Source organism: Brooklawnia propionicigenes (assembly GCF_030297015.1).
GTDB lineage: Bacteria > Actinomycetota > Actinomycetes > Propionibacteriales > Propionibacteriaceae > Brooklawnia > Brooklawnia propionicigenes.
The window spans coordinates 862,848-1,785,593 of record NZ_AP028056.1 but is presented as its reverse complement, the minus strand read 5'-3'; the positions used below and the strand labels follow the sequence as shown (position 1 = coordinate 1,785,593).

Genomic DNA, 922,746 nt, shown 5'->3' with positions numbered 1-922,746 from the left:
CTGGAGTCGCTCAACGATGCCGTCACCGCGATCACGGGCATCGTCCAGCAGGAGACGGTCCCCGACGAGGTCGTCCGCGCCGCCGACCAGATCGACCTCGTCGACATGTCCCCGGAGGCGCTTCGCCGGCGGATGGCCCACGGCAACGTGTACAGGCCCGAGAAGGTGGACGCTGCCCTCGCCAACTACTTCCGGGTCGGGAACCTGTCCGCGCTGCGGGAGCTGGCGCTGCTGTGGCTGGCCGAGAAGGTTGACGCCGGTCTGGAGGGATACCGGGCTACCCACGGCATCACCGAGCAGTGGCCGACCCGCGAGCGGGTGGTGGTGGCTTTGTCCGGCGGCCCTGAGGGTGAAGCACTGTTGCGTCGGGGCGCCCGGATCGCATCCCGGCTGGCGGGCGGGTTGCTTCTCGCCGTGCTCGTCTCGCGCACCGACGGCCTGGCCAACGCCCCGCTCAGCCAGGTCGCCGAGCTGCGACGCCTCACCGAGGAACTGGGCGGGGAGTTCCACACGGTGACCGGCGACGACGCCGCGCACGCCGTCCTCGACTTCGCGCGGGCGGTCAACGCGACCCAGGTGCTCGTCGGTGCACCACGCCTCCCGCTGTGGCAGCGAGGATTCGCCAAGAGCATGGCGGAGAAGATCATCGCCGACGCCGGCGACATCGACGTGCATGTCGTGCCGCACCCGTCCGCAACCGGCAGGGCTTTCCTACGCCGGCGGGTGCCACGGACGTTGCCCCGGCGCCGGGTCTGGGCCGGGACGGTCACAGCGCTCATCCTGCCCCCACTGCTCACCTGGCTGCTGCTGGCCGACCCCTACACCTCCGAGCTCCCCCTGGACATCCCGATCTTCCTGCTCGTGACCGTGGTGGTGGCGCTGATCGGCGGGATGGTTCCCGCCGTTGTGGCGGCCGTCATCTCCTCGCTGCTGCTCAACTGGTTCTTCGTGGAGCCGGTCGGCACGCTGACCGTCGCCAACCCGGAGAACACCATCGCCCTGGTGGTGTTCGTGCTGGTCGGGGTTCTGGTCGCGCTGATCGTGCACCGCAACGCCGCCCGGAGGGCGGAGGCGCAGGAGGCGCAGCGCGAATCCGCGGCGCTGGTCGAGCTGTCGCATTCGTTGCTGGGGGCGACCGACCAGATCCCGCTGCTCTTGCAGCGGGCGGTCGACATGTTCGGGGTCCAGGCCGCGGCGATCATCCACCGCCCAGCCATCGGTGTGCCCGAAGTGGTCGCCTCCGTCGGCGCGTTCGACCCGATCGCCACCGCCGACCACGAGGACGCCGACACCACCCACGAACTCGCCCTCCAGCCAGCCGGTCTGGCCGCTGACCAGCGTCGACTCTTCGACGCTTTCGCTGCGCACGCCGGGGCCATCCTGCAGCGGCACGAACTGCAGCGGTCCGCCACGTCGGCGTCCCGTCTCGTCCGGGACAACGAGGCCCGCACGGCGCTGCTGTCCGCCGTCTCGCACGACCTGCGGACGCCGCTGGCCGGCATCAAGGCCGCGATCGGAAGCCTCCGCTCCAGCGAGATGCGCTGGTCCAAGGAGGACGAGGACGAGCTGAAGGCAGCCATCGAGGAGTCCGTGGACAGGCTCGAACTCCTTGTGGCCAACCTGCTCGACATGTCGCGGCTGCAGACCGGCGCCCTGGTCGCGCACCCCACCGTGACCGACCTCGGCGAGGTCATTCCCGCGACACTGAAGACACTGTCCGAGCCGGGAAGGGCAACCTGGCGGATCGACCCGGACGCTCGGACCGCACTGGCCGACGCAGGACTGCTCGACCGGGTGCTCGGCAACATCGCCGAGAATGCCATCCGTTACCAGCCGAACGACAGCCCGGTCACCGTGCACGCCAGCCGCGTGGCCGACCGGGTCGAGATTAGGGTCGTCGACACCGGACCGGGGCTGCCGCTGGAGGAACACGAACGGATCTTCCAGCCGTTCCAGCGTCATGGCGACGCCCCGCGGGGCGACGGGGTCGGCCTCGGGCTCGCCGTAGCGCGTGGGCTGACCGAAGCGATGGGCGGGCAGGTGGGCGCGGAACCGACACCAGGGGGCGGGTTGACGCTGGTCGTCACCCTGCCCGCCGGGGCCAAGGAGGACCGACCCGAGGACGGAGCCGAGGAGTGACCCGCATCCTGGTCGTCGACGACGACTCCGTCCTCCAGCGCACGCTGCGCATCAACCTCCGCGCCCGAGGCCACGAGGTCCTGCTCGCAGGCACCGGCGAACAAGCCCTGCACCTGTTCTCCGCCCAGCCTCCTGACCTTGTCGTCCTCGACCTCGGCCTGCCCGATCTCGACGGCGTCGAGGTGCTCCGGCGCCTGCGTAAGCGCTCAGCGATCCCCGTGATCGTGCTGTCCGCCCGGCAACAGGCAGACGACAAGGTCGAGGCCCTCGACGAGGGCGCCGACGACTACGTCAGCAAGCCGTTCAGCATCGACGAGCTCATGGCCAGAGTGCGGGTCGCCCTCCGCCGCGGACCCGCCGAGGCCGAGGCGCCGCAGACCTTCGCGTCCGGCGGACTCATCCTCGACTTCGGCGCCCACACCGCAACTCTCAATGGAGCCACCGTTCACCTGACCCCGACCGAATGGCGGCTCCTCGCTGAGCTCGCCAGGCATCTGGGCCGGGTCGTGCCGCACGAGGAACTCCTGAAGGCTGTGTGGGGACCCAACTACGGCGGCGAGCACCACTACCTGAGGGTGTTCGCCAACCAGATCCGGCGCAAGATCGAGGCGGACCCCGCCCAACCCCGACACCTCATCAACGAGCCCGGCCTGGGGTACCGCCTCGTCCCCTGAGCGTGACGCCCAAACCTTGACGGAACCTTGACCACCCGGGGCCTTCTGCCTTCTCGGTCGACGTGGTTGCGTGGAGGTATGGAACTGGCGTGGTACCGCGAGCACCGGATGATCGTCCGTCTGCTCGCCGTGGTCATACCACTGCTCGCGGCCGCGGGGCTGTACCTCATCCCCGACGTTGTCGCGAAGAGCGCCGCCGCGCTCGTCCTGGTCCTGATCGTCGTCGCCGCCGCCTCGACCGGCGACCGGTTGTCCGGAATGATTGCCGCAGTGTCGGCGGCGGTGGGTTTCGACTTCTTCCTCATCCAGCCGTACCTCACCCTGCGGATCGACAGCGCGGAGGACGTCGAACTGGCGGTCCTGCTCCTGCTGGTCGGCGGCGCCGTCAGCGAGCTCGCCTCCTGGGGGATCCGGCAGAGCGCTTCCGCGACCGAGCAGAGTGGATTCGTCCGCGGAGCTCTGGAGTCCGCCGCCCTCGCGGCGGGCAGCGCCGACGAAGCCGATGCCCTTCCTCGCATCGCCGAGGCGATCGGGAAAGTGCTCCGCATCGAGGGCATCACCTTCGAGTACGGCGACCACGACGCCGGGGCGGGCGTCATCCAGCCCGACGGCACCCTGCGCTACCAGGGCAAGGTCCTCGATGTGGCGCTCGCCGGGCTGCCTCACCATCCCTACGCCTACACAGCCCTCCCGGTGGCGCGGAACGGGGGCCAGGTCGGCTACTTCAAGATCTCAACACCCAACCAGGACATCCGCCCCACCCGGGAGCAGCTCCAGGTCGCCGTCCTGCTGGCCGGGCAGTGGAGCCTCCGCGTCCAAGCCCCGAGAGCACGCGGCCACTAGGCCTCGGTGGGGCTGGATCCGCGCGACCGCAGGGTGATGGTGGCGCACCCTTGGCGCGGGGGTCCGGGTGCCTCTCCGCAGAGTGGGCGCGAGTTCGTCCTGACGCCGCGAAACCGTCCACCTTGTGGTGGGCGGGGGTGCGGCTGCAGACAAGGTGGACGCCAGCGCGCGGAGACGACACCCAGATGTCCACCTTGCGGGCGGTAGCCGGGGCGTCAGCCACCGGCCTTCGGGCTACGGCTCCCGCGATTCAGCCGGCGGGTCGATCAGACCCTGGCCCAGGTGCGGTAGCCGCCGTCGAGGTTCCGGGCGCGCCGGCCGTGCTGGGCGAGCGTCCGCGCCGCGAGGTAGCCACGCAGCCCGACCTGGCAGTGCACGAGGACGTCTGCTCCCACCTCGTCGAGGCGGGCGCGGAGCTCGTCGACCGGGATGTTGATCGCACCGTCGACCGTGCCCCGCGCGTACTCGCCCGGGGTCCGGACGTCGATCAGCTGCACGCCCTTGGCCAGCTCGGCGTCGAGCTCGTGCCACTGGACGGTCTCGGTGAGGCCGTCGCGGAGGTTCTCGGCGATGAAGCCCAGCATGTTCACCGGGTCCTTCGCCGAGCCGAACTGGGGTGCGTAGCTCAGTTCGAGGTCGGCCAGATCGGACGCGGTGAGCCCGCCCCGCATGGCGGTGGCGATCACGTCGATGCGCTTGTCGACGCCGGCACCGCCGACGCCCTGGGCGCCCAGGATCGCGTCGGTCGCGGCGTCGACCACGAGCTTCAGGCTCATGCCCTCGGCGCCGGGGTAGTAGCCGGCGTGGTTGGCGGGATGGGTGTGGATGACCCGGACGGAGCGCCCGGCAGCGACCGCTCGCTTCTCGGTCCAGCCCGTGGCGGCGGCGACGATCCCGAACGCGCCGACGATGGCCGTGCCCAGCACTGGCCGGCTGGCGACGCTGCGACCCGCGATGACGTCGGCGACCAGCCGTCCGTGCCGGTTCGCGGGCCCCGCCAGCGGGACCAGCGCCTCGTTGCCGGTGACCGCGTCCCGTTTCACCACGGCGTCGCCGACGGCGAAGATGGACGGGTCGGAGGTGCGCTGGTGCTCGTCGACGAGGATGCCGCCCCGAGCGCCCAGTTCCAGGCCCGCGGCCTCGGCGAGCCCGGTCTCGGGCCGGACGCCGATCGCGGCCACCACCAGCGAGGCGGGCAGCGTGTCACCGGTGGACAAGACGACGGAGTCGGCACCCACCTCAGTGACGGACGCACCGGTCAGCACGCGCACACCGTGCCGGGCCAGGTGCTTCTCGACCAGCGCGGCCAGCTCCACGTCCAAGGGGGCCAGGAGCTGGTCGGCGAGCTCGACGATCGTGACCTTAAGTCCGCGCTCGGTCAGGTTCTCGGCCAGTTCCACGCCGATGAAGCCGCCACCCATGATCACCGCGGTGGGCTCGGGCCCGGACGCGGCGGCATCGACCGCCGCGGCCATCTTGTCGGTGTCGCCGATGTTGCGCAGGGTCAGGGCCCGCGAGGCCCCGGGGATCGGCGGGACGAACGGGGCGGCGCCGGGCGCCAGCACGAGGGCGTCGTAGTCCTCGAAGTACTGCTCGCCGGTGGCCAGGCTGCGGACCGTGACCGACTTCGCCGCCCGGTCGATCGAGATCACCTCGGAATCGACCCGCACGTCGATCCCGAAGCGGGCCTTGAGGCTGGATGGGGTCTGCAGCAGGAGCGCGTTGCGGTCGGTGATCACGTCACCGATGTAGTAGGGCAACCCGCAGTTCGCGAAGGAGACGTGGCCGGAGCGCTCCAGCACCACGATCTCCGCGCTCTCGTCGAGCCGCCGCAGCCTCGTCGCCGCGGACATGCCGCCGGCAACACCACCAATGATCACCGTCTTCACGGTTCCTGATCCTATACCCCGGGGGGTATGGATGTCACATCGTGCAAAGGATGCCCCGGCGGCTTCAGGCCAGCGAGAGGAACAGTCTCTCCACGGCGGCGGTGTCCAGGTGCTCGCTGTCCGGATCCTGGGTGAGGCACTGCTTGAGACTGGCCGCGATCACGGCGAACCCGACGCGGTCGAGCGCCTTGGAGACCGCGGCCAGCTGGGTGACGATGTCGCCGCAGTCCCGGCCCTCCTCGAGCATCCGGATCACGCCGCCGAGTTGGCCCTGGGCGCGCTTGAGCCGGTTCAGCACGCCGCTCTGCTCGTCGGGGTCGAATTGGATCGGGGTTGCGGCGGGGCCGGCCTGCGCGGGTACTGGCACGGCGCTCCCCGTGGGCGCTTCCTTCTTCATCCGAACTCCTTCGAGATACCCCCTAGGGTATCACCGGAGGTGTCGATCCGCGCTACCGGTCGGGTCCGTCCTCACCGGAGGGGGCACGTGGCGGGCCGGTCGGCGCCCTGCGCGCCCCGGCCGACGCCAGTTCCGGCCCTGGCTGCCGCCGCTGGCACCAGAGCGGCCGTTCTGCAGGCCCTGGCCGTTACGGACGCCGACGACCTTGCCGTCCCTGGCGGCGGCGAAAGCGGCCAGGTGGTTCTCCGAGCCGCGCAGGAGATTGGTCAGGACAGCCTGCACGTCGGTCCGGGTGGTCTGGCTGATCGCGGCCTTGAGGTCGGCGATGTCCTGCTTTTCGACGGTGATGCCAGCCTCATAGGCCTTGGCCAGGGACTCGCTGCCGCTGGCCAGGAGCCGGTCGTAGAGGGCCTGCAGCGCCGGCTCGGTGTAACTCCCGGCCTCCTTGCCCGCAGCGGGGTCAGTCAGCGCGTAGCGGGTCAGCAGCGCCCCCATCGCGTCGAAGTGGGCCTGCTCGCTGCGGGCGACGTTCACGAACGGCGCGACCTGGCCGTGCTTGTCTCCGAGCGCCGTGTAGAGGTCGCGGGCGAGCCGTTCCTCTTCACGCATGTGGGTCAGCGTGTCGGTGAGGGTCGCGTCGGCGGTGGCGGTGGTGGCCGCCGGAGTCGGGACGGGGCTCGGGGTGGGGGCCGCCTGGACGGTGGTCGCCCAGCCGACGGTCAGTACGCCAGCCGCGGTGAACGCGACCGCCGTGCGGGTCTTCCAGGTGGTCTTCATGACGCCTCTTCCTGTGGTTGGTCTCCCTGATGGGATCCACGCTAGGAGTCGCCCATGAAGCCAGTTCGCCCCCGGAGGTGAAGCTTGAGTGAAGCGTTCCGCCCGGAGTCAGGAGCAGGTGGAGGTGCCTGACAGCCGCTGCCACAGCCCGAGCCCTAGGACGCCGAGGGCGAGCGCGCCGCCGAAAGGGTCGGTGGCCTGGTGCAGGAGCACTGCGGCGCCGGGCACGAGCAGGCCGGCCAGGGCCGAACAGGCTGCGCCCGGCGCGCGCTTCGCGCCACGCAACGGCAGGTAGGTCGCCAGGATCAGGGCCGCGACCACGGCCATGGCGGCGAGGAGCAGGTTCACCGTCAGGTCGGCGGGATCGCCGGAGTAGGCCGCGCGGTAGGTGAGGAAGAGCAGCGGGCCCGCCACCGCCATGACCACGGTGTGGCGAGGCAGCCAGCCCTTCCGCAGCGAGGTGTTCCCGGGTTCGGCGACCGGCGGGACCGCGAGGAGGCTGGGGATCCTGCCGCCGGGGCCGAGCAGCGGCGGTTCGCCGCTGCCCTCGCCCGGCATCAGACTCCCGCGCTCTGCCGGGCGGCGAGTTCCGCCCGGATGGCGTCCATGTCGAGGGCCTCCACCTGCTCGATGAGCCGGTCGAGGTCGGCCGCGCGCAGTGCTCCGGGCTCGCTGTAGAGCAGGATCCCGTCACGGAAAGCCATCAGGGTGGGGATCGAGCTGATCCCGGCGGCCTGGGCGAGCCCCCGCTCCGCCTCGGTGTCGACCTTGCCGAACACGATGTCCCCGTGCTTGTCCGAGGCGGCCTCGAAGGTAGGGGCGAATGAACGGCACGGTCCGCACCAGGCGGCCCAGAAGTCGACCAGGACGATCGGGTTGCCGGTCACCGTGGCCTCGAAGTCGGCAGCGGTGAGGTTCGTCGTGGGCATTTCGGTTCTCCTGTGTTGGCGGGGGTTCGGGATCAGTCGGTGACTACCTGGCCGCCGGCCGACTGCCAGGCGCCGATGCCCCCGGCGAGGTCGAAGAGGTTGCTGAAGCCGGACTGCTGCATGACGGCCATCGCCGCCTTGGAGCGGCTCCCGCTGCGGCAGTAGACCGCGTAGTTCCGGTCCGGGTCCAGCGCGGCCAGGGCCTGCGCGAAGTCGGCCGACTGCACGTCGGCGTTCACGGCTCCCTCGAGGTGCCCGGCGGCGAACTCGGCCGGGGTGCGCACGTCAAGCAGGATGGTGTCGGGCAGCTTGGCCGCGGCCGCGAACTCGGCCGGCTGCAGGCTGCTGCCGGCCGCGGGGGCGGCGGCTGCGGTGGGTCCGGCGGTCGTGGTCAGTGAGCCGGCGGCGCACCCGCCGAGCAGGAGGGACGTGGCCAGCAGCGCGGCGGCCAGGCCCGCGCGCTTCATCGGCCGAAGATCCTGAACAGCCCGGAGTTGGCCTTCACCGTCGGCTGTGCCGACGAAGCGGACTGGGAGTGGCCGCACCACTGGCCAGCTGGCACCCTGGCCTTGACCTGCGCGATGTGCTGACCGCAGCCCGACCAGGTGGTCTTGCCGCAGGTGCTACAGGTGACGGGGCTACACATCAGGAAATCTCCTTCGTTGACGATGCGGCCAATATACCCCGGGGGGTATGATCATGCAAAGCGAAGCGCGGGGAGCCGGGTGTTCCGAATGGGGCGGCGAGTGCTCATCGTCGACGACGAGCCGCAGATCCGGGCGGTCCTGCGGGCCTACCTCGAAGCCGACGGGTTCGAGGTGGCCGAGGTCGGGACCGGCACCGAAGCCTTGCGGGAACTGGACCGCGCGGGGGAGCCACCGTTCGCGGTGGTGCTGCTGGACATCGGGCTGCCCGACCTCGGCGGGCTGGAAGTGCTGCAGGCCATCCGGGCCGTCTCCGGGGTGTATGTGATCCTCGTCACCGCCCGCTCCGAAGAGGTCGACAAGCTGGTCGGGCTGAGCGTGGGGGCGGACGACTACATCACGAAGCCGTTCAGCCCGCGGGAGGTGGTCGCCCGCGTGAAGGTGGTGCTCCGGCGTGCCGGCGACCGCTCCGGCGGGGATGCCCGCCCCCCGGAAGCGGTTCTGGCCTTCGACGGGCTGGTGATCGACCGCGAGCGGCGCGAGATCCACAACAGCGTGGGCCCGGTCACCCTGTCGGCCCTGGAGTTCGACCTCCTCGTGGCGCTCGCCGCCGCGCCCGGCCGGGTGTTCTCGCGGGCCCAGTTGCTGCAGGAGGTGTGGGGCTACGACTTCTACGGTGACGAGCGGGTGGTCGACGTGCACATCCGCGGCATGCGGGCGGCGCTCGGCGATGACGCCGCCCGGCCCGAGATCATCGGCACCGTCCGCGGCGTCGGCTACAAGTTCCTGCTGCGGCCCGCGCCATGAACCGGCTGTCCTCGCGCCTCGTGCTCTCCCACGTCCTGGTCGCGGTCCTCGGTGCACTGGCCACCTTCCTGATCGTCCGGCAGCTGGCGCCGGCCCTGTTCGACGAGACCCTGCGCCGCACCCAGACGGGGGGACCGCGCGGGCCCGGCTCCGGCCCGGGCCCCAACGCGGGCCTGCGCGAGCAGTTCGCCACCGCGGTCGACCAGGCGCTGCTCACCGGCGCCCTGATCGGCGCCGGGGTGGCCGCGCTCGTCGGCATCCTCGCGGCGTGGCGGCTGATCCGTCCGCTGGGCAGCCTGCGCAGGGCCACGCGCCAGATCGCCGAAGGCCGGTACGACACGACGGTGGCGGTACCGAAGGAGGCCGAGCTGGCCGACCTCGCCAACGACGTCAACAGCCTGGGCCGCAGCCTCGCCGAGACCGAGGCGCGTCGGGTCCGTCTGTTGGGCGAGGTGGCCCATGAGCTGCGCACGCCGCTCACCGTGATCGACGGCTACGTCGAGGGCATGCTCGACCAGGTGCTGCCCACCGACGCCGGGTCGCTGGGGCAGGTGCTGGACGAGAGCCGCAGGCTGCGCCGCCTCGCCGACGACCTGTCGGCGCTCTCCCGAGCCGAGGAGGGACGGCTCGAGCTCAAGCGCGGGACGGCCGACGTCCGGCCGGTGGTCGCGGCCGCTGCGGAACGGTTGCGCCCGCAGGCGCAGGACGCGGGCCTCACGCTCCGGGTGGACTGTGGCGCCGTCCCCCTGGTCGCCGACATCGATGCCGACCGGATCAGCCAGGTGGTCACCAACCTGGTCGGCAACGCGATCCGGGCCACCCCCGCCGGCGGCTCGGTGGCGGTGGCCTGTACCGGCGCGGACGCCTGGGTGGTGCTCGAGGTGGCCGACACCGGCGAGGGGCTGGCTCCGGCCGACCTGGACCGGGTCTTCGAGCGGTTCTACCGCGTGCCGGGTCGAGCCGGCGCCGGGCAGGACTCCGGCACCGGGATCGGGCTGACCATCTCCCGCGAGATCATCCGTGGGCATGGCGGAGACCTCGTCGCGGCCAGTGCCGGGCCCGGCGCCGGCGCGGTGTTCACCGCGCGCCTCCCCCGGATCGCCGGAGCCTCCGGGCCGGCTGTTCCCGCAACTGCCTGACCGAGTCCCTGCGCAGCGATCTCCCCCCGCCCAAAGTGCCGACCGGCGGCTCCGACACCAGCCGCTACGCTGTGGGGATGGCTCTGGGCGCCAAGGTCCGCGTGCCACCCCCGCGTCGGGAACTGCTCGACCGCACCCGGCTCGCCAACCCGCTGCTCAGGCCCGACCACCTGCCGAGACTGGTGCTGATCGCGGCGCCCCCCGGCTTCGGCAAGACCACCCTGCTCACCCAGTGGCTCGCCCAGCTCACCGGGGCCCGGGGGCACCCCGGAGAGCCGCCGCGGATCGCCTGGGTGTCGCTGGATGAGTCCGACACCGACGCGCGCCGGTTCGTCGCCGACCTGGTCGAGTCGCTGGCCGCCGGGGGCAGCGCGAGCGTCGCCGAGGCCCTGGCCCTCCTCGCCGCCGGCCGGCCGGTACCCGCCGAGCAGGTGCTGGCCACCGTGGTCAACGGGCTGGACGTCGAGGGCACGACCGTGATCGCCCTGGACGACTTCCACCGCGCGGCCGGCCCGGAAGTGCACGAGGCTCTCGCCTTCCTGCTGGAGAACCTGCCGCCGCAGGTGGTGGTGGCCATGACCACCCGGGCCGACCCCCAGCTCCCGCTGGCCCGGATGCGGAGCCGGGGCGAACTGGTTGAGGTCCGGGCCGCCGACCTGCGCTTCACCACCGAGGAGTCGGCCGGGTTCCTGCGCGCGGTGATGGACCTGGACCTGGACCAGGCGCAGGTCGAGGCCCTGGAGGCACGCACCGAGGGGTGGGTGGCCGGCCTGCAACTGGCCGCCCTCTCGGTACGCCCGCGCGTCTCCTCCCCAGCGGCAGTGGACGACTTCATCCGGGCCTTCGGCGGCAGCCACCGCTTCGTCCTGGACTACCTGGTCGAAGAGGTGCTCAACGCCCAGCCGGCCGGCGTCCGGGAGTTCCTGCTGCTCACCTCGGTGCTGGAGCGGATGACCGGGACGCTGTGCGACGCGGTCACCGGGTCATCGGACGGGCAGCAGCGGCTGGAACAGCTCGAGTCCGCCCAGGTCTTCGTCACCGCGCTGGACACGGAGCGCCGCTGGTTCCGCTACCACCAGCTGTTCGCCGAGGCCCTGCGGGCCCGGCTCAGCGCCGAGTGGCCGGACCGGGTGGCCGCCCTCCACCTCGCCGCCAGCCGCGGCTACGCTTCGCTCGGGCTCCTCGAGGACGCCCTGGACCAGGCCGCGCTGGCGGACGACCCGGAGTGGTTCGCCGACCTGGTCGAGTGCGCGCTGCCCGGCACCCGGAAGCGGCGCGGCGACCGCCAGCTGCTGGGCTGGATCAGCGTCCTGCCCGACGACCTCGTCCGGCGCCGTCCCGTGCTGGCGACCACCAGGGCGGCGCCCGGGCAAGGTGTGGCAACTCGTTGTGGGTCGGGGGGCAGCCTCGATGTACTCGGGTCAACGAGCGTCGAGGACCAGGAGACCAACGTGAGCAGCGAAGCCACCGCCAACCAGCCGGGCCGTGCGTACCCGGCCCAGCCGCAGGTCCCGGAGGCAGCGCGGGCGCTGGTCGAGTTCGTGCCGACCAAGGACTTCTTCGTGGGCATCGACTCCGACGGCTGCGCCATGGACGCCATGGACATCAAGCACCAGGAGTGTTTCACCCCCTGCTACATCAAGTACTGGGACCTCCAGCCCATCTCCACGATCGCGCGGGAGACCGCCATCTTCGTGAACCTGGGCTCGGTGACCCGGGGCCTGAACCGCTGGCTCGCCCTCCGCCAGTTGCTCGACCTGCTGCGCGACCGGGCCGACGTCGCAGAGCGCGGGGTCACCATTCCGGAGTACCCGGAGCTGACCGACTTCATCGAGTCGCCCTACCCCCTGTCGGACTCGGGCATCGCCGCCTGGGCTGCGGCCAACCCGTCGGCCACCGCCGAGCGGATGATCGCCTGGGGCAATGCCGTCAACGCCTCGATCGCCGCCATGGTGCACGGCTGCGGCCCCTTCCCCGGCGTGCGCGAGGCGATGCACGCCATGTACGGCCACGTCGACGAGATCACGGTCTCGGCCACGCCGATGGAGGCCCTGCGCCGGGAGTGAGCCGAGCACGGGCTCGCCCGGTACATGCGGGTGATCGCGGGCCAGGAGATGGGCAGCAAGGCCGAACACGTCCAGTACGCGGCCAGCGGCAAGTACCCCGCCAACCACATCCTGCTCGTCGGGGACGCTCCGGGCGACCGGGAGGCCGCGGCCCGCGCGGGCTGCCTGTACTACCCGATCCTGCCCGGGCAGGAGCGGGAGTCCTGGCACCGGTTCACCGCCGAGGCGCTGCCCAGGTTCCTCAGCGAGGACTTCGCCGGGGCCTACCAGGAGTCCCTGATCGAGGAGTTCAACGCCAAGCTCCCCGACGTGGTGCCGTGGGAGACCGTCTCCGGCATCCGCACCGTCACCATGCCGACCGTCAAGTGAAGAAGGAACCACCGACCATGCCCGCACTCGTCGACCTCACCGCCGCGCCGTACCAGCTGGACCCCGACCAGATCTCCTGGGTCGAGGAGACCCTCGAGTCGATGACCCTGGACGAGCAGGTCGGCCAGCTGTTCACCAACCTCTTCTTCTTCGGCGCCGACAGCTTCTCCGGCAACTCGCTCACCGCAGAGGAGATCATCGAGAAGTACCACATCGGGATCGCCCGCTACCACGGCGGGACGGCGGCCCAGGTCCAGGACCTGCTGAACCGGCTGCAGTCGGCCGCCCGCATCCCGCTGCTGATCGCCGCCAACTGCGACTCCGGCGGCAACGGCGCCATGAACGACGGCACCTACGTGGCGTCCGGGGCGCAGACCGAGGCGTCCGGGTCGACCGCTGTCGCCCACGACGCCGGCTACGTGTCGGGACGGGAGATGCGTGCGATCGGGGCCAACCTGAACTTCGACCCCTGCGTCGACATCCTGTTCAACTGGCGCAACACCATCGTCAACACCCGCGCCTACGGCACCAACGCCGCGGACGTGATCAAGTACACGATCCCGTTCGTGGAGGGCCAGCGGGAGTCGGGGATCCTGAGCTGCATCAAGCACTGGCCGGGCGACGGCACCGAGGAACGCGACCAGCACCTCGTGCTGGGCGTGAACGAACTGCGGCCGGAGGAGTGGGAGGCGAGCTTCGGCGAGGTCTACCGGGCCCACATCGCGAACGGCGTGGAGATGATCATGGCCGGCCACATCGCGCTGCCCCACTACCAGAAGGAGCTCAACCCAGCCCTGACCGACGCCGACATCCTGCCCGCCACGCTCGCGCCCGAGCTGATCAACGGGCTGCTGAAGGACCGGCTGGGCTTCAACGGCGCGGTCATCACCGACGCCAGCCACATGCTCGGCATGACCTCGGCGATGCGCCGCGAGGACTACGTGCCGGCCGCGATCGCTGCCGGCTGCGACGCCTTCCTGTTCTTCAACGACCTGGCCGAGGACTTCGGCTTCATGAAGGCCGGCGTCGAGAAGGGCGTGATCAGCAAGGAGCGCCTGGACGACGCCAACCGCCGCATCCTGGGGCTCAAGGCGAAGCTGAACCTGCACCGGGCCGCGGCCCAGGGCACCCTGCTGCGCACCCCGGAGGACCTGGCCGTAGTGGGCTGCGCCGAGCACCTGGCGATGCGCGCGAACGCGGCCGACCTGGGCATCACGCTGGTGAAGAACACCCTCGACCAGTTGCCGCTGAACCCGCGCGACCACCGCCGCATCCGGATCTACCACCTCACCGGGGAAGTGGGCGGGATCACCGGCGGCGGTGAGGCGGAAATGCTCAACACCTACATCGCCGCACTGACCGAGCGGGGCTACGAGGTGACGGTCAACGACGGCACCACCCGGGTGAAGGGCCCGACGCTGCGGTACCGCGAGGAAGTGGACGCGGCGCTGATCCTGGCCGAGGTGATCGGGTACGGCGCCCAGAACAACTACCGGATCCAGTGGAAGACCGCGATGAGCAACGAGTGCCCGTGGTACGTGTGGGAAGTACCCACCTTCATGGTGAGCCACAACTTCACCACGCACCTGCATGACGCCACCATGGTCAAGTGCTACGTCAACGCCTACCACCCGAACGAGGCCAACGTCCGGGCGACCCTGGACAAGCTGGAGGGCCGCAGCGAGTTCAAGGGCACGCCGAACGAGCTGGTGTGGACCCAGAAGTGGCAGGCGAAGCTCTGAGGGCTGCCGTCCACCCGGCCGACTGGCGGCCGATCGCCGGCATGGCCGGCTGCATCGTGCTGCTGCACCTGGTCGGCTGGGGCGTGCTGGCCACCGCGGCCCCGACGGCCTCGCCCGCCGGGGCCAGCGAGGTCCTCGGGCTCGGCCTCGGCCTGACCGCCTACACCCTCGGGATGCGGCACGCGTTCGACGCCGACCACATCGCCGCGATCGACAACACCACCCGCAAGCAGCTCGCCGAGGGTGGCCGGCCGCTGTCGGTCGGGTTCTGGTTCTCCCTCGGGCACTCCACGGTGGTGTTCGTGCTGGTGGTCCTGCTCGCTCTGGGCGTGCGGTCCCTGGCCGGCCAGCTGAGTGACGAGTCCTCCCTGCTGCAGCAGGTGTGCGGGTCTCGAGGTTGAGGGGTTATGAGGGGGGTCGGAAGGGCTTGTCGTCGTCGTGTCGTCGTCGGCGGACGACTGCGGGCACGAGATTGGACGCGGTGTCGCGGTCGGTTGGAGATGGCGGCTCCGAGGGGTCGACGGCGTCGAGCGTGATTGCGGGGTCTGATGCTTCAGATGTTCGCGCTACGGGTCCTTGGGGGGCGCTCGGTGTCCACGAGGTTCGGCGGCGTCCCGTTAGGAGGGTGAACGAGAGGGAACCGGCCGACGGCACGGGAGGGACGACAGCGATGGCGATGAACGAGATCCAGCAGCAGGCACGCAAGAGCGCCGCGGAACGGGTCGCCCGCTTGCGGCAGCAGCGGGCGGACCTGGTCAAGAAGCAAGAGGAGCTGTCGGCCACGGTGATGACCGCGCTGGCCGAGCGCGACGCCGTGATCGCGGACACCGAACGACGGGCAGGCGCGGCACTCAAGGAGCTCGCCTCCAGCGGTCTGAGCCTGGCGCAGGCAGCCCAGTGGTGCGACCTCGTCGACAAGGACGCCGCACGACTGGTCAAGCTCGCCGCCCAGCCGACCAGCGCCGAGGGCGCCTCGACGGCGAGGGAAACCGTCAGTGGTGACCGGTAGCTTCCGGAGCATCGGGAGGTCGAGGAGGACCATCATGACGACGTCAACGGACTCCCCGTTCCGAAGCGGCCAACTCCGCCGAGCGGGCGTGCTCATGAAGTTGCCGCGGGTGGTGATCGCCGCGGTGGTGTGGCTGCTGGTCATCGAAGCCCTGCCCGGCCCAGCGGCGTGGGGCGCCCTGGCGATCGTCGTCGTCGGCACGGTCGCCGGGGTCGTCGCCGAACCGGTGATCATCCGCCTGGTGTGGTGGGCGCGCCGCCCCTCGACCCCACTCGCGGTCACCGGCGACCCGGGGGTCCGCGTCCTGGTCACCGGTCAACGCATCGCCGGCATCGGGCGGGCCGGACGCCGCTGCCTCGTCGTCCCGGCGACCTGGATCGGGCGGACTGACCTACCCGCGCTGCTCAGCCGAGCGCGGCAACGTCAGCTGGTGTCGGCGGGACGGTTCGACGTCGCCTACCAGTGGTTCACCTGGCCGTGGCAACTGCTGGCCGCTTCTGCCTCCGGGTTCGCGCACGGCATGACCAGGTTGCCTCTGATCGGGTTCGCCTGGCGGTTGCGCATAGTAGTCGCAGGCATTGCGGTCTGGCAGACCGTGGTCGCCGGGCAGCGCGCGGCCACCGTGGGGATCGTCGTGGTGATCGGACTGACCTACCTGCTGCCGTGGACGGACGCCCGCCATGAGCGCCTGGTCTCGCAGGCTCTCGCGGACCTCGAACGGTCGTCGGCCACGCCAGCCCCGCCGGCGACGCGGCGTCCGGTCGTGCTGCCCGTCCGGCCCACCGCGACCCACGCCGGACGCCGATCCTGCACCTCTGCGCCGCGGCGTGGCCCTGAGCCCTGTGGACAGTGGCGCTCGCCCGCGCGCCAGGTGACTTGTACGGGCGAAGGGATTCGTGCCCACGATCCGAGGACATCTGGAAGGAAAGGATCACGATCATGACCGAAGTGCAGATCCCCATCGAGTCGATCGCCAAGGTCGATCTCCTGCTGGGGCAGGCGACCATGCTGACTGCTGACCGTTGGGACGACTTGGCCGCGATGATCCACGAGGCGATGGGGATCTCGCTGTTGATGGCGGCCACTCACCCGTCGAGCCGGCCCGTGGACGTCCCGGGACTGACACGATTGACGGCGCTCGAGTGCGTCGAGAACGCGTTGCGCGAGGTTCATACCTGGGATCTGGCCCTCGCCGCAGACCTGCCCGACTTGGCCCGGCTGAAGGTGCTGTTGGCCGACGTCCGCAGGGAGTGGGACAGCGCTGTCGGACGCCGAGGGTAACGGCCCATGTGGCAGGCCGTTCAGCGGGAACTCGCCCGCCTCGAGTGGGACGTCGAGCCGCCGCTCACCCTCGATCTGATGGCCGACTGGACCCGGACAGTGTCCAGCTTGGTGGCGATCCGCCGAGCGCTCGGCCCGACCTCCACTGCCGACCCCCTCGCGTTGCTGGCCACCGCAACGACCGGCGCAGCGCGAACTGCGGACGTGAAACCGATCTTGGCGCCGTCGCTGAGCGATGTGAGCGCGGCGCTCGCCGACGTCGGCCAGAACATGGCGGCGCGCCCCGACTTCGACCGACAGCGCGACGCGGCGACCCTCAACCACGTCGCCTACGAACTCGTGCACTGGGTGCGCGTCCGGACGCCGGACGACCGCGCGAAGGCATGGCTGCTCGCCGGCGAGACCGCACTCGACGGCGCGATCCACGCCCCAACGCGCCGATCGGCCGTCGGCGTCGGCCTGGCGGCCTGGCAAGAGGCCCTCGCAGCAGTGCAGCCCGTCCACAACGCCCCCATCGTGCGCCGCAGTGTGGCGCTCGGGCACCTGGCGATCCTGCGCGACACTCACGCGCTGGTTGACGAAGCCGCGAAAGCCGGGGCGCTGCCCGGGCCTTACGGTGACGCCCTCCTCGGCAGCATCCGCGAGCTCGCCCGAGCACACCAGACCACACTGGGCCAGATCGACGGCCGACGCCTCGGCGCTAACCGGGTCGACCAAGCCGTCATGCTCCAGGTGGGCACCGCCGTGCGGCAACTCGCCGGACGTCCAGAGCCTACCGAGCCTTCTCACGTCCGCCTGGATGTGCTGCTGCGCTCGGGTCTCGGCCAAGCGGTGCTTGTCGCCAACATCCTCGGCGAGCCCGCGGCCCATTCCGCTGCGGCGAGGGTCAGCAGACTGTCACTTGAGTACCTGACCAACCCCCGGATCCTGCGCGAGTTCGACCTGCCGGACGCTGTGGCGCAGCCCGCGCCAGTGGAGCCCAAAGCCGCAGCCGTCCGCGAACCCGGAGCCTCGGCACGGATCGCTCCGATGCTACCGACGATCACCCCCGGCACGGTCCAGGAGGGCCCTTCGATCTTGGCCCTCTGCCACGCCCGCGATCTCGGTGCCGCCGCAGCGACCGGCGATCCGGCGAACCCGCCCGAGATCCTTCGGGGGGTCGACCCATCGCGTTGGCCGCAGTTGGTCGCCGAGGGACAGCAGGCCGTGACCGACTTGGTCGCCTCGGTCCTCCCGATGGTCTACGCCCAGACCAGACGGACTTCCAACGCCGGGGACATCCGCGGCCAGATGTTCGTTGAACTCACGGGCGCGGCCTACCGATTCGACCCCCAGCGCACCAGCCCGGAGGGTTGGGCGAGCTACGCCTGGATGACGATCAAGCACACCCGCTGGCGCGGCGTTGACGACGCCGGAGTGGTCCGCAAGCGCACCACCGCCCCCCCACCGATCACGGTGGCCCTCGGCGAGAGGGACCCGGCGAGCAGCGCGCCTGACCCGGGCGATGTCGCTCAAGACCGCCAGTCGGTGGCCGCCATCACGCAGGCTCTCGGGCAGCTGCCTCCGTCACTGCGGGAGCCGCTGAGGGCGTCGATGCAAGGACACCCGCTCAGGGAGATCGCCGAGGACCTCGGGTACTCCGAGAGCACCGCCCACCGGCGCATCAAGGAAGCGCGTGAGCATCTCAGAGAAGAACTCGCCTTGGGCGTGGAGAACCGCCCTTGGGTCGCCTTCGACACGGATGTCGATCCGGTGCTGGAATACGCGCAGGGGATGTTCGAGGAATCCTTCGGCCGGTCGGTGAGCCCCGAGCAGGTCCGAGGGCGCCCCAGGTGAGCACGACCTCGAGGACCGCAACGACGATTCTGAACGGCCAGGCTGGCTAGCTCAGCCAATCCCTTGTCCGGGCGGATACCGTCACCTGCTCACGGCGCAACGTTGCCAGTACGCCGATACCAGACCGGCTGACGGACGATCGAGAGGCAACTCGACGGGGGTGAGTGGCTCCCGTGGCGAGTGAGTCGATTGAGCGATCAATAACTTGGCGAGCCAGGATAGCTCGCAAGCGCAGGAAGGCCGTCGACGTTGAGCGCATTGGCAGCGATTTGACATAGGGCGTGGCCCCCCCAGCCCCTTGATCGCACGCAGGGATCCAAGCCGTTAGCGCCCACTTGTCGGCGGACACGGCAAAATGCCCAGTGACGGTCATGTAGTTGCCCGCTGGCGGTCATGAAATCTGCCCGGTGGTGGCCATGGGATCTGCCCGACACGACATCCGTTGCCTGGCCGCGTCCGCGGTCGGCGTCCCTTCCTCGAGTGCGATGAGTGGTGCTGAAGCACTGTTCGTCACCCGGGGAAGGGACATCTTGAAGTCTGCCGAGGAAATCATGGAAATCTTGGATGCTTACGATCTGACTGGGTCGTTGCGTGATTCTGCCGAGTTGGTGGGGTGTTCTCATCACACGGTGAAACGCTATGTGGAGGCCCGCGACAAGCTGGGTGGCCCGCCGTCGGGGACGGCCCGCCGGCCTCAGCTGATCGATGACTACCTGGACAAGGTCGAGGAGTGGGTCGAGCGGTCGAAGGGGAAGGTCCGCGCCGACAGGGTCCACCAGAAGCTGGTGTGGCTGGGGTTCACCGGCTCGGAGCGCACCACCCGCCGCGCGGTCGCGGCCGCGAAGGCCGCGTTCCGGGTCGGGAACCGCAGGGTCCATCGGCCGTGGGTGACCGAGCCGGGGATGTGGTTGCAGTACGACTACGGCGACGGGCCGTTGATCGATGGGGTCAAGACGGTCCTGTTCGTGGCCTGGGTCGCGTGGTCGAGGTTCCGGGTGGTGCTGCCGCTGCGGGACAAGACCCTGCCCTCGGTGTTCGCCGCCCTGGATGTGACGTTCCGCCGGATCGGTGGGGTCCCGACGTATGTGTTGACCGACAACGAGAAGACCGTCACTAGCGAGCACATCGCCGGGATCCCGGTCCGGAACCCACAACTGGTCGCGTTCGCCTCGCACTATGCGGTGACCGTTCACACATGTGTCCCGGCGGACCCGGCGAGCAAGGGCGGCACCGAATCATCGGTGAAGCTCGCGAAGGCCGACCTGGTGCCCACGGAGGCGAACCTGCGCGACGCCTATGACTCGTTCGCCGACCTGGAAGCAGCCTGCGAAGCGTTTGGTGAAATGGTGAACAGTCGCCCGCATCGGGTGACACGTCGGGCCCCGGTCGAGATGTTGGCCGAGGAACGTCTCCGGTTGCATCCTGTCGCGGCGGCGCCGTTCACGGTCGCGTTCGGGACCACGAGGGTGGTTCCGGTCAACACGCCGATGGTGAACTTCGAACACGGCCAGTACTCCGTCCCTCACCGGCTCTGCGGGGCCACGGTCTGGGTCCGGGTCCACGGCCGCGGCGCGGATGAGCAGATCGTGATCTGCCACCTCACCGACGCGGGCCCGGTCGAGGTCGCCCGCCACCGACGCGCCACCCCCGGCACCCCGATGCTCGACGGGCAGCATTTCCCGCCCGCACCGGCAGGCGCCCTGGAACGGACCCCGACACCCCGGACGGTCGCGGACAGCGAGTTCCTGGCTTTGGGGGAAGGGGCCCGTCTCTGGCTGGTCGAGGCCGCTCACGCGGGCACCGGGAAGATGCGGGTCAAGATGGCCGCCGCGGTCCAGCTCGCGCGTCTGTTCAACCCCGCCGACGTCGACTGGGCCTTGGGACATGCCGCGGTCCACGGCCGCTTCGCCGAGGCCGATCTGGCCTCGATCCTCGACCACCACCGCAGCCGACCCCACCCCCAACAGCTGCAGGCCAGCGAGGACAAGTCCCTGACCCAGGGCACCCGCGGCTGGGCCACCTACGGCACCACCACCCCTGAGGAGATCGCCTCATGACCGGCCAGAGCGCCCCGGTGGCTGGGGTTCCGGTCGCCCCGCCGCTACCGGCCGACCTGGAAGCGCTGCTGCGCCGGATGCGGTTGCCCCACATGCGCACCGCAGCACCTGACATCCTCGCCACCGCCCGAGCGCAACGCTGGGAGCCCGCCGAAGTCGTCAAAGCCCTCCTCGTCGAGGAGGTCACCGGCCGTGAACGCTCCGCGCTGGCCACCCGCCGCACCGCGGCCGGGTTCCCCACCGGCAAAACCTTCGACGCCTGGCAGCCGACCGCCTCATCGATCCCGGCCCCCACCCAACAAGCACTCCGGACCCTGGAATGGGTCGGCCGGCGGGAGAACCTCGTCGTCTGCGGCCCCTCCGGCACCGGGAAGACGTTCTTCCTCGAAGCACTGGGCCAACACGCCGTCGAACAAGGACTGCGCGTCGCCTGGTTCACCCTCGAAGACCTCGGCCTGCTGCTACGCCGGCACCGCGCCGACGACACCGTGTCGAAAGCCATCGCCCGGATCCTGCGCGCCGACCTGGTCGTCGTCGACGACATCGGCCTGCTACCCGTGTCCCACGACGCCGCCGAGGGCCTCTACCGCTTGGTCGACGCCGCCTACGAGAAACGCTCCGTCGCGATCAGCTCCAACCTGCACCCCGCCGGCTTCGACTGGAGTGTTCCCGATAAAGTGGATAGCTGTTTAGGCTGCGAGTTCAAGTATGTTTCTGTAGCCTAGCTCATATTCTTGCGGTGTCAAGTATCCGAGCGTTGAATGGCGACGAGTCTGGTTGTAGTATTCCTCAATCCAAGAAAACGTGTACTTCTTCAGAGTCTTGAGATCTGGCCAAGGCCGGGTATGGATGAGTTCCTTCTTGTAGGTCGCGAAGAACGATTCGGCGACCGCGTTATCGTAACAAATCCCGGTACGGCCCAATGATCGACGAATCTTGTGTTTCCGACAGTACTTAGCAAAATCCGTCGACGTATACTGCGTCCCACGGTCCGAATGAAAAATCACGCGTGTCCGAGGCCGACGATGAACCCGAGCCATATCCAAAGCATCAGTGACCAACGAGGTACGCATATGGTCATCGACAGCCCAACCCACCACCTTCCTGGAATACAGGTCGATCACCGTCGCCAGATAAGCCCAACCATTCCACGTCTTCACATACGTGATATCACCACACCACTTCTCGTTCGGCCCCGACGCCTCGAACCTTCGACCGATCAGGTCCGGGGCCGGCACCGGATGCTCGCCAGCCACCGTGGTTCGCCGCCACGCCGCGGGATGACGGCCCTGGACACCCAGCGCCCGCATCAACCGCCACACCCGCTTGCGCGACACCCGGTGCCCGCCAGCAGCGAGCTCGGCATGAATGCGTCGGACCCCAGGCCGGCCCGGGCTGCTGGCATAAAAATGGCGAATCAATCCCATCAGCAGATCGTCTTGGTCGTGCCTGACCGAAACCCGATGACTCCGCCACTTGTAATAGCCCGAGGTCGACACCTGGAGTTCCCGACACATGAACACCACCGGATAAACACCCTGATCAGCCCAGTCCGCGATCGCAGCAAACTTCACTGCTGGTCTTTCGCGAACCAGGTCGCCACTTTTTTTGCGAAACTGGCCTGCATCTGGAGATGAGCGTTTTCGTCCAGCAGCCTCTGGTAATCCGCGCGGAGCTGTTCGAGCTCGGCCCGTTCCGAGCGTGTCAAAGACTCGTCCGGGTCACGCTGCTCATCGCGCAAGTCTCGTTCTTTCTTCACCCATTTCCCTAACGTCTTCTCGAGGACGCCGATATTCCGTGCCGCCTCAGCGATCGACCGCCCATCATCCAACACCAACGCCACCGCGTTAGCTTTGTACTCCGCCGTGAAATGCCTCCGCGTAGATCCCATAATCAGCTCCCCTTCACCCTATCGGGAACCGCAAACCTCACCAGTGTCCACCAAACCGGGAACGGTCCAGACGAACTCATGCCCAAAACCCTGGCCACCGCCACCGTCGACCGGCTCCTTCACCACGCCCACGTCTGCCAAACCAGCGGCGACAGCGTCCGACTCACCCAAGCCCTCGCCGGCCGGGGGGTGACCCCCTTGCACTAACCCAGCCTCGACCGAGGTGGATGGCCAACAACCCCCCAGGGGCAGATCCCATGGCCACCACCGGGCACTTCTCGTGACCGCCACCGGGCAGGTTTCATGTCCGCCTCCGGGCAGAAACCAGTGGCCCTTGACACCCACTGCTGGTCTGTCGGCGTCTCACGATCGACGACACCTCTGTCGGGCATCGATCAACTGCTAACGTCGCACGCAGCGGTCGTCGCGTTTCAGTGCGACCTCGGAACACGCTGGCAGACACTCGGGAGGAACACCTGTGCATACCAGGATGACGCAGTGCCTCTCGGGATCCGCTCACGGCGCAACCAAACTGGCGGCATTTCACGCAGCCCTGCGCGCGGTTGGCATGGCAGAGGCAAATCTCGTCAGGCTGAGTTCTGTAATACCGCGCGGCTGGAATGTGACACAGAGTCAGCAGGTCCCGGTTGGGATGTTCCCGCCTGGGGCCATCATCCCAGCCGTGTACAGCATCGCGGTGTCAGACGAAGGATGCTCCGCCGCTGCGAGCCTTGCCCACGTAGTGAGCAGTTCAGGAGGAGGCTACTTCGCGGAAAGCGAGCCCTGCACCTACCCATACGAGGCAGAGACCTCCGCTATGCGATCCCTACTGGACATGATAGAGGGAGATGGGCGTGTATATGACGAGCCGAAATGCGTGACCGCCTCCATACAGAGCATGCCCGGTCGTCACGCCTGCGCCTTGGTCATCGCCCCGTTCGGCTGGCTCAGCGCGAATTCCCTTAACGAATTCGTGGAGGTCCCCCGTGAGCCTTGATACGCGTACGCAGGGGCCAGTATCGGTGGCACTGCATGTCACCCAATTCTGCGCCCACGCCTGCCCCATGTGCTACTTCTCGGCTGGGGACCAGGCGCCTCACGCGGAAACCAGCCAACTCCTGAGAGTGCTCGATTCGCTCGCCGGTACATCTGTCAAGGAGGTGATATTTCTGGGAGGGGATCCTGCCGAGCACCCCGAGATTCTACGGCTCTGCGCTCGCGCACACGAGGTCGGCCTCCAGACTCTGATTCTCTCCAACACTCATGCCTACCTAGAGCGTGATCCCCTGATGGGAGCACGGCTCGTTGACGTCTTCGAAACAACTATCCACGGGCCAACGTCGGAAGTTCACGATGCATTCGCTGGCTCGGATGGCGCCTTCAATCGCGTCGTCGGTAACCTCCAGAGGGTAGCAAATTCCGGGAAATCCATCGGGGTTGCCTACAATGCCATCCCCGAGAGCGCTGCCCGCCTCTACGAAACAATCGCCGCCCTCAAGAATGGCCACGCGCTACCCGTCGACCACGTGCTGATTCAGCGGATCATCCCGAGTGGAAGGGCGCGCGACTCGGCCCGTTACACCCTTTCGCACAATGACGTTCTACGTCTGTTCGAAGATATCGAGCGACTCTCCAGCGACTATGGGATTGCCGTTAGCTGTGAAGATGCCTTTCCGTACTGCACGGTGCCATCAAGATTTCATAAGTACCTGAAGCCTTGTGTGTGGGGTTCAACCCACGGTTCCCTCGACGCCAGCGGCAATCTCACACGGTGCGGCGCGACGACAGCCTACAACCTGGGCAACGTGCTGCTGAAGAGCGTGGACGACATCTGGGCTACTAGCGCGCAATTGGCGTCGTTCCGTCAGCTACAGCATCTGTCGGCGAGTTGCGCGCGCTGCCATCTGGTCGATGAGTGCAGGGGCGGCTGCTCCCTTTCCTGCAGCGCTGGCGTCGAACGAAACGACTATCTAGCCCGATATATCCCGACCAAGGGAGCGGCACCGGAAGACTTTCGACCTTCAGTGGCTGGGGTGTCCGAACTGCAGGACATCTTGCGTATTGAGTGGGCGTGCTTTCCGCATTATGTTGACAAGTTCTCGTTGACGGACCTTGAGCACTGGTGGGGGCTTATGCCGGAAATCTTCACTGTGTGGAAGGATTCATTTGGGGACGTTGTCGGGTACGCCGCGACAGTGCCGCTCACGCGTTCGGGTTTGCAGAGACTGATAAGTGAACCGGGGGTCTCCTCACTGGCGCATCTGTCCGATGATGACGTGCAGGTCGGTGCGGAGAGCGCACCAGAAGCCATTCACGTCGAAGTCATTGCCACATTGCCTGGGGTTCCGAAGGCCGCTCGGTCTGCAGTCATCAAGTACTTGTCAACCCAGCGAGAGTCATTGCGCATCCCAGTGACATGCACTCCGATAACGGATGCAGGCGTGAGCTTAGCCTCGCGGGCGGGACTGCTGCCCGTGCCGGAGAAGCCTGCAGTGTGGACAAGTCCACTCGGAAGCCGCCATGAATAGGCTTCGCGAGTGGGCCACTGATCAGGGTCTGTCGGTGGTGGTGATTACGGTCCTAACCGTCCTGTTCTCGGTTGTTCTTGCCGAGTTCCAAACGAAGTTTGGCTATCTGACCATGATAGTCTCCTTGCTGACGGTCCTCATTCTCTATTCGTTAACTTCCTTCTTGGCTTTCCATAGTATCGGAAGGCGGATTTCTGGAGACGTTCAAGAAACTCTGGCTGTCATCGAGGCGAGACAGGCGCCGGTACCGGAGGCGCTTTCGTGGTTGATTGCGACCGAGCAGTTGGTCGCATTCGAGAGTCAGACTAAAGCTAGAGAAATTTGGCTCATTTCCCCGGATCTTTCGGAAGACATCATCGACGCACCGTTCAGTAGAGTGGTGAGGGAGAATTTGACTCGGGGCATCGAGTATCACTTCTTTATCCCCGACACGGCCGTGATGCGTTCGCGCGCAGAGCAGTTGCGCCGCCGACACAATCAGAGCGCGCTTGTGCATGTCAATTTCTTGAGTGATGAGTTCTTCTTCTTGGTTCAGGATTTTGATTTCGTCATCTACAATCCGTATGCTGTTGATGCGGGGGGCCCAAGAATCGCTTACATGGGATTACCTCTGAGTAAGGCAGACGGTCGATGGCAGGCGCGCGTGGGGGATAATCTCATCGACGCTCTGATTGGTCAGTTGAGCCGTGCGGATGCGCATCAACCGCGCGGCGCGCGGCGGACTGGTATGGTTGTCGAGGGATCTTGATGAAGGGCGAGGACAAATGCGTGATCGTATTGGACTGATTAGCGGGGCGACGTCTGGAGTCGGTGGCGCTATCGTTGCCGAGAGGCTTGCTCATGGGGATTCGGTTATTGCAGTCGGCCGCTCCGTAGAGCGACTGGCCGACTTGCGTGATGCGACCCCCGCCAGCGTCGGGACAGGCAAACTACTAACGCTCTCGGCTGATCTGAGCACCCGCGAAGGTCAGACGCTCTTGCGATCGGCCATAGAGGCATCCGCCCCCGACGGCTTGGACTACCTTGTGCACGCCGCCTTTGGGCACATCGGTGAGGACGAGGGGAAGAGCATCGCCGACATCACTCAAGAGGAGCTCGTCGAGTTTCTTTCGAACAGCGTTATTCTTGCGCATCTGACCGTGCAAACATGCCTTCCCAGCCTTCTAAGGAAGCGGGGCTCTCAACTGGTCTTTATTGTCGCGGACTGGGGGCTCCCTCAGCACAATGTCCTTCTTTATGGCGAGTCAGAAGGAGGTGCAGTGGGGTCTGAGCCGTACGTCTCTGCTAAGTATGCCCTCACTGGGCTTGCTTCCGCTTTGGAGATTCAGCAGGATGTGCGAGTGACAGCTGTCTACCCGGGTGTCATCGCAAGTGCTGCCCTCGATACCGCTGGCGAACCTACATTTCTTACCTTGGACGCCACGGACGATGAGGTGGCCGCAGCGGGGTATTCTGTGCCTGAGGCTGCGATTCCCTTGTCCGACATTGTCGCCGCTGTCTCGTTTGCTCTTTCAACCAGGGCCACAGTGAAGACTATTTCCATTCGCCCGACGGGGCGGGGATACATCGGGGTATAAGTATCGCGATTGCTGGGGCCCGTTCGGAAGCGTGCTCGATGGGGCCCTCGCTCGGGGGACGCCCGTGCAGTCGGGGGCTTAAAGGCAACCGTTGCGTCGATTTCCTTAGGCTCGGCTGTGTGTTGATCCGAACTCTCTCCTTGCCGGCGGCCCACATGTGCTCCTGGCTGGGCGGTGGTCGTGGGACTACGCAGTTGCCTGACGGCAAGCGCGCGGAGGGGTGGCGTCGGCCGTCACGCCGTGGACACTGGAACCTTCTGTTGGTGCCGGTCGGCGCTGATTGCATGCAGGGGTCTTCGCCCGAAGGTGTCCAAGGCTGTCCACCGGCAGCAGTCTGCATCCGTTATGCGGGTGACTGGCTGTCTGGCCGATGACAGGAGGCCGCGATGCGGCTCGAGATCCGACGCAAGACCGATTTCGGCGTAGTCGGGCCTGAGTTCAACAATTCGGGCCTGATTTAGTGCCCCGCTCGGCCAGGGATCTTGGTGAGGATGGCTTCGGCTTCGGGGGTGAGGCGTGGTTGGGCCTGGATGGGCTGGCCTGTGATGGTGATCGTGACGCTCTGGAGGGGTCGCAGGGTCTGCACGAGGCGCTTGATGCTGACCCCGGTCTGGTCTTGGACCCGACTTGGGCCAATTTAGTGCGCATCTGAGTTGTTGATCTTGGCGAGGATGTCGGCTTCGTCGGCGGGGATGGGTTGGCTGGCGGTGATGGTCTGGCCGGCGAGGGTGAGGGTGACGTCGCGGTATTGGCGGAAGGTACGCACGAAGCGTTTGATGGTCCATCCGGTGGCTTGTTCGATGTGGTGGCTGACGGCCAGCGCCGCGAACACGACGGCCAGGTGAGCGTCGATCGATTCCTTCTTATGGTGGTAGACCGGGCGGGCTTTCAAATCGCTTTTGGACATCCGGAACGCGTGTTCGACATGCCACAACTGGTGATACGCGCCGATCACGAACTCGGCCGGCTTGTCGAGATTGGTGACATACGATTTCCAGCCGGCCAGGGCTTTCACTTTGGCCTCCAGTTCCCGGTTGATCGACGGACGTGCCCCGGACAAGGTGATGAACCGGTTGCGTTTCACCGGGGTCTTCCCCGCGACCGCGTTCGCGGCTTTCGTGAGTTGCTGGTCGACACCGTGCAGGGTACGGCGGGCCCGATCGGCCCGGTACTGGAAATACACGCTCCGATGCCGGGTATCGGCCTTGACACCCATCACCTGTTTTTGTGACAGCACGAGCTGATCGGGCGGCTCAGCGTCCGGATGCTGTTTGCGCCACTGGCTGATCGCGTACGGGATCTCGGGAATCTTCCCGCCCACGATGAACGACCAGCCGGCATCCTCGATATCTTTCAGGTTCTGCTCGCTCATCATGCCGGCATCGGCGACCACGACCACATCAGCGATCCCGTGGGCCTCCACGAACCCCCGGATCAGCGGGATCATCGTCTTGGTTTCGGCCCGGTTCCCTTCGAACGCTTCAATCATCAACGGGGCACCGGTCGCATCGGTCAACAACCCGACCGTGATCTGCGGCTCCAACCGGCGCTCCTTGCTGAAGCCGGGCTCACGGAACCCGTCACCGGTATCAGTCTCGAACCATAACGTGGTGGGTCGGCGCGGGGCGCGGTGACAGCGTTACCGCTGTTCCGTTTCCCCGGGCCGCCCGCCGAACCCGCCGTGCGCCTTTCAACGCAACGGGCTCTCCACGAGGTTGATGCCGGTTCACGCGGTGATCGTGAGGTCGTAGGGGTTGGGGATGCGGTTGCCTCGATACCGGTAGCGCTCGATGCGTACCTTGGTGGGATCGAAGAGGACCGCTGCCGGGGTGGTGATGGTGTTCCAGCTGCCGTTGGGGCGGCGGAGCCATCGTTTCACCCCTTTCCAGCCCCAGCGGTGTTGCTCGCGTTGCCAGGCGACGAATCTTCGCCAGGTGAAATACCTGAGGAAGGAGAACCGTCGTCCGGCGAGCGCGTGGCGGAAGTAGTACGTCCAGCCTCGCAATGCCGCGTTGACCTCGTTGATCACGTCGGTGAGTGGTCGTGGGGACCGGCGGGGAGTCAACGCACGGATGGTCTGTTTGATCTTGGTGAATGCCTTGTCGGCGATGAAGACCATGCAGAACCATTTCCGGTCTCCTCGTCGTTTCTTCCATTGGATGTGGAAGCCGAGGAAATCGATTCCCTCGCTGAGGTGCGCGACGCGGGTCTTGGACTCGGACAACGTGAGCCCGACCGTTGCCAGCACCTTGGCGGCGTGTTCTTTCAACTGGGCGGCGTCTTGGCCGCTGCCGTTGGTCATGATGACGAAATCGTCGGCGTAGCGCACGATCCGCCAGTTGGCCTTCCCGTGATAGCGGCGTTTAGCGCGAGCAGCCTGGGTGGACTGATCGCCGCCTTCGGCCCACGGGGCCATGATCGCTTCGTCCAGCACGGACAACGCAAATATTGGCCAGCAGCGGCGAGATGATCCCGCCTTGGGGTGTTCCTTCGATGGTGGCGGCCTCGCGGCCGAGTTCGTCAAGAACTCCGGCTTTGAGGAATGCCCGCACCAACGCCATGACCTGTTTGTCCTTGATCCGTTCACGGACTCGTGCGAGTAGCGCGGTGTGGTCGATATGGTCGAAACATCCTGCGATGTCTGCGTCCACCACCCACCGATACCCGCGCGTGGCGTAGTAATGGATCTCAGCGACCGCGTCATGAGCGCGCCGCTTCGGCCTGAACCCGTAGGAGACCGGCACAAAGTCGGCCTCGAAGATCGGTTCCAGCACCATCTTCAAAGACTGCTGCACGACCCTGTCGGCCAGCGTCGGGATCCCCAACGGCCGCGACTTGCCGCCCGGTTTGGGGATCAGCACCCGGCGCACCGGGCAAGGCCGGTACGTGCCGTCTTTCAAGCTCGCGGCGATCCCTGCCAGAAACGCCCCGACCCCGCCCTGCTGAACGAGTTGACGCACCGTGAGGCCATCAACTCCAGCAGTACGGGCTCCTTTGTTGTGTGCCACATGCTCCCAAGCCACCAGCAGGTAGCTGGTATGCGACACCAGATTGAACAAGTCACCGAACCGCGCCTGGCGGTCAGCCCTTGCCCACCGGTGATACTTGACCTGCGTCCGCGCTACCCGCGCGCCGATGATCTCCATCAGCGTCGGGGCATCAGAGTTCACCGATGCATCCTTGCGCCATCACAGCACCTCCTATCCAACCTCGCTGCCGCCCTTCCCCATGTGTCCGGCTCTCCCGGACCCGGAGTACTACGGCGGCTCCGCCAGCCTTCCGGTCGATCAGCAGACGACGTGCTCAACCCATCCCGGGCACGCTGGCCGCGCACCCGGACAGGCAGACCGAACGGCCTTCCCATGTTCACTTGCTGTTCGCTGGTCGAAGGAGGCACCCGGCTATCTGCCTGCGGCCTCACCAGCACCTACTCCGTAGTCATTCGCTGCTGGCCCCACCACGGGATCGTTACTCCACCCCGCAGCAGTCCACCCACCGACAATCGCCCGCAGATGGCGCACCGCGCCCGCCCCAGATCCATCGGGTTCGAGACGCTCATACGTCAAGACAGGTACTCACACCGGTTCCTCGCGTATACCTCTTCGACAACGCTCGCCGCACCCACACCATCCGACAGTGCTAACGCGTCACGGCTTTGCCAGGGCTGCTCCCACCCATCCCGGGCGTCTCCCCAGGTCAGGCTGCCCCCAGCTTCAAACCCCTGCCACGGCAGGGAATCAGGCGAAGGTCTCTCACCCCCACTCGAACAACAAGCGCCTCATGGCGCACCGTCACATCGTACAAAACCAGGGCGGCAGGACCCAGATCAGACCTGGCTGAAACAGCCCCTGACAATCGGTGACGAAACGCGGGTTCGGCGTAAACAGGCAGCCGCCGTTTCACGGTGCGATACGACAATGGCCGGATACCGGCCTCAGCCAGAACCCGGGCAGCGTCCAGTTTCGACGACGGTTCAATGATCCGCGCGGTCACCAAATGCTCGAACACCAGATCCCCGCCAGCGGCCCGCTCCAAGCCGAGTTGCCGATAAACACCGGCGATCGCATCCAGCAGCCGGCCCATCCGCATCCCGGCCACCACAACCTCAGACTCCACCGCCAGGGCCGGGTCTTCGAGGGGGAGCTGGTCTTGCCCGGCAGCGATCCGCTGCACGGCAGCTGCCTTCAACAGTTCGACCTCGGCCGGAACCCGCGCCGAGCCAATGTGTTCGATATCTCGTGACCCACGCACCGACTTCCACACGATCTGGACAGCCGTCGCCCCCGACCCCGTGGTCACCGTCCGCACATACGCCACAAAACCAAGCCTGAAACCCCCACCACTTAGTGCGCAACCCCCAGACCAAAGCAGCTAGCCACTCCCATGATCAACCCCGAAACCGAGAGTCATGGCCCAAGTCGGGTCTGGAGGGGTCGCAGGGTCTGCACGAGGCGCTTGATGCTGACCCCGGTCTGGTCTTGGAGGTGGCGGGCGACCGCGAGCGCGGCGAAGACGATGGTGAGGTGGGCCTCGATCGGTTCGCGTTTGCGGTGGAAGATCGGTCTGGCTTGGAGGTCTCCCTTGGCCATCCGGAAGGACTCCTCGACGTGCCACAGGTCCCGGTAGGCGGCGACCACTGCTGCGCCGTCCATCACGTCGGCGCCGATGTTGGTGACGTAGCCCTTGAACCCGGCGCAGAACCTGGCCCGTTCGATGACGTCCCAGTTGACCTCGGCCTTCTTCCCGTCGGCGTCGGTGGTGACGGTCACGAACCGGTCCCGGGCGACGGGGCGGAGCCCGTCGGCGACCTTCTCGGCCTTGACGACCTGGGCGTTGATGGTCTTGTCGTCTCGCTTGTGGCGCTTGAAGGAGTAGTGATACACCACTCGGCGGGTGCGGCGCTGCCGGCCGGTGCCCATGTCGCGGGTGGTCTCGATCGTCGAATCGTCGGGGGTGTAGTTGCCGTGGCGTTCGAAGTGGTCGCCCAGGTCGTAGGGCACGTGCGACTGGCGGGAGGCGACGATGAAGCGGCATCCGGCGTCTTCGAGGCCGTTGAGGTTGTCCGCCGACAGCATCCCGGCGTCGGCGACCACCACCAGCTCATTGATGCCGTGGCGGGTCTTGAACTGCTCGATCACCGGGATCAGGGTCTTGGTCTCTGCCTTGTTGCCCTCGAAAAGGGCGACCTCGAGCGGGAACCCGCCCGCGGTGACCAGCAACCCGACGGTGACCTGCGGGTCCACGCGGCGTTCCTTACTCATCCCGACCTTCCGGAGCCGGTCCTCGTTGGTCACCTCGAAATGCAGTGTGGTCAGGTCATACATCACCAACGCCACCGGCCCCCGGGCGGTCGCGTGAGCCCAGCAGGAGGCGGCGACCCGGCTGCGGTAGTCACGCTCCACGCACCGCCGCAGACAGTTGTAGAGGGTATTCACATGTGGCACCGGCCGACCCAGGTCACCCAACACGCGCAGCGTGTCCTGCTTCGAGGTCGGCTCGATGATCCGCGCTGTGACCAGCGCTTTGAACACTTCGTCGTTGATCTGGTCGAACCCCAGCTGTTCGTACGCGTCGGTCAGCACCCGCCACAGCACCTCGCTCGACGCGTGCTCCACGATCGGCCCGACCGGTTCCCGTCTGGGCTGCTCCACGAGCAGCAGCTCGTCCTGGACGCCATGGACCCGTTGCTGCGCGGCGCTCATCAGCACCGCGAGCTCGGTCTCGTCGTGAGCCGAGCCCACATGCTCGAGGATCCTGCGGCGACCGTTGCGTTTCTCGACGATCTGGACCGCTGTCGCCCCCGACGCGGTCTTCACCTTCCGCACGAACGGACTCACACCCGCACTCTACCCCCGATTAGTGCCCCAAAACCGGCACCCAAACCAGCCCCGACAAGCCCCTCAACCCCGCCGATCAGGAGTAGTTGTGGAAGTCAGGTCGGGGACGGGATGCAAATCAACGCCGCGCGAGGCGTTGTGCCGCAACGTCTTGCGCCCGCAGGCTCGAGCGCGCGGGGGCCCGCCCTGGAGATCGTCGCAGTCAACGATAAGTCCGTGTTCGTGCGTGGGAGGACGCACGGAGTTCGGGTCGTCGTCGAACCGGAGCCTTCATTCGCGGACGCTCCCCTCATCATCGAGGACCTCCTCCTGCAGGCAAGGCAACTTGCCGACTCCGGCGCACCGACTGAGGCGGTCAGGGCGATCCTCGACCACGTAGCCGCGCTGCTGGAAGGCCGCGGCTGATGGCCGGGTACCGCAGGCCCAGCGAGGCAGAGCGCGCCGCAGCCGCCGAGGCTCGGCAGGCGACGCTCGACAAGCTCCACACCCAGTTGAGTGACGGCATCCTCGCCCTCAACGACCCGCAGGCATGGCAGGCCTGGCTCAAGTTCTCCAGCCAGTTCCATCGCTACTCGACTGGCAGGAGAGAGATATTCGAAGTCCGTGAATACCTGGGTTCAGCCACGGGCGCCGGCGTATTTGGCCCAGTTCCCGCCGGATTGGCTGCTCTGTTTGGCGATGGTTGCGGTTCGCAGGCCGAGGACGCCGGAGAGCATGGCGGGTGGGATCTCGCGGCTGAGTTGCTCGGCGGCGGCGAGGCGCATGCGGCGGGGTTCGATGCCTATGCGGCGGAGGCGGTCGCTGAGGTTGACTGCGTGGATGTGGGTGCCGGCCCATTGACCGGGGAACAGCCACGGGTTGGGCAGGTTCTCGGCGGTGCCCTCGCGTCGTTTGATGGGCAGGGTTTGGATCAGGCTCGCGAGCGGTTCGGGCAGGTCGATGGGGTCGACTCCGAGCCGAAGTTGGACGCCGTCGCCGTCGCTGGTGATGTCGCTGCGGGTCAAGGTGATGATGCGGCTGAGGGTTTGGGCGTAGAGGACGATGAGCAGGCCGGCGACGCGATCGGCGGGGTCGAGGGTGTCGTCGGTGAGGAGCCTGGTCGCGGTGGTCCAGCGTTCCTCGGGGTCGGCGGGCGCGGTTCGGGTCCCGATGTAGGAGGCGGGGGGCAGCTGGACTCGCTGGGGCAGGTGTTTGCGTTTGTGGGCCCAGGCGAGGAAGGGGCGGGTGTTCCAGCGGGCGGCGCCGGGGCCGGCGAACCAGTCGTCGATGTCGTGCTGGGTGATGCTGTTCAGGGTCCGACCGCGGGCTTGCAGGGTGGTCAGGAAGGCGATGGTGCGTTCGATCCGGTTGCGGGCGTTGGCGACGGAGTTGGTCAGCTCGAGGCCATCGGCCGCGCGTTGCCGCAGGGGCGGCAGCACTTGCCAGCGGATCCAGCCGGCGATGATGCGGCGGTGCGGCTGGTCGAGTTCGGCCAGCAGCTGATCGAGGTTGTTCTCGAGCCGCCGGATGGGCCCGGTGGGGTCGGGGGTCAGGATCTCGGCACTGATCAGCAGGGCGCGCAGATGCCCGACCGCCTTGGGGTGGGGGAGGGTGTCGAGGGTGGCGTGATCGAGGCTGGTCCGGCCTTGGTCGAGGGCTGGACCGTTCCCGGTTTGGTGGACACTGGTGAGGTTTGCGGTTCCCGATAGGGTGAAGGGGAGCTGATTATGGGATCTACGCGGAGGCATTTCACGGCGGAGTACAAAGCTAACGCGGTGGCGTTGGTGTTGGATGATGGGCGGTCGATCGCTGAGGCGGCACGGAATATCGGCGTCCTCGAGAAGACGTTAGGGAAATGGGTGAAGAAAGAACGAGACTTGCGCGATGAGCAGCGTGACCCGGACGAGTCTTTGACACGCTCGGAACGGGCCGAGCTCGAACAGCTCCGCGCGGATTACCAGAGGCTGCTGGACGAAAACGCTCATCTCCAGATGCAGGCCAGTTTCGCAAAAAAAGTGGCGACCTGGTTCGCGAAAGACCAGCAGTGAAGTTTGCTGCGATCGCGGACTGGGCTGATCAGGGTGTTTATCCGGTGGTGTTCATGTGTCGGGAACTCCAGGTGTCGACCTCGGGCTATTACAAGTGGCGGAGTCATCGGGTTTCGGTCAGGCACGACCAAGACGATCTGCTGATGGGATTGATTCGCCATTTTTATGCCAGCAGCCCGGGCCGGCCTGGGGTCCGACGCATTCATGCCGAGCTCGCTGCTGGCGGGCACCGGGTGTCGCGCAAGCGGGTGTGGCGGTTGATGCGGGCGCTGGGTGTCCAGGGCCGTCATCCCGCGGCGTGGCGGCGAACCACGGTGGCTGGCGAGCATCCGGTGCCGGCCCCGGACCTGATCGGTCGAAGGTTCGAGGCGTCGGGGCCGAACGAGAAGTGGTGTGGTGATATCACGTATGTGAAGACGTGGAATGGTTGGGCTTATCTGGCGACGGTGATCGACCTGTATTCCAGGAAGGTGGTGGGTTGGGCTGTCGATGACCATATGCGTACCTCGTTGGTCACTGATGCTTTGGATATGGCTCGGGTTCATCGTCGGCCTCGGACACGCGTGATTTTTCATTCGGACCGTGGGACGCAGTATACGTCGACGGATTTTGCTAAGTACTGTCGGAAACACAAGATTCGTCGATCATTGGGCCGTACCGGGATTTGTTACGATAACGCGGTCGCCGAATCGTTCTTCGCGACCTACAAGAAGGAACTCATCCATACCCGGCCTTGGCCAGATCTCAAGACTCTGAAGAAGTACACGTTTTCTTGGATTGAGGAATACTACAACCAGACTCGTCGCCATTCAACGCTCGGATACTTGACACCGCAAGAATATGAGCTAGGCTACAGAAACATACTTGAACTCGCAGCCTAAACAGCTATCCACTTTATCGGGAACACTCCAGGCGGTGAGCAGGTCGGCGTGGCGGGCCAGCCACCGGCGGGTGGTGAGGGGCTCGGCGGCGAGGATGACTGGTCGCAGCGGTGCGAGGAGGCCGGCGGGCTGGGCGGGGATGATGTGGTCGAGCGCGCGGCGAAGGGTGCAGTGGTCGCACAGCTGGGTGGGCCCGATGGTGCGTGCCTGGTTGGGCGTGCGTCCGCAGTCGACGCATTGGCGCCGGCTGTACCTGCGGCACCATTTGCAGACCCGGTGGTGGTCGAGGACCCGGTCGGGCTTGCCGCAGGCCGAGCATGCGCCACGGACACGGTCGGTGCCCTGGGTGCAGCGGCCGCAGAACTCCTTGCTGGACTTGCCCATCTCCCGCCCGCAGATCGGGCACGGCCCCGGGCTCACTCGACGCTGGTGATGTCGGCCCGCCGGGGGGTGCGTTGTTTCGCGGCGGTGATGGTCGCCGGTGCGGGACCGGTGGTGCCGGTGGCCCTGACGGGCCGGGTTTCGACGACGGGCTCGATGAGCTCGTTGGGGGTGCAGTCGAGGATGTCGCATAAGGCGACCAGGGTGCGCAGGCTGAGCCTTTCGGGGGTGCCGGTGACGAGTCGGTACACCTGGGCCGGTGACAGCGCGACGCCGCGTTCGGCGAGCAGGGGCGTCAGGTCGGTGGTGGCGTACATTTCGTGCTCGGCCATGAGCCGGCGCAGGTGCCAGCGGTATCCGAGGGCGGGTTTGCGGGTGCGGGGCATCGGGCTTCTCCTAGCTGGTTGGTTGGTCGAGGGCGCGGGACAGGGCTCGGCGCAGCGCCTGGTTCTTGTAGTCGGCGCCGACGCTTGTGTAGATGGCGGTGGTGGCGCCCCAGGCGTGGCCGAGTTGCTGCTGGACGAACAGGTGGTCGTAGCCGTCCTCGAGGAGGTGGCTGGCGTAGGAGTGTCGCAGGCAGTGTGTGGACAGGATCGGGTCCAGCCCGGCCGCCTCACGGTAGGCCTGGAAGCGCACAGTCAGGGCGTCGGTGGAGATCTTGGCGCGCCGCTCGGTGGGCCACAGCGCGACCCCGGCCGGGGCGTACAGCGGCCGGATCTCCTCGACCCATTCGGCGACCGCCTCCGCCGCCCAGCCCATCGTGGTGAGCACGGTCCGGCGCCGCGGCGGGGAACCCTTGACGGCTTTGCCGTAGCGCACGCTCAGCGCGCCGTAGCGGCCGAACTGTGGTGCGGCAGGGTTGGCCGACCAGTCGACGGTCTCGAGCATCGCGGCTTCCCTGCGGCGCAGCCCCCACGCGTAGATCGCCTTGAACAAGGTGGCGTCCCGGTAGGCCGCCAGCCAGCCCTTCCGGCCGCGGTCGGCGACCTGGGCGACCCGCTGGTCGCAGTAGTCGAAGAACACCTGCAGCTCGTCGCGGGTGAACGGCCGGTTCCCGGGCCGCCCCTCGTACTCGGCACGGTGCACGACGGTGTTCCACTCGTGGAAGACCTGCACCGGGTGCGACCCGAAGTGCAGCTCGCACACCTCGGCCCAGCGGTAGCGCGGGTCGGTGACATACCCACAGAACAGGGACACAGCCATCTGGTAGTAGCGGACCGAGGAGTGCGCGACACCGCCGCCGACCAGCTCCGAGGTCCACTCCTCGACGTCGGCCGGCGTCCATCGCCACGGATACTCCCCGGCGAATCGGTGGAACCGGCGGACCGCGAAGATCCGCTGTTTGATCGTGGTGTCGACCAGCAGCCGGGACCGCTGCTGCACAGCCCAACCGTCCAGCATCGCCTCGAAGACAGTCTCCTCCGGCGCCAGCAGCGCCAACCCGCCCGCGAGCAGCACCTCGGCCGACCCCGGAACACCCAACGCAGCAGGCGCCAACCGCGCCGCCGCATCACCCTCGACACCCCTCACAAGCACATGAACGTATCATGCATCCGATGCAATCCGCACACCGGCGAACCAAACTTCACTAGGCGATACACTGGGCACCGAGAGAGCGGCCGGCCGCGTCCGATGGACTCCGTCCGACGCTCGCAGGCATGCAGCCAACCGCCTGAATACATCATCGGATGCAATTCGCCGGGTTTGTTCGGGAACTCGCTGCTGATCATGCTGCAGGACCCCCAGGCGACCCACGTCGCCGGCTACCAGGCGTTCAAGGCCATGGGGCGCCAGGTGCGCCGAGGCGAGTCCGGCATCAAGGTCCTCGCGCCGATCACGCGCCGCGAGCCGCGCCTCGACAACACTGGCCAACCTGTGCGCGACGACCAGGGCCGCGCCGTGCACCAGACACACGTCGTCGGCACGAAGCCCGTCACGGTGTTCGACGGGTTATCCAGAGAATTGCGTCGAGATTCCCGGCTGGGCTGTTGTGCTCGATTGTGCTCGGTTGTTGGACTCTTGGCGAGTATCGGGTTGCGGACCGGCGGGTCAGACTTCGCCGCTGAGGAAGCTTTCGACCATTGCGCGGCCCTTGTCCTCGAAGGCCTGGTCGCCAACTTGGTGTGCCCAGACGACGGTGCTGACGCTTTGAAGGAGGTGCTCGGCGTTGAGGATGTCGGGGTCGAACTTGTCGAGCGAGTGCCCGTAGCCGGCGAAGAACGCGTCGCGCAGTGTGGGGGCGCCGGCGAGTTGTTGGTGCAGCAGTCGGATGAGGTCGCTTTCGACGGGTCGTTGGGCTGCGCGCCCGAAGTCGATGACGCGCAGAGTGCCGTGGTCGTCGAGCCAGTTGCGGGGTTGGTAGTCGCCGTGGGTGAACCGTACCTCGACTGGGTGCGCGCGCATCCCGGTGAGGTGCTGGCGGGTGGCGGACAGCGTCGTGGGGTCGAGGAGCCCAAGCCGGCCTGCTGTGGCATGGAGGATCTCGATCTTGGCGATGGTTGTCGGGAGGTAGTCCTCCGAGGTTTCGGGCCTCACGTGGAGCTGCGCGAGGGCTGCACCGGCTTGGCGGTACACGGCTGGGTTGTGCTCGGCGGGCGTGCCTTCGACGAGGGTGCCGGGTATCCATTTGGTGAGGAGCAGGCCGGCCTCGCGGTCGGCGTGGTGCAGGTGTGGGAATCGGTGGTCGTGGAGGTTGTTGAGCACGCGGACGTGTGCCTCGATCTCACGTCCGATGTGGTGACTTGTTTCGCTGGCTTTCACCACGAGGTCACCGTCGGTGGTGCGGACGCGCAGCACGGTGGTGTCTTGCAGCGGCCAGGAGTGGTCGGTGACGATGCTCCACTCACCGAGCCAATCCCGGAGCAGGCCGAGTTGGCGGGCGGTGAGGGGCACCGCAGCACTCTATTGGCCGGGGGCGGCCTCGGGGTGCATCGCCGTTGGTTGTGCTGCTGCTTCGAGCGCTTCAGCGGCGTCGGTGTCGAGTCGTTCGGCTCGGGCGATGATGGCTCGGATGCGTTCGATTTCGAGTTCTCGGGCGGCGATTTGTCCGGCTGGTTCGTGGTGTCGGCGTGCTTCGTCGAGCGCTTTGGTGTGGCTGGCGAGCATGGCGCGGAAGGTGTCGACCGCGCCGCGTTTGGGTTGGACGTTGCCGCAGCCGAGGCAGACGAGTCCACGGGGGCAGTGCTCGCCTGCGGGCAGGACGCAGATGTGGGTGCCCATGTCGCGCAGGGAGTGGGTGGTGGCGAGCTGGCGCCAGTCGTCGGCGGTGGGGGTCTTGAGTCCTTGGCTGCCGTGGACGTCGAGGTACATGCCGCGCATGGCTCGGCGATATTCGTTGACGAGTTCGTCGGGGTAGAGCTTGGCGTAGACCATGACGGTGTCGATGGTGGCGTGGCCGAGGAGCGCCTGGATGACGTGCACGGGGGTGTGGGCGTTGAGGTGTTCGGAGGCGAACAGCCGCCGGCAGTCGTGCGGGGTGAGCTTGATGGGGCTGCCGTCGGCGTGGGCGGCGCCGGCGTTGAGGGAGAGCCAGCCGAGCCGGCCGCGGACGGTCGTGGCGGTGAAGGTGGTCGGCCCGCGCAGGCCTTGGAGGAGGTAGGGAGCGCGTGGCAGGGGCCGTTTCTCGTGTTCGTCGCGGCGGTCGACGAAGGGGACGTGGCTGGTGCTGTAGAAGGTTTTGAGGTGTCGGATGATCTCGGCGAGCACGGTGCCGAGCTGATTGCCGATGGGGATCACGCGGGCCCGGCCGAACTTGCTCGGTTTGACGTGGAGCAGGTAGTAGATCTCGCCGCTGGCCAGGCTGCGTTTGAGGATGTCGAGGGTGGTCAGTTCGAGCGTTTCTTCGATCCGCAGCCCGGAGGTGAGCAGCAGTTCGAGCAGGGCCCAGTCCCAGAACGTGGTGCGTTCGGCGGTGACCAGCCGGGGGTCTTCGGGGTTGCCGGCGAGGGTGTGTTCGGCGTCGTGCCAGCGGCGCAGAGCGAATGCTCGGATGTTGGGCATCTCGCGTTGCAGGTCGAGGACGGTTTCGGTGACCTGGGCGCGTTGGCGTTTGCGCGCCTTGATGTAGCCGGCGTCGAGCAGGTCGTGGCGGGCGAGCATGACCGCGGAGGGTGCGTGCCCTTCCAGGGGGGAGCCGGGTTCGGCGGCCCAGGTGGACAGGTCGGCGAAGAAGGTCCGCACGTCGATCATCCAGGCGTAGGCGGTGGTCCGGTCGCTGGTGCCTTTTCGGGCTGTGGCGCGCTGCACGGTCCGGGCGAGCTCGAGGGCGTAGGGGATGAATCCCCGCGCCTGCGCCGGGGTGATCTCGGCGCAGCTGGACACGTCGGGATGGTGGGCGGCGATGTAGTTGAAGAAGTGGGCCAGCGCGCGGCTCTTGTGCCGCAACGTCGCGTACACGTCGGACAGCCGGCGGGCGTAGGTCTCCAGGTAGACGGCCACGGTCTCGGCGAAGGGTTCAGGGACGCCGCTGATCTTCACCAGTTCCCGCTCGGTGCGGCGGGGAACTGTGCGGCGACGGCTGGTGCCACGGCGAGGAGTTCGAGCCAGTGCGCCGACCTGGCACAGCAGGGCGTCGAGGATGTCGAACGCCTTTCCACCCGTGGGCGGGATCAGCAAGTCGTCGGTGACCAGGCCGTCGAGGCGGTCAACGCCTCGGACCAGCATCAGCTTGGTGGCAGTGTCGATAGCGCGTGCCCGCATGGCTGGCGTTCCCACAACGCAGGACGCCGACGCCCCCTCGAGGGTGTCGCGGGCTCGGCGGATAGGGTCGTTGTCGGGCAGGATCCGGGCCCATTCACTCATTCGGAAGCCGGATACGACACTCCAGGCGGGCTGGACCAGGCGGGCCATCACCAGGGTTCGCACTCCGAGCGACCAGCCGTCCTCGCGACGCAGCGGACGCCTGTCACCGGCCTGCCATCGCGGCCACACCTCCGCTTCGAACACGGCCCAACGCTGTTCAAGCGTCGCCCCGGGAAGAGACTCGACGACGCCCAGGGTCGCCCTTGTGGTCCGCATGACCACTGTGTCGCGAGTGCGTGCCAGCTGCCACACAGCCAGGTGGGCGTTCACAGCGGCATCGATCGTGGCCCTGTCGTAGCTGGTCGCGCGTGCGTGGCGGGCCAGCACGAACAGATCGGTCGTGGAGGTCATCGGGAATCACCGCCGGCTCGTTGGGGTGCGGTGACTGCTTCGAGTTCGGCCAGTGTGGAGGGGGAGTAGTGGAAGGCATAGCTGGGCTCGGAGTTAGCGTTGAGAGCTCGCCGTTCGATCTCGGCGATGGCCTTGGCCATGGCCTGGTGGTCGACGTGGGCGTAGGTGTCGACTGTCGTGCCCACGTGGGCGTGCCCGAGCAGCTGCTGCGCCACCGCGACGCCTGCGGTGGCGACGACATGTGTGGCGACGGTGTGCCGGAACATGTGGGCGGTGACCGGGACGCCGGTTCGAGCCGAGAGCGCACGCAGGGCGGCTTCGAACGCACTGTAAGTCAACGGTTCGGGCCAGCCGCGCCGCAGACCGACCCAGGCGGCGTCGGTGGTGGCGTCGCGGCGCTCCTGGTCGCGATAGGTGTCGAACGCCTGCCAGAAAGTGTCCGTGACCGGGACGCGGTGCTGATCTCGGGCGCCTTTCAGCAGCACGATCATCGCGGACCGGCGCCGGTCCAGATCGCCCAGACGGAGGCCGAGGATCCCGTGCCGGCCGTGTTCGGCGCTCCAATCCCCAATTCGTTGACCCGATTGGGACAACAAGATGAGGATCGCCTTGTCCCTCCACGATCGGGCCCCCTCGATCAGCGCGCTGACCTGGTCGTCGCTGAGCACCTTGGGCTCCGCCCTCGGCTCACGCCGCCGAAGCTCGGCGCGCGGCCGTCGCGGCGGCGCAGATCCACCGCCACCCATCCCGTGAGTGGGTTCGGTGGTCATCGCCGGCACCGGGCTGGTCCGGCCCGCCCACACGCCGCCACGGTCGGTATCCCGCTCGATCAAGAACCCGAAGAACGACGCCAGAACGCTCAGCCGGTGATTCACCGTCCGCGCAGCGCGGGCCTGTCCGCCGCGATCCAGGCCGCGGGCGAAACGGTCGATGTAGGCCTCGACGTCAGTCTTCGACACTGCGGCCAGCTCGATGCTCTTGCCGGCGAGCCACTCACCGAAGTTGCCCAGACCCAGCCGGTACGACCGGGACGTGTAGGTGCCCCGGCCTCGCCGCTCCAAGTACCCGACGAACTCCTCCACAGCCTGAACCACTGGACTCGCCACCGCTGGACTCCTCTCGTAGGACCCAAGCCCAGCACGGCAATCACGCGTCAGAAACTCGAAAACTCGAGAGAAGACATCCGCCAGACCGACGGCCCACCGCTGCCCGACCCCAAGATCGGCGAGGCCGCCCTCCTCACCGGACAAGCCCCCGTCGGACTTTGGGAACGCCTCCAAGGCCTCCTCGAGGAACGGGGATTCGACGTACGTCGCGGCGCAGACCTCGGGGGGCCGAACGGCTACACCGACTTCGGCCGGCGGCTCGTCATGGTTCGCGATGACGTCGACGACGCCCAGGCCGTCAAGACCCTCGCCCACGAAGCTGGTCACGTGATCCTCCACCCAGACCAGCAGGGCCGCGAGTGCCGGGGGATCCTCGAAGTCGAGGCCGAATCCGTCGCGTACATGGTGACCAGCGCCCACGGGCTCGACTCCAGCCAGTACACCTTCAACTACGTCGCCGGCTGGGCCCTCAACGCGGTGACCGAGCAGCGTGACCTCGCCGACATCCTCCGCAGCACAGGCCAACGTGTCATCGGCGCCGCAGACCTCATTCTTCAGACCACTCAGCCGGCTCCGACCGTCACCGATACCGCGCTCGATGCTCTGGAGAGTGACATCCGAGTTCAGACGGACCCCATGCGCTGGGAGGCAGTCTCCGTCGACGAGGCCATCACCCCGGAGCCGCCGATCGTGCCTTCGCCGGCGCTGGTCCCCTCAGTGGGCCGCTTACCATGACGATCGCGATGGACGAGCTCTGCTCACCAAGCCCCTGCGACAAGGTTTCGTCGTCGACGCGGCGCTTGCACGATCTCAAGCGGAACGTTGCCCGCGCCTTCTTGTTGCTGCGAGCGGTCGGTGTCGGACTTGCCAGGCCTCACGGCGCCCAGGAGGGAGCCGAACCTGCACGCGTCCCGATCCGCTGGCTCGCCAGTGATCCCGGGGCGGGCCCCGCCTATGCTGAAGGGCAGCGATGGACCCCAGATCCGCGCGGATCTCGGGTTCGGATCGAATCCCCACGTATTCCCCACGACAAGGTGACGAAGTGGCCATCAACCCACATAAGACCTTGTCAGGGGGTCATTATCGGCTGACAGAAGAGAGGTTCAACTCCTCTCTCGCGCACAAAAACAGCCTCTGACAAGGGCAAATAGGACGAAAAGGCGGGAGGCGAAAACCTCTCGCCTTTCTTGTGTCCCGGGCGATGTCGAGGCTGTTGACAACGGGGAATGCTTCGCTGACGCGGCCGGCGCTGCCTTTGGTGACGGGTTCATTCCCCACATGGGAGGCGTGTTCCCCACGGATTCCCCACGGTGGTCACCGGCAACGTCGTCCTCATGGACTGGGACGCGACCGTGTCCTGGTGTACGGCCGCCCGGGACGGGACGGTGAACTGCGCACCTGCTGCGCGCGTTAGTTCAGGATGGCCGCGCCTGTGCTCCGTGGCGTGTCGGGACGGAGGTGTTGAGGGGACGGGTGTTGGAGGTAGCCATGGATGGCGAGGAGGCTGGCCACGACGACGAGGGAGACCATCACCATGGCCGGTGTGGTGTTGCTGGCGCCGGCGATCAGCATCAACACCATGGCCGCGATGATGCTGGATCCCATCAAGGCTGAGAACACCAGCCATGGCGCTAACCAGAACAGGCCGTGTTCGCGGCGTTGCAGGGCGGCGACGCCGGCGAGGATGAAGCCGGGCAACACGATCGCCAGGTCGATCACATGGATCGGGTTCACCCACAGGCCGGCTTCGGTGAGGCTTGCCGGTACCGTCCCTGTGAGGAGGGCGGGAACGAGTTCGCTCAGCCACAGGCCGGCGAACAACACGCCGATGCCGATGATCACCCACGCTGCCATCGTCAGCGGGCGGCCGCTGGGGTAGGGGCAGTCCTTGCCACGCACGGGCTTGGCGTGGAAGATGACGGCCCACGCGGCGAGGCCCAACACGGTGACGTAGACGCCGAACAGGTAGTTGAGGTGGACCGCCATCGCGTACACGACGAATGCGTAGATCAGGTACAGCAGGGTCCCAAGCCAGACCAGTCCAGCGCGCCGTGATCCCTTGTGGTAGCCGAGGGTGGCGGTGAGGAGAACGACGACCGCGAGCAGGTTTCCGACGTCTTGACCCTTGGCCTGGAGGGCCCAGTTCTGTGTCTCGTGTGCGTAGACGCGTGGGTCAGTAAGTCCGGCGACACTGGAGACGATGACGAGTAGGGAAATGATCCCGGACCAGACCAGAACCGAACGGGGCTGGGGGAGTGTCATGGCACTCACAGTACGGGCTCCGAACACGTGCCCTCGCCGCCGCTACGGCGAGAGACTCCCAAGCAGGAAGGGTGGGGCCGCCAGCAACCGCCCCCGGAGGACCGGCAGCTTCGAGCAAACACCCGGGCAGGTGGTCGGCGATACACATCGAGGGCTTTTCGGCGATCGTGCCGGGCGGCTGATACGGCGGCGTTAGAATGAATGAGTGACCTACAAGGTTGTGGTTGTCACACGGTTGGGTGGACCGGATGTCCTGCGTATTGTCGCCCTCTACGAAAGAGGACAGATCGTCGGCAACATCGTCCTGCTCTCGGAGGCATGAAATGAACAGACCCACACAGTCCCGCGAAATCACTTCGTCGTCTCCTCGTCGGCGCTCCCCGGCTGGTGTCGGCCGCAGGATGAAGCCCGGCGCGTCTGCTGGTCCCGACCTTTCGTGGCAGCCGTTGTATCGGATCGGCGGCTACGCGGCGTTGGTGTTCGTGGTGCTGGTGCTGGTGCCGGTCGCGCTCGTGTTCGCCGCGCCGCTCCCACCCACCCAGGGGCGGGCTGTGTTGGAGTACATCGCCGCCAACAGGGCGGTCTACCTGGTCGAGCTGGTCAGTTTCGTCGGGTTGGCGGTGCCGGCCCTTCTCGTGTTCGGCGCCCTGGCGGTCGCACTGTCCCGGGTCAACAAGGCCTTGGCCGCGGTCGGGGGCCTGTTCGGCATCGTGTCGGAGACGATCGCGCTGGCTCTGGGCAGCAGCCCCCAGTCGCTGCACGGCGGGCTGGTCGTGCTCGCCGACTCCTACGCGGTGGCCGGCACGGACGCCGAACGTGCCGGCCTGATCGCTGCGGCGGAGGCGCTGATCGCCGCCACGAACGCCGTCTCGTGGGGGGGAATCCTGACCGCGGCCGGCATCCTGGTGTTGTCGCTGGTGATGTGGCAGGGCTTGTTCGGCCGGGCGCTGGCGGTGGTCGGCCTGTTCGCGGGGGTGCTCGGCGTGGTCAGCGAGGCCCTCCGCCCGTTGATCGGCCCCGCCTACCTGGTCTACGGCCTGCTGCTGCCGCTGTGGTTCGCCTGGGTCGGCTGGAAGCTCCTCAAGATCGGGGCGGCCAACCGTGCTCCCGCCCCGTGAGGCGGAGCGGCTCAGTGCCGCTGACGCCTCGAACGTGGTGATGGACGCTGGAGTGTTCCCGATAAAGTGGATAGCTGTTTAGGCTGCGAGTTCAAGTATGTTTCTGTAGCCTAGCTCATATTCTTGCGGTGTCAAGTATCCGAGCGTTGAATGGCGACGAGTCTGGTTGTAGTATTCCTCAATCCAAGAAAACGTGTACTTCTTCAGAGTCTTGAGATCTGGCCAAGGCCGGGTATGGATGAGTTCCTTCTTGTAGGTCGCGAAGAACGATTCCGCGACGGCGTTATCGTAACAAATCCCGGTACGGCCCAATGATCGACGAATCTTGTGTTTCCGACAGTACTTAGCAAAATCCGTCGACGTATACTGCGTCCCACGGTCCGAATGAAAAATCACGCGTGTCCGAGGCTGGCGATGAACCCGAGCCATATCTAAAGCATCAGTGACCAACGAGGTACGCATATGGTCATCGACAGCCCAGCCCACCACCTTCCTGGAATACAGGTCGATCACCGTCGCCAGATAAGCCCAACCATTCCACGTCTTCACATACGTGATATCACCGCACCACTTCTCGTTCGGTGCCGACGCCTCGAACCTTCGACCGATCAGGTCCGGGGCTGGCACCGGATGCTCGCCAGCCACCGTGGTTCGCCGCCACGCCGCGGGATGACGGCCCTGGACACCCAGCGCCCGCATCAGCCGCCACACCCGCTTGCGCGATACCCGGTGCCCGCCAGCAGCGAGTTCGGCATGAATGCGTCGGACCCCAGGCCGGCCCGGGCTGCTGGCGTAAAAATGTCGAATCAATCCCATCAGCAGATCGTCTTGGTCGTGCCTGGCCGAAACCCGATGACTCCGCCACTTGTAATAGCCCGAGGTCGACACCTGGAGTTCCCGACACATGAACACCACCGGATAAACACCCTGATCAGCCCAGTCCGCGATCGCAGCAAACTTCACTGCTGGTCTTTCGCGAACCAGGTCGCCACTTTTTTTGCGAAACTGGCCTGCATCTGGAGATGAGCGTTTTCGTCCAGCAGCCTCTGGTAATCCGCGCGGAGCTGTTCGAGCTCGGCCCGTTCCGAGCGGGTCAAAGGCTCGTCCGGGTCACGCTGCTCATCGCGCAAGTCTCGTTCTTTCTTCACCCATTTCCCTAACGTCTTCTCGAGGACGCCGATATTCCGTGCCGCCTCAGCGATCGACCGCCCATCATCCAACACCAACGCCACCGCGTTAGCTTTATACTCCGCCGTGAAATGCCTCCGCGTAGATCCCATAATCAGCTCCCCTTCACCCTATCGGGAACCGCAAACCTCACCAGTGTCCACCAAACCGGGAACGGTCCACGCCGACGACCAGGTCAACGTGTTCCTGATGGCCGGCATCCTCGGCGTGGGTGGGTTCGTGACCACCGACGGCGCCCCAGATCGCGGCGCGCTGCGTGGCGTCATCGCAGCCCGGATCGGCGACCACGCGTCCACAGGGCTGGCCCGCTTTACCCAACGCGTCCGCGTCCACGGGCGGACCCTGACCTGGCAGCCCTGCCTGCCCGACCTGAGCTGGCATGTCCGCCGCGTCGACCCCGTCGACGGGGTGGACGGGCTCGCCGACCTGTGCGCCAGCCTGATGACGGTGCCGATGCCCCTGGACCGGCCCTTGAGGGAGCTGCTCATCGTGTCCGGCGCCAGCCCCGACGGGCCCGGGATCGTGCTGCGCGTGCACGACGCCGTGGCCGACGGGGTCGCCGCAGTCCGGCTGCTGCAGCGGCTCTTCGGCAGCACCACCACCCCACCCACTACCACCCCGACACCACGTGCCGCGATCCCGCCGGCCCCCCGCCGGCGTTGGCGCACCAGCGCCGCCAGCATCACCCGGGTGAGCGCGGTGTTCCGGGCGACGGTCGCGCCGACTGTGTTGCTCGGACCCATCAGCTCACGCCGTGGGGTGGCCTTCGCCGAGGTCGACCTCGCAGCCCTCGCCCGCGCGGCGAAGACCCAGGGCCCACCGTCAACGATGCGCTGCTCGCCGCGGTAACGGTCGCCGTCGAGGCAGCCCTCGGCGCCGACTACCAGGAGGTACCACCGGTACTGCCCGCCAGCGTCCCGGTCGCCCTCCCCGGACGCTGGACCTCCGGCAACGCCGTGGGCGTCATGCTCGTCCCCCTCCCCACCGGTGTACCGGACGCCGGAGTCCGGCTCGCCCGGATCGCCGGAACCACCCGAGCGGCCAAATCCGAGGCCCGCGCCCAGGGCACGTTTGAACTGACCCGCACCCGTTGGGGTTCCCGGCTGTTCGCGAGGCTGGCACGACGCCAACGCTTCATCGCCTTGTTCGTCACCAATGTCCGCGGCCCCGACCAGCGACTCCACGTGGCCGGCGCACCCCTGGAACGCGTATGGCCCGTCGCGCCGATCCAGGGCAACGTCCGCCTCGGCGTCGCCGCCCTCTCCTACGCCGGCCGACTCGGTGTCTGCATCCACACCGACGCGGACGCCATCCGAGCACGCGTCGCAGGCCGGGCCCTCGACCAAGAACTCCACCGCATGACCACCAGCTAGGACCCTGTCCCGGACGAGGCGACCGCGATGTGCGCCCAGGTAGGCGCCCTAGGGACCCATCCGCCACGCGGTCGCCGGGGACTCTCGCAGGATCGGTGTTCCTGCGAGAGACGGCGGCGGTGGCTGGTGACTGTGCCTCGAGGGGGTGTGGATTGAACGCGAAGATCCCCGCGGCGTGACTATGCTGGGGGTCAGTCCTGGACGCGAGATCCGCGCGGGTCTCGGGTGCAGTGCTATTCCCCACGCATTCCCCACGGCAAGGTGACGATATGGCGACGGCCCATCAAAATACCTTGTCAGGGGGCCATTATCGACTGATAGAAGAGAGCTTCAACTCCTCTCTCGCGCACAAAAAGCGCCTCTGACTAGGGGTTATACAGTGAAAAGGCGGGAGGCGAAAACCTCTCGCCTTTCCTATGTCCCGGTGTTGTGACGAGTAGTTGACAAGGGAGAACACGTCGTGGCGTGACCGGCGGACTCCGTCGTGGTCGCTTCGTTCACCACGCCTGGGGGCGAGTTCACCACGCTTTCCCCACGCGTTCCCCAGCGGAGACCACTACGCCAAAACGCCGTCCCCGCGCCGGGATCCGCAACGCCCTCCAGCAACTCCGCACCGCTGGCGTCACCGTCCCTTCACCGCAGGGTGGGGCAGTGCGGACAGCTGTGGACACGGGGCCGTGACTGGGTGGTGCGGTCTTCCAGAAGCGCCTGCGCCTCGTCGGATCATGCGGCCATGACTGGTCCGGACACCGCCGCCGTGTATCGCGCTGACTTTGAGGTGCAGGCGGCCGCCTTCGTCGACGAGCACCGCCAGATGCTGCTCGCGTCCCTGGACGGGCTCACCGAGGAGGAGGCCCGGGCCAGGCTGGTGCCTTCCAAGACGACGCTCCTCGGACTCGTCAAGCATGCGGTGTTTGTGGAGCGCGTGTGGTTCGGGGAGGCGGTCACGGGGCAGTCGCGCGCCGAGTTGGGGATTGCGGCGTCGCCGGACGACTCTTTCGATCTGGCGGCGGAGGACACCATCGAATCCGTCCGGGCCAGCTACCGCGACGCCATCGCCTTGTCGCGCACTGCGTCGGCTGGGCTGTCCGGGGATGTCGTCTTTTCGGGGAACCGGCGGGGCAGTCTCACGCTTCGCTGGATCCTCCTCCACGTCTTGCGTGAGCTGGCCCAGCATTGCGGACACGCGGACATCCTGCGCGAGCAGCTGCTGGCCCGCCGCAACCAGTGAGGCCCGGCTGCCGGGCTTTCGGGCCTCACTGGTCGAGCGCTCAGGTGCCCGCCCCGCGGGCCCGACGCCAGACGGCGTCCGGGACGAGTTGGTCGAAGGTGTCGATGATGTGGTCGGGACGCTGCTCGGGCGGGGCGGCGTCCGCTTCTTCGCGCGTGCTGTCGCCGGTCAGCACCAGGACGGACGCCATCCCGGCCCATCGCCACGTCCGTGGCCAGGCGGTCTCCCACCATGAGGACGTCGGCGGGCTCGACTCCCAAGCCGGCCACCGCCTCTGCGACCATGATCCCCCCCGGTTTGCCCAGGTTCACTGAGCAGCGGACGCCGGTGCACGCCTCGATGGCGGCGGTGATCGCGGCGCAGTCCGGCTCGCCGCGTCCGCCGGGGAAGGGGCAGTAGCGGTCGGGGTTGGTCTGTACGAGGATGGCCCTCCTGTGGAACCAGAGCGCGTCGAAGGCGATCTGCAGCTTGCGGTAGTCGAACGTGCGGTCGTAGGAGGCCAGCACGATGTCGATCTCGGCCGGGTGCTCGCTGAGCTGCACCCCCGCGGCGCGCAGCGCCCGGATCAGCGGCTCCTCCGCGATGGGGAACACCACGGCGTCCGGGTGGTGGTGCCGCAGCCAGCCCACGGTCGAAACCACGGTGTTGGCGATGTCGGAAACCGGCGTCGGGAGCCCGAGCCGGGCGAGCTTCGCGGCGTACTGCTCCGGGTCCTTGGTGGGGTTGTTCGACAGGAACCGGACGGGAGCCCCCAGCTCGCGCAGCACCCTCAGCGTGTCGGCGACTCCGGGCAGGACCTCGTCGCCGAGGTAGATGGTGCCGTCCATGTCGAACACGTAGGCGGAGTACAGGCGCTCCGGACGCGTCATGTCCACAGCCCGCCGGGCGCGAAGACCTCATCGACGAGTTCGTCGAACCAGCCGATCTCCCTGGTCACGTCGAGGACGGTGTACCTCGACCGGTAATACATCGCGCGTGGGAACGTGTCCTTGAGTTGGGCCAGCGTGAGGCCGATGTGCTCAGGGTGCGTCGGCGTCCCCGCCGCGGCCAGGCGCGGGCGCAGCGACGGCCACGAATCGACCAGCGTCTGCACGCGCGTCCGCAGGCCGTCGGCGTCCACGTACTTCTCCCGGGTCTCCCGGACTCCCTTCTCCGCGAGCGCTCCGGTCAGCTTGGAGCGGATGTCCGCCTCGAGCGCATCCCACGACGGCCACGCGGCCACCACCCGGTCGACGTCGACGCCAGCGAGGTCGCGCTGCATGAACTTCTCGTAGAACGCGGTCATCGCCAGCGTTCCGATGGCCTAAAGGGGGGTATGGGCCAGGCTGCTGGTTGAAACCACCACGCACGCCGAACAACTCGACATGGTCCGCGAAGGCATCGACGGGCACCAGCACCTCGTCGTCTCGTGAGCCGCGACCTTCGAGCCAATCGCGGGATGTGCGTACCTTTCGTGAGTCAGGCGGCGTGCAGAGTGAATCGCAGCCCCAGTGCGTTGGTCACCTTCAGGACGGTCGACCAGGTCGGGTTGCCCTGATCGGACAGCGCCTTGTACAGGCCGTCGCGGCTCATGCCGACGCGGCGAGCGAGTTCGCTCATGTTCTGGGAGCGAGCGATGACACCAAGGGCGCGGGGAACGGCCGTGGGGTCCTCGGCCGATTCCTCCAGCGCAATCTCCAGGTAGGAGGCGACATCATCGATGCCCTCGAGATAGTCGGCCGCATCGAACGGGGTGTACTTCTCAGTCTTCTTCGTCATCGTCGTCCTCCCTCGAACGCCAGTCGGCAGCAAGTTGGTGAGCCTTCTCGATGTCCTGTTGCTGTGTGGATTTGTCGCCGCCACACAGCAACAGGACCAGACGGTCGCCGTGTTGTGTGAAGTAGACCCGGTAGCCGGGACCGGAACTCAAGCGCAGTTCGAGCACGCCCTGTCCGACCGACTTCACATCACCAGGATTCCCGTGGGCGAGGCGGTCGATCCGCTCGAGGATCCGCAGCCTGCCCTGCCGGTCCTTAAGCTTTCTGAGCCAACGGTCGAAGCCCTCGCTAGCGTAAACCTCGACCATGTGTCGACTATAGCTGACACTACCTGGCCGGGCAACCTCTGAAGGGAGTAGCGAGGACGGCGAGACAGCACGTCATCAAGGGTCACGTCGTGCTCACGGGCGAGCCCTGTGGTGTCAGGTGGCATGGGCGGGGTGGGGGAACCCGTGGTGTGTCCGAAGCTGTCCACCGGCTGCAGTCGACACCCGTTATGCGGGGTGACTGGCTTGTCTGGGCCGATGACAGGAGGCCGCGATGCAGTGCAAGAAATGCCACTGCAGCATTCGGCGGTCGATGTCGCTCTTGCCCGACCATGTGAAGGAGACCGGTGCCCTTCGCCCCGTCGAACTGCTGCGGGCGGTTAACACCTCCGACCAGCTCGGACTGGCCAAGCGCGAGGGCGAGCCGAACGCAGCGGCCGTTGCCGATGAAGCCCGAGAACCTGCGGCACTCTTCCTGACTCGGGGGCTGGGTCTCGGCCTCGGTGTCGATAGCCGCAGGCGGCGACGCCGAGGCGGCTCCCACGCTCGTCGCCCCTTCCATCGGCTGGCTGGCAGCCCTGCGGTCAACCAACCTCTCGGCGGTGGGCCGTGGGTGTCGGCCGCCTATGCTGAGGAGCAGCCCTGGACGCGAGATCCGCGCGGGTCTCGGGTGCAGAGCTATTCCCCACGTATTCCCCACGGCAAGGTGACGAAGTGGCAATCAACCCGCATGAGACCTTGTCAGGGGGCCATTATCGACTGATAGAAGAGAGCTTCAACTCCTCTCTCGCGCACAGCACGCGAAACCCCCTCCGATTAGGGTCGATACCCAAATCGGAGGGGGTTTCAGCATGTCCGCAGCAGTCCGGCCGCGCCTACTCCCGCCACCGTGACTGTGGCTGGGCGCCCGGCCGGTCCGCCCGCGCGTCGGATCCGGATTACCCCGGGGGAGGGAACCAGAAATCGACTACCGCTGGCCCGCCGAGACCAGACGACGCGGCTGCAGGCCGCCGAAGAACCGCGTCCACGGCACGTCGATCGGGGCGTCATGTGCCACGACGTCGTACAGGAACCTCACCAACGGGAAGTCGCTCGGCTCAATCACGCCGCGTTCGGTCAGCCGCTCCAACGCCTCCCCGACCACACCGATTGCGGCCACGCCCTCGAGCGTGATCCCCTTCATGTGGACGCCGCGCACCTCGGAGAACGGGATCCCGGCACCGACGTACTGGCCTGCCTTTACATTGCGGCCGCCCATCGAGGTGACGAACATGTCGCCCACCCCGCCGAGCCCGTCGGCGGTCTTCGGGTCGCCGCCGATCAGCTCGATGAACTGGTGGATCTCCCGCGACCCCTCGGCGAACAGTGCGGCCGAGAAGTTGAACATCACGTACGGCGCGTCCAGTTCGCCCTTGGCGGTCAAGATGCCGTGCGCGAACCCTTGCGCGAAAGCGAACACGTTCTTGGTGGCGGCCCCGACCTCGTGACCGACGAAGTCGGTCGAGGTCCACACATGGTAGTAGTCGGTGCCGTAGAGCTCGGCCAGGAAGTCGAGCGAGGCCCGATCCTCACCGGCAAAAACCACGCAGCTGGGACGACGGACCGCCAGTTCACCGGCGATGCACGGCCCGACGATGGCCGACCAGGTGACGCGATCGGCGATCGGGCCGACCGCTCGCTGCAGAACGTGAGGCAGGATGCGGAGCGTGCCGTCGGCGTCGGCCTGCAATCCCTTCGTGATGACCAGCACTTTCTGCCCCGGCTCCAGCAAGCGGGCGAGTTGCTCGCCAGCCCAATCGATGCCGAAGGAGTTGACGCCGACCATCACGACGTCCGCGCCGGCGACCGCCTGGGCTGCCTCGGTGAAGTAGTAGGGCTGCACGTTTTCGTCCAGAGCGACCTTCAGGACCGGATGTACCCGGGTGGCCTTGATCGAATCGATGATGTGGTCGTCGAGGTGGGTGCCGATCAGGCGGACCTCGTGGCCGTTGTCCCTAGCCGGGTTGGTAAGGGCAGAGGCCATGACGCCTGCGCCGAGCACCGCGATCGTAGTCATGAGAGTTCCTTTCGTTCTTCGGGATGTGTGGGCGTGTCGGTACGGGTCAGGTTCCGACGGTCTTCTTCATGGGTCTGTGGATGCGCTTCCAGCAGCGCAGTGGCGATGACGCCATCGACGATGAGCGTGGTGCACAGCCCGGCGGTCACCGCTGCCCTGGTGGCCAGTGCCTTGCGTGCGCCTGCCGCGACGACTATTGCGTTGGGACAACGCTGAACGGCGTCGAGGTTCATCGAGAGCGTGCGGGCGTCGAGGCCGGCATCGGCGATGCTCCCGTCGATCGTGATGAAATGACTCATCACGTCGCCGACCGCGCCGGACTCTTCCATGAGCCGCATCTGCTCGGCGGAGAGGTAGCCGGACCGGACAAGAACCGAGTCGTCCGGGCTCACGCTGCCCGGCGAGTACAGCATCACGCGGCATGCCTCTGCCGCCTTGAGCGTGCCCGCGATCGATCCGTCGGAGCGCAACAGCCGGGCGACCCTCGCGTCCTCGAGGATCGTCGGCCCCGCGAGACTGCGAACGGAACCGCCACCTTTCTCAGCCAGCGCGTACAGCGACTCTCCGACCGGATTGCCCTGAGTCACGGTGGGGCCGCCGTTGGTTTGCACGACTTCGATTCCGCGCGTCCAGCCGTTGGGGAGCTCTGCGGCGACGGCCGCGACGGTGCGTCCCCAACTGACCGCGATCCGGCGGATGCTCGGGCGTATCGACGCCAGGTGCATCGCCGCCGCCGAGCAGACCGACCTGAGGGTGATCGCTGAACTGGGTTGGGAAGGCAGCACGATCACCTCGCGCAGGCCGTACTCCTGCCTCAGGCGCACCTCCAACTCATGCCGGCGGGCTCTCGGGTGGTCGATGACGATGCGGACGATGCCGGTCTTGCGGGCATCATCGAGAAGCCTGCCAACCGTCCACCGGGTGACCCCGAGTTTCTCGGCTGCCTCGACCTGCGTGTAGTCGCCGTAGTAGTACAGCTCCGCTGCCCGGAGCATCTGCTCTTCGTAGTCCGCCGTCTGCTTGGGCATCGATCGCCTCCTTTGCCTTGTGCGCCAACTCTAAGAGAGCGAGCACCAAATGTATGAGCCCACCACAGAGGTTGCTCATATGAGCAAAGAGCGGCTTCCTGCAAGCGGAGCAGCATCTGACATCGTCGTCGAAATGACCGTTCACAAGAACCGCAATATCCCCGATCAGATGTTGCTCATCTGCGCAGGTGCGCTCCATTGACTCGAGTTGTGCCGAGGATTTTAGCTTCGTCCTGGGTCCGGCTGCCGCACGGATGCGGGCACCGACGACAAGCACCTGTACATCACCGAGGACGAGCCCGCGTCCACGGAGACACTCACGCCAACGCAGGCACCCATACCAACGGAGGCACCAGCATGATCGAGGCCTGGCTGGACACCCTGATCCCCTGGTGGCGAGACTTCACCACCTTCTACTCCGATCACTTCGGACTGATCGTGCTGCCTCTGCTGGCCTGGATGGCGACGATATTCATCGGCCAGCGCACTAACTCCGCAGCGTTGGCCGCGATCACCACTCATCTGAAGAAGCTGGGCAACCGTGCATACCGGATGTCCCCGACCGACCTTGTCGAACAGCTCGAACCGGTAGTCGCACGGGTGGCCGACGACCGGACGTGGATGCCGGCGCACGCCGGCCTATGGATCCGCAGCGATGCCGCGCAGCTGGCCGCCTCGCTCGGCGTCAACGAGCGCCAGGTGAACAGCTTGCGGGACCACACGCTCGGCTTCCGCGAACCAACTCGACGAAGGACACGCAGCCATGCCTGACCAGCCAGTACTGACCGTGATCGATGCGCACGACAGCAGCCGCGAATCGCTGATGGCCCATGTGGCCGAAGAACTACGTGCCAAGGCGCTCGTGGGTGACAGCTTTCTTCCCGCACTCCTGGACCGGGAAACGACGTTCCCTACCGGGGTCGACTTCGGGAGGTTTCGTATCGCGATTCCGCACATCGATCCAGAACATGTCCGCACCCGGGCCTCGTCGTGTGCCGCAACGACCGCGCCGTGGGATTCCAGGCGATGGACGATCCGGCCCGCACGCTGGATGTCAGGTTGACGGTGTGGCCTCTGGTCACGGACGCGGAGAACCAGGTAGGCCTGCTCGCCACCATGCTTGGCCTCCTGCAGCAGGACGGGACCTACCAGACCCTGCTGACCGCAAGCCCCGAGGAGGTCGCCGAGGTGATCGCGGCGGCGCTGGCGGCAACAACCCGGTAGCTCCAGCCCGCAGGTGGGTCGCCGTGAGAAGCACTCTGCGACGACCCGCCTGCAAGCTTTGGCGCCTGGCCGCCAACTGAACCTCCAACCTGCGTCCTGATTTGCGGATAAGCACCAGCCCGAGCCTGATTGTTGGCCGTGTAGTTCAACTCGCACCGGGTCCCACGGCGATGGTCGCAAAGATCCTGTTGGCCCAGATGCTCGGTGTGGTGGGGTGACATCAGGGCAACTTGACCAGCAGGAGACCTCAATTCGTGGCGACGGTCTTCGAGCACCTAGCCAGCGACAAACGGCTCAGGCTCCGTCGAGAGGACCATCGCGTCGACCAGCTCCGACATCGTGGCCAGCAACTCGGCCGGCTCCACATCCAAGTCGAGGGCATGCGTGACGATCCGGACGCCGGAGCGCCGGACGACGTGCGCACGGGCGTCCTCGTTGCCCTTGGCGTACACCAGATGACCGATCGGCAGCCCCAGCACCGTGCAATAGGCGAGCATCTGGTAGAGATCGGCCTGCGGGAATCCGCTGGGTTTCTCGGCCTTGTACTTGGCGTCGACCACCACCCGAGGGACGCCGGCGTCCGACCACACGAAGTCCGGACGCACCGGCACCGCTTCGGCCTCGTCCAGATGGGTGCGGTACTGCAACCGCGAACGCCCACCGAGCGGCTTGAACGCCTCCCGCAAGGCAACCGTGACGAAGTCCTCGAAGATCGTCGCCATGTTGACCAGATAACCCGACACCACCAGATCGCCCACCCGCTGCTCGAACGACCGCCCTGCCAGCACCAACTCCGCCAACTCCAACGCCGGCACGTACCGGGCGTTCAATCGCGACGCCACCCACGAAACCCGGGCACAGTCCCGCCCCGGTGCGGTCACGTCCGCCAACTGCAGCCGCAGCCGCTGCAACCCCGCCCGATGCCGGACACCGACCCCCGGCGTGCGCAGCAGCTGCTTCACCGCCGCCAACAGCACTTGGTTCTCGGCGATGTCGACGGTGAACTCGTCGTAGCGCACCTCGAGTGGAATACTCCGCCCCCAGCGGCGCCGCAGCTGGTCCGCCTCCCGCACCCGCCCCCGCAAGACCGCCGAGGTCTCGTCCACGGTGACATAACCCTTGAGTAGCCCCTGCTCCAGCGCGCGCTTCGCCAACCGCACGAACGCGTCTGCGAGGGCCTCGGGCAAGTCGGCGTCGGCGTCCAACTGCGCCCAGTTGTCGCACCAGAAGTCCGGGCGCCGCGCGTAGCCCATCAAGAAGACCAGCCGGCTGATGTCGATCTTCGGCTCGATCACCACCTGCAACCCAGCCACGCTGACGACCCCGATCTGCGTGCCCGGAGTCACCTCCCACCACCCCGGACGATCCGTCAGCGCGACCTGGACGACCCCCGCCGCGGCCAACGCGTCCGCGACCGGACGCCGCAACTCCACCAACCGCGGCGGGTCACCCTCACGCAGGATCAGCGGGTTCGCCACCACCACTCCCCGCTTGGTCGGACGCCGACCGGCCGGCCACGCGGGCGCGGATCGCGTTCAACCCGTACCGGGCACGAACGTCGGTGCCGTCGCCGTAGTGGTGCTCCTCCAACAGCGGCAGGATCGCCGTCCGCCACGCCCGCTCCAGACCGCCCTGTTCGTGCACCGCCTTCCGCATGAAGTACGACGGGCCGATCTTGAAGTCCGGATCCTCGATCCGCCGGTTCAATTCCTCCAACAGATCCGCGATCCCCATATCAAGGTCGGACGCCGCCAGCCACCTGCGCAAAACACCGTTGGTGGGCGGCTCGGACGGGTGCAGCGGCACGAACGCGAACCTGCGACGCATCGCCGCGTCCACCAGGGCGATCGAACGGTCCGCGGTGTTCATCGTGCCGATGATGAACACGTTCTCCGGGAGCGTGAACCCGATGTCGTCATCGGTGGCATACAACAGGTCGACGTTCTGGCTGCGGTACTCCAGGAGGAAGTACAACTCGCCGAAGATCTTCGCCAGGTTGCCGCGGTTGATCTCGTCGATGATCAGGAAGTACGGCGTCGACGGACTCTCCCGCGCGGCGTCCACCGTCTTCCGCAACGGACCGGGCTTGAGCTTGAACCCGCCCTCCTCCAACGGCCGGTAACCCTCGAAGAAGTCCTCATACGAGTAAGCCGGATGGAACTGCACCAGCCGCACGTTGTCGCCCGCCAAGTGGGCGGCGAGGTGTTGGGCGATGAACGTCTTGCCCGTGCCCGGCGGCCCGTAGAAGATCAACTGCGGACGGTCCCGCAGGAGGTCGATGCACTCCTGCAACCAGGCCCGATCCACGTTCAGCGACTCAGCCAGGGCATCGGTAGCATCCGGCAAGGTCAATTCGCGCGCGACGACCGGCTGGGCCGGTGGCTCGTCGTCCTCGACGACCGCGGTCTGCGCCGCCAGCAGCTTCTCCAACAGATCCAACTGCTGGGTCATCTCCACCACGTCGTACTGCACCTGGAGACGGGCCTTGATCTCACCGGCCAAGTCGCCGTAGTCGAATCCCTCCTGCGCCCAGTCCACGGACCGGCGCAGGTTCGACAAGCCGCCGGCCGACTGGACGTATTCGGCCTGCCCGCTGATGCGGCCCAGGTACAGCTGGCCCTGGCTGGTTGTCGTGATGAGGTCGCCCACCTGCATGCGGGAGAGGAAGGCGTGGAACTCGTCCAGCTTGGCCGCCTTGGCGGCATATGAGGTCTGCGAGTAGTCCTCATCCACGATCACCTTCAGCTCCGGACGCGCTATCCCCGGTTCCACCTCGCGGAGCTTGGACGCCCGCAGCGACGCGAAGCCGTCCCGGCGCCAGCCGGGGACGAGGTCATGACCGTCCACCGACGATCCCCGGACCAGCCACGCGCGCCGCGGCAGGGCGACCAGCACTCCCTTCTCCTCCAAGAAGGCACGGAAGTCCTCGGTACGAACGTGCTGCCTCTCGCTCGCTGCCCCTGACTCGTCGAACTGGACGCCCTCGACCTCAAGCACTTCGCGCACATCGTCGGCGCGCCCGTCGGACCATGCGAAACTGGACGCCGGACGACCGTCTTTCCCGAGGACTCGGTGTGCCCCGTCGGCGGTCGTCGTGTTCATGAAGTTGCCGACCGTCTGGGCATTCGTGTTCGCCACGACAGCCAGTTCGTCATAGGTCGTCCACTGGCCCGGCTCAAGGAGCTCCAGTGCGGCTTCCAGGATCTGGGCGTAGCCGGTCTCGCTGCCGGGGTCGGCCTTTCGGGCCTTCAAGCGGTCTCGGTAGGCACGGTCAGAGTCGACATCGAGGCCGGCACCGTCAGGGTGCGATGCGAGGGCTTCCCTGCCGGCGTCGGTGATCGCCCAGCCTTCGCGTGTCTTGGTCATCCAACCGGCAGCGACCATGTCGGTGGTGCCCCAGCCGAGGTTGTGTCGCCACCGCGCTGTGTCGTCGGTGTCGCGGAAGGTCGCAAGTTCGTAGTCGGTGAGTTGGCCGTCCAGTCGTTCGGCAACACGTTCGTAGGCTTCGGACCTGCGCAATGGCCTCCCGTGTTCCGCAAGCACCTCGAGCAGACTGCGGTACAGCAGCCAACGCCGCACGGGCTCCTGAGACCCGTCGCCCGATCCGGAACCGGGGTCCACGCCATGCTCCGCCACGGCCTGAAGGCGCTCCGCAGCGTCGTTACGCGAAACGCTGAAGACAGTCATGGCCCCGTTCACCATCGCCAGGAGATCCGGCTGCAGTGCGTCTCGTGAGACAGGATCGGGCTGCCACTGAACAGGCACGTAGTGCCTTGCCGATTCGGGGCCGCCGGCGTCATAGCGATATGTGCCGGTGGATCGCCCCAGGGCGATCATGCCCGGCTGGGTCTTCAAGGGCATCACCACCAGGTCGCCAACAGCGATGGAGCTCCGGAAGGCCCACAGCTGCCCTGTTGTGACGGCACGGCTCTGAGCCGAAGCGGCGGGATACAGCCCGTCGACGATCTCGCGGAGCTGCTCGCGGGAGGCCACCGCCGACATGTCCGGAACCTCGGGCCATCCGATGCTCGCGCGGCCGAGCTCCAGATTGGACGCCTCCGCCTCACCTTGGCTGCCGGCCCTGACCACCCAGGCATTCACCCCTCGATCGCCGCCAGGCTTAACCGCATCGTCGATCACATCTGCCGCTTGCTCCCGGTGACCCATCGAGGTCATGGCTGCTCCAATTCGAACGGGGACTGGTAAGCGCAACCCGCCTCGATTGCTGCCTGCATCGCGTCGTATACCTCCAAGATCAGCTCCTTGGTGCGATAGGACCCGAACTCCGCCTCATCCTTACGTTTCACGATCGGGAAGGTCTCCATGATGTAGTCGACGTCGTGGCGGCGCACGCCGTAGATATGGAAGAAACCAGCATCAAGCTCTGCCCTGACCTGATCCCGGCGGGCTGGGTCTGCCCATTGGCTCATCACTCCCAACCGTTCTCGCACCCATTCTCCGAGAACCACCGTCGAATCCCACCGGCAGGTTTCCATGAACAGCGAGGGGGCAGGAATGCTCAGTTGGTACACAGTGCCGAAAGTCATGTTCTGACCACCAAGTTTCTGGCGGGCGACGTAGTCGCAAACGAAGCTCGTCATGGCCGCAACGACAAGCTCGCCGTGTTCATGCTTGGCGAAGACCGGCAGACTGTTCCCTGCCCCCACCCGAGGGAGCGCTGCCGCAATGAGCGTGCGCTCGTTGGTTGCGTTGCTGATCCAGCGATAGCCGAGCATCCAGTCGCGCCCATCACTTGGGAGTCGATCCGCGATCACTTCCTCGCGCACCCAGTAGCGCGGCATAGCCAGAAAGGTCGGATCTTGCTTCTCGGCGAGGGTGACATCCCGAACGCTGCCGTCAGGTTCGTGAGTGGCCCAGCGGTGATCGTAGTGATGAATCATCTTGCCCTCATAGAGAGGAACCATGCGTTCGACGGCCTCAGTCATGCGTGAACCTCCTGTGGCCAGGGTGGCTGATAGGTGCGACCCGACGACTTCGCCTCGGCCATCGCGTCATACGCGGACAGGATCAGGTCCTTGGTCCGGTACGCCCCGAAGGCCGCCTCGTCCTTGCGCTTCACGATCGGGAAGGTATCCATCACGTACGACACCTCATCGCGCGAAAGCCCGAACAGATGGAAGACAGCAGCGTCAATCTCGGCGCGGACCCAGCCACGCTCTTGCTCGTCCGCGATCCACCCGTTGAGCCTATCCACGCGCCGCGACAGCCAAGCCGAGAGACCGCCCCTCACGGGCAGGTCTGACCGCGAGAACGCGTCAGGACGAAGAACGGGAAGCTGCATGAACACGAAGTAGTTCATGGTGATGCTGCCGAGCTTCTGCCGTGCCGCGAAGTCGAGTGCAAAGGATGCCAGCGCCGCTTGGAGCATCGTGGCCTGCGCCAAGGAGCAATCGGGCATGGCGACAGGGATCTTGTTTCCCAACGCGACACGTGGCAGGACTGTCGAGATGCTGGTTCTTTCATCGGTCGCTCGACAGATATCCCGCCATCCAAGGAACCAGTTCTTGTCCCACCGGCCCGCGAGCTTGCGATCCACATCCGACTCCGGCACCCAGTAGCGGGGCATCGGACTTGGCCGCGTGGCCTTCTCCTCCTCGGTCATCGGCCGAATCGACCCGTCCGGCTCGTAGGTCGCCCAGCGGGTGTCGTAGAGGTGAATCATCTTGGCTTCATACAGCGGGAGCATTCGAGCTACCCCCCCCCCATCGAGGGAGCGCTCAAATACGTTCCCGTTGAGGGTCCAACCGTCGGCCTCAAGTTCGTGGCGGGTGTGGAACAGGTGCGAGTCGCTGGTCATGTTGAACAGCCCCTGCATGAAGCTGATGCCCCAAGGGTTGCCGTTGACCGGGTCGTTCTCGTTGATCAGCACCGGGACGCGGCGGTAGATGCCGAGGGTGATCTCGGCATCCCGGCGGGTCCGGAAGATGGGGCACGTGCCCGTGTTGGGGTTGAGGAGCTGGATCTCCTCGGGGGTGAGCTCGAAGCGGGCATCGTCCTTCAGCAGGTCGGAGGAGTCGTGAGCGAAGAATGCGAACTCCGCTTGGGCAACGCGCTCGTCCCGGCCGGTGAGAGTGAGCAGGCAGAACTTGAAACGGCTGTCCACACCTTCGAAGAGAGGCCTGCGGTTCTCAAAGTCGTAGAGACTCACGAGGTTTGCGCGCTCTACCAAGTCCTTGAAGAAGTACTGCGTGGTGGCATCGGTGGCGATTCCGGTCGGAAGAACGAGCCCGAACCGCCCGTGCGAGGCCATGAGATGTCTACCCAGTTCAGCGAAGACCGTGTCTGTCTTGATCCGGCCGCGCCCACACAAGGGGTAACGGCCCGAGTTGGCCAAGAAGTGGCGCGTGCCATCGATGTGGCGCTTCGCGCTGGCATACTCGGCCGCAAGTGCCGGATTGGTCTCAGGAAGACCGTCGATGAGTCGCTTGCGTCGCGCGCCACTCGCTGCACCGATCTCGGGCGACCGGACCGCGAAGAACTCCTGCTCTTTCAGCTCGATGTGCTCCCAAGGCGGGTTGCCGAGCACCACGTCGAAGCCGCCGCGCCAGCCCGGTCCGTCGGTGGGACCTCCGGGGCGGAACAGGTGCGGGAACTCGAGGTGCCAGTGAAAGAACCGGTACTCTGCGGCGAGTTCGTGGACGGTCGCGAGGGTGGCCGGTGGCAGCGCTTCGCCGCGCGCGAGGGCGTGCAAGCTGCGATCGGTGATGGCCTTGGGTCCGCCCGGCTGCTTCGGCCAGACGAATGCGGCGCACCAGGCATCCGCGAGCAGCCGTTGCTGTTGCAGCCCAGGGTTGGCCTCAACCGCCTTGAGTCGCTGCTGGCGGGCGTGAATATCGGCCAGCGACGCAGGGCGGCCACCGCCGATCAGCGCGCTCAGATCGCCCGCGACGGCGGCGTCCAGGGTCAGCGCGACATCGTCGTCGCCGAACAGGAGGTCCTGCCCGGAGCGCTCGGCCTTGTTCTGCTTCTTTAGGGCCGTGGTTGTCTTCTTGTCGTCACCCTCCAATGCAACGAACGCCGCGTCGGGCACCCCCTGCGCCATGAGTGCAGGGGTGGCGCCGATCAGCGAATTACCGACCTTGATCTGGGCGTCCAAGAATGCCAGCGGGCGTCCTGGGTCGAGGGTCTCCAGCCACAGCGACACCTTGGCCAGCTCAGCCGCCAAGGGGTTGAGGTCGACGCCGTAGATGCAGCGTCCGACGACATCACCAAGGGCCTCCCGGACTCGCTCGGGCGGTGGCTCGGGGTCGCCCGTGCGGATGGCCGCGACCCGCTTGGCGATCCGGCGCGCGGCTGCCACCAGAAAATGCCCCGAGCCGCAGGCAGGATCGCACACGGTCAGCGCCAGCAGAGCCGCCTCGGGGTCGGGTTTGCGCTCGGCGCGGTCGAGCACGGGGTCGAGCGCCGAATCCAGCAGGCAGTCGATCAGGGAGGTGGGCGTGTAGTACGAGCCCGTTGACTTGCGGTCGTTACCTGCGGCGGACAACAGCTCGAACACCCGCCGGCCGGCGTCCCACGAGGGCACGAACTCCAGCAGCGCCTCGTAGATGGAGCCGAGTTCCTCGGCACCCAGGTGTCGGTAGTCGACGACGCGCTTCATCTTCGAGCCGGGCTCCTCGACCAGGCTCAGGTATCGGACCGCCCGCAGTAGTGCATCGTTCGACAGGTCGCACCCCCGGAACAGGTCCAGGGCGCCGGGTTCGAACAGGCCACCGATGCCGACCAGGCCCAGCTCGGGGCGTCCATCGACCGAGCCGAGGCCGTCCCAGACCAGGTTGAGCGCGCGCCATTGGTCGGTGTGCCGGGTGCCGCGCCGACGTCGGGCCGTGCGCCGCAGGCGCTCTGTCGAGAAGTAATCGCGGTAGCGCTGCCGGATTGCCGGGTCGGCGTCCGGGGCGAGCAGCAGGCCGCGGTCCTCGGCGACGAACGTGAACAGCAGCCGGTATACCACCCGCAGCAGGCCGTGGTTGATGTCCTCGATGCGCAGGCTGCCGTCGGCGAGCCCGTCGCGCAACTGGCTGTTCGCCGGGTGCCCCAGCAACCCGGTGCCGAGCGTGGTGATCGCCTGGATCACCCCGTCGCGGAGCTGGTTGAGGGCCCGCGAGCCGGACTCGAGCGACTCGGTGCGCCACGCCTCCAGCCAGCACGACGCCGGCCCCTTCTCCGGATCGCGCACCTCCAGCCGCGACTGGTGGCACACGCTGAACAGCAGCAGGAAGTCGGCGAACAGATCGCCGTCGAAGATAGCCTCCAGGTCGAACTCGATGTAGGCGGAGCCGACCAGCGACGTCGAATCCCGAAGCAGCCGCAGCGTCAGGCCATTGCTCAGGATTGCCCACTGGTTGGCGTCAGAGCGATTGAGCAATTCCTGCACCATCGACTGCGGCGATGATGTGGCCGCGCCCGCCACACCTACCGTGCGCCGGTCCAGATCGATCCGGTGCCCCAGCAAGTGCACCGGCACGTACTCCCACACGTGCGAAATTGGCAGTCGCTTATCGCCGGCAGCCAGACCACCTGCGGGGGTGGTGGGTACCCGCCCGTAACCCAGCTCGCGGAGCAGGATCAGCAGCCACCGCTCGCGGGTCAGCGTGGTGCCGCGGTCCGACTCGGGGAGCTTCTCGGCCGCCTGCCGATAGGTCGCCCATACGCCGGTTAGGTACGCCCACGCGCGGTTCGCCGCCTCACGAACGGTCTCGCCGGGAGCCAGGTGGTAGTCCCCAGACGTCTGCCCGGCCAACTCGCCCGCCGCGATCCGCGACAACAGCTCTGCGGGCAGCAGACCTCCTGCCACCCGAACCCCCACGAACGACTCGGCTGCCATGCTCTCAACCCTTCAGTACTGGAACGAACACATACACACCCAGCACATCCGGAGGGCTCTCGGCCCGGACCCCCAGCCCGCGTAGCACACCACCGGACGACGCCCGCACTTGCCGGTGCGAAGCACGAATCTGTTCGGCGAGCGCCTCACCGTGAGCGTCCAGATGCTCCCGCACGCGCGCCAGCTGAGCCAGGGCCGAAGCCAGGTACTGCTGGGGGTTGGCTACGTTGCCCGAGGGCGGAGCCTCCAGCAGAGCGCCGACCTCGTCGGGTTCCAGCCACGACAGGACACCATCACGGGAGGTGAACCCGAGGGTGGCGGCGTCCTCGGCGACCGCCATCCGCTCACCAGCGCGTGACGGTAAAGTCAGGTGGAATCGGTAGCGGACGAGCAGCAGCGTGGTGCGAGTGTCGACCGCAGCCGTCCGGACGACCGCACAGCGGCGGGCAGGCCGGGCGGCGGCCGGCAAGGTCGGGTCGAGCGCCGACTCGAGCACGTAGGAGGCGATGGCCTCGACGGCGGCGTCCGTGCGATGCAGCACGTTCTCGCCCTTGGCGACGGGGAAGTCACGCACGAAGGTGAGTCCACCCTCGCGGCCCGGTGGTAGAGCGTCCAGCAGGCCGCCCGGCAACGGGTTGGTGGCGGCGGTGAAGCCGCGCGGCGTCGTCTTGATGGTGGCCTTGAGGGCAGCAAGCGCCTGCTCGGTGAACGCGCACACCTCCGCGTGCGTGCCGAGGTTGGCGCGGATCTCGTCGACCTGGGCTTTGACCTCTTGGGGATGGATCGCGCGCTGGGCGAACTTGGTGCGCGACGCTCTCTCGTTTTCTGCGGCCGATTGCCACTCCCGCTCCAGGTCAGTGGCCTTCTGCTCGAACTCCAGGTCGAGGGCATCCTGGCGATACTCACCGCCGCGCAGGATCAGGCCCTCCATCAGGGCCTCCAGCACGGCGTCGCTGTTGTCGGGCACGGGAACAGACACGCCCGTTGCCTTCCGGATGGCCTCGTGCTTGCGGAGCAGAACGTCAAGGACGATGCCGTCGATCCGGTTGTCCTTGCCATAAAGGGTGATGGCGCGGACGACGTCGCGGTGCTGACCGAACCGGTCGACGCGGCCCTCCCGCTGCTCGTGACGGGTCGGATTCCAGGCCAGGTCGTAGTGGACGACGGCCTGGAACTGGTCCTGCAGGTTGACGCCCTCCGACAGACAGTCTGTCGCGACCAGCACCACCGGGCCGTCGGCGTCCGCCAGTTCGGCGATCCTGGCCACCCGCTCGAAGGGCGGCAGCATGCCGGTGACGCACGCCACCGCTGTCCCCTTGCCCAGCTTCTTGGTCAGATGCTCGGCGACGTACTCGGCAGTATCGATGAACCGGCAGAACACGATTGGCGCGTAGGAGTCCGCTAGGAGCCCCTTGACCTGCGCGGTGACTGCGTCGAGCTTGCGGTCGCTGGTGCCCTCAAGTTGGCGAGCGCGCATCAGGAAGCCGCGCAGCCTGCGTTGCTGTGGGGTCCCCGACTGGGGCGAAGCGTCGGCGCCCGGCGCCACGTCGGCTGACTCGAGAGTCTCGTCGTCTGCCAGGTCGAGGACGGCCGAACGACCCAAGGCGTCTGCTTCGCTGGCGGACTCCCCGCCGAGGGCAGCCGAACGGGTCGCGAGGGTCTGCGCAGCTGCACGGGGCGAGGATGCCAAGGCACGCAGCAGAGCGAGCACCGACCACCAACTGATCCGCTGCTGCAGCGCCCCCTGGGCGGTGCGAACGGTCTCGCGGGCGTAGGTGAGCACGTCATCGAACAGGTCGCGGTAGGCGGGCGACAGCTTGTACGCGACTTCCTTGGACTGCCGATCGGACGGGAAGGGGGTCTCCTCGTCGAGGAACTGGCGGATGTCGGCGCGGCGCCGCTGCACCAGGTGCCGGGCCAGCAGCTCACGCCCCTTCGGCTGGTCGAGGTCCAGGTCGTGCAACGCCGGGTCGAGCAGCCCAATCAGGTTGCGGAACGCCGCGTCCTTGCCGCTGTGCGGGGTGGCGGTGACGAGCAACAGGTGCCGGTTGGGGTCCGCGGCCAGAGCGCGGACCAAGTCGTAGCGCTGAGTGCGTGCCTTGCCGCCGAACCCGCCGTCCGCCACGCAGGTGTGGGCCTCGTCGACGATGACCAGGTCGGGACAGGTGCGCAGAAACTCGTTGCGTCGCCGGTCGGACTTGATGAAGTCGGTCGACACGACCGTGAACGGGAACCGTTCGAAGATGGACTCACCGCCGATGCACTGGCGTTCCAGGCGGCGCACCGTGCTCGGCAGCACCAGTTCGGCCTCCAAGCCGAACTTGGCGCGCAGCTCGCCGGCCCACTGCTCGGCCAGCGCCGGGCTGCACAGCACCGCAAGCCTGCGGGCGTCCCCGATAGTCAGCAGTTCGACTGCGATGAGGGACGCCTCGATGGTCTTGCCGATGCCGACGTCATCGGCGATCAGCAGGCGGACGGTGTCCTGCCGCAGCGCCATCAGCAGCGGCACCAGTTGGTAGGCGCGCGGCTCGACGGCGATCCCGGCCAGCGAACGGAACGGGCCGGCGCTGGACCGGAAGCCGATCTGCAGGGCGCTGCGCAGCAGGCGGGCGCTCTCGTGGTCGCCCAGGTCATCGGCGCTGGGTGGCGGGAATGACGCCGTGGTCACGGGCTCAATGGCCGGCAGCACGCCTGCGATGTCGTCATCGGTGCCGCCCAGGGGACGCAGCACGAGGAAGTCGTCCGAGCTGTCGGGCAGCACGACCCACTCGCGGCCCCGCGCCGCCACCAGGCTCCCCACCGCAAAGGTCGTCACGCCCGCCGTCCTTCCCCGAACACGTCCGCGCGTCCGCGGAGCTTGACCAGCCAGTCCTCATCGTGCGCGAACCGGACGAAGGAGTAGCCTGCATCCAACAGGCGCTCCTCAGCTGCGACGTCCTCAGTGATCTTGTCCGTCCGGTCGTGGACCGGGCCGTCGATGAACACCGCCAGCCCAGCGTCGGAGTACAGGAAGTCCGGCCGGCAGCGCGCGGATTCCAACAGCGGCTGCGCGGCGTCCGGCAGCCGGAAGTCGCCGGCCATCAGCACCCGCAGCCAGTTGCGCTCCAAGTCAGTGTCGCAAGCAGCCAACAGCTCATCGGCGTGCTCGCCGCGCGGCAGGTCCGACGCCGATACGCTCGTTTGCGCACCTGCGAACCGCAGCAGCAGGTCGCGGATCAGGTGACGGTCGATCGCCGTGTGCTCAAACTGATTGCCATACGACAGCAGGCAGTCGTAGCACGCCTTCTCACAGCGCTCGCTGCCCGCCTCGGCCGAGCCGCGGTCCTCGCCGGTGACCGGGTCGAAGTGGGTGATCTCCAGGGCAGTGCGCGCGGCCAGCGCAAGGGCGCCCGACTCGGCCTGCAGGCGACGCAGGACGCCGGCGCCTCCCTCGGCAGACTCGGTGAACAACATCCGGCCGCGGTGCTGGTCGTCGGGCAGCGCCTCGCTCGCCAGTTCGGAATCCTCCAACTGGAAGGCCGCCTCGACGCCCCGTTCCAGCGCATAGCGCAGGGTGGTGGCGACCTCGTCGGGGACAGCGTCCGCCAGCCTGAGGACGAGGATGTTGCGGTTGTCCCGTACGTACGGGATCACCCTCAGCGAGTTCGCCTCGTCCGGATCGGAGTCACCATCGTCGCTCTCGGCGTCAGCGCCGGCCCTGTCAGACAGCCACTGGCCCTTCACCGGATCCAGGTAGAAGCCGACTTCGGCCGGGTCCTTGCGCCGGCGGCGCCCGCGGTTGGTGACCCGCACCTCTGCCGAGTCGCCGTAGGCCAGGTCGGCCAGCGGTTCGCCGTCGGCCAGCACTTCGGCGGTGAGCTTGCCCGAGCGGGCGCCGTGTTGGCTGAACCGGTAGGACGTCTGCAACTCGAAACCGGCGCGGCGCCGCTCCTCCTCATCCGACGAGATCCGTTCCCGGCGACGCGTGTAGACGGTAGTGAGCTGCATCAAGCCATAGGTGGTGGCGCCAAGCTCCTCGCCGCAGTTCTCGCACACGTCGAGCCCCGCTCGGCGGTCGTGATGGTAGCCGCACGCCTCGCAGCGGCGGGCCTCGGAGGTGTCCACGGTCGCCTGGCCCGACTGCGCCAGCGGCACCTGGACCCGGTTCACCTCATAGCGGGCGCCTTCGTGGTAGATCAGCGCGCCGGGGCCGAACTCGGCGATTGCCAGAAACCGCGGACGCTGAATGTAGTCGCCGCCGTCGCGAGGGCCCACGGTGCCGCGGACCGCCGGGATGTAGGCCGCCAACGGCAGTCGCGGGAAGCTGTAGCCCGGCAAGAAGCCCTCGGACGCGAAGTACCGGTAGGTGTAGAAATCGGAGTGGCCCGACTCATCATCCTCGTTGCGCAGCAGGCGCAGCTGGTTCTCCGCCTCGCGGCGGCGGGTCGTCGCGGCCTGGCGGGCACGCGGGGACAGGTGGCTCTCCAGGACGATCCGGTTCTGGGCGTCCTGGTCGGCGAGAGCGGCCAGGTAGAGCCGGCGCCACCGATCGCACGACTCGTCCAGTGTGCGCGGTGCGGCCCGGACGACACCGGCGACCCAGTCCTCCTGCCACCAGGCCGTGGCCCTGAGCTCGGGGAGCATCGGCTCGATGATCGCCTGCGCATGCTGGGTGGCCCGGCGGATGGCTTCCAGGTCGGCGAACGCGCGCTCCTTCTCGGGCTTCATCACCAGCGACGGGGGGCGGCCCTCGGCGTCCAGCAAGTCGGTCATCCGCGAGCCGAGCTTCTCGCCGGTCTCGGCGAGCCACACCGCCTGGACGTGGCTCCGCAGCAGCGCCTCGTTGGCCAGGTCGAGCCGGGGAGCGGCCACCGAGCCCGCGACCATGTTCGCGGAGCGCCGGAAATAGTACTGGTCGTGGGAGTTGCCCGTCGCGCAGTACGTCAGCACGAGCGCTGGCTGCCCCGAACGGCCGGCCCGGCCCGAGCGTTGCGCGTAGTTCGCCGGCGTCGGCGGGACGTTGCGCAGGCCCACCGCGTTCAGGCTCGAGATGTCGACGCCGAGTTCCATCGTCGGCGAGCAGTACAGCAGCGGCAGCGTGCCCTTCCGGAAGGCACGCTCGCGCTCCTCGCGCTCCATGGGACTCACCTGCGCGGTATGCTCCCGGGCCGACAGCCCACGCAGCTCGCGGGCCACCCCTTGATAGAGGGTTCGGAAGAACGCGTTCACCCGGCCGCCTGTGTCGGCGTCCACGGTCTTGCGGATCGGGTCGGCGGCGGCGCTCGTGCCGTCCCCCGCCGACCAGACGAGGGAAGACGCCTTCAGCCGATAGCCGCGGCGTCCGTAGTTGCCCTCGACATCGACGAGGAGCCCCGCCCTGGTGAGGACGCCGAGGATGTCTTGGATGATGCGCTGGGCGTCATCGATGCCCAGCTTGTCGGGGTGGCCGGGGAACTGGTTGGGGCGGGACAGGTAGCGCCCGAGCGCGGAGCGACCGGTCAGGTGCAGGTCATTGCGTCCCTTGCCCGGCTGGCTGGCGAACGCGTAGACGGTGCCAACCGGGGCGACCGTCTCGTTGGCTGGGATGGCCCACACGCCGGTCAGCTCCTGCGACGACTGGCGCTTGATCCGCTCGAAGCCCGACTCAGTGAGGCAGTCGACGTCGACGGCGAGCACCTTGCGGGACTCGTCCAAGACGATCCGGCACAGCTCCTCTCGATGCCCGTCGCGCGCATCGCGCAGGGGCCCCAGCGCACCCGTCCAGAGGGACTGGTCGGAGGCGATCTCGGCGAGGGATTCGTAGCCTACGTGCAGCAGGCCGGTCTGCTCGAGGTTCGGCATCGTGATGCGCCAACCTCGTTGGAGGTCCAGATAGAGGCGGTATTCCACCAGTTCACGCAGTGCCCGCTGGGTGCGCGTGCGGGCAGCGTAGACGGCTTCCGGGGCGGCGGCGTAGTCGGAGAACTCCAGGCCAAGGGCGTCCACCACCTTGCCGGCGACGCTCTCGTGGGTCAGGCCGCGGGGTGCGGCCTTCATGGCGGCGTGCAGGGCGCCGCGGAGCTGGGCGACCTGGACGAAGTCGTTGAGGTGACCGGCCTGCAGGCTGGCGTCCTGCCGGTTGTCGACGAACGTCAGCAGCTTGCGGGCATCGGCGGGGAGCTCGGATGGGGGGACCTCGCGCAGCGCGCGGACCAGGCTCGTCGACAGCACCGACACCGCCGAGCTGCGGCCCTCGGCGTCCAGGGTGATCAGCTTGGAGAAGTCCCGGCCCCGAGTCTGCTCGTAGCTGACCTGGCAGGACAGGCAGAACGTGAACGGCGACGGGATGAACGCTGCCGGCGTCCCACCCACATCGACCCGCTGACCGGCTGTGTCGACCCGAACCCGCTGTGGAAGGTAGCGCACCTTATTGAGCAGCGGCTGGTTGTCCGGGCCCACCCACGAGTCGGGCAGGCGCCCCTCGGCGATGGGGTCGGCCGGCCAGGGCAGCTGCGTGGACACGTAGAGATAGCCGTCGACCGCGTCGCCCGCGGTGATGTCGCGGGATGCGCGCGGGGCGTAGGTCGTCTCGCCCTGCCGGGTGACCGCCTTGACCACCGCGTACTCCTGCCCGCACTCCCGGCAGAACGCCAGCGGAAACAGCAACTTCTCGGGGGCCGACGGGACAGCCACCTGGTACTTCGAGGTGATGAACCGGTCCTGCTCCGGCTCCAACGACACATGCAGCGTGTCGCCCTTGGACAGGAACTGGTGCAGCCGGAACGCGAACAAGGGGCGGCCGGTCTCAGGGTGCCGCACCCGGGAGCCCTTCAGGAGCGCCCTCCGGATCGCATCGTGGCAGTCCTGCACCGGAACCCCCGTCACCCCCGACAGGGCCGGCGCAGCGTGCTCGCGCAGCCGACGGGGAACCTGTCGGATCAGCTGGCCCGTCGTCTCCTCGGTGGCTAGGCCGAACGTCGTTTCGATCCACGACGCCAGTGGAGACGCCGCTAGTCCCGCGTAGTCGTCGGGCAGGTACCCGGACCTGACCGCTTGGGTCAGGGCAGTAGCATCCGAGCCGGCTCCTGCTGCCGTGGCCCGGGTGAGGGTCTCACCGATCACGTGCTCAGGGACCACCGGTGAGCCGAAGATGCGTGTGGCCACCTCGGCGACCGTGCGCTTCTGATCAAGCGTCGACCCGCCGCTGGCCATCGTGGCAGACGTCCCAACACACTGCAGGTGAGGCGACGAGCACGCCTCCCGAACACGGCGCACCAGCATCGCCACATCGGCTCCCTGACGTCCGCGGTAGGTGTGCAACTCGTCCAGGACGAGGAACTGCAACCCCTTCGCCGCCTTCACCAACCGGGCGCGCTCTTCGGGTCGAGTGAGCACCAACTCGAGCATCACGTAGTTGGTCAACAAGATGTCAGGCGGGCTCGCGAGAATCCGATCGCGTTCTTCGCCCCGCTCCTGACCCGTGTAGCGGGCGAATGTGACGGGTTCTCGTCCATCGCCATAACCGTTACGCAGGAACTTCTCGAGCTCGCCGCGCTGCGAGTTCGCCAGCGCGTTCATCGGGTACACAATGATGGCCTTGACCCCTGGCGTCCGGGGTCGCCTCAACACGTGATCGACGATCGGGACGATGTAAGCCAACGACTTGCCCGACCCGGTGCCTGTCGTCAGCACATAGCTCTGGCCGGAGCGCGCTACCTCGATGGCCTCGCGTTGGTGGCGGTGCAGGGTGAACGGTGTCCGGCCCGGATCCTCCAGGTGCTGCTTGACTCGGAAGATTCGGTCGCACTCGGGATCAAGGAGGCCCTCGTTGACCAGTTCGTCTATCCGACCGCCGCTCTCAAAGGCGGGATTCAGTGAGATCCACGGCTCCGGCCATTGTCGATCCCCATCGAGTTCGCCTTGGTAGTGCTCTTTGAGCCGGGCGTCCTTGATGTCAATGGACGCCGTGGTGAATGAGCGGTAGTCGTCAATGACCTTGTCGCGCACACGAAATACGTCCATGCCTTCTCCCCCGGAGTTAAGGGCACTCTAGCCCGCGCTCGCTGCCTGCGTCGCGGACCAGACCCTGTGGAGTCGTTTGTCGACCTCGGCCGGGCGAAATCCCCCATCCCCCGCTGGAGGTGATACAGCCGTCCACGGATACCAGGCACAATTGCCCTATGAGACTGGCGCGGTCTCCAAGACCCACATCGATGTGAAGGACGTTTCTCATGACCAAGCGACTCTGGCCCGCCGCCGTTCTGACGATCTCGCTGTTGCTCGCCGGCTGCGCCGTCACCCCCACCCCGTTCGATCGCACACCCGGCGGAGCGGGCGGACCGTCGGATCTGGTCGGCATCACCTGGTTGTTGGACGAGCTGAACGGCCAGCCTGCCGTGGAGGGCACGTTCCCGTCGGTCACTTTCAGCAGCGAGGGCGGCATCGGCGGCTCGGGCGGCTGCAACGTCTACGCCGGCAACTACACCGTCAGCGGCTCCCAGATCGATGTGGCTGACAACATCATCTCGACGATGATGGCGTGCGACGACCCCATCATGACCCAGGAGTTCGGGCTCTTCGACGCCCTCAAGACCGCGTCGTCCTACGCCGTCGTGGACACCAAACTGACTCTGTCCGACCAGAACGGAACCGCCTTGGCCACCTTCAACGCCCAGTCCCAGGACCTCGCCGGCACCAGCTGGCAGGTCACCGCCTACAACAACGGCCAAGAAGCCGTCGTCGGCGTGCTGGAGGGCACTACCCCGAGCATCGAGTTCGGCGCCGACGGGCACCTGTCCGGGTCCGCGGGCTGCAACAGGGTGATCGGCAGTTTCACCACCACCGATGGCACGATCAAGCTGGGACCGCTGGCCACCACCCAGATGGCCTGCGCCGAGCCCGAGGGCGTGATGGATCAGGAGTCCCGGCTGGTGGCCGCGCTCGAGACCGCCGCGACCTACCACGTCGAGGGTCCGAGCCTGGAGATGCGTACCGCCGACGACGCGATCGCCGTCCGTTTCAGCCGCGCCTGAGCGCCCAGGTCATCCGGTCTCGCAACATCATGCCGGTCCGGTGCATCCGAGCCGAGGCATCGATCAGCTTCCACAGCGCCAGCACGCCCAGTAGCCAGGCCAGCACCGCGAGGATCACGATCCCGTAGTGGAGGGGATTGCTCAGCCAGCCGAGCCTGAAGAACCACTGGGTGAGCGGCACTTCCGCCTGCACCGTCGCGACGATCACCAGAACCACCGCCAGGATCACCATCTTGCGCGAGTGCAACGTCATCAGGCCGACCACCAGGCCCGCGTAGATGAGCACGTAGGCGACCGCCTGCTGCGCGTAGACCATGCGTCCGGACGACTCGAAGAAGTACCCGTAGACGGCGAACGAGACCAGCGCCAGGCTCAGCCCTGCGGGCAGAATGAACCGGATGATCGCCCGGCCGTACCCCTCCGAGGGCACCGGCCCGGCCCCCGACCAGGCCGACAACGCCAAGGAGGGAATCGTCACGGCGATGATGCCGAGCGCTGAATCGTGCGATGACCCGTACGGAAAACCGACGCTGAGGAACCTGACCATCACGATGAGCATCGCGGTGGCCACCACCATGGTGAGGTCGAGCTTGATGACGTTGAGCAGGCCTTGGACGATCGTCTGACCCCGGCGCAGCATCGCCAGCAGCGCCAGTGGCGAGTTGTTCTGCAGGTAGATATCCGCCAGCGCGAGCGCGGCCTGGGTGCTGCCGGGCTGCGCAACCGCGACGTCCGCCTCGGCCATCGCCGAGAGGTCCGTCACCCCGTCACCCACCACGGTCACATGCTCGCCACTGCTGCGCAGCGCCCGGACGATCTCCCCCGCCTCGACAGGAGTGAACCCGCCGAACAGTGCGTGCTCGCTCACCACGCGTGCCCACTGCGAGCGCGGATGCTGCAGCAACTCGTCACGCGAGATGACACCACGCGACCGGACGTATTCGGTGTCGGAGGCACGCATCCCCTGGGCGGCCAGGTGGTTCAGCGCGTCAGCGGCTGGGCCGGGGGTGAAGGCCATCACGCGGACCCCGGCGTCCACGAAACCACGGATCACGGTCATCACCTCGTCGCTCACCCGGGACGACAGCCGCAAGACGGCCAGCGGTACCAGCCCATCGGGCAGCTTCGGGCGCCCCCGGCTGTCCCTCAGCGGCACCGGATCGGGCCGGTACGCCACCACCAGCTGTTCTCTTCCGGACTCGTCGTCGTCCGGCAATTCGGCGGTCAGCACGGGTTCAAGCGCGGCTCTTCTGCCCAGCACATACACTCCGGGTACATCGTCGTCGGCGAATACGAAGCCCGTCCAGCCGAGTGAGGCGAAGAACGGCGCCTCGGCTCGCACTGCCCGGCGTTCGCCCTCGAAAGCATCTGCCAGTACCCGCATCAGCGGCGTGGTCGAACTGGTCGAGTGCACCGCATCGCCCAGCAACTGCCGAATCCGGGATTCGGAGGGGTGATCGCCGTCGCAATGCCGGACGATGGACAACTCCACCGAGGTGCCGGCAAGGAATCCGACCTCGGTGAAACAGACCACGGTGGTCTCGGCGAGCGCCTCGATCGAGCGTGCCCGAGTGACCACACCGCCATGCTGAGCCAGATCCGCGGCACCCGCGATGTAGCTGATGATGATCATCAGATAGAGCCCGCTCGGCGCCAGGTTGAAGATCACGGGGACGGCGTCCACGAAGGCCTCCAGCGGCGCACCGATGTCGACGCGACTCAGTTCGGCCAGGTAGAGGCCTGCGTAGATGACCACGATTATCAGCAGCACCTGCAAGATCCGCGAGACCACGGACTCCAGCGGGCTCATCCGGGCCTCCCGCCGGCGCCCCGAGGCCATCGTCCGGGCCACCCGGGAGTCCGGGCCCAGTTTCTCGGCAACATAGCTGCCGCGTCCGGAGACGCAGAAGCTGCCGGCCAGCACGCTGCCGCCCGGACGAATCCGCTGCGCGCCCCGCACGCCGTCGGCGGGATAGCTGTCGACCACGATGGGGGCGTGCCCCCGGTACGTCCCATCGGCAATGAACTGATCCCCCGGCCCGACCAGCAGCAGATCGCCGGGCACCACCCGCTCGGGAGGCAGGCTCGACGCCCGGCCTTCACGCACCACGGTGTAGCGCAGGCTGGCCAACTCCAGCACCTGCGACACCCTGCGCACGGCCAGCACCTCCTGGGCCAGCCGGATCGCGATGCTCACCCCGAGCATGACCAGCGTCAGCACCCCGGAGAGCCACTCGTACAGCAGGAATAGCTGCACCAGGGCGAGCCCGATCAGGTTCAGATGGAAGACGGTGAAGACGCTCTCGCGGCGGATATTCTCGGCCGAGCGGATGATGGACCGCTGCGAGGCCTTCGCCTCGCCGCGCAGGTAGCGTTTCCGTGCCTCGGCCTCGCTCAGGCCCGCAGGCACCGCCGTCACCTCCGGCACCATCTCGGCTTTGCAGCGCCGCAGCTTCAGATAGGCGAAGGCACCGACCAGGGCAGCCAAGCCCGACAAAGCTGCGATGAGGCGGGCGGGCAGATGCCAGCGCCACGGCTGCAGGCTCGGCACCACATGGGCATTCGAGGAACCGGCCGACATGGTAGCATTCTGGCCCTTTGTGGTCACCCGCGGACTACCCCTAACGGGGGATATCCGGGTTCTTCGGAGCCGCAAGAATGGCCTTCAACTCGTTGGCCGCCGTCGAGCGCAGCACGGACGGCCGGACGAATCCGATGGTCAACCCGGGTGCGATCGCCACCACGATCCTGCTACCCGGAACAGACGAGCAGAAATGGCAATGCCTGGCCGACGGGCTGTCCCGCTTCGCGGGCCACGAGCTGGATGTCGACCAAGAGGTCTACGTGCGCGTCGGAGACGAATCTGGTCAACCGGGCCGCGGTCCAGTTGCTCGGCGCCCGCGGCTTGCTGGGCTGTGAGCCCGATCTCGCGCTCGATCTGTATACCCGGCAGAGCTGCGTAAGGGTCACCGCGCGCGATCTCGCTGTGATGGGAGCCACGCTTGCCAACGGCGGAGTCAACCCCATCAGCGGCGAGCAAGTGATCGACGAACAGCTGTGCCATTGCGTGCTGGCGGTGATGATCACCGCCGGGATGTACGAGACCTCGGGTGACTGGCTTTACGAGGTCGGCCAGCCCGGGAAGAGCGGCATCGGCGGCGGGATTGTCACCGTGTCACCCGGCAAGGGTGGGCTCGGCACCTTCGCGCCCCCCTTGGACACCGCAGGCAACAGCGTCAAGGGACAGCTGGCCGCGCGGGATCTCGCCCGGTCCCTGGGGCTGGACCTGCTGGATTCGCATCCCCTGAATGCCGATGTCACCGATTGATCGGCTCGGGGGGCTGATGCACGTCGAGCAGCCCGCGATCGCGAGCCACCCGCACGGCGTCCCTACGATTGCGCACACCCAGCTTGCGGTAGATCGATTTCAGGTGCTGTTTGACAGTGTTCTCCGAAATACTCAGCGCAGTGGCGATCTCAGCATTGGCGGCCATCGTCGGCAGATAAAGGAGCACAGCCTCTTCGCGTTCGGTCAGCGGCTGGACCTGAACCAGACCCACCGGGGCAGGCTGGACGGCCACCCTGACCAGCATCTTCTCCACGAACTCCCGATACGTCCCGGCGACAGCGAGATGGCGGCGCAGCATCATCTCCACGCGCCGATCCGGCCTGCGGAAGATGTACTCCAGTTGCTCCTCGGCGGCCAGTTCGATGGCCCGGGCCATCGCCTCGGTGGCCAGCCTGTCATGGCGCAACCGGTCTTCGGCCATCGCCACCAGCAGCCACGATCCCGCACCCTGCAGGTCACGCCCACCCAAGTTGTGCGCCACCGCTGCCCGCACCCGCTCGGGCTCGTTCGACGCCAAGAAGAGCTGGGCTCGCGCGGTGCACGCCAGATCCGGGCCGGGCTCCGACGAAGGCCCGGCCGCCGCCATCGCCTGGTCGTATTCCTCCAGCACCGACCGGGCTCGCTCGATATCGTTCGTGGCGAGCTCCACGGTCACCCGCAACTCGACCACCTGGGCGGCGATCAGACGGCCGCGTCCGGCCGGGCTCGCAGCAACCGACGTCAGCCTCACCCGGGCACTTGCCAGATCGTCACGAGCGAAGTCATCTGAGGCCTGGATGATCTGCAACAGCGCGGCGGTGAACGGACTCAGGTGGGCGTCGATCACCTGAGCGCATTGCGCGATGGTGTCCCGAGCCCGCTCATCGCAGGAGTACGTCTCCACATAGGCGATCGCCAACCACGCCCATTTCGCCTCGCCACCTCGCAGGCGGCCCCTGCTACGAGCTGTGTCGAGCGCTCGGCGAGCGAGTTCGCGGGCCTCAGCGAACCGGCCCGCGCCACTCTCGGCCAGTGCCAACAATCCCGCCAGCCGGATGTCCTCGTCATGACCGACCCGCTCCGGCGGCAGCGAAGCCAGTCCCGCGCGAAGCATCTGAGCGGCAGTCTCGTACTGACCTGCCCACAACTCCGCGATTCCACGCAACGCGTGCACGCTTCCACGGTTGTAAGCCCAGCCCGGTGCGTCCGAATAGCTGAGGTCACTGAGAATCCGTTCGGCATCGTCGGTTGCCACCCGCATCGCGATGGGATCGCAGACACGATACGCGTGAACGGCATGCAGGGTGCGGATCGCCAGCACGCACACCGCGCGCCGAGAATCGGACAACGTGTCCAAAGATGCTTCTGCCAGACTGAGGAATCGCTGTACGGCCGGTTGATCGCCTCGGACGGCCGGCGCCACCGCCATTCCTACCGCCAATTCGGGATAGTCGTGGGCGCACGCTTCCGGAATCCGTGCCATCAAACCGATGAGGACCGACTGGTCCGCGCCCAGGCACATCGCAGCACCTGAGCGGGCCACGATCTGGCCGGCGAAGTCCCAGTCACCCGAACTGATCGCCTGGTCGAGGGCTTCGGTCCAGGCCTCATGCTCTTCAAACCACAACGCTGCTTTGCGATACTGCTCCCGGGCGAGTGCGGGGTGGTCTGTTTGAAGCCTGGCGCGCAGCGCCTTGTTGAGCAACGTATGTGTGCGGTACCAGCCCGTGCCCTCTAGTTCGTGAGCGAGGAACTGATCGCGCGCCAGCATCCGCAGCAACTCGTCAGCGTTCTGCTCGCCGCTCAGGGCTTCGGCCAGCGGGCCACACAATCGCTCCGAGACCGAGGTACGCAGCAGGAACTCGGCGTACGGTTCGGGCAGCATGCCCAGCACGTCGTGCCACAGATAGTCAGCAATGAGGAAGGTCGGGCCCGCGAAGCGTTCCAGCAGCACCGCTGCATCGTCCGAGGTGCTCAAGGTCAGGGCAGCCAGACGAATGGCTGCAGCCCAGCCCCCCGTCGCGTCCACCAGCCGCGACAAGTCCCGTTCGTCGAGGCTGAGACCCCAGTTCGCCAGCAGTTCCCGGGACTCCGCCTGGGTGAAGGCCAGATCGCTGAACTGCACCTCCGACAGCTTGTCCTCGAGCCGAAGCCGGTGCAGATTGATGGGCGGATCATGCCGGGAGATGAGCACGAACCGCATCCCGTCCGGGGGCCAGCGCAGCAGCTCGGCCAGCCAATCGAGCGAGTCGCCCTGGTCCAGCTCCTGCAGATCGTCCAACACCAGGACGACCGGGGTTTCCCGGCCGCGCGCCATCTCGTACAGCACGCTGATGTCGGGTGTATCGGGCAATTCCAAGTCACGGAAGACATCCGGGCCGAGCCCCATGCTCAGGGCGCTCAACAAGGACCTCCACAATCGCGGCGCGCGGCCATCGGCACGATCCAGCGACAGCCAGGCCACCCGTCCGGCCCGCTCGCTCTCCCGCGTCCAGTCGGCGACAGCAAGGGTCTTGCCGGTTCCCGCGGGTCCGGTGACCAAGGTGATCTCACGCTGGGTCGCCTGGTCCAAGAGATCGGTCAGCCGAGGACGACGTATGAAAAGTTCGGAGCGAACCGGCACTCGTGCCCGTGAGTCCAACAAGCGGCGCACTGCCATCTCGCTCATGGACACGGCCTCACATTCGCTTCAACTGCGCCCGGGCGCCATCGTGGCGGAGGCGCACCCATCATGAGCAATCTACTATGGTCCGCCCGAACCAAGCGCGACCATCCGCGAACAGGTCAATGAGTCGCGCGCGCCATCGTCCCCGAATGGCTCGGGCGGCTTTCCGCGACAGGACTTGGTTCAATCGATGATGTGCATATCGAGCACATCGAAAGCCAGCGTTTCCAGCTCCCACAGCACCTCGAAGAGCTCCTGATCGCTGGTGAACGGTATGGTCACGGTCGTCGACGGCGGATTCTGATGAACCTCCATATTCTGGATGGATGCCGCGATCAGCTCGCCGGCATAGCCCTCCACCTCGACCAGCGCCAGCGGTCCCTGCTGAGAGTGTTCGGCCGTGGACACGCCATCGGGGACGTCGACCCGTTCAACAGAACGCAGCACCAAGCCGGCGCGTTGCAGTCGGTGCAGGACGCTCCACTGCCGCGTCGCGTCGGGCAACCGGCCACGCAGCTCGGTACCCGAGGGCAAGCGGGTCACGATCAGCCCGCCTAACTCCGCGTCCAAGGCCTGCCGCAACTCGCCCTCCACGCGGATACACAGCTGACGCGGGCCGTCCACCATGGTCATTTGCGCCGCTTCGAAACGAGCCAGCCCGCGGCGAAGCCCGCGAGGAAGACAGCGCTCAAGGTGACCCACAGCGGGGCGGACACCCGCAACATCACCAGACTGATGTCGGCGGGCTGGCGGTTCTGCAAGATGAAGATGATGGCCACCACCGCGATCGCAAGACCCAACCACACCCGCGGAGTGATTTTGAAGCTTGACCCGGAATTGCCTGTTTCGCTCATGATGCCGACCTCCCTGCGATTAACCCAAGACCCCTCATTCCATAATCTCGGCCACCGGGGTAGCTGCGATTCCCCCGTGGCGGGTGATGTGTGTTAGGGGTGCTCACACCAAACTTCTGGTGCAGACTGATTCTGCGACGTGAGCACGTCCGCTCACCGTTACGAGGAGGCAATCGCCCATGTCGGAACTCATCATCATCGGTTATGACGACCATGCAACCGCCGAGGCCGCGCAGGCCAGGGTCCTGCAGCTCCAGAAGGATTTCGTCATTGACCTCTCCGGGCTCGCTGTTGTCCGGGTGGACGATGACGGCAAGAAGCACATCGATACCCCAGGATCCATCGTTGGCGTCTCCGCCACCTCCGGCGCGCTGTGGGGCATGATCATCGGATTGCTCTTCCTGGTTCCCGGTGTCGGGCTGCTGGTCGGCGGCGCCTGGGGTGCTCTGGCGGGTCTGGCCGGCAAGGCCGGCATCAATCGCAGCCTGCGTGAGCGGGTGGACGGATTGCTGACACCCGGCAAGTCGGCTCTGGTCGTGATGGCCAAGAAGCTCACTGAGGACAAGTTCGCGGCCGCCATGGCCGAGTTCGGCGGCACCGTCTTGAAGACCTCGCTTTCGGACGAGGCCGAGAACGAGCTCGTCCAGGAACTGAAGAACTGAGCGATCGAGCGACCGGCCTGCCGGGCGATCCACCCTGATCGATTGTCTCCTTGACTACAGCGGCCTTGACCCCGGCGGCGGCCCTCGAACTCTCAGCGGAGCCGCCTCGCAGTCTCCTCGGAAAGCGTTGCCATGCCCGAAAGCACCATCGCCCTGATCATCCTGGCGGCCGCGGTCCTGCTGTTCATCTGGGATCGGCTGCCCATAGCGGTCATCGCGCTGCTCGTCCCGCTGGCTCTGTGGGCCACCGGAGTGCTCGATCTGGGTGAGGCCGTGGCCGGCTTCGGCGATCCGACGGTGCTGTTCATCGCGGCCTTGTTCGTGGTGAGCGAGGCTTTGGACGCCAGCGGTGTGACTGCGGCAGCCGGCGGATTCGCGATGCGGCTGGGCGGAACCAATCCGAGCCGTCTGATGGTCACCGTGATGCTGATGGCGGCTTTGCTGACGGCCCTGATCACCCCGAACGGGTCGGTGGCAGCTCTCACCCCGGTGATCGTGGTCATCGCGATCCGGGCGCACCGCTCACCGTCCGAGCTGCTGATGCCCGCAGCGTTCGCCGCTCATTCGGGCTCACTACTGATGCTGATCGGCAGCCCGGTGACCGTCGTGGTGGCCGACTACGCCGAATCGACCGGGGCCGGTCGGCTGGGGCTCTTCTCCACCGGGCTGATCGGCCTCGTGCTCACCGTCGCAACGATCGGGGTCGTGCTGCTGCTCGGCTCACGACTGGTACCGCAGCGCTCCTCCGGCAAGGTGCTGCGCGATCTCGGTGCACACGGTGCGCTGCTCGCCGAGCACTACGGGCTGGACGAGCCCCAGGACAAGCTGATGCAGCGCGGTCGCGGTACCGCCGAGTTCATCATTCCGCCGCGCTCCCGATTCATCGGCGACCTCGTCCACCACGGGATGGTGACCGAGTCGGGTGAACTCGTCGTGGCCGGGATGCATCACAAGGGACGCGACGTCGCCGGCCCGCTGACGCTGTCGGCCGGCGACTCGCTGCTGTTCCGGGGGTCCTGGCAGGCGCTGGCCAATGCCGCCGATGATCCCGACATCATCGCGGTCGACGACCCGGACGCGGTGCGCCGGCAGGCAGTTCCTCTCGGCCGGGGCGCCAAGCGCGCCCTCAGCGTCCTGGCTGCCATGATCGTGTTGCTCGCGACCGGCGTGGTCCCGGCCGCTGTGGCGGGCCTGCTGGCGGCGCTGGCCATGATCCTGCTGCGTGTGATCACCGTGGAAGAGGCCTACGCGGGTGTCTCCTGGACGACGATTATCCTTGTCGGAGGCATGATGTCGCTATCGGTGGGGATGACTGAGAGCGGAGCGGCGCAACTGCTGGCCGAAGGCCTGGTCTCCGTGGTGGGCAGTGCCGGACCTTTCGCGCTGCTCGCGGGACTGTTCGTCATCACTGCAGTACTCGGTCAACTGATCAGCAACATGGCAACCGCCCTGATCGTCATACCGATCGGCGTGTCGGCTGCTGCTCAGATGAATATCTCGGCGATGCCGATTCTGGTGGCGATCGCCGTGTTCGCCGCGGCCGCGCTGCTGACCCCGGTGGCCACCCCGGCGAACCTCATGGTGCAGGAGGCGGCGGGCTACCGCTTCAACGACTACTGGAAACTCGGAGCACCACTGCTGCTGCTCTATGGCTTGGCGGGCATCTTCCTCGTCCCGCTGCTGTGGCCGTTCTAGCGCTGCGGGATACCGCCAACGGTGGCAGCAGGACAGCTGTGGTAACCCGACAAAAAACGGGGCCGATATCGTCGGCCACTGATGGGCGAATCCAGCCGCGGCGCAATAGCCTTGTGTGCAGGCGATTGAGCAAGCCGCTCGGTCAATGACGCACGGGAGCCGACTATGCCAACGCTCGATGAACTCTGGGCCGCGGCCTACGATCCCGGGGTGCGCCGCCACCTGGACTATCCCGGGGGCAGCCTGGTCGATGGGTTCGACCGGTTCACCCGCGAGTTCCATGATCGTCCGGCCCTCGACTTCTTCGGGGCACGCACCAGCTTCACCGAACTCAAACGGGCGGTCAACCAGGTCGCCGGGCGGCTGTACGAGTTGGGAGTGCGTCCGGGCGACTATGTGGCGCTGTTGATGCCGACCTGCCCTCAGCATGTCATCGCGTTCTATGCCGTGTTGGCCTGTGGCGCAACCGTCGTGGAACACAATCCGCTCTACACGATCCGTGAACTCACTCCCCTGTTCGGCGATCACCACGCCAAGGTGGCGATCGTCTGGGACGCCTCGGCCCATGTGCTCCAGGAATTGCCCGACGATGTGCGTCCGGACACGATCATCAGCATCAACATGATCACGGCGATGCCGTTCATCAAGCGGTTGCTGTTGCGGCTGCCGATCGCCAAAGCTCGCCGCAGTCGTGCGCAGCTCTCACGTCCGGCACCGGGCACGCTCGCCTTCGCCGATCTGCTCAAGCCCGGCCGCCCGGCGCCCAGCGATGTACGTCCGAGCAGCGAGGACATTGCGCTGGTGCTTTATACCTCAGGAACCACGGGCACCCCGAAGGGGGTGCCGCTGACTCATGCGAATCTGCTGGCCTGCGCCACGCAGGCGCTCGAATGGGTCACTCCGCTGAAGCCCGGCCACGATGTCTTCTTGGCCTGTCTGCCGCTGTTCCATGTCTTCGGCTGCTCGTTGTCGATGAATGCCGGACTAACCGACGGCGCCATGCTGCACCTGATTCCCAAGCCCGAAACCGGTCTGATCCTGGACGCCATCAAGCGCTGCACTCCGACGATGGCGATCGCGGTGCCGCCGCTGTTCGAGCGCATCGTGGACGGGGCCGCCGAACGCGGTGTCTCTCTGCGGGGCATCCAGACCGGCATCTCGGGGGCGATGTCGCTGCGCGGAGAGCTGATCGAGAAGTGGGAGAAGGCGACCGGCGGCCTGCTGATCGAAGGCTACGGGCTGAGCGAATGCTCCCCCATTCTGACCGGCAATCCCGTGAACAAGAACCGCATGGCCGAATCGATCGGCGTGCCCTTCCCCGATACCGAGGTACGGCTGGCCGACCCGGAGGATTCGTCCAAGGACGTCGCCTTCGGCGAGCCGGGTGAGATCTTGGCCAAGGGGCCACAGATCTTCTCCGGGTACCTGAATCTGCCTGCCGGCGAGAAGGATGGGTTCTACGACGGCTGGTTCCGCACCGGTGACATCGCCGTCGCCGATGAGCGCGGCTACCTGCACATCGTCGACCGGATGAAAGAAGTCGTCATCACCGGCGGATTCAATGTCTATCCCTCCGAAGTCGAGTCCGCCATGCGCGATCACGATGGCATCCGCGACATCGCGGTCGTCGGGCTGGCCAACGAACTCGGCGTCGAGGAGGTGGTCGCGGCGGTGGTGACCGTCGACGGCCTGCTGCCCGATGTGGACGAACTGCGCAAGTCGGTCAAGGAGCGGCTGGCCGCCTACAAGGTGCCGCGCCGGGTCTACGTGGTGGACGAGTTGCCGCGCAACGAGATGGGCAAGGTGCTGCGGCGCGAGGTGCGCAGCCGACTGGAGCGGCGCGATTTCTCCGACCAGCTGGCCAAGCTGAATCCCAAGTGGCGAGTTCAGCTCGACGAGATCGGCCCCGACGTGCGCGAATGGTTCAGCCAAGCCGGAGACGAGCTGCAGGAACGTCTGGAGAGCAGCGGCCAGGAGATGCGTGAGCGACTGGAGAACCTCGACACGAACGTTCGCTCCTGGATAGAGGAAGAGGGCAGCGGGCTGCGTGAGCGGCTCGAGAAGATGGATCTGCCCACCCGCTTGGGCATCTGGCGCGATCAGCTGCTCGGCAAGGGCTCAGAGAAGTATGACGCCGAGGAACAGAACTCCGAGGCTTCGGAGGAGTCGGACAAGCCCAAGGACCTCGAAAGCAAAGACACCGAAGGGCAGGACGCCGAGAGGCAAGACGCCGACAGGTGAGGCGGCGGCCATTACTCCGTGGTCGGGCGAGTGCTGTAGGGCGGCGAGACCCTCAGTGACGCGGACGTAACCTGACCGGCGGCAGGGGCGGCGCGGTGAGTTCCGGTTCGTTATCGGTGCGCGGAGTCAGTGGGAAGTTGCCGGGGTTGTCGCCGTCCTGCTCGGCACCGATCGCCATCTGCCAGTTCGCCCGCCAGGCCGCGATCTCCTGGTGACTGTGGCCGACGAAGGCCCACCAGACGATGAGGTCTTCACCCAACGGCTCGCCGCCGATGACGACCGCCCGGACGATCTCGCCGGCATTCGCGTGAGCCTGCAGCCGCAGCCGGCGGCGTCCGGGTGCGAGATAGCCGAGTGCACCTGCCGGCACCTCGGTGTCGTCCACTTGGACCGTGCCGGAGTCGGCGAGTACCCCGAACTCCCAGTTCTCGGGGATCTCGACCTCCAGGGGGTCTGCGGTGGTGAACCGGATCTCCGCGGCGCACAGCGGCGAGTAGACCTGAACGGGTGAGTCGGAGTCCCCGAACTCGCCGACGAAGACGGCGACCTCGTGGTCGCCCATCCGCACGGGTTCGGTGGCGAAGTACTCGAAGCCGGGTTGGTTGAATCGGACGTTGTTGGGCAGGGCCGTCCACAGCTGGACGCCGTGCAGCGGGCCCGGGGTGGAGTACTCGGTGTGGGTGGTCCCCCAGCCCGCGGTCATGATGGCGACCTCACCAGGGTGGACGAGTTCATCACTGCCCAGCGCATCGCGATGACGGATCTCACCGTCGAAAAGCCAGGTCACCGTCTGCAGGCAGGTATGCGGATGGCAGGCCATGCGCAGCGGCGCGGCGTCCGGCCCGAAATGATCGAGGACGCACCAGCCGCCGATCATCGCCAACCCTCGTTGCGGCATCACCCGGCTCACTTCAATCCGGTCGGGGGTTCCCAGCGGCATGCTGCGCGGATACATCACATCGACGGTGTTCACAACTCCCACTATGCCCGAGTCAGTGCCGTCCGAGACTCTCCAAGACCGCCCACGCGCCGAGCCCATATCCGGCACCGGCCGCCCGCCCCGAATTCGCTCGCGATTAGTACCGACGGCGAGCGTCTGGTACGGACGGCGAGCGGCTAGTACCGACGGCGAGCGGCTAGTGGGGACGAGCAGCGAGAACCGCAACCAGGAAATCGGCGGCGGGCGGGCGCAGGGTCCAGGTCGAATAGCGCTGCTCGAGCACCAGCCCGGCCCGATCGGCATCCGCCTCGAACTCGTCGAAGTCGTAGCCGCGCCCAGCGCCGAAACCAACGACGATTCGGCCGTCCGTGGCCAGGTGCTCCCGCAGCCGAGCAAGGGTCGGCAGCCGCTCGTCCACGGACAAGAAGGTCAGCACGTTACCCGCCGACACCACCAGATCGAACTCGGCCGGATTGCCCGATTCGTCCAGCAGGCTGAGCTCTGCGAGGTTCTGCACCTGCCAGTCGGCCTGCGGCCAGTCCCGCCGTGCGACCTCGATCAGAGTCTCGTCGAGATCGACGCCGACCACCCGATGGCCGCGTTCGGCGAGCCAGCCGCCGATGCGGCCGGTGCCGCAGCCGGCGTCCAGGATGTTGCTGCCGCGCTCGGCCATGGCGTCGATCAGCCGCGCCTCACCGTAGATGTCGCGTCCCTCGGCCACCAGGTTGCTCCAGCGCCGGGCGTAGTTGCGGGCATGATCGGGATTGGCACGCAGCGTCGCAAGCCAGACGTTCTCTTGTGGTCCAGGCATGAGGTCCAGACTATGCATCTCCCCAGCATGCACCGGCGCCGAAAATGCCGGCTCCGCCGAGCGAGCCCTCGCGCTCAGCGCCCGTCCCGGCTGCGTCCGCGGGCAGCCTGATCGCCTCGATGGCGTTCATCGCTGGCGCCGGCAGCTCCGAACTGCACCGGCGCCGAGATAGCGTGTGCGCATGCTGGCCGGCTTGGCTCGCACGGCTCATCTGGGACCGTGTCTCGCCATCACTGTTCTTACCGTGCTGGTGGGCGTCGCCTCCGGGGTGGATGCCTGGACCCTGCTCGGAGTCGGGATCGTCGTTCTGCTCGGGCAATTGTCGATCGGATGGTCGAACGACGTCATCGACGCCGATCGCGACCGCGCCGCACAGCGCACGGACAAGCCGATCGCCGCGGGCGAGGTGGCTCCGCGGTTGGTGTGGACGGCGGCCCTGGTGTCGTTGACCGTGGCGCTGGTCTCGTCCCTCCTGCTCGGAATCTGGTTCGCGGTCGCTCATGCGGTCACGGTCGCGGCTGGGTGGGCATACAACCTCTGGCTCAAACGGTCGTGGGCCTCGGGCATCGCGTTCGTGGTGAGTTTCGGGTTGCTGCCGTCCCTGGCGAGGCTGGCCGGTGACACACCGCGGCTGGCCACGGTCGGCGAAACGCTGGCGGCGGCCACGATCGGCTTCTCGGTGCACCTGGCGAACACCCTGCCTGACCTCGATGACGACGTGCGGGCGGGAGTGCGCGGGTTGCCGCACCTGCTGGGCCGACGGGGCACCGCGGCGATCGGTTTCATCACACTTATCGCCGGCGCGGTCGTGCTCACCGTCGAGATCGGGCATCCGGTGGCACTCGTCGGACTCGCACTGGTCATCGTGATCGGCGTGTGGGGCCTGGTGGCTTCCCTCCACAGGGCCACCCGGCTGGTCTTCCGGCTGGTCGTCGCGGCGGCGCTGCTGCTCGCCGTCGAACTGGTCGTGGTCTCCGCGCTGCGCTAGATGCGCTGCAGGTCAGGCCCCAACCGCGCTCACGCCGCGCGGTCGAGACCCATCGTGTACAGCCAAGCCAGTGCCCGGGCCGACGGGGTTGCCAACGCTGCACCGATCGCGGCGCGGCGGCCGGCGTCGGTGAGCGTCCCCGCCGGACGCCCAAGGGCGGTGTTGACGGCTGCCAGCCGCGCGGCCCGCCGAGCCGAGGTGATTCGCATTCGCTCCCAACGCGCGAGTTCGGCATCGGGTGCCTCACCGGTGCGCACCCAGCGCACGAGCAACGGCGCCAGACCCGCGGCATCCAGCAGCCCGAGATTCATGCCCTGCCCGCCGATGGGGCTGACCTCGTGCGCCGCGTCGCCGACGACCAGCAGACCGCCGTTGCGCATCCCGCGAGCCGTGAAGCGCCGCACGCCGAACTCGGTCGCCTCGGGCACCGCGCTCGCGGCGTCGTCCTCACCCCGGGCGACAAGTGCTGCGCGCAGCCTGTCGACAGCAGCAGCTCCGCCGCGCCCACCGGGGGAATCCCATGCGACGAATCGCCGCCGGCCACCGGGCAGCGGCAACGACTCGAGCACCCCCTGCGCGTCGAGGTGAATGACCGCACGGTCGGCATCGTCGCGCGGCGGCAGGGAGATGTCCGCCATGACGTAGCGGTCGCGGTAGGCGTGAGCGGCCGTCGTCTGATAGGCAAGACCGCGCGACGACCAGCCTCCGGCGATCACGACGATCGGCGCGGTCAGCTCCGCGCCGTCGTCGAACGCGACGCGAACAGCGCGCCGCTCGGGTGACACCCGAGTCACCCGGACACCGCGACGAGGCGCCGGCGCACCGGCGGCCAATGCCGCCTCGGTGTCGCTTTGCGGGAGGGTCGCGATGAACCGGAAGCGGGTCGAAAGGCAGTCGAATGACAAACTGCCCAGGGTACGGCCGCGCGAACGCGCCTCCCCCCGCGAGACCGGCAGTGCGGTGGCCAGCAGGCGCTCGGTGATGCCGGAGGGTTCGAGGGCCGCGAGCACGGGCGGGTGCACCCCGATCGCGCGGGTGCCGGTCGATAGCTGCGCGCGCCGCTCAACCAGCGTGGCGGTGACGCCGTGGCGGGCAAGCTCCGAGCCGAGCAGCAGCCCGACCGGTCCCGCGCCGACGATCAAGACCTCAGTCACGAGCCTCACCTTCCGCGAGAGCGCACAGGCGGAACGGCGCAAGCCCCTCGACACGCCAGCCGGCGCCGAGCAGCGCCGCCAGTTCGGCGGGCCGATAGCTTCGCCGAATCGAGCGCAAGCCATCGGTGCGCAGGAAGGTGCCCGCGGCCAGCGGCGTGATACCGACGGCGAACAGGCCGTAGGCGAGGCGTCCGCGCCTGATGTCGCTGTGCAGCACCACCCCGGTGGACAGCGCCCGAGTGTCATCGGCGAACGCTGCCAGACCGGAGGAGTCCAGGTGATGAATCACGTGGTTGGACACCACCGCGTCGAAGGTCTCCCCCGCCGCCCGCAGCGCGGCGGAATCCGCGCGGCGGAACTCGATGCCGGCGCTGGCGCGCCGCTGCGCAACCTGCAGCGCGCGGGGGTCGGGGTCGGCGCCGGTCCAGGCAACCTCCAGGTGATCGCGACGGGCCAATGCGGCGAGTCTTGCCAGCACGTCACCGCCCCCGCAGCCCAGATCCAAGACCCGCGCCGGACGATCGAGGCTTGCCAGGTGCGGTCGCAGGTATCGCCGATAGAGGCTCCCCCAACCCGAGATCGCCCGGTTGACCACGCCGAAGCGGCGATAGGTGCGCGCCAGCCGCTGCGGATCGCAGTCGGGATCGTCCATGAGCTCGACGAGGCTTTCGGCGCGCTCGGACAGCCCTCCGGGAGTCATCTCGGGGCCCGGGCCAGCGCCAAGGCGGGCGCGGCGCGGCTCGGCTGGGGCGCGGTGCTCACCCGTGCGCGCAGTTCGGCGATCTCGACGGTCAGCCCAGGGCCAAATGCTATTCCCAGGATGCGCTCACCGTCGGTGAGCGTGGCGTCGGCAAGAAGCCGCTGCAGGACGAAGAGCACCGTCGCCGATGACATATTGCCGTATGCTCGCAGCACTTCGCGGGAATGGTCGAGCGCGTTCGGTGCCAGCCCCATCGCATGCTCGAATCGGTCGAGAATGCTGCGGCCCCCGGGGTGGACGGCCCAACGGTCGATCTCGCCGCGGGCGAGCACCGGGGCCAGCAGCCCGACCACCTCGCGTTCGATGATGCGGGGCACCTCCTGGGTGAGCGTCATCTCGAATCCGTGATCGCCGATGATCCACTGCATGTCGTCAGCGCCTTCGCTCGTGAGCCTGGTCGCGAAGCCGTCCATGACGAGCGACGGACCACGCGCCGCGCGGGCCGCCGAGACGATCGCTGCCCCGGCACCGTCGGCGAAGACAGCCGAGGCGAGAATCTGGTCGGTGTCGCTCGAGGGCGCCAGGTGGATCGAGCACAGTTCGCCGCAGGCAACCAGCACGACGGCACCGGGGTCGGCCGCGCAGATGCGATATGCCGCGCGCAACGCGGGGAAGGCGGCCGCGCAGCCGAGGAAGCCGACGTGATCGCGTTGGGCACTTGATGGGATCCCGAGATCTCGTACGAGCCTGAAGTCCGGCCCGGGGGCGAAGAAGCCGGTACAGCTGGCCGTCACGACATGGGTGATCTCGGAGGCCACCACGCCGGCGGCTTGCAGTGCGCCACGGGCGGCCTGAGCGAACAGCTTCGGCGCTTGCTCGACATAGATGGCGTTGCGCTGAGCGGTGGTCGGCCGTTCGAAGGCGCTGGTTTCCAAGTTGATGAAGCCCGACGGCACACCATCGAAGTCGGTCAGTACCGTATGCCTGATGTCGATTGCCGAGCGATCGAATGCCGCGCGTATCAGCCGTGCGGTCAGGCGACTGATACCGGGCTGCGCGGCGAAGAGATCGCGCACCGCGCGCTGGCTTACCGCGGTCGCCGGAACCGCCGTTGCGATTCCCAAAATGGCCGTCATGAGAAGACTGTAGGTGAGACCAGATCCAGGCAGCCCGGCCTGAGCGTCATCATCTCCCCAGGGTGCGGTGCCGAAACCGACAAGGATGCGCCTCCGGCATACAGCAGCGCCCCGGCCGCTAGGACCGGGGCACCACCTGATGAGTCAGCGAAACGTACCAATCAGCGATCGACGCGGGCCGAACCGCCGCCGGCCAACTTCAGCACCTCGGCCTTGGTAGCCATCGAGGTATCGCCAGGAGTGGTCATCGCCAGCGCGCCATGAGCCGCACCGTAGTTGACCGCGGTCTCCAGATCGGCGCCGGAAATCAGGCCGTAGACCAGCCCGGATGCGAAGGAGTCGCCACCGCCGACCCGGTCGAAGATCATCAGATCATCGCGCTGGGTCGCCTTGACCAGGCCGTCTTCCTTCGACCAGGCGATCGCGCTCCAGTCGTTGATGGTCGCCGACTTCACGCCCCGCAGCGTGGTGCCGATGACCTTGAGATTCGGGTAAGCCGCGGCAACCCGCTCGACCATGTTCTTGAAGCTGTCCAGCGGCAGCACGGTGAGGTTCTCGTCCACGCCCTCGATCTCGAAACCGAGAGCCGCGGTGAAGTCCTCCTCATTACCGATCATCACATCGACATAGGGCGCGACCGCGCGGTTGACTTCCTGAGCCTTGGCCTGGCCACCGATCGACTTCCACAGGCTGGGCCGGTAGTTGAGGTCGTAGCTGATCAGGGTGCCGGATTCCTTCGCCGCCTTGCAGACATCGATCACTGCCTGGGCGCTGGTCTCCGAAAGAGCGGCGTAGATGCCGCCGGTGTGCAGCCAGCGCACACCCTTCTTCACGAAGATCTCGTCCAGGTCCCAATCGGATGCCTTGGTCTGACTGATCGCGGTGTGACCGCGGTCGCTGGCGCCGACCGAGCCGCGCACGCCGTAGCCGCGCTCGACGAAGTTGAGGCCGTTGCGGGCCGTGCGTCCGACACCGTCATTGGCAACCCAGCGGATCAGCGAGGTGTCGACGCCGCCTTGCATCACGAAGTCTTCGACCAGATGGCCGACCTCGTTGTCCACCAGTGCGGTCAGGACGCCCGAGCGCAGCCCGAAGACCTTGCGCAGGCCACGCACGACGTTGTATTCGCCGCCGCCTTCCCAGACCTTGAACTCACGAGCAGTGCGGACGCGTCCATCGCCCGGATCGAGCCGCAGCATGATCTCGCCGAGGCTCAGGGCGTCCCACTGGCAGTCCTCAGCGGACTTCAGGCCGAGATCCACGCTCACTTGTCGCCTCCGCTCAGCTGGGCGACCAGGTCCATGGCCTCGCGCGAAAGCTTGGTGATCTTGTCGAACTCGCCACCGTCCACGGCCTTGGCAGGCACCATCCACGAACCGCCGACCGCCGGAATGCACGACAGGCCGAGGAACTCACCGAGGTTGGCTGCGTTCACACCGCCGGTCGGAATGAACTGGGTGCCGCCGAACGGGGCCGACAGCGCCTTGATGGCCGACGCGCCACCATAGACATTGGCCGGGAAGAACTTCACGGTGGTCAGGCCGAGATCGTGGGCGAGCATGATCTCGGTGGGGGTGACCGCACCCGGCAGCACCGGCACACCGAGTTCCTGCGCGCGCTTGACGACCTCGACCTTCAGGCCGGGGCTCACGATGAAGGACGCACCGGCGTCGACGGCCTGCTCGACCTGAGCGACCGAACGGACGGTGCCGGCGCCGACCAGGATGTCGTCGCGCTTCGCAAGGACCTTGATCGAATCTGCGGCGGCGGCGGTGCGGAAGGTCACTTCCGCGACCGGGAGCCCGCCGGCGACCAGGGCGTCTCCGAGCCCGGAGGCATTGGCCGCGTCATTGAGAACCACAACGGGAACGATGCGGTAACGGGTGATGTCGTCAAGAGTGACGCTCATCTGCACTCTCCTCGTAGAGATAATGTGAACAGAAGGCCACCGTTTCATTCAGCGAAACAGATGGGTCATTAACTAAAACAAATGGTAGCAGACCGGCCCCTCGGAGTCAGCAGCGTGGCAGACTGCTTGTCATGAGCAACCCGAGCAGTTCCGAGGCCAGCGGTCCCGCCCCGATCGAGGCGATCGACCGCGCACTCATGCTGCTCATCAGTCTGTCCGAGGCCGGGCCCGACGGAGTCCCGCTGGCCAATCTCGGCCGCGATCTGGGGCTCAACAAATCAACCGCCTATCGCGCGCTGAGCACCATGCGCGCCCGCGGCTTCGTCACCCAGGACACCGACGGCAGCTACCGGCTCGGGCCCGCGGCGATCGGCCTGGGCGCCGACTACTTCGGCCCCGCCTCTCTCACCCAGCTGCTGCATCCCGCACTGATCGTGCTCGCCCGTGAGGTGGACGAACTGGTGCACCTCGGCATCCTCAACGGCGACCGGGTCATCTACGTCGACAAGGTCGAGCCCGACAAAGCCATCCGCGTCTGGTCGCAGGTCGGACGCAACGCCTCCGCCGCGACTACCTCACTCGGACGCGCAATCTTGGCCTACCGGCCGATTCCCGATGATCATCTCGACGCCTATGCCCCATCGGAGGCCGCCGCCGCGCAACTGCGCGACGCCGTCGCCGCGGCCCGGGAGCGCGGCTATGCCACCGAGATCGAGGAGAACGAACCGGGCATCGCCTGCCTGGGTGTGCCGCTGCTGTCGAACGGCGGGGCGATAGCCGCGCTCAGTGTCACCATGCTCGCCAGCCATGTGGACGATCAGCGACTCGCCGAAGTCGCTGCACGAATCGCCGAACTCGTGCCTCCGCGGCTGCCCGAAAACGTCGAGCTCCCAGCGGCATTGATGCTTGCCCGGCCGCACTGACCCACCAACTCGCGGTGCCGGCCGTGCGCGTTGCCCAAGCGCAGATCGCGCCCTTCCGGGCTGCCGTTCTGCATCTCGAGAAGCCAAGAAAAGCGCAGGCCAGCAGCTATTTGATCAACGTCATGAAAATCTGTGCGGCAAGATCAGCAATTGGCTGGTATCTGGGCTCCGGCCGTGGCATTCTTAATTACACGGTCGATTCCGGCGGCCCCCCCGGCCTGCCGATGCGCGACCGACGGCCGGGGTTCGCGTCTCAGGGGGTGGGTGCGCGAGCCCCGGTTTTTCTTGCCCTGATTCGATACGCTGACGCCATCCGCGGGAATAACTCGCCTGTCACCGTGGTTTTGCTGACCAACTGACGCAGCAAGAACTTCGAGGCGTCCAAGACACAGGAGAAGTAGATGGCCACCGTCACGATCACCGCTGAGAACCTTGAGGACGTCCTGAGCACCAACGACATCGTCTTCCTCGACTTCTGGGCGGAATGGTGTGGTCCATGCCGCAACTTCGCACCCATCTACGAGCAGGCCAGCCAGACCCACGACGACATCACCTTCGGCAAGATCGACACCGAGGACCAGCAGCAGCTCGCAGGCGCTGCGGGCATCACCTCCATCCCCACCCTGATGATCTTCCGCGGCGGCATTCCCGTCTTCTCGCAAGCCGGCGCCCTGCCCGCAGCGGCTCTCGACAGCCTCGTCGAGCAGGTCCGCGCCCTTGACATGGACGAAGTCCGCGCCGCGTATGCCCAAGTCGACAAGACGGACAGCGACGCCACGAACGGCTACCACGAGGCCTGAGCATCGGCGGCCGGCCCGTCCGGCACCCCACCGGTCGACGCCGAAACCGCGCATCACTAGTACTCACAGCTCCTGAGAGCGCTCGCGATCTTGCCCCAGATCAGCACCAGCGCGTGCGGACTCGGCCTGATGACCTAGTATCGCTGGTGAGCTTGGTTCGTCCTGGGCGACGCCTGTCCGGACTCACCGAGACAGCAGCACCATCGAGCACCGATGGCAATGCAGGCTGAAGGGAGGCACGATGGGCTGGTTGCACAACGTTGAACGCGGACTCGAGAACGCGGTGAACACCGTTTTCGCGCGAGCCTTCCGCGGCGAGGTGGAACCTATCGAGATCGTCACCCGATTGACCAAGGAGCTGGACGCGCAGGCAAAGCTGTTGAACCGCGACAAGCGGCTCGTCCCCAACAACTTCACGGTCTACCTGTCGACGCACGACTATGACGAGCTCGCCCCGATGGCACGGGCCATCAACGACGACATCGTCCCCGAACTGCGTCGACATGCCGGCGAGCGTCACTACGTCTTCAACGGACCGATCCGCATCGACTACGAATGCGATCCGTCCTTATCGGTCGGTCGCTTTCGAGTGAGCTCCGAGTCGGTCGCGACCGTCGCCGAGACCGGCGGCGCAGCATCGACCACCGCGATCAAGCGGGCGCCGCTCGTGCTGGAGGTCAACGGCGTACGGCATCCACTGCTGCCACCGGGTTTCACCATCGGACGCGGCAGTGAGGCGGACCTTCGCATCAACGATCCCGGCATCTCCCGGCAGCACGCCCGTATCATCGTCCAGCCCGCCGACAACGGCGAGGTTCTCGTCAGCATCGAAGACCTCGGATCGACCAACGGCGTGATCGTCAACGGCCAGCGCGTCACCAAGGTGACGCTCGGCGACGGATCACGCATCGAGATCGGCTCGACCCGGATGCTCGTGCACTCACCAGTGGGGTCCTGACCGTTGAGTACCATCCTCGTAGCCACCCTAAAGATCGCCTTCTTGGTCCTGATGTGGCTGTTCATCCTCTTCGTCACCAACGTCATCCGCGTCGACCTGTTCGGACGCCGGGTCACCGCCGAGGAGCTGGTGGCCGCCGACGAGCAGGCCTCCTCACTGAGCACAGGTTCGCTGCAGAAGTCGTTCCGTGGCCGCCGCGCAGCCCGCGCCGGCGCCGCCCCACCACCGGCCCCCACCACGGTCACCATCACCACAGGCAGAGGAGCCGGCACGAGCGCCACGCTGCCCGAGGTCGGCAAGGAGATCGTCCTCGGCAGGGCGTCGTCGTGCGATCTTGATGTGGACGACGACTACGCGTCCAGCAAGCATGCGAAGATCTGGCGCGATGCCGAGGGCTTCGTCGTCGAAGATCTGCTGTCGACCAACGGCACCTACGTGAACGGCCAGCGCATCACCCAACCCGTGCGGATCGACAGAGGCGACATCGTGCGAGTCGGCCGCTCCCAGATGCAACTGGACGGCTGAGATGGCGTTTTCGCTGCAGATCGACGCGCATTCCGAGATCGGGTTGGTGCGCAACAACAATCAGGACTCGGCCTATGTCTCGCCGCACCTGATCGTCGTTGCCGACGGCATGGGTGGCGCTGCCGCCGGCGATCTGGCCAGCGCCGTGGCTATCCGCGAACTGCAGCGCGCCGACGAGCAGAATCTGGCTCCGAACGCCTCCGAATCCGGCCCGCTGGTCGGCGACCAGATGCTGGAGGCGCTCGGCGGCGCACTGGCCAAGGCCAACGACGCATTGTCCGACCTCGTCGGATGGGACCACTCGCTCGAAGGCATGGGCACCACCGTGTGCGGGGCGATGTTCGACGGCGAGCACTACGGCATCTGCCACATCGGCGATTCGCGCGGCTATCTGCTGCGCGACGGGCAGCTGACCCGGCTCACCCATGACCATTCCTGGGTGCAGTCACTGATCGACAGCGGCAAGATCACCGTCGACGAGGCGGCCAAGCATCCGCACCGCTCGCTGCTGCTCAAGGTGCTCAACGGGCAGCCGGTGCACACTCCCGATTTCAAGCTGGTGGACGCCAAACTCGGCGACCGGGTGCTCTTCTGCTCCGACGGGCTGTGCGGAATGGTCGATGACGATGTCATCCTCAAGCTGTTGTCCGCCGACAAGCCGCTGGACTCGATCGTCCGCTCGTTGACCCAGGCGGCACATCAAGGTGGCGGCCTCGACAACATCACCCTGATCGTGGCCGACGTGGTGGACTACGACGAGGCGCTGCAGGCTGTCCCACCGCAGGTGCTGGGCGCTGCCGAGGCCATGAAGATCCCGGAGGTCGATTTCTCCGAGCCGATCGACCTGTCCGAGATCATCGAGGACACCACCCGGGTGCCCCGCGGGCTGCCGGTGGCCGACGCGGCCGCGATCGACGAGAAGCTGCCCGATGGTGTCATCGATCCCGACCGGTTCGAGGCGATCCGCTACACACCGCACATCGCAAGCCGGCGGCGCAGATGGATCGGCTGGGTCCTGACCATCCTGGCTATCCTGGCTCTGCTCACCGCGGGTCTGTTCGGCGGACGCGCGTACCTCGAATCCCAGCATTTCATCGGTCCCGACGAGGCGCACGTGGCGATCTACCGGGGCATCCCCGAGCAGGTCTTCGGACACCCGCTGTCGCGGCTGACCGAGACCAGCGAGATCCTGGTGGACGATCTGCCGCCCTACTACGCGGCCAGGGTGCAGAACCAAGAACTGCGCTATGACTCCGAACATGCCGCGCAGACGCAGCTGGAGGTGCTCGGCGAAATGGCCGAACGCTGCAAGGCCGAACGCGCAGCCACCGTGCCCGCCGAAACACCCGCGCCGCAGACCCCCGGCGCCGAAACCTCCGCGGACTCGGCCAGCCCCGAGCCTCCCACCGACGGCCAATCCGGTACTACTGCCCCCCAGAGCCCCAACTCTGTTGCTCGCTCCGAATCCCCCACCTCTTCGGCTTCACCGAACCGTCCCGACCTCGAGGCTTGTGGATGATGTCTACGCCCAACAGTCAACCGGTGGTTATCTACCGCAAACGCCGCAACGCCGAACTCGCGCTGTGCCTGCTCGCGGCGGCCTTCGGTATCGGTGGCTACCTGATCACCCACCTCAACCGGGACGCCGCACTGCCCAGCAACTGGATCGCGGTCTCGGCGATCTGGCTGGCGATCTGCATCGCCGCGCACCTGGTCGTCCGGCTCAAGCTGCCCTACGCCGATCCGGTGATCCTGCCCTGCGTGCTGGCGCTCAACGGGCTCGGGCTGGCGATGATCCACCGCCTCGATATGAGTTTCGATCCCTCGCCGAACGCCGCCACCATGCAGCTGATTTGGACCGCAATCGGCGTGGCACTGTTCGCAGTGACGCTGTTCTACCTGCGCGACTACCGGGTACTGCAGGGCTTCAGCTACATCTTGTTCATCGTCGGCATGATCCTGCTCTTGCTGCCGCTGCTGCCCTTCCTGTCCTCGCCCAACAACGCGGCCAACGGATCGCAGATCTGGATCCAGATCGCCGGGTACTCCTTCCAGCCGGCCGAGATCGCCAAGATCGTGCTGACCTTGGCCTTCGCGTCCTATCTCACCGAGAACCGCGACCTGCTGCAGCTGGCCGGACGCCGCGTGTTCGGTTTCCAGATGCCCCGAATGCGCGATCTGATTCCGGTCGGCGTGATGTGGGCGGCCGCGGTGGTCGTGCTGATCTTCCAGAACGACCTGGGCACCTCGCTGCTGTTCTTCGGGCTGTTCGTGATGATGCTGTTCGTGGCCACCAGCCAGGTGCGCTGGGTGATCATCGGGGTGAGCGCCTTCGCGGTCGCCGCCTACGTGATCGGGCAGCTGGCCCCCCATGTGGCGACCCGGGTGTCGAGCTGGCTGGATCCGTTCAGCAACTACGAAGCCAACTACCAGATCATCACCGCCCAGTTCGGCATGGCCTGGGGCGGCCTGTTCGGACGCGGCTGGGGTCAGGGACGGCCCGGCCTGACGCCGGTGGCCAGTTCCGACTTCATCTCGGCGGCGATCGGTGAAGAGCTCGGGCTGGTCGGGCTGGTCGCCGTCATCCTGATCTATCTGCTGATGGTGGCCCGCGGCCTGCGTGCGGCCCTCACCTCGACCGTGATCTTCGGCAAGCTGCTGGCGTCCGGCTTCAGTTTCATCTTCGCCCTGCAGATCTTCGCCATCATCGGCGGCGTCACTCGCCTGCTGCCGCTCACCGGATTGACGACGCCTTTCATGAGTCAAGGTGGTAGTTCGCTGGTGGCCAACTGGTTGATCGTGGCTATTCTGCTGCTGATCAGCCATCAGGCGCGGCGTCCCCAGGTGGCCACCGTGCCCGCCACAGTGGCCAACCTCGCCGATGACGAGACATCACTGATCAACCTGAACGAGGGCACTGCCTGATGAACAAGTCGATTCGTGGAGTGGCGCTGTTCGTCGGCGTGATGTTTCTTGCGCTACTGATCAACGCGACGGCCTCCTACTGGATCCGCACCGATGATCTGGTGAATGACGCGCGCAACACCCGCGTCCGCGACGAGGAGTTCGGCGGGCCACGCGGCCCGATCCTGGCCGCCAACACCCCGATCGTCCAGAGTGTGCCGACCGGCACGACGCCCTACGCCTACCAGCGTCAGTACCTCGACGGCCCGCTGTATGCACCGGTCACCGGCTACTACTCCTACATCTACGGACGATCCGGCCTGGAGCAGGAGTTCAATGCCGAACTAACCGGCCAGGCCGACTCGCAGTTCACCCAGCGCATCCTCGACACCCTGGCCGGGCGTTCGCCGGCCGGCGGTCAGGTGCTCACCACCATCCAGCCGAAGGTGCAGCAGGCGGCCTGGGACGCCCTGGGCAACCAGGAGGGCGCGGCGGTCGCCATCGACTACCAGACCGGCGCGATCCTGGCCTGGGTGTCGACCCCGAGCTTTGACGTGTCACAGCTGGCCAGCCTCGATTTCCCCGCCACCCAGGCGGCCTGGGACCAATTCACTGCCGACGGCTCCACCGTGATGAACGATCGGGCGACCCAGGAGATCAACGCCCCCGGGTCGACCTTCAAGCTGGTCGTCGCGGCCACCGCGTTGGCCAACGGCTACACGCCCGACTCGGTCATCGACACTCCGCAGGCGCTGCAGTTGCCGCAGTCGACGCACCAGTTGAGCAACCTGGCCGCCTGCGGCAACACCACCAAGACCATGGACCAGGCGCTCACCTTGTCGTGCAATACGTCGTTCGCGAATATCGGAATGGCGCTGGGTGAGGACAAGATCAAAGCCCAGGCGGAGGCCTTCGGGTTCAATTCGTCGCTGGGTGACGGGCTGACCTCGGCCGCCAGTGTCTACCCGACCGGGATGAGCCAGGCCGAGTTGGCGATGGCGTCCATCGGGCAGTTCGATGTGGCAACGACCCCGCTGCAGATGGCAGTGGTGGCCGGTGCCATCGCGAACGGCGGCACCGTGATGGAGCCCTACATCGTCCAGGAGATCCGTGGCTCGAACGAGTCGGTGCTGAGCACTCACCAGCCGGTGGTCCGCGGTCAGGCGATGACGCAGGCGAATGCGGCGACCCTGGCCGAGATGATGACCCATGTCATCAAGTCCGGCACCGGCACCGCCGCGCAGATCAGCGGCATGACCGTCGGCGGCAAGACCGGCACCGCCGAGACGAGTGTCGGCGGCGGTGACCACTCGTGGTTCACCGGTTACATCGCCGAGAAACATGTGGCGGTGGCGGTCTACCTGGCCACCGAGACGACCACCACTGCGACCCCGATCGCGCGGTCCATAATGGAGGCCCTGCCATGAGTTTTGCCTGGCCCGAATGTGCTGCGTGCCGGAGCAGGAAAGGACTGGTCCCGTGACCGATGAGCCAGTGATCCTGGGAGGCCGTTACCAGCTCGAGACGGTCATCGGACGCGGCGGCATGGCCGAGGTCTGGCGAGCCCGCGATCTGCGGCTGGATCGCCAGGTCGCGATCAAACGGCTGCGCGTCGATCTGGCCACCGACAGCACCTTCCAGATGCGCTTCCAGCGGGAGGCGCAGGCAGCTGCCGGCCTGAACCACCCGAACATCGTCAGCGTCTACGACACCGGGGAGCGAACCGACCCGGCCACCGGCATCTCGGTGCCCTACATCGTGATGGAACTGGTCGAGGGGCACACCCTGCGCGACCTGCTGCGCCAGGGCCGCCCGATCGAGCCGCAGCGCGCCTTCGAGTACGAGATTGGGGTGCTGGACGCGCTGGGCTACTCGCACAAGCACGACATCGTGCACCGCGACATCAAGCCCGCCAATGTGATGCTGACCAATGCCGGCCAAATCAAGGTGATGGACTTCGGGATCGCCCGAGCGGTCTCCGACACCTCGGCGACGATGACGCAGACGGCCGCAGTGATCGGCACCGCCCAGTACCTGTCGCCCGAGCAGGCCCGGGGCGAGCAGGTCGACGCGCGCTCCGACCTCTATTCGGCCGGCTGCCTGCTCTACGAGCTGCTGACCGGACGCCCGCCGTTCCTCGGCGATTCCCCGGTCAGCGTGGCGTACCAGCACGTCCGGGAAATGCCGATCCCGCCGAGTCAGCTCGATCCCGAGATCACGCCCGATATGGACGCCATCACGATGAAGGCGCTCGCCAAGCGCACCGATGACCGCTATCAGTCGGCCAAGGAGATGCGCGACGACTGCTGGCGGCTGCTGAACGGCCAAGCGGTGACCGCGCAGCTGCCCGCGGTCGCCGTCAGCGAGACCCGCGGCGCGCCGCCCACCCGGGCGCTGCCCGCCGAGTACGACCCGGACTATCAGCCGACCGACGAGGCGGCCATCAGTACCTCGAACTCCGAGGTGGTGGCCGATGACCTCGACAAGCCGAAGCGCAAGGTGTCACCCGCGACCGGCGTGCTGATCGGACTGCTGGTGCTGCTGCTGGGTGCCCTGGGCTTCTTCGCCTGGCGCCTGGTCGGCAACACCGCCGACAACAACGTCCAGGTGCCCGCGGTGACTGGCTTCTTGGAGGAGGCCGCCGTCGAGCAGCTGACCGCCGCTCAGCTGACGCCGAAGGTCGAACATGTGTCCGGCTCGGCCGAAGGCAAGGGCACGGTGATCTCGCAGGATCCGCCAGGCGGCCAGGCGGTGCTCGTGGGCAGCACCGTGACGATCACCGTCAATGACGGTCCGCCGGTCTCACCGATTCCAGCTGGGATCGTCGGCAAGCTCCAGGACGAAGCGATCACGCTGCTCAAACAGGCCGGCTTCACCAATGTGGAGCCGCTTGCCGCACCGTCCAATCTCGACACGGTAGGTGCGAAGAAGGGCCAGGTGGTCGCGGTTTCGCCGACCGAGGGCCAGTCGATCCCGATCGACCAGAAGGTCACGCTCTATGTGGCCAGCGGACGCTCGGAGCTGCCCGGCACTATCATCGGCATGCAGGACACCGAGGCGCGTGAGTTGCTGCGCCAGGCCGGTTACACCAATGTGTCCAGCGACTATCTGGCTCCCGGAGACCCGGACGAACCCGTCACCTTCGTGCGAGGGCAGGTCGTCTATTCCGACCCGGCCACCGGCACGGCCGTGGACAGCAGCACCCGGATCGCGCTCTGGTTGGCCTCCGGTGAGTCGGTGATGCCCAATCTGATCGGACTGAGCCATGAGGCAGCCGAGGAGAAGCTGACAGCGCTGGGGTTCACCAATGTGACGTTCGGCCCTGCCGATGACGATCACGACGACTGGGTGGTGACCGCCCAGTCGGTCCCCGCGGATACCGCGCGCGGACGGTCGGACCCGATCGCGATCACCTTGGGTGGCGCCACCCCGACCAGCTCCAAGCCGACGTCGTCGGGCACCTCGCCAAGCCGCTAGGCGGCCCGGCCGTATCCGGCTGCCCGGCTAGCGGGTGGCCATCAGGGGTGACAGGCCGGCGGCGCGGGCCGGTGCGCCGGTGTCTCCGCAGACCGCGAGCCAGTTCGCCAGCATCTGGTAGCCGCCCTCGGTAAGCACCGACTCGGGATGGAACTGCACCGCCTCGATCGGCAGCTCACGATGCCGGACGGCCATGATGACACCGCTGTCGGTGCGGGCGCTGACCTCCAGGCTGTCGGGCAGCGTCGCAGGATCGATCGCCAGCGAGTGGTATCTGGTGGCGGTCAGCGGGTTCGGCAGGCCGGCGAACACTCCTCGTCCATCGTGTTGCACCACCGATGTCTTGCCGTGCAGCAGTTCGGGCGCGCGTCCGACCACGGCGCCCTCGGCCACCCCGATCGCCTGCAGCCCGAGGCAGATACCGAAGATCGGCACTGTGCCGCCCCAGTCCCGCACGACGTCGATACAGACCCCGGCCTGCTCGGGTGTGCCGGGGCCCGGTGACAACAAGATGCCGTCGTATTCCCGAGCCCAGTCGGGCGACGCGAACCGCGGATCGTCATTGCGCCAGACATCGATCTCGGCGCCGATGTGGGCCAGGTAGTTCACCACGTTGTAGACGAACGAGTCGTAATTGTCGATGACGAGAATGCGGACCATGCCCACCATTGTCCCGCATCGCACCAGATTCGGACCGTCTGCCCAAGCCCGGCGCCCTCAGCGTGCGGCCCTGGTCAGCTGCGGCAGCGACCCGGAGAAGGCCGGCATCGTCACTTCGCCGATCCGTTGCTGCTGATAGCCCAACTGGTAGGCCTGGGCGTACTGCCGGTAGATCTGCACTCCCGGGTCGGCCGCCAGCGCGGCCTCCAACGCCGACTGGTTGCCGATCGCGGTGATCACGTAGGGCGGTGCATACGGCACCCCGTGCAGCACCACGGTATTGCCGACGCACTTGACCGCTGTCGTGGCGATCACGCGCTGATCCTGGATGGTCATCGCCTCGGCGCCCCCGGCGAACAGCGCGTTCACCACCCGCTGGATGTCCTGCTCATGGACGACGAGCAGATCGCCGTTGATGCCCGGCGGCGCGAAGTCGGCCGGGGCGTCGGTGAGGGTGACCCGGACCGCCGGGCCTTTGACCGGGGCCAGCCCGACGATCTGGCTGAGCAACTGCTGATCCGGGTCTGCGCTGGCCGCCGGTGCACCCTGGGCTGCGGCCAGCTCTTCGTTCTCCCGGCGCAGCTCAGCGGCTCGGGCGGCGAGCTCGGTATTGCGTTGCTGGGCCTGGGCCACCAACTCGGCGAGGTCGCTCGTGCGGTTGGGGCGCAGATCGGCGCCCTGCGCGGTGATGGCGGTCGCCCCGACCAGCAGTCCGGCGAGCAGCCCGATCGACAGTTTCAGCGCAGCCCCGCGCGCCCTGGTCTTCTTCGACGATGTGGCCGGCTGATCGGGGGCGGCCGGCTGGGGCACAGTCTCGGCGTCGTCGTCGGCGGCAGCGCGGGCCGGAGCCTCATCTCCGGGCCGCACCGCGCTGTTCTCGGCGGACGCCATGGGGCAAATCCTACCTGTGGACCGAGGTTCATCGCGGTCCACAATTGGGGCGAACGGCCTTGACCCGTCATACTGGAGCGGTGGCGATTTCGCCACGCGAAGATGAGTTTCGTGCGTAGCACGCCGGCTGAGGAGCGAAAGCAGTGCCCGAATCGAAGGTCCGCAAGCAGGCCGCGGAGAAGACGGCGGCCAAGAAGAAGGCGCAGACCGAGAAGAAGCGCTCCGACAACAAGGCCAAGAAGGCCCGGCTGGCGGCGGGAACACGCGACTGGGTGCCGTGGGTCTTCATTCCGGTCGGCCTGCTGGGCGTGCTGTGGCTGCTCGTCTTCTACATCGCGGGCAACCGCGTGCCGGGTATGCAGGACCTCCGGAACTGGAACTACCTCATCGGGATCGGCCTGATCGCGACGTCGTTCGGCATCGCCACTCTCTGGAAGTAGCCGCTACCGCGGCGACAGCTGGAAGTAGCCGCTACCGCAGCGACAGCGGCTGGGGACGCCGACGAGATCGCGTCGTCCCGCGGCAGGCGCTGCTCGAGCTAGCGATCTACGGACGACGACGGGTCGTCGGACGAACCGTTTTGAGCCACCTGCTGGCGGGCTCGTTCGAGATCCTCGGCGTACTCGTCCACCACGATGGCTTCGTAGTCGGTTTGTCCGAGTCGATAGGTGGCGCGTCCGAGCATGTGCGCCGAGATCGGCGCCACGACGAATTGCATCATCACCACGAGCACGAGCGTTGCCGCCACATGCGTACTCTGCATCACGCAGGCCAGACCGGCGCACATCAGCACCAGGCCCAGCACCTGCGGCTTGGTGGACGCATGCATCCGCGAGAACAACGACCCGAGCCGGAGCATGCCGAGCGCGGTGAAGAAGGTCAGTGCCACACCGGCGGTGATCAGGCATACGCCGACGAGCTGCAGCCAGACGATCATCGGGTCTCCCCTTCCAGATCGAAGCCGGCGCCGATCGGGGCGTCGGGATCGTCCTCGTCGTCGGAGACGTCCGGATGCACCGGAGCGTCATCGTCGGCCAATTGGGGTCTGGCCGCCCGGGCCGCCTCCTCGGCGGTCAGCACCCGGCGGTCACTGATCGACTCGGCCTGGGAGAAGCGAGCGATCGTGGTCGACCCGATGAAGCCGACCGAGGTCAGCACCACCAGCAGCGGCAGCAGGTCGACGCGGCCGGTCAGGGCCATCAGGACCACCACGATGCCCACGGCCGAGGCGGTGATCACATCGAGGGCCACCGCCCGGTCGAGATTGGTCGGGCCGATCTCGAGGCGGATCAGCACCAGGCCCATGCCGATCACCAGCGCCGCGAAGCAGATCCACAAGGTCACGATCATGCGATCACCTCGCTGCTCGGGCCGGACCGGCCGGAGGTGTCGCCGGCGGCGCGCTGCCGGGCCCGGAACTCGGCCATCTCGGTCTCGCTCAGGCGGCCGGCCTTCATCGACCCGCCCGGACGGAAGCCGGCGGTCATCAACTCGTCATCGCTGGCCAGCGCCCGCAGAATCCGCTCTTCCTGCCGGAGGACCTGCTCGTGCGCCTCGTCCATCGCTTCGGGACCCTCGTCGACGTCGAAGACGTGAATGTAGAGCGTGCCGGTCATCCGGTGGGCGTCGATGACGATGGATCCCGGCACGAGGGCGGTGAAGCCGGCGGTCGCGGCGAGGAAACCGTCCGAATGGGCCCGGGTCTGGACGCGGATGATCGCCTCACGCGGTCTGCGCCCGGTGATGATCACCCAGACGATCTGGGCTGCGGCCACCGCGGTGTCCTTCGCGAAGACCAGCATCAGCCGCGCGAGGGCGATCGGCCGGATGGTCAGCCGTCGCTGCGGTCCGTGCGGCATCGGGGCGAGCAGCAGAATGGTCAGGGCCAGCGCGAGCCCGGCCACCACGTTGCCCCAGCTCAGGTCGCCCCACAACAGCACCCACATGAGTGTCAGCAGACTCGCGCCGACCGGCGAAACGCGCTGACGCCAGAGGTCGAGGAATTTCCTCCCGGGACCGGTGCTCATCGCTCACCTCCGGTGGTCGGGGCTGCAGCTGCCGGGGTGGTCGCGGTGACCGTCGGCGCCGATGCCGATGGTGTCCCCAGCGGCGGCACCACTGGGGTCTCGTCGACGCCCGGATTGGGCTCCTCGTGGGATTGGCCGGTGCCGCGCTCGGCCTCGGGCAGCACAGCGCTGATGTAGGGCTCCTGTTCGCGCAGTTCGACGGCTCCGCCGTGCGCATAGCGGTAGATCGGGCCGGCCAGCACGGCCAGCAACACCGATGCGGCCACCAGCAGCACGGTCGCGAATGTCATCGTCCACGGCACGGTGGCACGCTCGGTGATCTCTTCGGTGCTCGACTGCCAGAAGGCCATGTTCCAGGCGCGCAGCAGCGCATAGAGGGTGAGCAGCGAGGTGATCAGCCCGCCCGCGATCAGCGTCCAGTCCAGCGGGCTGCCCACCTGCGCGGACGCTTGGATCAGGCCGACCTTGCCGAGGAAGCCGGACATCGGCGGGACGCCGGCCAGGTTGAGCGCGGGGATCAGATAGACCACGGCCAGGAACGGCCAGACCTTGAGCAGCGAGCCGAGCTTGGTCAACGAGGTGCTGCCGCCGACCTGTTCCATCAGCCCGGACACCAGGAAGAGCGCGGTCTGGACGATGATGTGGTGCGCGGTGTAGAAGATCGCCGCAGTGAGCCCGTCGACGGTGCCGATGCCCACACCCCACAGCATGAAGCCGATATGTGAGACCAGCGTGAACGAGAGCAGACGCTTGATGTCGTCCTGCGCGACGGCCCCGAGGATACCGATCACCATGGTGGCCAGCGCCACGACCATCAGCGCCTTGTTCAATCCGGCGTCGGCGAAGATGGTGCTCTGGGTGCGGATGATCGCGTAGATGCCGACCTTGGTGAGCAGGCCTGCGAAGACCGCGGTCACCGGGGCGGGGGCCGTCGGGTAGGAGTCAGGCAGCCAGGCGGACAAGGGGAAGACCGCCGCCTTGACACCGAAGGCGACGAGCAGCATGACCTCGATGAGTTGCGCGGTCGCCGGGTCGATGCTGTTCATCCGGATCGCGATCTGCGCCATATTGACCGTGCCGACTGCGGCATAGACCATGGCGAGAGCGGTCAGGAAGATCGCCGAGCTGACCACCGACACGACCACGTAGACGGTGCCCGAGCGGATCCGTTCCCGGCTGCTGCCGAGGGTGATCAGCACGAAGCTGGCCACCAGCAGGATCTCGAAGCCGACGTAGAGGTTGAACAGGTCACCGGTGAGGAAGGCATTCGAAACCCCGGCCGACAAGATCAGGAAGGTCGGCTGGAAGACGGCGACGGGCAGCTTCCTGCCCATCGACGGGTCCTGGGTGAACGAGTAGATGAGCACGCACAAGGTCACGAAGACCGAGACCACCAGCATCAGGGCGCTCAGCCGGTCGGCGACCAGGGTGATGCCCACCGGCGCGGACCAACCGCCCACATCAAGGGTCAGCGGGCCGCTCATCGACAGGTAGGCGATGAAGACGGCATCCACCTGAACGACGACCAGCGCGATCAGCGCCACCACCCGCTGGGCGGTGTGGTGGCGAGCCAGCAACAACGCCAACGCGGCCGCGGCGAACGGGACGAGCACCGGGATGCCCAGTACCCACGACCAGTCAGCGGGGTTCACTGTCGGCACCCCCCGCCTGGGTCTTCCTAGCCTTGGGCGGAGGGGTCACCATTACCGCAGGCAGGTCCTCGGTCTCATCGAAGATGCTCGCGGCCTGCTCGTCCAAGGTGGCGCCCGAGTCATCCGTCACGCGTTCGGCAACCGCATCACGGGCCGCAGCAAGAGCGATCCGGCGGTCCTCACGGTCGTCCTGCACCTCGTCGTCGCCGTTGAGCTGCCAGGTCCGATAGGCCATGGCAAGCATGAATGCGGTCAGAGCGAGCCCGATGACGATCGCGGTCAGCACCATCGCCTGCGGCAGCGGATCGGCCATCTCGGAGACTTCGGACTGCCCGAGGATCGGCGGGCCACCGGCCCGGCCGCCGGCCATCAGCAGCAGCACGTTCACGCCGTAGGTGATCAGGCTGACCCCGATGATGATGCGGCTCAGCGAGCGCTCGAGGACGAGTATCACCCCGGCGCCGACCAGGACGCCGACCAGGATGAGCAGCGGCAGCGAGGGGGCCATGTCGATCATCGCTGCACCTCACCTTCGGATGCCTGCGCGTCTGCTGGGATGCCGGCCGCAGTCCGCTCGAGGGCCGCGCGGAGATCGGCACCCACATGGATCTCCTCGTTGACCTCGAGGGCGGTCGCGTCGTGAGCGATGTCCGGCGCAGAGCTGCCCTCGGCCTCGGCCTGCCGGTCGATCTCGCCGCCGAGCGAGCTCAAGATGTCGAGCACCAGGCCGACGACGATGAGATAGACGCCGGTGTCGAAGAACAGCGCCGTCGCGAGATGCACCTCATGGAAGATCGGCAATGTGAAGTCGAAGACGGTGGTCTGCAGGATCGTGCCCCCGAACAGCACCGGAACCAGGGCTGCCGTGGTGGCCACGGCCATGCCGAGACCGAGCAGCGCACCCGGGCGTATCCGGATCGCCAGCGCCAGCTCGTATCGTCCACCGGCCAGATAGCGGATGATCAGTGCGATGCCGGCGAGCACGCCGCCGGCGAAGCCACCGCCGGGGCTGTTGTGGCCGGCGAACAGCAGGTACAGCGAGAACAGCACGAGCGGGTGGAAGACGAACCGCGCGCCGATCTCGAAGACCAGGGAGCGGCGGACCGGGGCCAGCGTCGCGGCGCCGGGCAGCCACGTGCGGCCACGGCGCTGCGAGGACGGCTGGTTCGGGTCGGGTGGATGAGTGAAACGCGAGACCATCAACTCGGCCTCGGCGGCGCGCGGGATGCCGCGTCCCCAGACCTGCGGCGCCTTCACCGCGGACTGCAGGACCTTGCGCAACTCCAGCGACTGATGGCGTTCGCGGACGAAGATCAGGGACGCGACGCCGGTGGCTGCCGCGAGCAGCACCGACACCTCCCCAAGGGTGTCCCAGGCTCGGGTGTCGACCAGGGTGACGTTGACGATATTGCGTCCATAGCCGAACGCATAGACCTCTTCGGGATAGTGCACGGTCACCGGCGGAGCAATGCGTGCCGAAGCGGCCACCCACCCGAGCAGGGCGACCGCGGCACCCACGACCGCCCCGATGACGATCCGCCGGACATGGTCGGACGTATAGGGCCGGTTGGAGAAGTACGGCGGTAGCCGCCGCAGCACGAGAACCAGGACGACCAGGGTGACGGTCTCGACGAGCGCCTGGGTGAGCGCCAGGTCGGGGGCGCCCTGCAGCGCGAACAGCAGCGCAGTCGCGTAGCCGATGAACGCGGTCAGCATGACAGCCTTCATGCGGCGCCGCGAACGGACGACCAGCACCGCCGCGATACACGCCAGCACCACGATGCCGGCCTGCACGGGGTTGTCCCAGATCCTTGGCACATCGAGCCCGGGAACGTCCCCGCCGATGATGATCAGCAATCCGCAGGCGCCCACCATGGTCAGCAGGATGACCGCGAGATAGTTGGGCAGCGAACCGGTCTGGATTCCCGCTGTGACATCGGCCGAGAAGTTGTTGATGCCGTGGATGATCTTCCGGTAGACCTGATCGGCCGCCGGGATGGTGAACTTGGCCTGGAACTTGTTGATCTGGTTCCGGTAGACGAACAAGACGATGCCGCCTGCGATGACCAGCACGGTCGCCGCGAGCGGTATTCCGAAGCCTCCCCACAAGGTGAGATGACCGTCGTAGCCCTCGAAAGTCCGGGCGTAGGGGGCGAGCAGGCCCTCGGTGAAGCCAGGCGCCATTCCCGCGGCCAGGCCCACGAACGCGAGGATCCCGATGGGCAGGCCGAGCCGGGCGTCCAGCCGGTGCTCGGCGGCCGGCTCGACACCGGGTTTGGACGCGAAGGCGCCCCACCAGAAGCGCAGGGTGTAGCCGACGGTGAAGATCGATCCGATGACGATGACCGCGAGAATCAGCCACTGGCCCTCATGGGTGAAGGCCTCGAGCGCGGCCTCCTTCCCGACGTAGCCCAGCGTCGGGGGAATACCGGCCATGGACGCCAGCGCCACCGTCGTCGCCACGGTGAAGCCGGGCATCGCGCGTCCAACACCGGAAAGCTCGCGCAGATCGCGGGTGCCGTACTCGTGGTCGATCGCGCCGACCGCCAGGAACAGCGAGGCCTTGAACATCGCGTGGGCAAAAAGCATGGTCAGCCCGGCCAGCGCGACCGCGCGCTCGCCGTAACCGACCAGCACCATGATCAGGCCGAGCTGTGAGACGGTGCCGAACGCGAGCAGCAGTTTGAGGTCGTGCTGGCGCAACGCCCGGTAGCCCCCGATGATCATGGTCGCCAGCCCCGCGACGAGGATGATCGGACGCCAGCCCGGGAAATCGGCGAAGCCGGGAGCCAGCCGTGCGACCAGGTAGATGCCGGCCTTCACCATGGCGGCCGCGTGCAGATAGCCGCTGACCGGGGTGGGTGCAGCCATCGCTGCGGGAAGCCAGAAGTGGAAGGGGATCTGCGCCGATTTGGTGAGCGCACCCAGCAGGACCAGCACCACCGCGACCGGGACGATCGCCGGATGTGCGCCTTGGCCCAGCGTCCCGGCGGCCGCAGACTCGACGAGCTGCGAGACCGAGAAGGATCCACCTGGGACGATGCCGAGCATGATCAGCCCACCGAGCATCGCCAGCCCACCGAAGGTGGTGACGATGATCGCCTGCATGGCGGCCACCCGGGAGGGCTGCCGGTCGTGGTAGTGGCCGATCAGCAGGAAGCTGAAGACGGTCGTCAGCTCCCAGAAGAGATAGACGATGAGCGTGTTGTCGGAGGTGACCAGGCCGAACATCGCCCCGGCGAAGGCGACGAAGACCCCACCGAAGCGTCCGAGATGGCCGGCGTTGTGCCCGAAGTAGCACCAGCAGTAGATCAGGATGAGCGCGCCGACCCCGCTGACGATCAGCGTCATCAGCCAGCTGAGCACGTCGAGCCGGAAGACGAGGTCGAGGCCCAGTTCGGGCACCCAAGGCACGGATTGGCTCGGATAGGCACCGGCGAAGACCTTGCTGGTTTGGGTGACCGCCCACCCGGCCGTCACGGCCGGGACGATGGCCAGCATCCCGAACGCCTTGCGTCCGAGTTCTTTGAACAGCGCTGGCGCGAGCACGGCTGCCACTGCGTAGGCGCAGAGCAGCTGTATCAAGGGGCCCTCCAAAAGGCTGGATAAGGGTCGCGGAATCCCCTATTGAGGTTAGCAGGATACCCACCTGGTAGCCGGAGCATCCCATGGGCCGGCGCCCGTTCCCATGGCCGTCGTCCCCCATGGCAGTTCGCCGTCGGTACAATCCGCTCGAACTGAGGGGTGGACGAGCGCGAGCCCGAGGACGGCTCAGGCTTGCGGGCGAAGCAACGGGAACAGGATCGTCTCGCGGATGCCCGCATCGGTGAACAGCATGATCAGCCGGTCGATGCCCATGCCCATGCCGCCCATGGGGGGCGCACCCAGCTCGAGCGCTGCGAGGAAGTCCTCGTCCAACTGCATGGCCTCGGGATCACCAGCCGCTGCGGCCAACGACTGCGCGGTGAGGATCTCGCGCTGGATGATCGGATCGATCAGCTCATTGAAGCCGGTAGCCCGCTCGACCCCGCCGATGATGAGATCCCAGGCCTCGATCAGACCCGGCTTGCTGCGATGCCGGCGGGCAAGGGGCTGCGCGACCTCCGGGAAATCACAGACAAACGTCGGGTTGACCAGATCGGGCTCGACCAGATGCTCGTAGAGCTCCATCACCAACTTGCCATTGCCCCACTTCGGATCGAACTCGACCTCGCGGGCCTCGCAGAGCTCGTGCAGATGCTGGATCGAGGTGTCGACGTCCACAACCTCACCGACCGCGTCACTGACCGCGTCGTAGATCGGCAGCCATCGCCACTCGGCGTCCAGATCGATGACCCGGCCGTCCGACCGCTCGATCTGATGCACTCCGGCGACATCGGCCGCATTCATGATCATTTCCTTGGTGAGAGCGGCGATCGTCTTGTCGTCGCCCCACGACTGGTAGGCCTCCAGCATGGTGAACTCGGCCGAATGCGTCGAGTCGATGCCTTCATTCCGGAAGATCCGGCCGATTTCGTAAACCGCGTCGATGCCGCCGACCATCACGCGCTTGAGGTACAGCTCGAGCGCGATGCGCAGGGTCATGTCGGTGTCGAACGCATTGAGGTGGGTGTTGAACGGACGCGCCGCCGCACCACCATGGATCAGTTGCAGGGTGGGTGTCTCGACCTCAAGAAAGCCCTCGGAGTCGAGGGTCTCGCGCAGGCTGCGGGTGATCGCCGCACGCAGTCGCACCATGTCGCGCGCCTCGGGGCGCACGATCAGGTCGGCGTAGCGCTGCCGCACCCGCGATTCTTCTGAAAGCTCCTTGTGAAGAGCGGGCAGCGGACGAAGCGCCTTGCTGGCGATCTTCCACTCGGAGGCCATCACCGACAGTTCGCCGCGGCGCGACGAGATGACGCGCCCGCGCACCCAGACGAAGTCGCCCAGATCGACATCGGCCTTCCAGTCGGCCAGCGCCTGCTCACCGACCTCGGCCAGCGAGATCATCACCTGCAGCCGCTCACCGCTGGAATCCTGACTGAAACCGTCCTGCAAGGTGGCGAAGCACAGCTTGCCGGTGTTGCGCAGGAAGACGACACGGCCGCCGATCTCGACGACATCTTGGGTCTCCTCGCCCTTGTCCAGATCGGGCCAGCCGGCCCGCACCTCGCTCAGCGTGTGAGTGCGGTGCATGTCGACGGGGTAGGGTTCGCGACCAGTTCCGATCATGCGTGCGCGCTTGTCGCGACGCACCTGCTGCTGTTCGGAGATCTCGGCGAGATCTGCGGCTGTGCTGGTTTCGGTTGACTGGTCACTCACCCGGGCATTCTAGCTGCGGCCACCAGCACGGTCATCTTGGCGCCGAGCGCCATCCCCGATGACGAGGACGGGTAGCTGCGCATCGAAGAGCCCAGCTACCCGCCACCATAAGAAGTCATCGCCTTCGGCTACTCGCTGCGGTAGACGTCCTGCGGGCCGCGCCCCACCTCCGGGGTCCAGCCGGTCAGCCGATCCCCGGTCCAGTGCACGGTGCCCTGCTGGCCCCGCACCATGACCTCGGCCTGGCTCGCGGTAGCCATCAGCTCGCGCTGGTGGCCGTCGCCGAACTGCATCTTCACCCAGTGCTGCTGGCCGCCTCCGCTCGAGATCTCGCGCACGGCCAGCACCTGCGCGGGCGCCGACAAGACGCCGCCGGTGCTACCAGTGCCCCGGGACGCGCGCCCCAGCAGCGCTGCCAGCCCGGCGATGGCCAGCCCACCAGCGCACAAGGCGACCGCTACGAACAACATCCCGCTGAACATGTCGCCGTCCGCTTCGTCCTAGGCGTTGGCGATGATCAGTGCGGCGTTCTCGTCCAGGGCAGCCAGCTTCTGCTCGCCAGGCATGTCCTTGGGACGCAAAGCGATCTTCAGCCCATAGCTGACATCGCCGGCCGCCGCGATGGCAGCGGCAACTTCGGCGGCACCCAGCAGCGAACCCTCGGGGGCTGCGGCAGTGCCGGCAAGCGGCACGTGCTGGTCGGCCCACGGGCCACCCCAGGCATTCTCCGAGTCTGCGCAGCTGGAGAACCCGACATGGCGCAGCCAGCCTGATGCGGCCGCGGTCTTGATGTGTTCCAGCGGGGTCTGGGCGCTGCGGCCCTCGATGGCGCTGCGCGCCCAGTTGATCACCAAACCCCAGCTGACCTGCGGAACTGCCGCAGACACCTGCTTGAGCACCGCGATCTCCTCGTCCAGGCTCAGGTAGCCCTTCTGCGGTGCCTGACCCTCGACGTGGGCGTCGCAGTGCTCCACCCACAGCGGGATGCCCCCCCAGTCGAGCCCGGCCAACTCGATCAGCGAGTCGGCGAACTTGGCCGCATCCGCCTTGCCGGTCGGCGCCGAATGCAATTGGACGGCCTTGATGGGATGTCCCTCGGCGACCAGCCTGGCCACGGCCAGAGCTTCTCCGCGGGCCCATTCGAGGGCACGCTGACGTCCGGCTTCATCGGGGGAAGCAAGGCCGAAATCGGGGTCCGTGGCGTTGTGACCAGTGGTTCCGGGAACGCCGCTGACGATGGCGGGCAGATCGGCCGGCGCGCCGGCGGGCCAGGCGAGCGAATCGGCGTAGCCCAGTTCCAGGCCACCCACCCAATCGCGCTCAGCCAATTCGGTCACGAACGCGAGTCGGCCCTCATTATCAGCGGGCCAGGTGTTGTAGGCGGACGAGAACAGTTTCATGTCAGACTCCCTTGGTCGTCGTTGGCTCCGGTTTGGGTCCTGTTGGTAGCACCAGTTTGGCACGGACCACCCACAGAACCACTGACGCAGTTGCCATGCCCGGGCTCAGCCCTGCGATCATCAGCGGCTGCGCTCAGCCGGCCGGCGCGCCAGCCAACCACATCGGCCGAGGGCACCTCCGCTCGCGCTCGCCGCTCAGAGGTCGGCTCACCAGCCCGTTTGTGAGTGAGCGCTCACTCAGCTACAGTTGTCCGCCGTGCGCAGAGCTCAACCCATGTCACCGGACGAGCGCCGGCAAGCCATCATCGCGGCCACCAGGCCGTTACTGGTGGCCCGCGGCGGCCAGTTCACCATCAAAGAGGTCGCCGAGGCCGCCGGGATCGCCGAAGGCACCATCTTCCGCGTCTTCGCGTCCAAACAAGACCTGATGCACGCCGTGGTCGCCGACATCCTCGACACCGCATCGCTGTGCCGGCGAATCGAGGCGCTGCCCGACGTGCCCGACTTCACCGCGCATCTGACTGCCTTGATCACCCTTCTCACCGCAGACGCGGACGCCACCCACGCGGCCATCGCCGCGCTCCGGCTGGCCAGCTGCGAAGAATCCGACAGCTCGGCGCGCCTGGCGCACGGTGGGCATCACCAAGGCGGGAAGACCAATTTCCACAAGCGCATCACTCAGGTGCGCGACGCCATCATCGCGTCCATCACGCCGTGGGAGGCGCAGCTACGGCTCTCCCCCGAGCAGGCGGCGTTCCTGATTCAGAGCACCGCTTTCAGCGCTCTGCATTTCGTCCTCGAGGACCATCCCCTCTCCGACCCAGCCTTGCTGGCCAGCACCCTGACACACGGAATCTACAAGGACTGACATGCTCATCAAGCTCATCGGCCGCTATATCCGGCCTTATCGCGGCGAGATCATCGCCGTCCTGATACTTCAGCTGATCGCAGCCGTGGCATCCCTGCTGCTGCCGAGTCTCAATGCCCGGATCATCGATGACGGCGTCGCCAAGGGTGACACCGCTTTCATCCTCAGCCATGGCGCGATCATGCTCGCGGTGGCGCTCACCCAGGCCGTCAGCCAGGTAGCCGCGGTCTATTTCGCGGCCCGCGCCGCGATGGGGTTCGGACGCGACATTCGCGCCGGGATCTTCGATCGGACGCTGTCGTTCAGCGCCCGCGAGGTGAATCAGTTCGGTGCCCCGTCCCTGATCACCCGCACCACCAACGACGTCCAGCAGGTGCAGATGCTCGTGCTGATGACCGGCGCCATCATGGTCTCGGCGCCCATGATGATGATCGGCGGTGTCATCATGGCGCTGCGTGAAGATGCCGGCCTGAGCTGGCTGATCGTCGTCGCGGTCGTCCTGCTCGGCTCGGTGGTCGGCGTCCTCGTGTTCAAGATGACCCCGCTCTTCCAGGAGAACCAGCGCAAGATCGACAACCTTAACCAGGTCGTCCGAGAGCAGATCACCGGCATCCGCGTGATTCGCGCCTTCAACCGCGAGCCGCTCGAACGCGAGCGCTTCAGCGGCGCCAACGACGCCCTGATGCGCCTCGGCTATTCCATCGGCGCGCTGTTCGCGGTGCTGTTTCCGTTCGTGATGCTGGTGATGAACCTCGGCAGCGTCTCGGTGATGTGGTTCGGCGGGCTGCGGGTGGATGCCGGCGAGATGCAGATCGGTCAGCTGACCGCCTTCCTCACCTATCTCATGCAGATCCTGATGAGCGTCTTGATGGCGACGATGATGGCGATGCTGGCCCCGCGCGCAGCCGTCTGCGCCGATCGCATCATGGAGGTGCTGAACACCGAGTCGTCCGTGGTGCCTCCCGCCGATCCCGTCACGCAGCTGCCCGAGTCGGGCACCGTCCGCTTCGACGATGTGCAATTCAGCTACCCGGGAGCCGATTCCCCGGTGCTGACCGGCATCAACTTCGAGATGCAGCCCGGCCAGACCACTGCGGTGGTCGGCTCGACCGGTTCCGGCAAGACCACCCTGGTCAGCCTGATCCCGCGGCTGTTCGATGTCACCGGCGGACGAGTGCTGGTCGACGGCGTCGACGTGCGCGACATCGATCCCGATGTCTTGTGGTCACGGGTCGGACTCGTGCCCCAGAAGCCCTACCTGTTCAGCGGCACGATCGCGTCCAATCTTCGTTACGGACGCCCGGATGCGACTGACGAGCAGATTTGGCAGGCGCTCGACACCGCGCAGGCCAGCGATTTCGTCGAAGAAATGGATTCGACGATCGATGCGCCGATCGCCCAGGGCGGCACCAACGTCTCCGGCGGCCAGCGCCAGCGGCTGTCGATTGCACGCGCCCTGGTCAAGCGTCCAGAGATCTACGTCTTCGACGACGCGTTCAGCGCGCTGGATGTCGCCACCGATGCGCGACTGCGCGCAGCCCTGGCGGGCCAGACCAAGGACGCGGCCGTGCTGATCGTCGCGCAGAGGGTCTCCACGGTGCGTCAGGCCGATCAGATCATCGTCTTGGACGAAGGCACCATCGTGGGCGTGGGCACCCACACCGAACTGTTGGACAGCTGCCAGACCTACCGAGAGATCGTGGAATCCCAGCTCAGCATTGAGGAGGCGGCGTGAACACCAATCGACGGACGCCGGTCAAGGCAAACGCGCGCCCCAAGAACGCACCCCGCCTGGGCCACGGTCCGGGCGCTGGAGTGGCTGTCGCGGAGAAGGCCGTCAACTTCGGGCCCTCGCTGATGCGGCTGCTGGGATTCATGAAACCCGAGCGCTCGCGGTTCGCGGTCGTCGTGCTCATGGGTATCGCCTCGGTGGCAGGAACCGTCGTGGGCCCGAAGATCTTGGGCAAGGCCACAGATGTGATCTTCACCGGGATCATCGGCAAGAATCTGCCCGCCGGCATGACCCAGCAGCAGGTCATCGACATGCTGCGCGCCAGCGGTCAGGACCAGTTGGCCGACCTGCTGTCGGGCATGACGGTCGTCCCCGGCCAGGGCATCGATTTCAGCACGCTTGGGCACTGGCTGATGCTGGCGCTCGGCCTCTACCTGGTGGCCGCGGCCCTCGGCTTCTTGCAGAACTACCTGTTGAACCGGGCCGTCCAGCGCACCGCCTTCCGGATGCGCGACGAGATGCGGGCGAAGATGGACCGCCTGCCGCTCAGCTATTTCGACTCGCAGCCCCGCGGCGAATTGCTCAGCCGGATGACCAACGACATGGACAATGTGCAGCAGACGCTGCAGCAGACGCTGGGGCAGCTGCTCAACTCGGTGCTCACCGTGCTCGGCGTGACGGTCATGATGCTCTCGGTCAGCGCGCTGCTGACCGGCATCACCGTGCTGATCGTGCCGTTGGCGGCTGTGGTCTCCATGTTCATTGGCAAGAAGGCTCAGCGGCAGTTCGTGGCCATGTGGGACGCCACCGGCGAACTGAATGGCCAGGTCGAGGAGGCCTACACCGGTCACTCGCTGGTGAAGGTCTTCGGACGCCAGCGTGAGGTCGAGGCCACCTTCGGTCAGACCAACGACCGGCTGTTCAATTCGGCGTTCCGCGCCCAGTTCATCTCGGGCATCATCATGCCGGTCAACTTCTTCATCGGGAACCTCAACTACGTCGCGATCGCCGTTGTCGGTGGCCTACGGGTGGCCAGCGGGCAGATGCCGCTGGGCAGCGTCCAGGCGTTCATCCAGTACTCCCGGATGTTCACCCAGCCGATCACCCAGATCGCTTCGATGGCGAATCTGCTGCAGTCCGGTGTCGCCTCGGCCGAGCGCATCTTCGAGGTGCTGGACGCCGACGAGATGAGCCCGGAGCAGTCCGGTTCGCTGCCGGCCGGCATCAGCGGCCATGTGGCCTTCCGCGATGTCGACTTCTCGTACTCACCGGACCACCCGCTGATCCAGGGCCTGAACATGGAGGCGCTGCCCGGCCAGACGGTCGCGATCGTCGGACCGACCGGTGCCGGCAAGACGACTCTCGTGAACCTGCTGGAGCGGTTCTACGAGATCGACGGCGGACAGATCAGTATCGACGACACCGACATCACGTCGATCTCCCGCTCGGCACTGCGCGAGCCGCTCGGCATGGTCCTGCAGGACACCTGGCTGTTCGGCGGCACCATCCGCCAGAACATCGCCTACGGCAAGCCGGACGCTTCCGAGGAGGAGATCACCGCCGCCGCCGAGGCCGCCCACGTCGACCAGTTCGTGCACCGGCTGCCGGCGGGCTACCAGACGGTGATCAACGACGAGGGAACCAACGTCTCCGCCGGCGAGAAGCAGCTGATCACCATCGCCCGGGCATTCATCAAGCAGCCCGAGGTGCTGATCCTGGACGAGGCGACCTCCTCGGTCGACACCCGCACCGAACTGCTCGTCCAGCAGGCGATGGCCCGGTTGCGTTCGGGACGCACGAGCTTCGTCATCGCGCACCGGCTGTCGACGATCCGCGACGCCGATCTGATCCTCGTGATGGATCACGGCGCGATCGTCGAACAGGGCAATCACGATGAGCTGATCGCGGCCAAGGGCGCTTACTACGACCTCTACCAGTCACAGTTCGCGGCAGCCATCAATGAGGCCTGAGCCCACCCCCGCGCTCTAGGGGTGTCCTTGTAATCTGGCCTATCGTGGAGAAAGAGATCCTGGTCGATACCGACATCTTGGCCGATGAGCGCCATCGACAACGCAAGTTCAGCCGTATCTACCGGATCATCACCGCGATTCTGCTGCTGGCAGCCTGTGTCGGACTGGTCTATGCCGGGTTCTTGTTCAGCGTCCGCTCGGGCTGGGTGGTACTGATCGGCATCCTCGCTGTGGTGGCGGTGATCGTCTTCATGGTCTGGCGAATGGATCGCAAGCGCCCCGAGGATCTGGTCAGCACCGGCCCATGGTCGTGGGGACAGGTCTATTCGGGCGCCCAGAGCCGGGAGATCTGGAATTCGATGGGCGGAGTGATCCTGCGGCACGGCCTGGGGATCACCCGGATCACCCGCAACACCGCGATGCTGGAACGCAAGGGCAGTTTCCTTTACCGCAAGGGGATTCACCTGCTCGATGTGCGTGAATCGGTCGATCATCCGGGCTGGTTCGTCGTCACCGTGCAGTCGGCTCCCGATCTGCCCACCAGCATCACCGATTTTGGACGCGGTCACGGCATCAACACCGAGTTGCTCGGTTCGGTGCCGGGATTCCGCAAGCCGGACGACGCCGAGCTCACGCTCGGGTGATTCCGGTCGGCGGACACAACCAGGTGGGGCAGGATAGTAGGCATGGAATCTGAATTGCTGGCTGGCCGCTACCAACTCGTGGCCCAGATCGGCGAGGGGGCAACCGGACGGGTGTGGCGGGGCTTCGACACCCTGCTCGAGCGCGCAGTGGCGATCAAGATCGTCGATCTGGCCGGCTCGACCGATCCGGCGATGGCCGAGCGATTCCGCCGGGAGGGCATCGCCATCGCAGGGCTGAGCGATGACGCCATCGTCAAGGTCTGGGATACCGGAGCTGACGACCGCCGGGGCTGGCTCGTGATGGAGCTGCTCAGCGGGCCCAACACCAGCAAACTGATCAAGGAACGTGGGCCGCTCAGCCATGAGGTGGCCATGCCCATGCTGGCCGATGTCTCCGACGGCCTGCAGGCCGCCCACGATGCCGGCATCACCCATCGCGACGTCAAACCTGCGAACATCGTGCTGGACGCGCCGGCCGAGGCCGATGGCACGCTGCCCGACCTGATGGCCCACCCCGAACTCGGACGCCCGGTGCTGGTCGACTTCGGTATCGCCCGCCTGGTGGACGAAGCAGGAAAGCAGCTGACCCGCCCGGCCACCGCGATCGGAACTGCCGCCTACATGTCACCCGAGCAGGCCCGGGGCATGGAGGTGGGGCCGGCATCCGACGTCTACTCGCTGGCCTGCGTGGCCTACCATCTGATTCTCGGACGCCCGCCCTTCCTGGCCGACAGCTCGATCGCGGTCGCCCATGCGCAGGCGTTCGACACCCCCGTTCCGTTGGGTGAGCTGAGTCCCGATATTCCGCCCGCGCTCGACACCCTGATCACGCGGATGCTCGCCAAAGATGCTGCGGCTCGTCCCACTGCCCGTGAGGTCGCCCATGAGTTGCGCGCGATCGCGGCCAATCCGAAGATGTCGCCGACCGTCCCCCTCGATGCAGCCGCCACCGCGCTGATGGGTGCTACCGCAGAGACTCAGCTGCTGTCCGGTGAGCCGGGTCCGCCGACCGCCGACACGCGGGTGCTCTCGCCGACCCAGACCGGACCGACCTACGCCCAGACCGCGTCGACCGATCCGGGGGGTCAGACAGGCGCTGTCGCACCGGTCGGCACCGATCAGGAGCCGTCTTCCGATCAGGAGGGAAACCGTGCCACCCGGCATTGGGGACGCTGGCTGGTCGGGCTGTTGATCGTCGCGTTGGCCGCTGCCCTGGTCTATTCGTGGACCGCGGCCAGCAGGAATCCGGTGACCATCCCGACGGTCACGCTGACCGCGACCGCAACGACGAGCCCGACCACCACCTCGGCCAGGCCGACCACCACCGTGGCGCCCCCCACCACGATCGCTCCGCCCACCACCACCTTCCCCCCGACCACGACTGCTCCGCCGACCACCACGGCTCCGCCCACCACGACGGCGCCGCCCACCACGACGACGACACAGCCTCCGACCACCACCGCTCCACCGACCACGGCCACAACAAGTCAGCCACGGCCGACCTCAACTGATACCGATGACGGCGGCGGCGAGGTTTCGCCGTAAACTTTTGCCTGCTCACTGAGTGAAACCAGGCGCGCGCGCACGTGTGCGCGGTCTCACACCGCGAATGAGCACGACGAAAGGACCCCTGTGGAAGCCCATTTGACGCATGTCTACAACCAGATCATCGCCCGCAATCCCGGTGAGGCAGAGTTCCACCAAGCAGTACGTGAGGTCTTCGACACTCTCGGCCCGGTGATCGACCGCAACCCCCAGTACACCGAAGCTGCTGTGCTGGAGCGCATCTGCGAGCCGGAGCGCCAGATCATCTTCCGCGTGCCGTGGGTCGACGATGCCGGCAGGGTGCAGATCAACCGCGGTTTCCGGGTGGAGTTCAACTCCGCGCTCGGCCCGTACAAGGGCGGTCTACGTTTCCACCCCTCCGTGTATCTGGGCATCATCAAGTTCTTGGGCTTCGAGCAGATCTTCAAAAACTCGCTGACGGGGCTGCCGATCGGCGGCGGCAAGGGTGGCGCCGACTTCGACCCGCACGGGCGTTCCGACGGCGAGATCATGCGCTTCTGCCAGTCGTTCATGACCGAACTCGCCAACCACATCGGTCCGCAGACCGACGTTCCCGCCGGTGACATCGGGGTCGGCGGACGCGAGATCGGCTACATGTTCGGCCAGTACCGCCGGATCACCAATCGCTATGACGCCGGCGTGCTGACCGGCAAGGGCCTGACCTGGGGTGGTTCTCTGGTGCGCACCGAGGCCACCGGCTACGGACTCGTGATGTTCACCAATCGCATGCTCGGCACTCGCGGCCTGAGCTTCGACGGCAAGACGGTGTCGATCTCCGGCTCGGGCAATGTCGCGATCTACGCCACCGCGAAGGCCCAGGAGCTCGGCGCCCAGGTGATCACCTGCTCGGATTCGAGCGGATACGTGATCGACGAGGCCGGCATCGACCTGGAGTTGCTCCGGGAGGTCAAGGAGGTCGAACGCGGACGAGTCTCCGACTACGCCATCCGCCGCGGCTCCGCTGCCACCTTCGTGCCCGGCGGTTCGGTCTGGGATGTTCCGGTGGATGTCGCCCTGCCGTGCGCCACCCAGAACGAACTCGATGGGGACGCCGCCGCCGCGCTGCTGAGCAACGGTCTCGTCGCGGTCGCCGAGGGCGCCAACATGCCCTGCACCCCGCAGGCGATTCTGGCGTTCCAGAAGGCCGGGGTGCTGTACGCGCCGGGCAAGGCGTCCAATGCCGGTGGCGTGGCCACCTCCGGGCTGGAAATGCAGCAGAACGCCTCCCGCGACTCGTGGAGCTTCGACTACACCGAGAACAAGCTCGCCGAGATCATGGCGAACATTCATGACACCTGCGCGCAGACGGCGGAAGAGTACGGCCATGCCGGTGACTATGTGATGGGCGCCAATATCACCGGCTTCATCAAGGTCGCGGACGCCGTCATCGCCCAAGGCCTCATCTGATCGGCCCCAATCTGATCGGTCCCTGATCGGTCCCGAGCCGAGCGGCCCAGCAGCTCCCGGATGTCACCTCGATGTCTCCGGGAGCTGCTCGCGTTCAGGCCGAGCGGCGCACCCCGCGCCGCCGTCAGCGTTTCGACGGCCAGTCTCGCCGGTAGTGGGCGAGCCATTCCTGACGGGATTGCCGCATCATCATGGTCGCCCCACTGGCGCACAGCGCCACGCCGGCATAGGCGACCGCATGCCAGCCGTCCGCCGGCTGACCCCACAGCACCGCGATGAACGCCCCATAGCCGGCCATCAACCACATGAGGATGGCGATCAGCATCAACCCGATCACCATCAGCCTGCGAGGTTCACGTTCGGGCAGCCTGTCGGTGCCGGTGGCGCGCAACCGCCGCTGGCCGCCGAGCGCCAGCAACCACATCATGGCTCCGAAGAACAGGGAGAAGAACGACATGAAGATGACCTGGCCGGTTGACGAGTCCTGAGCGATCTGCCCGGCGATCATCCCGATCACGCCCAGCACGGCTCCGGACTGCAATGCCCGGATCGGCGCCCTGTCGCGCCAGTCACGCTCGTCCATCATCGCCGCCGCGCGGTGCCGAAGATCGAGCGGACGACTTCGCGTCCGGCCGAGCGGGCGAACTGTTTGAATGCGCTCGAGTCGGCGACCTGCTCGATGACCGACTTCTGAGCCTTCGACGACTTCGACGGGGCCTTGGCCTGGGACTGCTTCGGCTGGGACTGCTTGGGCTGGACGCCGGCGCTCACCAACGGCATCCCGTTCGTCCGGTCGGCGTTGTGCGCGGACGTTGTCGATTGAGCGTTCTCAGCGCCTTGGGCCAGCTTGCGGGCCAGCATCTCGTAGGCAGAATCCCGGTTGATCTGCCGGCCGTAGCGGGCCATCATCGGGCTCGCCGCGATCATCCGATCCTGCTGCGCGGCGTCGGTCGGCCCCATCTTCGACTCGGGTGCGAAGACCCGCGTCCAGGCCACCGGGGTCGGAACCCCATCCGGGTCCATCACCGTCACGACGGCCTGCCCGATGCCCAGCTGCGTCAGCAGCTCGGCGAGATCGTAGCTCGATCTCGGGAAGGTATTGACCGTAGCCTTCAGCGCTTTGGCGTCGTCGGGGGTGTGCGCGCGCAGCTGGTGGGCAATCCTGCTGCCGAGTTGGGCCAGCACATCGCCGGGCACATCCTTGGGCGTTTGCGTGACGAAGAAAACCCCGACGCCCTTAGAGCGGATGAGCCGGACCGTCTGGGTGATCTGCTGGACGAAAGCCTTGGATGCTCCGCTGAACAGCAGGTGCGCCTCGTCGAAGAAGAAGACCAGCTTCGGACGATCGGCGTCGCCCACCTCGGGCAGATCGTGATACAGATCGGCGAGCAGCCACATCAAAAAGGTCGAGAACAGCGCCGGACGATCCTGCACATTGGGCAGTTCCAGCATGCTGACCACACCGCGTCCATCGGCGGTGGTGCGCAGCAGATCGTTGGTGTCGAACTCGGGCTCGCCGAAGAAGACGCCGGCGCCCTGTTGCTCGAGATTGACGATCGATCGCAGGATCACTCCGACGGTCTGGCTGCTCAGTCCACCGATCTGCTTAAGCACCGGTTTGCCCTCGTCGGAGTCGAGATACTTCAGCACGGCCACCAGATCCTGCAGGTCCAGCAGGGGCAGACCGGCCTGATCGGCGAAGTGGAAGACCAGCCCGAGGCTGGACTCCTGGGTCTCGTTCAGTTCCAGCACCTTGCTGAGCAGGATCGGCCCGAAACTCGAAATGGTGGCCCGCAGCGGTGTGCCCTTGCCCTGGCCGCCCAGTGCGTAGAACTCGACGGCCGACGCCGCGGGCCGCCAGTCCTGACCGTTCTTCGCGGTACGTGCGAGCAGTTTCTCGGTGGGCTCGGCAGCGGTGGCCATGCCCGAAAGGTCGCCCTTGATGTCGGCTGCGAAGACCGGCACCCCGGCGCGAGCGATCTGTTCGGCCAGCACCTGCAAGGTGATGGTCTTGCCGGTGCCGGTCGCCCCGCTGATCAGCCCGTGCCGGTTCAGCATGGCCAATGGAATGCGGATGCGCGCATCGGGAACCGGCTCGTCGTCCACACTCAGCACACCGACATCAATGGCAGGTTCGGTAAAGGTGTAGCCCGAGCGGATCGCGTCGATCGCTTCTTCACGGGCCGCCTCAACCGGCCGATCAGCTGACATGGCACCAAGCATGCCACGGGGCAACCGCCGGCAGACAGACCGGCGCCGGACGGATGCATCCCTAAGACTCGCCGAAAGGTCTTCCGCAATGACCCAGGTGCCCAGTCATCGGCTGGTTAGGATGGCCGGGTGATCTTCAAACGAGTCGGCGAAGACAGGCCCTACCCCGATCACGGCTACACACAGCGTGAATGGGCCTCAGTCGCACCACAGCAGGTGCGCCTCGATCAGTTGGTGACCACCAAGCGCACCCTCGACCTGGACGCGCTGCTGGAGGAGGATTCCACCTTCTACGGCGACCTGTTCGCGCACGTCGTCTTGTGGAACGGCGAACTTTATCTCGAGGACGGCCTGCATCGCGCGTTGCGTTCTGCGCTGCAGCAGCGACAGACGGTGCATGCTCGTGTGCTGGATCTTGACCAATCCTCGAGTGCAGTAGGCTGACGCCATCCACCCGGCCTGCGGGCCCTAGCGTTCAGGAGCAGAAGTGAGGAGTGCGGTGCGCCGGTGGGCTACCCCCATCACCCTGCTGGTGCTGCTTGCGCTGCTGGGTTACGGACTGTGGTGGGGCTGGGAGCAGCTGACCCGTCCGTTCAGCGATTCCACCCCCTGCGTTACCCAGTCGGCGTCTGTCCTCATCACCACCCAGGTGACCGTCCAGGTGTTCAATGGAGGCAGTGCCTCCGGTCTGGCCGGGCAGGTCACCGAGCAGCTGGCCTACCACGGCTTCCACACGAAATCGGCGGCCAACACCAGTGAGCAGGTAGGCGCGACCACCATCGTCGGCGCCGCAACGGATTCGCCAGAGGTCCAGTTGGTGGCAGGTTTCTTCGTGGACCCGCAGACCCGCGGCGACGACCGCACCGACGGTACCGTCGATGTGCTGTTGGGTGACAGCTACTCCGGATTCAACGATGACGCCCCCACCTCGATCGATGTGCCCGGCGGTGTCATCTGTATCCCTGGTGCGACCGAAGCGCCGGCTGATGGGAACGCCGGCTGACCACGTCTTTGCGTTAGGCGCGAACGACTGTCTTATCGCTGCGCCACTGGGGCTGCTCGCGAGGGCAACAACCACGACGGCGCGCTGCTGGGGGCGGTGACCCAGCATGGCTGTGGTCACCGCCCCCGGATCAGATCAGGACTTGACTCGGCGTGATCGCGTGATGCCGCTAACGATCAGGCCGATTCCGACCAGGACGGCTACGCCCGAGGCAGCGGCCAGTGGATTGCCACCGGACGCGCCGGTATTCGGAAGCGCCGTCATACTCGGTCCGGAGGTCTCTCCGCCGGATGGTTGCTCACCGCCACCGCGTGGTGGTGTGGTGTCGCCGGGGTGAGTGCCGGGACCGCCGGGCTGCGTACCGGGACCGCCCGGCTGCGTACCGGGACCTCCGGGGTGTGTGCCGGGGCCGCCGGGATGCGTGGCTGGCGGAGTCGTCGGGGTATCGGTCGGCGTGTCCGTCGGGGTATCGGTCGGGGTATCGGTCGGCGTGTCCGTCGGGGTATCGGTCGGCGTGTCCGTCGGCGTGTCGGTCGGCGTACCCGTCGGCGGGGTGTCCTTGCAGACACTATTGGTGAAGGTATTCGTGTCGAGGGTGACTGAACCATTGCGGGCGAGCGCTCGTCCGTCGACGGTGGTTCCATTGTTCGCGGTGATCGACGTCAACGCCATGATCGTGCCCACGAATTGGGTGTTGGTGTCGAGCGTGGCGGAACTGGCGACCTGCCAGAAGACGTTGCAGCTCTGCGCGCCGTTGAGGAGAGAGATCGTGCTGTTCGGCGCTGTGATCAGGGTGGAACCGATCTGGAAGATGAAGACCGCGTCCGGGTCGCCTTCGGCATCGAGCGTGAGGGTCCCCGTCACTCCGATGGAGCTGGAGGCGGTGTAGACGCCGGCGAGGAGAGTGCTGCCGCCGAGGTCATCGGAGATGCTGGCATCTGACGCCTGACTTGCAGCGCTGTTGTAGGCGATGCCGAGATCCGACTGCGCCTGGGATGCGTGGGCGTCGGTCGTATGAGTGTCACCGAGGACGGTGCCCGGCGGGAATCCGGTTATCGAGGTGCCGGGGCTCACTCCGAGATCGCCGGCTAGGACTGACGATCCCGTGTTGGTAACGGACTGGCCGCCGAGAACAGAGTAGCTGGCGCTTGTGCCGAGGTCGACCGCTGTGCCGGTCGCGTAGGCCGACTGAACCGGTAGTGACAGTGCGACAACACCGACCATCACGAGTGCAAGGCCGGCGGCGGCACGAGAAAATAGAGGTGACCGTTCGGACGGTCGAGAATGCTGGGGTATTCGGCTTTCCATGAAGGCCTCCAAAATCCTCCGAATCACGGAGGAACCATCACAAACTGTGAATACTCCTGAGCGTAAGCTATCAGAGACAAATTACCTAAAAACGCCACACAGCTATCGTAAACTCGAAATTGAATCGGGAGACTAGCCGCTCGGATCTATATCTTTCCTTGTAGATAGCTGGTTGGCGAGGATGAGGAAGCACGATTTCGGTGGCCGTAGGCGCAGCCGCCCCCGGACTCTCGCGTAGAAATCTCCTCAGAGTACCCACTTCTGTAAGAATTCGCGCCGGTGAGATTGTGTGTGGCGCGCCGCCGATCCGCAGCGGCAACACGGACAATTTTGATCAACGAGTTTGTGCTTGACGGCCTCCAGAATCGTCTGAGCACCACTTTTCTGCATGAGCTTTTTGGCCGGGATTTTTCTTTTTCGAAGCTGGCGTCAGCGACTCAACCGGCTCACGCGCGTACCCGAGGGCGGTCCGGCCTCAGCCGCCGCGAACCCCGAGTTTGAGCGCAGGACACTAGTCTTGGTGAGGCAGTTCTCGCTTCGAGGAAGAGTCCTCGTCCGGCTCGGTGGAGCGGTCTTCATCGGGGTGCGGTCCGACGGCAGGCAACTGCTCGGTCCCCCAGATCGTGGACGCCAACTCGACCTCGGGAGCAGTCGGGTCCTCATCGGGCTGATAGTCCCCGATGTCGGCGAGCACCGCACGCGCCTGAACCATCGACAACCCGGTGAGTTCCAGCATGTCGACCGCAACGGCTCGTAGCATCGACACCAGCGCCGCGCTGCGCCAATCGTCTGGATCGTGGACGAACGTCGACGGCCCGAGTGTGCTTGCCAGTTGCACGGCCTGATCGCGGGCCTCGGTCGGACGCTTCCAGTCGGCGACACCCTTGGAGACCTGCTCCAGCAGATCAGCCGCATGCCACATCGGAGCCGCCAACTCGGGCATCGGTCCCACCTCGGAAACCATGCCGCGGCCCTGTCGTTGCATCATGGACAAGGTGACATGCATGCGCTCGATGAGTCCCAGCATGCGGTCGAGTTCTGCCAGGCCCTGTCGGGATCCGAATGCCCGCGGGCTAACCGCGGCGGTTTCCTGGGCGCTGGTGAGCGCACGGCGTCCATCGTTCAGCAGCTCACGCATGGAGGTGAGGCGGCCCTGCAACTGAGCGATGCTCTCGGCATCGCCGTCCAGCAGCCCCTTGCTCAGCCGCCGCATGATGCGCGACGCCTCCAAGATCGCATACGCCACATAGCGTCTGGGGCGCGTCATGACGTTGGTTGGCAGGATCACGGTGGCCAACAACGCCACGGCCGAACCGACGATGGCACTCAAGAACCGCTCGAGAGCGGTTGACCCGGCGTTCATCAGCGCAATCATGGCAGCCACCACCATCGACTGAATCGCCATCTGAAAGGCGACCATCTCGGCACGGTCTATCAGACGCCCGAGCAGCGGGCAGATCAAGAAGAGCACGAAGAGTTGGACGGGACCGAAGCCCCAGTACTGCCCGACCAGCCCACCGATGAGCACGCCGATGCTGGCGCCAAACCCCATTTCTGCTGTCTTGCGCAGTTCGCGGTTGCGGCTGAGTCCCATGCACACGAAGGTTGCGATCGGCGCGAAGATCGGGGCCGGGTCGTCGAGCACGTAATAGCAGAACAGCCATGACAAGGTGGCGAAGAAGGCGGTCTGAACGGTGGGGATCGCCGCGCCCTTGACGCGGATCCGGCCGGCGCGGAAGTTGGCAACGAAGTAGGACGACCAACGTTCCCACCAGGGATCCACATTCGCTTCACTCACCGCTGAGAGTCTACCCACCGGCAGCGGGCCCCCGTCACGAACTAGGTTGGTGGACGAACCCATGATCATTTTCGACGGAGGAAACCGTGACTACTTCCATGATGGCGCTGGCCAGTTCGCTGATGGCCATCCTCAGCCTGTTGATCGAACTCGGACTGCTGATCTGGCTGATTGTCGCCGGGCGCAGCAGCGCCCGTGCTCTGGCGATCATCGGCATCACACTGCTACTGGGCGCGCGGGCGGTGGGCTTCGCGCTGCCGATGGCAGCCGGTGCGCTGGGTCTGTGGGCGGTCACGGCCAGCACCGTGATCTCGGGGCTGCTCGGATTAGCCGGCATCTGCTGCCTGGCGGTTGCCTTCATGCGCACCGACCGCCTGGCGGCCCTGGTCGAACGGCAGCGCGACGGAGGTTCCACACCGCAGACATGGACGCCCGGTCCGCAAGACGCCTATCGCCACGACGCCGGCGGTCCCGGTCAGTTCCCGGGCGCTCAGCAGCGCTGAAACCTCGCGATGAACTCCGGCTGGGTGCGAGCGGATAGCGGACGCGGTGAGGCCGGCCAGCCGCCCGGGGTGACGAACAGCTGACCGGCCTGGAATCCGGAAGGTGTTGGTGACAAGCAGCGCTAGCTGCCGGGTACCGGGGTCTGCCGTTGTTCGGTGACCTCGATGACCGCCTGCAGGTCGTCCTCGGTGGACCATGACTCCGGCTCGACGATTTCGCTGGTCAGCACCAGCTCGTCTCGCATCGCGGGTTCGGGGCCTTCCGGAACCGCACCCTTGGCCTCGAAGTCAGGATGACGCCTGCGTCGCACCGCGTAGATGAGGCCCAGCACGATGAACCAGATGGGCGTGAACATCAGCGCGATCCTGGTGTCCGGCTCGAGCGCCAGGATGCCGAGCATCACGACGAAGAAGAACAGCACGACATAGGTCAGCGGGATGCCTGCCGGCATCTTGTAGGTCGAGGCCTCGTGCAGATCGGCGTTGCGGCGGCGGTACACCAGGTAGCTGACCATGATGATGCTCCACACGAAGATGAAGAGCACCGAGGCGACGGTGGTCGCCACCGTGAAGGCCTGGATGACCGAATCCGACAGGTAGAGCAGGACCAGTCCGGGCAGCAGGCAGCTGCAGGAGAAGATCAGGCCGTTGGCCGGCACTTTGTGCTTGGTCAGGCGTCCGAACCGTCCCGGGGCCTTGTGGTCCAAGGCGAGCCCGTACAGCATCCGGGAGGTCGAGAAGATGCCCGAGTTGGCCGATGATGCAGCTGAGGTCAGGACGACGAAGTTGACCACCGAGGCAGCAGCACCAAAGCCCGCCAACCCGAACATCGATACGAACGGGCTGACTGCCGGGTTGATGGAACGCCACGGGGTGACGGCCATGATGGCGGCCAGTGCGCAGATGTAGAAGAGCATCACCCGTAGCGGAATCGCATTGATTGCCTTGGGCAGGGTCTTCATCGGGTCTTTCGTCTCAGCGGCGGCGGTGCCGACGAGTTCGATACCGACGAAGGCGAAGAAGGCGATCTGGAAGCCTGCCAGGAAACCGCCACCGCCGGTCGGGAAGAACCCACCGTCATTCCACAGGTTGGCGACCGAGGCCTGATGGCCCTCCGGAGAGGTGAAGCCGGCGACGACCATCACCACTGCAACGACGATCAACGAAACGATCGCGACGATCTTGATCATGGCGAACCAGAACTCGACCTCACCGAACAGTCGCACGGCGATCAGATTCAGGCCAAGCAGCAGCGCGACCAGGCAAGTGGCGGCGAGCCACTTCGGCACGTCCGGCCACCAGTACTGCACGTAGGCGGTGACCGCAGTCAGATCGGCGATACCGATCACGATCCAGCAGAACCAGTAGGTCCAGCCGGAGAAGAAGCCGGCCCACGGGCCGAGAACTGACTCGGCGATATCGCGGAACGACTTGTATTTCAGGTTCGACAGCAGAAGCTCGCCCATGGCCCGCATCACGAAGAACAGCAGAATGCCGATGATGGCGTAGACGAGAAGGATGGACGGGCCGGCCAGCGAAATGGTCTTGCCGGAACCCATGAACAGGCCGGTGCCGATGGCGCCACCAATGGCGATCAGCTGCAGGTGCCTGTTGCCCAGCCCCCCGCTCGAGGCTTTCGCCCGAGTCGGTCTCGGACGTGGCCGCGGTCGGCTGGCTGGTATGTAAATCTTGACTACTCACGTGGGAACTCCTTTGTTTCCATGCGACGATGACGCCGGCGGAAACCGGGTGGGCGCCGTGCCCACCCGGACGAGAATACTCGTCTGCCCGTCTTGCGTCCGGGCAGCCCCGTGATCTCCGTCGGCAGTGCCTCGCAGACGAATCTGTGAGGCGCAGGCCTATGCTGCGAGCACGTGCTCGATGGATGTGAAGGCGTGACCCCAGGCAGCGGCGACAGGCTCGCTGGTGAGCTCACCGGCGACCGTGGACAAGCCGCGGGCCAGCGTCCGGTCGCGGCACAACGCCTCGCGCCAACCGAGATCGGCCAACTTGGTCACGTAGGGCAATGTCGCATTGGTGAGTGCGTAGGTCGAGGTGACCGGCACGGCGCCCGGCATGTTCGCGACCGCGTAGAAGACGCTGTTGTGCACGGTGTAGATCGGGTCGGCGTGGGTCGTCGCGTGAGTGTCGGCGAAGCAGCCACCCTGGTCAACGGCGATGTCGACGAAAACCGAACCGGGCTTCGCAGAGGCGACCATGTCATTGGTGACCAACTTGGGCGCCCTGGCGCCGGGAATGAGCACCGATCCGATGACCAGGTCGGCATCGGCGATCGCGTCGCGGATCGAGTAGGAGGTCGATGCGATGGTGGAGACGCCGCCGCGGAACTCCGAATCGAGTTGGACGAGCCGCTCGGCGTTGACGTCGAGGACGGTGACCTGGGCGCGCATGCCGTGGGCAATCTGCGCCGCGTTGTAGCCCGCGGTACCGCCGCCGATGACCACGACCTTGCTGGGCTTGACGCCGGGCACACCCGAGATCAGCATGCCGTCGCCGCCGTTGTGCTTGAGCAGGCACTGCGAGCCGACCAGGGCGGACAGGCGTCCGGCGACCTCACTCATCGGCGAGAGCAGCGGGAGTGCGCCACGGTCGGTCTGCACGGTCTCGTAGGCGATGGCTGTGGCGCCGGACGACAACAGGGCCTCGGTCTGGGGCTGGTCCGCCGCCAGATGCAGGTAGGTGAACAGCACCATGTCGGGACGCAGGTACTGGTATTCGGATGCAATGGGTTCCTTGACCTTCAAGAGCAGGTCGGCTGCACCCCAGGTCTCGGCAGCAGATCCGACGAGAGTTGCACCGGCGTGCTGGTATGCCTCGTCGCTGATTGCAGAGCCGATACCAGCCCCGGCCTCGACCAGGACCTCATGACCGTGCTGAACCAGTTGATGCACGCCGGCCGGAGTTACAGCGACGCGGGACTCCTGGCTCTTGATCTCTTTGGGAACACCGATTCTCATGTTCAACCTTCCGGATTGATGAGGTCCCGCGGCGTTGCGGAACCCATACCGAAAGAATGGTCAGGAAAGTTCGACAAAGGAACCGCCAAGTCCTTCATCATGAGGATCCTTCAAGATAAATTTGCGTCGTGACACCTAAAAATGATCACGCCAAGGCAACGGCGCCGAAGAATCCTCGACCACTGGACGCGATAGACCGTCTGATCCTGCAAGTTCTGATGGCTCGCGGACGAATACCCAACAGCACACTGGCCCAGACCGTTTCGGTGGCGGAGTCGACCGCCCACAACCGTGTGCACGCCCTGATCGATTCGGGGGTCATACGCGGAGTTCATGCCGACGTCGATCTCGCCGCTGTCGGACGCCCGCTCGAGGCGCTCATCCAGATCCAGATCCAACCCTCCGCCCGGGCGCAACTGCGCACCAAAGCCGAGCGGCTGGCCCATTGTCCCGGCGTCATCGAGGTCTATTTCCTGGCGGGCTCACGCGATCTGCTGGTCCGGGTCGCCATGGCCGATTCTGCGGGGCTGCGCGACTTCGTCCTCAATGAACTGAATCAGCATGCCGCCGTGGCCTCCACGGAGACATCGACTGTGCTGGAGCACTTCCGTGGGGTGCACCCACTGATCGCCCCGACCTGAGCGAGATCCCGCTGCCCGGCCGCTCAGCTCAGCAGTTCGCCGCCACCCATCGACAGCAGCATCGCGCCGGCACCGATCAGCAAGGTACGCACTGCCGTGCGCCAGACGCTGGTGTGCCCGGCTCGCGCCACCAGGATCGAGGTCAGTACCAGCGCGCCAAGCACCATCGCGAAGGTCACCAGCACATCCCACTCCGGCGGTGCCAAGAGGATGCCGGCGAGCGGGACCAACGAGCCGACCGCGAATGCGAAGAAGGTGGTAATACCCATCATCACCGGGTGAATGGCGAGGTCGTCCTCGTCCAGACCCAGTTCCTCACGGATGTGTGCAGTGACGGGATCCCTGGCACTGAGCTGAGCGGCAACCTGGCGTGCCAACTCTGGGTCCACCCCGCGAGCTACGTACAGGGAGGCCAGTTCGCTCAGTTCCAGGTCCGGGTTCGCGGCGTGCTGGGCGCGTTCCTGTTCCACGGCGGCCACGATCGCGTCACGTTCCCACGACGCCTCGTAGTACATCACCGATGCGGCGGCGATGCCGCCAGCGAGCAGGCTGAGCAGCGCGGCGGTTGACAGCACCGAGTCAACCTGGTCGGCCGCATTCAGACCTTGCACGATGCCCGCGGTTGCGACGATCCCATCAGCAGCGTTCATCGCGAGCCGACGCAGTTCCTCGGCATCGAAATGCCGGACGAAATCCGACACCGGCTGGAGAAACGCCCACATGCCCTCAGATTACCGAGCAATACAGCACCTGCCGGGCTGCCCACCAGCTGACCACTCTGCCGTGATACGACGGACGCCTGAACCCACTGACTCGGTTCAGGCGTCCGCAATGTCTGCGACATCACACGCGGTGACGGAGGGATTTGAACCCTCGGTGGCTTGCACCACACTCGCTTTCGAGGCGAGCTCTTTCGGCCGCTCAGACACGTCACCGTCGACTAGGGTACGGCATCGGCGACCTGTTTTTCCAGTTGACCGCTCTGCCGGTGCTGCTAGCCGCGGCGTCCCCCGAAAAAACTCCTCAGCTGCTGCTCGGCCTCGCCGGCGAGTATCCCCGAGATTACCTCGACGCGGTGGTTCAGGCGCGGATCTCGCACCAGATCCCACAACGACGCAACAGCTCCCGCCTTCGGGTCGAATGCGCCGAAGACCAGCCGCTGGATACGGGCCGCCACGATCGCGCCCGCACACATCGCGCAAGGCTCCAATGTCACCACCAGCGTGCAACCGGGAAGTCGCCAACCCTGCCCGACCACAGCGGCCGCCTGGCGCAACGCAACGATCTCGGCGTGCGCGCTGACATCGGCAAGCAGTTCCCGCTCATTGCCGGCCACGGCCAGCATCTCACCTGTCGGGGACAACACAACCGCGCCGACGGAAACGTCGCCGGCAGCCGCCGCCTGATCGGCGACCGCAAGCGCGCGCCGCATCGGCGCATCCCAACGGCTCAGTTGACTGCCCGCTCGAACGGTCCGCTGAACTTCATCAGGTCGATGATCTGACGCGCCAGTTGGTCGGAATCCTCCTCGAGGTCACTGGCGATCTGCTCCATATCGAACTCGCTGACACCCTGATCGGTCAGCATGTCGAAATCGCCGAGCGCTTCGGAGTCATCATCCGGATCCGGCACCTCGATGCCGAGGTAGTCGACCACGTCACGCGCGATCGGCCAGTCGTTGGCCGACAGCGAATCGCTCAGCAGCACCTGCACCATGCGTCCACGCACCCGGCAGAGCACGAAGAACTGCCCCGCGATCGACACCACACCCAACGCACCCGCGTCCCCCGGAAGCCGCCGCAACTGCTCGACCAGTTCGTCCAGGTCATTGGCCAGCTGCGGCGCCAGCTCGGTGACTACCGCGACCCCGTCCTCACGGTAGAGCGCGACGCAGAAATCGATGTCCTCCTCGGTGGCGTCTTCATAGTCGTCGTCATAGTCGTCGTAGTCGTCCTCATCGTCCGACCCGTCCTCGTCGTCCGAATCGTCATCCTCGTCCGCCTCATCCTCGTCGGATTCGTCGTCGTCGGACTCGTCGTCGTCATCGGTCGAGTCGTCATCGAGTTCGTCATAGTCATCGGGGACGATGCCACCATCCAGATCGGAATCGTGGTCGTCGAACTCTTCGCTCAGGTCATCAGCGTCCGGGGATTCCGTGTCTACGAACTGCTCGTCATCAGCGCTCATATCCTGGCTCCTCACAGCTACCCGCGCGTACATCCCCCATGGTGACAGATGCGCCCCCGGGCTGAAAGTCCAGGGGTCACTTTCTGCACCCCGCGCGCAGCACCGCGTCCGGCTGTGCAAAGGTAAGTCACGTGGATTTCAAGGTACTCGATCACCCGTTGGTGGCCCACAAGCTGACCTGTCTGCGCGATATCAACACCAAGAGCCCGACCTTCCGCGATCTTGTCGACGAGTTGGTCACGTTGCTGGCATACGAAGCAACCCGCAATGTTCGGGTGCGGCCGATCGCTATCCAGACGCCTGTCGCCGAGGCGGCGGGTGTTGCGCTGCTCGACCCGAAGCCGCTGGTGGTGCCGATCTTGCGGGCGGGTCTGGGAATGCTCAGCGGCATGACCCGGCTGATGCCCACCGCTGAGGTCGGGTTCGTCGGCATGGTTCGCGACGAGGAGACCCTGGAGCCGTTCACCTACGCCGAGCGGCTGCCGCACGACCTGTCCGGACGCCAGTGCTTCGTGCTCGATCCGATGCTGGCGACCGGCGGCTCCCTGAGTGGTTGCGTCGAGTTTCTGGCCGAGCGCGGCGCCAACGACGTGACCTGCATCTGCCTGCTCGCCGCCCCGGAGGGCGTCGAGAACTTCCGGGCGCTGGTTGACGACCTCAACATCACCACCACGTTGGTCGTTGCCGCGGTGGACGAGCGGCTCAACGAGCATGGCTACATCGTCCCGGGTCTCGGGGATGCCGGCGACCGGCTGTACGGCATCGTCGATTGACCAACCCAGGTCTTGGGTCCGGGACGACCAGCGCCGTCCGCCCCGGCCCATGCTGAAATTGCTGGTATAGACACAGATCGCGCCGACCGGGTCGTCCGGCCGGCGCGATCTTTGTGACGAACTCCCTACTCAGCGGCTGCTTCGACGGTTTCCTGCGCGGCGTCCGCTTCTTCTGGCTTGGCGGCCGCGGCCTGCTCGGCCGCCTCCTGCTTGGCTGCCCAATCCTGCGCGGTGCGCGGGTTGGTCGGGTCGATGAATGCCTGCTGTGGTCCGCCGAGGGTACCCAGCATCTGCCGTACGTTCGACAGCTGGGCAGTGATCGAATCGCGGCGTGCGGTGGCGGCCGCCAACTCACGTTCGGAGTTCTGCCGGATGCCCTCCGCACGCTGCTTGGCCTCGGTCAACAGCGTGTTGGCCTGGTTCTGCGCATCGCGGACGATCTGCTCGGCCTGCTCGCGGGCATCACTGGTCACCCGCGCGGCCTCGGCACGGGCCTGGTTCAGCTTGTCGGTGGCGAACTCGACCTCGGTGGTCTTCTTCTCCAGGGCCGAGTTCAATTCGTTCATGGCCTCGGCGCGACGCTCGGCGAGCGTCTGCTCGAAGTCGGCGGCCGCAGCGGCGGCTTGAGCGCGCTGCGCCTCGTAGACGGCCTCTGCCTCTTCCAGCCGCGCGGTCGCCTCACCGTCGGCCGACTCGCGTAGGTGGTCGGCCTGCTGCTTGGCGTCCTCAATGGTGCGGGCCGCGTCGGCCTCCGCACGGGAACGCAGTTCCCCGGCCTCCTGCTGAGCGGCCGCCAGCGCATCGGCTGCCTGCTGCTTCGTATCGGCTGTCAGCTTCTCGGCTTCGGCCTGCGCCGTGCTGCGCAACTCGTCGGCCTCCTCCTGAGCGAGCGTCAGCATCTGGCCAATACGGCCACCCAGGTTGGCGAAGGTCGGCGGCACGCCGTTGTCACGCTCGTCGCGGACCTCCTGGACGGCCTGCTCGAGCATCTCGATGCGGCCGGCCAGATCGCTGTTCGCCTGACGAAGTTTGGTGTTCTCGACCGCCTGGACGGCGTTGTCGTCGTGTGCGCGGGCGAGATCGGACTGCAACTGCTGAATGCTCGCACTCAGCTGGGCAACCCGCTGATCTACTTCACTGGGTTCATAACCCTTGCGGACGAGGCGGAAAGATGCCTGCGTCATAATTGCTCTCCTTGGCTATTCGGCGTTGTCAGGATTGTCAGTGTCGTTGTCTTGGACGGTTGGCACGGGGACGGCGAGTGCCTCGATGACCCCCGACAGATGGCCAAGTTCACTGGCGATGTTGTCGCGGCGGGCAGCCAGGCGGGAGACCTCGGCACGAGCCTTCCACAACATCTCATCGGCTTCGCGGCGCACTCGGTCGGCATCGTTGCGGGCCTCGCGCAGCAGCTGAACTGCCTCGGCACGGGTCAGGCTGGTCTGTTCGAAGGTGTCCTGGCGCAACTTGGTCAGGTCGGCGTTGACACGTTCGCGGATCCGCCTGGCTGAATCGTCGGCCTCGGCCTTCTGGGCGGACGCGCGGGCGAGCACGCCCTCGGCCTCGCGGGTGGCCGATTCGAGGCGGTCCCTGGCGGCCAGCTCGGCATCGTGCAGGGTACGCGCCGCATCGGCCTGGGCCGCGCGGAGGGTGGCTTCGGCCTGGGAGTTCAGCTCCGTGCTGCGGGCTTCGGCGTCGCGGATCATGGTTCGCGAACTGTGGGCCTGGCGCGCGATGAGTAGCTGCAACTTCTGGTGTACCTGCTTGCGATGCGCGGCGGCCTCGGCCACCGCCTGCTCGCCGGTCTGCTCAGCCTCCGCCTTCGCGCCGGCGAGCAGCTCGCTGATCGTCTGTTTCGTCCAGTCCAGCTGCTGTTGCGCCTCGTTCGTGATGCGTTCGTATTGGGCCTGGGCATCGGCACGCTGCTGGTCGGCGTTCGCCTGGCTGGTCTCGATGATGGACGCGGCCTCCGCTTGGGCTTGCGCGAGCTGCTCGGCGGCCTCGCGGGTTGTCTGCTCGGCGGCCTGGTTGGCTTCGTCCAGAATGCGGGTGGCCTGCGCCTGAGCCTGCTCGACCATGATGCGGCAGTTCTGCTCGGCCTCGGCCTTGTCGGCGGCGATCTGATCGCCCGACTCCTTTGCCTGGGCAGCGATCGTCGCCCGGGCAGCCGCGAGCTCGTTGTCCGCCTGCTGTCGCACCTGCGCGGCGTCGGCCTCGGTGCGGGCGATGAGATGATCCGCCTTGTCGCGAGCTGCCGCGGTGATCTGATCGGCCTCGGCGAGAGCCTCGGCCAGCGCGGTGTTCGCCTGCTGCTCGGCGGTTGCGGTGATCTGGTTGGCTTGCACCAGTGCTTCGTCCATGCGGGCATCGGCGTCGATGCGGGCCTGGATCTGGATGCGTTGGGCTTCTTCCTTGAGGTCGACGGCGAGCTGATGTTGCCGGGCGACATCGGCGTGCATGCGCTCGATGTCGACATTGGCGTCGTCGGCGTCCTGTTTCTTCTTCACCGCGTACTCGTCCGCCTCGCGGCGCACCTGGTCGGCGAAGTTCTGGGCGACTTCTAGGATGCGGGAGGCGCGACGGGCGATGTCACCTTCGAGGGTGACACCATCGTGCAGCTCAGCCATGGGTCCATTCTGCCATCACGCTTAGTGCACCCTTTCATCGAGTCACGCTGCCAGACAGTGGCTGGCATCGAACGGGCTCGCGCCACAATACAACTCCTGGCCACCACCTGAACACCCGGGTCGGACCTGGTTCGCCGATCTTGGGTTGGGTTGTCTGGCCTGCGGATAACCCGACCCAACTCTGACCAGTAGCTTGGGCTTCTCGCGCTCCACGTCTGAAGGCCCGCGCTGGCGCTCAGTAGTAATAGGGGTAGTCGGACCAATCGGGCGGGCGCTTGTTCAGGAACGAGTCACGGCCCTCCACCGCCTCATCGCTCATGTACGCGAGCCGGGTCGCCTCACCGGCGAACAGCTGCTGGCCCATCAACCCGTCATCGGCGAGATTGAAGGCGTACTTCAGCATCCGCTGGGCAGTCGGCGACTTGCCGCAGATCTTCGCCGCCCAGGCCAGCCCCTCGTCCTCGAGTTGCGCGTGCGGGACGACCTTGTTGACCATGCCCATCCGGTAGGCGTCGGCCGCGGAGTAGGTATCGGCCAGGAAGAAGATCTCGCGGGCGAACTTCTGACCCACCTGCCGAGCCAGATAGGCCGAACCGTAGCCGCCGTCGAACGAGGCGACATCGGCATCGGTCTGCTTGAACTTCGCGAACTCTTCGGAGGCCAACGACAGATCGCAGACCACGTGCAGGCTGTGACCGCCACCGGCCGCCCAGCCGCTGACCAGCGCGATCACCGGTTTCGGCATGAACCGGATGAGCCGCTGCACCTCGAGGATGTGCAGCCGCCCCGCCCGGGCGCGATCGATGGTGCTCGCATCGGTGCCGGACGCGTACTGGTATCCGGCCTTGCCCCGGATCCGCTGGTCGCCGCCGCTGCAGAACGCCCAGCCGCCGTCCTTGGGGCTCGGGCCGTTGCCGGTCAGCAGCACGCAGCCGACATCTGCCGACTGGCGGGCATGCTCGAAGGCGAGCAACAACTCGTCCACCGTGTGCGGGCGGAAGGCGTTGCGCACCTCCGGGCGGTCGAAAGCGATCCGCACCGCCGGCACGTCCTTGGCCCGGTGGTAGGTGATATCGGTGAACTCGAAGCCGGCCACCTCGTCCCACAACTCAGGACGGAACGGGTTGACGACCGATTCGCTGCTCATAGAGTCAACCTATCCGCAATTCATCTGGGACGAGGAGTCACCGATGCGCCGATGCGCCGTGATCGGCAGCCCGATCGCACATTCGCTGTCGCCGTTGCTGCACCGCACCGCCTATGCCTGCCTGGGCATCGCCGACCAGTTCAGCTACGACGCGTTCGAGGTGACGCCAGACACGCTCGGCGATTTCATCGCTGCGCTCGGACCCGAATGGGTAGGGCTGTCGGTGACCGCGCCCAACAAGAAGGCGCTGCTGTCGTACGGGGTCGCCGATCCGATCGCGGAAGCGCTGCAATCGGGCAACACCATCATCTTCGGACGCGACGGCGCCCCGAACCGCGTCTACAACACCGATGTCACAGGACTGGTCGCCGCCCTGGGCCGGGCCGGCGTCCAGTCGGCCGCCACGGCAGTGGTGATCGGAAACGGCGCGACCGCACGCAGCGCATTCTGGGCGCTCGGCAAGCTCGGCGTCGGTGAGATCGTGGTCTGCGCCCGAAGCGCCGAACGGGCGCACGCGAGCTTGGACGATGTCGCGGCGCTGGCGGGCATCACCTTCGAGGTGCAGCCCTACGGGCAGGCCGCACAGCTGCCCGAAAGCTGGGGGCCGCGCGCGGATCTGCTGATCTCGACGGTGCCGGTCGAGTTGGCCGATGACGTGGCAGCGGCCCTGGTCGCCCAGGCGCGCACGGTGTTCGAAGTGGTCTACAACAACTACCCGTCCGCCTTCGACCGGGCGGCGCGGGCCGCCGCAGTGACCTCGCTGGACGGACTGGATCTGCTGGTGGGCCAGGCGATCGACCAGATCCGGCTGATGACCGGACGAGAGGCCGATCCCCAGCCACTTCTGGCAGCATGCCGCGCCGAGGTGCTGCAGCGCTCCTGACGGTGCCCCGCCCCGCGTGCCGCAACAGCGCCGCAGGGCGGTACCTGTGCCCGGGGCATTCCGATGAACGCCTACGATCTGAGACAGCAGGGCCATCAGCCGGTGATGGCTGACGACGGGAAGGCATGAGATCCGATGGCAAGGAAGCGTGATCGCGCACCACGACCGAAGCTCCTACTACTGCCATCCCCGGTGATTTCGCTCGGCATGGTCTTGGGTGCGCTGGTGCTGCTCTCGCTTGCCTGGCTGTCGCGCGGCGACGGCTGGCCCGCGCTGGTCTGGGCGGTGCCCGGATTCTTCGTCCTCGTGCAGCCGGTGAGCGGATTCGTGCGCGGACAGGCAGACCTGCTGCGGATCGGCGTCCGCAAGATCGACGTGACCGGGCTCAAGAAAGTCGCCGTCTACAACCGCAAACAATGGGGCTACAGCTACTCGGTTGCGGTGCTCAAGCTCGGTGACCGGGTCGAGGAGATCTCGGGAGCGTTCCTCACCAGCAAGTCGTTCACCAAGATGATCGACTGGCTGGGCATCACCCCCGAGGTACTCGAAGGCTGGTGGACTCAGCGGCTGCTGGCGAGCCAGCGTCCCGACCTGCTCCCCAAACGACCCGCCAAGTGACCTGAGCACGATGCTCGACGACCTGGGCGCCCCGGTGGAGCTGCCGCGATCGCCGCGCCGTGTGGTCAGCCTGGTGCCGTCGCTCACCGAAGCGATCGCCGCGACCGTGCCCGGTGTGCTGGTGGGGGCCACCGACTGGTGCACCCATCCCGCCGATCTGGCGGTTGAACGGGTCCGCGGGACGAAGAATCCCGATCTTGCGAGGATCCGGGCGCTGGCGCCCGATCTGGTGATCGCCAACGAGGAGGAGAACCGCAAGCTCGATGTCGAGCGGTTGCGAGCATCGGGGACCGAGGTCTGGGTCACGAAGATCGACAGCGTGGACGAGGCGTTCAGCAGTCTGGGACGGCTCTTCGGGGATGCTCTCGGGCTGGCCGAGCAGCCGGCCTGGCTTGCGCGGGCACGCGAAGTTTGGGACGCGCCGGCGGCTCGTCCGGGGCTGCGCGTCGCGGTGCCGATCTGGCGTGATCCGTGGATCTGGGTGGGTCGCCAGACCTATGCGGACGATCTCGTGCAGCGGCTGGGCTGGGCGAACGCCGCAGCCGACGGCGCGGGACGCTATCCGCACGCCGAGGTGGCGGACATCCTCGCTGCCGGAGGTGGCGTGGATGCGGTGCTGCTGCCCGACGAGCCCTATCCGTTCGGCCCGGACGACGGGCCCGAGGCGTTTCCTGCGGGAACACGCACGGTGCCGGTGCCGGGACGGGCCCTGTTCTGGTACGGGCCGGCGATGATCGAGGCACGCGGTGTGCTGGAGTATCTGGTCGGCTGAGCCTTGCCGGGGTACGTTCCTCGCGCCCCGCTGATCGCAGAGGCCACAGAGGCCACTCGCAGCGTCGGCACCGCGCCTGGCGCCGGGCCGGTGAGCGGCTAGAGCTGTACCTGACGTGAGCGTCCGGTGAGGCGGACCACCAGCCAGATCGTGCAGGCGATGGTGACGATGCAGAAGCTCGGCGGCAGGCTGAACATGGTGGCCACGACCAGCCCCGCCCACACCGACAGCAGATTGAGCACCAGAGCGAGCGCGATCGCCCGGCCGGGCCGCGGGGTGAGCATGATGGCGGTCGCCGCCGGGGTGACGACGAGCGCGAACAGCAGCAGAGTGCCCACCACCTGCACCGACATGGTCACGACCAGACCGAGCAGCACCATGAACAGCACCGAAAGGGCCCGCACCGGAACCCTGCGGGAGCGCGCGACCCGCTCGTTCACCGAGGCGAACAGCAGCGGTCGGAAGACGGCACAGACGACGGCAACGACTCCGACGAGGAATGCCGCAAACACGATGAGTTCCTGCGGCGAGATCGCCAGCAGGTTGCCGAACAGCACGTTGGTCATCGTGGACGAGCTGCGGGTGGCCTGCGAGGAGAAGTAGAGGCCGAGGCCGACGGCGAAAGCGAGCACGGTGCCCGTCGCGACTTCACGATCCCCCGCGCGGCGTCCGAGTGCACCGATCACGATCGCGCCGCCGACGCAGAAGACTGCCAACCCGAGCGTGACCGGCAGCCCGAGCAGTACGGCCCCGGTGGCGCCCGGCAGGCCGATGTGGGCCAGCGCATGCGCGGCGAAGGCAGTGCCACGGACGACGACGAAGTAACCGATCACCCCGGCGGCGATCGCCACGAGCGTGCCTCCGATCAAGGCGTTGCGCATGAAGGACGATGTCATCACCTGCCACCAGTCGGTCTGGAACTCAAGGCACACGAAGATCGATTCCATGATGGTGTTCACTCTCCTCGGACGAACAGGTCGCCTTGAACGGTGCGGACGACGTGCAGAGGGGTGCCGTACAGGTGCGTGAGCAGCGCATCGTCGACGACGCCGTTGAGCGTGTCGTAGTGCGCGTGGCCGTCCAGGAGGTACACCGCTCCGTCGAGCACGCGAAGCAGAGGGTTGAGGTCGTGGGCCACCATGATGATGGTGACTCCGAGGGTGCTGTTGAGCCGGTCGAGCAGCGAGATCACCTCGCGCTGGTTGCGAAGGTCGAGATTCGCCAGCGGCTCGTCCAACAGCAGCAGTTTCGGCTCGCTGACCAGCGCCTGAGCGATGGCGACGCGCTGCCGCTGCCCGCCCGACAACGTCGCGAGCCGATGGTCGATCATGTCGAAGGCATCGACGGCGCGCATCGTCTCCTCGATCCGCTTCCACTGCGCAGCGGTGGTGCGGCGGAACCCCCAGCTGGTGCCGGTCAGGCCCAGGGCGACCATGTCGCGTGCGCACAGGGCGCTGCCGGCGGCGGCGGTGCAGTCCTGAGGCACGTAGGCGATCGCGTCGGTCTCACCCGGCAGCTGCCCAAGGATCCGCACCGTGCCACTCGCTACCGGCAGCAGCCCCAGCAGCACCTCCAACAGAGTGGTCTTGCCCGAGCCGTTCGGGCCGATCACCGCGGTGAGAGTCCCGGCCGGAATCGTGAAGGTGCCCTGTGACCAGATGAGCCGGTCGTCGCGGACGACGCTGACGTCGTCCAGCGCGACGGCCGGCTCGTCCTCCGTTGTGCGCTCGGCGGCCGGCCCGGCCTCAGAGGCGTGCTCCGCGGCCGGCTCATTCTCGGTCGGTCTGCGTGTTCTTGTAGATCAGCACGTCGATCTGACCTTGTGTCACTGCGGTTTCGAACGCAGCGATGTCGGTCGGTGTCGGATCGGATTCGTTCGCAGCGGCCCGCGCAAAGCCCTCCGGTGTGGCATCGGTCAGGCCGACCGCTTGGGCCATGTAGTCGAAGATGCTCTCGGTTGCGGCGTAGTTCCGCCCGTTGGCGCCGGCCTTCAGCGTGGCGATCAGATTCTGGTAATCCTGCATGTCCTGCGTCCAGGCCGTGTGCTGCTCGGCGAAGTAGTCGCCAGCGTCGGGCGACAGCGTCGACAGCTCGTCGGTGACGGCCTGGGCGACATCGCTCACATACCGCGGCGAATACCACAGGCGCGGATTCGCGCCCTCGGCGGCGCCGACGACCTGCCGGCGTCGACCACCGCGGGCGAAGAGGCGGCATTCGAGGCCAGATCGGAAGCCCACAGGTCGTAGTCGGCGCCGTTGACCACGACCAGCTGCGCGGTGTCGAAAACGACCGCATCGGCTGAGGTCGGCTCGTAGTCGTGGGGATCGACCGAGGAACTTGCCAGGACGATGTGCACGGTTGCGCAGTCGCCGCCGAGATCCTGGACGATGTCGCCCCACTGGTCGACGCTCACGACGACATCCAGCGGAGTCGTCGGGCACGATCCTGTTGATGTCGGGGTGGAGGCCGGTGAAGAGCCGCTGCCGGCCGGCGAACATGCGGCGAGTGCGAGTGCCGCGGCAGGTCCGCGGGAACGGTGCAGATGCATCATTTGCTCGGTTCTGGTGTCTGGCACGTGTGGTGCGGGGTTGAACATCCGATGGGAATGATAACAGTTATCAAAGCGCCGCCTGCGCGGTCTCAGTCCGGGGGCGCCGAGGCGAAAAGCAGAAAAGAAGCAGAAAGAAGAGCCCCCGGCCGGTTCCCCGGCTGAGAGCTCTCACTTCGACTGGCGCACTCGGAGGGACTCGAACCCCCAACCTTCTGATCCGTAGTCAGATGCTCTATCCATTAAGCTACGAGTGCTGGGCGCTTACGCGATTAGTTACTTTAGCGCACGGCCGGCACTAGACCCAAATGCTGCCGCCACCGATGGCCAATGGCCGACCCGGGCAGATCCTCCGGGAGCATCATCGGACTCAACCTCGACTGCCGGCCACCAGCCGACCATCCGAACCCACCGCCCCGAAAGCAAGTAGCCCCGAACCTACGAGCCGTAGATTCGGGGCTATTGCGATGTCCTGCAACATCACGGCGGAGGTGGCGGGATTTGAACCCGCGATGGGGTTGAGCCCCAAACCCGCTTAGCAGGCGGGCGCCATAGACCGGACTAGGCGACACCTCCAAGCCTTCTGGACGCACACGCTCCATCCAGGCGACTGTCCAAGGCTAGCGACAACCGAACGCTTCCGCAAAGAGCCGGTCGTAGCCGACTTCGGCAAGCCCAGACGGGTACGCGTCCGGCTGAGGTTTCGGCCTCTGGTGGGATGTCCATCTTCCTGGGGCGGGTTACCCTTCGATAAGGTTATGTGCACGAACCCTCAGCAAGAAGGGAAGTCTGATCTTGCCGCTGCCGAGTGACGACGGCCGGCGGGCAACCCCAGCACGACGCGGATATTCCGAAGAAGCGCGGGATCCCGCCGAGACCAAGCCTGTGGAGAGTCAGCCGGGGGACGCCTACGGGCACGCTCGACGTGGTGTCGACCCCGCAACAGCCCCCTCAGCCCAAGGTGCGCAGCGCGTTCAACGCGACGCCTACATCGCTGGGGACTTGCGAACTCCCGGTTCGGACGACCTGGCCGGCGACACCCCCCAGCGAGCTGGCGGCACTTACGGTGCCACCGGTGCCCCGCCGCCACGGACTTCGTCCGCACCCACGACGTCGGCGCCCAAGCCGGACCGGCGCTTCCGCGGGGCCATCATCCGTACCATCGGCAGCACGATCGTCCCCGGTCTCGGCATGCTCGGCACCCGCGCTCACCGGCTCGGTGTGCTACTGCTCACCTTGATCGTTGCCGCAGCCGTGGTGCTCGGGGTCATGGTGCTGCGCAATCCCCTGCTCGCGGCCGGAAGCGCCCTGCAAACCGGTTGGATGCGGACGATCGCCTTCGCCCTGATCGCGGTCGCCGCGATCTGGATCGCGATCATCATCGGCACGTACCTGATCTCGCGCCCGCGTCGGATGACCGCCAGGCAGCGCACCATCGGTGGTGTGGTGGTTGGGCTGCTCACCTTCGTCGTGAGCGCCCCGCTCGCTGTCGCATCGGCGTACTCGTTCGAGACCGCGCGATTGTCCAACGACCTGTTCGGCTCGGAAGACACCTCTCAGTCACAGACCCGTCCCACCCTCGAGAAGAGCGATCCCTGGGCCGACAAGGAACGGGTCAACATTCTGCTGCTCGGCGGCGACTCCGGTGCGGGACGCGAGACCGATCTCGGTGTCAGAACCGACACCATGATGATGGCCTCGATCGACACCAAGACCGGTGCGACCCTGCTCATCCAGTTGCCGCGCAACCTGCAGTACCCGATATTCGCCGCAGACTCGCCGCTCGCCTCGGTCTTTCCGTACGGCTTCGACGACGGCTCAGATGCCTACCTCAGCTCGGTCTGGCAAGACGCCCCCGCAATGTACCCCGAGTTGTTCGAGAATACCGACTACCCCGGCGCGGATGCGTTGAAATGGGCCTTCGAAGGCGTCACCGCCCAGAAGGTCGACTATTTCGTCCTGGTGAATATCGACGGATTGGTAAACCTCATCGACGCGATGGGTGGCGTTACCCTCAATGTGAACTACCCGATCGCCAAGGGCGGCAGCACGGCGGACTACAACTGCGGCGAGAGCGGTTGGATACCCGAGGGCCCGAGCCAACTTCTCAATGGCACCGACGCTATGTGGTATGCGCGCAGCCGCTGCAACTCTCCCGGTGCCGACTACGGACGCATGCAACGCCAGTCCTGCCTGGTGAGGGCCGTGATTGACCAGGCCGATCCAGCGACGATGCTGACCCGCTACGAGGACATTGCCCAAGCGGCCGGCGAGATGGTCTCCACCGACATCCCGCAGGAGCATCTGTCGGCGATCGTTGATCTCGCCGGACGTGTCCAGCGCAGTGGCGTGGTGAACCGCATCTCGTTCGTGGACGACGGCACCGGCTGGTACAGCTCCGCCTACCCCGATTTCAACCGAATGCAGGAGGAGATCGCGGCTGCGATCACCTCCACTCAGGAGCAGGCCGAGGCCAAGAACGCGCCGCAGCCCGAGACTCCGACCACGGAACCGACGGGCGCCGAGGCGCCGGTCACCGAGCAACCGACCGATACCGCGACCGGGAACACCAGCGGTCAGGCGGAGGACATCGCCGATGCCTGCGCCTACCAGCATCAAGAGCCCGAAGGCGACTGGTACATCCCCGACACCGTCCCGGTCTACACTCCGCCGGAATCCGAACCCGCCGAGACCAGCCGCTGACCACCCCGGTCGGGTGATCACCCGACCGGCCGAATCACCCGGGGCCGGGCCACGTGGCTGGGACCTGCAGCCGGCCTCTATGCCTTGGCTGCGGCAGCCTCGGGCCAGAACCTGCCGTCGCAAGCCGAGCGCATCCAGTTTCCTGTCTCGTATTCAGCGACCTCGTATTCAGCGACCGTGATTGGCCAACCGGGACGACAGGTCGGCAGTGAGCGCCTTCATCTGATCGTCCGCGATGCCGCCGGGCGCCTGAATGAAGGTGCGCTCGATATGTCCCTGGCCGATCACCAGCCGGGCGCCATCGGGGGTGGCCGAAACCGAGTCCACGTCGATCCAGGCACCGGACTTGTGATAGCCGGGCCCACTCACCTCGAACCCGTCGGGGCTCAGCACCACATAGAGGGTCCGATTGGACACGAAGGTGAGGGCGGCGATCCCGAGCCCGAGTCCGGCCACCGCCAGCACGGCGCCGATCACCACGAGCGCCACGTTGGCGGCCTCACCGGCCAATCCCGTCCACAGCGCCACGACGCCGGCGATCAACAGGCAGGCCGCAATGGCCCAGGCCCGCACTGGATTGCGTGGTTTCAGGGCATAGTGGCTGGTGTGCTCGCTGCCAGAAGCGGCTTGAGTCATGGAGGGTGTCTCCTTCCGCTGCGCGCCCGCGTGGCTGGGTAGGGCGGCGAGAGTGGGATTCGAACCCACGGAGGTTTCCCTCGGCCGCTTTCAAGGCGGCTGCACTCGTCCACTATGCGATCTCGCCCGAGGCAAAACCATGGTAGCCCACCACGCGCCCCGGCTCAGATGGCAGGCTGGGGATATGCATGCGATCACACTCGATGGTTTCGGCGGACCGGAGAAGATGCGCTGGACCGAGGTGCCCGATCTGCACCCCGGACGAGGTGAGGTGCGCATCCGCACCACCGCGGTCGGTGTCAACCGGGCGGACCTGCTGCAACGGCAGGGGTTCTATCCGCCGCCGGCCGGCGCGTCCGAGATCTTGGGGCTGGAGTGCTCCGGCGTGATCGACGAGATCGGCGAAGGCGTTGAGGACTGGCAGATCGGCGACCAGGCGGTTGCATTGCTTTCCGGTGGTGGCTATGCCGAGCAGGTCGTGGTGCCGGCAGGTCAGGCGATCCGCCCGCCCACCGGGATCGATCTGATCAGCGCTGCCGGACTCATCGAGGTGGCGGCGACCGTGCTGTCGAACCTCGACCGGGTCCACCTCAACAGCGGCGAATGGTTCTTGGTGCACGGCGGCGCCGGAGGCATCGGGACCTTCGCCATCCAGTACGCGCGGGCGCTGGGCGCTCACGTGGCGACCACGGCGTCGGCGGCCAAGCTCGCGCACTGCCGCAAACTGGGCGCCGAGATCGTCATCGACTATTCCGACGACTGGCTGACCCAGCTGATGATGGCCACCTCGGACCGCGGGGTGGACGTCATTCTCGACATCATCGGCGCCAAGTACCTGGCCGACAACCTCTCAGCGCTGCGCGACGACGGACGCCTGGTCATCATCGGCATGCAGAAGGGCACCAAGGCCGAGCTGAACATCGCCAAGCTGCTCAACAAGCGCGGCACGATCACGGCAACCAGCCTGCGGGGGCGTCCGGCAGCCCAGAAGGCGGCGATCTGTCAGCAGGTGGCCGAGCGGGTCTGGCCGATGGTCGCCTCGGGCCAGATCGGCCTGGCGCCCGAGACTCGCGTCCCGCTTCCCGACGCCGAGGAAGCGCACCGGTTGCTCGCGTCCGGCGACATCATCGGCAAGGTGATCCTGACCGCCTGAGCCGATGATCTGAACGACCGCTCGACGGACTCCCCGGATCGCCAGCCGGACGCATAACTATGCGTCGCCACGAATAGTCATCTGTTCTCGCACGGTGGTCTGCGGTTTCCATGCGGCATAACTTTCAGTTATCCTTGTCTCTGTGTCCAAGGTCCTGACTTCACTTCCCGCCGGCGAACGCGTCGGCATCGCCTTCTCGGGCGGCCTCGATACCTCCGTTGCGGTGGCGTGGATGCGCGAGAAAGGTGCGATCCCCTGCACCTACACCGCCAACATCGGCCAGTACGACGAGCCCGACATCGATTCGGTGCCCGGCCGCGCGTTGGCCTACGGCTCCGAGATCTCGCGCCTGGTGGACTGCCGGGCGTCCTTGGTGGAACAAGGCCTGCTCGCCCTGCAGTGCGGCGCGTTCCACATCGTCTCGGCGGGCAAGCACTACTTCAACACCACCCCGATCGGCCGAGCGGTCACCGGCACCATGCTGGTGCAGGCGATGGCTCAGGACGATGTCTCGATCTGGGGCGACGGGTCGACCTACAAGGGCAACGACATCGAGCGGTTCTACCGCTACGGCCTGATGGCCAATCCCCAGCTGCGCATCTACAAGCCGTGGCTCGACACCGATTTCGTCGCCGAGCTGGGCGGACGCGACGAGATGAGCCAGTGGCTCACCGAACGTGGTCTGCCGTACCGCGACTCCAAGGAGAAGGCGTACTCCACCGACGCGAATATCTGGGGCGCCACCCACGAGGCCAAGACTCTCGAGAGCCTGGACGTCTCGATGGAGTCGGTCGAACCGATCATGGGCGTGAAGTTCTGGGACCCCGCCGTCGAGATCGAGCCCGAGGTCATCACCGTGACCTTCGATCAGGGCTACCCGGTCGCCATCAACGGTGAGCATTTCGACGACAAGGTGGCGTTGGTCATGAAGGCCAACGAAATCGGCGGGCGGCACGGCCTGGGCATGAGCGACCAGATCGAGAACCGCATCATCGAGGCCAAGAGCCGCGGGATCTACGAGGCTCCCGGGATGGCACTGCTGTTCATCTGCTACGAACGGCTGCTGAATGCGATCCACAACGAGGACACGCTGGCCAACTACCACAACGAAGGCCGGCGCCTCGGCCGGCTGCTCTACGAGGGCCGCTGGTTCGACCCGCAGTCGCTGATGATCCGCGAGTCGCTTCAGCGCTGGGTGGCCTCGGTGGTCACCGGTGAGGTCACCCTGCGGCTGCGCCGCGGGGACGATTACACGATCCTGGCGACCGATGGCCCGAACTTCAGCTACCAGCCCGAGCGGCTGTCGATGGAACGCGTCGAGGACTCGGCATTCGGTCCCCTGGACCGCATCGGCCAGCTCACCATGCGCAACCTCGACATCACCGATTCGCGCGGCAAGCTGGAACAGTACCTGCAGCAGGGTCAGCTCGGCGGTGGAGACACCCAGCAGCTCATCGGCGAACTCGAACCGGGCCTGGCGGCACGCACGATGGCGGCCTCACGCCCCACCTCGGACGAAGAAGCCGCCCTCGACCGGGCCGCCATGGAATTCGGCGTCGACTAACCCCGCCCCCGTTCTACCGCCCCGACGCTGTTCCCGCGCCCCGAATCTGGATCCGCGCCCGATATATCGGGCGCATCTTCGGATTTCGGGCGCGGGAAGGTGTAACGCGTGTGCCGTAGCGCGCGCGGCGCGGCGCGACGGACGGCGGTCAGATGACCGGGGTGGGGAGGTCCTGGCCGGCGAAGTAGGCGGTCAGGTTGTCGCGCATCAGCTGCCCCATTGCCTTGCGGGTCTCCACGGTCCCGGACGCCTGGTGTGGCTGCAGCAGGACATTATCCAAGACCAGGAAGCGCGGGTTGATGTTGGGCTCGTTGTCGAAGACGTCCAGTGCGGCCGAGCCGAGCTTGCCGGACTCGAGCGCATCCAGCAGCGCTTCCTCGTCCACATTGGAGGCGCGCGACACATTGATGAGCACGCCATCGGGACCGACCGCCTCGATGACGTCCTTGTTCACGATGTGACGAGTCTCGGCGGAAGCGGCCAAGGTCACGAAGAAGAACTCGGAACGCTCGGCCAAGGCCACCGGATCGGCGATGAACTCCCAGTCGGGTGCGTAGTCCTTCGCCGAGATGTCGCTGTAGGCGATGTCCATGTTGAAGCCGGCCAACCGCTTGGCGACCTCGAAGCCGATGCGTCCAAGACCCAGAACGCCCGCCTTCTTTCCGGTCACCTTGCGCTGCAGCGGGTAGAAGCCCTTGGCGGCCCAGTTGCCGCTGCGGGCCCAGGCCTCTGCACCGACGATGCCGCGCGCCTGGGCAAGTGCCAGGGCAACACCCAGGTCGGCCACGTCGTCGGTCAGCACACCAGGAGTATTGGTGACGCGGATGCCACGAGCACGGCAGGCGTCCAGGTCAACGGCGTCGAATCCGACTCCGGAGATGCAAATGATCTCCAAGTTGGGCAGCGCGGCAATGAGCTCCGTGCTCGCGCCGAGTTCCCCGCGAGTAACGACAGCGCGAATCTTCGGGCCTACCTCGGCCAGCAGCGCTGCCTTGTCGGGGGCCTCGAAGTACTTGTGCACCACGAAAGACTCTTCGAGCGGTACCTGATCCCATTCCGGGTAGGGGCCGATCTGCAAGATCTCGGGCTTGGTCATAGATCCTCCGAAAAACTGGGCGCCGTTGCAGGCAGGGTTCCCATGGCAGCTTTGGCGGTGAAGGTGAACGTGTGCGCCTTCAATTTATCCTGCGCAAACCCCTGCTGTCATGGCTGTTGGCGCCAATTGCCATGACAAAAGGGCCCGTGATCACCCACTCGCCGCTTTCGGTAGTCGCAGGACTAAATTCGAAGTGTGACTGCGAACACTTCGGACCCCATCAAAACCCTCACCGACTGGCTCAGCAGCGCCCACTCGGCCGTCTTCTTCGGCGGTGCAGGCGTCTCCACGGCCTCCGGGATTCCCGATTTTCGCTCGGCGGCGGGCCTCTACTCCGCCCAACAGGGTAACGGCCGCTCGCCCGAATACATGCTGAGCCACGACTGCCTGGTCGACGAACCGGAAGAGTTCTTCGAGTTCTACCGCGCCAATCTGGTGCATCCCGACGCCAAGCCCAACCGCACCCACACGGGACTGGCCGAACTCGAAGCCGCCGGACATCTGGCGGCAGTGATCACCCAGAACATCGATGGCCTGCACCAGAAGGCCGGCTCCAAGACCGTCTACGAGTTGCACGGTTCGGTCGAGCGGAACCACTGCTTGGGGCGGGCCCACCACTTCTACAGCCTGAGCGAGATCCCCGCCCGACCGGTCGTGCCGATCTGCCCGCAGTGCGGGGCGATCGTGCGTCCCGATGTCGTGCTCTACGGCGAGGCTCTGGATACGGCGACCGTAGAGGCCTCGATTGATGCGATCAACCGCGCAGATGTGCTGATCGTCGGCGGAACCTCACTGGCCGTCTATCCGGCCGCGGGCCTGTTGCAGTACTATCCCGGACGCAGACTCGCCCTGATCAATCTCACGCGCACACCGATGGATTCCCAGGCTGACCTAGTCATTCACAAACCGGTGGACCAGATCATCGGCACGGTGAGCGATCGGCTGCTGCATTCGGGGGATCCTGCTGCCAAAGGCCGTTGACCCCGGGATGGATTAGGGTAACCCCCGAGAGCGTTGGGGGCAACGAGCTATCGGTGAATTAACTCACAACTAGGTACCGATACTCAGTTCAGTGCGCGTACCCAGACCTAGCTTCAAAACAGTAGCTGCACGCTGTCGATCGATCGGTAATCCCTGAAAGTCTGGTTATACCGTAAACCGCTGGTAACCCCACACCGGCGCGGTGAGCAGAAGAGACAGCGATGACGATCACCAACACCCGCGACGGCCTATTGGCCTGTGTCGAGAACGATGATTTGTTCCAAAACGCGCTCCTGGACGATCCGGCCAAGGCACAGACCGCAGCCGAGCGTCGCCTCCAAGCTTCCCTGCTGCACAGGGCGGAGAACCTCTGTCTGGATTGCCCGGTGATGGTCGATTGCCTGTACCGCGCAATCGTGCAGCACGATGTCGCCGGTTTCTGCGCCGGCACGACACAACGGCAGCGCCTGGAGATGCGCAAGATCTTGGGCATCCACGTCGAGCCGGAGAATCTCGACAGCTATGCCGGAGCCAGCCCGGCGCATCAGGTCGACCATGACGAGGTGCTGCGGCTGCGCCGCGCCGATCCCACGGCTTCCCTCGAGTCGATCGCCCAGCAACTCGGCTGCTCATTGTCGACAGTCAAGCGTCACCTGCGCAAGGCTCGCCGCGGGGAGCCGGTCGGGCGTCCGAAGGTCACCGTGGTGCCTCCGAGCGTAGAGCAGGTCCTTGATGCCTACCGTCAGGTGGTCGCGAATCGTCCGGCCGTTCGTCCGGTCCGCAAGGCGGCCTGACGGTCAGCAGGTAGGCCATCACAGCCAAGAACCAGACCACGTGGCCCAGGTCAGCGATGAAGCCGACCCGGGCCACGGCGCGTAGACCTCCCGATCACAGGGCCGAGGCGCCGTCGCTCAGCACCAGCCCCACTGCCTCGACGAACGAATCAGCGACATGGGTAGGGTCCGGCATGCCGGTCGGGTACTCACGTCCCCTGCGCAACCAGACCGATCTCAATCCGGACGCCACGGCGCCGCGGATGTCGGCCTCGGCCGAATCCCCCACCATCCATCCGTCATCAAGGCTGCCGCCGGCCTGACGAGCAGCGATGCGGAAGATCTCCGGATCGGGCTTGGCCACCCCAACAGCCTCGCTGACCACCATGCCGGCCACATGATCGGCCAAACCGAGCTTGGCGATCTTGCCCTCCTGCTGCGACGGGCGCCCGTTCGTCACGATGAACGGCTCGAATCCGGCGGCCCGGGCCGCGTCCAGGGATTCGATGATGCCCGGCGTCGGCTGCAGCTCGTCCAGTGTGCCGGCCCTCAGCACCACGATGATCTCCGCCTGCTCGGCCGGCGTCAGATCAAGTAGCCGAGCGAGGTCTGCGGCCACCTCGGGCTTGTGGCGGAGCCCGTCGCCGTCGGCGACCACCATCGCCGAGATCAACTGTTCATCAGCTCTCCCAAAGCGATCGGTCAGATATGTGTGAGCCCAGCGGCGGAAAGAGGACGCTCGGTCAGAGATCGTATTGTCGAGATCGACGAACAGCATCGGCATGCGCATAGTCTAAGGAACGGGACTGCAGGCGCGGCCCGGCATTGGGATGCCGTCGGCTGTGTACCATCGGCCCGGACTTTCCAGGTGACTGCGCAACCGGGTGGCTGCTGTGAGTATCCGCGCCCTAGGTGTCCGCTCCGCGAGGCGGCTGCTGAAACCTTTGACCGGGCGGCACAATGGTCTGCAGTCCATCAAGCGAAAGACTCGAGATCATGAGCGCATTGACTCAGATGTATGCCGCCATCGGCGCGGACCGCGAAAAACTGATCAGTAAGCTGGCGCCCCTGGGTGTCTCCTTCGGCTATCAGAGCACAGCCGGCCATTGGGTGGATACCCCCACCGAGACACTCCAACTGGTCAGCGACAGCTTCCCCGAACCATCCAGTCTGGCGGGCACCGGCGAGCCGATCGTCTGCACGCCGGGATCCTGGCATCCAGAGCTCTTCGGCACCTTGATTCTGGAGGATGGCTTCAATGTCCAGGTGCACGGGGTGGTCGACGTCCCCGGCTATCACATCCTTTACACCCGCGAGGGCGTACGGCGCTTCGTCATCGCAGCCCCGGAGCGGCTCAAGGTTCCCGAGCGCGGCTGGGGTTGGCAGATACAGCTCTACGCCACCCGGACACGGCGTTCCTGGGGTATCGGCGATTTCCGCGATCTCGGCCTGATTTGCCGAATCGCCGCTGCCCAGGGCGCCTCTTGCGTTCAGGTCTCACCCGTGCATGCCATCGCGCCGCTGTCATCTCCGCAGCCCTCGCCCTACTCGCCGGCATCCCGGCTCTTCTTGAACCTGTTGCATGTCGCACCCGGCCGGGCGTTCGGTGCCGAGCGGGTCAACCTGTCCGATCTCGACGCCAGGGGTCGCGCGCTCAACAACGAGCGTCTCATCGACCGCGATGCGATCTGGGCACTGAAGATCGAGGCGCTCGAGCGGATTTTCGAGCAGGTGAAGGACGAGCCCAATGTCGAGTTCGAGGCCTGGCGTGATCAGCACGGTCTTCAACTGCAGCGGTTCGCGATCTGGTCGACGATCGTGGAGACCCAGCAGGACAGCGACTGGCACAAGTGGCCCGAGCAGTTGCACCGGCCCGACTCGCCCGGTGTTGCCCAGTTCGCCCGCGAGCATGCCGAGCGGATCCGCTTCCATGTCTGGGCCCAGTGGGTCGCCTCCGTGCAGTACCAGGAGGCCTGCAGCTACGGCGTGGACGTCATCGCCGATCTGGCGGTCGGCTTCGACGCCGGCAGCGCGGATGCCTGGGCCTTCCAGGATCTACTGAACTTCAACTTCGAGATCGGCGCCCCGCCCGACTCGCACAACACCGAGGGCCAGCGCTGGGGTCTGCCGCCGTTCAATCCGCAGTCGGTCGTGCAGGCTGATTTCGCTCCCTTCATCGAGATGGTGCACAGCGCCTTGGCCTATGCCGGCAGCCTGCGGATGGACCATGTCATGCAGCTGTGGCGGCTCTACTGGGTGCCGGTCGCCGGTGGCGCGGCAGATGGTGTCTACGTCTACTACGCCGTGGACGCCTACCTCGCGATCCTGCGGTTGGAGGCGATGCGGGCCGACGCCTGGATCGTCGGCGAGGACATGGGCACGGTCGCCGCGGGCGTGCGCGAGACGATGGCCGATATCGGCATGCTGGGAAACCGTTCGGGTATGCGGACCCCCATCGACGACTTCCCGACGCTCGGTGTGGGCACCAGCTCCACCCATGATCAGGTGAGTGTGGCGGGCCTGCTGACCGGTAGCGATGTGGCCGACCTGAAGCGGATCGGCAAGAACGCCGATTGGGCACAGATCGAGCGCACTCGCCGCAGCCTGGCCGAGCTCGCCCATATCGACCCCGATCGCGATCGCGCATCGATGACCAGCGAAGACATCAAGGCGGCGGTGATCGCCCGCTACCGGATGCTGTCGAACGCCGACTCCATCGTCATCGTGGTCAATATCGACGATGCCGCGATGGTGGCCGAGCGGCCGAATATGCCCGGCACGGTGGACGCCTACCCGAACTGGCGGATCGCACTGCCCGGTTTCGTGGACGACATCATGACCTCGCAGCTGGCCCGCGATCTGGTCCATCTCATGCATGAGAGCCGCTGATGGGACGGGCGTAGTTACCGGAACGTTATGGGTTTCTCCCCCAGTTGATCCCTTGGCGTGCGCTGTTGAGTAGCAGGATGTGTAGATAGACGAAAGCAACACTCAACTCAACGCAGAGGAGATGCTGGTGTCAGGAAAATTCATTCGTCCGCTCGCCATATCAAGTGCCCTGGTCCTCACGATGGGCCTGGCCGCTTGCGGCTCCGATTCTGGCGGCGGATCCGACTCCACCGCAACCGTCGACTGTTCGGCCTTCAGCACCTACGGCGATCTGTCGGGGACGACGGTCTCCGTCTACACCGCGATCGTCTCGCCCGAGGCGGACCCGTACATCGAGTCCTTCCAGGCATTCGAGCAGTGCACCGGAGCCACCATCGACTATCAGGGTGACAAGGCATTCTCGGAGCAGGTCTCGCTGCGGGTGCAGGGTGGCAACGCCCCGGACATCGCATTCGTGCCGCAGCCCGGACTCGTCCAGACGCTGGTCGCCAGCGGCCGGGCGGTAGCCGCGCCGGCCGAGACCGAGGCCAACGTCGACAGGTACTTCAGTGAGGACTGGAAGACCTACGGCACGGTCGACGGCACCTTCTACGCCGCGCCCGTAGGCGCCTCGGTCAAGTCGCTGGTCTGGTATTCGCCGACGGCCTTCGCCGATGCCGGCTACGAGGTCCCCACGACCTGGGCCGAGATGATGGACCTCACCGCGAAGATCGCATCGGATCACAACGACGGCTTGACCAAGCCGTGGTGCGTCGGCTTCGGCGATGGTGCAGCGACCGGCTGGGTCGGCACCGACTGGATCGAAGACGTCATGCTCCGCACCACCGACGGCCCGACCTACGACAAGTGGGTCACTCATGAGATCCCGTTCAACGACGCCACCGTGGTCAACGCCTTCGAGACCACCGGCAAGATCCTGCGGGACGACAACTACGTCAATGGTGGCCTGGGTGACCGGAAGACCATCTCGACCACGGCCTTCACCGATGCCGGACTGCCGATCCTCGATGGCACCTGCTACATGCATCGTCAGGCCTCCTTCTACGGGAACTCCTGGCCTGAGGGCACCGAGGTCGGCCCCGACGGGACGATCTGGGCGTTCTACCTGCCTGCAGTCGATCCCGATGTCGCAAAGCCGATTATCGGCGGCGGCGACTTCGCGCTCGCCTTCTCTGACCGCCCCGAGGTTCAGGCCTTCCAGACCTACCTCGCGAGTGCCGACTGGGCCAATGAGCGGGCTCGTGCCACCACTGCCGGTGGTGCGGTCAGCGCCAACTCGGGGCTGGACACCGCCCTGCTGACCAACGAGGTGGACAAGCTCTCGGTCGAACTGCTGACCGACGACCACGCACTGTTCCGCTTCGATGGTTCCGATCTGATGCCGAGCGCTGTCGGTGCCGGCACCTTCTGGACCGCCATGGTCGACTGGACGACCACCGATGTGACCTCGCAGGAGGTCACCGATCAGGTCGAGCGCAGCTGGCCTGCCTGATTGATTTCTGACTACCGGCGATCGGGCTGGTGGGCGCCGATCTCGCGCCGCACCGGTCCGATCGCCGGAACGTCGATTCACGCTAGGGGGACAGGACAAGACAAGTGGCAGATAAGTTCATACAGCTCATCTTGGCCATCGCCATGCTGGCGGTGGTCGTTGCATTGCTGCTCGGCGCGGCAAGCCTGGCCCGTGGCAGGCATGGCGATCGCGTCCGGGCCATCTTCTTCGTTGGGCCGACGGTCGCACTGGTCGCCGTCGGATTGGTCTGGCCGACCATCCTGACGATCGAGAAATCATTCCGGGGGTTGGCCGGCACCGGTTCGGTCTCGATCTCGAACTACGTGGCGATCTTCACCCGCGGCGACCTGCGGACCTCGATCATCAACACGGCGGTGTGGGTGCTGCTCGTCCCACTGCTGGCGATCGCGATCGGCCTGCTCTATGCGATCATCGTGGACCGCACACCGGTGGAAGCGATAGCCAAGACCCTGATCTTCCTGCCGATGGCGATCTCCATGGTGGGCGCATCGGTGATCTGGAAGTTCGTCTACGAATACAAACCCACGCAGGCCCCGCAGATCGGGCTGCTCAACCAGGTGCTCAAATCATTCGGGTTCGAAACCAAGCAGTTCTTGATCATGAGCCCCTGGAACAACCTCTTCCTGATCGTCGTCATGATCTGGATTCAGGCCGGATTCGCGATGACGGTGCTGTCCGCGGCCATCAAGGCGATCCCCGACGAGGTCATCGAGGCGGCCAAGATCGACGGTGCCACCGGCTGGTCGTTGTTCCGTTTCATCACGTTGCCGAGTATCCGCAGTTCGCTGATCATGGTGCTGACGACGATCGCGATCGCTGCGCTGAAGGTCTTCGACATCGTCCGGACGATGACCGGCGGCAACTTCGGTACTTCGGTGGTGGCCAATGACTTCTACTCGTCCAGCTTCACCCAGAATCAGCCGGGATTGGGGTCGGCGCTGGCTGTGCTGCTGTTCATCTTGGTATCGCCGATCATCGTGTACAACGTGCGACAGTTGAGGCAGGTGAGTTAGATGAGCGCGCTCGTCATTCCTCCAACCGAGAGTCTCAGCTTGGAGCAGCCGAAACGCAAGCGCCGGCATGATCCGACGCGGGCGACCACCTCGCCGTTGGCGACCGCCATCGCGATCCTGATCGCAACGGTCTGGACCGTGCCGACGATCGGCCTGCTGATCACCTCATTCAGGCCGCAGGCCGACATCACCCGGTCGGGTTGGTGGACGGTCATCACCAATCCGGATTTCACGCTGGACAACTACGTCAGGGCGTTGTCGGGCAGCGGCTCGTCGTCCATGCTCGACTATTTCGTGAACTCCTTCGTCATCACGATCCCGAGCACGCTGTTTCCACTGGCACTGGCCGCCTTGGCTGCCTATGGCTTCTCGTGGCTGCAGTTCCCCGGACGCGACTGGCTGTTCATCGCGGTCTTCGCGCTTCAGGTCGTTCCTTTGCAGGTGGCGCTGGTGCCGCTGATGCAGATGTACGGCACGCTCGGCATTGACGGCACCTACTGGACAGTCTGGATCTCGCACACGATCTTCGGGCTGCCCTTGGCCGTCTTCATGATGTTCAACTCGATCCGCGATCTGCCGCCGTCGCTGGTGGAAGCCGCGACGATCGACGGTGCGGGCCCGGTGCAGATCTTCCTGCGTATCGTGCTGCCGCTGGCTACTCCGGCAATCGTTGCCTACGGCATCTTCCAGTTCCTCTGGACGTGGAATGACCTGCTGGTCTCGATGGTCTTCCTGGGTGGCAGCTCCGGGGTGGCGCCGCTGACCGTGTACATCTCGCAGCTGTCGGGCAGCCGCGGTTCGGCCTGGTACCTGCTGAGCGCGGGAGCGTTCATCTCCATGGTCATACCGGTCGCGGTCTTCCTGATCATGCAGCGCTACTTCGTTCGTGGCCTCACGGCCGGTGCGGTTAAGTAGGCACCACAACCAGTCGCGCCCGCAGCCCCGGAGAATCGAGGCTGCGGGCGCGACTTCTTTCGTGGCCCGGCTAATGCGCCGGTAGCGTCAAGGCGTCAAACGCGAGTACTAGTAGTGTGTCGCTGCTAATGATTTGTGTATGTTGAGGCTTGACTGTTTCCTGACCGATAATCGATCAGGAGGAGCCGCGTGATGCCCAGACCGAAGGATCATGTCGTTGAGTTGACGGATGCTGATCGTGCGTCGTTGACGCGGGTGGTCTCGCGTGGCGCGCACCCGGTCAGGACGGTCATGAGGGCGCGGGTTCTGCTCGAGCTCGACGAGAACGCCAGGGCGGTGCCGCACAGGCGGGTCGTCGCGGAGCGAGTGGGCGTGTCGATACAGACGGTGTATCTGATCGCGAAGCAGTTCACGGCCTCTGGCGGGGATGTTCATGCGGTGATCCACCGCAAGAAGCGGGTCACGCCGCCGGTGCCAGCGAAAGTGACCGGGGATGTCGAGGCCAGGGTGATCGCGTTGGCGTGCACAAGGCCACCGGAAGGGTATGACCGGTGGTCGCTGCGGCTGCTGGAGAAACACGTGGCCCTCACCGACGGGATCGGGCCGCTGGATCACTCCACGATCGGTCGGACCCTGAAAAAAGGGGGCTTCGTCCTCACCTGAAAGCGTGCTGGACGATCCCGCCCAAAGCCAACGGCGAGTTCGTCGCGCGGATGGAGGACGTGCTGGAGGTCTACCACCGCCCCTACGACCCGGCCGTTCCGGTGGTCTGTATGGACGAAAAGCCATACCAGCTCCTCGGCCACGCCCGCGATCCGATCCCTGCCTGCCCGGGCCACGACCTCAAAGAAGACTCCGAGTACGTCCGGCACGGCACCTGCTCGATCTTCGTGTGGGTCGAGCCCCTCGCCGGCCGCCGCCGGGTCGACGCCCGGGCGCAGCGGACCCGGATCGACTGGGCCACGGAAATCGATCAGCTTCTCAACGTCGACTACCCCGACGCGCAACGGGTCGTCCTGGTCATGGACAACCTCAACACGCACACCCTCGGTTCGCTCTACGAAGCGTTCGAGCCAGCCAAAGCACGCGCGCTGGCCGAGCGGCTCGAGATCCACTACACACCCAAGCACGGCTCCTGGCTCAACATCGCCGAGATCGAGCTGTCCGCCCTGACCCGCCAGTGCCTGACCCGCCGGATCGACGACCTCGACATCCTCAACACCGAACTCGCCGCCTGGCAGGCCGCAACCAACGACGACGAGCGCCAAGTCCGCTGGCAGTTCACCACGACCGACGCCCGCATCAAACTTCACCACCTATACCCAAACACTTAGCAGCGACACACTACTAGGCGCGCCTGCGGCCGCCGAGCAATCCGTAGATGAACAGCACCAGCAGGGCACCCAGGATGGCGATGAGCCAAGTCTGCAGACTCCAGAAATTCTCAAGTCCGACACCGAAGATTGCGCTACCGATCCAGCCACCGAGCGCCGCTCCGATGACACCTACGACGAGCGATCCGAGCCACCCTCCGGGGGCGCGGTCCTTCAGGATCGTCTTGGCGATCGTACCTGCGATAAGTCCCAAAATAATCCAGCCGAAAAATCCCATAATTTTCCTTCGCTCTCAGGTTAGGGGTATTGACAGAAAGCCCAAGGCACTGCGCGCTGACGAGCAGTTACGCCCACGCAGAGTACATCCACAATCGCCTCAGGGGCACCACATGGCGGTCAGCTCTCCGGACAATTCAGACAACACTCGATATCTGACCTCCGATCTGAACTAGCACCAAAAACTCGGAATCCGCTCCCTTGTTTTTGATCGGCTACATCCAGCATATGACGGTCATACAACGAACCGGCCATCCCTAACGCGGATGGCGGTAGGCAGGATCATCGGCTGGCCGCAGCTATCGCGATCATTCAAACACAATAGATAGCTTGACCGATTCCACCCATAGGGGTGTATTACGATCGCCGACGGACCGGCACTGTTGCGCTATGAGCCTGTGCGCATATGACGTGTGCGTTCTCCACGACTGTGAGATTCACCCGCTCGCACAGTTATGCCACGCCCACGCCCAGGCCCTGCCCGCCGAAGCCCCCGCTCGGTGGGCAAGCACCACCGTGGCCCGGCCGCGGTCCCCCCAGAAAAGCCGAGTCACGGTGGTGCACAGATACATCTCGTCGATCAGATCGGAGATACCAGATGACCAGCACAATCAGTCCATCCAAGTCGCAATCCGTCCAGGTGACCAGCTTTCAGAATGCCGAAGGCGGATTCAAGGCGTCCGCCGCGCTGGCGCGCGATCTGGAACGAGTCCTGGTGGATCTCATCGCCTTGCAGCTGGTCGCTAAGCAGGCCCATTGGAACATCGTCGGCGCAAACTTCCGAGATCTCCATCTGAATCTGGACGAGGTCGTCGCCGTTGCCCGTCGGGGTTCGGACGAGGTAGCCGAGCGCATGCGAGCGCTGCACGCCACGCCGGACGGACGCCCCAGCACCGTGGCCGGCGCGACAGCCATCCCGGACTTCCCGCCCGGCGAGATCGACACCCACGATGCGATCAACCTGATCGTGGTAGCCATCGACACCACCGTCGCATCAATGCGCGAGGTTCACGACAGCGTCGACAGCGATGATCCGACCTCCGCAGACATCCTGCACGACTACATTGCGGCGCTGGAACAGCAGGCCTGGTTCGTCGGAGCTGAACTGCGCCATCCGAAGAACACCAAGGCACGCAGCAGTTCTGCCGCCAGCTAACCGCGACGCTGTCCGATCGCCCTCATCGAGTGCACCAAACAGTGCGGCTCCGGCTCATATGAGCCGGAGCCGCACTGTTTGGTCTGGTGGTTTGGTCTGGTGGTTTGGTCTTATGGTCGCCGGTGCCAGGTCAGCGGACCGTGGGCTGACGAAGCTCGGAGCCGATGAACCACGCCTGCTTCTCGAGGTCCTCGATGTACTTGTGCAGGATGTCCGACGTCGTCGGATCCTCGCGGTCCACCTGGTCATGCACCCGGCGAATGGTGCCGACCGCCGCATTGATCGAGGCCACGATCCGCTCGATCGCATCATGCGTGCTGATTTCGCCCTGCGGGAATTCCGGCAGCGTGGTCAGCGCGGCGACTACGGCGGGGCGGCCATCGGGAGCAGCGCCGGTGGCGCGCATGCGCTCGGCGATGTCGTCCGAACCCTCACGAGCAACATGGACCAGCTCGTCCAGGTTGAGGTGCAGATCGCGGAAGTTCGGCCCGACGATGTTCCAGTGAGCCTGCTTTCCGACCAAGTCCAGTGCGATCAGATCGACCAGCACGGCCTGCAGATTGGCTGCCAGTTCGCTCGAGGCCTGGAAAGCGTTCACCGACTTCTGAGGGGCAGAAACTGTCATGGCTCTCTCTCCTAACGTCTTGAGTACCGGTGCAACGGCCTGCGCTTGCTCGCGTGATCCAAGCCAGGCGATCGCATCTCTCGTGCTAGGGGAACACCCCCTGGACGCCCGATATTCCGTGGGCTCGGCGCATCGCGCTAAGTGCGTCCTTACCGCGAACCCCCCATTGGTCCGGACGGATTCGAGTCACGAGCGCCCGAATCCCACCCGTACGGGGGTTTCGTGGTCCGGATCAACCACTGAGACTGGGACTATGAGCGAAACCACCAGCAACGGAATCCCTGCCCAAGAACAGCAGCCTCCGGGCCTGACCTCCAAGATGTCCCCGCGGCCCGACCACGGCGAACAAAGCTGGGTCGGACGCAACCGGCTACCCGGCATGAAGGCCCTGATCACCGGCGGCGATTCGGGAATCGGCCGGGCAGTGGCCATCGCCTTCGCTCGGGAGGGCTGCGACGTGGCGCTGAGCTATCTTCCTGAGGAACAAAGCGACGCCGAAGACACCCAGAACTGGATCGAGAAATCGGGAGCACGCTGCTTTCTGCTGCCCGGCGACATCACCGATGAAGCAACCGCGCGCGGCGTGGTGGACACCGCTGCCGACCTGCTGGGAGGACTCGACGTTCTCGTCAACAATGCCGGCTTTCAGTGGGCCCGGCGGGAACACGGGATCGCCGACGTCACGACTGACCAGATGGATCGCATCTTCAAGACGAACCTCTACGCGATGTTCTGGATGACTCAGCAGGCGCTCACACACATGGGCGAGCACGCCAGCATCATCAATCTTTCGTCGATTCAGGCCTACGATCCCTCGACCCCACTCATCGACTACGCGGCGACCAAGGCGGCCATCAACAACTTCACCGTCAATCTCGCCGCAGAGGTCGGGCCCCGCGGAATCCGGGTGAATGCCGTGGCTCCCGGCCCGATCTGGACGCCGCTGCAGCCAGCCACCAAGAGCGGCGACAGCATGCCCAAGTTCGGGCTCAACACCCCGCTCGGACGACCTGGCCAGCCGGCCGAGCTGGCTGGCGCGTTCGTCTTCTTGGCCAGTCCGCACGAAGCGTCCTACGTCTCGGGCACGGTGGTCGGCGTCACCGGAGGGCGTCCGGTCTTCTGAGTCCGTGCGCTGACGGCCCCGACCGTGCTGGCTGGGTGGCAGTGCCGGCCTGATACACCTGTGAGCAACAATGAGTCATGGACGAATTCGCGCCGGTGACTGTTGCCATCGTCAATGACTACCCGGTGGTGGTCCGGGGAGTCGCCGAACTGCTGAGGGACGATCCGCGTCTGGATGTCGTCGAGATCGACTCCGTGGCCAAGCCGGCCCAGTCGGTCAATGTGGTTCTCTTCGATGCCTTCGCGGCCACACAGGAGGCTGCGGGTGTGACCCGGCTGATCACTGACCCGAGATATGACCGGGTGGTGATCTACAGCTGGAACGTGCAGGAGCCGAGAGTCCGGCAGGCTCTCGGGTTGGGCATCGACGGCTACCTGTCCAAGGCCTTGTCGGCCGGCGAACTCGCGGACGCGCTCGTCCGGGCTCATGACGGGGAGTGCGTGATCGAGTTGGGAGATCTCGCCACCGAGCTGGCGCGCGGGCGGTGGCCAGGCCAGACCGAAGGCCTTTCGGCCAGAGAGGCCGAGATCGTCGCGCTCATCACCCAGGGCGTGACCAACGAGGACATCGCCCGCATGTGCTATCTCAGCATCAACTCGGTGAAGTCGTACATCCGCTCGGCCTACCGGAAGATGGGTGTCGAACGGCGCAGTCAAGCGGTGTTGTGGGGAATCCAGAACGGTATGGTCCCGAAAGTGACCCAGCTGCAGTCCTGACCTCGCAACGCATCAGGCCCGGTCGCCCGCGAAGGACGACCGGGCCTGAACAGACTCGGCTCTATTGGTTACGCGCCGATGGCCGGGCGTGCCTCAGCAGCAGGAAGCGCGGAGTTGATGGAGTCCACCGACGCCTTGGCGTCGCCGAACAGCATGTAGGTGTTGTCCAGGAAGAACAGCGGGTTCTCCACACCTGCATAGCCGGGCTTCATCGACCGCTTGAAGACCACGACCTTCTTGGCCTCCCAGACGTGCAGGACCGGCATACCCGAGATCGGGGTGCCAGGCTCCATCGCGGTCGGGTTGACGGTGTCATTGGCACCGATCACCAAGACGACATCGGTCTCGTCGAACTCGTCGTTGACCTCGTCCATCTCGTAGACGATGTCGTAGGGCACGCGGGCCTCGGCGAGCAGCACATTCATGTGGCCGGGCAGCCGTCCGGCAACCGGGTGGATCGCGAATCGCACCTGGACGCCGGCCTCGGTGAGCCGCTTGGTCAGCTCGGCCACCGGATACTGGGCCTGCGCGACCGCCATGCCGTAGCCGGGAGTGATCATCACCGAACGCGCATCGGCGAGCCAGGAAGCCAGCTCGTCGGCCTTGACCTCCTGGATCTCACCGGCCGGCCCCTCGGAGGTGGCCGCAGCGGTGGTGCCGAAACCACCGAGGATCACCGAGATGAACGAGCGGTTCATGGCCTTGCACATGATGTAGCTCAAGATCGCGCCCGAAGCGCCCACCAGGGCACCGGTGATGATCAGCACGTTCATGCCCAGGGCGAAACCGCTGAAGGCAGCCGCGAATCCGGAGTAGCTGTTCAGCATCGAGATGACCACCGGCATATCCGCACCGCCGATAGCGGCAACCAGGTGGAAGCCCAGGAACAGGCTGAGCAGGGTCAGCACAATGAGCGGGAACCATGAGTGTGAGTTCTGGAACCACACACCAGAGGCGATGATGCCGACCCCGGTGATCAGGTTGATCCAGTTGCGTCCCGGCAGCGTCAGTGGCTTCGACGAGATCTTCTCGGCCAGCTTGCCCCAGGCCACGATCGAACCGGTGAAGGTGACCGCACCGATGAACACGCCGATCCAGATCTCGGCGAGATGGAACCCGACCGACTCGATCTGGTGCCCGGCCAGCAGTTCCTGGCGGGTCTCGATGAAGACGTTCAGCCCGATGAGCACCGCGGCCAGACCGACGAAGGAGTGCAGCTGGGCGATCAGCTGCGGCATGCCGGTCATCTCGACCCGGGTCGCCTTGAACAACCCGATGACCGCACCGATGAGCATCGCAACGATCAGCAGGACCAGCGGAACCACGCCGCCCTTGCCGACGAAGCTGGGCATCTGATCGGCCCAGTCCGCGCCGCGCCACGATTCGGGCGCCCAGACCGCGGTGATGGTCGCGCCGACGGCGAGCACCATGCCCAGGATGCCGAAGGCGTTGCCGCGCTTCGAGGTCTCGAACTTGGCGAGGCCCGCCAGCGCGAAGATGAAGAGCACACCGGCGACGATGTAGGTCGCCTGTACGAAATTGGCTAGCATCGCCGATCAGCCCTTCCGGAACATCGTGAGCATGCGCTGGGTCACGGTGAACCCACCGAAAACATTGATACTGGCTATCAGCACGGCTGCCGTCGCGATGATCTTGATGGCCATGCTGTCATTGCCGAGCTGGCTGATCGCACCCACCAGGATGATGCCGGAGACCGCATTGGTCACGCTCATCAGCGGGGTGTGCAGCGCGGAGGTCACATTCCAGACCACGTAGTAGCCCACCACCAGGGCGAGCGCGAAGATCCCGAAGAGCCGGACGAAAGCAGGCGGCGCGAAGGTGAGCAGCGCGATCGCCGCGACCGCCAGCACCGCGACCAGCCCGAAGCTGATCCACCACGGTTTCGGGGGCTTGGGCTCCTCGACCATCCCGCTGGGCAGTTCCGGCTTGTCGGGTTGTGGCTTGGGGGCAGCCGAGACTTGGATCGGCGGCGGCGGGAAGGTGATCTCGCCGTCGCGGGTGACCGTCATATTGCGCAGCACTTCGTCGTCGAAGTTGATGACGATCTGTCCATCGGATTCGGGAGTGGCCAGCTTCAGCAGGTTCACCAGGTTGGTGCCGTAGAGCTGGCTGGCCAGGGCCGGCAGCCGGCTGGCCAGGTCGGTGTAGCCGATGATGGTCACGTCGTTGTCGGTGACGATCTTCTGACCCGGCACGGTGAGTTCACAGTTGCCGCCGCCCAGTGCCGCGAGATCGACGATGATGCTGCCCGGCTTCATGGCCGCCACCATCTCGGCGGTGATCAGCTTGGGCGAGGGACGCCCCGGGATCGCCGCGGTCGTGATGAGGATGTCGACCTTCTTGGCCTGCTCCATGTAGAGCTCGGCGGCGCGGACGTTGTAGTCGTCCGAGGTCTCCTTGGCGTAGCCGTCGGAGCTGACACCCTGATCGCTGGTCGCGGTGCGCACCTTGAGGAAGGTGGCTCCCATCGATTCGACCTGCTCGGCGGTCTCCGGCCGGACATCGGTTGCGTAAACCTCGGCGCCGCGGGAGTTCGCGGCCCCCAGCGCGGCCAGGCCGGCCACCCCAGTGCCGATGACGAAGACCTTCGCGGGGGCGACCTTGCCGGCCGCAGTCACCTGACCGCCGAAGGTGCGCCCGAACTCGTAGGACGCCTCGACCACTGCCCGGTAACCGGAGATGTTGGCCATTGAGCTCAGCGCGTCCATCGACTGGGCGCGCGAGATACGCGGCACCATGTCCATCGACATGCCCGTCACGCCGCGAGCCTGCAGGGCGTCGAGCAGTGCCTCGTTCTGCCGGGGATTGAGGAAGGTGATCAGCACCGCACCCCTGCGCATGGACTCGAGTTCGTCGACACTCGGCTCGTTGACGGCCAGCACGATGTCGGAGCCCCAGACATCGGTCTTCGACCCGAGCTGAGCCCCAGCCAGCTCGAACGCCGAGTCGGGGAAAGATGCGCGCTGACCTGCGCCGGTTTCGACGACCACTGTGTAGCCCAATTTGATCAGCTGCGGCACCGTCGTTGGTGTGGCAGCAACCCGGTGCTCACCGGGCAGCGATTCGCGCGGAATGCCTATCTGCATGGCGGACAGCTTAGCGGGCCCCATCTGGGCACTGATGCGGGGGGCCATTCGTCCTGACATGGCGCAAGACCTGAGGTTGGCAGGACGCACGAGTGCCGCAGGCCCTAGATTTGAACTCGGGCGGCGGATCAGGAGCGTGGGCACCGACGAGGCTCCGGTCGTCGTGGACGCTATCCGTCGGCACGAGGTTGCATCATCATGCGAGGAGACGAGTCATGGCTAAGGTTTGCATTACCGACGCCGTTCCCGAGGCGGGTCTTGACGAACTGCGCGCCGTCGGCCACGAGATCCGCAGTTGGACCGGCGAACAGCCACCCACGCGCGCCGAGTTGCTCGCCCAGGTCAGCGGCGCCGACGCCGTGCTGAGCGTGCTCACCGACGGGGTGGACCGGGAGTTCCTGGACGCTGCGGGACCGCAGCTCAAGGTGGTGGCCAATATCGCCGCCGGATTCAACAACATCGATCTCGAGCTGTGCAAGCAGCGCGGCATCGTGGCCACGACGACCCCCGGGGTGCTGTTCGACTCCACCGCCGACACTGCGTTCGGTCTGCTGTTGATGGTTACCCGGCGCTTCGGTGAGGCCGAGCGCCTGGTCAGGGCCGGCACACCGTGGCGCTATCGCACCACCTTCATGCTCGGCCACGCCATCCAGGGGATGCAGATCGGCCTCATCGGCGCGGGTCAGATCGGTACCGCCATGGCCCGGCGATGCAAGGCGTTCGGTATGCGGATCGCCTACGCGAGCGAGCATCCGATGAAGGAGCCCGCACGCAGCGAACTGGAGGCCGTCGGCCTGCCGATCGATGAGCTGGTCGCCACCAGCGACGTCATCAGCCTGCACTGCCCGCTGACTCCTCAGACCCATCACATTCTCGATGCCCAGCGGTTGGCGGCCATGAAGCCGGGCTCGTACATCATCAATACCGCCCGCGGGGCCTGTATCGATGAAAAGGCGCTCGTCGAGGCCCTCAAGTCGGGTCATCTGGCGGGCGCTGGGCTGGACGTCTACGAGCACGAGCCGGCGATCGAGCCGGGGCTGCTCGGCATGGAGAACGTCGTCCTGCTGCCCCATCTCGGTTCGGCGACAGTGGAGACCCGCATCACCATGACCGCACTGGCCGCCGCGAATGTCCTTGCCGTGCTGGACGGCAAGCCCGCGGTGACGCCGGCCCCCGGGTTCTGACTCCCCGCTGCGGGGCGGGAGGCCGCCCCACCGGCGACAAGACCGCGAGGCGGCCGCGCGTCGGCAGCCCTCAGGGATGACGCCAGACCGACAGATAGCGCCAGCCGCTGATCCGTTCCCAGCTCGCACCGGGCAGAATCCCCTGGATCGCGTCGCGCGTCTCGGACCAGCCCTGCAGCGCGTCCATCTTGATGGTGTCGGGTTCCCACCTGGTCGCCCCGATGCGTGCCACCAGGTCGCCGGGAATGTCGGCTGCTGACCGCAGCCTTTCGCCGATTCCCTTGTTGCGTGCGTATCCGACGTCCACCAGCAGGCCACCGGGGCGCAGCACCCGGCGCATCTCGACCAGCGCCAACTCCAGCCGGGTCTGATGCAGCACCATGACGGCGACCACGGCGTCGAACGAGTCGTCCGCAAACGGCAGCCCGGTGGCGTCTCCGATCATGAAGTGGGTGTTCTCACCATCGTCGGGAAGCACCCGGGAGTCGGGGTCGATCCCGACGACCTGGTGTCCCTGTTCGGCGAGGTAGCGGGCCAGGGTGCCTTCGCCGCAGCCGACGTCCAGCACGAGCGGGCAGTCGGCGATCAGCTCGGCGACCCGCGGATACTGCTGGGAGTTGTGGTTCCAGCGGTCGGCGAACGGATGATTCTTCGGCATGGAGATACCCCTCGCGGCGGGCTTGACTGTCGCGTCCACCTTAGTGCTCGGAACTGCGGTGATCGGGAGGCGGCATAGAGTTGCTGCGACACCCCGATCACAAGGAGAACGCAGATGACTGACAGGTTGGAGTTCCTGCAAGGAGTCGCCAAGCTGCACGCCTTCTACACCGAACAGGTACGCATGCTCGCCCATGCCTACAACCTCACCGACGAACAGGCGGCGAAACTGCTGGATGGTTACGGCTACTACAACGTGGCGCGCTCGATCCTGCATCCACCGAAAGTGAACGTCATTCCGGTCGTGTCGGACGAGCCCGAGCCGGATGCGTGAGTTCACCTCGCTACCGGGTTGCCGAGACCATCGACACGGTCTTCTTCGACCTGGACGATACCCTCAGCGACTACGGCTCGACTCGCGATGCGGCGGTTCGCGAGTGGGTTTCCGGCTTCACTGATTGGCACCTGAGCCCCGACCAGAGCGCTCGGCGCTGGGAGGAACTCGAGGTCCACTGGTTCGCCAGGTACACCGCCGGCGAGCTCGACCTGCTCGGCCAGCGCGCCCAACGGGTCCGCGACTTCCTGCCAGGGGCCGCCGATTGGCCGCTCGACAAGGCCATTGATGCGTTCGACGAGTTGCGGGCGATCTACGAGTCGAACTGGCGGCCGTTCCCGGACGCCGAAGCTGCCCTGCAGCGAGCGTTGGCTTCGGGACGCCGGGTCGGCATCCTGACCAACGGCGAAACCGACTATCAGACTCGTAAGATGCGCGGGCTGGGCCTGCTGGACGAGCGCCTGGTGATGCTCGCCAGTGGTGATCTGCCGGCCGCGAAACCCGATCTGCGAGCCTTTCAGGCCGCCTGCGCGCGGATGTCGACGTCACCGCAGCGGGCGTTGATGATCGGAGACAATCCGGTCACCGATATCGCCGGCGGCAGCGCCGCGAACCTCACCGTCTGCCAGCTCTGCCGCGACGGCGCACCGCCGGTGACCGAGATCTGGGTGCGCTCACTCGACGAGATCGGTTTCTGATGCCGGTGCCCTGCCGTGTGCAGATCGCCGAGACCACCGATGTGGAGGCACTGATCGTCCCGCATCGCGCGTCGATGGAGGTCGCCTATGCGGGGTACTTCAGCACCCCGTTTCCCAGTGATGAGACCCTGCGCGACGAGTGGCGGACGCTGCAGGCCGCCGGCGCGACCACCCTGCTGGCCCGCTGCGCAGGGAACCCGGCCGGGGTGATCGCCTGGCAGCTGATCGACGGCGAGGGCTTGCTTTCCCGGCTCTACGTGCATCCCGGCTATCAGGGTCAAGGCATTGGCCGGGCGCTGCATGATTCGGCCCTGCGCAGTCTCGCGGCGTTGGGTTGCCGCCGCGCGAACCTGTGGGTCTTGGCCGTCAACGAACCGGCCATCGGCATCTACCAGCACTGGGGATGGCGGCACGTTCCGGACGCGCCACGAGCACCATTCGGGCTGCCCGAACGGCATTTCGTCCGCGATCTCCCCGTTGCCGGCCGCACCCGCCTCGGCTAGCGGGATGAGCTGCCGACAGCCGTGTTCTGCCGGTCAGCGCCGACGCATCACAGGCTCGCAGGTTAGGGTACGGTACCCGGAGGGCAGACGATGAGACTTCAAGGTTGGGCGACGGCCTGCGCGGCAGCCGTGCTACTGAGCAGCTGTGGCGTGCCCACCGACATCGCCGATCCCCCGACCACCAGCAGCGTCGGAGACGCGGGGGACGGCAGCACGGTGGTCTCGATCGGTGCGCTCAGCTGCCGGCTGCCGGACAGCGACCAGGCTCGTACCCAGACAGAGCGCCTGATGGCCGCAGAGACCCAGTTCTCCGGCTCCGGAACCGATAAGGTGGCGTTCGCAGTGCACGACTACCAGACCGGGGTGACCTGCTCGCGCAATGACGGGACCGGCTACGAGGCGGCGAGCATCATCAAGGTGGCCACCGTCGCCGCCCTGCTCTGGCAGATCGAGCAGGACCCCTGGCTGGAGTTCACCACCGAGCAGGAAGAACTGGCCACGGCCGCGATCACGATCTCGGACAACGACGCCCAGGAGATGCTGTGGGAGCTCATCGGCGGCTCGCCGGGCCTGGAGCTGTTCCTCGCGGCTGCCGGGATGAGCCACACCACTACCGATCCCGATGGTGCGTGGGGGCTGACCTCGACCACAGCCGGCGACCAACTGCTGCTGCTCGACGTGCTGGTCGACGGTGAGTTGCTCTCGGCAGGGCATCGCGCCTTCCTGCTGGGACTGATGCGTGACGTCGACCTGGAGCAGGTCTGGGGCGTCAGCTCCGGCGCGCCGGCCGGGCCGTCCATCGCCTTGAAGAATGGCTGGCTGGACGATCCGGTGTACCCCGGCACATCCGGAGGCGATGAGGCCGACTGGCCGCAAGCCCAGGATGGCGCCGGCTCCCCGCAGCGGCAGTACGATCGCCTCGACTCCGATACCGATGACTTCGATGCCACCTGGACGAACAACTCGATCGGCTACATCAGCAGTGCCACCGCGGCCTACTCATTGGCGGTGCTCAGCGATGGAAACGTCTCCGACGAAGCCGGACGCCAGATCGTGAGCCAGACGTCCAGGCTGGTCGTCGAGGCGCTGCTCGGCTGACGGCCCCCGGCCGGCGGAGGCATGCTCACGCGAGGGTGGGCACCAGGGTCTTACCGGGTCAGGATGAACCGGCACCGGATTCAGTGGTGGCTCTCGGCCGCATTGAGCTGCAGCAGATAGACACTGTCGCGCAGTTTGGTGGCCTGCGCACGGCTCAAGGTTCCGGCCTCGTACATGTCCTGGATGAAGCCCAGCTCGAGACGGAAGCCCTCCTCCTCGACGGTGCGGATCGATTCCCACAGCTGGGCACGGTCCTCGCTGGCGCGGCCCTGCGCATCACCGGCCATCTGACGCTGCCTGCGGTACATCCGCAACAGCACCTCGTGATCGGTCTTCAGCCGCGACGCCGCTTTCGCGCGCTCGGCGACGCTGTGGTCGACCACGCCGCCGAGGTACTGCACCGCCCGTACCTCGAGCAGGATCTGGGCGTCCCTGGTCTTGCCGGAACGCCGGGCGCTCTCCCGCAGCTCGTCCGGACGCTGGCCGCGAAGTCTCCACTGCAGCGCCTGAGTGCGCATCAAGGACGTGAAGATGCCGCGACGCTTTCCGGTCGACACCACCGACAGATTGCGTCGCAGGATGACCGAGCAAATACGTGCCGTCTCCGGGTCGATGGCGTCGGTGTCCTTCAGTTCCTGCAGGTAGAGCTCCTGATCGGCGATCACCTCGGTGCGCAGCTGCTGCAGCACCGCGGCATGCTCGTCGTCCTCGGACAGTTCGCGGATCTGCAGCTTGTACTCGTTGACCACGATCGACACCGGCATCGCGGTGGCCGCGGTCGACTGTTCACGTAGCGCCCGGACGACCCTGTTCAAGATCTCCACGTGAATGCGCGCCAGCTTCTGTTCCTCGCCGGAATTGTCGGCCTTGGGGGCGAGCACCGGCACCACGAAGTTGGCCAGCAGCAACGTCAGCAGGATGACACCGGAGGCCAGGAATATCAGCTCGTCACGCTGGGTGAACAGACTGCCGTCCGCGATCGTGTAGGGCAGGGTGAAGGAGATCGACAGGGTCACCGCCCCTTTGGGACCCGCGAAGGTGGTGACCGCCGCGTCGCGAACCACCTGGGAGTTCAGCAGTTCGGTACCGGGCACCGTCCTGCTCAGTTTGCGTTTGTGCAGGATCTCCATCACGAGAATCCACCCGAAGCGCAGCGCCACCGACATGAACGTCACCGCGAAAATGAGCATGACGAGGCTGATCGGATTGGTGGCGTCCTCCCACGGATGCTCGATCGCATACGGCAGTTGCATGCCCAGCAGCACGAAGACCACGCCGTTGATGACGAATGTCAGCACTTCCCAGACGCTGGACGAGACGAGTCTGACGCGCGCCTGATAGCTGGAGCGCAGCTGCGGGAACAAGGTCATGACCAGGCCCGCGGCGACCACGCCCAGGATGCCGGACGCATGGATCTCCTCGGTGACCAGGAAGATGATGAACGGCGTGAGCACCTCGAAGACGACGTGGAAGACGGTGCTCTCCAGGCCGATCGCGCGCACCGAGCGCAGGATGATCACCGCGAGAAGGCCGAGCAGCGCACCGGTGGTCAGCCCACCGAAGAATGACACTGCGAACGAGGCGCCGGCTTCGGCGAGGTGGAAAGCGCCGGTTACCAGGGCTGCCACTGCGAACTGGAAGGAGACGATGCCGGACGCGTCGTTGATCAGGGCCTCACCCGACAGCAACGACTTCTGTCTCGTGTTCAGTTCTAGGCTTCGCGACAGCGCGGTCACGGCGGCTGCGTCGGTGGGGCCGAGCATCGCGCCCAGCGCGAACGCGCCTGCCAGCGGAATGGTCGGGGCCAGCCAGTTGAGGGCGAACCCGATGGCGAGCGCCGAGACGAGCACCAGACCGATCGCCAGCGACAGGATGCTGCCGAGGTTGCGCACGAACATCTGCTTGTTGATCTTGCGCGATTCATCGAAGAGCAGCGGGGCGATGAACAGCACCAGGAACAGTTCCGGGCTCGTCGAGATGTGCAGGGGCTCACCGACCACTGATGCCAGCAGTGCGCCGATCATGATCTGCACCAGCGGCAGCGCGAGTCGGGTCAGCAACTGATCCAGCACTGCGGACACCAGGACCACGGACAGCACCAGCAGGATGAGGTCGAAGGTCTCCATACGGTGCTATCCCCGTTCGCCCGGCTCTGCGCCGGTGGCAATCGGGCGTCCCGACGGTGCATATGCCGACCACGAGCCCACGAACAGTCGTCCGCGACCCAGGCCGGCATATTCCATCGCCAGCAGGTCGTGGCAGGCGGTCACTCCCGACCCGCAGTAGACGATCGCCTGCGCGGCGTCAGTGACACCGATGGCCTGATACTGCTCCCGCAACTGTTGCGGAGTGCGGAAGCGCAAGTTGGAGTCCAGATTGTCGCCCAGCGGGGCGTTCAGCGCGCCAGGGATGTGGCCCGCGGCCACCCCGGTCGGCTCTGTCGTGCCCTGGTAGCGCTCGGAGGCGCGGGCGTCGATCACCAACGGTCCGGCAACGGCCTCGTCCATGGTGGCGGTCTGACCCTCGTCCCAGCCGCGCGCGGTGAACGACCCCTCAGCAGGATCGGGGATCTGCGTGGTGAGAGCATGCGGCCAGCTGTGCAGGCCGCCGTCCAGAAGCGCGGCCTCGACACCCAGTGCTCGCAGCATCCACACCAGACGTCCGGCGGAAAAGCCGCCAGCGTCGTCATAGGCGACCACCGTGGAATCGTCCGAGATGCCGGCCCGGCTCATGGCGGCGGCGAAGTCGGCGGGATCGGGCAACGGGTGGCGTCCACCCTCGACGGTCGGCGCAGCGGACAGTTCGGTATCGAGGTCGATGAAGACCGCTCCGGGGATGTGACCTTCGAGATAGCTCTCGTATCCGGTAGTGGCGCCGAGCGCCCAGCGCAGGTCGACGATGACGGCCTCGGGGTGTTTCTCCAACCATGCAGGGCTGACTACGGGAACCATCATCGCCTCATTTCGGACATACTCGTCTTGTTGGAGACGCCGTGGTGCTGAGTCATCATCGACGCCTGCCTTCTTCGGGTGGTTGGTCCGATTTTCCCATGGCTTGATGTGCGAACAGCACAGTTTCCATGCTCGTTGCCGGATTAGCCATCGGCGAATTCATCTGTTATGGGCCGGTGCCCGCCTGGCGAACGCGATCGGATTGGAGTAGACAGCCAGTCATGAGAGCCCGACCCGAACCAGCCGTACGCTGCCCCTGCTGCTCGGGAGGCACCTGGGGTGCCTGCTGCGGGCGCTTTCTGGACGAGGGACTCAACCCGCCGACGCCGGAGGCGCTGATGTGTTCGCGCTTCTCGGCGTTCGCCGTCGGGGATGCCGACTACCTGCAGCGGACCTGGCATCCGGCAACCAGACCGCGCGCCATTGATCTCGACCCCGAACTCAACTGGTACCGCCTCGACGTGCTGGCCAGCCGCGGCGGTCCGTTCGACGATGATGGCATGGTCGAGTTCATCGCCTACTACCGCTCACCCGCCGGCAGAGGGCAGGTGCACGAGCGGTCCCGGTTCGAGAAGGTCGACGGGCATTGGCTGTATCTGCACGGCCTTCAGCTGGGCTGACCGGCGGTCATCCCCGCTCGGGAGCGGCCCGGTCGGTGGCCAGACCGGCTTCGACCAGCACCCGGACGATCTGGTCGACGGTCGCCTCCCGGGGCTCGCGCCCGTCAGGCAGCAGCGGGGCCGCCGAGAAGTAGCCGCCCTTGCCGGCGTGTTTGAGCGGGCCGATCCTGATGATCTCCAGCCGCCCGTCGCGGCGGGCCCGGTTCCACGGCGAATCGCGGAAGACCGGCCAGCGCCGGGCGAAGAACAGCACCCCGAGGCTCTGTACCTTGTCGGTGTCGCCACGCAGGTGCCAGATCTGCTGGGCGCGGTCGAGTCCGGGGTCGGCGGACAGGATGCCCGCCATCGACATCACCCGCACCGGGATGCCCAGCGCAGCCAGGTACCAGGCTGCCCCGGCGGCGATCTGGGCACCGCCACTCCAGCCGAGCAGGGTGACCGGACGACGATGCTCCGGCGCATAGCCGTTGCGGATGAGTGCCGCAGCGATCTGATCGGCGATGGCCAGATTGAAGACCGGGCCGTAGCGCCGGTCGGAGCTGACGAACATCTGGAACGCATTGCGCAGGTTGATCCCGAACGCCAGCGCCCTCAGCCGGTTCTTCTCGAATTTCCAGCGTGCCAACGCCTGCCAGACGCGGCTGAACCGGCGGCCCTGGGTCAGGGCCGTGTTGGCCACCGAGTAGGGGTAGATCTGCCAGATCACCCGGGTTCGGCCGATGCGTTCGGCGACTCGTTCGACCAGGGGGATTTCGACCACCGGAAGCTCATCTGGGCCGCTGATGCCGAGGCCCGACAGATAGACCAGATAGTGCCCCTGTTCGGCGGGCAGGGCCGCCGGCACCGCATCGTCGGGTTGGTCGCCCGGATGCCCGAAAGCCTCGTCGAGCGATGGCCAGCGGATCGTCGGCTCGTCCATCTCGCCGCGCCGCCACCAGCTCAGCGCTTCCCGGGGGGCGATCAGCCCCGCGATCACCAAGCCGGCCACGATGATCGCGACGATCTGCCCGATCATCGTGGCTCCCCCATCTTCGCCGATGCCATCAGGTCGCGTCCGGTCAGTCCCGGCGAGCCGCTGACCAGGCAGAACACCCGTTCACGCAGCCGGATCGGAGAACGCTCGATGGCAACGTCGATCGCCTCGGCGGCCAGCCACGCGGCCGCTGCGACAGCCAGCGCAGCTGTGCTGCCCACGCCCAAGGCCGGACGCAGCAGCTGCCACAGCAACAGCAGATGCCAGACCTTCACGATGCGTGCCACCCCCGGCCCGGTGTAGGGCAGCACGACGAGGAAGCCCAGCCAGTAGGGGGCGAAGGCGATCAGCACGCTCGGCAGCACGGCGCCGATCCGCGGTGAGCCACCCAGCAGGAGCCAGCCCAGGCCGGTCACCAGGGCAGCCTCGATGGCCGCGGCCAGCAGCGTCCCGAGCCCGGAAGCGACGAGGGTGAGCAGCGTGCGCCAGCGTCCGACCCGGTTGATCGCCAGCAGGGCCCACTGCCCCACCATCAGTGAGATGCCGGCCACGACGCCGACTCCGACCGGAACCGCCCATGCGAACTGCGCCAGGTGCTGTGCGGCGCAGGAGGAGTCGACGGCCAGTCCGCAGCCGACGGTGCCCATCAGCGCGTTCACGTATTCGCCAAGCCAGCTCCCCACGCCGCCAGTCTGACACGCGTGGGCCAGCCGGTGGCCATTGCTCTGCGACCATATGGTTGGCCCATGACCTTCGAACTCGGCATCACGGTCGACCAGTCCGATCCGATCGGCGAAGCGGCAGCCTGCCCCGCGCCCATCGTGCAGCTGCTGATCGGCGATCCGCAGAGTTGGAAGACCCCCAAGCTCGGCTATCCTGCCGGGCCCGAGGCGCTGCGGGACGCCGCCGAGTCGGCCGGGGTGGGCATCTACGTGCACGCTCCCTATGTGATCAATGTGGCGTCGACCAACAACCGGATCCGCATCCCGAGCCGCAAACTGCTGCAGCAGCATGTCAGCATGGCTGCCAGGATCGGAGCACGCGGGGTCATCGTGCACGGCGGTCATGTCACCGCGAACGACGATCCGGAGCAGGGCTATGAGAACTGGTTCAAGGCCGTCGACGGCTTGGACCTGGACTGCCCGATCCTGATCGAGAACACCGCCGGTGGCTCACATGCCATGACCCGTCATCTGGACTCCATCGCCAGGTTGTGGGAGGCGATCGGCACGGCTTCCGACTTCGATCGGGTGGGGTTCTGCCTCGACACCTGCCATGCGCATGCCTCCGGCGAGGATCTTTCCGACATCGTGGGGCGGCTGCGCGCGATCACCGGGCGCATCGATCTGGTGCACCTCAACGACTCCCGGGACGCCGCCGGGTCGGGCGCTGATCGGCATGCCCATCTGGGGCAGGGCCAGATCGATCCGCAGCTGCTGGTGGACGTGGTCCGCCAGGCGGCCGCGCCGACCATCTTGGAGACCCACGGCAGCGTGCAGGATCAGTGCCAGGACATGGCCTGGCTCAATCAGCGTCTGTGACCCTCAGATCTGCCCGGGAATCTCAACGCCCAGATCGGAGTCGTCCTCGGCGTCCTGCTCGGCTTGGCTGATCAGGTCCAGGTCGTCGGGTTCGTCGCCGCTGCCGAAGTCGACATTGGCCGCGGCCACCAGGTTCCCGGTCACGTCGGGGTCGAGATCGAGCCAGACCATCCGATTGACGAAGGCGGCCAGCTGGCGTCCGCTGAAATCGCAGTCGTCGAAGCGAGCGGGCGCAGCCAGATGAGCGTCCTCAATCAAGGTGACGTCCCAGCCGCGGTGCACCGCCCCGAGGTAGGTCTGCACTACGCCGTGGTCGGAGCCGAGCCCGGCCAGCCACAACTGGCCCGCCTCGGCTGCCTCGAGTTCGCCGGCCAAATCGGTGTCGATGAAACCGTCATCCCAGCGGTGGTCGATCAGCGTCTCGCCCGGAATGGGCGTGAGTTCGTCGGCCAGTTGCCATCCTGGCTCCCCGACCCGCAGCGCGGCGTCGACGCGTCGCAGCCAGATCACCGGCACCGCGGCCAGCCGCGCCCGGGCGACCAGGTCGGCCATCACGACCAGGGTGTTCACGCTGCCGGGGATCTGTTCGGCGAAGTGCTGCTGCGCGTCCACGATGACCAGCGCCGAGGCGGTTCGCTGCGGGAATCGACTCATGCCGCGAGCCTACTCGGCCGCGGCGCCGCGCGGGCCGCAGTGCGGAACCGCCCGTCCGGGATGCCCGGCTGGGGCATAATCCGAGGTCTGCTCCAGAATGAGGTTCGATGACTGCCACCATCGCGGGAATGCTCGCCGGATTCTCGCTGATCATCGCGATCGGCGCCCAGAATGCCTTCGTGCTGCGACAAGGTATCCGCCGTGAGCATGTCGGCGTCGTGGTGAGCATCTGCGCGGCCTGCGACTTCGTCCTTATCATTGCCGGCACGCTGGGGGTTGGAGCCCTGGTGACCGCGCACCCGGTCGTCCTGACGGTGTTCAAGTGGGCGGGCGCGGCCTATCTGCTGTGGTTCGCGTTCACGTCGTTTCGCTCGGCGATGCATCCGCAAGCGCTCGAGATGCGCGAGAGCTCGCCGTCGCGGTCGATCGTGCTGAGTGCTCTGGCGATCACGCTGCTGAACCCGCACGTCTACCTCGACACGGTCGTGATGCTCGGCAACCTGGCCAACCAGCACGGCCCCGATCGCTGGTGGTTCACCCTCGGCGCCTGCCTGGCCAGTCTCATCTGGTTCCCGGCCCTCGGTTACGGAGCCCGGGCCCTGGCCGGTCCGCTTGGGCGGCCCGGGGTCTGGCGGCTCATCGATCTGGTTATCGGGATGGTGATGATCGCGATCGCGATCAGACTCATCACCTTGTGACCACCAATGCCGCTGCGATGTGACCACCAACGCCGCCGCGATCGCCGGTCAGCTGGGCCTGTGGAACCATGGAGGCAGGCAGTCGCCTGCCAGGACCCGAGGCATATAGAAAGAGGGCGTAACGATGGGTTTCCGGGATTTCTTCGGCAAGGAGCCCCCGGCCGCTGACGAATCGACGATCTCGGTTCCGGACGCCTTGGGCATGCTTGCCAAGGGTGGTGCGATCATCGACATCCGCAGCCGGACCGAGTACGAACGCGGTCACATCCCCGGGTCGAGGCTGATCGCGGTCACCGATCTGCAGCCGTCGGCGATGGACGCGATCTGGGGCGACGATCCGCTGGCGATGCTCGATCCCGACACCGCCCAGAAGGCCATCATCGTGGTGAGTTCCACGCCGGCTCATGCGGCCGCAGTGGCTCACCTGCTACGCGATCAGCAACTGAACGCCTATTGCCTGGCGGGGGGCCTGTTGGGTTGGGTCCGCGACGGACAGGTGCTGATCCCCGGCCCACCTCGTTGATTGGCGCGAGGCCGCGCCCGGAAGGTAGACTCGTGCTTTGTGTCGGACGCGTCCGTAGCGTCCCTCGCATGCAATACGCCCTCCTGCCACGGGAAATACCCGCGGCCGCCTAGTCCGAAGGAGGTGGAGTTCGCGTATGCGTAAGTACGAGATCATGATCATCATTGACCCCGATGTCGACGAGCGTCAGGTGCCGGCTCTGCTGGAGAAGCATCTGAAGGTCATCACCGCGTCCAATGGCACTGTCGACGGTCAGGACGTCTGGGGCAAGCGCCGGATGGCCTACGAGATCAACAAGAAGGCCGAAGGCACCTATGCGGTGCTCAATGTCACGGCCCCCGCCGATGCGGTCAAGGAAATGGATCGGCTCATGTCCATCGATGAGCAGATCATGCGCGCCAAGGTGATGCGCACCGACAAGAAGTGAGTCAGCTCGGCGAGATTGTCCACAGATCGGCAGCACTCTGAGCGTTTGTCAGTGGGCTGACCAATACTTGAAGAACTCGCCACAACTCGCTTTCACACTCGTAACGGAGGAATCTCATGGCAGGTGAGACCCAGATCACACTGGTCGGCAATCTGACCGCTGACCCCGAACTACGGTTCACGCCGTCGGGTGCAGCGGTGGCCAACTTCACCGTGGCGTCGACACCGCGCACCTTCGATCGTCAATCCAATGAATGGAAAGACGGCGAAACCATGTTCCTCAACTGCTCGATCTGGCGTCAGGCGGCCGAAAACGTCGCTGAGACGCTGACCAAGGGCATGCGGGTGATCGTTTCGGGCCGCCTGCGTTCGCGCAGCTACGACGACCGTGAGGGCAATCGCCGCACGGTCTTCGAAGTGGACGTCGACGAGGTCGGGCCGTCGCTTCGGTACGCCACGGCCAAGGTCAACCGGACCTCGTCGGGTTCCGGTGGTGGCTGGCAGGGCGGTGGCCAAGGCGGTCAGGGCAACCAGGGTGGCTACAACCAAGGTGGTCACAGCCAGGGCCCGGGCCAGGACAACTGGCAGGCCGGTGGCTCGTCCTCGCCCAACCGCGGGGTCTCCAACGACCCGTGGGCCGGCGCCCAGAGCGAAGAACCGCCCTTCTGATCGTCCGATCAGATCGGCAACACAACTAACCACAAGGCACATTCCGGCGTGAGCCGGGCTCAGGGAACGCCAAGTTCCCGTCTGAACTAAGGAGCACCACAATGGCCGGTCCACAGCGCAAGCCTGTGAACAAGAGGAAGATCGTCCCCGTCAAGGCGGTCCGCATCGGCAACATCGACTACAAGGACACCGCGACCCTGCGGAGGTTCATCTCCGAGCGCGGCAAGATCCGCGCCCGCCGAGTCACCGGACTCAGCGTGCAAGATCAGCGCAAGGTCGCGATCGCGGTGAAGAACGCCCGCGAGCTGGCGCTGCTCCCGTACACCACGAACGCTCGCTGACCGGGAGGCTGCTGATATGAAGCTCATTCTGACTGCGACTGTCGACAACCTCGGTATCGCCGGCGATGTCGTCGAGGTGAAGGACGGCTACGGACGCAACTACCTGCTGCCGCGCGGCCTCGCCATCGCCTACAACCGCGGTACCGCCAAGCAGATCGAGGGCATCAAGCGCGCCCGCGACGCGAAGCAGATCCGCGACAACACGCACGCCGCCGAGATCCGCGCCCAGCTCGAGGAGCTCCAGGTGCAGGTTCCGGCCCGCACCGATGCCTCCGGCAAGCTGTACGGCGCGGTGAGCGCCAACGAGCTGGCACAGGCTATCAAGAAGGCCGGCGGTCCCACCATCGACAAGCGCGCCATCAAGGCCGCCAAGCCGATCAAGACCACCGGCTCCCATCTGGTTTCGGTCAAGCTGACCGATGCCGTTACCGCGCGCGTCCCCGTCGAGGTCGTCAGCGCCTGATACACACGCGTCAGCACGCCCGGGCCTTTCCGAAGCGTCGTCTGACGTTCAACACCGGTGAGCCCCCGTCCCGATCGCTGCGGCGGGGGCTCACTGCATGTTCGGCCATAGCCCGGCCGCGCCTGTCACGTGGACGATTGCGCTGCGGACGGCGAACCGGCAGGCCTACGCAGCTGCCTCACTTTCGGAACACGACCTAGTGCCCTCAGCCAAAGGGTGCAACAATCGATGTCGTGCGCGTATTTAACTTTTCTGCCGGTCCCGCGATGATGCCGCTGGAGGTCCTCGAACAAGCCCAGGCCGAGTTGCCCGATTGGCAGCACACCGGCATGTCTGTTGCCGAGGTCTCGCACCGGAGCAAGGAATTCGTCGCTTGCGCCGACCACACCCAAGAGCTGCTCCGCCAGATCTTGGGCATCCCCGACAACTACCGGGTGCTGTTCATTCAGGGCGGCGCTTTCGGGCAGTTCGCCGGCGTCCCGCTCAATCTTTCGAAGCCGGGCGACACCGTCGATTTCGTGCTGACCGGGCAGTGGGGCACCAAGGCGTTCAAGGAGGCCAAGAGGTTCGGCCTGAATCCGATCGCCGTGACCGACGAGAAGGCGTCCAACTACACCACGACCCCGGCGCAGGGCACGATCCAGCCCACCGAGGGCGCCGCCTACCTGCACTACACCCCGAACGAGACCATCGGTGGTGTCGAATTCGGCTACATTCCCGAGACCGGTGATGTGCCACTGGTCGCCGACATGAGTTCGACGATCCTGTCGCGCCCGCTCGACGTGTCGAAGTTCGGCGTCATCTACGCCGGCACCCAGAAGAACATGGGGCCGGCCGGGATGGCTGTGGTGATCGTGCGCGACGACCTGCTCGATCGGGCCCGCCTCGACACCCCGTCGATCTGGAGCTACCAGTTGATGGCGGAGAACAACTCGATGCTCAACACCCCGCCCACCTTCTCGATCTACCTGCTCGGCAAGATCCTCGAGTGGGTCATCGCCCAGGGTGGACTGGACGGCCTGGCCGTGCGCAATCGCACCAAGGCCGAAACCTTCTACGCTTTCCTGGATGCCTCCGACTTCTACTCCAACCCGGTGGCCCATGATTCGCGCAGCTGGATGAACATTCCCTTCCTGATGGCCAACGCCGACCTCAACAAGCAGTTCGTGGCGCAGGCCGAACAGGCCGGCCTGACCAATCTGGCCGGGCACCGTTCGGTGGGTGGCATGCGGGCATCGATCTACAACGCGATGCCACAAGCCGGTGTCGACGCGCTCATCGAGTTCATGAAGGAGTTCGAACGCGTCCACGCCTGATGCGCTCATCATCACCATGAACTACAGCATCAAGACGCTGAACTCCATCAGCGCACGAGGCCTCTCGAAACTGCCCGAGAGCTATGAGGTGGGTCCTCACGTCGACAATGCGGACGCCTGGCTCGTCCGGTCGGCCAACCTGCATTCGGTCGAGATCCCGGATTCGGTGCTGGCGATCAGCCGGGCCGGGGCCGGGACCAACACCATCCCGGTCAACCAGCTGAGCGGACGCGGAGTCGTGGTCTTCAACACCCCCGGCTCCAACGCGAATGCCGTCAAGGAGTTGGTCTTGGCGGGCATCCTGCTGGGCGCCCGGAACATCCTCCCGGCAGCCGCGTTCGCCCGCCAGCTCACCGGGGATGACAATGAGATCAACGCCGCGGTCGAGGCCGGCAAGAAGCAGTTCGTCGGCTGGGAGCTGCCCGGACGAACCCTGGGTGTGATCGGGCTGGGTGAGGTCGGCGTCCAGGTGGCCAATGCCGCCGAGGCGCTCGGCATGAAGGTGCTCGGCTACGATCCGGCGATCACGATCCGGCACGCCTGGCAACTCAGTTCGCACGTGACGCGGGCGGCGTCCATCGACGAGGTCTTCCGGAGAGCGGACGTGCTGACCGTGCATGTACCGCTGATCGAGGCCACGCAAGGCCTGGTCAATGCCGAACGACTGGCCCTGATGAAGCAGCGGGCGCTGGTGCTGAACTTCTCCCGTGCCGGCATCGTCGACTCCCCGGCGATGGTCGCGGCCCTGGAATCCGGCTCGATCCGCGGCTATGTCTGCGATTTCCCGAGCGCGGAGCTGCTGAACCGGCCGAAGGTCGTCGCGCTGCCGCACCTCGGGGCGTCCACCGTGGAGGCCGAGGAGAACAGCGCAGCGATGGCTGTCAACGAACTGCGTGACTTCTTGGAGAACGGCAATATCTCCAACTCGGTGAACTTCCCCGACGCGGTGCTGGCACGTGAGCCGGACACCACCCGGATCGTCGTGGCGAACGTCAACGTGCCGAACATGGTGGCCGAGATCTCCGCTCTGATCGGCGACGCCGGGATCAACATCACCAACCTGCTGAACAAATCACGCGGTGAGCTGGCGTGGACCATGATCGATGTCAGGGGCCCGGTCACCGACGCGCTGCGCAGCAGCATCGAACAGATCGAAGGTGTCCTGCGGGTCCGCGTCATCGAGCCGTGACCCCTAGTCTTGGCTCATGGAGAGCTACAACCGGGCGAGCACGGGCATCAGGGGGCTCGACCGCATCTTCGATGGTTTGCGGCTCGGCGACAACGTCGTCTGGCAGGTCGACGGTCTCTCCCAGTACCGCGCGCTGATTCAGCCGTTCGCCAAACGCGCCCGTGACGAGGGGCGCCGGCTGGTCTACTTCCGTTTCGGATCGCATGCCCCGCTGCTCGATGACCTCGACGGGGTCGAGATCGTCAAACTGGACGCGTCGTTGGGGTTCGAGAGCTTTGCCTCGGCGGTGCACAAGATCATCACCGAGACGGGGTTCGGCGCCTTCTACGTCTTCGATCTGCTGACCTCGCTGCTGTACACCTGGCGCAGCGATCTTGCCGTCGGCAACTTCTTCAAGGTCACCTGCCCCTACCTGTTCGACCTCGACACGGTCGCCTACTTCGGGCTGATCCGTCGTGAGCACACGTTCGCCACCCTGGCGATGATCCGCGACACCACCCAGCTGCTGCTCGATGTCTACCTCATCGGCGGGGAGACGTACGTCCATCCATTGAAGGTCTGGCTACGGCATTCACCGACGATGTTCTTCCCGCACCTGCTCAGTGGCGACGAAGCCGATCCCATCACCAGCAGCGAGGCCACCGCACGACTCTTCTCGGCCGCCTCGCACCGGGTCGATCCGCCCGACCACTGGCATCGCGTCGTCCAGCAGGGCTGGGCCGCGCTCGACTCGCTGGACGCCGCGGTACAGCGGGAAGCCGCCGACGAACTCATCGACATGTTCATCGGACGCGAGGGACGCGTGGTCGAGCTGTGCCGCGAGTACGTGACGCTGGCCGATCTGCTGACGGTGGCGATGCGCGAGATCGGCACCGGCTACATCGGCGGCAAGTCGGTGGGCATGATCGTGGCCAACGCGATCCTCGATCACGATCCGGAAGCCCGCTTCACCCCCCGAATGGAGCAGAACGACTCGTACTTCTTGGGCAGCGACCTGTTCTACACCTACATCATCGCCAACGGCTGGTGGAAGCTGTGGGTGCAGCAGAAGAGCCACGACGGCTACTTCACCGCGGGCGCCTCACTGAACCGCAAACTCGCCACCGGGCGCTTCCCACCGGTGGTGCGCGAACAGTTCTTGTCGATGCTCGAGTACTTCGGGCAATCCCCCATCATCGCCCGCTCCAGCTCGTTGCTGGAAGACAACTTCGGCAATGCCTTCGCCGGCAAGTACGAATCGGTCTTCTGTGCCAATCAGGGCACTCCCGAAGAGCGGTTACACGCGCTCGAGGATGCGGTGCGCACCGTCTACGCCTCGGCGATGAGCAGTGAGGCCCTCGAATACCGCCGCAACCGGGGGCTCGACAGCTCCGACGAGCAGATGGCGATCCTGGTGCAACGGGTCAGCGGAGACCACCACCAGGGATTGTTCTTCCCGCACGCGGCCGGGGTCGGGAATTCGTCCAACCTGTATGTCTGGGACCCCGACATCGACCCGGACGCCGGCATGCTGCGGCTGGTGCTGGGCCTGGGCACCCGCGCCGTGGATCGCACGATCGCCGACCACGCCAAACTCATCACCCTCGACGATCCGACCCGCGAGATCGACACCACCGATGCCGCCCGCAACACCCAGCGCTACGTCGACGTGATGAGCCTGGACGAGAACAAACAGGTCACCAAGCCGCTCGCCGAGATCCGCAAACTCGACATCCGGGCGGACTGGGAGCTGTTCGTGTCCACCGACACCGAGACGCTGCGCTGGCTGCGGGAACACAATCGTCCGATCAGGCAGACCCCGAAGGTGCTCGACTTCCGCGGCCTGATTCACCACACCGACTTCGCCCCGCTGATGCGCGATATCCTCGCCAAGCTCTCCGAGGCCTACGACTATCCGGTCGACATCGAATACACCGTCAACATCAATGAGAACGGCGAACCACGCATCAACCTGCTGCAATGCCGCCCCTTGCAGACCCGCGGGCTCGGCGAGGCGGTCGCGATGCCCACCGACGCCGACCCCCGGCACACGCTGTTCGAATCCAGCGGCAGTTTCATGGGCGGCAACGTGCGGCTGCCGATCGACCATGTGGTGATGGTTCGTCCCGACACCTATCTGGAGCTGGGCCAGCAGGACCGATATGCCGTGGCGCGTGGCATGGGCGTGGTCAACAAGCTACTCTCCGCCGGTTCGTTCATGATCATGGCTCCCGGACGCTGGGGTACCACCTCCCCGTCGCTCGGCATCCCGGTGCACTTCACCGAGATCAGCAATGCGGCGGCGATGGTGGAGTTCACCTATCCGGCGGGCGGCTTCATCCCCGAACTGTCCCAGGGCAGCCATTTCTTCCAGGACCTGGTGGAGTCGGGCATCTTCTACGCGGCGATCTTCGATCAGCGCCCCGACGTGTCGTTCCATCCGGAGCTGGTGACCGACCGGCCCAACCGGCTGGCCGACCTGGTGCCCGATCTGGCCGGCCTGTCGAATGTGCTGCATGTGGCCCGGTTCGACGAGCTGGTGCTCTACTCCGATATCGCCTCGCAACGGGTCATCTGCTGCTGACCGGGCCGGCGGGCCGGGCGAATCATGCAACCCCGCGACAACTGCGCGGAATCGTCGTATGTTCACTATGTGACCAACAAAAGCGTGTATGTTACATCCCCCGATGGGCTAGGCGGCAAGAGCGCCATCGCCCTGTGCCTCATCGAGGCCCTCTCACGTCAGATGGATTCCGTCGGTGTCTTCCGCCCGATGGTCCGCGATGACAACGACGAAGTTGCCAAGGCACTGCTGGCACATTCGGGTATCGACCAGACCTACGAAGAGACCATCGGCGTGCTCACCGACGCTGCGCTGGACGATCCCGAGGCTGCGCTGAGCGAAATCATCTCGAAGTACGGAGCGCTGCAGGACCGTTTCGACACGGTCGTCGTGGTCGGCAGTGACTACATCGGTGCGGCATCGCCGACCGAGCTGGCCTTCAATGCCCGGGTGGCGGCGAACCTTAACTCCCCGGTGCTGCTGGTGGTGAGCGGACGCGATCGCACTCCCGAGGAGGTGGCCGCCTCGGTGGAGCACGCCACCAAACAGTTCGAGGACCTGCACAATCATGTGATCGGCGTGATCGCCAACCGCGTCGACCCGGTCTCGATCGACCAGGTTCGCGCCGAACTGGGCACGCTGGGGCTCAGCTTCTGCGCGGCGCTGCCCGAGAACGAGCTGCTGCGCGCCCCCAGCGTGCGGGCTCAGTTCCGGGCTTTGGGTGCGAAGTTCCTGATGGGCGACGAATCAGCGCTCGACCGCGAATCGCTGGGCACCGTGGTGGCCGGCATGACCCTGCCCAATGTGCTGACCCGCCTCGAGCCGGAGTGCTCGATCGTGACGGCGTCCGACCGCACCGACCTGCTACCCGGCCTGCTGGCCGCCCACAGCTCCGACAGCTTCCCGAACCTGGCGGCGATCTTCCTGACCGGCGGCTATCCGCTGCCCGATTCGATCCGCAAGTTGCTCGATGGCCTGAAGGTACAGGTGCCGATCGGGCTCGTTCAGCGCGGCACCTTCTGGACGGCGTCCAAACTGCACGATCTCAAGGGCTCGGTGATGAGTTCGCCCCGCAAGCACGCCGAAGCCCTACGCCTGTTCCACGAGAACGTGGACGAAGCAGCGCTGCTGAGCGCCCTGGACGTCAAAACCGCGGCCCTGCGCACCCCGCGCATGTTCGAATACCAGATCATGCAGAAGGCCCGCAGCGACAAGAAGACCATCGTGCTGCCCGAGGCCGAAGACCCCCGCATCCTGGAGGCCACCTCGATCCTGCTGCGCCGCGGCGTTGCCAATCTGGTGCTGCTCGGTGAAGAGGACAAGGTGCGCGCCGACGCCGCCGCACTGGGCTTCGACATCACCGGCGCTCGCGTCCAGTCGATGCACGACCCCCAGTTGGCCGATCAGTTCGCGGCGAAGTACGCCGAGTTGCGCGCCAAGAAGGGTGTCACCATCGAGCAGGCCCGAGAGAAGATGACCGACCCGTCCTACTTCGGGACGATGATGGTCTACCTGGGCATGGCAGACGGCATGGTCTCCGGCGCCACCCACACCACGGCGAACACCATTCGTCCGGCCCTCGAATTCATCAAGACCAAGCCGGGCGTCAAAGTGGTGTCGGGTTCGTTCCTGATGTGCATGCCCGAGCAGGTGCTCGTCTTCGCCGACTGCGCCGTCAACCCGAACCCCAACCCCGAGCAGCTGGCGACGATCGCGATCAGCACGGCGGCGACGGCGAAGGCCTTCGACATTGAGCCGCGCGTCGCGATGCTGTCCTACTCGACCGGCACATCGGGTTCGGGCGAAGACGTGGACGCGGTGGCTGCCGCGACCGAACTGGTCAAGCAGACCAACCCCGATTTCGCGGTGGACGGCCCGATCCAGTTCGATGCGGCGATGGATCCGGCGGTCGGCAAGTCGAAGATGCCCGGCTCCCAGGTGGCAGGCCAGGCCACGGTCTTCATCTTCCCCGACCTGAACACCGGCAACAACACCTACAAGGCCGTTCAGCGCACCTCCGGCGCGATCGCGATCGGCCCGGTGCTGCAGGGCCTCAACAAGCCGGTCAACGATCTCTCGCGTGGCGCTCTGGTGGCTGACATCGTCAACACCGTCGCTATCACCGCGATCCAGGCACAGACCGGAATCTGATCGGCCGCGTCGGCAGTCTTCGTGGCCGGGTGGCGATCTGCTGCCCGGCCACTGCCGTCTTCACGCCGCAATCCCCCGCGGGCTGGCCGTCTGCCCGCGTTCGGGGCCGTTGGCGCAGCGCCTTCGGGGTGAAAGAATGGCGCTCGTGTCCGAGGAACAGACGGCTGTCTACGGCCGGGCCGCGAACGACGAGACCACCGCAGTGCGGGGGCCTGCCCGTGCCGCGCCCGAATCGGCAGCCGACACGGTCAGATCCGGCGCCGGCGACGATCCGGTGGCCTATCCGATCAGCCCGGGAACCGGCGACGATGCGGTGACCAAACCGCAAACCGGCCCGGCCCGGCCCGACGCAGCCAGCCCCGCGGACGCAGGCTCGTCCGCAACACCGCAGGCGACCCCGGCCAAGCCACCCCGCTTCTATGCCCTGGACGCCTTCCGCGGGCTGACCATCGCCTTGATGGTCTTCGTCAACTGGCCCGGCAACTGGTACCTGCCCGGGGCCTTCGGGCACAGCGAGTGGAGCGGCCTGACACTGGCCGACACGGTCTTCCCGGGCTTCCTGGTCGCCATGGGCACCGCGATGCCCTACGCCACCCGCACAAGCTGGCGCAATGCACTGGGGCGCACATTCAAGCTGTTCATGCTCGGCTGCGTGCTGGTCTCCTACAAGTACATGGTCCCGATGGACATCTATCCGGCGGGCATCCTGCAGATGACCGCGATCGCCTACCTGCTCGTCTGGCTGGTCACCCGCACGCCCCGCTACGTGCAGTGGTCGATCATGGCTGTCTTCTTCCTCGGCATCACCGCGGCCTGGCTGTGGTACTCACCTGCCGGTGTACCGGCAGGATCCTTCACTCAGGATGCCAATCTGGCCGACTGGTTCGACACCACCGTGCTGGGCATCGGAGCCAATCCGGAGAATCCGCACGGCTGGATACAGGCTGCCAGCTCGGTCTATATCGGCTACCTCGCCGGGGAGATCTCGCGGGCGACGAGCGGTCTGCGCAGAATCGGCTGGCTCGCGACGCTGGGCGCCGGCACGCTGATACTCGGCGTCGTGCTCGCCGTCGTCATCCCACTGAACAAGTACCTGTGGACGCCCAGCTTCGTCCTGGTGACCGGCGGCATCGCCGTACTGGAGCTGGTGCTGCTCGCGCTCATCATTCCGGCGAGCAGCAAGGGTGGTCTGCTGCGTCCACTGGTGGTGCTCGGCGGTCATGCGATCGTGGTCTATGCGTTCTCCGAGACCATCGTCGGGCGAGCACACAATGTCTGGTTGTGGCCCTACTGGGAACCGCTGGTGACCGAGCGTTTCGGTGAGCTATTCGCCGGTGCCTTGTTCCCCGCCGTCGCCGTGCTGTCCTGTTTCGCACTGGCCTACGCGATGGAGAAGCTGAACATTCATGTCCGCCTGTAGCACGCATATTGTCGCAAGAGGCGCCCGCCGCGCTCGGGCTGTAAAGTGAAGTGGCGTTGCACGTATCAGCAAGGGGGCCCTTACCATCATGTCCAAGCCGATCCTCGTCCTGAATTGTGGGTCAAGTTCGATCAAATACCAGATGATCGACGTCGAGAGCGAAGAACTGCTAGCCAAGGGCATCGTGCAGCGCATCGCGACCGGCACCACCGGCACAGTTGATCACGAAGTGCTGGTCGGCGAGATCGGCGAACACCACGTCGACCAACTGCTCGACGACCACGAGACTGCACTGGCCACCGTTTTCGGTCTTTTCGATGAGCACGGCCCCGACCTGACATCGACCATCGCTGTGGCCCATCGCGCCGTGCACGGCGGTGACAAGTTCGCCGATCCCACCCTGGTCACCGACGAAGTCGTCGATACCCTGCGCGAGCTGTCGCCGCTGGCTCCGCTGCACAACCCTGCAGGCATCTCCGGCATCGAAGCGGCCCGCAAGCTGCTGCCCGATGTTCCGCACGTCGGCATCTTCGACACCGCCTTCTTCGCCCGGCTCCCAGCCGAGGCCTACACCTACGCGATTGACGTCGACCTGGCCAAGCGCACCCGGATCCGCAAGTACGGTTTCCACGGCACCTCGCACCAGTTCGTCAGCCAGGAAGTGGCCAAGCTGCTCGGACGCGATGACCTCAAGCAGATCGTCTGCCATCTCGGCAACGGAGCATCCGTGTCGGCCGTCGACTCCGGCCACGCGATCGAGACGTCGATGGGCCTGACCCCGCTCGCCGGTCTGGTGATGGGCACCCGCTCCGGTGACATCGACCCCGGCATCGTCGGCTATCTGAACCGCGAGCTCGGCCTGAGCTGCGCCGAGATCGACGACGAACTCAACAAGCGTTCCGGCATGCTCGGCTTGACCGGTCATACCGATATGCGCGATGTCGAGACGGCGATCAACGCCGGCGACGAGCAGGCGAGGCTCGGGCTGGATGTCTACATTCATCGCCTCGTCTTCTACATCGGTGGCTATGCCGCCCTGCTGGGTGGGCTGGACGCGCTGTCCTTCACCGCCGGCGTCGGCGAGAATGCCGCCACGGTCCGTTCCGAGGTCTGCGCACGGCTGGGTGTTTTCGGTGTGAAGCTGGACGAGGAAGCCAACGCGCAACGCAGCAAGCAGGCCCGCATCATCTCGGCTCCCGACTCGTCGGTAGCCGTGCTGGTGGTGCCCACCAATGAAGAACTGGCGATGGTCCGCCAGGCCGCCGAGCTGCTCGGCTGAGCTGGATCCTTTTACACTCAAGGGCTGCGCCGACCATCTCGTGGGCCGGCGCGGCCTACTAGATTGGACAACATGGCGACAGCATTGGTCACGGGGGGCACCTCGGGTATCGGAAAGGCCTTTGCGGCCGAGCTTGCCGGACGAGGATACGACCTCGTCCTGGTGGCACGCGATGAATCCCGCCTCAGCCGAACCGCCGCCGAGTTGCACGACCGTTACGGATGTGATGTCGAGACCCTGCGCGCCGATCTGGCCGTGCGGGGCGATCTCGATCCGATCATCGACCGGCTGACCGATCCCGACCGTCCGGTCGATATCTTGGTCAACGACGCCGGCTTCGGGCTCAATGCTTCACTGCTCGCCGAAGACACCACGATCCAAGAACGCGCCATGGCCGTCATGTGCACCGCCGTGCTGATTCTGGCCGGCGCGGCGGGCCGGTCCATGAAAGCCCGTGGGCAGGGCATCATCATCAATGTCTCGTCGGTCTCGGCGTGGATCGTCAAGGGCAATTACTCGGCGATCAAACGCTGGGTGCTGACCTACACGCAGGCACTGGCTCTCGAACTCGACGGCACCGGGGTGCAGGCCAGCGCGGTCTGCCCGGGCTGGGTGAAGACGGAGCTGCACGAACGCGCCGGAGTCGCTCGTCCGAAGCTTCCCGGCTGGGCGTGGGTGGAGGCGTCAGAGGTAGCCCAGTGCGCCTTGGACGGGGCTGCCGCCGGTAAGACCGTGGTGATCCCGACACGCAAGTGGCGGGCTGCGGTGTGGTTCCTCGAACACAGTCCGGGTGCTCTCGCGCGGACCGTGTCCAGCAAGATCACCAAGTCGAGGAGGTCTGATGGCTAAGCTCGGCGGCGGCAAGAGACGGTTCACCAATCCGCTGCAGATCGCGGCGAGCACCACGGCTCAGCAGCTACTGATGAAACCGGCAGTGTGGAGCGTGCTGAACGTTCATGTGCACGGCGAACAGAACCTGGACGGAGCCGAAGAGCCGTTCATCGTCATCGCCAATCACTCGTCCCATTTCGATGCGCCGCTGGTGATGGGCGCGCTGCCCACCCGGTTGAGCAAGCATCTGGCAACCGGCGCGGCGGCCGACACGTTCTTCACCAAGAAGGCGAATGCGATAGCGATCGAGCTGTTCATGAATGCCTACCCGGTGAACCGGGGAGCCACCCGCGACCATCGAGGCATGTCGAAGCAGCTGCTCAGCGAGGGCGTTCCACTGTTCATTTTCCCCGAGGGCACCCGCTCCCGCACCGGCGGCATGGGCCCGTTCACTCCCGGCGTGGCAGCCCTGGCGATCTCGTTCAACTGCCAGGTGATTCCGGTGGCCATCGTCGGCTCGTTCGCGGCCTGGCCGGCCAAGGAGAAGCGCTGGCGTCCGGGCAGGCCGGACGTGCACGTGGTCTTCGGCCTGCCGATGCGCCCTCGTCCTGGTGAGATCGCGCACGAGTTCAACGAGCGGATGCGCCGCAAGGTGATCGAGATGCACGATTCGACGGCCATCGCCTACGGCATGCCGACCCAGGCCGACATGCTGCACCGCGCCGCTCTTGAGCGCGCGCCGAAGCGCCCCGACGACGGTCCACAGGCCAGTTCCTAGTAGGCTCACGCACTATGAGCAGTGACGCATCGTCCATCGGCGTGGCCGCCGTGGTTGTTACCTTCAACCGCCTGGGCCTACTGCAGCGGCTGCTCACCCGGCTGCGCACCCTGGGCGCACTCGACACCATCCTGGTGGTCGACAATGCTTCCACCGATGGCACCGGCGAATGGCTCGCCGAGCTCTGCGCAGCCGAGCCGCGCGTGCAGTATCGGACACTGCCGGTCAACGCGGGCGGGGCCGGCGGATTCCACGCCGGACTGCAGTGGGCCTACGACACCGGCGCCGAGCTGGCCTGGATGATGGACGATGACGGTCTGCCGACCCCCGAGTGCCTCGATCAGCTGCTGGCCTACCGCGGCGAGTTCGATTTCTGGGGACCGGCGGTGCTGGCCGAACAGCGTCCCGACGAACTCTGTTTCCCGATCCGGCTGCCGGGTACCGCCACGGTGCTGCGCACCCTCGATGATCTCCAGGATGCCCAGGTCGACGGAATCGTCGCCGACGTGGTCATTCCCTTCAACGGGGTGCTGGTGACCCGCGAACTGGTGGAACGCATCGGCACGGTGCGCGCCGATTTCTTCATCTGGGGCGACGATGTCGAGTATCTGTGGCGGGCTCGTGAGGCCGGCGCCCGGGTGGCGACCGTGGTGGACGCGCACTTCCTGCATCCGGCGACCGACGACTTGGGCACCCCGATGATGTGGGGACTGACCACCTACAATCATTCGCCCAGCGACCTCAAGCACTACTGCATGGCCCGGAACAACACCGTCAACCTGAAAGCCCACTACGGCCTGATGCACGCGGCCATGTTCTGGGCGAAGACCGCCTGGTTCTACACCTTCGTCAAGCCCAGCGCACATCGTCTGGCCCTGTCGGCGCAGGCTGTCGCGGCCGGGTTGCGCGGTGATTTCACCGGGCACCGACAGTTCCTGGCACCTGCTGCGGGTGCGGTTCCGGCTGCAGCGGGTCCAGGATCGGTGGAGTCCGACAGCCGGCACCAGGCAGCACCCGGGCCGGCTCCCCTGGACGAGACCGTCGCAGTCGTCGTGGTCACCTACAAGCGCTCCGAACTGCTCGACAAGCTGCTGGACGCCCTGGCCGCCCAGACTCGGCCGGCGGATGCGATCTTCGTCATCGACAACTCCTCGGACGAGCCCACCGCGCACGTATTAGCCGCCCACTCGGAGCTGCCGCTGATCGTCGATCACGTGGGTGAGAACCTGGGTGGAGCCGGCGGCTTCCATCGGGGATTGCGGGCCGCCTACAAGGCAGGATTCGACCGTATCTGGCTGATGGACGACGACGTGCGGCCCGCCCCGTGGGCTCTGCAGGCGCTGCTGACCGATGGCGGCGAGGTGCTGGCGTGCGTCCGCGAGAACCGGCACGGCAGGCTCGTGGAGAAGGCGGCGATCCGCTTCGATCTCACCAACCCGCTGCGGCTGCGCCCCAAGACCGCGACCGTCGACAGCACCTTCCCCGACCGGGCATCGATGCCGCCCCGGGTGCGCATCGAGAATGCCGCCTTCGAGGGTTTCATGGTGCATCGCGATGTGGTCGGCGAGATCGGCTACCCCGACCCGAGCTACTTCATCTTCTACGACGACTGCGACTACGTTATCCGCGCAGAGCGCGCCGGCCACGACGCGTATGCGGTGCGCGATGCCCTGATGCGCCGGCACTACGAGTTCGTCCAGACCAACGACCTGGCCAGCTGGAAGGGCTACTACATGTACCGCAATCTGTTCGCGGTGCATCTGCGCTACGGCACGAACCTGCTGGTCAAGCTCAAGCCCATCGTGCTGACCGCCGGTGTGGTGGCGCTGTCGCCGGTGCGCGGTGGCCTCCGGGAGACCAAGAACGTGCTGCGGGCGCTGCGGGACTCGTGGGGTATGCGCCGTCTCGACCCACGCGCTCTGCCCGACCCCGACTAGCAGCGGCCTGGATCCCGAACCCCGCCAGCAGCCCCGGCGGGACGATCAGTCGGGCATCGTGGAGCGCAGGAAATCGACGGCCTCGCCGATATCCGAGTCGTGGACGACCTTCCCGTGCTCCAGCACGATGCCGCGATGGCAGATCGACTTGATGAGTTCCAGGTCGTGGCTGACCACCACCAGGGTCTGGCCCGCATCGCGCAGTTCGCGCATCTTGGCGATGCACTTGCGCTGGAACGGCTCGTCGCCGACGGCGAGCACCTCGTCCACCAAGAAGATGTCCGGCTGCGAGTGCACGGCCACCGAGAATGCCAGCCGCATGTACATGCCGGACGAGTAGAACTTCACCTCGGTGTCGATGAACTTCTCGATGCCACTGAACTCCACGATGGATTCGAAGCGCTCGTCGACTTCCTGCTCGCTCATGCCCAGGATCGCGCCGTTGAGGTAGACGTTTTCGCGTCCGGTCAGGTCGGGATGCATGCCCGCACCGACCTCGATCAGTCCCGCGATCTTGCCGCGTACCCCGATCGATCCGGCGTCGGGCAGCATCACGCCGCTGATCAGCTTGAGCGTGGTCGATTTGCCCGACCCGTTGAATCCGAGCAGCGCGACTGCTTCGCCCTGCTGAATGGTCAGCGAAACCCCGTCGAGCGCCTTGAATCTCTCGCTGAGGTCGCCCTTGCGTCCGGTCACCCACCACACCACATACTCCTTGATGGAGCGGGTGTGACGCAGATCGAACTCCTTGTCGACATCTTCCAGCTGGGCCATCACCAGGCCATTCGAGGTCTCGTTCATCACAGCTCCTGGGCGAACTTGCCCTCAAGACGGTGGAAGATCAGCTGTCCCAGTCCCAAGGTCACCAGCGCGATAAGCGAGCTGAGTGCCACGCCGAGCACCCAGTGCGGCGGCATCAGGCTGGCTGCGTCGGCACCGTCGACCAGCACTCCCCGGGTGGGCATCCAGAAGCAGTAATGCGACAGTTCGACGGCCATCGCCAGCGGATTGAGCTGGTAGATGGTGAACAGCCAGGGGGGGAAGGCGTCGGCGACCATGTGCCACTGGTAGAAGACCGGTGAGAGCCAGATCGCCACCATCATGAGCAGTTCGATGAGGTTCTCGGCATCGCGGAAGAAGACGTTGAACGCCGCGAACGCCAACCCGATGCCGAGCGCGAATGCGCAGATGATGAGCAGCGCGAGCACACCACCGAGCAGGCTGTAGATCCCGGGACGCCATCCGAAGACCAGCGCACCGATGATCAGCACCACGATCTGCGGCACCACGTGGACGAACGCCACCCACACGCTGCTCACCGGGAACAGCTCGCGCGGCAGATAGATCTTGCCCACCAGCGGCGCATTGAAGATGATCGATCTGGTGGTGTTGGAGAGGATCTCGTTGAAGAAGTTGATCATCACCATGCCGCTGAACAGATAGACCACGTAGCTGGGGATGGAGTCGCCCAGTCGCAGGAATCTGCCCATCGCGATGTAGTACACCAGCAGCTGAACTGCAGGCTTCACATAACTCCACAGCATGCCCAACGCGGAGCCGCGATATCGGACGCGCAGCTCCTTCTTCACCAGAAGTTGGAGCAAGAACCTCCAGCGCGGCAGCGCCAGCAGTCCGATACTGTGCCCCGGCGGACGAAGTGGTTCGTCAGCCAACTCGACGGAATTCGTCGCCACCAATCATGCCCTCTCGGCGTTCACCTTCTGCGGCTCGTCCTGATCCGACGAAATACCGAAGGTCTTCTCCCATTCGTCCAACGAGACGATGTGCGGCAGTGCCTCCTGGTACTGCTTGCGCAGCCGGTCCCAGTTCGCCGCCAGCTCTGCGCGGGCGGCCGCGCTGCGGGCCAGCAGATGCCGCAACTGTTTCGGATCACGACGGTACCAGGCTGCACCAGAACCGTCGGCCTTGGTCACCAGCGCGGAATCGTACTGACTGAGCACGAAGTACTTGCTGTTCGCGTGGCTGATCGATGCCTCCGGGCGTTCCTGGGCCTTTTCACTGGCCGGCAGCAACTGCCGCACGATGGTCTTGATCGTCCACGGGGCCAGTGTCGCCATGTTCGGGGCCTTCGGGCGGGTCTTGAACTTCGGCTTGCCGGTGCGCGACACCGCCGGATAGGCGTCCGGATCGGCCTTGTACTGGGCATCGCTGAACTGCTGGGTCAGCTCGCGAAGCTTGGGCATGCGGGTGAGGATCGATTCGTGCAGATGCTCCGGGCCCGAAAGGATGTCGCTGATCGCCAGCAGCCGGATGGTCTGCGCGTAGTACTCCGCCGAAACCGCATGCTTCACATCGAGGGTGGACAGTTCGTAGAGCAGCCGGCCGCCGCGTTCGTAGGGCGAGTGCAGCAAAGCGGTCAGGATGCGGTTGCGCTCGTGGAAGTAGGCCTGCCAGTCACGCGAATCGTCCTTGTCACCCCACGAGATGTGCCACAGCCCGGCACCCGGCAGCGTGACCGTGGGAACGCCGATCTCTGCGGCCCGCAGGCTGTACTCCAGATCGTCCCACTTGATGAAGATCGGCAACGAAAGGCCCAGTTCGGCGATCACCGAGACCGGCATGATCTCCATCCACCAGCCGTTGTAGTCGACGTCGAGGCGGCGGTGCAGCACCGAGCGGCTGCGCAGGTTCGCTGCGCCCAGGTCGACACGGCCCTGGGTGTCTTCGAGCGGACCCCACAGCCAGCGCCACTTGTTGATGCCCTCACCGAACGAGTGGGCGACCGACTTGTCGTTGAGGTCGAACATCTGGCCGCCGACGATCGTGCGGTGGCGGCACAGGCTGGCGAACTTCGCCAGTCGTTCGATGCTTTCGGGTTCGACGGTGACGTCGTCGTCCAGCACCATGTGGAACTCGGCCTCATTCGCCTTGACGGCCTCGTACATGCCGCGGGAGAAGCCGCCCGAGCCACCCATGTTGCCCTGGTAGATCATCCTCAGGCGGTCACCCAGCAGCGCGGCGGCCTGGGGGAACAGTTCATCGTCCTTGACGTTCTTGTTGCCCTGATCGACGACGTACACCCGCTTGACGATGTCTTTCAGGTTGTCGGCGGTGGCCAGCGTCATCAGGGTGCGAGCGCAGTAGTCGGGCCGGTTGAAGGTGGTGATGCCGATGCTCAGCGAGACCGGACGCACCGGCTCCGCGTTGACCTCCCAGCGACCCGAGACCAGCCGGGCGCCCTCCTCGCCGGCGACCAGGTCGAACCAGTACCAGCCACCGTCGGTGAACGAGTCCAGCGGCAGGACGAAGCTGACCTGATTGGCGCCGGCCTTGGTGCGCTTGCTGTCGACCCGCTGGGCACGGCCCTCGGCGTTCGACTTGTAGACCATGATGTTCGCGGCGCCCTCGATGTCGACGACGAGCCGCACCTTCGTGGCGACGGTCCACTGGCGCCAGTAGCTGGCGGGGAATGCGTTGAAGACGGTGGCCAGCGAGAACCGCAGACCCGCCGGCAGGACGCGGGTGCCGCCGTCCTCGGCGATCAGATCACCGCGATCGATCTTGGCGCCACCGTTCACCTCGACGTCGAACTGGCCGCCTCGGCGTCCGGGGGCGTCGGGGGTCTGAATCGGTGCAGCCCGCCCGAAATCCACATACAGCGGCAGGGTGTCTTCCTCGCCGGCCGAGGGGAAGACGATGCGGGCGACCTGCGTCCACGTCGTCGGGGTTGCTGCGGTTTCGGTGCTCACGCTTCCACGCCTCCACTCTTCACGGGGTCGCCATCGTTGAAGTGCGGCCTCAAGACGGTTTCGTAGGTCATCAACGCTGATGCGATGGCCATATGCATATCGAGGTATTTGTAGGTGCCCAGTCGTCCACCGAAGATGACCTCCGGCTCGGATGCGGCCAGCTCGCGATACTTGGCCAGCTTCGCCCGGTCGTCATCGGTGTTGATCGGGTAGTACGGCTCGTCGTCACGCTTCGCGAACCGGCTGTACTCGCGGTGGATGACCGTCTTGTCAGTCGGGTAGTGGCGCTCGGGGTGGAAGTGACGGAATTCGTGGATACGAGTGAACGGCACATCCAGATCGGCGTAGTTCATCACCGAGGTGCCCTGGAAGTCGCCGGTGTCGGTGAGTACCTCTTCTTCGAGGTCGATGGTGCGCCAGCTCAGATCACCCTCGACGTAATCGAAGTAGCGATCGACCGGACCGGTGTAGACGACCGGTACCGTGCCGACGACCTTCGACTTCGAGTACTCATGCGAATCGTCGAAGAAGTCGGTTTCGGTGAGCACGGTGATCAGCGGGTTGTCGATCATGCGGGTCAACCAGGCGCCGTAGCCATCGGTGGGCAGACCCTCGTAGGTGTCGTTGAAGTAGCGGTTGTTGTACGTGTAGCGCACCGGAAGACGGCTGACGATGGACGCCGGCAGGTTCTCCGGTTCGGTCTGCCACTGCTTGGCGGTGTAGTTCATGAAGAAGGCCTCGTAGAGCGGGCGCCCGACCAGCGAGATGCCCTTCTCGACGAAGTTCGACGGTTCCTTGTTACCCAGCTCCTGCGACTGCTCCTTGATCAGCGCCTTCGCCTGATCCGGGCGGTAGGCCGCGGAGAAGAACTGGTTGATGGTGCCCAGGTTGACCGGCATGGGGAACACGACGCCCTTGTGGGTGGTGTAGACGTGATGCTGGTACCCGGTGAAGCTGGTGAAACGGTTCACATAGTCCCACACCTTCTCATTGGAGGTGTGGAACAGGTGGGCGCCGTAGCGGTGTACCTCGATGCCGGTGATCGGTTCGGTCTCCGACCAGGCATTGCCACCGATGTGGCTGCGTCGTTCGACGATGACGACACGCTTGCCCAGGTCGTTAGCTACTCGTTCGGCAATCGTGAGACCGAACAAGCCCGATCCCACCACAACCAGATCCGCGTCCATGACTCTCCTGACGTACTCGCGCGGCACCGGCTCGGCACCTTCAGACAATCTACCTGAATCAGGCCGTGAGTCGCTCTTCCGGGGGTGATCCCATCGGGTCCGCGTATCCCGCGGTGGTTTCCGGGTCGAAAGACCCGTTGAGCGACTAGTGACCCGGACGACGAGCGATCCTGCGGAGGGTATCTCGGGGGCTGGAGGCCTTGCCCGTGGCATCGTCGGGACCGGTCTCTCGGAGCTGCTGCTCGATGAGATCCAGCCGTTCCAGGACCAGGTCCAGCTTGGCGTCGATCTCCTTGAGCAAGGGGTCTTCGCCCATCAGCTCGGTCATCCGCCGGGTCAGCCCGTCGGCCTCCCGCTCCATCGTCTTCGCGATGAACATCGGCAGTCCGATGCCGTTCTGGGCCGTCCACTCGCGCAAGTACGCGTCGCGCAGCGCCAGGTCACAGTCGCGATGGGCATCCCCGAGCGCGAACATCGAGTTGCTGTTCGCGCCGGTCGAATCCGGACGCTGGCGCCAGTCGGCCAGCCTGCGATCGATGTAACCCACCCGGAATTGCTGCAACAGCCGCAGATAGAACTCGTAGTCGCCGACCACCGGAAGCTGCTCGTTGTACAGCCCGATCTCGTCGTGCACCGACCGAAGATAGAGGATCGAGATCGGCACCATCCGGTTGACCTTCATGAAGTCGATCAACCGGGCACCGCGCAATTCGGCCCAGTACCCGAATCGGTGGTACTCCACGTAGTCGGCACCGACGAGGCGTTCGAGCACGATGTCGGTGCTGACCGTCACGGCCTGCTCATCGCGATGAGCCCTCAGATATGCCTCGGTCTGCTGCAGGAAGCAGGGCTGCCAGGAATCGTCGTCGTCATGGATCACCACGAACTCGCTGACCGAGTTCGCCAGTCCCAGATTGCTGGCGGCTTCCATGCCGTGCGAGACCGGATTGTGGATGACGCTCAGGCGTCCCTCCAGATCGTGCGCATAGCGGGCCAGCACCTCGTCGACCGGATCGCGGGGGCCGGCGTCGTTGACCACCACCAGCTGCCAGTCGGCGGCGGTTTGGGCGAGCACGTCCTGGACGGCCCGGTCGAGCATCGCGGCTCGGTCACGGGTGCGCATGATGATCGCTGCCGACGGTTCGACGTCCGCAGGCGCCGTCAGGCCGAAGCCCGCGGTTCTCGCCCGCACATTCGCGCTGAACCGCCGGACGGTTGCGACGGGCTCCAGCGGTTTCGGGGATTCGTCATGGCGCTCCAGGTCGGCGGCCACCCGATCCCACCACTGGGCCGCTGCTCCCAGTCGTCCGTCTCGTATCGACTCCAAATGTTCGCCCTCGGACCCGACCCCGGCCACAATCTCATCCAGCAGATCCGAGAGCACCTCGGACTCGCGGCCGGTCTGTGAATCCCACAGCGCGGCGAAGGGAACTGCGCCTTCGGCCCAACCCCAGTTGCGCAGAGCGCCATCGATGCGGCTCAGCCCGCAGCGGTCCAGACCGATCGGCAGGACGGACGCCCCGGCGAGCAGCCCGAACACGGCCGCGTGCAACCGTGTCGTCAACACCCACTGGCATTGGGCGAGCCGTTGGGCCGAGGCCGTGCCCGCCTCGATCGGAAAGACCGTCGCCGGATGCGAGCAGCGATCGGCCAACGCCTGATGGACCTCCTGATCCAACCCGCCGCCATCGAAATCGGCCATATGCGGGATGAACTCGATCGCGGCGCCCATGCGCTCCGCAAGCCCGTCGATCACCGCGGTCATCACATTCAGGTAGTCGTCTGCGGGAAAAGGCCACGGCTGCTCGTCCAGCGTCACAGCGATCCGGTTGGCCTTGGGAGCCGCCCAATCGACATCCAGCGATACCGCGTCGTCGATGGTCTGGAAGATGGCGGGATGACCCGGACGAAGCTGATTGGCTGCCCAGTAGCTATCGGCATCGCGCAACCCCACCAGGCTGCACAGATCCAGCAGCTCCGCCAGCACCTCACGGTCGCTGACCGAAAGATCGGGGCCGATGCTCTGCCCGGTGAGGATCACCGGTTTGCCTTGGCCGGCGACGATCAACGCCGTTGCCAAACGCTCGTAGAGCAGCCAGCCCGAGCGTGAGGTCAGCTCGCCGCCGCCGATCACCAGCCCATCCACACCGCGCAATTGGTCGATGATCGTGAAGACCTTGTCCCCGGCAGGCAGGGCTCGCCGATCGCCGGCCAAGACCGCGCGGATCTCGGCCAGATAGCGCTGCCGGTCCTCGGGCATCCAGGGGAACTCCAGCGCGAGAATCCTGTCGCCCGCCCGCTGCTGGCCGAAGCCCGGGTGGTGGCCTCGACAGATCGGGATCACGTCGATATTCCTCGACTGCAGCTGCCCTGTGCTCGAGACGCCGATCGCCTCATTGCCGACCCGATCGGCGGCCGGACTGGTATCGCAGAGCAGTGCGACTCGCATGGCATCTCCTCGAGAAGGGAGTCGGTCGATTCAGGCACGCAAACGATCGACGTGGACGGATGCGGCACCGCCCTCATTCTCGCAGTCTGTGAGCGTCGCTGACTACTCCGCGTCGCCACGGCGGCGTTTCCTGATGCCGCGGGTCTGCCGGCAGCTACGCGCGGAGATACCAAACGCTGCGGTTACTGGGAGGCGTAAACCTCGAGCTCGGCCAAGCCCACTTCATAGGTGGACGAGGAGACGGAATCGACCTTGAACTGAACGCTGCTGATCGTCTTGGGATCGAACGAGATCGTGGTGGCACTGCCATCGTTGTTCAGCTGGCCCACGGCGATCGTGGAACCGTCGGAGAAGACCAGGGTCCCCGAGAGCACCTGATCGTCAAGGTTCGGACGGTCGTACAGCACGATCTTGTTGACGGTCACCGCCGACGGCCAGGTCAGCGTGATCCAGCTGCCGGCCTTGCCGCGATCGGTGGCCCATTCCTTGCTGGAGTCGGCAGGGTAACCGGCGATCACCCCATCGACGGCCTTGGTGGCCTTCGACCCGGACTGCTGGGACGAGGCGGTCACCTTCACCGTGGACTGCCGCGCGACATTGGTCGCCGTGCTCGTCGCCGTGGTGCTCGGCGCGGTCGTCGTCGGGGCGGTCGTTGTCGGGGCCGTGGTGCTCGGCGCCGTCGTCGTCGGCGCGGTGGTCGACGCTGTGGTGCTCGGGGCGCTGGTGGTCGTGCTGGGTGCCGTGGTCGCGGTGGTTCCCCATGCCTCGAACTCGGCCAGACCCACGTTCTCGGTCTTGCTGGAGACCTTGGTGACCTGGAGCTGGACGCTGGTCACGGTCCGTGCGGTGAAGTTGATCGTCGTGGCGCTGCCATCGTTGTTCAACTGACCCACAGCCACCGATGACCCGTCCGAGAAGACCAGCGTTCCGGCGGTGATCCGGTCGTTGCTGTTGGGCCTGTCGTACAGCACGATCTTGCTCAGTGTCACCGGGGTGTCCCAGGTGAGTGTGATCCAGCTGCCGGCGCCACCCCCGTCGGTCGACCACTCGTTGGTGTCGTAGCCCGGATAGCCCTTCGCTACCCCGTCCACAGCCTTCTTGCCTTCCTGCCCGGAAACCTGGGACGACTGGGTCACCGTCGCACCCACCATGGCCAGATTGGACAGCGTCGACGAACTCGCCGACGACGACGCAGTGGACGACGGTGACGTGCTGGGCGAACTGGATGCTGAAGTACCCGTCACGGTGATCGTCACGGAATCCGTGGAGCTCGTCGAGCCGCTGGTGGCCGTCAGCTTGAAGACATAGCTGCCCGCTGCGGTGGGCGTGAACGTCGCGGTGGACGCAGTAGTACTGCTGAGCGTCACTGGAGGCCCGGAGGTCTGCGACCAGCTGTAGGTCAAACCGCTCACCCCGGTCGATCCCGTGCCGTTCAGCGTGACCTGGGTGCCTGCGGCAGCCGTCTGGTCGAGACCGGCGTTCGCAGCGGCGGCATCGCCGTTGATCGCGATCACGTACTGCCGTGCGAGCCAGCCACGTTGTTGGTACTCGCTGATATCGACCTCGTCATCGTATTTGGCGTAGGTCGTGAATATCGAGGTCTTGCGGGACAGATCGCTTGATGCAACATTGGCCGGCCAAGCGCCATTGAGCACGAAATCGCCGTAGCCCAGGTACGAGCTGAGGATGCAGTCGTTCTCGTAGTAACCGGTTGCGTCTCTGGCCAGGAAGGCCACCGAATGATGGTCGTAATGGTCCTGGTCGCCGCCGTAATAGGTCACATAGTCTTGCGTGCGTACCCAGGTGTAGTTGTTGGCCTGGATGGCGGCGAGCAACGAATTGCGCAATGTGGTCGAGGTATAGGACGCCAGGGCCCCGGAAAGGTCTTGTTTCAGCTTGTGAGGGCGCATGTGATGGCTCTTTCGGGGTTGCGGGCGTGGTGGCGTAGGGCGGTGGCGATGTTGTCCCAGCCGGTGAGTCGCAGGATCGAGATCGCGGTGTTGCGCAGGCTGGCCATGACATGGGCGGCGTGGCCGGTGCGGACGTGGGAGCGGTCTTCGTCGTAGGTGACGTCGCGGACCCAGTGCAGGGCGTTCTCGATCGACCAGTGCCCTTGGACCCAGGCGGCCAGGGTCGCCGGTGGCGCGTCGTGATGGTCGGCGGAGGTGATCAGGTACACCACCTCGACGGTCTTCTTCCCGTTCTTGGTGACTGTGCGGCGTAGCTGGGCGACCTGGGCCGCGCCGGTGAACTCCGGCCAGCCGGGCAGGGTGGGCGTCTCAATGACCTTGATGGTTCGCGTGGCGCGCCTGCCGTGGCCGTGCTGGGTCGAGGTCGATCCGACGGGCACCTTGTTCCAGGGCAGCGCTTTGAGCGCTGCCAGCAGGGTGGGGCGGTTGGCCTTGACGGTGAACACATAGTCCGCGCCGGCAGCGATGATGGCCTTGGCGGTGTCGTCTTGGGTGTGCATCGCATCGGCTGTGATCACGCATCCGGCCAAGTCAGCCGGGTCAAAGCCGGCGAGCAGATCCCGCACCGCAGGGATCTCATTGCTCTTCGCCTCGACCGCGTGCTGGCCGAGCACGACGCCTGTGGCGTGGTCGAGTGCGGCAATCAGATGCGGTGCGCTGCCCGCTTTGGAGCGTGCACCCCGCACCGTCTTGCCGTCGATCGCGACAACCCGACGGCCTGCGATGTGGCGGACCCGGCACCAGGCGAACACCGCCAGCGCAGCATCCAGAGCGGCCGCGTCGATCCGGGCGAACAGTTTGCGCAGTGTGGACTCCACCGGCGCGCGTTCCAAGTCGAGCCGGTCCAGGTGCCCAGCGTCGAGATCCAGCGCCCAGTCCCCGATCGCTGCGAACGAGCGCGCTCCGGCGAGCACCGCACACACTGCGACGGCGAGCATCCCGGCCAGCGGGTAGCGGACCCCGCGTGGGTCTCGGGGATCGGGAACATGGTTCAAGGCGGTCATCAGGTCACCGGCGCGTTCGATCCTGCTCGCGCCGACTGTCGGGGAAGATGGCATCGGCGGGTGTGGTCCTGGGTCGGGGAAGGTTGTATGGCAACTCCCATCCCAGCCCCACAGGCCACACCCGTCCCACACGCCACGCCGGTCACACCCCCACGTTCTCCCAAGTCACAGGCCCATCAACCGACCTTTCCGGGGCCCTGTATAGGACGCGCTGCCGTCCACCGCGGTGACCTTCGAAATGGCTCCGGTGAGCAGGCGGTAGAGGCTCTGATATCCCTGGGCAGCTGATCCGGTCCCCAGCGGGAAGCCGTCCGGCAGGCGCATGAAGATCAACGATACGTTCGGCGCGTTCTTGAGGGTACGCATGCGAACCGACTTGCCGGCCAGCGAGATCGTGCTGGTCGTCCACGAGTTGGAGACGCCGGCCGCTTGGGCCCAGGCGGCCTCGGCGCCCGATTCGCGTGACTGCCAGTAGTCGTCCTCGTAGCCGCTGTCGCCCGCTGTCACGTAGACGGTGCGTACGCACCGTCCCTGGTCGACGTCACGCAGGATGTCGGGGCTTTGAAACAGCAGGTCGTCGTCTTGATGCGCGATGATCTGAATCGCTCCGCCGCTGCAGCTGGTGCCGATGACATCGGCGGAGGCCTGTGCGGCGAAGGTGAACTGCGCGGCCCCCAATACCAATGCCAGGGCCGACACTGCAGACAGCCACCGCCTGACGAAGGCCCGACCAGTTGCTTTTCCCGTCTTCATCTTTCTCCTGCCTGAGTGACTTATCGCAGGCATTCAGGCAGGGATACTCCGCCTAAAAACCGGGCAACACCGCCGACCGTAACACCTGACTTGGCTCATGGTGGCTGGTTTTCGTGTTGATCATGGATCTGGCTAGGTGTGTCGGGTTGGGGGTTGCGCACTAAGTGGTGGGGGTTTCAGGCTTGGTTTCGTGGCGTATGTGCGGACGGTGACCACGGGGTCGGGGGCGACGGCTGTTCAGATCGTGTGGAAGTCGGTGCATGGTTCCCGCGATATCGAGCATGTGGGTTCTGCGCATAGCCCGGCCGAGGTCGAGGTGTTGAAGGCGGCCGCGGTACAGCGGATCGCTGCCGGGCAGGACCCGTTGCCACTGGACCAGCCGGCTGCTGGCGGTGGGCCGGGGATCCAGGTGGTAGGGATGAGGATGGGTCTGCTGCTCGACGCGATCGCCTGCGTTTATCGCCGGATGGGCCTGGATCAGGCCGCTGGTGGGGATGCGGTTTTCGAGCAGTTGGTGACCGCCAGGATCATCGAACCGTCATCGAAGTTGGATGCTGCCCGGGTGCTGGAAGAAGCAGGCGTCCAGCCCGTCTCGTACCCGACGCTGAAACGCCGGCTCCCTACGTACGCTGAACCAGAGTTCCGTCACCGCTTGTCAGGGGCTGTTTCGGTACGGTCTGATCTCGGCCCTGCCGCCCTGGTTTTATATGATGTGACGACGTTATGGTTCGAGACCGATACTGGTGACGGGTTCCGTGAGCCCGGCTTCAGCAAGGAACGACGCCTGGAGCCGCAGATCACGGTCGGGTTGTTGACCGATGCGACCGGTGCCCCGTTGATGATCGAAGCGTTCGAAGGGAACCGGGCCGAAACCAAGACGATGATCCCGCTGATCCGAGGGTTCGTGGCGGCCCACGGGATCGCTGATGTGGTCGTGGTCGCCGACGCTGGGATGATGAGTGAGCAGAACCTGAAAGATATCGAGGATGCCGGCTGGTCGTTCATCGTGGGAGGGAAGATCCCGGAGATCCCGTATGCGATCAGCCAGTGGCGCAAACACCATCCGGACGCTGAGCCGCCCGATCAGCTCGTGGTGTCACAGAAGCTGGTGCACGGCGTGAAGGCCGATACCCGGCATCGGAGCGTGTATTTCCAGTACCGGGCCGCCCGTGCCCGCCGTACCCTGCACGGTGTCGACCAGCAGCTCACGAAAGCCGCGAACGCGGTCGCGGGGAAAGCCCCGGTGAAACGCAACCGGTTCATCACCTTGTCCGGGGCACGTCCGTCAATCAACCGGGAACTGGAGACCAAAGCCCGGACGCTGGCCGGGTGGAAATCGTATGTGACCAATCTTGATCGGCCGGCGGAGTTCGTGATCGGCGCGTATCACCAGTTGTGGCATGTCGAACACGCGTTCCGGATGTCCAAGAGCGATTTGAAAGCCCGCCCGGTCTACCACCATAAGAAGGAATCGATCGACGCTCACCTGGCCGTCGTGTTCGCTGCGCTGGCCGTCAGCCACCACATCGAACAAGCCACCGGCTGGACCATCAAACGCTTCGTGCGTACCTTCCGTCAATACCGCGACGTCACCCTCACGGTCGCCGGCCAGACCATCACCGCGAGCCAACCCATCCCCGCCGAGCACACCGACACCCTCACCAAGATCAACAACTCAGATGCGCACTAAAATGAGCCAAGTCGGGGATACTCCGCCTAAAAACCGGGCAACACCGCCGACCGTAACACCCCGGCATTTGTGGAAGCTGTGCAGACAGGTGCTCTCGCGGGATTCACATCACCAGCACAGGAATCCACAGCAAACGCCAAGAATCCCGGGGTTCCGCGCCAGCAGGCACGATACCCCGGGATTCTTCAGCAGATATGGAATCCGGACCTAGCTCGAGAAGACCTCGAATTCTGCCAGGCCGACTTCGTAGGTGCGGGTGGAGACACTGTTGACAGTGAACTGGACACTGGTGATCGTCTTCGGATCGAAGGTGATCGTGGTGGGGCCACCGGCGTTATCCAATGCGCCCACGGCGATCGTGGAGCCGTCCGAGAAGGTCAGCGTGCCCGACAGCACCTGGTCCTCGAGGTTCGGACGGTCGTAGAGCACGATCCGATTCACCGTCACCGGGGACGACCAGGCGAGCTTGATCCAGCTGCCCGCCTTGCCGCCATTGGTCGACCATTCCTTGGTCTCATCGGTCGGATAACCCGAGATGACGCCGTCGATCGCCTTGGTGCCCTGCGACGTCGACAACTGGGACGACTGAGTCACCGTCACACCTGATTGCCGTGCCACGTTGGTCGAAGCGTTCTGCGCCACGACGACGCTGACCGAGTCGGTCGCGCTCGCCTTGCCGTCCGAGACCGACAGGTCGAAGACGTAGGTTCCGGCAGTGGTCGGGGTGAAGGTGGGCTTGGCCGTGGTGGCCGCAGCCAGCGACACGGTGACAGGTCCACCGGTCTGCGTCCACGCGTAGCTCAGCGAATCACCCGGATCGAGATCACTCGAGGCCGAACCATCGAGGGTCACGAGCTTGCCGATCGAAGCGTAGATGTCGGGCCCGGCGTTGGCCACCGGCTCCCGGTTCGCCGCGGGCACCGTGGAGATCCCCCAGGCTTCGAACTCGGCCAACCCGACATTCTGGGTGGCAGATGACACCGACGTGATGTTCAGCTGGACGCTGGTCACCGTACGTTCGCTGAAGGTGAAGGTCGTCGCCGATCCATTGTTGGTCAGCGATGTCACCGGCACCGAGGTGTTGTCCGAGAAGACCAGCGTGCCGCCCGTGACGCGGTCGTTGGTATTCGGCCGGTCATAGAGCACCACCTTGCTCAGCGTCACCGGATGATCCCAGGTCAGCTTGATCCAGCTGCCGGCCTTGCCGCCGACGGTCGACCACTCGTTGGCATCGAAGCCGGGGTAGCCCTTGGCGATGCCGTCAATGACCTTCGTGCCCTCCTGGCCGGTGGCCTGGGAGGACTGAGTGACAGTCACTCCCGCCTGCCGCGCCACATTGGTGGGCGTTGGCGGGGCATCGCTCACCGTGACGATCACCAGATCCGTGGACGACAGTCCGGCACTGGTTGCGGTCAGCCGGAACGTGTACGAGCCGGCCGCAGTGGGCGTGAATGTCGGCTTGGCGTCGGTCGCATTCGACAACTGCACCGTTTCACCGGCCGTCTGGGTCCACTGGTAGCTCAACGTGGAACCGCTGTTGGGGTTGGTGGTGCCAGTGCCATCCAGGGTCACCGTGGTGCCCTTGGACACCGACTGATCCGGACCAGCATTCGCAACCGGTGCCTGCGCCGCAGGTGTGCTCAGGGTCACGCTGACCGTATCGGTTGCGCTCAGCCCTGCAGCAGTCACCTTGAGCTGGAAGGTGTACTGGCCGTCGGCGGCACCGGTGAAGGTCGGCTTGGCGGTGGATGCACCCGCCAGCGTCACCGGCGTGCCCCCGGTCTGCGTCCACTCGTAAGCAAGAGTGGTGCCCGCGTTCGGGTTGCTTGAGGCCGAGCCATCAAGAGTGACCTGGGTGCCGGTATTGACTGTCTGGTCGGGTCCGGCATTGGCCACCGGCGCCACCGGAGCGGTCACCGTGATCGTGACGGTGTCGGTTGCGGTCAGCGAACCATTCGAGACGGTCAACTGGAAGACATAGGTGCCCGCACTGGTCGGCGTGAATGTCGGCTTCGCGACCGTCGAGGACGACAGAGTCGCGCCCGGGCCCTGAGTCTTCGTCCACTGGTAGCTCACCGTGCCGCTGGGCACGCTCGACTTCGAGCCGTCGAGGGTCACCAGCGTGTTGCTGAGAACCGACTGATCCGGCCCGGCATCGGCCACAGCTGCCACGGAGCCATAGACCTCGAACTCGGCCAAGCCGGTCTCATAGGTCGTTGACGACACCGAGTTGACTGTGAACTGAACCCAGGTGAAGCTCCTGGCCGGGAAGGTGATGGTGGTCGCACCGCCGGCATTGTCCAGCTGACCGACGGAAGCACTGCTGCCATCGGAGAACGTCAGCGTGCCAGACAGAACTTGATCGGAACTGTTGGGACGGTCATACAAGACGATCCGATCAGAGGTCACGGCTGACGGCCAAGTCAGGCGAATCCAGCTGCCAGCCTTACCGCGGTTAGTCGACCATTCCTTGGTCTCGTCGTTTGGATACCCCGAGATCACTCCATCAATGGCCCGGGTGCCAGGCGAGGCCGTTAGCTGAGTTGACTGAGTAACCGACACACCTGTCTGAAGCGCGAGGTTCACCTCGTTGCCAGAAGCCACCCTGATAGTGACAGTGTCGGTGGAAGTCTCGCTGCCACTCTTAACGGTGAGCTCGAAAACGTACTCGCCAGTCTGGGTCGGGGTGAAGGTCGGGTTCGCGACCGTTGAGTTCGATAGAGTCGCGGGCGGGCCCGACTTCTTCGACCAGGAATAGGTAAGCGCATCGCCGGTTGAGCCAGATCCATTTAACGTGACCAGAGTATTGATCACTGTGGACTGATCTGCTCCTGCATTGGCGTGCGCCCCCGTAAGAAGCTCGCCAAAAACCTGCAATTCAGCGAGGCCAGCATTCCTCGTGGTCGATGAAACACCGTTGATAGTGAAACGAATGCTCGTGGTCACCTTGTTTGAAACACTCACCGAAGTCGCACCGGAGTTCGCTAGCTGGCCAACCGACACCGTGCTGTTATCGGAGAATGTGAGAGTGCCTCTGGTCACCTGATCATCACTGTTCGGCCTGTCATAGAGGACAACCTGATCAACAATCACCGGCGCAGGAAAGTTCAGCTGAATCCAACTTCCGGCCAGACCGCCGTTGGTGGCCCATTCCTTGGATGAGTCACTGGGATATCCAAGCACGCTCCCATCACGCACGGCAGATGCCGACTGACCTGATGTCTCAGAAGACGCGGTAGCGGTGACCCCCGGAGCGAGCGCCAAGTTCGTACCGCCATTGGTAGCCGACCCATTCACCGTCACTGTAACGTCGGCGGTTGACGTCGCGCCGCCACCGGTCACTCTCAGCAGGAATGTATATGAGCCCGCTGTCAGCGGTATGAACGACGGCGTCGCAGAGGTTGTACTACTTAGCGCAACGGTCGGACCACTTATCTGTGTCCAGGCATACGAGAGCCCGTACACTCCGAAAGAGCCCGAGCCATCCAGGGTAACCAGGCTTCCGGCATTCACCTCTTGGTCCAGGCCAGCGTTCGCTGCGGAGGTGCTGCCAGCAATATTGTTCACATACTGGCGTTGAAGCCAACCGTAATTCCAGTAGGTATCCCAATCAATTTCGTAGTCGTAGTCGGAGTAAGCAGCAAAAGCAGCCTCCTTGCGATCGAGATCTGTCCCGCTAACATTTGACGGCCACATGCCACCAATTCGGAACTCTCCATATCCGACATAGCTGCTGAGTACCACATCGTACTCATAGGCCTCCATGACGTCTCGGGCCGTGTACGCGACCGAATGGTGGTCATAGTGATCCGAATCTTGCCCATAGGAAGACACATAATCCTGAGTACGGATCCAAGTGCTGTTGTTACCGCGCACCGCATCGAGCAGGGCATTGCGCAAGGTGGATGGGGTATATGAATTGCTGCCGTCAACCGCAGAAATGGAGCTGATCGCTCCCGACAGCAGCCGGTAGAGACTCTGATATCCGTATGATGCCGACCCGGTTCCCAACGGGAAACCATCTGGCAGACGCATGAAGACCAGCGAGATGTTTGGAGCGGCAGTGAGGGTGCGCAGCCGCACAGACTTGCCAGCAAGCGAGATGGTGCTTGTCGTCCACCTATTGGCAACGCCAGCCATCTCGGCCCAGGCAGCCTCGGCCCCCTTCTCACGAGACTGCCAGTAGCTGCTGCCTTGGCTGGCATCGCCGGCGGTAACAAAGACCGATCGGATACAACGGCCAGCATCAACGTCCCGGAGGATGTCGGGGCTCTGGAAGAGAATGTCATCGTCCTCATGAGCGATGATCTGGATAGATCCACCCGAGCACCCCACCTTGTCAGCCGCCAGGGCCTTGGGAATCGTGAACACCCCCAGGCTCGTCAGCAGGATAGCGAGCGCCGTGAACCACGCCCAGCGCTGCCAAGTGGTCTTCTTCTCTACGACTTGACTCATCGTGGCCCCTGGCCGAGGATCTCTGATCTGAAATAATGCGACATCCCAGCTCGCCCTCAGACAAGCGTGGAATACTGGGGCATCGTAGCAAGTTTGGGCTTCGGCTCCAACACTAGGAGGATGCTGTGGGTAGCAATGCCGGGCGCAAGCGTTTTGTGATCATCGGCGCGATCCTGATCGTTGTGATCGGGATTGTTGTCCTGCTTCTCGTTCGGAACGGCAGTTCGTCTTCGCCGGCACCTTCAGTCACTGCCAGCTATCCAACCACACCTCCTCCGAATACACCACACACCACCACCTCTGCTTCTCCCACCCCACCCACAGCCACCGATCTGGACAGCTACGTGCCTGAAAGCTTCGCCGGATACACCTGGGAGGCCACCGCGGAAGACCCAGTTGCTATCGAGGCGGGAGCAATCGACGCAACCACCGGAGCCTTCCAATCCAGCGACGAAACTATCCTCTCGAGCTTTGCTGAATGGAATACTGCCGAAGAAGCCGCAGCATTTGCGCAGCAACGCGGGATAGATGAGAACCCCGGCCAGACACCGCTGGTCGACGACAGCATCAGCGCCGGTGCTGGTCATTATTGGTACTACGTAGTCGACGACGACACCGGGCTGATCTACTGGTATTTTGGCAGGTTCTCGGGCCGAATGACCGGTGATGCCTACTCCGTCCAAGAGTTCTTCCTTGGGTTTCCCCGCTGATGAGCTTGACCTGACACTCTAACCTCGATCTTTCATCGGGTGGGGTTGGGTCGTTGTGACGGCTTGAGGATCACCGTGTTGGTCTGATTGTGCTGGGTGGGTGTGACAGTTTCCGGATGTGGCTCCGGTGGACCCGCCTCAACATCCCCCTCGCAAACGCCTACCGCGAATACCTCAACACCGCTTGACATCCATAGGAGCATCACGCTCGTCTCGACACCGTCGGGTCGGACGCGACCCGGCCATACACGGCCGGTTCGGCCCGCAACAGCCCGACGTCGGCCAGACAGTCCCCACCCAGCGCCAGACTGATCGCCAGATCCATGATGATCTTGCCCGGGTCATGGACCGCGAACGGTTTACGCCATGGTGACAGCACCCCCGACAACCCGGCGGCCAGGCCCGATACCAGCGCCGCCCGGGTCAGCAGCATGCCTCCGGCCTGCCCGTCCGTCCCGCGGGACAGCGCCCGACAGCCACAGCCCCGACACCAGGGGTCCGGCTCGGCGATCCGGCACTCAATCACCGCCCGATCCCGCGAAAGGCACTGTCCGACAGCTTGAAGGCCCAGTTCGTCGAGGCGGCAGAACACCGTCAGATCAGGGGACGCGAAGGTAGCGTGGTGCACGTTGAGGTCTTCCGGCAGATGGTGAGCGTGAGAACTTCCATCATCGGGAGACCTCGACCCCTACCCGGGCACCAACGCGCTCAACCACCTACCCCCTCAACTGCGAAGAGCCGATAAACAACGCTACGATGCATCTTGAAAGTGCTTCCTTGCTCGGGACGATCACGACTTAGACACTCGTATTATCCCAAGCCGGAAGCACTTTCTCCGTCTACGACTCGCCTTCAGCCCTCACCCCAATGAAAGCGCGAGGCTAGACGAGGGGACCTCAGCCCTTAGTCTCGCTCGCGTCTTTGACTGCGGCAGAGACCTTGCTTTGCGGGTACACCCAGAACTTCATGATCGGAAAGTTCCACATCGTCATCGCCACGGTGGATACCACCTTGCCCACCAGGTACAGATCTAGGAAATAGTCAAACGCCTCGACAATCGCCGAGGTCAGCACCATATTGACGACCAGTAAGATGCCGTAGCGCAGGGCGGAGTTGCCGACGTTGAGGTCCGCGCTGAAGGTGAACTTCCTCTGAAGCGTGAAACTGTAGAGGGTGGCCACTATATACGAAAACGCCGCAGCCAGCCAAGCGGGCAAACCTAGACCCGATCTCAGCGCCCACAGCATGCCGAAATCGAGCAGGAACGCAGACCCACCCACTAGCCCATAACGAACAACTTGTCGGAGCACGGGAGGTGCCTTTTCAATCAGTGAGTTCATCTCACCCACTGGCTTCAACTCGACGCGGTCGCGACCCCCGGGCCACGACGATCCCTTGCAGAACCGCTCCGAGGACAGCAACCACCAACACCGGCACAGCTACCCGATAGCCGGGCACTGTGTAGTTGAGGCTCAGCTCAGCATCGACCAACCCGGCGGGCAGATCCAGCCGCACCAGCCCCACCGAGTTTGTGATCACGGGTATCTCAGTGCCATTCACCGTAGCCGTGTAGCCCGGCCAAGCCAGCCGCGCGAACGTCAGGGAACCGCTGGCTCCGGCAGTTGAGACCGTCAAGGCTTCGCTGGTATAGGTTGCGGGCGCAGAAGAAGTCACCGACACACCATCAGTCACAGATAGCCGTGAATCCGGCCATTCCATTGGACTCTCGCGCGCAAATAACGTCACCCACTCATTGGATTCAGTCATGCGCCAACCCGCCGGTAGCTCGAAGCGTGAAACCTCCGGAACCAATTCGTTTTGGACAACGACCGTGTTCATCCCGAGTGCATCCACGAGAAGAACTCCACCTGCATCAGCCACGGGCGAAAAAGCAGTATCAAGAGCCGCAGGGCAGGTGGACCCCTGATACTTCAAGCACAAGGCTTCCATAAACTCGTTGAAGCCCAGCCCGGTATAGCTGGCGGTGCTCTCAACCCCGGAAGCAGCCGGCGTGGTGCCGAACAGCAACCATCGACCCGCTTCATCAAGGGTGTCTGGGGGAATGAGGTCCATTTCTGCGATCTGCAGAACAGGACCTCGAACGTTCTCACGGTAGTCAGCCCGGATAGCAGAGCTGGACGGGGCGTGCCACTGTGTGAGGTCGGCATTGAACGGAACCCAAGTGATTTGGAGCCCGAGGGTGAGCAGCGTCCCACCTATCATCACTGCAGGCAAAAGGCGCTCCAGCTTTAACATGACAACGACCATCAAGCCGATCAATGTGACTTGTACGATCAGGGCGACAAGATGGCGCTGCAGCAAATCATGTCTCATCAGGAGCGCGATGATGGTCCCGACAACGGCGATTAGCATGCTTCCCGAGGCCCGAAGCTTCCAAGCACTCGTTCGCACACCTTCTGACAGCACCACAGCAATGATGACAAAGAGCGCCAGCCACAGATATTCCAACAGCCGGACCGGCCATCGGAAGAGCCAGATTTGAGAAGGACCCAGAACCAGTAGCAGGTAGATGCCGAAAACAAGCCACAATCCGCCCATCTGCTTCGCTTTGAGTCGGAATGTCGACCAACTAAGCCACGGCAGGATTGGCAACAAAAACCACGCCGAATAGAGACTCGGTACGGATGTGCCTTGGTAGCTCCACACGATGTTCGGTAGCATGCTCGAAGTAGAGGTCGCCATCAGCATCAAGGTGTCCGGTGACAGGACACCATTGTTTATGATGCCTTGGCTGTCGCGCCAGCCCACTCCGGAGCTGAGCACCAACGGCAAGTAGGCCACCAAAGCGCAGGCGCCCACCAGCCCCCCCATCAACACCAGCTTCCAAAGCGCTCTGTACTGCCTGTACAACAAGGCCTCGAACGCGAGGCCGATCAACACGATGACCGCCGACAGCGCGCCATAGGGGCTGCCATTGGTGATCAACAAGTAGCCGAAGACGAAGCCCACAAAAGGGTTAAACCGTCCGTTCAAGACACGACGGGCAGCCCACCAAAACCACGCGGTCCACACTGTTGCGAGCAAGCTCGCGATCCAGGTGGCTGTGTCGAAATAGAGCGTAAACCCAGCGAAGGGCAGCGCGATGGCGACCGCAGCCGCTAGCCATTCCTTGGCACCATACTCCCGCGCAAGCAGGAATGCGCCCATCGCCAGCATGACTTGCCAGAAAGCCTTTACCACGAAGGCAGCCACAGCCAAGTCGGGAAGCTTGGCCACGACCATCATCATCACTAGGTTGACTGGATTCCACAAGCCGAACTGAGCCTCGGCAGACCAGTTCCCACCTGTCCAAATATCCGGACGCATGGTCGGCCACGTACCAGACCACAGATCTTGGCCCACCGCATACCAGGTCGGCAAGAATGCCGACGCAGAGTCATCCCAATAATAGAAGTAGTTCGTGCGCAAGTAGACCGCTGTTGACCCAATCATCACCGCAACAACCACTACAAGCGGCGCCAACCAACTATGCTGCTGCCGCAAGAAACGTCGGCCACTCACGACACAGACACCTGCCCCATTCTCAACAACCTCAGCCTCAATGCGTCAACTCCCCGGGATGTCCAGCAGGCAACTCCACACCGCCGTGTTCGGCCACGATAAACGGCGGGCGCCCCTTCACTTCGTAGTAGATACGGCCGACGTACTCACCAAGTACGCCGAGTACGATCAGCTGAATTCCCCCGAACAGGCTAACCGCAGCAATCGTGGTGATGTATCCCGGGGTTTGCACGCCAGCAACGACCGCGGCAATGGTCAAGTAGATCACGTAGACGAACGAGAGTCCGGTAAGCACCAAACCTAGATAGATGGCCAGCCGCAGTGGAGCGTTGTTGAACGACATGATGCCGTCAATGCCGTAGTTCAGCAGGCGACCCATCGACCAGCGGGAGGCGCCGCCGCCGTAGCGCTCCTGATTCTTGTAGTCGATCGTGTAGCGAGGGAAACCGACCCAGGAGAACAGCCCCTTGGAGAAGCGGTTGCTCTCCCGCATCGCCAGCAGCGCGTCCACGGCCCGGCGGGACAGCAGCCGGAAATCGCCGACGCCGTCTTCCATCGGCACGTCGACCAGCTTGTTGACCAACCGGTAATACAGCCTCGACAAGGCGGTACGGAAGGCCGGATCACCGTCACGGGTGCGGCGCGCCACGACCTGGTCGTACCCCTCGCGGTAGTGCTCGATCATCTCGTTGACCAGCTTGGGTGGATGCTGCAAGTCGGCGTCCATGATGACGACCGCATCGCCCTTCGCATAGGTCAGGCCCGCGTGCATCGCGGCTTCCTTACCGAAGTTGCGGCTGAAGCTGACGTACTTGACTCGTGAATCGCGTTCGTTGTGCTCCTGCATCAGCTCCAGCGTGCGGTCACGGCTTCCGTCGTTGACCAGGACCAGCTCGAGTTCGACATCGGGGGCGTCGATAGCCTTGAAGACCTCTGCGACCAGCGCGTCGAGCACCGACTCTTCGTTGTGGCACGGCACCACGACAGACAACAGCATGGGCAGACCTTCCACCGGGGGTTTTGATGCTTCCCGGACGCGGCAACGTCCACACTAGGCTAGCACGCGGCTCACAGGTGGCCCGGTTAGACTCGGCTGTCTTCGGGTGATGGCCGCCACCACTGCCGATTGTCCCGGTACCACCCGATAGTCTCGCACAGCCCCGCTTCGAAGTCCGCATGACGCGGACGCCAACCCAGCTCGTCGCGCAGCTTGGACGCATCCAGCGCGTAGCGCAGATCGTGGCCGGGCCGGTCGTCCACCAAGTCGTAGGCGTCGACCGGCCGGTCCATCAGCCTCAAGATCAGCTCCATGACCTCTTTATTTGTGTGTTCCCCGTCGGCACCGACCAGATAGGTCTGGCCGAGCTGTCCTGACTCGAGAATGCGCAGCACCGCCGCGCAATGGTCGTCTACGTGGATCCAGTCACGGACATTGCGGCCGTCACCGTACAGTCCCGGGCGGCCCCCATCGAGGATGGCGGTGATCTGATGTGGAATGAACTTCTCGATGTGCTGACGCGGACCGTAGTTGTTCGAGCAGTTGCTGATCGTCGCCCGCACCCCGAAACTGCGCACCCAGGCACGCACCAGATGATCCGAACCGGCCTTGGACGCCGAGTAGGGGCTGGACGGCCGGTAGGGCGAGTCCTCGGTGAACCTGCCCGGATCGTCCAGCGCCAGGTCGCCGAAGACCTCGTCGGTCGAAATGTGGTGATAGCGGACGTCGTGAGCCCGGACGGCCTCCAGCAGCGCGAAGGTGCCAGCCAGATTCGTCGAGATGAACGGCTCGGGGTCGGCCAGCGAGTTGTCGTTGTGCGATTCAGCGGCGAAATTGACGACCGCATCCACCCTGGTCACCAGCTCATTGACGAGCGCTCGATCGCAGATGTCGCCGCGCACGAACTCGACCCGATCGTCCGGAAGCCCGCGAAGCGACGCCCGGTTACCCGCGTAGCTGAGCTTGTCGACCACGATCACCCGCTGGTCGGTGTGCAAGATCGCGTGGTGGACGAAGTTCGACCCGATGAAACCCGCTCCCCCGGTGACCAGAATCGCGCCCTGCACGGCCGCGCTCACCGGACGAAGAAGTCGGACATACCCAGCGGCGAATGCTCGGTGACTTTGCAGTGCCGCACGCTCGCCCAGGCGGGACCCTCATGCAGCCACTCGACCATCTTGGCCACCGCATCCGCCGGGCCCTCCACCCATGCCTCGACCGAGCCATCGTGAAGATTCCGTACCCAGCCTGCGACGCCGAGCGCCGTTGCCCGGTCCAGGGCCGACCACCGGAAACCGACGCCCTGGACGCGTCCGGTCACCACTACCTGCACCGCGCGCTGAGTCATGCATCCATGATGACAACCCCATCGTGGTCTGACTACAAGGCTCTTACCAACGATGACCTAAAATGGCAACGACGTTTGGAGGTTCCATGACAGCATCCCCGCTTCAGCTGACTCGCCGGACCGCGCTGGTGGGTGCGGCGGGCCTCACCCTCGCCGGATGTGCCGACGGTGTCGGCGGTTCTTCGGGTTCGGACAGCCCCTCGGCGCCTCAGGACGCGCAGCCGACCGCTAACGGCAACAGCGAGGCGGTCATCACTGTCAGCTCTGCCCATGGTCTGGACGCCATGTGGCCGAACGAACCGCTGGACATCTCCGTTGAGAACGGCACGATTTCGTCGGTGAAGGTGACCGATGCGTCCGGCGCCGAGATCCCCGGCAAGGTGGCGGGCAGCCAGTGGACGCCCGATCGTGGCACCCTGCTGCCGCGAGCGACCTACTCGGCCGAGGTCACCGCCCAGGATTCGAAGAAGCGTGAACAGGTCTCGACGGCAGCCATCAGCACCGTCAATCCGAACCTGGTCATCGAGGTGGATTTCCGCTACGCCGATGGAACGGTGATCGGCAACGGCATGCCGATCTGGGTGCGTTTCGACATGCCCGTCAACGACGACCAGCGCGCGGCCATCGAGAAGACGGCGTCCGTGGTGACCAGCCCGGTGCAGGAGGGCTCCTTCGGCTGGGTCGACGGCACCACGCTGTACTGGCGTCCGAAGGAGTACTGGCAGGCGGGTTCGACGGCGCACGTCGAGGTGAAGGCCGGCGGGCTGCCCGCCGGAGACACCTGGATTCTTGCCGATTCGCAAGCCGACTACGTCTACGGCGATCTGCGCGTCATGTACACCGATATCGACAATCACGCGCTGACCTGCTACCAGAACGGTGCAGTCGTCAACACCATTCCGGTGAGCTGCGGCAAGCCCGGGATGGAAACGATGACCGGTACCAAGGTCATCATGGACAAGCAGAGCCCTGTCGTGATGGACTCGGAAACCTTCGGGGTGAACAACGAGTCTCCGGAGGGCTACAAGCTCAACGTATATTTCGCGCAGCGGATCACCTGGTCGGGTGAGTACTTCCACGCAGCACCCTGGGCGGACTACGCGCACGGCTACCAGAACGTCAGCCACGGCTGCACCGGTATGAGCGATGCCAACGCCCAGTGGCTGTTCAACTTCACCCTGATCGGCGATCCGGCAGAATTCGTCGGCAGCACCTTCCCGGTGCAGGCCTATCAGACGATCGGCTGCTGGACCTACAGCTGGGAGGATTGGCAGCTGCAAAGCGCCTTGTGATCGGCTGATCGTGGGCGCTGCGCCGATGGGCTCGGCGTCGCGGTTTCAGGTCTCCGCCACAATGGTGACATGCTCACTGACGGAATCGCCTACCAGGCAGACCCGGCCCGCTATGACGGGTCCATGATCTATCGCCGCTGCGGGCGCTCGGGGCTTCTGCTGCCAGCCATCTCGCTGGGGCTGTGGCAGAACTTCGGCGACCTTCATCCGGCCGGAACCCAGCGCGAGATCGTGCGCGCCGCCTTCGACGCCGGCATCACGCACTTCGACCTCGCCAACAACTACGGGCCGCCACCCGGCCAGGCGGAAATCAACTTCGGCGAGCTGTTGCGCACGGATCTGGCCCCCTACCGCGACGAACTGGTGATCTCGACCAAGGCCGGATACGACATGTGGGCCGGTCCGTACGGGGCGGGCGGTGGTGGACGCAAGTATGTGCTCTCGTCGCTTGATCAGTCGCTGCGCCGTCTTGGTCTCGACTATGTCGACATCTTCTACTCGCATCGCTTCGATCCGCAGACCCCGCTCGAGGAGACCATTTCCGCGCTCGACCACGCCGTCCGCTCGGGCAGGGCGCTGTACGTGGGCATCAGCAGCTACTCGGCCGAACGCACCCGCCAGGCGGCCGAGATCGCCCGCGAGCTCGGCACGCCACTGCTCATCCATCAGCCCAGCTACTCGATGATCAACCGCTGGATCGAGCAGCCCTCGCCGTCGGACGGAACGCTGATCGAGCAGGCATCGAACCAGGGCATGGGCATCATCGCCTTCAGCGCCTTGGCCCAGGGCCTGCTGACCGATCGCTATCTGGGTGGCGTGCCCACCGACTCGCGGGCCGCCCGTGGTGGCTCGCTGCCGTCCGACACGCTGACCGATCAACTCGTGTCGCGGCTGCGTTCGCTCAATGCCATCGCGCAGCGGCGCGGCCAGTCGCTGGCCCAGCTGGCGATCGCCTGGGTGCTGCGCGATCAGCGGGTCACTTCGGCACTGATCGGGGCGTCCAGTGTGAAGCAGCTGGAGACCTCGCTGGGCGCACTGCAGAACCTGACCTTCGCCGACGACGAGCTCGCCGAGCTCGACAGCTACGCGGTGGACGCGGGCATCAACCGCTGGGCCGCCTCGTCCAACAGCTGACCATCGCTCCCGCTCAGCGGCTGCCAGACGCGACATCAGCCGCGGCACCCGGTAGCTGGCACTGCTTCCGGCAGCCGTTGCGCAGGGGAGGTCAGGCCAGGAACTCCAGCAGGGCGGACGAGACGTCGTCCGGATGAGAAGCGAGCAGACCGTGCGGCCCGAAGGCGAGCGGCCGGAGAACCGCCTGCTTGACGAATTGCGGCATGCGGGCACCGCTTGCTGCGAACGGCACGATCTGGTCGCCCTCGCCGTGGATGACCAGGGTCGGAATGTCGAGCTTGGCGAGATCGGCCCGGAAATCGGTCAGCCACAAGGGGATGCAGGCGGCCAGCGCATTGACGTTGGCCTGCTGGGCGATGCCGATCGAGGCGTCGATCTGCTGCTCGGACACCACCAGACGGGTCCCGCCGTCGGCGGTGGGAATCGAGTAGAAGTTGGTCAAGAACCCGGTGAGGAAGTCGACGGGATCGGCCAGTAGACCGGACTGCATCTCGGCGGCGGCGTCCGGGGTGAAGGCGCCATCCGGGTTATCGGCCAGCGTCGCGTCAAGACAAGGGGTGATCGCGCCGACGAAGCAGGCGGCGGTGACCCGCGAGGTGCCGTGGTTCGCGATGTAGCGCGCCACTTCGCCGCCACCCATCGAGAAACCGACCAGCACTGCGTCGACCACATCGAGCCGGGTGAGCAGTTGATCCAGGTCCGAGGCGAAAGTGTCGTAGTCAAAGCCCGATCCCGGTTTGCCGGAGCGCCCGAAACCGCGGCGATCATAGGCGATGATGCGGTAACCCGCCTCCTGCAGGGCAGGGGTCACCCGATTCCAGGAAGCCTCGGAGGCCGGCCAGCCGTGAATGAAAACAATCGGCCTGCCCGGACCCTTGGAGTCCCGGTAGTAGATCTCCGTGGCATGGCTTCCGCTGGTCGTCACGATTGGCATGGACTACCTCCTTGGATCCGACTCGCTTGATCACGATTGTGTCACAGAGCCCGCGCCCCCGCGCTCCCGAACTTCCCGCGCTCCAAATCTGAAGATGCGCCCGATATATCGGGCGCATCTTCAGATAGTGGGCGCGGGAACGGGACTGTTCCGAGACACGCTCTAGGCTCGGGGCATGCGGCGACCGAACCAGAACAGGCCTCGACGGCTGATCATGATCCTCGCCCTCGCGATGGTGTTGACCGGATGCAGTGTCGGGCTGTTCAAACCCCAGCCGTCACCGGGAGGTGAGGACGCCGCCGGCCGGCTCGCTGCCGCCCTGGCGAACGGCTCCATCGATGATCTGCCCCTCGTTGACCACGACCGTGCGGTTCTCGACTATCAGCAGGCGACCGGCGCCCTCGACGGGCTGCTTCCCGAGGTCGAGGTGACATCGGTCGACTATGCCGACTCCGGAACCGAGGCCACCGTCCAACTCAGCCAGCGCTACGTCTTCACCCAAGGCCAATGGGCATTCACCTCCACGGCTCAGCTGACCTACGCCGAGGATCACTGGCAGGTCGATTGGGCGCCGAGCGTCGTGCACCCCGAACTCACCGAGACGACCCGGCTCTACGACGAGCGCACCACGCCTCGCCGCGGCTCCATCATCGGCGCTTCGGGCATGGCCATCGTCGAGGACCGGCCGGTCTACAAGGTCGGCATCGACAAGACCAAGGCCGACGAATCCCAGTGGGAATCATCGGCCCGGGCGCTGGCCCAGCTGATGGACATCGACGCCGACTCCTACGCGCAGCAGGTCGCGGCCTCCGGGCCGCAGGCGTTCGTGCTGGCGATCACGGTCCGTGAGGGCCAGGTGCCGGCACAGATCGACACCATCGCGGGCGCGGTGGCACTCGGCACGACACTGCCGCTGGCGCCGTCCAGCACCTTCGCGCGCGGCATCCTGGGCACCGCCGGTGAAGCCACCGCCGAAGACATCGCCGCCGGCGACGGCCAGATCATCGAGGGCGACATCGTCGGTCAGTCCGGCTTGCAGCAACTGCACGATACCGAGCTGCGCGGCCTGCCCGGCCACGCCATCAGCATCATCGCCCGTAGCCAAAGCCAATTGGAGAAGCTCCCGCCGCAAGCTGAGGGGACGCCGTCGACAGCGTCCAGCAGCCCCGGCGCTACCCCCAGCCCGACCGGCCCGGCGATCACCAACAAGCTGCTCTTCTCGGTCGCACCCGTCAACGGCACCTCACTGCAGCTGACGATGGACATCGACCTGCAACGCAAGGCTGAGGCCATCGTGGCGCCCCACACCGACAACCTGGTGATGTTGGTCGTCCTCGACAGGGCGACCGGCGGAGTGCTGGCCGCCGCCGATTCACCTGCCGCGGGCGTCCAGTCGTTCTCGACGACCGGTGGCTATCCGCCGGGCTCGACGATGAAGCTGTCCACCTCGCTGGCGCTGATCCGGCAGGGCTATACGCCCGATTCGCTGGTCAACTGCTCGCCAACGGCCACCATCAACGGGCGAGTCTTCTCCAATCACCCGGCGTACCCCACCTCGTTGATGGGCATGGTGCCGCTCAGCACGGCGGTGGCCGCGTCCTGCAATACCGCCTTCCTCAACGCGTCCACGCAGATCTCCAGCCAGGAGTTCACGAGTGCGGCCGCCAGCCTCGGGCTGGGCGTCGACTACGACACCGGCTTCGGGGCGTTCTACGGCTCGGTGCCCATGGTCGATGATCCGGTGGAGCATGCCGCCGGGATGATCGGGCAGGGCCAGGTGCTGATGTCGCCGCTGGCGTTGGCCGCCGAGGCGGCGTCGGTGGCCAACGGACACACCACCATTCCCTACCTCATCGAGACCCAGCAGCCCACCTCGACCGCGCAGCCGCTGACCACCGACGAGGCCGCCAAGCTGCGCGACCTCATGCAGCAGGTGGTCTCCCGCGGTACCGCGATGCAGATGATCGGCATCCTGGAAGGCGCGAAGACCGGCACCGCCGAGTTCGGGGACGCATCCCAATCGCACAGCTGGATCGTCGGCTGGAACGACCAGTATGCGATCTGCGCCATGTCGTATAACGGAAACCAGGACGACAAACAAGCCGTCATCGACTTCATTACCGGCTGATCAGCGAGCGGACATGACTTTCACCTGGCCAGATACCCTCATCGATATCGCCGTCATCGCGATCCTGTCGCTGGTGCTGCGCGGCGTCCTGAAACGCCTCATCAACCGCTGGGTCAAGATGAGCAATCGTCCGAAGGATCAGGGCGAGAATCTCAGTCAGCGAGCGGCCGCGGCCCTGTCGAAGGCCGGTAGCTTCGACAACAACCGGCAGATTCACCGCACCCGGACGCTCGCCACGATGCTGAGCTCGATGCTGGACGCACTGATCGGCCTGGTCGCCGTCTTCATGATTCTGCAGACGCTCGGACTCAACATCATGCCTGCACTCGCGTCGGCCGGCATCGGCGGCATCGCCTTGGGCTTCGGCGCGCAGAGCCTGGTCAAGGACGTCATCTCCGGCATCTTCCTGATGCTGGAGGATCAGCTGGGCGTCGGTGACTACATCGACGTGGGCGAGATCAGCGGCACAGTGCTGTCACTGGCCTTGCGGGCGACCCGCATCCGCGACGACAGCGGTGAGATCTGGTACATCCGCAACGGTGAGATCGTCACCCTCGGCAACCGGACGCAGGGTTGGTCGTCCGGCACTGTTGAGATACCGGTCAACCCCAACGAGAACCCCCAGACCATCCTCGGCCTGCTCGTCGGGGTCGCGAAGGACCTCGATGAGGACGAACAGTGGCACGAGCAGATGCTCGAACCACCCACCGTGCTTGGGCTCACCAGGTTCGAGGCCGGGCAGGCCATCTATGCTGTGGTGGTCAAGTGCCCGGGCAACAAGCAGTGGGCACTGGAACGCGAGGTCAGGACGCGCGCCGTCAGCGCCCTGCAGGCAGCCGGCATCAAGGCGATCCTGCCCACCCTCGCCTGACGCAGACGGCCTCCCGGCGGTCTGCACGGCGGCCTGCCGGCGTGCCGAGCGACAGAGACCACGGAGCAGATGACCGACCAACCCGACCCCGACCAACCCAATGCACCCATTTCCCATGAACTGGCGATCGGCTGCGCACTGGCGTCGGTGATCTGCGTCGAGACCGGCGCCGCGGTCGGCAAGGGCCTGTTCGACATCGTGCCGGCCCTGAGCGTGGCCTGGCTACGGTTCGTCTTCGCGACCATTGTGCTGGTCGGTCTGCAAGTCCTCGGCGCGGCGGTCCGTGGCGCCCGGCACCAGGGGCCTCGGTCACGGACTCGGCTGACCCGCCGCACGATGCTCGCGCTGGCCGGGTATGTGATCGCTCTGGTCACCATGAACACCACGTTCTATCTGGCCATCCGGACGATTCCGCTGGGCATCGCGGTGACCATCGAGTACCTCGGCCCGCTCGCGGTGGCCATCATCGGCTCACGGGGACGCCTCGATCTGTTGTGGGCTGCACTTGCCGGGCTGGGCGTGGCGCTGCTCGGCTTCCGGCCCGTCAGCCTCGACCCCGTCGGTCTGGCCCTGGTGCTCGCGGCTGCCTGCTGCTGGGCGGGCTACATCGTCCTGGGTGCCCGGGCCCGCCAGTACTGGCGCGGCTCCGACCTGGTGACGATCGCGTGTGCGTCCGGCGCGCTCATGCTGGCCGTGCCCGCCATTCATGTCGCCGGCGATCCGCTGTGGACGCCGGGCGTGCTGGCCATGGGCCTGGTGGTCGGGGTGTTCAGTTCGGTGCTGCCCTACCGGCTCGACATCATCGCGTTGGGGCGCATCTCACCGAACATCTTCGGCATCCTGCAGGCGCTGGCCCCGGCGGCGGCCGCGCTGGCGGGCTGGATTCTGCTGGGTGAGTTGCTGGGCGCCACCGACTGGGTGGCGCTGGTTGCGGTCGCGGTGGCGTCGGCCGGTGCGACGATCACCTCGAGCGCGCGTCAGCACCACCGGCTGGGTGGCTCCACCCCGGGCCATCGCCCGCACTGACTGTTCCCGCGCCCGGAATCCGAAGCCGCGCGCGATATATCGGGCGCAACCTCAGATTCTGGGCGCGAGAAGCCCCAGCGGCACGGGAGCGCCGGGGTAGGCCGCGGACGATTCACGGCGGCCAACCGTCTACACTGGCTAAAATGTCCAACGTCAGCCGCGCCCAGTCAACTGCCTTGGCGTCCCTTCTTCCGGCCAGCCCCATCATCACCGAATTGGGCCGGGCGTTCACCGCAGCCGGTCACGAGCTCTACCTGGTGGGCGGTTCGGTGCGCGACGCCCTGTTGGGCACCTCGGGTCACGACCTCGACTTCACCACATCAGCGCGGCCCGATGAGACCCAGCGACTGCTCAACGAGATCAGCGACGCCGTGTGGGATGTCGGCCGCGACTTCGGCACCATCAGCGCACTGGCCAGGCGCGGCGACCACGAATGGCTGATCGAGGTCACCACCTTCCGCGCGGATTCGTACCGCAGCAGTTCCCGCAAGCCCGAGGTGGTCTATGGGCTGAGCGTCGAGGATGACCTGATGCGCCGCGATTTCACCGTGAACGCGATGGCCCTCGATGTGGGCTGCGGCGACCTGGGCGATTGGCGTTTCGTGGATCCCTACGGAGGCCTGACCGATCTGGCCGAGCGCACGCTGCGCACCCCGAGCACCCCCGAGATCAGCTTCGGCGACGATCCGCTGCGCATGATGCGTGCCGCACGTTTCGCTTCCCAGCTGGATTTCGAGATCGACTCGGCGGCCAGGCAGGCCATGACCGAGATGGCTGATCGCATTACGATCATCAGCGCCGAACGGGTGCGCGACGAACTGAGCAAGCTGCTGTTGACCGACTCCCCGCGTGCCGGACTCGATCTGCTGGTGGCCACCGGAGTCGCCGGCATCGTGCTGCCAGAGCTACCCGCGATGCGCTTGGAGCGCGACGAGCATATGCGTCACAAGGATGTCTATGAGCATTCGCTGATCGTCTTGGAACAGGCGATCGCGCTGGAGAAGTCCCGCGACTTCATCGACGGGCAACCCAACCCGAATCATCAGCCCGATCTGATCGTCCGGCTGGCGGCGCTGCTGCACGATATCGGCAAGCCGGCCACCCGCGGCTTCGAAGACGGCAAGGTCACCTTCCATCATCACGACATCGTGGGTGCCAAGATGGCGCGCAAACGGCTTCGGGCGCTGCACTACTCCAAGGAGACGACCAACGCGGTCAGCGATCTGATCGCCTTGCACCTGCGCTTCCACGGCTATGCGGAGGGGTCTTCCGGCGGCGCGTCCAGCGGTTGGTCCGACGCTGCCGTGCGCCGCTATGTGCGCGATGCCGGCGATCAGCTGGAGCGGCTGCACATCCTGACCCGCAGCGACTGCACGACGCGCAATGTGCGCAAGGCCGAGCGGCTGCGGCGCGCCTATGACGAATTGGAGTTCCGGATCGACGAGCTGGCCGCCGCCGAAGAAATGGATGCCATGCGTCCTGATCTGGACGGCAACCAGATCATGGCCCTGCTCGGCATCGGGCCGGGGCCGGAAGTCGGCCAGGCCTACCAGTTCCTGCTCGGCCGGCGCATCGAGGAGGGTCCGTTGGGTCCGGAGCGCGCCGCCGCGGAACTGCAGCAATGGTGGGGGAGCCGCGATGAGCGGTGAATCCGATCCGCCCGACGACGAGTCCATCATCCGCGTGCCGGGCACCGACCGCGTCTTTCATCGCGGTCGGATGCTGGTCGTCCTACTGTCGATTCTGGCGATGACCATGATGGCGATCAGCGCCATCAACGTGGCCCTGCCGAGCATCGAGTCGAGCCTCGGTGCTTCGAACTCCGACGTGCAGTGGATGTTGTCGGGCTACGCGCTGGCCTTCGGCATGGTGCTGGTCGCGGCCGGGCGCACCGGCGACGTTCTGGGACGAAGCTCGGTCTTTCTCGCTGGGGTCGCGCTGTTCACCGTGGCGTCGCTGATCTGCGCAACGGTCCATGACCCGATGTGGATGAACGCGATGCGGATCGTCCAGGGAGTGGGCGCGGGCATCTCGACCCCGCAGGTCAACGGGATGATCGTCCAGTACTTCAGCGGCCAACAGAGAGCCTGGGCGTTTTCACTGTTCGGCCTTGTGGTATCGGCTTCGGTAGCGATCGCCCCGCTGCTGACCGGGCTATTGATCAACTCGCTCGGTCCCAATGCCGGCTGGCGGGCGTCGTTTCTGTGGAACGTGCCGATCGGAGTCCTGACCATCATTCTCGGCTTCCGCTGGCTGCCGTTCGGACCCGAGCGGGAACGCCGGCTCGCCAAGGAACGCGGCGATTTCGTACCGGTGGAGCTCGACCTGGACCCGGTGGGAATGGTCCTGCTCTCGCTGACAGTGCTGGCCGTGATGCTTCCGTTCATGCTGCACCAACGAGTCGGCTTCCTGCTGCTCATCGCGGTGCCACTGCTGGCGTGGTCGTGGGTCTGGTGGGAACGCAATTACGAGCAGGCCGGGCATCAGCCGATGGTCAACCTGAGACTGTTCGGCATCCGGTCGTTCACCCACGCCACTCTCATCTCGGGACTGCAGTTCCTCGGTGCGACCTCCACGTTCGTGGTGATCGCCCTGCATCTGCAGAGCGGTCTGGGTGCCGCCGCGGTGATGGTCGGGATGGTCGGGCTGCCCAACGCGGCCGCCACGGCGGTTGCGTCGCTGTGGAGTGGGCGTCACGTCATCACGTCCGGCCGGAAGATCGTCATCGGGGCCTTCAGCTGTTCGATCGTCGGGCTGCTCATCGCCATCGTCATGTCGTGGAGCATGGACGGCGATGCTCCGCCGCTGCACTACATGTGGCTGGCGGTGCCCCTGATCTTGTACGGCCTCGGCGTCGGCGCCGTCAACACCTGCAATCAGGCGCTCAGCCAAGAAGATATCCCGGCCAACATCGGCGGTACTGCCGGTGCCGTGAAGCAGGTGGCCGAGCGCATCGGAACTGCGGTCGGAAACGCGATGATCACCGCTGTGCTGTTCTGGGTCCTGCCGGTCAGCTGGACGGCGGGGTTCAGTGCTGCCATCGGTGTCATCGTCGCAATCCAGCTGATCGCCTTGGCCTTCGCGATCGTCGACCTGCGGATCCTCGGCGACGGCCGAAGTCTCAGAACCTAGGATGATCGCGTGGCACTGAACCCAAGGCGTGTGAGGCTGCTGGGCGTCATGCTCGGTCTGCTCCTGGCGCTCACCTGCCTGCCCACCGCAGCAGGCCACGCGGACGAGTCCGACGATCTGCTCGTCGAGCTGACCTCCATCACCCCCACGGTGCTCAGCGGCGGCGGCGAACTGGTTATCAGCGGACGCGTCACCAACCAGTCCAGCCAGACCCTCACCCAGCTGGAGGCGCATCTGTGGCGGGATGCGACTCCGATCACCACGTTGGCCGCGTTGGATGCGGCCCTGGCCGATCCGCAGGCCTCAGGGGAGGCGATGCAGTCCCCGGATGCGACCGCCCAGCTCGGCACCGGCGGCGAACTCGCCCCGGGCGCGACCGCAGAGTTCACGGTGCGCACCGATCTGAGTCCGGGCACCGCCGAACAGTCGTGGCTGAGCCAGCCGGGAGCGGCCTATCAGGTCGGTGTTCAGGTCTTCAGCGGTCCCCGAGAAATCGGCGGCTCGTCGTCCCTCATCGCCTACCCCGGGGACACTCGGGTGGACGTGGGCACCATCGTGCTACTCAACGCGCGGCCGAGCCTGCTGCCGTTGGAGTCGAACGCCGACCAGCTGCCGGTATTCGCCGACGACTCCTTGTCGGCCGAGGTGGCAGGGCGCCTGGAGCGGCTGCTCACCCTCGGCGAGCAGGACAATGTGCTCGTTGTTATCGATCCGCAGCTGTACGACGAGGTGACCGCGTTGGCCCTGCCGCACGCCCTACGGCTGAGCGACGGTGGCCAGTCCCAAGTGAACTCCGCCGGCAGCGCGCAGGCGCAGGCGTGGCTCGACCGGGTGAACGCACTGATGACCAGCGGCCGGGTGGCCCGTGGACTGTACGGTTCGGTCGATCTGGCTCAGGCCGTGGCGTCCGGGAAGGCGGACCTCGTCCGGCAGTCGGCGACCTTGCCGGACGGTCACCTGATGGCAGCATTACCGCTGGTCGTGGCGCCCTACGACGGTTGGGTCGATGAACAGTCGGCTGCGGCCCTCGCGGAGGTCTCGCCCTCCTGGCTGCTGGCGAGCAATCTCGGCAGCAGCCAGCTGCTGCACGATGCCGCTGGCGTGCCGTTGCTGAGCGTTGATCCCGCCTCGACCGCGCAGCCAGCCGCGAACCCGGTCCAAGCCCGCGGCTGGCTGCTGGCGCGTCAACTCATCGGTGGTACCCAGGGGGTGCCGTCGATTCAACTCGTCACCACCACGGCGCAGGCCGAGATGGCGCTGGCGGACGAATCGTGGCGCACCCGGCACGCGATCACCGATCTGACCTCGGCCGCCTCATCGGCCGGCACCCCCAACTGGCCCAGTGAAACCGTGGCCTCCAGTGATGCGCTGGCCGAAGCGACCTCGCGCACCGAAGGCCTGCTGACGGCCTGGGACGAGCTCATCGAGCTGCCGGACGAGACCGTCGACCCGTCGAACCGGGTCGTGCCGGGGGCCTGGTCGATCACCTTCGGACGCAACAGCCAGGCCCAGACCGAGTGGCTCCGCCTGGCGAGCGAGCCGGCGATGGCCGTCCTCAGCCCGGACGCGATCCAGCTGCGCATCAGCGACTGGGTGACGACGTCGTCCGAGGACAATCTGCTGCCGGTGACCGTAACCAACAACACCGCTTATCAGCTGAGGGTGCGCGTCCATTTTGAATCCGACAATCCACTGCGCATCTCGGTGGCCGACTCGGAACTGATCCTGGTGCAGCCCGGGGAGTCGGCTACCGTGCGGGTGAGCCCGGTTGCCGAGGGCAACGGCGTGGTGGCGATGCGGGCGCAGGTGGTCACCAGCGGTGGTCACCCGGTCGGCACGCCGGTCGATTTCACCATCACCGCCGCACAGTCGGGCCGAGTGGCATGGATCATCATTGTGGCTTCGGGGGTGGTGCTGCTCGGCGCCACCGCCTACCGGGTGCGCTCAATGCATCGTGAGAACCAGGAGGGCTGAGGCCATGAGAGGCACTGCGTCATCATCCGTCATCGGCCATGGGAGGCATCGTGACATCTGACTATTCGCCCGATTCTCCGGCTACCGATCCCACCGGACGCGTTGTTCGACCGACCGCGACCGCCGGGCTGATGCTCTCCGGCCGTTACCGCTTGGAGGCACTGCTCGCCTCCAACGAAGGCATCATGACCTGGCGGGCGACCGACAATGTGTTGTCGCGCCCGGTGCTCATGCACCTGCTGGCCCCGGATGACGAGCGGATGGGCTGGGTTCTCAATGCCGCCCGCAAGGCCGCTACCATCACTGATGCGCGGTTCTTGCGGGTATTGGACGCTCTGGAGGCCACTGGTCAGGAGCCTTGGTCGTTCGTGGTCAGCGAGTTCGCCGTCGGCGATTCGCTGCAGACACTGCTGGGCAATGGCCCGGTGAGCGGTGAGCAGGCCAGCTACATCGTCGGTCAGATGGCCAGTGCGCTGGCGCCCTTGCACGCCCGTGGCATGTTCCATCTGCGCATCAGCCCGAGTTCAGTGATCATCACCGTCAACGGCAACATCAAGATCGTCGGCTTCCTGATCGACGCGGCCCTGCGTCCCAAACCCGGTGAGGACCAGCTGAGCTGGGCAGAACAAGAGGCCATCGACTGCTATGACCTGGGCAGATTGCTGTACAGCCTGACCACCGCCACCTGGCCGGTGCCTCCCGACGAGCCGCAGGGCGGTCATTGGGGGCTGCCGGCCGCTCCGTTGCGGCTCAACCGGTCGAGCGGACAGGGCGCCGAGCAGCTGTGGGCCAGCCCGCACGAGGTCAATTCGTCGATCGCACCCAGCGTGTCCACCGTGACGATGGCTGCCCTGCGTCCGAAGCTGGGACTGGTCGGTCCGGGCCTGCACAGCGCCAATGACATCGCGGATTCGCTTGACGGACTGGCCGACCTGGTGGACGCGGGTGAGTCGCTGGAGACACTGATGCGCCACAACCACCAGATGGCGACACCTCCGCACGCTCCGGTGCAGACTGAGTGGGTGTCGATGCGTGCGGACCCCGCGGAGACGACCCAGCGAATGGCCTCGCTTGACGCGAATCTTCCCGACCTGGTCGATGAGTCGGAGGCCCCGACCGAGGTGGTGAAGGCGCAGAAGTGGCGGCCGGCCGCCGATGATGACTGGCGGCCCACCTTGGCCCAGCCCGCGGTGAACGAACCGCCGGTCACCGCACCACCAAGCGTCGAGACACATCCTCGTCCAGCACCTGCGCCACCCCGGTTGAAGTCCAAGAAGGTTCCCTCCGCGGCTCTGGGTCGACGAGTGATCGTCCTGCTGATCGGCTTCGTCGTGGTGGCGTTGCTGGTGCTGCAGATCCGCGGTTGTGCCACCGGTGGCTCCGGAGGAGACGAAACCACGAGCGGCCAGCCGACTGCGATAGCACCAGTGGAGATCGCGTCGGTCTTCGACTTCGACCCCGCCGCCGACGGAGGCGACAACAACGAGAACTCCAGCCAGGCGCCGTACGCCGCCGATGGCGATACCTCGACGGTCTGGCACACCCTGACCTATCTCAACAATCCGGCGTTCGGTGGTCTCAAGCCCGGCGCGGGCATCGTCTATGATCTCGGCTCGGCTGTGCCGGTGGCCAGCGTTCGGCTGCTGCTCGACAACGAGCCGACCGCTGTTCAGCTGATGGTGCCGATCGAGAACGACGCCACGGCCGCAAGCCCGCCCATGAATACGGTGAGCGAATGGCAGGTCATCGCCTCTGATCCGGCGGGTGGTTCGGAAACCACGCTGAGTCCGGACGAACCGGTCACCACGCGCTGGCTGATGGTCTACTTCACCTCGTTGCCCCCGATTGGAGGCAACCAGTACCGTTCGGGCATCGTGGAAACCTATATCAATCAATGACCGAGGTGGCACTCTCGACTGGCCCAGCAGGCAGCCCAAGTGGTGGAATAGCCGAGTTGGCCCGGGCGTTGGTCCCATGTACACGTGTGAGTTCGAAACGAGGATGATCCGATGACCTCAAACCCGTTCGCTACGGCCGCGTTCGTGCCCGGACTGGGGCTGAACGGTGTCCAGGTGGACTCCATGGAAATGGCTGCCGCTGACCAGGACGCCAGCCCGGTGCGGGACGTCATCATCGTGGGTAGCGGTCCGGCTGGCTACACAGCGGCCATCTACTGTGCACGCGACGGTCTGCATCCCCTGGTGCTCGAGGGCTCGATCGAGGCCGGCGGTGCGCTGATGAACACCACCGAGGTCGAGAACTATCCCGGCTTTCCCGAAGGTATTCTCGGCCCCGAGCTGATGGCCCGGATGCGTGAGCAGGCCGAGCGCTTCGGTACGGAGCTCATTGCCGACGATGCCGTGGCCATGGATCTGCTCGGTGATATCAAGCGCGTCACCGACAGTGAAGGCAACGTCTACCGCGCACGCGCCGTGATTCTTGCCATGGGCTCCGGCTACCGCAAGCTCGGGATTCCGGGCGAGGAACTCTATTCCGGCAAGGGCATCAGCTGGTGCGCCACCTGCGATGGCTTCTTCTATCGCGGCAAGGACGTCGCGGTGGTGGGTGGCGGTGACTCGGCTGCCGAGGAGGCCACCTTCCTGACCCGCTTCGCCGATTCGGTAACGGTGATTCACCGGCGCGATCAGTTGCGCGCGTCCAAGATCATGGCCGACCGCCTGCTGGCCGACCCGAAGATCATTCCTGCCTGGAACAGTCAGATCGTCGGGCTTGCCGGCTCTCCCAACCTTGAGGAGATCACGCTGCGCGACACCGTCACCGGTCAGCTGCGGACGATCGCCGTGTCGGGACTTTTCGAAGCCATCGGTCACGATCCGCGGTCAGCGCTGGTGGCCGGTCAGGTGGACTTGGACCAGGCCGGTTACGTGAAGGTTGACGGCGACTCCACGCGGACCAGCGTCGCCGGCGTCTTCGCCTGTGGCGATCTGGTCGATCACACCTACCGGCAAGCCATCACCGCGGCCGGCACTGGTTGCCGCGCGGCGCTGGATGCCGAGCGCTATTTGGACCTACTGGACGACATCGCGCTCGCTGAGGCCAGCTCAGTAGGCTACTGAGACGCTCGCAGTACTCCGTTTTTCATTCACAACGCTGATTACTACCGAGAGGACGATAACGATGGCCGTGATCGAAGTCACTGACGCCAGCTTCGCTACCGACGTGCTGAACAGCAGCAAGCCGGTGCTCGTGGACTACTGGGCCTCCTGGTGTGCTCCTTGTCGTCAGCTCAGCCCGATCATCGAGGAGCTTTCGACGACCTACGGCGATCGCATGGTGTTCGCCAAGCTCGAGACCGACGTCAACCCCGATGTCCCGATGAAACAAGGCGTCATGGCGCTGCCGACCCTGCAGTTCTTCGTGGGCGGTCAGCTCGTCCAGGCAATTCAGGGCGGTAAGACCAAGGGCGCGCTCGTCAAGGCCATCGAAGCAGTGCTGGCCAGTTAGCTCCGTCAACCGATCGACCATGGTGGCCGTCCGATCCTGTCGTGGGAATCGGGCGGCCATTGTCGTTACCATCGCGGACATTGCTCCAGCTATTTAGCACTAGAACGATATATCGATATATAGCTATACCGATACCGGCGCAAGCGTGGGCTGCACGGCAAGTGACAGTTCGCTCGCCGTCCGTGCCATCCCCCGCCATCGGTACTGTCCGCTCGCCGCAAAGCACGCAAAGCAGATGTCCAGGCGTGGGACAAGGGATTGCCGGGCCATCAACGGTTGCCTGGGGTGATGAGTCGGGACTTGTCGATGATGTCGCGTCGTGAGATCACGAAGGTGCGCTGGTGATGCTGCAGGAGGTCTGGCGACTGTCCGGGCAGCCGTCAGGGAAGTACCTCGCGGTCATGGACGATACTTGGAACGGCTCGTTCGGTTCGGGGAGCTGGGCAAGGTGGAACCCCGAGTGAGTCCCGGAGTGCTCTCGATGAACTGCGCTCGATGAACTGCGCTCGATAGCGCGGCGACGATCGACCGGTATCTGAAGCCCCCATAAGGACGGCGCCTACCCGGACATCTCGACGTGAGGCAAGACGGATCCCCTTGCCGGGATCCCGATGGGGCCACCATACAGGCCCACGCTCACCCCACGCTCAGGCCCGAAGAGCCGCTATGACCAGGAACGAGCAGTGGATCAGCCAGCAGGGGTGTCGGTCCCCGCCGCTTCGGGCTCGAGCAGGCCCATGATGCGATCGAGGTCGTCGGCGTCGGCGAACTCGATGGTGAGGCGTCCCTTCCGTGCACTCAGGCTGATCTGCACCCGGGTGTCCAAGCGCTCCGCGAGTCCGCTGGCATGCGCCTGCACCTGGGTCGGCAGCTCTGCGGTGGTGCGCTGACGCGTCCGCGCGGGGTGTTGCTCGCTGCGTCGCATGAGGGCGACCGCTTCCTCGGTCGCTCGCACCGACATGCCCTCTGCGACTATTCGCTGGGCCAGCAGCTCCATGGCCACCGTGTCGTCCAGCATCAACAACGCGCGGGCATGTCCGGCGGACAACACTCCAGCGGCGACACGGCGTTGCACGGAGGTGGGCAGATTCAGTAGTCGGAGGGTGTTGGAGATGTGTGGACGCGAGCGCTTGATGCGCGCGGCCAGGTCTTCCTTCGTGCACCCGAAATCGTCTAGGAGTTGCCGATAGGCCGCTGCTTCTTCCAGCGGGTTCAGTTGCGCCCGGTGCAGATTCTCCAGGAGCGCGTCCCGCAGCAGGTTCTCGTCGTCGGTAACGCGCACGATCGCGGGGATCTTCTCAATGCCCGCGATCTTGTGCGCTCGCCACCGGCGTTCCCCGACGATCAGCTGGTGGTCATTGTCAGCGAGCTTGCGTACAACGATGGGTTGCAGCAGTCCGACCTCGCTGATCGATTCGGCAAGTTCGCTCAGTTCATCGTCGTCAAAGACGCGTCTTGGCTGTTTCGGGTTAGGGCTGATGCTGGCAACCGGGATCTCCGCGAAGTAGGAGCCGTCCGGCATCGGTGCTGACCGCTGCGAATCCATGCCGACAGCGGCTCCCTCGGAGTCCGGCACGGAGGTATCGAGATCAGTGCGCTGAAACAGTTCTCCCAGTCCACGTCCGAGCCCTCCGGGCCGCGCGTTCATTGTGGCCATCCTCTCCGCGCCGACCTGACCGGTTCTTCCGCGCCGCGCCGAGCAATCTCGCCCGCAGCCTTGACGTAGGCCTTGGCTCCCACCGACTGCGGATCGTAACCGAGGATCGTCGTTCCGTAGCTCGGGGCCTCGCTGAGACGAACCGACCGTGGGATGAGCGTGACGAGTGTCTGCTCGGGGAAGTGCTGGCGCACCTGCTCACCGACCTGTGCCGACAGTTTCGTCCGGGCATCAAACATGGTGAGCAGAATCGTGCTGAGGTCGAGTTCCGGGTTGAGCTCTTCGCGTACCAACTGGATGGTCCGCATCAACTGAGTGACACCCTCCAGGGCGTAGTACTCGCACTGAATCGGGATCAGGATCTCGCTGGCCGCGACCAGCGCGTTGATCGTCAGCAGACCCAGCGAGGGTGGGCAGTCGAAGATGATGTAGTCGACGGGATGCTCACGCAGGTGGGCAGCCAATGCCTTCTTCAGACGCTGCTCTCGGGCGACCTGCGGGACGAGTTCGATCTCGGCGGCCGCCAGGTCGATGGTCGCCGGCACCACGGACAGTGTCTCGGATTCCGGCGACTGTTGCTGCACGCTCGCAATGGACTGGTGTTGCAGCAGCACTTCGTATGTTCCCGCGATGCCCGAATGGTGATCCACCCCGAGTGCCGTGCTGGCATTGCCCTGCGGATCAAGATCCATCACCAAGACCTCGAGACCGCCACGGGCAAGCGCTGCCGCAATGTTGACCGCCGTGGTGGTTTTACCTACGCCACCCTTCTGATTGGCGACGACGATAGTGCGGGTCTGCGTCGGAGGAGGTAGCCGCGTTTCACGTGAAACGGTGTCACCGCTTCGGCTGGACTTCATCCCCCGCCTGCCTCCTTCACCTCACAGGTCGCGTTTCACGTGAAACGCTTCTGACCCGGACCACGAAAGTCTCCTCAAGGCTAGCGGCTGCCCGCACCGCCTGCACGTCGGCGACCAAACGACGTTTCCGAAGAACCGCCTGGGCCTCGGCGACCTCCTTGTCGGCCGACGATCCCTTGAGAGCGAGCAACTGACCGGAGGGAAGAAACAGATGATCAGCCCACCCGACGAGCCGGCCAAGAGGAGCCACCGCTCGCGCTGTCACCACATCGAAGCGCTCGGTGCACTCCTCGGCCCGACCTCGCACAACACGCACCCGATCGCCCAGTCCCAACTCGGCCACGACCTCGGCCAGAAAGGTCACTCGCCGAAGCAGCGATTCCAGCAGAACCACAGACAGATCAGGACGCGCAATCGCCAAGGGGATCCCCGGAAGCCCGGCACCGCTGCCGACATCGACCACCGACGCTTCGGCAGGGATCAGTGAGGCAACCGCCACGCTGTTCAGCACGTGGCGATCCCACAAACGATCCGCCTCCCGCGGTCCGAGCAGACCCCAGTCAATTCCTCGATTTGCCAATATATCGACATATCGAGTTATTACCTCGAGACCGTCGCCGAAGACTTCCTCCAGGACGGCCTGCTCGACCACTCAGTCGGCCTTCCTGATGACGACGTAGCGGTTCGGCTCCTGGCCTTCCGATTCGCTGACCAAGCCGGCCGCAGCGACCACGTCGTGCACGACCTTGCGCTCGAACGCGTTCATCGCGCTCAGCCGCGCCGGCTCACCGGTCTCCTTGACCTCTACGATCGCCTCGGTCGCGAGTCCCTGCAACTCTGCACGACGCTTCTCACGAAATCCGGCGACGTCCAGCATCAGCCGGCTGCGCTTTCCCGTCTCCGTCATCACGGCGAGCCGGGCCAACTCCTGCAGCGCACTCAACACCTCACCATCGCGTCCGACCAGCACATCGCTGTCGGTGACGATCGAAACGTGGGCCCGATCGCCTTCGGTGAAGATGTCGATATCGCCGTCGAGATCGGCGATCTCAAGCAGCTCCTCAAGGTAGTCGGCCGCGACATCACCTTCGGTGTCGAGGATCTTCTGAATTTCTGCAGTATCCATCGTGAAATCTCCTGCTCTGGACGCATGTGGGGGCGAACCGAACGGCTGGCACCGGCCGGGTGCCGGAACCAGCCGTCTGCTCTACTTCTTCTTACGGGCAGCGCGGCTGCTGCGCTGCACCTGCTGGCGCTGGACGACCTGCTTGCCGTTCTCGTCCGGACGAACCGTCTGGCGATTCACCTGCTGGCGAGTCACGGCAGCATCGCCCGACCCGCCCTTCACCGTCCGGCTGCCCGTGTCGGAGGCATTGCTGGGCCGCTTGCGCGCCTTGTTCGAGCGGAGCCGCTCGATCTCCTTCGGGTCCTTGCCCTTGGCGACCATTCGCTCCTCCCACTCGATGTAGGCGGGAGTGTTGGGGGTCGGGTAGTTGCGAATGATCACGTACTGCTGCACCAGCGTCCACAGATTGCTGATGATCCAGTAGACGAGCACGCCGATCGGGATCTGCGGGCCGATGAAGATGTACATCGCCGGCATCAGGTACAGCATCATCTTCTGCTGTTGACCCATCGGTCCCTCGAACGCGGTCGGCGGCATGTTGCGACGCATCATGTGCAGCTGCTGGAAGAACAGCAACGCCGTCATCAAGATGATCATGATCAGCGCCAGGATCTGGGTGGCGCCGAAGCCGTTGTTCATCGGCAGGAAGGTGCCCGACAACTGCGCACCGAACAAGGTGGCATGGCTCAACGAGTCGACCAGATCCGGATTGTTCACGAAGAAGGTGCCCTTCGCGGTGCCTCGTGCGGCTCCGTACAGCACCTGGTAGAGGCCCCAGAAGATAGGCAGCTGAATCAGCAACGGCAGGCAGCTGGACGTCGGACTGACGCCTTCCTCCCGATACAGCTTCATCGTCTCTTGGCCCAGACGCTCCCGGTCGGCGCCGTACTTCTCCTGCAGCGCCTGGATCTTGGGTTGCAGAGACTGCATGGCGCGCGAGGAGTTCAGCTGCTTCGCGTACAGCGGCATCATCAGACCGCGGATGATGATCGTCAGTACGACGATCGACAACGCCCAGGTGAGGCCGGAGTCGGCCCCGAACAACGGCGCCCACATCCGGTGTGCCAGCACGATGAGCCCGGAGACGGCCCAATAGAGCGGCTGCATGATCGCACTGCCGATCCGGCCCAGATCGCTCCATAGACTCAGGAAAAGAAACGGATCAAAGTCCATCAGGTCGCCACCTCACAATTGTTGGGCGCGTGATCGCAGCCCCGGAAATGCTCGGGGTGCGCGGCCATCTCGGCCTCGAGAGCTGAACCGGGCACCGGATCGAATCCGCCTGCTGCCCAGGGGTGACAACTGGCGATCCGTCGCACGATCAACCAGGAGCCCTTGACGGCACCGTGTAGCTGCAACGCCTCCAGCCCGTAGGCGGAGCAGCTCGGGTAGTACTTGCACACATCTCCGTACAGCGGCGAAATCAGTTTGCGCCACGCCAGCACGAATCCGATCAGCAGATACTTCATCGGCGCCGCTCCAACTTGCGAAGGCTCGACTGCCACGCGCCCGCCAGGTCGTGCGACAGATCTGTGGAGGACGCGACTGCTGCCGGCAGCGCGCGCACGACCAACCGCGTTCCCAGCGGTGTCTCGTCCAGATGTTCGCGCACCAAATGACGCAACTGCCGCTTCACTCGATTGCGGGTGACGGCGTTGCCCACCTTCTTCGAGACCACGAATCCGACTCTTCGTTGTTCGTCGTCGACCGAACGTGCGTGCACCACAACACTCGGACGCGCCGCGCGCACCCCACCGCGGACCGTGGCATCGAACTCGCTCGACGCCCGCATCCGGGCGGCCACCGGAAGCACTCGTCAGGCGGAAAGCTCGGCCCGGCCCTTACGGCGACGGGCAGAAATGGTGGCTCGTCCTGCCCGGGTGCTCATACGCGCGCGGAAGCCATGGGTACGGGAACGCCGACGATTGCTCGGCTGGTACGTGCGCTTGCTCAAGGGAAGTCTCCGTCATTCGTTTTCGTGCATGCTTCGGGTGAAGCAAGATCTCGGGCCGTTACTTCTCGGAGGGCACGAGCCTCGCGGGCGCGCACTCGATCCGTTCAGGACAACGGCTTGTCAATATTACGTCAGGTCGTCAATGATCAGCAACAGACCCCGAAGACGGGTCTGCACCCCGACGTCTACTCGACACGCCGAACAACCTCAAACAGCTTGTCACCTCGTTTGCTTCCGGCCGCGGAAATGACTAGCGTCTACCGCCTGAAGCAACTTTTCCACAGCCTGTCGAGCTGGCCTCACCCCCCAAAGCCAACGAACCAGAGGGGCGGGATCCGTTGAACGGATGAGCCGCCGACATACCTGTGGAAAACTGACTTAGTGGATGCTTGGTTTACCCGCACCACAGGTGACCGATTGACGGCGTGAACAGGAGGCGAGTAACTAACGTGCCCAACGAGCATGAACTCACTCCAACCGATGAGACGCTGGCGAAGGCCTGGCGACACGTTCTGGATCAGGCCGACAAGAACTCCCGGGCCTGGCTGAAGAGTTCGCACCCGCTGACTGTGCACGAGACCATCGTCTTGATCGCCGTTCCTTCGGAGTTCGCCCGCGAACGACTCGAGAGTCGTCAGCGCAGCGAGATCGAACAGGCCCTGTCCGACTTCTTCCACCGCTCCATGCGGATGGCCGTCACAGTGCAACCCGACCTCGAGCTCGATCTGCAGCCGCCCGATCCGCCGGCCGCCCCGAAGGTCACTCCGACCGAGCTCACTCGTCGCGAGGCGGCTCCTGTCGTGACCAGCACCGCGCCGGCGGTGGAGCGTCCCGATGTCGACCGGCTCAATCCGAAGTACACCTTCGACAACTTCGTCATCGGAGACTCGAATCGTTTCGCGCACGCCGCCGCGGCGGCCGTCGCCGAGAGCCCCGGGAAGGCCTACAACCCGCTGTTGATCTACGGCGATTCCGGGCTGGGTAAGACGCACCTGCTGCACGCGATCGGTCACTACGTCCGCGACTATTTCGAAGACGCCCGAGTGAAGTACGTCAGCACCGAGGAACTGACCAACGACTTCATCAACGCAATCTCGGAGAACCGGACGACTGCCTTCCGCCGCACCTACCGTGATGTGGACGTGCTGTTGATCGACGACATCCAGTTCTTGGAGTCGAAGATCCAGACTCAGGAAGAGTTCTTCCACACCTTCAATACTCTGCACAACGCGCAGAAGCAGATCGTGATGACCTCCGATCGCCATCCCAAGGCGCTGGAGGCACTCGAGCCACGGCTCCGCAGCCGGTTCGAGTGGGGTCTCATCACCGATGTGCAACCACCCGACCTCGAGACCCGGATCGCCATTCTCAAACGGAAGGCGGCATCCGAGCGACTCCTCCTGCCCCCCGAAGTACTGGAGTTCATCGGTTCGCGAATCCAGACGAACATTCGTGAACTCGAAGGGGCCTTGATCCGGGTCACTGCATTCGCCTCGCTGAACCGCCAGGACGTCGACCTCAATCTCACCGAGGTCGTGCTCAAGGACCTCATTCCCACCGGTCCGGAAGCAGAAGTCACCGCGTCCACCATCATTCAGGAGACCGCTAAGTACTTCGGTATCGGTATCGACGATCTCATCGGCACATCCCGGACGCAGACGCTGGTCACCGCCCGGCAGATCGCGATGTACCTGTGCCGCGAGCTGACCGACCTCTCGCTGCCCAAGATTGGCCAGGAGTTCGGCGGCAAGGACCATACGACGGTCATGCATGCCGACCGCAAGGTCCGGCAGCTGATGCGTGAACGCCGCAGCGTCTACAACCAGGTCACCGAGTTGACCAACAACATCAAGCAGTCAGGTCACTGACCACCGCTTCGTCGATCCTTCGCTGAAACGCTGCCGGCCGCTCGCCGCAGCGTCCAACCACGCGCCCTCGCATCCAGTCGCTCGCGGGGTGTGGATAACCCCGTCGATCGGTTGACGACTCGGGGCTCGCGGGGGACGGCCGGTGGACGACCGCCCACAGCCCGGCGACTCGTCCACAGCCGAACCCAGACACGTGGGAGTTGACGCAAAACTGTCCACAGCCCTGTTTCCCGGGTCTGACCAGCACCGATGCGAGTTATCAACAGCTTCCACAGAAGTGATGACTACTACTGAAGATAACTACATACTCAGGGATTCGAAGTCAGAACTGTGGATCAGCATCCATCAACGGCGACCCGCCCGGCGTCGGTCCACCCAGAGCCGCGGCCGCTAGGATGGGGTACCGACACGCCATTGCCCGACTGGTCGTCCAACCCTCAAGTGCAGCCTCAACCCACGCTGCGTCGTGGGGGCTTGCTCGATATGATGCCAAGACAAGATTGGGCGCACCGGCGTGTCCCGGACGACGTGAGGACTAGCACCGTGAAGATTCGCATGGAACGCGATGTGATGGCCGAGGCGGTGGCCTGGGCGGCCCGCAGCCTGCCAAGCCGGCCGAGCGTCCCGATCCTGGCGGGTTTGCTGATCAAGGCGGACGCCAAGGGCGTCACCATGAGCAGCTTCGACTACGAGACCAGTGCGCAGGTGCAGGTCGAGGCTCAGGTCATCGACGAAGGCGAGGCGCTCGTCTCGGGCAAGCTGCTGGCCGAGATCGCCCGTAGCCTGCCGAACCGCCCGGTCGACTTCACCAGCGACGCCACCCGCGTCGAACTGGTCTGCGGCTCGGCTCGCTTCACGCTCCAACTGTTGCCAGTCTCCGAGTATCCCCAACTGCCCGAGATGCCGACCGCGGCCGGGGTGGTCGACTCCGACGACTTCGCCCGGGCGATCAATCAGGTCGTCGTAGCAGCCGGACGCGACGAACTGCTTCCGGTTTTCACCGGAGTGCGCCTGGAGATCGACAACGACGTGATCTCGCTGCTGGCCACCGACCGCTACCGGATGGCGCTGAAGGAGCTCACCTGGACCCCTGCCTCGAGTTCTGCCGAAGGTGCCGCTCTGGTTCCGGCCCGAGTGCTCAGCGAGGCCGCTCGGTCGATGTCCAGCGGTGAGCAGATCACCGTGGCGCTGTCCAACGCCGAGGCGGGAGAGGGTCTGATCGGTCTCGAAGGCTCGGGATCCGGCGGGGTGCGGCAGCTGACCACTCGTCTGCTGGGCGGCGAGTTCCCGAAGGTTCGCCATCTGATGGATATTCACCCGACCGTCACCGTGCGCTGCAAGACCGAAGAGATCATCGCCTCGGTCAAGCGCGTCTCGCTGGTGGCCGAGCGTAACTCCCCGCTGCGCATGCTGATCGGGGACGAGCAGATCGCCCTGGAAGCGGCCTCCGGTGACCAGGCGCAGGCCTCCGAGGCCGTCCCTGCACAGGTCGAGAACGTGGCCGGTGGTGAACTCGCGCTGACCGCAGCCGGGTTCAACCCGCATTACCTTGCCGACGCGCTCAACACCATCGACTCCCCCTACGTGCACTTCTCGTTCACCGCCGCCGGCAAGCCCTGTCTGGTGCGCGGACTCGACGAGATCGACGGTGATCCGAAGGGCGATTACCGGCACGTCATCATGCTGATGCGCCTGCCGAACTGACATCGTGTACGTCGCTCGTCTCGAGCTGCACCAGTTCCGCAATTACGCTCAGGCCGATGTGAGCCTGACTCCGGGAGTAACGATCTTCCAGGGCTCCAACGGCCAGGGTAAGACCAACCTCGTGGAGGCGGTCGAATACCTCTCGCGGCTCGGTTCGCATCGGGTGAGCAGCGACGGGCCACTCGTCCAGGCAGGCACCGAGCAGGCCGTCATTCGCGCCGAGGTGGTCGCCGGTCTGGACGACGCTCGCCGTCTGCTGCTCGAACTGGAGATCAATCCGGGGCGCGCCAATCGGGCCCGGATCAACCGGGGAGCTCTCCCCCGCACGCACGATCTGCTGGGTGCACTGCGCACTGTCGTCTTCTCGCCCGAGGATCTCAGCGTGGTCAAGGGGGATCCGGCCGCCCGCCGCGGTTTCCTCGACGATCTGGTGATCAGCCGGTGGCCGCGCATGCTCGGGGTCAAACAGGACTACGAGAAGGTCGTCAAACAGCGCAATTCGCTACTGAAATCGCTTGCCACCGGCCGTTCGGATGCCGACGCGGAGTTCACGCTGGAGATCTGGGACGCCCAGCTGATCAGCTATGGCAGCGAGCTGCTGGCGGCTCGGCTCGATACCCTGGCCGACCTGGTCGGACCCGCCCAGCAGGCCTATGCGCAGATCGCGCCGGTGAACAACCTCGCGACTGCGTCCTATCGGGCCGGATTCGCGCTGCCAGCCGATCCGGCCGAGCTCGCGGAGGCATTCCGCTCAGCGTTGGCCGACCGTCGTCGCGAAGAGTTGGCTCGTGGGCTCACCCTGGTCGGTCCGCACCGCGACGACCTCGCCCTGACGATCGGTGAGCTGCCAGCACGCGGGTACGCCTCGCACGGCGAGTCGTGGTCGCTGGCATTGGCGTTGCGGCTCGGGGCTTTCGAGCTGTTGCGCGCCGACGGCATTGAGGCGGTGCTGATACTGGATGATGTGTTCGCCGAACTGGATGCCACCCGCCGCGAGCGGCTGGCCGTGGCCGCCCGCGATGCCGAGCAGGTGCTGGTGACTGCCGCGGTCGGCTCGGATGTGCCCGAGCTGCTCGACGGCAGTCGCTTCGAGATCACTGCCGGCCAGATCGCAACCACAGCGTTCTCGAGCCACCGGACCGATGATGTCTGAGCCTCCTGGTGGCCGGTTCGGCGACGGTTTCGATGAGCCCGTGGATGAGCCCGACGACATCGCGATCTTTCCCGAGCCACTGGATACCGGCGATCATGACCCGTTGGGCATCGAGGTAGCCACCCGGATCGCTCACGACGCGGCCGGCATTCTGCCGCCACCGCGAGGTGTGGGTATCCGGCGCCGCCGCCGGCGTCCGCAGATGAACGAGCAGCGTTCCGGCGCGGGTCCCGACGCTCGCGATCCGCAACTGCTGGGTGACGCATTGAATCGCCTGGTCAGCAGGAGGGGTTGGAAGACGCAGGTGGGATTGCGCAGGATGCTGGAAGCCTGGCCGCAGATCGTCGGGCCGGTCAACGCTCAGCATGCGCAGCCGGCCGGTTTCGCCGACAAGGTCTTGCTGGTGCGGGCCGAATCCACCACTTGGGCGACCGTGCTGCGCCAGATGGCACCGCAGATCGTGGCCAAGCTGAATGCCGAGCTGGGTGAGGGCTCGGTGGTGCGGATCGACGTGCGCGGGCCCGCCGCGCCCAGCTGGTCGCATGGGCCCAGATCGGTCAGGGACGGCCGAGGTCCCCGCGACACGTACGGCTGAGACCTTCGGACCAGCCCGCACCGGCACGGCTGCCGGCCAGCTGGCTCACGCCCACCCATCTGGTCGGCCGATCAGGTGAGCGGACCGGTCCGGCCTCTAGACTGAGCGCCAATGTCTTTCGCGCGTGCATGGTGGGGCCAGCTCACAGACCTGACCAGCCAGACCCTGCGGGTCTGGTGGCAAGTGCTGCCCAAGATCCTGATCGCCTGGGTCAGCGGATGGCTGGTCTACCGGGTGGCACTCACGTTGACCGCTCCGATTCAAGAGACTCACCCCTGGTTGACGGTGGCGATCTTCAGCTGCGGACTGGTCACCCAGCTGGCCGCGATCATCATCGCCATCCGGATAGCCGGGCAACCCGCCGGACTGTGGGAGACGCTGCCCGCACGGGCCGCTGCCATTGGACGAGACGAGCCGCTGCTCAAGGTCGTCAGTCTCTCGTTGCTGCCCTTCGTCGGTGTCTACTCGGTCTTCAACGGGATCAACGAGGCTACGTATCAACTCTTCGTGCACGGCGCGCTCGAATCGTCCACGGTCCTCAACCCGCAATCGGCCACCACTGTGCTTGACCCGACCACAGCCCGGCAACGGCTGACCATCGGCGCTGTGCTGGTCGCCAGTTACCTGCTGCGCCGCGGTCTGGAGGCCGCCGCCGAGCGCACCGGACGCTGGGCGTTCGGTCTGGGTGGTGCACTGGTCGAGGGCTTCTTCTCGGTGGTGCTGATCTTCGGCGGTTCCCGGATGCTCGGTGATCTCGGAATCTGGCTGCGTGAGCGGGTCTTCTACGGCTGGCTGCTGGAGGGCAAGGATTGGCTGCTGGGCGTCCTGGCGTCCTTGCATATCGCCATCCCTGCCTTCCTGAGTTGGGCGTGGCAGGCATGGACGCTACATCTTTGGCCGCTGATCACCGACGCGATGCTGGCTCCGCTGCTCTGGCTGGCGGTCACCGGGCTGGTCTTCGGCACCTACACGCTCTCGGCTGCCGAACTGTGGGAAAAGGGCCGTCAAGGCGGCTTTGCGGGACCATGGTCGCGACGCAGCCGGCGGCTGGCGCGTCTGGAATCCCGCGGTCTTTCGGCCAGTCGGGGCAGTCAGACCGTCGTCTTGGAGTTCGTCGAGATCTTCGTCGGCGATCTCGAGGCCCGCGTCATCCCGTTCGTCCAATCGCTGCGACATGTGTTGCGGGTGGGTTTGCCGTTCATGGGGGCGTTCATCCTGCTCTACTCCCTCGTCTCGGCGATCCAGCCCCTCAGCTACCTGCTGATGCGCGATCTGATCGGTGGGAATGTGTTCGCCTTCTGGTTCCGCGTGCAACCCCCGCTCGACCTGCTCAGCGGGATGCTCGGCGAGCCGCTGCGCATCAGCCTGCTCGCGGTCGCCATGACCCTGACACTGAGCGCTGTCCAGCGCAGCGATTCCTCCCCGGCCGCAGCTGCGCACCAGCAGGCGCAGCTTGCGGTCCCGCCACCGACCCGGGGCTGGCCATCGATCGGCCAGCTCGTGAGCGCCATCGCACTGACCCTGGCCTGCATTCTGGCCGCGGGCGCGCTCACCAAAGCCTCCGACAGTCCTGCCGACACCGACCTCAGGTGGGCAGCTCCGGGGGAAACGGTCGACCTCCTGGCGGGCCAGCCGATGCGGGTGACCGGCCTGGATTCGGGTACCTGGCTGGAGATCCGCGGAACTGCCAGCCCCGGTCTGGTGACCGAGGCGATCTTCTTGGGCATCGACGTCGAAATGACCAGCCGGGCACGCCCCGTCGGTTCGATCCGATGCGAACTGCGGGCAGCCGGACGAGACGGAAACCCGCTGGTCGTCGAATCACCGGTCGATGGCCACTTCCTCACCCCGCAGCTCGGCTTCACCGAGCGCGTCCGCGTGGTATTCGAACGGCCCGTCGACGGCCTGGCCGGCAGCCGGTTGCACTGCAAGCCCATGGGTTTCTATCTGGCCTATGAGCCGGAGGTGGTCTTCGACCTCGGGATCGATGAGGCCCTGCAGACTCAGCTGGCATCGAATGCCGCGGGCATGGTCGTCCCCGACCCACAGTTCGAAGTGGCCCGATGACCGGCCGGCGGCGTGGCTTCTGGTGGATGCTGGCCGGCATCGTGATCGCCGTGGCGGTCGGCTTTTGTGCCTGGTTCGCCCGCGATCTCTTCCTTGCGCCACGCGTGCTGAAACCCGGTGAGGGCTACACCGACCCGCTGGGTGTCACCTACACGGTGGTCTCCCGCGAGGTGCTCGACGAACTCCCCGACGGATCCAGTGGGACGATCCGGCCGGTGGCCGGCGCCGTCTTCTTGCGCTACACCGTCGCGGTCGACAATTTCGTCTATGTCGAACAGGACGATCGTTCCACCATCTGCAGTTTCGAACTACTGTCCGCGTCCGGTGATGTGTGGGAGGACAAGGCGAATTACGATCCGATGCGCGACCGGATCTGCCGGCTGGACAGTGACGAGATCACACCCAGCCAGCAGGTGGTGGCCAGTTTCGAGGTGCCCGAGCAGCTGGTCGACCAGGCAGTCGGGCTGATCTCGAATACGGTCACCTATGGGCTGTTCCCGGTCATCTCGCCGGCCCGGTGAGGTGCCTCAGCGGGTCACCTGCGTCAGCGGCAGCTGCACCCGGTAGCCGTCGGAGGAGGCGTTCCAGGTCTTGGACGTGTCCTGGTCGTTCTTCACATTGCTCTGCTCGGTGAATTGCAGCCGCCACAACAGCACGGTCACGGTGTCTGCGTCGAGGGCCGCCAACGGAAGGGTGAAGCGCAGCACGCAGGCCACCGCGGGCACCCCGGGCGACAAGATCTGCCGCGTCTGGCCGAAGTAGAGACCGTCGTCGACGCCGAGGGTCATCATCACCTCGGACGACAGCTGAACCTCGCCGTTCACCCGCACCCCGGCGAACGAGTTGCGCGCAATGGCGTAGTGAACCGTGCCGGCCGATTGCTCGGTCGTCAGCCGGCAGCTCGCCGGCACTTCGATCTGGGCCTCACCAGCGAAGTCGTAGCTGATCGCCTGTTGCACCGTCAGTTCGACCGGTCCGAGATCCAGGGGTTCGCCGGCCTGCTTGTCGACCAGGGTCTGGCGGGTCTGGAAGCCACCGGCAGCCCACAGCCCCGCAATTACCACCACGAGCGCCAGGACCGCCGCCAGCAGCACCTTGGCCGCGGTCGGCAGCCGACGCCTGGGCCCGGCAGGACCAGGCACACCCGCGGGTGTCTGGTCCGCTGCCGGCGGCGCCCAGGTCGGTTGCTCGGACGCTGGGGATGAGCGACGCGGCTGGTGAGCGGGCACCGCTGCGCCCGGCGACCGGTCGTCCGGCCAGATCGCGCGCCGTGGGCCCTGACTCATGGCAGTCAGTTTAGGGTGGTGGGGGCGACGAGTGGATCCGCTGTGGGCCTTTGGGAAGACCTTCCCCGGATATGGGACCGCCTCGAGGGGTCGATGAGGCGTCCACGATGCCTTGGCGGGCCCGACAGGCCCACTTCTGGGGCAACGGGGTGCCCATTTGGTGGGATCGCCAGCGCGCAGATGGTAAGATTTCCTGGTTGGGACGGGTCCGCCATGTGGGCCTGTGGGCTGTCGCCCACCGCAGCTGATGACGGTTCCGAGAACTACGAAGGAGCTTCTGCCGGTGAGTGATCTGGCGAATAGTCCGGAGCCCGAAGACATCGAATTCGGCCCTGAGGTCGAGATCACCGATGGCGCCGAGAATCTGCAAGTCGAAGGTGCCTACGGCGCCGCCGAAATCCAGGTGCTGGAAGGTCTCGAGGCCGTCCGGATGCGTCCCGGAATGTACATCGGATCGACCGGCGAACGCGGCCTGCATCATCTGGTCTACGAGATCGTCGACAACGCGGTGGACGAAGCCCTGGCCGGCTACTGCGATCACGTCACCGTCGAACTGCTGGACGGCGGTGGGTGCCGGGTGACCGACAACGGCCGCGGCATCCCGGTGGCCATCCACCCCACCGAGGGAGTCTCCAGCCTGACCCTGGTGCTCACCGTGCTGCATGCGGGCGGCAAGTTCGGCAACGGCGGATACAAGGTTTCCGGTGGCCTGCACGGCGTGGGCAGCTCGGTCGTCAACGCGCTGTCGGGGCGGATGATCGCCGACGTGCGCCGCGACGGCTACCACTGGCGGCAGAGCTTCACCCTGGGCACCCCGGACGCGGTCGTCGAGCGGCTGGAAGCCACCGACGAGACCGGCACCACGATCACCTTCTTCCCCAGCTCCGAGATCTTCGAGACGACCAACTTCAACTACGAGACGCTGGCGACCCGCTTCCGTGAGATGGCCTTCCTCAACAAGGGCCTCAAGATCGACATCATCGACCTGCGCAAGAACCACGTGGACGAGGATGGCCAGCCGCTCAGGGACGAGTTCAAGTTCGACAACGGCCTGGTCGACTACGTGCGTTACCTCAACGGTTCGCGCGATGTGCTGACCAGCATCATCGACGTGGAGGCCCATTCGGCCGAAATCGGCATGGGCCTGGAATTGGCCATGCAGTGGAACACCGGCTACAGCAACTCCCTGCACACCTTCGCCAACACCATCAACACCCATGAGGGCGGCACCCATGAGGAGGGCCTGCGCGCCGCGCTGACCACCACGGTCAACAAGTGGGGTGAGGCCTGGGGGCTGATCCGCAAGAAGGAAGACCGGGTCGGCAACGAAGACATCCGCGAGGGACTGACCGCGATCTTGTCGGTGAAGATCGCCGAACCGCAGTTCGAGGGGCAGACCAAGACCAAGCTCGGCAATACCGAGGCGCGCGGCTTCGTCCAGCGGGTGGTCAACGACCGCTTGGGTGACTGGATGGAGCGGAACCCCTCGGAGGGCAAGGAAATCGTCCGCAAGGCGATCTCGGCGGCCACCGCCCGCGTGGCCGCGCGCAAGGCCCGCGAGGCCGCGCGCAGCCGCAAGGGCCTGCTCGGCGGTGGCAGCCTGCCCGGCAAGCTGTCCGACTGCTCGTCCAACAACCCCGAGGAATGTGAAATCTTCATCGTCGAGGGCGACTCGGCAGGCGGCTCGGCCAAGGGTGGACGCAACCCACGGATTCAGGCGATCCTGCCGCTGCGAGGCAAGATCCTGAACGTCGAGAAGGCACGCATCGACCGGATCTGGGCGAACAAGGAGGTCGAGGCGATCATCAATGCGCTCGGCACCGGCGTCCACGATGATTTCGACATCAACAAGCTGCGATACCACAAGATCGTGCTGATGGCCGATGCCGATGTCGACGGTAGCCATATCCGCACGCTGCTGCTGACGCTGCTGTTCCGCTTCATGAAGCCGCTGATCGATCAGGGCCATGTCTATCTGGCGCAGCCGCCGCTATACCGGCTGCGGTGGACCAACTCCCCCCATGAACTGGCCTATACCGATGTCGAGCGGGATGCCCTGCGCGACGCCGGCAAGGCGGAGGGCAAGAAGCTCCCGAACGTCAATCCCATCCAGCGGTACAAGGGTCTGGGTGAGATGGACGCGTCCGATCTGTGGGAAACGACCATGGATCCCGAGGGCCGGATTCTGCTGCAGGTGACGTTGGACGATGCGGCGCGCGCCGACCAGATGTTCGCCATCCTGATGGGCGAAGACGTCGAAGAGCGCCGCTACTTCATTCAACGCAACGCCAAAGACGTTCGCTTCCTCGACATCTGACAAGGGATTACAGGTAGATGACAGAGACCCCACAGGGCCCGAACGGGCCCGACGAGCCGAACGACTCCTTGGACGACGACATCCTCGGTGGCAACGCCGAGGGTGGCCGCACCGGAGGCAACCCGGCAAGCACCGAAGATGCCGCGACCCAGGCCGACGGCAAGATCACCGAACCGCGCAAGGGCCTGATCGAGCAGATCGACCTGCAGACCGAGGTGCAGAACTCCTATCTCGAGTACGCGATGAGCGTCATCGTCGGGCGCGCGCTGCCCGATGTGCGCGATGGTCTCAAACCGGTGCACCGCCGAGTGATCTACGCGATGTACGACGGTGGTTACCGTCCCGACCGCGGCTGGAACAAGTGCTCGCGTGTCGTCGGCGAGGTCATGGGTCTGTACCACCCGCACGGTGACTCGGCGATTTACGACACCTTGGTGCGCTTGGCGCAGCCGTGGGTGATGCGTGCACGGCTGGTGGCCGGTCAGGGCAACTTCGGTTCGCCGGGCAACGACCCAGCAGCGGCCATGCGGTACACCGAGTGCAAGATGGCGCCGCTGGCCATGGAGATGGTCCGCGATATCGGTGAGAACACCGTCGATTTCCAGGACAACTACGACGGTCGCGAGAAAGAACCGACCGTGCTGCCGGCCCGGTTCCCGAACCTGCTGGTCAACGGGTCGTCCGGCATCGCCGTCGGGATGGCCACCAACATTCCGACGCACAACCTGCGCGAGGTCAACGAGGCCGTCCAATGGTCGCTGGCCCATCCCGATGCGGCTCCCGAAGAGCTACTGGCGGCCGCGATGGCCCGCATCAAGGGGCCGGACTTCCCCACTGGTGCGCTGATCGTCGGGCGTCAGGGCATCGAGGATGCCTACCGCACCGGGCGTGGCTCGGTGACGATGCGCGCGGTGATCAACATCGAGGAGGACGCCAAGGGACGCACGTCCCTGGTGGTCACCGAACTGCCGTACATGTGCAACCCGGACAATCTGGCCCAGAAGATCGCCGACCTGGTGAACTCCGGGCGCCTGACCGGTATCGCCGACATTCGCGACGACTCCTCGGCTCGCACCGGGCAGCGGCTGGTCATCGTCCTCAAGCGCGACGCCCAGCCGCGCGTGGTGATGAACAACCTCTACAAGCACACCCAGCTGCAGGACACCTTCGGCTGCAACATGCTGGCCCTGGTGGACGAGGTGCCGCGCACCCTGCGGCTCGATCAGTTCATCTCCGAATGGGTAACCCATCAGCTCGAGGTCATCCGCCGGCGCACCCAGTACCGGCTCGACGAAGCCGAGAAGGCCGCGCACATCTACCGCGGCCTGGTCAAGGCCCTCGACATGCTGGACGAGGTCATCGCGCTGATCAGGCGCTCGCCGAACTCGGAAGCCGCCAATATCGGCCTGCAGGGCCTGCTCGACATCGACGAGGTGCAGGCTCAGGCGATCTTGGACATGCAGCTGCGCCGGCTGGCCGCCCTGGAGCGTCAGAAGATCATCGACCGGCTCGCCGAGCTGGAACGCGCCATCGCCGATCTGCTCGACATTCTCGCCAAGGAGCATCGCCAGCGCGAGATCGTATCCACAGAGCTCAGCGAGATTGTGGAAAAGTACGGAGACGACCGGCGGACGCAGATCATCTCGGCCGACGGGGACATGAGCGACGAGGACCTCATCCCCGATGAGGAATGCGTCATCACGCTCACCCGCGGCGGCTACATCAAACGCACCCGGATCGATCAGTACCGCCTCCAGAAGCGAGGTGGCAAGGGGGTTCGCGGGGCATCGCTGCGCACCGAGGACCAGGTGGACGCGGTCCTGACTGCGATGAGCCACGACTGGCTGGTCTTCATCACGACCATGGGCCGTGCCTACCGGATCAAGGCCTGGCAGGTACCCGAGGGTGGCCGCGACGCCAAGGGCGGCCATGTGGCGGGCCTGTTGAGTTTCCTGCCGGACGAGCGGATCGCGCGTGGCATCGTGCTGCGCAGCTACCAGGATGCCGATTACCTGGTGCTCGCCACCCGTAAGGGCCTGATCAAGAAAACGGCCTTGTCGGCATACGATTCTCCGCGCCAGGCCGGTCTGATAGCGGTCAACTTCCGCGACCCCGACGATGAGCTGATCGGTGCCGAACTGGTCAACAGCAATGACGACATCCTGCTGCTCAGCCGCAAGGGCCAGGGCATCCGCTTCACCGCGGACGATGAGCAGATCCGGCCGATGGGACGCACCACCTCCGGGGTTACCGGGATGCGTTTCCGCAAGGGCGATGAGTTGCTGTCGATGGCGATCATTCCGGCCGAGACCGACGAGGATTCGCAATACGTCTTCACGATGACCGACGAGGGCTACGCCAAGCGGACCGCGGTGTCCGACTTCCGGCTGCAGAACCGCGGTGGCCTGGGTGTGCGGGCGATGCGAATGAAGGACGACCGGGGTGGCCTGGTCGCGGCGCTGGTGGTCAGCGAGGACGATGAGATCATCTCGTTCAAGGCATCGGGGCAGGTGATCCGCAGTTCGGTGGCTGATGTCACCCCGACCGGACGCGACACCATGGGCGTCAAGTTCGTGGGGCTGCGCGCCGATGATCAGGTAGTTGCGGTCACCGTGAACTCCGACCGTGCGGATTCGGCCGAGGAGACGACCGATGCCGAGGCAGGTGGTAATGGGGACGACCAGGTGCCGGCCGAGACCGTCGACGCAGCGGCCGGTGACGAGTTCGAGGACGGCTCGCAGGAGTCGCACGATGCGGGCGCGCCGGATGACGTTAGTCTTGGACGGGACATAGACGCCGATCAGGAGGCAGCCGATGAGTGAAGACAATCAGGTCACTACGGCCATTCCGAGGACCCTGGACACTGATGCCACTGTCGTGACTCCGAAGCCGGATGCGCCGGCGGCCCCGAGCGCGAGCGACGAGACTCGCGTGAACCCGAAGATCACCCCCGAGGTGATGGACGCCGAGTTGGCCAGGGCCGAACAGGCGGCGAAGGCTGCCGCCGGTCCGGTGCGGGATCGCACGGGGCGGGTGAAGACGACCAGCAGCGGAGCGGTTCGTCCGGCTCGTAAGGCCAGACTGCGGATTGCCAAGCTCGACCCGTGGTCGGTGATGAAGACGGCACTGATGTTCTCGGTGGCCGCGGCCATCATCTTGTTCGTCGCGGTGGCGCTGCTCTGGTCGGTCATCGAGGCCTCCGGCGCGCTGGACACCTTGCAGGAGACCCTGAACTCCTTGCTGGGCAACCCGGACGGTTCGGGCACGGTGCAGGTGGACTCGTTCATCGACCGCTGGCGTGTGCTGGGCTTCACCGCCATCGTCTCGGGCATCAACGTGATCCTGCTGACGGCGCTGGCGACCCTGGGGGCGTTCTTGTACAACCTGTCCAGCTCGGTGCTGGGCGGGCTGGACGTCACGCTGGCCGAGGACTGATAGCTTCTGCAGCAACAGCAAAGGGGTGATTCGCGACCGGGATTGTTGGTCGCGAATCACCCCTTCTGCGGTGCTCGTGGGTGGATCAGTTCAGCAGGTTGAGCTTCCACGGATAGCGGTACGGCTGCCCCTTCGACGCCTGAACCGCAGCGATGATGCCGAAGATGATGGACGCGAGGACGCCGACGATGATCATCACCAGGCCGAGTGGAATCAAGATGATGGTGAGGCACAGCAGCCCACCGACGACCGAGACCAGCCACATGGTCACCTGGAAGTTGAACGCGTCGGCCGACTGGTGCCGGACGAAGGGGTCCTTGTCTTTGTAGAGCAGCCAGACGACCAACGGCCCGACGATCGACAGCCATCCCGCCGAGACCGCGGCGGCGATCGGTCCTGCGAGGTGGGCAAGCATGGCCGCGGTGCGGGACTCGCCAGAGCCGGCGGCCGGAGGAGCGGAATAGTTCGTCATGGGCTCAAGCCTGACGCGAGCACGCAGGAGCACACAAGCCGTCTCAGCACGGTTCAGGGAGAACTCCAGTGATGGGCGCGTCTTCCCTCACCGGATTCGCCAGCGTCGTTGATAGCTTTCATGCATGGACGAACTCTTCAGCTCTCTGCCAGTTCGCAGAATTGAGGAGCACCGCCTCGCCCCGCTTTCGAAGGACGTTTGGCCGGCTACGATTCCAGCGGTGCGCCAGATACTCGACGAGGGCCTCGATCTGTCCCGATTGACGGTCTTCGTCGGCGAGAACGGTACCGGAAAGTCGACGATCGTCGAGGCTCTCGCACAGGCATTCGGGCTCAATGCTGAAGGAGGAACCCAGAACGCGCTTCACCATACGCAACGAACCGAATCCACATTGGCGGAGCATTTGCAGCTCACCCGCGGCGCAGGCGGCTCGAAGAAGGGCGTTTTCTTGCGAGCAGAGACCATGCATAGCCATTTTGCCTATCTCGACTCTGTCGGACAGTCCGGACGCCACAACTTTCAGAGCCATGGCGAGTCTTTCCTCGAGTTTGTTGTCTCGCGTTCAGGTATCCGCGGGCTGTGGGTGTTTGACGAGGCCGAATCCGCACTTTCGTTCAACAGCAGCCTCACCTTCCTCTCTGTGGTCACCGATCTGGTCCACGACGGTTCGCAGGTGGTCATCTCGACGCACTCCCCCATCTTTGCTTCGCTTCCTGAGGCTTGCTTATATGAAGCCGGCGAATGGGGGCTGCGGCGCCGCCGCTACGACGAACTCGAGTTGACGCAAAGCTGGCGCCTGTTTCTCGAGGCGCCCGAGAGGTTTCTGCGATACCTCGGCTCTTGAGGAGCCCCGGGCAGGTATCGACACGACCCGAGTTGAGTCCGCAAAGCAGTATGCGGTAGTGTGATCGCTCGGTGCTGATCAATGAAGCATCGGTGCGGGCCTATAGCTCAGTCGGTTAGAGCGCTTCCCTGATAAGGAAGAGGTCACTGGTTCAAGTCCAGTTAGGCCCACCTACAAATGTGGCTCCGACAAGGACTAACTCGTTCGGAGTACGATGCCGCAGACGATCAGCAGACCATGCCACTTCCGCGCGTGATTGTCACTTCCTTCCGAGGGAGGCAGAGGCGACCGCATACCTCGCCACCACCTCCATGTCGACCTCTACTCCGAGACCCGGCCCGGCCGGCACGTCGAGGTAGCCCTCGCGAAGAACGAAGCCAGACGTGAGGAGTTCGTCTCGCAGTGGGTTGCGTGAGCGGTCGAATTCGATCACCGGCTCGTTCTGGGCAGGCACGGCGCGGTGAGTGTAGGGCGCCAGGGGCAGCGCCGCGCAGACCTGTAACGCAGCCGCCAGCGCCACCCCGGATCCCCAGACGTGCGGGATGAGGCGGAGGTTGTGCGCGGAGGCGAGCGCCTGGATCTGCCGGATCTCGGAGATCCCGCCGCAGACGCAGACATCGGGCTGCAAGATATCAGCGCAGCCGGCCGCGATGAAATCGCGGAAGCCGTAGCGCGTGTACTCGGCTTCACCGCGGGCGATGGGAACGTCCACCCGCGCGCGCACCCGAGCGTAGCCTTCCCGATCCTCCGGCGGAACCGGCTCCTCGAAGAAGCTGAAATCCGCAGCCTCCAGCACTCGTCCCATCTGAATGGCCGTCGCGGAGTTGTACGCGTGATTCGCGTCGGCGAACAGCACGAAGTCATCGCCCAGCACCTCGCGAACGCGTTCTACCCGGAGGGCATCCTCGCGGACCGGCAGCAGACCGAGCTTCATCTTCAGCATGCCGAAACCCTCGGTTGCGTAGCCACGCACCAGAGCTTCGAGCGCTGCGAGATCGCGTTGCGGCTCGAAGTCCACTGTGGAGTAATAGGCGCCGGTGCCATAGGCGCGCACCCCCTCCCGGAATCTGCCGCCGAGCAGGGACGACACCGGAGCGTTGTACTGCTTGCCGAGCAGATCCCACAGGGCGATGTCGATTGCGCTGAGGGCCTCGATGTAGCTGCCCTTCTGCCCGAAGTCGCGAGTGCGGCCGTAGAGGGTCTCCCACGCTGTGGCCGGAGCCACCTCGTGCATCGCGATGAGCTGCGGGCCCAGCACGGCGTCGATGCAAGCCTTCACGGGTTCGGCCGGTCCGTATTGCCCGCCCTCGCCCCAGCCCACCAGTCCGTCGCTGCTTGTCAGCCGGACGAGTAGCGAGTTGCGCTCCGGGAACTCGGCCTGCGATGAGTAGAAGCGGGCTCGTCCCAGCGGTGTCTTGAGGACGTAGGTGTCGACGCGTTCGATCTTCATCGGGAGCCCTCCAGGTCGATCCTTGACCGTTTGTCGGATGAGGTGGACTCTATGGTCGGGCGCGGTTGCACACAACACCACGGGTCGCGTGCTCTCTGCCGCCGTCGGCGTGCGTGCTGGCTCACGAAGCACGATGCTCCACGAGGCGAAAGCTCACCCCTGTCGGGCCTTGAGACGGGGATTGCGCTTGTTGATGACGAATACTCGGCCACGACGGCGGACGATCTGTGATCCGGGCTGCATCTTGAGCGACCGGAGGGAATTGCGAACCTTCATGATTGTTTCCTTCTGTGTCGGTATCTGTTGGTGTTGATCTGCCTGCGTCCGCGCTTGGCGGACGGCCCGCAGGTCAGGCGATTCGATCGATCGGGCCGAGCCACGCCTCGAAACCATCCCAGCCCTCGTTCCAGATCCAGCCTCGGGTGGCCATTTCCTGGTCGGTGAGCAGGCTGCGGGCGAATGCTGCCTCGATGGCCGTGCGCTCGTCGTCAGCATCGTCAATCCCGGTGACGACGATGCGGGTGAACGGGCGTTGACCGAGTTCCCACTGGCGCGTGCGACCGACACTCGCCTGGCCACCTGCGCCGTCCCAGGCGCAGACGTCATGGGGCCGGGTGGGCAACCAGAAGCATCCACGTGAGCGCCGGGGACCGCTGCCCAAGGTGGCGAGCTCATCGCTGAACCGTTCCGGATGAAAGGGTCGATCCGAGCGCAGATCGAGGCGCCAGACCGCGTCACCGGCGAGCGGCGGAAGGTCGGCTGTTCGGGTCTCACTGACCCAGGCTTCGGTGGCAGGATGACGGTGGATTCCCGGGGTGAGGATCGAAGCATCCAGCAGCGAAAGATCGTTGATCAGCGGAACCTTGGGTCGGGCAAGTGCCCTTATCAGGGCGGTCTCCTCGGCGCGGGGCGGCTCAGTCAGACACAGCAGGTCGGCGTACTCGACCATCGCACACGCCACTTCCGCGACTCCGCGCCGGTCGTCCTCGCCCGTTGCGAGGCCGCGCTCATCCAGGAGATCCTCGCCGAGCAGGTCCTCGGCAACCGTGCTGCCTTCGAGTGCGGTGAGAACAGCCGCGATGCGGATGTGCGGAGCGTTGCCGGGTGCCCATCCCAAGATCCGGCATACCTGGACGGCCTCGGCGGTCGCCGGTAAGCAGGCGATGATCCCGCTCCAGCGCTGCGTCGCGGCCAGCCGTTCGAGGGTCGGCACGATGTCTTCTCGAATAGCGCACGACACGCACGCATGATCCAGGTTGATCTGCTCGCATTCGAGGACACCGGTGAGATCACTGACCGTGCGAATCAGCATGCCGTTCTCGGAATCTATGGTGTGACGCACGGCCACGGCACCAGGCAGACCGAGCTGCACTGAAAGAGATGCAGCCATCATGGCGACCTCGTCGATGCCGCTGATCAGGACGACCGGTGTCTTGGGTTGGCTCAGCCGGCGCAGACCGTCGAAGCCACTTTCGCTTCCCCCTGGTTCCGGGGGTGGCATGACCGTAGCGACGGTTGAACCTCGCGACGCGACCCTCGGTGTCGACCACCCGGCCGCGTCCCGTCCTGAAGGGGTGGCTGGCGCTGGAGACTTCGACATCGACGACGGGGTAGGAGACGCCATCCTCCCACTCGACCCGCGGGTGCTCGGCACCGAGCCGAACGACAATCGTGGAGCGGGTCAAGAACATCGTGTTCGCCGACCGATCCCGGAACACGACCGGTCCGTAGGCGGGATGGGTGTTTTGCTTCACAGCTGTCCTCCTCTTAGAATGAATGATAACGATTATCATTCTATGCACGAGGAAGCCATGTCTCGAAATTGCCAGGTCACGGGAGCGACGCCGTCGTTCGGCAACTCCGTTTCCCACTCCCACCGCCGGACGAGGCGACGGTGGAACGTCAACGTCCAGAACAAGCGTTACTGGGTCCCGCCACTGAGCCGTCATGTCACGCTTCGGGTGAGTGCCCGGGGTATCCACACCATTGATCAACGCGGTATCGACGCGGTAGTGGCCGATCTGCTGGCACGCGGGGAGCGGATCTAGTGGCAAAGAAGAGCCAACAGATTCGTCGAATCGTCAAACTGCGCTCGACGGCGGGCACCGGTTACACCTATGTGACCATGAAGAACCGACGCAATGACCCCGACCGGCTGGTGCTGCGCAAGTACGACCCGAAGGCCAGGCGTCAGGGACCCCCAGCTGGTCACCGACTCGCGCCAGCGGATTGAGGGCACTGGAGCTGTCCTGCTGGACCCAAGCGACGTGGCCTGCGGGGCGCTTGGTCGAGGTGACGTCGACGCGGTTGCCTCCGATCGTCAGGTGGCCGGTGGCGTCCAAGAGCCGGGACAACGAGCCGCAGACCGCAGCCGCTGTGAGCGATTTGCCCGAGCCTGAATGCCCGAGCAGAGCCACACTTCGCCCGGAGCCACCGACAGGCAGACCCCATGGACGAGTTGCGTGGCTCCTGCACGCACCCTGAGGTCGTTGAGCACGAACGCGTCAGTCATTGAGCCATCACTTTCCAGCCACAAGGGGCGCGACGTTCCGAAGGTATCAGAATGATAATCATTATCGACAGTCGGGAGCAAGCCGACGCTGCTGCACGGCGTTGACCGTCCGTGGATGCGGACTCTTGACGCCAGGGACACCATGGATACATGGACGACACGCCGGCGTATGCGACCACGCGGCGCTATGCCCGGATAAGGGCTGTTGACTACGTCGAACGATATGTCGATGTGCCCCGAATGCTCGGCTACTGCGAGCAGTGCCCGATCTACGGGAAGGCTTGGTCATGCCCGCCCTTCGACTTCGATCCGTTGAAGGTCTGGGCATCCTTCGAGTGGTTCGAGATCGATGCGGTGCAGATCGAGTTCGCCGACGAGGAGTTGGCCAAGCAGCGCACCCCCACCCAGATCCAGGCCGCTGTTCGCCGCGCGATCGACCGCGAGAAGAGGCTGGCCGCCCGTGCGCACCGCCGTCGCGCGCGGCAGTATTCGCGCAGTCTGGCGGTGTCGGCCGGAGCGTGCGAGTTGTGTGAGCCGTGTACCCGCGTCCAAGGTCTGCCCTGCACCCATCCCGATCTCATGCTGCACTCGATCGAAGCGCTCGGCGGTGATGTGGTGGCGAGCGCCGAAGAGCTCTGCGGGCTGCCGGTAGCGTGGAGTGATGGCGCGAGAATGCCGGCATCAGTGCTTGTGGTGACCGGGTTGCTGAGCAGCGACGGGCCTCCGGATGACGGATCCGGGAATCCCGATCGGCCGCGCGACGAGATTGCCGGTACCGCTTCGGAATAATTGAGCATTCAACTATGTTCTGTAAGGTGTGAGCGCTACGGAAACGCCGCAGGCGCCCGAGAAGGAGAAACGACCATGGTTGACGCCGCCGCTCTGACTGGCAACTGGACTCTTGACCCCGTACACACCCGCCTCGGCTTTTCGGCCCGGCACGCGATGGTGACGAAGGTTCGTGGCAATTTCGACACGTTCGAGGGGACCGCATATACCGACGCCGACAATCCCGGCGCATCGCATGTCGAGGTGACCATCCAGGCCGACTCGATCAACACCAATAACGAGGCTCGCGACCAGCACCTGCGTACAAACGACTTCCTGGACGCCAAGACGTACCCGACCATCAGCTTCAAGTCGACCAAGGTCGAGAAGCTGGACGACGAGCACGTCCGCATCACCGGCGACCTGACCATCAAGGCCACCACCAAGCAGGTCAGCATCGACTTCGAGTTCGGTGGCGTCGCTCAAGACCCGTTCGGCAACACCCGCATGGGCTTCGAGGGTTCCCTGTCGATCAACCGCCAGGACTATGGCGTTGCTTTCAACGCCGCCTTGGAGACCGGTGGCGTGCTGGTCAGCGACAAGGTGGACATCGACATCGAGGTTTCGGCGGTCAAGCTGGTCGACGCCAACGCCTGAGCCGGCCGCTATGGTTGAGACGGCTCGCGGATCGCAGGCGAACGAGGGTTCCCGTGTCCCACCAGCACTGGTGGGTGAAGCGGGAGCCCTCGTCGGCACAGCGTTGCGGCGGGCCCTCTAGACTCGCCCCATGCCCGTGCAGTTGAATCAGGCCGACTTCGATCGTTGTGTCAACGAGGCGATCGATTCGATCCCGGACGCCCTGGTCTCGCTGATCGACAACTGCGTCGTCCTGGTCGAGGACGAGCCGCCCGAGGGCGAGCCTCTGTTCGGGCTGTACGTCGGGGTACCGCTGACCGAACGTGGGTTCGGCTACGGCGGTGTGCTGCCCGATCGAATCACGATCTTCCGCGGCCCCCATCTGAGGGCCTGTGAGTCAATCGATGAACTCGTCGATCAGATCCACATCACGGTGGTGCACGAGATCGCGCACTACTTCGGCATCGAGGACGAGGCCCTCGACGAACTCGGCTACTGAGCTGGTGGCGGCTTGGCGACCACCGGCCGGTGCCTGGCCCAGATCACCGCGGCCTCGGCAATGAGCGCCACGGTGATGAGCACGCCGACTGCTTTGCCCCAGGCTGATTCCACGAGGAACAGGCAGACCATCGCGATCAGCGTGGGGATCAGGTAGCGGCTCGTCCAACCGATGTAGCCGCCGAACGAGGGCATCGCGACGCCGCGCGACTCGGCGACCGACTTCACCATGAAATTCGGGCCGTTGCCGATGTAGGTGATGGCACCGCAAGTGACCGCTCCCAATGAGATAGCCTCCAGCCACACCCACGGCACTCCGGCCACCCGCGCCATCTCCGGCAGCACAGTCGGGTCGGCGCCCAGCGTGTGGGCCATCTCGAAGAACGTCGCATAGGTCGGGGCGTTGTCGAGGAACGCCGACAACGAGCCCGAGAAGATGAAGAACGTGATCGTGTTCAGCGGCAGCCGGTCGGCAACCTGGGACAGATACTCCAGCGCCGGGATCATGGTGAGGAAGATCCCGATGAAGATGACTGCCACTTCGCGGATCGGCGCCCAGTTGAACTGGTTGAGCTCGAACCGGATCTTGCGGCTGCTGGTGAGATATGAACCGGCGGCCGCGATCAGGAAGACGATCTCGCGCCACGGGATGTAGTTGTGCCAGGCCGCGTGGCCCTCCGCGATGAGCTCCAGGTCGATGGATGGCACCAGCGCCACTGCTGCGATGATCACCGCGAACCAGGCGATGTTGACCAGACCCAGCAGTCTGATGGGGACGATCTCGGTCGCATCTGTCACCAGGTCGGCGGGGTCCTCCTGCGCGTAGGCCTTGGTGTCGAGCGCGAAGTAGATCAGCAGCAACATCGTGTTGATGAACGCCCACATCGGAAACAGATGGAATGTCCACGTGAACGGCACACCGCGCAAGAAGCCCATGAACAGCGGCGGGTCGCCCAGTGGGGTCAGCATGCCACCATTGTTTGCCACGATCAAGATCGTGAAGACGGCGGTATGTACCTTGTTCTTGCGCTCTTGATTGATATTCAGCAGTGGCCGAATGAGCAGCATCGCGGCGCCGGTCGTGCCGACGAAGGATGCGGCGATCGCTCCGATGGCCAGGACCACCGTGTTGGCCTTGGGCGTCGCTTTGATATCACCGGCCAAGAAGAGCCCGCCTGAGACGACGAACAACGCGAACAGCAGCAAGATGAACTGGACGTATTCGAAGACCGCGTGGCCCACCCGTCCCCAGTTGAGGAGAAAGCCGACCCAGATCGCCACCGGGACGCCCAGCCCCAGCGCAACGCCCAGCTGGAATCTCCAGTTCTCCCAGTGACCAGCGGTGGCGCGGATCAAGGGCATCAACGCGATGCTCAACAGCATCGCGGCGAACGGCAGGATTCCCCACCAGGGCACCAAGGCTTCCATAGCACTCTCTTGTGACTCGTTGCGCGGACGCTCGTCGGGTCGCCCATCGGACGCCATCATCCTACCGGATATCTTTCTGCTGCCTTCTCCGCATGCCTGTGGACAACCCGCGCCGGGCCGGGCAGTTATGCACAGATCTACCCACAACCGGCAAGTCACAGGCATGTTACAGCGAGTCGACAAGTGTGGGTAGCGAGCACCTGGACGGGCCGGGAACAGTCGAACAATCGGCGCCGAATCCGGGAAATACGGCAGGAATGGGGCGCATTTCTAGAGAAATCCCAAGAAAGCAGATAGAGAGCGCGATAGAAGTCGAGACGGCCCTGGCCGGCGAGCCAGAGTTATCCACAGATTGTCCACACTCTTGGTCAAGCCCTATATCTGTGGCATAAGGTGCTGTCACCGCGACCCCTCCACCCTGCCGCGGTGAAAGGGACTACACCCCATGGCCCTATCACGACCACGTCCCCCGACGGACCTGGCGCCCCCGCAGCGCCCAGCTGCGGTGCAGTTGCGCGCGCGCCGCAGCAACCGGCTCATCGTTCTCGGCGTGCTGTGCGCCTGCCTCGGTGCTTTGATCATGGCTTGGGTGTGGACCGGCACGCAGGAATCGCAGACCGTGGTCGTGATGGCGGCCCACGTGGCGCGCGGTGAACAGGTCGAGGCAGCCGATCTGACGACGACAACGTTGGGACGAGCCGACGGTGTCGCGGTGGTGTCCGCGGACCAGGCGTCCGCGCTTGTCGGGCAGTATGCCCTGGTTGATCTCCCGGCCGGCTCGCTGCCCGGCCCGGACGCGGTGGGGGTGCTTGTCGTCCCCGCCGGCCACGCGCAGCTGGGGCTGCGGCTTGCGGCCGGGCGCCTGCCCTCCCAGCCACTGCCGCCGGGGACCCGCGTCTGGCTGATCGCCGTGCCGGGTGCGATGGATGCGAACACCGGCCCGGGGGCCCAATACGAGGCCGTGGTCGCCTCGGCCCCGCTGGTGACCACTGATGGCAACGGATGGCTCGTCGACGTGCAGGTCGAGGAGTCGGTGGCCGGGCAGCTGGCTGCGCTGGCCGCGGTCGACCGGATCGCGATGGTACGCCGGGGTGATGCCTGATGCTGATCATCTGCGTATCGGCGGGCGGTTCCCCCGGAGTCACCAGCACCGCCCTCGGAGTGGCGCTCAGCTGGCCGCGTGGGGTGCTGTTGGTCGACTGCGACCCGCATCCCAGCCAGGCGGTGCTGGCCGGCTACCTTCGGGGCGTGTCCGAAAGCGGCCGTGGGCTGGGCGCGCTCGCCGAGAGCTACCGGGCCCAGCGGTCCGACTCGTCCGGGGGACTGCTGGAGCAGACGGTGGCGTTGGACGACGGATCTTCGCCTCAGCGCCGTTTCCTGCCTGGTTTCACTCACCCGCGCTCGGCATTGCTCTTCTCGGGCTACTGGGAGCGGCTGGTCGGCCAGTTCGATGATCTGCAGGCCGGTGGGATCGACGTGATCATCGACGCCGGACGCCTTGATGCCGACGGGCTGCCGTCTGCGCTGGTGGAACGCGCGTCCACCATTGCCGTGGTGACCAGGTCGAACCTGCCCGCCCTGGCGACCCTGCGGTTGGCTCTGCCCCAGCTGGCCGATGCCACGGCCTTGATCCCGGCGAGTCCGGGATTGGTGGTGGCAGGTGGGGGCCGGCCCTACTCCGCGCCGGAGATCGCCCGGCAGCTGGAGATGGCGCTGCTCGCCGATCTGCCGTGGGATCCCGCAACCGCCGCGGTGCTCAGCGACGGTGCCGTCCCGCCTCGCAAGCTGACCAACAGGCCGCTGTGGCGGGCGCTGCGCGGCCTGGCATTGCAGCTCGGCGGGCGGCCGGGCGTCCGTGGTCGGCGGACGACCAGAGGCCGGGGGGTGATCTCATGAATCCGCTCGGCAATACCCGTCCGGCAGCGGCCGTTCCGCGGTTGTACCTCGCTGAGGCGCTCACGGCATTGACTCCGCGTGTGGACAGCGAAATGGCGTCACCTCCGATCAGATCGGGCCGCAGCGCCAAGCGAGGCCAGCAGCTTGATGGTGTCGACTGGCAGGTGGTCGTCCAGCTGCGCCGGCAGGCCTCCGAGCAGATCGCGGAGAACTCACAGCACTGGGCCAACGAACACGGGCGCCCGATGTCCGCGGACGACCGGCGGATGATGGGCCGCTCGGTGATCGGCGCCGTCGTCCGCGAACATGCCGGGCGACTCACCCAGACCGGCGAACAGCTCTGGGAGCTGGCCATCGAACAGGCCTACGCTGCCGCTGTCGAGAATGCGATCTTCGGCTACGGCAGGCTGCAGCCGCTGTTCGAGATTCCCACCGCCGAGAATATTGAGATCCACGGCTGGGACTGTGTGGTCGCCCAGCACGGGGACGGTCGGCGCGAGGAGCTGCCGCCGGTGGCCGACAGCGACGACGAACTGATCGAGGCCATTCGCTTCCTCGGTTCCAGTGCCAGCCCGGCGCGAGCCTTCGATGATGCGCATCCGATGATGACGCTGGCCCTCGGCGACCGCTTCCGGCTGCACGCGATCGGTTTCGGGCTCAGCTACCGGCCGTCGATCGTGATCCGGCAGCACCTGTTGACCACCATCAGCCTCGGCGAACTCGCCGGTTGCGGCATGATGCCCGCCGATCTGGCCGATCTGCTGGAGGCCTGTGTGCTGGCTCGCAAGTCGATCGTGATCTCGGGCGATCAGGGCGCCGGAAAGACCACCCTGTTGCGGGCCCTGGTGGCCGCGATCCCCAGCACCGAACGAATCGGCACCCTGGAAACCGACTACGAACTGCTCACCCATCTGCTGCCCACCCGGCGCAATATGGTCGCCCTGCAGGCCAAGACCGGACTCGGGGAGTACCACGACGGACACAGTGTCGGCGAGTACACGGTCGCTGATCTGATTCCCGAGGCGTTGCGGCAGAACCTCTCGCGGCTGATCGTCGGTGAGGTGCGCGGTGGCGAAGCCGGGGCGATGTTCGAGGCGATGCAGTCCGGCGCGGGAACGATGTCGACGACCCACTCCCACTCGGCGGCCTCCACCATGGACCGGCTGGCGGCCCGGGTAGCCCAGGGCGGCGTGCTCGGGGTGAGCGAGGCCTACCGCCAGATCGCGCTCAATCTGCATCTGCTCATCCACGTCTGCCTGGTGGATGACACCTGGCGCGGCGGCACCCGCAAGCGGTTCATCAGTGAAGTCCGTGAGTTGACCGGGGCGGTGGAGAACGGTCGGCCCGTCACTCACCTCGCCTATCGGGCCGACGAACACGGGCGGGCACTTCAGTTGCAGCCCAGCGCTGAACTGCTGGGCGAATTGCGAGCCTTCCGGGGGCACGGATGAACGCCATCTATGTTGCCATCGCCGCCGCGATGATCATCGCGGGCATCTTCGTCGCGCTTGGTGGCTTCCTGCCTTCGGTTGCCGGCCACGATCTCTCGCTGAGCAGCCGCGCCAGTCGTCGCTGGGGTGGGATCCCGCGGCCGATGCGCTGGCGGCTGGCCGTTGGCATCACAGCGGGCATCGTCGTGCTGGCCTTCACCGGGTTCATCCCGGCTCTGCTGCTGGTGCCGGCGTTGGTGGTGGTGCTGCCCGAATTGCTGCGTGCCCAGCCCCAACCCGAGATCGAGATGCTCGAGGCCCTGGATCGCTGGATCCGGGTGCTGACCGCATCGGTGCGCACCGGCAAATCGGTTCCGCAGGCGTTGCGCGCCACGAGCAGCCAGGCTCCGGCGCTGCTCGTCGCGCCGGTGCGTGGGCTGATCGTCCGGTTGGACGACCGCTGGACGCTGCGCGATGGGCTCCAGGCAATGGCCGATGAACTCGATTCGGCCGATGCCGATGCGGTGCTCGCGGCGCTGATCCTGGTCGGCGAACGCGGCGGGGTCGGTGCGTCCGCAACGTTGCAGGCGCTCAGCGATTCCATCCAGGACCGGCTACGGGCGATGCGAGAAGTCGCGGCCGAGCGCGCCAAGCCGCAGTTCGTCGTCCGCCAGGTGACGGTCATCACGGTGGGCGCGGTCGGCCTCGGCATCGTCTTCGCGCCGAGCTACTTCCAACCGTTCACGACCGCACCGGGGCAGCTGCTGATGCTGGTGCTGGGCAGCTGCTATCTGGGCTCCCTGTACGTCCTGCGGCGGATCGCCACGCCGCGGCGCCGCGAACGCATTCTCGTCCGCCTGCAGCCGCAGGAGGTGATCGCCGATGCCTGATCCCCTGTTCGCGTCCGCCCTGTTGGGCGCTGCCGTCGTCGCCGTTGGTGCGTGGCTGGTCGTGTGTGCGGTGCTGCCCCGGACCATTCGACTCGGCGATGCGTTCGGAGTGCTGGCGGAGGCCCGTCCGGGAACAAGCCTTGATTCCGGTCCGGCACTGGTGGCCGATGCCACCTCCCGACTGGAGCTGTCGGGCGCCTGGCTGTATCAGCACGCCCGTCTGCCCCTGCCGGCCGGAACCGCGCGCACTCTGGTGCTGACCGGCCGCACCGTCGGCGACTACTTCTGCAACAAGCTGGTGCTGGCGGCGGGCGGGTTGCTCATGCCGTGGCTCCTCGCGCTCGCCATCCGCCCCCTGACCGGCGGCATGGGCATGATGCCCGCGGTCTTCGGGCTGGGCGCCGCGGTGCTCGGCTGGTTCTGGCCGGACATCGCGATGCGCTCCCAGCAACAGCAGACCAATGCGGATGCAGAGGATGCGCTCAACACCTATTTCGATCTCGTCGTGCTCGAGAGGCTGGCGAATCTGTCGGCGACGCAGTCGCTGGAGGCCGCCTCAAGAATCTCCGATGTCCCCGTATTCATTCGTCTAGCCGGTGCACTAGATAGGGCAAGACTTGAGCAGAGACCACCGTGGAACGACCTCTACCGGCTCTCCCAGGAGCTGGACCTGCCGGCCATCGCCGACATGGCCGATGTGATGCGGTTGGACGAACAGGGCGCCGCGCTCGCGGACGTACTCAGTTCCCGGGCCAAGGAGCTGCGCGATGCGCACCTGATGCGCGAGCTCACCCGAGCCCACCAGACCAGCGAACGGATGACCTTGTGGATGTCGATTCCGGTGATCGTCTTCGCGCTGATCTTCCTCGTCCCACCGCTGCTGAGCATTTCGGGGGTGGGCTGAGACCATGCTCCCGACCTTCGAGATCCCCGACAACCAGGCACCGATACCCCGAAACAGGAGGACGACATGAACGATATGGAGTTGGCCCGGCCGACCCAGGCCACTACCCCTCGCCTGCTGCACCGGGCGGTCGGCACCCTCATCGTGTGGCGTGCCGCCGTTCACCGCGATCAGCGAGGCCTTTCGCAGTCGACGGAGAATGCGGTGTTGCTGACCGGTGCGGTCGCCATCGCGCTCACCGTCATCGGATTGGTGGGCAATTATGTTGCCACGAAGCTCGGAGAGCTCGGCTGAGCGGGGGCCGGGTCGCAGCCGAGGGATGGTCGGCTCGACCCAGCTGGCCCTGCTGATGCCACTACTGCTGACGGTCATCTTCGCGGTGATCCAGGCGAGCATCTGGTTCGCCGGACGCTCCACCGCCCAACAGGCCGCGATGGCCGGAGCAGAGCGGGCGGCGTTCGCCTCGGCCCTCGCCGACGACGCCGAGCGCGTCAGCACCGAGATGGCCGAGCGCGGCGGCTTGGACGGGATCCACGTCGGGGTCGACCGGCAGACGCAGCTGGTGCAGGTGCGCGTCACCGGGCAGGTACCAGGCCTGTTGCCAGGTCCATGGACGGTGGTCGACGCCTCCGCCCAGCGGGTGAAGGAGGCATGATGCGCGAGCCGGCCGGCAATAGGCCGCGAACCGCCCGGGGCAGCGCCGCCGTCGAAGTGGCGCTGATCGTCCCGATGCTGATCGTGCTGGTGCTCGCCCTCGCCGGCGCATGGCGGATCGGCTGGGCGCGTGGCCAGGTCACCGAGGCGGCGGCAGCGGGGGCCCGGGCGGCGACCCTCGCCGGTTCTGCATCGCTGGCCGTCCAGCAAGCCACCGCCGCCATCGAATTCGATCTGGCAACGGTCGATGTGCATTGCAGCGCACTGACCGTGCAGATCGACACGGCTGCCTTCGGCACCGCGCCGGGCACCCACGGCACGGTCAGCGCAGAGGTCGGCTGCACACTCGATCTCGCCGATGTGCTGGTGCCAGGGCTACCGGGATCGGTACAGCTGGAGGCCCAGGCCAGCGAAGCCCTCGACGTTCTGAGGGAGCGGACACCATGAAAACCGCGATACGGATCGTCCGGGCCCTGGCAGCCCTGGCCCTGATGCTCACCGTCGTGATCGGCGGAGCCTGGGGACTGGTGACGGTCGGCCGCCTGGATACCATCCGGACCACCAGCTGGTCGGAGATCCTCACCCGCCCCGACGACGGAGCGTTGCTGCTCGGCATCATCACGATCGTCGGCTGGATCGCCTGGTCGACGGCCACACTTTCGTTCGTCAGCGAGGCCCTGGCTGCCGCCACTCGCCAGCGCTGCCGGTTGCGGTTCCCGGGCAGTGAGGTGCTGGCACCGGTGAGCACCGTGCTGGTGGCTGCCGTCCTCGGGCTGATCGCGAGCCAGCCGGTAGGTGCAGCACCACACCAGATCGCACCCGCCGCTCCGGTGGCAGCACAACCCGAGGCAGCACCACCACAGATTGTGCGGATGGGCGCAGCACCTGCCCAAGCCCCCGACGACGCCACCGGCCGCAGCGCAGCGCCGAACGCCCGGACTCATCTGGTGCAGGCCGGAGACGACCTGTGGTCGCTGGCCGAGCAGTACTACCAGGATGGTGCCCTGTGGCGTGAGATCGCCGCGGCCAACGACACCCTGCTGCTCGTCTCCACCGACCATCTTGAGCCCGGCATGCTGCTCGTGATCCCCGATCTGGCTGGCAGAGACGATGAGCCGAGCGTGATCGTGCAGTCCGGCCAGACGCTGAGCGAGCTGGCCTCCGAACACCTGGGCGATGCCGGGCACTGGCCCGAACTGGCCGCTGCGAACCCGGGACTGGTCACCGATCCCGATGTCATCGATATCGGCTGGCGGCTGAAGCTGCCCACCCCAGCAGACCTCGACACCCGCACCGCGCAGGCCCCGGCAGCAGACCCCCAGATCGATACGACTCCGCTGAACCTGGAGCCGTGCCCGATTCCCCCGGTCGGCCAGAATCAGCCCGGCGAGTCGGCAGCGGCCGACCAGGCGGGTCCACAGATGACCGTCGCCGCGCTGGGAGCCGGCGCAATCACCGCCTTGGCGGGCCTGTTCTTCCTGCGCAGGCGTCAGCAACTGGCCAAGCGTCCGCTGGGTCACGCACTTCCGGCGCTGGGTCCGGACGCCCGCACCGCGAGCATTGCGCTGGCGCACGCGGCGTCCACACTGCCCGCCGTGCCGGCTGTTGCCGGCGAGCCCGGCGAGCGGGGCGAGACCGAGATCGCTCTCGGCCTGGTCCAGGACTCGAGCGCGGCCACGCCCGGCGGCGAGTTCTACTGCGACATCGAAGGCGAGCAGGTCACCTGGCTGCATGGCGATGAGGAAGCCGCGCTCAGCATGGCCACCGCGATGGCGTTCGCACTGGCGGCAGATCCCCTCACGCGGGTGATCGTGGCGGGACCGGCCTTCGGGTGGCTCGCCGATCTCGACGAACCCCGGCTCGAGGTGTACCCGAGTGTCGATCAGGCGTGTCATCGGCTCGGCAACCTGGCCGATCAGCGGGCGGCCAACCGAGAGGAGGATGTTTCGCTTGGTCAGCTGCGTGCCGACCCGCTGCTCTCGGAAGCCTGGTCGCCGATCGTCGTGATCTTGGACGCGATGCCCACCCGGCTGCCCCGCAGGCTCGCTGGTCTGGGTCTCAGCCTGATCATCTGCGCGGGCGACCGGCGTCCGGCCGATGGCTCCGCAGCCATTCATCTGGAGGCTGGTCGGGCCGTCCATCTGCCCACCGGTGAGACCTTCACCCCGCATCTGGTCGGCGCCCCCGCTCGCCGGGCACTGAGCGAGATCTTCGAGGTAGCGGCGGCCACCGACTATCCCCCGGCTCCGTGGTGGGCCACCTATGAAACGGCCGGCCTGCCTGTCGTACTGCCGACAGCGATCAAACCAGGATCAGTGGAGGGAGGCACTGTGTCGTCCATCGCCGAAACCGAGCATCCCGTGGTGAAGCTGCTCGGCACCATCGAGCTGATCGGCGCCCGCGGCGCGCCACCACCGCGGGCAATGAAGCAGTGCGTCGAGTACTGCGCATGGCTGCTGGAGAATCCCGGTGGTACAGCCATGATGATGTCGGACGACCTGATGGTGGCCGAGGCCACCCGCCGATCGAATATGAGCCGGCTGCGCGGCTGGCTCGGCGTGGACGCCCACGGCGGCGCCTATCTTCCGGACGCCTACTCGGGGCGCATCACCCTGCACGCGGGAATCACCTCCGACTGGGAGCAGCTTCAAGCGCTCATCGGCGGCGGAGTGAATCGGGTAGCCAATGCCTCACTGGTGCACGCCCTCGAACTGGTGCGCGGCGCCCCGCTGGCCGACGCCGCGCCAGGTCAGTGGCACTGGGCCGAGCAACTGCGGCACGACATGATCGCCACCATCAGCGACATCGCGGTCGTGCTGGCCCGCCGGGCTCTGAAAGCCGGCGACCTGGACTCGGCCCAGTGGGCGATCGAGAAGGGATTGGCTGTGGGCTCGGAGGATGAACAGTTCGCCGCAACCCAGATCCAGCTCGCTCATCTGCAGGGCGACGACGCCTTGGCCGACCGGTTGGTGATGCAACTGACCCGCAGGACGCGCACCCTCGGCATCGACCTCTCGGAGGAAACCGTGACTCTCCTCCAGGAAGTGGTGGAGGGCCGGGTCCGGCTCCGCCGAGCCTGAGGTGTCCCCGCCGGAAGGCTCAGTAGCGCCTGGCCACCGCACCCAGCTGGTAGCCCTCCGAATCGGAGCTGAGCAGGCTGAACGCTGCCGCGCAAGCGGCGAACATTGCGGCCAGTCCGAGGAAGAAGGGAACCGAGTGGCCATCGAACGGCAGGAGCACAGCTGCGATCACCGCCCCGACCACATAGCCCAGGTTGTTGATGATGTCGTAGACCACCATGACCCGGCCGCGGACCTCATCATCGATATGAGCCTGCACCACGGTATCGCCGCAGATCTTGACCGATTGCAGGCACAGCCCGAGCATGAAGCCCGAAACCAGCAGTCCCGGACGGACAAGCAGACTGCCCGGCATCAGTTGCACCACGGCCGCGGCAGCGAACGCCGCGATGATCGTCCGGCGTACCCCGATGATCTCGGACGCGGGGCTTGCGATGAAGCCGGACAGGGCGAACCCTGCCCCGGAGACCAGGAACCAGGTGCCCATTTCGACCATCACTCGCTCCAGATCGGCATCCGATCCGAAGTAGTGGCGGTAGAGCATGATGATCGCTGTCATCAGCGCCCCATAGCCCACCCGGGCGAAGAAGACCATGATCATGGACAGTGCGGCGGGACGCTTGCGCACGATCTCGCGGCCGGCAGCGGTCAGTCCGCTGAAGACCTGACGCCACGTCGTGACCGGCGCCCCGGCCTCCGGCCCGAGTTCGCCGCGTCCGAAGCCGAGGGCCGTCACCGCAGCAGCGATGAACAGCACGGAGGCGATCACGAAGACCAGCCCATCGGCCCAGTTGGTCGGCAGCAACCTGCCCGAAGCCAGCCTGGCCAGACCTGCCAGCGCCCCACCGATCATCCCGGACAGCGGGCCGAGCATCGGCATCAGCGCAGCGGCTCCCAGATACTCGTCCGAGTCGACCGTCAACGGCATGCCGGCGCTCAGACCTGCGATCTGCAGCCGGTTCAGGCTCAGGGTGATGAGCAGCAGTACCAGCAGGACGGCCTGCCCGGCGACGCCGGCGTGTCCGGTCACCACCATCGCGGTCATGATGATGGCCAAGACCATCCGCAACAGGTCGCAGACCACCACCACCCGCTGCCGGGCATGCCGGTCCAGGATCGGGCTGACGAACGGGCCGACCACCGAGAACGGCAACATCACCAGCGCGATGACCGCCGTGACAGCCCAGGCGTTGGGCTGGGACTGTGGACTGAAAAGCAGATATGCAGCCATGCCGACCTGCACCACGGCGTCACCGCCCTGCGAGAATGCGCGGACGATGACCAGCCGCCGGAACCCGGCGTGACGCATCAGTCGGGCCAGCCGGCGAAGGGCATCCATGATGAACCATGGTAGGAGATGGCCTCGGCCGCTCCGCAGCCGTCTGGCGCAAACGCATGGTCTGGCGCCCGCGGCCGGTTGTGCCGGTGCGTGCGGAGGCCAACGACACACAGGCGCACAGACAGGCTGTATGGTCGGAGGATGCCAGAGATGAGTCACGATGACGTGACCGCCGACAGACCTGACGCCTCAGCGCGGTCCCGGCGCGAGAATGCGCTGCGGCGAGAGGACCTCGCGAACGCGGCGGCCGATCGCGAGGCGCGGGAGGCCCAAGAGCTGATCGATGAGTTCATCGCACAGGCCGAGCGGGCCGGCATCAAGCCAGAACCCCTGCGCATGCATCTATCCGGCGGTGGTACCGCCAGAACCGACAAATTCGGCTGGTATATCAAGGTCAATCAGACCGTCGCCATCGGCAGCGACGGCGGCTACTACATCTTGACCATGCCCGGTGGACTGAAGGAGCGGCTGTCGGGGGTGGCGCTGGTCGCTTCCCAGCCTTCCCTTCAGGTGAGCAGGGGCGGACGCGACGGCGAGTCGGGAGATCTCTCCGACTTCCTGACCAGAAGGCTGCGTCATGGCGATGGCGGAAAGGAGTAGGTCCACGGGCCTCGGTGCCGCATTGGAGAAGCACCAGGGGGCTGATAGTCACCCCTACCAACCCCCTGGGCCATCTGGGCACTGAATATAGCCTTGTCCGACTGTGTCAAGAAATCCGGCTCGCGTGGTTGCCGCCCTTGTTGCCGGATGGTTATCAAATCGTGTCTCAATTCCGCCGAGCGCGGCCGCTTCTGCCTTGTCGGGGCGAAGATCACGATTCGATCAACGCGGTTGCCGAGTTGCCAACTATCCTTGACCCGTTTTTCACGGCGTTTATACACTCCAGACAACGGGTTGAGCCAGCACCCGGTTCATTCAGGCGATATATGATATCGGATTTCAGTCTCGAAGCCGAGCACCCGAATGGCCGAGCCGGCGGCTGGCTTCACCGCGAAAGACCAAGTCAAGGGGGAACAACCGTGAAGTTGTCCAAAGTGATCCTGACCGGCACCGTCGGTCTCATGTCGCTGAGCCTGGCCGCCTGCGGCGGCGGTTCCGGCGACGGATCCAGCGCCGGCGGCGGCAGTCAGACCGTCTTCAAGCTGGCGTTCAACCAGACCGAGGACCACCCGCAGTACGCGGCCGGTGTCGCCTTGGGCGAGAAGCTGGAAGAGGCCACCGACGGCCGCTATTCGGTGAAGGTCTATCCGAACGAGCAGCTCGGTGGACAGGCCGATGTCATTCAGAACCTGTCGAACGGCACCGTCGAGCTGATGTGGGTCGGCGCTCCCGTACTCGAGGGATTCAACTCCGACTTCGTCGTGTTCAACCTGCCGTACATGTTCGATTCCACCGAGGCTCAGGGCGCCGTGCTGTCGAACACCGACGCACTGGATGATCTGTACCACTCGATCGAGGCAGCCAAGTCGATCACCGTGCTCACCGGCGTCAACGCAGGGACGCGCAATGTGTACAACAGCAAGCATCCGATCCAGACCCCGGCTGATCTGCAGGGTCTCAAGATCCGGGTGCAGCAGTCGGATTCCCAGGTTGCGATGATCGAGGCCATGGGTGCGATCGCCTCGCCGATGAACAACGGCGACGTCTACTCCGCTCTGCAGACCGGTGTGCTGGACGGTGCCGAGAACAATGAGGTGACCTGGGATGCTCTGAAGCAGAGCGAGGTCGCGAAGTACTACTCCTACACCCGTCACCTCATGCTTCCCGACTATCTGCTCATGAGCACCAAGGCTCTCGACAAGATGAGCGATGAGGATCAGGCGGCCCTGCTGGAGATCATTCCCGAGATCCAGAAGCTTGCCAACGATGGCTTCGCCGACTTCACCGAGAAGTCGATCGAACACGCGACGTCCATCGGCGCTCAGTTCAATGACGATGTCGATGTGGCCGCATTCAAGTCATTGGTGCAGCCGTTGGTCGAGTCCAGCGTGAACGAGAACGATGTGCGCAAGGGTCTGTACCAGCTGGTTCAGGACGCGAACGCCGCGCACCCGGCCAAGTAGTCACCCTCAGCTGTCCACGCAGCTGTCGTGATCCATATCAGTCGAGGATCCGGGCTTCCCGAGGGAGCCTGGATCCTCGATCGTCTTGGGCGGTGCTGCACAGGCGATCAGATTCGGGTCACCCAAGATCACGATCTGGTCATGGTTTGTTGCCGGGTTGCCAAGAGGCTTGACCCTGAAAGTTCCCGCTTCTTAGACTCGTTTCGTCAGGCTGAACCGTGTTTGGTTTGACGAACACTCACATAGTCGAGATTGCGGGGCTCCGCTGGCCTGACTTGGGCCACGATTCCCGGTTTCGATGTTGATCATGGGATTGGCTAGGTGTGTCGTGTTTGGGGTTGCGCACTAATTGGGGGGTTGTGAAGCTATCAGTGTGGCGTATGTGCGGACGGTGATCACCGGGTCGGGGGCGACGGCTGTTCAGATCGTGTGGAAGTCGGTGCGTGGGTCACGAGATATCGAGCATGTGGGTTCGGCGCATAGCCCGGCCGAGGTCGAGATGTTGAAAGCGTCCGCGGTGCAGCGGATCGCTGCGGGGCAGGACCCGCTGCCGCTGGACCAGCCGGTGGATGATGGGCCCCGGATTCAGGTGGTGGGGATGAGGATGGGCCTGTTGCTCGACGCGATCGCCCAGGTCTATCGCTGGCTGGGTTTGGATAAGGCGAGTGGCGGCGATCTGGTTTTCGAGCATTTGGTGACCGCGCGGATCATCGAACCCTCATCGAAACAAGACGCTGCCCGGGTTCTGGCTGAGGCCGGTGTCGGGTCGATGTCGTATCGCACGGTGAAGCGAAGGCTCCCTACCTTCGCCGAGCCCGCGTTTCGTCGCCGCTTGTCAGGGGCTGTTTCCGCGAGGTCTGATCTGGGTCCCGCGGCCCTGGTTTTATATGATGTGACGACGCTATGGTTCGAAACCGATACCGGTGACGGGTTCCGTGAGCCAGGATTTTCGAAGGAACGCCGCCTGGAGCCACAGATTACTGTCGGGTTGTTGACCGATGCCACTGGCGCCCCGTTGATGATCGAAGCGTTCGAAGGCAACCGCGCCGAGACCAAGACGATGATCCCGTTGATCCGGGGGTTCGTGGAGGCTCACGGGATCGCTGATGTGGTCGTGGTCGCTGATGCCGGGATGATGAGTGAGCAGAACCTGAAAGATATCGAGGATGCCGGCTGGTCGTTCATCGTGGGCGGCAAGATCCCTGACATCCCGTACGCGATCAGCCAGTGGCGCAAACACCATCCGGACGCTGAGCCGCCCGATCAGCTCGTGGTGTCGCAGAAGCTGGTGCATGGCGTGAAAGCTGATACCCGGCATCGGATGGTGTATTTCCAGTACCGGGCCGCCCGTGCCCGCCGTACCCTGCATGGTGTCGATCAGCAACTCGCGAAAGCCGCGAACGCGGTCGCGGGGAAGGCCCCGGTGAAACGCAACCGGTTCATCACCTTGTCCGGGGCACGTCCGTCGATCAACCGGGAACTGGAGACCAAAGTCCGGACGCTGGCCGGGTGGAAGTCGTATGTGACGAACCTGGACAAGCCGGCCGAGTTCGTGATCGGGGCGTATCACCAGTTGTGGCATGTCGAACACGCGTTCCGAATGTCCAAACACGATCTGAAAGCCCGCCCGGTCTACCACCACAAGAAAGAGTCGATCGATGCTCACCTGGCGGTCGTGTTCGCTGCGCTGGCGGTCAGCCACCACATCGAACAAGCCACCGGCTGGACCATCAAACGCTTCGTGCGTACCTTCCGTCAATACCGCGACGTCACCCTCTCGGTCGCCGGTCAGACCATCACCGCGAGCCAGCCCATCCCCGCAGACGAAGCCGACACCCTCACCAAGATCAAAAACTCAGATGCGCACTAAATTGGCCCAAGTCGGGTCTTAGACTCGTTTCGTCAGGCTGAACCGTGTTTGGTTTGACGAACACTCACATAGTCGAGATTGCGGGGCTCCGCTGGCAGCTTGGCCGGTCCGGGTTTCGCAGTGATCGCCGCAAAGTCGCATTGCTTGTCTGAGGAAGGACATCAACAATGAAGTTGTCAAAGGTGGTATTGACCGGCATAGCGGGTCTTATGTCGCTGGCCCTGGCCGCCTGTGGTGGCAGCTCGAACGGTGGCTCCGGTGGTGGCGGCAGTCAGACCGTCTTCAAGCTGGCGTTCAACCAGACCGAGGAGCATCCGCAATACAAGGCGGCTGTGGACTTCGGGAAGAAGCTCGAAGAGGCTACCGACGGCCGTTACTCGGTCAGGGTGTACCCGAATGAGCAACTCGGTACCCAGTCGGACGTCGTCCAGAACCTGTCGAACGGCACCGTCGAAATGATGTACATCGGTGGTCCTGTGATGGAAGGCTTCAACTCGGATTTCATCGTCTACAACCTGCCCTACATGTTCGCTGGCTATGACGCTCAGCAGCAGATCTTCAACGACGAAGAACTCAACAAGGACCTGTTCACCTCGATCGAGGGCTCCAAGAACATCACGGTGTTGACCGCGCTGTATGCCGGCGTGCGCAACGTCTACAACAGCAAGCATGCTGTGGTGACTCCTTCTGATCTCCAGGGTCTGAAGATCCGGGTGCAGCAGTCGGACTCGCAGGTCTCCATGATCGAGTCCATGGGCGCGATCGCCTCCCCGATGGGTCAGGGCGATGTCTACTCCGCTCTGCAGACCGGCGTCCTGGACGGTGCTGAGAACAACGAGACCGTCTACCATCAGCTGAAGCACGATGAGGTTGCGAAGTTCTACTCGTTCACCAAGCACCTGATGATCCCCGACTACCTGCTGATCAGCACCAAGGCGTTGGAGGGCATGGACGACGCCGACCGCGAGGCCTTCGTCGGTCTCGTCCCTGAGCTGCGCGAAGAGGCCAACACCGGCTTCCTCGAGTTCGCGAAGGAATCGCGGGCCGCATCCGAGTCGGGCGGCGCACAGTTCAACGAGGACGTCGACGTCGATGCCTTCAAGGCACTCGTTCAGCCGATGGTCGAGTCGGCCGTCAGCGCCAATGATGTTCGCAAGGCGCTCTACGACGCCGTTCAGGCCGCCAATGCGGCTCACCCGGCCTGATAGGGCCATTGATCTGAGTAACTCGCGCACGGGCAGCACGTAGTCGCCCGTCCGTGATGCCCTCAACCGAAGACATCGGGTTCCGGCTCAGTGCTGGGCCGGAACCCGATCGGCTTTCGCGGTCTTCACCAATAACACACAAAAAAGGCTCAGTGCATGAAAGCTTTTAGCGTATTTCAGCGCGTGGTCGATGCGATTTTGAGATGGGTTTGTATCGTATTGTTCGCGTTGCTGGTCATTCTGGTCGTGTACCAGGTAGTCATTCGTTCGTTCGGTGGTGGTAACGCGTGGACCGAGGCGATGGCTCGGATCATCTTTATCTGGCAGGGCATCATCGGTGCCGCCTACGTCATCGGCGAGAACGACGACGTCGCGATCGACTTCCTCGTCCGGAAGTTCCCCGCGGCCGTGGTGAAATTCTTCGAGGTATTGGCACACTCGATCGTCGGGTTCTTCGCGGTGTGGGTGATGATCATGGGTGGCTGGAGGCTTGCCGACTCGGCCTTCGATCAAACCGTCGAGCTCTTGCCATTCTCACAGGGGCAGATTTACCTGATTTTGCCGGTGACCGGCATCCTCATCGCGATCTACTGCATTTTGAATATCATCAAGGCGGTTACTTCCGAAGTGAAGATCGTCGCCGAAGAGGACATCGATCTTGCATCCATTCAGGAAGAGGGCATCTGATTATGAGTGACGCAGCACTGGTTGCTCTCATCCTTGTGGTGGGCATGTTCGCCCTGATGGCCATCGGCGTCTCGGTGTCGGTTTCGATCGGCTTGCCCTCCGCGATCTGCTTGGTGATCTTGATGGGTCCCGAATCGGGCATTTTTACCTCGGCGCAGAAGATTTATAACGGCGTCGATTCGTTTGCATTGCTTGCCATCCCATTGTTCGTGTTGGCCGGTGCCATCATGAACCAGGGCGGTATCGCCTCACGATTGATCGATTTCGCGAAGGCGTTGGTTGGGCCGATGCCCGGTGCCCTGGCGCAGACGAACGTGCTCGCTTGTATGCTGTTCGGTTCTATTTCGGGTTCGGCCCTGGCCGGTGCATCCGCCGTCGGCGCGATCATGGCTCCGGAAGAGGAGAAGAGCGGCTATGACATGAGTTTCGCCGCCGCGGTTAACATCGCCTCGGCCCCGTCAGGCATGCTGATTCCCCCTTCGAACACGATCATCGTGTACGCCCTGGTGTCGCAGGCATCGGTGGGCGCACTGTTCCTCGCGGGCTACATTCCGGGCATCCTTTGGGCCCTGACCTGTATGGTTCTGGTCTACTTCTACTCACGCAAGCATCCCGAGCTCAAGGGCGCAGGCTTCCCCCCGTTCAAGGAGGGCCTGAAGGCCTTCTGGCGGGCGGTACCGAGCCTGGGATTGATCATCGTGGTCATCGGCGGCATCGTGTTCGGCGTGTTCACCGCGACCGAGGGTGCGGCCGTCGCCGTGATGTACGCGCTCATCCTGTCCTTGATATACCGTACGGTGCGTGTCCCGGACCTTCCGAGGATTCTGCTGAGCGCGACCCGTACCTCGTCCGTGGTGGTGTTCTTGATCGCCCTGTCGTCGATCATGAGCTACGCAATGGTGTTCGCGAATATCCCGAATCTGATCGCTGACTGGCTGACCTCGGTCACCTCATCCTCGGTTGTCTTCCTGCTTATCATGGCCGTCGTCTTGTTGATCATTGGAATTCCGCTTGATGCGACTCCTGCTGTGCTGATCTTCACCCCGATCTTCCTGCCGATCGCCACGCAGTACGGCATTCATCCGGTTCACCTTGGCATCATGATGGTGTTCAACATGTGTATCGCCGTCATTTCTCCGCCCTCCGCGCCAGTGCTCTTCGTCGGGGCCCGTGTGGCCGGCAAGAAGGTGGAAGACGTCATCGGTCCGCTGATGCCATTCTTCGGCGCATTGATCGTGATGCTGTTGATCGTGCAGTACATTCCTGCGCTGTCCATGTGGTTGCCCACAGTGGCAGGTATGGTCCAACCCGCCTGATCGGTCACCGAATCCACCGGTCGACCGACGTCGGTCGACCGGTGGTGGTGCCCCGTTCCGGATTTATCCCCGATTCACCGATGGCACCGACCTGCACTCGGTGGATTCGGGATGATGCTGAGCTGACTCAAAATCCCACAGAAGGAGGAACGGCGATGAAGGCCGTTTACATCAAGGGCAAAGAAGATCTCGAAATCGCAGAAGTTCCGGTTCCCGAACCAGGGCCCGATCAGGTTCGGCTCAAGGTCGCCTATGTGGGCATCTGCGGATCAGACCTGCACTACTACTTCAACGGCGCCAACGGCACCTTCGTGGTGCGCGAACCGCTGATTCCCGGGCACGAGATGTCCGGCTACATCGACGCGGATCCGCAAGGCGAATGGGCGCAGGGCACCCCGGTCACCGTGCATCCGGCCACCTTCGGACCCGAGGTGCCCGGCATGGAGAACCTGCGGCATCTTCGCCCGGGCGGCTCCTACCTGGGCAGCGCGTCGACCTGGCCGCACACCCAGGGCGCGATGGCCCAGTACATGCTGGTCGGACGAGACATGGTGCGCGTGCTGCCGGAAGGCGTTTCGGTCAAGGCCGCCGCTTTGGCCGAGCCCCTCGGCGTGGTGCTGCACGGCATCAACATGGCCGGTGACCTGACCGGCAAGAACGTCCTGGTGTCGGGATCCGGCCCGATCGGCCTGCTGGCCACCTTCGCCGCCAAGCACCGCGGTGCCAGCAAGGTCACCTCGTCCGATGTGCTGGACGGGCCGCTCGCCCGCGCCAAGCAGATCGGCGCTGACGAGGTCATCAACGTGACCAAGCAGCCGCTGCCGGAGGAGACCTACGACCTGATCCTGGAATGCTCGGCGGCCGCGCCCGCTGTCAACGGCTGCATGAAGGCGATCAAGCCCCGTGGCCGCATCGTCCAGATCGGCATGTTCCCGGGTACCCCGGTGGCTGTCGAGTTGGCGGCGCTCGGCCAGAAGGAGATCACCTGGATCGGCACCTTCCGCTTCGACAATGAGGTGGACGAGGCCATCGAGATGATCGCGGCTGCCCCGTCGGTGGCGGACGTCGTCACGCATGTCATCGCGGTGGACCAGGCAACCGAGGCCTTCGATATCGCGAAGAACTCGGAGATCTCCGGCAAGGTGCTCGTCAAGTTGGACGGTGAGGTCGAGGAATGATCTGTATCCGCGTCGGCACATCGCGAGAGTGAAACCGCCGCGATGTGCAGTGCATCAGTAGAAGTGCCACCGCGCGGGTCACCTTCGGTGTCCCGCGCGGTGGCCATCTTGAACCTGATCGCGCAGCGGCCAGGCGGCTGGTCGTTGACCAAGATCGCGTCCAGCCTCGGGCTGGCGAAGTCGTCCGTGCTGACCATCCTGACCTCGTTGGAGGCCGCCGGAATGGTCAGCCGGACCGACAACTACTACGACTTGGACGTCGGCGTCCTGACCCCTGCAGGCGGCTTCCTGCGCGGCACGGATTCGATCAGCCAGTTCAAGCGCGAAGTCGCGGCAGCACCGGTGCTGTCGGGTGAGCTCGCCCATCTGGCGCTGCTCGCCGGCCGGGAGGTCACCTATATCGCGCGTCATGTCGGACGTGAACCCCTGCCGGTGACCGCCGGAGTGGGCGACCGGTTCCCCGCCTCGATCACCGCGGTGGGGGTGGCCCTGCTCGCGCAGCTCAGCGATGAGCAGATCGTCGAACTCTACGGCGACCTGGAGCGGCTGCCGCGCTGGTCACCGCGCTCGACGACCAATCTGTCCACTCTGCTGGCCAAGCTGAACGAGACGCGCGCTGCCGGCTATGCGGTCGACGACGGTGAGACCTACCCCAACGTCTTCGCCTACGGACTGGTGGTACACCGGGTCGGCAATCATGCGCAGGACTTCTCGATGAGCGTCTCACTGCTGCTGGACGAAGCCACCCCGAAGCGCCGGGCGCAGGCCCTCGAAGAGCTGAAGGGCGTGCGAGACGCCCTGGAGTCGGGCAACGACCTGCGCTGATCGCGCGGGTCGTCGCCCCGATGGGTCAGCCCGGGCCGCCGCCCCGATGGGTCACTCGGCAGTGATCTGTTCCAGGTACTTGTGGACGACGGCCAGGTCGTCGTCGCCGAGTCCGGCTTCGGTGAGGCCCTGGTAGATCTGCAGTGCCTTGCTGCTGATCGGCAATGTCCGCGACGAGGCCGCGGCCTCGCCGAGCGCGATCTTCAGGTCCTTGACCATGAACTTGGCGGCGCCGGTGTTGGAGTAGTCGCGCTGTTCGACCTTGGCGTGCTTCGCGTTCAGCACAGCGCTGCCGCCCCAGCCCTTGGCGAGCATCGAGTACATCAACGCCACATCCACGCCGGCGCCCTCGGCGAGCAGCGCGGCCTCGGCGAGCGCGGCCATCGTCACGCCGACGATCATCTGATTGCAGGCCTTGACGACCTCACCGGCCCCCAGGGGGCCGCAGTGCACCGGCGTGCCGCAGGCCTTCAGCACCTCAATCGCCTTCGCTGCCGGTTCGTCATCCCCACCGACCATGATCGACAAGGTACCTGCCTTGGCGCCGGCCTCGCCACCGCTCACCGGGGCGTCCACCACCTGCAGCAGGTCTTCGGTAGCCACCGCGACACGGCGCGCCAACTCGCGGACATCGCCGGGGGCGACGGTGGAGCTCACCACGAGCACGGTCGGCGTCTCAATGCCGGCCAACAGGCCATCCGGGCCATCGAGCAGCGGCGCCAGTTGGGTGAGATCCTGCAGCATGTCGATGATCACGTCGCAGGTCTGCCCGATGATTCGCGGTGTCGCCTCGAAGACCGCGCCCTCGGCTGTCAGGGCTGCGGCCGAGGCCTCGCGACGCGCCCACACCGTCAGCTGGTGACCGGCGGCGATCAACTGATGCCCCATCGGGGCGCCCATCTTGCCCGGGCCCAGCAGGGCCACACGTGAGGTAGTCATGCCCATAGAATATGGGATGATGCCGTCGTATCGCCGTATGGGAGCACGTGATGAACTCAGCTTTTGACATTTCCGGCCTGACCGCCGTGATCACCGGAGGAGGTCGGGGGCTCGGGCTCGGTATTACGACCGCATTGCTGGATGCCGGAGTCGACGTGCACGTGATCTCCCGGCGTCCGCCCGATGAGAGCGTGGTCGTCCAGGCCGTTGAGAGCGGACGGAGACTCATCCATCACCAGGCCGATCTGTCCGACCGTGAGGCGCTACCGGTGATCGCCGAACAGATCCTGGCCACCGATCAGATCGACATTCTGGTCAACAACGCAGGCACACAGGAACGCCACCCGGCGATCGAGTTTCCGCTGGAGTCCTTCGACCGGGTAATCGACATCAATCTGCGTTCGGTCTTCCAGGCCTGCCAGCTCTTCGGGGCTGCCATGCTGGAGCGTGGGCGCGGCAAGATCATCAACATCGCCTCGATGCTCAGCTTCCAAGGCGGCTTCAACGTGCCGGCCTATGCGGCATCCAAGGGCGGTGTCGCCCAGTTGACCAAGGCGCTGTGCAACGAATGGGCGTCGCGGGGGGTCAACGTGAACGCGATCGCCCCCGGGTACATGGACACCGAGATGAACACCGCGCTGATCGCCGATCCGGTGCGCAGCGAACAGATCATGGTGCGCATTCCGGCCGGGCGCTGGGGCAATGGCGAAGACATCGGCAACGTCGCTGTCTTCCTGGCATCGCCGGCCTCCGACTACATTCACGGTCAGATCGTCCCCGTCGACGGCGGTTGGCTCGCGCGCTAGCCGACCAGCCCGGTCTCGAAGGCGATCAGCACGAGGTTGACCCGGTCACGGGCGCCCAGCTTCGACAGCAGGCGCCCGACATGGGTCTTCACCGTGCCCTCGGCCATGAACAGGTTGGACGCGATCTCCGCGTTGGTGGCACCCTTGGCGATCTCGACGAGCACCTCGCGTTCACGATCGGTGAGCACATCCAGCCGGGGGTCTTCGCGTCCGGGTGAATCGGGCAGCCGAGCCACCACATGTTCGAGCAGCCTGCGGGTGGCGCTCGGCGCGACGACGGCCTCGCCCGCGGCCACCGAACGGATGGCATTCAGCAGGTCGTCCGGGCGGGCATCTTTGAGCATGAAGCCGGATGCGCCGGCCTTCAAGGCTGCGAAGACGTATTCGTCCAGATCGAAGGTGGTCAGCACCAGCACCTTGGTCGGCAGCCCGGCCGCGACGATTCGGCGGGTGGCCTCGACGCCGTCCATCTCGGGCATCCGGATGTCCATCAGCACGACATCGGCCGGGCTGTTGGTCAGTGCGGTGAGGGCCCCCAACCCGTTGGTGGCCTCACCGACCACGGTCATGTCGTCCTCGGCGTCGATCAGCATCCGGAATCCGCTGCGGACCAGGGACTGGTCGTCTGCGAGGAAGACTGTCAGGGGTTGGGTCATGTTGGCTCACCGTTCTGTTGATGCTTGGTCCATTCTTCCCCATCGCGAGGAGCCTTCGCGCCTGCCCTGCGGGTCAGTGGCAGGATCGCTCGCACCACCCAGCCTCCGGATCGGGTCGGCTTGGCGGTCAGCTTGCCGCCCATCGCGGTCACCCGCTCCTGCATGCCCTGCAGCCCGAAGCCCGATCCCTGCACCGAGATCGGCGGGTCCCCATTGACGGGAGTGTCCGGTCCAGGTGCATCATTGGCCACCTCGATGCTGATGGTGGTCGGCTGATAGATCAGTGCCACGGTGGCCTGCGAAGCAGGGCCCGCGTGCTTGAGGAAATTAGTCAATCCTTCCTGCACGATCCGATAGGCGGTCACGCCGAGAGCTGCGCTGACCGTCGGCTGCGTCCCGGTCACGGAGAACTGGACGCGCTCGCCGGCCTTCGCCACCATCGCGGGAATGTCCGACAGCCCGGGTGCCGGCTGGAAGTCCGCGGGCCGCGGATCGTCGGGATCGGCGCGCAGCACTCCGACGATGCGGCGCATCTCGCCCAGAGCCTCGCGCCCGGTCTCGGAGATGGTTTCGAGCGCCTCGATCGCCGCCTCCGGGCGCTTGCGCGCCAGCGCCTTGCCGCCGTCGGCCTGCACGATCATCACCGACAGCGAATGCGCCACCACGTCGTGCAGTTCGCGGGCGATGTCGGTGCGCACCCTCGCCTCGATCATGCGGGTCTGCTGATCGCGTTTGACGAGCTCGGATTCATAACGTTCTCGGGCTGCGAGTTCGCGTTCCTGGCGGGCGACCGCTGTCTCACGATCGCGTCGTCCGAGCAGATAGGGAGTGATCGTCCAGGCCAGGCACAGTGCGATCAATGGCGCCAGGATCGGCAGCAACTCGGGGCTCATCGACCCGATCGGATCATCCACCGACCAGCGCACCGGTCCCAGGATCGATCCGAGGCCTCCGGCCAGCACGATCAGCCGGGATTCGTGGCCGTCCACCCAGCGTGCCACCGAGTAGCTCGCGATGGGTACCGCGATCAGCGCCCAGGTCGGGGCAGGGACGAGGAACAGCTGCGCAAGGCCGCCCGCCGAGATCAGCGCGGTCATGATCAGCGGATGGGTCCGGCGCAGCGCCAGCGGCAGCACGATCGCGATCGAGGTGAGCACCGAGGCCAGGTAATAGTGGCTCCTGAGGCCGGTACCCACCAGGTCTCCCCAGAACGCCGTGCAGCCGGTCAGGATGATCGCCACCGCCAAATCGATGCGCCAGATGCTGCTGCGTGGTGCGTCGACGGGACCGTCCTCCAGCGCCATGGCGGCGTCATCGGTCGGGTCGGACTGCATTCCTCCAGGATAGGACGACGATCTTCGCGGATCCCTGGCAGCGTCGGTGCAGGTGCAGGTGCAGGTGCAGGTGCAGGCGCGGCGATTGGGAGGATGTTTGCGGGGTTTGCTACCGTCGAACCGGGTCACCTCCACCTTGTTAAGGACTGCTCATGGCTGTGTCGTCTGCTGACCAACGCCGGTTGGCACCATGGCCGCGCTTCGGTTCCGGCGCCCTGGAGACAGTCCACGTCCGGCGGCTCATCGACGTCGTCAACGCGCGGCTCTACTCGGCCGATCATCGCGCCTTGCTGTTGCTCAAATGCATGATGTCCAGCGAGCTCCCGGCCCATCTGTACGATCAGGCCGCCGAGGCGATCCTCGGCTTCCGCTACTCGATGCTCGAGTCGGGCAGCGATTCGATGACGCTGTGGACGGAGAGTCACCAGGTCACCGCGGCGGTTGCCGAATATCTGGCCGGGCAGCTGTACCCCACGCGCATCTTCAGCAATGACGGCCGCTCGGGTGCTCGCCATCAGCGAGCCGCGCAGGCGCAGCTGACGATCTGGCTGTCGGACCGCTTCCGCTTCGGCTTCAGCGAGTGGCTGTCCAGTACCTACTACGCCTACGACCTGGCGGCGCTCGCCCTGCTTGTCGATCACGCGGCCGACGAGGCGTTGGTCGAACGGGCCACGATGGTGATGGACATCGCGCTGCTCGACCTGGCCCTGCACAGCTTCAACGGCCGGGTCGTCCCGTCGATGGGACGGGCCTACACGGAGCAGATCATGCATCCCGAGACCGCCGAGATCGCGCCGATCTGGGCGAGCGCCTTCGGGCAGGCCCCCGACATCGACGTCGACAAGGTGACCAGTCTTTTTCTCGCTCGCGAGCGTTACGAGGTGCCGGCGGCGATCTGCGAGCTGGCGACCTGCCAGCCGGAGCGCCGGGTGCTCAGCTCACACGGGCTGGATGTCGAGGAGGTGCGCGACGAACTGCGCCGCCATCCGTTCCACCCCCGCAGCCAGAGCCTGGATCTGATTCGTTTCTGGTGGGGTCAGCAGGCGGTCACCACGCCGGAGACCATCGTCGACTCGGCGCGGGCCATGCGTGTCTTCGATCTGCAGAACTCCCGGATCCTGGCGCCCATGCGCCGCTACATCAAGCTGCCGAATCCGGTGCTCATTTCGACTCTGCGGACGATGAACCCGATCACCAGCGGAAAGGCGCTGAACCGCGCCAACGTGCAGACCATCAGGACGAGCAACTACCAGCTGAGCAGCGTTCAGCGTTACCGGCCGGGCGGTTTCGGTGATCAGCAGCACATTTGGCATGCGTCGTTGCCCGGGGATATCGAGGTCTTCGGGACGCACCCCGGGTCGTCCCAGCTGAACCTGGAGAACCGGCCGGCCACTCCGAGCAACTGGGAGGGTAATGGCATCAATCCCGATGTTGCGCAGCACCACAACGTCCTGCTCGCTCAGTACAACCTGCACGAACGCAGGGGCCGTTTCGAGGGGCCGCGCCAGGAGCTGGTGCACATTCACTTCCCCTTCGTGCAGTTCGACCAGACCCGGTTGGGCGCCGGTTGGGCGGCCGGACGCCGTGGCCGCGGCTACATCGGCATCCTCGGTACGCACACTTTCGAGCTGATCAGCGAGACCGAGATCGTCCAGCGCGGCCAGCACACCGGATACGCGGTGCTGGTCGGCGATGAGGAGGAGCACATCTCGTTCGCGGCGTTCCTGGAGCAGCTGAAGCAGTACCGGCTGCGGCTGATCGGTGATCGTCTGACGTTGACGAGCCCTTTCGGGCGTTTCGACCTGACCTGGGGCAAGGATTTCAAGGTCAACGGCCAGATCATCGATTGCGATTATCCCCGCTATGACGCGCCCGGGGTCCAGGTTCCGCGCAATCCGTCGGAGATGACGGTGACCGGGACCAAGCATCGGTTGCGGCTGGATTGGGCGAGTGGCGTCCGGGAGTCGACCGCTCTCTAGCGCATTATTCGATTATTACTAGATAGTCGTAGATCGCGTTACAGCTCGTCGGTGGCGGCAGCCCAGAGCTCGGCCTCGGCGCGGGCTCGTCGATGGCCCTGCCAGCTGAGGAATCCGAAGACCAAGGCGACGATGGCCAAGATGGTGAGGAATGGTCGCTTCATGGATTCCAGAGTAGTTCGGTGGCCGGCACCGCGTTCTCACTCCCGTGCTGACCGGCGGGCTAGTCTGGGCCCAATCTCTCGGCTGGATGCGGAGGACCCGATGATTCACTGGCTTCGGATCGGCCGGGCGGCGCTCGGCATCGGCGTGGCGTTCGTGCTGGTGTCCTGCGGCGTTCCCGGTGACGCTGGTTCGGACGCCGGACCGCGCTCGGAGCAGCCGGCGCCCACTGCCGCGCAATCCGCGTCCGGGGAGACTGCCGGTGCCGAACTCGCCGCGAAGGTGAGCCAGCAGGATCTGGTCGCCGCGCTCGCCCAGATCGAAACCCTGACACTCGACGCGAGCGGAAGCCGCGGGCCTGGCAGTGCCGGCTATCCGGCCACCGCCGGGTGGATCGAGAACCAGCTTGTGGCGACGGGTTTCTATGATGTCTACCGGCAGGACTTCACCATCCAGATCCCGCACCCCGGCGACTCGCAGTTGACCGATGCCGGCGGCCGGGTGATCAATCAGGCGCCGCTGGGCTTCTCGCCCGGCACCCCGGACGAGGGCATCACCGGTGTGCTGGTGGCCGCGACCGACGGGCACGGCTGCCGGGCCGCGGACTGGCCGTCCGAGGTGGCCGGGCAGATCGGCATCGCCGAGCGTGGCGGATGCAGCTTCGCGGACATGAACCGGGCGGCATCCCAGGCCGGAGCAGCCATGATGATCGTCACGAACGACCGGTCCGGCGGGCTGTACGGGACGCTCGGTGGCCTGCGGGATGGTTTCATCCCGGCCACCGGGGTCACCTCGTCCGAGGGCAACCGACTGCGCACCGCGATGGCCGCCGGTGAGGTGCAGCTGAGCTTCACCTTCGCGCAGAACATCGAGTCGCACCCCACCTACAACCTGTTCGCCGAGACGAAGTCCGGAGATGCCGCCAACGTCGTGATGGCCGGCGCACACCTCGACAGTGTCCCGGAGGGGCCGGGGATCAACGACAACGGTTCGGGATCGGCGATCCTGCTGACTACGGCATTGCAGATGGCCTCCGGGCAACCGCCGGTCAACAAGGTGCGATACGCATGGTGGAGCGGTGAGGAGCTGGGGCTGCTGGGTTCGGCGCATTGGGTGAACACGATGGTTGACTCCGACCCGCAGACGATTCAGCAGATCGCTGCGTACCTGAATGCCGACATGGTCGCCTCTCCGAACGGAGTCATCGGTGTCTATGACGGCGACGGTTCGGACTTCCCGGACGAGACCCTTCCCGCCGGGTCGGGTGAGGTGGAGCAGCTGTTCACCGGCCGCTTCGACTCGCTGTCCCAGCCCTGGGTCCCGATTAGGATGGGCGGCTCGTCCGATCACGCATCTTTCATCAACTCGGGGGTGCCGACCGGCGGCCTGTTCACCGGGGCGGGCGACCTGAAGACGCACGATGAGCAGGCGGTCTTCGGTGGGACGGCCGGGCAGCCGTACGACCCGAACTACCATCAGGCCGCCGATGGCCTCGCGAACGTGAATCAGGATTTCTTGGGGATCAACGGCAAGGCGTCGGCCTATGCGATCGGTCATCTCGCCTGGGACACCTCGATCGTGAACGGGAGCGGTAGCGGCAACTCGGGGGTACCCGCCAAGGCTTCGAGTTTCGGATACGCCGCCGCGGTCTAGCCGACGTGTCGACCCCTGTTCACCGGCTGTTGGCGAGCGGTTCTCCCAACGGTCATCCACCACGCCGCGCACAGCGAGCAGGCGAGTTGTCCACAGTGCTTCTCCACATATCCACAGGACTCGGCGGTTGTCCACATCGCCGGCCGGTGACGTGGCCGGGGTCGACGTGCCAGCATTGAGTCATGTCGACAGTCTTCACCAAGATCATCAGCGGCGAGTTTTCAGGGATGTTCGCGTGGGCGGACGAGGTCTGCGTGGTCTTCGCCACCATCGAACCGATCAGCGACGGACACATGCTGGTCGTGCCGCGCCAAGAGGTGGTGGCTTTCACCCAGGCCGATGATGCCCTGCTGGCCCATCTGATGAAGGTCGCCGCGATCATCGGGCGCGCTCAGGAGCAGGCCTTCGAGGGTTCGCGGGCCGCGCTGATCATCGCGGGCTTCGATGTGCCGCACCTGCATCTGCATGTGATCCCGGCCTGGGGCGAGGCCGAGTTGACCTTCGCCAACGCCAACGGCGACGCCACTCCCGATGAGCTGACCGCGGCCACCGAGCGGCTGCGCGAAACCCTGCGCACCCAGGGCCACGCCGCCAACGTGCCGGTCGAGATCGGACGCCCCGACCTGGCCTGAGCCCTCGTCCGCGTCCCGCGCGGACTCCCCGCGCGTCCCGGGAGTTGCTCGCCGTGGAGCAGATCGACGCGAGCATTTGGAGTTGTGACGAGCGAACTGGGGCGGTGGACGAGGTGCGGGGACGGGTGGGCCCCCGGGGGTGAAACACAAGTGTCACGACCTTGAAACTCGCAGGGGCTTGTTTGGGACGCTGCGACAAGGGACGATTCGAACGTGTCGCGCCAACAGCTGGGGACCGAATGATGTTCGATCGGTCCCCCGAGCCCAGGATCCTGACCACCGTCCGCCCCACAGCGGTGACGGTGGGGTGGGGTTATGAGCCATTGCGCTTCGGGCGAGGCCTGCCGATGTCAGGTTTCGCAGCGCGCAGAGATCATTCGGCGACGGCACTGACACCCGGGCCCGAAGCTATCGCGATGGCTGTCGGTGACGAGGTGATCGTCGCTCTTGATGTGATCGGGGTCGACCGGGAACTCGCCGACATGATCACCGAGTCCGCTCGGCTGCCGAACGACGTGATCCTCACCGCGACTCATACCCATTCCGGTCCCGGAATCCTGCCCGGACGACTGGGTGCGTGCAGCGAGGAGGCCCGGACGCTCGCCGCGAACGCCGCCGCCACCGCCGCCCGGCGGGCACTCGACTCGGCCGGCGGCTGCACACTGGAGTGGCTGGAGCCGGCGATGCCCGGTCTGGCTCATGACCGCCGACGCCGCCGGGTGGCCTGGGACGCTCAGCTGCGCGCGCTGCGCTGGAAGTCCGGCGGATATGTGACCGGCTACCTGGTGAGCTATCCGTGCCATCCATCCATCATCGGTTCGACCAACACGCATCTGTCGCCCGACTATCCGGGCTATCTGCGCACCAGGATTCAGGAGGCCACCGGCTGCCCGGTCATCTTCCTCACCGGGTGCGCGGGTGACGTCAACGCCGGCTATTCGGAGCGTGCGTCCAGCCAGCGCAATCACGACATCGGACGCACCCCCAGCGACGCCGACCTGTTCGGCACCACCCTGGCCGAGGCGCTGCTGGCGGGACGCTGGCAGCCGGTCGACATGTCCGCCGGAGTAGCGACCAGGCGCGCCGACGTCGACGCCTGCCTGGTTCCGATCGATATGGAAGCCCCGGCTCAGCTCCGAAGGCAGTGGGAACGCGAACTGCGCACGGCCGAGGGCGAGGCGCGGGGTCTGCTGAAGCAGTGGATCGCCTGGTCCGACAAGCCGGGAGCCGGACGCCAGGCCGACTATCGCCTGCCGGTCGCCCGGATGCAGCTCGGGGATGTCTCGCTGGCCTTCCTCCCCGGCGAGCCGTTTCTGGCCGCCGACCGTGAACTGAGCGCCGGCTCCGAGTCGCGGACGATCGTGAGCGGCTACTACCTCGACTGCCCGGGCTATCTACCCGACGCCGCGCAGTATCCGCTGGGCGGCTACGAGGTCACCGACGCTCACCGCTACTACGGGATGCCGGCCCCATTCGCCCGCGGGACCCTGGAATCGCTTCTCGCCGTTGTGCGCGGTCTGGCGTAGTCCACGCCCACGGCGCCGGCAGCTCGTGCGCTCGTCCGTTCGTCCGCTCGTCCGGACGCTCACTCGCTCGACCCGCAAACCTCACCCCCGCTGCCCGCAGATCGGCCGGGGCGCTTTTACGGGATCGTCACAGTTGCGTAACCCATGCCGCAGACTGGCGTGATTCTATCTTGTTAGTTCTCATACAACTTCCGGTCTTCGGGCCGGGACCCACGAACTCAAACAAGAAAGGGCTGACATGTCCTCCAGCACTGCCACCAACGCCCCGACGACCGACGCTAGCCCGCGCGAGAACGTCTGGGCGCTTCGGCCCGGCGAGGTCCGCAAGCCAGGCCTTCACCATTTCGTCATGACGGCGCTGTTCACCGGCATCGGTATCGTCGTCGGCACCTTCGGTAGCCTGGCGATCCCGCTCGGCTACATCACCGCCTTCTGGCCCGGTCAGGCCATCCAGACCGTCGGCGGCATCTGGTACGGCGGCTGGGGCGGCATCGCCGGCGCCGTCTTCCCGATCCTGTCGAATGCGATCGCCGGATCGGCTCCGCTGCCCGTCTCACTCGCCTACATTCCCGGCAACCTCGCCCAGGCCGTGGTCGGCGGCATTGCCTTCCGGCTCCTCAAGGCCGATCCTCGCCTGAAGTCCGGGCGTGACTGGATGGTCTTCACCGTCTTCGGCATCATCGTGTCCAATCTCATCGGTGCCGCCTGGGGTTGCCTCGTGCTTCTCGGCTTCGGCCTGATCACCCCGGGCGCCTTCCCCGTCACCTTCATCGGCTGGTTCCTCGGCAACTCGATCGCCTCGTGGGTATTGGGCGCCGTGATGTTGAAGTTCATCTCGCCGATCGTGCTGAAGAGCAAGGCCTTCGTGAAGCGCGTCTGGGCCTGATCCGCCGAGGCCACGCCTCAGCAAGCTCATCCGATCCACCAGTCCACACCGCACCAGGGAGCCGAGCACATGACATCCGTCGCCGTCAGCGCGCCACCCGTCCGGCTGGTCGCCACCCCAGCCAGCACCAAACCGTCCATGCAGAAGACGATCATGGGCTATGTACCGTCCGCCTCGCCGATGTACCGCGTGCATCCGGCGACCCGGCTGGTCATCTATCTGGTCAGTTCGCTGATTCCGTTGTTCATCGAGCGCCCGGAATTCAACCTGGCGGTGATCGGCTTCACGTTGGCGATGTTCTCGCTCGCCAACGTGAGGTTGGGCAGGCTCAAGATGTTCCTGCCGATGCTGGTGACGGTCTTCATCATCCTCAACCTCACCTATGTCGTCTTCCCACGGGAAGACGTCTCCACGGTGGCCTGGCAGGTCGGGCCGCTGACCGTGCACGCCGAATCCCTGCTGTGGGCGTTCTGCACCTACTGCCGGATCGTCGCGTTGGTGCTGGCGTCCATCTTCTACTTCAGCACCAATCGCGAGAGCGACATTCTCGTCGGTATGCGGACGCTGGGCACCCCGTTCGTTGTCTCGTACTTCATCGGGTTGGCGCTGCGCTCGGTCGGCATCTTCCTGGAGGACTACGCGGTGATCAAGGAGGCCGAGATCGCTCGCGGCCTCGACACCCGCGACCTCAGCCTGGTGGGCAAGGTCAAGCATTTCGCGATGAACCTGATTCCGCTGTTCTCGTTGTCGATCAGGCGCAGCGAGGACATCTCGATGGGTCTGTTCGCCAAGGGGGTGCGCATCTCCAACAAGGTGAACGGCAAGCCGCGGCCCGACTGGCTGCGGCAGCGCTTCACCATGGGCGCCCTCGACTGGACGATCATCGTGCTGCTGGTCGTCGCACTCGTCGCGATCGCGGTCATCTCGTTCGCCACGCCCTGGTTGGGCTTGGACGCCTCGGTCTTCCAGGCACTGATCCCGGGAGGCCGGGCATGACCGAGGTGATCGCGATCAAAGACCTCAGCTGGTGCTACGGCGACTCCGAGCACAGGGCCCTCGACGGGGTGAACCTGACCCTGAACAGCGGCGAGTTCGTCGGCATCGTCGGGCCCAACGAGTCGGGCAAGACCACCCTGGCCGCGGCGATGAAGGGCATCATCCCGCAGAGCTTCAACGGGGTCTACCTCGGCAGCGTCGATCTGTTCGGACGCCCGATCGTCGACTACGACGCGGCAGAATGCGCAAGCCTGGTCGGATTGGTCTTCTCCGATCCGGACGCACAGTTCACCACTATGAGCGTCGAGGAGGAGATCACCTTCGGCCTGGAGAACATCGGCCTGCCGATCGATGTCATCGGTGAACGCCTCGAATGGGCCTGCGAGCTGGCCGGGTTGCAGCGGCTACTCACCAAGTCGCCGTTCGAGCTGTCCGGCGGTCAGAAGCAGCGGGTCGCGATCGCCGGCGTGCTGGCGATGCGTCCCAAGGTGATCATCTTGGACGAGCCCACCTCGATGCTCGACCCTGTCTCGAAGGCGGGGGTCTTCGCCCTGCTGGCCCAGGTCAAGAAGATCCTCGACCTGACCGTCGTGGTCATCGAGCACAACCTCGAACAGCTGGTCGAGGTCTGCGACCGGATGATCCTGCTGCAAGACGGCAAGATCGCGGTGGACGCACCACTGGGTACGTTCTTCCAGCAGATCCCGGCATCGGCACGCGATTCGATCCGGGTGCCCGGCACCGTCACCTTCTTCGACCTCATCTCGTCCGCGCCCGGGCGTGCCCCGGTGCGCCTCGACGAGGTCACTGCCGCCTGCAATGAACTTCTGGAGACAGCATGAGCGAACCAATCATCAGGGTCGACCACCTCGGGTACTGCTATCCCGACGGCACCCAGGCACTGGACGACATCTCGATCTCGATCCAGCCGCAGGAGATGGTCGCGCTCATCGGCACCAACGGCTCCGGCAAGACCACCCTGTCGAAATGCCTCAACGGCATCCTCAAGGCGACCTCAGGTTCGGTACTGGTCGACCGGATCAAGGTGGACGCGGGGCTGCGCTCGTCCAAGCTGATCAGCTCAATCGGATACGTCTTCCAGAACCCCGATCATCAGCTGTTCAACAACAACATCTACGACGAAATCGCCTACGCACCACGCAACCTCAAGCTGTCGGCCGATGAGGTCGATCACCGGGTGCGCGAGGCCGCCCGCATCGCCGGCATCGGCGAGGAACTGTTCGGTGAGCATCCCTTCTTCCAGACCAAGGGCATCCGGCAGCGGATCGCGATCGCCTCGATCCTGTCGCTGCGTCCCAAGGTGATCATCGTCGACGAGCCGACCACCGGCCAGGACTACCGGCAGTCGCGAGAGGTCATGGAGTTCTTGCGCGAGCTCAACCGGGAGGGCCACACCATCATCGTCATCACTCACGACATGGACATCGTCGCCGAACACACCGACCGGGTCATCGCCATGACCCACGGCAAGGTGATCCTGGACGGCCCGACCCGCGACGTCCTGACCAATACCGAGGTCATCGCCGAGGCCGATCTGCTGCCCCCGCTGGTCACCCGGCTGGATCAGCGGCTGGCCGGCCCGCAGTTCAGCGGTCAGGCGCTGTTCCCCGACGAACTGCTGGCCGAGTGGAACGCACGCTCCGCCATGCCGACCGCTGCCGAGATAGGACGCTGAGCATGGCGGCTGATCTGGTAATCCGCGGAGCCGACGTTCATACTCCCTCCGGATTCATCCCCGCTGATGTCGTGGTCATCGACGGCCGGGTCGATGGCCTGGTCTCCCGAGGCGCGACGGTGGCCGACGCCGAGACTGTCTACGGTGACGGCTGCTGGCTGACTCCCGGGTTCATCGATCTGCATGCGCACAGCGCGCTGCGCAGCTTCGATGAACCGCAGATGGCCGCGAAGGTCTCCCAGGGCTTCACCACCCAATTGATCTGCCCTGACGGTCTGGGGCCCGCGCCGGTGGACGACGCCCATGTCGCCGCCCGCCGGGACTACCTCGCCGGCCTCGAGCCGAGTTCACTGGTTGCGTGGAGTTGGCGCAGCTTCGACCAGTACCTCAGTGTGCTGGACGCCAGCGCCCCGGCCACCGATCTGATCAGCTGCGTCCCGCACAGCGCGATCCGCCAGGTCGTGATGGGCGATGGCGACCGCGACGCCACCGGCGAGGAGCTGCGCCAGATGCAGGCGCTGACCGATGCGTCGCTGGCTGCCGGCGGCGCGGCGGTGAGCTTCGGAATGATCTACGCACCCGGCATGTACGGCAGGGGCCGCGAACTGCGCGCCTTGGCCTCGGTGGCCGCCAAGTACGGCGTCCCGTTGGTGCCGCACGTGCGCAACGAAGCCGGCGAATCGCTGGCCGCGATGAGCGAGTTCATCGACGCCTGTCGCGAGACCGGGGCCCGGCTGCACATCTCGCACCTCAAGCTGATCGGCAACGAGGACCTGCTCGATCAGCTGCTGGGATTGCTCGAGGCGGCAGCCACCCAGATCGACCTGACCGTCGACCAATACCCGTACGGTGCGGGCTCGACTCTGCTGACCGCGCTGCTGCCGCCCTGGGCCATGGCCGGCGGCCCCGAGGCCGCGCTGGCCCGCGTCCGGGATCGTGCCGCGCGCCGCGAACTGGCCGCGGACATGCGCCACGGGCTGCCCGGCTGGGAGAACCTCTACGGTTCCTGCGGTGCCGAGAACGTAACCATCACTCAGGCCACCGGCCTGGACGAGGTCGTCGGGCACACGGTCGCCGAGGCCGCCGAGATGCTCAAGTGCGAGCCTGCGGATGCGGTCGTCGAGATCTGCGCCCGGACAAGCCTGGACGCCGCGATGATCGACCACTATTCGACCGAGCGGGTCGTCCACGAGATCTACCGGCGTTCGGGATCGCTGCTCTGCAGCGACGGGGTCTTCAACCCGTCGCCGCATCCGCGGTTGTACGGGTCGACCGGACGATTCCTGGGTCGTTTCGCTATTCGTGGCGGGTTGGCTTCGGCCACCGATGCCATCGAGCGAATGAGCGGACGCTCGGCTGCATTGCTGGGATTGACCGACCGTGGCCATATCGCCCCCGGTCAGCGCGCTGATCTGGTGCTGCTGAATCCGCACGAGTTCATCGACACTGCGACGTTCACCAATCCGTGCAGCTATACCGCGGGAGTCTACGGAGTATGGGTGGCCGGTCAGCAGGTGTGGACGGGTCAGTCCTCCACAGCTGCCAGGCCAGGACGCGTCATCCGCATCGGGAAGGAGAATCTGGCGTGAGCACCATCATTCGGGGAGGCACGGTCGTCGGTCCGTACGGGTCGGCCGTCACCGATCTGCGGATCGACGGTGAGCAGATCACCGCGCTCGGCGCAATCACGGAGACTCCCGGAGACCGGCTGATCGACGCCGGCGGCTGCCTGGTGCTGCCGGGCGGCATCGACACTCACACCCATCTCGATCTGGCCACCCAGGGCACCACGACCGTCGACGATTTCAATACCGGCACCCGCGCAGCGGTGCTCGGCGGCACCACCTTGGTGATGGATTTCGCGACCGCGCAGAAGGGCGAGACGCTGGCCCAGGGACTCGCCAACTGGCAGGCCAAGGCCTCCGGTAAATCGTGGTGCGACTACGCCTTTCACATGGCGATGCTGGAATGGCCCGCCGGGCGTGCCGACGAGATGGCAGCTATCGCGCGTCAGGGCGTGACGTCGTTCAAGATGTACATGGCCTACCGCCCAGCCATGATGGTCGAGGACGACGAGATCTTCCAGGCGCTGCAGGCGACCCGTAGCTTCGGTGGCACGATCGGTTTCCACGCCGAGAACGGCCGACTCATCGACGAACTGACCCGGGAGAGGGTCGCGTCCGGCCAGACTCATGCCTACTACCACCAGCACACCCACCCGGTTGAGGTGGAGCGCGAGGCGATCAGCCGGCTCGCCGCGATCAGCGAACTTGCCGGCAATGTGCCGTGCTACGTGGTGCATCTGAGCAGCAGGGACGGGCTGACCGAGGTGCTGCGCGCGAACCGGCGCGGGGTGCCATTGAGGGCGGAGACCTGCCCGCAGTATCTGCTGCTGGACGCCAGTCGCTATGGCATGGCCAACGGAGACGATCTGGACGAGGTCTCCGGCTATGTCATCAGTCCGCCGCTGCGTGAGGTCGCCGACCAAGATGTACTGTGGCAGGCGGTTTCCGACGGGTCGGTGCAGTTCATCGGCACCGACCACTGCGCCTTCAACGTGCACGGCCAAAAAGATGCCGGCGGCGACGACTTCCGCTCCATTCCCAATGGCGCTCCCGGAATTCAGCTGCGGATGGAGCTGCTCTACACCTATGGTGTCGAGCCCGGACGCATCAGCCTGGAGCGCTATGTCGAACTGAACGCGACCAACGCGGCCCGCTACTTCGGGGTTCATCCGCGCAAGGGCATTCTCGCGCCTGGGTCCGACGCCGATGTGGTGATCTACGACCCGCGGGGCACCCGCACGGTGCACCAGACCGATCTCGACGAGAACGTCGACTACACGCCGTACGAGGGTTGGCGGATCTCCGGACGCGTCCGCGATGTCTTCGTCCGGGGCTCGGCCGCCGTGCTCGACGGTGTCGTGGTCGGAGATCAATCGGGGCAGTTCATCGCCTGCGGCCCCAGCGATGGGGCGATCCGATGAGCGTCATCGCCCATCGTGACCGCTCACAGCGAATCGCGGTTGCGCCGGAAGGAGAATTCGAAGGCACCGGGCAGCATCCACGATTCGCTGCGGTCGACCAGGTCACCGTCTCGATTGCAGGTCAGCTCGTTCATCTGCAGGGCCGGGCTGCCGGGTGCGGCGTCGACGTGCTGCGCGAGTGCGGCGGTGACCAGCACGGGTTCGAGCCGGCAGTCGGCGAACTGTGCGAGATCACGCTCGATGAGAATGTCGAGCACCGATCCGGTGCGCCCGAACTCGCGGACGAGCAGTTCTCGTCCCAGCACCTCGTCCGGGACGTAGTCGATGATCCAGGCGACTCGCTGACCATGGCGAGCTTTGGCTCGCGAGACCCGGGCGAGGTTCTTCCGCTGATGGGCGGGGAACGCGTCGCGTCGGGCGTCGTCGTCGGGGCAGTCCTCGATGATCAGGTCGACCGTCTCGAACGATTCGCCGGCCTGGTCGGCGTAGGTATCGAAGGAGACCAGCCGGGTCAGATGGGAAGCGATGGTCTTCGCGCGGGGCAGCACGATCGATCCCGAGCCGCGACGGGTCTGAATGAAGCCCTGCTCGGCCAGCGACTGCAGTGCCGATCGCACCGTCACCCGGGACGCGGCGTAGGTCTCGCACAGTTCTGCTTCGGACGGCAGCTTCTCGCCGGTAGGTATCTCTCCCGACAGAATCAGATCGTCGAGAATCGCATTGCGGATCTCGGTTTGCAGCAGCATGCGCTGCCGGATCCGAGCGGCGTGTGGTTCGCGACTGTCCATGACTCTCCTCGCAGCTTGCGGGTCCCCGCAGCGTTCGGGGGATCGGGGGCAAGCACCCCCACAGTACCTAGCGAATCGACGGTTCGCCATAATCAGTCTGTTATTAGTTGTCCTACAAAGGGGACCGTTTATGTCTCTCACCGCTAGTTCACCAGCGCTGGCCGCGAACTACCTGCTGCACAATCCGCTGGCCGATCGGGCATCGGTGCAGCGCCCCGTCCTGGCCTGCCGCGATTTCCATGCTTCCTTGCCCGGTTTCGCGGCGACTCCGGTACGTGAGGCGCCCACCGCGGCGAACGCGCTCGGCGTGGCCAGGGTCGTGGTGAAGGACGAATCGAACCGTCTGGGCCTGCCCTCGTTCAAGATCCTCGGTGCAGCCTGGGCGGTGTGCCGAGAGCTGGCCGAGCGCTGGGATCTCGGCCCAGCCGCCGAGTTGAGCTTCGACGATCTGCTGATCGCGGCCGGCCGCCACCCGGAGTTGACGCTGGTAGCACCCACCGACGGCAATCACGGCCGCGCGGTCGCCCATATCGCGCGGCTGCTGGGGCTGCCGGCCAAGGTGCTGATGCCCGCCGGAACCGCGCAGGACCGCATCGACGCCATCGTCGGTGAGGGAGCGGAGGTCGCGGTCACCGACGTCGGTTATGACGACACCGTCCGGCTGGCCGCCGCCCTGGCCGGTCCGGCGGCGGCGGTGATCTCGGACACGTCCTGGCCGGGCTATCAGCGGGCGCCGCAAGACGTCATCGACGGTTACGCCACCGTGGTCGGTGAGGTCACCGACCTGATCGACGCCGGCGGGCTGCCCGAGCCGGACGTCATCGCGGCGCAGATCGGCGTCGGCGGGTTCGCCGCGGCGGTGGCCCGAGGGTTCGCTCCTCGTCCGAACCGCCTGATGGTGGGCGCCGAACCGCTCGACGCGGCGTGCGTGACCGCCTCCGCTGCCGCTGGACACATCGTCTCCTTGGAGGGCGAGCAGCATTCGGCGATGGCCGGCCTGAACTGCGGCACTCCATCAGACTTGGCCTGGCCCGATGTCAGCAGCGGATTCGACGCCTTCAGCGTGATCGACGACGCCGCCACCGAGCAGGCCATGCGGCTGCTCGCCAGGGACGGCATCGCCGCAGGCGAGAGCGGGGCCGCGGGGCTGGGCGGGCTGCTCGGCAATCTCGACGAGCTCGGCCTGACCAGCGACGACACCGTCCTGGTCTTCCTCACCGAAGGCCCCACAGACTCAGCAAACTATCGCCGGGTGGTCGGCGGGAATCAGGAGTGACGACGATGACTATTGAGCAGCAGGCGACCGACACCGTCCGCATCGACCAGGACCGGCTCTGGGACTCGCTCAGCACACTGGGTGAGATCGGCGCCTACCTCGACGACGAGACCGGCCTGATCGGGGTGCGGCGGCTCGCCCTGACCGACGAGGATGTCGCCGGACGCAAGCTCGTGCTCTCCTGGTTCCGTGATGCCGGGCTGGAGGTCACGCTCGACCGGATCGGCAACGTGCGGGCCCGGCGGTCGGGGCTGGACGACAGCCTCGCCCCGGTGGTGATCGGCTCACACGTCGACTCCGTCGCGACGGCGGGGCGCTTCGACGGCTGCCTGGGCGTGCTCGGCGGGCTGGAGGTCGTCCGGACGCTCAACGACCAAGAGGTGCGAACCCTGCGTCCGATCGAACTGGCGATCTGGACCGAGGAGGAAGGCTGCCGCTTCGGCACCGACATGCTCGGCAGCGCGGTCGCGGCCGGACGGATCACTGAGGCGCAGGCCCGGTCGTTGACCGACGCCGGCGGCATCTCGGTGGGCGCCGAACTCGACCGGCACGGCCTGGTCGGACCGGTCGCGGTGCCCGTGACACCGCCGGCTCACTACCTGGAATGCCACATCGAACAGGGTCCGATCCTGGAAGCAGGCGGCTACGAGATCGGTGTGGTCACCGGGGTGCAGGCCATCTTGTGGCACCGGCTGACAATCCGCGGACGCGCCGCACATGCCGGCACGACCCCGGACGCGTTGCGGCACAGCGCAACCCTGGCCGCGGCGCTGGTGACCGTCAAGCTGGACGAGATGGTGAAGTCGGGGCGGTACGGTGCGCTGCTGGCCAACGTCGGGCGTTTCGACACCGCACCCAATCTGGTGAACATCGTCGCCAGCGAGGCGGTCATCACCATCGACCTGCGCAATCCCGAGGAGGATGCGATCCAGCGCGCCAGTGCCGATCTGCTGGCCTACTGCCGCGAGGTCGAACAGCGCACCGGGGTGACGATCGCCTCCGAGATCACCGCGCACACCCCGCCGGTGCAGTTCTACGACGAGGTCATGGACGAGGTGGAGGCCACCGCGAACCGATTCGGGCTGAGCAACCGCCGGATCATGTCGGGGGCCGGCCATGACGCCGGCGAGATGGCCGCGATCTGCCCGACCGGGATGGTCTTCGTGCCCGGCAAGTACGACGGGATCAGCCACAATCCGCGGGAGTACTCCACGCCGAAGGCCTGCGCGGACGGCATCAACGTGCTGTTCCAGTGCGCGGTCAGCTTCGCCAACCGGTCGTGAAAATCCTGGTCCTCAACCCGAACTCGTCGCGGGCGACCACCCGGGTGTTGTCCCGAGTGGCCGGCGACTGGGCCGCGGCGAGCGGGAACGAGGTGGTGACCGAGTCGTTGCCGCAGGCTCCGGAACTGCTCGTCACCCAGGCGGACAACGAGCTGGTCGCCGGACAGATATGGCAGCGGATCGCCCGGCTCGCCGACGACGGATTCGATGCGATGGTGATCGCCTGCCACGGCGATCCGGGGCTGCCGGACGGCTGGGCGGTGCAGGACCGGCGGCCGGTGGTCGGAATGGGCTGGGCATCAATGCAGCTCGCCGCGGCCGGTGAGGGCTGGGGCGTGCTGTGTGTCACCGAGGAGATCGTCGCGGACAAGGTCGAACAGGCCGCCGGCTATGGACTGACCGGCGACCTGATCGTGGCTCGCGGCGCACTGCGGCGCGACTACGAGACCGGCAGCAACGCCGCGCTCGGCTGCCTGGTGGCCGAGGTCACCGAGATCGCCGCGGCCGGCGCGGCGTCGGTGGTTCTCGGCTGCGGCGCGATGTCCGGGCTGGCCGATGCGGTGCGTGAGCGGGTTTCGGCCGCGGTGATCGTACCGTTGGCGGCGGCTCTGGATCAGTCGGTGCTGCTGGCCTGCGCGACCGGCTGACGCAGTAGCGTCCGCAGTTTGTCGGGTGCGGTGCGGCGGAAATCGCTGAAGTAGATCTCGTGGTGGTGTCCGATCGGCCGCAGGCCCTGGCTGGGAATGAACTCCTCGTGCAGCTTCTGCAGCACCGGCCCCTCGTCGTCGAAACTGCCGATATGCAGCGTCTGGACGCACAACCCCTCGTCCAGCAGGTCGAAGCGGACATCGCCGAGCCGCGCGGGCGGATCCTTGGCGGCCACCTGCTCGACCGCGGCGTCGACCATGGCCTGGTCGATCCAGTCCGGAACCAGCAGCAGCAGTGTCCAATCCCACTGGGACTTGTCGCGGTTCGAGAACGCGTCCATGTCGTCGGCCCACCACAAGCCCTCCAGCGGCGGGACGACGTAGTCACGCCCGAGTCCCTGCTTGCTGGCGAACTTCAGCTTGTAGGCGATCGGATACAGCGTCTCGATGGCTTCTGCGAAGGCGGGCGAGGTGTTCGGGTCGCCGTGGCCGTCGATCATCAGGTAGTGCAGCGGTGGGACCTCGACGAGGCGAAAGACCCCGCGCTTGGCCTGATACGAGTCGAGGGTCTTCTTGAAGTCGATCTTGTCCATCAGCAGCCTCCTCGTTGTGACAGCACTTCGCGGATGACGCTCACCACGCCGTATTCGTCATTCGACCCGGTAATGAAACGCGCGCGATCGCGGACCGCCTGCTCGGCGTTGCTGACCGCATAGCTGTAGTAGACCTCGTCCAGCATCTCGATGTCGTTGTAGGTGTCGCCGAAAGCCATCATCTGCCCAGGGTTCAGGCCCAGCCGATCAGCCAGCACGCGCAGCCCGCTGCCCTTGGTCACGCCGGGGTTCATGATGTCGACCCACACCACCCCGCCGATGGTGACCGAGAAGTCCCGGTCGTAGGCCGGACGATAGAGGTCGTCGCAGATCTCGATCGCGCCGCCGCCCGGGAAGTAGACCGTGAACTTGTCGGCGTCCGCGTCGATGACGCTGAGGTCGTCGACAAAGGTGATCTCGGAGTAGAAGGTGCGTAGGAACTCTTCGTGCATCCGGTGCGCGGAGGCGACATAGGCGGTTTCGATGCCGCAGATGATCGGGACGCCGGCTGTCTGCTGGTGGGTGAGGGCGATCATCGCCTGGTAGTCAGCCGTGGACAGCAGACTCTCGAAGAGCACCTCGCCGTCGTAACTGACGGTCCCGCCGTTGTCGCCGATGTAGCCCAGGCCGGGGCCGCCGGCCGGGAACATGGTCTGCAGCGTGAACAGCGGGCGTCCGCTGGCTGCGACGAAGACGATGCCGGCCTGATTCAGCCGATCGACGTAGCTGTGGAAATCGGGAGGCAGTTCGCTGGTTTCGGTGAGCAGCGTGTGGTCCATATCGGACGCGATCAGGCGGATGTCTTCCATGGTCGGCGCTCCCGTGGGTTTGTTTGCTTCAAAGCTATTGGCAGCATGCCGGTCGGCGCGCGGGAAATCCAGTTTCGGGGTCTAGGACGTTTCTTGCGCATGCGTGATGCTTGAGGCATGAGCGAGATGACTCTGACCGAGGTGATGGCCGAGCTGGCCTCGCTGGAAGATCCGAAGATCCGGGCGGTCAACGAGCGGTATGGCGACGATCACGGCGTGAACCTCACCAAGCTGAGAGCGCTGGCCAAGCGGATCAAGACCCGCCACGAGTTCGCTGGCCAGTTGTGGGCCACCGGTGACAGCGCTGCCCGCCTGCTCGCGCTCTTGATCTGCCGTCCCCGATCGTTCAGCCAGGACGAGCTGGACGCGATGCTGCGTGATGCCCGGGTGCCGAAGGTGCAGGACTGGCTGGTGAACTACGTTGTGAAGAAGTCGCCGCACGTCGAGGCGCTGCGGGTGAGCTGGTTCGACGATCCGGATCCGGTGATCGCCAGCGCCGGCTGGGCGCTCACCGCCGACCGGGTGGTGAAGAAGCCGGAAGGGCTCGACCTGGCGGGTTTGCTCGACCTGATCGAGGCGCAGATGGCCGACGCCCCCGAGCGGTTGCAGTGGGCCATGAACGCCTGTCTGGCCCAGATCGGCATCGAACACCCCGAGTATCGCGCCCGCGCACTGGAGATCGGGGAGCGCCTGGAGGTGCTGAAGGATTATCCGACCTCGCCCGGCTGTACCTCTCCGTTCGCGCCGGTCTGGATCACCGAGATGGTGCGGAGACAGGCCGAGCAGGCCTGACCGGGCCCGGCTCGATGCAAGAGCGTGCCTGATCTTCTTCACCTGGGGCGTTAGATCGATCCAAACTGGCCAATTCGGCAGTTTGGGGCTCAAGTGAAGAAGATGAGGCACGCTCGGGTCCGCAGCCCCGGTGGGGATGCCGGATTTCCGGGCTCGACCGGGGTGCCATGATGGTGCCAGCTGAGCCAAGGAGGCTGATGACATGCTCGCGATCATCGCAGCGTTGCCCGAAGAGTTGTCGGCGATCGTGGAGGCCGCGCGCGGCGAGGGCGAGATCCGCACCGAGACGGTGGCGGGCATCACGCTCATGCATGCCACCCTCGCGGGTCGGCAGGTGCTGCTGGCGCGCTCGGGTGTCGGCAAGGTAGCCGCGGCGGCCACCGCAGCGATTCTCGCCGAGCGGGTCACGGGCATGATCCTGGTCGGCACCGCCGGAGGCCTCGGGCCGAATGTGAATCCCGGAGATGTGGTCATCGCCACCGAGCTGCTGCAGCACGACCTGGATGCGCGTCCGCTGTGGGACCGGTGGGTATCGCCCGTCGTGGGAGTGGCCCGCATTCCCGTGGACGCCTACCTCACTGCGGCACTCGCGGCGGCAGCGGTCGGCGCCTGTTCGGCGCACCGCGCCGAGCTGTCCGCGCTCGGTTTCGGAGAGCCCGCGGTGCATCCCGGCCTGGTGATCTCGGGGGACCTGTTCGTCGCCACCGCCGAGGGTTCGGCCCAGCTACGCGCAGAACTCCCCGATGCCCTCGCGGTGGAGATGGAAGGTGCCGCGGTTGCCCAGGTCTGCGCTGCCGCGGGAATCCCGTTTGCGGTGGCCAGAACCATCTCGGATCGCGCCGATCACAATGCCACCGTCGACTTCCCGGTCTTCTTGAACCAGGTCGCCGCCCCTTATGCGCACGATCTGGTCGTGGGCGCGCTCAAGGTTCTCACATAGGGTGTGCCGGGGTCTCCCATGCCGGGTTGGTTCTGCTCGCCCCGCGCGGACCGCCTGAGCAGACTCTGGTAGGGTGCACGGAAAGAACGTGCTCCGGGGTCGGTGAAAGTCCGAACCGGCGGTGATAGTCCGCGACCCAGCGGCTCCTCGCGAGCCAATGGTTGAGCCGGTGGAATTCCGGCGCCGACGGTTAAAGTCCGGATGGGAGGCGCACGCGGTTCGTGGCGTTGCTGCGCGCCGGCGGATTTGTCGCCGGCACCAATAGTGCGTCCCCGAATCCCTGCCTGTCCTGCCCCGGAGTCGTCTCCAGAGACGACGGAGGGCAGATGAAACGGCAGCGGCAGCCGGCGGGAATGTCCGGCGAGCACCATGAGGAGTGGATGCGGCGCGCGCTTGAGCTTGCCGCCCGTTCCCCCGAAGTAGACCCCAATCCTCGTGTCGGTTGCGTGCTGGTCGACGACGCCGGCCTCATCCGGGGCGAGGGCTGGCACACTGGCGCCGGAACACCACACGCCGAGGTCGAAGCCCTCCACGCTGCGGGTTCGAATGCTGCCGGCACGACCGCCTATGTGACCCTGGAACCCTGCAACCACCACGGCCGCACCGGCCCTTGCGTCCAGGCGCTGCTGCGCGCCGGGGTCCGGCGGGTGGTGTACGCGCAGGCCGACCCGAACCCGCGCGCGGCCGGTGGCGCGGCAAGCCTGGCCGCGAATGGCGTCGACGTCATCGGCGGCATTCTCGGCGGCGAAGCGACCGCACTCAACCGGACCTGGACGTTCTCAGCGATCCATGGCCGCCCGTTCGTCACCTGGAAGGTCGGCGCCACCCTGGACGGCCGGACCGCGGCAGCCGACGGCACATCGGCCTGGATCACCGGCGCACCAGCGCGGGCCGATGTCCATCAGCTGCGCGCCCGCTGCGGGGCGATCCTGATCGGCACCGGCACCGCGCTCGCCGACGATCCCCACCTCACCGTCCGCGGCCCTGATGCCACACTCGCGCCCAAGCAGCCGTTGCGGGTGGTCATCGGACGCCGCCCGATCCCCGCCAACGCCCGCGTCCTCTCCCCGGAGGCAGCCACGCTGCTGCTGAACGCAAACCCGGACGCCGTCCTCGCGCGTCTGCACGAGCAAGGCATCCACCGAGCCCTGCTCGAGGGCGGGGCCACCCTGGCAGCAGCCTTCCTCACCGCCGGCCTGATCGACGAGATCATCGCCTACATCGCGCCCGCCCTGCTCGGATCGGGTGCGCCGATGATCGGTGACCTCGGTGTCACCTCCATGGCCGGCATTCGCCGCTACGCCCTCGCCGGCGTGACCCGGCTGGGCGACGACGTGCGGCTGACCCTTCGCCCGCTTTCCGACGCATCCAGAACCAGTCAGATCAACCCCAGTAAGGAGTGAACATGTTTACCGGCATCATTGAGGAGCTCGGCGAGGTCACCGAGGTCCGTCATCTGGACGATTCCGCCGTGCTGTCCGTCCGCGGCCGGCTCGTCACCTCCGACGCCACCGCCGGCAGCTCGATCGCCGTGAACGGCACCTGCCTCACCGTAACCGCACTCGACGGCGACACCTTCGCCGTTGACGTCATGGCCGAGTCACTCAGCCGCACCTCCCTCGGCCGGCTCACGCCCGGCGACCAGGTCAACCTGGAGCGAGCGATGGCAGCCTCGAGCCGCTTCGGCGGGCACGTCGTCCAAGGACATGTCGACGGCACGGGTGAGATCCTGTCCCGAACGCCGGGCGACCAATGGGAGGTCGTCGAGATCTCCTGCCCACCACATGTGCGGCGCTATCTGGTGGAGAAGGGATCGATCGCCGTCGACGGTGTCTCCCTCACCGTCTACGACATCCGGCCTGACCGGTTCACGGTCTCGCTGATCCCGACCACGCTCGCGTCGACGAACCTCGGCTCCGCCGCCGTGGGCACCGTGGTCAACCTTGAGGCCGACATCCTGGGCAAGTACGTCGTCGCCCACCTCGACCACCTCGAGCCCGGCGCAGCGCAGGAGGTGACCCGTGGCTGAGTTCGCGAGCATTCCCGCAGCGCTCGACGCCCTGCGCGCCGGGCGTCCCGTCCTGGTCCTCGACAACCCCGATCGCGAGAACGAAGGAGACGCCATCGTGGCCGCGGCCACCGCCTCATCGGAATGGGTCGGGTGGATGGTGCGGCACACCTCGGGTTATCTCTGCGCCCCGATGCCGAACCAGTGGGCCGACCGTCTCGGGCTGCCCCTGATGGTGCCGAACAATGCCGACCCGCTGCGGACCGCGTACACCGTGAGCGTGGACGCCGCGGCCGGAGTCACGACCGGGATCTCCGCGGCGGATCGAGCCACCACGCTGCGCGTCCTGGGCAACCCGGACGCCGAGGCGTCCGATCTGATCCGCCCCGGCCATGTGCTGCCGCTGCGCGCCAAGGCGGGGGGAGTCTTCGAGCGCGTCGGACACACCGAGGCAGCCGTCGACCTGTGCCGGCTGGCGGGGCTGCCACCGGTCGGTGCGATCGGCGAAATCGTCGACGACTCGGGTGAAGTACTGCGGACGCCCGACATCCTCGCTCTGGGCGAGCGCGAGAACCTGCCGGTCATCACCATCGCGGAGCTGGTCGCCTGGCGCGACCTGCACGACCGCGTCGAGTTGGTCGCCACGACGACGCTGCCGACCGCCCATGGCGTGTTCGCGCTGCACGGCTACCGCGACCTGCGCACCGGCGCGGAGCACCTCGCACTGATCAGCCCCCGCGGCCTTGCCGCGTCCGGCGAGGCGCCCTTGGTCCGGCTCCATTCCGAATGCCTCACCGGAGATGCGTTGGGTTCACGCCGCTGCGACTGTGGCCGGCAACTCGACCAGTCGCTGGCGCTGATCGCCGATCAGGGTGGGGTTGTCGTCTACCTGCGCGGCCACGAAGGCCGTGGGGTGGGGCTGCTCGCGAAACTGTCGGCCTACGCTCTGCAAGATGAAGGCGCCGACACCGTCGACGCCCAGATCCTGCTCGGACTTCCGGTCGACGCCCGCGAATACGGCGCGGCCGCTGCCATTCTGGCCGCCGAAGGCGTGCAGCGGGTCGAACTGCTCACGAACAACCCCGCAAAGGCCGATGGACTCCGCACGGCGGGGATCGACATCACCGGTCTGCGTCCGCTTGTCGTGGCGCCGAATCCCGACAACCTGCACTACCTGTCCACCAAACGCGACCGCATGGGGCACCGCCTGCCCGCCACGCCGGTCGTCTGTCAGGGGGCATGATGGCCGGCTCCGGATCCCCGATCCTCACTGTCGACGGCACCGGACGGCGCATAGCCGTCGTGGCATCGTCGTGGCATGACGTCATCATGGCTGCCCTGGTCGACAACGCGGTCTCCACGCTGGAGGACGCCGGCGCCGCGGCCACGGTGGTTCGTGTGCCCGGCACTTTCGAGCTGCCGGTGGCCTGTCGCCAGCTTGCCGACCACTTCGATGGGCTGGTGGCGCTGGGAGTCGTCATCCGGGGAGGCACCCCCCACTTCGACTACGTCTGCGCGGGCGCAACCCAGGGCATCATCGACGTGATGACCCGGACCGGGACGCCCATCGGCTTCGGCGTGCTCACCTGCGATACCGAGCAGCAAGCCCTCGCTCGGGCCGGGCTGCCGGACTCGCCAGAGAATAAGGGACGGGAGGCAGCCGAGGCGGTCCTGGCCACCCTTACCGCGTTCGATGCGATCCGAACGTAGGCGCGTTCTTGGGGGCGAGGGCGGGCGCGCAGCCGCGAGCACAATCAGAGCCTCACCTGTGCCCAGGGTGCCACTCTGCTCGGCCTGAACTGCGCCCTTGGCGGCCACACTCGACGACCACCAAGGCCCATCAGCCCAGCAGCATCCGGACGTCCTCGGCGCTCAGGCGGCCACCGCGTCCGGGTACCGGCACGTCACCGGCAGCCTCGTCGGTGTCGGCACCGAGCACGCCCGAGATCAGCTCCCGCTTGGCGTCCTGCAAGGCCAGCACCTTCTCCTCGATGGTGCCGCGCGAGACCATCCGGTAGACGTGCACCGGCCGGGTCTGGCCGATGCGGTGCGTCCGGTCGACGGCCTGGTTCTCCACCGCCGGGTTCCACCAGGGGTCGGCGAGGATCGCATAGTCGGCCTCGGTGAGATTGATGCCGGCTCCGCCTGCCTTCAGGCTGATCAGGAAGACCGGATCGTCGCCCTGCGTGAAGCCGTCGATGACATCGCGACGGTGCGCTGTGGTGCCGTCCAGATATGAGTACCCGATCTTCTCGTGGTCGAGCCGGGCCGCGATCTTGCGCAGATAGCGGGTGAACTGGCTGAAGACCAGCACGCGGTGCCCCTCGTTGGCGGCCTCCTGCAGCAGGGGCACCAAGGCGTCCAGTTTCGACGACGGCGCCTTGATCTCGGTCTCGCCCTGATCGACCAGGCTGGGGTCGATCGCCAACTGACGCAGCCGGGTCAAGGCAGCCAGCACCTCGATCTGGTTGTGGTCCATGTCATCGGTCAGCTGCAGCACCCGCTGACGCTCCCGCTGCAGCTGCCGGTCGTAGATCCGCCGGTGGGCCGGCGCCAGATCGACCTGGATGATCTGCTCCTGCTTGGGTGGCAGGTCGAGCGCGACCTGATCTTTCGTCCGGCGCAGCAGGAACGGGGCGATGCGGCGCCTCAGCAACGCCAGCCGCTGCCCGTCCGCATCGTCCTGGCGTTCGATCGGACGACGGAACGCCTCTCGGAACTGCTTCGGGCTGCCCAGCAGACCCGGCGCGGTCAGGGAGAACATCGCCCACAGTTCGCCCAGGTTGTTCTCCATCGGGGTGCCGGTGATCGCATACGTCATCGGCGCGCCGACGCCCATCACTGCAGCGAAGACCTTGGACGAGTGGTTCTTCGCGTTCTGGGCCTCGTCCAGCAGCATGCCCGCCCACGACTGGGCGGCGTACTCATCGGCCTCCAGCCGCAACAGCGCGTACGAGGTGATCACAATGTCGGCCTGACCAGCCAATTCGCGGAGCGGGACGCCGCGGCGGGTCTCGGTGGCCTCGATCATCACGACCCGCAGGCTCGGCGTGAACCGTTTCGCCTCGGACGCCCAGTTCGGCACCACCGAGGTAGGCGCGACCACCAGCCATGGCGCCGGCCCGGCATCATCTGGGTCTGCCTGCTCACGTTCGTCGAGAATCATCGCGAGCGCCTGCACCGTCTTGCCCAGGCCCATGTCGTCGGCCAGGACGCCGCCCAGCCCTGAGCGCCGCAACCCGGCCAGCCAGCGGTAGCCGGCCAGCTGGTACGGACGCAGCTGCGCGTCCAGGCCGGCGGGCAGCTCGGCCACCGGCGGCGGGTTGGTCATCGCCTTGCGCAGCGCGTCGAACCAGGCGTCGGTCGATGACTGCACGATGTTGAGCGAGAGCAGATCCTCCCACCACGACATCCGCACCCGCGGAACCCGCACCCCCGAGCGGCGCTGGTCGCCCAGTTCCGCGGCCTCCTCGAGCAGTTGCCGCAGCTGATCCAGCTCGGGATCATCGAGCCGCAGATAGCTGCCGTCGGGCAAGAAGACGGCCTCATCGCCCAGCGTGAGTGACCGGATGAGCGCGGCGATCGGCAGCTCGTGACCGTCCACCTCGACCGTGATCTCCAGGTCGAGCCAGTCATTGCCGCTGCCCTCATTGTCCAGACCGACCTGAATCCTGGCCCCGGAGGTCTCCTGGAAAGCGGGAATCTGGCCGGTCTCCACGATCACGCCGAGTTCCTCGAGCCGGGGGAGCACCTCCTGGGTGAGCCGCACCACGTCCATGCCGGACAGTTGCGCGTCCTGGCGAAGCAGCGGGGTCTGGGGTGCCGTCTCGGACGGCTCCCGGAGCGCCGCGGGCAGGTCCGCGAACTCGGCGGCGACAGCAGTCGCGATGCTGCGCTCCTGGTCAAGATCGCGGGTCGCGTCCCGCGAGGTCGTCTCCAACGGCAGCGGTCCGCGACCGCGGCCCTCGTCGTCACGGTAATGCCAGCCCCAGCGCAGATGGGCCCTCGGCTTCAGGGTGTCCGCGGTGGTCGGGGCGATGCCGAGTTCCAGGTGCAGGCGCGGTGCCGGCGGCGCAGGCGGCTCGAAGCTGCCGTCCGGCGACGTCCATCCGACGCGGGCGATCCGCGGCAGCACCGTCTGGACGAAGTCCTCGTAGTCGTCCGCGGGGATGCTGATCTCGTCGCGTTCTGCCGCCAGCTGCTTCCAGGTCCTATCCGCCGGCAGCTCGAAGCGCGCCAGGTGGACGCCCGAGTCATCGCGCCAGGCGACGCCGTGCGGCGGATCACCCAGCCGCGTCGTGGCGGTGCCGGCGTCCAATTGCGGGTGGCGGACCGCGGCGCGCACGGTCAGCTCGCCCGCATCGGTCTGGGTGATCTCGATGTCGGCCTTGGCCGGCTCGGGCTCAATGCTCACCGGGCGCAGCGAGGTGTCCTCGACGACAGCGATTCCGGCGTCGACGATCTCCTGCAGGACCAGCCACAGCGCAGGGTGGTTGATCTTCTCGAGCGCGATCGGGTCCTGCGCGCCGAGGTAGGGGCCCACATCCGCATACAGCCGCCGCAATCCGTTGAGCGCATCCAGGTGGGCGGGGTTCGCATTCTGCACCTCGCTGGCCCGCAGCCGCATCCAGGAGATGCCGGTGCGCACCCAGGCCTGCCGTTTGCCGGCGCGGGCGGGAATGACATGCACGAACCCCGGCCTGCTGGGGAAGGCGTAGCCGAGTTCGGTCAGCCGTCGTCCGAAGGCCGTGGACGCATAGCGGGACGGCACCCCGGACTGGTCGCCCGGCGCCGGGTCCGGCTCGAAGGTCAGCAGCAGCGCGAGCGGCTGAAGATCTGGGCGGTGTGGGTCGTGGACCGGTGTGAAGATGCGGTCCAGCGTCCGACGCCAGGCCGGCAGCCCGATGATCTGCGCCGGCGGTGGCAGCAGATCCTCGGGAGCCATCTCCGAGTCGATCGCAGGCAGCTCACTGAGCAGGGCCTGCGTGCGACCGCCCGATCTGCCCGGCAGCGCAGACCTGCCGGTGCCGGGACCGGCGAGATCAAGTTCGGTGGCCACCACCGCGACGCAGTGCTTGCAGTTGTAGACCACCGGGCAGCTGCAGGAGCCGTCGATCGCCACCAGCTCACCATCGGGACTGCAGGCGTAGCTGGCGTGCACGGTGTAGTTGCGGTTGCGCGAGCCCCGACAGCGAGCGGTGATCTCGTGGCGCAGACGATCGTGATGCAAGACGTTGACGCGTCCTTCGCGCGCGTAGGCGAGCCCGAGCGCCCAGGTGCTGGGGGTCGCCAGGTCGTCAGGTGGGTCGAGTCGCGTCACATCTGCAAGGTTACGAGCGCCCACTGACATTGCTCGACTCCGGGATCAGCTGGGTGACCATGACGGCGACATCACCCGGTAGTCCGACAGGTCTGGGCTCTGGCGTGGCCGGCCGGTGGCGAAGGGCTCGGTCACGGCCGCCGAGCCCGGCATATGCTGCCGCTATGACGCGCGCCCTGCCCGACGGGGACTCCCAGGTGCCGTCCGGCATCGGCAATACCGCCGCTGGCCGGGACGACCCCGCCATCTCGGTCCACGGGTTGACCAAGCGATTCGGCAGCCGGACCGCGTTCTCCGATGTCTCGTTCGAGGTCGCCCGCGGTGAGGTGTTCGGTTTTCTGGGCCCGAACGGCGCCGGCAAGACGACCATGGTGCGCACCCTCGGCACACTTCTCACCCCGACGGCCGGGTCGGCGACGGTCGCCGGGCTGGCGCTTCGACCCGACAACGGCGCGCGCATTCGCGGCCGGATCGCCATCATGCCCGAGTCCGCGGGTCTGTATCAGCGGCTGAGCGTCAACGAGAACCTGGCCTATTTCGCGGGCCTGTACGAGGTGCCCGATCCCGGCCGGCGCATCGCGCAGGCCTTGGCGTCGGTCGGCCTGACCGATCGGGCCAAGGACCTGTGCGGCACGCTGTCGAAGGGCCTGCGGCAGCGCGTCAGCCTGGCCCGCACCCTACTCAGCGACCCACAGGTCCTTTTCCTGGACGAGCCCACCTCCGGTCTGGATCCGGTCGCCGCTCACGAGGTTCACCAATTGCTCGATGGGCTGCGCAGCCGCGGCGTGACCATCTTCTTGACCACGCACCGGCTGGACGAGGCCGAGCGGCTGTGTGATCGGGTCGCGATCCTCAATACGACCCTGCGGGTGATCGGCCGCCCTGCCGACCTGCGCGATCGGCTGTTCGCCAAGACCTTGCGGGTCGTGACCCGGCTGCCCCTCGACCGTCCGGACGTGGTGTTGAGCGGTCTGCCCGGCGTTCGGGCCTGGCATGATCAGGGCCCGGGCGACTACCTGCTGACCGTCACCGATCCCGCGGTCGCCGCGCCCGCGGTGGCCCGGGCCGTGGTCGCCACCGGTGCGGACGTGCTGTCGATCGGTGAGGCACCGCACAGCCTCGAAGACGTCTACCTCCTGCTCGTCGACCCCGGCACCACCGGCACCAGCGGCACCACCGGCATCGACGGTCAGGAGGACCGATGAACCCGATCAGCCTGCGCCGCGTTCGCGCCGTTGCCGGCAAGGAACTGCGGGACTACCGGCGCAACCGTTCCCTGGTCGCCGGGATGACGATCATCCCGTTGGTGTTCTTGATCACACCCCTGGTCCAGGTGTTCACCATGACGCCGGCCGATCTCCAGCACGGCGCCTGGCTGGTCTACATGCTCGGCATCCCGGCCGTCGCGCCGACCGTGATCGCCGCCCACGCCATCGTCGGCGAACGCCAGCAGGGCACCCTCGAGCCCGTCCTGACCACCCCGGTGCGCCGCGACGAACTCCTGCTGGGCAAGGCACTCGCTGCCCTCGTCCCCTCGGTGGCTGTCTCCTACCTCGTCTTCGGCCTTGTCGTCGCCGTGATCGCAGTGTTCGCCGAGCCACAGTCGGCAGCGGCGGTGCTGCGGGGCCCAGCGATCGCCGCTCAGATCTTCTTCACGCCGCTGGTCGCAGCATGGTCGATCTGGATCGGCATCATCATCTCCACCCGGGCCAAAGACGTCCGCAGCGCACAGCAGATCGCGATGCCGATCAGCCTGCCCTCGTTCGCCGTCGCCCTCCTGGTGGCCATGGGCGTCATTCCCGCAACGCTGCCGGTGGCCTGCCTGCTCGCCGCCATCCTCGCCGGACTCAACATCGCCGGATGGGCGATGAGCGTGGCCGCGTTCGACCCCGAACGTCTCATCACCAGATGACCGGCGACACCGTCAGCGGTGCTGCGCCATCTTGGCGAGAAGCCGGTCGAGCGCGTAATTCCCGTAGCCGATCGTCACCAGGACGATGCTCAGCGCGCCGATCCACAGCACGACACCGCCCAGCCCGTTGACCTCGATGTCCATGAAGGGATACGGGTAGATCCGCCCGACACCGAAGTCGGCGCCGAGCGCGATGCGGGTGAACGCGAAGACCAGATAGGCGTAGGGCGGGATCGTCCACATCAGCGGATCGAACCAGCGCAGCCTGCCTTTCGGCGTGAACGCCAGCCAGTCCGCGATGATCAGGCAGGGCGCGACGATGTGCACCAGATCGCTGGTCAGGCCGAACGGCCGGTATGCGCCGCCCGACTGCTGGAAGGCGTTCGGAGCCAGCAGCACGAGATAGACCCCCATGGTGACCGTGATCGTCATCATCACCGCCGCGCTCAGCCGCGGTGACGGCGCCGAGACCCCTCGCGCGCCCTGGCTCGCGAGCTGCGCTGCGGTCACGACCAGCAGCACGAGCATCCACGCCAGGCAGACCACATTGCTCTGAGCCGTCTAGAACAAGAACACTCTCCAGTCCGGTGCCCCGGACAGCAGACGACCGAGCCGGACGAGGCCCGTCGCGATCAGCGCGCATGCCAGGGCACGGAACACGAGTGCTGCCGGCCGGAAGGCGATCACCATACGCAGCAGTCTAGGGACGCTGCCGCCACGGCTCGGGCGCCGCGACCGGCGTCGCCTTGGCGGCCAGAGCCGTTGATCGATGAGCAACCACGTGTGGCGCAGGCCATCTCGTCTCCCATTTCCCTCACGAACTGGCGGGGCCGGGGCGGCAACGACCCCGCCGCGTGCCTGGTCTTCTTCACCTGGGCCCTTGGATCGATCCAAATCGCCGATTTCGGGCTGAATGGCCCCGACTGAAGAAGACCAGGCACGCCGCCCCGCGGGGATGACCCTCTCCGTGGGATGCCCGCGTCGGTGGGCCCTCGACTATCGTCGAAAAGGTCACCACTAGCAGGAGGAATGCCGTGCATATTGATATGCCCTCACGCGCCGACATTGAGCGCCTGGCCGCAGCCCGAGATGACCTGAGCATCACCGTCTATCTTCCGACGAGCCCCATCCCTGTCAATGATGAAGAGAATCGGCTACGTGCACGGGCACTGTTCGACGAGGCGATCAGCCGCGTGGAGCAGCTGGCCGACAAGCAGACTGCACGCGCGCTGACAGACGATCTCTACGCACTGCTGGACGACCTCGAATTCTGGCGTGATCTGGGTCGCAGCCTGGCCATCTTCGTGACCCCGTCCAGCGTGCTCGAGTTCCGGCTGGCCAATGAGCTCACCGAGTACGTGGCCGTGGCCGACCGCTTCGCTATCACCCCGTTGCTGCGCGCCGTGACCTTCCCGCAGGCGGCATTCGTGCTCGCGCTGTCGCAGAACGGTGCCCGCCTGATCGAGGTGAGCGCCGATGCGCCCGCGCAGGAGATCGAGGTACCGGGGATCCCGCCGAACGCCGAGGCCTTCCTGTCGCCGCGTTCCATCGGAGGACGCTCACCGTACGGCCGCATCCAGGGCGACGAGGGACGCAAGGTACGGCTCACCCAGTACGCGCGCGCTGTCGATCACGCTCTGCGGCCCGTACTCAACGGCGAATCGTTGCCGCTGATCATTGCTGCCGCTGAGCCGCTGTCGTCCATCTATCGCGGTGTGGCCGGCTACGCCCAGGTTGCCGACGAGGTCATCGGCGGAAACCCGGACGATCAGAGCCCCGCGCAACTGGCCCAGGCCGCGCGGTCGGTGCTCGACGACATCTACGCCGCCGAGCTCAAGGAACTCGCCGAGGTCTTCGCTGATCTGCGGGGTAGCGGTCGGGCGGTGTCCGATCTCAGTGACCTGGCGCGTGCAGCCGCCATGGGCGCTCTCGACACCCTCGCGGTGGACATGGGCGCCGTCGTGCCCGGCTTCGTCACCGACGATGGCGCGCTGGTGCTCGAGGACGCGAGTAGTTCGGTGGTGCCGGGTCATGACGCTCTCGAGGAGATCGCCCGCCGTGCGCTTGCCACCGGTGCTCGCGTGCTTGCGTTGCGCAGGGCAGACCTGCCCGACGGCGTTCAGGCCGCCGGTATCTTGCGGTACGCGTTCATCTCCGGGCGGGCCACGAACTGACAGCCGACCCGGCCGATAGGCCGGTTCGGGATACCCGCAACGGCGTCATGCAGCGCCCCGGCCGCGTGCGCGGCTGAATGGGCGGGGCGCTGGTTTCCACGGACGACTGAGTTGGGCGTGGCGTGCGGGGGTACGGTGGCGGGCGTGTCAAATGGCCAAACCCGACTGGTGGACCGCCTGCGCGGCATTTTCGCTGACACGCGTCCGCTCACCTCTCCCGACTTCCGGCGGCTGTGGACAGCCAATATCGTCACGGTCATCGGAGCCCAGCTGACCGTGGTGGCGGTGCCCGCGCAGATCTACGCGATCACGAGCTCGTCGGCAATGGTCGGCCTGACCGGCGTCTTCGGACTGGTGCCGCTGATCGTGATGGGGCTGTGGGGTGGCGCGCTGGCCGACGTCATGGACCGGCGTCGGCTGCTGGAGATCACCACCGGTGGCCTGATCGTCACCTCCGCGCTGTTCTGGGCGCAGGCCGCGCTGAGCCTCGACAACGTCTGGCTGCTGCTGGGCATCTTCGCGCTGCAGCAGGCGTTTTTCGCCGTGAACCAGCCGACGCGCACCGCCATCTTGCCCAAGCTCGTGCCGGCCGATCAGTTGCCGGCCGCCAATGCTCTGAATATGACGGTGCTGTCCGCCGGGGCGATCGCCGGGCCGCTGGTCGGGGGAGCGTTGATTCCGGTGCTCGGTTACTCCTGGCTCTACCTGATCGACACGATCACCCTGATGGCGACGCTGTATGCGGTCTGGCGGTTGAAGCCGATGCCTGTCGAGGGGACGACAGGTGCACCCGGGCTGCGTTCGGTGATCGATGGGCTGATCTACCTGAGCGGGCACAAGATCTTGTTGCTGAGCTTCGCGGTCGATCTGATCGCGATGATCTTCGGCATGCCACGGGCGCTGTTCCCCGAAATCGCGCACGTCTCCTTCGGCGGGCCCATCGAGGGTGGCGTCCAGTTCGCGCTGCTCTATGCCGCCATGCCGGCCGGCGCGGTGCTGGGCGGAGTCTTCGGAGGCTGGGTCTCGCGCGTCCACCGGCAGGGTGCGGCGGTGCTGTGGGCCGTGACTGCGTGGGGCGGTTCGATGGCGCTGATGGGTCTTGCGGTCGGCCTGTCCGGCTGGCAGACCCGGGTGGCGCTCGGCGTTGCGCTGGGGATGCTCGTGGTCGGTGGCGCCAGCGACATGGTTTCGGCGGCGTTCCGGCAGTCGATCCTGCTCAGCGCGACCGACGATGCGGTCCGCGGTCGGATGCAGGGGGTGTTCATCGTGGTCGTCGCCGGCGGTCCCAGGCTCGCCGACGTTCTGCACGGCGCCGCGTCCGATGTCGTCGGCCCTGCCTGGGCCACCGGAGGCGGTGGGCTGCTCGTCGTCGCCGGCATGGCGGCGATCGCGCTGGCCTTCCCCGCGTTCCGGAATTACAGCATCGCCAAAGCCAAGGACGAATAGGCCGCCTGCTCTGCGGGCTGGACGAGGACTCGGCGCGCCGCCGCGTGTTAGCTCACCCGCTTTGCGCTAACGGGTGGCCTCCCGGTCGCTGTCCAGCAGACGCAGCCACAGCTCGCTCGCGGTCGGGTAGGAGGGCACCGCGTGCCACAGCACGTCTATGGGCACCTTCGCGGTGATGGCGATCGTTGCCGAGTGCAGCAGTTCGGCCAGGTCCGGCCCGACGAAGGTGGCCCCCAGCACCGTGTTGGTCTCGTCGTCAATGACCAGCTGGGCCGTCCCGGTCGCGTCGTCGCGCAGCAGCATGACGCCGCCGGTCGAGCTGACGGGTACCTGCACGGTCCGGATCCGGTGACCGGCCTCGCCTGCTTGGGCAGCGGTCAGCCCGACGGTGGTGACCTGTGGATCGGTGAACACGACCTGAGGAACCGGCACACCGGGGGGCTCGGCGGGTGGTGTGCGACCCTCGGCCCGCGCGGCGATCCGGTCTCCGACCAGTCGCGCCTGGTACTTGCCCCAGTGGGTGAGTGGTGCCGCGCCACTGATGTCGCCGGCGAGGTACAGCCACTGCGGGAGCGGGCCGTCCAGATCGGCGGGGGACAGCCCAACACTGTCCAGCCCGAGGTCGTCGCGTGCCGGCGTGCGTCCGGTCGCGACCAGCACCTCGGCGTGGATCGATTCGCTGCCGTCGGCTGCCGCCAACCGCACCGGTCCGCCATGGACGCGTCCCAGGCCGGTATCGCTGGCGTCGGGTCGGTCGGCAGCCGTGAGTCGGACGCCGAAGCGGATGTCCACCCCCTCCGCGGCCAGACCGGCTGCGACGAGGTCGGACACGAAGGGCTCGAACCGCGTCAGCAGTCGCCGGCCGCGGACCAGCATCGTCACCCGGGCGCCGAGCGCGGCCAGCCAGCGGGATGCCTCGCAGGCCACCACGCCACCGCCGACGACGGCGACCGAGCTGGGAACCTCGACGATTCCGGTGGCATCCCGCGAGCCCCACGGCAGGGCCGGCCTCAAGAACTCCGGGACGACCGGGCGCGAGCCGGTGGCGAGCACTACCGCGTGCCGGGCGTGCAGAGTGCGCGTGCCCTCCGGGCCGGTGACCTCGACCGTCCGTTCGCCGACCAGCCTGCCGGTACCACGGACGACGCTGATTCCCGCCTCCTCGGCCCAGCTCACCTGGCCCTGGTCGACGTAGTCGCTCACCCACGAATCCCGGCGGGCCAGTAGGGCGGCCGTGTCCACGTCCAGGTGGTCGGGCAGCCCACCGAGGTGGATCGCGGCGGCGCGGACGTCCAGTGGGCGCAGCAACGCCTTGCTCGGCATGCACGCGTAGTAGGAGCACTCGCCGCCGACGAGCCCGGATTCGACCAGCGCCGCCGTCCGCGAGCTGCTCCTGATCGCATAGTCCGCCGCATTCTCGCCGGCGGGTCCGGCACCGACCACCACCACATCGAAAGCATCCATAGCTTCCAGTCTCGTCGAGCGGGTGTCGTCCGTCGTGTCGGACGGACGCACCGCGCGGGCCTTTTCAGGCGGAGACGCTAGCCCTGGATCGGGACATCGTCCGGGTCGGCGAGCAGCTCGCCCCTGGGAGCGCCGACGCAGCGCCAGCGCGAGTGCCGGGAAGATCAGTACCGACAGCATTCCGGCCCCGACCAGCGCGGCGGCGAGACCGGCGTCGAGCTCACCGCGTTCGACTCCGATGCCGGTGACCGCGACGATGATGGGCAGCCCCGTGGCCCCGAAGAGCAGCATGGCCGCGCGGTCGGCAGCTGTTGAGCCTTGCGGTACGGCCAGCAGCGCCGGGATGCCGCGGATGATCAACAGCAGCACCACCGCAAACCCCAGCAGGCCGATCAGCCTGGGCGCGGCGATCAGGGCGTTGAGGTCGAAGGTGACACCGGTCATGATGAAGAAGACCGGCACCAGGAAGCCGAAGCCCACGGCTTCCAGCTTCGCCTCGACCATCTCGCGGTCGGCGGGCGCCGAACCGGCCAACAGCACTCGGCTGAGGACGCCGGCAGCGAAGGCACCCAGCAGCATGTCCAGGCCCAGCACGATGCTCAGCACCGACAAACCGGCGAGCAGGAAAATGACGGTGCGGATGGCGAACTGGCCGCTGGTGTGCAGGGTCAGCGTCATCATCCGATTGAAGACCGGAAGGGACGAGCGTGAGGCGAGCCAGATCGCCACGCCTGCGATGATCGCGAAGACGGCTACCACCAGCATTCCGGCGAGCGGACTGCGTCCACCCAGGAAGATCGAGATCGCGAGCAGCGGACCGAACTCGCCGGCCGCGCCGGTTGCGGTCACGGCCCGCCCGAATGGTGAATGCAGATCGCCCTCGTCGCGCAGCACCGGAATCAGGGTACCCAGCGCGGTGGAGGTGAAAGCGATCCCGATGAACACCCCGGTGATCGCCGATGGGGCGAGCAGGATGCCCACGACCACACCGACGATCAGCGAGATCAGCCAGCCACGCCAGCCGTGATGGTCGCCCCGGGTGAGCCATTCGGGTTCTGTCACCGAATGCCGACCAACCCGAGCGCGCCGGGAACCAGCAGCCAGAACGCGGAAAGAAACTCACCATGGCGGCCGGACCCGACGGCCCCGGTCGGCCGGTCGAGGCTACTGTGGGCGTCCGAGGATTGATCAAGGGAGATGACGATGTCGATGAGTCCATCCGTTGCGGTTGTGGGTCCGGGCGCGATCGGTACGACCGTGGCTGCGGCGCTGTACGAGGCCGGCCGTCGCCCGAGGATCTGTGGGCGGACTGCGCGTGATCAGCTCGAGCTGCAGACGTCGCACGGCCGCATCGTGGTGCCGGGACCCGTGCAGACCGACCCGGCGCAGGCCGGTGGAACCGTTGATCTGGTCTTCCTCGCGGTGAAGGCGACTCAGGTCGAGGGAGCAGCGCCGTGGCTGAAGGCATTGTGCGGCCCTGACACCGTCGTCTGCGTGCTGCAGAACGGTGTGGAGCAAGAGTCGATCGTCCGGCCTTATGCCGGTGCGGCCAGGGTCATCCCGGCTGTCGTTTGGTTTCCTTCCGAGCCGCAGCCCGACGGTTCGATCTGGTTGCGTGACGAAGCACACGTGACACTGCCGGACAGGCCGGAGTCCCGTGTGGTGCTGGATGCGCTGCGCGGCAGCTGGTGCGCCGTCGAACTGGCCGGCGACTTCACGTCGGTGGCGTGGCGCAAGCTGCTGCAGAACGCGGTCGCGGGGTTCATGGTCCTCACGGGCCGCCGCTCCGGGATGTTCACCAGGCCGGATATCGCCGAGCTTGCCCTGGCATATCTGCGGGAGTGCCTGACGGTGGCGCGGGCCGAGGGCGCAGTACTTGGCGACGACGTGCCGCAGCAGATCGTCGAAGTCTTCCAGACCTCCCCGGCCGACATGAGCAGCTCCATCCTCGCCGACCGCGAGGCGGGGCGGCCGCTCGAGTGGGATATCCGTAACGGCGTCATGCAGCGCCGCGGACGTGCCCACGGCATTGCGACACCGATCAGCGATGTGCTGGTGCCGTTGCTGGCGGCCAGCAGCGACAGCCCCGCCTGAGGTCGAGTGCCTCGATCTGCGCACGGGAGCCTTCGAAGCGAAGCCGGAACGGCAGGCAGCCAGGTCGAAACGGGAGGGGGTAAGCGGAGTAGAGTCGCTTGGACTAACCGGGGCTTCAAGGGCGAGTTTCGACAAAGGAGCCACATTCCAAAGGGGGATCTGATCATGGATGACAAGACCGTCGTACTGAACGCCAGCCTGGTGGACTATGACGGAAAGGTCGATTACAACCAGATCGCCTCGGACGTGGTGATTTACGACGAGACACCGGAGGACAAGATTCTGGAGCGGGTCGACGGTTTCACCATCGTCGTCACGAAGGAAATGAAGGTCGCCGGCGACATTATCCGTCAGTTCCCCGACAGCGTGAAGATGATCTGCGAGGCCGGCACCGGGTACAACAACATTGACCTGGACGCGGCGCGCGACAAAGGCATCATGGTGTGCAATATCCCCGCGTACAGCAGCGAACGCGTGGCACACACAGCGATTCTGCTGATGCTGAGCCTGGCCAGCTCGTTGCAGAAGCAGATCCGGATGCTCGCGCAGGGAAACCACGACAACTTCCACAAGCACCTGATGGTCGACCACGTGGAAGTCAACGCAAAGACGCTCGGCGTGATCGGCTATGGGAATATCGCCCGGCAGATCATCAAGGTTGCGCAGGCCATGGACATGAAGATCCTCGTTGCCACCAGAACCGCACGGGACGATGTGGACGGAATCCACTTCACGACCAATAACGAGGTCTTCGAGAAGAGCGATTTCATCTCGCTCAACTGCCCGCTGAATGAGTCGACCAGGCACATGATTAACAGCGAGACACTGGCGATGATGAAGCCGAGCGCCTACCTGATCAATACGGCCCGGGGCGCGCTGATCGACGAGAAGGCCCTGATTCAGGCGCTGAACGACGGTGTCATCGCCGGCGCCGGTCTGGACGTGCAGGAGGTGGAGCCATTGGACGATGCGAGCCCGCTGTACACGATGGACAACGTCATCATCACGCCGCACATGGGCTGGCGTGGCCTGGAGACGCGGCAGCGTCTGGTCTCCATGATCGGCGACAACATCCGCGCATTCGCTTCAGGGCGTCCGATCAACCGAGTGGACGAAGTCCGCGCCTAATCCCTGCGTGCGAACCACCGCCGAGCTGTCTACATCCCTGGGCACCGTCAAGGCGTCGGCCTTCTTCGAACCCAACAACGTCGACGGAGTCGAGAACCTCTACCGCGTGGAGTCGGACCCCGGACTGCAAGCTGGCATCTGCGCGACAACGCAACTCGACCTATACAAGGCCGGCGCCGTTCTCGGCGATCTGGCCGACCTGCGGCTGGACGCGCTGGATCGGCCTACCGGCTTCCCTTGACGGCGCTCCTCACCAACGCTTCCGCATCTTCCCCCTCGCCCGGCGTACTGTTCCGCCCCGCACTGGCGACGGACTCATCGCGCGGCGGGAGAACGTTCGACCACCTGCGAGCGAGACGAGGGACAATCGCACTGTCTCTCCAGATCATCGACTTCGCCCTCCACGGACAGGCTGGCTCGCCGAAGAGGAGAGCCGAGTCGGAGACCCTGTGGTCCCTAATCGACGGGCTGTTCAGCGCTGGGGACGCTACGCCGACGCCATCGCCCGCTGGGAACACATCACCGGACGCCCGGCGCCAGCGCCACTGCCCTCCTGAACGATGCCGACGGCCCCCGCCCAGCACCGCGTTCGTGGAGTGGCTGATGGGCTTGCAGACTGGATGGGTCACCGATGCCAGCGACCTGACTCAGAACCAGCAAGTCACTGCGCTCGGCAACGGAGTCTTGCCACTGCACTCCGCACGGGCACTCGATCTTGTGGGTGCCCGCTCAGCCTCCGTCCGTCCCCTTCAACGTTGGTGACCGGCCAAGTATGGCTTGGTACTTCTCGGCAGTATCGATCGCTCCGACTATCCGCTCGACGAGTTTCGGCCGGTAGACGAACTGCTTGAACGCGGGCGAGTAGACGCAGTAGCCGTCCGACTTCGGCAACTGCTCCTTGTCACCACTCTTGGCCGGGCCGATCTGCCACGCCTTCCGGATGGCGGTGAAGTCGTTGACTCTGAACTTGAACGGAATGCGCTGCTCCACCGCAGCCGCAGCCGCCTTAGGCAACATCTCATCGCCATGCACTGCTTCGCGGTACTTCTCGGCAACGATCACGCTGCCTTCCTGCCCGAGGAGCGCCTGAAGTTCCTTCTCGCTGAGGTCTTCCTGTCGCACGAAGTTGAGCGCGAGGTCTGCCTCCGTCTTTGGTCCCTTCATCCGAAGCAGCAGGAGTCGGTAGGCGAATCGCTCGTCACTGCGCACCTCGTCGGGAAGACCGGCTTGGAACTCAGTGATGAAGGTAGAAACCGTGGTCGGCAGTCCGCGTCGGAGGTTGTGTTGTTCCTCGTACCTCGAAGGGCTGAGCGACTGCACGAAGACGGGGAACTTCAGTTCCGAACCCAGCGTCTCGCGGGAGCCGAACCTGCGTACGAGTTCCGCCTCGAAGTTGATGATGCAGGCGTGTGCCTGTGCGGCTGTAGCAACCAAGACCGAGTCCTGGAAGCGGTGTTCGACGTGATTGCGCAGCCCAACGACGAACTCGACGTTGGCCCTGATCGGGTCGTTGTCCTTGAACTCGTGCCTGAGGCACTGGCTCAGGTCCCAGGTCTTCTTCGAGCCGTCGGGGTTTCGCTTGAAGAGGCGCCGACCGCCTGACTCACGGTAGAAGATTTCAGCCTTTCGGCGCATCCGGTCAGCGTGAAGCAGGTTCTGCCACGCGAGATGGATGTGGACGATGAAGTCGCTGAAGCTGCGTCGATCACCGGGAGTCGATCGCGACAAGCGCCTGTCGCCGAGCCTCGTCGAGCGGTGCCTCCACGCGGGTGGACGTGCCATCTCGATCAGACATCCTCGGCTGCGGGTAACGCCGGTGTGAGGAAGTTGCGAAGGAGTCTTAGTCGTTCAAGAATCTCGTCGTAGGTCACGATGGTCACGCTGCGAGAGTTCGCACGATACAACTCGAACGACTTCTGTCTTGCCGGATCGCTGGCAGACGGTGTGCGCCCGGCAACGACGAAGCAGGAGACTGCGTAGGACTCCAAGTCCCATTGACGCGAGCTCTCCTTCAGGCCAGTGAGGTTCTTTGTCAGGTTGTACGCCTGATCGAGCACCTGGGAGACCGCACCGTTGAGCTCCTTCGAAGGACCGAACACACCCTGGCGGTACTCACGTGCCTCTAGCAACTGCGTCGTCGGCTTCTTGATCTCCACCAGGGCGACGTTGTTCGTGAGCGAGTTCTTGAACAGGTAGTCCGCGATCTTGTCGCCGCTTCCCGACAGGCCGCGACCGCCTACCGTCGCTCCGGAGCGCACACTGACCATCGGGGCTCCGAAGACCTGTTGCAGCGCGAAGGCGTTGTCATCGAAGAAGGCTTGCCAGTACGGCTCGGCCTTGCCCTGTTCCAAGGCCTCGACGTACGCCTCGATGAGGCGGTCAAGGCTGACGAGCTCGATGTCTCGCTTGAGCTGCTGAAACTTCTGGGGCGATCCTGCTGCTATCGCTGCCGACTCGGACGCGACCGCTTCGACCAGAGCATCACGTTCAACGCTACTGAGTTCTTCGATCCCGTCGGCGGCCTTCGCGATCACGCGCGAGTCCGGGTGTCGCCCAAGCGAGAACTCTGCGCTGGCGAGACCAAGCGTCGCGGCGAGGTTGTTGTGTACGAATACGTCCTTCACTCGACCCGCCGCACGATTTCCCCGGTCATTGATCCGACCGATCTCGGCCCAGATCGCAGCGAAGCGCGATAGGCCGAGGTGGAACCCTGATCCGCTGATGGCGGCACTGTTGCCGTCGGTGAAGATGATCTCTGTGCAGGGAGTGTTGGTCTCGATCAACCGAATCAGCCGGTTGCAGTCCTTGAGTAACCCGAGGCCGTAGGCGAAGTCCTTGACGAATCCGGGCGGTAGCGTCTCAAAGATTGACTCCAAGTCGGAGCCCTCGAAATACTCATCCAGCAAAGAGGTTTCCAGGGAAAGCGTCTGCACCTGTTCGTACTTCGGGCCAAGGTACTCGCTGTGGGTTGAGAGTGTGTTGATGGGGTGAATCTGCAGGATGCCCGTTGCAGCGTCGAACTCCACGAGCTTCACACCTTCAGCCAAGCGCCGGTGTGCCGAGGACTCTTCATGTGGTGGCTCGGTCGGAATGAAGAAGGCCTCAACTCGACCGCCTTCGTCCACCGTGCGGACATCGAGGCGACCGATGTTCGTCTGATCGTTTCCGAATCGAGCCACCGGTGCCCTCAGCTCTTCTCGAAGCCGGAGCTGGGGTCGAACTTGAGGACGCGTGCGTTCTCGCCGATCGTGCGGACCTCGGACTCGTCGAAGCCTTCGGGCTTGGTGGCCTGGATGTCGATGGTGATGTCGAGCCGGGCGCCCGCGCCGGCAAGGCGGTCGATCACTTCGCGGGTCACGTTGCCGATGTCGCGCGCGTAGCGGTCGGAGTCGATTTTCACCGATCCGAAGAACCTGGCGAGCACTGCCTTCAGCGCGGACTCGGCCTCTGACTGCTCGCCTCCCTCCACGGACGAACTGCCCGTCCACACGAAGTCAACCGGACCGACACTGGCCGAGTCGCTATCCGCCGTTGCAGCGCTTGCGGATGCTTCCCGTGCGGCCGCGATCCGGTCTGCATCGACCTGCTTCTGGGCGCGCTCGGTATCGATGAGCAGGGTGCTGTCGGTGACCTGAATCCGGGTGTTCGGGTTTGGCGCGACGAGGAGGCCGCGGTAGCGGCCAGTCTCGGCATCCTTGCCTGACGCGATGGCGAACCGCTCGTTGTCAACGAGCACAGCCGAGAGCGACTGTTCGATGGCGCCGTCGAGCACCTCGCGTCGGACGAGGCGAGGCAGATAGGTGTAGCGGGTGAAATAGCCCCACAATTCTCCAACGGTGATCTCGCCAGCGTCGCGCCAGAGAGCGCCGAGCTCGTGATGCAGCGTGGCCCCGAGGATCGGTGCGCCGAAGTCGGTGACGAGCTGATCCTCGCGCCCGAGTTTGGCGCTGACGCGCTCGGCCAGCGAGCGTCCGCCGGAATCGGGCACTCTGTCGGCGACCAGCTCGAACGGCTTGGTCGGGTCGAACTGCTCGGGGTAAACCGCCCAGACGAAGGTGTCGCGGATGCGGTCGGAGACGGTCTGATCGAGCCGGGAGACCCAGTCGTCGGTCTGCTTGCGCTGTTGCGCAGACAGGTTGAGGCTGTCGCTGGTGGCCTGGACTCGCTTCCAGCCGAGGTAGCTGCGGGTTGCGGCTTCGAGGCTCTCCAACTCGCTCTTGTCGGCGAGGAGGAAGATCAGCGTGTTGCGATGGATGCGCTGGCTGGCACCCTTGCTCTCGATAGCGTCACGGACCCACGCATGCGCGGCCGAGTCGGCGCCGTCCTGCTTGCGACGGGCGTGCCGCGGGTGCGCGATCACCAGGCGCGTGTCTTCAAGGTCGGGGATGTCGGCGGACGACGATGGCGCGATGTGGACCCGGTCGAACACACCGCGCACGCGCTCCTCTCCTTGGAGGCGGCGGGTGATCTCGTTCCACACCGTCTCGACATCCTCACGGAGACGCTCGGCGTAGTCGTTCGCAGTCTTCGTGACCGAGGGCTGGGTGTCGAACCAGTAGTGGCCCTGCTCCTCGTAGAAGTAGGTCGAGCGCTGCGCGAGCAGTTCGACGGCACTGCCGAAGTTCCCGAGAGTGTCACCGGGAACTGCGGTGCCGAGCCAGAGGTACTGCTTGTCGAGACCCTTACGGCTGCTCTTGATCCGAGGTGCTGCGCCCATGAAGATCGTCCGGGCGATGCGCTGGGTGACGAACCGCTGGCCGAGGTTGGGGCGGTCGAGGTCGATCTGCTGCGCGGTCGAGCCTGGGCCGTCGATGTCGGAGTCGATGATCGGTTTCCACTGATCTTCGAGGTACTGCGTCAGGTCCGTGTTCACGGTCGTTGCATCGAGCGGCACGTTGCCGGGCAGGATCAGCGGCGAGGCGTCGTTCGATGCCCACAACTCGTGCACGATTGACGAGACGAGCTTCAGCACGCCACGGGTGCGCTGGAACCGCTCCAGCGTCGACCAGTCCTCATACAGACGATCCAGCAGCTCGGGATGCAACGGGTACGAGGCGCGGATGCGCTTCTCGTAGTCGTCGTTCGGCGACGCTGCATCGCGCGGGAACAGTGCGGTGTTGTTGCGGTACAGGTTCGTGAAGCTGCGCGCCACGGCGGAGATGGTCGTAAGGCCGTCGGCGTTCGGTGCCTGGAACAGCCGGCGCCTGACGATCTCGAACGACTCGTCCTTGCTCGACGGCCGCCACTGATCGGCGACGCGACGGATCACGTTCTGGAGGCGTTCGAGCGCGAGCTGGCCGTTTGCGCCACCGATCTCAATGTCACTCCCGCGTCCCTCGGTGCCAGTGTCGGAGGCCGGGATCGAGACCACGAGCATCACGCCCGGCACCGAGCGCACGATCTCGGTCAGAGACTGCGCGAAGGTGAACTGCGTCTCGAACGAACCCGAGGGCAGTTCCTTGTCCGTGACGAGCTGGCGTGCGTAGGCCACCCACTCGTCGATCAGGATCAGCGACGGCGAGTAGCGCACGATCAGGGTGCGCAGCGCCTCACCGGGGTTGGTGCCGGCGCGGTCGTCCTCGGCGATCAGGTCGTAGGCTTCACGCCCGCCGAGCTGCCAGGCGAGTTCACCCCAGAGCGTGCGAACCTCGGTACCGTCGTCCTTGATGAGCGGCGACCCGGCCTTCAGGTAGGTGCCGACGAGCGCCACCCGTCGCACATCGAGTGCGCCGAGATCGGGGTTGCCGTTCGCGGCGATGAGTTCCTGAAGCTCCTGCGGGAAGTCCTTGACTGGAGTGCCGCTGAAGAGGTGGTACAGGGCCAGCATCGAGTGGGTCTTGCCGCCACCGAAGTTGGTCTGAAGGTTTACCACCGGGCTCGCCCCGGCCTCGCCGTTCAGGCGCCGCAGCGCCCGCGACAGCAGGTCGCGCAAACCCTCGGTGAGGTAGGTGCGGGTGAAGAACTCGACCGGATCGCCGTACTCCGGGCTCGTCGCCTGACCGGTGTGAACCAGGTGCAGGTCGGCCGCGAACTCCGATGCGGTGAACGCGCCGCGCGCCACGTCATCGTGGGGACGGATCACCTCACGCCACGGGCGCAGCCCGGAGCCAGGTTCGAGCGACACCTTCGTGCGCTTGACCTGCTTGCGGGTCTGATCCTCGAACACCGTGCGCTGGAGATCGACACGCAGCTTCCGTACATCTTCGGCGGAATCGACCGCGCCGACCGCGTGTAGCAGACGCTCGATCGTGTCCAGCGCGCGTGATGCGTCGTCGGAGGAGAAGGGCTCGTTGTGTGCCCACAGGTTCCGGGTCTCGCGCAGCTCGGACGCGAAGCCCTGCTGGGCGCGGGAGAGCACGTCCTTGAAGTGGTAGCCCTGCTCCGTGATCGCGCGGAGCTGGACCTGCACGTCATGCTTGGTCAGCGTGCGCAGCGGCCCGCCCCGACGCTGGGCATCCTCCTTCGCCCACGCGGCCGGCCAGTCGGCGGTCTTGTAGGCCCGCGTCATGACCTCATCGACCTCGTCCAGGAGCCCTTCGGAGAGCAAGTCGAACGCCTTGCCCACTCGATCTCGGTTGTTCATCGCCATCGTGTCTCCTAGAACTCACTACTCGCTGCCGACGAGGCTGCACCCAGCGCCGGCCAATCTCTACTCGTCAAAGTCTTCATCCGCCGCTGCGGTGAGCTGCCTCCGGGCGATCCGCTCCTGTGCCTCCCGGTAGACCGCCTGGATGCGGGCTTGGAGCTCCGCCTTGGGCGGGAGGGTCGTCCAGTACTCGGCGACGACGATGCCGTCCTTGTGTAGTTCGAGCAGCTCGATCTGGTCACGGCTCGCCGTAGTGCACAGGATGAGGCCGATGGGAGGGTTCTCGTCGGCCTGGCGTTCGTGCCGGTCCAGCCACTTCAGGTAGAAGTTCATCTGCCCTTGGTAGCTCGGCTTGAACTTCCCGACCTTGAGTTCCACGGCGATCAAGCGACGCAGCGGGCGGGAGTAGAACAGTAGGTCGAGGTGGTAGTCGTCTCCATCGAAGACCATGCGCTTCTGGCGTTCGACGAACGCCCACCCGCGCCCGACCTCCAGCAGGAACGCCTCCATGTCGTGGACCAGTGCTGATTCGAGGTCGCGCTCCAAGTAGGTGTCGGCCAGGCCCAGCATGTCCAACAGCATCGGGTCGCGGAAGGCATCGAGCGGGACGGCTGATCCTTCGGGAATCTGGGAGTCGGCAATCTCGCGACGCTCGAACGCCTTGCGTTCGATGGCGTGCTGTAGCTCACGAACGCTGAGTCGGCGGTCGATGGTCTCCTTCACGTAGAACGCTCGCGCCTCCGCGTTCGCCAACGGCAGTAGCGCCTTGAAGTGGGTCCAGCTCACTTGTTGCCCCAGTGAGGCAACAAGTTCGGGCTCGGCGAACTGCTGAGAGAACCGCACCATCCGGTAGAGGTTGGTCCGGTCAAAGCCGCGTCCGTACCTGGAGGTCAGTTGTTGCCCCAGTGAGGCAACAAGTTCCTGATCGTGTCCCGCGCGGCCCTCACGCAGCACGGCCACGTCGATCATCCGCCCGATGTACCAGTTCCGGAGAGTGAGCGTCGCGTCCACCTGAGTGGCCGCGAACGCCTGCGCCTGCTCAATCAGAGCCGACACCTGATCGACGAGCTCACCACCCGAGGTGCTGACCGACTCTGCGATGGCCCGGAACGGAGTCAGGTCCGCGCCAGAGCGGCGCGCGGCTGCGCCGCGGCTCTGCGCTTGATCTCGCTTTCCGGGCATGACCTAATCCTCGTCCTCGTCGAAGTCGAACGCCTGCTGTGACGAGCGCGGCGTCGAGGCGTACTTGCGCGCCTGTTCGTTCACGTCACCCCATGCACTCACCAGACCGTTGAAGAGGATCGCGTCCTTCGTGTCCTTCTTCTTCTCGGCCTCGTGGAACAACAGGAAGCCCAACTCCTTCACCGCATCCAGGTTCACACGCGTCTGCACCGACGGCAGCAACTCCGCCACCTTGTCGGCGCCATCCTTGGCCATCACGGCGGCCAAGCGGACTGTCGCTTCCCAGACGCTGACTCGCTCATCGGCTGCTGCGTCCCAAGCTCCCTCAAGCTGGGCGGGCGGGAGCAGACGGGCCTTCCCACCCTTCGCTTCGAAGATGCCACCTCGTTCCAGTGCGCCGATCGAGGTGTCCGAGGAGCGTGCAAGTTGATCCGCGATGCCGGCGGTATCTTGGCCCCAGCCGTACTGCCGATACCACTTCACCGCGAACCGAGTGTCGGAATCGAAGTCCGACTCTTGCTCTCCGATGACCTCATCAAGAGTCGCGTTCACTAGCAGTAGTGCGTCTCGAACCGTCATGTCCGAGCCATCGGCCTCACGAACCCGGGAATAGCGGGAGAACACAGAGATGCCTGGTCCGATAGCCGCCTGCGCAAGATCGACCGGTGCGATTGCACCTTGCATCAGCGTGCGCAGCGCCACGGGCAACTCTTGTTTGAGTGTCGCCACAAACGCTCGTCGGGTTGTCGCGGGTGCGTCGAGAGGTCGGGGACGACAAGCGAGAACGATCGACGACGCGAGTGCGTTCTTCGCCTGGGACATCATCCGGCTGGACATCTCGCTGCGCATCGGCCAAGTAGCGGTGATCTCCCATCCCGCCTCAATCAGCCCACCTAGCAGCGTGTGCCAACCAGTAGAGCTCGTGCCTTCGCCGCTCGCGTCCTGCTGTTTGTAGGCGTAATAAACGGTGAGTGGCACGCTGGAGTTGGCTCCTTCGCGGACTTTCGCGAAGACCGCGTTGAACCCATCGATGAAGAACCTCTCGGCTCCCGACCTGCCATCGTGGCGGTATGGGTTCGCGACCAGTTCCTCCATCTTTGGTGTCTGAAGCGTTGCGACAGCTTTTGGTTGTATGGTGCCAAGCGTTCGACGGAGCCAGACGTAGAAGAAGTCAGAAAGATCCGAGTAACCGATGTTGTCGTAGTACGGCGGGTCGGTAGAGATTACGAATCCGGAGTATTGCCTTGCTGCGGCGTCGGCTTGCGTGGCGATGCCGGCGCCCGAGTGCGGAGACTTAGCGAGAGCTTTTGCTACCCACTCGACTTGGCCCAGGAAGTTCCCTGACGATGATGAGAACGGGTTGCTTTCCGTATAGTCCCAGGCCATCGGAATTGCTTGTCGACCGAAGACATTACGCATCTTCTCCCCAGTGTTGTGCCAGCTGCAGAGGTTCGAGGAGTAGTCAGTCGTGCGACTAACTCCCAGCGCGAGATACGTGGCAACGGCATCCGCGTACGCTTCCGCACCGGTACCCCCGTCCTCAAGACTTGGGCCGGGCATGAGCCCCGCGACAACAGCGTCTCGGAGCACACGCTCCCGTGCCTCCGCGACGAGGTCACTCAGTGTGGTGAGCGCGACCAACTGGCGATTGGTGAACAAATCCGCCCACTCGGTCATCCCGTACGTCTGGGTCTTGATGTCGCGGGGATAGTAACCGATCTTTCCATCGGGCACGTTCTCTGGGCGCGCCACGGTCGCAGCTTCCGACTGAAGAGGCGAAGCAGATACGTAGAGGCGACTGCGAGGTGTCTCCGCAACAACCGCGATGAGTTGTGCGCCCATGCGTCCCGCGCGGCCTTCTTCGCGAATGTAGTTCAACGACATTGGGGTGCCGTCCCCAACAGCGAATCCTCCCTTGCGTCCCACAGTGCCATCTGCGTCCCCCTGGGGTCCGTGAGGATCATGCCGGACTTCATACTGAACGCTTCCGTTGACGACACTGGCGTAGACCCACGCCTCCTTGCCCTTCTTCTTGCTGAGCCACCAAGACTTGACGAGAGGCACTTCGATCGGATTCGCTGGGTTGGGGCTTCTCACCGTCCTCGCCCATATCCAAGCGATTACGGTGTGTTCGGTGCCACCGGGCGCGACGACCTTCGGATACAAGTCGCCGATTCGTCTTTGGGCTTCATCGCGCATCCACTCTCCGTAGGCGCGGACATCTTCCGCCATTCCTTCTGCGAACTGCCAAGCGTTTCTGGTTCCTGCGGCCTTCGGAAAGACCGGTGCTCGGTCACGGAACTTGGGGGGAATCTCAATCAACGCCTTGTTGATTAGTACAGCCAGCGGGTTGAGATCGCTGGCATGCGCCTCAAGGCCGAGGCGCTGCGCTTCGAGCGGGATTGCTCCACCGCCGGCGAAGGGATCAAGCACAGCGGGCAAGTCACCGTTGTTGCTCTTGCGAATCTCCTCGCGCGCCTGCCGTAGGAGGGCCTCGTCGTTGCTGTTCTCCCAGACAACGAGCTTCTCCAGCAACGCATGGAGTCGTGCGCGCTCAGCATCCTGAGCCTCGACAGTCGGGAACTCGTCAGGGCGTGATGACGGGTCATCGACGAGTTGAGCGAAGAGAACTGCGCGCGCTGCTGCGAGCGGCCGACGCGCCCAGTACAGGTGCAGTGTCGAGGGGTGCCCGTGCCGGATCGACTTCTCACGCGATGCCTCCGCGTTGATTGCTTCGAGTGGCAGCGAGACTTCGATGAGCTTCTTCTTGGGTGCGTCGGTCACTGTGCTTCTCTCGCTGGCAATGGGCTGGTTGGTGTCGGTGTGGTGGGTCATCGCGGTGGCCCTCCGCGTTCCCAGTAGTCGCGCCAGACCTCGTTATAGGAACGGGTGGTCGCGGATGGCTCCAGGTGGGTGAAGGCGTTGCTCACGTAGCGCAACTGATCGCTGGCGGCACCGCTGGTTGAGACCTCGACCAGGGCGAGTCGGTGCCGGTCGCCTTGGGTCTGGGCGAACGTGATCTCGTTGGTGGTGATGGTGAAGGTGTCGGAGCCTTCGATGCGGCCCTTGACCTCGATGTAGTGGACGAAGCCGCTCTGGTCAGTGGACTGGATGTCGTAGCCGGGGTTGTTGCGCGGCATCTCGACGGGTTCGCGTCCGAGTGCTCGCTCGGCGGCGAGCACGGCTTCGACTGCTCGTCGCTCGACTTCCGCGGTCTGGCGGGCGAAGGTCTGCGCTTCAGGCTCGACGTCAGCTACGAGGAGAGCACTGGGAATGACGAGGGCGGCGCCGCGGATGACGGCGGGTACAGCGACAAGGTTGGTGGCCTCGTCGAGCTGTTCGAGCCGGTGGTTCAGGCGTTCATCGAGCTGTCGGGCACGTACGAGTGCGGTCTCGGCGCGGAGCCTGCCGACGGTGCCTCCTCGTTCGAGGGCTTCGAGTCGGTTGTGTTCGCGGTCCCAGTGGTTGATCTCTGCGAGCAGGCGATCCTTCACCTGCGCGCGGGTCCGAGCGGACTCGATGTCGAGGCGGGTCTTGATCTCGTCCATGCGGGGCTGGAGCCCTTCGCGATAGGCCCAGGCACGCACGAGCTTCTCGTGGTTCTGCCGTGCCCAGTCGCCGCCCGCGATCTCAGCCACGGCTTCGGTCTCGGTCGAGTCGGGTCGGTCGTAGTCGAGGTAGGGCGGTGCTGCGGAGACTGTGACGGTGCCGTCTTGTTCAAGGAGTGGGTAGTCGAAGTGGTGGGAGACGGTGTCAGCGTCGGCTGCGGTGTTCTCGATGCGCTGCTCGACGCTGAACATCAGCATCGGCGCATCTGTCTGCTTGGTGCGCCGATCGACCAGCACCGTGCCTTGCTTGAGGGTCGGGCCGAGGTCGTCGATGGTTGCCTCGATCACGGCGTGCAGCAGCGGGTGACCCGGTGCGATGAGGGAGGCGTCGGCGAGACCGTCGGGGTGCATCCGTGAGAGTTCGAAGGTGATGCGCTCGTACTGCTCAGCAACGGGCGCCCACCGGTTGAGGCGACGCGCGGTGTCGATCACGCGGGCCGGGACACGGGTGATCTCATAGCGTCCCTTCTCGCGCTTACGGATGCGCCCGCCAAGTCGCTCGAACGCAGGAATAAAGAATGCGGCGATGTAGCCGGGCTGGAGTCGGCGTTCGCGGGCCTTCTCCATTCGTGCCCGGACTTCGTTGAGGTTGAGTGCGGAGAACATTTCGGGGTGGAGTGCGCGCTCGCCGAGCATCTCGTCGAGGCCGTGGGAGACGCTGGCGTCGATGATGCGGTCGAGCTTGGCCTTGGTCTGGGGTTGGTCGCCGTAGCGGATTGCCTCGATCAGGAGGTCGCGCAGCGAGCGCTCTTGGAAGGCGTCAGCATCGCCGAGGACGTTGAACAGGTTGCCGTTGTAGGCGATCGACATCTGGTCGATCTTCGCCAGCAGCCGAGTGAACACGTCGCCCTCGCGAGTGTCTCGGGCGACCATGTTCCACAGGTGGCAGACCTCGCGCTGGCCGATGCGGTGGATGCGGCCGAAACGCTGCTCGATGCGGTTCGGGTTCCAGGGCAGGTCGTAGTTCACCATCAGGTGGGCGCGCTGAAGGTTCAGCCCTTCACCGGCTGCGTCCGTAGCGAGCAACACCACGGTGTCGGGGTTGTGGGTGAAGCGCTCGCGGGCGACCTTACGATCCTCACGGCGAGTCCCCCCGTGGATCGTGATCACCGAGTCGGCCCGGCCTAGCTGCGCGGCGATCTTCTGCTGAAGGTAGTCCAGAGTGTCGCGGTGCTCGGTGAAGATGATGATCTTGCGCGGAGTACCCGAACCGTCCTTCGCCAGCAACTGCTCATCGAGGATCGTGCGCAGCTCCACCCACTTCTTGTCATGATCCTGAAGACGCACACGCCGCGCAGTGCGCACGAGGTCTTCGAGGATCGCGATCTCCGCACGCAGCTCAGGAATGGTCTGCGCCGCGGTGGCGAGATCAACGACCTGGTCAACCTGGTTCTCGAACTGCGCGCGCTCCTCGTCGGTCGTTTCCTCGTCGAAGTCCTCGAAGTCATCGACCGACAACGCGGGTAGTGCGTCGCTTCCGAAGTCGAGCGGGGTCTTGCCTGTGGACCACTCGTCGATGTGCGAGGAGGTAGAGGTGCTGAAGCGTGCGTCGTCGGTGATGATGCGCTGCATGTCGCGCAGTTTCGTGTCGAGGCGCTGCTGGCGTCGTTCCAGAGAGCGCAGGATCGCTTCCGGGCTGGAAGCCAGACGGCGTTGCAGCACGGTGAGCGCGAACCCGACGTTGTTGCCGCGCTTCTTGTCACCGGCCTGGGCGATCCGTTCGGCCCTACCCATCTCGGTGCGGACGTAGTCAGTGACTTGTTCGTAGAGGTCCCGCTCGGCCGGGCTCAGCTCGTACTCGACGGTGTAGGCCTTGCGTTCGGGGAACAGCGGCTTGCCCTCGAAGGTGAGCAGGTCTTCCTTCACCATGCGGCGCATCAGCCCGTGGGTATCGGTCCGGTGCACGCCCTGCCGGTACTGGCCCTCGAAGCGGTCGCGATCCAGCAGCGACATGAACAGCTGGAAGTCCTCTTCCTTGCCCGCGTGCGGGGTCGCCGTCATCAGCAGGAAGTTGTGCGCGGTCTCCGACAGTAGGCGTCCGAGCTTGAAGCGCTTGGTCTCATCGACCTCGCCCGCCCAGGACGAGTAGTGGGCCGACATGCGGTGGGCCTCGTCAACGACGGCGACATCCCAGGTGACCTCGCCGAGCTGCTCGGTCAGGTCTTCACTACGGGAGAGCTGGTCCATGCGGGCGATCAGGAGCGGGTGGTCAGCGAAGACGTTGCGACCCTCGGCGTCATCGACCATCTGACGGCTGAAGATTTCGAAGCGCAGGTCGAACTTCTGGCTGAGTTCCTCGCGCCACTGCTCCACGAGCCCGCCGGGAGCGACGATGATTGCTCGCTCGCAGTCCGAGCGCAGGATCAGCTCCTTCAGATAGAGCCCGGCCATGATCGTCTTGCCTGCGCCGGGGTCGTCGGCCAGCAGGAAGCGCAGCGGGATACGTGGTAGCAGTTCCTCGTAGACGGCGCGAATCTGGTGCGGCAGGGGGTCAACGTCCGAGCTGTTGACCGCGACCATCGGGTCATACAGCGCCGCGTACTTGATCCGCAACGCCTCAGCCGCGAGCCGGAACTCGTCCGGGTCGGCATCGTAGGCGGGAGCGGAGTCGAGGTCGCCCGCGACCTCGAAGCGTGCCGCGTCGGCGTCGGTGATCGCGCGTGCGCCGCTGCGACCGGAGTCGTCGCGGTAGAAGACCTCGAATAGTCCGGCGTCGATGGGATCGATGGCAATCAGGGTGACCGTCTGCCCGGGCACCAGGCCACGGAGGCGCTGGCCCGCACGAAGCGTCGCGAGTGTCAATGTCGCGTCGGTCGTCGCTTCTGTCACGACGTGCCTCCTTCCGGTTTTGGGCAGTGGATCAGGATATGGGGTACCACCGACAAAGTGTCAGCGGCGCCTGGAAGAGAGCGAAGCACTCACCCGGGCGGGGAGGGTTCGGAGTCGGCGGCAGCGTCACCTCGTCGCACCCAGTCGTCGATCTCGCTGGCTTGGAACTTCCAGAGGCGTCCGACCTTGTGGGCGGGCATGGCCTTCTCGGCGATCCACGTGTAGACGGTGTCTTTGGTGACCCCGAGGTGGGCGGCGATGTCGTCGGCAGACAGCCAAGGCTCAGCCACGTTGGTCCTCCTCGCTCAATGGCCCGGGCAGGCCAACACACACGATGTTACCGGCGGAGGTACGGCTTGAGTTGGGTTTCTCCGGGCGTGGCCGAACGAGATGGAGGCTCCGCTCGCGCTATCAAGTGTGAGACTTGCATCGGAGCCAGGTGGTCACTGCGTTCTGCCAGGGCCGGGGTTGGTATTTCACGGCGAGGGTGTGGGCGGCGTCGAAGACCTCCAACTCGACGAGGCCCGGGGGAGGTGAAGGCCAGTTCGGGTGTGGCCAGCGCGCCGTGGATGACGCCGGCGCGGTCGAGCAATGGCGTCCGGTTCGGGGCACACTTGACATGCTCGACGAAGCCGCTTGGCTTGCCTCAAGGAGGTGAACGATATCCAACTCATGGTCCGGTCACCGATGTTCGCACCTATACCACCGTCTCCGTTACCACCGTCTCCGTTGGCAAAGGGTTCGAGCCTTGTGACGACAGTGGACCTCCGTAGGTGCTTCTCAAACCGGAGTAGGCCGCTCGGAACGCTGATTTCCCGTGTTCTCCGAGGCTCGAAGCCCCGCGGGCGGCGTCCTGAGCAGGCTCGGAGGGTGGATCAGCGTGGTCCGGTCGTGGAGGAAACGCGTCAGTCTCAAACCCGTTTGAGCGCCTCGAATCGCCGTGAGCTGCTCGTCGCCTACACCGCTGGGGTGCCCGTGCACCGTAGTGACAACGCATACCGCATCTGGTCTCCGGAGCTGCGCGCAGCAAAGCTTCATCAGCGTTACCTGCAATGTTCGAAATAGGCTCTCCCGCCTACGGCAAGATCATTACCTCACGATCAGGTGCGTACGGTATGATTCGCTCGACACGCTCGTTGCGAATGTGGAGAATTTGTGAGGGTCGTTCAGCGCCAAAATTGAGAGGTGCCAATAAGAGGCACGTTCTGACGTACTCCGTCGACCGCTTCCGGTGGAAGGTCACCTCGTTTGCGAAGCCTTCAAGCCCTACGGCTGAACTCAGTGACTCAATGAGGTTGATGTCACCATCCACCCCGGTTCGGCTAACGCTCATCTGGAGAGGGGGCTCCGTCGCCGACTGCGGTGAAGATCGCCACTCCTCGGGAACTCCGAACGCCAGTAAAACGTCTCCATGCGTAAGGTGATTCCTTCTCTGGTTGATTGACTTGAACTCAGCCCGCAAGCGCTCTGCAATCGCCATGTCTTCGTTGCTATGCGCGAACAGTTCAGCACACAGTTCAAATACGCTAGTCACGGATCTTCCAGCTGTATCGGAGATCAGCGACTTGAGAACCCTGCGTTCGGCAACGAAAGGGCCTTCTCCACCGATCTTCAGATCGATTCGATGCCGCACGTAAAACCGAAGCCACCAAATCAGCCGGGAAAACTCGTAGTGAACCCTGCCAAGTGCCCGGTACTGCGCGTCACTCTCTGTTATTGCGATGTCGCTCGCCCCGGCAGATCGCAGCAATGCATGGTGCGGGAACACCGACTGCCCCGGCCGATACTCGCCGCTTCCCGCTTCCACATCGTCGTTCATCAATCAAGCTCCCATCGTCACCTTCTGCTCGAGATACAAGGCCGATCATTGAACGACACTTGGCGAGCGCCGCTTGAACCCGCTTCGAGAAGATCACCCTCTCCAGCGAAGACGATCTCCACGGTCAAGCCGGACCGCCATTCGACGTGTTCCTCAACCCCGAAGTTCATGCCCTTGCCCTCCGTCGCGAACAAGACTGAGCGGAAGGCAGGACTCAGACCGAGAACGTCGAGGGTTTGAACAGCGATCTTCTGGTGGGCGCAATGGAGCACTACGGGAACAGGCGACCACGGGTTGAGCGGCTAGTTTCCGCGTGGAATCTAGGCATTTGCGAGGATCCCGCCCCTGTCGGAGAGTCGGACGACCCGCTGATTGGCGCGGCGGCGGAACCAAGTAGACGACCTCGAACACGCCTCACGGACAGCGAAGTGGACGCTATGCGAACAGCCCGAGCGAGCGGCGTCAGCGTGAACGCGCTGGCGAGGCAGTTCGGCATCCACCGTGGCACGGTGTGGGCCAGGATTCGTGAGCATTAGCCGGTCGAGCGGGATGACTTCTCACAAGGCGTCGGAGCCGAGGTCCTCGATTTCAGTGGGATCCTCATCGAAGTCCCCATCGGCTTCCGGAGGTTCTGTGATGATTACAGGCTTTCCAATTGCCTTCTCGATCAGAGCCACAAGCTCATTACGGCGCTTTCGGAACGCCGACTCGAAGTCGTCGGTGCGCAGCAGAGCCGGGTCTACGAGGTGACTCCGCAGTCTGCTATTGACTTCCTCGGGCTCAGCACCGTCGCCTTCGATACGCGCGAGGTACTCGCTCGGTGCGACGCCTCCGATAATCCGATTGGTCCGGGCCGTAAGTGGGGTCTTGTTGATGATCGAGTCGTAGACCTGCTTCGAGATGCCCGTCTTCTTGCACCAGTCCTGCGGGAAGATGTGGTGGATGTCCACGTTCTCATCAAAGAAAATCGTGTGGCTGAATGTCTGTCCCGAACGAAAGTCCTCTGCCCCGCGGTTCATGAGCAGTGCGTTCACTCCCTTATAGGCGGCAGAGAGTCTCATGCGCATCGTATCCAGACGATCAGCTCGCACCGTTGCGTCGCGCACTGTCGAGGGCTCGGAGCCACCGCGCACCCAGTCCACAACCTCGATGAAGTCCTTCGCGATTCGCGTTTCTGTGGACGAGCCGTATAACTCACCGAAAACGCCATTCCAATACCACCGACGAATCTTCTCGATGGCTGCCGGTGAGTCGGCATCTCGGCCAAGCTCGGCGAGAATCGCAGCAAGTGGGACAACTTGGCTCTGGTAGGGCAAGTCCTTCACTCGGTAGATGTCGAGCTGGATCAGGAACTTGGCGGCTGAGAGGAAGCCCTCTTCGACGCGGTGCTGGTACTGCTTATACGCGTCCAACGGGAGATTGAGCAGGACCTGCCTGGTCGCGGAGACTTGAGGGAGCTCTCTGCCCGTCTTGCCCTCTCCCTTCGCGGATTCACGCAAGTCTCGTGTGTGAAACAACGAGATCGCTTGCAGGAAGTCGGTGTTCCCGACCCCGGAGAGCACGCCCTCCGCCGCTGACGGCAGCCGCATTGCTGCGCGCAGTCTGCCATGCCGCCCTTCGCCCTCTTCTGTGCCAAACCAGTCTTTTCGCAACTCATAGCCGTCGGCTGCATACATAGCGGTGATGAGTTCGAATGCATCGAGCGCCTTACCGCCGGTATTCACCTTCTCGAAAACGACGCAGACCGCTTCTTTACTTGTAGACGCCGAAAGTTCAATCTGCGGCACGAGGTACGCCGTGAAGTTCTTGATGACCCTTTCATGGAACTCGTTCAGTCGCTGGAACCGAGCTTGGAAGTCCGCAGTGCCGCTGTATTGCATTACGAACGCCGTTTGCCAGTCGGCGTAATCGAGGACCGAGGTCAGTGGGAACATCATGTTTTCGAACTCCAACTCACGCGTGGAGAGATCGAGTTCGACTACCCGCCCGAACTCTGCCGTCACCCGTCGGCTTTCGGGAAGGATGACAACGGCCTCATCACGATCCCCGGCTTCGTCCAGGCATTTCTCAATGTCGAGATAGAACCACCTTCTTACCCGCTGGCGCCTCGGAGTCAAGGTCGCCACGACCTGCTTGCGGACCAGCACTTGGTACAGCGATGTGAGACGTTGCTGACCGTCAAGCAAGAGGGAGTCGGGCGTCTCATCAGCCGCAGCCGCGGGTGCTCCCTCCAACGGCCGTGGCTTGAAGTCCACTGCACCGCCTGTACGCAGGGTCATGACGGCACCAACTGGAAACCCCCGAGAAATGGAAGCAATCAGGCCCCGGATACGCTCTTCGTCCCACACCCAGCTGCGCTGAAAGTCAGGCAGCTGAAGTCGCCCCTCTTTCGCATTCTCAAGGAGGGTCTGTAGTCGGACAGAGCTGGCGGTGAAACTGGTATCGGGGTTGGTCACTGTTTCCTCGTTCGATGCTCAGGCGTAAGGCCCAAGGAAGCGTTCGCCGTTGTAGTGGATCATGTGGGTCGGGTGGTCGGCGCACCAGACTTCGGACTCCCACGCGACCTTGTCGACGTACTTGCGCAACTCCGCCCGGTCAGGGAAGCACGACACGTAGACGAGACCTGCCGTTGACTCGGCGAACAGGTCGGCGAGTTCGGCATGTCGTTTGGAGTCGACGGGGCCGTGGGAGCTTGCTGCTTCCAAGAGCACCAACCAGTTGCGGTCTGGAATGTAGATGACGAGGTCCGGCATCTTGCCGTGCTCGTTGACTTTCACGTTGAGCGCCGCCAGGGCTTCGCGTTCGAAAAGTGCCCACTTGTCGCCCGCATCACCGATGTAGAACACCTGACCGCCTGGGGTGAAGCGGGGGCAGAAGTCCTCGACCATCGCCTTGAGAAGTACGTTCTGCCCGCCGGGCGTCAAGGTGAAGGTCGAGCCATCCGGAAGCGTGAGCGGGATGCGATCCATCTCGCGCGCAGCCGCGTAGCGGGCCTTGAGCCCCGGCAGCTCCGCGAGGTACCGATCGACGGCCAACTGCCAGTAGTCGGTACCGTATGCGCGCAGGACTTCCAACGCCTCGGCCGTGACCTGGTAGTTCCACTTCGGAGAATTGACCGGGCGTTGCGGCTCATCGGGGTTCTGCACTACGAGCTGGACCTCCACGAACTGATGGAGCGTGAACCGACGGACAGTCTCACGAGTGTTCGGCGCGTAGTCTTTGCCGTACTCGTCACGGATGAAGTTCATGATCGCCCGCGTGCCGAGCATCGGGTTGGCGGCCTCTGCCCCAGACTCGGATGGTGCGAGGCGCAGAAGCGCCAGGAGCACAAGCGCCGATCTTTCATTGCTGCGCTCCGCGTCCATGCCGAGCGTTTCGAGGACTATCCGCGCATCTTCCACTCGCTCATAGGCGGTCTCGCTCAACTCGCTCACGCGGCGATCAACTCCATGACCAAGAAGTCCACTTCGACCTGGGACGCGGCACCGTTGCAGCCCAGTTCGCGCAGTGCGGCCGCTGTGGGGAACCGCAAGGATCGTAGGTCGGTGGCGTTGACCTGGGTGTGCCCGGAGAAGGTTCGGAAGAACTTGTCGATGACGGAGGAGTTGAGCCACACGGCGATTCCCTTGGCGAGGTCTTCGTCCAAGCCGTGGCCTCCGATATGGAAGACGTTGAGGTGGTTCTCGAACGCTACCTCGCCGGGGTTGTCCGCGGGCGACCAGACCGAAGCAACGATCCGACGGCGCTCTTCCTTCGCGCTGAAACGCTTGACGACCGCGTACCAGCCCTCTGGCAGGAGCATGCCGCGGTCCTTGTCATCACTGGGTCGGAACCACTGGGGCTTACGAATCTCTCGTGGCCAGAGCACGCTGCCGTCCCGGAGATTGCCGGGATAGACCAATGGCACGGCGTCCGGCTGTTCGACGGCGCTCAGAGCATGACGCGACCGGAAGTCCACCACCCGACCAGTGGAGACTTGAACACCAAGATCGGTCAGCGAGCACGGCTGGGAGAGCACCACGTCGGCGACAGCCGTGTCGTCGGCATTGGTCGCCAGCCGGATGAATCGGTGGGGGTCGTTGGGGAAGACGACCTCTTCGTAGGCAACGGCACGGGACGAGATGTCATCGGTATGGCTGCGGCTGACCGAAATTTCGACGACCCCAGGCGTCGCACCTCGTGTTCCGGCGAAGACCACGTTTTCCTGGAGGACCCCGGTATCTGCGAAGACTGTCGAGCGGGAATCGAAGACGTGCACTCGGTCGAGCGCGATTGAGTCGAGCAAGTGGGCACGGAATGCGCCGAAGTATGGGCCGTTGAAGAAGGAGCGGGGGGTGATCGCGACGACCTGCCCGCCTGCCCTGAGTGCCGCGACGGACAGAGAAAGGAACGCCGCATACAGGTTGGGCGCATCGACTCCGGCAGCACGCATGGCCGTGCGATGTGCGCTGGACACCGCCAGCTTCCCGTATGGAGGGTTCTCGATCACGAGATCGAACTGGCCATCAAGGCTGAGTGACGCACCCAAGCCGACGGAGTCGAGAATGAAGTCCGCTTCGACAGCCTCGGCGTGGACTCGGCCACCGCCAGCGTGCTCGCACGCAGAGAGCGTGGCCCGAAGACTCGGCAACACAGCGGGGTCGCGCTCAACCGCAACGATCTCAATCGACAGGCCCGGTCGCTCCGATAGCGCGCGGCTGACGAGTGCTGCGGCAAGCACGCCTGAGCCCGCGCCAGGGTCAAGCACACGCAGAGTTCCCGCCTCGGGTAAGCGGGGCATCGAAGCGATGAGCTGAGCCGCAGCTGCAGGCGTGAAGAACTGACCAAGCTCGCTCTGCGTGCGCGCATCGAGCCCACCGAGGGCGGCAACTCGCTCGACCTCGGCGACATCCAGGAGGTCCGCCATCAGCACCATCCCATCGTATCTGGGCCCACTGACACGCCGCCGGGAACACGCAGACCGCGAGCAGAGTACCGCTCCTCCCCGGTCGTCACGCTCGTCAGTTTCGCTTGTTGCTACTGACCTCGTTCGAGTGATCACGCGTCTTGCAGATCAAGGTCCGTACTAGTCTGTACGAAATTGCTGATGCGACTGGCGGGGCCGTCGAGTGAGGAGTGGCTGGGATGATGGAGAGGCGGCGTGGGCCGGGTCGTCCGGCGTATGACTCGAAGCAGAAGCTTGTCGCTGCTGCATGCTCTCTGCTCGCAGAGCGGGGGTTCGAGGCGACGAGTCCGCAGATGTTCCAGCAGCGCTCCGGGGTCGGCCACGGGAGCATGTATCACCACTTCCCTGGCAAGGGGAAGGAAGGGCTCGCACTGGACGCGATTAGTCACATGCGGGCCAGCACTCTCGCGTTCCTCGACGGCAGCCCCACACCCAACGGCTCCGAGGTTGAAGAAGTACGGGCCAGCATCGTGGCGGCCCTGGATCGGCTGTTCGCTCGCCTGGAGGGCCAGGCTCTGGCCAGGCTCCTCGCCGACGCGGTCGCTGGAGCGATCCCGTCACTGGCCACCGCGACCCAGGATTGGTGCGATGACATCCGTGCTGTCATCGTCCTGCGACTGCGCGCCGACGAGCCGGGCACGGACCTTGACATCGCGGACGCGGCAGCACGGTTCCTGGCGCCAGAGTTCGACGCTCTCGCGGAGGAACTGTTCACGGCGGCTCTCGGGCGCGGCCTGCTACACCTGCCGAAGTTCGCTCTGCCCGAGGTCGCCGAAGAGCGGTAGTCTGGCCTCAATCACAATTCCATACGGACTAGTCCGGTCCTTGATCTGCAAGAAGCGTGTCATCTCGAACAGGGTCTGTCTGGCGGGCAGTAATTCGGTTCGGTCGTCCGCGTTTTGGGAGGTGCTGCGCACCTACCTGCCATGAGGACAGACGATCGGCATCTGCGGCTGAGGTCGACGCGACGAGACACGCCTGACCTGGGCAAGCTCATCGAGTGGGTGCTCGGGATCGCGGAGGCACGGCATCGCGCCTGGGTCAACGGCGAGCCAGACCCCTACGGCCTGGGCCTGCCGGACGGCATCGGACCTGAAGCATCGGGACGCCTTGGCGGTTCCGGGAAAATTCCGGGACCGTCAGCCCCCGAAGGCGACCGCTCCGCACGGCATCACGGTGGTGGACATCCTCCACCACCGTCGCCCGGTACGACCCCAACCTGTTGACGATCCTTTCGAGGCGAAGGAGGCCACCATGAGCACCACAGTCACCACCGACACCGCCGTCGAGGCCGATGTCCCGGTGCTGCTTGCGGTGTCCTACCTCCGTGTCTCGACGCGGGAGCAGGCCGAACGCGGTGGAACTGAGGAAGGTTTCTCGATCCCCGCGCAACGTGAGGCCAACGCGAGGAAGGCCGTCGAGCTGGAAGCGCGGGTCGTACGCGAGTTCGTGGACGCGGGCGAGTCGGCCAGGTCGGCAGACCGTTCAGGGCTGCAAGACATGCTTGCGTTCATCGCGGCAACAAGGGTGGAGTTCTGCATCGTGCACAAGCTCGACCGGCTCGCCCGCAACCGCGCTGATGACGTGAGGATTCACGAAGCCCTTCTCGCCGCAGGCGTCACCTTGGTATCGGCGACGGAGTCGATCGACCAAACCCCATCGGGGATGCTGGTCCACGGAATCATGTCGTCCATCGCGGAGTTCTACAGCCGCAACCTCGCCACCGAAGTCACCAAAGGCCTCACCCAGAAGCTCGCGCAGGGCGGAACCCCGATGCGCGCCCCGGTCGGCTACCTCAACGTCCGTCGCACCGACGAGCACGGCCGCGAGGTTCGAACGGTCGAGGTCGATCCCGAGCGCGCACCGTTGATCCGGTGGGCGTTCGAGACCTACGCCTGGGGCGAGACCTCGGTCACCGGGCTGTTGCGTGAACTCACCGCCCGGGGATTGACGACGGTGCCGTCGCCGAAACGGCCATCGAAGCCGCTGGGGAAGAACACCCTCTACAAGCTACTCACGAACCCGTACTACGCCGGAGTGATCCGCTACAAGGGAGCGCTGCATCCCGGCGCGCACAAGCCACTGGTGGAGCCCGCGCTGTTTGACCAGGTGCAATCGCTGCTGAAGGCGCGCAACGCCAGGATGACGCGACACGTCACCCACGCCCACCACCTGAAAGGCCTGCTGCACTGCGGATCGTGCGGGTCGCGGATGCTGCTGGACTTCGCGACCAACCCGCGCGGCACGACCTACGCCTACTTCGTCTGCTCGGGTCGAGCCGCGAAGAAGACGAGTTGCACTCGGCGCGCGGTTCCCGTGCAGGTTGCGGAACGGCTGGTCGAGGACTCATACGCCTCGATCACGATCAGCGAAGACGACTATCGGCACCTCGCCGCCGAGGTCGACGCTGCCTTCGACAAGCGCAGTGTCGGGCGGGATCAGGAGTTCGCCGACCTCACCGCGAACCGGGCACGTCTGGAGGCCGAGAGCGACAAGCTGCTGGGCGCGCACTTCGCCGACGCCATCGACCTCCCGACGCTCAAGCGGCACCAAGACCGCATCCGGACCGGCCTGGCCGACATCGAGCAGCGCCTCGCCCAGCAGGACGAACAACACACCGGTGGGCGCGCGTTCCTCCACGACAGCCTGAGGCTGCTGACCGACGCGCACCGGGCCTACGCGCGCTCTGACGACGGCAGCAGGAGGCTCGCGAACCAAGCGTTTTACACGCGGCTGGAGATCACCGAAGACGAGCAGCTACGTCCACGCCTCGCAGAGCCATTCGCAACGATCGTCCGCGAGGCGACCAGAGGCAAGGAAGCCGAACGGGAACACTCCACATCTTCCGATGTCGCGTGTTCCCGTAAGACACATTGGGTGGAGCATAGGGGGCTCGAACCCCTGACCTACGGCTTGCAAAGCCGTCGCTCTACCAGCTGAGCTAATGCCCCGACACCTGCGTGAACCCACGCGGGCTCGCTCATCCTACTAGCCGCTGCCGCCCGGCATCAACACGGCCGAACCGGCCTGGTTGACTTACCGGTTTAGGCTTGTGCGCATGGCTTCGCAGCGCTTCCGCACCCAGCGTGAGCAGGTGAGCCATGCCCTGCAACGGCGGGCGACCCTCGAAGCGATGCGTCATCCACAAGCCCTGCTGGCTGGCCTCGACCCGTGTGACGCGGACCCCCTCCTCGTCCGATCGGCGCTGCATCATGGCTCGTTGGCGGGACGCGACTGCCCGGTTTGCGTCTCCGACCGGCTGACGCTGCTCAACTACGTTTTCGGCGATCAACTCGGGCAGTTCTCGGGCCGCATCAAGTCGGACGAGGAGCTCGCGCAGATGCAGGACGAATTCGGTGAGTTCAAGGTGCGTGTCGTGGAGATTTGCCCTGATTGCGGCTGGAACCATCTAATAGAGACGTTCGTGTTGGGCGACGGCCAGCGTCGCCGTCCGCCTCGCAGACAGCAGACAGTTGAGGACATCTATGGCTGAGAAGGCAAAAAGCCCGAAGCGTGCGGCAAAGCCGGGTAAATCCGGCAACTCCGCGAAGAAGGACAAGGGCGGACCGCTTGGCCGTGTGGCCAAGATTGCGGGCATCGTCGTACTGGCGTTGCTCCTGATCGCCGCCGTCATCGGCATTGTCTTCTACGAGAGGACTGAGCTGCCCGATCCCAACGCCGACTTCACCACTCAGACGACCCGGCTCTACTTCCGGGATGGCACCTCTGAGCTCGGCTCGCTGGCCATCCAGAACCGCACGAACATCTCCTACGACGACATGCCGCAGTCGATCAAGGATGCAGTGGTTGCTGCCGAGGATCGCACCTTCTGGACGAACCAGGGCGTCGACCTCAAGGGCATGGGTCGCGCATTCTGGGGCATCCTGACCAATCGTGAGATCAGCGGCGGCGGCTCGACGATCACTCAGCAGTACATCAAGATCCGGTATCTCACCAGCGACCAGACCTTCTCGCGCAAGTTCACCGAACTGGCGTTGGCCATCAAGATGGACAACACCGCGTCGAAGGAAGAGGTGCTCGAGGGCTACCTCAACACCATCTACTTCGGACGCGGCGCGTACGGCATCGAAGCGGCAGCTCAGGCCTACTTCAACGTGAGCGCCGCAGACCTGACGATCGACCAGTCCGCAGCGCTGGCCGCGATGGTCAACACGCCGTCCACGCTCGATCCCGCCAGCGGCGACAACGCCAGGCAGGCGCTGCTACAGCGGTACAACTACGTGATCGACGGCATGCTCGACCCGATAGGATCCATCACCCAGGAACAACACGACCAGTACTACAACCAGCTTCCCGAGTTCCCGGACATCCCGGTGAGCGATGTCTACGGCGGCCCGAATGGGTTCCTGATCGAGATGGCCACCAGCGAGCTCGAGGCCCAGGGCTTCACCCCGGAGCAGATCAACGGCGGTGGCCTGACGATCATCACCACAGTGGACGCCCGGATGCAGCAGGCTGCCATCGACGCCGCCGAGTCCACCGTGCAAAGGGCTGTTGACAACGCCTACTACATCACCGACGACGAAGGCAACCGGGTCAAGCCGTCCGCTGACGATCTGCACGTCGGCCTGGCTTCGATCGATGTCGGCACCGGCGGGATTCTGGCTTTGTACGGCGGTTCCGACTTCGTCTCGAACTCGCGCAACTGGGCGACCACACCGCGCTACGCCGCGTCCACTTTCAAGGTCTGGGGCGCTGTCGCGGGTCTGCGCAACGGCTTCGGGCTGAGTTCGACGCTGCGCGGGTCCACCTACACCCCGGAGGGCGACACCGAACCCGTCCAGAATGACTCCGCCTACAACTACGGCACGGTCACACTGCAGAAGGCGATCCAGGACTCGATCAATACCTCGTTCGTTGACCTGATCGCACGCATCCCGAACGGCACCGAAGAACTCATCCGAGCCGCCAATGATGCGGGCATCCCTGAGGACGACAGCTGGGCACCCCAGGTGAACCGCATGGTGCTGGGCGAGGGCGAGGTCACCGCACTGGACAACGCGACCGGCTACGCCACACTGGCCGGCAACGGAGTGCGCAACGAAACCCACATCGTTGCCGAGGTGCGCGACGCGTCCGGAAACGTGGTCTACAGCGGCAATTCCGAGGGCGTGCAAGCGATCGAGACACCGGTCGCCCAAGACCTCAGCTATGCGCTGTCGGGCGCGGTGGCCGGCTCGACGGTCAGTGCGGTCGACGGACGCGATGTGGCGGGCAAGACCGGAACCGAGGGGATCGCGGTGGGCCAAGACGGCGCCACCAAGCAGATCACCCGTTCGGCCTGGCTGTGCGGCTACACCAAGCAGATCGCCACAGCAGTGGTGATGGTGGCCGGTGACGACGGAAACCAGAACCTGGACGTCTACGCACGTCCGGGCAGCGGCGCGTTCTACGGCGCCGGCTACCCGACCGATGTGTGGAATTCGTACATGGCAGTGGCCACCGATGGCCTGCCGTTCGTCGACTTCGATCCGCCGGCCAATATCCAGCCGACGGTGCGTAACACGTTGCCGGTGACCAGCGCCACCTCAGCAGCCCCGCAGCCGACTGAGACGACCGAGCCCGAGGAGACATCGGCCCCGGAGACCACGCGTCCTGTCGAGACCACCGAGGAGCCCGAACCGACTGGTCCGGAGACCACGGCTCCCGAGACGACCGAGGCCCCGGAGCCGGAGGAACCGACCAGGACCGGGCGTTCTGGCTGACGTGCGAGACAATGGCCGGGTGAGCGAACCGGTCGATTTCACCTACCGTGTGGGCGGGCCCCTGGGGTCACGGGCCCGCAGGGTCGGCTTGTGGTTCAACCCGGCTTTCTTTGCGTTCACCGCGGCGACGCTGACCTGGTTGATCTTGGTCTGGCGTCAGGTGCCGTGTCGTCCGCTACTCGGTGATGCGTTCCCGAATCCCTTCCTACGGATGTGTTACAGCGACATCCCGATTCTCTATCTGAATCGCGATCTGAGTATTGGGTCAGGGATATACACCGATATAGCGCTCGAGTATCCGGTGCTGACTGGCGGCTTTCTCGCTGTGACCAGGGCGATTACCGGCCTGCTCGGGGCGGTTATCTCGCCGGAGGCGACCTTCGACGAGCAGCTGGCGGCCTCCCAGCTGTTCTTTCAAGTGAATGCGATCGCGCTGTTCGTCTGCTTCGTGGTCACCGTCTGGGCGCATCTGAAGATGGGCCGCGACTCACCCCGGGTCGGTTACGCCGGCCCGGTGCGAGTCTGGGACGCGCTGCTCATCGCTGCATCGCCGATCGTCGCACTGAACGGCCTGATCAACTGGGACATGTTCGCGGTCATGCTGACGTCGATCGGCCTGCTGATCTGGAGCCGCAAGTACCCCTTCATCGCCGGCGGCGTGCTCGGCCTGGCGTTCGCGGCCAAGTTCTATCCCGTGCTGGTCTTGGTCGCGATCACCCTGATCTGCGTGCGATCGGGCCACTACCGGGCGCTGGCGCGCGCCTGGATCGGCGCCGTAGTCGCCTGGCTGGCGGTGAACGTGCCGGTGATGATCTTCGCCTGGCAGGGCTGGAGCAAGTTCTGGACGCTGAATGCGGACCGCGGCGCCGATCTCGGCTCCATCTGGTACGTGCTCACGCTGGCCGGTCTCAAGCTTCCCGCGGTCTCGGCCATCGCGTTCGTCTGCATGGCGATCAGCGGCGCCGCGGTCTGCTGGCTGGTGCTCAGCGCACCCCGCCGGCCACGGCTGGCACAGGTCATCTTGCTGGTGATGCTGTGCTTCTTGATCTTCAACAAGGTCTACTCACCGCAGTATGCGCTCTGGTTGCTCCCGATCGTCGTGCTGGCCCGCCCCAAAGTCTTCGATGTGGCGATCTGGACGCTGGGTGAGGCGATCTACTACGCCGCGATCTGGGGATTCCTTGAGGGCGCGATCGGACTGGGCAGCCAGTGGGAATGGATGTACTGGATCGCGGTGATCATCCGGGTCGGCATCCAGCTGTGGTTCGCGATGCGGGTGATCGAGGACATCAGGTCTCCGTGGAACGACCCGGTGCGATTGCCGATGGTGGACGATCCGCTCGGCGGGGTGGTCAATCACGCCCCGGATGCGGCCTGGCTGGTGGCGATGCAGGATCGGGCCCGGAGGGCCGCCGAGGCCAGGCGGATGGCCGAGGACGACGAACTCGATCCCGTCGACGATTCTGCGAACGACACCGCTGCTGAGACTGCGGCGATCGTCCGGTGACGCGAACCCATCGCCGGGGTGCGCGCCTGGTCATCATCACCTGGCTGGCTACCCGGGCCATGCTCCTGGGCGTGGCGGCCTACATCATGACCAGCACCGGCGCCTCGCTCGACCAGGTGTTGACCCGCTGGGACGTCGAGCACTACCTGACCATCGCGATCAATGGCTACCGTGACCCGCTCGATGTTGCCTTCTTTCCCGGTCTGCCGCTGCTGATGGCGGGTTTCGGGGCGCTCGGGTTACCCATGGTGATCTCGACCGCGATTGCGGCGCAGGCCGCGTCCGGGCTTGCCGCCTGGGCATTGCACCGCATCGGCGGGGTGTGGATGGCCTGCCTGTGGCTGTTGGCCCCGATGACGGTCTTCACCGCCGTGCCCTATACCGAACCGTTCTTCTGTGCCGCAGCCTTCTGGGCCTGGGAACGTGGCCTCAAAGCCCGCTGGGGACAGGTCGCCGCACTGGCCTCGATTGCTTGCGCGCTGAGGATCTCGGGACTATTCCTCATCGCTGCGCTGGGCATCATGGTGGTGACCCAGGGCTCCAGACCGTTCGTGAAGAAGCTACGGGACTGCGCCTGGCTGCTGGTGCCGGCCGCTGTGCTGGGCGCCTATGCGCTCTTCTTGCATCAGCACACCGGCTCGTGGTCGGCCTGGTATTCGGCTCAGGGGCAGGGCTGGCAGCGTAACCTGTCGTGGCCTTGGGACGCGCTGAAGGCGACCTGGCCATTGACTGCTGAGTCGCACTGGCCCGATCGTCCCGAGGTGCCGGTGATGTTCCGCTTCGAAATCGTGTCGGTGGCGCTCGGCTATGTGGCCGCGCTGTGGTGCCTGACGAAGCGCCGCTGGGCCGAGTTCACCTGGGTGGCGGTCAATGTGATCGTGCTCAGCAGTTCCGGGTGGTTCATGTCGGTCAACCGAGCGGTGCTGCTGTGGTTCCCGCTGTTCGGACTGCTCGCACTGGCACTGAGCTGGCGTCCGAAGTCATCCGGGGCGCGGTCGGTCTGGAACGTGCTGCGCCTGTTGCTGCTGGTCGCTGATCTGGCGCTGATCTGCTGGTGGGCTTACTTGTTCGGCACCGGCGCCTGGGCGTCCTGAGGTGCGTTGTGAAGGTGCCGCGTTGGCCGGCTATGGGGCGGTCACGATGACCAACGCTCTGACGGCGACGATGGGGTCGTTGCCCGCCGAGTTGGCCCGGTCGCTGACCTGGGACCGTGGAAGACAGATGTCGGCGCACGCCAAGTTCACAGCCGTCACCGGCATCCCGGTGTTACATGATCTTCGACGGCGAACTGCGTCGGGATGATGTGGCGAAGATCAGCTTCGTGCTGAACCCGGACCATTTCGAGGCGGCGGTCCAGGCTTTCGGCGATCGGCTAAAGGTGACCACCTGGTCGGCCTCCGGAAATCGGCCGGAGTTCGGCGAATTCGCGGTCTCCGGGGTCGATAAGGTGCATGCGGTTCGGGACCTTCTGGCGACGTTGCCGGAAGTCGAGCGCACCTACGCATTCGGTGACGCAGCAAGTGACCGGGCGATGATCGAGTTCTGCGATGTAGGCGTCGCGATGGGCAACGCGCCCGAGGAACTCAAGGCCATCGCAGACCACGTCGCTCCTTCGGTGACCGAGGACGGGCTCGCCGAGGCTTTCAAGTGCCTCGGGCTGACCTGATTCCTGCCTCGCTCCAGCCCGAGGAGCCCTTTCTCGACCGCCCACCGGAGCAGACCAATGCCTATCTGGGAACTGGCACCGTTCCTCCGCGCCATCTGGCGTCGACTGTCTGGCGTCCAGCACGGTCTGTCATACGCTGCCCTGCTCGGTACGCAGCGCCAGGTCAAGGCCGAGATACCCGGAGGCGTACAGGACTGCTGTCTACGGATGACGAAACACTGCTGACAGACTGCCGGGCTTCGGCACTTCTGCAAATGTGGGCGACGCTAGAAGTACCTCGACAACGCGCCAGCCACCGCCCACCACGGCCGCGCTGGAGCGTGGTCACGGTGTCGACGGCGGGGTCCAGGCCTGTGACACGCACGGTCTCGGTCAGCATCACCCCGCCCGCATGACCAACCGCCGGCACATCGGCACTGTCAACACGGACACGTGGATACAAGCCGGTATTGTTCACCTTGAAGGTGCTCCTCGAACTGGCCGAATATGAACTCTAGACAAGTCCTATTCTCCCAGGTCAGGAGCACTTTCCACGCCTACGCCATACCCGCCCCAGCCCTCAACGATGAAAGCCCGAGGTTAGTGCCTCAGAATTCCTAGATCGCTGAGGACTTCTCGGACGTCTTCGGGGCCCACGAGGCCCGGATAGCATCCATCAGAAGTTTCGACCACATTCCGGCGCTCACCGCGACCGCTGCTACCGGCGCACCGTGGGGATCGATACCCGACTCGAAGGCGGACTGGCCGGCATGGAGCCTGTCTTGGCCGGCCCGCATCAACGCCGCCAGTTCAGCATCGGTATGGACCGACCCCAGATGCTCCACGATCACCCGACGGCCGTGCCTCTTTTCCACGATCTGCACTGCAGTCGTACCCGACCGGGTCTTCATCTTTGGCAGATACGGGCCCACAGCCCTGACTCTAGCCGCCCGTTAGCCTCGAGATTTCGTCGTTGGGGGTTTGAGGGCTGGTTGCGGGATTAGGTGAAGATGCTCCTGGCTTGGGAGAATAGGGCTTGTCAAGAGTCGCTGTTCTGCAAGATCAAGGAGCACCTTCAAGGTGAAGTCTATCGGGTTGTATCCCTGTGTTCGGATTGATACCGCATCAGTGCCGGCGGCCGGTCAGGCCGGCGCGGTGTTGCTGGCTGAAACGATCCGGGTGACGGGTTTGGACCGGGAACTGTCGGCGGCATTGTCGCCGTGGCGTAAACCGTTGTCACACCATGATCCGGGCAAGATCATCACTGATCTGGCGATCAGTTTAGCGGTCGGTGGGGACTGCCTTTCCGATCTCGCGGTGATCCGGGCCGAGCCCGGGCTGTTCGGGCCGGTCGCCTCGGATGCGACGGTATCGCGGCTGATCACAGTGCTGGGTGCCGATCCCGACACGGTGGTGAAAGCGATCGCCATGGCGCGGAAGACCACCCGGCTGCGTGGGGACTGGCTGGAGACAACGCCCCGACTGCGGGTATCAACCCCGCTCATCCGTTGATCATCGACCTGGACGCCACGCTGGTCACCGCGCACTCGGACAAGGAACACGCCGCGCCGACGTTCAAGAAAGGCTACGGGTTCCACCCGTTATGCGCATTCGCCGACCACGGCAGCAGCGGCACCGGCGAGCCGTTGGTGATCATGCTGCGGCCCGGTAACGCGGGATCGAACACCGCCAGCGATCACCAGCAGGTGATCGCTGCCGCACTGGACCAGGCCGGCCTCGGCCCGCGCCCGGGCCGCAAAGTCCTGATCCGTATCGACGGGGCCGGCGCCACCCATCAGACGGTAGAAACGTTGGTACGCCGCCGCGTGTCGTACTCGGTCGGGTTCACCCTCCCGATGGACACCGCCAGCCTCTACCAGCTGATCCCCGACCACGTATGGACACCGGCCTACGACAGTGCGGGCGGTATCCGCGCCGGCGCGGACGTGGCCGAGTTCACCGGCATCATGGATCTGTCGGGTTGGCCTGCCGGGATGCGGGTCATCGTGCGCCGTGAGCGCCCCCACCCCGGAGCCCAACTCCGATTCGATGACGTCGACGGCTACCGGCTGACCGCGTTCGCCACCAACACCAGCCACGGTCAACTCGCCGATCTGGAACTACGCCACCGCCGCAGAGCCCGCTGCGAAGACCGCATCCGCAACGCGAAAGACACCGGCCTGACCAACCTGCCCCTGCACGGGTTCGGACAAAACCGGATCTGGTGTCAACTCGTCGCGATTGCCGCCGAACTCCTCGCCTGGACCGGACTCCTCGCACTACCCGACCACCAAGCCCGCCGATGGGAACCCAAACGCCTACGACTACGCCTCTTCCAAACCCCAGCAGTCCTCGCCCGACACGCCCGCCACACAGTCCTTCACATCTCAGCCCGACACGCATGGGCCTCGGTGATCATCTCAGCGGCCACAGCGCTCCGTGCACTGCCCGCCCCAGCCGGCTGACCCGCCACAACCAGCCCTTGACCACCCACCACCCAGAAACCCCCGGTCTGGACAGCCCGCCCACCGCGAACGACACGCGGCGATCCATCACACCCACATGCCACAATCAACAACAGACCAGCGGACAACCCACGGTCCGACCATCATCAGACCACCAATGAAAGATCGAGGCTAATCCCAGTTCCCTTCGGGCTGCGGATCAGTAACGACCCATGACTGACCCGATAGTCCCATATCTTAAACTCGCGATCCGAATATACTGCAATCACCGGAATGGATTCCCAGCTCGCTGAACACCTTGCCGGAATTCAAGATTCACAAAATCCCCTTTCTGAATCTGAAGTAGTTCCCAGTCTGTCGCACCGCCCTTACCTGGAGCGACCCGACTGACTGCCGACCATACGTCGATGCCCTCGAGATTGAAAAACACTCGCTGGGCCAGGTCTTGGAGCTTCTGCAAAACTCCAGACTTCATTGTCTACGATCGTCACTGGAGGAGGTAGCACGACAATGGACACACCACCAACCAACCTGCTGGAGCGCCTGGCCGCCATGAACTCCGCCCGCCTCGCCGTCGCCATCGGCGTCCACGTCACCCAGCTCCGACGCTAAGAAGCCGACACCAACCAACCTACCCTCGAAGTCGTCCGCGCCCTCATCGAAGGCGCAGTCCTCCGCCACCAAGCCCGCGAACTGGCCGCCAGCTGACATGGCAGGCCTACACGACACCGAGGTGATCGACCTGGTCGCCGAGGAACCCGACGGAAGCGCACTCCTAGTGATCGTGAAGGAAGGCGCCTGGGCACTCGACGACATCGCACTGCTGAAGGCCAAGCTCAACACCTACGCCCAGTTCGTCCTCGACGGCGGGCTCGCGAGCCACTATCCCGAACTGCTGAACCGCCCGGTCCGGATCCGAATCGAGAGCGCAGCACCGCCGTCGACCACAGCGCAGGACATCCTCGCTGTGGCGCAAACAAAGCTCAAACCCTACGGCATCGACGTGACCCACAAGGTCAACCCTCGGCTCTGATCGCCTCCTCCACCCACGCGGCGAACTCTCGAACACCCGCTCCCGCCGATCCTCAACAGGAACCAGATAGCGCAACGGTTCCGACGTGGTAGGAGGGACATACGATTGCAGCCGTTCCCCTCGCCCCTGCGCAACCCGGGCCTCCACAGCCTGGCATCGGACCCCGACGACCGGATTAACAAGCAGATCCCCCGGAGCACCAGCCAAAGAAGCAGTATTCAAGCCCAACCAGCTTAACAAGCGCCCGAGCAACAACGACGCTCCCGTACGCATCGCCATCTACGGCAGGTACACAGTTCGCACCGGCATCGGACCATACGCCGCCCCTGGATTAAGCCCGGCAAGAACCTTGCCACCAGCAGCCTCAATATCCGCAGCAAGCTGATTCGCACGCGCCTGGCCCTTTGGGTAAACTACTCAATTTCACATCACTCTTATGCGCCTGGGGACTTCAGGAAGATGTCTGCTTACTGGCCTCATCGAAGCAAGCTCCAGATTTGACTCTGCAAGCTCAGAACCTCCGCCTGAGTCGCGCCCATCCTGGTTTCAAACTCCCAATCGTCAAGTGCTTCGAGAGTCTCGTTTATCGCTCCAGCAGAACGCTCAACTCACGCCGCGTCAGAATAACCGAAAACTCTTCGTCACTTATGCCCTGTTCGTCACATAGCAAGTCCGATTCAAGAAAACGCACGCTGATCACCTCATGGCAAATGTAAGAAAATAATGGTATCGATACGTGGCGACAAAAGCGGTGCCCCCATCGGGCTCCCGGATTACGAATTATTATTGTACAGTGCTCGTGGTCGAAACGCGGGGAAGCTGCTCCGATCCGAAGACTTATTCGAGGAATCCCGTGTTGTCGTCTGGCCGGCGTCGTGTGTTGAGTGTTTCTTATCTGTTCGCTGTGCTGTTCCCGGCTGATGTCCGCAGACACCTGCGAGGAGAAAACCTCAGTCTTCAGCGAGTACGTCAATGAGTGGGGCCCGAAGAAGGTCCGCGGCCGCGTCTCGGGTAGAGAGGGCGGCCCCGCCCAGAATGACGAGGATCAAGACCAATCGCATGCGCTCTCGGTCTACACCGCGATTCCCAGCAGCGAGAGCCAAAAGAAGCCGCAGATGCTCTCGATGATCGGTACTCAAGCGCTGGCCTGAGTTGGCTCTCCCAGACCGATAGCGCTTCGTCAGCCCTGCGTCTGTGCGCGGCGCGATCGGTGGCCGTTGACGGGATGTTCCTTCGAACGATCGTCCGGTCTCAGGGACGAAGCCCTCCTGCGCGGACCAGGAGCGAACATTTGGCAGAAAATACCCCCAGGGGTATAGTTCCGAGGCATGGGCATACGCAAGATCAGTGAGGCGACGCTGAGCGAGACGGCGGCGAGCCGCGACGTCGTCTTGGTGGGTTTCTGGGCGCAGTGGTGCGCTCCTTGCCGAGGCTTCGCCCCCATCTTTGAAGAACAGGCTGACGCCGCAGATCGAAAGGTAGCGCGATGAGAATAGTCGTAGTCGGCGGCGTGGCCGGCGGTATGAGTTGCGCAGCACGCGCCCGTCGTCTGGATGAAGACGCACAGATCGTTGTCTTGGAGGCCGGCGAACATGTGTCGTTCGCCAATTGCGGTCTGCCCTACTACGTCGGCGGCGAGATCGATGACGAGCAACGCCTGCTGGTGCAAACCCCAGCATCGCTACGCGCGTCGCTGAATCTGGATGTGCGCACTCGAAGTGAGGTCATCGGGCTCGACACCGCACGACATAGCGTGAGCGTGCGATCGGCGGGCGCCACTACCCAGCTCACCTACGATGCGCTCGTCCTCGCGCCCGGTGCCGTTGCACTGCGACCGCCGATCGACGGCCTCGATTCACCGAGAGTCCGCACCCTGCGAACCGTGGACGACGCGATCGATCTGCAGGCCATCGTGAGCGGCGGCGCTCGCCACGGGGTGGTCTTGGGTGCAGGATTCATTGGACTCGAGGCGGCCGAAGCCTTGGCGCGACAGGGTCTCGATGTCACCGTCGTCGAACTTGCCGAGCACGTGCTGCCTCCGTTGGAGACTGAGACCGCCCACTATGTGACCGCAGAGCTTCGTCGTCTGGGTGTCACAGTGCGGGCAGGGATAGGTGCTACGAGGATCGAACACAACGAGGACCGCGACACGGTGGTGCTCACCGATGGCACGCGTTTGCCGGCAGATGTCGTGGTCGCCTCGCTCGGTGTTCGGCCCGATACCGAGGTATTCGAGGCTGCAGGTATCAGCTGTGAGCGCGGCGCCATCGTCGTCGACGAGCACGGACGCACATCGATTCCGGATGTGTGGGCAGTGGGTGATGCCGTGGTGAGCATCGATGCTGTCACCGGTGCCCGCCGCCCGGTTGCGCTGGCAGGCCCAGCTAACCGGGCCGGTCGACAGGTCGCCGACGACATCATCCGTCCCACCGGCGCGCGAGCGATTCCCGCCGCGGTGGGCACCGCGATCGTTCGGGTGGGCGAACTCACCGCCGCCATTACCGGCGCAAACAGAAAGTCCCTCGATGATGCGGGAATCGACTACCAGACGCTTCATCTGCACCCCAATCAACACGCAGGATACTTCCCTGGAGCAGTGCCGGTGCACCTGGTGGTGCACATGGCCGCATCCGATGGACGACTACTCGGCGCTCAAGCCGTGGGCAGTGATGGCGTCGACAAACGTATCGACGTGCTTGCCACCGCGATTCGAGCCGGACTACGTGTTCCCGATCTGATCGATCTTGATTTGGCCTACTCGCCGCCCTACGGACAGGCAAAAGACGCCATCAACCTGGTGGGCATGGTCGGTGCCAATCTGCTCGATGGCACGCTTCGGCTGTGGTATGCCCAAGACCGTGATGAGGTGGCCGAGACCGCCTTGATCTTGGATGTTCGCAGCCCGGCCGAGTTCAGCACGGGGCACCTCCCCGGCGCGTTGAATATCGCGCACACTCAGCTTCGTGAACGGCTCGATGAGGTACGCGCCGCGGCAGCCGGTCGTCCGGTGCGGGTGCTGTGTGCCTCAGGTGTGCGGTCGGCCATTGCACATCGCATCTTGGCCCAATCAGGCTTCGACTCGGCATCGTTGTCCGGAGGCATGAGCAGCCTACGTTCTGTACTCGGCGATGCGGCCAGCGACGTGTTGGTGGGCGGAGGTGCCGGCCATGAGTAACTCGGCAGATCCGGCGGCGCAGCGGCGCGTTCTCAATCGTCTCAATCGTGCTCGCGGTCAACTCAACGCGGTCATCGCGACCGTCGAGGCGGGTGGATCGTGCCGCGACGTGGTCACTCAGCTGGCCGCAGTCTCGTCTGCATTAGATCGCGCGGGATTCGTAATCATCTCCTCCGCGATGAAGGACTGCCTTGTAGATCCCGACTCCGATGACTCCGATGGCCTGTCCATCGGTGAACTCGAAAAGCTGTTCCTCACTCTCTCCTAAAGAAAGAAGCCACATCATGTGCCGAGCGATTACCTGTAAGACCTGCGGAAAGACCACCTGGGCCGGTTGCGGCCAACATATTGATGACGTCAAACGATCCGTGCCCGCCAGTCAGTGGTGTGCCGGTCATCAGGGGCAAAACGAAAGCCCGTCGTCCAGTGCAAACATCTTCTCTCGACTCTTCAGGCATTGATACCCTTTGCGAGGAGTCAGCGGACGATTCAGATGATGTGACCGCCGCCGCTTTCGACCGCAGCGTCGTACGTGGCGGAGATAGCCCAGTACTGGCTTCCCGAAGATCTAGAGAACCCCGTAGTGGGTGACCGATTCGGAAGCCTGCGTGATCGCGTTCCGAAGTGCGGCGGTGAAATCGATTCCGCCGGCGAGCTGGGCGATCAGCGACCCGTGCAGCACGTCGCCGGCGCCGGTGGTGTCGACCGCCTCGACCTGTGGGACGGGGAAGATGCCCAGTTGCTCGCCGATCATCGCCTGCACGGGCTCTGCGCCGCGGCTGCGTGCCAGCCGTGGGATTCCGAAGCCGGCGAGATCGTCCAGGGCCTGGTCCGGTGTGCTGCCGGGAAGCGCGAAGTCAGCCGACACGACGGCCACATCGAGCAGCGGCAGCAGCAGTTCCAGGCCCGGCTTCCAGGAGCCGCCATCGAGCACCTGAATCGGTGCCGGGTTCTGGGCCAGCAGCAGCGAGGCCTCCAACAGATGCCCATCATGCAACACGACATCGACATCTTTGAGCACCTCGGCGCCCGGTGACCCAGCGGACTCAAGTGCGGCCGCGTTGCGTGAGACCACCGCGCGGCTGCCGTCGGGGGTGATGAAGATCGTTGACACCGGCAGCTGGCAGTCGGGCGGCGCGATGTCGATGATCTCGATGCCGTCGAGTCGCTCGCGGGCGAGCATGGCCAGCGAAGAATCGCCGAGCGCGGTGACCAGGCGCACCTGGCAGCCCTCCCGGTGAGCCACCCGCGCCGCGTTGGCGGCAGGCCCGCCTACATCCAGCCAGGCCCGGTCAGCAGTGATCTTGCTGTCCGCAGCGGGCAGCGCGTCCACCACCTGAGCGATATCGATGGTAGTCAGTCCGACGCAGACGATCACAGGGGCCATGCGGCCATCGTAGAAGATCGGCTCAGCGGCGGCCGAACTTGCCGTGCCGACTCGCCTCGGAACGGCCCTCGTCGGCCGGACCCAGCAGCGCGTTCACGGCGGCGCCGGCAACCTCGGCGCGGTCGGCCTCCGGACAGCCGCGCTCGATCCAGACCCGGCAGGCCGCGTCGACGAACCCCAGGAAACCCTGAAGTGCATACTCGCTGACCGATTGCGGGGCCGCGATCGCGCGCAGCGCCGCCAGCCGCTGATCGCGGATTTCGGCGCGCACCGGCAGTGCCTCGGCCGGGTCGTTGCTGCCGGTGAGGATCGCGGTCGCCCACGCAGGTGTGCGCTCGGCCAGAGCGTCCAGGTAGACCTCCACAGCGGTGGTCAGCTGTCCACGAGCCGAAGGTTTGGGCGCCAATGCGGCGACCGCTGCCCGGCGGCGATTCTCGATGGCCTGCAGACTGGTGCGCAGCACCTCGGCATACAGGGCCGGCTTGGAGCCGAAATAGCGGTAGAGCAGCGCTTCGGACGCCTGCGCCTGCCGGGCGACCTCGGCCATCGAGACCTGTTCATAGGGTTCGGACGCGAAGGCCTCGGCGGCAGCGGTCAGGATGTCGCTCTGGCGGGTCGCAGGATCGAGACGGCGGCGCGGGTGGCGATCTGTCCTGCTCATGGCGACATCGTAGGCTTAAGTGAGCTAATCTCACTAGAAGGACGCGCGGCGACACGGCAGCCCGTGCGTGACCTGCGAGGAGGCGCACCATGACCGCACCCGGCTGGACGGATACCGCTGTTTGGTATGCCGTCTATCCACTCGGGATGACCGGCGCATTGCACCCTACTGACCCGTCCGAGGGTCATCGGCTGATCCGCGTGGAGGGCTGGCTCGACCACCTGGTGAGCCTGGGCTGCAACGGTCTGCTGCTGGGCCCGATCTTCACTTCGCGCTCGCACGGCTACGACACTCTCGACTACTTCAGCATCGATCCGCGGCTGGGCGACGATGCCGACTTCGATTCGCTGGTCGCGGCCTGCCATGCCCGAGGCATCAGAATCCTGCTGGACGGCGTGTTCAACCACGTCAGCCAGGACTTCCCAGCGCTGCAATCAGCGCTCGCCTCACCCGATGCCCCGACTGCCGACTGGTTCTACATCGACTATTCGACCAACCCGCCGACCCGGTTGAACTTCGAGGGCAGCGACGATCTCGTCCGGCTCAATCACTCCAGCCCGGGGGTGGTGAAACTGGTCGGCGATGTGATGCGTCACTGGCTGGCGCGCGGTATCGACGGCTGGCGGTTGGACGCCGCCTATGCGGTCGAGCCGCACTTCTGGGCGACCGTGCTGCCCGACGTGCGCGCGCAGTACCCGGACGCGCTGTTCACCGGAGAAGTGATCCACTCCGATCTGGACCGCCTCAAGGCGTCGACCCTCGAGTCGGTGACGGCCTACGAACTGTGGAAAGCCATCTGGAGCAGCCTCAACGACGCCAACTTCTTCGAGCTCGACTGGACGTTGACCAGGCATGATGAGCTGCTGGATCTGACTCGTCCGCTGACCTTCATCGGCAACCACGACGTCACTCGCATCACGACGCTGGTCGGGCCGCAGGGCGCGGTGCTGGCGATGGCCGTGCTGTGCACGGTCGGGGGGATGCCCTCGGTCTATTACGGTGACGAGGGCGGTCTCGAGGGGACGAAGTACGAGCGGCCGGGCGGCGATGACGAGATCCGCCCCGAACTGCCCGCCAGCGCTGACCAGTGGCGGCCGCCGCTGCCGTGGCTGCTGGACGAATACCGCGCGTTGATCGCGCTGCGCCGACGCAACCCGTGGCTGGTGAATGCCCGCCACAAGATGACCGAGCTGACCAACCAGCGACTGGTCTATCGCAGCCGGGCCGGAGACGATTGGCTGCAGGTCGACCTCGACCTCGAGGCCGGATGCAGTGTCGTCATCAGCGGTCCACAGGGCGAAAGCTACCGATACGAGAGTCCCCGGCGGCCCGACTGAGGGCCGAGCGCCCGGCCGTTCTCAGTGCAGCCGCTGCACGACGATGTCGTCGTAGTCGGGCGCATGAAGTGAGATGAACGATGCGGTGAACGGGCACAGCGGCACCACCCTGCGTCCGTTGGCGCGCACGTCATCGAGCGCCCAGCGGGTAAGCCGGTCGGCCAGCTTGCGGCCGCGATGCTGCGGGGGTGTGCCGGTGTGGGTGAACGTCATCACGTCGCCGTCGATCGTGTAGTCGATCTGGCTCACCAGTTCGCCGTCTTCCAGTGCCTCATAGCGGAATCCCGCCTTGTTGTCACGGAACTCCAGATTGGCCATGATCGGTCGTCCTCTCTCAGCTGTGGATCAAATGTAGATCATGCAACCCTCATGATCGATTCTGTCCGCGTCCGGGTCATCGAACCAAGTGCCGTCTCGACCTAGGTAGCGGAAACGAACGACGGCTCCCGTTGAGAAGAGCACAGTGGTGCTCAGGGTGCCGTCGGGGCGCTTGATCATCGGATGCCGGTGCGGCTGCCACTGGTTGAAATTACCCACCACGCTCACCGGGGCGAACGGGTGATTCTTCGGCAGGAGAAATGTCACGGCGACTGCCTCTTTGCGGGGCTGCCTGCGAATCACCTTTGTGCTCCACCTTTGCTCTGGCTCGGTAGATCAAAACGTTATGCGACGCAGGGATTACGCCGAAAGGCGCTCCGCTTGGTGAGACAAATGATCATGCGTCGCCGCCGTAATGAAGATCAGGGCGGAACGAAGATCAGGCCATCTGGGCTCGAAGATAGCGCCCGAAGTGCGGCACCGTGAATGCGACCTGGCCGCGCTCGCAGGCGTAGACGAGCCCCTTCTTCAGCAGGGCATCGCGGGCGGGGGACAGGGACTGCGGGGTTCGGTCGAGCTTCTCGGCGACAGCGCTGGTGGCGACACCCTCGGTCGAACTGTCGGGGTCGGCGAGTTCGGCGATCGCCCGCAGGTATTCGCGCTCGGCCGGGGTCGCCCGCTCGTAGCGGCTGCCGAAGAAGCCGACCGCCAATTCGGCCTCGGCCTCGGGCGTCGCGACCGCGATATCGTCGGCCGTGATCGGTGAGGCCGGGGCGAGATCCCAGACGACCTTGCCGTAGGCCTGAATGAAGTAGGGATAACCGCTGGTCACCTGGTACATCGCCGCCAGCGCGCCCTCGTCGAAGCTCGCGTCTTCTTCCTCGGCGGGGGCCTGCAGTGCGAGATCGGCGGCCGCCCGGTCGAGGCGGTCGATGCGCAGATAGCGGAAGAGCCGCTCGGAATAGCTCTTGGACGCGCTGAGCGCCGTCGGCAGATGCGGCAGCCCCGCCCCGACGATGATCAGCGGCAGCCCCAGCTGGCTGATCTCGTGGCAGGCTGCGCACAGCGCCGACAGGTCGTCGGCCCTCAGGTCCTGCATCTCGTCGATGCAGACCGCCACGCCCACGCCCTTGTCGGCGGCCAGGCCTCCGACGTCGGTGAACAGCTCGACGAGGTCGATCTCGATGTCTCCCGAATCCGCGCGGCCGGGGGTCGGGGGTACCTGGATGCCGGGGTTCCAGCGCTCGGCCAGTTTGGCGCGGGGGCCCGCGTCGCGTTCGATGAACGAACGGATCGTGCCCAGCGTCGTGTTCGCGTCCGGATGAGCCAGCTCGCGCACCGCGGTGTGCAGGGCGGCCCCCATCGGACGCCGGATTCCCTGATCAGGACGCGCCTCGAATTTGCCGGTGCCCCAGCCCGAGCGCACCGCAGCCGATCTCAGCGCATTCAGCAGCACCGTCTTGCCGACCCCGCGCAGGCCGGTGAGGATCACCGACCGTTCGGGTCGGCCGCGTGCGATTCGTTCGAGCACGACATCGAAGGCGTGCAACTGCTCGTCGCGTCCGGCGAGTTCGGGGGGACGCTGACCGGCGCCAGGGGCGTAGGGGTTGCGGATCGGGTCCATGCGAGGACTCTATTCGGCTGTCTAGTGCTGATGGAAGAGGCGCGCATATCCGGATCGAAAGTTCATTCCTCGATCCTGCGATTGCTTCATCTAGGTCACTCTAGAATCAGCGCTAGACAGCTATATAGTCTCCTCGTTCAGCGGGTCTTCTTGCGGCGTGGCCCGGGCTGATCACTGACCGCCTGCAGCACGCGCTGGAGCTGCATCCACCACTGCTTCTTCGGACGGCGGTGGCGCACGTCCATGTCGTCCATCATGTGCGACATCGGTGAGGTGGTGATCTTGGAGAACTGCAGGCCCACGTACCAGCCGTCCGGCTCGCCCGCCTCGAGCGCTTGGGCCATCCGTCGCAGGCCGGTACTGACCACCCGCGCCGCCAGCAGGCGGTCCGCCGGCGTCGGCTCCCCGCCCTGCTGGAGGTGACCGATGATGTGGGTGCGGACGTCGTAGTTGCCGTTGCTGGCCCCCTCGAGCATCTGGCCCATGAACTCGGTGGTGTACGAATCGGACGCTTCCTCGTTGCGGATGGCCAAGAAGAGCCGTCGTCCGGCGGCGAAGCTGCGCTGCAGCCAGGCCACGTCGTAGGCCAGCTCACCCAGTTCGACGCCTTCCTCGTTCAGGTAGACGCGCTCTGCGCCGCCGGCGATTCCGCTCATCAGCGCCAGGAATCCGCAGTAGCGGCCCATCGTCTCCACCACGAAACAACGGGTGGTCGCCGCACCGCTCATCTTGATCATGTCGATCGAGGCAACGTCGACGTTGAGTGCCGTGTCTGCGCCCACGGCCAGCTCGGTGCCCGGGAGGTTGTTGTCGATGGACGCCGGCACCGCCACGATCGGAATCCGGAAAGCGGGGTAGCGCGATCGTTCCGAATGCAGCAGATAGGCGGCCTGGTAGGCATTCCACCCGCCGATCACCAGCAGTCCGTCGACCCGGAGTTCTTCCAGCGAACGGCTGAGCTTGTACAGGTCTTCAGGGGTCGGTACCGCCCGGCGTAGCCCGAGTTCGGCGCCCCCCGAACCGATCCAGCCCTCCACGTCGTCCCAGCCCAGATCGCGGGCATCGCCCTTGCGCAAGCCCTCGAAGCCGTTGCGGATGCCCACCATCGCGAAACCCCGCGAGATGCCGAGCCGCACCGCTATCGAGGCAGCGGTGTTCATGCCCGGGGCGAGCCCACCGGCATGGATGATCGCGATGCGCTTGGCCCCGTCGGGCGCCACGAAGCGGGCGGGCTTGGTCAGCTCGCTGAAGATGGCGTCGAGTTCGTTGAACGACGGGCCACGCGCGTCCATCGCCCCGATGTAGTCGCCGGACGCAATCAGGTCGGGAACCCGCTGAGTTGCCTGCACCGCGCCCGCCAACGGCAACCGGACGACATCGTTGCCCAGCATGCCGATCACCTTGGCTTCGCCGGGAACCGAGGGGTTCAGCAGTTCCTTGACGGCCTCGTAACCCAGCCAGGTCGACGCCCAGCGGTCGTAGGCGCTGGGCGTGCCGCCGCGCTGCACATGTCCGAGGATGGTGGTGCGGGTCGCCTCGTGCAGGTGGTCCTCGATGACCTGCCGGACGTACTCGCTGCGAATCGGATTGCCCGCCCGGTCGGTGGCGCCTTCGGCCACCACCACGATCGAATCGCGCCGCCCGCGGGCCCGCGCGGTGCGCAGGATCTGGCACATGTCGTCTTCCCAGCCCTCGGCCGGCGGGTTCTCGGGAATCAGCACGTAGTCGCAGCCGCCCGCGATCGCCGCAGCCAGCGCCAGATAGCCGCAGTGCCGCCCCATCACCTCGAGCACGAAGCTGCGCTGGTGACTGGCCGCGGTGCTGCTCAGCGCGTCGATGGCGTCCATGATGCGGTGCAGCGCAGTGTCGGATCCGATCGTGGAATCGACGCCGACCAGGTCGTTGTCGATCGATCCGACCAGTCCCGCGATGATCAGATTCGCGTGCTGAGCGGCCAGTTCGGCGGTGATGTCGCCGTTGGCGACCAATTCGTCGAGCAGGCCGGGCCATTCCTGGCGCAAGGTGTCGAGGCCGGTCAGGCTGCCGTCGCCACCGATCACCACCAGCCGGTCGATGCCGCGTTCGATCAGATTGCGGGTGGCCTTCAGGCGTCCCTCGCGGGTGCGGAACTCCGTGCTGCGGAAGGTTCCGATGACCGTGCCACCGCGGGCGAGGATCGAACCGACGTCGTCCCAGCCGAACGGCCGGATGCCGTTCCCGCCGTCGATCATGCCCTGGTAGCCCTCGAAGATCGCGAAGACCTCGGCTCCCCGATGGATGGCGGTACGCACGACTGCGCGCACCGCGGCGTTCATCCCTTGGGCATCTCCGCCGCTGGTGAGAACTCCGATTCTGACTGGCTGTGCCGGTGCTTGCTCGTTCATGTCATTCCTTGCGACGGCCCTGGCGAACTTGGTTTCAGCCTAGAGCGCGGACGAACCGGTGGTCCACGATCGTTGGCAACTGCCCTGCCACCGGCTGGCAGCCGGTGCCGAGGTCAGCCGACCCGGCGCATCCAGCCGTGGATGTCGGGTTCGGTGCCGAACTGGATGCCGGTCAGATGCGCCCGCAGCTCCAGGGTCTTGGCGCCGGGGGTGCCATCGCCGACGGTCAGGTCGATCTCGGGCGACTTGATGCCGACGACCGGACTCACCACCGCCGCGGTGCCGCAGGCGAGCACTTCGGTGATGCGCCCGGACGTGATGCCCTCGCACAGCTCGGCAAACGCCAGGGGACGTTCGACCGGACGCAGGCCGTGGCTCTCGGCGAGTGTCAGCAGGCTGTCGCGGGTGATGCCGGCGAGGATCCGACCGTTCAGTTCGGGGGTGACGAGTTCGCCCGATTCGGTGATGACGAGGAAGTTCATCGTGCCGCCCTCCTCGACCCAGCTGCGCGTGGCGGAGTCGAGCCACAGCACCTGGGTGCAGCCGTTGCGGTGCGCTTCGGCTTCGGCGATCATGGACGCGCCGTAGTTGCCGCCGCACTTGGCGTCCCCGGTGCCACCGGCCATCGACCGGCTGTAGGTGGGGCTGACCCACAGCGTCAGCGGCTGCGGGTAGAACGGCATCACCGGCATGCCCAGGCAGATGTAGGTGTAGTAGTCGGACGCCTTCACGCCGATCTGTATCTCGGAGGCGAACATGAACGGCCGCAGGTACAGGCTCTGTTCCCCCTCGGCCTGGGGAACCCAGTCGAGGTTCAGCTGGACGACTTTGGTGACCGATTCGATGAAGTCCTCGGTCGGCAATGCCGGCATCTGCATGCGGGCGGCCGAATGCGCGAAGCGGGCAGCGTTCTTCTCCGGACGGAACATCCAGACCGAATCGTCCGCGTGGCGGTAGGCCTTGAGGCCTTCGAAGATCTGCTGTCCGTAGTGCAGCCCGGAGACCGCCGGATGCAGCGAGAGCGGGCCGGTGGCCAGCAGCGCCTTGTCGTGCCAGCCGTCGGCGGCACTCCAGGTCGCCTGGGCCATGTGATCGACGAAATAACGCCCGAATCCGGGATCCTGGAGAGCAACGGCGATATCGGTTGCGCTGGCACGGGGGACGGTCGGATCAACGGCGAATGCGGACATGGAGCCGAGTTTAGTGCCCGCCGCCCGCGATGGTTTCGCGAGGTCACGCCGTGCCTGATCTTCTTCAGTTCGGCCATTGGATCGATCCAGATGCCAGATTCCGGGCAGAAACGCCTCAGGTGAAGAAGATGAGGCACGCCTACAGGCCGGCGTCCTCGACGCTGTGCAACTGACGCCCCGCTTCGGAGATCGACCCGGACAGTGAGGGGAAGACGGTGAACGCCCGCGCGGCCTGATCGACGGTCAATCGTGCCGACACGCACAACGACAGCGAGTAGATCAGCTCACTCGCACCGGGCGCGACGACAACTCCGCCGACGATGATTCCGGTGGTCGGGAGGCAGAAGAGCTTGACGAAACCGTCGTAGTGGCCCTGCATCTTCGCCCGGGCGTTGCCGGCCAGTGGCAACGTGACGCGACGCACCGCGAGCCGGCCGGAGTCGATCTGCTGCTGGGTGATGCCCACGGTGGCGATCTCCGGTGCGGTGAAGACATTGGAAGCGATCGAGCGCAGATCGAGGGGCTGCACCGCATCGCCGAGGGCATGCCACATGGCGATGCGACCTTGCATGGCGGCCACCGAGGCGAGCGGAAAAACCCCCGTGCAGTCGCCGGCCGCATAGACCCCCCGCGCGGTGGTGCGCGACATCCGGTCGACCTCGATGTGACCGCTGGGCTTCAGACTCACCCCGTGTTCGGCGAGCCCGAGATCGTCGGTGTTCGGGATGGAGCCGACCGCCATCAGCAGATGACTGCCCTCGACGGTTCGCCCATCGGCCAGGGTCAGGATCACCCGCTCGCCCTCGCGGCGTGCCGACTGGGCTCGCGAGCGCGACATGATGGTCATCCCGGAGCTCTCGAAGACCTCCTGGATGACCTTCGCCGCGTCCGGGTCCTCGCTGGGCAGCACCTGATCGCGCGATGACACCAGCACGACGTCGACGCCGAGCTGGTTGTAGGCTCCCGCGAACTCGGCCCCGGTAACACCCGAACCGACCACGATCAGGCGTTCGGGCAGTTCGGTCAGGTTGTAGAGCTGCTTCCAGGTCAGGATCCGCTCGCCGTCGGGTTTGGCCTCGGCGAGCTCGCGGGGGCGCGTGCCCACCGAAATCAGGGTGATGTCGCTCGGCAGCTGTTCGTCGCCGGACGATGTCGCGGCCAGCACCCGGTCGGTGCCGAGCAGGCGGCCTCGTCCGTGAATCAGCCGGACGCCCTGACGCGTCAGAGATTCGGCGATGTCGTGGCTCTGCGCCGCCGCCAGGCCGAGCAGCCGCTCGTTGATTCCGGCCAGATCGACCCGGACGGCCTGCCGCAGTTCGCTCAACGATGGATCGGCCGGCACCAGACCGAGTTCGCGGCTGTGCCGCACTCGCGTCATCACCTCGGCCGTGGCGATCAGCGACTTGGAGGGCACCACATCGGTCAGCACCGCCGAGCCGCCCATGCCCTCGTCCTCGATGAGGGTCACCGAGCCGCCGAGTTGAGCTGCCACCATGGCCGCCTCGTACCCGCCCGGTCCGCCACCAATGATCACCACGTTCGCCATGGCACCCATTGTGGCGGTCGAGCTCACTGCTGGCCGGGAATACGCTCCATGTCGGCCAGCCAGAGCCTGGACGAGGCGTCCGAGGGCATCCGCCAGTCGCCGCGCGGCGACAGCGATCCGCCGGCCACTACCTTCGGACCGTTGGGCAGGGCCGAACGCTTGAACTGGTTGGCGAAAAACCGCCTGCCGTAGACCGCCAGCCAGCGTTTGATCGTCGGCAGATCGTAGGCGACCCGCTCGTCGGCGGGGTAGCCCTGCGGCCACTGGCCGGCCTGTTCGTCCGCCCAGGCGTGCTCGGCGAGATAGGCGATCCTGCTCGGCCGCATGCCGTGACGCAGCGTCCAGTAGAGGAAGAAGTCGTGCAGGTTGTAGGGGCCGATGGTGTCCTGGGTGCTCTGCGGCTTGGCGTCGTCGAAGGTGGGCACCAGCTCGGGGGAGATCTCGGTATTGAGGATCGACTGCAGCACGTCGTTGACCCGAGCGCTGAACTCACCATTGCTGATCACCCAGCGGATCAGATGCTGGATCAGGGTCTTCGGCACCCCGGAGTTCACGCCGTAGTGGTTCATCTGGTCGCCGACCCCGTACGTGCACCAGCCCAGGGCGAGTTCGGACAGGTCGCCGGTACCCAGCACGATGCCGGCGCGCTGGTTGGCGATGCGGAAGAGGAAATCGGTGCGCAGCCCTGCCTGCACGTTCTCGTAGGTCACGTCGTAGACGTCGCCCGGATGCCCGATATCGCGCAGCATCTGCTCGGCGGCCGGACGGATATCCAGGGTCTCGAAGGTGCAGCCCAGGGCGGTGGCCAACTCCGTTGCATTGTTGCGGGTGTGATCGGAGGTGGCGAAGCCGGGCATGGTGAATGCGAGAATGTCCGATCGCGGGCGCCCGAGTTCGTCCATCGCGCGGGCCGCCACCAGCAGCGCGTGGGTCGAATCCAGACCCCCGGACACGCCGATGACGACCTTCGGCTCGCCGATCGAGCGCAGCCGTTGCTTCAGCCCGTACACCTGGATGCTGTATGCCTCGTAGCAGTCCTGGGCCAGCCGGCTGGGATCGTCGGGGACGAACGGGAAGCGGTCGACCTGGCGACGCAGACCGATGTCGCCGTGCGGCGGGTCGAGGGTGAAATCGACGATCGGGCCACTGTCGGCGTCCAGGAATCGTTCGGCGCAGTCGTTGAAGCTGTTCTGCCGCATCCGCTCCTGGCGCAGCAGGTCGAGGTCGATGTCGGTGATGCACCACGACGAATCCGCCGGGAAGCGCTCGGTCGAGGCCAGCAGAGCCCCGTTCTCGTGGATCGATGTCTGGCCGTCCCACGACAGATCGGTGGACGATTCGCCCGGCCCGCCCGCCGCATAGACGTAGGCCGCCAGACCGCGGGCCGACGCGCTGCGGCAGAGCAGCTCGCGGTCGTCGGCGCGTCCGACCGTGATGGGGGAGCCCGAGATATTCACCAGTACCGTGGCGCCACGCATGGCGGCCAGCGTGCTCGGTGGCAGCGGCACCCACATGTCTTCGCAGATCTCGACCGAGAAGCAGAAATCGGGCAGATCGACGGCCCGGAAGACGATGCCCGCGCCGAAGGGCACGGCGTCGGCGTCCTTGACCCCCGCCAAGGCGATCAGCGGCTTGTCGTCCGACCACCGCGGTGCCTCGGCGAAATGCCGCTTCTCGTAGAACTCCCGGTAGTTGGGCAGGTAGCTCTTCGGCACCACGCCCAGCACGCGTCCGCGATGCAGCACGACAGCGCAGTTGTAGAGCCGGTTGCCGTTGCGCAGCGGAGCTCCCACCACGATCGCCGGCAACAGATCGGCGGTGGCTGCGCGTAGCGTCTCGATCGCCGCCAGCGTGGCGTTCAGCACGACGTCGTTGAGCAGCAGATCGTCGATCGCGTAGCCGGTCAGGCACAGCTCGGGGAAGACCGCCAGGGCAGCACCCTCGGCGTCCAGCGTGCGGGCGATGCCGATGATGGTGGCCGCGTTGTCGGGCGGGATCGCGATCGACGTGCGGTTGCTGCAGGCGGCGATCCGGACGAAGCCCTGATCATAAATCGAGCGGAAGTTCACCCCAGTGAGCCTAGTAGACATGGTGGTTTGGTCTCCGACGACTCGGGCACCGCGGATCACTAGTCTTGGTGCCATGTTGGTGGTCACGATAAGCCAGATCCCGGGTTACCGGATCGAGGCGGTACTGGGTGAGGTCTTCGGCGTGGGGAGCCAGCAGCAGGGGCGTCCCAACATGGGGCAGGCCGAGATGGTCTATCTCGCTCGCGAGCAGGCGGTACGGATGATGGTTCAGCAGGCCCAGCAGCGTGCCGCGAATGCCGTCATCGGCCACTCGATCGACGTCTTCCACTCCGACAGGTTCGGCGCCGGGGTCACCGCGATCGGCACCGCTGTCCAGGTGGTGCCCGTCGGTGAGGGAGAGCAAGGTGCCACTCCGCAGTCGATTCAGGACGCGAAGACTCCCGACGAACAGCTCCCGCCGCCGGTTTCCGGTCCGATGGGTCAGCAGCCCGGTCAACCACAGGCCTACCCCAGCCAGCAGGGCTACCCGTCCCAGTCCGGGCCGAGCTATGCCCAGCCCGGCCAGCCTGCACAGCAGGGCTGGGGCCCGCAGTACCCGCAGGGATACGGACGCTGACTCCAGCTCGAACTCAGATGATCGAGATCGTCTGGCTGATCAGGTGCCGGCCACCCGGCTCCACGTTGACCGACTGATCGCGGACGTTGACCGCCTCGGCGCAGACGAACTCCTGCCAGTCGTCATCGCCCAGATCGGGGGTGGCCGCGGCCTTGGCGATCCAGGGATTCCAGATCACCGACTGGGCAGATCCGACCTTCTCGATCAGCAGCGTCCGGTTCCATTCATCGTCGATGATCCGCAGGGTTTCACGCGATTCGTAGATGCGGTCGGTTTCGCCTTCGAAGCTCACGGCGCCTTGCTGAGTGGCGCAGCCGTCGGTCAGCCGGTCGCTGTAGGCGGCGCCGTCCAAGCCCTCGATCCGGGTCTTGTGGATGTCGCCGACCGCGAAGTAGCTGTGCAGGCCGTCCTCGAAGAACAGCTCGGAGTCGCCGGCGAAGACCACGAGCTGCACGATCAGGGTCTTGCCCATCGAAATGTGCAATTCGAGCCGATAATCGCGAGGCAGGTCCGGTGCCAGCCCGGGGTCGACCGCAGCGCCGTCGAGGCCGAGGACGATGTTGGCCGTTCCCGCGGGACTGACCTTCGCGCGCAGCAGATTCCAGGTGGATACCCGCGCAATTCCGTGCATGGGCGTGTGCTGGCCGTCGTCGCCGGCGCCGAACCATGGCCACAACAACGGGATGCCGCCTCGAATCGCCTTGCCCGGTTCCAGGATCGCCTGGTCGCTCAGCCACAACACCGGATGCTGACCGGCCGGTGTCCATGCGGCGATGTGTGCACCGTTGAAATAGATGACGCCAGTGGCTGCGGGGGTATCAACCTTGATGCCGGCGAGCGGGGCGTCGAGGAGCGTGATGCCCTCGGGAAGCTCGATGTCCGTCATGTATCCATAACCTACGTGCCCCGGCGGCGTTCGTCATCCGAAGTTGCCAGTTTCCGGGGTGTCGTTCGGCTGACCACGAGCTTCGCCGACGGTGCAGGAGCTACCTGATGAGCACATGAGACGTTCACGCTCAATTCATGATTGAGTGTGCAGGTGACCAGCGCTGATCTGATAGAGCCTGCCGCCAGATCTTTGCGTGTGGTGATGGTCTCGATGCATACCTCACCCACGGCGTCCCCAGGATCGGCGGATGCGGGCGGGATGAACGTGGTGGCGCTCAATTCCGCCCTGGCGCTGGCCGAGCGCGGACATCGCGTCGACCTACTGACCCGGCGCGACGATCCGGCTGCGCCCTTCGTGGTCGAGCTGTCGCCGGGAGTGCGGCTGTTCAATCTGGACGCGGGACCTGCCGAGCCGGTCGCGAAGAGCGAGCAGGAGGTCTTGATCGAGCCGTTCAGTCAGGCGCTGGCTCGTTGGTGGCGTTCGGAGGGTGCCGACGTCGATATCGTCCATTCGCATCACTGGTTCTCCGGGGTGGCGGCGCTGCCGATCGCCCGCGCCGCCGGGGTGCCGCATCTGCAGAGCTATCACTCGGTGGCGGCACCGGCCGGTGCCCCGCTCGACGACGGCGAACAGCCCGAATCATCCGGACGCAATGCCGGCGAGCGCTTGGTCGCCGAGCAGTCGGACGGGATCATCGCGGTCAGCCAGGCCGAGAAGGCGACCATCGTCGAACGCCTGGGGGCCGCCCCCGAATGCGTGCGGGTGGTGCACCCGGGGGTGAACGTCGATCAGTTCCGGCCGCTTCGTCCCGGCGAACCGCATTGGGCCTGGGACGGCTGTTACCTCCTGTTCGCCGCGCGACTTCAGCCGCTGAAGGCACCCGATCTGGCAGTGCGGATGCTCGCGGCGATGCCGGCCGGCGAGCGTCCACGACTGGTGATCGCCGGAGAGACGTCGGCCGATTTCTCGTGGTACACCCAGGAATTGCGCGATCTGGTCGACTCGCTGGGGCTGACCGATGAGGTGACCTATCTCGGCTCGCAGGACCGCGACGAGCTGGCCGCCATGATGCGCGGTGCCTGCGCGCTGCTGAACCCCAGTCGTTCCGAGACCTACGGTCTGATCAATCTGGAGGCATCGGCTTCGGGCGTCCCGGTGGTGGCCAGCCGAAATGGGGGCATGCCGGAGTCGGTGATCGACGACGTGACCGGATTGTTGCTCGACAGCCGCGATCCCGAGGTGTGGGCCGAGGCGGTGAGCAGGTTCACCCATGAACCCGAGTACCGTGCCGCGTTCGGGCGGGCCGGTCGCGAGTTCGCGCTGACCCGCGCCTGGCCGGTCGTGGCCAAAGAATTGGAGACCATCTACCTTCAGGAGGTGGCGCCATGAGGACGCCACTCGATGTGCTTGCCGGCGCTGCCGAATCCGACTCAATAGTTCCGCTGTTCGTGCACGCCCATCCCGACGACGAGACCGTGCAGACCGGCTCCCTGCTGGCGTGGCTGGCGGCCCAGGGGCTGCCGGTGAGCGTGCTGACCTGCACCCGGGGCGAGCAGGGCGAAATCGTTTCGGGGGTGCTGCCCGCATCGACTACGGCAGATGAGTTGGTCCGGGTGCGCGAGGCAGAGCTGGCGCACGCTATCGAGACGCTCGGAGTGGCTGCGTCCTACTTTTTGGGGACGCCACCTGCCAGGGCCGCCGGGCTCGGACGACGGGACTACCACGATTCCGGGATGCGCTGGGTGGCCGAAGGCCTGGCCGGGCCCGCCGATATCGACGATCCGGACACCTTCACCGCGTCCCGCCTGGACGACGAGGTCGCCGACCTGCTGGCGCTGATCGATCGGGTCCGGCCGACGGTCGTCGTGGGCTATGACCGGCTGGGCAGCTACGGGCATCCCGATCATGTTCGGGCTCACGAACTCGCGGCTGTTGCTGCTGAGGCCGCCGGCCTGCCGCTTGTCGAAGTCGCCTCGGATCCCGACACCGACGGGTTCGAGTGGTTCGATCTGTCCGATCGCAAGCAGACGGTGATCCAGGCGTTGCGCTGCTACGCCACCCAGCTCACCGTGGTCGATGACCACATCGTCCATGTCGGCGGTCAGCATCAGGCCCTGCCCCTGAGGGCCGGGCTGCGAGTGAAGGCGGATAGGGTCATCCCGTGAGGATGATCGGCGAGCCCGATCAGGGCACGATCCGGGTGCTCCTCGTCGAGGACGAGGCGCTCGCGCAGCGCGCCATCGCCGCCTATCTGGCCGTGGCCGACGGCATTCAGCTGGTTGGAGTTGCCAATGACGGACTGGAGGCGATCCAGCTGGCCACCGAAGTGGCCGCCGATGTCGCTATCGTCGACATCCACATGCCCCGGCTGAACGGCATCGAGACGACCCGGCGGCTGACCCGCAGCCCGTTCAACCTCAAGGTGCTCTGCTTCACCGCGCTGGCCAGCGATGAACTCCTGATCGACGCGTTGTCTGCCGGTGCGTCCGGCTTCCTGCTCAAATCGGACAGCCCCGAACTCATCCAGCATGGGGTGCGCAGCGCGCATTCCGGTGACGCGCTGATCTCTCCGCAACTGGTCTGCCAGGTACTAGCCCGCGTGCAGACCCGGACGCAGCCCCCGGCCGACCTTTCGGCGACCGAGGTCGACCTCGTCCGGCTGATCGGCTACGGACTGACGAACGCCCAGATCGGTACCCGGCTGGGCTACTCCATCAGCACCGTGAAGACCTACGTGAGCCGCCTGCTGACGCGGCTCGACAGGCGTAATCGTGCCGAGATCGCGACCCTGGCCTACGAATGGGGACTCGTCGACGAGCGCAAGGGTCAATCAACCAAAGTTGATTGAGCCGGTGTGCGTTCCTGTGAAGGCCGTGCCGCGGGTTAGCCTGTAGCCAACCATCGCGGGAAGGAGTTGCCATGAGCGCACCGATCACTGTGTCCGCAATCGCCAAGTATGCGGCGATCGCCGGATTGGTCATCACGAACTTCAGCAGCGGAGAGGCCTGGTACTGCCAGGTCTTCTTCTGGGTATGCCGCTAACCAGCTCGCTGGCCTCCCACAGATTCGGGGGGCTCTACCGATTCTTGCAGTCCGGATGGGTGGAGTTGTCGCTGGCACTGCTGGCGGTCGGCATCGGCATCTCCAGTCCCCCGGAAACAGCGTTGACCTGGCTGACGCTGGCGGTGTTCGGCGTCGGTGCGGCCGTTTCGGGGATCGCAGTCCTGCTCGGTACGGCGTTGGTCTGCGTCGGCTTGCTCATCTCGCTCACGTTGCCGCCCGACCAGGTTTCGGCCGCCGGGCTGGCGCTGTTCGTGCCGATCATTGCGGCTGTGCGGCTCTGGTCTCGGTATGCCATCGCGATCACTCTCGTCCTGGTCGGTCTCGGCTTCTACACGATGTTCGTCCACGCGACCGGTGATCGTCCGCTCACGCTTGCCATCGTCGCGATCTTCCCGACCCTCCTGGCGCTGAGCCTGGGCGCGGGCCTGGTGATACGGTCGTCGCGCCAACAGCTGGAGAACGAGCGGCAGCGAGCGGACGAGCGGTTGGCCGAGCTGCGCCTGGAACTCGCCCGCGAACTGCACGACAACGCTGTTCACAAGATCTCGCAGGCCGCCATGCTCGCGCACATGGCGGCTCTGCACCCTGATACCCCGCCCGAGCTGAGCCGGGAATTCACCGAGATCGCGACCTCTTGTAATGACGCGGCCCACGAGCTGCGCCTGCTGCTGACCGGTTTGCGCCAGGACAATCCCAACCTCAGCGATGGCCAGCCACAGATCATCGACGCCGATGCCTTGACCGCGCTCATCGAAGGTCAGGCCGACCGGCTGGCCGCACTCGGTTTCGCGGCAGGGCCCCGGAAAGGTCTTGTTTCAGCTTGTGAGGGCGCATGTGATGGCTCTTTCGGGGTTGCGGGCGTGGTGGCGTAGGGCGGTGGCGATGTTGTCCCAGCCGGTGAGTCGCAGGATCGAGATCGCGGTGTTGCGCAGGCTGGCCATGACATGGGCGGCGTGGCCGGTGCGGACGTGGGAGCGGTCTTCGTCGTAGGTGACGTCGCGGACCCAGTGCAGGGCGTTCTCGATCGACCAGTGCCCTTGGACCCAGGCGGCCAGGGTCGCCGGTGGCGCGTCGTGATGGTCGGCGGAGGTGATCAGGTACACCACCTCGACGGTCTTCTTCCCGTTCTTGGTGACTGTGCGGCGTAGCTGGGCGACCTGGGCCGCGCCGGTGAACTCCGGCCAGCCGGGCAGGGTGGGCGTCTCAATGACCTTGATGGTTCGCGTGGCGCGCCTGCCGTGGCCGTGCTGGGTCGAGGTCGATCCGACGGGCACCTTGTTCCAGGGCAGCGCTTTGAGCGCTGCCAGCAGGGTGGGGCGGTTGGCCTTGACGGTGAACACATAGTCCGCGCCGGCAGCGATGATGGCCTTGGCGGTGTCGTCTTGGGTGTGCATCGCATCGGCTGTGATCACGCATCCGGCCAAGTCAGCCGGGTCAAAGCCGGCGAGCAGATCCCGCACCGCAGGGATCTCATTGCTCTTCGCCTCGACCGCGTGCTGGCCGAGCACGACGCCTGTGGCGTGGTCGAGTGCGGCAATCAGATGCGGTGCGCTGCCCGCTTTGGAGCGTGCACCCCGCACCGTCTTGCCGTCGATCGCGACAACCCGACGGCCTGCGATGTGGCGGACCCGGCACCAGGCGAACACCGCCAGCGCAGCATCCAGAGCGGCCGCGTCGATCCGGGCGAACAGTTTGCGCAGTGTGGACTCCACCGGCGCGCGTTCCAAGTCGAGCCGGTCCAGGTGCCCAGCGTCGAGATCCAGCGCCCAGTCCCCGATCGCTGCGAACGAGCGCGCTCCGGCGAGCACCGCACACACTGCGACGGCGAGCATCCCGGCCAGCGGGTAGCGGACCCCGCGTGGGTCTCGGGGATCGGGAACATGGTTCAAGGCGGTCATCAGGTCACCGGCGCGTTCGATCCTGCTCGCGCCGACTGTCGGGGAAGATGGCATCGGCGGGTGTGGTCCTGGGTCGGGGAAGGTTGTATGGCAACTCCCATCCCAGCCCCACAGGCCACACCCGTCCCACACGCCACGCCGGTCACACCCCCACGTTCTCCCAAGTCACAGGCCCATCAACCGACCTTTCCGGGGCCCTGGGTTTCGCGGTCTCCCACGATCTGAAGATCGATGCGCCGACGAGTCTGCAATGCCGCACGCTCGCCGCGATCAGCGTCGAAGCCGTCAACAACATCATCCAGCACGCGCCGGCGAGGAGCGACTGCAGCATCCGGGTTGTGCAGCAGGGCTCCACGGTGGTGGCCGAGTTCACCAACCACACCCGTAGCGCCAGGCAAGCGGCCACTCGGCCGTCGTTCGGCCTGCTCGGCATCGAGGAGCGCGCCAGGGCGGCGGGCGGGTACATCACGATCAGCAAACCGCCGGGCTATTGGCGGCTGGAGGTCACGCTACCCTCGCTGCCGTCGGTGGTCGATGCCGAACCTCGCTCTCAGAGCCCCGCAGCATCACCGACCTCTCCGCCGGAGCAGGGGAAACCGTCATTGACCGAGGCGAGACCGACCGACTACCGCATCTGACGCACGGCATCTGAGGCACCCGGTCAGAACAGCCCCGCGGGAGCGGTGGGGGGAGCGTAGACGGGATCGACGCCCTGGAAGAGCTTGCTGACCGAGCGTCCCTGATGGATGCGTCCGATCGCTTCAGCGAAAAGCGGAGCGACACTGATCGTGGTCAGTTCGGGCCAGCCGGTCGGCGGCGGCACGGTGTCGGTGGCGACCACGTTGTCGATGAAATCGTTGGCGCGCAGCCGCTCGACGGCGCGTCCGGCGAACAGCCCATGGGTGCAGGCAACCGTCACCGACAGAACGCCGAAGTCCCGGAGCCGTTGGGTGATCTCGAGGATCGACCCGCCGGTGGCGATCTCGTCGTCCAGCACGATCGCGTGCCGCCCGGTGACATCGCCGACGATCGAATCGACCACCACTCTGTCATCTGCCAATCGCCGCTTGCTGCCGGCGGCGACCGGCAGCCCGAGTAGCCGGGCGAACTGGGTGGCGTTCTTCGCGTTGCCCAGGTCGGGGCTGACGACTACGCCATTGCTCAGATCGGTGGCGCGGAAATGGTCCGCCAGCACCCCGAGCGCAGTCAGCTGATCGACCGGACAGCTGAAGAAGCCCTGCACCTGCGGCGAGTGCAACTGCATCGTCAGCACTCTCGAAACCCCCGCAGTGACCAAGAGATCGGCGACCAGGCGCCCGCCCAGCGATATGCGGGAGGCGTCCTTCTTGTCCGAACGCGCGTAGGAGTAGTGCGGAATCACAGCGGTGATCTGGGCTGCGGATGCTCCGCGGGCCGCATCGATCATCAGCAGCAACTCCATCAGGTGTTCCTGAGTTCGCGGAACCAGCGGCTGGATGATGTAAACGTCGCGCTGCCGGACATTGGTCAGCAACTGGGCCTGCAGGCAGTCATTGCTGAACCGGCTGAGGCGCACCGGCGACACCCTGGTGCCCAGGTGTTCACAGATCTGATTGGCGAACGTTTGGTGCGCCGATCCGGAGAAGATGACGATGTCCTTCACGCGGTGAGATCCCTTCGAGCCTCGCGTTGCTGACCTTCTCAGCCTAGTGGGTGCGGCCCGGGTTGAGGGCCGGTCGCGCGTCAGTGCCTGATCTTCTTCAGTTGGCGCCCGAAGTCGCCGAAACGGCCATTTGGATCGATCCAGCCGGCGAAGTGAAGAAGATCAGGCACGCCCGTGGTGTCCGTTGTCCTCGGTCATGTGGCTGGCTGCTGTGAAAGAATTCAACACATGGCCACCGATCCGAATCAGACCCAAGCCGACCTGCCGCCGTGGCGTCGGACCCTCGACGACGGTTCCCCCTACTGGACGAAGCACTACCAGCCGGGCGTACCCGCCGAGATCGAGTTGCCCACCAAGCCGCTGACCACATTGCTGGAGACCGCGGTGCGAGAAGGCGGCTCGCACGTGGCCACGGATTTCTTCGGTGCCGAGATGACCTATCGGCAGCTGGGGGACCGGGTGGCGCGGGCTGCCGAAGGGTTGCGCCGGCTCGGCGTGCGGGCCGGTGATCGGGTGGCGCTGTTGCTACCGAACTGTCCTCAGCATCTGATCGCCTTCTATGCCGTGCTCCGGCTGGGTGCGGTGGTCATCGAACACAATCCGTTGTACACGGCGCCCGAGCTGGAGCGGCTCTTCGAAGACCACGGGGCACGGGTGGCCATCTGCCTGGATTCGGCGATCCACACCCTCGACGAGCTGCCCACGTACGCGCGGCCGGCCACCGTGGTCTCGGTGAACCTGATCAAGGCGCTGCCAAAGAGGCTGCAGCTGGCGCTGGGGCTGCCGGTTCCGGCGCTCAAGAAGAAGCGCGCTGCCTTGTCGAGCGGCACCAAGGGGACCATCAGTTGGGAGAAGCTGATCAAGCACCGCCCGCTCAGCCGCCGCTTCCCGCGTCCGGATGTGCATGATCTGGCCGTCATCCAGTACACCTCGGGCACCACCGGCAGCGCCAAGGGTGCCATGCTCACGCACTTCAATCTCTATTCGAACGCCCGGCAGGGCGAGGCGTGGATGCTCGGAGCCGAGCCGCGACGCGAAACCAGCTACGCGGTGCTGCCGATGTTCCATGCTTTCGGCGTCACCATGCACACCACCTTCGGCGTGCTCAAGCAGTCCCGTCAGGTGCTGTTCCCCAAACCCGACACCGCGATGATCCTGGACGCCTGGCACAAGCACCCAGCGAGCATCTACTGCGTTGTGCCGATTCTGTACCAACGCACCGCAGAAGGCGCCCGGGATCGCGGCCAGTCGCTGGCGAGTGCCCGCTGGTGCATCTCCGGTGCGATGGCGCTGCCCGAGGAGACCCGCGAGCTGTGGGAATCGGTGTCCAGTGGGCTGCTGGTCGAGGGCTACGGGCTCACCGAGGCATCCCCGGTGGCGCTCGGCAACCCGTTCTTCCCGACCAGGGTGTCCGGGACGATCGGTGTCCCGTTCCCGTCGACCCTGATGAAGGTCGTCGAGGTGGACGATCCGTCGCGCGAGGTCGGTGTCGATGAGCCCGGAGAACTGCTGATCAAGGGCCCCCAGGTCTTCCAGGGATATTGGCGCGATCCGGAGACGACATCGGACACCCTGGTGGATGGCTGGTTGCGCACCGGCGACGTGGTCACCGTCGACAACGAGGGCTTCACCACGATCGTCGACCGCAAGAAAGAGATCATCATCACCGGCGGATTCAACGTCAGCCCCAGCGAGGTCGAGCAGGTGCTCAAACAGCACGAGGGGATCGACGATGTCGCGGTGGTGGGGCTACCCACCGAGCGCGGGGACGAGGAAGTCGTCGCTGCGGTCGTCCCGGCTGAAGGTTTCGAGCTGAACGACGACGAACTGCGCACCTGGGCGAAACAGAGCCTGGCCGCCTACAAGGTGCCCCGGCACTTCATCAAGGTGGACGAGCTGCCCCGCTCGCTGCTGGGCAAGGTGCTCCGTGGTGAGGTGCGCAAGCAGATCGCACACAAGTGACCCGGCCGGGTCGTTCGGGCAGCGGAGGCGATTCACAGCGATTGCCAGTGCCGGTAACGGACCGCCCGGCGGCCGACCTGATGACCGACGTGGTCATCGTCGGCAGTACCCCCGGGGCGCTGTGTGCGGCCATCGCCTGCCGTCAGGCGGGTCTGGAGGTGCTGGTCGCCGAGCCCTCCGGCCAACTCGGCGGCATCGCCGCGACGCGGGGTGGGCGGCTGTGGCTGCCCGGCCGCGACGGCCCGACAGCCGATGACTACGCGTCGGCCCGCGATTATTTCGACCGCGTGGTGGGCGACTTCGAGCCATGCAGCAGTGCTCCCCGCCGGCATGCCTTCCTGACCGGCACGGCCGGGTTGGCGAGCTGGCTGGCTTCGCTGGGCGTCGATCTGGAACCGGATTCCGCCGGCGATGCCTACCCCGATATTCCGGGGGCGCTGGCGAGCGGCCGGGTGCTGAGGCCGGCGCTGGTGGAGACCACGGCGATCGGCCGGCTCGTGGAGTTCTTGCCGGCCGGCGGCGGCTCCGGCACCGACGGCGTTCTCGACAAGCTCGAACACGGCGCGCGCCGGGTGGGCGAATTCGCCCTGGGGCGCCGCTGGGGCGGCGGTGCGGTGGCGCTGGAGTCGGCGCTGCTGGCGGTCTGTCAGCGGCTGCAGGTGAACATCTGGTGGCAGGCTCCGGTGCGCCGGCTGGTGGTGACCTCCACCGGTAACGACTTCGAGACGGCCGAGCGGGTCGCTGGTGTCGTCGTCGACCGAGGGGGCCGCACGGTGCGGGTGCTGGCCGGTCGCGGGGTGGTTCTCGCCGAGGGTGGCTTCGAAGCCGATGCCGCGCTGCGCCGCGAGTTCCTGCCGAGGCCCTCTCGTCCGGATTGGACGATCGGCCTGCCATCCCGGGCCGGCGCCGACCAACTGGAATGGGCCGGCGAGCTCGGGCTCGGGCTGGCCGGGATGGGCTATGCCTGGTGGCGTCCTGGCTTGTGGGCCCCGGGTGTCCCGGTTCAGGACGCCGGACGCTCGCTGGCCGTGCCGCACGGCTTCGTCGTCGACTCGACCGGGCGCCGGTTCGTCAACGAAGCGTGCGCCGGAGTGGACTTTTGCCGCGCGCTGTATGCCAGATTCAACGATCTGGGGCCGCAGATGAGCGCCTGGCTGATCGTCGATTCCGACCACCGCAGGCGCTACCCACTCGGTGACGTCGAGCCGGGGCGCCTGCCACGAGCAGCCGAGAAGTCGGGATTCGTGACCACGGCGAGCACCCTGCCCGAACTGGCCTGGAAGATCAAGGTCGACGCGTCCGGGCTGCAGGCGACGGCCGGGCGGTTCGAGCGGCATGCCGCCGACGGCAACGACGAGGATTTTCAGCGCGGCGCGGGCACCGCCGATCGGGCCCGCGGCGACCGCAAGGCGCGTCCCAACCCCTGCCTGGGTGCGGTGTCCAAGCCGCCCTTCTACGCGGTTCGGGTGGTGCCGGCCGATCTGGGTACCAAGGGCGGTCTGCTGACCGACGAATTCAGCCGGGTATTGCGGGCCGATGGCGGGCCGATGCCTGGGCTGTGGGCGATCGGATCCGCGGCGTCCTCGGTGGCCGGCCCGGCCGATCCTGCCCCGGGGGTCGGGCTCGCCGAAGCGATGGTAGCCGGGCGCGCGGCCGCGGCGTCCATCGCGGCGTCTGCCTGGTGAGGCCGAGGGATTGAACCGATCCGGCGTCCGGGGGTCAGCCTTGCGGCGTCTCCTCCGGAAGCCGCAGTAGGGCGACCGCCTGCTTCAGGTAGACCCGCTCGTCGAAGCCCTCCACGAGGACCCGCTGCGACGCGTAACCCAAAGTCAGCCCGACGAGCAGTTGGCTGTAGCCCTCGATCCGGGCGGCCGGAACGTCGTTCAGCCGCGCCCAGGCCTGCATGGTTTCCTCGACCGAATCGCGCAGCATCGAGAACTCGGCCCGCAGCCGGCGGCCCAGCGCGTCGTCGGTGATCGCACCCGCGCCGAGCTGGGCCAGCAATTCGCCCAGCTCGGGGGCCAGTTCGAGGGCGCTCATCGCATACGAAGCCAGCTGGGCGGGCGAGGCCGGGCGGTCCAGGTATTCCTTCAGAGCCGCCAGCGGAATGGAGATCGCGGACCGCGCCACCTCGACGACGACCGCATTCTTTCCGCTGAAGTGATGGTAGATCGCCCCCGCCGAGGTGCCGGACGCCGCAACCAGCTGCGCCACCGAGGTGCCCTGCACGCCATGCTGACGGATCAACATGGCAGCGGCCTCGATGATGGCGTTCCTGCTGGTCGATTTCTCGTTCACAGATCAACCTTAAGCTCGCCGCACCCGTTGCACGGCAGGCGTGGCCACACCCACCGGTAGTCGCACCGGGTCCAGGACCGCGCCAGCCGGTATTGAACTTTCAACTAAGGACGCACTAGGGCATTCGGATTGGAGAACGATCGTTCTGTGGGTTACCGTGAATACACGAACAGAATGAGCGTTCTGTCACATCCAGGCTCATGAAGGACGACATGACCACCACACTGTCTCTGGGACTCGATGTAGGTTCGACCACGGTCAAAGCAGTGGTGACCGATGGCAACCGGATCTTGTTCAGCGATTACCGTCGCCATAATGCCGATGTGCGTGGCGAGCTGGCCAAGTTGCTGCGTGACATCGAGAAGCAGTTCCCGACCGACACCGTCTGCGTGGCGATGACCGGCTCGGGTGGGTTGGGTGTCGCCAAGGCGATGGGTGTCCAGTTCGTCCAGGAGGTGATTGCCTCCACGGCGGCGATCGAGCGGCTCAACCCCGATGTCGATGTGATGATCGAACTCGGCGGCGAGGACGCCAAGATCACCTACCTGCACCCGGTGCCCGAACAGCGCATGAACGGCACCTGCGCCGGCGGTACCGGCGCCTTCATCGACCAGATGGCCACGCTGCTCAAAGTGGACGCCACCGGCCTCAACGATCTGGCCGCCGACTACGAGAATCTGTATCCGATCGCGTCGCGCTGCGGTGTCTTCGCGAAGACCGATGTGCAGCCGCTGCTCAATCAGGGCGCGGCGCATTCCGATATCGCGGCGTCGGTCTTCCAGGCTGTTGCCACGCAGACCGTCGCCGGTCTGGCCTGCGGACGCCCGATCCGCGGCAAGGTCATTTTCCTCGGCGGCCCGCTGCACTTCCTGTCCGAGTTGCGGGCGGCCTTCGTCCGCGCCCTGACCGACAATGTGGACGAGTTCGTCAACCCCGACAACGGCCAGCTCTACGTGGCCCTCGGCGCGGCTTTCAGCGCTCAGGGCCCGGCCCTGAGCCTGCCCCATCTGGCCAACGAACTCGCCAATGCCAACCAGATCGTGATGACCACCCGGACCATGCGTCCGCTGTTCTTGAACGAGCAGGAGAAGCAGGAGTTCCGGGAACGGCACGCCAAGGCCGACGTCCCGCAGGGCAGCCTCGACGGGGTCACCGGGCCGGTCTGGCTGGGCATCGATGCCGGTTCGACCACCATCAAGTCGGTCGTGCTGGACGCCGAGGGCACCATCGTCCATTCGACTTACGACTCCAATCAGGGAGATCCGGTCAAGGCCGCCGTCGCCATCGCGAAGGACGTCATCGCGGCTCTCCCGCACGGTGCCTTCATCGGGCGCGCCTGCGTCACCGGCTACGGAGAAGACCTGGTCAAGTCCGCATTGCACGCCGATGAGGGCGAGATCGAGACGATGGCGCACTACCGTGCGGCGTCCGCGGTCTGCCCGGGAGTGACCAGCCTGCTCGACATCGGCGGCCAGGACATGAAGTTCATCAAGATCCGCAACGAAGCGGTCGACTCGATCTCGGTCAACGAGGCCTGCTCGGCCGGGTGCGGCTCGTTCTTGCAGACCTTCGCCGAGACCATGAATACCGATGTCCGCAACTTCGCGAGGGTCGGCCTGGAATCATCGGCGCCGGTCGACCTGGGCAGCCGCTGCACCGTCTTCATGAATTCCTCGGTCAAGCAGGCTCAGAAGGAGGGCGCCTCGATCGGCGATATCTCCGCCGGACTGAGCTACTCGGTGGTCCGCAACGCCTTGTACAAGGTGATGAAGATGCGTGACAGCTCCGAGCTCGGTGACAAGGTGGTGGCCCAGGGCGGCACGTTCCTGAACGATGCGGTGCTGAGGGCGTTCGAACTGCAGACCGGTATCGAGGTCGTGCGTCCCAACATTTCGGGTCTGATGGGTGCCTACGGTGCGGCGCTGACCGCCCGGATGCATTACGAGCCGGGCGCGGTCTCGGCGATGATGGAACGCAACCTGGACGGTTTCACCGTCACCAGTGCGCAGCGCACCTGCCAGCTCTGCCAGAACCACTGCAAGCTGACCATCACCAACTTCGATGACGGTGCCCGGCATGTCTCGGGCAACCGCTGCGAGCGCGGCGCCTCGCTGGATGCCAAGCCCAAGAAGTCGGAGATCCCTAACCTCTACGACTACAAGTACAAGCGGGTCTTCGGCTACCGCCGGTTGACCGACGCCAAGGCGACCCGCGGGGAGATCGGCATTCCCCGTGCGCTGGGCATCTACGAGGACTACCCGCTGTGGTTCACGATCCTCACCGAACTCGGCTTCAAGGTCGTCATCTCGGGACGCAGCAGTCACGATCTGTTCCAGACCGGCATGGAATCGATCCCCTCCGAGAACGTCTGCTATCCGGCCAAGATCGCTCACGGCCACATCGAATGGCTGCTCGACAAGGGCATCAAGACGATCTTCATGCCGTGCGTCAACTACGAGCGCAAGCAGTTCGACGAAGCCGACAACAACTACAACTGCCCGATCGTGGCGTTCTACCCGCAGGTGCTGGAGAAGAACGTCGAGCGGTTGCGGGATCCGGACGTCAGGTTCCTCGACCCCTTCATCAACCTGAACAACCCGGAGAAGCTGGCCGAACGCATCGTCGACATCTTCGCCGACTGGAATGTCAGCCTGGCCGAGGCCAAGGGTGCGGTGGCGGCCGGCTATGCCGAACTCGATCAGGTGCACGCCGACATCAGGGCCGAGGGCGATCGGGCCCTGCAATACATGCGTGAGAAGGGCATCCGCGGCATCGTGCTGGCCGGTCGGCCGTATCACATCGATCCCGAGATCAACCATGGCGTCCCCGAGATGATCACCACGCTGGGCATGGCGGTGCTCAGCGAGGATGCGCTGACCAATGGCATGACGACGTCGCGGATGGAGCGTCCGCTGCGGGTGCGCGACCAGTGGACCTACCACACCAGGCTCTACGAGGCCGCCGCGCAGGTGGGGACCGAACCCGATCTCAACATCGTGCAGCTCAACAGCTTCGGCTGCGGCGTGGACGCAGTCACCACCGACCAGGTGCAGGAGATCTTGGAGAAGGTCGGCGATGTCTACACCGTGCTGAAGATCGACGAGGTCTCCAACCTGGGTGCCGCCAAGATCCGGCTGCGTTCGCTCCAGGCGGCGACCAAGGAGCGCCCGGCGTTCGATCCCAGCACCGAGATCGACACCACCGGCCCGAACCCCGTCTACGGATTGGCTGAGCGCGAGACGCACACCGTCTACGTGCCGCAGATGGCGCCGATTCACTTCCGGATGCTGGAGACTGTCTTGAGGCGCTCGGGCATCAAGGCCGAAGTGCTGGAGCATGCGTCGGTCGAAGATGTCGAGTGCGGCCTGCGCCATGTCAACAACGATGCTTGCTACCCGGCGATCATGGTGATCGGCCAGCTCATCAACAAGTTCGTCCAGGGCGGGGCCGATCCCGACAACTCGACGGTGGCGATCACCCAGACCGGTGGCATGTGCCGCGCGACGAACTATCTCGGCCTGCTGCGTAAGGGCCTGAAGGATGCCGGCTACCCGCAGGTGCCGGTGCTCGCGGTGAGTGCCCAGGGACTCGAATCGAACCCCGGCTTCAAGTTGAGTGCGGCCATGGTGCACCGCAGCATCGAGGCACTGGTGCTCGGTGATCTGTTGCAGATCGTGCTGCTGCGGGTGCGTCCCTATGAGCGTGATGAGGGTTCGGCGATGGCGCTCTACCGTCGCTGGGACGCCATCACCCGGGAGTTCTTCGACAACGGCGGCTGGTCGCCGACGCTACGGCGCCGCATCGGTTTCACCTGGCTTATCAACCAGATCGTCCGGGAGTTCGACAAACTGCCGCTGCTCAACATTCCGCGCAAGCCACGGGTGGGCGTGGTCGGCGAGATCCTGGTGAAGTTCCAGCCGGACGCAAACAACGATGCGGTGCGGGTGATCGAGGAGGAGGGCTGCGAGGCGGTACTGCCCGGCTTGGCCGCGTTCTTCCTGCAGGGCATGTACACCTCCGACTACAAGTGGGACACCTTCGGCATCGGCACCATGAAGGGCCGGATGGGTAACAGGTTCGGGGTCTGGGCGATCGAGCAGTACGAACGCCGCATGCACAAGGCGCTGGCCGCGACGAACGGCAAGTTCGATGTGCCGGAGTCCATCGAGCAGCTGGCCGAGAAGGCGAAGACCGTGATCTCGCTCGGCACCCAGGCCGGCGAGGGCTGGTTGCTGGTCGGCGAGATGATCGAGCTGATCCAGCACGGGACGCCGAACATCATCTGCGCTCAGCCGTTCGCCTGCCTGCCGAACCACGTTGTCGGACGCGGAATCTTCGCCGAACTGCGGCGTCAGTACCCGAGCGCCAACGTCGTGTCGATCGACTACGATCCGGGCGCCTCCGAGGTCAACCAGCTGAACCGCATCAAGCTGATGGTCGCCACCGCGCACAAGAACGCCGGCACGCTGAGCACCTGGACGGATGCGGATTCCGAGTTCGAGCCGACCGGCCGTGAGGTCAAGACCGTGCAGAAGCTGGTGGGCGCCGGCACTGGTGGGTCCGGGCCGATTCCGCTGGGCATCACGCCCGTCCTGCGCTGACGTCGCACGGCTGGGGTGCGGGTATGAGTATCTGGGTGGTTCCGGATGGGGTGACTTCGTAGCGGTAGCCGTGGGGTGAGGTCCAGCGGAATACACCGGAGGTGGGTTGTTCGAGTTTCCATCTGCCGTGGGTTTTCGCTCGGTGCGTCTTGCGGGATAGCGGTCCGAGGTTGTCGAGGCGGGTTTGGCCGGGTAAGCCGTCGACATAAGGGATGGTGTGATCCATGTCGCAGCGGCTGGCTTTGCGGGTGCCCCATGGGAACACGTCGACGGGGTTGCGCTGTTCGACGGCGAACCGCATCCGGGTAGGGGTTTCGTAGGCGTCGGCTGGTGCCATCTGGGTGGGGTCGATGACCGGTCGGATGATCACTTTCGAACCGGCGAGAAATCGCGGTAGTTGGTTGGTGAGGATCGGACCCCAGTCCTCTACCCTGGCTACCCCAGTCGCCGGGCCACGATCTATGGCAGACAGCGCAGGATCGGCAGCCGAGATATGCACCACGAGTGTGTGGATCGGTCGATCGGAGTGGCCTGCTCCCTGTCGGGTGGGGGTGTCTGTGGGGATGTCGTGGATTCTGCGGTAGGCGTCGCGGACCAGCATCCCGAAGGCGGCGGCCCGCCGACGATCCAGATCGGCACCGGCGAACACCTCGGGTTTGGTGGGTAGGGTCTTGGCGAGCTGGCTGAGCACATGGTCGAACATGATCCCGTCCACTGGGTTGACCAGACCCCAGAAACTGACGTGGCCGTCTTCGATCCGGGAAACCCGAACATGACGGGCCTGGCGCCGCGCCTCGGCACGATGGCGGGCAAGCTCAGTGTCGGCGGCCACGATCTGGCCGGGCAGCGCTTTCATGAGCCGGGGGAATGGCAGCTTGCCCACCCCGGTGCTCATGGCGCGATCGACCTTCAAGGCGGCTTCACTGGACAGATGCGAGCATGCGGCACAGATCTTGGTCGCCTGCCACACCCGGATCTTGCCCGCCAGAATTGCTTTCCACAACAGCGGATGCCGATGCCGCAGATCTAGTGCGTCACCGATCCGGCAGATCGCCGACTGGGGCGAAATACCCAGCAGCCCGCCGATCTCCAGCCCCAGGAATTCGCCGACCTCGGGAGTGCCATCATGGCCGGGCCGCATCAGTGCTTCGATACCTTCACCTACCGCGGTCGGGTCGATCTGCCACAGATCAGCGGCATGGGTGATCGCCACGAGTTCGGCGACCTCGGCAGCAACCAGCTGCCGGTGCGCGTGATTCAACGCATCGAACGCTTCACTGCTGGTCTTCGGGTCGACCAGCAGCGAAGGGACGCGGGTGAGATCCTCCATAACTAAAGTTTACTCGAACATACGTTCGAATATGAGGCTTTCGCGACATATCCTCAGGGAATCTCCGCCTCAGCTACCGGCGGCGAGTGGTTCTGCCCGCCGGGGCACGTAGTTGGTGGTCTGCACGGCGGTATCCAAGAAGCCCCTTCGAGCACGATATCCGGCCTCGGCGGTCTGATCACTGTCCCGAACAAGCCCGGCCGACTCGGCGAACTCCAGGCACCTGTTGAGAGCGACCTTTTCCAATTGCCGGACGCGCTCCCGGGTGATGCCGAGCCGGGCGCCGACGGTTTCCAGGGTCTCGTCCTCGCCGGTCTGCAGCCCGAAGCGGCAGCGAAGCACGAACGCAAGCCGGGGATCCTCCCGTTCGAGCGGATTCAGCATCAGCGACAGCTGTTCTGATCTCGACAGACGCTCGAGCACCTGTTCGGACGAACCGTCCACTTCACCGACGAGCGGGGACATCACGACGCAGTCCTCGTCGCCGTCGTCGACGATGGCGTGGATGCTCAGAACTGGTCGCATCAGCCGCGCCATGCGCTGCAGTTCGTCCGCGCTGATCTCGTGGTCGGGCAGCCCGCCGGGATAGCGTCGTGCGAACTCGGGCCAGCCGAGGTTCTCTTTGCCGCGTAGCCGATCGACCGTCCTGGCTTTCTCGACGAAATGCACCGGGAGCCGGATCAGGCGGCCCTGATCGGCCAGTCCCCTGGTGATGGCCTGCTTGATCCACCAGGAGGCGTAGGTGGAAAACTTGAATCCCCTGCGGTAGTCGAACTTCTCGACCGCACGAATGAGGCCGAGATTGCCTTCCTGGATCACGTCGATGAGGTCAAGACCCTGCTCCGTGTAGCGCTTGGCGATCGAAACGACCAAGCGCAGATTGCTGGTGATCATCAGCTCTCGTGCTTGTGCGCCCTGGTGGGCGATGCGTTCCAGCACAGCCCGGGGGAAGCGGACATCGCCCACCTGCAAGAGGTGCTGAGCATACAGCCCCGACTCGATCTGGCGGCCCAGCCGGACCTCGTCCTCAGCCTCCAACAACCGATACCGTCCGATGGCCACCAGGTAGTCGCGGACGATGTCGTCGCTGAGTGGCATGAACCACGAGTCCGCCGGACCCGCATCGGGCGGAGCCTGTCCCGGTCTCGTTCTACCGCGCCGCCGGGCAACAGCGCCCGGCGCGCTGGTCGCAGCATCCGAGCTGTCCTCGCGCGGACTGCTGACGATCTGCGGCTGGCCGGGATCGCCGGTCGCCAGAAACTCCAGGAGCCGCGGCACCTCGCTGGCGAGCTCAAGATCGAAGGACTCCGTCGCAGTGGCCGCCGGCCTCGCGATCTCGTAGAAATCGGGAAGATGATCTTGAGTGAAGGGGTCTTCCACCGTCTGCTTGGCGTAGAGGACGACGAACCGCGCCTCCTTGCCCGGCTTGCGACGAAGGACGCGTCCCAGCCGTTGGATCATCTGACGGCGGCTGCGGTTGGTGGCCAGGACGATGCCCAGATCGGCCTCCGGCACGTCGACGCCCTCGTCCAGCACCCTTGGCGCTGAGATGGCCTGGAGTGATCTGTCACGAAAAAGATCGAGTCGGGCTTCGCGCTGGTCGTTGGACATCTCGGAGTGGATCGCCGCCGCGGTGCAGCCGGTGGTCTCGAGCACTTCGGCGACCTGGCGGCTGGCCTCCACGGTCTGGGTGAAGACGATGGTCCCGGATGATTCATGAATGCTCGGCGTGAGGGCCGCGAGAGCCAGGAGTTTCATCCGGGTGCCCGCAAGCAACTTCCGGCGGTCGGAGAACCGGGCCATGTAGTGCCGGGCCAGACCGCCGCCGCCGTCGAGTGTGTGGTCCTCGGCGAGCAGCGATACCGCCTTGAGGAATTCACCGATCGGCTCTGCGGGAACGCCGTAGTGCTTGATCAGCCTGTGTCGCGCCTTGTACAGGTCCTCTTCGATCTCTGCATAGCGAGCCCGCTCGGTATCTTCCAGCGGCACGGCCGCGAAGGCCATCCGGAACGGCGCGATGAGCTGGTCGCGGGCCGCCCGCGGGTAGTCCAGATCGAAGCAGATGTCACCGAAATAGCTCCGCAGAATGCGATCGCCGTCATCATCGCGGGCGACAGTCGCCGAGAGTCCGAGCCGCCGCGGGTACTCGGGACGCAGCGCGAGGGCGAATGCCTGCGCGCCGTAGCGGTGGCATTCATCGGCGACCAGGAGCCCTTCTTCGCCCCGCATGAGCGCGGGCTTGCGGTACGCCGACTGCACTGTCATGACGAGCACCTGCCAGGCCAGAGGACTCCGGATGTCATCGCTGGCGCGCGCACCGGGCAACAGATCCCTCAGGGTGGCCAGCCATTGCTGCACCAGAACAAGGCTGGGGACGATCACCACCGCGCGCATGCCGTCGTCCAGCGCCTCGGCGACCGCCGCTGCACCGACTCGGGTCTTTCCCGCTCCGGTCACGGCTTGCACCATGCCTGACCGGTTCTGCCGCCGCCAGGCACCGAGGGCTTCGCGCTGCCAGTCGTACAGCGAGATCTCCGCGCGTGCCGGCCCGGCAGGTTGCAGCACGCCGCCTGCGATGCGAAGCACTTCGTGACCCCCCGACTCTGGGTTCTGCGACCTTGGTTCTGGGGCATCACGTTAGCCCGCATCCCTGACGTTTTCCGCAGTGCAGCCGGTGGCGAACGGCGATCCGGGCGGCCGTGGCTGGGTACAGTCAAAGTATCAACTACAAGGAGGAGCCATGACCGACTGGGCGGGGGACGCGAAGAACGCTTCGACCGACGGAGAGTTCGTGCGCGATGCCAGGTACATCAGCGACCGAATCGTGGCCTCGGTACCCGCTGGATCCGGCCCGCAGCCGATGCCGGGCACCGATGGCCGGGTGGGTGAACTGCTGTGGCCGGCCGAGCCCGGACGCTATCGGCTGATGGCTGCTCGCGCCTGCCCGTGGGCGCACCGGGCGGTCATCGTCCGCCGTCTGATGGGCCTGGAGGACGCCTTCTCGCTCAGCCTCGCCGCGCCCACCCACGACGTCCGATCCTGGAACTACGCCGGCGTCTACCCCGATGGTCTCGACCCCGTCCTCAAGATTCCGCGCCTGCAGGACGCCTACTTCGCGCGAATCCCCGACTACCCGCGCGGCATCACCGTGCCCGCGATGGCCGAAATAGTTTCCGGCAAGGTCGTCACCAACGACTTCGATCAGATGACCATCGACTTCATCCGCGAGTGGGGCCCCTACCAGCGGGCCGGCGCCCCCGATCTGTATCCCGACGAGCTGGTCGACGAGATCGAATCGGTCAACGAACTGATCTACCCGAAGATCAACAACGGCGTCTACAAGTGTGGTTTCGCGGGCAGCCAGGAGGCCTATGACAAGGCCTATCGCGAGCTCTGGGAGGCCCTCGACGTTATCACCGACCGGCTATCCGACCGGCGCTACCTGGTCAGCGATCACCTCACGCTGGCCGATATCCGCCTGTTCACCACGCTGGTGCGTTTCGACCCGGTCTACCACGGCCACTTCAAGTGCAACCGCTCCAAGATCACCGAGATCCCGGTGCTGTGGGGCTACCTACGCGATCTCTTCCAGACTCCGGGCTTCGGCGACACCGTCGACTTCGTCCAGATCAAGCAGCACTACTACATCGTCCATACCGACATCAATCCGACCAAGATCGTACCGCTGGGTCCCGATCTGTCGGGTCTGCTCACCCCGCATGGACGAGAGGCACTCGGCGGCACGCCCTTCGGTGACGGTACCGCTCCCGGCCCGGTACGCCCGGACGAGCAGCCGACCGCCGGACACAATCCGCTGTACCCCGCCTGAGGACCGCCCACACTTCAGCCGAACAGCGAGTCACCGCTCTGGTTGTCCAATCCCGGATGGCCGTCGAAGCGCACGACGCCCACGGCGACAGTAGCGGGGACGGCGGCTTTGATCTGGGCGGTTCCGTTGATGCCGAACCCACCGCACAATTCGATGGCTGCAATCCCCTGCGACACCAGGTCCTGCGCGGCGGCCACCGAGTCGGCGTAGTTCTGCGCACCGACCACCGTCAGATCGACCCCCGGCGTCGAGACCGTCTGCCGATCGGTCTGCCAGTTGGCGCCGGGAGCAAGGAAGATGAATGCAGCCTTCAGTTTCATGACCTCTCCTTTGAAGTCGCCCACGCGTCCGGTCGCGTACGCATCAATCAGTACACCAGATCTCGCCTACCCCCGCGGAGGATCATGACTGTTCGGGCGACCCGGGCGACTCGAAGACGAAGGTCGTGAAGAACTGGCAGATCTGAGCTAAGGTCATGAACCTATGTCGCTTCCCAATGTGCTGACCATGCTCCCCGCAACCGCAGTGCATTCATGAGCGGCGCAGCCTTCGACCGGCTCTCGCCGGCCTTCCCGCAACGCGCTCCGTGGGGTACGTCCGCGCGGCTGCGTGCCTGGCAGGCCGCGGCGCTGCAGATCTATCGCGACCGCGATCCCCGCGACTTCCTGGCTGTGGCCACACCGGGAGCAGGCAAGACGACCTTCGCGCTGCGCGTCGCCGCGGAACTGCTCAACGCCAAGACCGTCAGCCGGATCATCGTCGTCGTGCCGACCGAGCACCTGAAGACCCAATGGGCGGACGCAGCCGCCAAGGTGGGTATTCAGCTCGATCCGTCGGGCACCGGCACCCGCCGTGGGCGCTCGCGCGAGTTCGATGGTGTCGCGGTCACCTACGCAGGCGTGGCCGTGCGCGCCTGGCACTACGAGGCGGTGACGCTGGCCACCCCCACGCTGGTGATCTTCGACGAGATTCACCACGCGGGTGATTCGCGCAGCTGGGGCGATGCGATCCGGGACGCGTTCGGGCATGCCACCCGCAGGCTGGCGCTCACCGGAACCCCCTTCCGCAGCGACGAGACCCCGATCCCCTTCGTCAGCTACGACGAGCAGCCGGACGGCTCGCTGATCAGCCGGGCCGACTATGTCTATGGCTACGCCGAGGCCTTGCGAGACCATGTCGTGCGTCCGATCGTCTTCATGAACTACGGCGGACCGATGCGCTGGCGCACCACCAGCGGCGATGAGATCGCGGCCAACCTCGGTGAGGTGATGACCAAGGATCTCACCTCCCAGGCGTGGCGCACCGCCTTGGACCCGAAGGGCGAGTGGATCGGCTCGGTGCTGCGTGCTGCGGACCGCCGGCTGAGCGAGGTGCGCCGCCACCTGCCGGACGCCGGAGGCCTGGTGATCGCCGCGAACCAGCGGACCGCAAGGGCATATGCCCGTCTGCTGGAGCAGATCTGCGGCGGCGTGAAGCCGACCCTGGTGTTGTCGGACGACGCCAGCTCGTCGGGCAGGATCGAGCAGTTCGCGGCGGATGAGTCACGTTGGATGGTCGCGGTGCGGATGGTCTCCGAGGGCGTCGACGTGCCGCGGCTGGCGGTCGGGGTCTACGCGACCTCCACCTCGACCCCGTTGTTCTTCGCCCAGGCGGTCGGACGCTTCGTGCGGGCCCGCCGGCGCGGTGAGCTGGCCACCGTCTTCCTGCCTACCGTGCCGATCATCCTTGCCCACGCCGCCTCCATCGAGCGTCAGCGCGATCATGTGCTGGGCCGCCCCAAACACCAGGACGCGGTCGACATCTGGGCCGAGACCGAAGCCCTGATGGAGCGGGCGAACAAGCAGGAGCAGGCATCCGACGATCTGCTCAACGAGTACGAGGCGGTCTCATCGGAGGCGATCTTCGATCACGTTCTGTTCGACTCCCAGGCCTACGGCATGCATGCCGCCCCGACAAGCGACGACGAGGCGGACTATCTGGGTCTACCCGGCTTGCTGGAGCCGGATCAGGTGGCTCACCTGCTCGAGGAGCGGCAGCGCCGGCAGACCGTACGGCATGAGCGGACGATGCGCCGGGACAAGGTGCCGCCCGAACAGGCGCTGCACCGCCAGCTCGCCGACAAACGCAAGGAACTCAACTCACTGGTCGCCCAGTACGCGAGGCTCAAGGGCACTCCGCATTCGCATGTGCACGCGGGGCTTCGCCGTGAATGCGGCGGTCCGCCGCTCGGCCAGGCCAGCTTGGACCAGGTGGATGCCCGGATCCGCACCATCAAACGTTGGCTCGGCCGCTGAGCGCCCTATTCGGCGGCACGGCGGGCCCGGCGGGGCGGCTCCTGGACCTCGAACTCGGGCTCGTCCCACAAGGACGCATCGGCCGCGGTGCCCCGGCGCGGCTGCGGCCAAGCACCCCGCGGACGCAGTTGATCGGCACCCTCGGTCGGATCGAAGAAGACCTCGGGTTCGGGTTCGGGCTCCGGTTCGCCGGCCGGCTGCGCCGCGGCAGGAGGCTGGACGGCGAACAGCCCGCGATCGTGCAGGTCGGTGTCTCGCACGAACGCCACCAGGGTCGCCACCAGTCCCACGAAGCCGGCGCACAGCATCGCGACGCGTGCCGCGCTGCGCACCCCGGTGAGCATGTCGAACAGCGCGAATCCGGTAGCCGTACCGAAAGCGGCGATCACCACCAGATCGACCCACGGCCACCTGCTGATCATCGCGGTCCGGCGCCCACTGCCGAAGATCAGAGCCCGCAGATGCCAGATCAGCAGGCTCCCGCCCAGGGCAATCGCCGTTACGGTGACTGCAGACGCCGCGTCCAGCTTGGCCGCCAGTGACAGCCCGGCCACCAGCAGCACCAGTGCCGAGACCAGCAGTGCGACCAGGAGGACCAGCGTGATGGTCAGGGAAGGTGGGGGCCCGTAGTCCTCGAGCACGACCACGGGCTCGGATTCGGCCTCAGGCACGGCCGCTTGATCGACCGTGTCGTAGCCGGCCACCTCATCAGTTGAGGGGGTCGCAGGTTCTTCGCTCACTGGGGTCCTCCCTTGCCTGAGATTCATGGTAGTTGAGCGAACCGCAGGCAAGCTTGAACGGCGCTATCAAGCAGGAATAGTCACAGATCCCCAGTCGTCGAAGCCATCACCGACCTGCAGCGTCATCTCGTCGGCAGGCACCACGAAGTAGATCCAGCCCGATACCTGATCGCCCTCGACGACCTCGGCGCAGCCCAATTCGGGACGATAGGTGACCTCGGGGCCGACAAAGTCGTACTCGTACTCGGTGCCCTTGGCGTCAATCACGGTGAAATCCATCGGGCAGACATGGATGGTGCCCTCCGCGGTGCTGATCCGCCCCTTGACGCCGAGCATCTGCGCCCCGGTGTCTCCGGTGAACCAGGCAGCCCCCACCACGGTGATCTGGCCCTTGCCCGAGTAGCTGTCCACATCGAACGACCGGTTCAACTCGATCGGTGGCGTGACCGGATCGACCGGTCCATCGCCGGGGATGGACACCCGAGTGGCCTGCTCCTCGAAGCTCTCGAAGATGAACGTCATGTCGGCCCTCGGCGCTTCGAAGATCACCCAGCCGGTCATCGTCTCGTTTTCGGCCAGATAGCCGATCTCGAACTGGGGGTACTCGTCCTCGATCCGGGAGTTGTAGCCGAAGGTGTAGCGTCCGCCGTCGGCATCGGCGAGGTATGCACCCACCGGGCTGTAGCGCACGGTGCCCGCCACCGATTCGAACTGCACCTGCACCGCCAGGTACGAGTAGCCCGCGGGTATCTGGCGTCCGGCGATCGGGTCCACCCACTGCGCGTCCAGCACGGTGATCAGGCCGATGCCGTCGGGGTCGAGGAACTCGGCGGTCTCACCCATCTGCACGGTGGGCGCCATCCCGGCACGCGGATCAGTACCGTTCCGGGTGACCTGCCACGGCGGATTGCGGGTACTCTGCTGGTGCGGAATCGCAGGTGTTGCGGTGGTCGTCGGGTCGTTCGTCCGGGCGGTCTGTGTGCTGGTCGCCGGCGCCGGAATCTGGACAGGGGCAGGGTCACGGCCGGCCACGAACCAGACGGTCGCCAACACCAGGCCGAGCGCGATCGCACCGACCACCGGCCAGCCGCCGAGTTTCGCGCGTTTCCCGCCTTCGGGGATGCCGGCCTGGGGTCGGGCAGCGGTGTCGGGACGATAGGGCGTGGCAGTTGCCGGATACCGTTGTGCCGCGCCCGGGTACTGGGGGGACGGCGAGGCGTCGCCGGGTGTGTCCTGGCCAGGCTGCCAGCCCTGCATCGGCCGATATCCGGCCGGTGGCGCAAAGTCCGGACCGGCGTGCTCGTGTGGTCCCTGCCCGGTCTGCTCGTCCATCGGCCCTCCCTACTTTGCCCCTGAATGTAACGCAGACCAGTTCGGCAACCCTCATCGACTCGATCACACTGGAGGAATGAATGTCATCTTGCGCGTCATCGCGACCGCCATCGCCGTGTGGGTCGCGGCGCTGCTGCTACCGGGAATCTCGGTGCAGACCCAGGACGACACGGGCTCGGCGGCAGTCACGTTTCTCCTGATCGCAGTCGTCATCGGACTGGTGAACACGATCGTCAAACCCATCGCCCAGGTATTGAGCGGCTGCTTCATCATCCTTACCTTCGGGCTGTTCCTGCTGGTGGTGAATGCCGCCATGTTGATGCTGAGCTCGTGGCTGTGCGCCCAGCTGGGCGTCGGTTTCGCGGTGGACGGTTGGGGAACCGCACTGATCGGATCGATCATCGTCAGCGTCATCAGCGGTCTCATCAACGGCATCACCGGCGCCGGCAAGCAGAACGGCCGGTAGCTCCAGCCGATAGGATTCCTCAGTATGAGTGAGTCTGTGTCCACAACCCCCGTGTCCTCGTCCTCGGGAGCCAACGATTTCATCAGCGACATCATTCGCGCTGACAACGAACAGGGCACCTATTCCGGACGAGTGCAGACCCGCTTCCCACCCGAGCCGAACGGCCAGCTGCACATCGGGCATGCCAAGGCCATCACGGTCGATTTCGATTCGGCGCAGAACTACGACGGAATCTGCAATCTGCGATTCGACGACACCAATCCCGATACCGAGGAGACCGAGTTCGTCGACGCGATCATCGCCGACCTGCGCTGGCTGGGCTTCGAGCCCGCGAACGTCTTCTACGCCTCCGACTACTTCGAGCAGCTCTACGAATGGGCCGAGTACCTGATCGGCAAGGGGCTGGCCTATGTCGACGAACAGGACGGCGAGACGATCTCCGCGCAGCGCGGCGGCTACGGCAAACCCGGCATCGACTCACCCTTCCGTGACCGTCCGATCGAGGAGAACCTCGACCAGTTCCGCCGCATGCGGGCCGGCGAATATGCCGACGGCTCACGGGTGCTGCGCGCCAAGATCGACATGAACGACGAGAATATGCAGCTGCGTGATCCGGTGCTCTATCGCATCCGCCGCGGTCACCATCACCGCACCCACGACGCCTGGGTGATCTACCCGACCTACGACTGGGCGCACGGCCAGTCGGACGCGATCGAGGGTGTGACCCACTCGCTGTGCACGCTGGAGTTCGTCAGTCATCGTCCGCTCTACGACTGGTGCCTGGAGCAGCTGCCGCTGCCTTACGAGAAGCCCAAGCAGATCGAGTTCGCCCGCCTGGAGCTGACCCACACGGTGACGTCGAAGCGCCGGCTGGCGAAACTGGTCACCGAAGGCATCCTGGACGGCTGGGACGATCCGCGGATGCCGACCCTGGCCGGCCTGCGCAAGCGCGGCTACCCGGCCTCGGCGATCGTCGCCTTCTGCCGCGACATGGGAGTGTCGAAGACCAACGCCCGGCATGCCATCGAGGAACTGGAAAGCTATGTGCGCCGCGATCTCAACAAGATCGCCCAGCGCCGCATGGCGGTGCTGCACCCGATCAAGCTGACCATCACCAATTGGCCGGCCGGCCAAGTCGACTACTTCGATGTCATGAACAATCCGGAGAACGCCGACGACGGCACCCGCAAGGTCGCCTTCACCGGTGAGTTGTACATCGAGGCCGAGGATTTCGCCGAAGTGCCACCGCCGAAGTTCTACCGGCTCTCGATCGGACGTGAGGTGCGCCTGCGTGGCGCTTATTTCGTCACCGCCACCGACGTGGTGACCGACGACCAGGGCAACGTGGTCGAGGTGCTGGCTACCTATGATCCGGCCAGCCAGGGCGGCAACTCACCCGATGGGCGCAAGGTCAAGTCGACGATCCACTGGGTTTCACGGCCGCATGCCGTCGAGGCGTCCGTGGCCCTCTATGACCGGCTGTTCACCACGGCTAATCCCGGTGAGGCCACCGGCGAGCCATTGGACGACCTGAACCCGGCCTCACGCGTGCTGCTGAACGGATGCCAGGTCGAGGCCGCGCTGACCGAGACCGCGCCGGGCGAGGTCGTCCAGTTCGAGCGGCTGGGCTATTTCGCCGCCGATCCGGATCGTCCGATGCACTTCCACCGCACGGTGGGTCTGCGCGATGAGTGGGCGGCCATCCAGAAACGTCGGCGCTGACCGCTTGCGGGCGCCTACGATCGGGGTATGGCGACGATTGCAGTGAGCGGGTCATCAGGGCTCATCGGTAGCGCGCTGGTGACGCTGTTGCGGGACGAGGGTCACGACGTGCTGCGGTTGGTGCGCCAGGCTGCTGTTGAACTCGACGAGGTGGGCTGGGACCCGGCTCGGGGCGAGATCAATCTGCCCGCCTGTTCGGGGGTGGACGCCTTCGTCAATCTCTCCGGCGCACCGCTGGCCCGCCGGTGGACCGATCGCTATCGCGAGGAGCTGGTGTCCAGTCGGCTCAACGCCACCCGGTTGCTTGCCCGCTGTGCCGTCGAGCTCGGGCCGCAGGTCACCCTCATCAACGCGTCCGCTGTCGGGTTCTACGGCGATCGTGGTCGCGAGCCGCTCACCGAGGACAGCCCGCCCGGCACGGGTTTCCTCGCCGACCTCGTCCAGAAATGGGAAGCCGCCACGGATTCGGCCCGAGATGCCGGAAGCAGAGTCGTGCTGGTGCGTACCGGCTTGGTGATGTCCAATCGCGGTGGCGCGCTCGGCCCGGTGATGCCGATGCTGCGTGCCGGGCTGGGCGGACCGCTGGGCACCGGCGAGCAGATCTGGCCATGGATCAGTCTGCGTGACGAGGTGCGTGCGATCGCCTGGCTGATCGACAGCGAGATCTCCGGACCGGTCAACCTGGCATCGCCTGCCACCACCACGAACGGAGAGTTGATCAGGGCCATTGCCGACGGCTTGGGACGCCCGGCCCGGCTGCGCGTGCCCACCGCAGCGCTTCGGCTGGCCATGGGTGACTTGGCCACCGACATCGTTGCGAGCCAGAATGAGATTCCGAAGGTGCTGCTGGAGGGCGGTTTCACGTTCAAGCAGGGCACCCTCGACGAGTTGGTCACCTGGCTGGTGGCGGAGGAGGACTGAGATGGCCGTGCAGCGCATCAATCCGGCGTCCCTCGAGCAGTCGCCGTATTACTCGCAGGCCACCTTGGTGCCGCCGGGCGCTTCGATGCTCTACATCGGCGGCCAGAACGCGGTGACCGCTGCCGGCGCCTGGATCGGGCTCGGCGACGAGGCGGCCCAGACCGCCCAGGCCATGAAGAACGTGATGGCCTGCCTGGAGGCTGTCGGTGCCGGCGTAGCCGATCTGGTGAGTCTGGAGATCAAGGTGGTCGAGGGGGTCGATCTGGCGCTGTGCCAGCGAGCTGCCTCCGGCTATCTGGATCTGAACTCGCTGCCCCTGATCAGTGTGTCGATCGTCGAGCAGCTGGCTCGCCGGGGTGCTCTGGTCGAGATCTCGGCTGTCGCCGCGGTGATCGACCCCTCCGACGCTGCCTGGTTGGGACGCGGCACAGCCGACGATTCCGCGATGTTGTAGCTCTGCAGTCGCTAATCCCGGGCTGACTAGGGGATATTCGCCAACCGCAGGGTATACGTCTCCTAATCTGGTAAACTATCACTACCGGCCTGCGGGACCAAAGGACGGCCCCGCTCTCACCACGAGTTCACAGCTCGCGGTGGTGCGAGTTGCGGCTTGCGGGTTTTGGCGGCGAGAAAACGTTGCGAGGGTAATTCAATGAAGTTTCATGTTGGTCAGACCGTGATTCATCCCCACCACGGTCCAGCCATGGTGGCCAAGGTCATGACCCGCACGGTCCGTGGTGAACGGGTCGATTACGCCGAACTCGAGGTCGTCAGCAGCAAGCTGATGGTCAGCATTCCCGTCAGCAAGGCCGACGAGATCGGCATCCGTGACGTCGCGGGCGTCCGCGAGCTCGACCGGCTGGCTGAGGTGCTCAGCGGCCCGACTGTCGGTGAAGAGCCCCAGTGGTCGCGTCGCTACAAGGCCAATCGCGCGTCGATCGCCACCGGCGATCCGCTGCAGCTGGCCGCTGTCGTGCGAGATCTGGTACGCCGTCGTGAGCGTGGTTCGCTCTCGCTCGGCGAGAAGGATCTGCTCAAGGAAGCGTCGGCGCCGCTGCTGGCCGAGATCGCGCTGGCAATCGGCGTCTCCGAGGACAATGCCCGCGAGGTCATGCAATCGATGATTCTCGAGGAGTCACGGGCTGCTCTCGATGCGCTCGACGAGCGCGCCGAAGCCGTCTGATCGTTCACTTTCAAGTTCTCTGAACGCATCGTCCCCCTCCCCCGGGTTGGCTCGCACAGTTTGAGCGGGCAATCTTGAATCCGGAGTGAGGGGGCGACGTGCAACTGGCGACCATCATCGATCTGCTGGTGCTGATCGCGATCATCGGCCGGGCCGTGGCCGGTTTCCGCACCGGGCTGCTGGCCGGAGCGCTGGGCCTGGCCGGTATCGTCGGCGGCGCGCTGGCCGGCATCTGGGCGGGTCCCCGGCTCGTCGAATTCTTCCCGCTCCTGGACGCCAGCCGCCTGGCCCGGACCCTCACGCTGGTCTGTGTCGTCGTGGCATTGAGCATCGTCGGAGATCTGCTGGCGCAACTGATCGTGAACCGAATCCGGCGTGGCAAGAAGCCGCACGGATTCGATGCCGTGCTCGGCGGGCTGACCTCGGCCGTTGCGGCCGCCTTTCTCTGCTGGTTCGTGATGGCGGCAGTGCGTCCTTTCGCGCCTGCTGCGCTGGGTACCGGAATCGAGAACTCGCTGTCGTATCAGGTGCTGAACGAGGCAGTTCCGGAGCAGTTCGATCGGCTTCCCGGACAGGCGGCCGACCTGCTCATCACCGAACTGCCGAAGGTCTTCGGTGGTGACGAACCGACCCTGCCGATTCCCGAACCCGACAGCGATGCGCTCGACAGTCCCGGCGTTGCGGCCGCGGCGTCCAGCATCGTCCAGGTCTATTCGGACGCCCCGAATTGCCGCAGCGACTCGGCCGGCAGCGGCTGGGTGGTCGCGGCCCAGCGCGTCGTCACCAACGCCCACGTGGTAGCCGGCGCCTCCGCGGTGACCGTCTCGGTCGGCGGCACCGGCCCGCAACTGGACGCCCGGGTGGTCGCGTTCGACGAAGACCTCGACCTGGCCATCTTGGATGTTGCCGATCTCGGCGCGCCCCCGTTGACCCGGGCCACCGACAACCAGTCATCCGGTGCCGACGCCGTGGTCGCCGGATTCCCGTACGGCGGGCCCTACCATCTCAGTGCCTCCCGCATTCGCGGCACGATCATCGAGAACAACACTGACCTGTACGGAGGACCGGGCGTCGCGCGCGAGGTCTACGCCATCCGCGGAGTAGTGCGTCCGGGCAATTCGGGAGGCCCGTTGCTCACTGCGGACGGACGCGTGGCGGGCACCGTTTTCGCGATGTCTACCGTGGACGCCCAGACCGGCTATGTGCTCACCGATGCCGCGACGTCGGCCTATCTCGATGCGGCTTCGGCTTACAGCGAACTGGTCACCCCGGGCAGCTGTATGGTCGGCTGAGCCCCCGAGTTGACTCCTGAATTACCTTGTCAGAACGACATTCTTGGAGCGCCTCGCGCCGAAACGCGATGACCGGCCGAGCGAATAACGCAATCTCATTGTCGGGAAAGTCTTGAGCAGGCAGACCCCGGCCAGAGACAATATGACCCATGGGCGAATCGCGCGTGGTGATCATCGGTGGAGGATTCGCGGGGCTGACGGCCGCGCACGAGCTGACCAAGGCAGGCCGCGAGGTGATGATCATCGACCGGCATGCGTACACGACATTCCAGCCGTTGCTCTACCAGGTGGCCACCGGCGCACTGAACCCCGGTGATGTCACATATTCGCTGCGCCGCTGGGCGTCCAACGATCGCAGCCACCTCGCGAGCTTCCGCCGGGCGACCGTGACCGGCATCGATTTCGAGAAGAAGCAGGTCATCGTGAGCCGCGGCCAGCCGATTGGCTACGACAAACTGATCGTCTCCCCGGGCGTGGGCGCCAATTTCTTCGGTATCCCCGGGGCGGAGGAGTACACCCGCCGGATCTACACCCGCCGGCAGGCACTCGAGGTGCGCGACATCATCTTCTCCGGCCTTGAGTTGATGGCCGCCGAGCGCAACCCGGACAAGCGCTTCTGTGCGATCGTCGTCGGTGGCGGACCCACCGGGGTCGAGACCGCCGGGGCGCTGGCCGAGATGAAGACCCAGGGCTTGCCGGTGCTCTACCCCGAGATCGGCGTCGACAACTTCCATGTCGTGCTCGTGGAGATGACCGACCGGCTGCTGGGCCCGTTCGACCGGCGGCTGCAGCGCTACACCAAGCGGGCCCTGGCGCGCCTGGGTGTGGACGTGCGCCTGAACACCGCGGTCAAGGAGGTCTTCCCCGATCACGTCGACTTCGCGGATGGTTCACAACTCGCCTGTGACATCGTCATCTGGGCCAGCGGCGTCGGTGCGCATTCGGTGGTGAAGGACTGGGGTCTGCCGCAGGGCCGTGGCGGACGCATCCTTGTCGAGCCCGACCAGCAGGTCGTGGGCTTCGAGGACGTCTATGCGGCCGGAGATGCCTGCCTGTGCGAGTCCGAGCCGCAGCCGCAGTTGGCGCAGCCAGCCATTCAGCAGGGCAAGCTCGTCGCCCACAACATCCTTGCGGCGCAGGACGGTGGGGCGCAGGAGACTTTCGTGTACCACGACAAGGGCACGATGGCGACGATCGGACGTAATGCTGCGGTCGTGCAACTGCCCAACGGCACCAAGTTCACCGGCTTCCCGGCCTGGCTGATGTGGGTGCTGGTGCACATCGCGACGCTGCTGGGTGGACGCAACCGCATCTCGGCGATGCTCAACATGGGCGTCCGCTACCTGTCGTGGCCGAAGTCAGCCGTCGGCATCATCGGGGACTATGTCGATGCTCCGTCGAAGCTGAAGGCTCCCGAAGAGGACGAGGACGTCTCCTGATCGGCTCACCACTGGGTGACGATCGAGCGGCTCGCCTGCCAACGTCCGCCGGACTTCAAGAAGGTTTGGCGGATGTGCAGTTGCCAAACCCGGTGCTCGCCGTAGAGCGTGGCATCCGAGGTGACCTTGCCGACCAGGGTGGCGGTGGTGCCGTCGATCTTGATCTTGGTGTCGTGGAATTCGAAGCTGTGGTAGACGAGCTGGTCATGCTTGAGCTGGTTGATCCACTCCTGCTTGGTCTGGGTGTGCCCGTTGATGTGGGTGCGGGTGAAACCCGCGGTCAGTAGGCCGTCGAGGGTGGTGAAGTTCTTGTCCACCAGGGCGTGCAACTGGCTCCGGTAGTTCTCTTCGATCGCTTCGCGGTCGGTTTGCATCAGCAGCCTCCTTGCTCCGGCTGGCGGCAGCGGCAGGTCATCGTCCGCACACAGCTCACAGTAGTCAAGTATGCGGCCCGACGAGTTGGATACGGACCCGCTGGTTCGAATCCGGGGAACTGGAGCAAATCCTCGTATAGAACCCGGGACAACCGGCGGGCAGGCACGCGATAATGGCAGGAGTTCGCCATCCGACATGACATCTCTGACAGGAGAAACCTTGATGAGTGAAGCCACTCCCACCAACGTGCCCGAATCCCTCTACCCGGCTCGTCGCGACAGCCGTCCAACCAAGGTCGCGATTATCGGGGCGGGCGCCGTCGGCTCGACCCTCGCCTACGCCTGCGTGATCCGCGGGGTCGCGCGCGAGGTCGTCCTGCAGGACATCAACAAGCAGCGTGTGGAGGCCGAGGCGCTCGACATCGCGCACGGCATCCAGTTCACCCCGGCGGCATCGGTTGCCGGCTCGGACGATGTCGAGATCTGCCGGGATGCCGATGTGGTGGTCATCACCGCCGGCGCCAAGCAGAAGCCCGGACAGTCGCGCCTGGATCTGGCCGGAACGACCGTCTCGATCATGGAGAAGATCCTGCCCGGTCTGCTCGCGGTCGCCCCGCACGCCGTCTACATCCTGGTGGCGAATCCGGTCGACGTGGTCACCTATACGTCCTTGAAGATCTCGGGACTGTCGCCGACCCAGATGTTCGGTTCCGGCACGGTGCTCGACACCTCCCGGCTGCGCTATCTGGTCTCGCTGGAGACCGGCACCGCCGTACAGAACATTCACGCCTATGTCGCCGGCGAGCACGGCGATTCCGAAGTGCCGCTGTGGGCCTCGGCCGTTATCGGGAATATGCCGCTGAGCAGGTGGGGAACCACGAAGAGTGGCGTCCCGTTCGACGCGGACCTGTGTGCGCGCATCGGCCACGAGGTCATGGAGTCGGCCTACAAGATCATCGAGGGCAAGGGCGTCACCAACTATGCGGTGGGCCTGGCGGTATCGCGGATCATCGCCGCAGTGCTCAATGACGAGCAGCGGGTGCTGACGATCTCCACCCTGCTGGACGGCTGGGAGGGCATCAGCGACGTCTGCATGTCGGTGCCTACCATCGTCGGACGTGAGGGTGCCGGACGCCGGCTGCTGCCCTACATCTCGATGGCCGAGCGCGACGCCCTGACGACCGGAGCGATCCATCTGCGAGACATCGCGCGCTCGCTGGGTTACTGAGCTGCGGCCCGGATCCACGACGTATTCAGGCGGGGTGCGCGGCCGGGACTGACCACACAGCAGTAGTTACATCGATGTAGTTTTCCCCAGCGTGTGGATCCATCTGTGGAAAACTCTCGCGGGTTGTCCCCAGGGCTGTGCAAGCCGGACCGTTGGCCCCAGCGGGCGGCCCTAATCCTCGTACTCGGCCAGTTTCTCCGGGGGAGCAGCAGGCAGCACAACGATGAACTTGGCGCCGGCCCCTTCCTGATTGTCGGCGGTGACCGTACCGCCGTGCGCGTTGATGGTGTGCGCGACGATCGACAGGCCCAGTCCGGTGCCCGGCGTGTTGCGTGCTTTGTTGGAGCGGAAGAAACGGTCGAAGATCTTCGGCAGGTCTTCGGGAGCGATGCCGGGGCCTTCGTCCCAGATCGTGAGCTCGTCACCAGCCATCCGGATGTGCACGGTGCCGTTTTCGGGGGAGAATTTCACGGCATTGTCGAGCAGGTTGGTCACCGCGCGTTCCAAGGTGTCGGGCTCGCCGACGATGAAATGGGGCTCCAAGGTGACGTCGAAGTTCAGGTTCGGTCCGCGGCGTTTGGCTCGTTCCACCGCTGAGGCCACCACATCTGCGAAGTCGAGCGGCTCGGGGCTCGGCGTCACCATGTCGTCGCGGCTCAGCTGCACCAGGTCACCGACCAGCGAGGTGAACTCACCGAGCTGAGCCGCGACATCAGTCAGGATTTCGGCGCGCGCGCCGGCCGGCAGCATGCCGGACTTCTCGTCCGCAACCAGCAATTCGATGTTGGTGCGCATCGAGGTCAGCGGTGTGCGCAACTCGTGCCCGGCGTCGGCGATGAGTCTGCGCTGCCGGTCACGAGAACTCGCCAGCGAGTGCATCATGGTGTCGAAGCTGCGGGACAGATCGCCGATCTCATCTGCGGTGTAGATGCCGGTCCTGCCGACCAGGCTGAGTGGGGCCAGTTCATCGGTCTCGGAGACCCGGGTGACGGCTCCGGACAACTCGCGCAGCGGGGCCATCAACCGGCGTCCGGTGATATAGCCCATCACCGCGCTGAGCACGACCAGCGACGCCCCGGCGATCGCGACCAGCGTCCCGACGTCGCGCAAGGTGGCCAAGGTGGGCTCGAGCGGACGTGCCAGCACGATCGCGTAGCGTCCGGATTCGGTACTCAACGGCACTGCCACCACGCGATAGGGCATCTCGTCGGTGCCGACGACCGAACGCGTCGAACTGCCCAGCTGGGTTCGGGCGATCGCGATTTCCTCATAGCCCGGGTCGATGTTGTCGCTCATGCCCTGCACGCGCGTCACTGCCCCGTCGGCGCGCACCAGCAGAATGGTGATGTTCGTGGCCTGCAAGGCGGACGCGTTCACTCCGCCGAGGCCCTCGACATCGGTGCTGATCGGCCCGGACGCGTAGCTGGCTACCTCGAGGAGTTCCTGGTCGAGCTGGCTGTACATCGAGCTGCGCGCAGTGAAGTAGGTGGCCATGCCGATGCAGAAGGCGGACAGGGCAACGCCGATGGCGGTGAGATAGGCCAGCCGCATCTGCAGCGAGTTGCGCTCCTGGTGCCGCAGCAGATCGTGGAGCCGGCGGATCACGGGGCAGTTTCGCGCAGGACATAGCCGACCCCGCGCACGGTGTGAATCAGGCGGGGCTCACCTTCCTGCTCGGTCTTCCGGCGGAGGTATCCGATGTAGACCTCGAGCGAGTTCGCCGTCGTCGGGAAGTCGAAGCCCCAGACCTCATTGAGCAACCAACTGCGCTCCAGCACATGGCGCGGATGCTCCATGAAGGTCTGCAGCAGGGCGAACTCGGTACGGGTCAGGCTGATCCGTCGTCCTCGCCGGGTCACCTCGCGTGAGGAGGTGTCCATCCGCAGATCATCGAAAACCAGAGTCTCGGGGGTGGCATCCGATTCGGGACGCGAGCGCCGGGTCAGCGCCCGGATTCTGGCGGTGAGCTCTTCGAGGGAGAAGGGCTTGACCATGTAGTCGTCGGCCCCGGCATCCAGGCCGTCGACCCGGTCCCCGACGGCGTCGCGGGCCGTCAGGATGAGGATCGGCACATCGTTGCCGGATTGGCGCAGCATTCGGGTGGTTTCCAGGCCGTCGAGCCGGGGCATCATGACGTCCATCACGACAGCATCGGGGCGGGTGGACGAGAGCTTGGCGAGAGCCTCCAGGCCGTCCTCGGCGGTGCTGACCTCGTAGCCGCTGCCGTATTGCAGCGAACGAGCCAGGGAGTCGCGAACAGCCTGATCGTCATCAACCACAAGGATATGCATACTCATAGACTGCCACATTCAATTACTTCCGCTGTGGCGGGTTCGAGGGTCTCAGGACTCGTCCGCGGGCTGGGAATCGCGCGGCTCGAAGCGGACGACGAATCGGTCGCCATCAGCGCTCACCCAGGTGACCCGGCCGCGTCCCAGAACCTTGCTGCGTCCGGACGTGACGTCGACCACCAAAGCGGTCTCCTCGTCGATCGCGGCGATCGAACGCATCGGTCCGGTCTGCAAGGCGGCGAGCGCGCGGCCGAGCAGGTACTGGGTGTCGGCGTGGGTCTCGATGCTCGGTCCGATCAGCGCCAGGCCATCACGGATATCGAGTTCGGTCGACCCCTCGCCGACGATCTCGGGCACGACCTGCCGTCCGCGGTGTTGCCAGCCACCCACGATGGCGTGCCGGCCGACCACCATGGCGCCTGCCGACCAGCCCAAATAGGGGACGCCGCGGCGCAGCAGGGTCGAGATCATCTCGCGCCAACCGGTCAGCGCCTCAAGATAGCCGGGCGTCCAGCCGCCGCCCACCACCAGGCCGGCCAGATTCTCCGGGTCGGCCGGCCATTCGATCGGGCCCTCGTCCTCGTCGGTCAGCCAGATCGGCTCGATCAGCGCGCCGGGAAAACGCGAGGTAATGGGATCGGCATAGGCGTCGAGGACCGCTGCGGACTCCTCGGCCGAACCGAGCAGCGCAATGGCGACCCTCTTGCCGCGGGCACGAACCTCCTCGACGAAAGCGTCGAGTACCGGCGCGAGCGCTTGCGAAGGACCTCCACCCACCAGATACAGCGTCATGCATCCAGCCTAACCGTGGGTCCCGCCGACGGTGCCGATGGCGGCAGTCAGCGCTGCTTCGATTGGCCAGGCATTAGGCTTTCCGGCATGCCGGACTTGCATGCGCGTCATTTCCTCGCCGAACTCGACTTCACCCGCGACGAGTGGGCCTATCTGCTCGACCTGTCTGCCGAGCTCAAGCAGGCCAAACGTGAGCGGCGCGAACCTCAGCGGCTCGTCGGACGCAATATCGTGCTGATCTTCGAGAAGACCTCGACCCGGACGCGCTGTGCGTTCGAGGTGGCCGCGCATGACCAGGGTGCGCACTGCACCTATCTCGATCCGTCCGGTTCGCAGCTGGGTCATAAGGAGTCGGTGGCCGACACCGCCCGAGTGCTGGGCAAGATGTACGACGGCATCGAGTACCGCGGTTTCGAGCAGGAACGCGTCGAGACTCTGGCCCGCTACGCGGGCGTGCCGGTCTGGAACGGATTGACCAACGAGTGGCATCCCACCCAGATGCTGGCCGACCAGTTGACGATCCGCGAATATCTCGGACGCGATCTCGACCAGGTCTCGATCGCCTATGTCGGCGATGCCCGCTACAACATGGGTAACTCGATCCTGGTCTCCAGCGCGCTGATGGGCTCGGACGTGCGCATCGTCGCCCCCGAGGCATTCCAGCCGGGGGAGGCCGTGGTCGGCGAGGCGCTGCGGTTGGCTGCCGACTCCGGTGCGCAGATCACCATCACCGACGACGTCGCGGCCGGCGTGAAGGGGGCCGACATCATCTGCACCGACGTCTGGGTCTCGATGGGAGAGCCCAAGGACGTCTGGGCCTCGCGCATCGCAGCGCTGCGTGACTACCAGGTCAACGCGGCCCTGCTGAAGCTGACCGGCAACCGTGACGTCAAGGTGATGCACTGCCTGCCGGCATTCCACGATCTCGGCACCTCGGTGGGACGCCAGGTCTACGAGATGACCGGCATGGATGCCCTGGAGATCACCGATGAGGTCTTCGAGGCCAACGCCGACATCATCTTCGACGAGGCCGGCAACCGGATGCACACCATCAAGGCGGTGATGGTCGCCACCTTGGGCGAGTGACCCTGGCTCCCCATTCGTTGTAGAAACCGCACAAAAGGCGCGGCCCAGTTCAGTACGGCTGAGGATTCCCGAAGAAACCTACGGTTGGGTAACCTGTAACTGGCGACAAACCTACGGTTCAGTAGGTTGCGACGAAATGGACGACGCCAGGAGGCCATGGTGAACGCTGCGATGTCTGTCGGAGGGCTAACCGGTCAACTCACTGCCACGCCGGGACGCTTCCAGCCCGCGCAGCCAGTCGAGGTGCCCACGGTGCAGCTGCTCGGTGAGGACGGAACCCTCGTCCAAGACCCCGATTTCGTGCCGGCGCTGACTGCGGCCCAGGCCGCCCGGATGCTTCGAGACATGGTGCTGATCAGGCGTTTCGATACCGAGAGCACCGCACTGCAGCGCAAGGGCCAGCTCAGCTTGTGGGCACCCCTACTCGGCCAGGAAGCCATTCAGGTCGGTGTCCACGCCGCACTCGGCCGCTTCGACCACGTCTTTCCCAGTCATCGGGAACACGGCCTGGCGATGCTGATGGGGCTGCCGATCGAGCGCCTGCTGGGCATCTTCACCGGGCAGGAATCCGGCGACTGGGATGCCGAGCAGGTGCGCTTCCATCACCTCAACATGGTGATCGGCGGCCATACGCTGCACGGTGTCGGCTACGCGATGGGCCAGGCCCGTGACCGCCAGGCCGATCCGCAGGCCGACGACGGCGTCAGCCTGATTATCCACGGCGACGGCGCCATCAGCGAAGGCGACGTCAACGAGGCCTACATCTTCGCCGCCGCCTACCAGGCGCCCGCCGTCTTCTTGTGCGTCAACAACCAATGGGCGATCAGCGAGCCCGTCGAGCGGCAGTCACCTGTCCCGCTCTACCAGCGAGCCTGGGGATTCGGCATCCCGAGCGTGCGAGTCGACGGCAATGACGTCCTCGCCGTCCACGCAGCCACGACCTGGGCGCTGGAGCGGGCCAGGGCAGGGCAGGGCCCGAGCTTCATTGAGGCCTACACCTATCGGATGGGCGCCCACACCACCAGCGACGACCCCACGAAGTACCGCGACAAGGACGAGACCATCCAATGGCAGTCCCGCGACCCGCTGACCCGTGCCGAGACCTGGCTCCGCGCCGAAGGCGTCTGGGACGATGGCCGGCAGGCCCGCCTGGATCAGGAGGCGGAGGCCTTCGGCGAACAGGTGCGCGAGGCGGTCCACAAGGTCCACGACCCCAAGCTCGAAGACATCTTCGATCGGGTGTACGCCCGTCCCACCGCCGACCTGGTGGCCCAGCGCGCTCAGATCGTGAGCGAGGCGGCTGCCCGGTGAGTGTCGTGCAATCCCCAGCCGAAACGAACCAGACGACCAAGACCCTGACGCTGGCCAAAGCGCTGAATGCGGGCCTGCGCGCTGCCCTGAGTGCCGACGACAAGGTGCTGCTCTACGGCGAGGACATCGGATCGCTCGGTGGAGTCTTCCGAGTCACAGAGAAGCTGCAGGCACAGTTCGGGCCCGACCGGGTGCTGGATTCGCCGCTGGCCGAGGCCGGCCTGATCGGCACCGCGATCGGCATGGCGCAGCGCGGCTATCGTCCGGTCGTCGAGTTGCAGTTCGACGGATTCGTCTTTCCCGGCTTCGACCAGATCACCCAGCAGCTGGCGAAGATGCGCTTCCGCTCACACGGACGCGTGCAGCTGCCGGTCGTCGTCCGGTTCCCCTACGGCGGCGGCATCGGCAGCATCGAGAACCACTCCGAATCGGTCGAGGCGTACTTCGCGCACACCCCCGGACTGACGGTGGTCACCCCATCGAACCCCAACGACGGCTACTGGATGATCCAGCAGGCCATCGCCTCGCCCGATCCGGTTATCTTCCTCGAGCCGAAGCGCCGCTACCACGAGAAGGGTGTCGTGCAGCTGGATGCCCCCGCACTGGGTCTGCACGAGGCGTCGGTGGCGCGGGCCGGCACAGATGTCACGTTGATCTGCTGGGGTCCGATGGTGCGCACCTGCCTGGATGCGGCGGCCGCCGCCGAGAAGGAAGGGCGCAGCGTCGAGGTGGTCGATGTGCGCAGCCTGCAGCCGCTCGACTTCGAGACCATTGCACGCAGCGTCGAGCACACCTCGCGAGCGATCGTCGTCCATGAGGCGCAGCGTAACTACGGGCCCGGCGCGGAACTCGCGGCCCGGCTGCAGGAGCAACTCTTCTATGTCATGGAATCCCCGGTACTGCGCGTGACCGGCTACGACACGCCGTATCCGCCCAGCAAGCTGGAGGCCGACTGGCTGCCGAATCTCGATCGCGTGCTGGCTGCCGTCGATCAATCCATGGGTTACTGATAAGGACGATCAGATGTTCCAGTTCAAGCTGCCCGATCCCGGCGAAGGCCTGACCGAGGCGGAGATCACTCAATGGCTGGTCTCCGAGGGCGATGAGGTGCGGGTCAACGACGTCCTCGTCGAGATCGAGACCGCCAAGTCGCTGGTGGAGCTGCCCAGTCCCGTCTCCGGTACGGTGCGCCGATTGCTCGTTGCGGTCGGCGACTCGGTGGACGTCGGCGCTCCGATCATCGAGATCGACGACGGCGAGCCCGAAACCGAGCCCGAGCCCGAAGCTCAGAATCTGGTCGGATCGGGACCGCTTCCCGAACCGACGAACAGGCGGCGTCCTCCCGCCGCACCGCCGGCCGCCGCTCCCGTGGCTGAAGCACCCGGACCGATCACCACCGCAGTCGGCAAAGTGCTCGCCAAGCCTCTGGTTCGCCGGCTGGCGCGAGATCTCGGGGTGAAACTCGCCAGCGTGCATCCGACCGGGCCCAATGGCACGGTCAGCAAGGAGGACGTCGAGGCCGCCGCGGGGATCGCTCACGCGGCCGCGGATGACGTGCTCGGACATACCGAGCGGATCCATGGCGTCCGGAAGGCGACCGCGCTCAATGTGGCGGCGTCGGTGGCCAAGCATGTGCATGTCACTGAGTTCAACACCATCGACATCACCGCGACGAAGGATCTGGTCGCCAGGCTCAAGACCCGTCGCGAGTTCAAGGACCTGCATGTCTCGCCGCTGCTGCTGCACGCCAAGGCGGTCTGCCTGGCGCTGGCCCGGCATCCCGAGCTGAACGCAACCTGGGACGGCGAGGCCGGTCAGATCGTCTACCACGACGAGGTGAACCTCGGTATCGCTGCGGCGACCCCGCGCGGGCTGCTCGTCCCGGTGATCAAGGGCGCCGACAAGATGAACCTGGTCGAGCTGTGCCGGGCCATCAACGAGCTGGTCGTCACCGCCCGTGAGGGCCGGCTGATGCCGGCCGACTATTCGGGCGGCACGTTCAGCATCACCAATGTGGGTGTCTTCGGTATCGACACGGGCACCCCGATCATCAACGGGGACGAGTCGGCGATCTTGGCGATGGGCGCCATCAAGCGACGTCCCTGGGTGATCGGCAGCGGTGACGATGAGCAGATCGTGCCGCGCTGGGTGACCACGCTGGCCGTCAGCTTCGACCATCAGCTGATCGACGGCGAGCAGGGCTCACTGTTCCTCGACGATGTCTCGACCGTGCTCAGCGAACCCGAACTGGCCCTGCTTTTCTGATTGTTCGAAGATCCTTCGGCGGCCCATACCGCACGTGAGGATTCTTCGGTCTTGCCGGCCGGCGCGTGCAGTGACGAATCCGGCGCGGTTGCGCGGGGCTAGCATGCAAGGGTGCTGTACGTCACACATGTCAACGTCGATCTCGATGCGATAGCTCACAACGTTGAGCAGGCCCGCAAGCTCTCGCCGCGCGCCAAGGTTCTGGTGGCCGTCAAAGCAGACGGCTACGGGCACGGGGCGGTTGCCGTCTCACGGCATCTGGCCAAGCTGGGCCTGGCCGACTGGTTCGGGGTGGCCACCACCCCCGAGGGCATCGAGCTGCGCGAGGCCGGCATCACCCAGCCCATCTTGAAGCTGTCGCCGTGCCTGACCGATGACGAACTGGACGCTGCCATCGCGTTCGAGATCACACCTACCGTGATCGACGCCGCGAGCATCGCAGCCGTGTCCGCCGCGGTCGGCCGAGCCGGCGGCAAGGGCTTTGCGGTGCACATGGCCGTCGACACCGGCATGCGGCGTATCGGTTGCTCTCCGGCCGATGCAGCCGGGCTGGCACGCACGATCGGAGCCGACCCGGCCCTGAAGCTGCAGGGCCTGTTCACCCATTTCCCGATCAGCGATCAGCCGGCCGGGGACGAGTTCACCGCCGGCCAGATCGTCACCCTCGAAGGCGTCGCCACGCAGATCCAGCAGGACCGGGCAGCGGCGGGTCTGGAACCGGTGGAACTGGTGCACGCATCCAATTCGGCGGCCGTGCTGGGCCATCCCACCGATTTCGGCATGGTGCGTCCCGGCATCATGGCGTACGGCTACTACCCGGATGCGCAGACCCCGCGTCCGGTCGAACTGCGCCCCGCGCTCAGCTGGAAGTCACAGATCAGCTACTGCAAACCGGTGTCGGCCGGTGAGACCGTCGGCTACGGGCGCACCTGGACGGCCCCGGTCGACTCCTGGGTGGCGACGGTGCCGGTGGGCTATGGGGACGGCTTCTCCCGGCTGAACTCGAACCGCGGACGGATGCTCGTCGGCGGGGTTTCCTATCCCATCGTCGGGCGCGTCTGCATGGATCAGACGATGCTCGATCTGGGTCCGGTAGTTGCCGGGCAGCCCGCGCCGGCGGAGGTCGGCGACGAGGTGGTCATCATCGGCCAGCAGGGCAGCGAATCGATCGATGCGGACGAACTGGCCGCCCTGATGGGGACGATCAGTTATGAGGTCACCTGCCTGATCAACAAGCGAGTGGTCCGGTACTACAGCGAGTGAGTGCCTAGCCGCCGTATGCGGCGTTGCGCCTGCTGACGAACTGGTCGCGGGCGTAGCGGGCGATCGCCATGGTGTTCCAGGAGTCGGTCGCGGCCCCGACGCCACCGCCGATCACCGGAATGCGCTTGGCCACCAGGCCGACGGTCTGCTTGCCGCCGATGGTGGTGAGCAGCGCGGTCATCACGCGCTGCGAGATCAGTTGTTCCAGCCGGCGGTCGGCTCCGGGCGCGGTGGCCAGCACCAGCGGAGTGCCGGGCAGTTCGCCGCCGGCGACCAGGTCGTCCACGATGCGCTTGCCGAGCAGGGTGGTCACGACCGCATGCCGCACGCGTGAGTCGTCCAAGTCGTAGCCACGCAGGTGCGCGATGCCCGCGACCAGCCGGGTCTGCACCAGCGCAACGCCCGCGAAGTTCGCCGGCGCGCCGACGATCATGGTGGTAAGCCCGCCGAGATTGGTGACGAAACCCTGCGCACCGGACAACGTCACATGACTGGTGGTCAGCGTCGAGATGGCCGCTTCAACCGAACCCTGGTGTTCCAGGTGTTTCGCGGCGGCGGATCTGGCTCCGGGGAACCAGTCGGCCCCATCGATCGCGAAGCTCACCAGCATCCGCAGCACTCGCGCGGCGGCATCCGGGGCGTCAACGGGTGCGGCGGCAATGATCGATCTGCCGATTCCGTCAGTATCAGGCATGTAGGCTCCCCATCACGTAGTTGTGTCAACGCTAGCCCCGTGCCCCGGCGACCCGAAGCCACCTACCCCCGATTTCGCCCTGAGCGGGTCGTCTAGGATGCATCGCAATCTGATACCGGCACCATGACCAGGCCTCAAGAGACCACCATTAGTTCAACGGAAGGAGCCCGGATGACTGAATACGCGCGACTTGAAGTCGATGGACATGTCTATGAGCTGCCGATCCTCGAGGGTACCGAGGGCGAGCGTGCTATTGACATCAGCAAACTGCGCGCAGAGAGCAGTTTGATCACTCTGGACGACGGCTTCGGCAATACTGGTTCGTGTGCCTCGAAGATCACCTTCATCGATGGCAATGACGGAATCCTGCGGTACCGCGGCATTCCGATCGAGACGCTCGCGGAGCATTCCAGTTTCGTCGAAACCGCGTATCTGCTGATCTTCGGGCACCTGCCCACCCACGATGAACGCGAGCATTTCACCGAATTGCTCACCGAATCGTCCGCGCTGCACGAATCGATGATGAAGCATTTCGAGGCCTTCCCGACGAACTCGCATCCGATGGCCATCATGTCGGCGATGATCAACTCGCTGTCCACCCACGAGCGTCCGAAGATTGAGCGCGGAGACGACGCCACCTTGGAGATCTACGCGGCCAAGCTGATCAGCAAGATCCGCACCATCGCGGCCGCCTCCTACAAGTCGAGCATCGGCGAGCCGATCATCTATCCCCGCCCCGATCTGCGCTATGTCGACAACTTCTTGCACATGATGTTCTCGCTGCCCTACAAGGAATATGAGGCATCTCCCGAGATCAGTCATGCGCTGAACATGTTCTTGGTCCTGCATGCCGATCACGAGCAGAACTGTTCGACGTCGACCGTCCGGATGGTCGCCTCCGGCGAGGCGAACCTGTACGCGTCCTGCTCGGCAGGTGTGGTCGCGCTGTGGGGGCCCAAGCACGGCGGTGCGAACACCGAGGTCGTGACGATGTTGCAGCGGATGCGCCGCGAAGGCCTCACGCCGCAAGAACTCGTGAATCAGGTCAAGGACAAGAGTAATAATCGGCGGTTGATGGGATTCGGGCACCGCATCTATCGCAATTTTGATCCGCGCTCGAAGATCTTGCGGAAGGCTGCCGAGCGACTGCTCAATTCGATGAAGATCGACGATCCGTTGCTGGGTATGGCCCAGGAACTCGCCGACATCGCGCTGAACGACGATTACTTCATCGAACGCCATCTGTACCCGAACGTCGACTTCTATTCGGGCGTCATCCTGCGGGCGATCGGCATTCCGCTCAACATGTACACCGTGATGTTCACGATGGGACGAACCCCCGGCTGGATCGCCAACTGGAAAGAAGTCCACGACAATCCGGGCCAGAAGATCTACCGGCCGAGGCAGCTCTACGTCGGCAACCCGAAGTCGGAGTGGGTGCCCCGGCATCTTCGCTGAAACGACAGACACCGGTGCCAGACTGTAGGCATGCCCATGCAGGTCTTCGGCCCATCCGAAACCTGGCCCAGCCAGGACTTGATCGCCTTCAGCGACGAGTTCGACCTGCGCATGACCCTGGCCGCCTACTGCTCCGGCGCGTTCCCGATGCCGTTGCACGAGGCGAGCTTCGAGGCGCGGATGGGCTGGTGGTCACCGATGCGTCGCGGCGTGCTCGAATTGGACGACCTGCGGATCACCCGCAGCCTGATCAAATCGGCCCGCCGCTACACGACCACCATTGACGCGGCCTTCGACGAGGTGCTGGCGCGATGCGCGGATCCGGCCCGGCCGTATGGCTGGATCGACGACGACATCCGCCGGGTCTTCACCGAGGGTCACCGGGAGGGTGCCGTGCATTCGGTGGAGACCTGGGATGCGTCCGGACAGTTGGTCGGCGGACTCTACGGGGTAAGCCTGTGGGGACTGTTCGCGGGTGAATCGATGTTCCACGATCCTGTGCGCGGCAGGGACGCGTCCAAGGTCGCGCTGGCGCGGCTGGTGGGCGAGTTGCGCGATCGTCCCGACGGCACGGCGCTGCTCGATGTTCAGTGGCTGACCGGCCATCTGGCACGCCTGGGTGGGAGCGAGATATCGCGGGTCGACTACCTCGGACGACTGGATGTCGCGCTGCGGGCCCCGCAGACGGCATGGTCGGGCCGGCGCCTGCCGGGCGACTGGCGGATGGAGCGGACCGCCTGAGAGGAAGCTATGCCGATAAGCCTTGATCAGCTGCTGGCCGGGTATCCGCCGTCCGTCGAGACGTCCGCTGCGCGGGTCCGCAAGGCGCTCGCGTCCGCGCGCCGGGTCTTCATCGTGCTCGACGACGACCCGACCGGTACCCAATCGGTCGCCGATCTGCCGGTGCTCACCGACTGGAGCCCCGAAGCGCTGGAGTGGGCGCTGACCCAGGGTCGTCCGGCGGTCTACGTGATGACCAACTCGCGCAGCCTCGACCCGGACGACGCTGCCCGGCGCAACCGCGAAGTCGCGGCCGCAGCCTTCGAGGCCTCTGACCGTACCGGCATCCGGGTGGACTTCGTCTCCCGTTCCGACTCGACGTTGCGCGGGCATTTTCCGCTCGAACCGCGGGTTCTCGCCGAGTGTATAGCCGAGCACGAGCACCGTCGCGTCGACGGCATCGTCATCGTGCCGGCCTTCGGCGATGCCGGACGGATCACGGTCGGGGGCGTCCACTACGCCGGGAGCGTGGCCGACGGGTTCACGCCGGTCGGTGAGTCCGAGTTCGCCGGCGATGCCACCTTCGGCTACCGCAGCTCCCGGCTGGCCGAGTGGGTCGAGGAGAAGAGTGGTGGCGAGCTGCCCGCATCCTCGGTGATCGAGATCTCGCTGGCTGAACTGCGCACCGATCTGGGCGCGGTGGCCGCTCGGCTGCGCAGCGCCGGTAGCGAGCAGCCCATCGTGTCCGACATTGTGGACGAGAACGATCTGCGCCGTCTCTCGCTCGCTGTTCAGCAAGCCGAGGACGCCGGCAGCCGCTTCATCTACCGCGTCGGTCCGCCGTTCGTGCGGGCCAGGATCGGCCAAGAGGTACATCTGCCACTCGATCACGACGATCTCGTCGCGATCCGCCAGGGCGGGCTTGCCGAGAACTCGGTGGGCGGGCTGGTCGTGGTGGGCTCGCATGTGCAGCAGACCACCCGCCAGCTGGAGGCACTGCGCGCTATCGACAAGCCGACCGAAGTCGAAATCGATGTGCCTGTGGTGCTGACTTCGGGCCGCGACGGGCATCTGGACGCCATCGTCGACCAGGTATTGGCCGAGTTGCCCAGAGGCAATGTCGTGGTCCGCACGTCGCGCACCCGGATCACCGGTTCGGACGCCGCGGACTCGCTGGCCATCGCCCGAGCCGTCTCGGATGCCGTGGTCGAGGTCGTCCAACGGGTGCTGGCCGGCTATCCACCGCGTTTCGTCATCGCCAAGGGCGGTATCACCTCCAGTGACGTCGCAGCGCGCGGACTGGGCATGACCAGGGCATTCGTCCGTGGCCCGATGCTGCCCGGCATCGTCTCCCTATGGGAGCCTGTCGCCGGGCCCGCCTGCGGCATTCCTTACATCGTCTTCGCCGGCAACGTGGGCGATGAGAACTCGCTGGTCGAGGTCGTCGACAAGCTGTCCTAGCCGGAACCCGCCGGCGCGAACAGGCGCGTGGTTCCGGCGGCAGTGACGTAGTACTGGTAGCCGTAGGGTGAGGTCCAGTGAAAGGCCCCGGGTTCGGGTTGTTCGAGTGTCCATCTGCCGTGGGTCTTGACCCGGTGGGTCTTGCGCGAGAGGGGACCGAGGTTCGCGAGGCTGGTCTGGCCCGGCCTGCCTTCGATGTAGGCGATGGTGTGGTCCATATCGCACCGGCTGGCCTTGCGGGTTCCCCAGGGAAAGACATCGACCGGGTTGCGTTGTTCGACGGCGAATCGCATCCGGGCGGGGGTCTCATAGGCGTCGACCGGTCGTATGGCGGCGGGGTCGAGGATTGGGCGGACGACTACCTTCGAATGGGCCAGGAACTGGGGGAGTTGGTCGGTGAGGATCGGGCCCCAGTCCTCGATCCGGGCCACGCCGGTGGCAATGCCGAGGTTATCAGCGGAGATGTGGACCACCAGGGTGTGGGTGGGAAGCGTGTCCTGGCCCAACGCACCCCGCGCCAGCACGCCGATCGCGGCGGCCCGCCTGCGGTCGAGGTCACGACACAGCGGGGTATCGGGGGCCGTCGGAAGGGTCTCGGCGATCTGGGTGAGCACGTGATCGAACAAGATGCCGTCCACGGGGTTGACGAGGCCGTAGAAGCTCACATGCCCGTCTTCGATCTTCGATACCCGGACCTTGCGTGAGTCACGCCGGGCTTCGGCGCGTTGCCGGGCGAGGTCGGGATCGGCGGCGATGACCTGACCGGCCAGGGCTTTCATCACCCGCGCCCACGGCAGTACGCCAACGGCGGCGCTCATCGCCTGATCGACGTTCAGCGCGGCCTCGGCCGACAGGTGCGCGCACTCGAGGCAGACCTTCTTGGCCTGCCATACTCGCACGGTGCCGGCGAGTACCGCCTGCCACAGTCGCGGGTGCCGGTGCCGCAGGTCGAGGGCGTCTCCGATCTGGAAGATCGCCGACTGGGGAGAGATCCCCAACAGCGGGCCGATCTCCAGGGCGAGGAACTCACCGACCAGCGGGGTTCCATCATGGCCGGGTTGCATCAGTCGCTCGATGCCCTCACCGACCGCGGTCTCGTCGACCTGCCACAGGTCGGCAGCGCGGGTGAGCGCTACCAGTGCGGCGACTTCGGAGGCGATGATCTGGCGGTGCGCGTGGTCCAGCGCGTCGAGTGCTTCCTTGCTGGTCGCAGGTTCGACCAGGGTCCGGGGGTCACGGATGGGGTTCTCCATATCGAAAGTCTATTCGAATAGATGTTCGAATACAAGGCCCTGATCACGTTCTTTCTGCCCTTTTGGAGCGTGGCGCGGGCGGTCCAGGGCCATCCATATCCAGCATCGTGACGAAAGGCCGAACCGGATCCGTGATCTACCAGCACCCGAATTGCGGCGACGCCTGGCACCCGCGCGGCCTCCGGTGGAAGATGGATGGAAACCACGCGCGAACAGGGAGGCGAGATGCCGGAGCTGCCCCAGGTCGAGGCGTTACGAGGTTGGTTGGACGCCCAACTGGCCACCCGCGCGATCGCCCGCGTCCAACTGACCGACTTCTCCGCTCTGAAGACCTACAAACCCCCACTCAGCGCGTTGGTCGGCCTCGAGATCAGCGGCGTCGCCAGGCACGGCAAGATGCTCGATATCGACGCGCAGGGCGTGCACCTGATCGTCCACTTCTCGCGGGCTGGCTGGCTGAAATGGAAACCCGAACAGCCCGCGGCCCCCGCTCGGCCGGGCAAGGGCCCACTCAGCTTCCGGCTCACCCTCGACGACGACTCCGGATTCGATCTCACCGAGGCGGGCACCCAGCGCAGGCTGGCGATCTGGCTCGCCGACGATCCGCATGACGTCGAGATGATCGCTACCCTCGGCCCCGATCCGCTGGCGCCGGAATTCACCCGCGAGGCCTTCGACGCGATCCTGGACGCCGCTGGGCGATCCCAGCTCAAGGGTGTGCTGCGTGACCAGCGGATCATCGCGGGCATCGGCAATGCCTACAGCGACGAGATCCTGCACGCGGCGAAGATGAGCCCGTTCACCCCGGCGTCCAGTCTCGACGAGGCGGGCCGCCAGCTGCTCTACGACCAGATCGGCACGGTGCTCGCCGACGCGATCGAGCGCTGCCAGGGCCTGCCTCCCGACAAGCTGAAGGACGACAAGCGCCAGGCGATGCGAGTGCATGGACGAGCCGGTGAGCAATGCGCGGTCTGTGGCACCACCATCGCTCAGGTCAGCTTCGCCGACTCCTCGCTGCAGTACTGTCCGGGCTGTCAGACCGGGGGCAAGGTGCTGGCCGACCGGCGGATGAGCAAGCTGTTGCGCTGAGCCGGTCATCCCAATAGGCGGCGCCCGCGGGCACATCAACTGCACAGCAGGGCCATGGTGAGCCCACACCGGGTGCTGGTGAGATCGATTCATCGACGATGCGAGGGAGGCGACGATGAGCGACGACCAGTTGTGCGGTCTCGCGGTTGTGCTGGATGGTTCCGAACACGAGGTCGCGGCGGCTCACTGGGCCGCCAACTGGGCCGAGCACAGTCACCACCATCTCAGCCTGATCGAACCGAGTGAACTGGTATCCGCGCAGACCTCGTCCCAGCGCCACCGCGCCCGTCGTCTGGCCGGCGAGCTGCGCTGCAACCACCCCGGCCTGACGGTCGACCACCGCATCCTTGATGGCGGACCGGACGCGGTGATCCGCCGGGTCTCGCCCCGCTGCACGGCGATGGCCGTATCCCGCCCGTCGGGGTATCGCCAGGCGACTCGCCGGCTGGCCGCCCCGCAATGCCCGCTGGTCGTGGTCACCGACGAACCCACTGATACCCGGACGATCAGCCTGCTCGTCGACCCGCGGCAGACCGGCTACGCGCCGACCGCGTTCGCCTTCGCCTACGCCGCCAGCTGTGGCAGCGATCTGCACGCCCTGCTGATCGGCGCCGACTCCGAGCAGAGCCCGGGCGAGGACGTCATCGGGCAGCTCGCCGTCTGCTATCCGTCGGTTGCCCTGCAGACCAGCGCGCTGCCCAGCTGGGGAGGGGTGGCCGACGAGGTCGCCGGCTCCCAGCTGGTCGTGGTCGGCAGCTGGACCGACCGGCAGGGACGGCAACGGATCGATCATGGTTTCCTCGTCGCCCAAGCCATGGCCGATGTGGATTCGCCGGTCGCGCTGATCGCCCACGAGCCGGCTGCCTGAGACCGCTGCGGGCGGCGCGAACCCGCCCGTTATCCTGAGAGTTATGCGGGGATTCTTCGGTCCGGAGGGGACGTTCACTCATCAGGCCTTGCTGACCTTGGGCAACGGGCCGGCGGTGGCGTTTCCGACGGTTGCCCGAGCTCTGGACGCCGTGCGCAGCGGCGACGTCAGCGCGTCCCTGGTGCCCATTGAGAACTCCATCGAAGGCGGCGTGACCGCCACTCTCGACTACCTCGCGTTGCTCGATTCGCCGCTGCAGATCGCGAAAGAGGTGGTGATCCCGGTCTCCTTCGATCTGTGCGTGCGTCCGGGTACCACCTTCAACGACATCAAGCGCATCATCAGTCATCCGCATGCGGTCGCGCAGGTGCGTGGCTGGTTGGACGCCCAACTGCCCGATGCCGTGGTCGTCGAACGTGGCTCGACCGCCGGTGCCGCCCAGGCCGTTGCCGATCCGACAACGGGTTACGACGCGGCCATCTGCGCAAAGGTCGCCGCCGATCTGTACGGACTGGCCAGTCTGGCGTCCAATATCAGCGACAACGAGCAGGCGGCGACCCGCTTCGTGCTGGTCACCAAGCCTGGACCGAGTCCGAAGCGCACCGGCTACGACAAGACCACACTGGTGGCGTACATGCGCCAGGACCAGCCCGGCGCCTTGCTGGAGATCCTGCAGCAGCTGGCCTCACGTGGCGTGAACCTGTGCCGGGTCGAATCCCGCCCGACCAAGAAGATCCTGGGCGACTACTGCTTCAGCATCGATGCGGAGGGCCACGTCAGCGACGCCCGGGTGGCGGAGGCTCTGATGGGGCTGCATCGGGTCTGTAAGCGGGTCGTCTTCCTCGGCAGCTACCCGCGGGCCGACGGCAAGGAGCCGAAGGTTCCCTACGGTGGCCGGGATTCGGACTACCAGGCGGCATTGGACTGGCTGCGTCAGGTTAGTCCGGAGATCCCGAGGCTTCCCTACGATCGCACCTGACCATCAGCGGTTCGCGATGATGTGCAGGGCCCCGGGCAGCACACTGAACTCGAAGTGATGTCCGGTACCCTCGGTGTCGCCATCCAGCTCCCACGGGGCGTCCGAATCGAGATCGATGACGAAGCGTTCGCCGGAATGGTATTCGACCACCTTGGTGCGGCGCAGCCTGCCAACCACGATGGCCAGCATCCGGGCCCAGCCTGCCAGGGTCCGCGGCGAAGCCAAGAGCAGGTCGAGCCTGCCGTCGTCGACCAAGGCGTCGGGGAACAGATCGATACCACCCTGCAGGCTGCGGGTATTGCCGACCAGGATCAGCACCGCCTTGCGTTGAGCGTGATGACCGTCGTCCACGCGGTAGCGCACTACCCGGGGACGATAGCCGAGCTGTTGCGCGAAGGCCACCAGATAGGCGGCCGATCCGACGGTCTTCTTGAGCCAGGTATCCGTATCGCGCATCAATGCCGCGTCGAAACCGATGCCCGCCATGCCGGTGAAGTAGACCGGATTCTCGTCGTCGTAGTCGATGACCAACTGGGCCAGATCGATCGCGCGGGCCTGCCCGGTGAGAGCGATGTCCAATGCCCGCGGGATGTCCAACGAGATGCCGAGATTGCGGGCAAGCAGATTGGCTGTCCCGATCGGGATGATGGCACCCACGACCCCGGTGTCGCGCAGCGTGGTGGTGACGATCCGCGCGGTTCCGTCTCCGCCGGCGGCAAGCACCAGTTCAGCGCCGGCTGCGACCGCCAGCCGGGTCACGCCTTCACCGGCATCGGCCAGTGTGGTCCGGTAGAACGTGGGCTCGGCGAAACCGTGCTCGGCAGCCTTGGCGCTGACCAGCCGCCGGAAGACGTCCTCGTCCACCTTGATCGGGTTGTAGACGACGGCTACCCGGCGATGGATCGCGGCTGGTTCCTCGACGGCGGCTGACATTGGTGGTTTTCTCCTGATGCTCGGTTACAGCCTAGGAGATAGCCCCGCATCGGGCCTACCAGGCACGATCACTGTCCGTCGCGCCGGACGGCTTCGCTAGGCTTGGGCCCATGATCGACCCAAAGGTGCTGCGCACCGATCCCGACCGTCTTCGCCGTTCTCAGCGGGCTCGTGGAGAGTCCGTGGAGCTGGTGGACACCGCGATTGAAGCCGACGAGGCGCGCCGCGCCGCGATCGGTGCTTTCGAGTCCGCCCGCGCCGAGCAGAAGTCGCTGGGCTCGCAGGTGGCGCGTGCCAAGGGGGACGAGAAGGCTGCGCTGCTGGCTCGCACCAAGGAGCTGTCCGGCCAGGTCAAGGCGTTTCAGCTTCAGGTGGACGCCGCCGAGGCCCGCTTCTCGGAGGTGATGAAGAGCTTCGGCAATATCGTCATCGACGGTGTGCCGGCCGGCGGTGAGGATGATCTGTACGTCATCGAGACCAACGGCACTCCGCGCGACTTCGAGGCCGAGGGCATCCAGGTGCGCGATCATCTGGAGATCGGCGAGATCATCGGCGGCATCGACATGGAGCGCGGCGCCAAGGTCTCCGGCTCGCGGTTCTACTTCCTGACCGGCCCCGGAGCGTTGCTGGAGTTCGCGCTCATCCAGTACGCCCTGAGCAAGGCCCTCGAATGGGGCTTCCGGCCGATGATTCCCCCGGCCCTGGTCAAGCCGAGCGCAATGGAAGGCACCGGCTTCCTCGGCCAGGCCGCAGAGGATGTCTACCGCCTGGAGCGCGACGACATGTACTTGGTCGGCACCGCCGAGGTGCCGCTGGCCGCTTACCATTCGGACGAGATCCTCGACGCCGGCAAGCTCCCGCTGCGCTATGCGGGCTTCAGCCCCGCCTACCGTCGCGAGGCCGGCAGCTATGGCAAGGACACCCGCGGCATCTTCCGCGTCCACTGGTTCGACAAGTTCGAGATGTTCGTCTACTGCCTGCCCGAGGACGCCGAGGCCGAGCACGAACGGCTGCTCGGCTACGAGAAGGAGTTCATCTCCTCGCTCGGTATTCCCTTCCAGGTACTCGACGTCGCCGCCGGCGATCTGGGACTGAGTGCCGCGCGCAAGTACGACTGCTACGGCTGGGTGCCCAGCCAGCAGCGCTACCGCGAGATCACCTCGACCTCGAACTGCACCGAGTTCCAGGCCCGCCGACTGGGTATCCGCTTGCGTGACGAGAAGGGCCCCCGTCCGGCAGCCACCTTGAATGGGACGTTGTGCGCGATGGCCCGGATGATCTTGATGATCCTGGAGAACTACCAGAACGCGGACGGTTCGGTGACAGTTCCCGAGGTGCTGCGTCCGTACCTGGGCGGTCGCGAGGTTTTCGAGGCGATCAGCTGAGCCGGTCAACTTGGCTCAAACCAGGCCGGCTCACCTTCCGAAGGGCAAGCTGGTGGCATGGTGAACGATCATCTGTCATTGACCTTCCTGGGGGCAGCCCGGACGGTCACCGGCTCGAAATATCTGCTGACCCAGGGCGGCCATCGCCGCATCCTCGTGGACGCCGGGATGTTCCAGGGACCCAAGCGCTTGCGCGAACAGAACTGGGAGCCATTCCCGACCGACCCCAAGACCATCGACGCCATCGTGCTCACCCATGCCCACATGGACCATGTCGGCTATCTTCCGCGCTTGGTCAAGCAGGGATTCCGCGGCCCGGTCTATGCGACCGAGGGCACCATCCGGCTCGCCGAGATCGTGCTGCGCGACGCGGCGCACCTGCAGCAGAACGAGGCCGAGGACGCCCGCCGCGAGGGCTGGTCGAGGCACGCCAACCCGCTGCCGCTGTACACCACCGATGACGTCGAACAGACCCTGCCGCTGTTCCGCGCGGTCGAGGTACACAAGCCGATCGACCTCGACGAAGGCCTGTCGATGCGGCTGTGGCGAGCCGGCCATATTCTTGGATCGGTCTCCATCCGGATGTGGACCGGCGCCGACGAAACCACCGAAAACGCGGCCGTCTTCTCCGGTGACCTCGGCCGTCATCACCACCCGGTGCTCGCCGACCGCGAGGTGCCGATGGGTGCGCCCAGCGTCCTGATCGAATCGACCTACGGCGACCGAGAGCATCCCGCGCCGGGAGTGGCTCATGAGGCGTTCGCCGACCTGATCAGCCGGACGATCGCCCGCGGCGGCAATGTGCTGATCCCGGCGTTCGCGGTCGATCGCACCGAGGTCGTGCTGCTCACCCTGCAAGAGCTCATGGAGGCGGGCAGGATTCCCAAGCACGTGCCGATCTGGGCGAACTCGCCGATGGGTCTGGCTGCACTTGATGTCTACTGCGATCCGGCGATGGCCGCCGAGATCGGACCCGAATTCGCGGGACGCCGCTTCATCCACCTGCCTACCCTGCGCGAAGCGCGCTCCAAGGAAGACTCGATCGCACTCAACAACCCGGCTCAGCCATCGATCATCATCTCGTCGTCCGGCATGGCCACCGGCGGACGGGTCGTGCACCATCTGCAGCACATGCTGAGCGACCGCAAGAACTCGGTGGTCTTCACCGGCTTCCAGGCCCCCGGCACTCGCGGACGAATGCTCGTCGACGGAGCCACTGAGCTGAAGATGTACGGACGCTACGTTCCGGTCAATGCCGAGATCCTGCAGGACGACGAGTTCAGCGTGCATGCCGATGCGTCCGATCTCATCGACTGGCTGGCCGAGATGAATCCGCGTCCGACGACCGTCTATTGCGTGCACGGCGAACCGGACTCGGCCAAGGCGCTGGCTCGGCGCATCCATACCGAACTGGGCATTTTGGGTGTCGTCCCCGAGCAGGGAGAAGTCGTGCGGCTGTGAGTCGGTAGTCAACAGCCAGGGGGGGCGGTGTTCCCCGGAAAAGTAGCCAAGGCTATCCTGAGCTAGTGATTTCTCCTCGGCTGTCTTCGTCTTGGATCCGGGTGCTGCTGGTGGTGTTCTGCCTGGGCATCATCGGCCCGATGCTCAGTGCGCCCGCACAGGCCGACGAGAAGGACTGGAGTGCAGTCGGCGACCAGATGGTCGCCGTCATCGATCAGATTCCAGGCCAGTATCAGGCGCAGGATCAAGAAGGCGTCGAACGCTCCATCCGCCAGGCCTACTACGAGATTTACCAGGTCAGCGGTCTTGAGGCGCAGATCAATCACCGCCTCGGAGACGAGCGCGCCGACGCCTTCGTCGCCCAGCTGCTGTCGGTGCGTGACCTGACCAGAGGTGCTGCGCCGCAGGCCGAGGTTGAGGCCGCCGTAACGGCGACCACCCAGATGTTGCGCGATGACATCGCAGAACTGGCCAGTACGCCCGAGTTGAGTGATCAGTGGTCGCGCGTCGGTGTCCGCATCACCGACAAGCTCGCCGAGGCCGAGCAGGCCTATCGGGCGGGGAACAACGATGAGGTCGTGCGGCGGATCAGCCAGACCGAAACCGGGATCGCCCACACCCTGCAAACCCTGATCTGGATCGTCAGCATCATCATCTGTCTGCTGACCCTGATCTCGATCACGGCGACCCTCAATGCCGTGGTCTCCGAACGCGCCCGCGAGATCGGCCTCAAGAAGGCTCTCGGTGCGGTCGCGAAAGACGTGATGAGCGAATTCGTCGGCGAATCGATCCTGCTCGGCCTGATCGGCGGAGCGGTCGGGGTCGCCGCGGGCATCTGGATAGCCAATTTCATATCCACGAAGGCGTTCGCCGTGCAGTTGGACGTCAACTGGTGGGTCGTGCCGATCACCCTGATCTTCTCGGTGATCATCGCGCTGGTGGGCAGCCTGGTGCCCGCCCGCCGGATTTCCAGGATCAATCCCGTCGATGTGTTAGGTGGAGAGTGAGATGACTCAGACCGTGACCGCGCAACAGACTCCTGGATCGACCCTCGAGTCGATCTATTCCGTGCAGGGCGTCAGCCGTCGCTACGGTGAGCTGGCCGCACTCGACAACGTCAGCCTCGAGATCGGCAAGGGCGAGTGGCTGTCGATCGTCGGGCCCTCCGGTTCGGGCAAGTCCACGCTGATGAACATTCTCGGCTGCATGGACAGCCCCACCGAGGGCATCGTCCTACTTGAGGGCGAACGGCTCGACAAGATGGGGGAGCCGGAGTTGGCCAACGTGCGCCGGCAGAAGATCGGGCTGGTCTTCCAGCAGTTCCATCTGGTGCAGCATCTCAGCGCTGTCGAGAACGTGATGCTCGCGCAGTACTACCATTCGATCCCCGACGAGCAGGAAGCCCTGGCGGCGCTCGAGCGGGTGGGGATGGCCCAGCGCGCCACCCACCTACCCCGCGAACTGTCCGGCGGCGAACAGCAGCGCGTCTGCGTGGCGCGGGCGCTGATCAATCATCCGGACGTGATCCTGGCCGACGAACCGACCGGCAACCTCGACGAGGTCAACGAGAAGATCGTCATCGACTTCTTCCACCAGCTGCACGACGCCGGGACGACGCTGATCGTGGTCACCCACGACGCCGAGGTCGCCGCACAGGGTCAGCGACAGATCATCCTCGAGCACGGCCGGATCGCGCGTGAGGTCACCGATGTGGCCAGCACCCCGACCAAGGGCAAGCCGGCGAACGGACCGCAGTCATGATGCGCAAACGCGATGCGAGCCTGATGCTCGCCGGACTGGTCGGCTCGATCGTGCTGAGCGGCTGCGGCGCGCCGTCGCCGACAGCCAGCACACTGCCCGATGGCGACTACACCGGGCAGAGCGAAGCCGAAAGCGACGGCTCCTACGGGGTGGTGAACTTCACCGTCGTCAATGGTGCGGTGACCGCGGCCGACTTCGTGGTCTACGACGCCGACGGCACCCCGCACGACGAGAGCTACGGGCTCGGCTCCGACGGGAAACCCGCCGACGAGCAGTTCTACCAGCGCGCCCAGAACGCGGTCGCGGCCGAGAAGCAGTACCTCAGCGAGTTCAAGGAGACCGGCGACCAGAGCCAGGTGGAGTCGGTGGCCGGGGCCTCGCTGTCGTACCGGCTCTTCCAGGCAGCCATCGACGACGCCATCGCGAATGCCTCCTAGTAGTGTGTCGCTGCTAAGTGTTTGGGTATAGGTGGTGAAGTTTGATGCGGGCGTCGGTCGTGGTGAACTGCCAGCGGACTTGGCGCTCGTCGTCGTTGGTTGCGGCCTGCCAGGCGGCGAGTTCGGTGTTGAGGATGTCGAGGTCGTCGATCCGGCGGGTCAGGCACTGGCGGGTCAGGGCGGACAGCTCGATCTCGGCGATGTTGAGCCAGGAGCCGTGCTTGGGTGTGTAGTGGATCTCGAGCCGCTCGGCCAGCGCGCGTGCTTTGGCTGGCTCGAACGCTTCGTAGAGCGAACCGAGGGTGTGCGTGTTGAGGTTGTCCATGACCAGGACGACCCGTTGCGCGTCGGGGTAGTCGACGTTGAGAAGCTGATCGATTTCCGTGGCCCAGTCGATCCGGGTCCGCTGCGCCCGGGCGTCGACCCGGCGGCGGCCGGCGAGGGGCTCGACCCACACGAAGATCGAGCAGGTGCCGTGCCGGACGTACTCGGAGTCTTCTTTGAGGTCGTGGCCCGGGCAGGCAGGGATCGGATCGCGGGCGTGGCCGAGGAGCTGGTATGGCTTTTCGTCCATACAGACCACCGGAACGGCCGGGTCGTAGGGGCGGTGGTAGACCTCCAGCACGTCCTCCATCCGCGCGACGAACTCGCCGTTGGCTTTGGGCGGGATCGTCCAGCACGCTTTCAGGTGAGGACGAAGCCCCCTTTTTTCAGGGTCCGACCGATCGTGGAGTGATCCAGCGGCCCGATCCCGTCGGTGAGGGCCACGTGTTTCTCCAGCAGCCGCAGCGACCACCGGTCATACCCTTCCGGTGGCCTTGTGCACGCCAACGCGATCACCCTGGCCTCGACGTCCCCGGTCACTTTCGCTGGCACCGGCGGCGTGACCCGCTTCTTGCGGTGGATCACCGCATGAACATCCCCGCCAGAGGCCGTGAACTGCTTCGCGATCAGATACACCGTCTGTATCGACACGCCCACTCGCTCCGCGACGACCCGCCTGTGCGGCACCGCCCTGGCGTTCTCGTCGAGCTCGAGCAGGACCCGCGCCCTCATGACCGTCCTGACCGGGTGCGCGCCACGCGAGACCACCCGCGTCAACGACGCACGATCAGCATCCGTCAACTCAACGACATGATCCTTCGGTCTGGGCATCACGCGGCTCCTCCTGATCGATTATCGGTCAGGAAACAGTCAAGCCTCAACATACACAAATCATTAGCAGCGACACACTACTAGGTCGTGTTACGTAAGTCGTTTGAGCCAGTCGTTGATTACTCCGATGTGGAGGGTGGCGGTGTAGCGGACAGCGAGTTTGTCGTAGCGGGTGGCGAAGGCTCGTTGGTGTTTGAGCTTGTTGATGCCACATTCGACCGCGTGGCGGTCCTTGTAGGTGGTTGGGTTGAACGCTGGCGGGCGACCGCCCCGGCGGCCACGGCGTCGGCGGTTGCGGGCCTGGTCGGCCGGGGTCGGGATGGTGGCTTTGATCCGATGATCACGTAGCCAAGCCCGGTTGGCCCGTGAGGAGTACGCCTTGTCGGCCAACACGCGATCGGGACGCCGGCGCGGTGCCCCGACCGGGTTGGCGACCTTGATCGCTTCCAGCACGGTGGTGAACTCCGGACTGTCGCCGGCTTGGCCGCCGGTGATGTGGAAGGCCAGCAGGCCACGGTCTTGGTCCACGGCCAGATGTGTCTTGGTGGACCAGCCGCCCCGGGAACGACCGAACCCGTGATCGGCGGGTTCTCCGGGAACCCGTTCGACCGAGTCACGTCGAGCACCAGCGGCGTGAACGTGCCCACGACAGCTGGTGGAGTCCACCGAGACCTGCCATTTCACCTTGCCACGAGCCTGTGCAACGGCTCGCAGCGTGTCCTCGATGTGTTCCCACACCCCGCGGATCTGCCAGGTGGCGAACAACATGTAGATCCGTCCCCAGGGTCCGTACCGGTCGGGGACATCGCGCCATGGGCATCCCACTCTCGCTCGGTGACGTATCCCATCGATCAGCTGCCGTAACGGCCATTTGCGTGGCCGTCCCCGTGCTGGGGGAGTTGGCAGCACGCTCTGGAGGAGCGCCCACTGAGCATCGGTGAGGTCATGACGGCGGGCAACATCTACGATTGGCACGAGGACTCCCGGGGAAGTAGGAGTGACTAGATACCAATCCGTCTACCCCGGGAGCCCTCCCACCGTCAGGACCGACACGCCAGCCGCCACACCCTCGTCGGACACCACTTTCGAAACACGACCTAGCCCACGCGGCGCGACTTTCACCTTCCGGACGATGGGTACCCTCGGCCATGCGTCGTGGTCTCCGGCCGGACTCGACCTCGGCGACCAGCTCGCCGGCAGGGCCGACGAGATCGAACAGCGACTGACCAGATTCAGCGGCAACTCCGAGATCTCCCGGCTGACCGAGCGCTGGCATGCGGTATCGCAGGACACGGCGGTCGCGCTGCGCGCCGCCGACCTGCTGTCGGTGCGCACGAACGGCTGGTTCAGCCCACTCCTGGGAGCCCAGGTGAAAGCCTGGGAGCAGCTGGCGACCGGGTTCTTGGATTCGGTGCCCCAGCCCAGCAAGGCCTGCGGGCGGATCGAGGTCGATGCCGGACGAGCCCGGCTGGTGGACGCATCGCCGGGATCCGTCGATCTGGGGGCTATCGCCAAGGGCTACGCGGCCGACCAGCTGCGGGATCTGGCCGTGGTGCAGGGCGCCGGCGATGTGCTGATCTCGCTCGGCGGCTCGTCCATCGCGCTGGCCGGTGCACCGGCCATCATCGGTCTGTCGAGCCCCTGGCAGGGCTGGGACAGCTTCGGAACCCTTGATCTGGTGTCCGGCGCACTGTCGGTATCGGCCGACCCGGGCACCCGGATTCGCCGGGGACGCCAGCGCAGCCACCTGCTGGACCCCACGACGGGCTCACCCGCGATGACCGATCTGTGCGCTGCCATCGTCTGCGGCGCCGACGCCATGGTCTGCGAGGCGTTCTCGTCGGCCTATCTGGCCATGGGCCTGGACGCCGCCCTGCTGCTCGACCAGACCCAACCCGAAATCGACACCATCTTCATGACCGTTGACGGCCGCGTACTGGCCAGCCCGCGTCTGTCGATCAAGGCGAATCCGGGTGTTCAGGACTGGCTTCGCGGGCAGCGCCGGCAAGCGGGTGCGGCAGTCGGCGCGACCTAGGATTGATCCATGGCCAGCAACGTCATTACCTGTCCTGCTTGTGGCACCCGCAACCGGGTGCCTGCCGTTGCGTCCGGAACCCCGACCTGCGCGAAGTGCAAGAAACCCCTGCCATGGATCACCGCGGCCGACGACGAGACCTTCGATCAGGTCGCCGACAGCTCGAAAGTCACCGTCCTGGTCGATCTGTGGGCGCCGTGGTGCGGCCCCTGCCGTCAGGTCGGTCCGGTTCTCGAGCAGTCGGCGGCCGAGAACGCGGGACGGCTCAAACTCGTGAAGGTGAACGTCGACGACTCGCCCGGACTCGCGCAGCAGTTCGACGCGCGTTCCATCCCGACGATGTTGCTGATCAAGGACGGCAAGACGGTGGCCCGCCAGGTGGGGGCGCCGTCCGCGGCGGCCCTCAAGAACTGGGTTCGCAGCAACCTCGGATAATTGCCGGCACAGCTGACTAGTCTGAAAGTCGAGAGGCGATCCCGAAAGAAGGGTTTCCCATGACGACCAGAGCACCCGCCGTTGCCGGCCTGTTCTATCCTGCTGATCCCCAGGCATTGGCTTCGATGGTCGATCAGCTGCTCGCCGATGCGCGACCGGACGAACTTGCGCACCCGCCCAAGGCTCTGATCTGCCCGCACGCCGGTTACATCTACTCCGGCTCCACGGCTGCGCTCGGCTACGCGACGCTGCGAACTGGTACCCATCCGATCAGCCGCGTGGTGGTGGCAGGACCTGCCCACCGCGTCGGCATCCGCGGCATCGCCCTGCCGGGAGCCGATGCAATGGCCACCCCACTGGGCGAGATACCGCTGGACGCGGAAGCCTGCGCGACGATCAGCAAGCTGCCGAGCGTGCTGACTCGTCCGGATGTGCATGCCGAGGAGCACAGCGTCGAGGTCCAGCTACCCTTCCTGCAACGGGTGCTGGGCGATTTCACCGTGGTGCCGCTGGTGGTCGGCGATGTCGATGCGGGTACGGTCGCCGATGTGCTCGAAGCCTGCTGGGGTGGGCCGGAAACCCTCGTCGTGATCAGTTCCGACCTTTCCCACTACCATCCCTATGGCGAGGCCAGACGCCTGGATGCCGAGACGATCGAGGCCATCTTGGACTGCCAGGGGCCGATCAACCCGCACCGGGCGTGCGGAGCCTATCCGATCAGCGGGCTGCTCGCGGTGGCCCGGCGCCGCCGGCTGCGTCCGACGCTGCTGGGCGCCTGCAACTCGGGTGACACCGCCGGTGATCGTGGACGCGTGGTGGGCTACGCGTCGATCGCCTGGCACGAGAGGTAGCCGATGCCGATCCCCGAGAACGCCGGGCAGGTGCTGCTGCCGTTGGCCCGCTCGGCCATCGCCAAGAAGCTCAAGCTGCCGCCGGTCGCCGTCGGCGAAGCGGCCTGGCTGGACGAGAAGGCCGCCAGCTTCGTCACCTTGACCATCGGCGGTGAACTCCGCGGCTGCATCGGCAGCTTGGTCGCGCACCGGACACTGCGCGACGACGTGACGGCCAACGCTGCCGCCGCCGCATTCGGTGACCCGCGATTCGAGCCGCTGACCGTCTCCGAATATCCGGCGATCCGCGTCGAGGTCTCGGTGCTCAGCACGCCCGAACCGATGAGTTTCACCAGCCGGGCGGACGCTCTCGCGCAGCTTCGCCCCGGCGTCGACGGACTGATCCTCACCAGCGGACGCCATCGCGCCACCTTCCTACCCCAGGTCTGGGCTCAGCTGCCCAGCCGGGAGGAGTTCGTCCGGGCGCTGGCGCGCAAGGCCGGTTTGGCTCCCGACTACTGGGATAACCGCATGGAACTGGACCGCTACCAGGTCCGGTCCTGGGCCGAACCGACCCCTGGAACCCACCCCTGAACGAGCGTCGTCGTTTTACGCGATGCGACAGAATGGATGGGTAACGACCCACGGAATCTTCGCCACGAGAGGGGCCGAATTAAGTGGGACATCTAGCAGGATATTGGCATCGAACCGAGGATGGTCGCGTCCAATGCGACCTCTGCCCCCGAGAATGCCGCTTGCGCCCCGGTCAACGGGGCTTCTGTTTCGTCAGAGCCAACGAGGACGGCCAGCTCGTCCTCACCACCTATGGACGCTCGTCCGGATTCTGCATCGATCCGGTTGAGAAGAAACCGCTCAACCATTTCCTGCCGGGCACGCAGGTCTTCAGTTTCGGCACCGCAGGCTGCAATCTGGCCTGCAAGTACTGCCAGAACTGGGAGATCAGCACCTCTCGCGAGATGAACCTGCTCGCTGAGGAGGCCAGCCCCAGCCAGATCGCCCGCACCGCCGCCAACTGGCAGTGCTCGTCGGTCGCGTTCACCTACAACGACCCGGTGATCTTCGCCGAATACGCGATCGACACCGCCGTCGCCTGCCGGGCTGCGGGCCTGGCATCCATCGCGGTCACTGCCGGGTACATCAATCCCGAGGCCAGGCGCGATTTCTTCGCCGTCATGGACGCTGCCAACATCGACCTCAAGGGTTTTTCCGACAGCTTCTATCAGCAGGTCACCGGCGCCCGGCTGCGGCCGGTGCTGGATACGATCAGCTACGCCGTGCACGAGACGAACGTCTGGGTCGAGCTGACGACGCTGCTGCTGCCCGGATACAACGACGCGTCCAGTGATCTACGGGAGATGTGCAGGTGGATCGTGACCGAGCTGGGTCCCGACGTCCCACTGCATTTCACCGCCTTCCATCCGGACAACCGGATGCGCGACCTGCCGCGCACGCCCACCCGGACGCTGGCACGCGCCCGGGCGATCGCGCAGGAGGAAGGGCTGCACTACGTCTACACCGGCAATATCGAGGACCCCGACGGCCAGACCACCTACTGCCCGAACTGCAAGAGCCCGGTGATCAGGCGGGATCGCTACACCATCGACTCGTACGACCTGGATGCCGAGGGCCGCTGCCGGGTCTGCGGCACGCAGATTCCAGGACGCTTCGGCGGCAGTTCGGTCGTCGATCAGTCGTTCCGGCTGCCGCACCGGGTCGCGATCCGGTAGCGGGGTCGGTTAGCCTGGGGCGATGAGCGAGAAGCCACTGATCGATCCGCCGGTTGGACCGGCACCCACCGAACTCCAGATCGTCGACGAGGTCGTCGGTTCCGGCGACGAAGCCACTCGTGGCGCCACCGTCTTCGTCGACTACGTCGGTGTCGGATTCGATTCCGGTGAGGAGTTCGACGCATCGTACAACCGCGGCGAGCCGCTGGCGTTCCGGCTGGGTGTCGGCCAGGTCATCAAGGGCTGGGACGACGGTGTGCTGGGCATGAAGGTGGGCGGCCGGCGCAAGCTGGTGATTCCCGCCGAGCTGGCCTACGGGCCCCGGGGCGTCCCGGGTGTGATCGGTCCGAACGAGGCCCTGATCTTCGTCTGTGAACTGCGCGGCGTCCGCTAGTCGCCGCCGCTTGGGGGATCGAGCAGCCAGGTGGCGCGCTTGGCGCTCAGATCCACCCTCGAGGCAGCCGGATCGCTGATGGTCTGTTCGTCCAACCAGTGCTTGCGCGCCTCGTCCAGTAGTCCTGCGGGCAGCCGTCCGGACGCATTGACCACCCGCCACCACGGGGTGTCGGCGGCGTCGGTGGCCATGATGCGTCCGACCTGACGGGGACCGGTATCGACCAGCTCGGCGATGTCGCCATAGGTGACGACGGTGCCCGGCGGCACCCGCCGCACCGCGCGGCGCACCCGTTCTGGCAGGTCGCCGGGCTCATTCGCCTCGTCCATGCTTTTGATGCTGTCACATTTTGGTTGTGGACCAGCTGTGCTTCACTGGAGGCCATGGCCGGACGAATTGCAGCTCTCCTCGCAGTCCTCGTGCTCGTCGCTGGGTGTGCATCGAGTTCGAATCCGCCTGCGGAACCGGAAGCCACCGGTCAGTCCGCGGCGGCTTCACCGACTCCCACCCCATCGCCGACTCCCACCCCGCCACCTCAGCTGCCGGGCGGGGGACGCGAATTGCTGCCTGCCCACCGGCTGTGCGGCTTCGTCGGATACCCCGGCGCGTTGGGGCAGGGCAGGCTCGGCATCGGGGCGATCGAGGACCGGATGGCCGAACTGCACGACACCTGTGCCCCCTTCGGGGTTGATCGCGCGGTCATGCCGGTGATGGAGCTGATCGCGGTCACCGTACAGCCTCAGCCGGGACCCGACGGCATGTGGCGTGATCGTGTCGATCCGGCCATCATCGACGAGTGGTTGTCGGTGGCACGCGAACACGGAGCGCTCCTGCTACTCGATATTCAGCCTGGTCAGGCGGAGTTTCTCGACGAGGTGAAGGTCCTGGAGCGCTATCTGGTCCAGCCGGATGTGGGTGTGGCGCTGGATCCCGAGTGGTCGATGGGCCCCGGCCAGATACCGATGCAGAGCTTCGGATCGACCTCCGGCGAGGAACTCGACCAGGTTGCCGCTTACCTGTCCGACCTGGTCACGAGCCACGATCTGCCCGAGAAGCCGATGGTCTACCACATCCTGCATCCCAGCATCATCACCAATGAGGACGCGCTGCAGCCGCACCCGGGCATCGTGCTGATCAAGAGTGTGGACGGCATCGGCGCTCCCGCCGACAAGATCTCCACCTATCAGCAGGTGAGCGCGACAGTGCCGCCGCATGTGCACATGGGCTTCAAGCTGTTCTTCGACGAAGACATGCAGACCAGCGGTGTGCTGATGAGCCCGGCCGATGTGCTCGCCCTGACCCCGGTGCCCGACTACGTGCTCTACGAGTGATTCCTCGGGCTCAGCCCCTCGTGTCCGGATTCAGCGAATCCGGTCGGCAAGAATGAGTTCGGTCCGCCGCCAGAGTTCGGCCGCGAGGTCGCGGTCGTCCGCGGTTCTGCTGGTGCGGTGTACCGTGCGGTTGACGTAGTAGCGATCAGCCGGGTAGTTGATGCCAGGGGTGCCTTCGGCCAGCCATATTAGGGTGTCGGCCCCCTTGTCGGGGCTGGCCATCCGGGAGCCGAAGGCGCCGTACAGGCGCCCGAGCAGGCTGTCGTTGGCAGTGGCCGCGAAGTCGGTTCCCACCAGCCCGGGATGGAAGGCCACCGCCGACAGTCCCTTGGCCCCGTAGCGGGACTGCAGTTCGTGCATATGCAGCAGCAACGCCAGCTTGGCATTGCCGTAGGCGACCGACGGTGAGAAACGGCGCTCGGAGTCCAGATCGCCGATGTCGAAACGAGCGAGGAGCTTGTGGGCGACGCTGGAGGTGTTGATCACGGTGGCCTTCGAGCTGACCAGCCGATCGGTCAACAGCCAGGTGAGATACCAGGCCGCCAGATAGTTCACCTGGAAGGTGAGTTCATGACCGTCCCGGGTCTCCACCCGCCCGTTGCTGAAGGAACCGCCCGCGTTGTTGGCGAGCACGTCGATATGCGGATAGTTGTCGAGCAGCTCGGCGGCGAGCCGTTCGACATCGTCCAGGTCGGCGAAATCAGCCAAGTGGTAGGGGGCGTTGATGGGAACCGCGACCGCGGCGGTCTTCTCGGGTGATCGTCCGACGACGACCACCCGATGCCCGTCGCTGGTCAGTTTGCGTGCGGCTGCGGCACCGATTCCGTCGCTGGCTCCGGTGATGACGATCGTCTTCATATCGCCCATCGTAGGCAGCCGGCCAGCTGCCGGTGGGCTTAGCTGGGCATGTCGGCGAAGCGGCTGAAGTGTCCCTGGAAGGAGACCGGCAGGGTATCGGTGCGACCGTTGCGGTGCTTGGCGATGATCAGATCGGCTTCGCCGGGTCGATTGTCCTTGTCGTAGAGGTCCTCGCGGTGCAGCAGGATGACGATGTCGGCGTCCTGCTCGAGCGAACCGGATTCGCGCAGGTCGCTCATCATGGGCTTCTTGTCGCCGCGCTGCTCGGGGCCACGGTTCAACTGGCTGAGCGCCACCACCGGGATGTCGAGTTCCTTGGCCAGCAGCTTGATCTGGCGGCTGAACTCGGAGACCTCGAGCTGGCGGCTCTCGACCTTCTTGCCCGAACTCATCAGCTGCATGTAGTCGATCACCACGAAACGCAGATCGTGACGCTGCTTCAGCCGCCGGGCCTTGGCGCGGATCTCCATCATCGTCAGGTTGGGGGAGTCGTCGATGAACAGGGGAGCGTCCTCGAACGACTTGGTGCGCGCCACGATGCGTGACCACTCGTCCTCGCCGAGGCCACCATTGCGGATCGAGTTCAGCATGACCCCGGCCTCGGCCGCGAGCAGGCGCATGACGATCTCGGATTGACTCATCTCCAGGCTGAAGAAAGCCGTGCTCAACTTGTGCCGGATGGCCGCCGACCTCGCGAAGTCCAGCGCCAGCGTCGACTTGCCGACCGCCGGACGGGCGGCGATGATGATCATCTGGCCGCCATGAAGGCCGTTGGTCAGCTCATCGAGCTTCGCGAAACCGGTCGGCACACCGCTCAACCCCCCGCCGCGCGCACCGATCGCCTCGATCTCGTCATAGGTGGGCTCCAGCAGATCGCGCAACGCCTTGTAATCCTCGGAGCGCTTGCCCTCGGAGACCTCATAGATGGTCTGCTGGGCGGTGTCCACGATGTCGGCGACCTCGCCTTGGCCGGCGTAGCCCAACTGGGCGATCTTGATGGACGCGTCGACCAGCCGCCGCAGCACCGCCTTGTCATGCACGATCTGGGCGTAGTAGGCGGCATTCGCGGCGACCGAGATGGTGGACAGCAGGTCCGCCAGGTAGATATGGCCGCCCACCTTGCTGAGCTCACCGCGCCGGTCGAGTTCGGCCGCGACGGTGACGGGGTCTGCCGGATCGCCGTGACCGTAGAGGTCGACGATCGCCTGATAGATCAGCTCATGGGAGGGGCGGTAGAAGTCGGCCGGTTTGATGACCTCCAGCACCTCGGCGATGGCGTCCTTGCTCATCAGCATGGCCCCCAGCACGCCCTGTTCGGCGGCGAAGTCCTGTGGTGGGGTGCGGTCGATGCCCGATGGTGCGGGGGATGGCTCGTCGTACATGCAGTCCCTCCCCCGTCTAGCCCACAGTAAACCAGAAACCCTGTGGATGCATTCACCGCGATGTAGGCTCACCAAAGAGCCGATGATAATGCGGTGCTCCGGAAGACTAGAAGGCCCGGAGCGCGCTGTCAACCACAGTTATCCACAGGGCATGTGGATACCGCTCTCAGCCTGTGGAACTCGCCGAGCAGGCAGTGGACAAGGATGTGTCCGACTGGTCGAGGGCCGCTGGTTTTCGTCCGATAAGCACGAGTTGACAAGCTAAAACACGCGAATGGGGAGGTTGCGGAGGTTTCTTCGGCGTGTCGCCGGAAGCGTTTCCGATCGCGCATTTCGCTGTGGGCGTAAGGGCTAACCCCGGGTCGCCAGAGAGGTCTGTCCACAGTCCGCCGGGACTTATCCACTGCCCCACAAAAGCCCTAAGTCATTGCCGATGTGGCAGCAAGGTGCGATAATGACGGCGGCGCGAACGAGTGATTCCGCGAAGAAAGGAGGTTCCAGCATGTCGAATGAACCTCCTAGTCCCGCGAACTGATTCCGAATTCCCTTTCACTCAGCTGGCTGCCGGCCTCCAGACGGTTCGTCGCGGTCACGGAACAGATCGAGAGCACCATGATGAGCACCGACCGTCCCTTCGTCCGCGAGCCGGCCCAGCGCCGCGACGGATACGGCTTCACCATTCCCAAGAAGGTCCCCATCGCCCCGGAACAGGCCCCGCGCACCGTCACCGGCAACGCGGTCTACATCGCCGGCGAGCGCGTCGCCAGCCCGGCATCGCTGGCCGAAACAGCAGCCCTGCTCCGGGCGAATCCCGAAGCGATGGCGTGGATCGGCCTCTATCAGCCCGACCCGGACGATCTCATCGAGCTGGGCGACCTGTTCGGGCTGCATGAACTGGCCGTCGAGGATGCCATCCAGGCCCACCAGCGCAGCAAGCTGGAACGCTACGACGACACCCTCTTCGTCGTCCTGCGGGCGGCCCGGTACCTCGACGCGACCGAAGAAATCGAGTTCGGCGAACTGCACATCTTCACCGGGGCGAACTTCGTGATCACCGTGCGGCACGGACGGTCACCCGATCTGGGGGTGGTGCGCCGGCGGATGGAGGCGGACCCCCAGATGCTCGCCTTCGGTTCGGAGGGCATCGTCTACGCGATCCTGGACGCCGTGGTGGACGGCTACGCACCGGTGCTCGAAGGCCTGGCCAACGATATCGAGGAGATCGAGGACCAGGTCTTCACCGGTAGCGCGGCTGTCTCCCGGCGCATCTACGAACTGAGCCAGGAGATCGTGGAATTCCACGAGGCGGTGCGTCCGCTGCGGGGGATCATCGGCGGACTGGCGGCTGGCTTCAGCAAGTACGAGGTGGCCGAGGATCTGCAGGAATACCTGCGAGATGTCGCCGACCACGCCGCGAGCGCTCTCGAGGAGAGCGAGGGTTTCCGCCTGACGCTGCGCGATGTGCTCGCCCTCAACGCCGCGCTGGTCGCACAGCGGCAGAACGAGGAGATGAAGGGTCTGGCCGAGGCCTCCAATGCCCAGAACGAGGACATGAAGAAGATCTCGGCATGGGCCGGTATCCTGTTCGCTCCGACGATGATCACCGGGCTGTACGGCATGAACTTCATCAACATGCCGGAGCTGAACTGGCGGGCCGGTTACCCCTTCGCGCTCGCGCTGATGTTCAGTTCGAGCCTGATCATGTGGCTGATGTTCCGCCGCAAGGGCTGGATCTGAGCCGGACCGATCAGAAGATCTGGCGTGCGTTCGCCTTGGTGAGGTCGACGAGTTCGTCACCGCGTCCCGACAGCAGGGTTCGCATGGCGTACAGGGCGAAGCCCTTGGCCTGCTCCAGCTTGACCGATGGCGGAATCGTCAGTTCCTGGCGTTCGGTGACCACATCGATCAGCGCGGGGCCGTCGTAGGCGAATGCCTCGGCGAGCACCTGCTCCAGATTGTCGGAGCTGTCGACATGGAAGCCCTTCAGTCCGGCCGCCCGGGCGATGCCGGCCAGGTCGGGATTCTCCAGGCCGGTCGCCGTGGTCACGAAACCGCTGGCCTTCATCTCCAGTTCGACGAAGTTCAGCGAGGAGTTGTTGAAGACGACCACCTTCACCGGCAGCTTGTTCTGCACCAGCGTCAGCAGTTCGCCGAGCAGCATCTCGACGCCACCATCGCCGGACAGTGCGACCACCTGGCGTCCGGGATAGGCCGATGCCACACCGACGGCCTGCGGCAGCGCGTTGGCCATCGAACCGTGGATGAACGAGCCGATCACCTTGCGCTTGCCGTTCATCTTCAGGTAGCGGGCAGCCCAGATGACCGGGGAGCCGACATCGGGGATGAAGACGGCGTCATCGGCGGCGACCTCGTCGATCAGCTTGGCGATGTACTGCGGGTGCAGGGCCTGGTTGTCCTTGCGCGGCGTGGCCAGATCGTCCAGCTTGGCGCGGGTCTTGGTGTAGTGGGTCAGCGACTCTTTCAGATGGGAGCGGTTGCGCTGATGCTTGAGCAGCGGTAGCAGCGCGTCCACGGTGTTGCCGACATCGCCGACCAGACCGAGCTCGAGCGGGATCCGGCGTCCGAGATGCTCGCCGCGCAGATCGACCTGGATCACCTGAGCCTGATCGGGCAGGAACGGACGATAGGGGAAGTCGGTGCCCAGCATGAGCAGCGTGTCGCAGTTCTCCATGGCCCGGTAGCCGGAGGCGAAACCGAGCAGGCCGGTCATGCCGACATCGAACGGGTTGTCGTACTCGATGAACTGCTTGCTGCGCAGGGTGTGGACGATCGGGGCGCCCAGCTGATCGGCCAGCGCGATCACCTGATCGTGCGCACCCTCGGCGCCCGCACCGGCCAGGATCGTGATCTTCTTGGCATCGTTCAGCAGGTCGGCCGCGTGCTTCAGCTCGTCATCCGAAGGCACGACTTTCGGCGAAGAGGCCTTGACCGCGGTCACGGTGTCGTCCACCGCTTCGGCCAGTGCCACATCGCCGGGGATCACGACCACTGCCACGCCGCGCTGAGCCAGCGCTGCCTGCATGGCTGTGCGCAGAATCCGGGGCATCTGGATGGGGTCGGCAGCGTACTCGACGTAGACCGAGCATTCGCGGAAGAGTTCTTGCGGGTGGGTCTCCTGGAAGTATCCGGAACCGATCTCCGAGGTGGGAATGTGTGCGGCGATCGCCAGCACCGGGACGCGGGAGCGCTGCGCATCGAACAGGCCATTGATCAGGTGCAGGTTGCCCGGACCGCAACTGCCGACGCAGACCGCCAGCTCGCCGGTCAGGGCTGCCTCGGCGCTCGCCGCGAAGGCCGCCGCCTCCTCGTGACGGACATGCACCCACTCGATGCCGGATTCGCGCAACGCGTCGGTGAATCCGTTCAGCGAGTCGCCGGGAATCCCGTAGACCCGTTCGACCCCGCTGGCAGCGAGGGTGTCGACCATGTTCTTGGCTACTGTGACCATTTCTTCTTTCCCACGACGATAGAGATCGACTCACACGATGACGGGGATCGGCCCATGGGCTCTGTCAGGATCTGGGGGATCTCCTTCGGGTAAGGCTACCCTCAGCGCACAGCGATTGGTAGTTGACGCTTCATCTTGGACGCCGCAGCTCCGTCTGTAACGGGTCACAGGCCCTGGGAGACGCGGTAGTAGACGGCGCTCCAGCGCAGTTCGTCCTCGAAACGCCTCGCCGTGGTCTGCTCGTCGATGACGGCGAGCTCGACGCCGGCGATGGCGGCGAAGTCGTGCCACGCCTCGAGCGGGACGGCCGTGGTCATCACGGTGTGATGGGCCGCGCCCGCAGCCAGCCAGCACGATGCCGAGGTCGCCAGATCGGGGGCCGGACGCCAGACCGCGCGGGCCACCGGCAAGTTGGGCAGCGGCTGGTCGGGTTCGACGACCTCGACCACGTTGGCGGTCAGCCTGAACCGGTCGCGCAAATCGCTGAGGGCGACCACCAGGCCCGGTCGGGGCGTGGCGTCGAAGACCAGCCGGACCGGATCCTCACGGTCACCGATGCCCAGCGGATGGATCTCCAGCCGCGGCCGGTCATCGGTCAGCGAGGGGCAGATCTCGAGCATGTGCGCGCCCAGGATCTTCTGCTCGCCGGGGACGAAGTTGTAGCAGTAATCCTCCATCAGGCTTGCACCGCCGGGCAGCCCGTAGCCCATCACCTTGGCGATGCGTACCAGGACGGCGGTTTTCCAGTCGCCCTCGGCGCCGAAGCCGTAGCCCTCGGTCATCAGCCGTTGTACGGCCAGTCCGGGCAGCTGGCGCAGCGCACCCAGATCCTCGAAGGTGTCGGTGAAGGCAGTCGCGCCGATCGACTCCAACAGCGTCCGCAACGCCACCTCCTGGGACGCGGCGTAGCGCAGCGACTCATGCCGGGCACCATCAGGCAGCAACTCAGGTGCTACATCGTAGCTCGCAAGATACTCGGTGATCAGCTCGTCGATCTGAGCGTCGGTGACCTGCGCGATGGCCTGCGCCAGATCATTGATGCCCCAGGTGTTGACCGAAGCGCCGAAGCGGATCTCCGCCTCGGTCTTGTCGCCTTCGGTGACCGCGACATAGCGCATGTTGTCGCCGAATCGAGCCAGACTCAGATGCTGCGCGGCATCCCAGCCGGCTGCGGCGCGCGCCCAGATGCCGATGCGTCCGGTGACGTCGTGATGACCGGCGTAACCGACCACGGTGGTGCGGGCAATCCCGAGCCGGGTGAGGATGTACCCGAACTCCCGGTCGCCGTGGGCGGCCTGGTTGAGGTTCATGAAGTCCATGTCGATGGTGTCCCACGGCAGGGCCTCGTTGGCCTGGGTGTGCAGATGCAATAGGGGCTTGCGCAGTGCCTCCAGACCGCGGATCCACATCTTGGCCGGGGAGAACGTGTGCATCCAGGCGATCACGCCGATCACCGAATCGTCCGATCCCGCGTCCAGCATCGCGCGCAGGATCGACTCCGAATCGGTTAGCACCGGACGCCAGACGACCTCGATCGGGATGTCGCCCGACTGGTTGAGCAGCGCGGCGACCTGCTGCGACTGCTCGGCGACCTGGGCGAGGGTCTCTTCGCCGTATAGCCCCTGACTGCCGGTGAGGAGCCAGATCTGCTTGCCTTCGAACGGATTCTTCATGGTGACGCCTTTGTTCGTGATGGATATCGGTGCGTAGTCGGCCGCGTCAGTGCTGGCCGTAGACAGTGGTGTAGCGATCGTGAAGCCGGTCGATGAGGTCCTGGGCGATCGGCAGGGGATCACCGAGTTGCCGTGCCACATACACGGTGTGGGCCACCTCCTCGACCATCGCCGCGGCCTTGACCGCGGCCTCGGCGGTCTTGCCGATGGTGAAGGGGCCGTGGTTTTGCATCAGGACGGCCGGCGAGCGCGAATCCCGCAGGGTCTCGACGATGCCGCGTCCGATCGAGTCGTCACCGATGATCGCGAACGGGCCGACCGGTACCGGGCCGCCGAACTCGTCGCCCATCATGGTCAGCACGCAGGGGATCTCTTCGCCGCGGGCAGCCCAGGCCGTCGCGTAGGTCGAATGGGTATGTACTACACCGTAGATCTCGGGCATGTGGCGGTAGACGTAGGCGTGCGCGGCCGTGTCGGACGACGGCGAGTGGTCGCCATCGACCAGGACGCCGTCGAGGTCGCAGACCACCATGTCGTCGGGTGTCAGCCGGTCGTATCGCACTCCGGACGGCTTGATCACCATCAGGTCGGCGGAATGCAGGCGTTGCGAGACGTTGCCGGCGGTCCAGACCACGAGATTCCAGCGCGTCAGTTCTGCGTGCAGTTCGCAGACTTCTTCACGGGTCCGGGCTATCTCGTCCTGCACCTGTGGTGGGTAGTCCTGCAGATCGGTCATCGTTCCTCCGGGTTCGTCATCGCTGGCGTTCGTGGTGCCGCCGGCCTCAACGCAGCACGGCGACCGCGGCGCGCTCGGCGGCCAGGCCTGCTTCGTACCGCTCGAGGTAGCCGCGGTAGCCGGCCACGTCTTCATCGCTGGGCGCGATGGTGTTGGACGCCACGGCGGCGAACACGTCGTCTGCCAGGAAGGTCTCCAGGCTGCGTCCATCGCCGTTGATCAGGTAGGACGCCAGCACGGCCATGCCCCAGGCGCCGCCCTCGCCGGCCGTCGCCGAGACGGCCACCTGAGTGTCGATGGCCGCGGCCAGGAATCGCTGCGCCACATCCGCGGTGCGGAAGACGCCGCCGTGGGCGTACATGGTGTCGAGTCCGACGTCCTGCGCGGTCAGCGTCCGCATGCCCAGGCTGAGCGCGGCGAAGCTGCCGTAGATCTGGGCACGCATGAAGTTCGCCAGCGTCAAGGCACTGCCGGGCGTGCGCACGATCATCGGGCGGCCCTCGTCCAGGCCGATGACCGGCTCCCCGGCCAGCGCGTTGTAGGCGAGCAGCCCGCCGGCGTCCGGTTCGCCCTCCAGCGCGGCGCCGAGCAGCGCCGCGAAGACCGCGTCCTGGTCGACAGGCACGCCGATCCGCCGGGCGAAGTCGCCGAACAGGTCGGCCCACGAACCGAGTTCGCTGGCGCCGTTGTTGCAGTGCACCATCGCCACCTGATGTCCGGCCGGTGTGGTGACCAGATCGATCTCGGTGTGCACCGTGGCCAGCGGCCGTTCGAGAACCACCATCGCGAAGATCGAGGTGCCCACGGAGACATTGCCGGTGCGCGGGGCCACCGCGTTGGTGGCGACCATCCCGGTGCCCGCGTCGCCCTCGGGCGGGCACAGCGGAGTGCCGGCCTCCAGGCGTCCGCTCGGGTCAAGGAGCAACGCCCCCTCAATGGTGAGCGTCCCCGCCGCCCGGCCGGCGTCCAGTGGGCGGGGGAAGACCTCCTCGATGCGAAGGGTCGTGTGGTGGCGTGCCAGCAGGTCATCGACCTTCGTCAGGCGGCCCGGATCCCAGTCGTGGCTGATGTCGTCGATCGGGAACATGCCGGACGCGTCGCCCACCCCGAGCACCTTGCGTCCGGTGAGCTGCCAGTGCACGTAGCCCGCCAGTGTGGTGCAGAAGTCGAGCTCGCTCAGGTGCGGTTCATCGTCGAGGACGGCCTGGTAGAGATGCGCGATCGACCAGCGCAGCGGCACGTTGTACTCGAGCAGATCGGTGAGCTCCGCCGCTGCCCGGCCGGTCGAGGTGTTTCGCCAGGTGCGGAACGGCACGAGTTGGCGTCCGTGCTTGTCGAACGGCAGATAGCCGTGCATCATCGCCGAGATGCCAATAGCCGCGAAGCCGGTCGGACGCACGCCGTGGCGTCGCTCGGCGTCGGCCAGGGCAACCGCATAGGCCTCCTGAATGCCCTGCCAGACCGCGTCCAGCGAGTAGGTCCAGGTTTGGTCGACGTACCGGTTCTCCCAGCTGGCGCTGCCTGTCGCGAGAGTCGTCTCGCCGGCGCCGACAATGACCGCCTTGATCCGGGTGGAGCCGAGCTCAATGCCCAGCCGGGCGTTGCCGTCGGCCAGCGTGGCCGCCGTCGCGCTCGCATGTTGTGTCATCGACATCGTCATCCTTGAGTCCGTCTCGCGATAGGAAATGTTATCGTTAACACAACATAACCGAGTGGCTTGTGGCATGCAAGATGAGAACGATAACATTTTGTCATCGAGCCATCGCCGGGATCGCTGATGATCTCCTACAAACGCGTTGTGGCTAGATAATAAGCCAGTGTCGGCGAGCTAGGAGGGTCTTCGGTGACTTCAGGACGAGATGGTCGGCGCCCGATCAGTGGGTGGCAGGCGCAGATCGGCTGTGGGGACTACCAGGCACAGATCGCCTCGGTCGGGGCCAGCCTGCGCGCGCTGACCTGTCGCGGTCGCGACCTGGTGGCGCCATTCGATGCCGACATCGTGCGACCGGTCTTCCGCGGCGCCGTGCTGGTGCCGTGGCCCAATCGCGTTGTCGGTGGACGCTACGTTTTCGACGGCCAGGTGCATCAGTTGCCGATCAACGAGCCCGACCGGGGCAATGCCCTGCACGGGCTAGCGGCGTGGGCGGATTGGGTTCCGATTCGCTGTGACCGGTCGTCGGTCACGCTGGAATACCGGATCCCGGCGCAGGAGGGCTACCCGTTCGACGTGCTGACCGAGGCGACCTACCGACTGGACGAAGACGGTCTGCACTGGTCGGTGCGCGCCACCAATCTCGGCGACTCGCCCGCCCCCTATGCGCTCGGCTCGCACCCCTACCTGGTCGGCGGAGCGGGACGGGCCAACGATTGGACGCTGGCCGTGCCGGCCGCCCGGGTGCTCGAGGTCACCGAGGAGCGGCTGGCGCCACTGGGACTGCACCCCGTCGAGTCGTACCGGGCCGGCGCCTTGGACTTCCGGTCCGCGCGCCCGGTCGGCTCGACGCTCATCGACCACGCCTACACCGACCTCATCGCCGGCGAGCCGGGGACGGCTCGAGTCGAGGTGCGGTCGGGCGGCACCGGAGTGGCGCTGATCTGGGATCCGCAGGTCTTGCCGTGGGTGCAGGTGCACACGGCCGATCGTCCCGAGCCCGCACTGAACCGAAGCGGGATCGCCGTCGAACCGATGACCTGCCCGCCCGATGCCTTCAACAGCGGTGACGATCTAGTGATCCTCGACCCCGGTGCCAGGCATGAGGCATCCTGGGTCATCCGGGCGATTCAGGAGGACAGGTGAGCACCGAACATCCGTCGCGAGCCGCTGGACGTGGCCGACCGCCGAGTCTCAGGGATGTCGCCGACCGCGCCCAGGTATCCCATCAGACGGTCTCCCGCGTGATCAACGATTTCCCCGGGGTGCGCCCGATGACTCGCGAACGGGTGCTGGCGGCGATCGACGAGCTGGGCTACCGCCGCAACAACGCGGCGCGGACGCTGGTCACCCGGCGTTCCGGGCTGATCGGTGTGATCGCCGTCGGCTCGTTCCTCTTCGGCCCGACGAGCACGCTGGCCGCGATCCAGGAGGCGGCCCGCAAGAACGGATACATGCCGCTGCTGGCCACGCTGCGGGAGAACTCGCAGGCAGCGCTGATCGAGGCCGTCGACGAGGTGCTCGACCACGGCATCGAGGCGCTGGTGGTCATCGCCTCCCGCGAGTCGATGGGCCGCAGGACTGCCGAGTTGCGGCCGGGCGTCCCGGTGATCGTGGTAGGACCGAACCCGGCCGAGGCGGACGATCTGGCCACGCTGAGCGTCGATCAGAGCGCCGGGGCGACCGCCGCGATCGAGCATCTGGCCGGGCTCGGTCATCGTCGCGTGGTCCTGCTCGCCGGCCCCCAGGACTGGGTCGATGCGCAGCAGCGGCTGACCGCGGCGCAACGCTGCTGTGACGACCACGGCATCGTCAGCCAGGTGCTGCTCGGCGACTGGAGTGCGGCCAGCGGCTTCGCGGCTGGACGGGCTCTACTCGCGCAGTGGGCGGCCGATCACTCAGGCCCCCTGCCGACCGCTGTCTTCACGGCCAACGATCACATGGCCTTGGGGCTGCTGGCAGCCTTCCATGCGGCGGGGGTGGAGGTGCCGGCCGACATCTCGGTGGTCGGCTTCGATGACATCGCAGGGGCGGACTACTTCATTCCGCCGCTGACCACGATCCGCCAGAACTTCGATGCGCTGGGTCATCAGGTGCTGCTGGCAACGCTTTCCGCGCTGGCGGGCGAGACCGTGGATCTGACGCCCGCTCCGGCGCAGTTGTGCGTCCGGAGTTCGACCGCCCCGCCCCGGGCGTGACGTCGCATTCTGGCGCCTCAGATGTGCTCTTCGACCCAGCGCTCGATCGCATCCGAGTCGACGTAGTCGTGGGTGTTCACCGCGGGAATGGTCTCGAAGCGCCACTGGCGTGGGGCGTGGGCTGAGACGAACTCGCGGGCCTTCTCGGCCGAACCGAACGGATCGTCTTCGTTCTGCACCACCGTCACGGGCGGCAGCTTCGGCAGGTAGCCGACCGCCTCCGGATCGTTCTCGAAGGCCTCCAGCGGCAGTCCGAGGAAGACCTCGCCTGCGGGCTGGATCAGCCGGCGTCCGATAGCCAGGGTCGCGATCACGGTGCCGATCGATTTTGCGACCACCACGGGCCGATCGAGCGGGCCGGCCAGCTCGGCCGCCGCGCTCACCTCGGCCTCAATGTCGATGACTCGCGTACCGGCGAGCCAGTTCGCATAGACGAGCCGGGCGACATGATGACCGTGCGATTCCAGCGCTTCGGCAAGAGCGCGCGACCACTCGAGATGCCTCGGGCTCTGCCCGCCGAGCAGAAGAATGTCCATAGGCAAAAAGATAGTTCTTGGGTCGGGTGATCTCCCAGCCTGGCAGGGCAGGCTCAGGTCTGCGAACGGCAACAGGTTGCGTGACGGGCTTGCGCATATACCCCTGGGGGGTAGGGTGGGCCCCGTGAGTACGGACGAATGCAGCATGCACGGGCACCATCACGGCTATCTCGACGACAAAGACGCCTATCTCTCGCGGTTGCGCCGCATCGAGGGACAGGTGCGCGGCATCGCCCGGATGGTCGAGGAGGAGAAGTACTGCATCGATATCCTCACGCAGATCTCGGCGGCCACCAGCGCCCTGCAATCGGTGGCACTGGGCCTGCTCGACGGCCATCTGAACTCCTGTGTCCTCGACGCCGCCAAACAGGGCGACGACGCGGCCAAGGAGAAGCTCGATGAGGCCAGCAATGCCATCGCCCGGCTCGTCCGCTCCTGAAGCACCCGTCATACCGCAAGCGCGGACAGCGCAGCAGAAATGAAACCGAGAGGAATCCATCACATGATCACGAACTACGTCGTCACCGGCATGACCTGCGGCCACTGCGTCAACCACGTCACCGAAGAGGTCTCGGCCATCCCCGGCGTCACCGAGGTCAAGGTCGAGCAGGCCGGCCCCATGACCGTCAGCAGCGATACCGCCATCGATTTCGGCACGATCGAAGAGGCCGTCGCCGAAGCCGGAGACTACAAGGTGGCGCTGGCCTGATGACATTGGGGACGACAGACGGCGCACCCACCAGCCTGGAATCGCCGGCACGTCAGATCATCGAACTCGACGTGCAGGGCATGACCTGCGCGTCGTGTGCGGCGCGTATCGAGAAGAAGCTGAGCAAGCTTGACGGAGTGCAGGCGAGTGTCAACTACGCAACCGAGAAAGCCCATGTGGTGGCTCCCGCCGGGCTGACCGCCGATGATCTGATCGCTACCGTGCAGGCTGCCGGATACGATGCCGCTCTGCCGGTCCCCGAAGCCAAGCCGCGCGATCGGGCGGCCGAGATCAAGCGCCGCCTGATCGTCTCGGCCACGCTGGCGGTGCCGGTCATCGCGATGGCGATGATCCCGCCGCTGCAATTCCCCGGATGGCAGTGGGTCAGCCTGGCGCTGGCCACCCCGGTGGTCACCTGGGCAGCCTGGCCGTTCCACCGCTCGACACTGGTGAACCTGCGCCACGGCGCTGCCACCATGGACACCCTGATCAGCCTGGGCACCAGCGCCGCCTATCTGTGGTCGCTGGTCGCGTTGATCTTCGGCAACGCCGGCATGATCGGCATGACCCACCGCTGGACGCTCAGCCTGTCGCACGACCACCAGCTGACCTCGATCTACTTCGAGGCCGCCGTCGGCATCATCACGTTCATCCTGCTCGGCCGCTACATCGAGGCCCGCTCACGTCAGGACGCCAGCTCCGCGCTGCGCGCCCTGGCCGAGGTCGGGGCCAAGTCGGTCACCGTCTTGCGCGGTGGCGCAGAAGTCACCGTCCCGATCGAGAAACTCGTGGTGGACGACGAGTTCGTGGTGCGTCCGGGCGAGAAGATCGCCACCGATGGAGTGGTGGTCAGCGGGGACTCGGCGATCGACAACTCGGTCATCACCGGCGAGTCACTGCCGGTCGATGTCCATCCGGGCAGTGCCGTGGTGGGCGCCTCGGTCAACACCACCGGACGATTGGTCGTACGGGCCACCGCGGTCGGTGCCGACACCCAGCTCGCCCAGATCGCCCACCTGGTCGAACTGGCCCAGGCCGGGAAGTCCCGCTCCCAAGCGCTGGCCGACAAGATCTCGGGGGTCTTCGTCCCGATCGTCATTGCGCTGGCGCTGATCACGCTGGTGGTCTGGCTGGTCCTGGGCGAATCCGCCACCTTCGCGGTGACCGCCGCCGTGTCGGTGCTGATCATCAGCTGCCCCTGTGCGCTCGGCCTGGCCACCCCGACTGCCCTGCTGGCAGGATCACTGCGCGGCTCCCAGCTGGGCATCCTCATCCGCGGTCCCGAAGCCCTGGAGGAGGCGCACCGCATCCAGGTCATCGCGTTGGACAAGACCGGCACCATCACCGCCGGCCAGATGAGCCTCGATTCCGTCGTCCCGGCCCCCGGAGCCGACGCCGATGAGGTGCTCAAGCTCGCGGCGACGCTGGAATCCGCGTCCGAACACCCGATCGCGCGGGCCATCGTGAAGGCGAGCCATGCCACCACCGAGCAGCTGGAGGATTTCAGCAACATCCCCGGCCGTGGCGTGCGGGCCAGGGTGCACGGCCGGCCGGCCGCCGCCGGCAATGCCGCGCTGATGTCGGATCAGGGCTGGGCGATTCCGGACGAACTGAGTCAGGCCGCCGCCGATGCCGCCAAGCGCGGCGCCAGCACCGTGTTCGTCGGCCGGGCGGGCACGGTCACCGGCCTGGTCGCCGTGACCGACAAGATCGATCCCAATGCCGCCGCGGCGGTGGGCGCCCTGCACGAGCTGGGACTACGCACCGTCATGGTCACCGGCGACAACCAGGCGGCCGCCGAATACGTTGCCGCGCAGGTGGGTCTCGACGGTGTCCGTGCCGACGTGCTGCCCGGTGACAAGTTCAACGTGGTGACCGAACTGCAGGCCGGCGGTACCGTACCGGTGGCCATGGTCGGTGACGGCGTGAACGATGCGGCAGCGCTGAGCCAGGCCGATCTGGGGATCGCCATGGGCTCGGGCACCGACGCCGCGATCGCCGCCTCTGACCTGACACTGATGCGCCACGATCTGATGCTGGCCGTCGACGCCATCAGACTGTCGCGGCGAACCTTGAACACCATCCGGGGCAACCTGTTCTGGGCGTTCATCTACAACGTCTGCGCGATCCCGATCGCCGCACTCGGCTACCTGAACCCGATGTTCGCCGGCGCAGCGATGGCCTTCAGCTCAGTCTTCGTCGTCACGAACAGCCTGAGGCTGCGCACCTGGAGCCCCAAGCACTGAGCAGACCGTTGGCCGACCGGCGCCGCGATGGCCGGCCGGCAAAGCAAAGCGAGCGTCCGTCAGACTCAGCTGACGGACGCTCGCTTGCTGTTGCGAGAGAATCCTTACTGCGCGTACGTCCGCTTGGCTCGTTCCAGGCCGGAGACATAGCCGGAACGCGCGTACTCGGCGGCGTCCGCGTCGACCGGCACCGCGAGCATGCCGCGGGTCTGCTGCAACGTCAACTGACGGCGGTTCAGCCACGAGGTCACCCCGTCGACCAGCTGACCCGCGTACGAGGGCCCATTGCGCACCAGGGCAGCCGTCGTCATGACGACATCAGCACCGGCCAGCAGATACTTCACGATGTCTTGAGTGGTCTGGACGCCGGTGGTCGCGGCCAGCGAGGCGTTGACGCGTCCGAACAGCGTCGAAATCCAGCTGCGCGGCAGTTTCGCCTCGTCGGGATTCGACAGCTCGAACCCGGAGACCACCGTGAGCTGGTTGAGATCGATGTCGGGCTGCAGGAAGCGGTTGAACAACACCAGCGCGTCCGCGCCGGCCTCGTCCAGGCGCCGGGCCATCTCGCCGAAGCTGGAGAAGTAGGGGCTCAGCTTCACCGCAACCGGGACGCTGACCTTCGACTTCACATCGGTCACGATCTCCACATAGCGGTCCTCGACCGAACGCCCGGTGGTGGTCAGATCACCTGGCACGTAGTAGATGTTCAACTCGATGCCGGCTGCCCCGGCATCGGCCAGCTGACGTGCGGTATTGGACCACTCGCCCTTGGTCGAGCCGTTGAGGCTGGCGATCAGGGGCACGTCGATCACCGGCGCCGCCTGCTCGATCAGCTTCAGATAGGTGTGAGTCAATCCCGATTCGTCGCTCGGCTCGATCGGGAAGTACGTGAGCGCCTCCGCGAAGCTCTCCGTCGACTGATCCAGCAGCTCGGCCTCGCGGGCCGACTCATGGCGGATCTGCTCCTCGAACAGCGAGTACATGACGATCGCCCCGACGCCGCCCTCGGACAGCGCCTTGATACCGTCCAGGCTCTGGCTCAGCGGGCCGGCCGAAGCCACCAGGGGATTGCGCAGCGACAGGCCCATGTACTGCGTCCGCAGATCGGTGGCCCGGTCGCGCCCGGAGGGCTCGTCCTCGACGAGCAGGGATCCGGCCGGAGCCAGCTGGTCGGTGGCGTTGCTGCCCATTGCCGACTTCTGGCGGGCGGATTCCGCCGCAGCTTGCAGGGCTTCAGGGTCGAACTCGACCATGTCAGGCCTCCTTGTCCTGGGTGACGGCAGCCTTCGCGCGGGCGTCGGCGCTGAACATGTCGGCCGGGCGGCCGGCCAGCTGCTCGTACTCGGCGTAGCGGCGCAACACGTGCTGCTGACTGATCTCGAGCAGCCGCTCGGCCTCCTCCGGATTCGACCGGGTCAGCATCTTGAACCGCAGTTCACCGGTGCGGTACTCCTTCAAGGAGATCCGCGGACGTGGCGAGTCGAGCAGGAACGGGTTCTGGCCTTCGTCGCGCAGCACCGGGTTGAACCGCATCAGCGGCCAGTGCCCGCAAGCCACCGCCTTGTACTGCTGCTCCAGGCCCTTGCGCATGTCGATGCCGTGGCTGATGCAGTGGCTGTAGGCGATGATCAGGCTCGGACCGTCGTAGGCCTCGGCCTCGCGGAACGCCTTCAGCGTCTGCTGCGGATCGGCGCCCAGCGCCACCCGGGCCACGTAGACGTGACCGTAGGCGACGGCTTGCATCGCGAGATCCTTCTTGTTGGTCGTCTTGCCGCCGGTGGCGAACTTGGCGACCGCACCCAGCGGTGTCGACTTGGACGCCTGGCCGCCGGTGTTCGAGTACACCTCGGTATCCATCACCAAGATGTTCACGTTTCGTCCGGACGCCAGCACATGATCGAGGCCGGCCGAGCCGATGTCGTAGGCCCAGCCGTCGCCACCGATGATCCACACCGAGCGGCGCATCAGGTGATCGGCGACCGAACGCAGATCGTCGACCAGCGGCCCGGACAGCTGATCGAGCTTGGCGTAGAGATCCTGCATCCGGCGGTACTGAATCCGCAGCTCGTGCATCGTCTCCTGGGGGCCGCTCAGCAATCCGTCCACCAGGGCGTCGTCGTCGATCTCGGCGCGCAGCTGCTCCAGCCGCTGCTTGGCCAGGGCCGTGTGCAGGTCGGCCGCCAGCCGCATGCCGAGACCGAACTCGGCGTTGTCCTCGAACAGGGAGTTCGACCAGGCGGGTCCGCGTCCCTCGTCGTTCTTGGCCCATGGGGTGGTCGGCAGGTTGCCGCCGTAGATGGACGAGCAGCCGGTGGCGTTGGCGATCTGCAGCCGGTCACCGAACAGCTGGGTGAGCAGCTTCAGATACGGTGTCTCGCCACAACCCGAGCAGGCGCCCGAGAACTCGAACAGCGGGGTCAGGAACTGCACACCACGCACCGACGAGTAGTTGACCTTGCTGCGGCGCGGCCGGGGGATCGACTCGAAGAACTCCACATTCTGGCGCTGCTTGCTGCGTTCCAGCACCGGAGCCAGGTTGATGGCCTTGCGTTGCGGCTGGCCGATCGGCGACACCGGGCAGGCTTCCACGCACAGGCCGCAACCGGTGCAGTCCTCCGCGTAGACCTGCAGCGTGTACCGCGAATCGGGCAGACCGGCCGCATCCAGCGGAGCCGAATCGAAGCCGGCAGGCGCACCGGCCAGACTGGCCGTCGGGTAGTGCTTGGCGCGCAGCACCGCGTGCGGGCAGACGAACGAGCAGTTCCCGCACTGGATGCAGGTCTCGGGATCCCAGACCGCGATGATGTCGGAGATGTTCCGCTTCTCGTACTTGGTGGTGCCGCTGGGGAAGGAACCGTCCACCGGAAGTTTGCTGACCGGCAGCGTGTCACCCTTGTCGATCAGCATGGTCGCGGTGACGTCCTGAACGAAATCGGGAGCCGACGCAGGCACCGGGGCCAGGTAGCCGTGATCGCTGGTGACCTCGCGGGGCACCTCGATCTTGTGCAGGTGCGCCACGGCCTCATCGACGGCGACATGGTTCTTGCGGACGATCTCCATCGACTTACGTGAGTAGGTCTTCGTGATGGAGTGCTTGATGCGCTCGATTGCCACATCGGAGGGCAGCACGCCCGAGATCGCGAAGTAGCAGGTCTGCAGAACGGTGTTGGTGCGTCCACCCAGGCCGGCGGTGCGAGCCACCTCATTGGCGTTGATCGCATACAGCGCGATGTCGTAGTCGATGATCTTGGCCTGCATCGGCGCCGGCAGATGGTCCCAGACCTGGTCGGCCTCGAACGGGCTGTTGATCAGCAGGGTCGTGCCGCTGATCCGCTCGCCGTCCTGGTTGTAGATGGCTTTGCGCGCGAACTCCAGCACATCGATGCGTTCCAGGATCGACCAGTGGTGGCAGCCGATGAATGACGCCTTGTTCACCAGGTACGGCGCCTTGATCGGGTCGGGCCCGAAGCGCAGGTGGCTGGTGGTACGCGAACCGGATTTCTTCGAGTCGTAGACGAAGTAGCCCTGCGCGTAGGTGTCCTCATCGGAGCCGAGGATCTTGATGGTGTTCTTGTTGGCGCCGACGGTGCCGTCCGAACCCATGCCGTAGAAGACGGCGCGCTTGGTGAGCGGATCCTCCAGGTCGATCTGCGGGTCGTAGTCGAGCGACAGGCGGGTCACGTCGTCGTTGATGCCGACGGTGAAGCGCGGACGGGGCTTGTCCTTGGCCAGCTCGTCGAAGATCGCCGCGGCCATCGCCGGGGTGAAGTCCTTGCTCGACAGGCCGTAGCGCCCGCCGATGATGCGCGGCAGGCTCGCCCGGTTGCCCAGGCTGACCGCCTCGGCAAACGTGGCGGTGACGTCGAGATACAGCGGCTCACCGTTGGAGCCGGGCTCCTTGGTGCGATCGAGCACCGCGATCTTCTTGACGGTCTCGGGGATCGCTGCGAGCACCTCGTCGGCCGGGAAGGGCCGGTAGAGCCGGACGATCAGCACGCCGGTCTTCTGGCCGGCGGCGTTCAGGTAGCTGACCGCCTGCTGGACGACCTCGGCGCCTGAACCCATGATGACCGCGACCCGATCGGCGTCCGGAGCGCCGACGTAGTCGACCAGGTGATACTGGCGGCCGGTGAGCTTGGCGAAATCGTCCATGGCCTGCTGCACCAAACCGGGCGTGGCAAGGTAGAACGGGTTTGCGGATTCGCGTCCCTGGAAGTAGACGTCCGGGTTCTGCGCGGTGCCGCGGATGAACGGGTGCTCGGGGCTGAGCGCCCGACGGCGGTGCTCGCGCACCAACTCGTCGGGAATCATCGAGCGCAGATCGTCGTCGCTGAGCATCAGGCAGGTGTTCAGTTCATGGCTGGTGCGGAAGCCGTCGAAGAAGTGCATGAACGGCACCCGGGAATGCAAGGTGGCGTTCTGCGCGATCAGGGCGTTGTCGTGGCATTCCTGCACCGAGGCCGAGGCCAGCATCGCCCAGCCGGTCTGCCGGGCGGCCATCACGTCCTGGTGGTCGCCGAAGATCGACAGCCCCTGGGTGGCCAACGAACGCGCGGCGACGTGCATGACCGTGCTGGTCAGTTCGCCGGCGATCTTGAACATGTTCGGGATCATCAGCAGCAGGCCCTGGGACGCGGTGAACGTCGTCGACAGGGCACCGGCCTGGAGCGCACCGTGCATGGCGCCGGCGGCGCCACCCTCGGACTGCATCTCGATGACCGAGGGCACCTGGCCCCAGATGTTCTCACGATCGAAGGCCGACCATTCGTCCGCGAGTTCGGCCATCGGGGAACTCGGGGTGATCGGGTAGATGGAGCAGAGTTCATTGACCCGGAAAGCGACATCGGCCGCGGCAGTATTGCCGTCGACGATGGACCGCACGGCCGTCGGCTTGGCCTCCGGCTCGTCCCGGTCAAGATTGGCAATCGGGTCCTCGGCGCCGAGCATGTTCGGGTGGGGCGCGGGAATCTTGGCGTCAGCTGCTGTGGTAGTCATCACTTCTCCGCAATCATTTCGATGGCGTGTGCCGGACACTGGTCGTAACAGGTCGCACAACCCGTGCATTTCTCATAGTCAAAGCGGTACCGGTGGCCCTTGCCGAGCTTGATGACGGCATCTTCGGGGCAGGCGCCCAGGCAGCCGTCGCATTCGAAGCAGTTGCCGCAGCTCAGGCAGCGGCGGGCCTCGAAGTCGGCCTCGTCGGCGGTCAGGCCCTTGACGACCTCACCGAAATCGCTGACACGCTCATCGGGCGAGAGCTCGGACTGGATGCTGCGCGGGTGATCTCCGAAGTACCACAGGTGCAGATCGTCGAAGCCGACGACCGGGTGCTTGATGGTCGGCATCACCCGGCGCCGGTTCAGCCAGGCGTCGATCATCTTGGCGGCCTTCTTGCCGTGCCCGGTACCGACCGTCACGGTGCGCTCGGAGGGGACGGCGTCGCCACCGGCGAAGATGCCCGGGACGTCGGTCATCAAGGTGGCGGGGTCGACCTGGACGACATCGTCGGTGAAACGCAGTCCGGGGATGTTGCGCAGGAAGCCGGTATCGGCGATCTGGCCGACCGCCATGATGACGGTGTCGGCGGGCAGCTTCTCGAACCTGCCGGTGCCGTGCGGCTTGCCCCACTCGTCGAGTTCCATGACCTCGACCTCGATGTCCTCGGCGACCTCGTTGATCGTGCGCAGCCAGTGGACCTTGACACCCTCTTGCTCGGCCTCGGCGAGTTCGTCGGCGTGCGCGGGCATCTGCTCTTGGCTACGGCGGTAGATGATGACAGCCTCTTCGGCGCCCATCCGGCGGGCGACGCGGGCCGCGTCCATGGCGGTATTACCGCCGCCGTAGACGGCCACCCGGCGTCCGATCTTCGGCTTCTCGCCGGACGCGACATCGCGCAGGAAGTCGACCGCGTCGACCATCTTGCCGGCGTCCATGCTGGGGATCTCGACTCGCTTCGACAGGTGGGCACCGATCGCCACGAAGACCGCGTCGAAGTTGCCCTCGCGCTGTTCGACGAGCAGGTCCTTCACCGGGTGATTGAGGACGATCTTGACGCCGAGGTCTTCGACGCGCTTGATCTCGGCATCGACCACATCGCGCGGCAGCCGGTACTCGGGAATGCCGTAGCGCATCATGCCGCCCGGGAGTTCGCCGGCATCGTGTATCTCGACGTCGTGACCGACGCGCGCCAGGTGGTAGGCGGCCGACAGGCCGGAGGGGCCGGCGCCGATGACCAGGACGCGGTAGCCGGTGTTGTTGCGGGGCTTGTTGAACCGCCAGCCGTTCGCGATCGCCTCATCGCCGAGGTATCGCTCGACTGAGTGGATCGAGACCGACGAGTCGAGCTCACGCCGGTTGCAGGCCACCTCGCACGGGTGGTAGCAGACCCGGCCATGGATCGCCGGGAACGGATTGTCGCGGGTCAGCTGCCGCCACGCGGCTTCGGCTTCACCTTCCTTGATGAGCCGGAGCCACTCCTGAATGTTCTCGCCGGCCGGACATGCGTTGTTGCAGGGCGGCAGCAGATCGACATAGACGGGTCTGCGGGTACGCACCGCCCCAACACGTCCGGTGCCCTCGGCTAAGTCAGGTAGTTGGGTGATATCGAGTTGGCCATCAGTCGCCGTCATTGCAAAAACCCCTGCCTCGTTGATCGGCGGATGTGCGATCGACGGCACGGAACGATTTGCCCTTCCGCTCACCAGTTGCGACCGCGCACCTGTCACGAATGCGTCTTCGAGGTCACTTTACCCGGGGTTAAATGCCTAGTCCGGTAAGGGTATCCTTTGTTTGAGTTGGCTAGCGGCGGGCCCTGGCAACCGGGTTGCTGCACCGTGGGTCGGGACGGCTTCCGGGCAGGCTTCAGCCTCTTTTGTCACTGCCACCGCGGGGATTTGTCAGGAGTTGTCGGCGCTCAGTTTTCGGCGCTCAGTGCGATGGCGAGGCGGATCGCTCAGCCGCGGTCCCTCAGGGCTGCTTCGAGGCGTTCCACCTTTCCGGTCAGTTCACCGCTGTAACCGGGACGGATGTCGGCCTTGAGGACCAGCGACACGCGCGGCGCGAATTCGCCGACTCTATCGCAGGCACTCTTGATGACGGCCATGCACTCGTCCCAGCTGCCCTCGATGGTGGTGAACATCGAATCGGTGTGATTGGGCAGGCCCGAGGCGCGGATGACTTCGACGGCCGCGGCGACTGCGTCGTGAACGGCGCCGTCTTCGCCAGAAGTTGACGGAGTGATCGAGAAAGCTACCAGCATGCCTTCAGCCTAGGCCTGCTCCCGCAGCCGCGGGCCGCTGGCTGGCCGTCCGCATAAGCTTGCGGGCGTGCCCGAAGGTCATGTCATCCATCGTCTGAGCGAGGGGCTGTCGTCGCGATTCGGGCAGCGGAGGGTAGCGGTGGCCAGCCCGCAAGGGCGGTTCGCCGCTGCCGCCGAGCTGCTGGACGGCACCGGGCTGGTCGCGGCGGAGGCCGTCGGCAAGCACCTGCTGATCGATTTCGAGGGTGGCCGCACGGTGTGGATTCACCTGGGGCTGATCGGCAAGCTCCGCTTCGGGCCGGTTGAGGCGGTGCTGCCTCACCCACAGACCCTGCGGCTGCGGATCTCGGCCGATCAACAGGCCGCCGATCTGCGTGGACCGCAATGGTGCCGGCTGATCGATCCCGCCGAGCGGGCAGCCGTGGTGCAGTCATCGGGGCCCGATCCGCTGCGAGCCGACGCCGATCCGGAACGGGCCTGGCGCAAGGTGCAGGCCAGTGCCCGCCCGATCGCGGTGTTGTTGATGGATCAGAAGGTCTTCGCCGGAGTCGGCAACATCTTCCGCGCGGAGGTGCTGTTCCGCCACGGCATCGACCCCTTGCTGCCTGCGAAGGCACTGCCTCGTCCGGTCTTCGACTCGGTGTGGGCCGATCTGGTGGAGTTGATGCGCTACGCGGTCGCGTCCGGTCGTATCGACACCGTCGCCGATGCCCACCTGCCCGAGGCGATGGGACGCCCGCCCCGCGTGGATGCCCACGGCGGCGAGGTCTACGTCTACCGGCGGCTGGCCGAACCGTGTCTGGTGTGCGGGACTCCCGTCTCGGGGGCGACCTTGGCCGGACGCAACCTCTATTGGTGCCCGGCCTGCCAGCCGGCGGGTTGCGCCGGGCACGGCCTGGAGCTGTGAGGTGCCTGGTCGTCCCCCTCCGAGGGGGAGTCTTCGGATCGTGGGGCGGGGGCTCAGCCAGCGGCGAGAATGCGCGCCTTCTGGGCCTCGAATTCGGCATCGGTGAGGACGCCGGAGTCTCGCAGCTGGCCCAGCTGCGTCAGCTTGCTCAGCAGGTCGCCACTTTCGGCGGCAGGAGCAGCGGGTGCGGGGGGCGCGGCAGGAGCGGGCGCCTGTTGTGCGGCGGCCCGCTGGGCGGCCGCCTGATCTTCGGCGGCCCAGCGCTGTTGCTGCCTGCGGTGGGTGTTCCCGATCACTCGGGTGGCGACCGACGCCCGGGCGGCTGTACGGAGGATGCTCATCAGTTCTCCTGTTCGGACTCGGTGACCAGTGTGTCGAGTTCGGAGATGTCGACACCGCCGGTCCACAGTTCGCGTCCACCCTGTGCCTGCACCTGCGTGGCGAATCCAGCCAGACCGCGGTCCTCGTAGATGATGACGATGGCCAGCTCGCTGTCGCTGAGTTCGGCGCCCAGCGCGGCGAGGTCCTCGGCGTCGAGCAGGTCTGATTGCGCCCCGTCGAACTCCGAGAGATCAAAGCTGTCGCCGTGCTGCAGCACGGAGGTTGGTTGCCGCTCGGCGGCGCCGTGGGCGCCGAGGGCGAGGATTTCAAGGTCGAGCAACTCGATGGTGCCCGCGTCGATACGATCCAGGAGTCCTTGCAAGGCCGGTGCCGCATCGGCGTCGCGGGGCAGCACGAAGGCTGCATATCCGATCGGTCCAGCAAATGTCAGAGAAGCCACATCACAATTGTGTGGCTGCGCCGGCCGGTGGAGCAAGGATCGGACTCCTGGCCACCCGCTACGGGTTACCTACCTTTGTCGCCGACAGCGCCTGGCGCATGCCCGCGATGTCCAGCCAGTGCCCGAAGACCGGGCCATCGGGCTCCAAGAGCTTGGCTCGATCGAACGGAACCTGCACCGGGTCGAAGCCGATGTCATCGACCAGCTCGGCCACCGCCTGCCGCGCCGCGGGATCGTCGGACGCCACGGCGACAGCACGGCGTGGATGCACCCCGGCAGACCGGGCGTCCGAGGTGAAGTCGTGATAGCTGAGGTGGTTGAGCGACTTCACCAGGCGCATCCGCGGGTTCCGGCTGGCGAGCAGAGCGCTGGTCGACCCGTTCCAGTGATCGAGTTCGGGGACAGGGCCGTCCACCGCGGGCCAGTGGTTGGTGGGGTCGAGCACGACCTTGCCGTCCAGCAGCGAAAGGTCGAGGCGACACGCGATGCCGAACGGCACGGCGATCATCACGATGTCGGACTCCTTGGTGAGGTCGGGCAGGCGCACCAGCCTCGCGCCGGGCGAGGCCGCCGCCACCGCAGCTTGCACCTGCGCGGCGGGCGCCACGTCGTAGAAGAGCACCTGCCAGCCGGCGTCGGCGGCGGCTCGTCCGATGGTGGCGCCGAGTTTCCCAGCCCCGATGACTCCCAGAACCCTGCTCATAGTGGCGCCAACGCTACTCCAGGCGCTCCCGTTTCGGATGTGTGACCGCCGCCGCTCGAGCCGCCACCAACTTCCCGCGCCGGAAATCGGAGGTTGCGCCCGATATATCGGGCGCAACCTCCGATTCGGGGCGCGGGAACGGGGGTGGGCGCCAGCGCGGGGGCGTCAGCGGGGGAGGGCGGGGGAGACGGCCCAGCGGGTTAGGTCGATCACGCGTGCGCAGCGGGCCATCAGGTCCTGGTCGTGGGTGATCACCAGCAGCGCCGAATCCGACAGGGACGAGAACAGATCGTCCAGCAAGGCGTCGGCGGTCTCGCGGTCGAGATGCTCGGTTGGCTCGTCCAGGATCACCAGACTCGGACGCTCGCCGGCCACGAGCAGCCGCGCCAGCGCCACCCGCTGCGCCTCGCCGCCCGACAGGGTCGCGCCCTGCTCGCCGACCTCCCGCTGCGGGTCCAGCTGGAGTCCGGCCTGGTGCATCGCTTCGAGCACCTGATCATCGGTGGCGTCCTTGTTGCCGATCCGCACGTTCTCGGCCAGCGTGGTCGCGAAGATGTGCGCATTCTGCGCCAGGTAACCGACGCGACCCGGCACGCTCAGCTGCCCGGCCCGCGCGGGAATCAGCCCCATGATGGTGGCCGCGAGTGTCGTCTTGCCCAGTCCCGACGGGCCGACCAGGGCCACCGACTGCCCGGGCCCGACCGTCAGGTCGACGCCGGCGAGTAGCACCGAACCGTCCGGCCAGCCGACGCTGACCTCGTGCAGGACCAACTCCGACGTTGCAGATTCCTCACCGGGCACCCGGTCTCCCGAGCCGACGGGTTCGGCCCGCAGGACATCCAGCACCCGCGCCAGCGCCGCCCGCGAGCGGGTCAGCGTCTGGGCCGACTTGGTGAAGTCCGCGTAGACCTCGTGCAGGGCCAGCGGGACGAGCGCGAGGATCGCCAGATCGCGTCCGAGCATTGCCCCGCTTTCGACCGCCGGCGCCCCGATCGCCAGCGCGGCCAGCACCGCCAACCCGGTCGCCAGCATCTGCACGGCCTCGGCGACCCCGCGCGTCCAGGCACCATCGCGTTCGCTGGTGCGCAGCTGCGAGTCGATTGCGGCCAGCGCCGTCAACTCCCGGTCGGCCAGTCCGTAGGCCACCAGATCGGGTGCTCCGAGAGCCATCTCGCGCACCTTGTCGGCGAGCTCACCGCGCGCCGGGATCGCCCGTTCATCGGCCTGCCGCGACCAGCGCGCCGCCAGCCAGGGGACGATGATCCCGGCGAACACCGAGATCGCCAGCAGGACCAACGCGAAGGGCGGGTTGAAGATCGCCAGAATCGCGCTGGTGCCCAGGAAGACGACGGCTGCCGAGCAGAACGGCAGCACGACACGCACCACCAGATCGACGATGCCCTCGACGTCGGCGGTGATCCGCACCAGCAGGTCGCCGTAGCGCCGCCCCAGCAGCGTCGTGCGACTGAGCGAGGTATAGGTGAGTTCACGAAGTCCGCTCTGCATGCGCAGTGCCAGATCGTGGCCGGTCAACCGCTCGAGATAGCGGCCGACTCCGCGTCCGATACCGAAGAACCGCACCCCGACAGAGGCCGCCAGCAGATACAGCACCGGCGGATGCTCGGCCGCCCGGCTCAGCAGCCAGGCCGACACGCCCATCAGTGCCACCGAGCAGCCACTGGCGAAGATGGCCAGCAGCACCGAGACCGTCAGCCGAAGCCGGCCTCGCGGTTCACCGTTGAGCAGCCGGACGACCAGTGCCCAGACATCACGCATCGGTGCCATCGTCCACCCCCTCGTTGCCACCGACCGGAGCGGTCTGCTCACGATCGCCGCCGACCGAAACCATCTCGTCGGCCAGCCTGAGCAACGCCTCACGGTGGCTGACCACGACCACGCCGACCCCGGCCGCGCGGACGGCCGCGACCGCCTGCGCTTCGGTGGCCTGATCCAGGCCGGCCGTCGGCTCGTCCAGGACGAGCAGCTGCGCGCCGCCGAACTCGATACGCAGCAGCGCCCGGGCGAGGGCCACCCTGCGTCGCTCACCGGCCGACAATCCCTCGCCATCATCGGCAATCGGCCGGTCCAACGCCAGCTCCTCGCCACCGGCACGGTCCAGAGCCTCACGGATCTGCGCCTTCGTCGCCCCCGGATAGCCGAGAAGCACATTGGAGGCGATGGTCCCGCGCAGCATTCCCGGGTTCTGCCCGACCCAGGCGATCTGCCGCCGCCAGGCGTCGAGGTCGACTTCGCTCAGATCGGCATCGCCGACGCGAACCGACCCGCTGGTCGGTCGAACGAACCCCATCAGCACATTCAGGGCGGTCGATTTGCCGGCGCCCGAGCGTCCGACCAGGGCCAGCACATCACCGGGGCGCATGGTGAACGACAGGTTGTCCAACGATGCCCGGTCGGTGCCCGGATAGCGCACGCTCACCCGGTCGAAGACGATCTCGGTGGCACCCGGCGCGGGCGGGGTCACCGGCTGCGCCTGCGGGGTCTCGGCGGCCTCGATGATGCGCAGGACGGCATCGGCTGCCGCCGTGCCGTCGGCCGAATCATGAAAGTGAACGCCGACCAGCCTGACCGGTAGGTAGGCCTCCGGGGCCAGCACCAGGATGAACAGCGCGGTCGTCAGGTCCAGGTCGCCGGCCACCACCCGGAAACCGACGGTGACCGCGACCAGAGCTACCGACAACGTCGCCAGCAGTTCCAGCACTCCGCCGGACAGGAAGGCGATCCGCAGGGTCTTCATGGTCTCGATCCGCGAGCGCTGCTCGGTGATCCTCAGCCCCTTGAGCTGGCTGCGGGCGCGTCCGAAGACCTGCAGGGTGGGCAGCCCGGTGACCAGATCGGCGAAATGGTTGGCCAACCGGTTCTGGTACTTCAATCGCCGGTTGACCTGTTCGCGGGTGGTGATGCCGATCAACGCCATGAACAGCGGGATCAGCGGCAGTGTGACTGCGATGATCAGTGCCGATTCACCGTCTTGGCCTGCAACCACGGCAAGAATCAGCAGCGGGATGAAGGCGGCCATCACCAGCTGCGGAAGGTACTTCGAGAAGTACCCGTCGAGCGCATCGAGGCCCTGGGTGGCCAGGTGAATCAGGGTGCTGGACGGGGTCGAGGCGTCCAGCGGGTTGGTCAGCCGGGCCGCCATCAGATCGGCACGCAGCTGTGATTTCACGGACGCGGAAGCCCGGTGAGCAAGCCAGGGATTCAGCCAGCTGAGTCCCGCGCGGACGACGAAGACCGCGGCCAGCGCCGCGAGGTAGGCGCCGAAGCCCGGCAGCGGACCGGGAAAGACCGTGGACCCGGAACCGAAGACGCCCGCCACGGCGTGGGCGATCAGCCACGCCTGTACGATGATGCAGCAGGCGTTGGCGATGCCGGTCAGCACGACGGCGACCAGGAAACCCCTGGTCGCCGTCGCACGCTTGACAAGACGCGGATCGAGAGGTGGCGCCAAGATCAGCCCTTCGCGGCCTGAGCCTTGGCCAGCTTCGCCGAGCCGGGCTCAGGCGGCATATTCGCCACGGACAGGCGGCGGCGGAAGACGTGGTAGCTCCAGATCGTGTAGGCGAGCACGATCGGCACGCCCACCAGGGCCGCGAAGCTCATCAGCCGCAACGTGGCCGGCGAGCTGGCCGCGATCCACATGTCGAAATTCGTCCCGGCAGTGGGCGCGAAGCCCAGCGTCCCGAACATCTTGATGAAGATGGTGACGAACAACAAGATGATCGCAACCCCGGTGCCCAGGAACGCAAGATTCTCGCGCCGCTGAACTCCCGACTCGCTGTGCATCAGAACCGCGAAGCCGGCAGCGGCCACCGCCAGCAGACCGGTGACCCACATCGCGATCGAGGCTCCGGAACCGAGATTGTGGTTATTGGCCGCCGGGTACAGCACGTTTCCGAAGATGACGAAGGTGGCGAGCAGCACGACTGCGATCGGGCCCAGCAGCTTGATCACGCCGTTGGCCTTGGTGCGCACCGAGCCGGCAGTCTTGAGGCAGAGGAAGACCGCGCCGTGCACCATGAACAAGATCACGAGCATCACGCCGCCGAGCAGCGCGAACGGGCTGAACAGGCTCCAGAATCCGCCGCTCATCAGAGGTGGCTGCCCGTCGACCGGGATGCCCTTCCACATGTTGGCGAAGCCGATACCGAAGACCAGCGGGACGATCAGTGAGCCGACCGTCGAGCAGGTGTCAAAGGTGTCGCGCCAGTTGTCGTCCGGCATCAGGGCGCGGTACTCGAACGAGACCCCGCGGACGATCAGCCCCAGCAGGACCAGCAGCAGCGGCACGTAGAGTCCGCTGAACAAGGTCGAATACCACCCCGGGAAGGCGGCGAACATCGCGCCGCCGGCGGTGAGCAGCCAGACCTCGTTGCCGTCCCAGGTCGGGCCGATCGTGTTGATCATGACGCGACGTTCGGTCGGATCCTTACCGATGACCGGGTAGAGCATCGCCACCCCGAAATCGAAACCCTCGAGGAAGAAGAAGCCGATCCACAGCACCGCCACCAGGAGGAACCACAAGATGATCAGTTGGTCGTGCGACATGGTGAGTAATCTCCTCTAACTCAGTAGGCGAACGACATGGGCTGGTCGGTGTCCTTGGACACCTCGGGTGGGGTCACGTCAGGCAGACCCTTGGCGATATAGGTGAAGAAGAGCTTCAGCACCAGTACCGCGATAATGCCGTAGACCAAGGTGAAGGCGGTCATGCTGAAGATCACCTGGCCGGCGCTGACGGTGGGCGAGTTGGCCGTCCAGGTGGGCAGCACCCCGTAGACGATCCATGGCTGGCGGCCCATCTCGGTCAGGATCCACCCGAAGGAGTTGGCGAACAGCGGCATGAACGGCAACGCGCCCATCGTGTACTGCCAGATCTTGTTGGTGGGTGGGTAGTGGCCCTTGCGGGTGAACCACAAGATCAGCACGCCGATCAGCATGGCCAAGGTGCCCAAGCCGATCATCAACCGGAAGCTGTAGAACGCGATCATCACATTCGGTACCGGATCGACGCTCAGCTGGGCCAGTTGACTGGAGAACTCTTCTTGCAGCTGGGTCCGGTTGCCGTTGACATCTCGGATGCCATCGGCCAGGTACTGCTCAGTCAGGTCATTGATGCCCATGACCTCGGCATTGGGGTCATTGAAGGCCAGGATGCTCAACGCATAGGGAACTTCGAAGCTCCACACCTCGGTGACCCGGGTGATGCCCTGGTTGTCGCGCTCTTGGGTGTAGATGCCGACGATCGCGAATCCTGCGCCCTGGGTGGTGTCGAGCAGGCCCTCGGACGCCGCCAGCTTCATCGGCTGCAGCTCGGCCTCGATCTGCGCCTGTGCATGGCCGGTGCCGAATACGGCAAGGGCTGCCACGATCATCACCCAGGCGCCCATCCGCGACGACTTGCGCCAGGCCTCGTCATCGGGATGAACGGTGCCCTCGGGTGCGTCGCGGTGGTTCTTGGCGAGCTTCCAGCAGCCGACCCCGGCCAGCAGGCCACCGGCGACCATGAAGGACGCGGCGATCTGGTGCGGGAAGGTGACCAGGAAGAACGGATTGGTGAACAGCGCGGTGAAATCGGCCAGCTCGGCGCGCCCGTTGCGGTAGGTGGCGCCGACCGGGTTCTGCATGAAGGTGTTCGCGGCCAGGATGAAGATCGCCGAGATGGTGCTACCCAGCGCGACCAGGTACATGCACAGGTTGTGCAGGACGCGCGGCAGCCGGTCCCAGCCGAAGATCCACAGACCGATGAACGTCGACTCCAAGAAGAAGGCGACCAGGGCTTCGAGAGCCAGCGGCGCGCCGAAGATATCGCCGACGAAGCGGGAGTACTCCGACCAGTTCATACCGAACTGGAACTCCTGCACGATGCCGGTGACCACGCCCGCCGCGAAGTTGATGAGGAAAAGCTTCGAGAAAAACTTGGTGAGGCGCAACCATTGATCGTCTCCAGTGCGCAGCCATCGGGTCTGCAGAATCGCGACCATCCAGCTGGTCCCGATGGTCATTGGCACGAAGAAGAAGTGGTAGACAGTGGTGATCCCGAACTGCCAACGCGCGAGTACCTGTGCGTCCATGCCGCGAACTTACACCCAAGTCAGGGCATGATCATAGTTTTTGGGAACCCCGGTGGTGTCTGTTTCACCCCAAGGTGATATAAGGGGCCTTCTTGTGCAACTGGCAAGTTCTCTAATTGAACCCTGTTAAGGGCCTCGGATTGAACGGTGTTAAAGTGATCCCGTTCTTTTCCCGAAAGGTCACCGCGCATGAGCAGTCAACCGTCCCAGCCCGCCCGCGATCTTGCCCTGATCGCCGTCTTCGCGGGTGTCACCGCGGCACTCGGCCTCATCCCGCCGCTGTATGTTCCGATCTCGCCGGTGCCGATCACCGCGCAATCGCTTGGCCCGATGCTGGCCGGGGCGATCCTGGGCGGACGCCGCGGCGCATTCTCGCAGCTGTTGTTCCTCGCGCTGGTGGCTCTGGGTCTTCCGCTGCTGTCGGGCGGCCGGGGAGGCCTCGGCGTCTTCTTCGGTCCCTCGTGGGGCTTCATCGTGGGGTTCGTGGTCTGCGCCTGGTTCGTCGGCTGGGCCACCTACCGGGTGGGTGCCCCGTACTCGGTGTGGAAGGGACTGATCATCACCGTGATCGGCGGCCTGGTGATCATGTATGCCCTGGGCATCCCCGGCCTGATGATCTCCGGCAAGCTGACCTTCTCGCAGGCGCTGATCGGCAACCTGCCGTATCTGCCCGGCGACCTGACCAAAGTCGTCCTCGCCACGTTGGTCGCGAAGGGTGTTCACACCGCCGTGCCGGGCATGTTGCCCTGGCATTCGGAGACCGCCGAGCAGCCCGCGGCCGACTCCGTCTCCGCCGAAGCAGCGCCGGCGAGTGGCCAGCAGGCCTGAGTACGCTGACACGTTGTGGTGCATATAGAAGTCGATCACGTCGGCCACCGCTACGGTCAGGGGCCGCTGTCGCGTCAGGTACTCGACGACATCAACGCTGACCTGGTCGAACAGCGGATCGGCGTGGTCGGGCACAACGGCTCGGGCAAGTCGACCTTCGTCCGGATGCTCAACGCGCTTCTCATCCCCAGCCAGGGCAGGATCCGGGTCAACGGCCTGGACACCGCGGCCTCGGCCGCCAAGGTCCGTAAGCTCGCCGGTTTTCTGTTCACCGATCCGGATACCCAGATCATCATGCCGACGGTGGCCGAGGACGTCGCCTTCGGGCTGCGCAAATCCGGGCTGAGCAAGCCGGAGATCTCCGCCCGGGTGGACGAACTGCTCGCCCACTTCGGGCTGAGCGGCCACCGCGACCACCCGGCCCACCTGCTGTCGGGCGGGCAGAAGCAGTTGCTCGCGCTGGCCTCGGTGCTGATCACCTCACCCCAGCTGATCATCATGGACGAGCCGACCACGCTGCTCGATCTACGCAACGCCAAGATGATCGGACGAGTGATCCGCGAACTGCCGCAGACCGTGGTGCTGGCCACCCATCACCTGTATCTGCTGGAGGACTTCGATCGGGTGCTGGTCTTCGATTCGGGGCATCTGGTGGCCGACGCCGCGCCCGCCGAGGCGCTGGCGCACTACCGCAAGCTGATGGACGCCTGATGGCGATCGGCATCAACACCCTCGGGCTCTACCGTCAGGGCTCCTCGGTCGTGCACCGCGCCCCGGCCTGGGTAAAACTGCTCGGACTGGTGGTTCTGGGCGTCTGCTCGATCTGGGTGCAGTCGCGCTGGTGGCTGGTGCTGGCAGTGCTGGTCGTGGTGCTGCTGGGCTACCTGGCGGCGGGATTCCCGGTCGGCCTGATGCTCAAGCAGCTTCGTCCGATGATCTGGCTGCTGGTCTTCATCACCGCCATGAACTGGTGGTCATTCGGCTGGCAACGTGCGATAGCCGTGCCGGGAACGATCGCCATCCTGGTCGCAGCGGCCGGTCTGATCACGCTGACCACGCCGATGAGCGGGCTCATCGAGGCTGCGGTCAGAGCCGTGGGGCCGCTGCGCAGGTTCGGGGTTGACCCCGAACGTGTCGGCCTCACCCTGATGCTGGGTATCCGATGCGTGCCGGTGGTCGCGGGGCTGGCTCGTGAGGTGCGGGAGGCGCAGATCGCCCGTGCCGCCACCCACAGCGTCCGGGCATTCGCGGTGCCGTTGCTGGTGCGCGCGCTGCGCGATGCCGATGCGATCGGTGATGCCCTGGCGGCGCGGGGCTTCGACGACTGAGCTCACGAATGTGCGCCGGCCAGAATCTGGGCCGATGCCGAGCAGCCGATCCGGGTGGCACCCGCCTCGATCATCGCGATCGCCGTGGCATAGTCGCGGATTCCGCCGGAGGCCTTGATGCCCAGGCGTCCGCCCACCGTCCGGGCCATCAACCGCACTGCGTGGATGCTCGCGCCACCTGCCGGATCGAAACCCGTAGACGTCTTGACGAAGTCCGCGCCGGCCTCCTCGGCGGCCTGGCAGGCCACCACGAGTTGATCGTCACTGAGCCGGGCCGACTCGACGATCAACTTGAGTACTCCGGGAATCTCGCGTTTCACCGCAGCAATCTCGGCGATCAGGTCATCATCGCGTCCGGCCTTCAGCAGGCCGATGTCGATCACCATGTCGACCTCGTCGGCACCCGCGGCCACCGCCTGACGCGCCTCGGCCGCCTTGACGTGGGCGGTGTGCTTGCCGGAGGGAAAGCCGCAGACCGTGGCCAGCCTCACCTGACCCAGATCGACGTCGAGCGGGATCATATTGGGCGAGACGCACAGCGCAAAGACCCCGAGCCGCACTGCTTCGGCCGCTGCCCGTCGCACGTCGTCGGCGGTCGCATCGGTCTTCAGTAGCGTGTGATCGAGGTAGTGGGCCAGGTCGGCGCGAGTCGGTTCCATGACCCTACTTTGGCCCAAGATCACGCGGTCGGCTGCGAATCCGACGGCTCGGCTGTCGTCGTCAGGGGCAGCCGGACGATGAACCGGGAGTAGCCGGGCTCGGTCTCGGTAGCCGGCCGGGACTCGACCTCCACGCGACCGCCATGGGCAGTCGCCACGGCGGCGACGATCGCCAGGCCCAGCCCGGTGGAGCCCTCGGCGTCGTGTGCGCGAGCCGCGTCGGCCTTGGTGAACCGTTCGAAGATCTGTCCGGTGAGCGCAGGCGGGATGCCGGGCCCATTGTCGGCCACCTCGATGCGGGCCCAGCCGTCGTCGGCGCTGACCGAGGTCGTCACCGTCGTCCCGGCGGGGGTGTGCTTGCGGGCGTTGCCCAGCAGATTGACCATCACCTGCTGCACCTGTCCGGCATCACCCGAGATCATGACCGGCTCATCGGGCACCTGGACCCGCCAGTGGTGATCGGGGCCGGCGGCCCGTGCATCACTGACCGCGTTCAGGGTCACCTCGCTGAGATCGACCTGGTCGCGGGCAGCTGCCGGATCGTTGTCGAGTCGGGCCAGCAGCAGCATCTGCTCCACCAGCCGGCTCATCCGCTGCGATTCGGATTCGATGCGCCCAAGCGCGAAAACGGTATCGGCGGGCAACTCCTCACGCCCGCGCCGGGTCAGCTCCGCATAGCCGCGAATCGACGCGAGCGGATTGCGCAGTTCGTGGCTGGCGTCGGCGACGAACTGGCGCACCTTGGTCTCGGAGGCCTGCCTGGCCTGCAGCGAGGTCTCGACATTGTCGAGCATCGAGTTGAAGGCGGCGCTCACGCGTCCGACCTCGCTCTGCTCGGCGGCTTGCGAGCGGGGCACCCGCACATCGATGGCGACCTCGCCGGATTCCAGTGGCAGCGCCGCGACCTGCGTCGCGGTGTCGGCCAGACGAGTCAGCGGACGCAGCGAGTTCTTCACAACGACCGTCGAGATTCCGGCAGCGGCAGCGGCTGCCAGGATGATCAGGCCGAGTTCGATCCACAACATGGACGCGACGATCGCATCATTGGCTGCGGTGGGAGCGGCCACCGCCATCGTGGTCGTCCCGGTGCTGCCGGTGCTTGTCACGGCGACCGCCTGATACCTGCCGAGTCCTTCTATCCGGACTGACCGCACGATACCGTCCCGCGGCAGATCGAGCAGCACCTCCAGCTGTCCGGCGTCGGGGATGGTGCTGCCGTACTCCCAGATGATCGAACTGCGCACCACCCCGGACGAGGAGATCGCCAGCGAGATGCTGCCGACCGGCAGACCTCCCAGCCGCAGCCCACCGCCGTCCGTCGGGTCGAACCGATTCTGAGCGTCGGGGCCTTGCGGGCGGTTCTCCGTCGCATTGATCGCGTAGAGCAACTGCTGATCGAGTTTGGTGGTGAGGATGCGCGAGACCAGCAGGGCTGAGCAGGCGGACAACAGGATGCAGACCACGGTGACGATCAGCGTGATCCGGACGACCAGTTGTCGTTTGAGTGTCTGGTTAGCCCGCCGACTTGAGGACATATCCGGCCCCCCGCAAGGTGTGGATCATCGGCTGCCTGCCCACATCGATCTTCTTGCGCAGGTAGCTGATATACAACTCCACGACGTTGGCCTGTCCACCGAAGTCATAGTTCCAGACCCGGTCGAGAATCTGAGCCTTGGACAGCACCCGGCGCGGGTTGCGCATCATGAAGCGCAGCAACTCGAACTCCGTGGCGGTCAGATGAATCGGCTCGCCACCGCGGGAGACCTCGTGGGTGTCCTCGTCCATGATGAGGTCGCCGACCACCAGCTGGGCGTCCGGCCGCCGGGACGCGGCCCCGCTTCGCCGCATCAGGGCCCGCAGCCGCGCAATCACCTCTTCCAGGCTGAACGGCTTGGTGACGTAGTCGTCGCCGCCGGCGGTCAGCCCGGCGACCCGGTCGGCGACGGCGTCCTTCGCGGTGAGGAAGATGACCGGTACGTCGGGTTGATCAGCGCGCACCTTGCGCATCACTTCGAGCCCGTCGAAGTCGGGCAGCATCATGTCGAGCACGATCGCGTCGGGCTGGAACTCGCGGGCGGTCCGCACGGCCTCGGTGCCGGTGCCGGCGGTGCGGGCGTTCCAGCCCTCGTAGCGCAGCGCCATGCTCAACAGTTCGGTCAGGCTGGGTTCATCGTCCACGGCGAGCACGCGTAATGGCGTGCCGTCGGGACGGGTCAGGTGCTCGGTATTCTGGTTCGCCATGACAGCAGAATGACAGTCTTTGCACAGGTTTGGATGTGGATCGGCTGTGGATCAGCTGTGCGTCTTGGCGGGGTGCCGGTTGTCAGGGCTGAGTCGATCCCAACTTGGGCTGGTAGAGGTCGCCGTTGTCGGCAGGCCTCTTGCTGCGGCCGAACAGGAGACTGTCCAGGCCGGTGTAGCTGGCTCCTGCGGCGAGGAAGACGATCCCCAGGCAGGCCAGCGCGAGGTTGTACTCGTAGCCGCCGTTGTTGATGAACGGGCCGGCTGCCCAGCGCAAGAGGGCGATGATCAGGATATTCTCGAGCGCAACCAGCGCGGCGACCAACCTTGTCAGCAGCCCGAAGGCGAGGAGGACGCCGCCGATGCCCTCCAGGACGACGGTGCCCCAGGCGATCACCCCGGGGGCGGGGAGGCCGGCTTCGGCGATGCGGGCGATCTGGGCGTCCATGCCCTCGATCTGCCAACGCGACCAGGCGCGTCCCAGCAGGATCGCGGCGAAGCCCAACCGGGCAATCAGCAGGAGTACGGCTTGGCTCGCGGTGCCGGCGGCCGAGCGGGTGTTCGACATGGCGTTCCCTTCTGCGTGTACATGCGCCACGCTACCTTTTAGGGAGCGCTGCGCCGGGACGCGAGGCCGCTGATTCACACCCGAACCGCTCGCCGGCGGTTTCAATCGCGAGCGAACCGTCCCGGGCGATCCGAGTCGCGAAGAATCGGGATCAGGGATTCACCGGCGGAACGTCGACATTGAGCGCGGCGATCAGCGTCGACCAGTCGGCAGTCGGATCCAGCCCGAGTACCCCTGCCCAAGCCGGAACGCACTGCGCCGAGTGGTACTTGTGGCCGTAGCCGGGGCCGACGCTTCGGCAGACCGGCATGTCCGCGGCGATCTGCCAGAAGGTGATGAACGGCCACCAGGTCATCGCGGCCATCGGCGTCTTGGTGCCGCGCATCTCGTCCAGCCACTCGGGCTTCTTCCACAGCAGGTCGGTGTTCCACCAGACCACCGGGTCGGTGTCGTTCTGCAGATAGCAGAAGCGGGGCGCGATCCAGGCATCCAGCGGCCTGCCCCGCGAGTCGATGAGCAGTTCGGCTGGTGAACAGGCGAATCGGATGTGCCGCCCGCGATCGACCACCGGACGCACGACGGTGGAGTCGGGGTCGCGGCGGCGCGTCCACTCGGCCTGATTGTCGGTGAACGTCGGGCAGCCGGTCCACACCCCGCCCGCGGCTCGCGACAGCATGTCCTCCGGGCTGGCGAAGGTGCCGTTGGAACCGAATGCGCCCAGCGATTCGCCCGCGACGTACAACTGTGGACGATGCTCGAGCGGCAGGGTGGCCACCCGGTCCTCGATCGCGCCGTACAGCATCCGCGATGCCTGCACGGGGACCTGCTTGCTGCTCAGCATGGTGACCGCCGATGGCAGGCCGGAGTACTGCATGGCAGCCGTCGCGCAGTCGCCGTGCATCAAGAACTCGAACGACGAGGTGCTCCACTCATTGACGTTGCCGCGCCCGGTGGTGGTGACCACGAGGATCGCCTTGCGTGTCCAGGCGTTCATGCGGTCGAGCTCGGCCATGACCGCATCGACCACCTGCTGAATGCTGCGACCGTCCATGGACGCGTAGGCGCGGATGGGCTGCAGTGCGGGCCGGCCCATCACCTCGGCGATCCGGTCGGCCGACGGTCCGCCGCAGGTGAACCGTTTGCCCTGGAGTCCCAGCGAACTCCAGCTTTCCCTCGAGGCGGGGCTGCCCGAATGCAGCGGGGTCAGCGGCTGATGGACGCCGTTGGGAGTGCGCAGGTCGACCCGTGCCGAAGCGGTGGTGGCCACCCCGACGACGGTGCGCATGATCACCTGATCGAAGATGACCAGGATGGTCGTCGTGACGACCAGTGTCGAGACAAGCCGTCCGAGCAACTCCCAGGCGAATCGGTTGCGCAGATGACCCGAGATGTAGTTGATCGCCCACAGCGTGGCGCGCCACTGGGCGAGCAGTGCAACGAAGATGCCGGCAGCTGCAGCGGTGGACGCCACCGCCCAGAACGCGTTGGGGCCGTTCACATGGCTGTAGGCGGCGGTGCGGCGGTGCCAGCGCACCGACCGCAGCGGGATGGCGATCGCCGTGGCCCCCAGGATCAGACCCCCGGCGATCTTGCCGCCCTGCCGGATGCCGGGCTTCAGCTTGATCTGGACGCCCACCTTGTCGGCGATCGCACCGACCGTCGAACTGATCAGCAATCCGGCCTGGTGACCGAACATGGCGCTCAGACCGGCGATGACCCCCTGCCAGTACCAGGGACGCGCCAGCAGGCTGGGTGAGTAGGACGCGGCGTAGGCGACCCAACCGCCGATGGCCTCCGGTGCGGTCACGGCGCCGAGTTCGTCGGTCCGGGCCGCTGCGGTTTTCCAGCGTGAACCGACGAATCCGGCGAGCGCGTCGGCCGCGGAATCACCGCGGCGCAACGGGCTCGAGAGATATCTGTTGAGCAAACCCACGGGTCGTAAGCCTAGAGGGCTGCAGGCCGCTACGACGCGAGTACCGTCTGCTGGCGGATCAGGTGCTCCCAGGCTGACAGGGCGGCGATGGCGCCGCTACCCTGGGCGACCACGATCTGTTTGTACGGTTCGGTGGAGCAGTCGCCGGCGGCGTAGATGCCCTCGACGGCGGTCAGTCCGCGACGGTCGGTGACGATCTCCTTGCGGGGCGACAGTTCGAGGGTCCCGGCCAGCCAGTCGGTGTTGGGCACCAGGCCGATCTGGACGAACACGCCCGACAACGCGAGTTGTCCGGTCTCACTGCTCGCACGATCGCGATACGAGATGCCGGTGACCTGCTCGCCGTCGCCGAGTACCTCGGTGGTCTGCGCATTGGTGATGACATCCACGTTGGGCATGGAGTTCAGCTTGTCCATCAGCACCTCGTCGGCCAGGCACTGCGGCATGAACTCCAGCACGGTGACGTGGCTGGCCAGCCCGGCCAGATCGATCGCCGCCTCGATCCCGGAATTGCCGCCGCCGATCACGGCGATGTCCTTGCCCTTGAACAGCGGACCATCGCAGTGCGGGCAGAAGGTGACCCCCTTGTTGCGGTATTCCTGCTCGCCGGGCACGCCCATCAGGCGCCAGTGGGCTCCGGTCGCGATGATCACCTCGTGGGCCCGCAGTGCGGCATCGTCCCCGAACCGCACGGTGTGCAGGCCCCCCGGTTCGGTGGCCGGGATCAGTTCGGTGGCCACCTGCGACTTGATGACATCGATCTCGTAGTTGCCGACGTGGGCTTCGAGCGCCGCCGCGTATTTCGGGCCCTCGGTGTAGGGCACCGAGATGAAGTTCTCGATGGCCATGGTGTCCAGCACCTGCCCACCGAACCGTTCGCCGACCAGACCGGTGTGAATGCCCTTGCGAGCCAGGTAGATGGCGGCAGCGGCACCGGCCGGTCCCTGACCCACGACGAGCACCTCATAGGGCGCCCTCTGGTTCAGCTCGGCGGCCTCGCGACCCGCAGAATCCGCGTCGAGCTTGCGGACGAAATCCTCGATCGTGGTGCGGCCCTGCCCGAACAGTTCACCGTTCAGGTAGATGGTCGGCACGGCGAGCACATTGCGCTGGGCCACCTCGTCGCCGAACAGCGATCCCTCGACTGCCGTGTGCTTGATCCGGGGGTTGATCACCGCCATGGTGTTGAGTGCCTGCACCACCGTCGGGCAGTTCTGGCAACTCAGGGACATGTACGTGGTGAACTCGTAGTCGCCGTCGAGGTTGGCGACCTGGTCGATCAGGGCGGCGTCCTCCTTGACCGGATTGCCGCCCACCTGTAGCAACGCCAGCACCAGCGAGCTGAACTCGTGGCCCATCGGGATACCCGCGAAGCTGACCGAGATATCGGTGTCCAGCCGGTGGATCGAGAACGATGGACGCCGGGTGTGCGCGTCATCGTCGCGCCGGACGTTGATCTTGGATGAAAGCGCGGCGATATCGATCAGCAACTGTTCGAGGTTCGCCGAGGCGTCCCGGTCGTCCAATGACATGACCAGTTCGATCTCGTGGGTGATGCGGGGCATGAGGGGCTTGAGCTGGGCTGTCAGATTGTGGTCCAGCAGGCGGGTGACCATGATTCTCCTGAAGCTGTGCGGGCGATGCGGATTGTGCGAATGGGGCGGCGCTGGCTGCCGGGCGAGTGCGTCCCCGCCCGGCAGCTGGTGAGATCGCTCAGATCTTGCCGACCAGATCGATGCTCGGAGTCAGGGTCTCCTCGCCTTCCTCCCACTTGGCGGGGCAGACCTCGCCCGGATGCGCGGCGACGTACTGGGCGGCCTTGACCTTGCGCAGCAGCTCAGCGGCAGAGCGCCCGATGCCCTCGGCAGTCTGCTCGATGTACTGGATGGTGCCCTGCGGGTCGATCAGGAAAGTCGCACGGTCGGCTTGGCCCGAACCGAGCCGCTCGACCTCGAAATTGCGGGTCAGCTCCAGGTTCGAATCGCCGAGCATGAAGTACTGCACCTTGCCGACCTCGTCGGAGGCGGCATGCCATGCCTTGTGGACGAAGTGCGAATCGGTGGACACCGAGTAGACCTCGACGCCCAGGTCCTGCAGCTGGCCGTAGTGCTCGGCCAGATCACCCAGCTCGGTCGGGCAGACGAACGTGAAGTCACCGGGGTAGAAGAAGAAGATCGCCCAGGTGCCCCGCACGTCGGCTTCGGTCACCTCGACGAATTCGCCCGCGTGGTATGCGTGCGCGGTGAAGGGCAGAATCTGGGTATTGATCAAAGACATGAGGTCTGTGCACTCCTGTTCAACGACGTCACTATGCGGACCGCTCGGGTCCCGACGTCTGGCAACGGCCTATAACGCTTGGCTATTCCCCGAAGGGGTCTCGCTTGCGGCAACATGCTTGCCGTCCGGTGGCCGGATGCCGCTGGGACATGCGGGTGGGGCTTGTGGCACTGTGGAGACGCACGATGTAGCATCTCGATATATCGAGCCGATACATTGTGGTTCGTTCGAGCGTGAACCTCCAACACAAGGGAAGTGAGGTGTGCAGATGGCCTTGCGCCAACCGGCCTTGGATCTGGCGATCCTCGGACGACTCTCGCAGGGCCCGTCATATGGGTATGAAGTGCGAAAGCACGTCAATCTGGTGGTCGGCTACCTGCACAAGGTGTCGTTCGGCTCGCTGTACCCGGCACTCCGCCGGTTGCTGGAGCGAGGTTTCATTTGTGACTGCGGGACCGAGCGTCCGTTGCTGGTCGGAAGCCGCTCGCGCCGCATCTATCACCTCACGCCCAGTGGGGAGGAGTACCTCGCGCAACAACTGGCTACCACAGATCCCAGCGCATGGACCGACGACTTCGGCGTCCAGTTCAGTCTGCTGGGGATGACTGATACTCACAATCGGCTGCGCATTCTGCACGGACGACGTGAGGTCACCGTGTCCCGGCTCGCGATGATCGATTCTTGGTCACTGTCGGGGTTGGACCATTACTCGCAAGAACTCGTGCGGCATTCTCGCGATGTCGTGGCAGGCGAATTGGCCTGGCTCGACTCGGTGATCGCCGCCGAGCAATCCGGAATTCAGCAAGGAGAATAGATGAGTAAGATCCGTGTCGCGATCGTCGGGGTGGGCAACTGTGCGTCCTCCCTGGTGCAGGGCGTCACCTATTACCACGATGCCGATCCCAGTGAGCGCGTGCCCGGCCTGATGCACGTGCAATTCGGGGACTATCACATCAGTGATATCGAGTTCGTTGCCGCTTTCGACGTCGATGCGGCGAAGGTCGGGCTTGATCTGGCCGATGCGATCAACGCCAGTGACAACTGCACCATCAAGATCAGCGATGTCGCCCCCACCGGCGTGCGAGTGCAGCGCGGCGAAACCCTCGACGGTCTCGGCAAGTACTATCGCGAGACCATCGTCGAATCCGATGAGACCCCGGTCGATGTCGTCGGTGCGCTCAAGGACGCCAAGGTCGACGTACTGGTCAGCTACCTCCCGGTCGGCTCGGACGAGGCCGACAAGTTCTATGCCCAGTGCGCCATTGATGCCGGCTGCGCGTTCGTCAACTGCCTGCCGGTCTTCATCGCCTCCGATCCGTCGTGGGCTGCGAAGTTCTCCGATGCCGGTGTGCCGATCGTGGGTGACGACATCAAGAGCCAGATTGGCGCGACCATCACCCACCGCGTGCTGGCCAAGCTGTTCGAGGATCGCGGGATCACCATCGACCGCACCTACCAGCTGAACGTCGGCGGCAACATGGACTTCAAGAACATGCTGGAGCGCGAGCGCCTGGTGTCCAAGAAGATCTCCAAGACGCAGGCCGTCACCAGCAATGTCGAGCACCATTTCGATGAGCGCGATATTCACATCGGGCCCTCCGACTATGTCGACTGGCTGGACGACCGCAAGTGGGCCTTCGTCCGCCTGGAGGGCCGCAACTTCGGTGGCGCACCGGTCAGCCTCGAGTACAAACTCGAGGTCTGGGACTCGCCGAACTCCGCTGGTGTGGTGATCGATGCCATCCGCGCTGCCAAGATCGGCCTGGACCGCGGCATCGGTGGCCCGCTGCTCTCGCCGTCCAGCTTCTTCATGAAGTCGCCGCCCGAGCAGCGCCACGATGAGGACGCCCAGGAGTCCGTCGAGGCCTTCATCGCCGGAGAAGTCGAGCGCTGATCCGGCCCGGCCTCACCACAGCGGCCACCGCAAGAAGATCTTGCTGCGCGAATCGCCAGCGGATGCTTCTTGTGGTGGCCGCTGCGTTCGTTGCGGAATAGCCGCGCCGTCATCAGAGTTGAGTGACGTAGACTCAAGTTTGAAATACCCCTACTACGCGGAGACCTGATGGACACTGAAAAACTGACCACCATGAGCCGTGATGCGGTTTCCACCGCGTTGCGACTCGCATTGACCAACGGCAACCCCAGCGCCGAACCAGTGCACCTGCTGCACGCGCTGCTGATGGTTCCGGACAATTCTGTCAACCCGTTGCTGGCGAAGATCGGGGTCGACGCCGGCCAGATCGACCAGCAGGCCGAGGCTGCGATCAAGCATCTGCCCGCAACCTCTGGCGCATCGGTGACCCAGCCGCAGCTTTCCGGCGCGTTCGCCCGCGTGCTGGCCGACGCCGAGACCCGCGCCGACCAGATGGGCGACCAGTACGTTGCCACCGAGCATCTGCTGATCTCGCTGGCTCAGGTGCAGTCGGAGGCATCCCAGATCCTGACCAGGGCCGGTGCCACCGCTGCCAAGCTGACGAAGACCTTCAACGAGGTTCGTGGCTCCAAGCGCGTCACCAGCGCCGAATCCGAGGGCAGCGAATCAGCACTCGACAAGTATTCGGTCGACCTGACGGCGCGTGCTCGTGAGGGCAAGCTCGACCCGGTGATCGGACGCGACGCGGAGATCCGGCGCGTCGTCCAGGTGCTGAGCCGTCGTACCAAGAACAACCCGGTGCTGATCGGCGAACCCGGCGTCGGCAAGACGGCCGTCGTCGAGGGCCTCGCTCAGCGTGTTGTTGCCGGTGATGTGCCCGATTCGCTGAAGGGACGCCGGGTGGTTTCCCTCGATCTGGCGTCGATGGTCGCCGGCGCGAAATACCGTGGTGAGTTCGAGGAGCGGCTGAAGGCTGTCCTCAACGAGATCAAGGACGCCGCCGGCCAGATCATCACCTTCATCGACGAGCTGCACACGGTCGTCGGAGCGGGCGCCTCCGAGGGCGCCATGGATGCGTCCAATATGCTCAAGCCGATGCTGGCCCGTGGCGAGCTGCGCATGATCGGCGCCACCACCCTGGACGAGTACCGCGAGCGCATCGAGAAGGACCCGGCCCTGGAGCGTCGTTTCCAGCAGGTCTACGTCGGTGAGCCGAGCGTCGAGGACACGGTCGCCATTCTGCGCGGTCTGCGCGAACGCTACGAGGCGCACCACAAGGTCCGCATCACCGATGGCGCGCTGGTTGCGGCGGCCACCCTGTCGAACCGCTACATCTCCAACCGTCAGCTTCCTGACAAGGCGATCGACCTGGTCGATGAGGCGGCGTCCCGGCTGCGTATGGAGATCGATTCGTCCCCGGAGGAGATCGACCAGCTACGCCGTCAGGTCGACCGGCTGACCATGGAACAATTCGCGCTGGGCACCGAGAGCGACGAGGCGTCCAAGCAGCGGCTGGCCAACCTGAACGCCGAACTGGCCGACGCCAAGGAACACCTGCGAGCCCTGGAGGCCCAGTGGGAGTCGGAGAAGGGCGGCCTGAACCGGGTCGGTGAGCTCAAGGAGCAGATTGACGCCCTGCGTACCGATGCCGACCGCTACCAGCGGGAGGGCAACCTCGAGAAGTCCGCACAGATCCTCTACGGCGAGATCCCGGCCCTGGAGAAGGAGATGGCCAGCGCCGAGCAGGCTGCCGGCCAGAAGAAGACGATGGTCTCCGAGGAGGTCACCAGCGCCGATATCGCCGAGGTCGTCAGTGCGTGGACCGGCATTCCGGTGGGCAAGATGCTGGAAGGCGAGTCCACCAAACTGCTGGAGATGGAAAATCGGCTGGGCAAGCGCCTGATCGGCCAGACCAATGCCGTCAGGGCGGTCTCGGACGCGGTGCGCCGTGCCCGTGCGGGCATTTCCGACCCGAATCGCCCCACCGGTTCGTTCCTCTTCCTCGGCCCGACCGGCGTCGGCAAGACCGAACTGGCCAAGGCCCTGGCCGAGTTCCTCTTCGACGACGAGCAGGCCATGGTGCGCATCGACATGAGCGAGTACATGGAGAAGCACTCCGTCTCGCGGCTGGTCGGCGCGCCCCCCGGCTACATCGGCTACGAAGAGGGCGGTCAGCTGACCGAAGCCGTACGGCGTCGTCCGTACTCGGTGGTGCTGCTGGACGAGGTCGAGAAGGCCCATCCCGATGTCTTCAACATCTTGCTGCAGGTGCTGGACGACGGTCGTCTGACCGACGGCCAGGGACGCACGATCGATTTCCGGAACGTGATCTTGATCATGACCTCGAACCTGGGCAGCAACTTCCTGGCCGATCCCGCGATGAGCGAGAAGGCCAAGAACGAAGCCGTCATGAACGTGGTGCGCAAGGCCTTCCGTCCGGAGTTCTTGAACCGGCTCGACGAGATCGTGATGTTCTCGCCGCTGAGCCGCGAGGATCTCGCCGCGATCGTCGACATCAACCTGGCGCGTATCAACCGTCGCCTCGCCGATCGCCGGATCAGCGTCGAGGTCAGCGATGCCGGACGCCAGTGGCTGGCCAATCGCGGTTACGACCCGGTCTACGGGGCACGTCCGTTGCGCCGGTTGCTGCAGAACACCGTGGAGGATCAGCTGGCACGCAAGGTGCTCGGTGGTGAGATCACCGATGGTCAGACCGTCCAGTTCGGGGTCACGCCCGACGGTGACGGTCTGCAGATCGAATCCGTGCAGTAATGGAGGACCAAGAGATCCAGTTCGTCCCTGACGGGACGGGCTGGATCCTTGTCATGGACGAGGTGGCCCACTCGTGGGTCGACCTCGACGATCCCCTGCGGCTCGAGTTCGCCTACATGCGGCGGGTGGCCGACTACCTCGACACCGCCGCCCCGCCGGGGGAACGGATGCGGGTGATCCACATCGGCGGGGGAGCGCTGACCATGGCCCGTTACATCGCGGCCCGTCGTCCGACCTCACCGCAGATCGTCCTGGAGCCCAACGAGGACCTCACCGCGGCGGTGCGCGACAAGCTGCCGCTGCCGGCCCACTCGGGGATCAAGGTGCGCGCGACCGATGGCCGCACGGGCCTCACCCAGATGCCCGACGACTACGCCCAGGTGATCATCGTGGACGCCTTCGCCGATGCCCGGGTACCGCCATCGCTGGTCAGCGTGGAATTCTTTGCGGAGTGCTTCCGGGTGCTCAACCCGGATGGGCTGCTGCTGTTCAACGTCATCGACATCTTTCCGCTGACGTGGACCAAGAGGGTGCTGGCCGGCATCGCCCGGTTCGCCGATCACCTGGCGCTCAGCGCCGAACCGGCAGTGCTGAAGGGCCACCGGCACGGCAACCTGGTGCTCGCGGCCAGCCGGGCACCGCTCGACACAGACCTGATCGTGCGCCTGGCCGCCGGGTCGGCGTTCCCCTGCCGGATAGTGCACGACGAACAGCTGACGAAGTTCATGGGCGGGGCATCGGCGTTCTATGACGACGAGGCCGAGGGCTCCCCGAAGGTGGTGCGTGGGCTGCTTCATTTCGAATAGGCCCCACCCGCATGCGTGGAGTAACCTGCGACGGTTACAAAGTTGTAACCGATTGTCAGGCGGACGCCCGGGATAAGCCCTGGCTGTCAGTGTCAGTCTTGGTTTGCACAAATTTTACGGGAAGGTTCACCGATGAAACGTAGACTTGCTGCCGCTGCGGCTGTATTTTCTGCAGCTGCCCTGCTGATGAGCGGATGCGGCTCCGACTCGCTGAGCAGTTCAGGAACCTCCGGTTCGGCCGGTGGGGACGAGAGCATTCCTGCGGTCGAGGCCAGCCAGGAGTTGCACGATTCGCTGCCGGACGCGATCAAGCAGGCGGGTGTTCTCGAAGTCGGTGTTGACCCCACCTACAAGCCCAACGAATACATGGACGGCACCACGGTGGTCGGCATGAACGTTGAATTGTTCGACGCGGTCGCCGCCCGGCTGGGCATCGAGAACAACTGGAATCCGGCCGCCTTCGATTCGATCCTGGCCGGCGTCCAGGCGCAGAAGTACGACGTGGGCAGTTCGTCGTTCACCATCACCCCGACCCGCCTCGAGACGCTGACCTTCGTCGAGTACCTGAACGTCGGGACGCAGTGGGCAACGCTGGCCGGCAACCCGGCAGGCGTCGACCCGACCAATCCGTGCGGCAAGACGATCGCCTTCCAGACCGGCACCACGCAGGAAGAAGAGATCACGGCCGCGCAGGAGGCCTGCGGATCGGATCCGATCAACACGCTGTCCTACCAGGGCCAGGACGAGGTCAACAACGCCCTGATGATCGGTAAGGCGGACGCGATGCTGGCCGACTACCCGATCACCCAGAACGCCATCCAGACCTCGAACGGCAAGATGGAGGCGCTCGGTGACCAGTACGGCGCCGCCCCCTATGGCTTCACGATGGCCAAGGACAACCTGCAGCTCGCCGAGGCGATCTCGCAGGCCCTGACCGATCTGGAGGCCTCCGGCGTTTACGGCGCCATCCTCGCCAAGTACGGTGTCTCCGATGCGGCGGTGGACGCGTTCCCCGTCAACCCTGAGGTGTCATGACCCAACCCGAGACCGCGGTCCCCGGCCAGGCCACCGACGAGCGGCCGGGGACGATCCACGCAGTGCCGCTGCGCCGCCCCGGCCGCGTGGTGGCCGGTGCGGTGATGCTGCTGATCGGTATCTGGATCATCTACCAGATCATCACCAACCCCGCCTTCGACTGGGCCTTCACCTTCGAGGCGATGAACCAGACCCAGGTCATCCGGGGCTTCGTCACAGGAACCCTCGTCGCGACCGTGGGTGCGATGATCCTGGGCGTGGTGCTCGGCGTGGTGCTCGCCGTGATGCGGATGTCGGACAATCCGATCCTGCGCTGGTCGGCCGGCATCTATGTGTGGTTCTTCCGGGCGATACCTCGATACGTTCTGCTGATGATCCTCGGTGCCGCCGGCGCGTTCGCGCTCGGTGGGCTGAGCGTCGGAATCTGGCCGGTGGACGGCACTTGGCAGGTCGTGAAGGTGGATCTCAACCGGTTCTCCACGACGATCTGGATGGCCATCATCGGCTTGGGGCTGTCGGAGGCCGCCTATATGGCCGAGATCGCGCGCTCGGGCATCCTCAGTGTCGACCGCGGGCAGTGGGAAGCCGCGCGTGCGATCGGCATGAGCAACGGCCAGACGATGCGCCGGATCGTCCTGCCGCAGGCAATGCGGGTGATCGTCCCGCCGACCGGCAACGAAACCATCGCGATGTTCAAGGACACGTCGTTGCTGTCGGCGCTGCCGCTGGCCAACGAGATGTTCTTTCAGCTGCGTGGCATCGGTACCGCCACCTACAACCTGATCCCCAGCTATATGGCGGCGACCTTGTACTACATCATCACCGCGACCATCCTGGGCTTCGGGCAGTCCTGGCTGGAACGGCGCTTCGGCCGCGGCTACAACCCGACCGAGCCCTCCGCCAACGGCCGCCGCCGTGCCAAGGCAGACGCCAAGACCGCTCGTACTGCGATCATGTTCCCGGGAAGCGATCACTGATGAGCGACCATATCGACCACGTCGACCACATCGATCGCAGTGGCGAGCCGCTGGTCCGGGCCGTCAACGTCCACAAGTCGTTCGGCTCCAACGAAGTCCTCAAGGGCGTCGACCTGGACGTGTACCCCGGCGAGGCAGTGGTGCTGCTCGGGCCCTCCGGGTCGGGCAAGACGACCTTCCTGCGGCTGATCAATCAGATGGAGACCCTGACGGGTGGGCGCATCTGGGTGAACGGTGAGCTGATCGGTTACGAAGAACGCGACGGGCGGCTCTACCAGCGCAAGGATTCCGACATCGCCCGGCAGCGCTCGCACATCGGGATGGTTTTCCAGCGCTTCAATCTCTTCCCCCACAAGACGGCATTCGAGAACATCACCGAGGGCCAGCTGGTGGTGACCAAGAAGTCCAAGAAGGCCGCCGCGGAGCGCGCCTGGGACCTGCTCGGGCAGGTGGGGCTGACCGACAAGGCCGACGCCTATCCGTCCCAGCTGTCGGGCGGTCAGCAGCAGCGCATCGCGATTGCGCGGGCGCTGGCCATGGATCCCGAACTGATGCTTTTCGACGAGCCGACCTCGGCCCTCGACCCCGAACTGGTAGGCGAAGTGCTGCAGGTGATGAAGACCCTGGCCGGTGAAGGCGTCACGATGATCGTCGTCACTCACGAGATGGGTTTCGCCCGTGAGGTCGCCGACCGGGTCTACTTCATGGACGGTGGCGTCGTCGTCGAGTCGGGCAGCCCCGAAGACGTGCTGGTCAACCCGCAGGCCGACCGAACACGAGCCTTCTTGTCCCGCGTGCGGCGCTGATCTGCGGGCGGGCCGCGGACACTAGGATCGGTGAGGTGAGCGAGAAGCCGGCTGCCGTGACCGCAGCCCAGACAGGCCAGCGACGCAGTTGGGGCGCTCGTGCGCTGTGCGCCGCTTGGCTGCTGCTCGCCGTGGTGCTGCTGGCAGCGGGGGTGTGGTCACTGTGGCTGTTCGTCGGCACCGACCAGCGGGCCGCGTCCCAAGCGCGTGCCGCGGTCGAACGATTCGACGCCGCCTGCTCGACCGTCGGCGAGGCCGGCAGTGACTCCGCAACCGCCGCCGAGGTCGTCGGATTGCTGAGTTTCCCTGGGTACGACGATCAATCCTGGCCGGTGCTGGCCGGGACCAGCAGCGAGCAACTGGCGACCGGCATCGGCTGGTATCCCGAAACCGCCGGCGTGGGCGAGATCGGGAATATGGTCCTGGCCGGCTACCGGATCACCCACGGCGCGCCCTTCGCCGCGCTGGCCGATCTCAATGTGGGCGACCAGATCCAGATCGTCACCTGCACGCATGTCTACCTCTATGAACTCGATGTCGCGCCGCGCGATCTGACCGTCCAGGCACATGACGATTGGGTGCTGGACGCCGTTCCCGGAGACCCGGGCAAGCGCCCGAGCGGGCGCCAGATCACCCTGATCACCAGCCAGGATCTGCTGCCGACCAGTGACCGTTCGGTGGGCATGGGGCATCTGGTCTCATCGCATCCGCGCTGAGCGGCTGGTGCCAGGATGGCTGTATGAGATCATCGTCATCGATTGTCTATGGGCCGCATCCCGATCAACGAATCGCGGTCTTTCCCGGTGCCGGCGCCGGCGCGGGCAACGGCTGGGCTGCCGTCGTGGTGCACGGCGGGTATTGGCGGCATCGCGTCGACTGGACGCGTACCACCGATCTGGTGTCACACCTGGCCGGCCGTGGGTTCGATGTGATCAACGTGGAGTACCGGCGTGGTCACGGTGCCGGCGCCTGGCCCGCGCCGAGTGAGGACGTCCGGCGAGCGGTCGAGGTGACCCAGGAGAGGTTCCCGGCCAGCCGCCTGGTCGGCGTGGGGCATTCGGTCGGTGGCGAACTGGTGCTGCTGGCGGCCGATCTGCTGGATGCCGTGGTGGCGCTGGCGCCGGTCACCGATGCGGGCCGGGTCTACGACGAGCACCTGGGTGAGGACGCGGCGCTCGACTACTTCGGCTCCGGACCCGAGGTGGCCGCCGACGTCTACCGCGATGCCTCGCCGGTGCACCGCCGAGCCCCCGAATGCCCGACCCTGCTGGTGCACGGCGCCGCGGACGACCGGGTGCCGCTGGCCCACACCCTCGACTACCTGGCGGCTCTGCCGGAGGCGCCGCTCGATCTGATCGTGGACCACGACGCCGACCACTTCGAGGTCGCCGATCCCGCGCAGGCATCCTGGCGGCAGGTGGACGCCTGGCTGGACTCGCTGGTGCGCAGCTGACCGGCACAGCAGCCGCCGAATCGTCGGCAGTAGCGGGCCAGCTAGGCTGTCCCCATGAGCGACCGTGAGCGACTGCGTGAACTGATCAATGAACTGGCGATCGTCAAGGGCCGGGTGACGCTGGCCTCCGGGCGCGAGGCGGACTACTACGTCGACGTCCGTCGGGTCACTCTGGATGGACAAGCAGCTCCCCTGGTCGGAAGCGTCATGCGCGAACTCGTCGCCGATTGGGACTTCGATGCCGTCGGCGGCCTCACGATGGGCGCAGACCCCGTAGCCATCGCCATGTTGCACGCTGCTGCCAGCGCGGGCGAGCGTCTTGATGCCTTCGTCGTCCGTAAGGACGCCAAGACCCACGGTCTGCACAAGCGCATCGAGGGTCCCGATGTCGCCGGCCGCCGCGTCCTGGTCGTCGAGGACACCTCCACCACCGGAGGCTCCGCGCTGCAGGCGGTCGCCGCGCTGCGCGAGGCGGGCGCCGAGGTCGTCGGTGTGGCAGTCATCGTCGACCGTTCCACCGGTGCCGCCCAGGCCATCAACGCTGCCGGGCTCGACTACCGCTACGCCTACGGAATCGAGGACCTCGATCTGTGATCGCGCCGAGCACGGCTGTGCTGCGATGACCAACGAACCGGCACCGGACCCGACCAATACGGACGTCGGAGTCGGGCCCTACCCACAGCCGTGGCCCGAGGACCCGCGCTTCGACCCCGCGCTGCTGGCCGACGGCGACCGCCGCAACGTCATCGACCGCTACCGCTACTGGCGGATGGACGCCATCGTCGACGATCTCGATGCCCGCCGCACGAGGATCGCCCCGGCGCGCCTGCAGGTCGCCATCCAGAACTGGCAGCACGACTTCAACATCGGCTCGATCGTGCGTACCGCCAACGCGTTCAATGTCGAACTCGTGCACATCATCGGAAACCGTCGCTGGAACCGTCGCGGTGCGATGGTGACCGACCGCTATCTGCACGTCGTCCATCGCCCCGATGAGCAGGCTTTGGCCGAGTACTGCAGTAGTGAACGGCTGACCATGATCGGAGTCGACAACCTCCCGGGTTCGGTGCCGCTGGAATCGACACCGCTTCCGCAAGCCTGCTGCCTGGTCTTCGGATCGGAGGGCCCGGGCCTGACCGAGGCGATGGTCGCCCGCTGCCAGCAGCTGGTCGCCATCACCCAATACGGCTCCACCCGCTCCTTCAACGCGGGGGCTGCCGCAGCGATCGCCATGTATCAGTGGACGCTGAGCCACGCCAGTGCTGCCAGACTGGAGCCGTGAGCGAGTTTGCTGAGCGTATCGACGCACTGACCATCGACGACCTGACTGCGGCCGGCAGTCTCAAGTGGACGACCTACCCGAACGCCATCGGAGCCTGGATCGCCGAGATGGATTTCGGGATCGCCCCCGAGATTGCGGAGGTTCTGGAGCAGTTGCTCAAACGCCAGCAGACCGGATACGCGCCGATGGCCTGGCGCACCGAGCTCAAGAAGGCGACCAGCGAATTCGTCGCCGCCAGGTACGGCTGGCAGGTCGGCTGGCCCCAGATCCACTGGCTGCCCGACGTGCTGACGGGCCTGGCAATCGTGATGACCCACTGGCTGCCGGCGGGCTCGCGGATCATCGTCCCCACCCCCTGCTACATGCCGTTCGTCGACATGCCGGGCACCTTCGGCCATCAGCGGGTCGAGGTGCCCATGCTGCGCGGCGATGCCGACTGGACGATGGACCTCGACGCTCTGGACCGCGAGTTCGCCGCCGGTGCCAGGCTGCTGGTGTTGTGCAACCCGCACAATCCGATCGGGAAGGCCTTCGACCGCGCCGAACTCGAAGCCATCTGTGAGGTCGTCGAGCGGCACGGCGGCCTGGTCTTCAGCGACGAGATCCATGCCCCGCTCAGCTATCCCGGCGTTCAGCACGTCCCCTATGCCAGCATCAACGACACCGCCGCCGCGCACACCGTGACGGCGATGTCGGCGTCCAAGTCGTTCAATCTCGCCGGGCTGAAGTGCGCGCAGCTGATCCTCACCAATCCCGAGCATCAGCGCTTCTACACAACCCAGGGCCACGGCCTGCCGTACGAGTCGACCCCGATGGGCATGATCGCGAACATCACGGCGTTCCGCGAGGGCGGCCCCTGGCTGGCCGAGGTCCTCGACTACCTGGACGGCAACCGCAGGCTGCTCACCGAGATGCTCGCGGATCTGCTGCCCGCGGTCGGCTACATCGAGCCCGAGGCGTCCTTCCTGGCGTGGCTCGACTGCCGCGAACTCGAGCTGGACGATCCCCGCAAGCACTTCCTCAAGGCGGGGGTGGCGCTCACCGACGGCGCCGAATGCGGCGATGCCGGACGAGGGCACGTCCGCTTCAATTTCGCGTTGCCGCGTCCGATCCTGCAGTCTTCGATCGAGAAGATGGCCGCCGCGCTGCACTGACCGGACGGATGGTCGACTCAGCTGCGGACGTAGACCAGCGCGTTGTTGCCGCCGAAGCATCGTCCCACGCCCGGCGCGGCGGTCTCACAGCTCATCGTGTAGGTCTGGCCGGTCGTCGGACTGTCCACCAGATAGGTGCCGGGCCCGAAGGTCACCCAGACGTTGTGCATGACACCGGCGAACGCGCAGCTGGTCACCTGGTTGACCGCGGTCGAATCGTCGCACAGCGAGGTGCCGTCGGGTGGCCAGGCGAGCTGTGCGCTGGGGGTCGGTGCCGCCGATGTGGTGGTCGGGGCCGGCGAGGTCGTCGGCGGAGCACTGGCAGCCGTCGTGGGCGGCAGCGTCACGGTGACGGTGACGGTGGGCTCTGACGTCGTCTGCGCGGTCGGGCTCACCGAGGCCACCGACGGAGTGCCGGTCACCTGGCCGCCGGTGGGACGAAAGAGCATGATCGCCCCGACCACCACGGCCAGCGCGACGCCGATCAACGTCCCGATGAGCGCAATCCGGGTCCGATCGTGCTCCGGGCCACGCCCGGTGCCGCCCGAGCTGGGACCACCGGGCCCCCCGGGCTGCCACGCCGGAACCTGAGGGCTCCCGTAGCCGGACGGTGGCTGTCCGCCGGGACCGGGCGAGTAGTCGGGGCCGGGAGAATACGTCATGCTTGGGAACCTATCGTTGGTCTTTCTTCCGGGCCGATCAGCGTACCGGCAGAAATGGATGAACAACAATCTAGCGACCGAGGTTGAGCACGCCTATCTGCGCAGCCGCCGAACCTGCTTGAATAGCTGTGGAGGGCAGAATGGACGATTTGCGTGTAGTGGTTGCGAAACCGTTGGCCAGTGAGTACGTCGAGCGGCTCAGGTCCGCCGATCCCCGGGTCGAGGTCAGTTACGAACCCGACCTGATGCCCCCGATGCGGTGGCCGTCCGATCATCGGGGCGACCCGAGCTTCAAGCGGACGCCCGAGCAGCAGGCCCGGCTCGCCGAACTGGTCGACAGCGCCGACATCCTGTACAGCTTCCCCAATAACAACTCGGCCGAACTGGCCCGCATCGTGCGAGCCAACCCGAAACTCAAGTGGGTGCACATCATGGCCGCCGGCGGCGGCTCGCAGGTGAAGGCGGCGAACCTCACCAAGGAAGAACTCCGGCGGGTGATCTTCACCACCTCCGCCGGGGTGCATGCCGGGACGCTCGCCGAGTTCGCGCTGTTCGGCGTTCTCGCCGGCGCGAAGGAACTGCCGCGGCTGCAGGCTGACAAGCAGCGGCACTACTGGCCGACGTCGCGCCGGACGATGGGCATGGTCTCTGACATGACCGTCGTGGTGGTGGGCATGGGCGCCATCGGTCAGGAATGCGCGAAGCGCTTCTCCGAGCTCGGTGCCACCGTCATCGGCGTCAACCGCTCCATCAAACCGGTCGAAGCGGTGGAAAGGCTGTACACCTCCGACCAGATCGTCGAAGCGGCCCAAGGAGCCGATGCCCTGATCAACGCGCTGCCCGGCGCCGTCGGCACCGATGATCTCATCAGTCGTGAGGTCCTCGAGGCATTGGCGCCCGGGGCCATCATCGCCAGCGTCGGCCGCGGTCAGTGCATCGAAGAGGACGCGATGATCGAGCTGCTGACCTCCGGGCATCTCGGATTCGCCGCTCTCGATGTGGCGAAGACCGAACCACTGCCCGCTGACAGCCCGCTGTGGGATCTGCCGAACGTCGTGATCTCGCCACACACCGCGGCGAACTCCGCCAAGGAGGACTCGCGCATCGCCGATCTGTTCATCGAGAATCTGCACGCTTTCCTCGACGGCAAACCGATGCGTAACGTGGTCAATACCGAGCTTTTCTACTGACCATGGAGATCCAGCCATCACGAAGCCATTGAGGTCGTGCCCATGAGCCCCGCAACCACCGGCCCGGACTACCCCGTCCAACCGGTGCACCCCGATTCCGGTGCTGTTCCCACGCGGCCCAGCCCCGGGGTGCAGCCGGATGCGGGCATGCTGGTCAGCTACTCACCGGTCGCGATGGCTCAACGCGCTGCCGGGATTCGCAAGCGGCTCGACCGGACGACGATCATGGGCGTGATCAGCCTGCTCATCACGGGCGCCTTCTATTTCTTCATCCGGCCGGAGCCCAGCAGCGCATTCTTCTGGCTGCTGATCGCTTCCGCGGTGTACACGGTGACGAACATCATTGTGAAGTTCGTCCAACTCAAACGGGCCCGCAAGGCTACCGCTCAGGTGCCGCTCGGGCCGGCCTTCCAGATCGACGATGACGGTCTGGTGGCCTCGACGGTCCCGGAAGGGGAGCGGATCGGCTGGGACCGCATCACCTCCATCGCCGGCCTCGACAAGCTGTTCAGCCCCGGGCCCCGGCTCGAGGTCCGGTGGGACCAGGACCGCAGCTGGTCGGTGCCGATCATCGTGCTGGATGCACCCCCGAGCTCAATCGATTCAGCGCTGCGGGCTTTCTCGCTGGGCCGATTCGGCTTGGATCTCAGTTCAGTTGATGACATTTGGTGAGCTATCGGCCGCCGGTCGTCGGAGTTTGACACAATGGTGACCACGGCAAACGCAGATCCACGAAGACTCGTGGCGAGCGCCGCGAGAACGACAGAAAGAAGCAGATATGCCTATCGCAAGCCCTGAGGTCTACCAGGAGATGTTCGCCAAGGCGAAGGCAGGCGGCTACGCCTACCCGGCGATCAACGTGACCTCGTCGCAGACCGTGATCGCTGCCATCCGAGGCTTCGCTGAGGCCGGCTCGGACGGCATCATCCAGGTATCCACTGGCGGTGCGGAGTATGCGTCCGGATCGACGGTCAAGGACATGGTTACCGGTGCTGTGGCGCTCGCCGAGTTTGCCCGCGTGGTCGCCAAGAACTACCCCGTCAACATCGGTCTGCACACCGACCACTGCCAGAAGGAGAAGCTCGACAAGTACGTCAACCCCCTGATCGCACTCTCGCAGGAGCGCGTCGACCGCGGCGAGGATCCGCTGTTCAACTCCCACATGTGGGACGGCTCGGCTGTTCCGGTCGAGGAGAACCTGCAGATCGCCGAGGAGTTGCTCAAGCGCACGTCGAAGGCCAAGCAGATCCTCGAGATCGAGGTCGGCGCGGTCGGCGGCGAAGAGGACGGCGTCGTCGGTGAGATCAACGACAAGCTCTACTCGACCGTCGCCGACGGCATGCGCACCCTCGAGGTGCTCGGCCTGGGTGAGCAGGGCAAGTACATCACCGCGTTGACCTTCGGCAACGTGCACGGCGTCTACAAGCCCGGCAATGTGAAGCTGCGCCCCGAGGTACTCAAGGAGATCCAGGATGCCTGTGGCGCCAAGTACGGCGTCGACAAGCCGTTCGACCTGGTCTTCCACGGCGGTTCGGGTTCGACCCCCCAGGAGATCGCCGACGCCGTGAGCTATGGCGTGGTCAAGATGAACATCGACACCGACACCCAGTACGCGTTCACTCGTCCGGTGGTCGACTTCATGCTGAAGAACTACGAGGGCGTGTTGAAGATCGACGGTGAGGTCGGCAACAAGAAGCAGTACGACCCGCGCACCTGGGGCAAGGCTGCCGAGGGCGGCATGGCCGCTCGCATCATCGAGGCCTGCCAGCAGCTCGGCTCGGCCGGCACCCACACCGACTGACCATCAACCCAGTAGGTCCTGCAGCACAACGACTGGGCCGGACGCTTGGTTAAGCGTCCGGCCCAGTCGTTTGTTGTCTGCTGCTGTGGCGTCGTCAGCCTCAGCGCAGCAGCGGATCGACCGCGAGCACCCGCTGGACCTCATCGCGCCGAGGGGCGTAGGCACCCGACCGGCTGACTGTCAGACCGGACGTGATGACTGCGCGGTGCAGAGCCGTGCGCACCTGGCTCCAATCCGCGCTCCGCAGCTGCGCCTTCGCCAGGGGACTGCCGAGCAGGTCGGCATCAAGCAGGCCCGACAGGAGACCCGCCATGAACGAATCACCGGCGCCGACCGTATCGGCCACTTCGACATTGAGCGGGTCGACCACCATCATGTCGCGATCTCCGGACAGCAGCGCATAGGCACCCCAGGGGCCACGGGTGACGATTACCAGCCCGGGGCCCATCTTGATCCACCTCCGCATGACCTCCTCGACCGGAGTGTCGCCGTAGAGCCAGGCCACGTCCTCGTCACTTGCCTTGACCACGTCGGACAGCGCAACGATGTCCTCAACGCGGCCGAGCACCTTCTCCGGCGATTCCATCAGTGCCGGACGCACGTTCGGGTCGTAGCTCACCGTGCCGTTGATCGCCATCCTCTTGACCGCGGCAAGTACCTTGGCCGCACCCGGCTCAAGGGTGGCGGCGAAGCTACCGGTGTGCAGGTGGGCCAGCGAGGCTGCCGGGGGCAGCTCCGGAACGTCCCAGACCAGCTCGAAATCGTAGGTGGCTCGTCCCTGCGCGTCCAGGTGGGCGTTCGCAATGGCGGTGCGGTCGGCCTTGTCACTGCCTGGGACGATCCCAACGGTGTGCTTGGTGGCGTGGGCTTCAATGGCCCTGCCCCGCTCATCGTCACCCCACCAGGACGCGATCAGCGCCGGATGCCCGAGTTGGGTGATTCCGCATGCGACATTGAGGGGGCTGCCGCCGACATGCTCGGAAAGGATCTGGTCGTCGCGGATGATGATATCGACCAGCGCCTCGCCCAGGCACAAGACCGGGGCTTCGGTGCGGGCTGGGGCGGTTGGCTCTGCGGTTGGATTCGTCATGACACTCCTTTATGTCAATCGAGGGGCGGCTATTGCTCGAGTCCGAGCTTGGCTGACATCTCCTCCAGGGGCACACCCTTGGTCTCCGGCATGACCTTCTGCACCCAGAGCAGCTGGCCACACATGAAGACGAAGAAGATGGCGAATGCGATGCCGCCACCGAGTTTATCGACAATCGGGGGGAATGCGTAGGTGGTTAGCGCGGCAAACGTCCAGTGGGTGAGGCTACCGAACGACTGACCACGCGCCCGCACCCGGTTCGGGAAGATCTCCGAGATGAACACCCAGATGACCGAACCCTGCCCGAAGGCATGCGCTGCGATGAAGACGAGCAGGCCGATGAGCACCAGCACCGAGGAGGTCGAGTTGTAGCGGCCCTCGAAGGTGAACATGATGATGGTGAGGAAGCCGAGGCTGATCAGGTAGCCGATCGAGCCGACGAACATCAACGAGCGGCGCCCGATGCGGTCGATGACCGTCAGTGCGGTCATGGTGGCGACCAGGTTCATGAAGCCCACTGCCACGCTCATCAGGTAGGACGCGTTGTCGGAGGCGCCCGCCTGCTGCATGACAACCGGAGCGTAGTAGAGGATCGCGTTCACGCCGGACAGCTGGTTGAACATGGCGATCGCGAAGGCCATCAGGATCACCTTGCGGTAGCGCTTGGTGAAGAACGGCACCTTGGTCGCGCGCGCCGCGGCGTCCTGCTGGAGCTGAGCGCGGATCTCGGAGATCTGGAGGTCGGATTCCTCAACCGTCTTGCAGAGCTGGCGGCTGATCTGCACGGCCTGGGCTTCGCGTCCGTGGGCCATCAGCCAGCGCGGAGTCTCGGGAACGGTGAGCAGCAGCAGGACGAAGATCGTCGCCGGCGCGGCCATCACGCCGAGCATCCAGCGCCAAGCGGTCTCTTCGGCGACGATCTGGCGGATGATGAAGTTGCTCAAGTAGGCGAGCAGGATGCCGAGCACGATATTGAACTGGACGAGGCCGACCAGGCGTCCACGTTGGGCCGGCGGGGCGATCTCAGCAGTGTAGATCGGTGCGCACACGCTCGACATGCCGACGCCGATGCCGCCGAGGAACCGGAAGAGCATGAAGACGTTGTGCCCGAAGGGGCCTTCGGGTGCCAACGCGGTACCGAGCGCACCGACGAGGTAGAAGGCGCCGATGACGAACAGCATCTTGCGGCGGCCGTACTTGTCAGCGAGCTGCCCGGCGAAGATGGCACCGACAATGGTGCCGATCGTAGCGATCGCGACGGTGAAACCGAGACCGCTCGAGGTGAGGTCGTAGACGCGTTCGAGCGAGGTGGTGGTGCCCGAGATGACGGCGGTGTCGAAGCCGAAGATCAAACCGCCGATGGAGGCGACGATGGCGCTGCGGATGACCAGCGAGTTGGCGCCCGCGCTTTGTTGGGTGACGGAAGTATCCGACATTTTGGGGTTATTTCTTGCCTTAGGGTGTGGGGTCTCCTATGGCGACATCTGCTACAACGTTGTCGCTAGGAGGGAAACTACGCCCTTTGGAGCATCTTGGGCAAGGGGCGACGCACATTACTGAACCAGTGGTCGACAGCTCCGATGCCACCCGCCGGGCGGGCAGCCCCGGGTTGGTGCGGCCGTGACGCGCACGACATCGTCCGGGATCGCCCGCTCACCGGGTCGCGGGTGCCCTCCGACGCCCGGTCATTGCGCCAACAGTGCCATGCGCTCATCGAGAGTGACCGGTGCCGTGCCGATCGCGGCCGGTAGGCCGTCGAGAGCGGTCAGTACCTGCTCGGGCGCCGCGCCGAGCACGCGCACTCCTCGGCCTGCCAGGCTCACCAGCAGCCCGGCTTGCACCAGCCGGTCGAACGCGGCCTGCCAGTCGGCGGCCTCGACGGTGACGACGGTGGCCCCGGCGATGATGTCGGCCTCGGTACCCTCAGCGGCGATCGATCCGTCGACCATGACCGCCAGCCGGTCGCACTGGATGGCTTCGTTCATGGTGTGAGTGGTGACCAGCACACCGATTCCGGCCGCGGCCTGCCGTCCGATCACCTCCCACAGTTCGGCGGACTCCAGCGGCCCGACCCCTGAGGTCGGCTCGTCGAGGACGAGCAGTTGCGGCCCGTGGGGAAGAGCGATGTCGAAGGCGACCCGGCGTTGTAAGCCGAGTGGCAACTCACGCACCAGGCGCCGCGGGTAGCTGTCGACCGGCGACCCCTCGGCCAGCGCGGACCCGTCAGTGCCTGCCCGGACGCCGTAGGCGGCTGCCGAGAACTGGGCATTCTCGTGTGGGGTCAGATCGGGATACAGTCCGCGGCCTTGCGGAACATACCCGATGCGGGCGCGGCCGAGCCTCGACGGCGGCCGGCCGAACAGCAGTGAGGTACCGCCCGACGGGGCGAGGATGCCCAGGGCGCAGCGCATGAACGTGGTCTTGCCGGCGCCGTTGGCGCCCAGCAGCCCGACGATCTCGCCGGCTTCGACGTCGAGGTCGACCCCGCGCACCGCGTCGAGATCTCCGTAGCTCTTGCGCAGCGATCTGGTGCTGAGCAGGGCGTTCATGCTGCATCCTGCTTGGCTCGCAGTGCCGCAGCCACCACGACGTCGTGCAGATCCGCGGCGATGACCTCGGCGCCGGGCGGGGCTGTGGCGGCCCAGCAGTGCCACGATCGGCCCACTCGCCAGGCCTGTCCCGGCCCGCGGTGGGTGGCCACCCAGAAGGCACCGGGAGCGCTGCGCACGGCCTCGGCCGGATCGCCGGACAGCAGCGTCCGCCCTGCTTCGAGGGCGAGGAATCGGGTTGCCCGCTCGGCTTCGTCCAGGTAGGTCGTCGTGGTGAGGACGGCCGCCCCCTCGGCGGCCGCGCGGCTGATCAGCCGCCACAGTTCGACCCTGCTGACCGGATCGACGCCGGTGCTCGGCTCAGCGAGCACGCAAATGGGGGGTGGGAAGGAAAAACCACCTCATGTCCATGATTACAACGATGAACCGGCGGCTGGAGATGCCGCTGCTGCCCCCGGAGTTGCAGGTGTCCATCGAGCGGCTGCGGGAGATGGCCGACGAGGACTGGCTCGCGTCGATCCTGTACGGCCGCGCCTCGCAGGATCGGCACAAGTTGATGCGCTCGATTGACGACCAGCTCATGGAGTTGGTCGGCTGGTGCGAGCCGATCCGCTGGTGCCCGGCGGTGATCGTCCGCGACTCTGACCGTTCGGCGTCTCAGTGGCGCAAGAAGGAGCGGGAGGGCTTCGACGAGGCGATGGCGTTGATCGAGGAGGGCAACCACGGCGGCTTCGCCACCTGGGAGCCGTCTCGGGCCGGGCGCGACCTGGAGATCTACGTCCAACTCCGTAAGGCGTGCCAGCGCGCCGGAGTGCTGTACCTGACCCACGGGCGCGTCTACGACCTCTCCCGCAGCGATGACTCGTTCATGATGGGCTTCGAGTTCCTGCGCGCGGAGGCGGACGCGAACACGATGCGGGAGCGTCAGATCAGGACGGCGAAATTGAACGCCGAGAAGGGCCGACCGCACGGCCGTCTCCCGTACGGGTACCGGCGGGTCTATGACGAGCACACGGGCGTGCTGCTGCGGCAGGAGCCCGACCCGCACAAGGGCCAGATCGTGCGGCATGCGGCACGCGAGGTGCTGGCGGGCCGGTCGCTGTACTCGGTGGCGATGGAGTTGCAGGACGCGGGCGAGCCGACGCCGATGAAGTCGTGGGTGGAGAACCCTCGCGGCTGGGACACCAAGACGCTGCACCAGGTGCTGCGCAACCCGACGATCGCGGGCAAGCGGGTCTACCGGGGCGAGATCATCGGGGATGCGCTGTGGGAGCCGCTGATCTCGTGGGAGGACTTCCAGCGGTTGCAGCGGATGTTCGCTGACCCCGGCAGGCGCGCCAAGGGCGGCGGCGGAACCCCGGCCAAGACCCTGATGACGCATGTCGCCCGCTGCCACTACTGCGGCAGGCCGCTGCGCCGAGCGGTGGACAAGCGGCCCGGCAAGACGCCCGCGCCGAAGTACCAGTGCATGTTCCGTGGCTGCTACAAGATCACCATCTCCCAGCCGGGCCTGGATGCCTATGTGGAGGAGGCGGTGTTGTCGTGGTTCGAGCAGCCGGCGAACCTGGCCCGGCTGACCGCCTCGGACGACGGCAGCGAGTGGGAGCGGCAGGCACGCGATGCCGAGCAGCAGCGGGCGGCGTTGCAGACCCGGCTGGACGAGGCGATTGCGCAGTACACGGCGGGCAGTCTGAACCTGGACACGCTGACCAAGGTCGAGCAGACGCTGCGCCCGCAGATCGCTGAGGCCGAGCGTGCGATGGTTCCCCCGATCACCGATGAGCGCATCCGGGCGCTGGTGACCGCGAACGATCTTCGTGCGGCCTGGGCTGCGCTCGGGATGGCCGAGCAGCGCAAGATCATCAAGGCCGCGTTCGACGTCCGTGTGCAGCAGACGACCAATCGCGGGCAGAACAAGTTCGAGCCCGAGCGGGTGCTGATGGAGCCGCGCATCCGGTGACGCCCCGCACCGCCGAGAGGCCCGCATCTCCCGGCCGGGGTGCGGGCCTTCTCGTTTCGCCCATGACGGTTCAGGTGCGGGCGGTGCGCATGAGGTTGCGGGTGAGCTTGACGAGTTCCTCGCTCATCGGCGGCCACGACCCGGCGGTCTCCTGCGCGGCGGCGCGAATCCGCTCACGCTCCTCCGGCGGGAGGGCGCGGGGTCGGCGCGCCGGTTCCTGGCGGCGGGGCTGGGTGCTCTCATCGGTGCTGCTCATGCGAACAGGTGCTCGGCACCGATCCGCCCTGACATGTGTCAGCGCCCGGAGCGGGTGCTCCGGGCGCTGCGCTGGGTGACCGCCTCAGTTCGCGGGCAGAGGCGTCGTCACTTCGGATGTGTCGTCCGCTTCGTCTGCCTGCTCCTGTCGTCGCTGTTCGATGCGCTCGCGGCGGCGGGCTGCGATGAGTCGGGCGAGGCTGATGGGGCCGTAGATGAGGAACTTGAAGGCGTTGTAGATGCACAGCAGCACGATCAGGTGCAGCCAGCCGGGAGCGCCGTTGTCGATGAGGGTGGTGCACCAGTAGGCGAGGGCGAAGTAGGCGACCGACAGCAGCATCGCCGGTGCGCCCCACTTGAGACCTCGCCGGGTGCGCAGCGCGTCGAGCAGGATGTTGGTAGGCATCCAGGTACGCAGGAACATGCGGATACGGATGCTGGTGTTCCAGATCAGTCGAAGCATGATCAAGTCCTCCCAAGCGGCGACGCCTTGATGGGATGGACTTGCCTGGGCGGTTCCCTGGCTCGTCATGCCGCCTCCACAGGGGTGACGGCCTAGTTGGTTGTAGATCGCCTGCGCCTTGATTCTACCCGCTTCGGTCGGGCTCGGGAAGAGCAGCCGGGGCGTGGCTGCTGGGCGGTGTGCACCTGCCGCGTGGGAGGTGCGGCATGGAGCACGAGGGGCAGTTGGCGTTCGACTTCGAGGAGTTCGAGCGTGAGGAGGCCCGTGCCCGGCTGCACGAGTGGGCGGGCGCGCCGTTGCACTTCACCACGGACTACTACCCGCCCGCGATGCTGGACGAGGCGTTCGCGTACTGGCGGTTCCTCAACGGCGACTTCGGTTCGTTCGGCCGCAGCCATATGTGGCATCGCAGCATCGGCGGCGGCACGGTGGAGTTCGGGGAGCACCGCGCCGAGTCGTTCACCGCCGATCTGCGTCCCGAGCCGGGCGCGGAGGGGCCGGGCGATCTGCTGACGATGATGGTGTGCGAGCCGTGCGAGTGGCACTCGCCCGCCGGCAGCAAGAACGAGGCGGTCGAGGCGTGGCACGACCACGCTGTACCGGGGTGGCGCGAGCTGCCGGTGGTTCCCGGTCAGGTGAGGGTGCGTTCGGAGACCGGACTGACGAAGGTCGCGCTGCGGTGGATCGAACAGCGATACCCGCTGCACATGCAGGTGCCCGGCGCGCCGATCATCACCGAACGCGCACAGTACGGCACCCGACATGTGGCCGGGTACTCACCGTGGGGCGGCTACGACCTGTCGGCCACCGCCCTGGAGCGCCCGGCCCGCACGCAGCCGGTCGGCTCTGTGCGGCGGGAAGCGGCCTGGTTCGAGGCGGCGCAGCCTGCGGCATCCTCGGCGCGTCGCGGGCGCGGTCTCGGGGACTGATCCCGGCACACGAGTGTGGGGCCGAACCGTGCTGGTTCGGCCCCACCGATGTGCGCGCAGGCGTTCAGGTGATCTCGCCGGTGTCGGGGTCGAGGGTGGCGTAGAAGTCCTCCTCGATCTGGCGGCGGCGTTCCACGTCGGCGATGACGAAGGCCACGAAGTCCTCGTCGCGGTCGGTGATCGGGGTGTCCTCGATCGGGTCGGCGTCGTCCTCGCCGGGCCACACGGTCTGGCGGGTGGGCCGGTCGCGGTCGAGGCGGGTGCCGCACGCGGCGACCCAATCACGCAGCCGCTGCCGGGCGTCTGCGAAGTCCCGATGCCAGCCGATCGGTGCCGACCCGTTCTGCTGCGGGTCATACGCGCACAGCCAGTGCGTGTGCAACGCGCTCAGTTCCCAGTGCAGTTCCGGATGCCGGTGCCACATCGGAGGGATCACCGATGCGGGCAGGCCGTAGGTGGTGCGAAGCCAGTTGACCCACTGGTTCAGCTCCAGCCATTCCTCCTCCGCGTCATCGGCGGTCAAGAGGTTCCAGTTGATCGGGCCGGGCGGCTCCTCCAGCATCGGCCCGAGATCGCCGCGTGGGGGCGTCGATGCCGGGTCGAGGTCGGGATCGGGCCTCTCCTCGGGCTCCTCGTCCGGTACGGGAGTGTGATCGTCGCTCATGGCTGGCTCCGTTCAGCGGCCCAGCGTCGCAGGCTCGCGTGCCTGCGACGACTGCTCGGGACGCTCGAACGCCTGGTTGCGGTTGACGCCTGGCGCTTCGCGGGCGGCACCACCGCGCGGCTCACGGTTGATGACCAACCGGGTGGTCACCGGGTTCGGAGTGAGCGTGTCGGCCCGGAACTCCTCTCGTTCCTCGCCGGTGACGCGATCGGTGAACTTCTTGAACTGCCCGGTGGCGATGAAGTCGTCACCCTTCTTGAACAGTTCCATCGCGGCCTCGGCGCCCTTGTAGCGCTGCGCGAGGTCGTGGTACGTCCGACCCGTGTTGGTGAACGTGCCGTCGTCCTCGCGTCGCCAGTGGTCGACGCCGACACGCGCGTAGAACCTCGGCGTGCCGGTCTCCTCGCTGTATGTCAGCTTTGGGTCACCGGCGATGTGGCCGACCATGATCGTGCCGTTCTTGATGCCCATCACGCATCCTCCTGTCCTCGTCCCACGCCCGCTTATGCGGTCGGTGTGGCAGGGAGGTGCTCGTTCACAGCCTCCGTGGGCGCAGGTCGCGTGCTGCGCTGTCGGTGGACGTGAACGCCGCCGTCGTTGCCGGGCTCCGTTGCGGATCGGGACGGATACCGAGCGCGGGCCGATGCGCCCGTACCGCCTCGACGGTGAGCGCCGGTTCACGCTCAGGCTCGGGGGCTGGTTCGGGCCGGGATTCGTGATCGATGTCCTCTTGCATCGCGGCCAACTGGGTCTCGATGCGGGCGAGGTCTTCCTCGGCGTCTGCGAGAGCCGGGGCGTGGCGGAACGGCTGGCCGATGCGCTGCTCGGCATCAGTGCGTTCGGCCTCGGCGCGGGCGTGGTCGGTGCGGGCCTGCTCCAGCAGCGAGGGGATGCCGGAGGCGCGGTTCTCGATCCGCTGGATCAGCCCGACCCCGCCGTCGAGGAACGACCCACGGGTGATGACGAACCCGCTGCGCGGCACCCCGTCGAGCTGGACGTGCACCATCGGGTCGCCGCCGAGTGCCGGGCTGGTGGACACGGTGATCTCGAACCCGCTGACCCGCCCGATGGTGCCGTAGTCGCGGGAGGCGTACCGGGGTGCCCATTTCAGGTCGGAGTCGTATGCCCATGCCGCGAGCGCATGGGCGGCGTCGGCGCGTGAGGTGTAGGTGCGGCCGTGCAGTTCGATGCGGAAGTTCTCACCGGAGGTGTCGGTGACCTGCGGCAGCACGGCTTCCAGTGCCTCGATATCGGCGCTCGCTCGGCGTACGTCGTCACCGGCGCGGTCGCGGGCGTGGGCGAGCATCGACTCGTTGCGGTGATAGGCCCGCTCCAGGCGGCGCAGCCGCTGTACCTCGGTGTGCACGGTGGAGTGCTCCAGCAGCAGCGGGTTCCCGCTGGAGATGGCTTTGGCCTCGGCCGCTGAGAGTGCGGAGGAGTCGATCTCCTCGATCTCGCGGGTGTCGAGCCGCCCGCGCATGAGTTGCGCGATGAACATGGCTTTGCGTTCGACGCCCTGCCACATGTAGGAGTCGAACGACCGCTCGGTGACGAACCGGACGATCCCGACCTCGGGATTCTGGTTGCCCTGCCTGAGAATCCTGCCCTCGCGCTGCGCAATGTCGCTCGGCCGCCACGGACAGTCCAGGTGGTATAGGGCGACGGCCCGGTTCTGGACGTTGGTGCCGACGCCCATCTTCTCGGTCGAGCCCATCAGCACTGCGACGTGCCCGGCACGCGCAGCGGCGAACAGGCGCGCCTTGTCCACGTCGGTCTTGGCCTCGTGCATGTACCGGATCGACTCGGCGGGCATGCCGCGTGCGGCCAGCTGCGCCCGGAGTTCGTCGTAGGCGTTCCACCGATCCGCGTGCGGGGTGCCGATATCGGAGAACACCAACTGCAACGCTCCCCGCACCGCCGACTCCTGCCCGGTCACCGGGTCGAGGTAGGTGTTGTCCTTCGTGCGCTCCCACACCTGGTGGATGCTGTCGGCGGCCAGATCGACCTTGGTCGGCCCGGACGGGTCACGCGGCACAATCATGCGGATATCCAGCGCCGCCTTTCTCCCATCGGTGCTGATCGTGAGCATGTTGTCCTCGCTGGGCGACACCTGGCGGGCGGCGACCTTCTCGGCCCGTGCGCCGAGGGTTTCGATGAACTGCTCCAGCTCGACGGTCGGCTGGATCGCGACCGTGGCAGGGGCTCTGCGGCCGTCCTCGCGCTCACTGAGGTCAGGAACCGGGAGTTGCAGATCCTCGGCGGTCTTCACGTCGGCGAAGATCGACCAGAGTTTCAGCATCTCCGGCACGTTCTGGAACTTCGCGAACCTGGTCTTCATCCGGAACGTGTTGTTCGCGGTCGGGGCCATCTCCATCTGCGTGACGGTCTGCCCGAACGTCGCCGCCCACGCATCGAACGCCCCGATGCCTGCGGCTTCCAGCAAGTCCGGACGCAGGTACTTCTGCATCACGAACGCTTCGGTCACCGAGTTCGAGATCGGGGTGGCGGTCGCCCCCGTGACGACCCGCTCGCGGCCCTGGGAGCGCAAGTACTCCAGTTTCATGTGCAGATCGCTGGCCCGGTTGGAGCCCTCGATCGCGGCGTCCTGGATGTTCGATTCGGTGGCGAGGTTCTTGTACATGTGCATCTCGTCCACGACCACGTAGTCGATGCCGGTGTCCTCGAAGCACACTCCGGCGTCCCGGCTGCTGTCGATGCGGGCCTTGACCTTGTTCTCCAGTTGCAGCAGGCGACGCTGGATGCGTTTGACGCTCATCTGCTTGTCGCCCTCGGCGTCTGCGAGCACCTGCCGCATCTCGTCCACCTGCGCCTGTATGTAGGTCTGCTGGGTCTCCTGGCGCAGCGGGATCTTCTCGAACGCACCCTGGGTCAGCAGCACCCCGTCCCATTCACTCGCCGAGGCGCGGGCGACGAACAGGCGCCGCTTGTCGGCGGTGAGGTCTTTGCTGGAGGCGGCGAGAATCCTGGCCTGCGGGTAGATTTGCAGCCACTCCCGGCTGAACTGTTCCAGCATGTGATTCGGGATCACCAGCACGGGCTTGGAGATCAGCCCCATGCGGCGCATCTCCATCACGCCCATGATCATCTCGGCCGTTTTGCCCGCCCCGACCTCGTGGAACAAGCCCGCTGCGGGCTCGGCAATCATCCTGGCCACGGCTGAGCGCTGGTGCGGGCGGGGCACGAAGTTCTCCGCCATGCCCGGCAGCGTCAGGTACTCGCCCGCGCCGGTGTAGTCGCGCAGCACGATCGAGTTGAACCGCTTGTTGTACTCGGCCACGAGCGTGCGGGCGCGTTCGGGGTCTTCAAACACCCACTCCGCGAACCGTTCCTGGATCGCGTCGGCCTTCTCCTGCGCGGCGGTGGTCTCCAAGGGGTTGAGCACGCGGCGCGTCTTGCCGCCGACGTCTTCGATCTCGTCGTAGACCAGCAGCGTCTTCTGCTCCATCACCGCCTGGGCGATGTCCGGGGCGGGGCGGCGCTCGGTGCCCCACTCGCTGGTCGCCAGCAGCCCGGCCCGGCCGCCGCGCACTTCCCACATTCCCGGCAGCGGGTTCTCGACCCGGACTTCGCTGGTGCGCAGCAGCTCGTTCAGGAACTGGGCGTGCACGTCGGCGCTGATCCACACCGCGCCCATCCGGGGCGCGATCTCCTGCACGCCGAGCGGTTCGGGCACGACCTCGCTGAGCGCGTCAACATTGGCCTGGAACGCCGGGTCGGCGGCGCGCTCGGCGGCGGCGTCGAGTTTGGTGCGCACATCCCCCGACAGGTAGGCGGGGGCGTGGATGAGTTCATCGGTGACCGGATCGGTGAACACCAGCCCGGTCAGCGCGCCCCTGGCTTCGTCCTCGTCCATGCCGAGCATGTCCGCGATCAGCGGCAACTCGATCCGCCCGGTGCGATCCAGGCTCACCGCCACCGCATCCGCCGGAGTGTCCACGCCCTGAACCTCGGTGCGCGGGGCGACCACCCGGCGGGTCATGAGCGCCGCCGGGGTCGCGGTCTGCTCGGTGTCGTCGAACTGCTCCAGCGCGAGCACGAGCGCCCCGAACGGATCGGAGCGCAGCAGCCGGATCGGGGTCGGCACGACCCTGGCGTGCGTCTCCTCCCCGGCGGCGTTGGTGCGTCCGGTGCGGCGCAGCGTGTAGCGGTTCAGCGGCCCGTACCGGCCCAGATACTTCTGGTAGTCGCGGCGCAGCCCCTCCCGTTGGGTGGTGATCTCCTCGGTGTCATCCACGGTCGCCGCTTCCATCTCCAGCAGCCGGGTCGCCGCATCCCGCAGCCTGAGCAGGGCGCGCAGCTCGGTCTCGGCGCTCTTGGGCACCGGGAGCGGTTCGACCGCCCCGGCCGCGACGGTGCCGAACCCGCGCTCGGTGGCGACGATGCTGCCGTCCCACAGGTTCGGCGGCGACGGCACATGCGCGGCCCGCCGTGCCTGATGCTCGACCGTGGGGGCGGTGAACGTCATACCGGTACGTCGTGCGGTGAACGTGATCTGGTCGATCGCGTCGGCCAGATCGGTCTCCAGCCGTTCCAGGTCACCCGTGACGGTGAGCGCCGGGCCGTACATGCCGTGCCCGATGCCCAGGGTGCCGAGCACATGCTCGGGGTGGGCATCGAAGTAGGCGTTGATCTTCGCCGTCTGCCCGTCCAGGCTGATCGGGGTGACCGTCTCCCACAGACCATCATCGGCGGGCCGCGTGTCGTCGGCGTGGCGGCGCAGGATGAGCAGATCGGTCACCACGTCGGTGCCCGCTGTGCGCCGGTGCGCCCCGGCAGGCACCCGGATCGCGCCCACCAAATCAGCCAACAAGCCCATCTCACGGCGCGCGCCGGGGTTCTGCGCGTCCATCGTGTACTGCGAGGTCAGCACCGCGACCATCCCGCCCGGCCGCACCAGCCTGAGCGACTTGAGGATGAAGTGGTTGTGCATCGACTGCCGCGTCGGGTTATGCACCGGGTCGTGCAAGGTCACGTTCGAGAACGGCACGTTCCCGATCGCCGCATCGAACATCCCCTCGGGCAGGCGGGTGTCGGCGAACGACTCGCCCCGCACCTCCGCGTGCGGATACAACGCTCTGCTGATGGTCGCGGTCACCGGGTCGAGCTCGACGCCGGTCATGCGCGCCGTCGCCGGGGCCATGCCGATAAGCGTCCCCAAGCCCGAGCCGGGCTCCAGCACCTGCCCGCCGTCGAAGCCGAGCACGGTCAGGGCGCGCCACATCTGCCGGATGATCAGCGGGTCGGTGTAGTGCGCGTTGATCGTGGTGCGTGCCGCCGCATCCCATTCCTCGGGGGCCAGCAGTTCGCGCAGCCAGTCGCGTTCGTCGGCCCAACCCTGCTTGCTGTCGTCGAAAACGTCGGGCAGCGCGCCCCAACTCGACCAGCGGGCCAGCACCTGCTGTTCCTCGGCGGTCGCCGGACGCTGCTCTGTTGTGATCGCGCGGGCAGTCTCGATGGCGGCGACGTTCGCGAGAAAGCGGGCCTTCGCGCCGGACGGGGCGAGGTCGTCGTGCGAGGCGGGCACGAACCGCGGCCCCGGCTCACCGCCGGGTTCGGGGGTTAGCGGACTTCGCGGAGGAAGCGGATCGTCGCTGCCTCCGCTAGCACGCTCTGGTGCTCTTCCAGGTAGCGTCTCGGGATCTCGGCCTCCACCAGACCCTCCAAGAACCAGACGGGCACGGCCCAGTCTTTGGCCTTCTGCTCCAGATCGATCGTCGCGGGCATCAGATCGGGCGAGTCCTGCATCCGCTCGGCCCACATGATCAGGTTCTCGTCGTTCGCGGTGGTCTGGTTCCACTCCTCGCGGGCCTCGCTCAGCGGCAGCGCCGGGTCGTGAATCCACGCCAACTGGTTCATCACGACCTCCTCCGCGATCCTCAGCGCCGTCATCCGGCGTGCGACCTCTTGTAAGTAAGTCTCCCTCGAAGAGCGTGTCTTGGCCAGCATCAACGGGCGGTTCGTCTCGATCTGGCGTGCCAGGTCGGTGATCTGCCCCTGCGCCTCCCGGCCCAGCTCGGTGAAGAACCGTTCCGGGTTCTCGATCTGCTCGTACCGCTGCGGCGCGTGCGTCCTCCAGTGCTCCCGCGCCCTCGCCCCGTACTTGTTCACGCTCCGCCCCTTTCTGCGTCGTCTCCGGCTCGGCTGCCCGCGCCTGTTCGGTGGTCTCGTCGGCGTCGGTCTCGGCCAGCCCCCACAGGTCGAACTCGAGTTGCCCCGGTGGTGGGTTCCGGGTTCTGCGTCTGACCATCACCGATCACCTCCACACGCCTGCATCAGGCACCGCCGCCCGGTGCCTGTCCGGAAGGTGCGGTTCACGGGGCATTCGCGCCTCGTTGCAGCAGCGCCTCGATCTCGGCCCGATCCGACTTCAACCGCTCGCCATCGTCTCGGGCAGGCCAGGGCCGCAGATCGGTGATGATCGGCGGTGCCGAACGCAGCAGCGTGACGGCGGTGCCGAACGGGAGGGTGCGGATTCTGTCAGGCGGCATGATCGGCACCCGCCGCACGGAGCGCTGGTTCGAGCGGTTGCCGTGGTCGCCCAAGGTCACACTGTCGGTGAACTCATCACGCTCCCCGATCAGGGCACTGAGGTCTTGCAGGTCGCGGGAGTTGGACGCCCCGCCGAGGACGATCTTGGTGATCGCCGCATCCCAGATCGCGTTCGCCTGGTTCTCCGACCAGCGATCCCGCGCCTGCGCCAGGGATTGGAGGACGGGCATCGCCGTGATTCCCGTGCCGCCGCCCTCGGACATGAGCGTCGGCAACGACGGCAGCGGGCTCAGGTTGGCGATCTCATCGAGCGCGAGCAACAGGGGCGGGTCGAGGCGCGCCCCCGGCGAGCGGGCGGCGACGCGGCGAGCGGCTTCCACGAGGTCTTCCACGAACGCCGCCACGAGCGCGGCACTGGCCCCGGCTCCGGCGCCGGTGGCGAGCAGGTAGAGGGTGCCCCGCGAGCGGATGAACGTCTCGGGGTCGAAGTCCTCGCCCTCTCCCGGTGAGACGGCATCGAGCACGCGCGGGTCGGCCAAGGCGGACAGCGACAGGGAGACGCCCTGCCAGATGGAATCGCGGGTGCGGGGGTCGGAGTCGATCATCGCCTCCAGGGACTCGGCCCACCCGCCGGCGGCGTCGGGGCTGTTGGTGAGGATCGCCACCGCGTCGGTGGCGGCGGTCGGGTCGAGCGTCCACCGGAACAACTCGGCCGGGGGCCGGTGGTCGATCGCCGCCGCGTGCAGCAGCGCCTGCAACGCCGAGCGGGTCTTGCCCTCCCAGAACCCGCCGCCCTCGACGCCCCCAGAGTTCAGGCCGGTCGCGGAGGCGAGCCCGGTGGCGCGGATCATCGCCGTGAGCGGGTCTTCGCAGCCTCTGATCGGTGACCACCGCAACCCGGCAGGCAGGCCCTCCGCGAGGTGTTGCGGGTCGAACACCGCCGTGGGGCCGATGCGCTGCCGGGCGCGCAGACTCGCGGTGAGATTGTCGGGCCGGGTGGAGGTCGCGACCACCGAGCCGGGCGCGTCCAGTATGAACGGGACAGCGACGGTCAGTGACTTGCCGCTTCTCGGTGGCCCGATCAGGAGCACGGAGTCCTCGACGCTGGCCCAGACCTCCAGGCCGTGCGCGGTGCCGATCCGGTAGCCCACATCGGCCGGTGTCGGACGCTCCAGCGACGGGCGCAGGTTCGCAGCTCGTGCCAGCAGCGCCTTGGACGAGGCCGTGCGGGTGACCTCGTGCTTGCTGGCGATCCCGGCGAGCCGGTGCGGGTCGGTCTCGGTCTGGCGTGCGTGGCGGCGCAGCCGCGTCCACACCCATCCGATCCCAGCACCGAGTCCCGTCAGCAGGACGGCCGCGACGATCCAGTAGACGACGGCGTTCAACCCGTCGGCGTCCAGCGCGGTCGCGGGATCGGCCGGGTTGAACAGCACCCCGACCCCGGCGGCGGGGCCTGCGGCGGGTTGGGTCGTGCCGGTGAGGAACGCGGCCACCGAACCTGCGGCGCGCAGCAGCAGCGCGAGCGCGAACAGCCCGATCAGGCCGATCATGGCGGCGTTGGTCAGCTCGTCACCGAACGAGCCGGTCTGCCGTCCCGTGGCCGGGCCGCTCACGCCAGGCTCCGCACCACGAGCGTGCCCGAGACCCGCCCGACCAGGAAGACCTCATCGGCGTCACTCACGCCGTCGTGGGCGAGGTCGATGACCGCCCGCACCCGCCCGTCCGTGGTGGCGTCGGTGTGCCGGATGAGGCGGCAGACCGCGACGTCCTCCCCGGCGACGAAGCCCGCGCCGGTCACTTCCAGCAGTCGGGGCGCTTCGGCCGGTTCCGGTTCGGGCGGTGCCTCGACGGGTGCAGGCTGGCGCGGGCTGGCGGTGATGATGTCGGTGAAGGTGCTGCCATCGGCTTCGCGGACTTCGACGCGGGCCGGGATCATCCGATCCCCGGTGACCTGATCGACGATCCGGGCGAACGATCCGCGCCGCCACGCACCCTCCGCCTGCGGCGGGGCGAGCGGTTCGCCGTCGACGGTGGCGGTCATCGTGCCGTCGTCGTGCACGGTCAGGCGGATCACCGGCATCGTCACCGGCGCGGGGGCAGAGGCGTGGGCGGGAGGTTTTCTCATGCCGCCAGGTGCGCCCGACCCCTCCGACCGCAGGGGTCAGAGTCTCGGCGCGGGTGGCTCTGGGCGTCGGCGGTGACCGATGCCGAACTGGTTGCTCGGCGCGGTGCGGTTCTGTGTGCGGCGCGCCCACTTCTCGGCCTCGACGAGCACCTGCCAGAAGTCCTCCGCACGGCTCTCGCCCTCGCGCTCGATACCCCACACCGTGCCGCCGTCCGGGTGGCGCACGCGGCGCTGCGCCGTCCACGTCCACGACGTCGGCAGCCGGTCGTCGTCCGACCAGTCGGTGCCGGTGTACTGCTCCTCGATCGCGAACCGCGAGTTCGTGTCGTTCTCCGGGTAGAACACGAAGTGCCCGGCCCCGAACGTCTCGGGATCTTCGTAGGAGAACGTCACGCTGCCGTCGTACTTCTGCGCGATCCGGTTCAGCCCGTCATCGAGCGCCTGCATGGTCGCAGTGAGCCGTTCCCGGTCATCGCCCGTGGTGTCCATCGCCTGCCCCTTGCCCGTGCTCAGAGGGAGAGTCCGGGTGACCGGCCCGGCGTGTCCGGTTCGGTGCGCCCAGCCGAGATCGGCGCGCTGGGGCGACGCGGCCCCGGCTGGCGCGGCCCTGGCTGGCGCGGACGCGGCGGCTGTGGTGCGACGCCGGTGTCCAGTCGGTCGCGGAGCGCCCGCTGCCGCTCGGCCAGCTGCACTTCCTCGATGACTTCTGGGTGGACTTCTTGCAGCAGGTTCGGGGTGAGTCTCACCCCCACGGGGTCTTCGGTGCCGAAGGCTTCGACGGCCAGCGTCCGGTAGGTCTCCTGGTAGGCGGCGATCCCGGCGCGCAGCGCCTGCTCCATATGGTCGAGCATCCGCTCGGACTGCGCGACCGTCATGCCGAACACCTTGGCCACGCCCGCCGCGCTGATCGGGCGGCGACGGTTCCCGGTGAACCTGCCGATGCGCATCTCGCGGCCCTCTGGCCCCACGCGCACGTCGATGACCTTGTTGCGGCCCACGAGCAGCCCGAAGCCCGCGCTGTCGCGCCCGAACCACGGCTCCGCGTACAACGCATCCGGTACCGCCTCCGACTTGTCGACACCGGCCTCGAACGCGGAGAGGCCGTCCAAGAACGGCGACCCGGTGCTGTCGCTGCTGAACTCACTCTGGTCAGACACGATGGCCTCCCTCACTCACCTCGGAGCGGCCCGGACGGGCGCACGAGGAAGGTGCGCCGACAGCGCCGACAGCACTCGCGGAACCGTCAGAATCCGGGCGAACTTCTAGGTTCTCGCGGCGGCGCGAGAAGACGTATCGAACAGGTCGAGCTCGTCGGGGTGCAACTGTGCCTGCACGACGAAACTGCGCTCCTTGATCTTCCACAGCCCTTGCCCGACACCGAGCGAGGGCAGCAGTTTGCGTTCGGTCGTGGTCAGGCCGAGGGTCTTGGCGGTCACGCCGAGCTGGTCGCTTTCCTGCCGGTAGATCACGCGAGTTTCCGCGTTGGCCAGCAGCGAGTTCGCCAGCGAGCGCATCGCACTCCCGGCGTCGCCCACGTTCTCCAAGTCGGTCAGCTTGTGGAAGATCAAGGCGTTCGCGATCCCGTAGTGGCGGGCGAGCCGCCAGTGGGCGTCCATCCGGCGCAACAGCGACGGCTGGGACATCAGCCTCCAGGCTTCGTCGTAGATCACCCAGCGTTGCCCGCCGGACGGGTCGAGGAGAGCCGATTCCATCCAGGCCGAGCAGCACGTCATCAGCGCGCTGATCAGCGTGGAGTTCTCGGTGACCCGCGACAGGTCGAGGCTGATCATCGGCAGGGTCGGATCGAACCTGACCGTGGAAGGGCCGTCGAACAGCCCGGCGAGATCCCCGGCCACCAGCCTGCGCAGCGCGTGCCCGACGATCCTGCCGTCCTCGGCCAGTCTGCCGTCGACGTCCTCGGCCGGGGCGAGGATGCGCTCGACGACCATCGGCAGGATCGGCACCGGGTGCTCCCGCACCGTCGCCGTCAGCGCCACGTCGATGCTCGTGTGCTCCAGTGGGGTGAGCGGGCGGGCGAGCACGACCTCGGCCAGCGCGCCGATGAGGTCGCGGCGACGCGCCGCGACCGTGCTCTGCCACTCGGCGTCAGTGAAGCCCGTGGGCCGGTAGCCCTCATCGAGCGGGTTGAGCCGGGTGGCCATGCCGTGACCGAGCGCAATCGCCCGGCCCCCGACCGCCTCCGCGATCGGCGTATGTTCGCCTTTCGGGTCGCCCGGCACGTACACGCGCCGCCCGAACGGGAGACTGCGGGTGTAGAGGGACTTCATCAGCGACGATTTCCCGCTGCCGACGATGCCTGCGAGCACGAGATTCGGGGCGGTGATGATGCCGTTGGCGTAGAGCACCCACGGGTCGTAGACGAAGCTGCCGCCGCTGTAGAGGTCTTGCCCGACGAACACGCCGCTGGAGCCGAGCCCGCCCTCGGCGACGAACGGGTAGCCCCCGGCGAGCGTGGCGGAGGTGTCTTGGTGGCGGGGCAGATGGAAGCGGCCGGGCGTGCGCAGCATCGCCGGGCCGGGCTCCCCGGCGGCGGGCAAGTACTGCCGGGCGCGCTGTTCGGCCTTCTCCGCCTCGGCGCGGGCTTTCGCCTCAGCCATCTTCCGCTGCTGCTGCTCACGGTGCAGCCGGGCTGCCGCCTCGCGGCGCTGCTTGCGGTAGCGGCGGCGCTCACGGGCCGGGGCGACCAGCACCGAGGCGTGCAGCTTCTCCCCGTCGCCGCTGTTCATCGGCCCAGCCCCCGGTCGCGCTTGATCTGCGCGATGCGGTCGGGGGTGAACCACGACCCGTCGCCGCGTACCCGGTCGCGGCGTTCCTCGAGCGCCCGCTGCACGTCCTCGGCGGTCGCGGCGTCCTGCACCGGGCCTGTCCCGGTCATCTCGGTGGCGGTGCTGGCCGTCGTCGTCTCGCTGGCCGGGTCGTGCTCCCGGTAGAGGGCGACGTGCCCGAACGCCCGGCTGTAGACGAGCGCGTACGCGCCGTCGTTGACGCGCTGCTCGCTCATGCCCGTGGGCGGCTCGTCGTAGACGTGCCCGTTCACGAGTGCCGCGCTGGTGGTCTCCTCGCCGTAGTCGAAGCCGCGCAGGTGCTCCATCGCCGCCTCGGTGCCGTCCTGGTCGATGAGGTCAAGCACGCGGTCGGCTTCCTCGCCCTGCAAGAACACGACGCTCACCCACTGGCGCAGCGGGGGCTGCCAGGCGATCCGCCCGAGATGCCCGGATGCCTGATCCAGGAGCGCCTCGGCCCCGCTGATGTGGCGTGCCGCCTGAGCGAGCGCATCGGCGGCGGCCCAGGCATCCGCCGCGCCCAGATTCCGGTCGCCGTCATCGTGCGCGGCCCGGCCTTGGTAGGTCAGGCAGGCACCGGAGAGTTGGATGAGGGACTGCTCCAGCGAGCGGAGGGTGCCGAGCAGTTCCCCGGCGACGCCGTAGAGCACGTCGGGGTCGTCGATGCGCTGGCTGGCGTGCGCGAGACCCCGCATCGCTTGGCGGGCTTCTTCGGCGACGGCGGCGGGATCGTTGAATGTGGGCATGTCGGTTCTCCAAACGAGTCAGGTGGTGGCGTCCAGGTACGCCGGGATGCTCAGCCGCGGCGGCACAGCGGCAGGGCGGACGCCGTGAACGCGACGGCCTGCTGGCCGACCAACTTCCGCGTCTCGCACGAGGCTTGGATGGCGGCCTGCTCGATCGCCGCGACCGCCGCTTCCAGCTCGGGCAGCGTGTCGGACGAGACCGAGATCAGGCCCGTGTAGCGCAGCACCCCGTGCCCGGCGGTCAGGTCGGCCTCCTGCTGGAGCACGTCGTGGTACTCGGCGGTCTGGCCGGCGTCCTCGATCTGCCCGATCCGCGCCCGCTGCGCGGCGTCGGAGATGTACTCGGTCTTTTTGCGGCGGATATCGCGGGCCGCCTGATCGGTGCGCAGCGGCGTGCAGATCAGCGAGAACGCCCGGAGGATGCCGCTGGAGAGCAGCACCGGGGACAGGAAGCCGGGATGCACCATCGAGCGCGGCCACTCGCTGATCCACAGCACCGCGTGGAACGCCGAATCGCTGCGCAGATGCCCCCACGACTCGGTGATCGCGACCGGCCCGGCCGTGGCGAGGTCGTGGCCGAGGTCGCCGTGGCGCTCCAACGTGGCGGCGATGGCCGGGTCATACGCGCTGCGCAGGATCACCGCGATCTGCCCCGTGCCCAGCCAGCCGCCCGGCGTCAGGTCGGCCGAGCGCAACGCGGCCGTCAGCGTGCTCATCTCCTGCCGCAGCACGGCGGCAGCGCCCCGGATGCCGCCGCCAGCGGTGCGGACCTGCCGGGCGGCGGCTTTCATGTCCAGGCTCAGGCTGATCGTCGTCGCGTGCCGCTCCCCGGCAGGCCCGGCCCGGTCGATCAACTCCTGATAGGTCGTCGCCGCCCACGAGTCGTCGGCGGTGCCGTGCGCGGCCCACCATTCCGCCAAGCCCTGCCCGGAATCCGGCAGCGTCCGCTCCAGCACCTGCAAGGTCGCGATCCGCCCAGACCGGCACACGGTCGCCAGCACCCGCCCCCAGGCGGTGACCCGGCGCTCCTGCTCGCCGGGGTCGAGCAGCACGAACGCCGGGTGCGTCACCTCGGTCACCACCGTCAGCGTCGCGGCGGTCGGGTCGTGGATCATCCCGGCCCCAGTCTCGGGGTCGGTGTACTCGCGCAGCCTCGCCATGTCGCCGGGCAGCGCGAGCGTCCCGGCAGGCCGGGGCCTGACGATCCGCCGCCGGTACGCCAGCTGGCCCCCGGTGGAGCGCCACAGCCACCAGAACGCGACCGGCAGCCACTCGACCATCGGACGCCCCGCGACGGGTATCCAGGTCAGCGCCGCCGCGATCACCCAGATCGGCGCGGACATAAGGAACAGCACGCCCCCGCCGCCGTAGAACGCGGCCACCAGGCTCACCCCGCCGATCCCGAGGGTGATCAGTTGCGACAGCGACAGGCCGAGCAGGATGCCCCTGCGGGTGAGCCGGGAGAACTTCACCGGCACCAGCTCGCCGCCGCCACGCTCCACCGTTGTTGTCTCGCTACTGGGCATGACGGGTCACTCCTTGGTCGGCTTCGGAGGCGGCGGGGTGCTGTTCGGGTTCTTCGGCAGCGGCTGCGACGGCGGCGGAGCCTGCGGGGTGACGTCACTGGTCTGCCCGGCTCCGCTCGCGGCGGCATCGGCGTTGTCGGCCAGCACCTGGCCCGCTTTCGGCCCGGCGGTCACGGCTGCCTTGATCGCTTGGGCTCCGAGCACCACCCCGGCCGCGATCGGGCCTGCTGCCGCAGCACCACCACCGGCACCGGCCCCGGCCGCCGAGCCGCCCGCACCCGCACCGCCGCCCCCGGCAGGCGTCGGCTTCGGGGTCGGCCCACCGCCGCCACCGCCTCCGCCTCCACCGCTGCCGCCGCCGGTCTTCTTGCCGCCGCCCTTGCTGGCCCCGTCGAGGACTTGCTTCGGCTCACCGCCTTGGGGCTTGCCCGGTGTAGGCACCGGCCGGTTCAGCGCGTTCTTGGCCTCCTGCTCGGTGCCCATGCTGTTGTAGAGGTCGAAGCCGATGAACGACAGGAAGCGGTAGGTCATGTACGGGGCGAAACCTGCAAGCGCCATGAGCACGATTCCGGCCAGCGGGTCGGCCACACTGGAGAGGTCGGCGCTGTCGATGGGGGCCGAGACCTGGGTGACCGCGACCAGCAGGATCACGACGAGGACGAGCTTGCTGAAGATGAGGGCCAGGACGAACATGGCCCATTTCGAGATCCAGCCGCGTGTGGCATCCCAGGACGCGCCGGAGAACGCGAACGGGGCCAGCACGATCGCCACCAGCAGCAGCGCCTTCCGCACCAGCAGCGACAGCCAGACGATGGCTGCGGCAGCAATGGCCAGGGCCGCCAGGAAGATCGTCAGAATCGCCCCGACCCCCGGAGCGCCAATGTTCAGCGCGGTCAGCCCGGCGACGAGGATCGCGATCTTGTCGCCCATCGACTCGGTGGTCTCACCGGCTGCCTGGATGATGCCGACCGAGAGTTGGTCGACGATCTCCAACAGCAACGCGGTCAGGGTGATGACCACGAAGGAGCCCAGGACGCTCTTGCCGAGCCCGAGAGCCGCGCGCGAGAGCGCGGCGGGTTCTCGCCGGATCATGCCCGTGATGAGCTGCAGACAGAAGAACAGCAGCATCACGAAAACAGCGATCCCGAAGAGCAGGTTGTAGACGGCCACGTACTCGCTGCCGGTGACGTCGACCAGGGTCGTGGTGTCGAACACCGTCCACACGGAGGTGAACATCCAGCCGGCGGCCTCGCCCATCGCGGACGCGAGCCAGTCGAACGGTGCCGAGATCAGTGACGCGGCGGCTTCGCCTGCGGTATCGCAGACGGTGGAGATGACGGGAATGTCGCAGACACCCATCACGACCTCCTTGGTTCGGAGTGGATGGGTGGATCAGACGGACTGGCCGACGCCCCAGAAGAAGTTGATGAGCGTCACGCTCGCGCCACAGACGATGGCCGCGCCGCAGGAGATCAGGACGCCGATCTTGCCTCTCCCGGCGAGGTGGGGGTTGCTGCTGTTGGAGCCGTAGGCCCAGATGATCGCGCTGACGATCAGGGCGAGCACGGCCAGGATCAGGCCCACGGTCATGACCGCGCCGACGATGGTGCGCAACTGCTCGATGCCCGGAAGCCCGGACGAGTTGGGGTCGATGTCGATCACGGCAGTTCTCCTTCACGAAGCGTTGGATGGTGATGGCTCCAGGTGCTCGCGGCGGACACGACGAAGCGCCCGCCCCGGAGGAGTTCGGGGCGGGCGCAGACAGTGGGGGCTCAGAGTTGTCGGCCGACGTCGATGAGCCAGTTCATCCACGCGACGCCGCCACCGGCGAGGACGGCGGCACCGAGAGCGATGAGCACGCCGACGCGCCCCTTGGCTGCCGCCGCGTAGTTGCCGGTGCTTGCCGCTATCCCCCGGATCGCGCCGGAGACGATCACCATCAGCACCGCGATCACGAGCACGAACATCAGCAGCGCGCCCACGACCTGCTGGAGATCGCCGATTCCTGAGAGCCCGTCGAAGTCGGGGAACACGTCCATGACCAGGCCCCCTATTCGACCGAGAGATGGACGTGATCGAAGTGACCGCCCGAGGGGTCGGAGGGGTCGTAGACCCCGCCGCCGGTGTAGGGACGCCACCCGTCGTCGGCGCGAGCGGCCGTCCAGATGCGGCCCTGCCAGATGACGTACTTCACCGCCCAGGTCTCGGCATTGGCGACCAGCCAGTCCGCGAGCCGATCCCCGCTGGCCCTCTCCGCGTCGGAGGGGAAGTGCCCGTACGCGCCGAACGTCCAGTCGCACGCCGCGCCTCGCGGATGGTCGCTACTGGGGTTCCACTCGTGTTCGTCCCAGCAGTAGAGGCCATCGTGCTCGAAGCCCATCGCCTCGATCTGAGCCAGGATCGTCGCGGTGCGCGGCGTCACGCACGCGCCGTCAAGAGTGGGCTGGGTCGGATCGGGCAGCGAGCACGACTCGGCAGGCCACGAGCCGTCCGGTGCCCGCTCCGGTGGGGCGATGCCGGTATTCGGATCGAGTGGCGCGCTCCCGTTCTGGCAGCCTGCACCAGGGCCACCGCCGGTGGCCTCGGGCAGGTCCGCCGCGTTGTTGTCGTTGAGCCACGCGGCGGGGTCGGTGTGCTCCCCGTCGGTGCCGCCCACGCGAACCTCGAAATGCAGATGTGGCCCCGTGCTCATCCCGGACGAGCCGACGTCACCGATGTGCTGCCCGGCGGTCACGGTGTCGCCGGGACTGACGTGTATGCCGTGCTGCCAGGAGTGCGCGTAGGCAGTCGCGACCGTCTTCCCGCCGAGGGTGTGCTCGACGACGATCAGCCCGCCGTACCCGCTGGAGAACTCCGCGACGGTCACCACACCGCTGGCGGCGGCGAGGATCGGCGTGCCGTCCGGGGCGGCGAAGTCCGTGCCGGTGTGGAACGACGGCTCGCCGGTGATCGGATGGATGCGCGGCCCGAACTCGTCGGTGAGCACCCAGGCGTCCTGCGGCAGCGGGAACACCACCTGCGACGACCCGGTGACCGGGCCGCCGCTCCCGCTGCCCGAGCTCGCACTACTGGTGAGCGCGTCAAGGATGGTCGCCGCGACGGGCTCGTAGTTGCGGTAGCGGTCGGGGTAGGCGCTGACCTCGACCGCTTGCGCAGCGGAGCCCTTGTCCATCTCCTGCCAGCCGGGAATGTCCAGCAGCCCTCGCGGAGACGGGTGGTTCGGCCCGGCCGGGCCGCCGAAGAACGCGCGGGCCTGATAGGTCGAGTCCATCAACTCCGCGACGGTGCCCCAGCCCGCCGCCGGCCTCATCTGGAACAAGCCGAGCGAGTCGTGATCGGAGCCGTCGCCGTCATTCGGGTAGGTGCCGGATTCCGGGTACGCGCCGGTGTTGGCGAGCATCCGCAGCGTCGATTCCGTCAGCGCCGCCATCAGCGCGATCTGGATACCGTCGCGGCCCACGCCGTCGATGCCCGACCCGACCTGGATGATGGTCGCCGCGTGCGTGAGCTGGGTCTTGTTGAGCGTGAACGTCGTGCCGTCCTGCGTGGTGACGGTCAACTCGTCCGGGACGTTGCCGAGGCTCACCTCGCCGCCGTCGATGGTGCAGGCGGCGTTGGCGGCGGGGTTCATCAGCACGCCGATCCCGAGCAGACCGAGCATCGGGCCGAGCAGCATCAGCGCGGCCAGAGCGATTACTGCCTTCTTCATCGTCACGCCCTGCCCTTCTCAGCGCAGCGGGCTGTCGAGCATCGACAGCCGCAGCAGGTAGCAGGACGCCGCCCCGCCGCCGGTCTCCGGCGGCGAGGTCTCGCCGTCGCCGTCGTCGGAGGGTTCGTCGTCGAGTTCGGGCGGGCAGGCGAGGAAGATCGTGAACGCCACCGCGTGCTCGGAGGCGACGGTTTCGTCGTTCCAGACGCCGGTGCGGTGCCGGGTGCCCTCGATGGTGATCGCGGTCGCCCCGACCGGGAGTTGCCCCGGACGGGCCTGCTCGACCGCTTCGGCCCACTGGCCCGGCACGAAGGCGTCGTCGATGCTCAGGTGCTGACTCGTCTGGTACTGGCGCAGATCGAGCCACGCCTCACGGGAGGGCAGGTAGGCGGCGATGTCGGAGGCGAGCCCGGCTTGCTCGGTGCCGGTCGGGTCGCCCACGTCGAGCAGCACGGAGGCGTAGTCGAGCGGGAACAGGCCGCTGGTCGTGTCCCAGGTGAACAGCGCGAGTGCCGCGCTGCGGGCGAACTCCTCGGGATCGTCGGTCGGCGCGATGCGCGGCAGCCGGGGCGTCGGATCGCCGGGGCCAGCGGGAACCTGCACCGTCCGGTCGTCCGGCCCGGATGTGGCGGGCTCGGCGGGGCCGGTGAGCAGGCCGTAGACGCCGATCCCGGTCAGGACGAGCAGCACGATTCCCGCAGCGATCAGGGCGATGAGTCGGCGGCGGGTGCGGGCGGGGTCATCGGAGGTTTTCATGCCTCCAGGTGCACGATCCCGGCCGGGGAGCGCGTGTCAGAGCGCGCGAAGGTGCCTGCGCGCCGCGACCACGGGTTCGGTGGGCTCCTGCCAGGCGGTGCGCAGTTCCGCAGCGAACGCGCTGGTGCCGTCTGCGGTGTCGAGGAAGGAGGTGATCTGCTCGTCGGTCAGATCGGTGGCCAGCACCACGGCGTCGTAGTGCGTCCACCATTCGGCCAGTTCCGTCCAGGTCGCCACGAACGCCCGCACCGGCCACCGCACCGCCGCACCGTCGTCGGTGTCGGTGTCGTCGAGGGAGCCCGCAGGCTGCGGCGTCTTGGTCTTCCGGGCGTGAGCGCGGGCCACGGCTTCCTGCGCGAGCGCCCCCAAGTCCGCCCCGCTCTCACCGTCAGCGTCGGCGTCGGTGGTGAGGGCGGTGCGGATGCGTTCGAAGGCGGGATGCACCGGCGCGCCCGCGTCGATGCGTTCCAGTTCCGCCGCTGCCTGCGCCCGCACCGCCTCGGCCACGGTGGGGTCGTCGGTGACGCGGCGCAGGTAGTCGATCTTGTCGAGCGTCTTGTAGGAGGCCCCGCCGGGGATCATCGCGGCGGCCTGCGCGCTGGCGCGGCCGGCCTGCTCGGACGGTGTGGGAAACTTTCCCGCACCGTCGCTTCCCGGTTGGTTCTCGCTGCTGAACCTCGACGCCGCCTGCCTGCGGGCGGCGTCTTCGGCCATCAGCGCCTTCAACTCGCGGTACAGCGCCGCCGCCTCGACCGGGGTGAGGTCTTTGTGGAGCACGTTGTCATCGGCCTCGGCCAGCAGATGCCCGAGCCTGCCCGAGATGCCCGAGCGCACCCACACGTTCACCGTGCGCCAGCCCAGCCGTTTGATCGCGGCCAGCCGCCTGGCACCGCAGACCAGCACGCCGTCGACGGTGACCGTGAGCGGCTGCAAGAGCCCGTCGCGCTCGATGGACTCGCACAGCGCGTCCAGGTCGCCCAGGTCGGTGCGGTGCCGGTGGCCGACGATGATCGAGGCGACCGTGCGGTCGAGCTCGATGTGCCCGGTCTGCGCGCCCATCACCGGCCCCCAGGTTTCGGGGCGGCCAGCGAGATCATCAGCACGAGGTCATCGTCTCGCAGCAACGCCTCCCGGCTCTCACCGATCAGCAGCCGCAGCAGGATGCCCCGCCCCGACGCGGTGGCCGCGTATGCCGGGTTCGGGTGCCCGAGGAGCGCCCGCAGCAGCGCCGACCATGCGGTGCGGTTCACATCAAGCAGGGCGCGGGCGTGCTTGTCGCGGCGCAGCAGCTCGTAGGCGCTCTGCCGGTTCCCGGCGCGAGCGAGGGCCTGGCAGATGTGCTCCACCCCGGCACGGGCGACGTGCGGCGGCCACTCCAGCGCGACGAACAGGGCGATGGCGTCGTCCATCGCCGCATGAGCCGACATGCGCACCGCCGGAGGCCCCACCCCAGCATCCGCATCCGCGCCGGTATCGGTGTCGGTGGGGTCGGGGTCGGTGACCTGGAAGGAGGCGTGATAGTCCGTCAGCGGGTTCTCCCGATCCGAAAGCCTCTCCGCGTCATGAAACACCGAGAAGTTCGGGCGTCTGGCCTGATGCACCGAGCACAGCAGGCCCTGCCCCCGTTCCTCCGCGATGCAGGTGATCCGCACCGCGTGCGTGACCACGCCCCACGGATCGTCGGCGGTGCGCGCCGCCTTGGTGCGCATCACGTCGAACGCGGCGGACGCTGCTTCCCACGGGTCGAGGCCGTGCTTGCGCGCCAGCAGGTCGTACTTCTGCGCGGCGTAGACCATCAGATCGGCGGCGACCGGATCGTGCTGCCACGCGCCGGGGCCGGCCTCGTGCAGCCGGTTCAGCAGGGCGCGCAGGCCCTCGCCACTGGTGAAGTCTTCCGGCTCTTGGAGTGTCGTGCGGGTTCTCATGGTGGGCGCCTCCTTGCGTCGAGGTGCACGCGATCTCCCTCGGTGCTGGGGGTGGTCGGGAGTTCGTGGCCGGGTCATCGCTGTTCACCGCTTCACGACTTCCCGACCGCAGCGCGCGTCGGCGCGTGGTGGCGGGCACCGTGCCCGAACGCGGACAACGGCGACAGCCGCTTCGCCCGCTCACCGATGCCCTTGAGCCCCCTGACCATCGGGGCGCGTGCTTGCCGGGCCAGCTCGACCTCCAGGTCGATACCGCGCCCGGCCATCGACGCGCTATTGCGGGCGATCAAGTCGGTCGGGCGCACCCACTCCACGCCACGCGCACGATGCCTCTCGAGTTTCTGCTCGACCTCGGCCGCCTCAGCCTTCGTCTCCGACGTCGTGGTCGCAGCGCCGTCAGCACGCTTGGTCTTGGTGGCGGTGGCGGCCTCCACCGCCTCGGGCACCTGCCGTACCTGGCGCGGCTGCTCGGGCTCGTCTGGCTTCGGCACCGCGTCCAGCCAGGGATCAGGCTGTCCGTGCTGCTCATGCGGATTCGCGTTCATGATGTTCTCTCCATCTCTCTCGTGGTTTCGGATTCCTCGACCGGCGGCGCGAACCAGCGGCCCACCGTCGAGGGATGCACTCCCAGCTCGTCGGCGATGGCCTTGTTCGACCACCCGACCTCCCGCAGCTGCACGGCTCGCTCACGACGACCCGGCGGCTCGCCTTCGACCGCATCGACGGCGACCGCCTCCGACTCGGCTTCTGGCTTCGGTTCCGGTTCGGCCGTGGCGGTTGCGGGGTTGGGCGTCGAGCGGGTGAGGACGACGGTCAGGTGCGTGCTGGCCAGCAGCACCAGCGGCGGGACGGCCGCGACGGTCGCCGCGAGCACGCCGGGCACGCTCGCATCCGCCGCGACGATCGCGTGCAGAGCGTTCGCCGCGACCGACACCAGCGCCCCGCAGATCAGCAACGCCCACGGATACCAGGCACCCGAGCGCCCATCCAGGGCAACGACGGCGATGGTGGAGACCACGATCAGTCCGTCCACCAGCAGCGGCCAGATCCACGCCTGCCCCGGCGTGACACCCGAACGCGCCGCGAGGTCAGCGAGCGCCATGAACGACAACCAGAACGCACCGATCCCGATCAAGACGGTGCCGGTCGCCGCCGTCACCACGGCCCAGCCCCACCGTTCGCGCACCATCACAGCCCCCGTGACAACGGCGGTGATGCCGGTAGGGGTGAGCGTGTGAACGCATCGGCGCTGCGTGCCGGTGCCCGTGTCCTCGGGCCGTAGATGCTGACGTGGCGGTAGGCCGATCCGACCGTCCGGGCGATCTCACGCCCACCCAGCCCGGCCTGGCTCGCCGCCGTGGTGAGCACATCCAGCGCGTCACGGGACGGCACCCCATGCTCTGCCAGACGGCACGCTGCCTTGAACAGACCGAGATTGCGCTCGCCCTCGCGAAGACTCGCCACCCGATACACCAGCCTCGACACATCCGCCTCGGAGGAGAGGATCAGCGGGCCTGTGTACCGGGGCGCTGGGCGCGGGTCGAGGAAGTCCCGCAACCGCTGCGCGTCCAGCGACGCGACCGCGCTGGCTCTGGCGCTCTCGACCCGGTACGGCACCCGTTCGCCGTCGATCATCCGCGCCGAGGGCGGCACGATGATGTAGCCGCCGTCGCCCCGGAAGTCCACCCCGGCCCGTGCGACCTGCCACGACCGTTGCTCACGGTCGGGATCAGCGGCGAAGTAGAGGTGCCTACCGCTCGTGGGCGTGGTCACGGTCGCCATCGGCTCGGGGATCAGTCCGGCGCGTGCCGCACGGGAGGCAGCCGGATACCCGTTGACGCCGTGCACGTCCACATCGACGACCACCACGCCAGAGACGGCACCAGTCGGGACGGCGATGTTCGCTCCCGGCCTCTGCCGCCACCACGCCTCGACCTGTCGCAGATCAGTGGTGGCCTCATGGAAGCCACGCCTGGGGATCGGGCGCTTCCCGCCCGGTGCGCACGGGAAAACCGGGACCCCCGAGCGCGCCAGTTCCCACGCCGCGACCGGCAGAGGCATCGCCTCACGCAGCCCCTCGAAGACTGCGGCGACCGCCGAAGCCCGGCCCGGCGTCGAGCCGCGAGCCACCCGAGTGTCGCGTACCTCATCCATCGCCAGACCTCCTGTTCCGCTGGAGGTCACCCCGCTCGGGGGCGACCCTGCGCCTCGAGGTGCGCCGGGAGGATCAGGAGACGAGACGGACAAAGAATGGAGACGATGACCGTCAGGCTTCGTGACGAACCCGACGAGTCTCTACCGGACTACCAGGCAATCCGCGCCGGAAACGACCGAACGCCGATGGTCTCGAAGAAGCGGCACAGAGTTGGCAGATCGGGCACAGCGCTCAGGCGATCCGTGCGCGCATCTGGCGATAGTGGCCGGGGGTGACACCGACGTACTGCCGAAACAATCGTGTGGCGTGGCTACGAGAGTGCCAGCCCACTCGCTGCATCGCAGCCGTCACCGTCAGATCAGTCTCACGAAGGTATTTTGCCAGGTGCTCCGCCCGGAGCATCGTCAGAAACGCCAGCGGCGTCTTCCCATACGCCTCCACGAACACGCTGCTCAACCGCGACGGCGACAGATGCACCTCGGCAGCCAACTCCTCCAACGTCCACCGCCGAGCCGGGCTCTCACGCAGCAACCCGGCCGCTCGTCTCGCCTCGATACGCAGCGGCGCGAACCGGCGATCCCGAGGCAGGGTGGGCCGGATATGCGCACGCTGCGAAGGCGAGACGCGCACAGGAGAGACCTTGATGAACGGGGCGATCACGTAGGCGATCTGGAACCACAGCGCCTGCATCCGCAGATAGTGGCGCACGAAGTCCCCGTCGACGCTGAGCGCGACCAGCTCGTCCAGCCACGGCATCAGCATCCCGGCCCGATCCTCCCCGAGGCGGAGTATCTGCGCGGGCTCGGTATAGATCGTTTCCGCGAACCCCTGCGCGTCGAGCCGATCAGAGAGGAACGCGGCGTACTGCCAGCGCACCTGGTCCAGCACATAGTCCGTGTCGAGATAGACCGTCGTCACAGTGATGTGTCCCTCGGGCTCCGAGCCTGCGAGCACGTTCGCGCCCAGCAGGATGACATCACCGGCCTTGACCGGCTGCTGCCCGAACTCGGAGAACACGAATGCGGAGCCGTCACGGACGACGATCACCTTCACGCAGTCATACGCCACCGGCCCTACCGCATGATGCACCGTCCGCGTCCGCGCCACCAACGGAGCGAGCACGGAATCAACGCCACTTGATCCCTCCTCCGCAGAGGGCATCTCTAGTCGACCTGCATCCATTGAAGGCTCGCCGGCCCCGCGCCGCTACTTCGCGAGTGTCAACCTGCCACTGATGGGCGAGTTCACGCTCAAGGCCCCCGGTAAGTAGCGCGCACTACTTTCCGGGAGCCTCTCGTGCGATTGATCTCCGAGCGCGGAGCCTACTCCGGCTATGCCGTGATCAGATCACGACGGCGGAAGCCCAGCATCCCGACGACAACGAGCGCGACCGCGACGGCGGCGAGCGCTCCGACCGCGAGCCAGGAGATCTCCTGCGCCGGATACTGGCCGACGTGACGGAACACGGAGGTGGCGAGCACTCCGTCGTCGAGCTGCAGCATGTCGCCGAACAGGCTCAGCGCTGTCCCCCACGCGAACACGGCCCAGGTGATGCCGAGCAAGCGCGGCGCGAAGCCGTAGAGTGCGACGGCGAGCCCGAGCAGCGCCCAGATCGCCGGTGTGTGCGCGACGTGCCCGAGGAGCACGCTCCCGAACAGATCCCCGTCGCCGGTGGCCAGCGCTGCCCCGAGTCCGGTGCCGAGTCCGGCGAGAGTGAGCAGCCAGAGCGCGCCGAGCGCGGTGACGAGGACCCAGGAGAGCAGCCAGCCGGTGCGGGAGACGGCCGCCGCGAGCACGGGCTCGGCGCGCACGCCCTGTTCCTCGCCGCGCAGGGCCTGCACCGAGAGGATCGCGAAGACGGCGACCATGATCGCGAAGTAGACGCCCATGAACCCGAGGTAGCCATCGACCATGCCCTCGGTGCCGCCGAAGATGACCATGACCTCCGCCGGCAGCCCGTCCGCGTTCTCCGCCATCGGCTGCACGAAGGCTCCGAAGGTGATCCCTCCCAGCAGCAGCGCGAGCGACCACCACAGCAGCGCCGATCGCTGCAGACGGAACGCGAGGGAGAGCGAGCCACGCAGCCAGGAGGGGGCGACGGCGGAGCCGAGCCGGTCAGGCAAGATTCCCGCCGCGAGATCGCGCCGGGACTGCAGCGCGAACCCCGCGATCGCCAGTAGCAGCGCAGCGCCGAGGGAGAGGGCCAGCGGCCACCACCTGTCGAGGGTGAGCGGCGCGGCCTGCTGCGACCATCCGAACGGGGACAGCCACGACAGCCAGCCGAGATCGCCACCCTGCACGGACGACATGTCGCCGAGCCCGCGCACGACGAAGCTCGCCGCGAGCACCGCGCCGGCCATGCCGGACGCGGCCCGCGAGAACGCCGAGAGCTGCACGGTGACCGCCGCCACCCCGGCGAACACGAGCCCGACGGCCCCGACACTGCATGCGAACAGCAGCGACGCCGCGAACGAGCCCGGCTCGGCCGGGGAGAAATAGAACGCCAGCGCCATCAGCCCACTCATCAGGACGTTCATCAGCGCGACGAGGATCAGCGCGGCGGCCAGCTGCGCGTGCCGGCCGACGACGTTCGCGCGGACGAGCTCGGCCCGCCCGGTCTGCTCCTCCACACGGGTGTGGCGCGAGACGGTCATGATGCTCATGAGCCCCGCGCCGATCATCAGATAGACGCCATAGAGGCCGACGATGATCCTGCCCACGGTGATGGCGTCGAAGCCGTATCCCGGCCCGCCGATGAGCGCCATCACGGGGCTCGCCGCCAGAGCCGCGAAGCTCGCAAGGGCATCCTCGTCGAGGATCGTTCCCAGCGCATTCGCGAAGTAGGCCATCATCAGCGCCAGGCCGAGCACCCAGGCGGGGAAGCGGATGCGGTCGCGGCGCAGCATGAACAGCAGCAGCCTGCCGGTGCCCGCGAGCGAGTTGCCGCGGGCGTCGCTCCCCGCAGCCTGGAGGCGTGCGGCATTCTGCAGTGCGGTGGTCATGACGCGCTCCGCTGCAGCTCGTCGCCGTAGTGACGCAGCAGCAACTGCTCGAGCGTCGGCGGGGTGGCGGTGAGAGCCTCGACGCCGTGGGAGGACAGCTCGCGCATGACCTCCGGCAGGTGCTGCGTGTCGACGTCGAAGCGGATCTGTCCCGCCTCCTCGCGCAGATCGTGCACGCCCGCACGACTCGACAAGCCTTCGACCGGCCGAGCCGTCTGCGCGGTCACCGCCGTGCGCGAGAGGTGGCGCAGGTCGTTCAGGCTGCCCGACTCGACGATCCTCCCCTTCCTGATGATCGAGATGCGGTCGGCAAGCACCTCGACCTGGGCGAGGATGTGGCTGGACAGCAGCACGGTGCGCCCGGCTGCCTTGGCCTCACGGATGCACTCCTGGAACACCGCCTCCATCAGCGGATCCAGGCCGGCGGTCGGCTCGTCCAGCAGCAGCAGCTCGACGTTCGAGGCGAGCGCGGAGATGAGGGCGACTTTCTGCCGGTTCCCCTTGGAGTAGGTGCGTCCTTTCTTGCGGGGGTCGAGGTCGAAGCGCTCGATGAGCTCGTCGCGCTTCTTCGTGTCTACGCCGCCGCGCAGCCGGGCGAACAGGTCGATCGCCTCACCGCCGGTGAGATTCGGCCACAGCTCCACGTCGCCGGGGACATAGGCGAGCCTGCGGTGCAGCGACACCGCGTCGCTCCACGGGTCACCGCCCAGCAGGCGCACCCTGCCCGAGTCGTGCCGCAGGATGCCGAGCAGGATGCGGATCGTGGTGGACTTGCCGGCGCCGTTCGGACCGAGGAACCCGTGGACCTCGCCGGGAGCGACGTCCAGGCTCAGTCCGTCCAATGCGCGGACGGAGCCGTAGCTCTTCGTGAGGTTCGAGATGGTGATCGCGGGCGCGGGCGCGCCCGAGTGCGTAACGAATGTCATCATGATTCTTTCTGTGGTCAGTGGGTGTCAGGATCGGGAGCCGCCTCAGACGGCGGATCGTGCTGACTTCCTGGAGTGGCCCTGGGGCCTGGAACGTCCAGGCCATCGGGGATCGACTCGATGACACCGTTCAGATAGAGATCGAAGAGATACGGGGTGATGCGGGCGAACGAAGCCGGCAGGTCATCGGTGCCGAGCGCGCGCCGGATCCTGGGCTCCAGCATCATCGGCGCGAGCGCCAGCATCGCGATCGCCGTCGCCTGTGCGCGCCGGTCCTCGGCCTTGCGGAGGACATACCCCGCGAACCCGTTCTCGACGATCTGCTCGATGACCTCGACGTAGTGGTCGAAGAACCGCTGCCCCTGCTCGGAGGGATCGAGCAATGACTTGAGCAGGTACTCGAGGTCGGTTCGCATCGAGTCGTCGCTGACCATCGCGGCGACGACGAGCGGCGAACGACCGGCATTCTCGCGCTTCGTCTCAGTCAGTGCCTCGAAGACGTAGTCATCGCAAGCGGCGCGCAGGCCGTCCTTCGAGCCGAAGTGATGGATCACCAGCCCCGGTGACACGCCTGCCGCCTCCGCGATCCCGCGCACCGTCGTCCGGGAGAACCCGTGCGCGGCGAACTCCGCAATCGCGGCGTCCCTGATGCGGGCTGCGGTCTCCGGCGCCGTGTGCGGTGCACGCTTGGCTGAACCCATGTTTAATATTGAACGCGCGTTTACGCACTCGTGTCAAGCCTGGGGTCGGCGCGTCGGCGGACAGCATCCCCCGCAGGGTTCGCCCGGCACGCTCTGCGGACGGGTGGAGTAACGTGTCCTGCAGCCCCGCCGGGGCGCACGGTGAGCCGGGAGGTCTGGTCGGCAGCGGTCGAGCGACCGCTCCGACGACGAGACGGAGGCTCATGTGACTTGCACGGTCGTCGCCCTGGGTGAACCCCTGGAACCCCTGCACGATCTGATGGAGCGGGCTCCCATAGTCATCGGCGCAGATGACCTCGGCGACGATCGCCGCCGCGCGCGCGGCCTGGTCGTCGGCCTGGATCTGGTCTCGGAGGGATCTCCGAGGAAGGCGAGGGGGCGTCTCAGGCGGGAGGCACTGCGCTGGGGCGTGGAGCTTCAGCGGTACCCCGCCGCGGTTCACCTGCTGATCCTGTACCGCCTTCCGCCGGAGGCCTCTGCGGAGCGCGTCGTCGGCACCGCCGAAAGACTCGCCCTGCGGCTCCACGCCGAGATGGAGCGCCGCGCCCGATACGTCGACGTCACGCTGATCGACGTCACCAGGTGCGACGACGGCGAGCGGCTCGCCGACCGTCTGCTCGAGCGGATTTCCGGATCCGCAGGGGGATACCCAGCCGCGGCGCTGACCTGGTCGGACATCCGCGACGTGTCGATCGCTGCGGCCACGACCGCCGGGAACTGCTGAGCCCTCAGACCGCGATTCAGCCGATGATGGGGCGCTCCTCGGGCAGCGTGTACAGCCGGTTCCGTTGCCGAAGGGCGAGCGCGGCGGCGAGGCTGATCGGCCCGATGCGCCCGGCGAGCATGAGCATGCTGAGGACGTACTTCCCGAATGGCTCCAGCTCGGCGGAGAGCCCGACGGAGAGCCCGCAGGTGGCGAACGCGGAGATCACCTCGAACAGGATCCGGTCCAGCGGCGCGTTGCTGACGGTCATCACCAGCGCGGTGCTCGCGAGCACGAGGGTGGCGCCGAGGAAGGTGACGCTGATGGCGAGCCGCAGCGTGCCGTCGGGGATGCGCCGCCTGGCGGCGATGACGTGCCGGTCGCCGCGTGCCTCGGCGACGATGCCGAGGAACAGCACCGCGAGGGTGGCGACCTTGATCCCGCCGGCGGTGGAGGCCGAGCCGCCGCCGACGAACATCAGCGCGTCAGAGACGAGCAGAGTGATCGGAGTGGACTCGTTCGTGTCGGTGAGCGCGAAACCGCCGGAGCGCATCATGACCGACGCGAACAGGGCGTGGAACGCCTTCTCGGCGGGGTTCAGGTGCCCGACGGTGTGCTCGTTGCCCCACTCGAGCACCCCCCAGGCGATCGCGCCGGCTGCCAGCAGGATCGTGGTAGTGGCCAGGGTGAGCTTGGCGTGCAGGTTCCACTTGCGCCGGTGCCACTTGTGCATGATGAGGGTGAGGAACACCGGGAAGCCGAAGCTGCCCACGAACACGCCGAGCATGATCGGAACCAGGATCCACAGGTCGCCCTCGAAGGGCGTCAGCCCGCCCTCGTGGATGACGAATCCGGCGTTGTTGAACGCCGAGACGCCGTAGAACAGGGCGCTCCACAGCCCCTCCCACCAGTGTTCCTCACGCATGACGAACCGAGGAGCGAGGAGGAGCACGAGCACGGCCTCGATGGTCAGGGTGGTGACCACCACCGTGCGCAGCAGACGGCCGACCTCGCCGATCTGCGAGGCTCCGCCCATGTTCTGCTGCGCGAACACCCTCCCCTGCACGCCGAGGTGCCTGGTCACCGCCTGCATCAGCAGCAGCGCGACGGTGACGATCCCCAGGCCCCCTGCCTGGATGGCGAGGAGGATCACGACCTGCCCGAAGAACGTCCACTGCGTGGCGGTGTCGACGGTCGTCAGGCCGGTCACGGTGACCGCGGAGGTCGCCGTGAACACCGCGTCCTCCAGCGGGGCCGAGCGACCGTCAGCAGAGGCGATGGGCAGCTTCAGCAGGAGCGTGAAGAGTCCGGCGGCGACGAAGAAGATCAGCACCGCGGCCCGGGACGGCGACCGTCTCACGAACCCCCGCAGGTACCGGACCGGTGCCAACAGCACAGGGGTCTTCCAGGTCGTGCCGATCTCGCGTGCCACAGGGTCTCCTTGTCCAGCCTCCTCGGCCGAACGGCCGATGCCGACCAGACTTCCCGGCGCACCGCCGACCATTCTACGCCTGCGAGGCTGAGCGTCCCCTCCCTTCGCGCGTCCGAGCGCCGTCCCAGGAGGAACCGGTAACCTGGAGGAGGAGAGTCGGGAAGCCTGGTCGACAGCCGTGTCCGTCGACCAGATTCGGAGCCTTCCGCATGACTATGCCCGATCCCGCCTCCTCCTCGCGCGCACAGGCGCGGTTCCCCCGACGCGGCAGCTACGCCGAAGCGCTGCGCATCGGCGCGGTGCTTCGGAAGGAGACCGTCGGCGGCGGCCTCCTCGTGCTCATGGCCGTCATCGGCATCGTCTGGGCGAACTCCCCCTGGGCGGAGAGCTACTTCGCCCTCCGCGACCTCGAGATCGGCTACGAGCCGTGGCATCTGAAGCTGAGCTTCGGTGCCTGGGCGGCGGACGGCCTGCTCGCGATCTTCTTCTTCCTCGTCCGGGCTCGAGCTCAAGCGCGAGTTCGTCGCCGGCGACCTGCGCCGCTTCAGCACCGCGATCGTGCCCGTCGTCGCCGCTGTAGGCGGCGTGATCGTGCCCGCGCTGGTCTACGTCGCCATCGTTGCGCAGACCCCGGGCCTGCTGCGCGGATGGGCCATCCCAACGGCGACCGACATCGCCTTCGCCGTCGCCGTGCTCGCGCTCATCGGCTCGCACCTGCCCAGCCCGCTGCGGATCTTCCTGCTGACGTTGGCCGTCGTCGACGACCTCATCGCGATCACCATCATCGCGGTCTTCTACACCGAGACCATCGACGTCGTCCCGCTGCTGCTGGGCCTGCTCACGATCGGTGTCTACGCGGTGCTCGCCCAGCGGTATCGGCAGGTCTTCCGCCTCAGGCCCGCTGCGGCCTGGCTGATTCTGCTGCCCATCGGCGTGGTCGCGTGGGCCTTTGTCCACGCGGCCGGCGTGCACGCGACGATCGCCGGCGTCCTGCTCGGGTTCACCATCCCCGTCCTGCACCGGCGGCGCGACCGGGTCGACGAGGCCGCGCCCGGGCTCGCCGAGCTGTTCGAGCACCGCTTCCGGCCGCTCTCGGCCGGCTTCGCCGTGCCGGTGTTCGCGTTCTTCTCCGCCGGGGTCGCCCTCGGCGGCGCGGAGGGCTTCGTCTCCGCGCTCACCGACCCGGTGACGATCGGGATCGTCGTGGCTCTGGTGGCGGGAAAGCCGCTGGGCATCGTGCTGATGACCTGGCTCGCCACTCGCGTGCGCGGCATCCGGCTCGATCCCGACCTGAAGTGGATCGACATCGCCGGCGTCGGACTGCTCGCCGGGATCGGGTTCACGGTGTCGCTGCTCGTGACCGAGCTCAGCTTCTCCGCGTCCGACCCCGCCCACGACCACGCCAAGGTCGCGATCCTGCTCGCCTCCGTGCTCGCGGCCGCGATCGCCTCGGTCCTCCTCACCGTCAGGAACCGCCGCTACCGCCGGATCGCCGAGGCCGAGGAGATCGACGAGGACGGGGACGGGGTCCCCGACGTGTACCAGCGGCAGGCGGACTGACGCCGTGCGAGCAGCCGCGGCCTTCGCGCCGGCTCGAGAGACCTGCTCGGCCAGTGCGGCTAGCGGTCGAGTTGGAGGCGGTGCCAGGCGAGGAGCGTGAGAGCGCCGAAGGCGAGCGGGACGGTCGGGACGAGAGCGAGCTGGGCGATCGTCACCGACTCCGGGCCGATGGCCCACAGCGCCGGGATGACGAGGGGGAACCATGCCCCGGCCCCGATGAAGGCGCTCACCTGTGCGACGACGAGCAGGCCGATCGTGGTGGCGATACCGGGCAGCAGCCCGCGGCCGAGGGTGACCGCCCAGGCGGCGGGGGTCGCGGTCAGGCCGACGAGGACGGTCAGCGGGACGTGCCTCGCGAGAGATCGCCAGGCCTCGGGGCCGGGTGCCCCGTAGCCCAGCGCCAGGCCCAGCAGCAGGAGCGTGCCGCTCAGCGCGACGGATACCGCGAAGACCCAGCCGAGGTAGACGAGGAGCTTGGCGAGAGCGATCTGCCACCTCCGCACCGGGAGCGCGAAGAGTCCGGTGACCGTGCCCTCGGCGAACTCGCGGCCGACGATCCAGCTCAGGCCGATGCCGAGGGCGGCCATGACGCCGGCGGCGGTGATCTGCGCGGCGACGCCGAGCAGCGCGGGCCCATCCCTCGAGCTCTGCCAGCGGCCCGAGCTTGGCGGTCAGCTGGGGATCGCCGAGGCCCTTTGCGGAGAGGATGCCGGCGACCAGTGCGGCGACGCTCGCGAGGACGAGGCCGGTGATCCAGCGCAGGACGCGGGAGACGGCGGCCTTGCGAACCTCGGTCGCCATCGCAGCGCCGAGGGCGCTCATGCTCCCTCCCGTCGCCGGTCGTCGGCCAGGATGCGGGCGAAGAACGTCCGCTCGAGGTCGGCACCGCCCGGGTCGAGCTCGCCGATGACCGCGCCGCCGTTGATCAGGGTGATGCGGTCGGCGATCCGCGCCACCTCGTCGAGGTGGTGGCTCGAGATCAGGATCGCCGCCCCGTCCCGCGCGCGCCGGCGGAGCGCGTCGCGCAGGAGGATGACGCCGCCGGGGTCGAGAGTGCTCGTGGGCTCGTCCAGCACGAGGAGGCGCGGCTGGTGCTGGAGGGCGGCGGCGAGCCCCACGCGCTGCCGGTTTCCCGCGGACAGCCGCCGGGCGCGGACGCCCGCGTAGCGCGCGAGCCTGAGCTCCTCGAGGGCCTCGTCCACCGCGGCTGCCGCGCCAGTGGCGGCGAGTCCGTGCAGCCGTGCCGAGAGCAGCAGGTTCTCCCGCGCGGTGAGGTCGCCGTAGGCGAGCGGGTGCTCGATGACGTGCCCGACCCTCGCCCAGGCGGATGCGGGCAGCGCCGGGAGCGGGGTGCCGTCGAGCCGCACCTCTCCCTCCGTGGGCCGCAGCATCCCGAGCAGCAACTTCATCAGGGTGGTCTTGCCCGCGCCGTTCAGTCCCACGAGCGCGTGGATCTCGCCGGACCGCACTCCGAGGTCGACCGCGCGGACGCCCGCGCCCCCGCGGAAGGTGCGCGTCACGCTGTGAGCGGCAAGCATCAGTCGGCCCCCTTCTCGATCACTCGGAGCGCCAAGAGGATCGCGTGGCTCAGCGGTGCATCGCTCTCCTCCTGCGCCCAGGTCGACAGCGCCTCCATGAGCGCCGCGAGCGCGGCGGCGGCCGCGATCTGCGCGACCGTCGGATCCTCGCCGGTGCCGACGAGCGCCTGCGCGATCGCGTCCTCGGTCGCGCGGGTGTTGGCGCGGACGTGCCCGGCCAGGCCGGGCGTGCGCGCCGCGATCCGCATCCGCCGCCGCACCGCTGCTTCGGCCGGCTCCGGAACGTCCCGCCACGCCGCTCGCACCCCGGCCGTGACCCGTTCGAGCGCGGGCAGATGAAGCGGCGTCGCGGCAACCGCGGCCGCGATCGCCGGATCGTAGGGGTCGTCCAGCAGCAGGCGGTCCTTGGAGCGGAAGTGGCGGAACAGTGTCATCTCGCTCACGCCGGCGGCCGCGGCGATCTGCGCCGTCGTGGTCTCTTCGTATCCCTGCGTCTCGAAAAGGGCGAGCGCCGCCTCGGCGAGGCGCTGCCGGGTCCTGGCCCGCTTCGCTGATTCGCCCATGCCAGAATGTTAGCATCTAACATTCTGAGCGGTTCCGCCACGCCGGCCCGCCGCCTTCTCGCGAGCAGACGGATCGATAGAATGCAGTACGTGCTGTTCACGAGAGCGGCGCGAAGCGGATCGGGCTCGATCCGCCGTTTGCGTCCGGTCCAGGTCATCTTCCTGGGCTTCTTCGGTGCCGGAGCGATCGGCACCGGACTGCTGATGTTGCCTGTCGCCAGGACCGGGCCGGGAGGGGCGAGTTTCCTCGAAGCGCTGTTCACGGCGACCTCCGCGCTGTGCGTCACAGGCCTCGTCGTCGTCGACACTCCGACGTACTGGACCGGCTTCGGCCAAGCAGCGATCCTCGCCCTGATCCAGGTGGGCGGTTTCGGCGTCATGACCTTCGCGTCGGTTGTCGGCTTGGCGGTGCTGCGCCGCTTCTCGCTGCGCTCGCGCCTGGTGGCAGCGGCGGAGGTCAAAAGCCTCGGGCTGGAGGGCGTCGGTTCGCTAGTGCGCGGCGTCGTGCTGATCTCGCTGGCGATCGAGGCTGTGGCCGCGATCATCCTGACCGCTCAGTTCGCGATCGGCTACGGCTATGGATTCGGCGAAGCGCTGTGGCTGGGGGTGTTCCACTCGGTGTCCTCGTTCAACAACGCGGGGTTCGCGCTGTACGGGGACAGCATGATGCGCTACGTCACAGATCCTGTGATCTGCCTCACGATGGCGGCGGCGATCATCCTCGGCGGCCTCGGTTTCCCGGTGCTGGTGCAACTGCGGCGGCACGTCCGCACGCCGCGGCTCTGGTCGATGCATACGCGCCTGGTGGTGTGGGGCACGGGCGTGCTGCTCCTGGCAGGCACGGCCCTCATCACCGCGCTCGAGTGGGCCAACCCGCGCACGCTCGGCCCGCTGGACTGGCCGGCGAAGCTGCTGGCAGGGTTCTTCCAGTCCGTGCAGACCCGCACCGCCGGATTCAACAGCGTCGACACCTCCGCGATGCACGAGGCGACCTGGTTCGGCATGGACGCCCTGATGTTCATCGGCGGCGGCCCCGCGGGCACCGCCGGCGGGATCAAGATCACCACCTTCGGGGTGCTGCTGTTCATCATCATCGCCGAGCTGCGCGGCGACCCGGTGGTCAACGTGTTCGGCAAGCGCCTCTCCCGCGCCGTGCACCGGCAGGCGATCACGGTCGCATTGCTGGCCGTCGCCCTCGTGGGGGTCTGCACCGGGCTGCTGATGCTGCTGACCGACCACCCGCTGGACAAGGTGCTGTTCGAGGCGACCTCCGCCTTCGGCACGGTTGGCCTCTCGACCGGGATCACCGCCGACATACCCCCCGCCGGCCAGCTCCTGCTGATCGTCATGATGTTCATCGGCCGACTCGGGCCGATCACCTTCGCCTCCGCCCTCGCCCTCCGCGAGCGGCGGATGCTGTACGAACTCCCCAAGGAAAGGCCGATCATTGGCTGACAAGAAGATCCGATTGTTCGGCGGCACCGACGCCTCCCGCGTCGCCGCGGCGAATGCCGTCGCGGTGCTCGGGCTGGGGCGCTTCGGAAGCTCCCTCGCCCTCGAGCTGATGGACAGCGGCACCGAAGTGCTGGGCATCGACAGCCGGCACGAGGCCGTGCAGGCCCTCAACGGCCGACTGACGCACGTCGTCGCGGCCGACACCACGAGCGAGGAGGTACTGCGGCAGCTGGGCGTTCCGGAGTTCGACCGCGTCGTCGTCGCGATCGGCACCGATCTCGAGTCCAGCATCCTCACCACCTCGCTGCTGCTGCGCTTCGGCATCACGAACGTGTGGGCCAAGGCCGTGAGCCCCGCGCACGGCGCGATCCTGGAGCAGCTCGGCGTCCCGCACGTCATCTACCCGGAGCACGACATGGGCCGCCGAGTCGCCCACCTCGTGCGCGGCAGCATGCAGGACTACATCCAGGTCGACGACGACTTCGTGCTCGTCCGCACCACCCCGAGCCGGGCACTCATCGGGATCCCCCTGAGCGAGACGGATCTGCGCGCCAAGCACGGCGTCACCATCGTCGCCGTCAAGCCGAGCGGCCGCCCATGGACGCACGCCACGGCCGAGACCGTGCTGCGCCCGGACGACGTGATCCTCGTGTCGGGCAAGACCCGCAAAGCCGAGGCGTTCAGCCAGCTGCGGTGAGTGCTGCCCTGAGAAGATTGATCCGTGAAGGTCTCCGCAGCGGCAGTCGGGGCGCTGGCCGGTCTTGCCGGTCTGGCGCTCTGGTTCTGGCGCGGCGGGCCGAAGCTCCCGCCGGGCACCGATGCCATCATCGAGCGAGTGGCGGGGAGCGACCTATCGCACGTCGTCGCCGGTGAGACGGGGCATGTCGACTCGGGCGGAGTGCGCATCTGGTACGAGAGCATCCCGGCTGCGGGGCCCGAGAAGGGCGTCGTGCTGCTGAGCACTTCGATGGGCGGCGACTCGCTGTTCTGGCCGCCGGGCTTCATCCGCGACCTCGGCCGTGCGGGATACCGGGTGATCCGCTACGACCAGCGCGGCACCGGCGCTTCGGACTGGATGCCCGAGTGGAGCCGCCGGCACCCGTACTCGCTGCTCGACATGGCCGACGACGCGATCGCGGTGCTCGACGCGCTGCAGGTGGAGAAGGCGCACCTCATCGGGCTCTCCCTCGGTGGGTTCGTCGCCCAGGAGGTCGCAATCGGCCATCCCGGCCGCGTGGCCTCCCTCACGCTCATGTCGACGGCGGCCGACCCGACGGATGCCAGCCTCCCAGCGCCCCGCATGGGGCCGATGCTGCGCGCCGCTTTGGCCGGCATCCCGATACTGCGCTACCGGCTCCTCGGCGGCGAGAAGAACCTCGTCAAGGAGATCGTCGCCAAGACCATCAGCGGCAACGGCTACGAGGGCCTGGACGTCGAGGAGCTCGCCGAGCTCGTGGTCTAATGGCCTGCGCCACCGGCGCGGCATCAATCTGCGGGCCGTCCTCCAGCACCGGGCCGCGGTGACCGTGACCCGTTCTCGCTATGGATCGCTGGGCAGCCTCCGGGTTCCGGCGCTGGTCATCCACGGCACGGCCGATACGTTCCTCCCGGTCGAGCACGCCCGCAGGCTCGTCGAGCTGATCCCGAACGCACAGCCCCTCTGGCTCGACGGGGTAGGCCACCAGTTCCCCTACCCGGGCTTGCCCACCATCACCCGAGCGATCGTCTCACACCTCGATAGGACGCTGTAGGAACGCGCCCGGGCAGATTGCGACACTACGCAGTTCGGTAGGCGAGCCCAGCTCAGGCCAGGTTCGTTCCCCCACACGTCTGGCACCAGGGTGCCCCGCTCGGGCGCGGAGCGCCCACCTGACCCCTGAGACGGCCCCTCCTGAGCCTGTCTCGGGGAGGGGCCGTCGTGGTGATGACGATCCGGCCCATGTCGTCGGGCAAGGGCTTTGAGTATCTGCTGAAGTCGGTCGTCGTTGGTGACGGCGACCGGGAGATGAGCAGCCCCCTGACCCGGTACTACACCGAGTCGGGCTGCCCGCCCGGTACCTGGGTCGGCACCGGCCTGACGAGCCTCGACGACGGCCGCTCCCCGGCGATCGCGGAGGGCGACACCGTGACCGAGGAACACCTCGCCCGGCTCTTGGGCGAGGGCATCCACCCGGTCACCGGCGAACGGCTCGGCACCCGGTTCCCGAAGTTGCAACCCCCACGCGAGCGGATTGCAGCCAGGGTTGCACGCCTGAGCCCCAGGTTGCGCGGCGAGCAACGGGAGCAAGCGGTGCAACGCATCCGCGAGGAGGAACTAGCCAAGCCACCCCGCACCACTGTTGCGGGGTTCGACTTGACGTTCTCGCCGCCGAAGTCGGTGAGCGCGATCTGGGGCGTGGCCGACGCGGGCACGCAAGCCTTGATCGCCAAGGCGCATCACGCCGCGATGCGCGACACCATCGTCGTGCTAGAACAGCGCGTCGCCGTAACGCGGGTGGGCCGGGGCGGGGTCGCGCAGATGCCCATCGTCGGGGTGATCGCCACGGCGTTCGACCATTACGACTCCCGCGCCGCCGACCCGCAGCTGCACACGCACGTCGTGGTGTCGAACAAGGTGCAGGGCATCGACGGTCGCTGGAGGACGCTGGACTCGCGCCGTCTGCACAAGGCCGCCGTCGCGCTGTCGGAGACGTACAACGCCTTCCTGACCGATCACACGGCCCGGCTGCTCGGGGTGACGTGGGTGCCGGTGGATCGCGGCAAGGATCGCAACACCGGCTGGGAGATCGCGGGCGTGCCCGCGACGCTGTTGGCGGAGTTCTCCCGCCGCACCACCGGCACCCGTGACGGGGCCGAGGGGATCGAGCAGGTGAAGAACCGGCTCATCGCCGAGTACGTGGCCGAGCACGGCAGGCAGCCCTCGGCGCGGGTCGTGGCGAGACTGCGGCAGCAGGCGACGTTGGAGACCCGTCCCGAGAAAGTGCTGCACTCGCTGGCGGAGTTGACCGCCGAGTGGCGCGAGCGCGCCACACTCACGTTGGGCGAGGACGCCACCACCTGGGCGCAGCATCTGCTCGACCAGGGTGCGACCGAAGCCTTGTTGCGTGCCGACGACCTCGGCCTGGAGCAGCTCGACGACCTCGCCACGGTCGTGCTGATGACGGTGGCGAACCGGCGTGCAACCTGGGGGCGCTGGAATGTGCACGCCGAAGCAGCGCGGCAACTCATGGGCGCACGCTTCGCCACCACCGCCGATCGGCTGGCGGTGTTCGATCAGATCGTCTCCCGCGTCGAGACGGAATCGTTCAGGCTGACCCCGGCCTACGACCGGGCCGTGCCCGCGCACTACGTCGAGGACGAGGGCAGCAGGTTCCAGCCCGTCGATCAGATCGCCTACTCCAGCCAGGACATCCTCGACGCCGAACAGCGCCTCCTCGCGCACAGCAAGGACGAGACCGGGCCAGCGTTGAGGGCGCGGTTGGTGGCTCGGCATGTCTCCCGCAAGATCAGGGGTGTCCGGCTCGATCCGGATCAGGCCACCGCGATCACCCGCATCGCCCGCTCCGGGTTGACGCTTGACCTGCTGGTCGGCCCCGCCGGTGCCGGGAAGACGACGGCGCTGCGGGCCTTGCATCGTGCATGGACGGCAGCGCACGGGCGTGACTCGGTGATCGGGCTCGCGCCGTCGGCGGCGGCAGCCGAAGTGCTCGGTGACTCGCTCGGCCTCCGGGCGGAGAACACCGCGAAGTTCCTCTACGAACACGCCAAGGGGCGCTGGAGCCTGGAGGCCGGGCAGCTCGTGCTCGTCGACGAGTCCTCCGTCGCGGGCACGCTCGCGTTGGATCGGATCACCGCGCACGCCGCCGAGGTCGGGGCCAAAGTCGTCCTCATCGGGGACTGGGCACAACTCTCGGCCGTGGAGACGGGCGGGGCGTTCGGGATGCTCGTGCGGCACCGCCACCGCGTGCCCGAGCTCACCGACGTGCGGCGCTTCGCCCACGAGTGGGAGAAGACCGCCAGCCTCGGCCTGCGCCACGGCAACACCAAGGCCCTGGACGCATACAACGCAGAAGGCCGGCTGGTCGAGGGCGACGCCGAGACGATGCAGGATGCGATCTATGATGCGTGGCGCGCCGACCGCGACGAGGGCCTGCGCACGTTGATGATCGCGGGCACCGGCGAGATGGTCGCGCAGCTGAATGAGCGCGCCCGTGCCGATCTCGTCGCCGCTGGCCGGGTCGAAGCCGAAGGGGTCGGGCTGCACGACGGCACCACCGCCGGGGTCGGTGATCTGGTCGTCACCCGTCTCAACGACCGTCGCCTGACCACCGGCAGGACGTGGGTGAAGAACGGTGACCGCTGGCAGATCACGCACCGCTACGAGGACGGTTCCTTCGCCGTTCGTCGCCTCGGCGGTGGCGACGAGCCGCGCGGCAAGGCTCTCGTGCTGCCCGCGAAGTACGTCCGTGAGGAACTGGAACTCGGCTACGCCAGCACTGTTCACCGCGCCCAAGGAGCCAGCGTCGACACCGCGCACGCTCTCGTTGATCCCGAGAAGGCGGGCCGGGAGTTGTTCTACGTCGCCATGACCCGAGGCAAGTTCCGCAACCACGCCTACGTCATCGTTCCTGACCCGCACGAGGTCGAACCCCATCTCGACCAGCGGGGGCCGTTGACGCTCATCGAACGGCTGGCCGAAGTGCTCAAGCGCAGCGATGCCGACCTGTCGGCCACCGAGACGCTGAATCTCGAGGTCGATCGTCACGCCTCGCTGTCCACGCTGATGGACGAGTACGACGTGCTCGCCCGCGAAGCGCAAATCGACCGCTGGGCCACCCTGCTCGACGTCGCCCCGTTCCCCGACGACGTGGCCGACGACGTATTCACCAGCCCCTACTACGAACGCCTCGAAGCAGCACTCGCCCGACACGAAGCCGCCGGGCATCTCGCCGCCGTCGCACTGAACGCGCTCGCGCCCCGGCTGACACCCGGCGACGAGCAGAGCGACCCCGCCGCGCAGTTGGCGACCATGCTCGACCAGGCGACCAGCCAACTCGCAGCGGGCAAGAACCGCAGGCGACGGGTCGCCGGGCTCATCGCCACTCCAGCCCAGCCCATCCCCGACGACATGCAGACCGCGCTCGACGAACGCCAAGCACTCATCGAAGCCCGCGCCCGGCAACTTGTGAACGACGCTGAGCAAGCCGGGGCCGCGTTGCTCTCGCGGCTCGGGAAGCCTCCCTCTGCGTCGAGAGCGCGAGCGCAGTGGCAGACCGAGGCGGCAACCGTTGCGCTGTACCGGCACCGCTACGAGATCAGCGGCTCGTCGCCGCTGGGCGACACTAAGGACGTCCGCACCGCCGAGCAAGCCGCCGAACACCGCTCGGCACAGGCCGCTCTCACCCGACTCCGGCGACTCACCAAGCGTTCAGGTGATGCTCACGAGCAGCGCCGCGCCCCTCGCGTTGACCAGGGGCGTCGCCTCTGACAAACCACCCGACTCTCCGGCGAGCCCCGTCTTGCTGCCAGCGCGAAGTCGGTAGACTTGGAAGTGACCAATCGGGTACCTCCCATTTGACTGCTCGGCTCGTCGAGCAGAACCAACTGGGGGTGCCCGACCAGGGCCATGATCACACCGAGTTTGCGGCGCATGCCGCCCGACAGCGCCGAGCCGAGCCGGTCATGTGCTGTCTGCAGCCCGGCCAGTTCGATCAGCTCACTGCTGCGGGCCACGGCCTGGCTGCGGCTGAGCCCGAAGACCGAGGCCACGAACTCGAGGTTCTGGCGCACGGTCAGGTTCGCCCATGAGCCGGCCGAGGCCGGCAGCATGCCGAGGTCGCGCCCGATGGGTGCCGAGACGGTGCCGCGCTCGGGTACCACCCGCCCGGCGAGCACCCGCAGCAGTGTCGTCTTACCGGCGCCGTCGCCGCCGACGACAGTGCTCACGGTGCCAGGCGCCACGTCGAAGCTGACGTCGTCCAAGGCCGGGACCTCGCCGAAATGCACGCTGACATTGCGGACGCCGAACATCAGGCAGCCCTGCGCGCGGCAACGTGCTTGCCGGTCGTGCCGGCCTGGTGGCGCTGGTGCGGGGCCAGGGAGGCGCCGAAACGCAGGATCGCGACGGACAAGATGATGACCGCCATCGCGGCCAGGATGAGCAGGCTCGGCCACAGATCGCCAAAACCCGCGCCACGCAGCAGAACCCCGTGGGCCACCTTGATGAAATACGTCAGTGGCAGGCCGTAGCCGATCCAGCGCACGCCCCACGGCATGGCCTCCAGGGGAAAGATCATCCCCGACAGCAGAATCTGGGGAAACATGAAGAACATCGCGGTCTGGATGGCCTGGCCGGTGGTATCGGCCAGGGTCGAGGCGAGCACCCCGAAGCCCAGCACCGCCAGCAGGAAGAGCGCGGCGCCGAGCGCGTAAACCCAGATCGGGCCGTTGAACGGCACGTCGAACAGCGACAACCCGAGCAGTGTGACGACGGTGATGTCGAACAGTGCTAAGACGAAGTACGGCGCGATCTTGCCGATGATCACCGCCGACGGGCGGATCGGCAGCACCGCGAGTTGCTCGATGGTACCCGTCTCCTTCTCACGGACCAGCCCGATCGAGGTGATGATGGTGCCGATCAGGGCCATCACCAGCCCGGCGATGGCCGGCACCAGCACCCACGATGTCGACAGATCGGGGTTGAAGAGCACCTCGGCGCGCAGCAGCCCACCGCTGTTGCCGGTCGCGACCTGCACCGACTGGGCCACGAACAGCGCCGATCCGTCGACGTAGGCGGTCATCGGCGTGGTGTCGGTGTCGATCACCACGTCCACCTGATCGGAGCGCAACAACTCGACCGGATCAGTGCCGCTGACGTCCTCGGTGACGTCGAACAGGTCGGGAAGCCGGTCCGTGACGGAGCCGGCATTGTTGCCGATGACCGCGGTGGAGATGTGCTCGACGCTGAAGTTCGCCGCGTAGCCGAAGATCACCAGCAGGACCACCGGAAGCAGGACAACCATCGCGAGTGTCCGGCGGTCTCGTCCCAACTCACGGAACTCTTTGACGATCATGGCGCGCATACCGCAAGCCTGATCTTGGCGCGGGGTTAAGTCAACGCTGTCGAGTCAACCCCGCACCGATCGCCACGACGGACGCTCAGTCGAGCTGGCGGCGGGTGGCACCCTTGTCGGCGCTTTGGGCGAGCAGCGCGAAGATCTTCAGCGAGTTGCTGACCTTGCGGTCGCGGGTGGCCGGACGCCAGCCCTTGGCGTCCTGCTCGGTGCGCCGGGCATCGAGTTCCTCGTCGCTCAACTCCACGTTGATGGTGCGCCCGGGGATGTCGATCGCGATGATGTCGCCGTCGCGGACCAGGCCGATCGCGCCTCCGCTCGCGGCTTCGGGGCTGATGTGACCCAGCGAGAGTCCGGACGATCCGCCCGAGAAGCGTCCGTCGGTGATCAGGGCGCACTTCGGGCCGAGCCCGACGCCCTTCAGGTAGCTGGTCGGGTAGAGCATCTCCTGCATGCCGGGGCCGCCCTTGGGGCCCTCGTAGCGCACCACGACCACGTCGCCGGCCTCGATGCGGCCGCTGAGGATGGCGTCCACGGCCTCTTCCTGCGATTCGGTGACCTTGGCCGGGCCACGGAAGACCCACTGATCGACGGGCACGCCCGCGGTCTTGACCACGCAACCGTCGGTGGCGATGTTGCCCTTGAGGATCGCCAGGCCGCCATCGGTGGTGTAGGCATGCTCGACGGAGCGGATGCACCCGTTCTCGGCATCCAGATCGAGGGTGTCCCACAGGGCGGTCGCGGAGAACATCTGGGTGGTGCGGACGCCTCCGGGGGCCGCATGGAAGAGCCGTTCGGCCTCCGGCAGTGCTTGACCGCCGCGGACGTCCCAGTCGTCCAGATAACCCTGGATCGAATCGTGGTGGACCGAGTGCACGTCGGGATCGAGCAGCCCGGCGCGGTTGAGCTCGCCGAGGATCGCGGGGATGCCACCTGCGCGGTGCACGTCCTCGATGAAGTAGTTCTTGGTGTTGGGAGCCACCTTGCAGATGCACGGCACATGGCGGCTGAGGTCGTCGATGTCGTCCTGGGTGAATCCGGCGTTGGCCTCCTGGGCGGCGGCCAGCAGGTGCAGGATCGTGTTGGTCGAGCCGCCCATGGCGATGTCCATCACCATCGCGTTCGAGAATGCCTTCTTGGTGGCGATCGACAGCGGCAGCACCGACTCGTCGTCCTGGTCGTACCAGCGCTTGGAGATCTCGACGATGGTCTTGCCGGCCTGCTCGAACAGTTCGCGGCGGTAGGCATGGGTGGCCAGCGTGGTGCCGTTGCCCGGCAGCGCCAGGCCGAGCGCCTCGGTCAGGCAGTTCATCGAGTTCGCCGTGAACATGCCCGAACACGAACCGCAGGTGGGGCAGGCCTCCTGCTCCATGCGCCACAACTCGGCGTCCGAGACCTTCTGATCGACGGCGTTGATCATCGCATCGATCAGGTCGAGACGTTGCGACTGGGTGCCGTCGTCCATCGTGATCGGACGCCCGGATTCCATCGGGCCACCCGAGACGAAGATCGTCGGGATGTTCAGCCGCAGCGCGGCCAGCAGCATGCCGGGAGTGATCTTGTCGCAGTTGCTGATGCAGACCAGCGCGTCGGCCTTGTGCCCGTTGACCATGTACTCGACCGAGTCGGCGATGATCTCGCGGCTGGGCAGCGAGTAGAGCATGCCGTCGTGGCCCATCGCGATGCCGTCGTCGATGGCGATCGTGCTGAACTCGCGCGCGATGCCGCCGGCCTGCTTGACCGCATCAGCCACGATGGTGCCGACGTCGCGCAGTCCGACATGGCCGGGCACGAACTGGGTGAAGCTGTTCGCGATGGCGATAATCGGCTTGCCGAAGTCTTCGTTTGTGAGTCCGGTGGCGCGCCACAGGGCGCGGGCACCGGCCATATTGCGGCCATCTGTGGTCGTGCGGGATCGCAACTTCGGCATGATTCAACCTTCCTTCGCTCCTACCAAGGCTAGCCGCCGATCCCAGCCGGACCCGTTGAGGACGTCCTTACCTGAAGGAGTCCACAGCACAGCGGCTGCCGAGAGTCGCGCTTGCTGCCGAAGGTTCGGCAGCAGCTACGACTTCCGGCAGCCGCTGGGATGGCCGGCGCGCCCGGGGAGGGATCAAACCAGTTGGGCGGTTCGGGTTTGACTCGGGGTCGGGGCCGTCGTGGGCATCGAGTGGATGGCCCGACCGAGGGCAGCCAGCACCGATTCATGCATTGCTTCGGAGACCGACGGGTGCGGGAAGATGATCTCCGCCAGCGATTCAGCGGTGGCTTCCAGGCCGTGCGCGATCGAGAATCCTTCGATCAGTTCGGTCACCTCGGGTCCGACCATGTGCGCACCCAGCAGTTCACCGGATTCGGCATCGAAGATCGTCTTCACGAACCCGATGCCTTCACCCTGAGCCAGTGCCTTGCCATTGGCCGCCAGATCGAAGACTCCCACCTCGATCGGACGACCGAGCGCGCGGGCCTGTTGCTCGGTGCGGCCGATGCTGGCGATCTGTGGACGGCTGTAGGTGCAGCGCGGCACGAACCACCGATCCAGCTGCCGGACCCCGGGTGCTCCTGCGATATGGTCGACGCAGATCAGCGCCTCATGACTGGCCTTGTGAGCCAGGCACGGACCGCCGGCCACGTCGCCGATCGCATAGAGCCCCGCCACGCCCGTGCGGCACCATTCGTCGATGGCGATGAAGCCCCGCTCGAACCCGACACCGAGTTCGGCCAAGCCGAGCCCCTCGGTATTGGGCACGACCCCCGCGGCGACCAGCAAGTGCTCGCTGCGAATGGTCTCGGATGCTCCACCGGCCACCGTGAACGTGGTGCTCACACCGGTGCCGTCCGCCGTCACCGTGCCGACCGTCACCCCCGCCTCGCAGCGGATACCGCGGGACCGCAGCTGCCTGACCACCGCCGCCGAGACGGCGGCGTCCTCGGCAGGCAGGACCCGGTCCAACGCCTCCAGCACGGTCACCTCGGTACCCAGCGCGCCGTACAGGCTGGCGAACTCGATACCGATCGCGCCGGAGCCGATGATCACCAGCGATTCCGGCAGCTTCTTGGGACTCAACGCGTCGGTGGACGTCCAGATCCGGTCGCCGTCCGGCGTGATCCCCGGCAGTACCCGAGGACGGGCACCGGTCGCCACGATGATGTGGTCGGCCTGCAGTTCGCGAATCGGCTGGCCGTCGGCGGTGACGGTGAGCTCGCCCTTGCCGCTGAGCACAGCCGAGCCCCGAATCACCTCGACCCCGTTGCCGGTCAGCAGGGCCGACACCCCGCTGACCAGCCGGGACACCACCGAGCGGCTGAACTTCACCAGCTGCTGCATGTCGAAACCCACCTCGGCCGGCACATCGAATCCGTACCGGCCGGCATCGGCGATCGCATGCGCGGTGTCGGCACCGTGCAGCAGCGCCTTGGTCGGGATGCACCCCCAGTTGAGGCACACCCCGCCCAACTCGCCGCGTTCAACGATCGCGGTCCGCAGCCCGTACTGTGCAGCGCGGATCGCCGCGACATAGCCACCCGGCCCGGCTCCGATCACCACCACATCGAATGCGTCGGATGAAACGCTTGTTCGGGTCATGATCTACACCAGCATCTGGGCCGGAGACTCGAGGATCGAGCGCAGTTCCGCGACGAACCTCGCCGCCAGTGCTCCGTCGATCACCCGGTGATCACTGGCCAACGAGACCTCCATGATCGTGTGGACGTCCACCTGATCCTCGTCGTCGACCACCAGGCGCCGAACCCCGGCGCTGACCGCCAGAATCGCTGCCTGCGGTGGATTGATGATGGCGTCGAACGAGGTCACCCCGTACATGCCCAGATTGGAGACCGTGAACGTGCCACCCTGGAACTGCTCGGCGGTCAACGTCTTGGCCTTCGCCCTGGTCACCAGATCGCTGATCTCAGCCGATATCTGCCCGAGTGAACGCTTGTTCACGGCTCGGACGACCGGTGTGATCAGGCCCTCGGGCAGCGAGACGGCGACGCTGACATCGGCATCGGCGAACTGCAGAACGGTCTTGCTCGCCTCGTCGAACTGCACATTGACTTCGGGAATCCGGGTCAACGCCAGCCCCACCGCCTTGACGACCAGATCGTTGACGCTGATCTTGACGCCGGGCACCGTGGCATTGATCTGGGCGCGCAACTCGAGTGCGGCGTCCATCTGGATCTCGGTGTTCACCCTGAAGTGCGGCGAGGTCTGGTAGGACGACTGCAGTCGCTGGGCGATCGTGCGGCGCATCGGCGTTAGTGGCTGTGCGGTCGCCTCATTGACCTGCGCGACCTCGGCCACCGCCGCCTGAACTGCCGGTGCGGGTTGCCCGGCGTCCAGTTTGCGGATCGCCTCTTCCACATCGGCCCGGCAGACGCGCCCATGCGAGCCGGTCGCCCGGCAGTCGTGCAGGTTGATTCCGCGGGCGGCTGCCAGGCGCCTGGCCACCGGGGTTGCCGCGACATCGGCATCATCACGTTGGGAGCGCAGGCGAACCTGCTGGCGCGCGAACTCCGGCTTGGCGGCCAACTGCCCGCCGGCGGCGGTGATCGCCTTCTCGATATCGGAGATGCTGACCCTGCCGGCCGGACCGCTGCCCGACACCTTGCCCAGGTCGATGGCATGCAGCTTCGCGAACGCCGCTGCTCGCGGGGTCGCCCGCACATCGTCGGCCGATGCCCCGGCCAGAGCCTGCGGCACCACGAGCTCGCCGGGCGGCGGAGCCGCAGGTGCCGGCGGCGCCGCGGCAGGCCGCATCGTCGGCGGGGGAGCAGCCGGCGCCGGTGCCGCGGCGACCGCGACCGGGGCCGGCGCATCCGCGGTCTGCTTGGGCAGCCCAAGCCGCGCAGCGATGAACGCGTCGACCTCGGCGTCGGGGATCGCGGGTTCGGCACTGACGGCGATCAGTGCCCCCACCGGATAGGTGTCGCCCGGTTGAGCCAGCTGGCGGCGCAGGAAGCCGTCGAACGGCGCCTCCAGTTCGTTGGCGATCTTGGACGACTCGATCGTGCACAGCGCCTGGCCCTTGGTGAAGCTGGTGCCTTCGGCGACATGCCAGCTGCCGAGCATGCCTTCTTCCATCGTCAGACCCCACTTGGGGATCTCAATGGCTCTGATCTCTGCCATGGCTCAGGCCCCCACGACGGCGCGGACTGCGTCGGCGACCTTGGCCTCGCTCGGCAACCATTCGCGCTCCAGTGCGGGAGAGAAGGGAACCGGGGCGTGCGGTGGAGTGATCAGCTGGATCGGCGCCTTGAGCTCGCTGAACAGGTTTGTGGCGATGAGCGCTGCCACGTCATGGCCGAATCCGCAGCGGGCTGTCGATTCGTCCGCGATCACCACGCGTCCGGTCGCAGCCACCGACTCGAGGATGCCCTCTTCGTCGAGCGGGCTGGTGGTGCGGGGGTCGACGACCTCCACGGAGATGCCCTCGGTAGCGAGCTGATCGGCCACCCGGTTGGCTACGTTGACCATATTGGCCAGCGCGACGATGGTCACGTCGTCGCCTTGACGCGTGTAGTTGGCCACGCCCAGTGGAATGGTGTACGGCTCGTCGGGGACCTCGCCCTTGACGTCGTAGAGCGCCTTGTGCTCGCAGAAGATGACGGGATCGTCGTCGCGGATCGAGGTCAGCAGCAGGCCGCGCGCATCATAGGCGTTCGACGGGCAGACCACCTTCACGCCCGCGGTCGCGGTGAAGATGTTGTACGGCGAAGCGGAGTGCTGGGCAGCGGCCCCGATGCCGGCTCCGATGATGCCGCGCATCACCATGGGGGTCTTGGCCTTGCCGCCGAACATGTAGCGGAACTTCGATGCCTGATTCCAGATGAGGTCATAACAGACCCCGAAGAAATCCATGAACATCAGTTCGGCCACCGGCCGCAGCCCCGTCGCGGCGGCTCCCGCCGCCATGCCCATGATCGCCGATTCGGTGATCGGGGTGTCGATGACCCGGGCATCACCGAACTCGGTCCACAGACCCTTGGTGACACCCATGACACCACCGAATGCCTCGATGGTGGGGTCGGGGTTGATGCCGCCCTTGCCGCCGCGCTGGTCCTCACCCATGACGATGACGGTGTCGTCTTCACGCATGGCATCGGCGATCGCTGCGCGGATGGACTCGCGGTAACTCATTGCAGTCATAATGTCTGTCCTTCCCGATCAGTAGGACGCGTAAACGTCGGTGGTTACCTCGGACGCATCGGGCCAGGCGGCGGCTCGAGCGTAGGCGACGGCGGCGTCGACCTCTTCGGCAGCGGCCGCGTCGATCGCGTCGAGTTCAGCGGCATCGATCTGATCGGCCACGTTCTTGCGGAAGATCTTGAGCGGGTCCATGGTGTCCTTGAATTCCTGCAGCTGCTCGGGCGTGCGGTACAGCCCGGCATCGCCTTCGAAATGTCCGTAGAAGCGGACCGAGGTCGCTTCGATGGCCGACGGGCCGCCGCCCGCGCGAGCACGGTCGATAGCCTCCTTGGCGGCTGCCCGGACGGCGAAGTAGTCGGTGCCGTCCACCTTCACTGCGGGCATGCCGAAGGCTGCCGCGCGTCCGGCGATGTCGTGGGAGCCGACGGCGAAGGCGGCCGCGGTGGCCTCACCCATGCCGTTGTTCTCGAAGACGAAGATCGCGGGAAGTTGCAGCACCACGGCCATGTTCATGGCCTCGAACGTGGTCCCTTGGTTGGAGCCGCCGTCGCCGGTGAAGCTGACCCCGACACCATCGGTGCCCAGTGTCTTGGCCGACAGCGCAGCCCCGATGATCAGCGGCGGTCCACCGCCGACGATGCCGTTGGCGCCGAGCATGCCCACCGACAGATCGGCGATGTGCATCGAGCCGCCCTTGCCGCGGCACAGACCTTCCTCCTTGCCGAAGATCTCGCACATCATCGGGCGGATACCGCAGCCCTTGGCAAGGCAGTGTCCGTGTCCGCGATGTGTGGACGCAATGTAGTCGCTGCGACGCAGGTTGTCGCAGACCCCTACCGCGATGGCTTCCTCGCCCGCGTAGAGGTGAATGAATCCGGGAATATCGCCGGTCAGGTTCTCGGTGTGCAGGCGATCCTCGAATGCGCGGATCTCGCTCATCCGCTGGTAGGCGGCAAGCAGATCAGCGCGTGAATAGCCGGCCCGGCTTGCGGCTTCAATGGTTGGTGCACTCATTTGATATCTCCATCGACTCGTGTGAGGCTTCCGCTGGTAGCGGGTCTCTAGAGGCTAGGCGGATCGGATCCCGCGCACCAGAGCAGGTGCCGGACCGTGCCGGGAGATTGCCCACTGGCTAGCGTCGATCCGGGTCTGTAACGAAGTGCAACATCGGGTTAGGCTGGAGGCATCGCCAGCGCGTCAATGGGGTAGCGAAGGTGAGTTGCCGTGAACTCGTATGACATTGCATTCGTACCGTCGGATGAGAGATCGCACCGCGAGGTGCTGGAGAAGATTCATGCTGCCTGGTTCCGCGGAGAGCGCCCGCCCGCTCAGCCGCGTCCGGTGATCCGCGACTCCTGGTTGCGGCTGAAGCGTTGTGGCCTGAATCCGGTCAACCAACCCGCGGCCGTCGCGGACCGCGCCAGAGGCGACGATGCCGCGATTCTGGCGGTGCTGCCGATCGTGCGGGGCATGATCGGCCCGCTGCTGGACGACGATCACATCCTGCTGGTGCTGGCCGATGCGAACGGGACGGTCCGCTGGCGGGCGGGTGGCCGGGCGATCCTGCGCCGCGCCGATCAGCTCGCCTTCCGTCCCGGTGGGCACTGGTCGGAGAAGGCCGTCGGCACGAACGCGATCGGGACCGCGTTGAGCACCGGAACGCCGGTGCATGTGCATGCGGCCGAGCATTTCTACCTCAGCCATCACGGCTGGAGTTGTGCGGCGGCGCCGGTGATCGATCCGCGGATGATGCGCCCACTCGGCGTGATCGATCTGTCCTCCCCGGCGGACCAGGCAAATCCGATGGCGGTGGCTCTGGTGGCCAGCGTCGCACGCCAGATCGGGGTCGAGCTCAAGGAGGAGCATCGTCGCGACCTCGGCCGGCTGGCGGCAGCGACCAGGACTCCAGGCGCCGGCCGCTGGATGCTGGTGGACGACTGGGGTTGGGTCGCGGCGGCCGAAGGGGTCGCCAGTTCGGCGAGGATCAGGCTGCCCTCCGGATTGAGCGGATCCTTCCCGGTCGACGGGCTCGGCGTCGCGGGCGCTGAACGGGTGGCGGGCGGCTGGCTGCTGCGTCCGGCTGCTCGGTCCGAGGGTGTTCAGGCGCAACTCGAGTTGACGATCGGGGCGCACCGCTGCTGGCTCGCCGCGCCGGGCGCCAAGGCGACCAGCATTCACGAACTGACAGGCCGCCGAGCCTCCATCGTGGCCTGGCTGGCCGATCATCCCGCTGGCGTCAGCGCGCGCGAACTGGCGGAGGCGGTCTATGGGCGCCCGGACGCCGTGACCGCGGTCCGGGCCGAGATCTGCCGGGTCAATTCAGCGCTCGGGACGGTCGTGCAGTCTCGTCCGTACCGGCTTTCGGAGAGCATCCGGGTGATCGACGAACGCTGACCTCACAGGTGGACCGGGTACTGCGGATGCGGCACCTCGGGCTTGACCTGCTCGGTCACGAAGATGTCGTACCAGAGCATGAAGACCAGCAGTGTCCAGATCTGCCGCGAGTTGTCGGCATCGCCGCGACGGTGGGCGTCCAGCATCTCGAGGGCCGCCAGTGGATCGATGAACTCGGTGGTCCCGGCTGATTCGATGATCGAGCGGGCCCACTCGTAGCCGTAGTCATCGCGCAGATAGACGCGGATCGGCACCGGGAAACCGAGCTTCTTGCGGTTCAGGACGTGCGCCGGAACGACCGGTTCCAGCGCCTTGCGCATGGCCACCTTCGACTGGTTGCGGGTGATCTTCTGGCTGATCGGGATATGCCGGGCGACCTCGAATACCTCCTTGTCGAGGAAGGGCACCCGCAACTCCAGCGAGTTGGCCATGGTGACCTTGTCCGCCTTCACCAAGATGTCGCCGCGCAGCCAGGTGAACAGGTCCAGATGCTGCATCCGGGCCACCGGATCCCAGCCCCGGGACAGTTCGTAGATCGGGTCGGTGATCTCGCGGAACGAGCTGGGCGTGTAGTCACGCAGCACGGCCTGCAACTGGGATTCGCGGAAGTTGCGGGCATTGCCGTAGTAGCGCTGCTCCAGATCGATCGAGCCGCGCTCCAGCAGGCTCTTGCCGCGGAAGCCCTGCGGTAGCACCCGGCTGACCGCCGCAAGACCCTTGCGCAGCGGGTTGGGCAGTGCGGTGAGCGGACGCAGGCTCAGCGGTTCCCGGTAAATGTTGTAGCCGCCGAACAGCTCGTCCGCGCCCTCACCCGACAGCACCACCTTGACGTGCTTGCGGGCCTCGCGGGCCACGAAATACAGCGGCACCAGGGCCGGGTCGGCGACCGGATCGTCCAGATACCAGACGATCAACGGCAGTGTCTCGCACAACTCGGTCTCACTGACCGTCTTCACATAGTGCTTGACGCCGATCGCTTCTGCCGACTCGGCTGCCACGTCGACCTCGGAGTAGCCCTCGCGTTCGAAGCCGGTGGTGAAGGTCAGCAGGTTCGGGTTGTACTTCTTGGCCAGCGCGGCGATCGCGGTGGAGTCGATGCCGCCCGACAGGAACGAGCCGACGGTGACATCGGCTCGCATGTGCTTGGCGACCGAATCGTCGAGTACCTCGAGGATCTGCGCGTACAGTTCCGCTTCGGCTTCGGGGCCGTTCACCTTCGTGGGTGCGAACCGCGGGCGGAAGTACCGCTTGGCGGTCAGCACACCATCGCGCAGCGTGAAGCTGGTGCCCGACTCGATGCGGCGCAGATGCGCATCGGCAGACTCCGGCTCGGGTACGTACTGCAGGACGAGGTAGTGCCGCAGGGCATCGGTGTCGACCACGGCCGGCCCGGTCAGCGCCCGCAAGCTCTTCGCCTCCGACGCGAACCCGAAGCCGTCGCCGGTCTCGGCGAGATACAGCGGCTTGATGCCGAACCAGTCGCGCGCGCCGAAAGCCGTCTGGGTCTCGGTGTCCCAGATGACGAATGCGAACATGCCGCGCAACTGCTTGACCCAGTCGGGGCCGTGATAGTGGTAGCCCGCCACGATCGCCTCGCCGTCGCCCGACGTGCGGAAGACCGCCTTGTCATCGGTGGCCAGCCGGGCGCGCAGCTCGACGTAGTTGTAGATCTCCCCGTTGAAGGTCATCGCGTAGCGGTCGGGATTGTCCGGGGGGCCCCAGCGCAGCGGCTGCTTGGAGCCTTCGATGTCGATGATGCTCAGCCGGTTGAAGCCGAAGATCGCGCGGTCGTCATGCCAGACCGCGGTGTCGTCCGGGCCACGATGCCGTGCGCAGACCATGCCTTCGGCGACCTGGCCGACCCTTGCCTCATCGAGCGTGCCGGTCGAGATGAAGCCCATCAAGCCACACATCGGAATACCTACCGTCCTGCCGACTCCTGCTGACCGGCCGTCGATCAAGGTATCCGACAGCCTTCTCAGACAGTATCGCTGAAAGCCACAAGAATGCACGGTCGCCCTTTTAGCCCCCGCCTACCCCCGTCAGCAAAGGTCATGAAACAATCGCCTCATGAGTCCGCGACAAATTGAGGTCTCCGAACCCCGCGAGATTGGTATCACCGAGCTGGTGCTACGCGATGGCCATCAGAGCCTGTTGGCCACCCGCATGGCCATGGAAGATATGGTCGGTGCTTGCGCCGACATCGACGCAGCCGGCTATTGGTCAGTCGAGTGTTGGGGCGGAGCGACCTATGACAGTTGTATCCGTTTCCTGAATGAGGATCCGTGGGAGCGCCTGCGGACCTTCCGCAAGCTGCTGCCGAACAGTCGCCTGCAGATGCTGCTGCGTGGCCAGAACCTGCTCGGCTACCGCCACTACGAGGACGAAGTGGTCGATCGCTTCGTCGACAAGTCGGCTGAGGCCGGCATGGACGTTTTCCGCGTCTTCGACGCCATGAACGATCCGCGCAACCTTGAACACGCCATGGCTGCCGTGAAGAAGGTTGGCAAGCACGCGCAGGGCACCATCTGCTACACCATCTCCCCGGTCCACACCGTGGAGGGTTACGTGAAGCTGGCCGGCGAGCTGCTTGACATGGGCGCCGATTCGATCGCCCTGAAAGACATGGCCGCGCTGCTCAAGCCGCAGCCCGCCTACGACATCGTCAAGGCCGTCAAGGACACCTACGGTGACGTGCAGATCAACGTGCACTGCCACTCGACCACCGGCGTCACCCAGGTCTCGCTGATGAAGGCCATCGAGGCCGGCGCCGATGTGGTGGACGCTTCGGTCAGCTCGATGTCGCTCGGCCCGGGCCACAACCCGACCGAATCGGTCGTCGAGATGCTGGAGGGCACCGGTTACACCACCAAGATCGACATGGCCCGCGTCTACAAGGTGCGCGACCACTTCAAGAAGATCCGCCCCAAGTACGCGGAGTTCGAGTCCAAGACCCTGGTCGACACCAAGATCTTCGATTCGCAGATCCCCGGCGGCATGCTGTCGAACATGGAGTCGCAGCTGCGTGCGCAGGGTGCGGCCGATCGCACCGACGAGGTCATGGCGATGGTCCCGATCTGCCGCAAGGACGCCGGTTACCCGCCCCTGGTCACCCCGTCGTCGCAGATCGTGGGTACCCAGGCCGTGTTCAACGTCCTGATGGGCGAGTACAAGGTCATGACCGGCGAGTTCGCCGACATGATGCTCGGCTACTACGGTGCCTCACCGGCCCCGCGTAACCCCGAGGTCATCGCCCTGGCGGCCGAGCAGGCCAAGAAGGAGCCGATCACCGTTCGTCCGGCCGACCTGCTGGCTCCCGAGTGGGATTCGCTGGTCGAGCAGGCTTCCGCCCTTCCGGGATACGACGGCACCGAGGAAGACGTGCTCACCTTTGCGCTCTTCCCGGGCGTTGCGCCGACGTTCTTCGAGCACCGCAAGGAGGGCCCGAAGTCGGTCGCTCGCACCGAGGCTCAGATGAAGGCCGCGGCCGAAGGCCAGGCGAACGCTCTGTCCGGACCGATCACCTACAACGTCACCGTCAACGGGGCCAGTCACACCGTTTCCGTTGAGCCGGCCTGAGGGGGACACCTAGATGGCTAAGCAGAACACCATGGAAGAGCGCTTGGCGCACCTCAATGAGGAGCGGGCACGCGTTCAGGCTGGTGGCGGCGAGGCGCGTATCGCGAAGCAGCACGAGAAGGGCAAGCTGACCGCTCGTGAGCGGATCGCCGTTTTCACCGACCCGGGCTCATTCATCGAGACCGGCGCCTTCCGTAAGAACCGCACCACTGCCTTCGGCATGGACAAGGCGGACATGCCCGCCGATGGCGTGGTCACCGGCCATGCCTCGGTGATGGGTCGGCCCGTCTACGTCGCCAGCCAGGACTTCACCGTCGTGGGCGGTTCAGCCGGCGAGGTGCACAACACCAAGGTCACCGAGACGATGGAGAGCGCGCTGATGAACGGCGCTCCGTTCGTCTTCATCAACGACTCGGGTGGCGCGCGCGTCCAGGAGGGCATCGATTCGCTGTCCGGCTACGGCAAGGTCTTCTTCGCCAATGTCGAACTGTCCGGTGTTGTTCCGCAGATCTCGATCATCGCGGGTCCCTGCGCCGGTGGTGCGGTCTACAGCCCCGCGCTGACCGACTTCATCATCCAGACCCGCAAGGCCCACATGTTCATCACCGGGCCCGACGTGATCAAGCAGGTCACCGGCGAGGTCGTCACCCAGGACGCCCTCGGCGGCGCCGATGCTCATCAGTCGATCTCGGGTGTCACCGATTTCGTCGCGGACAACGATGAGCAGGCTCTGCTGATCGCCCAGAAGATTCTGAGCTTCCTGCCGCAGAACAACGCGGAGGAGCCTCCGGTTCTGTTCCCCGATGACAATGTCGAGCTGAATCCCGGACTGCGCGACATCGTCCCGATCGAGGGCAACAAGGGCTACGACGTTCGCGATGTCATCGCAGCGCTGGTCGATTACGGCGACTTCCTCGAAGTCAAGGCCGGCTATGCGACCAACATGGTGACCGGTTTCGGACGCATTGTCGGGCGCTCGGTCGGCTTCATCGCCAACCAGCCGAAGTCGATGTCGGGTGTGCTCGACATCAACGCCTCCGACAAGGCTGCCCGGTTCATCCGGATCTGCGACGCGTACAACATCCCGGTGATCAACCTGGTCGACGTACCGGGCTTCCTGCCCGGCGTGGCACAGGAGCACGGTGGCATCATCCGCCACGGCGCGAAGATGCTGTTCGCATACTCGGCGGCCACTGTGCCGAAGATCACGGTCGTCCTGCGCAAGGCCTATGGTGGCTCGTACCTCGCCATGTGCTCCAAGGAATTGGGCGCTGACAAGGTGCTTGCCTGGCCCAGCGCGGAAATCGCGGTGATGGGCGCCGACGGTGCCGCCGCGGTGGTCTTCCGCAAGGAGATCAACGCTGCTCCCGATCCGGAGGCCAAGCGGGTCGAGGTCGTGCAGGCTTACCGCGATGAGTTCGCGACGCCATTCGCCGCTGCCGCCCACGGCTACGTGGACGACATCATCGATCCGGCCGACACCCGCCGTCAGGTTGCGGTCGCTCTCGCGCTGTCTGCGAACAAGCGAACCCAGCGTCCGCCCAAGAAGCACGGCATTTTCCCGGTCTAGGAGCACAGATGAGTAACGAGACGAAGGATCTGTCGACCGCCGATCTGGCGGCGCTGATCGAGAAGCTGAGCAAGCAGGTCGAAGAACTGGACGCCGAGGTCACCCGGCTGAAGGCGAGCCGTCCGATTCCGGAGGCAGATCTGCTGGCAATCGCGGCCGCAGCGGCGGCCTACATGGGCTACAAGGGCACCGTGAAGGCGGTCAGCTACGCCAGTCATACGGCATGGAGCGCGGCGAGCCGTCGCAGCCGGACCACCAATAACTCGCGGGGCACGATGCCGGTGGCATCGTTGTGACCGGTGTCCAGTTGATGAACTGAAAGAGGAATGACAATGCGTCTCAAGATGACAGTCAACGGCACCGAGTACGTCGTTGATGTGGAAGCCGAGCAGGAGGTTCGGGCCGTTCCGGCGCCGATCGTCATTGGCGGCGGGCCGGGTTCGGCCCCCACGCCCACGACGGCCTCCGTGCCGGGTGCTGCTGCCAACGCGATCACTGCGCCGCTCGCCGGTTCGGTGGCCCGCATCCTGGTGAAGGAGGGTGACAAGGTCGACGCCGGCCAGGTCGTCATCGTCCTCGAAGCCATGAAGATGGAGACCGAGATCACCGCGCCGACTGCCGGCACTGTGGACTCGGTTCTGGTCGAGGTGCGCGAGGCCGTCCAGGGTGGCCAGGCTCTGGTCACGCTCGCCTGAGCCTTCAGTAGTTTGATCAGCAGGGGCTGGTCGTCCATGCGGACGACCAGCCCCTGCTGATGTTGCGGCCAGGATGCCACCGCTGCTCGGCGGCTCGATCTGGGTGAACCCGCGGGGCCCACCCAGATCGTTTCAGTCCCGGATCGTTTCAGTCGCGGGCGACCTTCCAGTTCGCCGCCTGAGCGCGCGGCCTGATCACCAGCCGGTCGATGTTGACATGTTCGGGCAATGTGGCGATCCAGCGCACGGCCTCCGCGATGTCCGCGGCCACCAGTGGCTCCGCCACGCCGGCATAGACGGCGTCCGCCTTGGCCTGGTCACCGCCGAAGCGCACCAGCGAGAACTCGTCGGTGTGCACCATGCCGGGGCTGACCTCACACACTCGGATCGGGCGGCCGACCAGTTCGAGGCGCAGCGAACCGGCCATGAAGCGCTCCGCCGATTTCACGCCACAGTAACCGCCGCCACCCTCGTAGGCGGTTTCGGCGGCGGTCGAGGTGATGAAGATGAACGCCCCGTGCGCGGCCTCGACGGCTCCCAGCAGAGCCTGGGTGACGCGCAACGTGCCAGCGACATTGATCTGGTACATCCGCTCCCAGTCGGCGACGTCGGCCGTCTCGATGGGATCCTGGCCCACCGCACCGCCGGCATTGTTGAGGACCACGTCGCAGCGGGGCCCGACGGCAGCGGCCAGCGCATCCACCTGGTCCTGATCGGTGACATCGCACGCGATGGCTACGCCATCGATCTGGTCGGCGAGTTCGGTGAGCCGGTCGATGCGCCGCGCCGCGCAGAACACCTTGAATCCGTCACCCGCCAGGGCACGGGCGCTGGCGGCACCGATGCCGCTGGATGCGCCGGTGACGACGGCGATTTTTCGATCATCGTGAGAAGAAGCGAGAGCAGCCATGGGCCCATTGTCCCACAGCGTTGCTGGCGGGTATCGGCCGCGGATGCTCGTCCGCCGTGCTCGCGCCTACTTGGTCGCGTTGGGCAGCCAGACCGCCGACCATCCGATGATCGGCTCGTGCCAGCTGTCCGCGGGCACGTTGATCGACATCAGGCCGACACCGGTGCTGGCGCCGTTGCTGTAGATCATGCCGTCGCCCGCGTACATGGCCACATGGCCGTAGGGGTTGCCGACGGGGCCGCCGTCGTACCAGATGAGCGCGCCGACCGGGATGTCGCTCATGTCGGTGTGCATCATGCCTGCGGCGGAGACCACAGCCGCCGCGTCCTGGGCGCTGGCGATGCCTGCGCTGGTGTAGCCGTAGAACGCGGAGACCAGAGCCAGGCACATGTTGCCGTAGTTCTGGTTGCCGACCATCGACTGGGCAGTCGCGATGGCCTCGGCGGGCGTCTTGGGGGCGCGCTGGCCGGGAGCGAAGACTCCCTCGATGCTCGGCTCGGCGGTGAGCGCCATCACGGGCTGGCTGGCAGCCATCTCCCTGAGGTCGGGACGAGCGCTGTCGCGGGTGACCATGTCGACGCGGGAGGCGACGTGGGCCTTCTGGTCGGCTGTGGCGAAGATCGCGTCCGGGTTGATGATGTCGCTTGCAGAAACGGCCTGAACCGACATTCCGACACCGGTGAAGGTGATGGCGGCTGCCAGCCCGAGGATACCCATGGTGCCGCGGCGGCGGCGAACGCGCCGGGCGACGAAAGCGCTCGGTTCGGGGGCGAGGGTGGATCCGACTGCCAGGATGGCGGTGGTCTCGAGTGCCTCGGTGGCGGGCTCGGCTTCGGCTGCCTGCGCGGCACGCAGCGCCTCGGCGGCGCGAGCCACCGGTCCGGCGATGGCGGCGACGAGCACGGCGCTCTGCGCAGCGGCGACCGGGTCCATGGCCCGGCGCGCCTGGCAGCGGCGAGCGGCGGCGAACTCATCAATGGTGATGTCATCGGTGGTGCCGATCAGCCCACGGCGAGCGCCGGCGCTGCCAGCCGGGGTGTGGGGCAGGGCGCGGGTCGCGGTGTAAGCCAACGAACGCGCGGGGGTGTGGGTCTGAGAATGTGTCGCCAGATATGGGAACGAGTCAGTCTCTCCGGGAATCTGATCGCCCGCTTCTACCACCAGGGCCCTTGCTGCAGCCATATTTTTCCTCGACAACCCAACTTCGGGTTGTTTGCGCAACCCATCACGCTTGATTGATCCTTCACAGAAACTGAGAGAACCCCTCGGTTTCTTAAGGAATCTTAAGGTCTTGTTCCCGAAAGGGCAAACCGAGAGGCCGTGAGGGGCGGCTGTGGGTTGCTGTGAACCCGTCGGACGCCGGCTTCGGGGCTTGCCAGAGGGCAATCCGAGATCCTTGGCGTTCGGCGTTCACAGACCGGTCCGCGTCGTTAGGATTACCCCATGACCTACAAGCTCATCCTGCTCCGCCACGGCGAGAGCGAATGGAACTCCCTCAATCTGTTCACCGGCTGGGTGGACGTCGACCTGACCGAAAAGGGTGTTGCAGAGGCCAAGCGCGGTGGCGAACTGCTGGCCGAGCAGGACCTGCTGCCCGACAAGCTGCATACCTCTTTGCTGCGCCGTGCGATTCACACGGCTTACCTCGCGCTGGACAACTGTGACCGGCACTGGATCCCCGTGGAGCGTTCCTGGCGGCTCAACGAGCGTCACTACGGTGCCCTGCAGGGCCTCAACAAGGCGGACACCCTTGAGAAGTACGGTCAGACGCAGTTCATGCAGTGGCGCCGCAGCTACGACGTTCCGCCGCCCCTGCTCGACGAGGACTCCAAGTACTCGCAGTTCAATGATGTGCGTTACGCCGACATCCCCGCCGATGAGCGTCCCCGCACCGAGTGCCTCAAAGATGTCGTCGCCCGTATGCTGCCGTACTGGGAGTCGGCCATCAAGCCCGACCTGGTCGCCGGCAAGACCGTGCTGGTCGCGGCACACGGCAATTCGCTGCGCGCGCTGGTCAAGCATCTCGATGAAATCTCGGACGAGGACATCGCGGCGCTCAATATCCCCACCGGCATCCCGCTGTACTACGAGCTGGACGACGATTTCCAGCCGCTGGTCAGGGGCGGTCGCTACCTGGATCCCGAGGCTGCCGAAGCGGGCCAGAAGGCGGTCGCCAATCAGGGTAAGAAGTAGCCGTATGGCACGCTGAACCATGCCGGTGGCGATACCGCAGCTGTGGCCCCCTCGGCCCCAGCCGAACAGGCCGCTCCGGAGCGGGCAGCCGCGAAGCTCTCGTTCGGTACCCAGCCCACCGGAATGAAGAAAGCCGTCAACAGACCCCACGCAATCAGCGCGGGAATGTTGGGCATGATCATGCCGTACCTGCCCGACACGGTCGAACGCGTGGGACGATCGCCGCTGCGCAAGCTCTCGCGCAACGACCGCTTCGTAGGCCCGGCGTCGCAGCTGGCCGAACGGGGGATGCCCACGGAGGCCCTGTTGGCGGCGATGGGTGCGGCCTTCCGCTTCGACTACGCGGAGGACGCCGAGGCCGTCGAATTGCAGCGGCTGCTGGCCGAGGAGCCGGCCGAGGTGGTTGTCGGCACCGTCACCGGGCTCGAACCAGACCATCCGCTGTACCCGGCGGTGCTGGAGCTGGTGAAGTCGGTTCAGGGCTGATCGACAAGCACTGATCACACTGAAGGGGGAGGGACCCGGTCGGACGGCCGGGTCCCTCCCCCTTGTCGTCATCCGATCTTGGCTAGCTGCATCGCAGCTCGTCAGCGGTTTCGACCCGGTCGGATTCCGGACCGTGCACCGCGTGTCGAGGTCGCCGTTCGACTACTTTTGGTCTACGACAACGTATTCAGAAGGGTCTCGAACATGACTGAGTCGCAGCCGACGCCACTGGTCGTCACCTTCACAGCCAACCCCAGCATCGACCGGACGATCGCGCTGGACGCGGAGTTGCGCCGCGGCGAGGTACAGCGAGCGGTATCCATCACCGAACAGGCCGCTGGCAAGGGCATCAACGTCGCGCGGGTCGTTGCGGCGTCCGGATACCAGGTGAGCGCGGTCTGTGCCGGGCTGGACGAGCAGTACAGCATGCTCGCCGCCCGCTCGGCCGAGCCGCTGCCGATCCAGGGCATTCAGCTGGGCGCCGGGCAGCATGTGCGCGGCAATACCACCGTCACCGAGCCCAGCGGTGTCACCACCAAATTGAACGGGCCCGGGCCGGTGCTCAGCGCGAATCAGGTCGCCGAGGCATCGTTGCTGCTGATGGACGCGGCAGAGGGCGCCTCCTGGGTGGCGCTGTCGGGGTCATTGCCTCCGGGTGCCCCGGTGGACTGGTATGCGCGACTGGTGGACGGGCTGCACGCTACTGGCGCCAAGATCGCCGTTGACACCTCGGACGCCAGCCTGGACGCGGTACTGGCCGCATTGCCGGTCGGTTCGTTCGACCTCATCAAGCCCAATTCCGACGAACTGGCACAGCTCACCGGCGGCGACGCGGCCGCCTTCGAGCGGGCTGCCAAGGCCGGTGAGCTCGATGAGATCGTGGACGCGGCCACCGCGCTGCACGCCCGTGGTATCGCCAATGTGCTGGTCACCCTCGGCGGCTCCGGCGCAGTACTGGTCACTGCCGAGGGCGCCTGGTATGCCACCGCGCCGCGGATCACCGTGGCCAGCACGGTGGGCGCGGGCGACTCGTCGGTCGCCGGGTTCATCCTCGCCGATGTGGCGGGCAAGTCGTCGTCCGAGGCCTTGGCCAGCGCGGTCGCGTACGGCTCGGCGGCAGCGTCCCTGCCCGGCACCACGCTGCCTCGTCCCGAAGATCTGCCCGCCGATCCGGTGGTCTGCACCCGGCTGCGCTAGCTCTGCCAACGCCCGCTGCCGGCGCTGTCGTCCTCGCTGGCAGCTGCAGCCGCCACCCCCATCCACCCGCCCACAAGAACGCTCGCCGTAAGTCAGTTCGCTTCCGTTGGAACGCGAGCGAACTGACTTACGGCGAGCGTCTGCTACGGACGGCGAGCGTCTGCTACGGACGGCGGGCGTCCGGGTGACGGGACCGGACAGCGGTCTAGGTGGACGGCCAGTTCTCGCCCTCGGGCAGGTCACCGGTGATGATGTAGATGATGCGGCGTCCCATGGCGACCGCATGGTCGGCGATCCGCTCGTAATAGCGTCCCAACAGTGCGACATCGACGGCGCTCTCGACCCCGCCGGTCCAGTCATCGCCGAGGATCACCCGGAACTGTTCGCTGCGCAGTTCGTCCATCACCTCGTCATCTTCGGCGAGCTCCCTGGCGTCTTCAAGGTTGCGCTCGGCCAGCACCCGACCGACATTGCCCACCATGTCCTGGGCGACCCGCGACATCTGCCTGAAGTTGTCGTTGAGTGCTTCCGGCACCGCGTGCTCCGGGTATCGCAGTCGCGCGATCTTGGCCACATGCGCCGCCAGATCGCCCATCCTCCCCAGCGCGGCCACCATCTGGATGACCGCGACCAGGGTGCGCAACTCGCCGGCCACCGGCGCCTGCCGCGCCAAGATGGTGAATGTGCGCATTTCGAGCTCGTCATGCATCACATCGATGCGGGTGTCCCCGCTGATGACCCGTTCAGCCAACTGCAGGTCGGCATCCAGTAGCGCCCGGGTGGCGTCCCGCACGGCGATCTGGATACTGTCAGAAATCACGACCAGCTCGTTGACGACGCTTTCAAGGTCACTCTGATAGATCTTGCGCACCTGATACCCCTCTTTAGATCCGTGTCCGACTCACGAAGGCACGTCAGCCCAGCATGCCCGACAGACCTGGCGCTTTGGTGAACTGTGAGTGAACTTCTCCGGTCTGGTTCACCTGGCACTGCCAGTCGTGGACAACAACACTACTAGCGGGGTCCCATACGGTGTCTCGCGGCCGCCGGCCGATGCCGTCTGGCATGATCGATGCTGTGGAGGTTGTGTTGGCTACCGTGCTCGGCCTGGCCGTCGGCCTGGCCGTCATACCGATGCTGAATTGGATCAAGAAGCGCTCCCGGGCCACCGCCGCCGACCTGTCAGAGCCAAGTCCCCAAGTCAGCGAGCAACTCCAGGTCGCCGTGGGACTGCTGCGGGCCGGCGCGCTGGTCGTCGGCCCCTATGACGAGGTGCTGCTGTCCAATCCGAGGGCCCGGACACTGGGGCTGGTGCGCGGCAGCAGGGTCAGCCCCGAGGAACTGCTCGACATGGTCCGTGGGGTACGTCAGAGCGGCCAGTCGGTCGGTTCGGTGCTGAAGGGCCGCCGCGAGCCGGGCACTCCGGTGACCGAACTCGCCGTGCGGATCGCCGCGCTGGGCGAGGGCCTGGTCCTGATGATCGTCGACGATCGTTCTGCCCAGGTGCGCACCGACGAGATCAAACGCGACTTCGTCGGCAATGTCAGCCACGAACTCAAGACCCCGGTCGGCGCCATCCGAGTGCTCGCCGAGGCCGTGGAGGACGCCTACGACGATCCCGAGGCCGTCCACCGATTCGCTATACGACTTATCGCCGAAGCCGAACGGCTGAGCGAACTCATTCGGCAGATCATCGAACTGTCCCGGCTGCAGTCCGACGATCCGCTGCTGCAACCCGAGGTGGTCTCGGTGGACGAAGTCATCACCGACGCGATCAATAATCGCCGTGAGCTCGCCGAATCGCGCTCGGTCAACCTGTCCACGGCCGTGACTCCCGGCCTACGGGTGCTCGGTGACATGCGCCAGCTGACCAGCGCGGTGACGAACCTGATCGAAAACGCGATCAACTACTCCAATCTGGGTGCCCGGGTATCGGTGAGCAGTCGCGCCTGCACCGACGACGGCGACGATTTCGTCGAGATCGCCGTCTCCGACAACGGCATCGGCATCCCTCCCGAAGAGCTGGACCGCATCTTCGAGCGCTTCTACCGCGTCGACTACGCGCGCAGTCGTGCCGAGGGTGGCACCGGACTCGGCCTGGCGATCGTCAAACATGCCATCGGCGCCCATGGCGGCTCGGTGAACGTGTGGAGCAAGCCCGGCCAGGGCTCGACCTTCACGCTGCGGCTGCCCGCCTACGAAGAGATTCCAGCTGCGGCGACCGAGTCGCCGCTGACGACGAGAGGTACGTCGTGACCCGCATTCTGATCGTTGAGGACGAGCAGTCCTACCGCGATGCCCTGTCGTACATGCTGCAACGGGAGGGCTTCGACGTCGCCGAGGCGGCCGATGGCCAGTCCGGACTGTCCGAATTCGATCGCAACGGTGCTGATCTGGTGTTGCTCGACCTGATGATGCCCGGAATGAGTGGCACCGAGGTCTGCCGCCAGCTGCGCCTGCGGGGCAATGTCCCGGTCATCATGGTCACGGCCCGCGATTCGGAGATCGACAAGATCGTCGGCCTGGAGCTCGGCGCCGACGACTATGTGACCAAGCCGTTCAGCCACCGCGAGCTGGTGGCCAGGATTCGCGCGGTGCTGCGCCGCGGACAAGAGGCGGAGTTGCTGCCGGAGGTCGTCGAGGTCGGCGATGTGCGCATGGACATCGAGCGCCACGAGGTCTCGGTCAGCGGGCGGGCGGTGCGGCTGGCCCTCAAGGAGTTCGAGTTGCTCGAACTGCTGCTGCGCAATGCCGGGCGGGTGATGACCCGCGCGCAATTGATCGACCGGGTCTGGGGCTCGGACTACGTGGGCGACACCAAGACGCTGGACGTGCACGTCAAGCGGCTGCGATCCAAGATCGAGCCCGACCCCGCGCGTCCGGTCAAGTTGGTCACCGTGCGTGGCCTCGGCTACAAGTTCGCCAGCTGAGCCGTCAGCCGGCCGGTATTGGCGGGCCGTCCAGAACACCGATATGCAATCGCCGAGAAGCATTTCTCATTCCACGACAACCTCGAATGCCATTTCCGGGCCCTGAAAACCAGGTGTTAGGCAGAAGGCCGCCCGGCGCGGGCTATGCCCACGTTCATATGTTGAGACGGCGCTGTTATTCGAGCCGCGAAGTATGTACATTGACGGGCATGAGCATCCCTGCTCCCATTTCTGTGGCATTTCTCATGCTCCGCGGCTGTTGTTGTCGCCGCGGAACTCGCGCCTGTCTCCGATAGGCTCGCCAGGCCCGGCCGGCTAGCCCCAGCCGAGCCCATATCCCGTAATGAACCGCATGTCCGCGGTTTACGTGCCGTGCCACCATTGCGCCCGAGCATGAATGCACGCAATTCTTCACTTAAAGGAAGTATTTCTATGTCTGCATCCGATGCTGCCCGGATTACGTCGGCAGCCCCCGAAAGAGACCCCTCAGCGCCCGACTCCGCCGGAAAGTTCTCCATCAATGAGGACTGGCTGGCTGTTATCACCGGCCTCGTCCTGCTCACTCTCGCCCTCACCGGCATTATTCCTCCGGGAGTCATCCAATGACCGACATCAAGCCGATCAGTGCAAACGAAGAACTGAATGACGAACTCGCCAGCGCTGTTCAGGCGTCCCTCGACGACGAACTGGACGAGCCTCGCCCCAGTGGCCCCCTGCAGTGGATCATCGGCGGACTGGCCGTCGTGGTGATCCTCGGCACTGCCGCGTGGTACCTGTCGGAATACGTTCCGATCTGGACGAAGGGCACCTCGGTGAGTTGGCTCGGCACGATCGAGTATCCCGTGTACGCCATCATCTTCGGCCTGCTCGGCAATGCGCTGCTGAGCGCGCTGAACCTGCGGGACAGGCTCTCGCCCGGGTTCCGCACCGAGTTCCTGATCAAGACCGGCCTGGTGCTGCTGGGCGCGTCCATCAACTTCGCCATCATCGTGAAGGCAGCCGCGCCGGCCATCGCGCAGGCAACGCTGCTGATCACCTCGGTCTTCTTCATCACCTGGTGGCTGGGCAGGCTGTTCGGTCTGGACGCCCGGCTTCGTGCGCTGCTGTCGAGCGCCGTGTCGATCTGCGGTGTCAGTGCCGCGATCGCCGCAGCGGGCGCGGTCAAGGCGAAGAAGGAGGATCTCGCCTACACCGCGAGCCTGGTGATCATCTTCGCACTCCCGTCGATCTTCCTGCTGCCGTGGTTGGCGGGCCTGCTGGGGCTCACCGACGCACAGACTGGCGCCTGGATCGGTGGCAACATCGATACCACCGCGGCCGTCACCGCGGCGGGCAGCATCGCCGGTGAGGCCCCGTTGCAGATCGCAGCCATCGTCAAGAGCACCCAGAACGCGCTGCTCGGTGTCGCCGCGGTCCTGCTCACGGTGTTCTTCGCCTACAAGATCGACCGCAAACCGGGGGAGGCAGCTCCTACTGCTTCGCTGTTCTGGCAGCGATTCCCGAAGTTCGTGCTCGGCTTCCTGGTCGCCTCGATCATCGCGACGATCTTCGTGAACTCGGTGGGCTCGCAGGCTGCCGCCCCCCTGATCGGCACCGCGAACAACCTGCGCACCTGGTTCCTGACCTTCGCTTTCGTGAGCATCGGACTGGAACTCAAGGTCTCTTCGCTGCGGCGTGCGGGCTGGCGGCCGATCGCCGTGTTCGCCCTGGCGACCGTGGCCAACCTGGTGATCGGATTGGCTCTGGCCCACCTGTTGTGGAGTGGTTTCGAGATTCCTGCCTGATCCGCGGACAACGCAATGGCCCGGTGGTGACTCACCACCGGGCCATTGCCATGTTGTTGGGGGTCAGGCGATGGCGCCTTGCCGGTCGGCGCCCGCCCAGATCCGATCGTCGTCGTCGGCCACCGCCTGCCGGTATCGATCGACGATCGTGGCGATCACCAGCGGGTGATCCCCGATCGGCTCGGACACCAGGTCGGCGCCGGCGCTCCGCAGCCGGTCGTGGAAGACACCGGGAGCCAGCAGGAAGCTGGCGATCGCGACCCGCCGGTATCCGGCTGCCCGCAGAGCGGCTACCACCTCGGCCGGGGAGGGCGCAGCGGCGGTCACGAAGGCCGGACGGACCGGACGCCCGATCTCCCGGGCCAGCCGGGCAGCGGCGTCGGCCGCCTGCCGGTTGGCGGTTTCCCGCTTCGAGCCGGCCGCGGCGAGCACGACGGCGTCACCGGGCCCGCCGGCCTCGGCCAGCCGGGCGGCCAGCACCGCCTCCGGCGCGGCGCCCAGCGAGGGGGTGAGCCGGGCCCGCCCACCGGACGCCTGCACCGCGGCCGGCAGATCGGAGGTGACGTGATAGCCGGAGGCGAGGAAGCACGGCACCACCACGGCCGGACCCACGGCGCTCAGCGTCTGGGTGAGCGTGGGAGTCAGCACATCCGCCCAGCCGAGATGGACCTTGACCTGGGGCAGCGCAGCCGCCACGGCGAGCACCACCCGGCGGGCCAGCTGCTGACCGGCCGGCTTCTCGGTGCCATGAAATGCCAGTACGAGATCAGGAGGTGACATCAGATCTCCCAGTTCCAGGCATCGCCGAACCGGTCGCCGAAGATGGTGTGCCCGCGGACCATCCCCGCCGCCAGCGTGTGGGCGGTCTGCGGATCGATCAGCAGGAAGGCACCCCCGGAGCGGTTGGTTGCATAGTCCTCGGCCAGCACCGGTGCGGCGAGCCGCAACGTCACCCGTCCGATGTCATTGAGCACCAGTGAATCGGTGCCGACGGCCGAGACCGAGTCGAGATCGAGCCGGCTGGTGATCTGGCGGACGAGGGCCTGCACGGTCCGGGTGGAGTGCTTGAGCAGCACCCGCTGGCCCAACCGCAGCGGCCGCTCGTCCAGCCAGCACAAGGTGCCGTCGATATCGACGGTGGGCTCGGGTGCATCGTCCACCGAGCTGATCAGGGCACCGCGCGCCAGGTCGACCTCATGGGCCAGCCGAAGCGATACCGACTGCCCGGTCACCGCCGTGGTCAGTTCGCGTCCGGCCAGGTCAATCCCGGTCACCGAGGTACGCAGGCCCTCCGGCAGCACCACGACCTCGTCGCCGACCGAGACCTGCCCGGCCGAGACCAGTCCGGCGTAGCCACGGTATTCGGCGTAGCGGGGGTCGATGGCCGCGGACTGCGGCCGCAGGGTCAACTGGACGCCGAACCTCAGTCCGATCCGGGGCGCCGACGCGGTGACCTCGATGTCTTCGAGCAGTTCCAGCAGACTCGGGCCGTCGTACCAAGGGGTGCGGTCCGACCTCGCGACGACGTTGTCGCCGCGCAGGGCCGATACCGGCAGCGTCGTGACCTTGGCCGCTCCCAGCCATTCGGCCACTTCGCTGATCTCGGTGGCCACCCGCCGATAGGCGGTCTCGTCGTAGTTCAGCAGGTCGATCTTGTTCACCGCGACGACCACCTCCGGCACCCGCAGCAGGGCTGCGACGGCGAGGTGGCGGCGGGTCTGCTCGAGCACGCCCTTGCGTACGTCCACCAGCAGCACCAGCACGTCGGCGGTGGACGCGCCGGTGACGGTGTTGCGGGTGTACTGCACATGGCCGGGGCAGTCCGCGAGCACGAAGCTGCGTTTCGCAGTGGCGAAGTAGCGGTAGGCGACATCGATGGTGATGCCCTGCTCCCGCTCGGCTCGCAGGCCGTCGGTGAGCAGGGCGAGATCGACATCGGCCAGGCCACGGTCCTGGCTGACTCGTTCCACGGCGGCCAGCTGGTCGGCCAGGATCGCCTTGGAGTCGTACAACAGCCGCCCGACCAGGGTCGACTTGCCATCGTCCACACTTCCGGCGGTGGCCATTCGCAGCAGCGAGCGGGTGGCGACTGGGGTGCTCATCAGAAATAGCCGTCCTTCTTGCGATCTTCCATGGCAGCTTCGGTGAGCCGGTCGTCGGCCCGGGTGGCACCGCGTTCGGTGATGGTGGACGCGGCCACTTCGGCGAGCACCTGTTCGACGCTACCGGCGGTGGATTCCACGGCGCCGGTACACGACATGTCGCCCACGGTGCGGTAGCGCACCGTCTTGGTGTGGACGACATGCCCGTTGGGCGGTGTCACCTCGCTGACTGCCAGCCACATTCCGGCCCGCTCGAAGACCTCCCGGTCGTGGGCGTAGTACAGGCTGGGCAGTTCGATGTGCTCGGCGGCGATGTACTGCCACACGTCCAGCTCGGTCCAGTTCGACAGCGGGAACACCCGGACATGCTCGCCGGGCCGGTGGCGCGGATTGTACAGATTCCACAATTCGGGGCGCTGGTTGCGCGGGTCCCACTGCCCGAACTCGTCGCGCAGGCTCACCACCCGTTCCTTGGCCCGGGCCTTCTCCTCATCGCGGCGCCCGCCGCCGAAAACCGCATCGAAACGATGCTCGGCGATGGCGTCCAGCAACGGCAGAGTCTGCAGCGGATTGCGGGTGCCGTCGGCCCGCTCCAGGAGCCGGCCATCGTCGATATAGTCCTGGACCCGGGCCACCAGCAGGCGGACGCCGAACTGGTCGACCATCCGGTCGCGGTACGCGAGCACCTCGGCGAAGTTGTGCCCGGTGTCGACATGCAGCAGGGGGAACGGCACTCGTCCGGGCCAGAAGGCTTTGGCGGCCAGGTAGAGCAGGACGGCCGAGTCCTTGCCGCCGCTGAACAGCAGCACCGGCCGCTCCAGCTCGGCGACGGCCTCGCGGATGATGTGGATGGCCTCGGCCTCCAACAGGTCGAGATGGTCGAGTCTGCTCATAGATGTAACCCGCATTCGGTCTTGGCCAGGCCGGCCCATCGGCCGGCCCGAGGGTCTTCACCGGGAGCGACCCGGCGCGTACACGGCTCGCAGCCGATCGAGGGATAGCCGTCGGTGAGCAGCAGGTTGATCGGCACCGACCACTGGGATGCGTAGTCGAGCAGGTCGTCGAAGCTCCAGGCGGCGAGTGGGTTGATCTTGACCAGCTGGTGTGTGGCATCCCACTCGACCAGCCCGGCGTTGGCGCGCAGTGCATTGTCCTCGCGCCGGATACCGGTGACCCAGGCCTCGTAGCCGGACAGGGCGGCGTTGATGGGCTCAACCTTGCGCAGCTGGCAGCACAAACCCGGATCGCGCTCGTACAGCCGGGGGCCGTACTCGGCGTCCTGCTCGGCGACCGTCTGGGCAGGCAGGACGTCAATAATCCGCGCGTCGATCACCGACGCCAGCGCATCCCGGGTGCCCAGGGTCTCGGCGAAGTGGTAGCCGGTCTCCAGGAAGAGCACGTCGACGCCGGGACAGTGCCGGGCGATCAGGTGCGGTAGCACGGTGTCGCCGGCCATCGAACAGGCCACCGCGAGCGTGCCCGGGAAGGTGCGCGCCGCCCAGGCGGCGACATCCTCCGCGGTGGCCTCGCCCAGTTCCGCGGCGCCCTGATCGGCCAGCGCCTGCAGTTCCTCGGTGGAACGGGCGCGCTTGTTGGGGGTCTGAGTCATCGCAGCTCCTCATCGTCGGCCCGGTGGGCCCAGTCGGCGAAGGTCTCGTCGGGTTTGCGCCCGGCCAGATAGCTGCGGGTGACCCGCTCGACGTAGTCGGGCATATTGGCCGAGGTCACCTTGAGGCCTCGCACGGTACGCCCCAGGCCCGCGTCCTCCCGGTCGACCGAGGCCAGGCCACCACCCAGGTGAACCTGGAAGGCGAACTCCTCGGTGCCGTCCGGGTTCTTCTGCAGCTGGCCCTTCAGGCCGATGTCGGCGGTCTGGATCCGGGCGCAGGAGTTCGGGCAGCCGTTGATGTGCAGGCTGATCGGCCGATCCAGGGATACGTCGGCCAGCCGCTGCTCGAGAGTGTCGATCACGGCTGCTGCCGTGCTCTTGGTCTCGACGAAGGCGAGCTTGCAGTACTCGATACCGGTGCAGGCCAAGGTGGCTCGCCGGAATGGGCTCGGATTGGCCCTCAGCCCCAGCTTCTCGAATGAGGCGATGAGCTCATCGGTTCGCTCGGGCGGCACGTCGAGCACCAGCAGTTTCTGGTGCGGGGTGAACCGGATGCGTCGGGCACCGACCGAATCGGCGGCATCGGCCAGGGCCTCGAGAATGTCCTCGGAGACCCGTCCGACGGTGGGGGCGAACCCCACATAGTTGAGGCCGTCCTTCTGGGGGTGCACCCCGATGTGATCGGCCGGCAGGCTGGACGGCCCCGGCTCGGGACCATCGGCCAGCCGGTATCCGAGGTACTCGTTCTCGAGCACCTCGCGGAACCGCTGCGGCCCCCAGTCGGCCAGCAGGAACTTCAGCCGGGCCCGGTTGCGCAGGCGGCGATAGCCGTAGTCGCGGAACAGCCGGATCTCGGCGTGCCAGACATCGGCGGCCTGCTCGGCGGTGACGAAGGCGCCGAGACGCTGGGCCAGGCGCGGCGCCACCGACAGCCCGCCACCGGCCCACAGATCGTAGCCGGCGCCCAGTTCGGGATGCACCACGCCGACCAGCGAGATGTCGTTGATCTCATGGACGACGTCGAGGCTGGGGTGGCCGGTGATCGCCGACTTGAACTTGCGAGGCAGATTCGACAACGACTCGTCACCGATGAACCGCTCGACGATCTCGGCGATCACCGGGGTGGGATCGATGATCTCGTCCGCGGAGATACCGGCCACCGGCGAGCCGAGAATCACCCGGGGAGTGTCGCCACAGGCCTCGATGGTCTGCATTCCGGCATCCTCCAGGCGGCGCCAGATCTCGGGCACGGACTCGACGGTGATCCAGTGGAACTGGAGATTCTGCCGATCGGTGATGTCGGCGGTGCCGCGGGCGAAGTCACGCGAGATCCCGGCCAGCGTGCGGATCTGCTCGGTGCTGAGCGCGCCGCCGTCCAGCCGGACCCGCATCATGAAGTAACGGTCGGACAGCTGGTCGGGGGTCAGCTCGGCGGTCCGGGAACCGTCGATGCCCTGGCGGCGCTGGGTATAAAGACCCCACCAGCGCATCCGGCCATGCAGATCATCTGAGGGGATCGAGTCGAAGCCCTGCTTGGCGTAGATCTCTTCGATCCGCTTCCGGACGTGGAGGCCGTCGTCAGCGGCCTTGAATACCTCGTTGGGGTTCAGCGGTGCAGTGCCATCCACTGCCCACTGGCCTTCGGCACGTGGTGCTCGTTTGGTTGTGGTGGTCATGGTTCCTCATAGCGATTGAGGACTCGCGGAGGGCCGAACGCGGCAGGAAACCCGCTCGGGCTGCACGAGCCCGGCCGGAAAAGTGGGGTTTGCGGGCGCTCGTCAGCAGACGCGACAGGTCATCGCGGGCATGCCGAGGCGACAGCAGGACGCTGCGAGAACCTCGAACTTGCCGATCATGGTGAGAACGGTACCAGAGGTTCGGCGTAGCTCTTACCACCGGCTGCCTGCTGGCGCCGAAGGTCTTCCGCCGAACCGGATCGCCCGCATGGACGACATCCGGCTGGTGAGGCGGTTGCCAATGGCTTCGGATCTGAGGTAGCCTTCCCGCCATGTACTCCTCCGCAACCCAGATTCCTGCCCTCGGCGGGTGGTTGCGTATGTGTTGTCCGTGTCTGAAGTGCCGCTGAGCCCGACCGGACCAACCCAATGCCTGGGTGCGAGCGTCGGCTCGCCCGAGGCGTGATTTTCTCCTTTTTCAGGGTTACCTCGGTGCGTGCCGCTCGACCCGGCACCCAACTCTGCATCAACCTTGCACCCTTGGAGGAAGACCCATGTCTCACCCATCCCTTTCCCCGCGCCGGTCTCTGGCGGCGCTGACCCTGCTGATCGCGGCCTGGTTGACGGCTTGCTCGAATGTCGCCGCGTCGGCCCCCTCCGGCTCCGGCGAATCGACGGTGCTGAGCATCGTCGGCTACGCGGTCCCGGCCGAGGCCAATGCCCGCATCGCCGAGGCCTGGCAGCAGACCCCGGACGGCCAGGACGTCACCTTCGAGACCTCCTATGGGGCCTCGGGGGACCAGAGCCGCAATGTCCTCAACGGACAGCCGGCCGATTATGTCCATTTCTCGGTCGAATCCGACGTCACCCGACTGGTCGATGGCGGCCTGGTCAGCCCTGACTGGAAGTCCGGCCCGAACAAGGGCGTGGTCTCCACGTCGGTGGTCGTGCTCGCCGTCCGACCGGGCAACCCGCTCGGTATCAAGGGCTGGGACGACCTGATCAAGCCCGGCGTCGAGATCGTGACACCGAACCCGGCGTCGTCGGGAGCGGCCCGCTGGAACATCCTGGCCGCCTGGGCGCACATCGCCGCCAACGGTGGTTCGGATGCCGAAGCGACCGATTTCCTGAAGAAGCTGCTGGGCAATGCCGTGGCGCTGCCCGGTAGCGGACGAGACGCCACCACGGCCTTCACCTCGGGCACCGGCGACGTCTTCATCACCTACGAGAATGAGGCCATCCTCGCCCGGCAGAGCGGGGCCGATTTCGACTACATCGTGCCGGACGACACCCTGCTGATCGAGAACCCCGGCACCGTGCTGATCGACGCCAAGCCGGCCGCCACCCAGTGGCTCGATTTCGTCCTGTCCGATCAGGCCCAGGAGATCTTCGGCGAGACCGGCTTCCGGCCGTTGAACGGCAAGGCCCCGGCACGGGTCGAGGGTGCGAACGATCCGGAGAGTCCTTTCCCGCAACCGCAACGGCTGTACACGATCGCCAATGATTTCGGCTCCTGGGAGGAACTGTCCAAGACCTTCTTCGCCGAACAGATCGGGATCGTGACCCAGCTGCTGGCCGAACTCGGCAAGTCATGACAGGGACCGCGCTTGCGCCGGCACCCGTCATCCGCGACGAGGTCATCGTCGAGCCGGCTCCGACAGCCATCCGCAGCGTTCGCGCCCAGCCCCGGTACCATCGTCGGCTCACCGCCGCCTCGGGCCTGGGGTTGGGAGTGGCGGTGCTCTGGCTGAGCCTGCTGGTGCTGATCCCGCTGGCCGCGGTGGTGGGCACCGCCGTGGCCGGCGGCCCGGGAGCTTTCTGGGCCGCGCTGACCGCCCCGCAGACCCTCAACGCCATCGGGTTGACCGTCGCCGTCGCGGCGGGCATTGCCCTACTGAACGCGGTGATGGGCACGATCATCGCCTGGGTGCTGGTGCGGGATCGGTTCTGGGGCCGGGGCGTGCTGAACGTGGTGATCGACATCCCGTTCGCGATGCCGACCATCGTCGCGGGGCTCGTGCTGTTGTCGCTGTACGGTCCGCGCAGTCCGATCGGGGTGAACATCGCGAATACCCGGATGTCGGTAGCGCTGGCCATCGCCTTCGTGACCTTGCCCTTCGTGGTGCGCACGGTGATGCCGGTGCTGGAAGAACTGGAATTGGACGTCGAAGAGGCTGCCAGCTCGCTCGGCGCGTCAAGTTGGGTCACCTTCCGCCGGATCGTGCTGCCCAGCCTGGCCCCCGCGATCACCTCCGGGGTGGCGCTGTCGTTCGCTCGTGGCATCAGCGAGTACGGCTCGCTGGTGCTGCTGACCGGCAATATGCCCAACCGCACCGAGGTGGTGTCAGTCCGGGTGCTCTCCCACATCGAGAACGGCGAGCTCGGATCGGCAGCGGCGATCGCCACCGGAATGCTGGTGATCGCGCTGGCCGTGCTGGCCACGCTGGACCTGGTGCAACGAAAGGCCGCTCGCCATGATTCGTGAACCTCGTCCGCTCAAGCTCGCGCTGCGCTGGCTGGTGATCGGCTACCTGATTCTGCTGGTGCTGTGGCCGGTCTCGCTGGTCGTCACGAACACCTTCGCCGACGATCTGACCAATCTCAAGACCGCGTTCACCAGTCCCGCGGTGCTCAGCGCGCTGCGGCTGACAGCCAAGGTGACGATCTGGGCCGTCGTGCTCAACCTGGTCTTCGGTGTGGGCGTGTCCTTGTTGCTGGTGCGCTACGACTTCTGGGGCAAGCGAGTGCTGTCGACCCTGGTCGATCTGCCCCTGTCGGTCTCGCCGGTCGTGGTCGGCCTGGCCCTGATGCTGGTCTACCGGCGTGACTCGGCGATCGGCGGCGCGCTGTACGACCTCGGCTATCAGATCATTTTCGCCACCCCCGGCATCATCGCGGCAACCGTCTTCGTGGCGCTTCCGCTGGTGATCCGTGAGGTGGTGCCGGTGCTGATCGAGGTCGGCGACGATCAGGAGCAGGCCGCCCGCAGCCTGGGTGGCTCGGGCTGGCAGGTCTTCTGGCGGGTCACGCTGCCGTCCATCCGGTGGGCGGTGGTGTACGGCGTGGTGCTCGCGCTGGCCCGCAGCCTGGGCGAGTTCGGCGCCGTCAAGGTGGTTTCGGGCAACATCTCGTTGCGCACCCAGACCGCCACGTTGGCCGTCGAGGAGACCTACGCCAACTTCCAGCAGGGCACCGCCTACGCGGTGGCCTTCCTGCTCACCGTCGCGGCAGTCGCCTGCATCACTGCCGTTTCTTTGCTTCGACCCCGAGAGGATGCCTCATGAGTATCGAAATCGCCGGTGTAGGTAAGCATTTCGGAGATTTCGTCGCCTTGGACGACATCAACCTGACCATCCCTTCGGGGCAACTGACCGCGTTGCTGGGCCCCTCCGGTGGCGGCAAGTCGACGCTGCTGCGGATCATCGCCGGGTTGGAGAGCGCCGACAGCGGCACGGTGACCATCGAGGGGGTGGACGCCACCGGGCTGCCACCCCAACGCCGCAATGTCGGATTCGTCTTCCAGCACTACGCCGTCTTCAAGCACATGACGGTGGCCAAGAACGTCGCCTTCGGGCTGGAGATCCGCAAGCGCCCCAAGCAGGAGGTGCGCCGGCGGGTGGACGAACTACTCGACCTGGTGCATCTGCGGCAATTCGCCGACCGGCTGCCGTCCCAGCTGTCCGGCGGCCAGCGTCAGCGGATGGCTCTGGCCCGTGCGTTGGCCGTGGAGCCGAAGGTGCTGCTGCTGGACGAGCCGTTCGGCGCCCTGGACGCCAAGGTGCGCAAGGAACTGCGGGAATGGCTGCGCCGTCTCCACGACGAGGTGCATGTGACCACGGTCTTCGTCACCCACGACCAGGAGGAGGCGCTGGAGGTGGCGGACACCATCGTGGTGCTCAACGAGGGACGCATCGAGCAGATCGGAAGCCCCGACGAGCTCTATGACGCACCCGCCAACCACTTCGTGATGAGCTTCCTGGGTGAGGTGAGCACGCTCGACGGCCGTTTGATCCGGCCGCACGACATCGCGATCCACACCGTGCCCGGCCCCGGAACGATACCGGGGGTGCTGGTGCGTTCGCAGCGCGTCGGCTTCGAGGTGCGGCTCACCGTTCGTCCGGTCACCCCCGGCCCCGATGTGACGGTGCCCCTCACCAAGACCTTCGCCGACACCCTCGGCGTCCGGGAGGGGTCTCAGGTGTGGCTCGAACCGTCGGCAGCGGGTGCACCACTGGTCGCTTCCTGAGTGGGACGAGCCGGCGATCAGACCTCGACGAAGCTGATGCTGCTGCCCGGCTCGGGCACCAGCGGTGCCGGGCCGGACGCCTTGATCGCGCCCGGCAGAAGAACCTGATCGGGCTGGTCGACGTAGATCACCACATGGCCCAGCTCGGTCAGGTTGTCGCTGGCGCGGCCTCCCACCTCGTCCAGGACGTAGGTCTGGCCACCGAAGACGAACTGATCGCCGGCCTGCAGCGGGCGGGCCAGGCTGCTGGCGCGGTCATGCACGATGCTGACATCGGCGAGAGCCTCGGGTACCGGCTCGCCGAACAGGATGAACACCCCGGAGTGGATGATCTCGACGGCGTCGATGCCTATCCGGGTGATGGTGGAGTTCCAGAGCGTTGTCGACATGCGTATCTCCCGTTCGTGACGTCAGCCGTTGACCCGCGAGGCGGTCCGGGGCCTCATCTGTTCTTCTTGTGCTCTGTTCTTCTTGTGCTCGGCGATGGCAGTGAACATCTGCGTGAGTACGGCCCGCCAATCAGGATTCTGCACGATCCCGCTGGTGCCGCCCGAGGAGTCCGCGCCCTGAGCGAGCGCCCGCGCGACATCTTCGCCGCTGGTCACCCCCGCCGCCTGGATCACCAGGATGGTGGGGTCGACATCTTTGACGATCCGGGTAGTGCGCGAGATGTAATCGCCGGCGTCCATCCTGCCGGTACCGATATTGGCGGTCGGCTCGCAGATCATCATGTCGGGACCCATCGTGGCGATCGCCCGGCACTGAGCGTCCGAGTCGGCACACACGATGGTCGCCAGGCCGACTTCTCGTGCCCGGCGCATAGTGGCGTCCAGGATGTCGAGGGTGAGCTGGTGTTCGGCGTGGTTCAGGACGACCGCCTCCGCGCCGGCCTCGACCAGCGACTCCGGCAGGATGTAACCCATGCCGCGCCCCTTGACGATCGGATCCATGTGCTGCGCGGTGACAGTCAGGTGTTCGGTGTGGTCTTTGACCATCCGGAGGTCGACGTGTTGAGCAGTGAAGATGACGTCGATGCCGAATTGGGCGGCCAGCTCATCGGTGATCCTGGCCAGCTCGAGGGTGTCGGCGCTACCCAGGTAGGCCTTCGGATTGACGATGAGGAACGGAGGCTCGACAACCCGAGAGGTGGTCTGCTCGTTCATGGCATCCTTCCGTGGCCAACCCGTATCCATTCGTTGTGACGCCCTGATTCTTCCATCCGCGGCCGGACCCGGCAACCTTCGCCCGCCTGCGCCCGGCGGCAGCGCTGTGCCAGACTTCTGGTTATGGCGTCACCGGTGGTTGCTGTGGTGGTCGGGGCCGGACTGGGGCTGCGGTACGGGGGAAAGACACCCAAACCAGCTCTCAAGGTCACCGGACGCACCTTGATGGTCATGTCGATCGAAGCGATGGCGGCCGGTGGTTGCACCGACGCCGTCGTGGTCGTCAACGATCAGGTGGCCAAGCAGCTCGGCCCCGAACTGGCCGCGCTGCCGATCCCCGTCAAGCAGGTTCCCGGCGGGGCGTCGCGTCAGGAATCGGTCTACAACGGCCTGAAGGCTGTTCGCGACGACGAGCGGCTGTCGCATGCCGAGGTCGTGCTCGTCCATGATGCGGTTCGGCCGATGGTTCCGGCCAAGGTGGTATCCGCGGTGATCGAGGCCGTCCAGGGCGGTGCGGAGGCTGTCGCCCCTGCGATCCCGGTGGCCGATTCGATGCGCATCCTCGATCCCGGCGGAGGGTCTGCGGTGATCGACCGGTCGTTGCTGCGCGCCATCCAGACCCCGCAGGGCTTTCCGCTTCAGCTGATCCTGGAGGCCCACGAGAAGATGGCGGCGTCCGGGGATCAGTTCACCGATGACGTTTCCTGCGCCGAACGGGCTGGTCACCACGTGACGTTGGTCGAGGGATCGCGGATGTCGATGAAGGTCACCGAGCCGAGCGATCTGACCGTTGCGCAGGCGCTGTGGGAAGTGCGCGATACCTTCGGGCATCACTCGGCGCGCCGGATCCGCCGGCATCTCGGCGCATGATCCGCACCGGAATCGGCACCGATGTACACCGGTTCGCCCCCGGTGTCCCGATGTGGCTGGCGGGCCTGCACTTTCCGGACGAGCAGGCAGGTCTGGCCGGCCATTCCGACGGTGATGTGGTCTGCCACGCCATCTGTGATGCTCTGCTCGCAGCGGCCCGGCTAGGCGATATGGGCTCCAACTACGGCACCAGTGAGCCCGAGTGGGCCGGCGCGCCGGGGTTGGTATTCCTCCGCGAGACCAGGCGCCGGGTGGAGGCCGCCGGTTGGCAGATCGTCAATGTGTCGGTTCAGTTGATCGGTAACCGTCCCCGGATGGCTGCCCGTCGTGCCGAGGCCGAAGACCTGCTGACCGCCACGCTGGGAGCCGACACGAGCCTGAGCGCCACCACCACCGATGGCCTGGGGTTCACCGGACGAGGCGAGGGCCTGGCGGCCATCGCCACCGCTCTTGTTCAGCGGACCTGAGCGTCGCCGACGGTGAAGCTGTTGCACGAACCCATCAGCGTCGTGCCATAGCCTTCGAGGAACCAGGCCCGGCGGGTGGCACCCTGTCCGTGGTTGCCGTCATAGGTCGAATCACCGGTCAGTACGTCGTCGCCGATCGAGTAGAACAGCTCCGAGAGCTGCTGAGCACCATTGGCGTCGACCCCGACCGACTGGCCGACCGACTCGATGAACTGGCCCGCCCAGCAGTCGGCCTGCACCTCGAGGCGCCGCGACAGACTGTTGGCGGTGGCGTCATCGGATCGCTGCTCCCAGGCCGCCTCCGAGATCAGGATGCCGGTTCTGCCCTGGATGGCGTGCGCGAATTCGTGGGCGATCACCGACTCCACCACATAGTTCGTGCTGCGCAGGTCGGGCGGCACGATCGTCGGCAGATCTGCCGCGTAGTAGATCTGCTGATCCGCGGAGCAGTAGGCGGCATTCGCCGTGGGCATCTGGCCGCACTTGGTATTGACCGGGGAGGTGTAGATCGTCACGCTCGGACGCACCGCAATGTAGCCGGCCTGCTCCAGCGCCGGACCGAAGACCCGCATCAGGCAGCCGGTGAGCTCATTGAGGTGAGTCTGCAGTTCGGCATGCGAGGCGTTGTTCAGATCGATCGGGGTCGCCTCGCAGCGCACCGGGACAGCGATGCTGGCGTCGTAGATGGAGTTGTTGGTCAGCCATTCGGTGGCTTGGGTGTAGGTCTCCGGAATGGGGATCTCCGGTGGGTTCGTGTCGACCTGCGGAACCTGGTAGTCCTCGTTCTGGTATTCGCCGGGCGGGGTGACCACCGGATCGTCGGTGGAGCTGAACAGGCTGAATGCCACCATCGCGACGGCGAAACCGCCGATCATGAACAGCACCAGCCGCAGGATGTTCGAGGCACCGCCGCGCTTGGGAGGCCGACCGCCCGGCACGCCCAGGTTGTAGCCGTAGTTGGCGGGTGGACGCTGGGCCTGCTGCCAGGCGGCATTGTTCGGTGCCCAGGTCTGCTGGCCGCGCGGAGGCGCCCACTGCGGCGGCTGCGGCGCACCCCATTGCTGTTGTGGTGCCCACTGCTGCGCATTGCTCGGTGCGCCCCACTGGTTGGAAGCGCTGTAGCCGGCATCCGGCCGGTACCGCGGATTCTGCTGCCCCCACTGACTCACGTCAACAACCCTAGGCCATCGCGGGAGCAGCCGGAACTGCTGGTAGAAGCCTCAACGATTCCTCGGCATCCGGCTACGACTCGTGGCCTGGTCCGCACGGCAGCCCGGTTGCCGGTTTCGGGCCCGCCACGATCGGCGCCGCTAGGCCGCCTGTGCGATAGCTTGGTGACGATATGCCGCGTCAGATCGTGGTGGATCATCGAACTGACCTCTCCAGAAAGGGACGCCAGGTGACTACTCGTCTCGGATCGAGCAGACCCAACACGTTGCGCTTCGCGGCTGTGGCCGCGGGGATCACCCTGCTACTCAGCACACTGGGACTGGTATCTCCCGCTCGGGCGGACGATGTGGCAGAAAGCTATGTCGTCCGTGGTGAAGTGACCGCGGACGGGTCGTTGTCGATCACCGAGACGATCACCTTCGACGGCCCGGGCCCCACCGATCTGGAGCAGCGGCTGGCCACGACGCGTCCGCAGTTGAACTACACACAGCTCAACTACGAGATCAACGACGTCACCGTCACCGCTGGTGGCAGCGACCTGTCGCCGACGATCAGTACCGACGGCGATTACCTGGTGATCGGCGTCGACGCGTCCAAGGCGGGCGACGATCCGGTAGAGATCAGCTACACCGTGGTGGGTGCCGCAGTCGCGTTGCCGTCGATTCCCGACCGAGCCGATCTCACCGAGGTCTCCTGGCGGGTGCTGCAGGGACTGAACGTGGGGGTCGAGCAGGTCAGCGGTGAGATCGCCCTTCCGGCGAACACCCACACCTACGACATCGATTGCGCATCGGGTCCGCCGGCTGCGACCTCGACGTGCACGACCTACGCGTCCGGCACTTTCGACGCGATCTACCCGCAGTTCACCGACGGCCCACGCGGTCCGGGTGAGGTCGTCGTCCTGACCTTCTCGGTGCCGACTTCGGCCGTTGCGGCCAATCAGGTGTTGACCGAGCATTGGACGCTGGACCGCGCCTTCACCGCCCAGGGTCTGCCGCTGGCGGCGGCTCTGGCCGCGCTGGTGCTCGGCGGCGCCGCGCTGTTTGCGCTGTACCGTTCCAAGGGCACCGACGCGAAGGGTGGCCGCCCCATCCCGGTCGGCCGTTTCGAACCCGTCGCTGCTGGTGAGGAGCGTTTCGAGCTGGTCGAGAAGGTGCGTCCGGGCGAGATCGGCACCTTGGTCGACGAGCGGGTCGATCCGGTCGACATCACGGCCACCATCCTCGATGTCGCACAGCGCGGGCACCTGGCTATCGTCCAGCTGCCTCACGAGAACACCAATACCAACATCGACTGGACCTTCGAGCGCAAGACCGGCCCCGACGAACTGCAGCACTATGAGCAGATCATTGTGGACGCGATCGCGCCCGTTGATGGCGAGCCGATCACGGTTTCGAAGATCAGTGGCGCGGTCGGCGAGGCCGTCCAACGGGTACAGGATGCGATCTACGACGAGGTCGTGACCGAGGGCTGGTTCGTCGAGCGGCCGGATGCGGTGCGCAGTGGCTGGGGACGCATCGGCTGGATATCGGTCGGGGTCTCGGTCGTCGCGCTGGTGCTGCTCGCGGCCTTCACCAAGTTCGGCCTGCTCGGCCTGGTGCTGCTCGGCCTGGCGGTCGGCCTGCTGTGGGTAAGCCAGCAGATGCCGCGCCGGACGGCCAAGGGGGCATCGATCCTTAGTGGTCTGCAGGTGCTGGCGATGACCCTGGCCACCCAGCCCACCGACCGGCTGCCCAAGGCGAACACCTACGAGGAGATCTCCCGGGTGTTGCCCTACGCGGTGGTGCTCGGCGGGCTCGATCGTTGGTTGCAGGCGCTGGCCGATGCCGACGATGATCCCGGTGTTCCCGACCCGGACGATCTCAGCTGGTACCGCGCGCCGCAGGACTGGCAGCTGTCGGATCTGCCGTTCTCGATTGAGTCGTTCATCACCACGATGCAGGGCACGCTCTACACCCGGCATTGACCCGGGCGCGATCGGTCAGTTGGTCGGGCTGGTGCCCAAGACGATGGACGCCTCGCGAGGTTCGCCCTGATCGTCCTGCCAGGCCACGTCGACGACGTCGTCCGGGTCGTACGACTCGACGACCTTCAGAAGTCCGCTGGCGGAGCTGATTGGCTGACCGTCGAAACTGGTGATGGTCGAACCGGGGGTGAGTCCGGCCGCAGCAGCCGGGGAGTTCGGGTACACCGCGGTCAGTACCGCGACATTGCGTGTTCCCAGGCTCACGCCCAGCCAGGCGCCCGGCCCGATCCGGGTCTGCTCGCTCTGGCGCCCGGCGGCGATGTCGTCGGCGATCGCGGCGGCCTTGGCGATCGGGATCGAATAGGTGCTCATCTGCGCGGCGACCGCGTCCTGCCCCGCGCTGGTCACGCCGACCACCTCGGTGGCGGCGTTGTAGGTCGGGCCACCCGAATAGCCGGGAATGGCTCCCGCGGTCGAGCGGATCATTCCGTCCGCATCCTCGTACCCATAGCTGCCGAACGCCGATTCCAGCATCACCGTCGCATCGAGTTCCGTCACGCTGCCTCCGGAGGCAAGCAGTACACCGCCGCCATCGCCGTTGCCGACCGCCACCACCCGGTCGCCGACGGCCACCGGATCAGCGGCGATATTGGCCTCGGTCAGCCCGCCCGCGCCCTCCAGTTGCAGCACTGCGATATCGGCCCACACATTGCGTCCGAGCAGATCGGCGTCGTAGGCATGACCCGTGTCGGCGATCCGGACCGTCAGGTCGGTGGTGCCCGAGACCACGTGATAGTTGGTCAACACCAGCCCGGATTCGCTGAGAATGATGCCCGTGCCGGACGAGACGCCATTGTCGACGTCGCCGGTGACCAGCACGATCCCCGCACTCATCTCGGCGGTGACCGCGGTCGAGTAGGTGGGGATCTCCTGGGTCTCACTGCGCGGAACCTGCGCGCGGGGCACGTAACCGGACCGCATATCGCGGGCACCGAACCCGGTGACCTGCCAGGCGAGCAGCCCCAGGACCACCAACAGCACGGCGAGACCCGCCCAGACCCCGGTGCGGTTGCGCCGGCGTGGCGGTTGATACGGCCCACTCGGGGGAAACGGCGGTGGGGCACTTTGCCACGTCGCCGGACCGCTGGGCCCCCACGGTTGCCCGGTTGGGGGCGCCCAGGCGGGCTGCCCGGTAGGAGGTGCCCAGCCCCCGGTGGGCTGATAGTACGACGCGTTCTGCGGGCCGGTCTGGACCGCCGGGGACGACAGCGGCCGGGTGGCCGCTGGGTGGTCGGCAGGGATTCGGGGAGTCTGCGCCGGCGCCGGCTGATCCGGGGGCGGCGAGGAAGAAGCATCCGGCCCACCGGCATGCGGCTGCGACATCGTCACCCCCCTTGTTCACTTAGTGCACAGTTTATTGCCGAAGCGCCAGTTCACCCCAAGACGGCCGGTAGCCCTCGCCCGCCGAGGTGCCGGTTGTCGGCGGCGCTGGACATGGCTGTGGCCGGCCACCCCGAGGGCGACCGGCCACAGCCATGTCTGCCGCTGATCGACCGGCTCGGGCCGGCGATCAGATCAGGATCAGTCGAACTTCTCCTGGCGTCCGATGGTGCCGACCAACGATTCGCGGTAGCCCGCCTCGATCAGGGCCGCCAGGTCGGTTTCGGCATCGGCGATCCGGTCCTGCAGGTGGAGCCGCTGGCTGACCTGCTCGTTCTCGGGCGCGGCCGAGAACTCGCGGAGCCTGTCGAGGCCGAGTTGCTGGTGAGCCACATCGGCCGCCTGCTTGACATCCAGACGGGCGGCGTACCAGTCGCTGGCGAGCACGGACTCGCGGGTGAACTGCTCGCGGAACTCGGGGCTGCCCAGCGTCCAGCCTTCGGAGGTCTGGCCCTCGGCCATGATCTCCAGCAGGCCGCGCAGCGGCGGCACAGCCAGCTCGACGCCGCCATCGTTGAAGTACGCCTGAGCGACCCGCTGATGGGTGGTCACGATGACATCCATCGATTCGGCGAAGGTCGCCAGATCCTGCTGCTCGGGGCGCAGCATGTCGTCGGTGAAGACCACATCCGGATGCAGGAAAATGCGTCCGAAGTACGTGGTCGCGAACCGCTCGTTCATGCGGTAACCCAGCCGCGAGGCCAGCACCTTGCGTCCGTCGAACTCGAAGTCCTCGAGCTTCTCCAGGTAGCCGTCGGCGATCAGGTTGGACGCGCGACGCTCGTCGGGCCACATCCGGCTGAACAGTTCGGGCACCAGCATCGAGATGTCGTGATCGACGCGCACCTTCGGGCCGATGTAGCCGGCCGAGCTGAGCCAGCCGTCGTAGCCGGTCAGCGCGTAGGCGAGGAAGTTGTTGTTCAGGTCGACGATCGGTGCCAGCGCATTGAACGGGCCCTTGGTAAGCGCGCCCTCACTACCGGCACCGGTGGTCGACGGCGACTTGCCCGTCATCGAGGAGATGAACTCCATGAACAACTCGGGCAGTTCCATGTAGTGCAACGGGTTGTAGACGCTCAGCGGCGGCACACCCGGTTCCTTCGGGTTGTTGCGTCGTCCGGCGGCCACCACATCGACCGACAGCGGTGCGAAGGCCGAACTCGGCAGCTTGCGCACCAGCTTCGATGCCAGATCTGCCGCGGCGGTCGCCTCCGGATTGGCGACGTCGGGCCGGGTCTGCAGATAGCGCGGATTCTTCGAACGCTTTCCGCCCACCAAGCGAGGCTGATCGGAGGCGATCCAGAATCGCGGAGACTCGTCGTCACCCATCGCGGCGACCTTGCGGATCAGGTCCTGCATCGGCTTGGTGTACTCGCTGAACGCCTGGGCGTTGGTCATCAGATCGCGAGCCTCAGCGTGGGTCAGGGGCTCGAAGTTCGAGATGAAGGTGCCCTCCTTCGACAGATCCCGCTCGGCCTGCTTGTCGTAGCCGCGATGGATGGCATCGTCGGGACGCTGGAAGAGCAGCTGCTCGCAGTTCATCACATACTTGCGGGGCAGTCCGCCCTGATTGCCGAAGCCGGCCGGGGCCTTCTCGAACGGCGAGCAGACGGTGGAGGCCGTGATGTCGTCCTCGGTCTGTACCTTGATCGCCGGGCTGAAGTCGGGGCGCAGGCTGAACAGCCGCCAGCTGCTATCGGGCAGGAATCCGACGCGCAACTGGTTGACCAGGATCTTCTCGCCCTCCAGCCGCACGGCGTTGCCCGGGCGCCCGTTCATGATGCCGACGCTGAAGTGGCTGCGCCAGTCGGTGCCCCATTCGGGCTTGTAGTAGCGCTTGACGGTGAACAGCAGCTCCTTGACGTGCGCGGGGATCGAGCGCAGGAAGGAGTTGTACTCGGCGGTGTACTCGCTGCGCGGAGTGAGCAGCTTGATGACCGAGCCGAGCGAGCGCTCCGGCGACAGGATCGGACGACGGTCCTTTCCGTTGCGGTCGCCGTCGAGGAAACGATCGGAGTAGTCGGCGTCCAGCAACTCCTGAACACGCTGCACATCGGCGGCGAAATCAGCCGCATAGGCATTGCCGAAGACGAAGGCGTCAGCCAGCGACTTGCTGATCTCGGACTTGCCGCCGCCCGACACGGTCGCGGGCTTATGGCAGTCGGTCGAGATAGGGGAGACGCCGATCAGATGCCACTGGGTCTCGTCCATCTCGCGGTGCTTCGCGTAGATCCGGTAGCCGTTCGGCGTGATGTAGACCTTGCCGGTGAGCAGCTTGATGGTCTGTTCGGCGCCGGACGCGTCGGTCCAGGTGATGGTCTGCTTGCGCATGGAGTAGTCGGCGCCGCCGGGCACCAGGACGATGTGCGACTGGACGCGGTCGAGCGCGTGACCCTGCGGCTGCAGTTCGAAACGCTGCGGATCACGGGCCAGCACATCGGCGACGGTGTAGTCGGCTGGGGTGTACTCGTCATGGAATTCCGCACCCAGGTTGTAGGCCGGGTAGACCCGGGCACCGCCGGCATGCTCCTCCTCGGCGCAGCCGAGCAGGTTCGCAGCGTAGGACAGCTGAGTCTTGACTTCCTTCTTGCAGTAACCGAAGTAGTTGTCCGCGATGACGGTGACCATGACGCCGCGCTCGTCGCGAGCGCAGCACTTGAAGGCGTGGCCGCCGTTGTAGAGCTCGTCCTCGTCCTTCCAGCACTGGCCATCACGGCGCTCACGCTCGGTGGCGTCGTCCCAGTGCGGCATGCCGAGGCTCCGCTTGGTGACCTTGGTGAGGTGCGGGGCGAGGATGACACATCCGGTGTGACCCGACCAGGTGGCCGGATCCAGCGCCGCATCGTTCTGCGGAAGTTGCGGGTCGCCGGCGTTGCCGAAGATGCCTTCGACGAAGTCGAGGTTGCAGACCAGGCCGCCGGGGACGATGAAGCGGGTCTCCATGGTCTTGGCGCCGCCACGTCCGGGCACCGCCGGCACCACCAGCGGGCGCAGCAGCAACGACACGAAGCAGGCCGCCGGGTCCGGCTGGTCCGAGGTGTAGGGCAGGATCATGTCTTCGCGCGGAGGTTGCATGGCCAGCGTGAGCAGCCTGGCGAACACATCCTTGCGGACGATGATCTTGTCGTCCGGAATGGGCAAGCCGCCTTCTGCAATGTGGAAGACACCGGCGGTGGTGCGGCGGTCGTTGGCCGGATTGTGCAGCACGCCATTGGACAGCCGGTAGCTTGACAGCAGCGGTGAGTGGAACTCGTCACCGTCCGCCGGGAGACTGAGACCGCGGGCCAGACCGGCCTGGTCGAGAATCAGGGTTTGCTTGGGGAGCCGAGGCTTGACATCGACGTCAGCGAGGTAATCATCGAGAAAATCCTGGATTCGCTGGTCGACCGGACACAAGCGATCGGCCAGCCGGCGCGAGAGTTCCCGCTGACGAGCCAAGAGTGGTTCGACGAGTTCGATCTTTCCGTCTTCGGCTTCTGCGCGGGGCAGCTCCAGCAGAGCCAGCCGCAGGTTGATGGCGGCATTCAAGGTATCGGCAGACATACGGTCATCTTCCCAGATGGCTTGCAGTGTTGTGAACACTGCCCGCGAACATCGGGCCCGCGGTACGACCTTGTTGCCAACCGGTTGCCACCAGCCTGCGCGGCGCTTCGCTATCGCGACTAGTCAGCCGCAGATCGCAGCACTGGTGTCAGATCGCCAGTGAAATCGACCGCACCCGGGCCAATCCGTTGGCCGGTCCGGTCAGTTGAACCTGGGCGGCGGACTCGCGTCCGAACAACCACAACAGCAACTCGCCCGGCTCCCCGGTAACGGTCACCGGAGTGCGTCCGGTAGCCACCAACGCTTGCTCATCGCTGACCCTGCCATCGCGGACCCGCTGCAAGATGATGCCCACCTTGGCCTTGCGCAGCCGGAATCCGGCCATCCCGACCGCGGTATTCCACAAGATCTCATCGGTCTGGGGCGGCAGCACGCGCGGGCCGACCGGGTAAGGGCCGCCGCGCCGCAGATCCTCATGGTGGACGAAGAACTCCGCGGAGTTCGCCTTGGCGTCCACCACCGGAATGCGGAAGGGGCTCAGCCCGGTGGGGCCCTTGGCAACCAACTCGACCAGGTCGTCGAAGCTCATCTCGGTCATCAGTTTGTGCATGCGCTTGTCGGTGATCTTCAAGAACGGCATCACCACGCCGACGGTGGCGAGCGGATCGGATTCGCGGATGTGCAGGTGCGCTGCAAGATGGTGGGCAGTCCAGCCCTCGCACAAGGTGGGGGCGTCGGGCCCCAGCGTGGTCATCAACTCACACAGTTCCCGGCGCTCCGACCGGGCCACGGATTCAGCCATACCTCCAGAATCGGCCACGATCCAAATGCGCGCTGCCGCTACGCATCTTTGGATTGCGGAATCACAGCGCCAGACAAGGCCCACTTGCGGGCCTACGCTTGAGCTGTCCTCGGTTGACTCTCGTTGGAGGCTGTATGAACCTGGAGAAGGTCGTCTTCGGCTTCTTCATCACTCTCGCTGCAGCACTGAACTTCGGCTTCTTCGTCGGTGAGATCGACAACCCCACGGTGCACAACGGCGTTGAACTGGCCGCGGCACTGGTGGCAAGCCTGGTTGCCACCGTCCTGAAATTCGGCGATCGCACCCAGTTGGGTGCGATCCACCTCGCCACCAGCCTGGTCGCCGATCTGCAGTTGTTGGTCGCCGCCGCCGTCTGGGTTTGGGCCAGCCAGATGTCGGCGAGCGGGATGAGTGAGGCGCACATGTCGGTGGTCGTTTCACTGTCGGGCGGCGCACTGCTGGCCAATATCGTTTCGGTCGTGCTGATGGTCAGCGAGATCATTCAGGTGCGGCGCTGAGCCAGGGCTGAGATGCGCAGTTCGTCATCGGCTCAGCGGCAGACGGAACTGAGCGACGTCTTCTATCTCATCCTGCGCAGGATGAGATTCCCCCTATTGCTCGTCATCGGCGTCTACACCTTCTGCACCGCCGGCCTGGCATTGATTCCCGGTACCGATCCGTTGACCGGGCGCCCCAGCCCGCCACTCACGATCTTCGACGCGTTCTACGTCGTCAGTTTCACGTCCACGACCATCGGATTCGGCGAGGTGCCGCACCCCTACAACGCCCTGCAGCGGATGTGGATGACCCTGACCATCTACACCTCGGTCGCCGCCTGGTCGTATTCGCTGGTCAATGTCTTGGCGTTGCTTCAGGACAAGGGCTTCCAGAACGCCGTCAAGATCGCCCGGTTCACCCGGCGCGTCAACCAGATCCGCACGCCCTTCTATATCGTCTGCGGCATCGGCGAGACCGGACGCATGGTCTGTCACGGCCTCGACCATCTGGGCCTGCGCTTCATCGCCATCGAGCTCAATGACGCCCGCCTGCAAGAGCTGCGGATGGACGAGTTCGGGGTCGACCCTCCCACCGTGGTGGCCGACGCAAAAGACCCCCTGCTGCTCCAGCAGGCCGGGCTGATGAACTCGAACTGCAAGGGTGTGGTCGCGCTCACCGACGACGATCCCACCAACCAAGCGATCGCGGTCAATGTGCGGCTGCTCGCCCCGCGAGTTCCGGTGCTGGCGCGCATCCGCGATGTCGAGACCGAGACCCACATCGGGGTCTTCGGCGGTGATCTGGTGATCAACCCGTTCGAGCAGTTCGCCGAGTCGCTTGCGGCGGCGATCACCGCCCCGCAGCGCCACCGCCTGCGCAATCTCATCACCGGCTTGCCGGGCCAGGCCATCGTCCCGATCGCTGCGCCGCCGAAGGGGCACTGGATCATGTGCGGCTACGGCCGATTCGGGCACATGATGGTCGAAGAGTTGCGGGCAGCAGGGATGAGCCTGTCGGTGATCGACGAGCGGCACTACGGCGAACCCGGGGTCGACATCAAGGGCACCGGAACCAGATCGGAAGATCTCAAGGCGGCCGGTATCGCGCACGCGGTCGGGCTGGTCGCCGGCAATGCGTCCGACCCCAAGAACCTGTCGATCGCCGTCACTGCACGCGCCCTCAATCACGACATCTACGTGGTGGTGAGACAGAACCAGCTGAAGAACACCCCGCTGATCGAGGCCTTCGACGAGGACCTGCTGATGGTGCCCAGCCAGATCGTCGCCCGTGAGTTCCTGGCCCGCATCACCACGCCGCTGCTCAACCGTTTTCTGCGGCTCATCCCGCAGCACAACGAAACCGAATGCGCCCAGCTCTATGAGCAGCTGTCCCAGCTCGATCCGGGCCGGCACCCCGAACTGTGGGACCTGGCGATCTCCGAGCAGCGAGCTCCCGCATTGGCCGACCTGATCTGTGGCGGCGGACGTTTCACCACCGGCCATCTGCGGGCCAATCCGTTCGATCGTGGCCGCCGGATGTCGATGGTGGTGCTGCTGGTGCGGCGGGCGAACAAGAACATCCAGTTGCCGGACGACCACTTCGTGTTGCGCGTGGGCGATCGGGTGCTGCTGGCCGGTTCGCCGGTGGCCAAACGGCATCTGGAGTTGACCCTGCACGATTCCAACGCGCTGCACTACGTTGTCACCGGGCAGGAATCCCGTGGCGGCAGTCTGTGGCGCTGGCTGACCCGCAAGAACCCGCCACCGATCATGCCATTGCCCGGCCCCGACGATGACCTGCCACCGCTCAAGCGGACGAATGTGCTCTACGAGGACGATTCACCCGGCAAATGACCGGTCTTCGACACCGGGCTAGTCGAGATCACCCAACTGCGCCACGGCATGCTTCACGGCATCGATCAGCAGTAGGGCGTCCATCGAATAGGTGACCGAGTCGAATCCCTGACGGATGCTGTTCTTCGCGTCCTCGACCGTCGGACTGTAGATGAAGGATGCCTTCCCAGCCTCCTGACAGGCGCGCTGCACGCGTGAGATCGCCGCGACGTGCTCGGGATTGGCGAAATCGCCGGGACGCCCGAGCGCCGCGGACAGATCGAACGGCCCGACGAAGATGCCGTCGATGCCGTCCAGCCTGACGATCTCTTCGATGTCGTTGAGGCAGCCGACCGTTTCGCACTGAGGAATCAGCATCACCCGATCGTTGGAGACCCGCATGTAGTTGTCGAGGCCCTTGGTCGCATACTCGTCGTACCAGTAGTGGGTGCCTGGAGTGGGAGCGATGCCGCGCTCGCCGACGGGGAAGTACTTGCCCCATTTCACGATCTCGCGGGCTTCGTCCAGGCTGCGCACGTTCGGGATGATGATGCCCAGTGCGCCGGCGTCCAGCATCTTGAGGATGGAGGCTCGTGACGAATCCTTGACGCGGGCGAACGGGACGCACCCGGCCGACTTCGCTGCGCGAATCAGACTGAGCGAGGTCTCGACATCGAATGGGCCATGCTCGGTGTCGAGGACGATGTAGTCGAAGCCCCCGTAGCCCATGCACTCGGCAGCGGTCTCATTGCCGAGTTGGAAGAACGTGCCGAGCGGATGCTCGCCGGCCTCGATGATCGCCCTCACATCGTTCTGCATTGTTCGCCTCCGGAAACGCCTACGCGGCCGCATTGCCGACTGTCATCTCCTCCAGCGTAACCGGGGACCGCCAGGTTGTACACGATATAGGGTCCATCTTCGCCGGCGGCCGGGTTGGCAGCATCGGGTAGTCTGCTTCATCTGACCAACGCCGAGTTCCAGCCGAACCGACAGGAGAACCATGCGCACCTTCCAACGGGTGCTGGTGAACACACTGCTGGCCAATATCACCACGCAGATGGTGTGGTTCGGCTTCACCTTCTGGGCATATCTCGAATCCCGCTCAGTGCTGGTCACCTCCATCCTCGGCGGCAGCTACATGCTCTTTCTCGCGCTCACCAGCGTGCCCTTTGGGACGCTCATCGACCGCATCCGCAAGAAGACGGCCATGATGCTGGCGACGGCCTGTACAGCCGTCGCCTTCGCGATCGGATCCGCGCTCTTCTTCGTTATCCCCTCCGATGTGCTTCTCGACCTACGCCGGCCGTTCTTCTGGGTCTTCCTGACGATTCTGCTGCTCGGCGCACTGGTCGAATCGATCCGCGGCCTCGCCCTGGCGACCTGCGTGACGATGCTGGTGCCCGCCGAACTACGTCCGAAGGCGAACGGCCTGGTGGGCATGGTGCAAGGCATCGGTTTTGCGCTGAACTCGGTGGTCTCGGGTCTGGCGGTGGGCTTCCTCGGGATGGGGCCATTGCTGGTGGCCGGGGTGGCGTTCATCGTGGTCAGTGCCTTGCATCTGCGCTCAATCGAGATCAACGAACCCGGCGTGCAGCATGCCGAGGGAGTGCCGGCCAAGGTCGATTTCGCAGAAGCCTTCCGGATGACCCGGGCGGTTCCCGGGCTGCTCGCGCTGGTTCTCTTCTCGACTTTCAACAACCTGCTCGGCGGGGTCTATATGGCGCTGCTCGACCCGTACGGTCTGGAACTCATGCCGGTGCAGGCCTGGGGCATCTTATGGGGGGTGTGCAGCATCGGCTTCATCCTCGGCGGCATGATCATCTCCCGTACGGGTCTGGGCGTCAATCCGGTGCGCACCTTGTTGCTGGTCAACATCGCCATGTGGACCGTTGCGGCGATCCTGCCCATTCGTGAATCGATCGCGTTGCTGGCCATCGGCTGTTTCATCTACATGGGTCTGGTCACCTTCGCGGAGGCCTCCGAGCAGACCGTGCTGCAGAAGGTGGTGCCATTCGTCCAGCAGGGACGGGTCTTCGGCTTCGCGATGGCGATCGAACTTGCCGCCGCCCCGATCAGCACGCTGATGATCGGCCCGATCGCCGAATTCTGGCTGATTCCCTATATGAATTCCGACGCCGGACGCAACCAGCTGGGTTGGCTGCTGGGCGCGGGCACCACCCGGGGCATCGCCCTGGCTTTCCTGTTGGCAAGCCTGATCGGGTTGATCGTCACGGTGCTCGCCCTGATGTCGCGGCCGTACAGTGTGCTTTCGGCGACGTACCGCGATTCGCTGGTCAACGAGTCACTCGCCGCCGACGATCCCGCAGTGCAGCCGACCGACGGCGAAGACGAGCCCCCGGTCTCGGACCCGCAGGAGTAGTCTCCACCGAGGGTTCGCGGAACGGGGCGCGCATCCCCGGGAGGTGTCTGATGGAATGGCTGCCGCTGATCGTTGCCGCGCTGATCATCGGCATCGCCAAGACCAGCTTCGGCGGGCTCGGCTCGGTGGCGGTCGCGCTGATGGCGCTCGTGATGCCCACCAAGGAATCCACCGCCGCCGCGCTGCTCCTGCTGATCACCGGTGACATCGTGGCGGTGCTGCGCTACCGGAGCAATGCCGACTGGGGCATGCTGCGCAGTCTGCTGCCGTCCGTGCTGCCCGGCCTGCTGCTCGGCGCGGTCTTCATCCGTGTGGTGAACGATCTGATGTTGCGACGTTCGATCGGTGCGATCCTGCTGATCTCCGTGCTCATCCAGCTCGCCGTGACCGCCCGTCGCAAACCGCCGGTGGCCGGCGACGACACTCGTCCACCTCGCGCGCTGACGATCGGTGCCGGGGTGGCGGCCGGCTTCACAACGATGGCGGCGAACGCGGCCGGCCCGGTGATGGCCTTGTATCTGCAGGTCTCCAAGGTCGACAAGATGCGCTTCCTCGGCACGTCGGCCTGGTTCTACTTCATCGTGAACGTTTCCAAGACTCCGCTGACCGCGGCTTTGGGGCTGTTCACCCCGCGCGTACTGACGACGGCGGCGATGATGATTCCGGTCGTCCTACTGGGCACCGTGATCGGCGTCGCAGTGATCGGACGCGTGAAGCAGCGCACCTTCGACATTCTCACGCTGCTCACCTCGGTGGTGGCCGCCGGCGCGTTGATCCTCATCTAGCCGAGGCCGAGCGGACGCGGCCGGCCCCGCTCAGGCCCGGTCGGCGTCGAGCGCATCCAGCAGATCTGCGACGTATTCCTGCTGGTTGCCGCACTGTTGCAGGTTGCTGCCGTAGAGGCCGCCTTCGGCGTCGCGCGCCTGCACGGTGAACTCGACGGCATCCATGCACGGGGAGTTCTGCTCGACGTTCAATGCCCGATGGACGGCCTTGAGGAACGCCTGTTGGTCGAGCAACTGGTAGTTGAGGGTGCTGCTCGCCTCGACCCCGTCGTCCGGGAATGTCTCGGTCCGCTCGACGGCGGTGCCCTGCACGACCCACATGGTTCGCGTGCCAGGCATCCAGGGGTTCGCCGAGGTGACGGTCACGTAGGTGTAGTCGGGGATCGGGGTGCAGCCCGTCAGCCCAGCGGTGAACCCGGCCGCAACAGCCATGGCGATGACCACTGATCTTGGTTTCATGGTTTCCTCCTGGCGCCACTGTTTGCAGGGGGTCGGTCCGATCACTTTCTCAAGGCCGGGGTTCAGCGGCCGTCATCGAGCGCCCAGAACATATCGTCCACATACTTGAGCTGCACGCCGCAGTCCGCAAGCTTCGACACATGGAGTGTGCCGTCCGGGTCTTGGGCCTCGATAGTCATCTCGTTGGCGTCCTCGCAGCCGTCCCATTTGGGCGGATGCAGCTCTTCGTGGACCGAAGTGACGAACGCCGCGCGGTCGGGCAGCTCGTAACTGGTCTCGGTGGGATCGTCGTCATCGGTCTGCTGGGTGCGCGTGACCTCGGTGCCTTCGACGGCCCACGTCACGGTGGTCGAGTCGTCGTAGTTCTCGTACACGATGGTCACCGGGTCGTAGTCGGGTACCGAGCAGCCGGTGAGCACGGACGCGAACACGGCTGCGATGGCGATGATCACCCAGGACTTCAGTCTCACCGCTGACTCCTTGCTCGGCTCCGGAGGCTGTGGCTATCGGACGCGCTTGTAGGGAGTGTATCCGTTCACCTCGTCGAGGTTCGGGGTGAGCACCATCACCTGATGCGGCTCAAGGGTGAGGTTGAGCGTTGCGCGATGCGCGCGCAGCCGTTGGCCACCGAACAGGTCGGTCAACCCGGACAGATCCATCAGCCACGAGTCAGGCACCAGCACGGTCTCGGTGACTGTCTCGGACGATGGGTTGGCGACGACGATAACTGCGTCGCCGATGCGGTCGGTATACCGTTCGAAACCGATCAGGCGGTCGGTGACCAACCACCGCAGATCGCCCACCCGCAGCGCCCGGTGGCTGCGGCGCACCGAGATCAGCCAGTGATACAAACGCAGCGTTTCGTTGGATTGGTTGACCAGATCCCACCGCATCGGTGCGCGGTTCTCAGGATCGTCTCCGCCCGTCTGGCCCAGTTCGGTCCCGTAGTAGACGTTGACGCTGCCCGGCAGTGTGAACTGCAGGACGACGGCTAGTGTGCGGGCGAGTTCGTTCGGGACCGTGTCCGTCAACCGAGGCACGTCGTGATTGTCGAGATAGTTCCAGCACTTGAGCAGATGCTCGTAGTCGGCGTCGGCGAACAGACGTTCGAGCATCCGTTGCGCGTGGGCGGCGGTGACCCGCTCGTTGGCCGTCAGCAGCAAGATCTCGCGCAGCGTGAAGCCCAGCACGCCGTCGAGCGCCGGGAACCAGCCGGCCGGGTAGTTGCAGACCTCGCCGAGAACCAGCGATCCGGGCTTCTCGTCATGGGCGGCTGCGGTCAGCTGAGCGAGATAGTCGGGGCCCAACTCGAAAGCGACATCAAGCCGCCAGCCATCGATCCCGTCGCGCAGCCAACTACGCACCACCGAGTCATCACCGGCCCAGATGTGATCTTGAACCGCCGGGTTCTCGATCACCAATTCGGGCAGGTTGACCGCGTTCGCCCAGGCTCGGGCGCCACCCGGGTAGCCCTGGTCGAAGTCGAACCAGCCGCGGTATCGGCTGCGCTGGCCGGCTGCCGCTGCCTGAAATGCCGGGCTGTGGCGTCCCATGTGGTTGAAGACACCGTCGAGCACCAGCTTCATGCCGCGTGCGTGCACGTCTTCGGCGAGTCGCCGGACATCGTCGCGGCTGCCGTAGTCAGGACGCACCTGCTGGTAGTCCAGTGCGTCGTAGCCGTGGTTGGTCCAGGCCAGGTGAATCGGGCACAGGTACAAGACGTCAGCGCCCAACTCATCGATGTATTCGAGCCGGCTGCGCAAGCTCGGCAGGTCACCTCCCCAGAAATCGATCTCGTGTGACCAAACCTCCTGATCGTCCAGGTAGCGGCCCTTCTCCGGAGTCTCGCTCCAATCACGAAGCCTCTTGGGTGCCGGATACAGGTATCCCTTGGCGGCGAGGCGCGGGCTCTGGGCGAATCGGTCGACTATCACCTGATAGACCAGCGCGCCGTTACGCCAGTCGGCCTCGCGAAGCGCGAAGCGGTCGGGTGGCTGCGCCGGACCGGCGCTCAGTTGCTCGTCTGACATGTGTTCATGGTAGGTGGGCGGAACTACCTGGCCTTGCAGGATGTGCGAGCACGTTGTCAAGACCACGATCGTTTCCAAAGCCGGCCCGCTGTCGTCGGGCCGCGGCATCACAAATCAATGGTGGCAGGTGGACCGACGCTCAATGGTGGCAGGTGGGCCGACGCGATCGTCCGCACCGCGACGCTCTCCCGCGGAGACCAGCAGCGGAAAGACCAGGTCGGTGTTCAATGGCGCCTGCCCGTCGCCGGGGTCGGCGGGGTTAACCCAGCGCAGTGCAGCGAGTTCGGCGTGAACCGATGGCGAGACGCGCTCATCGGAGATGAACACGTGGGCGGTCAGGGGCACGCCTTCGTTGACGGCGATGCTGTGGAAGGTGCCCAGGTCGCGCAGTCTGGCAGCATCCAGGCCAACGCCGAGCTCTTCGGCCACCTCGCGGATCGCGCACTGGCGGGGTGTTTCGCCGACCTCGGGCTTGCCTCCCACCAGCATCCACCCGCTGGTGCCTCGTTTGCGGACGGTCAGCACGCGTCCGGAATCGTCGAACAGGCAGACTGCAGAGACTTCGATCACGGCTTCGAGGTTACTTGTTCGGACGGCACCCCCAGTCCGGCTTCAGGAGCGGATGTCCAGGTGAGGCACTCTCTGGTCGGGTCCGTCGTTGGGCATTCCGGAGATGATGCCCAGTTGCCTGGCCTTCTGCAGCGCATCGTCCTTGGAGTTCACGCCGAGCTTGCGATACACGGCCGACAGATGGGTCTTCACCGTATTGCGCGACAAGTGGAGAGCCGCGGCTGCGCTGTCGAGGGTGGAGGTCCTGCTCAAGGCTTGCAGCACCGAGGTCTCGCCGCGCGTCAACTGAATCCGCGATGCCTTCGAGGTGTCCGAGCCGTCAGGTAGGACTGCCCGTTCGAATGCTGCCCGTTCGTCCGGCGGCAGGGCATCGGCGATGTGGACGATGACAGCGGAGGGAGTCTGGGTCAGCAACCACCGCGAGCCGCAGAGCACCTGGCCGGCGACGGCCCGTGCCAATGTGAGTTTCAAAGGGATGCCGCGATGATGAGCGATCTCCGCCTCCAACAACTGGGCCCCCAGCCGCACTGTAGGGTCAAGATCGCTGTTCAGCAGATCCTGCAGGACGAACTCCGCGTCGTCGTGGTTGCCGACCCTCACCAGCAGCCGGGCGCGCGCGACCTCAGTGCGCTGGCCCGGTTCGGCGACGAAATCGATCAGGCAGCACGCTCGCTCCGAGGCATCAGATGCCAGCAGCGCATCAAGGAGTACGGAGGTCAGCAGTTCTGCCGCCAAGGATCCGGGGACCAGCGGCCGTGAACTGAACGCGAGTTCGGCGATATCCAGCCCCTCCAGGGGTCTCTTCTGGCCGAGCGCGAAGCGTGCTTTGATGAAGACGATGAACGGCCAGAGCTCGTCGAGCGTGTCGATCCCGGGCAGTTCGCCGACCAGAGTCCCGGCGTCGTGATCCATGCGCGTGAGCGCGATCATCGCACGTGCGACACGCTGCGTGGTATCGAGAAACTCGGACATGAACACCGGGACCGCATCAGACTTACGACTTTCGTCCAGCATTCGCTGAGCTTCGTGCAGACTGCCTCGCAGGGCAAAGATGACAGCGAGCTTTGCGCAGGCATCCGGATAAACAAAGGCGTATGAACTTTCGGACGCCAGATCTTTGGCCCACAGCAGGGCCCGGATTGCTTCGCGGGTCTGACCCGCAAGCATATAGGTAATCCCTATATGAAGTAGGGATAGCGGTGCCGGGTCTTCGGCGTGGTAGCCCGATGCCATGGCGTTCGTCATGGTCAGATCGGCGAGGCGCTTCGCGGCACTGCATGCTGTTGGGTAGTCGCTGCTGACCCGGCTCACGATCATCTCCACAAGGAGTTCGCCGGTGTCGGTCAGTGTCTTTACGGGTTGTTGACTCGTTCCGGACGACCCGGCAGCTGGCGTCAGCGAGTGATTCGTCAACAAGATCAGGGGCTGAGCGATACGCAGCAACGGGTGTTCCGCGATCATGCTCGGTGGGACGTGCGCGAGCGCCGCCCTCATTTCTGGGAAGTGATTGGGGAGCAGCCACCATTTCTCCGCGGTAATGGCATCAACGATCTCGTGCGGGTCGTCCGCCTCTACCGCTCGTTGAAGGCGCTCCAAGGCGTCGGCGATCCCCCTATTCGTCATAGCCTTTATTCCATCACGAGTCCAGCAAGTCGTCACTACCCGGAGCGGGTGAGGCGGGGTGGTCTGGGTGAGGTTCGGGGTGGTCTATGCCAAATGGTTAGGCCGCAGGTATGCATCAAGGCCAAGATTCCTCTTGGACGTTTCTGAGAAAAAACCATGAAAATGGCGAACGCGATGGGGGAACGCGATGTCTGGTAGTCGCAGCGGGCGGCGATCGAGCAGGAGAAAACTGAATCGCAAGAGCGTCCTGGGCGCGCTGCTCGGCCTGACGCTGACGCTCGGCATGTTCCCCAGCTCCATGGCTGTGGCAAACATGGAGGATGAGTCCGCGAGCACAGCCCCTTCACTTGGTGAGAGTCCGGAAGCAAGTGAGTCAGCGACGGCTGATCAGAACGCAATGGCGACAGGCGATACCGACCATGCTGAAGACTCCTCGACCTCTGAGGGATCAGTGTCATCGCGCAGTACCCAGGCGGCGGTGACCATCCAGTGTACGTCTGGCTACTTCTACTCAGTCAGCAGTAGCGGACAGCTCCGTCAGATCGGACCGACGGGCACTGTGACCAACATCGGAAGCAGTGCATCCGGCGTTAGCAGCTTCAACGGAGTCGGTATCGGTTCCGGCGGCGAGCCGGTCTACGCATACGAGCGCACAAACAACCTGCGGACTGTGACGATGTACGAGCTGGATGTGTCGACGGGGAGCTGGTCAACTGCGGGCGATACCTACAACACATCGTCTCAGGCCAACGGAAGCTACAGTGGCTCCCTGGTTGCAGGGGCAGTCAATCTGAACAATGGCAAGTACATGTTCGGTGGGTTCCAAACAACGACCGGTGGGCAAGGAACCAACACCAACTACACACAAGTGTTCAAGATCTGGCAATACGACCCTAGCGCGAGTCCGAAGTTCTCATACAAGGGCTATGTCAGCACTTACTCCGGGCGACAAGAACCAGGAGCGACCAACGGTGATATGGCGTTCGACGCCGGTGGAAACCTCTTCATCGTTCGCGGCTCCGGTTCGGAGACGACAGTTTTCAGCGTGACTGCGGCCAATCTGGCCACAGCCACCGGTGGCTCGATCCCATCGTCGGGGTCGAGTTCGTTCGACACGGCAGAGAACGTCAATGGAGTCGCCTTCGACGCCTCCGGCAAGGCCTATCTTGGTGCCAGCAGTACAGTTCAGAGCTTCGACATGCCGAGTTGGTCGAACAAGAGCACTGTCACCTCGGCGTTATCCAGCAGTACAGATCTGGCATCCTGCTCTTCGCCGGCGACCATCACTTTGGAGAAGGTCATCAATGGCCGAGTTTCTGCTTCTGATCAGTTCTCCCTGACACTGAGCGATGGCGCCACCACACTCGGGACTTCCACCACTACGGGGTCGAGCAACGGCCTCCAGGACGACAGGGTGGGTCCACAGCCCACCGTGCGCGGCAAGACTCTGGCATTCAGCGAGGCCGGGGCAAGCGGCACCGATCTGACCAACTACGCCACCACGTATCAGTGCACGATCGATGGAAAGGCGATGTCTCCAGCGGTGAGCGGTTCTGGCACAAGTGGCACTGTTACAATTCCTACCTCGGGACAGGCGGTCGTATGCCAGTTCACAAACTCGCCATTGATTGCGCAGGTCAACATAACCAAAACAGTCCTGGACCGCAACGGTGCCAACGCACAGCCTGGCGAGGGCTGGACCATGGGGTCGACCACAACAGCCACGAAGGGGACCGCAGCCCAGAGCCCCTCAGGTGCGCAGCAGACCGGGTCGACTGGCATTGCGTCATGGACCGTCACGTTCGACAAGGTGGACTCCGCCGCTCAGGTAGCGGTTAGTGAGACTCAGAAGCCAGGATATGTGTTTGTCTCGGGTCAGTGCACCGTCACGGACAACAACGGCACACCCGGTCAATCTATCTCCCTCCCTTCTGCGTCTGGAGTGACGGTACCTCAGCTGAAGCCGGGAGAGAGACTCGACTGTGATTTCACGAATCAGGAGCAGAGCAGCACTCTGACGCTTACAAAGGTCGTTACCAACGCCTTCGGTGGCACCGCCAGTATTAACGACTTCCTGCTCAATGCGACTCCGACAGGAGGCCAAGCACTTGGCTTCTCTTCGGGTGAGACCAAGGTCGTGGAGCCCGGGACATATCTGGTTGGCGAGACGCTTCAGCCCGGCTATGAGCAGGAAAGCCTGGTCTGCACCGCGGGTGCTGGGGACGTGCCGGTGACAGATTCGACGATCCAGGTGGGCGTTGCCCAAGACGTCGTGTGCACCCTGACTAATAGGGACAAGCCAGGCTCCGTCACTTGGTCGAAGGTCGACGAACAAGGCAGCTTGCTGGCCGGCGCGGTGTGGACTCTGGCAGGCCCCGATGAGGGAACCGACGTTGACATCGAGGACTGCGTCGCCGCCAGCGCAGCGGCCTGCACAGGGCTCGACAAAGACCCAGCAGCAGGTCTGTTCAAAGCCGAGGGTCTGTCTTGGGGTGACTACATCCTGACTGAGAAAACAGCGCCGCCCGGATATCAAAGAACCGGCCAGAATTTCGAGTTCGCGATTACCGGCGATGCTCTGGAGATATCGCTTGAGGAAATCGCCAATGAGCAGCAGACCGGAGTCATTCTTCCGCTGACCGGCGGCTTGGGCAGGGACGCGTTCCTGCTGGGCGGCACCGTACTCCTGTTGCTCGCAGCCGGAGCTCTGGTGATTCGCCAGCGTCGGGCACGCCGGGTTCAGCAGGGCTGACCAGACAATGACCGGAAACCAGACAACCAACGTGCTTCACCCACGACCCGGCCGCGGTCTCCACTCGGCTCGGCACACTCAGGAAAGGAAAATCACGACCATGGGAAAGTTCTTCTCGCGGCTCGCAGTCGGTGTGGGAGCACTCGCTCTCGCTGCCGCCGGGACCTTTGGCGGGGCCAGCGTGGCTTCGGCCGCGCAAGGCACAGATGGCACACCTCCGGGGAACGCTGCCTCGGACACCACCGGAACGCTGATCGTCCACAAGTACGCCGGTAGCGTCACCTCCGATCCCGCTCTACCGAATGATGGCACCGCGCAAACCCCTGATCGTCCAGTGCTGGCGGGCATCGAGTTCACGGTCTGCCAGGTCGCCGGTATCGATCTGACAACCTCTGCTGGCTGGACAGCAGCCGAGAGCGTGACCGTAGGGACCGCCACTTGTAAAGACGGCACCACCCAGAGCTTGACCACCTTGGCCGACGGAACCGCAACGTTCGCCGGCCTTCCGATCGGGCTCTACCTGGTGACCGAGTCCGACTATCCGGACGATGTGACCCCCGCAGCTCCCTTCCTGGTGAGCATCCCTTACCCGTCGACCTCCGGCACCGGCGACGCCCAGACCACCAACTGGTTGTGGACCGTCCATGTCTACCCGAAGAACACGCTCAAGGGTAGCGGCGAGAAGACAGTCGCCGATCCGACCACGAACGGTCTCGGCTCTACCGTGCCGTGGCAGATCGCGACCCGCCCCATCGGGTCGTTCAACAACGGCCAGCCGCTCACCGCATACAAGGTGCAGGACTCCCTTGACTCGCGGCTGACCTATGTGGCCGACAGCGCCAAGGTGTACGTGGTGGCCCCCGGAGCAACTGATGGGACACTGCTCAACGAGGGAACCGAGTATGTTCTGACGGCGCCGACCGCTGCTGGCGGAACCCTGATCGTGGACTTCAACAAGACCTACGTCAACGGCCTTCCTGCTGGCACCACGTTCAAGATCACCTTCCACACCACCGTCACTGCCATCGGCGACGGCACTATCGAGAACTCGTCGACCGAGTACGTGAATGACGATACCGAGGGCTACACCCCGAACACCGTGACCACCGACTGGGGTGCTGCGAAGCTGCTGAAGCATGCAAAGAACGACACCACCAAGGTGCTGTCCGGAGCGAAGTTCGAGGTCTACAACTCGACGAACGGTGCCTGCGCCACGCTGGGCAGCAAGATCACCGTGAACGGAGCGACTGAGTTCACCTCGAACAGCAGTGGTGTGGTGGACATCGCCGGCCTGTACGTGGGCAAGAACAGCGAGACCGCTTCCCGGGTCTACTGCGTGGTCGAGACCGAGGCACCGCTGGGCTACGAACTGAACAACGCTCCTCAAGCGATCACGGTTCTCCCGGGTGCATATGCCCAAGGCGACTACACGCTGTCGATCCCGAACAATCCGGCCAAGGGCCCGAGCCTGCCGCTGACCGGTGGCCAGGGGACGATGCTCTTCCTCATCGCCGGTGTTGCGATCATCGGTGCTGCAGGTGGCACGCTGATCTTCCGCAAGGCTCGCGCCTGATCGCGGAGGACATGCGTCCTAGCTCGGTAAGTTAGATTTCGGTGGGCGGGGAGTGATCTCTCCGCCCACCGAGCCATGTTTGGAGACAACCAGATGCTTGATGTGGACTCCCGCCCGGACCAGGTTGGCGGTTCGCCTGCGCGCGGCCGACGGTGGCGGATGCCGTGGTTCACCGCAGCAATGTCGCTGCTGATCCTCATCGGTGTGCTGGTGCTGATGTATCCGAGCGTGGCCAGTTGGTTCTCGCAATACAATCAGTCCTCGCTGATTGAGGACGTCGTCGGCGCCGATGTGGAGAAGGGCCCGCCGTCCAGGCTTGAGGCGGAGATTGCCAAAGCAGAGGCGTACAACGAGGCACTGACTGGTGGGGCGCTGCTCTCACCGGCCAGCAACGTACCTACCGGCCAAGGCGAAGTCGAAGGAGAGTTCGACTACAACCAGCTGCTCAGCATCAACGGCACCGGCACCATGGGCCGGCTGAAGATCCCGAGCATCGACGTGGATCTGCCGATCTATCACGGCACCAGTGATGCGGTCTTGGAGAAGGGCGTCGGTCATCTGCAGGGCACCTCGTTGCCGGTGGGCGGCGTTTCGCAGCATTCGGTGCTGACCGCGCACCGCGGACTGCCCAGTGCGACACTTTTCGACAACCTCGACAAGGTGAAGATGGGAGACCGTTTCACGGTCGAGGTTTTCGGAGAGGTACTCACTTATCAGGTGATCTCGACGCAGGTGGTGCAGCCCGACCAGACCCAGCCCCTGATGCCGCAGTACGGGCGCGACCTGGTGACGCTGGTCACCTGCACGCCGCTCGGTATCAACACCCACCGCATCCTGGTTACCGGCGAGCGCGTCACTCCGACGCCGATCGAGGACGTCCAGGCAGCGGGTGCCAAGCCCGACGTTCCCGGCTTTCCCTGGTGGACGCTGGTGATCGGTGGCAGCTTCATCGTCCTCACCGGCTATGTGGTGTACTCCGGGCGCGTCGCCGACAGGTAGAACTGGGTGGACTCGCTCACACGCAGGCAGTGGCCGCGCCACTGGCTGCGTTCGGCGTGGTCTGAGCTTGGTTGCGTGGTTCGACGAACGCGCCTGCGCGCCGCTGGCGGTGCTGGGTCCAAGATCAGTATCTTGCCTAGACAGGTACCCCGGCGCGTGCACCCCGGCAGCTGCCCAGTAGCCTTTCCTCATCCCGGGGGCGGGCAGGGGAAAGGGGCCTCCCGATGAGTCTCAATGATGCGTCTCGCGATGAGCTGGTCCGGCTGCTGAGCCAGGCGCGGCAAAGCAAAGACATCTCCGTTCGCGCCGCAGCCAAGCTGGCCGGGGTGCCAACGGCCACCGCGCAGGGCTGGCTGTCCGGCAAGCACCTGCCCACGCCGGCATTGCGGGACAACTTCCGGCAGCTGTTGGCGGCGCTGGACCTGAGGATTCCCGAGGCCATGTGGAATCCGGACGCCGAGTTCGTGAAGGTTTCGGGCCGCGCGCCCTACCTGGGGCTGCGTCCATTCGGTGTGGACGACGCCGGTCTGTACTTCGGACGTTCGTCCCAGGCCAGGCGCCTCGCTGATCTGATCGACGCCCAGCCAGAACGCCGCGGGCTCATTGCGCTGGTCGGCGGATCGGGCAGTGGCAAGTCGTCGCTGCTGGCGGCCGGTCTGATCGGTGGCGAATGCGTGGATGGACGACTTGCCGGTTGGTCGGCAGCATCGTTGACCGCTCAGACGCTGACTGCCGACGTGGATGCCGACGTGATCGTCATCGATCAATTCGAAGAGATCCTCCAGCAGGACGTCGACAGGGTTTCCGCGGCGATGGATGCTATTCATGCTCTCGCACAGCGCGCCGTCGTGGTGATCGGATTGCGTTCGGATGCGTTCGGTGTGGCCGCCGAGCAGCCGGTGCTGGCCCCGGCTCTGGAGCATCCGATGCTGCTCGCGCCGATGACACGCGAGGAGCTTGTGCAGGCGATCGTCTGTCCGGCAGAACTCGAGGGAGTCGAGGTCGAACCGGAACTGGTCGATCTGCTGCTGGCTGATCTGGCGCGGGACGAGTCCGGCGGTCAGTTGCCGCATTCGTTGCTGCCGCTGCTGTCCAGCGCACTGTTGATGGTCTGGTCGCAGGCAGATCGGACCCGGATGACCACGGCCGATTATGTTCGCATGGGCGGTTTGGCGTCGGCGGTCGAGACCTTCGCAGAAAACACCTATCTGGCCTTGCCGCCGGCCCAGCAGGAGTTGGTTCCGGGACTGCTGCTGCGGCTGATCTCGGTGCATGGGGAAGCGGTCTTGCGTACTCAGATCCCGACGACGTCACTGTCGGAGTCTGAGCGAACGGTTGCGGAGCAGTTCTTGAAGGCTCGACTGCTGAGCGTCCAGGGCGACCAGCTGTCGATCAGCCATGACGCGTTGTTACAGCACTGGCACCGGCTGGCCGAGTGGGTTGATGACGGACGTCTGGACCTACGCGTCCGCGAGCATCTGCGGCGGGCCACGTCACTGTGGCTGGACAATGACCGCAGCTCGGACTCGTTGCTGCCGGTCGGTCGGCTGCCGGTGTTCACCGAGTTCGTGGCCGATCCGCGCAAAGCCGCCCAGCTCAGCGCCGACGAGCGCGACTTCGTGACGCGTAGTGAGGAGCATTTCACGTCGCTGCTCGACCAGGAGAAGGCATCGTCGGCCAGGCTGCGCCGCCAGCATCGGCTGGCCATCACGTTGGCCGTGATCGCCACGGCGACGGCGTTGGTCGCAGTGTTCACCCTGGTCAACACCCGGCGGGTGAAACTGGATGCCCAATCGCGTCAGATCGCCTACGCCATCCGGTCCAATACCAGCGGTGATGTCTTTCTGGAAGCCCAGATGGCGTTGGCCGCGAACGACCTGGCGGACACGGTTGAGGCGCGCTCGGTGCTGCTCGACACGAATGCAAACGATGTGCCCACGCGCTGGCTCGGGAACGGACCGTCGGTGATGGCGAAGGCTCCCGACGACTCAATGGTGATCCGTGCCGGGGCGGCCGGCGAGCTGACGCTGTGGCGCTCGGACGACCTGACCGCCACGGCTGGCCAGAGCTGGACGGTCAGCGACGACACCCGGCCGATGTATGCCATTGACATCGCGAAGGTGGACGGCCGGGTGCTGGCTGCCGCCGGGGGGACGAAACAGGCGAGCATCTGGGATGTCACCGGTGAACCCGAACGGCGCGCCGATATCGAGATCGGGGACGAGACCATCTTGGCAATGGCCTTCGATCCGGATGGCCGGTCATTGGTGCTCGGCGATTCGCTCGGTCACCTGCGGGTCTTCTCACTCGCCGATCCGGGTAACCCGCGCGAGACTGCCGAGGTCGACGTGGGGGCGTCAGTGACCAGTGTCGCATTCGATCCGACGCGTTCGGTGCTCCTTGCGGGCGGCGCGTCCGGCAGTATCGGACGCTGGAGCTTCGACGGGACCGAACTCGTGGCCTTACCGGCGTTGTCGTATGAGGTGAGTGGACGTACTCCGCGGACTCAGTCGATGGCTGTGAGCCCGGATGGGCATTGGCTGGTCGCCGGTATGGGATCCAGGGCGAGCGCGCGCTGGGACCTGACCGCACCGGACACACCTCCGGTGATCTCGACCGACTACGCGTCCTGGGTGAACTCGGTGCGCTTCGCCGACGCGAATACCTACATCACTGCGGACTCGGGCCAGCACGTGCGGGTGGTGGACGCAGCGACCGATCAGGTGACCAGGATCTTGTCGGGGCCGATGCTGATGACCTGTGCCGAGATCGTGAACGGGCGTCCGGTCGCCGTGGATACTGCGGGCACCCTGATGATCTGGTCGAGGTTCGGTCCCAGCCTGCGGCTGGAGGGCCAGCCCGCCTACCAATTCGCGGGCGATGCCGCGGGCAGCAAGTGGCTGGCCTATGCCGATCTCGGGCCGAGTTCGGTGGACCTGTGGTCGTTGACCGACGGGCTGAAGAAGATGCCCTCACCGGTGGTCCCGGCTGACGTCACCTTGTACAGCTCCATATGGATGGATGGCGCCGGCACCATGTTGTGGGCGGGCAGCACCGACGGCCGCGTTGTCGGCTGGCGGTTGAGCGAGACCGGGGCGTCCGAGCCCTTCGTGCAGCGGGTGCTGGACGAGTCGGCCGTGCTCAACAATGTCGTCGTCGACAAGACCGGGCGTTTGATGGTGGTCAGCGAATACCTGAAGAAGAGGTCCGTGCTGCTGCGGGTGGCCGATGACGGCAGCCTGACCGAGCTGGCTGTGCTCGATACCGAGACCCCCCAGATCGCACGGTTCAGCGCGGATTCGGGTCTGCTGTCGATCGGCATCGCCCAGAACGAGGTCAAGGTCTGGTCGCTGGCCGATCCGGAGCACCCGGAGCAGCTGCCCTCGGTCGCGACCGACTCGAACCCGTCGGTGACCGCGATGTCCCCGGCAGGGCCGATGCTGGCTGCCGGAACAGACCGGGGCACCGTGAGCGTCTGGGATCTGTCGAACGTGCAGGAGCCGAAGCTCGTCCACGAGTATCACCAGTCCCAGGCGGCAGTCTATGGGCTGAATTTCAGTCCGGATGGCACACACCTGATGGCCGCCGGTGGTGATGAGGTCTTCTACATGTGGGATCTCGAGGACTCGTCCGATTCGGCGGAGTTCATCCTTGATGGGCGGATGGGCCGGACGACCGACCTGATGTTCTTGGGTGATGGTTCGTCGTTCGTCGGGGCCGGAAACAACGGCGAGGTCAAGATCTGGGATCTGGATCTCACGCGGGTCGAGAAGGAGATCTGCGATCAGCGGGGAACACCGCTCAGTGACCTCGAGTGGCGGCGCGCGATCGTCGGGGTGAAGCCGTTCGACCCCTGCCGGTGAGGATCGGCCCCAGCCGGTGGTCACGAAGGCGAGGTGCCTGGCTAGGGGTGATGTTGAGGCCGGGAGAGTCCGTACGGTCTCGTACACCCTATGGTCTGGTCAGCCTCGGGTGGCCGGTTGGTACGGTGCATATGGACGTGCCGGGGGGCCCGCTGGAAACACGGGAGTGCGGGGCAGACAGCTAGCTGTTTGCCCCGCATGATCGATCACTGTTGAGCGGCGCGCGTTCTCGGCGACGGCAGCATCGCATTTGGACGAGCGTTCATTGGCGGTGCTGCCGTCTGCTTTTGTTCCCCGCATGATCGCCGGCCAGCTACTGACCGAGTCCGGCCACGGCGCGGGGAGGGCTCCCGCCTCACGCCCCCCGCCGCGCAACCAGCAGATGCCAGGCCCACAACCCTGCCGCGGTGATCCCGAAGGCCGCGCTGGCCAGCGCCATCGAGAAGACGGTGCCCGACACCGCCGGGATGACGACCCCCGCGATGAGTGCGTTGAGCAGCAACGAGACGAAACTCTGCAAGGACGCGGCCGTGCCACGTTTCTCGGGGAACAAATCGAGCATCGTCAACTGCAGGATCGGGAAGGCCAGCGACATGCCGAAGGCGATCAGCGCGGGGCCGACGATCGGCCAGGGCAGCTGGGTGGCCAGTGGTGACGACGTGAGGCCCAGATTCAGCGCAATCGCTCCCAACATGATGGCCAGCCCGATGCTCGCCACCTTCTGAGAATGCCCCCATTCGGCCAGCCGCGAATTCACGTAGGAGCCGAGAATCATGCCGGTGATCATCGGTACGAAGAAAACCCAGAAATCTCGTTCGCCCAGCCCGAGAAGCCGGACGATGAAGATCGGTGCACCGGCGATGTAGAGGAACTGCGCGGAGAAGCCGAGCGACGACGCGAACGCCAGCCGCGCGAACGGACCGTCCGCGGCCACATTGCGCATGTTGGCGAAGATCGGGCCCATCTGCAACGGCGTCCTTTTCTCTTCGGGGTGAGACTCGGGCAGCCCGAAGGTGATCAGAGCCAGCAGCAGTGCGGCGTAGCCGGTCAGGAAGAAGAAGATGACTTCCCAGTCGCCAATCGCCAGCAGCCAGCCGCCGACCACCGGTGCCAGCGCGGGCGCGATACCGAAGATCATCGAGACCTGAGCCATCACTCTTTGCGCTTGCCAGCCGTCATAGAGATCACGGACAAGCGCCCGGGAGATGATCTGGGCGGCGCCCGCGAAGATGCCCTGAACCGCCCGGAAGACCAGCAGCACGGCCAGGCTGGGGGCCAGGGCACAGCCAATCGAGGCGAGCGTGAAGGCGGCCATGCCCGCAACCATGACGGGCTTGCGTCCGACCGAATCGGAGATCGGGCCGTGGAACAGACTCGCGAAGGCGTAGCTGAACAGATAGATGCTGGTGATCTGCTGAAGAGCGGCATCCGAGGCGCCGAACTGTACCCCGATGCGTGCAAATGCTGGGAAGACGGAATCAATGGTGAAAGGTCCGATCATCGACAGCATCGCCACGATGATCGTCGTCTGCAGGCCAACACGTTTGCTCACCGGCACACCCTACGCGCTGGGGCGAACTCCCTCAGCGGGCCCGTTCGCAGTCTGGATCATGCAGGATCTTCGGTGCCGAATCTGCCACGGTCGGCGCTGCTGCTCGTCGGCCCACCTCGACGAGCCAGCTGAGACCGCGCGGTTGCCGTAAAGTTCAGTCATGATTCGTATTGCCACGATCGGCACCAGCAGGATCACCTACCAATTCGTCGATGCCATGGACCAGGTTCCGCAGGTCGCGCTGGCCGGGGTCTACTCCCGCAGCCCGGAAACCGCTCAGAAGGCCGCGACCGCCTTCGGCACCGACGTCACCTGGACCGACCTGGACACGATGCTGGGGTCGGACGATGTCGACGCCGTCTACGTCGCCAGCCCGAATGGCGCCCACTACGAGCAGGCACTGCGAGCGATCGATGCAGGCAAGCATGTCTTCTTGGAGAAGCCCGCAGTCCCCACCGCCGCCGAATTCTCGGCGCTGCTGGACACCGCGGCAGAACATGGGGTCGTGATCTTCGAAGGCATGCGCAACGCTTACGATCCGGGCACCTCAGCGCTCCGGTCCCTGCTACCCGACCTCGGACAGATCCGCCGGGCCTCACTGGCCTACTCGCAGCGGTCGTCCCGCTACGACCTGGTGCTCGCCGGACAATCCGTGAACATCTTCGATCCCAAGCTCGCCGGGGGAGCGCTGTATGACATCGGGGTCTATTGCGTATCGATGATGGTGGACCTCTTCGGCGCCCCGCAGTCGGTGAGCGCAGCAAAGGTGACCGTCGGATCGGGTGTCGATGGTGCGGGAGCCGTGCTGGCCCGCTATCCGGGCATGGTCGTCGACCTGTCCTATTCGAAGATCACCGCATCCGACCGGCCGTGCGAGATCCAGGGCGAGCTTGCGACCCTGACTTTCGACCGGATCGCGGCCCCCCGCGAACTCGTGGTCACCTACCTGGACGGCAAGTCCGAATCCCAGAAGATCGATCTCTCACCGGCGAACATGGCATTCGAGATCAAGCGGTTCGCCGAACTGGTCGCCGGGGCCGACCCGACCCCCGATCAGCAGAGGACACTGCACACTCTGGAGACTATCGACGCCATCCACGCCGCAATGATCTGACGCGCTGGCCGTCAGTCCGATTCGGGCTGGCCGAGCGCGGCCGCCTCCTCGGCCTCCATGCCGGCCACAAACCCGTGTTTGGACGACTGCCAGCCGTCCTCGGTCATCCCGGTGCGCCAATAGCCCGAGATCGACGCATCCTGCTTGGCCACGCCCCGCTCGACGAACAGATGCCGCCGCAGGTCCTTGACCATTTCGGCGACGCCGTGAACGAACCAGCTGGTCCTGCCCTCGGGGATCTCCGCCTCGCGCACCGCCTGGGCGAGCTTCAGCCCGTAGGGTGCGCCCTCCCGGAAGACCCAGACAATCTCGACGCCGGGCACCGACGGCACGTCGAAGACGGACGAGTGATCTGCGACTTCGAGAAATGCCACGGCCGTGGCATCGTCGGGCAACTCCTCCAGGGCGGCGCAGATCGCGGGGGCGGCGGCCTCGTCCCCCACCAGAACGAAGTGGTCGTAGTCGGCAGTGGGAGCCCACGCCCCGCCCGGGCCGAAGAAGTTGATCCGGTCGCCGGCCTTGGCCCGTTGCGCCCAGGGGCCGGCCAGTCCGGTGTCGCCGTGCGTGACGAAATCGATCTCCATCGTGCCGTTGAGCGGGTCGCGATGACGCAGCGAATAGGTGCGGGTGACCGGCGGGTGGTCGGCGAACTCGGCCGTCTCCTCGGGATCGACCGGCTGCGTGTAGGGCGCGTCCTGCGGTGGGAAGAGCAGCTTCACGTAGTGGTCGGTGAAAGGCAGATCGACGTCGCGCAGGTCGGGTGAGTCGAATGTCAGCCGGATCAGCTGCGGAGAGATCTGCTCGGATCCGATGACGGTGGCGTGGCGCAGAACGCGCTGGCGAGGTGGCATGGGACTCCTCCGATTGCTCCCGAGATGCTCAGTGCCGCTCAACGCAGCACTTAGGCCAGCCTAACTTGGAGGGTCAAGGGCCGCGCGCGCCCTGGTTGGCGCCCGGTGCCAGGGGTGGAGCGTGCCTGATCTTCTTCAGTTGGTGCCGATTTGGCCCGAATCGGTCGATTAGATCGATCTAACGCCCAAGCTGAAGAAGATCAGGCACGCCGGGTGGGCGAGACCGGCGCTCGTGGACATGACGACGGGGCCCCTCCTTCGAGAACTCGAAGAAAAGAGGCCCCGTCTCGGGCGTCCAGAAGGCGGACGAGATCGCTGCGGCTTCTGGGAGCTCTTAGTTCACGCCTCGCATCAGCTTGATGATCGGCCTGCGCGCCAGGAACAAGATGGCGCCGACGGCGATCGAGCCGAGCCCGATGGCCAGGAAGTAGGGCACCTCGTTGCTGGTCGAGTAGAACGCCGAGAGGGTGCCGGCCAGTGCCGAACCCAGCGAGACCGACAGGAAGTAGAGCGCCACCATCTGCGAGTGGTAGGCCCGCGGGGCCAGCTTCGTGGACAGCGACTGCCCGACCGGGGAGATACACAGTTCGGCCATGGTGAACAGGAAGAGGATGACGATGATCGCCCAGAAGGGAACAGTGCCGTCGGCTCCACCGGAGAACGGGATGAACGCGAGGAAGGCTAGACCCATGATGCCGGTACCCAGCGAGAACTTGACCGGTGTGCTCGGCTGACGGTCGCCGAGCGCCGTCCACATCGCGGCGAAGACGCCCGCGAAGATGATGATGAAGACCGGGTTGATCGAGTTCACAACGCTCGGCGGCAAATTCATGCCGAAGACGTGACGGTTGAGTCGCTGGTCGGAGTAGATCGCCATGACCGTGAACTGCTGCTGGAACAGTGACCAGAACACCGACGACGCGATGAACATCGGAATGAACGAGTAGACGCGACTGCGTTCGTCCACATCGATGTTCTTGCTGGTGAGGATCACCGCGAACAGCACCAGAGCAGCCAGCGAGGTGAGGATGACGACGATGGTCGACAGCGCCTCGGCCTTGATGACACCCGACGCGATGACGACGGCCAGCGCCACCACGACCACCAGCAGGCCGATCGTCCACTTGCGCCGCTGCTCCTTGGTGAGCGGGTTGGTCGGCTTCGAGCTCGACTCGCTCACGGTGTGGTGGCGCATGGCGACGTATTGGATCAGGCCTGCGGCCATGCCGACAGCCGCCAGCCCGAAGCCCCAGTGGAAGCCCTTCCAGCCCCACAGTGCGCTGGTGCCGAGCGGACCGATCAGGGCGCCGATGTTGACGCCCATGTAGTAGATCGAGAACGCGGCGTCGCGACGGTTGTCGAGTGGAGCGTAGAGGTCGCCAAGAGTGGTGGACGTCGTGGTCTTCAGCGAACCGCCACCCAGCGCGACGCAGACCAGGCCGGCGGCCAGGCCGGGAATCCCCGGGAGGAATGCCAGCGCCAGGTGGCCGATCATGACCACGATCGCGGCACTCAGCAGCGTCTTCTCGGAACCGAGCAGCCGGTCGGCGATCCAGCCGCCGAGTACGGACGAGAGGTAGACCAGGCCGCCGTAGGCGCCGACGATCGAGGTAGCAGCGGCCTCGGACAAGCCCAGCCCGCCGTCGCTGACGGAGTAGTAGATGTAGAAAGCCAGCAGGCTCTGCATCCCGTAGAAGCTGAAACGCTCCCACATTTCAACCCCGGCCAGGTTTGCCAGGCCCCACGGATGCCCGAAGAATCCACCCCGGCCTCGTTGATCAGCCTCGAATGGGGTGGGAGGCACCGCCGGTGATGGTTCGGATGTGGTTGATGACACGATGTCATTCCTCGTTCATGACTCCGCGGAGTCGTCGGTCTTGTGCCCGCAGCTCATTCTGCGAACCCGCGGCAGGCTATCACCTTCGGCACGGGAAGGAACAGTCTGCAGGAGATCTACCGCAGATCCTTCGGAAAAGGCGGAGGATCTGTCTCCATCAGGACCAGAAGACTCCGTGACTGATGGTCCGCCGTAGATTCTTCGGGCGGGCTGAGGTGTCCCGCACTGGCTTCGAAGAGAACTCCGCACGGGAAAACTACGGCGAAGGTAAGTTGATGGTGACCTCACCGGCGAGGTCCAGAGTGCACGCTCTGAGAATTGTCATCGAGAGGAAACCCCCATGGAAACCGCCCCGATCCTCGCTTGGACCTTGGTCAGCGAGTGCCCCATCCCGCCGGATGTGCAGCAGTTGCTGGTGCAGGGAGAACAACCTGTGGCTGCCTACCGGACCTTCCGCGACAGCGCCATCTTCACCAATATGCGACTGATCGTCCGGGATGCGCAGGGCATATCCGGCAAGAAGGTGGAGATCTATTCGCTGCCGTATTCCGCCATCAACATGTGGTCGTCCGAGAACGCAGGCACCATCGACTGGAACTCCGAACTGGAGATGTGGACCCGAGCCGGCCATATCAAGGTCAAGCTCAACAAGGGCATTGATGTTCGGCGTCTCGACAACTTGATCGCCCACATGGTGCTCCATAGCCGCTGACACTGTGCCGGGAAAGCGGCCGATTCAGCAGTCGCCTCAGAAGGATGATCGCTTCGTCCCGTGCTGGGCATTGAGACGATGATCCCGCTCCAGTCAGAGCGGGAATCGCAATGGCGGAGGATACGAGATTCGAACTCGCAGACTCGCGACTTCCAACTGCTAGTCAATGGGTCGATATGTTATTTGACTAGGCATTGTTGCGCGTCGCCGGTCACTCTGCGTGGACACGCGTAGGCATGGCAAGCGAATCTCGGGGCACACTCGGGGCACGAATCGTGCTTCAATCTGATACGAGATACGGCGGTAGCGGACGCGAGAGGGGGCTGAGCCATGACGGAGGGTCGTCGACCTTGGGGCAAGGTTCGTCAGCTTCCCTCCGGGCGTTATCAGGCCTCCTACATCCTCGGCAGTGTTCGCGGCGGCGATCAAGGAACCCGCTACACAGCGCTCCAGACGTTTGATGCGAAGGGCGATGCCTGGGGGTGGCTCGACCGCGAACACCGGCTGATCGATCGCGGCGACTGGACTCCGCCGATCGAGCGATTCCGCGAGGCCGAGGCGGAGCGCCAACGCAAGGAAGCCGTCAGGCAGGCAGCGGCGGCGGTGCCCACCATCGCCGCCTACGGCTCGCAGTACCTCGAGCGCGGTGAGCTCGCTGCCACGTCGCGGGACCGCTATCGCCAACTCTTCAAGTTCTACATCCTTGCCGAGCCCGCGACGATCACGCGGCGAGGGATGGTGAAGGGCAAGCCCGTTGCGAAGCACGGCATTGGCGCTGTGCGCGTCACCGAGTTGACCCGTGCCGACGTGCGCCTGTGGTGGCAGGGTCTCCCGGTCAGCACGCGCGAGTCCTCGTGCCGGCAGGCGTACGACTTGCTGCGAGCGATCATGAACGCCGCGGTCGAGGCTGAGCTCATCGAGGTGAACCCCGTCCAGGTCAAGGCGGCCACCCAAGCCCAGGCCTCGCGGGAACGTGATCTGGATCCCCTCCCGATCGACGTGTTGTACGCCGTCGCGGAGCAGATGCCCGAACCGTGGCGCCTAGGCGTCCTGCTGGGTGGCGTGCTCGGTCTCCGCTCGGGCGAGGTCCGGGCGCTGACGCGTCGCGACTTCAGTCTCAACGGCGAGGTCCCCACGGTGAAGGTCCATCAGTCCGTGAAGGAGGCGGAAGGCAAGGTCGAGATCGGACCGCTGAAGACCGCCCGCAAGGGCATCGCCTTCCGCACCCTTCCGATCCCGGCTGCTCTCGTGGGTGATGTGAGGATCCATCTTCGCGAGCACACACAGCTGGGTCGGGCGGGGTTGCTGTTCTGGCGCATCAGGGACGGCGGGCCAGTGAAGTCCGCGGACTGGCTAAGGGCGTTCAAGAATGCATGCAAGACCGTTGCGAATAACCTCGAGGAGGACGCCGTTCGTCGCCTTGAGCAGTCAGGAGAACAGGAGAGCGAGGAGTCGCAGCGCATCCGGGAACTGCTGACCGGCCAAGGGGGCTACGTCTTCCACGGAACCCGCGTGACGGGCCTCACCTGGGCCTACCGGCTGTCCGGGGGCAATCTCCGGGCCGTCCAAGCGATCGCCGGCCACACCTCACCGAAGATGGCGCTGCGCTATCAGCGCGCCGAGATGGACTACCTCGCCGCAGTGGCGGGCAACGTCTCGTCGATGATCGAGGCCAGCACCCGGAAGTGAGCCTCACCTTCGGTTGTCGGGAAACCGGCGGCTTCGTGCTGCGGTTAGAGGCTTCGACTCCTCGCCAGGCAGAACCGGACCGCCAGACTGAACGGGACCGCCAGGCTGAGCGGGACCGCCAAGCTGAACCGCCCGGTCTGATCCCTAATCGCTTGAAGGCCCGTTCCAGAAGTCACCGTGGGATTCGTAGATGTTGTCTTTGGAGATGCTGTTCTTGTGACCGCACTCATCACACTTCCACGTGTACCGGTGGTCATCGAAGCCAGACTGGACATTGAGGTGCGCGCCACATCGGTCGCACCACCAATCGATGTCGGGGAACCGCTCGCTCATTACGCTTCCCCGGCATCGGTATCTGGTGTGCGCTCGTCGACGCCCCCGCTGGGATAATCAGGGTGTTCCTGGCCGTCGACATCGAGCACGGCTCTCAACTGTTCCTTTGCTCCCTCGGCTGCGTCAGCACGCGCCTCGTACATTGACCAAAGTCTCCGTCCACCGAAGTAGACGCCGCCTGCCGCCAACGTGACCAAGGCACCGATCCCGGCCCCCTTGCCCAGTAGCGCAGGGGCGGCCTTCGCAACGGCACCGGACTCGATTGTGCGGATCATGTTCTCCACACCGCCCATTCGGGCTGCGGCTGTCACGATCTCCTGGTACGCGCCAAGGTTGCTCATTTTCCTGCTACTTCTTCACGATCGTGCTGCACGCCGTGCATCGGAGTTGGTTGGTCGTGTACGGCTGCAACGTGTACTTACCGCACGATGGGCACTTGTTTCCCTTGGCCATGGCTGCCAACCCCCTCTGCCCGAGACGATCCCGGCATGCCGAGCGTAGCCCTCGGTGGCTGCATCTGCAATCATTGATTGTGTCATCCCTTGTCAGAGGGCAGATATGAAGTCAATGCCCCCCGGGCCTTGGGTGACAACGGGTGATGCAGGCCGAAGATGCTGATTTGGGAGGTGGGTCGAAGACCCTGCTCATGACGCGCGTCGGGCTGGACGAAGTGCCGCTGAGCTGAGCTCGGACGCCCTGCGCTGCGGGTAGCGACGGAGCAGGGCGTCGACATCCTTCGGATCCAGGTGGAGGCTGCGGCCTGACCGGACCACCGGAAGTGCGCCCTCGGCGATCCGGCGGCGGATGGTCTTCACGCTCACCCCGATGCGGGCGGCGGCCGTGGGCAACGACTCGTAGGTTCGCATGGTCATCAGACACTGTCCCTTCCTGGGCCCAAGCGGGCCCTAAAGGACACCGGACCAGCTCGACGTACTCCTGGCCGCAGCCCCCTGGACTGTCTCCCTGAGGCTGCAGGGCGCTTTCTGGGCGAGCGGCAAGCAGTCAGTCCTTGTGGGAGCGGGGTTGCGCAGCAGAAGAGGCGCACTGACCATCCAAGAGCAACCGTGAGGACGTCTTGTTGCAGCAGCCTCATGCGCGGTGATCGAACCGGGCCGTGCGGGCTCGTCGTGGCACGCCTCCGTGCCCGTCGCGCCTTGTGAATCTGGAGTTAGGCCGTGTGCGTCAAGAGCAGGGGCCGTACGTAGCCTAACTCGCGCACACGGATCTCACGTTCGATCACATGACTCACGGCGCCGCCCGTCAACCGAATGCGGACGGGGATTCGGCGGTGGGCGCGGTGGCCTGGATGAGCGCTCGCAGGTCGGCGTGGAGCTTCGAGTGGTTGAGCGTCCAGTGCGTGCGCCGACGGCGACGGTCGTCGCGGGGGACGTCTCCGGTGACGTAGCCGTGGTCCTCGAGTTCGTTGAGGTTGCGCGCGATCGTGGTGCCCGCGACCCCCTCACCAAGGGCGGCCACCAGCTCCGGGGTGCTGAGGCAGCCCCCGTGCGCGGCGAGCGCGACGGCGATCGCGAGCTTGACGCGGTTCATGCCCATGCCGACCAACGCGTCCAGCTCGACGGGGAGCGGGGCGTCGGAGTAGGCAGGCACGCGCCCATTGTTTCAGTGGTCCGCGGCAAGGGGAGACGAGACACGATGAGCAATCTATACCGCTAAACGGTGTAGATGTGCTAGCGTGACACGCGGAGGGGCGAAGCTCGAAATCCGCAAGATCGCCGAAATCCATGCTTAGCCTTCCCTACAAGGTCCACCCCCTGGAGAGCTTGGAGCCAGCGATGGCCGCTTCTGACATTGGCAGTACCCGCGACAGCGCCACACGAGCGCCGAGCGCCTCCGGGATCGGCGCTGCCGCCTTCCACGAGAAATCACCACGCACAGGATGTCCGCGAGGTGCCTCCGCGCCCCGTTATGTCCCGTAGGCGAAGGAGGACGGGATGACCCACCTGGGACTGGCCACCAAAGCAGTGGGCGCCATCATGGCCGCTGCTCTGATCGGTGGCTGCACAGCCACGCCCACCACCAGCCCGACCCCGACGGGCCCGTCGCAATCGCCATCGCCTACGGTGACGCCGACACCGACCCTCAGCCCCGAAGACCAGAAGCTCGAGGACGCGAAGGCGCGAGTCGTCCTGTTGTGGCAGACCCTCGACGGCCTCTTGGTCGACTCGAGCAGGAGCATCAACCAGCTCGACACCCTTGCCTCGGGCGAGGCACTGAGCAGCCTGCAGGTGATGCTGACGACCGTCCGCCAGCGGGGACAGGTGCAGGTTGGAGCCACCAAGATCCCGTCCCAGAGCGCCTTGGCCAAGGGCGACGGGTGGGTCGTCACCTCGTGCGTCGATCGCAGCGAGGCCATCCTCACGGACAAGGCCGGGCAGCCGGTCACGCCGGCCCCGCAGCCACGACTCTCACACGAGAGCACGGTGCAGATCGTCGGCGCCAACCTGCAGATCACCAAGGACGAGGTCCTCGGATCATGTTGACCAGGCTCCTCGCGGCGCTCGCGCTCTGCGTGGCTCTGGCGACAACGCCACTGGCGGGGACCTCTGCCTACGCGGACGCCGGGTGCGAAGGGGCTAGCTGGGGAGTTGCCTGTGGGGTAGGCGTCCCCGGTTACGGTGGCTCCGGCGCCGCTCCGCTGAAGCACACCGGCTCCGGCAGCAGCGACCCGGTTGCCTGCGTCACGCAGGAAATGCCTCCTCGCGAAGTCCCCTGTTCGAACCCGGAGCTGGGGACCTGGAGCAACGCCCGAGCCTGCTACATCAAGGCCGAGTCGCCGCCGCCCCCGCTGACGGACGCGGTGTGGAGCGGAAACACGACGGGGTCGATCTACCGGTGTTCGGCTTCCGGCATCTGGTCGGGTCCGGGCTCCTACCTGTTCTGGGCCGACAGTGCTCCGGGTGTCGTCCCGGACCCCCGCGTCCTGGCGCAGCAGGCGGTCACGCAGATGCGCCTTCGCGCGGTCACGATCGGGATGGCGCCTGACCCCTCGCCGGGTTCTGTGGGCTTGGTGGGCCTGCCGATCTGGCTGTGGGTGGCGTCGCCGGATCAGAGTACGTGGGGACCCAACACGAAGACCGCGTCTGCGGGCGGCTACTCCGTCACCGCGACCGGCAAGGTCACCCGGGTGGTCTGGAGCATGGGCGACGGCGGGACCGTCGCGTGCACGTCCACGGGCACCTCGTACACCGACTCGTTCGGGATGTCGGCGTCGCCGGATTGCGGCTACCGCTACACGAAACAGGGCACCTACACGGTCACCGCGACGAGCTACTGGACGATCAACTGGTCCGGGATCGGCGAGTCCGGTGTCATCAACCAGACGTACACGAGCTCGGTCGTGGTCACGATCGGCGAACTCCAGACCGTGGTGAAGGGATGAGGACGTGAGGACACCGACCTTGGCGCCGACGACGGCGACGACCACGACCCCTCCGGCGCCCGCGGCGTTGGGTCCCGTGAAGACCCGGCGGCGTCCGGTGCTGATCATCGCGTCCGTGGCGGCGCTCCTGCTGTCGGCGCTGGGCGGTGTGTGGCTGTGGACGTCGGCGACCTCGTCGGTCGAGGTCGTGGTGGCGAAAGCGGCCGTCCCTCGTGGCGCGGTGATCGCCGCCGGTGATCTGATGGTCGCGCGAGTGTCGCTGGATCCGGCGATCGCCTCGATCCCGGCCAGCGATGTCTCGACGGTGGTTGGACAGCGGGCGGCGCTCGACATCTCCGCCGGCGGGCTGCTCACCCCGGACGCCATCGCCCCCGAAACCGTCCCGGCCAAGGGCGAGACCGTCGTCGGCCTATCCCTGGTGGACGGCATGCTGCCCGCCATCCCGCTGAAGACCGGCGACGACGTGCGGGTGGTGCAGACGCCCGGCGCGCAGGGCCAGGTCGGTGAGGTGTCACCGGTCACCATCGCGGCCAAGGTCGTCGCGGTCACCCGCTCGCAGGACGGGCAGTTCGCCCTGGTCGACCTGCTCGTGAGCGCGGACGCCGCCCCCGATCTGGCGGCGCGGGCTGCGACCGGCAAGGTGGCCGTGGTGCTCGACTCCCGGGAACGGTGACGCCATGCCCGTCTTCACGATCGCGTCCGTCTCGGGCTCGCTGGGGGTGACGACCCTGTCGGTCGGTCTCGCCCTGACGTGGCCCCGCCCGGTGGTGCTGGTGGAAGCTGACCCGTCGGGCGGCTCGGCGATCCTGGCGGGCTACTGCACCGGGGTCGCGCGGCCGGGACTCTCCGAACTCGTGCTGGCGCACCGGCACCACCAGTTGGCCGAAGAACTGCCGTCACGGCTCTTCCCCCTGGCCGACTCGAACGCGAGTCTGTTGCCGGGGCTCCGCGCGCACCAGCAGGCAGCGTCCCTCCTCGGCGTGTGGGACGCGCTCCTGGACGCCCTCCGCGGACTCGAAGCGGACACGGGCGTGGACATCGTCGTGGACGCCGGCCGGCTGGGCATGGTCAGCAGCCCGGAACCACTGATCTCGGAATCGGACGTGACCGTGATCGTGACGGGGACCGGGCTGCCCGAACTGGCCCGGGTGCGGTCATGGCTGCCCGGTCTCCAGGAAGGCTCGCTGGGCGACGTGCGGTTGGTCATCGCTGGCCCGGCACGCCGGTACAGCACCTCGGAGGTTACCAAGACCCTGGGCGTGCCGGTGGTCGGCGAGGTCGCGTGGGATCCGGACGCCGCGCGGTGGTGGTCCCACGGGGAGCCCCAACGTCGGTTCGACCGCTCGCCGCTGCCCCGGTCGGTGGTGGCGTTGGGTGAGTCGCTGCGAGCCCTCGCGCCGCGCACCGAAGACGCACTACCGCGCACCAGGACGGGGGCGGAACGATGACCAAGCAGCCGCAGCCCACCTGGGACAGGCCCGACCTGGCCAGCGTGCCCCTGTTCACCGCCTTCGCCGACGGTACCGATCCGGCGCGGCCGGGCCGCGTCCGCTCCGGGTTCACCCTGTCGACGGCAAGCGCACCGACCGCGTCATCACTCCACGTCGTGGGCCGCGAGGCCAAGTTGGGCGTCGATGGTCGACCCACGAAGCGGGCCCCCGAGGTGGACTGGGACGAAGCCTCGGAACTGCGCGCGCTGGCGTCCAAGCGCTTCTCGGAGCGGATCGGGCAGTCCCCCCTGGCCGACGAGACCGCGCGCCAGGAGCTCGGGCGGGCCGTGATCATGCAGGTCGTCCAGGAGGCGACGGAGGCGCGCTTCGCCGCCCAAGGCTCCGTCAGTTCCGCCAACGCGCAGGATGCCTTGGCGCAGGCAGTCTTCGACCTGATGTTCGGGCTCGGCCGATTGCAGCCGCTCGTGGATCGCACGGACGTCGAGAACATCATCGTCGTCGGTCACGACCGGGTGCTTCTGGACCTGGTGGGCGGCGAGAAGGTGCCCGGGCCGCCGGTCGCGGCGTCCGACGACGACCTGATCCAGCTGCTGCAGGACCTGGCGTCCAGGGCCGATCCGCCGCGCGTGTTCTCGGACGCCAACCCCGACCTCCACCTGAACCTGGATGGCGCTCGCCTGGCGGCGACCGCGTTCGTCACCCATCGGCCGAGCGTGGTGATCCGAAGGCACCGCCTGGTGCGCATCACCCTCGACGACCTCGTGGGCCTGGACACGGTCAGCCCCCTGCTGGCCTCGTTCCTCGCGGCCGCGGTGAAGGCACGCTTGTCGATCGTGGTGTCCGGCCAACAAGGCGACGGGAAGACGACCCTGCTGCGCGCCTTGTGCGCCGAGATCGGCCCGGAAGAGGTGCTCGGCACCTTCGAGACCGAACGGGAGCTGGGTCTGGAGCAGTTGGTCGACGAGCACCCCGTCGTGTTCTCGTGGGAAGCGCGTCCCGGTTCGGGCGAACGAGGTCCCGACGGGCGTCCGGTGAACGAGTTCACCCTGCAGGACGGCATGCACGCGTCCTTCCGGTACGCGCTCGACCGCCAGATCGTCGGCGAGGTCCGCGGACGCGAGGTCGCGCAGATGATCATGGCCATGGAGTCCGGGTCCGGCTCGTTGTCGACGACGCACGCCGCGTCGGCGTCCGACACGATGGAGAAGCTGGTCAGCTGCGCGATGCAGTCCGGGGAGTTCACCCGCGACTCGGCGGTGATGAAGCTGGCTCGCTGCCTCGGCCTGGTGGTGCAACTGCGATCCATGTTCGTCCGCGGCCGCGACGGCTCGGTCCGCAAACGGCGCGTGATCGACGAGGTGCTCGCGATCACACCGGGCGAGGAGTCCGCCGGCTACGCCGCGACCACCGTCTTCCGCAGCGACCCCGACGGCCCTGCCGTCGCCTTCGTACTGCCCGACCACCTGCGGATGCTCGCAGGTCACGGGTTCACCGCGAACGAGTTCCTCCTGGAGGCGCAACGCCACGGCGGTGTCGCATGAACCCGCTGGTTCCCGCGCTGGTGAGCGTCCTCGGCGTCGGTGGTGTGATGGGGCTGGTCGCAGGGCTTCGGCGAGTGCCGTTCCCGACGGGCGCTCCGAAGACGCCCAGGCTCCTCACGCGGCTCGCAATCGTCCCGCGCCGCGTCCTGATCTCCGGTCTGCTTGCGGCGGTGGCCGGTGTGCTGGTGGCCTTGCTGTCGGGCTGGGTGATCGCCATCGTGGTCTTCCCGCTGGCGGCGGTCGGTCTGCCGGTGGTCCTGGGCGTCTCGGACGAGTCCCACACGATCGAACGCCTCGAAGGCCTGGCGGAGTGGACGCGCAACCTGGCCGGCGTGATCACCGTCGGTGTCGGTCTGGAGGGCGCCCTGGTGGCCACGCTGCGCACCGCACCCGACGTGATCCGTCCGGAGGTGACCACGCTGGTGGGCCGGATCCGGTCGCGGTGGAACACGGCCGAGGCGCTCCGCGCGTTCGCCGACCAGTTCAATGACTCGACCGGTGACCTGGTGGCAGCCACCTTGATCCTCGCGGCCCAGAAGCGGGCGGACGGTCTGTCCCAGATCCTGTCCGGGCTCGCCGAATCGGTGTCCGCGGAGGTCGCAGCCCGGCGTCACCTGGAGGCCGACCGCAGCAAGCCGCGCCAGACAGCGCGGATCGTCACCTTGATCACCGTGGTGTGCCTGGTCGGGATGGCCGCCACGGGCCAGTACCTGGAGCCGTACCGCTCACCGATGGGGCAGGTCGTCCTGTCGGTGCTCCTCTCGCTCTATGTCGTCGGTCTCGTAGTCATGCGACGGATGGCCCGGGTCAAGCCGCTGCCCAGACTGTTGGCGTCCGGAGACCCGTCATGACCGGCCTGCAGCTCGCGGCCCTGACGGGCCTGATGCTCGCCACGAGCGTCCTGTGTGCGGTGTGGTGGCTTGCTCCGACCGTGCCTGCGCTCGGTCCCGCGCTGGACCGGCTGACCGGCGTGCCGACAGCTCCGTCCCTCCTGGGCGGCGTGGACGCCCAGGATCGGGTGGGTGCGTGGGTCGCGCGCTTGGTGCCGAGGTGGGTGTGGATGACGCCGGTCAAGGAGCTGGCGCTGCTGCGCCGGACGGAGGCCAGCTTCTACGGCGAGAAGCTGATCCTTGCTGCCATCGGGCTGGTCGCACCCCCGCTGCTGTCGACACTGTTCAACGTGTTCGGCTTGCGGTTCCCGATCGCGGTCCCGCTGATCGCGTCGCTGGTCGGCGCCGTCGGGCTGTTCCTGCTGCCCAACCTGGACATCCACGGCAAGGCGAAGGCAGCGCGCCTCGAGTTCAACCACGTGTTGACCGGCTTCATCGACCTGGTCGCCCTCGAACGCCGCGCCGGTTCCGGCCCCCGACAGGCACTGGAGAACGCGGCGCGCGTGGGCCGCGGCCAGTGGGTCTTCGACCGTCTGGCGGAGGGCTTCACCCAGTCCAGCGTCGACGGACGCCCACCGTGGGACGTCCTCCGCGCGATGGGCGACGAACTGGCCCTGCCCGAGCTCGACGATCTGGCCAACATCATGGCGCTGGCCGAGCAGCAGACGATGCCCGTCTACCAGACCCTTCGGGAACACAACCGAGCGCTGCGCGTGGCGCTCCTGACCGACGAGCAGGCCCGTGCGAACGCCGCCTCCGAGCGGCTCACCATCCCTGCGACCATGCTGGCGATCGTCTTCATCGCCATCCTGTTGGGGCCATCCCTGATGACCCTGATGAGCAACACCTGACCCCCAAAGGAAGAACCCCTTCAGGAGAGGAAACCCCACCATGATGCTCAACCTGTACGTGGAGAGCCAGCTCATGCGCCGCGATCTCGAGTCGTGGCTCGCCAAGCAGCGCAAGCGGATGCTCGCCGAGGACGGCATGTCGGAGACCATCCAGAACGTGCTCTGGGCGATCTTCGCGATCGCGATCGTGGGGATCGTCGCCGCGATCATCCAGGCCTATGTCGTCGGCAAGGCCAACGAGATCCGATAGCAGGCGGCGACGACCATGCGATGGTCCAGGACCAGGCGGTCGGCGACGCGAGGGGAGCGCGGCTCGTCATCGATCGAGATGGTGATCGCGCTCCCGGTCGTGCTCACCGTGCTGTTCCTGGCCGTCCAGGCCGGCACCTGGTTCCACGCCCGGTCGATCGCCCTGGCGTCCGCCCAGTCGGGCGCCCGCACCTCCGCCATGCTCAACTCCTCCCTCGAGGCGGGGTTGTCGAGCGCAAGGTCCTTCGCCGCCGACGTGGGAGGCACGACGCTGACCGGCGTGACCGTCACCGGCGACAGGACCGCGACCAGCACCACCGTGACGGTGACCGGCCACAGCGTCCGGCTCGTGCCGTTCATGGACGTGACCGTGTCCCAGTCGGCCACCCTGCCGGTCGAGAGGTACACGCGATGAAGCAACGAGTTCACGAATCCCGACGCTTCAGGCTCGGGAGGGCAACGGCTCGGGGCTGGAACACCGCCGCCGATGAGCGCGGTTCGGCGGCGATCGAACTGGTGCTGTTGGTGCCGGCACTCATGCTCCTGCTCATGTTCGCCGTGGCCGGCGGCCGGGTGGCCATCGCGCACGGCAGCGTCCAGCAGGCAGCCGCGGACGCCGCACGCGCGGCGTCCATCGCTCGCACCGCGGGTGCCGCGCAAACCACAGCCGTGGCGGCAGCGCGCGCCACCCTCGCCAACCAAGGGCTGACGTGCGCGTCCATGACGGTCACGCTCGACACCTCAGGGTTCTCCAGGCCGGTGGGAACGCCCGCCAGTGTCGCGGCGACCGTGAGCTGCACGGTGGAACTGTCGGAGCTGTCCCTGCCCGGCCTGCCGGACCGGGTCGTCAGCGCGACGGTCACCAGTCCGCTCGATGTGTTCAGGGGGCGATGATGAGGCATCGCGATGAACGAGGCTCGGTCACGGTGTGGGGCGTGCTGATCGCCCTGATCCTCACCCTCGTGATCGGCATCACCGTCGACCTGACCGGGCAGGTCAACGTCCAGCAGCGTGCGCACGACCTCGCCCAGCAGGCGGGGCGAACTGCCGCGAACCAGGTCCAGGCCAGCCAGATCATGCGCGGCCAATCCCCGCAGATCGACACCGCCGCCGCCCGCACGGCCGCAGCGGCCTACCTCGATGCCGCCGGTGTCGAGGGCAGCGTGAGCATCACCGGACCGACCACCCTGTCGGTGCACGTCACGATCGTCTATCAGCCGAAGTTCCTCGGAACCGCAGGCATCGGCCCCAAGACGGTCAGCGGCGACGCCACCATCCTGCTGTCGCGTGTCGTGAACGGAGCCCCCCGATGAACCAGCGTCCGCGTCACCCCCGTCTGGTCGGCTTCGCCGCTTCCGTCGCGCTGCTCGGCCTGCTCGTGGGGCTGCCGGCGGTGCTATTGGCCCTCGGATGGGGGCCGACGCCATCCGGCCTGGACGGCTGGTGGGCGGCGCTCACCACGCCGGATGACGGCCACTTGACCCTCCTGGTCCTGAAGGTCGCGGCGTGGATCGTGTGGGGACTGCTGGCGATCACGATCATCACGGAAGCCGTGGCAGCCCTCCGAGGCCTGGAGGCACCCAGGCTGCCCGGGCTCGGGTGGTCCCAGGTGCCGGCCCGCCGGCTCGTGGCCGCAGCACTGCTGTTGTTCATCACAGTGCCTGCGGCGGGGATCGAGACTGCGTCCGCGGTTCCGGACAGCCCGAACCCGGTGGCCTCGCCGACGGTGACGGCCGCACCGCAGACGCCGAAGTCCGACAGGCAGACGCCCAGCGCCGTGGCGCTCTCGGTGGACGCACCGGCGCCCGTCACCCACACGGTCAAGCGCGGCGAGACGCTCTGGTCGATCGCCGAGCACCACCTGGGCTCGGGGAGCCGCTACCCCGAGATCCTCAAGCTCAACCACGATCTCCTGCGGGGCAAGGCGCAGTTCCTCAGGCCGGGCTGGGTCCTCACCTTGCCCGCGGGTGCGCTGGCCGACGTCGAGCAGGCCACGGCATCGAACGACGACCATCACTCCCGCTACACCGTGGTCAAGGGGGACACGCTGAGCGAGATCGCCCAGGCGCACCTCGACGACGCAGACGCCTGGCCCCGGATCTTCGAGGCCTCCCGCAAGCTCACGCAGCCGGACGGCCGTCGCCTGACCGACCCGGACCTCATCCTCCCCGGCTGGCACGTACTGATCCCGGCCGCTGCGGGAGCGAGGCCCGACCTGCCCACCACCTCCCCGGAACCCGAACAAGCCGAGCCGACACCCCAGACCTCGCAGCCCACGCCGGCTGGCGCCGTCCCCTCCGCAATTGCCACGCCCACGCCGGTAGCCGCGACGTCGCCTGCGACGTCCGAGACGGCCGTCGCTGTTCCCATCGCCCCGTCGAGCGCCCCGGCACGTCCCGTCCCGTCTGCCTCGGCGACGGTGGCCAGCGACGTGAGCAGCGACGAGAGGCCCGCGAGCGAGGCGGCCGACCGGGACGCCGAGGCGCCGGCCCCCTGGTTGTTGGTCGGGCTCACCGGAGCCGGCGGCGTCCTCGCAGCTGGGCTGCTGGCCGGGCTACGTCAGCGCAGGAGGGCCCAGTTCCGTGCCCGCCGGCCGGGGCGGACGATCCAGGCACCGCCCCCGGAACTGGTTCCGGTGGAGAAGACCGTGATGACCGAGGGGCAGGCCGCGACCCCGACCCTGCTCGCCATCGACCACGCCCTCAGGCTGCTCGCCGTGTCCGGGGAGGACCGTCTCGCCCCGCCCCCGCTCTTTGCTGTCCAGCTCCTGCCGGGCGAGGTAGCCGTGCAGCTGGTCGAGCCCATCACGCTGGCGCATCCGTGGCGCCCGGACCCGGCCGACGGCCGTCGATGGCTGCTGGCCACCGGCGCGCACGAACATGAGCCGACCGCCCGATCCGCCTACCCGCAGCTGGTCTCCGTGGGACTCGACGACGACGGGGCCACGTGGCTGGTCAACCTCGAACAGCTCGGCACGATCAGCCTGACCGGGGACCCCACCTACGCCGCCGACTTCGCTCGCTACGTGGCTGCCGAGATCGCCGTTAACCCGTGGGCAAGCCAGGTCCAGGTCGACTGCGTCGGGATCGCGCCGGAGGTCGTACCGCTCGACCCGGCCCGCATCCGCCACCACCGTCTCGAGGACCCGGCCGCACTGGACGCCGCGATCGCTGCGGCCCGCACGACCGTCGACAAATGCGCCGACCATGGCGTGGCCGCAGCGGCCGGGCGCGTCGACGACCTGGGCGGCGACGTGTGGGACAGCTGGCTCGTCTTGGTCAACGGGGCGTTGTCGAGCACCCCGCTCGACCAGCTGCTCGCACTCGTGGGGGAGCATCACGCGAAGACCGGCACGGCCGTCGTCATGGTCGCAGACACCGAGCCCGTCCGTGGCCTCGGCGTCCGACTGACCGGGCAGGGGCGGGTTCTCATCCCGTCTCTCGGCCTCGACCTGATCGTCAACGGACTCACCCCCGCCGAAGCCCAGGGCTGCGCCCTGCTGCTGGCCCACGCCGACCTACTCGATGACGGCGAGATGCCCAGAGACGGCGACGACGGCTGGCGTGAGTACGTGGACGCCGCCGGAGCGATCCGTGGCGAACTCGTGCTGCCCCGCGACACTGACCCGGAGTCCGAGCCGGGGGCGACGGTGGTTCCAGCCCCGGACGCCGAGGTCCTCGACGTGGCTGCGACCACCAGGGACGACCTGCAGCAACTCGCTCCGCACGTGCCCGAGAAGGTCCGGGCCGCCGTCGAGGGTGCCGACCCCAGTCTGGACGGCGACCTGGCGGCCTGGGCTGCTGGCACCCGACCACACCTGCGGCTCCTCGGCCCCATCCAGGCGCGCACCGGTACGACTGGCAAGCCCACAGCGGTCGCGAAGCGCAAGGCCTTCTACACCGAGTTGCTGGCCTTCCTCGTGCTGCATCCCCAGGGCGTCACCATCGACCAAGTGGTGGATGCGTTCGGCTCGGACGCCACCCAGATGCGGGTCCACCTCTCGAAGGTGCGTAGCTGGCTGGGCGTCGACCCCACCACCGGCGGCAATTACCTGCCCGACGCCACGAAGTCACCGGCCGGCATCGCCCGAGGCATGGGCATCTATCAGTTGGTCGGCGTCTTGGCCGACATCGATCTGTTCCGCCGGCTTCGCGCGCGTGGCCAGGCCCGCGGTCCCGAGGGCCTCAACGACCTTCTGGCCGCCTTGGGGCTGGTTACGGGAGAGCCTTTCACGGGACAACGAGGGCGCGGATGGGCTTGGCTGGCCGACGGTGTCCGCATCGATCAGCACATGGTGTGCGCGGTGGTCGACGTGGCACACACGGTCACCATCGCGGCCCTCCATGCGGGCGACCTGGAGTTGGCCCGCACCGCTACCGAGATCGCCCTGCTCGCCGCTCCGTACGAGGACACCCCCCGACTGGACCTCGCGGCTGTCGTCGCTGCCGAGGGCGACCGGCAATCCGCCGACCGCATCCTTCGCGACGACGTCAGCAACCGCTCCGACGACGGCGATGCCCCCGATGACCTACCTGAGCGAACCGCCGAGCTCGTCGCCAATGCGCAGTGGCTCAAGAAGGGACGCGTCGCCTGAACCGACCGAGCGAGCACCACGCCTGTGTCGAGCCCCCACCGCGCTGTGCTGCGACGACAGCGTGGGCCGAAGGCAATGGGGGCGCGCACTCAAGGACGCCTCTACGCGCGGAAGGAGCTGGCAACCACTGCGCCATCTCGCTGGGGACCTCCCACGGATTGCCCGAAGGCCGGCGTCGACGCCGGTGCTCGTGAACTCGCTCCATGCCGAAGCGAGGGAAGGGTGGAATAATGCGGTTGCCTGCCATCTATCCGCACGACGCTGTCGTGGCGAGGAGCGCCATCATTCTAGGACTCGACCTCGACGCCTTCGCCGCATCCTTCGTCGATGTCAGCGACACGCCGTTCCTTGTTGTCCGCGCCGACGCCAAGGAAAGCCAGAAGTGGGGCCAACTCCTTGGGATTCCCGCCCGCCGCTGCTACATCTCGGACGACAAACTCGTCGAGCGATCGCAAGCGGCCAATGTCGCGAGGTCTGTGATCACTGCTGCGAAGATCCCCGACCCTGGTTCGGTGATGTCCGGTGACTTCGGCGAGATCCTCACCGCGTTCTACCTGGCGATCCGCTCGCGCCCTGCCTTGGTGATCGATCCTGCTCGATGGAGATACAAGGCGGACCGCAGGAAGGCCGCACCGGGGTCCGACGTGGTGCAGCTGATGCTTCCGAGGTGGCCTGATTCGTCGGCGGACGATCGCATCCTCTGCGCCGAGGTCAAGACTAAGGCAACAAAAGGGTCCTTTGATCCGATCGAGGCGGCGGGCGCTGGGTCGGCTACGGACCGGGGCGGGCGACTTGTGAATACTTTGGAATGGCTCAAGGATAAGGCGCTCACGGATGGCTCCGATCTTGTCGAAATTGCTCAACTGGACCGTTTCCTCCAGGCGATTGATCATCCCCAAGCGTCCTGGGAGTTCTGCGCGGTCGCGGTAATCGACTCAGATTTCGTCCGTGACGAGATTGCAAAGGGCACTGCGCCGATGCACGGAGAGTGCGCGCTGATCGTGATCTCGGTTCCTGAACTCAAGAAGCGCTACACTGAATTGTTTGACGCGATTGTCGCCAGCGCCGACCAACTCGACCGGACGCCCAACACTGTACCCGGGCAATCAGTGGCAACCGCCACGCTGGCTCCCGGGGGGTCGCCTTGAGGGCGCGGTTGAGCCGCTGGATCGCTGACGCTGACACACGACAGAGCGTCGCTTCGTTTGCGCTTAGCCCCTTGCCAGACCTGCAATACCAGGAGGGTCGTCTCCTGGACCTCTACGCAACACTGGTGAGCGAGTTGTTCGATCTGTTACGGACGTCCGAGGTCTCCGACCAACGCGACTGGGCTTCCGTCGGGAACGGGCTCGCGCTGGTCGCGTCGCAGTGGAGGGGGCGAACTCAGGCAGACGCGTTCTTCTACTCTGCGTCTGCTTACTACTTGGGCGGGATGTCCGCATCGGCCTACCTGACGATGAATCGTGCGCAGCCGGGACTCTGGGATGTCGACGCATTTCGTGCCTGCTACGACCTGCTTGCGCGACGCCGGCCGATTCAGTCTCCCCAAGTTGCCGCATTGCTGGATGCGCTGGCAGACGGCAACTCCGACGAGATCAGCGCCGTGCTGGCCACCGCCAAACGCACCGCTGAGCTTGCCCTGCAGTTGGGACCTGACGAGTGGGTCTCAGCGCGCCTGCTGGCTGCTCTTCTCGACCGGTTCCATGACAGCAACATCCGAGCTGTCTTGCCCGACGGCGACTCGGAGAGGTGGACACCCCTTGTGAAGTCGTTGCTGGAGCGCCGGCCTCCAGTGTGGGACTTCTTCCCCTCTCAGATCGAAGCCATCGAAGCGGGCTTGCTGGGTACGGATCGCACGTACTCGATGCAGATGCCGACGGGGGCAGGAAAGACGGCGCTCACCGAGACCCTCATCTACGACCACCTGGTCGGCCGGCCGGATGATGTCGCGGCACTTCTCGTTCCCTACCGCTCGCTGGCCCGCGAACTGCGTACGACCATGGGTAGGCGGCTGACACAGATGGGGCTTGGGACCAGGACTGTGTACGGCGGCACGGTGCCTACCCCTGAAGAGACGCAAGACCTTGACACCATTCGCGCCGTAATCGCGACGCCGGAGGCGATGGCGGGTCTGCTCGGCAGTGCGCCGGAGTTCGCTGAACGCATCTCGCTGTTGGTGTGCGACGAGGGACACTTGCTCGACGCGGAGGGACGAGGTGTGGGGCTGGAGCTTCTTCTGGCAAGGTTCCGTGCACGCACACCAAGCGCGCCTCGGACGGTGTTCGTTTCTGCGGTCGTCCCCAATATTGAGGAGATCAACGCCTGGCTGGGCGGCTCTGAGGAGACGGTGGTGCGATCGGAGTTCCGTCCGGCCGGAGCCGAGTACTCGGTGCTGCGTCGCAACAAAGGAACTGGTCGCAACATGCGTCTGGCTCTCGAAATACGCGCACCGTCAGGGACGAACCTGCCGACCCGCAGCATCCCCGACTTCATCTCCGTGAGTGACTTCGAGTACTTCAACGAGACAACGAAGCGACACCGCACCTACAAATTTGACTCCTACAAGACGCACGCCATCGCGGCGGCCCGGAAGGCGTTGCCCTTGGGCACTGTTGCGGTGTTCACCCGGACCAAGCGGGGAACCCAAGGCGTCATCTCGCTCGCTGAGGAACTCGCCGACCAACTCGCTGTCCCGCTATCAATGCCGAAGCCCGCTGAGTTCGTCACCGGCGAGGACCTGCTCGCCGATATCGGCACGTATCTGATGGTCGAGTACGGAAATTCATGGGTAGGAACGACTGCTCTAGCTGCGGGCGCTGTGGTTCACCACGGAGATATTCCTCAGGAGACGCGCGATGTCTTCGAGGAAATCGTGGCTGCGGGTAATGTCCGGATGGTCCTGTGCACGAGCACGCTTGCCGAAGGGGTGAACCTGCCGATCCGGACGCTGGTCGTTTACACGACTCAGATCTCGACTGCCGAGGGAACCATCGTGCCGATGCTGGCTCGCGAGATCCGCAACCTCGTGGGCCGAGCAGGACGCCCCGGTAGCGCCACGAAGGGCCTCGTCATCTGCGTGAACGACAACCAGTGGGACATCATCGACCACGTTGCCGAAGGTGCAATTGGCGAGCCTGTCGAGGGCGCGCTTCTGAAGAACATCGAGCACCTGGTCCGAGTGCTCGCCTCGAGCAATCGCAACCTAGACAATCTCGCTCTGGAGGCAACCTCCTGGCTATACCCGTTGGTGGACGGTATCGATGCCAACCTCATCGAGTTGCTTCGCGAGGACATGGGTGATGAGGAGTTCCGTAGAGTCGCAGCATCGCTGGCCTCGAGCACCTACGGTTGGCAGCGGTCAGATGAAGACGGGCGCTCCGCATTGGAGACTGTGTTCGCGCTGCGCGCCGAACGGCTAAGCGGGCTGCGGACCAGCGGCCGAGCGAGCTGGGCGGTGGGCACTGGGGTCAAGGCGCGCGTGATTGACTCCATCGCGGATTCACTGGCGCCAGCTTTCGACCGTTGGGGAACCGTGGAGGACCCTGACGACGTCGAGCTTCTCTCGGTGCTACTTGCTTGGGCCTGGCGTCAGCCCGACTTCGGCGATGCGCTCCGTGACGCCTACCCAGACAAGGAACTCATCCCAACCACTCAGCTCCCCGACCCCGGAGACCTTCTCGAGCAGTTGCGACGGTGGCTGGCTGGACAGACGTTCGCTCAGATGTCCGTGGAGATGAAGAGTGACGTCGACCGTCTGCTGCGTATCCACACTGGCGCCGTTTCTTACGCATTCAGCACCCTGGTCGAGCAAGCGGTCGTTGTTCTGGGCAAGCTGCTGGCCGATTCAGATCCGGGCCTGGCCCCGGCGGTTGCGATGTTGCCCGACTTCATCCGCTACGGTGTCCACTCCCTACCGGCTCGTAACCTCATGGTCGACGGGCTGAGGCACCGTAGGGCTGCGAACCTCCTTGGCGATGATCCTGCCATGGTGGATCCACGCAACGGCCTTCTGTCGGAACGCGATGTCGCCCGTGCGCTGGTGCAGCGCGACCCGGGTAGGTGGCGCGACGACCTAGGTCAGTTCGTTTACCAGAGAACCGCGCGCGACCTCGGTCTCTCCCAGTCGCGGGAGGCGTAGCCTCAGGCAGCCCAGTAGCCTCTCAGCCCTGTCGCTGGTTGGACGGCCGTCACGGCTGAGGCTCTACCCCCGACGGTCATTCGGAGATAGCGGTGTTTCGGGAAGCGGCCGGGGACACAGGGGCGTCGGGTGGTGGACCGAGCGCGCCCCTTCGCGCCCGCTGGCGACGCCGGCCGTGCGGCTGGGACATCTGGATCGAGACCCTGACAGCGAACTACTCAGGACCCTTCCTCGGCGAAGGCCACGTAGTGACGATCAAGGAAGCCCGGGACGCCGCGGCGGCTGCCCAGTGCCTGCATGAGGGCCGCGAAGAGCCCGGCGCCGGCGCCCCCCGCGATGCCGGCCAGCGTGCCGCCAACGGCGCTACCGCCTGCACCTCCCAAGGCGCCAGCAACGAAGCTGACCTGGTTCTGACGAGAGAGCACTCGAGTATTGCGAGCCTCTCTCAGGAGCGCGTTCCGAGCTTGTTCAACCATCTCCGAGATTCCTTGCTGGATGGTGGCGTGGTCGACACCCTCTCGCCTGGCTCGAGTGGCGTAGTCAAGCGCTGAAGCGAGGTCGGCACGCCAAGTCGCGAGCGCATCGCTAGCGTGCCGAATCGCAACCAGATCGCTCGCCAGAAGCTCCCCGATGTTGGGGACGGAGGCTCGGGCGAGTTCATGAACGCGTAGTTCCTGCGCTGGATCGGGTGCGCCAAGAAAGATGAGCCGCTCCATCAGGGGCGATGCACACAGTAGGTCGGCTGAGCCTCCAAGCATCTCAATGGCAGCCAGGGTGCATGCCGTGCTTGTGACTGCGTTCTCCACGATGTTGCGGGGGTTGAGGATCCTCACCACATCAACGAAGACATCGGCGAGCCCAGCGTCTCCTGCATCGATCGCCTGATGAAGAAGGTCCAAACTCGGGCTCCGGTTGCCTCCGCGGATCTCCTTCCACAACTGCTGTAGGGGCGTGCTCAACCCAGTTATGAATTCCACCTCAAATTGGCTCCATAGTTCCTCGATGCTGTAGGAGGTTCCTTCAGTGGTGAGTGCCTCCATCATCGCCCCGCCAAGTGCACCCGCGGCCTCGAGCTCTTTACCGCCCGTGTAGAACACCTGGACGATCTCCTCATCCAACAACTCCGCGATCTCAGACATTGATGCGGCCGCGGCCGAAAGGGATAGTCGAGAGACGTCCCTGACCTCCTTGGGCGAGCCGAGATGCATCTCGGCGGCATGGCTCAGCGGGTCCTCAATCAACAGCCCATGGCAATAGAGAAGCGCCCTCATTATTCCATCGGAGAAGATGCCGGTACCCCGAAGTCGCAGGTCGGTTGCCGCCGAGAGCCTGATCCCCGCCGCCCCATAACCCGTCGCCGGAGATTCATGATTCAGCTGATCGAAGAACAACGACGAGCGAAGCGGTATCAAGGGCCAGATCTCCGTCACCGGCTTTGGTGGTAGTGCCGGAGGCCTCGGGTCATCAAGGATCGCTTCGGCCAGCGAATCGATCTGGCGGGAGGACAGTGCCTCAACGCCCTGAACAAGGTCTGGTCCAGCCTGCGCACCGACAACCTCGCGGACAATGTTGAACGTCCCTGCCATACGTTGAGGGTAGCGATCCGACCGGGAGAAGCGGCGCTGAGCGCTTGCACGTCGGCCAGCACCGGGGCCTCAAGAGCGATTGCGCACGAGTTGAGCCGCGCCCCCATCTACCCCAGCGGGCGAGAGCTGCCCGCCTCCTGAGCCAGCGACATCTGGACCCAAGCGGCAGACTGTTGACCGATCCAGAGGATGGGCCGGACAAACGGCCTCAGTGCGGGCGTGGGCGTCGATACTGTGTCCATGTCTGGTTTCACCAGAGGGGGTCGCTATGGTGACCGCCTCGTCTACGAGGCCCTGCAGTCAAAGTGGGTCCGCTATCACCGCCACTGCACCTGTGGGAAGGACTGGGTCGAGGCGCACGCCATTCCAGCCGGCTTCACCGTAGTGAAGGCGGGAAACGGTTGGGTTGGCTTGGTCGGACCGGGTCTCACAGAGGGCGTGGACGAAGACAAGCTGACGGTCAACGCCCTCTGGGAAGCTGTGACTGGGCGCCCTGGAAGCCAGTCATGGTACGAGGACGTTACTTTGCTTCCAGTTCCAGTTCCGGGCAAGTCAGGTCGGCGAGACCCGGGCAAGTATTCCCCGATGCCTCCGCGCGCTACGTGGCGCCAACTCAACTCCGAATGGGTCATCCGGGCCAAGAACATCCAGGCCGGTGACAAGATCACCGTCTACCGGCGAGATGGCGCCGGGTCGGAAGAAACCGTGGCCGAGGTCCTACGCGAAGAGCCGGCAGGGTGGCAATTGGCCAGGCCGCTCAAGGCTGAGGTGCGTGAAGACGGAACGGGTCAGCGTCCTCTGTGAACCCGAGATCACCTGCGAATCTCTCGTCCTGAACAGCATGCGAGCTCAGGCGGCAGGCTGGCAACGACAAACGACACTGCAACGGGCCCGACCCGATCCTGAGCTCTGGCTCGCGGATCCAGGCGCGTGATCCCGAGGTGACCGGCCTACAGGGTCTTAGGAGGACAGCCCGGCCCGGTTCATGGCCGACATCAGGGCGGGGCGGCGGCGGTAGACCTCGCGCAAGCGGACGATCTCGGCGTCCGCCTCGGCTCGGTGGCCTGCCGTGTCGTAGAGGGCGCGTGCCTTGACGAGGAGATCGACGATGGCCGGGTACCGCTTGGAGTCGGGTGTGGTGAGGGACTCCAGTACCTGAGCCAGGCACAGGCGGCCCGCCCGGAGCGGGAAGTCGTCTTCCGAGGCGTCCACCAGTTCGCGCCACGCGTGGCCGGCGCCGAAGGCATCCGCCGCCTCCCACGCGCACGTGACGTTCCCGTCGGCGAGGTGGAGCCTGACGAGGTGGGCGCCGCCGCTGCTGTGCGCCCGCAGGGTGGCCTGCTCGAACGCCCACGTGCGTTGTTCATCCTCAGATCCGCACCGTTCCGCCACGGAGATCAGCAACCTGAACGCGTCCACGCTGAGGTCACGGTCGAACAGCGTCCGCGCGATCGCGAGGGCGGCCTCCGGACGCCCACCCTCCAGGTAGGCGTCGACGGCGTCCTCGACGGGCACGATCGAGGGTCCCGCCCGCCAGGCGACATCCACGCAGCCTTGGGTGACTGCTCGGTCCAGCCACGCGAGGACGTCAGCCGGCCGTCCGGCGTCGCGCAGCCGCCGGACGATCTCCCGGTAGTACGGGTGGTCACCTCCGGACAGCAGGGCGACGGCCCGGTCAACGTCGCCGTCGTGGTCGGCCAGTTCCAGCAGCATGTGGTCGATCTCGCTGCGGTAGGGGTCGGCTGCCGGTCCACCGCCGCCGAAGGTCGCGACACTAGTGCGGTAGGCGTCCCAGGCGGGCTCGTCGAACGCGTGGGCCACGGCGTCCAGTGCGAGCGATGGCCAGCCGCCGTACTCGACCCGGAAGTCGACCACCCAGCGGGCGAGGGTGACCGGGTCGGGGTGCCCTTCGGCCGCGCGGCCGAACAGTGCCGACGCTCGTTCGGCCACCTCGAGCAGGGCGTCCGCGTTGTCGGCGTCCCGGGCCAGGTCGCCGAGCCGGGTGAGTAGGTGCTGGAGCACTCGTCGCACCACGGGGTGGGCGCCGCCGTCGAGGTGCCGCTCCAGTTCGTCGACGGACTCCTCGACTCCTTGGACGCCGTCGTCGACGTCTTCGTAGAAGGGGTCGTGGTAGTCGAGGTCGACTCCGGCTAGCGCTGCGTCGACGGCCGCCAGGAGTTCGGAGGCGGTCGGTTCGTCCTCGGGTGTGGCGCGCAGCTGCAGCGATCGCATGGCCTCGGGGCTGTATCCCGCCATCTCGAGTACCAGCGACTGCAGCGCATCACGGTCCATCGAGCGCAGGAACCGCTCGATGTCTGGCGTGACCGGATACCGCACGCCGCCGGGCCCGATCACGTTCTTCACCCGCTGATTATCGCGAACCTTTCCGCACGTGGCCGGTGTGGCCGCCTGGTTGCTTCCGTAAAGGGCCAGGCCGACTTCTCACGCGCTAGCGCATCTCCAGCCTCAGGCCGGGCGTGTCAGGGGCTACGCGGGGCAACACGGTGCCGACTAGGCGCTTGGGTCGGTGTTGGCCGCGTCGTGGGTCGCGGTTCGATGCCGCGAAGCCCTGTGGACTACGAAAGGAACAACGTCCGATTGGTGATCTTCCCGCGTACCCACGCGGAAGGACCACGGCAATGAAGATCACCGAGATGTTGGGTTTGCAGGACGAGCGGATGGCGTCCGTCGTCAAGGAACACTGGGCAGGATAGGTCGCCTTCGAGCCCCGGTTGGGGGTCGTTGACGACCCGGCCGGGCTGGACGCCTGGAGGCGAGCGGCCGATCCCGCGGTCGCCAACGATGTCCTGCTCGGCCTGGCCCGGTTGGCGGCGTTCGACGGCGGCGACGACCGGGAGGCAGCGCTGGTGCTCGCGTGGCTCCTGCTCCCGACGGCCCTGCGCGTGCGCCGCCGGTTGGGACTGGCTGATGATCGGGTGGACGAGGTGCTGGCCGCGCAGTTGTGGGTGGAGGTCCGCGGGCTGCCGTGGCGGCGTCCGCACTGGGTGGCGGCGAAGGTCGCCGGTCAGCTGCGTGAGGGGGTGCTACTGGACTGCGGCGCTTCGACGCACCACGTGCCGCGCCGGCTCTCGACCGTCTCGCTGGGGCCCGTCGACCCGACCGACGATCGGCTCGTGGAGGACGACGACCCGGCAGCTGAGTTGGCTGAACTGCTCGCCTGGGCGTGCGCCGAGGACGTCATCACCGACGAGGACCGGGAACTGCTGGTCAGTCTGATCGAAGCCGCGAAGAGCCTCCAGGCCGATGGCCATGCCCGTGAGGGCGGAGTGGCTGGCCTGTCGAGCCGTCAGCTGAGCGCCGTCGTGGCCCAGGAGTGGGGCGTGTGCGCTCGGACCGTGCGTCGTCGCACCGCTCGCTGCGTGGCGGCCCTCAGCGAAGCCGCCGGGGAGTACCTGAACGCCGTCGGCTGACTGTCCACCGATGACGGGCGCGGCCCGTTAGGGATGGCGGAGGTGACGCCGAGATGACCAGCACCCCGGCTGAGGTGGCCGCCCTGTTGAAGATCGCGGCCATGGAGCCGGAGACCCTGGACGATCTGGACGGCTGCCTGCGCCGGCTCCGCGACGTTCAACGGGCCCGGCGTGAGCTGGCCAAGGTGCCCCCGGCCATGCTCTTGTCCGGACTGCTGGACCGGCGGCCTCGGGGCGGTGACCCGTCGTGACCGCGCACAGCGTGGCAGAACTCCGCGAGGCGTGGCGCGCGATCGAGGCCGGCGAGTTCGCCCCTGGGCCCCGGTCCACCCCCGCGGCCCCGGGAGCTGCGACAGTCTGGACGCCAGTGCCCAGTGAGCGGGTGGTCGCCGTCGTCGGCTGCGCCGGCGGAGTGGGGACGTCCACGCTGGCGCTCGCGCTGGCCACCGCCGCCGCGGCGCCGGCGCGGGTGGTGGAGTGCTGCTCCCCGTTGGCGTCCGGCTTCTCGGCCGCAGCCAATGCCGAACTCGGGACCGAGGGCCCGTGGCGGCGCGGCAGCCGTGGCGACGTCCTCCTGGAACGCCCTACCGGCACCGACGCGATCGTGCCGGTTCCGACCCGTTCAGCGGTCGAGTGGACGTTCGTCGACACCAACTGGACGACCGTGTCAGGCCCGGGCGCCGGGTGGCTGGGGTCAGTGCTGCGCACGCTCGACGACGTCGTCCTCGTCACGAATGGTACCGTGCCCGGGGTCCGCCGCCTGGAGTCCTGCGCCGAACTCCTCGGCCGCGACGCGCTCGGGGTGGTCGTGGGACCCACAACCAAGCGGTGGCCGCGTCCGGTCAAGGTCGCCGCGGCCGGGATACCGGCACGCGTGCACATCGCCGACTTCCCGCTCGACTCACGCTTGCAGGTCACCGGCCTGACTCCCGACCCGTTGCCCGCCTCGCTGCTCAAGGCGGCCCAGAACGTCCTCGCCCTCCTCCGAAAGGAACCGACATGAACCCGCTGATCGTCCCGCTGAAGATCTGCCCGGTGGCGCCCACGGGCGTCGCCGCCTACACCGACCAGATCTCGGGCATGGTCCTGTGGTCGGTGCTGTGGCTGTTCGGCATCGCGGCACTGTTGTCCGTCGGGGCGATCCTCGTCGGACGTGCCACGCACTCCCCGCACCTCTCGAAGGGCGGCATCATCGGCCTCGCCGGCGTCCTGGTGCTCGCCGTGGTGCTGATGGGTGGCTACGGGATGCTCAACGGCATCCTCGGCGACGGCTGCGTCGGCTGATGTTCCGCCGTCGCCCACCCGTCCCGGCGAGTTCAGGCGAGGTCGTCCCGCTCTCACGCACTCAGCTGGTGGGCGTCCTCGCGGGGCTGCTGTTGGTCGGCGGCGTGCTGTTGTACGGGCTGGGCTACACCCTGGTCTCCAGCTTCTCGGCGGGAACCGCGGCCGACGGCGTCCACAGCAGCGCTCACGCAGACGACGACCCTGGCCAGCGCCGAGACGCTATCGCCGCAGCGCCGATGGCGACGGTGGCCCAGGACGCCGGTCTCACGCCGGGGGTGGCGATCGCCCTGCCTACCGCGATCAGGCTACCCGCCGCCACGACCGCCGGCGTAAGCGGTGTGCCGTCCGGCTTCCCGCGCACACCCGAGGGCGCGGCCGCCCAGCTGGCGGCCATCGAGGTACGCGTGCTGTCGGCGATGTCACTGCCGCTGGCCACCGAGGTCTACCGCGACTGGGCGATGCCCGGCGGGGTGGGCGCCGCCGACTGGTCCCAGACCCGCAACGTGCAGTCGTTCCTGACCCACGCCCGGCAGTCGTCGAACCAGCTGGACCCCGGCACCCTGGTCAGCGTCACCCCCGCGGCCATCCAGATCAAGGGGACCGACGGCCATGACTGGGTGCTCGCGTGCGTGCTGCTCGCCGTACGCGCCGCCCTGAAGGCAGAGGCCCGCATGGGCTACGGCACTTGCGAGCGCATGCAGTGGACCGGCGCCCGCTGGCTGATCGGCCCCGGCACGCCACCCGCCCCGGCCCCCTCCACGTGGCCAGGTTCGGACGCCTCCGTCGAGGCCGGCTGGCAGCCGGTCGCCTCCAACTGAAAGGGAGCAGCCATGCCCATCGATCCGTTCGGCCTGCTCGGCTCGGCCATCGCCAACGTGGTGACCGACAGCCTGACCGCCGCCATGCTCGCGCTGTGGAACGCCGGCCTGTGGGTGCTCCGGGCGGTCCTCGAACTTGAGGACGCGATCCTCACCCCGAGCCTCGGCGAAGACGGAGCGGTCGGCGAGCTGTACGCGACTACCTTCTGGATCGCCCTCGCACTGGTCGGGATCCTCATGCTCGTCCAGGTCGGCGTCGCCCTCGGAAAGCGGGACGGGCACAGCATCGGCCGGCTCCTCGTCGGCGCCGCCCAGTTCGGGTTCGTGTGGTTCGCGTGGGTCGGCTACGGCGTCACCCTGGTCGCCGCCTGCAGCGGCCTGACCAAAGCCCTCATGCAGTCACTGCTCAACGTCACCCGCTGGAGCGAATGGGAACCTTGGGAACCGTTCACCGCCAGCGACGTCACCAACGCCACCGTGGCCGTCATCCTCGGCATCATGGGGATGCTGCTGTGGCTCGCGGCGATCGGCCACACCCTGGTGATGGTGGCCCGCGCCGCCTCCCTGCTTGTACTTGCCGCAGTCACACCGATCGCGGCGGCGGGGCTGGTCACCGACTTCGGACGCGGCTGGTTCTGGAAGTCATTCCGCTGGTTCCATGCGGCCGCCCTCACCCCGCCCCTAATGGTGCTCGCGCTCGGCATCGGCGTGAGGATCACCACCGAGGTGGCGGTCGGCGGTGAGGACGACGTCCTGAAGTCGATCGGGACGGCGTTCGTCGGCGTCGTGCTCATCTGCGTGTCGTCGTTTTCACCTCTTGCGCTCTACAAGCTCTTCGCGTTCACCGACCCGGGCAGCACGTCCGGGTCCGCCTTGCGCGCGGGGATCGCAGCCGCCGGTGGCATCGGGGGCGTCCTCGCCGGACGCCAGACCGGCAGCAGCGCGGCCACCACCACCGACGACGCCGGTCGCACCGCGGGCGAGGATGGAGCCGCGGCGACCACGATCGGCCGATTCGCTGCCGGCATGGGCCCCGTCGGTCAGGCGTTCTCCACCGGCATCGGCGTCATGGCCGCCGTGAGCGGGACAGCCGCCGCCTTGGGCGCCGATCAGACCAATCAGATGGGCGTCGGCCACAACAACTTCCCGCCCGACTACTCACGCCGCGGCGTTCGGGCTGGCAGCGGTCAGGCGGGCTACGACGACGGCGCCACCAGCGAGCCCACCAACCCCGACGACCCCACCCCGGACAACGGCTTCGACGGCGGCTGGGGAGGCCCGCCCCCGGACGCTGGGACGCGCGGATCCGGGCCTGGAACGGGCACGATGCCGCCCACAGGCACGCCTGCGCCCACCGTGGCGCAAGGGGGAACTGCCGCCAGGGGCGCCGTCAGCTCCTCCGAAGTGGCGGAGGTCGCCGAGGTAGCGGCGCTGTAGCCGCCTCAGCCGTCGAAGCTCATGCCGCCAAGTGCACGCAGGTCCTCAGGGGGGCTGACACGACCTCACCCAGCATCCCCCTGTCGCTGCCGTACGGGCTCGTCACGGTGCAGCGGGATTGAAGCGACCCAGTCCCGGAGTGAGGTTTGACCTTGCTCGGGTGGCACAGAGACGGACAGTGATGGGGTCTTTCTGGACCCCCGCCGGCTACATGATGCCTGTGGTCGGACGTCCGCAGATGCCTGTTGGGCGGACGTCACCAGGCCAGACGGCGGGCGTGTCGTCACATCACGACTCTGCCGGAGGAGCGGACGTGTCGACCTGTCGAGGAAAGGATCCAGATGCCGGGAGCTGCGGGGGTCGTCAGCAGCGCGAGTTCGCGGTCATGCGAAGTTCCCGCGCGCCCGCTCCAAACCCGCCTAGGAGTCGTGCCTCCACGGCCGCCTCGCGCTGCTGGAGCTTTATCCTTGACCGCTGTGGACGATGCCTTCTCGGCCTCGTTGATCTGGTCCTCGGTGAATCCCAACGGGCGAAGACTGTCGGAGCCGACTCCTAGCGTGAGGCTCATGGACACCGTGGCTCTCCGACATGAGCCTTCATCCCGGCCGCGACACCGTCCGGCCACTAACGTGGCGCCTATGGGTGAGGCGATCAAGCGGGGCGAGTCTCTGCACGAATTGGGCCGCCAAGGGGCGCGGCGGGCAAAGCAATGGCTCGAATCCACGTCGAGGGTCGATGCCTGCTGGGTCAACCCGGACAAGGGTGCTGCTGACAAGTTGAGTTTTGACTGGCCCCAAGGCGGGGAGTCCTTCTCATTCGACCTTGGCGGCACGCTGAGATACGGCGATTTCCACGGGCAGATGTTCTACGCAGAGGTGAAGAAGTACGCCAACTCAGGGGATCTCCCCGCGCACTATCGCGAATTCTTGGCCAAGTGCTACGTCGCCTACTTGGCCATGCCCAGACTGGCTGACAACTTCATGTGGATCTCGTGGTCGCCGCACGCTGCAACCACGTGGGACAAGCTGACTTCGGCAGACACGGTCAAGACCGCCGTCATCGCCAACGCCAAGCGGGTCTTCGCCGACGGCGCAAACGCCGAGGAACTTGCTGACGACGAGGTATGTGCGAAGGTCGCCGAGCGTCTGTGGCTTCTGGTGCTGAGCGACAAGCAGGAAGCCCTCGTCCCCGACCCAGTTCACCTCGGGCTCATCCACAACCACGAGTTGCTGAAGGCGTCGGGGTCATGACGACCCTCGAACAGCACGTCATCGATGCCCTCCACGAACGTGACCCTCACCAGTCGGAGAAGAGGGTCAAGGAGGCTATCGCCGGAGCCCTTGCGGCCTTCGACCCCAGCGCCACTGTGAAGATCACGACTTACTTCAACCACACGTACGCGCCCGACATGGTGTTGAGATGGGCCAAAGACGTGGAGCGCCCGGTCTTCCTGCGCTTCACCGACAACCTTCCCGAGCTTGGGCAGGACATCTCGATGCTCGACAAGCTCGACCCCTTGATCTTCGGCCTGACAACACCCGAACTATCCGAGTCGGACGAGGACCGTCTCGACGAGACGAGCCGACAGGCCGACGTCCTGCTGACCACTCCAGCGGCAGTCGAGGAGCTGACGACCCGTGAGTCCGCCGCGCCCACGGACCGGATGCTGCGAAACTCCCTCGCTCACGCTGGCCGAGGTGCACTTGTCGGATCCACGGATGCCCGTGACCTCGCCGACACGTTCGCCAAGGGGTTCACCGATGCTGCGGGTGGCCAAGTTACGGGCACGCGCGAGGCGCTGAACACCATTGAGCACTTCTTCGGAGAAGGGCAGGCGCGCCGGCTCAACCGCGTCGTGCAAGCAGTCTGGGAGGGAGGCGGATCCCGCCTCGACCAGTACCCCGGAGACGCCGAGCTGTCCAGTGACGTCGGAAGCCTGCCCCTGCTCTACCTGGTTCAACTCATGGACACTGACGACGAGGGGTTCTGGCGAGGAGTGGGTCGGAACCTGACCATCGAGCACCTGTTCGAGCTCGCGACGGCCGACGTTGCACGCACGAACAACTTCCAGCACCTCGTCAACGCCAACCTCGACGTACTTCGAGCACGCGCTTGCCACGTCGTCGACATGCGCCTCCTTGACGAGAAGGAACCGCCGGAACTCAGGTGGGGCGTGGACCTCCCCGTCTCGCAGACGCCACCTGCGCTGACCCTGCGCGGACCCGGCTTCCATGCCTTCGCTGCCCGTACCGGCAAGCTGATCGAATCGCGTCTGAAGAAGCCGGCTGCAGGGATCCTGGTCGAGGAGTACGTCGAGCGCACCCAGAGTGCCTCCGTTGCCTCCGTCAGCGCCAGCGTCGGCGGAACGCGCCTTGCGATCAGCGATGACAGCGGGACGACGGACTCGGATGTCCTGGCTGCGGCTACGAGCAGCATGCCCTCGGCCATGGTCGACAAGGCTACGGTCACCACGCCCACAGGCCGCATCACCATCGACTTCACTCGCAGTACAGGCATCGGCGTCACCAAGAGCGACACCCTGCTCGCACACGTGCTGCTCACCTCCGTTACCCTCCTTGTACCGATGGATGACGAGCAGCAAGATGCCCTCAACGATTTCCTGACAGTCGGCTCCGATACCAGTGCAGCCAATGATGACGAAGATGACGGCCAGCCTGCCTTCGACGACTTGGACGACATGGACGAGGACCTCGACACCTAGGTCGTGTTTCGAAAGTGGTGTCCGACGAGGGTGTGGCGGCTGGCGTGTCGGTCCTGACGGTGGGAGGGCTCCCGGGGTAGACGGATTGGTATCTAGTCACTCCTACTTCCCCGGGAGTCCTCGTGCCAATCGTAGATGTTGCCCGCCGTCATGACCTCACCGATGCTCAGTGGGCCCTCCTCCAGAGCGTGCTGCCAACTCCCCCAGCACGGGGACGGCCACGCAAATGGCCGTTACGGCAGCTGATCGATGGGATACGTCACCGAGCGAGAGTGGGATGCCCATGGCGCGATGTCCCCGACCGGTACGGACCCTGGGGACGGATCTACATGTTGTTCGCCACCTGGCAGATCCGCGGGGTGTGGGAACACATCGAGGACACGCTGCGAGCCGTTGCACAGGCTCGTGGCAAGGTGAAATGGCAGGTCTCGGTGGACTCCACCAGCTGTCGTGGGCACGTTCACGCCGCTGGTGCTCGACGTGACTCGGTCGAACGGGTTTCCGGAGAACCCGCCGATCACGGGTTCGGTCGTTCCCGGGGCGGCTGGTCCACCAAGACACATCTGGCCGTGGACCAAGACCGTGGCCTGCTGGCCTTCCACATCACCGGCGGCCAAGCCGGCGACAGTCCGGAGTTCACCACCGTGCTGGAAGCGATCAAGGTCGCCAACCCGGTCGGGGCACCGCGCCGGCGTCCCGATCGCGTGTTGGCCGACAAGGCGTACTCCTCACGGGCCAACCGGGCTTGGCTACGTGATCATCGGATCAAAGCCACCATCCCGACCCCGGCCGACCAGGCCCGCAACCGCCGACGCCGTGGCCGCCGGGGCGGTCGCCCGCCAGCGTTCAACCCAACCACCTACAAGGACCGCCACGCGGTCGAATGTGGCATCAACAAGCTCAAACACCAACGAGCCTTCGCCACCCGCTACGACAAACTCGCTGTCCGCTACACCGCCACCCTCCGCATCGGAGTAATCAACGACTGGCTCAAACGACTTACGTAACACGACCTAGGCGGCGACAACTGGCCAACGGCGGGGGCTCGCCGGTCAGTTGCCGGCTTCTCCATGCTTCGCGTACCGGCGGGTCCTCGTGAGCATCGAGTGCAGCGGGGATCGGCTCAAGCCCAGGTCGCGGGCCATCCTCGACTTGGTCACGCCTTCCTGGCGCTGCTGCTGGATCTGTAGCCGCTCGGTCTCGCGGCAGCACATCGGACAGTGCGCTCGCGACGGGCCAACGTCAGTTGAACTGTGGCTGGACGACAACCTCGTCCGAACAAGGCACTCTCATCCGCCGAGCGCGCATGACAGAACCGTGGCCGTCTGAAAACCGGGGCTGCTGATCGTGTCAGGTGTACTCCGCACGTGCACACCTCTCTATTGGGCTTCACGGGGACGCGAGTCTTGAGCCACCGCACCCAGCACCACCACAGCCTGGGACTGTCCACGAGACGTCCCACGTCGCCGTTAAGTGGTGTGGATGGCCCAAGTGTGGCCACGCTCGACAGGAGGCGCCGGATGGATGACTGGACCTACCACTCCCCGGCTTTCGACGTACCCGACACGCAGTCACCACTCCTGTTCGAGGACGGGCGCGTGATGGAGGCCCGTCGCACCCGCGCGCAGCAGGCGGAAGCGGCCCGCGTCGCCGAACTCGAGCAGACCCAAGCCGTGGATGTGGTCGGCAACCACGCCGAGGCAGACGTCCCGCTCCCGTTCGCGACGCCACCCGGCGTCGCGCTGAGCTTCTGACGACGGGCGACGTCATGGCTGCGGTGTACGACGACTACGGCCCGGACCGAGTCGGGTTCTTCTTCGGCTTGACCGGCCCCCGGCTGGCGGCCCTGACCCTCGCGGTCATCCCTGTGTTCGTGGCCGCGAACCAGCAACGCTGGCTGCTCGCGGCCCAGCTCGCCGCTATCGCAGCCGTGGTGACGGTGCTGGTCGTCGTCCCCGTCCGCGGCCGATCGGCCACCGGCTGGCTTCTCGCGAGCCTCAGCTTCACCGCCGGCAAGGCGCTCGGGTGGACATCGTGGCGCAGCAAGGCCGCCACGGGTAAGGCCGAAGCACTTGAGAACGCTGACCTGCCCGGTGCGATGACCGGCATTGAGGTCCATGACGGCGCCCCGAAGGGTCCATCGCAGACCCGGTACGCCGTGATCCAGGACCACGGCCTGCGCACCTGGGCGATGACCGCGGCGATCCGGCACCCCGGCGTCGGGATGGCCGAGGGAGACCGCCGCGACCAGTACGGACGCGGGCTGACCGAGCTGCTCGACGTCGCCGCGCGGGCTTCCCTGATCAGCGACGTGGTGTTCTTGGTCCGCACCGTCCCGGACGACGGCGCCGAACGGCAGCAGTGGATCGCAGCGCACCGGCGTCCGGACGGCCCCGAACTTGCCCGCCGGATGAACGACGAACTCGCCACCGCCTTGACCCGCGCCGCCGTCCGCACCGAAGCATTTGTGAGCTTCGTGGTCCCCGAATCCCGGATCGCGAAGCAGGCCCGCGAGTTCGGCGGCGGCCTGGAGGGCCGCACCCGCGTCCTGTACGCCCTGGCCGACGAGATCTCCGCCATGCTGCGCGGTGGCATGGGCATGACCGACGTCGCCTGGCTCACCTCACCCCAGCTGGCGCTCGCCGTCCGCACCGGGTTCGCGCCCGCCGACCGAGCCGGGATCATCGACGCCCTCGCAGCCCACCAGACCGACCAGGCCGTGTGCACCGACGTGCCGTGGGCGATGGCCGGTCCCTCCGGCGCCGACACCACCATGCGGCACTACTCCCACGACGCCTGGAACTCGATCAGCTCCACCATCAAGCTCCCCGACCGGGGCGCCTGCCTCGGCGCCCTCGCGCCAGTCCTCACGCCGTCCGAACCGGGGGAGCGGCGCAGCTACACGGTCGTGTTCCCGATCCTGCCGTTCAGCCGCGCCGACCGGCAGACCGCCTCCGGCGAGTGGGCTGCCGACATGGGCGAAGGGCTCCGCGGCCGCCTCCAGATCCGGCAACGCTCCCGCGACCGTGCCAACGTCACCCGTGCCCACCGCCTCGACGCGAAGCTCGCCTCCGGCCACGCCCTCACCCGACCCTACGCCGTCGCGTGCGTCACCGTCGCCAAGACCATGCGAGTCGCCGAGTTCGGACGCCGCCTCGACGCGTCCGTCCGGCGTGCCGGCTTCGCCCCCCCTGCGCGTCGACCGGGCCCAGGACGCCGGCTTCGCCGCCGCCACCCTGCCCCTGGGTTTGGGTCTCACCAGGAAGGCCGACGAATGAGGACGCCACCCCGCGGCCGCTCGACCGCCCAGCTGCTCGCCGACTTCGGCCACGACCTAGCCACCAAACCCGAACCCGAACGGCCCGGCAAGGAGCCCTACCTGTTCCACGCGTCGCCGCGCCGAGGCCAGCTGCGTCCGGGTCGGGGTTGGAACCCAGCCCGCACCCCGGTCGTCCAGTACCGGATGACCAGCGACCAGGCCGCTGCGTGGTGGCCGTTCATCGCGAACCCGCCCCTGCCGCCCACCGGCGCGCAGATCGGCATCGACGAACTCTCCGGGGGAAGCTTCTACGCCGATCCGCTCGGCTGGGTGCTCGACGACACCGTCCCCGTCACGAACCCCAACGTGATCACCTTCGGTAAGCCGGGCGGCGGCAAGTCCACCAACACCAAGAACTTCGCCACCCTGATGATGGACTTCGGCTACAAGGTGTTCGTCCTCGGCGACCCGAAGGACGAGTACGAACCCCTGTGCCGCGCGTTCGGCGTCCAACCCTTCGCCGTGGGCCCGGGCATGAGCGCCCGTATCAACCCCCTCGACTTCGGCCCGCTGGGCGATGGGTGGGACACCCTCGACCGGGTCGAAGCACAACGCCGGGCCGGGATCATCTTCCGGCGTTGGCTCACCCTGATCCGCGGGCTGGTCGGCTCCCAGTTCGTCGGCGAGCAGCGCGTCCCGTTCGGGCCCACCGACGCCCGCGTCGTCGAGTCCGCCCTCGCCCAGCTGACCGGCTACTTGGACGGGCACCACACCCTGCACGTCACCACCATCCCCGCCCTGTGGCAGTTGCTCGCCAACCCGACCGACCAGCTCGTCACCGAATGCCGGTACTCGTCGACCCGGCAGTTCCTTGACGAGACACGCCTGCTGCGCGACGCGCTCGGCCAGTTGGTCACCGGGGCGCTGGCCGGCCTGTTCGACGCGCCCACCACCATCGCGGTGGACTGGACGGCACCGATCCAGTCGTTCTCGCTGTCCCGCCTCGAACCTCTCGGCGACGAGGCCATGGGCATCGCGCTGACCTGCCTGTCCTCGTGGGGACGCGCCATGCGCGAGATCAAGGCGCCCGGGGACCTGCGGATCAACATCCGCGACGAGATGTGGAAGCAGATGCGCCTCGGTCTGGAAGCCGTCAAGAGCCTGGACGCCGACATGCGGTTCTCTCGCCGTGACGGGGAGATCCAGTTCGTCGTCGGCCACAAGCCTGGCGACATGCTCACCGTCGGCGAGTCGACCTCGGCCGCGACCGCGATTGCCAAGGAGCTGCTGAACCTGGCGGACCTGAAGATCCTCCACGGGCAGGACCCCAGCGTCGCCCGGGAACTCGCCGAATTGCTCGAACTCGGCCCGATCGCCGAACACCTGATGGCCGACTGGGCCACCCAGCGCAAAGGACGCGCCCTGTGGTGCGTCGGCAAGCAGATCTACAAGGTGCAGACCGTCCTGCACCCCGCCGCCGCCGCGTTCACCTACACCAACCAGGCCATCGACGGCGCTCGCTAGAAGTTCGCGGGAAGAATGACCGAAACGAGCTCACGATGAAGGCGATTGCTTGGACCCTCGCACTCTCACTCGGCGTCCTGCTCACCGTCCCGCTCGCGTTGGTGTTGTTCGTCACGACGCTCGCCACCCGGGCGGTCGCAATGAACACCTGCACCCCGCCGGCGTCCGCGATCGGTCTGCCGCAGCCCGGCAGCCCTCGTCAGGCGAGCCTGCACAACCCGCCGACCGAGATCCCCGCCGCCGTGCTCGCGCTCTACGAGGCAGCCGCGACCCGGTACGGGCTGCCCTGGACGCTGCTCGCCGCGGTCGGCATGGAGGAGACCAACCACGGCCGCAACAACGCCACCTCCAGCGCCGGCGCTCGCGGACTCATGCAGTTCATGCCGGCCACGTTCGCCTCCTACGGGGTCGACGGCAACGGCGACGGTGGGGCGGTCATCACCGACGACGCCGACAGCATCCACTCCGCGGCCAACTACCTGGTCGCCTCGGGTGCGCTGTTGGGGCCGGACGGCGTCCGGAAGGCCCTGTTCGCCTACAACCACGCGCTCTGGTACGTCAATGACGTCCTCTACTACGCGGCCGCCTACAGCGGTGGCGACGTCGCCGAGAACCCGTGCGTCACCGACGACACGGACACCACCGGCACACCCTTGACCGGCACCGGCCCGGCGACGGACGCCGTCAACGCCGCCCTCCGCTGGCTCGGCACCCGCTACAGCTGGGGCGGCGGCACCCCCAGCGGACCCTCAACCGGAATCTGCTGCTCACCCGGCGGCCAGGACGGGCGCGTCGTCACCGGGTTCGACTGCTCCGGCCTCGTGCTGTACGCCTACGCCCAGATCGGGATCCGCCTGCCACACCTGGCCCACGACATCACCTACAACTCCGGCGGCCAGGTGATCCCGAGGGACTTCGCGCAGATGAGGCCGGGAGACGTGATCGGCTTCTCGTACACGCCCGGAGGACGCGTGTTCCACGCCGGCATCTACATGGGCGACGGCCGCATGGTGAACTCCGACGGCAGCGGCGTTTCCTTGGACGCCCTTACCACCGGGTACTACAGCCGCCTCGTGTGGCGCGTGGTCCGGTTCGTCGGGTAGGAGGCCCACCCACCGCGCTTCGCGAGACGCCGCTCATCCGGGGATGCCAGCTCGTCGAGGCGAGCACGCCGACTACAGATTGAGGCGTTGCCGGAGGGATTCGATCCCGATCTCGACCTGGTTGTGGTGGATTTCCAGGACGCTGTAGCCGAGGTCCTTCAGTTGCTGCCGACGGCTGGCGTCGATCTTGGTCTGGACCTTGCCATCGTGGACGCCGCCGTCGAGGAATACAGCCAGGTGCAGGCCGTCGCCGGTGTAGAACAGGTCGGCGGACGCGACGGGGTGACCGTGCGGGAGCCCGACGTGGGCCTGCGTGGGGGCGGGCATGCCGGCATCGCGCAGAAGCTGGACCATGTTCTCCTCGGTCTTGGAGTCGAACGTGGAGATCACGTCATCCCAGTCGGCGGACGCAGGTGACAGGTCGAGTTCGGTCCGGTCAGCGAGCGCGCGGAGCAGGTCGACTGCGAGTGTGCGGTCCATCTTCTCGTGGTGCCACTGGTTGTAGAAGCTGCGCAGGCACTCGTAGCAGGACTCCAAACATGCGTCGTCGGCTTCGGTCCCGTCGGCGTTCACGTGCAGGATGTCGAGTGCTCGGCGGGCAACGGACTGCCACGCGGCCGGGTCGGTCATCCGGTCGAGGACGCCGATACCGCCCTCGTCGGTCTCGAAAAGCAGGATCCGGCGGCCTTGCGCCTGGCCGGGGACGGGGAACACAGTGCCGTTGAGTTCGGACTCCTCGACGCCGAAGTGGGTTCCCATCGCGGCCATCAGCGCATACGCGAGCGTGTACGCATACACGTCCGGGTCTGCGCCACCGGGGGCTTTAACGTCTAGAAGGGCCAGGTCGTGCAGGCCGTCGTTGAAGATGACGACGTTCTGGATCAGGTTGTCCTGGACGGGCAGGCACTCGCTCTGAGCGCTGTAGTGGTCGACCGGGTCGGGGTTCCACTGCCGGCAACGCGCGCAAAGGCTGAAGTTGCCGTTCGAGCGCATCAACCCGAGGTTGGCCTGCATGACATGCCCAGCCCGCGCGAACGTGACCGCGAGCTCGGTGCCGTCTGCCGCATGGACGAGTCCCTGACGGACGCCCAGCTTCGGCAGCCTGTACGCCGACTCGACCTGGTAGCCCTGACGGAGTCGTTCTTCGGTGTCGGCGCCCACGTTGTCGCGTTGGACTGCGAACTGGTCGGCCACGGGCATGGCGTTGTCGAACTTCCGATCCCCCGTGAGCGGCTGGTCGCAAGACGGGCACTTCTGGTGGGTGCCAACAGCGTCTCGTTCGAGGTAGTGACCGCACGTGCACAGGTAGACGGGGACCGTGTTCGCCTCGGCGTCCCGGCCAGACGCCACCTTGGTCACCTGATAACGCTTGCCGAGGTGGTAGATGCTGTTGCCCGGCGCGAACTCGCGCAACGCAATCGACCGCGATCGGACGCGTGCGCGTTCCCGGTCGCTGAACCGGAGCATGACCGCCTTCCGGGGGAACGCGTAGCTGGGCAGGAAACCGCGCTGCGCCAGCCACGACAGCGGGTGGTAGTCGCCTTCGCCGCGGCGGATGGACCCGCGGATTGCCTCCACTGCGTCACGGCGGCGCTTCCCGGTCTTGTCGAGCTGCCCCTTGTCGCCTTGGGCGTTCAGCTCGTCCAGCTCGGTCTTCAGTTCTGCGGAGTAGTCCACGAGCGCCGCCATGGCTGCGTCGAGCCTGTCCACGAACCTGTCCACCATGTCGGTCACATCAGCTTCGGTGACCGTGTCCGCCTCGTCGAGCACGTCTGCGAACGCACCGGCGATCGACGCGACAAGCGCCTCACGGTGGCCCGAGACGTAGCCGGCGATCTGGTCGCGGGTCTCGTCGTTCAGTCCGCCGATGCCCTCGTCAAGGCGAGTCCACGCGTCGATCTCCTTCGGCAGGTCGCCGTGGACCTGCGCGTAGGCGCCGAGCACGATGGCGTTCGCGTGGGCCTCCACCAGCGCGCGGTTGTCCAGCAGGAACCGGGGCGCGGCAATCTTGCCGGCGATGATCCGTTCAGGCCGCTTGAAGAAGTACTGGTCGTGGGACGCGGCCCGGCCTTGGGCGGCGCAGAAGGTAACGACAGCCGAGGGCTGCGCGGCACGACCGGCGCGGCCCTGCCGTTGGGCGTAGTTCGCGGGCGACGGGGGCACATTCCGCATGTAGACCGCTGACAGCGTGCCGATGTCCACGCCGAGCTCCATCGTGGGCGTGCACACGAGAACGTTCAGGTCGGCGGCCTGGTCCTTGAACCGCGTCTCGATGACCTTTCGCTGGTCGCCGTCGAGGCTGCCCGTGTGCTCTTCGGCTTCGACCTTCACCTTCTCGTCCAGCGGGGCGAGGTATGCGGCGCGGAAGAAGTCGTCCCGGCCGGGCCGGTCCTCCTGCACCTTGGACTTCACGCATCGCGGGCATGCGCGTGGCCTCGACAGGTTCCACCGTGCCGAGCAGCGGACGCACCGGAACCCCTGCGCGTCCGGGGTGTGCCAGTAGCGGACCTTCTCCTCGTTGAGGACGTACCCGTCCTCGGCGGTCACGAGGTACCCGAACTTGGCGAGGACTGCGGCGGCCTCCCGGATGATCGTCTTCGCCGCAGCGCTGCCGGCCGCGTCCTGCGGCAGCCCGGCTTCGGCCTTCAGCCAGCGGGTGAGCTTCGTGGTCTGCGGGGCGTCCGACCCGTCCACATTCACTTTCCCGGCCAGCCGCCGGTAGTTGATCCGCCGGTTCGAGTCGCGCTTCTCGTGGAACACGGTCCGGCGCAGAGGGATCTCCTGGCCGGAGTGGAAGTAGCAGCGCGTGTCGAGCTGTTCGAGCACGTCGCTGTTGAACCGGCCCGGCTCCACGAACGCGGCCGACGGCCCGTCCTCGTTGTCAGAGGCGACGGCGTGGTCGCGGCGGACCAGGTCGAGAATGACCCGGAACAGGTCCTCGGTCAGGTTGGGGTCGGACTCGGCGTACGCGCGGATCATGGGGAAGCCGTCGAGCCCGGCGACCACGGACGCGACCTGCCCTGCGCTAAATCCGGCGTAGTCCACGACGACGAGACCCGTGTCCTCCAAGTTCGGCTGCGACTTGCGAGGGCCGCCGCTGGTTTCCAACAGCACGGCGGTCTTGAGGTACCGCAGGTATCGTCCCTTCGCCTTCCCGGACGCGGCGTCCGGTGCGAACCCGGCCTGTTCGCCCGAGGCGCGGGAGAACGGCGGCACCGTGTTCGTGGCCTCCATCGCCTTGTACGCGGCGTCGGCGACCTCGCCCGTGTCCAGCGCGTCGGCGGGCGTGATCGCGCCCTTCGCGACCAACCCGCCGACGAGGGCCCGGCGGACGTGGAACCGCCGGGACATGGAACGCAGGTGGGCCGCCTGGAACGACGAGTCCTGCTGGTTGTCCGTGAACGCCATCACCGAGGGCTTCGGCGTGCGGTCCTGCTCGTCCAGCATGGCCTCCACGAGCACGTCCGTGGCGGTCGCCCTGCCGACCGTGCCGACCTGGAAGAACTTGTTGTACTCCGAGTGGGTCCCGTCGTAGCGGACACCGCAGGACGGGCACAGCAACAGCGGGGCCGTCACCGTCACCGCGCCCACAGTCGTGTCGTGGCCGCAGCCGGCGCCGAGCTCGCCGCACGTTCCGCAGACGACCCGACTTCGCGGCACCGCACCCTCGCGGCCCTTCCGCGCAGTCCCGTCCTTCTTCACGTCGTTCGGGTCGAGGGGCACGGCGTCCTCGTCCCACTCGTCCGTCATCACGTACACGGCGGACCCGTTCTCCGCCGCGGCGAGGAAATCGCGTGTCAGCAGGTGGTGGCCGTCGTCCTGTGCGACGTAGTAGTCCTGTCCGCACGCCTGGCAGAACACGATCGGGTAGGAGGGCACGTCCTCCACGTGGGCGTCCTCGACGCACTGCCGGCACGTGGACTCGCCCTGCTCGGACAGGTGCGGTAGGTCTGTCGACCGCAGGCACCGGGTCACAGGCAGCCCTTGGGAGAAGAACGCGTGCGCCTTCGGGGTCAGCAGGCCCACGTCGTCGCCCTTCGGACCCGGGGTCTTCACCGAGGAGCCCAGCACGACCGCGGCCTCGATCTCCCGCCGCGCGTCCTCGCGCGAGAAGCCGGGCCGGACCTCCGCCAGGTATCGATCCTCCAACTCGGTGAAGGACACGACCCCGCCCCACAGGGCGCGTTCCACCCACGCGACCGGCCGGCTCGCGCGCACCGCGTCCGGGCTGACCGGCCCATCCAACAACGCCGCGCCCAACAGGTCGGCGGCCTCCTCGTCCGTCTCGGCGGACATGGCCACAGCGAACGCGTCCTCCCCGATCACCTGATCGGGCAGGTACAGACCGGCTGGGTCGAGGGTCTCCTGCTTCCCGTACGACTCGCCCACCACGTGGTCCGGGTCGAACGGCTCACCGAACAGGCGCCCCGCGAACTCCGCGATCGTCGCACGCGCCTCCGCCGGATCACCCGAGTCGACCGTCGCGGACGTGCCCACGCACCGCAGCGTCCCAGCGGTGCCCGTCCGTGCCTTGAACCGGCGGACGAGCAGCGCCATGTCGGCACCCTGGTGGCCCGAGTAGGTGTGCATCTCGTCCAGCACGAGGTACCGCAGCCGGCCCTCATCGCCGAGCGTGTCGAACAGGGCGGCGTCCTCCCTGCGGACGAGCGCGTACTCCAACATCTTGAAGTTGGTGAGCAGGATGTCGCAGCCCTTGGTGTGCAGCGTGCCCCGATCGATCACCTCGCTGTCGTACGGGGTGTCCCGGCCCGTCAACTGCTTGAAGTCCTTCAACGCTGCTTCGCCGGTAACTTTGAGGCTGCCCGTGTAGTTGCACACCGTCAGCCCAGTGCCCGCCAGCCGGGCCGCGATGTCCTCGTACTGGCTGTTCGCCAGCGCGTTCATCGGATAGATGATCACCGCCACCGGACGCCGCAGCACCCCCACTTGCCGGGCCGCGGCGACTGATAGCGCGGTGGACACGATCGGCATGTAGAACGTGAACGATTTGCCAGATCCGGTCCCCGTGGTCACCGCCGTGTTGTGACCGGCCATGACCTGCCGGACCGCCTGCTCCTGATGCGCGAACGGCGACACCGGTCCAGAACCCGGGTCGCCCGGCTTCCTAGTGAACACCCCCAATACACCCGAGTCGAGAACACCGTCGTCCACCAGTGCTTGCAGGGAAGCGCCGTCTTCGAACGGCTTCGCCAACGTCAGGAACGGTTCCCGGTAGAGCAGACGGCCCTCCCTGCGCTTGCCCCTTACCCAGTCTCGGATCGCCGGGTTCTTGTAGAACTGGAACGAGTCCACGTACCGCGCGTATCCCTCGCGGAGCCCAGCGACCAATGACAACGGGCGCATTAGCGACCCCCTCCGATCTCCTCGAACGCCTCCAGCCGGAGCCGCTTGCTGCGGTACTCCCCGACCTCGCGCATCTCGATCTTCTCAAGCAGCTTGAAGTGGTTCAGGACCACCTCATACTCGGCCAGCGTGAGCCTGTACGCCTGCGCGATGAGGGCATCCGACCGGGCGTCGAGGAGCTCTCGTTCTCCAGCGTCCCATCGGGTGGGCTGTCGGCCGAGGAACGCGCCGAGCCGGGCGGTCGTGACGCTCAGAGCGGCCGACACGGCCTCCACCTCGGAGGGGATGTCCGATGGCGTCGGCGCGGCACATTGGGACAGCACCCAGGGAGTGAGGTGGCCGCCTGGCATATGGATCCGGGCGAGGAAGTCGAGGGTCATTGAGTTGAGCAGCGCGGCCGCTCCGAGGACCTTGGCGCTGTCCGTGACGAGGACGGGGAGAGTGTGAGTGGCGGGCAACGGCTCCATGAGCGCGACCCGCAGTGACCGCTTGTTCGTCCACACAGCCCCGATATCCCTCATCGCGAGCATCGCACGTCCGCGTCCTACGACATCGTCCAGCCGCTCGCGGGCGATCTGCGCGTGCATCCAGTAGCGCGGTTCGACCTCGAACGACGCATCGGCGTGCTGCTCCTCGGTGACCCATGGGATGTGGGGCTTCCGCCCGTAACGATCCTTCCCAAAGAACCCCTGGAACGTGCGCGCTCGGTGGTCCCACCGGTTCGCCATCTGGCCTTCGTAGACCGGGAGCGCCTCGCGCCCGTCCGGGTGGCGATAGTGCTTGTCTGTGTGGAGCCTGAACCCTGCGGACTCCAGTGCCGGACCGCGCAGAAGCCACCCCTTCGCCTTCGATGCCGACGAGTGGAACAGCCCGGCGTATTTGAGGTTCCACGGGTTCTCGCCGTGGCGCTCGGAGAAGTCGAGGGTCGGGAACCTGTCCTGCAGCTCGAGAGCGAGGGCGAGCTCGGCCGGGTCGGCGGTCGAGGGTAGCGTCTCGGTGCGTGGCGAGATGGTCCGCAGTTCAGTGCGCGTCCAGGACCTCGGGGTGCTCGTGACAGCCTCGGCGACGCCGAAGTTGAGCATCGACGCGCGCGGCAGGGAGTCAGACGGCTCCCCGAGATAGAGGACGGAGAACCGCTCGACCGCGGCGACCGCCGGGAACACGCGCTTGCCCGAGGTCTCTTGGTTGACCATGTCGAGGACCTCGCGGACGCGGCCCCGGTCAAGGAGCCGCTTCCACACGGGGGACTGCGAGGCGTCGGTGGCGATGCCGGACTTGACGATGAGTCCGACGTTAGAGCTGGAGTCGGCGGCGAGCTCGGTGAACAAGACGTACGTGTTCGCCTCGTTCGGGGTGCGGGTGTACCGGCCGCTGGACTTGGCGAAGTGGGCGAGCCTGCCCTGTCCCGCCTGGTAGGTCTTCCAGCGGGCGTAAATCGTGGGGTTGGTGTGTTCGAGGTCGGCGATGGCCTTCTTGCGGGTCTCGCTGGTCATGGCCGCGATACGCGGCAGGTGCTGTCGGAAGAACGGTTGTTCCTCGCCCTTGTACTGCTCCCAGGGTGGGTTGCCGATCACGAGGTCGAAGCCGCCCCGGGCGTGGATCTCCGGGAAGGCGAGCGGCCAATGGATGGGGTTGATGTCGGCGAGGATGCTGGCCGCTACCGCGGCGGTGTTGGGGTCGGGGTGGCCGTCCAGGGCCGCTGCGTAGGCGCGGCTGGTCGGGATGGCGTGCGTGTCCCCGTCGGTCCAGAAGTGGGCGGCGGTCCAGATGTCGGCGGTCTGTTTCCAGACGGCGTACTCGGGGCTGGCCTGCCAGTCCCGGAATGCCTGCGACTTGGCGCGGACATGCGCCGGCGTTTGCTCTGGTCCGTGGAGCGCGTCGGGGAGGGTCAGGGTCAACTCGACGGTGTCGGTTTGGAATAGGTCCCCGTACCCGGCGGTGAATGCCTTGTTGTCGTTGAGTGCCCGCGTGAGGCGGCTGCCGAACGGGCCTTTCACCCCGGTGACCTGGAAGGCGGCGTTTTCGATGCGGGTGGGCACTTTCAGCAGCGGCCAGCCGACCAGGCTGTCACCACAGACGATGTGGTGGTCGAGGAACGTGAGCGGCTGGTCGGGGACGACGCAGTGGATCCACAGGGCGACCTTGGCGAGCTCGGCCGCGAAGGGGTCCTTCTCCGCGCCATAGATGCACGACTGGAGCACTTCGCGGCGGGCGTGCGCGAGGTCGTGAGGGAGGGGCTCGTGGGGGTTGCTGCGGGCTTTCGCGACCGTGTAGGCGAGCCGGTCGAGCGCGCCGACGAGGATGGCGGCGGAGCCACAGGCGGGGTCGATGACTTTCAGGTCGAGGATGGCGGCCACCTGCGCCTGCGGGTCGTCGCCGGCGTCCGCGAGCCGCTGTTCAATGAGCGGGTCGAGCGAGCGGGTGAGCAGGAGGTCTACGAGGTCAGTGGGCGTGTAGAACGAGGCGAGGTCGGCGCGTTCGATGCTGATCCGGGCGAGGTACGCCTGCCCAGGAGCGACTCTCTTGTTGTCGTCGTCCAGGGTCGCGGTCCCGGCTACCGCGAGGGTGTAGTCGAGCAGGGACTCGTACACGGCGCCGAGTTCTTCGACGCCGAGGTTGCGGTAGTCGACGTGCATGCTGGTGCCGCCGACCGTGACGGTGGTGAGGGATTGCAGCGCTCGGGTGAGGTACGTGTTTGCGATACGCCCGGCGGTGGTGAGCGGGGTTCGGGTCAGATCGAACAGGAACCCGTTGTACGGGTAGACGCCGAGTGCCGCGGCGTCGTCCTCGTCCGAGAACGCCCGGAACGTGGTCTTCAGCCCTTCCCACAGGTCCATGCGGCGTGGTTCGGCGTGGCCGGTCGTGGAGGTGGAGCGGAGCCGGGTGACGCTGTAGGTCTCGTCGTAGAGCGGGTTGGCGCCGTTGAGCATGCCGCGTTGTTCGGCGAACAGGAGGAACAGCACCCGGTAGAGCACGGTGAGCAGTTCTCGGTACAGGTCGCGGCCCATGTCGGGGTTCGAGGTCATCCGGTCCCGCAGGCCCGGCGTCCCTTCGAGTAGGCCGTTCGCGAGGAGGCTGATGGCTTGCCGGACCTGCGGTTGGAGCCGTTTGCCGGCGGCGACGCCGGCGGTGAGCGCTTTGGCGTGGAGCCGTTCCAGCAGGGAGCTGTCCGGGCCTTCGGGCGTGTCGGACGCCGCGGTGTCGCCGCCGTCGTCGGTGTCGTCGCCCTCGTTCCCGTCCTCCGATTCGGTGTCGCTTGGTCCCGAGTCGGGCGCTGTCTGGGGCAAGAACCGGGACGCGTGACAGAGCCGCCAGAGGGCGAGGAAATCGGAGTAGGAGCCGGCCTCGAACATGGCGGCCAGGTCGAACTCGACGTAGCCGCGGGTGCGCGTGTGGTGGTAGTCGCGGAGCAGCCGTAGCACCCGCCCGTTGGTGAGTAGCCCCCACCTGGCGGTGGCGGCGTTCAAATAGCCCTGGAGCTCCTCGTGGGCGGAGCGGGCACGGCTCTCGCGCGCGTCGAGGTCAGCGACGGCAACCACGCCGACGGGGGGAGCATCGGGGCCGTCCCAGCCGAGGTGCGACACGGCCCATGCCCGGTCCCCGGCGTGCAGTTTCGCGCGCTGGTAGACGGGGCGGAACCCGAACAGGTCGAGCATGGGCAGGACGAGCTTCTCGCGAAGGCGGGACACCTCCATGTCGCCGTTGAGTTCGGCGGCGTATGCGGACCAGAGGGCGACACACGCCCGGAATGCGGCTTCCTGGTCGGCGGAGAGCTGGGATCTGGTGGGTGAAATCCCGTCGCGGCCGGTGAACGTGGACGGGTCGGCGAGGAACTTCGCATCCCCGTCGACGGTGGGCTGGCGGAGGCTGTCGGTGATCACGTCACCGACCAGGCCACCGCTGGTGTGGATGAGGCTGACGTCGGTCATCGGGCGACCTCTGGGTAGACGAGGGTGATCGCGACGAGGTCGTGGGAGGTCGGTTGCACGTCCGCTAGCCCCTCGGCCCACGCCGCGGTGAGCCGGCCGTGCCGTTCGGCGAGCATGTTCGCGCGATGCTTGGCGACCTGGTCGAGCCGGGCCTCCAGGCCTGAGTCGGAGAGTGTGAAGGCGGCATCGTCGCGCACGTCCCCGACGAACGGCGCTCCGCGTCCAGGTTCGGCCGACAGAACAGGGGCGGAGTCCAAAGCCTCTCCTGGGTCGCTGGTGCGTTGCGCGAGGGGCACGAGCTCCTCGAGCAAGACGGGGGGGTCCGCGTTGGCGACGTACCGGAACAGGACGTGCAGGACGGCCGCCCGTCCGGTGTCGAGGACGGCGTTGTGGGCAGCAACCCGGCCACGACACTCGGGGAGGCGGGCCTCATCTAACGTCAGGTCGATGAGCCGGCGCAGGAGCGGGTGCGCGAGGTCAACCACGTCGAGGGTCGGGTCGTCCACGCCGAGGCCGGTGTCGAACGTGAACCTGTGCCCGGCCGGGGCGACGTCGTCCACGATGGAGGGCGCTGACGTGACGGTGTGCACGTTGCCGAGGGTGGTGACGGTCGCGTGCCGGTGACGGAGTGCGGCTAGGGTGAACCTCTCGACCTGGTCGGTGGTGCCGGTCACTTGGCGCGACTCGTTCAGGGCGTCCTCGATCGCGGTGAGGGAGATGCCAGTCTGCCCGTAGAACGACTCCTCCTTGACGCGTGCGAGCACGTCGGTGTCTGCGACGCTCTCCTCCGTGAGCCGGGCAAGTTCGGGATCCGAATCCAGCAGAACTGACTCGTCGAACAGGGTCGGCTGCAGGTGCCCCGAGGCACGGAGTTTCGCACGGAACGCGGTGCCGGGGTCGGACAGGTACAACAGGATGTCGCTGTTCGCGAGGAACGGGGGCACGAACCCATAGTCGGCGCGGATCTGCTCGGACTTCTGCACGATCAGGTAAAGCAGGCTCGCGTCGAGGGCGTCGTCGAGGACGAGCGTGCGGATCCCGACGAACGGCTCGCGCTGCTGGAACCGGTCGATGCGGCCGTTGCGCTGCTCGATCCGGTTCGGGTTCCATGGCAGCTCGTAGTGGATGAGCTCCGCGCACGCCCGTTGCAGGTTCACGCCTTCGCTGATGCAGTCGGTGGCCACGAGCACTGCCTGCTTCGTGGCCTCGAACTCGGCGAAGGTGGCGTTGCGTTGGGCGAGGTTCATGTCGCCGTAGATGGTGAAGATACGCGTGCCGTCGGGCAGTCCTGCCTTCGCCTTGCCGACGGCCCGGGAGAGGTTCTTCTCCAGGTAGTCGAGGGTGTCCTTGAACTTGGTGAACACGAGCACGCGGCGCGCGTTCGGGTGGGCGTGCATGCGCTCTGGGAGGAGCCGCAGGAGTTCGGCGAGTTTGGGGTCCTTTGCCGGTGTGACCCGGGCAGCGAGGTCCTTGATGGTGTTGAGGCGGTCTAGCTCCGCGTTGCGGGGCAGGTCGACGCGGGCGGTCAAGTGTGCGGCGTCGAGCTCGTCGTCCTCGGTGAACACCTGATCGGTGGTGGCGTCAGCCGCCGCCCGCGCGGCTTGGTCGCCGAGGTCGAGAGCGGCTTGGCGGCGGATCGCGTTCAGCCGGTTGTCGATGCTGGCGCGGAACGCGGCGGGGCTGGACAGCAGCCGCTTGTGCAGGTGCGCGGCGACCCACTTGCCGATGCTGGTCGTGGACGCGCCGTACAGGTCGCCGGTGTAGCCGGTCAGCTCGTCGATGAGGGCCCTCAGGTCGGGGCTCCGTTTGAGGGAGACGATCACTTCATCTGAGTTACGGGCGGGGAACGGCGACTTCGTGCCGCGCTCGCCGTACCAGGCTTCGATGTCGGCGCGTCGCCGTTGGACGACATGGGACTCGCGTGCCCGTGTGCGGTTGAGCTTGCGCCCGAACGCGGTCTCGGTCACCAGAGTCGGGTCGAGCATCTCGAAGAGGGAGTGGTAGGAGTCGCTGTAGCCGTTGTGCGGGGTCGCGGTGAGCAGCAGCAAGTGCCGACACCGGGCGGCAGCGGTATGCACGAACGCGTGCCGCTCCATGTCGGTGGACGACCGTCCCGCGAACGCGTGTGGGGCCGCGGCAAGGTGGGCCTCGTCGACGACGAGCGCGTCCCACTGATGTGCCAGCACCTCCTCGGTGCGGGTCTTGAGGTAGTCGATGCTTGCGATCACAACGTCATGTGCGGCCCACACGCTCTGGCCGGGCAGGAGTTTCCGTTCCAGGGCGGGTAGCAGGTGGCCGGCGACCACGGTCGCGTCGATGTGGAACATGGTGTCGAGCGTGTCCCGCCACTGGTCCCGCAGGTTCGCGGGAACGCACAACAGGATGCGTCGAGCGCGGCCTCGGGCCAGCAGCTCGGACAGGATCAGCCCGGCCTCCACAGTCTTGCCCGTGCCAACGTCGTCGGCGACGAGGAGCCTCACCCGTTCGGCGTTCAACGCCATCAGCAGCGGCACGATCTGGAAGTCGGTCGGGATCGCCCGCGAGCGTTGCAGGCCGAGGATAGGCGCGGTGCCATGCAGCAGAGAGAACTTGTACGCGTCCAGCAGCAGTGCCTGTTCAGCCGCGTCGCCGACCGTGGCCGCGTCCGGGAACGGCAACGCGCCCGGCTGCACGTCTTCCAGGCGCGTATGGAATCGCATGGGCGTGTTGTCCCGACCGTCGAGGGGGGTGGCGCTGAATACCGCACCGTCCCTGTAATCGACGCGCCATAGGCGTTCACGCATGCGGACGACCTTGCCGGGCACGAGCAGGTCACCAGTCTCGCCCGTGGCCGCCAATCCAAGCACGGTAATCCCCCTCGATAGCTGTCTGGATCACCCAACACTATCGAGGGCGTGGTGTCACACTTCGCCGGGCGGCCGGATTCTCGTGTCAACGACGCCCTGGATTTGATGCCGTAACGCCGGGGGGCATTGAGCTTGCTTTCGATCGTCGCTGGCATTCTCGAGCCCTTCGGAGCTTCGTCGCCTCATCCGAGGATCGCTGGCCGAGCGTCGTGAGGCGGTTGGTGCTCGCTCGCCAGCCGTGCCTTGAGGCTGGCGTCCCGGGCGAGCGCAGTTGACATTGTCGACGTAGAGGAGGCTGGCCATGTGTCCCCGAGCGCGTCCCTGACTCCGTTAGGCAGTTGACGCGAAAGGAGACGTGATGCAGCGGGAGCGTGTGCAGGACCAGTACCCATGGACATGGGAGTTCCCCTTGGTCGTGATCTGTGCGGTGCTCCTCGTCGGGGTGACGGTGTGCCAGTTGGCTCGGTCGGTCGCGAACTGGTTCGCCGGCGCCGGTTGGTGGTGGCCGACCTTCGACAAGTGGGTGACCAGCGTCCCAGGCGTGTTAGCCGGCGACGGCGCCGCTGGTCTGCCCGGCGTCCAACCGGTGGCCACCGCCGAAGCCGTTTGGGGCTGGCTGGTCGTCGTGGGCCTGCTGACGGTCCTGGCGTTCACGGTCGCCGGCGTCAGGGGGTGGCAGCAGTGGGGCCCCGGGCGGATGCGCGGCATGGCGTCGATCTCCGAAGCCCACCAGCTCCTCGGCAAGGACCGGCTCTGGAAGGTGCGGCACGTCGTTCGACCGGACCTCTATCCCCTCAACCGGAGGGCCCAGCCATGACTGCGACTCAATCAGTCGGCCGAATCCGACCGGACATGGCCACGCGCTTCGACCCCGCCCAGGTGGGTTGGCGCATCGGCGCCGGTCACCAGCCAAGGTCGGGTGAGTTGTGGTGCCCGTGGGACCGGACCGCCGGCGTCATCGGCCCGCAGGGTTCGGGCAAGACGCTGGACCTGCTGACGCCCGCGCTCATCAGCGCTCCTGGTGCCGCAATGGTCACTCTCACCAAACCCGACGACCTGCTTCTGTCCCTGCCTGAGCGCTCCAAGGTCGGCCGGCCCTGCGTGGTCTTGGATCCGTTCGGTCTCGTTCCAGGCCTCCCCGAGCTGGTGTGGGACCCGATCGCCGGGTGCGTCGACCGCATGGTGTCCGAACGCCGGGCGAAGGCGTTCACGGCAGGAACCATCCATGGGACGAGCCATGGTTCCGGGGATGCAGCGGCCCGGTTCTACGCCGCCGAATCCGCGAAGGTTCTGATGGCGTACTTCCACGCAGCCGCCCTCACCGGCAAGACCCTGGATGACCTGCTGGCGTGGGTGGCCAAGCCGTTGTCCACCTCCCAGCCCGAGGAGATCCTGCGGAGACATCCGCACTCCGATCCCTTGTGGGCCGGGCTTCTGCAAGGGGCGCTGCGCGGTGACGAACGCACGAGCGCGAACACAATCACGACAGTCCAACAGGCCATGTCGCTGTTCTTCCAAGACGACATCCGACGCCGCTGCGTGCCGACGGAAGGGCGACCCGCTACCAACGTCGCCGAGGTGCTCCGCAACCGGGGGACCATCTACCTGTTGGGCCGCGAGGACCCGTACGCGTCGGCGTCCCCGTTGATGACCGCCGTCGCCGAGCATGTCCTCGACACTGCGATCCAACAGGCCAACGGCAGCCAGTTCGGACGCCTGTGCCCGCCCATGCTGGCCTGCCTGGATGAACTGCCCTCCACTGCGCCGCTGCCCACGCTGCGGACCCGGATGGCGAACGAGCGGGCCCTCGGGTTGTCGTTCATCTACGCGGCCCAGACGTTCCGGCAGTTGGCGGCCATCTTCGGCGAACAGGAGGCCCGTGCCCTGGTGGGGCTCACCAACGTGCTCGTGTGGTTCGGCGGCTCAAAGGACGTGTCGTTCAACCAGGAGGTCTCCGACCTCGTCGGACGTGTGCGTGTGCCCCGGTCGTCGTGGCAGTTGGGCGGCGGACGCGGGCGCACGATCCACTCCGAGGAGATCCCGATCCTGCGTCCGGAGGAGCTCCGTCAGCTGCCCGACAAGCAGGCACTCGTCATAGCCGAGAATGCCAGACCGATCATCGCCCGGCTGCATCGGTGCATCGAGGGACGCGATGGCCGACGGCTGCTGGGCCAACAGCGAGCGCTTCGGGAGGAGCTTGCCGCAGGACGTGCCGGGGGCCGTGACGTGGAGGCCCGTACCGCCGCCGCCCTCGTGGAAGCGCAACGTCATGGCTGGTGATCAGGCGACCCAGGCTGGCCCGCTGGTGGTGGGCTTCCCGGCGCCGGGTACTCGGGTCCAGAAGGCGTACCACGATCTGTGGGACGCCCAGAATGGCAGCGAGGAGCGCAAGAAGAAGTTGGGCAACCCCGCCAACCTGCCGCGCCCGTGGGATCCGACCACGTGCTTGGAGCGGGGTCTGCGGTGGGAGGTCTGGCTGTGGCTCGACCAGGTGGCGGAGTGGATCAACACGGAGTACGTGTGGGAGGGCTCGGGAGGCGGGTGCATCCCGCCCTGCTGGCCGCTGCATCCGCACCTCGTCCACGAGCTGGCCGTGGTGGCCGACCAGCGCCGGCGAGCTGGTCACGCGCCGACGTCGGACATCCTCGAGAACTGGCACCGCTACGTTTTGCCCGGCTTCATCGATCGGATGCGGCAGCGGCTCAAGCAGTCATGCGATGACGACCACCAGCCCTGGCCCAGCCGCAGCCGCTACACCCGCCACACGAGCGAAGAGGGTTCTGCCCTGCGACTCCGAGCGTTCGAGGTTGACCTGTTCGCACTCGCCCACGACGAAGACCCTCGAGCTTCCGGGCACCAACTCACGCTCTTGGATGGCGGTGACCTGATCGACCCGGCTACCGGCGAGGTTCTCTAGAGGATCGATGGCCCGCTGGGCCATTCGAGTGCCGCCCCTCATCCCAACAGCGCGATGGCCGCCAACGCCCCGACGGCTAGCCATGGCCCGAACGGGAAGGCGGTTCGCCGGCGACGGAACGGGGTGGCCAGGACGGCCGCCAGACAGGTGATCAGGAACGCCCACCACGCGACGGAAAGGCTGACCGCTGCGGTTGCGGCGCCAATGATCGGGATGTACTTGCCGTCACCCCAACCGAAACCGCCGGGCCGGACCCGGTCGAGGATCCAGAAGACGACGAACGCGACCACCCCGCCGATGGCGGCTTGGATGGCGATGTTGAGATCGCCACTGATGAGAGCAGCGCCTCCCACCCCTACCGCCACGACGACGCCGTGGACGGCAAGAAGGCGATTGGGCAGTCGGCGGACGTCGAGGTCGATCGCAGACAACCATGGACCGAACCAAGCGAGTGGCAGTGTGGGTAGGAGCAGCGGCCAGCGCTCAACTCCGAACCGCCACGCGAGGAGTCCACTGGCCGCTGCTGTTGCGACGGGGATCCACCAGCGCGGCCCGGGAGGGGGCCGTTGAGCTTCGTCATCGTGACGGTAGTTGAGCGTGGCGACTCGCGACCTGATGGCTAGGCCGATGACGGCGCCGAGAATCGTGAGGGCAGCGGTGAGGATCAGATCGTCGCGAGTCATTGCTGGGACCCGTGTTCTTGCTGGTGCCTGTAGAAGGTGGCTCGGCTCCATCCCACCAGTTGCGCGGCGTCGCCGGCGGTCATACCGCGGGCTCGCGCTTCTTCCACTGCGCGGATCTTGTTACGGATCACCACGGAATCGACCGGCGGTCGGCCGAGTCTCGTGCCCGACTCCCGAGCGGCCGCCATACCCGCCGCGATCCGCTCACCTTTGACGTTTCGTTCATACTCGGCCAGGCGGACCAGCAGATTCAGCATCTGGCGGCCGTCGACCGTGCCTGGGTCGATGCCGTCTTGCAGAGAGCAGACGCCAATGCCCCGTTCTACCAGCAGGGTTACGGTTTCAAGAGCCTCGCTTAGCGATCGGCCGAGGCGGTCTACCTGCCACACAACGACGGTGTCGCCTTCCTCCGCATTGTCCGTTAGGCGACGCATGCCGGGGCGGTCGGTTGTCTCCCTTGCGGCGGTGGTCACGTCAGAGAAGATGTTGGGGGACTTCACCCCCGCGGACGTCAGTGCGTCCAGCTGGATGGCCGCGCTTCGGTTGTCGGTGACGCGGGTGTATCCGAGGAGCCTCACTGACTCAGTGTCTCAGAAATCCCAACTGACCACATGAGACACGCGCAAGAGTGCGCTTGTGGGGGAGCCAGAACGGTGCCTAGTTAGTTGGCCCGACGAGGCGAAGCACTGGGCACAGGGCCCAGCGCCGCGCAGGGCCCCTCTTTCAGTCAATAACCACCCCCGACGAGCCGGAGCGGTCCCAGACCCCGAATCCCAGCGAAACAAGCCTCATCCCGCTTCTGGCGCACCCCGCCCGGGACGGTCCGCCCTGGACGGCGAGTTGCCCCGCCACCGGCCGTGCCGTCGTCCGGCTGGCGGGCTGGCTGGCCCCTTTCAGGACACAGCCCGGAGCAACGAAAGATCGAGGCTAGAGTGTCGATCCATGGGTGGATGCGCGGCTCTGGATGGGGTCGGGCTCGCGGAGGGGGGCAGGCATGCGAATTTTGGCCATCACGGGAGCGCCGGGCTCCGGAAAGACGACTCTGGCCGACTTGCTCCTTCAAAATGCGTCGATCGCCAAGCTGCGCCCGTATACTTCGCGACCACGACGGAGCGACGAGACTCTACTTGACTACCATTTCTTTTCCGAACGGGAAGCAGCAAGTCGCGAGTCCCAATCACTCTTCTGGGACGAGCTATTTGGGTTTCGCTATGGCCTTCTTCTTTCGGAACTGCGGAAGCCAGCGACTCTCGCCTCACTGACCCTCCCCACGTGGAGGGTCGCCGATCTTCGGAGAGCTGCAGAAGTGGTCCACGTGCATCTCAGAATCGATCCTCCTCGTCTCATAGAGGAAAGGCTATCCAGCCGTAATGACGACGCGTCACAGTTCAAGGCCAGACTGGCGCACGCCATACGTGAAAATTCTGCGCCGGCGAACGCAGAGTTAGTGCTCGTGAATGGCAGTCCTGATCATAATCTCGAAAGAGTGGTACAAAGTGTCATCCTGGCGTGATTCATCCAACACGGCCGTCGCTGCTCTGAAGAACGATTTCAAGGGCGGGCGAGTCATACCGTTTGTGGGCTCAGGACTATCGATTTCATCGCATCTTCCCAGCTGGCGGTCTCTCCTCGAGGCGCTGGCCACGGATCTGGGGTTTGAGCCTGATGTCTTTGTCTCACAGGGATCATTCCCTCAGCTGTTCGACTACTATTTTGCGGTTAGCCGACCGGAGACCCGGGAAGCCTATGCGGCGAAGCTGAACCGCGAGTTCGCCCGAGCCACAGCCAACTTCGTCCCATCCCGAGTGCATCACGCGCTGGTCAACTTGCGGCCGAGAGTCGTCTACACGACCAACTACGATGACCTATTGGAGCGCTCGTTTCAAGAGGCCGGTCTCCGGACCCGAGTGATCTCATCGTACCTGGACATCGCCGCTGGCCCGGGTGACGAGGAAGTGCAGGTGGTGAAGTTTCACGGTGATTTCACCTCTCACAAGAGCTTGGTCATGAGTGAATCTCAGTACTTCGACCGCATGAGCCTAGACTCCGCAATCGACATCCGCCTGCGCGCCGAGGCTTTGGGTAAGTCCATCCTTTTCATGGGATACTCGCTCAATGATGTCAATGTGAGATACTTGCTCTACAGACTGAATAAGGAGCGTAACGAGAAGGTCTATGACGACGGGCGCCGTGTCGGGCCGAAATCCTACCTCGCTTCGTTTGGCATGGGTGAGGTTCAGCGCACGATTCTCTCCGTGAGATTCAACGTCGAGACCATCGAACTCCTCCCCGATGACCCAGAGGCGGCCATGGCAGAACTCCTGGAGAGTTGCGCGCGCCCGTGACCGGCGTGGCGTACTTCGTCACGACGAGTCGTGGGAAGGTTGCGGAGGCCCAGATCGCTCTTCTGTCGCTGGGAATTGAGGTTATCCAGCTAGATCCGGGAAACTTGGAAGAGGTCCTATCGCTGGACCTACTCCTTGTGTCGCGTCAGAAGGCGTTGGCAGCCTACAACAAATACCAAGTACCGCTTTTTTGTGAGCACGGTGCGTTGGAAATTCAAGCGCTTCAAGGGCTTCCCGGAAGCCTGTCGAAGGTCTTCTTCGACAGGCTAGGTTCCCAACTCTGCAGCGTCATCCCCACGGGCGCAACGCGGGAAGCGACTGCCAAGAGCGTAATTAGCTACTGTGATGGGCGGAGAGTGCGCCAATTCTCCGGACTGATGCATGGGGAAATCGCCCCCAGTGCCAGTGGTGGACGTGCTTACTATTACGACACCATGTTCATTCCGGTAGGCTCGCGACTGACATACGCTGAAATGGATCCCGAGGAAAAGGTGCGTATGTCGCACGTCCAGCTCGCCTACGAGAAGTTCGCCGACTTCTTAAGGGCGCCCGCATGACGACGTCCGCCTACCTCGTTACTGGTGGAGCGGGGCGCATTGGCGACGACCTGGTCCGAGGCCTTGCTGACATCGGGGACGTCTGGGAGGTGGTTCACAGGTCACCCAGTCGCATGCCGCGAAGCGTCAAGCTAAATGGGGACCTTGGGGATGCCCAGACCGCGATTGACGTAACTTCGAGATTCTGTGAAGTCGCCACCGCGGAGAGCGTAACTCATATCGGGATAGTGCACATGGCAACTAGAGGGTTGAGCGGGTCCTCCCTGGAGCAGGAGCTAGCACTGGCAGTGGTTGCTGCCGACCGCATGATCGAGACTGTATTGGCGCTCAAGCGCGCACACCAGTCATTCTCGTTCGTATTCACGTCCAGCTTGGCAGTCGAGACACTCCCTGCCAATGGATTGGCGTACGTGGTGGGCAAGGCTTGTGGGGAGACTCTCATCGGCTTTCGCGCTCGACAAGCTGACCCGTCCTGTGGGTTCTGCTCTGTGAGAATCGATCGGCTGCGGGCAGACCCCGAGCTGGTTCCTGCTACGGCGGGGCTCGTGAGGAAGTTGGTATCGGACCATGTGGCTGCCTCGCGAGGTGGCTTGATTCGGGCGACACCAGAGTATCTCTGGAGCATGCGATGAGTCCGATTGAGGTCTCAAGTCCTGCGCGCATCGCAGTGACGCTCCTGGATCTGAACGGTGAGTTGGGTCGGGTGGACGGGACTATCGGCTTCGCCATCGACTCCCCCAGAGTGGTCGTTCGGGTTTCAGGGCATCACCAAGCGCCGACGGCAGTGCCGGATGAGCAAGTCCCAGCGCTTCGTGAGGGTATTTCCCTGGCCTCAAAGTTCGGCGTTGACGCACGAGAGGCAGTCGTTGAACTCGTTCAAACCATCCCCCCCCACGTTGGACTTGGACACAAGACGCAAACGGCGTTGGCTGTCGCGCTGGGGCTATTGCGATATTTCGATCGAGAGGTGAATGTCGCTCAGATTGCGCGTGAATCCGGCCGCGGAGGCACCTCAGGAGTAGGCAGCTACACGTTCCAGCATGGGGGGATCGTTGTGGATGCCGGACACCGTTTTGGCCCTGACGGAAAGACGGGTTTCTTGCCATCATCCGCGGCGCGCACCGCTGGTCTTCCACCATTGATCGGTCGCTTCACGCCAAGTGATGAACTGTCGCTCGTGCTCATTCGGCCGCTCGGAATGCAGGGTGCGTCCGGCGATTCTGAGAGGGCCTTCTTCTCCAGGAATTGTCCGGTCTCACGTGAATCGGCGGATCGAGTGATCGCGGATTGCTATATGAGACTCTTGCCTGGTCTCTTGGAGGGCGACGTCGCTCAAGTATCGGACTCGATCAATACCATGCAAGAGGGCGATTTTAAATCTGCTGTTTGGAATTCTTACGACGAGCGACTGGGGCGACTAAGGCGACTGGCGCTAGACAGTGGACTTCCAAATCTTGGCATGTCGTCACTTGGTCCAAGCTTGTTCAGCGTCATTCGCTCTGGCTCGCTGGCGAGTGCCCGTGCAATCATTATGAAGGCCTCCCATGCGGCGGATCTGCCTGTTGCCATTACGGATTCTCAGTTTGCTGCCCATGGCGCACGGATCAAAGTAGTGGGCGATTCGGGCCTGTAGTCCCTTCTGGACTGCGGCTCAATCTTCCCACAGCTACCTAATGCCCCCAGTTGCTGACGGGATGCGGGTGGCGCCTGCACCTGAGGCGGGATCATTACTGGCTTGTATGACTTGGAGTGCCTCCTGGTGACGGGTGGTGGTCGCTACGGTGGCCGTGGGAGAAGGCTCCGGGTCTCGCCGCTATCCGGCTGAGCGTGATGGCTCGTGAAAGAGATCGGTGGGCTCTGGGGTCGACTCTCCCGGTCGAGGCTGGCCCGGTTCAGGGAATTGGTGGCCGAGGCGTGGACCTGCCACGCGGGTGACTCGTCTTGGGTGGCACCGGATCACGCACAAGCGTGGGTTCGCCGACCGTGGCGTTGGTTGCGGTCGCTGGGTGGCGATGAGCGGGAGTGTCTGCGCGTCACTGTCTGAGGACGGGGACGAGGGTTCTCCCGTCCAGGAAGACGATGCCCGTCGTGCGGAGTCACTGGCCGGTGGTTGGGCCCGGCGGGGTCGTGTCGTTCACAGCGAACGGAGGAACCCTCGTGTTTGTTCACCCTACCGATCCCGCGCTGGCGCGGGTTCAGGTCGGAATCGATGCTGCGGTGGTCGCCGACCATCACGTCACGATCCGATCGACCTTGTCCGACGGGCAGGTGCAGCTGTCCCGTTTCCATGTCCCACCCACGATTGCTGGCTTGTCTCGTCTTGGGGAGCGACTGTCGGTGTTCCCGGGTGTGGTCGCTGTTGCGGAACCGACGTCGATGACGTGGCTGGGTCTTCATGTTGCGTTGCAACGCGCCGGCTGCGACCTGTCCCTGGTCGGGACCCGGCACTCGGCCCGGTTGAGGGGAGCGATCTCAGGCAAGCTCAAGTCCGACGTGATCGACGCCGACGTGTTGTCGCTGGCCTCTGATGTGTTCGCGCTGTCACCCTTGGACCCTCCCCTGCCGGCGGAGTTGGCGCTGCGCCGCGCGGTCGTGCGCCGCGGGAAGCTGGTCATCGACGGGAATCGGGCGCGGCGGCGACTGATCTCGTTGGCGCGGTGGGCGTTTCCCGATGTGTGGACGGCGTTCGCCGGGTCGTGGCCGACCGCGATTGCGGTCTTGACCCGGTGGCCCGACTTGCGCGCGTTGGCCGCTGCGCGACGCTCGAGCGTGACCGCGGTCGTCGCCGCCCACACCCGAGGCGTGCCGGGTGTCGCCGAGCGTGCCGGCGCGATCCGTCTCGCGGCGGCGGCCTGGGTCGAGTTCTGGGACGGTCGCCTGGACTTGGAGGCGTTGGCCTGGGAAACCGCCGAGCATCTGCGCGACATCACGATCGCGAGCGAACAGATCGAGCGGGCCACCACCCAGGCACAGCGCTACTGGGCGGGTCTGTATGGCGATGACCCGCGAGCACGACTTGAAGTCGGCCTCGAAGATGGGTTCCAGCACCAGCTTCAAAGCTGCCTGCACCACCCGGTCGGTCACGGTCGGGATGCCCAACTTGCGCAGCTTGCCGCTGGCCTTGGGGATCATCACCTGCCGCACCGGCACCGGCCTGAACTCTCCAGCCCTCAACTGGGCTCGAATGTTTCGCAGGAACTCCTCCACCCCGACCCCGGAACTGATCCGTGCCACGGTGACACGGTCCACCCCGGGAGTCTTGGACCCCTTGTTCCCGGCGACGCGTTCCCACGCCATCGTCAAGAACGCCGGATCACACACAAGGTTCCACAGGTCATCGAACCGGCGACCACCATCGGTGGCCGCCCAACCATGCAGCTTGGTCTGCATCCTCCGTACCCCCAGATAGGCCCGAGCATCGCTGGGCCATCCGGAGGCGCCGACATTCACCGGCGCGTCTTCGGACATTACATTCACCTTCTTCTGCTTTCTCTCACTGCCGCCCTTCCCCATGTGACCGGCTTTCCCGGCCTCGGAGTACTACGGCGGCTCCGCCCCACCCACACCCTTCGGCAGGCAACGCACCTATCCCCAAAAAAGCGGGGAACGGAATGCGGATGGTTCCCACGTTCACTGTTGTTCGGTTGACGGGCGAGGCATCCGGCTTTACCCCTGCGGCATCGTCGTGGCTACGCCGTAGACCTTCACCACGACCTGCCGGACCCGACACATACCACCGTTCCGACAGTTCCCCACCCGCCACGACCGCCTACGACGGCCCCGACAAGCGGCTACGCACCGCAAACCAGCCCCGATCCACCGGGTTAGAGCTGGGCGACGATTAAGAGGCTTTACGACACCGGTTCCTCTCGTACACTGGAGTGTTCCCGATAAAGTGGATAGCTGTTTAGGCTGCGAGTTCAAGTATGTTTCTGTAGCCTAGCTCATATTCTTGCGGTGTCAAGTATCCGAGCGTTGAATGGCGACGAGTCTGGTTGTAGTATTCCTCAATCCAAGAAAACGTGTACTTCTTCAGAGTCTTGAGATCTGGCCAAGGCCGGGTATGGATGAGTTCCTTCTTGTAGGTCGCGAAGAACGATTCCGCGACGGCGTTATCGTAACAAATCCCGGTACGGCCCAATGATCGACGAATCTTGTGTTTCCGACAGTACTTAGCAAAATCCGTCGACGTATACTGCGTCCCACGGTCCGAATGAAAAATCACGCGTGTCCGAGGCTGGCGATGAACCCGAGCCATATCTAAAGCATCAGTGACCAACGAGGTACGCATATGGTCATCGACAGCCCAGCCCACCACCTTCCTGGAATACAGGTCGATCACCGTCGCCAGATAAGCCCAACCATTCCACGTCTTCACATACGTGATATCACCGCACCACTTCTCGTTCGGTGCCGACGCCTCGAACCTTCGACCGATCAGGTCCGGGGCTGGCACCGGATGCTCGCCAGCCACCGTGGTTCGCCGCCACGCCGCGGGATGACGGCCCTGGACACCCAGCGCCCGCATCAGCCGCCACACCCGCTTGCGCGATACCCGGTGCCCGCCAGCAGCGAGTTCGGCATGAATGCGTCGGACCCCAGGCCGGCCCGGGCTGCTGGCGTAAAAATGTCGAATCAATCCCATCAGCAGATCGTCTTGGTCGTGCCTGGCCGAAACCCGATGACTCCGCCACTTGTAATAGCCCGAGGTCGACACCTGGAGTTCCCGACACATGAACACCACCGGATAAACACCCTGATCAGCCCAGTCCGCGATCGCAGCAAACTTCACTGCTGGTCTTTCGCGAACCAGGTCGCCACTTTTTTTGCGAAACTGGCCTGCATCTGGAGATGAGCGTTTTCGTCCAGCAGCCTCTGGTAATCCGCGCGGAGCTGTTCGAGCTCGGCCCGTTCCGAGCGGGTCAAAGGCTCGTCCGGGTCACGCTGCTCATCGCGCAAGTCTCGTTCTTTCTTCACCCATTTCCCTAACGTCTTCTCGAGGACGCCGATATTCCGTGCCGCCTCAGCGATCGACCGCCCATCATCCAACACCAACGCCACCGCGTTAGCTTTATACTCCGCCGTGAAATGCCTCCGCGTAGATCCCATAATCAGCTCCCCTTCACCCTATCGGGAACCGCAAACCTCACCAGTGTCCACCAAACCGGGAACGGTCCACACCTTCCCGTCTTGCTCACCAGACACGGCCCATCCGGTAGTACTGGACCGTCCTGACTTTGTCACGGCTGCTCCCACCCACCCCAGGCGTTCCCCCAGGACAGGCTGCCGTCAGCTTCACTTGGCCGCTACGACGGCCAACCAATGCAGGTCTCCCACCTCCATCCGATACAACAGCGCCTCGTGGCGCACGACATGTTCGTCGACGCCAAGCGAGGTGGCGCCGGCGAAGCGGGTCTCGTCCGCGGCTGCGGCTTCGAGGACCGGTCGGACTGCTCGCCACAGGGTCTTCCAGGCGCAGCCGAGCTGCCGAGCCAGACCCTGAACAGAGGCGTTCTCCCGCCGCATCTGCCCGATCGCCCACGACGTCGCGCGGCTGGTGAGCAGCGCCCTCGGCCGCGCGACCTCTGGGTCTTGCTCCATGAACGAGGTCACCGGACACGACGGCTCCGGACACAGCCAGCGTCGTTTTCGCCACCAGAGCTTCACCGGCGCCGTGAAGCATGGAGCGTCGATCAGCACGACCCGCTGCCGGCCATGCGCATGCGCGACGACCCCGCACGCTGGGCAGCCCATCACCACCGGCGGCCGGGATTCGACCTCGACCCGGAGCCCCGCGTCGTCGCGATGGACACCGGTCACGTGGAGCCCGGGCAGCCCGACCAGAAGGTCGCAGCGCTGGCAGTAGCCGCCAGTGGCATGGCAGCAGGAAGTAGAATCGGGCATCGTCGAGGTCCTCGGAATCGAGTGGTGTGGTATCCCCGATTCTTGAGGGCCTCGACCCCCCTCACCCCACCGACACGCCCACCCCCGGATCCCCGCTCACCCCACGCTCAGGTACGAAGATTCCCTAACGGGTTGTCAAGTCTCCAGCGGGTGGATTTCGGGGCGCGGTGAAGCGCCCGGACCGTAGGCCCGGGCTGTCGTAAGGGATCTACTTGGTGAGCTTGGAGCGGTGCGTGGCCGCGCTGCGCGCTCGAGCTCGGGCCCGGACGTCGTCGGGGACGGCATGGTCATGCCGGGCTTGGTCCTTGGCGACGGTCCGGGTCACGGCCTGCCCGGTGGCGTCGCGGAACTGGTAGGGCTGGCCTCGGGTCAGGACCGTCCAGGTCCGTTCGACGAGTTTGCGGGCGACCGCGACGGTGGCTTGGGTGTGGCAGTGCCCGCGCTCGACCATCAGATGTTGGTAGTAGGCCGCCAGTTGTGGGTCGACACGGCGGGCACCATTCGCGGCTTGGTAGAACGCCAGCCGCAGCACCGCGGGCCCTTCTTTGGTGATCGCCCGGGAGGGTTGCACGACCGTTCCCGACGACCACGTTGACGGTGTCAGCCCGGCGTAGGACGCGGCCGCTTTCGCCGAAACGAAGCGGGTGCCGTCGCCCAGGAACGCGCGGATCGTGGGGGCGGTCATGGGACCCATTCCGGGCAGGGACAGCAGCAGCGGGTCATCGCCATACAGACCCGCCCAGTAGCGCTGTGCCTGGGTGGTGGCCCGCTCGATCTGTTCGCTCGCGATCGTGATGTCGCGCAGATGCTCGGCGGTTTCCCAGGCCAACGCCTCCAAGTCCAGGCGACCGTCCCAGAACTCGACCCAGGCCGCCGCCGCGAGACGGATCGCGCCGGCACGCTCGGCGACACCCGGCACGCCTCGGGTGTGGGCGGCGACGACCGCGGTCACGCTCGAGCGTCGCGCAGCGGCCAACGCGCGCAAGTCGGGCCACCGGGTCAAGACCGCAATCGCGGTCGGCCACGACCCGGCGAACGCCGTCCACACATCGGGAAACGCCCACCGCGCCAACGAGATCAGTCGCCGCCGCGCCCGATTCCCGTCGATGACCAGCTTCCCGCGGCGCACGACCGCGCGGCGCAGCGCCAACTCCGCCGGCAGGGGAGGGTCCAAGGGTGACAGCGCGAACACATCAGAGGCCAGCGACAACACGTCGGCGTCGATCACGTCGGACTTGAGCTTGCCTGAGATCGCTCCCCTCAACCGGGCCGAGTGCCGGGTCCCGACCAGGGACAGGTCGCAGCCGGCGCGTTGCAACGCAACATGAAGACCCAGCCACGTCATCGACGTCGGTTCCGCAACAGCGACCACACCCGGGAACACCGACAGTCGCTCCCCAAGACGAGACAAGCCAGCAATCGTGGGTGGGACATGGAAACGGGACAGCTGCACCTGCCCGTCGGACAAGGTCGATCGGATCGTGACGTGATGGTCGGCGACCACCGCAGCATCGATTCCGACCTGAACCCGCGCCAGCGCGGGATCGGTAGGGTGAACAAACACGAGGGTTCCTCCGTTCGCTGTGAACGACACGACCCCGCCGGGCCCAACCACCGGCCAGTGACTCCGCACGACGGGCATCGTCTTCCTGGACGGGAGAACCCTCGTCCCCGTCCTCAGACAGTGACGCGCAGACACTCCCGCTCATCGCCACCCAGCGACCGCAACCAACGCCACGGTCGGCGAACCCACGCTTGTGCGTGATCCGGTGCCACCCAAGACGAGTCACCCGCGTGGCAGGTCCACGCCTCGGCCACCAATTCCCTGAACCGGGCCAGCCTCGACCGGGAGAGTCGACCCCAGAGCCCACCGATCTCTTTCACGAGCCATCACGCTCAGCCGGATAGCGGCGAGACCCGGAGCCTTCTCCCACGGCCACCGTAGCGACCACCACCCGTCACCAGGAGGCACTCCAAGTCATACAAGAGCCACGAAAGGCCAACTGATCGCGTGGCCCCGAGCGGGTCTCCCAGTGACCCAGCCGGCACCACAGCCTGTGGGGTGGCTGAACCGTCGTCGCCTTGCTCAGTATCCCCACGATCAGGCATCGCCGGCGCGTGGCAACGTAGAGGGAAGGGTGAAGTTCGACAGGTCAACGAGCCGCAAGGCCCACGAACTGCTGACTGATGCAGCAGGCAGCGGAGATGGGTCGACCCGACCTCTACCCCCAGACGTAGGCCCCGCGACGACCGGAACTAAGCAGCGTCGATGTTGAGACACGGCTTGATCTGGGAGGGAACGGCGGGCGAAATCAACTGTTCTCGAAATCTAAATCAGCTGATGGGACAGCCCCGTGGAGATATCGATCACATGTTCGGTTCCTCGGGCGGGATCATACGCGCCATGAAGCGTCATCGAACAGTGAAGAGGGCCAACCAGCAACCCGACGGTCAATCCCAATGGCACGTGCCAAGGAACAAGCACTTCCTGCGCCGGGTCAATCGATCCGCGTCCATCAAACCCCGTTCACTAGCCAGCAGCCATGTTTGGGGCGCGCAAGTACCCGGCCATGGCCAGGGTCCTGAACAGGGCCTAGACCTAGCCGGGGGGGGGGGCGCTACTGATCACGTCACTGCAGACATCTCCCTTCGTGGACTCCCGCAACCCAACTGGTGTGGGAGTCTCACCACGAATGATACCAGTGTCAGGAAGAGGGCGCACTGCATGATAGCGATCCGTCGCGCCGACAAGAGGGCGGGGCCTTGGAAGCCAGGAACGGTCATCCACGGAGAGGCGCTGGTGACAGCCCCGTCCGTTCCCCCGCCCTGGCGGTCGTGCAATTGCGGCGGCATGGCGCCCGTTTGACCTACCACATGATTCCTCCGGCTTCGTGACGGTTGGGGAGTTGGCCGGGCGCTTTTGGTCGGATGAGTGCTGTGCCGTTGAGGTGCTGCGACTTGGGCAAGTCAGGCTCTCCCAATCCGGAAGTCCTGGACGTGTCTTGTTAAGACCCCGAGTTGACCATAAGGTACCGCAAGGGCAGAGTGAGAATCTGAAGCTAGCTTGCTTTAGTGGCCTCGCGGGGGGTGCTCGTCGACACATCCGACGATCCTGTGGTAACAACGCCGCCCGGTATGGCTGGTTTAGCTCCTGGGTCGAGCCAAGCGAGCTCGTAACAGTGGAAGAGTTTGGGGCGACTCACCGTCCATTCGGCGAAACCATTTCGAACGGGCATCGTCTCGGTGTAGATGTCGTCCAGAATATCGATGTTTGGCCGGATCTTCTTGATTGCCGTCTGAACCCCAAACGATTCAGGCACTATTACACGCATTTTCAACTCGTTTGTGGGCATGTCGATGGTCTGGGACATGAAGGGTTGGGCCCTCCCTAAGTCATCTTCCAACTCCCACCGAATGGCCATCTGGATCTCTTTGCCTTTAGGGGCATTGAAGCCGAAATGTACCTGGTAAATTTGCCAGATGTTGCGGACTCCGAGGTTGACAATTGACTGCTCGGCCAGGCCGCTACTCACCCTCATCTTGCCGGCGCCCGTCCAAGCGTACTTGTCTGTGAAGGCGTCAATACCAGACCGAAGCGTCTTGATCTTGATGTTCTTTGTGTATAGCATTTGCGTCCGAGACAAGTATTGATAAGTCACTTCTTTGGAGAGCACGCGATAAGGTGGGTGTTGACGCCGATAATGCGGCCTGAAACGATCGATCCGTCGCCAAATGAAGAGGCCAGCCATACCCAGCAGGGCAAAGATAGTCACACTTAGCTCCAGGACATGGTCACTGGCGAATTCGGACTCGAGAGCTAGGCGTGCCCCGCTCACGGTTCCGATCCCGGCCGAGGCGATCAGGATCAGAACGTTGGTCAGGACATTGACGGTCAGGCTCTCTTGGAACTTCTGCCAACGAGTCATCATTTCCCCCTGTGTAAAGCCCAAACGCCGATGACTCTAGCAGGTGAAGAACCGAGCTTGCTCTTGCCGTCCCGCAAGAGACGCGAAGCACGTGGGATCCTGAGCAGAGATGGTGACCGCGGTGCTGTGCCTAGAGGGGCGTGGCATCCAATCCGCGGAGCTCAGGCGTCTGATTTGACGTCGACTGGCCAGAGCCGATTCCCAGGGAATGTCCCAACGAGGGCGCACCTCGATGGGGCCGATCTGTCGATTTCGCCGATTCTCGGACCGACGAGGCACACCGGCAAGCGGGGTCCGCGAAGGCGCTCCCGCCGCTGACCGTCGCACAGCTCCGAGAGTGGATATCCCACGCACAGCCGATCCGTCATGGGAACGGCGATCCACAAGGGAGGGAGCATGGTCAGGGCAGTTCCGGAGGCGGGGATCTCCCTTGGACCAAAGGGGCGAGGCGCCGCGCGGCTGCGAGGGACCGCGCAAAGCAGGTTTCGATTCGAGCGGCTGGCCGCTTTGTGGGGCCCGCCCGATCTTCAGTTTTCAAAGTCGCCTTTGGGTATGTGTGCCTTGACATCGCCGGCAGATGGAACCGGTCCACATCGCCGTCCAGCTTCTCAACCTAGTGGGTTGTCGATGGGACGTCGCCCCTCATACGCGGGGGCGGCAACCGCGAAGTCAATGGGTCACCCCACCTCGCGGATCCAGCGTCGCCGCTATGAATCGCGACCCCCGTCTACCTGCCTGGTCGGCCCGGGTGAGGCTCATCAGGACCTTGGAGCCCTCGGTCAGGTGACGGTGTGCCGCCACCGGGCGCCGTCGCCCGCCACGCTTCCCACCGTGTCGGCGATCACTTGGTGCCCGACGACGTGGGCGGCAAGAAACGCGGCACGGTCCCGCGTCCCCCTGCGTTGGTCGAGGCCATCACAGTCCCGGGCCAGGTCCGCCGTTCCAACTCGACCCTGACACCCCTCACCAACACCAGTGCCGGGCTGTCAGATTCACCAAGCGCCGTTGTCTGAACGAGACCGTCAACTTGCGTCCCACGAGTCCGGGGACAACACGACTACTTAGTTTGGTTAGGGCCCGATCGCGATCGCCGCGGTGCATGGAAGCACTCAAAGTGCCGTGCGTCTCTCTGACCGGATGCGCCCTGGTGCGCAATGACTCCCGGATCGGCCATCGGAACTGAATTCTATAGGTCGAAGATGAGGCCAGAACGAATCAGTCCACTACTTGCCAACGCAATAGTCCAACGCAGCTACTGGGGCCGTGCGTTTGGTCGGACAGGTCTAGCCAGTGCCCAAGGTCAGACGATCAAGAAACTCCGCTATCGCTAGCTTGCGGTGTTAACCCAGCGAAGATATCTATGGACTCGAGGCTCGCATCAGTATTGAGGCGCTCGTCGTAGAGGACTCCGTCAAGATGATCGATCTCATGCTGAACGACCCGAGATTCGAAACCGTGGAATTGCTCCTCGACGGAAGCACCAGAGCGGTCCTGGTACCTAACCCGAACCTTGTCGCGTCGCTCAACCTCGCCGCATAGTCCCCATATTGACATGCATGACTCGCGTTTTGAGTCCTTCTTCCCTGATGTTGCCGTGACCTCAGGATTGATAAGTACGAGGGGATCGGCATCAGAACGTCGTACGATTGCGACCCTAAGGGGAACGCCAATTTGCGTTGAGGCGAGGCCGACGCAAATGCTATAGGATGACATGGTGGAAAGCAGATCTGCGATGAGCCTATCCAGGTCATCCGCTCCAAAGGTCGCCAACTGCGTCCGGCTCCTCAATAGCTGCTCTTGCTCAGGACTTCCACCGGTCCTCTGGACCTGCCATATGTCTCGCCGTCCCATCTCATCCTCCTCGGATCGTCATACGCTGGCAGCCGCGATCGGATGTGCCCGCCGGACCTGGCCCGCTTGACCAGCTTAGCGCCGACGGTCTTGGCAAGAAGCTCTTGATTCAGCGTAGACGCTGCCACCCCGCTAACAGCGGCTGGTCAGGCCGCTGGCCCAACCCTTCGTTTACCTGCGAAATCTCCGCGACTCACGGCGTGGGCCCGAGGCGGGCATGAATATGGTCAGTTTGGCCGGGCTGGCGCGCATCCACCGGGAGCGGGCACCCTGTCCTGGATCGCGCACCGGCTCGGCACCCTGACCAATGTCCTTCTAGGCGTATCGACGCGTGGGACTGGGACGACGCACCCAGCCGGATGCCGATGCTCCACGGTAACGTGCCCCGCCAGGACCACGCCATTTACAACCAAGGCGTGCTCAACGCCCGACCGCCGCGAAACTGCTCCGCGCGGCACAAGCCCACCACAGGATGCTCGTGGGTGGAGTTTCTCCTCCGCACCCCTGCAGGTCGGGGAGTGAACCGCGGCGACCCGCCGACGCCGTCGTTCTCATCGGTGACACCCACTGGCTCGACGTGCCCGTGGGTAAACTCCAGAGGTCCGCTACCTGGCCTTTGCATCCCGGCGTCGTTGATCTGGTCGACGCTATCGCGGTGCCGACTGCGCCCGTCGGTCACCATCCACTGATGACCCGCGAGAACGGCCAAGCGCTCGACCTGCAAACTGCCACCCGATTCGCCAAGCATTAGTCAGCGGGCCTCGCGAGAAGTCAGCCGGTCCTGACTACGTTCACACCGGGCCTAACCTGTTTGCATGGGAGTGGATGCGCGGCTTTCACCGCACGTTCACCGCACGGGGAGCCCTATAGGGGGCCACCGGCGACGCATCTCCTAGCCACAGAGAATTCAAGGAAGCTTCAACTCCTCTCTCGCATGTCGGCGGACACGGAAAAATGCCCAGTGACGGTCATGTAGTTGCCCGCTGGCGGTCATGAAATCTGCCCGGTGGTGGCCATGGGATTTGCCCGACACGACATCCGTTGCCTGGCCGCGTCCGCGGTTGGGGTCCCTTCCTCGAGTGCGATGAGTGGTGCTGAAGCACTGTTCGTCACCCGGGGAAGGGACATCTTGAAGTCTGCCGAGGAAATCATGGAAATCTTGGATGCTTACGATCTGACTGGGTCGTTGCGTGATTCTGCCGAGTTGGTGGGGTGTTCTCATCACACGGTGAAACGCTATGTGGAGGCCCGCGGGTCAAGTCCAACGCGGTGGTGTACGAGTGATTCTTCGTTTCATGCGGTGAGTTGGGCTGGTTCCTCCTGGTCGGTGTCGCCGTGGACGAGGGTGAGGCGGGCCTTCTTCAATAGTTCGAGGCCGAGGTAGCGGCGGCCTTCGGCCCATTCGTCGTGTTGTTCGGCGAGGACGGCGCCGACGAGCCGGATGATCGACTCGCGGGTCGGGAAGATGCCGACGACGTCGGTGCGGCGGCGGATCTCGTTGTTCAACCGCTCATTCGGGTTGTTGGACCACACCTGCCGCCACACGCCTTGGGGGAACGCGGTGAATGCGAGCACCTCGTCGCGGGCGGCCTCGAGGTGGTCGTGGACGCCGGGGAGCTTGTTGTGGTCGACCTCGGCCAGCAGCCGGTCGTATTGGGCGTGGACGGCGTCGGGGTCGGCTTGTTCGAACACCGAGTGCAGCCACGCCTTGACCGCCGGCCACGCGTGCTTGGGGCACACGCTCATCAGGTTCGCGGTGTAGTGGCTCCGACAGCGCTGCCACGAGGCGCCAGGCAGGGTCGCGCCGATCGCCTCCACCAACCCTTGGTGGGCGTCGGAGGTGACCAGGGCGACGCCGGTCAAGCCGCGGGCGAGGAGGTCTTTGAAGAACGTGAGCCAGCCGGCGTGGGTTTCGCTGGTCGAGCATGAAACGCCTAGTACTTCGCGGTAGCCGTCGTTGTTGACGCCGGTGGCGACCATGACGGCGACCTTCACCACCCGACCGCCTTCGCGCACCCGCATGGTCAACGCGTCGGCGGCGACGAACGTGTACGGGCCGGCGTCCAGGGGCCGGTTGCGGAAGTCGGCGACCAGCTGGTCGAGCTCGCCGGCCATCACGCTGACTTGTGACTTCGACAAGCCGGTGATCCCCAACGCTTTGACGAGCTTGTCCATCCTCCGGGTGCTGACGCCGAGCAGGTAGCAGGTGGCCACCACGCTGACGAGGGCTTGTTCGCTGCGACGCTGCCTCGCCAGGAGCCAGTCGGGGTAGAAGCTGCCTTCGCGGAGCTTGGGGATCGCCACGTCAAGGGTGCCGATCCGGGTGTCGAGGTCACGGTGCCGGTAGCCGTTGCGGCGGTTCACCCGGGCCTCGTCACGAACCCCGTGCGGGGCACCGCAGACCTGGTCGGCCTGAGCGGACAGAATCGTGTTGACGAAACCCTCCAACAGTTCCCGCAGCAAGTCCGGGGAGGACTGGCCGAGGATCTGGTTCAGGAACTGGGCGGGGTCGTCGATACTGGGGACAGCGGTCATCGGTGTGCTCTTTCCTTCGAGTTGGTTGTGAGAGATCTCTCGAAGAATCACCCGATGACCGCCCCTACCTCCGGAGCGACACGGTCACGATCACCGGGTCGTGCACCACTCTGCTGGACTCAACTAAGACGACACTCTAGAAGTAGCATCCGGGCTGTCAGAAGAAGGGTATGAGCGGGGGTCTGCGCGTTCAGCTTGAGGAGGCAATGCCTCTCGACCGGAATTGCGCGAGCGGGCCGACCCCCAAACGGGCTGAGCCGCCTCAGGACAGTGCGGCCAGGACGGCGTCGGCGAGGGCGGCGGCGAGGGGGCGGGTCGCGGTGGCGGCGACGGTGAGGCCCAGGTCTGTGGCGACTCTGGCGGCGGAGGGGCCGAGGGCGACGACTCTCGGGCCGGGGAGGCCGGCCGATTGAACTGCAGCGCGGGCGACGGAGCCGGCGGTGACGATGAAGGCGTCGATGGTGCCGGCTTGCCAGCGGGAGACGACCGACTCGGGCAGCGGGAGGCTGATCGTCCGGTAGACGGCGACGTTGTGGACGTCCCAGCCCTTGGCGACCAGGCCTGCGGAGGGCTCGAGGGAGTGGTCGGCGGCGCCGGGAATGAGGATGCGGCCGGGTCCGGCGGGGAAGGCGGTGACCAGGGCGGCGCCGTTCGCGGGCTGGGCGACCAGGGCGGGCGTGAGGCCCGCTTCGGAAAGGGCCTCGGCGGTGGCCGGGCCGACGGCGGCGAGCTGAGCGGTGAGGGGGCGTCCGGCGAGGGCTTCGACCAGCGCCGGGACGGCCTTGGCGGAGCTGAACACGAGCCAGTCCCAGTCCTCGGCAAGGGCGGCGCGCAACTCGTCCAGAGGCAGCGGCTGTTGCTCGGTGAAGGCGGCCAGGATCACGTCGGCACCGGCGGCGGTCAGGGTGGCCGCGGTGCCGGAGGGGGCCCGCTCGGGAACCAGGATGGTCCGCCCGGCGAGGGGTTTGGGCTTGTCCGCGGACAGATCGACGAGGTCGGCGGCACCGGCAGCGAGCAGCTGCTCGGCTACCTGGCGTCCCACCTGCTCGGCGGCGTTGGCTGCCCCGGAGGCGTGTTCGGTGAGCTGAGCGGTGCCGTCCACGGCGGTCACTGTGGCGACCACGTCCACGCGTCCGTCGGCAACCACGGCGTGCGCGGCGACCGGGGCAGCGCATCCGGCCTGCAGTCGTAGCAGCACGGCCCGCTCGGCCAGGGCCGCAGCCCGGGAGGCCGGATCGTCCACCTCGGCCAACGCGGCCCGCAACTCCGGGGACGCGTCGGCGCGGCACTCCAGCGCCAGCGCCCCCTGGGCGGGCGCCGGCAGGAACCACGACGGGTCCAGCCGCTCGGTGATCGCGGCCGCCAAGCCCAGCCGCCGCAGTCCGGCGGCGGCCAGCAGCACGGCGTCCAGGTCGGCGCCGACCCGGGAGAGCCGGGTCTCCACGTTGCCGCGGATCGCCACCGGCTCCAGATCGGGACGCCGCAACAGCAACTGCGCGGCCCGCCGCGGCGAGCCCGTCCCCACCCGCGCCCCGGCCGGCAACCCAGCCAGACTCAGCCCGTCGCGCGCGCACAGCGCATCGGCCAGATCCTCGCGCTCGGGCACGGCGGCCAGCATGAAGTCGGCGTTCGGCTCGGTCGGCAGGTCCTTGAACGAATGGACGGCCAGGTCGGCCTCACCGGCCAGCACGGCCGCCCGCACGGCTCCGACGAAGACCCCGGACCCGCCCAGGCTGGCCAGCGGGGCAGTGGTCACATCGCCGTGCGTGGTGACCCGGACCAACTCCACCTCATGCCCGTGCATCCGCAGCAGGTCGGCGACCATCCCGGACTGCGCCCAGGCCAGCTTCGAGCCACGCGTCGCCAACCGCAGCTTCATCACCACAACCTCATCGACGCAGCCCCGTCCCGGGCACGGTCGGCAGCTCGCGGCGCGGGTTCGCGCAGCAACCACCGGAGCAGAAGTCGCCAGCCCCCGGCTCCGGGGACGGCGCAGCCAACTCGGCGGCGATCCGCCGCGCCAGGGCGGCCACGAAGCGTGGATCGGTGCCCACGGCCGGCGTCCGGACCAGGCGAATGCCCAGCTCAGCGGCGGTATCGCGGGCCTGGGTGTCCAGGTCCCAGATCACCTCCATGTGATCGGAAAGGAAGCCGATCGGCACCAGCACCACGGCCGTGGCGCCCTCGGCGGCGTAGGCCCGCAGCGCGTCGTTCACGTCCGGCTCCAGCCAGGGCATGGTCGGCGGGCCGCTGCGCGACTGGAAGACCAGCTCCCACGGCTTGGTGACGTCGATGGCCTCGGCCAGGTGCCTCACCACCTGCTCGGCCACCCAGCGGTGCTGGTTGACGTAGGCATCCCCGGACGGGCCGGACGCCCGAGCTGCCGAGGTCGGCACCGAATGAGTGGTGAAGACCAACCGGGTGCCGGGGTCATCGAGTGAGATGTCATCGGGCAGCGACTCGAGGAGCAGCGCGGCGATGGTGCCGGCGAACTCCGGCAGGTCGTAGAACGGGCCCAGCTTGCGGACGCTCAGGCCCAGGTCGGCCGAGGCGAGTGCGGTCCCCAGATCCTCCCGGTACTGCCGACAGCTGGAGTAGCCGGAGTAGGCCGCCGTGGCCACGGCCAGGATCTCGCGGCGTCCGGCGGCGGCCAGCTCGGCCAAGACGTCCGGCACGAACGGCGGCGAGTTCCGATTGGCCAGGGCCACCTCGATCGGCGAGCCGGCAGCGTCCAGAGCCTCGGCCAGCGCCGTCCGCAACGCCCGGTTCTGCGCGTTCAGCGGGCTCACCCCGCCGAGAGTGAAGTAGTGCTGGCCGACCTCGACCAGCCGCTCGGGCGGAATCCCGCGTCCGACGGTGACCCGCTCCAGGAACGGCACCACCTCATCGATCCCCTCGGGGCCGCCGAAACCGAGCAGCAGGACGGCGTCGGTCATCGCAGCACGCGGGGCAGGTCGGACGGGCTGATCCGGTGTCCGGTGAAGAACGGCACCTCGAGGCGGACGTGCCGGCGCGCGCCGGAGCCGCGCAGATGCCGCATCAGGTCGGTCAGGTCGACCAGCTCGTCGGCCTCCAGGGCCAGCAGCCACTCGTAGTCGCCCAGCGCGAAGGCGGCCACCGTGTTGCTCAGCACCTGCGGGAAGTCGCGTCCCTGCGCGCCATGCTCGGCCAACAAGGCGCGACGCTCGTCCTCGGGCAGCAGATACCACTCGTACGAGCGGACGAACGGGTAGACGGTCAGCCAGGTCTTCGGCTCGGCGCCGCGCAGGAAAGCCGGGACGTGCTCGCGGCTGAACTCGGCCTGCCGGTGCACGCCGAAGCCGGACCAGGTCAGCTCGACCGCTCCGCCCAGCGCCTCCCGCTGGAAGCGGCGCTGCGCCTCCTGCAGCCGCTCGGCCGAGTCGCCGTGCAGCCACACCAGCAGGTCGGCCTTGGCCGGCATCCCGTGCACGTCGTACAGGCCGCGGGTGGTCACGCCGAGCTCGGCAAGTTCGCCGATCAGCTCGGTGACGTCGGCGGCCACGTCCACCGGCACCGGGGCGCGGCGGGTGAAGACGGCATAGCAGGTGTAGCTGATCGCATCAGTCATGAATCGACCCTAACTCCGGTTGCTCGGGCTGGGGTGGCCTGTGGGGTGGGGGTGGCTTCTGAGCTGGGAGTGGCAGTGGCGGAGGTCTCTGAGTTGGCGGCGGCGTCCAGGGTTGCCGCGGCTTGGCGACGTCCGTCGGCGATGCAGTCGGGCACCCCGACCCCGCGCAACGCCGACCCGGCGATCCGCCAGGTGGGCAGCGCGGCCAGGGCGGCCTCGGCGGTGGCGATCCGATCCAGATGGCCGACTGTGTACTTCGGCATCACCGACCGCCAGCGGGTGAGCCGGGTCAGGAACGGGGCTTGCGTGGCGCCCAGCACGGTGCCGACGTGGGCGATCACCGTAGCCAGCAGCTCGTCGGACTCGGCGGTGGCGATCCGGCCGAGGCGTTCGGGGACGAACGCGCGGATCAGCACCTGATCACCCTCGGCGCGTCCGGCCCACTTGGCCGAGCTGACCGTGACGCCGCTGATCGGGGCGTCCTGCGCTTCGAGCCAGCCGTGGGTGGTCACCGGAGCCGGGAAGGCCGAGGCCCGGTAGCCCAGGTTGATCACGTTTGAGGTAGCCAGCGGCACCTCGGCCAGGGCGTCCGCGGCGGAAGGGACGGCTTCGGCCAGCAGTTCGGCGCTGCTGCGGACGCCGCCGGCCAGCACCACCGCGTCGGCCTCGATCACGGTTCCGTCGCTCAGTTCGGCGTGCGCTTCGCCGCCCTCGGTTCGGGTCAGCGAGAGCACCGAGACGCCGGTGCGCAGGTCGGCGCCGGCCGCGGTGAGCTGGGTGGCGAGCGCGTCCACCAAGGAGCCCAGACCGCCGCGCAGGGTTTGGAAGGGCGAGCCCGGTCCGCGGGTACCCGAGGCCCGGCGGGCGGCGCGAGCCTTCCGGCCCGAAGCCAGCGAGGCCAGGATCAGGCTGCGGTGGGTGGCCTCGTCCGAGCGCAGGCTGGGCAGGACGGCGTCCAGGCTCAGCTCGTCCACGCTGGCTCCGTAGATGCCACCGACCATGGGGTCGGCGAAGCCGGTGACGATGCCGCCGCCGAGCCGGCGGCGCAGGAAAGCGCCGATGGCCACGTCGTCCGCCCCAAGTTGGCGGGGCAAGATCAGGTCGAGCCCGGCGCGCAGCTTGGCGGCCACCGAGAGGATGCCGGTGGTGGCGAACGGCAGCAGCCGAGTCGGCAGCACCATGCCCATCCCGGCCGGGATCGGACGCAGCCGCTCCCGCGAGCGCAGGTAGACCTGACGGGTTCCGGAGGTGCCGATCAGATCGTCGCCCAGGCCGACCTCGCGAGCCAGCTGGGCCGCGGCCGGACGGTAGCTGACGAACGAGTCCGGGCCGTGCTCGATCAGGAAACCGTCCGTGTTCTCGGTCTGCAGCTTGCCGCCCAGGCGCGCGTCGGCCTCGACCAGCACCACTTCGGTGCCGGGCCGAGCGATGGCCTCCCAGGCTGCAGCCAGCCCGGCGATCCCGCCACCGACGACCAGCAGCTTCACTTGCCGGCCTTGGGCTGATAGGGGCACAGCGGGTCGGATTCCAGCGGATCGCCGGTCCACGCGTAGGCGCGGGCCCGGGAGCCGCCGCACCAATCCTGGAACTCGCAGACCCCGCAGCGTCCCTTGAACTGGGACGGGTCGCGCAGCGCGCGCATCAGCGGATCGTCGCGGTACAGCTCGACCAGCGAGCGCTGCTTGACGTTGCCGACGCTGATCGGCAGGAAGCCGGACGGGGTGACCTCGCCCAGGTTGGAGACGAAGACGATGCCGTTGCCGTCCCGGATCCCGAAGGCCCGCGACATCGGATGCGTCTCGAGGTCCTCCTTGCTCTTGCCGGCCCGCAGCAACGGCTGGGTCACCAGCCGGCGGTAGTGCATGGCCTCGGTGGTCTTCACCCGGAACGGCGCGTCCTTGTTCACCCCGGCCGCCCACAGCAGCCAGCGCTCGGCCTCGCCGGGGCTGAGTTCAGCCAGCTCGGAGCCGCGTCCGATCGAGATCAGGAAGAACAGGCTCCACTGCATCAAGGTGTGCGTGCTGAGCAGCTCGTAGACCGCCGGCAGGTCGGCCGCGGTGTTGGCGGTGACCAGGGTGTTCACCTGCACCGACAGGCCGGCCTCAGCTGCATCGTCCAGGGCGGTGAGGGTGGCCTCATAGGTGCCTGGCACCATCCGGACGCCGTCGTGGTACTCGGCGGTGGAGCCGTCCAGGGACAGCGAGATGGCCTGAATTCCGATCTCCTTCATCCAGAACATCCGCTCCCGGGTGAGCAGCGGGGTGACCGCCGGGGCCAGGGATACCCCGATCCCGCGGGCGGTGGCGGCGACGAGTTCGGGCAGATCGGCGCGGCGCAGCGGGTCGCCGCCGGTCATCACCACGTGTGGCAGTGCCTCGCCGGGGCCGGCGAAACCGAGGATGTCGTCGAGCAGAGCGATCGCCTCGGCGGTGGTCAGCTCGCCGGGGGCGGCGTCCGGCATCGCGGTGGCCCGGCAGTGCCGGCAGGCCAGCCCGCAGGCATTGGTCAGCTCCCAGTAGATGATCATGGGCGCACGCTGGTAGACCCAGCCGTCCGGCTTCACCGAGCCGATGCCGTGACCGTGGCCGGGACGAGTGGCGCCCGGGTGGGCGTGGCCGGGATGTCCGGTGGCGGCGGGATGCATGTCAGTTCTCCGGAGGGATCGAGTGAACCAGCTCGACGAGCCGGGTGAGGACGTCCGGGTCGGTGTCCGGGTGGACGCCGTGGCCCAGGTTGAAGACGTGGCCGGGTGCGGCCGCACCGCGGGCCACGACATCGCGGGTGGCCGCTTCGAGGGTCGCCCAGTCGCCGCTCAACAGCGCCGGATCCAGGTTCCCCTGCAGCGGGACGGCCCCGCCCAGCAGCTGATTGGCCTGATCAAGCCCCAGATCGGAGGCCACGCCGATCACGTCGGCTCCGGCGGCCAGCAGGTCGGGCAGCAGGTTCGCGGTGGCCGTACCGAAGTGCACCCGGGGGACGCCCAGGTCGGCGATGGCCGCGAAGACCGCGGCCGAATGCGGCTGGACGTTGCTGCGGTACTCAGCCGGGGACAGCCGGCCCACCCAGGAGTCGAACAGCTGCAGGGCCACGGCCCCGGCCTCGACTTGGGCGCGCAGGAAGGTGGCGGTGATCCCGGCCACCCAGCCCAGCAGTCGGTGGAAGGTCTCCGGGTCCTCGGCCAGTAGAGCTGTGGTCGCGGGCAGGTCGCGGTTGGGCCGGCCCTCGATCAGGTAGGAGGCAAGGGTGAACGGGGCGCCGGCGAAGCCGATCAGCGGGGTAGTGCCGAGTTCGGCCACGGCCAGCGCTACCCCGTCGCGGACCGGCGCCAGGGCGTCCGGGTCGAGTTCGGGGAGGGCTGCCACGTCGGCCGCACTGCGGATCGGGGACTCCAGCACCGGCCCGACACCGGGGACGATCTCGACGCCGATTCCGGCCAGCCGCAGCGGCACCACGATGTCGGAGAAGAAGATGCCGGCGTCCACGTCGTGGCGGCGGACCGGCTGGACGGTGATCTCGGCGGCCAGCTCGGGGGTCAGGCAGGCCTGCAGCATCGAGGTGCCTTCGCGCAGTGCCCGGTACTCCGGCAGGGAGCGTCCGGCCTGCCGCATGAACCACACAGGACGCCGGGTGACCGGCTGGCCTCGGTAGGCGGTCAGCAACGAAGAGGTGGGCTGGCTCATCGTGGGATCTCGATTCCGAAGAGGGTCTGCAGGGCGTGGGAGTAGTCGTCGAGTCCGCCGGTGCGGGCCAGTTCGGCCGCGCGCAGGGACGGTGTGTGCAGCAGTGCGTTCGACACCCGGCGCAGTGAGTGGGCCACGGCGGCCGCGGTCTCGGCGTCGTAGCGGCGGTTGGCCGACTCGATCTCCCGCTCGATGAACTGGGTGACATGTGCTCTGATCGCGGTGACTGCCGGGCTGGCCTGGCGTCCCTGCTCCAGATGTAGGTAGGTCTCCACTCCGCGGTTGACCAGGTCACGAGCTCGCAGCACGGCCGCGGTCTGGGCGGCCGGAGCGGCGGCGCCCACCTCGTCCAGATCGATGAGGTCGACATTGGCCAGCTTGTCGGCGTCCGCGGCAACGTCACCGGACAAGGACAGATCCAGTACCGGCAGCAGTGGTGCGCCGGCTCGGGTGGCGGCCAGCTGGAAGGTGCCCAGGACGGGCTCGCCGCGGTGCTGTCCGCCGCTGCAGGTGATCACCAGCTCGGTGGCGGCCAGGGCTGCATCCAACTCGTCCTCGGCGACCGGACGGACGTCGTGGCTGGTGGCGAACTGCTCGGCCCGGCCACTGGGGGAGTAGACCGACAGCTCGGTGCAGCCGCGGCGCAGAAGGGCGGCGATGACCACCCGGGCGTAGCTGCCGGTGCCGATCAGCAGCACTCGGCGTCCGGCCAGAGGGAAGTGGCGGGCCTCGACCAGGTCCAGGCCGACCTGGGCCAGGGAGCGTCCGGCCTCACCGAGCCCGCTCTCGCTGGCGACAGCCTTTGCCGTGGTCAGGGCCGCATCGAAGAGCCGGTGCAGAGCCGCGCTGGCCCGGGGGCCGGCCTCAGCCAGGGCGCCCCGGACTTGGCCGATGATCTCGGCCTCGCCGACCACCATCGAGTCCAGGCCGCTGGCCACTTCGAGCAGGTGCTGGACGGCGGCGTCCGCGGCGTACACCTCGAACTGATCGACCAGGTGCCGATCGGCGGGTGCCAGCGCCTCGCGGACCGTGGCGAGGATCAGTTCCAGGCCGCCGTGGAAGGTCTCGGTTTCGGCGTACAGCTCGAAGCGATTGCAGGTGTTCAGCAGGATGCGTCCGGGGACGTCGGCCCGATCGAGTCGGGCCAGGATCTTCTCGGAAGCGACGCTCAACCTGGCCAGCTCGTCCAGGGCTACTAGGTTGTGGTTCACGCCAACGCTGGTCACAGGCACGTTCAGCATGGTAATCGCTCGCCCCGGGTTGACCCGAACCGGGGCAGAGGCTGCGGGCCTCCGCTCGCAGTCCGGCGAAGGGTCGCAGCCGGTCACCGGTGGAGCAGGTCGAGGCCGACCACCGAGCCGATCACGGTCAGCGCCGGCGGCTGAATTCCGGCGGCGGCGGCCAGGGCGGGCAGGGTGGCCACGGTGCCGCGGACGACCTGCTGGTCGGGGGTTGTCGCCTGCGCGACGACGGCGGCCGGCGTCTGGGCGTCCAACCCGTTGGCGATCAGCGCCGCGCAGATGTCGGCCAGGTGTCGAACCCCCATCAGGATCACGATGGTGCCGGCGGTCTTGGCCACCACCGGCCAGTTCACGGTGCTGGCCGGGTGGTTCGGGCCGACGTGGCCGGAGACCACGGTGAACCCCTGGGTGAGGCCGCGGTGGGTGAGCGGGATGCCGGCCAGCTCGGGGCCGGCGATCGCCGAGGAGACGCCGGGGATCACCCGGACCGGGACGCCGGCCTCGGCGCAGGCCAGCCACTCCTCGCTGCCGCGGCCCAGCACGAACGGGTCGCCGCCCTTGAAGCGGACGACGCTGGCCCCGGTCTGCGCGTGCTCAATGAGTAACTGGTTGATCTTGGCCTGATCGGTGTGCCGTCCGCCGGGCAACTTGCCGACGTCGATCAGGGTGGCGCCGGGCTTGGTGTCATCCAGGCAGGCCAGTGGGGCGAGGTGGTCGTACAGAACGACGTCCGCGTGCTGCAGGGCGCGCAGGCCGCCGACGGTGAGCAGGTCGGGGTCGCCGGGGCCGCCGCCGACCAGGATCACTTCCCCGGTCTGAGCAGGGCGGACGTTCATGAAGGGTTCCTTTCGCTGGGGCGGAAGCGGGTCGGATGGGAGGTGGGTTGGGGGCCGCGGGCGGCTCAGCCGGTGCGTCCGTCCGGGCCGCACAGGGCGTTCAGGGCGGCCACGGTGACGGCGCTGCCGCCGCGGCGTCCATGGACGATGAGGTACTCCAGGCCGAGCTTGTTGGTGGCCAGCGCCTGCTTGGACTCGGCCGCGCCCACGAAGCCCACCGGGATGCCGAGCACGGCGGCCGGGGCCAGGGACGGTTCGTCGGCCACCAGCTCGAGCAGATGGAACAGTGCGGTCGGGGCATTACCGATGGCCACTACCGCTCCAGCCAGCTGCGGACGCCACAGCTCGACGGCCGCGGCGGTCTTGGTGGTGCCCAGCTCGGCGGCCAAGGCGTCCAGCCGCGGGTCGCCCAGCATGCAGATCACCTGGTTGTCCTGGGGCAGTCGGGACCGGATCACGCCGCTGGCCACCATCTTCGAATCGCACAGGATCGGTGCGCCAGCGCGCAGGGCGGCGGTGGCAGCGTCCGCGAAGCCGTCCGACCAGGCCAGGTCTTCGACCAGGTCGGGCTGGCCGGAGGCGTGCACCATCCGGATGGCGGCGGCTCTCAGCTCGGCGGGCACCCGGGCCAGGTCGGTCTCGGCCTCGATGATGGCGAACGACTGCCGATAGATCTCGGCCCCGTCCTTGAGGTAGGTCACGAGCCGCTCATCTCGCTCGATGCCTCGCCCCACAGCGCCACGAGTTGATCGCGAGCAGGCGAAGGCATGGCTGCTGGCTGGCGAGACGGCACTCGACGGCGCGATTCACGCCCCAGCCAGCCGGTCTGCCGCCAGCGTCGGCCTGGCGGCCTGGCAGGCCGCGCTCGCAGCCGTGCAGCCCGTTCACAATGCCCCGATCGTGCGCCGCAGTGTGGCGATCGGGCACCTGGCGATCCTGCGCGACACCCACGCTCTGGTGGACGAGGCGGCGAAGGCCGGGGCGCTGCCCGGGCCCTACGCTGACGCTCTCGTCGGCAACATCCGCGAGCTCGCCCGCGCCCACCAGACCATGCTGAGTCAGATCGACGGCCGACGTCTCGGCGCCACCCGCGTCGACCAAGCTGTCATGCTCCAGGTCGGCACGGCCGTGCGGCAACTCACTGGACGCCCGGATCTCACCGAGCCTTCCCGCGTCCGTCTGGACGTGCTGCTGCGCTCGGGGCTCGGCCAGGCGGTAGTGGTCGCCAACCTCGTCGGCGAGCCCTCGGCCCGGCCCACTGCCGCGAGGATCAGCCGACTCTCACTCGAGTATCTGACAGATCCCCAGATGCTCCGCCCCTCTGACCCACCCGACGCTCCGCCGGCGCCCGCGCCAGTGGAGCCCAAAGCCGCAGCTTTGCGGGAACCCCGAGCCTCGGCACGGATCGCACCCATGGAACCGACGGTCAGCCCCGGGACGGTCCTGGACGGCCCTTCCATCCTGGCGCTCTGCCAGGCCCGCGACCTCGGTGCCGCCGCTGCGACCGGCGATCCGTTGAACCCGCCCGAGATCCTCCTGGGGGTCGACCCATCGCGTTGGCCGCAGTTGGTCGCCGAGGGGCGGCAGGCCGTGACCGACTTGGTTGGCTCGGTCATCCCGATGGTCTACGCCCAGACCAGACGAACCCCGAACGCCGCAGACACTCGCGGTCAGATGTTCGTCGAACTGATGGGTGCGGCCTACCGATTCGACCCCCAGCGCACCAGCCCCGAAGGCTGGGCCAGCTACGCCTGGATGACGATCAAACATGCCCGCTCGCGCGGCGTCGACGACGCTGGCGTGGTTCGCAAGCGCATCACTGCCCCCCGACCCAGCACGGTGGCCCTCGAAGGCCGGGACCCGGCCAGCCGCGCGCCCGACCCGGGCCAGCTCGTCGAGGACCGGCACGCTGTCGCTGCCATCACGCAGGCTCTCGGGCAGCTGCCTACGTCACTGCGGGAGCCGCTGATGGCGTCGATGCAAGGTCACCCGCTCCGGGAGATCGCCGAGCACCTCGGGTACTCCGAGAGCACCGCCCACCGACGCATCAAGGAAGCGCGTGAGCACATCAGGGACGACATCGCATCGCACGCGGACGACCGCCCCTGGGTGCCCTTCGACACGGAGATCGATCCCGTACTGGAACGCGCGCAACGCATGTTCGAGCAGACGTCCCTGCCTTCCTCCGATCTGAGACCAAGCCGCGGGCCTGCCCGATGAAGTCACGCGGGAACGAGCGAGCCGGTTGCCTCGAGCGGGATCGAGTAATCGGCAGTGATCTGTTCCCAGCCAAGGATCATCCCTGTTAGGGCTCGCGATGTTGGGATCATCAGGCCGTTCTTCGCCGGCCGAATGCGCGCCCGATCTCCTGTGCCTCCAACCACCACTCTGGCCACAACGGCGTGAGGTCGTCGATCTCTTGGTCGTCCTCCTCGCCATCGAGGAACGTCGTTCCGTACCTGAACCGGGCATCCCACAGTGCCCGTGACTTGCCGTTGCCTCGGAAGTGTATGCGCCAGTAGTCACCGGCGGTGTTGGTCATCAGCTCGGCCGCTGAGAGTTGGGCGAGATAGGTTGCCATGGTTGCGTGGTCGAGGTCCGGAATCGCCGTGTGAACGACCATGACACGCTCAGTGGCGCTGATCGATTGGCCTTGGCGTGGGTCCCAGCGTTTCAGTGCTTTGGTGTCCCAATCGACTTCGCTGGCGCGCAGGTCAGGACGGCTCAGTGCGTGGGCTGCCTTCTCTAGATCGTCGCGAGGAGCAAGGAGTCGGACTAGTGCGGCAATGCAGGCGTCAACTTGAGCGGGCTGCCCTTTTGTGACCTCGTCAACGGTGGCCACAAGGTCGAATGATGGCAGCGACACGACGCGATTTAGTTGATGGCGGACCTGCGTTCGGAGTTCTCCGGGTAGAGCGTCGAAGGCGTCGTCCTCGATCGCATCCAAGACCGAGGCTCTGAGGCCGGTCTCCTCAACAGTCCTGTAGATGAAGGCACCCACGACCGGATCGTCGACGTCGAGGAGGCCCGGGTGATTGTCGTCACCCCACAGGTGTCGCCAGAGCGAGACTTGCGAGCGGACGATTCGCTGGGGATCCACAAGCCTCTGGCCGCCTTCGTGTTCCCTGAGCAGTTGGGTGAGGATGCCGGCGAAGATAGCGGCGTTTTGGATTGTGGCGTGAGGACCGAGTTCGGCCAAGAAGCGATCATCGCCGATGGCGCGGACGTAGCGGTCGATGAACCTGCCCCAGGCCATGCGGGTTCGGGTGCTGATGGGTAGTCGCCGTGGCTGTTCCTCGTCGACCGACTCGTCTTCGCTGATCGGTTCGGCACCGAGGCCAGCGTCGGGGTCCTCAGGATCGTCAAGCCCGGACCTCGTCGGGGTGGCGACCTGTCCGAGTTCACCGAGTCTGCCCGAGATTGCGGCGAGTGCGACTTGAAGGCTCGTGGGGGCGGGGGCGGCCAAGGAACTGGCGGAGCCGTACGCCAAGTGTTGCGGGGAGCGTCGAATCCTCGCCCAATCGAGATGCTCGAGCCTGAGCAAGGGTTCGTCGGTCTGACCGTCAGGCTCGGGGAGGTTCTTGCCAGGGTGGGAGATTCTCCAGGCGGACTGAAAATCGATGATGAGGGTCTGCTCGAGCGCGGCGAGCCGCTCCATCATGTCAGCGTCGCTGGACGGCAGTTCGCGGAGTCGCTTCAGGTGGTCGTTGGCGCTCGACGTGGCGAACTGGTCATTGAGTGCGTCGATCCGATAGGGCCACACCGTGCCCGCATGCACCTCGTTCAGCCACACGTCCAGGTGGCCTGAGTGGACTCTCCCGAGGTCGTCTTCGGTGAGTCTCAGTTCGACGCGCGGGTCCTGCCAGTTCACCTCCGGTGAAGCGACCGCGCCGCCGATTCCGACGATGCGAAGGCTCGGATCGGGATGCTCGCTGGGACGGTCGAACTCAAGCGTCAGTGTCCGCGACGTGATCGCGGCCCACATGAGCTTCGGGACGTCGGGCAGGGGTCCATGACGGTCAGGGACCGTGTCGGCGAAAGTGAGCGAGGAGGGTTTCGCCAGTGGTTCGATGACGAACGGCTCGTAGAGCCTGTTGAAGGAACCCGGCCCTCCCGTTCGCAGGGTAGCGAGCTCGATGTTCGCCGCGGCGCCGGAACGGACCAGGGCTGGCGACGAGAGGTTCGCCGAACCTGAAAGGAGGACCTCCTTGTCATCGCAGAGCAGGTGGATCCACTTCGCGTGGAGGTAGGTGCCCGCCTCGCTGGGATCCCTCAGCCCTAGCGTCTGGTAAGCGGTCGGCACACGAAGCTCGTCCAACGCTGCCTTGAGTGTCGACCCGTCGACTGAGGTGTCCTGGGTAGTGAGCACTTCGAGCCTCTCCGCGACAACGCCCTTGAGGAGCGTGGCAAGGCCGGACAGATCACGATCGTAGAACGGCGCGTGCACTCGCATCGTGCGTACCGGGGAGGTGACGACCTCGGCGAGCTGTTCGATGAACGGCCGCTGCAAGTTGTGGCGAACGATTCCACGCGCCGGAGGCTGCGCGCCGAGCCAAGTTGCGGTGGACCAGGCACGGCGGACTGCCTCACGGGCCGGCGGATCGACGGCTGGCAGCCAGCCGTCGATGAGCTCACGCACAGTCTCGAACTCAACGAGATGCTCAGGGCGCGCGTCTTCATAGGCGAAGGTGTGCCACAACTCGCCTGGACTTGCGTACCCATCCAGGCCAAGGTTGCCCGAGCCGACTGCCAGCCAACCCCTCGCAGGACCGAGAAGGAGTATGGCCTTCGCGTGAGCCGCAAAGCGGCTGCGGATGGGGCCGACGATGTATGTGCGATTGGTGCGACGGAGGCCTTCGCCGGCCGCCTTCGCTCGCTCGAAGGTGTCCCTCAGCCGGTCGGCATCGGCGAGCACAACGCGCACCGGCACGTGACTTAGTTGGGGTAGCAACTGGCTCTCGAAGAAGCTGAGGTTGGCCGTGTAGGTGAGCAGGACGGCCGCCGACCATTCCCCTTGGATGTGGTTGGGGAGGATCAACCGCACTGCGTCAGCCATCGATGGCCCTGGGAGGGAGTACCTCTGGCGCGCTGGCCGCATTCGCTAGCGAGCCGGCTCGCAGATCACCAATGTCGAGCAGTTGAGTGCCAGCCGGGGTGAGGGTGCGCCCAGCATCTGCGTAGGCGGAGATGAAGCCGAGTTCGTGCACCATGGTGCTGAGCGCATTGAAGCGGGAGCTGTTGAGCGGCGAGAAGGCCTCGCGCTCGGAGAAGACCACCATTGAGCCCATTCGTCGAATGCGGAAGGTGTCATCGGGGAGCTTCGCGATGGCGACGCGTTCGTGCTGAGTGATGACCCTGGTGTCGATGATCCAGTGGGCCAGCTGGCTGACGGTGGCGCCGTCCCTCAGCCGTTCGGTGAACTGGCGGAAGAACGTGGCCATCCCGATTCGTTGCGAGGCTCCCTCGGCCAACAGTGAGGTGGCGACAGGGTCGAGGCTGAGCATGCGTTCGGGCACGCCGAGTCGATGATGGACGAGCGTTAGCAGGGAGAGTAGCCGGACGAACGTGTTGGCGTCGTCAGCTGAGCGGTTGGGCAGCGTCGCCAAGTAGAGCTCTTGTTCGTCCCATCCCTCGCTGCTCGGCCATGGCATGTCGATCGACGGTGACACATCCACCTTGGTGGTCAGTTCCTCGGCCATCGCATGTGCAGGGGAAGACGGCGCGATGTTGACGTCGAGCGTATGAGTCGACAGCGCCGTGTCGATGATTGCCTCTACATCTCCGATCGGGCGCGTGGTGACGCCAGGCGCGTTGCCTGCACCGTTCGCTCGGAGCCATTCGAGGAGCCGGTTGAAGGTGTACGCGAAGTATTCGCGAGCCTGGAGGATTCGCCAGTAGCGGGCGGTCGCGGCGAGGTCGGGCCGCGGCTGGTAGGAGGTGCCGTTCAGTTGGCGGAAGTAGATCATCCGGCGGTAAGTATCCTCGTCGATGGGCTCGGCGCCGTAGGTCATCCCGAGGTCGAGGAGCATCCGCATGGTTCCGCGCCGTTGGGGTGAGCCCTCCGCAGGCTCATGCAGGAACAGGTCCTGCAAGAGCGGAAGATCTGCGTCTGCGGCGTTGGGGAGTTGGCACAGGCAGCCCACCCGAGCGAACTCAACCAGGTCGTCTCGGTGGATCAGTCCTTCCATGTCCTTCCGCAAGTACTCCGCCCAGAGGATCGTGCCCGCGATCGCCTTCCGATACGCGGCCGCGATCGCTTGGCCGGTCGGGGTCGGCGCATCTACGGTCAGTCCACTGCCCCGACGGGCGATTGCGAGCACCCCGGTCGACTCCATGGCTGTCCGGTAGTAGAGGCCATAGCCGCCAAGCGCGGACACCATGTAATCGACTGCCACGGTAGACGGTTCAAAGACGGGATCGAGGCGGTGTGGCGCGATCTTCAGAGCGCCGTTGATCCCGAACTGGATGCTCGCGTGCTCGGGTGCCGCGCATACGTGGCATGCCATCGAGAAGGCCGCCTCTCGCGCGCGAAAGAAGTCCCGAAAGGCGCTCGGCCGAAGCCCCCGTCGCCAGAACTCGTCGAGCACCACGAGGTAGAACGACCAGTACCTCGGGTGGGGCGTGAGCACATTGATTCCGGGCGAGAGCATCGGAAGGATGTGGTCCTGGCTCACTGATGCCAAGCCGAGATGATCCTGTCCACGCTTCGAGTTGAAGGCGCGTGCAGCCCAGAACGGGCCGGTATCACCCCAGCCGACTTCGCCCGTCAGGTCGGCCGCCTTGCCAGCCATACTGGAGACGCTACTGGGTCGTCACAATGCAGGTGAGGCAGCGTCCATCTTCGCCGGTCACGAGGTAAAGGCCGAAGTCGCCGAGCGGGGCGGACCGAGGACATCAGGGGGCCTCCGGCTAGGCCCGGGAGTTTGCGGCCTCACCGGGTGGGTAGACGTTGGTCCTGGGCAACTGAGTGACGCCACGACCTACTGCATGGTCAGGAAAGGCTAAGGCGCACTTGGGATGGGAACTCTTCCTCACGTCAATCGCGCTGCTCGCACATGGGCGTTCACCTTGACGGTTTCCGCGGTCGTATGCCTGTTCCACGCGGTGGGGTCTCCGCTCCTCGCGTCCGGGTGGCCCAGCACCGCGCAAGCGGCATAGTCACCACATCAGGCGTGTCGGAGCTGGCCGAAAGGCCAGTCTGCCGACTCAGCGCGTCGTCGACAGAGGGTGCCGCTATCAGGGCAGCCGCGGCCAAGTAGTTCGCTGGCAGCAGCTTGTTGCGGCTCGGGTTCGGTCTGGGGCCGGTCACCGCATCCGAGTAGGTTGGTCAAGTAGTGGGCCCGAGTGGGGTGACCACTCGTTGCCCTCAGAATCCCACCCGACGAAGGCCACGCTAGATGGGAGTGGGCCCTCCAGAGCGTAGGGACGAGGATCCTCCACTCCACGCATGATCGCTCTCCTCAAGGTCCGGTCGCGTGCCTGCGCCGCTTGGTGGCCTGCATGCCAGAGGACCACTGACCTGCACGGCAAGGTCAGGCGTGTCACTGGGGACCTCTTTGCGGATGTGCCGACGTAGGTGGCCAGCGCGGCCTCGAGCTCGGCATGGTCGTTGTAGGCGGCAACCACGACGCTGCCCCGTTGGCGTCTTCCAGGGTCGAGCGGTAATGGTGGAGGACCCATTGGTGAATCGAGTCACCTGGATCTACCTCGGGTAACTGACTCGCCTACCCCCACGGGGGACATGGGTAGCTGACCAGCTTGGCGCGAATCGCCAGCTGGACCGACCATGCGTGGCAGGGCGGTCGAGTGACCGAAGGTCCAGCCCGCAGGGCGACCTCGCCGGACCGCCTGACAGGGCGTGCGCTTCGGGAACCGGACGCCAGGCTAGTTCCGTCAGTGGCCGCCTCTAGGCTCGTTGCCATCGACGTCCGCTGATCTGATCGAGGTGATGCAGAATGCCGCAGCCATACGTGTCCTCGCGGCGACTCGTCGCGAACTCGCTCTCAGCGATGTTGGCGGCGATCGAGGTGTACAACAAGCCTCGGATGGACTACCGCGACGAGGTCACCGTGGTTCTCGTTGTCAATGCCTGGGAGCTCGCGCTGAAGGCGGCTCTGCGGCAGGCCGGCAAGCGCATTTTCTACCCCAAGAAGCGCAACGAGCAGTACCGGACGCTGGCGGTCGAGGACGCGCTCAAGCAGGTCGTCACCCACAAACTCTTCCCAGCGGGCGTCGACGGCAGGGCCCTGGCGGCCAACGTCACCGCTCTCACCGAGTACCGCAACCGTGCAGTGCACCTCTACGCCGCCGACTTAGGCGAGTTGGTCTACCCCTTCTTGCAGACCAGCGTCCTGAACTACCGAGACTTCATGCTGGACCGATTTCACAAGGACCTGGCCGATTCGATCACATGGCAACTCCTCCCCCTCGGAGCCAAGGCGCCGACGGAGCCCATCCAGTTCATGAAGGCCGAGCCGGCCACCTGCGCTGTCGCCGAGGTCCAGGACTTTATCGATGGCCTGCGCAAGCTGCTTGACGCGACTCAGGCCGCTGGCGCGGACATGCAGCGCGTCGCAGCTGTCTACGACGTGCACCTGCGCTCTACCAAGGCCGTGACGGGGGCCGACCTAGTGGTGTCCGTGGCGCACGAGGGCGAGCGTGTGATGGTGAAGAAGACCGATCCGAATCAGACGCATCCGTATACGATGACCGAGCTGGTGAAGCGAGTGAATGCCAAACGCCAGGGCCCTGGTAGGGACAGGGCACTAACCACCCACGATCACCAGGCCCTGTGCTGGAAGGAGCACCTGCGTGACAACCCGCGCATGGCGTGGAAGCACAGCAACGGCGCGACTCACGTCTGGTCTGGAGACGCCGTGAGGTACATGGTCGACCTCACCGACGCACAATATGACGTGATCCGCCGCGAGTACCGAGAGCACCTGCGTGCGACGAAGGCCGCGCCCAAGGGCTGAGGGGTACTCGCGGCAAGGCTCGAGAGCCGAAGGACGCATCCTGTTCTGCCACTCGCTGGGCCTTCAGCATCCATCGCTGTCGTGTGCAACTGGCGGGTAGGGTTCGGCCCTATGCTGGGTGCATGGTACCAACCGGTGCGCAGGGCGCGCGTGGCAAGGCAGGCGACTGGTTGATCCGAGCTCTGGAGATCCTGCGAGACTCGACGACCGACGTGGTAGTGGAGCGGGTCACCCGTCCGAAGTACGACGATGCCGTGGCCATCGCGATAGACACACTCGACGGCCGCATTGCTGCTTTGCGAGCGAAACCTAAGTCCACCCTGGGGAACCTTCAGACTATTGAGCTCCTCGTGGAGGTAAAGACTGAGATGCAGACGGCTTTCGATGAACGCTGGAACAACCGTCAAGCGCCAGGGGCCGACTGAAGTTGCGCGGGTAACGCATTGCGGTGGCGCGTAAGGCCCGGGCAGTCGGTAACGCCGGACATCGGCATGGCGAGGTAGCCCCATCCCCCTTGGCGCTTGGCGGAGCGGCCACGCACTTTCGTCCAGAGCCGCTGGGCGTGTCCAGGGTCGCGTGTCGCCTTCTGGGTCTCTTTGAGCGGGTGCGCCGAAGTTGACCTCGGCGAAGGTAAGAGTGCGTCCGAGTTCATGGCGATGACCTCTAGCTGGATTCCGCTCGCCCGCGCTCTTCGTACCATGCCTTGAACGCCTCGACGACGGGCACACGTCTGGCGGTCTCGAAGGGGTATATCCCTTGGAAAGCTTTGTCCTGAATTACGCGAATTCCCGGAACGAGGACGAATCGCGGCTGCAGATCACTCAGCCTCCACGCATTAAGCACGGCCAGATAACCCTCAGTAGTCCAGACCAAGGATTCGTCGATCATCGCCGTGCCTTCGCGCCACTCGGATTCTAGGGCGCTGATGTGCTGGACGAGTTCGCGACCTCGTGCCGTGAGTGGCGCCAAGAACCGCCCTAGCATCGCCAGATGATCCCAGTGTCGCATGAAGTAGTCATAATCGACACGCGCAAGGTCGTGCGCAATGATAAATGACACGAACCTAAACAAGTAGGCGTATTCCGCGGAACCCAATCCGAGTCCGAGGCCTGGATTGTAGAAGGCTTGCCTCGTCTCGGCTACGTCCATCACCAGACCGATGTCGAAGAGCAGTGAGTCAGCAAGGTCCGTTAGTCCGTGAATGAAGATGTCGGAGAAGTCGATCGGCAGGCCGGCCGACGGAGGCTTGGAGTGAACCATTTCCGCGAATAGTTCAGCGATATCCATTCGCCCCGTTGGCAAGGGCCCGAGTCTCTCGAGAGCGTGTAGGACCCCGGCTTCGTCGAATACATTGGCCGAGGGGACATCGATGTATCTATGGCCAGATCGCAATGAGTCTCGCGCATCCACCCAGCATGTGAGGCCAGTCTCTGGATTTCGCAAGATAAGAATGACAGGAAGCGGAGCGGACTCCCAATAGCCAACATGCTTTGCCTCAGGGTAGTAACGAAAGGCGTTTCCGATCTGAGTTTTGAAGTGGCTAGCTCCTGACTTGATCTGAACAAGCACTATTCGTCCGGTGGCCTCGTTGGCGTGCACATACTCGATTTGCCCGTCGATGCCCACGTCGTGCATCGTCGTTTCGCGCCATAGACAGCGCGCCCTATTTACGAGGCGGGCAACCTCGTTGACTCCGTCGCGTTCTGTAAAAGTCTCGTCACGGACAGTCGGGAGGGCCACGATGATGATGGTAGATCACTCGGCCTGCTAGTTTCCGGCCCGGGACGTAGGCGTGTGGCCTGCCCCAGCCCGCCTATCGCGGCCAGATGACCATCTGTCGACACCATCGATGCCAGCACGCCAGGTCAATGTCTTCAACGGGCATGTGAGTGAGCTGAGCTCACGACTAACGGAAACGGTCGCGAGGCGACCGCCATCGACCTCGAACCGTGAGTGGTTCAGGTCGAGACCGCCTGCGCGGCGCTGTCCATTTCGTGGCTCTCCTCCTGACGGCTCCGGCACGGCAGGTGAGATGGCATGTTCCGAGGGACCGCGACGCCCGGATCGACGAGACGGCTCGGTTGCCTTGTTCGGCGCGATGGCGTGGATGCCGCTTGAGGGGCCCGAGTGCTTTCGCCTAACCCGGGCCCTGACTGCAGCAATCCGGCCCTTGCGCGGGCGTAGATGCCTGCTGAGCTTCGGGACCTCGTCGCGTTGTCCTCGGCGAAACACCTCCTCATGCACGCGCTGGCTGTCTGTTCCGAAGCGTTGGGGACCTGAGTTCTAACTGCGCAGCCGTCGGGTTACCTCCTTGAAGCAATGGCGCGGCCAGCCGGTCCGGAATCACGTTGAACGATCTCGACCGCGGTCAGTCAAGGGCCGTGTCCACGGGAGGGGTGGGCGTCTCGTTATGCGGGGTGGCAGGTCGCGAGCTTGTCGAAGGAGAGCGACATGAACCACGACGCAGATCGCCTCGTCACTCGAGCCCAGTTGTGGCTCCAGTGGGCCGACGAGCACGGCGTCCTTTTCGACGACGCCGGCAAGTCGTTCGACGACGTGGCCCGCGACTATTGCCAGACCAGCGACGCCTACCGCGAGCTCCTGAGTCGCGAAGCGCGAGGGGATGTCCTCAGCGCGACGCACAAGGCTGCGGCGAGTACCGCGTACGCACGGGCGCTGCTCATCGAGGCCGCCATCGAACGCCGGGGCGGTGACCTCGACCTATACGTCGACCCCGTCCAGGTGCGCGACCCACAAGGACGGATCGTGCCGCCACAGCAGAGGCCCGAGGCGGTGGGGGAGTGGGAGGGCGTGGCGCAGGTCCCGTTCGCGGCCCCCGAGGAACCTGCGCAGCACCACGACGCACGGACCACTGACAGGGGGTACCGGCCGTGACCGAACCCGTGCTCCCACTCCCCGACGTCCCGCTCATCATCGATGACCTCCTCGTCCGAGCCAAGCAGTTGGCCGACGCCGGTGTTCGCCGCGAAGCGATCGAGGAGATTCTGGACCAGGTCGCCGCCCTCCGGGACGGCCTCGACTCATGACCGGCTATCGCAGGCCTGTCAGCGACGCAGACCGACCCGCGGCTGCGGAAGCCCGACAGGCAACGCTGGACAAGCTTCACGCCCAGCTCAGCGACGGCATCCTCGCCCTCAACGACCCGCAGGCCTGGCACGCCTGGCTGAAGTTCTCCAGCCAGTTCCATCGCTACTCCTTCGGCAACTCGCTGCTGATCATGCTTCAGGACCCCCAGGCCACCCACGTCGCCGGCTACCAGGCGTTCAAGGCCATGGGTCGCCAGGTACGCCGCGGGGAGACCGGCATCAAGGTCCTGGCGCCGATCACGCGCCGCGATCCCCGCCTTGACGACGCCGGCCGACCGGTGCGCGACGACCAGGGCCGCGTCCTGCACCGGACCCACGTTGTTGCGACCAAACCCGTCACGGTGTTCGACATTCGGCAGACCGACGGGCCTCCATTGCCCGACCCCAAGATCGGCGAGGCGACACTCCTTACCGGTCAGGCGCCCGTCGGACTGTGGGATCGCCTTCAAGGTCTCCTCGAGGAACGGGGATTCGACGTACGACGTGGCGCGGACCTAGGTGGGCCGAACGGCTACACCGACTTCGGCCAGCGGCTCGTCATGGTCCGCGACGACGTCGATGATGCCCAGGCCGTCAAGACACTGGCGCACGAAGCCGGGCACGTGCTCCTCCACCAGGAGCAGGGCAGCCGCGACTGCCGCGGAATCCTCGAAGTGGAAGCCGAATCCGTCGCGTACATGGTCACGAGCGCTCACGGCCTCGACTCCAGCCAGTACACCTTCAACTACGTCGCCGGCTGGGCCCTCAACGCGGTGACCGAGCAGCGCGACCTTGCCGAGATCCTCCGCAGCACAGGCCAGCGAGTCATTGGCGCGGCCGACCTCATCCTCCAAGCCACGCAGCCGGCGCCCACCATCACCGACGGAGCGCTCGACGCCCTGGAGTCGGAGGTTCGAACCCAGGTCGACCCGACCAGATGGGAAGTCGCGCCTGCCGTCGCCGAGCCACCCCCGCAGGTGTCACCTCCAAGTCGCGCCGTCCCAGCGCCCGCCTTATCTCTCTGACGAGTCGCCATCCGACGGTCACGCACCAACCCGACCTTCCATCCCGACACCGAGAGGAAACTGGCCATGTCGCTCCCCATCTCGCCCACCTGGGGTCAACCCGTGCCCGAATGGCTGTCATTGCAGCAAGCGGCCGCCGTGTACGGCGTGAGTGTCGACACGCTGCGGCGACGCATCGCCTCAGGGAAGCTCCGGGCGTCAAGGTTCGGCGTGAGGCTCATCCGAGTCCGCGTCGAGGATCTCGACAGGCTGTTCCGGCCCATCCCCACGGGCGATGACCTCACTGACCGACGGGCCCGTGCGCGCAATCAGCGCACCTGGTAGGAAGCCCACTGATCGTTCTCAGGCGCCGCGCACCTCATGGTGCGCGGCGCTCGTGCCTGCGTCGGGGGAACGGCGTGACCCCACGTCATCCCGGATCCAGATCCACCCTGCCAAGGCGCGCTCAAGCGCTCGGAGAAACTTGCCACGAAAACTCGGGGCACACTCGGGGCACGAATCGCCCTGAAGGGCGCCAACAGTCCCGAAAACGATGATCCCGCTCCAGTCAGAGCGGGAATCGCAGTGGCGGAGGATACGAGATTCGAACTCGTGAGGGCGTGAACCCAACCCGCTTTCCAAGCGAGCGCCATAGGCCTCTAGGCGAATCCTCCGTGGGGCATCCTAGCCGGATCACACAAGCGGATGCCAACCGAGCGCCCCATGATCGATCGCATTCCCTCCGTGGCCAGATCAGTCCGCGTAGCATTATTGCCATCAGGGTGCCGTCCCTGGTGTGCAAAGCAGCACTGTTGAGGAGGGCGATGATGTCTGACAAGTTCGTATCAGAAGGCCGCTGGGTGGTGGGTACCGATGGTTCGCTCCGTGCAGAGAAGGCGGTGATGTGGGCGGCGAAACATGCGTCGGAACGCGTCACGCCTGTCCCGCTGCTCATTCTCCATGCGATTCCCGAGTCACCGATTCCGTCCCGCGAGGCCGCTGCCGTCGCCCAGAGCGAGGGACGCTCCTATGAAGAAATGGTCCATGACAAGGCGGAACGCATCGTCGGCGATATCGCAGCACGGGTCCGGTCCGAGTACCCGAATCTGCCGGTGGAGACAGCGGTAGTCGAGGGTCATCCCGCTGACCTGCTCGCAGAAGCCGGCAAGGACGCCGACCAGATCGTCGTGGGTGCCCGTGGCGCCGGGGCGCCGGCTCTGGTGAAGATGCTGGGCGGCACGTCCGACTATGTTGTTGCGCAGGCGCAGGGCGCCATCGCAGTCGTGCCCGACCAGGCGGAGGATCGCGACGGGGCGCCGGTTGTCGTCGGCTTGGACGACTCCCCGCAGGGGCGCTTGGCGATTGCCCGTGCCTTCCAGGCGGCATCCCTGCGCGGTGTCCCGCTGATCGCCATCACCGCATGGGACTACGGCCCCTATGACGCATTCAACGCAGAGCAGTGGGAGTACAGCATCGACGAGATGAACAAGATGATGACCAAGGCGGCGAACGAGCTGATCGCTGACAAGGTCAAGGAGTTCCCGGATGTGAAGGTCGAAGTCCGTGCAGTGCGTGGACGCCCCGAGGCTGCCCTCATCGAGGCTTCCCGTACGGCCGGTCTGGTCGTCATCGGTTCGCGTGGCCGCGGTGGTTTCGCCAGGCTGCTGCTCGGCTCCACCAGCCGTCATGTGCTGCGCGAGTCGTACTGCCCGGTGGTCGTCACCCGTGCGGTGGGCGGCTGGAAGGATCAGTCCGGACGTTCGCTGACCGGCAAGCGCGAAGAGACACAGGCTGGCAGCTGACGGTTTGACGAGGCCGGCGCCGGTCGTCCAAGGCCAGCGTCCGTCGACAGACTGACCAGCGTCAGCCGACAGAATGACCAGCGTCAGCCGACAGAATGACCAGCGTCAGCCGACAGAATGAAAGGGTGCGCCCTGACGAGCCGTCCGAACTCGTCAGGGCGCACATCTGTATGTCGCACGCGGCCGCGGTGAGCAGCCCGCCCAGGGCCTGTCACGTGAGCCGCTTGACCCATTCGCGGACGATTGCGCTTGGGACGGACGGTGAGCGTTCGGGGCCGACCGCGGCGGAACGCGAGAATCAGCCCCGCGCGGCGGCGTGCGCCGCCTTCGGGAGCGCAGCGGCGATCACCTCGAGTTCGCGGTCGCCGAGGGCGTCCGACACGAACCAGGCCTCGAAAGAACTCGGCGCGAGCCATACGCCCTCGTCCAGCAGGGTGTGGAAGAAGCGCCCGAAGGCCGCCGTATCCTGCTTTTTCGCGGACTCGTAGTCGGTGACCTGGTCACCGGTGAAGAAGACGCTGAACAGGTTGCCCCAGTTGTTGATGCGGTGCGGCACTCCGGCCTCCGACAGCGCGTCGGTGATCAGTCCACGCAACTGGACGCTGACGGCATCCAGATGCGAGTACACATCCGCGCTCGCGAGTTCAAGCGTCGCCAGGCCGGCCGCCGCCGCAGCGGGGTTACCACTCAGCGTGCCCGCCTGATAGACGGGTCCGGCCGGAGCCAGTAGGTCCATCAATGCGGCGCCGCCGGCGACCGCGGACATCGGCAGGCCACCGCCCACGATCTTGCCGTAGGTGAGCAGATCGGGCGCCCACCCCTCGTCGCGGCCTGCAGCGCCCCAGTACCCCGTCGGTCCGACCCGGAAACCGGTGAGTACCTCGTCCACGATGAGCTTCGCGCCATAGCGATCGCAGATCTCGCGCAGCCCCTTATTGAATCCGGCAGGCGGCACGATGACACCCATATTCGCGGGCACCGCCTCGGTCACGACCGCGGCGATCAGGTCGCCACCAGCGGCGAAGGCCTCCTCGACCAGGTCAAGACGTCCGTAGGGCAGCACCAGGGTGTCTGCTGCGGTACCGCCGGTCACCCCCGGCGAATCGGGCAGCCCCAGGGTCGCCACTCCTGAGCCGGCCGCCGCCAGCAGGGAATCGCTGTGGCCGTGGTAGCAGCCCGCGAACTTGATGATCTTGTCGCGCCCGGTCGCGCCGCGGGCCAGCCGCACCGCGGTCATCACGGCTTCGGTGCCACTCGACGTGAAGCGCACGCGCTCGACCGGCTCCACCATCGAAACGATCTTCTCGGCCAACGCCAGCTCCGGCAGACAGGGCGCACCGAATGACGGCGATGCATCGACCGCGCGGTGGATCGCAGCGACCACCTCGGGGTGCGCATGCCCCAAGATCATCGGCCCCCAGCTGCCCACCAGGTCGACATACTCGCGTCCCTCGGCATCGGTGATCCATGCCCCCTTCGCTTTGGCCGCGAACCTCGGCGTGCCGCCCACGGCACCGAACGCGCGCACCGGCGACGACACGCCGCCGGGCATGACCCGCCTCGCCCGCGCGAAGAGCTCCTCATTGGTGGGCATCAGTTCTCCTTCAGCCAGCCGGCCACTTCGGTGGCCCAGTACGTCACGAGAATGCTCGCACCGGCGCGCCGCACGCAGGTCAGTGCCTCCAGGATGGTCGGCTTGCGCGAGATCCAGCCGTTCGCCGCCGCCGCCTCGATCATCGAATACTCGCCCGACACCACATAACTGGCCACGGGAATGGTGACCTCGGCGGCTACCGCCGCGAGAACGTCGAGATAGGGAAGGCCGGGCTTGACCATCACGATGTCGGCGCCTTCGTCGACGTCCAGCTGAACCTCCCGGATCGCCTCGACCGCGTTGGCCGGATCCTGCTGATAGGCACGCCGGTCGCCCTGCAGCGATGAATCGACGGCCTCCCTAAACGGGCCGTAGAACGCGGACGCATACTTCGCGCCGTAGGCCATGATCATGGTGTCGGTATGTCCGGCGCCGTCGAGCGCGGTTCGGCAGGCCGCGACCTGGCCGTCCATCGCCCCCGAGGTACCCACCATGGTTGCCCCGGCCTCGGCCAGCACGATGGCCATCTCCTGATAGCGCAGCAGTGTCGCATCGTTGTCGACCCGCCCCCGCGCATCGAGGACCCCGCAGTGACCGTGATCGGTGAACTCGTCCAGACACAGGTCGGCGATGATCGGCAGCTGCGGCACCGCCTCGGCCAGTACTCGAACGCCCTTGGCCAGGATTCCTTGCGGATCGGTCGCCTGGGACCCGATCGAATCCTTGATCAGCGGGATCCCGAACAGCATCAGCCCACCGACACCGGCAGCCTGCGCCTCGACGGCCGCCTCGGCGAGACTGCTCAAGCTGTGCTGTACCACGCCCGGCATCGCGGTGATCGGCCGAGGTTCGTCCAGACCCTCCACGACGAACATCGGAAGCACCAGATCGGCCGGATGCAGCCGGGTCTCAGCGACCAGACGCCTTACGGCAGGTGTTTGACGCAACCGGCGGGGACGCTGGACAAGGTACAAGACGGGCTCCTTCAGGGTTCGCAGACGCTGTACAGAAGCATAGGACGCGAGGCTTCAGCCCAGCAGACCGCCCAAGGCGATGCCGGCTAGTCCCGCGATCAGGCAGACGATCAACATGACCGCGCCAAGCCCTGCGGCGGCAGGCCTGCGGCCGGCGCGCACGAGCCGGGCCAGTTCGACGCTGGCGGTGCTGAAGGTGGTGAACCCACCGCAGAAACCCACCCCGGCGATGGTCTTGACATCCACTGGACCGCCCACCGCGATCCAGCCGGTCAGTACGCCGAGCAGCAGCGACCCGAGCGTGTTGATGATGAGCGTGGCCAGCGGCACCGGCCCGTGGACCCGCTCGGTGAGGAAACCGTCCAGCATGAAGCGGGCGCCGGCGCCGAGCCCCCCGAACACCGCGACTCCCAGCGCGATCATCGCTGGCCTCGTTCCGCGATCCCGACCATCCGGCGAGTGCCCAGCATCGCCAGATAGGCGGCCACGAAACCCAGGACGACGCTGCCCACCGCGTAGCCCGCCGCCGCGATCGGATGATTGGTCTCGCCCAGCCGCACAGTCTCCAGCGCAAAGGTGCTGTAGGTGGTGTAGCCGCCCAGCACGCCGGTGCCGAAGGTCAGCTGGAGCACCCGCCGCCGCTGTTCATTCGAGATGATCAACGCCAGCAACTCCGACAACAGGCCCAGCAGAAAGGCGCCCGAGATGTTGATGCCGAAGGTGGCCCACGGCAGCAGGTGATCTCCGGAGGCCGCAAAGGCATTCTCTATGGCATTGCGGACCGCTGTGCCGGCGGCGCCGCCGAGCATGACCAGCCCGATCAGCTGGGGACGCAGATGGGGTGGACGCGCGGGCGAAGGGGCAGGGGTGGCTGTCATTCCAGCGGAATCTTCCAATCGACGACAGAGGTAGGGATCATCAGCACCGGACGGTGCTGATGATGGGCCAGGTGCCTGCCTAGGGTGCCCTGCAGCAACCGCTTCACCCGGCCACTGCTTCCCGGGCGTCGAGTACCGATGACGATCATGCTGGCGTCCACCGCGCGGGCCAGATGAGTCAGGGCGCGGTCGGCGCGTCCGGCCAAGTAGCGGAACTCCCACTCGATGGGTGCCTCGCCCAGCGTCTTGTGCACGGCAGCGACCAACTGGTCCCGCCGGGCCTGCCAGATCTCGTCGCCGGAGAAGTCGGGATCAAGGCCGCCGTGCTGCACAGTGCCGTCGGGGAACTCGCGTTCGGTGATCCGCTGTGGGTCGGCGTAGGCGAAATACACCTTCGCCTTGAGGGTCTCGGCGAGTCGGGCGGCGGTGACGACGACGATGTCCGGCTGGCCCGGTTCTATGCCGACCACCAGAGGATTCCCGGCGAATGGCGTGATGCGCTCGATGGCCGGCTGTGGAGTCGTGTTCATTGTTCCAGCATGCCCCCGTCTGCCCGGAGATGACCGGCGATTGCCCGGGCTACTGCGCCCGGCTGCGTAGAACTGATCTCGACCGGCTGCCAGCCGAGATCGCGGCAACGACCACTGGTGACCGGGCCCACCGCGAAAACCGTGAAATCGCCCGGTGGCTGCGGAACCAGGTTTGCCAACGCAGACGCGGCGCTGGCCGACCGCACCACGACCCCGCCCAGACCATCGAGCGCGGGCAACCGGACATCACGGCGAGCCACGGTGCCGTAGATCGCTGCCTGCTGAACCTGCCAACCTGCCGCAGTCAACCCGTCGGGCAGCACCCGCCGGGCCCGGGCCGACGCCGGCAGCAATGCGGTACCGGGGGTCTGCTCCAGCAGAAAACCGAGCATGTCCTCGGCACTGATGCCGGACGGGATGATCGTCCGGTCTCGGGCGGCCGCCGGCAACGACGAGGCGGTCTTCGCGCCCACGGTGGCCACGTTCAACCCCCTGGCCAGCGCCTCGGTCAGAACTGAGTCCAACTCAGTGACCGCAATCCGCCATCGCTTCCAGGTGCGTGGCGAGGTGACGACCAGCCAGGTTAGTGAGTCCACCTCACTGAGGCGATGTGCCAGCGCGCGCGCCGGCCCGCTGTCCGCGACGGGGACGATCTGCAGCAGCGGCTCGGTCACGGATGCGATGCCTACCTCCGCCAGAGCGCCGGCGTCCGCCTCGTTGTGGTCGGGGCGGATGAGCAGCAGGGGCTTCATGACATGTCGGCGGCAAGCTGGTCGCAGACCGCCGCGCCGAGCTGGGTCGCCTCGCCGGCGATGGTGACGCGCCCGGCGCGTGAGATCCGGCTGTAGACGATGCCGCGATGATTGCTGACCTCGACGGTCAGCTTTAGCTCATCTTTGCCGATCCAGGTGGCCAGGGCGCCCACCGCCGTGGTGCAGGTGGCGCCGATCCCGCTCAGCACCGAGCGTTCTGCGGTCACCTCGAGCCGGGTCGCCGGATCATCGATCGCTGCCATCTGGGACCCGAGTTCGCCGGTACGGCACTCCACCGCCAGCGCGCCCTGAGCCGGGGCGGGCAGCACGATGCCTGCATCGATGAACTCGGTGACAGCTGCCTCGCGCCCCAACCGCTGCAAGCCGGCGGCTGCGAGCACGACGGCGTCCACGTCGCCGTCGCGGACCTTGCGCAGCCTGGTGTCGACGTTTCCCCTAATGGGCACGATCTGCAGGTCGGAGCGCGCGCGCAGCAGCCCGGCGACCCGTCGGGGGCTGGACGTCCCCACCCGCGCGCCGCGGGGCAGCGCGTCCAAGGACAGCCCATCGCGGGAACACAGCGCATCGCGGGGATCGGCGCGCGGCGGTATCGCCGCCACCGAGAGCCCGGGCAGCGGTGCGCTCGGCAGGTCCTTGAATGAGTGGACGGCCAGGTCGACTCGGTCGTCCAGCAGGGCATCCCGCAGGGCCGCCGCGAACGCGCCGGGCCGCGATGGCGCGTCGAGGGGAATCGAGACGTCATCGCCTTCGGTGCGGACGATCACCAGTTCGACCGCGCGTCCGGTGGCCGCGGTGATCGAATCGGCGACCAGCTGTGATTGGGTGCGGGCAAGTAGCGAACCGCGGGTGCCCAGCCGCAACGGTCCGGCCGTGGGGCCTTGGTCGGTCATTGGTCGACCTCGATTCCGAAGACCCTTTCCAGCGCCGAGGTGAACTCGCCGAGATCGCCGTCCTGGGCTGCCGCTGCCGCGCGGACGGTCGGTTGGTGGAGGACCGCATTGGCCACCCGGCGCAGCGAGCGGCGGACCGCCGCTGCCTCATCGGGTGAACCGTGCGCCGTTACTGAGTCGATCTCATGAGCGACGATCTGGTTGACATAGGCACGGACCGCGAGAATGGCCGGGTCGGCCAGCCGGGCACGTTCGGTGCGCAGATAGTCGTCCACCGCCTCGTCGATCAGTTCGCGGGCCCGGTGCAGCGACTCCACGTGATCGGTGGGGGCGTGTTCGCCGACGACATCAAGATCGATCAGGTCGATCCCCGGTGTCATGGCCAACTCGGGCGAGACATCGCGGGCCAGCGCGAGGTCGACCACGGGCAGCGGGCCGACGCTGGCGGCCCGGGCATCGCTGACCTGACGAGCGGTGATGCGGTTCGCGCGGCGCCCGCGTCCACTGCAGGCGACCAGCACCTGGGCCAGCGCGAGCGCGTCCGGCAGCCGGTCATCGCCGACCGGATTGACCGGATGCGTCTGGGCGAACGCCGTGGCCCGTCCCGACGAGGAGTAGACGAAGACCTGCGCGCCGCGACGAATCAGGTCGGCGGTCACCACGCCCGCATAGGCCCCGGTGCCGACCAGCAGCGCTCGCCGGCCGGCCAGATGACCGTGCCGGGTCTCCACCAGATCGAGGGCGACGGAGGCTACCGAGCGTCCCATCGCGCCTAGTGCGGTGGCGTTGGCGATGGATTTCGACGTGCCCAGGGCCATCCGGAAGAGCCGGTGCAGCGCCGGACCGGCCTGCTCGGAGTAAGCCTGCAGGGAGCTGCGCACCTGGCCGGCGATCTCGGATTCGCCGACGACCATCGAGTCCAGCCCGCAGGAGACCTCGAAGAGATGCTGCACGGCATTGCGCAGACCGTAGACATCCATCACGCCGACCAGATCACCCGCACCGGCTTTGGTGAGCAGATCACGGGTGAGACGAACGGTCTGATGGAAGTTCTCGGCGTCGATATACAGTTCGCACCGGTTGCAGGTCGACAGCATGATCAGCCCGCTGACACCGTGGGATGCGCGCAGGCTGGCGCTCGCCTGCTCGGCGCAGGCGGCGAACTGCGTCAGATCGTCGCTGGCCACCTGGTGGTGGCTCAACCCCACTGCGAGTACCGGCACGGGCCCTAGCGTATATCTTGAATGCTCAACGGGCAGCGGCAGTCTGCCGCTGGCCCAGTCGGTGGCGATGCCTGGTCCTGATGGCCATCAACAGGCCTCGACAGCGATCGCGGCTCCCATGCCGCCGGCGATGGCGATGGCCGCCAGGCCGCGTCCACCTCGTCCTTCGCGCACCAGCTGGGTGAAGATCCGGGTCAACAGGACGGCTCCGGTGGCCGCCCACGGATGTCCGAGGGCCAGCGCGCCGCCCTGCACGCAGTTGCGCTCATCGGGGATGCCGATCTCGTCCAGGCAGGCCAGGATCTGACCTGCGAACGCCTCGTTGCACTCCACGACCTCGAAGTCGTCGGGACCAAGACCCGTGCGCTCGTAGAGCCTTCGCACGGCCGGCACCACGCCGATGCCCGGACGCGCCGGAGTGCCGCCGACGGTCACCAGGTCGAGGATGCGCAGTCCGCCGATGCCGAGCCGGGCGTGGGTGTGCGCGTCGGTCATCAGCACCAGGGACGCGCCGTCGTTGACCCCACAGGCGTTCGCGGCGGTCACTGTGCCGCCTGGCCGGAAGACCGGACGAAAACGCGCCAGCCGCTGCTGGGTGAAGCCTCGCCGCGGCCGTTCGTCCGTGGTGACACCGGCGATGGGCACGATCTCGTCGTCGAAGACCCCGGCATCGATCGAGTGCACCGCTCGCTGATGAGATCGTGCCGCGTAGGCATCCTGCCGCGCGCGGCCGATCCCGCATTCCTCGGCCAGCAGGTCCGCGGCCAACCCCATGCCCGGGTCGTCGAAGCGCTCCGGGACGAAGGGCGCCCGGGTGAACTCCTCAAGGCCGCCCGGGGCATCGGCCGAGGCAGCCGGCCAGAAGGTGCGCGGCTGCGTCGATGCCGATTGCGCGCCGCCGGCCAGAATGAACCCCGGATTGAGCGCCAGCGCACCGCGGGCGCATTCGACGGCGGCCAGCCCCGCCCCGCATTGCTGGTCGACGGTCAGCCCGGTCACCTGCTGGGGCAGCCCGGCGTCCAGCGCGCAGTAGCGGGCCAGATTGCCGCCGGGTCCGCGCAGGTTTCCCAAGATGACCTGGCTGATCGCGGCCGGCTCGGGACAGCGGGCGGCGAGTTCGGCGATCAGCGGTGTCACCAGCTGATCGACTGTCACATTCTTCAGGCTGCCGTGCTCGGTGCCGATCGGCGTGCGCACGGCATCGATGATGACCGGACTGCTGCTCATGAGTGCTGTTCCTTCGAAGTCGCGTGGTGCCCGCGGATCAAAGCCGCCAGGGCTGAAGTATCGATCTTGCCGGCGGCGGTCAGGGGTGGCTGTTCGACCACTGCCCAAGCCCGCGGACGCTCGGCCGGGCCGAGATTGCGCTGTGACCAGGCGCGCAGCCGCTCGACATCGTCGGGACGGGTGACCGCGCAGCCCAGCACCTGGCCCACCACCGGATGCGGGATCCCCACTAGATAGACCTCGCCGCCGGCAGCGGCCCGCAGCCGGTCTGTCAACGGGGCAAGCTCGACGGTCGCGCCACCGGTCGTGATGGCGCCATCGCGCCCCTGGACGTGCAGCCGGTCGCCGTCCAGCCGGCCGTGATCGCCGATGCCGGCGAAGCCGTCCGCCGAACGCTGCCACGATCCCACCGGAGTGCCGGGGGCCGGGCCGTCGGACAGCCACGGCGAACGTACCCAGATGCGTCCGTCGATGATTCGCGCCTCGACCCGGTCGAACAGCCGCAGATCCGAACGGCAGCTGCCCCACGCCACCAGCGAGAGTTCGGTCGCGCCGTAGTAGTGCTCAACCCGCAGTCCCTGCGCACGAGCCTCGTCCCGCAGGTTATCGTGCAGCCCGTCGCCGGCGACCAGCACCACGAGCCCAGGAGACAAGAGCCCAGAACCCAGGGCCCGCCCAAGCCCGGACGGAGTCAGCGTGCAATGCGTAGCCCCGGCAGGATCCGGCGACCACGACGCCCCGGCGGCGTCGGCGAGGCAGGCGGCGAACAGGTTCATGGTCGCGCTGAGCGGTCCCGGGATGTAGAACCTGCCGGCGGACGACAAGTCGAGCCGCGCCGCGGCGAGGCCGAACGAATCCACCCAGGAGGCGGTGCTGCGCACGATCGTGCGGGATTGGCCGGTGGTCCCCGAGCTGTGCACGGCGATCGGTCGCCGCGCCGCATGCGCGGCCCAGAACGCCGCGACCGGCTCGATTGCGGCAGCCACATCGACCGGCGTATCGGCGGTCGGGTTAACACTGTTCAAGGGATTCATCGTCCCCGATCCTAGAACCTGCGAAGAAGCGGGCGATACCCGCGATGCGGTGGGGATCGCCCGCCGGCCGGCGTCCGGGGTCGGCAGACACCACCCGCGCATTGTCGCCGTTCAGCCCGGGGCGGTAAGCTGACCGCGCCGGTCAGATACGACCGGAGCGAGTGCCAAGCGAAGCCGGTGAGATTCCGGCGCTGTCCCGCAACGGTGGTCCGCCCTGCTGCATGCCCGAAGCATGCGCTACGCGCGGCAAGCCCGGTCGACTGGCCTTCGCGTTCCTGCAGATCAGGTCCCCCGGCTGAGGGGATCGCAAGGAGTCGAATTGAGCGAAGCCGCCCAGCCCACGACGCGCCCCCACATCCTCTTCGGCATCGGGGTCGGCCCCGGTGATCCCGAACTCATCACCGTCAAAGCGGTCAACGCGCTGCGCCACTGTGAACGCATCCTGGTGCCCGCCACCGAAGCGAGCGGCTCCGGCGCCGGACGAGCCGAGACGATCGTGCTCGCCGCCTGCCCCGACGTGGCCGAGCGCATCGTGCGTATTCCGTTCTCGATGGCCGACCGCACCGGTGTGACGAAACGGCGCGCCGCCTCGTGGCAGGCCTCGGCAGATCAGGCCGTGGCCTCGTTCGATGCTGGTGCCACGACCATCGGCTTCGCAACCATCGGGGACCCGTCGGTCTACTCCACCTTCAGCTATCTGGCCTCATCGGTGCGCGAGAAGGTTGCTGATCTGCGGGTCGAGGTCATCCCCGGCATCACCGCCATGCAGGCGCTGGCCGCGGCCAGCCGCACCCCGCTGGTCGAAGGCGACGAGGTGCTGGCGCTCGTCCCGCTCAAGAGGGGCATCGAGCCACTGCTGAAGGTCGCCGAGGTGGCCGACACCTGCGTGGTGTACAAGGCCGGACGCTATCTGCCCGAGTTGCGGGCGCATCTGGCCGAGATCGGCGACGACGCCGTAGCAGGAATCGACGTCGGGCTGCCCGCGGAGCAGATCAGCGCGGTCAGTGAACTGGACAGCGCCCCCTACTTCACCAGCGTGCTGTGGCCGGCCAAGCGTGGCGGACGAGGAGAACGGCTGTGAACCAGCAACCAGCGGCTGAATCAGACGCCACCGAGCCGCAGGCCGAAGGCCGCGCCCAGTACACGGTGATTCCACCGGCCGGCGGTGAACCCGGCCAGGGCAAGGTCGTCTTCGTCGGCGCCGGCCCGGGCGCAGCCGACCTGATCACCGTGCGCGGTGCCCGGACGATCGCGGCCGCCGACATCATCATCTGGGCGTCGTCCCTGGTCAACGCCGAGATCGTGGCCGACCACAAGCCGGACGCGCTGTTGGTCGACTCGGCGTCCGCCTCGCTCGAAGACATCACCCCCCTCTACGAGCGGGCCCGCGACGAGGGCCTGCTGGTCGCTCGCGTACACACCGGCGACCCGGCCATCTACGGCGCCACCGCCGAACAGCGCGAACTACTCCGCAGGCTCGGCATCGCCTACGAGTCGATTCCGGGTGTCTCGGCCTTCTCCGCCGCCGCAGCCCGCTCCGATGTCGAGATCACCTTGCCGGAGGTCTCGCAGTCGTTGATCCTCACCCGGCTGGAGGGCGGCCGCACGCCGATGCCGCCGCGCGAGAGTGTCCGCGAATTCGCCGCCCACGGCACCACGATGGCGCTCTACCTGTCCGCGGCGCGCAGCCACACCCTGCAGCGGGAGCTGCTGGCCGGCGGCTATCCGCCGGACACCCCGGTCATCATCGGCCACCAGGTGACCTGGCCCGACGAGGTGATGGTGCGCTGCCGGCTCGATCAGTTGGCCGCCACCATGAAAGAGCACAAGTTCTGGAAGCACACCGTGATCCTGGTCGGTCCCGCGCTGGCCGAAACCCCGCTGGCCAAGCGCAGCCATCTCTACCATCCCGGTTTCCGGCACGAGTACCGCGATGCCGACCCGGTCGCCGCGCGCGAACTTGCCGAGAAGGGCGCCCAGGCATGATCACCGTCTACGGTTACATCGGCGCCCCCAGCGCCGGACTACGCGAAGCCGTCGCCGGTGCCTCCCTGGTGGTGGGCGGGCAGCGGCACCTCGATGCGCTCGGTGTGCCGGACGATCGCCGCATCGTCCTGGGCCGCATCGGGCCTGCCATCGACGCCCTCCAGGAGCTGCCTGCCGAGGATCGGGCGGTGGTCATCGCCTCGGGAGACCCGCTGTTCTACGGGGTCGTGCGGCGCATTCGCGCGGCGGGGCTGAAGGTGCGCGTCGTCCCGACGGTCACCTCGCTCCAACTCGCCTTCGCCGCGGTCGCGCTGCCCTGGGACGACGCCCTGCTCGTCTCGTTGCACGGCAACGATCCGGCGCCGGCACTCGAGGCGCTGCGCACCCATCCGAAGGTGGGCCTGTTGACCGATGGACGCACGGGTCTGCCGCAGATCGTGGCCGCCACCGCCGGCCTGGGACGCAGCTATGTGCTGGCCGAACGGCTCGGTGAGCACGACGAACAGGTCCGCGTCCTCAGTGAGGAACAGGCCCGCGTGGTGACCGACATCGCGCAGCCGAATGTGGTGCTCGTCCTCGCCCACCACCCCGACGATGCCGCCGCCATCGGGGAACAGACAGCGATCGCCGGGGGAGCCCGGCCGGCAGGAGCCGAAGCGTGAGCCAGCCCATCATCGGCCAAGTGGCCACCACCGCCACAAGCCAGGCCCGCGCGGAGGCCATCGACGCATTCCTCGGCACGACCCACCGCTACACAACATCGTCGGCCGAAGGCCTCCGGCAAGCCTGGGACGAATGCGATCTGATCATCAGCCACCTGGCGCTCGGCGCCACCACCCGCCTGATCGCCGGCCTACTCGCCGACAAGAAGACCGATCCCGGCGTGGTCGTGATCGACGAGGCCGGACGATTCGTCGTCCCCCTGGTCGGGGGACATGTCGGCGGCGCGAACGAACTGGCCCGGCGGATCGCGGAGGGTCTGGGTGCCACCGCGGTGCTCACCACCGCGACCGACGCGCTGGGGCTGCCCGGTCTGGACACGCTGGGCTGGGAGACCACCGGTGACCTCGCCGGGGTGACCCGTGCGGTGATCGACGGACGCCCGGTCGCGCTCGTCCGCGAGCACCCGTGGCCGCTGCCCGCGCTGCCCAGCAACGTCACCGAGCCCGGGGTCGAGCGGGTCGAACGGCGCGGGACGCATGTCAAGGTGCTGCCCCCACCGCCCGATCCCCAGGCGCGCATCCTGGTGAGCGATGCGGTGTTGGTGCCCACCGATCTGCCCACCGTGGTGCTGCATCCCAAATCGCTGGTCGTCGGAATGGGCTGCAACCGCGGCACCTCCGTCGAGGACCTGCGCACACTGCTGGCCGCGACGTTTGCCGAGCGCGGCTTGTCCCAGTCGTCCATCTGTGCGCTGACCAGCGTGGACGCCAAGGCCGACGAGCAGGGCCTGATCGCTCTGGCCGCCGAGCTAGGGGTGGATTTCGTCACCTATTCCGCCCCGTTGCTCGCCGGCCTCCAGGTGCCCAATCCCAGCGGTCATGCCGCGAGCGCGGTCGGCACGCCGAGCGTGTCGGAGGCCTCCGTGCTGGCCCACGGCGCCACGCTGATCGTCGAGAAGACCAAGAGCCCGGAGGCGACCATCGCCATCGGCCGTCTCGAGCCGCGCGGGCGGCTCGCCATCGTCGGCCTCGGCCCCGGCGCCGACGACCTGTTGACCCCGCGGGCCCGCCGGGTGCTCAGCGAGTCCGCCATCGTCATCGGCTATCGGCCCTACGTGGCGCAGATCCGCTCGGTGCTGCGGCCCGGCACCGAGATCGTCTCATCGGGCATGGGCACCGAGGACATGCGCACCGCGCTCGGCATCGAGAAGGCCCGCGAGGGACGAAATGTGGCGATCGTGTGCGGGGGAGATCCGGCGATCTACGCGATGGCCTCGCCCACCCTCGAACAGGGCACCGAGGGCATCGACGTCGAGATCGTCCCGGGCGTGACCGCGGAACTGGCCGCCTCGGCGATCCTCGGCGCCCCGCTGGGCCACGACCACGTGACCATTTCGCTGTCGGATCTGCACACCGATTGGGATGTCATCGAGAAGCGTCTGCAGGCTGCCGCCGAGGGCGATTTCGTGGTGGCCATGTACAACCCGCGCAGTCGCTCGCGGACGGCTCATCTGCCGCGGGCGTTGGAGATCCTCGGCGCGCACCGGCCGGCCGGCACACCGGTCGCCGTGGTGCGCGACGCCAGTCGTCCCGAGCAGAGCTACCGCGTGGCGCCGCTGGCAGACTTCGACCCGCAGTGGGTCGACATGCATTCGATCGTGATCGTCGGGTCGTCCTCGACCCGCATGATGCCTACCGGCGCCGGGGACGAAGTGATGGTGACCCCCCGCGACTACACCTGGATGGAGCAGAGATGAGTTCGTTGGTCATTGCCGCCCACGGCACCCGGCTTCCCGAGGGGCAGCAGGCCTGCCGTGCACTGATCGACCGGGTGAAGACGCTGCTGCCCGGCGTGACGGTCTACGACGCCTACGTCGAGCTCGACACCCCGACGATCGAGGACGCGGTCGCCGCCGCCCTGGCCGAGTCGTCCGACGATCATGTCGTGGTGGTGCCGCTGATGATCGGCACCGGCGGGCACGTCCGCGAGGATATTCCCGAGGGCATCGAAGGCGGACGAGTGCTTGCCGGCAGCGGATCGGTCAGCTATGCCGGGCACCTGGGTTCGGACCCGCTGCTACGCGCCGCCGCCCGCGAACGGATCGCTGCCGCCCTCGGCGAGTGGACACCCGGCCAGACCAGTGTGGTCTTCCTGGGACGCGGTTGCAGCGTCCCCGAGGCCAACGCCGATCATGTCCGGCTGGGCCGGCTGCTGCGCGAGGAGGGCGGCTACGGCGACGTGGTCACCGGCTTCATCCAGATCGCCGAGCCCGACCTGACCACCGCCCTCGACCGGGCCTACGCCCACGGTGGACGCAAGATCGTGATCATGCCGCACTATCTGTTTCCTGGCCTGCTGCAGAACTGGGCACGGGAGCAGTCCGCCACCTGGGCGGCGAATCATCCGGACGCCGAGGTGCGGCTGGCCGACGTGATCGGCGACTGCGACGAATTGGCGCAGACGGTCGCCGACCGCTACCGGTCGGCTGCTCAGGGCTGGATCGGCCCGGCCAGTGGCCCGGCCCCGCAGGTCTACCTGAGCGGCCTCGTGCTGACCGGACGCACGGTACTCATCGCCGGCGCGGGCACGGTCGCGGCCCGCCGGGTCGGCAAGCTGCTCAAGGCCGGTGCCGATGTCCGGGTGGTCGCTCCCCAGGCGAGCGAGAAGATCCGCAGGCTGGCGGACGAGGGACAGCTGAGCTGGACTCAGCGCGCGGTGTCCGAGGCCGATCTGGAGGGTGCCTGGTATGCGCTGGCGCTGACCGATTCCCCCGAGGTCAATGCGCAGGTGGCAGCCTGGGCCGAGCAGCGGCGCGTCTTCTGCGTCCGCGGTGATGCTGCTATCGGCGGCACGGCCTGGACGCCGGCGACCGGGGAGGTCGCGGGTCTGTGGGTCGGGGTGGTCGGTGACCGCAACCCGCATCGCACGGCGCACGCCCGCACCGCGGCCGTCAAGGCTCTCGGCGAGCTCGCCGACTGACCATGGCCGGACCCCGCAAGCTTGTGCTGATCGGAATCGGCGCAGGTAACCCCGAATGGATCACGCTGCAGGCGATCGCGGCGATCCGCGAGATCGACGTCCTGTTCGTGGTTCTCAAGGAGGATCAACTCGATGACCTCGTCGAGGCACGGCGGATCATCATCGAGCGGCACCGCGACGTCCCGCTGAAGACCGTCGAACTACGCGATCCGCCCCGTCCCTGGCAGACCACCCCCGACTATCCGGCCGCGGTTGCCAGCTGGCGAGCTCAGCGGCTCGAATCGTGGAGTGCGGCAGTGGCCGCGGAGCTGCCCGAAGGCGCCAGCGGCGGCTTCCTGATCTGGGGCGACCCCAGCCTCTACGAGAGCACCCTGGCCATCGTCGACAAGCTGGCCGACGCGTCCACCCGGGCCGGGCGTCCGATCGAAGTACAGGTGATCCCCGGCATCAGCTGCGTGCTGGCGCTGGCCGCGGCATTCAAGATCCCGCTCAATCGTCAGGGACGGGCGGTGCAGATCGCCCCTGCCCGGCTGCTGGCCTCAGGCATGCCCGAGACGGTCGACGATGTCGTGGTGATGCTCGACGGCAAGCAGACCTTCGCTCGCATCGACCCTGCCGGCCTCGAGATCTTCTGGGGCGCCTACCTGGGTACCGCAGCCGAGCTCCTCATCAGCGGACCATTGGCGCAGGTGAGGGACGAGATCCTGCGCGTGCGCGCCGAGGCCGCCGAGATGAACGGCTGGATCTTCGACACCTACCTGCTGCGGCGTGATCGCGTTTCGCGCTCAGGCCCCGTCCGTAACTGAGTGCAACTCACTAGTGGCAATCCCCCGATTTCCGCTAGTGTTAACCCATCACGTCACAGTTGCCGCGAGCGCCCGGCGGGGAGGGGCCGAACGCATGTCAGGCTTGTTAGCCTCATCAGTTTTTCCAACTCCGTGGACAAAGGAACGTTGCCATGAGGGCAAGAGATCTGGCTGTGCAGGTGCCACCGGTCCGAGTGGGCGACCCGGTGACCATGGCACCGATCGTGGATGTGCTGGTCACCTACGGCAGCGACTCCCACGACGGAGCGTTCCTGTGGTGGGCGTTCGCGCTGGGTGCCGACTTCGGCGGCAACGGAACAGCGGTGGCGGCCAGCGCGAACGTCGTCGGCATCGGGCTGGCGGCTCGCTCGGGACACAAGATCACGTTCTGGCATTTCACCAAGTACGGCATATTGACGACCGTCTTCACCACGATCATCGCCTGGATCTACATTTACCTGCGCTATATCGCTTTCGCCTAGGCTCCGACGGCGGCAGAGCTAGGCGCGCACCTGGTTCGTGCGCTCGTCGGTGCTGGCGATCGCATTCACCGCGGCCACCGTCACGGCGGAGCCGCCGCGGCGTCCCAGCAGCGCCAGATACTCCAGCCCGAACGGATTGTCGACCAGCGCCTGCTTCGACTCGGCCGCACCCACGAAACCTACCGGGATACCGATCACACCTGCCGGCTTGACTCCCGTGTCCCGCACCACTTCGAGCAGCCGGAACAACGCCGTCGGCGCATTGCCGATGGCCACCACCGCGCCCTGCAGGCGGGGCAGCCACAGGTCGACCGCGGCCGCGGTCTTGGTGGTGTGCAGTTCGGCAGCCATCTCGGCCAGCCGTGGGTCGCCCAGATGGCAGATCACCTCGTTGCTGTTCGGCAGCCGGGAACGGATGATCCCGGTGGCCACCATGGTGGAATCGCAGAAGACCGGGGCACCGTTCCACAAGGCTTCACGCGTGCTCGCCACCACACCCTCGGTGAACGCGATGTCGGCGGGCAGGTCGGTCTGGGCGGCGGCGTGGATCATCCGCACGACAACGTTGGCGACGTCATCGGGGAAACGCGACAGATCAGCCTCGCGACGAATGGTTGAAAACGATTCGGCGTAGATCTCGGCCGCATCAGTGAGGTAGTCGTATGTCACGTCCACGTGGGGGGTCCCTTCGAGGTCCGAATGCTCGTGGTCTAGAGTCTCATATGCGTCAAGCGACGAGGAAGCCGGGAAGAGCCGGCACGGTCGCGCCACTGTGAACGTTCATTCGAACGGAAGTCAGGAACTCACCTTGATGCATCGAATTATTGGGACGCGTCATCTCAAAAGGAGAGAGATTCGTGCATATCGCCGAAGGATTCCTACCGCCACTTCAATGTGCTGCCTGGTATGTGGCAGCCGCTCCATTCGTCATCCACGGGGCCCGTTGCGTCATCAAGGAAGCTCGCGAATCCACCGAGAACAAAATGCTGCTGGCCGTCGCCGGAGCTTTCACCTTCGTGCTCTCGGCGATCAAGCTGCCGTCGGTGACCGGCAGCTCCTCGCACCCCACCGGCACCGGTGTCGGGGCGGTGCTGTTCAGACCACCGGTAATGGCCTTCCTGGGCACCGTGGTGCTGCTGTTCCAGGCGCTGCTGCTGGCCCACGGGGGAATCACCACATTGGGCGCGAACGTCTTCTCGATGGCGATCGCCGGTCCGTGGATCGGCTACGGAGCCTATCGGCTGCTGCGCAGATTCGGATCGTCGATAGCGATCTTCGCGGCGATGTTCTTCGCCGATCTCAGCACCTACGTCGTCACCTCGATCCAATTGGCCATCGCGCATCCCGACCCGGTGTCCGGCTTCGCCGGAGCCGCAGCCAAGTTCCTGAGCGTCTTCGCCATCACCCAGATTCCGCTGGCCGTGGCCGAAGGCTTCGTCGGGGTGCTGCTCTTCCGCTTCCTGGCCGGAGTCGTGCGTCCCGAACTGGAACGCCGCGGCATCATCGACCCGATAGCTGCTCCCCAGGCGAAAGCTGAGGAGACCAGCAATGTCTAAGAAGAATCCCTGGATCACCTTCGGCCTGATTGCCGCCATCATCGCGATCTTCGTGCTCTCGTTCGCGCTGGCTCCCAAGCCCGGTGACGGCGAAGAAGGCTTCACGGGCACCGACTCGGTCGTCACCGAGACCCTGGAACAAGAAGGCACCGAGCCCTGGTTCCAGCCGATCTTCGAGCCCGGCAGCGGTGAGATCGAGTCCGGGCTGTTCGCCCTGCAGGCCGCCCTGGGTGCCGGTATCGTCGGATTCGCCCTCGGAAACCTGCGTGGCCGCGCCAAGAGCAGGGAAGAGTTCGCTGCGGCCGGGCCCGCACCGGTCAAACCATCGGGGGACGCACCTGTCCCGGCTACCGAATAGCCTGCAATGATTGCCCTTGATGATGCCGCCTGGGGTGCGCCCTGGCGGCACATCAGGGTCAGTGAGAAGCTCCTGCTCAGCATGGGTCTGGTCCTCACTGCCCTGATCGCACCCGCCTGGCCGGCCGCGCCGCTGGTGGCGCTGGCCTCGGTCGTCGCGACGCTCGGCCCGGCACGCATTCCCATCCGGACGCTGGCCACCGGCTTCGCGGCACCCCTCGTCTTCATCCTGATCGGCTCGATCTCGGTCGCCTTCATCGTCGGCCGGGCGCCCGCCGAAGCCTGGTTCCGTTTCGGCCCGCTATCACTGACCACAGCGTCGGCTCTCAACGGGCTGCAACTGTTCGCCCGCTCGACGGCCGGCACCCTGGCAATCCTGCTGCTCGCCACCACCACACCGATGGTCGACCTGCTCGGCTGGGCCCGCCAGCGCGGCGTGCCGGGACCGCTGGTCGAGGTGGCGTCCCTCATCTACCGGCTGCTGTTCGTGCTGCTCGACACCGCACTGGCGATGCACGTCGCGCAGGTGGCGCGGCTCGGGGACGCGCCGGCCGGCCCGAAACCATTCAAACGGCGGATGAACACCGCGGCCAACACCATGGGCACCCTCCTGGTACGTTCCTGGGATCGCGCCGCCCGGCTGACCGACGGGCTGGCAGCCCGCGGCATCGACGGTGACCTCATCACCCTGCCGCGCCGGATGCCGGCATCGCCACGATTCCTGGCGGCCGTCGGCGCGTTGCTCGGCGGCATCTGGCTGCTCACCATCGGGTGGACGGTCTTGTCATGATCCTCGTCGCGCGCGATGTCATCGCGTCCTATCCGGGGGCCGAACCGGTGCTGAAGCGGGCGAGCTGCCGGCTCTCTCCGGGGATCAGGCTGGCCCTGCTCGGCGCCAACGGCTCGGGCAAGACCACGCTGCTGCGCTGCCTGTCCGGTGCTCACAAGCCCGACTCGGGCGAGATCGCCCTGGCCGGCCGGCCGCTCAAACATGACAGGGCCGGCTTGCGGGAGCACCGCCGGCGCGTCCAATTGGTGCTGCAGGATCCCGACGACCAGCTCTTCTCGGCCGACGTCACCCAAGATGTCGCGTTCGGTCCGCTCAACCTGGGCCTGACCGAGGACGAAGCCCGCCGCCGTGTCGCTGAGGCACTCGACCTGCTGGGCATCACGCATCTGGCCGATCGTCCGACTCATCAGCTGTCCTACGGCGAACGCAAACGCGTCACGATCGCGGGAGCGGTCGCCATGCGTCCGGATGTTCTTCTGCTCGACGAACCCACGGCGGGTCTCGACCCGTCGGGTGTCGAAGAGACGCGCTCGGCGCTGGCGCGGCTCACCGGCCAGGGCACCACCATCGTCCTGGCCACCCACGACGTCGATTTCGCGCTGTCATGGGCGGATGAGGCGGCAGTGGTCGCCGGTGGTCAGGTGCACCAGGGCCCGATAGCCGAGGTGCTGGCCGATACCGATCTGGTGAGCCGGGCTCATCTGCGGCAGCCCTGGCAGTTGCAGCTGGCCATCGCACTGGGCCTGGAGTCCCGTCCCCGCACGATGACCGAGGTTCTCGAAGCTATCGGTCCTTCACACAGGCCCACTGCGTGACCGCGCGGGCAGGCGTCCAGCTCAGGAACCGGCCGAGCTGTTCGACGTTCTCGACCAGCAGCCGGCTCAACGACCCGCCGTGCGCCCGGTACCACCCGGCGAGCAGTGTTTCGGTGTCCAGGGTGACACCGTGGGCAACGATCCGTCCACCCGGCTTGAGCGCGGCCCAGCAATCATCGAGCACGCCATCGGTGACCCCGCCGCCGAGGAAAACCGCATCGGGCGCGGGCAGTTCCGCCAGAGCCCGGGAGGCCTCCCCGATGACGATCCGGACGCGGCCGGGAACCATGCGCTCAATGTTGCGGCGGGCCCGTTCGGCCCGCTCCGCCTTGCGTTCCAGGCCGATCGCGGACGCCCCCGGCGCGGCCCGGCACCATTCGATGGCCATCGCGCCCGAACCGAGACCGACGTCCCACAGCAGCTCGCCGGCCGCCGGGCGCAGGAATGCGAAGGCGCTGGCGCGCACGTGCCGCTTGGTGATCAATCCGTCGTGTTCGAACGCCTCGTCGGGTAGTCCGGGTGTCGTGCCGAGAGTCGCCAGCTCGTCGGATGTGGGAAGCTCGGATGTGCGATCGGTCACGAGGCGAGGCTACCCGAGAACAATCCAGCGGCGGGGGCGGCTCAGCGGCCCCGAACAAGGAGGATCATGAACCAGCTCACTCCCGGCACGGTCGTTCTGGTCGGCGGCGGTCCAGGTGACCCGGATCTCATCACCGTCGGGGGACTGCGCGCCGTGCAACAGGCCGATGTCATCGTCTACGACAGGCTGGCGCCACTTGCCGTGCTCGACCAGGCCCGCCCGGACGCCGAGAAGATCGACGTCGGCAAGATCCCGCGGGGCCCTCAGACGTCTCAGGAAGACATCAACGCGATCCTCATCGAACAGGCCAGGCAGGGACGCCGCGTGGTGCGGCTGAAGGGCGGCGACAACTTCCTGTTCGGTCGCGGCGGCGAGGAGGTCATCGAGTGTGCACTGGCCGGCGTGCCGGTGCAGGTGATTCCCGGCGTCAGCTCGGCGATCGCGGCTCCCGCTCTGGCGGGCATTCCGGTCACCCATCGCGGGCTGTCCCAGGGCGTCACCATCGTCAGCGGCCACGTCCGCCCGCAGGATTCGCGCAGCGAACTCAATTGGGTGGCGCTGGCCCAGACCAACACCACGCTGGTGATCCTGATGGGCGTCAAGTACCTTCCCGACATCGTTGCCGAACTCGTCGGTGCCGGCCTGGACGCCGGGACCCCTGCCGCGATCGTGATGAATGCGGCTTCGGATCAGATGCGGGTGCTGCGCGCTCCGCTGGGCGAGATCGCCGAGATCGCTGGTCGTGAAGGGGTCACCCCTCCGGCGATCACGATCATCGGTGCGGTCGCCGCGCTCGAACTGGCGCAGCCCGCCCAGCCGGAAGCGGATCGGAACTGACCGGTGCGGCTCAGTCTTGCGGCCAGGAACTCAGTGGTTCAGCGTGCCCACCCAGGTCACGGCATCGGCGACACTGCCGGCCTGCTGCAGGCCCTCGGGCAGCGGCGGACGCTCGATCATCACCACCGGGACGTCCAGCCGGGCTGCGGCTTCCAGCTTGGCCGCGTTGTCCGCGCCGCCGGAGTCCTTGCTGACGAGCAGGGTGATCGTCTCGTTGCGCAGCAGCGCGAGTTCTGCGTCCAGGCCGAAAGGGCCGCGGGCCTCAACGATGCGCATGCCGTCGGGCACCGGGTCGCCCTGCCACTCGGCGACTCTGGCCAGCACGTCGGGAAGACCGCGGTAGGCCGCCAGCGGCTGACGACCGACCGTCAGCAGCACCCTGCCGGATGCCTGCGCGGCCAGCGCGGCCGCCGCACGGTGGTCGGGCACCCAGCGCCACTGCGCGGCGAGCGGATGATCGGCCCAGCTGGGGCGGGTGAATCGCAGCAGCCTCACCCCGGTCACGGCGCAGGCTTGAGCCGCATTGGCGGTCATCCGGGCCGCAAACGGGTGCGTGGCGTCCACTACTGCGTCGATCTCAGTAGCGCGCAGGTAATCGACCAAGCCGTCAACCCCACCGAAGCCGCCGACCCGGGCGCCCACCTCGCCACGCGCCTGCGCGGTGCGTCCGGCCACCGACCTCAGCACAGCGACCCCGGCGGATTCCAGCGCGGCGGCCAGTTCCCGGCCGTCGGCGGTACCACCCAGCAAGAGGACTCGCACGTGCCTCAACCTATCGCACGCATGAAGGAGCAACGATGACAGGAATCCTGATCGCCGGGACGTCGTCCGACGCCGGAAAGTCCCTCATGGTGACCGGAATCTGCCGTGCCCTCAAACGGCGCGGCATCGACGTCGTGCCCTTCAAGGCGCAGAACATGTCGAACAACTCGATGGTCTGCGCCGACGGCTCCGAGATCGGACGCGCGCAGTACCTGCAGGCCCAGGCCGCCGGCGTCGAACCTGCCAGCATCCTCAACCCGGTGCTGCTCAAGCCCGGTACCGACCGCCGCGCGTTCGTGGTGCTGCGCGGACGCCCGGCCGGCACCTTGGAGGCCGGTGAGTACGCCACCGGACGCCGGCACCTGGCCGAGGCGGCGTTCGCCGCCTACCAGGAGCTGTCCGATAGCCACGAACTCGTCGTCGTGGAAGGCGCCGGATCCCCGGCCGAGACCAACCTGCGCGCCGGCGACTACGTCAACATGGGGTTGGCTCAGCAGTTCGGGCTGCCGGTGGTGTTGGTCGGCGATATCGACCGCGGCGGCATTCTCGCGAGCCTGTACGGCACCTGGGGCATTGTGTCCGAGGCCGATCGCGCGCTGCTGGCCGGCTTCATCATCAACAAGTTCCGCGGCGACCAGAGTGTGCTCGACCCCGGCCTGGACGACATCAGCCGCCGCACCGGAATGGAGAACCTCGGGGTGCTGCCCTGGCTGGAGGGTGTCTGGCTGGACGGCGAGGATGCCCTGCAGGTCGATCGCTGGCGCGCCGAATTGGGGCCGGTACCCGAGAAGCTCGTGCCGTTGCGGGTGGCCGTGGTGCGCTTCCCGCGCATCTCCAATGCCACCGATGTCGAGGCCCTCGCGAACACGCCGGGGGTCGACGTGACGGTCACCGCCGATCCCTACGAGGCAGCCGCCGTCGATCTGCTGATCCTGCCGGGTTCACGGTCGACCGTGGACGACCTGGCCTGGCTCCGCGAGCACGGTCTGGACGAGGCGATCGCTGCCCGCCGCGCCGCCGGGCGCCCGGTCTTGGGCATCTGCGGCGGCTACCAGATGCTCGCCCAGGTCATCGACGATCAGGTCGAGACGAGGAAGGGTCGAGTGCCCGGGCTCGGGCTGCTGCCGGTCGAGGTCAGCTTCGCCGACGAGAAGATCACCGCCCAGACCACCTACTCGTGGGGTGTCCACGAGGTGCACGGGTACGAGATCCACCACGGCGTCTGCACCCGGGTGGGGCAGGCCGAGCCGTTCCTGGACGGCTGGCAGGTGGGGTCGACCTTCGGCACCATGCTGCACGGCAGCCTGGAGAACGACGACTTCCGGAACGCGTTCCTGACCGAGGTGGCCCGGCTGGCCGGTGTGGGGTGGCGTCCCGACCCGGACGCCGTCGGCTATGCCGCCGCCCGGGAACAGATGATCGAAACCCTGGCCGACGCGGTCGAGGAGAAGGTCGACCTCGACCGGATGCTGGAGCTGGCCGGGCTGGCCGGACCGCATGGCGCGGCCCGCCGGGCGCAACCGCGGCCCAGCCGGGCGTCCGAGCCCGAAGCCGTGGATCTTGGCGAGTACTCCGAGGTGGAGGCCGAGCCCCTCACCGCCCGCGCGCTGCGGCTGAGGCCGCGGCTGATCGTCAACACCGGCGACGGCAAGGGGAAATCGACGGCCGCCTTCGGCGTCGGGCTGCGCGCCTGGTCACAGGGCTGGTCGATCGGGGTGTTCCAGTTCATCAAGACCTGCGGCTGGCCGACCGGTGAGCGGCTGGCCTTCCAGGCTCTCGATGACGTGCATCAGCGCACCGGCCAGGGCGGCCGGGTCGAGTGGCTGAACTTCGGCGAGGGGCGCACCGCCACCCGTGCCGGGGCGAAGGCCGATCAGCGGGCGCTGGCCGAGCGGGGCTGGCAGCAGGTCCGCGAGCGGCTGCTCGCCGAAACCCACGATCTGCTCATCCTCGACGAGTTCTGCCATGTGCTGGCCAAGGGCTGGCTGGACGCCGACGAGGTGGTCGACACGCTGCTGAATCGTCCGGGCCATCAACATGTGGTGATCACCGGACGCCATGCGCCGGACCGGCTGATCGCCGCCGCCGACCTGGTGACCGACATGCGCAAGATCAAGCATCCTTTCGATGCCGGTGAGAAGGGCCAGGCCGGAATCGAATGGTGATGACCCCCTATCCGCGCCTGCTGCTGGCCGCACCCAACTCGAGCTCGGGCAAGACCACCGTCAGCATCGGGCTGATGGCCGCACTGCGCGCCCGCGGGCTGCGGGTGGCGCCGTTCAAGGTCGGCCCCGACTACATCGATCCCGGCTATCACACGCTGGCCACCGGACTGCCCGGCCGCAACCTCGATGCCTGGTTGTGCGGCACCGGACGCATCGCACCGCTGTTCGCGCACGGCGCCGCGGGTGCCGATGTCTCGGTGGTCGAGGGGGTCATGGGGCTCTACGACGGGCGGCTGGGGCTCACCGAGGGCCGCAGCGGCTTCGGGTCGAGCGCCCACATCGCCGAGTTGATCGACGCCCCGGTGGTCTTGGTGATGGACACCAGCGGGGTCTCCCGCACGCTGGCCGCAACCGCCTATGGCCTGGCGAACCACCTGCAGGCGCCGAAGGTGGCCGGAGTCATCCTGAACAAGACGGGCTCGCCGAGGGCCGTGGACGAACTGCGGGGTGCGCTCGCGGAGGTGGGGCTGCCGGTGCTCGGCGCGATTCCGCGCAGCCGTGACCTGGTGGTGCCCTCGCGGCATCTGGGCCTGGTGCCCGCCGCCGAGCGCGATCAGGCCCAGGCGGTCATCGATGCCGCCGCCGAGTTGGTGGCCGCGCATGTCGATCTGGACGAGGTGCTGGCCGTGGCGTCCGCGGCGGCCGAGCTGGATGTCACGCCGTGGTCGGCGCAGGCCGAGATCAGCACCGTGGGCGGGCGTCCGCGGATCGCGGTGGCCGCCGGCCGGGCGTTCACCTTCCGTTACGCCGAGACGGTCGAGCTGCTGCGGGCCGCCGGCTGCGAGGTCGTCGAATTCGATCCGATGACCAGCCACCGCCTGCCGGGCGGCAGCCACGGGCTCTACCTGGGTGGCGGCTTTCCCGAGATGTATGCCGAGGAACTCGCCGCGAACCGCCCCCTGCTGGCCGAGGTCCGCGCGGCGGTCGCCGCGGGGATGCCGACCGTCGCCGAGTGCGCGGGATTGCTCTACCTGTGCCGCACCCTGGACGGCACCGACATGGCCGGCGCGGTCCCGCTGGACGCCCGGATGTCGCCGAAGCTCACGCTCGGCTACCGCGACCTGGTCGCCGCGTCCCGCTCGGTGGTCACCGAGCCGGGGGAGCGGGTGCATTCGCACGAGTTCCACCGGACGATCACCACCTCGCTGCGCGGCACGGCCGGTGCAGACGTGGCCCCGGCCTGGCTGGTCGATGCCGGGCCCGGGCGCACCGAGGGACTGGCGAGCGCGTCGGTGCTGGCGTCCTATCAGCACGTGCACTGGGCGGGATACCCGCAGCTGGCGCAGCGTTTCGCGCAGGCCTGCGCGGCCTTCGGCAACGCCGGGCGCAGCTGGCAGGCACCGGTCGGCCCGCAACGGCTGCCGGCGCCCGATCTGCGTCATCACGGGGACGCTCAACTGCGTCCGGGCCTGGTCGATCTGGCCGTCAATGTGCGGCGCGCTCCCGAATGGCTGCTCACCGCGGTGGCCGCCCGGGCAGACCAGTGGACCGGCTATCCCGAGTCGGGCGCCGCCCGTCAGGCGCTAGCCGCCCGGTACGGCCTGGAGGCCGGGCAGCTGCTGCCCACCGCCGGTGCTGCGGACGCCTTCACCCTTGTCGCGCGCACATTTCCGGGACGCAAGGTGGTGATCGTGCATCCGCAGTTCACCGAACCCGAGGTGGCCTGGCGGACCGCCGGCCATCAGGTGCGCCGGTCGATGCTGCGCGCCGACGAGGGTTTCCGGCTGGACGCCGACCGGATCGGTGCCGACGCGGATCTGGTCGTCCTCGGCAACCCGACGAACCCGACGGGGGTGCTGCATCCGGCCGCCGAGATCGGCAGGCTGGTGCGTCCGGGACGAATCGTCGTGGTCGACGAGGCCTTCATGGACTTTGTGCCCGGCGAGCCGGAGTCGGTCCTGGCCGGCGACCTGGACGGCGTGCTGGTCACCCGCTCACTGACCAAGTTGTGGGGGATCGCCGGGCTGCGGGCCGGATTCGTGGCCGGCGATCAAACCCTGATCGGCGAACTGGCCCGGCATCAGGAACCGTGGGCGGTCTCCACCCCCGCGCTGGACGCCATGGTCGCGATCGCGAGTGGCCAGGCCGACCGGGTGGCAGCCCGGATCCTCGATGAGGTCGCCACCGAACGGGCTTTCCTGGTGGACGCGTTGCGCGCCGCCGGGTTCCCAGTGGCAGGTGAGCCCCGGACACCGTTCGTCCTGGTGGATGTCAGCGGCCTGGGCGTCTCGAACCCTCCCGAAGCCCTCGCCGCCCAGGGCTTCGCGGTGCGTCGTTGCGATACCTTCCCGGGGCTGGGACCCGGCTGGATCCGCGTTTCGGTGCCCAGCGAACCGATCAGCACCGCGTTGATAGCGGCGCTGATCCGGGTGCGTGGTGATTGAGTTGTCGGTCCCTGGCGGAAGGGTCGATCTACACTGAAGCTCATGCTCTCGTCCGTGGTGGTCATCGGGGCAGGCCAGGCCGGTCTATCGGCTGCCTATCACCTGCTGCGGCGCGGTTTCGTGAGCGCTGTCGACTTCCCGCAGGCCGGCCGCAGCTTCGTCGTCCTCGACCATGAGACCGGTCCGGGTGGCGCCTGGCGGCACCGCTGGGAATCGTTGACCATGGCCACGGTCAACGGGATCTTCGATCTGCCCGGCCTGCCGAGCCCCCCGATCGACCCCGACGAGCCGAGCAGCATCGCCGTGCCCCGCTACTTCGCAGCGTTCGAAGACCGTTTCCGCCCGCCGATCCTGCGTCCCGAGATGGTCGACGCGGTCAGGCCGGACGACGACGACCCCGACGGCGACCTGGTCATCGACACCGACCGGGGTCAATGGCGGTCGCGGATCATCATCAACGCCACCGGCACCTGGACCAACCCGGTGTGGCCCGATATCGCCGGCCGCGCCACCTTCGCCGGCCGGCAGTTGCACACCCACGACTACACACGGGCTGCTGACTTCGCCGGACGCCGAGTCGCGATCGTCGGTGGCGGGATCTCGGCGATCCAGCATCTGGCGGAGATCTCGCGGGTGGCCACCACCTTCTGGTACACCCGGCGGGTACCTGAATTCCGCGACAGCTTCACCCCGGACGAGGGCGGACGGCAGACCATCGACCAGGTGCGGGCCGACGTCGAGGCGGGCCGCCCGACCCGAAGCGTGGTCTCCTATACCGGTCTGCCGCGGAACCAGTACACCCGCGAGGCGCACGACCGGGGCGTGCTCCGGCGCCGGCCGCTGTTCACCGCGGTGGAACCTGACGGAGTCCGGGAGGCCGATGGCAGCTTCACCCCGCTGGACACGATCGTCTGGGCGACCGGGTTTCGCGCCGCACTGCAGCATCTGGAGCCCATGCGGCTGCGCAACCAGCTGGGGGCCATCACGATGCGCGGCACCCAGGTGGCCGGCGAGCCACGCGTCCATCTGATCGGGTACGGCACCTCGCAGTCCACCGTCGGGGCCAATCGGGCCGGCCGCGAGGCTGTCGCTGCGATCGTCCGGCAGTCGCGGTTCTGACGCTGCGCGGCGCCGTGATCCCTGCGGTGACACGGGCCGGGCCGATAGACTGGCACTCATCACTGAAGATGATGCTTGGGCGACCAGAGGAGGCCGTGATGACCGCAGAGCTTCAGACCGCAGGTCGGATTGTTGTGGGAACCGATGGCTCGGAGCGAGCGAACAAGGCTGTTGATTGGGCTGCTGAACGGGCCCAGATACGCGGAATCCCACTTCTCGTGCTGGATGTGATCGCCGAGGTGCCGCTGCCGAGTCGCACTCACGCGCTCAAGGCAATGGCGAGCGGGGGCGACTTCCTGGAGCAGTACAACGCGCGTGCCGAGAAACGCCTCGACAAGGTACTCACGCAGCTGAAGGAGAAGCATCCCGATCTCGATGTCGAGGGCCAGGTCGTGCGGGGCAACCCGTCGGCGGTGCTCGCCGAGGCGTCCCGCGATGCGTTCCTCGTCGTGGTCGGCGCGCGTGGTCAGGGCGCACCGATGTCCGTGAAGCTGCTGGGTGGCGTCTCGGACGCGGTGGCCACCCACTCGCACGGACCCATCGCGGTGATCACCGACGAATCGATCGAGAACCCCGGTGGCCCGGTCGTGGTCGGCGTCGACGAATCCGCGGCGGCGAAGGGCGCCATCGACTTCGCCTTCGAGACCGCGCATGTCCGCAAGGTTCCGCTGATCGCGATCAACGCCTGGGATTTCGGCGCCTACGACGCCTACAACGCCGACGTGTGGGAGTACTCGATCGACGAGATCACCGCCGGGTTGACCGAGATGGTCAACAAGCAACTCGCCGACGGAAAGGCCAAGTTCCCCGAGGTCCCGACCGAGGTCCGGGTCGTCAGGGGCAGGGCCGAGGTCGCCCTGGTGGACGAGTCGAAGAAGGCGGGCCTGGTCGTCGTCGGTTCACGCGGACGCGGCGGCTTCGCCGGCCTGCTGCTGGGCTCGACCAGCAAGCACGTGCTGCGCGAGGCGCACTGCCCGGTGATCGTGACCCGCGGCGAGGTCCCGACCGAGACGACCATCTGAGCCGCCGACGCCTCCACGGATCCCGTTCAGGACCTGCATCGTTGACCCGGGTTTGGCGCTCGGGCCAACGATGCACGTAGTATGGACGTCAGGTCCCCCGTGCGGCGGTAACTCGCCCAACCCCCCCAGGGCCGGAAGGCAGCAAGGGTAAGTGAGCTCTTCCGGGTGCGCGGGGGCCCCTTTTTGTGCCGTCACAGCGCAGCGTCGGCGTCTCCCGCCGATCGGATACGGCCGCAGGAATCCGCCACCGGGGTGAAGAACTGTCGGTGGCTCAGCATAGGCTTGCCGGGTGGACGACGATCTTGGCTTCGACGGGGACGACCTCGCTGACGATCCCGATGACCTCCTGCTGTTCGAGCAGGACGATGCCGGCATCCCGTCAGCGCCCGAGCCCGTCGTTGTAGCGCCGGCTGCGACCGTCGAGCGTCCGCCGGCGCCGCTGGCGCTGTACCGGCGCTATCGTCCGGACACCTTCGCCGAGGTCATCGGCCAAGAACATGTCACCGGGCCGCTGTGCCGGGCGATCGCCAACAACAAGGTCAATCACGCCTACCTGTTCAGCGGGCCGCGCGGCTGCGGCAAGACCACCAGCGCGCGCATCCTGGCCCGCTGCCTGAACTGCGCGCAGGGCCCCACCCCCACGCCGTGTGGAGTCTGCGACTCCTGCGTGCAACTGGCCACCGGGGGACCGGGCAGCATCGACGTCATCGAGATCGACGCCGCCTCGCACGGCCGGGTGGACGACGCCCGCGACCTACGCGAGGGCGTCTACTTCGCGCCGGTGGCCAGCCGCTACAAGATCTACATCATCGACGAGGCGCACATGGTGACCAAGGAAGGCTTCAACGCCTTGCTGAAGGTCGTCGAGGAGCCACCCGAACACGTCAAGTTCATCTTCGCGACGACCGAACCCGAGAAGGTCATCGGGACGATCCGCTCGCGCACCCACCACTACCCGTTCCGGCTGGTGCCGCCGCGCACACTGACCGCCTATCTGGAAAAGATCTGCGGTGAGGAAGGTGTCGACGTCGAGCGGGGCGTGCTGCCGTTGGTGGTGCGCGCCGGTGCCGGCTCGGTGCGCGATTCGCTGTCGGTGCTCGATCAGCTGCTGGGCGCCGCCGACCACGGACGCGTCAGCTACCTGCAGGCTGCCGGGCTGCTCGGCTACACCTCCGACGCGCTGCTGGACGAGATCGTGGACGCTTTCGCCGCCGGAGACGGCAAGGGCGTGTTCGCGGGGATCGACAAGGTGATCGAGGTCGGCCAGGACCCGCGCCGCTTCGCCGAGGACCTGCTGGAGCGGATGCGTGATCTGGTGATCGTCTCCCAGGTGCCGGACGCGATCGATTCCGGGCTCATCGATGTGGCCGAGGACCAGGCCGAACGGCTGCGTGCCCAGGCGGCGGCGCTGGGCTCGGGCGAGCTCACCCGTGCCGCCGAGGTGATCGCGACCGGCCTGGTGCAGATGCGGGGCACCACCGCACCGAGACTGCATCTGGAACTGATCTGTGCGCGCATCCTGCTGCCCACCGCCGACGACGGCGCCCGCGGCGTGCATGCCCGCCTCGACCGGTTGGAACGGCGCCTCGACATGCCCGACGTCGTGCCGGGCCGCTCGGTCGCGCCGCCGGCCGGGGACGCCGAGATCCACCAGTTCCCGGCTCGCACGGCGCAGCCCTCCCGGCGACCCGAGCCGGTCGACGCGCCGATCGTCCCACCCGCCGACGAGCAGACCCCGCCCACCCGGCAGCGCCCGGCACAGCAACGTCGTCCACCCGAGCAACGCCCGGTCGACCAACCGCGCGGCCGCACCCCGCGGGCAGTCGATGAACAGCGCCCAGCACCCCAGCAGCCGGTGGCCCCTCCGCCGGCACCGCAGCCCCAGCCCAGCACCGCTGCCGCGTCCGGCCCGAGCACAGCCGATCTGCGGAGGCTGTGGCCGCAGATCCTCGAGGAGGTAAAGTCGCGCAAGCGGTTCACCCATGCCCTGCTCAGCCAGAACGCTCAGGTGGTCGAGGTCCGCGGCTCCGACCTGCTGCTCGGCTTCGCCAACCAGGGCACCTTGGAGCGCTTCCAGTCGGGCGGCAGCATCGAGGTGCTGCGCGAGTGCCTGATCGCGGTCCTGGGCGCAGATCTTCGTATCTCGGCGGCTGTGGACGGAGGCCCCTCGGCAGCCGGTCAGCATCAGCAGGCGGTACCCTCCCAACCCGGCGACGAACCCGACCATGAGCCGCAGCCGGTGCCACATCACTACCAGGCGGTCCATGACGAGGATCGTCGGCAGGCAGCGCCGGAGCGCGGCAGCAGCCCGCACGATGGCCAGAACCGGCGACCGGAGACCCCCGAGGCCGATATGGGCGATATCGTCACAGCTGAGGACGTGGTGCTCGATGAGTCGGGCGTGGACGCCGCGGAGCTACTGATGCGCCAGCTCGGCGCCCAGATCATCGACGAGCAAGAAACCTAAGTCCGCAACGAAAGGACATCCATGTTCCCCGAAGGAATGGACATGAACGCGCTGTTGCAGCAGGCCCAGGCCATGCAGGCGCAACTGCAGCAGGCCCAGGAGGACCTGGCGAACTCGGTCTTCACCGGCAGCGCGGGCGGCGATCTCGTCCAAGCGGTCGTCACCGGTGCTGGCGAGCTGGTCGGTCTCACGATCGAGCCGGGTGCCGTTGACCTCGACGACCTCGAGTCGCTCAGTGACCTGATCATCGCCGCGGTGCGGGATGCCGGCACCCAGGCCGCCAATCAGGCACAGGCGTTGATGCCCGATCTCGGCGGCCTCGGATTCTGAGAGGCTTGAGTTAGTTGTACGACGGTCCCGTCCAAGACCTGATCGATGAACTGGGACGCCTGCCCGGGATCGGCCCGAAGAGTGCTCAGCGCATCGCCTTCTGGCTGCTCGACCAGCCCGCCGAGGACGTTGAACGCCTCGCCCAGGCGCTGATCGAGGTCAAGCAGAAGGTGCGTTTCTGCGAGATCTGTTTCAACGTCACCGATCAGGACGTCTGCCGCATCTGCCGCGACCCCAAGCGCGACGCCTCGTCCATCTGTGTGGTGGAGGAGAGCAAGGACGTGGTGGCGATCGAACGCACCCGGGAGTTCCGGGGTCGCTACCACGTGCTCGGCGGCTCGATCAGCCCGATCGCCGGTCGCGGGCCCGGCGACCTGCACATCGCCGAACTGGTGCGCAGGCTCAGCGACGCCGCGATCACCGAGGTGATCCTGGCGACCAACCCCAACCTGGAGGGCGAAGCGACCGCCACCTATCTCAGCCGGCTGCTCGGCCAGACCCCGGGCATCCGGATCACCCGGCTGGCGTCGGGTCTGCCGGTGGGCGCCGACCTCGAGTACGCCGACGAGGTGACGTTGGGGCGGGCCTTCAGTGGCCGCCGCTACGTCGACTGACCGTCGTATTCCTCGCCGCGCTCCAGCCGGACGATGTTCACCGCACCCCAGAAGCCGAGCCCGTTGATGATCACGCGGGGATTGCCTTCGGGTGCCGGCCGGGTGGCCTTGACGTAGCGCGGCTTCTCCCAGCCGAAACCGCCCATGAAACCGATTCCGTTGACCTCGACGTCCATCTCGGGCGGCACGATGACATCGGTGCCCCCCATGATGGCGAAGCAGGTAACGATCGTGGTGTCGCTGGTGAAGATCGCCTCACGCAGGTCGATGGAGGTGCCGCCCATCACCGCGATCGAGACATGGGTGGGAGCGACCGTCCACTCGCCTGCCCGGTCGACGCCGCTCATGACCCCGACCGACAGCGCCGATCCCTTGGTTCCCTCGGGTGCGTAGACCGCCGGCAACGCCGGTTCGTCGGGCTCGGACTGCCAGCTGTCCTGAATGATCAGATCACCTGCGGGCACCGGAGACTGGTAGCTGACAACGCCGGGCTCCACCGCTTGTGGCGCCGGGGACGCGGTCAGGCCGCCGAGGTCGGACAGCAGATCGTCCAGCTCATCGAGGTAGACCGCGCCCAGTGCCTGTGGGCTGCGCTCCTGGAATTCGTCGCGGGTGATGCGCCCCTCGCGCCAGGCGCGGGTCAGCGCTTCGATCGCCTGCTGGCGATCGGCATCGCCCGCCCGCTGCCGCGGCGCATCCTGGAAGTCATCGTCATGGCTCATGATTCAACAGTAGTTGCCCGGGAGCGAGGCGAGTCACAAGGCGATCGTCGTCGGGGCGCGATCGGTCGCACCGGCCGGCGATTCGGGCAGCGTTGCGAACCTCTCGGCATGATTGGGTACCGCTGTAGCGCGTAGGGATATATAGGTGGACCCAATATCGGCTCGGCTGCGTCTCGGCAGCGGAGTCGGTTTCTTCGACGGCCGGGTGGCCGCCTACACTGGAATCCGCTGCTGCACGGCGCAGATGAGGCCATCACCTCGGAGCTGCCGGAAGAACGGCCGGGAGACCGGCTCACTAGAACCGGCCGCAGGGCGCGAATGAAGTGGGGATGCTTCGCATCCCAACAAGGGTGGTACCGCGGACGCCCGACCGGCGCGTTCGTCCCTTGATCGGTTTTCGACGAGGGAATTCTTCATGAGCGACCAAGAGGTGCAGCAGCCTGCTGACGGCTACCGTGCCGTGCCCGCGCAACTCGATCTGCCATCGATGGACCATCAGATCCTCGAGCTGTGGAAGCGGAACGACACGTTCCGCCGCAGCTGGGAGGCTACCAAGGACGGCAAGCGGTGGACCTTCTTCGAAGGCCCGCCGACCGCGAACGGGCACCCGGGCACCCACCACATCGAGGCCCGCGTCTTCAAGGACGTCTTTCCCCGCTTCAAGACGATGCAGGGCCGACGCGTCGACCGCAAGGCCGGCTGGGACTGCCACGGCCTGCCCGTCGAGCTGGCCGTCGAGCAAGAACTCGGCATCGACGACAAGTCCGAGATCGAGGCATTCGGCGTAGCCAAGTTCAATGAGCTGTGCCGCACCTCGGTGTCCCGCTATGTCGGCGAGTTCGCGGAGCTGACCAACCGGATGGGTTACTGGGTCAACCTCGACGACGCCTACTGGACGATGGACCCGCACTATGTCGAGTCGGAGTGGTGGGCCCTCAAGAAGATCTTCGACGAGGGTCTGCTGGCCGAGGACTACCGGGTCGCCCCGTACTGCCCGAAGGATCAGACCGCGTTGAGCGATCACGAGGTCTCGCAGGGATACGAGGACGTCTCCGACCCCTCGGTCTACGTCCGTTTCCCGCTGACCAGCGGTCCCTGGCAGGGCGCCGACCTGCTGGTCTGGACGACCACCCCGTGGACGCTGGTCAGCAACACCGCGGTCGCGGTGCATCCCGAGGTCAGCTACGTGCGTGCCACCGACGGCGCTTCCCAGCTGGTGGTCGCCGAGCCGCTGTTCGAAACCGTGCTCGGCTCGATCACCGATGATGACGGCAAGCCGGTCTGGCAGATCGTCGACCAGATCACCGGGGCCGAGATGGAGTACTGGGACTATCAGCGTCCCTTCGAGCTGGTGCCGTTCAAGGACCGGGCCAACTTCGTGGTGCTCGCCGACTATGTCACCACCGCCGACGGCACCGGCCTGGTGCATCAGGCGCCCGCCTTCGGCGCCGACGACATGGCGATCTGCCGTGCCTACGGCCTGGAGATGCTCAACCCGATCCGCTCCGACGGCACCTTCGAGCCGACCGTCCCGCTGGTGGGCGGCGTCTTCTTCAAGACCGCCGACCAGGCACTGGTTGCCGACCTCGAAGCTCGCGGCCTGTTGTGGAAGCTCCAGCCGTACACGCACTCCTATCCGCACTGCTGGCGCTGCGGCACCCCGCTGATCTATTACGCCCAGCCGTCCTGGTACATCCGCACCACCCGCATCAAGGACCGGTTGCTGCGCGAGAACGAGGAAACCAACTGGTACCCCGACACCATCAAGCACGGCCGCTACGGTGACTGGCTGAACAACAACATCGACTGGGCGCTGAGCCGCAGCCGCTACTGGGGCACTCCGCTGCCGATCTGGCGTAACGACGCGGACCCAGCCAAGATGGTCTGCGTCGGCTCCCGCGCCGAGTTGGGTGAACTGGCCGGTCTGGACCTGAGTGAGCTTGATCCGCATCGTCCGTTCGTCGATGACATCACCTTCACCATCGCAGGCCAGGCGGGCACCTACCGCCGCGTTCCCGAGGTGATCGACGCCTGGTTCGATTCCGGCTCCATGCCATTCGCGCAATGGGGTTACCCCTACGTGGAGGGTTCGAAGGAGAAGTTCGAGCAGCACTACCCGGCCGATTTCATCTGCGAGGCCATCGATCAGACCCGCGGCTGGTTCTACACGCTGATGGCGGTCGGCACGCTGGTCTTCGACCAGTCGAGCTACCGCAATGTGCTGTGCTTGGGCCACATCCTCGCCGAGGACGGCCGCAAGATGAGCAAGCATCTGGGCAACATCTTGGAGCCGATCCCGCTGATGGACGAGCACGGCGCGGACGCGGTGCGCTGGTTCATGGCCTGCTCCGGTTCGCCGTGGTCGGCTCGCCGAGTCGGCGCCGGGGCACTGCAGGAGACCGTCCGCAAGGTGCTGCTGACCTACTGGAATACCGTCGCCTTCCAAAGCCTCTACGCCCGGGCGAACGGCTGGACGCCGACCGGTTCGGCTCCGGCGGTGGCAGAACGCCACGTGCTGGATCGCTGGCTGGTCTCGGCCACCCAGCAGCTCATCGTGGATGTCACCGCAGACCTGGAGAACTTCGACACCCAGCATGCCGGTGTGCTCTTGCAGGAGTTCATCGACAACCTCTCCAATTGGTACGTTCGCCGTAGCCGGCGCCGTTTCTGGACCGGTGACCCGGGGGCCTTGTGGACGTTGCACGAGACCCTGAATCAGCTGACCCGGTTGATGGCGCCGATCGTCCCGTTCATCACCGAGCGGGTCTGGCAGGATCTGTTCGTGTCGACCGATCCCGATGGCCTCGACTCGGTTCATCTGACCAGCTGGCCGGTGGCCGATGAGTCCCTGATCGACACCGGGCTGGCTTCGGCCATGAAACTGGCTCGTCGGCTGGTCGAGTTGGGACGCGCCGCCCGCGCCGATGCCAAGGTCAAGACCAGGCAGCCGCTACGGCGTGCGCTGATCAGTTCGGGAGCTCGTACCCAGCTGCGGGACGCGCTGCTCGCCGAGATCACCGCCGAGCTCAACATCGGCTCGGTCGAAACCTTCCACGCGGCCGGAGATGTCGTCGACTACTCGGCGAAGGCGAACTTCCGGGCACTCGGCAAGCGCTACGGCAAACAGACCCCGACGGTCGCCAAGGCGGTGGCTGCCGCCGATGCCGCGGAGCTGTCCCGCCGGCTGGCCGCCGGCGGTGTGGTGAAGCTGGATGTCGAGGGTGTCGGCGAGGTCGAGCTCGGCGCCGACGATGTCTTCATCACCGAGCGTCCCCGCCAGGGCTGGTCGGTGGTCGAGGAGGACGGTCAGACGATCGCCCTCGATCTGGAGCTGACCCCCGAGCTCGTCTCGGCAGGTCTGGTCCGCGAGGCGATCCGTTTCATCCAGGAGACCCGCAAGGCATCCGGGCTGGACGTCAGCGACCGCATCCGCCTGGAGTGGGCTGCCGACGATCCGGAGATGGCCAAGGCGGTCGCCGGGCACCTGAGGCAGATCGCCGACGAGGTGCTGGCCACGGTGACCACGCAGGGCGCGGTCGGCCAGGGCTGGGTCGATGACGCCGAGACGGGCCTGCATGTCCACGTCGAGAAGGCCTGAGGTGACCTGCGGGCACTGACGTGACCAACTGACGTCACCAACTGACAGGGCCGGGTGCTGCTGCGCCCGGCCCTGGTTGCGTCCACCCCTGGTTAGATGGGCTTATGGATATGCCGGCATCTGTCCCAGGCCCGCAACACGATCTCGAACGCAATCCGCTGCCACCTTTCGCCTGCCCGGCCGACCAGGTCGTGCAGGAACTCGCCACCGATGCTGCCGCCGGCCTGAGTTCCGCGGCCGCAGCCGAGCGGCTGGCCGCCGACGGTCCCAACGAGCTCGAGACTGCCCCTGCCACACCCTGGTGGAAACGGCTGTTCACCCAGTTCACCGACCCGCTGGTCGTGCTGCTGCTGGTGGCCATCGTGATCTCGGCTGCCGCCTGGATACTGGAGGGGGCCGAGGGCGCCCCCATCGATTCGATCGTCATCTTCGCCGTGCTGCTGCTGAACGCGGTCATCGGGCTGGTGCAGGAGAACCGCGCGGACGAGGCGGTGGCCGCGCTGAGGGAGATGACCAAGGCCACCACGTTGGTCATCCGCGACGGCAGGCGCGCGGAAATCGCCTCGTCCGAGCTGGTCAGGGGCGATCTCATCGCGCTGGGCGAGGGCGACCAGATACCGGCCGACGCCCGGCTGATCAGCGCCGATGCGCTGCGAATCATCGAATCGTCGCTCACCGGAGAATCCGAACCGGTCTCCAAGTCGACCGACCCCGTCGGGCCGGCGGCCGAACTGGCCGATCGCACGAACATGGTCTTCCGCGGCACCTCGGTGGCCCAGGGCAGTGGTCAGGCAGTGGTCACCGCCACCGGCATCCACACCGAAATGGGCGCCATCGCGCAGATGCTCGCCTCGGTCGAGGACGCCCCGACCCCACTTCAGCGCGAGATCACCAAGGTCTCGAAGGTCCTCGGCATCGCGGTGCTGATCATCGCCGTGGTGGTGATCGTGGCCCTGGTGCTGCTGGGCAACGTACACACTGTCGAGGACTTCATCGAGACCCTGCTGCTGGGGGTGTCGCTGGCGGTGGCGGCCGTGCCGGAGGGGCTCCCGGCGATCCTGTCGGTCGTCCTGGCGCTGGGTGTGCAGCGGATGGCCGCCCACAATGCGGTGGTCAAGAAGTTGACCAGCGTGGAGACCCTCGGATCGGCGACCGTTATCTGTTCCGACAAGACCGGAACCCTGACCCGCTCGGAGATGACCATTCAGGAAGTGGCGACCGCGTCCGGGGCGACCATGGTGACCGGGGTCGGCTACGAGCCGAGCGGAGAGGTGTCGCCGGACCTCGACCGCGACGGCGTGCCCGACACCGAGAAGCTGTCCGGCGAACTCGCCAGCGAAGTGACGCTGGTGCTGTCGGGCGGGGTGATGGCCTCCGATTCCGAGTTGGCTCAGGCCGAGGACGGCAGCTGGCATGTTCTCGGTGATCCCACCGAGGGCGCCTTCCTGGTCGCCGAACGCAAGCTGGGCGTCCAGGGTTCCCGTGAGGGACGATTCGAGCGCATCGGCGTGCTGCCCTTCACCTCCGAACGCAAGCTGATGAGCGTCTTCTACGCCGACGACGCCCACGGCTCAATCACGATGGTCGTCAAGGGTGCGCCCGATGTGCTGCTGGAGCTGTGCACGCGGGTACGTGTCGGCGACCGGTCCGTCCCCATGAACCAGGACCACCGTGACCGGGTGCTGGCCGAGATCGAGGACATGAGTTCACGCGCGCTGCGCACCCTGGCGGTGGGCGTCCGGGATGTGTCGCGCGAACAGTTCGAGGCCACCCGGCACGGCGACGACGAAGAACGCGCCGGCCGGCTGGGAGCCCTGGAGACCGACTTCACCCTCGCGGGCGTGGTGGGCATCATCGACCCTGCACGTCCGGAAGCCGCGCGAGCGGTCCGCGAGGCGCATCGGGCCGGGATCCGCATCCTGATGATCACCGGTGACCATCCCGCAACAGCCGGGCGGATCGCCGCCGATCTGGGTATCGCACCCGAAGGCGCGCGGGTGCTGACCGGCGCCGAACTGACCGCCCTGGACGACGACCAACTGAAGCAGGTCGTCGAGGAGGTGACCGTCTACGCGCGGGTGGCGCCGTCGCACAAGATGCGGATCGTGCGGGCGCTGCAGGCCCAGGGCGAGACAGTGGCGATGACCGGGGACGGAGTCAATGACGCCCCCGCGCTGCGGGCCGCCGACATCGGCGTGGCGATGGGTGTCACCGGCACCCAGGTGACCAAGGATGCCGGCACCATGGTGCTCGCCGACGACAACTTCGCGACCATCGTGGAGGCGGTACGTGAGGGACGCCGCATCTTCGACAACATCCGCAAGTTCCTGCGCTACCTGCTCTCGTCCAATATGGGCGAGGTACTGACCATCTTCCTGGGGGTCGCGTTCGCCGGGATACTCGGCCTGACCAGCGACGCCGGGGCGGCCGTGGTGCTGCCGCTGTTGGCCACCCAGATTCTGTGGATCAACCTGGTCACCGATTCCGGCCCGGCATTGGCGATGGGAGTGGATCCCTCGGTCGAAGACGTGATGGCCCGCAAACCTCGTCGTCCTGACGAACCGGTGATCAATAAGGCGATGTGGTCGGGAGTGGCGTCGATCGGCCTGGTGATGGCGTTGGCGACGCTGCTGACCATCGACATCTTCCTGCCCGGCGGGCTGGTCGCCGGCAACGATTCGCTGACGGTGGCGCGTACCGCGGGCTTCACCACCTTGGTGATGGCCCAGCTGTTCAACACGCTCAACTCGCGCTCCGAGAACATCTCGGCCTTCCACCATCTGTTCGTCAACCCGTGGCTGTGGGGGTCCCTGGCGCTGGGCGTGGTGCTGCAGGTGCTCGTGGTGCAGGTCGGTTTCTTGCAGACGGCTTTCGGCACGGCGTCGCTGGATCTGACGCACTGGGGAGTCTGCGTCGCGATGGCCTCATCGGTGCTGTGGTTCGACGAGATCCGCAAACTGATCAGGCGCGCAGCTGCCCGCTGAGATGCGAATCCGGGGGTGGATCGGCCACTCCGGGAACCTACCGGCAGGAAGCCGAGGAACAGGCGCCCCGCACGAAGTCAAGGGACAGGCGCCCACACGAAGTCAAGGAACAGGCGCCCGCTGAGGTGCGACTCGTCGGCGGATCCGCCGCACCTCAGCCACGGACATCACGCGGTTACGGAACGAGCAGCACCTTGCCAGTGGTCTGGCGTGACTCCAGCGCCCGGTGCGCCTGGGCGGCGTCAGCCAGCGAGAAGGTCTCGCCGATGCGTACCTTCAGCCGCCCGGAGGCTGCCGCACCGAACATCTCGTCGGCCCGCCAAAGCGTCTCCTGCCTGGTCAGCGTGTAATGGGCCAGAGTGGGGCGGGTGATGAACAGCGATCCGCCGCTGTTCAGCCGTTGCAGATCGAACGGCGGCACCTGACCCGACGAGCCGCCGAACAGCACCATCATGCCGCGCGGCCGCAGGCTCGCCAGGGACGCATCGAAGGTCGCCTTGCCGACTCCGTCGAAGACGACATCCACGCCGCCACCGGCCAATACCCGCACCCGGCGCGGCAACTCGGTGGCCAGATCACCGACCTCGGTGTAGACGATCGCCTCCTTGGCGCCATAAGACCTGGCCAGATCGGCTTTCTCCGGGGTCCCGGCGGTGGCGATCACGCGTCCACCGTGGGAGGTGATCAGCTGGGTCAGCAGGCCGCCGACCCCGCCGGCCGCCGCATGGACCAGCGCGACGGTGCCTTCGCTCACCGGATAGGTCGAGCGGCACAGGTAGTGCGCGGTCATGCCCTGCAGCGGCAGGGCGCCGGCCACCCGCATGTCCATGCCCTCCGGCACCGGCAGCAACTCCTGGTCGTCCACCACGACGTATTCGGCATACGAGCCCGGTGCGGACGCCCAGGCGACCGTGTCTCCGACCGCGACATCGGTCACATCTTGGCCCAGCGCCACGATGTGACCGGAACCCTCGGAGCCGACGACATGCGGGAAGTTCATCTTGTAGATGCCCGATCGTCGGTAGGTATCGATGAAGTTCACGCCTGCGGCGTCCACCTTGACCAGGACCTGCCCCGGGCCGGCGACCGGCTCGGGAACATCGGTGTATTCGAGGACTTCGGGTCCGCCGGCGGCGGTAGCGATGACTGCCTTCATGCTTCCATTCAAGCACCGTGCCGGCGAACCGGTTCTCGGGTCGGATTATCTGCAGGGGCCGCAGAAAACCCGACCCGAGTCCGCGCATCGGGGCGCCGCTCGGCCTCAGCCGATGGGGATCAGGGACGCTGCCATGACAATCGGCAACGAGACCAGCGAACCCATGGCCGTCACGGTGGTCATGGTCTTCAAGGTGCCCTGCGTCGACAGGCCGAGCAGCGACTTGTACAGCCAGAAGAAGTTGCTGTTGACCTGGAGTGCAAACAGCGATCCGGACGCGATCGCCAGTCCGACAATGACCGGCGCGACCGGCAAGCTGCCGACGATCGGAGCCAGAATGCCGGCGGCGGTGATCGCCGCAACCGAAACCGAGCCGATGGCCAGGTGCATCAGCGCGGCCACGAACCAGGCCAGCAGGATGATCAACACGACAGACATGCCCTGCTCGGCCGAGAACAGATCGCCCAACAGATCGGCCAGCCCGGTGGCCTTGATCACAGCGCCCAGTGAACCGCCAACACCGGTGACCAGCAAAATCTCACCGCTGGTGCGCAGGCCGGCGGTGAACGCATCGGCGGTCTCCTCGGCCTTCACATAGTGGCGGGCCATGCCATAGGCGATCAGCAGCCCGGTGAACAGCGCGACCGTGGCATCGCCGATGAAGTTGATGATCGGCACGTCCAGTCCCGCCAGCCCGGCGAAGGCCCCGAACGCGATCATCAGCAGTGGCACCAGGATTGGGCTCATCGCCAGCAGCAGGCTCGGACGCTTACCCTCGGCGAGCGCCGCGGCAGGCTCGACATCGGTCAGGTTGTCGTCGCGATCCTCCTCGTCCTTTTCCTCGTTCCACCAGCCCATGATCAGCATGCGGTGGTAGAGCCAGATGGTGATCATGGCGGTGAGCGGGCCGATGACGATGCCGAACAGCAGATAGGTTCCCATGGTCAGGTCGAGCAGGCCGACGATCGAGATGGCCGCCAGACCCGGCACCACGAAGACATAGCCCGCGAAGATGCCGATGCCGAGCGCACCGGCGAGCCAGGGACGTCCACCCTTGCCCAGGTACTTCGCGGACGAGCGCGCCACCGGGGCGGCGAGCACGACCTGCACGTCCACGTAGATCGACGGCGCGATGGTCGCCAGCACGGCAGCCAGCGCATACGGCAGCCTCTTCGCGGGCACAGCGCGCACCAGCGCCTGCACCATCATCTCGAAGGCGCCGACCTTGTTCAGCATGGCTCCGATGAGCACCCCGAATCCGATCAGCAGACCGATATCGGCCATGATGTCGCCGAAACCGGTGGTGATGGCCGAGACCGTCTCCATGAGACCGATGCCGCTGGCCAGGCCGAGATACAGCGCGCCGAGCACCAGGGCGACGATGGGATCGAACTTCAGTTTGATGATGAGGAAGATGACCGCCGCAATCGCGATCACTGTATGCAGAGCAACCATTGCCAGACTCCTTCGACACCACCACTACGGCGTGATGGATGCCACCCAGCCTGTTATGCGGAGTCCGTACAGGGCATCCTTGTGTTCATAGTGTTCACAGTTCCTCGCAGTGTTGCCGCGCATGTGCTCGCCGTTCTCAGCGGCGTCGCTGTGCTGGTCGTCGCACTCTCGGTCGCGATGGCCTATGTCCAGGCACGCCGCCAGGTCGAGGCGACCGCAGCCGAGAAGGTCATCAGCATCGCGACCACGATCGCCGCAACCGATGACGTCCGGGAAGGCCTGATGGCCGATGATCCGGCGGCCGCGCTGGCAGGGTTCGCCGAGCATGAGCGGGCACTGACCGGCGCGGACTTCGTGGTGATCATGTCGCCTTCCGGGCTGCGCTACACCCATCCCGACCCTGCTCAGGTGGGGGAGATGTTCGTGGGCACGATCGCCGGCGCTCAGGCGGGCGGCACCGTTGTCGAGGAGTATGTCGGAACACTGGGACCCTCCACTAGGGCGGTGGTTCCGGTGCTGGCCCATGGGCAGGTCATCGGCCTGGTTTCGGTCGGTGTGTTGCGGGAAAAGGTGACCGCTCAGCTGCGTGCCCTGATGCCGCAGATCGTGGTGGCGGGGCTGGCTGCGGGCGTCTTGTCGGGTGCGGCTGCGCTGGTGGTGGCCTACCGGGTGCGCCGCCAGACCATCGGGCTGAACGCCGCCGATCTGCAACGCCTGCACGACCACCACGAAGCGGTGTTGCACGCGGTTCGTGAGGGGCTGATCATCGTCGGTGCAGACGGCCGCGTCGAGGTGATCAATGACGAGGCACGGCGGCTGCTGGGTTTCAGCGACGACGTCGCCGGACGCAGACTGGCCGATCTGGGGCTGCCCGATGATCTGGCGCGGATGCTGTGCGCGACCGGCGATCACGTCGATACTCCGCAGGTGCGCGGTGGGCGGGTGCTGCTGGTCTCCTCGCGCGAGGTTGTGCGGCAGGGCCGTCGCGCGGCCACGCTCACCACGCTGCGTGACCGCACCGAGCTGGAGGCGGTGACCGGTCAGCTCGGTGCCGCCCGCAGCCTGGCGGATGCCCTGCACGCCCAGGCTCATGAGTCGGCCAATCGCATGCACACGGTGACCACGCTCATTGAGCTGGGACGCACCGAGCAGGCGCTGCAGTTCGCCACCGAGGAGCTACGGGCGACCCAGCGGCAGCGTGACGCAGTGCTGGCAGCTATCGAGGAGCCCTCGGTAGCCGCGCTGCTGCTCGGCAAGATCGCGCAGGCTGCCGAGCGCGGGGTTCGTCTGGACCTCGACGACGATGCCTACCTACCGGCCGGGGCACTGGGTGCGCGGGCCGGCGTGACGATCCTGGGCAACCTCGTCGACAATGCGATCGACGCCGCCGCGCCGTCCGCCGAGAAGCTGGTGGTGATCGACGCGGAGGTAGGTGCCGGGCAGGTGCGATTGACTGTCAGCGATACCGGGCCTGGACTGGACGCGGAGGGGCTGGCGCACGCGTTCGAGCCCGGCTGGTCGACGAAGGCTACCGATGGACCGATCGGGCGGGGGATCGGGCTGGCGCTGGTGCGGCAGACCGTGGAGCAGCTGGGCGGCCGGATCCAGGTGAGCCCGGGGGCCGGCGCGGTCTTCGAGGTGCAGCTGCCGTTGAGCACAAACCCGGACGAGCAGCCGGAGGAACTCGATGAGTGACCTGCGCGTCCTGATCGTCGACGATGAGCCGCTGGCTGCCGAGGGGCACGCCGCCTACGTGCGTCGTGTGCCCGGCTTCGATGTCGCGGGCATCACCGGTACGGTGCAAGAAACCTTGCGTGTACTGCGCAGCCACGACGTCGACCTGATCCTGCTGGACCTCAATCTTCCGGACGGCAACGGGCTCGACATCGTCCGATGCATCCGGGCGGCGGGCGGATCGACCGACATCCTGACCATCACCGCGGCGCGGGAAGCGCGACTGGTGCGCAGCGCCGTCGGGCTCGGAGTCGTCGGATATCTGCTGAAGCCGTTCACATTCGCCGACCTGCGTGAGCGACTGGAGGCGTATCAGCATTACCGAGCCCGACTCGACTCGTCCGGGCTCACCACGCAGCGGGGCGTGGACGCGGTGTTTCGCGATCTGCGCCGACCGGCCGTTGGCGCCGGGTTGCCGCCGAAAGGACTTGCCGGCGAGATGCTCGAGCAGGTGATCGCCGTGCTGCGGGAGGCATCTCCTGCCGGGATGAGCGCCTCCGACGTGGCCCGCTCGTTGGGAACCTCACGGGTCACCGCCAGGCGCTATCTGCAGTACCTCGCCGATGAGGGACGTGTCGCACGCAGCCAGCGGGCCACGGGATCGGGCCGTCCCGAGGTGGTCTTCACCTGGCAGGAGTGAAACCGCCGCACTTGGGTCAAGTTATCTGCAGGGGGTGCAGACAATCAGACCCAAGTGGGGCGCATCGGCGACCGCGGTCAGCTGAAGGCTGCGGCGACGGCCAGCCTCAGGGCGCCGGCGAAGCGGGTTTCGCGCTGCTCGGGCGACATCCGCGATGACGGATCGATCGGATCGACCAGCTGATCGGAGGCGGTCAGCACCGCGAGCGCCTGTTTCCCGAACTCATTGGCGGTCGCGAACAGCGCAGCAGCCTCCATCTCGACCCCGAGCACCCCGTAGCGGGCGAGCTTGGCCCACCATCGCGGATCGGGATTGGCCAGATAGAAGTGATCGTCGGAGACCACCATGCCGACGTGCACCTGCGGCGCGTCCTGCCTGCTCAGCGACGAGACCGCATCGACGGCGGCGCGGGTCAGGCCGAAGTCGGCCACCGACGAGAAGTTGAGCCCGGGCAGCCGCAGTTGGTTGATGTTCGAGGTGGTGTGGGCGCCGTTCGCGATGATCACATCGCCGATGCGCACGCGCGGCGAGATGGCGCCGCAGGTACCGACCCGGATGATCCGTTGTACGCCGAATAGTGAGAACAGTTCAGTGGCGTAGATCGTGATCGAGGGCTGTCCCATGCCCGAGCCCAGCACGCTCAGCGGGCGGCCGTCGACGGTGCCGGTGAAGCCGAGCATGCCGCGGACATCGGTGACCAGGCGGGCGTCGGGCATCAGCAGCGTCGCGATCCGCTCGGCGCGCTTGGGGTCGCCGGGCATCAGCACGGCTGAGGCGAAATCGCCGGGCTCGGCTGCGATGTGCGGAGTGGCCATGCGTGCAGGGGTCCTCTCACTGGTGTGCAGATCGGGGAAGAATGGCCCGTAGGGCGTAGCCCTCAGGATAGACCGATGCTCAGCCAAGGGGTGGCCATGCAAGCAGCAGCCAGCGCACGCGAGTGGATCGAGCATGATCCGGACGCCGGCGACCGGGCCGAACTGCGGAGCCTCGTCGATCGCGCCGAATCGGGTGATCGGCGGGCTGCCGATGAACTGGACGATCGGATGTCCGGAATGCTGAGGTTCGGCACCGCGGGTCTGCGGGGAGCGATCGGCGCCGGTCCGAACCGGATGAACACCGCCGTGGTGATCCGTGCCACCGCCGGGCTCTGCGAGGTCTTGCGGCGCACCGTCGGCGATGACATACACGTCGTGATCGGGCACGACGCCCGGCATCGCTCCTGGGAGTTCGCGCGCACCGTTGCCGGTGTGGTGGTGGCCGCAGGCGGACGCGCATTCCTGCTTCCACACGCGACTCCCACCCCGGTGCTCGCCTTCGCCATCAATGACCTGGACACCGATGCGGGGGTGATGATCACCGCCTCCCACAACCCTGCCCGCGACAACGGCTACAAGGTCTACCTTGGTGGACGCATGGTCACCGGCCCGGGACGCGGCGCTCAGCTGGTCAGCCCGCTCGATGAACAGATCATGGCCGCGATCGAGGCCTCCGGCCCGGCCGACGGCATCCCGGTGACCGCTGGGGGTTGGCAGATGCTCGACGAATCCGTCGAGGACTCGTACCTGAGCGCGGCGCTGGCGCTCAACACCCGGCTCGCCACGCTCAGCAAGGCCTCCGAACAGGTGGACGGGCTACGGGTGGTGCTGACCGCGATGCACGGAGTGGGAGCCGAGCTGGCGAGTCGCGTGCTGGGCGCGATCGGTGTCGCCGATCTGCAGCTGGTGGCGGCTCAGCGCGAGCCTGACCCGGACTTCCCGACCGTGGCCTTCCCGAATCCCGAAGAACCCGGGGCGCTCGATCTGGCCATTACCTTGGCGCGCCAGATCTCGGCCGATCTGGTCGTCGCTCTCGACCCGGACGCCGACCGCTGCTCGCTCGCGGTGCCCGACGGTTCGGTGGACGGTGGCTGGCGGCAGTTGACCGGCGACCAGGTGGGCGCGCTACTGGGCGAATATCTCGGTGCGTGTTATGCCGGTGACAAGCATCGGGTGCTGGCCAGGTCGATCGTCTCGTCGTCCCTGCTGGATGCGATCGCTGCGGAACACCGGCTGGGCTCGGCGCAGACGCTGACCGGGTTCAAGTGGATCGCCCGGACACCTGGCCTGGTCTACGGCTATGAGGAGGCGCTCGGCTACTGCGTCAATCCCCAGGCCGTGCGCGACAAGGACGGCATCACCGCCGCACTGGTCGGCTGCCGGCTGGCCGCATCGCTCAAGCAGGCAGGCCGCAGCATGCTCGACCTGCTGGACGATCTGGCCGTGCGTCACGGCCTGCACGCGACCGCCCCGCTGACCTTCCGGGTGGACGAAGCTGAGCAGATCACCGCGGCGCTGCGGAGGCTGGCCGCGGCCCCGCCGTCATCGCTGGGCGGTTCGCGGGTGCGCGAGTTCGTGAACCTGATGGACGGTTATCTCGGTTTGCCGCCAACGCCCGGCTACCGCCTGGAGACCGAGCGTGGCGACCGGGTGGTGGTGCGTCCATCGGGCACCGAGCCCAAGCTGAAGTGCTATCTCGAGGTGGTCGAAGAGGTCGCCGGACGCGAGCAACTCGCCAACGCCAAGGCAGCGGCAGCCGCGCGGCTGACGCAGATCAAGCAGGAGTTGACCGCCTGTCTCGGGCTCTGACCCAGGGCATGCCGGCGCCCGCCCTCGCCCGCCCTCGCCCCCCGTCCCCCTGTGCGCCCCGTCCCCACTGTTCCCGCGCCCGGAATCTGAAGATGCGCCCGATATATCGGGCGCATCTTCAGATTCGGGGCGCGACAACGGGCTGTGGGTAGCGGAGGGGGCTCGGCGGGCAGGCCGGACGAGCTGCGGGCCGGACGCGCTGCGGGCCGGACGAGCTGCGGGGGCGCGGGAATGGGCTGCGGGTAGCGGAGGAGGCTCGACGGGCCGCGATGGGTGGGCTCAGCGGTCCCAGAGGTCGGGTTGGACGCCACCACCGCGCTCGTTGACCGAGGCCTGGAACCAGGGCAGCGTCATCTGCTGGACCAGCCGGGTGCGCTCGGCGTGGTCGATGAACAGCGCCGACGCCCCGGCCAGCGCGATCTGGGCCAGCTGCATCGTGGACAACCCGAAGGCCTCACTCACCAGCGCATATTCACGGCTGAGCGTGGTCGATCCGACCAGCCGGTTGTCGCAGTTGAGGGTCACGTTGAAGCCGAGCCAGATCAGGGTGCCGATTGGATGCTCCTTGATGGACGACGCCACCCCGGTCTGCAGGTTCGAGCTGGGGCAGACCTCGAGCGGAATCTGTTGATCGCGGACGAACCGAGCGTGGCGTCCCAGCAGATAGCGGCCGGTCTGCGGATCACGGGTGATGTCCTGGACGATGTTGACGCCATGCCCCAGCCGCATCGCGCCGCACACCTGCACGGCCTCGTGCAGCGACTCGAGCGGGCCTTCCTCGCCGGCGTGGATGGTGTAGAAGAAGTCGTTGTCGCGCAGCAGGTGGAAGGCCGCCAGATGGTTGGTGGGCGGGTTCCCCTGCTCGCCGCCGGCGATATCGAATCCGGCTACCAGATCCGTATCGCGGTGGCGCAGCGCCAACTCAGCGATTTCCAGGCTGCGGTCAGCGTGCCGCATGGCGCACAGCAGCTGCCTGGCGATGAACGGTTTGCCGGCCGCTGCGGCCGCATCCATGCCCTCGCGCAGGCCCTCGGCGACGGCCTCGACTGCCTCGTCCAAGCCAAGCCCGGCGCGCAGATGCTGCTCGGGCGCCCAGCGCGCCTCACCGGCGACAACCCCGTCGGCGACCTGATCGTCCACCCACTCGCGGGCGACCCGGCGTAGGTCACCGGCCCGCTGCATGCAGGCGGTGGTGTGATCGAAAGTGGTCAGGTATTGGGCCAGCGAGCCCGAATTCGCGGTCTCGAAGAACCAGTCCGCCAGGTCATCGGCCGACCCGGCGGGCAGCCGATAGCCGATGTCGTCGGCGATCTCGATCATCGTTTGCGGACGCAGTCCACCGTCCAGATGATCGTGCAATGTGACCTTGGGCAGGTTGCGGAAGAATTCTTCGTCGGCCATGGGGGCAATCGTAGAGGGTCTCGCGCCCCGCCGATCAGGCCAGCAGCGTGCGATCGCTCAACTGGACACCCTTGAGCTTGTCGAACTCCGACATCAGGTCGGCCACGGTGGCCTTCTGCTTGGCCTCGTCGCGCAACTCGAGAATGATCTCGCCCTCGTGCATCATGATCAGGCGGTTGCCCAGCTGCAGCGCCTGCTCCATGTTGTGAGTGACCATCATCGCGGTCAGCTTGTGGCGCTCCACCATCTGATCGGTCAGCCGGGTGATCAAGGCCGCCCGCTGGGGGTCGAGGGCCGCGGTGTGTTCGTCCAACAGCAGGATGCGTGGCTGGGTGAACGCCGCCATGACCAGCGACAGCGCCTGCCGCTGGCCTCCCGAGAGCAATCCGACGCGCGCGGTCAGCCGGTTCTCCAGACCCAGCTCGAGGGTCTTCAGTTCTTCGCGGAACTGTTCACGGCGGGCGTTGGTGACACCCAGTTTGAGCGCGCGTCCACGAGTGCGGGCCCAGGCGATCGCCAGATTCTCCTCGATCGTCAGGTGCGGGCTGGTGCCGGCCATCGGGTCCTGGAAGACCCGGCCCACTTGGCGGGCCACCCGATAGTCGGGCAGCCGGGTGACATCTTCACCATCGATCCAGACGCTGCCCAGATCGGGGCGGTAGCGCCCCGCCACCACATTCAGCAGCGTCGATTTGCCGGCGCCGTTCGATCCGATGATGGTCGCGAAATCCCCGGACTTCAGGGTCAGTGAGATGTCGCGCAGCGCGATCTTCTCGTTGACGGTGCGCGGGAAGAAAGCCTTCGTGACATGGCGAACCTCAAGCATCGGCGCGCTTCACCTTCTTCACAATCCCCGGACGAGGCGCCCGGACATCACCCGAGTCGAGTTCTTCCAGATCCGGATCGCGGTCGGGATCACCCCAGGCCTCGGCGGCGGACTCCTTGTCGCGGCTGCGAGCTCTGAGCCGGTTGAAGACATCCCAGCGGGGCAGCAGCAGCGCGGTGATCACGATCAGGGCGCTCAGCAGCTTCATGTCGTTGGGATCGAACCACGGAATCGTCAGCGCCGCCTGGATGATCAGGCGGTAGATGATCGAACCGCAGACGACCGCGAGTGCGGTGATCCAGATGTGTCCGTTATTGATGATCGCGGTACCGATGATGACCGAAGCCAGACCGGCGACGATCAACCCGATGCCCATACCGATATCGGCATAGCCCTGATACTGCGCGAACAGCGCACCGGACAGGGCCACCAGCCCGTTGCTCAGCGACAGCCCGAGCAGCGTCATCGCATCGGTGTTGACGCCCTGCGCACGTGCCATGCCCTCATTGTCGCCGGTGGCCCGCAATGCCAGACCGACATCGGTCGACAGGAACCAGACGAGCGCGACCACGAAGACGGCCAGCAGCACGGCCAGAATCCCGACCGACACCCAGGTGCCCAGCAGCCCCTTGTCGCGCAGCGGGGTGAACAAGGTGGTGGTGCGCAGCAGGGGCACATTCGCTTTGCCCATGATCCGCAGGTTGATCGAGTACAACGCGATCTGGGTCAAGATGCCCGCCAGCAGCGGGTGGATCTTGCCCCAGGTGTTGAGCAGACCGGTAACCAGTCCGGCGACCAACCCGACGGCAGTTCCCGCCAGGGTCGCCGTCAACGGCTGCCACCCCGCAACAATCAGGGTGGCAGCCGTGGCGGCGCCGCTCGTGAAACTGCCGTCGATGGTCAGATCGGCGAAGTCGAGAACGCGGAAGGTCAGGTAGACCCCGAGCGCCATCAACCCGAAAATCAGACCGAGGTCGATCGCTGTGATCATGTGCTACTTAACCGTTTCGTCAGCCTTGTCGAGCAGCGACTGCGGAATGGTGACGCCCATGCGCTCTGCTGCGGTGGTGTTGATAACCAGCTTCGGGGTCTTCTGGGACTCGACCGGCATGGTCGCGGGATCGGCGCCCTCGGTCAGGACCTTGACGGCCATGTCGGCGGTCTGCTTGCCCAGCTCGTAGTAGTCGAGTCCGTAGGTGATCAGGGCTCCCTTGGAGACCGACTCGGTCTCACCGGCGATCACCGGGATCTTGCGTTCCTCGGCGACCTGCAGCACCGAGTCGAGACCTGCGACCACGTTGTTGTCGGTGGGCACGTAGATGGCGTCGACGTCGAGCGACTGGGCGGCCTGCAGCACCTCACCGGTGGTGGTGATCGTCTTCTCGACGACCTCCAGACCCTGCGCCGCCGCGGCCTGGCGTGCCAGGTCAACCTGGACGGCCGAGTTGATCTCGCCGGACGAGTAGATGATGCCGACCGTCTTGGCGTCCGGTGCCACCTGCTTGACCAGATCGATCTGTTCGGCGACCGGATTCATGTCGGTGGTGCCGGTCACATTGGCGCCCGGGGCCTCATTGGAGGCCACCAGGTCAGCGGCGACCGGATCGGTGACTGCGGTGAACACGATCGGCACATCACTGATGACCTGAGCGGTGGCTTGTGCGGTGGGGGTGGCGATGGCCAGCACCAGGTCGAGGTCGGCGCTGGCGAACTTGCTCGCAATCGACGACGCGGTGGCTTGATCGGCCTGCGCGTTCTGCTCGTCGTAGCTGACCTTCAGGCCGGCGTCGGCCAGGCCATCCTTGAAGCCCTCGCGAGCCGCGTCCAATGAGGCGTGCGAGACGAACTGGGTGATGCCGATCTTGTACTCGGTGTCCGAGCCGCCGGCGCTGGCGGTGCTCGACGAGCCCGAGTCCGAGCCACAGCCGGCCAAGAGAAGCGTGCCGACCGAGGCTAGCGCCGCGAACGTGCGCCAAGTGTTCTTCACGATGGTTCCTTCCACGTCACTGCGCACCGCTACGCGGCGCTGCAGGGACTTACGCTACCTGCTGGTGATTTTGGTGTGTCCAGCGTCTCACCCAGTTGAGAGCGGATCGAGCACAAAGATACAGGCGTTATCCGATTGAAGCACAGCCGGCTCCGGCAGCCGATGCATCAGCTGCGCGGGGCGGTTGGCGGCTGATTCCAGCGGTCGCTTCCGTTGTCATCGTCATCGGCGTCGAACTGATCCTGGGGCTGAGAGGGCTGAGCAGGACGCGTCGGGGGATTGGGCTGAAACGGCGGAGCAGGCGGGGATTGACGGTGCATCTTGCTGCGCATACCGCGCGGGAAGAAGATTGCCACCATGATGAACATCCACCATAAGGAGAAGTGGCCGTTGCCCATCATGATGAGCAGAAGCAGCGCCACCCCCACCAGCACGCCCCAATAGGTGCGCAGGAACTCCTGCCACTGCTTCAGGGGCTGCCGCTGGGCCTGTGGAGCAAACGGTGCCACCTGCTGGTGAGCCGATGGCGACCACAGATAGGCGTTCGTTCCGGGCAGATCGGCCAACAGACTGTTCAGCCGGTAGGGGTCGTCGGTCGCCAGTGCAACCTCGACGCGTTGCTTGAGCCCCGCGTCGTTGAGATAGCCGGACGCGTGGCTACGCTGCAACGCGGCGATCACGCGGTCGCGTTCGGCATCATCGATGGGCATCTGGCTCATAACGTCAAGGCTACCCAGCCACGAAGCCGGACACGTATCCGAGGTTTGCGGCCGAGCCGAGATGGCCGTTGAGCATCTCAGGCGTCGGCGTGGGTCAACTCGTCGGCGATTGCCCGGTCGAACGCGGCCAGATCCTGTGGGCTGCGGGAGGTGATCAGCCGGTAGCCGTTGGCACGGCACAGCTTGACTTCCTGGTTCACCCAGGTCGCCCCGGCATTGACCAGATCGGTGCTGATCGTCGGATAGGACGTGAGCGTCTTCCCGCCGGCAATTCCGGCATTGATCAGCAGCCACGGTCCGTGGCAGATCGAAGCCACGACCTTGCCGTTGTTGGCAAAGCCCTGCACGATGCGTTGAGCGTCCGCGTCGACCCGCAGGGCATCGGCGTTGAGGGTGCCACCGGGCACCACGACGGCCTCATAGTCGGCAGGGTTCGCATCTGCCAGCGTGATATCCGGGCCGAGTGTCGCCCCGGGTTCCTTGTCGCCTTCAAGGGTCTGAATGGGTGAGATCTGTGGAGCAGCCACCGTCACCTGAGCGCCGTGCTCCCTCAGATACTCCAATGGGTTCAAGAGTTCGGAGGTCTCGGTGCCATAGTTCGTGGAGAGGATGAGAACCTTCTTGCCTTCGAGTGTTGTCGCCATGAGTTTCTCCCTTCCTTGTCTATCTTCCAGAGTGCCTCATGAAGTAGAGGCTCCCAAGGTGCCGGCCCCGCTGGCAGGCGTCCCGTCGGACGAGGGCGAGGTCGGTGTCAGATTTCGTCGTTGTGCGAGTCCTCGAAGACGACCGCGGATTGCACGCCCTGGATCTCGGACAGTTCCGCCACCAGATCGCGCAGCGGCGGGTCACCGGTGAAACGGATGACCACTTCGACCGTAGGCGGATCCGATCCTCGGCGCTGCCGGGTGGAGATGACCGACGATAGGAATCCCATCTCGGTGGCGGCGGTGAGCACCTGGCGCAGGGTGCCCGATTTGTCCACGTAGATGAGCCGCACCAGCATTCGACGATCCCCGGTCGGCAACTTGTGCAGCAGCGGGCCGACGCCGAGCACGATCGCCAGGTAGAGCACGGCCGTGGCTGCACCCAGCAGCGCCAATCCGGCGCCGCAGGCCATCCCGACGGCGGCCGACAGCCAGATGCCGGCGGCGGTGGTCATGCCGCGCACCGCGTCCCTGTTGACGAAGATGACACCGGCGCCCAAGAACCCGATGCCGCTCACCACCTGGGCGGCGATTCGGGTGGTGTCCACTGCACTCGGTGCCACCGAGATCACCCTCGGGTCCATCCCGACGATGGTGAACAGGCACGCGCCCATGCCGACCAGGGAGTGAGTGCGTACGCCGGCGTTCTTGTGACGGAACTGCCGCTCCAGGCCGATCAGCCCGCACAGCAGGGCAGCCGCGAGCACTCGCAGTGTTTCCGTGCCGAGAAGCGCCCAGTCCATCCGCTCCACCCGTGTTCGCCGTGCGCCGACGGATTCAGCCTACGCTGAGCGGCTAAAGTTGGACCGGCGCCTACTGCTTTTATGGGTGTCAGGGAGGCATAGATGAGCCAGAGTGAGCACCGCCGGATCGTCCAGAAGTTCGGCGGATCCTCGGTTGCCGACGCGGAGTCGATCAAGCGCGTTGCCCGCCGGGTGCTGGAAGCCAAGCAAGCCGGCAACCAGGTCGTCGTCGTCATCTCGGCGATGGGTGACACCACCGATGACCTGATGGATCTTGCTCTCGAGGTCAGCTCCGAGCCGCAGGCCCGTGAACTCGACATGCTGCTCACCACCGGTGAGCGTCAGTCGGCGGCCCTGCTGGCGATGGCCCTCAACGATCTGGGCGCCGAGGCGCTGAGCTACACCGGCAGCCAGGCCGGTGTCATCACCACTGCCCAGCACGGCAACGCCCGCATCATCGACATCACTCCCGGACGCATCGAGCATTCACTGCAGGACGGCTACATTGTCATCGTGGCTGGCTTCCAAGGCGTCGCGCAGGCCACCAAGGACGTCACGACTTTGGGACGCGGAGCCTCCGACACCACCGCGGTGGCGCTCGCCGCGGCCCTGGGCGCCGAGATCTGCGAGATCTACTCCGATGTGGACGGCGTCTTCACCGCCGATCCGCGCATCGTCCACGGAGCCCGTAAGCTCTCTCAGATCAGCTACGACGAGATGCTGGAACTCGCGGCGTGTGGCGCGAAGATCCTGCACCTGCGCTGCGTCGAGTACGCGCGCCGCGAGGGAGTCACCGTGCATGTGCGCAGCTCATTCAGCAACAATCCCGGCACACTGGTCACCGGCCGGATCAGTCTCGAGGAAGGCAACGCCATGGAAGAAGCCATCATCAGCGGAATCGCCCACGACCGCAGCGAGGCGAAGATCACGGTGGTGGGGGTTCCTGACAAGCCGGGCGTGGCCGCGTCCATTTTCGACATCATCGCCGACCAGGACATCAACGTCGACATGATCGTGCAGAACGTATCGGCGGTCGCCACCGGCGCCACCGATATCACCTTCACTCTGCCGATGAGCGATGGCGCGAAGGCGGTCGAGTCGCTGAACGCCGCCAAGGACCGTATCGGCTTCTCCGAGGTTCGCTATGACGACAAGATCGGCAAGGTCTCGGTCGTGGGCGTGGGGATGCGTACCCATCCTGGTGTCACCGCGAACTTCTTCAACGCGCTGGCCAAGGCCGGCATCAACATCTCGATGATCTCCACCTCCGAGATCCGTATCTCGGTCGTGGTCGATGTCGCCGATGTGGACGCCGCGGTTCAGGCCGCCCACACCGCGTTCGGCCTGGACAGCGACGAAGAAGCCGTCGTGTACGCAGGAACTGGCCGTTGACGCAAGCCGGCGAGCCCCGGGAGGAGCCCGCTCGCCGGGCCCAGTCTCCTGACCCCGGTTCATCTGCCGCTCCCAAACGGGCGGCAGACGCTTACGAGCCCGAACAGCTGTCCTTCCAGCGTTTCGACGATCCTGAAGCCTTCATCGAGACCCGCATCATCCCGCGGATCGTCTGGGACAGCGAGTTCGACCCATCAGCTCCGGCGGCCCGCAAGCAGCAAGCCGAGGAGCCGGGCCCGGACCGCCTCGACCGGGCCGTCCCTGCGACCAGGGCTCCGGACGATTCGGCGGAGTCGCTGGTCGATGCCATCGACGAGGCCGACCGTAAGAACCTGGGACGCAACTCACTGCTGATGGCGTCGGGAACCCTGGTCAGCCGGGTACTGGGCATGGTGAATGCATCCTTGCAGACTGCGGTGCTCGGCACCCTGGTCGCGGGCAGCGCCTTCAAGGCCGCCAATACCTTGCCGAACTTCATCCTGGTGCTGCTGTCGGCGGGCATCTTGAACGCCATCCTCATTCCCCAGATCACCAAGGCGATGAAGCGCCCCGACGGCGGCCAGGACTTCGTCGACCGTCTGGTGACCGCGACATTCGTCCTGATCGCCGCGGTCGCGCTGGTGTGTACCGCCGGCGCCGGGTTGCTGATGCGGGCCTTCACCTCGCTGAGCGGCAGTGGATTGCAGCTGGCGATCGCTTTCGCCTTCATCTGCATGCCGCAGGTGTTGTTCTACGGCATCTTCGCGGTGCTCGGCAATATTCTCAACGCGCGCGGCAGATTCGGAGCCTACGGCTGGGCTCCGGTCGCCAACAATGTGGTCGCGATCGCGGGGCTGATCGTCTTCTTGAGTATGTGGGGCCGCCAGGACGATGCGTCCGCCTGGACGCCGGAGATGATCTGGGTGCTGGCGGGCAGCGCGACCCTGGGCATCGCCGTGCAGGCGGCGATCCTGATCCCGCCGCTGTACCGGTCCGGCTTCCGCTGGCGACCGCGTTGGGGATTGCGTGGGCACGGTTTCGGCCAGCTCGGACGCTTCGCCGGTCTCACCTTCCTGGCGCTGGTCATCGCTCAGGGCGGTGGCCTGCTCATCATGAAAGTGGCCACCTATCTCGCCGATACCGCCCACGCGCGCGGAATCGAAGTGGGCAGCTACATGCATTACCAGAACGCCCTGAATCTCTTCCAAATGCCCTATTCGCTGATCGCGGTCTCGCTGCTGACGGCGCTCTTCCCGCAGCTGGCCAGGGCCTGGCAGCGACGCGATGACCCCCAGATCGGGCTGTCGGATATGCGCGAACTGGTGCGCCGCGGACTGACCTTTCCGGCGCTGGGCATCATCCCGGCTTCAGCGCTGTTCATCGCGCTGGCTGTTCCGGCGGTCCGGGTGGTCTACTTCAGCCTGGACGCCGACCAGGCTCGTGCGACGGCGCTACCCCTGATGGTGATGAGCGCGAGCATGCTGGGCTACACCATCGTCACCTTGCAGCAGCAGTATTGTTTCGCAACCGAACAGGGCAAGACCAATCTGTGGATGCAGTGCCTGCTCACCTTCCTCCAGGTGGGTTTCGCGCTGCTGGCCTACCTGGTGCCGCTGGAGTACGGGCTGTTGGTGATCTGCCTGGGCATGTTCGTGGGCAACACCACACTGGCCTTGGTTTTCGTCCTCTATACCCGCCGTCAGATCGGAGATATGGGCCTGGGGTCGATCCTGGGGATGTATCTGCGGCTGGGCGCCGCGTCGGGGTTGGCGGGTCTCGCGGCCTGGGGTGCCTACCGCGGAATCCTGGCGTTGATGCCCATTCCTGAGGCCGAGATGAGTGCCGGGACGATCTGGGTGTGGCAGCTCGGCGGCGGCGTCATCGGTGGGTTGAGCTTCCTCGTGGTGCTGCTGCTGGCGACCCGTTTGTTGCGGGTGCAGGAGTTCTTCGATCTGCTGAATCCCGTGCTTCGCAAGCTTCATCTACCTCAGGTCGGCTGATCCGTGCCGGTCGGAGGCGTCAGCCTTGCGCGTCGTCCCAGGCGAGTTGGGGTTTGAGCAGCCATTCCAGGGCGATGAGTCGCTGCGCGACGATGCGTGGATCCGCGTCCGAGTAGACGCGCGGACGCAGCGCCTCCTGGTTGTTCAGCGCCCACATCAGCGAGGAAAGGCACTCGTATTCGTCCAGTAGTTCGTTGGTTCCGCGCAGCCGCAGGCCGTCCAGAAACCCCTGCTCGCCGCGGCGCAGCACGAGGTCCTTCACCTGGGTGGGATGGCAGTCGGTGGTTGGCCAGCCGAGGGTAGTGCGTCCGGCCGCCCAGAGCAGTTCGTTTGCCGCCTCGATGCGACGTTGCAGCTTGCGGGCGGCGCCGGTCTCGCGGCGGTTGAAGAGCTCGCGCTCGGTGGGTGGCAGCGCGGCCATCGCGTGCGGGAAGACGGCCTGCATGGCGCGCTGGTTGAGGGGACTGCCGGCGATGACCGAGGAGGCGAAATCGCTGGTCATGACCAGACCGATGATGCGCAGCCCGACATCGCTGACGTCTCGGGTCCGGGTCTCGGCCGCGCTGCGCACCGGAGGAAGATCGCCGGGGATCTGTAGCCCGTGGGCCGAGGCCAGCCAGCTGCGGATGGTTTGGGCGCGCTCTGTCGATTCGGGGGTCAGTGGCACCTTGCCGGTGGGGGCACCGTGGGCCCCGGCGAGCAGCGGACGTCCGGCGGGGTCGAGCAGGGCGCCCTCGGCGACCAGGATGGCGTTGGCCTCAGTGGCCCACGCGGTCAGCCGGGCGAGCTGGGCTGGGTCGGCGCCGTCGAGGGTGAAGCTGTAGGAGCGCTGCGTGTCTCGAACATGGCCGATCAGCAGGCGGACGGTCTCTGCCGGCTGCCCAACACCGGCGCGTGAGACATAGTCCTCGAGCTCGCTCAACGACGCAGCAAAGCCGGCATCCTGTTCGCCCGACTCATGCCAGCGGAAATGCTCGTCCACTGGGGTGAAGTCGTGTGGCACGAACTCGAGCCGCGTTGAGTAGGCGCTGATCAACATGCTGCAAACAATAGTGAATCGGTCGGGACCCGGGAGACTATCCCGGGCTGGTCAGCACAGGCACGCGGCTTCGGCGGACTCCAGGTCGTAGCTGTCCTGCAGATCGAACCAGAACTGATCGGAAGTGCCGAAGTAGGCGGCGAGGCGATGCGCGAGATCGGAGGTAATGCGGCACTTGCAGTGGACGAGTTCGCTGATCTCCTGCAGCGACAGGCCGGTAGCAACCGAGAGTCGTCGCTGCGAGATGCCCAGCGGAATCAACAGCTCTTCCATGAGGATTTCCCCGGGGTGGATCGGGGCAGCAACAGTGGCACCGAGGGTGGTCATAGGACCTCTTTCAATGACGGCCGACACGTCCGGCGCCGGTAGGGAGCCGGCGTCGATGCTGGTAGTAGGGGCCGCCATTGCTGGTCGGTCTCAGGTCCATTTCTGGACCCAGCGAGTAACCATACCCTCCTAGTCAAGCCTTTGGTAGCCCTGTGAGTCCTGACTTCCACAGGTTTAGTGCCCCGAAATTCCGAGATCGTTGAGGATTTCTCGGGTGTTGTCGGGGATGGCGGGTTGGGCTTCGATCGGGTGACCGTTGATGGTGATGGTGACGTGGCGTAGCGGTTGGAGGGTTTGGATGATGCGTTTGATGCTCCAGCCGGTGCGGGCCTGTAGGTCGCGGGCGATCGCGAGCGCGGTGAACACGATGGTCAGGTGGGCTTCGATCGCGTCGCGGGTGTGGTGGAAGATCGGTCTGGCAGCGAGGTCGGTTTTGGACATCCGGAAGGATTGCTCCACGTGCCACAGTTCGTGGTAGGCCGAGATCACCTGGTCGGCGGGCATGGTGTCGACGGTGATGTTGGTGACGTAGCCTTTCAGGCCGGTGAGTCGGCGTGCCCGGTCCAGGCTGGTGTGATCAAGGGTGAGCGTGGCCCCGCTGGTCTTCAAGAATCTGGCCTTGCGGGGCGGGTGGAGGCCATCGATGATCGCTTGGGCCCGGTTCTGCTGCGCGGTCAGGGTGTGTTGATCCCGGACGGCCCGTTTGCGGGAGTATTGCCACACCGCCCGCCACGCTAGCGGATGGGCTTGGGGGTTCCACACCGGCTCGTCGCAGGTGTCGAGCCTGGCCGGGTCGGGTTTGGTGCGGCGCATCGTGATCGTGTCGATGATCTGGGCGTCGGTGAAGTGGTCACCGTGCCAGCAGAAATGCTTGGCCAGATCGTGGGGTGCTTTCGTGACCCGGGACCCGACGATGAACCGGAGCCCGGCATCGTCGAGGGCTTGCAGGTTGGTCGCGGACAACATGCCGGCGTCGGCGACCACGACCATGTCAGTGATCTGGTGACGGTCCTGGAACGCTTTGACGATCGGGATGATCGTGGCAGTCTCGGCCTTGTTACCCTCATAGCAGGCGATCTCTAACGGGAACCCGCTCCGGTCAACGAGCAGCCCGACCACGATCTGCGGATCGACACGACGCTCTTTACTGAAGCCGACTTTGCGAAGATCGTCTTCGTTCTCGGCCTCGAAATACAGCGTGGTGACGTCGTAGAGCAGCAAGGAGATGTCCCCGCCAGCGTCGGTCCACACGTGGGTGAAGCAGGCCTTCGCGATCTGTTCGCGGTAGTCACCAGCCATGCAACGACGCAGCGCGGCGTAGTAGGTGTTCTCGTGGAACGCGTGCATGCCGAGTTGGTTGATCACCCGGATGCTGTCGCGTTTCGAGGTCGGCTCGACGAGCCGGGCTGCGACCAGCTGGAAGAACGCCTCGTCATCGATCACGGTGAACCCGAGCCGGCCCCAGGAGGCCCGGATCGCATCCATCAGGAGTTTCGATCGTGTCCCGGCGACTACCGCGACCGCACCCACCGGCACGCCGTGGGGATCGATACCCAATTCGAAGGCGGGCTGGCCGGCGTGGAGTTTGTCGTGGCCGGCCCGCATCAACGCCGCGAGCTCGGCGTCGGTATGGGCCGACCCCAGATGCTCCACGATCACTCGCTGGCCATGCCTCTTTTCCACGATCTGCACCGCGGTCGCACCCGACCGGGTCTTCACTTTCCGCAGATACGGGCTCACAAGCCCGATTCTAACCGCCCGTTAGTGCCCCAAAACCACCCACCGCAAGCCCCTGACAAGCAAGAACATTGACGACACACGCGCACCTGTGGAAGTCAGGTCCTAGTCAAGCCTTTGGTAGCCCTGTGAGTGTCCTATTTTTTCGGCCTTCGGAGGATCGAGATGGAGCCGGAGCGGGGCTTGCAGGATCTGCCCAGGATTCCTTCGGTCGGCTCGGCTACGGTCTATCAGGCTCGTGCCAAGAAGTGCTGGTACCTCAAGTCGAGTGCTTCGCGGTCGGGCTGCTGCGATCTCCTGTGTGGAAGGACAACCAACGGCTTGCGATGGAACTCCTGGATGCCATGGCGCAGCATCGGGCCATCGATCTCGTTCAGGATTTCGTGGTTCACTTCGACGATCAGATCCGGGGTGATCCCGATGATATCGACGTCGTAGGCGGCGTGGTGCATCTTGCACAGAGACAGACCGTTTCTGACGTTCGGCGAGCCGCCGTCGGCATCAGTGATGATGTGAGCAGCATCCAGTAAGGAGGCATGGCCGAACCGGCAGACGGCGCACTTGCAGGTGTAGGCGTCCAGCACTGCCGCACGAAACGGCGCCTGGTGCAGGCGTTGCTTCGTCTCTCGCGCCGCATATGCGAGCTCGATTTCGGCGTTCGGGAACTCGAGATCGACAGCGGCGAACTGGTGGATGGCGTCGGCGGCCACGATAAATTGGTGCAGGGTGGGTTCTTCCCCGACCAGATAGATGGGGTAGACCGGGGCATATCGTCCTTGAGTGAAGCCGATGAACCAGATCAGTGGTAGGTGATACTCCATCGCCAGACGCAGAGCACGATTGTCCGGGTGATTGGGGTCTGTTCCCCGCCATTTATAGCGACCGAAACCATCTGCCCCGATCTCTGCGTCGTCGTAGGGTCGGGCGCTCGTGGGACGGGTGAATGCGGTTGAAATGGACAACGCCCCAGTCCACTCCGCGGGTTTCCATATGCCCGCCTGAGGACTCATGAACCTTATGCTCTGCCCCTGGTACTGAAAGCGATCATCACGCGAGAAGGACACCGCACCGTCGACTTTCTTGGTATCAAGCCAGGACATGGCAGCGGCGCGAGCGCTGCGCTCCACGTTGATGTCCATGCCAGGAGATTAGTCGCTCACTAGGGAGGGCGATGAAAGACCCGCTAGTGGCGCACGGTCTGCACCTTCTCGACCTCGGCAATTCGATCGAACACTGAAACTCCCGAGTCCAGTAGGGCGGTACGGCGGTGTTCCAAGTCTCGGCGATGTATCCACGCTGGAGGATCGTAAGCATCGGCTCCGGCAGCGGGCCGCGTCCTCCGCGGTGCCGACCGATAGCACGATGGCCGGCCAGTCTGCTCACATGTCCAGGGTTCTGGCGAGGTTCTGGAGCTTCCAGGCGACGGTTGGATCAGCGTGGGCGGCGGCAAGCGTGTCCGGGTAGTCGGCGAACAGCAGTTCAGGGGCGAAGTCCGCGACGCTGAAGCGCTCAAGGTAGTCGGCTTCTTCAGTGTCGACCGGCCTGGACACGCGGGCGAGGAAGGCCTGGGCGGTGTCGATCATCGCTTCCAGGTGCGGCTCCTCGCCGGCGAGCAGCATGGGGTAGAGCGTGTCGGCGACGTCCTTGTGGCGCCCGGAGAACCGGTCACCGACCTCGAGCAGCCGAGGGAACGGTTCGGACTTCGCGAGGTAGTAGAGCACGATTCGCCGAAACAGCCGTTCGTCCCCACCAGCGACGAGGTCCGGGTAGATGGCGGCGATGCGGCTGGTGTCGTACAGGTCGCGGACGGCGACGCGTTCGACGAGTGCTTTGAGCTTGCCGGCGATCAGTTCGATGTCGCTGTTGAGCGGGAACGTCACCTCTGCGCCGCTGTCGAGCACGACGGTCTTGCGTTGCAGCGGTAGCAGCGGTGAGCGGTTCAGGAAGTTGGTGTCGATCTTGACCGAGTCGAGCCCCGCGGTTCCTTTGTATTGCAGGCGGAACGTGCGTCCGGAGTGCTCCGCAGGGCTTATGGTAACCGTGAAGCCCAGCTCCCGGGCTATGTCCGCGATCGCATGTTCGATCGCTGGCCGTTCGGCGAGCATCTGTTCGCGATCGGTGTTGCCGACGTAGCTCAGGTCGATGTCGACTGATAGCCGGGGCATAGCGAGGACGAACAGGTTCAGGGCTGTGCCGCCGTGCAGACTCATCCTCGAACCGAGGAACGCGTGGTTTCCGATCCGCTCGAGGATGAGCAGGAGACGGATGACCTTCTCGATGATGTCGGGCCGGAACCCCGAGAAGTTCAGGTTTACCCGTTCAACCATGCGGCCATCTCCTCCTCGGGTGCCGGCAGGTAGAGCTTCCAGTCGTTCACCCAGTGGCCGTCCTTGGGCTGGGTCGAAGACCAGAAGTACGACGGTCCGGCGCCCAGACTGCCACGCAGCGCCGACAGGGTCTCCTCGGGAACGCTCCAGGCCTCGCGTCGCGCCTGGAGCACCCAGCCGATCCGCGATCGTGCGCTCAGGCTCTCCCGTTGGGCGAGGTCGGCCACCTTGTGCGCGTCCACGTATGTGAACCCGGCGAGAGAGCGGAGTACGTTCTCCGGGCCGCCGGCGAGCTGGGGCCGGGTGAGGCAGTCGACGAGGGTCTGCTCGCGGGTGGTCACGCGGTAGGCGCCGCCCGATGCGGTCAGCAGCGATTGGCTTTCGGGCTTCCGCTTACCGATCTGATGAGGCAGGTAGTCCTGGCGGTCGTACGTGAACGAGGGCAGCCGACGGGTGGTGAAGAACTGCGTCCGGTTGACTAGGTTGTGCAGCGTGCCGTGGAGCTGGAGGGCGGACGTGTAGGCGAACACGGCGTCCTGCGCTACAGCCACCGCGATGTCGACCGGGTCCGGTGTCACCTGACTGAAGGGGCCGGCTTTGGAGACGTAGACACCGCGTCGCACTCGCTCAACTCGTCCGTTCCGCACCGCACGGGACAGCAGGTTCCGGTCGGTCTGGCTGTTCGGGAAAGCACGAGAGAACTCGGCGGCAGTGAACACCTGCCGCGTCGCGAGGAAGCTCTGAATCGCCATTCCTGACCCCGGAAGTTGATGCGCTTGACTCGATCTTACCACTGGGAGTGGTACTTGCTCCGCCAGGATTTCAACCCGGGGTCCGGGCGGTCGCATTGTCACCATGGTCGACGGCGACGGGTGGTTCGTTCGTCGATCACGATCGGACGGCAGACCCTGTCGAGTTGTGCGCGGAAGCCCGCACGAGTCTGCGGAGCCTAAGGTGCAGAGTCGGGGTGCTCGCGCTGACGCGCTCAACCCCTCCTTGGCCTCGGCAATTCGAGTAAACTCGACTGCCCTCGGCCTGCGGTCGGGGTGCTCGCGCTGACGCGCTCAACCCCTCCTTGGCCTCGGCAATTCGAGTAAACTCGACTGCCCTCGGCCTGCGGTCGGGGTGACAGGATTTGAACCTGCGACCTCTTCGTCCCGAACGAAGCGCGCTACCAAGCTGCGCCACACCCCGATGGCTCATGAGCCGAGAGGTAGCTTATCGCACCTTTGATCTGGGCACCAATTGCACCTGTCAGTCAGGAATCCGAGTCTCGTGCCACCAGCCGCAGCAGCGTGGCCTCCGGGCGGCAGAACAGTCGGATCGGGGCGGTGGGGGAGGTTCCGATACCCGCGGAAACGTGCAGCCAGGAAGTCTGCGAACCGGTGGTCCAGGTGCTCAGCCCGGATGCCTGCTCGACCGGCAGATCGCAGTTGTCGATGATCGCGCGGTTGACCGGCAGACAGATCTGCCCGCCATGAGTGTGCCCGGCGAAGATCATCTGCACCCCGTCGGCAGTCATGGCGTCCAGCACCCGTTGATACGGGGCGTGCGTGACCCCCAGCGTCAGATCTGCGTCGGGCGCCAGCGGCCCGGACACCGCCGAGTAGTCGTCCAGCGCGTTGTGTGCGTCGCCGGTGCCGCGGAGGTCCACTGTGCGTCCAGCTACCGACAGCCGGGCCGCCGCGTTGTCGAGATAGACCCACCCGGCGTCGGTGAAAGCGTCCTGCAACTGCCAGGTGGGCAGCAGCTTGCGATCCTTGGCGACGGTGGAATTACCGAATAGGTAGCTCGCCGGGTTGCGGAAGGTCGGTTCGACGAAATCGTTGGAGCCGAAGACGAACGCACCGGGGCGCGCCATGAGCGGTGACAATGCCTCAAGCAGTGGCTCGATCGCTTCCGCGCGCGAGACGTTGTCGCCGGTGCTGATCACCAGATCCGGATCCAGAGCCCCCAGACTCGCCACGAAGCGCAGCTTGCGCTTCTGATAGGGCATCAGATGAATGTCCGACAGGTGCAGCACCCGGATCTGAGGAGACCCGAACGGCAGCACCGGCACGGTCACTCGTCGCAGCACGAAAGCACGCGCCTCCACCCAGGCGGCCGCGGTCACCGCACCTGCCAACCCGAGCAGGCCGCCCGCGGCCAGCGTCAGTCGACGTGTGGCGGTCATCGGCTGGTCGACGGGGACGAGGCAGTAGACGTCGACGCCGGCGCGACCCACTTGGTGAACTTCGATTGAGGCATGCCGTCCATCGCCTCCTGCATGATCGGACGCCACAGCGCACCCGCGCCAATACTCGCGTACGAGCCGAGACTGCGGCCATTGAGTGCGCTCAGGGGAATCGTCATGACGTTGCGGGATTGCTCGGGAGTGTTCTGCCAGGCAGCGCTCGTGTTGTCGCCGGCCACCACGACCGAAGTCGAGATGTCGGGTGTGTAGCCGACGAATGCGGAGCTTGATGCCGAGTTGTCCGAGGTACCGGTCTTGGATGCTTGGTCGATACCGTTGTTGATGTAGGTGGACGACGACAGTCCCGAGACATGCGTCCGGTTGAGTACGTAGTTGACGCCATCGGCCACGGTCGGATCAATGGTTTGCTGGCAGTCGGCACTGGGCACCGGCACCTCGGCGCCGTTGCGGTCGTAGACCGAGTCGAGAATGATCGGGTTGCATCGCACGCCCCGATTGCCGAAGGTGCCGTAGCCGACCGCCATCGACAGCGGGGTCACCTTGGCGGCGCCGAGAGTGAACGAGGGAACGTAGTCGAAGTCGTCCAGTGAGGCCTCACCCTCGACGGGCTGGGAGATCTCGACGCCGGCACGCCTGGCCATGTCAACCGCTTGGCAGACGCCGACATCGCGTTCCAACGACACCCAGTAGTTGTTGACCGACCACATCATGCCGGTCACCATGTTGAAGCTGCCCTGGTTCTGGTTGGCAACCGCGTTGGTCGTGCTGTAGTCCTCGGTCAGCTGGAACTTCTCGTCCCCGCAACCGCGGAACCACTGGCCCTTCCAATTCTGGGTTCGCTGCACGGTGTAGTACGTGGAATCGGGGAAGTGGCCCTGTTGAATGGCTGCGGCAGCCGTCCAGGTCTTGAACGTTGAACCGAACAGATAGCCGTCGGCGCCTCCCATGTCGTAGCTCACCGAATAGTTCCAGGCCGTCTCACCTGCTCCGTCGCCCATCACCGGCCGCGACTGGGCCATCGCCAGGATTCGCCCGGTGGCGTTCTCCACGGTGTCGGCGACCGCGATCGCTGCGTCCTCGGGGCCGACGACCGAGTTGATGACATTCTGGGCCGTGTCCTGCAGGCTCGGATCGATGCTGAGGGTGATCTGCAGGCCGGCCCGGTTGAGCACGTCGCGTCGCGCCTCAACGGTATCGCCGAAGACCGACATCTCGTCGCTCAGCAAGACCCGCGACGCATAGTCGCAGATGAACGGATAGCGGGTGCCCTGGCAACCATTGCCCAGCGTCTGCACCTGTGAGGCATCGAAGCCCTCCGCGGCAGCCTCGTCCGCCACCGACTGGGGCATGCCCTGGTAGCGCACCTGAGCAGCCAGCACGGCCTGACGTCGCGCCAGCGCACCATCCAGGTTGTTGACCGGATCGGTCTGGCTGGGGTTCTGCACCAGACCGGCAAGCATCGCGGCCTGCGCAACGGTCAGTTGCGAGGCGTCGGTGTTGAAGTAGTGCCTGGCCGCGGCCTGCACTCCATAGGCGCCATCGCCGTAGTAGGCGATGTTGAGATAGCGCTCCAAGATCTCGTCCTTGGTGAGGGTGTTCTCCAGTGCGATCGCGTAGCGCATCTCCAAGATCTTGCGGTTCATGCTGGGGGCTTGAGCGTCTTCCACGCAGGCAGTGTCGCCGTTGCACATCTGCAGGCGGACCTGCTTCACGTACTGCTGGGTGAGCGTCGAACCGCCGCCACTGATACCGCCGCCGGCGGCATTGCCGAGCGCTGCGCGTACCACGGACTGAAGGTCGACTGCGCCATGCTCGTAGAACCGGTGGTCCTCAATGGCGATCTGAGCGGTCTGCATCTCGGGGGAGATCTGGTCGAGCGTGACGTACTGGCGGTTCTCGTCGAAGAAGGTCGCCAGCACCGAACCGTCCGACAGGTACATGGTGGACGCTTCGTACTGATCGGGCACCGCGAGGTTCGCGGGTACCTCTTTCAGCGTTGCGGCCCCCGCCCGGGTCGCCCCGGCAGCCAACGCCGCGAAGGGGACGCCAAGGCCGGCGACCAGCACCCCAGCCAAGATGCTGACCACCCCGAACATCAGCAGCGAATAGGCTTTGCTTCCCGCGGTCTTTACGCTCACGCTCTCTAGGGTACGTGATGCATCTGCTGGTTCAGGAGTCGGATTCGAGCGCTCGTTGAAAGCTGGATGCCTGATGAGAGCCGACTTTGTGATATCTGTGTGCGCTCCGTGTGGGCGTCCACGCGACCTGTGAAGGTTTCGCTCAGTCAGCGGTCCGGTGTAGGTTGGATGGCACCACCCACCACTGAAGGGAGCGTGCACCGATGGCCGTGCCTGACCCCGAGGACTGGCCACTGCTGGCCAAATGCAGAGGAATGAATGATGCCCTCTTTCCCGAGGGCAAAGACCAAAAAAGAGCGAAGACGATATGCATGGGATGCCCGGTACGGGCGCAATGTCTGGCAGAGGCGCTGGACAACCGTATCGAATGGGGCGTCTGGGGCGGCATGACCGAAAGGGAACGCCGCCAACTGTTGCGTCAGCGTCCAGACGTGAAGTCGTGGTCAGCGGTGCTGAATGCCGCAGCTATTTCGTCGCACACCGTCAGGGTTGTCGACGAGACCTTCGATGCGCCGGATGAGGCAGAGCGGCCCGAGCAGGTGCAGACAGTCGAAACTCGCTAACGACGCCGGCAGTGCTGTGCCGGTGGGATACCCAGTGTCTTAGAACGGCGGCTCGTGCTCGCTGAGAGAGTCCCGAACGCCACCTCGTCGGGCGGTGCCGGAGTCCTTGTGGCTCCGGCACGATTCTGCTGGATGGCTCAGCAACTCCTCGTTACACCCTGGATGGCTTGAGCGCGCGCGAATCCGATCCCTGAACTCAAGCCGGATCCCTGCCCAAACTCCGTGCCGGGCCGGAGCTTTAACGATTTATCGTCGGACATCGTCGTGCCCGCGTTCGTGGTGGACGAGGTGACCGGCGCGGCCAACGGCCTGGCCGGCGCGCTGGATGCGCTCGGCGCCACCGTCATCGCGGGCGCCCAGGACCTGTCCGGCCTGCATGCCGGCAAGCTGCTCATCGCAGACATGGGCCTGACCAACCTGCTGCCCGAGGTCAAGGCCGACGCCACAGTCGTCTTCTCCGCCGATCGCAGTGAGATCGGGCTCGGGCTGCTGATCGGCGGCGCATCCGGACGATTCCCCCGGCCGGCCGCCGCGATTGCTGCCGGCCCGTGGCCGCTGGCCGACGAGGTGCGCGTGCTGTGGAACAAACTGGCCCCGCAGACACCGCTGCTGCGTTCGGTCAACACCATCGAACAGGTCTACCTGACGGTGAAGAACTACGAGAAGGTGCCGGCGCGGTTGAACGCGGTACAGCTGGCCCAGGCCCGCCGAGTCGTCGCCTCCGAGGTGGACGCATCCCTGTTGCTCGACAACGCTCATCCGATCGGGCGCGAGGACATCGTCACCCCGCTCATGTTCGAGCATCGGCTGCTCGAGCAGGCCCGGCGGGTGAATAAGCACATCGTCTTGCCCGAGGGCACCGAGGAACGCATCCTGCGCGCGGCGCACCGCCTGGCCGAGCAGAAGATCTGTCGGCTGACTCTGCTGGGCGACCCGGCGGCGATCGGGCAGTTGGCCGCCGAGCTGGGCCTGACGATCGACGGCATTCAGTTGATCGATCCCCAGACCAGCCAGCTGCGCGAGCAGTTCGCCGCCCACTACGCCGAACTGCGTGCCAAGAAGGGCGTGACGCTCGAGCAGGCCCGGGAACGGGTCGCCGATGTCAGCTACTTCGGCACCATGATGGTCCTCGAGGGGCTGGCCGACGGGATGGTCTCCGGCTCGGTCAACACGACCGCGCACACAATTCGTCCGGCGCTGGAGGTCATCAAGACCAAGCCGGGCGTGTCGGTGGTCTCCTCGGTCTTCTTGATGTGCCTGGCCGACCGGGTACTGGTTTTCGGCGATTGCGCGGTCAACCCCAACCCGACGCCCGACCAGGTCGCCGATATCGCGATCAGCTCGGCGGCCACGGCCAAGCAGTTCGGTATCGAGCCCAAGGTCGCGATGCTGTCGTATTCGACCGGCACCTCCGGCACCGGCCCCGATGTCGAGCAGACGATCGAGGCGACCCGGCTGGTGCGGCAGCGGGCACCCGGGTTGATCGTGGACGGCCCGCTGCAATACGACGCCGCCGTCGATGCCGCAGTGGCCCGCACCAAACTGCCGGATTCGCCGGTGGCGGGTCAGGCAACGGTGCTGATCTTCCCCGATCTGCAGACCGGCAACAACACCTACAAGGCGGTGCAGCGTAGCGCCGGAGCCTTGGCGATCGGGCCGGTTCTGCAAGGACTCAACAAGCCTGTCAACGATCTCTCACGAGGTGCTCTGGTCGCCGATATCGTCAACACGGTCGCCATCACCGCTATTCAGGCCGGATTGGAATGATGATGGAAACTTTGATGAATGCGGCTGTGGTCACCCGGTTCCGTCACCCGCTCGAGCTGCGCCAGCTGCCGGTACCCACCCCCGGCCCCGGCCAGGTCCTGGTCCGGGTCCGGGCCTGCGGAGTCTGCCATACCGACCTGCATGCCGTTGAAGGTGATTGGCCCGACAAGCCATCGTTGCCGCGAGTACCCGGCCACGAGGCGGTCGGCGAGGTCGTCCAGTTGGGCCCGGGGGTGGACTATCTCAGCATCGGCGACCGGGTCGGCGTGCCGTGGCTGCACTGGGCCTGCGGAACCTGTGAGCAGTGCCTGTCGGGCTGGGAGACACTGTGCAACCAGCAGTTGCGCTCCGGCTACGACGTCGATGGTGGCTTCGCCGAATACCTGGTGGCCTATGGACGGTTCGCGACGAGACTGCCCGACGGGCTCGACTACATCGCCGCGGCGCCGCTGATCTGCGCGGGCCTGACCGTCTACAAGGGCCTGATGATGGCCGACGCCGACCCGGGTGACTGGGTGGTCATCTCCGGCATCGGTGGTCTGGGACATCTGGCCGTCCAGTACGGCAGGGCGATGGGATTCCAGGTGGTCGCCGTCGACATCGACGACGCCAAGCTGAACCTGGCGGCCCGGCTGGGTGCGACCATGACCATCAACGTCCGCAACACCGACCCGGTCGGCTATCTGCAACGTCAGATCGGTGGTGCGCACGGCGCCCTGGTGACCGCCGTCTCCCCGCCGGCATTCGGGCAGGCGGTCGGCATGATGCGTCCTGGTGGCACCGTGGTGCTCAACGGCTTGCCCCCGGGCGATTTCCCGTTGTCGATCTACGACATGGTGATGCGCGCCATCACCTTGCGCGGGTCGATCGTGGGCACCCGCTACGATCTCGGGCGCGCACTGCACCTGGCGGCGCAGGAGAAGATCGCTGCCACGGTACAGACCGCGAGGCTGCAAGACATCAACGAGGTGATGGAGCACATGCAGACCTCCGCTCTGCCTGGGCGCACCGTGCTCGAACTCGGCTGAGCCATGAGTGAAACCGTCATCAGTGTCGGTATCGACGTCGGTACCTCCACCACCGAACTGGTATTCAGCAGGCTGACGATCGAGAACGTGGCCGGCGCCTTCGTCGTGCCGCGCATCTCGATCGTCGACAAGACGGTCATCTATCGCAGCCGTATCTATCTCACGCCACTGATCAATCCCGAATTGATCGATGTGGACGCGCTGCGGACGATCGTCGAGGACGAATACCGCGCGGCCGGGGTGAAACCATCCGACGTGCATACCGGTGCTGCGATCATCACCGGTGAGACCGCCCGCGCCGACAACGCCGAGCAGGTCTTGCAGGCGCTCAGTGAACTCGCCGGTGACTTCGTTGTCGCCGCCGCCGGCCCGCTGCTCGAAGCGGTGCTGGCGGCCCGCGGGGTCGGCATCGATTCGTGGTCACGGGACAATCCCCAGGTCATCGCCAATCTCGACGTCGGTGGCGGGACGACCAACATTGCGGCCTACCGGTTCGGCCGGCTGCTCGGGGCGTCCTGCCTGGATATCGGCGGACGCCTGGTGCGGGTCGACAGTGGCAAGATCAGCTACATCTCGCATCAGATCCGCCGGCTCGCCGCGGCATCCGGTATCCCGCTGGAGGTGGGCGATCGCGCCGATCTGGAGCGCCTGCGGACCCTGGCAAGGGTGATGGCCAGGCAACTGGCGATGGGCGTCGGGCTGATCTCCCGAGATGAGATGCACTCGACCATGTACACCAACATGGGACGACCGCTCGGTTCCGAGATCATCCCGGCGGCGATCAGCTTCTCCGGTGGCGTGGCCGATCTGATCGATGCCGATCGCAGCTCGAACCCGTTCCGCTTCGGCGACATTGGGCCGCTGCTGGGTGCCGCGATCGCTGACGAGAGCGCATTCGGCCTGGTGAAGCGCTATCACGGCGCGGAAACCATCGGTGCGACGGTAGTGGGCGCGGGTGTCCACACCATGGAGATCAGCGGGTCGACGATCGAGTACGCGCGGGAGCTGCTGCCGATCCGCAATGTGCCGATCCTGCGGGTTCCCGATGAACAGGCAGCCGACCCGGCCCGGTTGGCGGCCGCGATCAAAGAGCAACTCGCCCTGCTCAATCCCGACGATCTCAGTCGTGCGGTGGCGGTCTGCTTCAGCGGTCAGCACATCAATTCGTTCGCCTCGGTTCAGGAGACGGCGCAGGCGATCATCGACGGCGCGGCCACCATCTTGAACGGGCCCAATCCGCTGGTGGTCGTCCTGGAAAACGACCGCGCCAAGGTGCTCGGCCAATCCCTCGCGGTGCAACGTGGGCGCCGCGATGATGTGGTCTGCATCGACGGCGTCCACACCGGGTTGGGCGATTACATCGACATCGGTGCACCGGTGGGCGCCGGGCAGGCGGTGCCGGTGGTGGTGAAGACTCTGGTCTTCAACGATTGACTGCCTGGGTCGGACGTGGCCGGCCAAGGTAGCACAGTCCGGCGTCCAACGACGGGCGCTGGGAGGGGAGGGAGCAATGAAGTTAGCAACCAGCCTGAATGGGCACAGCTTTCGCTTCACGAGCATCACCGATGTGCTGGCCAAAGCCAGCGAACCCAAAGCGGGGGATCGGCTGACCGGCATCGCTGCCGAGACAGCCTCCGAACGGCTGGCTGCCAAGGTCGTCTTGTCGGAGCTGACGGTGGGCGAGCTGACCGAGAATCCGACCGTGCCGTACGAGGACGATGAGGTCACCCGGGTGAACTGGGACGGCCTCAACCAGCCCGGCTACGAGTCCATGAAGACCATGACGATCGGCGAGCTGCGCGAGTGGGTGCTCGATCACAAGACCACCCCTGACGTGCTGAAGCGCTCCGGACGCAATTTCGTGGGCGAGGTGGCATCCGCGGTGGCCAAGATCATGACTTCGATGGATCTGGTCTACGGCGCGTCCAAGATTCGCTATGTCACCCACTGCAATACCGAGATCGGCCAGGCCGGCACGATCTCGTATCGTGCTCAGACCAACTCGACCACCGATGACCCGGAGACAATCGTGCTCGGACTGGCCGAGGCGGTCTCCTTCGGGTGCGGCGATGCCTGTCTGGGTATCAATCCGGTCGGTGACGACCCGGCCAACACCAAACGGATCGCCGATGCGGTGTGGCATTTCATGGTCCGCAACGAGATCCCGACTCAGGTCGTGGTGCTCTCTCACATCACCACCCAGATGGAGGCGTTGCGCCGGGGAGCGCCGCTGTCGATGATCTTCCAGTCGATCGCCGGCACCCAGGGTGCCAACGACGACTTCGGGGTCACGCGGGAGCTGCTCGAGGAGGCCTATGAGCTGGTGAAACAGTACGGCCAGTGCCAGGGAGCGAACCTGCTCTACTTCGAGACCGGGCAGGGCTCCGAGGTGTCGATCGGACGCGACCGTGGTGTTGACGAGCAGACCCTGGAAGCGCGCACCTACGGCTTCGGACGTTTCTTCCGGCCGTTCATGGTGAACAACGTCTCGGGGTTCATCGGGCCGGAGACGATCTACGACGGCAAGGAAATGATCCGGGCGAATCTGGAGGACCATTTCATGGGCAAGTTCCTCGGCCTGCCGATGGGTATGGCGCCCTGCTGGACGAACCACACGTCGATCACCATGGACGATCAGCAGCAGGCGACGATGCTGCTGGCGTTGGCCGGCGCCAACTACTACATGGGTGTCCCGCTGGCCGACGATGTCATGCTCGCCTACCAGGACACCAGCTTCCACGACGATGCCACGCTGCGCGAACTGCTGGGACGTACCGCGGCTCCCGAGTTCCACCGCTGGATGGTCTCGCGGGGACTGTGCGACGACAGTGGCGTGCTGACCGAGCGGGCCGGTGACGGCTCGATCTTCTTCTGAACCGGGCTGTGAGTGAAAGGTGAGCGTGATGAACGATCAGGAGATGGAACTCATCGTCCGCCGGGTGCTCAGCGAACTGGGGGTCGGCGCTGCCGTAGCCACCACCGAGGACGATGAGATCCCCGATATCCGGCAGGTCGACTACCGGATGACCTATGACGTGGCGCACCCCGCGAACCCGGAGCGGTTCGCGCAGGTGAAGGCTCGCACCTGGGCCCGGCTGGGGCTGGGACGCAGCGGTCCGCGCTATACGACCAGTGCGCTGCTGCGTTTCTGGGCGGACAACGCCTCGGCTCAAGATGCCGTGTTCACCGATGTGGATCCGGATCTGCTGGAACAGCTGGGGCTGTTCAGCGTGCAGACCAGGTGCACTTCGAAGGACGAGTACCTGACCCGGCCCGATCTGGGCGCACAATTCGACGACGAGACCCTCGCCGAGATCAAGAAGCGCTGCGTCGCCGATCCGCAGGTGCAGGTCTACGTTTCCGACGGGCTGTCGTCGACGGCCGTCGAGGCCAACGTCCGCGATCTGCTACCCGCGCTCGAGCAGGGGCTGAAGCTGCACGGGCTGAGCGTGGGAACGCCGTTCTTCGTGAAGTACGGCCGCGTGCGCTCCATGGAGCCGATCTCGCAGACCCTCGGCGCGAGGGTCACCTGTGTGCTGCTGGGTGAGCGTCCCGGGCTTGCTACGCCGGAGTCGCTGTCGGCCTATCTGGCGTACCGGGCTCGGGTCGGCATGCCCGAGTCGGAGCGCAACTGTGTCTCCAACATCCACCGCGAGGGCACTGGGCCGGTCGAGGCCGGGGCCCACATCGCTGATCTGATCGCCAAGATGATCGAACAGCAGGTGTCGGGGATCAACCTCAAGGTCTGAGTGCCGATCCCGGCGACGGCGGAAGCCTGCGGATGTTCTCGACTGCGTGCGCGGTGTCCACCTGGTAGCTGGCCCATCAGCCGGGTGACCGGCGCGTATCCTGGGTAACCGAAAGTCGGGGTCCGGGATGCAAGCAAGCTCCGGATGGCCGAAGTCATGCTCAGAGAGGAGCCATGATGGCAGAGCGTCGGTCGGGCGGCACGCCCCCATCCAGTACGTCCACCAGCAGGTCTGGTGGAGTCCGCCGCGCGATGTGGATAGCAGGTCTCGGACTCACCGGGCTGCTGGCCGGCTGCTCCGCAGGCGGCGGCGAGGAATCGGGCGGCATCCACGGTGGAGAGGCCAGCCTCGTGCTGCCGGACTTCACGTCCGTCTCGTTTTTCGGAATGCAGGGCAACCATCTGCTGATGATCGGTCTGCTGGTCTGTTTGGCGGGCCTGGGCTTCGGGCTGGCCACCTATCGTCGGCTGCGGGATCTGCCCGTGCACGAATCGATGCGCGAGATCAGCGAGCTGATCTATCAGACCTGCAAGACCTACCTGATCCAGCAGGGCAGGTTCCTGCTGATTCTGTGGCTATTCATCGGCACGGTCATCCTGCTGTACTACAAGGCCCTCGTCGGCTTCTCCTGGGGACGCGTGGCGATCATTCTCGCGTTCAGCCTGATCGGCATGGCCGGCAGCTTCGGGGTCGCCTGGTACGGCATCCGCGTCAATACCTTCGCGAACTCACGGACCAGCTTCGCGGCACTGCGCGGCAAGCCCTACCCGGCACATGCCATCCCGATGCAGTCGGGCATGAGCGTGGGCATGGTGCTGATCAGCGTGGAACTGCTGATGATGCTCATCATCATGCTCTTCCTGCCGCCGACCATCGCCGGGTCGTGTTTCATCGGGTTCGCGATCGGTGAATCGCTCGGGGCGTCCGCGCTGCGTATTGCGGGCGGTATCTTCACCAAGATCGCCGATATCGGCGCCGACCTGATGAAGATCGTCTTCCACATCAAGGAAGACGATGCGCGCAACCCGGGCGTGATCGCCGACTGCACCGGTGACAATGCGGGCGATTCGGTTGGCCCCTCCGCCGACGGCTTCGAAACCTACGGCGTGACCGGAGTCGCGCTGATCACGTTCATTCTGCTGGCCGTCCAGGACGTGACGGTTCAGGTGCAACTGCTGGTCTGGATCTTCACCATCCGCATCGTCATGGTGCTGGCCTCGTTCATCTCATACGCGGTCAATTCGGCGATCACCAAGGCGCGCTACGAACACGCCGAGGAGATGGACTTCGAAGCCCCGCTGACCCAGCTGGTCTGGCTCACCAGCATCGTTTCGATCGCCCTGACCTATCTCACGAGCTTCGCGATGATCTCGAACCTGGGCGACGGCATGTGGTGGAAACTGGCCACGATCATCTCGTTCGGCACCCTTGCCGGCGCCCTGATCCCGGAATTGGTGAAGGCGTTCACCTCGGTCAAGAGCCGCCACGTCAGGGAGGTCGTCGTCAGTGCCCAGCAGGGCGGGGCGTCCCTGGATATTCTGTCCGGTCTGGTGGCGGGCAACTTCTCGGCATTCTGGCTCGGTGCCGCGATTCTCGGCCTGATGTCCGGAGCGTTCTTCGTCAGCACCTTGGGATTGGGTGCACTGATGCTGGCGCCGGCGGTCTTCGCCTTCGGGCTGGTTGCCTTCGGCTTCCTGGGCATGGGCCCGGTGACGATCGCCGTCGATTCGTATGGTCCGGTGACCGACAATGCGCAGAGCGTCTACGAATTGTCGACCATCGACGAGATCCCGGGGATCGAGGACGAAATCAGGCGTGACTTCGGCTTCGATGTGAAATGGGATAATGCGAAGCGCTATCTGGAAGAAAACGACGGTGCCGGCAATACCTTCAAAGCAACCGCCAAACCGGTGCTGATCGGCACTGCGGTGGTCGGCGCGACCACGATGATCTTCTCGATCATCGTGAGCCTCACCCAGGGCCTGGAACAAGATATCGACAAGCTGTCGCCCATCCATGCGCCCTTCCTGCTCGGCCTGATCGCGGGCGGGGCGATCATCTACTGGTTCTCCGGGGCCTCCATCCAGGCGGTCACGACCGGCGCATACCGCGCCGTCGAGTTCATCACCGCGAATATCAAACTGGACGGAGTCACCAAAGCGTCCGCGGCGGATTCGAAGAAGGTCGTGGAGATCTGCACGCGCTATGCGCAACGCGGCATGCTGAACATCTTCCTCGGGGTCTTCTTCGCCACGCTGGCGTTCGCGTTCATGGAACCGTTCTTGTTCATCGGCTATCTGCTGTCGCTGGCGCTGTTCGGGCTCTATCAGGCCATCTTCATGGCCAATGCCGGCGGGGCTTGGGACAACGCGAAGAAACTCGTTGAGGTCGATCTGGACGCCAAGGGTAGTGCGCTGCACGACGCGTCCATCGTCGGAGACACAGTCGGCGATCCGTTCAAGGACACCTCATCGGTTTCCCTGAACCCGATCATCAAGTTCAGCACGCTGTTCGGCTTGCTGGCCGTCGAGTTGGCGGTCTCGATCTCGGGTGCCGGCAACAGCGTGCTCACTCATCTGCTCGCTGTGGTCTTCTTCCTGATCGCGGTCTACTTCATCTGGCGGTCCTTCTACGGAATGCGCATCGGACTCGACCTGGTCGATGTCAAGCGCGAGCTGTCGGACGATCTGCCTGCCGACCAGTTGACCGGTTCGGCCAGCGCTGCCGCAGTGGTCGGCGGCATGGAGCGAGTCGAGGAGGGCCTGGAACTGCAGACCATCCCCGGCCGGTCAAGGTTCGACGATTCTCGTTCCTGAAGCTGCGGGGTCCCGCAGGTCGTCAGCACCTGCGGGACCCACGCTCACCACTCCTCGTGAGTATTGGCGTCCCAGGCCTTGGCCTCGCCCAGGTCGATGGTCGCCAGGTCGATCATCTCCTGATCGGTCAGCTCGAAACTGAACAGATCGGCATTGCTCAGCCAACGCTGCCTGTGCTGGGACGCGGGGATAACGACGGCACCTTGCTGAACGGCCCAGCGCAGCACCACCTGTGAGGGCTCCACGCCGTGACGCTCGGCGATCGTGTGGACGATGATCTGATCGAGCGCATGCTCGGCCTGGCCGAGCGGACGCCAGCCCTCGGCGACGATCCCGCGCTCGGCCAAGAAGGCGCGCACCTCGGTGCGGGCCAGTGCAGGGGAGAGCTGGATCTGGTCGACCACGGGCCACACACCGGTGGCCTGGTAGAGCTCTTCGAGCTGGTGCGGGAGGAAGTTGGACACCCCGACATGCTTGACGAGACCCTCGGCATGCAGCTCGAGCATTTCCTGCCAGGTCTCGACGGCGAGGCCCCGCGATGGATTGGGCCAGTGGATCAGCAGCAGGTCGACATAATCGGTGTTGAGCCTGCGCAGCGAGTCCTCCAGGCCGTGCCGGGTCAGCCCGCGTCCCTGATCGGAGCCGGCCACCTTGGTGGTGACGAAGATCTCGTCCCGCGGCACGCTGGAGCGGCGGATGCCCTCACCGACCGCCACCTCGTTGGCGTACTGGGCTGCGGTGTCGATCAGTCGATAGCCGTCATAGATGCACTCGGCCAGGCGATCGGCCAGTTCGTTTCCCTTGGCGAACAGGGTGCCGGTACCGACCAGGGGAATCGATCCCCCGTCGAGGAGCGGGACTGAGGGAATGGTGATCGTGTTCATACATCCACTTTGTCACTGATGACCAGCAACCGGGAGATGTTCACGGTTATCAAATTGAAGGATCAATTGGTTGGGGTCGGTCTAGGCTCGCAACCATGATCAATGGTGTCGTCAATCCGACCGGCGACGAGGCAGTCACCCTCACCTACTATGCGCACGGCCAGGCAGACAAGCTCAGCAACGTGGCCAGGCGTCCGGCCGTCCTGGTGCTGCCGGGCGGGGGATACGAACACTGTTCCGACCGGGAATCCGAGCCTGTCGCACTGTCCTTCCTGGGGGCCGGCTACCAGGCTTTCGTCCTGCGATACTCCCTGGGTGAACGGTCGGCCTGGCCGCGTCCGCTTGCCGACGCCGAGGCGGCGATGCAGACGATCATCGACCACGCCGACCAGTGGGGCGTCGACCCCGATCGCATCGTGGTCGCGGGATTCTCGGCGGGCGGGCATCTGGCTGCCTCGCTGGGCGTCTTCGGACGGATCCGCCCGGCGCGGCTGATCCTGATCTACCCGGTGACGACGCTAGACACCCTGAAAGTGTGCGTTGCGGCCAGCCACAACGCCCCCGACCTGCTCGCTGCGGTCGACGCCGGCACCCCGGCCACGTTCCTGGTCCACACCGCGGACGACGAGACCGTGCCGGTCACCGACTCACTGGCCTTCGCCGAGCGCCTCCATGCTGCGAACGTGCCATTCGAACTGCACGTCTTCCCTTCCGGGCCGCACGGTTTGGCGCTGGGTACGGCCTTCACCTCCACAGGCCGCCCCGAGATGGAGAACCCCGGGTTTGCGCAGTGGCTCGGTCTTGCCGTGAACTGGTTGCGCCGCGAGTTCCCCATCGGTTGACTTCCGTGGCGTCGTGTTCGGGGCACGCTCTAATCTGGGGGCATGAGTGATGCATCGCAGCCAACCAAGTGGGAGTACTTCGTCGCCCCCGTGCTGAGCCATGTCGCCCAGCAGATCCTCAACAACTTCGGCGCAGATGGTTGGGAGCTGGTCCAGCTGGCTCCCGGCCCCAACCCCGACACGCTGGTCGGCTACTTCAAGCGCCCGATCGTGGCAGGTGCCTGATGAGCGCGAGCGAGCGGCTCACCGAACTGGATATCGAACTGCCGGCGACACCCGTTTCGCTTGGTGCCTACGCCCCGGCCAAGCGGGTCGGCACTCAGGTCTTCACCAGCGGCCAGTTGCCGATCGATCTGGACGGCAACATCATCACCGGCCGCCTGGGCGCCGATGTTGATCTCGACGGCGGCAAGCAGGCCGCCCGGCTCGCGATCCTGCGTGCGCTGTCGGCGGTGGTCTCGGTGGCGGGAACCATCGACGCCATTCGTGAGGTCGTGCGGGTGTGTGTCTTCGTGAATTCCACCCCGGAGTTCACCGATCAGGCACTGGTCGCCAACGGCGCGTCCGAATTGCTCATCGAACTCTTCGGTGAAGAAGGACGCCACGTCCGCAGCGCGGTCGGCGTCGCGGTGCTGCCCGCCAATGCGGCGGTCGAAGTCGAATTGGTCGTCGAGGCTGCGTGAAAACCACCGCGGACGAAGTCTTCAAGCTGCTGCGCGCGGCCTACCCGGACGCGCGCTGCGAGCTCGACTTCACGAGTCCGTTCCAGCTGCTGGTCGCCACGGTGCTGTCGGCCCAGTCGACCGATGTCGGGGTGAACAAAGTCACCCCGGTGCTTTTCGCGCGCTGGCCGACCCCGCAGGCGCTGGCTGAGGCCGACCGGGCCGAACTCGAAGAGGTCATTCGGCCCACCGGCTTCTTCCGCAACAAGGCGGCGGCGTTGCAGGGGCTGAGCCGCCAGATCGCCGATGACTACGACGGCAAGGTGCCGATCAGCATCGATGACCTGGTGAAGCTGCCGGGTGTCGGGCGCAAGACCGCCAATGTGGTGCGAGGTCATGCTTTCGGGCTGCCCGCCATCACCACCGACACCCATGTACTGCGGGTTTCGAAACGCCTCGGCTGGACGACCTCGGCGAAACCCGAGGTCGTCGAAACCGACCTTCAGCAGCTGTTCGACCCCTCCGATTGGACGGTGCTCAGCGACACCCTGATCTTCCACGGCCGCCGCTGCTGCCATGCCAAGAAGCCCGCCTGCGGCGCCTGCGTGGTGGGTGGGCTCTGCCCCAGCTACGGCACCGGCCCGACCGATCCGGACGAGGCCAAGGCTCTGGTGAAGTCATGACCGGACAGTTCGATCAGCTCGTGGCCAGGCTGGCCGATCCCGGCCTGTCCAACCGGTTGACGCCCGAACGGCGTCCGCACGGTCAGGCCCACGCTGCCGTGCTGATCCTATTGTCGGAGAACAACGATCCCGATCTGCTGTTCACCGAAAGAGCCGTGGGACTGCGCAAACATGCTGGTCAGATCTCATTCCCGGGAGGTACCTACGAGCCCGGCGACGCGGACGCCCCAGCGACCGCGCTCCGCGAGACCTGGGAAGAGGTCGGCCTGCAACCCGACAGGGTGACCCTGCTCGGACGCCTGCCCGTGACCAGGTTGCCGGTCAGTAGTTTCGATGTTGCCCCGGTGGTGGGGTCGTGGAGCGGGCTCGACCCGATGGCCGTGACCAGCCCGGCCGAAGTGGCCGCCATCCATCGCTGGCGGATCTCGGAGCTGACCGATCCCGGCCATCGCGTGATGGCCCGTCACCCCGCCGGGCACACCGGGCCGGCCTGGCTGTTCGGTGATCTGTTCTTGTGGGGATTCACCGCGTATCTGACCGATGCGCTGTTGAAACTGGGCGGTTGGTCACAACCGTGGGATCAGACCCGGCTCGTCGACGTTCCCAAGCGCTTCATGCGGGACCGCCCGCTGCCCTGACGCGTCGTCCTCGCTGGGTCAGGCCCAATCGTCGCTGGCCGGCTTGACCAGTTTCGCCGCAGTGGTGACCGCCACGGCATCGCTGGGCGTGGTGCGGTTCTTCGCGTCCTGGGCGCCGAACTCGATGGCATCGGTGATAGCTCCGATGCTGGCCTTGGTCTCGGCGATGGTGGCCTGCGGCGCCTTCACCTGGCTGATCTGGGACTTACCGAACAACGCGAGAGCCGCGACGATCAGTAGACAGAGCACCGTCATCGTCAAGAAGCCGAACATCAGCGCAGTCAGCGGATTGCGGTTCAGGATTTCGTGGAAGAACATCGACAACGCGAAAGCGAAGGTCAGCAGCACCAGGAACAGAGCAGTGAGACCGACGACTGCGGCAGCTGCGAAGGCTCCGGCACCGATCCCGCCATGCTTCGCCGCCGGCTTGAGTTCGGCCTTCGCCAGGTCACCGATCTGACTCACCATGTTGGGAATGGTGGTCTTCAGTACCTGGATGTAATCAGCGATAGTCGGACGATCGGCCATTGTCGGTCCCTTCTTGTGCTGGCCGTCGTGCTTCGGACTTCCGCGGCCAGCACCAGCCTAATGCTGTCGCGCGGTGGGGGCTCGCCAACCCCCGAAACGGAAGTCATTCGTGTCATCGACCGGTTCGGCTTTTCCTGGACGCTCCCATAGCATGTAGGCCATGCGTCCCAAGTACCCGAGCTTCGGCTGGGGTCTGTCGATAGCCCTGCTGTCAGCGTTCTTCTTCGGTATGTCGGGGACGTTGGCCGCGGGCCTGCTCAAGGCGGGCTGGTCACCGCTGGGGATCGTGGTGCCGCGGGTGGGGATCGGTGCCGCGGTCATGGTGGTGCCGGCCGTCATCGCGTTGCGTGGACGCTGGCGTCTGCTGCTGCGCAACTGGCGGCTGCTGCTCGGCTACGGATTGTTCGGCATCACGGTGCCGCAGTTGGGCCATTTCAGCGCCGTGCAGTATCTGCAGGTCGCGCAGGCGCTGCTGATTCAGTACCTGGCGCCGCTGGCCATCGTGATCTGGTTGTGGATACGCCGCGGAGAACGTCCGGGCCGCCGAACGGTGCTGGGATCGGTGCTGGCGATGGGCGGACTGGTGCTGGTGCTGCAGGTGCTCGGAGCCGGCCCGGCTTTCGACATCCGTGGGCTCATCTGGTCGCTGGTCGCGATGGTCGGCAACGCCGCCTACTTCGTCTATTCCTCCGACGACACCAGCGGGCTGCCGCCGATCGTGCTGGCCGCGGGTGGCTGCCTGGTCGCGACGATCGTGCTCTGCCTGGTGGCGCTGCTCCAGCTGCTGCCTGTCGCGACGGCGTCCGTGGCCGTGGCCTACGCGGGCCTCGAAGTGCCCTGGTGGCTGCCGTTGGTCTTCCTCGGCGTCCTGAGCTCGGCGGCGTCCTATGTGACGGGAATCATGGGCGCGCGGCTGCTCGGTACCCGGCTCGCCTCGTTCGTCGGGCTGTCCGAGGTGCTCTTCGCGATCATTCTCGCGGCATTGCTGGTCGGGCAGATGCTGACGGTCGCGCAGATGCTCGGCGGCGTCCTGGTGTTGGCGGGTGTCGTGCTGGTGAAACTGGGGGAGACCACACGTCGTGATGGTGAGCCGGTTTCCGCAGAGTCTTCCGCGCCGGGTCTGGAGACTGCCAGATGAAAGATCGAGGCTGGCGGAGTGCGGCCCGACTACGCCTTCAACCGTGTCGGGCCTCTTGACAAAGTCGGTGACTTGGGTGTTAACCTGTGGTTGAGACATCCGTTTAGAGTTTTGGAGGTCTTGCTTTGGACAGAATTTCTATGAATAAGGAATTGAACTAGAGGCATTTAAGACTCGTTTACGAAAGAAGAAATTTTATAATGCGCACCCCAGCAAAAATAATCACAGTTATAGCAACGCTGTTGTCGTGCCTGCTACTCCCAGTGTAGTCGTCCTATGCAGACTTTGATACAGTCAAGTCTGATAGCGTCACTTACATCTCCCCGCAATTCTCGGCTGCTTCCGACAAGCTGGACGAACAGCAGACCATGAGCTTGATGACGAATGCCATAGATGAAGCCAAGTTAGCTGATACTGACGGATTCTTGGCGCGTGCCGCACTTCTTGAAGGATCGGACGGCTTTAGTCAAATAATGCAGGGAAGTACCGCAGAGGCCAGAGTATTCTATCGGGATTTCTTTGCAGCCGTTGCCGACAACAGCCAAATCGACGCATTCATCCGGAATGCGGACGGGAAATATATCCATACGGCCGTATCTTCAGATCGAGTCGAAGTAACTATCTCCGACCAGCCCACAATGCAAACCAGAGGATACGACTGCTGGCAAGCCTACGTTGCTTCATACTCGTTCTTTGCGGCCACCACAGCGATTTGCGGCGCAATTACCGCGGCTGGCACCCCCGTCGCCGGCGTTGCTTGCGCGTTGGCGTTCTGGGGGATTGGTACTCTCCCGGACTTCAACGCCGCCTGCAATTAATCGGCTGGTAGAAATGCGAGGAGGTAGAGATGTGGTGGAAGAGGTTTTTCAAGATGAGCCTTATCCTCGCGGCCTGTATGATCCCATTCTCAATACTTCTCTGGTTGCTGGGTATCGGGCAATGGGACCTGGCTACGAAGATTCCGCAGGGCATCTTCGTGTGCGTCATCTTCGGGGTCTCGTCAGCCACAGCCTTCGCCTACAAAGACAAGCGTGAGGCCGCAAAGAGATAGCAACACTATCTCCGATGGGTGACGAATCATCGATCAAAGTCTGCGGCTAGCTATCTAGGATGTTGGTATCGAGACTGCGTAGATGCGCAGAGTCAACATCCTAGATAGTCGCGTCTTGCGCGAGGTGACCCCCCAATCTGACGACGGGTGCATGCCCGACTACGAACTCAGGTCGACGAAGAACCCGACCGTCACCACCGCCGCCCAACACCTCGGCGTATAGCCAGCGCGCATCGGCGAACTCGAATTCGGGATCTGCGCGGTCCCGCACGATGGACGACGACGAATCAGAAGTACTCGGCCGAGATGTGGCAGCGTGTGCCCCGCAAGCCCCGGGCATTCAGACCGCATGTCTGCGGTCCGGCATGGTGCCGGTCTTCTCGGTATGAGAGCGGAGATATTGCGCCGCTGGTCTCGTCTAGATCGGGATGACCAAGGAGCCATCGCCGAACGAGATGGGCTGAGTAAGCTCATGATGATCGACATATGCCCGCCAGCACTGCATCTGGTAAGGCAGCCGCAATTCTGACATCCGGGCCGCACTGTCGAGGATCTGGTTCAGTTCGCCCATCAGCTGACGGCGTTCGGTGTCGGTCAGGCCGCTGACGACGCGCTGCTCGGAGACCATCTCGACCAGTGCGCGACGGGTGATCGGAGCCCACAGCCGGAACTCGTGACGCTCGATCCTCGGGTAGTACTTGCTTCTCAGCAGGTCTTCGTGACTGTTGCCGGCCGAGCCCGACATTGCGTCCGGGTCGATGGTGCGCATCAGCGCAATCAACCTTCGCACCCAGGGCACGGTGTCGTCGCGGACGATCTGCCAGCCGGCCACCCAGCCGCCCGGCTGCAGCACCCGGCTGAGCTGCCCGTGTGCCTGGTGCGCGTTGATCCGCGGACGACCGGGCTGCGCTCGCCAGGGTCCGCCGAGCAGCACGACGTGGGCGGCACAAGGCTGGAGGGGGAGCTCGTCCGCTCGTCCGGCCGCCGTGAACAGTGCCTCGCTGGCCGGTCCGTCACCTCGGAGCTGGTGGCAGCGCTGGGTATCGGGTTCGATGGCGAGCACGCCGTGGCCCTGGGCCACGAGCCGGTTGATGACCCCGCGCGAGCAGCCGAGCGTGACGACCTGCACCGGCTCGGCGCCCACCAGCCATTGCAGGGCAGATTGGGGGAGCGAAGGGTGGGTGACAGCTGGCATGGACCCCACTCTAGAACCGGCCCCCGCAAGCGAGCAGGCGCTCGATGATCACCGCCACGCCATCGTCGGTGTTGGCCGGAGCGATCTCGTCGGCGACCGCCAACACGGGCGCGGTGCCGTTGGCCACCGCCACACCGTGACCTGCCCAATCGAGCATCTCGCGATCATTGGCGGAATCGCCGAAGGCCAGCACCTCGTCGGCGGTGAAACCGTGCTCGGCGGCCAGCAGCTCCAAGGTGGTGGCTTTGCTCACCCCGGCCGCCGACATCTCGATGAACGGCACGCCCGAGGTCGTCGGCAGCACACCCACATGGGCGACCTGCTCGCATAGCTCGAACAGCGTCTCCAGCGGCAACCCACCGTGCCGCGCAATGATCTTGACCGCTGACTGCGCACTCAGCCCCGACATCGGCACCTCATCGAGGTCTTCGGGGTTGCGGCCATGGTTGCCCGGTTCCATCAACCCGAGATAGCCCGGACCGGGCAGCAGGTCGTAACCACTGCGGGTGAGCGTGGCGAAGCGGGTGTCGGGCGCCAAGTCGAGAAGGCTCTCGATCAGCGCGGCGCAGACCTCGGCGGCGATGGGACGCTCGGCGAGCACGGTGTCGTCCGCGGCGTTGTAGACGACCGCGCCGTTCGAACAAACCGCCAGATCACGCAGTTGCGCAGGCAGCACCTTCGGCATGTCGATGACGGAGCGTCCGGTGGCGGCAACGACGAGGATGCCTGCGTCCTGAGCCGCAGCGATGGCTCGCCGCGTGCGGGCCGAGGTGGACTTGTCCGGAAGCAGCAGGGTGCCGTCGAGGTCACTGACGATCATCCGGATAGTCATCGCGTCCGCACTCTGCCCTTCTGCCGGGGCCATCCCGGCAGTGACCAGTTTGCGGTGCAGCCCGCGGTTCGGCAAGCTCGCTGCCTTGGATGGCAGCGGCATTCGCATCTCGGGATCGCCAAGTTATCCACAATCTCGGCTCGCTGTGACCGATTGGGATGGTGGCTTACCAATACTGTGGGCATGTCGGCACCCCTGATAGTTTCCCGTGACGCTGCCGTGATCGAGGCCATCATGGCGGCGGCCGCCGCAGTTCAAGTCGAGCCCGAGGTGGCTCGCGACACCGAGACGCTGCGCCGCAATTGGCTGCGGGCGTCGGTCGTCCTGATCGGAGCCGATCAGGCTTCGTCGGTGGCCGGGCTCGGTCTGCCACCGCGCCGCAAGGTGCATCTGTGCGGTCCGGACGCGGCGGTTCTAATGTCGTGGTCGGTGCCACTCGATGCCCCGGTGATGGTGCTGCCGCAGCAGACCGGTTTCGTCAGCTCCCTGCTGGCAGGCATCGACGAAGTGCCGGACGATGCGTCCGTGGTGCTACGCGTGATCGGTGGCAGCGGCGGGGTGGGCGCGACCACCCTTGCGGCGGGCCTGGCGCAACGGGCGGCCAAACAGCAGCTGCGGGTCGCCGTGACCGAGCTGGACGCGACCGGCGGCGGTCTCGATCTGGTCTTCGGTGCCGAGCAGGCCCCCGGCTGGCGGTGGCCCGATCTGGCCTCGGCCGCGGGGCACATCGGCGATCTGAGCGGGCAGCTGCCGAATGTCAGCGGGGTCGATCTGATCTCGACGGGTCATCCCCGGCTGAACGATGGGCGCCGCAGGGGACCGGGTCTTCCCTCGTCGGAGGCTGTCAATGCGGCGGTGGCGTCGCTGGTTCGCAGTCACGACCTGGTGATCCTCGATGCCGGATCGCATCCGGATGGGGCAGTCATGCCGCGCGCCGTCGATCTGCTCGTAGTCGCGGCCGAGGTCAAGGCCGTCATGGCCGCCAGATCCAAGGTGGCCGACTGGGGGCTGGACGATGCGGTCGTGGTGCTGCGCACCGGTCCCGGGCGACGGCTGGACGGGGCAATGGTCGCCGAGACGCTGGGTTTGCCGATGATCGGCGCGGTACCGCACGACCCGGCGCTTCCGGGATGCCTGGAGACCGGCACGCCGCCCGGGCTGCGGCGGGGCAGATTCGCCCGGGCCTGCGATCGGCTTCTCGATGAGTTGATGCCCGATGACCGAGCATGATCTTGAGATGGTGCGGGTCCGGCTCGCCGGGCTGGGCCGGACTTGGACACCACGCGATGTTGCGGATGCCCTGCGGGCGCTGGGGCTGGTGGTCAGCGACGCGATGGTGCTCTACGCCGTGGAAGCCCTGCGTCGCGGCAGCATCGGAGCCGGCCGCCTGCAGCCTCTGCTGAGCATCGAGGGGCTGACCGACGTCCTGGTCAACGGGCCGGATCAGGTCTTCATCGATCGCGGCCACGGACTCGAAGACACCCAGGTCCGCTTCGAATCCGACGCCGAGGTGCGTCAGCTCGCCACCCGGCTCGCGGCCAGCGTGGGTCGCCGGTTGGACGATGCCTGCCCGTTCGTGGACGCACGGCTGGCCGACGGCACCCGCTTGCACGCCGTGCTCGCAACCATCGCCGATCCGGGAACCTGCTTGTCACTGCGTGTTCCGGCGCGCCGCTCGTTCTCCTTGGACGACTGGGTGGCCAACGGTTCGATCTGCACCCAAATGGCCGAGGTACTGCAGGCGTTGGTGGCGTCCAAGGTCGCATTTCTGATTTCGGGCGGAACCGGGTCGGGCAAGACCACCTTGCTGGCCGGTCTGCTGGGGTTGATGCCGGCCGCTCAGCGGCTGGTGATCGTCGAGGACTCCCGCGAACTGGCCCCCGATCACCCGCACTGCGTTCGGATGGAGTGCCGTCAGGCGAACTCCGAGGGCGCCGGCATGATCACCATGACGGACCTGGTCAGGCAGGCCTTGCGGATGCGTCCCGACCGGCTGGTGCTCGGTGAGGTGCGCGGCGCCGAACTGTGCGATCTGCTGACCGCACTGAACACCGGACATGAGGGCGGTTGCGGAACAGTGCACGCCAACTCGGTCGCAGATGTGCCGGCCCGGCTGGAGGCGCTGGCCGCGCTCGGCGGTCTGGGACGCGAGGCCTGCCATGCTCAGGTCGCCTCGGCGCTGCGGGTGGTGGTTCAGGTCAGCAGGCTGGCCGATGGTCGCCGCAGCGTCACCCAAGTCGGCCTTGCGCAACGCTCCAGTTCCGGACATGTCTACATCGAAATGGCGTTGGCAAGCACAGATGGACGATCGGTACGGCAAGGGCCGGCCTGGGGCCAGCTCGCCGAGTTGCTGGACATAGCGGCCGGAACTCAGGAGGCATCGTGATCGTTGTGGCCTGCCTTGGGTTGGCAACATGCTTGCTGCTGTGGTGGCCTCCGGATCCCTCCCGGCGGGTCGCGGCCTGGCTGAACCGCAGGCATCAGTCCCGCACGGTCCGCTCGGTGGCCGGATGGACGCGCGGCCTGGTGGTCGTCGCCGCGTTGTCGGTTTGCGTGAGCTTTGCTCCGCAGCTGCTGGTCTGGCTGGTGCCCGGGCTGGTGGTGGGGTGCACTGTGGGCTGGCTGATCGCGAACTCGCGGGCCGAGAAGCTACGCCACCACAACAGCGAGGAGGTGGTGCAGGCCTGCATCGCGGTCGCGACCCAGCTGCGGGTCGGCGACATCGCGCCGGCCGCGCTGGCCCGGGTGGCGGCGGATTGTGCGCTGCTGCAACCGGTCGCCGCGACTCAGGCGATCGGGGGTGATGTGCCGGCTGCGCTGCACGCGGCCGCGATGCATCCGGGCTGCTCGGGCCTGGCCGGCCTCGCCCGATCGTGGCAGCTCTGCCAGATTACCGGCGCCCCCATCGCGGACGCTGCCAGCCGGGTGTCCGAGGGGTTGAGAGCCGAGGCCGCCGCCGAACGCCTGGTGGCCTCCGAACTCGCCTCTCCGCGGGCCACCGGGAAGATGCTTGCGCTGTTGCCCCTGTTGGGTATCGGTCTGGGGTTCGCCGGTGGTGGCGACCCGCTGGTCTTCCTGCTCGGTGGGCTCGTCGGGCGCATCTGCCTGGCAGCGGCCGTCTGTCTGGTCTGCGCGGGTCTGGTCTGGACCACGTTGTTGGGCAGGCTGCCGGGCGAGCAGGCGGACCAGCCATGATCACGTCCGGTCCGGTGATTGCGGGCCTGGCCTTGGGGGTGGCGCTGCTGTGCCTGTTTCCGGGTCCGAACCGGTCCGCACTGCGCCAGGTGGCGACAGCTGCCTCGGGGGCCAAGCGCGTGACGGCGTGGCAAGGTCGGATGCCGGGCTGGTTGTGCCGGATCTCGGGCCTGCAGTGGCGCTTCGGCCTGCTCGCCGGCGCGGTCTGCTGGCTGCTGGGGGGCCAAGGTCTGGCGGCCTGCCTGGTGGCTGCGGGCGCGATACCACTGGCCATCGCCGGGCTACGGTGGCTGGAATCTGCGTCCCAGCGGCGCAGGGCTCAGCAGCTCGCGGCCCAACTGCCGGGCTGTCTGGAGTTGTTCGCGGCCGCATTGGATGCCGGGGTGCCGTTGCGGGCGGCGGTTCGGCATGTGGCGGCGCTGGCGCCGGAACCGAGTGCCGGACTGTTGCGCGCCGTCCTCGGCCATCTCGATCTGGGACGCTCTGATGCGCAAGCCTGGGCCTGGTTGCGCGATGACACCGTGTGGGGTGCAGTGGCACGCGACCTTGCCCGCTGCGCGGAATCGGGCGCGGCGGTCGCCGAGGTGCTCGAGGTGCACGCCGCAGAAGCCAGGGCGCTGCGCCGAGCCCGGCGCGAGATGGCCGCCCGGACGGTCGGTGTGCGATCGGTGCTGCCCTTGGTGTGCTGCTTCCTGCCCGCGTTCATCCTTGTCGGAGTCGTGCCGATCATCGCGGCCACACTCGGCTCCTTCACTCAACTTCGCTGAATTGTCCACAGAGTGTTGTCCGCCTGACCGATCCGGTACCCCACTTGCCAATCCTTGTATCGATTCCACGGCAGACCCACAGATCTGCGGGATCTCTCCCACGGCCCGGCGACGGGCTCCACCTGAAAGGAAGCGAAACATGACTACTCGGTTCGATACCCACCTCCCGACGCCCGTGATCCGCGGCCGCGGACTGCGCTCGGCTTGCCAGCGAGGCATGGCCACGGCCGAATACGCGGTCGGGATCCTGGCCGCCGTGGCTTTGGCCCTGGTGCTGCTGAACGTGTTCACCAACAACGACTTCTTCAGCGCGATGCTCAAGTTCGTCGTCAATCTCATCTCGCAGGTCGGCGGGATGCTGCCCTGATCAGATCCGAGGTTCGGGTGGGCCAACGTGGACGTGCCCACCCGAACCTCTTCTTTTGCACCACCCCGATCCCATTCGCGCAGGAGACATGATGCTTCGAGCCACAGCCGCAGATCCGGCCACAGCAGATCCGGGCCCCATCCGCCGCGGACAGCGGGGCATGGTGACCTTCGAACTCGCCGTGGGCATGCTGACTGCCTGCCTGATGGCCGGGATGCTCGGTTGGACCGTCAGCCTGGTGGCATTGCAGGCGCGCTGTTCCGACGCGGCCGGCCAGATCGTGCGGCAGTTGGCTCGCGGTGATCAGGAGGCTGCGCAGGAGGCCGAGCAGCACGTTCCGGATGGTGCGCGGGTGCAGGTCGTTGAGGCCGGCCAGCAGATCACCGTCCAGGTTGCCGTCGATGCCCGCTGGGGAGCCCTCGGGCCGATCGAGATCGAAGGACGTGCAACTGCTCCGACTGCGGGGCGGTGATCAGCATGCAGCGCCGCCGGCGAACCCAGCAGCCAGCTGAGCGGGGGAGTGGCACCATGCTAATCCTCGCCGTAGTGATCGTCCTGATGCTGGTTGCGGCCGTGGGCGCCTGGTTCTCCAGCTGGCTGGCCAGCGGCGCCCGGGCCCGCGCGGTCGCCGATGTCGTGGCAATCGCGGCCGCCCAGGCCCAACGAGACGGACGCCCCGCCTGCCCCGTTGCCGAGCAGGCCGCCGCCGCCAACGACGCGGTCCTGGCGAATTGCGAAGTCACCACAGGATGGGGCGAGTTCATCGTGGATATCGCCGTGGACGTCGAGATGCGCCCGCAGATCGCGGGAGCGCCCCAGAGCGCGCACGCCGAGTCCAGGGCCGGCGTCGTCTCCGACATCCCGTGAGGGCGGGGACGGCGCCCCCGCATCAGGTTCGCATCGCTACCGTGGTTTCGAATCTGTTCTGGTGGTCGGCTTCTTCAGTTGGTGGTACCGACACTCGGGTGGTTCCTTGTGGTGTGACTTGGTAGTGGTAGCCGTGGGGTGAGGTCCAGTGGTAGATCCCGGGTGCCGGTTGTTCCAGTGTCCATTTGCTGTGGGTCTTCGCTCGGTGGGCCTTACGGGATAGTGGCCCGAGGTTGGCGAGGCTGGTTTGTCCGGCCCGGCCGTCGATGTAGGGGATGGTGTGGTCCATGTCGCAGTGGCTGGCTTTGCGGGTGCCCCAGGGGAACACGTCGACGGGGTTGCGTTGTTCGATGGCGAACCGCATCCGGGCCGGGGTTTCGTAGCAGTCGGCTGGGCGTAGCCCGGCGGGGTCCACGATGGGCCGGACGACGACCTTTGATCCGTCCAGGAAGGCGGGTAGCTGCTCGGTGAGTAGCGGCCCCCAGTCTGCTATCCGGGCCACCCCCGACGCTGGGGATGAGGCGCCGGCGGTGAGTGCGGGATCGTCCGCAGCGATGTGGACGATCAGGGTGTGGGTGGGTAGCGCCTCCTGCCCTAACGCTTGCCGGGCCAAGATGCCGACGGCGGCGGCTCGGCGCCGGTCGAGATCGGTTCCCGGGATGGTTTCTGGTAGGGCGGGTAGGGTCGTGGCGATTTGGGTGAGGACGTGGTCGAACAAGATTCCGTCGACCGGGTTGACGACACCCCAGAAGCTGACGTGTCCGTCTTCGATTTTGGATACTCGTACCCGGCGTGACTGGCGTCGTGCTTCGGCTCGTTGCCGGGCCAGGTCGGGGTCGGCGGCGATGATCAGTCCGGGCAGTGCTTTGATGACTCGTGACCACGGCATCGTGGCGGCGGCCTGGCTGAGCTTCTGGTCGACTTCCCGCGCGGCGGCGGCGGGTAGGTGGGCGCACTCGAGGCAGATCCGGTTCGCCTGCCAGACCCGGACTTTCCCGGCGAGCACGGCTTGCCAGAGCAGGGGGTGGCGTTCTCGCAGGTCGAGGGCGTTACCGATCCGGGAGATCGCGGCTTGGGGTGAGATTCCTAGCACGGGGCCCAGTTCGAGGGCGAGGAACTCCCCGACTTGCGGGGTGCCGTCATGGCCGGGTTGTATCAACTGTTCGATTCCCGCATCGACTGCGGCGGTGTCGACCTGCCAGAGGTCGGCGGTGTGGGTGATCGTCACCAACTCGGCGACCTCGGCGGCCAGTAACTGGTCGTGGGCATGTATCAACGCGTCGAAGGCTTGTCTGCTGGTCTCCTGCCGGGCCAGGAATTCGGGGTCACAGATGGGGGTATCCATGACCCCATTGTAATCGAACACATATTCGAATACAGCAGAACAGTGAAGACTTCTCTTCGATGTTTCTTCGCAGGACTTCCGCCAGGCAGCCTTGTCCAAGCCGAAGTCGCGGCGTCCGAAGTCGCTCCGACGAAGCCGGCCAATGACATGAAGGCCCAGGCCCCGCTGTGCGGCTGCATCGGAACCCTCTGGCGATCTCATGGGATCCGACGCCGAGCAACGCCCCGCCCACTCACCCCAGCAGCACGCTGAGCAACTCGGCCGCCGACGACTTGTCGAGCATCCGGTTGCCGTTGCCGCACTTGGGTGAAACGCAACACGACGGGCAGCCGGTCTCACAGTCGCAGCTGGTCAGCCGCTCCAAAGCGGCCCGCCACCAGGCCTCGGCCACGTCGAAGCCGCGCTCGGCATATCCCGAACCACCGGGCATGCCGTCGTGCACGAAGATCGTGCACAGCTGCGTGTCGGGATGCAGCGCCGTCGACAGCCCGCCGATATCCCAGCGGTCACAGGGTGCGAACGCCGGCAGCAGACCGATCGCGGTGTGCTCGGCCGCATGCACCGCAGCCCCCAGCCGCGCCACCGAGAACGACAATCGCGCGACGACCTCGTCCGGTATCAGCCACCACATCGACTGGGTGGTCATCTGCCGCCTGGGCAACTCCAGCGGTGTCTCGTCCCACACATCCGAGGTGAGCGAATCGCGCCGCAGATAGCCGGTCACCTGGCTCGACAGCTCGACCTCGCCGCGGCAGATCACTCCGTTCCCGCATCGCCGTTGCGCCTGGGTATGCACCACCCGCACCTCGCTGGTGCCCAGCGGCTGCGTGTAATACGGCAGCTCAACCGAACGCACCAGGGCCACCGACTCGTCCGGAAGATATTGAACTACCAGCCACTGTTCGCCCTGATGCAGGTAGACGGCGCCCTCGTGAACCGTTCGGTCGGCGGCGCCGTGGTCGACGCTGCCCAGCACGCGTCCGGTGTCGGCCTCGACGATCTCGACCGGGTGATCATGCGAACCCCGCAGATCGATCTCGTCGACGGCCCGATAGTCCTTGGTCCAGAACCAGCCACTCGGCCGCGCGCGCAGCACCCCCCGCTCACTCAACGTGCCGGCCACTGACGTCATCGTCGGGCCGAACCACCGTTCGTCCGCGGGTTTCAGTGGTGCCTCCTGCGCGGCCGCTGCCAACTGCGGCCCCAGCACGTAGGGGTTCTGCGGATGCAGCACCGTCTGTTCCACCGGACGATCGAAGATGAATTCCGGATGGTCGAGCAGATGGCCGTCCAGGGGATCATCGCGGGCGATCATCACCACCAGGGCATCCCGGTCGCCGCGCCCCGCGCGTCCCGACTGCTGCCAGAACGATCCCAGGGTGCCCGGGAACCCGGCCATCACCACCGCATCCAACCCGGTGATGTCGATGCCCAACTCCAAGGCATTGGTCGCAGCCACCCCGGCAAGCTGTCCCGACCGCAGCCGGGATTCCAGCTCCCGGCGATCACCCGCCAGATAGCCCGAGCGATAGCTGGCCACCCGGCGCCCCGACCCGATGCGATCGGTGGCGCGCAAGGCGATCAGCTCCGCCTGGGTGCGGCTGGCGACGAAGGTGATCACCTGCTGGCCGTCGTCCACCAGCCTCGCCAGCAGATCGGACGCCTCACCCGGCGCGTCGGTAGCCGGACGCCACAAGACGACATCGCGTGCCGCATGCGGCGAAGCATCCTGGCAGACCTCCAGCAGCGGATCGTTCTCGCCGATCAGCAGCGCTCCCGAGCGTCCGGCGTCACTGGCCGTCGCCGAAGTCAGGACGAAGACCGGATCGGCGCCGTAGGCATGGCACAGCCGCCGCAGGCGACGCAGCACTCCCGAGACCTGCGACCCGAAGACTCCGCGATAGCGGTGTGCCTCATCGACCACCACATAGCGCAGCGACCCCAAGAACCCGGACCACTGCGAGTGATTGGGCAGCACCGATCGGTGCAGCATGTCGGGATTGCTCAGCACGAAACTCGCGTAGTCGCGCGCGAATCGTCGCTCCATGGACGACGAATCGCCATCCAGGCAGGAGACCTGCCAGCCCGACGGTCCGAGCTTGCGAGCCGCCGCCCACTGATCGTGAGCCAAGGCCTTGGTGGGGGCCAGATAGAGCGCCGTGTGGCGCGCCACGCCCAGTCTCGACCTCAGATCGCCGGTGGTGACACCCAGGCTAGCGACCTGCGCACGGACTGCGGTCGCAGCCATGATCGGCAGCAGATAGCCCAGCGACTTGCCCGACGCCGTCGCCGTGCTCACCGCCACATGCTGACCAGCCCAGGCCGCGTCGGCGGCCATCACCTGATGCAGCCACGGCCGTTCGATACCCGCACCGGTCACTGCGTCCCGAACGGAGCCGGGCAACCAGGTCGGCCACTCGGCGCACTGCCCGTCGAGGGCATCGCGATGGCGCACGCAGACCACTCGCGGATCGTGCGCCAGCCAGCCGGGAATCGCCACGGAATCAACCTTGCCACGTCCGCTCGGCCGAACCCGCCGCCGACCCGCGCTGGGACCGGCATGTAACAGTGGAAGGGTGAACATGATCGATGCACTGCGCGACGCCTTGATGTCGGCCGATTACACCGTGGACACGGTGCTCGCCCGCATCGGCGAGGCCGGGCAGGCCGGGCTGGACCGCAATTGCACGGTGCCCGCCCGCGAGGCCCTCGGCGATGACCAGACCCCGCTCGCGACCTTGATCAAGCTCTTTCCGCTCAACCTGCCGGTCTCGAGCTCGGCCGCCGAAGCGGCGCTACCGCTGGAGGCACTGATGGACGAAGGTCTGCTGGAGGTAGGCCCGGATGGCCGCATCCAGGCCCCTGTCGACGTGCGTCCCTACGGCTTCGAAACCTCCGAAGGTCAGTGGGACGGCTGGGTGGTGTCCGATCCGACACCCGGTCTCGACTACCGGACCCAACCGATCAAACCCGACTATGTGCTCGGCGTCAGTTCCGCGTCCACCACCTTGGCGCAGCTGACCATCGACAGTCAGGTCGGCAGTGCACTCGATCTGGGCACCGGCTGCGGCGTCCAGAGTCTGCACCTGTCGGCCCACGCCGACCGGATCACGGCTACCGACGTGAACCCGCGGGTGCTTAAGCTCGCCAAGATCACCGCGGAGCTCAACGAGGTCGACGTCGACCTGCGCGACGGCAGCCTCTATGACCCGGTCGCCGACGACAGGTTCGATCTGATCGTCACGAACCCGCCCTATGTGATGAGCCCTCCGAGCGGTGAGCGGCTGGCCTATCGAGAGACAGATTTCAGTGCGGACGGCCTCATTCGCAAGGTCGTCACCGGGTCGATCGATCACCTGAACGAGGGCGGAATCTGCCAGGTGCTCGCCAACTGGGCGATCACCGGCGATCAGCCCTGGGAGGATCGCCTCAGCGGCTGGGCGCCGGCGGGAGCCGACATGTGGGTGATCGAACGCGAGCGGCTCGATCCGTACGCCTATATAGAACTGTGGCTCACCGACGCCGGCCTGGCGGGTGACCCCAGCTGGTCGGCCCGCTACCGGGAATGGCTCGACTACTTCACCGAACTGGGCATCCGGGCCATCGGGATGGGCTGGATCACCATCACCAATGCGGGCCGTCAGACACCCGATATCACCATCGAATCGTGGCCACACGCGGTGCATCAGCCACTCGGCCCCGCCATCGCCGCTCGTCAACGCGATATCACGGCGGCCCGGGCCAGCGATGAGCAGCTGCTGGCCAGCAGCCTGAAGCTGCGCGAAGACATCGTCCAGGAGACTCTGGGAACCCCCGGGGCCGAGGATCCGCAGTACGTGGTGCTGCGCCAGCACACCGGCCTGAAGCGCGCGTTGCGGGTCGACACTGCACTGGGCGGGGTACTCGGAGCCTGCGATGGCAGCCTGCCCCTGGGGGTTATCATCGACGCGGTCGCGGGGCTGTTGGACGCCGATCCGCATGCGCAACGCACAATCCTGCTGCCCACCATCCGCCAGGCGCTCGCCGAGGGATATTTCGAATCCCCTGTCATCGCGTGGTAGCTTCCCGACTGTCACAGCCTGACAACAACTGACCCTGAAGGACCGCAACGTGGCCAATGCACCCCGCCGACTGGTGATCGTCGAGTCGCCCACCAAGGCGACCATGCTCACACGCTTCCTGGGATCGGGCTACGTCGTGGAGTCCAGCCGCGGCCACATCCGCGACCTGCCCACCAACGCCTCCGAGGTGCCCGCGAAGTACAAGGGCCTGCCCTGGGCCCGGCTCGGCGTCGACGTCGAGGACGATTTCGCGCCGCTGTACGTTGTCAGCGCCGACAAGAAGCCTGTCATCCGTAAACTCAAAGAGCTGCTCAAGGACGTCGACGAGCTCTATCTGGCAACTGATGAGGACCGCGAAGGGGAGGCCATCGCCTGGCATCTGCTCGCGGAACTGAAGCCCAAGGTGCCGGTCAAGCGGATGGTCTTCCACGAGATCACCCCCGAAGCCATCGCTGCGGCCGTCGCCAACCCCCGCGAGCTCGATATCGACCTGGTGGACGCCCAGGAGACCCGACGCATCCTGGACCGGCTCTACGGCTACGAGGTCTCCCCGGTGCTGTGGAAGAAGGTCATGCCGAAGCTGTCGGCCGGACGCGTGCAGTCGGTCGCGACCCGGCTGGTCGTCGACCGCGAACGCGAGCGGATGGCATTTACCTCGGCGTCCTACTGGGATCTGCTCGCCACCTTGGATGCCGGCGCCGCCGCGACGCCTCGCAAGTTCGATGCCCGGCTCACCGGCCTGAACGACTGGAAGGTCGCTCGCGGCGCCGACTTCGATTCCGACGGCAAGCTCATCTCCGATGCCTTCGTGGTGGACGAGAAGTGCGCCGGCGACCTCGCCGAGGCGTTGAAGCAGGCCAGATTCGCGGTGGACTCGGTGGAGGCCAAGCCGTTCACCCGCCGTCCCGCCGCGCCGTTCCGCACCACGACCCTGCAGCAGGAGGCCGGACGCAAGCTCGGCTTCACGACCGACCGCACCATGCGGGTCGCCCAGGAGCTCTACGAATCGGGCTACATCACTTATATGCGTACCGATTCGGTCTCGCTGTCGGAGCAGGCCATCACGGCCGCCCGCAAGCAGGCCCGCGCGCTGTACGGCGACGATTACGTGCCGGCCTCGCCGCGGGTCTACGCGTCCAAGGTGAAGAACGCGCAGGAAGCCCACGAGGCCATCCGGCCCGCCGGCGACTCCTTCCGCACCCCCGCGCAGGCCAAGCTGGTCGGTGACCAGGCCCGGCTCTACGAACTGATCTGGCAGCGCACCGTCGCCTCCCAGATGACAGATGCGCGCGGTCAGGCGGTGTCGGTGAAGATCGCTGCCGAACTGGCGCAGCGGCTGCGGGCCGGCGCCGAAATGGCCACCGTCGACATCCATCGCGCCGTCTTCTCGGCCTCGGGACGCACGATTACCTTCCCGGGTTTCCTCAAGGCCTATGCCGACGTCGCCGACGACGAGCAGGGTGAACAGGCCAAGCTGCCCCAGCTGGCCCCCGACCAGCATCTCGACTTGTCCGAGATCGCGACCGAGAGCCATCAGACTAAGCCCCCGGCCCGCTACACCGAGCCGACGCTGATCGCCAAGCTCGAAGAGCTCGAAATCGGGCGCCCGTCGACCTATGCATCGATCATCCGCACCATCACCGCCCGCGACTACGTCTACAAGAAGGGCACCGCGCTGGTGCCGACCTGGTTGGCGTTCGCGGTCACCCGCTTGCTCGTCGAGCACTTCCCGCGGCTGGTCGACTACCAGTTCACCGCCGCCCTGGAAGACAAACTGGACGAAATCGCGGGCGGCGACGCCCAACGGCTGCAGGTGCTCAACGACTTCTTCTACGGTGCCCCCGGTCACGAGCGCGAAGGCCTGCACGACATGGCCACCGACCTCGGCGACATCGATGCCCGAGCCGTGTCGACCTTCCCGATCGGTGACCCCGAAGCCGGCATCAATGTCCGGGTCGGACGCTACGGCACCTATGTCGAGGATGCGGAGGCGAATCGTGCCAACGTCCCCGAGGACATGGCACCCGATGAGCTGACCCTGGAGGTCGCCAAGCAGTTGCTGGCCACCCCGGCCGGTGAGGAGCGCGAACTCGGCACCGATCCGGCCACCGGCCATCCGATCGTCGCCCGCACCGGACGCTACGGCCCCTACGTGACCGAGGTGCTCGAGGACGATGAGTCGCTGCCGAAGTCGAAGCGGCCCAAGCCGCGCACCGCATCGCTGTTCTCGTCCATGCAGCTCGATACCGTCACCTTGGACGATGCGCTGAAGTTGCTCAGCCTGCCGCGCTTGGTCGGTACCGATGACGAGGGTGTGGAAATCACCGCTCAGAACGGACGCTACGGTCCTTACATCAAACGCGGCAATGATTCTCGCACCCTGCCCAGCGAGGAATCGCTGTTCACTGTCACCTTGGAGCAGGCCAAAGAGCTGCTGGCGGCTCCCCGTACCCGCGGACGCCGGGCAGCCGCCGCCCCGCTGGCCGAACTGGGGGACGATCCGGCGACCGGCAAGCCGTTGGTGATCAAGGATGGCCGCTTCGGCCCCTACATCACCGACGGTGAGTACAACGTGACAGTGCCGAAGAGCCAGCCGATCAACGAGGTCAGCCTGGAGGTGGCCGCCGACCTGATCGCAGCGAAACGCGCCAAGGGTCCGGCACCTGCGAAGAAGGCCCGGCGGACCTCCGCCAAGTCGTCGCCGAGCAAGGCCACGAAGGCATCCGGTAGCGCATCGACATCGAAGAAGACCCCGAAGCCCGCATCGGGAGCATCCTCGGCATAATCGAAGAAACACACGCAACTCCGACGGCAGGACTACCGACATGGCCAAGCGTCACCGCAGCTATCTCTTCGAGATGCCGTACCAGGTGGATGCGCCGATCCTGACCGATCAGGCGTCCGGGATCGATCGGGTGCTGCTGCGGTGCCGGCCCGACCGGCCGGTCAGCACCATCACTTTGTTCGATACCACCGACGAGCGGCTCAGTCTCGCCGGGGTGCTGCTGGCCCACCGGGTCGTCGACCAACGCGGTGAGTGGCTGCTCAGGGCAACCGACTGGCAGCCCTGGTTGCCGGAGCAATATATCGAGCCGCTGGATGCCGGCGATGATCTGCCCGAGGACTTGGGCGTCCTGCTGTCGGGTTTTCGCAGGCGAGCCGCGCTCGGGCCGGTGGCCAGCGTCGTGGTGGAGCGGGCCTGCTATGTGCTGTTGGACGCCGAAGGCGTCGAACTCGGCGAGGTTCGTGACGACCGGGTGACCGTCCGGCGTGGCGGGCTGGCGGTGGCCCGGCAACGCGATGTCACCTTCAAGCCCGGCGACAAGATCACCGCGCTGCAGCGCAGCGTGGTGATCGAACGGCTCGGCGAGGCCGGCGGCGCCAAGGTGGCCGAATTCATCGAACCGATCGAACGGCTGACCGCGATCACCCATCCGGTCAGCTCCCCGCCGAGTCCGCCCCAGCCCTCCAAGATCAGCGCCGAGGATTACCTGGCCTGGCTGTTCACCGACCGGTTGCATGCGGTGTTGCGCGCAGACCTGCGGGTCCGCAAACAGGATCAGCCCGATACCGGGCTGCTGGCCGACGAACTGACCAGGGCCGCTGACACCGTGCGTGGGCTGGACTGCCTGATCGACCCTGCCTGGGCCAGTGAGTTCATCTGGCAGATCGACAAGGTCGTCGCGCGTCCGGCGCGCACCAACCCGGCCGAACTCGGCGAGGCCTACTTCGATGCCCTCGACCTGCTGGCCTCGGCCGCGCGGGCACCCAGGCTGCGTCCGGTCGAGGACGACGGCTGGCCTGCGGAGACGACCGAGCCCGGCAGCGCCCGAGCACTGTTGCGATCGTGTGTCCGCCAGCAGCTCACCGGCATGCTCGCGTCGGTCGACGCCCTGAGCGACGACAGCGGCGACCAAGAATGGTCTGCCGCGCTGGAGCGCGCCCAAGACCTGGTGCGCACCCTGGAGGCCGGCGAACCGGTGCTCGGCAAGGTGAAGGGCCGCGTCCGTCGGGTCAGCAAGCTGCTGGCCGCTCTCGGCACGACCGCGAATCGCGACCTGGCCGCCGACGAGGCCACCGTTTCAGCGATGAGCCCGGCCGAGGCCTACCAGGCCGGACGCGACTACCAGCGGTGGCTGGACCAGGTGCGCACCCCGCGCCGCGAGTTCCTCGAAGCCTGGCCGAAGACGCGTGCCAAGCTGCTGGCGGAATGGCCCGAGACCACCTCGCCGGACCAGGACGAACCGCCGGCGCTGCCCACCGCGGAACCGACCCCCGCACAGGTGACCGATGAGTGATCGCGGTCTCTTCGTCGTCATCGAAGGCGGCGACCGGGTCGGCAAGTCCACTCAGGTGCGGGCACTGGCGGCAGCCCTGGAGCTGTCCGGCGTCGACCACGTCATCACCCACGAGCCGGGCGGCACACCGGTCGGAAACACCCTGCGTGATCTGCTGCTTGACCCCGAATCCGATCTGGACGACCGCTGCGAAGCCCTGCTGTATGCAGCTGACAAGGCACAACATGTGTCCCGGGTGGTGCTTCCCGCCCTGGCCGCCGGGCAGACCGTGGTCAGCGACCGCTACGTCGGCTCAATGCTGGCCTACCAGGGGGCAGGCCGACGCCTCAATGTCGATGACCTCAAGGCGATCGCCGGCTGGGCCACCGGGGGATTGCGGCCCGATCTGACGGTGATACTCGACATCGAACCGGCCAGGGCGGTCGCCAGGGCCCGCAATCTCGACCGGCTGGAACTGGCCGGCGCCGATTTCCATGCCCGGGTGCGGGACGCCTTCCTCGTGCAGGCCGCGGACGATCCCGACCGTTATCTGGTGCTGCCGGCTTTGGTGAGCGTGCGCACCACCGCAGCCAAGATCCGGACTGCGGTCGGCACGCTGCTGGGCCGCGAACTCGCCATCCCGGAACTGCACGAACCCAGTCAACGCCATGGCTGAACCGGCCGGAGGTGTCTGGGCCGAGCTGGTCGGTCAGCAGCGCGCGGTCGCCACCTTGAGCGCGGCGGCCAAGGCGGCCCGCCAACCCGGCGGCGACGGTTCGCCCCACGCCATGACGCACGCCTGGCTGATCACCGGGCCACCCGGGTCCGGACGAAGCAATGCGGCCCGGGCGTTCGCCGCCGCGCTGCTGTGCGATCAGGGCGGCTGCGGGCGGTGCACGGTCTGCCGCAGCGCCGAATCCGGCGCCCATCCCGATGTCACGCTGGTACGCACCGAACAGTTGTCGATCTCGGTGGCCGAGGTGCGCGAGCTCGCCATGAAGGCCGCGATGTCTCCCACGGTGGGACGCTTCCAGGTGATCGTGGTGGAGGACGCTGATCGGATCACTGATCAGGGTGCCGATGCGCTGCTGAAGGCCCTGGAGGAGCCGCCGCCGCGTACCGTCTGGCTGCTGTGCGCGCCGACCGCCGAGGACGTCATCGTGACGGTGCGATCGAGGACCCGGCAGGTCAATCTGCGCACACCATTGGACACCGAGGTCGCGCAGCTGCTGGTCGAACGCGATGGCATCGATCCCGAACTGGCCGCGTATGCGGCGCGGGCAGCTCAGGGCCACATCGGGCGTGCCCGTGCATTGGCCCGCAGCGAGGACGCCCGGACCGCCCGTCAGCAGATCATGGCGATACCCGGCTCACTGAACAGCGTCGGAGCTTGCCTGCGGGCCGCCGCCACTATCGTCGAGTTGGCGACGGCGCAGGCCGACCGCAGCACCGGCGAGATCGATGCCCGCGAACTCGCCGAGTTGAAAGAGGCACTGGGCTACGGAACGAAGGGTGCGCGTCCCAAGCAGGCCACCGCCGCATTGAAGGAACTCGAGGATCAGCAGAAGGCGCGCGCCAAGCGTCTGCAGCGAGATGCGCTCGACCGGGTGCTGACCGAGCTGACCACCTGGTACCGCGATGTGCTGACCGTGCAACTACAGGCAGTCGATCCCGCATCGTCCCAACTATCGGCCGAAGGCCTCGGATTGATCAACACCGAGATGCATGCCGAGATCGCGCAGGCCGCGCGCTCTGCGACCGCCGAGCAGACCCTGCGCAGGGTGGACGCCATCCTGGCCGCTCGTGACGCGCTCGAGCACTCCGTCGCGCCGCTGCTGGCGATGGAAGCGTTGATGCTCAACCTGGCCGATCCCGGCTGAGCAATACTTACCGCTCCAATTGGAGCGGGTGCTTTCGGCGTGTCAGCCGCTGCTTCTTGGCGCGCGGGCCCAAGATGGGAACTGACTTATTGGGCTCAGACACGACAGCGAGGACAGCTTGTGAGTACCGCCATCGAGGATGTGACCGAGCAGGCCGCACGCGCCATCGGCAACGAGTCGTCGGCCACGAACCCGTCCCGGATCGTGCGCGCCTCGTCGTTGGCCGGCGCCAGTCCGGCTGTTCCCCGCGATCCGCGGCTGCTGCAGGCCGAACAGGCCGACTACGAGGCTCGCGCCGCCGCGCGGGAGGCCGAAGCAGCGCAAGCCGCCGCTCAGGAGGCCGCCACCCGCGCCGCCGCCGCCAAGGCCGCGGCCGAGAAGTCGAAGGCCGATCTGGCAGTCGCGCGCGAAGAAGCCAAAGCGAAAGCCGAGGCAGCCGCCCTGGCGGTGCGCCTCGAACGCGAGGAGATCGACGATGCGGCCGCCGCTGCCCGCGCTCAGCAGCGCGCGTCTCGCGACGAGAAACTCGGTACGGTGCATGCCGTCCAAGCGCCCGAGCCCGAGATCATCACGGTCACCAAGCCCAGCACCGATCAGTTCGCCGGTGCGCTGACCTTGTTCTTGGTGCGGCTGGCTCTTGCCGCCTTTGCCGCGATCATCGGCTGGCAGTCACTGGTCGACCGGCAGGCCACCATCGACGCGCTCAGCTACGTCGGCTTGGACGCGACGCTGGCCGGCTCGGCAGCCTGGGGCGTCAGCATCCTGCTGATCGTTGTGGCAGTGTTCCTGGTCGTCGGGCTCGGCACCCGGATTTTCGCCGCAGTCCTGTTGGCGGGTGCGGTCGGCTTCATGGCCTTCTTCCGCTTCGGGCCGTTCAGCCCGTTCCTGGAGGGGCATTTCGGCTTCTACGGCGACCGCGACGTGTTGCTGGGGGTGCTCAGCCTCGTGCCGTTGCTGATGGGCGGCGGCGGCTTCAGCATCGATGCCCATCTGCGTCACCGCCGTCAGAAGGCCAAGCAGGCCAACTGAGCCACCCTAGTATTTGGGTATGCGTTGGCCTCGGGTAGCAGTCGTCGCGCTGGCCTGCGCTGTCGGTCTGAGCGGTTGCTTCTCGCAGCCCGACAGCCCGCCGGCATCCGCGATTCAGCTGCCGACACCCGAGCAGACTTTTCCGGCCGAGCCCTCGCCTGATCGGATGGTCGCCGGCGCGGTCACCGATGTGAAACCGCCCGGCTTCGCCGATGCCCCCGGTGACGATCTCGCCTCATACACCAGCCAGCGGTTGCGCTGGACCGACTGCGACGGCGGCTACCGTTGTGCGACCTTCCTGACGCCGCTCGACTGGCAGGATCCCGGCGCCCAGGCGATCACCATCGCGATGAAGATGCGCCCGGCCAGTACCGGGCCCTATATGGGGCCGCTGTTCGTCAACCCCGGTGGTCCCGGGGGATCAGCCCAGGACTATGTCGTCGGCTTCCCGACCTCCGGGTTGGAAGGCTTCGACATCATCGGCCTGGATTCCCGCGGATCGGGGGAATCGACGCCGGTGGTCTGCGGCACGGGTGCTCAGACCGACGCCTACCTCAATACCGACTTCACGCCGGACGACCAGTCGGAGCGCGACGCACTGATCGCCGCGCAGCAGGCCTTCAACGAGGAATGCCGTCAGGCTTCCGGTGCGCTGCTCGACCATATTTCGACCATCGAGGCCATCTACGACTACGACCTCGCCCGCCAGCTGATCGGAGCCGAGAAGCTGAGCTTCTTCGGCACCAGTTACGGCACCTTCCTCGGCGCCGTCTACGCCGAGTTGTACCCGACGAGGATCGACAAGATGGTGCTCGATTCTGCGGTGAACCTGCAACCCGACAGCGATGTCATCCAGGCCGAGGGATTCGATCGGAGCCTGCGAGCCTTCGCGTCCTGGTGCGCCTCGAACGACTGCGGACTGGGGAGCAGCGAGCAGGAGGTCGTGGACACGATCGTGGCGTTCATCAACGGTCTGGACGCTGCTCCGCTGCCCGGCGACGGAAGCCGGATGCTGACCGAGTCGCAGGCGGTTTCCGGGCTGCTGCTGTACTTCTACTTCGGCTCGGACGTCTATCAGGAACTCAGTTCACTCCTGCAGTACACCATGACCAGCGGTGACGGGGCGTACTTGCAGCAGGTCGCAGATTCGATGAACGACCGCAATTCCGATGGGACCTATGGCTCGCTGGCTTACTCGTTCCCGGCCATCAGCTGCGCGGACGAGGGCGATGACGGCGTCCAGGCCGCATTCGACGACTGGACCGGACGAAACAGCGAACTTGCACCGATCTTCGGGAAGCTGTTCGGCCCCGACCTGACCTGTCCCTTGTGGACGGCCGAGCCCGCGGAGTCGATAGATTTCACCGGCAAAGATGCCCCGCCGATCCTCATCGTCCAGAACACCGGCGACTCGGCAACCCCCTACGAAAACGCCGAACTGATGGCGTCCGAGTTGCAGTCGGCGACCCTGGTCACGCGTGAAGCCGCAGGTCACGGCGCCTACGATTCGGGCAGCGCCTGCCTGGACTGGATCGTGGTGGACTACCTGGTCAACGGCACAGTGCCGGCGGAAGGCACACGCTGCACCGATGGCTGAGTCGGCTGTTCGGGCACGGTTTCGTCCGGACGCGCGGTATCGGTATAGTTTGCGTGGTCGGTCCGGCCAGGGGCCGGTGCGCCACCTTAGCTCAGTCGGTAGAGCGACGCTCTCGTAAAGCGTAGGTCGCGAGTTCGATTCTCGCAGGTGGCTCCAGTATTTCACCTAGTCATCTATCGTTTCTCGGTTCTTGGCTCGGAGTCTCGTTCTCGCGCAAACCTCAAGAACCCTCGCGAGCTTCGGAATGCTGCGTTCCGAGGCTCATTGATGTCGTCGAGAGCATGGTGACGCCGCACTCGACGATCCTTCTGTCAGGATCCGTCGTCACAACATCGCGCCGGACTGAGTCCCCTGCCTGTGGAGGTCACGCCGCAACTCCCGAGCTCAGAAGCCGGACTTGGTGCCGTAGTAGGTCGGCAAGCGGGGTGTGTAGTGCTCCTCGAGCGCAGCGACTTCCTCGCCGGTGAGGTGCACCGCGAGGGCGGCGGCAGCGTCAGCGAGATGATGCGGCTTGGTTGCCCCGACAATGGGTGCGGAGACAACCGGATTGTGCAGCACCCAGGCCAGGGCAATCTGTGCCATCGAGACATCTCGAGCTTCCGCTATGGCCTGCACGGCATCGACGGTGCCCTTGTCGGTCTCCAGCCACAGCGGCCTACCCGAGGGGTCGGCGCGGGGGTTGGACCTGCTGCGGGTGGTGGAGCTCTCGCCCCAAGGTCGGGTCACCAGACCCGCGGCCAGAGGAGACCACGGGATCGCGCCGACGCCCTGGTCTGCGAGCAGGGGGTACATCTCGCGTTCCTCCTCGCGTGCAACGAGGTTGTACTGATCCTGCATAGAGACGAACTTGGTCCAGTTGTGCAGTTCGGCGGTGTACTGCATCTTGGAGAACTGCCAGGCCCACATGGAGGAGGCGCCGATGTAACGCGCCTTGCCGGCCTTCACCACGTTGTGGAGTGCCTCCATTGTCTCTTCGACCGGGGTGTTCGGATCGAAGCGGTGGATCTGGTACAAGTCGATGTAGTCGGTGCCGAGCCGCTTCAGCGAGGCGTCGACCTGTTCGAGGACCGCCCGTCGTGACAGACCGCGGCCGCCCGGGCCGGAGCCCATGGGGCCGAACAGCTTGGTGGCGATCACCACGTCCTCACGCTTGGTGAACTTCGTGATGGCGGCTCCGGTGATCTCCTCGCTGGAACCAGCCCCGTAGATGTTGGCAGTGTCCCAGAAGGTGATGCCCAGTTCGACGGCCTGTCGAAAGATCGGCTCGGCGGCCTCCGCATCCAATGCCCAGGCCCCTTGACGGCCGACGGCACTGAAGCTCATGCAGCCCAAAGCGATTCGGCTGATCCTCAACCCGGAGGTCCCAAGTCGTGTGTACTCCATCATGGTCTCCCTCGACGTCTGCTTGTTGCGCCCACAGTGCAAGGAAACACGCTTTCGGGGCGAACGGGACAGATCCGGATCGTGCCGGAAGCGGCTGGGCCAGGCCGAGGGGCTGCCTCTAGGTCTCCTGCCAAGCAGCCGTGCCTAATCTTCTTCAGTTGGGCCGAAAACTCTCAAATTGGCCGGCTTGGATCGATCCAATACCGCAAGTGAAGAAGATGAGGCACGCTGGCATGCCGGTCCAAGGCCGCGGGCGAAGAAGTTCGGGCGGGCACCCGCGTTATCCCGACAGACGCGATGACCAAGAACGGCGGGACTGGTGCGCGGATCAGTCCGTGACGAACGGCTGCCCCCCGCGGTGCTTGGGCGCCCCGTCGAGACGTCGGCACACCTGTGGGGCAGCGTCTACGCTTGCCCTATGACCAGCCGGGACACGAGCGGGCAGCCGCCTGTGAGCCGATTGGCCAGGGCAATCCTGAGCCTGTTCGCTGCACCGCGAATCAACATCCGGGCGGACTACGAGAAGGTGCGTCGCGTTCAGCGGGCCCTAGCCAGGATCATCTTTCGTGGTCCCTACCGCATCCTTGACCAGGCAGTGCTCGGCAAGGACGGCCATGAGATCCCGGTCCGGGTATTCCTGCCGAAATCGACTGTCCGTCCGGGAGCCCTGGTGTTCTTCCATGGCGGCGGTTGGGTCACCGGTGATATCGACACGTACATGTCGACCTGCCGTACCATGGCCGACCTGACCGGACAGGTCGTCTGCGCGGTCGACTATCGACTTGCCCCCGAGCACCCGTTCCCGGCCGGGCTGGACGACTGTCTTTGCGTGACCGAGAGTCTGCTGGCGCACCCGCGGCGGATCGGGGCCCGCCGGCCCGAGGACATCACCTTGGTGGGTGACTCCGCCGGCGCCAACCTCGCCGCCGTGGTCTCGCTCCTGCTGCGCCAGCGAGACGCAACCCTACCGGGCGCGCAGATCCTGCTCTACCCGGTCACTCAGTGGGACCACGACCCTGCCACCTCGCCGTATCCGTCGGTGGGGGAGTACGGCACCGGGCTGCGCCTCACAGCCCAGGAGGTCCGTGACTACCTGGTCATGTACCAGCCGGATGCCGCCCTCCGGAAGATTCCTTCGGTCTCACCGCTGGCCGCCGACGACCTGTCCGGGCAGCCGCGCACGCTGGTGATCACCGCCGAACTGGACCTGCTCCGCGACGAGGGCGAGGCCTACGGCCGGGCACTTCGCGCGGCGGGCAGCCCGGCACGAATCGAACGGATCGATGGTGCCTTGCACGGCTTCATCGTGCTGCCGAGATTCTCGCGGGTACTGACGAAGGCTTACGAACTCATCAACGAGTTCCTCGACGGTGACATGACCGACAGCCGCACCCTGGACACGCCGTGACTCCCGATCCGCCCCGTACCTCCCCAGGGCTGCGCCATTCGTCCGCCTGGTGGCCGCGTACGCCTCCGTCGACCTGGGTGCGGCTCGACAACGCCGCGAACATCTTCCTCGCCACGCGCAGTGATATCGACACGAAGGTCTTCCGGTTGGCCGCCGAGCTGGACGAAATGGTCGATCCGGCGGTCCTGCAGGAGGCCCTCGACCGGGTCTATGCGCAGTACCCACTGTTCCGGGCGGTGCTGCGCCAAGGTATCTTCTGGTACTACCTGCAGGAGTCCGATCGGCATCCGGTGGTCGCCGAGGACGTCGCCCCATCGGTGACCCACCTCTACCGTTTCGACAGTCGTGACCTGCTGTTCCGAGTGCTGCACCGCGGACACAGGATCTCCCTGGAGGTCTTCCATGCGCTCACCGACGGCACCGGGGCGCTCTGGTTCTTCCAGGACCTGCTCACCGAGTACCTCGGGCTGCGCCATCCCGAGGAGTTCGCGGCCGCCGCGCCGACCGGCCGATCCGGCGTGAAACAGGAGTTCACCGTCGACGCGTTCTCGCAATGGTTCGGCTCCCGGCGGGGCGCAGGCGCCTTCATCGAGGAGGCGACCACACCGGTCGGGTCGACCTCCTCGCTGGTCGCGGACAACGCGGGCGGGCCGGTGGCCAGCCACGAGAAGGCCTCGCATCCTCACACGCGGTCCCGGCGGGTGGTACGGGTCCGCGGGAGGCTCACCCCTGACCGGCGGACGCGGGTGGTCGAGGTATCGGTGCCGGTCCGGCCCATGCTGGACCTGGCACGGGCCGAGGGTGTCTCGCTGACCATCTACCTGATCGCGCTGTTCTTCGAATCCCTGCGCGCGACCAGGGTCCTGCGTCGAGAGGCTCGTACCATGGCGGTGTCGGTCCCGGTGAACTTGCGCCAGTTCTTCCCATCGGCGTCGGGGCGCAACTTCTTCGCCACCATCCGCCTGATGCACCAGTACGGCGTGGATTCCGGCGCCGACTCCCTCGGCGCGGTCTGCCGGAGCCTGGACGAGCAGTTCCAGAGCCAGCTCACCCAAGACGGTCTCCAGCGCAAGATCCGGCGTCTGGTCCGCTTCGAGCGCCATCCGCTGCTGCGGTTCATCCCGCGACCGTTGAAGGACGCGGTGCTGGGCGCGGTTAACCACCTGAACAACAGGGGCATCACGGTGGCGATCTCGAACCTCGGCCGGGTCGCCCTGCCGGCACCGGCCGACCCCCATGTCCGCCGGATGTTCCTCCATGTGTCGGCAGCCCGTCCACAGCTGTCCGCGATCAGTCACGGCGACGTGCTGACCGTCTCGTTCACCAGTCCCTTTGTCGAGACCGACTACCACGCGGCCTTCGTTCGCCACCTCACCGATCGGGGCGTCGCCGTGCGGGTGAATGCCTCGCGGGTGACGGCCCAGGAACTCGCCGAGGCGGAAGGCGATCCCTCCCGGTTGGAGACGTGCGCGCGGAGGAGGCAACGATGAGCCACTGCCGGTCATGCGGCGCCGACATCGAGGGCCGATGGCGGGTCTGCCCGCTGTGCTGGGTTCCGCTCGACCTTGGCGCAGGGGTGCTGCCGGCGACTGAGGAGGCATACCCGGCCGCGCCGCTGCGTTTCGACCGCCGGCAGCTCTGGGCGGTCCTCGTACCGCTGTCAGTGCTGGCGGTGATCGCGTCGTTCGCCGCGCAGGCACTGGTGCCGGATCTGATGGCGCCGATCCGCACGGTCTGGCTCTCGGTCGCCGCGTTGTGGCTGGTGGTGCTGGTCGCCGCCTACCGGCGCCACAACGTCGGCAGCCTCGTGCTCTGGCTGGTGGTGCTGCTGTCACTGGCGGCGGTCGCCTGGGATCTGGTCACCGGCTGGTCGATGTGGGCCACGACCTGGGCGATCCCGAGCATCTGCACCTTCGCGAATCTGGCTCTGGTGATCGTGGTCCGCGTCGTGCGGATGGAGCCCTCCGAGCACATCGCCAAGGCCGCACTGGTGATGCTGTTCGGCCTCGTCCCGGGGCTGTTCGTGCTGTTGGGGTGGGTTACGGTCACGACGCCGTCATGGGCCTGCGTCGGACTCAGCGCGTTACTGCTGGCCGCAACCTCGGTGTTCCGGCCCCGGCAGCTCGGCGACGCATTGCACCGCAGGCTGCAGGCATGAGTGCGCGTCCACGAGGTCCTCGGCGCCGTCCGAGGGCGGGATCGCGCCGGGTACCCACCGTCGGGCCGCACTTGGCCGATCGGTAGATTGGTGGCTGTGTTGGATTGCGTAGTGATCGGAGCCGGTTTCGCTGGGCTGGCCGCAGCGAACGACCTTGTCGCGCGTGGCAAGCAGGTCCTCGTGGCAGAGGCCCGGGACCGGGTGGGCGGACGCGTCCTGGCGACGCAGATCGATGGTCAGCTGATCGAAAGCGGCGGCCAGTGGATCAGCCCCGGCAACGAGCAAATGCACGAACTGGTCAGGCAGGCCGGCCTCGAACTGGTTGGCCCGCGGGAGGGCTCGCTACTGATCCGCTCCCAAGGCTCGGTGATGCGCAGCCAGCAGTCGTCCGGACATAGTCGCACGCTTTCACCGTTCGAGACCGCCGATCTGGGGCAAGGCGTGGTGCGGTTCCGCAGACTCGCGGAACGAACGGTCTCGGACCCGACGTGGACGGCAGCCAACCAGACCTGGCTGGCACAGCCACTGTCGCGCTGGATCAAGACGAATGTGCGTACCCCGGCCGCTCAGCACGACTTCGCGTCCGCGCTCAGCAGTGTGCTGGGTGCGGTGAGTTCGGGTGTCGAGCTCGGTGATGCTCTGCAGGCGAGCAACACCGGCATCGATCTGGAGGCTCTTTTCGCCGTCGGCGGGGGCTTGAAGCTGCGCCGGGTGGTTGGTGGCATGCATCAACTGATCGATCACCTGGCCGATCAGGTCAGCGAGCGGATTCAGTTGGACACCGTGGTGACCGGCATTTCGCATTCGGACGACGGGGTCGTCGTGCACACCGCCGGTGGTGAGCAGATCGAGGCGCGGACCGCGCTGGTGACCCTGCCACCGTGGCTTGCGCTGCAACTCGACTATTCGCCGCAGCTTCCCGAGTGGCGCTACGAGGCGGTGAAGCGCACCACACCGGGCGCCGCGATCAAAGCCTTCGTCATCTATGAGCGGCCATGGTGGCGGGAGTCCGGGCTGAGCGGCCAGATGAGTGCCGACGAGGGGACGATCCGGACGACCTTCGATGTCACCGAGCCCGATGGGCCAGGGGTTCTGACGGGACTGTTCGGTGGGGCCGAGGCGGTCAGCATGTCGGCACTCGGCAGCGCAGCCCGCGAGCGGGCGTTCGTCGATTCGCTGGCCGCGGTCTTCGGGCCGATCGCCCGCCAGCAGCACACCTACGTCGACTACGACTGGCTGGCCGATCCCTTCACCCGCGGCTGCCACACGCCGCATTTCGCACCGGGCATCTGGAGCATGAACGGCCAGCAGCTTGCCGAACCCTATGGCCCGGTGCATTTCGCGGGTGCCGAATACGCCGGCAAGTTCAACGGCTACATGGAAGGCGCGATCCGTTCGGGGCGCGAGGAGGCCAAAGCCATCGCGCGCGAGATCGGCTGAGGCGTCCAGAGGCTGGGCACCACAAGCTGAGGCATACAAGCTGAGGCATTCACGAGCCGAGGCACACAGAAAGTGGGGGCAGCGAGTAGAACTCGCCACCCCCACCGGGATCAGTTGCCTGGACTCAGATCGCTGATTCGCCGTGCTCTCCGGTCCTGATCCGGACGACGTCCTCGATCACCTGGACCCAGATCTTGCCGTCTCCGATGGAGCCGCTGCGGGCCGCATCGCAGATGGTCTTGACGATCAGAGCAACGTCCTCGTCCTTGGCCAGGATGTCCATCCGGATCTTCGTGATGAAGTCGATGGTGAATTCCTCGCCGCGGTAGACCTCTGTGTGGCCGCGCTGACGGGCGTAGCCGCTGGCCTCCATCACGGTCATCCCGCTGATGCCCTGTTGAGCGAGTGCGATCTGCACGTCGTCAACAGCGTCTTCTCTCAGAATTGCGGTGATGAGTTTCATGCGGACACCTTCGTAGCATCGTTGTCGCGGGTCGCGTTGGGATCAGCGATCAGCAGGGTCTTGTTGTAGGTGGAGTACTGAACCTTCGACAGGTCGTAGCCAACCTCGGCGTGCTCGGCCAGATCGATGCCGCTGGTCTCCTGAGCCGGAGTGACCCGCAGGCCGATGGTCTTGTCGATCGCCTGGGCGATCAGCCAGGTCACCACGAGGGAGTAGCCCAGCACGATGCCCGCGCCGGCTGCCTGGCGTCCGAGCTGTGCCAGCCCTCCGCCGTAGAACAGGCCCGCGCTGTCGATGCTGCCGGTGAGGTCGGGCGAGGCCAGGAAGCCGATCGCCAGGGTGCCGATGAGGCCGCCGACCAGGTGGACGCCCACGACGTCGAGCGAGTCGTCATAGCCCCAGCGGTACTTCAGCGACAGAGCCATCGAGCAGCCGACGCCGGCCAGGATGCCGATCACGATCGCGCCCAGCGGGGTGACCACGGCGCAAGCCGGGGTGATGGCCACCAGACCGGCGACGATACCCGAAGCGGCACCCAGGGAGGTGGCGTGGCCGTCGCGGATGCGCTCAGTCACGAGCCAGGCAAGCATCGTGGCGGCGGGGCAGACCATGGTGTTGACCCAGGTCAGGCCGGCGAGCTCGTTGGCGCCGAGGGCCGATCCGGCATTGAATCCGAACCAGCCGATCCACAGCAGGGCGGCGCCGAGCATCACGAGGGTCAGGTTGTGAGGACGCATCGGGACCTTGCCGAAGCCGATCCGCTTGCCGAGCACCAGAGCCAGTGCCAGAGCACCTGCGCCGGCATTGATATGGATGGCCGTGCCACCGGCGAAGTCGAGTGCGTGAATGGTGTTGGCGATGAAGCCGCCCTTCTCGGACACGGCACCATCGAAGGCGAAGACCCAATGTGCGGCCGGGAAGTAGACCAGGGAGGCCCACAGCAACGCGAAGGCACACCAGGCAGCGAACTTCATGCGATCGGCGACGGCACCTGACACCAGCGCCACCGCGATGATGGCGAAGGCCGACTGGAAGCCGACGAAGACGAATCCCGGAACCGTACCGACTTCCAGACCCGTCACATTGCTCATGCCGAAGAAGTCCGCCGGGTTGCCGAGGAATCCGCCAATGGAGTCACCGAAAGCGAAGGAGAAGCCGTAGAGAACCCAGGCAACGCCCACGATGCCGCAGGTGATAATCGACATCATCATCATGTTCAGTACGCTCTTGCTGCGCACCATGCCGCCGTAGAAGAAGGCGAGGGCCGGGGTCATCAGCAGTACGAGGGTCGCACTGATCAGGACCCAGGCAGTGTCGCCAGCACTGATCTCAAGGATTGTCATGGCCTCAATCGTGCGGGGCCAGGATTGCCGCAGCGTTGTGACCGTGTTACAGCTGAGTTATTGAAACAACGGCTGGGTTACGGTGTTGTTTCATAAGTCACAAAGCGGTTGCGGATCCGGTTAGCTACACCTCGCGTCGTCGAATCCGGTCGCCAGCCTGCGCACCTGATTGCTCAGGTCTGTGATGGCAGCCCGCCCCACGGCGGGATCATCCGATGCCTGTGATGCCGCCATCGCGATACCGACGGTATTGCCATCCGCAAGCCGTATCAAGCCGAACTGACGGACCAGCATCCCCCCGTTCGACGTCACGCCCCAAGCGCCCTTGGAGTAGCTCATCGGCAGCGTCTGCAGTCCCCAAGGGTTGTCGGCGGGGTCATTGAGTTTGCTGAGCACCGGATTGACCCTGCTGTAGTCGCAGCGCAGCGCAGCCATCAATTGCGACTGCTGGTCCAGCGCCCATTGGGTTGCCAGATAGGGCGAGCTGCTGTCGCCGCCGACACCCGACGAAGGCACGGTCGTCCGATGATCGGCGTAGTCACGCAGCACTTGGGTGGTCGCGCTCGCGGCCTGCTCGGGAGTGCCGAGGAAAGCCCAGAGCGCCTCGTCGCCGGCTGCGGAGTCGTCGGCAAGCGCCTTGTTGAACATGTAGTCACGTTGCTGCGGCTGGCGCTCCTGGTCGAGAATCGCCAAGGCCATCGCGACGTCGATGGTCGCCAGCGCGTCGCCGCTGCGCAGCGTGCCGCCGTACCAGGTGGCCTGCTGGCGCTGATAGACGCCGGCGACCGGGGTGATCGTGATGCCGATCGTCACGTTGTACTTCTCTTCGATCGCCGCGATCTGGGCATCCAGTTCGGGGAGGTCGGGGGCGGGCGCAAGTTCGGGGGGAGCCACCAGCGGACTGTGCAGCACGCTGGGCGGGGTGCTGGACGCCGAGGCCTCGGGCGCGGGGGGATTGCCGGTATTGGGCCGGGTCGCGCCGAAGGCGATGGTACTGACCATGATGGCCAGGATTCCGACCAGCAGCGCGCTCAGCGGGGCTTTCCACCACCACGACAAGCGGCTGGATTCCGGTTTCTGTGAGTCACTGACGGTAGCCTGGGAGGTACCCCGGGCCGCTGCATGACGGCTCATGATGACCTCCAGGTATGTCGTGCGCTTGCGATCCTACGATCGCAGTTAACGTGCTGCTTATCAGTATGGTCATCGGGACGCTATTGGTGGTAGTCGGACGAAGTGGTTGGAGACAGATGTTCTGCTCGCAGTGCCTGATGTCTGTGGGTCCGCGCGACCGGGTCTGCAGCGTCTGCGGGGCTGATCTCACGGCACCCGGTTCGGTGAGGTTGACCGATCCGCGCAGGATCTCCGCCGGGGCTCAGCCTGCTCCCGGCATGCCGGCGGCTGTTCCTCCAGCTGCGGCTGCCCAAGCTGGTGCGGCGGCCGGCGGCCAGCCTCCGGCAGCTGCCGAACCGGAGACCATCGCCGCCGAGTCGCTTGATGTCGAGCCGGCCGACGCGGAGCCGGTCGAAGCCGAGCCGGTCGACGCCGAGCCCCCGGTCCCGCCGCAGGCCACTCCTACGCCCGCCCCGGCCGCCGCTGTGCCGCCCACTCCTGCGTCGGGTGCGCGGCCTGCTGATGATGGCACGACCAAGGCGAGCCCACGCCAGCCCCCGAAACCGCGAAGCGATGAGCGGCTGATCCCGGTCACGTCCGAGAAGGATCCGCGCACGTTCGCTTTGTGGGACGACTACGGCATCGCCGAGGCGCCCGAGCCCCGGCAGGTCGGGCCGGATGCCAGTCGCCGCGAACAGGTCGGCCAGCTGGTGGGGGCGAATGCTGTGCCCACCGCCAAGGTGCTCTCGGCAGCTGCGGTGCTCGGTGTGACCGTGCTCGTGCTGATCGTCCTGGTCGGTCGTCTGCTGACCCTCGATTCGCTCGTCGTGATCCGCACGGGTACGCCGCAGCCGCCGGCCAGCGCGACCGTCGAAGCGGCTCCGCAGGCGACCGCGCAGTCTGAACCGAGCGCCGACAGGCAGGAAGCCGAGGCCACCTCGGCGCCCACGACGTCGTCGAGGCCGACCCCGACCAAGTCCCCGACGCCATCGAAGGCCACGCCGTCCATGCAGGCCGGCGCGAAGGAGTGCAACCCGGGCGTCTGGGCGGGATCGCAGACCTCCTGCGTGCTGGCCAACGAGGTCGGTCAGCAGATCGACACCGCCATGACCGGCTCGGTGACGATCGAAGCGTTCAGCTCGTCGTCCAACCGCACCTACCGGCTCGAATGCGTGGCCGACAAGGGCATCAGCTGCACCGGCCTGGACGGAGTCGAGGGCCTGAACGTCTGGATCGTCGCCGGCCAGTAGCAGCCAGTGCTTGCCAGGCGATGAGGCAGGCGCTGCTTTCGGCGATCAGACGGCGTGCTTGGGGCGCTGCACGTGCGCCAGATGGGCGCCCTCGTCCGAATCTGCCAGTGCCGACCAGCCGACGTCGATGGTGAACTCGGTGTACGCCGCCGTCGGGAACCAGCAACCGATCCGGTCCGCCTCCTGCGGTGCCGATGCCCAGGCGAGGTCGGAGGCGAGATTCGGTATGCCCGGCGAATGTCCGATCACCAGCAGCGACGAGATGTCGTCGGTGATCTCGCTGATGCGCTGGCGGATCAACTCGGCCGAGCCGAGATACAGAGCTTCCATGTACTGCACCGGCACAGGTTCACCGTCGGGGCCGCGTAGGAAGAGCCCTTCGTAGGTCTGCCGGGTGCGCACCGACGACGAGCACAGCACCAGTTGGATGCCGCGGTCGGCGAGTTCCAGGCCGGCGTCCCTGGCCTGCTGGCGACCACGCGGGGCCAGTTCGCGATTGATGTCGCTGACCCGGCTGTGCGATTCGGCTTTCGCGTGGCGCATGAGGAAGAGCGTGTGACTCATGGCTGAAACTCTAACTGCCGCGCCCACAGCTCCGATCGTTTCCTGCAACGAGTGCATTCAGTCCGTGATCGCGACCACCAGGTCGCGGTTGATGGACGAGTCCACCCGGTGTTCGAACTCCAGCCACGGACCGTCATCGAACGGGTGCAGCCCGGCATCGGTCAGCATCTCGAGCAGTTCGTCACGCGACAGCGTGTAGGTATTCCAGGAGATCCCCAGCGCGCCGCCGGGTTTCAGTTGGCTACGCCAGATGGGGATCGCCTCGGCCAGCAGCCCGGACGGCGAACGGTCCCGGCCGCCCGGGTGCGGATCACCGTGCCGCTCGGAGCCGTGCCGGTCGGAGCCGCGCTGCCCGGAGCTGCGCTGTTCGGCGCCGTGCACCACTCCGTACGGTGCGTCGGTGACGATGGCGTCGAATCGTTTGCGTCCGAACAGGGTGGCCGAATCACGGGTGTCACCGGTGAAGACCGTCATCTTCAGCCGCGGTGCGCCGGGCTGGGCCGGATGATCGTGGGTCGCCTCGTCGAGACGAGCCTCGGCGTCCAGGCGCCGGCCCAGCGACCGTCCTTCACGGCGCACGCGGCTCACCTGAGCCGAATGCTTGATTCGCTTGGTGCGCAGGTACGTCTTCAGGTAGCTGGCCAGTGCATCGAACGCCTTCTCGTCGGCCTCGACCCCGAAGCCGTGGTGGCCGGCCTGCCAGGCTGCCAGCAGCGTGGTGCCGCGCCCGGCCAGCGGGTCCAGCACCTCCAGCGGTCCGGGACGGGAGACCTGGCTGAGCGTCAGATGCAGGAGCAGCCGGGTGAATGCCTCATTGGTCTTGCCCGGGTATTTGGGAATGGTGACCAGGTCGTCGTCCATCACCTGCAGATTCGGCAGGTCCAGGGGACGCAGCCAGCCGTCGGACTCCTCGAAGCCCACCAGAAGTGACGATTGCGCAGCCAGCGCCAACTCATCGAGATCGTCGGCGCTGAACCGCAGCGCATCGGCTCGTCCCAGCGACGTGATGGCGATCTGGTCGGCGAATCCCGCCGTGATCTCGAGTTCTGCCGCCGCGAGCCTCGGGGTGGCATCGCGGTAGACGTGATTCGCCGATGGGCTGAGCAGCATTCGGAAGTCCGGCATCCCCCCATCGTCCCACGCCTCACAGACAGCTCGCTATGTCGCCGATCGCTGGAAACACCGTTGCCGGGCAGTAACTGGCACCTGGCGAAAGGCGGCGAATTAGGCGATGCTAGCCTGAATCACGTGAGACCAATCGCGACACGATTGACCGACCGCAGACTCGGTGTCTGCGCAGATTCTGGCTGTTTGCCCATGGGGCAGCTGAGGTGTGGCCAGTGCGGTGTCATCGCCGGGTTCACCGACCACACAGACATGGCGGTCAGCCGTCGCCTGTTCGATCTCGGTTTCGCTCAGGGGGTCGAGGTCGAGTTGCTGCGCCGCGCGCCGCTGCGTGACCCGCTGATGCTGCGCATCGGCACTTCCCAGATGCTGCTGCGTGCCAGCGAGGCCAACCGGGTCCTGGTGAGACCCCTCTGATGTCCTGCCACGAGGGGCCGGTGGCGGCGACCAGCACAGTCCACAGTCGACGCATCGCGCTACTCGGCAACCCGAACGCCGGGAAGTCCACGCTGTTCAACGCACTGAGTGGGCTCAACGTCAAGGTTGCGAACTATCCGGGTGTCACCGTCAGCAAGACCGTGGGATCGGTCAAGGTGATGGGGCAGAGCCTCGTCGTCGAAGATCTGCCCGGTTGCTACTCGCTGGAGGCCATCAGCCCGGACGAGGAGGTAGTCACCGCCAGCCTCGACTCCACCGGTCCGGAACGTCCCGATGCCCTGCTGGTGGTGATGGACGCCACGAGTCTGGAACGATCGTTGGGCCTGCTGGCCCAGGCCGAACAGCTCGGCTTGCCGGTCTTGGCGGTACTGACTTTCAGCGACGAACTGATCCGGCGGCAGGGATCGCTCGATCCGGTGAAGCTGTCGGCCGCGATCGGTGTCCCGGTGATGGTGGTGACCGGCGGCAATCGCGTCCAGCTGAACGATCTCAAGCATGCGTTGGCCGACGTGGCGCACTGGACCAGGCCGGTCATTCCCGCACCGGCCGATGACGGCCCCCAGTTGCGTGCGTGGATCGTGTCGGTGCTCCAGGCCGCGGATTATCGCAGTGCGGCCGTGGACGACCGGACCCGGCGCCTGGATGCGGTGCTGCTGCATCCGGTGCTGGGCACCGCAATCTTCGTCGCCACGATGATCGTCTTCTTTCAGGTGATCTTCGTGGTGGCAGCCCCGATTCAGGACATCATCGGCAGCGGGGTGGCCTGGCTGGCGGCTGTGGTGAAGAGCCACATCAGCGTCGGCTGGCTGGCCTCCATGCTGGCCGACGGTGTGATCAGCGGTGCCGGATCGGTGCTGGTCTTCCTGCCGCAGATCGGATTGTTGTTCGCCATGATCGCGCTGCTCGAGTCGAGCGGCTATCTGGCGCGCGTCGCGTTCTTGATGGACCGGGTGATGGGCTACGTCGGCCTGGAGGGTCGCGCTTTCGTCGCGATGCTGTCAGCGCTGGCCTGCGCGGTGCCCGGCATCATGTCCACCCGGACGCTGCCGTCATCCCGCGACCGGATCGCGACCATGATGACAGCCCCGCTGATGACCTGCTCGGCGCGTCTGCCCGTCTACACCCTGCTGATCGCGATGCTGGTCCCCGCCGAGGCCCACATCGGATTCCTGAGGTTGCAGGGCTTGGTGATGTTCGCGATGTACCTGCTCGGTGTCGCAGCCACGATGGGCGCGGCCTGGGTGTTCAAGCGCATCTTCGGCGCCAAGGGAGCGGCGTTGCCGTTCTACATGGAGATGCCCAGCTACCGCGTCCCCCACATTTCGGAGATTCTGCGCGCCATCTGGGACGCCTGCCTCGGCTTCGTGAGGCGCGTGGGCGGCATCATCCTGATCCTCTCGCTGGCGCTGTGGGCGCTGTTGTCGCTGCCGGTGATCAGTGCCGAACAGCTGAACGCGGCCGGGGTGGACACCAGCGATCAGGTCGCGGTGGCGACCTACCAGATCGATCACTCGGCCGCCGCAACCCTCGGCAGGGCAGTTCAGCCGGTGGTCGAACCGCTGGGTTTCGACTGGCGCATCACGGTCGGGTTGCTGGGCGCGATGGGTGCCCGCGAGGTGTTCGTGGCCACCCTGGGCCAGATCTCCTCCGCGGAAGATCCCGAGAACCCACAGGCCAACCTGGCGGAAATGACCTGGCTGTCCGGTCCGCATGAGGGACAGAAGCTGTTCACCCCGCCGGTGATCGCCGCCTTGCTGGTGTACTTCGCGTTCGCGCTGCAGTGCACCTCGACCATCGCGGTGCTGCGCAAGGAGTCCGGCTCCTGGAAGTGGCCGGCCCTGGCATTCGGCTATATGACCGCCCTGGCCTGGATAGCGGCGTTCGTGACCAAGACCCTCGTCGGTCTGCTGACCGGCTGAGACACGGCAGCAGATCATGGCTCTGACCGCGATGCACGCTGAGGCCGTGCCCTACGATGCGACAGCGATGCGCTGGGTGCTGCCCGACGGCCTGCCCGCGTGCGGACGATTGGTCGGCGCACCCGGGCGTCTGGGCGAGCTGGTGGCAGCCGGTGGCCCGATCGTGCGGGCAGTCGCCGAGCGCCGAGCGCTGTGGACCTGGCTGGCTCAGCCCGCTTGGGATGTCTGCGGAGTTGAGATACGGCAGGCCGTATTCGTCGCGGCTGGCCGGCCGGCCGAATGGCAGATCGAACCGGACGCCGATGAGGTACTGGAACTGGTGGCCACTGATGTCATCAACCGGACGCTGAAGGCATTCATCGCCTCTCACGGGGGCGAGATCGTGCTCGTCCGGGCAAGCGAGAACACCGTGGACGTCGAGATGAAGGGTGCCTGCGCACGCTGCGCCGCCGCGGGTGGGACCCTGCACGGCAGGATCGAACGCGAAATCAGCGATCGGACGGGCAGCCGGGTCACGGTGAATGCCATCGGTGTGGGCCGCCGGCGCATACCGCACCTGAACCTGCCGGCATTCGGAGCAGGACCTACGCCACCTTGTCGATAGGACACACCACCATGGTCGATAGGACACGCCACCATGCGCGTCCTATCGACAACCGGTCTCGGTCAGTGCAGATCGACCTTCTTGTGTTCGTACGACGTGCCCTTGGCACGCTCGATGGAACGGCGGACCTCGTCCTCAGCGGCCTCTCGTCCCACCCAGCTCGCGCCCTCGACGCTCTTGCCGGGCTCCAGGTCTTTGTAGACGGTGAAGAAGTGCTCGATTTCCAGCAGCATGTAGTGCGGAATCGTGTCCAGATCATCGAGATAGTTGCGCCGGGTGTCGGCTGTGGGGATGCACAGCACCTTCGCGTCGCCGCCCATCTCGTCCTGCATCTGGAACATCGCAACGGCGCGGCATTCGATGAGACAGCCCGGGAAAGTCTGCTCGGCCACGATCACCATGGCGTCCAGGGGGTCGCCGTCCTCACCGAGGGTGCCTTCGATGAAGCCGTAGTCGTAAGGGTACTGAGTGGATGTGAACAGCGTGCGGTCCAAACGGATGCGCCCTGTGGTGTGATCCATCTCGTACTTGTTCTTCGTGCCGCGGGGGATCTCAACAGTCATATCGAACGTGATGCCGACACGAGGCTCCACGTCATTGGTATCCCGGAAGTCGTCGATCACCGAAACCATCCTTAAACTGGAAACGTCACACGCCAGAAACTGGGAATGTCAACTCCCAGGCTAACGGTTCGGGAGGATTCAGGTGGCTAAGAGGCCCGGACAGATTCGGCGAGTTCGGCTCCCACTGTGGGCGGGCTGGTTGAGCTGGATGCTCACCGTCGTGGTGCTGGCGGCGGCGGTTGGTTTCGCGGTAGGCCCATTGGCGCGCGCCCAGGGCTGGACGACCGACGGCGGCTCGCCGACGGTCGATCCGCAGATCATCGCCGATATCCACTCCGACCCCTCGGGCAATGGCGTGATCGGCGCGGCGAGCGAACCCAACTATCACGGTGTCAGTGCCGATCGGATCGCTGACGTGATCGCCGCTACCCAGCCCACTCTGGCCGGTAGCTACGGCGGTGCGATCGCCGACCTGGATGGTGCCGGACTGAGCTATGAGTTCTCGGCGCACACACCACTGACACCCGCGTCCACCTTGAAGGTGATGACCGCGACGGCGATCACCGACGCGCTCGGAGCCGATCACAGCTTCACGACGTCGGTGGTCGCCACTTCGGCGGACGCGATCGTGCTGGTCGGCGGAGGAGACCCGCTGCTGGCCTCCACACCGACCAGCTACAGCGGTTCGTCGGCGATCGCGTTGCCCACCACTGCCGACCTGGCAGCCCGTACCGCCGCCGCGCTGCAGGCCCAGGGCATCAGCCGGGTCAGCCTCGGCTATGACGATTCGTTGTTCAGCGGACCGGTCTGGCACGCCGACTGGCCCGAGGGTGATCGCCAGTTCGTGGCGCCGATCAGCGCGCTGGTCATCGACGAAGGAGCCGCGGTACCCGGCACTGAATCCGGCTCCCAGGTGACCGCCGGGATCTTCGCCGACCAGTTGCGGGCGGCGGGCATCGACGTCACCGGTGATGTGGTCGCCGCCTCAGCGACCGGCGGCAGCGAGCTGGCGAAGGTGGCCTCTGCGCCGCTCGGCCTGCTGGTGCAGGAGATGCTGACCCATTCGGACAACTTCATCGCCGAGATGCTGCTGCGCCAGCTGGGAATCGCCAAGGGGCAGGCGGGCAGTTTCGAAGGCGGCGCCGCTGCGCTGACCGCGAGCCTCACCGATTTGGGCTTGTGGGACGACGGTCAGCTGATTGTCGACGGCTCCGGTCTGTCGGTCAACAATCGCATCACCCCGGCGGCGCTCGTTAAGGCTCTTCAGCTGAGCGCGGCCCGGCCCGAGTTGAGCGCTGTGCTGGCCGGGCTGCCCGTCGCAGCGGCCACCGGCACTCTCGGTACCCGCTTCGCCGACGATCAGAGTGCGGCCGCCCGGGGCCTGGTCAGGGCCAAGAGTGGCTCCCTGGACGGTGTCTCGTCGCTGGCCGGATACACCCCGAGCAGCGATGGCGCCCTCATCGCGTTCGCGGTCATCGGCAACGGCCTGCCGACCGATCAAGATATCCGCCCGTGGTTCGACCACGTGGCTGCGGCGCTGGCCGGTTGTGACTGCGCGGGGTGAATACCCTGGACACCATGACTTCGCTGCCGTGGATCGATTGGGACGCCGCCGCACGGACCGGGCGCCGACTGGTCCCCCCGGGCCCACGGGCCAGCCGTGCCGAACGCGACCAGCTCGTCGCCGAACTGCGCGCCGACGCCCGGCGCAGCGCCGAGGTCATCGTCGACACCACCCAGCTTCCGCAAGCCGGACAGGCTCGAGAGCTGGTGGTCGACCGGGCCGGAATCGTGCGCGCGAACGTGCTCACGGCCCGGCGCATGCTGGCCGCGGCCACCGATCCGAGACCTGACGGTGCGGCGGCCAAGACCGCCGGCTACGCCCGGGGAGTGAGCATCGGAACAGTGCTCGGCATGCTGGGCTCGCGCATCCTCGGCCAGTACGATCCGTTCGGCGAAGAACCCACCCTGTATCTGGTGGCGCCCTCGATCATGGCGGTGGAGCAGCAGCTGAAGGTGCCGGCGGCCGACTTCCGGATGTGGGTGGTGCTGCACGAGCAGACTCACCGCGTCCAGTTCGCCAACGCCACCTGGCTGCCCGGTTATCTGAGCGAGCGCGCCCGGGCGCTCGCCGAGGCCGAGGACGAAGCCTTCTGGCACGATCTGCCGGCTCGGCTGGAGCAGATCCGCGCCGACCGCCGCGAGAATCGCCCGGCAAGCATGCGGGTGCTGAATGCGCTGTCCTCACCGGCCACGGTGGCGGCGATGTCCGAAGTCAACGCGGCGATGTCGTTACTCGAAGGACACGCCGACGTGATGATGGACCGCAGCGGCCGACAGCTGATCGGCTCGGTGAGCACTATCCGCGCCAAGTTCCAGGGCCGTCGTTCACCCAGTGGCCTGCCGGCACTGCTCAACAAGCTCATGGGGATGGACGCCAAACTCGCCCAGTATGCCGAAGGCGCCAAGTTCTGTCGTCAGGTGATGGCCATCGGAGGCGTTGGGCTGCTCAACGAGGCATTCAGCGAAGCCGGCGCCATGCCGTCCATGCAAGAACTGCTGCACCCCGATCAGTGGTGCGAACGCATCGCGGGCAATGGCTAGACGCGCGCTGGGGCCGGCCGCGCTCCAGGTCGTCCAGGCGGTCCGGCAGGTTCTCGCCGGCGAGCGCCGCCCGGTGGTGGTGGCCTGTTCGGGAGGGGCCGATTCGATGGCTCTGGCGTGCGCGGTGGCGCATCTGGCGCGGCGCGGCTGCCAGCACGCCACGGCCAGCGCCGCGGTTATCGACCACGGCCTGCAGCCGGCCTCATCCGAGGTCGCGGCCGAGGTGGCCAACCGTCTCAATGAGATCGGTCTGGCCGTGACCACCCGCCGCGTCAACGTCGCGGCGGATTCGCCCGATGGCATGGAAGCGGCCGCCCGGGACGCTCGTTACGCGGCGCTGGCCGAGGTCGCCGGTGCTGAGGCGGTCGTCCTGCTCGGACATACCCTGGACGATCAGGCCGAGACCGTTCTGCTCGGCCTGGCGCGAGGGTCGGGGACTCGATCACTGGCCGGGATGCCTGCGCAATTCGGCCGCTCGCCGCAGTTCATCCGCCCGCTGCTGGGTCTGCGCAGAACCACCACCGCGCAGGCCTGTGGTGAATGGGGAGCCGAGGTCTGGTCCGACCCGCAGAACGATGATCCGACCTTCACCCGGGTGCGGGTGCGGCAACGGGTGCTGCCGATGCTGGAGACAGAGCTCGGCCCGGGCATCACCGAGGCGCTCGCCCGGACAGCCACCATGGCCAGGCAGGACGCCGACGCACTGGATGGGCTCGCCGATTCGCTGGTTCCCGCTGCAGGTGAAGGCCTGGCGGCCGCCTCGCTACGGACGATGCCCGAGGCGATCGCGTCCAGAGTGCTGCGCCGCTGGCTGGTCGATGGGGGCGTGGATCAGCCGTCCTATGCCCACGTACAGGCGGTGAAGGCGCTGGTGGACGACTGGCATGGCCAGCTGGGCGTCGATCTGCCGGGTGGTATTCGGGTGCTGCGTGAGGCCGGCACGCTGGTCCTGGGCCGGACCCCGCACGCGGTCGGGCTCGGTGAGGACTAGGATCTGCCGAGTGGATGCCGCAGATATTGCTGATGATCTTGCACATGTATTGCTGACCTCGCAGCAGGTGAGTGACCGAGTCGCTGACTTGGCGGCACAAATTGACGCCGATTATGCCGGCCGCGAGTTGCTGATGGTGGGCGTCCTCAACGGCGCCATGATGGTGATGTCCGATCTGACCCGGGCGATGAAGTCGCACTGTTACATCGACTGGATGGCCATCTCGTCCTACGGTTCGGGAACGCAGAGTTCCGGTGTCGTGCGGATTCTCAAAGACCTCACCACCGACATCACCGGGCGGGATGTGATGATCGTCGAGGACATCATCGACACCGGTTTGACGCTGAGCTACCTGATCCAGAATCTGCGTTCTCGCGAGCCTGCCAGCATCGAGGTCATGACGATGTTCCGCAAGCCGGACGCGATCACCTCAGCGGTGGACGTTCGCTATGTCGGCTTCGACATTCCGACCGAGTTCGTCGTGGGATATGGGCTTGACTTCGATGGACGCTACCGGAATCTGAAGGACGTGGCGACTCTGGCGCCGCACGTCTACTCCTGACCGTCCGCCGCCGGCCGCGGCGCCGGCTGTTCTTGGGTGCGTAGTGAGCCGTGGAAGCCAGGTTGATGGCCTGAACCGTCGCTAGGCTGAACGACACCCCCGTTCGGCGACGACGAGTGAAGGACATCATGTCGAATCAGAACTATGGCTCCGACGACCAGTCCCGGGGCCCACAGCAATCAGGGCAGGGCAACTGGCCGCCATCGTCACCGTACCCGGGTTCTCAGCAGCCTCAGCAACCTCAGCAGCCGCCGCCACTGCCGAATCGGGGCGGTCCGCAGCCCAGTTCTCCATATCCCGGCAATCCTCAGTGGACCGGCTCGAGCCCCGGTCCGTATCAAAGCGGCCCGCAGCCGGCCGCCTATCCCTCGTCCGGCCAATACGTTGCAGGTTCAGGCAGCCAGTACCCCTCGGGTGCCCAGTATCCGTCCGGCTCGGCTGGGCAGTACCCATCTGGCTCGGCTGGGCAGTACCCGTCGGGTCCGGGTGGACAATATCCGTCCGGTCCGGCTCAGCCGGGCTACGGCTATGGCCAGCAGCCGCCCGTCGGAGGTCAGCCGGGCTACGGCGCTGGTGGGCCGCCCGGTGGCCCGAATCCGCCGGCTCCGCCGTCCGGCAAGGGCGGCATGGGCAAATGGATCGCGATCGCTGCGGTGGTGCTGATCGTCGTGATCGTCGCTGTCTGGGCGTTCACCCAGCGTGGCGGTGGCGGTTCCGGCCAGCCGACCACCCCGGTGACCACAGCAGGCACGGCTGCGCCGTCGAATCCGGCCACCAGCGTGCCGAGTGCTCCGGCGACGGGCAGCACCGAGATGGACGAGCTCGTGGTCGGTCAGTGCCTGCAGCTGGTCGAGGTCGAAGGCGCCACGCCGGAGGCGGATGGCAGCATTGCGGTCACCCATCAGGTGGTCGACTGCAATTTGGTCGGTCAGTTCAAGCTGGTCGTCGCGTCGGTCACCAACGGTCCGGCTGAATGCGCCACTGACTACGTCAGGTACTACCAGAGTGGGTACTTGGGAAGCGACTTCACCAACCTCAGCGTCTGCTTGGCGCCGGTGCTCGATGTTGGCGTGTGCTACATGCCGGACAACATCAAGGAATGGGTCGAGGTGCCCTGCACCGATCCGAGTGCCAACTTCAAGGTGGAGAGCGAGCTTCCGGGCACGGACGCCTCGACCTGCTCGTTCCCGGACGCCGCATTCATCCTGCCCGACCCGGAACCGGCGCGGGTCTACTGCGTTACGGATCCGTTGGCCTAACCAACTCGACGATTCGCCGGTGCCGGATTCGAGTGCGGATCCGGCACCGGTGTACCTGTGGATCGCGGCTGAATCGGTGTGCCGACGCACCGGCAGACCATCTAGGATGGGGCCGTCTGCGCGAACCGAGAGGAAACCATGGCCGATTCGAAAAGGAAACCCCGCAGGGCCTTCAAGGAAACCGCCGATAGCCCGGTTGGCTACGATGCGGATCGGGTGGAGGCAGCCGTGCGGGAGTTCCTGCTCGGCATCGGCGAGGATCCTGACCGGGAGGGCCTGCGGGACACGCCCGGACGCATCGCCCGGTCCTGTGCGGAGCTGTTCGCGGGCCTCGACCAGGACGCCGAAGAGGTTCTGGCGACTACCTTCGATGCGTCCCACGACGAGATGGTGCTCGTCCGTGACATCGAGGTGCAAAGCTTCTGCGAGCACCACCTACTGCCGTTTCACGGCCTCGCCCACGTCGCCTACATCCCACCGGAATCCGGGCACGTCACAGGGCTGAGCAAGATCGCGCGGCTCGTCGACGTCTTTGCGAAGCGCCCGCAGGTTCAGGAACGCCTGACCACCCAGATCGCCGACGCGCTGGTCGACTACCTGCACGTGCGTGGCGCGCTGGTGGTGGTCGACTGTGAGCACATGTGCATGACGATGCGTGGGGTCCGCAAGCCCGGCAGCCGGACGACCACCTCGGCGGTGCGCGGTCAACTGCGTGACGCCGCGACCCGCGCCGAGGCCATGAGCCTGATCGTCGGAGGACGATGAACCAGCGCACCCTCGTGATGGGAGTCGTGAACGTCACTCCCGATTCCTTTTCGGACGGTGGTCTGTGGCTGGACGCCGAGGACGCGATCGCGCACGGTCTGGAACTGATCGACCAGGGCGCCGACCTTCTCGACATCGGCGGTGAGTCCACACGCCCGGGCGCCGTGCGTCCGCCGGCCGAGGAGGAACTGCGCCGGGTGCTGCCGGTGATCCGAGGACTGGTCGGGCGGGTCCCGATCAGCGTGGACACTATGCGCGCCGAGACCGCCGAGCAGGCGATCGAGGCAGGTGCACAGATCATCAACGACGTCTCCGGCGGTCTGGCTGATCCCCGGATGCTCGGCATGATCGCCCAGGCGGGCGTCGACTATGTCTGCCAGCACTGGCGGGGCCACGGTGCCGTCATGAACGACCTGGCCACCTACAGCGATGTTGTCCCCGAGGTCGTCGCCGAACTCACCCGACGGTTGCAGGCCTGCGCCGAGGCGGGTATCGACTCCGCCAAGGTGATCGTCGATCCCGGTCTGGGATTCGCCAAGACCGCCGAGCAGGACTGGGCGCTGCTGGCGCACCTGGACGCCTTCACCTCGATGGGCCATCGGGTGCTGATCGGGGCCTCCCGCAAACGTTTCCTCGGGCATCTGCTTGCCGGCCGCGAGCCGCAGGGTCGGGATGCCGCCACGGCCGCGGTCTCGGTGATCTGCGCGCAGCAGGGAGTCTGGGCCGTTCGGACCCACGAGGTGCGCGGCCAACGCGATGCCATTGCCGTAGTGGAGCGCATTCGCCGCCCCTGATACGGCCCAATGGGGTAGCCGGCCGATCATCAGACCACGGTCCCAGGTTCGCCGGAACCGCGTCGATCGCGTCAATTCGGCCGGTAGCGTCTGGCACATGGAGAATGAACAACTCGGGACGATCAGCTTGACGGGACTGCACGGCTGGGGGTATCACGGTGTGTTGGACGCCGAGCGGGCGAGCGGTCAAGAGTTCATTGTCGATGTCGAGGTCGAACTCGATATGCCGGGCGCCGATGACATTGCCGCCACCGTCGATTACGGCGCTTTGGCAACTAAAGTGGTCGGCATAGTCGAAGGTCAACCTGTGAAACTGATTGAGACGCTGGCGAGCGCCATCGCCGCGTCCATACTGGAAGACGAGCGCATCCGGACAACAACAGTCACCGTTCACAAGCCGCAGGCCCCGATCACCGTCCGATTCGATGATGTGGCTGTGACGATTTCGAGGAGGAAACATGTCGGAGATCTTTTCGATTGATGTCGACACCCTGGGTGATCTCAAACCCCTCAACCAGGTTGTCTTCAGTCTCGGCTCGAATCAGGGTGATTCGCTCGAGATTCTGCAGGGCGCTGTGGATCGACTAGCGGAAACACCAAATCTGATGCTGGTGGACGTATCCTCGGTGTACCGGACCGCGCCGGTCGGTAATACCAACCAGCCCGACTTCTACAACATCGTGGTGATAGCCGATTCGACCCTGGAGCCGCTCCTGCTGCTGCAGCGCTGCCAGGCGATCGAAGACGCGTATGGCCGCGTGCGCGATCCCGCCAATCCGCACGGGCCGCGGACGCTCGATATCGACCTGATCCAGGTGGGCAGAAGGACCAGTGAAACCGACCAATTGACCCTGCCTCACCCGCGCGCCCATGAACGCGCGTTTGTGCTGGTTCCGTGGCTCGAAATCGACCGCCGGGCGGCTCTGCCACAAGGCCATGTGGACGATCTGGTGGCTACCATGGATACCTCAGGGGTTTCCAAGGTGCCAGATGTTTCGATAATCAAGCCTTGATAAGACTTGCGATTCAGCTATGGTTGCGCTGAAATTGTAGGGACCTGTTAACGATTCGCCCACACCTAGGAGAGAGAATGGCACAGCGAGTCGAGATTATTCTCATCGACGATATCGACGAAACTCCCGCCAACGAAAAGGTCCGTTTCGGGCTGGACGGGATCAACTACGAGATCGATCTGTCGAAGGAAAACGCGGCTGCGTTGCGCGATGCTCTCGCGCCGTATGTCGGTGCCGGACGACGGATCAAGGGACAGCGCACCCGCGCCTCCGGGGCTGCCTCGGCGGGATCCTCGCCGGCGGAGATCCGCGCCTGGGCGGCGGAGAACGGCTACGAAGTGAGCGCTCGCGGCCGCGTACCGGCTGAGGTCCGCGCTGCCTATGAAGCCGCCAATAACTGAGTTCAGCCTCCGGCACCACATCAAGCCCTAGGCGAACGCCGGAAGATTGCCGCGGGGCGGGCAGTTATAGGGAGTGTCATCCGAATGCCGGGCCGCCCGCGTGAGCGGGACTCGCGGGCCGGGATTGGGAGGCACTCCCTAAACTGTCTGTAAAACGCGTCAGCCAACGGGCGCGTCGGAGGGCTCACCAGAGCCAACCAGAGGAGTCGAATGTTCGAGCGTTTCACTGATCGCGCGCGCCGAGTTGTGGTCCTGGCTCAAGATGAAGCCAAGATGCTCAACCACAACTACATCGGCACTGAGCACATCCTGCTCGGCCTGATCCATGAAGGTGAAGGCGTGGCCGCCAAGGCCCTCGAGCAGATGGGCATTTCGCTGGAGGCCGTCCGCGAGCAGGTTGAAGAGATCATCGGCCACGGCCAGACGCAGCCTACCGGCCATATTCCGTTCACCCCGCGTGCCAAGAAGGTGCTGGAGTTGTCGCTGCGCGAGGCGCTGCAGATGAACCACTCCTACATCGGCACCGAGCACATCTTGCTGGGCCTGATCCGTGAGGGTGAGGGCGTGGCGGCGCAGGTGCTGATCAAACTCGGCGCCGACCTGAACCGCGTCCGCAACACCGTCCTGCAGCTGCTGAGCGGCTACCAGGGCACCACCGAGGGCCAGCCGATCACCTCGGGGGCTCCCGAGATGGGGGAGACCCCGCGCGGCAACGCCACCGTGCTCGACCAGTTCGGCCGCAACCTGACCCAGGCTGCGCGCGAGAACCGGCTCGACCCGGTGATCGGACGCCAGACCGAGATCGACCGCGTGATGACCGTGCTGAGCCGTCGCACCAAGAACAACCCGGTGCTGATCGGTGAGCCCGGCGTCGGCAAGACCGCCATCGTCGAGGGGCTGGCCCAGCGGATCGTCCGCGGTGATGTCCCGGAGACCCTGCGCGACAAGCAGATCTACACCCTCGACCTGGGTGCCCTGGTGGCCGGCTCGCGGTACCGCGGCGACTTCGAGGAGCGCCTCAAGAAGGTGCTGAAGGAGATCAAGACCCGCGGTGACATCATGTTGTTCATCGACGAGATCCACACCCTGGTGGGTGCGGGTGCCGCCGAGGGAGCGATCGACGCCGCGTCCATCTTGAAGCCCATGCTGGCCCGCGGTGAACTGCAGACCATCGGTGCCACCACTCTCGAGGAGTACCGCAAGTACATCGAGAAGGATGCCGCCCTGGAGCGTCGTTTCCAGCCGATCCAGGTCGCCGAGCCGTCGATCGCGTTGACCATCGACATCCTCAAGGGTCTGCGCGACCGCTACGAGGCGCACCACCGGGTCACCATCACCGACGAGGCGCTGACCGCCGCGGCGAACATGGCCGACCGCTATGTGCAGGACCGGTTCCTGCCCGACAAGGCCATCGATCTGATCGACGAGGCAGGCGCCCGGATGCGTATCCAGCGCCTGACCGCACCGCCGGATCTGCGCGACTTCGACGAACAGATCGCCAGCGTGCGCATCGAGAAGGAAGCCGCGATAGACGCTCAGGACTTCGAGCGCGCCGCGCGGTTGCGTGACGACGAGAAGAACCTGCTGGCCGCCCGCCGGGAGCGGGAGAAGGCCTGGAAGGACGGCGATTCCGATTCGCCGGCCGTCATCGGCGAGGAAGAGATCGCCCAGGTGCTGGCCAGTTCCACCGGTGTCCCGGTCGCCCGGCTCACCGAGGAGGAGTCCAGCCGCCTGCTGCGGATGGAGTCCGAGATCGGCAAGCGCTATGTCGGCCAGGTCGAGGCGGTCAAGGCGCTGTCCCGGTCGATCCGCCGTACCCGCGCCGGCCTGAAGGACCCGAAGCGTCCCAGCGGCTCGTTCATCTTCGCCGGCCCGTCCGGTGTCGGTAAGACCGAGCTGACCAAGGCGCTCGCGGAGTTCCTATTCGGCGATGAGGATGCGCTGATCACCCTCGACATGAGCGAGTACTCCGAGAAGCACACCGCTTCGCGGATGTTCGGGTCGCCGCCCGGCTATGTCGGATACGAAGAGGGCGGGCAGTTGACCGAGAAGGTTCGCCGCAAGCCGTTCAGCGTGATCTTGTTCGACGAGATCGAGAAGGCACATCCGGATATCTTCAACTCGCTGTTGCAGATCCTGGACGAGGGTCGCCTGACCGATGCGCAGGGCCGGGTCGTCGACTTCAAGAACACCGTCATCGTGATGACCACCAACCTCGGCAGCCGCGATATTTCCAAGGGCGTCAACCTTGGCTTCTCGCGCGCCGGTGATGCGGTGAGTAGCTACGAGACGATGAAGGCGAAGGTGAACGAAGAGCTGAAGCAGCACTTCCGTCCCGAGTTCCTGAACCGTGTCGACGAGACGATCGTCTTCCGCCAGCTCAGCCTAGACGACATCCAGCACATCGTCGATCTGCTGGTCGCCCAGATCGAGACCCGGCTCGCCGACCGCGACATGGGCATCGAACTGACCCCGGCCGCCCGCGAACTGATCGCCAAGCGCGGCTACGATCCGGTGCTCGGTGCTCGTCCGCTGCGGCGTGCGCTGCAACGCGACATCGAGGATCCGATCGCCGAGCAGATCCTGTTCGGAGGCCTGACTGCCGGGTCGATCGTGGTCGTGGACGCCGTCCCCGGTGCCGACGAGAAGTCGACCGACGCATTCACGTTCATCGGAACCCCGAAGTCGACGTTGCCGGATGTCCCGTTCGCCGAACTCAGCGGAGGTCCCGAAGCCAGCTGATCGTGCCGGCCTGATCGAGAACAACAAAGAGGCGGTGGCTCCCCGAGTGGGGGCCACCGCCTCTTTGTCGTCAGGCGAGATCCACGAAGCCCTTGATGCCCAATCCGATGAACAGCACCCCGCCGGCCACCAGACCGATGATCACCAGCCTGTGGTAATCGCGATGCACCACCAGGTCGTACACGCGGGTGATCGAGGCGGCCATCCGAGGCCAACGGTTCCAACTCCACGCCAGGATCAGATAGGGCCCGACCAGAGTCGGAACGAACGCGAGGTAGACCAGGGCGCGCAGGGCCAGATCCGGCCCGACCACCGAAACCACCCGCGCCACGATGTACATGGTCGCGAACCCCGACGAACCCATGAACGCGTTGGCGAATCCCAGCGCAGCAGCGGTTCGGGGCGAACTGTCGTCGGTGCGATGCGGGCGGTCGGGCTTGGGCCGCGGCGCGGTCGGGCCACGACGAGCGCGCCAACTCAGCAGACCGGCCGCCAGCAGCAACAGCACCCCGGCGACCAGATCGACCCAGCGTTGCATCACGATCGCCCGGACCCCTGACGACAGGTACGTGGAGACGATGGCGCCGTCGACGAACTGGTAGACGATGAAAAGCAGGGTGCAGCCGATCGCCAGCCCCAGGGATATCCACGCCACGGCCCTGCGTCCGGGCGCCCCCTGCACCAGATAGGCCAGGCAGATGCCGTACAAGGTTGGGCTGAAACCCATGACGAGACCCAGTACCAGGAGGCTGGTCACGGTAGCGATCCATGTTGCCATCCCCTGGATCTCCTCTTTCGGGTTGTCTCCTGCCCCTGCGATCGGCACTACCGCCAACCGAGTGTGATGTTACGGCATCGAATCAGGCCGTGCGGATGGTCCGCCGCCGGATCGTGAGCAGCCCGACGGCCGTCAGCAATGCGCACGAGGCGGCCAGCAACGCGCTGCCGCGCACGTCGAAGCCCTGGGTCAGCGGTTGGGAACCGAGCGCCCAATGCCACGGCGACCAGCGCGCCAGATCCGCCGCCGAGCCGGCCAGCGGCAGGAGTGCGTAGACGGCGTAAGCCGCCGCCAGTACGCTGAATGCCACCGTGCTGACTGTTGGTGCGCGCAGACCGAGCCCGGCCAGTGCCAGCACCAACGATGCCTGGAACAATCCCAGCCAGAACATGCTCAGGCTCACGGCGGCGATGCCGGCCGCACCGATGTCCAGGTCGAAGACCGGGGCGGTGATCCCCACCGTCGCTCCGGTCGCGGCGGCCAGGACGCCCAGCACCAGCGCCACACCGGCATACCGGCTGAGATACACCACGGGCCGGGCGACCGGAAGCGCCAGCAGCAACTCGAGCCTGCCGGCGTCCTCGTCCCCGGCTGTCAGCGCATTCATCTGCACAGTGCCCAGCACGGTGAACAGCAGCGGCAGGAAGACCGCGTAGAGGTTGCCGTTCAGGAAACCTGCCGGGGACCCGAAGTCGGTCAGCCCGAGTGCGCTGACCAGGTCGGGTGGCAGGCCCGCGACCATCGAGTCCAGCGAGCCCGAGCGGCTCAGGGATGGCCACAAGGCGACCACCGAGGCGGTGAGGGCGACCATCGAGATGCCCCAGATCAGGCTGCTACGCAGTTGGGCGCCGAGGCCTCGTTTCAGCAGTTCGGCATTCACGATTCGGCCCTCCTGGCAGCGGCTGGTTCATCGTTGCGGTAGTACGACAAGAACGCGGTTTCGAGATCCGGTTCTGGCGCGGTGAGGGATTCGATGTCGTAGCCGCCGAGCTTGGCCAACAGCGGGCGCGGCGCCCCCGACCAGCTGATCTTCAGCTCTCGCGGGCTGGGGGCGTCCACCTGGAGTGCCCCCGGCAGCGCCGAGAACTCGGCGGCGGGTGGTGCCTGCCCGGCGAAGACCGCCCGGAAGACCTGCGGCAGGTTCCCGCGCAGCTGGCTGGTAGGCCCGGACGCGACGATGGCTCCCTCGCGGATGACGGCGACCTCGTTGGCGACGCGTTCGACCTCGCTCAGTACGTGCGATGACAGCAGGACGCTTGTTCCCGCAGAGGCCGCCTCACCGAGGATGGCCATGAACTCCTCCTGGACGAGCGGGTCGAGCCCGTTCGTCGGTTCGTCCAGCACCAGCAGATCGGGCCGCGACATCAGTGCTCCGACCAGTGCCACCTTGCGGCGGTTGCCGGTGGACAGGCCTCGCACCTGCCGGCCGGGCTCTACGCCCAGGCGTTCGACCAACTCGTCGCGGAATCCGGTGTCGGTGCTGTGCCGCAGCTTGCCCCAGCTGGTCAGGGTGGCTGCGACGGTGAGCCGTTCGTCCAACCTCAGCTCGCCGGGGCAGTAGCCGACCCGCGCTCGCACCTGGTGGTCGCGCAGCGGATCGGCGCCCCACAGCCGGACCGAACCGGCCGTCGGTGCGCACAGGCCGAGCATCATCCGGATCGTGGTGCTCTTGCCGGCGCCATTGGGGCCGACGAAGCCCAGCACCGTGCCGGCGTCCAGCGACAGGTCGAGTTCACGGACCGCGGTCAGCCGACCGAATCGCTTGGTCAGCCCACGGCATTCGATTGCTCCGGGCATTCTCACTCCTCAGCTTCGTCGGCGGGATGGGAATCGGCGGCTTCGGCGGCCAGTGCCGCGCGGGTGGCCTCCAGCGCCGACTCGTCTTGGTACAGGCCCCGGGTGAACAGTTCCATCGTCGGCATGGTGATGCGGGCCAGCGCCTTGCTGGTCAGCCGGGGCTCGCCGAGGGCGCGGGCGATCTGACGGCGCAGCAGCAGGGGGGCGACCCCGAAGGCGGTCACCAGCAGGGCCGTCGACTCGGGATTGTCCATCGGACGAATGAGGCCCGCGGCCTCCTGCTGCTGCAGCATCGCTTGCGTTGCCCGCAGCAGGTCGTCGAACAGCTGATCGGCCACGCCGGAGTCGTCGGTGAGCATCCGCGCCAGGTAGTCGATCGCGGGATCGTACGAATCCAGGTTGCTGAGCATCGCCTGAATCGACTCGATGGTCGGTGAGGTGCCCACGCCGTACCGGTCATCGGTGAACTCCGCGATCACGTGGGCGTCGCAGGCCGTCCGCAGGCCGGCCTTGTCGCCGAAATGGTGCACCACCAAGGCCGGACTGACGCCTGCGCGCTCGGCGATCATCCGGATGCTGGCACGTTCGAAGCCCTTGTCTGCGAACAGCTCAACGGCCGCGTTCCGGATGCGGGCCCGCGCCGTCAGGTCGCCGGGTTGGAGTGTTGAATCCATGTTCATAATACTAAACAAGTGTTCAAGGCGATGTCGAGAGGGTCGCCGACTTCGGCCGGGCCCGGACCGCAACCGGCCGGCGGCGATAGACTACTGACGAGTGTTGCACCACTGGAGGTGGAACGAATGAAAATTGTTGCTATTGTGGGGACGAACGCCAGCTTTTCCTACAACAGGCTTCTTCTCAATTACATGCGGGAACACTTTTCGGGCCAAGCGGACATCGAGGTCTGCGAAATCCGAGATATCCCCATGTTCAACGAAAATGTGCCGGATACCGACCCTGACAGTGTGAACTACCTGAGCCGGGCGATATCGAACGCCGACGGGGTCGTCATCGGCTGCCCCGAGCACAATCACTCGGTGCCGTCGGCACTCAAGAGCGTCCTCGAATGGCTTTCGTACCGGCAGCATCCGCTGAACGGCAAACCGGTGATGATCGTGGGGGCCTCCTATCATCCGCAGGGTTCGTCCAGAGCCCAGATTCATCTCCGCCAGATACTGGATGCCCCGGGGGTCGGGGCACGCGTGCTGCCCGGAAACGAGTTCTTGCTCGGCAATGTGAAGCAGGCCTTCGATGGCGAAGGCCGGCTGGCCGATCAGGCAACCGTCGCGTTCCTCGAGCAGTGCTTCGCAGACTTCGCTGACTTCGTGAAAAGTAGCCAGTCAGCGTCCACATCAATGATCAAAGGAGACTCAACGATGTCACTCACGGACAGCACACACTGGGACGCCACCTACGATGTGATCGTTCTGGGCTTCGGCGGCGCCGGCGCGACCGCCGCACGTTTTGCAGCCGATGCGGGGGCCAAGGTGCTCCTGGTCGATTCGGCCCCCGAGGGGCACGAGGGCGGCAATACCCGCGTCTCGGGGCAACTCGTCTGCTCTACCGACGACGAGGACGCGATGCGGGTGCATTACCACGGCCAGACCGCGCCGATGGACCTCGACGACGACATCGTCAACACCTATGTCGAGGGCATGGCGAATATGAAGCAGTATTTCAGGGAATACCTGGGCGTGGAACCCGTCAGTTCGAAGCAGCTGTTCAAGAAACTGATGCCCGACCACGAGTTGGGAATGTGGCCGGAATACCCTGAATTGCCGGGTGGTGAGACCATCGATATGCTGCTCGTCCACGAGGGATTCTTCGACGGCGCGCTGTGGAAGATCTTGCATCAGAAGGTGGCCGAACGCCACGAGAAGATCGATGTCTGGTACCGCTCGCCGGCCCGTCATCTGATCAGGGCCGATGGCCGGACCATCGCAGGCGCCCAGATCGAGCGTGACCATGTGCTGCGCAATATCCGTGCGCTGAACGGTGTCGTGTTGGCCACCGGAGGCTTCGAGAACAACGTGCGGAAGGTCCAGGACTTCCTCGGTGCGCCGCGGCTGGTGCCGGTCGGCGGCTTGTACAACAAGGGCGACGGGATCGACCTGGCCATCGAGGCCGGCGCTGACCTTTGGCACATGACCAACTACGAGTCGCTCGGGCTGCAACACGGGCTGACGTTCGCGGTGCCCGAAGGCGAGCGGGGGCCGCTGCTCATGTTCGGATACGAGGCGCTGGCCGAAGGAAGCCTGCTGACGGTCGGCGACGACGGCAGCCGCTACTTCGCCGAAGACGTCGCCAACCGGCACGGGCATATCTATGACCACGGCTTGTGGCGGGTACCGCCGGCCCATGCCCACCCTCATCTGGTCTTCGACCAGGCCAAGTACGACGAGCTGGCGCAGGGCCCGCACCCGGAGGTTCTGGAACGGGTGGTGAAAGCCGATTCCCTGGACGGTCTGGCCAAGCTCATCGGCGCCAGGCCGGAGGTACTCGCCAAGACGGTCGAGCGGTTCAACCTCTTCACCGAGCAGGGCGAGGACTATGAGTTCCACCGCAATCCCGCGACCATGCGCGCCTTCGACGATGGCCCCTACTACGCCATCGCCATGCTGCAGGTCATGCTCAACACCCAGGGCGGGCCGCGCCGCAACTCGCGGGCCGAGATCGTCGACCCGCAGGGGCAACCGATCCCGCATCTCTACGGCGCCGGTGAACTCGGCGGGGTGTGCGCGGGTCAGTATCAGGGCGGCCAGAATGTGGCCGAATGCCTGATCTTCGGCAAGATCGCCGGACAGAATGCTGCGGTGCCGAAGCCGCAACCCGTGGCCCAGGGCGGGCAGGCGGTGGCCGCGCCGGCCGGCTCGGGGCAGGTGTTCAGCACCTTCAAGAGCGACATCGGCGGCCGGCTGGATGTTCCGTTGGGCCCCAACCAGTACCTGGGGCGCAGCAACGCCGGCATGGGAGCCGAGATGGTGGTGCGGCTGACCGTCGATGATGCCGGAGCGATCCGCGACATCGAGATCGTCAGTCAGTCCGAGACCGGGCAGATAGCCGGCGAGGCGCTGAAGAAACTTCCGGAGGAGATGATCGCCCGCAACACCTACGACGTGGATGCGGTCTCGGGCGCATCCGTGTCCAGCAGAGCGCTCAAGGACGCTGTGAAGGACGCGCTCAGCCAGGTCCCGGCTCGCCAGCAGTGATGAATGCGGAGGATGCCATGAAGTTGGTCGCCATCGTCGGCACGAATGCGGAGCTTTCCTACAACCGGTTCCTGCTGCAGTGGATGCGCACCCATTTCGCCGGAACCGCCGACATCGACGTGCTGGAGATCGGGCAGCTGCCGGCCTTCAACGAGGATCTGGTTACGGCCGAGCAGGACGAGGTGATGGCCTTCGCGCAGCGGGTGGAAGCCGCCGACGGAGTGATCATTGGCTGTCCCGAGTACGACCATTCGATTCCGGCGGTGCTCAAGAGCGCCTTGGAGTGGCTGTCGTACCAGTTGGATTCGCTCAAGGACAAGCCGGTACTGATCGTCGGTGGTTCCTACGGCCCGCTGGGTTCGGCGCGTGCTCAGCTGCATCTGCGTCAGATTCTGGCCTCTCCCGAGATACAGGCGAACGTGCTGCCGGGCAAGGAGTTCCTGCTGGGCGATGTGCAGACGGCCATTGACAGTGAGGGCGAGTTGGTCGATCCTTCCGCTGTCGCGGTGCTGGAGGACTGCTTCGCCGACTTCGTGCGTTATGTGCAGGCTTTGCAGAGGGGATGGTCGCAGGCGCAGTGATTCGGCATGTCACAGGCGGGAGTCAGTCGGGGGTTACCACGCGGTAGCTGTCGTCGACGAGTTCGAATGCGTCCGCCAGATTCGAGGACAGTTGAACGGTCCGCTGCCCGGAGATGAAGACGAACCCGATCTTCAGTCCGGGTGGGACCAGCTGCTCGGTGGCTTGCGCGCCGTTGAAGAAGGCGATGGTCGACCAGATCTCAGCGGTCGTCGACAGCGAGCTGACAGCGGTCACTGCGACCAGTCCGGTCTCCAGCGGATAGCCGGTACGCGGATCGAGGATGTGATGCCACGCGCGTCCTCGAGCTTCCAGTGATCGCTCGTAGACCCCCGAGGTCACCACCGAGCAGGCGGGGAGTGAGAGGACGCCGAGCGGTCGTCCGCGTTGCGCGAAGGGTGCCTGAACGCCGACCCGCCAGCGCCGGTCGGCGTGCGGTGCCGTTCCGAGCGTCAAGACATTGCCACCCAGATCGATGACCCCGCTCGGCACCCCTTCGGCCTGCCAGACCTGCTTGATCGCGTCCGCGATCCAGCCCTTGGCTATGGCTCCGAGGTCGAGCTTCATGCCGGGCCGGCCCAGAAAGACCGAGCTGTGAGCGTCGTCCAGTTCGATGCGATCCGGATCGCTCAGCTCACGGCAGCTGTCGATCGCGGTGCGTTCGGGGATCTGGGCGTCTTCGAACCCGATCCGCCACAGCTGAACCAGAGAGCCGATCGCCGCGTTGAAGCCGGCGCGGCTCCTGCTCACCAGCACCGCCTCCCTGACCAGCCGGTAGACGACCGGATCCACGGCCACCGGCTGGACGCCGGCCATCTGGTTGATGCGGGCGATCTCGGACGATGGGAGGTTGGCGCTGAGCCGGTTCTCGTAGTCGCGGATGAGAGCGGCGCCACGGGCGAGTTGCGCCTCCGGCCTGGGGTGCTCAACCGTCAAAGTGACACGAGTGCCCAAGGCGAAGTAGCTCCTGGTGGCTCGGGTCACACCTAGACGTTAGCCAACCGCACGCCGGCTTCCGAATCCGCTGTGGCAAGAACTCTTGGACGGGGCCCCTCGACATAGCGCCTCCACAGTGGCAACATTGCGCGCGTGAATATCTCTGGGGCTAGCCCCACGGTAGGCGAAATAGACGGTGCCGGTCCAACCCCTCACCCCCGGGTCCGGCAGGCTGCAGCCCCCGTCATTGGGGCGCTCGGCGTCGTCTTCGGCGACATCGGGACCAGTCCGCTCTATTCCCTACAGACAGCGTTCAGCGTCAACCACAACGAGGTGCGGGTCACCGAACTGAATGTGTACGGCATCATCTCGCTGGTGGTCTGGTCATTGATCATCATCGTGACGCTCAAGTACATCGTCCTCGTGATGCGTGCCGACAACGAAGGCGAGGGCGGCATCCTCGCGTTGACCGCACTGCTGCGCGGCAAGCTGACCGGGACCAGATTGCGCAATACCATTCTCGCGATCGGGATGGTGGGCGCCGCTTTGTTCTTCGGCGACTCGCTGATCACCCCCGCCATTTCCGTGATGTCGGCCATTGAGGGCCTGCAGGTGGTCAGGCGAGACCTGCGGGTGCTGGTGCTGCCGGGCTCCGCGCTGGTCCTCGCCATCCTGTTCGCCGTCCAGCGATCGGGCACCGGCAAGGTAGGCCGCGCGTTCGGGCCGGTCATGATCGTCTGGTTCATCTGCCTGGCCGTGCTGGGCATTCCGCAGATCGTGCAGCGGCCGACGATCCTGCTGGCCTTGTCACCAACGTATGCGATCCAGTTCTGGGTGGAGCGTCCGGGCATCGCCTTCGTGGCCATGACCGCGGTCGTGTTGACCATCACCGGCGCCGAGGCCCTCAACGCAGACATGGGGCATTTCGGTGCCCGGCCCATTCGCAAGGCGTGGTTCGGGCTGGTGCTCGGCAGTCTGCTGATCAATTACCTCGGCCAGGGTGCGATGATCCTGAGCGACCCGCACAGCATCGACAACCCCTTCTTCAATCTGGCGCCCGCGTGGGCGCGCACCCCGCTGGTGGTGCTGGCCACCATGGCCACGGTCATCGCCTCGCAGGCGGTGATTTCGGGCGCGTATTCGATGGCCCATCAGGCGATGCGGTTGGGCCTGCTGCCCAACCTGCGGGTGGAGCACACGTCGAACAGCGAATTCGGCCAGATCTATCTGCCGGCCGTCAACTGGCTGCTGTTCGTCGGGGTCGTCGCGCTGATGCTCGGGTTCCGTAGCTCCACGGCGCTGGCCAGTGCCTACGGGCTGTCGGTCACCGGCATGCTGGTGACGACCACCGGGCTGCTGACTTTGATGGCGACCCGGATCTGGCGCTGGCCGTGGTGGCGTGTGCTGGTGCGGATCGTCCCGATCGCTGCGCTCGAACTGCTCTTCCTGGCGGCGAACGTCACCAAGATCGTGCATGGTGGCTGGCTGCCGCTGACCGCGGCCTCGATCATCGTCGTCGTGATGACCACCTGGCTGAGCGGCAACTACTACGTGCTCGGACGCCGCGCCGAGATCGAAGGGCCGTTGCCCGACTTCCTGGACCGTATCAAGTCCACGGTCACGACCAGGGTGCCCGGTGAGGCCGTCTATCTGCACGCCAACCCGAATACGGCTCCGCTGGCGCTGAAGGAGAATGTGCGGTTCAACCGTGCGCTGCACGAGCGGGTCTACGTCGTTCGCGTGAAGACCGCGTCGGTGCCCCGGGTCAGCGACGATGAACGTGTCTGCATCGATGAGTTCCCCGAGTACTACTCGGGGCTCTACCACCTGACCATCACGTTCGGGTTCAAGGAGATCCACGATCTGCCGCGGGCCATCGCGGCGATCGGCGAGCGGTTCCCGGAGTTGGGGATCAAACCGGACGAGATCCGCTACTTCGTGTCCGTCCTGACCGTGCGGACCGGCGGGCATTCACCGATGGCGACCTGGCGCAAACGGCTGTACATCTGGCTGGTCCACAACGCCACGCCCCGCGGCGAGGCGTTCCGGCTGCCACCGAACCGCACGATGGTGATGGGCGGCACGCTGGAGATCTGAGCTGCGCCCCCGGGAGTTCCTCCTGGTCAGCCCCGGGACGAGCGCTCCCCGCCCTGCAGCCGGTAGCGCTCGCGGTCGCCGCTGGCAGCGATGCGAGTGAATCCGCAGGCCTCCAGGACCCGGATGGACGCGGCATTGTCCGCGGCAGTCTCACCGATGATCGTCGACAGCGACGGTTGCGCGAACCCCCACGCGACCAATAGTCGGACCGCGCGACCGGCGAATCCGCAGCCCCGGGCCGAGGGTGCCAGGCCGTAGCCGATCTCGGCGCTGCCGCGCAGATCGGGCGGGGTGTGGAAACCGGCGTCGCCCACCACCAGCCCATCGGCCAGCCGGACGATGAGGTAGATCCCGAATCCGGGTACCCAGTTGTCGATCCCGAGGCTGTCGCGCAGCATCCTCGCGGTCGCCGCGGTGTCGGCGTGCGGATAGTCGGCGACCGCCGGCAGCGGGCAGCGTCCGAGGGCGAGTTCTTGGGCTTGAGCCGGATCGACCGGAACCAGCTCGATCACGCCATCGCTGAGCGCTGCCACGTCGCTGCCCAATCAGTGCCGCTTGAGGCTCACAGATCGCGGCCGAGCAGGTCCATCACGGCAAGCACCTCGTCCAACGGGAGCTGGCCGGGGGCTGAACCCTCGCCGCCCAACGTGGCGAAGGTGGCGCACGACCCGAAAACCTGCCCGGCCAGCCGCGAAATCACGCCCAGCGGTCCCATGGACATGGTGATCAGAGGCACCCTGATCGTTTGCGCGGCCACCGCGGTCGCCTCGAGCAGCGCAGCGACATCGGCAGGCTTGCGGGGCATCACGGCCATCTTCGCGATATCGGCACCCAGTGAAGCCATCGCGTCCAGCCCGTCGGCGATCGCGGTCGCGCTCGGCGTGCCATTGAAGTCGTGGTTGGACGCGATGATCGGCACCCGGTGCGCACGAGCCGCCTCGAAACACCTCTTGACTGCGGGATTCAAATACTGCACGTCGACCATGTCGACAGTGCCGGACGCGCAGGCATCGGCGATGATGTCGCGATAGCTGTCGCCCGGCGGATTCCAGTCGCTGCCCTCATGCTTGGTGCGTGGGGTGAACAGCAGCGGCCGCTCACCGATGATCTCGTGAATGCGGGCGGCCATCGCCACGACCTTCGTGTGGTCGTCACGAGAGGCGTAGCGGTCGACGCGCCACTCGACCATGTCGGTACGGCTGGCGGCGATGCGTTTCGCAGAGGCGATCAGGCTGGAATCGTGGGCGTCGGTGAGTGGGACGATCACTTTGGGGCGGCCGACTCCCAGCTCAACTCCCCGGATCGTAAGGACTGGTCGGTTGGCGGCTGCGCTCATGAGCCCACGGTAGCGGTCCGACGGCGGACGTGGAACCTTGGCGCGGTGCCAATCCGTAATACTTGAGGCGTGGTGGCGAATCTCGAGGTGCGGAAGGGAAAGGCTCGCAACTCCTGGCGACGCTTCGCAGCGATCGGCGGTCGGGTCGCGCTCACCGCCGTTGCGCTGATTCTGCAGATCGTGGTCTTCGCACTTCTGCTGCTGCGGACCAGTGAGATGTCCCCCTGGATCGGCACCATCTCGGACCTGATCAGCATCGGTGTTGTGGCGTTCATCCTCAACTCGCGCATGCAGGTCGAGTACAAGCTCGCCTGGACGATCCCCATCATGCTGATGCCGCTGTTCGGGGGAACGTTCTATCTGCTCTTCGGTGCCCGCACCGGCAGCCGGCGGCAGATGCTGCGATACAGCGCGGCGCAGGATCTGGCGGCCATCGATCAGAAGTCGGCGGCCGGCGCGTTGACGGTGCTACCCGGTGAACTCAACGAGCAGCTGCCCGAGTTGGAGCCGGTCGCCACCGGCCGGCATCCGGTGGTCAGCATCGATCCGGACGCCGCCCGTCAGATCGCCTATCTCGAGTCGAGCGGACCCTTCCGGGCCTACCGGGACACCGAAACAACCTACTATCCGCTCGGCGAAGACGCTTTCGTGGCGATGCTCGAGGCACTCGAGAACGCCAAGCGGTGGATAGCGATGGAGTACTTCATCGTCTCCGACGGCAAGATGTGGCGGGCACTGTTCGAGGTGCTGTCACGCAAGGCGGGCGAAGGGGTGCAGATCTGGGTCATGTATGACGATCTCGGATCGCTTTGGCACCTTCCTGACAACTTCGCCAAGGATCTGAAGCGCGCCGGGGTGCGCGTCCAGTCGTTCAACAAGTTGGGCCCCGGGCTGACGCTGCGCTACAACAACCGCGATCACCGCAAGTTCACGGTGGTGGACGGGCTGGTCGCGTTCACCGGTGGCATCAATATCGCCGACGAGTACATCAATGCGATCCAGCGGTTCGGCCATTGGAAGGACACCACGATCCGGCTGCGCGGGCCGGGCGCCTGGGGGATGGCGTCGCTGTTCTTCACGATCTGGGATCTGGTGTCCGGTGATCGCACCGATCTGGCCGCGCTGCATCCCAGCGAGGAGGAGATCGACGCGCAGCCCGGTGGGCCCGGGGTGGTCGTGAACTATGACGACACGCCGTTCGACGATCTCTCGTTGGGCTGGGCCGCCTACCGCGGAATGATGAGCCGGGCAAAGTTCCGGGTCGATCTGACCACGCCGTATCTGGTGCCGACCAGCGAGATGACGGCAGTCTTCGTAGCGCTTGCCCAGTCCGGGGTGCAGGTGCGGATCATTACCCCCGGCATTCCCGACAAGTCCTATGTCTACTCGGTGACGCGGTCGAACTATCGCCAGCTGGTCGAGGCCGGGGTGGCGGTCTACGAGTACACGCCAGGTTTCATTCACGCCAAGCAGATGATCGTGGACGACGACACGGCCATCATCGGGACGATCAACTTCGATTTCCGCAGCTTCTATCTGCACCAGGAGAACGCGGTGTGGATGTATCAGACCTCCGCGATCGCAGACATGTCTGCCGACTTCGAGGAGACGTTGGCCAAGTGCCGCCGCATCGACCTCGCCATGGTGCGCTCCACACCGTGGTGGCGCCGTGCGGGGTGGTTGGTGCTACGCACATTCTCTCCGCTGATGTGACGTTTCAGCTACGGTCGGGTAACGCATTGGGAGTGGAGCGCGGGTGCGCTTACCCTAGGTTCTGTGAACTGGAACGACTACCGAGCCGCATTGTTCGACCTCGATGGAGTTCTTACTCCGACCACAGATCTGCACATGCGTGCCTGGTCACAGATGTTCAACGACTTCCTGAGCGCTCGCGGCATCGACGAGCCGTACACCGACGCCGACTATTTCGCCTACGTGGATGGCAAGCCGCGCTATGAGGGCGTGGCATCCTTCCTGGCCAGCCGGGGTATCGAGTTGCCGGTCGGGCAGGCCTCCGACATCCCCGAGACCGACAGCGTCTGCGGGCTGGGCAACCGCAAGAACGAGTACTTCAACCATGTGCTCGCCCGAGACGGCATCGCCCCGTATCCGGGGTCGCTGCGGCTGCTCGACTATCTGGCGGCAGTCGAGTTGCCGATGGCGGTCGTGAGCTCCTCACGGAACGCTGAGGCCGTGCTGGATGCGGCCGGGCTCGTCGACTACTTCACGGTCGTCATGGACGGCAACCTCGGCCATCAGCTGGGGCTGCCGGGCAAGCCGGCGCCCGACGTCTTCGTTCGTGCCGCGCAGCTGCTGGATGTCCCGGTGGCGGAGTCCGTCGTGCTCGAGGATGCGCTGTCGGGTGTGGCAGCCGGGGCCGCCGGCGGGTTCGGCCTGGTCGTGGGCATCGACCGTGGTGCTGGGGCCGATGCGCTTGAAGCGGCGGGTGCTGACATAGTGGTCGCCGATTGCGAGGAGTTGCTGCCGTGATCCGCATGAAGAAGACCGATCTGAATCCGTTGGCCGATCACCGCTTCCCGCCCGATGAGTGGGCGCTGATCGAGAACTATCCCAGTTCGGCCGATCTCGGGCAGACCGAGACATTGTTCTCCACGGCGAACGGCTACATCGGCATGCGCGGCAACCCCGAGGAGGGCCGCGACTCGCACTACATCGGCACGTTCATCAATGGCTTCCACGAGACCTGGGATATCCGGCACGCCGAGAACGCCTACGGTTTGGCGCGTACCGGCCAGACCCTGATCAATGCACCGAGCTCACTGATGATCCGCCTCTACGTGGACGATGAGCCGCTGCTGTTGAGCGTCGCCGATCTGCAGGCCTATGAGCGGCGGATCGATTTCCGTGAGGGGGTGCTGCGCCGCGAACTGATCTGGCGCACACCTGCGGGCAAACGGGTGCAGGTCCGTTCAACCCGGATGGTGAGCTTCACCGAGCGTCACCTGGCGTTGATGACCTACGAGGTTCGGTTGCTGGAAGGCGATGCGCCGATCGTCATTTCGTCCCAGATCGTCAACAAAGAAGATTTCGACGATTACGCAGGTCGTCAGGCCGCAGGTTCGGATTCGGATCCGCGCAAGAACCCGGGGCTTGATCATCGCGTGCTGCGATCGCAGATGAGCTGGCACAGCCCGCGTCGGATGATCTTGGGATATCGGGTCACGAATTCGGGAATGACGCTGGCCGTCGGCGCCGATCATCGGATCGAAACCCGCAATATGTACACCGAGCTGGACGACACGACCGAGGATCAGGGCCGGAAGGTCTACCGGATCTCGGCCAAACAGGGTCAGCCGATTGTGATCACGAAGGCTGTCGCCTATCACACCTCGCGAAGCGTGCCCGTGCGCGAACTCAGCGACCGGGTGCGGCGCACACTTGACCGAGTCCGCGAAAGCGGCTTCGACTGCCACTACGAGGCGCAGCGCCAGTGGCTGGCGACGTTCTGGGAACACAGCGATGTCTCGGTGGGTGCCACCCCGCGAATTCAGCAGACGATCCGGTGGTGCATCTTCCAGCTCGCACAGGCGGCTGCCAGAGCCGATGGTGCGGGCATTCCCGCGAAGGGCCTGACCGGGGACGGTTACGAGGGCCACTACTTCTGGGACAGCGAGGTGTACATGGTGCCCTTCCTGACCCTGACCAGCCCCGAGCAGGCGCGCAATGCGCTGCGTTTCCGCTTCACTCATCTGAAGGAAGCCCGCGAACGAGCCCGCGAGATGTCCACCAAGGGGGCGCTGTTCCCATGGCGCACCATCAATGGTGAGGAAGCGTCCGCTTACTATGCGGCGGGCACCGCGCAATACCATATCGACGCCGACATCGCGTATGCGATCGGGCACTACGTGGCGATGACCGGTGACCGTGAGTTTGCCTACGACGAGGGCGCTGAACTGCTGGTCGAAACCGCCCGCATGTGGGTGGATCTGGGATTCTGGCGCGTCAATGCCGTGGAGAACTTCGAGATTCACGGTGTGACCGGACCCGACGAGTACACCACCGTCGTCAACAACAACACCTACACCAATGTCATGGCGCGTTGGAATCTACGTCTGGCGATCCGGATGGTCCGCAAGCTCGCCGCCGAGGATACTCAGGCCTATCAGCGGCTGGTGCATACGCTGAACCTGCGCGAGGAAGAAGTCGCGAACTGGGAGCAGTGCGCAAACGGAATGAAGATTCCCTTCGATGAGCGCCTCGGTATTCATCCGCAGGACGATGCGTTCGTTGCGAAGGAATTGTGGGATCTGGAGAATACGCCCGAGGAAAGCTACCCGCTGCTGCTGCACTACCACCCGCTGGTGATCTACCGTTTTCAGGTCCTCAAGCAGGCCGATGTGGTCTTGGCGCTCTTCCTGCGCAGCAACGAGTTCAGCCTCGAGGAGAAGCGGGCCGACTTCGAGTACTACGACCCGATCACCACGGGTGACTCAAGCCTGTCGGCGGTCATGCAGGCGATCGTCGCGGCCGAGGTGGGCCACCAGGACATGGCGCTGGACTATTTCTACCGGGGGCTGTTCGTCGACATCGGCGACACTCACGGGAACACCTCGGATGGTGTGCACATCGCCTCGGCAGCAGGCACCTGGCGGGCGCTGGTGTGCGGTTTCGGTGGTCTTCGCGACGACGGCGAAATACTCTGCTTCGACCCGAGGCTGCCGCGCAGATGGGGGCATCTCACGTTCGCGCTGGCCTACCGTCGCAGCCACATTCAGGTGCAGCTCACCCGCCGCAGCATGACCTTCACGCTGCTGAGCGGCGACCCGGTGAAGGTCCGGGTCCGGGGAACCGAGTACGAAGTGGGCACGACCCCTCTGGAGGTCCGGTTGGCTCACCAGGGGCTGTACCTTCCGACGCTGACCTCCGCGCACCCGATCATCGGTGGACGCCGACAAGACGGTACGTTGATCACCGCGGAGGTCCCGGAGGTCTCCGATGTGGAGTTCCACACCGAGGAGTTCCCTGCCGTCACCTAGCCTCGGGGCTGCGTCCTGCCGGGCGAGCCACCGTCGTCCGACAGGTTTGCTGGTTCACAGGGTCACCGTGTCTGCGGTCCGGTGTACCAGCCCGTCGGCCTCCAGCGCGGCGAGGCATGCCTCGGCCTGTGCCCGCAGGTGCCAACTGTCGAGCACTACCTGTGTCGGGACGCCGCCGGGTGATCGACGGACGACATCGAGCAACGCTCCGCGACACTGTCGGTCGCTGCCATGCCACGACTGAGGACGCGCGGCCGCGGCAGGTAGCGGATGGCCTGCCGCCCGCCACGCGCAGGCGTGGGCCACCGGACACGAAGCGCAGCGAGGACGGCGCGCCAGACAGACCAAAGCCCCGAACTCCATCACCGCGGCTGCCCAGCGCGGTGCCAGCTGCCCGGCAGCATCCGTGTAGAGCTGGGCTCGGGCACGCTCTGCCTTGGTGAGACTCGCGGCCGGCACGGCCTCGGCCACCTCGAGGCGAGTCAGCACCCGGCGCACATTGGTGTCCAGGACCGGCACGGCCGCGCCGAATGCGAAGCTCGCGATGGCGGCTGCCGTGTAGTCGCCGACTCCGGGCAGGGCCAACAGTTCTTCGAGACGGTCCGGAACCTGACCGCCGTGGCGTTCGGTGATCGCGGTGGCGCTGGCATGCAGGCGAAGTGCGCGTCTCGGGTAGCCGAGGCGTCCCCAGGCCCGCACCGCCTCCGAGCTTTGCTCGGCGGCCAGTGCGGCTGGGGTCGGCCAGCGCTCGAGCCAGGCCTGCCAGAGCGGAAGCACCCGGGAAACCGGGGTCTGCTGCAGCATGAACTCGCTCACCATGACCGCCCAGGGATCGTTGTGACGCCAGGGCAGATCGCGGGCGTGCACACCGAACCAGGCGATCAGCTGCTGCACGATCTCGGCCCGGTCCCTCACCCGGCCAGCGTAGCCGGATGTCGAGAAGCGCCCGATCGTCCGCGTGGGAGCAGGCCAACCATGATACGGACACCTACGATGACGCCATGCAGGGTTGGCTGGAACCCATCGGCCCCGAGGAGCCGCGCGTCTACTGGATGCGGCGCGCCATCGTCCTCGCCGTGGCCGTCGCCGTGATCGCCGGAATCATCTGGCTGTTCGGGCGCCCGAGATCGGTGACCGGAACTCCGGTCAGCCCGAGCCCTTCGGTGTCGGCGAGTGCCTCTCGGACACCGAGCCCGAGCCCGAGCACCCCCACGGCCACGCCGACCCCGGCCCCCGAAACCGTCGCCAGTGTGCCGGCATCCGAGCCGACCGCCGAACAGCCGACCGAGGCCGCACCCCCGGCCGGTGAGCCCACACCGGCGGGCTGCCAGCCCGCGAAGCTCACTCTGCGGGTCGAAGGCACCACGCCCTTGTCCCGGGCGGAACCTGAGGCAGGCTTTCATGTCGTGGTGAGCACCACCGAACAGTCCTGCCAACTCGATCTGGCTGCCAGCGCGGCGGCCTTGGCGATCACTTCGGGCACCGACGAGATCTGGAGCACCAACGATTGTGCGGAATGGCATCCGTCCGGGAACCTCGATCTGGCTGCGGGGCAAGAGGGCGGATTCGACGTGAGCTGGCCGATCAAGCGTGCCGACGGCTGCGAGTTGAGCGACGAGACGCTGGGTGCGGGCACCTATGTGGCGACTGCTTCCATCGGCCAGTCGAGCGCGCGATTCGTGATGCAGTTGCAGAGCTGAGCACCGGTGAGCCGTCCTCGGCGAAATGGTTGCGCGTCAGCGTGAGCTGACGCTGTCGGAGATCCGGGCCAGGCCGTCACGGATCGCCCGCGCCCGCGCCGTACCCACTCCGGGCACTGCCGCCAGCTCCGAACCGGAGGCGGCGAAAACAGCCTGCAGCGAACCGAAATGCTCAAGCAGGCGCCCCGCGGTCGTGGTGCTCATCTGCGCCGACTGCGAGACGATCCGGTATCCGTGCGCGCGCAGGTGCGTGTCCAGATCCGCGGAGGTCAAGCCGATCGCGCTGGCGACGGTCACCGGATCGAGGAGGTCTCCGGTCGGCAGATGGCGCAGCACATCCAAGGTGAACCGTTCGGCTCCGGCATCGCGATAGTCGAGTTCGAGCAGAGTGGCGAGTTGGTCGATGCCTTGGGTCAACTCGTACATCTGCAGCTGGAGCAGCCGGCCGTCCACGCCGAGTGCCTCGACGTGGCCTTCGAGTTCCTCGGCGAGCCGGCGCACCATCGCCAGCGGCTGCACGGCCTGGACGAGGTCGCCGACCGTGACCAGGTCGTCCATCTCCAGCCCGGACAGTTCCCGGGTCACCGAATCAAGGCGTTCGCGGTAGCGCGAGAGGGTGGCCACAGCCTGCTCGGCGCGCACCAGGATCTGTTCCGAACTCTCGATCGGATATCTCAGCCCGGCCATGAACAGCGCGATGACCGACATGGCCGCCGATACCGTCACCACTGGCACATTCGATTGCAGTGCGACGCGGTCTGCGGTCCGATGCCGGGTGCCGGTTTCGACCGTCGGAAGGGATGCCGAAGGGGAGAAGTGGACCCCTGCGCTGATGATGGTCGTCAGATCGTCGTCGACGACGATGCCGCCGTCCATCTTCGCCAGTTCGCGAAGCGCGGTCGGCGTGAAGTCGGTGTTGACCGTGAAGCCGCCGGTGGACACCTGCTCGACCACCGGGTTGGTGCCCAGCACGATCAGGGCTCCGGTGTGACCGGCGCGGATCCTCTCCAGCCCCTCGCGCAGTGGGGTGCCGGGCGCGAGCAGCGCGCGGTATCGCCGGTACCGCTCCTCGTCGTGGCCCAGGTCTTTGCTCACGGCAACCAGTCTAGGCGGGTGGGTATTCGGCTTCGGTTACTGAAGCCCGAGTCGCCGAGGAGCGGCTTCGTCTCAGCCCGAGGGCGCCCAGGGCTTCGGCGACCGTGGCCACCTCGACGACCTTGAGCCCGTGCATCCGGGGCAACCGGTTGTTGGGATCCCGGTTTCCTGCCGGCACCAAGGCGAGTTCGAAACCCAGCCGGGCGGCCTCGCCAACGCGCTGCTCCAGCCCGGGAACCCGCCGCAGGTCTCCGGCCAGCCCTATCTCGCCGAGCGCGATCACCTTGCGATGGCACCCTTCGTCCAGCCCCGCGGACGCGATCGCGATCGCCAGTGCCAGATCGGCGGCGGGGTCGAGGATACGTGCCCCGCCCACGGTCGAGACATAGACATCGTGCCTCGACAGGCCGAAATTCGCGCGCCGTTGCAGAACCGCGAGGATCATCGCCACCCGCGACCCGTCCACCCCGTGGGTCACCCGGCGGGGCGGGGTGTCCGCGGCGACGGAGGCGACCAGCGACTGCACCTCGGCCAGCATGCAGCGGCTGCCTTCTCTGGTGACGGTGACACAGGTGCCCGGCGCCGGCTCCTCATGGCGTGAGGTGAACAGACCCGAAGGATCGGGAACCTCGACGATGCCGTGTTCGCCCATCTCGAAGCAGCCGACCTCGTCAGCAGGCCCGAAGCGGTTCTTGTTGGCGCGTACCATCCGGAAACCCGAATGCCGGTCGCCTTCGAATGACAGCACGACGTCGACCAGGTGTTCCAAGAAGCGGGGGCCGGCGACCTGGCCGTCCTTGGTGACATGGCCGACGATGATCACTGCCATGCCACGCCGCTTGGCGACGCGCACCAGCGCCCCGGTCACCTCCCGCACCTGGGTCACTCCGCCGGGCGAACCGTCGGCTTCGGCGGTGCCGATGGTCTGGACGGAGTCGACCACCAGCAGGCTCGGCGCGGTCTGCTCGATATGGCCCAGCACCGTGCCGAGGTCGGTTTCCGCAGCGAGATAGAGCTTGTCGGCCACCGCATGGGTGCGTTCGGCGCGCAGCCGCACCTGAGCAGCCGATTCCTCACCCGAGACGTACAGGGTGGTCTGCCCGGCCTGCGCCCAGCGGGCCGCCACCTCGAGGAGCAGAGTCGACTTACCGACCCCCGGCTCGCCGGCCAGCAGGACCACGGCGCCCGGCACGAGTCCTCCGCCCAGCACGCGATCCAGTTCGCCGATGCCGGTGAGGGTGCGCTGCGCGGCCTGGATGTCGACCTCGCCGATCGGTACAGCGGCGTGCGCCGGCACCGATGCGCTGACGGATTCGAGCTTGGGTGCACCACGTTCGGCTACCGATCCCCAGGTCTGGCATTCGCCGCAGCGGCCGACCCAGCGCACGGACGTCCAACCGCATTCGGTGCACTGATATCCGTCGGTCTTGGTAGCCATGCGAAGAGACTAGAGGGCGGCACTGACGTTTTCGTCGTGCGCCCGGTTGTCCCGCGATATCTTGCGGGGGCAAGGCGAAGCGCCGCGGTAACCGACGGGCTCGCCGAATCGAGCGGACAAGCTCAGACGCGGATCAGCCCGCGTCCGGGAACCTCGAAGGTCACCGAAGAGATCCCTGGAGAGCCGTTTGGGCTGGTGAAGTTGATCTTGATGTCGTCCAGCAACTCGGTGATCGGAGCGCCGACCCATTCCTCGACGCGGGAGCGGGACCCGGCGATCTCGATGGTGTCCAGCCGCACATCACCGTGCAGAGCCGAGGGCAGCACCTCCGGAGCGGACTCCCACTTCAAGAAGTAGGGCAGCTGAGGATCGGTCATCAATCCCTTGACGCCAATCTGATGCCACTCGAGTCGTCGTCCATCGGGGAACTGCCGCGAACCGGGCACCGCGCTGCGCTCCAGACGCCTCTCGAATGGGGCCAGATCGTCCACCGCTATCACCCAGCTCAGCCAGCCGCCGCCCAGCGCCTGGCGAGCGCGCACGACCTGGCCGTAGACCGCCTTGTCCGCGGCCGGATGATCGAGTACCTCGACAGCCTCGAGATAGCGGCCGTCTGTCAGCGGCAGGATGTTGTTGCGGGTGCCGAAGCGGGGGTGGAAGCCCCCGTCCTTGAACTCGCGTCCCAAGACCTCGCTCAACTCATCTACGGTTGCTTGCAGTCCCTGCGGGCCAGCCACGAATGTCAGATGGTCGATATGCATGCAGCCATTGTCGCAACTCGGTTGGGTATCTGCGAATCCGGGGTCGGGGCAGCACAACTGATGGATTGGCCAAGTACGGTGGATTCGTGGAATCTGCTGACCATCCGGAGCCGGCTCGGCGAGCGCTGCCCGACGATGGCTCCGCGACGCCCACCGTGGGCTTGAGTACGTCGGCCGTTTTTCCCGATTCGACCGGCAGTGCCTTCCAGCTGGCGGCGCAACTCGGCTACGACGGCATCGAACTGATGGTGGGAACCGATGCCGCGAGTGCTGATCTTGATCAGGTGCGGCAACTCCGGGACGAGTACCAGGTGCCGGTGCTGAGCGTTCATGCGCCGTGCCTGATGTTCACCCCGCGCGTGTGGGGCACCGATCCGGGAGAGAAACTCCGCCGATCGTGCGAGGCTGCCCTGCTGCTGGGCAGCGATCTGGTGGTCGTGCATCCGCCGTTCGCTTGGCAGCGCAGCTATGCGAGTACGTTCACCGAAACCGTCTACGAGCTCAGCGAGCGCACCGGCATCATTATTGCGGTGGAGAACATGTATCCGTGGCGGGCGCCCGGGCTGATCGCTCAGGCCTATGCGCCCGATTGGGATCCCACCGATCAGCCCTATGAGTGGCTGACCCTCGATCTGTCGCATGCGGCGACCGCCGGGGCACGTTCGCTCAGCTATCTGGACGATTGGGGCCCGCGGCTGCGCCACCTCCACCTGACCGACGGCAGCGGCTCGGTGCTGGATGAGCATCTGCTGCCCGGCGAGGGAAACCAGCGATCGTGGGAGGTAGTGGAGACTCTGCTCCGGCGCGGGTACCAGGGGCATATCATTCACGAAGTCAACACTCGCCGGGCTGCTACCGCCGATGAACGCGCACAGTTGCTGGCAGATTGCCTCGATCAGACCAGGCGGCACATTTCGGCGGCCGTGCAGGCAGGTAGGAGTGAAGGGCAATGATGAGTGATCTGGTCACCCGGTGGGCGCAGCGCGACCGCGTCCGGGAGGCTGCCATGTCGACATCGGCAGCGCGCGATCTGGTGGCCCGTTACGTCGCCGGTCAAGACCTGGACGATCTGATCCCGGTGCTGATATCGCTGATCGACAAGGGATTGCTGGTCAGCGTGGGCTATCTCGGTGATCATGTGAACACCCTTGAACAGGCTGCCGCCAACAAGGACGTCTATCTGACCATCGTCCGGCGGCTGAGTGATGAAGGCATCAGCTCGTCGTCGGAACTGTCGCTGCGATTGAGCCGGCTGGGCCAGCGGCTCGGGGCCGAAGGCCGGCATTTCGCGTTGGGGGCAGCGCGCACGATCTGTCGCGCGGCCAGCAATGCCGGAGTGCTGGTGACAGTCGACATGGGCGACTACGAGTTGGTGGAGCCGACGCTGCGCGCCTGGGAGCAGCTGCACCAAGACATCCCGGCCGTCGGAGTGACGGTACAGGCGGCGTTGCACCGCACGCAGCGCGATTTGTCGGACCTGGCCATGCCTGGCCGCCGGATCAGACTGTGCAAGGGGGTCTTCCGCGAGCCCAAGCAGGTGGCATTCCGGAACCGCCATGAGATCGACCTGGCCTTCGTCCGCGACCTGCGGATGCTGATGAACAGTCAGGTCATCGCACTGGTGGCCAGCCACGATCCGCGGATGATCTCGATCGCCGAAGAGCTGATCAGGCGCACCGGCCGTCCACCCGAGAGCTACGAGTTCCAGATGCTTCACGGCGTGCGCCCGATGGAGCAACGCAGACTGGCCGACGTCGGTTACCGTTCGCGCGTGCTGGTGCCGTTCGGGCCGGGCTGGTACGACTACTACACGCAGCGGCTGGCCGAGCGGCCGGCCAATGCGGCGTTGTTCGCGCGTTCGCTGTTCGGGAAGCGCTGAGGTGGCGGCGACTGCCGCGCGCACGCGTCCACGTCTGGTGCTCGAGACCCTGCTGATTCTCGGGATATCGCTGGGCAAGTCGGCGGTCTACTCCATCCTCAACATCATCAACCGGCTGACCTACCAGGTGCCCTTGTCGGAGCAGACATCGACGATGAACTCGGCGGTCACCCCCGACCGGCCCTGGCTCGACCTCGCCTATCAGCTGGCCAATAATCTGCTGCCGTTCTGCGCGCCGTTCCTGGCGATCTACCTGCTCTGGCGGATCTGGCCGCCGGGGCCGAGTCCGTGGCGGGCGATCGGTCTGGACGGACGCCGGGTCGGGCGCGACATCGCGCTGGGGGTCGGCTTGGCGTTGCTGATCCTGGGACCCGCGCTGGGCTTCTACCTGCTGGCGCGGCAGTTGGGCATCAACACGACCATCGTGATGGCCGATCTGGGTTCGGATTCGTGGACGATCCCGATGTACTGCCTGGCAGCGTTCCAGAACGGCTTCCTCGAAGAGGTGGTGATGATCGGCTACCTGACCACCCGGTGGCGGCAATCCGGCTGGCATCCGGGCGCCGCGATCGTGGTGAGTGCGCTGATCCGCGGCAGCTATCACCTCTATCAGGGCTTCGGGGGATTCATCAGCAACCTGGTGTTCGGCCTGTTGCTCGGCTGGTTGTACCAGCGGACCAGACGCTTGTGGCCGCTGGTGATCGCCCACACGGTGATCGACATCACCGCTTTCGTCGGCTATTCGTTGCTCGCCGGGGTCGTCGGCTGGCTCTAGCCCGTGGCATGGCTGGCGGCGGTAGCGGTGAGCGTAATGGTGGCCGCGGACGATAAGCTGGCCCGTATGCGAGTTGGAGTATTCGGTGCCACCGGTCAGGTCGGCAACGTCATGCGGACGTTGCTCGACGAGCGTAACTTTCCCGTCGATTCGATGCGGTACTTCGCGTCCGAACGCTCCGCGGGTAAGAAGCTCGACTGGCGTGGCGAGCAGATCGTCGTGGAAGACATGGCCACGGCGTCCTTCGAGGGCCTCGACATCGCGATCTTCTCCGCCGGCAAGGCCGCGTCCCAGATCTACGCGCCGAAGGTTGCCGCCGCGGGCGCAACCGTCGTCGACAACTCCTCGTGCTGGCGCGGCGATCCCGATGTGCCGCTGGTGGTGTCCGAGGTGAATCCGCAGGACGCGATCAACCCGCCCAAGGGCATCATCGCGAACCCGAACTGCACCACGATGGCCGCGATGCCGGTGCTCAAGCCGTTGAGTGATGCCGCCGGCCTGGAGCGCCTCATCGTCGCCACCTATCAGGCGACCTCGGGTTCGGGTCTGGCAGGCGTGCGGGCTCTGCACGATCAGTCGGTGGCCGCGGTCGGCCAGGATTTCGCGCGGCTCACCTACGACGGCCAGGCCGTTGCCACTCCCGACGATCTCGGCCCCTACGTCGCGCCGATCGCCTTCAACGTCGTGCCCTACGCCGGGTCGCTGGTCGACGACGGCTGGCTGGAGACCGACGAGGAGCAGAAGCTGCGCAACGAATCCCGCAAGATCATGCACCTGCCGGATCTGCTGGTCAGCGGCACCTGCGTGCGTGTCCCGGTCTTCACCGCTCACTCGCTCAGTGTCAACGCGACCTTCGAGCGCCCGATCGGCCCGGACGAGGCCAAGGCGCTGCTCGCCGATGCCCCCGGGGTCAAGCTGGTCGACATTCCGACGCCCCGCCAGGCGGCCGGCATCGATCCGAGCCTGGTCGGGCGCATCCGCGTCGATCAGTCCGTGCCCGACGGGCGAGGCCTGACGATGTTCATCTGCTGCGACAACCTGCGCAAGGGTGCCGCGCTGAATGCCATCCAGATCGCCGAACTCGTTGCGGCAGACCGAGGCTGACATGACGGGTCGCACGACAGCAGATGTCGTTGTCGTCGGAGGCGGCGTGATGGGCACCGCGATCGCTTCCGGCCTGGTCGCCGACGGCTGGACGAGAGTCCGGGTCGTCGAGCCGAGCGCAGATCGTCGCGCCGAACTGGCCTCGGTCGCCGGTCTGCAGGTGGTGGCCTCCGCCACTGAGATCACCGGCACTCCCGAGGTGATCGCGGTCGTCGTCAAGCCGAAGATCGCAGCCGCCGCCTGCCAGCAGATCGCACCGCTGATCGGTGAGCAGACGCTGGTGATGTCGATGTGCGCGGGCGTCCCGCTCGGCCTGCTCGCCGAACATCTGCCCGGGGGCACCCCGGTCGTCCGGGTCATGCCGAATACCCCTGCGCAGGTCGGGGCGGGCATGTCTGCGCTGTCGCCCAACGAGACGGTCAGCCCACAGCAGCTCGATCTGGCCACCAGCCTGATGCAGGCGGTCGGGGAGACCATGATCGTCCCCGAGTCGCTGCAAGACGCCGTGACAGCAGTCAGCGGCTCCGGCCCTGCCTATGTCTTCTATCTTGCCGAGGCGCTGACCGAGGCCGGGGTCCAGGTCGGGCTGACCCGTCAGCAGGCCGACAAACTGGCTCGCCAGATGATCATTGGTTCGGCTCGGCTGCTCGCTGCCGGAGAGCATCCGACGGTGCTCCGGGAGCGGGTCACCTCACCCGGCGGCACCACCGCCGCGGGCATCCGCGCGCTCGACGCGCACGCCACTCGGGCCGCTGTCAGCGACGCGGTGTGGGCCGCCTACCGGCGCAGCCGTGGGGAATGACGATTGTTCATTCCGAAGCCCCCGCGGTAAACTGCTCAAGTTGCGGTTAGCCGCACACGGTGAGTCTGTGCGCGTCGCAACTCATCACACCAAGACATTCAGATTCTCGAGAGGATCACAGTGGGATCGGTCATCAAGAAGCGCCGCAAGAGGATGGCGAAGAAGAAGCATCGCAAGCTGCTGAAGAAGACGCGCATCCAGCGCCGCAGGGCAGGCCGCTAAGCTCTGCCGGGCTTCGGCCTGGCGGTCAGCCATTGATGTGCTCGAGGTTGTCGTGCTCTTCGGGTGGTCATGCGCAGAAACTTCGTCACACGTCCGCGGGTTGAGGAGTTGCCGTGAGTGAGCAGCGATCAACACTGGCGCTTGCCGATTGTGATCCGGCCGTCCTGACGGCCAGCCGCCATCCGGCCCGGGTCATCCCCGGCTATGTGATTTTCGTCGGGGTTGGACTGGGCGGTCCGCTGCGGCTGACGCTGGCCGGTCTGAAGGCCATTGAGGAAGCCGATGTCATCGTCCTCAATCCCGGCGTGGACGAGGGACTGCTGGACGAACCCGAAATCACCACTCCGGACCGGGCGGTGACGGTCGTCGCCGACGATCATCCCGACCTGGACAAGATCACCACGCTCGTCCAATCCGGGCTGAGCGTGGTCTGGCTGTTGGCCGGCGACCCCTTGATGGACGCCGAGGCAGCGTCTTACACCTCCGAACTCAGGGCCAACGGCTGTCGTATCGACATGGTGCCGGGCCTGTCCAGGCTCAGTCTCGCGATCACGTCGACCGGCATCACGCCGGGACCGGGTTTCCGGCTGTGGTCCGGATCGGCAGCGATGTCCGGCGATGGTGAGTCGTTCGTGGCGTTGCTCCCCGATCAGCAGGCCGACGACATCATCGCTCACGCCGAGCAGATCGGACTGCCGGCCGACACCCGCGCCCTGGTGGTCTCCGACTACGCCACCAGCGCTCAGAAGACCACTCCGACGGTTCTCGGTGAGCTGGCCGACGTGCTGAACGCCGTCCAGGATCGCCCGTCCGCCGTGATCATCGGTCCCGCTGCCGTACGCGATCCCAGCCTGAACTGGTTCGAATCCAAACCCCTGTTCGGCTGGCATGTGCTGGTTCCGCGCACCAAGGGGCTGTCGGGGGCCATGGAACGCCGCCTGGAGCACCACGGTGCGGTGCCGGTGCAGATACCGACGATCTCGGTGGAGCCACCGCGCAACCCGCAGCCGATGGAACGCGCCATCCAGGGTCTGGTCGACGGCCGCTACCAGTGGATCATTTTCAACTCCGCGCAGGCGGTGCGCGCTGTCACCGAACGGCTGGTCGGGCTCGGGCTCGATTCGCGTGCCTTCTCCGGTCTGCGCATCGCGGCCGTCGGCGCCGACACCGTGACCGCGCTTCGCGGCTGGGGTATCACCCCCGATCTGGTGCCCGAGGGCGAGGCGCGCAGCGAAGCACTCGCCTCAGAATTTCCGATCTTCGACGATCTGCTCGACCCCATCAACCGCATCTTCATCCCCCGTGCCGATGTCTCGGTCGACTCGCTGGTACAGAGCATGAACGAACTGGGCTGGGAGGTCGACGATGTGGTCGCCTACCGCACGGTTCGCGCCGCGCCGCCGGCCGCCGAGATCCGCGATGCCATCAAGGCCGGACGATTCGACGCCGTGGTCTTCAGTTCTGCCTCGACCGTGCGGAATATGGTCGGCATCGCCGGCAAACCGCATGTCGACACCATCATCGCGGCGATCGGCCCGGCCACTGTCGCCGCCTGCGAGGAGGCGAATCTGCGGGTGGATGTGGTCGCCTCGCAGCCGAACCAGGCCGATCTCGTGGACGCTCTGGCGGCATTCGCCGTCAAACGGGCCGAGCAGCTCGGCGCCCGCGGTGAACCGGTCCGCAAGCCCTCCCTGCAGCGGCCCAGAAGACGAAACAAGTAGTCCCCGGCTTCGAGTTCATGGCCCCAGGCGCACAGCCGGTAGGCTTCATTCGTGCAACCCAGCCAGACAGACTCCAGTCCAGCAGCCCAGGTGCACGTCGTGCGCCATGGCGAGGTGTTCAACCCGACCGGCATCCTTTACGGACTGCTGCCCGGCTATCACCTCTCCGATACCGGCAGGGCCATGGCGAACCGACTGGCCGAGTACTTCGCCCCCATCGAACTTGAGCAGTTGCGCTCCTCACCGCTCGAACGTGCCCAGGAGACCCTTGCACCGATCGCAGCGACCCATCCCCAACTCCCGGTCCGCATCGATGACCGGCTGATCGAGGCCGACAACAAACTGGCTGGCCAGGTCTTCGGGAAGCACAACGTGGCGATCTTCGACCCCCGCAACTGGCGCTATTTCGTCAATCCGCTGCGCCCATCGTGGGGAGAACCCTATGTCGTGCTTGCCGCTCGGATGCTCGATGCGATCGCCGACACCGCGAGCGAGCTGAGCCCAACCGGGCAGGCCGTGCTGGTCAGCCATCAACTGCCGATCTGGATCGCGCGGCGCGCGGCTGAGGGACGCCCGCTCGCTCACGATCCCCGCAAGCGGCAGTGCACCCTGGCCAGCGTGACAACCTTCCGATTCACCGACGGCCACTTGAGCGGGGTGACCTACGCCGAACCGGCGCGCGACCTGCTGAGAGAAAACGGTAACAAGGCGTTTTCGTCCGGCCACTGAGGAGCGGAGGCTGAGAGGATGACAAGCATGCAAGACAACACAGCTGCCGCGGACCATGTCGATCTGTGCATCATCGGGTCGGGCTCGGGTCTGTCGTTGATCGATGACGACATCAACGACTGGCAGATCGCACTGATCGACAACGGCATCGGTCCCAACGACGCGTTCGGCGGCACCTGCCTGAACGCCGGCTGCATTCCCAGCAAGATGTTCTCGTTTCCGGCCACCTACGCTCTGGCGCCGACTCACGCGGCACGCGTCGATGTCGATCTGGGTGTTCAGGGGATCGACTTCAAGGCCATCCAGGCCCGCACGTTCGGCCGCACCGACGCCATCTCGGCGTCCGGGCTGGCCGGGTTGATCAGGCGTGAGAACCTGCAGGTGCTGTTCGGTTCGGCGACGTTCGTGGACGATCACACCGTGCGTGTCGGACACCGGCAGATCACCGCGGACCGTATCGTCATCGCCGCCGGATCGCGGCCACGCCAGGTCCGGGCGCCCGGCTTCGACGACCCTTATCTGCAGGCCTTCGTCTACACGTCGGAATCGATCATGCGAGTCGAGGAACTGCCGCAGCGCCTGATCATTCTCGGCGGCGGTATCGAGGCCGTCGAGTTCGCGCACATCTTCGCCGCGATGGGCTCACAGGTTTCGATCATCTCCCGCAGCGAGCCGCTGCTGCGGGCCCTCGACAGCTCGGTCGCCATCCGGGTCACCGAAGAACTCGCCCAGCGGCTGGTGCTGCGGCTCAACCAGAGCGTGATCGGGCTGGACTCGGACGATGCCGGGGGCGTGGTGGTCAGCACCCAGGATGCCCACGGCATCGAATACACCTACCAAGCAGATGCGGTGCTGACCTGCGTCGGGCGCATCCCCAATGGCGATCAATTGCGCGTTGACAAGGCCGGTATCTCGCTCGACGAGAAAGGCTTCATCCCCGTGGACCAGTATCTGCGCACCTCGGTGCCGCACATCTGGGCGCTCGGGGATGTCTGCTCGCCGCAGATGCTCAAGCATCTGGCGAATGCGCAGGCCCGGCTGGTAAAGCGCAATCTGCTCGCCGAACGGGCCGGGCGTCCACTGGAGGCCCGTGACGAGCGTTTCGTGCCGCAGGGAATCTTCACCGAACCGCAGGTCGCCTCCGTCGGGGCCACCGAGGAGCAGCTCCAGGAATCCGGCGTCGACTACGTTGTTCACGTTCAGGAGTACGCCTCGGTCGCCTACGGCTGGGCCATGAACGATATCGATCACTTCGTCAAGCTGCTCGCCGATCCCACCGGTGAACATCTGCTCGGCGCCCACATCGTCGGGCCGGACGCCACGATCTTGATTCAGCCGCTGGTGCAGGCGATGAACCTCAATCAGACGATCAGTGACGTGGCCAAGGGCCAGTACTGGATTCACCCGGCGCTGACAGAAGTGGTCGAGAACGCCCTGCTGGGCGTGCTGCGGGTAGCCGCCGAACAGAGCGCAGCGCTATGAGCAGGAGCCGTTGGACGGCTGGATTGCTGGTTCTGGCTCTCGGACTTGCCGGTTGCGCGGCCACCCCGAATGGCTCAGGTGGCACCGAGACCGGTTCGGTCACTCCCAGCCGGACGATCACCTTCTCGCCTCCGAGCCTGCCCGCGTCCGCCGACAGTGCGGCGACGATCGATCCGGCGACGCAGTGCTTCGCGTACGCCCAGCGGCTGAGCCTGGCCCAGCAGGTCGGCCAGCTCTACATGACCGTGCTGATGGCCGGTTCGGATGTCGATCAGGCGATCGCCCAGATCAGCGCCAGCGGCAATGGGGCGGTGATCCTGCTGGGTAATCGCACATCTGGACTGGCCGCTGTTCAGTCGGAGACCCAGCAGCTGCAAGATGCCGCCCCCGGCGGGATCCCGCTGCTGATCGCCACCGACCAGGAGGGCGGCCTGGTGCAGAAGCTCAGCGGGCCCGGTTTCGCCACCATCCCCGCGGCCACCGAGCAGGCGCAGCTGGACAACACCGAGCTGCGCGGCAGCTGGCAGCGCTGGGGGCGCGAGTTGCGCAATGCGGGGGTCAACTGGAATCTGGCGCCGGTGGCCGATGTGGTGCCGGCCGATCAGGTCGCCAACAACGCTGCCATCGGTCAACTCGATCGTGGCTACGGCTCGGACCCTGAGGTGGTCGGCCAGAAGGTCGCCGAGGTCATCGGTGGATTGAGCGATTCACGGGTGGCCAGCAGCGCAAAGCATTTTCCCGGGCTGGGTCGTGTCAATGAGAACACCGATTTCGCGGCCGGGCATGACCGCGTGAGCCAGTTGGACGATGCCGACCTGGCCAGCTTCCAGGCCGCGATCAACGCGGGTGCATCGTCGGTGATGGTTTCGTCGGCGATCTACGATCAGGTCGATCCGGACAATCCGGCGGTCTTCTCGTCCACGATCGTGACCGGGATCCTGCGGGAGCGAATGGGTTTCAACGGGGTCGTCACGTCGGACGATCTGGGGGCGGCGGTCGCGGTCGCTGGTTACCCGGTCGCCGATCGTGGGCTGGCCTTCCTGCGGGCCGGGGGAGACATGGCGGTGGTGGCCGACAGCGCGGCCGCGCAGCAGATGGTTGCCGCCACGCTGGCCGCTGCTCAGGCCGATCCGCAGTTCGCCTCCGAAGTGACCGAGAAGGCGGCCCGGGTGCTGGACCTCAAGACCGACCTCGGGTTGATGAGCTGCGCGTCGTGATGCCGGTTCAGGCGGACTCACTGTCGCGCAGTGCCCGTGCCGAGGCCGGCAGATTCGTGATGATCCCGTCGAGACCTTCAGCGATGAAACGCTGCCAGATCTCCGGTTCGTCCACCGTCCAGGGGCGAACCGGGATACCGGCCTGCTGGTAGTGCGTGATCTCGCCCGGCAGCAGGAGCTGAAGGTATTGCGGATGGGCCTGGGGGATGCCGACGATCTTCAGGTAGACCCACGGCCTCAGCAGACCATCGGGGTAGAGCGCCGCGACGGCGACCGAACGGTCGATCTGCTGGATCTCGTGCAGCACCCGGTGATCGAAGCTGCTGACGACAATGCGGTCGGCCATGCCCGATCGGTTGAGGTGGTTCACCACGTTCTGGGCGATCCCCGGATAGCGATGCGGCAGATTCTTGACCTCGACGTTCAGCTGCCGGTCGGTGGGAGCGTAGAGCTCGAAAACCTCCTCCAGACGGGGCACGCGTGCCACGCCCGTGGTCTCGTCGCCCACGTCCAGCTTCTGCAGGTCGTCGTAGGTGGCCTCGGCAATGTTGACTTTCTCGCCTCCCGGGACCTCCAGGACGTCGTTGTGGGCGCAGACCAGCACATCGTCGCTGGTCTGGTGAACATCGAACTCGAGACCGTCGGCGCCGTCGTCGATCGCGGCGCGGAAAGCCTCAAGCGTGTTGGATGCGGTGATCTGTTCCGACCTGGCGTGAGCCCAGATGAGAGTCATCGACCTGCTCCTCGGTGGGGTTGTCTGGTTATGAGCCTACTGTGCGGGCCTTCGGCTGTGACCGGCCGGGCCACTTCTTGACCGGGGTTGCACCGGCCGAAGCAGGATCTCGGCCCAGCATCAGTTCCGGGCAGCTTTCGCGATGATGGCGGCAACGGCGTCGAAGTCCGAGCGCAACCCGCCGAGCGTGATGCGCAGATGCCCGCCCGCATCCGACGCGCATTCCGGATTCGCGAGGAACTCCGTTCCCGCTGAGGCTCGGATCCCGGCCGCGAGCAGTCGCGTCATCGCCGCGTCCTCGTTCGCCACCGGGATCCACATGGTCAGGCCGTCGCCGGGCGGCACCACGATCCCGTGGGAAGCGAGCGCGGCTGCCATGGCGGTGCGGCGGTGCGCGTACTCCTGCGCGGCCTGGTCCACGATGGCCATGCTCGTGGGGTTCGTGAGCATGCCCACGAGCACCATCTGGAGCAGCCTGCTCGTCCAGCCGGTGCCCATCAGCCGGCGGGCAACGATGGCGTTCACGACGTGCGCCGGCCCGCCGAGCCCCGCGATACGCAGATCGGGACCATGGGTCTTCGAGTACGAGCGGACGTGTACAACGCGGTCGGGCAGGTAGACGCCCAGGCTCATGTCGCGAACCGGTGCGATCCGGCCGCTGTGATCGTCCTCAATGATCACGAGCCGATTGCGATTGCCGGTGCCGCTGGTGCGGGCCCGGATGATGGCCGCCAACTCGCGTACTCGCGTCGGCGTCATCGATACGCCGGTCGGGTTCTGCGCACGAGGCTGCAGGATCATTGCCCGGGCGCCCGCGGTGATCGCTGCTTCGACCGAATCGGGGGTGGCGCCGGCGTGGTCGAGGGCGATCGGGACGCGGACCAGGCCGAGCTGATCGAGGATGTCGAACACCGGGGGATAGCCGGGGCTCTCGACCGCGACGCGGTCGCCGAAGCGGACCACCTGATTGAGGGTGCGGATCAGCCCATCCATCGCGCCGTTGACCACGGTGATGCGCTGAGCCCGGAACGGCCAGGTGTCCTGGAGCAGCGATTCGAGCTGGGGCAACACTGGTGGTGCCAGGTAGGAGCTCACCTGAACGACCTCCAGATTCGCCGCGGCAGCCATCAGCGGCTCGCGAATGTCGGGCAGCAATGACGGATCGGGTGTGCCGGTCGACAGATCGAGATGCACCTCGGTGTCGATCTTGCGGCTAGGCCGGTAGCGCGGTGGTAGCCAGCTGGCGGGGGTGGGCAGCACGAAGGTGCCTGCGCGTCCCCTGGACTCGACCAGACCGAGGGCCGATAACGTATTCCATGCCGCCGCAACGGTGCCCGTGCTCACCCCGAGCTGGGGCGCGAGATCGTGAACAATCGGAAGCCGGTCGCCGGGTGAGACGACGCCCTCGTTGACCATGCGGGCGACGCCGGCGGCGATCTGGGCGGGGCTGCGTCCTTCGAGGCCTGCTGCGATCTGGGTGGCGGATATCTGGGCCACCGGTACCTCCTCGCTTGTCGATCTGGGCGCGGTCGCTCGCGCGGTGAGCATTTACAGACACGTAGATCAGCGGTTACGCCGCAGAAATATTCAATGCTGACAGTAATACAAACAACAGATGCAGCCGGTGGGTGTCGACGGACGTGCTCGCCGGCCTGTGACGGACTGAGGAAGGTACGTATGTCCTTGACAGCGCAGGTGATCACGGCCGAGAATCTGACGGCCCCGGTGAGCGCCGGGTTGACCGGCGCTGAGTTGGACGCCGCGGTCATCGCCGCAGATCACGCCCGGATATTCCACTCATGGTCGGCGCAGGCGCACCTGCCCATGTTCAGCGTGGCCGGAGGCCAGGGCGTCACGCTGTGGAACCATGCGGGCGAAAGCTGGCTGGACTTCTCCAGCCAGCTCGTCAACGTGAACATCGGCTACCAGCACCCCAAGGTCGTCGCGGCGATCCAGGAACAGGCCGGCGTCCTCACCACGATCGCGCCCTCCACGGCCAACCTGACCCGGGCGGAGGCGGCGGGCAAGATCTTGTCGCACGCCCCGGCTTGCTTCGAGAAGGTCTTCTTCACCAACGCCGGCGCGGACGCCAATGAGAACGCGATGCGCCTGGCGCGGCTGTACACCGGACGCGACAAGATCATCTCGCGCTATCGCTCATACCACGGCAACACGGGAGCGGCAGTGGTGGCCAGCGGCGACTGGCGGCGGGTCCCGAACGAGTATGCGCGTGGGCATGTGCACGTCTTCGGCCCCTACCTATATCGCTCGGAATTCTGGGCGACCACTCCCGAGCAGGAGTGCGCCCGGGCGCTGCATCACTTGGAGCGGGTCATCCAGGCGGAGGGGGCGGAGACGATCGCGGGCATCCTGCTCGAGACGGTGCCCGGGACCGCTGGGATCATGGTGCCACCGCCGGGCTACCTCGCCGGCATGCGGCAGATCGCCGACCGCTACGGCATCGTCCTGATCTGCGACGAGGTGATGGCCGGCTTCGGGCGCACCGGCAGCTGGTTCGCCTTCGAGCAGCATGACGTGGTGCCCGACCTCATCACCTTCGCCAAGGGCGTCAACTCCGGGTATGTCCCCGCCGGCGGTGTGCTGATCAGCTCACCGATCGCCCATGCCTTCGACGAGCGGGTCTTCCCCGGCGGGCTCACCTACTCCGGCCACCCGCTGGCAATGGCCGCGATTATCGCGACGATCACCGCGATGGAGGACGAGCAGATCGTCGAGAATGCCGCCGCCGTCGGCGCAACCGTGATCGGGCCGGCATTGGCCCGCCTCGCCGACACCAACCCGCTGGTGGGCGACGTGCGGGGCACGGGCGTGTTCTGGGCGGCAGAGCTGGTCTCGGACAAGCAGACCAAGGAGCCGCTGCCGGCATCGCGAATGGCCGCCATCAAGTCGGCCTGCCTGGCCAAGGGGCTCATCGCGTCGATCGCCGACAACCGCGTCCACGTGGTCCCCCCGTGCGTGATCACGACCGACGAGGCGGCCCGAGGCATGCAGATTCTGACCGATGTGCTGAACGAGGAGGCGACCCGGTGAGTGCGGCTGCGCCGCCAGGACGCACACCGACCCGGGGCCTGACGCTCATCTTCCGCTCGGGCCCGGGCCGGTGTGATCAGCGTGATCAGCCGAACTGGCCGGTGATGTAACGCTCGGTGTCCTGCTGAGCCGGGTTGGTGAAGATCTTCTCGGTGTAGTCGAACTCGATCAGATGCCCGGGCTTGCCGGTGCCCTCGATGTTGAAGAAGCCTGTCTTGTCGGAGACCCGGGATGCCTGCTGCATGTTGTGGGTCACGATGACGACGGTGTAATTCTCCTTGAGTTCTTGGATCAGGTCCTCGATGGCCAGCGTCGAGATCGGATCCAGAGCCGAGCAGGGCTCGTCCATCAACAGCACCTCGGGCTCGATCGCGATCGCGCGCGCGATGCACAGCCGTTGCTGCTGACCGCCCGACAGGCCATTGCCCGGGGCATTCAGGCGATCCTTGACCTCGTTCCACAGGTTCGCGCCCTTCAGCGAGCGCTCCACGACCTCGTCCTGCTGCGGCTTGGGCATCTTGCGCGCGTTCAGCTTGATGCCTGCCAGCACGTTGTCGCGGATACTCATCGTCGGGAACGGGTTCGGCTGCTGGAAGACCATGCCGACCTGCTGGCGCACCCGCACCGGATCGACGTTGGGGGCGTAGATGTTCTGGTCGTCCAGCAGCACCTCACCCTCGACCCGGCCGCCCGGGGTAAGTTCCAGCATTCGGTCCAGACTGCGCAGCACGGTCGATTTGCCGCAGCCCGACGGGCCGATGAATGCGGTAACCGAGCGCGGCTCGATCACCATGTTGACCCCTTCGACGGCGAGGAAACTGCCGTAGTAGATGTTGAGGTCCTTCAACTCCATGCGCTTGGCCATTGGCTGTGTCTTTCTGCTTTCTGGTGGTGGATCTCAACGATTGATCTTGGGGGCGAACTTCTTGGCCACGATTCGTCCGATGATGTTCAGGAGCATAACGATCAGCACCAGCACCAGCGCACCGGTCCAGGCCCGGTTGAAGAATGCGTCCTGCGGCTGACCGGGCCGGGTGTATTCGTAGTAGACGAAGACCGGCAGCGATGTCATCGGATTCACATTGTTCGCCCCGCCCGAAGGCAGCGGATTGGTGACCAGGGAATCCGTGTAACCCATCGTCACCAGAAGTGGTGCGGTCTCACCGATGACGCGGGCGATGGCCAGGATGACACCGGAGACGATCCCCGAGATGGACGTCGGCAGCACCACCTTCACGATCGTCCGCCAGCGGGTGACACCCAGCGCATAGGACGCCTCACGGAGCTTGTCGGGCACCAGCCGGATGATCTCCTCGCTGCTGCGCACCACGTAGGGGATCATCAGCACCGACAAGGCGATTGCACCCGCCAGACCCGACTTCGATCCGGGCGACAGCAGCACAGCGAACAGTCCGTAGGCGAACAAGCCGGCAACGATCGACGGAATGCCGGTCATGACATCCACCAGGAAGGTGATCGTCCGCTTGACCCAGCCCCTGCCGTATTCGACCAGGAAGATGGCGGTCAGCAGGCCGATCGGGACCGAGACCAGGGTGGCGATTCCAGTGACGATCAGCGTGCCGGAGATAGCGTGCGAGGCACCGCCACCTTCGCCCACGATATTGCGCTTCGACATCGTGAAGAAGTCCAGGTCGAAGCGGCTCAGGCCGCGCGAGGTGACCTCGGCCAGCAACGAGACCAGCGGGATCAGCGCAAGAATGAAGGCGCCGAAGATGACATAGCGGGCCAGCCGATTCGCCGCCCGGCGGCGTCCCTCGACGGCGAACGAGAGCGCGTAGATGGTGATCAGGAAGATCACCACGCCCAGTACCAGGGCACCGGCGAAGTTGAAGCTCCCCATCAGCGCGAGCAGTGCTGCGCTGACGCAGACGGCAACCACGAACAAGGCGACGTCGGTGCGCTTGGGCAACTGGCCTGCGGTCAGATGCACCTGCGCCGAGCGGTAGGTGTAGTTGTTGTTGGCCTCTCGCGGAGGCTTGACATCGATGGCGCTCACTTCGACTCCTTGCCTACGCGCTTCTTCTCGCGAGCCGCACGATCAGGTTTCGGGCCGCCCGTGATCGCGCGCCCTGCCATGTTCACCAGGAAGGTGATGACGAACAGCACCAAGCCGGTGGCGATCAGCTGCGGAACCGCGTAGCTGTCGGCCTCCGGGAAGCTCAGTGCGATGTTGGCGGCGATGGTGTTCGGGTTCTGCGAGGTCAGCAGCTGGAAGCTGACGGTGCGTCCGCCGGACAACACCATGGCGACGGCCATGGTCTCGCCGAGCGCGCGGCCCAATCCGAGCATGGACGCCGAGACGATGCCGGAGCGCCCGAAGGGCAGGACGACCTGCCTGACCATTTCCCAGCGGGTGGCGCCGAGCGCGAGCGAGGCCTCTTCCTGCAGTCCGGGGGTGCGCAGGAAGACCTCACGCGACAGCGAGGTGATGATCGGCAAGATCATGATGGCCAGCACGAGGGCCGCGGTCAGCATGGTGCGACCGGTGCCCGAGACGGTGCCGGCGAACAGCGGGATCCAGCCGAAATGGGTGTTCAACCACTGGTAGATGGGCACCAGCATCGGGGCGAGGGTGTTGATGCCCCACAGGCCGAAGACCACCGACGGCACTGCGGCGAGCAGATCGATGACGAAGGCCACCGGAGTGCTCAGCCGCTTGGGTGCGTAGTGGGAGATGTACAAAGCGATCCCGACTGCGACGGGGACGGCGATCAGCAGAGCGAGAAAACTCGCCCAGACGGTGCCGAAAAGATAGGGGGCGACATATGTCCACGTGTTGCCGTAATGCTGGTAGCGGGGATCGCCCAGAAATGCGGGCATAGCCTGCACAATGAGGAAAAGCGCCACCGCTGCGAGGATGACCAGAATCAGGCCACCCGAGCCGGCGGAAATGCCTTTGAAGATGGTATCTCCGAGATGACCGCGAGTGGACGTGAGGGATTGATCAGGTGCCGAGTCGGCAAGAGCGACTTGCGGGCTTTCAGCTGTCATGGCTGTCTCCGGACGCGTAACGAAATGCGGTGGTAGCGGGCAATGGTGCTCGGCCCCAGCCTAGGACTGGAACTGAGCACCATTGCGGGCAATCACTTGATGGAGGCGGCAGCCGCCTGCACGCCGGTGGCCAGCGTTCCGGACAGCGGCGCGTTGCCGGCCTGCGGGACAGCGGCCTCCTGGCCTTCATCCGAAACGATGTAGCTGATGTAGGCGTTCACGAGCTCGCCGACCGAAGCATCGCTGTACTGCTGGCAGACGATCGCGTAGGAGACCAGGACGAACGGGTAGCCCGCCGCGGTGCGATCGAGATCGAGTGCCCAGTCGTTGTCCTCACGTCCGGCGACGCGCGAGGACGCTTCGACGATCGCGCCAGCGGCGTCGGCTTCGGGGCCGGTGTACGCGGCGGAACCGTCCTGGCTGTACAGGGCCATCGACATGCCGTCCGGCACGCCCGACTCATCGGCGTAGCCGATGGTGCCCGAGCCGTTCTGCACGGCAGCGATGACACCGGAGGTGCCCTGCGCGGCCTCGCCGGCCAGCGATGCCGGCCAGTCACCCGAAGCGGCATCGGTCCACACGCTGGGAGCGACCTGGGCCAAGGTGGCGGTGAAGTTCTCGGTGGTGCCCGAGTTGTCGGAGCGGTGAACCGGCGTGATGGCCAGGTCGGGCAAGGTGACGCCCGAGTTCAGTTCGGCGATGGCCGGGTCGTTCCAGTTGGTGATCTCACCGCGGAAGATCTTGGCGATCACGTCGGCGGTCAGATGAAGATCGGAGACACCGTCGACATTGAAGACAATGGCGATCGGTGAGACATAGATGGGCAGGTTCAGGGGGAGGGTGTCGGCGGCGCAGCTCGCGAAGGAGCCGGTCATCTCGTCGTCCTTGAGCGCCCGGTCGGAGCCGGCGAATGCAGCACCACCGTCGGCGAACGCGGTACGTCCGGCGCCCGAGCCATCGGGGGAGTAGTTGACGGTGACCTTCGGATTGGCGGTCTGGAAGTTGGCTCGCCAGACCTCCTGGGCGGCCTTCGCAGAGCTGGCCCCGGTGCCCTGCAGGGTGCCGGACAGGCTGCTGGCAGCGCTTCCTTCAGCAGAAGTAGCGGTGCCGGATTCGTTGGTGGCGCAAGCCGACAACGCCAGCGCGACAGCAGCAGCCAGGGCGGCGCCCGCACGCACAGTCTTCACAATGATTCCCTTCGGGGTTCGTTGTTAGAGCAGGCCTTGAGTGGCCTTCAGTACCGAAGGTAGATCCGATCAATGACGAGATGCCTAGGCCAGGATGAACAGAAGGTTAACAACACGTGTACCTTCATGGATTCGGATGGCGGCAGGCATCGTCATAGCCGGGGTGCGATGTAAAGCGTCTGAGCCGAGTGATTCACCTGATCGGGGTACAGAATCGCAACCTCGCCCGGTCGCAACGGGTGATCGGTATCCATCCCGAAGAAGTTGAACATTGCCGGCAGGACCGGCCGATGACCACAAATCGCCATCGGGCGCTCGGCAGAACGCGCCAGTTCGGCCAGCTCGGCCATCGCCTTCCGCACGCCCTTGGGGTTGGCTTCGGCGGATTCCTCGCTCAACGCGTCGAAGGCGCGAATCTCGAGTCCGGACTGGCTCGCATACGGCGTCAGCGTTTTCATGCAGCGGGTGGAACTCGAACTCGCCAGCTCGCCGACCCCGAAAGCGTCGAAGAGCCCGGCCAGCGCGATGGCCTGACGTCGACCGCGTTCGGTCAGCCGGCGGTCGGCGTCGCGTCCCTGCCACTGTTTGCGGTTCATCGCTTTGGCATGGCGGACGATGAACAGGGGTTTGGTGACCGGCTCGCGCAGTGCCTTGACCAGCGTCTGCACGTCGTCGTCATAGCTGAGATCGCGGGCCGCCTTGCTCGTAGGCCACCATTCGACCTTGTCAGCCTCGTTGTCGCGGGTGCCGACCTCGTCGGTTGCCAGCTCTCCCAGCCACCACTGAATGACTTTGATGTGCGAATTGACCGGGTAGCTTGCGGTCGAGAGCGGACGCAGAAGCCGGATCTGGTGACCGGTTTCCTCGCCGACCTCGCGAACTGCGGTTACCGCGAGGTACTCGTCCGGAAGCATCTTGCCCTTGGGCAGGCTCCAATCGCCGTAGGCCGGACGATGCACCACGAGCACCTCACGGTGGTCGGCGTGCCCGCGCAGCACGACCGCGCCGCTGGCATTGATGATTCGCGTCATGGTCAGTGCCGACGCGTCGAGACCCGTGCGATCAGGAACTCCTGGATATCGCGCAGCGGCACACCGTTCTCGTCGGTGGTGACCTGGGTCCACGCCCGGTCGTGCAGCCGCCAGCTGACGGTCTGATCATCGAAGGCCAGGTCGAACAGTTCGCCGATCTGGGCGATATGACCCGGATTGGTGATCGAGACGATCGTCTCGACACGACGGTCGAGGTTGCGGTGCATGAGATCGGAGCTGCCGATACCCACCGAAGGATTGCCGGCGTTCTCGAACCAGAAGAGCCGGGAGTGTTCGAGGAAACGTCCGAGAATGGAACGCACCCGCAGGTTCTCGCTCAGTCCCGGCACGCCCGGGCGTACTGCGCAGATGCCGCGCACCCACATGTCCACCGGGACCCCGGCATTGGACGCGCGGTAGAGGGCGTCGATGGTGGCCTCGTCCACCACGGAGTTCACCTTGATGCGGATCCGGGCGGGCAGCCCGGCGCGGTGGTTGGCGATCTCGTGCTCGATGTTCTCGATCAGCCCGTTCCGGATGCCGGCGGGAGCGACCAGCAGCCGGCGATAGTTCGTCTCGCGGGTCATTCCGGACAGGTGGTTGAACAGCCGCGCGACATCGTCGGTGATGATCGGGTTGCAGGTCAGTAGACCCATGTCCTCGTACATCCGGGCGGTCTTCGGGTTGTAGTTGCCGGTGCCGATGTGCGCGTAGCGGCGCAGTCCGTCGGGTTCGTCACGCACGATCAGCATCAGCTTGCAGTGCGTCTTCAGCCCGACCATGCCATAGACGACGTGGACGCCGTACTTCTCCAGCTTGCGTGCCCAGGCGATGTTGGCCTGCTCATCGAAACGGGCCTTGATCTCGACGAGCGCGAGGACCTGCTTGCCGGCCATCGCAGCTTCGATGAGGGCATCGATGATGGGCGAATCGCCGCTGGTGCGGTAGAGGGTCTGCTTGATCGCCAGTACCCGCGGATCGGCGGCGGCCTGCTCGACCAGCCGCTGAACGCTGGTCGCGAACGAGTCATAGGGGTGCTGGACGAGCACGTCCTTCTTGCGCAACGCCTTGAAGATATCGGCCGGCTTGCTGGATTCGACACCCATCAACAGATCGGGATGAGTCTTGGGCAAGAAGCCGGGGTAGCTGAGGTCTTCGCGGTCGATGCTCGTCAACGCGAACAGCCCGGTCAGGTCGAGTGGCGCGGGGATCTTGAAGACTTCCCGCTCGGAGATGTCCAACTCGCTGGTCAGCAGCTTGAGCATCTCGTCGTCGATGGTCTCTTCGACCTCCAGGCGCACCGGTGAGCGCCCGACCTTGCGGCTCAGCAACTCCTTCTCGAGAGCGAAGAGGATGTTCTCGGCATCGTCTTCTTCGACCTCGACGTCTTCGTTGCGGGTGACGCGGAAGGTCGTGTACTGCAGCACCTGCATGCCGCTGAAGACCTCGTCCAGATGTTCGACGATCAGTTTTTCCAGCGGGATGAAGCGTCCACTGCCGAGCGGGACGAAACGGGACAAGATGCTGGGCAGCTTGATCCGGGCGAACTGGCGTCCCTCGGTGGTCGGATGGTTGAGCAGCACTGCCAGGTTGATCGACAGGCCCGAGATGTAGGGGAACGGATGCGAGGAGTCCACGGCCAATGGCGTCAGCACCGGGAAGATGCGCTCGGTGAACAGCTCGTGCATGCGGTGCTGTTCGTCTTCGGTGAGCTCAGCCCAGTCGAGGATCCGGATGCCCTGGTTCTCGAGGGCGGGACGGACGTCCTCGTTGAAGACCCTTGACTGATCGGCGACCAGCTCGGCGGTTCGCGTCAAGATCGCGTCATGCAGATCACGCGGCATGATGCCGGCCGGCGACGGCACGGCAACGCCCGCGTCGATTCGCCGTTTCAACCCGGCGACCCGCACCATGTAGAACTCGTCGAGATTGGACGAGAAGATCGCCAGGAACTTGGCGCGCTCGAGCAGCGGGACACGCTGGGCGTCCTTCGCGAGATCCAGCACGCGGTTGTTGAATGCGAGCCAGCTCAGTTCACGGTCGGAATAGCGTCCTTCGGGAAGCTCTTCGACGGTTGGAGCCTCAGCCTGCAGTGACATCAATCCTCCTTGCCATAGTCATAGGAGACATCAGTATGGGTGACCTCGAATCCGGCCGCCCGGTACATCTCGACGACCCGTTGATTGGCCGCTTCGACGTACAGGTCGATGGTCGATGCCCCCCGATTACGCATGAGAATGATACCGGTCTCCAGCAGCGCCCTGCCAAGCCCGTGACCGCCCACGTCGGGATGCACGCCGATCACATAGACCTCGCCGTCGGGGCCCTCGACCTTGGTCCAGTGGTAGCCGACCAGCTGCCCGGATCGGGCGTCGCGGGCCACCAGCAAATCCTCGTCGCGATGCCAGGGCTCGTCCATGCGGGCCAGGAAATCGGCGGCGGTCAGGGCGCCTTGTTCGGGGTGATGGGCGAATGCGGCGGCGTTGACGGCCACCAGTTGATCGAGATCGGCCGGCACGTAGTGATCGAGGACGAAGCCCTCGGGCATCGCGGTCGCTTCGGTGAGCGGGGACGTGGCCAGATCGAGGCGCATGATCAGCAGCCCGCGGATCACCGTCAGCCCCAGTGCGGACGCCAGGGCCTGGGCGCCGGGCAGGTTCCCGAATGCCCACCAGCTGGTCGGGTGGTCGGTGGCGATGATCTGCTCGGCGAGCGCGCGGCCGATGCCCTGTCTGCGGTGATCGGGATCGACCACCAGCTGAACGCTGCCATCGCGTGGGTCGAGCTGTGCGTAGCCGATCAGCCCGATGGCCGGATCCGAGGAGGTATCCAGCCAATGGACGACGTGGGCGCTGCCGCGTCCGGCCAGCGCCAACTGCGCGGCCTCGTTGAGGGGAGGGGTCCGGTCTGCTTGTTGGGCTCTGGTCGCCAGCGCCGTGACTGCGGCTTTGTCCGCGTCCCGCAGATCATGGTGGCGGCTGATGAGGCTCATGACTGTCTGTCTACCGCGAATCTGTAGCCAACGTTGCGCACCGTGCCGATACAGGAATCGAATTCGGGCCCGAGTTTGGCGCGCAGCCGCCGGATGTGCACATCGACGGTTCGGGTGCCGCCGAAATAGTCATAGCCCCAGACCTCGCTGAGCAGTTGCTCGCGGGTCAGCACCCGGCCCGGATGGGCGACCAGATACTTCAGTAGTTCGAACTCGGTGTAGGTCAGGTCGAGCTGCTGGCCGCCCACCGTGGCGACGTAGGCGTCCTCATCGATGATGACGGGTCCGGCACTGAGTACATTGCCGGACGACGCGGTGGCCATCAGCAGCTTGATGCGGGCATCGAACTCGGCGGGTCCGGCGTCGTCGAGGATGAAATCTTGGATGTGCCAGTCGGGCGCGACCACGGACAATCCGCTGGCGGGAATCAGCAGCAGCAGCGGCCAGCCCGCGGTGCTGTTGACCAGCAGCTGACAGGTGGCGCGGGCGGCCGCGAGGTCGCTGCGCGCATCCACGATGAGAATGGCCGAACTCGCAGGAAATGCGATCGCCTGGTCGCCTCCAACCACCGGATGCACGTTGTGGTTGAGTAGTCCCAGAGCACTGGGAGCAGGCGTCACGCTCGCCTGACCACTGGCAGGCGTGACGAAGACGATCTCGGCCACGCGAATCCTCTCCCTCTGCTTGCCCGGGAGATTCCGTGGCGACCCGTCCGACCACGAGATCTCTGAAACTCCTCTTAGGATACCGATCCCCAATCCGCCGAGTCGAGCAGGATCGTTACTGGACCTTCATTGACAAGTTCTACCCTCATATAAGCACCGAAGATGCCGGTGGCAACTTCGGCGCCGCAGGCACGTAGCGCGGCGCAGTAGGCGTCGACGAGGGGTTCGCTGACCGGGCCGGGAGCCGCACGGTTCCACGACGGGCGCCTACCCTTGCGGGTGTTGGCGTAGAGCGTGAACTGGCTGACCACGAGAATCGGGGCGTTCAGATCGCTGGCCGACTGTTCGTCGGCGAGGATGCGCAACTGCCAGGTCTTGTCGGCCATCTTGTTCGCGATCTGCTCGTTGTCGTCGTGGGTGATGCCGACCAGGGCCAGCAGACCCGGACGGGTCAACTCGCCGGTCACCTGACCGTCCACCAGGACTCTTGCCGAACTCGCTCGTTGCAGTAGGACACGCACGTCTCAGGAATAGCAGGGAACCCGGGCCGGCCGAAACTGTGCCCAAACGGGCGTCCGGCGGCCAACTAGACTTGCGGGGTGGCCCTGTTCACCTTGATCGTGCTCGTCGTCGTGACCGTCCTCATCGGACTGGGAGCGCTCGTCGGGCTGTGGCAGGCGCTGCGGGCAGCCGGTCTTCTGCCGGGGCCCGGAACCAGAGTCAGGAGCAGACGTGGCCTTCGAAGTTGATCCCGACCTCAATCAGGCATTGATGCCGCTGGCATGGATGATCGGCCGCTGGCAGGGCAACGGGCATGGCAGCTGGCCCGGCATGGGCGATTTCGAGTTCGGCCAGCAGATCGACTTCGCCACCAATCGCGGGCCGTATCTGCATTACCTCTCGCAGACCTGGACGCTGGATGCCGACGGACAACCCGATGAGCCGCTGACGATGGAGGGCGGGTTCTGGCGTCCGGCCGGGATCGGCGAAGTGGAGGTCGTGCTGGCCAATCCGGAGGGCTGGGCCGAGGTCTGGGCCGGCACTGTGCAGGGTGCGAAGATCGAGCTGACTACTGATGTCGTGGCACGCACCACGACGTCCGAGCTCAACTACACCGGCGGCCGCAGACTCTACGGCAACGTCGAGGGCGACCTGCTGTGGACCCTCGATCGGGCCACCACCGAGGTCGACCTGCAGCCGTACATGTGGGCAAGGCTGACCCGCGCATGACTGGCATCGAACTCGACGAGGGACCGGATGCGGGGATGGCCTGGCATTTCGGCCAGCCCCTGAGCGAACAGCGCTCGATGATCGCCGGGCAGGGCGCGGTCCAGCTGGCGAGCCGGGAGGTCTTCTCGGTGACCGGCGACGAACGGCTGAGCTGGCTGCACTCCTTGACTTCCCAGGCGCTCGGCTCGCTGCAGCCGGGCGAGGGCGCCGATGCCCTGGTGCTTTCGCCGACCGGCCAGATCATCCACGGGTTCGGGTTGGTCGACGACGGTTCGGTGGCCTGGTGCTGGACCGAACCCGGAGGTCGCGATGCGTTGCTCGCCTGGCTGGAGTCGATGAAGTTCTGGACGCCGGTCGATCTGGCGGTCCGCGACGACCTGCGCCTGTGGTGGCTCGGACGCGACGTCGCGCTGCCCGATGAGGTCGTGGTCGCTCGTCCGGGTGCCGTGGCCGGTGGCGTCCAGGTGCTGCTGCCTGCCGGTGTCGAGGTCGGCGCGACGGCCGAGGTGGGGCAGTGGGCCCATGAGGCCACGCGGATCGCCGAAGGTGTGCCGCGGATCGGTCTGGATACCGATGAGAAGACCCTGCCGAACGAGCTCGGTCTCTACGGAACAGCTCTTGACAAGGGATGCTATCCGGGCCAGGAGACGGTGGCACGGGTGCACACCCTGGGCCGCCCGCCGCGCCGTCTGATCCGACTGCTCTTCGACGGCGACCTGCCGCAGCCGGGAGCCCCGATCAGTCTGGGCGATCGCGTTGTTGGTCGCGTCGGCACGGTGGCTCAGCACCATGAACTGGGCCCGCTGGGGCTTGGGCTGGTGAAGCGTTCGGTTCCGGTGGACGCAACCCTGGACGTCGGCGGCATCGCGGCGGCCCAAGAAGCGCTGGTCGACCCCGAGGTGGGGGAGCATTTCCGTCCGAAGCTGTGAGCCCGGTTCGCGTGTTCAGTTCTGCCCGCGGACCGGGCATCGCCCCGATCCGGTAGCCGGCAGCAGACCCGGCGCCGCACCCGGATCGGCCGGGCGCGGCGCGCTGTGCGTCAGTTGTTCGCCGCGGTCTTCGCGCGGGTACGCGCCTTGGCCCGGGCGTGCGCGGCGAGCTCGACCTTGCGGATCCGGACGATCGCCGGGGTGACCTCCAGGCACTCGTCGGGCGCGCAGTACTCCAGCGACTGTTCCAGGCTCATCTTGCGCGGTGGGATCAGCCGTTCCAGTTCGTCGCCTGTCGAGGAGCGCACATTGGTGAGGTGCTTCTCCTTGGTGGGGTTGACATCCATGTCGTCGGGACGCGCGTTCTCGCCGACGACCATGCCCTCGTAGGTCTCATCACCCGGTGAGACGAACAATGTCCCGCGTTCTTGCAGGTTGAACAGCGCGTAGCTCGACACGACACCGGCGCGGTCGGAGACCAGCGATCCAGTCGGCCGGATGCGCATCGTGCCCGCCCAGGGCATGTAGCCCTCGAAGACGTGGTTCATGATGCCGGTGCCGCGGGTTGCGGTCAGGAACTCGGTGCGGAAACCCAGCAGTCCGCGGGAGGGCACCACGTACTCCATCCGCACCCAGCCGGTGCCGTGGTTGGTCATCTGCTCGAGCATGCCCTTGCGGGTGCCCATCAGCTCGGTGACCGTACCCAGGTGCTCCTCGGGCACATCCACCGTGAGCCGTTCGGTCGGCTCCTGCACCTTGCCGTCGATCTCGCGGGTGACCACCTCGGGCTTGCCGACGGTCAACTCGAAACTCTCGCGGCGCATCATCTCGACCAGCACGGCCAGCTGCAACTCGCCGCGGCCCTGGACCTCCCAGGTGTCGGGGCGCTCGGTGGGCAGCAGCTTGATCGACACATTGCCGATCAGCTCCTGATCGAGGCGGTTCTTCAGCAGTCGCGCGGTCACGTTCTTGCCCGACCGGCCCGCCAGCGGCGAGGTATTGATACCGATGGTCATCGAGATCGACGGCTCGTCCACATGAATCAGCGGCAGCGGCCGCGGATCATCGGGATCGGTGAGCGTCTCGCCGATGGTGATCTCGGGGATGCCGGCGACGGCGATGATGTCGCCGGGGCCTGCCTGATCGACCGGTTCACGGTCCAGCGCCCGGGTCATCAGCAGTTCGGACAGTTTCACATTGGAGATCGACCCGTCGCGGCGGCACCAGGCCACGGTCTGGCCACGCTTGATGGTGCCCTCGACGATCCGGCACAGCGCCAGTCGTCCGAGATAGGGGGACGAGTCGAGGTTCGTGACATGCGCCTGCAGCGGGGCGCCCTCGGTATAGGTGGGGGCCGGGATGTAGTCGCGGATCGTCTCGAACAACTTCTCCAGCGTCTTGTCCTCGGGCAGCTCGCCGTCCGCCGGAGGCGTCAGCGATGCTCGTCCGGCTTTCGCGGACGCGTAGATGATCGGGAAGTCGAGAACCTCGGCCTCGTCGTCCTCCAGCAGGTCGAGGAATAGATCGTAGGTCTCCTCCACCACTTCGGCGATCCGGGCGTCCGGACGATCCACCTTGTTGATCACCAAGATGATCGGCAGCTTCTTGGCCAGCGCCTTGCGGAGCACGAAACGGGTCTGCGGCAGCGGGCCCTCCGACGCGTCCACCAGCAACACCACTCCGTCGACCATCTCGAGACCCCGCTCGACCTCGCCGCCGAAGTCGGCGTGGCCGGGAGTGTCGATGATGTTGATGAGCAACGAGGAGCCGTCGTCTTCCATGACGTGGCGGACTGCGGTGTTCTTGGCGAGGATCGTGATGCCTTTTTCGCGCTCAAGATCCATCGAGTCCATTACCCGCTTCTCGACATCGGCGCCCTCCCGGAAGGCCCCGGACTGCCACAGCATGGCATCCACAAGGGTGGTCTTTCCGTGATCGACGTGGGCGACGATGGCGACATTGCGCAGATCTGAACGACTTGGCATGGGGCTCCTGAATGGTGCACGACCGGCGGCACATGAAAAAGCCGAACCCATCGGGGGTCCGGCCACACCGCGCATCGGCCAGTTTACGCCGGAGACCACAATATCTTGTGCTCACGGGCTGCCCGGTTGCCATCAGCGGCCCTCGCGCATTGGCGCGCACTTCTATGCTGCAAACATGAAGGCCTTTGGATTCCTCAGTTTCGGCCACTACGCAATTCCCGGTCAGCAAGGGCCCGACGCTCGCACCGTGTTGCGTCAAGCGCTCGAACTGGCCCGGTTCGCCGACGAGTTCGGTGTCAATGGTGCCTACTTCCGCGTCCATCACTTCGCCCCTCAGGGTGCTTCGCCGATGCCGCTGCTTGGTGCGATCGCCGCGGTGACCAAACACATCGAGGTGGGCACCGGGGTCATTGATCTGCGCTACGAGAATCCGCTCTACCTGGCCGAAGAGGCTGCGGCGCTGGATCTGCTCGCCAATGGCCGCGTCGCACTCGGCGTCTCGAGAGGATCTCCCGAACCGGCGGAGCAGGGCTGGAAAGCGTTCGGATATCAATCGGAGGCGCCCAACGGTGCCGATATGGCGCGCAGCAAGTTCGAGATCTTGCTGGCGGCGGTCGAGGGCCGGGGTGTTGCCCGCGCCGCCGCGTTGGACGAGCAGTACCCCCGGATGTATCAGCCGGGCATCGCACTGCCGGTCTTCCCGCAGTCGCCGGGCTTGCGCAAGCGCATCTGGTGGGGCTCGGGCACCAGGAAGACCGCCGAACAGGCAGCCCGTGACGGTGTCAATCTGATGAGTTCGACCCTGGTCTCGGAGTCGGATGGGTCGTCACTGGGTGAATTGCAGGCCGACCAGATCGCCCGCTATCGCGCCGCGTGGAAACAGGCCGGCCACGACTGGACGCCCCGCGTTTCGGTTTCCCGATCGATTTTCCCGCTGGTCAGTGACCGCGACCGGCAGCTCTTCGGACTGCAGGCCACCTCGTCGGATGAGGTCGGTTATCTCGATGGCGGCAATGCCACCTTCGGACGCAGCTACGCCGCCGAACCCGATGTGTTGATCGAGCAGCTGAAGGCCGACCCGGCGATCGAGGCAGCCGATACCTTGATGCTGACCATCCCGAACACGCTGGGAGTCGAGCCGAATCTGGCGATTCTGCGCAACTTCGCCGAGTACGTGGCCCCTGCACTCGGCTGGATCCCGGCCACCAAAGGCCCGGTCGAGGGTTACCCGATCGACTGACAGCGGCCCGAACCCGGGTAACCTCGACTGCAGAGTCAGCCGCACCGGAGAGGAATCCAGATGAGCCAGACCCCGGCGTATCCGCAGGGCCCAGCACCGCAGAACCAGCATGCAGCGGTACAGCCTCTGTCACCGCCCCCATCGGCAGCCGCGCTGACGCTCGAAGCTCCGGCGCCGCCGCCAGTGGTGCAGGCCACCCAGGCCCCGCAGATGGCCCCGCCGGTGACCGCCGAGCAGCGTCCCGTGCTGGATGCCAAGGTCAACCAGTTCATGGGTGCGATCATGGCGGAGCAGGCCAGCAGCCCCGAGTTCAGTGCCCAGGCCGACGCCGTGCGCAGCATGGGTGACGCCGACATCCGGCGTGCCGCCGAGATGAGCAACCGGCTGCTCGACACACCGATCAACGAGATGAAGACCGGCGGGCTCAGCGACGTCTCCAAGGTCTCCGCCACGTTGATCGAGCTCCGCAAGACGGTGGAGGGCCTGGACCCGTCGGAGGTGAGCAAGCAGAAGAAGTTCCTCGGCGTGATCCCGTTCGGCGACAAGATCCAGGATTACTTCCGCAAGTACCAGTCCAGCCAGCAGCACCTGAATGCGATTCTGCATGCGTTGCGCTCCGGCCAGGATGAGCTGACCAAGGACAATGTCAGCCTCAACATGGAAAAGCAGCAGCTGTGGGACACCATGAACCGGCTCAACCAGTACATCTACCTGGCCGAGCGGCTCGACACCCAACTGTCGGCGTCCATCGCCGAATTGCAGGTCACCGACCCGATGAAGGCGGACGCCCTCAACAAGGACGTGCTCTTCTACGTCCGCCAGAAGCACCAGGATCTGCTCACCCAGTTGGCGGTGTCGATCCAGGGGTACCTGGCCATCGACGTGATCATCAAGAACAACATGGAGCTGATCAAGGGCGTCGACCGGGCGTCCACGACGACCGTCTCCGCGTTGCGCACCGCCGTCATCACCGCGCAGGCACTCGGCAACCAGAAGCTGGTGCTCGACCAGATCACCGCGCTGAATGCCACCACCTCGGGGCTGATCGAACGGACCAGCGAGATGCTCAAGTCGAACTCGGTCACCATCCAGCAGCAGGCGGCCAGCTCGACGATCTCCATTGAGTCGCTGCAGAAGGCGTTCGCGAACATCTACCAGACGATGGATTCGATCGACAGCTTCAAGATCGAGGCGCTCAACACCATGAGCCAGACGATCGGGACGCTGGAGACCGAGGTCTCCAAGTCGCGCGCCTATCTGGAACGGGCCCGCCAGTCGGAGGACCGGGCGGCCATCACCAACTCGCTGTCGGTGCCCGACTACAACCTGGGCTGAGCTGCTCGACCTGAAAGAAGCAACGATGGGAATCTTCGGCTGGCTTCGGGGGGAACAGAAACCTGCCGACCCCGAAACGCTGGCCTCGCCGGCCCCGACCTCTCAGGACATCGAGGCGGCGCTGGTCAAGGCGGAACGGATGGCGATAGAGGGGCATGCGCCCACCCCGGTGCTCGCGCGAGTGCTGCGCATCATCACCGTGGTGCGCGCGATTGTGCCCCGGCTGGGCAATCTGGGTCTTGATTCCCAGGACGCCTACACGGTCGTCGCGACGGCCACCGACTATCTTCCCGAATCGGTGGCCGGCTATCTTGCGCTGCCGCGGGACTGGGCGGACACTCGTCCGGTCGCCAACGGGAAGTCGTCGCTGCTGCTGCTGGTCGACCAGCTCGATCTGCTCAGCCTGACCATCTCGCGGATGTATGACGCCACGAACCGGATGGACGCGGCCGCGCTGGTGGCTCAAGGCGCCTTCCTCGATTCGAAGTTCGGTGGACGAATGAGGCCGGCCCGGCTGGATGCGCCGACCCAGCCGTCGACCAACCCGCTGGATTTGTGATCTTCATGCCCCGCGAAGAAATGGGCCGCATCGCGGCGGACAAAAGCTGATCGGACGCATCCTGCATGTGTCGGATCGAGACGTGGCCCCGGTCGTACGGCACTCGACGTTCATAGCCCGCGAGAGCATCGGCCCGGCACCAACAGCACCGATGGCGCCGAGCCAGAGCGCTTGACCGATGATCTCGGCCTGCTATCTCGGTGGCGCCTTGCCACGGTGCTGCTAGGTTGAATGACACCGCGAGGCTACGCGCTGAGCTGCTGGAACTTCGATGGAGCGATGATGACGAGCAAGACGCTGCGCAGTGCCCTTGATCAGTTGGTCGCAGTCGCCGAGACCGCAGGCTTGGACCCCGAGCAGGCCCTGGCCGAAGGCGAACAGTTGGCTGCTGCGGTCTGCGAGCCCTCGGTGGGCGCCTACCTGGATTGGGCTACTGAACTCGGACGAGAACCCGACTCCCAGGAGTTCTTCGCGGCCGCATCGAGAGGGCGCCGCTGGCGCGCCGGCCCCACCCCACTGATGAGCCAACTGGGTAACACCTCGGTCGCCGCCGCCCAGCAGTACCTTGCTGCGCTCGGCTCGGTCATCGCCGTCGCCTGCACACTCGGTCAGCCGACCCCTCAGGTGGCCGGTCTGGCCGCGTCGGCCTCCGCCGCCCAGCAACGGGCGCTGCCCGGCGGCAGCCTGCCCGTGACCCTCGATTCGCTGGATGCGACGCCGGCTGCCGCCGGTGGCGGCCTCAATCCCGATCTGCTCGCCAAACTGCAGACCTCGCAGGACCGGCTCAAGGCGATGGACGAGTTCACCCGGGTCGGTAATCAGGCCTTCGAATCAGTGCTGGAGCAGATGCGGGTCAACCAGGCCAGGATCGAACAGATGCGGACGTCACCGTTGCTGGACCAGGGCCCCGGCGTCGGTCCTGCGCCGGCGGGCATCCCGGGCTTGCCGGCACCGGGCGGGCTGCCCGGCGCCGACCCGCAAACCCGAACAGCAGACGGTCGTCCGGAAGCGACCGCACCTGATCCCACGCTGCCGGCCGGGCCGCAGCCGGTCGTCGAGACACCCGCCGAACCCGAACGCACCGTCGACGAACTGATCGCCGAACTCGATGAACTGATCGGGCTCAAGGAAGTCAAGGCCGAGATCAAACGGCAGGCGGCGATACTGCACGTGCAGGCGTTGCGCGCTGAAGCCGGTTTGAAGGTTCCCACCATCACCCGGCACTTGGTCTTCGTCGGCAACCCGGGCACCGGCAAGACGACGGTAGCCCGGCTGGTGGCCGGCATCTACAAGGCGGTCGGACTGCTCAGCAAGGGGCAGCTGGTCGAAGTCGACCGTTCCGAACTGGTGGCCGGCTACCTCGGGCAGACCGCCACCAAGACCGCGGACGTGGTCGCCTCCGCGCTGGGCGGGGTGCTGTTCATCGACGAGGCCTACGCACTGTCGGGCGACCAGTACGGCGAGGAATCGATCAACACCTTGGTCAAGGAGATGGAGGACAACCGCAACGACCTGGTCGTGATCGTGGCCGGATATCCCGGCCCGATGGCCACCTTCATTGCCGAGAACCCCGGCCTGGCAAGTCGTTTCCGAACCGAGATCAGGTTCGCGAACTATACCGACGACGAACTGATCGAGATCTTCGTGCAGATGGTCGACAAGTCCGACTACGATCTGGCCGATGGCGCGCTGGACGCCTTCACCTTCGACCTGTCGCAGCAGGTTCGCAATGAGACGTTCGGCAACGGACGGTACTGCCGCAATGTGCTGGAGGCCGCGATCGGTCATCAGGCATGGCGGTTGCGCGACATTCCCCAGCCCACCGTGGAGCAGCTTCGACTGCTGACGCGCGAGGATGTTGTCGGAGACGGTGTCATGGCGCCGGGCGACGAACTGATCGTCCAGCCCGAGACCGATCAGCGCGACCTGACGGGGGAGGAGACCGAATGACGAACTCCCCGGCGTCCGCGTGGAACCGCCCGGGCACCACCGGCTTCGCAGCCCCGGCGGCCCCGAAAGCCCGCCGCGGCGCGCAACTGAGCCCGACTCAGCAGGCACCGGCTCCAGCCAAGAGCGGCACGAACATGCCCACGTCCTCGGTGATCGCGTGGTGGCGCGTCGTCCTGGTGATCGTGTGCCTGGCAGCCGCCGTGATCACGCCGCTGATGCTCGATCAGAACCGGCAGTCGGTGGAACGGGTCAATGCGGCCACCCAGCAGATGCTGAGGCTGGAGACGGTCCGCAGCGATCTGCTCGGCGCCGAGGCGGCGTCCACCCAGGCGCTGCTGATGACCACCGACGGGCAGAGCCCGAACGCCGGTTATCTCGGTCTCGTCGATTCTGCCGCCGCGGAGCTGATAGCCGCTGCCGCCGCCAGTCCCGCCGACTCGGCGTCCCTCCAGGACATCAACACGGCGATGAGTCGCTATGTCGCTCAACTGGCTGTCGCGATGCACACCGGCGGCCAGCCGGACATGCTGGTGGCCAGTCAACAGCTGGCCGACGATGTGCTGCCGCTGCTGGACGCACAGATCGCCCAGCAGACCTCGATCCTGGAATCCTCGGGCGGCAACCAGCAGTGGCTGATCGCCTTGTTGGCCGTTCCGCTGCTGCTGCTGGCGGCAGCAAGTATCGTGATTGCCAGGCGCACCCGGCGCGTCTTCAACCTGGGCCTGGTGCTTGCGTTTGCGGGCGCGGTGGCATCGGGTGTGATCGTCACGCAGCTCGTCACCACCAGCGCCGCGAGCATCAGCGCGGTGCAGACCAGCGGAGTCAGCCGGGCAACCGCGGTCGCCCAGGCGTACGGCGCCGTCACCGAGGCCAAGGCGGCCGAGGGACGCATCCTGCTGGGCATCACGGATCCGGCGAGCGGGGCCCAGACCTACTCCGATGCCACCGGCCGGGCCGACCAGGCACTCAGCGTGTTGGGCGACAGCCAGGCCGCCGACCAGCTGACCCAGATGATCTCCACCCATGAGCAGCTGATGGCCGCGCCCGAGCCGCCCAGCTCCGAGTTGGTCGCCTCGGCCCAGGCTCCCTATGACTGGTTGATCGACTGGCTCACCGAGCAATCGTCGAGCATCGGCCAAGAGGTGGACGCAGACCTGTCCGGGCACGCCGAGACGGTCGAGAACCTGGCCGTGCTGGTCGCCGGGATCATGGTCTTCGCGGCCGTGAGTTCGGCCGTCGGCCTGAGCGGATCACTGCGGAGGTACCGATGAGTCCCGTCAACGCGCCCGATGCGCCCGGACGCCTCGGTGAGGCGGTCGATCCGCTGCAGTTGAGGTCGTACCTGATTGCGCTCGACAAGTGGCTGGAGGCCCGCCGATCGGAACTGGAAGCCCTCGATGTCGCCGTGCAGGAGAGCGAGCACGCCGACGAGCTCACCCGCGACATCGCGCTCAGCCTGCAACTGTGGCAGTCGATCCAGACGCGTTACCGCCGGCTGCTGCAGGTCTGGGATCGCGGCCGTGTGTCGATCAGGGAACGCGAGCAACTGTCGTCGCTGGTCTGGGGTCGTCTCGACGACGACACCTGGAGCGGCACCGCGGCCAGCGGACTGTCGTTGCCCGAGGCCTGCCGGATGTCGGATGCGCTGTGCGGGCAGCTGCGCAGCCGGCTGCAACTCGATCCGGCGGGCACTCAGGCCGTCGCCCGGCTGCGTGATCTTCGGGCCACCATGGAACGGCTGCGCGACCAGGTCGGCCTGGAACCGCCACAGACCATCGCCGCCGCCCAGGCCCGGCTGGCCCAACTCGAAGGTCGTCTGACGATGATCAATGAGAAGGCCGGGCGCGGCGGAGACATCGGCGGGCTGCTCGGTCCGCTCGAGGCCGAGGCGGCGACGTTCGAGCGCGACCTCATCGTCGGCGGCGTGCAGCGCCGCGCCAATGCCCAGGCCCAGCAACAGACCGCCCAGCGCGCCGACTACGCGCAACGGTTGCGCGCCGACCTGCTGGCCCGCAGCCAGCAGTTGGACGAGCTGGTCGCCCAGGTGGTCGCCACGGTCAGCAGCCCGCCCAAATATGCGGTGCCCGATGTCACGGCGCTGGGCCCGGTTCCGGCCGGGAATCCGGGTGAGCTGGAGGCCTACATCGCGCGGCTCGAGAAGGTCGGGCAGGCGATGGAGTTCGTCTCTCGCGCCTATTCGGACGCGCTGCGCGGATCGCAGAAGCTCGCGAACGAGTTGATCATGCTGCGCTCGGAGGCCGATCAGCATCAGCTGACCGATCAACAGCTGAGTGCGCTGTTCGCCGTCGCCGATCAGCTGATGCAGCGTTCGCCGCGGCCCACCGAGACCCTCACCGCGCTGCTGGACGCCTGTCGCTATTACCTCAGCTGGCTGGCCGGTCAGCCCGGCGCCTGCGGTACGGTGGACTGATGAAGTGCCGTCAGCCCGGCTGCACCGGGACGATCGTGGACGGTTACTGCGACGTCTGCGGAATGCCTCCTGCTGCCGGCGCGGCTGCCCCCTCACGTGTCAACGGGTCCGCGTCCGCGGCGGCGCCTGCGGCCGGCTCCCACACCCCCCGGCGGCAGTTCGCGGCCGGCAGCCAACCCGGCCAGATCCGCACCGAGCCACCCGGCCCCGCCGACGCCGAGCCGGCCGCGCATGAGCCGGCGCAGCAGCCGCCTCCGGCGTCCAGCGGCTCCAGCGGCCGGCTCGGCCAGCGCGGCGGACCGTGTCCCCAGCCCGGCTGCCGCGGCACGATCGTGGACGGCTACTGCAATGTCTGCGGCAACCCGCCGGACGCAAAACCACCGAGCGCCACGCCGAAACTGCTCGGCACCACCTTGTCGACCACCGCCACCGCGGCAGAACTCGGCACCGTGCTGATGGGCTCGGCCCTGGCGGGGCCGGGGGCGGTCCGCACCTCGGTGCGGGCCGACGCCCACCGCGCCCGCACCCGGATCGGGGCCGGCGTCACCACGGTTCCACCCGCCCCGTCCATCGATCCCGCCAAGGCCGTGCTGAAGGATCCGGTCGTCCCGGAGGCCCGCCGGAACTGCCCCAAGTGCGGGGCTCCGGTCGGGCGCGGCCATGATGGTCAGCCCGGTAAGGCTGTCGGAACCTGCGAGAAGTGCGGCACCGCGTTCAGCTTCTACCCGGTGATCAAACCCGGCGAGCTGATCGCTCAGCAGTACGAGGTGGCCGGCGCCATCGCCTACGGCGGGATGGGCTGGATCTATCTGGCGCGCGACCGCAATGTCTCCGATCGCTGGGTGGTGCTGAAGGGACTACTGAACGCATCCGACGACGACGCGTCGGCCGCGGCGAAGTCGGAGAAGGAGTTCCTGGCGGCGGTCGAGCACCCACTGATCGTCGAGATCTACAACTTCGTCCAGCACGCCGACGCCCGCTACATCGTCATGGAGTACGTGCCGGGCCGCTCCATCACCGACTTGTTGAAGGAGCGGAAGGCGGCCAACAAGGGAAGCTACGATCCGCTGCCGGTCGACTGGGCGCTCGCCTATCTGATCGAGATCCTGCCGGCATTCACCTACCTCCACGAGGACGGCCTGCTGTACTGCGATTTCAAACCCGACAACCTCATGCAGGTGGGCGACTCGGTCAAGTTGATCGATCTGGGCGCGGTGCGCCGGATCGCGGACGAGACGTCCCCGATCTTCGGCACGGTCGGCTACCAGGCCCCCGAGGTCGCCGAGACCGGTCCGTCGGTGGCCAGCGACATCTACACACTCGGCCGCGCGCTGCTGGTGATGAGTTCGGAGTTCCGCGGCTATCAGAGCGAATACGTCGACACGTTGCCGCCGCTCAGCAAGATGCCGCTGTTCGCCGAGCACGACTCGTTCTACCGGCTGGTACAGCGGGCTTGCGCGCCGCTGCCCGCGGACCGTTTCCAGTCCGCCGAAGACCTGCGGGTTCAGGCGATGGGGGTGCTGCGCGAGGTGGTGGCGCGGCGTTCCCCGGGCGCTGCGACGACCTCGGCGCCGTCCACGCTGTTCAGCACGCCGATGACCGCCGGCGAAGGTTTCGACTGGCGGCAGCTGCCCAGGCTGCTGCCCGACCCGGCCGACCCGATGACGAGCTGGATCGCGTCGATCACCCTGGAGGATCCGCGGCAGCGGATGGGTGCGCTGGAACGTGCCCCGCAACGCACCGCGCAGGTGATGCTCACCCAGATCGAGATCGCTCTGGGGCTGGGCGATCGCCAGACGGTCTCCCGGATCGTCCGCGAACTGCTCAAGTCCGACCCGTGGGATTGGCGGGCGATCTGGATGCAGGGCCTGCTCGCCTTCCAGACCCACGCCTGGCATGAGGCACAGGCGCCGTTCAATACCGTCTACGCGCAGGTGCCCGGTGAACTCGCGCCCAAGTTTGCCCTCGCGGTGGCCTGCGAGCACGGCGAGCAGCTCGCGCTGGCCGAGGAATTGTTCGCGATCTGCGCCAGCACCGACGCCGCCTATGTGACCCCGTCAGCGTTCGCGATGACCCGGATCCGGTTGGCTCGCGACGATCGGGAGGGCGCGCTGGATGCGCTCGGCCTCATTCCGCCGACCAGCCGGGGCTATTCGGACGCCCGCACCGCCCAAGCGCAGCTGGTCTTGCAGCGCGAGGGCACGCTGGCCGAGCTGGACCAGGCCTGGCAGGCCATCCACGCCGCCAGACTCGATCAGATCACCACCACCAGACTCGAGGCCGAGGTGCTCGAGAAGGCGCTGGCGCAGTTGCATGACAACCGCGGCCGGGCGGTGGGCATGTTCGACGGGCAACCGGCCACCGAGCGCAATCTGCGTCCGAAACTCGAACGCGTCTACCGTGATCTGGCGATCTGGACCCGCGACGACGACGAACGCCGACGCCTCATCACCCAAGCCGACTCGACCCGTAGATGGAGCTTGCTGTGACTGAAGACCACATTCCTGATCCCGAGGCTGCAGGGTCGGCGGGGCGCTGGGCGCAACCGCCGGAGGCCTCGGCGGCTCCGCACGGCTGGTCGCAGCCGCCCGCCGGCCAACCCCGCCGGCTCTATGGCTCGACCGAGTCGCAGCACTGGCAGCCTGACACCGACCTGGCGGCCCGGGCCGCGGCCGAGGCTGCCGCGGACGCGGCGGTTGCCGAAACCGCACCGCCACCGGCTGCCGGGCCGCGCCGGGCTGCGAGCGCGGTCATGGGCCGGGTATTCACCCCGGAGTTGCGCAGCTGCCCGAAGTGCGGGGGCGCCATCGATTGGGACGGCTACTGCGTGCAGTGCGGCGCGAAAGCCCCCAGTGGCCGCGATCATCTGGAGGAGTGGCCGGCATCCTGGGTCGCCGGGGTTTGCGACCGCGGACTGCGGCATCCACGCAACGAGGACGCCATGGCGCTCGAGGCGAGTGCCGAGCCGGGTGTGCGGGCGGTGCTGACGGTTTGCGACGGCGTGTCGATGTCCACCGATTCCGACCGGGCGTCCCTGGCCGCGGCCAGGGCGGTGCTGGGCCATCTGGCCGGGCGCACCGACTGGGACTGGAACCTCACCGATCTGGCCCCCGAGTCGGCGACCCGGATGGTGCTGGACGAGACCGCGCAGGTGGCCAATCAGGCGGTGCTGGCCAACTCCGACCTGAACGAGGCCAGCCCAGCGTCCTGCACACTCGCCATCGGCTTGGTGAGCGGGACACAACTGTTGTCGGCGACGCTGGGGGACTCCCGGGTCTACTGGCTTCCCGACCAGGGCGAGGCGCTGCTGCTGAGCACCGACGACTCGATGGCCCAAGAACAGATCGCGGCCGGGGTCGAGCGCGGGATCGCCGAATCCGGCATGCACAGCCACGTCATCACCCGCTGGCTGGGCCGTGATGCCCCGGACGTGCGGCCCACCCTGGCGGGCGTCGTGGCGACCGGCGCGGGCTGGCTGCTGGTCTGCTCCGATGGGCTGTGGAACTACGCGTCCGATCCGGCGGCGATCGCCCACCTGGTGCGGGCCGTAGCCGCCAGGCGTACCCAGGGCCCGCTCGACCTGGCTCAAGGCCTGGTGGCCTGGGCGAACGAGCAGGGCGGCGAGGACAACATCACGGTGGCCCTGGCCCGCATCGAGCCGGCTGTGGGCACTGACTCGGCTGTGGGCACTGAGTCGGCTGCGGCCGCGAGCGAAGAGGCCGAGTTGGATGCTCCGACGACCCGCACCCGTCCGGTCGCCCCGACTGGTGCAAGCTAATCTGGCTGCGGGTGCGCAAGCCGGTCTGCCAACGAAAGGACGATCCGTGGCCCTGTTCAACTCCACGGTCTACCAGAACGAATACCTGCCCGATGGTGGCACCGATGTCAACGCGATCGTGCGGATCGGGGTCAGCGATGCCGGGAGCGCCGGATCGGACGGTGGCGCGGGCGAAATCATCATCATCGACTGTTCCGGATCGATGGGTCAGCGCAGCATGCTGGCCGCGCGGCAGGCAGCGATGGTGGCGCTCGACAACATTCTGGACGGCACCTATTTCGCGGTCGTCTCGGGCACTCATGAGGCGTATCTGGCATACCCGGTCGTCCAGTCGGGGCCGGGCATGGTGCAGATGAGCCCGCGCACGCGTCGCGAGGCCAAGGACGCCATCAGCCGGTTGGTGGCCGACGGCGGCACCGCGATCGGGCGCTGGCTGAACCTGACGCTGGCACTGTTCAACTCGATGGGCGGCAAGGTCACCCAGCGGCACGCGCTGCTGCTGACCGACGGTGCCGATGAGCATGAGACGCCCGAGCAGCTGGACGCGGCCATCCGGGCCTGTGTCGGGCATTTTCAGTGCGACTGCCGTGGCATCGGCACCTACTGGGTGGTTTCCGAGGTCCGCAAGATCGCTCGAGCCCTGATGGGCACGTTGGACATCATTCCCGATCCGTCGATGATGGCCGCCGAGTTCGCCAAGATCATGCAGACCTCGATGAGCCGCGGGGTGTCGTCGGCGAACCTGCGGGTGTGGACGCCGCAGGGCGCCCAGCTGCTTTTCGTCCGGCAGGTCTCGCCGACGGTGGAGGACCTGACCTATCAGGGCGAGCCGGTGAACCCGCTGACGGTGGACTTCCCGACCGGCGCGTGGGGCGATGAGGAGCGCGACTACCACGTCGCGGTGCGGCTACCCGCAAAGGCGGTCGGTCAAGAACAGCTGGCGGCCCGGGTACAGCTGGTGGTCGGCGAGCAGCCCCGGACGCAGGGCCTGGTCAAGGCGATGTGGTCGAGCGACGATTCGCTGACCGCGCAGATCAACGACGAGGTTGCCCACTACACCGGCCAGACCGAGTTGGCCGCGGCGATCCAGGAGGGCCTGGCCGCGCGCAAGGCCGGGGACCTGTCGACCGCGACCAGCAAACTCGGACGTGCGGTGCAACTGGCCCAGCAGACCGGCAATCACGAGGCGACCACCAAGCTGCGGAAGGTCGTCGACGTCGTCGATCCGGGAACCGGCACGGTACGGCTGAAGAGCAGGATCGAGAAAGCGGACGAGATGGCGCTCGACACCTCGTCCACCAAGACGACGCGGACTCGCCAGTCGAACGGTGAGAACGCCGGGCAGTCGAATGGACAGGCGGAGTAGCGATGACACGTTGTCCTGTCGGTCATGAAAGCCTGACAGACGATTACTGCTCGGTGTGCGGGGCGCGGATCGAGGCTTCGGCTGAGGTTCGGCCACCATCACCGGCGGCTGGTGAGGCGGGTCCGCAGGCGCCGGGCGTCGCTGCGGCGCCGAGACCTGCGACGCAGACCTGCCCGGTGTGCCATACGGTGGCGGCCGCGGACGCCTTCTTCTGCGAAACCTGCGGCTATGACTTCCTGACGGGGGCGCTGCCGCGCGGGCTTGATCGGCCTTCCGGGCAAGCCGCCGCCGAGCCGGCCGACAACACGGCGGTTTCCCCGGAGCCGGTCGGCAACACGGCTTCCGCAGAGCCGGCCGGCAACACGGCTTCCGCAGAGCCGGCCGGCAACACGGCGGCTTCCGCAGAGTCGGCCGGCGACACGATGTCTTCCGCAGAGCCCGAGGAACCGCCCGCGCCGCCCGTGCCGGGCTATTTCGATCTCGGTGATGCCCCCAGCCATGCAGATCTGGACAACCCGCTGGTGGTGGAATCGGCTGCCCCTGCCGCGCCCGTCCAGCAAGCCCCCGATCCGGCGATCGGTGAGGCTCTCGATCTGGGGGATCCGGGCGCGGATGTACCCAGCCCCGAGTCGTTGCGTCCGATCTCGGTAGACCCTCGGCCACCGCAGGGCACCTATCAGCCGGCCGCCTCGCCGTCGCCGGCGCCGCAGCCCCCGGCGTCCACGCAGCCTGCACCACCACCGGCCCAGCCCGTGGCGGCTCCTGCGTCCAGTAGTGTGCCGCCTACCCAAACCGGCCCCGCCCGCTGGGTGGCGGAGATCTGGATCGATCCCGAGTGGTACCGCCTGCAACAGGCACCCGAACAGCTCCCTTCCCCGGGCCAGCCGATCATCACTGGCTTGCGCAAGCCGCGAATGGTGATCGGACGGACCTCCGGGAAGACCCATCCCGACCTCGACTGCCTGACCGACACCGGGGTGAGCCGTCAGCAGGCGGCGCTGACGACCGACGGCATCCGCTGGTTCGTCGAGGACTTGGGCTCGTCCAACGGAACCTACGTCGGCCGGGTCGATCAGCCGCTGCCGATCGAGCCCATCGCGCGGCGCACCGAACTCGGCTACCACGACCGCATCTATGTCGGCTCGTGGACTCGGATCGTGGTTCGTCCTGCTCTGGCGCAGGAAACCGAGCTGTGAGATGGCTACCTGTGGTGGCGCCAATGCAGCCACGCCAGTTCGAACGCTCCCGGCGTGACTGATCTTCTTCACCTGAGGCCGATAAGCCGGAAATCGGCGATTTGGATCGATCCAAGCGGTGAACTGAAGAAGATGAGGCACGACAGACTTATCCACAGCCTCGAAGAAAGATGACCGATTCGCGGGGGCACTCGCCAATCCTCTAGGCATGAACCTCGAGGATGCCCTGAGAGCTGGCGGTGGCGTCATTGCTGCCGCGGATTACCGGCCACTACGCAATCAGTTCACCCGCGCTATCGCGGCAGGCACGCTGGTGCGGCTTTGTCCGGGCGTGCTGGTTGCCGCGGATCTCGTTGACGACCCGGTGATCCGAGCCCGGGCAGCGCACACCTGGCGGCCCGGGCACATTCTGATGGGCCCCGCGGCAGCTCGGGCCTCCTTCTGGCCGGAGTGCCCCGACACCATGATCGACCTGGCGGGTCCCCAGACGGATGTCGTTCCGAAGATCGTGCGACTGCACCAGGTGAAGGTGCCGGTGGAGCTACGAGCGAACTGGGGTACCGCGATCATCACCAGGGCCGAACTGACCGTGCTCGATATGGCAACGATGGGGAAGTGGGCGGCTTTGTGCGAGGGCCTGCGGCGAGGCGCCGTGAGCGCCGAGTCCTTGGCCCGGGCCGGCGACCTCGTCGCGCGGCGGTTGAAGCCCGGAATCCGGAGAGAATGCCTGGCGCGAGCAGCGGGCAATCCGTGGTCCGTGCCGGAGATGAACCTGCAGATGCTCTACCGCAAGGCAGGCATCGACGGGTGGGTAGGCAACCGGCAGATCATCGCGTGCGGACACCTCGTGATTCCTGACATCGCTTTCGATGTCCCCAAGCTCATCGTCGAGGTCGATGGACGCAAGTACCACACGCAGGTTGCGAGTTTCGAATCGGATCGGGCGCACAGCAACTGGCTCACCGCCGACGGCTGGCGGATACTGCGATTCACACCGTCGACGATCTGGAATGAGCCCGAGACAGTCCTGCAGCAGACGTGGGCGACCCTTGCATGCTCCCGGCGTGACTGGTCTTCTTCACTTGGGGCCGATGAGCCGGAAATCGGCGATTTGGATCGATCCAAGCGGTCAACTGAAGAAGATGAGGCACGCGGGGGCGGTGTGCCCCGAGCACCTAGACTGGCCCATCGTGAGATACGCCAGCATCGGATCGGGAAACTACGCCACCATGGTCGCCATGATGGCGGTGGTCGTCATCTTGTCGAGCATCGGCGCCTCGAAGGGTGTGGTCTTCGGACCGGTGATCACGGACGGGGCGTTTTTCCTCTTCCCGCTCGCCTACATTCTCGGCGACATGATCACCGAGATCTACGGGCCGCGTGCCGCGAAGCGGGCGATCATCACCGGCTTCGTCGCCAGCATCGCATCGGTGCTGATCTACGCGGTCGTGATTGCGCTGCCCGGCTTCACCGACGACTACGGCACGGCCCATCAGCAGGCCCTCGAACTGGCCCTGGGGCCGGTCTGGCAGATCGTGCTGGCCAGCATGGTCGGCTACGCGGGCGGGCAAACGACCAATTCGCTGATCATGTGGACCGGCAAGCGGAGACACTCCGAGAAGCGGCTCTACCAGCGACTCGCCTCGTCCACCGGTGCCGGGGAGGCTGTCGACACCATCTTGTTCTGCACGATCGCCGCCCCGGTGATCGGCATCACCACGGTCAACCAGTGGCTGAGCTATACATTCTTCGGCTACCTGTGGAAGATCCTCGTGCAGTTCGCCTTGATGCCGATCACCGGCCATGTGATCGGGTGGGTGAAGAAGAAAGAGCCGAGCTACTGGCAGCATGAACCCGCTGCATGACAAGGCCACACGGTGAGCCGCGTTGGCTGGTGCCGAGGGGTGCAGCTAGAGTGAGGTGGCAAGAGCCCTCTTGCTGAACATGTCGAGCAAGGGGCTTCACTGTGTTCCGGGGTGAATCGCCGGAACGAACAGGAAGGTATGCACACATGCCGGGCATCATCGTTCTGGGCGCCCAATGGGGCGACGAGGGCAAAGGTAAAGCGGTCGACGCTCTCGGCGAGCAGGTCGACTACGTCGTGCGCTACTCGGGGGGTAACAACGCCGGTCACACCGTGGTGGTCGGAGGCGAGAAGTTCATCATGCACCTGCTCCCGGCGGGCATCCTGAATCGCAACGCCACCACTGTCATCGGTAACGGTGTAGTCATCGATCCTCAGGTCATGTACCACGAACTCGACGGACTCACCGAGCGCGGGGTGATCGTCGATCACCCGTTGATCAGCGCAAACGCTCATCTGATCACCCCTTACCACCAGACCCTCGACAAGGTCACCGAGCGCTTCGCCGGCAAGAAGCGCATCGGGACGACCGGCCGGGGCATCGGTCCGGCCTACTCCGACAAGGTCAACCGCATCGGCCTGCGCGCCGCGGACCTGCTGGACGCCGACCTGCTGCACGACAAGGTTGTCGCATCGCTGGAACAGAAAAACCAGACGCTGGTCAAGATCTTCAACCGCCGCGAGATCAATCCCGAGCTGATCACCGAGCAGCTGCTCGGCTACACCGAGCGGATTCGTCCCTACATCGTGGATGCTGCCCGCCTGCTCAATGATGCTCTGGACGATGGCAAGGTGGTGCTCTTCGAGGGCGCCCAAGCCCACCATCTCGATGTGGATCACGGCACCTACCCGTTCGTGACCAGCTCGAATCCGACCGCCGGCGGCGCCTGCACCGGTACCGGAGTCGGCCCGACCCGCATCGACAGGGTCATCGGCATCGCGAAGGCCTACACCACGCGTGTCGGCGAAGGTCCGTTCCCGACCGAACTGCTGGACGCCGACGGCGAGAAGCTGCGCCAGGACGGCAGCGAGTTCGGGGCGACAACCGGTCGTCCGCGCCGCTGCGGCTGGTTCGATGCCCCGATCGTCGAGGTGGCCGCGAAGGTCAACGGCTGTACCGATATCTTCCTCACCAAGTTGGACGTGCTGTCCGGCTGGGACCAGATCCCGGTGTGTGTGGCCTACGACATCAACGGCACCCGCAGCGACGTCTACCCGATGACCCAGCCCGAGCTGTGCGCTGCCAAGCCGATCTACGAGTACGTGCCCGGCTGGACCGAAGACATTTCGGCCGCGCGCAGCTTCGACGAGTTGCCCGCCAACTGCCAGGCCTACGTTCACCATCTGGAGGATCTGATCCATTGCCGGATCAGCGGCATCGGGGTGGGCCCGGGACGCGAAGAGTCGATCATCATCAACCCGTTGGTCTGAGCGGTCCCGGGCGACATGAACGAGCGGCAGACGCTGGCTGCGACCATCACCGGCACCGATGCCCCTGGCATGGCGGTTCAGCTGATGGACGCGATAGCCTCCGCCGGGGCGGAGATCCTCGACTTCGAGCAGGTGGTGGTGCGTGAGCAGCTGATCTTGGCGCTGCTGCTCGGTTCGCTGCCCGAAGATGTCACCGGGTTGACCGACAAGCTGGCCGGGACATGCGCTCGGCTTGGGGTGACGCTGCATATCCGGGAGGGTGTCGGCGACAATCCACCGCGTCCGAAACGCGTTGTGGTGACGCTGCTCGGGCGCCCTTTACTGGCCGAGCACGTCGCTGCGGCCGCCCGGGTGATCAGCGAGCATGGCGGCAACATCGACCGCAGCCGCCGGCTGTCGCGCCAGCCGATGACCAGCATCGAGTTCTGGGTCTCGCATGCCGAGGTCGCCGATCTGCGTCCGGCGCTGGCTCAGGCCTCGGCGCAAGCAGGATTCGATGTCGCCGTCTCGCCCGCCGGCCTGGCCCGGCAGGGCCGCCGCCTGGTCGTCATGGATGTGGATTCCACTCTCATCCGCGATGAGGTGATCGAGTTGCTGGCCGCGCACGCCGGACGCGAAGCCGAGGTGGCCGAAGTGACGGCCGCCGCGATGCGCGGCGAGATCGATTTCGCGACCAGCCTGCATCAGCGGGTCTCGAAGCTTGCCGGACTGCCTGCGTCCATCTTCGACGAGGTGCGCCAGGCGGTTCGGCTGACGCCCGGGGCGCGGACGCTGGTCGGCACCCTGCAAGATCTCGGTTTCGCCGTCGGGCTGGTATCCGGCGGTTTCATCGAGGTCGTCGGACCGCTGGCAGCCGAGCTGGGCATCGAACATGTCTATGCGAATTCACTCGAAGTGATCGATGGCGTGCTGACCGGACGCGTCAGCGGCCCGGTGGTCGACAGAGCTGCCAAGGCGCAGAAGCTGCGCGAGTTCGCCGCGGCCGAGGGGCTGCCGCTGTCACGCACGGTCGCGATCGGTGACGGTGCCAACGATCTCGACATGCTCGCTGCGGCCGGTCTGGGGGTGGCGTTCAATGCCAAGCCCGCGGTCCGGGCCTCGGCGGACACGTCGCTGAATCTGCCCTATCTGGACGCCGTGCTCTTCCTGCTCGGTTTCAGCCGCGAAGAGGTCGTGGACGCAGCCGCCGCCCGCGAGCTGGGGCCGCTGCTGAGCCAGTTGCCCGAGCTGAAGGCGCACCACAAGACCGCGCAAGGGTGACGCGGCGAACGCGGGTGGAGTTCGCTACGATGCGGTCGCCGGGCCCGGCGACCGCCCGCTGAGAGCGTCCTGACCGCGCCACGCCTGCCAGCAGGCATCCATGGGCTGGTGGGCGTGCTCGCGTCCCAGCTGTCGCAGCAGGACGCCTGGCTCGGCCAACTCGAAGGCAGCGGGCCCGGCAGGGATGTCACCCTCGGGACGCCAGCCCAGCGCGATGATCGAGTCGAGGACGCGGTCGTCCCCGAGTACCCCCAGGCGTTCACGCTTGCCACGGGCCAGATCGAGGTCCTCGATCAGCAGTGGCAAGCCATCGGCGGACCGGGCGTGCAGGCAGCTCACCAGGTCGCCGCCGTGCTGACCGGAGCGTCCGAACGCGAGAACCTCGCGCTGCAGAAGCCTCGCGCCATCGCCGAGCCGAATGTCGGTGGTCCGCAGCACGGTCGCGCCATCCGACACCACGAAGGGCTGCCCCTCCCAGATCAGGGTGGCGCCCGCCCCCACCTCGATGGACACCTCCCAACGGGACCGGCCGGTGCCCCCGTAGGCGACGGTACCGACCGGCTCGACGATCTCGAGCCGGCCACCCGGTGCCACGACGATGTCGATGCCGATGCTGTCGCCGGCCAGCAGCACCATCTGCGTCCCCACCAGGGCGACCTGCGCCCCGACCGGCGTCGCAGACAGGATACGGGGAGCGAGCACGTCCCCGCGTAGGTCGACCCGAGGCCGGTCGGCGTCCGGTGTGACCTCGATCCGGGTACGCATCAATGCTGGTGGACGTGCGCATGCCCGGGCGCACTGTCGGCATGGGAGTGCACCGTGCCGTCAGCGTGCACGTGCGGGGCCATCGGGCCGGGATCGACCGCCACGTGATGGCCGCTGCGGAAGCTCGCCAGACTGTCGAGCACCCACTGCTTGAGCGCCGTCATCGACTCCGGATCGGTCCTGGACACCCCGAGCACCGGACGACCGGCCCGCACCTCGCGTCCCTCCCGGATCATCCGGTCGACGTCCACATCGACGAATGGCCCGAGATCGGTCTTGTTGATCACCAGCAGATCGGCCCGGGCGATACCCGGCCCGCCCTTGCGCACCACGTCGCCGCCACCTGCCACATCGAGCACGAAGATCTGCACATCGACCAGCGCGGGGGAGAAGGTTGCGGTCAGATTGTCTCCGCCCGATTCGATCAGGACGATGTCGACCGGCGCGAAATCGGCCTCCAGATCCTCCGCGGCCAGCAGATTCACCGTGACGTCATCGCGGATGGCGGTATGCGGGCAGGCTCCGGTCTCCACCGGCCGGATGCGCTCCGGGTCCAGCACCCCTGCCGCCTTCAGGAAACGGGCATCCTCATCGGTGTAGATGTCATTGGTCACCACTGCCAGCGACAGCGAATCCGACAGCTGCCGGCAGATCATCGCGATGAGTGAACTCTTGCCGGTGCCGACCGGCCCGGCCACCCCGAGACGCATCGCGCGGGTGGGAACAGCGGATTCAGGCACGGAACAACCTTTCTGTCGTGTGAGCATGACGCTCAGTCCATAGTTCCAGCTGTGGCGCCGCGTGGGCCGGGATCTGCTCCGGCGCCGTGAGCCCGGCGACCCGATCGGCCATCGCCTCGACCTCGCTCAGCAGGTCTCGAGTGAGGGCTGCAACCTCGACCGGATCGCCGGGTTCGAGCTTGAGCAGCGCCGAGGTCACCGCCTGCAGATCGTCGTAGCCGACCAGACGGGCCGTATCGTGCGCGTCCAGCCCGGCTCTGGCAGCGGTGACCCCCAGCACGATCGCCCGGCAGTATCGCGCATCATGATGGTCACGCTCGGTCGGCCACAAAGTGGCGAGAAGCCGCGACTGTCCGCGTCCGAGTTGATGGGCGTTGTCGCGCAGCGCCCGGCTCGGAGTGCGGGCCGCCCAGGCGCTCTCGACTGCCGCCAGATCCCCGCCCGAGAGCTCGACGGCTCTGGCCACCACCGCGGTGCCCGCCTCAACCTCGGTGACCGTCTCCAGTCGGGTTCGGATGAAGCGGTCCACGGCACCGGCCGGCATCCCGGCCTGCAGCGCGGGTTCGAGGCCGGCCGACTGAGTATGGGCTCCCACCGGCAGGCGCACATCGGCCAAGAAGGTCAACAGCAGCCCGGACATCGCGCTGTTCGTCTCGGTCAACGGCTCAGTAGAGGGTGTAGAGCTGGGCCGCCGGCAGCACATCGGCCGGCTCCGGTTCGATGCGGACGCCGTCGATGTCGATCGCGAAGGTCTCCGGGTCGATGTCGATCTTCGGCGTGGCGTCGTTGTTCTTCATGTCGGCCTTCGTCGTCTCGCGGGTGCTCGACACTGCAAGGAGCTTGCGCCGCAGCCCGAGCTGGTCGGCCAGGCCGGCGTCCAGTGCTGCGGGAGAAACGAACGAAACGCAAAGATCGGGCGCCGCCGGGGCAGCCAGAGTGGGCCGCTCGAGGGTCGGCTGTGGAGTGGTGATGGACGCGTTCGGATCCCCGAGCGAGCCCCAGACCACCGCGCCACCCTTGATCACCATTTCCGGGCGCACCGCGAAGAAGCGGGGATCCCACAACACCAGATCAGCCATCTTGCCCACCTCGATCGAGCCGAGATAGCCGTCCACCCCGTGCGCGATCGCCGGGTTGATGGTGTATTTCGCCACATAGCGCCGGGCCCGTTCATTGTCGGCCGGCAGCCCGCCGCCGAGCGACCCCAGCCGCGCTTTCATGACATGGGCGACCTGCCAGGTCCGGGTGATGACCTCACCGATCCGGCCCATCGCCTGCGCGTCGGAGGAGGTGATCGACAGCGCGCCCATGTCGTGCAGAATGTCCTCGGCCGCGATGGTGGTCGCCCGGATGCGGGACTCGGCGAAGGCCAGGTCTTCGGGCACCTTCGGATTGAGGTGGTGGCAGACCAGCAACATGTCGAGGTGCTCGTCGACGGTGTTCTTGGTGTGCGGCAGCGTCGGATTGGTGGACGCCGGCAGCACGTACGGTTCACCGGCCAGCTTCAAGATGTCGGGGGCGTGACCGCCACCCGCGCCCTCCGTGTGGAACGCGTGGATCGAGCGTCCGGCGATCGCCTTGATGGTCGACTCGACGAAGCCGGCCTCGTTCAGCGAATCCGAGTGCAGGGCGACCTGCAGCCCCCACTCGTCAGCGGCCCGCAGCGCGGCGTCCAGGGCGGCCGGAGTCGAGCCCCAGTCCTCGTGCACCTTGTATCCGCCCGCCCCGGCCAGGGCCTGCTCGGCGAGCCCCTCGGCGCTCACCGTATTGCCCTTGCCCAGCAGCAGCACATTCACCGGGAACGGGTCCATCGCCCGATGGATGAGGCGCAGATGCCAGGGCCCCGGCGTCACCGTGGTGGCCTTGGTGCCCTCGGCCGGGCCGGTGCCGCCACCGCTGATCGTCGTGATGCCGGTCGACAAGGCCTCGATGGTCTGCGACGGCGAAATCATGTGGACGTGCGAGTCGAACCCGCCCGCGGTCAAGATCTTGCCCTCGCCGCTGATGATCTCGGTGGACGGGCCGATCTGCAGCTGCGGGTGGACGCCGTCGCTGACGTCGGAGTTGCCCGCCCGGCCGAGCGCCACGATCGCGCCGTCCTTGATGCCGACATCGGCCTTCACGATTCCCCACCAGTCCAGCACGATCGCATTCGTGATGACCGTATCCGGGGCGCCTTCGGCGCTGGTGACCGAACCCTGCAGCATCGACTCGCGGATCGACTTGCCTCCGCCGAAAACGGCCTCGTCGCCTCCGATGGTCAGGTCTTTCTCGACCTCGATCCACAGGTCGGTGTCGGCCAGCCGGACCTGATCTCCGCTGGTCGGCCCGTACAGCGACGCGTACTTCTCACGGCTGATCTGCATTTCAGGCCTCCTTGGTCTGGTCGGCGTCGCTATCGGTGGTGGTGGCGGACGAGGGGAGCGGACCGAGGTCGCCGCCGTCGGTCTTGCCCAACTGCAGGCCGGGGACTTGCCGCCGTCCGCGGATGGTGACCGCCTGCACGGTGCGCGAGACTCCCGGTTCGAAACGGTGCGAGGTGCCGGCCGGGATATCCAGCCGGAAACCGAACGCCTTGTCGCGGTCGAAGTCGAGAGCGGAGTTCGCGTCGGGCAGATGAAGATGCGAGCCGATCTGCACGGGTCGGTCGCCGGTATTGGTGATGGTCAGCTCGATGCGCTCGGCAGGGGACCGATCGGCGTTGAGCTCTACGGTGCCGGGACGTACCCGGACAGCTCCGGGTCCTTCGGCAGCACCGGTCGCGGCGATGGGGTGGTGCAAGGTGACCAGCTTGCGTCCATCGGGGAACATCGCCTCCACCTGCACCTCGGTGATCAGGTCGGCGACGCCGGGCATCACGTCGTCGGGGCCGAGTACTTCGCGTCCCAGTTGCATGAGCTCGGCCACGCTGACCCCCTCGCGGGCGCGCTCGATGACCCATGAGGTCAGGATGGCGATGGCCTCCGGATAGTTCAGCTTGATGCCGCGCGCCTGCCGGTCGCGGGCGACGATGCCGGCCAACGCCAGCATGAGCCGTTCCTGGTCACCTGGTGTGAGATGCATGGTCGAACTCCTTGATCTCGGTTTGTTCCTCGGTTGGACGCAATACTGGGCCGTCAGGGGTGGCTGTCATGGTCCACCGGAGGTCGGCGAACTCATCCAACGCCGACTGGTCGTGTGAGATCAGCAGCACCCCGATACCCCGTTGGTCGGTCACTTTCCGGACGCGGGCCAGCACATCACGGGCCGTCTCGGCGTCCAGCATCGCGGTGATCTCGTCCAGGATCAGATAGTCGGGCCGCAAGGCGAGCGCCCGGACGATGCAGGCTCGCTGCAACTCCCCCCCGGATACCTGATCGGGTCGGCGGTCGAGCAACTCCGGCGCCAGGCCGCACCATCGTGCGGCCTGGTAGGCGTCGATCTCAAGCCCTGCAAGCCTGGCGGGGAGTTCGATCGCCTTGGCCAGGCTCATCCGCGGATCCATCGCGGTGAATGGTTGTTGGGAGACCCAGCCAACCCGGCGACGCACGGCGGGAGCCAGTGTCAGCCCGGCGCCGTGCAATGGCCGGCCGTCGAGTTCGATCGTCCCCTCATCCGGGGCGACCAGCAGCGCCATCATGGACGCCAGCGTCGACTTGCCCACCCCGGAGGCTCCCGCCAGCCCGACGATCTGCCCGCGCGGCAGATCGAGATCAAGCGAACGGACGATCTCGCGTCCGCTCAGCACGCGAGTGACGCCACGAGCCGTCAGGCTGCGATCTGGCGCCTGGGCGGCGACGGTGCCCGTGCGGCGGATGGCTGGGCGTGATGCGATGAGTTGACGGGGATCACCATGCGCGGTGATCGCACCGTCTTTCATGATCGACACGACGTCGCCGTAGCGGCGGGCGAGCTCGGCCTCGTGAGTGATGAGCAGCACGCTGTGGCCGCTGTGCGCGAAGTTGGCGAGTGCCCTCACCAGGATCGCCGCGGACTGGGCGTCGAGCCCCGAGGTGGGCTCATCGGCCAGCAGCACCGGCGGGTGCCCGATCATTGCCGCCACCAGGCCCAGCCGGCTCAGCTGGCCGCCCGACAGCTCGTGCGGATAGCGGTCGAGCCATTCGACCTCGGCGCCGGCCGCCCAGCACAGCTCGCGGATGCGCTGCTCATCGTCCGAGCTCGCCAGGTGGGGGTGGACGGGCAGCAGCCCCGACCTCGGCGAGACAACCCGCATCGCCTCGCGAAGCTGGCTGCGGAGCGTCCTGGTTGCGGTGAAAGCGGTCACCGATCCTTGGATCGTGGTGCCGATCACCCGGCCGAGAACCCGGGAACGGAAGGCACGCGACGAGAGCGTCATCAGGTCCCAGTGGTCGTCGCCGTGGACCAGGTCGATCCGGCCGCTGCGGCGCGCGGCGCGCGGCACCATACCGGTGAGCGCGTTGATCACGGTGGTCTTGCCGGCTCCCGAAGGCCCCAGCAGCACATGGAGAGCACCGGGCTGCAGGTCGAGATCGACGCCGTTGACCGCGGGATGGTTCCCGAAGCTGACCCGCAGATCGCGGATCGTCACGACGGCCCCCGGATGGCCGTGCGGTGACAGCGGCGCATGCTCAGCCATGGTGCTGCTCCTTCGGCTTGATCAGCGCGGTGATGGCCACGGTCGTGACGACCAGCAGGCCGGCCGGAGCAGCCAGCGTCCACCAGCTGCCGGTGAGCAGCGCCTGCTGACCGAGGTTGAGCAGCGAACCCAGCGACGGTTGATGGGGCGGAAGACCCAGCCCCAAGAAGGTGAGCGTCGACTCGTGCCAGATCGCGTGCGGAATCAGCAGCCCGAACGCCACACTCAGCTGGTTGGCCAGCCGCGGCAGGGCGTGGTAGCGCAACAGTTGTGCGCGGGTGAAGCCCTGGGTGATGGCCGCACGGTAGTGATCGCGCACCCCGACGGCAAGCATCTCCGCGCGGGTCAGCCGTGCGCTCTGCGGCCAGTGCGTGAGCGCGACGACCATGATGATCGCCAGCAGGGAGCCGCGGAAGGTCGCCGCGATGACGATGCCCAGCAGCAGGTGCGGCAGGGAGTTGAAGCCGTCGACGACCCGCATCGTCCAGCGGTCGAAACGCCCGCCGATCAGCCCGCAGGTCACCCCGACCGCCGAGCCGATGACGATCGCGCTCAGCGCGCCCACCAACGCCACCAGGATCGAGATCCGCAGGCCGTAGGCACAGCGGACGAACAGGTCGCGGCCGGCCAGGTCCGTACCGAACAGGTGAGCCACAGACGGTGGTTGAGCGCCGGTCTGATAGGCGACATCGGTCAGCGGAACCACGTTGACCAGCGGCACGACGATCGCATACGCCATCAGCGCCGCCACGGTGAGACCGGCAAGAAGTCGAGGCCAGGTGACCCTCTGGAGGATCTGCCCGGCGACGGACGCTCTCGGCAACGTCAGTTCATAGCTCATGAGGATCCGTCCTCGGATCGAGCCAGACGAGTGCCACATCGGCGAGCAAGCCGCCGATCAACGCCATCGCGGCCAACAGCATCGACACGACGCCCAGCAGCGGAAAATCTTGCGCCAGCGCCGCGCTCACCAGGGATTGGCCGAGCCCCGGCCAGGAGAAAATCTGCTCGACCAGCACCGAACCGGCGATCACCTCGGTCAGCCGGGCGCCGGTGATTGCCAAGACCGGGATCATCGCGGTGGGCAGGATGTGGCGCGCGAATACCGTGCGCTCGGGCACGCCACGTAGCCTCGCCGCCCGCACCCCAGGATCCCCGGACGCCTCCACCAGGGCCTTGCGCAGATGCAGGGTGATCCACGGCAATTGCCCGATCGCGACGGCAGTCACCGGCAGGATCAGGTGCCGTACGGTATCGGCGATGCCACCGGGCATGCCCGGGGTGCTGATCCCACCGGCAGGCAAGGCCCGCAGGCTCAACGAGAAGACCGCGATCAGCCCCAGTCCGATCAGGAACGGCGGCACCGCGGAGACCACCCACATCACCATGTCGAGCATTCGGGAAACCAGCCGACCAGGACGCCTGGCCGCCACCACCGCCAGCGGAATCGACACAGCGAACCCCAGCAGCAGGCCTCCGCCCATCAGCAGCAGGGTCCACGGTAGCCGGGCCGAAACCACATCGGCGACCGGCATCCGTGCCGACATCGAATACCCGAGGTCACCGGTCACCAGACCTGCGAGCCAACGCAACCAGGTCTGCCACCAGGGCAGTTGCGCGATGGCCTGCTCGACGCCCTGGCGTCCGGCCCCGCTGGTGAACTCGTCCTGCGAGCCCAGGAAGGCCGACGATGCGTCGGCCGGCGACAGCTCGGCCAGCGCGAACACCAGGAGGCTCAGCGCCACCAACAGCGGCACCAGCCAGCCGAGCCGGCGCAGGATCAGGCGCATGATTGCGGCCGGGCGGCCGCGGCGGATGGCTTCGGCAGGCTTGCGTTCTCGCCTGGGCGTAACAACGGCTGTCGCGCTCATCGCCAGCTCGCCACATTCCACCAGGGGCCCCAGGCGATGCCGTGCTCATGGGGCTCGACCACGTGCTCGATCGGGGAGTACTGGTCGAGGTTCCGGGCCACATAGGTGTGATCGAGGGCGAACAAGGTCACCGAAGGGGGGTCGACTACCAGCAGCATCTGCAGCTGCTGGTAGTCGGCGGCGCGAGCGTCCGGGTCGGCTTCGGCACGGGCCTGATCGAGCAGGGCGTCGACCGCCGGGTTGCGGTACTGACTGGCATTCGAGTACGGATCGTTCGGGTCGAAGTCCGCGAATGAGGAGTGCACGGTGGTGTAGAGCTGGGTGTCGGGGTCGTAGGGCACGTCGCCTCCGCCGAAGACGAATGCCGTGGTGGCGAGCCTCTGCTTCGCCTGCGGCCGGTCGACCGCGAGCAGCTGCACCTCGATGCCGAGCTTCGCCATATCGGACGCGAACGCTTGCGCGAGATCGCGGCGCACGGTGTCTTCGGCGAAGTACATCAACTCGAATGAGAAACGCATGCCGTCCTTGGCGCGCACGCCGTCGCTGCCCGGCGTCCATCCGGCCGCGTCCAGCAGGGCGGCGGCTTGTTGCGGGTTGTAGCCAAAGGCAGCATCCGCGTTGTAGGCCGCACCGAACGACGGCGTGATCGGGGTACTGATGGCTTGGCCGTGCCCGGCGAGGATGCCGTCGACCATGGTCTGCCGGTCGGTGCCCAGGTTCAGCGCAATGCGCACATTCGGGTCCTGAAAGATCGGCTGGCTTTCGGGAAGGGTGATGCCGCGGTAGTCGCCGGACGGATTGACGAAGGTCTCCAGCCCCTGCTGCCCATTGAGCTGGTTCGCGACTAGGGAAGACAGCTGCGCACCATCGAAGTCGCCGGAAAGCAGCCGTTGCGCGCGGGCATTCTCGTCGCTGACGAAGCCGATGTAGATCTGCTCGATGAGTGGTTTGCCGGCCCAGTAGTCGTCGCGGGCGGTCAGAGTCATGGAGGTGCCCTGCTGCCAGTTGGTCAGCGTGTAGGGGCCGGTACCGACGGGCTCGCGGGCAAGCGGTGAATCAAGGATTGATCCGCCGACCGTCTCGGCGGCGGGAATGCCCAGTGTCAGCAGCACGGGGAAGCCCGCGTAGGGCGTGGCAAGGTCGAAGACGACAGTGGACGAGTCGCTTGCTCGCACAGAGTTCACCAGTTCATAGTTGCCGCGCAGCGGGGAGGCCGTCGCCGGGTCGAGAACCGCCTGGTAGGCGGCCACGACATCGTCTGAGTCGAAGGCCGAGCCGTCGCTGAAGGTGACGCCGTCGCGCAGGTGCACCGTCCATTCGGTCAGATCGGCGTTGGAGACAGGCATCTCGGTGGCGAGCTCGGGCTCCAGCCCGTCGGCTCCGACGGCGACCAGCGAGTCGTAGAACTTCGACGTGATCGAGAAGGTGTATTCCAGCGGGTTGAGGGTCTCGTACTCGTTGGTCTCGGCCAGGCGTAGCGCCGTCTCCGGTTCGGCTGGCTGCGGCGAGGTGGTCCCGGACGCCTGGCAGGCTGTCACGGTGAACACCGTCACGGCAGCGACCAGGAGTGTCGGGATGCGCATACTGAGTCTCTTCTTTGCGGGAATCTGCCAACCTCGACGGTAGCAAGTGGTCATTACATGGCGGTTACGTTCACCGGTGCGGGCTGTCAGGCGATCTCGGTTCGTGGATCGGCCGTGCTTTGGAGCATATCGGTGATGGTGTTGATGCCGAGACAGACGGTGCGCAGAGCGCGGCGGGTGCTGAGACAGAAGGTGCGCAGAGCGCTGCGTGCCTGGTTCCGCACCGAAGCACGTGGCTGGTCACCGCCGCGGACCACTAGAGTTGCAGCGTGAGCGCAGCCCAACTTGGTATTCCGTTGACCGTTCTGGTGGTGGGATCGGGGGGACGAGAGCATTCCCTGGCCCTGGCCATCTCGCATGATCCGTCGGTTGAGGCGGTGCACATCGCCCCCGGTAACCCCGGCACGGCGGCGGTCGGCACCAATCACCCGGTCGATCCGTGTGACCCCGAGGCTGTCAGCGCCTTGGCCGACGAGGTCGGGGCGAATCTCGTGGTCATCGGGCCGGAAGCGCCCCTGGTTGCCGGCGTCGCCGACGCGGTGCGGGCCAAGGGCATTGCCTGCTTCGGCCCGAGCGCGGCCGCCGCCCAGTTGGAAGGTTCCAAGGCGTTCGCCAAGCAGATCATGGCCGAGGCCGGGGTGCCCACCGCGGGTTATCGCGTCTGCCGGACTCCCGCCGAGCTGGCAGCTGCTCTCGACGAATTCGGTCCGCCCTATGTGGTCAAACATGATGGCCTTGCCGCCGGTAAGGGGGTGCTGGTCACCACCGACCGCGACGCCGCACTCGAGCATGGCGCAGGCAGTGAGCAGGTGGTCGTCGAGGAGTATCTCGATGGCCCCGAGGCCAGCTTGTTCGTCATCACCGATGGCACTGATGCCCTGCCGCTGCAGCCCGCTCAGGACTTCAAACGTGTCGGCGACGGCGATGCCGGGCCGAACACGGGGGGCATGGGGGCCTACACTCCGCTGCCTTGGCTCGCCCCCGGCACCGTCCAGGAAGTGATGGACACGGTCGTCACCCCGACCCTGGCCCGGATGCGCGTACTCGGCACCGCTTTCGCCGGCCTGCTCTACGTCGGCCTGGCCATCACCAAGGCCGGGCCACGAGTGGTCGAGTTCAACGCCCGGTTCGGTGACCCGGAGACCGAGGTCGTGCTGCCGCTGCTGCACACGCCGCTCGGCCAGGTGCTCTATGCCGCGGCCACCGGATCGTTGGCTGAGGTCGGCCGGCTTGGCTTCGATGATCGGGCTGCGGTCTGTGTGGTACTCGCTGCGAAGGGCTACCCGGGCTCGCCGCGCAAGGGCGGCCACATCAGCTTGCCTCCCGAAACCGACCGGGTGCACGTCATCCATGCGGGCACAGCGCTCGACGCCGACGGACGACTGACCGCCAACGGCGGTCGCGTCCTGGTGGTCGTGGGTATCGGCGATGATCTCGCAGATGCCCGCGCGGCCGTCTACGAGCACATCGCCAAGATCGACTTCCCGGACGGATTCTGCCGCTCCGATATCGCCGCCAAGGCCATTTGACAAGGAGAATCAGTTGACTATCCCGAACGTGCTGGCCAACCGCTATGCGTCCGAGCAGATGCGCTCGATCTGGTCGCCGATCAACAAGATCATCGCCGAACGCAAGCTGTGGATCGCGGTGCTGGAGGCTCAGCGGGACCTCGGTGTCGAATTCGGCGGTGACGACCCCGACCAAGTGATCGCTGACTACCTCGCCGTCGTCGATCAGGTCGATCTCGATTCCATCGCGGCCCGCGAGCGCATCACCCGCCACGACGTCAAGGCACGCATCGAAGAGTTCAATGCGCTGGCCGGTCACGAGCACATCCACAAGGGCATGACCAGCCGCGACCTCACCGAGAACGTCGAGCAGATGCAGGTGCTCGAGGCGCTGAGACTGATCCGTTCCCGAACGGTCACCGTGCTCGCGCGGCTTGGTGAACTGGCCGCCCGTTACACCGATCAGCCGATCGCCGGACGCAGCCACAACGTGGCCGCGCAGGTCACCACCCTCGGCAAGCGGTTCGCGACCTGCGCCGACGAGCTGCTGATCGCCCATGCCCGCCTCGATGACCTGATCGGACGCTATCCCGCCCGCGGCATCAAGGGTCCGGTCGGCACCAGCCAGGACATGCTCGACCTGCTCGGCGGTGACCTCGCCAAGCTCGACGAGTTCGAGACGCGGATCGCCTCCGGGCTGGGATTCGGGCAGGTGCTCGACTCGACCGGCCAGGTCTACCCGCGCTCGCTCGACTTCGATGCGATCTCCGCACTCGCCCAAACCGCGGCCGCGCCGTCGAATCTGGCCACCAGCATCCGGCTGATGGCCGGAAACGAGCTGGTCACCGAGGGATTCGCGGAGGGTCAGGTGGGCTCGTCGGCGATGCCGCACAAGATGAACACCCGCAGCTGTGAGCGAGTCAACGGGCTCGCCGTGGTGATCCGCGGCTACCTGTCGATGATCAGCGAACTGGCCGGCGACCAGTGGAATGAGGGCGACGTCAGTTGCTCGGTGGTGCGGCGCATCGCACTGCCGGACGCCTTCTACGCGCTCGATGGGCTCTACGAGACCTTCTTGACCGTCTTGTCCGGGTTCGGCGCTTTCCCAAAGGTGATCGCCGCCGAGCTCGATCGCTATCTACCCTTCCTGACCACGACGAAGGTGCTGATGGCCGCGGTCCGCAAGGGAGTCGGACGCGAGGACGCCCACGAGGCCATCAAACAGAATGCAGTCGCCGTCGCCTTGGAGATGCGTACCACCGGTGACCGGACGAATCAGCTCTTCGACCGGCTGGCTGCCGATTCGCGGCTCGGATTGAGCCGTGAAGAGCTGGATCATCTGGTCAGCGCACCGCTGGAGTTGACCGGGGCAGCCGCCCGCCAGGTGGAGCGCGTGGTGGCCAAGATCACTCCGCTGGTGGACGCCGATCCGCAAGCGGCCGCGTATCAGCCCGGGACAGTTCTCTGAGGCTTAGGGCACACCCCTGCAGACGGCACACCCTCTGCAGACCTCAGCGAGCGATCCCGCAGGCAGCCTCCTGGTGGACGAGCGGCGCCGGCACCGTGATCAGGACACCAGCCTGATCACGGGAGTGTCGCCCGACAGGTCCAGACTGAAGTAGCTGGTCCGGGTGGCGGTATAACCGTCGAACTTGCCGCGGCTGCCATCGTCCAACTGGCCCTCGCCGGCCGCGATCGTCTGGTACCGCAAGGCGAAGGTCTGCGTGTAGGCCTCCGCTGCGGTCCACCCGGTGGTCGGCACGGTGATCTGGGAGGCAGGATCTTCCGGCGACAGCGTCCAGGTGATGGTGCCGTCCACCGCATGCCCGTTGGAGAAGGTCATCGCCCAGTTGCAGGTGCCCGGGGAGGCCTTCGCCGCCACGCAGCCGTTGAGGATCTCGCGGACCTGATCGACGACCTGCTCTTGCACCCCGTCGGCAACGATCAGTTCAGCGTCGATCGACGTCTGCCCGCCGGTGAAGATGTCAAAATCGGCCTGGCTGGGCGCGAACGAGAGCAGCGCGAGTTCGGAACTCGCGGTGTAGCTTCCTGGCAGGGCGCTCAGCGTTGTCGGCCCCGGGCCAACCGCGATGCCGTTGATCTGCACCGACTGGCCGTTGCCCAGGTTGATCTGGCCGAGGACGTCGGCCCCTTCCACTTTCCAAGTGCCGTCGATCTCCTTGACATCCCACTGAACGACTCGCGTCGTGCCGTTGATTTGGACGCTGGCCTGATGGCTGTAGCCGCCACCCGACTTGCTGGACACGAAGTTCGGGTTGAAAGCGAAAGTGTTCGGGTTGTTCGCTATTGCCGCATCGGTCAGCAGCGGCTGGCCGTCGACAGCAATCGAACCCGGGTCGAGGTAACTGAGCGCCGCGGTTGCGTCGCCTGCCTGAAGCGCGGTCAGCAGGCCATTCATCGCGGCCTGGCTGTCGCGCTCATCATTGCGTGAGGTGAACCAGTTGAAGAAGAGATAGCCCCCGATACCGAGGACCACTGCCACGATGACGATGACGGCGATCAGGCGGCGCCGCTTGAGTTTCTGGGGATCCTGCGGCCGGTAGGCACCCGCGAACCGGCGCTGCTGCCCGGGACTGCAGGCAGTCGAGTCGGCCAGCGCAGGACCCTGCTGGCCGGGCTGCTGCGCAGCGTAGTAGTTGTAGCCCGGCTGTCCGGTTTGACCGAAGCCTGGTTGTGCGGCCGCCGGCTGGCTGGGCCCCTGCTGGGCGAAACGGGGTACATAGCCTGCAGGCTGATCGGCGGGGCCGTCGCTTCCCGAGATGCCTCGGCCATATCTCCTCGAGCTGTCCGGGTCGTAGCCGCCCGGGTTCTGACCGCTGTGGCCAAAGGTGCCGGACGGCTGGCCCCGGCCGGGATCGTTCGGCGGAGTGGTCATCGTTGCGCCTCCTGTCGTTCGCAGCGAAAAGCTTAGTCCGGTGGGGGAACCCGGCCCGGCTAGGCGGGGGTCGCCACCCGTTGGGCGTGCCCGCGTCCGTTGGTCTTGCGATTGACCACCGTGGCCACCTCCGTTGCGATCTTCCGGGCGTCGCCATCGACCTGGTGCCCGGCTTCCGAGGTGAGCCAACTCAGCTGCAGCTCGACGTGCTGGCCCCACTTGGCGGCGCGCTGCAACTCGTCGTCCACGGCTGTCGCCAGCTTCGTCTCGGCGCCGAAGCCGATCGCCCACGGCAGCAGGCGGCTGAACTCGGCGCCGGCAGTGACGACGGCGATCTCTTCGGGCTGCAGGTCATGCAGCGCCGACTTGAGTTGCTCGGCATGGGTCAAAGCCGTGACGCCAGCCGGCGTGTGTGAGCTGCGGGCCCGCCCTTTCGAGGCCAGTAGCACCCCGGCAGCGACGACACCCAGGCCGCCGATCACGCCGCGGAAGTCGTTGGTGGCGGCCCAGTCGATGAGCATGAAAGCGGTCGCCAGTAGTCCGAGCACCAAGACCAGCGCTCCGATCCACCCCCACCGGGAATGGCGGCTCTTGGCGTCGGTGAGGAACCAGCCCTTCGCCCGGACCTCTTCGGACACGGCGGTCCGCGCCTGCTCAAGGGGTTTCGCCGGGTCTCGGGCGAGCTGGTTGAGCAGGACCGAGCCGTTCTCGAACGGCCGGGTGAGCAGTGCGTGTTCGTAACCGAGCAGCGTCGCGTCGATCGGCTTGACCGTACGGTCGAGCTGCCAGGTGGACCGCCCGGAGGCTGTGGTCGTGGGCGTGATGGTGAGATAGCCGCGGGCAGCCAGGTCGAGCAGCGTCAACTTGAGGTCACGGTCGCTGACTTCGCCGTCGATGAGCGCGCCCAGCATGCCCGGACGCAGATCGGCGGGGGGATTGAGGCGGGACTCCGGTTCGAGAAGACCGACCCGGATGGCGGCCTGAGCGTGTTCGGCAGGGGTGCGCTGGGCCAGCACGACAGCAACGGCCGCGGCCAGGGCCAGCAGGCCTGCAGCCAAGAAAACGAGCTCGAGCACCAGTGGACCCTCCTTGACGCCAACTCTAGTGGCCGGCTCACAGGTGGGTCCGGCCGCCACTCCGGAGCAGCTCCCGTTTGGCGGACCACCGGCCGGCCGTGCCTGGTCTTCTTCACTTGACGCCGAATCGAGCGAAAACCGCCATTTGGATCGATCCAACGCCCCAACTGAAGAAGATCAGGCACGGTGAACGCGGAAGACCCATGCGGGAACGCGCCGCTAGGCTGGCGATGTGAGCCAATACGGGAATCTCGGGTTGCCCCTCATCCATGCCGGCAAGGTGCGCGAACTCTATGCGTTGCCCGATCCAGGCCAGCTGCTGATGGTGGCCACCGACAACATCTCCGCATATGACTACGTGCTCGACACCACGATCCCGGACAAGGGCATCGTCTTGACTCAGCTCTCGCTGTGGTGGTTCGATCAACTCTCCGGTCTGATCGACAATCACCTGATCTCCGCCGACGTCCCGCAGGAGGTCGCCGGGCGGGCGATGATCGTGGAGAGCCTCGACATGGTGCCGATCGAGGCGGTGGCCCGGGGCTACCTCACCGGCTCGGGCTGGCTGGAGTACCAGGCGAGCGGCATGGTCTGCGGGGTCCCGCTGCCGGCTGGACTGCATGACGGCTCACGCCTGGAGACGCCGATCTTCACCCCGGCCCGCAAGGCCGAGTTGGGCGAACACGACGAGAACATCTCCTACGAGACGATGTGTGCCGAGATCGGTGAGCAACTCGGCGCCCGGCTGCGGGATGCCACGCTGGCGATCTACGCCCGAGCCGAGCAGATCGCCCGCGAGCGGGGGATCATTCTGGCCGACACGAAACTGGAGTTCGGCCTGCGCGCCGATGGCACGCTGGTGCTCGGCGACGAGGTGCTGACGCCCGACTCGTCCCGCTTCTGGGATGCGCAGGAATGGTCGCGCGGCAAGCTGGCCAGCTTCGACAAGCAGTACCTGCGCGATTGGCTGGTGCACGAATCGGGCTGGGACCGCACGACTGACACCCCGCCTCCCGCACTGCCCCCCGAAATCGTGGCGAAGACCCGTGAGCGCTATCTCACCGCTTTCCAGCGCTTGACGGGTCGCGAGCTCAAGCTCGGTTAGGCGATAAGCTGCCGGTATGACACGAGTAGTCGTCGACGTGATGCCCAAGCCCGAGATCCTCGATCCTCAGGGCAAGGCAGTGACCGGATCGCTCCAGCGCCTCGGCTATCAGGGCCTGACGGTGCGTCAGGGCAAACGCTTCGAGATCACCGTCGAGGGGGAGTTGACCGACGAGCGGATCGACCAGATCCGCGACGCCGCCGAGAAACTGCTCGCCAACACGGTCATCGAGAGCTTCGACGTGCGGGTGGAAGAGTCGTGAGCCGCATCGGCGTCGTTACCTTTCCGGGCTCGCTGGACGATCATGACGCCTTGCGGGCGGTGCGCCTGTCGGGTGCCGAGCCGGTGTCGTTGTGGCACGCCTCCGACTCCC

Annotated in this window: 801 protein-coding genes, 9 tRNA genes, 1 other RNA gene, 22 pseudogenes and 2 riboswitches (2 of these 835 running past the window's edge); of the genes and pseudogenes, 451 read left to right on the top strand and 382 right to left on the bottom strand. The window is 66.2% G+C overall.

The window, feature by feature from the left end; genetic code table 11:
* The 3 genes from QUE25_RS08065 to QUE25_RS08055 form a co-directional block, all read left to right on the top strand.
* Window positions 1-2,139, top strand: partial view of an ATP-binding protein gene (locus tag QUE25_RS08065; RefSeq protein WP_286268521.1) — the 3' portion only. Its footprint begins 270 nt before the window's first position; only the last 2,139 of its 2,409 coding nucleotides appear in the window; the start codon falls outside the window, past its left edge; the stop codon is at window positions 2,137-2,139.
* Entirely contained in the window at window positions 2,136-2,813 is a 678-nt protein-coding gene (locus tag QUE25_RS08060; RefSeq protein ID WP_286263841.1) for a response regulator, read from the top strand. The genes QUE25_RS08065 and QUE25_RS08060 overlap by 4 nt, the downstream gene beginning before the upstream one ends.
* Before the next feature lie 78 nt (window positions 2,814-2,891).
* Window positions 2,892-3,656, top strand: a complete 765-nt coding sequence (locus tag QUE25_RS08055) for a DUF4118 domain-containing protein (protein WP_286263838.1) — start codon at window positions 2,892-2,894, stop codon at window positions 3,654-3,656.
* Between the two features lie 266 nt (window positions 3,657-3,922).
* Here the strand turns inward: QUE25_RS08055 and QUE25_RS08050 are convergent, their stop codons facing one another.
* The 7 genes from QUE25_RS08050 to QUE25_RS08020 form a co-directional block, all read right to left on the bottom strand.
* Window positions 3,923-5,545 (bottom strand): FAD-dependent oxidoreductase, encoded by a 1,623-nt coding sequence (locus QUE25_RS08050; protein ID WP_286263836.1) that lies wholly within the window; start codon window positions 5,543-5,545, stop codon window positions 3,923-3,925.
* A gap of 64 nt (window positions 5,546-5,609) precedes the next feature.
* Window positions 5,610-5,942 carry a metal-sensitive transcriptional regulator gene (locus QUE25_RS08045; RefSeq protein WP_425332694.1) on the bottom strand — a complete coding sequence of 111 codons (333 nt, stop codon included), beginning with the start codon at window positions 5,940-5,942 and terminating at the stop codon, window positions 5,610-5,612.
* Between the two features lie 30 nt (window positions 5,943-5,972).
* Window positions 5,973-6,719 carry a ferritin-like domain-containing protein gene (locus tag QUE25_RS08040; RefSeq protein WP_286263835.1) on the bottom strand — a complete coding sequence of 249 codons (747 nt, stop codon included), beginning with the start codon at window positions 6,717-6,719 and terminating at the stop codon, window positions 5,973-5,975.
* A gap of 108 nt (window positions 6,720-6,827) precedes the next feature.
* The gene (locus tag QUE25_RS08035; protein WP_286263834.1) at window positions 6,828-7,277 is read right to left on the bottom strand and encodes a hypothetical protein; all 450 of its coding nucleotides are present in this window, start codon (window positions 7,275-7,277) and stop codon (window positions 6,828-6,830) included.
* Window positions 7,277-7,648: a thioredoxin family protein gene (locus QUE25_RS08030; protein ID WP_286263833.1), complete on the bottom strand. Its 372-nt coding sequence runs from the start codon at window positions 7,646-7,648 to the stop codon at window positions 7,277-7,279. The genes QUE25_RS08035 and QUE25_RS08030 overlap by 1 nt, the downstream gene beginning before the upstream one ends.
* A gap of 32 nt (window positions 7,649-7,680) precedes the next feature.
* Window positions 7,681-8,115: a rhodanese-like domain-containing protein gene (locus tag QUE25_RS08025; protein WP_286263832.1), complete on the bottom strand. Its 435-nt coding sequence runs from the start codon at window positions 8,113-8,115 to the stop codon at window positions 7,681-7,683.
* A complete protein-coding gene (locus QUE25_RS08020; protein WP_286263831.1) occupies window positions 8,112-8,294 on the bottom strand; it encodes a hypothetical protein in 183 nt (60 codons plus the stop codon). Before QUE25_RS08020 ends, QUE25_RS08025 begins: the two co-directional genes overlap by 4 nt.
* Before the next feature lie 100 nt (window positions 8,295-8,394).
* Here QUE25_RS08020 and QUE25_RS08015 point away from each other — a divergent pair, with 100 nt between their 5' ends.
* The 12 genes from QUE25_RS08015 to QUE25_RS07960 all read left to right on the top strand — a co-directional run bounded on the left by QUE25_RS08015 (window position 8,395) and on the right by QUE25_RS07960 (window position 21,323).
* On the top strand, window positions 8,395-9,099 hold the full coding sequence (locus tag QUE25_RS08015; protein ID WP_286263828.1) for a response regulator transcription factor: 705 nt from the start codon (window positions 8,395-8,397) through the stop codon (window positions 9,097-9,099).
* Window positions 9,096-10,238, top strand: a complete 1,143-nt coding sequence (locus tag QUE25_RS08010) for a sensor histidine kinase (protein WP_286263826.1) — start codon at window positions 9,096-9,098, stop codon at window positions 10,236-10,238. The genes QUE25_RS08015 and QUE25_RS08010 overlap by 4 nt, the downstream gene beginning before the upstream one ends.
* Before the next feature lie 77 nt (window positions 10,239-10,315).
* A complete protein-coding gene (locus QUE25_RS08005; RefSeq protein WP_286263824.1) occupies window positions 10,316-12,304 on the top strand; it encodes a winged helix-turn-helix domain-containing protein in 1,989 nt (662 codons plus the stop codon).
* Window positions 12,305-12,328: 24 nt separating this feature from the next.
* A complete protein-coding gene (locus QUE25_RS08000) occupies window positions 12,329-12,673 on the top strand; it encodes a hypothetical protein (RefSeq protein ID WP_286263822.1) in 345 nt (114 codons plus the stop codon).
* A gap of 17 nt (window positions 12,674-12,690) precedes the next feature.
* Window positions 12,691-14,415 carry a glycoside hydrolase family 3 protein gene (locus tag QUE25_RS07995; protein ID WP_286263820.1) on the top strand — a complete coding sequence of 575 codons (1,725 nt, stop codon included), beginning with the start codon at window positions 12,691-12,693 and terminating at the stop codon, window positions 14,413-14,415.
* Entirely contained in the window at window positions 14,385-14,816 is a 432-nt protein-coding gene (locus QUE25_RS07990) for a HoxN/HupN/NixA family nickel/cobalt transporter (RefSeq protein WP_286263818.1), read from the top strand. Before QUE25_RS07995 ends, QUE25_RS07990 begins: the two co-directional genes overlap by 31 nt.
* 269 nt (window positions 14,817-15,085) lie before the next feature.
* Window positions 15,086-15,424 (top strand): hypothetical protein, encoded by a 339-nt coding sequence (locus QUE25_RS07985; protein WP_286263815.1) that lies wholly within the window; start codon window positions 15,086-15,088, stop codon window positions 15,422-15,424.
* 34 nt (window positions 15,425-15,458) lie between these two features.
* Window positions 15,459-16,367, top strand: coding sequence for a hypothetical protein (locus tag QUE25_RS07980; protein ID WP_286263813.1), 909 nt, complete (start codon window positions 15,459-15,461; stop codon window positions 16,365-16,367).
* Entirely contained in the window at window positions 16,364-16,705 is a 342-nt protein-coding gene (locus tag QUE25_RS07975; RefSeq protein ID WP_286263810.1) for a hypothetical protein, read from the top strand. The genes QUE25_RS07980 and QUE25_RS07975 overlap by 4 nt, the downstream gene beginning before the upstream one ends.
* Window positions 16,706-16,711: 6 nt before the next feature.
* The gene (locus QUE25_RS07970; RefSeq protein ID WP_286263808.1) at window positions 16,712-18,541 is read left to right on the top strand and encodes a sigma-70 family RNA polymerase sigma factor; all 1,830 of its coding nucleotides are present in this window, start codon (window positions 16,712-16,714) and stop codon (window positions 18,539-18,541) included.
* Window positions 18,542-19,071: 530 nt separating this feature from the next.
* On the top strand, window positions 19,072-20,598 hold the full coding sequence (gene istA / locus QUE25_RS07965; protein WP_286263806.1) for an IS21 family transposase: 1,527 nt from the start codon (window positions 19,072-19,074) through the stop codon (window positions 20,596-20,598).
* Complete coding sequence (locus tag QUE25_RS07960) at window positions 20,595-21,323, top strand: ATP-binding protein (RefSeq protein ID WP_286263804.1); 729 nt, start codon at window positions 20,595-20,597, stop codon at window positions 21,321-21,323. Before istA ends, QUE25_RS07960 begins: the two co-directional genes overlap by 4 nt.
* Here the strand turns inward: QUE25_RS07960 and QUE25_RS07955 are convergent.
* Entirely contained in the window at window positions 21,288-22,172 is an 885-nt protein-coding gene (locus tag QUE25_RS07955) for an IS3 family transposase (protein WP_286263776.1), read from the bottom strand. The genes QUE25_RS07960 and QUE25_RS07955 overlap by 36 nt on opposite strands.
* Window positions 22,169-22,489 (bottom strand): transposase, encoded by a 321-nt coding sequence (locus QUE25_RS07950; RefSeq protein ID WP_286263801.1) that lies wholly within the window; start codon window positions 22,487-22,489, stop codon window positions 22,169-22,171. Before QUE25_RS07950 ends, QUE25_RS07955 begins: the two co-directional genes overlap by 4 nt.
* A 69-nt stretch (window positions 22,490-22,558) precedes the next feature.
* On the opposite strand from QUE25_RS07950, the pseudogene QUE25_RS14840 reads away from it, so the two are divergent.
* The 5 genes and pseudogenes from QUE25_RS14840 to QUE25_RS07930 all read left to right on the top strand — a co-directional run.
* Window positions 22,559-22,696: pseudogene (locus QUE25_RS14840) on the top strand (ATP-binding protein); the annotation flags it as partial.
* Between the two features lie 283 nt (window positions 22,697-22,979).
* Entirely contained in the window at window positions 22,980-23,486 is a 507-nt protein-coding gene (locus QUE25_RS14835) for a pyruvoyl-dependent arginine decarboxylase (RefSeq protein ID WP_425332768.1), read from the top strand.
* Window positions 23,476-25,017, top strand: a complete 1,542-nt coding sequence (locus QUE25_RS07940) for a radical SAM/SPASM domain-containing protein (RefSeq protein WP_340312682.1) — start codon at window positions 23,476-23,478, stop codon at window positions 25,015-25,017. The genes QUE25_RS14835 and QUE25_RS07940 overlap by 11 nt, the downstream gene beginning before the upstream one ends.
* A gap of 34 nt (window positions 25,018-25,051) precedes the next feature.
* The gene (locus QUE25_RS07935; protein ID WP_286263796.1) at window positions 25,052-25,765 is read left to right on the top strand and encodes a hypothetical protein; all 714 of its coding nucleotides are present in this window, start codon (window positions 25,052-25,054) and stop codon (window positions 25,763-25,765) included.
* 16 nt (window positions 25,766-25,781) lie between these two features.
* Window positions 25,782-26,594: an SDR family oxidoreductase gene (locus tag QUE25_RS07930; RefSeq protein WP_286263793.1), complete on the top strand. Its 813-nt coding sequence runs from the start codon at window positions 25,782-25,784 to the stop codon at window positions 26,592-26,594.
* 457 nt (window positions 26,595-27,051) lie between these two features.
* Here the strand turns inward: QUE25_RS07930 and QUE25_RS14830 are convergent.
* From QUE25_RS14830 to QUE25_RS07905, 6 genes and pseudogenes are all read right to left on the bottom strand, one after another.
* A pseudogene (locus QUE25_RS14830) lies at window positions 27,052-27,216 on the bottom strand (IS1634 family transposase); the annotation flags it as partial.
* Between the two features lie 15 nt (window positions 27,217-27,231).
* A pseudogene (locus QUE25_RS07925) lies at window positions 27,232-28,206 on the bottom strand (IS1634 family transposase); the annotation flags it as partial.
* A 114-nt stretch (window positions 28,207-28,320) separates the two neighbouring features.
* Window positions 28,321-29,010 carry a group II intron maturase-specific domain-containing protein gene (locus QUE25_RS07920; protein WP_286263791.1) on the bottom strand — a complete coding sequence of 230 codons (690 nt, stop codon included), beginning with the start codon at window positions 29,008-29,010 and terminating at the stop codon, window positions 28,321-28,323.
* Window positions 28,958-29,740: a reverse transcriptase domain-containing protein gene (locus QUE25_RS07915; protein WP_286263788.1), complete on the bottom strand. Its 783-nt coding sequence runs from the start codon at window positions 29,738-29,740 to the stop codon at window positions 28,958-28,960. Before QUE25_RS07915 ends, QUE25_RS07920 begins: the two co-directional genes overlap by 53 nt.
* Before the next feature lie 550 nt (window positions 29,741-30,290).
* On the bottom strand, window positions 30,291-30,911 hold the full coding sequence (locus QUE25_RS07910; protein WP_286263786.1) for a hypothetical protein: 621 nt from the start codon (window positions 30,909-30,911) through the stop codon (window positions 30,291-30,293).
* 107 nt (window positions 30,912-31,018) lie between these two features.
* Window positions 31,019-32,431 (bottom strand): annotated as a pseudogene (locus tag QUE25_RS07905) (IS1634 family transposase); the annotation flags it as partial.
* Between the two features lie 111 nt (window positions 32,432-32,542).
* Here QUE25_RS07905 and QUE25_RS07900 point away from each other — a divergent pair.
* Window positions 32,543-32,836, top strand: a complete 294-nt coding sequence (locus QUE25_RS07900; protein WP_286263782.1) for a hypothetical protein — start codon at window positions 32,543-32,545, stop codon at window positions 32,834-32,836.
* A gap of 212 nt (window positions 32,837-33,048) precedes the next feature.
* On the opposite strand, the gene QUE25_RS07895 is transcribed toward QUE25_RS07900, so the two are convergent.
* Window positions 33,049-34,158 carry a hypothetical protein gene (locus tag QUE25_RS07895; protein WP_286263781.1) on the bottom strand — a complete coding sequence of 370 codons (1,110 nt, stop codon included), beginning with the start codon at window positions 34,156-34,158 and terminating at the stop codon, window positions 33,049-33,051.
* Window positions 34,159-34,185: 27 nt separating this feature from the next.
* Between QUE25_RS07895 and QUE25_RS07890 the strand changes: the two genes are divergently transcribed.
* Both QUE25_RS07890 and QUE25_RS07885 read left to right on the top strand, forming a co-directional pair.
* Window positions 34,186-34,458 (top strand): transposase, encoded by a 273-nt coding sequence (locus tag QUE25_RS07890; RefSeq protein WP_286263779.1) that lies wholly within the window; start codon window positions 34,186-34,188, stop codon window positions 34,456-34,458.
* Window positions 34,455-35,339, top strand: coding sequence for an IS3 family transposase (locus QUE25_RS07885; protein WP_286263776.1), 885 nt, complete (start codon window positions 34,455-34,457; stop codon window positions 35,337-35,339). Before QUE25_RS07890 ends, QUE25_RS07885 begins: the two co-directional genes overlap by 4 nt.
* On the opposite strand, the gene QUE25_RS07880 is transcribed toward QUE25_RS07885, so the two are convergent.
* From QUE25_RS07880 to QUE25_RS07855, 6 genes are all read right to left on the bottom strand, one after another.
* Complete coding sequence (locus QUE25_RS07880; protein WP_286263773.1) at window positions 35,304-35,723, bottom strand: hypothetical protein; 420 nt, start codon at window positions 35,721-35,723, stop codon at window positions 35,304-35,306. The genes QUE25_RS07885 and QUE25_RS07880 overlap by 36 nt on opposite strands.
* Before the next feature lie 32 nt (window positions 35,724-35,755).
* Complete coding sequence (locus QUE25_RS07875) at window positions 35,756-36,106, bottom strand: helix-turn-helix domain-containing protein (RefSeq protein ID WP_286263772.1); 351 nt, start codon at window positions 36,104-36,106, stop codon at window positions 35,756-35,758.
* 10 nt (window positions 36,107-36,116) lie between these two features.
* On the bottom strand, window positions 36,117-37,256 hold the full coding sequence (locus QUE25_RS07870; protein WP_286263770.1) for a tyrosine-type recombinase/integrase: 1,140 nt from the start codon (window positions 37,254-37,256) through the stop codon (window positions 36,117-36,119).
* Window positions 37,257-37,769: 513 nt separating this feature from the next.
* Window positions 37,770-38,612 carry a phosphotransferase gene (locus tag QUE25_RS07865; RefSeq protein WP_286263768.1) on the bottom strand — a complete coding sequence of 281 codons (843 nt, stop codon included), beginning with the start codon at window positions 38,610-38,612 and terminating at the stop codon, window positions 37,770-37,772.
* Window positions 38,613-38,621: 9 nt separating this feature from the next.
* Window positions 38,622-40,871 carry a tyrosine-type recombinase/integrase gene (locus QUE25_RS07860; RefSeq protein ID WP_286263767.1) on the bottom strand — a complete coding sequence of 750 codons (2,250 nt, stop codon included), beginning with the start codon at window positions 40,869-40,871 and terminating at the stop codon, window positions 38,622-38,624.
* Complete coding sequence (locus QUE25_RS07855; protein ID WP_286263765.1) at window positions 40,868-42,304, bottom strand: tyrosine-type recombinase/integrase; 1,437 nt, start codon at window positions 42,302-42,304, stop codon at window positions 40,868-40,870. The genes QUE25_RS07860 and QUE25_RS07855 overlap by 4 nt, the downstream gene beginning before the upstream one ends.
* Between QUE25_RS07855 and QUE25_RS07850 the strand changes: the two genes are divergently transcribed.
* The gene (locus QUE25_RS07850) at window positions 42,305-42,712 is read left to right on the top strand and encodes a hypothetical protein (RefSeq protein WP_286263763.1); all 408 of its coding nucleotides are present in this window, start codon (window positions 42,305-42,307) and stop codon (window positions 42,710-42,712) included.
* Window positions 42,713-43,387: 675 nt separating this feature from the next.
* On the opposite strand, the gene QUE25_RS07845 is transcribed toward QUE25_RS07850, so the two are convergent.
* The gene (locus QUE25_RS07845; RefSeq protein ID WP_286263761.1) at window positions 43,388-44,239 is read right to left on the bottom strand and encodes a hypothetical protein; all 852 of its coding nucleotides are present in this window, start codon (window positions 44,237-44,239) and stop codon (window positions 43,388-43,390) included.
* A gap of 323 nt (window positions 44,240-44,562) precedes the next feature.
* Here QUE25_RS07845 and QUE25_RS07840 point away from each other — a divergent pair, with 323 nt between their 5' ends.
* Complete coding sequence (locus tag QUE25_RS07840) at window positions 44,563-45,357, top strand: DUF4386 family protein (RefSeq protein ID WP_286263759.1); 795 nt, start codon at window positions 44,563-44,565, stop codon at window positions 45,355-45,357.
* A gap of 78 nt (window positions 45,358-45,435) precedes the next feature.
* Here the strand turns inward: QUE25_RS07840 and QUE25_RS07835 are convergent, their stop codons facing one another.
* Together QUE25_RS07835 and QUE25_RS07830 are read right to left on the bottom strand one after the other, a co-directional pair.
* On the bottom strand, window positions 45,436-46,320 hold the full coding sequence (locus tag QUE25_RS07835; protein ID WP_286263757.1) for an IS3 family transposase: 885 nt from the start codon (window positions 46,318-46,320) through the stop codon (window positions 45,436-45,438).
* On the bottom strand, window positions 46,317-46,637 hold the full coding sequence (locus QUE25_RS07830; RefSeq protein ID WP_286263755.1) for a transposase: 321 nt from the start codon (window positions 46,635-46,637) through the stop codon (window positions 46,317-46,319). Before QUE25_RS07830 ends, QUE25_RS07835 begins: the two co-directional genes overlap by 4 nt.
* 43 nt (window positions 46,638-46,680) lie before the next feature.
* On the opposite strand from QUE25_RS07830, the gene QUE25_RS07825 reads away from it, so the two are divergent.
* From QUE25_RS07825 to QUE25_RS07815, 3 genes are all read left to right on the top strand, one after another.
* Window positions 46,681-47,394: a wax ester/triacylglycerol synthase domain-containing protein gene (locus QUE25_RS07825; RefSeq protein WP_286263748.1), complete on the top strand. Its 714-nt coding sequence runs from the start codon at window positions 46,681-46,683 to the stop codon at window positions 47,392-47,394.
* A 107-nt stretch (window positions 47,395-47,501) separates the two neighbouring features.
* Window positions 47,502-47,918, top strand: a complete 417-nt coding sequence (locus QUE25_RS07820) for a WS/DGAT domain-containing protein (protein WP_286263746.1) — start codon at window positions 47,502-47,504, stop codon at window positions 47,916-47,918.
* A gap of 733 nt (window positions 47,919-48,651) precedes the next feature.
* A complete protein-coding gene (locus QUE25_RS07815; RefSeq protein WP_286263744.1) occupies window positions 48,652-49,149 on the top strand; it encodes a DinB family protein in 498 nt (165 codons plus the stop codon).
* Window positions 49,150-49,189: 40 nt separating this feature from the next.
* Here QUE25_RS07815 and QUE25_RS07810 read toward each other — a convergent pair.
* The 6 genes and pseudogenes from QUE25_RS07810 to QUE25_RS07785 form a co-directional block, all read right to left on the bottom strand.
* Window positions 49,190-50,018 (bottom strand): annotated as a pseudogene (locus QUE25_RS07810) (HAD-IIA family hydrolase).
* Window positions 50,015-50,452, bottom strand: a pseudogene (locus QUE25_RS07805) (sn-glycerol-1-phosphate dehydrogenase); the annotation flags it as partial. The pseudogenes QUE25_RS07805 and QUE25_RS07810, both read right to left, overlap by 4 nt.
* Before the next feature lie 155 nt (window positions 50,453-50,607).
* Window positions 50,608-50,907, bottom strand: coding sequence for an addiction module antidote protein (locus QUE25_RS07800; RefSeq protein ID WP_286263741.1), 300 nt, complete (start codon window positions 50,905-50,907; stop codon window positions 50,608-50,610).
* Window positions 50,891-51,214 carry a type II toxin-antitoxin system RelE/ParE family toxin gene (locus tag QUE25_RS07795; RefSeq protein ID WP_286263739.1) on the bottom strand — a complete coding sequence of 108 codons (324 nt, stop codon included), beginning with the start codon at window positions 51,212-51,214 and terminating at the stop codon, window positions 50,891-50,893. Before QUE25_RS07795 ends, QUE25_RS07800 begins: the two co-directional genes overlap by 17 nt.
* Before the next feature lie 925 nt (window positions 51,215-52,139).
* On the bottom strand, window positions 52,140-53,228 hold the full coding sequence (locus QUE25_RS07790) for an NAD(P)H-dependent glycerol-3-phosphate dehydrogenase (protein WP_286263737.1): 1,089 nt from the start codon (window positions 53,226-53,228) through the stop codon (window positions 52,140-52,142).
* A complete protein-coding gene (locus tag QUE25_RS07785) occupies window positions 53,225-54,256 on the bottom strand; it encodes a sugar-binding transcriptional regulator (protein WP_286263735.1) in 1,032 nt (343 codons plus the stop codon). Before QUE25_RS07785 ends, QUE25_RS07790 begins: the two co-directional genes overlap by 4 nt.
* A 79-nt stretch (window positions 54,257-54,335) precedes the next feature.
* Between QUE25_RS07785 and QUE25_RS07780 the strand changes: the two genes are divergently transcribed.
* The 4 genes from QUE25_RS07780 (at window position 54,336) to QUE25_RS07765 (ending at window position 55,480) form a co-directional block, all read left to right on the top strand.
* Window positions 54,336-54,458 carry a hypothetical protein gene (locus QUE25_RS07780; protein ID WP_286263732.1) on the top strand — a complete coding sequence of 41 codons (123 nt, stop codon included), beginning with the start codon at window positions 54,336-54,338 and terminating at the stop codon, window positions 54,456-54,458.
* 155 nt (window positions 54,459-54,613) lie between these two features.
* Entirely contained in the window at window positions 54,614-55,027 is a 414-nt protein-coding gene (locus tag QUE25_RS07775; RefSeq protein ID WP_286263730.1) for a hypothetical protein, read from the top strand.
* A complete protein-coding gene (locus tag QUE25_RS07770) occupies window positions 55,020-55,319 on the top strand; it encodes a PTS sugar transporter subunit IIA (protein ID WP_286263728.1) in 300 nt (99 codons plus the stop codon). The genes QUE25_RS07775 and QUE25_RS07770 overlap by 8 nt, the downstream gene beginning before the upstream one ends.
* The gene (locus QUE25_RS07765) at window positions 55,283-55,480 is read left to right on the top strand and encodes a hypothetical protein (protein WP_286263727.1); all 198 of its coding nucleotides are present in this window, start codon (window positions 55,283-55,285) and stop codon (window positions 55,478-55,480) included. Before QUE25_RS07770 ends, QUE25_RS07765 begins: the two co-directional genes overlap by 37 nt.
* 275 nt (window positions 55,481-55,755) lie before the next feature.
* Here the strand turns inward: QUE25_RS07765 and QUE25_RS07760 are convergent, their stop codons facing one another.
* The 6 genes from QUE25_RS07760 to QUE25_RS07735 are packed head-to-tail and all read right to left on the bottom strand — an operon-like array spanning window position 55,756 to window position 72,305.
* Complete coding sequence (locus QUE25_RS07760) at window positions 55,756-56,958, bottom strand: McrC family protein (RefSeq protein WP_286263725.1); 1,203 nt, start codon at window positions 56,956-56,958, stop codon at window positions 55,756-55,758.
* On the bottom strand, window positions 56,933-59,656 hold the full coding sequence (locus tag QUE25_RS07755) for an AAA family ATPase (RefSeq protein WP_286263723.1): 2,724 nt from the start codon (window positions 59,654-59,656) through the stop codon (window positions 56,933-56,935). The genes QUE25_RS07760 and QUE25_RS07755 overlap by 26 nt, the downstream gene beginning before the upstream one ends.
* Window positions 59,653-60,426, bottom strand: a complete 774-nt coding sequence (locus tag QUE25_RS07750) for a hypothetical protein (protein ID WP_286263721.1) — start codon at window positions 60,424-60,426, stop codon at window positions 59,653-59,655. Before QUE25_RS07750 ends, QUE25_RS07755 begins: the two co-directional genes overlap by 4 nt.
* On the bottom strand, window positions 60,423-64,325 hold the full coding sequence (locus QUE25_RS07745; protein ID WP_286263719.1) for an Eco57I restriction-modification methylase domain-containing protein: 3,903 nt from the start codon (window positions 64,323-64,325) through the stop codon (window positions 60,423-60,425). Before QUE25_RS07745 ends, QUE25_RS07750 begins: the two co-directional genes overlap by 4 nt.
* A gap of 4 nt (window positions 64,326-64,329) precedes the next feature.
* Window positions 64,330-67,140, bottom strand: a complete 2,811-nt coding sequence (locus QUE25_RS07740) for a helicase-related protein (RefSeq protein WP_286263717.1) — start codon at window positions 67,138-67,140, stop codon at window positions 64,330-64,332.
* Window positions 67,137-72,305, bottom strand: coding sequence for a DEAD/DEAH box helicase (locus tag QUE25_RS07735; RefSeq protein ID WP_286263715.1), 5,169 nt, complete (start codon window positions 72,303-72,305; stop codon window positions 67,137-67,139). The genes QUE25_RS07740 and QUE25_RS07735 overlap by 4 nt, the downstream gene beginning before the upstream one ends.
* Window positions 72,306-72,514: 209 nt before the next feature.
* Between QUE25_RS07735 and QUE25_RS07730 the strand changes: the two genes are divergently transcribed.
* Window positions 72,515-73,315 (top strand): META domain-containing protein, encoded by an 801-nt coding sequence (locus QUE25_RS07730; RefSeq protein WP_286263713.1) that lies wholly within the window; start codon window positions 72,515-72,517, stop codon window positions 73,313-73,315.
* Here QUE25_RS07730 and QUE25_RS07725 read toward each other — a convergent pair.
* On the bottom strand, window positions 73,302-75,896 hold the full coding sequence (locus QUE25_RS07725; protein WP_286263711.1) for a P-type ATPase actuator domain-containing protein: 2,595 nt from the start codon (window positions 75,894-75,896) through the stop codon (window positions 73,302-73,304). The two genes, QUE25_RS07730 and QUE25_RS07725, sit on opposite strands and share 14 nt — an antisense overlap.
* 77 nt (window positions 75,897-75,973) lie before the next feature.
* On the opposite strand from QUE25_RS07725, the pseudogene QUE25_RS07720 reads away from it, so the two are divergent.
* Window positions 75,974-76,643, top strand: a pseudogene (locus tag QUE25_RS07720) (glutaminase).
* Here the strand turns inward: QUE25_RS07720 and QUE25_RS07715 are convergent.
* From QUE25_RS07715 to QUE25_RS07705, 3 genes are all read right to left on the bottom strand, one after another.
* A complete protein-coding gene (locus QUE25_RS07715; RefSeq protein WP_286263709.1) occupies window positions 76,633-79,311 on the bottom strand; it encodes a winged helix-turn-helix domain-containing protein in 2,679 nt (892 codons plus the stop codon). The pseudogene QUE25_RS07720 and the gene QUE25_RS07715 sit on opposite strands and share 11 nt — an antisense overlap.
* Before the next feature lie 180 nt (window positions 79,312-79,491).
* Complete coding sequence (locus tag QUE25_RS07710; protein WP_286263707.1) at window positions 79,492-79,941, bottom strand: hypothetical protein; 450 nt, start codon at window positions 79,939-79,941, stop codon at window positions 79,492-79,494.
* Window positions 79,938-80,162, bottom strand: coding sequence for a lipopolysaccharide assembly protein LapA domain-containing protein (locus QUE25_RS07705; protein WP_286263705.1), 225 nt, complete (start codon window positions 80,160-80,162; stop codon window positions 79,938-79,940). The genes QUE25_RS07710 and QUE25_RS07705 overlap by 4 nt, the downstream gene beginning before the upstream one ends.
* Before the next feature lie 179 nt (window positions 80,163-80,341).
* Between QUE25_RS07705 and QUE25_RS07700 the strand changes: the two genes are divergently transcribed.
* The 3 genes from QUE25_RS07700 to QUE25_RS07690 all read left to right on the top strand — a co-directional run bounded on the left by QUE25_RS07700 (window position 80,342) and on the right by QUE25_RS07690 (window position 84,760).
* Window positions 80,342-80,824 carry a DUF1269 domain-containing protein gene (locus QUE25_RS07700; protein WP_286263703.1) on the top strand — a complete coding sequence of 161 codons (483 nt, stop codon included), beginning with the start codon at window positions 80,342-80,344 and terminating at the stop codon, window positions 80,822-80,824.
* Window positions 80,825-80,956: 132 nt separating this feature from the next.
* Entirely contained in the window at window positions 80,957-82,519 is a 1,563-nt protein-coding gene (locus QUE25_RS07695) for an SLC13 family permease (RefSeq protein WP_286263701.1), read from the top strand.
* Window positions 82,520-82,684: 165 nt separating this feature from the next.
* Window positions 82,685-84,760 carry an AMP-binding protein gene (locus QUE25_RS07690; RefSeq protein ID WP_286263699.1) on the top strand — a complete coding sequence of 692 codons (2,076 nt, stop codon included), beginning with the start codon at window positions 82,685-82,687 and terminating at the stop codon, window positions 84,758-84,760.
* Between the two features lie 52 nt (window positions 84,761-84,812).
* Here QUE25_RS07690 and QUE25_RS07685 read toward each other — a convergent pair whose 3' ends face one another.
* Together QUE25_RS07685 and QUE25_RS07680 are read right to left on the bottom strand one after the other, a co-directional pair.
* On the bottom strand, window positions 84,813-85,733 hold the full coding sequence (locus QUE25_RS07685; RefSeq protein WP_286263696.1) for a pirin family protein: 921 nt from the start codon (window positions 85,731-85,733) through the stop codon (window positions 84,813-84,815).
* 163 nt (window positions 85,734-85,896) lie between these two features.
* Window positions 85,897-86,511: a class I SAM-dependent DNA methyltransferase gene (locus QUE25_RS07680; protein ID WP_286263694.1), complete on the bottom strand. Its 615-nt coding sequence runs from the start codon at window positions 86,509-86,511 to the stop codon at window positions 85,897-85,899.
* 181 nt (window positions 86,512-86,692) lie between these two features.
* Between QUE25_RS07680 and QUE25_RS07675 the strand changes: the two genes are divergently transcribed.
* The gene (locus QUE25_RS07675; protein ID WP_286263692.1) at window positions 86,693-87,499 is read left to right on the top strand and encodes a UbiA family prenyltransferase; all 807 of its coding nucleotides are present in this window, start codon (window positions 86,693-86,695) and stop codon (window positions 87,497-87,499) included.
* Window positions 87,500-87,528: 29 nt separating this feature from the next.
* Here QUE25_RS07675 and QUE25_RS07670 read toward each other — a convergent pair whose 3' ends face one another.
* The 5 genes from QUE25_RS07670 to eda form a co-directional block, all read right to left on the bottom strand.
* Window positions 87,529-88,653 (bottom strand): FAD-dependent oxidoreductase, encoded by a 1,125-nt coding sequence (locus QUE25_RS07670; protein WP_286263689.1) that lies wholly within the window; start codon window positions 88,651-88,653, stop codon window positions 87,529-87,531.
* On the bottom strand, window positions 88,646-89,353 hold the full coding sequence (locus tag QUE25_RS07665) for a methyltransferase domain-containing protein (RefSeq protein ID WP_286263686.1): 708 nt from the start codon (window positions 89,351-89,353) through the stop codon (window positions 88,646-88,648). Before QUE25_RS07665 ends, QUE25_RS07670 begins: the two co-directional genes overlap by 8 nt.
* On the bottom strand, window positions 89,350-90,489 hold the full coding sequence (locus tag QUE25_RS07660; protein ID WP_286263684.1) for a type III polyketide synthase: 1,140 nt from the start codon (window positions 90,487-90,489) through the stop codon (window positions 89,350-89,352). Before QUE25_RS07660 ends, QUE25_RS07665 begins: the two co-directional genes overlap by 4 nt.
* Before the next feature lie 161 nt (window positions 90,490-90,650).
* Window positions 90,651-91,757 carry a sugar kinase gene (locus QUE25_RS07655; RefSeq protein ID WP_286263681.1) on the bottom strand — a complete coding sequence of 369 codons (1,107 nt, stop codon included), beginning with the start codon at window positions 91,755-91,757 and terminating at the stop codon, window positions 90,651-90,653.
* Window positions 91,754-92,398, bottom strand: coding sequence for a bifunctional 4-hydroxy-2-oxoglutarate aldolase/2-dehydro-3-deoxy-phosphogluconate aldolase (gene eda, locus QUE25_RS07650; RefSeq protein ID WP_286263679.1), 645 nt, complete (start codon window positions 92,396-92,398; stop codon window positions 91,754-91,756). The genes QUE25_RS07655 and eda overlap by 4 nt, the downstream gene beginning before the upstream one ends.
* A 131-nt stretch (window positions 92,399-92,529) precedes the next feature.
* On the opposite strand from eda, the gene QUE25_RS07645 reads away from it, so the two are divergent.
* From QUE25_RS07645 to pknB, 9 genes are all read left to right on the top strand, one after another.
* Window positions 92,530-93,321 (top strand): IclR family transcriptional regulator, encoded by a 792-nt coding sequence (locus QUE25_RS07645; RefSeq protein WP_286263677.1) that lies wholly within the window; start codon window positions 92,530-92,532, stop codon window positions 93,319-93,321.
* 14 nt (window positions 93,322-93,335) lie between these two features.
* A complete protein-coding gene (locus QUE25_RS07640) occupies window positions 93,336-93,680 on the top strand; it encodes a hypothetical protein (RefSeq protein WP_286263675.1) in 345 nt (114 codons plus the stop codon).
* Window positions 93,681-93,722: 42 nt separating this feature from the next.
* Window positions 93,723-94,121 (top strand): thioredoxin, encoded by a 399-nt coding sequence (gene trxA / locus QUE25_RS07635; protein WP_286263673.1) that lies wholly within the window; start codon window positions 93,723-93,725, stop codon window positions 94,119-94,121.
* Between the two features lie 241 nt (window positions 94,122-94,362).
* On the top strand, window positions 94,363-95,079 hold the full coding sequence (locus QUE25_RS07630) for an FHA domain-containing protein (RefSeq protein WP_286263670.1): 717 nt from the start codon (window positions 94,363-94,365) through the stop codon (window positions 95,077-95,079).
* Window positions 95,080-95,082: 3 nt separating this feature from the next.
* Complete coding sequence (locus tag QUE25_RS07625) at window positions 95,083-95,604, top strand: FHA domain-containing protein FhaB/FipA (protein WP_286263668.1); 522 nt, start codon at window positions 95,083-95,085, stop codon at window positions 95,602-95,604.
* A gap of 1 nt (window position 95,605) precedes the next feature.
* A complete protein-coding gene (locus QUE25_RS07620; protein WP_286263666.1) occupies window positions 95,606-97,123 on the top strand; it encodes a PP2C family protein-serine/threonine phosphatase in 1,518 nt (505 codons plus the stop codon).
* Entirely contained in the window at window positions 97,123-98,529 is a 1,407-nt protein-coding gene (locus tag QUE25_RS07615) for an FtsW/RodA/SpoVE family cell cycle protein (protein WP_286263664.1), read from the top strand. Before QUE25_RS07620 ends, QUE25_RS07615 begins: the two co-directional genes overlap by 1 nt.
* Window positions 98,529-99,935, top strand: a complete 1,407-nt coding sequence (locus tag QUE25_RS07610; protein WP_286263663.1) for a penicillin-binding transpeptidase domain-containing protein — start codon at window positions 98,529-98,531, stop codon at window positions 99,933-99,935. Before QUE25_RS07615 ends, QUE25_RS07610 begins: the two co-directional genes overlap by 1 nt.
* 52 nt (window positions 99,936-99,987) lie before the next feature.
* Window positions 99,988-101,985 (top strand): Stk1 family PASTA domain-containing Ser/Thr kinase, encoded by a 1,998-nt coding sequence (gene pknB / locus QUE25_RS07605; RefSeq protein WP_286263661.1) that lies wholly within the window; start codon window positions 99,988-99,990, stop codon window positions 101,983-101,985.
* 27 nt (window positions 101,986-102,012) lie between these two features.
* On the opposite strand, the gene QUE25_RS07600 is transcribed toward pknB, so the two are convergent.
* Both QUE25_RS07600 and QUE25_RS07595 read right to left on the bottom strand, forming a co-directional pair.
* Entirely contained in the window at window positions 102,013-102,645 is a 633-nt protein-coding gene (locus tag QUE25_RS07600; RefSeq protein ID WP_286263659.1) for an aminodeoxychorismate/anthranilate synthase component II, read from the bottom strand.
* Between the two features lie 57 nt (window positions 102,646-102,702).
* Window positions 102,703-103,536, bottom strand: coding sequence for a DUF881 domain-containing protein (locus tag QUE25_RS07595; RefSeq protein ID WP_286263657.1), 834 nt, complete (start codon window positions 103,534-103,536; stop codon window positions 102,703-102,705).
* Between the two features lie 143 nt (window positions 103,537-103,679).
* Between QUE25_RS07595 and QUE25_RS07590 the strand changes: the two genes are divergently transcribed.
* Entirely contained in the window at window positions 103,680-103,976 is a 297-nt protein-coding gene (locus QUE25_RS07590; RefSeq protein ID WP_286263656.1) for a cell division protein CrgA, read from the top strand.
* Window positions 103,977-104,074: 98 nt separating this feature from the next.
* On the opposite strand, the gene mnhG is transcribed toward QUE25_RS07590, so the two are convergent.
* The 9 genes from mnhG to QUE25_RS07545 form a co-directional block, all read right to left on the bottom strand.
* The gene (mnhG, locus tag QUE25_RS07585) at window positions 104,075-104,473 is read right to left on the bottom strand and encodes a monovalent cation/H(+) antiporter subunit G (RefSeq protein ID WP_286263654.1); all 399 of its coding nucleotides are present in this window, start codon (window positions 104,471-104,473) and stop codon (window positions 104,075-104,077) included.
* Entirely contained in the window at window positions 104,470-104,886 is a 417-nt protein-coding gene (locus tag QUE25_RS07580) for an MrpF/PhaF family protein (protein ID WP_286263652.1), read from the bottom strand. Before QUE25_RS07580 ends, mnhG begins: the two co-directional genes overlap by 4 nt.
* A complete protein-coding gene (locus QUE25_RS07575; RefSeq protein WP_286263650.1) occupies window positions 104,883-105,563 on the bottom strand; it encodes a Na+/H+ antiporter subunit E in 681 nt (226 codons plus the stop codon). Before QUE25_RS07575 ends, QUE25_RS07580 begins: the two co-directional genes overlap by 4 nt.
* Window positions 105,560-107,215: a Na+/H+ antiporter subunit D gene (locus QUE25_RS07570; protein WP_286263648.1), complete on the bottom strand. Its 1,656-nt coding sequence runs from the start codon at window positions 107,213-107,215 to the stop codon at window positions 105,560-105,562. The genes QUE25_RS07575 and QUE25_RS07570 overlap by 4 nt, the downstream gene beginning before the upstream one ends.
* Window positions 107,202-107,732 (bottom strand): Na(+)/H(+) antiporter subunit C, encoded by a 531-nt coding sequence (locus QUE25_RS07565; protein WP_286263646.1) that lies wholly within the window; start codon window positions 107,730-107,732, stop codon window positions 107,202-107,204. Before QUE25_RS07565 ends, QUE25_RS07570 begins: the two co-directional genes overlap by 14 nt.
* Window positions 107,729-110,800 (bottom strand): Na+/H+ antiporter subunit A, encoded by a 3,072-nt coding sequence (locus tag QUE25_RS07560; RefSeq protein ID WP_286263644.1) that lies wholly within the window; start codon window positions 110,798-110,800, stop codon window positions 107,729-107,731. The genes QUE25_RS07565 and QUE25_RS07560 overlap by 4 nt, the downstream gene beginning before the upstream one ends.
* A gap of 186 nt (window positions 110,801-110,986) precedes the next feature.
* The gene (gene lysS, locus QUE25_RS07555; protein WP_425332767.1) at window positions 110,987-112,426 is read right to left on the bottom strand and encodes a lysine--tRNA ligase; all 1,440 of its coding nucleotides are present in this window, start codon (window positions 112,424-112,426) and stop codon (window positions 110,987-110,989) included.
* 218 nt (window positions 112,427-112,644) lie between these two features.
* A complete protein-coding gene (locus QUE25_RS07550; RefSeq protein WP_286263642.1) occupies window positions 112,645-112,986 on the bottom strand; it encodes a hypothetical protein in 342 nt (113 codons plus the stop codon).
* Window positions 112,987-113,016: 30 nt separating this feature from the next.
* Window positions 113,017-113,916 carry a DUF4862 family protein gene (locus QUE25_RS07545; RefSeq protein WP_286263639.1) on the bottom strand — a complete coding sequence of 300 codons (900 nt, stop codon included), beginning with the start codon at window positions 113,914-113,916 and terminating at the stop codon, window positions 113,017-113,019.
* Between the two features lie 274 nt (window positions 113,917-114,190).
* Between QUE25_RS07545 and QUE25_RS07540 the strand changes: the two genes are divergently transcribed.
* The 6 genes from QUE25_RS07540 to gdhA all read left to right on the top strand — a co-directional run bounded on the left by QUE25_RS07540 (window position 114,191) and on the right by gdhA (window position 122,103).
* A complete protein-coding gene (locus tag QUE25_RS07540; protein ID WP_286263636.1) occupies window positions 114,191-114,784 on the top strand; it encodes a TetR/AcrR family transcriptional regulator in 594 nt (197 codons plus the stop codon).
* Window position 114,785: 1 nt separating this feature from the next.
* Window positions 114,786-116,519, top strand: a complete 1,734-nt coding sequence (locus tag QUE25_RS07535; RefSeq protein WP_286263634.1) for an ABC transporter ATP-binding protein — start codon at window positions 114,786-114,788, stop codon at window positions 116,517-116,519.
* Entirely contained in the window at window positions 116,516-118,486 is a 1,971-nt protein-coding gene (locus QUE25_RS07530; protein ID WP_425332693.1) for an ABC transporter ATP-binding protein, read from the top strand. Before QUE25_RS07535 ends, QUE25_RS07530 begins: the two co-directional genes overlap by 4 nt.
* A gap of 44 nt (window positions 118,487-118,530) precedes the next feature.
* The gene (locus tag QUE25_RS07525) at window positions 118,531-119,130 is read left to right on the top strand and encodes a hypothetical protein (RefSeq protein ID WP_286263632.1); all 600 of its coding nucleotides are present in this window, start codon (window positions 118,531-118,533) and stop codon (window positions 119,128-119,130) included.
* 42 nt (window positions 119,131-119,172) lie between these two features.
* On the top strand, window positions 119,173-120,675 hold the full coding sequence (locus QUE25_RS07520) for a serine/threonine-protein kinase (RefSeq protein ID WP_286263630.1): 1,503 nt from the start codon (window positions 119,173-119,175) through the stop codon (window positions 120,673-120,675).
* Window positions 120,676-120,762: 87 nt separating this feature from the next.
* Window positions 120,763-122,103 (top strand): NADP-specific glutamate dehydrogenase, encoded by a 1,341-nt coding sequence (gene gdhA / locus QUE25_RS07515; protein ID WP_286263628.1) that lies wholly within the window; start codon window positions 120,763-120,765, stop codon window positions 122,101-122,103.
* 124 nt (window positions 122,104-122,227) lie between these two features.
* On the opposite strand, the gene QUE25_RS07510 is transcribed toward gdhA, so the two are convergent.
* Entirely contained in the window at window positions 122,228-122,686 is a 459-nt protein-coding gene (locus QUE25_RS07510; RefSeq protein WP_286263626.1) for a hypothetical protein, read from the bottom strand.
* Complete coding sequence (locus QUE25_RS07505) at window positions 122,686-124,314, bottom strand: helicase HerA-like domain-containing protein (RefSeq protein WP_286263623.1); 1,629 nt, start codon at window positions 124,312-124,314, stop codon at window positions 122,686-122,688. Before QUE25_RS07505 ends, QUE25_RS07510 begins: the two co-directional genes overlap by 1 nt.
* Window positions 124,315-124,443: 129 nt before the next feature.
* On the opposite strand from QUE25_RS07505, the gene QUE25_RS07500 reads away from it, so the two are divergent.
* Together QUE25_RS07500 and QUE25_RS07495 are read left to right on the top strand one after the other, a co-directional pair.
* Window positions 124,444-124,758 (top strand): type II toxin-antitoxin system VapB family antitoxin, encoded by a 315-nt coding sequence (locus QUE25_RS07500; protein WP_286263621.1) that lies wholly within the window; start codon window positions 124,444-124,446, stop codon window positions 124,756-124,758.
* A 43-nt stretch (window positions 124,759-124,801) separates the two neighbouring features.
* Entirely contained in the window at window positions 124,802-125,317 is a 516-nt protein-coding gene (locus QUE25_RS07495) for a LytR C-terminal domain-containing protein (protein WP_286263619.1), read from the top strand.
* Between the two features lie 135 nt (window positions 125,318-125,452).
* On the opposite strand, the gene QUE25_RS07490 is transcribed toward QUE25_RS07495, so the two are convergent.
* Complete coding sequence (locus tag QUE25_RS07490; RefSeq protein WP_286263617.1) at window positions 125,453-126,541, bottom strand: ice-binding family protein; 1,089 nt, start codon at window positions 126,539-126,541, stop codon at window positions 125,453-125,455.
* 595 nt (window positions 126,542-127,136) lie between these two features.
* The gene (locus tag QUE25_RS07485) at window positions 127,137-128,423 is read right to left on the bottom strand and encodes an FUSC family protein (RefSeq protein WP_286263615.1); all 1,287 of its coding nucleotides are present in this window, start codon (window positions 128,421-128,423) and stop codon (window positions 127,137-127,139) included.
* A gap of 86 nt (window positions 128,424-128,509) precedes the next feature.
* Here QUE25_RS07485 and QUE25_RS07480 point away from each other — a divergent pair, with 86 nt between their 5' ends.
* Window positions 128,510-128,926, top strand: a complete 417-nt coding sequence (locus tag QUE25_RS07480) for a hypothetical protein (RefSeq protein ID WP_286263613.1) — start codon at window positions 128,510-128,512, stop codon at window positions 128,924-128,926.
* A gap of 278 nt (window positions 128,927-129,204) precedes the next feature.
* On the opposite strand, the pseudogene cycA reads toward QUE25_RS07480, so the two are convergent.
* Window positions 129,205-130,608: pseudogene (cycA, locus tag QUE25_RS07475) on the bottom strand (D-serine/D-alanine/glycine transporter); the annotation flags it as partial.
* 177 nt (window positions 130,609-130,785) lie between these two features.
* Window positions 130,786-131,904: an alanine dehydrogenase gene (ald, locus tag QUE25_RS07470; protein ID WP_286263610.1), complete on the bottom strand. Its 1,119-nt coding sequence runs from the start codon at window positions 131,902-131,904 to the stop codon at window positions 130,786-130,788.
* Between the two features lie 128 nt (window positions 131,905-132,032).
* On the opposite strand from ald, the gene QUE25_RS07465 reads away from it, so the two are divergent.
* Entirely contained in the window at window positions 132,033-132,545 is a 513-nt protein-coding gene (locus QUE25_RS07465) for an Lrp/AsnC family transcriptional regulator (RefSeq protein WP_286263607.1), read from the top strand.
* 23 nt (window positions 132,546-132,568) lie between these two features.
* On the opposite strand, the gene QUE25_RS07460 is transcribed toward QUE25_RS07465, so the two are convergent.
* From QUE25_RS07460 to QUE25_RS07445, 4 genes are all read right to left on the bottom strand, one after another.
* Window positions 132,569-133,267 carry a VIT1/CCC1 transporter family protein gene (locus tag QUE25_RS07460; RefSeq protein ID WP_286263605.1) on the bottom strand — a complete coding sequence of 233 codons (699 nt, stop codon included), beginning with the start codon at window positions 133,265-133,267 and terminating at the stop codon, window positions 132,569-132,571.
* 128 nt (window positions 133,268-133,395) lie between these two features.
* Window positions 133,396-133,480, bottom strand: a tRNA-Ser gene (locus QUE25_RS07455).
* Between the two features lie 59 nt (window positions 133,481-133,539).
* Complete coding sequence (locus QUE25_RS07450; RefSeq protein WP_286263602.1) at window positions 133,540-133,977, bottom strand: nucleoside deaminase; 438 nt, start codon at window positions 133,975-133,977, stop codon at window positions 133,540-133,542.
* 17 nt (window positions 133,978-133,994) lie between these two features.
* Window positions 133,995-134,732, bottom strand: coding sequence for a tRNA adenosine deaminase-associated protein (locus QUE25_RS07445; protein WP_286263601.1), 738 nt, complete (start codon window positions 134,730-134,732; stop codon window positions 133,995-133,997).
* Window positions 134,733-134,863: 131 nt separating this feature from the next.
* Here QUE25_RS07445 and upp point away from each other — a divergent pair, with 131 nt between their 5' ends.
* Window positions 134,864-135,505 carry a uracil phosphoribosyltransferase gene (gene upp, locus QUE25_RS07440; RefSeq protein ID WP_286263599.1) on the top strand — a complete coding sequence of 214 codons (642 nt, stop codon included), beginning with the start codon at window positions 134,864-134,866 and terminating at the stop codon, window positions 135,503-135,505.
* Window positions 135,506-135,630: 125 nt separating this feature from the next.
* Here upp and QUE25_RS07435 read toward each other — a convergent pair whose 3' ends face one another.
* From QUE25_RS07435 to QUE25_RS07425, 3 genes are all read right to left on the bottom strand, one after another.
* Window positions 135,631-136,689 (bottom strand): coiled-coil domain-containing protein, encoded by a 1,059-nt coding sequence (locus QUE25_RS07435; protein ID WP_286263597.1) that lies wholly within the window; start codon window positions 136,687-136,689, stop codon window positions 135,631-135,633.
* A gap of 15 nt (window positions 136,690-136,704) precedes the next feature.
* Entirely contained in the window at window positions 136,705-138,132 is a 1,428-nt protein-coding gene (locus tag QUE25_RS07430) for a coiled-coil domain-containing protein (RefSeq protein WP_286263595.1), read from the bottom strand.
* Between the two features lie 235 nt (window positions 138,133-138,367).
* Window positions 138,368-139,279 carry a 1,4-dihydroxy-2-naphthoyl-CoA synthase gene (locus QUE25_RS07425; RefSeq protein WP_286263592.1) on the bottom strand — a complete coding sequence of 304 codons (912 nt, stop codon included), beginning with the start codon at window positions 139,277-139,279 and terminating at the stop codon, window positions 138,368-138,370.
* Window positions 139,280-139,322: 43 nt separating this feature from the next.
* Here QUE25_RS07425 and QUE25_RS07420 point away from each other — a divergent pair, with 43 nt between their 5' ends.
* The 3 genes from QUE25_RS07420 (at window position 139,323) to QUE25_RS07410 (ending at window position 141,552) form a co-directional block, all read left to right on the top strand.
* Window positions 139,323-140,162: a shikimate dehydrogenase family protein gene (locus QUE25_RS07420; RefSeq protein ID WP_286263589.1), complete on the top strand. Its 840-nt coding sequence runs from the start codon at window positions 139,323-139,325 to the stop codon at window positions 140,160-140,162.
* Window positions 140,163-140,297: 135 nt separating this feature from the next.
* On the top strand, window positions 140,298-140,780 hold the full coding sequence (locus QUE25_RS07415; protein ID WP_286263588.1) for a hypothetical protein: 483 nt from the start codon (window positions 140,298-140,300) through the stop codon (window positions 140,778-140,780).
* Window positions 140,781-140,790: 10 nt separating this feature from the next.
* Entirely contained in the window at window positions 140,791-141,552 is a 762-nt protein-coding gene (locus tag QUE25_RS07410) for a helical backbone metal receptor (protein ID WP_286263586.1), read from the top strand.
* Between the two features lie 98 nt (window positions 141,553-141,650).
* Here QUE25_RS07410 and QUE25_RS07405 read toward each other — a convergent pair whose 3' ends face one another.
* From QUE25_RS07405 to QUE25_RS07380, 6 genes are all read right to left on the bottom strand, one after another.
* A complete protein-coding gene (locus tag QUE25_RS07405) occupies window positions 141,651-142,511 on the bottom strand; it encodes a metal ABC transporter permease (protein ID WP_286263584.1) in 861 nt (286 codons plus the stop codon).
* Window positions 142,508-143,188: a metal ABC transporter ATP-binding protein gene (locus QUE25_RS07400; RefSeq protein ID WP_286268516.1), complete on the bottom strand. Its 681-nt coding sequence runs from the start codon at window positions 143,186-143,188 to the stop codon at window positions 142,508-142,510. The genes QUE25_RS07405 and QUE25_RS07400 overlap by 4 nt, the downstream gene beginning before the upstream one ends.
* A 133-nt stretch (window positions 143,189-143,321) precedes the next feature.
* Window positions 143,322-143,675 carry a metal ABC transporter solute-binding protein, Zn/Mn family gene (locus QUE25_RS07395; RefSeq protein ID WP_286263582.1) on the bottom strand — a complete coding sequence of 118 codons (354 nt, stop codon included), beginning with the start codon at window positions 143,673-143,675 and terminating at the stop codon, window positions 143,322-143,324.
* Complete coding sequence (locus tag QUE25_RS07390; protein WP_286263580.1) at window positions 143,672-143,965, bottom strand: metal ABC transporter solute-binding protein, Zn/Mn family; 294 nt, start codon at window positions 143,963-143,965, stop codon at window positions 143,672-143,674. The genes QUE25_RS07395 and QUE25_RS07390 overlap by 4 nt, the downstream gene beginning before the upstream one ends.
* 316 nt (window positions 143,966-144,281) lie before the next feature.
* Window positions 144,282-144,357 (bottom strand) — tRNA-Arg (locus tag QUE25_RS07385).
* A gap of 229 nt (window positions 144,358-144,586) precedes the next feature.
* Window positions 144,587-144,676: transfer RNA gene (locus QUE25_RS07380), tRNA-Ser, on the bottom strand.
* A 309-nt stretch (window positions 144,677-144,985) separates the two neighbouring features.
* Here QUE25_RS07380 and QUE25_RS07375 point away from each other — a divergent pair.
* Window positions 144,986-146,803, top strand: a complete 1,818-nt coding sequence (locus QUE25_RS07375) for an LCP family protein (RefSeq protein ID WP_286263579.1) — start codon at window positions 144,986-144,988, stop codon at window positions 146,801-146,803.
* A gap of 168 nt (window positions 146,804-146,971) precedes the next feature.
* On the opposite strand, the gene QUE25_RS07370 is transcribed toward QUE25_RS07375, so the two are convergent.
* Both QUE25_RS07370 and QUE25_RS07365 read right to left on the bottom strand, forming a co-directional pair.
* Entirely contained in the window at window positions 146,972-147,439 is a 468-nt protein-coding gene (locus QUE25_RS07370) for a hypothetical protein (RefSeq protein ID WP_286263576.1), read from the bottom strand.
* A gap of 44 nt (window positions 147,440-147,483) precedes the next feature.
* Window positions 147,484-147,566: transfer RNA gene (locus QUE25_RS07365), tRNA-Ser, on the bottom strand.
* A gap of 57 nt (window positions 147,567-147,623) precedes the next feature.
* Between QUE25_RS07365 and QUE25_RS07360 the strand changes: the two genes are divergently transcribed.
* Window positions 147,624-148,592: an NAD(P)H-quinone oxidoreductase gene (locus QUE25_RS07360; RefSeq protein WP_286263575.1), complete on the top strand. Its 969-nt coding sequence runs from the start codon at window positions 147,624-147,626 to the stop codon at window positions 148,590-148,592.
* Window positions 148,593-148,722: 130 nt separating this feature from the next.
* Entirely contained in the window at window positions 148,723-150,156 is a 1,434-nt protein-coding gene (gene argG, locus QUE25_RS07355) for an argininosuccinate synthase (protein WP_286268515.1), read from the top strand.
* A gap of 148 nt (window positions 150,157-150,304) precedes the next feature.
* On the opposite strand, the gene QUE25_RS07350 is transcribed toward argG, so the two are convergent.
* Window positions 150,305-151,252 carry a 2-hydroxyacid dehydrogenase gene (locus QUE25_RS07350; RefSeq protein ID WP_286263574.1) on the bottom strand — a complete coding sequence of 316 codons (948 nt, stop codon included), beginning with the start codon at window positions 151,250-151,252 and terminating at the stop codon, window positions 150,305-150,307.
* A gap of 195 nt (window positions 151,253-151,447) precedes the next feature.
* On the opposite strand from QUE25_RS07350, the gene QUE25_RS07345 reads away from it, so the two are divergent.
* Both QUE25_RS07345 and QUE25_RS07340 read left to right on the top strand, forming a co-directional pair.
* Window positions 151,448-152,233 (top strand): NAD-dependent protein deacylase, encoded by a 786-nt coding sequence (locus QUE25_RS07345; RefSeq protein ID WP_286263571.1) that lies wholly within the window; start codon window positions 151,448-151,450, stop codon window positions 152,231-152,233.
* A 221-nt stretch (window positions 152,234-152,454) separates the two neighbouring features.
* Entirely contained in the window at window positions 152,455-153,027 is a 573-nt protein-coding gene (locus QUE25_RS07340) for a WhiB family transcriptional regulator (protein ID WP_286263568.1), read from the top strand.
* A gap of 94 nt (window positions 153,028-153,121) precedes the next feature.
* Here QUE25_RS07340 and QUE25_RS07335 read toward each other — a convergent pair whose 3' ends face one another.
* On the bottom strand, window positions 153,122-153,790 hold the full coding sequence (locus tag QUE25_RS07335; protein WP_286263565.1) for an HAD family hydrolase: 669 nt from the start codon (window positions 153,788-153,790) through the stop codon (window positions 153,122-153,124).
* Between the two features lie 212 nt (window positions 153,791-154,002).
* On the opposite strand from QUE25_RS07335, the gene malQ reads away from it, so the two are divergent.
* The 6 genes and pseudogenes from malQ to QUE25_RS07305 all read left to right on the top strand — a co-directional run.
* Complete coding sequence (gene malQ, locus QUE25_RS07330; RefSeq protein WP_286263563.1) at window positions 154,003-155,895, top strand: 4-alpha-glucanotransferase; 1,893 nt, start codon at window positions 154,003-154,005, stop codon at window positions 155,893-155,895.
* Window positions 155,896-156,016: 121 nt separating this feature from the next.
* On the top strand, window positions 156,017-157,387 hold the full coding sequence (locus QUE25_RS07325; RefSeq protein ID WP_425332692.1) for an ABC transporter substrate-binding protein: 1,371 nt from the start codon (window positions 156,017-156,019) through the stop codon (window positions 157,385-157,387).
* Window positions 157,388-157,491: 104 nt separating this feature from the next.
* Window positions 157,492-158,442 carry a carbohydrate ABC transporter permease gene (locus QUE25_RS07320; RefSeq protein ID WP_286263559.1) on the top strand — a complete coding sequence of 317 codons (951 nt, stop codon included), beginning with the start codon at window positions 157,492-157,494 and terminating at the stop codon, window positions 158,440-158,442.
* Complete coding sequence (locus QUE25_RS07315) at window positions 158,443-159,357, top strand: carbohydrate ABC transporter permease (RefSeq protein WP_286263558.1); 915 nt, start codon at window positions 158,443-158,445, stop codon at window positions 159,355-159,357.
* Window positions 159,358-159,549: 192 nt separating this feature from the next.
* A complete protein-coding gene (locus tag QUE25_RS07310; protein ID WP_286263556.1) occupies window positions 159,550-160,020 on the top strand; it encodes a helix-turn-helix domain-containing protein in 471 nt (156 codons plus the stop codon).
* A pseudogene (locus QUE25_RS07305) lies at window positions 159,909-160,566 on the top strand (IS630 family transposase); the annotation flags it as partial. The gene QUE25_RS07310 and the pseudogene QUE25_RS07305, both read left to right, overlap by 112 nt.
* A 138-nt stretch (window positions 160,567-160,704) precedes the next feature.
* Here the strand turns inward: QUE25_RS07305 and QUE25_RS07300 are convergent.
* Window positions 160,705-160,968, bottom strand: coding sequence for a GlsB/YeaQ/YmgE family stress response membrane protein (locus QUE25_RS07300; protein ID WP_286263551.1), 264 nt, complete (start codon window positions 160,966-160,968; stop codon window positions 160,705-160,707).
* Window positions 160,969-161,565: 597 nt separating this feature from the next.
* On the opposite strand from QUE25_RS07300, the gene QUE25_RS07295 reads away from it, so the two are divergent.
* Window positions 161,566-162,123 carry a Dps family protein gene (locus QUE25_RS07295; protein ID WP_286263549.1) on the top strand — a complete coding sequence of 186 codons (558 nt, stop codon included), beginning with the start codon at window positions 161,566-161,568 and terminating at the stop codon, window positions 162,121-162,123.
* A gap of 130 nt (window positions 162,124-162,253) precedes the next feature.
* Here QUE25_RS07295 and QUE25_RS07290 read toward each other — a convergent pair whose 3' ends face one another.
* Window positions 162,254-162,748 (bottom strand): Dps family protein, encoded by a 495-nt coding sequence (locus QUE25_RS07290; RefSeq protein ID WP_286263548.1) that lies wholly within the window; start codon window positions 162,746-162,748, stop codon window positions 162,254-162,256.
* A 253-nt stretch (window positions 162,749-163,001) separates the two neighbouring features.
* Here QUE25_RS07290 and QUE25_RS07285 point away from each other — a divergent pair, with 253 nt between their 5' ends.
* Window positions 163,002-163,871 carry an SDR family oxidoreductase gene (locus QUE25_RS07285; RefSeq protein ID WP_286263546.1) on the top strand — a complete coding sequence of 290 codons (870 nt, stop codon included), beginning with the start codon at window positions 163,002-163,004 and terminating at the stop codon, window positions 163,869-163,871.
* Between the two features lie 77 nt (window positions 163,872-163,948).
* Window positions 163,949-164,587, top strand: coding sequence for a response regulator transcription factor (locus QUE25_RS07280; protein ID WP_286263544.1), 639 nt, complete (start codon window positions 163,949-163,951; stop codon window positions 164,585-164,587).
* 68 nt (window positions 164,588-164,655) lie between these two features.
* On the opposite strand, the gene QUE25_RS07275 is transcribed toward QUE25_RS07280, so the two are convergent.
* Both QUE25_RS07275 and QUE25_RS07270 read right to left on the bottom strand, forming a co-directional pair.
* Window positions 164,656-166,137 carry an NAD(P)(+) transhydrogenase (Re/Si-specific) subunit beta gene (locus tag QUE25_RS07275; RefSeq protein WP_286263542.1) on the bottom strand — a complete coding sequence of 494 codons (1,482 nt, stop codon included), beginning with the start codon at window positions 166,135-166,137 and terminating at the stop codon, window positions 164,656-164,658.
* A 6-nt stretch (window positions 166,138-166,143) separates the two neighbouring features.
* Window positions 166,144-167,694: a Re/Si-specific NAD(P)(+) transhydrogenase subunit alpha gene (locus tag QUE25_RS07270; protein ID WP_286263540.1), complete on the bottom strand. Its 1,551-nt coding sequence runs from the start codon at window positions 167,692-167,694 to the stop codon at window positions 166,144-166,146.
* A 215-nt stretch (window positions 167,695-167,909) separates the two neighbouring features.
* On the opposite strand from QUE25_RS07270, the gene QUE25_RS07265 reads away from it, so the two are divergent.
* Window positions 167,910-168,878, top strand: coding sequence for a 2-hydroxyacid dehydrogenase (locus QUE25_RS07265; protein WP_286263539.1), 969 nt, complete (start codon window positions 167,910-167,912; stop codon window positions 168,876-168,878).
* Between the two features lie 70 nt (window positions 168,879-168,948).
* Here the strand turns inward: QUE25_RS07265 and QUE25_RS07260 are convergent, their stop codons facing one another.
* On the bottom strand, window positions 168,949-169,536 hold the full coding sequence (locus QUE25_RS07260; RefSeq protein WP_286263537.1) for a class I SAM-dependent methyltransferase: 588 nt from the start codon (window positions 169,534-169,536) through the stop codon (window positions 168,949-168,951).
* Window positions 169,537-169,650: 114 nt separating this feature from the next.
* On the opposite strand from QUE25_RS07260, the gene QUE25_RS07255 reads away from it, so the two are divergent.
* The 4 genes from QUE25_RS07255 to QUE25_RS07240 all read left to right on the top strand — a co-directional run bounded on the left by QUE25_RS07255 (window position 169,651) and on the right by QUE25_RS07240 (window position 172,168).
* Entirely contained in the window at window positions 169,651-169,869 is a 219-nt protein-coding gene (locus tag QUE25_RS07255) for a hypothetical protein (protein ID WP_286263534.1), read from the top strand.
* Entirely contained in the window at window positions 169,866-170,567 is a 702-nt protein-coding gene (locus QUE25_RS07250; protein ID WP_286263532.1) for an HAD family hydrolase, read from the top strand. Before QUE25_RS07255 ends, QUE25_RS07250 begins: the two co-directional genes overlap by 4 nt.
* Window positions 170,568-170,572: 5 nt before the next feature.
* The gene (locus QUE25_RS07245) at window positions 170,573-171,070 is read left to right on the top strand and encodes a GNAT family N-acetyltransferase (protein WP_286263530.1); all 498 of its coding nucleotides are present in this window, start codon (window positions 170,573-170,575) and stop codon (window positions 171,068-171,070) included.
* Window positions 171,071-171,160: 90 nt separating this feature from the next.
* The gene (locus tag QUE25_RS07240; protein ID WP_286263529.1) at window positions 171,161-172,168 is read left to right on the top strand and encodes a serine hydrolase; all 1,008 of its coding nucleotides are present in this window, start codon (window positions 171,161-171,163) and stop codon (window positions 172,166-172,168) included.
* A gap of 80 nt (window positions 172,169-172,248) precedes the next feature.
* Here QUE25_RS07240 and QUE25_RS07235 read toward each other — a convergent pair whose 3' ends face one another.
* On the bottom strand, window positions 172,249-174,294 hold the full coding sequence (locus tag QUE25_RS07235; protein WP_286263526.1) for a Na+/H+ antiporter: 2,046 nt from the start codon (window positions 174,292-174,294) through the stop codon (window positions 172,249-172,251).
* 6 nt (window positions 174,295-174,300) lie between these two features.
* The gene (locus tag QUE25_RS07230; RefSeq protein WP_286263525.1) at window positions 174,301-175,119 is read right to left on the bottom strand and encodes a sulfurtransferase; all 819 of its coding nucleotides are present in this window, start codon (window positions 175,117-175,119) and stop codon (window positions 174,301-174,303) included.
* A gap of 221 nt (window positions 175,120-175,340) precedes the next feature.
* On the opposite strand from QUE25_RS07230, the gene QUE25_RS07225 reads away from it, so the two are divergent.
* A complete protein-coding gene (locus QUE25_RS07225) occupies window positions 175,341-175,739 on the top strand; it encodes a YchJ family protein (RefSeq protein ID WP_286263523.1) in 399 nt (132 codons plus the stop codon).
* Window positions 175,740-175,746: 7 nt separating this feature from the next.
* Here QUE25_RS07225 and QUE25_RS07220 read toward each other — a convergent pair whose 3' ends face one another.
* Both QUE25_RS07220 and QUE25_RS07215 read right to left on the bottom strand, forming a co-directional pair.
* Entirely contained in the window at window positions 175,747-176,754 is a 1,008-nt protein-coding gene (locus tag QUE25_RS07220) for a hypothetical protein (protein ID WP_286263519.1), read from the bottom strand.
* Window positions 176,751-177,395, bottom strand: a complete 645-nt coding sequence (locus tag QUE25_RS07215; protein WP_286263517.1) for a hypothetical protein — start codon at window positions 177,393-177,395, stop codon at window positions 176,751-176,753. The genes QUE25_RS07220 and QUE25_RS07215 overlap by 4 nt, the downstream gene beginning before the upstream one ends.
* Before the next feature lie 63 nt (window positions 177,396-177,458).
* On the opposite strand from QUE25_RS07215, the gene QUE25_RS07210 reads away from it, so the two are divergent.
* Complete coding sequence (locus QUE25_RS07210; RefSeq protein ID WP_286263514.1) at window positions 177,459-178,253, top strand: deoxyribonuclease IV; 795 nt, start codon at window positions 177,459-177,461, stop codon at window positions 178,251-178,253.
* Window positions 178,254-178,256: 3 nt separating this feature from the next.
* Here the strand turns inward: QUE25_RS07210 and QUE25_RS07205 are convergent, their stop codons facing one another.
* A complete protein-coding gene (locus tag QUE25_RS07205) occupies window positions 178,257-178,907 on the bottom strand; it encodes a cysteine hydrolase family protein (protein ID WP_286263512.1) in 651 nt (216 codons plus the stop codon).
* A 107-nt stretch (window positions 178,908-179,014) separates the two neighbouring features.
* On the opposite strand from QUE25_RS07205, the gene QUE25_RS07200 reads away from it, so the two are divergent.
* From QUE25_RS07200 to QUE25_RS07130, 15 genes are all read left to right on the top strand, one after another.
* Complete coding sequence (locus QUE25_RS07200) at window positions 179,015-179,605, top strand: LysE/ArgO family amino acid transporter (protein ID WP_286263511.1); 591 nt, start codon at window positions 179,015-179,017, stop codon at window positions 179,603-179,605.
* A gap of 124 nt (window positions 179,606-179,729) precedes the next feature.
* Window positions 179,730-180,128 (top strand): rhodanese-like domain-containing protein, encoded by a 399-nt coding sequence (locus tag QUE25_RS07195; RefSeq protein ID WP_286268451.1) that lies wholly within the window; start codon window positions 179,730-179,732, stop codon window positions 180,126-180,128.
* A gap of 136 nt (window positions 180,129-180,264) precedes the next feature.
* Window positions 180,265-180,555, top strand: coding sequence for a 30S ribosomal protein S6 (rpsF, locus tag QUE25_RS07190; RefSeq protein WP_286268450.1), 291 nt, complete (start codon window positions 180,265-180,267; stop codon window positions 180,553-180,555).
* 116 nt (window positions 180,556-180,671) lie between these two features.
* On the top strand, window positions 180,672-181,223 hold the full coding sequence (locus QUE25_RS07185; RefSeq protein ID WP_286268449.1) for a single-stranded DNA-binding protein: 552 nt from the start codon (window positions 180,672-180,674) through the stop codon (window positions 181,221-181,223).
* 101 nt (window positions 181,224-181,324) lie between these two features.
* The gene (gene rpsR, locus QUE25_RS07180) at window positions 181,325-181,564 is read left to right on the top strand and encodes a 30S ribosomal protein S18 (RefSeq protein WP_286268448.1); all 240 of its coding nucleotides are present in this window, start codon (window positions 181,325-181,327) and stop codon (window positions 181,562-181,564) included.
* Window positions 181,565-181,580: 16 nt separating this feature from the next.
* On the top strand, window positions 181,581-182,027 hold the full coding sequence (gene rplI, locus QUE25_RS07175; RefSeq protein WP_286268447.1) for a 50S ribosomal protein L9: 447 nt from the start codon (window positions 181,581-181,583) through the stop codon (window positions 182,025-182,027).
* Window positions 182,028-182,260: 233 nt separating this feature from the next.
* On the top strand, window positions 182,261-183,343 hold the full coding sequence (gene serC, locus QUE25_RS07170) for a 3-phosphoserine/phosphohydroxythreonine transaminase (protein ID WP_286268446.1): 1,083 nt from the start codon (window positions 182,261-182,263) through the stop codon (window positions 183,341-183,343).
* Window positions 183,344-183,359: 16 nt separating this feature from the next.
* Window positions 183,360-184,532 (top strand): 3-phosphoglycerate dehydrogenase family protein, encoded by a 1,173-nt coding sequence (locus tag QUE25_RS07165; protein WP_286268445.1) that lies wholly within the window; start codon window positions 183,360-183,362, stop codon window positions 184,530-184,532.
* A 16-nt stretch (window positions 184,533-184,548) separates the two neighbouring features.
* Window positions 184,549-187,095 (top strand): PEP/pyruvate-binding domain-containing protein, encoded by a 2,547-nt coding sequence (locus tag QUE25_RS07160; protein WP_286268444.1) that lies wholly within the window; start codon window positions 184,549-184,551, stop codon window positions 187,093-187,095.
* A 69-nt stretch (window positions 187,096-187,164) separates the two neighbouring features.
* On the top strand, window positions 187,165-189,225 hold the full coding sequence (gene pta / locus QUE25_RS07155; RefSeq protein WP_286268443.1) for a phosphate acetyltransferase: 2,061 nt from the start codon (window positions 187,165-187,167) through the stop codon (window positions 189,223-189,225).
* A 145-nt stretch (window positions 189,226-189,370) separates the two neighbouring features.
* Window positions 189,371-190,645: a heparan-alpha-glucosaminide N-acetyltransferase domain-containing protein gene (locus QUE25_RS07150; protein WP_286268442.1), complete on the top strand. Its 1,275-nt coding sequence runs from the start codon at window positions 189,371-189,373 to the stop codon at window positions 190,643-190,645.
* Between the two features lie 88 nt (window positions 190,646-190,733).
* Window positions 190,734-191,924: an acetate/propionate family kinase gene (locus QUE25_RS07145; protein WP_286268441.1), complete on the top strand. Its 1,191-nt coding sequence runs from the start codon at window positions 190,734-190,736 to the stop codon at window positions 191,922-191,924.
* Window positions 191,925-191,996: 72 nt separating this feature from the next.
* The gene (locus QUE25_RS07140) at window positions 191,997-192,773 is read left to right on the top strand and encodes an SDR family NAD(P)-dependent oxidoreductase (protein ID WP_286268440.1); all 777 of its coding nucleotides are present in this window, start codon (window positions 191,997-191,999) and stop codon (window positions 192,771-192,773) included.
* Window positions 192,766-193,533: a lysophospholipid acyltransferase family protein gene (locus QUE25_RS07135; protein WP_340312731.1), complete on the top strand. Its 768-nt coding sequence runs from the start codon at window positions 192,766-192,768 to the stop codon at window positions 193,531-193,533. The genes QUE25_RS07140 and QUE25_RS07135 overlap by 8 nt, the downstream gene beginning before the upstream one ends.
* A gap of 14 nt (window positions 193,534-193,547) precedes the next feature.
* Window positions 193,548-195,470 carry a glycosyltransferase gene (locus tag QUE25_RS07130; protein ID WP_286268439.1) on the top strand — a complete coding sequence of 641 codons (1,923 nt, stop codon included), beginning with the start codon at window positions 193,548-193,550 and terminating at the stop codon, window positions 195,468-195,470.
* Window positions 195,471-195,515: 45 nt separating this feature from the next.
* On the opposite strand, the gene QUE25_RS07125 is transcribed toward QUE25_RS07130, so the two are convergent.
* From QUE25_RS07125 to QUE25_RS07090, 8 genes are all read right to left on the bottom strand, one after another.
* Entirely contained in the window at window positions 195,516-196,271 is a 756-nt protein-coding gene (locus QUE25_RS07125) for an ABC transporter ATP-binding protein (protein ID WP_286268438.1), read from the bottom strand.
* Entirely contained in the window at window positions 196,271-197,164 is an 894-nt protein-coding gene (locus QUE25_RS07120) for an ABC transporter permease (RefSeq protein WP_286268437.1), read from the bottom strand. The genes QUE25_RS07125 and QUE25_RS07120 overlap by 1 nt, the downstream gene beginning before the upstream one ends.
* A 3-nt stretch (window positions 197,165-197,167) precedes the next feature.
* Window positions 197,168-199,180, bottom strand: coding sequence for a glycosyltransferase (locus QUE25_RS07115; protein ID WP_286268436.1), 2,013 nt, complete (start codon window positions 199,178-199,180; stop codon window positions 197,168-197,170).
* Window positions 199,177-200,367, bottom strand: coding sequence for a UDP-galactopyranose mutase (gene glf / locus QUE25_RS07110; RefSeq protein ID WP_286268435.1), 1,191 nt, complete (start codon window positions 200,365-200,367; stop codon window positions 199,177-199,179). Before glf ends, QUE25_RS07115 begins: the two co-directional genes overlap by 4 nt.
* Window positions 200,368-200,512: 145 nt before the next feature.
* Window positions 200,513-202,816, bottom strand: a complete 2,304-nt coding sequence (locus QUE25_RS07105) for a polysaccharide pyruvyl transferase family protein (RefSeq protein WP_286268434.1) — start codon at window positions 202,814-202,816, stop codon at window positions 200,513-200,515.
* Between the two features lie 182 nt (window positions 202,817-202,998).
* Window positions 202,999-204,726, bottom strand: coding sequence for a discoidin domain-containing protein (locus QUE25_RS07100; RefSeq protein ID WP_286268433.1), 1,728 nt, complete (start codon window positions 204,724-204,726; stop codon window positions 202,999-203,001).
* Complete coding sequence (locus QUE25_RS07095) at window positions 204,708-205,844, bottom strand: ISAs1 family transposase (protein ID WP_286264634.1); 1,137 nt, start codon at window positions 205,842-205,844, stop codon at window positions 204,708-204,710. The genes QUE25_RS07100 and QUE25_RS07095 overlap by 19 nt, the downstream gene beginning before the upstream one ends.
* A gap of 111 nt (window positions 205,845-205,955) precedes the next feature.
* On the bottom strand, window positions 205,956-206,543 hold the full coding sequence (locus tag QUE25_RS07090; protein ID WP_286268432.1) for a PIG-L family deacetylase: 588 nt from the start codon (window positions 206,541-206,543) through the stop codon (window positions 205,956-205,958).
* A gap of 190 nt (window positions 206,544-206,733) precedes the next feature.
* On the opposite strand from QUE25_RS07090, the gene QUE25_RS07085 reads away from it, so the two are divergent.
* Window positions 206,734-208,233, top strand: a complete 1,500-nt coding sequence (locus QUE25_RS07085; RefSeq protein WP_425332749.1) for an IS1634 family transposase — start codon at window positions 206,734-206,736, stop codon at window positions 208,231-208,233.
* Between the two features lie 207 nt (window positions 208,234-208,440).
* Here the strand turns inward: QUE25_RS07085 and QUE25_RS14825 are convergent, their stop codons facing one another.
* Complete coding sequence (locus QUE25_RS14825) at window positions 208,441-212,688, bottom strand: DUF7402 domain-containing protein (protein ID WP_425332748.1); 4,248 nt, start codon at window positions 212,686-212,688, stop codon at window positions 208,441-208,443.
* A gap of 125 nt (window positions 212,689-212,813) precedes the next feature.
* Between QUE25_RS14825 and QUE25_RS07075 the strand changes: the two genes are divergently transcribed.
* Entirely contained in the window at window positions 212,814-213,398 is a 585-nt protein-coding gene (locus tag QUE25_RS07075) for a hypothetical protein (protein WP_286268430.1), read from the top strand.
* Window positions 213,399-213,609: 211 nt separating this feature from the next.
* Here QUE25_RS07075 and QUE25_RS14820 read toward each other — a convergent pair.
* From QUE25_RS14820 to QUE25_RS07040, 6 genes and pseudogenes are all read right to left on the bottom strand, one after another.
* Window positions 213,610-214,026 (bottom strand): annotated as a pseudogene (locus QUE25_RS14820) (transposase); the annotation flags it as partial.
* Between the two features lie 268 nt (window positions 214,027-214,294).
* Entirely contained in the window at window positions 214,295-214,738 is a 444-nt protein-coding gene (locus tag QUE25_RS07060) for a GtrA family protein (RefSeq protein ID WP_286268429.1), read from the bottom strand.
* Window position 214,739: 1 nt separating this feature from the next.
* A complete protein-coding gene (locus tag QUE25_RS07055) occupies window positions 214,740-216,920 on the bottom strand; it encodes a hypothetical protein (RefSeq protein ID WP_286268428.1) in 2,181 nt (726 codons plus the stop codon).
* A gap of 37 nt (window positions 216,921-216,957) precedes the next feature.
* Window positions 216,958-217,917, bottom strand: a complete 960-nt coding sequence (locus QUE25_RS07050) for a glycosyltransferase family 2 protein (protein WP_286268427.1) — start codon at window positions 217,915-217,917, stop codon at window positions 216,958-216,960.
* Window positions 217,918-218,003: 86 nt separating this feature from the next.
* On the bottom strand, window positions 218,004-218,996 hold the full coding sequence (gene rfbB / locus QUE25_RS07045; protein WP_286268426.1) for a dTDP-glucose 4,6-dehydratase: 993 nt from the start codon (window positions 218,994-218,996) through the stop codon (window positions 218,004-218,006).
* The gene (locus QUE25_RS07040; RefSeq protein ID WP_286268425.1) at window positions 218,993-219,265 is read right to left on the bottom strand and encodes an acylphosphatase; all 273 of its coding nucleotides are present in this window, start codon (window positions 219,263-219,265) and stop codon (window positions 218,993-218,995) included. The genes rfbB and QUE25_RS07040 overlap by 4 nt, the downstream gene beginning before the upstream one ends.
* Before the next feature lie 86 nt (window positions 219,266-219,351).
* Here QUE25_RS07040 and QUE25_RS07035 point away from each other — a divergent pair, with 86 nt between their 5' ends.
* Window positions 219,352-220,557, top strand: coding sequence for a L,D-transpeptidase (locus QUE25_RS07035; protein WP_286268424.1), 1,206 nt, complete (start codon window positions 219,352-219,354; stop codon window positions 220,555-220,557).
* A gap of 69 nt (window positions 220,558-220,626) precedes the next feature.
* A complete protein-coding gene (gene mgrA, locus QUE25_RS07030) occupies window positions 220,627-221,691 on the top strand; it encodes an L-glyceraldehyde 3-phosphate reductase (protein ID WP_286268423.1) in 1,065 nt (354 codons plus the stop codon).
* A 91-nt stretch (window positions 221,692-221,782) separates the two neighbouring features.
* Here mgrA and QUE25_RS07025 read toward each other — a convergent pair whose 3' ends face one another.
* Window positions 221,783-222,625, bottom strand: coding sequence for an alpha/beta fold hydrolase (locus QUE25_RS07025; RefSeq protein WP_286268422.1), 843 nt, complete (start codon window positions 222,623-222,625; stop codon window positions 221,783-221,785).
* 175 nt (window positions 222,626-222,800) lie between these two features.
* Here QUE25_RS07025 and QUE25_RS07020 point away from each other — a divergent pair, with 175 nt between their 5' ends.
* From QUE25_RS07020 to trxA (QUE25_RS06980), 9 genes are all read left to right on the top strand, one after another.
* On the top strand, window positions 222,801-224,753 hold the full coding sequence (locus tag QUE25_RS07020) for a penicillin-binding transpeptidase domain-containing protein (protein WP_286268421.1): 1,953 nt from the start codon (window positions 222,801-222,803) through the stop codon (window positions 224,751-224,753).
* A 13-nt stretch (window positions 224,754-224,766) separates the two neighbouring features.
* Complete coding sequence (locus QUE25_RS07015) at window positions 224,767-225,624, top strand: mechanosensitive ion channel family protein (protein ID WP_286268420.1); 858 nt, start codon at window positions 224,767-224,769, stop codon at window positions 225,622-225,624.
* A 69-nt stretch (window positions 225,625-225,693) separates the two neighbouring features.
* Window positions 225,694-226,650: an EamA family transporter gene (locus tag QUE25_RS07010; RefSeq protein WP_286268419.1), complete on the top strand. Its 957-nt coding sequence runs from the start codon at window positions 225,694-225,696 to the stop codon at window positions 226,648-226,650.
* A 143-nt stretch (window positions 226,651-226,793) separates the two neighbouring features.
* Entirely contained in the window at window positions 226,794-228,299 is a 1,506-nt protein-coding gene (locus QUE25_RS07005; protein ID WP_286268418.1) for a CCA tRNA nucleotidyltransferase, read from the top strand.
* Window positions 228,289-229,782, top strand: a complete 1,494-nt coding sequence (locus tag QUE25_RS07000) for an MFS transporter (RefSeq protein WP_286268417.1) — start codon at window positions 228,289-228,291, stop codon at window positions 229,780-229,782. Before QUE25_RS07005 ends, QUE25_RS07000 begins: the two co-directional genes overlap by 11 nt.
* Window positions 229,783-229,791: 9 nt before the next feature.
* Window positions 229,792-231,756, top strand: a complete 1,965-nt coding sequence (locus QUE25_RS06995; protein ID WP_286268416.1) for a DUF6049 family protein — start codon at window positions 229,792-229,794, stop codon at window positions 231,754-231,756.
* Between the two features lie 50 nt (window positions 231,757-231,806).
* Entirely contained in the window at window positions 231,807-233,654 is a 1,848-nt protein-coding gene (locus QUE25_RS06990) for a protein kinase family protein (protein ID WP_286268415.1), read from the top strand.
* 183 nt (window positions 233,655-233,837) lie between these two features.
* Window positions 233,838-234,833 carry a thioredoxin-disulfide reductase gene (gene trxB / locus QUE25_RS06985; protein ID WP_286268513.1) on the top strand — a complete coding sequence of 332 codons (996 nt, stop codon included), beginning with the start codon at window positions 233,838-233,840 and terminating at the stop codon, window positions 234,831-234,833.
* Between the two features lie 61 nt (window positions 234,834-234,894).
* Complete coding sequence (gene trxA / locus QUE25_RS06980; RefSeq protein ID WP_286268414.1) at window positions 234,895-235,221, top strand: thioredoxin; 327 nt, start codon at window positions 234,895-234,897, stop codon at window positions 235,219-235,221.
* A 688-nt stretch (window positions 235,222-235,909) separates the two neighbouring features.
* Here the strand turns inward: trxA (QUE25_RS06980) and QUE25_RS06975 are convergent.
* The 8 genes from QUE25_RS06975 to rpmH all read right to left on the bottom strand — a co-directional run bounded on the left by QUE25_RS06975 (window position 235,910) and on the right by rpmH (window position 240,818).
* On the bottom strand, window positions 235,910-236,869 hold the full coding sequence (locus tag QUE25_RS06975; protein ID WP_286268413.1) for a ParB/RepB/Spo0J family partition protein: 960 nt from the start codon (window positions 236,867-236,869) through the stop codon (window positions 235,910-235,912).
* Window positions 236,866-237,738, bottom strand: a complete 873-nt coding sequence (locus QUE25_RS06970; RefSeq protein WP_286268412.1) for a ParA family protein — start codon at window positions 237,736-237,738, stop codon at window positions 236,866-236,868. Before QUE25_RS06970 ends, QUE25_RS06975 begins: the two co-directional genes overlap by 4 nt.
* A 16-nt stretch (window positions 237,739-237,754) precedes the next feature.
* A complete protein-coding gene (gene rsmG / locus QUE25_RS06965) occupies window positions 237,755-238,390 on the bottom strand; it encodes a 16S rRNA (guanine(527)-N(7))-methyltransferase RsmG (RefSeq protein ID WP_286268411.1) in 636 nt (211 codons plus the stop codon).
* On the bottom strand, window positions 238,391-238,864 hold the full coding sequence (locus tag QUE25_RS06960) for a Jag family protein (RefSeq protein ID WP_286268410.1): 474 nt from the start codon (window positions 238,862-238,864) through the stop codon (window positions 238,391-238,393).
* Window positions 238,865-238,945: 81 nt separating this feature from the next.
* Window positions 238,946-240,037 carry a membrane protein insertase YidC gene (gene yidC / locus QUE25_RS06955; protein ID WP_286268409.1) on the bottom strand — a complete coding sequence of 364 codons (1,092 nt, stop codon included), beginning with the start codon at window positions 240,035-240,037 and terminating at the stop codon, window positions 238,946-238,948.
* Entirely contained in the window at window positions 240,037-240,333 is a 297-nt protein-coding gene (gene yidD, locus QUE25_RS06950) for a membrane protein insertion efficiency factor YidD (RefSeq protein ID WP_286268408.1), read from the bottom strand. Before yidD ends, yidC begins: the two co-directional genes overlap by 1 nt.
* Window positions 240,330-240,677 (bottom strand): ribonuclease P protein component, encoded by a 348-nt coding sequence (gene rnpA / locus QUE25_RS06945; protein WP_286268407.1) that lies wholly within the window; start codon window positions 240,675-240,677, stop codon window positions 240,330-240,332. The genes yidD and rnpA overlap by 4 nt, the downstream gene beginning before the upstream one ends.
* A gap of 3 nt (window positions 240,678-240,680) precedes the next feature.
* Window positions 240,681-240,818, bottom strand: coding sequence for a 50S ribosomal protein L34 (rpmH, locus tag QUE25_RS06940; protein WP_286268406.1), 138 nt, complete (start codon window positions 240,816-240,818; stop codon window positions 240,681-240,683).
* A gap of 449 nt (window positions 240,819-241,267) precedes the next feature.
* Between rpmH and dnaA the strand changes: the two genes are divergently transcribed.
* From dnaA to QUE25_RS06910, 6 genes are all read left to right on the top strand, one after another.
* Window positions 241,268-242,686 carry a chromosomal replication initiator protein DnaA gene (gene dnaA / locus QUE25_RS06935; RefSeq protein WP_286268405.1) on the top strand — a complete coding sequence of 473 codons (1,419 nt, stop codon included), beginning with the start codon at window positions 241,268-241,270 and terminating at the stop codon, window positions 242,684-242,686.
* Between the two features lie 543 nt (window positions 242,687-243,229).
* Window positions 243,230-244,390 (top strand): DNA polymerase III subunit beta, encoded by a 1,161-nt coding sequence (gene dnaN / locus QUE25_RS06930; RefSeq protein ID WP_286268404.1) that lies wholly within the window; start codon window positions 243,230-243,232, stop codon window positions 244,388-244,390.
* Between the two features lie 4 nt (window positions 244,391-244,394).
* The gene (recF, locus tag QUE25_RS06925; RefSeq protein WP_286268403.1) at window positions 244,395-245,543 is read left to right on the top strand and encodes a DNA replication/repair protein RecF; all 1,149 of its coding nucleotides are present in this window, start codon (window positions 244,395-244,397) and stop codon (window positions 245,541-245,543) included.
* Window positions 245,536-246,138: a DciA family protein gene (locus QUE25_RS06920; protein WP_286268402.1), complete on the top strand. Its 603-nt coding sequence runs from the start codon at window positions 245,536-245,538 to the stop codon at window positions 246,136-246,138. Before recF ends, QUE25_RS06920 begins: the two co-directional genes overlap by 8 nt.
* Window positions 246,139-246,249: 111 nt before the next feature.
* A complete protein-coding gene (locus tag QUE25_RS06915; protein WP_286268401.1) occupies window positions 246,250-248,205 on the top strand; it encodes a hypothetical protein in 1,956 nt (651 codons plus the stop codon).
* A complete protein-coding gene (locus QUE25_RS06910) occupies window positions 248,202-248,726 on the top strand; it encodes a hypothetical protein (RefSeq protein ID WP_286268400.1) in 525 nt (174 codons plus the stop codon). Before QUE25_RS06915 ends, QUE25_RS06910 begins: the two co-directional genes overlap by 4 nt.
* 6 nt (window positions 248,727-248,732) lie before the next feature.
* On the opposite strand, the gene QUE25_RS06905 is transcribed toward QUE25_RS06910, so the two are convergent.
* Window positions 248,733-249,491, bottom strand: a complete 759-nt coding sequence (locus QUE25_RS06905; RefSeq protein ID WP_286268399.1) for a hypothetical protein — start codon at window positions 249,489-249,491, stop codon at window positions 248,733-248,735.
* 247 nt (window positions 249,492-249,738) lie between these two features.
* On the opposite strand from QUE25_RS06905, the gene gyrB reads away from it, so the two are divergent.
* The 3 genes from gyrB to QUE25_RS06890 all read left to right on the top strand — a co-directional run bounded on the left by gyrB (window position 249,739) and on the right by QUE25_RS06890 (window position 255,243).
* Window positions 249,739-251,808, top strand: coding sequence for a DNA topoisomerase (ATP-hydrolyzing) subunit B (gene gyrB / locus QUE25_RS06900; RefSeq protein ID WP_425332747.1), 2,070 nt, complete (start codon window positions 249,739-249,741; stop codon window positions 251,806-251,808).
* 80 nt (window positions 251,809-251,888) lie between these two features.
* On the top strand, window positions 251,889-254,630 hold the full coding sequence (gyrA, locus tag QUE25_RS06895; protein ID WP_425332766.1) for a DNA gyrase subunit A: 2,742 nt from the start codon (window positions 251,889-251,891) through the stop codon (window positions 254,628-254,630).
* Entirely contained in the window at window positions 254,623-255,243 is a 621-nt protein-coding gene (locus QUE25_RS06890; protein WP_286268397.1) for a DUF3566 domain-containing protein, read from the top strand. The genes gyrA and QUE25_RS06890 overlap by 8 nt, the downstream gene beginning before the upstream one ends.
* 85 nt (window positions 255,244-255,328) lie before the next feature.
* Here QUE25_RS06890 and QUE25_RS06885 read toward each other — a convergent pair whose 3' ends face one another.
* Complete coding sequence (locus tag QUE25_RS06885) at window positions 255,329-255,715, bottom strand: DUF4870 domain-containing protein (RefSeq protein ID WP_286268396.1); 387 nt, start codon at window positions 255,713-255,715, stop codon at window positions 255,329-255,331.
* 124 nt (window positions 255,716-255,839) lie between these two features.
* Here QUE25_RS06885 and QUE25_RS06880 point away from each other — a divergent pair, with 124 nt between their 5' ends.
* Together QUE25_RS06880 and QUE25_RS06875 are read left to right on the top strand one after the other, a co-directional pair.
* A complete protein-coding gene (locus tag QUE25_RS06880; protein ID WP_286268395.1) occupies window positions 255,840-256,559 on the top strand; it encodes an AAA family ATPase in 720 nt (239 codons plus the stop codon).
* A gap of 96 nt (window positions 256,560-256,655) precedes the next feature.
* Window positions 256,656-256,729 (top strand) — tRNA-Ile (locus QUE25_RS06875).
* A gap of 89 nt (window positions 256,730-256,818) precedes the next feature.
* Here the strand turns inward: QUE25_RS06875 and QUE25_RS06870 are convergent.
* From QUE25_RS06870 to QUE25_RS06855, 4 genes and pseudogenes are all read right to left on the bottom strand, one after another.
* Window positions 256,819-258,009 carry a mandelate racemase/muconate lactonizing enzyme family protein gene (locus tag QUE25_RS06870; RefSeq protein ID WP_286268394.1) on the bottom strand — a complete coding sequence of 397 codons (1,191 nt, stop codon included), beginning with the start codon at window positions 258,007-258,009 and terminating at the stop codon, window positions 256,819-256,821.
* A gap of 153 nt (window positions 258,010-258,162) precedes the next feature.
* Complete coding sequence (gene ykgO, locus QUE25_RS06865; RefSeq protein WP_286268393.1) at window positions 258,163-258,285, bottom strand: type B 50S ribosomal protein L36; 123 nt, start codon at window positions 258,283-258,285, stop codon at window positions 258,163-258,165.
* A 73-nt stretch (window positions 258,286-258,358) separates the two neighbouring features.
* Entirely contained in the window at window positions 258,359-259,510 is a 1,152-nt protein-coding gene (locus QUE25_RS06860; protein ID WP_286268392.1) for a GTP-binding protein, read from the bottom strand.
* 1 nt (window position 259,511) lies between these two features.
* A pseudogene (locus tag QUE25_RS06855) lies at window positions 259,512-259,763 on the bottom strand (type B 50S ribosomal protein L31); the annotation flags it as partial.
* A gap of 57 nt (window positions 259,764-259,820) precedes the next feature.
* Between QUE25_RS06855 and rpmB the strand changes: the two are divergent.
* The gene (rpmB, locus tag QUE25_RS06850; RefSeq protein ID WP_286268391.1) at window positions 259,821-260,057 is read left to right on the top strand and encodes a 50S ribosomal protein L28; all 237 of its coding nucleotides are present in this window, start codon (window positions 259,821-259,823) and stop codon (window positions 260,055-260,057) included.
* Window positions 260,057-260,242 (top strand): 50S ribosomal protein L33, encoded by a 186-nt coding sequence (gene rpmG / locus QUE25_RS06845; RefSeq protein WP_286268390.1) that lies wholly within the window; start codon window positions 260,057-260,059, stop codon window positions 260,240-260,242. The genes rpmB and rpmG overlap by 1 nt, the downstream gene beginning before the upstream one ends.
* Before the next feature lie 31 nt (window positions 260,243-260,273).
* Here the strand turns inward: rpmG and QUE25_RS14815 are convergent.
* Window positions 260,274-260,426 (bottom strand): annotated as a pseudogene (locus QUE25_RS14815) (hypothetical protein); the annotation flags it as partial.
* A gap of 245 nt (window positions 260,427-260,671) precedes the next feature.
* Here QUE25_RS14815 and QUE25_RS06840 point away from each other — a divergent pair.
* The 3 genes from QUE25_RS06840 to QUE25_RS06830 all read left to right on the top strand — a co-directional run bounded on the left by QUE25_RS06840 (window position 260,672) and on the right by QUE25_RS06830 (window position 262,424).
* On the top strand, window positions 260,672-261,310 hold the full coding sequence (locus tag QUE25_RS06840; protein WP_286268389.1) for a DUF2284 domain-containing protein: 639 nt from the start codon (window positions 260,672-260,674) through the stop codon (window positions 261,308-261,310).
* Between the two features lie 75 nt (window positions 261,311-261,385).
* Window positions 261,386-261,946: a YceI family protein gene (locus QUE25_RS06835; protein WP_286268388.1), complete on the top strand. Its 561-nt coding sequence runs from the start codon at window positions 261,386-261,388 to the stop codon at window positions 261,944-261,946.
* 130 nt (window positions 261,947-262,076) lie between these two features.
* Window positions 262,077-262,424 (top strand): metallopeptidase family protein, encoded by a 348-nt coding sequence (locus QUE25_RS06830; protein WP_286268387.1) that lies wholly within the window; start codon window positions 262,077-262,079, stop codon window positions 262,422-262,424.
* On the opposite strand, the gene QUE25_RS06825 is transcribed toward QUE25_RS06830, so the two are convergent.
* Window positions 262,418-263,851 (bottom strand): sodium:proton antiporter, encoded by a 1,434-nt coding sequence (locus QUE25_RS06825; RefSeq protein WP_286268386.1) that lies wholly within the window; start codon window positions 263,849-263,851, stop codon window positions 262,418-262,420. The two genes, QUE25_RS06830 and QUE25_RS06825, sit on opposite strands and share 7 nt — an antisense overlap.
* Before the next feature lie 445 nt (window positions 263,852-264,296).
* On the opposite strand from QUE25_RS06825, the gene QUE25_RS06820 reads away from it, so the two are divergent.
* The 9 genes from QUE25_RS06820 (at window position 264,297) to QUE25_RS06780 (ending at window position 272,705) form a co-directional block, all read left to right on the top strand.
* Window positions 264,297-264,953, top strand: coding sequence for an SAF domain-containing protein (locus QUE25_RS06820; protein ID WP_286268385.1), 657 nt, complete (start codon window positions 264,297-264,299; stop codon window positions 264,951-264,953).
* Window positions 264,953-265,747: a CpaE/TadZ family protein gene (locus tag QUE25_RS06815; RefSeq protein WP_286268384.1), complete on the top strand. Its 795-nt coding sequence runs from the start codon at window positions 264,953-264,955 to the stop codon at window positions 265,745-265,747. The genes QUE25_RS06820 and QUE25_RS06815 overlap by 1 nt, the downstream gene beginning before the upstream one ends.
* Window positions 265,744-267,198: a TadA family conjugal transfer-associated ATPase gene (locus QUE25_RS06810; protein WP_425332746.1), complete on the top strand. Its 1,455-nt coding sequence runs from the start codon at window positions 265,744-265,746 to the stop codon at window positions 267,196-267,198. The genes QUE25_RS06815 and QUE25_RS06810 overlap by 4 nt, the downstream gene beginning before the upstream one ends.
* Entirely contained in the window at window positions 267,195-268,067 is an 873-nt protein-coding gene (locus QUE25_RS06805) for a type II secretion system F family protein (RefSeq protein ID WP_286268382.1), read from the top strand. The genes QUE25_RS06810 and QUE25_RS06805 overlap by 4 nt, the downstream gene beginning before the upstream one ends.
* Window positions 268,060-268,971: a hypothetical protein gene (locus tag QUE25_RS06800; RefSeq protein ID WP_286268381.1), complete on the top strand. Its 912-nt coding sequence runs from the start codon at window positions 268,060-268,062 to the stop codon at window positions 268,969-268,971. Before QUE25_RS06805 ends, QUE25_RS06800 begins: the two co-directional genes overlap by 8 nt.
* 66 nt (window positions 268,972-269,037) lie before the next feature.
* Complete coding sequence (locus QUE25_RS06795; protein ID WP_286268380.1) at window positions 269,038-269,265, top strand: hypothetical protein; 228 nt, start codon at window positions 269,038-269,040, stop codon at window positions 269,263-269,265.
* Window positions 269,266-269,290: 25 nt separating this feature from the next.
* Window positions 269,291-269,626 (top strand): TadE/TadG family type IV pilus assembly protein, encoded by a 336-nt coding sequence (locus QUE25_RS06790; protein ID WP_286268379.1) that lies wholly within the window; start codon window positions 269,291-269,293, stop codon window positions 269,624-269,626.
* The gene (locus QUE25_RS06785; RefSeq protein WP_286268378.1) at window positions 269,626-270,072 is read left to right on the top strand and encodes a TadE/TadG family type IV pilus assembly protein; all 447 of its coding nucleotides are present in this window, start codon (window positions 269,626-269,628) and stop codon (window positions 270,070-270,072) included. Before QUE25_RS06790 ends, QUE25_RS06785 begins: the two co-directional genes overlap by 1 nt.
* Window positions 270,069-272,705: a LysM peptidoglycan-binding domain-containing protein gene (locus QUE25_RS06780; RefSeq protein ID WP_286268377.1), complete on the top strand. Its 2,637-nt coding sequence runs from the start codon at window positions 270,069-270,071 to the stop codon at window positions 272,703-272,705. Before QUE25_RS06785 ends, QUE25_RS06780 begins: the two co-directional genes overlap by 4 nt.
* Window positions 272,706-272,724: 19 nt before the next feature.
* On the opposite strand, the gene QUE25_RS06775 is transcribed toward QUE25_RS06780, so the two are convergent.
* Window positions 272,725-274,044 carry an MFS transporter gene (locus QUE25_RS06775; RefSeq protein ID WP_286268376.1) on the bottom strand — a complete coding sequence of 440 codons (1,320 nt, stop codon included), beginning with the start codon at window positions 274,042-274,044 and terminating at the stop codon, window positions 272,725-272,727.
* A 150-nt stretch (window positions 274,045-274,194) separates the two neighbouring features.
* On the opposite strand from QUE25_RS06775, the gene QUE25_RS06770 reads away from it, so the two are divergent.
* The 8 genes from QUE25_RS06770 (at window position 274,195) to QUE25_RS06735 (ending at window position 283,188) form a co-directional block, all read left to right on the top strand.
* Complete coding sequence (locus QUE25_RS06770) at window positions 274,195-274,644, top strand: hypothetical protein (protein ID WP_286268375.1); 450 nt, start codon at window positions 274,195-274,197, stop codon at window positions 274,642-274,644.
* A gap of 419 nt (window positions 274,645-275,063) precedes the next feature.
* Window positions 275,064-276,107, top strand: coding sequence for a TRAP transporter substrate-binding protein (locus tag QUE25_RS06765; protein ID WP_286268374.1), 1,044 nt, complete (start codon window positions 275,064-275,066; stop codon window positions 276,105-276,107).
* Window positions 276,108-276,480: 373 nt separating this feature from the next.
* Window positions 276,481-277,977: an IS1634 family transposase gene (locus QUE25_RS06760; protein ID WP_425332745.1), complete on the top strand. Its 1,497-nt coding sequence runs from the start codon at window positions 276,481-276,483 to the stop codon at window positions 277,975-277,977.
* A gap of 167 nt (window positions 277,978-278,144) precedes the next feature.
* The gene (locus tag QUE25_RS06755; RefSeq protein ID WP_286268373.1) at window positions 278,145-279,182 is read left to right on the top strand and encodes a TRAP transporter substrate-binding protein; all 1,038 of its coding nucleotides are present in this window, start codon (window positions 278,145-278,147) and stop codon (window positions 279,180-279,182) included.
* 156 nt (window positions 279,183-279,338) lie between these two features.
* The gene (locus QUE25_RS06750) at window positions 279,339-279,869 is read left to right on the top strand and encodes a TRAP transporter small permease (protein ID WP_286268372.1); all 531 of its coding nucleotides are present in this window, start codon (window positions 279,339-279,341) and stop codon (window positions 279,867-279,869) included.
* A 2-nt stretch (window positions 279,870-279,871) separates the two neighbouring features.
* Window positions 279,872-281,185 carry a TRAP transporter large permease gene (locus tag QUE25_RS06745; protein ID WP_286268371.1) on the top strand — a complete coding sequence of 438 codons (1,314 nt, stop codon included), beginning with the start codon at window positions 279,872-279,874 and terminating at the stop codon, window positions 281,183-281,185.
* 155 nt (window positions 281,186-281,340) lie between these two features.
* Window positions 281,341-282,363: an L-idonate 5-dehydrogenase gene (locus QUE25_RS06740; RefSeq protein WP_286268370.1), complete on the top strand. Its 1,023-nt coding sequence runs from the start codon at window positions 281,341-281,343 to the stop codon at window positions 282,361-282,363.
* Between the two features lie 42 nt (window positions 282,364-282,405).
* Window positions 282,406-283,188, top strand: a complete 783-nt coding sequence (locus QUE25_RS06735) for an IclR family transcriptional regulator (RefSeq protein ID WP_286268369.1) — start codon at window positions 282,406-282,408, stop codon at window positions 283,186-283,188.
* Between the two features lie 51 nt (window positions 283,189-283,239).
* Here the strand turns inward: QUE25_RS06735 and QUE25_RS06730 are convergent, their stop codons facing one another.
* Window positions 283,240-284,127, bottom strand: coding sequence for an NAD(P)-dependent oxidoreductase (locus QUE25_RS06730; RefSeq protein ID WP_286268368.1), 888 nt, complete (start codon window positions 284,125-284,127; stop codon window positions 283,240-283,242).
* A 50-nt stretch (window positions 284,128-284,177) separates the two neighbouring features.
* Between QUE25_RS06730 and QUE25_RS06725 the strand changes: the two genes are divergently transcribed.
* Entirely contained in the window at window positions 284,178-284,933 is a 756-nt protein-coding gene (locus tag QUE25_RS06725; protein WP_286268367.1) for an SDR family oxidoreductase, read from the top strand.
* On the opposite strand, the gene QUE25_RS06720 is transcribed toward QUE25_RS06725, so the two are convergent.
* Window positions 284,930-285,589 (bottom strand): response regulator, encoded by a 660-nt coding sequence (locus tag QUE25_RS06720; protein WP_286268366.1) that lies wholly within the window; start codon window positions 285,587-285,589, stop codon window positions 284,930-284,932. The genes QUE25_RS06725 and QUE25_RS06720 overlap by 4 nt on opposite strands.
* Window positions 285,586-286,923, bottom strand: coding sequence for a sensor histidine kinase (locus QUE25_RS06715; RefSeq protein ID WP_286268365.1), 1,338 nt, complete (start codon window positions 286,921-286,923; stop codon window positions 285,586-285,588). The genes QUE25_RS06720 and QUE25_RS06715 overlap by 4 nt, the downstream gene beginning before the upstream one ends.
* A gap of 152 nt (window positions 286,924-287,075) precedes the next feature.
* Here QUE25_RS06715 and QUE25_RS06710 point away from each other — a divergent pair, with 152 nt between their 5' ends.
* Window positions 287,076-288,902 (top strand): hypothetical protein, encoded by a 1,827-nt coding sequence (locus QUE25_RS06710; RefSeq protein ID WP_286268364.1) that lies wholly within the window; start codon window positions 287,076-287,078, stop codon window positions 288,900-288,902.
* 38 nt (window positions 288,903-288,940) lie between these two features.
* Here QUE25_RS06710 and QUE25_RS06705 read toward each other — a convergent pair whose 3' ends face one another.
* Window positions 288,941-289,066 carry a hypothetical protein gene (locus tag QUE25_RS06705; protein WP_286268363.1) on the bottom strand — a complete coding sequence of 42 codons (126 nt, stop codon included), beginning with the start codon at window positions 289,064-289,066 and terminating at the stop codon, window positions 288,941-288,943.
* A gap of 100 nt (window positions 289,067-289,166) precedes the next feature.
* Here QUE25_RS06705 and QUE25_RS06700 point away from each other — a divergent pair, with 100 nt between their 5' ends.
* The 9 genes from QUE25_RS06700 to hydA all read left to right on the top strand — a co-directional run bounded on the left by QUE25_RS06700 (window position 289,167) and on the right by hydA (window position 299,439).
* On the top strand, window positions 289,167-290,717 hold the full coding sequence (locus QUE25_RS06700) for a M28 family peptidase (RefSeq protein WP_286268362.1): 1,551 nt from the start codon (window positions 289,167-289,169) through the stop codon (window positions 290,715-290,717).
* Window positions 290,718-290,899: 182 nt separating this feature from the next.
* On the top strand, window positions 290,900-291,349 hold the full coding sequence (locus QUE25_RS06695) for an HIT family protein (protein WP_286268361.1): 450 nt from the start codon (window positions 290,900-290,902) through the stop codon (window positions 291,347-291,349).
* Window positions 291,350-291,591: 242 nt separating this feature from the next.
* The gene (locus tag QUE25_RS06690; RefSeq protein WP_286268360.1) at window positions 291,592-292,875 is read left to right on the top strand and encodes a hypothetical protein; all 1,284 of its coding nucleotides are present in this window, start codon (window positions 291,592-291,594) and stop codon (window positions 292,873-292,875) included.
* Between the two features lie 238 nt (window positions 292,876-293,113).
* Complete coding sequence (locus QUE25_RS06685) at window positions 293,114-293,761, top strand: MASE1 domain-containing protein (protein ID WP_286268359.1); 648 nt, start codon at window positions 293,114-293,116, stop codon at window positions 293,759-293,761.
* 69 nt (window positions 293,762-293,830) lie between these two features.
* Window positions 293,831-294,757: an energy-coupling factor transporter transmembrane component T family protein gene (locus QUE25_RS06680; RefSeq protein ID WP_286268358.1), complete on the top strand. Its 927-nt coding sequence runs from the start codon at window positions 293,831-293,833 to the stop codon at window positions 294,755-294,757.
* Window positions 294,754-295,599: an energy-coupling factor ABC transporter ATP-binding protein gene (locus QUE25_RS06675; protein ID WP_286268357.1), complete on the top strand. Its 846-nt coding sequence runs from the start codon at window positions 294,754-294,756 to the stop codon at window positions 295,597-295,599. Before QUE25_RS06680 ends, QUE25_RS06675 begins: the two co-directional genes overlap by 4 nt.
* A complete protein-coding gene (locus tag QUE25_RS06670; protein WP_286268356.1) occupies window positions 295,596-296,453 on the top strand; it encodes an energy-coupling factor ABC transporter ATP-binding protein in 858 nt (285 codons plus the stop codon). Before QUE25_RS06675 ends, QUE25_RS06670 begins: the two co-directional genes overlap by 4 nt.
* A 2-nt stretch (window positions 296,454-296,455) precedes the next feature.
* Complete coding sequence (locus QUE25_RS06665) at window positions 296,456-298,042, top strand: N-acyl-D-amino-acid deacylase family protein (RefSeq protein WP_286268355.1); 1,587 nt, start codon at window positions 296,456-296,458, stop codon at window positions 298,040-298,042.
* Window positions 298,039-299,439: a dihydropyrimidinase gene (gene hydA, locus QUE25_RS06660; protein WP_286268354.1), complete on the top strand. Its 1,401-nt coding sequence runs from the start codon at window positions 298,039-298,041 to the stop codon at window positions 299,437-299,439. Before QUE25_RS06665 ends, hydA begins: the two co-directional genes overlap by 4 nt.
* Before the next feature lie 23 nt (window positions 299,440-299,462).
* Here the strand turns inward: hydA and QUE25_RS06655 are convergent, their stop codons facing one another.
* A complete protein-coding gene (locus QUE25_RS06655) occupies window positions 299,463-300,227 on the bottom strand; it encodes a GntR family transcriptional regulator (protein WP_286268353.1) in 765 nt (254 codons plus the stop codon).
* A gap of 130 nt (window positions 300,228-300,357) precedes the next feature.
* On the opposite strand from QUE25_RS06655, the gene QUE25_RS06650 reads away from it, so the two are divergent.
* From QUE25_RS06650 to QUE25_RS06640, 3 genes are read left to right on the top strand one after another with little or no spacing between them, the layout of a single operon-like run.
* On the top strand, window positions 300,358-301,503 hold the full coding sequence (locus tag QUE25_RS06650) for a diaminopropionate ammonia-lyase (RefSeq protein ID WP_286268352.1): 1,146 nt from the start codon (window positions 300,358-300,360) through the stop codon (window positions 301,501-301,503).
* 5 nt (window positions 301,504-301,508) lie between these two features.
* The gene (locus QUE25_RS06645) at window positions 301,509-302,786 is read left to right on the top strand and encodes a M20 family metallo-hydrolase (RefSeq protein ID WP_286268351.1); all 1,278 of its coding nucleotides are present in this window, start codon (window positions 301,509-301,511) and stop codon (window positions 302,784-302,786) included.
* On the top strand, window positions 302,783-303,433 hold the full coding sequence (locus tag QUE25_RS06640; RefSeq protein WP_286268350.1) for an aspartate/glutamate racemase family protein: 651 nt from the start codon (window positions 302,783-302,785) through the stop codon (window positions 303,431-303,433). The genes QUE25_RS06645 and QUE25_RS06640 overlap by 4 nt, the downstream gene beginning before the upstream one ends.
* On the opposite strand, the gene QUE25_RS06635 is transcribed toward QUE25_RS06640, so the two are convergent.
* On the bottom strand, window positions 303,400-304,026 hold the full coding sequence (locus QUE25_RS06635) for a GyrI-like domain-containing protein (protein WP_286268349.1): 627 nt from the start codon (window positions 304,024-304,026) through the stop codon (window positions 303,400-303,402). The genes QUE25_RS06640 and QUE25_RS06635 overlap by 34 nt on opposite strands.
* Window positions 304,026-304,835, bottom strand: a complete 810-nt coding sequence (locus QUE25_RS06630; protein ID WP_286268348.1) for an HAD family hydrolase — start codon at window positions 304,833-304,835, stop codon at window positions 304,026-304,028. The genes QUE25_RS06635 and QUE25_RS06630 overlap by 1 nt, the downstream gene beginning before the upstream one ends.
* A gap of 117 nt (window positions 304,836-304,952) precedes the next feature.
* Here QUE25_RS06630 and QUE25_RS06625 point away from each other — a divergent pair, with 117 nt between their 5' ends.
* From QUE25_RS06625 to ribH, 6 genes are all read left to right on the top strand, one after another.
* The gene (locus QUE25_RS06625; protein ID WP_286268347.1) at window positions 304,953-305,627 is read left to right on the top strand and encodes a DNA alkylation repair protein; all 675 of its coding nucleotides are present in this window, start codon (window positions 304,953-304,955) and stop codon (window positions 305,625-305,627) included.
* 202 nt (window positions 305,628-305,829) lie between these two features.
* Window positions 305,830-306,567 carry a 5'-methylthioadenosine/adenosylhomocysteine nucleosidase gene (locus QUE25_RS06620; protein WP_286268346.1) on the top strand — a complete coding sequence of 246 codons (738 nt, stop codon included), beginning with the start codon at window positions 305,830-305,832 and terminating at the stop codon, window positions 306,565-306,567.
* A gap of 85 nt (window positions 306,568-306,652) precedes the next feature.
* A riboswitch (FMN riboswitch) is annotated at window positions 306,653-306,784 on the top strand.
* A 109-nt stretch (window positions 306,785-306,893) separates the two neighbouring features.
* Window positions 306,894-307,970, top strand: a complete 1,077-nt coding sequence (gene ribD, locus QUE25_RS06615) for a bifunctional diaminohydroxyphosphoribosylaminopyrimidine deaminase/5-amino-6-(5-phosphoribosylamino)uracil reductase RibD (protein WP_286268345.1) — start codon at window positions 306,894-306,896, stop codon at window positions 307,968-307,970.
* A gap of 2 nt (window positions 307,971-307,972) precedes the next feature.
* Window positions 307,973-308,596, top strand: a complete 624-nt coding sequence (locus tag QUE25_RS06610; protein ID WP_286268344.1) for a riboflavin synthase — start codon at window positions 307,973-307,975, stop codon at window positions 308,594-308,596.
* Window positions 308,589-309,818, top strand: a complete 1,230-nt coding sequence (gene ribB / locus QUE25_RS06605; RefSeq protein ID WP_286268343.1) for a 3,4-dihydroxy-2-butanone-4-phosphate synthase — start codon at window positions 308,589-308,591, stop codon at window positions 309,816-309,818. Before QUE25_RS06610 ends, ribB begins: the two co-directional genes overlap by 8 nt.
* Entirely contained in the window at window positions 309,803-310,285 is a 483-nt protein-coding gene (gene ribH / locus QUE25_RS06600) for a 6,7-dimethyl-8-ribityllumazine synthase (protein ID WP_425332765.1), read from the top strand. Before ribB ends, ribH begins: the two co-directional genes overlap by 16 nt.
* A 130-nt stretch (window positions 310,286-310,415) precedes the next feature.
* Here the strand turns inward: ribH and QUE25_RS06595 are convergent, their stop codons facing one another.
* Window positions 310,416-313,895 carry a DEAD/DEAH box helicase gene (locus QUE25_RS06595; RefSeq protein WP_286268341.1) on the bottom strand — a complete coding sequence of 1,160 codons (3,480 nt, stop codon included), beginning with the start codon at window positions 313,893-313,895 and terminating at the stop codon, window positions 310,416-310,418.
* A gap of 164 nt (window positions 313,896-314,059) precedes the next feature.
* Between QUE25_RS06595 and QUE25_RS06590 the strand changes: the two genes are divergently transcribed.
* Both QUE25_RS06590 and QUE25_RS06585 read left to right on the top strand, forming a co-directional pair.
* Window positions 314,060-315,100 (top strand): ABC transporter ATP-binding protein, encoded by a 1,041-nt coding sequence (locus QUE25_RS06590; RefSeq protein WP_286268340.1) that lies wholly within the window; start codon window positions 314,060-314,062, stop codon window positions 315,098-315,100.
* Window positions 315,097-315,807: an ABC transporter permease subunit gene (locus QUE25_RS06585; protein ID WP_286268339.1), complete on the top strand. Its 711-nt coding sequence runs from the start codon at window positions 315,097-315,099 to the stop codon at window positions 315,805-315,807. Before QUE25_RS06590 ends, QUE25_RS06585 begins: the two co-directional genes overlap by 4 nt.
* Before the next feature lie 12 nt (window positions 315,808-315,819).
* Here QUE25_RS06585 and QUE25_RS06580 read toward each other — a convergent pair whose 3' ends face one another.
* Window positions 315,820-316,335 carry a Pr6Pr family membrane protein gene (locus QUE25_RS06580; RefSeq protein WP_286268338.1) on the bottom strand — a complete coding sequence of 172 codons (516 nt, stop codon included), beginning with the start codon at window positions 316,333-316,335 and terminating at the stop codon, window positions 315,820-315,822.
* A gap of 33 nt (window positions 316,336-316,368) precedes the next feature.
* On the bottom strand, window positions 316,369-316,497 hold the full coding sequence (locus tag QUE25_RS06575) for a hypothetical protein (protein ID WP_286268337.1): 129 nt from the start codon (window positions 316,495-316,497) through the stop codon (window positions 316,369-316,371).
* A gap of 344 nt (window positions 316,498-316,841) precedes the next feature.
* Here QUE25_RS06575 and QUE25_RS06570 point away from each other — a divergent pair, with 344 nt between their 5' ends.
* Complete coding sequence (locus QUE25_RS06570) at window positions 316,842-317,981, top strand: baeRF11 domain-containing protein (protein WP_286268336.1); 1,140 nt, start codon at window positions 316,842-316,844, stop codon at window positions 317,979-317,981.
* Window positions 317,982-318,125: 144 nt separating this feature from the next.
* Complete coding sequence (locus tag QUE25_RS06565) at window positions 318,126-319,427, top strand: MFS transporter (RefSeq protein WP_286268335.1); 1,302 nt, start codon at window positions 318,126-318,128, stop codon at window positions 319,425-319,427.
* 66 nt (window positions 319,428-319,493) lie between these two features.
* Here the strand turns inward: QUE25_RS06565 and QUE25_RS06560 are convergent, their stop codons facing one another.
* Window positions 319,494-321,953: an FAD-dependent oxidoreductase gene (locus QUE25_RS06560; RefSeq protein WP_286268334.1), complete on the bottom strand. Its 2,460-nt coding sequence runs from the start codon at window positions 321,951-321,953 to the stop codon at window positions 319,494-319,496.
* 141 nt (window positions 321,954-322,094) lie between these two features.
* Between QUE25_RS06560 and QUE25_RS06555 the strand changes: the two genes are divergently transcribed.
* The 3 genes from QUE25_RS06555 (at window position 322,095) to QUE25_RS06545 (ending at window position 324,354) form a co-directional block, all read left to right on the top strand.
* On the top strand, window positions 322,095-322,985 hold the full coding sequence (locus tag QUE25_RS06555) for an oxidoreductase (protein ID WP_286268333.1): 891 nt from the start codon (window positions 322,095-322,097) through the stop codon (window positions 322,983-322,985).
* A gap of 165 nt (window positions 322,986-323,150) precedes the next feature.
* Window positions 323,151-324,113 (top strand): 2-hydroxyacid dehydrogenase, encoded by a 963-nt coding sequence (locus QUE25_RS06550; protein WP_286268332.1) that lies wholly within the window; start codon window positions 323,151-323,153, stop codon window positions 324,111-324,113.
* Window positions 324,114-324,120: 7 nt separating this feature from the next.
* Window positions 324,121-324,354, top strand: a complete 234-nt coding sequence (locus QUE25_RS06545) for a hypothetical protein (RefSeq protein ID WP_286268331.1) — start codon at window positions 324,121-324,123, stop codon at window positions 324,352-324,354.
* A gap of 488 nt (window positions 324,355-324,842) precedes the next feature.
* Here the strand turns inward: QUE25_RS06545 and QUE25_RS06540 are convergent, their stop codons facing one another.
* The 11 genes from QUE25_RS06540 to QUE25_RS06490 form a co-directional block, all read right to left on the bottom strand.
* A complete protein-coding gene (locus QUE25_RS06540; protein ID WP_286268330.1) occupies window positions 324,843-325,895 on the bottom strand; it encodes a DUF3644 domain-containing protein in 1,053 nt (350 codons plus the stop codon).
* Window positions 325,896-325,900: 5 nt separating this feature from the next.
* A complete protein-coding gene (locus tag QUE25_RS06535) occupies window positions 325,901-327,139 on the bottom strand; it encodes a Shedu immune nuclease family protein (protein ID WP_286268329.1) in 1,239 nt (412 codons plus the stop codon).
* 161 nt (window positions 327,140-327,300) lie between these two features.
* Window positions 327,301-330,702, bottom strand: coding sequence for a DUF499 domain-containing protein (locus QUE25_RS06530; RefSeq protein WP_286268328.1), 3,402 nt, complete (start codon window positions 330,700-330,702; stop codon window positions 327,301-327,303).
* 60 nt (window positions 330,703-330,762) lie between these two features.
* Window positions 330,763-331,881, bottom strand: a complete 1,119-nt coding sequence (locus QUE25_RS06525) for a PDDEXK nuclease domain-containing protein (RefSeq protein ID WP_286268327.1) — start codon at window positions 331,879-331,881, stop codon at window positions 330,763-330,765.
* Window positions 331,882-331,884: 3 nt separating this feature from the next.
* Window positions 331,885-334,716 (bottom strand): DUF1156 domain-containing protein, encoded by a 2,832-nt coding sequence (locus tag QUE25_RS06520; protein WP_286268326.1) that lies wholly within the window; start codon window positions 334,714-334,716, stop codon window positions 331,885-331,887.
* Window positions 334,713-338,318, bottom strand: coding sequence for a helicase-related protein (locus QUE25_RS06515; protein WP_286268325.1), 3,606 nt, complete (start codon window positions 338,316-338,318; stop codon window positions 334,713-334,715). The genes QUE25_RS06520 and QUE25_RS06515 overlap by 4 nt, the downstream gene beginning before the upstream one ends.
* Before the next feature lie 89 nt (window positions 338,319-338,407).
* Window positions 338,408-338,608, bottom strand: a complete 201-nt coding sequence (locus tag QUE25_RS06510; RefSeq protein WP_286268324.1) for a helix-turn-helix domain-containing protein — start codon at window positions 338,606-338,608, stop codon at window positions 338,408-338,410.
* 785 nt (window positions 338,609-339,393) lie between these two features.
* Window positions 339,394-340,137 (bottom strand): hypothetical protein, encoded by a 744-nt coding sequence (locus QUE25_RS06505; RefSeq protein ID WP_286268323.1) that lies wholly within the window; start codon window positions 340,135-340,137, stop codon window positions 339,394-339,396.
* 557 nt (window positions 340,138-340,694) lie between these two features.
* Entirely contained in the window at window positions 340,695-342,593 is a 1,899-nt protein-coding gene (locus tag QUE25_RS06500; RefSeq protein WP_281652455.1) for a DUF262 domain-containing protein, read from the bottom strand.
* 18 nt (window positions 342,594-342,611) lie between these two features.
* Window positions 342,612-343,571, bottom strand: a complete 960-nt coding sequence (locus tag QUE25_RS06495) for a BsuBI/PstI family type II restriction endonuclease (RefSeq protein ID WP_286268322.1) — start codon at window positions 343,569-343,571, stop codon at window positions 342,612-342,614.
* A complete protein-coding gene (locus QUE25_RS06490) occupies window positions 343,568-345,043 on the bottom strand; it encodes an Eco57I restriction-modification methylase domain-containing protein (protein WP_286268321.1) in 1,476 nt (491 codons plus the stop codon). Before QUE25_RS06490 ends, QUE25_RS06495 begins: the two co-directional genes overlap by 4 nt.
* Before the next feature lie 218 nt (window positions 345,044-345,261).
* On the opposite strand from QUE25_RS06490, the gene QUE25_RS06485 reads away from it, so the two are divergent.
* Together QUE25_RS06485 and QUE25_RS14810 are read left to right on the top strand one after the other, a co-directional pair.
* The gene (locus QUE25_RS06485) at window positions 345,262-345,867 is read left to right on the top strand and encodes a TetR/AcrR family transcriptional regulator (RefSeq protein WP_340312730.1); all 606 of its coding nucleotides are present in this window, start codon (window positions 345,262-345,264) and stop codon (window positions 345,865-345,867) included.
* Between the two features lie 469 nt (window positions 345,868-346,336).
* Window positions 346,337-347,416, top strand: a pseudogene (locus QUE25_RS14810) (recombinase family protein); the annotation flags it as partial.
* A 12-nt stretch (window positions 347,417-347,428) separates the two neighbouring features.
* On the opposite strand, the gene QUE25_RS06480 reads toward QUE25_RS14810, so the two are convergent.
* Both QUE25_RS06480 and QUE25_RS06475 read right to left on the bottom strand, forming a co-directional pair.
* Window positions 347,429-347,722 carry a hypothetical protein gene (locus QUE25_RS06480; protein WP_281652451.1) on the bottom strand — a complete coding sequence of 98 codons (294 nt, stop codon included), beginning with the start codon at window positions 347,720-347,722 and terminating at the stop codon, window positions 347,429-347,431.
* A 238-nt stretch (window positions 347,723-347,960) separates the two neighbouring features.
* A tRNA-Ala gene (locus QUE25_RS06475) sits at window positions 347,961-348,033 on the bottom strand.
* Between the two features lie 107 nt (window positions 348,034-348,140).
* On the opposite strand from QUE25_RS06475, the gene QUE25_RS06470 reads away from it, so the two are divergent.
* From QUE25_RS06470 to QUE25_RS06445, 6 genes and pseudogenes are all read left to right on the top strand, one after another.
* Window positions 348,141-348,575: a DUF5318 family protein gene (locus QUE25_RS06470; protein WP_286268319.1), complete on the top strand. Its 435-nt coding sequence runs from the start codon at window positions 348,141-348,143 to the stop codon at window positions 348,573-348,575.
* Window positions 348,568-350,808 carry a transglycosylase domain-containing protein gene (locus QUE25_RS06465; protein WP_286268318.1) on the top strand — a complete coding sequence of 747 codons (2,241 nt, stop codon included), beginning with the start codon at window positions 348,568-348,570 and terminating at the stop codon, window positions 350,806-350,808. The genes QUE25_RS06470 and QUE25_RS06465 overlap by 8 nt, the downstream gene beginning before the upstream one ends.
* 19 nt (window positions 350,809-350,827) lie before the next feature.
* Complete coding sequence (locus tag QUE25_RS06460) at window positions 350,828-352,315, top strand: glycosyltransferase family 87 protein (protein ID WP_286268317.1); 1,488 nt, start codon at window positions 350,828-350,830, stop codon at window positions 352,313-352,315.
* Window positions 352,312-353,409, top strand: a complete 1,098-nt coding sequence (locus QUE25_RS06455; RefSeq protein ID WP_286268316.1) for a glycosyltransferase family protein — start codon at window positions 352,312-352,314, stop codon at window positions 353,407-353,409. The genes QUE25_RS06460 and QUE25_RS06455 overlap by 4 nt, the downstream gene beginning before the upstream one ends.
* 13 nt (window positions 353,410-353,422) lie before the next feature.
* A pseudogene (locus QUE25_RS06450) lies at window positions 353,423-353,581 on the top strand (IS30 family transposase); the annotation flags it as partial.
* 4 nt (window positions 353,582-353,585) lie between these two features.
* Window positions 353,586-353,981: an HAD hydrolase family protein gene (locus QUE25_RS06445; RefSeq protein WP_286268315.1), complete on the top strand. Its 396-nt coding sequence runs from the start codon at window positions 353,586-353,588 to the stop codon at window positions 353,979-353,981.
* A gap of 632 nt (window positions 353,982-354,613) precedes the next feature.
* Here the strand turns inward: QUE25_RS06445 and QUE25_RS06440 are convergent.
* Window positions 354,614-354,892, bottom strand: a pseudogene (locus QUE25_RS06440) (IS1634 family transposase); the annotation flags it as partial.
* 148 nt (window positions 354,893-355,040) lie between these two features.
* Here QUE25_RS06440 and QUE25_RS06435 point away from each other — a divergent pair.
* The 6 genes and pseudogenes from QUE25_RS06435 to QUE25_RS06410 all read left to right on the top strand — a co-directional run bounded on the left by QUE25_RS06435 (window position 355,041) and on the right by QUE25_RS06410 (window position 360,901).
* Window positions 355,041-356,425 (top strand): annotated as a pseudogene (locus tag QUE25_RS06435) (IS1380 family transposase).
* Between the two features lie 709 nt (window positions 356,426-357,134).
* Entirely contained in the window at window positions 357,135-357,458 is a 324-nt protein-coding gene (locus QUE25_RS06430; protein ID WP_286268313.1) for a DUF6572 domain-containing protein, read from the top strand.
* Window positions 357,459-358,378: 920 nt separating this feature from the next.
* Window positions 358,379-358,609: a hypothetical protein gene (locus QUE25_RS06425; protein WP_286268312.1), complete on the top strand. Its 231-nt coding sequence runs from the start codon at window positions 358,379-358,381 to the stop codon at window positions 358,607-358,609.
* 177 nt (window positions 358,610-358,786) lie between these two features.
* A complete protein-coding gene (locus QUE25_RS06420) occupies window positions 358,787-358,948 on the top strand; it encodes a thioredoxin domain-containing protein (protein ID WP_425332744.1) in 162 nt (53 codons plus the stop codon).
* Window positions 358,945-360,633 carry an FAD-dependent oxidoreductase gene (locus tag QUE25_RS06415; protein ID WP_286268311.1) on the top strand — a complete coding sequence of 563 codons (1,689 nt, stop codon included), beginning with the start codon at window positions 358,945-358,947 and terminating at the stop codon, window positions 360,631-360,633. Before QUE25_RS06420 ends, QUE25_RS06415 begins: the two co-directional genes overlap by 4 nt.
* Window positions 360,626-360,901 carry a metal-sensitive transcriptional regulator gene (locus QUE25_RS06410; protein WP_286268310.1) on the top strand — a complete coding sequence of 92 codons (276 nt, stop codon included), beginning with the start codon at window positions 360,626-360,628 and terminating at the stop codon, window positions 360,899-360,901. The genes QUE25_RS06415 and QUE25_RS06410 overlap by 8 nt, the downstream gene beginning before the upstream one ends.
* 300 nt (window positions 360,902-361,201) lie before the next feature.
* Here QUE25_RS06410 and QUE25_RS06405 read toward each other — a convergent pair whose 3' ends face one another.
* Together QUE25_RS06405 and QUE25_RS06400 are read right to left on the bottom strand one after the other, a co-directional pair.
* A complete protein-coding gene (locus QUE25_RS06405; RefSeq protein ID WP_286268309.1) occupies window positions 361,202-362,020 on the bottom strand; it encodes a carbohydrate kinase family protein in 819 nt (272 codons plus the stop codon).
* Window positions 362,021-362,042: 22 nt separating this feature from the next.
* Window positions 362,043-362,681 (bottom strand): TetR/AcrR family transcriptional regulator, encoded by a 639-nt coding sequence (locus QUE25_RS06400; RefSeq protein WP_286268308.1) that lies wholly within the window; start codon window positions 362,679-362,681, stop codon window positions 362,043-362,045.
* Between the two features lie 89 nt (window positions 362,682-362,770).
* Between QUE25_RS06400 and QUE25_RS06395 the strand changes: the two genes are divergently transcribed.
* On the top strand, window positions 362,771-364,018 hold the full coding sequence (locus QUE25_RS06395; RefSeq protein ID WP_286268307.1) for an alpha-amylase family glycosyl hydrolase: 1,248 nt from the start codon (window positions 362,771-362,773) through the stop codon (window positions 364,016-364,018).
* A gap of 21 nt (window positions 364,019-364,039) precedes the next feature.
* Here the strand turns inward: QUE25_RS06395 and QUE25_RS06390 are convergent, their stop codons facing one another.
* From QUE25_RS06390 to QUE25_RS06360, 7 genes are all read right to left on the bottom strand, one after another.
* Entirely contained in the window at window positions 364,040-364,336 is a 297-nt protein-coding gene (locus tag QUE25_RS06390) for a GNAT family N-acetyltransferase (protein WP_286268306.1), read from the bottom strand.
* 27 nt (window positions 364,337-364,363) lie between these two features.
* On the bottom strand, window positions 364,364-364,603 hold the full coding sequence (locus QUE25_RS06385; protein WP_286268305.1) for an isoamylase early set domain-containing protein: 240 nt from the start codon (window positions 364,601-364,603) through the stop codon (window positions 364,364-364,366).
* Between the two features lie 172 nt (window positions 364,604-364,775).
* Window positions 364,776-365,960, bottom strand: a complete 1,185-nt coding sequence (locus QUE25_RS06380) for an ATP-binding protein (protein ID WP_286268304.1) — start codon at window positions 365,958-365,960, stop codon at window positions 364,776-364,778.
* A 137-nt stretch (window positions 365,961-366,097) separates the two neighbouring features.
* Window positions 366,098-368,344: a 6-phosphofructokinase gene (locus QUE25_RS06375; protein WP_286268303.1), complete on the bottom strand. Its 2,247-nt coding sequence runs from the start codon at window positions 368,342-368,344 to the stop codon at window positions 366,098-366,100.
* Between the two features lie 113 nt (window positions 368,345-368,457).
* Window positions 368,458-369,534, bottom strand: a complete 1,077-nt coding sequence (locus tag QUE25_RS06370; RefSeq protein ID WP_286268302.1) for a branched-chain amino acid aminotransferase — start codon at window positions 369,532-369,534, stop codon at window positions 368,458-368,460.
* Window positions 369,535-369,673: 139 nt separating this feature from the next.
* Complete coding sequence (locus tag QUE25_RS06365) at window positions 369,674-371,080, bottom strand: NAD(P)H-quinone dehydrogenase (RefSeq protein WP_286268301.1); 1,407 nt, start codon at window positions 371,078-371,080, stop codon at window positions 369,674-369,676.
* Between the two features lie 23 nt (window positions 371,081-371,103).
* Window positions 371,104-373,170 carry an NAD(+) synthase gene (locus QUE25_RS06360; RefSeq protein ID WP_286268300.1) on the bottom strand — a complete coding sequence of 689 codons (2,067 nt, stop codon included), beginning with the start codon at window positions 373,168-373,170 and terminating at the stop codon, window positions 371,104-371,106.
* Window positions 373,171-373,222: 52 nt separating this feature from the next.
* Here QUE25_RS06360 and QUE25_RS06355 point away from each other — a divergent pair, with 52 nt between their 5' ends.
* Window positions 373,223-373,726 carry a heavy metal-binding domain-containing protein gene (locus QUE25_RS06355; RefSeq protein WP_286268299.1) on the top strand — a complete coding sequence of 168 codons (504 nt, stop codon included), beginning with the start codon at window positions 373,223-373,225 and terminating at the stop codon, window positions 373,724-373,726.
* A 13-nt stretch (window positions 373,727-373,739) separates the two neighbouring features.
* On the opposite strand, the gene QUE25_RS06350 is transcribed toward QUE25_RS06355, so the two are convergent.
* Window positions 373,740-374,612 carry a D-hexose-6-phosphate mutarotase gene (locus QUE25_RS06350; protein ID WP_286268298.1) on the bottom strand — a complete coding sequence of 291 codons (873 nt, stop codon included), beginning with the start codon at window positions 374,610-374,612 and terminating at the stop codon, window positions 373,740-373,742.
* A 153-nt stretch (window positions 374,613-374,765) separates the two neighbouring features.
* On the opposite strand from QUE25_RS06350, the gene QUE25_RS06345 reads away from it, so the two are divergent.
* The 5 genes from QUE25_RS06345 to QUE25_RS06325 all read left to right on the top strand — a co-directional run bounded on the left by QUE25_RS06345 (window position 374,766) and on the right by QUE25_RS06325 (window position 378,550).
* Window positions 374,766-376,004, top strand: coding sequence for a glycosyltransferase (locus QUE25_RS06345; RefSeq protein ID WP_286268297.1), 1,239 nt, complete (start codon window positions 374,766-374,768; stop codon window positions 376,002-376,004).
* Complete coding sequence (locus tag QUE25_RS06340) at window positions 376,001-376,780, top strand: PIG-L family deacetylase (protein WP_286268296.1); 780 nt, start codon at window positions 376,001-376,003, stop codon at window positions 376,778-376,780. Before QUE25_RS06345 ends, QUE25_RS06340 begins: the two co-directional genes overlap by 4 nt.
* Before the next feature lie 2 nt (window positions 376,781-376,782).
* The gene (locus tag QUE25_RS06335; protein ID WP_286268510.1) at window positions 376,783-377,463 is read left to right on the top strand and encodes a response regulator; all 681 of its coding nucleotides are present in this window, start codon (window positions 376,783-376,785) and stop codon (window positions 377,461-377,463) included.
* A gap of 71 nt (window positions 377,464-377,534) precedes the next feature.
* Window positions 377,535-377,657 (top strand): hypothetical protein, encoded by a 123-nt coding sequence (locus QUE25_RS06330; RefSeq protein ID WP_286268295.1) that lies wholly within the window; start codon window positions 377,535-377,537, stop codon window positions 377,655-377,657.
* A complete protein-coding gene (locus QUE25_RS06325; RefSeq protein ID WP_286268294.1) occupies window positions 377,648-378,550 on the top strand; it encodes a histidine kinase in 903 nt (300 codons plus the stop codon). Before QUE25_RS06330 ends, QUE25_RS06325 begins: the two co-directional genes overlap by 10 nt.
* On the opposite strand, the gene QUE25_RS06320 is transcribed toward QUE25_RS06325, so the two are convergent.
* Entirely contained in the window at window positions 378,494-379,630 is a 1,137-nt protein-coding gene (locus QUE25_RS06320; RefSeq protein WP_286264634.1) for an ISAs1 family transposase, read from the bottom strand. The two genes, QUE25_RS06325 and QUE25_RS06320, sit on opposite strands and share 57 nt — an antisense overlap.
* On the opposite strand from QUE25_RS06320, the gene QUE25_RS06315 reads away from it, so the two are divergent.
* The gene (locus QUE25_RS06315; RefSeq protein ID WP_286268293.1) at window positions 379,624-380,214 is read left to right on the top strand and encodes a sensor histidine kinase; all 591 of its coding nucleotides are present in this window, start codon (window positions 379,624-379,626) and stop codon (window positions 380,212-380,214) included. The two genes, QUE25_RS06320 and QUE25_RS06315, sit on opposite strands and share 7 nt — an antisense overlap.
* A 23-nt stretch (window positions 380,215-380,237) precedes the next feature.
* On the opposite strand, the gene QUE25_RS06310 is transcribed toward QUE25_RS06315, so the two are convergent.
* Window positions 380,238-381,218, bottom strand: a complete 981-nt coding sequence (locus tag QUE25_RS06310; RefSeq protein WP_286268292.1) for a ribose-phosphate diphosphokinase — start codon at window positions 381,216-381,218, stop codon at window positions 380,238-380,240.
* A 228-nt stretch (window positions 381,219-381,446) separates the two neighbouring features.
* Here QUE25_RS06310 and QUE25_RS06305 point away from each other — a divergent pair, with 228 nt between their 5' ends.
* Both QUE25_RS06305 and QUE25_RS06300 read left to right on the top strand, forming a co-directional pair.
* On the top strand, window positions 381,447-383,180 hold the full coding sequence (locus QUE25_RS06305; RefSeq protein WP_286268291.1) for an AMP-binding protein: 1,734 nt from the start codon (window positions 381,447-381,449) through the stop codon (window positions 383,178-383,180).
* A 47-nt stretch (window positions 383,181-383,227) separates the two neighbouring features.
* Window positions 383,228-384,865 (top strand): FAD-binding protein, encoded by a 1,638-nt coding sequence (locus tag QUE25_RS06300; protein WP_286268290.1) that lies wholly within the window; start codon window positions 383,228-383,230, stop codon window positions 384,863-384,865.
* Window positions 384,866-384,899: 34 nt separating this feature from the next.
* Here QUE25_RS06300 and QUE25_RS06295 read toward each other — a convergent pair whose 3' ends face one another.
* Complete coding sequence (locus QUE25_RS06295) at window positions 384,900-385,478, bottom strand: TetR/AcrR family transcriptional regulator (RefSeq protein ID WP_286268289.1); 579 nt, start codon at window positions 385,476-385,478, stop codon at window positions 384,900-384,902.
* A 212-nt stretch (window positions 385,479-385,690) separates the two neighbouring features.
* Between QUE25_RS06295 and QUE25_RS06290 the strand changes: the two genes are divergently transcribed.
* Complete coding sequence (locus QUE25_RS06290; protein ID WP_286268288.1) at window positions 385,691-390,079, top strand: 2-hydroxyacyl-CoA dehydratase; 4,389 nt, start codon at window positions 385,691-385,693, stop codon at window positions 390,077-390,079.
* On the opposite strand, the gene QUE25_RS06285 is transcribed toward QUE25_RS06290, so the two are convergent.
* Both QUE25_RS06285 and QUE25_RS06280 read right to left on the bottom strand, forming a co-directional pair.
* Window positions 390,060-391,409, bottom strand: coding sequence for a DUF222 domain-containing protein (locus QUE25_RS06285; RefSeq protein WP_286268287.1), 1,350 nt, complete (start codon window positions 391,407-391,409; stop codon window positions 390,060-390,062). The genes QUE25_RS06290 and QUE25_RS06285 overlap by 20 nt on opposite strands.
* A 69-nt stretch (window positions 391,410-391,478) precedes the next feature.
* Window positions 391,479-393,995 carry a sigma-70 family RNA polymerase sigma factor gene (locus QUE25_RS06280; protein ID WP_286268286.1) on the bottom strand — a complete coding sequence of 839 codons (2,517 nt, stop codon included), beginning with the start codon at window positions 393,993-393,995 and terminating at the stop codon, window positions 391,479-391,481.
* 154 nt (window positions 393,996-394,149) lie between these two features.
* Between QUE25_RS06280 and QUE25_RS06275 the strand changes: the two genes are divergently transcribed.
* Window positions 394,150-395,238, top strand: a complete 1,089-nt coding sequence (locus QUE25_RS06275; RefSeq protein WP_286268285.1) for a glutathione S-transferase family protein — start codon at window positions 394,150-394,152, stop codon at window positions 395,236-395,238.
* Between the two features lie 14 nt (window positions 395,239-395,252).
* Here the strand turns inward: QUE25_RS06275 and QUE25_RS06270 are convergent, their stop codons facing one another.
* Complete coding sequence (locus QUE25_RS06270) at window positions 395,253-395,558, bottom strand: DUF6506 family protein (protein ID WP_286268284.1); 306 nt, start codon at window positions 395,556-395,558, stop codon at window positions 395,253-395,255.
* Window positions 395,559-395,771: 213 nt separating this feature from the next.
* On the opposite strand from QUE25_RS06270, the gene QUE25_RS06265 reads away from it, so the two are divergent.
* The gene (locus QUE25_RS06265) at window positions 395,772-397,532 is read left to right on the top strand and encodes a DEAD/DEAH box helicase (RefSeq protein WP_286268283.1); all 1,761 of its coding nucleotides are present in this window, start codon (window positions 395,772-395,774) and stop codon (window positions 397,530-397,532) included.
* A gap of 5 nt (window positions 397,533-397,537) precedes the next feature.
* On the opposite strand, the gene QUE25_RS06260 is transcribed toward QUE25_RS06265, so the two are convergent.
* Both QUE25_RS06260 and QUE25_RS06255 read right to left on the bottom strand, forming a co-directional pair.
* Complete coding sequence (locus QUE25_RS06260) at window positions 397,538-398,272, bottom strand: hypothetical protein (RefSeq protein ID WP_286268282.1); 735 nt, start codon at window positions 398,270-398,272, stop codon at window positions 397,538-397,540.
* 66 nt (window positions 398,273-398,338) lie between these two features.
* Window positions 398,339-399,604, bottom strand: coding sequence for a DUF4352 domain-containing protein (locus tag QUE25_RS06255; protein WP_286268281.1), 1,266 nt, complete (start codon window positions 399,602-399,604; stop codon window positions 398,339-398,341).
* 76 nt (window positions 399,605-399,680) lie between these two features.
* On the opposite strand from QUE25_RS06255, the gene QUE25_RS06250 reads away from it, so the two are divergent.
* The 7 genes from QUE25_RS06250 (at window position 399,681) to QUE25_RS06220 (ending at window position 406,627) form a co-directional block, all read left to right on the top strand.
* Window positions 399,681-400,070: a phage holin family protein gene (locus QUE25_RS06250; RefSeq protein WP_286268280.1), complete on the top strand. Its 390-nt coding sequence runs from the start codon at window positions 399,681-399,683 to the stop codon at window positions 400,068-400,070.
* 24 nt (window positions 400,071-400,094) lie between these two features.
* Window positions 400,095-401,792: a glutamine--tRNA ligase/YqeY domain fusion protein gene (locus tag QUE25_RS06245; protein ID WP_286268279.1), complete on the top strand. Its 1,698-nt coding sequence runs from the start codon at window positions 400,095-400,097 to the stop codon at window positions 401,790-401,792.
* Between the two features lie 27 nt (window positions 401,793-401,819).
* Window positions 401,820-402,713 carry a TIGR01777 family oxidoreductase gene (locus QUE25_RS06240; protein ID WP_286268278.1) on the top strand — a complete coding sequence of 298 codons (894 nt, stop codon included), beginning with the start codon at window positions 401,820-401,822 and terminating at the stop codon, window positions 402,711-402,713.
* A 1-nt stretch (window position 402,714) separates the two neighbouring features.
* Window positions 402,715-403,167, top strand: a complete 453-nt coding sequence (locus QUE25_RS06235) for a RidA family protein (protein WP_286268277.1) — start codon at window positions 402,715-402,717, stop codon at window positions 403,165-403,167.
* Between the two features lie 198 nt (window positions 403,168-403,365).
* Window positions 403,366-403,896 (top strand): CarD family transcriptional regulator, encoded by a 531-nt coding sequence (locus QUE25_RS06230; RefSeq protein ID WP_286268276.1) that lies wholly within the window; start codon window positions 403,366-403,368, stop codon window positions 403,894-403,896.
* Between the two features lie 98 nt (window positions 403,897-403,994).
* On the top strand, window positions 403,995-405,188 hold the full coding sequence (locus tag QUE25_RS06225; protein ID WP_286268275.1) for a MarP family serine protease: 1,194 nt from the start codon (window positions 403,995-403,997) through the stop codon (window positions 405,186-405,188).
* Window positions 405,189-405,337: 149 nt separating this feature from the next.
* Window positions 405,338-406,627, top strand: coding sequence for an NAD(P)/FAD-dependent oxidoreductase (locus QUE25_RS06220; protein ID WP_286268274.1), 1,290 nt, complete (start codon window positions 405,338-405,340; stop codon window positions 406,625-406,627).
* Window positions 406,628-406,632: 5 nt separating this feature from the next.
* On the opposite strand, the gene QUE25_RS06215 is transcribed toward QUE25_RS06220, so the two are convergent.
* Window positions 406,633-407,001 carry a nuclear transport factor 2 family protein gene (locus tag QUE25_RS06215; protein ID WP_286268273.1) on the bottom strand — a complete coding sequence of 123 codons (369 nt, stop codon included), beginning with the start codon at window positions 406,999-407,001 and terminating at the stop codon, window positions 406,633-406,635.
* A 223-nt stretch (window positions 407,002-407,224) separates the two neighbouring features.
* Between QUE25_RS06215 and QUE25_RS06210 the strand changes: the two genes are divergently transcribed.
* Window positions 407,225-408,229: an L-lactate dehydrogenase gene (locus QUE25_RS06210; protein WP_286268272.1), complete on the top strand. Its 1,005-nt coding sequence runs from the start codon at window positions 407,225-407,227 to the stop codon at window positions 408,227-408,229.
* Window positions 408,230-408,400: 171 nt separating this feature from the next.
* Here the strand turns inward: QUE25_RS06210 and QUE25_RS06205 are convergent, their stop codons facing one another.
* From QUE25_RS06205 to QUE25_RS06195, 3 genes are read right to left on the bottom strand one after another with little or no spacing between them, the layout of a single operon-like run.
* Window positions 408,401-409,780, bottom strand: coding sequence for a sensor histidine kinase (locus tag QUE25_RS06205; protein ID WP_425332764.1), 1,380 nt, complete (start codon window positions 409,778-409,780; stop codon window positions 408,401-408,403).
* A 50-nt stretch (window positions 409,781-409,830) separates the two neighbouring features.
* The gene (locus tag QUE25_RS06200; RefSeq protein ID WP_286268509.1) at window positions 409,831-410,520 is read right to left on the bottom strand and encodes a response regulator transcription factor; all 690 of its coding nucleotides are present in this window, start codon (window positions 410,518-410,520) and stop codon (window positions 409,831-409,833) included.
* Window positions 410,521-410,571: 51 nt separating this feature from the next.
* Window positions 410,572-411,312, bottom strand: a complete 741-nt coding sequence (locus QUE25_RS06195) for a Type 1 glutamine amidotransferase-like domain-containing protein (protein WP_286268270.1) — start codon at window positions 411,310-411,312, stop codon at window positions 410,572-410,574.
* Between the two features lie 87 nt (window positions 411,313-411,399).
* Between QUE25_RS06195 and argF the strand changes: the two genes are divergently transcribed.
* From argF to alr, 5 genes are all read left to right on the top strand, one after another.
* The gene (gene argF / locus QUE25_RS06190; RefSeq protein ID WP_286268269.1) at window positions 411,400-412,398 is read left to right on the top strand and encodes an ornithine carbamoyltransferase; all 999 of its coding nucleotides are present in this window, start codon (window positions 411,400-411,402) and stop codon (window positions 412,396-412,398) included.
* 171 nt (window positions 412,399-412,569) lie between these two features.
* The gene (locus QUE25_RS06185) at window positions 412,570-413,709 is read left to right on the top strand and encodes a thiamine pyrophosphate-dependent dehydrogenase E1 component subunit alpha (protein ID WP_425332763.1); all 1,140 of its coding nucleotides are present in this window, start codon (window positions 412,570-412,572) and stop codon (window positions 413,707-413,709) included.
* 5 nt (window positions 413,710-413,714) lie between these two features.
* Window positions 413,715-414,719, top strand: a complete 1,005-nt coding sequence (locus QUE25_RS06180; RefSeq protein WP_286268508.1) for an alpha-ketoacid dehydrogenase subunit beta — start codon at window positions 413,715-413,717, stop codon at window positions 414,717-414,719.
* A gap of 13 nt (window positions 414,720-414,732) precedes the next feature.
* On the top strand, window positions 414,733-415,974 hold the full coding sequence (locus QUE25_RS06175; RefSeq protein ID WP_425332743.1) for a dihydrolipoamide acetyltransferase family protein: 1,242 nt from the start codon (window positions 414,733-414,735) through the stop codon (window positions 415,972-415,974).
* Between the two features lie 114 nt (window positions 415,975-416,088).
* Window positions 416,089-417,237 (top strand): alanine racemase, encoded by a 1,149-nt coding sequence (gene alr / locus QUE25_RS06170; protein WP_425332762.1) that lies wholly within the window; start codon window positions 416,089-416,091, stop codon window positions 417,235-417,237.
* 4 nt (window positions 417,238-417,241) lie between these two features.
* Here alr and QUE25_RS06165 read toward each other — a convergent pair whose 3' ends face one another.
* Window positions 417,242-417,931, bottom strand: coding sequence for an EcsC family protein (locus tag QUE25_RS06165; protein WP_286268266.1), 690 nt, complete (start codon window positions 417,929-417,931; stop codon window positions 417,242-417,244).
* A 171-nt stretch (window positions 417,932-418,102) separates the two neighbouring features.
* Here QUE25_RS06165 and QUE25_RS06160 point away from each other — a divergent pair, with 171 nt between their 5' ends.
* Genes QUE25_RS06160 through QUE25_RS06150 form a run of 3 tightly spaced genes read left to right on the top strand, consistent with a single transcriptional unit; the run spans window position 418,103 to window position 421,570 of the window.
* On the top strand, window positions 418,103-419,389 hold the full coding sequence (locus QUE25_RS06160) for a citrate synthase (protein WP_286268265.1): 1,287 nt from the start codon (window positions 418,103-418,105) through the stop codon (window positions 419,387-419,389).
* 30 nt (window positions 419,390-419,419) lie between these two features.
* Window positions 419,420-420,130, top strand: a complete 711-nt coding sequence (locus QUE25_RS06155) for a leucyl/phenylalanyl-tRNA--protein transferase (protein ID WP_286268264.1) — start codon at window positions 419,420-419,422, stop codon at window positions 420,128-420,130.
* Window positions 420,131-420,139: 9 nt separating this feature from the next.
* A complete protein-coding gene (locus QUE25_RS06150; protein WP_286268263.1) occupies window positions 420,140-421,570 on the top strand; it encodes a four-carbon acid sugar kinase family protein in 1,431 nt (476 codons plus the stop codon).
* On the opposite strand, the gene QUE25_RS06145 is transcribed toward QUE25_RS06150, so the two are convergent.
* On the bottom strand, window positions 421,567-422,823 hold the full coding sequence (locus QUE25_RS06145) for a DUF222 domain-containing protein (RefSeq protein ID WP_286268262.1): 1,257 nt from the start codon (window positions 422,821-422,823) through the stop codon (window positions 421,567-421,569). The genes QUE25_RS06150 and QUE25_RS06145 overlap by 4 nt on opposite strands.
* Window positions 422,824-423,048: 225 nt before the next feature.
* On the opposite strand from QUE25_RS06145, the gene QUE25_RS06140 reads away from it, so the two are divergent.
* From QUE25_RS06140 to pheA, 3 genes are all read left to right on the top strand, one after another.
* The gene (locus tag QUE25_RS06140; protein ID WP_286268261.1) at window positions 423,049-423,912 is read left to right on the top strand and encodes a DNA-formamidopyrimidine glycosylase family protein; all 864 of its coding nucleotides are present in this window, start codon (window positions 423,049-423,051) and stop codon (window positions 423,910-423,912) included.
* Between the two features lie 115 nt (window positions 423,913-424,027).
* Entirely contained in the window at window positions 424,028-424,780 is a 753-nt protein-coding gene (locus tag QUE25_RS06135) for a hypothetical protein (protein WP_286268260.1), read from the top strand.
* A gap of 43 nt (window positions 424,781-424,823) precedes the next feature.
* Window positions 424,824-425,759: a prephenate dehydratase gene (gene pheA / locus QUE25_RS06130; protein ID WP_286268259.1), complete on the top strand. Its 936-nt coding sequence runs from the start codon at window positions 424,824-424,826 to the stop codon at window positions 425,757-425,759.
* 3 nt (window positions 425,760-425,762) lie between these two features.
* On the opposite strand, the gene QUE25_RS06125 is transcribed toward pheA, so the two are convergent.
* Window positions 425,763-426,692 carry a diacylglycerol/lipid kinase family protein gene (locus QUE25_RS06125; RefSeq protein ID WP_286268258.1) on the bottom strand — a complete coding sequence of 310 codons (930 nt, stop codon included), beginning with the start codon at window positions 426,690-426,692 and terminating at the stop codon, window positions 425,763-425,765.
* Window positions 426,693-426,802: 110 nt separating this feature from the next.
* Between QUE25_RS06125 and serS the strand changes: the two genes are divergently transcribed.
* The 5 genes from serS (at window position 426,803) to QUE25_RS06100 (ending at window position 431,736) form a co-directional block, all read left to right on the top strand.
* Window positions 426,803-428,077, top strand: a complete 1,275-nt coding sequence (serS, locus tag QUE25_RS06120) for a serine--tRNA ligase (protein ID WP_286268257.1) — start codon at window positions 426,803-426,805, stop codon at window positions 428,075-428,077.
* A 57-nt stretch (window positions 428,078-428,134) separates the two neighbouring features.
* Entirely contained in the window at window positions 428,135-429,538 is a 1,404-nt protein-coding gene (locus QUE25_RS06115; RefSeq protein ID WP_286268256.1) for an MBL fold metallo-hydrolase RNA specificity domain-containing protein, read from the top strand.
* Window positions 429,539-429,603: 65 nt separating this feature from the next.
* A complete protein-coding gene (locus tag QUE25_RS06110; RefSeq protein WP_286268255.1) occupies window positions 429,604-430,545 on the top strand; it encodes an ABC transporter permease in 942 nt (313 codons plus the stop codon).
* A 1-nt stretch (window position 430,546) separates the two neighbouring features.
* Window positions 430,547-431,299 carry an ABC transporter ATP-binding protein gene (locus tag QUE25_RS06105; RefSeq protein ID WP_286268254.1) on the top strand — a complete coding sequence of 251 codons (753 nt, stop codon included), beginning with the start codon at window positions 430,547-430,549 and terminating at the stop codon, window positions 431,297-431,299.
* Complete coding sequence (locus QUE25_RS06100; RefSeq protein WP_286268253.1) at window positions 431,296-431,736, top strand: FMN-binding protein; 441 nt, start codon at window positions 431,296-431,298, stop codon at window positions 431,734-431,736. Before QUE25_RS06105 ends, QUE25_RS06100 begins: the two co-directional genes overlap by 4 nt.
* Before the next feature lie 13 nt (window positions 431,737-431,749).
* On the opposite strand, the gene QUE25_RS06095 is transcribed toward QUE25_RS06100, so the two are convergent.
* From QUE25_RS06095 to QUE25_RS06085, 3 genes are all read right to left on the bottom strand, one after another.
* Window positions 431,750-432,532, bottom strand: a complete 783-nt coding sequence (locus tag QUE25_RS06095) for an IS630 family transposase (RefSeq protein WP_286263554.1) — start codon at window positions 432,530-432,532, stop codon at window positions 431,750-431,752.
* Window positions 432,421-432,891 carry a helix-turn-helix domain-containing protein gene (locus QUE25_RS06090; RefSeq protein WP_286263556.1) on the bottom strand — a complete coding sequence of 157 codons (471 nt, stop codon included), beginning with the start codon at window positions 432,889-432,891 and terminating at the stop codon, window positions 432,421-432,423. The genes QUE25_RS06095 and QUE25_RS06090 overlap by 112 nt, the downstream gene beginning before the upstream one ends.
* A 90-nt stretch (window positions 432,892-432,981) precedes the next feature.
* Window positions 432,982-433,866 carry an IS5 family transposase gene (locus QUE25_RS06085; protein WP_425332702.1) on the bottom strand — a complete coding sequence of 295 codons (885 nt, stop codon included), beginning with the start codon at window positions 433,864-433,866 and terminating at the stop codon, window positions 432,982-432,984.
* Between the two features lie 157 nt (window positions 433,867-434,023).
* Here QUE25_RS06085 and QUE25_RS06080 point away from each other — a divergent pair, with 157 nt between their 5' ends.
* The 6 genes from QUE25_RS06080 (at window position 434,024) to QUE25_RS06055 (ending at window position 438,333) form a co-directional block, all read left to right on the top strand.
* The gene (locus QUE25_RS06080; RefSeq protein ID WP_286268252.1) at window positions 434,024-434,926 is read left to right on the top strand and encodes an FAD:protein FMN transferase; all 903 of its coding nucleotides are present in this window, start codon (window positions 434,024-434,026) and stop codon (window positions 434,924-434,926) included.
* A 9-nt stretch (window positions 434,927-434,935) separates the two neighbouring features.
* Window positions 434,936-435,361 carry a thioredoxin gene (trxA, locus tag QUE25_RS06075; protein ID WP_286268251.1) on the top strand — a complete coding sequence of 142 codons (426 nt, stop codon included), beginning with the start codon at window positions 434,936-434,938 and terminating at the stop codon, window positions 435,359-435,361.
* Window positions 435,362-435,420: 59 nt separating this feature from the next.
* Window positions 435,421-436,212, top strand: a complete 792-nt coding sequence (gene amrB / locus QUE25_RS06070) for an AmmeMemoRadiSam system protein B (protein ID WP_286268250.1) — start codon at window positions 435,421-435,423, stop codon at window positions 436,210-436,212.
* Between the two features lie 3 nt (window positions 436,213-436,215).
* Complete coding sequence (amrA, locus tag QUE25_RS06065) at window positions 436,216-436,785, top strand: AmmeMemoRadiSam system protein A (RefSeq protein ID WP_286268249.1); 570 nt, start codon at window positions 436,216-436,218, stop codon at window positions 436,783-436,785.
* Window positions 436,786-436,868: 83 nt separating this feature from the next.
* Complete coding sequence (gene amrS / locus QUE25_RS06060) at window positions 436,869-437,939, top strand: AmmeMemoRadiSam system radical SAM enzyme (RefSeq protein WP_286268248.1); 1,071 nt, start codon at window positions 436,869-436,871, stop codon at window positions 437,937-437,939.
* Window positions 437,940-437,961: 22 nt separating this feature from the next.
* Window positions 437,962-438,333 (top strand): FKBP-type peptidyl-prolyl cis-trans isomerase, encoded by a 372-nt coding sequence (locus tag QUE25_RS06055; RefSeq protein WP_286268247.1) that lies wholly within the window; start codon window positions 437,962-437,964, stop codon window positions 438,331-438,333.
* Here the strand turns inward: QUE25_RS06055 and QUE25_RS06050 are convergent.
* Window positions 438,330-438,662, bottom strand: coding sequence for an MGMT family protein (locus tag QUE25_RS06050; protein WP_286268246.1), 333 nt, complete (start codon window positions 438,660-438,662; stop codon window positions 438,330-438,332). The two genes, QUE25_RS06055 and QUE25_RS06050, sit on opposite strands and share 4 nt — an antisense overlap.
* 54 nt (window positions 438,663-438,716) lie before the next feature.
* On the opposite strand from QUE25_RS06050, the gene QUE25_RS06045 reads away from it, so the two are divergent.
* Window positions 438,717-439,664 carry a hypothetical protein gene (locus QUE25_RS06045; protein ID WP_286268245.1) on the top strand — a complete coding sequence of 316 codons (948 nt, stop codon included), beginning with the start codon at window positions 438,717-438,719 and terminating at the stop codon, window positions 439,662-439,664.
* Window positions 439,665-439,694: 30 nt separating this feature from the next.
* Here QUE25_RS06045 and QUE25_RS06040 read toward each other — a convergent pair whose 3' ends face one another.
* Entirely contained in the window at window positions 439,695-440,522 is an 828-nt protein-coding gene (locus QUE25_RS06040; protein WP_286268244.1) for an SDR family NAD(P)-dependent oxidoreductase, read from the bottom strand.
* Window positions 440,523-440,560: 38 nt separating this feature from the next.
* Window positions 440,561-441,904 (bottom strand): replicative DNA helicase, encoded by a 1,344-nt coding sequence (gene dnaB, locus QUE25_RS06035; protein WP_286268243.1) that lies wholly within the window; start codon window positions 441,902-441,904, stop codon window positions 440,561-440,563.
* A 615-nt stretch (window positions 441,905-442,519) separates the two neighbouring features.
* Here dnaB and QUE25_RS06030 point away from each other — a divergent pair.
* Window positions 442,520-443,641, top strand: a complete 1,122-nt coding sequence (locus QUE25_RS06030) for a magnesium and cobalt transport protein CorA (RefSeq protein WP_286268242.1) — start codon at window positions 442,520-442,522, stop codon at window positions 443,639-443,641.
* A gap of 10 nt (window positions 443,642-443,651) precedes the next feature.
* Here QUE25_RS06030 and poxB read toward each other — a convergent pair whose 3' ends face one another.
* The 4 genes from poxB to QUE25_RS06010 all read right to left on the bottom strand — a co-directional run bounded on the left by poxB (window position 443,652) and on the right by QUE25_RS06010 (window position 449,430).
* Window positions 443,652-445,373 (bottom strand): ubiquinone-dependent pyruvate dehydrogenase, encoded by a 1,722-nt coding sequence (gene poxB / locus QUE25_RS06025; protein WP_286268241.1) that lies wholly within the window; start codon window positions 445,371-445,373, stop codon window positions 443,652-443,654.
* A gap of 164 nt (window positions 445,374-445,537) precedes the next feature.
* Complete coding sequence (gene araA, locus QUE25_RS06020) at window positions 445,538-447,046, bottom strand: L-arabinose isomerase (RefSeq protein ID WP_286268240.1); 1,509 nt, start codon at window positions 447,044-447,046, stop codon at window positions 445,538-445,540.
* Window positions 447,047-447,092: 46 nt separating this feature from the next.
* Entirely contained in the window at window positions 447,093-447,782 is a 690-nt protein-coding gene (locus tag QUE25_RS06015) for an L-ribulose-5-phosphate 4-epimerase (RefSeq protein WP_286268239.1), read from the bottom strand.
* A gap of 46 nt (window positions 447,783-447,828) precedes the next feature.
* Window positions 447,829-449,430 carry a xylulokinase gene (locus QUE25_RS06010; RefSeq protein WP_286268238.1) on the bottom strand — a complete coding sequence of 534 codons (1,602 nt, stop codon included), beginning with the start codon at window positions 449,428-449,430 and terminating at the stop codon, window positions 447,829-447,831.
* Between the two features lie 195 nt (window positions 449,431-449,625).
* Here QUE25_RS06010 and QUE25_RS06005 point away from each other — a divergent pair, with 195 nt between their 5' ends.
* Entirely contained in the window at window positions 449,626-450,579 is a 954-nt protein-coding gene (locus QUE25_RS06005; RefSeq protein ID WP_286268237.1) for an aldose 1-epimerase family protein, read from the top strand.
* Window positions 450,576-451,631 carry a LacI family DNA-binding transcriptional regulator gene (locus tag QUE25_RS06000; RefSeq protein ID WP_286268236.1) on the top strand — a complete coding sequence of 352 codons (1,056 nt, stop codon included), beginning with the start codon at window positions 450,576-450,578 and terminating at the stop codon, window positions 451,629-451,631. Before QUE25_RS06005 ends, QUE25_RS06000 begins: the two co-directional genes overlap by 4 nt.
* Before the next feature lie 17 nt (window positions 451,632-451,648).
* Here QUE25_RS06000 and QUE25_RS05995 read toward each other — a convergent pair whose 3' ends face one another.
* Entirely contained in the window at window positions 451,649-452,167 is a 519-nt protein-coding gene (locus QUE25_RS05995) for a hypothetical protein (protein ID WP_286268235.1), read from the bottom strand.
* A 145-nt stretch (window positions 452,168-452,312) separates the two neighbouring features.
* On the opposite strand from QUE25_RS05995, the gene QUE25_RS05990 reads away from it, so the two are divergent.
* From QUE25_RS05990 to QUE25_RS05980, 3 genes are all read left to right on the top strand, one after another.
* Entirely contained in the window at window positions 452,313-452,606 is a 294-nt protein-coding gene (locus tag QUE25_RS05990; RefSeq protein ID WP_286268505.1) for a metal-sensitive transcriptional regulator, read from the top strand.
* Between the two features lie 63 nt (window positions 452,607-452,669).
* Complete coding sequence (locus QUE25_RS05985) at window positions 452,670-452,876, top strand: heavy-metal-associated domain-containing protein (protein ID WP_286268234.1); 207 nt, start codon at window positions 452,670-452,672, stop codon at window positions 452,874-452,876.
* Complete coding sequence (locus QUE25_RS05980) at window positions 452,873-455,122, top strand: heavy metal translocating P-type ATPase (RefSeq protein WP_425332761.1); 2,250 nt, start codon at window positions 452,873-452,875, stop codon at window positions 455,120-455,122. The genes QUE25_RS05985 and QUE25_RS05980 overlap by 4 nt, the downstream gene beginning before the upstream one ends.
* 104 nt (window positions 455,123-455,226) lie before the next feature.
* On the opposite strand, the gene QUE25_RS05975 is transcribed toward QUE25_RS05980, so the two are convergent.
* From QUE25_RS05975 to QUE25_RS05960, 4 genes are all read right to left on the bottom strand, one after another.
* A complete protein-coding gene (locus tag QUE25_RS05975) occupies window positions 455,227-456,375 on the bottom strand; it encodes a dihydroorotate dehydrogenase-like protein (protein WP_286268232.1) in 1,149 nt (382 codons plus the stop codon).
* A 1-nt stretch (window position 456,376) separates the two neighbouring features.
* Window positions 456,377-460,069 carry a pyruvate:ferredoxin (flavodoxin) oxidoreductase gene (gene nifJ / locus QUE25_RS05970; protein ID WP_286268504.1) on the bottom strand — a complete coding sequence of 1,231 codons (3,693 nt, stop codon included), beginning with the start codon at window positions 460,067-460,069 and terminating at the stop codon, window positions 456,377-456,379.
* 47 nt (window positions 460,070-460,116) lie between these two features.
* Window positions 460,117-461,751: an NAD(P)-binding protein gene (locus tag QUE25_RS05965; protein WP_286268231.1), complete on the bottom strand. Its 1,635-nt coding sequence runs from the start codon at window positions 461,749-461,751 to the stop codon at window positions 460,117-460,119.
* Window positions 461,752-462,074: 323 nt separating this feature from the next.
* Window positions 462,075-462,380: a thiamine-binding protein gene (locus QUE25_RS05960; RefSeq protein WP_286268230.1), complete on the bottom strand. Its 306-nt coding sequence runs from the start codon at window positions 462,378-462,380 to the stop codon at window positions 462,075-462,077.
* Window positions 462,381-462,447: 67 nt separating this feature from the next.
* On the opposite strand from QUE25_RS05960, the gene QUE25_RS05955 reads away from it, so the two are divergent.
* On the top strand, window positions 462,448-463,287 hold the full coding sequence (locus tag QUE25_RS05955) for an Fpg/Nei family DNA glycosylase (protein WP_286268229.1): 840 nt from the start codon (window positions 462,448-462,450) through the stop codon (window positions 463,285-463,287).
* Between the two features lie 53 nt (window positions 463,288-463,340).
* Here QUE25_RS05955 and QUE25_RS05950 read toward each other — a convergent pair whose 3' ends face one another.
* From QUE25_RS05950 to QUE25_RS05920, 7 genes are all read right to left on the bottom strand, one after another.
* The gene (locus QUE25_RS05950) at window positions 463,341-463,628 is read right to left on the bottom strand and encodes an SHOCT domain-containing protein (RefSeq protein ID WP_286268228.1); all 288 of its coding nucleotides are present in this window, start codon (window positions 463,626-463,628) and stop codon (window positions 463,341-463,343) included.
* A complete protein-coding gene (locus tag QUE25_RS05945) occupies window positions 463,628-464,068 on the bottom strand; it encodes a hypothetical protein (RefSeq protein WP_286268227.1) in 441 nt (146 codons plus the stop codon). The genes QUE25_RS05950 and QUE25_RS05945 overlap by 1 nt, the downstream gene beginning before the upstream one ends.
* 58 nt (window positions 464,069-464,126) lie before the next feature.
* On the bottom strand, window positions 464,127-464,771 hold the full coding sequence (locus QUE25_RS05940) for an NADPH-dependent F420 reductase (RefSeq protein WP_286268226.1): 645 nt from the start codon (window positions 464,769-464,771) through the stop codon (window positions 464,127-464,129).
* 165 nt (window positions 464,772-464,936) lie between these two features.
* Complete coding sequence (gene cydC / locus QUE25_RS05935; RefSeq protein WP_286268503.1) at window positions 464,937-466,547, bottom strand: thiol reductant ABC exporter subunit CydC; 1,611 nt, start codon at window positions 466,545-466,547, stop codon at window positions 464,937-464,939.
* The gene (gene cydD, locus QUE25_RS05930; RefSeq protein ID WP_286268502.1) at window positions 466,540-468,183 is read right to left on the bottom strand and encodes a thiol reductant ABC exporter subunit CydD; all 1,644 of its coding nucleotides are present in this window, start codon (window positions 468,181-468,183) and stop codon (window positions 466,540-466,542) included. The genes cydC and cydD overlap by 8 nt, the downstream gene beginning before the upstream one ends.
* Window positions 468,184-468,242: 59 nt before the next feature.
* A complete protein-coding gene (cydB, locus tag QUE25_RS05925) occupies window positions 468,243-469,337 on the bottom strand; it encodes a cytochrome d ubiquinol oxidase subunit II (RefSeq protein WP_286268225.1) in 1,095 nt (364 codons plus the stop codon).
* A 20-nt stretch (window positions 469,338-469,357) separates the two neighbouring features.
* Window positions 469,358-470,863: a cytochrome ubiquinol oxidase subunit I gene (locus tag QUE25_RS05920; protein WP_286268224.1), complete on the bottom strand. Its 1,506-nt coding sequence runs from the start codon at window positions 470,861-470,863 to the stop codon at window positions 469,358-469,360.
* 189 nt (window positions 470,864-471,052) lie between these two features.
* On the opposite strand from QUE25_RS05920, the gene QUE25_RS05915 reads away from it, so the two are divergent.
* Genes QUE25_RS05915 through QUE25_RS05905 form a run of 3 tightly spaced genes read left to right on the top strand, consistent with a single transcriptional unit; the run spans window position 471,053 to window position 473,019 of the window.
* A complete protein-coding gene (locus QUE25_RS05915; RefSeq protein ID WP_286268223.1) occupies window positions 471,053-471,691 on the top strand; it encodes a biotin transporter BioY in 639 nt (212 codons plus the stop codon).
* A 15-nt stretch (window positions 471,692-471,706) separates the two neighbouring features.
* Window positions 471,707-472,402: an energy-coupling factor ABC transporter ATP-binding protein gene (locus QUE25_RS05910; RefSeq protein ID WP_286268222.1), complete on the top strand. Its 696-nt coding sequence runs from the start codon at window positions 471,707-471,709 to the stop codon at window positions 472,400-472,402.
* Entirely contained in the window at window positions 472,402-473,019 is a 618-nt protein-coding gene (locus tag QUE25_RS05905) for an energy-coupling factor transporter transmembrane component T family protein (RefSeq protein ID WP_286268221.1), read from the top strand. Before QUE25_RS05910 ends, QUE25_RS05905 begins: the two co-directional genes overlap by 1 nt.
* Window positions 473,020-473,021: 2 nt before the next feature.
* Here the strand turns inward: QUE25_RS05905 and deoC are convergent, their stop codons facing one another.
* From deoC to ahpC, 7 genes are all read right to left on the bottom strand, one after another.
* Window positions 473,022-473,678 (bottom strand): deoxyribose-phosphate aldolase, encoded by a 657-nt coding sequence (gene deoC, locus QUE25_RS05900; protein WP_286268220.1) that lies wholly within the window; start codon window positions 473,676-473,678, stop codon window positions 473,022-473,024.
* A gap of 20 nt (window positions 473,679-473,698) precedes the next feature.
* The gene (locus QUE25_RS05895) at window positions 473,699-475,213 is read right to left on the bottom strand and encodes a sensor histidine kinase (RefSeq protein WP_286268219.1); all 1,515 of its coding nucleotides are present in this window, start codon (window positions 475,211-475,213) and stop codon (window positions 473,699-473,701) included.
* Window positions 475,191-475,919 carry a response regulator transcription factor gene (locus tag QUE25_RS05890; protein ID WP_286268218.1) on the bottom strand — a complete coding sequence of 243 codons (729 nt, stop codon included), beginning with the start codon at window positions 475,917-475,919 and terminating at the stop codon, window positions 475,191-475,193. The genes QUE25_RS05895 and QUE25_RS05890 overlap by 23 nt, the downstream gene beginning before the upstream one ends.
* Window positions 475,920-476,001: 82 nt before the next feature.
* Entirely contained in the window at window positions 476,002-476,487 is a 486-nt protein-coding gene (locus tag QUE25_RS05885) for a DoxX family protein (protein WP_286268217.1), read from the bottom strand.
* A gap of 151 nt (window positions 476,488-476,638) precedes the next feature.
* Complete coding sequence (locus QUE25_RS05880; RefSeq protein ID WP_286268216.1) at window positions 476,639-478,420, bottom strand: alpha/beta-hydrolase family protein; 1,782 nt, start codon at window positions 478,418-478,420, stop codon at window positions 476,639-476,641.
* A 29-nt stretch (window positions 478,421-478,449) separates the two neighbouring features.
* Window positions 478,450-480,024 (bottom strand): alkyl hydroperoxide reductase subunit F, encoded by a 1,575-nt coding sequence (gene ahpF, locus QUE25_RS05875; RefSeq protein ID WP_425332760.1) that lies wholly within the window; start codon window positions 480,022-480,024, stop codon window positions 478,450-478,452.
* 109 nt (window positions 480,025-480,133) lie between these two features.
* Window positions 480,134-480,697: an alkyl hydroperoxide reductase subunit C gene (gene ahpC, locus QUE25_RS05870; protein WP_286268214.1), complete on the bottom strand. Its 564-nt coding sequence runs from the start codon at window positions 480,695-480,697 to the stop codon at window positions 480,134-480,136.
* A 268-nt stretch (window positions 480,698-480,965) separates the two neighbouring features.
* Here ahpC and QUE25_RS05865 point away from each other — a divergent pair, with 268 nt between their 5' ends.
* The 12 genes from QUE25_RS05865 (at window position 480,966) to QUE25_RS05810 (ending at window position 492,855) form a co-directional block, all read left to right on the top strand.
* A complete protein-coding gene (locus QUE25_RS05865; protein ID WP_286268213.1) occupies window positions 480,966-481,511 on the top strand; it encodes a PadR family transcriptional regulator in 546 nt (181 codons plus the stop codon).
* Window positions 481,512-482,591 (top strand): inositol-3-phosphate synthase, encoded by a 1,080-nt coding sequence (locus tag QUE25_RS05860; RefSeq protein ID WP_286268212.1) that lies wholly within the window; start codon window positions 481,512-481,514, stop codon window positions 482,589-482,591.
* Between the two features lie 168 nt (window positions 482,592-482,759).
* Window positions 482,760-485,342: an ATP-dependent chaperone ClpB gene (clpB, locus tag QUE25_RS05855; protein ID WP_286268211.1), complete on the top strand. Its 2,583-nt coding sequence runs from the start codon at window positions 482,760-482,762 to the stop codon at window positions 485,340-485,342.
* Window positions 485,342-486,148, top strand: a complete 807-nt coding sequence (locus tag QUE25_RS05850) for a spermidine synthase (protein ID WP_286268210.1) — start codon at window positions 485,342-485,344, stop codon at window positions 486,146-486,148. Before clpB ends, QUE25_RS05850 begins: the two co-directional genes overlap by 1 nt.
* A 132-nt stretch (window positions 486,149-486,280) precedes the next feature.
* A complete protein-coding gene (locus tag QUE25_RS05845; RefSeq protein WP_286268209.1) occupies window positions 486,281-487,183 on the top strand; it encodes an ABC transporter substrate-binding protein in 903 nt (300 codons plus the stop codon).
* Window positions 487,180-488,160, top strand: coding sequence for an amino acid ABC transporter permease (locus tag QUE25_RS05840; RefSeq protein ID WP_286268208.1), 981 nt, complete (start codon window positions 487,180-487,182; stop codon window positions 488,158-488,160). Before QUE25_RS05845 ends, QUE25_RS05840 begins: the two co-directional genes overlap by 4 nt.
* A gap of 50 nt (window positions 488,161-488,210) precedes the next feature.
* Entirely contained in the window at window positions 488,211-488,966 is a 756-nt protein-coding gene (locus QUE25_RS05835; RefSeq protein WP_425332759.1) for an amino acid ABC transporter ATP-binding protein, read from the top strand.
* Window positions 488,967-489,001: 35 nt separating this feature from the next.
* Entirely contained in the window at window positions 489,002-489,682 is a 681-nt protein-coding gene (locus QUE25_RS05830; protein WP_286268206.1) for a class E sortase, read from the top strand.
* Between the two features lie 23 nt (window positions 489,683-489,705).
* Window positions 489,706-490,419: an alpha/beta hydrolase family protein gene (locus QUE25_RS05825; RefSeq protein WP_286268205.1), complete on the top strand. Its 714-nt coding sequence runs from the start codon at window positions 489,706-489,708 to the stop codon at window positions 490,417-490,419.
* A 54-nt stretch (window positions 490,420-490,473) separates the two neighbouring features.
* Window positions 490,474-491,013, top strand: coding sequence for an orotate phosphoribosyltransferase (gene pyrE / locus QUE25_RS05820; protein WP_286268204.1), 540 nt, complete (start codon window positions 490,474-490,476; stop codon window positions 491,011-491,013).
* A gap of 25 nt (window positions 491,014-491,038) precedes the next feature.
* Window positions 491,039-491,701 carry a TrmH family RNA methyltransferase gene (locus tag QUE25_RS05815; protein ID WP_286268203.1) on the top strand — a complete coding sequence of 221 codons (663 nt, stop codon included), beginning with the start codon at window positions 491,039-491,041 and terminating at the stop codon, window positions 491,699-491,701.
* Window positions 491,698-492,855: a MalY/PatB family protein gene (locus tag QUE25_RS05810; protein WP_286268202.1), complete on the top strand. Its 1,158-nt coding sequence runs from the start codon at window positions 491,698-491,700 to the stop codon at window positions 492,853-492,855. Before QUE25_RS05815 ends, QUE25_RS05810 begins: the two co-directional genes overlap by 4 nt.
* Window positions 492,856-492,872: 17 nt before the next feature.
* Here QUE25_RS05810 and QUE25_RS05805 read toward each other — a convergent pair whose 3' ends face one another.
* Window positions 492,873-493,517, bottom strand: coding sequence for a hypothetical protein (locus QUE25_RS05805; protein ID WP_286268201.1), 645 nt, complete (start codon window positions 493,515-493,517; stop codon window positions 492,873-492,875).
* A gap of 140 nt (window positions 493,518-493,657) precedes the next feature.
* On the opposite strand from QUE25_RS05805, the gene QUE25_RS05800 reads away from it, so the two are divergent.
* From QUE25_RS05800 to fbaA, 3 genes are all read left to right on the top strand, one after another.
* Complete coding sequence (locus QUE25_RS05800) at window positions 493,658-494,707, top strand: D-2-hydroxyacid dehydrogenase (RefSeq protein ID WP_286268200.1); 1,050 nt, start codon at window positions 493,658-493,660, stop codon at window positions 494,705-494,707.
* A 42-nt stretch (window positions 494,708-494,749) separates the two neighbouring features.
* Complete coding sequence (locus QUE25_RS05795; RefSeq protein WP_286268199.1) at window positions 494,750-495,379, top strand: hypothetical protein; 630 nt, start codon at window positions 494,750-494,752, stop codon at window positions 495,377-495,379.
* A gap of 106 nt (window positions 495,380-495,485) precedes the next feature.
* Window positions 495,486-496,508: a class II fructose-bisphosphate aldolase gene (gene fbaA, locus QUE25_RS05790; protein ID WP_286268198.1), complete on the top strand. Its 1,023-nt coding sequence runs from the start codon at window positions 495,486-495,488 to the stop codon at window positions 496,506-496,508.
* Window positions 496,509-496,608: 100 nt separating this feature from the next.
* Here fbaA and QUE25_RS05785 read toward each other — a convergent pair whose 3' ends face one another.
* The 4 genes from QUE25_RS05785 to QUE25_RS05770 all read right to left on the bottom strand — a co-directional run bounded on the left by QUE25_RS05785 (window position 496,609) and on the right by QUE25_RS05770 (window position 500,518).
* A complete protein-coding gene (locus tag QUE25_RS05785; protein WP_286268197.1) occupies window positions 496,609-497,598 on the bottom strand; it encodes a carbohydrate kinase family protein in 990 nt (329 codons plus the stop codon).
* Between the two features lie 29 nt (window positions 497,599-497,627).
* The gene (locus QUE25_RS05780; protein WP_286268196.1) at window positions 497,628-499,034 is read right to left on the bottom strand and encodes a sugar porter family MFS transporter; all 1,407 of its coding nucleotides are present in this window, start codon (window positions 499,032-499,034) and stop codon (window positions 497,628-497,630) included.
* Window positions 499,035-499,283: 249 nt separating this feature from the next.
* Entirely contained in the window at window positions 499,284-500,147 is an 864-nt protein-coding gene (locus tag QUE25_RS05775; protein ID WP_286268195.1) for an ABC transporter ATP-binding protein, read from the bottom strand.
* Entirely contained in the window at window positions 500,144-500,518 is a 375-nt protein-coding gene (locus QUE25_RS05770) for an ATP-binding cassette domain-containing protein (protein WP_286268194.1), read from the bottom strand. Before QUE25_RS05770 ends, QUE25_RS05775 begins: the two co-directional genes overlap by 4 nt.
* A gap of 32 nt (window positions 500,519-500,550) precedes the next feature.
* Between QUE25_RS05770 and QUE25_RS05765 the strand changes: the two genes are divergently transcribed.
* Window positions 500,551-502,107 (top strand): recombinase family protein, encoded by a 1,557-nt coding sequence (locus tag QUE25_RS05765; protein WP_286268193.1) that lies wholly within the window; start codon window positions 500,551-500,553, stop codon window positions 502,105-502,107.
* A gap of 70 nt (window positions 502,108-502,177) precedes the next feature.
* Here the strand turns inward: QUE25_RS05765 and QUE25_RS05760 are convergent, their stop codons facing one another.
* Both QUE25_RS05760 and QUE25_RS05755 read right to left on the bottom strand, forming a co-directional pair.
* Complete coding sequence (locus QUE25_RS05760; protein WP_286268192.1) at window positions 502,178-502,363, bottom strand: hypothetical protein; 186 nt, start codon at window positions 502,361-502,363, stop codon at window positions 502,178-502,180.
* A gap of 84 nt (window positions 502,364-502,447) precedes the next feature.
* Entirely contained in the window at window positions 502,448-502,825 is a 378-nt protein-coding gene (locus tag QUE25_RS05755; protein ID WP_286268191.1) for a sulfate permease, read from the bottom strand.
* A gap of 206 nt (window positions 502,826-503,031) precedes the next feature.
* Between QUE25_RS05755 and QUE25_RS05750 the strand changes: the two genes are divergently transcribed.
* The gene (locus tag QUE25_RS05750; protein WP_286268190.1) at window positions 503,032-503,754 is read left to right on the top strand and encodes a DUF6349 family protein; all 723 of its coding nucleotides are present in this window, start codon (window positions 503,032-503,034) and stop codon (window positions 503,752-503,754) included.
* Between the two features lie 64 nt (window positions 503,755-503,818).
* On the opposite strand, the gene QUE25_RS05745 is transcribed toward QUE25_RS05750, so the two are convergent.
* The 25 genes from QUE25_RS05745 to QUE25_RS05625 all read right to left on the bottom strand — a co-directional run bounded on the left by QUE25_RS05745 (window position 503,819) and on the right by QUE25_RS05625 (window position 531,303).
* The gene (locus QUE25_RS05745; protein WP_286268189.1) at window positions 503,819-504,418 is read right to left on the bottom strand and encodes a hypothetical protein; all 600 of its coding nucleotides are present in this window, start codon (window positions 504,416-504,418) and stop codon (window positions 503,819-503,821) included.
* Between the two features lie 12 nt (window positions 504,419-504,430).
* On the bottom strand, window positions 504,431-504,889 hold the full coding sequence (locus QUE25_RS05740) for a single-stranded DNA-binding protein (protein WP_286268188.1): 459 nt from the start codon (window positions 504,887-504,889) through the stop codon (window positions 504,431-504,433).
* Between the two features lie 64 nt (window positions 504,890-504,953).
* On the bottom strand, window positions 504,954-509,963 hold the full coding sequence (locus QUE25_RS05735; protein WP_286268187.1) for a helicase: 5,010 nt from the start codon (window positions 509,961-509,963) through the stop codon (window positions 504,954-504,956).
* A 35-nt stretch (window positions 509,964-509,998) separates the two neighbouring features.
* The gene (locus QUE25_RS05730; RefSeq protein ID WP_286268186.1) at window positions 509,999-510,547 is read right to left on the bottom strand and encodes a hypothetical protein; all 549 of its coding nucleotides are present in this window, start codon (window positions 510,545-510,547) and stop codon (window positions 509,999-510,001) included.
* A gap of 203 nt (window positions 510,548-510,750) precedes the next feature.
* The gene (locus QUE25_RS05725; protein ID WP_425332742.1) at window positions 510,751-512,541 is read right to left on the bottom strand and encodes a type IV secretory system conjugative DNA transfer family protein; all 1,791 of its coding nucleotides are present in this window, start codon (window positions 512,539-512,541) and stop codon (window positions 510,751-510,753) included.
* Window positions 512,538-513,053 (bottom strand): hypothetical protein, encoded by a 516-nt coding sequence (locus QUE25_RS05720; RefSeq protein ID WP_286268185.1) that lies wholly within the window; start codon window positions 513,051-513,053, stop codon window positions 512,538-512,540. The genes QUE25_RS05725 and QUE25_RS05720 overlap by 4 nt, the downstream gene beginning before the upstream one ends.
* Before the next feature lie 36 nt (window positions 513,054-513,089).
* Window positions 513,090-513,542: a hypothetical protein gene (locus tag QUE25_RS05715; RefSeq protein WP_286268184.1), complete on the bottom strand. Its 453-nt coding sequence runs from the start codon at window positions 513,540-513,542 to the stop codon at window positions 513,090-513,092.
* 20 nt (window positions 513,543-513,562) lie between these two features.
* On the bottom strand, window positions 513,563-514,210 hold the full coding sequence (locus QUE25_RS05710; RefSeq protein WP_286268183.1) for a hypothetical protein: 648 nt from the start codon (window positions 514,208-514,210) through the stop codon (window positions 513,563-513,565).
* Window positions 514,211-514,315: 105 nt separating this feature from the next.
* On the bottom strand, window positions 514,316-515,800 hold the full coding sequence (locus QUE25_RS05705; RefSeq protein ID WP_286268182.1) for an ATP-binding protein: 1,485 nt from the start codon (window positions 515,798-515,800) through the stop codon (window positions 514,316-514,318).
* The gene (locus QUE25_RS05700; RefSeq protein WP_286268181.1) at window positions 515,797-516,603 is read right to left on the bottom strand and encodes a hypothetical protein; all 807 of its coding nucleotides are present in this window, start codon (window positions 516,601-516,603) and stop codon (window positions 515,797-515,799) included. Before QUE25_RS05700 ends, QUE25_RS05705 begins: the two co-directional genes overlap by 4 nt.
* 50 nt (window positions 516,604-516,653) lie before the next feature.
* Entirely contained in the window at window positions 516,654-518,129 is a 1,476-nt protein-coding gene (locus QUE25_RS05695; RefSeq protein ID WP_286268180.1) for an SCO6880 family protein, read from the bottom strand.
* A 6-nt stretch (window positions 518,130-518,135) separates the two neighbouring features.
* Window positions 518,136-519,488 carry a conjugal transfer protein TrbL gene (locus tag QUE25_RS05690; protein WP_286268179.1) on the bottom strand — a complete coding sequence of 451 codons (1,353 nt, stop codon included), beginning with the start codon at window positions 519,486-519,488 and terminating at the stop codon, window positions 518,136-518,138.
* Between the two features lie 33 nt (window positions 519,489-519,521).
* Window positions 519,522-519,791, bottom strand: a complete 270-nt coding sequence (locus QUE25_RS05685) for a DUF6112 family protein (RefSeq protein WP_286268178.1) — start codon at window positions 519,789-519,791, stop codon at window positions 519,522-519,524.
* 110 nt (window positions 519,792-519,901) lie between these two features.
* Window positions 519,902-520,168: a DUF6112 family protein gene (locus QUE25_RS05680; RefSeq protein ID WP_286268177.1), complete on the bottom strand. Its 267-nt coding sequence runs from the start codon at window positions 520,166-520,168 to the stop codon at window positions 519,902-519,904.
* A gap of 11 nt (window positions 520,169-520,179) precedes the next feature.
* Complete coding sequence (locus QUE25_RS05675) at window positions 520,180-521,838, bottom strand: M23 family metallopeptidase (protein WP_286268176.1); 1,659 nt, start codon at window positions 521,836-521,838, stop codon at window positions 520,180-520,182.
* An 18-nt stretch (window positions 521,839-521,856) separates the two neighbouring features.
* Window positions 521,857-522,594, bottom strand: a complete 738-nt coding sequence (locus QUE25_RS05670; RefSeq protein WP_286268175.1) for a hypothetical protein — start codon at window positions 522,592-522,594, stop codon at window positions 521,857-521,859.
* Window positions 522,595-522,630: 36 nt separating this feature from the next.
* Window positions 522,631-523,653: a ParB N-terminal domain-containing protein gene (locus tag QUE25_RS05665; protein WP_286268174.1), complete on the bottom strand. Its 1,023-nt coding sequence runs from the start codon at window positions 523,651-523,653 to the stop codon at window positions 522,631-522,633.
* Entirely contained in the window at window positions 523,653-524,519 is an 867-nt protein-coding gene (locus QUE25_RS05660; protein WP_286268173.1) for a hypothetical protein, read from the bottom strand. Before QUE25_RS05660 ends, QUE25_RS05665 begins: the two co-directional genes overlap by 1 nt.
* A gap of 92 nt (window positions 524,520-524,611) precedes the next feature.
* Window positions 524,612-525,064 carry a hypothetical protein gene (locus QUE25_RS05655; protein ID WP_286268172.1) on the bottom strand — a complete coding sequence of 151 codons (453 nt, stop codon included), beginning with the start codon at window positions 525,062-525,064 and terminating at the stop codon, window positions 524,612-524,614.
* Window positions 525,061-525,708, bottom strand: coding sequence for a DUF2637 domain-containing protein (locus QUE25_RS05650; protein ID WP_286268171.1), 648 nt, complete (start codon window positions 525,706-525,708; stop codon window positions 525,061-525,063). Before QUE25_RS05650 ends, QUE25_RS05655 begins: the two co-directional genes overlap by 4 nt.
* Entirely contained in the window at window positions 525,708-526,673 is a 966-nt protein-coding gene (locus tag QUE25_RS05645) for a bifunctional DNA primase/polymerase (protein WP_286268170.1), read from the bottom strand. Before QUE25_RS05645 ends, QUE25_RS05650 begins: the two co-directional genes overlap by 1 nt.
* A gap of 232 nt (window positions 526,674-526,905) precedes the next feature.
* Complete coding sequence (locus tag QUE25_RS05640; RefSeq protein ID WP_286268169.1) at window positions 526,906-527,796, bottom strand: helix-turn-helix transcriptional regulator; 891 nt, start codon at window positions 527,794-527,796, stop codon at window positions 526,906-526,908.
* Between the two features lie 209 nt (window positions 527,797-528,005).
* Window positions 528,006-529,676 carry an ABC transporter permease gene (locus QUE25_RS05635; RefSeq protein WP_286268168.1) on the bottom strand — a complete coding sequence of 557 codons (1,671 nt, stop codon included), beginning with the start codon at window positions 529,674-529,676 and terminating at the stop codon, window positions 528,006-528,008.
* Window positions 529,673-530,602: an ABC transporter ATP-binding protein gene (locus QUE25_RS05630; RefSeq protein WP_286268167.1), complete on the bottom strand. Its 930-nt coding sequence runs from the start codon at window positions 530,600-530,602 to the stop codon at window positions 529,673-529,675. Before QUE25_RS05630 ends, QUE25_RS05635 begins: the two co-directional genes overlap by 4 nt.
* Window positions 530,603-530,619: 17 nt before the next feature.
* Window positions 530,620-531,303, bottom strand: a complete 684-nt coding sequence (locus tag QUE25_RS05625; RefSeq protein WP_286268166.1) for a TetR/AcrR family transcriptional regulator — start codon at window positions 531,301-531,303, stop codon at window positions 530,620-530,622.
* 205 nt (window positions 531,304-531,508) lie between these two features.
* Between QUE25_RS05625 and QUE25_RS05620 the strand changes: the two genes are divergently transcribed.
* Window positions 531,509-532,027, top strand: a complete 519-nt coding sequence (locus tag QUE25_RS05620; RefSeq protein ID WP_286268165.1) for a hypothetical protein — start codon at window positions 531,509-531,511, stop codon at window positions 532,025-532,027.
* Between the two features lie 16 nt (window positions 532,028-532,043).
* Here the strand turns inward: QUE25_RS05620 and QUE25_RS05615 are convergent, their stop codons facing one another.
* Window positions 532,044-533,510, bottom strand: a complete 1,467-nt coding sequence (locus tag QUE25_RS05615) for a TrkH family potassium uptake protein (RefSeq protein WP_286268164.1) — start codon at window positions 533,508-533,510, stop codon at window positions 532,044-532,046.
* Window positions 533,511-533,647: 137 nt separating this feature from the next.
* Here QUE25_RS05615 and QUE25_RS14745 point away from each other — a divergent pair.
* A pseudogene (locus QUE25_RS14745) lies at window positions 533,648-533,875 on the top strand (Na+/H+ antiporter NhaA); the annotation flags it as partial.
* Between the two features lie 13 nt (window positions 533,876-533,888).
* Window positions 533,889-534,998: a Na+/H+ antiporter NhaA gene (nhaA, locus tag QUE25_RS05605; protein ID WP_286268163.1), complete on the top strand. Its 1,110-nt coding sequence runs from the start codon at window positions 533,889-533,891 to the stop codon at window positions 534,996-534,998.
* A gap of 59 nt (window positions 534,999-535,057) precedes the next feature.
* Here the strand turns inward: nhaA and QUE25_RS05600 are convergent, their stop codons facing one another.
* The 3 genes from QUE25_RS05600 to QUE25_RS05590 all read right to left on the bottom strand — a co-directional run bounded on the left by QUE25_RS05600 (window position 535,058) and on the right by QUE25_RS05590 (window position 537,099).
* Window positions 535,058-535,585, bottom strand: coding sequence for an ABC transporter permease (locus tag QUE25_RS05600; protein ID WP_286268162.1), 528 nt, complete (start codon window positions 535,583-535,585; stop codon window positions 535,058-535,060).
* A gap of 231 nt (window positions 535,586-535,816) precedes the next feature.
* Complete coding sequence (locus tag QUE25_RS05595; RefSeq protein ID WP_286268161.1) at window positions 535,817-536,536, bottom strand: ABC transporter ATP-binding protein; 720 nt, start codon at window positions 536,534-536,536, stop codon at window positions 535,817-535,819.
* Window positions 536,536-537,099: a TetR/AcrR family transcriptional regulator gene (locus tag QUE25_RS05590; RefSeq protein ID WP_286268160.1), complete on the bottom strand. Its 564-nt coding sequence runs from the start codon at window positions 537,097-537,099 to the stop codon at window positions 536,536-536,538. The genes QUE25_RS05595 and QUE25_RS05590 overlap by 1 nt, the downstream gene beginning before the upstream one ends.
* Window positions 537,100-537,180: 81 nt before the next feature.
* Between QUE25_RS05590 and QUE25_RS05585 the strand changes: the two genes are divergently transcribed.
* The 5 genes from QUE25_RS05585 (at window position 537,181) to mobF (ending at window position 544,042) form a co-directional block, all read left to right on the top strand.
* A complete protein-coding gene (locus QUE25_RS05585; protein WP_286268159.1) occupies window positions 537,181-538,554 on the top strand; it encodes a TrkH family potassium uptake protein in 1,374 nt (457 codons plus the stop codon).
* The gene (locus QUE25_RS05580) at window positions 538,547-539,251 is read left to right on the top strand and encodes a potassium channel family protein (RefSeq protein ID WP_286268158.1); all 705 of its coding nucleotides are present in this window, start codon (window positions 538,547-538,549) and stop codon (window positions 539,249-539,251) included. Before QUE25_RS05585 ends, QUE25_RS05580 begins: the two co-directional genes overlap by 8 nt.
* 24 nt (window positions 539,252-539,275) lie before the next feature.
* Complete coding sequence (locus QUE25_RS05575) at window positions 539,276-540,016, top strand: alpha/beta fold hydrolase (protein WP_286268157.1); 741 nt, start codon at window positions 539,276-539,278, stop codon at window positions 540,014-540,016.
* 58 nt (window positions 540,017-540,074) lie between these two features.
* Complete coding sequence (locus tag QUE25_RS05570; protein ID WP_286268156.1) at window positions 540,075-540,305, top strand: alpha/beta fold hydrolase; 231 nt, start codon at window positions 540,075-540,077, stop codon at window positions 540,303-540,305.
* Between the two features lie 173 nt (window positions 540,306-540,478).
* Complete coding sequence (gene mobF, locus QUE25_RS05565) at window positions 540,479-544,042, top strand: MobF family relaxase (RefSeq protein WP_286268155.1); 3,564 nt, start codon at window positions 540,479-540,481, stop codon at window positions 544,040-544,042.
* On the opposite strand, the gene QUE25_RS05560 is transcribed toward mobF, so the two are convergent.
* The 7 genes from QUE25_RS05560 to QUE25_RS05530 form a co-directional block, all read right to left on the bottom strand.
* Complete coding sequence (locus QUE25_RS05560) at window positions 543,994-544,584, bottom strand: ATP-binding cassette domain-containing protein (RefSeq protein WP_286268154.1); 591 nt, start codon at window positions 544,582-544,584, stop codon at window positions 543,994-543,996. The two genes, mobF and QUE25_RS05560, sit on opposite strands and share 49 nt — an antisense overlap.
* Window positions 544,584-545,636 carry an ABC transporter permease gene (locus QUE25_RS05555; RefSeq protein ID WP_286268153.1) on the bottom strand — a complete coding sequence of 351 codons (1,053 nt, stop codon included), beginning with the start codon at window positions 545,634-545,636 and terminating at the stop codon, window positions 544,584-544,586. Before QUE25_RS05555 ends, QUE25_RS05560 begins: the two co-directional genes overlap by 1 nt.
* Before the next feature lie 76 nt (window positions 545,637-545,712).
* Window positions 545,713-547,557: a dihydroxy-acid dehydratase gene (ilvD, locus tag QUE25_RS05550; protein ID WP_286268152.1), complete on the bottom strand. Its 1,845-nt coding sequence runs from the start codon at window positions 547,555-547,557 to the stop codon at window positions 545,713-545,715.
* A 183-nt stretch (window positions 547,558-547,740) separates the two neighbouring features.
* Window positions 547,741-549,213, bottom strand: coding sequence for a dihydrolipoyl dehydrogenase (gene lpdA, locus QUE25_RS05545; RefSeq protein ID WP_286268151.1), 1,473 nt, complete (start codon window positions 549,211-549,213; stop codon window positions 547,741-547,743).
* Window positions 549,214-549,216: 3 nt separating this feature from the next.
* Entirely contained in the window at window positions 549,217-550,755 is a 1,539-nt protein-coding gene (locus tag QUE25_RS05540; protein ID WP_286268150.1) for a dihydrolipoamide acetyltransferase family protein, read from the bottom strand.
* 3 nt (window positions 550,756-550,758) lie between these two features.
* A complete protein-coding gene (locus tag QUE25_RS05535; RefSeq protein ID WP_286268149.1) occupies window positions 550,759-551,775 on the bottom strand; it encodes an alpha-ketoacid dehydrogenase subunit beta in 1,017 nt (338 codons plus the stop codon).
* 18 nt (window positions 551,776-551,793) lie between these two features.
* On the bottom strand, window positions 551,794-552,789 hold the full coding sequence (locus QUE25_RS05530) for a thiamine pyrophosphate-dependent dehydrogenase E1 component subunit alpha (RefSeq protein ID WP_286268148.1): 996 nt from the start codon (window positions 552,787-552,789) through the stop codon (window positions 551,794-551,796).
* Between the two features lie 210 nt (window positions 552,790-552,999).
* Between QUE25_RS05530 and QUE25_RS05525 the strand changes: the two genes are divergently transcribed.
* Window positions 553,000-554,169 (top strand): GAF domain-containing protein, encoded by a 1,170-nt coding sequence (locus QUE25_RS05525; protein WP_286268147.1) that lies wholly within the window; start codon window positions 553,000-553,002, stop codon window positions 554,167-554,169.
* Between the two features lie 2 nt (window positions 554,170-554,171).
* Here the strand turns inward: QUE25_RS05525 and asnB are convergent, their stop codons facing one another.
* A complete protein-coding gene (asnB, locus tag QUE25_RS05520; RefSeq protein ID WP_286268146.1) occupies window positions 554,172-556,082 on the bottom strand; it encodes an asparagine synthase (glutamine-hydrolyzing) in 1,911 nt (636 codons plus the stop codon).
* Between the two features lie 157 nt (window positions 556,083-556,239).
* Between asnB and QUE25_RS05515 the strand changes: the two genes are divergently transcribed.
* The 4 genes from QUE25_RS05515 to QUE25_RS05500 are packed head-to-tail and all read left to right on the top strand — an operon-like array spanning window position 556,240 to window position 560,013.
* Window positions 556,240-557,748, top strand: coding sequence for a methylmalonyl-CoA carboxytransferase subunit 5S (locus tag QUE25_RS05515; protein WP_286268145.1), 1,509 nt, complete (start codon window positions 556,240-556,242; stop codon window positions 557,746-557,748).
* Between the two features lie 13 nt (window positions 557,749-557,761).
* A complete protein-coding gene (locus QUE25_RS05510) occupies window positions 557,762-559,318 on the top strand; it encodes an acyl-CoA carboxylase subunit beta (protein WP_286268144.1) in 1,557 nt (518 codons plus the stop codon).
* Between the two features lie 8 nt (window positions 559,319-559,326).
* Window positions 559,327-559,614, top strand: coding sequence for a hypothetical protein (locus tag QUE25_RS05505; protein ID WP_286268143.1), 288 nt, complete (start codon window positions 559,327-559,329; stop codon window positions 559,612-559,614).
* Between the two features lie 36 nt (window positions 559,615-559,650).
* The gene (locus QUE25_RS05500) at window positions 559,651-560,013 is read left to right on the top strand and encodes a biotin/lipoyl-containing protein (protein WP_286268500.1); all 363 of its coding nucleotides are present in this window, start codon (window positions 559,651-559,653) and stop codon (window positions 560,011-560,013) included.
* 148 nt (window positions 560,014-560,161) lie between these two features.
* Here QUE25_RS05500 and QUE25_RS05495 read toward each other — a convergent pair whose 3' ends face one another.
* Window positions 560,162-560,923, bottom strand: a complete 762-nt coding sequence (locus tag QUE25_RS05495) for an SDR family NAD(P)-dependent oxidoreductase (RefSeq protein WP_286268142.1) — start codon at window positions 560,921-560,923, stop codon at window positions 560,162-560,164.
* 66 nt (window positions 560,924-560,989) lie between these two features.
* Window positions 560,990-562,105, bottom strand: coding sequence for an NlpC/P60 family protein (locus QUE25_RS05490; protein WP_286268141.1), 1,116 nt, complete (start codon window positions 562,103-562,105; stop codon window positions 560,990-560,992).
* 261 nt (window positions 562,106-562,366) lie between these two features.
* Here QUE25_RS05490 and QUE25_RS05485 point away from each other — a divergent pair, with 261 nt between their 5' ends.
* The 3 genes from QUE25_RS05485 to QUE25_RS05475 all read left to right on the top strand — a co-directional run bounded on the left by QUE25_RS05485 (window position 562,367) and on the right by QUE25_RS05475 (window position 564,799).
* Complete coding sequence (locus QUE25_RS05485; RefSeq protein ID WP_286268140.1) at window positions 562,367-563,116, top strand: phosphoglyceromutase; 750 nt, start codon at window positions 562,367-562,369, stop codon at window positions 563,114-563,116.
* 42 nt (window positions 563,117-563,158) lie between these two features.
* On the top strand, window positions 563,159-563,602 hold the full coding sequence (locus QUE25_RS05480) for a mannitol dehydrogenase family protein (RefSeq protein ID WP_286268606.1): 444 nt from the start codon (window positions 563,159-563,161) through the stop codon (window positions 563,600-563,602).
* Between the two features lie 204 nt (window positions 563,603-563,806).
* Entirely contained in the window at window positions 563,807-564,799 is a 993-nt protein-coding gene (locus QUE25_RS05475; protein WP_286268139.1) for a 1-phosphofructokinase family hexose kinase, read from the top strand.
* A 205-nt stretch (window positions 564,800-565,004) separates the two neighbouring features.
* Here the strand turns inward: QUE25_RS05475 and phoU are convergent, their stop codons facing one another.
* Window positions 565,005-565,670 (bottom strand): phosphate signaling complex protein PhoU, encoded by a 666-nt coding sequence (gene phoU, locus QUE25_RS05470; protein WP_286268138.1) that lies wholly within the window; start codon window positions 565,668-565,670, stop codon window positions 565,005-565,007.
* Between the two features lie 194 nt (window positions 565,671-565,864).
* On the opposite strand from phoU, the gene QUE25_RS05465 reads away from it, so the two are divergent.
* The 4 genes from QUE25_RS05465 to QUE25_RS05450 all read left to right on the top strand — a co-directional run bounded on the left by QUE25_RS05465 (window position 565,865) and on the right by QUE25_RS05450 (window position 569,513).
* A complete protein-coding gene (locus QUE25_RS05465) occupies window positions 565,865-567,055 on the top strand; it encodes a sensor histidine kinase (RefSeq protein ID WP_286268137.1) in 1,191 nt (396 codons plus the stop codon).
* Entirely contained in the window at window positions 567,052-567,729 is a 678-nt protein-coding gene (locus tag QUE25_RS05460) for a response regulator transcription factor (RefSeq protein WP_286268136.1), read from the top strand. The genes QUE25_RS05465 and QUE25_RS05460 overlap by 4 nt, the downstream gene beginning before the upstream one ends.
* A 432-nt stretch (window positions 567,730-568,161) precedes the next feature.
* On the top strand, window positions 568,162-568,335 hold the full coding sequence (locus tag QUE25_RS05455) for a hypothetical protein (protein WP_286268135.1): 174 nt from the start codon (window positions 568,162-568,164) through the stop codon (window positions 568,333-568,335).
* Window positions 568,332-569,513, top strand: coding sequence for a YeiH family protein (locus QUE25_RS05450; protein WP_286268134.1), 1,182 nt, complete (start codon window positions 568,332-568,334; stop codon window positions 569,511-569,513). Before QUE25_RS05455 ends, QUE25_RS05450 begins: the two co-directional genes overlap by 4 nt.
* 63 nt (window positions 569,514-569,576) lie before the next feature.
* Here QUE25_RS05450 and QUE25_RS05445 read toward each other — a convergent pair whose 3' ends face one another.
* From QUE25_RS05445 to QUE25_RS05425, 5 genes are read right to left on the bottom strand one after another with little or no spacing between them, the layout of a single operon-like run.
* Window positions 569,577-570,293 (bottom strand): sirohydrochlorin chelatase, encoded by a 717-nt coding sequence (locus tag QUE25_RS05445; protein WP_286268133.1) that lies wholly within the window; start codon window positions 570,291-570,293, stop codon window positions 569,577-569,579.
* Complete coding sequence (locus QUE25_RS05440) at window positions 570,293-571,615, bottom strand: sulfate adenylyltransferase subunit 1 (protein ID WP_286268132.1); 1,323 nt, start codon at window positions 571,613-571,615, stop codon at window positions 570,293-570,295. Before QUE25_RS05440 ends, QUE25_RS05445 begins: the two co-directional genes overlap by 1 nt.
* Window positions 571,615-572,508, bottom strand: coding sequence for a sulfate adenylyltransferase subunit CysD (gene cysD / locus QUE25_RS05435; RefSeq protein WP_286268131.1), 894 nt, complete (start codon window positions 572,506-572,508; stop codon window positions 571,615-571,617). Before cysD ends, QUE25_RS05440 begins: the two co-directional genes overlap by 1 nt.
* Complete coding sequence (locus QUE25_RS05430) at window positions 572,505-573,224, bottom strand: phosphoadenylyl-sulfate reductase (RefSeq protein ID WP_286268130.1); 720 nt, start codon at window positions 573,222-573,224, stop codon at window positions 572,505-572,507. Before QUE25_RS05430 ends, cysD begins: the two co-directional genes overlap by 4 nt.
* Window positions 573,221-574,900, bottom strand: coding sequence for a nitrite/sulfite reductase (locus QUE25_RS05425; RefSeq protein ID WP_286268129.1), 1,680 nt, complete (start codon window positions 574,898-574,900; stop codon window positions 573,221-573,223). The genes QUE25_RS05430 and QUE25_RS05425 overlap by 4 nt, the downstream gene beginning before the upstream one ends.
* Window positions 574,901-575,454: 554 nt before the next feature.
* Between QUE25_RS05425 and QUE25_RS05420 the strand changes: the two genes are divergently transcribed.
* The 4 genes from QUE25_RS05420 to QUE25_RS05405 are packed head-to-tail and all read left to right on the top strand — an operon-like array spanning window position 575,455 to window position 579,146.
* Complete coding sequence (locus QUE25_RS05420; RefSeq protein ID WP_286268128.1) at window positions 575,455-576,495, top strand: sulfate ABC transporter substrate-binding protein; 1,041 nt, start codon at window positions 575,455-575,457, stop codon at window positions 576,493-576,495.
* Window positions 576,492-577,385, top strand: coding sequence for a sulfate ABC transporter permease subunit CysT (gene cysT, locus QUE25_RS05415; protein ID WP_286268127.1), 894 nt, complete (start codon window positions 576,492-576,494; stop codon window positions 577,383-577,385). Before QUE25_RS05420 ends, cysT begins: the two co-directional genes overlap by 4 nt.
* The gene (locus QUE25_RS05410; RefSeq protein ID WP_286268126.1) at window positions 577,375-578,184 is read left to right on the top strand and encodes a sulfate ABC transporter permease; all 810 of its coding nucleotides are present in this window, start codon (window positions 577,375-577,377) and stop codon (window positions 578,182-578,184) included. The genes cysT and QUE25_RS05410 overlap by 11 nt, the downstream gene beginning before the upstream one ends.
* Entirely contained in the window at window positions 578,181-579,146 is a 966-nt protein-coding gene (locus tag QUE25_RS05405) for a sulfate/molybdate ABC transporter ATP-binding protein (RefSeq protein ID WP_286268125.1), read from the top strand. Before QUE25_RS05410 ends, QUE25_RS05405 begins: the two co-directional genes overlap by 4 nt.
* Window positions 579,147-579,163: 17 nt before the next feature.
* On the opposite strand, the gene QUE25_RS05400 is transcribed toward QUE25_RS05405, so the two are convergent.
* Window positions 579,164-579,535 carry a PTS glucitol/sorbitol transporter subunit IIA gene (locus tag QUE25_RS05400; protein ID WP_286268124.1) on the bottom strand — a complete coding sequence of 124 codons (372 nt, stop codon included), beginning with the start codon at window positions 579,533-579,535 and terminating at the stop codon, window positions 579,164-579,166.
* A 21-nt stretch (window positions 579,536-579,556) separates the two neighbouring features.
* Window positions 579,557-580,309 (bottom strand): triose-phosphate isomerase, encoded by a 753-nt coding sequence (locus tag QUE25_RS05395; protein WP_286268123.1) that lies wholly within the window; start codon window positions 580,307-580,309, stop codon window positions 579,557-579,559.
* 123 nt (window positions 580,310-580,432) lie between these two features.
* Between QUE25_RS05395 and ispD the strand changes: the two genes are divergently transcribed.
* Both ispD and ispF read left to right on the top strand, forming a co-directional pair.
* The gene (gene ispD, locus QUE25_RS05390) at window positions 580,433-581,179 is read left to right on the top strand and encodes a 2-C-methyl-D-erythritol 4-phosphate cytidylyltransferase (RefSeq protein ID WP_286268122.1); all 747 of its coding nucleotides are present in this window, start codon (window positions 580,433-580,435) and stop codon (window positions 581,177-581,179) included.
* Window positions 581,176-581,646, top strand: a complete 471-nt coding sequence (gene ispF / locus QUE25_RS05385) for a 2-C-methyl-D-erythritol 2,4-cyclodiphosphate synthase (protein WP_286268121.1) — start codon at window positions 581,176-581,178, stop codon at window positions 581,644-581,646. The genes ispD and ispF overlap by 4 nt, the downstream gene beginning before the upstream one ends.
* On the opposite strand, the gene QUE25_RS05380 is transcribed toward ispF, so the two are convergent.
* Complete coding sequence (locus QUE25_RS05380) at window positions 581,634-582,815, bottom strand: neutral zinc metallopeptidase (RefSeq protein ID WP_286268120.1); 1,182 nt, start codon at window positions 582,813-582,815, stop codon at window positions 581,634-581,636. The two genes, ispF and QUE25_RS05380, sit on opposite strands and share 13 nt — an antisense overlap.
* Window positions 582,816-583,045: 230 nt before the next feature.
* Between QUE25_RS05380 and QUE25_RS05375 the strand changes: the two genes are divergently transcribed.
* Window positions 583,046-584,782 (top strand): DUF2207 family protein, encoded by a 1,737-nt coding sequence (locus tag QUE25_RS05375; protein WP_286268119.1) that lies wholly within the window; start codon window positions 583,046-583,048, stop codon window positions 584,780-584,782.
* A gap of 15 nt (window positions 584,783-584,797) precedes the next feature.
* On the opposite strand, the gene QUE25_RS05370 is transcribed toward QUE25_RS05375, so the two are convergent.
* The 3 genes from QUE25_RS05370 to QUE25_RS05360 form a co-directional block, all read right to left on the bottom strand.
* Window positions 584,798-585,823: a S1C family serine protease gene (locus tag QUE25_RS05370; RefSeq protein WP_286268118.1), complete on the bottom strand. Its 1,026-nt coding sequence runs from the start codon at window positions 585,821-585,823 to the stop codon at window positions 584,798-584,800.
* Window positions 585,824-586,363: 540 nt separating this feature from the next.
* Window positions 586,364-589,765: a PPi-type phosphoenolpyruvate carboxykinase family protein gene (locus QUE25_RS05365; RefSeq protein ID WP_286268117.1), complete on the bottom strand. Its 3,402-nt coding sequence runs from the start codon at window positions 589,763-589,765 to the stop codon at window positions 586,364-586,366.
* Window positions 589,766-589,913: 148 nt separating this feature from the next.
* Window positions 589,914-590,567 carry a TIGR03085 family metal-binding protein gene (locus QUE25_RS05360; protein ID WP_286268116.1) on the bottom strand — a complete coding sequence of 218 codons (654 nt, stop codon included), beginning with the start codon at window positions 590,565-590,567 and terminating at the stop codon, window positions 589,914-589,916.
* 134 nt (window positions 590,568-590,701) lie between these two features.
* On the opposite strand from QUE25_RS05360, the gene QUE25_RS05355 reads away from it, so the two are divergent.
* Both QUE25_RS05355 and QUE25_RS05350 read left to right on the top strand, forming a co-directional pair.
* The gene (locus tag QUE25_RS05355; protein ID WP_286268115.1) at window positions 590,702-591,085 is read left to right on the top strand and encodes a DUF6394 family protein; all 384 of its coding nucleotides are present in this window, start codon (window positions 590,702-590,704) and stop codon (window positions 591,083-591,085) included.
* Between the two features lie 81 nt (window positions 591,086-591,166).
* Entirely contained in the window at window positions 591,167-592,918 is a 1,752-nt protein-coding gene (locus QUE25_RS05350) for a potassium channel family protein (protein WP_286268114.1), read from the top strand.
* An 18-nt stretch (window positions 592,919-592,936) separates the two neighbouring features.
* Here QUE25_RS05350 and QUE25_RS05345 read toward each other — a convergent pair whose 3' ends face one another.
* Window positions 592,937-593,716, bottom strand: a complete 780-nt coding sequence (locus QUE25_RS05345) for an HpcH/HpaI aldolase family protein (RefSeq protein WP_286268113.1) — start codon at window positions 593,714-593,716, stop codon at window positions 592,937-592,939.
* A 181-nt stretch (window positions 593,717-593,897) separates the two neighbouring features.
* Between QUE25_RS05345 and QUE25_RS05340 the strand changes: the two genes are divergently transcribed.
* The gene (locus QUE25_RS05340; protein ID WP_286268112.1) at window positions 593,898-595,277 is read left to right on the top strand and encodes an MFS transporter; all 1,380 of its coding nucleotides are present in this window, start codon (window positions 593,898-593,900) and stop codon (window positions 595,275-595,277) included.
* 50 nt (window positions 595,278-595,327) lie between these two features.
* Window positions 595,328-596,062 carry a sulfite exporter TauE/SafE family protein gene (locus QUE25_RS05335; protein ID WP_286268111.1) on the top strand — a complete coding sequence of 245 codons (735 nt, stop codon included), beginning with the start codon at window positions 595,328-595,330 and terminating at the stop codon, window positions 596,060-596,062.
* Between the two features lie 30 nt (window positions 596,063-596,092).
* Here the strand turns inward: QUE25_RS05335 and QUE25_RS05330 are convergent, their stop codons facing one another.
* The 5 genes from QUE25_RS05330 to QUE25_RS05310 all read right to left on the bottom strand — a co-directional run bounded on the left by QUE25_RS05330 (window position 596,093) and on the right by QUE25_RS05310 (window position 600,744).
* Window positions 596,093-596,521: a hypothetical protein gene (locus QUE25_RS05330; protein WP_286268110.1), complete on the bottom strand. Its 429-nt coding sequence runs from the start codon at window positions 596,519-596,521 to the stop codon at window positions 596,093-596,095.
* 62 nt (window positions 596,522-596,583) lie between these two features.
* Window positions 596,584-596,991, bottom strand: coding sequence for a hypothetical protein (locus tag QUE25_RS05325; protein ID WP_286268109.1), 408 nt, complete (start codon window positions 596,989-596,991; stop codon window positions 596,584-596,586).
* Between the two features lie 33 nt (window positions 596,992-597,024).
* Entirely contained in the window at window positions 597,025-598,551 is a 1,527-nt protein-coding gene (locus QUE25_RS05320; RefSeq protein WP_286268108.1) for an alpha-amylase family glycosyl hydrolase, read from the bottom strand.
* 114 nt (window positions 598,552-598,665) lie between these two features.
* Entirely contained in the window at window positions 598,666-599,121 is a 456-nt protein-coding gene (locus QUE25_RS05315; RefSeq protein ID WP_286268107.1) for an NUDIX hydrolase, read from the bottom strand.
* A 42-nt stretch (window positions 599,122-599,163) separates the two neighbouring features.
* Window positions 599,164-600,744, bottom strand: a complete 1,581-nt coding sequence (locus QUE25_RS05310) for a response regulator transcription factor (RefSeq protein ID WP_286268106.1) — start codon at window positions 600,742-600,744, stop codon at window positions 599,164-599,166.
* Window positions 600,745-600,931: 187 nt separating this feature from the next.
* Between QUE25_RS05310 and QUE25_RS05305 the strand changes: the two genes are divergently transcribed.
* From QUE25_RS05305 to QUE25_RS05290, 4 genes are all read left to right on the top strand, one after another.
* On the top strand, window positions 600,932-603,496 hold the full coding sequence (locus QUE25_RS05305) for a SpaA isopeptide-forming pilin-related protein (protein ID WP_286268105.1): 2,565 nt from the start codon (window positions 600,932-600,934) through the stop codon (window positions 603,494-603,496).
* A 100-nt stretch (window positions 603,497-603,596) separates the two neighbouring features.
* Entirely contained in the window at window positions 603,597-605,069 is a 1,473-nt protein-coding gene (locus tag QUE25_RS05300; RefSeq protein WP_286268104.1) for a SpaH/EbpB family LPXTG-anchored major pilin, read from the top strand.
* A gap of 93 nt (window positions 605,070-605,162) precedes the next feature.
* Window positions 605,163-606,068, top strand: coding sequence for a class C sortase (locus QUE25_RS05295; RefSeq protein WP_286268103.1), 906 nt, complete (start codon window positions 605,163-605,165; stop codon window positions 606,066-606,068).
* Window positions 606,069-606,292: 224 nt separating this feature from the next.
* Window positions 606,293-609,931, top strand: a complete 3,639-nt coding sequence (locus QUE25_RS05290) for an nSTAND1 domain-containing NTPase (protein ID WP_286268102.1) — start codon at window positions 606,293-606,295, stop codon at window positions 609,929-609,931.
* A gap of 355 nt (window positions 609,932-610,286) precedes the next feature.
* On the opposite strand, the gene QUE25_RS05285 is transcribed toward QUE25_RS05290, so the two are convergent.
* Window positions 610,287-611,483 carry a multidrug effflux MFS transporter gene (locus tag QUE25_RS05285; RefSeq protein ID WP_286268101.1) on the bottom strand — a complete coding sequence of 399 codons (1,197 nt, stop codon included), beginning with the start codon at window positions 611,481-611,483 and terminating at the stop codon, window positions 610,287-610,289.
* Window positions 611,484-611,643: 160 nt separating this feature from the next.
* Between QUE25_RS05285 and QUE25_RS05280 the strand changes: the two genes are divergently transcribed.
* The gene (locus QUE25_RS05280; protein ID WP_286268100.1) at window positions 611,644-612,597 is read left to right on the top strand and encodes a Gfo/Idh/MocA family protein; all 954 of its coding nucleotides are present in this window, start codon (window positions 611,644-611,646) and stop codon (window positions 612,595-612,597) included.
* Window positions 612,598-612,608: 11 nt separating this feature from the next.
* Here the strand turns inward: QUE25_RS05280 and QUE25_RS05275 are convergent, their stop codons facing one another.
* Entirely contained in the window at window positions 612,609-613,448 is an 840-nt protein-coding gene (locus tag QUE25_RS05275; protein WP_286268099.1) for a siderophore-interacting protein, read from the bottom strand.
* A gap of 334 nt (window positions 613,449-613,782) precedes the next feature.
* Window positions 613,783-615,252, bottom strand: coding sequence for a peptide MFS transporter (locus tag QUE25_RS05270; protein ID WP_286268098.1), 1,470 nt, complete (start codon window positions 615,250-615,252; stop codon window positions 613,783-613,785).
* 373 nt (window positions 615,253-615,625) lie between these two features.
* On the opposite strand from QUE25_RS05270, the gene QUE25_RS05265 reads away from it, so the two are divergent.
* The gene (locus tag QUE25_RS05265; RefSeq protein WP_286268097.1) at window positions 615,626-615,997 is read left to right on the top strand and encodes a PH domain-containing protein; all 372 of its coding nucleotides are present in this window, start codon (window positions 615,626-615,628) and stop codon (window positions 615,995-615,997) included.
* A 330-nt stretch (window positions 615,998-616,327) separates the two neighbouring features.
* A complete protein-coding gene (locus QUE25_RS05260; RefSeq protein WP_286268096.1) occupies window positions 616,328-617,686 on the top strand; it encodes a site-specific integrase in 1,359 nt (452 codons plus the stop codon).
* A 332-nt stretch (window positions 617,687-618,018) separates the two neighbouring features.
* On the opposite strand, the gene QUE25_RS05255 is transcribed toward QUE25_RS05260, so the two are convergent.
* The 3 genes from QUE25_RS05255 to QUE25_RS05245 form a co-directional block, all read right to left on the bottom strand.
* Entirely contained in the window at window positions 618,019-618,360 is a 342-nt protein-coding gene (locus QUE25_RS05255; protein WP_286268095.1) for a hypothetical protein, read from the bottom strand.
* A 303-nt stretch (window positions 618,361-618,663) separates the two neighbouring features.
* A complete protein-coding gene (locus tag QUE25_RS05250) occupies window positions 618,664-618,891 on the bottom strand; it encodes a helix-turn-helix domain-containing protein (RefSeq protein WP_286268094.1) in 228 nt (75 codons plus the stop codon).
* Between the two features lie 388 nt (window positions 618,892-619,279).
* Window positions 619,280-619,627 (bottom strand): MarR family transcriptional regulator, encoded by a 348-nt coding sequence (locus QUE25_RS05245; protein WP_286268093.1) that lies wholly within the window; start codon window positions 619,625-619,627, stop codon window positions 619,280-619,282.
* 344 nt (window positions 619,628-619,971) lie between these two features.
* Between QUE25_RS05245 and QUE25_RS05240 the strand changes: the two genes are divergently transcribed.
* The 14 genes from QUE25_RS05240 to QUE25_RS05175 all read left to right on the top strand — a co-directional run bounded on the left by QUE25_RS05240 (window position 619,972) and on the right by QUE25_RS05175 (window position 635,133).
* The gene (locus QUE25_RS05240; protein ID WP_286268092.1) at window positions 619,972-620,520 is read left to right on the top strand and encodes a hypothetical protein; all 549 of its coding nucleotides are present in this window, start codon (window positions 619,972-619,974) and stop codon (window positions 620,518-620,520) included.
* Complete coding sequence (locus tag QUE25_RS05235; protein WP_286268091.1) at window positions 620,514-621,419, top strand: hypothetical protein; 906 nt, start codon at window positions 620,514-620,516, stop codon at window positions 621,417-621,419. Before QUE25_RS05240 ends, QUE25_RS05235 begins: the two co-directional genes overlap by 7 nt.
* A gap of 4 nt (window positions 621,420-621,423) precedes the next feature.
* Entirely contained in the window at window positions 621,424-622,092 is a 669-nt protein-coding gene (locus QUE25_RS05230) for an SAF domain-containing protein (protein WP_286268090.1), read from the top strand.
* Between the two features lie 4 nt (window positions 622,093-622,096).
* Complete coding sequence (locus tag QUE25_RS05225; protein ID WP_286268089.1) at window positions 622,097-622,867, top strand: hypothetical protein; 771 nt, start codon at window positions 622,097-622,099, stop codon at window positions 622,865-622,867.
* Complete coding sequence (locus QUE25_RS05220) at window positions 622,864-624,411, top strand: TadA family conjugal transfer-associated ATPase (protein WP_286268088.1); 1,548 nt, start codon at window positions 622,864-622,866, stop codon at window positions 624,409-624,411. The genes QUE25_RS05225 and QUE25_RS05220 overlap by 4 nt, the downstream gene beginning before the upstream one ends.
* Window positions 624,408-625,262, top strand: a complete 855-nt coding sequence (locus tag QUE25_RS05215; protein WP_286268087.1) for a type II secretion system F family protein — start codon at window positions 624,408-624,410, stop codon at window positions 625,260-625,262. The genes QUE25_RS05220 and QUE25_RS05215 overlap by 4 nt, the downstream gene beginning before the upstream one ends.
* Window positions 625,259-626,152 (top strand): type II secretion system F family protein, encoded by an 894-nt coding sequence (locus tag QUE25_RS05210; RefSeq protein ID WP_286268086.1) that lies wholly within the window; start codon window positions 625,259-625,261, stop codon window positions 626,150-626,152. Before QUE25_RS05215 ends, QUE25_RS05210 begins: the two co-directional genes overlap by 4 nt.
* Window positions 626,153-626,192: 40 nt before the next feature.
* Complete coding sequence (locus QUE25_RS05205; protein WP_286268085.1) at window positions 626,193-626,402, top strand: hypothetical protein; 210 nt, start codon at window positions 626,193-626,195, stop codon at window positions 626,400-626,402.
* A 15-nt stretch (window positions 626,403-626,417) separates the two neighbouring features.
* On the top strand, window positions 626,418-626,816 hold the full coding sequence (locus QUE25_RS05200; protein ID WP_286268084.1) for a TadE family protein: 399 nt from the start codon (window positions 626,418-626,420) through the stop codon (window positions 626,814-626,816).
* Window positions 626,813-627,295, top strand: coding sequence for a TadE/TadG family type IV pilus assembly protein (locus QUE25_RS05195; protein WP_286268083.1), 483 nt, complete (start codon window positions 626,813-626,815; stop codon window positions 627,293-627,295). Before QUE25_RS05200 ends, QUE25_RS05195 begins: the two co-directional genes overlap by 4 nt.
* Window positions 627,295-627,714: a TadE/TadG family type IV pilus assembly protein gene (locus QUE25_RS05190; RefSeq protein ID WP_286268082.1), complete on the top strand. Its 420-nt coding sequence runs from the start codon at window positions 627,295-627,297 to the stop codon at window positions 627,712-627,714. The genes QUE25_RS05195 and QUE25_RS05190 overlap by 1 nt, the downstream gene beginning before the upstream one ends.
* Window positions 627,711-630,995, top strand: a complete 3,285-nt coding sequence (locus QUE25_RS05185) for a LysM peptidoglycan-binding domain-containing protein (RefSeq protein WP_286268081.1) — start codon at window positions 627,711-627,713, stop codon at window positions 630,993-630,995. Before QUE25_RS05190 ends, QUE25_RS05185 begins: the two co-directional genes overlap by 4 nt.
* A 230-nt stretch (window positions 630,996-631,225) precedes the next feature.
* Window positions 631,226-632,143 (top strand): Hachiman antiphage defense system protein HamA, encoded by a 918-nt coding sequence (locus QUE25_RS05180; protein ID WP_286268080.1) that lies wholly within the window; start codon window positions 631,226-631,228, stop codon window positions 632,141-632,143.
* A gap of 125 nt (window positions 632,144-632,268) precedes the next feature.
* Window positions 632,269-635,133, top strand: a complete 2,865-nt coding sequence (locus tag QUE25_RS05175; protein ID WP_286268079.1) for a DEAD/DEAH box helicase — start codon at window positions 632,269-632,271, stop codon at window positions 635,131-635,133.
* Window positions 635,134-635,351: 218 nt separating this feature from the next.
* Here the strand turns inward: QUE25_RS05175 and QUE25_RS05170 are convergent, their stop codons facing one another.
* The gene (locus tag QUE25_RS05170) at window positions 635,352-636,719 is read right to left on the bottom strand and encodes a hypothetical protein (protein ID WP_286268078.1); all 1,368 of its coding nucleotides are present in this window, start codon (window positions 636,717-636,719) and stop codon (window positions 635,352-635,354) included.
* Window positions 636,720-637,304: 585 nt separating this feature from the next.
* On the opposite strand from QUE25_RS05170, the gene QUE25_RS05165 reads away from it, so the two are divergent.
* A complete protein-coding gene (locus tag QUE25_RS05165; protein ID WP_286268077.1) occupies window positions 637,305-637,523 on the top strand; it encodes a hypothetical protein in 219 nt (72 codons plus the stop codon).
* A gap of 156 nt (window positions 637,524-637,679) precedes the next feature.
* Here QUE25_RS05165 and QUE25_RS05160 read toward each other — a convergent pair whose 3' ends face one another.
* On the bottom strand, window positions 637,680-639,083 hold the full coding sequence (locus QUE25_RS05160; RefSeq protein ID WP_286268076.1) for a tetratricopeptide repeat protein: 1,404 nt from the start codon (window positions 639,081-639,083) through the stop codon (window positions 637,680-637,682).
* Between the two features lie 368 nt (window positions 639,084-639,451).
* Between QUE25_RS05160 and QUE25_RS05155 the strand changes: the two genes are divergently transcribed.
* The 12 genes from QUE25_RS05155 to QUE25_RS05100 all read left to right on the top strand — a co-directional run bounded on the left by QUE25_RS05155 (window position 639,452) and on the right by QUE25_RS05100 (window position 652,297).
* Entirely contained in the window at window positions 639,452-640,150 is a 699-nt protein-coding gene (locus QUE25_RS05155; protein WP_286268075.1) for a hypothetical protein, read from the top strand.
* 53 nt (window positions 640,151-640,203) lie between these two features.
* Window positions 640,204-640,401 (top strand): hypothetical protein, encoded by a 198-nt coding sequence (locus tag QUE25_RS05150; RefSeq protein ID WP_286268074.1) that lies wholly within the window; start codon window positions 640,204-640,206, stop codon window positions 640,399-640,401.
* On the top strand, window positions 640,398-641,153 hold the full coding sequence (locus QUE25_RS05145) for a hypothetical protein (protein WP_286268073.1): 756 nt from the start codon (window positions 640,398-640,400) through the stop codon (window positions 641,151-641,153). The genes QUE25_RS05150 and QUE25_RS05145 overlap by 4 nt, the downstream gene beginning before the upstream one ends.
* Entirely contained in the window at window positions 641,150-641,434 is a 285-nt protein-coding gene (locus QUE25_RS05140) for a hypothetical protein (protein ID WP_286268072.1), read from the top strand. The genes QUE25_RS05145 and QUE25_RS05140 overlap by 4 nt, the downstream gene beginning before the upstream one ends.
* Window positions 641,434-642,252: a hypothetical protein gene (locus QUE25_RS05135; RefSeq protein ID WP_286268071.1), complete on the top strand. Its 819-nt coding sequence runs from the start codon at window positions 641,434-641,436 to the stop codon at window positions 642,250-642,252. The genes QUE25_RS05140 and QUE25_RS05135 overlap by 1 nt, the downstream gene beginning before the upstream one ends.
* 12 nt (window positions 642,253-642,264) lie before the next feature.
* Complete coding sequence (locus tag QUE25_RS05130; protein ID WP_286268070.1) at window positions 642,265-643,689, top strand: hypothetical protein; 1,425 nt, start codon at window positions 642,265-642,267, stop codon at window positions 643,687-643,689.
* A 638-nt stretch (window positions 643,690-644,327) separates the two neighbouring features.
* Window positions 644,328-644,939 (top strand): hypothetical protein, encoded by a 612-nt coding sequence (locus QUE25_RS05125; protein ID WP_286268069.1) that lies wholly within the window; start codon window positions 644,328-644,330, stop codon window positions 644,937-644,939.
* Entirely contained in the window at window positions 644,936-646,411 is a 1,476-nt protein-coding gene (locus QUE25_RS05120) for a hypothetical protein (protein ID WP_286268068.1), read from the top strand. Before QUE25_RS05125 ends, QUE25_RS05120 begins: the two co-directional genes overlap by 4 nt.
* Before the next feature lie 122 nt (window positions 646,412-646,533).
* Window positions 646,534-647,418 (top strand): IS5 family transposase, encoded by an 885-nt coding sequence (locus QUE25_RS05115; protein ID WP_425332741.1) that lies wholly within the window; start codon window positions 646,534-646,536, stop codon window positions 647,416-647,418.
* Between the two features lie 513 nt (window positions 647,419-647,931).
* Window positions 647,932-648,165, top strand: a complete 234-nt coding sequence (locus tag QUE25_RS05110; protein ID WP_286268067.1) for a hypothetical protein — start codon at window positions 647,932-647,934, stop codon at window positions 648,163-648,165.
* A gap of 14 nt (window positions 648,166-648,179) precedes the next feature.
* Window positions 648,180-651,194: an SCO6880 family protein gene (locus tag QUE25_RS05105; protein WP_286268066.1), complete on the top strand. Its 3,015-nt coding sequence runs from the start codon at window positions 648,180-648,182 to the stop codon at window positions 651,192-651,194.
* 35 nt (window positions 651,195-651,229) lie between these two features.
* The gene (locus QUE25_RS05100; protein WP_286268065.1) at window positions 651,230-652,297 is read left to right on the top strand and encodes a C40 family peptidase; all 1,068 of its coding nucleotides are present in this window, start codon (window positions 651,230-651,232) and stop codon (window positions 652,295-652,297) included.
* A gap of 72 nt (window positions 652,298-652,369) precedes the next feature.
* Here QUE25_RS05100 and QUE25_RS05095 read toward each other — a convergent pair whose 3' ends face one another.
* Genes QUE25_RS05095 through QUE25_RS05085 form a run of 3 tightly spaced genes read right to left on the bottom strand, consistent with a single transcriptional unit; the run spans window position 652,370 to window position 664,436 of the window.
* The gene (locus QUE25_RS05095) at window positions 652,370-657,610 is read right to left on the bottom strand and encodes a DEAD/DEAH box helicase (RefSeq protein ID WP_286268064.1); all 5,241 of its coding nucleotides are present in this window, start codon (window positions 657,608-657,610) and stop codon (window positions 652,370-652,372) included.
* Window positions 657,611-657,660: 50 nt separating this feature from the next.
* Window positions 657,661-661,590: an Eco57I restriction-modification methylase domain-containing protein gene (locus QUE25_RS05090; RefSeq protein ID WP_286268063.1), complete on the bottom strand. Its 3,930-nt coding sequence runs from the start codon at window positions 661,588-661,590 to the stop codon at window positions 657,661-657,663.
* Window positions 661,587-664,436 carry a helicase-related protein gene (locus tag QUE25_RS05085; RefSeq protein WP_286268062.1) on the bottom strand — a complete coding sequence of 950 codons (2,850 nt, stop codon included), beginning with the start codon at window positions 664,434-664,436 and terminating at the stop codon, window positions 661,587-661,589. The genes QUE25_RS05090 and QUE25_RS05085 overlap by 4 nt, the downstream gene beginning before the upstream one ends.
* 358 nt (window positions 664,437-664,794) lie before the next feature.
* Here QUE25_RS05085 and QUE25_RS05080 point away from each other — a divergent pair, with 358 nt between their 5' ends.
* The 3 genes from QUE25_RS05080 to QUE25_RS05070 are packed head-to-tail and all read left to right on the top strand — an operon-like array spanning window position 664,795 to window position 667,353.
* Window positions 664,795-665,253, top strand: coding sequence for a hypothetical protein (locus QUE25_RS05080; RefSeq protein WP_286268061.1), 459 nt, complete (start codon window positions 664,795-664,797; stop codon window positions 665,251-665,253).
* Window positions 665,254-665,288: 35 nt separating this feature from the next.
* Window positions 665,289-666,716 (top strand): type IV secretory system conjugative DNA transfer family protein, encoded by a 1,428-nt coding sequence (locus QUE25_RS05075; protein ID WP_286268060.1) that lies wholly within the window; start codon window positions 665,289-665,291, stop codon window positions 666,714-666,716.
* Window positions 666,706-667,353 carry a hypothetical protein gene (locus QUE25_RS05070; protein WP_286268059.1) on the top strand — a complete coding sequence of 216 codons (648 nt, stop codon included), beginning with the start codon at window positions 666,706-666,708 and terminating at the stop codon, window positions 667,351-667,353. Before QUE25_RS05075 ends, QUE25_RS05070 begins: the two co-directional genes overlap by 11 nt.
* Window positions 667,354-667,391: 38 nt before the next feature.
* On the opposite strand, the gene QUE25_RS05065 is transcribed toward QUE25_RS05070, so the two are convergent.
* Both QUE25_RS05065 and QUE25_RS05060 read right to left on the bottom strand, forming a co-directional pair.
* Window positions 667,392-668,036, bottom strand: a complete 645-nt coding sequence (locus tag QUE25_RS05065; protein ID WP_286268058.1) for a prepilin peptidase — start codon at window positions 668,034-668,036, stop codon at window positions 667,392-667,394.
* Complete coding sequence (locus tag QUE25_RS05060) at window positions 668,033-668,614, bottom strand: recombinase family protein (protein ID WP_286268057.1); 582 nt, start codon at window positions 668,612-668,614, stop codon at window positions 668,033-668,035. Before QUE25_RS05060 ends, QUE25_RS05065 begins: the two co-directional genes overlap by 4 nt.
* 879 nt (window positions 668,615-669,493) lie before the next feature.
* Between QUE25_RS05060 and QUE25_RS05055 the strand changes: the two genes are divergently transcribed.
* The 5 genes from QUE25_RS05055 to QUE25_RS14800 all read left to right on the top strand — a co-directional run bounded on the left by QUE25_RS05055 (window position 669,494) and on the right by QUE25_RS14800 (window position 674,586).
* Complete coding sequence (locus QUE25_RS05055) at window positions 669,494-670,381, top strand: SIR2 family protein (RefSeq protein WP_286268056.1); 888 nt, start codon at window positions 669,494-669,496, stop codon at window positions 670,379-670,381.
* Window positions 670,378-670,938 (top strand): non-canonical purine NTP pyrophosphatase, encoded by a 561-nt coding sequence (locus QUE25_RS05050; protein WP_286268055.1) that lies wholly within the window; start codon window positions 670,378-670,380, stop codon window positions 670,936-670,938. The genes QUE25_RS05055 and QUE25_RS05050 overlap by 4 nt, the downstream gene beginning before the upstream one ends.
* Window positions 670,935-671,570, top strand: a complete 636-nt coding sequence (locus tag QUE25_RS14805) for an NAD-dependent epimerase/dehydratase family protein (RefSeq protein WP_425332740.1) — start codon at window positions 670,935-670,937, stop codon at window positions 671,568-671,570. Before QUE25_RS05050 ends, QUE25_RS14805 begins: the two co-directional genes overlap by 4 nt.
* Window positions 671,567-672,571, top strand: coding sequence for a beta-ribofuranosylaminobenzene 5'-phosphate synthase family protein (locus tag QUE25_RS05045; RefSeq protein ID WP_286268054.1), 1,005 nt, complete (start codon window positions 671,567-671,569; stop codon window positions 672,569-672,571). The genes QUE25_RS14805 and QUE25_RS05045 overlap by 4 nt, the downstream gene beginning before the upstream one ends.
* A gap of 446 nt (window positions 672,572-673,017) precedes the next feature.
* A complete protein-coding gene (locus QUE25_RS14800; protein WP_425332739.1) occupies window positions 673,018-674,586 on the top strand; it encodes an IS110 family transposase in 1,569 nt (522 codons plus the stop codon).
* Window positions 674,587-674,845: 259 nt separating this feature from the next.
* On the opposite strand, the gene QUE25_RS05035 is transcribed toward QUE25_RS14800, so the two are convergent.
* The 17 genes and pseudogenes from QUE25_RS05035 to QUE25_RS04960 all read right to left on the bottom strand — a co-directional run bounded on the left by QUE25_RS05035 (window position 674,846) and on the right by QUE25_RS04960 (window position 695,201).
* Window positions 674,846-675,730: an IS3 family transposase gene (locus QUE25_RS05035; protein ID WP_286263757.1), complete on the bottom strand. Its 885-nt coding sequence runs from the start codon at window positions 675,728-675,730 to the stop codon at window positions 674,846-674,848.
* Entirely contained in the window at window positions 675,727-676,047 is a 321-nt protein-coding gene (locus QUE25_RS05030) for a transposase (RefSeq protein ID WP_286263755.1), read from the bottom strand. The genes QUE25_RS05035 and QUE25_RS05030 overlap by 4 nt, the downstream gene beginning before the upstream one ends.
* Window positions 676,048-676,233: 186 nt before the next feature.
* Window positions 676,234-676,842: a helix-turn-helix domain-containing protein gene (locus QUE25_RS05025; RefSeq protein ID WP_286268052.1), complete on the bottom strand. Its 609-nt coding sequence runs from the start codon at window positions 676,840-676,842 to the stop codon at window positions 676,234-676,236.
* 208 nt (window positions 676,843-677,050) lie between these two features.
* On the bottom strand, window positions 677,051-678,406 hold the full coding sequence (locus tag QUE25_RS05020; RefSeq protein WP_286268051.1) for an IS110 family RNA-guided transposase: 1,356 nt from the start codon (window positions 678,404-678,406) through the stop codon (window positions 677,051-677,053).
* Between the two features lie 1,495 nt (window positions 678,407-679,901).
* The gene (locus QUE25_RS05015; protein ID WP_286268050.1) at window positions 679,902-680,771 is read right to left on the bottom strand and encodes a hypothetical protein; all 870 of its coding nucleotides are present in this window, start codon (window positions 680,769-680,771) and stop codon (window positions 679,902-679,904) included.
* 1,305 nt (window positions 680,772-682,076) lie between these two features.
* The gene (def, locus tag QUE25_RS14795) at window positions 682,077-682,619 is read right to left on the bottom strand and encodes a peptide deformylase (protein WP_425332738.1); all 543 of its coding nucleotides are present in this window, start codon (window positions 682,617-682,619) and stop codon (window positions 682,077-682,079) included.
* 1,293 nt (window positions 682,620-683,912) lie between these two features.
* Window positions 683,913-685,154 carry an IS256 family transposase gene (locus QUE25_RS05010; protein ID WP_286268049.1) on the bottom strand — a complete coding sequence of 414 codons (1,242 nt, stop codon included), beginning with the start codon at window positions 685,152-685,154 and terminating at the stop codon, window positions 683,913-683,915.
* A gap of 262 nt (window positions 685,155-685,416) precedes the next feature.
* Window positions 685,417-686,058, bottom strand: a complete 642-nt coding sequence (locus QUE25_RS05005) for a uroporphyrinogen-III synthase (RefSeq protein WP_286268498.1) — start codon at window positions 686,056-686,058, stop codon at window positions 685,417-685,419.
* A 72-nt stretch (window positions 686,059-686,130) separates the two neighbouring features.
* Window positions 686,131-687,036: pseudogene (gene hemC / locus QUE25_RS05000) on the bottom strand (hydroxymethylbilane synthase); the annotation flags it as partial.
* A 7-nt stretch (window positions 687,037-687,043) separates the two neighbouring features.
* Window positions 687,044-688,090, bottom strand: a complete 1,047-nt coding sequence (gene hemH, locus QUE25_RS04995; RefSeq protein WP_286268048.1) for a ferrochelatase — start codon at window positions 688,088-688,090, stop codon at window positions 687,044-687,046.
* Entirely contained in the window at window positions 688,087-688,743 is a 657-nt protein-coding gene (gene hemQ / locus QUE25_RS04990; RefSeq protein ID WP_286268047.1) for a hydrogen peroxide-dependent heme synthase, read from the bottom strand. Before hemQ ends, hemH begins: the two co-directional genes overlap by 4 nt.
* On the bottom strand, window positions 688,740-690,230 hold the full coding sequence (gene hemG / locus QUE25_RS04985) for a protoporphyrinogen oxidase (protein ID WP_286268046.1): 1,491 nt from the start codon (window positions 690,228-690,230) through the stop codon (window positions 688,740-688,742). The genes hemQ and hemG overlap by 4 nt, the downstream gene beginning before the upstream one ends.
* Window positions 690,227-691,387: a TIGR04053 family radical SAM/SPASM domain-containing protein gene (locus QUE25_RS04980; RefSeq protein ID WP_286268045.1), complete on the bottom strand. Its 1,161-nt coding sequence runs from the start codon at window positions 691,385-691,387 to the stop codon at window positions 690,227-690,229. The genes hemG and QUE25_RS04980 overlap by 4 nt, the downstream gene beginning before the upstream one ends.
* Before the next feature lies 1 nt (window position 691,388).
* Complete coding sequence (gene hemE / locus QUE25_RS04975) at window positions 691,389-692,423, bottom strand: uroporphyrinogen decarboxylase (RefSeq protein ID WP_286268044.1); 1,035 nt, start codon at window positions 692,421-692,423, stop codon at window positions 691,389-691,391.
* Window positions 692,420-693,655 carry a glutamyl-tRNA reductase gene (locus QUE25_RS04970; RefSeq protein WP_286268043.1) on the bottom strand — a complete coding sequence of 412 codons (1,236 nt, stop codon included), beginning with the start codon at window positions 693,653-693,655 and terminating at the stop codon, window positions 692,420-692,422. The genes hemE and QUE25_RS04970 overlap by 4 nt, the downstream gene beginning before the upstream one ends.
* A 92-nt stretch (window positions 693,656-693,747) precedes the next feature.
* Window positions 693,748-694,500 (bottom strand): uroporphyrinogen-III C-methyltransferase, encoded by a 753-nt coding sequence (gene cobA / locus QUE25_RS04965; protein ID WP_286268042.1) that lies wholly within the window; start codon window positions 694,498-694,500, stop codon window positions 693,748-693,750.
* Window positions 694,501-694,565: 65 nt separating this feature from the next.
* Complete coding sequence (locus QUE25_RS04960; protein ID WP_286268041.1) at window positions 694,566-695,201, bottom strand: precorrin-8X methylmutase; 636 nt, start codon at window positions 695,199-695,201, stop codon at window positions 694,566-694,568.
* Between the two features lie 19 nt (window positions 695,202-695,220).
* On the opposite strand from QUE25_RS04960, the gene QUE25_RS04955 reads away from it, so the two are divergent.
* Window positions 695,221-696,720, top strand: a complete 1,500-nt coding sequence (locus QUE25_RS04955; protein WP_286268040.1) for an RNA polymerase sigma factor — start codon at window positions 695,221-695,223, stop codon at window positions 696,718-696,720.
* A gap of 109 nt (window positions 696,721-696,829) precedes the next feature.
* On the opposite strand, the gene QUE25_RS04950 is transcribed toward QUE25_RS04955, so the two are convergent.
* Both QUE25_RS04950 and QUE25_RS04945 read right to left on the bottom strand, forming a co-directional pair.
* Window positions 696,830-699,556 carry a phospholipase D-like domain-containing protein gene (locus QUE25_RS04950; RefSeq protein WP_286268039.1) on the bottom strand — a complete coding sequence of 909 codons (2,727 nt, stop codon included), beginning with the start codon at window positions 699,554-699,556 and terminating at the stop codon, window positions 696,830-696,832.
* The gene (locus QUE25_RS04945) at window positions 699,549-701,291 is read right to left on the bottom strand and encodes a hypothetical protein (protein WP_286268038.1); all 1,743 of its coding nucleotides are present in this window, start codon (window positions 701,289-701,291) and stop codon (window positions 699,549-699,551) included. The genes QUE25_RS04950 and QUE25_RS04945 overlap by 8 nt, the downstream gene beginning before the upstream one ends.
* 1,164 nt (window positions 701,292-702,455) lie before the next feature.
* On the opposite strand from QUE25_RS04945, the gene QUE25_RS04940 reads away from it, so the two are divergent.
* Complete coding sequence (locus tag QUE25_RS04940) at window positions 702,456-703,475, top strand: DUF3644 domain-containing protein (RefSeq protein ID WP_286268037.1); 1,020 nt, start codon at window positions 702,456-702,458, stop codon at window positions 703,473-703,475.
* A 122-nt stretch (window positions 703,476-703,597) separates the two neighbouring features.
* Window positions 703,598-703,900 carry a hypothetical protein gene (locus tag QUE25_RS04935; RefSeq protein WP_286268036.1) on the top strand — a complete coding sequence of 101 codons (303 nt, stop codon included), beginning with the start codon at window positions 703,598-703,600 and terminating at the stop codon, window positions 703,898-703,900.
* 238 nt (window positions 703,901-704,138) lie between these two features.
* Here QUE25_RS04935 and QUE25_RS04930 read toward each other — a convergent pair whose 3' ends face one another.
* A complete protein-coding gene (locus tag QUE25_RS04930; protein ID WP_286268035.1) occupies window positions 704,139-705,215 on the bottom strand; it encodes a DUF4365 domain-containing protein in 1,077 nt (358 codons plus the stop codon).
* A 711-nt stretch (window positions 705,216-705,926) separates the two neighbouring features.
* Here QUE25_RS04930 and QUE25_RS04925 point away from each other — a divergent pair.
* From QUE25_RS04925 to QUE25_RS04910, 4 genes are all read left to right on the top strand, one after another.
* The gene (locus QUE25_RS04925) at window positions 705,927-706,370 is read left to right on the top strand and encodes a hypothetical protein (RefSeq protein WP_286268034.1); all 444 of its coding nucleotides are present in this window, start codon (window positions 705,927-705,929) and stop codon (window positions 706,368-706,370) included.
* Window positions 706,367-706,522: a hypothetical protein gene (locus tag QUE25_RS04920; protein ID WP_286268033.1), complete on the top strand. Its 156-nt coding sequence runs from the start codon at window positions 706,367-706,369 to the stop codon at window positions 706,520-706,522. The genes QUE25_RS04925 and QUE25_RS04920 overlap by 4 nt, the downstream gene beginning before the upstream one ends.
* Window positions 706,519-707,586 carry an ArdC-like ssDNA-binding domain-containing protein gene (locus tag QUE25_RS04915; RefSeq protein ID WP_286268032.1) on the top strand — a complete coding sequence of 356 codons (1,068 nt, stop codon included), beginning with the start codon at window positions 706,519-706,521 and terminating at the stop codon, window positions 707,584-707,586. The genes QUE25_RS04920 and QUE25_RS04915 overlap by 4 nt, the downstream gene beginning before the upstream one ends.
* Window positions 707,587-707,652: 66 nt before the next feature.
* Window positions 707,653-707,910 (top strand): helix-turn-helix domain-containing protein, encoded by a 258-nt coding sequence (locus QUE25_RS04910; RefSeq protein WP_073187791.1) that lies wholly within the window; start codon window positions 707,653-707,655, stop codon window positions 707,908-707,910.
* A gap of 241 nt (window positions 707,911-708,151) precedes the next feature.
* Here the strand turns inward: QUE25_RS04910 and QUE25_RS04905 are convergent.
* Window positions 708,152-708,239 (bottom strand) — tRNA-Ser (locus QUE25_RS04905).
* A gap of 153 nt (window positions 708,240-708,392) precedes the next feature.
* On the opposite strand from QUE25_RS04905, the gene QUE25_RS04900 reads away from it, so the two are divergent.
* Window positions 708,393-709,367 (top strand): universal stress protein, encoded by a 975-nt coding sequence (locus tag QUE25_RS04900; RefSeq protein WP_286268031.1) that lies wholly within the window; start codon window positions 708,393-708,395, stop codon window positions 709,365-709,367.
* Window positions 709,368-709,665: 298 nt separating this feature from the next.
* Here the strand turns inward: QUE25_RS04900 and hemL are convergent, their stop codons facing one another.
* The 10 genes from hemL to QUE25_RS04850 form a co-directional block, all read right to left on the bottom strand.
* The gene (hemL, locus tag QUE25_RS04895) at window positions 709,666-710,961 is read right to left on the bottom strand and encodes a glutamate-1-semialdehyde 2,1-aminomutase (RefSeq protein WP_286268030.1); all 1,296 of its coding nucleotides are present in this window, start codon (window positions 710,959-710,961) and stop codon (window positions 709,666-709,668) included.
* Entirely contained in the window at window positions 710,961-711,935 is a 975-nt protein-coding gene (gene hemB, locus QUE25_RS04890; protein WP_286268029.1) for a porphobilinogen synthase, read from the bottom strand. The genes hemL and hemB overlap by 1 nt, the downstream gene beginning before the upstream one ends.
* Before the next feature lie 54 nt (window positions 711,936-711,989).
* Window positions 711,990-712,358 carry a fluoride efflux transporter FluC gene (locus QUE25_RS04885; protein ID WP_286268028.1) on the bottom strand — a complete coding sequence of 123 codons (369 nt, stop codon included), beginning with the start codon at window positions 712,356-712,358 and terminating at the stop codon, window positions 711,990-711,992.
* Window positions 712,355-712,813: a fluoride efflux transporter FluC gene (locus tag QUE25_RS04880; protein WP_286268027.1), complete on the bottom strand. Its 459-nt coding sequence runs from the start codon at window positions 712,811-712,813 to the stop codon at window positions 712,355-712,357. The genes QUE25_RS04885 and QUE25_RS04880 overlap by 4 nt, the downstream gene beginning before the upstream one ends.
* On the bottom strand, window positions 712,810-713,343 hold the full coding sequence (locus QUE25_RS04875) for a universal stress protein (RefSeq protein ID WP_286268026.1): 534 nt from the start codon (window positions 713,341-713,343) through the stop codon (window positions 712,810-712,812). Before QUE25_RS04875 ends, QUE25_RS04880 begins: the two co-directional genes overlap by 4 nt.
* Window positions 713,340-714,095, bottom strand: coding sequence for a uroporphyrinogen-III synthase (locus tag QUE25_RS04870; RefSeq protein WP_286268025.1), 756 nt, complete (start codon window positions 714,093-714,095; stop codon window positions 713,340-713,342). The genes QUE25_RS04875 and QUE25_RS04870 overlap by 4 nt, the downstream gene beginning before the upstream one ends.
* Window positions 714,092-715,006 carry a hydroxymethylbilane synthase gene (gene hemC / locus QUE25_RS04865; protein ID WP_286268024.1) on the bottom strand — a complete coding sequence of 305 codons (915 nt, stop codon included), beginning with the start codon at window positions 715,004-715,006 and terminating at the stop codon, window positions 714,092-714,094. Before hemC (QUE25_RS04865) ends, QUE25_RS04870 begins: the two co-directional genes overlap by 4 nt.
* Entirely contained in the window at window positions 715,003-716,229 is a 1,227-nt protein-coding gene (locus tag QUE25_RS04860; RefSeq protein WP_286268023.1) for a glutamyl-tRNA reductase, read from the bottom strand. Before QUE25_RS04860 ends, hemC (QUE25_RS04865) begins: the two co-directional genes overlap by 4 nt.
* A gap of 87 nt (window positions 716,230-716,316) precedes the next feature.
* On the bottom strand, window positions 716,317-717,456 hold the full coding sequence (locus QUE25_RS04855; RefSeq protein ID WP_286268022.1) for a thiolase family protein: 1,140 nt from the start codon (window positions 717,454-717,456) through the stop codon (window positions 716,317-716,319).
* The gene (locus QUE25_RS04850; RefSeq protein WP_286268021.1) at window positions 717,453-718,490 is read right to left on the bottom strand and encodes an AMP-binding enzyme; all 1,038 of its coding nucleotides are present in this window, start codon (window positions 718,488-718,490) and stop codon (window positions 717,453-717,455) included. Before QUE25_RS04850 ends, QUE25_RS04855 begins: the two co-directional genes overlap by 4 nt.
* Window positions 718,491-718,616: 126 nt before the next feature.
* Window positions 718,617-718,769, top strand: a riboswitch (cobalamin riboswitch).
* A 40-nt stretch (window positions 718,770-718,809) separates the two neighbouring features.
* On the opposite strand from QUE25_RS04850, the gene cobI reads away from it, so the two are divergent.
* From cobI to QUE25_RS04815, 6 genes and pseudogenes are all read left to right on the top strand, one after another.
* Window positions 718,810-719,571, top strand: a complete 762-nt coding sequence (gene cobI, locus QUE25_RS04845; protein ID WP_286268020.1) for a precorrin-2 C(20)-methyltransferase — start codon at window positions 718,810-718,812, stop codon at window positions 719,569-719,571.
* 65 nt (window positions 719,572-719,636) lie between these two features.
* Window positions 719,637-720,476, top strand: coding sequence for a precorrin-4 C(11)-methyltransferase (gene cobM, locus QUE25_RS04840; RefSeq protein WP_286268497.1), 840 nt, complete (start codon window positions 719,637-719,639; stop codon window positions 720,474-720,476).
* Window positions 720,473-722,886, top strand: a pseudogene (cobJ, locus tag QUE25_RS04830) (precorrin-3B C(17)-methyltransferase); the annotation flags it as partial. The gene cobM and the pseudogene cobJ, both read left to right, overlap by 4 nt.
* 5 nt (window positions 722,887-722,891) lie before the next feature.
* A complete protein-coding gene (locus tag QUE25_RS04825; protein ID WP_286268017.1) occupies window positions 722,892-724,118 on the top strand; it encodes a CbiX/SirB N-terminal domain-containing protein in 1,227 nt (408 codons plus the stop codon).
* A 2-nt stretch (window positions 724,119-724,120) separates the two neighbouring features.
* Window positions 724,121-724,924 carry a precorrin-6A synthase (deacetylating) gene (cobF, locus tag QUE25_RS04820; RefSeq protein ID WP_286268016.1) on the top strand — a complete coding sequence of 268 codons (804 nt, stop codon included), beginning with the start codon at window positions 724,121-724,123 and terminating at the stop codon, window positions 724,922-724,924.
* 152 nt (window positions 724,925-725,076) lie between these two features.
* Window positions 725,077-725,406 carry a transporter permease gene (locus QUE25_RS04815; protein ID WP_286268015.1) on the top strand — a complete coding sequence of 110 codons (330 nt, stop codon included), beginning with the start codon at window positions 725,077-725,079 and terminating at the stop codon, window positions 725,404-725,406.
* Between the two features lie 18 nt (window positions 725,407-725,424).
* Here the strand turns inward: QUE25_RS04815 and QUE25_RS04810 are convergent, their stop codons facing one another.
* Window positions 725,425-726,081 (bottom strand): precorrin-8X methylmutase, encoded by a 657-nt coding sequence (locus tag QUE25_RS04810; protein WP_425332737.1) that lies wholly within the window; start codon window positions 726,079-726,081, stop codon window positions 725,425-725,427.
* 182 nt (window positions 726,082-726,263) lie between these two features.
* On the opposite strand from QUE25_RS04810, the gene QUE25_RS04805 reads away from it, so the two are divergent.
* Genes QUE25_RS04805 through QUE25_RS04790 form a run of 4 tightly spaced genes read left to right on the top strand, consistent with a single transcriptional unit; the run spans window position 726,264 to window position 728,924 of the window.
* Window positions 726,264-726,962 carry an energy-coupling factor ABC transporter permease gene (locus tag QUE25_RS04805; RefSeq protein ID WP_286268014.1) on the top strand — a complete coding sequence of 233 codons (699 nt, stop codon included), beginning with the start codon at window positions 726,264-726,266 and terminating at the stop codon, window positions 726,960-726,962.
* Window positions 726,955-727,320: an energy-coupling factor ABC transporter substrate-binding protein gene (locus tag QUE25_RS04800; RefSeq protein ID WP_286268013.1), complete on the top strand. Its 366-nt coding sequence runs from the start codon at window positions 726,955-726,957 to the stop codon at window positions 727,318-727,320. Before QUE25_RS04805 ends, QUE25_RS04800 begins: the two co-directional genes overlap by 8 nt.
* A gap of 6 nt (window positions 727,321-727,326) precedes the next feature.
* Window positions 727,327-728,109, top strand: a complete 783-nt coding sequence (gene cbiQ, locus QUE25_RS04795; RefSeq protein ID WP_286268012.1) for a cobalt ECF transporter T component CbiQ — start codon at window positions 727,327-727,329, stop codon at window positions 728,107-728,109.
* Window positions 728,106-728,924: an energy-coupling factor ABC transporter ATP-binding protein gene (locus QUE25_RS04790; protein ID WP_286268011.1), complete on the top strand. Its 819-nt coding sequence runs from the start codon at window positions 728,106-728,108 to the stop codon at window positions 728,922-728,924. The genes cbiQ and QUE25_RS04790 overlap by 4 nt, the downstream gene beginning before the upstream one ends.
* Here the strand turns inward: QUE25_RS04790 and cbiT are convergent.
* Window positions 728,893-729,504, bottom strand: a complete 612-nt coding sequence (gene cbiT / locus QUE25_RS04785) for a precorrin-6Y C5,15-methyltransferase (decarboxylating) subunit CbiT (protein ID WP_286268010.1) — start codon at window positions 729,502-729,504, stop codon at window positions 728,893-728,895. The two genes, QUE25_RS04790 and cbiT, sit on opposite strands and share 32 nt — an antisense overlap.
* Before the next feature lie 66 nt (window positions 729,505-729,570).
* Here cbiT and cobA (QUE25_RS04780) point away from each other — a divergent pair, with 66 nt between their 5' ends.
* Window positions 729,571-730,341 (top strand): uroporphyrinogen-III C-methyltransferase, encoded by a 771-nt coding sequence (gene cobA / locus QUE25_RS04780; RefSeq protein WP_286268009.1) that lies wholly within the window; start codon window positions 729,571-729,573, stop codon window positions 730,339-730,341.
* A 30-nt stretch (window positions 730,342-730,371) separates the two neighbouring features.
* Here the strand turns inward: cobA (QUE25_RS04780) and QUE25_RS04775 are convergent, their stop codons facing one another.
* Complete coding sequence (locus QUE25_RS04775) at window positions 730,372-731,103, bottom strand: cobalt-precorrin-6A reductase (protein WP_286268008.1); 732 nt, start codon at window positions 731,101-731,103, stop codon at window positions 730,372-730,374.
* A 35-nt stretch (window positions 731,104-731,138) separates the two neighbouring features.
* Between QUE25_RS04775 and QUE25_RS04770 the strand changes: the two are divergent.
* The 9 genes and pseudogenes from QUE25_RS04770 to recR all read left to right on the top strand — a co-directional run.
* Window positions 731,139-732,581 (top strand): annotated as a pseudogene (locus tag QUE25_RS04770) (cobyric acid synthase); the annotation flags it as partial.
* A gap of 75 nt (window positions 732,582-732,656) precedes the next feature.
* A complete protein-coding gene (cobO, locus tag QUE25_RS04765) occupies window positions 732,657-733,268 on the top strand; it encodes a cob(I)yrinic acid a,c-diamide adenosyltransferase (RefSeq protein WP_286268495.1) in 612 nt (203 codons plus the stop codon).
* Window positions 733,262-735,712, top strand: a complete 2,451-nt coding sequence (gene cobBC, locus QUE25_RS04760; RefSeq protein WP_425332736.1) for a bifunctional hydrogenobyrinic acid a,c-diamide synthase/histidinol phosphate aminotransferase CobBC — start codon at window positions 733,262-733,264, stop codon at window positions 735,710-735,712. Before cobO ends, cobBC begins: the two co-directional genes overlap by 7 nt.
* A 42-nt stretch (window positions 735,713-735,754) precedes the next feature.
* Complete coding sequence (locus QUE25_RS04755) at window positions 735,755-736,831, top strand: NAD(P)-binding domain-containing protein (RefSeq protein WP_286268006.1); 1,077 nt, start codon at window positions 735,755-735,757, stop codon at window positions 736,829-736,831.
* Window positions 736,832-736,929: 98 nt separating this feature from the next.
* Complete coding sequence (locus tag QUE25_RS04750) at window positions 736,930-737,853, top strand: universal stress protein (RefSeq protein WP_286268005.1); 924 nt, start codon at window positions 736,930-736,932, stop codon at window positions 737,851-737,853.
* 88 nt (window positions 737,854-737,941) lie between these two features.
* An RNA gene (ffs, locus tag QUE25_RS04745) (signal recognition particle sRNA small type) lies at window positions 737,942-738,038 on the top strand.
* 104 nt (window positions 738,039-738,142) lie between these two features.
* Window positions 738,143-740,320, top strand: coding sequence for a DNA polymerase III subunit gamma and tau (locus QUE25_RS04740; protein ID WP_425332735.1), 2,178 nt, complete (start codon window positions 738,143-738,145; stop codon window positions 740,318-740,320).
* 21 nt (window positions 740,321-740,341) lie between these two features.
* The gene (locus tag QUE25_RS04735) at window positions 740,342-740,650 is read left to right on the top strand and encodes a YbaB/EbfC family nucleoid-associated protein (protein WP_286268004.1); all 309 of its coding nucleotides are present in this window, start codon (window positions 740,342-740,344) and stop codon (window positions 740,648-740,650) included.
* Between the two features lie 14 nt (window positions 740,651-740,664).
* Window positions 740,665-741,264, top strand: a complete 600-nt coding sequence (gene recR / locus QUE25_RS04730; protein WP_286268003.1) for a recombination mediator RecR — start codon at window positions 740,665-740,667, stop codon at window positions 741,262-741,264.
* Here the strand turns inward: recR and QUE25_RS04725 are convergent.
* A complete protein-coding gene (locus QUE25_RS04725) occupies window positions 741,252-741,986 on the bottom strand; it encodes a DUF1707 SHOCT-like domain-containing protein (protein ID WP_286268002.1) in 735 nt (244 codons plus the stop codon). The genes recR and QUE25_RS04725 overlap by 13 nt on opposite strands.
* A gap of 415 nt (window positions 741,987-742,401) precedes the next feature.
* On the opposite strand from QUE25_RS04725, the gene ileS reads away from it, so the two are divergent.
* The gene (ileS, locus tag QUE25_RS04720) at window positions 742,402-745,584 is read left to right on the top strand and encodes an isoleucine--tRNA ligase (protein WP_286268001.1); all 3,183 of its coding nucleotides are present in this window, start codon (window positions 742,402-742,404) and stop codon (window positions 745,582-745,584) included.
* A 110-nt stretch (window positions 745,585-745,694) separates the two neighbouring features.
* A complete protein-coding gene (locus QUE25_RS04715) occupies window positions 745,695-748,568 on the top strand; it encodes an HAD-IC family P-type ATPase (RefSeq protein ID WP_286268000.1) in 2,874 nt (957 codons plus the stop codon).
* Between the two features lie 175 nt (window positions 748,569-748,743).
* On the opposite strand, the gene QUE25_RS04710 is transcribed toward QUE25_RS04715, so the two are convergent.
* Complete coding sequence (locus tag QUE25_RS04710) at window positions 748,744-749,724, bottom strand: quinone oxidoreductase family protein (RefSeq protein ID WP_286267999.1); 981 nt, start codon at window positions 749,722-749,724, stop codon at window positions 748,744-748,746.
* 105 nt (window positions 749,725-749,829) lie between these two features.
* Entirely contained in the window at window positions 749,830-751,179 is a 1,350-nt protein-coding gene (locus QUE25_RS04705; protein ID WP_286267998.1) for a GntP family permease, read from the bottom strand.
* A 90-nt stretch (window positions 751,180-751,269) separates the two neighbouring features.
* Between QUE25_RS04705 and QUE25_RS04700 the strand changes: the two genes are divergently transcribed.
* Both QUE25_RS04700 and QUE25_RS04695 read left to right on the top strand, forming a co-directional pair.
* Window positions 751,270-752,874 carry a sensor histidine kinase gene (locus QUE25_RS04700; protein ID WP_286267997.1) on the top strand — a complete coding sequence of 535 codons (1,605 nt, stop codon included), beginning with the start codon at window positions 751,270-751,272 and terminating at the stop codon, window positions 752,872-752,874.
* Window positions 752,867-753,553 (top strand): response regulator, encoded by a 687-nt coding sequence (locus QUE25_RS04695; RefSeq protein ID WP_286267996.1) that lies wholly within the window; start codon window positions 752,867-752,869, stop codon window positions 753,551-753,553. The genes QUE25_RS04700 and QUE25_RS04695 overlap by 8 nt, the downstream gene beginning before the upstream one ends.
* A gap of 77 nt (window positions 753,554-753,630) precedes the next feature.
* On the opposite strand, the gene QUE25_RS04690 is transcribed toward QUE25_RS04695, so the two are convergent.
* Complete coding sequence (locus tag QUE25_RS04690; RefSeq protein WP_286267995.1) at window positions 753,631-754,368, bottom strand: purine-nucleoside phosphorylase; 738 nt, start codon at window positions 754,366-754,368, stop codon at window positions 753,631-753,633.
* 75 nt (window positions 754,369-754,443) lie between these two features.
* Between QUE25_RS04690 and QUE25_RS04685 the strand changes: the two genes are divergently transcribed.
* Window positions 754,444-756,177 carry a phospho-sugar mutase gene (locus QUE25_RS04685; protein ID WP_286267994.1) on the top strand — a complete coding sequence of 578 codons (1,734 nt, stop codon included), beginning with the start codon at window positions 754,444-754,446 and terminating at the stop codon, window positions 756,175-756,177.
* A gap of 279 nt (window positions 756,178-756,456) precedes the next feature.
* Here the strand turns inward: QUE25_RS04685 and QUE25_RS04680 are convergent, their stop codons facing one another.
* The 7 genes from QUE25_RS04680 to QUE25_RS04650 all read right to left on the bottom strand — a co-directional run bounded on the left by QUE25_RS04680 (window position 756,457) and on the right by QUE25_RS04650 (window position 762,557).
* Window positions 756,457-757,578: an adenosine deaminase gene (locus QUE25_RS04680; protein WP_286267993.1), complete on the bottom strand. Its 1,122-nt coding sequence runs from the start codon at window positions 757,576-757,578 to the stop codon at window positions 756,457-756,459.
* A gap of 34 nt (window positions 757,579-757,612) precedes the next feature.
* Window positions 757,613-758,404: an ABC transporter ATP-binding protein gene (locus QUE25_RS04675; protein ID WP_286267992.1), complete on the bottom strand. Its 792-nt coding sequence runs from the start codon at window positions 758,402-758,404 to the stop codon at window positions 757,613-757,615.
* Window positions 758,397-759,395, bottom strand: a complete 999-nt coding sequence (locus QUE25_RS04670; RefSeq protein ID WP_286267991.1) for an ABC transporter permease — start codon at window positions 759,393-759,395, stop codon at window positions 758,397-758,399. Before QUE25_RS04670 ends, QUE25_RS04675 begins: the two co-directional genes overlap by 8 nt.
* A gap of 3 nt (window positions 759,396-759,398) precedes the next feature.
* A complete protein-coding gene (locus QUE25_RS04665; protein ID WP_286267990.1) occupies window positions 759,399-760,391 on the bottom strand; it encodes an ABC transporter substrate-binding protein in 993 nt (330 codons plus the stop codon).
* Window positions 760,392-760,558: 167 nt separating this feature from the next.
* Window positions 760,559-761,110, bottom strand: a complete 552-nt coding sequence (locus tag QUE25_RS04660; RefSeq protein ID WP_286267989.1) for a DUF1707 SHOCT-like domain-containing protein — start codon at window positions 761,108-761,110, stop codon at window positions 760,559-760,561.
* A 77-nt stretch (window positions 761,111-761,187) separates the two neighbouring features.
* A complete protein-coding gene (locus QUE25_RS04655) occupies window positions 761,188-761,754 on the bottom strand; it encodes a type 1 glutamine amidotransferase domain-containing protein (protein ID WP_286267988.1) in 567 nt (188 codons plus the stop codon).
* Window positions 761,755-761,861: 107 nt separating this feature from the next.
* Window positions 761,862-762,557, bottom strand: coding sequence for an MgtC/SapB family protein (locus QUE25_RS04650; RefSeq protein ID WP_286267987.1), 696 nt, complete (start codon window positions 762,555-762,557; stop codon window positions 761,862-761,864).
* A gap of 102 nt (window positions 762,558-762,659) precedes the next feature.
* Between QUE25_RS04650 and QUE25_RS04645 the strand changes: the two genes are divergently transcribed.
* Together QUE25_RS04645 and murJ are read left to right on the top strand one after the other, a co-directional pair.
* Window positions 762,660-763,949, top strand: coding sequence for an aspartate kinase (locus tag QUE25_RS04645; protein ID WP_286267986.1), 1,290 nt, complete (start codon window positions 762,660-762,662; stop codon window positions 763,947-763,949).
* Window positions 763,946-765,928 (top strand): murein biosynthesis integral membrane protein MurJ, encoded by a 1,983-nt coding sequence (gene murJ / locus QUE25_RS04640; protein WP_286267985.1) that lies wholly within the window; start codon window positions 763,946-763,948, stop codon window positions 765,926-765,928. Before QUE25_RS04645 ends, murJ begins: the two co-directional genes overlap by 4 nt.
* 19 nt (window positions 765,929-765,947) lie before the next feature.
* On the opposite strand, the gene QUE25_RS04635 is transcribed toward murJ, so the two are convergent.
* The 9 genes from QUE25_RS04635 to QUE25_RS04595 all read right to left on the bottom strand — a co-directional run bounded on the left by QUE25_RS04635 (window position 765,948) and on the right by QUE25_RS04595 (window position 775,690).
* The gene (locus tag QUE25_RS04635; protein WP_286267984.1) at window positions 765,948-766,967 is read right to left on the bottom strand and encodes a DUF4272 domain-containing protein; all 1,020 of its coding nucleotides are present in this window, start codon (window positions 766,965-766,967) and stop codon (window positions 765,948-765,950) included.
* Window positions 766,968-767,018: 51 nt separating this feature from the next.
* The gene (locus tag QUE25_RS04630; protein WP_286267983.1) at window positions 767,019-767,294 is read right to left on the bottom strand and encodes a HigA family addiction module antitoxin; all 276 of its coding nucleotides are present in this window, start codon (window positions 767,292-767,294) and stop codon (window positions 767,019-767,021) included.
* A 174-nt stretch (window positions 767,295-767,468) separates the two neighbouring features.
* The gene (locus tag QUE25_RS04625) at window positions 767,469-769,034 is read right to left on the bottom strand and encodes an IS1634 family transposase (protein ID WP_286267982.1); all 1,566 of its coding nucleotides are present in this window, start codon (window positions 769,032-769,034) and stop codon (window positions 767,469-767,471) included.
* A gap of 227 nt (window positions 769,035-769,261) precedes the next feature.
* Entirely contained in the window at window positions 769,262-770,170 is a 909-nt protein-coding gene (locus tag QUE25_RS04620) for an HNH endonuclease (RefSeq protein ID WP_286267981.1), read from the bottom strand.
* Window positions 770,171-770,410: 240 nt separating this feature from the next.
* Window positions 770,411-771,358, bottom strand: a complete 948-nt coding sequence (locus QUE25_RS04615; protein WP_286267980.1) for a nucleotidyl transferase AbiEii/AbiGii toxin family protein — start codon at window positions 771,356-771,358, stop codon at window positions 770,411-770,413.
* Entirely contained in the window at window positions 771,343-772,110 is a 768-nt protein-coding gene (locus QUE25_RS04610; RefSeq protein ID WP_286267979.1) for a type IV toxin-antitoxin system AbiEi family antitoxin domain-containing protein, read from the bottom strand. The genes QUE25_RS04615 and QUE25_RS04610 overlap by 16 nt, the downstream gene beginning before the upstream one ends.
* 368 nt (window positions 772,111-772,478) lie before the next feature.
* A tRNA-Pro gene (locus tag QUE25_RS04605) sits at window positions 772,479-772,552 on the bottom strand.
* Window positions 772,553-772,616: 64 nt separating this feature from the next.
* Window positions 772,617-773,531: a metallophosphoesterase gene (locus tag QUE25_RS04600; RefSeq protein WP_286267978.1), complete on the bottom strand. Its 915-nt coding sequence runs from the start codon at window positions 773,529-773,531 to the stop codon at window positions 772,617-772,619.
* Window positions 773,528-775,690, bottom strand: coding sequence for a transglycosylase domain-containing protein (locus QUE25_RS04595; RefSeq protein ID WP_286267977.1), 2,163 nt, complete (start codon window positions 775,688-775,690; stop codon window positions 773,528-773,530). Before QUE25_RS04595 ends, QUE25_RS04600 begins: the two co-directional genes overlap by 4 nt.
* Window positions 775,691-775,893: 203 nt before the next feature.
* Here QUE25_RS04595 and QUE25_RS04590 point away from each other — a divergent pair, with 203 nt between their 5' ends.
* The 7 genes from QUE25_RS04590 (at window position 775,894) to QUE25_RS04560 (ending at window position 785,613) form a co-directional block, all read left to right on the top strand.
* Window positions 775,894-776,253, top strand: a complete 360-nt coding sequence (locus tag QUE25_RS04590) for a WhiB family transcriptional regulator (protein WP_286267976.1) — start codon at window positions 775,894-775,896, stop codon at window positions 776,251-776,253.
* Between the two features lie 264 nt (window positions 776,254-776,517).
* The gene (gene pta / locus QUE25_RS04585; protein ID WP_286267975.1) at window positions 776,518-778,020 is read left to right on the top strand and encodes a phosphate acetyltransferase; all 1,503 of its coding nucleotides are present in this window, start codon (window positions 776,518-776,520) and stop codon (window positions 778,018-778,020) included.
* Window positions 778,021-778,034: 14 nt separating this feature from the next.
* Window positions 778,035-779,048: a zinc-dependent alcohol dehydrogenase gene (locus QUE25_RS04580; protein ID WP_286267974.1), complete on the top strand. Its 1,014-nt coding sequence runs from the start codon at window positions 778,035-778,037 to the stop codon at window positions 779,046-779,048.
* A gap of 3 nt (window positions 779,049-779,051) precedes the next feature.
* Window positions 779,052-780,482, top strand: coding sequence for an ethanolamine ammonia-lyase reactivating factor EutA (locus QUE25_RS04575; RefSeq protein ID WP_286267973.1), 1,431 nt, complete (start codon window positions 779,052-779,054; stop codon window positions 780,480-780,482).
* Between the two features lie 76 nt (window positions 780,483-780,558).
* Window positions 780,559-781,923: an ethanolamine ammonia-lyase subunit EutB gene (eutB, locus tag QUE25_RS04570; RefSeq protein WP_286267972.1), complete on the top strand. Its 1,365-nt coding sequence runs from the start codon at window positions 780,559-780,561 to the stop codon at window positions 781,921-781,923.
* 28 nt (window positions 781,924-781,951) lie between these two features.
* Window positions 781,952-782,797: an ethanolamine ammonia-lyase subunit EutC gene (gene eutC, locus QUE25_RS04565; protein WP_286267971.1), complete on the top strand. Its 846-nt coding sequence runs from the start codon at window positions 781,952-781,954 to the stop codon at window positions 782,795-782,797.
* 251 nt (window positions 782,798-783,048) lie between these two features.
* Window positions 783,049-785,613 carry a sodium-translocating pyrophosphatase gene (locus QUE25_RS04560; protein ID WP_286268493.1) on the top strand — a complete coding sequence of 855 codons (2,565 nt, stop codon included), beginning with the start codon at window positions 783,049-783,051 and terminating at the stop codon, window positions 785,611-785,613.
* A 44-nt stretch (window positions 785,614-785,657) separates the two neighbouring features.
* On the opposite strand, the gene QUE25_RS04555 is transcribed toward QUE25_RS04560, so the two are convergent.
* On the bottom strand, window positions 785,658-786,497 hold the full coding sequence (locus tag QUE25_RS04555) for an aldo/keto reductase (protein ID WP_286267970.1): 840 nt from the start codon (window positions 786,495-786,497) through the stop codon (window positions 785,658-785,660).
* 95 nt (window positions 786,498-786,592) lie between these two features.
* On the opposite strand from QUE25_RS04555, the gene QUE25_RS04550 reads away from it, so the two are divergent.
* The 5 genes from QUE25_RS04550 to QUE25_RS04530 are packed head-to-tail and all read left to right on the top strand — an operon-like array spanning window position 786,593 to window position 789,322.
* Window positions 786,593-787,339 carry an alpha/beta hydrolase gene (locus tag QUE25_RS04550; RefSeq protein ID WP_286267969.1) on the top strand — a complete coding sequence of 249 codons (747 nt, stop codon included), beginning with the start codon at window positions 786,593-786,595 and terminating at the stop codon, window positions 787,337-787,339.
* Between the two features lie 42 nt (window positions 787,340-787,381).
* On the top strand, window positions 787,382-787,564 hold the full coding sequence (gene sp36, locus QUE25_RS04545) for a Sp36 family protein (protein WP_286267968.1): 183 nt from the start codon (window positions 787,382-787,384) through the stop codon (window positions 787,562-787,564).
* Window positions 787,564-788,022: a RidA family protein gene (locus tag QUE25_RS04540; protein ID WP_286267967.1), complete on the top strand. Its 459-nt coding sequence runs from the start codon at window positions 787,564-787,566 to the stop codon at window positions 788,020-788,022. Before sp36 ends, QUE25_RS04540 begins: the two co-directional genes overlap by 1 nt.
* Complete coding sequence (gene nth / locus QUE25_RS04535; protein ID WP_286268492.1) at window positions 788,001-788,684, top strand: endonuclease III; 684 nt, start codon at window positions 788,001-788,003, stop codon at window positions 788,682-788,684. Before QUE25_RS04540 ends, nth begins: the two co-directional genes overlap by 22 nt.
* Entirely contained in the window at window positions 788,681-789,322 is a 642-nt protein-coding gene (locus QUE25_RS04530) for an NUDIX hydrolase (RefSeq protein ID WP_286267966.1), read from the top strand. Before nth ends, QUE25_RS04530 begins: the two co-directional genes overlap by 4 nt.
* Before the next feature lie 18 nt (window positions 789,323-789,340).
* On the opposite strand, the gene QUE25_RS04525 is transcribed toward QUE25_RS04530, so the two are convergent.
* Window positions 789,341-789,850, bottom strand: a complete 510-nt coding sequence (locus tag QUE25_RS04525; protein WP_286267965.1) for a phage holin family protein — start codon at window positions 789,848-789,850, stop codon at window positions 789,341-789,343.
* 160 nt (window positions 789,851-790,010) lie between these two features.
* Between QUE25_RS04525 and QUE25_RS04520 the strand changes: the two genes are divergently transcribed.
* Both QUE25_RS04520 and QUE25_RS04515 read left to right on the top strand, forming a co-directional pair.
* The gene (locus tag QUE25_RS04520) at window positions 790,011-790,988 is read left to right on the top strand and encodes an EamA family transporter (RefSeq protein ID WP_286267964.1); all 978 of its coding nucleotides are present in this window, start codon (window positions 790,011-790,013) and stop codon (window positions 790,986-790,988) included.
* Window positions 790,989-791,365: 377 nt separating this feature from the next.
* Window positions 791,366-791,806, top strand: a complete 441-nt coding sequence (locus tag QUE25_RS04515; RefSeq protein WP_286267963.1) for a hypothetical protein — start codon at window positions 791,366-791,368, stop codon at window positions 791,804-791,806.
* Window positions 791,807-792,457: 651 nt separating this feature from the next.
* Here QUE25_RS04515 and QUE25_RS04510 read toward each other — a convergent pair.
* Window positions 792,458-793,234, bottom strand: a complete 777-nt coding sequence (locus tag QUE25_RS04510; RefSeq protein WP_286267962.1) for a class I SAM-dependent methyltransferase — start codon at window positions 793,232-793,234, stop codon at window positions 792,458-792,460.
* A gap of 10 nt (window positions 793,235-793,244) precedes the next feature.
* Entirely contained in the window at window positions 793,245-794,141 is an 897-nt protein-coding gene (locus QUE25_RS04505) for an HAD family hydrolase (protein WP_286267961.1), read from the bottom strand.
* A 108-nt stretch (window positions 794,142-794,249) separates the two neighbouring features.
* Between QUE25_RS04505 and ssd the strand changes: the two genes are divergently transcribed.
* The 7 genes from ssd (at window position 794,250) to QUE25_RS04470 (ending at window position 799,262) form a co-directional block, all read left to right on the top strand.
* Window positions 794,250-795,296, top strand: a complete 1,047-nt coding sequence (gene ssd / locus QUE25_RS04500; RefSeq protein WP_286267960.1) for a septum site-determining protein Ssd — start codon at window positions 794,250-794,252, stop codon at window positions 795,294-795,296.
* Window positions 795,283-796,452 (top strand): TadA family conjugal transfer-associated ATPase, encoded by a 1,170-nt coding sequence (locus tag QUE25_RS04495; protein ID WP_286267959.1) that lies wholly within the window; start codon window positions 795,283-795,285, stop codon window positions 796,450-796,452. The genes ssd and QUE25_RS04495 overlap by 14 nt, the downstream gene beginning before the upstream one ends.
* A complete protein-coding gene (locus QUE25_RS04490) occupies window positions 796,449-797,261 on the top strand; it encodes a type II secretion system F family protein (protein WP_286267958.1) in 813 nt (270 codons plus the stop codon). The genes QUE25_RS04495 and QUE25_RS04490 overlap by 4 nt, the downstream gene beginning before the upstream one ends.
* Window positions 797,258-798,028, top strand: a complete 771-nt coding sequence (locus QUE25_RS04485; RefSeq protein WP_286267957.1) for a type II secretion system F family protein — start codon at window positions 797,258-797,260, stop codon at window positions 798,026-798,028. The genes QUE25_RS04490 and QUE25_RS04485 overlap by 4 nt, the downstream gene beginning before the upstream one ends.
* Before the next feature lie 139 nt (window positions 798,029-798,167).
* Window positions 798,168-798,395, top strand: a complete 228-nt coding sequence (locus QUE25_RS04480; RefSeq protein ID WP_286267956.1) for a DUF4244 domain-containing protein — start codon at window positions 798,168-798,170, stop codon at window positions 798,393-798,395.
* Between the two features lie 91 nt (window positions 798,396-798,486).
* Window positions 798,487-798,867: a TadE family type IV pilus minor pilin gene (locus tag QUE25_RS04475; RefSeq protein WP_286267955.1), complete on the top strand. Its 381-nt coding sequence runs from the start codon at window positions 798,487-798,489 to the stop codon at window positions 798,865-798,867.
* A gap of 5 nt (window positions 798,868-798,872) precedes the next feature.
* On the top strand, window positions 798,873-799,262 hold the full coding sequence (locus tag QUE25_RS04470; protein WP_286267954.1) for an Rv3654c family TadE-like protein: 390 nt from the start codon (window positions 798,873-798,875) through the stop codon (window positions 799,260-799,262).
* A 22-nt stretch (window positions 799,263-799,284) separates the two neighbouring features.
* Here QUE25_RS04470 and QUE25_RS04465 read toward each other — a convergent pair whose 3' ends face one another.
* Complete coding sequence (locus QUE25_RS04465; RefSeq protein ID WP_286267953.1) at window positions 799,285-800,607, bottom strand: DUF222 domain-containing protein; 1,323 nt, start codon at window positions 800,605-800,607, stop codon at window positions 799,285-799,287.
* Window positions 800,608-800,839: 232 nt separating this feature from the next.
* Window positions 800,840-803,107 (bottom strand): DEAD/DEAH box helicase, encoded by a 2,268-nt coding sequence (locus QUE25_RS04460; RefSeq protein ID WP_286267952.1) that lies wholly within the window; start codon window positions 803,105-803,107, stop codon window positions 800,840-800,842.
* An 82-nt stretch (window positions 803,108-803,189) separates the two neighbouring features.
* Between QUE25_RS04460 and QUE25_RS04455 the strand changes: the two genes are divergently transcribed.
* From QUE25_RS04455 to QUE25_RS04420, 8 genes are all read left to right on the top strand, one after another.
* On the top strand, window positions 803,190-804,668 hold the full coding sequence (locus QUE25_RS04455; RefSeq protein ID WP_286268491.1) for a DUF7059 domain-containing protein: 1,479 nt from the start codon (window positions 803,190-803,192) through the stop codon (window positions 804,666-804,668).
* Window positions 804,669-804,717: 49 nt separating this feature from the next.
* Entirely contained in the window at window positions 804,718-807,453 is a 2,736-nt protein-coding gene (gene topA, locus QUE25_RS04450) for a type I DNA topoisomerase (protein ID WP_286267951.1), read from the top strand.
* A 40-nt stretch (window positions 807,454-807,493) separates the two neighbouring features.
* Window positions 807,494-808,966: a hypothetical protein gene (locus tag QUE25_RS04445; protein ID WP_286267950.1), complete on the top strand. Its 1,473-nt coding sequence runs from the start codon at window positions 807,494-807,496 to the stop codon at window positions 808,964-808,966.
* Window positions 808,959-809,621, top strand: coding sequence for a dTMP kinase (gene tmk, locus QUE25_RS04440; protein WP_286267949.1), 663 nt, complete (start codon window positions 808,959-808,961; stop codon window positions 809,619-809,621). Before QUE25_RS04445 ends, tmk begins: the two co-directional genes overlap by 8 nt.
* Window positions 809,614-810,825 carry a DNA polymerase III subunit delta' gene (locus tag QUE25_RS04435; RefSeq protein WP_286267948.1) on the top strand — a complete coding sequence of 404 codons (1,212 nt, stop codon included), beginning with the start codon at window positions 809,614-809,616 and terminating at the stop codon, window positions 810,823-810,825. Before tmk ends, QUE25_RS04435 begins: the two co-directional genes overlap by 8 nt.
* A gap of 120 nt (window positions 810,826-810,945) precedes the next feature.
* A complete protein-coding gene (locus QUE25_RS04430; protein ID WP_286267947.1) occupies window positions 810,946-811,854 on the top strand; it encodes a DoxX family protein in 909 nt (302 codons plus the stop codon).
* A gap of 19 nt (window positions 811,855-811,873) precedes the next feature.
* Window positions 811,874-813,451, top strand: a complete 1,578-nt coding sequence (locus tag QUE25_RS04425; protein ID WP_286267946.1) for an alpha/beta hydrolase — start codon at window positions 811,874-811,876, stop codon at window positions 813,449-813,451.
* 80 nt (window positions 813,452-813,531) lie between these two features.
* Window positions 813,532-813,607: transfer RNA gene (locus tag QUE25_RS04420), tRNA-Thr, on the top strand.
* 228 nt (window positions 813,608-813,835) lie between these two features.
* Here the strand turns inward: QUE25_RS04420 and QUE25_RS04415 are convergent.
* A complete protein-coding gene (locus QUE25_RS04415; RefSeq protein WP_286267945.1) occupies window positions 813,836-814,834 on the bottom strand; it encodes an aldo/keto reductase in 999 nt (332 codons plus the stop codon).
* Window positions 814,835-815,252: 418 nt separating this feature from the next.
* On the opposite strand from QUE25_RS04415, the gene QUE25_RS04410 reads away from it, so the two are divergent.
* The 4 genes from QUE25_RS04410 to QUE25_RS04395 all read left to right on the top strand — a co-directional run bounded on the left by QUE25_RS04410 (window position 815,253) and on the right by QUE25_RS04395 (window position 819,840).
* Window positions 815,253-816,242 (top strand): alpha/beta hydrolase, encoded by a 990-nt coding sequence (locus QUE25_RS04410; protein WP_286267944.1) that lies wholly within the window; start codon window positions 815,253-815,255, stop codon window positions 816,240-816,242.
* On the top strand, window positions 816,239-817,732 hold the full coding sequence (locus QUE25_RS04405; protein ID WP_286267943.1) for an alcohol acetyltransferase: 1,494 nt from the start codon (window positions 816,239-816,241) through the stop codon (window positions 817,730-817,732). The genes QUE25_RS04410 and QUE25_RS04405 overlap by 4 nt, the downstream gene beginning before the upstream one ends.
* Window positions 817,729-818,400 carry a DUF6320 domain-containing protein gene (locus QUE25_RS04400; protein ID WP_286267942.1) on the top strand — a complete coding sequence of 224 codons (672 nt, stop codon included), beginning with the start codon at window positions 817,729-817,731 and terminating at the stop codon, window positions 818,398-818,400. The genes QUE25_RS04405 and QUE25_RS04400 overlap by 4 nt, the downstream gene beginning before the upstream one ends.
* A 96-nt stretch (window positions 818,401-818,496) precedes the next feature.
* Window positions 818,497-819,840 carry a flavin monoamine oxidase family protein gene (locus QUE25_RS04395; protein ID WP_286267941.1) on the top strand — a complete coding sequence of 448 codons (1,344 nt, stop codon included), beginning with the start codon at window positions 818,497-818,499 and terminating at the stop codon, window positions 819,838-819,840.
* 124 nt (window positions 819,841-819,964) lie between these two features.
* On the opposite strand, the gene QUE25_RS04390 is transcribed toward QUE25_RS04395, so the two are convergent.
* The 3 genes from QUE25_RS04390 to QUE25_RS04380 form a co-directional block, all read right to left on the bottom strand.
* A complete protein-coding gene (locus tag QUE25_RS04390; protein WP_286267940.1) occupies window positions 819,965-820,303 on the bottom strand; it encodes a P-II family nitrogen regulator in 339 nt (112 codons plus the stop codon).
* Window positions 820,300-821,646 carry an ammonium transporter gene (locus QUE25_RS04385; protein WP_286267939.1) on the bottom strand — a complete coding sequence of 449 codons (1,347 nt, stop codon included), beginning with the start codon at window positions 821,644-821,646 and terminating at the stop codon, window positions 820,300-820,302. Before QUE25_RS04385 ends, QUE25_RS04390 begins: the two co-directional genes overlap by 4 nt.
* 120 nt (window positions 821,647-821,766) lie before the next feature.
* On the bottom strand, window positions 821,767-822,780 hold the full coding sequence (locus QUE25_RS04380; RefSeq protein WP_286267938.1) for a hypothetical protein: 1,014 nt from the start codon (window positions 822,778-822,780) through the stop codon (window positions 821,767-821,769).
* 137 nt (window positions 822,781-822,917) lie between these two features.
* Between QUE25_RS04380 and QUE25_RS04375 the strand changes: the two genes are divergently transcribed.
* Window positions 822,918-824,009 carry a hypothetical protein gene (locus QUE25_RS04375; protein ID WP_286267937.1) on the top strand — a complete coding sequence of 364 codons (1,092 nt, stop codon included), beginning with the start codon at window positions 822,918-822,920 and terminating at the stop codon, window positions 824,007-824,009.
* Between the two features lie 45 nt (window positions 824,010-824,054).
* On the opposite strand, the gene QUE25_RS04370 is transcribed toward QUE25_RS04375, so the two are convergent.
* Both QUE25_RS04370 and QUE25_RS04365 read right to left on the bottom strand, forming a co-directional pair.
* Window positions 824,055-824,573 carry a SixA phosphatase family protein gene (locus tag QUE25_RS04370; protein ID WP_286267936.1) on the bottom strand — a complete coding sequence of 173 codons (519 nt, stop codon included), beginning with the start codon at window positions 824,571-824,573 and terminating at the stop codon, window positions 824,055-824,057.
* A 57-nt stretch (window positions 824,574-824,630) separates the two neighbouring features.
* On the bottom strand, window positions 824,631-825,698 hold the full coding sequence (locus tag QUE25_RS04365; RefSeq protein ID WP_286267934.1) for a TRM11 family SAM-dependent methyltransferase: 1,068 nt from the start codon (window positions 825,696-825,698) through the stop codon (window positions 824,631-824,633).
* A gap of 123 nt (window positions 825,699-825,821) precedes the next feature.
* Here QUE25_RS04365 and QUE25_RS04360 point away from each other — a divergent pair, with 123 nt between their 5' ends.
* Genes QUE25_RS04360 through QUE25_RS04350 form a run of 3 tightly spaced genes read left to right on the top strand, consistent with a single transcriptional unit; the run spans window position 825,822 to window position 828,659 of the window.
* A complete protein-coding gene (locus QUE25_RS04360; RefSeq protein ID WP_286267932.1) occupies window positions 825,822-826,115 on the top strand; it encodes a FeoA family protein in 294 nt (97 codons plus the stop codon).
* Window positions 826,115-828,055, top strand: a complete 1,941-nt coding sequence (gene feoB, locus QUE25_RS04355; protein ID WP_286267930.1) for a ferrous iron transporter B — start codon at window positions 826,115-826,117, stop codon at window positions 828,053-828,055. Before QUE25_RS04360 ends, feoB begins: the two co-directional genes overlap by 1 nt.
* Before the next feature lie 16 nt (window positions 828,056-828,071).
* A complete protein-coding gene (locus QUE25_RS04350; protein ID WP_286267928.1) occupies window positions 828,072-828,659 on the top strand; it encodes a NifU family protein in 588 nt (195 codons plus the stop codon).
* A gap of 62 nt (window positions 828,660-828,721) precedes the next feature.
* On the opposite strand, the gene QUE25_RS04345 is transcribed toward QUE25_RS04350, so the two are convergent.
* Entirely contained in the window at window positions 828,722-829,282 is a 561-nt protein-coding gene (locus QUE25_RS04345) for an inorganic diphosphatase (protein ID WP_425332734.1), read from the bottom strand.
* Window positions 829,283-829,430: 148 nt separating this feature from the next.
* Between QUE25_RS04345 and dacB the strand changes: the two genes are divergently transcribed.
* The 11 genes from dacB (at window position 829,431) to QUE25_RS04290 (ending at window position 840,353) form a co-directional block, all read left to right on the top strand.
* Window positions 829,431-830,786: a D-alanyl-D-alanine carboxypeptidase/D-alanyl-D-alanine endopeptidase gene (gene dacB / locus QUE25_RS04340; protein ID WP_286267926.1), complete on the top strand. Its 1,356-nt coding sequence runs from the start codon at window positions 829,431-829,433 to the stop codon at window positions 830,784-830,786.
* A gap of 14 nt (window positions 830,787-830,800) precedes the next feature.
* Window positions 830,801-831,826: a zinc-dependent metalloprotease gene (locus QUE25_RS04335; protein WP_286267924.1), complete on the top strand. Its 1,026-nt coding sequence runs from the start codon at window positions 830,801-830,803 to the stop codon at window positions 831,824-831,826.
* Window positions 831,819-832,817 (top strand): tRNA lysidine(34) synthetase TilS, encoded by a 999-nt coding sequence (gene tilS, locus QUE25_RS04330; protein WP_286267922.1) that lies wholly within the window; start codon window positions 831,819-831,821, stop codon window positions 832,815-832,817. Before QUE25_RS04335 ends, tilS begins: the two co-directional genes overlap by 8 nt.
* A 10-nt stretch (window positions 832,818-832,827) precedes the next feature.
* Window positions 832,828-833,379, top strand: a complete 552-nt coding sequence (gene hpt, locus QUE25_RS04325; protein ID WP_286267921.1) for a hypoxanthine phosphoribosyltransferase — start codon at window positions 832,828-832,830, stop codon at window positions 833,377-833,379.
* A gap of 626 nt (window positions 833,380-834,005) precedes the next feature.
* Window positions 834,006-834,638, top strand: coding sequence for a hypothetical protein (locus tag QUE25_RS04320; protein WP_286267919.1), 633 nt, complete (start codon window positions 834,006-834,008; stop codon window positions 834,636-834,638).
* Window positions 834,639-834,776: 138 nt separating this feature from the next.
* A complete protein-coding gene (gene folE / locus QUE25_RS04315) occupies window positions 834,777-835,403 on the top strand; it encodes a GTP cyclohydrolase I FolE (protein WP_286267917.1) in 627 nt (208 codons plus the stop codon).
* Window positions 835,400-836,197 carry a dihydropteroate synthase gene (gene folP, locus QUE25_RS04310; RefSeq protein ID WP_286267915.1) on the top strand — a complete coding sequence of 266 codons (798 nt, stop codon included), beginning with the start codon at window positions 835,400-835,402 and terminating at the stop codon, window positions 836,195-836,197. Before folE ends, folP begins: the two co-directional genes overlap by 4 nt.
* Window positions 836,198-836,294: 97 nt before the next feature.
* Window positions 836,295-836,678, top strand: coding sequence for a dihydroneopterin aldolase (gene folB / locus QUE25_RS04305; protein WP_278934396.1), 384 nt, complete (start codon window positions 836,295-836,297; stop codon window positions 836,676-836,678).
* Window positions 836,656-837,210 (top strand): 2-amino-4-hydroxy-6-hydroxymethyldihydropteridine diphosphokinase, encoded by a 555-nt coding sequence (gene folK / locus QUE25_RS04300; protein WP_286267910.1) that lies wholly within the window; start codon window positions 836,656-836,658, stop codon window positions 837,208-837,210. Before folB ends, folK begins: the two co-directional genes overlap by 23 nt.
* Window positions 837,211-837,287: 77 nt before the next feature.
* Window positions 837,288-837,611, top strand: a complete 324-nt coding sequence (locus tag QUE25_RS04295; RefSeq protein ID WP_286267908.1) for a histone-like nucleoid-structuring protein Lsr2 — start codon at window positions 837,288-837,290, stop codon at window positions 837,609-837,611.
* Between the two features lie 210 nt (window positions 837,612-837,821).
* Window positions 837,822-840,353: an ATP-dependent Clp protease ATP-binding subunit gene (locus QUE25_RS04290; RefSeq protein ID WP_286267906.1), complete on the top strand. Its 2,532-nt coding sequence runs from the start codon at window positions 837,822-837,824 to the stop codon at window positions 840,351-840,353.
* A gap of 70 nt (window positions 840,354-840,423) precedes the next feature.
* Here QUE25_RS04290 and QUE25_RS04285 read toward each other — a convergent pair whose 3' ends face one another.
* The 4 genes from QUE25_RS04285 to QUE25_RS04270 all read right to left on the bottom strand — a co-directional run bounded on the left by QUE25_RS04285 (window position 840,424) and on the right by QUE25_RS04270 (window position 843,602).
* Entirely contained in the window at window positions 840,424-841,110 is a 687-nt protein-coding gene (locus tag QUE25_RS04285; protein WP_286267905.1) for a hypothetical protein, read from the bottom strand.
* Window positions 841,111-841,213: 103 nt separating this feature from the next.
* A complete protein-coding gene (locus QUE25_RS04280; protein ID WP_286267903.1) occupies window positions 841,214-842,011 on the bottom strand; it encodes an ABC-2 transporter permease in 798 nt (265 codons plus the stop codon).
* Window positions 842,008-842,928 (bottom strand): ABC transporter ATP-binding protein, encoded by a 921-nt coding sequence (locus tag QUE25_RS04275; RefSeq protein ID WP_286267901.1) that lies wholly within the window; start codon window positions 842,926-842,928, stop codon window positions 842,008-842,010. The genes QUE25_RS04280 and QUE25_RS04275 overlap by 4 nt, the downstream gene beginning before the upstream one ends.
* 2 nt (window positions 842,929-842,930) lie before the next feature.
* Entirely contained in the window at window positions 842,931-843,602 is a 672-nt protein-coding gene (locus tag QUE25_RS04270; RefSeq protein ID WP_286267898.1) for a TetR/AcrR family transcriptional regulator, read from the bottom strand.
* Window positions 843,603-843,728: 126 nt separating this feature from the next.
* Here QUE25_RS04270 and QUE25_RS04265 point away from each other — a divergent pair, with 126 nt between their 5' ends.
* On the top strand, window positions 843,729-846,137 hold the full coding sequence (locus tag QUE25_RS04265; RefSeq protein WP_286267896.1) for an NAD(P)H-dependent oxidoreductase: 2,409 nt from the start codon (window positions 843,729-843,731) through the stop codon (window positions 846,135-846,137).
* Between the two features lie 17 nt (window positions 846,138-846,154).
* Window positions 846,155-846,718: an NADPH-dependent FMN reductase gene (locus QUE25_RS04260; RefSeq protein WP_286267894.1), complete on the top strand. Its 564-nt coding sequence runs from the start codon at window positions 846,155-846,157 to the stop codon at window positions 846,716-846,718.
* Window positions 846,719-846,740: 22 nt separating this feature from the next.
* Here QUE25_RS04260 and QUE25_RS04255 read toward each other — a convergent pair whose 3' ends face one another.
* On the bottom strand, window positions 846,741-847,700 hold the full coding sequence (locus QUE25_RS04255; protein ID WP_286267891.1) for an FAD:protein FMN transferase: 960 nt from the start codon (window positions 847,698-847,700) through the stop codon (window positions 846,741-846,743).
* A 198-nt stretch (window positions 847,701-847,898) separates the two neighbouring features.
* Between QUE25_RS04255 and QUE25_RS04250 the strand changes: the two genes are divergently transcribed.
* Window positions 847,899-849,749: a potassium transporter Kup gene (locus QUE25_RS04250; RefSeq protein ID WP_425332758.1), complete on the top strand. Its 1,851-nt coding sequence runs from the start codon at window positions 847,899-847,901 to the stop codon at window positions 849,747-849,749.
* 26 nt (window positions 849,750-849,775) lie between these two features.
* Here the strand turns inward: QUE25_RS04250 and QUE25_RS04245 are convergent, their stop codons facing one another.
* Together QUE25_RS04245 and aroD are read right to left on the bottom strand one after the other, a co-directional pair.
* Complete coding sequence (locus QUE25_RS04245; RefSeq protein WP_286267888.1) at window positions 849,776-850,282, bottom strand: GNAT family N-acetyltransferase; 507 nt, start codon at window positions 850,280-850,282, stop codon at window positions 849,776-849,778.
* Window positions 850,283-850,311: 29 nt separating this feature from the next.
* Window positions 850,312-851,085, bottom strand: a complete 774-nt coding sequence (gene aroD / locus QUE25_RS04240; RefSeq protein ID WP_286267886.1) for a type I 3-dehydroquinate dehydratase — start codon at window positions 851,083-851,085, stop codon at window positions 850,312-850,314.
* A 69-nt stretch (window positions 851,086-851,154) separates the two neighbouring features.
* On the opposite strand from aroD, the gene QUE25_RS04235 reads away from it, so the two are divergent.
* From QUE25_RS04235 to QUE25_RS04225, 3 genes are all read left to right on the top strand, one after another.
* The gene (locus tag QUE25_RS04235; RefSeq protein ID WP_286267884.1) at window positions 851,155-852,798 is read left to right on the top strand and encodes a phospholipase D-like domain-containing protein; all 1,644 of its coding nucleotides are present in this window, start codon (window positions 851,155-851,157) and stop codon (window positions 852,796-852,798) included.
* Between the two features lie 63 nt (window positions 852,799-852,861).
* Entirely contained in the window at window positions 852,862-853,575 is a 714-nt protein-coding gene (locus QUE25_RS04230; protein ID WP_286267882.1) for a beta-phosphoglucomutase family hydrolase, read from the top strand.
* 5 nt (window positions 853,576-853,580) lie between these two features.
* Complete coding sequence (locus QUE25_RS04225; protein ID WP_286268489.1) at window positions 853,581-856,082, top strand: glycoside hydrolase family 65 protein; 2,502 nt, start codon at window positions 853,581-853,583, stop codon at window positions 856,080-856,082.
* Between the two features lie 54 nt (window positions 856,083-856,136).
* Here QUE25_RS04225 and QUE25_RS04220 read toward each other — a convergent pair whose 3' ends face one another.
* On the bottom strand, window positions 856,137-856,997 hold the full coding sequence (locus tag QUE25_RS04220; RefSeq protein ID WP_286267881.1) for an HhH-GPD family protein: 861 nt from the start codon (window positions 856,995-856,997) through the stop codon (window positions 856,137-856,139).
* Between the two features lie 17 nt (window positions 856,998-857,014).
* Between QUE25_RS04220 and QUE25_RS04215 the strand changes: the two genes are divergently transcribed.
* Window positions 857,015-857,782 (top strand): hypothetical protein, encoded by a 768-nt coding sequence (locus tag QUE25_RS04215; protein WP_286267879.1) that lies wholly within the window; start codon window positions 857,015-857,017, stop codon window positions 857,780-857,782.
* Between the two features lie 36 nt (window positions 857,783-857,818).
* Here QUE25_RS04215 and disA read toward each other — a convergent pair whose 3' ends face one another.
* The 3 genes from disA to QUE25_RS04200 all read right to left on the bottom strand — a co-directional run bounded on the left by disA (window position 857,819) and on the right by QUE25_RS04200 (window position 861,076).
* Complete coding sequence (gene disA, locus QUE25_RS04210; RefSeq protein WP_286267876.1) at window positions 857,819-858,877, bottom strand: DNA integrity scanning diadenylate cyclase DisA; 1,059 nt, start codon at window positions 858,875-858,877, stop codon at window positions 857,819-857,821.
* Window positions 858,878-858,887: 10 nt separating this feature from the next.
* Entirely contained in the window at window positions 858,888-860,315 is a 1,428-nt protein-coding gene (gene radA, locus QUE25_RS04205) for a DNA repair protein RadA (RefSeq protein ID WP_286267874.1), read from the bottom strand.
* A 122-nt stretch (window positions 860,316-860,437) separates the two neighbouring features.
* The gene (locus QUE25_RS04200; protein ID WP_286267872.1) at window positions 860,438-861,076 is read right to left on the bottom strand and encodes a VOC family protein; all 639 of its coding nucleotides are present in this window, start codon (window positions 861,074-861,076) and stop codon (window positions 860,438-860,440) included.
* A gap of 86 nt (window positions 861,077-861,162) precedes the next feature.
* Between QUE25_RS04200 and QUE25_RS04195 the strand changes: the two genes are divergently transcribed.
* The 10 genes from QUE25_RS04195 (at window position 861,163) to QUE25_RS04150 (ending at window position 871,007) form a co-directional block, all read left to right on the top strand.
* Window positions 861,163-862,029, top strand: a complete 867-nt coding sequence (locus QUE25_RS04195) for a sugar phosphate isomerase/epimerase family protein (RefSeq protein ID WP_286267870.1) — start codon at window positions 861,163-861,165, stop codon at window positions 862,027-862,029.
* Window positions 862,029-862,955 carry a proline dehydrogenase family protein gene (locus QUE25_RS04190; RefSeq protein WP_286267868.1) on the top strand — a complete coding sequence of 309 codons (927 nt, stop codon included), beginning with the start codon at window positions 862,029-862,031 and terminating at the stop codon, window positions 862,953-862,955. Before QUE25_RS04195 ends, QUE25_RS04190 begins: the two co-directional genes overlap by 1 nt.
* A gap of 1 nt (window position 862,956) precedes the next feature.
* Window positions 862,957-863,730, top strand: coding sequence for a CPBP family intramembrane glutamic endopeptidase (locus QUE25_RS04185; protein WP_286267866.1), 774 nt, complete (start codon window positions 862,957-862,959; stop codon window positions 863,728-863,730).
* Window positions 863,731-863,787: 57 nt separating this feature from the next.
* A complete protein-coding gene (locus QUE25_RS04180) occupies window positions 863,788-864,834 on the top strand; it encodes an aspartate-semialdehyde dehydrogenase (protein ID WP_286268488.1) in 1,047 nt (348 codons plus the stop codon).
* The gene (gene proC / locus QUE25_RS04175; RefSeq protein ID WP_286267864.1) at window positions 864,791-865,636 is read left to right on the top strand and encodes a pyrroline-5-carboxylate reductase; all 846 of its coding nucleotides are present in this window, start codon (window positions 864,791-864,793) and stop codon (window positions 865,634-865,636) included. Before QUE25_RS04180 ends, proC begins: the two co-directional genes overlap by 44 nt.
* Window positions 865,637-865,756: 120 nt before the next feature.
* Window positions 865,757-865,858 (top strand): 30S ribosomal protein bS22, encoded by a 102-nt coding sequence (locus tag QUE25_RS04170; protein WP_084669282.1) that lies wholly within the window; start codon window positions 865,757-865,759, stop codon window positions 865,856-865,858.
* Between the two features lie 113 nt (window positions 865,859-865,971).
* Complete coding sequence (locus tag QUE25_RS04165) at window positions 865,972-867,579, top strand: uroporphyrinogen-III synthase (RefSeq protein WP_286267859.1); 1,608 nt, start codon at window positions 865,972-865,974, stop codon at window positions 867,577-867,579.
* Window positions 867,580-867,630: 51 nt separating this feature from the next.
* Complete coding sequence (locus QUE25_RS04160; RefSeq protein WP_286267856.1) at window positions 867,631-868,308, top strand: histidine phosphatase family protein; 678 nt, start codon at window positions 867,631-867,633, stop codon at window positions 868,306-868,308.
* A 27-nt stretch (window positions 868,309-868,335) separates the two neighbouring features.
* On the top strand, window positions 868,336-869,790 hold the full coding sequence (locus QUE25_RS04155) for a mycothione reductase (RefSeq protein WP_286267853.1): 1,455 nt from the start codon (window positions 868,336-868,338) through the stop codon (window positions 869,788-869,790).
* Window positions 869,787-871,007: a glycoside hydrolase family 3 N-terminal domain-containing protein gene (locus QUE25_RS04150; protein WP_286267851.1), complete on the top strand. Its 1,221-nt coding sequence runs from the start codon at window positions 869,787-869,789 to the stop codon at window positions 871,005-871,007. The genes QUE25_RS04155 and QUE25_RS04150 overlap by 4 nt, the downstream gene beginning before the upstream one ends.
* A 7-nt stretch (window positions 871,008-871,014) precedes the next feature.
* On the opposite strand, the gene QUE25_RS04145 is transcribed toward QUE25_RS04150, so the two are convergent.
* Entirely contained in the window at window positions 871,015-871,740 is a 726-nt protein-coding gene (locus QUE25_RS04145; RefSeq protein ID WP_286267849.1) for a glycerophosphodiester phosphodiesterase, read from the bottom strand.
* 120 nt (window positions 871,741-871,860) lie between these two features.
* Window positions 871,861-873,237, bottom strand: coding sequence for an aminotransferase-like domain-containing protein (locus QUE25_RS04140; protein WP_286267847.1), 1,377 nt, complete (start codon window positions 873,235-873,237; stop codon window positions 871,861-871,863).
* Between the two features lie 180 nt (window positions 873,238-873,417).
* On the opposite strand from QUE25_RS04140, the gene QUE25_RS04135 reads away from it, so the two are divergent.
* A complete protein-coding gene (locus tag QUE25_RS04135; RefSeq protein WP_286267845.1) occupies window positions 873,418-874,791 on the top strand; it encodes an aspartate aminotransferase family protein in 1,374 nt (457 codons plus the stop codon).
* Window positions 874,792-874,876: 85 nt separating this feature from the next.
* Here QUE25_RS04135 and pstB read toward each other — a convergent pair whose 3' ends face one another.
* The 9 genes from pstB to dtd all read right to left on the bottom strand — a co-directional run bounded on the left by pstB (window position 874,877) and on the right by dtd (window position 884,199).
* Window positions 874,877-875,656: a phosphate ABC transporter ATP-binding protein PstB gene (gene pstB, locus QUE25_RS04130; protein ID WP_286267843.1), complete on the bottom strand. Its 780-nt coding sequence runs from the start codon at window positions 875,654-875,656 to the stop codon at window positions 874,877-874,879.
* 33 nt (window positions 875,657-875,689) lie between these two features.
* Entirely contained in the window at window positions 875,690-876,808 is a 1,119-nt protein-coding gene (gene pstA / locus QUE25_RS04125; protein WP_286267840.1) for a phosphate ABC transporter permease PstA, read from the bottom strand.
* A complete protein-coding gene (gene pstC / locus QUE25_RS04120) occupies window positions 876,805-877,803 on the bottom strand; it encodes a phosphate ABC transporter permease subunit PstC (RefSeq protein WP_286267839.1) in 999 nt (332 codons plus the stop codon). The genes pstA and pstC overlap by 4 nt, the downstream gene beginning before the upstream one ends.
* A gap of 92 nt (window positions 877,804-877,895) precedes the next feature.
* Window positions 877,896-878,990, bottom strand: coding sequence for a phosphate ABC transporter substrate-binding protein PstS (locus tag QUE25_RS04115; protein WP_286267837.1), 1,095 nt, complete (start codon window positions 878,988-878,990; stop codon window positions 877,896-877,898).
* Window positions 878,991-879,142: 152 nt separating this feature from the next.
* Entirely contained in the window at window positions 879,143-880,021 is an 879-nt protein-coding gene (locus tag QUE25_RS04110; protein ID WP_286267835.1) for an NUDIX hydrolase, read from the bottom strand.
* 2 nt (window positions 880,022-880,023) lie between these two features.
* The gene (locus QUE25_RS04105; RefSeq protein ID WP_286267833.1) at window positions 880,024-882,120 is read right to left on the bottom strand and encodes an RNA degradosome polyphosphate kinase; all 2,097 of its coding nucleotides are present in this window, start codon (window positions 882,118-882,120) and stop codon (window positions 880,024-880,026) included.
* Window positions 882,120-883,013, bottom strand: a complete 894-nt coding sequence (gene mshD, locus QUE25_RS04100) for a mycothiol synthase (protein WP_286267832.1) — start codon at window positions 883,011-883,013, stop codon at window positions 882,120-882,122. Before mshD ends, QUE25_RS04105 begins: the two co-directional genes overlap by 1 nt.
* Complete coding sequence (locus tag QUE25_RS04095) at window positions 883,010-883,678, bottom strand: winged helix-turn-helix domain-containing protein (protein WP_340312726.1); 669 nt, start codon at window positions 883,676-883,678, stop codon at window positions 883,010-883,012. Before QUE25_RS04095 ends, mshD begins: the two co-directional genes overlap by 4 nt.
* Window positions 883,679-883,752: 74 nt before the next feature.
* Entirely contained in the window at window positions 883,753-884,199 is a 447-nt protein-coding gene (dtd, locus tag QUE25_RS04090) for a D-aminoacyl-tRNA deacylase (protein ID WP_286267830.1), read from the bottom strand.
* A 78-nt stretch (window positions 884,200-884,277) separates the two neighbouring features.
* Here dtd and QUE25_RS04085 point away from each other — a divergent pair, with 78 nt between their 5' ends.
* From QUE25_RS04085 to ygfZ, 3 genes are read left to right on the top strand one after another with little or no spacing between them, the layout of a single operon-like run.
* On the top strand, window positions 884,278-884,427 hold the full coding sequence (locus QUE25_RS04085) for a hypothetical protein (protein ID WP_286267828.1): 150 nt from the start codon (window positions 884,278-884,280) through the stop codon (window positions 884,425-884,427).
* Window positions 884,428-884,449: 22 nt separating this feature from the next.
* Window positions 884,450-884,908: a heme-binding beta-barrel domain-containing protein gene (locus QUE25_RS04080; protein WP_425332757.1), complete on the top strand. Its 459-nt coding sequence runs from the start codon at window positions 884,450-884,452 to the stop codon at window positions 884,906-884,908.
* Entirely contained in the window at window positions 884,905-885,837 is a 933-nt protein-coding gene (gene ygfZ / locus QUE25_RS04075; RefSeq protein WP_286267824.1) for a CAF17-like 4Fe-4S cluster assembly/insertion protein YgfZ, read from the top strand. Before QUE25_RS04080 ends, ygfZ begins: the two co-directional genes overlap by 4 nt.
* A gap of 110 nt (window positions 885,838-885,947) precedes the next feature.
* Here the strand turns inward: ygfZ and typA are convergent, their stop codons facing one another.
* Window positions 885,948-887,822 carry a translational GTPase TypA gene (gene typA / locus QUE25_RS04070; protein ID WP_286267821.1) on the bottom strand — a complete coding sequence of 625 codons (1,875 nt, stop codon included), beginning with the start codon at window positions 887,820-887,822 and terminating at the stop codon, window positions 885,948-885,950.
* Window positions 887,823-887,997: 175 nt separating this feature from the next.
* Here typA and QUE25_RS04065 point away from each other — a divergent pair, with 175 nt between their 5' ends.
* The 14 genes and pseudogenes from QUE25_RS04065 to serB all read left to right on the top strand — a co-directional run bounded on the left by QUE25_RS04065 (window position 887,998) and on the right by serB (window position 906,232).
* On the top strand, window positions 887,998-889,062 hold the full coding sequence (locus QUE25_RS04065; protein ID WP_286267819.1) for an LLM class flavin-dependent oxidoreductase: 1,065 nt from the start codon (window positions 887,998-888,000) through the stop codon (window positions 889,060-889,062).
* A 60-nt stretch (window positions 889,063-889,122) separates the two neighbouring features.
* A complete protein-coding gene (locus tag QUE25_RS04060; protein WP_286267817.1) occupies window positions 889,123-890,397 on the top strand; it encodes a toxic anion resistance protein in 1,275 nt (424 codons plus the stop codon).
* 25 nt (window positions 890,398-890,422) lie between these two features.
* Window positions 890,423-890,956: a hypothetical protein gene (locus tag QUE25_RS04055; protein WP_286267815.1), complete on the top strand. Its 534-nt coding sequence runs from the start codon at window positions 890,423-890,425 to the stop codon at window positions 890,954-890,956.
* 282 nt (window positions 890,957-891,238) lie between these two features.
* Window positions 891,239-892,906, top strand: a complete 1,668-nt coding sequence (locus QUE25_RS04050) for an AAA family ATPase (protein ID WP_286267813.1) — start codon at window positions 891,239-891,241, stop codon at window positions 892,904-892,906.
* Complete coding sequence (locus tag QUE25_RS04045; protein ID WP_286267812.1) at window positions 892,903-894,177, top strand: hypothetical protein; 1,275 nt, start codon at window positions 892,903-892,905, stop codon at window positions 894,175-894,177. The genes QUE25_RS04050 and QUE25_RS04045 overlap by 4 nt, the downstream gene beginning before the upstream one ends.
* On the top strand, window positions 894,174-895,337 hold the full coding sequence (locus tag QUE25_RS04040) for a hypothetical protein (RefSeq protein WP_286267810.1): 1,164 nt from the start codon (window positions 894,174-894,176) through the stop codon (window positions 895,335-895,337). Before QUE25_RS04045 ends, QUE25_RS04040 begins: the two co-directional genes overlap by 4 nt.
* On the top strand, window positions 895,337-897,826 hold the full coding sequence (locus tag QUE25_RS04035; RefSeq protein ID WP_286267807.1) for a serine/threonine-protein kinase: 2,490 nt from the start codon (window positions 895,337-895,339) through the stop codon (window positions 897,824-897,826). Before QUE25_RS04040 ends, QUE25_RS04035 begins: the two co-directional genes overlap by 1 nt.
* Window positions 897,823-899,115 (top strand): PP2C family protein-serine/threonine phosphatase, encoded by a 1,293-nt coding sequence (locus QUE25_RS04030; protein WP_286267804.1) that lies wholly within the window; start codon window positions 897,823-897,825, stop codon window positions 899,113-899,115. The genes QUE25_RS04035 and QUE25_RS04030 overlap by 4 nt, the downstream gene beginning before the upstream one ends.
* Window positions 899,116-899,161: 46 nt before the next feature.
* Window positions 899,162-900,481, top strand: a complete 1,320-nt coding sequence (locus tag QUE25_RS04025; protein ID WP_286267802.1) for a vWA domain-containing protein — start codon at window positions 899,162-899,164, stop codon at window positions 900,479-900,481.
* 176 nt (window positions 900,482-900,657) lie between these two features.
* On the top strand, window positions 900,658-901,677 hold the full coding sequence (locus QUE25_RS04020) for an FHA domain-containing protein (protein ID WP_286267800.1): 1,020 nt from the start codon (window positions 900,658-900,660) through the stop codon (window positions 901,675-901,677).
* A 208-nt stretch (window positions 901,678-901,885) separates the two neighbouring features.
* A pseudogene (locus QUE25_RS14790) lies at window positions 901,886-902,713 on the top strand (endonuclease domain-containing protein); the annotation flags it as partial.
* Between the two features lie 154 nt (window positions 902,714-902,867).
* Window positions 902,868-903,542 (top strand): queuosine precursor transporter, encoded by a 675-nt coding sequence (locus QUE25_RS04015; RefSeq protein ID WP_286267798.1) that lies wholly within the window; start codon window positions 902,868-902,870, stop codon window positions 903,540-903,542.
* Between the two features lie 146 nt (window positions 903,543-903,688).
* Window positions 903,689-904,972 (top strand): adenylosuccinate synthase, encoded by a 1,284-nt coding sequence (locus QUE25_RS04010; RefSeq protein WP_286267796.1) that lies wholly within the window; start codon window positions 903,689-903,691, stop codon window positions 904,970-904,972.
* A gap of 15 nt (window positions 904,973-904,987) precedes the next feature.
* Window positions 904,988-906,232, top strand: coding sequence for a phosphoserine phosphatase SerB (gene serB, locus QUE25_RS04005; RefSeq protein WP_286267794.1), 1,245 nt, complete (start codon window positions 904,988-904,990; stop codon window positions 906,230-906,232).
* 24 nt (window positions 906,233-906,256) lie between these two features.
* Here serB and QUE25_RS04000 read toward each other — a convergent pair whose 3' ends face one another.
* Genes QUE25_RS04000 through QUE25_RS03960 form a run of 9 tightly spaced genes read right to left on the bottom strand, consistent with a single transcriptional unit; the run spans window position 906,257 to window position 915,788 of the window.
* Window positions 906,257-906,997, bottom strand: coding sequence for an urease accessory protein UreD (locus QUE25_RS04000; protein ID WP_286267792.1), 741 nt, complete (start codon window positions 906,995-906,997; stop codon window positions 906,257-906,259).
* Entirely contained in the window at window positions 906,997-907,737 is a 741-nt protein-coding gene (gene ureG, locus QUE25_RS03995) for an urease accessory protein UreG (protein WP_286267790.1), read from the bottom strand. Before ureG ends, QUE25_RS04000 begins: the two co-directional genes overlap by 1 nt.
* Window positions 907,730-908,398, bottom strand: coding sequence for an urease accessory protein UreF (locus QUE25_RS03990; RefSeq protein WP_286267788.1), 669 nt, complete (start codon window positions 908,396-908,398; stop codon window positions 907,730-907,732). The genes ureG and QUE25_RS03990 overlap by 8 nt, the downstream gene beginning before the upstream one ends.
* Before the next feature lie 4 nt (window positions 908,399-908,402).
* Complete coding sequence (locus QUE25_RS03985) at window positions 908,403-910,103, bottom strand: urease subunit alpha (RefSeq protein WP_286267786.1); 1,701 nt, start codon at window positions 910,101-910,103, stop codon at window positions 908,403-908,405.
* Window position 910,104: 1 nt separating this feature from the next.
* Entirely contained in the window at window positions 910,105-910,800 is a 696-nt protein-coding gene (locus tag QUE25_RS03980) for an urease subunit gamma (RefSeq protein ID WP_286267783.1), read from the bottom strand.
* Entirely contained in the window at window positions 910,781-912,334 is a 1,554-nt protein-coding gene (locus QUE25_RS03975) for an ABC transporter ATP-binding protein (protein ID WP_286267781.1), read from the bottom strand. Before QUE25_RS03975 ends, QUE25_RS03980 begins: the two co-directional genes overlap by 20 nt.
* A complete protein-coding gene (locus tag QUE25_RS03970) occupies window positions 912,327-913,175 on the bottom strand; it encodes an ABC transporter permease (protein ID WP_286267780.1) in 849 nt (282 codons plus the stop codon). The genes QUE25_RS03975 and QUE25_RS03970 overlap by 8 nt, the downstream gene beginning before the upstream one ends.
* Window positions 913,165-914,205 carry an ABC transporter permease gene (locus QUE25_RS03965; protein ID WP_286267777.1) on the bottom strand — a complete coding sequence of 347 codons (1,041 nt, stop codon included), beginning with the start codon at window positions 914,203-914,205 and terminating at the stop codon, window positions 913,165-913,167. Before QUE25_RS03965 ends, QUE25_RS03970 begins: the two co-directional genes overlap by 11 nt.
* On the bottom strand, window positions 914,202-915,788 hold the full coding sequence (locus QUE25_RS03960) for an ABC transporter substrate-binding protein (RefSeq protein WP_286267775.1): 1,587 nt from the start codon (window positions 915,786-915,788) through the stop codon (window positions 914,202-914,204). The genes QUE25_RS03965 and QUE25_RS03960 overlap by 4 nt, the downstream gene beginning before the upstream one ends.
* 296 nt (window positions 915,789-916,084) lie before the next feature.
* Between QUE25_RS03960 and purD the strand changes: the two genes are divergently transcribed.
* A complete protein-coding gene (gene purD, locus QUE25_RS03955) occupies window positions 916,085-917,317 on the top strand; it encodes a phosphoribosylamine--glycine ligase (protein ID WP_286268487.1) in 1,233 nt (410 codons plus the stop codon).
* A gap of 13 nt (window positions 917,318-917,330) precedes the next feature.
* Entirely contained in the window at window positions 917,331-918,764 is a 1,434-nt protein-coding gene (gene purB, locus QUE25_RS03950; RefSeq protein WP_286267773.1) for an adenylosuccinate lyase, read from the top strand.
* A gap of 99 nt (window positions 918,765-918,863) precedes the next feature.
* On the opposite strand, the gene QUE25_RS03945 is transcribed toward purB, so the two are convergent.
* Together QUE25_RS03945 and QUE25_RS03940 are read right to left on the bottom strand one after the other, a co-directional pair.
* Window positions 918,864-920,192 (bottom strand): hypothetical protein, encoded by a 1,329-nt coding sequence (locus tag QUE25_RS03945; protein ID WP_286267771.1) that lies wholly within the window; start codon window positions 920,190-920,192, stop codon window positions 918,864-918,866.
* Window positions 920,193-920,251: 59 nt separating this feature from the next.
* Window positions 920,252-921,268: a DUF2207 family protein gene (locus QUE25_RS03940; RefSeq protein ID WP_286267769.1), complete on the bottom strand. Its 1,017-nt coding sequence runs from the start codon at window positions 921,266-921,268 to the stop codon at window positions 920,252-920,254.
* A 232-nt stretch (window positions 921,269-921,500) separates the two neighbouring features.
* Here QUE25_RS03940 and QUE25_RS03935 point away from each other — a divergent pair.
* Both QUE25_RS03935 and purQ read left to right on the top strand, forming a co-directional pair.
* Window positions 921,501-922,635: pseudogene (locus tag QUE25_RS03935) on the top strand (phosphoribosylaminoimidazolesuccinocarboxamide synthase).
* Window positions 922,632-922,746 carry the beginning of a phosphoribosylformylglycinamidine synthase subunit PurQ gene (gene purQ, locus QUE25_RS03930; protein WP_286267768.1) on the top strand. 560 nt of this gene lie beyond the right edge of the window, so only the first 115 of its 675 coding nucleotides appear in the window; it begins with the start codon at window positions 922,632-922,634; the stop codon falls past the right edge of the window. The pseudogene QUE25_RS03935 and the gene purQ overlap by 4 nt, the downstream one beginning before the upstream one ends.

Coding starts and splice junctions, on each gene's coding strand:
- QUE25_RS08055 (WP_286263838.1), top strand. CDS start 2,892: ATGGAACTGGCGTGGTACCGCGAGCACCGGATGATCGTCCGTCTGCTC.
- QUE25_RS08045 (WP_425332694.1), bottom strand. CDS start 5,942: ATGAAGAAGGAAGCGCCCACGGGGAGCGCCGTGCCAGTACCCGCGCAG.
- QUE25_RS08040 (WP_286263835.1), bottom strand. CDS start 6,719: ATGAAGACCACCTGGAAGACCCGCACGGCGGTCGCGTTCACCGCGGCT.
- QUE25_RS08035 (WP_286263834.1), bottom strand. CDS start 7,277: ATGCCGGGCGAGGGCAGCGGCGAACCGCCGCTGCTCGGCCCCGGCGGC.
- QUE25_RS08030 (WP_286263833.1), bottom strand. CDS start 7,648: ATGCCCACGACGAACCTCACCGCTGCCGACTTCGAGGCCACGGTGACC.
- QUE25_RS08025 (WP_286263832.1), bottom strand. CDS start 8,115: ATGAAGCGCGCGGGCCTGGCCGCCGCGCTGCTGGCCACGTCCCTCCTG.
- QUE25_RS08020 (WP_286263831.1), bottom strand. CDS start 8,294: ATGTGTAGCCCCGTCACCTGTAGCACCTGCGGCAAGACCACCTGGTCG.
- QUE25_RS08010 (WP_286263826.1), top strand. CDS start 9,096: ATGAACCGGCTGTCCTCGCGCCTCGTGCTCTCCCACGTCCTGGTCGCG.
- QUE25_RS08005 (WP_286263824.1), top strand. CDS start 10,316: ATGGCTCTGGGCGCCAAGGTCCGCGTGCCACCCCCGCGTCGGGAACTG.
- QUE25_RS08000 (WP_286263822.1), top strand. CDS start 12,329: ATGCGGGTGATCGCGGGCCAGGAGATGGGCAGCAAGGCCGAACACGTC.
- QUE25_RS07995 (WP_286263820.1), top strand. CDS start 12,691: ATGCCCGCACTCGTCGACCTCACCGCCGCGCCGTACCAGCTGGACCCC.
- QUE25_RS07985 (WP_286263815.1), top strand. CDS start 15,086: ATGGCGATGAACGAGATCCAGCAGCAGGCACGCAAGAGCGCCGCGGAA.
- QUE25_RS07980 (WP_286263813.1), top strand. CDS start 15,459: ATGACGACGTCAACGGACTCCCCGTTCCGAAGCGGCCAACTCCGCCGA.
- QUE25_RS07975 (WP_286263810.1), top strand. CDS start 16,364: ATGACCGAAGTGCAGATCCCCATCGAGTCGATCGCCAAGGTCGATCTC.
- QUE25_RS07970 (WP_286263808.1), top strand. CDS start 16,712: ATGTGGCAGGCCGTTCAGCGGGAACTCGCCCGCCTCGAGTGGGACGTC.
- QUE25_RS07960 (WP_286263804.1), top strand. CDS start 20,595: ATGACCGGCCAGAGCGCCCCGGTGGCTGGGGTTCCGGTCGCCCCGCCG.
- QUE25_RS07950 (WP_286263801.1), bottom strand. CDS start 22,489: ATGGGATCTACGCGGAGGCATTTCACGGCGGAGTACAAAGCTAACGCG.
- QUE25_RS14835 (WP_425332768.1), top strand. CDS start 22,980: ATGACGCAGTGCCTCTCGGGATCCGCTCACGGCGCAACCAAACTGGCG.
- QUE25_RS07930 (WP_286263793.1), top strand. CDS start 25,782: ATGCGTGATCGTATTGGACTGATTAGCGGGGCGACGTCTGGAGTCGGT.
- QUE25_RS07920 (WP_286263791.1), bottom strand. CDS start 29,010: ATGGCCCCGTGGGCCGAAGGCGGCGATCAGTCCACCCAGGCTGCTCGC.
- QUE25_RS07915 (WP_286263788.1), bottom strand. CDS start 29,740: ATGGAGATCATCGGCGCGCGGGTAGCGCGGACGCAGGTCAAGTATCAC.
- QUE25_RS07900 (WP_286263782.1), top strand. CDS start 32,543: ATGCAAATCAACGCCGCGCGAGGCGTTGTGCCGCAACGTCTTGCGCCC.
- QUE25_RS07895 (WP_286263781.1), bottom strand. CDS start 34,158: ATGCCTCCGCGTAGATCCCATAATCAGCTCCCCTTCACCCTATCGGGA.
- QUE25_RS07880 (WP_286263773.1), bottom strand. CDS start 35,723: ATGGGCAAGTCCAGCAAGGAGTTCTGCGGCCGCTGCACCCAGGGCACC.
- QUE25_RS07875 (WP_286263772.1), bottom strand. CDS start 36,106: ATGCCCCGCACCCGCAAACCCGCCCTCGGATACCGCTGGCACCTGCGC.
- QUE25_RS07860 (WP_286263767.1), bottom strand. CDS start 40,871: ATGACCTCCACGACCGATCTGTTCGTGCTGGCCCGCCACGCACGCGCG.
- QUE25_RS07845 (WP_286263761.1), bottom strand. CDS start 44,239: ATGACACTCCCCCAGCCCCGTTCGGTTCTGGTCTGGTCCGGGATCATT.
- QUE25_RS07840 (WP_286263759.1), top strand. CDS start 44,563: ATGAACAGACCCACACAGTCCCGCGAAATCACTTCGTCGTCTCCTCGT.
- QUE25_RS07830 (WP_286263755.1), bottom strand. CDS start 46,637: ATGGGATCTACGCGGAGGCATTTCACGGCGGAGTATAAAGCTAACGCG.
- QUE25_RS07815 (WP_286263744.1), top strand. CDS start 48,652: ATGACTGGTCCGGACACCGCCGCCGTGTATCGCGCTGACTTTGAGGTG.
- QUE25_RS07800 (WP_286263741.1), bottom strand. CDS start 50,907: ATGACGAAGAAGACTGAGAAGTACACCCCGTTCGATGCGGCCGACTAT.
- QUE25_RS07795 (WP_286263739.1), bottom strand. CDS start 51,214: ATGGTCGAGGTTTACGCTAGCGAGGGCTTCGACCGTTGGCTCAGAAAG.
- QUE25_RS07790 (WP_286263737.1), bottom strand. CDS start 53,228: ATGACTACGATCGCGGTGCTCGGCGCAGGCGTCATGGCCTCTGCCCTT.
- QUE25_RS07785 (WP_286263735.1), bottom strand. CDS start 54,256: ATGCCCAAGCAGACGGCGGACTACGAAGAGCAGATGCTCCGGGCAGCG.
- QUE25_RS07780 (WP_286263732.1), top strand. CDS start 54,336: ATGAGCAAAGAGCGGCTTCCTGCAAGCGGAGCAGCATCTGACATCGTC.
- QUE25_RS07775 (WP_286263730.1), top strand. CDS start 54,614: ATGATCGAGGCCTGGCTGGACACCCTGATCCCCTGGTGGCGAGACTTC.
- QUE25_RS07770 (WP_286263728.1), top strand. CDS start 55,020: ATGCCTGACCAGCCAGTACTGACCGTGATCGATGCGCACGACAGCAGC.
- QUE25_RS07765 (WP_286263727.1), top strand. CDS start 55,283: ATGGACGATCCGGCCCGCACGCTGGATGTCAGGTTGACGGTGTGGCCT.
- QUE25_RS07755 (WP_286263723.1), bottom strand. CDS start 59,656: ATGACCTCGATGGGTCACCGGGAGCAAGCGGCAGATGTGATCGACGAT.
- QUE25_RS07750 (WP_286263721.1), bottom strand. CDS start 60,426: ATGACTGAGGCCGTCGAACGCATGGTTCCTCTCTATGAGGGCAAGATG.
- QUE25_RS07745 (WP_286263719.1), bottom strand. CDS start 64,325: ATGGCAGCCGAGTCGTTCGTGGGGGTTCGGGTGGCAGGAGGTCTGCTG.
- QUE25_RS07735 (WP_286263715.1), bottom strand. CDS start 72,305: ATGGACGTATTTCGTGTGCGCGACAAGGTCATTGACGACTACCGCTCA.
- QUE25_RS07730 (WP_286263713.1), top strand. CDS start 72,515: ATGACCAAGCGACTCTGGCCCGCCGCCGTTCTGACGATCTCGCTGTTG.
- QUE25_RS07725 (WP_286263711.1), bottom strand. CDS start 75,896: ATGTCGGCCGGTTCCTCGAATGCCCATGTGGTGCCGAGCCTGCAGCCG.
- QUE25_RS07715 (WP_286263709.1), bottom strand. CDS start 79,311: ATGAGCGAGATGGCAGTGCGCCGCTTGTTGGACTCACGGGCACGAGTG.
- QUE25_RS07710 (WP_286263707.1), bottom strand. CDS start 79,941: ATGACCATGGTGGACGGCCCGCGTCAGCTGTGTATCCGCGTGGAGGGC.
- QUE25_RS07705 (WP_286263705.1), bottom strand. CDS start 80,162: ATGAGCGAAACAGGCAATTCCGGGTCAAGCTTCAAAATCACTCCGCGG.
- QUE25_RS07700 (WP_286263703.1), top strand. CDS start 80,342: ATGTCGGAACTCATCATCATCGGTTATGACGACCATGCAACCGCCGAG.
- QUE25_RS07695 (WP_286263701.1), top strand. CDS start 80,957: ATGCCCGAAAGCACCATCGCCCTGATCATCCTGGCGGCCGCGGTCCTG.
- QUE25_RS07690 (WP_286263699.1), top strand. CDS start 82,685: ATGCCAACGCTCGATGAACTCTGGGCCGCGGCCTACGATCCCGGGGTG.
- QUE25_RS07680 (WP_286263694.1), bottom strand. CDS start 86,511: ATGCCTGGACCACAAGAGAACGTCTGGCTTGCGACGCTGCGTGCCAAT.
- QUE25_RS07675 (WP_286263692.1), top strand. CDS start 86,693: ATGCTGGCCGGCTTGGCTCGCACGGCTCATCTGGGACCGTGTCTCGCC.
- QUE25_RS07665 (WP_286263686.1), bottom strand. CDS start 89,353: ATGACTCCCGGAGGGCTGTCCGAGCGCGCCGAAAGCCTCGTCGAGCTC.
- QUE25_RS07660 (WP_286263684.1), bottom strand. CDS start 90,489: ATGACGGCCATTTTGGGAATCGCAACGGCGGTTCCGGCGACCGCGGTA.
- eda (WP_286263679.1), bottom strand. CDS start 92,398: ATGAGCGTCACTCTTGACGACATCACCCGTTACCGCATCGTTCCCGTT.
- QUE25_RS07645 (WP_286263677.1), top strand. CDS start 92,530: ATGAGCAACCCGAGCAGTTCCGAGGCCAGCGGTCCCGCCCCGATCGAG.
- trxA (WP_286263673.1), top strand. CDS start 93,723: ATGGCCACCGTCACGATCACCGCTGAGAACCTTGAGGACGTCCTGAGC.
- QUE25_RS07630 (WP_286263670.1), top strand. CDS start 94,363: ATGGGCTGGTTGCACAACGTTGAACGCGGACTCGAGAACGCGGTGAAC.
- QUE25_RS07620 (WP_286263666.1), top strand. CDS start 95,606: ATGGCGTTTTCGCTGCAGATCGACGCGCATTCCGAGATCGGGTTGGTG.
- QUE25_RS07615 (WP_286263664.1), top strand. CDS start 97,123: ATGTCTACGCCCAACAGTCAACCGGTGGTTATCTACCGCAAACGCCGC.
- QUE25_RS07610 (WP_286263663.1), top strand. CDS start 98,529: ATGAACAAGTCGATTCGTGGAGTGGCGCTGTTCGTCGGCGTGATGTTT.
- QUE25_RS07600 (WP_286263659.1), bottom strand. CDS start 102,645: ATGGTCCGCATTCTCGTCATCGACAATTACGACTCGTTCGTCTACAAC.
- QUE25_RS07595 (WP_286263657.1), bottom strand. CDS start 103,536: ATGGCGTCCGCCGAGAACAGCGCGGTGCGGCCCGGAGATGAGGCTCCG.
- mnhG (WP_286263654.1), bottom strand. CDS start 104,473: ATGATCGTCTGGCTGCAGCTCGTCGGCGTATGCCTGATCACCGCCGGT.
- QUE25_RS07580 (WP_286263652.1), bottom strand. CDS start 104,886: ATGATCGTGACCTTGTGGATCTGCTTCGCGGCGCTGGTGATCGGCATG.
- QUE25_RS07575 (WP_286263650.1), bottom strand. CDS start 105,563: ATGAGCACCGGTCCCGGGAGGAAATTCCTCGACCTCTGGCGTCAGCGC.
- QUE25_RS07565 (WP_286263646.1), bottom strand. CDS start 107,732: ATGATCGACATGGCCCCCTCGCTGCCGCTGCTCATCCTGGTCGGCGTC.
- lysS (WP_425332767.1), bottom strand. CDS start 112,426: ATGATCGGAACTGGTCGCGAACCCTACCCCGTCGACATGCACCGCACT.
- QUE25_RS07550 (WP_286263642.1), bottom strand. CDS start 112,986: ATGTTGTTCGTAGCGGTCGCCTTGTGCGCTGGTGGGCTGGCCATCGCC.
- QUE25_RS07545 (WP_286263639.1), bottom strand. CDS start 113,916: ATGAAACTGTTCTCGTCCGCCTACAACACCTGGCCCGCTGATAATGAG.
- QUE25_RS07540 (WP_286263636.1), top strand. CDS start 114,191: ATGTCACCGGACGAGCGCCGGCAAGCCATCATCGCGGCCACCAGGCCG.
- QUE25_RS07535 (WP_286263634.1), top strand. CDS start 114,786: ATGCTCATCAAGCTCATCGGCCGCTATATCCGGCCTTATCGCGGCGAG.
- QUE25_RS07520 (WP_286263630.1), top strand. CDS start 119,173: ATGGAATCTGAATTGCTGGCTGGCCGCTACCAACTCGTGGCCCAGATC.
- QUE25_RS07510 (WP_286263626.1), bottom strand. CDS start 122,686: ATGGACGAGCGTGACTGGCGCGACAGGGCGCCGATCCGGGCATTGCAG.
- QUE25_RS07505 (WP_286263623.1), bottom strand. CDS start 124,314: ATGTCAGCTGATCGGCCGGTTGAGGCGGCCCGTGAAGAAGCGATCGAC.
- QUE25_RS07490 (WP_286263617.1), bottom strand. CDS start 126,541: ATGGTCGGTGTTGTCGCACTGTCACTACCGGTTCAGTCGGCCTACGCG.
- ald (WP_286263610.1), bottom strand. CDS start 131,904: ATGAGAATCGGTGTTCCCAAAGAGATCAAGAGCCAGGAGTCCCGCGTC.
- QUE25_RS07460 (WP_286263605.1), bottom strand. CDS start 133,267: ATGTGGGCGTTTCTCCAGCCGGTGTCGGATTTCGTCCGGCATTTCGAT.
- QUE25_RS07450 (WP_286263602.1), bottom strand. CDS start 133,977: ATGCGGCGCGCGCTTGCGGTCGCCGATCAGGCGGCGGCTGCCGGCGAC.
- QUE25_RS07445 (WP_286263601.1), bottom strand. CDS start 134,732: ATGAGCGCTGATGACGAGCAGTTCGTAGACACGGAATCCCCGGACGCT.
- QUE25_RS07435 (WP_286263597.1), bottom strand. CDS start 136,689: ATGACGCAGGCATCTTTCCGCCTCGTCCGCAAGGGTTATGAACCCAGT.
- QUE25_RS07430 (WP_286263595.1), bottom strand. CDS start 138,132: ATGGCTGAGCTGCACGATGGTGTCACCCTCGAAGGTGACATCGCCCGT.
- QUE25_RS07425 (WP_286263592.1), bottom strand. CDS start 139,279: ATGAGCAGCGAATCGGTCGTCAACCCGTTCCGTCCTGAGTTGTGGGAC.
- QUE25_RS07420 (WP_286263589.1), top strand. CDS start 139,323: ATGCGCCGATGCGCCGTGATCGGCAGCCCGATCGCACATTCGCTGTCG.
- QUE25_RS07415 (WP_286263588.1), top strand. CDS start 140,298: ATGGCAAGGAAGCGTGATCGCGCACCACGACCGAAGCTCCTACTACTG.
- QUE25_RS07410 (WP_286263586.1), top strand. CDS start 140,791: ATGCTCGACGACCTGGGCGCCCCGGTGGAGCTGCCGCGATCGCCGCGC.
- QUE25_RS07370 (WP_286263576.1), bottom strand. CDS start 147,439: ATGACTCAAGCCGCTTCTGGCAGCGAGCACACCAGCCACTATGCCCTG.
- QUE25_RS07360 (WP_286263575.1), top strand. CDS start 147,624: ATGCATGCGATCACACTCGATGGTTTCGGCGGACCGGAGAAGATGCGC.
- QUE25_RS07350 (WP_286263574.1), bottom strand. CDS start 151,252: ATGACCAAGCCCGAGATCTTGCAGATCGGCCCCTACCCGGAATGGGAT.
- QUE25_RS07340 (WP_286263568.1), top strand. CDS start 152,455: ATGACGATCACCAACACCCGCGACGGCCTATTGGCCTGTGTCGAGAAC.
- QUE25_RS07335 (WP_286263565.1), bottom strand. CDS start 153,790: ATGCCGATGCTGTTCGTCGATCTCGACAATACGATCTCTGACCGAGCG.
- malQ (WP_286263563.1), top strand. CDS start 154,003: ATGAGCGCATTGACTCAGATGTATGCCGCCATCGGCGCGGACCGCGAA.
- QUE25_RS07325 (WP_425332692.1), top strand. CDS start 156,017: ATGCTGGTGTCAGGAAAATTCATTCGTCCGCTCGCCATATCAAGTGCC.
- QUE25_RS07315 (WP_286263558.1), top strand. CDS start 158,443: ATGAGCGCGCTCGTCATTCCTCCAACCGAGAGTCTCAGCTTGGAGCAG.
- QUE25_RS07310 (WP_286263556.1), top strand. CDS start 159,550: ATGCCCAGACCGAAGGATCATGTCGTTGAGTTGACGGATGCTGATCGT.
- QUE25_RS07300 (WP_286263551.1), bottom strand. CDS start 160,968: ATGGGATTTTTCGGCTGGATTATTTTGGGACTTATCGCAGGTACGATC.
- QUE25_RS07295 (WP_286263549.1), top strand. CDS start 161,566: ATGACCAGCACAATCAGTCCATCCAAGTCGCAATCCGTCCAGGTGACC.
- QUE25_RS07290 (WP_286263548.1), bottom strand. CDS start 162,748: ATGACAGTTTCTGCCCCTCAGAAGTCGGTGAACGCTTTCCAGGCCTCG.
- QUE25_RS07285 (WP_286263546.1), top strand. CDS start 163,002: ATGAGCGAAACCACCAGCAACGGAATCCCTGCCCAAGAACAGCAGCCT.
- QUE25_RS07280 (WP_286263544.1), top strand. CDS start 163,949: ATGGACGAATTCGCGCCGGTGACTGTTGCCATCGTCAATGACTACCCG.
- QUE25_RS07275 (WP_286263542.1), bottom strand. CDS start 166,137: ATGCTAGCCAATTTCGTACAGGCGACCTACATCGTCGCCGGTGTGCTC.
- QUE25_RS07270 (WP_286263540.1), bottom strand. CDS start 167,694: ATGCAGATAGGCATTCCGCGCGAATCGCTGCCCGGTGAGCACCGGGTT.
- QUE25_RS07265 (WP_286263539.1), top strand. CDS start 167,910: ATGGCTAAGGTTTGCATTACCGACGCCGTTCCCGAGGCGGGTCTTGAC.
- QUE25_RS07260 (WP_286263537.1), bottom strand. CDS start 169,536: ATGCCGAAGAATCATCCGTTCGCCGACCGCTGGAACCACAACTCCCAG.
- QUE25_RS07255 (WP_286263534.1), top strand. CDS start 169,651: ATGACTGACAGGTTGGAGTTCCTGCAAGGAGTCGCCAAGCTGCACGCC.
- QUE25_RS07240 (WP_286263529.1), top strand. CDS start 171,161: ATGAGACTTCAAGGTTGGGCGACGGCCTGCGCGGCAGCCGTGCTACTG.
- QUE25_RS07235 (WP_286263526.1), bottom strand. CDS start 174,294: ATGGAGACCTTCGACCTCATCCTGCTGGTGCTGTCCGTGGTCCTGGTG.
- QUE25_RS07230 (WP_286263525.1), bottom strand. CDS start 175,119: ATGGTTCCCGTAGTCAGCCCTGCATGGTTGGAGAAACACCCCGAGGCC.
- QUE25_RS07225 (WP_286263523.1), top strand. CDS start 175,341: ATGAGAGCCCGACCCGAACCAGCCGTACGCTGCCCCTGCTGCTCGGGA.
- QUE25_RS07220 (WP_286263519.1), bottom strand. CDS start 176,754: ATGATCGGGCAGATCGTCGCGATCATCGTGGCCGGCTTGGTGATCGCG.
- QUE25_RS07210 (WP_286263514.1), top strand. CDS start 177,459: ATGACCTTCGAACTCGGCATCACGGTCGACCAGTCCGATCCGATCGGC.
- QUE25_RS07205 (WP_286263512.1), bottom strand. CDS start 178,907: ATGAGTCGATTCCCGCAGCGAACCGCCTCGGCGCTGGTCATCGTGGAC.
- QUE25_RS07200 (WP_286263511.1), top strand. CDS start 179,015: ATGACTGCCACCATCGCGGGAATGCTCGCCGGATTCTCGCTGATCATC.
- QUE25_RS07195 (WP_286268451.1), top strand. CDS start 179,730: ATGGGTTTCCGGGATTTCTTCGGCAAGGAGCCCCCGGCCGCTGACGAA.
- rpsF (WP_286268450.1), top strand. CDS start 180,265: ATGCGTAAGTACGAGATCATGATCATCATTGACCCCGATGTCGACGAG.
- QUE25_RS07185 (WP_286268449.1), top strand. CDS start 180,672: ATGGCAGGTGAGACCCAGATCACACTGGTCGGCAATCTGACCGCTGAC.
- rpsR (WP_286268448.1), top strand. CDS start 181,325: ATGGCCGGTCCACAGCGCAAGCCTGTGAACAAGAGGAAGATCGTCCCC.
- rplI (WP_286268447.1), top strand. CDS start 181,581: ATGAAGCTCATTCTGACTGCGACTGTCGACAACCTCGGTATCGCCGGC.
- QUE25_RS07165 (WP_286268445.1), top strand. CDS start 183,360: ATGAACTACAGCATCAAGACGCTGAACTCCATCAGCGCACGAGGCCTC.
- QUE25_RS07160 (WP_286268444.1), top strand. CDS start 184,549: ATGGAGAGCTACAACCGGGCGAGCACGGGCATCAGGGGGCTCGACCGC.
- QUE25_RS07145 (WP_286268441.1), top strand. CDS start 190,734: ATGTCCAAGCCGATCCTCGTCCTGAATTGTGGGTCAAGTTCGATCAAA.
- QUE25_RS07140 (WP_286268440.1), top strand. CDS start 191,997: ATGGCGACAGCATTGGTCACGGGGGGCACCTCGGGTATCGGAAAGGCC.
- QUE25_RS07135 (WP_340312731.1), top strand. CDS start 192,766: ATGGCTAAGCTCGGCGGCGGCAAGAGACGGTTCACCAATCCGCTGCAG.
- QUE25_RS07130 (WP_286268439.1), top strand. CDS start 193,548: ATGAGCAGTGACGCATCGTCCATCGGCGTGGCCGCCGTGGTTGTTACC.
- QUE25_RS07125 (WP_286268438.1), bottom strand. CDS start 196,271: ATGAACGAGACCTCGAATGGCCTGGTGATGGCCCAGCTGGAAGATGTC.
- glf (WP_286268435.1), bottom strand. CDS start 200,367: ATGGACGCGGATCTGGTTGTGGTGGGATCGGGCTTGTTCGGTCTCACG.
- QUE25_RS07105 (WP_286268434.1), bottom strand. CDS start 202,816: ATGCGAGTCGCACTGCTCTGCGATACCAGTCCGGCCGCCGATCGGGTC.
- QUE25_RS07100 (WP_286268433.1), bottom strand. CDS start 204,726: ATGCGCCCTCACAAGCTGAAACAAGACCTTTCCGGGGCCCTGGCGTCC.
- QUE25_RS07095 (WP_286264634.1), bottom strand. CDS start 205,844: ATGCCATCTTCCCCGACAGTCGGCGCGAGCAGGATCGAACGCGCCGGT.
- QUE25_RS07090 (WP_286268432.1), bottom strand. CDS start 206,543: ATGAAGACGGGAAAAGCAACTGGTCGGGCCTTCGTCAGGCGGTGGCTG.
- QUE25_RS14825 (WP_425332748.1), bottom strand. CDS start 212,688: ATGAGTCAAGTCGTAGAGAAGAAGACCACTTGGCAGCGCTGGGCGTGG.
- QUE25_RS07060 (WP_286268429.1), bottom strand. CDS start 214,738: ATGAACTCACTGATTGAAAAGGCACCTCCCGTGCTCCGACAAGTTGTT.
- QUE25_RS07050 (WP_286268427.1), bottom strand. CDS start 217,917: ATGCTGTTGTCTGTCGTGGTGCCGTGCCACAACGAAGAGTCGGTGCTC.
- QUE25_RS07040 (WP_286268425.1), bottom strand. CDS start 219,265: ATGACTCAGCGCGCGGTGCAGGTAGTGGTGACCGGACGCGTCCAGGGC.
- QUE25_RS07035 (WP_286268424.1), top strand. CDS start 219,352: ATGACAGCATCCCCGCTTCAGCTGACTCGCCGGACCGCGCTGGTGGGT.
- mgrA (WP_286268423.1), top strand. CDS start 220,627: ATGCTCACTGACGGAATCGCCTACCAGGCAGACCCGGCCCGCTATGAC.
- QUE25_RS07025 (WP_286268422.1), bottom strand. CDS start 222,625: ATGCCAATCGTGACGACCAGCGGAAGCCATGCCACGGAGATCTACTAC.
- QUE25_RS07020 (WP_286268421.1), top strand. CDS start 222,801: ATGCGGCGACCGAACCAGAACAGGCCTCGACGGCTGATCATGATCCTC.
- QUE25_RS07015 (WP_286268420.1), top strand. CDS start 224,767: ATGACTTTCACCTGGCCAGATACCCTCATCGATATCGCCGTCATCGCG.
- QUE25_RS07010 (WP_286268419.1), top strand. CDS start 225,694: ATGACCGACCAACCCGACCCCGACCAACCCAATGCACCCATTTCCCAT.
- QUE25_RS07005 (WP_286268418.1), top strand. CDS start 226,794: ATGTCCAACGTCAGCCGCGCCCAGTCAACTGCCTTGGCGTCCCTTCTT.
- QUE25_RS07000 (WP_286268417.1), top strand. CDS start 228,289: ATGAGCGGTGAATCCGATCCGCCCGACGACGAGTCCATCATCCGCGTG.
- trxB (WP_286268513.1), top strand. CDS start 233,838: ATGGAAATGGCTGCCGCTGACCAGGACGCCAGCCCGGTGCGGGACGTC.
- trxA (WP_286268414.1), top strand. CDS start 234,895: ATGGCCGTGATCGAAGTCACTGACGCCAGCTTCGCTACCGACGTGCTG.
- QUE25_RS06975 (WP_286268413.1), bottom strand. CDS start 236,869: ATGAACGCGCGGCCCGGAGGGCTCGGACGTGGACTGGGAGAACTGTTT.
- QUE25_RS06970 (WP_286268412.1), bottom strand. CDS start 237,738: ATGAAGTCCAGCCGAAGCGGTGACACCGTTTCACGTGAAACGCGGCTA.
- QUE25_RS06960 (WP_286268410.1), bottom strand. CDS start 238,864: ATGGATACTGCAGAAATTCAGAAGATCCTCGACACCGAAGGTGATGTC.
- yidC (WP_286268409.1), bottom strand. CDS start 240,037: ATGGACTTTGATCCGTTTCTTTTCCTGAGTCTATGGAGCGATCTGGGC.
- yidD (WP_286268408.1), bottom strand. CDS start 240,333: ATGAAGTATCTGCTGATCGGATTCGTGCTGGCGTGGCGCAAACTGATT.
- QUE25_RS06920 (WP_286268402.1), top strand. CDS start 245,536: ATGTCTGAGCCTCCTGGTGGCCGGTTCGGCGACGGTTTCGATGAGCCC.
- QUE25_RS06915 (WP_286268401.1), top strand. CDS start 246,250: ATGTCTTTCGCGCGTGCATGGTGGGGCCAGCTCACAGACCTGACCAGC.
- QUE25_RS06910 (WP_286268400.1), top strand. CDS start 248,202: ATGACCGGCCGGCGGCGTGGCTTCTGGTGGATGCTGGCCGGCATCGTG.
- QUE25_RS06905 (WP_286268399.1), bottom strand. CDS start 249,491: ATGAGTCAGGGCCCACGGCGCGCGATCTGGCCGGACGACCGGTCGCCG.
- gyrB (WP_425332747.1), top strand. CDS start 249,739: ATGACGGTTCCGAGAACTACGAAGGAGCTTCTGCCGGTGAGTGATCTG.
- QUE25_RS06890 (WP_286268397.1), top strand. CDS start 254,623: ATGAGTGAAGACAATCAGGTCACTACGGCCATTCCGAGGACCCTGGAC.
- QUE25_RS06885 (WP_286268396.1), bottom strand. CDS start 255,715: ATGACGAACTATTCCGCTCCTCCGGCCGCCGGCTCTGGCGAGTCCCGC.
- QUE25_RS06880 (WP_286268395.1), top strand. CDS start 255,840: ATGGACGAACTCTTCAGCTCTCTGCCAGTTCGCAGAATTGAGGAGCAC.
- QUE25_RS06870 (WP_286268394.1), bottom strand. CDS start 258,009: ATGAAGATCGAACGCGTCGACACCTACGTCCTCAAGACACCGCTGGGA.
- ykgO (WP_286268393.1), bottom strand. CDS start 258,285: ATGAAGGTTCGCAATTCCCTCCGGTCGCTCAAGATGCAGCCCGGATCA.
- QUE25_RS06860 (WP_286268392.1), bottom strand. CDS start 259,510: ATGCCACCCCCGGAACCAGGGGGAAGCGAAAGTGGCTTCGACGGTCTG.
- rpmB (WP_286268391.1), top strand. CDS start 259,821: ATGTCTCGAAATTGCCAGGTCACGGGAGCGACGCCGTCGTTCGGCAAC.
- QUE25_RS06840 (WP_286268389.1), top strand. CDS start 260,672: ATGGACGACACGCCGGCGTATGCGACCACGCGGCGCTATGCCCGGATA.
- QUE25_RS06835 (WP_286268388.1), top strand. CDS start 261,386: ATGGTTGACGCCGCCGCTCTGACTGGCAACTGGACTCTTGACCCCGTA.
- QUE25_RS06830 (WP_286268387.1), top strand. CDS start 262,077: ATGCCCGTGCAGTTGAATCAGGCCGACTTCGATCGTTGTGTCAACGAG.
- QUE25_RS06825 (WP_286268386.1), bottom strand. CDS start 263,851: ATGGAAGCCTTGGTGCCCTGGTGGGGAATCCTGCCGTTCGCCGCGATG.
- QUE25_RS06820 (WP_286268385.1), top strand. CDS start 264,297: ATGGCCCTATCACGACCACGTCCCCCGACGGACCTGGCGCCCCCGCAG.
- QUE25_RS06815 (WP_286268384.1), top strand. CDS start 264,953: ATGCTGATCATCTGCGTATCGGCGGGCGGTTCCCCCGGAGTCACCAGC.
- QUE25_RS06810 (WP_425332746.1), top strand. CDS start 265,744: ATGAATCCGCTCGGCAATACCCGTCCGGCAGCGGCCGTTCCGCGGTTG.
- QUE25_RS06805 (WP_286268382.1), top strand. CDS start 267,195: ATGAACGCCATCTATGTTGCCATCGCCGCCGCGATGATCATCGCGGGC.
- QUE25_RS06800 (WP_286268381.1), top strand. CDS start 268,060: ATGCCTGATCCCCTGTTCGCGTCCGCCCTGTTGGGCGCTGCCGTCGTC.
- QUE25_RS06795 (WP_286268380.1), top strand. CDS start 269,038: ATGAACGATATGGAGTTGGCCCGGCCGACCCAGGCCACTACCCCTCGC.
- QUE25_RS06790 (WP_286268379.1), top strand. CDS start 269,291: ATGGTCGGCTCGACCCAGCTGGCCCTGCTGATGCCACTACTGCTGACG.
- QUE25_RS06785 (WP_286268378.1), top strand. CDS start 269,626: ATGCGCGAGCCGGCCGGCAATAGGCCGCGAACCGCCCGGGGCAGCGCC.
- QUE25_RS06780 (WP_286268377.1), top strand. CDS start 270,069: ATGAAAACCGCGATACGGATCGTCCGGGCCCTGGCAGCCCTGGCCCTG.
- QUE25_RS06775 (WP_286268376.1), bottom strand. CDS start 274,044: ATGGATGCCCTTCGCCGGCTGGCCCGACTGATGCGTCACGCCGGGTTC.
- QUE25_RS06770 (WP_286268375.1), top strand. CDS start 274,195: ATGAGTCACGATGACGTGACCGCCGACAGACCTGACGCCTCAGCGCGG.
- QUE25_RS06755 (WP_286268373.1), top strand. CDS start 278,145: ATGAAGTTGTCAAAGGTGGTATTGACCGGCATAGCGGGTCTTATGTCG.
- QUE25_RS06750 (WP_286268372.1), top strand. CDS start 279,339: ATGAAAGCTTTTAGCGTATTTCAGCGCGTGGTCGATGCGATTTTGAGA.
- QUE25_RS06745 (WP_286268371.1), top strand. CDS start 279,872: ATGAGTGACGCAGCACTGGTTGCTCTCATCCTTGTGGTGGGCATGTTC.
- QUE25_RS06740 (WP_286268370.1), top strand. CDS start 281,341: ATGAAGGCCGTTTACATCAAGGGCAAAGAAGATCTCGAAATCGCAGAA.
- QUE25_RS06735 (WP_286268369.1), top strand. CDS start 282,406: ATGTGCAGTGCATCAGTAGAAGTGCCACCGCGCGGGTCACCTTCGGTG.
- QUE25_RS06730 (WP_286268368.1), bottom strand. CDS start 284,127: ATGACTACCTCACGTGTGGCCCTGCTGGGCCCGGGCAAGATGGGCGCC.
- QUE25_RS06725 (WP_286268367.1), top strand. CDS start 284,178: ATGAACTCAGCTTTTGACATTTCCGGCCTGACCGCCGTGATCACCGGA.
- QUE25_RS06720 (WP_286268366.1), bottom strand. CDS start 285,589: ATGACCCAACCCCTGACAGTCTTCCTCGCAGACGACCAGTCCCTGGTC.
- QUE25_RS06715 (WP_286268365.1), bottom strand. CDS start 286,923: ATGCAGTCCGACCCGACCGATGACGCCGCCATGGCGCTGGAGGACGGT.
- QUE25_RS06710 (WP_286268364.1), top strand. CDS start 287,076: ATGGCTGTGTCGTCTGCTGACCAACGCCGGTTGGCACCATGGCCGCGC.
- QUE25_RS06705 (WP_286268363.1), bottom strand. CDS start 289,066: ATGAAGCGACCATTCCTCACCATCTTGGCCATCGTCGCCTTGGTCTTC.
- QUE25_RS06700 (WP_286268362.1), top strand. CDS start 289,167: ATGATTCACTGGCTTCGGATCGGCCGGGCGGCGCTCGGCATCGGCGTG.
- QUE25_RS06695 (WP_286268361.1), top strand. CDS start 290,900: ATGTCGACAGTCTTCACCAAGATCATCAGCGGCGAGTTTTCAGGGATG.
- QUE25_RS06690 (WP_286268360.1), top strand. CDS start 291,592: ATGTTCGATCGGTCCCCCGAGCCCAGGATCCTGACCACCGTCCGCCCC.
- QUE25_RS06685 (WP_286268359.1), top strand. CDS start 293,114: ATGTCCTCCAGCACTGCCACCAACGCCCCGACGACCGACGCTAGCCCG.
- QUE25_RS06680 (WP_286268358.1), top strand. CDS start 293,831: ATGACATCCGTCGCCGTCAGCGCGCCACCCGTCCGGCTGGTCGCCACC.
- QUE25_RS06675 (WP_286268357.1), top strand. CDS start 294,754: ATGACCGAGGTGATCGCGATCAAAGACCTCAGCTGGTGCTACGGCGAC.
- QUE25_RS06670 (WP_286268356.1), top strand. CDS start 295,596: ATGAGCGAACCAATCATCAGGGTCGACCACCTCGGGTACTGCTATCCC.
- QUE25_RS06665 (WP_286268355.1), top strand. CDS start 296,456: ATGGCGGCTGATCTGGTAATCCGCGGAGCCGACGTTCATACTCCCTCC.
- QUE25_RS06655 (WP_286268353.1), bottom strand. CDS start 300,227: ATGGACAGTCGCGAACCACACGCCGCTCGGATCCGGCAGCGCATGCTG.
- QUE25_RS06650 (WP_286268352.1), top strand. CDS start 300,358: ATGTCTCTCACCGCTAGTTCACCAGCGCTGGCCGCGAACTACCTGCTG.
- QUE25_RS06645 (WP_286268351.1), top strand. CDS start 301,509: ATGACTATTGAGCAGCAGGCGACCGACACCGTCCGCATCGACCAGGAC.
- QUE25_RS06635 (WP_286268349.1), bottom strand. CDS start 304,026: ATGGACAAGATCGACTTCAAGAAGACCCTCGACTCGTATCAGGCCAAG.
- QUE25_RS06630 (WP_286268348.1), bottom strand. CDS start 304,835: ATGGAAGACATCCGCCTGATCGCGTCCGATATGGACCACACGCTGCTC.
- QUE25_RS06625 (WP_286268347.1), top strand. CDS start 304,953: ATGAGCGAGATGACTCTGACCGAGGTGATGGCCGAGCTGGCCTCGCTG.
- QUE25_RS06620 (WP_286268346.1), top strand. CDS start 305,830: ATGCTCGCGATCATCGCAGCGTTGCCCGAAGAGTTGTCGGCGATCGTG.
- ribD (WP_286268345.1), top strand. CDS start 306,894: ATGAAACGGCAGCGGCAGCCGGCGGGAATGTCCGGCGAGCACCATGAG.
- QUE25_RS06610 (WP_286268344.1), top strand. CDS start 307,973: ATGTTTACCGGCATCATTGAGGAGCTCGGCGAGGTCACCGAGGTCCGT.
- QUE25_RS06590 (WP_286268340.1), top strand. CDS start 314,060: ATGACGCGCGCCCTGCCCGACGGGGACTCCCAGGTGCCGTCCGGCATC.
- QUE25_RS06585 (WP_286268339.1), top strand. CDS start 315,097: ATGAACCCGATCAGCCTGCGCCGCGTTCGCGCCGTTGCCGGCAAGGAA.
- QUE25_RS06580 (WP_286268338.1), bottom strand. CDS start 316,335: ATGCTCGTGCTGCTGGTCGTGACCGCAGCGCAGCTCGCGAGCCAGGGC.
- QUE25_RS06575 (WP_286268337.1), bottom strand. CDS start 316,497: ATGGTGATCGCCTTCCGGCCGGCAGCACTCGTGTTCCGTGCCCTGGCA.
- QUE25_RS06555 (WP_286268333.1), top strand. CDS start 322,095: ATGTCGATGAGTCCATCCGTTGCGGTTGTGGGTCCGGGCGCGATCGGT.
- QUE25_RS06550 (WP_286268332.1), top strand. CDS start 323,151: ATGGATGACAAGACCGTCGTACTGAACGCCAGCCTGGTGGACTATGAC.
- QUE25_RS06540 (WP_286268330.1), bottom strand. CDS start 325,895: ATGGCACGTCCACCCGCGTGGAGGCACCGCTCGACGAGGCTCGGCGAC.
- QUE25_RS06530 (WP_286268328.1), bottom strand. CDS start 330,702: ATGGCGATGAACAACCGAGATCGAGTGGGCAAGGCGTTCGACTTGCTC.
- QUE25_RS06525 (WP_286268327.1), bottom strand. CDS start 331,881: ATGCCCGGAAAGCGAGATCAAGCGCAGAGCCGCGGCGCAGCCGCGCGC.
- QUE25_RS06520 (WP_286268326.1), bottom strand. CDS start 334,716: ATGACCCACCACACCGACACCAACCAGCCCATTGCCAGCGAGAGAAGC.
- QUE25_RS06505 (WP_286268323.1), bottom strand. CDS start 340,137: ATGAACGACGATGTGGAAGCGGGAAGCGGCGAGTATCGGCCGGGGCAG.
- QUE25_RS06490 (WP_286268321.1), bottom strand. CDS start 345,043: ATGGCGGACCTCCTGGATGTCGCCGAGGTCGAGCGAGTTGCCGCCCTC.
- QUE25_RS06485 (WP_340312730.1), top strand. CDS start 345,262: ATGATGGAGAGGCGGCGTGGGCCGGGTCGTCCGGCGTATGACTCGAAG.
- QUE25_RS06470 (WP_286268319.1), top strand. CDS start 348,141: ATGGCTTCGCAGCGCTTCCGCACCCAGCGTGAGCAGGTGAGCCATGCC.
- QUE25_RS06465 (WP_286268318.1), top strand. CDS start 348,568: ATGGCTGAGAAGGCAAAAAGCCCGAAGCGTGCGGCAAAGCCGGGTAAA.
- QUE25_RS06445 (WP_286268315.1), top strand. CDS start 353,586: ATGATCTTCGACGGCGAACTGCGTCGGGATGATGTGGCGAAGATCAGC.
- QUE25_RS06430 (WP_286268313.1), top strand. CDS start 357,135: ATGGCAGGCCTACACGACACCGAGGTGATCGACCTGGTCGCCGAGGAA.
- QUE25_RS06425 (WP_286268312.1), top strand. CDS start 358,379: ATGTCCGCAGACACCTGCGAGGAGAAAACCTCAGTCTTCAGCGAGTAC.
- QUE25_RS06420 (WP_425332744.1), top strand. CDS start 358,787: ATGGGCATACGCAAGATCAGTGAGGCGACGCTGAGCGAGACGGCGGCG.
- QUE25_RS06415 (WP_286268311.1), top strand. CDS start 358,945: ATGAGAATAGTCGTAGTCGGCGGCGTGGCCGGCGGTATGAGTTGCGCA.
- QUE25_RS06410 (WP_286268310.1), top strand. CDS start 360,626: ATGAGTAACTCGGCAGATCCGGCGGCGCAGCGGCGCGTTCTCAATCGT.
- QUE25_RS06405 (WP_286268309.1), bottom strand. CDS start 362,020: ATGGCCCCTGTGATCGTCTGCGTCGGACTGACTACCATCGATATCGCT.
- QUE25_RS06400 (WP_286268308.1), bottom strand. CDS start 362,681: ATGAGCAGGACAGATCGCCACCCGCGCCGCCGTCTCGATCCTGCGACC.
- QUE25_RS06395 (WP_286268307.1), top strand. CDS start 362,771: ATGACCGCACCCGGCTGGACGGATACCGCTGTTTGGTATGCCGTCTAT.
- QUE25_RS06390 (WP_286268306.1), bottom strand. CDS start 364,336: ATGGCCAATCTGGAGTTCCGTGACAACAAGGCGGGATTCCGCTATGAG.
- QUE25_RS06380 (WP_286268304.1), bottom strand. CDS start 365,960: ATGGACCCGATCCGCAACCCCTACGCCCCTGGCGCCGGTCAGCGTCCC.
- QUE25_RS06375 (WP_286268303.1), bottom strand. CDS start 368,344: ATGAACGAGCAAGCACCGGCACAGCCAGTCAGAATCGGAGTTCTCACC.
- QUE25_RS06370 (WP_286268302.1), bottom strand. CDS start 369,534: ATGTCCGCATTCGCCGTTGATCCGACCGTCCCCCGTGCCAGCGCAACC.
- QUE25_RS06365 (WP_286268301.1), bottom strand. CDS start 371,080: ATGGCGAACGTGGTGATCATTGGTGGCGGACCGGGCGGGTACGAGGCG.
- QUE25_RS06360 (WP_286268300.1), bottom strand. CDS start 373,170: ATGTCTACTAGGCTCACTGGGGTGAACTTCCGCTCGATTTATGATCAG.
- QUE25_RS06355 (WP_286268299.1), top strand. CDS start 373,223: ATGTTGGTGGTCACGATAAGCCAGATCCCGGGTTACCGGATCGAGGCG.
- QUE25_RS06350 (WP_286268298.1), bottom strand. CDS start 374,612: ATGACGGACATCGAGCTTCCCGAGGGCATCACGCTCCTCGACGCCCCG.
- QUE25_RS06340 (WP_286268296.1), top strand. CDS start 376,001: ATGAGGACGCCACTCGATGTGCTTGCCGGCGCTGCCGAATCCGACTCA.
- QUE25_RS06335 (WP_286268510.1), top strand. CDS start 376,783: ATGATCGGCGAGCCCGATCAGGGCACGATCCGGGTGCTCCTCGTCGAG.
- QUE25_RS06330 (WP_286268295.1), top strand. CDS start 377,535: ATGAGCGCACCGATCACTGTGTCCGCAATCGCCAAGTATGCGGCGATC.
- QUE25_RS06325 (WP_286268294.1), top strand. CDS start 377,648: ATGCCGCTAACCAGCTCGCTGGCCTCCCACAGATTCGGGGGGCTCTAC.
- QUE25_RS06315 (WP_286268293.1), top strand. CDS start 379,624: ATGGCATCGGCGGGTGTGGTCCTGGGTCGGGGAAGGTTGTATGGCAAC.
- QUE25_RS06320 (WP_286264634.1), bottom strand. CDS start 379,630: ATGCCATCTTCCCCGACAGTCGGCGCGAGCAGGATCGAACGCGCCGGT.
- QUE25_RS06305 (WP_286268291.1), top strand. CDS start 381,447: ATGGCCACCGATCCGAATCAGACCCAAGCCGACCTGCCGCCGTGGCGT.
- QUE25_RS06290 (WP_286268288.1), top strand. CDS start 385,691: ATGACCACCACACTGTCTCTGGGACTCGATGTAGGTTCGACCACGGTC.
- QUE25_RS06285 (WP_286268287.1), bottom strand. CDS start 391,409: ATGGAGGATCTCACCCGCGTCCCTTCGCTGCTGGTCGACCCGAAGACC.
- QUE25_RS06275 (WP_286268285.1), top strand. CDS start 394,150: ATGACCGACTGGGCGGGGGACGCGAAGAACGCTTCGACCGACGGAGAG.
- QUE25_RS06270 (WP_286268284.1), bottom strand. CDS start 395,558: ATGAAACTGAAGGCTGCATTCATCTTCCTTGCTCCCGGCGCCAACTGG.
- QUE25_RS06265 (WP_286268283.1), top strand. CDS start 395,772: ATGAGCGGCGCAGCCTTCGACCGGCTCTCGCCGGCCTTCCCGCAACGC.
- QUE25_RS06255 (WP_286268281.1), bottom strand. CDS start 399,604: ATGGACGAGCAGACCGGGCAGGGACCACACGAGCACGCCGGTCCGGAC.
- QUE25_RS06250 (WP_286268280.1), top strand. CDS start 399,681: ATGAATGTCATCTTGCGCGTCATCGCGACCGCCATCGCCGTGTGGGTC.
- QUE25_RS06245 (WP_286268279.1), top strand. CDS start 400,095: ATGAGTGAGTCTGTGTCCACAACCCCCGTGTCCTCGTCCTCGGGAGCC.
- QUE25_RS06240 (WP_286268278.1), top strand. CDS start 401,820: ATGGCGACGATTGCAGTGAGCGGGTCATCAGGGCTCATCGGTAGCGCG.
- QUE25_RS06235 (WP_286268277.1), top strand. CDS start 402,715: ATGGCCGTGCAGCGCATCAATCCGGCGTCCCTCGAGCAGTCGCCGTAT.
- QUE25_RS06230 (WP_286268276.1), top strand. CDS start 403,366: ATGAAGTTTCATGTTGGTCAGACCGTGATTCATCCCCACCACGGTCCA.
- QUE25_RS06220 (WP_286268274.1), top strand. CDS start 405,338: ATGGGCGAATCGCGCGTGGTGATCATCGGTGGAGGATTCGCGGGGCTG.
- QUE25_RS06215 (WP_286268273.1), bottom strand. CDS start 407,001: ATGCAAACCGACCGCGAAGCGATCGAAGAGAACTACCGGAGCCAGTTG.
- QUE25_RS06210 (WP_286268272.1), top strand. CDS start 407,225: ATGAGTGAAGCCACTCCCACCAACGTGCCCGAATCCCTCTACCCGGCT.
- QUE25_RS06205 (WP_425332764.1), bottom strand. CDS start 409,780: ATGCGGCTGGCCTATCTCACCGCCATCGGCGTTGCCCTGTCCGCCTTC.
- QUE25_RS06200 (WP_286268509.1), bottom strand. CDS start 410,520: ATGCATATCCTTGTGGTTGATGACGATCAGGCTGTTCGCGACTCCCTG.
- QUE25_RS06195 (WP_286268270.1), bottom strand. CDS start 411,312: ATGACGCTGTATCTGGTGGGTGGAGGTCCTTCGCAAGCGCTCGCGCCG.
- argF (WP_286268269.1), top strand. CDS start 411,400: ATGCCGGACTTGCATGCGCGTCATTTCCTCGCCGAACTCGACTTCACC.
- QUE25_RS06185 (WP_425332763.1), top strand. CDS start 412,570: ATGTCTGTCGGAGGGCTAACCGGTCAACTCACTGCCACGCCGGGACGC.
- QUE25_RS06175 (WP_425332743.1), top strand. CDS start 414,733: ATGTTCCAGTTCAAGCTGCCCGATCCCGGCGAAGGCCTGACCGAGGCG.
- QUE25_RS06165 (WP_286268266.1), bottom strand. CDS start 417,931: ATGCCTGATACTGACGGAATCGGCAGATCGATCATTGCCGCCGCACCC.
- QUE25_RS06160 (WP_286268265.1), top strand. CDS start 418,103: ATGACTGAATACGCGCGACTTGAAGTCGATGGACATGTCTATGAGCTG.
- QUE25_RS06155 (WP_286268264.1), top strand. CDS start 419,420: ATGCCCATGCAGGTCTTCGGCCCATCCGAAACCTGGCCCAGCCAGGAC.
- QUE25_RS06150 (WP_286268263.1), top strand. CDS start 420,140: ATGCCGATAAGCCTTGATCAGCTGCTGGCCGGGTATCCGCCGTCCGTC.
- QUE25_RS06145 (WP_286268262.1), bottom strand. CDS start 422,823: ATGGAGAACCCCATCCGTGACCCCCGGACCCTGGTCGAACCTGCGACC.
- QUE25_RS06140 (WP_286268261.1), top strand. CDS start 423,049: ATGCCGGAGCTGCCCCAGGTCGAGGCGTTACGAGGTTGGTTGGACGCC.
- QUE25_RS06135 (WP_286268260.1), top strand. CDS start 424,028: ATGAGCGACGACCAGTTGTGCGGTCTCGCGGTTGTGCTGGATGGTTCC.
- pheA (WP_286268259.1), top strand. CDS start 424,824: ATGCGGGGATTCTTCGGTCCGGAGGGGACGTTCACTCATCAGGCCTTG.
- QUE25_RS06125 (WP_286268258.1), bottom strand. CDS start 426,692: ATGTCAGCCGCCGTCGAGGAACCAGCCGCGATCCATCGCCGGGTAGCC.
- serS (WP_286268257.1), top strand. CDS start 426,803: ATGATCGACCCAAAGGTGCTGCGCACCGATCCCGACCGTCTTCGCCGT.
- QUE25_RS06115 (WP_286268256.1), top strand. CDS start 428,135: ATGGTGAACGATCATCTGTCATTGACCTTCCTGGGGGCAGCCCGGACG.
- QUE25_RS06105 (WP_286268254.1), top strand. CDS start 430,547: ATGACTCAGACCGTGACCGCGCAACAGACTCCTGGATCGACCCTCGAG.
- QUE25_RS06100 (WP_286268253.1), top strand. CDS start 431,296: ATGATGCGCAAACGCGATGCGAGCCTGATGCTCGCCGGACTGGTCGGC.
- QUE25_RS06090 (WP_286263556.1), bottom strand. CDS start 432,891: ATGCCCAGACCGAAGGATCATGTCGTTGAGTTGACGGATGCTGATCGT.
- QUE25_RS06080 (WP_286268252.1), top strand. CDS start 434,024: ATGGGTACCCTCGGCCATGCGTCGTGGTCTCCGGCCGGACTCGACCTC.
- trxA (WP_286268251.1), top strand. CDS start 434,936: ATGGCCAGCAACGTCATTACCTGTCCTGCTTGTGGCACCCGCAACCGG.
- amrB (WP_286268250.1), top strand. CDS start 435,421: ATGACGACCAGAGCACCCGCCGTTGCCGGCCTGTTCTATCCTGCTGAT.
- amrA (WP_286268249.1), top strand. CDS start 436,216: ATGCCGATCCCCGAGAACGCCGGGCAGGTGCTGCTGCCGTTGGCCCGC.
- QUE25_RS06055 (WP_286268247.1), top strand. CDS start 437,962: ATGAGCGAGAAGCCACTGATCGATCCGCCGGTTGGACCGGCACCCACC.
- QUE25_RS06050 (WP_286268246.1), bottom strand. CDS start 438,662: ATGGACGAGGCGAATGAGCCCGGCGACCTGCCAGAACGGGTGCGCCGC.
- QUE25_RS06045 (WP_286268245.1), top strand. CDS start 438,717: ATGGCCGGACGAATTGCAGCTCTCCTCGCAGTCCTCGTGCTCGTCGCT.
- QUE25_RS06040 (WP_286268244.1), bottom strand. CDS start 440,522: ATGAAGACGATCGTCATCACCGGAGCCAGCGACGGAATCGGTGCCGCA.
- dnaB (WP_286268243.1), bottom strand. CDS start 441,904: ATGTACGACGAGCCATCCCCCGCACCATCGGGCATCGACCGCACCCCA.
- QUE25_RS06030 (WP_286268242.1), top strand. CDS start 442,520: ATGAGCACCGACCGTCCCTTCGTCCGCGAGCCGGCCCAGCGCCGCGAC.
- poxB (WP_286268241.1), bottom strand. CDS start 445,373: ATGGTCACAGTAGCCAAGAACATGGTCGACACCCTCGCTGCCAGCGGG.
- araA (WP_286268240.1), bottom strand. CDS start 447,046: ATGAAGAATCCGTTCGAAGGCAAGCAGATCTGGCTCCTCACCGGCAGT.
- QUE25_RS06015 (WP_286268239.1), bottom strand. CDS start 447,782: ATGACCGATCTGCAGGACTACCCACCACAGGTGCAGGACGAGATAGCC.
- QUE25_RS06010 (WP_286268238.1), bottom strand. CDS start 449,430: ATGACACAACATGCGAGCGCGACGGCGGCCACGCTGGCCGACGGCAAC.
- QUE25_RS05995 (WP_286268235.1), bottom strand. CDS start 452,167: ATGGACATTCTTCTGCTCGGCGGGCAGAGCCCGAGGCATCTCGAGTGG.
- QUE25_RS05990 (WP_286268505.1), top strand. CDS start 452,313: ATGCACGGGCACCATCACGGCTATCTCGACGACAAAGACGCCTATCTC.
- QUE25_RS05985 (WP_286268234.1), top strand. CDS start 452,670: ATGATCACGAACTACGTCGTCACCGGCATGACCTGCGGCCACTGCGTC.
- QUE25_RS05975 (WP_286268232.1), bottom strand. CDS start 456,375: ATGGTCGAGTTCGACCCTGAAGCCCTGCAAGCTGCGGCGGAATCCGCC.
- nifJ (WP_286268504.1), bottom strand. CDS start 460,069: ATGCTCGGCGCCGAGGACCCGATTGCCAATCTTGACCGGGACGAGCCG.
- QUE25_RS05965 (WP_286268231.1), bottom strand. CDS start 461,751: ATGACGGCGACTGATGGCCAACTCGATATCACCCAACTACCTGACTTA.
- QUE25_RS05960 (WP_286268230.1), bottom strand. CDS start 462,380: ATGCTGGTAGCTTTCTCGATCACTCCGTCAACTTCTGGCGAAGACGGC.
- QUE25_RS05950 (WP_286268228.1), bottom strand. CDS start 463,628: ATGAGCATCCTCCGTACAGCCGCCCGGGCGTCGGTCGCCACCCGAGTG.
- QUE25_RS05940 (WP_286268226.1), bottom strand. CDS start 464,771: ATGAGCAGGGTTCTGGGAGTCATCGGGGCTGGGAAACTCGGCGCCACC.
- cydC (WP_286268503.1), bottom strand. CDS start 466,547: ATGCGTGATGTCTGGGCACTGGTCGTCCGGCTGCTCAACGGTGAACCG.
- cydB (WP_286268225.1), bottom strand. CDS start 469,337: ATGTCGCACGACCAACTGATCATCTTGTGGTTCCTCCTGGTGGCGGTG.
- QUE25_RS05920 (WP_286268224.1), bottom strand. CDS start 470,863: ATGGACGCACAGGTACTCGCGCGTTGGCAGTTCGGGATCACCACTGTC.
- QUE25_RS05915 (WP_286268223.1), top strand. CDS start 471,053: ATGAGCAGTCAACCGTCCCAGCCCGCCCGCGATCTTGCCCTGATCGCC.
- QUE25_RS05905 (WP_286268221.1), top strand. CDS start 472,402: ATGGCGATCGGCATCAACACCCTCGGGCTCTACCGTCAGGGCTCCTCG.
- deoC (WP_286268220.1), bottom strand. CDS start 473,678: ATGGAACCGACTCGCGCCGACCTGGCCCACTACCTCGATCACACGCTA.
- QUE25_RS05895 (WP_286268219.1), bottom strand. CDS start 475,213: ATGTCCTCAAGTCGGCGGGCTAACCAGACACTCAAACGACAACTGGTC.
- QUE25_RS05890 (WP_286268218.1), bottom strand. CDS start 475,919: ATGGCGAACCAGAATACCGAGCACCTGACCCGTCCCGACGGCACGCCA.
- QUE25_RS05885 (WP_286268217.1), bottom strand. CDS start 476,487: ATGTCGAACACCCGCTCGGCCGCCGGCACCGCGAGCCAAGCCGTACTC.
- ahpC (WP_286268214.1), bottom strand. CDS start 480,697: ATGTCTTTGATCAATACCCAGATTCTGCCCTTCACCGCGCACGCATAC.
- QUE25_RS05865 (WP_286268213.1), top strand. CDS start 480,966: ATGGCCTTGCGCCAACCGGCCTTGGATCTGGCGATCCTCGGACGACTC.
- QUE25_RS05860 (WP_286268212.1), top strand. CDS start 481,512: ATGAGTAAGATCCGTGTCGCGATCGTCGGGGTGGGCAACTGTGCGTCC.
- clpB (WP_286268211.1), top strand. CDS start 482,760: ATGGACACTGAAAAACTGACCACCATGAGCCGTGATGCGGTTTCCACC.
- QUE25_RS05850 (WP_286268210.1), top strand. CDS start 485,342: ATGGAGGACCAAGAGATCCAGTTCGTCCCTGACGGGACGGGCTGGATC.
- QUE25_RS05845 (WP_286268209.1), top strand. CDS start 486,281: ATGAAACGTAGACTTGCTGCCGCTGCGGCTGTATTTTCTGCAGCTGCC.
- QUE25_RS05840 (WP_286268208.1), top strand. CDS start 487,180: ATGACCCAACCCGAGACCGCGGTCCCCGGCCAGGCCACCGACGAGCGG.
- QUE25_RS05825 (WP_286268205.1), top strand. CDS start 489,706: ATGAGATCATCGTCATCGATTGTCTATGGGCCGCATCCCGATCAACGA.
- pyrE (WP_286268204.1), top strand. CDS start 490,474: ATGAGCGACCGTGAGCGACTGCGTGAACTGATCAATGAACTGGCGATC.
- QUE25_RS05815 (WP_286268203.1), top strand. CDS start 491,039: ATGACCAACGAACCGGCACCGGACCCGACCAATACGGACGTCGGAGTC.
- QUE25_RS05805 (WP_286268201.1), bottom strand. CDS start 493,517: ATGACGTATTCTCCCGGCCCCGACTACTCGCCCGGTCCCGGCGGACAG.
- QUE25_RS05800 (WP_286268200.1), top strand. CDS start 493,658: ATGGACGATTTGCGTGTAGTGGTTGCGAAACCGTTGGCCAGTGAGTAC.
- QUE25_RS05795 (WP_286268199.1), top strand. CDS start 494,750: ATGAGCCCCGCAACCACCGGCCCGGACTACCCCGTCCAACCGGTGCAC.
- fbaA (WP_286268198.1), top strand. CDS start 495,486: ATGCCTATCGCAAGCCCTGAGGTCTACCAGGAGATGTTCGCCAAGGCG.
- QUE25_RS05785 (WP_286268197.1), bottom strand. CDS start 497,598: ATGACGAATCCAACCGCAGAGCCAACCGCCCCAGCCCGCACCGAAGCC.
- QUE25_RS05780 (WP_286268196.1), bottom strand. CDS start 499,034: ATGTCGGATACTTCCGTCACCCAACAAAGCGCGGGCGCCAACTCGCTG.
- QUE25_RS05775 (WP_286268195.1), bottom strand. CDS start 500,147: ATGAACGCCCTGCTCAGCACCAGATCGCTGCGCAAGAGCTACGGAGAT.
- QUE25_RS05765 (WP_286268193.1), top strand. CDS start 500,551: ATGTCCATGATTACAACGATGAACCGGCGGCTGGAGATGCCGCTGCTG.
- QUE25_RS05760 (WP_286268192.1), bottom strand. CDS start 502,363: ATGAGCAGCACCGATGAGAGCACCCAGCCCCGCCGCCAGGAACCGGCG.
- QUE25_RS05755 (WP_286268191.1), bottom strand. CDS start 502,825: ATGCTTCGACTGATCTGGAACACCAGCATCCGTATCCGCATGTTCCTG.
- QUE25_RS05750 (WP_286268190.1), top strand. CDS start 503,032: ATGGAGCACGAGGGGCAGTTGGCGTTCGACTTCGAGGAGTTCGAGCGT.
- QUE25_RS05745 (WP_286268189.1), bottom strand. CDS start 504,418: ATGAGCGACGATCACACTCCCGTACCGGACGAGGAGCCCGAGGAGAGG.
- QUE25_RS05740 (WP_286268188.1), bottom strand. CDS start 504,889: ATGGGCATCAAGAACGGCACGATCATGGTCGGCCACATCGCCGGTGAC.
- QUE25_RS05720 (WP_286268185.1), bottom strand. CDS start 513,053: ATGAGAAAACCTCCCGCCCACGCCTCTGCCCCCGCGCCGGTGACGATG.
- QUE25_RS05715 (WP_286268184.1), bottom strand. CDS start 513,542: ATGGACACCACGGGCGATGACCGGGAACGGCTCACTGCGACCATGCAG.
- QUE25_RS05705 (WP_286268182.1), bottom strand. CDS start 515,800: ATGAACAGCGGCGACGGGGAGAAGCTGCACGCCTCGGTGCTGGTCGCC.
- QUE25_RS05700 (WP_286268181.1), bottom strand. CDS start 516,603: ATGCCCACATTCAACGATCCCGCCGCCGTCGCCGAAGAAGCCCGCCAA.
- QUE25_RS05695 (WP_286268180.1), bottom strand. CDS start 518,129: ATGCCCAGTAGCGAGACAACAACGGTGGAGCGTGGCGGCGGCGAGCTG.
- QUE25_RS05690 (WP_286268179.1), bottom strand. CDS start 519,488: ATGGGTGTCTGCGACATTCCCGTCATCTCCACCGTCTGCGATACCGCA.
- QUE25_RS05680 (WP_286268177.1), bottom strand. CDS start 520,168: ATGGACGTGTTCCCCGACTTCGACGGGCTCTCAGGAATCGGCGATCTC.
- QUE25_RS05675 (WP_286268176.1), bottom strand. CDS start 521,838: ATGAAGAAGGCAGTAATCGCTCTGGCCGCGCTGATGCTGCTCGGCCCG.
- QUE25_RS05670 (WP_286268175.1), bottom strand. CDS start 522,594: ATGAAAACCTCCGATGACCCCGCCCGCACCCGCCGCCGACTCATCGCC.
- QUE25_RS05665 (WP_286268174.1), bottom strand. CDS start 523,653: ATGGGCGCGCAGACCGGGCACATCGAGCTCGACCGCACGGTCGCCTCG.
- QUE25_RS05660 (WP_286268173.1), bottom strand. CDS start 524,519: ATGAGAACCCGCACGACACTCCAAGAGCCGGAAGACTTCACCAGTGGC.
- QUE25_RS05655 (WP_286268172.1), bottom strand. CDS start 525,064: ATGAACGCGAATCCGCATGAGCAGCACGGACAGCCTGATCCCTGGCTG.
- QUE25_RS05650 (WP_286268171.1), bottom strand. CDS start 525,708: ATGGTGCGCGAACGGTGGGGCTGGGCCGTGGTGACGGCGGCGACCGGC.
- QUE25_RS05645 (WP_286268170.1), bottom strand. CDS start 526,673: ATGGATGAGGTACGCGACACTCGGGTGGCTCGCGGCTCGACGCCGGGC.
- QUE25_RS05635 (WP_286268168.1), bottom strand. CDS start 529,676: ATGACCACCGCACTGCAGAATGCCGCACGCCTCCAGGCTGCGGGGAGC.
- QUE25_RS05630 (WP_286268167.1), bottom strand. CDS start 530,602: ATGACATTCGTTACGCACTCGGGCGCGCCCGCGCCCGCGATCACCATC.
- QUE25_RS05625 (WP_286268166.1), bottom strand. CDS start 531,303: ATGGGTTCAGCCAAGCGTGCACCGCACACGGCGCCGGAGACCGCAGCC.
- QUE25_RS05615 (WP_286268164.1), bottom strand. CDS start 533,510: ATGGTCGGCGGTGCGCCGGGAAGTCTGGTCGGCATCGGCCGTTCGGCC.
- QUE25_RS05600 (WP_286268162.1), bottom strand. CDS start 535,585: ATGGCCGCCCTCGGCATCGGCCTGAGCTGGATCGTCGGCCGCGAGTTC.
- QUE25_RS05595 (WP_286268161.1), bottom strand. CDS start 536,536: ATGCTTGCCGCTCACAGCGTGACGCGCACCTTCCGCGGGGGCGCGGGC.
- QUE25_RS05590 (WP_286268160.1), bottom strand. CDS start 537,099: ATGGGCGAATCAGCGAAGCGGGCCAGGACCCGGCAGCGCCTCGCCGAG.
- QUE25_RS05585 (WP_286268159.1), top strand. CDS start 537,181: ATGCAGTACGTGCTGTTCACGAGAGCGGCGCGAAGCGGATCGGGCTCG.
- mobF (WP_286268155.1), top strand. CDS start 540,479: ATGACGATCCGGCCCATGTCGTCGGGCAAGGGCTTTGAGTATCTGCTG.
- QUE25_RS05560 (WP_286268154.1), bottom strand. CDS start 544,584: ATGTTCGGCGTCCGCAATGTCAGCGTGCATTTCGGCGAGGTCCCGGCC.
- QUE25_RS05555 (WP_286268153.1), bottom strand. CDS start 545,636: ATGCGCGCCATGATCGTCAAAGAGTTCCGTGAGTTGGGACGAGACCGC.
- ilvD (WP_286268152.1), bottom strand. CDS start 547,557: ATGCCGAAGTTGCGATCCCGCACGACCACAGATGGCCGCAATATGGCC.
- lpdA (WP_286268151.1), bottom strand. CDS start 549,213: ATGACCCGAACAAGCGTTTCATCCGACGCATTCGATGTGGTGGTGATC.
- QUE25_RS05540 (WP_286268150.1), bottom strand. CDS start 550,755: ATGGCAGAGATCAGAGCCATTGAGATCCCCAAGTGGGGTCTGACGATG.
- QUE25_RS05535 (WP_286268149.1), bottom strand. CDS start 551,775: ATGACTGCAATGAGTTACCGCGAGTCCATCCGCGCAGCGATCGCCGAT.
- QUE25_RS05530 (WP_286268148.1), bottom strand. CDS start 552,789: ATGAGTGCACCAACCATTGAAGCCGCAAGCCGGGCCGGCTATTCACGC.
- asnB (WP_286268146.1), bottom strand. CDS start 556,082: ATGTGTGGCTTGATGGGCTTCATCTCGACCGGCACGCTCGATGAGGCA.
- QUE25_RS05515 (WP_286268145.1), top strand. CDS start 556,240: ATGAGTCCGCGACAAATTGAGGTCTCCGAACCCCGCGAGATTGGTATC.
- QUE25_RS05510 (WP_286268144.1), top strand. CDS start 557,762: ATGGCTAAGCAGAACACCATGGAAGAGCGCTTGGCGCACCTCAATGAG.
- QUE25_RS05505 (WP_286268143.1), top strand. CDS start 559,327: ATGAGTAACGAGACGAAGGATCTGTCGACCGCCGATCTGGCGGCGCTG.
- QUE25_RS05500 (WP_286268500.1), top strand. CDS start 559,651: ATGCGTCTCAAGATGACAGTCAACGGCACCGAGTACGTCGTTGATGTG.
- QUE25_RS05495 (WP_286268142.1), bottom strand. CDS start 560,923: ATGGCTGCTCTCGCTTCTTCTCACGATGATCGAAAAATCGCCGTCGTC.
- QUE25_RS05490 (WP_286268141.1), bottom strand. CDS start 562,105: ATGGCTGCAGCAAGGGCCCTGGTGGTAGAAGCGGGCGATCAGATTCCC.
- QUE25_RS05485 (WP_286268140.1), top strand. CDS start 562,367: ATGACCTACAAGCTCATCCTGCTCCGCCACGGCGAGAGCGAATGGAAC.
- QUE25_RS05475 (WP_286268139.1), top strand. CDS start 563,807: ATGACTGAGTCGCAGCCGACGCCACTGGTCGTCACCTTCACAGCCAAC.
- QUE25_RS05465 (WP_286268137.1), top strand. CDS start 565,865: ATGATCGATGCTGTGGAGGTTGTGTTGGCTACCGTGCTCGGCCTGGCC.
- QUE25_RS05455 (WP_286268135.1), top strand. CDS start 568,162: ATGTCTGCATCCGATGCTGCCCGGATTACGTCGGCAGCCCCCGAAAGA.
- QUE25_RS05450 (WP_286268134.1), top strand. CDS start 568,332: ATGACCGACATCAAGCCGATCAGTGCAAACGAAGAACTGAATGACGAA.
- QUE25_RS05445 (WP_286268133.1), bottom strand. CDS start 570,293: ATGTCACCTCCTGATCTCGTACTGGCATTTCATGGCACCGAGAAGCCG.
- QUE25_RS05440 (WP_286268132.1), bottom strand. CDS start 571,615: ATGAGCACCCCAGTCGCCACCCGCTCGCTGCTGCGAATGGCCACCGCC.
- cysD (WP_286268131.1), bottom strand. CDS start 572,508: ATGAGCAGACTCGACCATCTCGACCTGTTGGAGGCCGAGGCCATCCAC.
- QUE25_RS05430 (WP_286268130.1), bottom strand. CDS start 573,224: ATGACTCAGACCCCCAACAAGCGCGCCCGTTCCACCGAGGAACTGCAG.
- QUE25_RS05425 (WP_286268129.1), bottom strand. CDS start 574,900: ATGACCACCACAACCAAACGAGCACCACGTGCCGAAGGCCAGTGGGCA.
- QUE25_RS05420 (WP_286268128.1), top strand. CDS start 575,455: ATGTCTCACCCATCCCTTTCCCCGCGCCGGTCTCTGGCGGCGCTGACC.
- cysT (WP_286268127.1), top strand. CDS start 576,492: ATGACAGGGACCGCGCTTGCGCCGGCACCCGTCATCCGCGACGAGGTC.
- QUE25_RS05410 (WP_286268126.1), top strand. CDS start 577,375: ATGATTCGTGAACCTCGTCCGCTCAAGCTCGCGCTGCGCTGGCTGGTG.
- QUE25_RS05405 (WP_286268125.1), top strand. CDS start 578,181: ATGAGTATCGAAATCGCCGGTGTAGGTAAGCATTTCGGAGATTTCGTC.
- QUE25_RS05400 (WP_286268124.1), bottom strand. CDS start 579,535: ATGTCGACAACGCTCTGGAACTCCACCATCACCCGGATAGGCATCGAC.
- QUE25_RS05395 (WP_286268123.1), bottom strand. CDS start 580,309: ATGAACGAGCAGACCACCTCTCGGGTTGTCGAGCCTCCGTTCCTCATC.
- ispD (WP_286268122.1), top strand. CDS start 580,433: ATGGCGTCACCGGTGGTTGCTGTGGTGGTCGGGGCCGGACTGGGGCTG.
- ispF (WP_286268121.1), top strand. CDS start 581,176: ATGATCCGCACCGGAATCGGCACCGATGTACACCGGTTCGCCCCCGGT.
- QUE25_RS05365 (WP_286268117.1), bottom strand. CDS start 589,765: ATGTCTGCCGATACCTTGAATGCCGCCATCAACCTGCGGCTGGCTCTG.
- QUE25_RS05360 (WP_286268116.1), bottom strand. CDS start 590,567: ATGGCTGAATCCGTGGCCCGGTCGGAGCGCCGGGAACTGTGTGAGTTG.
- QUE25_RS05355 (WP_286268115.1), top strand. CDS start 590,702: ATGAACCTGGAGAAGGTCGTCTTCGGCTTCTTCATCACTCTCGCTGCA.
- QUE25_RS05350 (WP_286268114.1), top strand. CDS start 591,167: ATGAGATTCCCCCTATTGCTCGTCATCGGCGTCTACACCTTCTGCACC.
- QUE25_RS05345 (WP_286268113.1), bottom strand. CDS start 593,716: ATGCAGAACGATGTGAGGGCGATCATCGAGGCCGGCGAGCATCCGCTC.
- QUE25_RS05340 (WP_286268112.1), top strand. CDS start 593,898: ATGCGCACCTTCCAACGGGTGCTGGTGAACACACTGCTGGCCAATATC.
- QUE25_RS05335 (WP_286268111.1), top strand. CDS start 595,328: ATGGAATGGCTGCCGCTGATCGTTGCCGCGCTGATCATCGGCATCGCC.
- QUE25_RS05330 (WP_286268110.1), bottom strand. CDS start 596,521: ATGAAACCAAGATCAGTGGTCATCGCCATGGCTGTTGCGGCCGGGTTC.
- QUE25_RS05320 (WP_286268108.1), bottom strand. CDS start 598,551: ATGTCAGACGAGCAACTGAGCGCCGGTCCGGCGCAGCCACCCGACCGC.
- QUE25_RS05310 (WP_286268106.1), bottom strand. CDS start 600,744: ATGACGAATAGGGGGATCGCCGACGCCTTGGAGCGCCTTCAACGAGCG.
- QUE25_RS05305 (WP_286268105.1), top strand. CDS start 600,932: ATGTCTGGTAGTCGCAGCGGGCGGCGATCGAGCAGGAGAAAACTGAAT.
- QUE25_RS05300 (WP_286268104.1), top strand. CDS start 603,597: ATGGGAAAGTTCTTCTCGCGGCTCGCAGTCGGTGTGGGAGCACTCGCT.
- QUE25_RS05295 (WP_286268103.1), top strand. CDS start 605,163: ATGCTTGATGTGGACTCCCGCCCGGACCAGGTTGGCGGTTCGCCTGCG.
- QUE25_RS05290 (WP_286268102.1), top strand. CDS start 606,293: ATGAGTCTCAATGATGCGTCTCGCGATGAGCTGGTCCGGCTGCTGAGC.
- QUE25_RS05280 (WP_286268100.1), top strand. CDS start 611,644: ATGATTCGTATTGCCACGATCGGCACCAGCAGGATCACCTACCAATTC.
- QUE25_RS05275 (WP_286268099.1), bottom strand. CDS start 613,448: ATGCCACCTCGCCAGCGCGTTCTGCGCCACGCCACCGTCATCGGATCC.
- QUE25_RS05265 (WP_286268097.1), top strand. CDS start 615,626: ATGGAAACCGCCCCGATCCTCGCTTGGACCTTGGTCAGCGAGTGCCCC.
- QUE25_RS05260 (WP_286268096.1), top strand. CDS start 616,328: ATGACGGAGGGTCGTCGACCTTGGGGCAAGGTTCGTCAGCTTCCCTCC.
- QUE25_RS05255 (WP_286268095.1), bottom strand. CDS start 618,360: ATGAGCAACCTTGGCGCGTACCAGGAGATCGTGACAGCCGCAGCCCGA.
- QUE25_RS05250 (WP_286268094.1), bottom strand. CDS start 618,891: ATGACCATGCGAACCTACGAGTCGTTGCCCACGGCCGCCGCCCGCATC.
- QUE25_RS05240 (WP_286268092.1), top strand. CDS start 619,972: ATGACCCACCTGGGACTGGCCACCAAAGCAGTGGGCGCCATCATGGCC.
- QUE25_RS05235 (WP_286268091.1), top strand. CDS start 620,514: ATGTTGACCAGGCTCCTCGCGGCGCTCGCGCTCTGCGTGGCTCTGGCG.
- QUE25_RS05225 (WP_286268089.1), top strand. CDS start 622,097: ATGCCCGTCTTCACGATCGCGTCCGTCTCGGGCTCGCTGGGGGTGACG.
- QUE25_RS05220 (WP_286268088.1), top strand. CDS start 622,864: ATGACCAAGCAGCCGCAGCCCACCTGGGACAGGCCCGACCTGGCCAGC.
- QUE25_RS05215 (WP_286268087.1), top strand. CDS start 624,408: ATGAACCCGCTGGTTCCCGCGCTGGTGAGCGTCCTCGGCGTCGGTGGT.
- QUE25_RS05210 (WP_286268086.1), top strand. CDS start 625,259: ATGACCGGCCTGCAGCTCGCGGCCCTGACGGGCCTGATGCTCGCCACG.
- QUE25_RS05205 (WP_286268085.1), top strand. CDS start 626,193: ATGATGCTCAACCTGTACGTGGAGAGCCAGCTCATGCGCCGCGATCTC.
- QUE25_RS05200 (WP_286268084.1), top strand. CDS start 626,418: ATGCGATGGTCCAGGACCAGGCGGTCGGCGACGCGAGGGGAGCGCGGC.
- QUE25_RS05195 (WP_286268083.1), top strand. CDS start 626,813: ATGAAGCAACGAGTTCACGAATCCCGACGCTTCAGGCTCGGGAGGGCA.
- QUE25_RS05190 (WP_286268082.1), top strand. CDS start 627,295: ATGAGGCATCGCGATGAACGAGGCTCGGTCACGGTGTGGGGCGTGCTG.
- QUE25_RS05185 (WP_286268081.1), top strand. CDS start 627,711: ATGAACCAGCGTCCGCGTCACCCCCGTCTGGTCGGCTTCGCCGCTTCC.
- QUE25_RS05180 (WP_286268080.1), top strand. CDS start 631,226: ATGCGGTTGCCTGCCATCTATCCGCACGACGCTGTCGTGGCGAGGAGC.
- QUE25_RS05170 (WP_286268078.1), bottom strand. CDS start 636,719: ATGGCAGGGACGTTCAACATTGTCCGCGAGGTTGTCGGTGCGCAGGCT.
- QUE25_RS05165 (WP_286268077.1), top strand. CDS start 637,305: ATGCCTCCGCGCGCTACGTGGCGCCAACTCAACTCCGAATGGGTCATC.
- QUE25_RS05150 (WP_286268074.1), top strand. CDS start 640,204: ATGACCAGCACCCCGGCTGAGGTGGCCGCCCTGTTGAAGATCGCGGCC.
- QUE25_RS05140 (WP_286268072.1), top strand. CDS start 641,150: ATGAACCCGCTGATCGTCCCGCTGAAGATCTGCCCGGTGGCGCCCACG.
- QUE25_RS05135 (WP_286268071.1), top strand. CDS start 641,434: ATGTTCCGCCGTCGCCCACCCGTCCCGGCGAGTTCAGGCGAGGTCGTC.
- QUE25_RS05130 (WP_286268070.1), top strand. CDS start 642,265: ATGCCCATCGATCCGTTCGGCCTGCTCGGCTCGGCCATCGCCAACGTG.
- QUE25_RS05125 (WP_286268069.1), top strand. CDS start 644,328: ATGGGTGAGGCGATCAAGCGGGGCGAGTCTCTGCACGAATTGGGCCGC.
- QUE25_RS05120 (WP_286268068.1), top strand. CDS start 644,936: ATGACGACCCTCGAACAGCACGTCATCGATGCCCTCCACGAACGTGAC.
- QUE25_RS05110 (WP_286268067.1), top strand. CDS start 647,932: ATGGATGACTGGACCTACCACTCCCCGGCTTTCGACGTACCCGACACG.
- QUE25_RS05105 (WP_286268066.1), top strand. CDS start 648,180: ATGGCTGCGGTGTACGACGACTACGGCCCGGACCGAGTCGGGTTCTTC.
- QUE25_RS05100 (WP_286268065.1), top strand. CDS start 651,230: ATGAAGGCGATTGCTTGGACCCTCGCACTCTCACTCGGCGTCCTGCTC.
- QUE25_RS05090 (WP_286268063.1), bottom strand. CDS start 661,590: ATGACCGACGTCAGCCTCATCCACACCAGCGGTGGCCTGGTCGGTGAC.
- QUE25_RS05080 (WP_286268061.1), top strand. CDS start 664,795: ATGCAGCGGGAGCGTGTGCAGGACCAGTACCCATGGACATGGGAGTTC.
- QUE25_RS05075 (WP_286268060.1), top strand. CDS start 665,289: ATGGCCACGCGCTTCGACCCCGCCCAGGTGGGTTGGCGCATCGGCGCC.
- QUE25_RS05070 (WP_286268059.1), top strand. CDS start 666,706: ATGGCTGGTGATCAGGCGACCCAGGCTGGCCCGCTGGTGGTGGGCTTC.
- QUE25_RS05065 (WP_286268058.1), bottom strand. CDS start 668,036: ATGACTCGCGACGATCTGATCCTCACCGCTGCCCTCACGATTCTCGGC.
- QUE25_RS05055 (WP_286268056.1), top strand. CDS start 669,494: ATGGCAGTCCTGATCATAATCTCGAAAGAGTGGTACAAAGTGTCATCC.
- QUE25_RS14805 (WP_425332740.1), top strand. CDS start 670,935: ATGACGACGTCCGCCTACCTCGTTACTGGTGGAGCGGGGCGCATTGGC.
- QUE25_RS05045 (WP_286268054.1), top strand. CDS start 671,567: ATGAGTCCGATTGAGGTCTCAAGTCCTGCGCGCATCGCAGTGACGCTC.
- QUE25_RS14800 (WP_425332739.1), top strand. CDS start 673,018: ATGCCCGTCGTGCGGAGTCACTGGCCGGTGGTTGGGCCCGGCGGGGTC.
- QUE25_RS05030 (WP_286263755.1), bottom strand. CDS start 676,047: ATGGGATCTACGCGGAGGCATTTCACGGCGGAGTATAAAGCTAACGCG.
- QUE25_RS05025 (WP_286268052.1), bottom strand. CDS start 676,842: ATGCCCGATTCTACTTCCTGCTGCCATGCCACTGGCGGCTACTGCCAG.
- QUE25_RS05015 (WP_286268050.1), bottom strand. CDS start 680,771: ATGATGACTCGTTGGCAGAAGTTCCAAGAGAGCCTGACCGTCAATGTC.
- def (WP_425332738.1), bottom strand. CDS start 682,619: ATGGGACGGCGAGACATATGGCAGGTCCAGAGGACCGGTGGAAGTCCT.
- QUE25_RS05010 (WP_286268049.1), bottom strand. CDS start 685,154: ATGACCGCTGTCCCCAGTATCGACGACCCCGCCCAGTTCCTGAACCAG.
- hemH (WP_286268048.1), bottom strand. CDS start 688,090: ATGACCGACGCCGTCCTGCTGCTCGGTTTCGGCGGCCCCGAGGGGATC.
- hemQ (WP_286268047.1), bottom strand. CDS start 688,743: ATGACTGATGCGATCAGCTACACCTGCTATGCCGTCTTCACCCGCCGC.
- QUE25_RS04980 (WP_286268045.1), bottom strand. CDS start 691,387: ATGCATCCCGCCGCCACCGGACATCCCGGCCACGCCCACCCGGGCGCC.
- hemE (WP_286268044.1), bottom strand. CDS start 692,423: ATGAGCCAGCCCACCTCTTCGTTGCTGACCGCCTACCGAGGCCAGCCG.
- cobA (WP_286268042.1), bottom strand. CDS start 694,500: ATGAACGTCCGCCCTGCTCAGACCGGGGAAGTGATCCTGGTCGGCGGC.
- QUE25_RS04955 (WP_286268040.1), top strand. CDS start 695,221: ATGCCTCGCCCCACAGCGCCACGAGTTGATCGCGAGCAGGCGAAGGCA.
- QUE25_RS04950 (WP_286268039.1), bottom strand. CDS start 699,556: ATGGCTGACGCAGTGCGGTTGATCCTCCCCAACCACATCCAAGGGGAA.
- QUE25_RS04945 (WP_286268038.1), bottom strand. CDS start 701,291: ATGGCTGGCAAGGCGGCCGACCTGACGGGCGAAGTCGGCTGGGGTGAT.
- QUE25_RS04940 (WP_286268037.1), top strand. CDS start 702,456: ATGCCGCAGCCATACGTGTCCTCGCGGCGACTCGTCGCGAACTCGCTC.
- QUE25_RS04935 (WP_286268036.1), top strand. CDS start 703,598: ATGGTACCAACCGGTGCGCAGGGCGCGCGTGGCAAGGCAGGCGACTGG.
- QUE25_RS04925 (WP_286268034.1), top strand. CDS start 705,927: ATGAACCACGACGCAGATCGCCTCGTCACTCGAGCCCAGTTGTGGCTC.
- QUE25_RS04915 (WP_286268032.1), top strand. CDS start 706,519: ATGACCGGCTATCGCAGGCCTGTCAGCGACGCAGACCGACCCGCGGCT.
- QUE25_RS04910 (WP_073187791.1), top strand. CDS start 707,653: ATGTCGCTCCCCATCTCGCCCACCTGGGGTCAACCCGTGCCCGAATGG.
- QUE25_RS04900 (WP_286268031.1), top strand. CDS start 708,393: ATGTCTGACAAGTTCGTATCAGAAGGCCGCTGGGTGGTGGGTACCGAT.
- hemL (WP_286268030.1), bottom strand. CDS start 710,961: ATGCCCACCAATGAGGAGCTCTTCGCGCGGGCGAGGCGGGTCATGCCC.
- QUE25_RS04885 (WP_286268028.1), bottom strand. CDS start 712,358: ATGATCGCGCTGGGAGTCGCGGTGTTCGGGGGGCTCGGCGCCGGCGCC.
- QUE25_RS04880 (WP_286268027.1), bottom strand. CDS start 712,813: ATGACAGCCACCCCTGCCCCTTCGCCCGCGCGTCCACCCCATCTGCGT.
- QUE25_RS04875 (WP_286268026.1), bottom strand. CDS start 713,343: ATGAACACGACTCCACAGCCGGCCATCGAGCGCATCACGCCATTCGCC.
- QUE25_RS04870 (WP_286268025.1), bottom strand. CDS start 714,095: ATGAAGCCCCTGCTGCTCATCCGCCCCGACCACAACGAGGCGGACGCC.
- hemC (WP_286268024.1), bottom strand. CDS start 715,006: ATGACCGACCAAGGCCCCACGGCCGGACCGTTGCGGCTGGGCACCCGC.
- QUE25_RS04855 (WP_286268022.1), bottom strand. CDS start 717,456: ATGAGCAGCAGTCCGGTCATCATCGATGCCGTGCGCACGCCGATCGGC.
- QUE25_RS04850 (WP_286268021.1), bottom strand. CDS start 718,490: ATGAATCCCTTGAACAGTGTTAACCCGACCGCCGATACGCCGGTCGAT.
- QUE25_RS04825 (WP_286268017.1), top strand. CDS start 722,892: ATGAGTTCGTTGGTCATTGCCGCCCACGGCACCCGGCTTCCCGAGGGG.
- cobF (WP_286268016.1), top strand. CDS start 724,121: ATGGCCGGACCCCGCAAGCTTGTGCTGATCGGAATCGGCGCAGGTAAC.
- QUE25_RS04815 (WP_286268015.1), top strand. CDS start 725,077: ATGAGGGCAAGAGATCTGGCTGTGCAGGTGCCACCGGTCCGAGTGGGC.
- QUE25_RS04800 (WP_286268013.1), top strand. CDS start 726,955: ATGTCTAAGAAGAATCCCTGGATCACCTTCGGCCTGATTGCCGCCATC.
- cbiQ (WP_286268012.1), top strand. CDS start 727,327: ATGATTGCCCTTGATGATGCCGCCTGGGGTGCGCCCTGGCGGCACATC.
- QUE25_RS04790 (WP_286268011.1), top strand. CDS start 728,106: ATGATCCTCGTCGCGCGCGATGTCATCGCGTCCTATCCGGGGGCCGAA.
- cobA (WP_286268009.1), top strand. CDS start 729,571: ATGAACCAGCTCACTCCCGGCACGGTCGTTCTGGTCGGCGGCGGTCCA.
- cobBC (WP_425332736.1), top strand. CDS start 733,262: ATGGTGATGACCCCCTATCCGCGCCTGCTGCTGGCCGCACCCAACTCG.
- QUE25_RS04755 (WP_286268006.1), top strand. CDS start 735,755: ATGCTCTCGTCCGTGGTGGTCATCGGGGCAGGCCAGGCCGGTCTATCG.
- QUE25_RS04750 (WP_286268005.1), top strand. CDS start 736,930: ATGACCGCAGAGCTTCAGACCGCAGGTCGGATTGTTGTGGGAACCGAT.
- QUE25_RS04735 (WP_286268004.1), top strand. CDS start 740,342: ATGTTCCCCGAAGGAATGGACATGAACGCGCTGTTGCAGCAGGCCCAG.
- QUE25_RS04725 (WP_286268002.1), bottom strand. CDS start 741,986: ATGAGCCATGACGATGACTTCCAGGATGCGCCGCGGCAGCGGGCGGGC.
- ileS (WP_286268001.1), top strand. CDS start 742,402: ATGAGCGACCAAGAGGTGCAGCAGCCTGCTGACGGCTACCGTGCCGTG.
- QUE25_RS04715 (WP_286268000.1), top strand. CDS start 745,695: ATGCCGGCATCTGTCCCAGGCCCGCAACACGATCTCGAACGCAATCCG.
- QUE25_RS04710 (WP_286267999.1), bottom strand. CDS start 749,724: ATGAAGGCAGTCATCGCTACCGCCGCCGGCGGACCCGAAGTCCTCGAA.
- QUE25_RS04705 (WP_286267998.1), bottom strand. CDS start 751,179: ATGGTTGCTCTGCATACAGTGATCGCGATTGCGGCGGTCATCTTCCTC.
- QUE25_RS04695 (WP_286267996.1), top strand. CDS start 752,867: ATGAGTGACCTGCGCGTCCTGATCGTCGACGATGAGCCGCTGGCTGCC.
- QUE25_RS04690 (WP_286267995.1), bottom strand. CDS start 754,368: ATGGCCACTCCGCACATCGCAGCCGAGCCCGGCGATTTCGCCTCAGCC.
- QUE25_RS04685 (WP_286267994.1), top strand. CDS start 754,444: ATGCTCAGCCAAGGGGTGGCCATGCAAGCAGCAGCCAGCGCACGCGAG.
- QUE25_RS04680 (WP_286267993.1), bottom strand. CDS start 757,578: ATGGCCGACGAAGAATTCTTCCGCAACCTGCCCAAGGTCACATTGCAC.
- QUE25_RS04675 (WP_286267992.1), bottom strand. CDS start 758,404: ATGCTTGAGGTTCGCCATGTCACGAAGGCTTTCTTCCCGCGCACCGTC.
- QUE25_RS04670 (WP_286267991.1), bottom strand. CDS start 759,395: ATGATCACAGCGATCGACCTCGGTCTGATTTTCGGGTTGATGGCGCTC.
- QUE25_RS04660 (WP_286267989.1), bottom strand. CDS start 761,110: ATGAGCCAGATGCCCATCGATGATGCCGAACGCGACCGCGTGATCGCC.
- QUE25_RS04655 (WP_286267988.1), bottom strand. CDS start 761,754: ATGGCGACAACACTCGAAGGCAAGAAGGTTCTCATCCTCTCCACGAAC.
- QUE25_RS04650 (WP_286267987.1), bottom strand. CDS start 762,557: ATGGACTGGGCGCTTCTCGGCACGGAAACACTGCGAGTGCTCGCGGCT.
- QUE25_RS04645 (WP_286267986.1), top strand. CDS start 762,660: ATGAGCCAGAGTGAGCACCGCCGGATCGTCCAGAAGTTCGGCGGATCC.
- QUE25_RS04635 (WP_286267984.1), bottom strand. CDS start 766,967: ATGTTGATCAGCGCCTACTCAACGCGGCTCGAGTTCGTGCCACACGAC.
- QUE25_RS04630 (WP_286267983.1), bottom strand. CDS start 767,294: ATGACCACCCTCGGTGCCACTGTTGCTGCCCCGATCCACCCCGGGGAA.
- QUE25_RS04620 (WP_286267981.1), bottom strand. CDS start 770,170: ATGGACATCAACGTGGAGCGCAGCGCTCGCGCCGCTGCCATGTCCTGG.
- QUE25_RS04615 (WP_286267980.1), bottom strand. CDS start 771,358: ATGGTTGAACGGGTAAACCTGAACTTCTCGGGGTTCCGGCCCGACATC.
- QUE25_RS04610 (WP_286267979.1), bottom strand. CDS start 772,110: ATGGCGATTCAGAGCTTCCTCGCGACGCGGCAGGTGTTCACTGCCGCC.
- QUE25_RS04600 (WP_286267978.1), bottom strand. CDS start 773,531: ATGACCGCCACACGTCGACTGACGCTGGCCGCGGGCGGCCTGCTCGGG.
- QUE25_RS04590 (WP_286267976.1), top strand. CDS start 775,894: ATGGCCGTGCCTGACCCCGAGGACTGGCCACTGCTGGCCAAATGCAGA.
- QUE25_RS04580 (WP_286267974.1), top strand. CDS start 778,035: ATGAATGCGGCTGTGGTCACCCGGTTCCGTCACCCGCTCGAGCTGCGC.
- QUE25_RS04575 (WP_286267973.1), top strand. CDS start 779,052: ATGAGTGAAACCGTCATCAGTGTCGGTATCGACGTCGGTACCTCCACC.
- eutB (WP_286267972.1), top strand. CDS start 780,559: ATGAAGTTAGCAACCAGCCTGAATGGGCACAGCTTTCGCTTCACGAGC.
- eutC (WP_286267971.1), top strand. CDS start 781,952: ATGAACGATCAGGAGATGGAACTCATCGTCCGCCGGGTGCTCAGCGAA.
- QUE25_RS04560 (WP_286268493.1), top strand. CDS start 783,049: ATGTGGATAGCAGGTCTCGGACTCACCGGGCTGCTGGCCGGCTGCTCC.
- QUE25_RS04555 (WP_286267970.1), bottom strand. CDS start 786,497: ATGAACACGATCACCATTCCCTCAGTCCCGCTCCTCGACGGGGGATCG.
- QUE25_RS04550 (WP_286267969.1), top strand. CDS start 786,593: ATGATCAATGGTGTCGTCAATCCGACCGGCGACGAGGCAGTCACCCTC.
- sp36 (WP_286267968.1), top strand. CDS start 787,382: ATGAGTGATGCATCGCAGCCAACCAAGTGGGAGTACTTCGTCGCCCCC.
- QUE25_RS04540 (WP_286267967.1), top strand. CDS start 787,564: ATGAGCGCGAGCGAGCGGCTCACCGAACTGGATATCGAACTGCCGGCG.
- QUE25_RS04530 (WP_286267966.1), top strand. CDS start 788,681: ATGACCGGACAGTTCGATCAGCTCGTGGCCAGGCTGGCCGATCCCGGC.
- QUE25_RS04525 (WP_286267965.1), bottom strand. CDS start 789,850: ATGGCCGATCGTCCGACTATCGCTGATTACATCCAGGTACTGAAGACC.
- QUE25_RS04520 (WP_286267964.1), top strand. CDS start 790,011: ATGCGTCCCAAGTACCCGAGCTTCGGCTGGGGTCTGTCGATAGCCCTG.
- QUE25_RS04515 (WP_286267963.1), top strand. CDS start 791,366: ATGACGAATGCCATAGATGAAGCCAAGTTAGCTGATACTGACGGATTC.
- QUE25_RS04510 (WP_286267962.1), bottom strand. CDS start 793,234: ATGCCAGCTGTCACCCACCCTTCGCTCCCCCAATCTGCCCTGCAATGG.
- ssd (WP_286267960.1), top strand. CDS start 794,250: ATGTCGGCACCCCTGATAGTTTCCCGTGACGCTGCCGTGATCGAGGCC.
- QUE25_RS04495 (WP_286267959.1), top strand. CDS start 795,283: ATGACCGAGCATGATCTTGAGATGGTGCGGGTCCGGCTCGCCGGGCTG.
- QUE25_RS04485 (WP_286267957.1), top strand. CDS start 797,258: ATGATCACGTCCGGTCCGGTGATTGCGGGCCTGGCCTTGGGGGTGGCG.
- QUE25_RS04480 (WP_286267956.1), top strand. CDS start 798,168: ATGACTACTCGGTTCGATACCCACCTCCCGACGCCCGTGATCCGCGGC.
- QUE25_RS04475 (WP_286267955.1), top strand. CDS start 798,487: ATGCTTCGAGCCACAGCCGCAGATCCGGCCACAGCAGATCCGGGCCCC.
- QUE25_RS04470 (WP_286267954.1), top strand. CDS start 798,873: ATGCAGCGCCGCCGGCGAACCCAGCAGCCAGCTGAGCGGGGGAGTGGC.
- QUE25_RS04465 (WP_286267953.1), bottom strand. CDS start 800,607: ATGGATACCCCCATCTGTGACCCCGAATTCCTGGCCCGGCAGGAGACC.
- QUE25_RS04455 (WP_286268491.1), top strand. CDS start 803,190: ATGATCGATGCACTGCGCGACGCCTTGATGTCGGCCGATTACACCGTG.
- QUE25_RS04445 (WP_286267950.1), top strand. CDS start 807,494: ATGGCCAAGCGTCACCGCAGCTATCTCTTCGAGATGCCGTACCAGGTG.
- tmk (WP_286267949.1), top strand. CDS start 808,959: ATGAGTGATCGCGGTCTCTTCGTCGTCATCGAAGGCGGCGACCGGGTC.
- QUE25_RS04435 (WP_286267948.1), top strand. CDS start 809,614: ATGGCTGAACCGGCCGGAGGTGTCTGGGCCGAGCTGGTCGGTCAGCAG.
- QUE25_RS04425 (WP_286267946.1), top strand. CDS start 811,874: ATGCGTTGGCCTCGGGTAGCAGTCGTCGCGCTGGCCTGCGCTGTCGGT.
- QUE25_RS04415 (WP_286267945.1), bottom strand. CDS start 814,834: ATGGAGTACACACGACTTGGGACCTCCGGGTTGAGGATCAGCCGAATC.
- QUE25_RS04410 (WP_286267944.1), top strand. CDS start 815,253: ATGACCAGCCGGGACACGAGCGGGCAGCCGCCTGTGAGCCGATTGGCC.
- QUE25_RS04400 (WP_286267942.1), top strand. CDS start 817,729: ATGAGCCACTGCCGGTCATGCGGCGCCGACATCGAGGGCCGATGGCGG.
- QUE25_RS04390 (WP_286267940.1), bottom strand. CDS start 820,303: ATGAAACTCATCACCGCAATTCTGAGAGAAGACGCTGTTGACGACGTG.
- QUE25_RS04385 (WP_286267939.1), bottom strand. CDS start 821,646: ATGACAATCCTTGAGATCAGTGCTGGCGACACTGCCTGGGTCCTGATC.
- QUE25_RS04380 (WP_286267938.1), bottom strand. CDS start 822,780: ATGAGCCGTCATGCAGCGGCCCGGGGTACCTCCCAGGCTACCGTCAGT.
- QUE25_RS04375 (WP_286267937.1), top strand. CDS start 822,918: ATGTCTGTGGGTCCGCGCGACCGGGTCTGCAGCGTCTGCGGGGCTGAT.
- QUE25_RS04370 (WP_286267936.1), bottom strand. CDS start 824,573: ATGAGTCACACGCTCTTCCTCATGCGCCACGCGAAAGCCGAATCGCAC.
- QUE25_RS04365 (WP_286267934.1), bottom strand. CDS start 825,698: ATGCCGGACTTCCGAATGCTGCTCAGCCCATCGGCGAATCACGTCTAC.
- feoB (WP_286267930.1), top strand. CDS start 826,115: ATGTCCTGCCACGAGGGGCCGGTGGCGGCGACCAGCACAGTCCACAGT.
- QUE25_RS04350 (WP_286267928.1), top strand. CDS start 828,072: ATGGCTCTGACCGCGATGCACGCTGAGGCCGTGCCCTACGATGCGACA.
- dacB (WP_286267926.1), top strand. CDS start 829,431: ATGCTCACCGTCGTGGTGCTGGCGGCGGCGGTTGGTTTCGCGGTAGGC.
- QUE25_RS04335 (WP_286267924.1), top strand. CDS start 830,801: ATGACTTCGCTGCCGTGGATCGATTGGGACGCCGCCGCACGGACCGGG.
- tilS (WP_286267922.1), top strand. CDS start 831,819: ATGGCTAGACGCGCGCTGGGGCCGGCCGCGCTCCAGGTCGTCCAGGCG.
- QUE25_RS04320 (WP_286267919.1), top strand. CDS start 834,006: ATGGGCAAATGGATCGCGATCGCTGCGGTGGTGCTGATCGTCGTGATC.
- folE (WP_286267917.1), top strand. CDS start 834,777: ATGGCCGATTCGAAAAGGAAACCCCGCAGGGCCTTCAAGGAAACCGCC.
- folP (WP_286267915.1), top strand. CDS start 835,400: ATGAACCAGCGCACCCTCGTGATGGGAGTCGTGAACGTCACTCCCGAT.
- folB (WP_278934396.1), top strand. CDS start 836,295: ATGGAGAATGAACAACTCGGGACGATCAGCTTGACGGGACTGCACGGC.
- folK (WP_286267910.1), top strand. CDS start 836,656: ATGTCGGAGATCTTTTCGATTGATGTCGACACCCTGGGTGATCTCAAA.
- QUE25_RS04295 (WP_286267908.1), top strand. CDS start 837,288: ATGGCACAGCGAGTCGAGATTATTCTCATCGACGATATCGACGAAACT.
- QUE25_RS04290 (WP_286267906.1), top strand. CDS start 837,822: ATGTTCGAGCGTTTCACTGATCGCGCGCGCCGAGTTGTGGTCCTGGCT.
- QUE25_RS04275 (WP_286267901.1), bottom strand. CDS start 842,928: ATGCCCGGAGCAATCGAATGCCGTGGGCTGACCAAGCGATTCGGTCGG.
- QUE25_RS04270 (WP_286267898.1), bottom strand. CDS start 843,602: ATGGATTCAACACTCCAACCCGGCGACCTGACGGCGCGGGCCCGCATC.
- QUE25_RS04265 (WP_286267896.1), top strand. CDS start 843,729: ATGAAAATTGTTGCTATTGTGGGGACGAACGCCAGCTTTTCCTACAAC.
- QUE25_RS04260 (WP_286267894.1), top strand. CDS start 846,155: ATGAAGTTGGTCGCCATCGTCGGCACGAATGCGGAGCTTTCCTACAAC.
- aroD (WP_286267886.1), bottom strand. CDS start 851,085: ATGAGCGCAGCCGCCAACCGACCAGTCCTTACGATCCGGGGAGTTGAG.
- QUE25_RS04225 (WP_286268489.1), top strand. CDS start 853,581: ATGAAGAAGACCGATCTGAATCCGTTGGCCGATCACCGCTTCCCGCCC.
- QUE25_RS04215 (WP_286267879.1), top strand. CDS start 857,015: ATGTCGAGAAGCGCCCGATCGTCCGCGTGGGAGCAGGCCAACCATGAT.
- radA (WP_286267874.1), bottom strand. CDS start 860,315: ATGGCTACCAAGACCGACGGATATCAGTGCACCGAATGCGGTTGGACG.
- QUE25_RS04200 (WP_286267872.1), bottom strand. CDS start 861,076: ATGCATATCGACCATCTGACATTCGTGGCTGGCCCGCAGGGACTGCAA.
- QUE25_RS04190 (WP_286267868.1), top strand. CDS start 862,029: ATGAGTGATCTGGTCACCCGGTGGGCGCAGCGCGACCGCGTCCGGGAG.
- proC (WP_286267864.1), top strand. CDS start 864,791: ATGCCATCCAGATCGCCGAACTCGTTGCGGCAGACCGAGGCTGACATG.
- QUE25_RS04155 (WP_286267853.1), top strand. CDS start 868,336: ATGCAAGACAACACAGCTGCCGCGGACCATGTCGATCTGTGCATCATC.
- QUE25_RS04150 (WP_286267851.1), top strand. CDS start 869,787: ATGAGCAGGAGCCGTTGGACGGCTGGATTGCTGGTTCTGGCTCTCGGA.
- QUE25_RS04145 (WP_286267849.1), bottom strand. CDS start 871,740: ATGACTCTCATCTGGGCTCACGCCAGGTCGGAACAGATCACCGCATCC.
- QUE25_RS04135 (WP_286267845.1), top strand. CDS start 873,418: ATGTCCTTGACAGCGCAGGTGATCACGGCCGAGAATCTGACGGCCCCG.
- pstB (WP_286267843.1), bottom strand. CDS start 875,656: ATGGCCAAGCGCATGGAGTTGAAGGACCTCAACATCTACTACGGCAGT.
- pstC (WP_286267839.1), bottom strand. CDS start 877,803: ATGACAGCTGAAAGCCCGCAAGTCGCTCTTGCCGACTCGGCACCTGAT.
- QUE25_RS04110 (WP_286267835.1), bottom strand. CDS start 880,021: ATGACGCGAATCATCAATGCCAGCGGCGCGGTCGTGCTGCGCGGGCAC.
- QUE25_RS04105 (WP_286267833.1), bottom strand. CDS start 882,120: ATGTCACTGCAGGCTGAGGCTCCAACCGTCGAAGAGCTTCCCGAAGGA.
- mshD (WP_286267832.1), bottom strand. CDS start 883,013: ATGAGCCTCATCAGCCGCCACCATGATCTGCGGGACGCGGACAAAGCC.
- QUE25_RS04080 (WP_425332757.1), top strand. CDS start 884,450: ATGCCGCTGGCATGGATGATCGGCCGCTGGCAGGGCAACGGGCATGGC.
- ygfZ (WP_286267824.1), top strand. CDS start 884,905: ATGACTGGCATCGAACTCGACGAGGGACCGGATGCGGGGATGGCCTGG.
- typA (WP_286267821.1), bottom strand. CDS start 887,822: ATGCCAAGTCGTTCAGATCTGCGCAATGTCGCCATCGTCGCCCACGTC.
- QUE25_RS04065 (WP_286267819.1), top strand. CDS start 887,998: ATGAAGGCCTTTGGATTCCTCAGTTTCGGCCACTACGCAATTCCCGGT.
- QUE25_RS04060 (WP_286267817.1), top strand. CDS start 889,123: ATGAGCCAGACCCCGGCGTATCCGCAGGGCCCAGCACCGCAGAACCAG.
- QUE25_RS04055 (WP_286267815.1), top strand. CDS start 890,423: ATGGGAATCTTCGGCTGGCTTCGGGGGGAACAGAAACCTGCCGACCCC.
- QUE25_RS04050 (WP_286267813.1), top strand. CDS start 891,239: ATGACGAGCAAGACGCTGCGCAGTGCCCTTGATCAGTTGGTCGCAGTC.
- QUE25_RS04045 (WP_286267812.1), top strand. CDS start 892,903: ATGACGAACTCCCCGGCGTCCGCGTGGAACCGCCCGGGCACCACCGGC.
- QUE25_RS04040 (WP_286267810.1), top strand. CDS start 894,174: ATGAGTCCCGTCAACGCGCCCGATGCGCCCGGACGCCTCGGTGAGGCG.
- QUE25_RS04035 (WP_286267807.1), top strand. CDS start 895,337: ATGAAGTGCCGTCAGCCCGGCTGCACCGGGACGATCGTGGACGGTTAC.
- QUE25_RS04010 (WP_286267796.1), top strand. CDS start 903,689: ATGCCGGGCATCATCGTTCTGGGCGCCCAATGGGGCGACGAGGGCAAA.
- serB (WP_286267794.1), top strand. CDS start 904,988: ATGAACGAGCGGCAGACGCTGGCTGCGACCATCACCGGCACCGATGCC.
- QUE25_RS04000 (WP_286267792.1), bottom strand. CDS start 906,997: ATGCGTACCCGGATCGAGGTCACACCGGACGCCGACCGGCCTCGGGTC.
- QUE25_RS03985 (WP_286267786.1), bottom strand. CDS start 910,103: ATGCAGATCAGCCGTGAGAAGTACGCGTCGCTGTACGGGCCGACCAGC.
- QUE25_RS03980 (WP_286267783.1), bottom strand. CDS start 910,800: ATGCATCTCACACCAGGTGACCAGGAACGGCTCATGCTGGCGTTGGCC.
- QUE25_RS03975 (WP_286267781.1), bottom strand. CDS start 912,334: ATGGCTGAGCATGCGCCGCTGTCACCGCACGGCCATCCGGGGGCCGTC.
- QUE25_RS03970 (WP_286267780.1), bottom strand. CDS start 913,175: ATGAGCTATGAACTGACGTTGCCGAGAGCGTCCGTCGCCGGGCAGATC.
- QUE25_RS03965 (WP_286267777.1), bottom strand. CDS start 914,205: ATGAGCGCGACAGCCGTTGTTACGCCCAGGCGAGAACGCAAGCCTGCC.
- QUE25_RS03960 (WP_286267775.1), bottom strand. CDS start 915,788: ATGCGCATCCCGACACTCCTGGTCGCTGCCGTGACGGTGTTCACCGTG.
- QUE25_RS03945 (WP_286267771.1), bottom strand. CDS start 920,192: ATGACCACTCCGCCGAACGATCCCGGCCGGGGCCAGCCGTCCGGCACC.